Below are 922,746 nucleotides of genomic sequence, written 5' to 3' on the forward strand. Positions count from 1 at the left end.
CGCGGCGGCGGGTGGCGTAGGGGCCATGGTCGCTCAACTGGCCCGGGCCCTCACCGACTTGACGGTGATCGGCACCGCCTCCCGGCCGGAGACCGTGGAGTTCGCCCGGCGTATGGGCGTGACACATGTGGTCGACCACCATCGTCCGCTGCCGGCGCAGGTGGCCGAGGTGGCGCCCGGCGGGGTCGACCACATCTTCGGCACCGCGGGTACGGACCGGAACCTCGCCGCGTACGCCGACATGCTCAAGCCGTTCGGGGGGCTGGTCGCCATCGACGACTTCGGTCCCGTGGAGATCGGCCTGCTGAAGGCGAAGAGCATCTCGTTCCACTGGGAACTCATGTTCACGCGCTCGCTGTTCAGGACCCCGGACCAGGTGACGCAGCACCACATCCTCGACCGGATCGCCCGACTCGTGGACGAGGGCGCCCTGCGGACCACGGCCACGCGGGACCTCGGCACGATCAACGCCGCGAACCTCCGCGAGGCGCATCGCATCCTGGAGTCCGGCAGCGCCATCGGCAAGGTGACGCTCACCGGATTCTGAGTCTGCTGTGAACCTCCTCCTTCCCCGCCCCGTTTACAGAGCGGATCCCCGTTCACAGGGCGGATGAAGAACAGGCCTTGTCGTAACCATGGAAAGGTGACGGGCATGCAATTGATGAGGTTCACGCAGGAGCAGAGAATAGGCCATCTGCTCAGCTGGGCACATGAATGGAACGGAACCAGGCGGGGGCGAAGTATGTGGGCGTACTCCCTGAGTCTGGGGGGTTCTCACGCCCTTCTGAACGATTGGGTCAACAACGAGCGGCTCATGAATCGCCTCACCCCGGAGCAGCGGAACGCGGTGGAGGAAGCACGCCGGCGCGCGACCCGGCGTGAAACCGCTCCGGATCGGGTGGCTCGGTAACGGGTTATAGCTGTCCGCCATTTACGGGACCGTGTGCCGAGAAAGGGAGCGCCGAGGCTGTCGGCGCTCCCTCTCCGCGTTCCGGGCGGGCAGCGCGTTCTCTCAGCGCCGCCGACAGCCGCTCACGGGGTGTACCCGCGCTCGGCAAGCGCTCCCCGGAGAGCCCTGAGGGCAAGGTGCGTCCGGGACTTGACCGTGCCCGGTGGTATGCCCAGCGTCTCCGCCGTCCGGGCCACCGACTGGTCCAGGAACTCGACGTGGACGAGGATCTCGCGGTGCTGCAACGTCAGGTCCGCCAGGGCCTCGCGCACGATCTTCCTGGTGAGGGCCGGGTCCATGGATTCCGGACCGGGCATGTCGTTCAGGGCCGTGTCGATCGTCTCCGGCGGTCGGGCCTTCCGGGCCCGGTAGCCGTCGATGACCAGGTTGCGGACGACCGCGACGAGCCACGGCCGTATGCCCTCCGCCTCGGGATCGAGGATGTCGGCGTTCTGCCAAGCGCGCAGGACGGCCTCCTGGACCAGGTCCTGGGCCTGGTGGCTGTCGCCCCAGAGCATTCCGGTGGTCACCCTCAGCAGGAACACACCGTGTTTGTCGTAGACGGCGCGGATGAACGCCTCGTCGCGCGCCCGGTCACGGGTTCCGCCGGTCCGGCCGGGCCGTGCGTCCCGGATTTCCGTGTTGTGCCTCATTGCTGCGTTCCCCCGATGCGCCGTGGGTCGATGCACGGCGCGCCAATTCGTTGAAAACTGAACGGGGAAACCTTCGGGGGGACCGCTTGCCGGCGGCTTGATGTCCGCTTGCCTGGCCCGCGTCCGCGAGGACAGGCGCAGGACAGGTGCGGGAAAGGCGCGGGAAAGGGCGCCGCCGCCGAGCACGCGGACCCGGCCTACGGGCGGGCGGGAGCCGGTGTGCCGGCGATGCTCAGGAGCCGGCCACCCCCGGGATCCCCGCCAGGGCCGCGCGGACCGCCGCTTCCCGCAGTCCGGGGAGCTTGCCGGACCAGTTGCCCAGCATCTCCTCGACGGGGAGTGTCCGGACGGCGGCGAGAGTGGTGCGCAGCCCGTCCGCGTCGGCCGCACACGCCGGGCACTCCCGTACATGGCCGTCGACGCGTACCGCGTCCGCGGGATCGAGGGCCGCCACGGCGTACGCGGCCAGTTCGGACCTGTCCTGCTCGCAGTTCACCTCAGTTCACCGCTGTTCCGGAGCGACGTTGTGGTTGTTGACCCGGAACAGGTTGCGCGGGTCGTAGTGCCTCTTCAGGACCCGCAGCCGCTCCAGGTCGTCGGCGGTGAACACGTCCTCCGCCCGGTCGTCACGACCGGCGAAGTTCGTGTACGCGAACCCCGTGGCCCAGGGGCTCAGTCGCTCGACCATCCCGCCGAGCATGGCCGTCCCGGCGTCGACTACCTCCGGCGGTCCGACGGTCGCTCCCCACACGTTGAACACGGCGTCCCGGGCGGCGATGGGGCTCGCCGCGACCGGCTGATCCGCCAGCGCCCCGCCGAGATGCCTGATCTCCAGGACCGTGACAAGCCCGCCGGCCGCCAACTGGGCGCTCTCGACAAGGGAGTCGACCGCCTCGGTCGGCAACTCGGCCAGAAGGGCGCCCTGTTCCTCGTACGGGAAAGGATCGGCCGGGTCGGTGTGCACGAGGGCGAACGCGCCGTAGGGATGACGGCCGACCGTGTCGATCACACCCTCGCCGATGGCCCGGAAGGGCGCGATGAGCTTCTCGGCCTCCTCGTCGGAGCCGAGGTGGGTGACCCGGACGTGGGCGAGGAAGCGGCCGCGCAGCAGTTCGGGAATCTCCGGTACCGACGGGAAGTTGAGCAGCGCCACCGAGCAGGTGAAGGCGTCGGGCGCGTCGCGGACCACCTCGGGGAAGGCGCGGACCACGGCCTCGACGTCGGCGGCGGGGAAGTAGATTCCGCCGCCGTAGAAGGAGGTTACGGGGAAGAGCCTGATCTCCAGCTCGGTCACGATCCCGAAGTTGCTGCGTCCGCCGCGCAGGCCCCAGAACAGCTCCGGTTCCAACTCCGCGGAGACGCGGCGCAGTTCACCGTCCGGTGTGACGACCTCGATCGTCACGACGTGGTCGGCGGCCCAGCCGTAGGACCGGCCCAGGAACGGGCTGAGTCCGCCGCCGAGCGTGAAGCCGACGACTCCCACCAGCGGGCTGGACCCGTTCAGCGGTGCCAGCCCTTCCGCCTGAGCGGGCTCCACGACGTCCGACCAGAGCGCGCCCGCACCCACCCGGGCCACGCCCCGCTCGGCGTCGATCTCGACCGTACGCATCGCACCTGTCGTGACGAGCAGGAAGTCGTCCGCGGCGGGGAACGGCTGGTGCCCGGTGGCCATGACCCCGACGGGCAGGTCACGCGCGGCGGCGAAAGCGACCGCAACCCGCACATCGGCCGCGCCGGCCGCCGCGACGACCAGGCAAGGCCGTTGCTGCGAGCGTGAGTTGAAGCCCGCGACAGCTCCCGCGTAGCCGGCGTCGTCCGGCGCGAACACGGATCCCTCGATCCGGTCGGCCAGTTCGGCGACGGTGTCCTCTCCGAGAACGATCCGCCCCTGGTACTCGGTCATGGTGCTGTGCCTTTCGTCGGAGAACCGGCCCTGTCCGACGGTCACTTGGCACAGCGAGGGACACGGCTCCACGACGCGACGCAAGGCGACACGGCGGCGGACGCGTCCCGGTGACCAGGTGCCGTCTGGTCGCTGCTACGGCGCGCGCCTCGAAGAGGTTCACTGTCCGCGTACGCCCCGTCGCCGACCCGCTGGTCGGGATCGCTCAGCTGAAGGCGGCCAGCACGGAGGGGCTGTCCGCGAGCCAGTCGCGCTCCTGGTGCGTCTCACCCGGCCGCTTCGCCCCGTGGCGGGCGTCCAGCCTGTCCAGCAGCACGCCCACCGCGTGTCGGGCGAGCGGTTCCAGCAGTCCGGCGTGGGTCTGGCGCCCCCGGTCGATCCAGGCCCGCGCGTCGTCCGCGGCGGTGGGGGTCGGCGGACCGAACGTCGCGATGACCGCGAGACCGACGGCCGCGACGGCTCTGCGGTCGGGCGGCGCTCCCGGACAGCGCCAGACCCCGTGGAGAATCCGCTCCGCCTCCGCGAAACGACCGCCCCGGACCGCCAGCACTCCGCGCAGGTTGGCCACGGCCGCCTGGAGGTCGTCCGCACTCAGTTCGTCCGCGAGCCGGCTCACGTCCGCCAGCCGCTCCTCGGCCGCCGCGAACTCCCGCTCGGTGATGTCCAGGCAGACCAGCCTGAGCAGCACGTACGCCCAGCGGGTACGCGCCCCGACGGCACCGAGGATCCGGGCCGCCTCGGCCCACTGCTCACGGGCCCGGGCGCGCAGGCCGTCGCTCTCGTCCGCGTCGCCGCAGAGGGTGAGGGAGAAGACCCGGGCGAAGTCGTCGTCGGCCGCGCGCGACGCCGCCACCGCGATCAGCCCGTGCCGCCGGGCCCCCTCGGTGTCCCCGTGCTGCAGGCAGTAGGTCGACCAGTTCGTCTGCAGGACGGCCCGGTCCCAGTGGAATTCCGTGTCCACTACAGCGGCTTCCCCCAAGGCGAAGCGTTCTTCCACGTCGTCGTGCCCGTTGAGCATCGCGTGGAGCGCGTCGTAGCAGCGGCCCAGGACGGCGAGGTCGGGGTTCTTCGCGTAGTGCCACGCCTCCTTGTGCCTGTCCACATAGGAACTGGCTTCCCTGTGGTGTCCGGCCACGTGGTGGAGCCAGGTGAGCCAGGCGATGGTGTAGAAGAGCGCCCACTCGTCGTCCTCGGTGGGTTCAGCTGTCCGCTCTCCCGCTGTCGCGTCGTAGGCCTGCAGACCGCGTTGGAGGCGGTCGATTCCTTCTTCCTCGCGGCCGCTGATGAACCAGAAGTAGCCCAGCCGTGCCTCCAGCAGCAGGGCCTCGGCCGCCCTGGACCTGGCCGTCATCAGGTCGGATGCCGCCCTGATGTTGGCGGACTCCTCGGTGAGGCGCCTGGCCCACTCCCGCTGGTCACGGGAGGAGAGTCCCGCGCTGCCCTCGCGGACGAAGCGTGCGGCCCACGTCATGAGGCGCTCTTCGGCCTCGGGTGCGCGGCCCTCCTCCCGGAGCCGGGTGAGCGCGTACTCGCGGACGGTCTCCAGCATCCGCAGCCGGTTCCCGTCGGGTGTGGAGACCGGGACGAGCAGGGACTTGTCGACCAACTGCCCCAGGACATGGAGCAGTTCGGCACTGTCCGCCCCGGGCAAGGGAGTTGCCGCTTCCACGATGTCGAGGGAGCAGCCGCCCACGTACAGGGCGAGTTCCGTCAGCAGCCGCTGTTCGGTGGTGTCGAGGAGGGCGTAGCTCCAGTCGAGGACGGCGCGCAGGGTGCGGTGTCGGGCCGGTGCGGTGCGCTCCCCCTTGATCAGCAGGGTGAAGCGGTTGTCGAGGCGGGCCTCGATCTCACGGACGGTCAGGAGCCGGACGTGCGCGGCGGCGAGTTCCACCGCCAGCGGCAGTCCGTCGAGCCTGCGGCAGAGGCGGCGGATGTCGTGCAGCGCCGCCGCGTCCGGGGCGAAGGACGGGTCGATCATGGCGGCACGGGTGCCGAACAGGTCCGCGGCCTCCTCGTCCGGCATCGGCGCGAGCGGGTACAGCACCTCGGCCGCGACCTCCAGCGGTGCTCTGCTGGTGGTCAGGACGGTCAGCGCGGGGCACCGGCTCAGCAGCGTCGCCACGAGCGGGGCCACGGCGTCGAGCAGGTGCTCGCAGTTGTCGAGGGCGAGGACGGCCGAGCGCCCGGCCAGGAACGAGGTGAGCCGGTGCACATAGTCGTGCGGCGGCTGGTCGGGCCGGACGGAGGTGTCGGACAGGCCGAGCGCGGAGGCGACCACCGCGAGCACGTTCGCGTCGTCGGCCGGGGCCAGGTCGACCCACCAGACGTTGCCGCGGGACGGCTGCACCAGCGCGCACACCTCAAGCGCCAGACGGGTCTTGCCGACGCCTCCCGGTCCCAGCACGGTCACCAGCCGCTCCCTGCCGACGACTTCGCACAGCGAGGTCAGCTCCTTGCGCCGGCCGACGAACGGGCCCAGCGGTCGGCTCAGGTTGCCTTCGCCGGACGTGGACACGGATGCCGGCTCCCGGACATCTGTGCGCGGCGAGGACGGTCGGCCGGGCAGGGTGACCGTCCCTAGGAGAGACGGGTCGCGTCCTTGGAGAATCGACTCGCGCCATTGACGAGACGGATCGCGCCCCTGAAGAGACGGATCGTGGCGGAGTATCGCGGCGTGCAGGGAGCGCAACTCCTGCCCGGGAGCGGCACCGAGTTCGGACTTCAGCAGCCGGCGGCCCGTGTCGTAGACCTCCAGGGCTTCCGCGAACCGCCCGCAGCGGTAGAGCGCGAGCATGAGACGGGCCCGGGACCGCTCGCGCAGCGGCGCGAGGGACAACAGGGCCTGCAGCTCGGGGATCAGCTCCTTGGCGCGGCCGAGTTCGAGGCCCGTGGTGGCGGCGTCCTCCAGAGCGCCGAGCCGTAGATCCTCAAGGCGGGTCCGCTCGGTCTCGAAGGCCCGTCCCTCCAGGCCGTCCAGGGCGCGACCGCGCCACATCGACAGCCCCCGCCGTAGCTCGCTCTCGGCCTTCTCGTACTCATCCGCCGCGAGATGCTCACGCCCGTCCCGGACGGCGGCCTCGAAGTCGGGTACGTCGACCTCGTCCTCCGGTCCCAGGACGATCCGATAGCCGCCGTGGTCGAACAGCAGGCGGGTGTCCTCGCCCCGCGCCGCGAAGGCCACGCGCAGCTTGGCCATCTGGACCTGGAGCGCGCCGACCGGGTTCTTGGTCGTGCGCTCCTCCCACAGTTCGTCGACGAGGGTGTCGCGCTGCACGACCGCCCCGTGGGCGAGCAGCAGCCGTCCCACGATCGCCCGGGACACGGCGCCGGGCGGGACGACCGCACCGTTGGCAGTCACCAGCTCCAGGCGGCCGAGCAGTCGAAAACGCATGCTCACCATCCTGCCGTGGCCGGCCGAAAGCCCCGAAGGGCTCGTCGGCGCGTCGCGGGGCGAAGCGAGCGCTCCGGGTCGATGTCCTCGCGGTTCCTCGCGCGGTCCCTCGCGGTGAACCAAGTCGCGGGACGCCCCGTAGCCGTCAACGTTCACCGAGTTCGGCGCGGCACGACACGGCATCAGGAGCGGAAATGATCCGGAACATCGTCCTCTTCAAGCTCAACGAAGGCCTCACGCGCGAATCCCCCGCAGTCACGGAGGGATTCGAACTCGTGAAGAAGCTCGACCGGGAAATCCCCGAGATCCGCCAGTGGGAGGTCGGATGGCACGTCTTCGACGAGACGCCCGTCTCCTACGACTTCGCCGTGAACAGCCTCTTCGACGACACCGCCGCCTTCCAGCGGTATTTCAACCACCCGGCGCACCTGGCCGCGATCGCCCACTGGATGCACCACGCTTCGTGGGTGGTCGTCGACATCCACGTCTGAGGCCTGTGACGGTCGTGGCCCGGTGTCACCGTCAGGCGGCGACGGCCTGGAGCCGCGCGTTGCGCGCGTCGATCGCTTCCTGTGTGGAGGGCACGATGAGTTCGCCGCCGTCCGTGACGCTGTTCTGGGCGAACTCGGCGTAGGGGCGCTGGCGTTGCTCGTAGCGTTCGAACGCCACCGTGTGATCGCCGCCCGCGTCTTCGAGTTCCTCGGCGAGGAAGTGGGCGCCGCTGATGGCCAGTGAGGTGCCGCGGCCGGAGAGCAGCGCCGCGCAGTGCGCGGCGTCGCCGACCAGGGCGATACGGCCCCGGTACCAGGTGGGCATGTGGATCTGGCTGACCGAGTCGAAGTAGAACTCGGGATCGGCGCGGACCGCGTCGAGCAGCTGCGGGATCTTCCACTCGGTGTGTCCCGCGAAGGCGTCCAGGAGGATCTCCTTCTGGGCGTCGAGGTCGCGGTGGTCGTAGTCGAGGAGCCCGGAGCGGAAGAGGAACACTCCGAACGCCTTGTTCCTGTAGCGGGCGATGCTCGCGAGGTGGCCGGGGTAGTTGTACAGCGGGCTGGTCCGGTCGGCCCGGGCTTCGGCGGGCAGGTCGGTGAGGGCGACGTAGAGGCCCAGGTGGCGCACGTAGTCACGTTCGGGCCCGAAGACCAGCCTGCGGGTGACCGAGTGCAGGCCGTCGGCACCCAGGACGAGATCGAAGCGTTCGGCGCGGCCGGAGACGAAGTGGACGTCGACGCCGTCGCCGTCGTCGGTGAGTGCGTCGACGGAGTCGCCGAACACGATGTCTGTCGACTCCGGCAGTGCGTCGGCGAGAGTACGGGCGAGGTCCTCGCGCGCGATCTCGATGTCGTCTCCGGAATCGCTCATCTCCTCGACCGGCAGACGGGCGGCCACGGAACCGTCGGCATGGACGAACACGCCGTGCTCCGCCATCCGGATGCGCTGCTCACGGAGCTTGGGCAGTACCCCCATCCTGCCGGCGAACTCGACGGCGTCGCCGCGGACGTCGATCGGAGCGCCGGTGACGCGCAGGTGTGCGGCGCGTTCGACGAGGGTCACCTGGTGGCCACGGCTGCCGAGTTCCAGTGCCGTGGCCAGGCCGGCGATGCCGGCGCCGGAGACAAGGATGTTCACGGGGAGTCCTGTCCTGTTCGGTCGATTGCGGGGTACTGCGGGAACAGCTTGCCGCGCATCTAAAAGCGTCAATCTGTTGCTTTAAAGCTAACACATCAATCTGTTGCATTAAGCATTAGGGTGAGGGTGTGACGGCGACCCGAGAGCAGGACACAGACGACGCACCAGGGCCGGTGACCGCGCGACGGCCGGGGGGCCGCACGGCCCGCACCCGTACCCGGATCCTGGAGGCGACGCTGCACCTCGTCGCACGGGACGGCATCGCCGCCCTGCGCTACGAGGAGGTCGCCGAACTCGCCGGCGTGCACAAGACGAGCGTCTACCGCAACTGGCCCGACCGCGAGGAGCTCGTGAACGCGGCACTGCTCCAGTACGCGGGCTCGGTGGAACTGGAGGACACCGGAGATCTGCGCCACGATCTGGTCGACTACCTGGTGGGTCTGGCCGGCCTGTTGTCCACCACGACCGGCCGCGCCATGCAGCGCGCCATCCAGGACGCGGGCGAGAACCCCGATGTCGCCCTGCCCGTCAACCGGATCTTCGAGCAGCGTCTGGCCAGACTCCAGCAGGTCGTGGACCATGCCGTGGCACGCGGTGAACTGCCGCCGGTCGACGGCTACTTCCTCGCCGAGATGCTGACCGGCCCGGTCCACCTGTACGTCAGCCGCGGCCTGCGCCCCTTCACCCGCACCGAGGCGGAAAGGATCACGGATGTGGTCCTGGCGGGACTGCGGCACACAGCCGGATAGCTCCCGCCGTGGATGTGGCGGACGTCGGTAACGAGGTCTGCCTGCCAACGTGCCAGGTCGCGTCACTTGAGGGAACGCGAAGGGTGCCCGGCAGGCAGAAACCCCGCCGGGCACCCTTCCCCGATCACTGGCGCCTACCGCCTCATCGCGACGTCAGGCCGACGATCCGCCACAGACCGTCGCCGGCGCCACCGGCCATGTACGCGTCTCCGGACGCCGCCAGCGAGAAGCTGAAGGTGTTGATCCCGACGAGGTTGGTGACGTGGGACTGCACTCCGGTGGCGGCGTTCACCCGCTTCACCTCGTCGCCGACCATGAAGTAGACCAGGCCGTCGCCGCCGACCGAGATCGACGTGGGTTCGTAGGTCTCACTGGCCAGCACACGCGTCGTACCGGTGGCCACGTTCGTCTGCAGAATGCGGCCTTGGCCCATGTCCGCGGTGTAGGCGAGTCCCGCCTTGTCGAACGCGAGGCCGTAGGAGAAGCCGAGCCCCGTGGCCACCACGCGCGACGTCCCGCCGTCCGGGACGGCGACGATCTCTCCGTTGCCGTCGGTGACATAGGTGGTGGTGCCGAAGCGGGCCACGCCGAAGAGCGAGGGCAGGCCGGCGGCCAGGGTACGGCGAGCGCCCGTGGCGAGGGTGACCTGCTGAAGCGTGCCGTCGAAGGCGGTGATGTACGCACTGCCGTCGGCGACGGCGACTCCGCGGAGGTTGCCAAGACCGGTGGTGACCGTGTCGAGCGCTCCGGTGGCCAGGTCGAGCTTGAGCAGATCGCCTCCCGAGTACGCCAGGTACAGCGCGCCGGCGTTGTCGGAGGCGATGGCGACCGGTGAACCGGCCGCCGGCGCGATCCGTACGCAATCCATGGACGGGCACTTGACGTCTCCCGTCGCGGCAACTGCCGGAGCGGCGAGGGTCATTGTCGCGCCCGACGCGAGCAACGCGCCGAGGGCCAGCGCCACGCCGAGCGCACGCCCGCGCCCGATGAGCGAGCGGGCGGGACGGTCGAGCGGGAGTCGCGTCGCGGTCCTAGATCTCATCATTGAGTCCATCCGTTCCTGTTCCGTCGACGATGGGTGCGCCCACGGGATCGCCGCGGGCACCGCACTGGCTACGCACGGGGGTACGGGGAGGTTCACCAAGAGAGCCCGAATCAGGTCCGGACTTTTAAGGGAGGGCGGTATCCGGCCATGAGCATCACCGCGCCCGTCCGTATCGACCGAAGTGGCGGCCCGATCACCCTGCAGCCAGGCTGACAGCAGACGCGCCATCACGCCCAGACACACAAGCGGACACACAAGGGGACTGGTTCCACATGCAGATCGATCTGACCGGACGCACGGCCCTGGTGACGGGGTCGACGCAGGGCATCGGCGCGGCGATCGCCGCCGGACTCGCGCGCTCCGGCGCCCGGGTCGGGGTGAACGGCCGGAACGAGCAACGGGTCGCGGAGGGCGTGGCACGGCTCGCGGCCGAGGTCCCCGGTGCGGACTTCGTCCCCGTGGCCGCCGACGTCGCGAACGAGGAGGGCGCCCGGCGCGTCCTGGAGGCGCTGCCCGAGGTGGACATCCTCGTCAACAACCTGGGCATCTTCGGCTCCGCCGACCCGCTGGAGATCAGCGACGAGGAATGGCGGCACTATTTCGAGGTGAACGTGCTGGCCGCGGTACGGCTGACCCGTATGTACCTGCCGGGCATGACGGCGCGCAGCTGGGGCCGGATCCAGTACATCGCCAGCGACTCGGCGGTCGTCATCCCGGCCGAGATGATCCACTACGGCATGTCCAAGACCGCGCTCCTCGCCGTCGGCCGCGGCTTCGCGAAGCAGGCGGCGGGCACGGGTGTGACCGTCAACTCGGTCATCGCCGGACCCACCCACACCGGCGGCGTGGAGGACTTCGTCTACGAACTCGTCGACCGCGACCTGCCCTGGGACGAGGCCCAGCGCGAGTTCATGCGGAAGCACCGGCCGCAGTCCCTCCTGCAACGGCTCATCGAGCCCGAGGAGATCGCCCACATGGTCGTCTACCTCAGCTCCGACCAGGCCTCGGCCACGACAGGCGGAGCCCTGCGCGTCGACGGCGGATACATCGACTCGATCCTGCCCTAGCACCCTCAACTCATGGTCGCCGCACGCACTTCGTCCCCCGAACTATGGTGTTCCACCACATGTGCCGCTGAGGTCCCCGCCGTGACCGTCGGCCTGATCCTGCACGGCGCGATGTACGCACTCCAAGCCGCCTTCCTCTCCGAGATGTTCGCGACCCGGATGCGCTACTCCGGCGCTTCGATCGGCGCCCAGTTCGCCTCGGTCGCGGCGGGCGCCCCGGCCCCGTTGATCGCCACCGCCCTGCTGGCCGACTACGACAGCTCGACCCCGATCGCCCTGTATGTGATCGCGGCGGTCGTCCTGACCCTGGTCGCGGTGGGCATGGCCAAGGAGACCCGGCACCACGACCTGACCGAGATCGAGTCCACCACGGACGACCGGCCTGCGACCGCTCCCACGAAGGACGCCGCAGACGCTCGCACCGCCTGATCGCCACGCGCGGTACCGGCCCTCGTACGCCTCGCGCCTACGAGGGTCACCGCCGCACCGGACCTGCCAACCGCCGTAGTCTCAGCGCGAGTTGGATCTCCAGCACGCGTCCCGGTTCCTGCCAGTCCTCGCCGAGGAGCCGGCCCACCCGCTCCAGCCGCTGGGCCACGGTGTTGACGTGGACGTGCAGGTCGTCCTTCGTCCGGGCCGGGCTCATGCCACGCGCGAAGTAGGCGTCCAGGGTGCGCAGCAGATCCGTGCCGCGCCGCTCGTCGTAGCGCACGAGCTGCCCGATGGTCCGCTCGACGAAGCCGCCGATGTCCCGGTCCCCCGCGAGGAGCAGCCCGAGGAAACCGAAGTCCTCGGCGGCGGCGCCGTCTCCGGTACGGCCCAACAGCCGCAGGGCGTCGAGGCAGCGGCGCCCCTCCTCGTAGGCGGCGACCACGGCGTCGGGCCGGGTGCCGGGTTTCTCAACGGCGGCGGAGGCGCCGACGGTGACCGCTTCGTGGACCGCCGCTCCCAGGTGGGTGGCGGTGCGCCGGGCCAGGTCAGTGGCGGTGTCGCCGGGATCGAGGGGCAGCAGCAGAACCGTGCCGCCGTCGCGGGCGGCCGCCAGTCCGTGCCGGGTCCCGGCGAGGTGCGAGGCGGCGGACCACAGGCGTCTGCGGGCGGCGGCCTCGTGGTCGGCGGCGGCGGCGGTGCCGTCGAGCCGGGCGGCGAGGACGACATGGGTGGCGTCCAGGTCGGCGTCCAGCCTGCACGCTCGCTCCCGCAGCAGCCGTGGGTCACCGTCACGGGCGTCGAGCAGGTCGTCCAACAGCTCTCCGCGCACGCGCTGTTCGGCCTCGGCGGCCGACCGCCGGGCGAGCAGCAGCAGCGAGGTGACCATCGCGGCGCGCTCCAGGGTGAGCTGGTCCACGGGGTCGAGACCGGGGTGGCCGCGCAGCACGAGCGCGCCGAGCAGTTCGCCGCCGGCGGCCACGGCGGCGATCCAGTCGTCCCGATGCCGTACCGCGTGCCCTCCGACGCGGGACGCTTCCAGCGCCTTCGTGGGCGCGGCGTCGGTCTCGGTGAACTCGACCGCTCCGTCGAGGACTTGGGAGACCGCGGCGGCGACGTCATGGACCCCGCCGCCGCGCAGGACGAGCTCGGCGAGCCGGTCGTGGACGTCCGACGCACGCTCGATGACTCCGCTGCGGTCCTGGATGATCTCGTTGGCGCGCTCCAGACCGGCGAGCGCCGAGCGGGTCTCGGTGAGCAGGTTCGCGGTGTCGATGGCGGCCGCGGCGAGCGCGGCGAAGGAGCCCAGCAGCGCGATCTGCTCCCGCTCGAAGACCCGCGCCCGCCGGTCCGCCGCGAACAGCACCCCGATGACACGGTGCCCGAGCATCAACGGCACCCCGAGGATCGCCACCAGCCCCTCGTCCCGCACCCCGGAGTCGATGGTGAGGGTGCGCTCGAAGCGGTCGTCCTTGAAGTAGTCGTCGGTGACGTACGGCCGTGCCGTCTGGGCCACGAGTCCGCCGAGCCCCTCCCCCATGCCCAGCCGCAGCTGCTGGAACCGGGCCGCGACCGAACCCTCGGTCACCCGCATGTAAGTGTCGCCCCTGGCCGGGTCGTTGAGGCTGAGGTAGGCGATGTCGGTGCCGAGCAGCGACCGGGCGCGCTGGACGATCGCCTGGAGTACGGCGTCGAGGTCGCGCAGTCCGGCAAGGTCGTGGGCCGTCTCGAAGAGCGCGGACAGCTCGGCCTCGCGCCGTCGGCGTCCCTCCAGCTCCGAACGCACGCGCAGCGCGAGCACCTTGGCGTGTTCTAGGGTCCGTCTTCAAACGGATCTTGCCCAGAGTAGGAATGACGCGAGATTGACCGCTGCCTCGTAGGAGGTGGCGGTCTTGTCGTATCTGGTAGCGATGCCGCGGAAGCCCTTGAGCTGGTTGAAGCAGCGCTCGACGACGTTGCACCGACGGTAGAGCCGGCGGTCGAAAGCGGGTGGCCGGCCTCCTCGGTAGCCGCGATTGTGGCGGTGACGCTTCTGGTCGGTCTTTTCCGGGATGGTGCATGCAATTCCGCGTTTGCGCAGGTAGGCGCGGAAACCACGAGAGCTGTAAGCCTTGTCGGCGACGACCTGGTCGGGTCTGCAACGGGGTCGGCCCGGTCCCATACGCGGGACGCGAATGCGTTCCAGGAGGGGACGCGCGCAGGTGCTGTCGTGGCGTTGTCCGGGTGTCAGCAGGACGGCCAGGGGCCTGCCGCGGCCGTCGCAGGCGAGGTGGATTTTGGTGGTCAGTCCGCCTCGGGATCGGCCGAGGGCGTGATCGTCCGGTTCGTCCGGCCGGCTGATCCCCCTTTTCGGCCGGTGGCGGCCGAGTGTTGGTGGGCGCGGACGATGGTGGAGTCGATCTGGACGAGCCAGTCGATGTCGCCGACAGCGTCCGCGCCGGCCTGGATCTGCTGGAGTGCCCGGGTGAACACGCCGTCCAACGCGTAGCGGCGAAAGCGGGTGTAGACCGTCTGCCACGGCCCGTAACGTTCCGGCAGGTCACGCCAGGAGACCCCGGTCCGGATCTTGTAGACCATCCCGTTGATGACCTGCCGGTCTGGCACGCGCGGTCGTCCCGTCGCGGCACGCGGTATGAGCGGAGCAAGTAACTCCCACTCCAGGTCGGTGAGTTCATGGCGGCGTATCACCCGACCATGATCCACCACTCAATGATCTTTGAAGACGGACCCTAGCCCGGCGATCGCCTCGGCCGGTCTTCCGTCGGCGCGGGCGAGCAGCACCGGCTGCTCATAGGCGTCGGCGGAGGCGCCCCGGGCCAGCAGTTCGAGGAACGGCGTCTCGGCACTGCTCGGTCGCGCTGCGGCACCGGAGACGGTGGCGGAACGCTCGGCGGACTGCACGTGATCGCTGGACATGCTCACAGGATTCCCCATCGCCGGGCCGGCCGGTCAGGCCTGTGGACAACTCGAAAATCACCTACGCACGAGGTGCTTCAGTGCGCGGTCCATCCGCCGTCCAGGACCAGCGAGGTTCCGGTGATGAAGGACGCGTGCGGGGCGCACAGATAGGCGACGGCCTCGGCGACCTCCTCCGGTTCGATGAGCCGTTTGACCGCGCTGTCCTGCAGGAGCACCTCGGTCAGGACCCGTTCCTCGGGGATGCCGTGCGCCTGTGCCTGGTCGGTGAGCTGTCTCTCGACCAGGGGTGTGCGCACATAGGCGGGGTTCACACAGTTCGAGGTGACGCCATGGGGTGCGCCTTCGAGGGCGGCGGTCTTGGAGAGTCCTTCCAGACCGTGTTTGGCGGCCACATACGCGGACTTGAAGGCGGAGGCGCGCAGCCCATGGACGGAGGACACATTGACGATCCGCCCCCAGCCCTGCCCGTACATGTGGGGCAGTGCGCCGCGGATGAGCCGGAAGGGCGCCTCCAGCATCACGGTGAGCACCGTGTGGAAGACGTCGGGCGGGAACTCCTCGATGGGGCGCACCAGTTGCAGCCCCGCGTTGTTCACCAGGACGTCCGTGCCGGCGGCGGAGTGCTCGGCGGCGTCCAGGTCGGTGAGGTCGAGGACGTGCGGTTCGACGGTGCCCGCGAGGTCCTGCGCCTGCTCGGCGAGCTCTGCGAGTCCCGGGGCGTCCATGTCGACCGCTCTGACCTTCGCCCCGGCGGCCGCCAGCCGCAGTGTGCAGGCGCGGCCGATACCGCCGGCGGCGCCGGTGACGAGGGCGGTACGGCCGCTGAGGTCGAGGAGGCTGGCGTGGGTCCCCGGGAGGGCGTTGGGCACGGTCATGTGGCGAGCCTAGACAGCGCCCCCACACCGCCACATATGGGCCGAGCACATACTTCAGTCGGAACTCGTGGTGTCAAACCATGTGGGTACGTCGGCCAGGGTCTGCTTGATCCGGAACAGCTGGTGATCGCTGATCTCGGGCAGCGCGTCCAGCTCGAACCAGCCGACCTCCAGCGACTCGTCGTCGTTCACGGCCGCCTCACCACCGACGGCCCGGCATTGCAGCGTGATGTCCATGAACTGGCAGGCGTCTCCGTTGGGATAACGGATCGGTCCCCCGGCCTTCACCATGACGACCCGTTCCGCGACGCACTCGACGGCTGTCTCCTCGAACACCTCGCGCACCGCGCAGGCCGCGGGCTGCTCACCGGGCTCGGGAATGCCGGAGGGCAACGCCCACTCGTGGTTGTCCGCCCGCTTGCCCAGCAGGACGCGACCCGCGTCGTCGAAGACGACGGCGCTGACCCCGGGAAGCCAGAGCAGTTGATGCCCCGCGGAGGCCCGGATCGTACGGATGAAATCAGGAGTAGCCATGCTCCGACCCTAACGGGACGATCCATGGCTGCTCCACGAACTGCCGCGCGCGCGGCGGGAGTACAGCGGGCGTACGGCTACACGTCCCCCGCGCGTCGCCCGCGCACACCGGCGGCGACCGCCCAGCCGAGGCCGGCCGCGGCGATGAGCACCAGGGCCATCTCGGGCAGGATGCCGAGCTTCGTGGCCGGGGTCTCCGAGGAGCGCAGCGGCACCTTCTGGACCAGGGAGTCGGCGACGAACATGCCGGTCTTCTGGGTGATCTTCCCGTCCGGCATGATGATCGCGCTGACGCCGCTGGTCACCGGGACGGTGACGGTCCGGCTGTGTTCGACCGCACGGACCCGGGACATGGCGAGCTGCTGGTAGGTCATCTCGCTGCGGTCGAAGGTCGCGTTGTTGCTGGGCACGGAGATCAGCTGGGCGCCGTCGGTGACCTCGGAGCGCACGGCCCAGTCGAAGGCCGCCTCGTAGCAGGTGACCAGGCCGATCTTGGCGCCGTTCATGGTGAAGACGCCCGGCTTGGTGCCCCGGCTGAAGTCCTGGCGGACCATGCTGGTCCAGTTCTTGTTGATCGCGCCGAGCAGTGAGCGCATCGGGAGGTACTCGCCGAACGGCTGGATCTGCCGCTTGTCGTAGGTGTCGGTCGGGCCCTTCACCGGGTCCCAGAGGATCTGCTCGTTGTAGAGCTTGCCGCCCCGTTCGACGACACCGCCGACCGAGATGGGCGCGCCGATCGCCTTGGCCGCCTCGTCGATGTCGGTGTACGCCTGGGCGTCGGCGAAGGGGTCGACGTCGGAGGAGTTCTCCGGCCACAGGACGACATCGGGCTTGGCGACCTTGCCCGCCTTGACCTGCGCGGCCAGCCTCAGGGTCTCCTTGACGTGGTAGTCGAGCACGGCCCGCCGTTGGGCGTTGAACTCCAGCCCCGCGCGCGGGACGTTGCCCTGGATGACCGCGACCGTCGTGGTGCCGTCCTCGGCCTTGTCGCTGACCAGCGCCCGCGCGGCGACCGCGCCGACCACCGGTACGGCCACGCTCAGCAGCGCCACGGCCGCGGCGGACCGCCGTACGACACGGGTGTTCCGGCTCTCCAGGGCCAGGCGGACGATCTCGTACAGGCCGAAGCCACACAGGACGACCGCGAAGCCGAGGACCGGGGTGCCGCCCACCGCCGCGAGCGGCAGGAAGACGCCGTCCGCCTGGCCGAACGCGATCTTGCCCCAGGGGAAGCCGTGGAAGGGGGCACGCGCGCGTACCGCCTCACCGGCGATCCACAGCGCCGCCGCCCACAGCGGCCAGGCGGGCAGCTTCGAGACCGCGGTGATGGCCGCGCCGACCAGCGCGACGAAGATCGCCTCGACCACGACCAGGGCGATCCAGGGCCCGGGGCCGACCTCCACGCCGGTCCACACCAGCAGCGGCAGCAGGAATCCGAGGCCGAAGAGATAGCCCAGTCCGAGTCCCGCCTTCCAGCTCCGGCCGCGCAGCACCCACCCGAAACAGGCGAACGCGGGCAGCGCCAGCCACCACAGGGTGCGCGGCGGGAAACTGACGTAGAGCAGCACTCCGGAGAGTGCGGCTACGGCGGCCGGGACCAGACGGACGAGGCGCGATGCGGGCGGGGCCTGCGGCTTCAGCTGGTCCGACTCGTCCACGGAAGTTGCGGTGACGGTCACTCCGGGAGTGTACGGCCGTCGACCTTGGCGCCGACAGCACGGTCCGAATGGCAGCCCGGGCACTGAGCAGGGCCGCAGCAGCATCGTTCCTGCGCAACTCGTCCACAAATCGGTCATCAGCCGTTACGGTGTGCCGGAGCCCCTGTCGTGCGGTCGGTCCAGGCCAGGACGGCCGGGGCCGGTCACGGGTCGGGGGCGGCCCGGTTCAGGGGGCGGCGGGGTGGGTTCCACGGGGATGGCGTCGGCGACCGGTCCGGACGCCGACAGTGAAAGACGAAACGTTTCGGATGCGGCGGGCATCGCGGTGCTCGGATCGTGTGCCGCGTGGTCGCTGATCACGGCAGCCATGCACGACGGCCGGCCCGAGGGCGTGCTGCTCGCGGTCCTGGCGGTCGCCGCCGGTTACGCGTCGGGGCGGATCTCCGGGGCGCTCGTACCGGTCGCCGCGCCCTGTGTGGGGGCGCTGGCCGGGCTCGGTATGGCGCTGGCCGAACCGCGTCTCGCCCCGGGCCCCCAGTTCGCCGTTCCGCTCGGTCACGCCGGTGCGACCGCGGCCCTGCTGACCCTGGCCGTGGGTTCCGCGTGCTGCTCCGCCTGGGCCGCCTCGGCACCGGGCCTGCGGCTCGCGCTACGACTGCTGGCGGCCGGGATCACGGTCGCCGCGGCCGTCCTGGGCTCGCTCTCGGGATTCGTCCTGTGCACGGCGGTGCTGCTGTGCTCGCTCGCCGCCGGCCGGATGCGGCGCCGCGGTCTGGGCATCGCGGGCCTGGGTCTGGCCACGGCGCTGGTGGCCGGCGCGACCTGGGCCGTCGCCGGAAACGTCCTCCCGGACGGGCTGACCGCGTCCCTGGAGGGCCAGTTGACCCCGCACCGGGTCCAGCTGTGGCAGGACGCCCTGCACATGGCGCATCAGGATTCCGCCCTGGGGGTGGGCCCCGGACGCTTCGGGGAGCTGAGCAGCGCGGCGGCCGAGGCCCTGCTCCCGGACGGCAAACCGCACTCCGCGCCGCTTCAGCTGGCGGCCGAGCAGGGAATCGTCGGCGTGCTCCTGCTGGCGGCGGCCTACGGCTGGGTGCTCCACGCGCTGTGGCGCACCACGCGCTCCACCCCGATCGCGCTCACCGCGGGCGCCGCGCTGACGGGCCTCGCGATCGTCGCTGCGGTCGGCAACGCGCTGAGCTTCACCTCGGTGTCGGTCGGCGCGGGCTTCCTGGCCGGGCTGGCCACGGCCCATCCGATCGCCGACGACGCCTCACGCACCGGGCCGGACGCACACGCGCGTGGCGACCGATCGGCCCCGTGACGGACGAGGAGCGCGTCAGAGCACCGCGCCGGTCTTGGGCGGCGCCAGCCGGTCCGTGATGATCCGTACGGCCGCCTCCGCGTTGTCCACGGTGATCGTGAAGGTGTGCCCGTCCCACAGCCGCAGGACGATGCCCTCACCACGCCGCACGACGACCGCGGTGCCCTTCTCGGGCCGCCAGCGGTAGCCCCAGCCGCCCCACTGACGCGGGGTGACGTGCGGGGCGAACTCGGCGCCCGCGACGCTCGCGAGGGGGATGCGGCGACGCGGCACACCGATGTGGCCGCAGCGCACTTCGAGGGACTCCGTGTCCACCTTCAGGCCGACGTGCACGAAGGCGAGCGTGCCGAACAGCATGAGCAGTCCGGCCGCGATGCACCCGACGACGGACATGACGAGCGGGGCGATGCCGGACGTCCAGGTGGAGTCCACGGCCAGCTCGATGCCGAGCGCCATGCAGGCGGCACCGGCGAGCGCCAGCAGCCACTGGAACCGGTTGGTGGCGCGTCCGGTCCAGATCTCGCTCTGCGGGAAGGTTTCGTCGCGGGGGTGGTCCCTCATGCCTACGAGACTACTCAGGTTTCGCTGCGCGGGTACGCCGTTGCGGAGGGTGACCGTTTTGTGCGGCGACACGGTGGACGCACAGGATCCGGTCCGTCGCCGGTGCTCAGTGGGCGGGCGTGACGGCCCGCAGGAGTCGGCCCTCGGCGTAGACCGACGCGGCGGCGGGCAGCGCGCCCTCACGGCCGTTCAGGAGCACCGTCACGGTGCCATCGGGCAGCGCCTCGGGGGCGGGCTTCTCACCGATCCGGCGCAGTGCCTGGGCGGCCACCGCGTCGGCGGAGCCGTGCAGGACGAGCGGCGGGCGGTCGGCGCGCTGCACGGCGGCGCGGATGCGTTCGGCGACCAGTTCGTAATGGGTGCAGCCCAGGACGACGGTCGTTACATCGTCGGGGGTCAGCTCGGCGGCCGCGGCGACGGCGGCGTCGATGGCCACCTCGTCCCCGTGCTCCACGGCTTCGGCCAGTCCCCAGCACGGGATCTCGGTGACCTGGACGCCGTCGGCGAAGTCCTTGATGAGGCCGCGCTGGTAGGGGCTGCCGGTGGTGGCGGGCGTCGCCCAGATCGCGAAGGGCGTGCCACCGGCGGCGGCCGGCTTGATGGCCGGGACCGTACCGATGACCGGGATACCGGGCTCCAGGTGCTCACGCAGGACCGTCAGGGCGTGCACCGTCGCGGTGTTGCAGCCGATGATCAGGGCGTCGGGCCTGTGCGCCGCGGCGGCCTCGGCAACGGCCAGCGCGCGCTGGGCGACGTCCTCCGGAGTCCGCGGTCCCCAGGGCATCCCCTCGGGGTCCAGGGAGAGCACGAGATCCGCGTCGGGGCGCACGCGCCGTACCGCAGCGGTGGCCGCCAGAAGGCCGATTCCGGAGTCCATCAGCGCGATCTTCACCCGGCCACGATAGACGATGGCCTCGGTGGATCCGCTGCCGTGGGGCAGACTGCGCCCGTGAGCGCCATCGTGTGGATCGCCGCCGGATCACTCGCCGCCTGGCTGTGGCTGCTGCTCTGTCAGGGCTTCTTCTGGCGTACGGACATCAGGCTCCCGGCCCGTACCGACCCGGACGACTGGCCGTCGGTGTGCGTGGTCGTCCCGGCCCGCGACGAGGCCGCCGTACTGCCCGAGAGCCTGCCCTCGCTCCTCGGCCAGGACTATCCCGGGCGGGCCGAGATCTTCCTTGTCGACGACGGCAGTTCGGACGGCACCGGGGAGCTGGCCCGCGAGCTGGCGTCCCGGCACGGCGGCCTGCCGCTGACCGTGGACTCCCCCGGCGAACCACCCGCGGGCTGGACCGGCAAGCTGTGGGCCGTACGGCACGGCATCGGTCTGGCACGCGTGCGTGGGCCCGAGTACCTGCTGCTGACGGACGCGGACATCGCGCACGCTCCGGACAGCCTGCGGGAGTTGGTGGCGGCGGCCCGCACCGGCGGCTTCGACGCCGTCTCGCTGATGGCCCGGCTCCGCGTGGAGAGCCCGTGGGAGCGGCTCGTGGTGCCGGCGTTCGTCTACTTCTTCGCGCAGCTGTATCCGTTCCGCCGGATCGGCAAACGCTCGGCACGGACCGCAGCCGCGGCGGGCGGCTGTGTCCTGCTGCGCGCCGACGCCGCCGAGCGGGCGCGGATCCCGGACGCCATCCGGCAGGCGGTGATCGACGACGTGGCACTCGCGCGGGCCGTCAAGGGCGGCGGGGGCCACATCTGGCTGGGGCTCGCCGAGCGGGTGGACAGCGTGCGCCCGTATCCGTGGCTGCACGACCTGTGGCGGATGGTCTCGCGTAGCGCGTACGCGCAACTGCGGCACAACCCGCTGCTCCTCCTGGGCACGGTCGTCGGCTTGGCGCTGGTGTATCTCGTGCCCCCGGTGGCCCTGTTCACTGGTCTGGCCGTCGGGAGTACGGCGACCGCGGTCCTCGGCGGTCTCGCGTGGCTGGTGATGACGGGGACATACCTCCCGATGCTCCGCTACTACGGGCAGCCGCTGTGGCTCGCTCCCCTGCTGCCGTTCACCGCGTTTCTGTACCTCCTGATGACCGTCGATTCCGCGGTGCAGCACTACAGGGGACGCGGTGCGGCCTGGAAGGGCCGCACGTACGCGCGTCCGGACGCTGTCGTCGGCGACGGGAGCTGAGGGCTCACTTGCGACCTGGGGTCCAGTTCATGCCCCACCCGTAGACGCGGTCGACGGTCCGCTGCGGGCTCACCCCGCGGTCGGGGACGAGGTAACGGACCTCGCGCTGGACGACGAGATCGCCTCCGGTGTTGGTGATCAGGGCGAGCGCGCACACCGTGGAGGGCACCGTGCACTCGTCGAGCGCGAAGTCGATCGCGGCGCCGTGCTGCGGCTGGAGGGTGACCGTGGCATGCAGGTCGGCGAAGGAACGGGCGCCTTCGTAGATGGTCACGAAGACGAGGATGCGCCGGAAGTCCTTGATGTGGTCGAGGTTCACGGTGAGGTTCTCGCCGCTCGCCGACGCGCCGGTGCGGTCGTCGCCGTCGAGATGGATGTACGGGGGCCGCTGCAGCGAGCCGTATGCGTTGCCGAGTGCCTGGACGACACCCTTGCGGCCGTCGGCGAGTTCGTACAGGGCGCACAGGTCGAGGTCGAGGTCCGCGTGCATCGCGACCGCCCGGCCGCGCTTGCTGCCCCAGCCCGAGAACTGCTTGCGCACCTCCCAGTTGAGGTTCACGCGCATGGCGCCCGAGGTGCCGCCCTGCTTGGTCAGGGAGACCGAGGGTGCCGCCTTGGTGAGCGTCACCTTGGACAACCGCACCGGGGCCGCCGAAGGGGGCGGGCTCACCGGAGGCGCGACCGGAGGCGGAGGCATGGTCACGGGCGGCTGGACCGGCGGCGGCAGGTTCACGGGCGGCCCGGAGGGCGGCGGCATGGTCACCGCCGGCCCGGCCGGCGCCGGCATGGTCGCGGCCGGTGTCGCCTGCTGCGGCTCGTCCACGGTGATACCGAAGTCGGTCGCCAGGCCTTCGAGTCCGCTGTCGTAGCCCTGGCCGACGGCCCGGAACTTCCAGGCGCCCTGGCGGCGGTAGAACTCGCCGAGCACGAAGGCGGTCTCGACCGTCGCGCCCGTGCTGTCGAAGCGGGCGACCGCGGTGTTCTGTACGGCGTCCCGGACCTCGATGTACAGGTCGGGGACCCGGCCGAACGTTCCGCCGTCGGCGGAGGCGGCGAGGACGATGCGGTCGACGGCGGGCTCCACGCGCGCGAGGTCGACGAGCAGGCTGTCGGTCACCTTCCCGCCGGCGTTGCCCTTGCCCTCGTGGCGGACCGCGCCGGAGGAGTGCGCCGGCTGGTTGTAGAACACGAAGTCGCCGTCGGAACGGACCTTCCCGTCGACCAGCAGCAGCGCCGAGGCGTCCGCGTCCGGGACGCCGGGTCCTGACCGCCAGCCCAATTCGACGCGCAGTGCCGTCGTCGGCACCGGAACATTCGATCCCTTCGGCATCGACATGTCTGCCCCCATATCACGTGTCACCGTGCCAGGACACGCCCCGGCAGCCCATCGGGTGTCTACCCGCACAACCTATTCCCCGGGGCGGCGAACGCCCATGAGGGGCGCGGAAACACCGTCGGTCAACCGCTGGTAACCCGCCGGGAACTAGGCTTTTACCCGATCCGAACACAGGTCGATGCCCTTTTTTGGCAAGTTCGCTCGCATTGGGGATCCCGTGCCACCCCCGACACGGAAAACAACCCTCTAATCGGTCTCCCCAACCAGCACATCGTGGGCTTAACTTATGTGCCATGACCTCCCCCCGCTCCACTTATGGCGGCGGCTACTACTCCGCCTCCTTCCCGGACACCCCGATCTACGACTCCCTCGTGGCCGAGCGGGGTACCCCGCAGATCGCCCCGATCCGGGTCCCCGCCGCCTACGACATGCCGGGGAGCAACCTGCCGGCGCTGCCGTCGGCACTGCCCGCTCTGCCGGCGGGTCCCTCGCAGAACTACGGCTATCCGCAGGCACAGCAGCCCGCCCCGCTGCAGCAGGCGCCCGCCGCCTACATCCCGCAGCAGGCCCCGCCGCGCGGTTACCCCGGGCAGCAGCAACAGCAGCCGCGCCCGATGGCGGCTCCGGCCGGCTACGAGGCGATGCGTCCGGCGGCTCCCCGCCCGGCCCCGGCTCCGTACCAGCAGGACCCGTACAACAACCAGCAGCAGCAGTACCGCGGTTACTGATCCGCACCCTGCGTTGTCGGTGCCACCTGGCACGATGGAGCGATGGGGAATGCGGAGCTGCGGTCGATCCACGTTCATCCGGTCAAGGCGCTCCGGGGCTTCTCGCCCCGGGAGGCTCTCGTGGAGCCTTGGGGACTGGCCGGGGACCGACGCTGGGTGCTGATCGACGACGGGGGAAAGGTCGTCACGCAACGCGAGCACCCGCGTCTCACACTGGCCGCCGCCGAGCTTCTGCCCGGCGGCGGTGTTCGTCTGTCCGCGCCCGGCCGTGACCCGCTGACCGTGCCCGTTCCGGAGCCGGTCACCACCGTGGCGATGGAGATCTTCGGTACCAAGGTCGACGCGGTGCCGGGCTCGGACACCGCGCACATCTGGTGCAGCGACCATCTGGGCTTCGGGGTGCGTCTCGTCCACATGGACGATCCCGCCACGCGCAGGCCCGTCGACCCGGACTACGCGCTTCCCGGTGAGACGGTCAGTTTCGCCGACGGCTATCCGCTTCTGCTGACCTCTGAGGCCTCCCTCGACGCCCTCAACTCCCTTGTCGCGCAAGGGGATCACCCGGACGAGGGCCCGCTGCCCATGAACCGGTTCAGGCCCAATGTCGTCGTCGCTGGCACCGCCGCCTGGGCCGAGGACGACTGGTCGGCCGTCACGATCGGCGAGGTCGCCTTCCGGGTCGCGAAGAAGTGCGGGCGCTGCGTCGTGACCACCACCGACCAGGGCACCGCCGAGCGCGGCAAGGAGCCCCTGCGCACCCTGGCCCGGCACCGCCGTATCGGCGGCAAGCTCATCTTCGGGCAGAACCTGGTGCCCCGGTCGACCGGCACGATCCGCGTCGGTGATCCGGTCCGGATTCTCGCGTAGGCGGAGTTCCGCCGAGAGCGCACGAGGTTCCGCCGAAGAGCGCGCGAGGCGGGAACCCTCCCCGTGGGCCCGGTCGTTGAGATCCCGTGAGAAGTTCATGAGAGGCCCGGTGAGAGGTGATTTCGCTCTCTCTTTGCCGGGGCTCTTGGGTGAACGGCCACACCTGGAGTTATCACGGAGCGGGAAGGGGGTGCGGGACGGTGGGAGCAATCAGGGGTCTGTGGCGTTGGCGGCGCAATCCGCTGCGTCGCGCGACCGATCTGGTCGAGGCCTGGCTGGCCCTCGTGGTCCTGCTGGTGGTCCTGGTCGCCGCACCCGCGATCGGTTCGCTCGTCGGCATGGTGGCGCAGGACAGCCTGCAGCGGTCGGTGCGGGAGCAGCGCGCGGTCCGGCACGTCGTGACGGCGACGGTGGTCAAGAAGTTGAAGGGGGCCGAGCTTGACCCCGACCCCGACTCGTCCACCGCGCGGGACATCCGCAGCAAGGTCCTCGCCGACTGGACCGCCCCGGACGGCACCACCCACCACGGCTCGGTGATGGCGAGCCTCAACACCCCGCACGCGGGCGACCACTTCAGGCTCTGGACGGACCAGCAGGGACACATAGTGGCCCGCCCGCTGGACTCGGCCACGGCGACGACCCATGCCGTGCTCGCCGGGCTCGGCGCGGCACTGCTGACCGCCGGGCTCGTCGACAGCGGCAGACGGTTCGTGCTGTGGCGCATGGTCCGCCGCAGGTACGCCCGTTGGGACCGGGCGTGGGAGCGGGCGGGCCCGGACTGGGGCCGGACCGGCACCGGCAGCTGACAGCCTTCCGGCTCTGGTCAACCCACCGCCCGCACGCACGCTACGGTGGACCGGCGAAGGCTTCGGCATCAACCCGCGTACCACGAGGTGGGGGCACAGCAGCGCCATGGCACAGGGCACGGTCCAGGTGACGCACACCGGTACATCGCGGTGGCGGCGCCGCACAGGTGAGTACGCGTCGCTCGCCGCCGCCCTGGAGGCCGCGGCCGAGGGCGACGTACTGACCGTCGCTCCCGGCACCTACCGGGAGAACCTCGTCGTGCAGCGGTCGGTGACCCTGCGCGGCCCCGAGGGTTCGCCCGGCTCGGTGCGCATCGCGCCCCTGGACGGCGTGCCGCTGACCGTCCGCGCCTCGGCGATCGTCCAGGACCTGCATGTCGAGGGCCAGGACTCGGCCGCGCCCGCCCTCCTTGTCGAGGACGGCGCACCGGAGTTGACGGACCTTCGGATCGTCACGCGCTCCGCGTCCGGCATCGAGGTCCGCGGCGGTGCCCGCCCCACCGTGCGGCGCTGCACGGTCGACAACCCGGCCGGCATCGGGATCGCCGTACTCGACGGCGGTGGCGGGGTGTTCGAGGAGTGCGAGGTCGTCTCGGCCGGCCAGGCGGGCGTCGCGGTCCGCGGCGGCGGCCACCCGCGCCTGGAGCGCTGCCGTATCCACCACGCCTCGGGGGTGGGCCTGTCGGCGACGGGGGAGAACTCCGCGCTGGAGGCGGTGGGTTGTGAGGTCTACGAGACGCGGGGCAGCGGCGTCCAGATCACCGGCCGGGCCACCGCGCACCTCACCGACTGCGATGTGCACCGTACGGCCGCGGACGGCGTCACGCTCGACACCGACGCGGTGCTGACGCTGGCCGACTGCCGCATCCACGACATCCCGGAGAACGCGGTGGATCTGCGTTCCCGTTCGGTGCTGACGCTGACCCGGACGACGGTGCGTCAGTTCGGGCGCAACGGACTGTCGGTGTGGGACCCGGGCACGCGCGTGGACGCCAACCAGTGCGAGATCTTCGACAGCACCGGCGACTACCCGGCGGTGTGGGTCAGCGACGGCGCGACCGCGGTCCTCGACTCGTGCCGGGTGCACGACGTACCGGACGCGCTGTTCGTGCTCGACCGCGGCTCACGCGCGGACGTCGTCGACAGCGACATCTCCCAGGTCCGCAACACGGCCGTGTCGGTGAGCGACGGCGCCACCGCGCAGCTCGACGACTGCCGGATCCGGGACGCGGCCACGGGCGCGTGGTTCCGTGACCACGGCAGCGGCGGCACCCTCAACAACTGCACCGTGGACGCCACCCAGACCGGCGTGATCGTCACCAAGGGCGCCGACCCCACCATCGAGCGCTGCACGGTCGACTCCCCCGCCGAGGCGGGCTTCTACGTCTCCGCGGGCGGCCGGGGCACCTTCCTCGGCTGCCGTGTGACGGGCAGCGGCGGCTACGGCTTCCATGTGATCGACGGCTGCCGTACGACGCTCAAGAAGTGCCGTACGGAGCGATGCGCGCGCGGCGGATACGAGTTCGCGGACGCCGGACCGGACGCGGCGCCCGGCACGGGACCCGTCGTCGAGGACTGCACCAGCGACGAGAGCGGCCTCAAGCCGCCCACCACACACGAGACAGCCGTGGAGACGGCGAGCCAGTCGACCAGCGTGCTGGGCGCGATCCCCACCCAGCGCACGGCCGAGCAGGACCCGCTGATCCCCGCGACGGACCCGGAGAAGGAGTCCCGCTCCTCCAAGGACGTCCTCGGTGAACTCGACGCGCTGGTCGGCCTGGACAGCGTCAAGCGCGAGGTGCGCGCCCTCACCGACATGATCGAGGTGGGCCGCCGCCGCCAGCAGGCCGGCCTCAAGGCGGCCTCCGTCAAACGGCACTTGGTCTTCACCGGCTCCCCCGGCACCGGCAAGACGACGGTCGCCCGGCTCTACGGCGAGATCCTCGCCTCCCTCGGAGTCCTGGAGAAGGGGCATCTCGTCGAGGTGTCCCGCGTCGACCTGGTCGGCGAGCACATCGGCTCCACCGCGATCCGCACCCAGGAGGCCTTCGACAAGGCGCGCGGTGGAGTCCTGTTCATCGACGAGGCGTACGCCCTCTCTCCGGAGGACTCGGGACGCGACTTCGGTAAAGAAGCCATCGACACGCTCGTGAAGCTGATGGAGGACCACCGGGACGCGGTCGTGGTGATCGTCGCGGGCTACACGGCGGAGATGGAGCGGTTCCTGTCCGTCAACCCCGGTGTGGCGTCCCGTTTCTCACGGACCATCACCTTCAGCGACTACAACCCCGAGGAACTGCTCAGGATCGTCGAGCAGCAGACCGAGGAGCACGAGTACCGGCTGGCCGAGGGCGCCTCCGAAGGGCTGACGAAGTACTTCACCGCGATCCCCAAGGGCGCCGCGTTCGGCAACGGCCGCACCGCGCGGCAGACCTTCGAGGCGATGGTGGAGCGGCACGCGAGCCGGGTCGCCCAGTTCGAGGAGCCGAGCACGGACGACCTGACCCTGCTCTACGCGGAGGACCTGCCCGAGCTGCCCTGAGGCGGCACCTCGGGCCGCAGCCGGGCCAGCAGCCGCTCGCGTTCCTCGGCGAACACCGGGTCGGCCTGGTAGTCGGAGTGGCCGAGGATCGGCGCGGGCAGCGGATGTCGTGCCGTACGGCCGTACTCCAGTGGGTCCTTGAGGGGTGGCTCGTGGTCGACCTCGGGGCCGCAGTCGCCGGACACGCGCACCGGGCCGCCGATGGGGTCGGTGAGCCGGTACAGATTGCGCCAGCAGTCGACCTCGCGGTGCAGTCGGGTCAGCGCGGCCGGTCCGAAGTGGGCCGGGAACCAGCGGCCGTAGAGGCGCTCCAGGGGTGAGCCGTAGGTGAGCAGGGCTACGCGTTTGCGTTGGGCGGGTTTGAGTTGCCAGGCCGCGGCGGCGGCGAGGACGCTGCCCTGGGAGTGGCCCGAGATGACGAGGCGGCCGCCGGTGGCGCGGGTCCAGGTGGCCATCCGCCAGGTCAGGTCGGGGACCGCGCGCTCGGCGTAGCACGGCGGGGCGAAGGGGTGGGCGGCGCGCGGCCAGAAGGTGCCGACGTCCCACAGGATGCCGATCGTGCGCCGCGCGGAGGCGTCCTTGTAGGCGCGCCTGCCCCAGGTGACGAAGAGGATGAAGCCGAGCCCGATCAGCCAGGAACCGAGGCCCTGCGAGGTCTGGGCGGCGCCGTGCACGAAGGCGTGGCCGTCCCCTCCGGCGCGTTCCGGTGTCCTGTCGGTGGTGAAGGCGCCGACGAGCGCACCGGCGCCCAGGAGCAGGGTCGCGGTGGAGATGACGGCGACAAGGAGAGGGCCACGGTCGGTGAGCGCGGCCATCGCGCGCGTGCTCGCGATCCGGGCGGTGCGCGCCCGGTCCCTGCGCTCGCCCGGGTAGTCGCGCGCCACCGCGGCCAGCTCGCCACGGCGCAGCCGCCAGGTGCGGTGGCCGATTCCGGCGCAGAGGACGAGGACGACGACGAGCAGTGTCGGGATCACCGAGGCCAGCCAGGTGAGCAGGACGGGCGGGCCCGCGATGGACGTCCCGGTGCCGTCCAGCCAGTCGGAGACCCGCTGCGAGACCCCGCCGGACATCACGCCGCCCAGGGCGCAGGCCAGCATCGCGACGGCCGGTCCGCCGAGGCCCCGCATCGCGGAGCGCGGATCGGGGTGGGTGCGGTGCAGGAGATGGGCGACGACGGCCAGGACGATCACCAACAGGCCCTGGACCAGGGCGATTCCGCCGAAGGCGGTGTCTCCGGGCAGCCGCCCGGACGACTGCCACCCCGGGCGCGACCAGCCGGCGTAGAGGAGGGAGACGGCGAGCAGCAGGAGCGCGCCGAGCGGCAGGCGGCGTACGAGACGGCGGTCGAGGGCCTGGTCGAGGCGGTTCTCGCTGCGGCCCCGGCGGCACACTACGTAGACCACGACGAACGCGAGGCCGGCGAGTGCGGTCTCCAGGAGTGTGCCGAGGCGGGCCAGTGGGTCGGAGCCGTCGGGCCCGCGGTCGAAGCGGGCCGCCGAGACGGTGACGGCCGCGGCGACCATGAGGAGGCCGGCCGCCGTGTGGGCGGCGCGCAGTCGGGCGACCAGTCGGCGGCCGTACCAGAAGCCGGGGCGGCCCAGGGAGCTGTGGCCGGTCTCGTCGTCGGGCTCGGGCCGGCGGTTCATCGGCTGCTGGGACTCGTACTCGCTCCAGGTGCGGCGGGAGAGGTACCAGAGGAGGACGGTGAGCGCGGTCGGCACCAGGGCGGCGAGCGCGAGGCGGCGGCCGGGGCGGCTCCACCAGCTGTCGTGGGACATCGTGGGCGACAGGAAGCCCAGCCAGGTGTGCCGTTCGGCGCACGCGCGCGTGCCGGCGCACTGCCAGGCGACGAGATCGAGGGCGACCTCGCAGGCGGCCGCGACGAGCAGCACGGTCAGGGTCAGTCCCGCGAGCCGCACCAGCAAGCCGTAGAAACGCACCGTCCGTTTCCGGTCGCGGGCGGTGGGGCGCATCCAGTGCGCGAGGTTGACGACCATGAACGGCAGCAGCAACAGCCACAACGCGCGCGTGCCGTTGCCCGAGGTGAGGTTGCACCAGACGTAGGCCTCGCGGATCGGTCCGGTGCGCTGGTCGGCGGGCCGGGACTCGGCGTCCACGTCGGCAGCGCGCCGGAAGACGGCCGCCGTGTCGTCGCCGGTGATCCGCACCGTTCGTGGATCGCCGAGCATTTTCTCGGGTGTGGTGCCGCCGACTCCGTGGACCAGGAGTTCCAGGGCGGGTTCGGTCTGATCGGGCCGTCCGGCGAGGCTCTTCGGCTCGCTCGTGACGGCGTGTTCCTGTACACGCTCCACTGTTCGCACATCCCCCGTGACGCACTGTCTGTCTGTGTCCGTGTGCACACCAGCATCGTCCTTTCCGGCGCGTCGCACACGCCCCGTCACCGAATCTCCCCGATCCGTGTGACACGCGAGCGACGGATGATGACCGGATGACATGTGCGCGTCGGGACAGGCGGTGGCGCGGTGCTTGCGGGGGCGTGCGAGGATTGGGGCGTCCGCGCACCGCCGCCGGGGAAAATGTCCTGGTCGGGGCGGGCGCGCGGGCAGTCTGACGGGTTGCGGCGAAAGGACCGGAGCGTACGTGAGTGAGAATCAGAACCTCCTCGCGGAGCAGCGGCGCGCCCTGATCCTCGACGAGGTCCGGCGCCGCGGTGGCGTCCGCGTCAACGAACTGACCCGCAAGCTCGGCGTGTCGGACATGACCGTGCGCCGCGATCTCGACGCGCTGGCCCGCCAGGGCGTCCTGGAGAAGGTGCACGGCGGAGCGGTCCCGGTCGTCGAGGCGAGCACGCACGAGCCGGGCTTCGAGGCGAAGTCGGGCCTGGAGCTGACCGCCAAGGAGGACATCGCGCGGGCGGCGGCGGAGTTGGTCGCGCCGGGCACGGCGATCGCGCTCTCGGGCGGCACGACGACGTACGCGCTCGCGCATCACCTGCTTGAGGTCCCCGACCTCACCGTGGTCACCAACTCGGTGCGGGTGGCGGACGTCTTCCACGCGGCGCAGCGGACCTCGGGGCAGCGGCAGGGCGCGGCGACGGTCGTGCTGACCGGTGGAGTGCGCACCCCCTCCGACTCGTTGGTGGGGCCGGTGGCCGACCAGGCGATCGCGGCGCTCCACTTCGACATGCTGTTCCTCGGCGTGCACGGCATATCGATCGAGGCCGGCCTGTCGACCCCGAACCTCGCGGAGGCCGAGACCAACCGTCGGCTCGTGCAGTCCGCGCGGCGGGTCGTGGTCGTCGCCGACCACACCAAGTGGGGGACGGTGGGCCTGAGTTCGTTCGCCGCGCTGGAACAGGTCGACACGCTCGTGACGGACGCGGGGTTGCCGGCGGAGGCGCGCGCCGATATCTCCGAGCATCTACGGCTCGTGGTGGCGGGCGAAGTCGGTGACGGGGCAGACATCTGATGCCCCGTCAGCTAAGGTGACCCCTTCCCTGACCCCAACTGCCGTTGCGTAGCGGAGGTTTGACCATGGCTCACCGTCTACGTCCGGTGGGGATCGACTTCGTCGAGACCGCGCCCGTACGACTGGTCTTCGCGCGGGAGGTTGCCGCGCCGCCCGACGCCGTGTTCAGTGCGCTCGCCGAGGATGTGGCCGGCTGGAGTGAGTGGTTCTCGGCGGTGACGGCCGCACGGCCGACCGGGGACGGGGCGGGGCGAGAGATTCGGCTGCGAGGTGGGACACGGTTCGACGAGACCGTGTTGGTGGCCAAGTCACCGGAGACGTACGCGTATCGGGTCGATGTGACCAATGCGCCGGGGATTCGCGCGTTGGTCGAGGAGTGGCGGTTGACTCCTGTCGAGGGTGGGACTCGGGTTCAGTGGACGTTCGCCGCGGATGGGGCTGCGGTGTTTCGGGGTGTGTTGCGGTTGGCGCGGCCCGGGTTGGGGAGGGCGTTCAGGGATGCGGTGACGGCGCTGGACCGGCGGTTGGCCGGCTAGGGGTCCACGGAAGCTGGAAGTTGCCCAACCGGCGTTCGTCCAGCTCAGGTTGGCCATACTCCCGTTGCCAGAAGCGTCGCGATCGCCTTGCTGTACGGGGCGATGTCCAGGCCCTGTTCCGTCAGCCACGTGTCCGAGTAGTACTTGTCCAGGTAGCGGTCGCCCGGGTCGCACAACAGGGTTACCACGCTGCCCTGTTGGCCGGTTGCGACCATCTCGGCGATGATTTTGAGGGCGCTCCAGAGGCCGGTGCCGGTGGAGCCGCCCGCCTTGCGGCCGATGGCTTGTTCCAGCGCTCTCACTGCGGCGACGCTGGCCGCGTCCGGGACCTTCATCATGCGGTCGATGGCGCCGGGGACGAAGCTCGGTTCCATCCGGGGGCGGCCGATGCCCTCGATGCGGGAGCCGCAGTCGCGGGTGACGTCCGGATCGCCGGTGGTCCAGCCCTCGAAGAAACAGGAGTTCTCCGGGTCGGCGACACAGACACGGGTGTCGTGCTGCATGTAGTGGACATAGCGCGCGAGAGTCGCCGAGGTACCGCCGGTGCCGGCCGTCGCGACGATCCACGCGGGCTCCGGGAAACGCTCCAACTCCAGCTGGCGGAAGATGGATTCGGCGATGTTGTTGTTGCCGCGCCAGTCCGTGGCCCGCTCCGCGTAGGTGAACTGGTCCATGTAGTGGCCGCCGGTCTCCACCGCGAGGGTGGCCGACTCCTCGTACATCTTGCGCGGGTCGTCCACGAAGTGGCACTGCCCGCCGTGGAATTCGATCAGGCGGATCTTCTCGGCGCTGGTCGTGCGCGGCATGACCGCGATGAAGGGCACCCCGATCAGCTTGGCGAAGTACGCCTCGGAGACCGCCGTCGAACCACTGGATGCCTCGATCACCGGGCGGGCGGGCCGGATCCAGCCATTGCAGAGGCCGTAGAGGAAGAGGGAGCGGGCGAGGCGGTGTTTGAGGCTGCCTGTGGGGTGGGTCGACTCGTCCTTCAGGTACAGGTCGATGCCCCACTGCTCCGGGAGCGGGAACCGGAGCAGGTGGGTGTCGGCGGAGCGGTTGGCGTCGGCCTGGACCTTGCGGACGGCTTCTTTCAGCCAGCTCCGGTAGGCGGCGTCGCTGCGGTCGACGTCGAGGGTGGCACCGGTCTGGGCCTGGGGGGTGGTGCTCACGGCGGGGCTCCTTACGCGTTGCGCCGACGGCGCCTCGCGCGGCCGACGCTTCGATCATATGCACCTTCCGCACGCTTCTCACCTGCATAAACATGCCTTTGGGCGGCTCAAAGGCGGCCCTGGGGGCAGGGCTTCGGCGGGCTTGCGATGCGCTGGCGACGGGTTTGCTACGGCTTTGCGATGCGCCGGCGACGGAGCTCGGGGGCGCACTCGCGCGAGTGCTCCGGATACTTACCGTGACCGGGTGGTACGTACTGGTGCTCGACGGCCCAGGCGGGCAGACTGCACCGGAGCGGGACGAACGTCCTGAACGGGGGCGCACACTGGATCACCAGATGTCCTGGACCAAGGGGGCGGGGAAGCATGGCGGAGCCGGAGTTCACGGCCACGGGCGTGCGGATCGGGAAGCGGCTGCGTTCGCTCACCCGGGCCGGACAGGTCCGGATCAATGACGGCAGGCTTGAGTTGCTCACCAGTTACGGCAGCGAGATCGACAGCGCGCCGGTGCAGGCGGTGCGTGCGTCGAAACCCTGGTTCGCACCCGAGGATCGGGCGCTGGCCGACCTCAACGGCAACAGGTATCTGTTGACCCTCGGCGAACACGACCCCGCGCCCGGGCAGCCGGGTCCGCCCGCGGCACGCCGGTTCATCGAGGCCGTGCGCAAGGCGGCTGGGCGGGGCGGCTGAACCTCGCGGCGGGTTCTCCGTGCGGCGGCCCATCCGTGCGGTGGAGCGGTCGCGCGGTGGAGTGGCCGGGGCACGTGATGGAGCGACCGGTCCGTGCCGTGGAGTGGTTCATCCGGGTCGCGCAGCGGCTGTTCCGCGCCATTGAGGAGCAGAGGCCGGCCGCGAGTTGCGGGACCGCGGCTCCTGAGCCACTCTGGTCTCACGTCACTCTGGGTTTACCGGCGATAACGCTGCGAACCAGCCCGCCGGACACAACAGCAGGCGGCCGTTTCTCCGACCACCTCGCTGGATCCGAACTCCGTGTTCTTCCGGACCTCAGTCGGGGAGTCGCAGCCGTGATCAGTCACCCAAGCAGGCACTGCACGGTGGAGCTCCAAGCCCTGCCGTCGCGGATCGGCCAGGTCCGCAGAATCGTATCTGCGCAATTGCGCTACTGGCATCTGGATCCTCTGATAGACCGGGCCGCGCTCGGTGTCACAGAGCTTCTGACCAACGTCCACCGGCACGCCCAGCCCGACAAGACGTGCGTCGTCGAGATCGAGCTGCTGCTGGACCAGCTGATGGTCTCGGTGCGCGATCGCGATCCCCGGCTTCCGGTGGTGGGCGACATCGACGAGGTTTCGCCTACGGCCACTTGTGGCCGGGGGCTCGCGATGGTCGCCGCGGTGAGCGAGAACTGGGGGGTGCGGCCGGACGGTGAGTCCGGCAAGGTCGTGTGGTTCACGCTCACCGCACCCTCGTCCGCGACGGCTACGCCGGCTCGTCCGCCGCGCCGTACGGCCGCGGAGAAACCCGCGCACCGGTTCGTCACCGAGGTCGAGCACCCGGTCGACGGCCACCGGCCCCAACACGCTCCCGCCCGGTCCGCCGTTGCCGGTTGATCGGGCGGTGATTCGTTATGGGTTGCGGGGGGGGCGTCTCCTGGATGCCCGAGGCGGGGCTGGTGCCTTCATGTTGAGACAGCGAGGTTGTTGGGCCGGCCGGTGTTGAGACGGCGCGACACCCACGGCAGCACCTTCTTTTGGTTCGGTCGCCTTCGGGGCGCTGGAAGCCGGTGTTGAGAGCCCCAGCGTGCTCGGCGCTGCGCGCCTCCGCGCGCTGGGGCTCTCAACACCGGCGCGCCCCTACGGCTCCCTCTCGGCCGTCGTCGTGGGGACAGTCGACTTGGTGGGCCCGCACCCCTGGTGAAGGTTGACGCCGTTCGCTTCTCTACCGGTGTTCGATCACTCGGTGGCAATCGCCCGCAGTACGTCCAGTCGTGCCGCTCGGCGTGCCGGGCGCAGGCCCGCAAGGGCACCTGCGGCGACGCCCACCAGGGTCACCACCACGAGTTGAACCGGTGGGAGTGCGAAGGCGAAGGTGCTGTCGCTCGCTCCGTCCGAGGCCTTGACCAGGACCCAGCCCAGGAAGGCGCCGAGGGTGAGGCCGCCGACGGTGCCGAAGGCCGCGACCAGGACCGACTCCCAGCGGACCATCGCCCGGAGTTGGGAACGGGTCTGGCCTACTGCCCTCAACAGGCCCAGTTCGCGGGTGCGTTCGTGGATCGCCAGGGTGAGGGTGTTGGCGATGCCCAGGAGCGCGATCAGGACCGCCAGGGCCAGCAGCGCGTAGACGAGGGTCAGCATCATGTCGATGCCGCCGGCCGAGGACTGCGCGTATGCGTGGCGGGTCTGGACCTGTGGGTTGCCGTAGTGGGTCGCGACCTTCTCGACCGCCGCCTTGCCCTTGGCCGTGCTCACGCCGTTCTTGAAGGAGACGGCGACGAGTGTGTCGGAGTCCTGGGTGCGGTGCGGGGCCCAGGCCGCGCGGGTGATGACGTAGTCGCCGGCGAGTTCGGACTCGCCGTAGACCGCTCGGACTGTGAAGGTCTGGTTCTTGCCGTCGGTGAAGGTGAGTTGGGCCTTGCTGCCGGTGGTCAGGTGTTGGCGGTCGGCCTCTGTCTTGGTGATGGCGATGCCGTCGGTGCCGAGGGTGTTCAGGGAGCCGTGGACCGTTCCCAGGTCGAAGGTGCGGGCCAGGGCGGTGGGGTCCGTCACCGTCAACGCCCGTCCCTTGCCGTCTACTTCGGCTACTCCTCGGCCAAGTCCCACTGCCGTGTCCACCTCGGGCAACTTGCCGATGGCTCCGGCGAGTCGGGGGCTCAGGCCGCTGCCACCCGCGCCGAAGGACGGGGTGCTGACGGCCACGTCACCGGCGAAGGAGCGGGACACCGTCTGGTCCATCGTCGCCTTCAACGAGGCGCCGAACACGGTGAACAGGGACACCACGGCCACCCCGATCATCAGCGCGCTCGCGGTGGCGGCCGTACGGCGGGGGCTGCGCAGGGCGTTGCGTCGGGCCAGTCCGCCGGTGACCCCGCGCAGGCGGTCGAGGGGGCTGCCCAGGACGCGGACCGCCGTGGAGGAGGCGACCGGACCGAGGACCACGAAGGCGACCAGAGCGAGTACCGCCCCAAGTCCCGCCAGCAGCAAGGACGGTGAGATCAGTACGCCGGTGAGGGTGGCTCCCATCGCGAAGGCGGCGAGGGCCATTCCCGTCACCGCTCGGACGCGGGACGCGCCTGACTGGTCGACGGCCGTCTCGCGCAGCGCCGCCAGGGGTGCGGTGCGGCCCGCTCGTACCGCCGGCATGAGTGCCGAGCCGAGGCAGACGATGATGCCGACCGCGAGGGGCAGGACCATGGAGAGCGTCCGGATCACCAAGTCGCCCCCGGGGAACGGGAATCCGATCGCCGGGAACAGCATCTTCAGTCCGGCCGCGATGCCGATGCCGCCCGCCAGTCCGGCGGCCGACGCGGTCACGGCGACGACGCTCGCCTCGGTGACGGTGGCCGCGGTGACCTGGCGGCGGGAGGCGCCGAGGGCCCTCAACAGGGCGTTCTCGCGGGTGCGTTGGGCGATGACGATCGCGAACGTGTTGTGGATGGAGAAGGTCGCGACCAGGAGGGCGATGCCGGAGAACACCAGGAGGAACGTGGTGAAGATGGTCAGGAACTGGGACGAGATCATGTCCGTGTTCTCCTGCGCCGACTTCTGACCCGTGATCGCCTCAACTCCCTTGGGGAGTACGGGATTCAGGCGGTCGACCAGTGCCTGTTGGCTTACGCCCGGGCCGGCCCGGACCTGGATGCTCGCCGCCTCGCCCGGTTTCGCCGTGAGGTACTTCTCGGCGTCGGACTGGGTCATGCCGGTGAACGTCACCTGTGCCATGCCGTCCTCGCCGCCGAAGGTCGCGAGGCCCACGATCGTCACCTTGACGGGGTCGGGGGTGCGCAGGGTCGTCGTGTCACCGATCTTCAGGTGGCCCTTGTCGGCGGCACCCCGGTTGATGACAACCTCACCCGACCTGGCCGGAGTTCGGCCTTCCGCGAGGCGGTACGGGTTGAGTTCCGGGTCGGTGATCCAGTTGCCGGCGAGGGTGGGCGGGCCCTTGCCACCGATGGCCTCGCCGTTGGCGCCGACGAGTTGGCCCGCGCCCTGGATGCTGGGGGCGGCGGCCGCGACGCCGGGGACTTGGTCGACGGTCTTCACCAGGGCTGTGCTCACCGGTTGCCGAACGCCCTGGCTCTCGCCGGGTGTCGTGATGGCGTCGGCGCTGCGGACCACCGCGTCCGTGCCGCTGGTCGCGTCGCCGAACATGGTGTCGAAGTTGGCGCGCAGGGTGTCGCCCATGACGAGGGTCCCGGCGAGGAAGGCGACCCCGAGGAACACGGCGAGGAACGTACCGGCGAAGCGCCTTCTGTGGGCCCGCAGGGAGGACATGCTCAGGCGCACGGACGCGTTCATGACCTCACGTCCTCGAAGGCCTTCAGGCGGTCCAGGACCTTTTCGGCCGTGGGGGCTTCCATACGGTCCACCAGGCGTCCGTCCGCGAGGAAGACGACCTCGTCCGCGTGGGCGGCGGCTACCGGGTCGTGGGTCACCATCACGACCGTGCGGTCCGTCTGCGCTACGGCACGGCGGAGCAGACCGAGGACCTCGCCGCCGGAGCGCGAGTCGAGGTTGCCGGTCGGCTCGTCGGCGAAGACGACCTCCGGCCGGCCCGCGAACGCCCTTGCCACGGCGACGCGTTGCTGCTGGCCGCCGGAGAGTTCCGAGGGGCGGTGGTGGAGCCGGTCGCGCAGGCCTACGACGTCGACGAGTGCGTCGATCCACTCCCGGTCGCCCCTGGTTCCGGAGAGGTCGAGGGGCAGGGTGATGTTCTCCGCGACGGTCAGCGTCGGCACCAGGTTGAACGCCTGGAAGACGAAGCCGACGCGGTCGCGGCGGAGGAGGGTGAGGCGGCGGTCGTCGAGGGAGCCGAGTTCCGTGTCGCCGATGTACGCGGCACCCGAGGTGAGCGTGTCGAGTCCGGCCGCGCAGTGCATCAGGGTGGACTTGCCGGAGCCCGAGGGGCCCATGATCGCGGTGAAGCGGCCGGCCGGGAAATCGACGCTCACCCCGTCCAGGGCGCGTACGGCGGTGTCGCCGACGCCGTACACCTTGACGGCGTCGACGACCCGCGCGGCCGTGCGGGTGGTGGTCGCGGTGGTCATGCCGCGCCGCCTCCCTTGCCGGCGGTGCGGCCGAACTGCTCGTCCAGGACGGACAGGCGGCGCCAGTACTCGTCCTCGTCGATCTCGCCGGAGGCGAAGCGGCGGCCGAGGACGGCGAGCGGGGAGTCGCCGGTGGGGCGGGTGTCGGCCATCGCGCGCCACGGTCCGCCACGCCCGATCCCGCGACCGCGCCAGACCGTGCGGCGCAGGACGGTCACCACGCCGACCACCACGGCCGCCCAGATCAGCGGGAAGAACAGGATCCACGGGCCGGGGCCGCCGCCGTTCCAGTTCGCCAGAGTCTGCATGTCGATTCATCTCCAAGGAGTCCGGAGCCCTCGATGGGCTTCCTGTGATGTCCGGTGATGCATCGAGACTGGCTCCTGGGAGGGGTCCGGGTCGTCGTACGGCCAGCGGCAGTGTGCGTACCTCCCGGGGAGTACGCGGGGTCGTTCCGGCTGCTCCCGCCGCCCGTCGATAACTTCTCGACTTCTGTACCTACTAGTATGTACAGTCCGGGCATGAGCACCCCGGAGCGACTGATCGAGTCCACCCGCGAGCTGTTGTGGGAGCGCGGCTACGTCGGCACCAGCCCCAAGGCGATCCTGGAGCGCGCGGGCGCCGGGCAGGGCAGCATGTACCACCACTTCAAGGGCAAGCCGGAGCTGGCGCTGGCCGCGATCCGGCGGACGGCCGAGGAGTTGCTGGCCACCGCCGAGGGAGTACTCGACGGGCCCGGCACGCCGTACGAGCGGATCGAGGCCTATCTGCGGCGCGAGCGCGATGTGCTGCGCGGGTGTCCGGTCGGGCGGCTGACGATGGATCCGGACGTGATCGCCAGCGCCGAGCTGCGGGAACCGGTCGACGCGACGCTCGACGCGATCCGTGAGCGGCTCGCCGGAATCGTCGAAGAGGGCAAGGAGCAGGGGCAGTTCGGGTCGGAGCTGGACGGCGAGGAGATCGCCGCCACCATCCTCGCGACCGTGCAGGGCGGGTATGTGCTCGCCCGCGCGTCCGGGTCGCCGGCCGCCTTCGACGCCGGTGTCCGGGGACTGCTCTCCCTTCTCTCGCCCATGTCCTCCCGATAGGAGTCCAGGTACGTGCGGATCAGCAGGAAGCACCCCGACACACGGCAGGGACCGGCAGAGAACTTCACCGGCACGGTGTGGCTCGACGAAATTGCCTCGCCCCAACCACCGTCCCGGATAAGGATGTTCAGCGTGCACTTCACGCCGGGCGCGCACACGGCGTGGCACACACACCCGCACGGCCAGGTGCTGCACGTGACGGAGGGCGAGGGTCTGGTGCAGCGCAAGGGCGGTGCCGTCGAGCCGATCCGCGCGGGCGACACAGTGTGGATCGAACCGGACGAGTGGCACTGGCACGGCGCCGCACCGCGCACGTTCATGACGCATCTCGCGGTCGTCGAGGCCGCGGAGGACGATACGACCGCCTGTTGGTACGAGCATGTCGACCCTGCGAACTACCCGGCCTGAGGAGGCACTTGATGCACGCGATGCAGTACGGACTCACTCTGCCCGCGGACTACGACATGGGCATCATCCGGGGCCGGGTCGCGCGGGTCGGGCAGCTGCTCGACGACTGGGACGGGCTCGGCTTCAAGGCGTATCTCCTGCGCGAGCGCGGGGTGCACGGTTCGCCGGTCAACCAGTACGCGCCGTTCTATCTGTGGAACACGGTCGAGGGCATGAACCGCTTCCTCTGGGGCGGCGCCTTCCAGGGGCTCGTCAACGACTTCGGGCGACCTGAGGTGTCGCAGTGGACGGGCCTCGCCTACGAGGAGGGCGGCGCCGCGGGTGCACCGGCGGCCGTCGCCGTGCGGCAGCGTCAACGGATAGCAGGGAGTGGGGAGTTGGCAGCGGTGATGGAGGACGCGGTGGGTGAGACCCGGCGGCTGGCCGGTGAGGACGGCGCGGTGCTCGCGGCGGCGGCCGTGGACCCGTACAGCTGGGAGCTCGTCCACTTCTCGCTCTGGGAGCACGAGTCGCCGAAGGCGGAGGGAGACGTGTTCCAGGTGCTGCACCTATCGGCGCCGGGGCGGGGCGGGTTACCGCGGGGGCGACAGTGGTAAATGCCCGCGTCCGTACGGTACTTGGGGATGTGGATCCACGGCTGTTGGGTCTGTGCGACGCGCACGACCACCTCTTCATCCGCAGCCCGCAACTCCCCGGCCAGGAATTGGGCGACGCCTCGGCCGCGCGGGCCGAGTTGAACGTGTTCCGTTCCGTCGGCGGGGGCAGCGTCGTGCAGTGGACGCCGTACGGGATGGGGCGGCGGGTCGTCGATCTGCCGCAGCTGTCCCGGTCGACGGGGGTGCACGTGGTCTGCGCGACCGGGTTGCACCAAGCGGCGCACTACAGCCCGGAGTTGCTGGAGAGTCTGCGTGGCGGGCTGGCCGAGGTCTTCGTCTCCGAACTGACGGAAGGCGTCGGTCAGTCCGGGGTCCGCGCCGGGATCATCAAGGTCGCGGGCGGCTTCCACGGACTCGACGCGCACGCCCGCTGGACGATGACCGCCGCGGCCGAGGCCCACCGCGCGACGGGCGCGCCCATCGCCGTCCATCTGGAGCTGGGCACGGGCGCTCTCGACGTACTCGACCTGCTGTGCGGCAAGTTGGGGGTCGAACCGCACCGGGTGATCCTCGGCCACCTCAACCGCTCCCCCGACCCGGTGGTCCAGCGACAGGCCGCCGACGCGGGCGCCTACCTGGCGTTCGACGGCCCGTCCCGTGCCCACCACGCCACGGACTGGCGGATGCCTGACGCGGTCCGGGCGCTGGCCGAGGCAGGGTTCGGCGACCGGCTGCTGCTCGGCGGGGACACGGTGGTCGCCGGGGCGCGCTCGGTGGACGGCGGTCCGGGGATGCCGTACCTGCTGCGGCGGGTGCGGCCACGGCTCGCGGTGGAGCTGGGTGAGGAGTTGGTGGGGCGGGTGTTCACGGAGAACCCCGCCAAGGCGTTCTCCGTCGAGTGGGGTTGACGGAGATTCCCCCATGCCCTTCGTCCGTATCGACGCATCGCGCGCCGACCCCGCACGCCTCGACGCGCTAGGCCGTGCCGTGCAGTACGCCCTCGCGCCGGAGGCGGTCGCCGAGGGCTGAGGCGGGCCCGCTATGTTCGACGCGAACATCGAACATGTGGAGCTCGTGTGCAGACGACGACGGTGGAGCCGCCGAGAGCGGCGGAGGCGGATGTCACGGCGACCGGGTGGCCCCGGTCCTGGCCGCTCATGCTGCTCGGGGCGGCCGTCGTTCCGGGGCTGATGCTGTTCGTCGTCGGGCGGTGGCTGGACGCGCCGGCCGTGCAGGCCTGGCGGACCGTGTGTCTCGCCATCACCACGCAGGCGCTGCCCTTCCTGCTGCTCGGTACGGCTCTGTCGGGGGCGATCAACGCGTTCGTGCCGGCGCGGGTGTTCACGAAGGTGCTGCCCAAGCGGGCCGTGTTCGCCGTGCCGGTGGCCGGGATGGCGGGGGTCGTGCTGCCGGGCTGCGAGTGCGCGTCGGTGCCGGTCGCGAACAGTCTGATCGGGCGCGGGGTCACCCCGGCCGCCGCTTTCGCGTTCCTGCTCTCGGCGCCCGCGATCAACCCGGTCGTGCTGACCGCCACCGCGATCGCGTTTCCTGCCAGCCCGGTCATGGTGCTGGCCCGGCTGCTCGCCTCGCTCGCGACCGCCGTGGTGATGGGCTGGCTGTGGCTCTGGCTGGGGCGCGAGGAGTGGCTGCGGCCGGTCGCGCGGCACACCGGGCACCGGCCGGGGCACAGCCGCTTCACCGAGTTCCGCACCGGCTTCCAGCACGACTTCCTGCACGCGGGCGGGTTCCTGGTCGTCGGCGCGATGGCGGCGGCGACCTTCAACGTCGCGGTCCCGCGCTCGGTGCTCGACACCTTCGCCGGCTCGCCCTGGCTCTCCGTGCTGTTCCTGGCAGCGCTCGCGATCATCCTCGCGGTCTGCTCCGAGGCCGACGCGTTCGTGGCGTCCTCCCTCACGGGCTTCTCCCCCACTGCCCGGCTCGCTTTCATGGTCGTGGGCCCCATGGTCGACCTGAAGCTGATCGCCCTCCAGGCGGGCACGTTCGGCCGGGCCTTCGCGGCTCGCTTCTCCGCCGCCACGACGGTCGTCGCGGTGCTGTCCAGCGCGCTGATCGGAGCCGTACTGCTGTGAGACGCCCTCTCCAGGTGACCCTGCTCGTCCTCAGCGGCCTGGGCCTGCTGCACGCCTCGCTCTTCACCGACCTGTGCCTGCGCTACGTCAAGCCGAGCATGCGCCCGATGCTCGTCGTGTCCGGGTTCCTGCTGATCCTGCTCGGCATCGCGGAGGCGTGGTCACGGTCCCGGCAGAACCCGAGTGTGGACGATCACCACATAGGCGAGAACCACACCGAACACCCCGAAGAGCACATGGGCCACAACCACTCCAAGGTCCCCCGCATCGCCTGGCTGCTCTTCCTCCCCGCGCTCAGCCTCCTCTTCTACGCCCCGCCCGCCCTCGGCGCCTACACCGCCTCCCGCGCGGCCACCAAGGCCGTCCCGGTACAGGACGCCTTCGATCCGCTGCCCGCGACCTCGCCGCTGCCGATGACCCTCACGGACTTCACCACCCGCGTGCAGCAGGACCGCAAACGGGCCATCAAGGACCGCACCGTCCAGATGACCGGGTTCGTCACGCCCGACAAGGGATCCGCCTACTGGGACCTGACCCGCATCATGATCTCGTGCTGCGCGGCGGACGCCCAGTCCATCAAGGTGCGGGTCTACGGCATCCCGGCCCTGTCCGCCAACACCTGGGTGACGATCACCGGGACCTGGCACGCGGGCGGAACCCTGGGGACGAGTTCCGCCGTGGCCGCGCTCGACGGTGTCACCGTCGAGAAGGTCGCCAAGCCGGTGAACGCCTACCAGGACGCCCTGCCGTTCGGGTCCCCACGCTGAGCCGGACCGCCGAGCTAGGCCACCGAAATGTCCACGGAGGGGCGCAGTTTCGCCGCCGCGGCGAGGGCCTCGTGCATGGGGTGGGTGCCGAAGGCCTCCAACAGGGCTCCGTCCGCCGGGAGTTCGGACGCCGGGTAGGCGATCTGCTCGTAGGCCGCCTGGAAGCGCGGACCCCAGCGCCGGGCGCCCAGGCGGGCCGTGCGGGAGCAGTTGTCGACCATGTAGGCCACATCACGGGCGTGCATGTAGGGCAGCAGCGAGTCGACGGCCTCGATGACGGACTCGTTGACGATCTCCGACCAGGGGTGGCCGCGCTCGGCGAACTCGTCGACCTGGGCGGTCATCGTCGCCACGAACACCCCGGCGGTGAACGGCTCGACGGGCAGGACCCGTTCGGCCCGGCGCGCCCGCACCTCCGCTCCCACGGCCCACATCGGGGAACCGCCGATCCCGCTCATCTCCCGTGCCCCGAGCCGCCGTTCGGCCAGGACGACGCTGCGCAGCTCGGTGCCGTCGGCGACCTCGTCGTAGATCTCGGCGACGATCTCGCGGGCGGGGCCGTAGGTCGCCGAGTACGCGCGGTCGAAGACCTCCCGTCCGGCCGGGTCCAACTCCTCGCGGACGGCGCGGAGTCCAGCCTGGGAGATGGTGCGGGCGATCGGGCCGGTGACGTTCTCGCAGGAGCGCTCGTACGCGGTCACCGCGTCGTCGCCGGTCAGGCGGTAGCGCGTGAAGAGGCTCTCGACGATGCCGTGGACGGCGCCGAGCAGGATCGCGCGTTCGCCGACGATGTCTGAGCGGTACTCGCTCTCCAGGGTGGTGCGGAAGGTGTACGGCGAGCCGAGCGCGACCGACCAGCCGAGCGCGCGGTCGGTGGCCCTGCCGTCGGGGTCGGCGTGGACCGCGTAACTGCTGTTGATACCCGCGCCGTTGATCTCGGCGCCCTGCTCGTAGAGCCGGCGCACGGAGTCGCCCATGCCCTTGGGGCAGACGGCGATGACTCCGTGTCCGGGCGGGAACTCCCCGCCGGTGGCCCGGAGATGACCGAGCAGGAAGCCGTGCGAGAGGCCGACGGTGGCGCCGGGCCTGAGGGCCGCGAAGATCTGCTCGTGGTGGGCGGCGAGGGCGGCGTCCGCGATGAGCAGGATCACCAGGTCGCTCTCTGCGGTGACCGCGAGCCAGTCGCCGAGGGTGCCGTCCTCCTCGGTGAAGCCGTGCACGCGGGCGTCGGCCGCCGATGCCGAGCCGGGGCGCAGGCCGACGCTCACCCGGATGTCCGTACGGGCGAGGGAGTCGCGCAGGTTGCGGGCCTGGGCGCGCCCCTGCGGGCCCCAGCCGATGACGCCGACACGGCGGACGCCGGCGAAGGCCTGCGGGAGCAGCGGGAAGAGGTGCCGTCCGCCGCGCAGGATGGTCTCCGTGCCGCCGGGCACGTCCATCGTTTCGAGGGTGAAGACGGCGGAGGTGTACGTGGTCGAGGTCATGGTGGAGTTGTAGGCTCCGGGCAGGTGTTGCGGCAAGCGCAACCTGCGCAGCGGGCTGTTGCGTGAGGTGAAAGGGCCAGGTCACGGTATGCGGGACGACCATCGGGAGCTACGGCTTTTCCTGCATCTGGCGCAGACGCTGAACTTCGGGCGGACGAGTCTCGACTGCCATGTCAGTCCGGCGACCCTCACGCGGACCGTGCAGCGGCTGGAGGCCGACCTCGGACACCGGCTCTTCGACCGCGGGGCGCGCGGGGTCTCCCTGACCGCGGAGGGGCACCGCTTCCGTGAATACGCCGTCCAGGCACTGGAGTTGTGGCGTGCCTACCGCGAGGAGCATCCCGACCCGGCCGAACTCACGGGCAGGCTGGCCCTGTTCGCGACGGTGACCGCCTGCCAGGCCCTGCTGCCCGACCTGTTGGCGCCCTTCCGAGCCGCGCATCCTCAGGTACGGCTCGATCTGCGGACCGGCGACGCGGCGGCGGCGCTGGCCCGCCTCGACGAGGGCGAGGTCGACGTGGCGGTCGCGGGCATCCCGGCGCGGCTCCCGGAGCCGTTGGTGAGCCGGACGGTCGCGGTGACCGAACTGGTCCTGGTCACCGCCCGCGACCGTCCCGACCCGGGTCTCGACGGCCCGTTCGTCCTCCCGCACCGGGGTCTGGTCCGCGAGGCGGCCGACCGCTGGTTCCGCACCCGGGGCACGACACCCGACGTGGCCTGCGAACCGGACGGCCACGAAGGCCTGTTGACCCTGGTCGCGCTGGGCTGCGGGACGGGCGTGGTCCCCCGCCTCGTCCTGGACAACAGCGCCGTACGGGAACGGCTGGCGGTGATCACGGCGGACCCACCACCGGAACCGTTCCCGATCGGGCTCTGCGTACGACGGACGGACCTGCGCCGCCCCCTGGTGGCAGCCCTGTGGAGCCTCACGGCGCCTTAGGCGCTCCAAAGGGGCGCGGGGCTGTATGTGATGTGCGGCTGCCGCCGCGCGGGCGCGACCAGCCACGGTGGCGCCGCACTGGACCGACGAACCTCCCGGTACTTCCGGCGGAGCGCTCAGTCCAGGTCGACCGGCCCGTCGTTCTTCTTCTCGTCCTTCTTCGCCTGCAGCTGGAGCAGGTTCTTGACCTCGTCGCCGGGACGGCGCCCGTCGGGGTCCGACCCGCTCAGGTTCCCCCGGACCGAGTCCAGGATCGTGAGGCCCTGCGAGACCAGGCCCGCGGCGATCTCGCCGAGCCCGTCCGCACCGTTGAGGACGTTGACGTTGGCGCCGGCAAGACCCCCCGCCGCTTCCTTCACGATCTGCGGAAGCTGGTCGATCAGCATCCGGTCGAGGGCGACCCGGTCGTACGACGCCGCCGCCTCGGCCTGGATCTTCATGCGTTCCGCCTCGGCGATGGCGAGCAGCTTGATCCGCTGAGCCTCGGCCTCGGCCGGCTTGACGATCTCGGCGACCAGCTGCTGCTGGCGCAACTCGGCCTGGCGCTGGGCCAGTTCGGTCTGCGCGGCCAGCACCTCCTGCTGGGCGTGGGCCTGCGCGAGCGGTCCGGCCTGCGCGGCCTGCGCCTGGGCGCGGTCGACCTCGGCCGAGTACTCGGCCTTGACCACCGCGGTCTGCCGGGCGTACTCGGCCTGGTTGCGGGCCGCGACCTGCTCCGCCTCGACGGAGGCCTGGGTGGCCTGGGCCTGGGCGATCTGGGCCTGCCGCTGGATGGCCGCCTTGTGCGGCGCGGACATGGCCTCGATGTAGCCGACCTCGCCGTCGTCGATCGACTGGATCTGCAGCGAGTCCACGATCAGGCCGATCTTGGCCATCTCGACCTTTGACGTGTCCAGCACCTCGGCGGCGAGCTTCTGCCGCTCCGTGACGATCTCCTCGACCGTCATCGAGCCGATGATGGACCGCAGGTGACCGGCGAAGATCCGGCCGGTCAGCACCGACATCTGGTCCTGGTCGGAGAGGAAGCGCTGGCCCGCGTTGATGATGCTCTCGGTGTCGTTGCCGACCTTGAACGCGATCACGGCGCGGACGTGCAGCGCGATGCCCTGGCGGGTCACACAGGTCTCGGTGACCTCGGCCTCGCACATCGACAGCGTGAGAAAACGGGTCTTGCGGAAAACCGGCAGCACGAACTTTCCGTGCCCCGTCACCACTCGGAACGGCGCGCCCCCCAGTCCCCGCCTGCCACCCGAGATCAGCATCGCCTCATCGGGGGCGGGAACGCGGTAACCGAACATGTCTTGCTCCTCACTCTGCGCCGGCGGGTTCGCCGTCCAGCGCGTCCAATGGATCCGCCCACTCGATGACGTGCACGGCACGTCGTCCACGGGACTCGATCACGAGCACCCTGGCCCCCGTGGGCAGGGGATCATCCGACCAGGCCAGGAATGTCTCGGAGCCGCCCCGGACCCGCACGAGGATCTCGCCGGGCCCCGCGCTTCCCCGGGTCTCGATGATCACCTCTCCCGTGCATCCGATCACGGGCTCGTCCTGCGGCATCACCGGCCGCCTCCATCCTCTGGCCTTAGGTTTCCGACGATAGACCCACTCGGGTCACGGACCCAACGGGCCCACCACACACCTTTTCCACGGCGTCCGCCGGGCGGCACCGCCCGCTGTCAGGACAGTGCCGCCAGCGGGTCGTCGAGGACCGGCTGCCACGCCAACTCGGCTGCCCCGACCAGGCTGTTGTGGTCCAGGGTGCAGGCGAGGATCGGCACGCCTCCGCTCTGCCCCCACAGGCTCCGGTCGGCGACGACCGCGCGCAGCCGGTCCGGGTCGGCGTCGAGGAGGGTGCGGTGCAGTCCGCCGAGGATGATCCGGTCCGGATTCAGGATGTTCACCAGTCCCGCGAGGCCAAGCCCGAGCCGGTCGATCAAGGTCTCGGCGGCCTTCCGGACGGACGGGTCGTCGTAGTGGCGGCGGATCAGCTCGTTGGACTCCTGGAGCAGGGAGACCTCGGGGCCGGGTTCGCGACCGGCGGCCGTGAGGAAGGCGAGCGGGTCGGCCTCGACGTCGAGGCAGCCGCGGCTGCCGCAGTGACAGGGGCGGCCCTCGGGGTTCACGGTGAGGTGCCCGACTTCGAGCGCCAGGCCCGAACTCCCGGTGTGCAGACGCCCGTCGAGCACCAGCGCGCCGCCCACACCCCGGTGTCCGGTCGCCACGCACAGCAGGTCGCGGGCGCCGCGGCCCGCGCCGTGCCGGTGCTCGGCGAGCGCGGCGAGGTTGACGTCGTTGCCCGCGAAGGCGGGTCCGGTGAGGCCGGCCGCTCGCACGCACTCGGCGAAGATCCGCCGCACGGGTGCGCCCGCGGGCCAGGCCAGGTGCAGGGGGTTCAGCGCCAGGCCGTCGGGCTCGGCCACGGCGGACGGTACGGCGAGCCCGGCGCCCACGCACCGCCGGCCGGTCTCGCGCAGGAGATCCGCGCCGGCCTCCACCACCGAGCCGAGCACCTTCGCCGGGTCGGCGTCCACGGCCTCGCAGCCGGGGGCGGTCGCGACGATCTGGCCGCCGAGCCCTACCAATGCGGCGCGGAAACCGTCGGCGTGCACCTGCGCGGCGAGCACGACGGGGCCGTCCTCGGCCAGCGCCAGCCGGTGCGAGGGGCGGCCCTGCGAACCGGCCGCGGCGCCGGGCCTGGCGTCGACCCTGATCAGGCCGAGGGCCTCCAGCTCGGCGGCTACCGCGCCGGCCGTCGCCCGGGTCACCCCGAGTTCCGCGGTGAGTACGGCGCGGGTGGGGGCGCGGCCGGTGTGCACCAGCTCCAGCGCGGGGCCGAGGGCTCCGCGGCCCCGGTCCAGCCGCGCTCTTGAGGTGGTCCCATCCCCCGCCGGCCGGGGGTCCGCCTTGCCGCTCATGAGGGCGAGTCTCCCATGATCCGCAGACGGGAGAGGTGACCGGTGTTCCGATGAAGGGCCGTGATCAAAGTGCGGCGGCGGTGGCTGGTCGCGCCCACGCGGCGGAGCCGCATATCGACAGAGCCCCGCGCCCCTAGAACCCGCTCACCCTGAGCGTGACATTCAACCTGCCCCTCAGCCCCAACTCCCTTGGCGCAGTGCCCTCGTAGACCCTCGGCACCCCGTGATACGCCAGCCTCGACGGACCGCCGAACACGAACAAGTCACCGCTCCTCAACTCGACGTCCGTGTACGGCTTGGTCCGGGTTTCGGTGTTGCCGAAGCGGAAGACGCAGGTGTCGCCGAGGCTGAGGGAGACCACGGGGGCGTCGGACTGTTCGTCGGCGTCGCGGTGCATGCCCATGCGGGCGTCGCCGCCGTAGAAGTTGATCAGGGCGATGTCGTACGACGCCGTCGGCGTCCCCAGTGTGTCGGTGACCGCCCGCCGCGCGAGTTCGTCGAGCCAGGTCGGGAAGGGCTTCACCGGGGTGCCGTCGCCGTCGGTCACCGTGCGGGAGTAGGCGTACGGGTACCAGTGCCAGCCCAGGCACACCTGCCGGGCGGTCATCGTGCCGCCGCCGGGGGTGCGGACCGTGCGCAGACCGGCGGGCGGGCGGGCCCATGTGCGGCAGGCCGCCAGCAGTTCGCGCTGGTGCTCGGTGTCGAGCCAGTCCGGGAGGTGTACGGCGCCGGGAGCGACCTCCGTCCGGGGCCTCGGGAAGAGTTCGGCGTCCATGCCCGCCATTCTGCCCGGGCCGGCGTCACAGACCGCGGGGAGCCGGCAGTCCGGCCACCTCGCGCGGGAAGTAGGTGTCCAGGGCCTCGCCGGCCGCGTAGAGGCGCTGGATGAGGGTGCGGGCCCGGGTCACGGTGGCGGGGTCGGTGTGCCGGACGGCGCCGTTGGGCTCGTTCGCCGGGGAGTAGTCGAGGACGTACACCGCGTCGGTGCCCATCAGACACAGCTCCGGCAGCGGACCCTCGGTCTCCTCCCCCACCACCTCCGTGGCGTCCAGTACGTTGACGCGCTCCCCGTACCCGAACTTGGTGTGAAGGATGGTCAACTCCCACTGGATGTACGGGATGAGCGGGGTCTCGACGACACGGACCCGGTGCATCGCGAAGCCCGCCGCCGCGATCTTGCCGTAGTGCTCCTCGTACTCGGGGCGCAACTCCTCGATCAGGCGCAGGGACCGGTCCCAGTCGCCGTGGCGCAGCGCCTGCCAACTGGGGAAGTCCCCCTCGTCGTAGCTCTGCATCCGCTCCAGTTTCCAGAAGCCCTCGGCGTCGGTGCGCCAGAAGCGGCGGTCGAAGTCGGCGATGTACGCGTCCTGGTCGAGGTATGTGCCCCCGGTGGCCGGGAACAGGTCTGGCATGCGGGGACACCTTTCGGTCAACTTCCGCGACGGGACCGGCGGTTGCGCCAGCGCGTGGTGAGCCACAGCACGTGGATAGCGGCAAGGGAAGCAAGGGTCAAGAGCGCGTCGGCGAGGTCTGCGCCGGTGTGCGCCGCGCGCAGGTGGGCCACCGCGCGAACGACGAGCCGGATGTCCGCGGGAGCGGTGCAGAACGCAAGTCCGGCCAGGCAGAGGGTGGTTCCGACGACCAGGACCGCGCTGTAGACCCGTACGGCACGCCGTTCCGCCGGCGGCAGCGGACGGCTGGGGTCGGCTGCGGGGCCTTCCCGGCGCAGCAGGCGCCTCGTCAGGTGACGGGCGTAGGCGCGGCCGTCCCCGTACAGGTCGCGGCAGCCGGTCAGGTCCTGCAGGACGAAGTAGACGTCCGTGCGCATGAACATCATCAACTGGAAGGTGAGCGGCAGCAGCGCCCACAGGACCGTCGCCGCGAGCAGCCGGTGCACGGCTGAGCCCGGCGCTGTCACGGTGAGGAGCAGGAACGCCGTGGCGGCCACGCCGAGGTTGACCGCGATGCCGGCGAGATAGGCCGTCAACCGGTGGCGCCTGGGGGCGAGTTCGATGCCGCTGATGTCCGTCTGGACGACCAGGAACTGCAGTCTGGTCCCGAATCCGATCCGGCCGGGGACGCCTGCGGCCCTGCCCACGGCGAGGTGCGCCAGCTCGTGCAGCAGGACGATCGACCAGCCCACGACGGCACCGGAGAGGATCACGATGCTTCCCCGGTCGCTCCACAACAGGTCGTGGTAGGTGGGCACGAGTTCGGGATGCCGCACGAAGGCGATCAGGGCGGCGAGGAGCAGGGCGGCCGGGAGGAGCGGGAGCCATGGGTTCAGCAGGAAGCGCACGTGTTCGGGCCGCAGTCCGGCGAGAGACGCCGGGCGTACCGGGTCGGTGGCCGGCGAGCGGCCCTCCGCCTCGGCCACGAAGCCCAGGGCGATGAGGTCGCGGACGAAGTCGGCCACGTCGGCCTCCTCGCCGGTCTCCGCGAGCAGCCGCTCCTGGGACTCCTCGACGCTCAGGCCCCGCTCCAGCAGCCGGATCACGCGGATACCGGCTTCAGGCACGGCCACGAACGTCCGGGTCTCGCGGCGTCCGACGATCCACTCCTCGCCGTCCGGCCGCCGGGTCAGGTCGTGCAGCCGCACCCGGGAGGCCGGCCCCACCGCGATCGCCGTCGCAGCGCTGTCGCTCACGACTCGCTCCCGCCGCAGGCCGGGCAGGCGGGGCGTCGGGGATAGCGGTTCAGCTCCGCCTCTCCCGGCCGCATCAGGTTGATGCCGTACCGGTAGCCCGGTTCGACCGCCGGCACGCCGGTGAGGGTGCTGAGCGCGGCGTGGACGAGCAGGCCGGCCGCGAGGGTGGCGGTCACCGCGTTGACGGGGCCCCAGTCCATCCGCGGTGACACCGACTCCGGGTCCTGGCCGGGCGCGAGCCGTAGATCGCGGGAGTCGGTGTCCTGGTCGCGGTGGCACCCGAAGCAGGCACCGCGGCCGGGCGCGAACACCCCGACCGTGACGTACGGTCCCCGGTAGCCGCCCTCGATCCACGGTGTGCCGGTCCGCAGACAGGCGCGGTTGGCCCAGTGGCGGATCTCGGGCGGGTGGTCGGCGCTCAGCACGAGCAGGTCGTGGCCGCCGCTCCGCGGTCCCGGGCGCAGGAGTGCCTCCAGATCGTCGGGGCCGTCGATCCGCTGCCGGGCGCCGGTGATCTCGATGTCGGAGTTCAGGGCACGGAGGGACTCCAGGGCCGCGTCCACCTTGGGGCGGCCGATGTCCCGTTCCCGGTAGAGGACCTGCCGGTTGAGGTTGGAGAGCTCCACGACGTCGGGGTCCAGGCAGTGCAGGTGACCGATACCGGAGGCGACGAGCCCCTGGGCCGCGCCGCCGCCGGCGCCGCCGAGTCCGACGAGCAGCACGCGCGCACGTGCCAGCCTGCGCTGCACCTCCCAACTCCCGGTGCGGGGTGAGCGGTCCATCCAGCGCAGCAGGGCGACCCCGCGGCCGTAGCGCTCCCGGTCGCGCTCGGAGAACTCCGGGGGCAGCGGGGCGGACGCGTCCTCCAGGAACCCGGCCTCGGCAAGATCGGCGATGGCTCCCAGGACGTCCTCGGCGGTGAGGCCGGGGTGGGCCGCGGCGACAGCGACGGCGATCTCGGGCGCGGTGCGGGTGCCGTCCAGAGCCTGGGTCAGCGGCCACACCCAGCCGTCCGGGTCCTCGATCTCGGCGCCGATCCCGTGGACGACGCTTCCGATGCGGACATGGCCGTCGCGGGTGACGTAGGGACGGTGCTCCGGCTTCACCCGGGGTCGCCAGGGCGATGTCGCGTTCCGCTCCCACAGGACGGATTCCGTCACCCGAGCACCCCTCCCGCCACATCTGACGCGTACATGACATACTTGTCCACCCGTGAACCCGTGACAAGGTTCTGCCCGTCCTTCGCTGGAGGCACCCATGATCAAGAAGATCACGATTCGGCCGCTCGACAAGAAGGAGACCACCGACCTGAGTCAGGGCGGCAGCAACTGAGGGCCTGAGCCACGACACGAACGCGGCGGCTCCGGGACTCCCGGGCGGCCCGACCGGCCATGAGCTGGCACTCGGTTAGCCTTGGCGCACGATGGACGACCATATCGACCGAATGACGACTCCGTGGGGCGACCGCGCCCTGGCCCGTTTCCCCGAGGACCCGCGCGACCGGCTGCGCGCCTGGGACGCCTCCGACGAATACCTTCTGCGGCAGCTCGCGGAACAGGACACCCCGCTGTCCGGCACGGTCGTGATCGTGGGCGACCGCTGGGGCGCCCTGGCCACGGCGCTCGCGGAGCACGGTCCGGTGCAGATCACGGACTCGTTCCTCACACAGGAGGCGACCAGGGCGAACCTCGCGCGCAACGAGGCCGCCGCGGATTCCGTACGGCTGCTCACCACCCAGGATCCGCCGCCCGAACGCGTCGACGTGCTGCTCGTGAGGGTGCCGAAGAGCCTGGCGCTGCTGGAGGACCAGTTGCTGCGGCTGGCGCCCGCGGTGCACGCGGACACCGTCGTCGTCGGCACCGGCATGGTGAAGGAGATCCACACCTCGACGCTGAAGCTGTTCGAGCGGATCCTCGGCCCGACCCGGACCTCGCTGGCCGAGAAGAAGGCCCGGCTGATCCACTGCACGCCCCGGTCGTCGGTGGCACGTGGCACCAACCCCTGGCCGCACAGTTACGCCCTGCCCGACGACATCGGTGTCGTCTCGGGGCGGACCGTGGTCAATCACGCGGGTGTGTTCTGCGCCGAGCGCCTCGACATCGGGACGCGTTTCCTCCTCCAGCATCTGCCCTCAAGTCCTGGGCTCGGCAAGGTCGTTGACCTCGGATGCGGCAACGGCGTCGTCGGTACGGCGGTGTCGCTGGCCGATCCGGAGGCCGAAGTCCTGTTCGTGGACGAGTCGTTCCAGGCCGTGGCCTCGGCGGAGGCCACGTACAAGGCCAACGGCGCACCCGGGCATGCCGAGTTCAGGGTCGGGGACGGACTGGTCGGAGTCCCGGCCGACAGTGTGGACCTCGTGCTGAACAATCCGCCGTTCCACTCCCACCAGGCGACGACCGACGCGACGGCCTGGCGGATGTTCTCCGGGGCGCGGCGCGCACTGCGGCCGGGCGGCGAGCTCTGGGTGATCGGCAATCGCCATCTCGCCTACCACGTGAAGTTGAAGCGGCTCTTCGGCAACAGTCAACTGGTCGCCAGCGACGCGAAGTTCGTGGTCCTGAAGGCCGTCAAGCGGTAACCCCACCGCGTCCGACGAGCACGCCGATGATCCGGGCCACCGCCTCCGCCATCGCCTCCCGTCCCACGCTCAGGTACTTGCGGGAGTCGACCGCCTCGGGGTGTTCGGCGAGGAACGCGCGGATGGCGCCGGTCATCGCCTGGTTGAGGGCCGTGCCCACGTTGACCTTGGTGATGCCACCGGCGACGGCCGCGGTCAGTTCGTCGTCGGGGACTCCTGAGGAGCCGTGCAGGACGAGGGGGACGTCCAGGGTCGCGGCGAGCCGCTTGAGGAGGTCGTGGTCGAGGGTGGCCGTACGGGTGGTCATGGCGTGCGAGCTGCCGATGGCCACGGCCAGCGCGTCCACTCCGGAGTCGGCGACGAAGGCGCGGGCCTGGGCCGGGTCGGTGCGGGCGCCGGATGCGTGGGCGTCGAGGGGCGGCTCACCGTTCTTGCCGCCGACCTCTCCCAACTCGGCCTCGATCCACAGCCCTTGGGCGTGTGCCCAGTCGGCGGCGGCTCGGGTCGCGGCGAGGTTCTCGGCGTAGGGCAGGCGGGCCGCGTCGTACATGACGGAGCTGAAACCGGCGGCCTGTGCCTGCCGTAGCAGGTCGTCGCTCTGGACGTGGTCGAGGTGCAACGCCACTGGTACAGCGGCCCGTTCGGCGGCGGCGACGGCCGCGCGGGCCAGCGGGAGGAGGCGGCCGTAGCGGAACTTGACGGCGTTCTCACTGACTTGGAGGACCACGGGGGCGCCGGTGCACTCGGCGCCGGCGATGACGGCCTCGACGTGTTCCAGCGTGATGATGTTGAAGGCGGCGACGGCGGAGCGGGTGGTGGCGGCGCGGGTGACGAGCTCGCCAGTGGTGACGAGGGGCACGGTCTTCCCTTTCCTGACCTGGAGTACCGGGGCTTCAGGGGGCGAGGATCACCGAGCGGGTGAGGTGGCGCGGGCGGTCGGGGTCCAGGTCGCGGTACGCGGCGACGGCTACCGCCAGGCGCTGGGCGCGGACCAGTTCGGCGAGCGGGTCGAGGCCGCCCTCGATCCACAACCCGCCGGTGGCGCCCACCTGTTGGGCGAGTCCCTCGGGTGCCTCGCCGAGCATCCAGGTGGCGGTGCCGTGGGTGGTGATGCTGATCGGGCCGTGTCGGTACTCCATCGCCGGGTAGGCCTCGGTCCAGGACAGTGAGGCCTCGCGCATCTTCAGCCCGGCCTCGTTGGCGAGTCCGACGGTCCAGCCGCGGCCGAGGAAGGTGAACTGGGTGCAGGCGACGAGCTGTTGGGGCAGTCCGGCGGCGAGCGCGGTGCGGGCGTCGGCGACCACGGCGTCGGTGTGCAGGCCCAGGTGGGCGCGGAGCAGGGAGACGGCGGTGGTCGCGAACCGGGTCTGCACGACGGACCGTTCGTCGGCGAAGTCGAGCACGACCACCTCGTCGGCGGCCGTCATGACCGGCGTGTGCGGGTCGGCGGTGATCGCGGTGGTGCGGGTGCGCCCCTTCAACTCCCGCAGGAGTTCAAGCACTTCGGTGGTGGTGCCGGAGCGGGTAAGGGCGAGGACCCGGTCGTACGTCCGCCCGTGCGGGAACTCCGAGGCGGCAAAGGCGTCGGTCTCGCCCTGGCCGGCGCCTTCACGCAGGGCGGCGATCGCCTGGGCCATGAAGTACGAGGTGCCGCAGCCGACGATCGCGACCCGCTCCCCCGGCACCGGCAGTACGTCCCGGTATCGGGGCGCCTCCGCCGCGGCGCGTATCCAGCACTCGGGCTGGCTGTTCAGCTCGTCCTCGACATAGGTCATGCCGTATCCCTCCCCGTTGATGCTTGTTCCTGCAAGATATAGCGAGCTTTCGAGCACAATCAAGCAATTGAACCAAGGGGACGTGCGCTAGGGTCGCGGAGAATCGAGGAACGGAGAGTGAGTGCGGATGTCGCGCGACGCCCGCTGGAAGGCGCTGCTGGAGCTGCTCGTCGAGCGCGGTCGGCTCGACGTCGAGGAGGCCGCGGCCGACCTCGCGGTGTCGGCCGCCACGATCCGCCGTGACTTCGACCAACTCGCCGAGCAGCAGATGCTGGTGCGCACCCGGGGCGGCGCCGTCGTGCACGGGGTGTCGTACGAACTGCCGTTGCGCTACAAGCCCGCCCGGCACGCCTCCGAGAAGCAGCGCATCGCGAAGGCGGTCGCCGAACTCGTCGCGCCCGGCGAGGCGGTGGGCCTGACCGGCGGCACGACGACCACGGAGGTGGCTCGCGCCCTGGCCGTGCGCAGTGACCTCACCTCCGGAACACCGGCGCTGACCATCGTGACCAACGCGCTCAACATCGCCAACGAGCTTGCCGTACGGCCCCAGTTCAAGATCGTGCTGACCGGCGGGGTCGCGCGCCCGCAGTCGTACGAACTCGTCGGGCCGCTCGCGGACGGGGTGCTCTCGCAGATCACCGTCGATGTGGCGGTGCTGGGTGTGGTGGCCTTCGACGTGACGCACGGCGCGGCGGCCCACGACGAGGCGGAGGCCGCGATCAACCGCCTGCTGTGCGAGCGCGCCGAGCGCGTGGTCGTCGCGGCCGACTCCAGCAAGCTCGGGCAGCGGGCGTTCGCCCGGATCTGCTCGGCGCAGGCGGTGAACACGCTGGTGACGGATGCGGGGGTGGGGGCGGACATGGTGCGGCGGTTCGAGGAGGTAGGGGTCGAGGTCGTCGCCGTGTGACGGCGGAGCCGCGCCGGGCCGCCTCCGACACCCGGTCAGTGCTTGGTCAGGACCTCGAAGCGCAGGTGGGTGATGTCCGGCGACTCGCGCGTCCAGAGCCGGCGGAGTTCGACGGGCCCGCCGAGGCGGTCGAAGAGCCGCTTGCCCGCGCCCAGCAGCACCGGAACGAGCATGATGTGCACCTCGTCCAACAGACCGGCGTTCAGGGCGTGTTGGGCAACGCTCGCACCATGGACCCCGACGTCCCCGTCGCCGGCGGTCTCCTTGGCGCGGGCCACCGCGGACTCGATGCCGTCGGTGACGAAGGTGAACACGTCGGGGGCGACGACGTCCGCCGGGTCGGGGGCGCGGTGGGTGAGTACGACACAGGGAACCTTCCCCACCGGCCCTCCGTCGCCCCAGCCGCCCTCGCCTTCGCACACGTCGTAGGAGTGCCGGCCCATGAGGACGGCGCCGACGCCGTCGGCCATCTCGGCGAGGACCTGGGCGTCGGCGTCGTCCATTTCCTGGACCCATCGGTGCAGGCGTTCGCCGCCGACGCCGAGGGGGTTGGCGCGGGTGTCGTCCGGGGCGGTGATGAAGCCGTCGAGAGACATGGACATTCCTGAGATCACTTTGCCAGTCATGTCAGGTAGACCGTCCGCGCCGCCCGAACTCATCGCCTGAGCTGTTCGCGGTCCGTCAGCCGAAGACCTTGACGGCCTGGTAGTACGTCCACGCCGTGCTGTTGCAGGTGGTCGCGGTGGCGCCGCTGTAGCCGGCGCAGACGCGCTTGAGGTCCTCGTAGAAGGCGCTGTCGAGCCGCGACTTGTTGGCGTCGAAGGCGCCGGCGGCCTTGTAGTTGCGGTAGCCGAAGTCGTGGCGGGCGCAGGAGGTGGCGAAGGGGAAGCCGAAGGGGTTGTCGGGCGAGTCGGAGCAGTAGTCGGTGGACCAGTCGAACTCGTAGGCGGACCAGGCGGTCTGGTTGGCGCGGGCCGCGGCCCAGAGGCTGTAGCTCGACGCGCTGGTCTGGGTCCAGCTCGAAAGGACCTGGGGCTTGTCGGCGGGGGCGGCGGTGGCGGCTGTCGCGGTGGCGACGACGGCTGCCAGAGCCAGGGTCGAGGCGGCGAGACCGGTGGCGAGTCTGCGGTGCATCCAACACCTCCATGAGACCGCGATCCGCCCGTCGGATCGCAGGTTCATGACAAGATGATTTACGCGTTGACCCCCTCTTCACACCGCATGTGCCCCAATGACCCGTTAACTCTCGGACATGCCAGGCGATCGGGATATGAACCCGGCGGGACGAACCGGCAGAGGGGATGCGTAACACCCCTGCTGCCGGCCGGAGTTCGTGCCTGCGGGAAGGGGTTCAGGACGGGGTCAGGGGCAGGTCGTCCGTGAAGGCGTTCACCGGTTGGGCGATGGGCCGGGTGGCGTGGACGTCGAGGGCCGCCGCCGCGGTTCGCGTGCCGAGCGTGCCCTGCGTGTGCCAGGTCCCGGTGACGGCCAGCCAGGTGTTCGCGGACGGGGCCGGGGTGCCGTACATGTGCACCTTGACGGTCTGGGCGTCCGCCGCGCAGCAGGTGAAGATGATCCGGGTCAGGTCCCAGCCGCCGCCCCGGACCGGCGTCGCGAACCCGGTCATCTCGACGCTGCGTCCCTTGATGGCCAGCTCCTTGTCCTGCTGGACCCGGGTGGTGAAGTCCGTGAGGGTCATCGGCAGGGGTGAGGTCGCGGGCAGTGCGGCGAACCCCTTCTGCTTCTTGACGGCCTCACTGCCCGCGTGGGACGCGGTGTAGGCGCCGAGGGCGGGTGGGGCGTAGAAGAGGAGGCTGAGCGCGGGGAGGAAGAGCAGCCAGGCGATGCGGGGGGCGGTGGAGTGGCCGTGTTCGTGGTCGTGGTCGTGCTCCTCCGCGTCGCCGGATCCGCGGTCCAACATCGCGTGCGCCAGGCCCAGGAGCAGCAGGAGTGCGCCGGAGATGATCAGGAGCGGGCGCAGGCCCTCCTTGACGTAGCGCAGGTAGAGGTCGGTGAAGAGGGCGGTGTGCAGGAGGCCCAGGCCGGTCAGGATCAGGAGCGTTACTTGTGCGGCGCGCTTCACAGCAGGGCGCCTCCGATCAGGACGCTGGCGGCCACGGCCACGACGGTGGTCGCGGTGGAGAAACGCACCGCGAACGCCCGGCCGAAGGTGCCGGCCTGAAGGGCGATCAGCTTGAGGTCGACCATCGGGCCTACGACCATGAAGGCAAGGCGTGCGGTGGGCGAGAAGCCGGTGAGCGAGGCGGCGACGAAGGCGTCGGCCTCGGAGCAGACCGCGAGGACGACGGCGAGCCCGGCCAGGAACAGCACGGACAGCCAGGGCGAGCCCGAGAAGGTGTCGAGGACCGAGCGCGGGACGGTCACGTTGAAGGTGGCCGCGGCCATGGCGCCCAGCACGAGGAAGCCCCCTGCGTGCAGGAAGTCGTGCTGGAAGCCGAGCCGGAACTCCCTGAAGCGGCTGTGCCCCGACTGGTGTCCGGTGTGCCGTACGACGGGCCGCAGCCACTCCTCACGACCGAGCCAGAGCCACAGCCAGCCCATGACGGCGGCGGTGGCGAGCGAGGCGAGGAGCCGGGCCAGCACCATGGCGGGGCTGCCAGGGAAGGCGACGGCGGTGGCGGTCAGCACGATCGGGTTGATCGCGGGCGCCGAGAGCAGGAACGCGAACGCGGCGGCCGGGGTGACGCCCCGGCGGATCAGGCTGTTGGCGACCGGCACGGACGCGCATTCGCAGCCCGGCAGGACCACGCCCGCGATGCCCGCGACGGGTACGGCGAGCGCGGCCCGCTTGGGCAGCACCTTGGTGAACAGGTCCGCCGGGACAAAGGCGTTGATGGCCCCGGACAGGGCGGTGCCCAGGAGGAGAAAGGGCAGCGCCTGCACGGTGATGGCCAGGCAGACGGTCCGCCAGGCCGCCACGGCGGGGTCGTTCAGCCAGGGTGTGCCCGACAGCACGAGGACGGCCACCGCGAGGCCGAGCGCGATGACGAGCGCGGTGGTCGGCGGGGGCCTGCGGAGGACGCGGCGCCGTCGCTCGGGTGGGCGGACGGCGGCCGGGAACACCGTCTCCGTCACATCAAGCAGCTCATCCGTTTTTGGCATTTTTGCTCCGAATGTCTGATGTTGTGACAGAACATAGCGAGGAGTACGGCCGCTGCAGCGCCCACACGCCGTCCGGACCGCAGGTCGGGGCTCGGGAGTACGGTTCTCGTGTGATCAGCCGACTGCCCGTCACGATCGTCCGCGCGTGCCTGCGGGAGGGGCGGGGCGGGAGTCCGACGGCGGTGCTGGACGAGACGCCGTTGAACGATGACGAGCGGCGCCGGGTACCGGTTCTCGCCGGGACGTCGCACGCGGTCTTCGTCGCGGTGCGCGGGTCGGACGTGTCCCTTCGCTTCTTCACCGCCGAAGGCGAACTGCCCGCCTGCGGGCACGGGACGGTCGCCGCTCTGGCCTTCCTCGCGGAGCGTGCCGGAGGCACGGAGTACCGGGGCACGCTGCGGGCGGCTGGGCGCAGCTTCGCCGGGTGGGCCGTACGGGAGGGGGTGCGGGTCCGTGCCGCCTTCGAGCCCGGTCCCGTCGAGCTGCGTGAGCCGACCGCGGCCGAGTGCGGGCTCGTCCTGCCGGCGCTGGGCGTCACCCGGGACACGCTCGTTCCCGGCGTCCGCGTGGCCTCGGTCGGTCGGGCGCGGCTGCTGGTGCCCGTGGCCTCGCGGTCCGTGCTCGCCGCGCTCGCCCCGGACTTCGGCCAACTCCGGTCGGCCTGCGACCGGTTCGGGCTCCTCGGCTGTTACGTCCACTCGGTGCCGACGCGCTCGGGCCGGATCGCGGCGCGCATGTTCGCGCAGTCGATCGGTGTTCCGGAGGACATCGCGAACGCCAACAGCACCGCCTGTCTCGCCGCCGACCTGGCGGGCCGGGGCGTCACCGGGATCGCCGTCGACATGGGCGACTCCCTCGGCAGCCCCGCCACGGTCACCGCGACCGCACGGCCCGGGTCGGCCGTACAGGTGGGCGGTTCCGCCGAGGTCGTGGACGTGGTCCGGCTGTCGTAGCCGACCGGCGTCGGTCTAGCTCGCCCGGACCCTCGCCAGCACCTCGCGGATCAGGTCCGCGCTGATCGTGAAGTGGCCCCGGGCGATCTCCTCGGCGCGCTCGGGCTCCCCCGCGGCGATGGCCTCGTACAGGGCCTTGTGGTCCTCGCCGCCCTGGTGGAAGTGGGTCTGTTCGCCCTTGCCCCAGGGTTCGACCGGAAAGCCGAGGCTGATCCGGGCCAGCAGGTCCTGGCTGAGCATGACGATCTGCGGGTTGCCCGTGGCGGCGCGGACGGCCTGGTGGAAGGCGCTGTCCGCGGTGTGCGCGTCGCGCTGGGTGCTCGCGGAGAGATAGGCGGACAGGGCGTCCCGCATGGGTTCGAGGTCCTTGGCGCCACGACGTCGGGCCGCCGTGGCGGCGACCATGCCCTCGACCAGGCCCCGCAGGTCGAAGAGCTGCTCGAACTCCTCCCAGCGGGGCAGCAGCGTGTGCCGGACCGCGGCGGCCGTCGACTCGGTCCAGCTGTCGCGGACGTAGGTGCCGCCGTTGCGGCCGCGGCGGATCTCGACGACGCCGACGGCCTGGAGGCGGGCGACCGCCTCGCGCACGGTGGGGCGGCTGACCCGCAGCAGGCCGGTGAGTTCGCGCTCGGCCGGCAGCCGTTCGCCGGGCAGGAAGTCGCCGACGGCGATCGCGGTGAGCAGCCGGTCGGACACCTCGTCGACCGCCGAGGCCACCCGCACCGGGCGCAGAGGGGAGGTCGGGGAGCCGCCGAGGAGGACGCGGTCGAGGACGCGCGAGAACTCGTCCCCCGCTTCGGATGCCTCAGGTACGGATGTCAGCTGTCCTCCCCCTTCGGTGCCGCTTCTGTAAACGGGGGCGGGCCACGTGAACTCGCCGTTACGTCTTGCCCAGCCCCCACTAAAAGGTCTTGTGCGCTGACCTTTTACCCAATCACTATCGCAGCCATCCGTCACATCTTTTTCGTATCGGCCGTTCGTCGCAGCTCTTCGTCCCGTCCGACGACGGCCGCCATCCCGCCTGTTCAACGGCCTGCCTGGAGGCATCCGCGTGGCGATCCCCGAACCGAACCACACCGGCACCGTCGACTTCAACGGCCGGTCCACCTGGTACCGGATCACGGGCGAACCCGGCAGGACACCGCTGGTCGTCCTGCACGGCGGACCCGGCGCCGGTCACAACTACACCCTCAGCATCGCGGGCATCGCCGAACAGGGACGCCAGGTGGTGCACTACGACCAGCTCGGCACCGGGCTGTCCACCCATCTGCCCTACGAGGGCGCCGACTTCTGGACCGTCCAGCTCTTCCTCGACGAACTCGACAACCTGCTCAAGGAGTTGGGCATCGCCGATGCCTATCACCTCCTCGGTCAGTCCTGGGGCGGCATGCTCGCCGCCGAGCACGCCGTACGCCGGCCGGCCGGGCTGCGCGGGCTGGTCATCGCCAACTCCCCCGCGTCCATGGAGCTGTGGCTCGCGGCGGCGGCCGAACTGCGCGGCCAGCTACCGCCCGAGGTGCAGCGCACCCTGCTCGCCCACGAGGCGGCCGGGACCACCGACCACCCCGACTACCTCGCCGCCGAGCAGGTCTTCAACGAGCGCCATGTGTGCCGGCTGGACCCCAACCCGCCCGAGGTGCAGGCGACTTGGGAGAACATCGCGGCCGATCCGACCGTGTACCACACGATGAACGGGCCGAACGAGTTCCATGTCGTCGGCACCATGAAGGACTGGTCCGTGATCGACCGGCTGCATCTGGTCGAGGCACCGACCCTGCTGGTGTCCGGCCGGTACGACGAGGCGACTCCCGAGACCCTGCGCCCCTTCGCCGACCACATCCCCGACGTGCGCTGGCACATGTTCGAGCACTCCAGCCACATGCCGCACGTCGAGGAGGAAGAGCTCTACCTCCGGGTCGTGGGCACCTTCCTCGACTCCACCGACTGAACCTTCGGACCGTTCCCCGGCCGCCGCCCCAACAGCCCTTCCCCCGACGGGAGTTCCCTGGATGTCCCGCACCACGAGACGGAGCGCGTTCGCCGCCGCCACCGTCGCCCTCGCCCTGACCATCGCCGCCTGTTCGTCCTCCGACAGCGGTTCCTCCGACCCGACCGCGTCCACGTCCTCGTCGGCGTCCGGATCCTCCGCGTTCCAGCCGCAGCACAAGGGCGGCACCCTTAAGCTCGTCGCCCACGCGGCCGCGGGCAGCCTCGATCCGCAGGTCAACTACACGCTCCAGTACTGGCAGTTGTACCAGTCCATGTACGACGGGCTGCTCTCGTTCAAGAAGGTCGGCGGCCAGGAGTCGTTCACAGTCGTCCCGGACCTGGCCGCGGCCATGCCGAAAGTCACCAACGGCGGGAAGACGTACACGTTCACGCTCCGCAAGGGCATCACCTTCTCCAACGGCAAGGCGCTGACCACCGATGACGTGGTGGCGTCCTTCCAGCGCATCTTCAAGGTCTCCAGCCCCACCGCGGGCACCTTCTACAACGGCATCGTCGGCGCCACCGCATGCCTCAAGACCCCCACGTCCTGCACCCTCAAGGGCGGTGTGACCGGCGACGCGACCGCGAACACGGTCACCGTCAACCTGACGGCGCCGGACTCGGAGTTCCCGTACAAGCTCGCCGTCCCGCACGCCAGCATCCTGCCGAAGGACTCGCCGGCGAAAGACGCGGGCACAAAGCCGCTGCCGACGACCGGCCCGTACATGGCGGCCTCCTACGACCCGAACCGTGCGCTGAAGCTGGTGCGCAACCCGCACTTCAAGGAGTGGTCGCGGGAGGCCGAGCCGCAGGGCTACCCGGACCAGATCGACTACACCTTCGGGCAGACCGTCGAGTCCGAGGTCACCGCCGTCGAGAACGGCCAGGCGGACTGGATGTTCGACCCGCCGCCCGCCGACCGCCTCAACGAGATCGGCACCAAGTACACGTCCCAGGCCCATGTGAACCCGCTGACCGCGTTCTGGTACGCGACGCTGAACGTCAACTCGGCCCCGTTCAACAACAAGTTGGCGCGCCAGGCCATCAACTACGCCGTCGACCGGTCCGCCGTGGTCAGGCTCTACGGCGGCACCAACCTCGCCTCCCCCGCGTGCACGATCCTGCCGCCGGACTTCCCCGGGCACGTCGACTCGTGCGGCTACACCAAGGGCGGCGGCACGACCTGGACGGCCGCGGACCTGGCGAAGGCCAAGGCGCTGGTGAAGAAGTCCGGTACGGCGGGGCAGGCGGTCGGCATCGTCGTGCAGGACGACGACGTCAACAAGTCCATCGGGCAGTACCTGCAGAGCCTGCTCACCCAGCTCGGCTACAAGGCGACGCTCAAGCCGCTGTCGGCGAACATCCAGTTCACCTACATCCAGAACACCAAGAACAAGGTGCAGTTGGCCCTGACGTCCTGGTACCAGGACTATCCGGCGGCCTCGGACTTCCTCAACGTGCTGCTGTCCTGCGCCGCGTTCCACCCCGGCAGCGACTCCAGCATCAACATCTCGGGCTTCTGCGACAAGGGCATCGACGCGAAGATGCAGACCGCGCTGAAGACCGCCCAGACCGACCCGACGGCGGCCAACAAGCAGTGGGGCGCGATCGATCAGTCGATCATGCAGCAGTCGCCGGTCGTCCCGCTGATCAACCCGAAGATCATCGACTTCACGTCGAAGCGGCTGGGCAACTACCAGTTCAGCAAGCAGTTCTACATGCTCGTCGGCCAGTTGTGGGTCAAGTGAGCACCGCATCACCCGAGTTGGCCACCGTCGAGGCCCGGCGCTCGCCGGGCCCCTGGCGGACGGCCGGCGCCGACCTGCTCCACAACAGGTCGGCGCTGGCCGCGGCCGTCGTCCTCTTCCTCGTCGCGCTGGCGACCCTGTGCGCACCGCTGTACGCGCACCACATCGCCCACACCGACCCCTTCCAGTCCCATGTCTCCGGCACCACCGTCGTCGACGGGAAGACCGTGCCGGTACTCACCCCGAGCAGCACCGGCCTCGGCCTCGGCGTCACCCCGATCGGCCCGACCTGGGACCCCGCCCACTACTTCCTCGGCGCCGACAACCAGGGCCGCGACGTCATGGCCCGGCTGCTCTACGGCGGCCGGACGAGCCTGTTCATCGGGTTCACCGCCGCCCTGCTCACCTGCGCCCTCGGTACGGTCGTCGGTGTCGTCGCCGGGTACGTGGGCGGTGTCGTGGACGCCGTCATCTCCCGTGTCCTGGACGTCATTTGGGCGTTCCCGGTGTACCTGCTCGCGATCTGCCTCTCCGTCGTACTACTCACCGACGGACTTCACCTCGGACCGCTCACCGTCGAGGCGGGAAGTCTCTGGCTGCCCGTCGCGATCATCGCGGCGATCTATGTGCCGTACATCGCGAGGCCGTTGCGCGGTCAGGTGCTGGTGCTGCGCAACAAGGAGTACATCCAGGCGGCCATCGGCTCCGGGGCCCCGACCGTGCGCATCCTGCGCCGCGAGGTGCTGCCGAACGTCCTGCCCACGGCGATCGTGTTCGTCCCGCTGATGACCGCGCTCGCCATGCTCACCGAGTCCGCGCTGTCCTTCCTGTCCGTCGGGGTCCAGCCGCCGGACGCCAGTTGGGGCACGATCATCGAGGACGGCCTCGGGCTGCTCTACACCCGGCCCGCCGTGACGATCGCGCCCGGCCTGCTGATCGCGCTGACCACGGCGGCGCTCAACGTCCTCGGCGACGGCGTGCGCGACGCGCTCGACCCGGGCGCCCGGCTGCGCGGAGGGGTGTGACTCTGATGCTCCGGTTCATCGTGAAGCGCTTCGCGTCCGCCCTGCTGGTGATGTTCGCGATCAGCGTGCTGGTCTTCCTGATCTTCTTCGCCACACCGGGAGTCGATCCCGCAGCGCGCATCGCCGGGCGCAACGCCGACCCGGCCACGCTCGCCCAGGTCCGGCACTCCTTCGGCCTCGACCGCCCGATGCCGATCCGCTACTTGCTGATGATGCGGCACCTGCTCATCGACCGTGACCTGGAGTCGTTCGTCAACCGCGGCTCCCGCGTGATCCCACAGATCGTGCAGGCCACCCCGGTGACCCTGTCGCTCGTCATCGGCGCCGCGCTGATCTGGATGACGGCCGGCATCATCATGGGCACGGCTGCCGCCGCCCTGCGCGGCAAGGCGGCCGACCCGCTGATCATGCTCGTCGGCGTGGTCGGGGTCTCGCTGCCGGCCTACTGGCTCGGCGAGGTCGTCAACCTCATCACCCAGAAGCAGCTGCACAGTTCGGTCTTCTCTTGGGTCCCACCACCGGGATACGTGGACCTGAGCCACTCCCCCGGCCAGTGGGCCCTGCACCTCCTCTTCCCCTGGCTGACCCTCGCGCTGCTGTACGCCGGGATCTACGCCCGGCTGCTGCGCGGCGAGGTCGTCACCGCCCTGAACGAGGACTACGTCCGCACCGCGCGCGCCAAGGGCCTCTCCGAGCGGCGCATCCTGGTCCGGCACGCCCTGCGCTGCTCCCTGATCCCGATCGTGTCGCTGTTCGGCCTGGACTTCGGCGCGTTGGTGGGCGGCGCCGCGCTGCTCACCGAGGTGGTCTTCGGCCTCCCCGGCATCGGCAAGCTGACCTTCGACGCCCTGCAGAACCTGGACCTGCCCGTGATCATGGGGACCGTCCTGTACGCGGCGTTCTTCGTGGTCCTCGCCAACGCGCTGGTGGACATCCTGTACGCCCGACTCGACCCGAGGGCCCGCCATGCCTGACCAACCCCTGCTGGACGTACGCGACTTGAGGGTGTCCTTCCGCACCCGGCGAGGCTCCGTCACCGTCGTCGACGGCCTGTCCTTCTCGGTGTCGCCCGGCGAGATCCTGGGCGTGGTGGGCGAGTCGGGTTCGGGCAAGAGCGTCTCGATGCTCGCCGTACTGCGCCTGCTGACCAGTCCGAACGTGACCGTCGAGGGCGAAGTCCGCTTCCGTGGCCGGGACTTGCTCACCCTCCCGGACAAGGAGATGCGGGCGGTACGCGGCCGGGAGATCGCCATGGTCTTCCAGGACCCGATGACCGCGCTCACCCCCGTGTACACCGTGGGCTGGCAGATCGCCGAGCAGATCCGGGCGCACGAGAAGGTGTCCCGCAAGGAGGCGCACACGCGTGCTGTCAGTCTCCTCTCCGACGTCGGTATCCCGGACGCGGCCTCGCGCGCGAACGCCTACCCGCACGAGTTCTCCGGCGGCATGCGCCAGCGCGCGGTCATCGCGATGGCCCTCTCCTGCGGCCCCGCGCTGCTGATCGCCGACGAACCGACCACCGCGCTGGACGTCACCGTGCAGGCTCAAATCCTGGACCTGATGCGGGAGTTGAACACACAGGGCTCGGCGGTGGTCCTCATCACGCACGACATGGGCGTCATCTCGCAGATCGCCGACCGGGTCCTCGTCATGTACGGCGGCCGGGCGGCCGAGGAGGGTCCTCGCCGGGCGGTGTTCCACGGACCGCGGCACCCGTACACGTGGGGGCTGCTCGACTCGGTGCCCCGGGTGGGCGGGCCCCGGCTGCGGCGGCTGCCCACCATCGCGGGGATGCCGGTCGCGCCCGGGAGTCTGCCGGAGGGGTGCGCGTTCGCGCCCCGGTGCCGGTTGCGGCACGAACGGTGCGAGGAGCGGCCGGAGTTGAGAACGGGCTCGGTCTTCGAGTCCGGCGCCGACCTCGGTGACAGCGCCCACCGCGACGCCTGCTGGCTGCCCGACGACGACCGCGCTTCCCTGCGCCTGACCTCCCGCGCGGCGGCGACGGACGTACCGGACATGGAACGAGAGGCGACACCGTGAGCGCGCCAACACCATCGACCGAGGTGCTGCTGCGCGCCACGGACGTCACCAAGCACTACCCCCTGCGCGCGGACGGGCTCTCCCCGCGCCGCAAAGTGCTGCGCGCCGTGGACGGTGTGTCGTTGGAGGTGCGCGCCGGTGAGACGCTCGGCATCGTCGGCGAGTCGGGCTGCGGCAAGTCCACGCTCGGCCGCTGTCTGGTCCGGCTCACCGAACTCACCGGCGGGCGGGTCGAGTTCGACGGCCAGGACATCAGCACGCTGTCCACGCGTCGACTGCGTCCCGTCCGTCCGGGCATGCAGTTGGTGTTCCAGGACCCGCAGGCCTCGCTCAACCCCCGCCGTCGCGCCGGGGACATCGTGGCGGAGCCGCTGCTCGTGCACCGGTACGGCGACGGGGCCGCCGTGCGCCGTCGGGTCGCCGAGCTGTTCGACGTCGTAGGGCTGGCGGCGGCCCATCTGGACCGGTATCCGCACGAGTTCTCGGGTGGGCAGCGGCAACGCATCGGGATCGCGCGGGCGTTGGCGACGAACCCGAAGCTGATCGTGGCGGACGAACCGGTGTCCGCGCTCGATGTGTCCATCCAGGCGCAGGTGTTGAACCTGTTCGCCGACCTGCAGGAGGAGTTCGCGCTCACCTACGTGTTCATCGCGCACGACCTCGGTGTGGTCCGGCATGTGTCGGACCGGATCGCGGTCATGTATCTCGGGGAGATCGTCGAACTCGCCGAGACCGAGGCGCTGTACAAGGAGCCCGCGCATCCGTACACGCAGGCGCTGCTGTCGGCCGTACCGGACATAGACGACGGCACGTTCACCGATGAGGTTCCCCGGGAGCGGATCGTGCTCTCCGGTGAGGTGCCCAACCCGGTGGACAAGCCGACGGGGTGCCCGTTCCGGACCCGGTGCCCGTACGCGCGTGAGCGCTGTGCCGTGGAGCGGCCCCGGCTGACGATGACCGCCTCCGGTCGTCACACCGCCTGCCACTTCCCCTTGATCGACTGAGGGTGCGGAGGGCGGACCCTGCATGATGGCTCGTATGCACCTTCGTATCGACGCCGTCGATCTGCCCGGCCGCGCCTTCCCCGCCCCCGTCGACAAGCCCGTCCAGGCGTACGACAACGTCCATGTCGCCGTGCAGCGCCGGGACCGGCCGGCTGAGCTGCTGGATCCGCAGCCGGGGGACGCCGTGTCCGCGACCTGGACGCTGGAGTGCGCGGCGGAGGTGACGCCGGACGGCATCGTGGTCACGGGCCCCTATGTGCAGCACCGGATGGGTCTGCGGTTCGTCTATCTGTCGTGGGGGACGGTCGACGCGGCCGGTGTCTTCACCATGTTCCGGCGCGCCAAGCTCATGCTCGACTCGGTACCGGACGACGTCCTGGCCGCCGCCGTGCCCGACGGTCTGCTGGTCGGCCGGCTCGGTCTGACCGACGCGAACGGCGGCCCGCTGTGTGCGCGGGTGGATCCCCCGCACATCACCTGGACCGCCGAGAGCGTCGTATAGCGCCCGTCAGGACGCCGAGTCCTTCTTGTTCGTGGCCAGCCGGTACGCCTGGGTCGGGGTCATCGGGACGCCGTTGAGGCTGACCGTCTTGTAGGTGCTGACCTTGGCGCAGGACTTCGACTGGTCGGCGGTCGAGGCCTGGGCGTTGGAGGTGGCCGCCTTGGTGTCGGCGGGGGCCGGGGACGAGCCGCCGCCGGGGTACGTCGTGCCGCTCGGCCAGTCCGTGCCGATCACCAGGGTCAGGCCGGTGCCGGTGCCCTGCTTGAGGTGCGAGGAGGCGAGGCCGATCGCGCGGGCCACCGTCTGGGCCTCGGCCTTCTGGTCGGTGCCGTAGGTGAGCGTGGTCGTGGTCGCGCTGACGCCGGCGTTGCCGGTCGTGGTGTCGGAACTGAAGCCGCCGTTTATCAGGGAGGTGGCGACCGTGGAGGCGCGCCCGCTGATGCTGGTGCCGTTCTCCACCGTCACGGCGATCTGCGCGGCGGGTACGGCCACCGCCGTGGCGGTCGCGGTGGCCGCCGAGGACTTCTTCCCGGAGGACGTGGTCAGCGACTGGTCGTTGGCGATGGTCGCGAACAGGCTCTTCGCCGCCGTCGCGGGCACGACCCGGTCGGCGTTGTCCGGGTCGGCGCCGGTCTGCATCGTGGTGAACGTCATGCGCTTCGTGGGGACCTTGTCCAGGTCCGCGGCGAGCCCGATGAGTTTCTTGACGGTGCCGAGGCCGGTGTCCACGGTGAGCGCCTTGGTGGCGGCGTCGGCCAGGTTGTAGACCGCCTGGGGGTCGGTGAGCGTGCCGGCGCTCTTGAACTTGCGGATCATCGCGCTCAGGAACAGGTGCTGGGAGACGGTACGGCCCAGGTCGCTGCCGTCGCCGAAGCCGTGCCGGGAGCGGACGAACTCCAGTGCCGCGTTGCCCTTGAGGGTGTGGGTGCCCTTGGCGAGCTTCAGGTGCGAGTAGGTGTCGTAGACGTCGGCGTCGACGCACACCGAGACACCGCCGACCGCGTCGGACATCTTGACCACGCCGGAGAAGTCCATCTGCACGAAGTGGTCGATGGTGATGCCGGTGAGCTGGTGCACGGTCTTGACCTGGCACTCCTGGCCGTACTGCAGCGCGCTGTTGATCTGGCCGTAGTAGCCGGCCGTCGACTGGCTGCTGTCCGGGTCCTTGCAGGCGGGGACCTGGGTCATGGTGTCGCGCGGGATGCTCATCACGGTGGCGTTCGAGCGGTCGGCGGAGATGTGCACCACCATCTCGACGTCCGCGTTGCCGTTCCCGGTCTGCACGCCGGTGGTCGAGCAGCCGCCGCCGAGCTTGCAGTCGGTCGCGCTGCTTCGGGCGTCGCTGCCCATCACGAGGAGGTTGATCGGCGTACGGCCGAAGGCGTCGGCCTTCTCCTTGCCGCCCGCGCCGTCGTCGATCGCGATGCTGTTGATGTTGCCGTTCAGGTGCTCGTAGAACCACCAGCCGGCACCCGCGGTCACCATGATCAGCACCGACAGGGATATCGCGCTGATCTTCAACACCCGCTTGCCGCCCGCGGTCTGCTTGACGCGGCGGCGCGAGGCGGTGCGGCCGCGTGCGCGGGATCCGCCGCGCGGGGCCTGGCGCGCCGCGGCGCGGGCAGCGGCCCGGCCGCCAGTGGGCAGCGGTTCGTCGGCCTCACCCGCACGCGGCCTGGGCACGCCTCGTGTGCGGCTGCGCGTGGCGTGTCCCACGGGGCCGTCCCCGAGGTCGGTCATCTGGCACTCCCACGTACGGTCGGGCCGTTCAGGCCGTTCGATGCTGCGGCCAGGGGCGCGCGGCCGTGTCGGGTCGGGCGAGGCGGGGGTCCGCTCTCTCTTGCGTGGTTGCGCAATATAACAATCTCAGATGAGAACCCTGTAGGGCCTTTCTCATTTACGGGATATCCTTTTACGTCAAACTCGGTCAACTGATCGGAATCCGTGCGCTGGTGATGGTCATCGGGGTACCGGTCACGGCGATGAGATAGAAGCGCGGATGCGACCCGCCCGGCGCCCGCCGGACACCGCCGGGCGGCTTCACGAGGTACGTCGCGGAGGCGTGCGGGGCGAGGGTCACGGGCCCGCCGGAGGCGGTCCACCAGTCGGAGGCGCCCTGTCCGAGGCGGCTGGCGAAGTGGGGGGTGAGCCGGGTCCCGGTGATGTTGACGACCCGGACCGCGAGACCGGTGATGTCCAGGTGGCCGGCCCGCTCCGCGAAGCTCGGTGTGACGTTCATCCGCAGTGGCGGCGCGCTGGCCGCCGCGACCGTCGCGCACACCACGGCGGGCGTGACGAGCGCCACCGCGAGGACGGCCTTGGCCCGGTGGCCGGTGATGTGCGGGATGCGGGGCTGCCAGGCCGAGGCGAACGCGGAGGCCGGGACGGTGGCGGCCGCCGCGAGCCACAGCGGGGTCATCATCAGGAAGTAACCGTCCTGGGACCGGGTGGCGAGGTAGAAGCTCAGCCAGGGCAGCACGGTGACCGCCGGGCCGAGCCGCCGTACGAAGAGCAGGGTGGCGGCGAGCAGACCGAACAGGAGCAGCTGGCTGCCGTAGGAGTAGTAGTCGAGGTGCCTGCTGCCCGCGGTGAAGTAGTACGAGATCCCCATGAGGCCCTGGCCGTGCAGGATCGCCTTCTGGGTGAGCGGGAGCAGCAGGCCGTGCAGCCAGGTGTGGAAGTCCTGGGTGGCGAAGTAGGCGTTGATCGCGGCCCAGGTGAGGGCGGCGGTGCCCGTGTAGCGGGCGATCACGCCGAGGGCGAGCCGGGGGCCCAGGTCGCCGCGCCGGACCGCGTAGAGGCCGATGAGGAGGAACGGCGTGAGGAACCAGGCGAGTTGCTGGGTGGCGCAGGCCGCGCCGAGGCAGAGGGCCTGCGCGACTCCGGGCAGTCCGAGCCGGCCGCCTGCTCCGGTGTCGGGCCAGCGGACCACCACCGGGATGAGGAGGACCAGGGCGAGGACGGCGGGGTACCCGGAGTAGGCGTAGCCGGGCAGGAAGCCGAAGCCGAGGCACACGGCGGTGGCGCCGGAGCGCCAGGGGGCCGGGAGCAGCCACCACAGCAGGACGGCGCCCGCGAGCAGCGCGCCGGTGGTGACCAAGGTGGCGGCGGCCGTCGAGTGGACCACGGCGTGGACGGGGGCGGCGAGCAGCGCGGTCAGGGGTGGATAGCCGTAGGTGTAGTCGGCGCCGCCCGCCATGGTCTTCGTGATGCCGACCGACGAACGGTCGAACAGCCACGGCCAGGGCTGACCGTAGATGGGGTGTCCGTGCAGGATCTCGTGGGCGGCCTGCGCGGTGAGGACGCCCTCGTCGGTGCCGGCGTGGTTGAGCCAGTACCCGCACAGCACCAGCAGGACTGCGAGCAGCAGGACGCCCGCGTCCACCCGGGTCAGGGCGCGCCGGGTGCGCGTGGTGAGGGCGAGGACGCCCGCGACGAGGATCCCGGCGTAGCAGACGGAGATGATCCCGGCGACGTCCGGACGGGACGTCATCGCCCTCGTCCAGGCGTCACGGGTGCCGATGAACAGGCTGATCGCGGCGATCAGCGTCATCCCCCGGTGCAGCTGCGGCGCCGCGGGATCGGTCGTGACCGGCCGGGTCCGCAGCGGCCCCGCCACGGCGGGCGCGTCGCGCCGCCTCAGCCGCAGACCACCGCCGGCACGGGGACCGTCATCCATGGCGTCCTTCTCCTCGCTCCGTCCCCGTCGGTCGGCAGTTCACTCCGGGGCAACCTCCACTACACGTCGTAGAGGTGAAAGGAGCCGACGAGGTTCACCGGCTGAAGGAAAGAGCTGGGGAAGAAAGTGCTGACATACGGGGCGGCCGACGCGTCGGCCGCCGTGAAGTGGAAGGCGTTCTCCAAGAGCCGGGCCCGCTAGCCTCGTTGCTCGCGCGCGGGTGATGCGGTGGCCGACGGCATCGCCGCACCGGACGGGCGCAGCGGCCTCGGCGAGCAGCGCACCCCCGTGATCGGCCCGTCGGACAGGGGCGTGAATCCGGCCACCGCGGGCGCACCGTAACTCCCCGACCTCTTCACACGGTTGGGGGCGGAGACGCGCCAACTCCCCTGCGCGCACGCCGTCTTGCCGGGCGAACTTTACGGCTCCCGCAGACGACAGTCGTGCCAACTCTGGATTTCCGGTGCGTTGCGGGATGCGGCAAATAGGGCCCTATGCCGCGTAACCAGGGCCCGTTCTCTTCATAGGAACCACCAGAGAACCGTTTCAGCAGGCCAGGTTGGGCGTCAGACGTGACGTGATTACACCGCATTAAGGATGGTGGCGTAGGGTGGCTGACCGTTAACTGTCGCATTCCTTACCGGACTTGACGGTTAGTGAGCGCTGCGCGCCGTGTGTCCCACCCGGTTGATCGAGAGGACTCCGATGCCCGAAATCCCCTCCTATGCTGTGCCCTCGGAGCCCGATCGAATGACTGGATCGAGCTCCGCGCGAAACAGACACGCCCGGTCCTCCGTCCAGGACGGACCGTCGGATTCGGCCACTCGGTCGCGCACGGTCCGGCTCGCCGTGCTGCCCGCCGCCGCGATGGCGATCCTCGCCGCAGCCGTCGTCCTGATCGTGCTGCGCACGCAGAGCGGCTTCGCCGACGGGACCACCTGGACGGTGCTCGCCGTCGCCGCCGTGCTCGGTTGCGGAATCCTGGTCGCGGGCGTGCGGCTCGGGCGTTCCGAGGCCGCGGGGATCTCGCGGCAGTACGCGTCGCTGCGCCGTACGGTCGCCACCGGGCAGGCCGATCTGCAGGACGTGCTGCAGCGGCTGGAGCGGGGCGAGCCGGTGGAGCAGGTGCCGTTCACGCACCAGCCGCCGTCGCAGACCGACCCGCTCGGCAGGCTGACGTACGAGATAGGCGTGGGCCTGTGGCAGGCCCGTACCGTCGTCGCGCAGACCGCTCAGCTCGCCCGGGCCTCCGCGCCGGACAGCGAGGAGCGCGTCGAGGTCTTCGTCAACCTCGCCCGGCGTCTGCAGTCCCTCGTGCACCGCGCGATCAACATGCTCGACCAGCTGGAGAACGAGGTCGAGGACCCGGAGCTGCTCAAGGGCCTCTTCCACGTCGACCACCTCGCCACCCGCATCCGCCGCCACGCGGAGAACGTCGCCGTGCTCGGCGGCTCGGTGTCCCGCCGGCAGTGGACCCGCCCGGTGACGCTGACCGAGGTGCTGCGTTCGTCGATCGCCGAGGTCGAGCACTACTCCCGGGTCAAGCTGGTCCCCCCGATCGAGGGCACCCTGCGCGGCCACGCCGTCGCCGACGTCATCCACCTGCTGGCCGAGCTCGTCGAGAACGCCACGACGTTCTCCGAGCCGCAGACCCAGGTGCTGATGCGCGCCCAGCGCGTGACCGCCGGACTCGCCGTCGAGGTCGAGGACCGCGGACTGGGCATGCCCACGCAGGAGCAGGCCCGCATCAACACCCTGCTCGCCGAGCCCGACCGCATCGACATCAGCAAGCTCCTCGCGGACGGCCGTATCGGCCTGTACGTGGTGTCCGCGCTGGCCCGCCGGCACGGCATCGCGGTCCGGTTGCAGAGCAACATCTACGGCGGCATCCAGGCCATCCTGGTCATCCCGCGCGGCCTGATGGGCGACGAGCCCGGCGAGATAACCGCCCAGGCGCAGTACCAGGAAATCGCCGACATGTCCCGGCCGGCCCAGGTCGCCCCGTCCCACCACCAGGCCGTCCAGGCGCCCCCGGCCCAGCCCGCCGCCCCGCCGCCCACGTTCCGCCAGCCGCTGCCCCCGGCCCGCTCCGGGAACGCGCCGATGCCCGTCGTGCACCAGCACCCGCAGCAGCAGCACCCCAGGACCGTGGAGCCGTCGGCGCCGCGCGAGCGCGGGTCCGTGCCGTACGGCAGGGAGCCCCGGGACGAGCGGCCGCGGCTGCCCCAGCGGCACGCGCAGGAGCACCTCGTACCCGAACTGCGTGAGGGTCCCGCCCCGCGCAAGACCGAGGAACAAGAGGTCGAGCACGATCCGGGACTGATGGCCATGTTCCGGCGCGGAGTCAGCCTCGCCGACAACGAACCCGACGAGCCTCCCACTGACAGCGCTCGCTGACCGCAGGCTCCGTTACTCGCACGAAGGAGAAGACGCCACCGTGAGCGACATGCACGCCGGCCAGCAGAACCTCGACTGGCTCCTGGCGGGACTCGTCCAGAGGGTCCCCTATACCCGCAGCGCAGTGCTGCTGAGCACGGACGGCCTCGCGAAGGCCGCCGACGGGCTGGACACGGCCGCCGAGGCCGAGCATCTGGCCGCCCTGGCGTCCGGTCTGCACTCGCTCGCCCGCAGCGCGGGCGCGCAGTTCGCCCAGGGCGCCGATGTGCGGCAGGTGGTCGTGGAGCTGGACAGCGCCCTGCTGTTCGTGTGCGCCGCGGGCTCCGGCGCCTGTCTGGCCGTGCTGGCCGACCGGGAGGCCGACGCGGCCGTCCTCGGTTACGAGATGGCCATGCTGGTCAAGAGTGTCCGTCCCTATCTCGCCACGCCGGTCCGACAGCAGGGGGCCGGTTCGTCGATGGATCCGAGGCGCTGACCATGTCGGACGCGGAGGACGGGTCGTGGCTCGACGACGAGGCGGGGCGGTTAGTACGGCCGTACACGGTCAGTAACGGTCGCACCCGTCCGTCGGCGCACTTCGACCTGCTCACCCTGGTGATGGCCACCGGCACCAGGCCACAGAGCTATCTGGGGCCCGACTACGACCAGGTCCTCACCCTGTGCGGTACGCCCATCTCGGTCGCCGAGGTGGCCGCGCATCTGCGGCTGCCCGCCGTGATCACCAAAGTTCTGCTCTCCGACCTCGTGACGCATCAGGCGCTCACCCTGCGCTCGCCGCGTGCCGTCGAGGCGGCCTCCCCGACCGACCGAAACCTCCTGGAGGCGGTGCTGCATGGACTACGTAAGCGGCTCTGACCCCTTTCCCACCGCCCTGAAGATCCTCATCGCCGGGGGCTTCGGGGTCGGCAAGACCACGTTCGTCGGTGCGGTCAGCGAGATCGAGCCGCTGAGCACCGAAGAACTGCTGACCTCCGTGAGCGCCCGCACCGACAGCCTGGTGGGCATCGAGGACAAGTCGACCACCACCGTGGCGATGGACTTCGGCCGGATGTCCCTGGACAAGGAGCACGTCCTCTATCTGTTCGGTACGCCCGGGCAGGAGCGGTTCTGGTTCATGTGGGACGAGTTGTCGAACGGCGCGCTGGGTGCCGTGGTGCTCGCGGACACCCGCCGGCTGGACCACTGCTTCGCCGCCGTCGACTTCTTCGAAAGACGTGGCATCGGCTTCATCGTGGCCGTCAACGAGTTCGACGGCTCCTATCACTACGAGTCCGACGAGATCCGCGCCGCGCTCGACCTCAAGCCCGACGTACCCGTCGTGATGTGCGACGCGCGGCAGTGCAACTCCGGTACCCGCGTGTTGATCGCACTCGTACAGCATCTGCTCGCCTCGACTCCCGGCACCCCGCCCGCGGAGCTTTACCCGTCACGCTGAGCCCACGCTCGACGCGACCGAATGGAGCCTGCATGTCAGCCCCGGTTCCCTACTCCACCCAGAACTCGTACGACCCGACCAGCCATCTGCTGCTGACGCCCGAGGACCGGGAGGCGTCCGCCCGGGTGGCACGGCTGCGCGAACTCGGCCTCGGGAACGCGCCGATCGCGGAGTTCGACGAGTTCGCCCGCAACCTGGCGCAGGTCACGGGTGCGCCGTTCTCGATGGTCAACTTCATCGACGAGAACCGCCAGTACTTCGCCGGTCTCTACGCCGGTGGCCGTCCGGGCGTCCAGTTGGCGCCGGAGGAGCAGCCGGAGGTCGGCCGGACGATGACGCGTGATCAGGGGTACTGCCCGCACGTCGTCGTGCGGAAGAAGGCACTGGTCCTGGAGGACGTCTGCGACTACCCGCGGTTCGCGGGGAACAGCGTCGTGGACGAGATAGGCATCCGCTCGTACATGGGCGCGCCGCTGATCGACTGGAAGACGGGCATGGCCCTGGGCACGATCTGCGTGGTCGACACGGACACCCATCCGTGGGGGCGCGAGGGTCTGGCGACGATCAAGTCGCTGGCGCAGCAACTGGTCGACCGGCTCCACGCGATGGAGACCCGGGGCGGGATCTGAGCCCGCCGCCGAGGCGGCCGCCGGGGCGAGGAGAGTTCAAGTACGGGAGCCGCGGGCACGACGCTGTGTCCGTGGCTCCCCGGTGTTCAGCCCGCGAGCCCGGCCGTCTCCAACTGCCCCAGACGGCGCGGCGGTTGGACGGTCCGCACGAGGTCGGCCAGTCGCTCGGACCACTGGCCCTTGGCGGTGCCGAGAGCTACCTCGCCCAGCCTCAGCAGCTGGATGTCGGAAGTGCCGGCGGGGGCGTAGATGTGGTGGGCGTCGCGCAGGTAGCGCTCCACGGGGCGGTCGGTGAACAGACCGCTGGCGGCGTGGATCTCCATGCTGTCACGGGCGGAGTCGACGGCCGCCTCGACGTTGAGGAGTTTGGCGTTCATCAACTCCGCGTCGCAGGACAGCCCTTGGTCGAGGAGGTGGACGGCGTGGTAGGCGGTCAGCCGGGCCGTCATCAGCCGGGACTTCATCCGGCCGAGCTTGAGTTTGATGTTGGTGAGGTCGCCGAGGGGTGCTCCGAAGCGCTCGCGCTCGATGCACAGGGCCGTCGTCTCCTCGAAGGCGGCCTGGTGGATGCCGAGGGAGACGGCCGTGAGGTTGGGGCGGCCGTAGAGGATGCTGGAGGAGTAGGCGACGGCCAGGCCCTGGCCCTCTTTGCCGAGCCGATTGGCCGCCGGTACGCGGCAGTTCTCGTAGATGATCTCGCCGAAGCTGAAGCCGTGCAGACCCATCGCGGGCACCTGCTCACCGAGCGAGAAGCCGGGGCGGTCGGACTCGACGAGGAAGGCCGACAGTCCCTTCGAGCCCTCGCCGGTGCGTACGACCACGCCGTGCACGTCGCCGACGTGGCTGTTGCCGACGAAGACCTTGCGGCCGTTGAGGATGTAGTCGTCACCGTCCCGGACGGCGGTGCTGCTCATCCCCAACACGTGGCCGCCCGACTCCGGTTCGGTGACGGCGATGGTCGGGAGGCAGTCGCCGGCGGCGATGCGCGGCAGCCACTTCCGCTTCTGCTCCGCGTTCCCGAAGTGAATGATCTTGGCCACACCGAGCTGGGAGGCCTGAACCATGGCTCCCATAGCACCGCATACCCGGGCGAGTTCTTCGATGGTGATGGTCTTGGCCAGGTGCCCGGCGCCCATTCCGCCGTACTCTTTCCCAATGGTCACGCCGATCCAGCCCTGCCGGGCGATGAGACTGGACAGCTCGCGCGCCACGGTGCGCGACTTCTCCATCTCCGCTATCCGCGGACGTACCTCGCGTTCGGCGAACTCGCGCACGCGTTGGCGCAGGTCCTCGTGCCACCCGCTGGTGAAATAGCGTTCCACAACCCCTCCTGCACGCTGCCTCCGTGTCCGGCTTGATCCGGAGGTCGTTCGTCGGGCAGTGGTTCGTCGCCCTTGGGCGCCTGCCCGAAATATTGTCTACTTGTCGACCCATCTCAGCCAAGATCACCTCACGAGGTTGACTGAAACCCGGCGCCTTGCCGGGACTCCCAACTGTGCGATATGGGCCACGACATGATCTCATCCGGCCAAGTAACGAAGAGAAACCGCCCAAGGGCGAACAGGTCGCACCCAATTCGGACAGACGCCTGCCCACCAGGCACATGCCGGACGGACGTAGCGCGGCTCACATCGACAATCAGTCACGTTCCGGCTGACCGATAAGAAGGCCTGCCCAGTTCCCTGACCTACGTTCAACCGACGAACATCAGCCACTTCCGCGGGGAGGAGGCGACGGTTCCGTCGCACCAACCTGCACTTACGTCACTCCGGCCCCACCGTTCACACCCTGGGAGGCGCCGGATCACTCGGTGCCGGCGGCGAACCGGTCGGTGCCGAGCACGGTGAGGAGGGCGAGTTTCTCGTGGCTTTCCGTACCGGGGGCGGCGGTGAAGACGAGCAGCGACTGGCCCTGGTCCGGCTCCAGGAGGAGTTGGCAGTAGAGGTCCAGCCGGCCGACCTGAGGATGGACGAACCGTTTGGTCTCGCTCCAGCGCAGACCCACCTCGTGCCGCTCCCACAGCCGGGCGAACTCGTCGCTGGCACGCAGCAGTTCGTCCGCCAGGCCCGCGGCGGGAGAGCCCGGCCCGTCCCGGGTGACGGCGGCGCGCAGCAGGGCGACGTTGGTCCGGCTGTTGACGTCGTACTGCTCGGGGGCGTAACACTCCCGCTCGGCCGGGTCGGTGAACCAACGGAACGTCGCGCTACGGGAGTTGCCGGTGTACTGGGTCTGCTCGCCGAGCAGCGCCACGGCGGACGGCGTCTGCAGCAGCGTCTCCCCCAGCGGTCCCATGACCTGCGCGGTGGTGTCGGCCAGGCCGTCCATGACCCGCATCAGCCCGGGGCTCACATGCTCAAGTCGCGTGCCCCGGCGGGCGGTTCGGTACCCGGCGAGCAGGAACAGGTGATCGCGTTCGTCCGGGGTGAGCCGCAGGCCGCGGGCGATGGCCGCGAGCATCTGCTCCGAGGGCTGCGGCCCGTCGCCGCGTTCCAGCCGGGCGAAGTAGTCGGCGGACATGGTGCACAGCTCCGCCACCTCCTCGCGGCGCAGGCCTGGAGCGCGCCTGCGCTGCCCGCGGCGCAGCCCGACGTCCTCCGGTTGCAGGGCCGAGCGCCGGGTGCGCAGGAAGGCGCCGAGGGACGAGCGGTCGAACGTGTGGTCCATGGTCCTCATCGTTCGCCATCCGGCGCGGCTTAGCCACGACCTGGCGTTCAGTGGTTGCGGAGGTCCTTCCGGCGGCTGTGGCGGGGCGGGTTCACTGGCGATGCGATCAGCGATGCGGCCAGGCAGGGAATCGGCCAGGGATGTGACGGCATCGCGATCGCCGGTCGCGAAGATTCACACGCCACGATTCAGGAGCCAAGTCCCATGTCCCGTATGCCCAGTTGGACCGCACACGACCTCCCGGACCTGACCGGCCGTACGGTGGTGATCACCGGTGCAGGACGCGGCCTCGGCCTGATCACGGCACGCGAACTCGCCCGCGTGGGTGCCCGTGTCGTGCTGGGGGTACGCGACACCGGCAAGGCCCGCCGCGCCGTCGCCGGCCTGCCCGGCACCTTCGACGTCAGGCCGCTCGACGTGTCGGACCTGACCTCGGTGCGCGCCTTCGCCGACTCGTGGTCCGGCGACCTCGACATCCTGGTCAACAACGCCGGCGTGATGGACATCCCGGCCGCGCGTACCGCCGACGGCCTGGACCTGCAGACCACCACCAACCACACCGGCCCCTTCCTGCTGACCACCCTGCTCCTCGATCACATCACCGACCGCGTCGTGCACGTCACGAGCGAGCTGCACAAGCAGGGCAGGCTCGACCTGGACGACCTCGACTGGCGCACCCGCAAGCACAACGGGATGCAGGCCTACCAGGCGTCGAAGCTCGCGGTCGTCCTGTTCTCCCTGGAACTCCAGCGCCGGCTGACCGCCGCGGGCAGTCCGGTTCGCTCGGTCCTGGCCAGTCCGGGCATCGCCCGCACCTCACTGGCGGCCCACTCCCGGTCGAACGTCGTCAACCGCTTCACGTTCCTCACCAACGCCCCGGAGCGTGGCGCGCTGTCCCTGCTCTACGCCGCGACCCAGGACGTCCCCGGCAACTCCTACATCGGCCCGGACGGCCTGGGCGGCTTCCGGGGCGCCCCGGCCGTACGCCGACAGAGCAAGGCCGGCCTCGACCCGGCCGTGGCCGCTCGCCTGTGGAATGCGACCGCCGACCTCGTCGGGACGGTCGCCCGATGAGCCACCCGAAGAGTGGCCCTGTGGGCTGCCTGGAGGCCGCCGACCACGAGAGCATGCCGCGCCGGGTCAAGGTGCCGGTCCTGTTCACCCACCACTTCCGTCAAACCGAGTGGGCCGACGCGCTCGCCACCAGCACCGAAACAGAACGGTAGAGACATGACACTGCGGACACACAAGATCGGCCGGCACGGCCTCGTCGCCTCCGTCCAGGGCCTCGGCACCATGGGCATGACCGCGATGTACGGCACCCCGGACGAAGCCGAGGCGATCAGGACCGTGCACCGCGCGGTCGAGCTGGGCGTGACGATGTTCGACACCGCCGACATGTACGGCCCGTTCACCGGCGAGGAGTTGCTCGGCCACGCGCTGACGCCGGCCCTGAAAGGCCGCCGTGACGAACTGATCGTGGCGACGAAGGCCGGCGGCGTCACGCTCGACGGCGCCGGAAAGATCGTGGGCGGCCCCAACGGACGCCCCGAGTACCTGCGGGCCGGTGTGGAAGGCTCACTGCGCCGGCTGGGCACGGACCGCATCGACCTCTTCTATCTCCACCGGGTCGACCCGGATGTGCCCGTCGAGGAGAGCTTCGGCGCCCTCGCGGAGCTGGTGACGGAGGGAAAGCTGCGGTATCTCGGCATCAGCGAGGCGTCCCCGGCGAGCATCAGGGCGGCGCACGCGGTCGCCCCGCTGTCGGCGGCGCAGACCGAGTACTCGTTGTTCACCCGCACCGTCGAGGTCAACGGTGTACTCGACACGGTCCGTGAGCTCGGCATCGGCTTCGTCGCGTACGCGCCGCTCGGCCGCGGCTTCCTCACCGGGGCCGTGCGCTCGGTGCGCGACCTGCCGCCCGAGGACTTCCGTCGTACGGCACCGCGCTTCGCCGACGCGAACCTCGGACAGAACCTGTCCCTCCTCGACCGGATCGTCGCGACGGCGGAGACCCTGGGTGTGACGACGGGTCAACTCGCCCTCGCCTGGGTGCTCGCGCAGGACGGAGTCACCGCCCTCCCGGGAACGAAGCGCCGCACCTGGCTCGAACAGAACGTCGCCGCCGGCGCCGTCGAACTCACCCCCGCGACCGTCGCCGCCCTCAGCGCCGCGATCCCGGTCGGAGCCGCGGCGGGAGACCGCTACTCCCCGATCGGCATGGCCTCCGTCCAGGAGTGACCCGGGATCAGCACTGCTGCTCGTACTGGAGGCCCGCATACTCCCGGGCGGCGATGCCCTCCCGTGTGCCGACGATCAGGTTCATGGTGAACACGTTGTAGTCGATCGCCTGCCCGGCCAGCTGCGCGAGCAGCACGAGTTCGCCGGTGTCCGGTGCCATGTCCCACGGGTCGGAGAACCCGCCGATCTGGACGCAGACGCCGGGCCGATGGCCACCGAAAGCCAGGTCACCAATGGCCTCCTCGACACTGTCCAGCGCGTCCTGGGCGCCGCCGCCGTCGCCGTTTCCGTTGCCATCGAGGAACGCGCTGATCTGCGGGCCCCCTTCCCACTCACCGTCGAAGTTCAGTCCGGGCACGGGGTACAGGGTGCGTGGTTCATAGACCCTGATCTCCCCGGCCTCACCGTCGAGTTCGTACGACGCGGGGCGCTCCTCGGTGCGTACTCCGGCAGGTATGTGGAGCACCGCGGACGACTCCGGCGGGTACTCGATCTCGGTGAAGACCAACAGGTGTCCATCCGCGGGCAGTTCGATGTCCAGGACGCCCCGAGGCAGGGCAGCGCAGTCGACACTCAGCACCAACGGCTCTTTCCCGTCAGGCCAGTTCACCCCGTCCGGCAGCGCGGGAAGCCCGCCCGTCCGCGCGGCGGGGCGGGTGCTCCCCCGACGCGACTCGGGCACCTCGTCATAGGGCACCAGGTAGAGGCACGGCCGCGCCCGGGCCATCAACTCCCGTACGACGGGGGCGGGTACGCCGTATTTGGCCGCCGTCTCAAGAAGGAGCGCTTCGTCGATCGATGTCATGCCCGGGATCGTGCCATGGGCCACTGACATGTCGCGGATCGTCGCAGTACGCCGACGTGGACTGGCTGGACAACCGGCACGGGAGCCTTGTGCGCGTCCGGCGCTTCAGCCGATCCGTGTTCCCGCGCCGCCGACGCGGACCCGCAGGTCGCCCGCGCGCAGCGTCACCGTGAGTTCGCCGGGGCGGCCGAGGTCCTCGCCCTGGTACAGGGTGAGGACGGCGTCCTCGGGGACCAGGCCGAGTTCACGCGCGTACGCACCGAACGCGGCCGCCGCCGCACCGGTGGCCGGGTCCTCGACGACACCGCCGACGGGGAACGGGTCACGGACGTGGAAGACGGTGTCCGACTCCCGCCACACCAACTGGACCGTGGTCAGGTCGAGTTGGTGCATCAGGGCTTCGAGGCGGGCGAAGTCGTAGGCGAGGTCCGCGAGTCGGGCGCGCGTCGCCGCCGCGAGGACGAGATGGCGGGCGCCGGCGAAGGCGATCCGGGGCGGGAAGGCGGGGTCGAGATCGGCCTCCGGCCAGCCGAGCGCGGTGAGTGCCTCCGTGAGGTCGGCGTCGGCGATGTCCTCGACGTGCGGTTCGACGCTGGTGAGCGTGGCCCGGAGTGTCCCGCCCTGCTCGACCACCTGCACCGGCACGGTGCCGGCGCGCGTCGCGAACACCAACTCCCCCGGGCCCACCCGCTCGGCGAGCGCCACGGCCGTCGCGACGGTGGCGTGCCCGCAGAACGGCACCTCGGCCTTGGGGCTGAAGTACCGGATGGTGTACGCCCGCCCCTCCGCACCGCCCAGCCCCTCCGGGGGCGCCGTCAGGAACGCGGACTCCGAGTATCCGAGGTCTGCGGCGATGGCCAGCATGGCGCTGTCGTCCAGCGCGGAGGCGTCCAGGACGACGCCGGCGGGGTTTCCGCCGGCCGGGTCGCTGGAGAAGGCGGTGTAGCGCAGGACCTCGGGGCGTGGCGCACTCGTCGTCATGCTCGGGGCAACCGGGGTGGAGCCGCGGCCATTCCCGCACGTGGGCGGAGGCGGTGCCGGGCGCCCGACCGAAGCTCGTCGGTCGGGCGCCCGGGCTGCCCTTGACTGGCGATCACTTCTTGACGACGGACTCCACCCAGCTGATGAAGTTGGTCGTCGAGTCACCGGTGCGCTCGGCCATGGTGTGCGCCTGGGCCCACACGGTGGCGAAGTCGACGTCACGGATGCCGTAGTTCAGCAGGGCCAACTGGATGTTGATCTCGGTCGTGTTGGCCGTGTCGCCCTGCATGATGCCGGTGCGGATGCGCCAGTGCCGCGCCACTCGCGACCGCCGGTAGCCGTCGAAGGCGGGCGAGAGGAAGTACAGCGGGTTGTACGCGTCGCCCCGCCAGGCCATGTCCTTGCCGACGCTGTCCTTCTTCGCGAAGTCGCTGTCGTAGGCCGCGGAGCCGTAGGCGGAGTCCCAGTCGGAGTACGTGGCGTACGTCGTCTCGTTCGCCTTGATGACGTCACGCGTGAGCGGCGCGAAGTGCGACGGGGCGTCGAGCCCCATGGCGAAGACGCTGTTCTCGCCCTGTCCGCGGGAGTATCCGTCGAACGCGCCGACCGGCTTGTTCGCGGTCTTCTGGCTGTTCACGAAGCCGTCGAGACCGGACACCGTGGCGGTGTTGGTCGTGGCGTCGTAGGTGACCCAGGTGCTGGCGGTGTTGAGGTGGGCGATGTAGTCGGCGACCGTCTCGTACGTGGTCGAGGTCCCCGTCTGGCCCGATCCGGGCGGGCCGCCCTGGGTCGTGATGGTGTACGGGAAGGTGTTGTCGGACAGGAAGTGGTTCAGCGAGGTGATGATCACCCCGATCAGGTGGTCGTAGTAACTGCCGGACAGGTACGTGCCGTTGCTGGACTCGGTCAGTTCAAGGCGCTTGCCGTGCTCGTCGCGCAGACCCAGGCGGTTGAGGTACTTGGGCCAGGCCTTCGCGAGGTCCGCCGAGTAGGCGCTGGTCCACGTGCCGGACGCGCGGGTGCTGGTCGAGGCGAACTGGCCCATGTTCCACTCGTAGGACAGGTTGGCCTCGGCGAGGTCGGTGATCGGGCACCAGGCCATGACGCCGGCGACCGCGTCGCTGAGGGGCCGGCCCTGGGCGTCCTCCATCGCCGCGCCGATCGTGCGCAGGTACGGGTCGAAGAGGGGGCTGTCGCCGGACGCGCCCGCCACGGTGTCCTGGGCGCCGCCGCCGCTCATGCCGAACAGGACGATGTCGTCCGTGCTGCCGGGCAGGACGCTCCGGTTGTACCGGAGGAAGCGGACCGCGGCCTTGAGGTCGGTCACGCCCCAAGGGGCCGCGTCGGAGCGGGTGCTGGTCGAGCTGTCCCGGCCACGCAGGCCCGGCCACACGTAGACGAGCCCGGCCTCCAGATACGCCGACACGCTGGTGTAGCTGTAGGACGTGGCCGGTGCCTGCTGGGCGTAGCCGGGGGTGTTGACCGGGATCACGATCGGCGCCGTGCGTCCCGAGTACGCGCCGACGGTGCCCTTCGGGTCGGCCTTCGCGGTGTACGTGGTCCCGTCGCTGTTCGCGGTGGCCGTCAGATAGGCGCCGGGCACGTAGATCGACAGGTTCTCGTAGTCCGTCGCGGCCGGATTCGCGACGTACACCTTCCCGATCTGGTAGTACACGTCGTTGGTCGCGTCGTACGACCAGGCGGTGGGGTCGAGCTCCAGCGAGTACGCCGCGGACGTGCTCGACGAACTGCTCGACGACGAGGTGGCGGCGAACGCCGTGCCCGCCGTGCCCTCGGCGACTCCGAACGTGGCCAGGGCTGCGACGCCCGTGGCACTACGGATGACCGTTCTGCGGTTCATGTCCACCCGTGGACCTCCTTGTACAGCAAGTTGCGTGGTCACAGCCGTACTTGGGCACCACCCCGGCGACGCCGCGGGCAAGTCGGCTGTGCGGCTCATACGAGTCCCAGACTGTAGGCGGGGACCCTGAGCCGGAGCCGGGAATTGTTAACAATTTTGATGATAATTTTGTTAGAAGACGTCAGCGCGCCGACAATTCGGTCGCGGTGAAGCGCTCGAATCCCGCGTGGTAGGCCGTGCCCCGCGGGTCGGTGGCGCTGTAATGGAAGGCGGCCACACCGCAGCCCCGCGCGTCGAAGGCGTTTCCGGTGTACGCGGCGACCCGGGTGCCATTGACGGCGAGCTCCACCTTGATCCGGCCCCCGCCGGCGGAGGAACAGGTCATCGACATGTCGACCTGCTGCCGGCTCTCCACCTTCAGGCCCAGGTCCGCGAGGTTCACCTCGACGACCCGGTCGTGCTGGAACTTCCCCTTGAACCTGAACTCCCGCACGATCAGGGCTTCCTGATCCGTCGTCAGGTAGGTCGCCCAGCGGGAACCCTTCCAGTAGTCCCCCGAGCCGTCGCACCACAGCCCGACCCCGCCCTCGCCCCCGTACCACTCCGTCTGGGTGCTCAGCCGTACGGCGAACGAGGACGGCTCGAAGGGCGCCTGCGGCCACACCTCCAGCTCGGACCTGGGATCCACCAGCATGGTCCCGCCCTGGTGCGTGATTCTCGCCAGGGTCGGGTCCTTGTACGACCAGTCGCCCGAGTCGGTCAAGTCATCGGTGTACGAGAGGAGTTGGGAGCTCGCGGCTCTCGTCGATCTTCCGGCCGACGAGGACGACGAGGACGCGGAGGACGGGCCATGGGCCTGCGGGCCGCCCTCCGTCGCCGATCCTCCCGAGGTGGTGCTGAGCACGACGGCGAGCAGCACCGCCACCGCGGCGCTGCCGGCCGCGAACCCCCACAACCGCAGCTGCTTGGCGCTCAGGCCGGAGCCCGCGCCGCCGCTCCCGGGTCCGGGCGGCCGCGACGGCGTACGCGACTCCGTCCGCGCGCCCTCCGTCTCCCCCGCCTCCGCGAGCCGGGTGACGAGCTGGGCGGCGGTGGGGCGTTCCGCCGGGTCCTTGCGCAGGCAGTCGGCGACGACCGAACGGACCGGCTCCGGTACGGCCGTGAGATCCGCGTCGCGGGTGCACACGGCGACGAGCACCTCGTAGTCGCTCTCCCCCTCGAAGGGATGGCGCCCCGTGGCGGCGAAGTACAGCGTGCCGCCGAGGGAGAACACGTCGGAGGCGGCGGTGACCCGGAACGACTTGACCTGCTCGGGCGACATGTACGCGGGCGAGCCGAGCACGCTGCCCGGTGTGGTGAGCGCCGACTCCAGCAACCGGTCGTCGCGGGCGATCCCGAAGTCGATGATCCGGGGTCCGTCCGGGGAGAGCAGGATGTTGGACGGCTTGATGTCCCGGTGCACGACGCCCACCCGGTGCACCTGCGCCAACGCGTGCGCGACGGCCAGCCCCAGGGACTGGAGCCGCCCGGAGGACAGCGGACCGTTGGCGGCCACATGCTGGTGGATCGTGGGGCCCTGGACGAACTCGCTGACGATGTAGGGGTGTTGTCCGGACAGGTCGGCGTCGAGGACGCGCGCCGTGGCGAGTTCACCGACCCGGCTCGCCGCGCCGAACTCCCGGCGTACACGGGCGAGCGCGACCTCGTCGTACTCCTTGCCCGGCAGCAGGAACTTCACCACGACCTGCTGCCCCGTCCGGTCCCGGGCGAGCCACACCACTCCCTGTCCGCCCCGGCCGAGCTCGCGCTCACAGACGTATCCGCCCGACAACCGCATCCGCGGATCCATGCCCCCGCCCCCAGCCCCGCCCCCGGTTCATGGCCGTTCTTCAGCGTATCGGCAACACCCGGCCCCGACAGGCCTCTTGGCGCGGAACGGAGGCTCCGGCCTCGGCGCGGTGCCGAGGGACCCGCACGGACGCGGCCGTATCAAACCGGGTCACCGAAGCCGCCACAACCTCTCCCCGCGATCGCCACCCCGTCCACATCAAGGAAGTGCGACGGTGACGGCCTGAGACAGGAATCGCACAGGCGAAGGAGCAACTCCCGGTCGCGGAGGCCGTGTCGAAGCCTTCCTGCCCCCGCAGACGCAAGGGCCGAGCCCCCCTCGCCCGGCAGCCACTTCTCACCGGACATCAACGCTCTCCCCCGAAAGCCGCCCGGCTCCCCCCACTCGAAAGGCGCCCCACGTGAACGCTCCCGCCCTTTGTCGAATCCCCGTGCGTCACCTCGCGACGGCTCTGACCGCGTCCGCGTCCGCGCTCGCGCTCACCGCGTGCGGCGTCGTCGACGGGGTCGTCGGAAGCGACGGTTCCGCGTCTCCGAAGAAGGGCGACGACATCACGGTGGGACTGCTCCTGCCCGACAAGGACACCGCACGCTTCGAGGCCTTCGACCACCCCGTCATCACGAAGGAGGTCGCCGCCCTCACCAACGGCAAGGGCAAGGTCGTCTACGCCAACGCCGAGGCGAGCCAAGACAAGCAGAGCCGGCAGTTCCAGCAGATGGTGGACCAGAAGGTCGACGTCATCCTGGTGGACGCGCTGAACGCCAAGGCCATCGCGCCGGAGGTCCAGAAGGCGAAGGACGCCGGCATCCCCGTCATCGCCTACGACCGGCTCGCGGAGGGCCCGATCGACGCGTACGTCTCGCACGACAACGAACTCGTCGGCGAGATCCAGGCCCGCGCCATCATCACGGCGCTCGGCAGCAAGGCGGCGTCCAGCAAGATCGTCATGATGAACGGCGACCCCGCGGACACGAACTACGCGAAGTTCAAGGACGGTGCCCTCGGCGAACTTCAGAACAACGTCAAGATAGCCAAGGTGTACGACACCGAGAAGTGGTCGCCGGCGGTCGCCGAGACGAACATGAAGAACGCGATCAAGGCCGTCGGCCTCGACAACATCGCCGCGGTCTACGCGGCCAATGACGGCCTGGCGGGCGCCGTCATCAAGGCCCTGAAGGACGCGGGCGCCACCAAGATCCCACCGGTGACCGGCCAGGACGCGAACCTGGACGCGGTCCAGCGGATCGTCGCGGGCGAGCAGTACATGACCGCGTACAAGCCGTTCCCGGAAGAGGCCACCCGCGCCGCGGAGATGGCGGTGTACAAGGTCCAGGGCCGCGACATCCAGTTCGACTCCCTGACCCGCGACACGGTCGACAGCCCCACGAAGAAGAAGATCCCCACGATGCTGGTACCGGTGGTCGCGCTCACGAAGGACAACATCGAGGACACGGTGATCGCGGACGGCATCTACACGGTCAAGGAGATCTGCACCGCGCAGTACGCGGCGGCCTGCGCGGCGATCGGCCTGAAGTAGCAGCCACACTCTGTACGGCTCGATGGACCCCCATGACCACCATGCGGCCCGACGCCTCCGCCGGCCCCCTCGGACTCACCGGTTGGAGCGGCGTCGTGCTCCCGCCGGACCGCGGGTCCGTCACGTCACTCGTCGTTCACCCAGCGCATGAGCCGTTGCAGCGGGTAGAAGCCGTCGTGGGAGAGGCCCGGAGGCATTCCGCCCGCCCTGCCGAGGGAGACCACGCGCTGGACTCCCGCGCAGGCGAGGGCGTCGCGCAGTTCCGCCTTGCGGGTGTCCGGGTACACGCCGACCGTCTGGGTGGCGACTCCGGCGTGCGCGACCGCTTGCGTCAGCTCGGCGACGGGGACGACGTCGACGATCTTTCCGTCGGGGTGGAAGTCCACCGGTTCGGGAGAGCGGATGACCAGGCCCCGGCCGTCGTAGCCGCCCCACACCCGGTAGTCGGGTGTCAGGGAGCGCAGGACGTCGATCTCCTCGCGGAGCTCCGCGGTGACCCGCGGGCCGTCGGCCGAGCTGAACTCCCTTGCCACGCCCAGGCGTTCGCACAGCAGGGCGGCGTAGCGGTCGGCGTCCGGCCAGGAGCCCTCGACGAACTGGAAGCGACTGGCCACACAGGCCTGCTGGTTGAAGAAGGTGGCGTCGGCGGCGCCCGCGTCGGCGGCTCGGGCAAGAGTCTCGGGGGACTCGAACGCCTCGCGGCCGATCAGCGAGATGGAGGTCTTGGGGTCGAAGGAGACGAGCTCGAAGCCCGGACCGACGTACCGCAGTGCCCCGCGGATGGTGGCCTCGCCGCCCCAGGCGACCAGCTTGTCGAAGAACTGGGGGCGGAACAGCACGCTCTCCACGGCCTCGTCGCCGCCGCGCCAGTACACCGCGGAGAACGAGCGCACCACGGGGTGGCCGGGGGCCACCGCCGCCATCGTGCGCAGGATCGCGGTCGCGGTGAACAGGTCGTTCGAGGGCAGTTTCAGCAGGTTGACGCCCTTGGTGAGGGCGCCGCGCACGACGGACATCGCGGCGACGCCGGGTGCGTTGCCGGCGATGATGTGCACCAGGCGCGGTGGGAACGCGCGGGTGGCCGCGGTCCGGTTCTCGGGCAGGCGTACCTCACGCCAGCCGTCGAGCACGTCCGCTCCGCCGAGTTCGTGGTCGATCTGGGCGTACAGGCCCGGCCGTTGGAAGCTGCGCCACAGCATGGCGTAGGCGCGTTCGAGGACCTCCGCGGGCAGCGGGCTGACCCGGACCATGCGGTCGAGGGCCTCGGCGAGCAGTCCCTCGCGGTCCGCCTTGAGGGCCTCGCCGGTCTCCACGAGCAGGTCGACGATCTCCGCGACGGGCACGTGGAAGGCGGGGCCGGGTTCGGTGCGGGGCCAGACGAGGCGGTCCAGGTCGAGGGCCGGTGCGGTGAAGGCCGAGCCGGCGCGGCCGTACGCGACGGGTGAGCCGTGGTCGACCTCGCCGCGCACCACGTGCACGACCTCGGTGTCGGTCGAGGTGCTCATCCGTGGATCATCCCCCGCACATAGGAGTCGAGTGTCGCGGCGCAGGTGATCTTGTCCTCGCCGCCCAGGTCCCCGTAGCGCCTGATGTCCGGCAGGACGGTCGGTCCCGCCCGGCCGCAGTCGCACGGTGAGAAGTCGACGAAGACCCGGTCTCCGCTGATCAGCCCGCCCCAGCGGCCCTCCAGCGAGACGTCCAGGAAGGCGAACCGCCCCTCCACCACGCCCTGTTCGGTGTTGAGGAGCTTCTCGCCCGGCTCGTCCAGGACCAGCGGGATCACCCACGGCGGCACGTGGTAGTTGCCCGACTCGCAGGCCAGGCAGGAGCCCTGGAGTTCCGTCATGCCGTAACTGCGCACGCGCCGTACGCCGTCGTAGAAGGCGGCGAACTGCCGCTGGTAGTCGTCGGGCAGGACCCCGTTCTTGTTGCCGCCGCCGCTGAGCACCAGCGTGTCCGGGTGCAGGCTCCCGTCGGGCACGCCTTGGGCCCGCAGGGCCTGGATGAGGGTGAACTGCTGGTTGTTCATCCCGGCGATCAGCAGCGGCTCGGTCCGGTGTGCGGCGATGTCGTCGACGATCTGCGCGACGGCCGCGCCGAGTTCCTGCTCGCGGGTTCCGGACGCGGCCTCGAAGGAGCTGATCTCCTGCGGGGTCGCGGTGCCCTCCGCCATCCGGCGGCGCAGCAGGGCGCTGCTCATCAACTCCGAGACCCGCATGGGGTCTTCGGTGAGCAGCCGGGTCTCGCCGGGCCGGACGAAGACCTCCGCGTGCCAGCGGTAGCCGTCGATGGAGCGCATCGGACCGCTCGCCGGTGCCAGGAGATAGCCGCGGCGGGTGGGCTCGGGCGGCAGCGGGTCGGGCCAGCAGGTGAGGTTCTCCAGGATGTCGTGCAGGAAACTCAGGTCGCTCGCGGCGCAGTTGAGGAAGGAGACCTTCCCCGAGGTGCCGCTGGTGATGTAGGGGCGGTGACCCGCGGCCGTGACGCGGTCGGTCCAGTCGTCGATGTCGGTCACGCCCTCGACGTCGACATCACCCGGCTCGACCACCGACACCGTCGAGTACCAGCGCAGCAGCCGGTCCCACCGGCCGCCGGTGATGAGGGAGAGGGGGTACGACTTGTAGCTGGTGTGGGAGAACAGCAGGGGCACGAGGTCGTCGGGGCTCTCGATCCCGTGGACGCCGCTCTCCTCCGCCCGGGTGCGCAGCAGCGGGATGCGCTCGCGGTGCGCGGCGAAGACCTCGCGCGCCGCTTCGAGCTGCAACTCCCGCAGCTCCCGGGCGGGTTGGTCGAATGTGTCACCGGACCGGACCATGGCCCGGATCTGCTCACGTGCGCTGGGCACGGCAACCACCTCCATCAGTCATGAGGACGGGTTCTTCGCGAGATAGGAGGACTCGATGGCGTCGAGGTCCCCACGCAGTTCCTTCGGGGTGCCGGCCATGACGACGCGGCCGCGGCGCAGGACGTAGACGCGGTCGGCGATGTCGAGCACCTTGCGGACGTGCTGTTCGACCAGCAGTGCGCCCAGGCCCTGGTCGGCCGCCTCGCGGACCGCGCACAGGAGGCGGTCGACGACCAACGGGGCGAGGCCCAGGGAGAGTTCGTCGGCCAGGAGGAGCCGGGGGGTACGGCACAGGGCACGCGCCAGCGACAGCATCTGCTGCTCGCCGCCGGACAGCATGCCCGCGCCGGTCCTGAGGCGTTTCTCCAGTTCGGGGAAGAGCGCGACGGCCCGGTCGGGCGGCACGCGCCCGACCCGCAGGTTGTCGGTGGTGTCGAGGCGGGTGAAGACCGCGCGTTCACCGACGTAGGCGAGGCCCTCGCGGGCGCGGCGGTGCAGCGGTGCGTGGCCGGGGGTGCCCAGCCAGCGGACCTCGCCGCTCATCGGGGTCAGGTCGCCGGACAGCGCCCTGAGGGTGGTGGTCTTGCCCGCGCCGTTGGGACCGAGCAGGGCGACGACCTCGCCCGGCCGGACCTCCAGGTCGAGGTCGCTCACGACGGGTCGGCTGCCGTATCCGGCGGACAGGGCGCGGGTCGCTATCAGGGGCACATCTGTGTCGTGCACGAGGTCTCTCCTCAACCGGAGTCGGCCGGAAACCGAAGCCGACCGGGAACGGCGGCCGGCCGGACCGAAGCGGGCTCAGCCGTGCGACGCGGCCGTCAGCACCTTGCGGACGTCGACGAAGGTCGACCCGGCCTTGGCCCACTCGATCTTCCCGTCGCGGATGGTGAGTTCGGTGGCGGTCGTGTTGTGGATGCGGTCGAGCCCCTTGATCGGCAGGGCCGTCGACGCCTTCCAGTTCAGGGGCGGGGTCAGGCCTCCGGTGTCGATGCCTGAGGTGGTGTTCAGCTCCTTCACCAGCGCCTCGGCCGAGATCGTCGGCAGCTTCTTGGCGGCCTCGGTGAAGACCTTGAAAGCCACCCAGGTCGTGGCGTTGGCGCCGTTGGTGGTGTCGATGTCCTTGCCCTTGGCCGCCGCGACGAAGTCCTTCCAGACGGCGTCGGAGGTCGGCGGGTAGTAGCCGGTGATCGCGGCGCCCTCCAGCGGGCTGCCGCTGCCGCCGGTGCTGGCGGCCAGTTGCGGGGTGAGGTTGCCGACCACGCTGGCGAGCTTGGTCTTGTCGCCGGACTGGACGTACGACTTCACGAACAGGTCCGAGGCGGTGCCCAGGATGACGCTCACGCAGTCGCTGCCCTTGGTCGCGGCGACCTGCGGGGCGAGGTCCGTGGCGGTGAGCGGCACCTTGAGGTCCTTGGGCGCCGCCCCTCCGGCGGAGGTCACGCCCAGGGTGAGGAACTGCGAGACCACGGCAGCCGCGGCCACGTCGTACCGGACACCGGTGATCTTCTTGCAGCCCTGCTCCACCAGTTGGCGGCCGTGGGCGGCGAACACCACCGGGGTGCCGCCGTTGACGGGGAAGGACAGCGGGTTGGAGAACTCCGCGGCGGAGACGCCGGTGCCGCCGATGTACGGGATGCCGGCCTTCTGGAGGATGGGCATGTAGCGGTCCCCGGCGAGGCTGTAGGAGCCGACGACCGCGGCCACCTTGTCGGCGACGGCCTGCTGGGCGCACTTCTCGGCCTCGTCGGGGTCGCCCTTCTCGTTGCAGAACTCGACCTTGAGAGGCCCTCCCTTGATCCCGCCGTTGGCGTTGATCCACTTCTCGTAGGCCGTGGCGGTGAGGTGGATACCCGGCTGGGCGCTGCCCTGGGTGTTCTCCGGCGCCCAGACCATCACCTTGACCGGGGTGCCCTTGAGCGAGGAGGTCTCGGCCGAGCTGTCGGCCGACGCTCCTCCCCCGCATCCTGCGGCGAGCAGGGCTCCGGTCACTGCGAGACAGCTGGCCGCGGCGCTTCTGCGTCGGCGTGAGTCGTTCATGGTCCCTCCGGGGCTCGCGCCCAAAATGGGCGACGTCGAGATGCCGAACAGCATGGGGCGCATTTTTGGGTTAGTGAAGTACTCTCGGCACAATTATTTAAATGAATGCACTGTCTCGTCCCGTGTCTGGGAGGTTCCTCGGATGGACGACGTCCTGCGTTTCGCCCTGCTCGGCCTGGGGCTCGGCGCCCTCTACGCGCTCACCGCGCACGGCATCGTGCTGGTCTACCGGGGCTCCGGCGTCCTGAACTTCGCGCACGGCGCGATCGGGATGGCCGGTGCCTACGTCCAGTGGGAGCTCGCCGTCAACCACGGCGTGCCGTACTGGCCCGCCACCGCGTGCGGTGTGCTCACCTCCGCCGTACTGGGCGTGCTCACCCACCTGTTGGTGATCCGCCCGCTGCGCCGGGCGTCCACCCTGGCCCGGCTGGTCGGCACCCTCGCGGTGTTCATCGTGCTCACCGCGATCGCCGTCAAGCGCTACGGCGACAGCCTGCAGCTGGTGCCGGGGAAGCTGCCCACCCGGCTGCTGACGATCGCCGGGGCGACGGTCTCCGAGGACCGTGTCTGGCTGCTCGGCATCGCGATCGCCGTGACGGCCGTGCTCCATCTCCTGTACCGGCGCACCCTGTTCGGCCTGGGCACCACCGCGGTCGCCGAGAACGAGGGCGCCGCCGCCGCGCTCGGCTGGTCCCCGGACGTGATCGCCGCCGGCAACTGGGCACTGGGCTCCGCGCTCGCGGGGCTCACGGCCATCCTGATCGTGCCGGTGATCGGCCTGTCGGTGACCGGGCTGACCACGCTGCTGCTGAGCGCGCTGGCCGCCGCCCTGGTCGGCAGGTTCTCGTCGTTCCCGATCACGCTGGCGGGCGGGCTGGTCATCGGGGTCGCGCAGTCCGAACTGACGCGCTTCGGCTCGGGTGTCACCGGCCTCGCGTCGTCGGTGCCGTTCCTCTTCATCGCCCTGGTGCTGGTCGCCCGCGGCCGGGCGCTGCCGGTGCGCGGCACGTTCCTCGACCGCCTCCCGGCACTGGGCACCGGCAGGGTGCGCCCCGTCCCGCTCGCGCTGGCCGTCGTGATCGGCCTGGTGCTGGTGAGCCTGTCGACGCCACTGTGGGCCGACGCGATCACCAGCACCCTGGTGCTCTCGCTGATCATCCTGTCGATCATCGTGGTCACCGGTTACGCGGGCCAGGTGTCGCTCGCTGCCTACGCCCTCGCCGGGACCGGCGCCTTCATCGCCGGGCACGCGGCGGCGGACTGGGGATGGCCGTTCGAACTCGCCCTGCTGGCAGGCGTGTTGGGCACCGTACCGATCGGCCTGCTGTTCGCGCTGCCGGCGGTGCGCACCCGCGGGGTCAACCTCGCGATCATCACGCTCGGGCTCGGCACCACCCTGGAGGCGATGGTCTTCCAGAACACCGACCTGTCGACGACACCCGGCAGCGACGGCATCGCGGTGGGCAAGCAGACGCTCTTCGGTATCAGCATCTCCGGGGTCGACCATCCGCAGCGGTACGCCGCCGTGGTCCTGGTCCTGTTCGTCGCCGCCACGCTCGTGGTCGCCAACGTCCGGCGCGGCCGCACCGGCCGCCGGCTCATCGCCGTACGGGCCAACGAACGGGCCGCGGCCGCCCTCGGTATCGACGTCCGCGCGGCCAAGCTCTACGCCTTCGGACTGTCCTCGGCCATCGCCGCGCTCGCCGGCGTACTGACCGGCTTCCGCTCGACGTCGGTGGTGTTCTCCGACTTCGCGAGCTTCGACTCCGTCACCGCGCTCGGGCTCGCCGTCATCGGCGGTGTCGGCTTCCTCGTCGGCCCGCTGTTCGGCGCCACGTTCGCCGCGGGTACGGTCGGCGCCCGGTTCGGGGACCTGGTGGTGCCCGGGCTGAGCGACTGGATGCCGCTGATCGGCGGGATCATCCTGGTGCTGACCCTGGTGGGCAACCAGGACGGCATCGGAAAGGAACTCGGCAAGCAGGCGGCGGGCCTCCGGCACAGGCTGTCCCCGAAGCCCGACACGACCGCACCCGAGCCGGAGACAGCGGCTCTGCCTGACGTCCCCCGCGCCGCACCACTCCCCCTGCATGTCCGGGACCTCACCGTCCGCTACGGCGGTGTCGTCGCCGTCGACGGGCTCTCGCTGGACGTCGAACCGGGCCGGGTGGTGGGCCTCATCGGCCCCAACGGCGCCGGCAAGACCTCCGCCATCGACGCCGTCACCGGCTTCACCCGGGCCGCGGCCGGCAGTGTCCGCCTCGGCGAGCGGAACGTGACCCGGGTGCCGGTGCACCGGCGGGCCGGGGCCGGGCTGAGCCGGTCCTTCCAGTCGCTGGAGCTGTTCGAGGACATGACGGTCCTGGACAACCTCTACGCCGCCTGCGAGCGGCCCGGGCGATGGACCTGGCTCACCGACCTGGTCCGTCCCGGCAGCCGCCCGCTGCCCACCCAAGTACTCGTCGCCGTACGGGAGTTCGGGCTCCAGGACAGTCTGGACCGGCCGGTGGGCGACCTGTCGTACGGCGAGCGGCGGTTGCTGGCGATCGCGCGGGCGGTGGCGACCTCGCCGTCGGTGCTGCTGCTGGACGAACCGGCGGCGGGGCTGTCCGACGACGAGACACGGGAGTTGGCCCAGCTGGTGCGGCGGCTGGCCGAGGACTGGGGCATGGGGGTGCTGCTCGTCGAGCACGACGTCGACATGGTGATGAGCGTCTGCGACCAGGTCGTCGTCCTCGACTTCGGCCGCCGGATCTGCGCCGGCACCCCGGACGAGGTCCGCCGCAATCCGGCGGTCCGGGCGGCCTACCTGGGCGACCTGGAGCCGGAGACGACGGCCTGAGCGCGGCCGCCCGGGCCGAGGCGATGACGTCCACCTCGGCCGGGCCGGCCATCTCCCCCGCCGCGCGGGTTCGGACGGCGAGCGGGCATGACGCGAGCGGCCCGCGGGCTTTCGCGCCGTGGGCCGGTCGCAGGCGATCCGGTGAACGAAGTGGCCGACGCCGACGCGCGGTTGACGGATCGTGTTCGTACGCCGGCGCTCGGAGGTGCGCCCCCTGCGGGACTGCGTCACGCCTCGCGCAGGTCCGCCACGTAGGGCGCGTGGGAGAGCAGTCCGCCGTCGACGCGCAGGGTGTGTCCGGTGACGAAGGCGGACTCGTCGGAGGCGAGGAAGACCACCGCCGACGCGACGTCCTCGGGCCGCCCGAGGCGCGGGGTGAGGTGATGGCGGAGCATCTTCTCGCGGATCGCCCCGTGGGCCGAACCGGCGCTGGCCGGTGTGACGATGAACCCCGGGGCGATGGCGTTGCAGCGCACGCCCTGCTTGCCGTACTGGGTGGCGACGTACTGCGTGAGGTTGATGAGAGCGGCCTTCGAGGCGCCGTAGGCGGGGTTGCGCAGGTCGCCCGCGAGACCGGCGCCGGACGAGGTGTTGATGATCGAGCCGGCGCCGCGGGCGATCATGTGCGGGACGGCGGCCTGGATGGCAACCATGGTGCCGCGCAGGTTGATCCGCATGGTGTCGTCCCAGACCGCCGGGTCGGCCTCCAAGATGGCGAGGTCCTTGCGGGCGGCCAGGTGGGTGGCCGCCGCGTTGTTGTGCAGGACGTCGAGGCCGCCGTAGGTGTCGACTGCCGTGGCCACCATGGCCCGTACGGAGTCGATGTCACCGAGGTCGACGGGGACCGCCGTGGCGGATCCGCCGGCGGCCCGGATCTCCTCCGTGACCGCCTTGGCGCCGTCGAGGTTCAGATCGGCCACGACCGTGTGGGCGCCCTCGGCCGCCACGCGGCGGGCGGTGGCGGCACCGATGCCGGACGCGGCGCCGGTCACGATCGCGATCTTGTCGTCGAGTCGTCCCATGGCTCAACCACCTTTCTCAGTCGGTGAGTTCGCTGCCGACGACCGACACGAACGAGACGCATTCGCCGGGGCCGCCGCCGAGGTTGTGGGTCAGGGCGAGCGAGCGGCCCTCCGCCAGGGACCCGACCGTCCGCTCGGGCGGTGCCTCGCCGCGCAGTTGGAGCCAGGCCTCGAACATCATGCGCAGTCCGGAGGCGCCGATGGGGTGGCCGAAGGCCTTCAGACCGCCGTCCGGGTTGACCGGCAGTGAGCCGTCCAGGTCGAAGGCGCCGCTGGTGACGTCCTTCCATGCCTGTCCTCGCTCGGAGAAGCCCAGGTCCTCCATCAGCACCAACTCCGTTGGTGTGAAGCAGTCGTGGACCTCCGCAAGGGCGAGTTCGGCGCGCGGGTCGATGATGCCCGCCTGCCGGTAGGCCTCCTGGGCCGAGAAGACGACCTCGGGGAAGGTGGTGAAGTCGTAGTCGGGGTCCAGGAGTCCGTCCGCCGGTCCCGCGACGAAGGACAGGGCCTTCACGAAGATCGGCTTGTCGGTGTACCGGTAGGCGTCCTCGGCGCGTACGACGATCGCCGCCGCCGAACCGTCGGAGACCCCCGAGCAGTCGAACACGCCGAGCATGCCCGCGACGATCGGCGCCGACCGGATGCGCTCCAGCGGCACCTCCTTGCGGTACTGGGCGCGGGGGTTGCGGGCGCCGTTGACGTGGTTCTTCCAGGCGATGCGGGTGATGACGTCCTTCAACTCCTCTTCCGCCAGGCCGTACTTGGCCGCGTAGGCGGGGGCGAGGAGGGAGAAGTTCGCCGGGGCGGTGATCTCACCGCGGCTGTCGTCGCCGGCGCCCGGCATCGTGGTGCCTGAGAGCCCGGACATTCCGGAGTCCTTGAGCTTCTCCACGCCGACCGCCATCGCCACGTCGTAGGCGCCGGAGGCGACCGCGTAACAGGCGTTGCGCAGCGCCTCGGAGCCGGTCGCGCACATGTTCTCCAGGCGGGTGACCGGCTTGTACGGCAGGTGCAGCGGGCGGCTCAGGGTCAGTCCGGAGACTCCGGACGCCTGGGTGCCGAGCCAGAACGCGTCGATGTCGTCGAGCGTGATGCCGGCCGAGGTGACCGCCTCGCCCACGGCGTCCACCAGCAGGTCGTCCGCCGAGCGGTTCCAGTGCTCGCCGAAGGGCGTGCAGCCCATGCCGACGATCGCGACCCGGTCGCGGATTCCGTGTGAGCTCATGCGCCTGTCCCCTCGGTCTCGCCGGTGCGTACCGGCCGGGCCTTCCAGAAGTAGTTGTGGACGCCGGCGGCGGTGACCGTGCGCCGGAAGGTCATCTCGACCCGGGCGCCGATGACGGCGTCGGCCTCGGTGGCGTCGGTGAGCTGGCAGCGGAAGCGGCCGCCGCCGTCGTAGTCGACGACCACGACGAGCATCGGCGGGCTCGGTGTGTGGGCCAGCCGGTCCACGGTGAACGTGGCGACCGTGCCCCGGACCTGTTCCATCGGCTCGCCGGTCATGGCGTCGACGCTCCGGCAGGAGACGCACACCCGGTCCGGTGGCAGATGCCGGGTCCCGCACTTCTCGCAACGGGAGGCGACGAAGCCGTACTTCCAGCTGTTGCGGCGGTGCGCGGGCGGGGCGTAGGGCGGCTCGGGGTCCGGGCGCCGGGGCGGTTCACGGTCGAGGAGACCGCGCCAGGAGAGGTAGGTGGCGTACGGCATGGGGGCGCCGCCCGCGGCGATCTGCGCGGCGACCGGGCGGGCGGCACGGTGTGCGGGGAGGGCGTCGGTGGTGCGCAGGAGCAGGACTCCGGCGCCGTCACCAAGCACGACGAGCGCGATGATCCGGCCGGGTTCGGCCCGGTCGAGGACATCGGCGAGGAGCAGACCGGGCTGGGCGGTGCCGGCGTTGCCGATCGCCGCGGTGAGGTCGGCGGTCGCCGCCTCGGGACGTACACCTGAGGTACGACGAACCGTCGCGCACGCGCGCGCGTGCAGGCCGGAGACGATGAGGTGGTCGATGGTGCCCCGGTCCAGGCCCGCCTGGTCGAGGGCGGCGCTCAGCGCCTTGTCCGCGAGGGACACGTAGATCTCCTCGGCGAAGCGCTCCTCCCAGACGCGGGAGGCGGGCGCGCCGGGGAGCCGCCAGCGGTCGAGGATCTCGTCGCTGACCGTGTCGTGGGCGAGCAGCTCCGCGATCACGGGGGCGCCGTTGCGGTGGCCGCCGAAGGCGAACGCAGCCGCTCCGTCGCCGCCCGCGACCTCGTCGCCGCCGCCGGGCAGGCCGGTGCGCAGGTCGGACAGGACCGTCAGGGTCGGCGCCGGGGAGCGGGCGGCGGTGACCAGCGCGCCGAGGCCGGAGCGGACGGAGCCCGCCATGTCGACGGCGAGGACGTGCGGGTCGAGGCCGAGCGCCGCGTGGACGGCGGTCGCGTTCGTCTTGTCGAGGTAGGCGGGCGCGGCGGTGGCGAGGAACAACTGGCCGATGCGGGTGCGCAGTCCGTCCCTGGCCAGCGCGGACCGGGCCGCCTCGACGGCCATCGAGGTGGTGTCCTCGTCGTAGCCCGCGACCGCGCGCGTGCCCCGGGACGGGGTCGTCCCGAGGGTGGCGGCGACGTCGGCGCGGGCGAGGCGGTGGTACGGCACGTAGGCGCCGTATGCGATCAGTCCGGCCATCAGCGTCCTCCATTGGCGTCGGTGGTGTGGGTGGGCCGTTCGAAGACGGCGGCCAGGCCCTGGCCGCCGCCGAGGCACATGGTCTCCAGGCCGAACCGGGCCTGGCGGCGGTCGAGTTCGCGGAGCAGGGTGGCGAGGATGCGTCCGCCGGTGGCGCCGACGGGGTGGCCCAGCGAGATGCCGGAGCCGTTGACGTTGAACCGCTCGAAGTCGGCCTCGGTCAGGGCCCATTCACGGGTGCAGGCGAGTACCTGGGCGGCGAAGGCCTCGTTGAGTTCGATCAGGTCGATGTCGGCGAGTTTCAGCCCCGCGCGGTCAAGTGCCTTGGCCGTGGCGGGTACCGGGCCGATACCCATCGTCTCCGGGGGCACGCCCACGACGGCCCAGGAGACGAGGCGGGCCAGGGGGCGCAGGCCGAGTTCGGCGGCGCGCTCGGGGTGGGTGACGACGCAGAGGGCGGCGCCGTCGTTCTGTCCGCTGGCGTTTCCGGCGGTCACGGTCGCCTCCGTGTCCTGCCGTCCCAGTACGGGGCGCAGGCTCGCGAGTTTCGCCAACGTCGAGTCGGGGCGCGGGTGTTCGTCGGTGTCGACGACCGTCTCGCCCTTCCTGGTCCGCACAGTGACGGGCACGATCTCGTCGGTGAAGCGGCCCTCACGCTGGGCGGCGACCGCCTTCTCGTGGGAGCGCAGAGCGAGTCGGTCCTGCTCCTCGCGAGGGATGGCGTACTCGCGTCGCAGGTTCTCGGCGGTCTCCAACATGCCGCCGGGAACAGGGTGGTTGACGCCCCCGGAGGTGACTCGGCCGCGGGCCAGCCGGTCGTGCAGGGTGGTGCCCGCGCCGCGCACGCCGAAGCGGACGCCGGTGGTGTAGAACTCGGCCTGGCTCATGGACTCGACGCCGCCGGCCAGCACGAGGTCGCTCGCACCGGTCTGCACCTGCATCGCCGCCGTGATGATCGCCTGGAGTCCCGAGCCGCAGCGGCGGTCGATCTGCAGTCCCGGCACCTCCACGGGCAGACCGGCGTCCAGGGCGGCGACGCGGCCGATGGCCGGGGCCTCGCCGTTGGGGTAGCACTGGCCCAGAAGCACGTCGTCGACGGCGGCGGGCGGGATTCCGGTGCGGTCCAGTACGGCGCGTACGACGGCGGCGGCCAACTCGGTCGCCGGCACGTCGCGGAAGACACCTCCGTAGCCACCGACAGGGGTACGCACAGGTTCGCAGATCACCGCGTCACGCAGGAGGGCGGGCATCGGCCATGCCTTTCATGAGGGGTCACATGTACCGGCCGCCGGTCACCTCGACCACGGCTCCGGTGACGTAGCTCGCCATGTCGGAGGCGAGGAAGAGGACGACCCGGGCGACCTCGGCGGGTTCGCCCGCACGGCCCAGGGGGATCTCGGCGAGCTTCGCGTCCCAGGCGGCCGGCGGCATCGCCTCGGTCATGGCGGTGCGGATCAGGCCGGGCTGTACGGCGTTGACGCGGATGCCGGCCTTGGCGAGTTCCTTGGCGGATGCCTTGGTGAGGCCGACGAGTCCGGCCTTGGCGGCGCTGTAGTTCGTCTGGCCGAAGTTGCCGACCTTGCCGGCGATGGACGAGATGTTGACGATGCTGCCGCCGTGTCCGTGCGCGCGCATCGCCTCGGCGGCGTACCGCGTGCCGTTCCAGGCGCCGGTCAGGTGGACGTCGACGACCGCGCGGAAATCGTTCACGGCCATCTTGCGCAGGGTCGCGTCGCGGGTGATCCCGGCGTTGTTGACCATGACGCCGACCGGGCCGAAGGTTTCGGCGCAGTGGGCGACCAGGGCGGCGACCTCGTCCTCGTCGGTGACGTCGCAGCGCAGCGAGGTGGCGGCCACACCGTTCTTGGCGAGGCGTTCGGCGGCGTCCGCCGCGGCGTCCTCGTTGATGTCGCCGAGGACGACGGACGCGCCCGCGGCGCCGAGTACGCCGGCGATCTCGAAGCCGATGCCCTGTGCGCCGCCGGTGATCACCGCGTTGCGGCCGTCCAGCAGTCCCATGTCAGCCCGCCCTTTGGCTCGACGCCATCCCCCGCTATTCCTTCTAAATAGATAACCTATTATGCTGAAACAATCAATACAGCGATCGGCTGGGCGAGCGAGGCCGGGCGAGGAGAGCACACCGGTGGACATCAGCTATCCCGCGGAGACCGAGACGTTCCGCACCGAGGTCAAGGGGTTCCTCGCCGAGGCGTTGCCGCCGGACTGGAAGGGCATCGGCGCCCTCGACGAGGAGGCCGCCTGGGCCTTCGCCCGGGACTGGCGGCGCCTGCTCGCCGAGCACCGCCACCTCTCCCTCACCTGGCCCGAGCGGTATGGCGGCCGGGGCCTGTCCAAGCTCCACCAGGTGGTCCTGATGGAGGAACTGGCCCTGGCCGGTGTGCCGTTCGGGCTGCCGCAGGACACCTTCGGCGTGAAGATGCTGGCCAACACACTGCTGCGCTGGGGCACGGAGGAACAGCGGAGCCACTTCCTGCCCCGCATCCTCAGCGGCGAGGACACCTGGTGCCAGGGGTACTCGGAACCCGACGCGGGCTCGGACCTCGCCTCGCTCACGACACGTGCCGTCCGCGACGGCGACGAGTGGGTGATCGACGGCCAGAAGGTGTGGACGTCCGGCGCCCACCACAGCGACTGGATCTTCGTCCTCGCCCGCACGGACCGCGACGCCCCGAAGCACCGCGGCATCTCCTTCCTCCTCGTCCCGCTGGACCAACCCGGCGTCGAGGTGCGGCCGTTCCGCATGATGAGCGGCCAACTCCACTTCAACGAGGTCTTCTTCAACGGCGCCCGCACCCGCGCCGACCTCGTCGTGGGCGGCGTGGACAACGGCTGGACGGTCGCCCAGAGCCTGTTGGGCGTGGAGCGCGGGGAGGAGGCGGCCACCAACCCGATCCTGTTCCGCGCCGAGGTGGAACGCCTGGTGGAACTGGCCCGCCTGTACGGCAGGGACCAGGATCCGGTCATCCGCCAACGGATCGCCTGGTGCTGGTCCAAGGTCGAGATCATGCGCTACCTCGGCTACCGGATCCTCACCGGCTGGCTCAAGGGCGCGGAGCCCGGCCCCGAGTCCTCGATCGCCAAGCTGTACTGGAGCGAGTACCACACGAAGGTCACCGACCTGGCGATGGACATCATGGGCCTGCACGGCCAAGTGCCGGTAGGCCGACCGCCGTTGCGCACCTACCGCACCGACGACCCCGGCGCCGCGAACTCCTCGGCGTCCTGGTCGACGACGTACCTGATCGCCCGCTCCGGCACGATCTACGCGGGCACGTCACAGGTGCAGCGGAACATCCTCGCGGAGAAGGTGCTGGGGCTGCCGCGCGAGCCGAGGGCGACGGCCGGTTAGGGCCGGTTCGGCGGCGGACCGGGTCACGGTGAACCAGGGCTGCCGCCGTGTCGGCCGGCCCGATGCGGGCCTCGTCGAGAGATCGATGACGACGACGCCGTGGAACAGGTTGTCGTCGAGGTCGCTGCCCCTGCCGTACCGGTCGGGCATCCGCTGGTCGACGGCGGCGTCTTCGCGACGACCCGGCCGAGCCGAACGTGACGTGGATCGGCACCGTCCGAGGGAGACGAGTCCGGCCGGGCGGATTCCGCCTCCGCACAGCCGGCCTCGACCGACCCCGGCTCCGCTTTCGCGGTAGCCGTCCCTCAGTCCCGCCGACTCACTCGCGCGTCTCGAACGTCCCGAGTCCGGGTACCGGGCGCGGCCCGGTCCCGGGGCGCCAGCCCGCGTCCAGCTTGCGCAGGCCCACGCCGTCCGGTGCCCAGATGTGGCAGCTGTTCAGGACACCGGCCGTGGCGCGGGGGCCGTTCGCGGGCTCGCCGGCGTCACGGCGGCGCGCGTTGGCGGACATGGCCGCCTGCACCACTGCGGGTCCGAGTACCCGGGCCAGTTCGTAGAGGTGGGAGCAGCCCAGGACTCCGCGGAACCGCTCCTGGATCGCCCGGTTGTAGCCGGCGGTGACGCCGAGGCCGATCAGGCTGTCGAAGACCGGGGTGATGAACGGGCACTCGGCGTGCGGAAACGTCAGCATGTCGGCGTCGGCGGCCACGATGGTCATGTCCGCGAGGCGGACCCGCACCGCCAGCACCATCCGGTGGATGTCGGCGACCGCCGGCTCGGCCCACGGCCGCTCGTCCCGCAGCTCCGCCTCGACCGAGATCTCCGCGCCGCCGGGTTCCTGGTGGGCGGTGACGGTGATGGTCCGGCGGTGCAGCGGGAGTTCGGCGCGGCTCACGACGAGGCCTCCACCGGCTCCGAGGCGTTCTCCCCCAGCCCGGCGAACTCCGGCTGTCGGCGTTCGATGAAGCTGCGCACGCCCTCGCGGTAGTCCGGGGCGCGTTTCGCCGTGGCCAGCAGCGCGGCGGCGGTGTCGCGGCTCTCGGTGAAGCTTCTCGCCTGGTCGTCGGCGAGCTGCCGTTTGATGAGGGACATCGCGTACGGGCTGGCCGAGCGGGCCAGTTCCGTGGCGTACGCGAGGGCCGCCGGGAGCAGTTCCCCCGGCTCGACGAGACGGTTGACCAGGCCCATCGCCTCCGCCTCCGTGCCAGTGATCCGGCGTGAGGACAGCAGCAGGTCGCTCGCGTTCCCGTAGCCGACGAGCCGGGGCAGGAGCCACGAGACGCCGTCCTCGGCCACCAGGCCGCGCGCGCTGAACGCGGCGGCGAACTTGGCGCCCGGTACGGCGAACCGCACGTCGCACATCAGCGCCTGGTTGAAGCCGATACCGGCGCAGGCGCCGTTGACGGCCGCCACCAGGGGCTTGGGGAACGACATGGGCCGGGTGCGCGGCGGCAGCCGGTCGGTCGGCCACGGGCGTGCACCGGAGGACGCCCCGTCCAGCACGCTCATGTCCATGCCCGGGCAGAAGCTGCGTCCCGCGCCGGTGAGGACGACGGCCCGTACCGCCGGGTCCGCCTCGGCGCGGTCGAACAGCTCGTTGTAGAGCAGCTCCATCTCCAGCGTCCAGGCGTTGTGCCGCTCGGGCCGGTTCAGGGTGAGCAGCATGACCCCGTCGCCGGTCAGCTCGCTGAGGATCACCGGGTCCGCATGCTCGTTCATCGAGGTCACTCCCAGAGCCCGCGTTGGGTTTATAGCTAGATGAATCATCTATATACCCAACCATGGCCCGGGCACCAGATCGGGTCCCGCCGAGAGAAGATCACCCAACCCTTGACCTGGTACCCTCGATGCACTAAGACGATTCATTTTGCTATATGACGGAGGAGCCCGCCGTGGCCGAGGCAGCCCGCGCAGAAACGCCAACCGTGCCCGTCCCCACGCGTGCCCGCGTCGGACGTCAGGTGCGTGTCCCGAAGACCGCCGAGCTGGTCGCCGCGGAGCTGCGCCGCCAGATCGTACGGGGCGAGCTGAAGCCCGGCGACGCCCTGCCGCCGGAGTCGGGGCTGATGGAGCAGTTCGGCATCTCGCGGCCGACGCTGCGCGAGGCGTTCCGCGTCCTGGAGTCGGAGTCGCTGATCACGGTGCGGCGCGGCGCGCACGGCGGCGCCCGGGTGAGCGCGCCGGACTCCGACGTCGCGGCCCGCTTCGCCGGCCTGATCCTCGAATACCGCGGCGCCACCCTGGGCGACGTCTACCGCGCCGCGGCCGTCATCGAGCCGCCGTGCGTGCGCCAACTGGCCGCCAAGCACACGGCGGACGACATCAAGCGGCTGCGGGACGCGGTGGCGGCCGAGAAGACCGTCCTGGACGACCCGCTGAGCCTGGTCGACGCCCAGGACACCTTCCACGCCCTGCTGGTCGAGCTGACCGGCAACCAGACGCTGATCCTCCTGTGCGGCATGCTGCGCAACATCATCGACCGGGCCAACGCCTCGTACACCGCGGCCGCAACCGACGCGGCGACCCAGAAGGCACAGGCCCTCAAGGGGCACCGGGCCCATGTGCGCCTGGTCGGGCTGATCGAGTCCGGCAAGGCCGACGAGGCCGAGAAGCTGTGGCAGCGCCACATCAGCGGCGCCGACGACGTGGTGAACGGGGCCGGCCCCAAGACGGTGCTCGAACTCATCGACTGACCGGGCGGACCGAGGACCATCGAGCCGTTCTCACCCTCACCCCTTGCGTCTCCGAAACAGTTAGATAATTATAGGAGGCGTACTGAATAGATCTGGGGTCCGGAGGCGACGGGCATGGCCGAACAGCGCAAGCGCATCTTCGACTGCGACCAGCACATGTACGAGGAACGGGACTCCTTCACCCGCTACCTCCCGAAGGAGTTCCTCGGCCAGGCGGTGGCCCCGGTGACACTCCCGGACGGCCGCGAGGTCATCCTCGCCGGGGACCGGATCGTGGTCTGCCTGGAGCCGGAGTTCGGGCAGGTCTACCGGCCCGGTTCACTCAAGGAGATGCTCAAGGCGATGGCCTCGGGCAACCCCGACGAGACGTACCAGTTCGAGCCGATGCACGAGTCGTACCAGAACCGCGAGGCCCGGCTCCGCGTCATGGACGAGCAGGGCCTGGACCAGACGATCATCTACCCGGGCGGCTGGGCACTGGTCGCCGAGGAGTACGTGCAGGGCGTCGAGCCGCTCTACGCCAACTACCACTCGTTCAACCGCTATATGAACGAGGTGTGGGGCTTCAACCACCAGGACCGCATCTACTCCCCCGCGCTGCTGTCCCTGCGCGACCTGGACAGCGCGGTCAAGGAGTTGGAGTACGTCCTGGAGCGGGGCGCCCGGTTCATCATGCTGCCGACCGGGCCGCAGTACGGCCGCTCGCCGGGCGACCCCTACTTCGACCCGTTCTGGAAACTGGTCAACGAGGCCAAGGCCAGCGTCTGTTACCACATCAGCGAGTTCTACTACAACTCGAACGTCGCCCCTGCCTGGGGTCACGACGCGAGCCCGATCCACTTCCGGATGTCCGCGTGGCAGTGGATGAACACCTACGGCCAGCGCCCCATCGAGGAGACGCTGTCCGCGCTGATCTTCGACAACCTCTTCGAGCGCTTCCCCGACATCAACGTCCTGGTCTCCGAGTTCGGCGCCGAGTGGGTGCCCCACTTCGTCCGGCACATGGACAAGAGCCGCGGCATGGGCCGCAACGGCCCCTGGATCGGCGGCCAGTTGGCGGAGCGCCCCAGCCAGGTGTTCCGCAAGCACATCCGTGTGGTGCCCTACCCGGAGGACGACATCCCGAGCCTGGTCAAGCGCCTCGGCTACCACGAGTCGATCGTGATGGGCTCGGACTTCCCGCACGCGGAGGGCATCGCCAACCCGGCCGACTACCGCAAGCTCCTCGCGGAACTCGACGAGTCGGTCCAGGACGACATCATGTACAACAACGCGCAGCAGCTGATCAGCCGTTGAGCGCGTGACGGTCCAACAGGGCGGGCCCGGTACCGATTTCGGTACCGGGCCCGTTCCCGTTCGACGGTGGCTCAGACGAGGTCTGCGGCGAGGTTCGCCAGGTTGGTGAGCAGCGCCGTGCCCCGCCGGGAGTGGTCGTAGCCGGCGAGCGGGTAGCCGTTGCTCAGGCAGGCGAAGGACAGGCCGGACTCCGGGTCCATGAAGCCGAGTTGGTACGCGGCTCCCGCGCTGCCGAAGAGCGACGGCGAGCCGGTGGAGGGCAGTTGGCTGCCTGCGTCGGAGCCCGCCACGGTCACGAACAGTCCCATGCTGGTACGTCGGCTGCCGCCGCCCCCGTAGATCTGCTCCCCGTACGGAAGTTGGGTCAGCCGGATCCGGGTGCCCTCCGCCACCGCCTCCGGCTTCCACAGGCCCGAGTACTCCAACGCCTGGAAGTACAGGGCGACATCGGCGGCGGTGGCGACCAGTGCGTGACTGGGTTCGCCGGCCGCCAGGACACGGGGGTCGGCGAGGTACCAGGGTCCCCAGGGGTCGGGTTCCTGGGTGTCGTCGGTGCGGTCGGTGGCGGTCATCGGGGCGACGGTGCCGGGCTGTCGGTCGACGGGGACGCCGAGTTCGATCGAGGTGAGGCCCAGCGGCCGGGCGATCCGCTCGTGGAGGTAGTCGGCGAAGGGCAGCCCCGTGCGCCGTTCGACGATCTCGGCGATCAGCCAGGCGGCGGCGGTGAGATGGAACTGGAAGCGGGTGCCGGGCGGGGTGTCGAGCCGCCAGCGCCCGAAGGCGGCGAGCCGTTGCTCGCGGTCCAGCATCTTCGGGTAGCCGAGGGGCGCGAAGGGGAAGCCGGCGGTGTGCGTGAGCACCTGCTCGACGGTCACCGTCTCCTTCCCGTTCGGCGCGAACTCCGGGATGATCGCGGCGACTTGCTCGTCCAGGTGCAGGAGTCCCTCACCGAGCAGCTTCCACACGACACCGGCGACGATCGACCGCCCGACGGACTGCAGGACGTATCGGGTGTCCGGACCGGCATCCCCCCAGGTCTCGAACGCCACCAGGCGACCACCGCGGGCGACGGCGACCTGTGCGGACGGAAACGGCCCGTGTTCGACCTCCAGCCGGATCCGGCGCAGCAGGACGTCCAGCCGGTGCGGGTCCACCCCCACGCTCTCCGGGTCGACGACGGAGTGGTCAGTCATGTGCTCCTCCTTGGCCGGGCTCGCGCAGCCGACGCCGTACGACCTTGCCGTTGGCGTTGCGCGGCAGGTCGTCCACGAACCACCAGCGGACGGGGACCTTGAACCCGGACAGCCGGGCGCGGGCATGCGCCCTGAGCGACGCCGGTTCCGGTGGGGCGTCGGGGTCGGCCGGTACGACGAAGGCGACGACGGTCTGGCCGAGCCGTTCGTCGGGCGCGCCCGTGACCGCCACGTCCGCGACGCCGGGGTGCGCGGCCAGGACGGTCTCGACCTCCAGCGGGTGGACGTTCTCACCGCCCCGGATGATCATGTCGGTGCCGCGGCCATACAGGTAGAGGTAGCCGTCCTCGGCCACGCGGCCCAAGTCCCCGCTGTGCAGCCAGCCTTCGGCGTCGATCCGGAAGAAGTGGTCGGCGCGGGCGTGGATCTCGCCGACGCCGTCCGGTCCGGTGTCCCGCACCCGCAGCTCGACCCCGGGGGCGGGTCGCCCCACGGACCGCAGCAGTTCCGTCCGGCCGGCGACCGCCTCCCGGTGGTCCTCGGGGGTGAGCACGCTGATGGGCGAGCCCTCGGTCTGCCCGAACATGTTGAGCATGCGGACACCGGGCATCGCCTCGTACGTCCGCCGCAGGGTGCCGGGGCGGACGGGCGCGCCACCGTACTGGAGGACCCGCAGCGTCTCGTGGTGCGCCTGGCCCGCCGTCAGCAAGGTCTCCAGCATCGCCGGGACCATGCTGGTGTGGGTGGCGCCGAGTGCGCGCAGCTGGGCCCAGCCCTCGACGGTGAAGCGGGGCAGGCCGGTGATCAGCGCGCCCGCGGCGAGGGCGACGGCGATGTTGCCGAGGCCGGCGATGTGGTGGAAGGGGGCGCTGCCCCCGTAGAAGCTGTCCGGATCGAGCGCGCAGAGGCGGCCGTTGACGCGGGCGCGGGCGGCCAGGCGGCGTTGCGTCATGCGGACGGGTTTGGGGAGGCCTGTCGTGCCTGAGGTGTGCAGGACGGCGGCGAGGTCGTCCGGCTCGGCGGTCAACGGCCTTGTGCTCGGGCGGAGTTCGGGGACGACGACGGCGCGGCGGCCGGACAGCCGGGCGACCTGCTCGCCGAGTTCGGCGAACTCGGGTTGCGCGACGAGGAGTTGGGCTCCGGACGCCTCGACCACGGCCGCGATCTCGTACGGCGTCATCCGGACCCCGAGCGGGGCGAGCGGGTGACCGGATCCGGCACCGCCGATGACGAGCGCGAGGGCGTCGGCGGAAGTGGCGGCGAGGGCGGGTACCGGGGCGCCGGGGGCGAGGCCGAGGGTGTCCAGCCAGTCGGCGGCACCTGCCGCCCGGTCGAGGAGTTCGTGTCCGGTCCAGGTGAGGTCCCCGAACCGGACGGCGGGACGGGAGTGGTCATAGGCGGCGACCAACGCCGCCGTCCAGGTCAACTCCTGTTCGCCGCCCACCGGTTCAGGGCTCCAGTAGGGCCGAAGCGGTGCCGGTGACCACCTCGGCACCGTCCTGGGTGACGGTGCGCAGTGAGAAGTGGGCGACCGGGCCGTCCGGTGTGTCCTCCACCGACTCGACGGTCGTCGTGGCGGTCAGGGTGTCGCCGGGCCACACCTGGGCCTTGAAGCGCACCCCGAAGGTCAGCAGTGCCTCGACGCCGACCCAGTCGGTCAGGACCCGTCCCGTCATGCCCATCGTGAGCATCCCGTGGGCGAAGACGCCGGGGTAGCCCGCGACCTCGGTGGCGAACCTCTCGTCGGTGTGCAGCGGGTTGAAGTCGCCCGACGCGCCCGCGTATTGGACGATCCGGGTGCGCTTCAGGTCGTCGACCAGCACGCTCTCGCGCGTCTCACCGACCTTGACGTCGTCGACGCTCAGGCTCATCGGGCGTCCTTCCTGGTCGCGGGGCCCTCGGGTACGACGGCCACGGTGCGGGCGCTGACGACCGGTTCGCCGTCGGCGTCCCGGTACTCGGTGATGCGCTCACTGAACAGCAGCCGGCCGGTGCGGCCCTGCTTCTCCCAGCTGCGTCCGGCGACGGTGGTGGCGTACAGGGTCTCCCCCGCGCGCACCGGCCGGTGGTACTCGAAGTGCTGCTCGGCGTGCAGCCCGCCACCGCCCTCGGGCATCACGCCGGGCCCGGCGCCTGACCCGAACCACTCCTCGCCAGGCTTGGGCCGCAGCCGGTAGTCGGGGTCGTGGTGGGCGCTCGCCATGGTGAAGGTGGGCGGCGCGAGCGCGCTCTCGGCGGCGTAGGCCGGGTTCTCGTCGCCGATGGCCCGGGCGAACATCAGGATGTGCCCGGCCTCGACGGGGAAAGGCTGCCCTGTCATCTTCCTTCTCCTCGGTCAGTACGGCAGGAACGCGTCTGTCAGTACGGCAGGAACGCGTCGCGGGTGGCCTCGTCCGGGTCGAAGTCCGGGGGCAGTCCCTCGAACTTGGGCTCCCGTTTCTCCACGAAGCTGGCCACCCCTTCGCGGAAGTCCGGTGAGCCCGCGAAGAACTCCATGGCGGAGTAGGAGCGGGCGAGCGCTTCGGTGAAGGGCCGGTCGAGGTCGCCGTAGACCTGGTGGCGTACGACGGCCATGGCGCGCGGTGAGCAGTTGCGGGCGATGTCGCGGGCATAGGCGCGGGCCGCGTCGAGCAGGTCTTCGGGCTCCACGACCCGGCTGACGAGGCCGAGTTGCTTCGCCTCGTCGGCGTCGAAGACGCGGCCGGACAGGAGGAGGTCGAGGGCGTTCTCCAGGCCGACGACGCGGGGCAGCACGTAGGGGAGGTTGTACTCGCCGGCGAGGCCGCGGCGGGTGAAGGCCGTGGTGAAACGCGCCCCGCGGGCGGCGAAGCGCACGTCGCAGATCAGGGCCTGGACGAGTCCGATGCCCGCGCAGGCGCCGTTGACGGCCGCGACGAGCGGCTTGGGCATGTTCCGCCTGCTGTACATGGGCACGCGGGCGTGGAGGTTGAGGGACTGGCCCGGCTGTGCGTTCTGCTCCAGCCGCTGGACGTCCATGCCGGGGCAGAACGCCCGGCCGGCGCCGGTGACGATCACGACGCGGACGGCGGGGTCGGCGGCGGCCTCGTCCAGGAGGGCGAAGAAGCGGCGCTCCATGGGGAGGCTCCACGCGTTCTTGCGCTCGGGCCGGTTGAGGGTGACGGTGGCGACACCGTCCTCGTCGACCTCGTACAGCACCAGGTCCCGGTCGGGTTCGTCGGGCATCGCGTCACTCCTCGGTCAGCGGTTCGATGGCGTCGATGGGTTGGACGGGTTCGCCGACGCCCGGCCGCTCGCCGGAGATCGTCACCACCACCTGCCCCCGGGCGCAGACGATCCCGTCGGTCATCACGTCGACGTCGGCGAAGTGCAGCCGGCGGCCCCGGCGGACGCAGCGGGCGTAGGCGACGGCCTCCCGGCCGCGGGCGGGTGCGAGGTACTGCACCGACATCGAGACGGTGCTGAGCCGGCTGCCCTTCTGGAAGTCGTGCCCGGCGATCACGGCGCCCGCGCCCGCGGTGTCGATGAGCGCGGAGAGCACTCCGCCGTGGAAGACGCCTTCGTGGGCGGTGAGTTGCTCGGCGTAAGGAAGGACGACCTCGACGCCGTCGGGGTCCCAGCGGACCATGCGCAGCCGACAGAGGCGGTTGAACGCGACGCCGCGCTCCCAGCGGGCCCGGAACCACTCGCGGCGTTCGCGCTGTTCCTGGTCGGTGAGGGGTCTCGCCGCGACGGTCATCCGCACGCCCTCCGGTCTCGGCCGGTCAGCCGATCCATATAGTTACATGAATTGGATAGTTGAAGCAATCACACGGGGCGCAGCCAGGGCGCTAGATGTATTATTTATATAACTCATTCGATGCCTGTGAACAGAGGGAGACCTCGATGCCGTCGACCGCCCTGGCCGGGATCCGCGTCCTCGACCTGTCCCGCATCCTCGCGGCCCCGCTGGCCACCCAGATGCTGGCCGACCTCGGCGCGGAGGTCATCAAGGTCGAGCGGCCCGGAACCGGCGACGACTCACGGACGTACGGTCCGCCGTTCGCCCCCGGCACGGACACCGCGGCCTTCTACCTCTCCTGCAACCGCAACAAGCAGTCCGTCACCGTCAACCACGCCACCGCCGAGGGGCAGGAGTTGATCCGTTCCCTCGCCGCCCGCTCTGACGTCCTGGTCGAGAACTTCCGCGCGGGGACGCTGGCGAAGTACGGCCTCGACCACGAGAGCCTGCTGGCGCTCAACCCGCGCCTGGTCTACCTGTCGGTCACCGGCTTCGGCCAGACCGGCCCGTACGCCCAACGGCCTGGCTACGACGGGATCTTCCAGGCCATGTCCGGGATGATGAGTGTCTCCGGCCATCCCGACGAGCCGATGAAGGTCGGGGTCAGCATGGTCGACATCCTCACCGGCCTGTACGCCGCCACGGCCGTCCTGGCGGCGCTGCGGCACCGGGACGCCACCGGGGAGGGCCAGTTCGTCGACCTCTCCCTGCTGGACTGCGGGCTGGCCTCGCTGTCGCACTTCGCGATGAACTACCTGGTCTCCGGGGAGGTTCCGCGCCGGCGCGGCAACGGCGGCTACGGCGGAATCCCCTCCCAGGCCTTCGACTGCGCGGACAAGCCGCTCTTCCTCGTCGCGGGCAACGACAAGCAGTTCGCCGCGTTCTGCGCGGCGGCCGACCGCACCGACCTGCTCCAGGACCCCCGGTTCGCCACGACCTCCGCCCGGATCACCCACCGGGAGGAGATCCTGCCGGTGCTCGAAGGCATCATGCGGACCCGGACCCGGGACGACTGGCTGGCCCTGCTGGACCAACACGACGTGCCGGCGGGCCCGTTCAACGAGATGCCCGAGGTCTTCGCCGACCCCCAGATCCGGCACCGGGGGATGCTGGTCGAGGTCGAGGATCCGGTGTCGGGCCGACTGCCGCTGCTCGCGAATCCGATACGGCTCACGGCGACCCCGGTCGAGGGCTACGCCCCGCCGCCCGCGCTGGGCGAGCACACCGCCGAAGTCCTGTGCGGGCTCGCTGGAGTGACGGAGGATCAGCTCGCGGGACTGCGCGCGCGGGGTGTCGTGTGACGCCTTACCCGATCAGGGTCCGGCCGCCCTCCAACATCAGTGTCGCGCCCGTCAGATACGCCATGTCGTCGCTCACCAGCGCGGCCACCGCCCGGCCGATGTCCGCCTCCGGGGCGCCGAGCCGGCCCAGCGGGATCTCGCGGGCGAGTTCCTCCGCCTTCTGCGGATGCGCGGCCAGATAGTCCTCCGCCGCCGGGCTGAGCGCGGCCGGGCAGACGACGTTCACCCGGATCCCGTACCGCCCCCACTCCCGCGCGGCGACCCTGCTCAGCCCACGGATCGCCTCCTTGGCCATGGCGTAGGCCGCGAAGGTCGCCTCGCCCTGCACCGCGGCCGAGGAACCGAGGTTCACGACACTTCCGCGGCTCTCCTTCAGGTGGGGCAGGGCTGCCTGCATCGCGTGGAAGACGGCCAACGGCCCGCTGCGGTAGGTGAGTTCGACATCGTCGTACGACGTCTTCTCCAGCCGTCGCTGCACCGAGGACTGGGCGTTGTTGACGAGTACGTCGAGGCCGCCGAACTCCCGTACCGTCTCGGCCACCATCCGGTCGACGTCGTCCCGCTCCCCCACGTCCCCGACCACGGTGTAGGCCCGCCCGCCGCGCTCGGCGATCTCCCCGGCGGTGTCCTTCAGCTTGGCCTCGGTCCGACCCGTGATCACAACGGCCGCGCCCTCCACGGCCAGGGCGAGCGCGATGCCGCGGCCCACGCCCTGTCCTCCGCCGGTGACCAACGCCGTCCTGCCTGACAACCGTGCCATCACGTCTCCTTCCAGAAGGTCGTCCATGTGGGGAAGGCGTCGGGGAGTGCCGGTTCTCCCGCGCCCTCCCAGCCCTTGAAGCCCACCGCCTGGGGGCGGTCGGTCACGTCGGCCGCGTACCAGTGCTGTTCGCGGCGCCGGGAGAAGTACCAGTCGCCGTCCACGCGCGCGTAGTCGTCGAAGTAGCAGATCGCCATCACGATCCACCGGTCCCCGACCTCGTGCTCGGCGCGGCAGTAGACCGCGCCGGTCGCGGTGTCGCGGCCGGTGAACTCGACGCGGTGGCCGCAGATTTGGTGCACCGACCGGTGGAAACCGCGCACCAGTGGCTCGATGTGCTGCCGCAGGACCTGTCGCCCCCGGCCGTGGCGCCCCATGTCCACGTCGGGGCGGAAGCAGCCCACCCATGCGTCGAGGTCGCGGGAGTCCACGGCCAGGGCGTAGCGGATGGGCAGTTGCTGGATGGCCTGGTGCGACTCGATGCGGTCGAGGCGGTCCTCGATTGAGGTCATGGCCGCGGCTCCCTAGGCAGACCGAGGACCAGTTCCCCGATGATGTTGCGCTGGATCTCGCTGGAACCGCCGTAGATCGTCTCCGCGAGGGAGAGCAGGAACGAGCGCTGCCGGGTGTCGAGTTCGTAGTCCTCGCCGACGATCTGTCCGGCGGGCCCGGCCAACTCCATGGCCAGGTGGCCGAGTTGCTGGTGGCGGGTCGAGGCGTAGAGCTTCGCCGTGGTGGCCTGGGCGCCTGGTGTGCGGCCCGCGGTCAGTTCGGCGATGGTCCGCAGGTTGGTGGTGCGCATGATGCGTACGGAGATCCAGGCGTCCAGGATCCGGCGGCGCAGCATGGGGTCGTCGAGGGCACCGCGTGCGCGGGCCAGGTCGATCAGTGCCTCGGCCTCCCGCTCGAAGCCGAGTTGCTGGGGCAGCAGGGTCGTGCCGCGTTCGATGCCGAGCGTGGCCATCGCCGTGCGCCAGCCCTGACCGACCTCCCCTACGGCCATGTCCGCGCCGGTACGCGCGTCGGAGAGGAACACCTCGGCGAACTCGTCCTGGCCTGCGAGGTTGCGGATGGGGCGGATCTCCACACCCGGCTGGTCGGTGGGGAGGAGCAGTAGCGTCAGGCCTTTGTGGCGCCGGGAGTCGGGGTCGGTGCGGGTGAGGACGTAGAGCCAGTCGGCGTGGACGCCGAACGAGGTCCACACCTTCTGGCCGTTGACCACCCACTGGCCGCCGTCGCGCTCGGCGCGCGTGCGGACGGACGCCAGGTCGGAGCCCGCGCCGGGCTCGCTGAAGCCCTGCCCCCACAGTTCCTCGACGGCGAGGATCGGTGGCAGGAAGCGCTTCTTCTGGGCCTCGTCGCCCATCGCGAGGAGCATCGGGCCGAGCAGGTCGAGGGCGTTGACGGTGGCGCGGTACGGGGCGTTCACGCGGGCGTACTCGTACTCGAAGACGATCTCCTCCAGGAGTCCGAGTCCGCGTCCGCCGTACTCCTTGGGCCAGCCCACGCCCAGCCAGTTCCCGGCCGACAGCTCGCGGTCCCAGGCGAGGCGTACGTCCCAGGCCGCGCCGTCGGTGGGGCCGCCCACGCCCCGGTGCTCGGCGAACTCCCCCAGGAGGTGGTCCGCGAACCAGTCCCGCAGTTCGTCGCGGAAGTCGCGTACGGCGGGCCCGAAATCCACTTCCATGTCTGCCTCTCCTGGGTGTCAGATGCCGAGCCGGGCGGCGAGCAGTTCCCGGTGGTACGCCGGTGTGCCGAGCAGCACCTCGGAGCTCTTGGCCCGCTTCAGGTAGAGGTGCGCGGGGTGCTCCCAGGTGAAGCCGATGCCGCCATGGACCTGGATGGTGTCGCCGGCGACCTTGGTGAACGCCTCGGAGCAGAAGGCCTGGGCGAGGGCCGCCGCGACGGCGATCTCCGTCTCGTCACCGGCGTCCAGGGCCCACAGTCCGGCGTACGCGGCCGAGCGGGCGGACTCGATCTCGACGAGCATGTCGGCGCACTTGTGCTTGATGCCCTGGAACGAGCCGATGGGGCGGCCGTACTGCTCGCGGATCTTGGCGTACGCCACCGACGCGTCCAGGGCCGCCGCCGCGGCCCCGACCTGTTCGGCGGCCAGCAGCACGGAGGCCGTGGCGAGGGTGCGTTCGAGCGCGGGCCAGGCCGCGCCCTCGGTGCCCAGCAGACGGGCGGGGGTGTCCGTGAAGGTGACACGGGCCTGCTTGCGGGTCTGGTCGAGGGTGGGGAGGGGGGTGCGGGTGAGGCCCGGGGCCTCGGCGGTCGTGACCGCGAAGAGGCTGATGCCCGCGGGGGTGCGGGCGACGACCAGGAGCAGGTCGGCGAGGTGTCCGTCGGGAACGTAGGTCTTCGTGCCCGTGAGCCGCCAACTGCCCGCTTCCTCACGGGCGGTGAGCCGGATGCCCGGCTCGTCCCAGCGCCCGTCGTCCTCGGTGAGGGCGAGCGTGGCCACCGTCTCGCCGGAGGCGATGCCCGGGAGGAGATCGGCGCGGGCGGCCTCGTCGTCGCAGCGCAGCAGCGCCTCGGCGGCCAGGGCTACGGTGGCGAAGTACGGGGCGCACAGCAGGGCGCGGCCCGTCTCCTCGAAGACGACGCCGAGGTCGACGTAGCCGAAGCCGGAGCCGCCGTACTCCTCCGGTACGGCGAGTCCTTGCAGTCCGATCTCCGTGGCCATCCGCCGCCAGATCCACGGGTCGTGTCCGTGCGGGTCGGCGGCCAGCCGGCGCACGTCGGCCTCGGTGGCGTGCCGGGTGAGGAACGACCGTACGACCGTGCGCAGTTCGTCCTGTTCCTCGCTGAAGGTGAGATCCATGCCGAGCTTCCCGTCCTCGGTGCGCCCGTGTGCCGGGCGCTTGCCGCCCGCCTCTCGATACAGTTAGATAATTATAGTATCCGCACTGAATACACCAGGAGCGCGACGTGACCGATCCCTACGCCCCGTTCACGAGCCTGACCTTCGAGCGGCCCGCGCCCGGTGTGCTGCGCATCGTGCTCGACGCGCCGAACCTCAACGCCGTCGATCCGCGCATGCACGGCGAGCTGGCCGACGTCTGGCCCGTCATCGACCGGGACGAGGAGACCCGCGCGGTGCTGGTCCAGGGGGCCGGCAAGGCGTTCTCGGCCGGCGGGACCTTCGACTCCATCGAGGCCATGACCGAGGACTACGCCGTGCGCGCCCGGACGATGCGGGAGGCCCGGGACATGGTCTACGGGGTGATCAACTGCTCGAAGCCGGTGGTCTCGGCGATCCACGGCCCGGCGGTCGGCGCGGGCCTGGTCGTCGGCATGCTGGCGGACATCTCGATCGCCGGACGCAGGGCGAAGATCGTCGACGGGCACACCCGGCTCGGGGTGGCGGCCGGTGACCACGCGGCGATCTGCTGGCCGCTGCTGTGCGGGATGGCCAAGGCCAAGTACTACCTGCTGACCTGCGAGGCACTGACCGGCGAGGAGGCCGAGCGGATCGGCCTGGTGTCGAAGTGCGTGGACGACGAGGACGTGCACGCCGAGGGGCTGCGGGTCGCGACCCTGCTGGCCGCCGGGCCCGCCAGCGCGCTGAGCTGGACCAAGCGGTCCCTCAACCACTGGTACCGCACGGCCCAGCCGCTCTTCGAGGCCTCGCTGGGGCTGGAGTTCTTCGGGTTCGGCGGGCACGAGGTCGTCGAGGGACTCGCCGCCCACCGCGAGAAGCGCGCCCCGGACTTCGAGGGCGTCGGCGGCAAGCACCCGATCGACCTGTGACCCACGGACGCACGAGGAGCCCACGATGACGGCAGAGCCCACCACCGCCACCGAAATCCCCCCGCTGGTAAGGGGGTTGACCTACGAGGACATGCCGGTCGGGCAGGTCTTCCGTACCGCCCGCCGCACCGTCACCGAGACCGATCTCGTCAACTTCGTCACCTGGGGCGGCTTCAACGAGCCGCTCTTCTGGGACGCCTCGCACGCGGCCGACGGCGGCTACAGCGGGCGGCTGGTGCCGGGCGCGCTGACGTACTGCATCGCCGAGGGACTCGTCCTGCAGACGAACGTGCTGCACGGCACGGGTCTGGCCTTCCTGCACATGGAACTGACCGTGCGGGGACCGGTGTACGTCGGCGACACGCTGTACGCCGTCGTGGAGACCACCGACTGCCGCCCGTCCAGCAAGCCCGGCCGGGGCGTGGTGACGAGCCGCATCACCGTACGCAACCAGCGGGACGAGGACGTGCTCGTCTACACGCCGGTGCGGCTGATCCGGGGCAGGGACTACGAGGCCCCGACGCGGTGATCCCCGGGGCCGGGCGGAACCAGGGTCAGCCCGGCCGCCGGACCCGGACCCTCGGGGCCCGCGAAGGCTCCCGCCCGCAGCCAGTCCGAGGGCATCGGCGGGCGCGGCGGGGGCTCGTGGTCGGGGACGGCCATCGCGTAGAGGCGGGTGTAGCGGAACTTCGCCTCCAGGTTGTCGAGCACCGACCAGTACTCGTAGCCGCAGACGTCCACACCGCGCTCGATCACCCGGGCCAGCCAGGACAGCCGGGCGCGCAGCAGGGAGCGGCGGCGGGCGTCGTCGCTGTGGCCGGTCTCGTCGACGAGGTCCAGGTCGCCCATGCCGTTGTCGACGACGGACAGCGGCGGCAGCACGTCGCCGTAGAGGTCGTGGAGGTCCGCGACGGCGTCGGCCAGGCCCTCGGGGAGGATGGGCCAGCCGTACGCCGTCGTCTCCACGTCGTCGAAGGGGACGACCGCGAAGCCCAGGCCGACGAGGAGGCGGTTGACCTCGTTGAGCCTGCTCTGGCACTTGTCGGCCGGCAGCGCGCGGGCGAGGTTCTCCGGTGCGGTGACGCGGAACGGGGTGTGCCAGGACAGGCCGAGCAGGTCCTGCGGGGTGGCGATGACGTCCAGGTCCCCGGAGCGTACACAGCCGGTGTCCTCGATCGGTGAGACGTCGTCCTCGGTCACCATGTGCTCGCCGAGCAGCAGGGGGTCGAGGAAGAGCCGGTTGGTCCAGCTCAGCAGGCGGTCCAGGGCGAGCCGGTCGAAGGGGTCCTCGGTGGCCGCGTAGCCGCCGACGAGGGTGACCGTGGTCCCGATCCGGCCGCCGACGCCCGCCGCCCGGAGCGCGCGGGTCGCGAGTCCGTTGGCGAGCAGGATGTGGTGGACCGCGGGCAGGCCGGCGCGGCCGATGCCGCGGCCCGGGGTGTACATGCCGGCCACGTGGTCGGCGAGGGTGGGGCCCGCCAGGTCGGTGGAGGTGATCCAGCGGGTCACGCGGTCGCCGTAGCGGCGGCCCAACTCTGCGGCGTAGGCGGCGAAGTGCTCGGTTGTGTCGCGCTCCAGCCAGCCCCCGCCGTCCTCCAGCCAGGGTGGCAGCGACCGGTCGAACAGGGTGAGGCAGGGGCGCAGGCCGAGGGCGAGCAGGGAGTCGAGTTCGCGGTCGCAGCGGTCCAGGGCCGCGCGGTCCCAGCTGCCGGGGCCGTCGGGCTGGAGCAGTGGCCACCCGGCGACCATCCGGTGCGTGTCGGGCGTGACGCCGACGAGCTGCCGGATGTCGTCGGTCCACTGCCTGAAGTGCCCCGCGCGTTCCGGAGGGGGCGGCGGCGGGGCCGCGATGGCGTCCGCGGTGGCGACTCCCCAGTCGACACCGTGGAAAGACTCCTGCAGGAAACCATCGCTCATGGTCACCGTCCCGGGCGGAATAGCTAACGCATTCAACTGAATGCCCGCCGTCCGGACGCTAACACTTCAGGGATACGACGACAATGTTTCGGACACATCTCATCGGTCCGTCAACGTGTCGGGGCGGGGTCGGCCCGCGTCCGGGGCGGGGTCGGCGGGCCGCCGGGCCGTGCCCGTGATCGACGCGTCGAGGCTGCGGGAGAGCGTGGCCCGCAGGGCCGAGCGGTCGACGATCCGCAGGCCGGCGATGCCGTGCACGCGCAGTCGGACGTCTACGAGGTCGTCCCCGGCAAGGCCTGCCGGGCAGGTCCCGACTGCATGGTGACCCCGGCGGCCGTGGTCCCGGCCCGCGCCGAAGATCTCCTGGCCGACGCGGGCGGAGGGGCCGGGGAGGGTTTCGGCCATGATCCGGTCGGCGATCGGGGTGGCCCCGAAAGTCCTGGCACATACGGCGGAAGAGGGCGGCCCCGGCGCGGCGGACATGCTCGGAACCGTGGCGGTCCGGCATGGCCGTGAGGGGCATCCCCGAGGCGGCCGAACCGATGGGCAGGCTGTCCTCGACCGTGGGCGCGGGACAGGGCCGAGCCCCCGCCGAGACGCCCAACGACCCGTCCACGCACCGGAATCCGGAAGTGACGGCGTTGTCCCCTGCTCCGGTGACGCCTACTCCCCCATGGGCCGGAACTCCTCCTCCTGCCACCAGGGGTAGACGGCCGGCATGTCCTTGCTGACCCTGCCCGGGAACTCGGGCGGTCGCTTGGCGAGGAAGGACTCGACGCCCTCCACGGGGTCCGGGCCGCCGCCGATCTGGCCCATGATCCGCGAGTCGAGGCGGTGCGCGGCCATCGGGTGGGGCTCGCCCAGCATCCGCCACATCATCTGGCGGGAGAGGGCGACCGAGACCGCCGAGGCGTTCTCGGCGATCTCCCGGGCGAGTTCGTACGCCGCCGGCAGCAGCTCCTCCGGCTGGTGCACGGAGCGCACCAGCCCGGCCGCCAGGGCCTCGTCGGGGCCGAAGACGCGGCCGGTCGCCACCCATTCCATGGCCCGCTGCATCCCCACGGCCCGCGGCAGGAACCAGCTCGCCGCGGATTCCGGCACGATGCCCCGGCGCGCGAACACGAAGCCGAACTTCGCCGAGGTCGAGGCCAGCCGGATGTCCATGGGGAGGGTCATGCTGGCGCCGACGCCCGCCGCGGGGCCGTTGACCGCCGCGATGACCGGCTTGGTGCTGGAGAAGATCCGCAGCGCGACCCGGCCGCCGGTGTCCCGGTGCCGGGCGCCCGCCCTGCGGTGGTCGAAGGACGCCCCGCCGGAGCTGACGTCCGCGCCCGCGCAGAACCCGCGTCCGGCGCCGGTCACCACGATCACCCGTACGTCGTCGTCGGCATCGGCCGTATCGAAGACGTCGAGGAGGTCGGTCATCATCTGCGGGTTGAAGGCGTTCAGCTTCTCGGGCCGGTCGAGGGTGACGGTGAGGATCCGGTCCGCCACCTCGGCCCGCACGGTCTCGTACCTCTGCTCCGACATGCGCGTCCTCCGTCAGGCTCGTCACTCCACGACCCGGTTCTCATAAAGCTCAATTAGTTATAGCATTCAACTCTACTGACCTACTGAACTGTCCCTGATGATGGCGGTGGAGATGACGGATCTGGTGGTGACGGCGCTCGGGCCGGTCCGGCTGATCGAGCTGAACCGGCCGGACCAGCTCAACGCGATGAGCGAGGAGTTGCACTCCGGCCTCGCGTCGGTCTGGGACACGGTCGCCGACGACCCGGAGGCACGGGTCGTCGTGCTCACCGGCCGGGGCAGGGCGTTCAGCGCGGGCGGCAACTTCGACATCATGACCCGGGTCCAGCGCGACCCCGTCTTCCGGCAGCAGAACGTCGACGAGGCCCGGCGGATCATCACCGGCCTGGTCCGCTGCCCGCTGCCGGTGATCGCGGCGGTCAACGGGCCCGCCGTGGGCCTCGGTTGCAGCCTTGCCCTGCTGAGCGACCTGGTGCTGATCGCGGACGACGCCTATGTGGCCGACCCGCATGTCCAGGTCGGTCTCGTCGCGGGCGACGGCGGCGCGCTCGTCCTGCCCCTGCTCGTCGGCCTGACCCGCGCGAAGGAACTCCTGTTCCTGGGCGGGCGGGTGAGCGCCGAGGAGGCGGTCCGGCTCGGCGTCGCCAACCGCGTCGTACCGAAGGACAAGCTCCTGGACGAGGCCATGGACCTGGCCGGACGGCTGGCCGCCCTGCCCGCGCAGGCGCTGCGCGGCACCAAGCGGGCGGTGAACCTGCATCTGGAGCAAGCCATGGCCGCCGTACTGGAGCCGGCGCTGCTCGCGGAGCGGGACAGCATGCACGACCCGGACCACATCGCCGCGGTGGAGGAAATCATCGCCTCGCGCGGGCGACGCCGAGCCGGTGCGGAGGGCTGAGCGGCATGGACTTCGCGTTCAGTGACGAGCAGGACGAACTGCGGCGCACGGTACGGGCGTTCCTCGCGGACACCTCGCCCGAGACCGAGACGCGGCGGCTGATGGAGACCCCGGAGGGCTTCGACCGGGCGCTGTGGCGCCGGATGGGGACGGAACTCGGTCTGCAGGGGCTGGCCGTCCCCGAGGAGTACGGCGGTGCCGGGTGCGGGCCGGTCGAAGTGGGCGTGGTCATGGAGGAGTTGGGCCGGGCGCTGCTGTGCGCGCCCTTCCTCTCCTCAACCGTGCTGGCGACGACCACACTGCTGCGCAGCGACGACGAGGACGCCCGTAAGCGTCTGCTGCCGGGGCTCGCCTCGGGCGAACTGGTCGGGACGCTGGCCCTGACCGAGGACTCCGCCCGCTGGGACGCGACCGGGGTCCAGCTCAACGCCCGTGAATCGGAAGGGCGTTGGCTGCTGACCGGACACAAGATGTTCGTCCTGGACGGTGCCACCGCCGATGTCGTCCTCACGGTCGCCCGGACCGCCGACGGCATCGGTGTCTTCTGGGTGGACGGCGACGCGGCCGGACTGACCCGCGCTCCCCTGCCCACGATGGACCCGACCCGCCGGCAGGCCCGCCTCGACTACGACGACGTGCCGACGACCCGGCTGCGTACGCACGGCGACGGCTGGGATCTCGTCTCGCAGGTGCTCGACCGGGCCGCGGTTGCGCTCGCCGCCGAGCAGGTCGGAGTGGCCTCCCGCGCGCTGGACATGGCAGTGGAGTACGCCAAGGTGCGGCACCAGTTCGGGCGGCCCATCGGCTCCTTCCAGGCAGTCAAGCACCTCCTTGCCGATGTCCTCCTTGAGGTGGAATCGGCGCGTGCCGCCGCGCACTTCGCGCTGCTCGCGGCAGCGAACGAGGACCCGGACCTGCCCGCGGTGGCGAGTCTGGCCAAGGCGTTCTGCTCCGACGCGTGTCTACAGGCGACGGCGGAGAACATCCAGGTCCACGGCGGCATCGGCTTCACCTGGGAGCACCCGGCCCACCTGTATCTGAAACGGGCCAAGACGTCACAACTCCTGTTCGGGGACCCGGCGTACCACCGCGAACTCCTCGCGCGGCGCATCGGGCTGGACACGGTCACGGCAAAGGGAGCGGCATGAAGGTCGACGGCAAGCTCAGTGTGTGGGGTACCGCGGAGGTCGTGGCGGAGGCCCTCCACCACGAGAAGGCGGGCTACGACGGCCTGTGGGCCTCGGAGTCGAAACACGACCCGTTCCTGCCGCTGCTGCTCGCGGCCGAGCACACCGACCGGCTGGAGGTGGGCACGGCGATCGCGGTGGCGTTCGCCCGCTCCCCCATGCAACTCGCCTACACCGCGCACGACTTGCAGGCCTACTCCGGCGGACGCTTCTCGCTCGGTCTCGGCAGCCAGATCAAACCGCACGTCGAACGGCGCTTTTCAATGCCGTGGAGCCGCCCGGCCGCCCGTATGCGGGAGTACGTGAGCGCACTGCGCGCCATCTGGTCCGCCTGGAACGACGGCGAGAAGCTCGACTTCCGCGGCGACTTCTACACGCACACCCTGATGTCCCCCTTCTTCTCTCCCCCGCCCGCTCCCGGCGGTGCCCCGAAGGTCTTCGTGGCCGCGGTCGGCGAGGCGATGACCCGGGTGGCCGGCGAGGTCGCCGACGGACTCCTGGCACACGGCTTCACCACGGAGCGGTACCTGCGGGAAGTCACCCTCCCCACCGTCGAGTTGGGCCTCGACCGGTCCGGTCGCACGCGCGACGACTTCTCCGTCTCCCATCTGCTGCTCACCGCGACCGGCCGCACAGAGGAGGAGCTGGCCCGCGCGATCGACGGCACCCGCCGCCAGATCGCCTTCTACGGCAGCACACCCGCGTATCGCGGCGTCCTGGAACTGCACGGCTGGGGCGCACTCGGCGACGAGCTGAACGCGTTGTCGAAGTCGTCCCGGGAGGACAAGTGGGAGGCGATGGGTGGCCTCGTCGACGACGAGGTCCTGCACACCTTCGCGGTCGTCGCGGAGCCGGAGCGGGTGGCGGGCGAGATCAGGCGCCGGTACGGGAGTCTGGTCGACCGGGTGTCCTTCTACACCGCGTACGAGATCGACGCCGAGGTGTGGGAGCCGATCGTGCAGGAGCTGCACGGCAGTTGACGGTACGTCAGCCGAGCAGGTCCAGGACCGTCATCATGGACCTGCTCTGCAGCAGGTAGTCCTCGGCCTCCTGGAGATGGAGGCGCCACAGTTCCTCGGCGGCCTCGGTCCGGCGCCCGGCGACCAGTTCGACGAGGGCGCCGTGGGCGCGGAAGCCCCGGCGGTTGGCCCGGATGTTCTCGGGGCTGCCGGCGTCGAGGTCGACGTGGGACCAGTTCGCCTGGTCGATGATGTGCCGGACCATGCCGTTGAGAACGCTCAGCGTCTCGTTGCCGGCGAGTTCGACGACGAGGGCGTGGAACTCCATGTGGGCGCGGATGAAGGCCGAGGGGTCGTCCATGAGCCCCTCGGCCTCGGCGACGGAGGCCCGCAGCCGGTCCAGGTCCCGGTCCGTGCGGCGCTGGGCCAGCAGTCCGGCGCACGGCGCCTCGATGACCGTACGGGCGTCGTAGACGTCCTTGAGGGTCGTACCGCGGTACTCAAGGACGACTCCCGCATACCTGGCCGCGACGGTGCCCTCCGGGACCTGTACCCGGGCTCCGCCACGGGCGCCCCGGCGCACGCTGATCAGCGACTCCGACTCCAGGACCCGGAACGCCTCGCGCAGTGTCGGCCGGGAGACGGCGAACTCCGCCATCAGGGCCGTCTCTGCGGGCAGCGCATCCCCCTCGGCCAGTTCTCCGCGCACGATCTTGCGGCGCAGCTGTGCCGCCACCAGCTCGGCCATCTTGGGGACCCTCACCGGCGTGTTCGCCACGGCATCCATCTCCTTCAGTCGCCTGGGACCGGCACGAAGTACGGCAGGGTGATCTCGTCGGTGAGGGGCCGGAAGTCCACCCGCACCCGCATGCCGATGACGACGTCGTCCGGGTCGCCCGCGTCGACGTGGGAGAGCAGGGTGCCGCCCTCGTCCAGGTCGATCACGGCCAGTGCGAACGGCGTCCCGAAGCCGGGGCCGGGTGCGCGGTGGACCACGGTCACCGAGTAGACGGTGCCCCGGCCGGCGCTGGGCACGTACCGCCAGTCCGCCGACATGCAGCCGGGGCAGGCGGGTTCGGGCACGAGGAAGCGCAGCCCGCAGGCCGGGCAGTGCGGGACGACCAGGTCACCGCGCCGAGCCGCGTCCCAGAACGGCTGGGACAGCGGAGTGGGCACGGGCACGGGGCGGCTCATCCTGTCCTCCCCAGCACGCTCATCTCGTAGTGCTGCGCGCCGGAGCCGGCGTTGCCGACGACCGCCAGCTCCGCGCCCTCGACCTGGTGGACGGCCGTGCCGCGCAACTGCCGTACGGCCTCGACGACTTTGAGGGTCATCTGCTGGGTTCCGTTCCACGCGTACGCCAGGCAGCCGCCGTCGGGATTGACGGGGTGCTTGCCGCCGACGGCGATGGCACCGCTGGCGGCCAAGGGTCCGCCCTCGCCCTCGCCGCACAGGCCGAGGATCTCCAACTGCCGGATGATCTCGAAGGAGTTGGGGTCGTACAGGGAGAAGACGTCCACGTCCTGGGGGCCGATGCCCGCCATGGCGTAGGCGCGGGTGGTCGCGTCCCGGCCGAGTTGGCCGACCTCCCGGTACAGCGCGGGGTTGGCGTACGCGGCCTGGTGGTACTCCATGCCGCCGCCGAGCACGGCGACGGGCGGGTGGGGCAGGTCTCGGGCCCGTTCGGCGGTGGTCACCACGAGGGCGGCGCCGCCCTCGCCGACGATGCAGCAGTCCAGCAGGTGGAACGGTGTGGCCACCATGCGGGAGGCGAGCACGTCGTCGGCGGTGTACGGACCACGGCCGTACATCATCGCCTCCGGGTTGGTGGTGCCGTTGTTTCGGATCGTGGCGGCGACCTCCGCGAGCTGGTGGGAGGTCGTCCCGTACTGGTGCATGTGCCGGGCCGCCACCAGCGCGAACTGGGCGACGACGTAGCTGCCCCAGACGTCGGCGAACTCCAGCGGGACCCCGGCGCCAACGGGGCCCGCACCCCGCGAGACCAGCTTGCAGCCGCCGACCACGACGGTGTCGGCGAGCCCGGCCCGTACGGCTGAGGCCGCCTTGAGCAGGCCCCGCGAGCCGGCGTTGTCGAGCATCGAGTCGCTGGTCCAGCGCAGGTCCCGGCCGAGCATCCGCGCCCAGGAGCTGCCCTCGCCGGGCACACCGCCCGGGCCGGGCCAGTCGACCTGGGCGCCGTCGACGTCCGCCGGGGTCAGCCCGGCGTCCTCGATCGCGCCGCGCACCGCTTCGAGCGCGAGGCCCATCGCGTCGCGGTGCGGGAGGGACAGGGCCTGCTCGGTGGCGTGTACGCCGACGACGACGGGTTGGCGGTCGCTCATGCCGTCACCGTCCCGCGCCGAGCTGGTCGCCGCCGGGGTAGCCGCCCCCGCCGAAGCGCTCGTCGAGCGCCTCGTAGTCCTTGCCGAAGTCCTTGGTGCGCGGCAGCGCCTCGACGAACTCCACCGTCTTCGGCTTCTTGTACGAGGCGATCCGGGCCCGGCAGTGCTCGATGACGTCCGCGGCCGTGACCGGCTCGGCGTCGGGGTGGAGGACGACGACCGCTTTGACGTCCTGCGCCCAGCGCTCGTTCGGGACGCCGATCACGGCGGCCTCCTTCACCGCCGGGTGGGACTCGACGCAGTTCTCCACCTCGGCCGGGAAGATGTTCTCGGCCGCCGACTTGAGCATGCGGGTCGTGGTGCCGAGGAAGCTGATCGTGCCGTCGGACTCACGCCGGCCGAGGTCGGTGGTGTGCCACCAGCCGAAGCGGAAACGCTCCTCGTTGATCTCGGGCCGGTTCCAGTAGCCGAGGTGTACCAGGTCGCCGCGGACGCAGATCTCGCCGGCCCGGCCGACCTCGCACTCCTTGCCGGTGCCGTCCAGGATGCGTACGGCGGTGAAGGGGCCGGGGCGACCCGCGTTGCCGGTGCCCGAGCCACCGTAGGCTCCGGTCACGGCGAAGCCGGTCACCTCGGTCTGGCCGTAGCCGCGGCCCTCGCCGCCGCCGTTGCGGGTGAAGCGGCTGGTGTCGGTGGGGACCGTGCCCTGCCACAGGGGGGCGGCGACGCTGGCCCGCAGGTGCGAGAGGTCGTGGCCCGCTTCCCTGTTGAGGGCGACGAGTTGGGCGATCGTCGGTGGCATCAGGTACGCGTGCGTGCACCGCTCCGCCGCCAGCAGCGGGAGCAGTTCCTCGGCGACGACCCGGCGGACGACGACGTTCTTGCCGCCGTGCACGAAGGCCGGGACGCCCCAGAACTGGTAGTTGCCGATGTGGAACATCGGTCCGGCGCCGAGGAAGGCGGTCTCGGTGCCGATGTCCCCCATCCAGGCGGAACTCGCGCCCATGGCGAGGAGGTTGCGGTGCGAGAGCATCGAGCCGGACTGGCGTCCGGAGATCGCTGCGGTGTAGATGACCAGGAGCGCGGAGTCCGGGTCGACGTCGACGGCCGGGTCGTCGTCCGTGCCGGAAGCCAGGAAGGACTCGTAGGAGCCCAGGCTCTCGGTGTCGTGGCGCAGCCACAACGCCCGGTGGTCGCTGCCCAGTTCCGCGCGCGCCTTGGCGACCGTGTCACCGATCTCCTCGTCCTGCCAGACCACGACCTTGGGGTCGAAGTCCTCGACGGCGAACGCCATTTCGGGGGCGGCCCAGCGCCAGTAGCCGGGACAGACCATGGCGCCGATCTTCGCGGCGGCGCCGAGCAGCTCCCAGATGCGGAAGGAGTTCTGCCCCAGCCAGAGGACGCGGTCACCGGGTCCGACCCCGGCGATCGTGAGGGCCTGGGCGAGGCGGTTGGTGCGCTCGTCCAACTGCGGCCAGGTCAGCCGGACTTCGCCGTCGACGAGGGCGATGCCGTCGGGAAAGGACCTGCGGTGCTCACGGATGATGTCGCCGAACGTCAGGCGGCGGGCGGAATGCATGCTCTTGGCTCCCAGGGCTTCGGAAGTTCGGAAGGCGGCGGTCGGTCGCGGCCGACACCGGCACCCTTCATCCAGCTTAAATAGCTAACCTATTTATCCAAGGTAGTCAATGAGTACACCCGATGTCAGAGCCCCAGCGAGCGCCCGATGATCTCCTGCATGATCTCCGAGGTGCCGCCGAACACCCGCTGCACCCGGCTGTCGCGCCAGATCCGGGCGATCTCGTACTCGTTGACGTAGCCGTAGCCGCCGAACAGCTGCATGCAGCGGTCGATGACCTGCCAGCCGGTCTCCGAGGTCCAGTACTTGGCCGCCGCGGCCTCCTCGGCCGTCAACTCGCCCTGGAACAGGGCCATGATGCAGCCGTCGAGGTAGACACGGGCGGCACCCAGCTTGGCCTTGATGTCCGCGAGGGCGAAGCGGTTCGCCTGGAACTCCCCGATCGGCTGCCCGAACGCCGTGCGGGTCTTCGCGTAGTCCAGCGCCAGTTCGAAGGCCCGCTCGGCGGCCGCCAGCGAGGAGACGGCGATGGCGAGGCGCTCGGTCGGGAGATTGCCCATCATGTGGTAGAAACCGCGGTTCTCCTGCCCGATGAGGTTCTCGGCCGGGACGCGGACCTCGTGGAAGAAGAGTTCGGCGGTGTCCTGCGCCTTCATCCCGACCTTGTCGAGCTTGCGCCCGCGCTCGAAGCCCTCGGTGTCCCGCTCGACGACGATCAGGCTGATGCCCTTGTGCCCGGCGTCCGGGTCGGTCTTGCAGGCGACGATGACCAGGTCGGCCAGGATGCCGTTGGTGATGAAGGTCTTGGACCCGTCGATCACCCACTCGTCGCCGTCCCGGCGGGCGGTGGTACGGATGGCCTTGAGGTCGGATCCGGCGGCCGGCTCGGACAGCGCGAGCGCGCAGATCGTCTCGCCGCTCGTCACTCCGGGCAGCCAACGGGCCTTCTGCTCAGGGGTGGTGAGGTGCGTCAGGTAGGGCGGGATGACGTCGTTCTGCAGCCCGAGCCCGATGCCGACCGAGCTGGTGGCCGCCATCTCCTCGGCCATGATGGCGTTGTAGCGGAAGTCCCAGATCCCCTGGCCGCCGTACTCCTCAGGGAACTGCCAGCCGATGAGCCCGGCCTTGCCCGCGGCCGTCCACGCGGCCCGGCTCACCTGTCCGTCCCGCTCCCACTGCTCGGCGTACGGAGCGCATTCCCGCAGGTAGTAGGAGCGGGCGGTCTCCCGGAACAGCTCGTGCTCCTCGGTGAAGATCGTTCGGCGCATGCTCGACTCCGCTCAGGCATCTCGCTTATTTAGCTGAAGTAGTTATACGATAGCGCTGTATCGGCAGTCGGGCGAGGGAGGGCGCGTGAGCGTACGGGACAAGGTGGCGCTCGTCACCGGAGCGGGCCGTGGCATCGGCGAGGCGATCGCCGGCCGGCTCGCCGCCCAGGGAGCCTCGGTCGCCGTCTGCGACCTGGACGCGGAGGCGGCCGGCAAGGTCGCGGGCCTGCTCGCGGAGCGGTACGGCGTGCGGGCCACGGGAGTCGGCGCGGACATCTCCGACAGCGCGGCCGTACGCACGGCCGTGGAACGGGTGGCCGCCGAACTCGGCCCGGTGGACGTGCTGGTGAACAACGCGGCCGTCGACGTCATCGGCCGGTTCGTCGACAGCCCCGAGGAGACCTGGGACCGGATCATCGCCGTCAATCTGCGCGGGACGATCACGATGACCCGGGCCGTCCTCGACCCGATGATCGAGCGCGGCGGCGGCCGGATCGTCCACATCGCCTCGGACGCAGGCCGGGTCGGCTCGTCGGGCGAGGTCGTGTACTCCGCGACGAAGGGCGGTGTCATCGCCTTCGGCAAGGCCCTGGCCCGCGAGGTGGCCCGGCACGGCATCACCGTGAACAGCGTCTGCCCGGGGCCCACCGACACCGCGCTGCTCGGGCAGGTCGCCGAGTACAGCCAGAAGATGTACGACGCGACCGTGCGGGCGATCCCGCTGCGCCGCGTCGCCCAGCCCGCCGACATCGCCGGTGTGGTGGCCTTCCTCGCGTCCGACGACGCCGCCTACATGACCGGGCAGACGCTCTCGGTCAGCGGCGGACTCACGATGGTCTGAGGTGGACACCGTGCTGCGTGTCGAACTCCGGGACAGAATCGCCGTGTTGACCCTCGACCGGCCGGGGCAGCTCAACGCGATCGGCTCCGGGACCGTGGAACGGCTAACCCGGGCGCTGGACGAACTACGCGACAACGACGACGTGCGCGCCCTGGTCGTGACCGGGGCGGGCCGGGCCTTCTCGGCCGGGGCCGACATCGGGGAGATCGAGTCGTTCACGGCACCCCGGCAGTTCCACTCCTTCGTCCAGCGACTGACCGACGCCTACGCGCTGTTGGAGGACTTCCCCAAGCCCTCGGTCGCGGCCGTCCACGGGTTCGCCTTCGGCGGCGGTCTCGAACTCGCGCTCGCCTGTGACCTGCGGGTCGCGGAGCGGGGCGCGCGGCTCGGCCTCCCCGAGATGAAGCTCGGCGTACTGCCGGGCGCGGGCGGCACGCAACGCCTGCCGCGTCTGATCCCGCCCGCGATCGCCAAGCAGATGATCCTCACCGGCGAACCGATCGACGCGGAGCGGGCCCACGCGCTCGGACTGGTCAACGAACTCGCCGAGCCCGGCGGGGTGTTGGGCGTCGCCGAGGCACTCGCCGCCGCGCTGACGGCCGGGGCCCCGCTGGCCCTCGCGGCGGGCAAGCGGCTGATCGACTACGGCCTCGGGATGGACCTGGAGGCGGCGATCTCGTACGAGCGGGAGACCGTCTCGGTGCTGTTCTCCACGGAGGACCGGGTCGAGGGACTCAAGGCTTTCCGGGAGCGCCGTCCCGGCGACTTCCAGGGCAAGTAGCGGGCGGACCGACGAGACACCAACAAGCAGGGAGGTGGGCCGTGCGGCCACTGGAGGGCATTTCGGTCGTCGAGCTGGGCATGTGGGTGGCGGCTCCGGCCGCGGCCACCATGCTGGCGGACTGGGGCGCGGACGTGGTGAAGGTGGAGGCGCCGACCGGCGACCCCAACCGCTACACGCTCCGGCACGTCGGCCAGGACATCGACAGCGCGCCCCCGTTCGAGACCGACAACCGCGGCAAGCGCGGCATCGTCCTCGACCTGCGCTCGGAGGACGGAAAGGGCGTACTGGAACGGCTGTTGGAGCGTGCCGACGTCTTCGTCACCAACCTCCGCCCCGGTGCGCTGGAACGGCTGGGTCTGGCCCCGGACGAGCTGCGCGCCCGCCATCCCCGCCTGGTCGTCGGCACGTTGACGGGCTACGGCTGGACGGGCGCGGAGCGCGACCGTGCCGGGTACGACGTCTCCGCCTTCTGGGCGCGGCCCGGCATCGCCGCCATGCTGAACCCCGCCGGCGAGCCACCGCCAGGAATTCGGCCGGGACTTGGTGACCGTACGGCCGCTGCCAACCTGGTGGCGGGCGTGCTCGCCGCACTGCTGCGGCGCCAACACACCGGCGAGGGCGGCGTGGTGGACGTGTCGCTGCTGCGGTCCGGCACCTACGCCAACGGGAACGACCTCGCCCTGCAGAACTTCTTCGGCAGGCGCGGCCGTACCCGGCACCGCACCGAGCACGAGTCGCCGCTCTACAACTCCTACCGGGCCGCGGACGACCGCTGGTTCTGGCTGGTCGGTCTGGAGGGCAACCGGCACTGGCCCGGCGTCGTCAAGGCGCTCGGCCGCGCGGATCTGGAGACGGACGAGCGGTTCGCGACGGGCAAGCAACGGCGAGCGCACGTACGCGAGTTGATCGCCGTGTTCGACGAGGAGTTCGCGAGCCGGCCACTCGACGAGTGGGCGCGGCGGTTCGACGCCGAGGGCGTGTGGTGGGCGCCGGTGCAGACCCTGGCCGAGGTGTCGGCCGATCCGCAGGCAGAAGCGATCGGCGCGTTCGTCGAACAGCCCGGCATGGGCGAGGCACCGCCACTGCGGACCGTGGCAACACCCGTCAGTTTCTGGGGTGTTGACGACAAGCCACGCAGCGGTGCGCCGACGCTCGGCGAGCACACCGACGACGTACTCCGCGAACTCGACACAACCGGGAGGTAGCAGGTGGGCATCCTCGACGACAAGGTCGCCGTCGTGACCGGCGGTGGCCGCGGTCTTGGCCGGGCACACTGCCTGGCGCTGGCCGAGGCCGGCGCGACCGTGGTGGTGAACGACCTCGGCTCCGGCGTGCACGGCGAGAGCACCGGTGACTCCCCCGCCGACGAGGTGGTCGCCGAGATCACCAAGCTCGGCGGGCAGGCGGTCGCCAACCACGCGTCGGTGACGGACTGGGCGGCGACCGAGACCATGGTCGCGGACACGGTCGCGGAGTTCGGGCGCCTGGACATCGTCGTGAACAACGCGGGGATCGTGCGCGACCGCATGCTGTTCTCGATGACCGAGGCCGAGTTCGACGCCGTGATCGCGGTCCATCTCAAGGGCACTTTCGCACTCACCCGGCACGCGTGCGCGTACTGGCGCGAGGCGTCGAAACGGGGTGAGCGCGTCACCGGCCGCGTCATCAACACCACGTCCGGGACCGGCCTGTTCGGCAACCAGGGGCAGTCCAACTACGGTGCGGCAAAGGCCGGGATAGCCGGGCTCACCGTCCTCACGGCCCTGGAGATGCGCAAGTACGGTGTCACCGCCAACGCCATCTCGCCGATCGCGGCCACACGGATGACGGACGGCCTGTCCGTCGGCGAATCGCTGCGCGCCGTGGACGGCTTCGACCCGCGCGACCCCGCCAACGCCTCGGGCGTCGTCGTCTACCTGGCCTCCGACAGCGCGGCCTGGCTCACCGGCCAGGTCCTGCGCATCGAGGGCAACCGGCTGAACCGGCTCCAGGGCTGGACCGTCGCCGGCGTCCACCCCAGCGCGTCGGGACAGGCGCTCACCTACGACGAACTCGTGGACGCCGTACCGCAGTTGTACGGTGTCGCCCCTGCGGGACGGGCGACCGGAGTCGGCCAGTGAGGGCACGGGGCCACGACGTCGCCGCGCTCGTCCTGCGCGCGACACTCGGCCCGATGCTCTTCGCGCACGGCTGGAACAAGGTCGCCGGGCCGGGCGGACTCAAGGGCACGGCGGGCTGGTTCGAGGCGCTCGGACTACGGCCTGCCGAGGTGCACGCCCGGATGGCCGCCGGGACGGAGATGGCCGCCGGCGTGGGGATCACGCTCGGCGCGGCCAACCCCCTCCCTGCGGCGGCAGCCGTCGGTCTGATGACCGTGGCGGCCCGAACCGACCATCGGGGCAAGGGTTTCTTCGTCTTCAAGGGCGGCTGGGAGTACGTCGGTGTCGTGGGCGGCGCGGCCGTCGCCCTGGCCGCGCTGGGCCCCGGCAGGTACTCGCTGGACGGAGTGCTGCGCCGCCAACGCGCGGGCGTGGGGCCCGCGTTGCTGGCCGTGGGGGTCGGTGCGGCGAGCGCCGCCGCGCTGCTGGCCGTGTGCTACCGCCCGGAGCGGAAGCCGGACGAGACAGAAACAGCTGACTAAGGCCAATTGGGGCAACAAGGGAGTCGACATGGACGCGGCTGACTTCAGCGCGGTGCTGTCCGAGGTCCGGCGCTTCGTGCGCGAGCGCGTCGTACCGCTTGAGGCGGAGATCGACGAGAAGGACGAGATGCCCGCAGAGATCCGCGAGGCGGCCAAGAAGATGGGCCTGTTCGGCTTCGCGCTGCCCGAGGAGTACGGCGGGCTCGGGCTGTCGATGTACGAGGAGGCCCAGTTGATGTTCGAGCTGGGGTACACCACCCCGTCCCTGCGCTCGATGTTCGGGACCAACAACGGCATCGCCGGGCACGTCCTGATGGTCGGCGGCACCGAGGAGCAGAAGGCGGAGTGGCTGCCGAGGATCGCCTCGGGCGACGTCCTGGCGTCGTTCGCGCTCACCGAGGCGGAAGCGGGTTCCGACCCTTCGACCCTGACCACCAGGGCACACCTGGACGGCGACGACTGGGTGATCAACGGTGCCAAGCGGTACATCACCAACGCCCCGCTCGCCGACGTCTTCATGGTCTTCGCCCGCACCGACCCGGACGCCCCGCGCACTCGCGGCATCTCCACCTTCCTGGTCCCGGCCGGTACGCCAGGCCTCACCGTGGCCCCTAAAGACCACAAGATGGGCCAGTTCGGCGCGTGGACGGCGGACGTGTACTTCGACGACGTCCGCGTACCGGCGACCGCCCTCGTCGGCGGCGAGGCCGGGCTGAACCGCGGCTTCGGCACGGCGATGGGCTGCATCGCGCACGGCCGGGTGCACATCTCGTCCCTGTGCGTGGGCATGGCCGAGCGGCTCGTCGACGAGTCCGTGGAGTACGCCAGCACCCGTCGCCAGTCCGGGAAGCTCATCGGCTCCTTCCAGCTCGTGCAGGGCCTGATCGCCGACTCCATGACCGACTACTACGCCGGCCGCGCCACGGTCCTGGAGGCCGCCCGCGCGTTCGACGCCGGTACGGACACCAAGATCGGCCCGTCCTGCACGAAGTACTTCGCCAGCGAGATGGTGTGGCGGGTCGCGGACCGCGCGGTCCAAGTGCACGGCGGCGCGGGCTATATGCGCGGGGTCGCCGTCGAGCGCTTCTACCGTGACGCCCGCCTGTTCCGCATCTACGAGGGCACGAGCCAGATCCAGCAGGTCATCATCGCGAAAGCACTGCTGGGCGAGGCGGCCCGGGGCTGACCGGCACCGAAGACGAGGAGGGCCCCGGGGTCACCGCCCCGGGGCCTTCCTCGTCTTCGTGGTCTCCTCAGATCCCGAGCCGGTCCAGCAGCCGCTCGTGGTACACGGCGGGCCCGCCGAACAGCAGCTGCGAGGACTTGGCGCGCCGGAAGTACAGATGCGCCGGGTGCTCCCAGGTGAAGCCGATGCCGCCGTGGACCTGGATGTTCTCCATGGCCGCGAACATGTACGCCCGTGAGCAGCAGGCGTGCGCCACGGCCGCGGCGACGGGGAACTCCGCGGAGCCCTCGTCGGCCAGTCGCGCCGCCTCCCGGGAGGCGGCCTCGGCCAGTTCGACCTGGACGAGCATGTCCGCGCACTTGTGCTTGACCGCCTGGAAGGAACCGATCGGCCGGCCGAACTGGTGCCGGGTACGGGCGTGTTCGGCGCTCATCTCCAGGCACCTGCGGGCTCCGCCCGACTGCTCGGCGGCGAGGGCGACCGACGCGACGTCCAGGACCTTGGCCATGGTGCGCCCGGCCGCCCCGTCCGCGCCGACGAGTGTCGCGGGCACCGCGTCGAAGGTCAGCCGGGCCATCGCCCGGGTCGCGTCCAGGGTCTCCATGGGTTCGGCGGCCAGTCCCGAGGCGTCGCGGTCCACGGCGAAGAGCGAGGGACCGGCGACGGTGCGGGCGACGACGAGGAGCAGATCGGCGGTCGTACCGTCGATGACGAAGGACTTGCGGCCGGTCAGCTTCCAGGCGCCGTCCCCGTCCGGCACAGCGCGCGCGGAGATCAGCGCGGGGTCCCAGGATCCGCTGTCCTCGGCCACCGCGAGCGCGGCCGTCGTCCCGCCGGCCGCTATGTCAGGGAGGTGACGTGCGCAGGCCTCCCGGTCACCGGAGGCGAGCAGGGACTGGGCCGCGAGTACGACCGTCGCGAAGAAGGGGGCGCACAGCAGGGCGCGGCCCATCTCCTCCAGTACCACGCCGAGTTCGACCAGGCCGAAGCCGTCACCGCCGTACTCCTCCGGGATCACCAGGCCGGGCAGCCGCAGTTGTTCGGCGGCCTGTGCCCACACCGCCGGGTCGAAGCGCGGCTCGCTCTCCATGAGCTTGCGGACGGCTTCCTCGGGTGACTTGGCTTCCAGGAACTCCCGTACGGAGAGCCGCAGTTCGCGCAGTCCGGTCTCGTCAGCGGTCATGACCGCACCTCCTTGGGCAGTCCGAGGACGCGTTCCGCGAGGATGTTCTTCATGATCTCCTCGGTGCCGCCGAGGATGCGCAACGCCGGGGTGGCGAGGAGGAGTTCGGACCAGGCGTAGGTGCCCCACTGCCCGGTGTCGGCGATGATCCGGGGTCCGAGCACGTCGGACACGAAGTGCGCGGCGCGCGTGAGGTTCTGGCCGTACATCAGCTTCGAGACGGACATCTCGGGGCCCGGTGTGCCGCCGGCGCGCAGGGTGCGCAGGGCGCGGGTGTTGAGGTGCCGGGTGGCGAGGGCGTCCACGAGGAGTTCCGCGAGCCGGGCGCGCAGGGCACGGTCGTCCCAGGTCCAGGTGGCGCGCATCAGGGCCGAGAGGTGGTCCGGGGACAGCGCGGCGGCCACCGGTCCCGCGCCCTCGCTGCCGACGGTCGCGCGCTCGTTCATCAGGGTGGTCAGGGCGACCGTCCAGCCGCCGTCGACCTCGCCGAGCCGGTGGTCGTCGGGGATGCGGACGTCGGTGAGGAAGACCTCGTTGAAGTCCGCGCCGCCGGTCATCTGCCGCAGCGGCCTGACCTCGACGCCGGGGGCGTCCATCGGGACCAGGAAGGCCGTGATCCCCCGGTGTTTGGGGGCCTCCGGGTTCGTGCGGGTGAGGGCGAGGCCGATCTGGCTGTGCTGGGCGACCGAGGTCCACACCTTCTGGCCGTTCAGCACCCACGCGTCGCCTTCCCGGACCGCCCGAGTGGCCAGGCTCGCCAGGTCGGAGCCCGCGCCGGGTTCGCTGAACAGCTGGCAGGCGATGGCGTCCCCGCGGTACATCGCGGTCAACCACCGTTCCTTGACGGTCGGTTGGGCGTGGGCGAGGATCGTCGGTCCGATCATGCCGAGGCCGATCACGCTGAGCACGCCGGTGTCGGCGACGTCGTACTCGGACTCGACGGCGTCGTAGAGCAGGTCGTGGACGGGGGTCAGGCCCCGGCCGCCGTACTCCGTCGGGCCGGTGATCCAGCCGAAGCCGTTCTCGTGGCGGACGCGCTGCCAGTCGCGCGCCCGCTGCACGTGCTCCCGTTCCTCCTCGGGCGGGAGGCTGCTGAAGTAGGCCATCGAGTCGTCGCCCTCGCCCCAGGTGGGGGCAGTGCGGTCGGGGGCCTTGGCCGCGTGGGCGTCGAGGAAGGCGCGTGCCTCGGCCGCGAAGTCCTGCATGTCGTCTGCCATGTCCGCTCTGCCCTCAGGTGCTCAGGATGGTGACCGCCGACACGCCCGGCGCGCCGTACAGGTGGGTGTAGCCGACGTGCGGTGTGCCGGAGATCTGTCGGTCTCCCGCCGTGCCGCGCAGTTGGAGGACGATCTCGTGGATCTGGCGCAGTCCGGACGCACCGATCGGTTCGCCGTTGCCGAGCAGGCCGCCGTCGGTGTTGACCGGGAGCCTGCCGTCGATCTCGGTGGCGCCCTCGGCGATGAGGCGTTCCTGCTCGCCGTCCTTGCAGAGGCCGTTCTCGGCCATGTGGATGACCTCCGATCCGGCGTCGGTGTCCTGGAGTTGGGCGACGTCGACGTCCTCGGGGCCGATGCCCGCGCGTTCGTAGGCCTCCCGCGAGGCGTCCACGGTCGGGCTCGCGACGATCTCCCCGACCGGGAACGACGGGCTCTGCACCTCGAAGGCGCCGAGCCGGCGGCTGCGCAGGGCGGTGGATCGGATCCGTACGGGCTTCCCGGTGTACTTGTGGGCCTGGTCGGCCCGGCACAGCACGAGGGCCGCCGCTCCTTCGTCCGGGCCGCAGTACATGTACTGGCGGAGGGGGTGGTTGAGGACCGGGGAGGCGAGGATCTCCGCCACGGACAGGGGAGTTCGGCGCCAGGCCTTCTCGTTCCGGGCCGCGTTGCCGAAGTTCTTGGACGCGACGCGCGCGAGCGTCTCGTGCGAGATGTCGTGGTCGTGCATATAGCGGTTGATCTTCATGCCGAAGAAGTGCGTGGTGAGGAAGAGGCCGGTCTGTCCGTACCAGGAGGGGACGCCGGCCACGGACGGGTCGGCGGCGAACGCCCCGCGCGGGTGCTTGTCCAGGCCGATCGCGATGGTCAGGTCGTGCTCGCCGGTCTCGATCGCGCGGGCGGCCAGAGCCACCGAAGTACCGGCCGTGGCACAGCCGTTGAACACCCCACGCAGCGGTACGCCGGTCAGGCCGAGCCGGGCGACGATGGCGTCCGGGTTGGCGACCTCGTAGCTGCCGATGTAACCGCCCTGGATCTGCGGCCAGTTGACGCCCGCGTCGGCGAGCGCGAGCCGTACCGCGTCCGCGCCCATGTCCAGTGCGGGCTTTCCGGGGAACCGGCCGAAGGGATGGAGTCCCACCCCGATGATGACGGCCTCGGTCATGATGCCTCCTCCTCGGCCGGGGCGAACGCGAACGTCATGACCTCGGTGCCGTCGTCCTGCACGCGGTACGGCACGAGCGTCAGCCGCATGTCCTGCCCGATCCGCAGCTTGTCCGGGTCGGGTTCGGTGAGGCGGGCCTCGACCAGCAGTTCACCGGGGAGCTCGATGTAGCCGACCGCGTACGGCTCGAAGGCCTCGGGGCCGTCGTACGGCGGGGACGGCGGACGGAAGTCCTGGGTGGTGTACGTCCAGAGCGTCCCGCGGTCCGCCAGGAGCCGTTCCTTGGACTCCGTGCTCGCGCACCGGACGCAGTCCGCGGCGGCGGGGAAGCTCACCAGTCCGCAGGCCGTGCACTCGGAGCCGATGAGCCGCAGGGGCGTGCTCTCGTCGGGCGGCCAGGTGAACAGGCCTTCGGCAACCGGTATTTGAGTGGTCGTCATGTCTTCACGCCCCGTTCCGGTTGCCCATGGCGTCGGCGTTCGGAGCCGCCTTGGCCACCAGGTTCGGGACGACCGAGGTCAGTTCTTCAGGCGTCCAGCGCGACTCCGCGCTCGCGCCGGGGCCGTTGACCCAGCCTTCGAGGACCGTGACGCGGTTGCCGACGACGCCGAAGACCCGGCCGGTGACCTCGCGTGAGGCGGCCGAGCCGAGCCACACGACGAGCGGGGAGATGGCTTCGGGGGTGAGGTCCTGGGCCTCGGCGGCCTGCTTCATCATCTCGATGTCCTCGGTCAGCCGGGTGAGCGCGGTGGGCGCGATGGCGTTCACCGTCACGCCGTAGCGGGCGAGTTCGGCCGCGGCGATGACGGTGAGGCTCGCGATGCCGGCCTTGGCCGAGCCGTAGTTCGACTGGCCGGGGTTGCCGAAGATGCCGGACGGGGAGGTCGTGTTGATGACCCGGGCGTCGTTGTCGTGACCGGACTTGGCACGCTCGCGCCAGTACACGGCGGCGTGGTGGAGCGTGGCGAAGCTGCCCTTGAGGTGGACGGCGATCACACTGTCCCAGTCCCGCTCGGTCATCGACACGATCATCCGGTCCCGCAGGATGCCCGCGTTGTTGACCAGCACGTCCAGGCCGCCGTAGGTGTCGACGGCCTGTCGGACGAGTCGGCCTGCGCCGTCCCAGGCGGAGATGTCGTCCGTGCTGGCCGCCGCCTCGCCGCCGGCCGCGACGATCTCGTCGACCACGGTCTGGGCTGGCCCGGCCGAGGCTCCCCCGCCGTCGCGCGCACCGCCCAGGTCGTTGACGACGACCTTCGCGCCGTGTGCGGCGAACGCCAGGGCGTGTGCCCTGCCGATCCCGTTGCCTGCGCCGGTGACGACCACGACCCGGCCGTCGACCACTCCTTCGGACATCCTCAACTCCTCGATGACGGTGACTGGTTGATGGTCTCGGCGAAGAGGACCCGCGGGTCCTCGCTGCCGCAGGCGCAGCGGCCGGTGATCACGCGCCCGGCGATGCCGAGCGGGGTTTCGGGAAGCAGCGAGGTGCGCCCCTCCCCCGCCGCCACGGACAGCTGTCCGTCCCGCGCGCCGACCCGCCACTCGGCGGCGTTGACGTGCGCGCCACCGCGCTCGGGGCACTCCAGCGCTAGGGCCGGTCCCACGGTCGCGATCAGGGCGGCGGACACGCCCACTCCGCGCAGCCGCGGTACGGCGGCGGGCCGGGCCAGCACGACCGGCGTCGTCCGGAACATCTCACCGACGTCGGCCGCGCCGGCCAGCCCCTCCAGGGTCTCGGCCGACAGGCCGATGACCGCGTGCGGGTCGAGTTCGCGGTGGAAGACCGCGGTCCTGCGGTGGTCCCAGCCCATCGCCTCGGCGATGCCGTAGGTCACCTTCAGGGTGCGCAGGGCGCCGATCACCGCGTGACCCCAGAAGCCCTCGAAGCCGGAGGTGGTCAGCAACGCCCGCTGTCCGGCGGTCAGTCCGTGGTCCCGGAGGCGGGCGGTGGCCCAGTCGGTGTCGCGGGCGAGTTCCGCCCAGGTCAGTTCCACGTCCCGGATGCCGTCGGCGGTGGGGAAGCGTACGAGGTAGGCGAGTTCGGGCCGGTCGAGCGTGCGGGCCCGGGCCAGGGTGTCGGCGCGGGTCATCAGCTCTTCACCACCCGGGGGAACTTGGCGACGCTGGTCATGGTCTTCAACAGGTCCTCCTCGGTGCGCATGTCGAGCACCGGCTTGACGCCGGTCCGCTCGCGCACGGCCTCGCCCAGGCGTCCGGCCAGGGCGTCGACGTCGTCGGTGAGACGGGGGTCGTAGCCGACGCGCAGCCGCAGTTCGTCGACCTCGCGGCCGTTCCGGACGATCTGGAAGACGCCCGCCACGGTCTCGGGCTGGTCCTCGACCGCCTGCCAGATGTCGCGCAGGACCACGGATCGCCCCTGGACCAGGGTCTCGTCGCCGCGCCGGCCGGCCACCCACATCCGGGCGTGGGTGCGCCCGCAGCCGCAGCGGTCCCGGGACAGCCGGACGAGGTCCTCGCTGCGGTAACGGATCAGCGGCGCGGCCCGGTTGTCGAGGTCGGTGGCGACGAGTTCGCCGAGGTCGCCCTCCGCCGCGTCGCGCCAGCCGTGCTCGTCGACCTCGACGCACTCCGCGAAGACGGTGTCCTCCCAGAGGTGGAAGCCGTAGTGCTCGCGGCACTCCCAGGCGGTGCCGGTGTCGGCGGCGCTGGTGTACTCGTAGACGTCGATGCCCCAGTCCTCGCGGATCCGCTCGCGCATCTTCCGGCTGAGGGGCTGTCCGGCGCAGGAGGCGCCCTTGAGGGAGGAGAACGCCTCCTTGAGATCCGTCGTGCCGGCCAGGTGCTCCAGCTCCACCATCTGCGGATACATCATCTGCAGGTAGGCGGGGCGGTAGGTGCGCAGGGCCTCGACGACCTCGGGCATGTTCCCCATCCAGGTGTCCACCTCGATGACCACCGCGCCCAGCGCCTGGAAGCCGGCGTCCATCAGGTTGCGGAAGGTGCCGGGCGGGCTCAGCACCCGGTCCCCGGGCCTGAGGCCGAGTTCCCACAGGTCACGCACCTGCGCGGTGACCAGGGGCGGCGCGCCCTCCCAGATCTCGGCGAAGAACTCCGGGTCGCCGGTGGTGCCCGAACTGGAGGAGACGGAGGTCAGCTCCTCGGTCGGGACGCAGAGCAGCCCGCCGAAGGGGTCGCCGGTGCGGGCCCGGTGGGCGCGCACCATGTCCTTGGTGATGAACGGGATACGTGCCCGGAAGTCGTCCAGGGAGCGGACGTCGCGCGGGTGCACCCCGTGCTCGTCCCAGAGCGCCCGGTAGAAGGCCGAGTTGCCGTAGGCGTACTCGACGAGTTCCAGCACCCGCTCTTCCTGCCGCGCCCGCAACCGGTCGCGGGACATGGTCTCCACCTGTGGCTCGAAGTACCTGTCCTCGGTGACCCTGTCTCCGACCATGGCGCCTCCTCGCGGCTCAGCTGCCCAGATCTTCCAGCTATCAGCGCAATCAGTCAACTAATTCGACTGAATCTCAGGGAAGTCTCGCACTTGCTCGATCTATATAGTTAACTATTAGCACTCATTAGACCCCCGGGAGGGCGATGTGAAGATCGTTGTCTGCGTGAAACACGTGCCTGACGCCACGGCGGACCGCGCCTTCACCGAGGACGGCACCACCGACCGCGCGGCGGTCGACTCCCTGCTGTCCGAACTCGACGAGTACGCCGTCGAACAGGCCCTGCGGATCGCGGAGTCGGGCCCGGACGTGGAGATCTGCTACCTCACCGTCGGTCCGGACGACGCGAAGGACGCCCTGCGCAAGGCTCTCGCCATGGGCGGCGACTCGGCGGTGCACGTGGCCGACGAGGAGATCGAGGGCAGTGACGTCTTCGCCACCTCGCTCGCGCTGGCCGGGGCGATCGCACGGCACGGCTTCGATCTCGTGCTGTGCGGGATGGCCTCGACGGACGGCGGCGCCGGAGTCGTACCCGCGCTGCTCGCGGAGCGGCTCGGCGTCCCGGCCGTCACCCACATCGAGGAACTGACCGTCGAGGACGGGGCGTTGACCGGCCGCCGCGAGAGCGATTCCGCAACCGTGCGGGTCCGGAGCGCGCTGCCGGCCGTGGTCTCGGTGACCGACCGTTCCGGTGACGCTCGTTACCCCTCCTTCAAGGGGATCATGGCCGCGAAGAAGAAGCCGCTGGAGACTCTCGGCCTCGCCGATCTCGGGATCGACGCCGAGCGGGTCGGCCGGACCGGTGCGCGAACCGCCGTCGACACCGCGACCAGGCGTCCACCGCGCACCAAGGGAGAGATCGTCGCCGACGACGGCGCGGGCGGCGCCGGTCTGGCCGCGTTCCTCACCGCCAGGAAGTTCGTCTGACCGGCACGTCCGTCCGACCGACCCAAGGAGCCCATCACCGTGGCCGAGATCCTCGTACTCGTCGATCACCTGGACGGCACCGTCCGCAAGCCGACCCTCGAACTGCTCACCCTGGCACGCCGGTTGGGCGAACCGTCAGCCGTCTTCCTCGGCCCGGGCGCGGACGTCGCGGCCGAGACCCTCGGCCGGTACGGCGCGCACAAGGTGTACGTCGTGGACGCACCCGAGGTCGGGGAACTCCTCGTCACTCCGGCTGTCGACGCCCTCACCCAGATCGCCGACCGGACCACCCCGGCGGCGATCCTGCTGCCGTCCGGCCCCGACGGCAAGGAGACCGCCGCCCGGGTCGCGCTCCGCCTGGAGTCGGGGTTGATCACGGACGCGGTCGACATCACGGCGGGCGAGGACGGCCGCCCGGTCACCGAGCAGTCCGCGTTCGCGGCGACCTACCAGGTCACGGCGCACATCACGCGGGGCATACCGGTGATCACGGTGAAGCCGAACGCCACCGCGCCCGAACCGGCCCCCGTCACACCCGAGTTGGAGAAATGGGACGTCGTCTTCGGCCCGGCCTCCGCCGCCGTGCAGGTCCTGTCCCGCACGCCCCGGGAGCGCGGCGACCGCCCCGAGCTGACCGAGGCCGACATCGTCGTCTCCGGCGGTCGCGGGGTGAACGGCGCCGAGAACTTCGCCGTCATCGAGCGCGTCGCCGACGCCCTGGGCGCGGCCGTCGGGGCGTCCCGGGCCGCCGTCGACGCCGGCTGGTATCCGCACAGCCACCAGGTCGGCCAGACCGGCACCCAGGTCTCCCCGCAGCTCTACCTCGCCGCCGGAATCTCCGGAGCGATCCAGCACCGCGCGGGCATGCAGACCTCCAGGACCATCGTCGCCGTCAACAAGGACGCGGACGCCCCGATCTTCGACCTCGCCGACTACGGCGTCGTAGGAGATCTCTTCCAGGTGCTCCCGCGGCTGGTGGAGGAGATCGAGCGGCGGCGGAGCTGATCTCCACCCCCTCCTGGCCTTCCGTCCGCCCGCCGATACGATTAAAATCGCTAACTGATTGCATCTATTGACCCGAAGGAGCGTCATGACGAAGATCTGGGTCAACTCGGGGGACTCCCATGTGATGGAGCCCGACGACCTGTGGGTCCAGGCGCTGCCGCCGCGCCTCGCCGACCGGGCGCCGCGCAGTGAGCGCGGCGACAAGTACGAGGTGCTGTACATCGACGGCGAGCGCATCGACCGCCAGCTCAACGACTTCATGGACGCCATGCGGCCACCGGGCGCCCGGGACCTCCAGGTCCGGCTGAAGGACCTCGACCAGGAGGGCGTGTGGGGTCAACTGGCCTTCCCCTCCATGGGGTTCTGGCTGGTGTCGATCACCGACCGGGAGCTGGCCCGGGAGACCGTACGGGCCTGGAACGACTGGGCGCACTCCGAGGTCCTCGGGAAGCAGAAGCGCATCATCACTCCCGCCTGCGTGTCGACCGCCGACGTCGAGGACGCGGTCGCCGAGGTCGAGCGGGTGGCGGAGATGGGCTTCCAGTCGGTGTTCCTGCCGTGCCAGACACGGCCCGGCGAGGAGTACGCACTCGACCGCTGGGAGCCGCTGTGGACGGCGGCCGAGCGGGCCGGACTGACCCTGGGCTTCCACATCGGCACGGGCGGCGAGAACGTCGTCTTCCGCGGGCCCGGCGGCGCGGTCGTCAACTACATGGAGACGACGTATCCGGGCATGCGCGTCGTGTCCCACATGGTCGCGGGCGGTGCCCTGGACCGTCACCCCGACCTGAAGATCCTGATCGCGGAGGGCGGCGCGGGCTGGGTGCCGGCCATCGGCGACCGGATGGACGAGGCCTACCGTCAGCACGGCATGTTCGTCCGGCCGAAGCTCAGCCGGCTGCCCAGCGAGATCATCAGGCAGCAGGTGTACGCGTCGTTCCAGCACGACAAGAGCTCGGTGGAGATCGTCGAGTCGACCGGCTACCGCAACGTGATGTGGGGCGACGACTACCCCCACCTCGAAGGCACGTACGGCCACACCCAGTCCACCCTGCACGAGCTGTTCGACGGCGTGTCCGCGGACATCCGCGAGCGGGTCACCCGCGGCACCTTCGACGAGCTGTTCAGCCTGCCCGAGCAGACTCCCCAGGAGGCGGCCGTCTGAGCGGCGACACCCCGATGAGCAGTCCGCCGTATCCCGAGGATCTGGAACGACCGGGCCTCGTGCGCACCGGCCGGTCGACGTTCGTCCGGCCCGTCCGGCCGGAGGACGCCGACCGCCTGGTCGCGTTCGTCGGCGGGCTGTCCCGGGCGACCCTGGCCTACCGTTCGCTGGGCCCCGTGGTCCGCGCCCGCGACGACGTCATCCGGCGCGGCGCCCACGTGGACTACCTCAACGAACTGGCGCTGGTCGCCCTCGCCGGCGACGAGATCGCCGGTCTGGTGCGCTACGTCCGCGATCCCGAGGAACCGGAACACGCCGAGGTCACCTTCACCATCCGCGACGACCACCAGAGCGAGGGGTTCGGCAGGCTGCTCCTGGAGCACATCGCCGCCGCCGCGCGCGCCCGGGGCATCCGGGTCCTGGAGGCCGACGTCCTCGCCGACAACACCCGCATGATCAACGTGTTCCTCGGCTCGGGCTTCCGGGTGGAGTCCGGGCCGCCCGGTCAGATCGTCCACTTCGAGATCGCCGTCGACCCGCAGGCCCAGGCCGTGGCCCGCGCCGAGCGTCGCGAGCACACGGCCGTACGACGTTCCCTGCGCCCGCTGCTCGAACCCCGCTCGGTCGCGGTGATCGGCGCGAACCGCAGCCCCTTGACGATCGGCCACGAGATCGTCGCCAACCTGCTGCGGGGCGGTTTCCGGGGCTCCGTGTTCCCGGTCAATCCGCGGGCCGAGCAGGTCGCGGGGGCACGGTCGTATCCGAACGTCCGGGAGCTTCCCGAGGTCCCGGACCTGGCCCTGGTCGCCGTGCGGGCCGAGGCGGTCCCCGATGTCGTACGGGAGTGCGCGGAGGCCGGCGTCAAGGCCGTGGTCGTTGTCTCAACTGGCTTCGGGGAGACGGGAGTCGAAGGCCGGGCGACCGAGCTGGAGCTGGCGCGCTTCGCCCGTGCCTCCGGGATGCGGCTGGTGGGCCCGAACTGCATGGGCGTGGTCAACACGACGCCCGCGGCCCGGCTGGCCGCGACCTTCTCCCCCGCGCTGCCGATGCCGGGCCGGGTCGCGATGTCCAGCCAGTCCGGGCCCCTCGGGCTCGCGGTGCTCGACTTCGCCCGGCGGCTGCGGCTCGGCTTCTCCGGGTTCGTGTCGGTGGGCCACGCCGTGGACGTCTCCACCAACGACCTGCTCCAGTGGTGGGAGGAGGACCCCGAGACCTCGGTGGTCCTGCTGCACGTCGAGACCTTCGGCAATCCGCGCCGCTTCGCCCGCGTCGCGCGCCGGGTGGCGCCGCGCAAGCCGATCGTCGCGGTGCACCCGGGGCACGCGGACGCGGCGGTCGACTCGCTCTTCGCTCAGTCCGGCGTCATCCGTACCCGCAGCCTCCAGGAACTCTTCGACGTAGCGCTCCTGCTGGCGCACCAGCCGCCCCCGCCGGGCAACCGGGTCGCCGTGATCACCAACGCGGGCGGGCCCGCCGCGCTGACCGTGGGGGCGTGCGAGGCGAGCGGACTGCGGGTGCCCGTACTCGGTGAGCGCGTACGGCACTCCCTCCGTACGGCTCTCTCGCCCCGCGCGGACGTCACCAACCCGATCGACCTCACGCCCACAGCCACCGCCGCGCACTACCGGCAGGCGCTGGACGCGGTACTGGCCGACGACTCCATCGACGCCGCCGTGGTCCTCTTCATGCCGCCGCTGGCTGACAAGCCCGACGAGGTGGCGGCGGCGATCCTCGACGCGGCCGAGGCCGCGCCGGAGAAGCCGGTGGTGGCGAGTTTCCTGGGCGGGGCGGGCGTCGCCGATCTCCTGCACCGGGGCGAACTCGTCGTACCGACCTACGCGTTCCCCGAGTCCGCGGCGACCTCGCTCGGCCACGCGGCGGCGTACCAGGCGTGGCGGAGCACCCCCGCGGGAGTCATACCGGACCTCGCGGGGGTCGACACGGACCGGGCCCGCTCGCTGATCGCCGGGTGCGCTCCCGGAGCCGTACCGCCGCAGGCCGCCGCCGAGTTGCTGGACTCGTACGGCATCTCCGTACGGGACACGCACGCGCCAGGCCCGGACGCGTTCCTCTCCGTGCGCGCGGACCCGGTCTTCGGCCCGGTGATCGCGTTCGGTCTCACCGGTGACTACGCCGACCTCATGGCCGACGTCGCCCACCGGATCACCCCGCTCAGCGACCGCGACGCCCGCGAGATGATCCGCTCGCTGCGCGCAGCCCCGCTGCTGGACGGCCGTGTGGGCGGCCCGGGTGTGGACCTGACGGCCCTTGAGGAGACCGTCCTGCGGATCTCCGCGATGGTCGAGGACCTGCCCGAGATCGAGTCCATGGACCTGCGACCGGTACGGCTGCTGCCGCCCGGGGACGGCGTCGCCGTCACCCACGCGACGATCCAGCTCAGCGACGACACAAGGAAAGGTGACCCTTCATGAAGGTCGGCATCTACTTCGACATGCGCAACCCCCCGCCCTGGCAGCGGAGTTGGTCACGCGTCTACGGATTCGCCCTGGAGATGTGCGAGGAGGCGGACCGGCTCGGCCTCGACTCGGTCTGGTTCTCCGAACACCACGGCTTCGAGGACGGATACCTCCCGCAGCCACTCACCATGGCGGCCGCGGCAGCGGCCCGCACCGGCCGCATCCGCCTGGGCACCGCGGTCATCCCCGCGCCCCTGCACGCGGCCCCCGAGCTCGCCGAACAGGCCGCGATCGTCGACATCATCAGCGACGGCCGCCTGGACCTCGGACTCGGCACGGGCTACCGCGTACCCGAGTACCGGCTGTACGGCGCCGATCTCGCCAAGCGCTACTCCACGACGGACCAGCGGGTACGGGAGATCCGCGGCCTGTGGTCGGAGTCCCTGGTCACCCCCGGCCCGGTCCAGGACCCGCTGCCGATCTGGCTCGGCTACCAGGGCCCGCAGGGCGCACGCCGGGCCGGACGGCTGGGCACCGGGCTGCTGTCCCTCAACCCGGCACTGCTCACGCCGTACCGGGACGGGCTCGCCGAGAGCGGCCACGACGTGTCGACGGCCCGGATGCAGGGGTCCTTCACCACGTTCGTCACCGAGGACCCCGACGGCGACTGGCCGGTGGTGCGCGAACACCTGGCGTACCAGTGGGACAGCTATCGCCGGTACATGGTCGAGGGGACCGACCAGCCCGCTCCCCGCCCCATCGACCCCGAGAAGTGGCGGGAGACGGGGCTGCGGGCGACAGGTGTGGGTCAGTTCCTCTACGGCACCCCGCAGGACGTCGCCGAGGCCATCAAGGCGTACGTCGCCGGGTTGCCGGTCGAAGGGGTGTTCCTCTGGGCGTCGCTGGCCGGGATGCCCGAGGAGATGGTCGCCCGCCAGGTCCAGCTGATCGCGGGGAAGCTGCGGCCGCTGCTCGCCGATGTCTGACACGAGGAGTTCGAGCATGTCGATGGGAACCGGTGAGACCGGAGTGTGGGCGGGGTCGGACTTCCACGAGCCGCCGCGCACCCCCGGCGGCGTGGCACTGTGCGGCGCGTGCCGCGTCGCCGGTTCCTGCCGTCTGGGGGTCGAGGGCGAACGGCTCGACGAGGACGGCAGCGCGGTCTTCGAGCTCGTCTGCCCGCGCGACCAGGAGGGCGGGCCCAATGTCGCGCACGGCGGTTGGACGGCGGCCGTACTGGACGACTGTCTCGGTCATCTCCCGCTGCTGCACCGGGTGTTGAGCGTCACGGCGGAGTTGAGCGTCAGCTTCGTGAAGCCGGTGCCGGTGGAACGGCCGCTGGAGGTCCGGGCCCGGGTCGAGCGGCGGGAGGGCCGGCGCTGGTACATCGCGGGCGAGATGGTCCTGCTGCCGACCCGCGCCGTACTGGCCCGGGTCTCCGGGATCTGGGTGACCCGGGACCAGGGCCACTTCGCGCGGCACGAGGCGTGGCTGGCCGCGCAGGAGGCCAAGGGCGAAGGCGCGGGTCAGTAGGACCGCAACCCCATGCTCCGGGCGATCCCGTTGCGCTGGATCTGGCTGGTTCCCCCGGAGATCGTGGCCACGATCGACTCCCGGTAGCGGAAGCTCATCACGCTCTCGGTCGAGAAACCGTGCCCGGCACACACCTGCATCCCGAGCCGGGCGGCCGCCACATACGTCTCCGACCCCTTCAGCTTGGCCATCGAGCCCTCCCGCGTGCACGGCCTGCCCTGGGCGAGCAGCCAGGCGGCGCGGTACGCGAGCAGCCGGGCGGAGTCGATCTCGGTCTGCAGGTCGGCCATGGCATGGGCGAGGGCCTGGAAGTTCCCGACCGGACGGCCGAAGGCGTGCCGGGTGCGGGAGTACTCCAGCATCTCGTCCAGCGTGGCCTGCGCGGCGCCCAGATAGCCGCCGGTGATGATCACCTTCTCCAGTTCGATGTTGGAGAGCATGACCTTCCAGCCCTCGTCGCGCGGGCCGACGAGGTTCTCCTTCGGGACCAGAGCGTCGTTGAAGAAGACCTCGTTGGTGCCGAGGATGTGCCGGGCGAGCGTCGGCGTGCGGCGCACCTCGACGCCGTCCGTCGCGGGGTCGACGAGCAGGAGGCTGATGCCACCGTGCTTGGGCTCGCGGGGACCGGTCCGCACGTAGGTCGCGATGGTGGTGTCGGGCAGGCCGCCGCCGGTGCACCACGCCTTCTGGCCGCGGACGAGGAAGTGGGCGCCGTGGTCCTCGGCGGTGGTGCGCAGGGCGGCGGCGTCGGACCCGCTGTCCGGCTCGCTGAGGCCGACGGCGAGGCGGTGGCGCCCCGTCATCACCTGCTCACGGATGAAGTCGCGCTGTGCCTCGTCGCCCCACCGGAACACCGTGATCCCCGGGATGAGCACGCCGATGTAGCACATGGCGACGTCGAAACTGGACCGCCCCAACTCCTCGGCGATCAGGATGAGTTCGAGCGGGCTGCCCCCGTCGCCGCCCTCCTCCTCACTGAACGGGAGGGAGAACCACCCCAGATCGGCCATACCGCGGAACAACTCGGGCGGCACGACGCCCTCCTCGTCCCACTGCTTGGCCTTCTCGGCCGGGCACACGTCGGCGACGAACTGCCGTGCCGTCGCGCGCAACAGGTCCTGCTCGTCGGTCAGCCCGAAGTCCACGGCCACTCCTCGACAGCACTAGGCTATTCATCTATCTAATTATTCTATGTTAGCGGATAGGGCGGCCCGGTAGGAATGCGTCTCCCATGCTTGAGGACCTCGTCACCGACCGAGCCGTCCGCGACCACGTCACGGCACCGGTGGAGCAGTCCCCTTCCCGGGGGCTTGATCGCGACATCCTGAACAGCCCTGGAGGAACGGAAGTGCGGGAAACCCTGAACGGACGTCACAGCTCGGATAGCCTCGACAGTTCTTGGGGCCGAACTGACGTACGGCGCACATCACTTCGGGGGATCCGTGTCAGAACAGCGGCCGCTGCCACCGGACCTGGCGACGAACGAGGCCGCCGCACTGCGGCAGACCGGTGCCGCACCCCTGCGCCTCGGCGACCCGGGTCGCATCGGTCCCTACGCGCCGCTGGCCCTGCTCGGCAGCGGCGGTATGGGGCGGGTCTACCTCGCACGTCCCGCGGACGGCAGCCCCGGTCTGGCCGCGGTCAAGGTGATCAGGCCGGAGTACGCGGACGATCCCGGCTTCCGGCGCCGGTTCGAGCGTGAAGCATCGGTGCACGAACGGGTCAGCACATCGCACACACCGAGACTGTGCGGCACGGGCTTCCAGGACGAGTTGCTGTGGATGGCCACCGAGTACCTCCCGGGGCTCGATCTGGCGCACGCCGTACGGGAGCACGGTGCCCTGGAGACGGCCGCGGTCTGGCGTCTGGTGGCGGAGCTGGGGCAGGCGCTGGCCGACCTCGCCACCACGGGGATCGTGCACCGGGACCTGAAGCCGTCCAACGTGCTGTTGTCCGTCGGGGGCGCGCACGTGATCGACTTCGGCATCTCGAAGGCCATGGACGCCAGCACGATCACCGGCACGGGTGTCCGGGTCGGAACTCCGGCCTACATGTCGCCGGAACACCTGAGGACCGGCAGATCCGACACGGCGTCGGACGTGTTCTCACTCGCCGGGACACTGGTGTACGCGGCGGTGGGGCATGCCCCGTTCGGCGACGGTACGGGGGTCGACGTGATGCACCGGGTGGCGTTCGAGGAGCCGGACCCCGAGCTGATCGCCGAGATCTCGGCGGCGGACGCGCCGCTCGGCTCGCTGCTGACCGCCTGCCTGGCCAAGGAGCCCGAACGGCGGCCCACCGGGCAGGACTTGGTCAACGCCGCCGGGACGCGCACCGAAACGACCGTGTGGCCCGAGCCGCTGGCCGGCCAACTGCTGGCCCGGCAGCGGGCGTACGAGGTGCTGTACCGCCTCCCCGTCGCATCGCAGGCCCGGTTACCGTCTCCGGACGAACCGCCGATGGCGCTGCCGTCGACACCGGCCGGGCAGGGCGGCCGGCCTGGTCCGCCCGTTCCCGAACCACTGGTGGTGGCCGCCGACGCCGCCTCCGGCACACCATCGGCACGCCGCCAGGAGAGCCACGTCCGCACCTGGGCACGGAAGAAGTCGGTACGGGCCGTCGCCGCGGGCATCGCCGTCTGCGCGGTGGCCGCAGGGAGCTTCGCCCTCAGTCGCCACGACGCCCCGCCCGCCGCTTCCGGCCCGGGGACCGCCACGACGACCGGCCGCACCCTGCCCGGCGGCACCGCCTTCTCACCGACGCCCGGGGCCTCGGACGCCAGGACCGCCTCCGGCAAGAGCGTCGACGGCGCCGCGAACCCCGACGGCGCGGCCTCGCACCCCGAGGGCTCGGGCTCCGCCGCACCGGCGGCGCACGCCACTCCCTCCGCTCCCGATGCCGGCACCAGCGCCCCGGCCGACCCGACTCCCTCCTCGTCCCCGAGCGGTCCGCCCACCACCGAGCCCGCGACCCCGGCCTGGATCACGGACTGCACGTACTACCGCGGCAACGGACGCACGCGGCCGGGAGACACCGGCAAGCGTGTACTGCAGGTGCAGTGCATGCTGACGAAGCGCGGATACGACGTCGGGAGCACCGGCGTGGACGGCGACTTCGGCGCCGGAACCGAGTCGGCGGTGCGGAGCTTCCAGAGCGACGAACTGCTGGACGCCGACGGCATCGTGGGCCACGAGACCTGGCTCGCCCTGCGCAGCACGGAGTGATGCACGTGCCCCACCCGCGCGGTGGCACCCACTCCCGAGCCACCACGGCGACCACGCCCGTCCGCCCGCTTCCGGCACGAAACGCCGCCCCTCGCGCCGGCTCGTTCAGCGGGGTGTCTTGACGTAGGTGTACGGGGCGGAGACATACGTACTGTGATGATCCGCGGCACGCAGGGCGGCAGTGAGGCGCTCGCGCGGTTTGAGGCCGAGCTCGGCGGTGGCGTGCAGAGCGCCGAGAGCCAGGTCGTCCCCGGAGCCCACAGCGGAATATCCGTCAACGGGCTCACCGACTTGATAGTCGTCATGAATCTCGAAGAGACGGCCGTGGACGCCGACCAGGAAGACGCCTGCTTGTTCCTGCTCGGAGTCCTTGCGGGCCCATCCACCGTCCTTGAGGCAGGCCCGGACCGCGTTGATGAAGCGCGTGGCCATGAAACGGTCGAGGTCGCCTTCTGGGTGCGGGGCCTCGAATGCGTGGTGCAGGAGCTGACCCATACGGAACGAGGTCGTGAATCCGAGTACATAGGGGCCGTTGGTGAAGACCTTCGGATCACGGCGGATCGTGAGCTGCGACCCGCTGCTGCCTGCGGAGTCTCCGCCGAGATGGACGCGCCCGCGATGGACCAGGCCGACGATGACGGTCAAGTCACCACCTCCAGGGACTTGTCGGGTCCTTGTCGTCATGCATGGACCCGTTCTGCCCCCTGCCCGGCCGGAGCTACCACTTCCGCGAGGAGACGTGAAGGACGGCGTGCTTGCCGACAGCCCGTGCGTCCCGACTCCGGAAGAGCGAGCCATGAAAGGCTCGTACGGTCGCGCCCCAATAGGCAACGCAGATGCCGGTCAGACGGCTCCGACCGTCGCCCCGACCTCACGTTCACCGTCCCCGGCGGGCCCACCTACTCACTTCGGCCCACGCCTCCGCAGGCCCGGGCCGAACGCAACGGCTTCACACCCCCGCCCTTGCCCCGCCCCCTCCACCCACCTAGCCTGATTTTGTGCCGCAAATAAACAAACCCCGAACGCACAACGCCGTGCCGGGCGCCCCCACCGACCTGACCCGCCTCCGGATCACCCTCACCGCGTTCTTCGCCCTGGACGGATTCATCTTCGCCGGCTGGGTCGTCCGCATCCCCGCCATCAAGGAACAGACCGGCGCCTCCGCCAGCACCCTCGGACTCGCGCTCCTCGGCGTCTCCGCCGGCGCCGTCATCACGATGATGCTCACCGGCCGCCTCTGCCACCGCTACGGCAACCACCAAGTCACCGTCGCCTGCGCCGTGTTGCTGTCCCTCAGCGTCTCCCTGCCACCGCTCACCCACTCACCCCTCACCCTCGGCCTCGTCCTCCTGGTCTTCGGCGCGGCCTACGGAGGGATCAACGTCGCGTTCAACAGCGCGGCGGTCGACCTGGTCAGGGCCATGCGGCGGCCCATCATGCCCAGCTTCCACGCCGCGTTCAGCCTCGGCGGCATGGTCGGCGCCGGGCTCGGCGGACTGGTCGCCGGATTCCTCACTCCGACGCAGCACCTGTTCGGCCTGACCGTGATCGGCCTGCTCGTCACCGCCGTCGTAGGGCGCAACCTGCTGCGCCTGAAGCCCCCGGCACTCCCCGAACCCGCGGATCCCCCCAAGGACTCCCCGAAGCAGGAGACCGCGCCCCGCCGCCTCAACCCCCGCACCCGCGGCCTCGTCTTCACCTTCGGCCTGATCGCCCTCTGCACCGCCTTCGGCGAAGGCGCCCTGGCCGACTGGAGCGCCCTGCACCTGGAGCAGGACCTCGACGCCACCGCCGGCGCCGCCGCCATCGGCTACTCCTGCTTCGCGCTCGCCATGACCGCCGGCCGACTCACCGGCACCCGGCTGCTCGAACGCCTCGGCCGCACCCGCACCCTCGTGTCCGGCGGCACGACCGCCGCCCTCGGCATGCTGCTCGGCGCGCTCGCGCCCACCCTGTGGGCCGCCGTCCTCGGCTTCGTGATCACCGGGCTCGGTCTCGCCAACCTCTTCCCCGTCGCCGTCGAACGCGCCGGCACCCTGGCCGGCCCCGACGGAGTCGCCATCGCCTCCACCCTCGGCTACGGCGGCATGCTCCTGGGACCGCCGGCCATCGGCTTCATGGCGGACTGGTACTCCCTCCCCGCCGCCCTCACCAGCGTGGCCGTACTCGCAGCCGTCGCTGCCCTCATCGGTTTCCTCACCCGGCACGCCGCAGAGGGCTGATTCCGCGTCACCGGGCGCAGCGAACAAGCCAACGAGCGTGCCGCTACGGGCAGTTGGGGCCGACGAGGCACACGAGTCGCGCCACGGGGGAATAACGTGGGTGTCCACGGCCGATCTTCGACGGTTCCGTGGTTCTCACCGCGCACGCACAGGAGCTTCCATGACCGAAGCGGCAGACAACTCCGAGCAGGATCCGCTCGCCAGGTTCGACACCACCGTGCCGCAGTCGGCCCGGATCTGGAACTACTGGCTGGGCGGCAAGGACAACTACGAGGTGGACCGCGTCGCCGGTGACGCGTTCCGCGAGATCTTCCCCGGCATAGAGACCGGCGCCCGTGCCGCCCGGTACTTCCTCGCCCGCGCCGTCCGTCACCTGGCCGCCGAGGAGGGCATACGGCAGTTCCTGGACATCGGCACCGGGCTGCCCAGCGTGGACAACACCCACGAGATAGCCCAGCGGGTGGTCCCCGAGTGCCGCATCGTCTACGTCGACAACGACCCGCTGGTGCTGGCCCACGCCCGCGCGCTGCTCACCAGCTCCCCGGAAGGCGTCACCAACTACGTCGACGCCGACCTCCGCGACCCGGCCACCATCGTGCGCGAGGCCGGCAAGACGCTCGACTTCGACAAGCCCGTCGCCCTCATGCTGATGGGCATCCTGGGCCACATCGAGGACTACGACGAGGCGCGCGCGATCGTCCGGCGCCTGGTGGACGCCCTGCCCTCCGGCAGCTACCTCGTGCACTACGACAGCACCGACACCAGCGAGGCCTACGTCGACGCCATCCGCCAGTACAACGAGGGCGGTTCGATCCCGTACATCCTGCGCAGCCCCGAGCAGATCGCGGGCTTCTTCGAGGGTCTTGAACTGCTCGAACCGGGTGTGGCCTCCTGCTCGCGCTGGCGTCCCGACGAGAGCGCCTGGGGCTTGCCGGCGGAGGTGCACCAGTACGGCGGTGTCGCCCTCAAGCGCTAGCCCCTGCCCGGCAGTTCAAGTCTTCTGACGGATCACGTCTCCTGAAGAATGCGATGCAGGATCGTCGGAGTCTCCTCCGGCGATTCCGCCTCCACCACCAGCCGGTTCATGACGTCCCAGTAGCACTCGATCTCGGTCGGCCGGTCGGGGTAGAGGGCGGTGACCCGCTGCTCCAGGTAGACCATGTCGGGCAGCCGGCCGCCGGGCAGCCGCAGGATGGTCACCGGCCCGGCCTCCCCCGCGTGCCCGCCCGCGAGGAACGGCATCACCTGGACGGTGACCTGCGGCAGCCGGCAGATCTCGATGAGATGCCTCAACTGGGCCCGCATCGTGCCGATTCCGCCCACCGGGCGTCGCAGCGCCGCCTCGTCGATCACCGCCCAGAGCTGTGCCGCCGGCCGCTTGCTCAGAATCCGCTGCCGTGTCATCCGCAGCTTGACCCGCCGGTCGAGTTCCGCACCGCCGGCACCCGCGTGGGTGAGCCGCAGGGAGGCGCGCGCGTAGTCGGGGGTCTGCAGCAGGTGGGGAACGCGCTGGACCTCGAAGCAGCGGACGAGGCTCGCCGCCTGTTCGGCCCCGAGGTAGGCCCGCGCCCACGTGGGCACCACGTCGTTGAAGTGCTGCCACCAGGCAGGGGAGTTGGCCTCCTCGGCGAGGGCCAGCAGGGTGGCCCGCTCGGCCTCGTCCGTGACGCCGTAGAGCGTGAGCAGGTCGGCGACGTCGCGTGGCTTGAAGCGGTGACGGCCGGCCTCCAGGCGGCTGATCTTGGAGCGGGAGGCGCGGATGGCCTCACCGGCGACCACGCGGGCGATGTCCCGGTCCTCCCGCAGTTCGCGCAACCGAGCGCCCAGCACCAGCCGCGGCACCACGGGGCCGGCCGACAGCCCGTCCAACGGCGTGGTTAAGACCTCATCGGAACCCATGCACGATCTCCCTGCGGTGAACTGCCCTTGCACGCCCACGAGTTGTACGTCTACGACGTGCACGCCCACGAGCGCTGAAGCCAGCCATCCTAGAGGGCCGCCGGGCCCGCGATCTTCGACTTGCCGGAATGATCTGTACCTTTACGGCCAGGCCGACACCGAGATATTTCCTATACGATTTCGCGCGCGGCCAGCCCCAGCGACAGACGCGGGCTTGGCCCGCCGGAGTCACAAAACCCCTATTCACCAGACCAGTTCATGCCGCAAGCCTTGACGCGCCCGACTTCCTCCCCCACGATCGCCGCATCGATTTCCTATCTGATTCCTATCTGAATCCGCAGGGGTGGGTCATGCGCTTCCCAACCAGATCTGTCCTGCCCGGAGTTGTCGCGGTCGCGCTGCTCGCGACGGGGACAGCGGCCTGTACCTACAAGAACTCCGGTGCGCAGTCCGGCAGTCAGGCCGCGCCGGCCGCCCGGACCGGCGCCGGCGCCGACCTCGTGGACGGCTCCAAGACGAAGGTCGCCCTCGTGCCCGGCGGCGCCCACCCGTACTTCCAGCCCTGGAAGACCGCGGGCGCCGCCGCGAAGAAGACGTACGGCCTCGGCGCCGTCGCCTTCGACGAGACGGCGGAGTGGGACCAGCAGAAGCAGAACAACCTGCTGTCGACGCTCGCGGCGCGCGGCTACAACGCGTTCGGGGTGTTCGGCGTCTCCCCCACCGACATCAACTCGACCTTCGCCGACCTCAAGTCGCAGGGATTCCCGGTGGCTTCGCTGGGTTCGTGCCCCGCGGGCGACAAGAACGACGCCGACTTCTGTCTCTCCACGGACGTCCAACTCGCCGCCTACAAAGCCGCGAAGGCGGCGATCGCGGCCATGGGCGGCAAAGGAACCCTGGTCCACCTCACCGGCAACAACGTCGACGCCAATACCCAGTTGAGGATCAAGGGCGTCGCCCAGGCCGTGCAGGAGTCGGGCGGCAAGGTCAAGCTCCTGCAGACCATCACCGACATCGACACGGACCTGCAGACCGCGCAGAAGGCGGTGTCCGACCTGATGGCGGCGAAGGGCAGTCAGATCACGGGCATCGTCGCGACCGCCTACAACCCGGCCGTCGCCGCCGCCGACGTCGTCAAGTCGTCCGGGTCGAAGGCGAAGGTCATCGCCATCGACGACGACGCCAAGATCCTCAGCGGCATCAAGCAGGGCACGGTCACCGCCACCGTCGTACAGAACCCGGTCGGGCAGGCCGAGATCGGGATCTGGGCGCTGGCGCTGCTCCAGACGAAGCAGTGCACGGTGCGCTCCCCGGGCGTGAAGGTGGACTCGGGTTCGTTCGTCGTCACCAAGGCGAACGTCGCCGGCTACGACAAGGCGCGGCAGGCGAAGACCGCCGAGCTGAAGAAGCAGTTCGCCGACAAGATCCTCTCCTGCGCCTGACGGCCGACCACCGCTGATGGCCAACTCCCCCGACAGAAACCGGAATTGCTGAATGAGCAGCAGCATCATCACGGCCGCGACCGCCAGGCTGGCCGACATCGCCGTCGAGCAGGACCGCACCGACGCGGTGCAGTCGTTCGTCAAACAGGAGACGGTCCTGGTCGACCTGGAGACGGCCGACGGCCTCGCGGGAACCGGCTACTCCTACACGATCGGCACCGGCGGCAGCTCCGTACTCGCCCTGCTGCGCGACCACTTGCTGCCCGCGCTCGTCGGACAGGACGCGCGCAACGTCGAGGCGCTGTGGCAGCGGCTGTTCGCGCTGACCCGGTCCACCACCACCGGAGCCATCACCTCGCTCGCCCTCGCCGCCGTCGACACCGCCCTGTGGGACGTGCGGTGCAGGCGGGCGGGCGAACCGCTGTGGCGGCTGGCCGGCGGCCACCGCCAGGAGGTGCCGGTCTACGACACCGAGGGCGGCTGGCTCCATCTGAGCGCCGAGGAACTGGTCAAAAGTGCCCTGCGCGCACAGGAGTTGGGATGGGCGGGCGTCAAGATCAAGGTGGGCCGGCCGCACCCCGCCGAGGACGCGGAGCGCCTGCGCGCGGTCCGCGAGGCCGTCGGCCCCTCGCTGCACATCATGACCGACGCCAACCAGTCCCAGACGGCGTCCTCCGTCCTGCGGCTCGCGGCGGCGCTGGAGCCGTACGACCCGTACTGGCTGGAGGAGCCGCTGCCCGCCGACGACATCAGCGGGCACGCGCGGCTCGCGGCGGCGACCCGCATCCCCGTCGCCGTCGGCGAGTCGATGTACTCGCTGATGCAGTTCCGCTCCTACCTGGAGGCCGGCGCCGCGTCCGTCGTGCAGGTCGACGCCGCGCGGATCGGTGGCATCACCCCGTGGCTGAAGGTCGCGCACCTGGCGGAGAGCCACAACGTCGCCGTCTGCCCGCACTTCCTGATGGAACTGCACGTCAGCCTCGCCGCCGCCGTGCCCAACGGCCAATACGTCGAGTACATACCGCAGTTGAGGGCGGTGACCCGCACCGAACTGACCATCCGCGACGGGAAGGCCGTGGCCCCGGACTCGCCGGGCATCGGCATCGACTGGGACCCGGACGCGCTGGACGACCGGAGGGTGGCATGACGACCTCGATCAGCCCGCCGGACACCGTCCCGGAAGAGAAGACGGCACCTCACCGCATGCCGTTCTGGGTCAACCAACGACTCGGCCTGCTGGTCCTCGTCATCGCGCTCAGCGTCCTGTTCGGCATACTCCGACCGGCGTTCCTGGACCAGCAGTTGGTGCTCTTCCCGCTCCTGCGCGACGTCGCCACCCTCACCGTGGTCGCGCTCGCGCAGATGGTCGCCCTGTCCGTCGGCCACATGAACCTCGCGGTCGGCCGCATGGCCGCCTTCGGCGCCATGTTCGCGGGCCTCGGCTACGACCGTCTCGGCGTCCCGATGCAGGTGGGGCTGCTGATGTGCCTGGCCGCCGGGGCGGCGATCGGCGCGGTCACCGGCTGGCTCATCGCCCGTACCGGCGTGAGCTCCTTCGTCGTCACCCTGGCCATGGACTTCGCCCTCCTGGGCCTGGTCTCCCTCCTCTACTCGTCCCTCACCGACGACGCCGCCTTCACCACCCACCCCGCCGGAATCGACGCCCTGCGCTCCTACTCCCTCGCCGACATCTGCGCGGGCCCCATCTGCGGCCTGCCGGCCGTCCCGCAGATAGCCCAGTTCACCGTCCTGGCGATGCTCGCCCTCGGTTTCCTCTACGGCTGCACCCGCATCGGCCGGGAACTGCTGCTCACCGGCGCCAATCCGGCCGCCGCGGAGCTGTCCGGCATCCCCACCGGGCGCCGGGTCCTGCTCGCGCACACGCTGTCGGGGCTGCTCGCCGCCCTCGCCGGGTTCATGGCGGCGGCCGGCACGGGTACGTTCCGTGCCTCCATCGGCGACGACTTCATGCTGCCGTCCTTCCTGGGCGCGGTACTTGGCGGCACCCTGCTCACCGGCGGAGTGGTCTCGGTGCTGGGCACGCTGCTCGGCACCGCCCTGGTCGGGGTGATCCGCAAGGGCCTCGACCTGCTCGGCGTCGGGCTGGAGAGCCTGAACATCTATCTCGGCTGTGTCCTCCTGCTGGCCCTGTCGGCCGACCGGATCCGCACGGTGGTGTCCTATCGCAAGGTGGTGCGTTCGACATGAACCGCTTGAACGTGACGCTGGGCCACGGGAGTTGGGGCGGCGAGGCGCTGCGCCGGTTCTCCCGTTCCACGGCGGCGATGCTGCTGTGCGTGGTCGTGGCGGGCTATGTGGCGCTGGGCATCGCCTCGTCGGGCTCCTTCTTCGAGGGTCCCTCGGTGCGGGTCTTCCTCCAGTACCTGGCCACTCCCATTCTCATCGGGCTGGCTCAGATGGTGGCGCTGTGCGTGGGTCAACTCAACCTCGCTGTGGGCGCGTTGGGCGGTTTCACCGCCTGTCTCATGGGCGTTCTCATGGCCGACCACGGTGTGCCCGCCGGAGTCGCCGTGATCGTGGGCCTGTTGACGGCGACGGCCATCGGGCTGGCGACCGGTGTGGCCATCGTGGGCACCCAGATCAACGGGTTCATCGTGACCCTCGCCACGATGACGATCCTTCTGGGCGCGCAGTACCGGCTCACCGGCACCCGGACCGTCGACGGCTACTCCCGTACGCTGCGCGACTTCGGCACGTCGGCGCCGCTGAACATCCCGCTCGTCTTCGTCACCGCGCTGGTCGCGGCGGCGCTGCTGGCCGCGTTCATGTACCGCACGGTCGCGGGCCGACGGCTCCTCGCGGCGGGCGGCAACCCGCTCGCGGCCCGGCTGTCCGGCATCTCCACCGACCGGCAGATCGTGGCCGCGCACACCCTGTCCGGGCTGCTGATCGGTGTGGCCGCCGTGACCGCCACGGCCTCGTTGCCCGGCGTCAACCGCAGCGTCGGCGGCGACTGGCTGCTGCCGAGCTTCGCCGCGCCGATCATCGGAGGCGTGGCCCTCACCGGCGGTTCGATCGCCGTACTGGGCACGGTCCTTGCGGCCTTCGTGACCCGGCTGATCGACGCCGCGCGAGCCCAGTTCTCCCTTGACCCGAGCTGGGTGAACCTCCTCATCGGCCTGGTCGTGCTCGGTACGGTCGCCGGTGGCCGGCTGCACCAGACGCGCCTGGAGAAGTCCGCGACGACCGACGGCGCCGTCCTGCCGCAGACCGGAGGTGCCCAGTGAGCGGCACGGTTCTTCTCGAATGCCAGGACCTGGTGAAGGTCTTCCCCGGTGTCCGGGCGCTGGACGGCGTGGGGCTACGGCTGACCGCCGGCTCCGTGCACGCGCTCCTCGGCGAGAACGGCGCCGGCAAGTCGACCCTCATCAAGGTCCTCACCGGCGTCCACTCCCCCGACGGCGGCAGCCTCACCTGGAACGGCCAACTGGTCCATCTGCGCTCGCCGTTGGAGGCGACCCGCACCGGCATCGGTGTCGTCCACCAGGAACGCAACCTGATCCCCGGCTTCTCGGTGGCGGAGAACATCACCCTGCAGAACCCGCCCTCCCACCGCGGCCTGGTCGACCGCGAGGCCATGACCGCACCGGCCGTCGCCTGCCTCGCGGAGCTCGGCGTCGACCTCGACCCGCAGCGGCCGGTACGCGAACTCTCCGTAGCGCAACAGCAGTTGGTGGAGATAGCCAAGGCCCTCTACACCGAGAGCCGGGTGCTCCTGCTGGACGAACCGACCGCGTCCCTCTCCCCGCAGGAGACGGAACGCCTCTTCGAGGTGATCCGGCGACTGGCCGCCCGCGGCGCCTGTGTCGTCTTCGTCAGCCACAAGCTGGAGGAGGTCTTCGCGGTCTGCGACACGGTCACCGTGCTGCGCGACGGCAAGTCGGTCCTGGAGTCGTCGCCCCTGTCGGACCACTCCCACGACGACATCGTCGGCCTCATGGTGGGCCGCGCCCACGCGGCGACGGAGATGCGCCCCCGCACGGTCGACCGCACCGCCACCCCAACTCTCGTACTGGACAGGGTCTCCACGGCCGGCGGACACCGTGACATCAGCCTGGAGGTCCGGCCCGGCGAGATCGTCGGCCTGTACGGACTGGTCGGCGCCGGGCGCAGCGAACTGGTCAAGGCGGTGCTCGGCCTGGACCGCATCACGGGCGGCGAGGTCCGCGTCCACGGAAGCCCGGTCCGCATCACGTCACCCCGCCAGGCCCTGCACGAGTTCGGCATCGGGTACGTCACCGAGAACCGCAAGGAGGAGGGGGTCTTCCTTGAGCAGCCCATCGTCCGCAACATCACGGTGACGGTGTGGAAGAGGCTCGCCAAGGCGCTCGGGTTCGTCTCGGCGCGCGAGGAGCGGGACGTCGCGCAGGATCTCGTCGACCGGCTCGGCATCCGTGTCTCGGGGCTGGCGCAGAACGCGGGTGAGCTCTCGGGCGGCAACCAGCAGAAGGTCAGCCTCGCCAAGTGGCTCGCCGCGGATACCAAGTTGCTCGTCATCGACGAGCCGACGGTGGGCGTCGACGTCCGCACCAAGCGCGCCTTCCACGAACTGATCTGGGACCTGGCCCGCGACGGCCTGCCCATCCTCCTCATCAGCAGCGACCTCGCCGAGATGGTCACCCTCGCCGACCGCATCGTCGTCATGACGGACCACCGCGTCCGCGGCGAACTCGACAACGACCGCGACTACGACCGCATGAGCGGCCGGGTCATCCGCCTGATCCACGACCGCGACGCGGTGCGCTCATGAGGCGCGTGGCCCAGGTCATCGCCGTACACCCGGAAAAGCTGGACGAATACCGGGAGTTGCACCGAAACGTGCCCCAGCCGGTGCTCGATCGCATCCGGCGCAGCCACATCTCCAACTACTCGATCCATCTACTGGGCGACCGCCTGTTCAGCTATTTCGAGTACGACGGCGAGGATCTCTCGGCGGACCTGGCCCTGATGGCCGAGGACGAGGCCACCCAGCGGTGGTGGGAACTCACCGCCCCCTGCCAGGTGCCCGTGCCGGAGGCGGCGCCTGGCGAATGGTGGGCCACGGCGGAACAGGTGTTCTTGATGGAGTGAGCGGGACAGGCTCCCAACTCCCACTTCTGCAGCAGCTGTTCAGGACCCGGACCCCTCGCCGTCCTCGATCTGCCGTTCCAGGCTGCGCGTCAGATGCTCCGTCATCGCCTCGGCCGCCCGTTCCGGGTTGCGGCGCAAAACGGCACGTACGATCCGCTCGTGCTCGGCGACGGTGGGCCCCCAGGCTCCAACTACCTTGCTGAGCCGGAAGATGTGCAGATGCGCGTGGAGCCGTTCCACCGCGTCCGCCAGCAGCGGTCGGTGCGCGGCCTGGCCGATCGCCTCGTGGAAGCGCTGGTCGAGGGCGGCGAAGTCGCGGTACGACGCGTACCGTTCGTTCGGGCTCGGGTGGGCCTGCATCTCCTCGACGATCCGCTCAAGGCCGTCGAGTTGCGCTTCGGTCGCGTTGACGGCGGCCAGGGCGGCGGCCTTGGGCTCCAACAGCAGCCGCATCTCGAAGAGTTCGTCGAGTCCCTGGCTGGTGAGCAGCTGCGTGGCCCGGTATCCGGAGAGCGCCCGCTTCACCACCAGACCGTCGGACTCCAGCCGAGCGAGCGCTTCCCGTACGGGAGTTGGCGAGACCTTGAGGGTGCGGGCGAGCGCTTCGATGCCGACGCGGGCGCCGGGGGCGATCTCGTGGTCCATGACCATCGCCTTGATGCGCTCGTACACACTGTCCGACAGCGCCTGCCGGACGGGCGGCACACTCCGCTCGTCACCCTCGCCCTCGTCCGGAACCCCGGCCGCGGAAGGACTGTGCGGCGGCATCCCGGCTCCCCCTCAAGGCACTTGGCGTTCCCGACAGTTTACCCAGGTAGACGGGTCGAGAGGCGCGCCCGCGGAACTTCGCCGGCTGGTTCCGCCCGTCACCCGGCCTCCGCGGCGACCGTCGCCGCTCCCCCGCTCTTCTCGGTCAGGTCGAGGCTGCTGCGCAGGCTGACCGGCTTCAGCAGGATCGCGGCGACCACCGCGAGGAGGGCGGCCCCGGCCGAGAGGAGGAAGATCCGCGCGGTGGCGTCGCCGTAGGCGACACGGATGATCTCCTGGACGGCGGCGGGCTGCGCGGAGACGTCCGTGGCGGAGCCCGTGGTCCGCAGTCCCGCCGAGGCGAGGCCGTGCGTGATCTGGTCCTGGACGTGCCGGGCCAGTACGGCGCCGAGGACGGAGACACCGATCGTGCCGCCGAGGGACCGGAAGAACGACACCGTGGAGCTGGCCGCGCCGATGTCCTTCAGGGGCACGGTGTTCTGCACGACGAGCACCAGGTTCTGCAGCGTCATGCCGACGCCCATCCCGACACACAGCATCGCCACGCCCAGCAGGAGCATGGGCGTCCTGGAGTCGATGGTGCCGAGCACGGCGAACCCGACCGTGAGCAGGACGGCGCCGGTGATGATGAACGGCTTGATCTTCCCGGTCCGGCTGATCAGCCGGCCCGCGACCGTGGAGGCGATGAGGATCCCGGCCATCATGGGAATCGTCAGCAGGCCCGCCTCGGTCGGACTGTGCCCGCGGCTGAGCTGGAAGTACTGACTGAGGAACACCGCGGCGCCGAACATGGCCGTACCGACGGAGAGGCTGCCGACGATCGCCAGCGCGGTCGTGCGTTGCCTCACGATGTGGAGCGGTACGACGGGTTCGGCGGCCCGCGACTCCACCCACACGGCCGCTCCGATCAGCACCAGCCCACCGGCCACCATGACCCCGGTCTGCCACGAGGCCCAGCCGAAGGAGTTGTCGACGAACGACACCCACACCAGCAGCACGCTGACGCCCGAGGCGATCAACGTCGCCCCCAGATAGTCGATCCTGACGTCCTCGCGCCGGAGGACGGGAAGGCTCAGCGTCCGCTGGAGCATGAACAGCGCTACGGCCGCGACCGGCACGCCGACGAAGAAGCACCAGCGCCACCCCAGCCACGAGGTGTCCACGATGACACCGCCGAGCAGCGGTCCGCCGATGGTCGACGTGGCCGTGACACTGCTCAAGTAGCCGCTGTAGCGGCCGCGTTCGCGGGGCGGGATCATCGCCGCGAGGGTGATCTGGACGAGGGCCTGCACACCGCCGACGCCGACACCCTGCAACGCCCGCGAGGCGATGAGCTGCCCCGCGGTCTGGCTGATCCCGGACGCCACGGCGCCCAGCACGAAGACGCCGATGGACACCTGCACGAGGGTCTTCTTGCTGAACAGGTCGGCGAGCTTGCCCCAGATCGGCGTCGTCGCCGTGGTGGTGAGCAGCGTCGCGGTGACGACACACGTGTACTGCGTCTGCGACCCGTGCACCGCCCCGATGATCTTCGGCAGCGCGCTGGAGACGACCGTACTGCTGAGCGTGGAGACGAACAGCGCGAGGAGCAGCCCGCTGAGGGCCTTCAGCACCTTCCGGCGGGCCGCGGGGGATATGTCCGGCGGACTCGACTCGTTCACTGCCGTGCTCATACGCCGGACCCCAAGCGACCCGTTCGCTATACGCCATGTATAGCGATACCGGCTCACCATACACGGCGTATAGCGGCGGGAAACAGAGCCGATACGCCCCCGCAGCCCGTTGTGAGCCGCCGGAGATGGGACGCGAAGGAGGCTCCCCGCACCTGACACGGGGAGCCTCCTGGCCGGCGGGATACCTGAGGTCAGGCCGGGAGCACCCTGACGGGGGTGGTCATGGTGCGGGTGCGGTCGACGATGCGCTCGTCTCCTTGCAGGGTCACCTGGACGGGGACGCCGCGGTCGCCCGCCGACCGGGCGACGGTGAGCGTGAGGTCGCCGGGTTCGACGCGTCGGCGAAGGTCTCTCCCGGTGAAGGCGGCCATGTCCGTGTGGACCTCGAACTCGACGACACGGGTCTCACCGGCGGCGAGGTCGACGCGGGTGAAAGCGATCAACTGGCGGACCGGGCGGGTGACCGAGGCGACCGGGTCGGTGAGGTAGAGCTGGGGGACGAAAGTGCCCGCGCGCTCACCGGTGTTGGAGACTCCGGCCCGCAACGTGATCGTCGCGTCGACGGACACGACGGCTTCGTCGACGGACGCGCTCTCGATCTCGAAGGTCGTGTACGACAGGCCGTGCCCGAACGGGAACGCGGGTGTGGGGTCGATGTTGCTCACGCCATCGCTCTTGAGGGCGAGCGGAGGTGCCAGGTAGGTGCCCGGCTGGCCCGCCTCGTCGCCCGGGATCTGGACCGGAAGGCGCCCGGAGGGGTTGATCCGGCCCGAGAGGACACCGGTGATCGCCGCCGCCCCTTCCTCGCCGGGGAAGAACGCCTGGACGGTGGCGCCCGCCCGCCGGGCGTGCCGGCCGATGGCGTACGGACGGCCCGAGAGGACGACGAGGACGGCTTGGTTCGCGGCGTCGAGGACGGCCTCCACCAGTTCGTCCTGGACTCCGGGGAGTGTCAGCACACTGACGTCGCAGCCCTCGCCGGAGGAACCGTGTCCGAACATCCCGGAGCGGTCACCGACGACGAGGACCGTCACGTCGGCCGCGGCGGCGGCAGCCACCGCGGCGGCGATGCCGCCGCGGTCGTCCCCGATGACCTGGCAACCGGTCTCGTGGCGGACCTCGGCGTCGGGGAACTCGCGCCGGAGGGCGTCGAGCACCGTGGGCGCCTCGACGCCCAGGGGGGTGTCGGGGTGGTGGGGCAGTACGTGGTTGGGGAACGAGTAGCAGCCGAACAGGCACCGGACGTCGTCGGCCGCGGGACCGATGACGGCCACGGAGCGCGCGCCGGCGAGCGGCAACAGGTCCGAGGAGTTGTCGAGCAGGACCACGGACTCCTCGGCCAACTCGCGGGCGACAGAGCGGTTTCGGGCCGAGTCGAAGTCCGCGGGAGCGGTGTACTGCCCGGGATTCCAGTCGGGATCGAGCAGGCCGAGTTCGGCTTTCTGGGTCAGGACCCGCAGCACGGCGCGGTCGATGAGATCCGCCGATATGCCGTCGTCCAGGAGCGGCTCGCCGTATGCGGTGGTGTGGGGCAGTTCGACGTCGATTCCGGCCCGGAGCGCGGCCCGTGCCGCGCCCGGGATGTCGGCCGCCACGTGGTGCAGGGAGGCGAGGAACGCGATCGCCCAGTAGTCGGACACCACCGTGCCCTCGAATCCCCAGCTCTCGCGCAGCAGCCGGGTCAGGAGTTCCTCGCTGGCGCCACAGGGCACGCCGTCTATGTCGTTGTAGGCGTTCATGACCGAGCCGACTCTGCCTTTCACCACGGCCTTCTCGAACGGCACGAGGATCAGGTCGGCGAGTTCGCGGGGACCGACGGCGGCGGGGGCGTGGTTGCGGGCGGCCCTCGATGCGGAGTAGCCGGCGAAGTGCTTCAGCGTGGCGACGACGCCGGCCGACTGCAGCCCCTGCACGTAGGACAGGCCGAGTTCCGAAACGAGGTAGGGGTCCTCGCCGAGGGTCTCCTCCACTCGGCCCCAGCGGTAGTCGCGTACGACGTCCACAACGGGTGACAGTCCCTGGTGGATACCGACGGCCGCCATGTCCGAGCCGATGGCCGCCGCCATACGGTGGACGAGGGCGGGGTTGAAGGTGGCCGCCCAGGCGAGGGGTGTGGGGTAGACCGTGGCCTGCCAGGCGGTGAACCCGGTGAGGCACTCCTCGTGGGCGATGGCCGGGATACCGAAGCGGTTCGCCGCCGTCACCCGTTCCTGGAACTCCGCGAGGCGCTTGCGGCCCGCCTCCGGGTCGACCGGCGCCGTACCGAACACCCGGGTCAGATGCCCGAGACCGTCGACGATCGCTTCGTCGAAGCCCTCGGCGCCGCGGAAGGTGTCCTGCATCGGGGCCACGTCGCCGGACTCGTCGTGGCCGGGCCAGGTGCTGCCGAGCTGTGCGACCTTCTCGGCCCTGGTCATGGTGTCGAGGAGGGCCCGCGCGCGAACGGACGCCGGCAGGGCGGGATCGTTCCACAGCCCGGTCGTCGGGCGCTCGTCGCTGATCGTCAAGGTCTCATCCGTTCTGTTGCGGGGTGCGCGAGAGCGCGCGAGTGGTCCAAGAGGTCGTCGAGGAGGCACCGTCGACCGGGAAGGGAGGGGGCCCGGACGCCGGTCCGGCGGTCATGGGGAGGCAGACACGCCGGACCGCGTCGCACGGAGGAGTCGGCGCCTTGCGGCGTCCGGGTCCCGAACTAAGTGGCGTCCCGCTTCGGCGAACCCTGCGGGACGCGGCACCATTACTTGCCGCCGGCTCCCATCAGACCCGCGACGAGGGCGCGGCGGGCGAAGAGGTAGACGACGAGGATGGGTACCGCGGACATCAGCACCGCGGCCAGCAGGGCCGGCACGTTCGACCCGTACTCGGAGACGAAGTTGTACAGACCCAGCGTCACCACCTTGTTGTCGTTCGACTGGGTCATGATCAGCGGGAACAGGAAGCCGTTCCACGCCTGGAGGGCCGTGAAGACGCACGTGGTCGCGATGGCCGACTTCGACATCGGGACGACCAGCGTCCGCAGGGTCCGTGCCGGACTCGCGCCGTCCAGTGCCATGGCCTCGTACAGCTCGTTGGAGATGTCCCGCATCCCGCCGCTGAGGACCAGCACGCTCACCGGCAGCGCGAACGCGGCGGTGGGCAGGATGATGCCCCACAAGGTGTCGTAGAAGCCCAGGTTGTTGATGATCAGGAAGAGCGGGATGATCACCGCCTGCGAGGGGATCGCCAGGCCCAGCAGGAACAGCCGGAACACGCCCTTGGTCAGCCAGCCCCGCCCGCGCACCACGGCGTAGCTGATCGGGACCGCGAGCGCCAGCACGATGGCGACCGTGGCCACCGCGACGACGACGGTGTTCCAGATGTACTGCAGGAAGCCGCTGTCCAGGACCGTGCGGAAGTTGTCCAGGGTCACGGTGTCGGGGATCGAGACGGGACCCTTGTCGGTGTACGTCGTCTGGGGCTGTACCGCCGTGTTCACCAGCGCGTACAGCGGAACGCCGATGATCAGCAGCCAGACCAGGGCGGCGGCGCCGGCGAGGTAGTTCGGGCGCGTCCTCACAGCCCCTCCATCGTGCTCGTCATCTTGTCGTACCCGCTGAGCTTCGTAAGGAGGACGGAGGCGGCGGTGGCGAGCAGCAGCAGGAAGCTGGCGATGGCGCTCGCGTAGCCGTAGTCGTATGTCCGGAAGGCCGTCTGGTACATGGAGAACGGCAGGATCGCCGTGTCGGTGCCGGGGCCGCCGTTGGTCAGCAGCAGGACGATGTCGAAGGCCGTGAGACCGCCGACGACCATGAAGATGGTCGACGTGATCATCGTGTTGCGCAGCTGCGGCAGTGTGATGTGGACGAACTGCCGGACCCGTCCCGCGCCGTCGATCGCCGCCGCCTGGTAGAGCGTGTGCGGGATGGCCCGGGCGGCGCCCTGGTAGAGCAGGCTGTGGAAGGGGACGAACTGCCAGGTGGTCACGAGGACCAGGCAGGCGATCGCGCCCTGCTGGGTGCCCATCGGATTGGAACCGAAGAGCCATTCGAACTTGGACGGCAGACCGAAGTTCGGGTCCAGCAGCTGGCGCCACATGACGGCCGTTGCCGCCGTGGACAGCAGCAGCGGCAGGAAGAACAGCGCCGACAGGACCGCCCGGTTGCGCTGGGGACCGGCCGCCCAGACGCCCAGCAGGATGCTGACCGGCGCCTGCACCACGATGTTCCCGATCAGCAGGGCCCCTGTGACCAGGGTGGACTGCCAGACCTGACTGTCGCCGAAGAACCGCGACCAGTTCTCCGTGCCGGTGAACTGCGGTGCGTTCAGGCCGTCCCAGTGCGTGAAGGAGAGGTACAGCACGCCCACCATCGGCGCGACGGCGAAGACGAGGAAGAACAGCAGCCCGGGAACCGCCCAGGCCATGCCGGGCCGCTCCAGGGTGGGCGGAGCGGCCCGGTCACGAACCCGTTGCTGAGGCACGGGACGCGAAGTCGTTGCGGAGACCACGTGGACGCGCCTTCCTACTTCTTGATCGCCAGAACCGCGCTGACGAACTGCTCCGGCGAACTCTGCCCGTTGAACAGCTTCTGGATCTCGGTCAGCAGCGGCGTGCCGAGGGTGAGGCCGAGCGCCTGGTCCCATGACTGGGTGAAGGAGGGGGCCTTCTGCACCAGGTCGTACTGGAACTTGGCGTACGCCGGGTCGGCCGCCTTGGTGAGGTACTGCGCGGCGTTGGAGGTGACCGGCACCTCACCCTTCTCGACCAGCCCCTGCACGTAGCTGTCGCTGTAGGTGGTCTGCAGGAAGTCGGTCGCGGTCTGCTTGGCGGCGGAAGTGGTCACCGAAAGGTAGTTCGTGGGGTTGCCGACCACGTTGGCGGCATCGCCCTTGCCCCCCTCCACAGAGGGGAAGGCCACGTATCCCAGGCCGTTCTTCGCGAAGTCGGGGGCCTCGGCCAGCTGGGTCGCGTACTCCCACGAGCCCATCAGCACCATGGCCGCCTTGCCCTTGTTGAGCAGCGTGGAGGTGCCGCCGGCGCCGTAGTTGACCGATCCGAACTTCTTGCCGAACGCGCCGCCGTCCACCAGCTCCTTGATCATCTGCGCGGTCTTGAGGACGGCGGGGTCCTTCCACTGCGACCAGTCGCCGCCCTGGATCTTGTCGAACAGCTCCGGCCCCGCGAGGCGGTCGACGAGGTACTCGACCCACATCAGCTCGGTCCACGAGGAGCTGGCGTTGCCGGCGAGCGCGAAGGGGGTGATCCCCTTGCCCTTGAAGACCTTGACCAGGTTCTGCAGCTCGGCGTAGCTCGTCGGCGGCTCGACGCCCGCGTCGGCGAAGACCTTCTTGTTGTAGAAGAGGAACACCGGCTGGGTGCCCCGGCAGGGGATGCCGACCAGCTTGCCGCCGACCTTGCCCGCGGCCAGGGCCGACGGCAGGAAGTGCGACTCCAGGGCCGTGTCCAGCGTGACCAGCTTGCCGGCCGTGACGTAGTCGTTCAGGCTGCCGCCGCCCCAGCTGAAGAACACCCCGGGCATCTTGGCCGAGCCCATCGCGGTCCGCAGCTTGTCCTTGTACCCGTCGGTGGCGATGACGGTCATGCTGACCTTGCCCTTGCCTGCGGAGTTGAAGGTGTCCACCGCGGCCTTCTGGACCGAGTTGGTCGGGTCCTGCAGCGTCCAGAAGTCGACGTTTCCGGTGGGCGAGGACGTGGAGCTGCCGGACGAACCGCAGCCGGCCACGGTGACGCTCAGCGTGGTCGCCGCCGTAGCGGTGAGGAACCATCTCCGGGACACACTGTTCATCGTTGAACACCTTTCGAGTCGGCAGGATCCCTCCGCGGGTGCACTGCACCCGGCAGGCCGTCCCGGGCCTGCCCGCACTGAGGGATCTGGGTCGATGGCCATGACCGTCAGGCGCTGTTGCGCAAGTGTTGCGGTTCCGTTGCTCCTGCGGTTGAGCTGGCGTCGGTCACGTTAAGCGGCGCAATTCGGCCGCGGCAATATCGGAGCGAAATCACTTCCGAAAGACTTTCGTAGTCCGAGGGCTTGCGAAACCGGCTCGGGTTCGTCCCTATTTCCCGGTTTCGGGCGGCGCCGTGGACATGCGCACGACCAGTTCGGTCGCGAGTTCCCTGCGCGTCGTCGCGGGAGGCCGGCCCTCGGCGAGGTTCAGCAGGACACGCGTGGCCTCCTGGCCCAGTTCCCTGAACGGCTGCCTCACCGCACTCAGCGGCGGCGAGGCCATGGCGGCCACCAGGGTGTCGTCGAACGACATCACCGACAGCCCGCGCGGTACGGCGATGCCCAGTTGCCGGGCGGCTTCCATTGCGCCGAGTGCCTGGACGTCACTCGCGGCGAAGAGCGCGGTCGGTCTCTCGTCCCGCTCCAGCACACTGCGGGCGGCGCGCAGTGCCTCGCCGTAGTCGAAGTCCGTCGAGCGCACGAGCGTGGCGTCGTAAGGGATCCCGGCCTCCGTCAGGGCGGCCCGGTAACCGTGCAGGCGCGCGGACCCGGCCAGGGAGTGCGACCGGCCGGCCAGCATGCCGATGCGGCGGTGCCCGACGTCGATCAGGTGCTGGACAGCGGTCGTCGCGCCGTGCCAGTTCGCCACCCCGACGCTGGGGATGTCCGCGGACGACGCGTTCAGGGGATCGACGAGCACCACCGGAATCCGCTGCTCCAGGATCCGGCGCTCGTCCCGCTCGACGAGAGTGGAGATGACGATGACGACCCCGAGGGCGCCCAGCTTCTGAGACTCCTCCAACCACTGTGCGATGGAGCGCCGACTCGTCGTGCCGACGGTCGTGTGGACACCGATTTCGGCCGCCGAGTCCACGATGCCGCGGACCACTTCCAGGGTGTACGGTCCCGCCAGGTCGCGGAACACCGCGAGGATCTGGCGTCGCCGACGAGCTTCTGCCTCCCACGTGCGGACAAACCCACGTTCGGCCAGCAGCGCCTCGATGCGGGCGCGTGTCGCCTGGGACACGTCACGCCGCCTGTGGACGACCTTGGACACGGTCGCCGGCGAGACGCCGACCTCGTCGGCTATCGAGGCGAGAAGCCCGTACTGGGCGTTCCGGCGGGAGCTGGTTGGGCCCGTCACTGCGGTGTGGACCTCCCGTACCCCGTCCGTTGGCCTGTTCTGATCGCGTGCTGAGTGAACGTACACGCCGGCTCGATCACGACAGGCCGGCCGGAGCGCTCAAAGCGCCGTACACCTGCGGAAACGCGGGCACTCAAGGGCTGCGAAAGTCTTTCGCGACCCGATCGGCCGCCTCTTGTAGGCTCCCCCGCAGCCTGTTCGAGCCGCGCAGGCACGTTACTTCCGGGAGGCCGGGAATGCCGGTGCACAGCATCCACGACACACAGCCCGCCGACCGCTGGGAGGACGCTTTCCTCTCCGGCAACGGCGAGTACGGAATCATGGTGTTCGGGCACCCCCACCGGGAGCGGATCGTCCACAACCACCACCGTTACGTGCTGCCCAACGAGTCCCTCGGGATGCGGCCGCCGGCCGTCGCCGACCGCCTTGAACAGGTTCGCGACCTGGCCCTCGCCGGGCAACGGGAGCGGGCACAGCGCGAGTTCTCCGACGGCAGGGGGATGGCCTGGACACAGTCCTTCCACCCCGGGCACATGCTTCATGTGGACACGACCGCCGGGGACGGCCCCATCGAGCACTACCGCCGGGCCACCGACTTCGCCACAGGTGAGGTGACGGTCACCTGGTCCGACGGGGAAGGGGAGTGGGTACGGCGTGCGTTCGTGTCGCGCACCGACGCCGTCGCCGTCGTCGAGATCACCGGTCCGCGGCTCGACCTGGCTCTACGACTGTCCGGAGAGCTGTCGGGCCGCCCCGCCGAGGTCACTTTCACAACGTCCGCCGAGGTCACCGAGGACGGCGAGGCGTCACTCGCCGTCGTGGGCGAGTATCCGCCCGGTCCCGGCGCGGCGGGATTCACCGGCGTGACCCGGGCCGTCGTCACGGGCGGCCGGGTCGCGACCGAAGGCGACACGGTCCATGTCGAAGGAGCGACGCGCGTCGTTCTGCTGACCCGGATGGACCGGTCGGCGCCCCTCCCCCGCATCGACGCGCTCCGCGCGGCCCTGGCCGAACTGCCCGCCGAATACGACGAGTTGCTCGCCCGGCATGCGCCCGTCCACGGCGAGCTCTACGGCCGCGCCGAACTCGACCTGGGTGTGCCCGACAGCCACCGCGGCCTCCCCGTGGGCGAGCTGATCGCCCGTGCCGACACCAAGACGCTGGACGGCGCGCTGATCGAGGCGCTGTTCCACTCCGGCCGCTACCTGCTGCTCAGCTCCAGCGGGGTACTGCCGCCCCGGCTGACCGGTCTGTGGCTCGGCGAATGGGGCGCCGCCTGGTCCGGCGACTACACCACCGACGCCAACATCAACCTCCAGATGGCCGGGGCGGTCCTCACCGGCATGCCCGAACTCATCGCGCCGTACGCCGACTTGATCGACGGTCAGATCGACGACTGGCGCACCAACGCCCGCACGATCTACGGCACCCGCGGGATCCTGGCCCCCAGCCGGACGGACGGCGAACACGGGCTGCTCTTCCACCTGGACGACGACTGGCCCTGGACCATGTGGCTGGCCGGCGCGGACTGGCTGCTGTTCCCGCTGTACGAGTACTGGCAGGCGACCGGCGACGACGGCTTCCTCGCCCGCACCCTCGCCCCCTGGCTCGTCGAGGCAGCCGTCTTCTTCGAGGACTTCCTCACCCGCGAGGACGACGAAGGACACGTCGTCCTGGTCCCCTCCTACTCCCCCGAGGTCGGCCCTCGCGACGGGCGGGGCATGTCCGGGGTGAACGCGACCATGGACCTGGCCGCGGCCCGGCACGCCCTCACCACCGCCGCCGACGTCTGCACCCGCCTCGGCATCGAGCAGGCCGCGGTCGGCCGCTGGCGCGCGCTGGCGGAGCGGCTGCCGCCCTACCGCGTCGACGGGCAGGGGGCGCTCGCCGAGTGGGCGTGGCCGGGACTGGAGACCGCCGACGCACACCGGCACATCAGCCACCTCTACCCGGTGTGGCCGCTGCACGACATCACCCCGGACGACACCCCCGACCTGGCCGTCGCCGCTCGCGAAGCCCTGCTGCGACGGGGTGACGAGAACCTCTCCGCGCACGGCAGCCTGCACCGCGCCCTGGTCGCCGCCCGCCTGAAGGACAGCGGGACGGCGAAGGAGAACGTCCTCAAGATCGTGGGCCACAACATGGTCTTCCGGTCGCTGATGACCTCGCACAACCCCGATCTGAAGATCTACAACGCGGACGCCGCCCACTGTCTGCCGGCCGTGGTCGTGGAGATGCTGCTCGACTCCCGGCCCGGGATCGTGGAACTCCTGCCGGCCCGGCCCCCGGAGTGGCGGTCCGGCAGCCTGCGCGGCCTCGCCACGCGCGCCGGGGTCGGCATCGACGAGCTGACGTGGGACGTGTCCGAAGGCCTCGCGAAGGTGGTTCTCACCTCGCCACTTGAGCGGGACATCGTCCTCGTGTGCCGTGACGGCTCGGACCAGCGGCAGACCGTACACCTGCTGCCGAACGTCCCCACCACGGTGACCGTCCCGCTCGCCTGAGGCCTCAGGGGCGGGCAGCCGCAACGGTGCAACGCGTGCGCCCTGCGGTCACTCACTGTGTATCGACTCACCTGCGCACCGACGTCGAGGTCCGCAGCACGAGCTCCGTCGCCAACTCGATCCGGGACGACGCGGGCGCTCGCCCCTCCGCGAGTTGCACGAGCACCCTGGTGGCCTCGGCGCCCAGCTCCTCGAACGGCTGGCGCACCGCGCTCAGCGGCGGACAGGCCATGGCCGCCACGAGGGTGTCGTCGAAGGACATGACCGCCAGGTCCTCGGGAACACTGAACCCGTGCTGACGGGCCGCTTCCAGGACACCGAGCGCCTGCGCGTCGCTTGCCGCGAAGACGGCGGTGGGTGGATTGCCTGAGCGCAGGATCTGCAGGCTGGCGAGCAGCCCTTCTTCGAAGTCGAAGTCGGTCGAGCGCACGATCGCCGGGTCGTACGCGATCCCCGCCTCCTCCAGGGCGGCCCGGTAGCCGTGCAGCCGCGCCGCCCCGGCCAGCGAGTGCGAACGGCCCGCGACCATGCCGATCCGGGTGTGCCCGAGGCCCAGCAGGTGTTGCACCGCTTCCCTGGCCCCGCTCCAGTTCGTCACCCCGATGCTCGGAATGTCGTGGGTCGGTGCGCTCAGCGGGTCGATCAGCACCACGGGAAGCCGTCGCTCGACGATCCGGCGCTGGTCTTCCTCGGCCAGCATGGAGATCACGATGATCAGGCCCGCCGCGTCGAGTGCCACGCACTCCTCAAGCCACTGGGAGATCGAACGGTGACCCGTCGTCCCGGTCACCACGTCCAGGCCCAGTTCGTCCGCCGCGTCCACGATTCCACGGACGACTTCCAGTGTGTACGGCCCCGACAGGTCACGGAACACCGCGATGATCTGACGCGGCGCCGCGGGATCAGGTTCTCCCGGGCGAACGTACCCGTGGCGTGCCAGCAGGTCCTCGACCCGGGCTCGCGTCGCCGCTCCGACGTCGGCACGCCGGTGCACGACCTTCGACACGGTGCTGAGCGACACTCCCGCCTCGCCGGCGATGCTCGTCAGCAAACCGTACTGCGCATCCCCGCGCGCGCTGCCCCGAACTGTCACTCGTACGCCTCGCCTTTGAGCTGCACTCGAAACTCCGCCGCAAGCCAACAGGACGAAAGGCCCGGTGACAAGGCTGCTGCGTCGGATGACAACCAGCGCGCCGCGTCGGTCTCACCCCCTGTGGATCATCGGGGGTACGCGCTCTCGCGGATCCGCAGCGTGAGAGGAACCCCCGTCGCCACCGACGGCACCACGATGCCGACCCGATCACCGTCGTTCGTCCTGCGGCACCCGGCGCCGTCGTCCGGAAGCAGCACGCGGTGCGCCGGTCGCATGTCCGCACGAGTGAGCCTCGGTACGAGCCCGGACGGACACCGCACCAGCCGCTCACCGCTGAGCGGTCGCAACGGTGAGCGACGGCCGGGATGGCCGACCAGTGATCAGCCGGCCGGCCATGGAGCGGGGGTGCGGAGGTGGCGGGGCTACGCCGTCGTCAGGGGCAGTGCGGCGAAGGTGTGGTGTTCCCAGAGTCGACGGACGGCCTCCTCCGGGTACGCGGTCACCGTCGGTTCGGTGTCGAGGAGTTGGACGAGGCGGCGCTCGGGATCGTACGCGGGCCAGCCCGGGTCACCCGTGGCGGCGAAGGCGGTCCACGCGGAACGGAAGCGGGCGGAGAGCGCCTCGGTCTCCGGCGAGGGGACGGGACCGGTCAGCATGGCGCCGAGACCGCCGTAGACACCGAACGTCAACGGGACGTCGAGCCCGTGACAGGCGCCCAGGGCGCCGCCGTTGGCGGGCGCGGCCCAGGTGAGTTCGTACACGTGCGCCCGGCCGCCGCCGGCCACCTGCGCCTCCGCCAGGTGCAGCGACGGCATCCGGAACAGCCAGTCCGACTGCACCAGTTCGAACAGATACTCCGCCGAAGCATCCGGAAACGCGCCGCGGTAGGCCGACTCGCTCCCCGGCCCCGGTCCGAACAGGCCCAACGCCATCGAGGCCAGCCCCTCGTCCACCTGGCCGAGCAGCCCGCCCAGCATCAGGAAGAGGCGGTATTCGTCCCGGTTGTGCCCGGTGATCAGCTCCACGTCCCGCGCGGCGCCGCTCGCGAGGGCCTGCCACGGCGTGGTGGGCAGGACATCGCCGTCGACGACGGGCGAGAACGGGGTCGGGGTCAGAGCGACCGGCCCCCAGCGCTCCACGTACCCGCGCATACGGCCGGTCAGTTCGGCTCCCGCCTCGGGCAGCTTGCGCGGATCCACACCGGACAGATCGGCGACCGTCGGCCGCAGCCCCAACCCACCGGCCAGCACCTCGGCGATGTCACCGGCCAGCGCGGAGGAGAAGAACGTGCCAGGCACACTCTGGGTGATCGCCCGCCGGAACAGACCCCGCGCCCGCGGCATGGCCATCAGGGCGGCGATGGACCCGGCACCCGCGGACTCGCCGAAGACGGTGACCTGCTCGGGGTCGCCACCGAAGGCGGTGATGTTCTCGCGCACCCACTCCAGAGCCGCGACTTGGTCGAGCAGACCACGGTTCGCGGGCGCGCCCTCGATCAGGGCGAACCCCTCGATGCCGACTCGGTAGTTGAGGGTGACCACGACCAGCTCGCCGTCACGGGAAAGGCGGCTGCCGTCATAGGCCGGGTCGTCGGCGGAGCCGAATTTGTACGCGCCGCCGTAGATCCACACCATCACCGGCCGCCGCGCGGCCGGGTCCGACTCCGGCGTCCACACGTTGACCGTCAGCCAGTCGTCACCGGCCGGAGGACCGGCGGGAGCGTCGGCCGCAGGACCTGCCTGCTCCTGCGGAGGCGGCGGACCGAACGCGAACGCCTCCCGCACACCGTCCCAGCCGTCCACGGGTCGCGGCGCCGCGAAGCGCGCCGCACCGACCGGCGGCTGCGCGAACGGGATACCCCGGAAGACCTCCAGGCCACCTTCACGACGACCGCGGACCGCGCCCGCCACCGTCCTGGCCTCCGGAAACTCGCTACTGCTCATCGACGACTCCTCAAAGGACCGGCCACCGGGCAGACGGTCCGCACGCGGGATTCAAGCGGGTTACCGAACGGGTTACACGACCGCCTCAGATTTGCGTGAATCATATTTCACTAGGCGAACTCATTTGTCGACGAGTTCGCACTTCGAAGACCCGCGTTTCCGAGGATGAAGGCCCGCCGCCTCCCTCCCGCCCGGAGGGAGGCGGCGGCGGCCTCCAACCCCTGGCGAGATCCGCCAAGAGGAGGATTCCGACGATGAGGCGAGCCATCGCCGATCGTGACATCGATTCGATGTGAATATCGATTCGATGACGCATGTGAGAAGATGGCCCGATGCTGGAACTCGCGATACTGGGCTTCCTGGCCGAGGGCCCCCTACCGGGTCATCAGCTGCGCCGCCGCGTTGCGGACCTGACCGGCTACGCCCGGCCGGTCAGTGACGGCACCCTCTACCCGGCCATCAACCGCCTCGCGAAGGCGGGCCTGCTGGAACGGCGGGCCGATCCGCGCGCGGGTGCAGGCCGCTACATGCTCAGCCTGACCGAGGCCGGCCGCGCCGACATGCTGGAGCGCCTGCGCAAGCCGGCCGACCACGAGATCACCGACTTCACCCGCTTCCACACGGTGCTGTCCTTCCTCTCGCACCTCCCTGACATCGCCGAACAGCACGCGGTACTGCGTCGACGCCTGGCGTTCCTGGAGGAGCCGGTGAGCTTCTTCTACGACGGTGACCGGCCCCTGCGCGCCGAGGAGGTCGCCGACCCCTACCGGCGTGGCCTGCTCCTCACCGCCCGCGCGACCAGCCGCGCCGAACGCGCCTGGCTCCGCGAGGTCCTGGGCGAACAACCTCCTGAGAACCCCTGAAAGACCCGGAGGCACATCCATGCTCGCGTCCTGGTACGACCAGCAGGGCTCCGCCGCCGATGTCCTGCACGTCGGTGAACTGCCCGACCCCCACCCCGGCCCCGGCGAGGTGCGGGTCCGCGTGACCGTCTCGGGCGTCAATCCCGGTGACACCAAGAAGCGGCGCGGGTGGCTTGGCTCCTCGATGCCGTACCCGAGGGTCGTCCCGCACAGCGACGCCGCCGGCGTCATCGACGAAGTGGGCGACGGCATCGACGCCCACCGCGTGGGAGAGCGGGTGTGGGTGTACGGCGCGCAGTCCTACCGGCCCTTCGGCACCGCCGCCCAGTACACCGTCGTACCGGATCAACAGGCTGTACGTCTCCCCGGCCACCTCACCGACGAGCTCGGCGCGAGTCTGGGCATCCCCGGCATCACCGCCCACCGCGCCGTGTTCGCGGACGGCCCGGTCGACGGCCGGATCGTCCTCGTCCACGGTGTGCTCGGCGGTGTCGGTTCCCTGGCCGCCCAGCTCGCCCGCTGGGGCGGCGCCACCGTCATCGGCACCGTCCGCCGTGGCGACGACCTCGCCCACGTCGACGCGACCGCCGTCTCCCACGCCGTCGCCCTGGATTCGGCCGACCCGGCGGCAGCGATCCGCTCGTACGCGCCGGGCGGTGTCCACCGCGTCGTCGAGGTGTCCCTGTCGGCCAACGCCGACCTCGACAACGCGGTCACCGCGCTCGACGCCGTCATCGCCGCCTACGGCACCCATGCCGACCGTACCGAACTCCCCTTCTGGCCCCTGCTGTTCAACAACGTCACCCTGCGGCTGCTCGGCAGTGACGACTTCCCCGCCGCGGCGAAGCGACAGGCCGCGCGTGATCTGACCGCGGCCGCCGCGGCCGGGGCCCTCACGGTCGACGTCGCGGACCGCTACCCGCTGGAGGACATCGCCAAGGCCCACGAACGGGTCGACGCGGGCGGGCGGGGCAGGGTGGTGGTCACCGTTCCCGGCTGACCGAAGCACGGCCGATGGCCGCATTTTCAGGGGAGGGGCATTAGTCCTGCGGTACTAATCGCGGCCCGTCCATTCGATGCCACAGGGGGCAGGAAGCGCGGAAACCCGCACCTAGCTTGAGATCAAGGGGCGATCGGGCCCTGCTCACGTAATGATCTCTTCTCCTGGTGGGAGTACCCCGTGGCCACCTTCCTCTATCGACTGGGACGGCTCGCCTTCCGGCGACGACGCCTGTTCCTGATGTTGTGGATCGCCGTCCTGGCCGCCGTAGGCATCGGCGCCATGAGTTCCACCGGCTCCACCTCGGACAGCTTCACGCTGCCCGGCACGCAGTCCCAGAAGGCCATCGACCTGCTGGGCAAGGAGTTCCCGCAGGCCTCCGCCTCCGGCGCCACCGCCCGGGTCGTCTTCGAGGCCCCTTCCGGCCAGAAGCTCACCTCCGCCGCCAACAAGGCGGAAATCACCTCGCTGGTGGCCGAGTTGAAGGCGTCGCCGCAGGTGGCGAGCGTCTCCGACCCGTTCACCAGCGGTCTGGTCAGCAAGTCGGGCTCCATCGCCTACACCCAGGTGTCCTACAAGGTCGCCAAGTCCGACGTGAGCGGCGCCGCGCACGAGGTCCTGAACAAGGTCGCCGCGGAGGGTGAGAAGGCCGGGCTGACGGTCAGCATGGGTGGTGACGCGGTCGAGGACAAGGCGGCCAGCAAGGCTGCCGAGCTGATCGGTCTGGCGGTCGCCGCGGTCGTTCTGGTGATCACCTTCGGCTCGCTGATCGCGGCCGGACTCCCGCTGCTGACCGCGATCCTCGGCGTGGGCGTGGCCGTCATGTGCATCACCATCGCCACCTCGTTCGTGGACATGGCCTCGGCCGCCTCGACACTGGCTCTGATGCTGGGTCTGGCGGTCGCCATCGACTACGCCTTGTTCATCGTCTCCCGCTACCGCAACGAGATCCGCGACGGCCATGATCCGGAGGAAGCCGCCGGGCGGGCCCTGGGCACCGCCGGATCCGCCGTCGTCTTCGCCGGCCTCACCGTGATCATCGCGCTGGCGGGTCTGAGCGTCATCGGCATCAAGATGCTCTCCTCGATGGGCCTGGCCTCCGCCTTCGCGGTCGCTGTCGCCGTGCTCATCGCGCTGACCCTGCTGCCCGCGATGCTGGGCTTCGCCGGGACACGGATCATGAAGGGCAAGCTCCTCAGCCCCCGCATGCACGCCCTGGAGGAACGCGGCGAGGGCGAGGCCATGGGCGTGCGCTGGGCGCGCTTCGTCACCCGCAACCCGGTGAAGGTTCTCGCCGTCGCGGTGATCGGCCTGGGCCTGCTGACCATCCCTGCCATGTCGCTGCGCCTGGCACTGCCCGACGACTCCATGAAGTCCCCCGACAGCACCCAGCGCGTCGCCTACGACACCCTCAGCAAGGGCTTCGGGCCCGGCTTCAACGGTCCCCTGACCGTGGTGGTCGACGCCCGTGACAGCAAGGACCCGAAGGCCGCCGCCGCGGACGCGGTGGCGCGGATCAAGAAGCTGCCCGACGTGGCCACGGTGCGCGACGCCGCGTTCAACGAGGCCGGAGACGTGGCCCTGATCGGGGCCATCCCGAAGAGCGCGCCGAGCAGCCAGGCCACCAAGGACCTGGTCAAGGACATCCGCGCCCGGAGCGGCACGTTGCACAAGGACACGGGTGCCGACCTGATGGTCACGGGCACCACCGCCGTCAACATCGACGTCTCCACCAAGCTCGGCCAGGCCCTCATCCCCTACCTGGCGATCGTGGTCGGCCTGGCGCTGATCCTGCTCCTGCTGGTCTTCCGCTCGATCCTGGTCCCGCTCAAGGCGGCCCTCGGCTTCCTCCTCAGCGTGGGCGCCACGCTCGGCGTCGTGGTCGCCGTCTTCCAGTGGGGCTGGCTGAAGGGCCTCTTCGGCATCCAGGAAACCGCGCCGATCGTGAGCGTCCTGCCCATCCTGCTGATCGGCGTGGTCTTCGGACTCGCCATGGACTACGAGGTCTTCCTCGTCACCCGGATGCGGGAGGAGTACGTCCACGGGGCCGAACCCACACAGGCGATCGTCCAGGGCTTCAAGCACAGTGCCCGCGTGGTCACCGCGGCGGCGATCATCATGATCTCGGTGTTCTCCGGCTTCCTCCTCGACGACGTGGCACTCATCAAGTCCATCGGCCTCGGCCTCGGCTCCGCCGTGTTCTTCGATGCCTTCGTGGTCCGTATGACCATCGTCCCGGCGGTCATGACCCTGCTCGGGCGCCGTGCCTGGGCCCTGCCCAAGTGGCTGGACCGGGTCATGCCCAACGTGGATGTCGAGGGTGAGAAGCTCCGCCAGGTTCTGGCCGCAGAGCAGACGAGCACCGCGCCCGAACCCGTATTCGCCGGCGTACCCGCGGGGAGCCACCAGGGCTCGGACAACCACGCCGCCCCGTCAGTCCTCACCAGCGGCTCCGGCGCCTCCGAGACCACGGGCTTCGCGTCACCGCTTCCCCGGCACAACCGTGGAAGGATCCCGGGACTGTCCGGGCTCGGACAGCGCCGCACGAACGAAGGCGACGCCGCCCCGTCGGCCGACACGGCCGAGCCGAAAGCAACGCCGACGAGGGGGTTGCGGAACAAACTGTTCCGTAAGAGCTGACGGAGACGCGTCGCAGCAGCGACCAATGCCGACCGCTGTTCGACCACTGACCGGATCGGCCACCTCCCACCGGCCGATTCCCCAGCCCCGCCCGCCGGTCCAATCCCCCCGGGACCGGCGGGCGGCCTCCCGACCTATGAAGGACCCCCGTGACCACACCGAGCGCCCCCGCGGCTCCCAGCCCGGACAACCGCCGGGTCCTGGAGACCCTGACCAGCGATTCCGAACAGCGCGTGATCGCCTCGGTCATCTTCCGGCTGGCCGCGCTGCGACGGGCCGACCGGGCCCACCCCAAGGTCCGGCACTGGGGGGTACCTGCCTTCTGCGCGGCGCTCGGCATCAACTCCTACCTCAACCCCTACAACACCGGCGACGTCCCGGCGCAGCTGGCGCTCATCATCGCGTTCACCCTCCCCCTCCTGTGGCGGGAACGCCGGCCCATGCTGGTCTTCGCCCTGACCACCGCCGCCTCCGTAGTGGCCCTCCCGCTGGGCGTGTTGACCGGAGCCGAGTCCGCACGGGTCGTGGCCCTGTTCAACGTCGGCCGCTACAGCACCCCCCGGCAACTCGCTCTCGCCGTCGGCATCACCACCGTGCAGCTCGGAGTGTGGGCCGCCGTCTTCTGGCGGGGCGGCCAGCTGGAACACGCCACACGCCCCGAGGTCGTGACCCTGTTGGCTATGACCGCCATGGCGGCGTTCGCCGCGCTGGGGCTGCTCAGCCGACTGGCCAGTGCTTACATCGACGCCCTGAGGAAGGAACGCGACCAGCAGGCCCGCCTGGCCACAGCGCAGGAACGCGCCCGGGTCTCCCGGGAGATGCACGACATCCTCGGCCACACCCTCGCCGTCATCGTCGGCCTCGCCGACGGCGCCGCCGCCCTCACCGAGAAAAAGCCGGAACGCGGGGCCCAGACTCTCCGCATCATCAGCACCAGCGGCCGTGACGCACTGGCCGAACTGCGCCGCCTGCTCTCCGTCATCGGCGACGAGGACGACCAGCCGGGCGACAAGCCGCTCGCCCCGCAGCCCGGCCTGACCGACCTCGACCCACTGCTGGACCGAGTCCGCGCCGCCGGTCCCACCGTCACCCTGGACTCCCACGGCAACCTCACCGACCTGCCTCCCGGGATCCAGCTCTCCGTCTACCGCATCATCCAGGAGGCCCTGACCAACACCGTCAAGTACGCCGCCCCCGACACCTCGGTCCAGGTGTCCCTCACCGCCGACCCGGACGCCGTACGCGTCACCGTCGAGGACACCGGCCCGTCCCGCACACCCTCGACGAACCGTCCCGGCGCGGGCGGCGGCCGTGGCCTGGTCGGCATGCGCGAACGCGCCGCCCTCTACCAGGGCACCGTCACCGCAGGCCCCAACGCTCACGGCGGCTGGTCCGTCAGCGCCCTCCTCGTCCCCAGCCCGCAGCCCAACTCCCCGGAGAAGCAACCCTCATGACCACCGTCCTCATCGTCGACGACCAGGCCCTGCAACGGATGGGCTTCAACATGCTCCTGGAGGCCCAGTCCGACATGAACGTCGTCGGTGAGGCCACCAACGGCGGTGAAGCGGTCCGTATGACCGCCGAACTCCGGCCCGACGTCGTCCTCATGGACGTCCGGATGCCCGGCATGGACGGCATCGAGGCCACCCGCCGCATCGTGGAGTCCGGCGGCCGTTCACGCATCCTGGTGCTGACGACCTTCGACCTCGACGAGTACGCCTACGACGCCCTGCGTGCCGGAGCCAGCGGCTTCCTGCTCAAAGACGCCCAGCCCGACGAACTCGTCGCCGGGGTCCGGGCCGTGGCCGCCGGCGACGCCGTCATCTCCCCCGGCCTCACCCGCAAACTGATCGACGCCTTCAGCGACCGCCTCCCCGGGCACAGTCCGCAGCAGCAGCGCCGACTCGCCGACCTGACCCAACGCGAGTGCGAAGTCCTCACCGCCATGGCCACCGGCTGGACCAACCAGGAGATCGCCGAGCGTCTCCACCTCGCCGAATCCACGATCAAATCCCACATCGGCCGCATCCTCACCAAGATCGACGCCCGCGACCGCGTGCAGGCCGTCATCTTCGCCTACGACACCGGACTCGTCCGCCCGTCGTAAACCGCCCCGCCCCGCTCGCCCGCCCGCCCCCTCAAGGGCCGCACCGACACCGCTCCTTGTGTACCGACACGTCCCCGCAACCCAGCATCCACAACGAAGAACAGGACACAGCAATGGGACCGTTGGCACGAACCGGCATGGGCGTGGCCCTTGCCTGCGGGGTACTGGTCACCGCCGTCAGCATCGGACAGAGCTCCGACAGCAGCGACAAGAGCAACCAGAGCAACCAGAGCAACGACAAGGAGATATCCAAGGGGCCGTACGTCGCACTCGGCGACTCGTACACCTCGGGCCCCAAGATCCCTCCTCAGACCAGCACTCCGGCCGGCTGTGACCGTTCCGGCCGCAACTACCCGGCCCTGGTCGCCAAGGAACTCGGCCTCAAGGCGGCCGACTTCCGTGACGTGAGTTGCAGTGGCGCCACCATCTCCGACCTCACCACCCCCCAGTCCACCGGCAACGGCACCAACCCCGCGCAGCTCTCCGCGCTGAACACCGACACGCGGCTGGTCACGCTCGGGATCGGTGGCAACGACATCGGCTTCAGCTCGATGATCACCAAGTGCGTCGGCACCGGAACGCTCTTCAAACTGGCCGAGCGCGTCACGGACATCACCGACAAGGCACCCTGCGAGGAGAAGTACACCTCCGGCGGAACCGACAAGGTGGCCCAGAAGATCAGCACCGCGGGTGACCGCCTCACCCGCGCGCTGAACGAGATCCAACGCCGTGCGCCCGAGGCCCGGGTCTACGTCGTCGGCTACCCGTCGATCCTGCCCGCCAAGGGCACACGCTGCGGTCGCGGCCTGCCCATCGCTCCCGGCGACGTCACGTTCCTGCGCGAGAAGCAACAGGAGCTCAACACCATGCTCGGCGAACGCGCGCGAGCCGCGGGCGCAACGTACGTCGACACCTTCACTCCGTCCGCAGGCCACGACGCCTGCTCCCCGGCGGCCACCCGCTGGATCGAACCCCTCAAGCCCAGCAGCCCCGCCGCCATGGTCCACCCCAACGAACGGGGCGAACAAGGCATGGCCACGGCAGTCCTGAGCACCGTGAAGAGCTGAGGACACCACAGCCGGAGAGCGGCGAGGCCATCAAGCAGGCCGCCCCGGCCTCTCTCCTGCACCCGCAACTCCGGTCGCGCGTACTCAAGCGGAGCGCGCGTCCGGTCCGCATCGGCCGTCCGTGGGGACAGGCGCCCGGTGCGGGTGAAGGGCCCGGCCACGATCCGGAACGTCCCAGGATCCGTGGCCGGGCCCACGCCCCCACACACCGTCCCCGCCCCGACCATCGCCGGCCGAACGCCTCCAGGGCCCGGTCCGCCGGGAGAGCACCCGCATGACCACCGTACTCATCGTCAACGACCAGGCTCTGCAACGCCTCGGCCTGCGAATGTTCCTGGAAACCCAGCCCGACCTCACCATCGTGGGCGAGGCGACCGCCTACGCCCAGGCAGTCCGACTCGCCGACACACTCCGACCTGACGTCGTCCAGCACGAGGTGTCCGCGCTGACGACTGTGGAAGATTTCCAGGTACTCGAAGAGTGCGGCGAACAGCTCCAGTCGGGTTCGCCACCGTCTGCGGTTGAGGAGTTCGACCTGGTGCCCCAGAGCTTTGTGGCGGCCATCCGCGGGGACCCGGCCGAGTTCCTCAACGTCCACGTGGACAAGTTCGCGGGGATCTCACCGGTGCGCGCGACAGCTCTCTTCCCGTCTCTCGCGAGGGGCTCGGCCCCAGCCGGATCGGAGTCGAGCACGTCTACAAGACCGCGGAACAGGTGGCGTTCAGCATCCGGCGAATGGTCACCGTACTCGGCCGTCGAGCAGGCGATCGGCAGCACACTCACTTGACCGGACAGACGCCGGCGGACTGACGGCACACCGAAGCTCCGGGCGGTGCAGGCGACTTGATCGGTCACCGGCATCAACCGGAGCTTCGTTGCGTACGGACCGGGCCGACCGCACGTCGTCATACCGTCGCCACCTGCACACTCACGTGATCACCGGGACGGTGAAACCGCCCTGGATGGCGACGGGTGCGCCGACACGTCAATACACAGTGAACCGCTCCTCTGCGAAACACTTTCGAAACGCACTGGTGACACGGATGCCCCGCGCCCGAATAATTGGCCCATCCCCGCTCCCCGTCGGGGAGTTCAGAGGAGGTGAAGGGGTTGCCTTGTTCGCGATGGCACGAAGGCATTGGAACTGCGTTACAACCGCAGCCGGAATGGCGCGCTGCCGGCCTCTTCTGAACGGACCGCCACCAATCCGGTCCGCGCCGTCTGCGAAGTACCGACAGCGACGGGATATCAGCGATTCCCCTGTCACCGTCAACAGTTGAGGAAACCGCAACGCTGCCTTCCTCCGCGAACAGCTGCCGCGGACAGGTCGTTCGACTCCCTTCGGCCTTTCACGCACTCCGTGCCCTCGACGGAATCGGGCGCGACGAGCGAATACAGCAGAGCGGTGGGCGCGCTCGTACGTCATAAACCGTGAATGCGCCCACTTGCCAACCAGGAAAACCCCAGGGCTCGACTCACCTGCACCGATTCGCAGGCTCAGTCCGCGACTCAAACGATGGCATCCCCTTGCCGCAGCGTGGACGGGACGCTCCAAGTGGCCGGGGAAAACAAACTCTCCTCCGCTTCGGCGCCGCCAAGTCGGAGAGAAATCACCGGCCGCCGGCATACGGATCCCGGCCCGCTCCGGACTCCAAGATCCGATCTTGTCTATCTTTTCGGGAGGAAAGATGAAAGGCACAAGACATCCGCGTAGAGCTTTGATCCTCGTTCTGGCCATAGCCGCGACGCTGTGGACCTTCGCGATTCCTGCGCAGGCATCCACACCGACACCCGCCACCCTCTACCAGCTCCCGAGCAGCTCATCTTGCACGAAGGCCACCAACAACTGCGCGCTGTACCCGAAAACGGCCGTGCTGCCGAGTGGACGACTCGTCGCGGCGTTCGAAAAGTCGACGGTAGCCGCCTCGGGTTCGGCCGACGGCCAGACAATGCCGTTGTACAAGAGCGACGACAACGGCACGACCTGGCAACACCTGTCAGACGTCAAGGCGCCGGCGTACGCGTCGTCGAACCCCGCGTACTCCTCGTACGTCAGTAACTGGACCAACCCGTATCTGTACGTGCTGCCCCAGGCAGTCGGAAATCTCGCATCCGGCACACTGCTGATGGCCACCGTCGTGTCGGGCGACGACTACAACTACCTCGACCAGAAGGCAGCCAACTCCAGCTACACGCCGACGCACGACGGCGACCGCAGCAACACGGCGATCGCGCTCTACTCAAGCACCGACTCGGGCGCGACGTGGAATGTCGTCAACGTCATCACGACGGGCAGCTGGTCCAACGGCGCGAACTACCCGGCCACCGCGAACACTTACCACCAGAACGACCCCGTTTGGGAGCCGTACCTGATGGCCTACAACAACCAGCTCGTCGCCTACTACTCCGACGAGAACGACTACACCGGTTACGACTCGTCGACAGGCGTTCCGACGCTCGATCCGAACAACAGCACAACTTCGGATCCCGCCACCCAGATCCTTGCGCACCGGACATGGGACGGCGTCAGCTCGTCGTGGAGCAGCGCGGTTGTCGATGTCTCCGGAACGACGGTCACCAATTCGTCCGGCTACAGCGAGATCGGCGGTGGCCGCCCCGGCATGACCAATGTCGTCCAGACCAGTGACGGCAAGTGGATGATGACCTACGAATACTGGGGTGGCGGTGACAACGTCCGCTACAAGATCGCCAGCGACCCACTGCACTTCTACTCGGTGGGCGGTACCGCGGGCACCGGCGTCACCTCGCTCTCGGTGACATCGGGCTCCAGCGCCTTGTCCCGTGGGGGGAGCCCGGTGCTCATGCGCATGCCGAACGGGCGGATCCTCTTCAACGCCGCAGGCAGCGGGGACGTCTGGACGAACGCCGGCGGAAGCAGCACCGGTGCGTGGACGCAGCAACACACGACGATGGCGTCCTCCTACAGCCGCAGCCTCACCTACATCCCCAACACGGGCCGAGTCGAGATCGTCGGCGGGACAACCACGATCTCCTACGCGGACATCGACTTCGGAAACTCCACCGGCGCGTACTACAAGCTCGTCAACGTCAACAGCGGTAAGGCCCTGGGGGTGTTGGGCGCCGACCTCCTCGACGGGCAGAACGTGGTCCAGTGGACCGACAACGGGTCGGCCGACCAGTTGTGGCACGTCACGGATGTCGGCAGCGGCTACAGCACGCTGCTCGACAAGAACAGCGGCCGAGCCCTCGGCATCCTGGCCGCCAGCACGTCGAGCGGCGCGAGCGCGGTGCAGTGGGTGCAGAACAGCGGCAACGACCAGCAGTGGCAGGTGGTCGCCGTCGGCTCCAACTACAAGCTGGTGAACCGCAACTCGGGCCTCGCCCTCAGCGTTTCCGGAGCAGCCACCACCGACGGCGCGCAGATCGTCCAGCAGGCGTACACCGGCGCCTCGTCTCAGCTGTGGTCCCTGGTGCTGGTTTCGTCCTAGACACCGCCACGCCTCAACGGGCAGCACACAAAGCGGGAGCCCTGCCGCCGGGCTCCCGCCAGGGTGGTCACCTGAACGTGTTCATGGGCCGGCACACGGTGTGGCGCCGGCCCGCCTCACTACGAGCAGGGCTGGCAAGTCGCTGTACACGTACCGTGAGTCTTCGCCATCTTCGAACATGCGGGTCGGAGGCTCTGGGGTGGCGCTGGCTCGGGATACTCGTGCTGGTCTCGGGTAGGAGTCTGCGGGTCTTGATCATCCGTCATGTCATCGGTCGAAGCTGTCACATTAGGGTCATCGAACCCAGCCCAGCCAGCCGGGTTGTCAATATCGGACAGCCACTCGCGGCGGCGCGGCCGGCATCGGCCGTAGCCCGGTCTCCTGTTGTATGTAATGTGCGGACATGACAAGAAGCGAGCGGCTCGCGGACCAGTTGGACTGGTACTGGCGCACGAACCTGCGGCCGCGGCTGGACGGTCTTGCCGATGAGGAGTACTTCTGGGAGCCGGTGCGCGACTGCTGGAGCATCCGCCCACGTGGCACGTCGGCCGCAGCGATGCCGGAAGGTTCGGGGGAATGGACGATGGACTTCGCGTCCCCTGGCCCGGTGCCGGCGCCGGTGACCACGATTGCGTGGCGGCTGGCGCACATCATCGTCTCGTGCCTGGGCTATCGGGTCGGATGGTATTTCGGCGGCCAGGACGTCGACTCCGAGACATTCGCCTACGCGGGAACCGCTGACGAGGCGCTGAAACAGCTCGATGAGATGTACGGGCGATGGAACGCGGGGGTCCGCGAACTCTCGGACGCCGACCTGGAGAATCCGCCCGCGGTGGGTCCCGAGCGGTTTCCCATGGAGAACAGGGTCCTGCACGTCAACAGGGAGCTGATTCATCACGGCGCCGAGATTTCCCTGCTGCGCGACCTCTACCGCCGGCAGGACGGAACCGTACCGCCCCGCGTATGACTTTCCGATAGCCGGCGATCGAGCTTAGGAAACCCACGTGGACTCCGTGGCTGCGAGCTCCAGTGAAGCTGCGCCCTCTTGAAGTAACCGGTCAGGGTGGTGGCGGTGACGGCCAGCCGCGCGGTCGGCTCGTCGAAGACGATGAAACGCGCCCTGAAGGACAGTGCCCGGGCGATCTCCACGAACTGCCGCTGCTCGATGTCCAGTTCACCGACGGGTGTGCGCACGTCCACGCCGACCGACCAGGTCGCCAGCAGTTCATGAGCCTTGCCGCGGACCGTCCCCCAGGCAACCGGTGGCGGCAGCCGAGATGTCCGACGGACATGACGGACGCGGAGTGGGCGGCCGGCCGGAGGCTTACTGCGACCGGGCTGTACTCGCTGCGACCCGCGACCTCGTCGACAACGGCATCAAGGGGCAGGTTACTGAGGATCGAGAAAGGGCTGTGTCCTTTCGTTCGGTGGGGTGAGGTCGGTCCGACGGCCGTTGGCTGCGTGCCTGTCCGGGCATTCCGGGCGGGTGTCAGTGGGTTCTGTGATCGTGTGCCTCCTGGATGAGCTCGTGGAACCCGTTGATGCCCAGGATCGTGTGCTGGGGGTAGTCACTCGGCGGAACGCTGTTCGGGAGGGATGGCTGCACCGGGTTGGCGTGGTGGTGTGCCGCGATGGGCAAGGCCGCTTTCTCGTTCATCGACGTGCCGAACGGCTGTCCCGTTTCCCGGGGCACTACGAACTCGGTGTCGGGGGCGCTGGCGACAGTGTGCCTTCGGTTCAAGTTCCTCAACCGGGGTGGGCTCAGCCCTCGCCGGCTTGGTGTCTCGCCTGCCGTGCCGACCCGTCGCTCTCGCGGAAGCGCAACTCATGAGCTGGGTCAGAGGGACGAAGGCGCTGGTCGTTCCGAGCTCCTTGGGGCGGGGGCCGGCTGCGCGGGCAGGTCCGCGAGAAGGTGGGCCGCGACGCGGAGCCGACGGCTGCAGTGCTCGACTCGCCGTCGGCCGAGCCCGCGCCGGGCCGGTTCACCTCGGCTGCGCGCGTGAGCGGGCCAGGCGGCGGGCGTCGAGCACTCAGCTCACGCAGTTCCAACAGCCCGACCACCGACGGCATCCACGACTTCCCGGGCAGCGACAGCACGACAAGCCACTACACCCACAAGACCGTCGACCCCACGCCCGACCAGCGAAACGCAGTCCTCAACTCCGGAATGACAACAGCTTCTCCATCTCCTTGCCGGTGCGGTGTGCCGGACAGCCGTGTTCAGGCGCGCGGGCGGATCCGCAGTCCGTGCATGCCGCCGTCGACGGCGAGATCGGTGCCGGTGGTGGAGCCGGAGAGCGGGCTCGCCAGGTAGGCGATGGCCGCGGCGACCTCTTCGGCGCTGACCAGGCGGCCCATGGGCTGACGGGCGTTCAGGGCGGCGCGTTCGGCCTCGGGGTCGGCGGCGCTGTCCAGCAGGCGTCCGACCCAGGGGGTGTCGGCGGTACCGGGATTGACGCAGTTGACGCGGATTCCGGAGTGCACGAGGTCGGCGGCGGTCGCCCGGGTGAGGGAGAGGACGGCGCCCTTCGTGGCCGAGTAGAGGGCTCGGTCGGGCAGCCCCGCCGTGGCCGCGATGGAGCAGGTGTTGACGATGGCCGCGCTGTGCGAGCGCCGCAGGTGCGGCAGCGCGGCACGGGTCACCCGCACCATGCCGAAGACGTTGACCTCGAAGACGTGGCGCCACTCGTCGTCGGTGTTGTCGTCGATCGTGCCCTGGGCGCCGATCCCCGCGTTGTTGACGAGGATGTCGATGCCCCCGAGCCTGCGGGCGGCCTCCCCGACGGCCGTTCGTACGCCGGTGTCGTCCGACACGTCGGCCTGTATGCCGATGAGGGGTGCGGGCACGTCGTCCGGCTTGAGATCGAGGCAGGCCACGCGCGCCCCACGTGCGGCGAGCAACTGAGCGGTGGCCAGGCCGATGCCGGAGGCGCCACCGGTGACCAGCGCGGTCAGCCCGGCGAACTCGTTCGTGTTCATGTCCCGGCCTTCGCTTCCCACACCGGGCCCTCGGGGTAGCGGTGGGCCGCCACGGAGTCCGGGTGCAGTTCGGCGCTGATACCGGGGGCGGTCGGCGCGAGGTAGCGGCCTTCCCGGATTCGTACGGGATCGGTGAAGTGCTCGTGCAGATGGTCGACGTACTCGATCACGCGGTTCTCGGTGGTGCCGCTGACGGCGACGTAGTCGAACATCGCCAGGTGCTGCACCATCTCGCACAGGCCGACCCCGCCGGCGTGGGGGCAGACCGGGACGCCGAACTTGGCGGCCAGCAGCAGGATGGCGACGTTCTCGGTGACGCCCGCGGTGCGGCTCGCGTCCATCTGGAGGATGTCGAGCGAACCGGCCTGGAGCAACTGCTTGAACATCACCTGGTTGTGGGTGTGCTCACCGGTGGCCACCTTCACCGGCTCCAGCGCCTTGCGGATGGCGGCGTGGCCGAGGATGTCGTCGGGCGAGGTGGGTTCCTCGATCCAGTACGGGTCGTAGGGCACGAGCGCCCGCATCCAGTCGATGGCCTGCTGGACGCCCCACGCCTGGTTGGCGTCGACGGCGATCCTGATGTCCGGGCCGACCGCCTCGCGGGCCAGCCGCATCCGGCGTTCGTCGTCCGCGCGGTCGGCGCCGACCTTCAGCTTGATCTGGGAGAACCCGTCGGCGACCGCCTCCTTCGACAGCCGCACCAGCTTCTCGTCGTCGTAGCCGAGCCAGCCGGGTGTCGTCGTGTACGCCGGATAACCGTGCTCCAGCAGGTGCGCGGCACGTTCGGCGCGGCCCGGTTCGGCGCGGCGCAGGATGTCCAGGGCCTCGTCGCGGGTCAGCGCGTCCCGCAGATAACGGAAGTCGACCAGGTCGACCAACTGCTCCGGGGACAGTTCGGCCAGCAGTCGCCAGACCGGCTTCCCCGTACGGCGGCCGTACAGGTCCCACACGGCGTTCACGATCGCCGCGGCGGCCATGTGGATGGCCCCCTTCTCCGGGCCCAGCCAGCGCAGTTGGCTGTCGCCGGTCAGCCGCCGGGAGAAAGCGCCGAGGTCGTTCAGGACTTCTTCCACCGGCAGACCGACCACCAGCGGGGCCAGCGCACGTACGGCGGCGACCTCCACGTCGTTGCCGCGCCCCACGGTGAAGGCGAGCCCGTGGCCCTCGTCGCCGCCGCTCGTACGGATCGTCACATAGGCGGCCGAGTAGTCGGGTTCGGGGTTCATCGCGTCGGAGCCGTCGAGTTCCAGAGAGGTCGGGAACCGTACGTCGACCGCGTCGACGGCGCTGATCAGTTCACTCATGGTGCCCGGCCTTCGCGGCCGGGAGGCCGAGGTGTCGTCTCGGGGTCATGGCAACCACCCATCGTCATGTGTACATGGCATGTCTGTTCTGCAGCAGCAACTCCAGACATGGGATGGATTTTTAGTCACTGTTCGCCGCTGTGTCCATAGCCGGAACGAGAAGAGTCCGATACTTTCGCCTCTGACCTGCGAAGTAGACGAGACTTTCATGGTCGCGGTAGCGGATTCAGCCATCCCATGTCTTCCTACGTCATGGGATGTATTGCTACGGTGCCGCTGCGCACGCAATGACGAGGGGCAGCCACGCATGTCACTGACCGACAAGGCCATCGACCGCATCAGGGACCTCATCCAGTCGGGCGAGCTGCTCCCCGGGGCCAAACTTCCGCCCGAGCAACAGCTCGCCGCGGAGCTGGGTCTGTCCCGCAACCTGATGCGGGAAGCGGTGAAGGCACTGGTCGTCGCGCGGGTGCTGGAGATCCGGCGCGGGGACGGCACCTACGTGACCAGTCTGGAACCGGAGCTGCTGCTGAGCAGCATCGGGTCCGCGGTGGAGTTGCTGCGTGGCGACACGTTGCTGGAGCTCACCGAGGTGCGCCGACTGTTCGAGCCGGTCGCCACGGCGCTGGCCGCCACCCGGATCTCGGCCGCCGAGCTCGGCGAGGTGGAGCGGCACCTGGACGCGATGCGGGCGGCCCGCGACGACGTGGAGCGCCTCAACGAGCACGACGCCGCCTTCCACCGGGCCGTGGTCGCGGCCACCGGCAACGCCACGCTGGCCACCCTCCTGGAGGGCATCTCCGGCCGGACGCTGGGCGCCCGTGTCTGGCGGGGACTGGTCGACGACAACGCCGCCGGCCGCACCCTCGCCGAACACGAGGCGATCTACCAAGCGCTGGCCGACGGTGACGCCGTACTCGCCCAGGCGGCGGCGCTGATGCACGTCAGCACCACCGAGCGGTGGCTGCGCGAGCACCTGGAACGGGGTAGTCGGCTCCCTCGGGACGGCTCAGCCGTGTAGGTGCTTCCTCTCCGATTACCGATGCACCCTCTATCGCTTTTCATTCCTCATGTCTCGCTCCCGGGTGGTGAATTGCCGGTCACCGGGCGGACATGTTGACCTCACCGAGGAGGACCGATGAGATTTCTGCGCGTGGGCCCGGCGGGCTCCGAGCGGCCCGTGGTCCTTGACTCAGGCGGCGCCGCGAGAGACCTGAGTCCCCTGACCGTCGACATCGACGGCGCGTTCCTGGCCGAGGGGGGCGTGGAACGCGTCCGTGCCGCCCTGGCCGAGAGCGTGCTGCCGCGCACGGACATCGCCGGTCGGCGGGTCGGCGCCCCGGTCGCACGCCCCGGCAAGGTGGTGTGCATCGGGCTCAACTACGTCGATCACGCTGCGGAGACGGCGACACCGCCCCCTGCCGAACCGGTCGTCTTCATGAAGGCCGCCAACACGGTCGTCGGCCCCGACGACACCGTGCTCGTACCGCGCACCAGTGAGAAGACGGACTACGAGATCGAACTCGCCGTGGTCATCGGCCGCACCGCGCGCTACCTGGACTCGCCGGAGGCGGCCGACGATGTCATCGCGGGCTACGCGATCGCCGACGACGTCTCCGAGCGGGCCTTCCAGCACGAGCGGGGCGGGCAGTGGGACAAGGGCAAGTCCTGCGAGACGTTCAACCCGCTCGGCCCCTGGCTGGTCACCCCCGACGAGACCGGCGACCCGCAGGGGCTGGCCATGCGGCTGTGGGTCAACGGCGAACTGCGCCAGGACGGCCACACCAAGAACATGATCTTCGGGGTGCGCCACATCGTCTGGTACCTGAGCCAGTTCATGGTGCTGGACCCCGGAGACGTGATCAGCACCGGCACCCCGGCCGGCGTGGCCTTCGGCGCCAACGACTTCCCCTATCTACGCGCCGGTGACGTGGTCGAGGTGGAGATCGACCGGCTCGGCCGCCAGCGGCACGTCCTCGGACAGGCCTGATGACCTCCGCGAGCCCGCCCTGGTTCACCGAGCGCGTCCCGCTCGGCCACTCCGGAGCCACCGTCAGCCGTATCGGCCTGGGCACCGCACCGCTGGCCGGGCTGTTCTCGGCGGTCGGCGACGAGCAGGCCACCGCCACGCTCGACGCCGCCTGGGCGGCCGGTGTCCGCTACTTCGACACCGCCCCGCACTACGGCGCCGGGCTCGCGGAACGGCGGCTGGGATCCTTCCTCGCCGACACCCGCCGCCCGCGCGCCGAGTTCACCGTGTCCACGAAGGTGGGACGGCTGCTCGTGCCGGGCTACGCCGCCCCCAGGGACGAGGCATTCCACGGCGAACGCGGGCTGGTCCGGGTGCGCGACTACAGCGCCGAGGGCGTCTACCGTTCGCTCGCCGAGAGCCTTGAGCGGTCCGGTCTCGAAGCCTTCGACACAGTCCTGATCCACGACCCGGACGACCACTGGGAGGACGCGGTCACGGGGGCGTACCCGGCACTGGCCCGGCTCCGCGACCAGGGAGCGGTCCGGGCGATCGGCGCGGGCATGAACCAGACGGCGATGCTCACCCGCTTCGTCACCGAGACCGACCTCGACTGCGTACTCGTCGCCGGCCGCTACTCCCTGCTGGACCGCAGCGCGGCCGACGTGCTGCTGCCGCTGTGCGCCGAGCGCGAGGTGGGCGTCCTGGTCGGCGGCGTCTTCAACAGCGGCATCCTCGCCGCCCCTTCCCCGGGCGCCACCTACGACTACGCCCCGGCCCCCGACGAAGTGCTGCGCCGCGCCCGGTCCCTGGCCGAGCGGTGCGCGGCCCACGGGGTGCCGCTGGCCGCCGCCGCACTGCAGTTCCCGCTGCGCCACCCGGCGGTCACCGGTGTGGTCCTCGGCGCGCGCAGTCCCCTGGAGGTCACGGAGAACATCGCGCACGCCACGGCGGAGATCCCCGCGGAGCTGTGGGCGGAACTCGACGCCCTGGCGGGGGCCCGGCCATGACACGGATCGACGCACACCGCCACGTCTGGCGGCCCCTGCCCGCGACGCCTGCGGCAGAGACGGCTCCGAGAGCGCCCAGGACGGCTTCCGGTCCGAGCCGTCGCGCGCACGACTGGCTGGACGCCCCCGACATGGCGGCCGTACGCCGGGACTTCACCCTCGACGACCTCGCACCGGAGGCCACGGCGGCGGGCATCGACCGGACGATCCTGGTCCAGGTCCTCCCCGATGCCGACGAGACGGCGGAGTTCCTGTCCCTGGCGGGGGCGGCGGACCTGGTCGCCGGTGTCGTCGGCTGGGCGGACCTCACCTCGGACCGCCTGACGGACACACTGGCCGCCCTGCGGACGGGCACCGGAGGTGAACTCCTGGTAGGCGTCAGGCACTTGGTGCAGGGGGAGGCGGACCCGGGCTGGCTGAACCGGGGGGACGTCCGGCGTGGCCTGGGCAGGGTGGCGGACGCGGGTCTCGCCTACGACCTGCTCACCCTCCCGCACCAACTCCCCGCCGCCATCACCACCGTACGAGCCCTGCCCGAGCTGGTCTTCGTCCTCGACCACCTGTCCAAGCCGCCCATCGCCTCCGGCGAACTGCACCCGTGGGCCGCGCTGATCCGTGAACTGGCCGCCGAACCCGACGTGTTCTGCAAGCTGTCCGGCATGGTCACCGAGGCGGACCGCACCGGCTGGACCGTCGCGGATCTGCGACCGTACGCCGACGAGGTACTGGACGCCTTCGGCCCGTCCCGTGTGATGTTCGGCTCCGACTGGCCGGTGTGCCTGCCGGCCGCCTCCTACGAGGAGGTCGTCCGCGCGGCCGAGGAAGTGACCGACCGGCTGACCGCCGCCGAACAAGCCGAGGTCTTCGGCGGCACGGCGGTCCGCGCCTACCGACTGCGGAAGGAAAACCTGTGAAGATACGTCTGGCCTACGGGCAGTCGGGGCTCGACATCGAGGTGGATCCGCGGACGGCGACCGTCGTCGAACCCGTTCACCACGAGGCCGCCGCGGACCAAATGGCCGTACTGCGCGAGGCGTTGCGCGCCCCCGTCGCCGGGCCCCCGCTGCGCGAACGGGTGCGACCGGGGCAGACGGTGGCGATCTCGGCCTGCGACGGCACCCGCCCCCAGCCGCGCCATCTGATGATCCCCGCCGTCCTCGCCGAACTCGAAGGGATCGTCCGTCTGGAGGACGTGGTGATCCTCGTCGCCACCGGCACCCACCGGGGCAACGACGAGGCGGAACTGCGCGCGATGTTCGGCGACGAGGTCGTGGACGCCGTACGCATCGTCAACCACGACGCCCGCGACCGCGGACAGCTGACCTGGATGGGGACATACGGCAACGGCGTCCCGGTCTGGCTGAACCGTGCGTGGGCCGAGGCGGACGTCCGCATCACCACAGGCTTCGTCGAACCGCACTTCTTCGCCGGCTTCTCGGGCGGTCCGAAACTCGTGGCCCCCGGCCTGGCCGCGCTGGAGACGGTCCTCGTCCTGCACGACGCGGCCCGCATCGGCGACCCGCGCGCCACCTGGGGCAACATCCACGGCAACCCCGTCCATGACGACGTACGGGCCATCGCCGAGGCGACCGGAGTCACCTTCTCGCTGGACGTGGTGCTGAACCGGGACAAGGACATCGTGGCCGCCTTCGGAGGCGATCTGGCGCCGATGCACGCCGCGGCCACGGCCACGGCGAAACGCATAGCGATGCGGCCGGTCGAGGCGCCGTTCGACGTTGTCGTCACCACCAACTCCGGCTTCCCGCTGGACCAGAACCTCTACCAGGCCGTCAAGGGCATGTCTGCCGCCTACCAGGTGGTCAAAGCCGGCGGCATGATCGTCTGCGCGGCCGAGTGCCGCGACGGCTTCCCCGACCACGGCTCCTACCGGGAGGTGCTGGCCTCCGCTCCGTCCCCGCAGGCGCTGTTCGACGACATCAGCGCCCGCACCGAAACCGTGCCCGACCAGTGGCAGGTGCAGATCCAGGCACGTATCCAGTCCGGCAGCCGGGTCGTCATGCACACCGGCTTCCTGAGCGACGCCGAACTGGCCACCGCCCACCTGCGACAGACCCGCGACATCTCGGCCACCGTCGCCGAGGCGCTGGCCGCAGCGGGTCCCGGCGCCCGTCTCTGCGTCCTGCCCGAAGGACCGCAGACCATCCCGTACGTCGACAGGAGCGGGGCATGAGGGGAGTACTGGACCTGGGCTACGCCCGACTGGATCTCGCCCGCGAGGCCCGGCAGGGACTCCCCGAGGTCGTCTACGGGCCCGGAAAGACGGTCGCGCAGATCAGCGGCATCGTCACCGGGCTGCTGGAACACAACACCGGTCCTGTCCTCGTCACCCGGATCGAGGCGGAGACCGCCGAGGCCGTCATGGCACGGCTGGGTCCGGACGGGCACGACGACCAGACGCGAGGCCCAGGGCCGCATGACGGTCAGTCACACGGCCCGGGAACGTACGACGCCGAGGCCCGGCTGCTGTACTGGCGGCCGGCTCCGGCCGAGGACTTCCGCGTGACGGTGGTGGCCGCCGGCACCTCGGACCGGCCCGTCGCCGCCGAAGCCGCCGCCGTGGCCGCCACCGTCGGCCTGGACACCACCGCCATCCACGACGTGGGGGTGGCCGGCCTCGACCGGATCCTCCAGGTGCGTGACCGGCTCCAGGCCGCCGACGCGTTGATCGTCGTGGCCGGGATGGAGGGCGCCCTCGCCAGTGTCGTGGGCGGTCTGGTGCGCGCACCGGTCGTCGCCGTGCCGGTCTCCACCGGGTACGGCGCGTCCCTGGAGGGCATCACCGCACTGCTCGCCATGCACGCCTCCTGTGCCGCCGGGGTGACCGTGGTCAACATCGACTCCGGCTTCTCGGCCGCGATGGCGGTTCACCGCATCGCCCAGAGCTGTGTGAACACACCGGGAGGCCGCCGGTGATCGTCTGGATCAACCCGTTCACCGGGCTGGCCGGAGACATGCTCCTGGCCGCCCTCATCGACGCCGGAGCACCGCTGGACGCGATCCGGGCCTCGATCGCCGCCACGGGTCTCACCGGTTGGGAACTGACCGCCGAGCGCGTCACCGACCACGGGCTGACCGCCACCCGGGTCCATGTGGACGTCACCGACCCGTGCACCGAGCGGCAGGCCGCCGAAGTCATCCACCTCGCCTCGCGGGCCACCCCCGAACCTGTCGCCGCCCTCGCGGTCGCCACCGTGACCGCCGTCGCCGAGGTGGAGGGCCGCCTGCACGGCGCCGACCCCGCCACCGTCCACCTCCACGAACTCGGCGGCCACGACACCCTGGTCGACATCGTCGGCGTCGCGGCCGCCCTGGATGCCCTGGGCGTCACCGACGTCTTCAGCGCACCGCTCCCGCTGGGCAGGGGGCGGGTGACCTCGGCGCACGGAGTACTGCCCTGCCCGGCACCCGCCACGCTGGCGCTGCTCACCGGAGCGGCCGTCATGGGCAGCGATCTGCCCGGCGAAACAGTGACGCCCACCGGCGCCGCACTGCTGCGCGCGCTCGGAGCACGGTACGAACCGCCACCACCCATGACCCTGGGCCGCACCGGGTACGGGGCGGGCACCCGCCGCCTCCCGGACCGGGCCAACGTCACGTCGGTGACCCTGGGAGTCCCCGCCCCGGCAGCTGCGCGTCAGGACCCTCCGGCGGAGGACGTCGTCGTTCTGGAGACCAACCTCGACGACGTCACGGGCGAAATCCTCGGACACACCATCACCCGGGCGATGGAATCCGGTGCTCTCGACGCCTGGGTGACGCCCGCCATGATGAAGAAGAACCGCCCCGCGCACGTGCTGCACGTCCTGACCACCCGCCAGGACGAGCGCCGGCTGCGCGACCTCGTACTGTCGGAGACCGGCAGCCTCGGCATCCGCCGCGTCGACGCCACCCGCACCGCGCTGCCGCGGGACTTCGAGACCGTGCACGTGGACGGCCACCCGGTTCGGATCAAGCACGGTCCGCACGGCGCCAAACCCGAACACGACGACCTCGCCTCCGTCGCCGCGGCCCTGGACATGCCCCTCCGGACCGTCGCGGCATGCGCACTCGCGGAGAGCGGCCGGGCCGCAGCCCATCGGCATACCGACCATCTCGCAGGAGGACAACCATGACCGTCACAGACGAGGGAGCGGCCGCGCTCGCACAGGCCGACGCCCTCGCCGACCGGCTTCTGGACCGCATGCGCGCCATCGGCACCGTCGCCGTGGCCTATTCGGGCGGCGCGGACTCCGCTCTCGTGCTCGCCGCCGCCGTGCGTGCCGTCGGCCCGGAGCGGGTTCTCGCCGTCACCGCCGTGTCGGAAAGCCTGGCCGCCGGTGAACTGCCGCACGCCCGCCGCCTGGCCACGGACCTCGGCGTCACTCATCTCACCCCGCGCACCAGCGAACTGACCCGTCCCGGCTATCGCGCCAACGGCCCCGACCGCTGCTACTTCTGCAAGTCCGAGGTCCTGGACACCATCGCCATGCTCGCCCACGACCACGGATACGACCTGGTGGCCACCGGAACGAACGCGGACGACGCCCGGGACCCCCACCGCCCGGGCATCAGGGCCGGCCGGGAACGCGGCATCCACACCCCGCTCCTCGACACCGGCCTGACCAAGGCGGACGTGCGCCTGCTGAGCAGGCACTGGTCACTGCCGACCTGGAACAAACCCGCGACACCCTGTCTGGCCAGCCGGATCCGCTACGGCATCGAGGTCACCCCGCACCGCCTGGCCCGCGTCGACCGGGCCGAGACCGCGGTGCGCGCGCTCCTGGCCGACGCCGGACTGACAGTGACCGACCTCCGGGTCCGCGACCTGGGTGACACCGCCCGCCTGGAAGTGGACGCCTCGCTCGTCGGCCGGATCTCCGCGCTCCCCGGGCTCGCCGGGGCGCTGGCGGACGCGGGCTTCGCCGAACTGCCCCACCGGGTGGAGCCCTTCCGATCGGGACGGCTCAACTCCGAGAGCTCAGTCCGCGGCGCGGCGCCCGGCCCAGCAGCGGATCGGCCAGTCACGCGATGACGAACGGCACCCCTGGCGAGGTCCCTTCCCCTTGCCTCGACTGTTCCTCTGCTGTGTGTCAAGAGTCCGTGACGCCGGGAGGCGACAGCCCCAGTGAACAGCGCGATTCGAGAAACGGGGAACCTGCCCGCAGCCCTCACCAGCTTCGCGGGCAGGCGGTTCGAGGTCGCCGAGGCCCACCGAACCCGAAGCCCGGATACGTCGCCGACTGGGCCGACCTGACGACCTGACAGCAGGAGACGGCTATCGACCAAGTCGGTAGAACAAGATGGAAGGTCCGGATCGGGATCCACTGTTGGGGCGTGGACTCGGAGTGAGGCATGCAGGCATCCCGGACCTGACCAACCAGTCTGTGTTGTCGCGGTTGTCAGCGGATGCCAAGACCGACGTCGCCACGACCCACCGCATGATCAGCCCATAGCCGAGCTTCGCCCACTCCACGCTCAGCCAATCGGACGCGGAGCGCCGACCGGCTCACCAACGGCACTCTCGGACCGCTCCCCGGGATGCGGTGCCCTCAGCCAGATCCATCCGTCACATCGTGAGATCCACCAGCACCTCCGATACCACCCCGGCGCATCCGAACAAGAGCAGTCAACTGCCGTGGCCGTACCGCGCCGACCCGCAACTCCTTCCGTAGGGTCTCAGCAGAAATGGGCCGCTGCCGCAGATCCCGATGCCGGGCATCAAGCATCAACGCCCGCGCCGACAAAGGGTCATCGCTCTGCGGACGGTCACCGCCCCCCGGAGCATCACCCTCGGACAAATCGACCACACGGCACCCCTCTCACGTCGCGCCCCCGAACCCGACGGCTTCAGCAGACCAACTGTCGCCAAGAGCAACAGCCCGTCGACCGGCAGCGGCCACAACGAGGAACTGACCGTGTCCGCTCCGCCCTGACGGGCGAACTCCCGCTGGTGTACGTAGGAGGCATAGGCGGCCACCCCCGCAACGGACCGGAGGTCGACGGCGCCGGTCGGCGGCGCCGGGTGCCCGCGCGCCGCGGTCATCGGCGGCCGGCGAACGGTCCCCTCACCGGCGTCTGATATATCGCTGGTATGCGCACTGAATTCAACCCGGCCCAGATGGAACCGGTCGCGGTCTACCGCCTGCTCACCTCGACGGTCGTTCCGCGCCCGATCGCCTGGGTCTCGACGGTCTCGGCCGACGGCGTCGACAATCTCGCCCCGCACTCCTTCTTCACCGTCTCGTCGGTCGCGCCGCCCATCGTGCAGTTCACCTCGGTCGGCCGTAAGGACTCGCTGCGCAATGTCGAGGCGACCGGGCAGTTCGTGGTCAACCTCGCCCCGGAGTCCCTCATCGACGAGGTGAACAAGACCGCCACGGACTTCCCGGAAGGGGTCAGCGAGTTCGACGCCGTGGGAGTCGAACGCGAGGCCAGCACGCGGGTGAAGGCACCGCGCGTCGCCCACTCCCCCGTGGCCCTGGAGTGCGAACTGCACAGCACGCTACGGCTGGGCAATTCCACCGTGGTCTTCGGCCGGGTGGTCCACCTCGCCATCGACGAGACCGTCCTGCACGACGGCCATCCCGAGGTCACCCGGCTGCGCCCCCTGGCCCGCCTGGGCAAGGACGAGTGGGGCACCCTCGGCGGGGTTCTCGACCTGCGCCGCATCCGCTACGCCGACTGGCCCGAGTCGGACCGAGACCGCCTCCCCCACTGACCCCACAGGTAAAAGACCTGGTCAGAGCCCCAATTCCCGGCACATCAACCCCGTACCCGGCGGCATATAGTCGCTCCATGCAAGAAACTGGGCGAATGGAGCCGGCGCCGCCCCGCAGGAACCTGCGTGAGGAGCAGAAGCTCCTCACGCATCGCCGACTGCTCGACGGGGCCGTCACGGTGTTCACCGAGAAGCCGTTCCTCGATGCACGGATGGAGGACATCGCCCAGGCGGCGGGGGTGACCCGGGCCACGGTGTACGCCCATTTCCCCGGCAAGGCCGAGATCGTCGACGCGCTGGTGGAGCGTGTCTACGGCGTGATGGGCGAGGCGTACGCCGACCTGGCCGCGCTCCCGCGCTGGACCCGGGCCGACATCCGCACCTGGCTGGACGAGGCCGCGGCCCGCTGGCGCGAGATGGCTCCCGTCCGCCGCGTCGCCAACGCGGCGGCCCCGGCCGCGCTCCGCAGCCTCGGCGAGGGCCGGGTGCAGTACGTCGAGGCGCACGAGCGGTATGTCGCGATGCTGGTCGCTCCCCCGGAGCGCTGGCGCGGCGTCGACCCCGCGGAGGCTCGCCAGCGCGCGCTCATGGCCGTACTGCAGACCGAGTCGTTCTTCGCCGCGTGGATCGCCGTGGAGTGGCCACTGGAGACCGCCGACCCCCTGCATCTGCTGGCCGACTCCCTGTGCCATCTCCTCGCACCCGCGTTGGAGAACAACGGCGACCTCGTCTGATCGCGGGCCGCGGGCGTCGGCCAACGGGACGTACGGCAAGGGTAGTTGTCCATCGGAACCCTGCGACCGATGGACAACTACCCCTCAGACAGCTGTCGGCGGACTCCCTGTGCCACCCCCTCGCACCCCGCAGTGGAGAACGGGCGGCCTCACCCGATCGCGGGCCGCAGGCGTCAGCCAACAGGACGTAGAGCAAGGGCAGTTGCCCATCGGAGTCCTGCATCCGATGGGCAACGACCCTTCAGGCACCGGCCGTTGCTCAGCCGCCCCCACCAACACCCGCTGCCCCGGCGGCAGGATGCGCCGCCGCGACAGCCTCCCCCTCGCCGTGCGGTGCGCGGGCGTGGATGCCGATGGTGAGGAAGGCGACGGCCGCGGCCGCCAGCATGCCGATGCCGCCGATCAGGGCGCAGGTGTGCAGCGCGTCTGTGAAGCTCGCTCCGTAGGCGGCGAGGGCCCGGCCCGTCGCCTCGCCGGTGTTGAGGTGGAGGAAGGCGCCTGCCTGGATGCCGGCGCCGTTGACCATGCCGATGACCTGGCCCTGGTCGGCCGGGTCGAGGCCGGACGCGGCGGCGTGTGCGGGCAGGGTGCCGAGGGTGCGGTGGGTGAGGACGACGCCGAAGATGGCGGGGCCCAGGGCGCTGCCGATCTGGCGGAGGGCGCTGTTGGCGGCACCGGCGGTGCTGCCCAGGCGGCGCGGCAGGCTGTTCATGGCGATGGTGGTGATCGGGGCCATCGCCAGCGCGATGCCGATCCCCAACACCGCGATGACCAGGGCCGCTTCGCCGGTGCCGGTGGTGGCGTCGAAGAGGCTGACCAGGAGCGCCCCGATGCCGCCGACGAGCAGGCCAGTCACCAGCACGAGGCCTGGCGAGAACCGGTGCATCAGCCGGCCGACCACCGGACCGAGGAGGACGGTGAAACCGTTGAGCGCGATCAGGCGCACCCCGATGTCCCACGTCGAGGCGTGGTGGACGAGCCCGAAGTACTCGCTGAGCGAGAAGACCAGACCGACCTGCGCGAACAGGGTGAGCGCCATGACGAACGCGGCCCCGGAGAACGCCGGGGACGTGAAGAGCCGCATGTCCAACATCGGGCAGCGCGACCGCAGTTCGACCAGGACGAAGGCCGGCAGGGCGAGCGCCGCCACGACGAACGCGGTGACGACCTCGGCCGAACCCCAGCCCGGGGCGCCGCCGCCCTCGATGACGCCGTAGACGATGGCGGTGATGGCGACGACGGCGAGGAGTTGGCCGGGGATGTCGAGGTGGCGTTCGCGGTCCGAGCGGGAGTCGGTCAGGGCGAAGGCGCCGATCAGGACCGTGACGGCGCCGACGACCAGGGTGGGCAGGAAGATCCAGCGCCAGCTCGCGTGCTCCACGATCAGGCCGTTGAAGAGCGGGCCGAGGGTCAGGCCGAGGCCGAGGGCGGCCGTCCACAGGGCTATCGCGGCGCCCCGTTTGCGGTGGTCGGGGCAGACGTGGCTGATCAGGCCGAGGGTCGCGGGCAGCAGGGCGGCGGTGCCGACGCCGGTGAGCGCCTGGCCGACGCAGACCTCGACGACGCTGTGGCCGGTCAGGGCGACGAGACAACCGAGACAGGACAGCGTCAGGCCGATCAGGTACATCTTCTTGCGGCCGTAGAGGTCACCGATGACACCGCAGGTCAGGAGCAGTGCGGCGGTCGGCAGGATGAAAGCGTCGGTGATCCACTGGAGCCCGGTGGTGGACGCGTCGAGCGCCTGCTGGATCACCGGCAGGGCGACCGACACCCCGACGACCGGCAGGTAGGAGACGAAGACTCCCACGCAGGCCAGGACGATGGTGGCGGTGACGTTCCGGGACGGGGCGTCCGGCTGGGGGGCCGGCGGTGAGACTTCGGACACCTGGGTCGGCATGACACCTCGCGCTTGATCGGCTCGAATCTCCATTGACGTAAGCCATTTCTTTTCGGGAAATCGCTTCGGACCGTATACGGGGACCCGGTCCAGGAGATGCCGTTGGACCTGCAAGCTAAGGTGAACAGCCGCGACGACAGGACGTCTCGTCGAGCGGGAACGCGCAGGTGGCGGGCGGTTCAGCCCGCGGCGACGTTGGCGGTGATCAGCCGGAGGAGCTGCTTGGCCAGGGCGTCCTGAGCGGGCGTCAGGCCCATGGCGTCACCGATGGCGAGGGGCACGGCGGCCGCCTGGTCCCGCATCCGCTCCCCGGTGTCGGTGAGCCGGATGGCGACCGAGCGTTCGTCGTCGCGCCGGCGTTCGCGGCGCAGCAGACCGTTCCCCTCCAGCCGCTTCAGGAGCGGGGAGAGCGTGCTGGATTCCAGTTGGAGCGCTGTGCCCAAGTCCCGTACGGAGATGGAGTCCTGCTCCCAGAGGACGAGCATGACGAGGTACTGCGGGTAGGTCAGGCCGAGTTCTTCCAGCAGCGGCCGGTAGCGGGCAGTCACCGCGCGCGACGCCGCGTACAGCGCGAAGCACAACTGGTCGTCGAGGAGCAGCGATCCCTCGGCCGGTTCCGTGGCGGCTGGGCTCATGGTGCGACTCCTCGCTCCGGCGTCTACGACGTCTGCGGCGCCCTTCAGGGCAATCACCACCTTATCGTTCGAGTCCACCCGATTCTATCGAGCACGCTTTAGTTGTGCACGACTTAATCGCACGCTACTCTCATCCTCGTGCCGCACCACCGGCCGAGACCCGGCCGGAACCCGCCGCGGCACCCGATCCGAGGAGATCGCCATGACCGACAGCACCGCGCCCCGCCCCGTCCTCGAACCCGCCGCCCAGGCCTTCGCCGAGGCGACCGCGAACCCGCCGTACCTCTTCGACCTCGCCCCGGCGGAGGGCCGTAAGGCAGTCGACGAGGTGCAGTCCGGGGAGATCGCGAAGCCCGCCGTCGACGAGGAGTGGATCACCGTGTCCGGCGGCCCGACCGGGCAGGTCAGGGCCCGCGTCGTGCGCCCGGCCGGCGTCACCGGCACGCTCCCCGTGATCCTCTACATCCACGGCGCCGGCTGGGTGTTCGGCAACGCCCACACCCACGACCGCCTGGTGCACGAACTCGCCGTGGGCGCGAACGCCGCCGTGGTCTTCCCGGAGTACGACCTCTCCCCCGAGGCCCGCTACCCGGTCGCGATCGAGCAGAACTACGCCGTCGCCCAGTGGGTCGTCCAGGAGGGCGCCACCAAGGCCCTCGACCCGACGCGCATCGCGGTGGCCGGCGACTCCGTGGGCGGCAACATGACCGCCGCGCTCACCCTGATGGCCAAGGAGCGGGGGGATGTTCCCCTGGTGCAGCAGGTGCTGTTCTACCCGGTCACCGACGCGAACTTCGACACCGGTTCCTACGGCCAGTTCGCCACCGGCTACTTCCTGCGCCGCGACGGCATGCAGTGGTTCTGGGACCAGTACACGACCGACGAGGCCGAGCGCGCCCAGATCACGGCCTCCCCGCTGCGGGCGACCACCGAGCAGCTCACCGGCCTGCCCCCGGCCCTCGTCATCACCGGCGAGGCCGACGTCCTCCGCGACGAGGGCGAGGCGTACGCCAACAAGCTCCGCGAGGCCGGAGTCCCCGTCACCGCCGTCCGTTTCCAGGGGATCATCCACGACTTCGTGATGCTGAACGCCCTGCGCGAGACGCACGCCGCCGAGGCCGCGATCACGATGGCCGTCACCGTCCTGCGCAAGGCGCTCGCCTCCGCCTGACGGAAGAGCCGCCCTCCCCCGGTGACGCGCGCACCACCCCTGCGATACGGCACACTCGGCCGCATGGACACCGATGCGTTCGTGCGGACCCTGGACCGGGAGGGCGGCCTGCTGGCCTCGGCCGCCGAGGAGGCGGGCGTCGACGCCGAGGTGCCGCCCTGTCCGGGGTGGCAGGTGCGGGATCTGCTGCGGCACACGGGGATGGTGCATCGCTGGGCGACCGCGTTCGTCGCAGAGGCGCACACCGAGTACCACCCCGACGGTGGCCTCCCGGACCTGGACGGCGCCGAGCTGGTGGCCTGGTTCCGGGCGGGGCACCGCTCCCTCGTGGACACCCTCTCCGCCGCCCCGCCCGACGTGGCGTGCTGGCAGTTCTTCGCGGCGCCGTCGCCGCTCGCTTTCTGGGCGCGGCGGCAGGCGCACGAGACGACCGTGCACCGGATGGACGCCGAGGCGGCGCGCGGCGGGATGGCCGGCGAGATCGCCCCGGACTTCGCGGCCGACGGCATCGACGAGCTGCTGCGCGGCTTCCACGGCCGCCGCAAGAGCCGGGTCCGCAGCGAGGAACCCCGAGTGCTGCGGGTGCGGGCGACGGACGCGGACGGCGCCGTGTGGACCGTACGACTGTCCCAGGAACCGCCCGCCGCCGAGCGGGACGGCACCGGGGGCGCCGACTGCGAACTGGCCGGTCCCGCTGGGCAGTTGTACCGGGCGCTGTGGAACCGGGGGCCGTTCCCGAGCGTGACCGGTGACACGTCGGTCGCCGCGCTGTGGCGGGAGAAGTCCGCCGTCACCTGGAGCTGACGATCCGTCAGCTGGTCAGCATCTTCGTCAACACCGCGCGCTGCAACGGGAGTACCTCGCCGTGCAGTGTCCGCCCCTTGTCCGTGAGGGTCACGCGGACGCCCCGCCGGTCCTCCGCGCACATACCCCGCTCGACCAGACCGTCCTTCTCCAGCCGGGCGATCAGGCGGGACAGAGCACTCTGACTCAGATGGACACGCTCGGAGATCTCCTGGACGCGGAACGCGCAGGACTCCGCGGACAGTACGTCCAGAACCTCGAAGTCGCTGCCGCACAGGCCGTGTTGATGCAGAGCGCGGTCGAGTTCGCACTGGGTGCGGGCATGCAGCGCCAGCATCTCCCGCCACTGGTCCACGAGCGCCTGCTCGGCCTTCTTCGCCGCCATGACAGCGCACCGTAGCAGAGAAACGGGTTTGTTGCATTGGAATTAAATGCGCTTGCATTCGATGCACGCGCATGTAGTGTCTGCGGCATGACCTCTCCGCTCTCCCCTCCCGCGGCCCCGTCCTCGGCGGTCCGCTGGACCCCACGGCTGTGGGGCACCCTGCTGGTGCTCTGCGCCGCGATGTTCCTGGACGCGCTCGACGTGTCGATGGTCGGCGTCGCCCTGCCCTCCATCGGCTCCGAACTCGACCTCTCCACCTCGACGCTCCAATGGATCGTCAGCGGCTACATCCTGGGATACGGCGGCCTGCTCCTCCTCGGCGGCCGGACCGCCGACCTGCTCGGCCGGCGTCAGGTCTTCCTGGTCGCCCTGGGTGTCTTCGCGGTGGCCTCGCTGCTCGGCGGGCTCGTCGACTCGGGCCCGCTGCTGATCGCCAGCCGCTTCATCAAGGGCCTCAGCGCGGCCTTCACCGCACCGGCCGGCCTGTCGATCATCACGACGACCTTCGCCGAGGGCCCACTGCGCAACCGCGCCCTGTCCATCTACACCACCTGCGCGGCCACCGGTTTCTCGATGGGCCTGGTCCTCTCCGGCCTGCTCACGGAGGCCAGTTGGCGCCTCACCATGCTGCTCCCCGCGCCGATCGCCCTGCTCGCCCTCCTCGCCGGCCTGAAGCTGCTGCCCCGCAGCGAACGCGAGAAGGACCACAACGGCTACGACATCCCGGGCGCGGTTCTCGGCACCGCGTCGATGCTGCTGCTGGTGTTCACCGTCGTGCAGGCGCCGGAAGTCGGCTGGGCCTCGGCCCGAACTCTCCTTTCGTTCCTGGCGGTTGCCGTCATGCTGACCGTCTTCGTGTACGTCGAACGGCGCTCCGCGGGACCGCTGATCCGGCTCGGGGTGCTGCGCTCCGGCAACCAGATCCGCGCGCAGCTCGGCGCGATGGCCCTCTTCGGGTCGTACGTCGGCTTCCAGTTCCTGGTCACGTTGTACATGCAACAGCTGCTCGGCTGGTCGGCGTTGCACACGGCGCTCGCCTTCCTGCCGGCCGGTGCGCTGGTGGCGGCGTCCTCGACGAAGATGGGCGCGATCGTCGACCGGTTCGGCACCCAGCGGCTGATCGTGGTGGGCTTCGCGCTGATGGTCGTCGGGTACGCCCTGTTCCTGCGGGTCAGCGTCGACCCGGTGTACGCGTCGGTCATCCTGCCGTCGATGCTGCTGATCGGCGCGGCCTTCGCGCTGGTCTTCCCCTCGCTCAACATCCAGGCCACCAACGGGGTCGACGACCACGAACAGGGCATGGTCTCCGGGCTGTTGAACACCTCGGTGCAGGTCGGCGGCGCGATCTTCCTGGCCGTCGTCACGGCCGTGGTCACCGCCCACGCCCCGGCGCACGCCACCCCGCAGGCCGTGCTGGACAGTTACCGGCCCGGGCTCGTCGTGGTGACGTTCATCGCGCTCGCCGGGTTGCTGATCACGCTGCCGGGGCTGCGCACCCGCCGTGCCCAACAGTCCATCGTCGTAGCCAAGTCCACTGTGACGGAGGCGGAAGCGGAGCGCGTGGCGCTGCGTGACTAGGGGGACGCCTCCCTGAGTGTGCGCCCGGCGGAGCCGATTGCTGCGCCGGGCGCACACGTGTGAGACTTTCGGGATGACGACGACCGGGGGACGGCGCACGCAGGCCGAGCGGGACGCGATGACCGTGGAGATCGGGTACGCCCTGGTCAGCGCGGTGTTCGTGGCGGCGGTGCTGTTCGGAGCGGTCGCCGGGCCGGCGCTGCTGTTCGAACTGCCGGGTGTCGTCGAGACGTTGCTGGTGCGTGGGGCGCTCGTGCTCGTCCCCGTTGTGTTCTTCCTCCGAGTGGCGACCGTGCTGTACCGGTATCGGCAGGGTGCCGGTCAGCCCAGCCAGCCGGGGCGCACCAACCCCGACTCGTAGGCCAGCACGACCAGTTGGGCCCTGTCCCGGGCGCCGAGCTTCACCATCGTGCGGCTGACGTGGGTCTTCGCGGTCAGCGGGCTGACGACGAGGCGGCGGGCGATCTCGTCATTGGACAGTCCGATGCCGACCAGGGCCATCACCTCCCGTTCCCGCTCGGTGAGTTGGGTGAGGGCGTCGGCGGTCGCGGGTTCCTTGGAGCGGGCCGCGAACTCGGCGATCAAGCGGCGGGTCACGCCCGGCGACAGCAACGCGTCCCCCTCGACCACCGCCCTTACGGCGCGCAGGAGTTCGTCCGGTTCGGTGTCCTTGACCAGGAAGCCGGAGGCGCCGGAGCGGATCGCCTCGAAGACGTACTCGTCGAGTTCGAAGGTCGTCAGCATGACCACCTTCACGTCCTTGAGGTCGCCGTCCCCGGTGATCCGGCGGGTCGCGGCCAGGCCGTCGAGCAGCGGCATGCGGATGTCCATCAGGACGACGTCGGGGCGCAGTTCGCCCACCGTGCGCACGGCCTCCTCGCCGTCGGACGCCTCACCGGCCACCTCGATGTCCGGCTGCGCGTCCAGCAGCGCCTTGAAGCCGGCCCGGACCAGGGCCTGGTCGTCGGCGAGCAGTACGCGGATCACCGGTCGTCCTCCTTCGGCGTGACCTTCAGCGGCAGTACGGCGAGCACCCGGAAGCCGCCGTCCGGGCGCGCGCCCGCCTCGATCGTGCCACCGAGCGCGGCGGCCCGCTCCCGCATTCCGGCCAGCCCGTTCCCGCTGCCCCCGGCGTCCGCACCGGTCGCGGGCCCGTCGTCGTCGATGCGCAGCCGTAGCTCCCGGGGGTCGTGTTCTACGTGCACGCGCGCGTGCCGCGAACCGGAATGGCGTACGACATTGGTGAGCGCCTCCTGGACGATGCGGAAGGCGGCGAGGTCGGTGTTGGGCGGGAGGCGGGGCGGTGTTCCGTCGACCGCGACGGTGAGGCCGGCGCTCGCCGCCTGCTGCACAAGTTCGGGCAGCCGGTCGAGGCCGGGGGCCGGGGCGCGCGGGGCGTCACCCGGGGCGCGCAGGGTGTCGAGAACCTGGCGGACCTCGCCGAGTGCTTCCTTGCTGGCGGCCTTGATGGTGGTGAGGGCCGTGCGGGCCTGCTCGGGGTCGGAGTCGAGGAGGGCGAGGCCGACGCCCGCCTGGACGTTGATGACGGAGATGCTGTGCGCGAGGACGTCGTGCAGTTCGCGGGCCATCCGCAGCCGTTCCTCGTCGGCGCGGCGCCGGGCCGCCTGGGCGCGCTCGGCCCGCTCCCGGGTCCACTGGTCGCGGCGGGTGCGGGCCAGTTCGGAGATCGCGGCGATGGCCACCATCCAGGTGGCGACGGCCAGTTCACGGCCCCACGGCATTCCGTGGTCATGCTGCGGGGGCAGCCACCGGTAGAGCCAGTGCGCGATCAGGAGATGCGCCGCCCACAGCACACCGAGCGCGCTCCAGGCGGCCCAGCGGCGACCGGCGACGACCGCGCTGAAGCAGCCGAGTGCGACGGGCACGAAGACGGGGCCGTACGGATATCCGGCGCCGAAGTAGAGCACGGTCGCGAACACGGTGCCGAAGGCCACCCACACGGGGTACCGGTGGCGCCACAGGAGCAGCCCCGATCCGACGACGAGCAGCACGCGCGCGTAGAAGTCGAGGTGAACGCGGTCGGGCTGGCTGTGCGAGGCGAAGTTGCTGCCGCCCAGCACGAACACGGTGACCAGCAACGTGGAGCGCCACGGCCACCGCGTCGGCGCCACCGCCGCGCCCCACGGCGGTCCGTGACGCCACCACTGCGGCGGTCCCCCACCGCGCACCCGCTGCTCGTCCATGCACGTCACGCTAGACGCCGCGCGGCACCAACGGCGTCGGCCGGACGAGGTGATCACGCATACTCCCCAGGGAGTACGGCGGCCCCTGAAAGGGGCGCGGGGCTGCATCAGGGCACTCACACGTCCGCGAGCCCCACCCCAAGCGCGAGCCGTCGTACCGCATGCCGGAAAAACGGCCCCCGGTCCTCCACTACACGCCGGAACTGACCGAAGAGCTCAAAGCTGACCAACCCGTACAGCTCGGCCCACGCGGCGACCAGAGCGACGGCCACCGCAGGCGGAAGGTCACCGGCGAAGTCCGCGACCATGCGCTCCCCCTCGGGGCGGAGGCCGGAAGGGAGCGGAGGTTCGGTCAGGGTGCCGTCCCGCTCCGCGTCCCGCGCGATCCCGATAAGGAGAAGGGCAACCCGCGCGGCGGACGGAACGGTGGTCTCGGGAGCGACGTACCCCGGAACCGGCGAGCCGTAGATCAGCGCGTACTCGTGCGGATGCGCAAGCGCCCACTCCCGCACCGCCTCGCACACAGCGACCCAGCGCCGTACCGGAACCGCATCCGCCACCTCGGAGTGCGCCGCTTCCGAGGCCTCGCCCAGAGAGTCGTACGCGTCGATGATGAGAGCGGTCAGCAGATCGTCACGGCTGGGGAAGTACCGGTACAGGGCGGAGGAGACCATGCCCAGTTCGCGGGCCACGGCACGCAGCGAGAGCTTCGAGGCCCCTTCCGCGGCGAGCTGTCTGCGCGCCTCGTCCTTGATGGCCGCGGTGACCTCGATCCGGGCTCGGGCGCGGGCGCCTTGTGTGGTGCTCATACGAGCCAGTGTGGCACGGAATCAGAGCAGCGCACACAAACGAGAGCGGCGGACAAAAAAGAGAGCACCGCTCTTGCATTGGATCGCCCTGCCGATGCAGACTGTTCCCGAGAGCGAGAGCAGTGCTCACAAAAGTGAGCCACGCTCTCCGAAACCCAGGAGTCGTCATGAGCACGCACGTCCAGAAGCCCGGCTGGTTCACTGTGAACGTCTTCAACCGCGCCGTCGCCTGGTTCACCCGCCGCGGTCTCAGCGTCTGGGGTTCACGCGTGCTGGCGGTCCGCGGCCGGAAGAGCGGCGAGTGGCGGACCACCCCGGTGAACCTGCTGACGGTGGACGGACAGCAGTACCTCGTCGCCCCGCGCGGGCACGTCCAGTGGACGCACAACATGCGGGCGGCGGGCGGCGGCGAGCTGCGGCTCGGCAAGAAGGTCGACGCGTTCACCGCGACCGAGGTCACCGGCGACGACAAGGTGCCGCTGCTGCGCGCCTACCTCAAGCGGTGGAAGGCCGAGGTCGGGGTGTTCTTCGGAGGAGTCGGCCCGGACTCCTCCGACGACGAGCTGCGCCGGATCGCCCCCGACCACCCGGTGTTCCACGTCACGGTCAGGAGCTGACCTCGCCCTCCACGGGCTCCGTGGGCTCCACGCGCTCGACAGGTTCCGCGTTCCTGCGGTCGATCGCGGTCAGCGCGCGCTGTGCCATCGGGTGGCTGCGTACGAGTTCGCCGAGCGTCGTCGAGCCCCGGGTGATGTCCATGAAGGCCTTCCAGGCCGGCCGGAAGCCGGTGAGGGCGGCGTGGAACAGACCCGGGCGCTTCTCGAAGATCGCCAGCATGCTCTTGCCGACGCTCATCTCGACGCCGAGCCCCGCCTTGATCGCGAACGCGTAGTTCAGTGCCTGACGGCGGGTGTCCACGGCGTCGTGCGCCTCGGCGATCCGCACCGCCCACTCCCCCGCGAGCCGTCCCGACCGCAGCGCGAACGAGATGCCCTCACGGGTCCACGGCTCCAGCAGTCCCGCCGCGTCACCGCAGACCAGCACCCGCCCGCGCGACAACGGCGAGTCGTCCGCCCGGCAGCGGGTCAAGTGCCCTGAGGAGATGCTCGGTTCGAAGCCGGCGAGGCCGAGCCGGGCGATGAAGTCCTCCAAGTACCGCTTGGTGGCGGCGCCTTCACCGCGCGCGGAGATCACCCCGACCGTGAGCGTGTCGCCCTTGGGGAAGACCCAGCCGTAACTTCCGGGCATGGGGCCCCAGTCGATGAGCACCCGGCCCTTCCAGTCCTCGGCGACCGTCTCCGGCACCGGGATCTCCGCCTCCAGGCCAAGGTCCACCTGGTCGGTCTTGACCCCGACGTGCGCCCCTATGCGGCTGGCGCTGCCGTCGGCGCCGACGACGGCCCGTGCGAGCACCGTCTCACCGCCCTGAAGCACGACCGCGACCGTACGCCGGTCCGGGACCGCGGAGCCGTGCTGCTCGACTCGTGTCACTGTGACGCCCGTCCGCAGCTCGGCGCCCGCCTTCTGCGCGTGCTCGACGAGCTGCTGGTCGAACTCGGGCCGGTTGATCAGCCCGAACAACATCTGCCGGGACCGGCGCGTCCGCGTGAACCGCCCGTTGTTCGAGAAGGTTATGGCGTGCACCCGGTCCTTCAACGGCAGTTCGAAGCCGGGCGGGAGGGAGTCGCGGGAGGGTCCGATGATGCCGCCGCCGCATGTCTTGTAGCGGGGCAGCTCGGCTTTCTCCAGCAACAGCACGCGCCGTCCCGCGACCGCCGCCGCATAGGCGGCCGAAGCCCCCGCGGGTCCCGCGCCCACCACGACGACGTCCCACACCCGCTGTTCGTCGTCCGCCGAAGAGTTCTCGCTGCTCACGATGGTCTACTGCTCCCGATCAAGCCGCTGCCGCACCTGTCCCCCGCATCCTACGGCGGACATCGCCACAGACCGCTGTGGGAGGATCGACGGCATCATTCGTACAACGTCGCACCCACAAGGAGCGTGCCCATGTCGTCGCATCCGGTCGCCGAGACCGTCGCCTCGCTGATGCCCACGGCGCGGACGGAGCTCACCGAGCTGGTGGCCTTCCGATCGGTGGCGGACTTCGACCAGTTCCCGAAGAGCGAGAGCGAGGGCGCCGCGAACTGGGTCGCCGACGCGCTGCGCACCGAGGGTTTCCAGGACGTGGCCCTGCTCGACACCCCGGACGGCACCCAGTCCGTCTACGGCTTCCTGCCCGGCCCCGAGGGCGCCAAGACCGTGCTCCTGTACGCCCACTACGACGTGCAGCCCCCGCTGGACGAGGCCGGCTGGACGAGCCCGCCGTTCGAACTGACCGAGCGCGACGGCCGCTGGTACGGGCGCGGCGCCGCCGACTGCAAGGGCGGCGTGATCATGCACCTGCTCGCGCTGCGCGCCCTCAAGGCCAACGGCGGTGTCCCGGTGCACGTGAAGGTGATCGCCGAGGGCTCGGAGGAACAGGGCACCGGCGGGCTTGAGCGGTACGCGGAAGCACACCCCGACCTCCTCGCCGCCGACACGATCGTGATCGGCGACACAGGCAACTTCCGGGTCGGTCTGCCCACGGTCACCTCGACCCTGCGCGGCATGACCATGGTGCGCGTGCAGGTCGACACCCTCGAAGGCAACCTGCACTCGGGCCAGTTCGGCGGCGCCGCGCCCGACGCGCTGGCCGCACTGATCCGCGTACTGGACTCGCTGCGTGGCAAGGACGGCTCGACGACGGTCGACGGGCTCGCGGCCCACGCGGCCTGGGAGGGGCTGGCCTACGACGAGGAGCAGTTCCGTAAGGACGCGAAGGTGCTGGACGGCGTCGAGTTGATCGGTTCCGACACGGTCGCCGACCGCATCTGGGCACGTCCGGCCGTCACGGTCCTCGGCATCGACTGCCCGCCGGTCGTCGGCGCGACGCCGTCGGTGCAGGCCGGCGCCCGCGCGCTGGTGAGCCTGCGGGTGCCGCCGGGCGTCGACGCGGCCGAGGCGACCAGGCTGCTCCAGGCCCATTTGGAGGCCCACACTCCGTGGGGCGCCCGTGTCCGCACCGAACAGATCGGCCAGGGCCAGCCGTTCAGCGCCGACACGACCAGCCCGGCGTACACGGCGATGGCCGACGCGATGGCGGTCGCCTACCCCGGCCAGGAGATGCAGTACGCCGGCCAGGGCGGCTCCATCCCGCTGTGCAACACCCTCGCGGCCCTCTACCCGCAGGCCGAGATCCTCCTCATCGGCCTCAGCGAGCCGGAGGCCCAGATCCACGCCCTCAACGAGAGCGTGTCCCCTGAGGAGTTGGAGCGGCTGTCGGTGGCGGAGGCGCTGTTCCTGCAGAACTACGCGGCCAACTGAGCGCGTCCATGCGGTTCGTCTTCACCGGCCGGGTGATCGAGTGGCGCGGGCCGTCCCCGTACTACTTCGTCCCCGTGCCGGACGAGGAGTCGGCGGACATCCGCGAAGTCGCCGCCCTGGCCTCGTACGGCTGGGGTGTCATCCCGGTCGAGGCCAGGATCGGCGACGTGCTGTTCACCACGTCGCTCTTCCCCAAGGACGGCGGCTATCTGCTGCCGCTCAAGAACGCCGTGCGCAAGTCGCAGGGGCTCGGGGCGGACGACGAAGTGACGGTGGAAATGACCATCGACCTCCAACTCCCGGTCGGCTGACCGAAGATGGGAGACATGGCTCCCACCTCGCGCCTCGTCGCCCACAGCGACATCGCCACGTCCCTCGCCCTGCTCTCCGACCACGAACTCGCCGAACTGGTCGAGGCCGGCACGCCGTTGGGCACCAGCGTCGGCGGTCGCTCGGCGATGATCGAGGTGGACGGCCGAAGGGTGTTCGTGAAACGGATGCAGCTCACCGATGTCGAGCGGCGGCCGGAGAACGTCCGGTCCACGGCCAACGTGTTCGGGGCGCCCGCCTACTGCCATTACGGCATCGGCGCTGTCCCCAGCCCCGGTTTCGGCGTCTGGCGCGAGCTGGCCACGCACGAGATGACGACCAACTGGGTGCTGTCCGGCCGCTTTCCGGGCTTCCCCCTCCTCCACCACTGGCGCGTACTGCCCGACACACCACAGCCGCTGCCCGACGAACTCGCCGACGTGGAACGGAACGTGGCCTACTGGGGCGGCGGACGTGGGCACATCGAGGCCCTGCGCACGGCGTCCGCGAGTCTGACCCTGTTCATGGAACACCTGCCGCACACCCTCCACGACTGGCTCTCCGAGCAGCTGCGCACCGACGACCCCGACACCGCCTGCGCCCTCGTGGAGCAGGGACTCCAAGCGGTCACCGGCTTCCTCCACGAGCGCCAACTCACGCACTTCGACGTCCACTTCAGGAACATCCTCACCGACGGACAGCAGCTCTACCTCGCCGACTACGGCCTCGCCCTCTCCCCACGTTTCCAACTCACGGCGGACGAACGGGACTTCTACGACCACCACCGTCACTACGACCGCGCCTACGCCTTCTCCTACCTGGTGCACTGGCTCGTCGTGGACCAGTACGGCTACGGCAGGGACGAGCGCGAGGACTTCATCCGGGCGTGCGTCGACGGCAAGCGGCCCGAGGGCATCCCCCGGGCAGCCGCGGAACTCATCTCCCGGTACGCCCAACTCGGCGCGACGGTGGGCGACTTCAACCGCCGTCTGTGCGACGAAAGCAGACTGACCCCGTACCTGTCCGCCGAGGAACTCGGCCTCGACTACAGCAACTCCACGCTCTCCGCGTAGTGACAAGCGACCGGGTTGCCCCCACCCCGGTCCACCAGCGCCGGTATCTCCTCGACGCACGACGTCCGTTCGCTGTCGGTGAGCTGGTTCGCGAACTTGGGGCAGCGGGTGCGGAAGCGGCAGCCGCTGGGCGGGCGGACCGGGCTCGGGACGTCGCCCTGGATGGTGATCCGCTTGCGGGCGCGTTCCTTGCGCGGGTCGGGCAGCGGGATGGCGGAGACCAGGGCCTGGGTGTACGGGTGCGCCGGGCGGGCGAACAGCTGCCGGGCCGGGGCGATTTCGACCAGCCGTCCCAGGTACATGACGGCCACCCGGCCGGCCACGTGTCGCATCACCGACAGGTCGTGGGCGACGAAGAGGAAGGACAGGCTGAGTTCGCTCTGCAGGTCCATCAGGAGGTTGAGGACGCCCGCCTGGATGGACACGTCGAGCGCTGACACCGGCTCGTCGAGGATGATCACCTTCGGGTGCAGGGCCAACGCCCGTGCGATACCGATTCGTTGGCGCTGTCCGCCGGAGAACTCGTGGGCGAAGCGGTTGCCGTGCTCGGGGTTGAGTCCGACCAGGCGCAGGAGTTCGCCCACCTCGGCACCCGCGCCGGATCCGTACCGGCCGTGGATGCGCAGCGGCTCGGCGACGATCTCGTGGACGGTCATCCGCGGGTCGAGGGAGGCGTACGGGTCCTGGAAGACGATCTGCAACTCGCGCCGTAGCGGCCGCATCTGACGTCTGCTCAGCTCGGTGAGTTCGTGCTCGCCGTAGCGGACCCGGCCCGAGGTGGCGCGTTCCAGGCCGAGGACGGTGCGGGAGATCGTCGTCTTGCCGGAGCCCGACTCCCCCACCAGGCCCAGGGTCTCGTTCTCGTGGAGGTCGAAGGAGACCCCGCAAACGGCGTGCACGTCGCCGACGCGGCGGCGGATGACGCCCTTGGACATCACCGGGAAGTGCTTGACCAAGTCCCTTACCTGGAGGACCGGTTCACCGGTGCCGCCGTGGCCGGGCAGCGGCGGCAGGGGGCTGGCGGCCTGCGCGGGCGCGGTCATACGGCGTCCTCCTCGGGGTTCGTGGCGGTGGCCGCGTCGGCGAAGCGGGCCAGGGCCTCGGTGTCCGCGCCGACGGCGTCGAAGACCTGGTCGGCGCCGGTGTCGACGAGTTCGTCGGCGAAGTGGCAGGCACTGAGGTGGAGGTCGCCGCCGGCCCTGCGCAGGGCGGGTTCGTCCGTGTCGCACACGTCGCGGTGCATCGGGCAGCGGGGCGAGAAGGGGCAGCCGGGGGGCAGGTTGAGCAGGCTCGGCGGTGAGCCGGTGATGGGGGTGAGACGTGCCTCCTCGCGGTCCATGCGGGGCAGGGAGCCGAGCAGGCCCAGGGTGTAGGGCATGCGCGGGGTGTAGAAGATGTCCTCGACGGAGCCGGTCTCCACTATCCGGCCGGCGTACATGACCGCGACCCGGTCGGTGTGGCCGGCCACCACACCGAGGTCGTGGGTGATGAGGACGAGGGCCGCCCCGGTCTCGGCGCGGGCGGTCTCCAGGGCTTCGAGGATCTGGGCCTGCACGGTGACGTCGAGGGCGGTGGTCGGCTCGTCGGCGATGATCACGTCCGGGTCGTTGGCCATCGCGATGGCGATGACGACGCGCTGGCGCATGCCGCCAGACATCTCGTGCGGGTAGCTGTCGATGCGCCGTTCGGGGCTGGGGATACCGACCGTGCCGAGCAGTTCGATCGCGCGTCTGCGGGCGTCCTTGTGCTTCATCTCGGGGTTGTGGCGGAGCAGGGTCTCGCTGATCTGATAGCCCACGTTGTAGACGGGGTTGAGGGAGGTCATCGGGTCCTGGAAGATCATCGCGATGCCGCTGCCGCGCAGGTCGGACAGGCGCGCGTCGGACAGTCCGAGCAGTTCGGTGCCCTCGAAGCGGACCGAGCCGCGCACCTTGGCGCCGGTCGGCAGCAGCCCCATCACGGCGAGGGCGGTCACCGACTTCCCGGACCCGGACTCGCCGACGATGCCCAGCGATTCGCCCCGGTCGAGCCGGTAGCCGACGCCGCGTACGGCCCGTACCAGCCCGTCCTCCGTGGCGAACTCCACGCTGAGGTCGTCGACTTCGAGCACGGCGGACGTCACGGGGACCTCGTGCACTCCATGACTCGTGGTCGTCACTGTCGCACCCTTTGCTGCCGGGGGTCGAAGGCGTCGCGCAGTCCGTCGCCGATGAAGTTGATGGTCAGCGCGATGGCGATGATGAACGCGCCGGGGATGTAGAAGAGCCAGGGCCGGGTCTCGACCGCCGTCTGCGCCTGTGAGACCAGCAACCCCAGCGACGTGTCCGGAGGTTGGACGCCGAAGCCCAGGAAGGAGAGCGCGGTCTCCGTGAGGATGCCGGTCGCCACCAGGATCGTCGCGTTCACGATGATCGGGCCCAGCGCGTTCGGCAGCAGATGCCGGAAGATGATCCGGGTGTCCGAGGCACCGAGCGCCCGCGCCGCCTCGATGAACTCCTTCTCGCGCAGCGACAGTACGGCCGAGCGCACGACACGGGCCACGTACGCCCAGGTGAGTCCGGCGATCACGATGGCGATCCAGTACCAGGAGCCGCCTGTACGGGAGGAGATGACCAGGGCGATCGCGAACAGGGGCAGCGTCAGCACCAGGTCGGCGATGCGCATCATGACCGCGTCCACGATGCCCCGGTAGAAGCCGGCGACGGCTCCCCAGATCGCGCCGAGCAGCGTGGAGCCGAGCGCGATCATGATGGCGATCTTGAGCGAGGTCTGGGTGCCGCGCATGACCTGGGCGTAGCCGTCGTACCCCGAGGAGTCGGTGCCGAACGGGTGCTTCAGGGAAGGGGGTTTGGAGTTGTCCTCGGTGTACTTCTGGTACGAGTAGTGCCACAGGTGCGGGCCGATGAACGCCCACAGGATGATCAGCACGAACACGACCAGGCTGACCATCGCGGCCCGGTGACGCACAAACCGGCGCAGCACCAGCTGCGTCTGGGTGCGCTGTCGTACGGTGAACTCGTGGTCCCCGCGCGGTAGTTGCGTGCCCGCGGACCCCGGTGCCTCGATGTCAGTCATAGCGGATCCTCGGGTCGAGTACGGCGTAGAGCAGATCGGCGATGAGGTTGAACCCGATGACGACGACGGCGGAGAGCAACAGCCAGGCCATGGTGCGGTAGACGTCGAGGGTGGTCGCCGCCTGGACCAGCATCTCGCCCATGCCGTGCCACTGGAAGATCGTCTCCGTGATCACCGCGCCGCCCAGGATGATCGCGATGTCGAGCGCGGTCACGGTGGCGAGCGGGATGAGGGCGGTGCGCAGCGCGTGCCGGGTCATCACCCTGCCGCGCCGCAGCCCCTTGGCGCGGGCGAGCCGTACGTAGTCGCTGTTGAGGACCTCCAGCATGGAGGCGCGGGTGTAGCGGGTCCAGGACGCGAAGGAGACAAGCGCCAGGGTGATGGTGGGCAGGATGAGGTGGCCCACGTGATCGGTGAACTGGTTCCAGGTGGTGTCGACTTCGAGGTACGGCGACTTCTCGCCGATGGTGCCGAGGAACTGGCTGCCGGTCTTCTGGTTGAACCAGATCCCGGCCTGCTTGAGCAGGACCGCGAACCAGAAGACGGGCATGGCGAGGAACAGGAAGCCGAAGAAGGTGATCGTGTAGTCGGCGGCGGAGTACTGGCGGATCGCGCTGAACACGCCGAACACGACGGCCATGATCAGCGCGAGGATCATCGCGGCGGCGACCAGGGTGATGGTCACCTTGAACCGGGTGAACAGGTCGTGCCCGATGTTCAGGTTGGCCTGCACGGACGGGCCGAAGTCGCCGTGCAGGACGCCGGTGATCCAGTTCCAATAGCGTTCCATCACCGGCTGGTTGGCGTGGATGTGCCGGGCGAAGGCGGCCACCGCCGCTTTGCTGGGCGCGGGTTGCCGTGAGGTGGCGAAGTTCGCCACCGGGTCGCCGGAGTTGATGACGACGAGGAACACGATGAACGTCGAGATGATCAGGACGGGGATGGAGACGAGGATGCGGCGCACGGTGTAGGCGAGCATGCGGTCTTCTCTCGGAGGCCGGCGGGTCGGAGATGCCGTCCGTGCCGGGCCCGGCCCCGGTGTCGCGGGGCCGGGCTCGACGGGCGTGCCGGTGGAGCTGTCAGCCGTAGGACTACTTCTTCAGGCCCCACGTGCCGGTGTTGTAGGCCGGGCCCACATTCGTGGCGTTGTTCCGCATGTTCACGAACCGCGTCTGCACGGCGAGGAACGTCGGCTTCTGGTAGAGCGGCAGGACGTAGGCGTCGTTCACCATGAGCTGGTCGGCCTGGTTGAGGAGCGCGGCGGACTTCGTCGCGTCGGTCTCACCCACGGCCTGCGAGATCAGGGAGTCGGCCGTCTTGTTGCTGTAGCCACCGAAGTTGCCGCCACCGCCGGTGAACCAGTTCTGCTGGGCGCCACTGCTCGGGAACGGCGCCGCGACCCAGGCGAAGACGATGATGTCGTACTGGTGCCCGGAGAGAACCGTGCCGAGGTCGGCGGCGCCGATCGGCTTGATGGTGATCTTGATGCCGAGGCTCGCCAGGTTGCTCTGCAGGATCTGGCACTCGCTCTGCCGGATCTGGTTCCCGGTGGTGTAACGGCAGTTGAAGGGTCCGACGGCCTTGCCGTCCGGTGTCTTCAACGCCGTACCCACACCGGTGAACTTGGCGGCCGTGAGGTACGCCTTCGCCTTGGCCAGATCACCCGATCCCTGGCCGGAGGCGGAGACCACGTCCTTGTAACCGGCCTGTCCGGGAACGAAGTTGTGGTTGCCGAGCGGCTTCACGGCCGGGTCGAACTGGCCGACCGTCTTGGCGATGATGTCCTTGGTGTTGATCGCCGTGAACATAGCCTGCCGCAGCGCCAGGTACTTGCCGATCACCGGGTTGTGCAGGTTGAGGTCGAAGTGCTCCCAGGTCAGCCCGTTGCCGATGGTGTAGGTGACGCCGGGGATGTCCTTGACCTGGTTGACCAGGTCCACCTCGGGCTGCGGGTAGATCGCCTGAACCTCGTTGTTCTTCAGGGCAGTTGGTTCCTGCGTGGCGTCCGAGATGACCTTGAAGATCAGCCGCTGCAGGGTGGCCTTCTTCGCGCCGGTCCACTTGGGGTCGGGCACGTAGGTGGCGTGGTCGTTGTCGACCCACTGCTGCATCTTGTAGGCGCCCGCCGTGGGGTACTTGGTGGGCGGCGTCTTCAGGAAGTACTGCCAGGCCTGCGCCATCTGCGTGGCCGTCATGGCGGCGGCGTCACCGGCCTTGGCGCCGGAGAGCTTCTCGGCGGTGTGGGCCGGATAGAGCGGATAGCCCGCGCCGAACAGCGACTTCCAGTCCGAGTACGGCTTCGACATCACCATGGTGAAGGTCTTGCCGTTGTCGGACGGGGTGAGGGACTTGATCCGGTCGTAGCCCGCGGTGCTCTGCGGCAGACAGCCGTGGGTCTGTGTGGAGTCGCTGGCGGGCGGCGGCGGGCAGTCCTTGCCGTTGTTGGTGCGCCAGTAGTAGGTGAAGTCGTCGGCGGTGATGGGCGTGCCGTCGTTCCACGCCGCCTTCGGGTTGATCTTGTAGACGATGGTCTGCGGGCTGGTGCTGGTCTGCGTCGCCGAGGTCACCAGGTCGGTGTTGAGGGCGACGGTGAAGTCCGGCTGGGGTATGAACACCTGAGGCAGGACGACCTCCAGGGCCTCCCCGTTCTCGAAGGTGTTGCCGTTGACGTCCTGGACGTTCCACTGCTGGATGTTCTTCTCCAGCACATAGGTGAACGTTCCGCCGGACTTGGTGGCGGCCGAGTTGCAGGTGTTGGCCTTGCCCACGGTGTTGCAGGACGTGAGCCCGGCCGAGCTGCCCTTGTTGGAACCGCCGCCCCCGCCACTGCTGCTGCAGGCGGTGAGCACCAGGGCGAGCCCGGCGGCGAGAGTGAGGGCCCGGGTGAGGGCCGAGGATGGCGCGCGCATGTTCCTCTCCTTCGACCGGCGGAAGGTCCGGTCCCGTCAAGGCGGCCGGCGGCCGCGAGAGAACTGAGCTGCGCAAAGACGTTAGAGCTCCGATGTACCTTCTTCACGTTCTTGTTCATACCGGGAAGGCGACAATTCACCCTCGCTTTGTTATCGGAATGACCCGCACCCCGCAAAATCGCCAGGTCGTGTCCCCGAAAAGGCAAAGTCACGTCCAACATCGTTGATCTGACCGCAAATTGACGTGTCGTCAGCCGAGCGGTACGCCCGCCTCCAAGTAGAGCGCGGCCCCGCGTTCCCGGGCCCGGAGCGCCCATCGCAGCCGCTCGTAGCGGACCGGCGGCAGCAGATCGGCGGCCTCCTCCTCGCTGGCGAAGCACCAGCCGCGCAACTCCGGTCCGGGCAGCAGCAGTTGATCGGCCACGGCGGCGTCCAGCCGGCCGCCGTCGAAGAGGAGGCGCAGTCCGCCGTAGCCGGGTGGTACGGGCGGTTCCCAGTCGACGACGAGCAGGCGGGGGACCTCGTCGAGCACGATGCCGGTCTCCTCGGTGACCTCGCGCATGCCGGCCCGGGCGGGTGCCTCGCCGGATTCGACGACACCGCCGGGGAACTCCCAACCGGCCTTGTAGGTGGGGTCGACGAGCAGGACGCGGTCCTGTTCGTCGAAGAGGAGCACCCCGGCCGCGAGGGTCTCGGAGGTGGGCTCCGGGGTCTGCACGATGTCGCACACCGGCACGGCACCGCTGCCGACGGCCCCGGCGATCCGGGCGGCCGTCTCGTACGGGGTGAGCGCGCTGGTGTCGACGAGATGGGCGTCGGCGGTGAGCCAGGAACCGAGGGCGGCACGGTACGACTCGATGTGGTCGTATGCCCACTGCCGTGTCCTGATCTCGCCGTCGGGGAGGTCCGGTGGGACCTCCCGGCCGGCTATTCGCTCGCGCAGGATCGTTTCCGCCGGAGCCAGGAGGACATGCCGGACCGTGACCCGGCGGGCCGCCAGACCGCCGAAGATCTCGTCCCGGTACTCCTGGCGCAGCAGGGTCATCGGGACGACGAGGGTCCCGCCCAGCTCGGCGAGCATGGCCGCCGCCGTGTCGATCACGAGCCGCCGCCACATCGGCAGGTCCTGGAAGTCGCCGACCTCTGCGAGGTGCTTGGGCGGGAGCAGACACGGCAGTGCTCCGCCGATGACCTCGGGGTCGAAGAGCGTGCTGTTCGGGATCAGTTCGATCAGTTCCCGTGCGGTGGTGGTCTTGCCTGCACCGAACGCGCCGTTGATCCAGACGATCACGGACAGTTCCCCCTCTTCTATTGGCCCCCTGAGGCTTGCCCGTTCCACCCTGCCACGGAAACCAGCCGCAGTTGAGAGCCCACATACGACGGCGCCGGTGCCCCCTCCGACGAGGCACCGGCGCCGTACGCTTTCGACCGGTATCAGCTGTTCTCTCCCAGGACTCCCTCGTCGGCGGCGAAGCTGCCGTCGCTGACGAGGTGATCCACGGAACCCACGGTGTCCTTGACGTTCAGATCGCCGAGTACGTCGTGGTCGTGGGAGTGCGACGGGGAGATCGCGGCGACGACGAAACCGGTGGCGAGGGAGGCGATGGCCAGCATGCTGCGCTTCTTCATGCCCCGTTCAACTGACGAGGCGCGCCGGGGTCACGCCCGGACGGCCCGCCGGATGGAACCCGCGCCGCCGCGCGCCCGCCGCACCAGGTCCACGGCCGCCTCGGGCCACTGCGGATGGTCGAAGGTGAACCCCTCCGCCGGCAGCCGTCCCGGGACGACCCGGCGGCTCTTCAGCAGGAGTTCGGTGTCCGAGCGCAGCGCGAGGGCGCCCAGTTCCGCCATCCACTTCGTGGCGGGCAGTCCGACGGGGACTCCCCGGGCGGCGCGCAGGACACGCATGAAGGCGCGCTGCGGGAGCGGTCCGGGGGCGGCGAGGTTCACCGGCCCGGCGATGTCGTCCCGGTCGATCAGGAACTCGACCGCGCGGACGAAGTCCTGGTCGTGGATCCAGGAGACGTACTGGGCACCGCCCGCGACCGGACCGCCGAGCCCGAGCCGGACCAGCCCCGACAGGACGTCGAAGACGCCGCCCCGGTCCGGGCTCATCACCATGGCGGCGCGCAGGGCGACCTTGCGGGTGTGCGGGGTGTCTGCGCGTTCCTGCTCGCGTTCCCAGTTCTTGGCGATCTCCACGCTGTAGGACCAGTAGTCGGGTATGTCGGGTTCGGCGCCGCCGATCACGCCGGTGGCCTCGTCGTTGGGGGCGTCGTAGCGGTGGGCGTAGACGGTGGCGGTGCTCATCTGCAGCCAGACACGCGGCGGTTGTACGGCGGCCGCGACGGCCTCGCCGACGACCCGGGTGGAGCGCACGCGCGAGTCCATCATGGCCTTGAGGTTGGCGGGGGTGTAGCGGCAACTGACGCTGCGGCCCGCCAGGTTGATCACGATGTCGCTGCCGTCGATCTCCCGGGCCCAGGAGCCCAGGGTCTCGCCGTCCCACCACACCTCGCGGTCGCGCCTCGGCCGCCGGGTCAGGACGACGACCTCGTGACCGGCCTCGGTCAGGGCGCGGTCCAGGATCGCGCCCACCTGTCCCGTGCCACCGGGAATGACGATCTTCACCGGGCTCCCCCTTCCGTTCGGGCTGCTCGGGAGTGAGCCTAGCGCAGAAAGTTGAACGCGTTCAAAACGTGCGCGATGGAAAGTCGAACAATAAATACGCAACTCTTCCAACAGAGTTCGACACGTCCTAACGTAATCGCGCACATGACATGCACAGGAAGTGATCCCATCTTTCGCGAGTCCGGAGGAACGTAATGACGCGTCACCCTCACACCCGCACGACCCGCCGAAGAGTGGTCGGAGCGCTCGCCGCAGGGCTGCTGTGCACGGCCGGCCTCGCCGCGCCGGCCGTAGCCGCTCCCTCGCAGGACCCCGTCTCCCCCGCCCTGGCCGACGGTCAGGCGCTCACGCCTCCGATGGGTTTCAACAACTGGAACTCCACCAACTGCCGTGCCGAGTTCAACGAGTCGATGGTCGAGGGCATCGCGGACATCTTCGTCAACAAGGGCCTCAAGGCGGCCGGTTACCAGTACGTCAACCTCGACGACTGCTGGGCCCTGTCGAACCGCGACGCCGACGGCAAGCTCGTCCCCGACCCGGTCCGCTTCCCGCACGGCATCAAGGCCGTCGCGGACTACGTGCATTCCAAGGGGCTCAAGCTCGGCATCTACACCAGCGCCGGCACGAAGACGTGCAACGACGCCGGATTCCCGGGCGGTCTGGGCCACGAGTACAGCGACGCGCAGCAGTTCGCCGACTGGGGCGTGGACTATCTCAAGTACGACAACTGCAACAACCAAGGCGTGGACGCCAAGTTGCGCTACACCACCATGCGCGACGCCCTGAAGGCGACCGGCCGCCCGATCGTCTTCAGCATCTGCGAGTGGGGCGAGAACAAGCCCTGGGAGTGGGCCGCGGACGTCGGACACCTCTGGCGCACGACCGGTGACATCAGCGACAACTGGGGCTCGATGCTGTCGATCCTCAAGCAGAACCTGCCACTTGCTCCCTACGCCGGTCCCGGGCACTGGAACGACCCCGACATGCTGGAGGTCGGCAACGGCGGCATGACGGACACCGAGTACCGCTCGCACTTCTCCATGTGGTCGATCATGGCCGCGCCCCTCCTCATCGGCTCGGACCTGCGCACGGCGACCCCCGCGACCTTCGACATCCTCGACAACAAGGAGGTCATCGCGGTCGACCAGGACCCGCTGGGCAAGCAGGGCAACGTTGTCACGTCCGAGGGCGGACGCTGGGTCGTCGCCAAGGAGATGAAGGACGGCAGCCGTACGGTCGCGCTCTTCAACGAGACCGGCAGCGCCCAGCGCATCGCCACGACCGCGGCGGCCGTAGGCCTCCCGAACGCCCACGCGTACACCCTGCGCGACCTGTGGCAGCACAGGAGCTACAACACCGCGGGCGCGATCTCCGCGACCGTCCCGGCCCACGGCACGGTCCTCGTACGGGTCTCCGCCGACCGGCACGCGCTCAAGAACCCGCCCGCCGTCGAACTCGGCCTGGACAGCGCCCCGTTGGTCCAGGCGGCCACCCCGACCCCGCTCACGACGACGGTCACCGACCTGGGCCGTACGACCGCCGAACACGTCTCTGTGAGCCTGACCGGGCCCGCGGGCTGGAAGGTGCGGGCCAAGTCGTCGACGACCGCCAAAGCCGTACGGACCGGCAGGTCGCTGCGCACGAAGTGGACGGTCACCGCTCCCTCGGGGACGCCGACGGGGTCGTACGACCTGACGCTCAAGGCGAGTTACCGCTCGCCGAGCGGTATGCGTGTCAGCAGCACACTGCCGTTCACCGCGTCCGTGGTGGTAGCTCCCCCTACGGGCACCTCGTACCTCGGTGACCTTCCGTGGATGTCAACAGCCAATGGATGGGGGCCCGTTGAGCGCAACACCAGCAACGGGGAGAGCGCGGCGGGGGACGGTCATCCGATCACCCTCGGTGGAGTGGTGTACGCCAAGGGACTTGGGGTCCACGCCGCGAGCGACGTCGAGTACTACACCGGGAAGACGTGCGAGAAGGTCACCGCGGACGTCGGTGTGGACGACGAGAAGGGCGCCAACGGGACCGTCGCCTTCGAGATCTGGGCGGACGGCACGAAGGTCGCCTCGACCGGCGTCCTCACCAACGCGATGCCCGCCCAGCCGATCACGGCGGACGTGACCGGCGCCCAGGTGGTCCGACTCGTCGTCACCGACGGCGGCGACGGGATCGACTCGGACCACGCGGACTGGGCGGACGCTCAACTCACGTGCTGAACAAGGGCATAGGCCACTGAACGAACGTTTCGTCCGGTAGGTCGCTCACACCCCGGCCGCGGTCGTGCTCGCCTGTCCGGCGAGTGCGGCCGCGGCCGCTCCCACCAGCCCGGCGTCCGTGCCCATCTGAGCCGGCGTCACCGTCAGCCGCTGCACGAAGGACAGCGTCGCGTAGTCGCTCAGTGCCTTGCGCAGCGGCGTGAACAGCACGTCGCCCGCCTTGCCGACTCCCCCGCCGATCACGGCGATGTCGATCTCGACGAGGGTCGCGGTGGCCGCGATACCGGCGGCGAGGGCCTGCGCGGCCCGCTCGAAGGAGGCCACGGCGATCGGGTCACCGGCACGGGCGGCGGCGGCAACGGCCGCGGCCGAGGCATCGCCGTCGGGACCCGGTCGCCAGCCGCCCTCGACCGCCCGCCGGGCGATGTTGGGACCACTGGCGATCCGCTCGACGCAGCCGCGCGAACCGCACGGGCAGGCGTCGCCGTCCAGGTCCACGCTGATGTGGCCGATGTGGCCCGCGTTGCCGGTCGGCCCGGGATGCAGCTGCCCGTTGAGCACGAGGCCGCCCCCGACTCCGGTGGAGACGACCATGCACAGCGCGTTGGCGTGTCCGCGTGCGGCGCCCTGCCAGTGCTCGGCCGCGGTGATCGCCACGCCGTCGCCGATCAGCGAGACCGGCAGGTCACCGGCCGCCGCGCGCACCCGCTCGACGAGCGGATAGTCGCGCCAGCCGGGCACGTTGACCGGGCTGACGGTGCCGGCGGAGGCGTCCACGGGACCCGCGCTGCCGATGCCGAGGGCGCTCGCGCGGGACCACGAGGGCGATGCGGTCAGCTCCGCGAGCACCTCCTCCACGGCTCGCATCACGGTGTCGCCGTCGTCCTGCGAGGGCGTCGGGCGCTGTGCTCGCACCAGGATCTTGCCGTGGCCGTCCACCAGCGCCCCGGCGATCTTGGTGCCGCCGATGTCGAGCGCGGCCACGAGGTCGGTGTGCATCAGTGTCAGATCTCCCCGTCAAACATGAGAACCACCAGAAGGTGAGTTGGGCCGGTCTCGCGGTGGGGGCGCAGGCCGGAGATATCGGTGGACAGTCTCTCTCGCATATGACAACGTTGTCCAGGCTCTATGCTCGACGCCACATCCTCATACAAACCCATGGACCTATGCATCCCCCGTGGACGACAGGACAGGACAGCGCATCGTGCCAGAGACCGCCCGCCGCCCCGAGAACCGCTACGGCAACCGTCCCACTATGAAGGACGTGGCCGCGCGTGCCGGTGTCGGCCTGAAAACGGTGTCGCGCGTGGTCAACGGCGAACCGGGCGTCACCCCCGACACCGAGCGCCGCGTCCAGGAGGCCATCGACGCCCTCGGCTTCCGTCGCAACGACAGCGCCCGCGTCCTGCGCAAGGGCCGCACGGCCAGCATCGGCCTCGTCCTGGAGGACCTCGCCGACCCGTTCTACGGCCCTCTCAGCCGCGCCGTCGAAGAGGTCGCCCGCGCCCATGGTGCCCTGCTCATCAACGGCTCCAGCGCCGAAGACCCGGACCGCGAGCAGGAGTTGGTGCTCGCGCTGTGCGCCCGGCGCGTGGACGGTCTGGTGGTGATCCCGGCCGGCGACGACCACCGCTACCTGGAGCCGGAGATCAAGGCGGGCGTCGCGACCGTGTTCGTGGACCGCCCGGCCGGGAAGATCGACGCCGACGTCGTCCTCTCCGACAGCTACGGCGGCGCACGCGACGGCGTCACCCACCTCATCTCCCACGGCCACCGGCGCATCGGCTTCATCGGCGACATGCCCCGCATCCACACGGCCGTCGAGCGGCTGCGCGGGTACCGGGCCGCGATGGAGGACGCGGGGATACCGGTCGAGGACGCCTGGATGTCCCTCGGCGTGACCGACCCGGTCCGGGTGCGCCGGGCCGCCGAGGAGATGCTGACCGGCCCCTCCCCCGTCACCGCGATCTTCGCCGGCAACAACCGCGTGACGGTCACCGTCGTCCGCGTCCTCGCCGAACAGTCCCGCCGGATCGCCCTGGTGGGCTTCGACGACTTCGAACTCGCCGACCTCCTCCAGCCGGGCGTGACGGTCGTCGCCCAGGACGCGGCGACTCTCGGCCGCACGGCCGCCGACCGCCTCTTCCGCCAGCTGGACGGCACGCTCCTCGCCCCGGAACGCATCGAGCTGCCGACCCGGTTGATCACCCGGGGGTCGGGCGAATTGCCTCCGACGGATTGAGGGGCGCGTGGACGACGGCGTGAGTGAGCGTGCGGTCGACCACGTGGACGACGGCGTGGACGACGGCGTGGACCGGACGTTGGAGGCGCTGGGGCTGGCTCGGGCGCCGCGCGAGGATCCCCTCACCTACCCGGGCGCGTGGCCTGCCGAGTCCGGACTCCTCGTCGGGGACCGGCTGTTGCCCCTCGACGACCGCGCCACGTACGAGGACCGCACCCCGGTCCTCGCCATCGGCTCCAACGCCTGCCCGGGCCAACTGCGCCACAAGATGGCGGAGTTCGGGATCGACTCCCCCATCCCGATGCTGAAGGTACGGGTCACGGGCGTCGAGGTCGGCGTCTCCGCGCATGTGAGCCGGGTCGGATATGTGTCGGCTTCGCCGGTCAAGGCACCGGACGTCGTACGGGAGTTGTTCGTGACGTGGTTTGACACGCGGCAGCTCGCGGTGGTGGACGCGAGTGAGGGGGCGTACGACCGGACGTGGCTGCCCGAGTCCGAATGCCATGTCGAGCTGGGCTCAGGCGAGTTGTTGCGGGGCGTGTACGTCTACGTCAACCGGCACGGGGTGCTGCATGACGGCACGGGGGTGCCGCGCAGACATCCGGGCGAGCGGGCGCTGCTCACCGAACTGCTCAGCGGGTCACGGGAGTTGAGGGCGTTGTTCGGGCGGACTCCGGAGGAGTTCTGCGAGCGGGCGCGCGGGGACCGGGAGTTGTGCGAGCGGGGTACGAGGCTGTTCCGGGAGGAGGGGCTGGTGACGGCGTCGGGCCTGGAACGGTGAGCGACGACTGAGTACCTCGTGCACGTCGTCGGTAATGCATGCGTGAGGTCGCGTCGGCGGGGCCGCGTTCTTCAGCCGGCCCAGTGCCAGATCCAGGCCCCTATGAGGACGAGGCAGCCACCGAGGAAAGCCAGCGATGTCGCCAGGCGGAAGCGGGGCATTCCGTTCCGGGGAGCCCGGGACACCTCCATCGGCTCGTCGGTCTGCTGGAGCGCGATGTAGTCGGCTGCGCCCACGGTCACGGCACTCAGCGCCTCAGCCGGCTCACCACCGGGGGCGCAACGGAAGGAAGTCGCCTCCCCCGGTTCCACCATGGCTGTCAGGGTCGGGCTGGAGCACCAGGCGATCCTCAGTTGCAGCCGATGAGGTCCGGTCGGCAGGTCGAAGCGCAAGGTCTGTCCGCGGCCGATGAGGCCGATCTGGGTGTCGTCGATGAACACCTTGTAGCGCCGGAACTGATCACGGCCACCGTCCGGTGCCCTGGACACGACGATGGTGCCTTGCTTCTGCCGATCCGCGCCCGCGGACGGGACGTTGACCACCACCGTCACCTCATGCGATCGATTCCGGGAACTCCGACAGTTCCGGGAGGGGGACTTCAACAGACCGGGAGACCCGGCACCGGCTCGTCGTTGTCCCCGCCCTTGAGGTAGACGTCGCTGACATAGACGTTGGTGTTGCCGCTGTCGTCGTCCGTCCTGGCCCACCAGGTGTTGGTCCACTGGCCGTACGTCTCGCGGCGGCCCAGGTTCTCCTGGCAGAAGAAATAGTTGGTACCCGCGCCGAGGACGCCGACTTCGGTGCCGGACGCGGTGTAGGACTTGGCGCTGCGCCACACCTGGCAGTTGTACTTGCCGCCGCCGATGGACTGGCAGGCGGAGACGGGGCTGGAGCTGGGGCTGGCTCCGCCCGTCGTGGGGGCGCTGCCGCCAGTGCTTCCGCCACCGGAGGACGTGGACTTGCTCGGGGCGGCGGTGGGAGCCTGCCCCGGCGCCGTGCTCTTCCCCTTGCCGGTGTGCTGCTCTGTCGGCGCCTGGGTCCCGTCGTCGCCCTGCCCGGTGGGCTTGGGGCCGGCCGAGCGGTGGGCGTCCGTACGTCCGGTGGGCGAGGCGGGGCCGACACCGGCACCGGCCGGCGGTGAGTCGCTGGGTTGCGATGTGACCGTGGTGTCCCCGGAGTTGGCCATACGGGCGACGACGACTCCGGCACCGGCGAGGACGGCGGCCACGACAGCGGCGGCCATCAGGATGCGGGCCTTGCGGCGGGGCGTGGTTGGGCCGGCCATGGGCCCGGTCGGTGGGGACGGCTGAGGTGCAGAGGCTACGAAGGCCAGGGGCGGGCCGAAGCCTTGGGGTACGGATGTGGGAGGGGAAGGGGAAGTGGGCGGAAGGGTGTCCGATGAGGGCCGCTCCGAGAAACCGGGGCCGGGGTCCTGGTCCCCTGATCCGTAGGGTCCGGCCGCAGCAGACCTGTACGTCGATGCCTCAAGTGGCCGCGGAGACCAAGGTGTTGCTCCTTCTGGTCCGGGCAGGCCTGCCGCACCTTCCCCGGACGCGGATGCTCCAAGTCGCCTTACCGACCCGGATGTTGGCCCTCCCGATCCGGACCGCCCCGAGGCGTCGACCCCGGCCGTCTCCGGTCCCGCTTCCTCAGGCGAACCGCCGGCCCCCGCCCCCGGCCCACTGCCTCCGGCCGGCTCGTCCGCGCCGAACCCTTGCCCGGTTGGAGCCGCATGCTGCACAGCTCCGAGACCCTGCCCGCTCTCCGTCGGCTCAGCTGCATCCGCTTCCCGGACCCCAGCCCCGGTATCGAGATCGGCACCACCCCGGTCCGCCCCTGAAGCCCCAACACCCGCCGCCCGCGCCTCCGTTGACTCCTCCGGTTCCGGAACCCCCGCTCCCGCCCCCGCACTCCCCCGCGCCCCCACCGCTCCGAACCCCGGCGGCACCGCAGGAACCCCGCCCCCGGTCCCCCGCAGCACGGCCGTAGGCAAATCCACCCCCGGCGCCCCCGCAACCTCCTCCAGCAACCCCCGCGCCACATCCGCCCCGGGCCGCAACTCGGCCCGCTTCTCCATCAGTTGCCGCAGAACCGGCCCAAGTCGACCCGCCCGCCGGGGTTCCGGCAGAGGCTCGGAGACGATCGCCGTGAGGGTGGAGTACGTGGACGTGCGGCGGAACGGGGACGTGCCCTCGACCGCCGCGTACAGCGTGGCGCCCAGGGCCCAGACGTCGGACGCCGGGCCGGGGTCGGCGCCCTGGGCGCGTTCGGGGGCCAAGTAGTCCAGGGAGCCGATGAGTTCGCCGCTGCGCGTGAGGTGCGTGGCGGAGCCGTCGCCCGGATCGTCCATCGTCGCGATGCCGAAGTCCGTGAGGACGACGCGGCCCGAGCGGTCCAGAAGGATGTTGCCCGGCTTCACATCACGATGGAGGACGCCCACGGCGTGCGCCGCGGCCAGCGCCTCCATCACCTTCGCGCCGATCCCGGCCGCCTCTCGCGGGTCGATCGGGCCGCGCTCGCCCAACACGTCGTCCAGGGACGGGCCGTCGATCAACTCCATGACGATCAGCGGGCGTCCGTCGACCTCGGCGATATCGTGCACGGCGACCACGCCGGGATGGCGGACCCGCGCGGCCGCCCGTGCCTCGCGCTGCATCCGCAGGCGCAGGTCGGCCAGTTCGGGGCCGTGGGCGTCGGTGAAGGTGCGCAGTTCCTTGACGGCGACCTCACGGCCGAGGACCTCGTCCACGGCCCGCCAGACCACGCCCATGCCACCGCGCCCGAGTCGCGCCACGACGTGATAGCGCCCGGCCAGCAACCGGTCGACCCCGTCCACGCGTCCGCTCTCCCCCGAAGGCACCGCCGCTCCGTCCCTGTGGCACATCCATGAACGCCGTACAGCCTACGGGGCGGCAGTGACAACAGAAGTCGGCGCCAACACCTGTGACAGGTCCGCTACTTGGCGGACGCCGTGAGGTCGCCCCGCCGGGGCGACGCGAAGCCCTCCAGGTCCATCCGGGTCAGCCCGGTCGCCCTGGCCACCTCGGCGATGTCGAGCGCGCCGCAGTCCAGGCCGCGTAGCAGGTAGCCGCTGAGGGCCTTGGCGGTGGCGGGCTCGTCCATGACGTCGCCGCCGGCGTGGCTGGCGTAGCGGGCGAGGCGCGCGGCGGCCTGTTCGAAGCCCTCGCGGTAGAAGGCGAAGACGGCCGCGTAGCGGGTGGGGATGTGGCCGGGGTGCATGTCCCAGCCCTGGTAGTACGCGCGGGACAACGCCCTCCGGGTGAGGCCGTAGTGCAGGCGCCAGGCGTCGTGGACCTTCGCCGTCGGGCCCACCGGCAGCACGTTCGTCGAGCCGTCCGAGACACGTACGCCCGTCCCCGCCGCGGCGACCTGCATGATCGCTTTGGCGTGGTCGGCGGCCGGGTGGTCGCTGGCCTGGTAGGCGGCGGAGACGCCGAGGCAGGCGCTGTAGTCGAAGGTGCCGTAGTGCAGGCCGGTGGCGCGGCCCTCGGCGGCCTGGATCATGCGGGCGACGGTGGCGGTGCCGTCGGTGGCGAGGATGGACTGGCTGGTCTCGATCTGGATCTCGAAGCCGATCCGGCCCGGCTCCAGCCCGCGCGCCTTCTCGAAGGCCTCCAGGAGGCGCACCATCGCGGTGACCTGCTCGGCGTACGTGACCTTGGGGAGTGTCAGGACCAGGCCGTCCGGCAGCCCTCCGGCCTCCATGAGCCCGGTCAGGAAGATGTCGAGGGTGCGGATGCCCCGGTCGCGTACCGGCGCCTCCATGCACTTCATACGGATGCCCATGTACGGCGCCGCCGTGCCGTTCTCGTACGCCTCGGCGATCAGGCGGGCCGCGCGGGCGGCGGCCTCGTCCTCCTCGGCGTCGGGGCGGGGGCCGTAGCCGTCCTCGAAGTCGACGCGCAGGTCCTCGATGGGCTCGCGCTCCAACTTGGCCCGCACGCGCGCGTGGACGGGCTCCGCGAGGTCGTCGGAGAGGCCGAGGACGGCGGCGAAGGAGGCCGCGTCGGGGGCATGCTCGTCGAGGGCGGCCAGTGCCCGGTCGCCCCAGGTGCGGATCGTGTCGGCGGCGAAGACGTCACCGGGGACGTAGACCGTGTGGACGGGCTGGCGGGTGCCGGGGTCGCCGGGGTAGCGGCGTTCCAGTTCGGCGTCGACCGGTACCAGGGAAGCGCTGATCTCCTCGCTGACCGCGCCCCCTAGGCTCGTCGCCACCTTCTCCTGCTCGCCCTGACCCATCCCACACCCTCCAGTTTTCCGCACTACGGAATCAACAATCCGTAGAGCGAAGTTATCCATGGAGCTTCCCGCCGGTCAACACCCTGTCCACGCCGTGAACCCGCCGTGTTCACTGCTGTCCCCGGGCCCTCTTCCGTCCAGCGCCTCGCCCCTTCATCCTGACTCCCAAGGGGAGGGGACGCACATGTCGACTGTCATGACGGTCACCCGCCGCGCGGGGCTGAGCACGCTGGTGGCGGCCGCCATCGCCCTGCCACTGATCGGAACCGTACGCTCCGGCACCGTCCGGAAGGAGATCCGCCTGCTGGACGTCATGACGTTCAACCTGCGCTACGCCGACACCACCGAACCCAACAGCTGGAAGGTCCGCCGCCCGGTGATGCGCGACCTGCTGCTCCGCGCGGCCCCCGACATCATCGGCACCCAGGAGGGCCTCTACGCGCAGCTCCAGGACATCAGGCAGGACCTCCCGCACTACGACTGGATCGGCGGCGGTCGCAAGGGCGGCAGCTTCGACGAGGAGACGGCGATCTTCTACGACACCCGCCGCCTCGCCCCCGTCGAGTACGACCAGTTCTGGCTCTCCGACACGCCCGCCGTGATCGGGTCGAACACCTGGGGCGCCGCCCACCCGCGCATCGCCACCTGGATCCGTTTCCGCGATCTCGGGGACGACGGACGGGAGTTCTACGTCCTCAACACCCATCTGGACAACGCGAGTCAGTACGCACGCGAGCGTGCCGCCTCGCTCATCGCCGAACGCCTCGCCCACCTGGACGGCTCCCTGCCGCTCGTGGTGACCGGCGACTTCAACACCGCCGCGTACACCACCTCGGTCTACTCCACGATGCTGGGCGCCGGCCCGGGCCTCAGGGACACCTGGGACGCGGCGGCCGCGCGCGGGCAGCTCTACGGCAGCTTCCACGGCTACCGCGCGCTCGTGCCGGAAGGTCCCCGCATCGACTGGATCCTGGTCTCCCCGGGAGTCACCGTGCGCCGGACGGCTCTCAACACCTTCTCCGAGAACAGCCAGTTCCCGAGCGATCACCTGCCCGTGCAGTCGACCATCACCCTGGGATGAACGAAGGCTCCCGCGACCACATGGGTCACGGGAGCCTCGTACAACCTCAAAAGCATCAGCCCTTGCGGGAGTTGACCTCTTCGGTGAGCTGCGGGACGACGTCGAAGAGGTCGCCGACGACGCCGTAGTCGACGAGGTCGAAGATCGGGGCCTCGGCGTCCTTGTTGACGGCGACGATCGTCTTCGAGGTCTGCATGCCCGCGCGGTGCTGGATCGCGCCGGAGATGCCGTTGGCGATGTAGAGCTGCGGGGAGACGCTCTTGCCGGTCTGGCCGACCTGGTTGGAGTGCGGGTACCAGCCGGCGTCCACGGCGGCGCGGGAGGCGCCGACGGCCGCGCCGAGGGAGTCGGCGAGGGCCTCGATGATCGCGAAGTTGTCCGCGCCGTTCACCCCGCGGCCGCCGGAGACGACGATCGCGGCCTCGGTCAGCTCCGGGCGGCCGGTCGATGCGCGCGGGGTGCGCGCGGTGACCTTGGTGCCGGTGGCCTTGTCGGAGAAGGTGACCGCGAGGGCCTCGACGGTGCCGGCGGCCGGGGCGGCCTCCACGGCGGCCGAGTTCGGCTTCACGGTGATGACCGGGGTGCCCTTGGAGACACGGGTCTTGGTGGTGAAGGAGGCGGCGAACACCGACTGCGTCGCGACCGGGCCCTCGTCACCGGCCTCCAGGTCGGTGGCGTCGGTGATGATGCCGGAGCCGATGCGCACCGCGAGGCGGGCGGCGATCTCCTTGCCCTCGGCGGAGGACGGCACCAGGACGGCGGCCGGGGAGACGGCCTCGTAGGCGGCCTGGAGGGCGTCCACCTTCGGTACGACGAGGTAGTCGGCGTACTCGGCGGCGTCGTGGGTGAGGACCTTCACCGCGCCGTGCTCGGCGAGCGCGGCGGCGGTGTTCTCGGCACCCGCGCCGAGGGCGACCGCGACGGGCTCGCCGATACGGCGGGCCAGGGTCAGCAGCTCCAGGGTGGGCTTGCGGACGGCGCCGTCCACGTGGTCGACGTAGACGAGAACTTCAGCCATGGGAATGGTCTCCTGCGTGCGTGCGAAGTCTGAGGGGCGGTAAGCGAGTTGGGCCTTGAGCCTTGGGGCGAGCGGCACCGGGGGCGTGCCTGCACTCCCCCGGTGCCGCTCAGATGAACTTCTGGCCCGCGAGGAACTCGGCGAGCTGCTTGCCGCCCTCGCCCTCGTCCTTGACGATCGTGCCGGCGGTGCGCGCGGGGCGCTGGGCCGCGGAGTCGACGGCGGTCCAGGCGCCTTCGAGGCCGACCTCGTCGGTGTCGATCTCCAGGTCGGAGAGGTCCCAGGCCTGAACCGGCTTCTTCTTGGCGGCCATGATGCCCTTGAAGGACGGGTAACGCGCCTCGCCCGACTGGTCGGTGACCGACACGACGGCCGGCAGGGAGGCCTCCAGCTGCTCGGAGGCGGTGTCGCCGTCACGGCGGCCCTTGACGACGCCGTCCGCCACGGAGACCTCGGAGAGCAGCGTGACCTGCGGGACGCCCAGGCGCTCGGCCAGCAGGGCGGGGATCACACCGGCGGTGCCGTCGGTCGACGCCATACCGGAGACGACCAGGTCGAAGCCGGCCTTCTCGATCGCCTTGGCGAGCACCAGGGAGGTGCCGATGGCGTCGGTGCCGTGCAGGTCGTCGTCCTCGACGTGGATCGCCTTGTCGGCACCCATGGACAGCGCCTTGCGCAGGGCGTCCTTGGCGTCCTCCGGGCCCACGGTCAGGACGGTGATCTCCACGTCGTCGTCCGAGTTCTCGGAGATCTGCAGCGCCTGCTCGACCGCGTACTCGTCGAGCTCGGAGAGCAGACCGTCCACGTCGTCCCGGTCGACGGTCAGGTCATCGGCGAAGTGCCGGTCGCCAGTGGCGTCGGGCACGTACTTCACAGTGACAACGATCCTCAAGCTCACGCCGGCTCTCCTACTGCATCGTCATTTTCGGCTGCCTACTTCCAGGCAGCATAGGCGCCCTGAACGGCCGTTCCCGGTGGGGGCGACCGGTGCTCCGAGCGAAATATTACTCGCCAGTACGCACTCCTACGCTCCCCCAGGGGGTGCCCGCTAAGCAAGCGCTTTGAACTGTGACCTGTGCAACGCAGCGTAATCGGAACTCGACGCTTCCGCAGGGTGGCCCGTCACCCACCCGGAGTGGCCTCAGTCACGCAGCCCGTTGAAGCGCCCCTGGTGATAGAGGAGCGGGCGGCCGGAGCCCGCGTGGTCGCCGAGGACGACCTCGGCCAGCACGATGCGGTGGTCCCCCGCGGGCACGCGCGCGACGACCCGGCACACCAGCCAGGCGAGCACACCGTCGAGGACCGGGACGCCCTCGGGGCCCTCGCGCCAGACGGTGGGCGTCCCGAACCGGTCGGCGCCGCTGCGGGCAAAGGTGGCGGCCAACTGCTCCTGGTGCTCGCCGAGTATGTGGACGCCGACATGGTCGGCCCCGGATATCGCGGGCCAGCTGGACGCACCGGTGCTGATCCCGAAGGACAGCATCGGCGGCTGCGCGGAGACGGAGCTGAGCGAGGTGGCGGTGAAGCCGACCGGGCCGTTCTCACCGCGCGCGGTGATCACCGCCACACCGGCCGCGTGCTGCCTGAAGACGGAACGCAGCAGGTCGGGAGAGGCGTGCTGAGGAGTACGGGTGCCGAGGTCGGGCGTGGCCGTCATGGACGTGTCCTTCTGCGGAGGGGACGAGCTGGGTCCGTGGCTGCTCAACAGCCCGGACAGCGCGCGCTCGCGGTGCGGGCCAGGTCGACGTGCACCCGCCCGTAGAGAAGGAGTTCCGAAGGCATACAGTCAGGCTGACGATAGGTGGTGCGCACAGTCAAGTACGTTCCGACATATGGGAGATGACTCACCGTCGTCCTCACGACCGTCAGACCGCCTCCCCCAGAGCCGCGATGACATCCGCCTTGCGGGGGAGGCCGGTGGCACGCCGTACGACCCGCCCGTCGGCGTCGAGAACCAGCACGGTGGGGGTCTTCAGGATGTCGAGTTCGCGTACGAGGTCCAGATGGTCCTCGGCGTCGATCTCGATGTGGCTCACGCCGGGGACCATGCCGGCCACCTCGCCCAGCACCCGGCGCGTGGCCCGGCAGGGCGCGCAGAAGGCACTGGAGAACTGCACCAGGGTGGCCTTCTCGCCGAGGTCGCCGCCCAGCTCGGCGGCGCCGAGCCGTTTTCCGCCGTCGCGCCCACGCACGCGCACTCTCCCGCTCCGCCGCCGATGCAGCACTCCGTAGGCGCTCGCCGCCGCGAGCACCACCACGCACACCACAAGTCCGCTCATCGACCCTTCCAGCGTTCACGAGACTGCAAAGATTCCCGGCACCACGAATCCTTCCCCTTGCGGAATCCTTGATTCATGGACATCGACGTAAGAGGACCGCGCTTCGGGGCGGCCCTGACGACCGTGGTACTGGCGGTCGTGCTGATCACCGGCAGCTTCTGGCTGCTGGCCTGGCAGACCCTGGCGTTCGCGCTGGGCGCGGCGGGCGGCGTGGGCCGTTCGCCGTACGGCTGGCTGTTCCGGAAGGCCGTACGGCCGCGGATCGGGCCGCCGACCGAGTTCGAGTCGCCGGAGCCGCCGCGGTTCGCCCAGGCGGTCGGGCTGGTCTTCGCCGGGGTGGGACTGGTCGGTTTCGGCCTGGGTCCCGACTGGCTCGGGCTGGCGGCCACCGGGGCCGCGCTGGCGGCCGCGTTCCTCAATGCCGCGTTCGGGTACTGCCTGGGGTGCGAGATGTACCTGCTCGTGCGTCGAGTGACAGTTCGCGCACAGTAAAGGAAAGTTAAAAGGCCGAGGTGGATCAAGCGATGGACGTGACGAGGATCTCGCCGTTCTGCGGCACGAGGACTGGCCAGTCGTACGTTCTTGGGGCACGATCTGCGCAATGCCGTAAACCTACGGCTGCGTAACTTTCCCGCCCGGAGAACCCCTTCCAGGCAGAGAGAAGGGTCCACCCCGTCCATGGCTGAGCTTGTCTACCGCCCCGTCATCGGTCTCGCCCAAACGCTGTTCAAGGCATGGGACCTCAAGATCGACTGCAAGGGGTCGGAGAACATTCCGCGCTCGGGCGGCGCTGTGCTGGTCAGCAACCACATCAGCTACCTGGACTTCATCTTCGACGGCCTGGCCGCCCTGCCGCAGAAGCGCCTCGTGCGCTTCATGGCGAAGGAGTCGGTGTTCCGGCACAAGATCTCCGGTCCGCTGATGCGCGGCATGAAGCACATCCCGGTGGACCGCAAGCAGGGCGAGACGGCCTACCAGCACGCACTGGATTCGCTGCGGTCCGGTGAGATCGTCGGCGTCTTCCCCGAGGCGACGATCTCCCAGTCCTTCACCCTGAAGAGCTTCAAGTCCGGTGCCGCACGCATGGCCCAGGAGGCCGGCGTCCCGCTGATCCCGATGGCGCTGTGGGGTACCCAGCGCCTGTGGACCAAGGGCCACCCGAAGAACTTCAAGCGCAGCCACACCCCGATCACGATCCGGGTCGGCGAGCCGGTGGAGGCCCCGCAGGACCAGTACGCGGGCGCGATCACCCGCCGCCTGCGCGAGCGCATCCAGGAACTCCTCGAAGCCGCCCAACGCGCCTATCCGGTACGGCCCAACGGCCCGGACGACACCTGGTGGATGCCGGCCCATCTCGGCGGCACGGCCCCGACCCCGGAAGAGGTCAAGGCGGCCGAGGCTCGCTGAATCGTCACGCCGGGGCGTGGACGGTGATCCGCGCCCCGGGGCTGAACTTCTCCAGCAGCTCGGCCAGTTCGGCGCCCGCGCGCTCGACCTCGGCGACGGGCATCGGCGCCAGACTCTCCAACAGGAAGACGGCGGAGGTCGTTTCCTCCGTGAGCCTGGCGCGCGGCCCCTGCCGCCAGTTCCAGCGGCGGCACGTGACACCGGCCGCGTCACACCACACCACCTCGCCCGCGTCGGGATGTTCGACGACCTCCTCACCGCCCGCGACGGTCACGAACTCCTCGTCCCCGACGGCCCGTTGGAGGGTCATCGCACCCTGGATGCGGTCGGTGTCCTCACCGCCCACAGGGATCAAGTGGGCGACGCTGATGGCGTTGTAGAGGTCGACCAGCACATTGATCCGGGGCAACCCGCCCTCGGAAAGCGCCCTCTTGGCCAGCGCCTCCGCCGAGTTGCGCGTCCGCGACGGCTTCGACCCGAACGCCGTGTACACCTCCCGCCAGGCCACCATGTGCGGATCCTCGTGCGGGGCACGCCCGTCCAGTCGTACGGCGAGACGGCGGGCCGCGTCGTCGAGGAGCGCCGAACTCGCTTCGGTGCTCGGCCCGTTGACCAGTCCAGTCGCCTCGATCGCGACATGGGTGAACCCGGGCGCGAGAGCGCGGACTTCGTCGGACACGGTGAGCGTGAGCGTCATGACTTGCCTCAGAGTGCGGTCGGGAGCGTCTGCCACAGGTGCTCCCGGTCGGGGGCGGTCTTGAGAGCGCTCAGCACGACCGGGTGCGGTTCAGCGTACAGGACCGGATAGTCCAGCTCATTGAACTCGGGATCGGGTACGAAGGCCAGCCGCTCCCCGTCGAGCGAGAACTGGGCGTCCACGCCCGGCTTGTTGCCGCGCGGATCCTGCCGATGCCAGGCCCCGTTGAAGCGCACGGCGACCAGCCCGTGCACCACGTCGAACTTCTGGTAGCAGAGCGCCGTAGGAATGTCCTCGGCGCGCAGCAGCGCGGCCAGCGCGTGCGCCTTGGCGTAGCAGATGCCGGTGCCCTGCTCCAGGACGTCGGAGGCCCGCCAGGTGACGCGCGGGTCGCCGGAGTCCTGCGAGTGGGGAATGCCGTCCCGTACGAACTCGAACGCCAGCCGTGCATAGCCATACGAGTCGGCGGCACTTCTGGCCAGCCGCGCGGCCGTCTCCCGTACGAGGGGATGGTCGTGGTCGATGGCCTCGTCGGCGGCCAAGTAGGCGGACAGGTCGGGGGTGTTCTGGATCAGCTCCATGGCTGCAGAGCATAGGAAAGCGATCACCCGAGAGTCAATGACTTTTCAGGTGACTGCATATCTATGCACAACACGACCCGCCTCCGAGCCGACGTCGGGCCTAGCGGGCCATCTCCTCCTTGAGCGCCGCCACGAACGCGTCCACGTCGTCCTCGGTCGTGTCGAAGCCGCACATCCAGCGGACGTCGCCGGCGGACTCGTCCCAGAAGTAGAAGCGGAAGCGCTTCTGAAGGCGTTCGCTCACGTCGTGCGGGAGGCGGGCGAAGACGCCGTTGGCCTGCACCGGGTAGAGGATCTCCACGCCGTGTATCGCGCGGACGCCCTCGGCGAGGCGCTGGGCCATCTCGTTGGCGTGGCGGGCGTTGCGCAGCCACAGGTCCTTGGCGAGCAGCGCCTCCAACTGCACTGAGACGAAGCGCATCTTGGAGGCGAGCTGCATGGACAGCTTGCGCAGGTGCTTCATGTGGCTGACGGCGTCCTGGTTGATGACGACGACCGCCTCGCCGAAGATCGCGCCGTTCTTCGTCCCGCCCAGGGAGAGGATGTCGACGCCGACCGCGTTGGTGAACGTCCGCATGGGGACGTCGAGTGAGGCCGCCGCGTTGGCTATGCGGGAGCCGTCGAGGTGGACCTTCATGCCGTGCGCGTGGGCGTGGTCGCAGATCGCGCGGATCTCGTCGGGGGTGTAGAGGGTGCCGAGTTCGGTGCTCTGGGTGATCGAGACGACCTGCGGCATCGCGCGATGTTCGTCGTCCCAGCCGTAGGCCTGCTGGTCGATCAGTTCGGGCGTGAGCTTGCCGTCGGGGGTGGGCACCGTGAGGAGTTTCAGGCCGCCCATGCGTTCGGGGGCGCCGCCCTCGTCGACGTTGATGTGGGCGCTCTCGGCGCAGATGACCGCGCCCCAGCGGTCGGTGACCGCCTGGAGAGCGACGACGTTCGCGCCGGTGCCGTTGAAGACCGGAAAGGCCTCGGCCGTGGCGCCGAAGTGGCTGCGGATGATGCCCTGGAGGTGGTCGGTGTAGTCGTCCTCGCCGTAGGCGACCTGGTGGCCGCCGTTGGCGAGGGCGAGGGCGGCGAGCACCTCGGGGTGGGCGCCGGCGTAGTTGTCGCTGGCGAAGCCGCGGATCTCCGGGTCGTGATGGCGACGGGCGTCGGTCTTCGGAGGGTTCACGGCTTCTCGGTCAGCCACAGACGGTTTCCGTTCACTTCGGTGGCGGGCTTGTCCCAGACGCCGACGATGGCCTCGGCGAGGTCCTTGACGTCGGTGAAGCCCGCGAACTTCGCGTTGGGTCGCTCGGCGCGCATCGCGTCGTGCACGAGCGCCTTCACCACCATGACCGCGGCCGCGGAGCTGGGCCCGTCCTCGCCGCCGGCCTTGCGGTAGCCGTCGGCCATGGCGAGCGTCCACGCCTCGGCGGCGGCCTTCGAGGCGGAGTACGCCGCGTTGCCGGCCGTGGGCTTGCTCGCGCCCGCCGCGCTGATCAGCAGATAGCGCCCGCGGTCGCTGCGCTCCAGGCCGTCGTAGAAGGCCAGGGAGGTGTGCTGGACGGTGCGGATGAGGAGCTTCTCCAGCAGGTCCCAGTCGGCGAGGTCGGTGTCGGCGAAGGACGCGCTGCCGCGCCAGCCGCCGACGAGGTGGACCAGGCCGTCGACACGGCCGAAGTCCTTCTCGATGTGCTCGGCCCAGTCGCGGGTCGCCTGCGGGTCGAGCAGGTCGACGGTGTCCCCGACGACGGTCGCGCCGCCGTGCGCGTAGCGGGCCGCGTCCACGGCCTCCGCCAGGCGTTCGGGATGCGCGTCCGCGCCGACGACGGTCGCGCCGGCCTCGGCCAGCCGCAGCAGCACGGCCCGGCCCGCGGGCCCGCCCGCTCCGGCCACCGCGATCACCGCGCCGTTGAGCGCCCCGTTCCCCATGGTCCTCGCCTCCTGAGCCACTTCTGTCGTGCGGTCGCTCACGCGGCGACCTGCTCGGCGCTCTCCACGCGGATGCCCTTGGTCGAGGCGATCACGTTCTTGAGCTTCTTGGAGAGTGCCTCATAGAACATGCTCAGCGGAAACTCGTCCGGAAGCACGTCATCCACGAGTTTCCGCGGCGGCTGGGTCAGGTCCAGGGCGTCGGGGCCCTTGGCCCACTTGGAGCCCGGGTGCGGGGCGAGATAGGTCGCGACCAGGTCGTAGGCCTTGAACCAGTGGACGAGCTTGGGGCGGTCGATGCCCGCGCGGTAGAGGTCCTCGATCTCGGCGCACAGCTGGTTGGTGACCTCGGGAGCACGCTGCCAGTCGATGTGCAGCTTGTTGTCGGTCCAGCGGACGACGTCGTGCTTGTGCAGGTAGGCGAAGAGGAGCTGGCCGCCGAGCCCGTCGTAGTTGCGCACGCGCTCGCCGGTGACCGGGAAGCGGAACATGCGGTCGCAGAGGACCGCGTACTGCACGTCACGCGCCTGCGGGACGCCGTCGGCCTCCAGCTTCACGGCCTCCTTGAAGGCGGTGAGGTCGCAGCGCAGCTCTTCGAGGCCGTACATCCAGAACGGCTGGCGCTGCTTGATCATGAACGGGTCGAAGGGCAGGTCGCCGTGGCTGTGCGTGCGGTCGTGGACCATGTCCCACAGGACGAAGGCATCCTCGCAACGCTTCTGGTCGTCGACCATCGTGGCGACGTCCTCGGGCAGTCGCATGCCCAGGATGTCCACGGCGGCCTCGGTGACCCGGCGGAAGCGGGCGGCCTCGCGGTCGCAGAAGATGCCGCCCCAGGAGAACCGTTCCGGCGCCTGCCGTACGGCGATGGTCTCCGGGAAGAGCACGGCCGAGTTGGTGTCGTAGCCGGAGGTGAAGTCCTCGAAGGTGATCCCGCAGAACAGCGGGTTGTCGTAGCGGGTCGCCTCCAGCTCGGCCAGCCAGTCGGGCCAGACCATGCGCAGGACGACCGCTTCGAGGTTGCGGTCCGGGTTGCCGTTCTGCGTGTACATCGGGAAGACGACCAGGTGCTGGAGTCCGTCCCGGCGGTTCGCGGCGGGCTGGAAGGCCAGCAGCGAGTCGAGGAAGTCGGGCACCTGGAAACCGTCGTAGGCCCACTGCCCCAGATCCCTGACCAGTGCGGCGTGATAGGCCGCGTCGTGCGGGAGCAGCGGGGAGAGCTCCTCGACGGCGCCCGTCACGCGGCGCATGGCGGACTCGGCCTCCGTGCGGCCCGGGGCACCCTCGGCGTCGAAGTCGATCGAGCCGTCCTTCGACTGCCATGGCCGGATCCGCTCCACGGCGTCCTTGAGCACGGGCCATGCCGGATGCTCCACCACCCTGGTCACGGGAGGAAGCCGCTCCTCAAAACCCACCTGCACAAGAATTTCCGTCATGTCCCATCCTCCACGGGAGAACCTCGCGTATGGACACCGTATGCGTTCGGGGTTTCCTCTAGCAAGGCAAGGCTCCGCAAATTATCCTGCACCCCCCGTTCGTCACCGCTCTTTTTCCTGCCGGACACAAAGAAGGCGATTACTTCCGCTGTGGCGGGGTAGGCGGGTCGGCGCCTGCGATCAAGGGCCACCGAGGGCCGGTTTCGGTCAATGCCCGCCGGACTCGCCCACGGCAGAGTGACGGCGGCGCGCAGTACGCTCCAGATACACCCCGGCCGTCACCCCCAATCCCCCGTGTAAGCGCGGGTACATCGCCGGGCCCGGCCATTAGGCTGCGGCTCTGCCGCGTGGACGCCGGTGTCCGGCCGCGCCCACGCGCGCGTGCCGAGCCGCCGTCGACGGAAGCGAGTTGAACCTTGAACTTCCTTACCATCGGTCACCGCGGAGTCATGGGTCTCGAACCCGAGAACACTCTCCGTTCCTTCGTCGCCGCCGAGCAGGCCGGCCTCGATGTCATCGAACTCGATCTGCATCTGAGCAAGGACGGCGCCCTCGTCGTCATGCACGACGCCGACGTGGACCGTACGACCGACGGGACCGGTCCGATCGCCGAGCGGACCCTCGGCGAGCTGCGCACCCTGGACGCGGGCCGCGGCGAGCGCGTCCCGACCTTCGAAGAGGTCCTGGACGCGGTCAAGTCGCCGGTCCAGGCCGAGATCAAGGACCTGGCGGCGGCGCGGGCGCTGGCCGAGGTCATGCACCGGCGGAACCTCATCGAGCGGGTCGAGGTGTCCTCGTTCCACGACGAGGCGATCGCCGAGATCGCCCGCCTGGTGCCCGGCGTACGGACCGCGCTGATCGCCAGCCGCTTCGGCCCCGACGTGGTGGAACGCGCCACCGAGGCCGGTGCCGAGACGGTCTGCCTCAACATCCGCCGGCTGACCCTGGAGGTCGTCGAGGCCGCCCGCAAGGCGGACCTGAAGATCATCGGCTGGGTGGTGAACACACAGGACCAGCTGCGGCTCGTACGGGCCCTGGGTCTGGACGGCGCAACCACTGACTACCCGGAGATCAAACGCACGGGCCGCTTCACGGCGTAGCGGACCGAACGGCCTTAGGAATCAAGCGAGCTCCTTGACCAGCAGCTCGAACTGCAGGTCGTCGCGCTGCGGAATGCCGAACCGCTCGTCGCCGTACGGGAACGGGGTCATCCGGCCCGTACGGCGATAGCCGCGGCGCTCGTACCAGGCGATGAGGTCGTTCCGTACGGAGATCACGGTCATGTGCATCTCCCGCACACCCCAGGTCTCCCGGGCCGTGCGCTCCGCCTCGGCGATGATGACCTTGCCGAGGCCGCCCCCCTGGAGCTGCGGGCTGACGGCGAACATCCCGAAGTAGGCGTGCGCGCCCCGGTGTTCGAGCTGGCAACAGGCGACCACGCTTCCCTCGCGCTCGACGATGAGCAGTCGGCTGTCGGGCGACTTGATGACCGCCAGCACGCCCTCGGGATCGGTGCGCTGCCCTTCGAGGATGTCCGCCTCGGTGGTCCAGCCGGCCCGGCTGTCGTCACCCCGATAGGCCGACTCGATCAGCACGACGAGGGCCTCCGCATCGGCATCGGTGGCGTCGCGGAAGGTCAGTCCGGTGGCGGCGGTGTCCATGGTGCACAACTCCGATCAGGGCGCGGCTCAGGCAGAGACGAGGGTAACGCGGGCCCGGGGACTAGGCTGCGGCCGCATGGTGCACGTACTGAGCAGCCGCATCCTGCTGCGTCCCACCGATCCCGAACGCTCCCGCGCCTTCTACGGCGAGCGGCTGGCCCTGCCCGTCTACCGAGAGTTCGGTACAGGTGCGGGACGCGGAACCGTCTACTTCCTCGGCGGCGGCTTCCTGGAGGTCTCCGGCCGCTCCGACACCCCGCCCTCCCCCGCCGTACAGCTGTGGTTGCAGGTCGCGGACGCGGGCGCCGCGCACGAGGAGCTGCGGGCGAAGGGGGTCGAGATCGTGCGGCCACCGGTGAAGGAGCCCTGGGGGCTGGTGGAGATGTGGATCTCGGACCCGGACGGGACACGGATCGTACTGGTGGAGGTACCGGCTGATCATCCGCTGAGGTACCGGCCGGGGATGTAGGTCTACGACGACCACGGCGCCGTTTCCACGCCGGATGGCCGGGGCTGCTGCCCGGGCTTAGCGTGCTGGGAGGGGAGCTTTCTGCGGAAGGAACGCCATGAAGCTCGACAGGCCGGTGACCGGTGGGCCCTGCTGGACCGAGCTCGGGACCAGTGATCTGGAGGGCGCCAAGCGGTTCTACTCGGACGTGTTCGGCTGGCGTCCGGAGACCGATCCCCGGCCGGAGGCAGGCGGTTACACGGTCGCGCACATCGGTGACGCTCCGGTCGCCGCGCTGACGCCGCTGTTCCAGGAGTCGCAACCCGTGGCGTGGAACGTGTCGTTCGCGGTTGCGGACTCCGACGCGACGGCGGAGAAGGTCCGCGCGGCCGGCGGAACCCTGCTGATGGAGCCGATCGACGTGTTCGACATCGGGCGCTTCGCGGTCGCCCTCGACCCGGGCGGCGCCGCGTTCCAGATGTGGCAGGCGCGGACCTTCCCGGGCGCCGGGCTGTTCAACGCGCCCGGCGCGCTGGGCTGGGTGGAGTTGCTGACACGGGCGCCCGAGCGGGCCGAGAGCTTCTACACGACCGTGTTCGGCTGGACCGTCCGCCCCTCGGAGCACTACCCGCAATGGGGCATCGACGGCGCCGACTTCGGCGGCATGATGACGATGGACGCGAAGTTCCCACCGGAGGTGCCTCCGCACTGGCTGCCGTACTTCTCCGTAGCCGACGTCGACGCCACCGCCGCATCGGCTACGGCGGCGGGCGGCACGGTCCTGATGGAGCCGACGTCCATCGGCGACGTGCGGCGGATCGCGGTGCTACGGGATCCGCAGGGGGCGATGTTCGGGGTGTATGCGGCGGGTGACGAGGACCACTGAGCCACCCACCCGCGTCCCGCCCTCAGGCCAGTCGCGTCACCGTCACCGTGTCGATCACCGGTGCGTACGCGGAGCGTTGACCGTACTGGTTCCTGGAGTGGCCGTCGTGGTCCGGGAGTTCGTCGGCGGTGAAGGTGAGGGTGTTGGCGCCCTGGTCGAGGGTGACGGGGACGGAGAGGTCGTGAAAGTTGTTGAAGTGGAAGGTGGTGGGGAACAACACGCGCTGCGGGACCGAACCGTTGACCGCGATGTCGGCGTGGCGGCAGACCGGGTCCGGGTTGTAGTGGGTGGCCGGTGCCTGCTCGCCGTTGGAGTAGCGGATCGTGAGCGCGTGACGGCCGGCGCGCTCCGCCGCCACGGTGAGCGTGAGCGCGTTCGCGGGGCCGCCGCCGATGCCCTCGACCGCCTTGCCGCCCGTGGCGAACGTGTGGGCGCCGGTGACCCGGGCGCTGCCGGTCGTGGTGCCTTCCTCGGCCGGGTGCGTGGAGGCGGGGAGGAGGCCGCGCCCAGGCTCCGTCCGTAGGCGGTCCAGAACCAGTTGGTCCGAAGTGCCCGTGACGGTGACCTTGTTGATGCCCGACACGAGGAACAGGGGAGCCGGGGATCGTTCAACAATCCCCACGTTCTCCCCGTTGATCGTCAACTCGCCCTCCCCGGGGCCGATCCGATCGACGCTCACAGCCGCCTCCCCGTCCTCCGCCGCGTGCACCCAGAACGTGGCGGTGCCGCCCCGCGGCAGTACGACGACACCGGGGCCCGAGGCTCCGAGCTGCCCGTAGTCCACGCGAGCGCCACCGCCCAGCACCGCGAACTCCGCGTCGTACAGCGCGGGCGCGGTCACCTGGTCGTCGCGCAGGGCGAGGTCGAGCCGGTCGACGACCGCGTCGCCCCGCGTGACACCGAGGTCGTGGTCCTGCGCGGCGAGGGTGATCGTGTGCGCGCCGGCGGTCAGCTCGACCCGGGTGTCGGTGTGGCCCCACACCGCCCACTTGTAGCCGAGCGGCAACCGGAGTTCCCGCGGATCCCCGCCGTCGACGCGGAGGAACACGTTGGTGGGTCCCTGCTCGCGTACCGCGTCGGCCAGGTTGTAGGAGTTGGCGAAGACGCTCACGTCGTACGTCCCGTCCCGCGGGACCTCCACGGAGAAGACGAGCACGCCGTCGGAACCGGTGCGGAGTCCGCCCACGTGGTAGCCGGTCGAGCCCGCGAACTTGTCGACGTCGGACGGGGACCCTTCGGGCCCGTTCAGCGAGTGGCCGTCACCGATGTAGGCCGCGTCCTCCGCCTGGTACGAACGCCGCCAGTCGACCGAAGGCGGCAGCGCTACGGCTCCGTTGCCGCCCGGGGACAGGATCACCTGGTACGCCGACATCGCCTCCAGGTCGGTCAGACGCAGCGTCACTTTGCCGTCCACGACGGGGAGTTCGTGATCGGCGAGCCTCAACGGCTGTGCGGAGGCGCCGACTTGACCGGTCCAGGGGATCTCAATGAGCCGCACGTGGACGGTCGTACCGAAGACTTCGGGATCGACGTGCTCGAACACGACGTCCGCCGACCCGCCCGCGCCGCCGAGCAGCACCCGCGCCTGCCGCTTGGCGCGGTCGAGCGCGGCGACGCCTTGGAGTGTGTACTGGACGTTGGGGTGGGGCGCGGTGACCTGGACGGTGTTGCCCGTGAACTGCCCGTAGGCGTTGAAGAGCCACCACTGGCCGTTGCCCTTGTTGGCCTCCACCACCGAGTCGTTGAGGTTGCCGTCGATGTTCCAGTACGCCATGTCGGCGTCGACCTTGGACTCCTCGATCGCGGCGATCCACTGGATCATCTGGCCCGGGACGGACAAGTGGTAGTTGTGGGCGTACTCGTTGAGGTTGACGGGGAGCGGACCGATGCCCAACTCCCGTTCCAGCGCACGGTACTTGGCGACGCTCGTGCGGATCTCGTCGGGCGTGGACAGCTCGTGCCAGGTGATGACGTCGGGCAGTACGTCCTCGGCCTGGGCGAACTCCAGGAAGTCCCTGACCTCGTCGTACAGGAGGCAGGTGTTGGGGCCGGCGATGCGGGCGCCCGGGTCGAGTTCCTTGATGAGGCGGTGGATGTCCCGCCAGGCGGTGAAGTAGCGGCCCGGGTCGGTGTGCCAGGAGACCTGGTCGTAGCTCCACTCCCCCGTGCCGAACATGTTGCCCTCGGGCTCGTTGAACGGGACGTACACGACATGGGACTTGTACGCGCCGAGCGTCAGCACCTGGTCGACCTGGCGGCGGACGCGGGCCGTGAAGTCGGCGAGGCGCTCGGCTCCGGTGGCACCGGGCCATTCGTAGGGGAAGCCGCGGTAGATGTCGGTCATGTAGACGTAGACGTCCTGGCCGCCCGCCTCGACGAAGGGGCGGAGGATCTCCAGGGCGTCGGCACCCGGGTGCTGGGTGCCGTCCTGGGCCTTGGTGGAGACCGTGCGGACGTACATGCCCTCGACGGCGTTGCGGCTGGGGACGCCGTCGCCGTACAGGCCGTAAAGCGTGCCGCTCGCGCCTCCGTGGAAGGGGCCCGTGTCGGCGCCGAGGTCGATGGTGAGGTTCCCGGAAACAGGAGCGGCGGAGGCTGCGGTCGCCACGGCATCAATCCCTTGTTCGACATGTCGTACGCCAGTCGGTGTCCCGAACCGACGTGATCGAACGTAGGGAGATCACGCGACTCGCGTCAACGGTCCGTCGGCGCCCGCGCACGGCGGCTCAGACGCGCAGCATGCCCAGTCGGCCTTCCAGCTGGACCAGCAACTCGCCGAGCAGGGAGGCGAGTTCGCCCTGTCCGGGGGTGTCCAGGCCGGCGAGCACGGTCGTCTCGTAGGCGAGTTGCTCGGGCAGGATCGCGTCGACGAGGTCGCGCCCGGTGTCCGTGAGGCGGACGTGGGCGACGCGGCGGTCGCGGGTGTCGCCGCGCCGCTCGACCAGCCCGCGTTCGGTCAGCAGCTTGAGGCGCTTGGTGACGGCGGCACCCGAGGAGAAGGTCTCCCGGGTCAGCTCGCTCGGCGTCAGCTCGTGCCCGGTGCGCCGGAGCGCGCCGAGCAGGTCGAACTCGGGGCGGCTGAGCCCGGCCCGGCGCAGCGGCGCGTCCTCGGCCTGCTGGAGCAGGGCGGCGCACCGGTTGATCCGGCCGATGATCTCCATCGGGCCGGTGTCGAGGTCGGGGTGCACGGCCTGCCACTGCCCGACGACGGCGGCGACGGTGTCCCGCCGGTTCGCACTCGGAGGGGCCGGGCGGGCCGCGCCGTCCCCGTCGACCGGCCGTCCGTTCATTGCCGTCATCCCCGTACGCCCTCCGTCTTTCCGCCCGTACCCCGATCCACGGTCGGCCAGGAGTGCGACTCCCGGCGTCGTACCGTCGCGGCGAGCGTACGGTGTCCGGACTGTTCGGCGAGCACGACCCGCTCCTGCGGCAGGGCGCGCTGCCACCACTCGCCGGACGCGGCGTCGACGGTGGCCCGCAGTTCGACGAGCGCGGCGGCGAGCGCGCGGTGCGCTGATTCCAGGCTCCCGCGCGCGGGAGCCTGCTCCGCCAGCAGGCGCGCGGCCCGCTCCCGGGCCCGTTCGACCGCGGTCAGCGCCTCCTCGATACGGTCGGTCGCGCGCCGGTTGGTGACGACGGCCGCGGCGACGAGGCCGACCAGCGCGCCGACGAGGGTGTCGACGACCCGCTCGGCGATCAGCTCACCGGGCTGCTGCGCCCGCGCGAACTCCGTGATGAGCAACGCCATCGGGGTCACACAGACGCTGCCGAGCCAGTAGTTGCGGCCGATCAGCGCCTCCGCACCGAAGTTGAAGGCGAGGCAGCACAGCACGAGGGCCGCCGGATGCGCGTGGGCGAGCGGCGCGACCGCGGCGAAGACGAGCACTCCGGCGAGGTTCCCGACGACCCGCTGCACACCCCGTCCCCAGGTGAGCGTGATGTTCGCCTGGTAGAGGGAGGCGGCGGTGACGAGGGCCCAGTAAGGGCGGCCGACGCCGAGGGCGAGCGATACGTATCCGGCGAGCGCGCAGCCGAGCGCCGTGCGCAGCACGAGCGGGGTCAGCGGACCGAGCCTGGTCCACAACAGGCGGGCGGGGGCGGCCAGTTCGGCGTCCACACCGAGGAGTTCGTCCACGGCGTCGGCCGGGACGTCGGTCCGCGGGACCGGTCCCCTGCCGCGCAGTTCGCGGGCCCAGGTGCGCAGCCGCTCCGGGTCGGCGTCGGCGGGCGCGGCGAGCGCTACCTCGGCACGGACGAGGAGGCGTTCGAGAGCGCGTCGGGGCGGGGTACGGGTGCCGGTGGCGAGGAGGGAGTGCCAGGCCGCGTGGACGGCGGCCGCGGCGGTGGCACGCGCGCGTGCGTCCCCGTCTCCGGTGCCGTGCGTGGCCGCGTACGTCGCGGCGGCGTTCAGCGCCTGGGCGGTGGCGCGGCGCTCGGGGCCGTGGGGGCGGACGAGTGCGGGGGCCATGCCGACGAGCCATGCCCAGGCACCCGCTGCGGCGGCGAGCGCGAGGTGGCCGGGGACCTGGTCGATTGTCTGCGGTGCGAAGAGCGAGGCGGAGCTGATGAAGGTGAGGACCACGTTGCCGGGCGGGCCGATCCGGGTCGCGTCGCACAGTCCCTTCTGTACGGCGGCCAGGGCGGCGCCGACCGTGACCAGCACGACGGCGTTGGTGGTGAGGGAGGCCGTGACGAGCGCGACGGCGAGGCCGGCGATCATGCCGAGCACCACCCAGACCAGGGCGCGGGCCCGGGCGGCGTAGGGCTTGTTGTGGGCGTAGAGCGCGCACAAGGAGCCGGCCATCGTGTACATCGCCAGGTCGAGGCGGCCGAGGGCCAGCAGGGTCAGGTTGGGCGGGGCGACCGAGGCGACCGCGCTGAGAGCGGGCTTGAACCAGATGTCGGACGGCCGGCCGAGGCGCAGCACGCCGGTGAGCGGGAGACGTCGGACGCGTGGGGTGGGGGCGGGGGTCGCACTGCTCATGGGAAACAAGTTTAGCAGGTGTTTTACTCGTGAAATATTTTTGTCGGGGAGGCCGCCAGGGCGCCATTGACCTGCCTCGCTCCGTCGAGTGCTCCCCATGTACACCGTTGCGCTTGATTGCGCCCCGTGCGGCACGGGCATCCTGTGACCGAACGTCGACGGAGAGCGAAATCCGGGGCGGAACGGGGGACGCGCGTGCATGGTGGACCGGCTTCGCCCGGCTGGCTGTTGGTCGCGCTGTGCGCGGCGACCGGGGCCTACTGCCTGCTGCGGATGCGCAGCCCCGTCGAGGAACAGCGCCGGGCCGCGGGCGGCGAGGCGCTGATGGGCTTCGGCATGGCCGCGATGGCCGTGCCGGCCGCGGTGTTCACGCCCCCGTCCTGGGCGTGGCCCGGCTACGCGGCGGTGTTCGGCGCGGCGGCGCTGCGCGCGCTGTGGTCGGCGCGCAGGAGCCCGCACCATGTGCACCATCTGCTGGGCACCGCGGCCATGGTCTACATGGCGCTCGCGATGGCCGCCTCGCCCGCGCACCACCACGAGCACGGCGACTCCGGAGTCCCGCTCGTGACGGGCGCGTTGCTCCTCTACTTCGTGGGATACGTGCTGCTGTCGGGCATCCGGCTGGTGCCCGTCGCCGGAGCGGTCACCGGCACGGCTGTCGGCGGCGGGAGCGTCGGCTGGGGCGACCGGCCGGAGCTGGCGCGGGCGTGCCGGCTGTCGATGGGGATCGGCATGGTCGCGATGTTGCTGACCCTCTAGGCAAGGCAGGCGCGGCTGTACGAAATCGTGGTCTGCGTCACTTTGCCGTAACAAGCCGTACCCCTGATCACCGCGGCGCTCATAGGGTGCTCCCATGATGGTCCCCGCGGCACTGTTGCTGCTCGGCGCCTTGGCCGCCGTTGTCGCCCCACGGCTGCTCGCCCGGGCCGACTGGCCGGACCATGAGCCGGTGCTCGCGCTGTGGGTGTGGCAGTGCGTGGTGGCGGCCGTACTCCTGTGCTGTGCCCTGTCGATGACGCTCAGCGCGGCCGCCGCGTGGCAGGCGGTGCGCGGCCATGTGTTCGCCAACGCCCCCCACGCGGTCGTGGACGCCTATCCCCTTGTGACGACCGGGCCTTGGGCCGCCACGACCGCCGTGGCCCTCGCGTGCGGCGGGGCGTGGACCGCGGCGATGCTGGTCCGTGAGGTCGTACGGGCCCGGGCGCGCCGTCGGCTGCGGAGGGCCGAACTCCTCGTCCGCGCACCGGTGTTGCCCGGCGAGGCGCCGGGTGCCGAGCCGCTGGTCATCCTGGAGGGGGAACGGCCGGACGCGTGGTGGATGGCCGGTACCGCGCCCCAACTGGTCATCACCACGGCCGCGTTGAGGCGCCTCAAGGGGCGGCAACTGGACTCGCTGCTCGCGCACGAACAGGGGCACGCGCAGGCACGGCACGACTGGTTGCTGCACTGCTCGGGCGCGCTCGCGAACGGGTTTCCGCAGGTGCCGGTGTTCGCCGCGTTCCGGGACGAGATGCACCGGCTGGTCGAACTCGCCGCCGACGACATGGCCTCCCGCCGCTTCGGCCGCCTCACGACCGCCCTCGCCCTGGTCGAACTCAACGAGGACCGCGGGGTGTTCGGGCCGTGCCCCACTCCGCACGCCCATGTCCCACATCGGGTGAACCGGCTCCTCACTCCCCCGGACCGCCTCACGGCGATGCGCCGCCTGGGCTGGACCGCGACGGCGGCACTGGTGCCGGTGGTTCCGGTACTGGTGGCGTTCGTGCCGGGGTTGCGGGCGCTGGGCTGAGCAAGAGCCGGGAGAGGGCGGAGAAGGCACCGCGGTCAGGGCAGGCAAGGGGCGAGTGGAATGTGGCCCCCGAGTCGGGTTGGCTCCGCCCGCCGCGAGTCGGCGAGGATCGTCCCATGCACTACCCGCCCCGCCCGACTCTCCGACAGACCGGCATCACCCTCGCCCTGTGCTCCGCGCTGCTCCTCACTCTCGTCGCGGTGGAGTGGCGTCCACTGATCGACGTCGACGAGCGGGTCGCCCGGACCACGCATCGCTGGGCGGTCGAGAACCACGGCCTGACGCATACGTTCCGCATCCTGACGGACTGGGTCTGGGACCCGCTGACCCTGCGCCTCGTGTGTGCGGTCGCCATGGTGTGGCTGGTGTGGCGCCGTTCGGCATGGTGGACGGCGCTATGGCTGGCGGCCACATGTGCGCTGGGCACCCTGTTCCAACAGACCCTGAAGGCACTGGTCGACCGCCCCCGCCCGGTATGGCCCGACCCCGTCGACTCGGCCCACTACGCCGCCTTCCCCTCGGGCCATGCCATGACCGCCACGGTGGTCTGCGGCCTGTTGCTGTGGCTGCTCCACGACTACGGCGCCGGACGCGCTGTGTGGCGTACGGCCATGACCCTGGCCGTGATCTCCGTCGCGGGTGTGGGACTCACCCGTGTGTGGCTGGGCGTGCACTGGCCGTCGGATGTGGTGGGCGGGTGGGTACTGGGGGCGTTCGTGGTGGCGGTGGCTGTGGGGGTGTACGAACGGTCGGGGGAGCGCGGCCGGGGATCTGAACGCCGGGCCGGAGTGAGCGTGTGACGTGTGCCAGGGGCGCCGATGTGCTGGGTGCACGCGCAATCGACCAGGCCGGTATCGGCCTTCCCGCCGAGTGGAATGCCGCTGCGTAAGATCACCGCATGAATGCCGTCCTCTTCGACTTCTCCGGAACCCTCTTCCGTATCGAGTCCACCGAGTCCTGGCTGCGTGCCGTGTTGCGTGAGACCGGGATCGCGCTGCCGGAACCGGAGTTGGCCGAGGCGGCGCGGGCGCTGGAGGTGGCGGGGGCGATGCCGGGCGGTGCGCAGCCGGAGCAACTGCCCGAGGAGTTCGCGGAGGTGTGGGCGATCCGGGACGAGAGTTCCGCGCTGCACCGGGCGGCGTACACCGGCGTCTCCCGTCAAGTCCCGCTCCCCGACCCGGCGTTGCACGACGCGCTGTACGACCGGCACATGGCGCCGGCCGCGTGGACGCCGTACCCGGACACCGAAGACGTGCTGCGGACCCTGCACGAGCGTGGGATCGGCGTGGGTGTGGTCAGCAACATCGGCTGGGATCTGCGGCCGGTGTTCCGCGAGCACGGGCTCGACGCGTACGTGGACGCGTACGTCCTGTCGTACGAACACGGCATCCAGAAGCCGGACCCACGGTTGTTCACCGTCGCCTGTGAGGCGCTCGGCGTCGACCCGAAGGACGTGCTGATGGTCGGTGACGACCGGCGGGCGGACGGCGGGGCGGCGGCCCTGGGGTGCGGGGTCCACTTCGTGGACCACCGGTTGGTGACGGAGCGGCCGGACGGTCTGCGACCTGTGCTTGAACTGGTCGGGCAGGGGCGGGAGCAGGGCGAGCTTCAGGGCTGACCCAGTCAGTACGCGCGAACACCCTCGCAATCAGCACGCGGGGACACTCGGAACAATCGTCAATTGCAGGTTGACGATGAGGGATCGTCAATTTAAAGTTGACGCATGAGCCCACTCGACATCAGCCTCGCCGATCTGATCGCCCGTCTCGACGAGGAGCTCCCCGACACCGACGAACTGGCCCGCATCAGCGAAGCGCGACTGCGTGCCCAGACCCTGTCCGACCTCGGTGACCAGCTCATCGACCACTACGTCAGCAAGGCCAAGCAGGTCGGCGCGTCGTGGACCGAGATCGGCGACGCCATCGGAGTGTCCAAGCAGGCCGCCCAGCAGCGCCACGCACCCGGCCCTTTCGAGCGGTACACCAACCTGAACCGGCACAGCATCGTGCTCGCGCAGGAAGCCGCCCGAACGCACAAGCACGACTCCATCGGCACCGAACACCTCCTGCTCGGCCTGCTCGGCGAACCGCGGGGCCTGGCGTACGAGGTGCTGGTGGCGAAGACCGAGTCGGAACAGCGCGTCCGTGACGCGATCGCGGAAGCGCTGCCGCCGGCCGGAAAGAAGGCGCTGCGGGGTCACATCGCGTTCCGGCCGGAGAGCAAGGAGGCCATCGGGCAGGCCCGCCGCGCGGCGGCCGACCTCGGCCACGACTGGGTCGGCACGGAACACGCACTGCTGGGCCTGATCCGCGTCGAGGAGAGCCCGGCCGCGCAGATCCTGCACGACCTCGGCTTCACGTCGGACGAACTGCACGAGACGGTCAGGACCGAGATCACCAACAGGCTTGCCGCGCGCGGCGAGTAGCGACGAAGCAATCAGCAGGAGCGACACGGGACGCAACGATCAGCGGCCGCGGAGCACCGGGCCGCCGCGGCCACCCCACCCGTCACCTCACGTCAGCTCACCCCTGATACCCCTCCACCTCGGACTCCGGCCGCACCCGCGCCTCGTCCGGGTTCTCCCCGAACTCCACCTTGGCGCGGCGCTGGCGCAACAGGTCCCAGCACTGGTCGAGTTCACGTTCCAGTTGCCCGAGGCGCTGATGCTCCGTGGCGCTGTCGATCGCGCCGGACGCGACGGCCTCCCGGAGCTTGCGCTCGTCGTCGACCATCTCGTTGATCCGCGCGAAGATCTGCTGGTCCTGCTCCATGCCCGTGCGCCTCCTCGGCTCGACACCCGTGCCCACTCTAGGGACGGATCACGTGCCGTGCGACAGATGTGCGAGAAGGCGGCGCCGGACGCCGGTTCAAAGGTCGCCCGAGGAAACCATTGGGGTGAAAAGGAGCCGCCCGCCTGAGACGATCCCCCGCGTCGCCCCAGACGGACGGCAGCATGCGCCAGGCCCCCTCGATGGGAGACCCGGACGTCCTGAGTATAGTTGGCTGATAGCCAGTCAACGCAGGAGTTACAGCATGTCCCCGCGAAGCGCATCGGTCAATGAAGAGTTGCGCAGGCGTTCCCGGGAACGGCTCCTGCACGCGGCCGTGGAGCTGGTCAGCGAGCATGGCTACGAGGCCACGACCTTGGGCGACATCGCGGACCGGGCCGGCTCGGCGCGCGGACTGGTGTCGTACTACTTCCCCGGAAAGCGCCAGCTCGTGCAGTCCGCCGTGCACCGCCTGATGCACCGCACGCTGGAGGAGGCCCTGGAGCGCGAGCCCCGGACCGACGACGGGCGGGAGCGGATGGCGCGGGCCATCGACGCGATCCTGGGCCTCGCGCACGACCGGCCCGTGCTGATGCGCCAGCACATGGCGGGGCTCCTCCAGGGTGAGGGCTTCGTGCAGTGCCCGGAGCAGCGGCGCCTGTCCGAACTGCTCGGGCAGACGATCGCGCGGTACGGGTCGGGGAACGTCCCCTCCGACTACCCCATGCTGCGCGCGCTGCTCATGGGCGCGGTCTACTCGGCGCTCGTACCCGGGGTGCCCATGCCGATTCCGGTGCTGCGCACAGAGTTGTTCGAACGGTACGGGCTCGACTGGGAGTTGGGGATCCCGCCGGAGTCCGCCGCGCGGGCCGGAGCGCCCGACCCGGACCTCTCACGGTTCTTCGCGACGGACGACAGGTCCACACTCCCGCCCATCTCCCCACCCACGCCAGGGAGTTCGGCCGACGACCGGCCGACCGAGCCCCCCGACGCGTAACTGCCCTGCTCAGCGCCGCGCGTGACGAGGCGTCAGAAACCCGGCGTCCCGCGCCTGCGAGATGAGCCGGAGAGACCGGCGCCGACTGTGCCCGGTCGCGCACATCACCGCGAGGACGGGATCAGCCCCCTCCTCCTGCGCGGCCCGATACTCCTGGGCGATCTGCCATCGCCCCTCGATGCCGCGCGGCCAGGCCGGCCGGGCCCGGCGCGCTCCGCCCGACTCCGTCCACTCCTCCCCCTCCGCAGGCACCGGTTCCAGCCCGCACGCCTCGAAGAGCGGCCCCTCAAGCCAGTCGGCCAGCACCGTCAAGTCGTCGAGAGACAGGGCCGGTTGGGCCCGTACGTCCTCGACGGAGACGGTCTGCTCGCACACCACGGCGAGCGCGTCGACCCGGGCGCCGTCTGGGAAGGCGAGCCGGACGTGGAACCACGAGGTGGCGCCGTCGTGCTCCTGCACTTCCCACGCGGGCCACACGGACACCGCCCCGTCCGACGGAGAGCGATCAGAAAGATTAACGAAGGATGCTTCTAGCACATACGCAACGTAACCGCATGATCACATTCCATACGAACGGACACGCGCGCCCCAAGCGCGTACGGGTCCGTTCGGCACCCTGTCAGCGGAGCACCGGTGGTGCGATCCTGGAGTCGTCAGTGGTCTGGCGAATCAGCGTTCTCCTGTGTGCCTGACGGGTGAGGAGTTCCGCCGTGCTGCGTGTCGCCGTCGTCGGCTCCGGGCCGAGCGGGGTCTACACCGCCCAGAGTCTGGTCCAGCTGGAGCCCGGGGTGCTGGTCGACGTCCTCGACCGGCTGCCGTGCCCGTACGGTCTGGTGCGCTACGGCGTGGCACCGGACCACGAGAAGATCAAGTCGCTGCAGAACAACCTGCGGGCGGTCCTGGAGCACGGGCGGGTGCGGTTCCTCGGCGGGGTGCTCGTGGGGCCCGGCGGACTGTCGGCCGTGCGGCTGCGGGAATTGTACGACGCGGTCGTGTACTGCGTGGGCGCCGCCACCGACCGCCACCTGGGGATTCCCGGCGAGGAGCTGCCGGGCAGCTGGTCGGCGACCGAGTTCGTGTCCTGGTACAGCGCCCACCCCGACTCCACCGCCGACGGTTTCGTGCTCGGCGCGCGCTCGGCCGTGGTCATCGGCGTGGGCAATGTCGCGGTGGACGTCACGCGGATACTGGCGCGCGGCGCGGCCGAGTTGAGCCGTACGGACATCCCGCAGGCGGCCCTCACCGCCCTGGCCGCGAGCGGGATCAGGGACGTCCACATGGTCGGCCGGCGCGGCCCCTCGCAGGCCCGCTTCACCACCAAGGAGCTGCGCGAACTGGGCGGGCTCCCGGGCACCGAAGTGACCGTGGATCCGGCCGAGTTGGCGCTCGACCCGGGCTGTCTCGACCTCTCCGCCCTGCCCGGCGCCCAGCGTCGCAACGTGGAGGCGCTGCGCAACTGGGCCGTGCTCCCTCCCCAGGGCGCCCCACGCCGTATCCACTTCCGCTTCTTCCTCCGACCCGTCGAACTCCTCGCCGACGCTGGGCGCGTGGGCGCCGTGCGCTTCGAACGCACCGCGCCGGACGGGCGAGGCGGAGTGGTCGGCACGGGCCAATTCGAGGAGATCGAGGCACAGTTGGTGCTGCGTTCGGTGGGCTATCGCGGGGTGCCGCTGGACGGGCTGCCGTTCGACGCCGAGCACGGCACCGTGCCGCACCTGGCGGGCCGTGTCGTACGCGAGGGACGGACCGTACCCGGCGAGTACGTGGCCGGCTGGATCAAACGGGGCCCGACCGGCGTCATCGGCACCAACCGCCCGGACGCCAAGGAGACAGTGACGTCCCTGCTCGCCGACGCCTCCATGCTCGTCCGACAGGATCCGACCGAGGACCCGCTCCCCGCCCTGCGCGCCGAAGGGATCGAGCCGGTCGAGTGGGGCGGGTGGGAGGCCATCGAGCGGGCCGAGGCGGAGTTGGGGGCCTCGCTCGGGCGGGGTGGTGTGGTCAAACTGCCGGACTGGGACGCCCTGCTGGCGGCGGTGCGTGAGGCGCGCACATAGAGGTATGTGGGGCGCACACATAGCAGCTGGGCAAGACACACGGCGGCAACAACCCAGAAATCAACAAACTGTTCAAGGCGCCTACGGTCTCGAACTGTTCGCACGTTTCCCCCCTCTCCGCCGCTCAGGAGTGCCCATGGCCACGACCACACCCGTGCATCCCGTCGACGAGGTCCCACCCGTACGGCAACTGGCCGCCTTCGGGCTCCAGCACGTGCTCGCGATGTACGCGGGCGCGGTCGCGGTGCCGCTGATCGTCGGCGGGGCGATGAAGCTGTCGGCCGCCGATCTGGCGTATCTGATCACCGCGGACCTGCTGGTGTGCGGGATAGCGACGCTCATCCAGTGCGTAGGCTTCTGGCGCTTCGGCGTACGGCTGCCGATCATGCAGGGCTGCACGTTCGCCGCGGTGTCGCCGATGGTGCTGATCGGCACGACGGGCGGCGGACTGCCCGCGATCTACGGCTCCGTGATCATCGCCGGGCTCGCCATCGCGCTCCTGGCCCCCGTCTTCGGCAGGCTGCTGCGCTTCTTCCCGCCGCTGGTCACCGGCACGGTGATCCTGATCATCGGTCTGTCACTGCTGCCGGCGGCGGGCAACTGGGCGGCCGGCGGTCAGGGCGCGAAGGACTTCGGCGAGCCGAAGAACATCGCCCTCGCCGCGTTCGTCCTCGCGGTCGTCCTCGGTGTGCAGCGGTTCGCGCCGGCCTTCCTCAGCCGGATCGCGGTACTGATCGGCATGGCCGTGGGGCTGGTGGCCGCGGTCGTGTTCGGGTTCACGGACGTCAGCGGGGTCGGGGACGCCGACTGGGTCGGCATCAGCACCCCGTTCCACTTCGGTACGCCCACCTTCCACGCCTCGGCGATCGTGTCGATGCTGGTGGTGGCGCTGGTGACGATGACCGAGACGACCGGTGACCTGATCGCGGTCGGCGAGATGACCGACCGCAAGATAGAGCCGCGCTCCCTCGCGGACGGCCTGCGCGCCGATGGCTTGTCCACCGTCCTCGGCGGCATCTTCAACACCTTCCCGTACACGGCGTACGCCCAGAACGTCGGCCTCGTCGGCATGACCCGGGTCCGCAGCCGCTGGGTCGTCGCGGTCGCCGGTGGCATCCTCGTCGTCCTCGGCCTGCTGCCCAAGCTTGGCGCGGTCGTCGCGGCGATACCGGCGCCGGTGCTCGGTGGCGCGGGACTGGTCATGTTCGGCACGGTCGCCGCGAGCGGTCTGCGCACCCTGACCCAGGTCGACTTCAAGGACAACCACAACCTCACGGTCATCGCCGTCTCGGTGGCCGTGGGCGTGCTCCCGGTCGGGGTGCCGACGATCTACGCGCAGTTCCCGGACTGGTTCCAGACGGTGCTGAACAGCGGCATCAGCGCGGGCTGCCTGACGGCGATCGTGCTGAACCTTCTCTTCAACCACCTGCCGACGAAGGGGAGTTCACCCGCCACCAGCACTGCGGCTCCCGCCGGCGTTGTCGCGGAGGAGCCGGTCGTCTAGGGCCTGTCCGGCGGATGCTGTCGCAGACGCGGGGCGTGGCACGCACTCCCCCACCGCCCAAAGCGCGTGGGCCCCAACGGCGTTGCCGTCGGCCGCCGACTCCCCCACTGTCGGCGCCCGCGGCGACAACCGCTGATATCCACGTCCGCTCCGTCTCGCGGCCGGAGGCACGACGCCTCACTCATCAGCGCTGATCAGGCACCGCCGATGTCCTGCGCCCTGATCAGCGCAGCAGTCCGGCGGGGACCGTCGCGGCCAACACCCCGTACCCCGCCGGATTGAGATGCAGCCAGTCGCCGACCTGGAGGGACGGGAGCAGTCGGCGCGGGTCGGCGGGGTCGCGCACGGCGCGGTCGAAGTCGAGGACCGCGTCGAAGCAACCGGCCGTGCGGATCCAGGAGTTGACCGCCTGGCGGGCGGACTCGCGTTCGCCCGCCGGGTCGTCGTAGGTGTTGCCGCCGAAGGGGAGCAGGGTCGCGCCGTAGACGCGGATTCCCTGGGCGTGGGCGCGGACGACGATCTGGCCGTAGGCGGCCAACAGGTCTTCCGCGACCCGGTGTTGGGCGGCGGGGGTCGCGTCGGCGGTGCCGATGTCGTTGACGCCCTCGAAGACGATGAGGCGGGTGACTCCGCTGCGGGACAGGACGTCGCGGTCGAGGCGGGCGAGGACGTTGGGGCCGAGGCCGTCGTTGAGGACGCGGTTGCCCCCGGCGGCCTGGTTCAGGATCGCCACGGACGCGGTGGCGGGGTGGGTGCGGAGGCGGTCGTAGAGCTGGTCGGGCCAGCGGTCGTTGGCGTTGGTCGTGGAGCCCCGGCCGTCGGTGAGCGAGTCGCCCAGGATCGCTACGGCCGTGGTGGCGCGCGGGGCCAGGATCTCGACGTCGCTCAGCAGATACCAGTGGTCGACCGGGGTCGCCCCGGGCAGCAGGTCCTGGTCCTCGGTGTGGTCGCCGCTGCGGAGGTACGACGTCGTGCGCGAGCCTGGGTGCGAGGTGAGCGCGAGCGAGGGCTGGCCCGTCGCCAGGTACGTCGTCACGGTCAGGACGGATGCCGGGCGCAGGTCCAAGTCCAGTGGGTCGGAGACCAGTTGGGCGCCTACGGGGACGGTTGCCGATCTGCGTCCGACGAAGGTGACCGGTCTGCTGCTGCCGGGCACGATCGCGCTCGCCCCCGCCTTGCCGTCCTGCGGGAGCGCCAGCGTCACCGCGGTGAGCGGGAGCGGGGTGTCGCCGTAGGCGTTGGAGAAGCGCAGGCGCAGCTTCCGACCTCCGGTGGTGATGCGCAGTGTCTGGCGCAGGGTGGTGTCGACGAGGACCGACCTGGTCCCGGTGAACGGCGCGGGTGGCAGGTTGGCGGGTTCGGTGAGCTGGGGCATCGCCGTCCAGGTGTCCACCCAGTGCGTAACGGGAGGGGCCGAACTCCCTTCGGCGCGTGCCGGGTTGGTAGTGACCAGTGTCGACAGTGCCGTTGTCGTCGTGGCGACGATCGCTGTCCGTCTCGTTGGCTGCACGGAACCGGCCTTCCTCTGGCGGGAGTTGGGGGCGGGGGTGCGTGCCGGAGGCGTCGGGCACGCACCCCGGAGTGGGTCAACCGACCGTGCAGACCGTCCCGTTGAGCGTGTAGGCCGTCGGCGCCGCGCTGTTGCCCGCGTGGTTCGCCTGGTAGCCGATGGTCACGCTCGCGTTGGGCGCGATCGTGCCGTCGTACGAGGCGTTGGTGGCCGTCACCGTGCCGGAGGCGGGGGCGTACGTGGCGCCCCAGCCGTTGGTGATGGCCTGGCCGGCGGGCAGGGTGAAGCCGAGCTGCCAGCCGTTGACCGTGCTCGTCCCGGTGTTGGTGAGCGTCACGGAGGCGGTGAGGCCGGTGTTCCAGGCGCTGATGGTGACGGTCACCTTGCAGGCGCCCGCAGGGGGTTGGGGCGCGGAGCCGGAGTCGAGGCCGAAGAAGGTGAGGACGCGGGCGCCCATGCCGTAGGTGTAGAGGTTGTGGGTGACGCCCTGGAGGCTGATCGCCTCGACGGGGGCCTGGTCACCGGTGGCGCCGTAGCGGGTGCGGGTCCAGCCGGTCGCCGGGGAGTCGGTGGTGGCCGGGGTCTGGCTGACGCCCAGGACGTTGGTCCACTGTTTGATCTCCTCGCCGAAGTTGGGGTAGCGCAGCGTGTCGTCCGCGGTGCCGTGCCACAACTGCATGCGGGGGCGCGGGCCGGTGTAGCCGGGGTCGGCGCCCCGGACCAAGTCGCCCCATTGCTGGGGGGTTTGGATGACGGTGCCGTTGGCGCAGGCGGTGTTCCACTCGGAGCCGTCGGTGGTGGCGAAGCAGCCGAAGGGCACGCCGGCGAAGGCGGCGCCAGCCGCGAACACGTCGGGGTAGTCGCCGAGGAGGACGTTCGTCATCATCGCGCCGGAGGAGATGCCCAGGGCGAAGACGCGGGAGGTGTCGGCGGAGTAGGTGGCGGTCACCCAGTCGACCATGGACTTGATGCCGACCGGGTCGCTGCCGCCGTCGCGGTGCAGGGCCTGGGGCGAGGAGACGTCGAAGCACCTGCTGGCGCGGGTGACCGACGGGTAGACGACGATGAACCCCAACTGGTCGGCCAGCGAGGCGTATTCGCTGCCGGAGTACATCGCCGGGCCCGATCCCCCGCAGTAGTGCACGGCCACGACGACCGCCGGGTGCGCGGTGACGGCGGCCGGGACGTACACGTACATCTGCAGGTTGCTGGGGTTGGCGCCGAAGCCGGTGACCTCGGTGAGGGTGGCGGTGGGGACGGCCTCGGTGCGGGCTGCGGCCGGGGGTGCCAGGAGGGTCAGGGCCGCGAGTAGGGGCACCAGCGCTCCGAAGAGGGTGACGAGTACCGAACGCGGCGGTTTTCTCGATGACTTGAGGGTGTCGGCGGCTGTGGGGCGCACGTCATCGTCCCTTCCTGATCGCGGCTCGTGCGGCATCTTTCGGGGAGAACAATCGGCATCGTGACATGGACATGGATGCCATGGAAGCGCTCCCACGCTTCGAATAGTTTCTGCACAAGCGTTGACTAGAAAGCGCTTGCACCCTACGTTCCGTTCAGAAGTGTGACCGCGTGGTCCTTCATGGCGTACATCGTTCACGTACACGATCACTCCACTCCCCGGAAGGGACGCACCCGCATGCGTACTCGCCCCCCACATCCACGTCCACGACGATCAGCCCTGGCGGCGGTCGCCCTCGCCGCGGCGGCCGTGCTCACGCTCCCCCAGTCCGCGTCGGCGGCCGACGCCTCGCCGGTCGGTTTCGGTGCCGGGACGACCGGTGGCGGCAGCGCCGCGGCGGTCACGGTGTCGACGCTGGACGCCTTCAAGTCGGCCGTCACCGGCAGCAGTTCGAAGGTGGTCAAGGTCAACGGCCTGATCTCGCTGAGCGGTCAGGTCGACATCGGGTCCAACACGACGGTCCTGGGGGTCGGTTCGGCGTCCGGGTTCACCGGCGGCGGGCTGCGCCTGAAGAAGGTGACGAACGTCGTCGTCCGCAACCTGAACATCAGCAAGCCGGTCGCACCCGCCGACGGCATCACCGTGCAGGCGTCGACGAAGGTGTGGATCGACCACAACGCCTTCTCGTCCGACCTCGACCACGGCAAGGACTACTACGACGGTCTGGTCGACATCAGTCACGCCTCCGACTACGTCACCGTCTCCTGGAACACCTTCAAGAACCACTACAAGGGCTCGCTCGTCGGCCACAGCGACAACAACGCGAGCGAGGACACCGGGCGTCTGCGGGTGACGTACCACCACAACTGGTTCGACCAGGTCAACTCCCGTATCCCCAGCCTGCGTTTCGGCACCGGGCACTTCTACGACAACTACGTCGTCGGCGCCGAGACGGCCGTGCACTCGCGCATGGGCGCCCAGATGTTCGTCCAGAACAACGTCTTCCGGGACACGGAGGTCGCCGTCACGACGAACCGGGACAGCGACGTGGACGGCTACGCCAACCTCAGCGGCAACGACCTCGGTGGAGCCGCCACCGAGATCTCGCAGGTCGGCACGTTCACCAGCCCGCCGTACAGCTACACCGCCGAGCCCGCCTCGACCGTCGTCGCCTCGGTGACCGCGGGCGCGGGCACCGGAAAGCTCTGACCACTCCCCCACCTCGGAGAAGGAATCGGGACATGACTTCTTCCGCACGATCACGTGTGCTGACCGGCACACTGGCCGCCTTCGGCCTCTCGGTTGGCATGATCATGGCATCCGGCACCCTCTCGCCGGCCAGTGCCGCCACCTGGCCCACCGCGAGCGGCAGCCAGGCGGTGACCTCGACCATCTCGGTCTCGGGCACCAAGGACTACGGGATGCTGCGCCTGTACGGCAGCGGCGATCTGGGCACGGGCAGCCAGGACGAGGACCAGGGCCCCATCCTGGAGCTGGCCGCCGGTGCCGTCGTCAAGAACGTCATCATCGGCTCGCCGGCCGCCGACGGCATCCACTGCCTGGGCAGTTGCACGCTGCAGAACGTCTGGTGGGAGGACGTCGGCGAGGACGCGGCGACCTTCCTGGGCTCCTCGTCGTCCAACGTGTACACCGTCAACGGCGGTGGCGCGAAGGAGGCGAGCGACAAGGTGTTCCAGTTCAACGGCGCCGGGACGCTCAACGTCTCCAACTTCGCGGCGCAGACCTTCGGTACGTTCGTCCGCTCCTGCGGCAACTGCAAGACGCAGTACAAGCGCACGATCAACCTCAACACCATCGAGGCGACCTACAAGGGCAGCCGGATCGTCGGCATCAACACCAACTACGGTGACAGCGCGACCCTGAAGGCCATCACGATCGTCGGGGACACCAGCAAGAAGATGATCCCCTGCCAGAAGTACATCGGGAACAACACGGGCGCGGAGCCGACCACCAACGGCACTGGCGCGGACGGGACTTACTGCCGTTACTCCACCTCCGACATTACCTACCGGTAGACCGGGCGCCGCAGCTTCAGCGCGGATGATCTCGCACACTGACCTCTTCACCCGCTCTGAGCAGTACCAATAGTGGATCCACTACTGGCTCGCACAGCAGTAGAGGGGGCCGTCATCCGGCCACGGACGACGGCCCTCACAGCCTCAGGGATTCTCAGGGGGTTTCGGCATGCGTATGGGGACTTATGATGACAAATCGCGTGACTACGACCGTCGCGCAGACCAGGCGCTGGTCGCCTTCTACAACCTGGCCAAGGCTGGTAGCGGAACATTTCAAGTCCAGTGAGACGGTCTTGACGCTATGAGGTTTGTGGTGCGGGTTCGCGGCGCTTGGCCGGGTCGTTGATCCAGGCGGTCTGGGGTATCTCGGGTGGTCGGGGGCGTCGGCCGAAGCGTTCGGGGTGTCGGGCGTATGCCCTCGGAGAGGGTGACGGCCCGCTGGTCGCGGACCTCCTCGACGGTCCCGAAGTGGACGGAGGCGGGTGTATGGAAGCCGATGCCGGAGTGCCTGTGTTCGTGGTTGTAGTAGGTGATGAACGCGTCGAACCACTCGCGGGCGTGGGCGAGGGGAATCGAACCGTTCGGGATAGTCCGACATGTACTTCGTGGTCTTGAACTGGGCTCGCTGTAGGGGTTGTCGTTGGAGACCTTCGGCCGGGAGTGTGGCCTTGTCACCCCGAGATCGATCAGCAGCTGGGAGACCTTCTTGCTCGTCATCGAGGTGCCGCGGTCCGCGTGCACGGTCTCGGGCACGATCTGGTTGCGGATGATGCTCTCGCGGATCAACTCCCCGGCCCGCTGGGCGGATTCGGCGAGCTCAACGGTGTGGCCGACGATGTAGCGGCTGAAAATGTCGATGATGACGTAGGCGTGATACCAGATGCCTCTGGCCGGTCCGGCCGCCTTGGTGATGTCCCAGGTGAACACCTGCGACGGGGCGGTGGCCACCACCTCGGGCACCGCCCGGGCGGGGTGGGTGGCCTGCCTTCGGCGTTCACCGGACTGACCCTTGTCGCGCAGGATCCGGTACATCGTGGAGACGGAGCAGTGGTAGCGCCCGGCATCCAACTCGCGGGCCCGGATCTGGGCGGGCGCAAGTTCGGCGTACTCGTCGCAGTTCATCAACGCCAGTACTGCGGCCCGCTCTTCGGCCGTCAGCGCCGAGGGCTGGACCTGCGGTTTCCTGGGTTCTCGCTCCGCCGGGGGCTGCAGCCTGCGGTAGTGAGTGGCCCGCGAGCGGCCGGTCAGCCGGCACGCGGCGGTGATACCCAGTTGGCGCTCGACACAGGCAAAGGCATCGTCCGCGACCGGGTCGGTGGCGTGCCTCAGTCCGCGCTCTCGGAGATCATTTCCAAGAGCGCGGAAGCTGAGATGTGAATCCGAGAGTTCGTGGGCAGCGCGGATTCCGGCGGGCGCGGTGCTGGTCATGAGGGGGTGTTTCTCCTGTCGCGCCCTCTCAGGCTAGCCCGACAAAGCGGGGCGTCTCACCACAGGCTGACAGAGAGGGGTGGCCCGACATCCGATAAGCAGTTCGCAGCCCCAGCTCCCCGCACGGTCCCCGGTCTCTGGAAGGAGCTCGACGGCTCGCGTAGTGAGGGAGAGGTGGCCGTACGGACGGCTCAGGTCACGATCATGACGTCATCGTGGAGTTGCGCGACGTACTCCGGCAGATGCACGGTGACGGGGCCCTCTGCCTGTGGAGAGGAGTCCAGCTCCAGGTCTTGAGTAGGGGTCACCCGTCACCGTGCACTGCTATTAGATCTTGAGCATTGCTCTGGTCGCGCTGATCGTCGAGCTGGAAGTCCGCGGCGAGGGACTGCATCAGCGTACTGGGCCATTGTCTTGGCGCCGTGGCACCGGGGCCGACTCGCTCAGATCGGTGGGACCTTGCATCTCGGCCGCCCAGCAGTACTGCTCGAATGCAGCACCGCCAGTTGCTCCTTCACGTCGCTCAGGACTGGCCGGCAGTACTCGGTGCGGCGCGAGCACCTGGCGCGGCAGTGAGGCCCGGGGGCCGGAGGCCATTGCCGACCTCCGGCCCCTGTGACGCCTCGCTCGCGTTTCCCGCCTCCCCGCCCGATCAGGCGGGAAACTGGGAAACCGATGGGAAAACGATCATGCAAATCTCTGCGCCGTACTACACGAAGACACAGCGAACTACGCGAACACGCATGCTGCGTTGCAGGTCAGGGAATCGGCGCCGCTCTAACCTGCCGTATCCCAGCTCAGCGGACTCTTCTGCGGCATCAACCGACATCTAGAAATACAGTGTTGACCTGCACAGAAACACGATTCGAAAGATCAACTGGGAAACAATTGGGAAACGGTGAACGTTTCGGCGATCCGCATTTCCATTCCCGGTGTCACGTTCGCATACACGCCCTCCACTCCCCCGATCTCGGCGGTGCTGGAACGCCAACTCGGCCGGGATCGGGTGCGGTTCGCCCCGAGTGACCGGATGTTCCTGGCCGCGCTGCTGCACCGGCTCCCGCGCGGCGTGCTGCGCCGGGCACGGCTGCTGGTGAGCCCGGACACTGTGCTGCACCAGCACCGTGACCTGGTCTCGCGCCGCCACGCGGCCCGTTCCCGGCCCAAGCGTGCGGGTCGGCCGGGTACGGTGCGCTCGATCCGCGTTCTCGTGCTGCGTCTGGCGCGGGAGAATCCCGGCTGGGGCTACCGGCACCTGCACGGTGAACTGCTCGTCCTCGGCATGAAAGTGTCGGCGCCCACGGTCTGGGAGATCCTCAAAGACGCCGGGATCCCGCCGGTACCCGAGCGGACGTCCAGTACCTGGGCGGACTTCCTGCGCTCCCAGGCCGATGCCCTGCCGGCGTGTGACTTCTTCGAGACCATCACTCTGTCCGGGACGCGGCTGTACGTGTTCGCGGTGATCGGGCACGCCGGCTGGCGCATCCGCATCCTGGGCACGACGGCGCGCCCGACCGCCTCCTGGGTGGCACAGGCCGCCAGGAACCTCGTCATGGACCTCGAGGACACCGGCTGCCGGGCCCGCTACGTGGTCCGGGACCGGGGCGGGAAGTTCCCCGAACTGTTCGACACGATCCTCGCCGACGCGGGGATCGAGGTCCTACTCAGCGGCATCCGGATACCGCGGATGAACGCGCTCATGGAACGCTGGCTGCAAACCTGCCGACACGAACTGCTGGACCGCACTCTGGTCTGGAACCAGCGCCACCTGCTCCACGCCCTGCGCGAGTTCGAACAGCACGACGACTCCCACCGGCCCCACCAAAGCATCGCGGACGCCCGCCCGCTGCACCCCCTGCCACCGCCGATCACCGACCCGGACGCCATCGCCCGCCTCGACATACGACGACGCGACCGCCTCGGCGGCGCCCTCCACGAGTACCAGCATGCGGTCTGAACTGCACGGACGAAATTCTCGGCAGGGACAGGTCTGTGTGCGCTCGACGTACCAGTACAGGTCCGGTTCCTGGTGGACGATGACGTCGGCGACTTCACGGCCTCGTGCCCGCAGGTAGTAGTCGTGCTGGCCCACCTGGTCACCACGGGAGGTGTGCCGTTTGGCGACGAGGCTCCGTTCGATCAACATGCCCAGGGCCTCGTTCATCTGCTCGAAGGCGCCGAAGCGGTGGCGGAGCATCGGGTAGCGGCGCACGTCGGGTTCGTCGAAGGCGAGGATGCGTTCGGCCAGGTACCACAGGGCCGGATCGTCGGGGTAGGTCTCGAACTCGCTCAGCAGTTCCCAGGCGAGGAAGTCCGGGCAGCGCACCCAGAAAGTCGAGCTTCTACAGAAGCGTTTGGGTGCGGACCACTCCGGCCGCGTCCTGGGGCCCAGGGTCGCCTGCGGCAACGGGGTCGGCGGCGGTCGCGATCAGCAGGAGCAGCCGTACAGCGTTCTGCCACCGGCTGGCTCGCCGTGGTACGGCTGATTCCATGGCGGTTCAGCCAACCGTGCCGCCGTGCATGGTGTCCAACTGCCATCACCCACCGGGGTGAGAACCGACCTCTTGCGCCGTGAAGTCGGGCGGGCGGAGCAGTGCGAAACGATCAGATCCGATCTACCGTTTGGCTGGCGGGCGATGGCAGCCCGTCGGGCTCGGGGCAGGGCCGGGCCACGGTGAAAGGTCGGCGGAGGCCGTCCCGGAGGGAAGTTCCGGGCTGGAGGAGCGGCGCGGCTCGCGAAGCCGCTGTGCCCGGATCATTCCTGCCCGCCGTGGTGGCGGCTGTGCAGCCACCGTCGTATCCGGCTCACCGGCTCTCGCCACGCGTCCAGAAAACGGTTCAAGTCTGCAGCGAGCCTCGCGCCAAGTCCCAGCACCATGCTGACGAACCCGAATCCCGCAAGAACGTACGCGGCGAGTTTGTCCACGCTCGTCCCTTTCAATGAAGGGCCGGACGTGGGAGGCACCGCTCGTGGGTCTGACCCGATCCCCGATTGACGCTCCGGCTGTCCTCACTCTGAATCGTCGACCCGCCGAGCAGTGCCACTGCGCGTACCGGCTCGGCGATCGTGACCTCAGGAGCTTGACCGAGGCGGTCCCATCACAGTCGTGTCCGTCCGCCGAGTCGGTGCGCGCGAGTCCACATCACCGCGCACGGAAGGACCAACTCGGCCGCCATGCCACAGCCCATCGAAGTGATCGGCGGGATCGACACCCACACCGACGTCCACCAGGCCGCCGTCATCGACACCATCGGCCGGCACCTGGCCACCGAGGCGTTCCCCACCACGCCTGAAGGCTATCGGCGCCTGCTGGCCTGGCTGCGCTCGCACGGCCAGGTGCTGACGGTGGGCATGGAGGGCACGGGATCCTACGGAGCCGAACTGGCCCGGCACTTGCGTGCCGGCCAGATCACCGTGGTCGAAGTGGACCGGCCCGATCGTCGAGCTCGCCGCGCCGCGGGCAAATCCGACCCTGTCGACGCCTACGCCGCCGCCACCGCAGTGCTCTCCGGCCGCGCCAACGGCACGCCGAAGGATCGCGACGGCACGGTCGAGGCAATCCGCACACTCCGCGTGGTGCGTGCCAGCGCCATCAAGGCCCGCACCCAGACCGTCAACCAGCTCAAATCACTGATCATCACCGCGCCCGCGGGGACGCGCGAAGCACTGCGCTCGCTGACCACCACCGAGCTGATACGGCGTCTGGCCGCCAGCCGACCCGGCTCCGATCTGACCACCCCGGCCGCCGCCGTCAAACTCGCGCTCAAACGCCTGGCCAAGCGATACCAGCACCTGAGCGAAGAGATCGCGGACGCGGACGCCGAGTTGCGCGCCCTGATCACCCACACCGCGCCCGGACTGCTCGCGCTACCGGGCGTCGGGACCGAAACAGCCGGGCAGTTGCTGGTCACCGCCGGGGACAACCCCGACAGGCTCGTCTCGGAGGCATCCTTCGCCCACCTCTGCGCAGCCGCACCCGTGCCAGCCTCCTCAGGCCGCACGGATCGCCACCGGCTCAATCGCGGCGACCGCCAAGCCAACCGCGCGCTGCACACCATCGTCCTGGTCCGCATGCGCCACGACCCACGCACCCGCGACTACGTCGCACGACGCACCCTCGAAGGGCTCAAGACGAAGGACATCTTCAGATGCCTCAAGCGCTTCATTGCACGAGAGGTCTACCGCCACCTCACCAGCGCACCATCAACATCTCCAGCCACTTGACGTTCTATAGGAGTCAGCCGTTCACCTGCGGTGACGCCTCGCGGGCGTGAAATTCGGTACGTGGGCTGTCCGCCGACGCCGATCGATGTTTGGGCTGTGAGCCCGCATAGGAGTCTGGTGAGGGAGCCGTCCGAGGGGCCGCACACTGTCGCCTTGAGCACGCCGATCAGCTTCTCCGTCCCCCTCAGGCTCCCCGGGCAGCCCCGCCCGCACCAGCACAACAGGGAGCACGCCATGGAGGAGTTGAGAGAAGACCACGACGACGGAACGGTCGCCAGGGTCGCGGCGATCGACATCGCCAAGGCATCCGGAATGGTCTGCCTGCGCGTCCCGCACGACACCATCGAAGGCCGACGGATCCAGCAGGTCTGGAACGTCGCCTCGACCACGAACGCGATCCTGGAACTCGGCGACAAGCTGGTCTGCCAGGGCGTCGAGCGGGTGGTGATGGAGGCAACGGGCTCGTACTGGCGCCCGTTCTTCTATCTCCTGGAAGCTCGCGGCCTGGACTGCTGGCTCGTGAACGCGCGGGACGTGAAGAACGTCCCCGGCCGCCCCAAGACCGACAAGCTCGATGCGGTCTGGCTGGCCAAGCTCGCCGAACGCGGCATGGTCCGCGCCTCGTTCGTCCCGCCCAAGCCGGTCCGCAGACTGCGGGACTTCAGCCGGACCCGCACGGTGTTCGTCCAGGAACGCACCCGCCACAAGCACCGCGTGGACAAGGCCCTGCAACATGCGCAGATCAAGCTGTCCGGGGCCGTCTCCGACCTGTTCGGCCTGTCGGGGCGGGCCATGATGAACGCCATGGTCGCCGGCGAACGCAACCCCCGCGCCCTCGCCGAGCTCGCCCAGGGCAGCCTCGTCAAGAAGAAGACCGCCCTGGCCGAGGCCCTCACTGGGCAGTTCGAAGACCACCACGCACGACTGCTCGGGGTGCTGCTGTCCACCGTCGATCATCTGACCGGCCAGATCCACGAGCTCGACCGGTTCATCGCCCAGATCCTGGAAGAGATCACCACCCCGCACGACGGTCCGGGCACCGGAGACGGGCCGACCGAACCAACGAGCGCGCGGGTCCTGGCCGAGAAGCTGGATGCCGTCCCCGGCATCGGACCGACCACCGCGCAGATCATCCTCGCCGAGATCGGTGCGGACATGCGCCGCTTCCCCACCCCCGAACGCCTCGTGTCGTGGGCGAAGTTGTGCCCCCGAACCATCCAGTCCGGAGCGAAGAACACCGCAGGCCCGGCAGGCCAGGGCAACCCCTGGCTCAAGGGCGCGCTCGGCGAGGCCGCCAACGCCGCCGCCCGCACCGACACCTTCCTCGGCGCCCGCTACCGCCGCATCGTCAAACGCCGCGGACACGCCAAGGCACTCGTTGCCGTCGCCCGCTCGATACTCATCATCGCCTGGCACCTGATCAACAATCCGGACGCCTCCTACCAGGAGTTGGGTGCCGACTGGCACCGGCGCCATCTCGATCCCGCCCGCAAGACCCGCGATCTCGTCCGCCAACTCCAGGCCCTCGGCCACCAGGTCGCCCTCACCCCGACATCAGCCTGACCGCCCGTCCCACCGACATCCGGTCCGCAAGCGGCCCGGATGCTGCCGCCTGCCCTCCCGAACCTCGATTTTCCGTTCAGCTTCAGAGTCAAGCTAGCAGGGGTCCCGTCCTCTCGATCGGAGACTTGACAAAGCGCCGGACCGCGTAATGCAACGGTGTTGCACGACCGGGGACGTGGCCCCATCGATCGCCCTGCGCCTCTTCTTTCCCGCCTCCGGTCTATCCCCGTAAGTGCCGGTCAGGGCCGTAGGCGCCGTGCGGTGACGTGGCGGGTCAAGAGCTCGCGGCCGTCCGGGGCGAACCGTGAGCCACACCTCGCCAGCCGTGACGTCAACTCGTCCCAGGGCAGCCACCAGCCGTCGGCCACCTCCGCCTGCTGGTGGACGATCGGTTCGTGCAGCCCCGGTTCGTAAACCGTCTCGTAGGTGTACGCCAGGAAGTTGGTATGCGTGTCCGTGTACCACTGGCGGGACAGCGGACGCAGCGCTTGGTCCCGCAGCCCGAGCTCCTCGGCGAGTTCGCGTACCGCGGCGCTGTCCGGCTCCTCGCCCGCGGTGATCACCCCGCCGATCCAAGGGTCGTCCAGGCCAGGAAAGAGGTCCTTGGTCTCTGTACGACGATGCACATACACCTGCCCCTGAACATCTCGGACCAGAATTTTCACCGCCGCGTGCGGCAGGTTCCGGGCTCTCATCCGTCTGCGGGGCGCGGTCCCGACGACCCGGCCGGGCACCTCGCCCTGGGCGTAGAGGTCCACTGTTTCCTCCACGTCGGTCTCTCCTTCCTCAGGTGGGCTCCACCAGCACGGTGCCGAGATAGCGCCCCGCCAGCAGGTCGGTCAGAGCACCCGGCGCGCGGTCCAGCCCTGACAGCCGTACGTGCGGAAAACGCACCGTGCCAGCGCGCAGGGCGGCGCCGAACTCCTTCTCCCAACGGGCCGCCGACGCCTGGTGATCAGTGGTGGACAGGCCGATGACGCTGATGCCCCTCGACAACAGCGCGAGCGTGTCGACGGTCGCCTCGGCCCGGGTGCCGCCTGCGGCCTGTCGGCCGACGGCGCCCACCACCACACAACGGGCCCCGCGGCGGGCCGCGGCCAGTCCGGCCTCGAACTGCTCGCCGCCGACCGTGTCGACCAGCACATTCACACCGTCCGGCGCCGACACCCGTACTTGCTCCGCGATCGGCCCGTCGCCGCGCACCAGCACCGCGTCGAAGCCAAGCTCGCGCCGCAGGAGGTCGGCCTTCCAGTGCGATCCGGTCGTGCCGATCAGCCGGCGTGCCCCGTGCAGCCGCGCGAACTGCCCCGCGATCACTCCCACGCCGCCGGCGGCCCCGGTCACCAGGACCGTGTCACCGGGGCGCACCACGCTCCCCGGGGTGACGGCCAGCCAGCCGGCGAAGCCTTGGGACAGACAGGCCGCCGGGTCGGGCCAGAGGCCGGCGTCGACCCGGCGTACCGCGTCCACCGGGAGCACCGCGTACTCCTGCCAGCCGTGATCGTGTCGTACCAGTTCGCCGGGGCGCAGTACGGTGCCCGGGGCCGTCACCACCTCACCCAGGGCCGTGCCGCGCAGCGCCCGCCCCGGCTCGAAGGGGGACATGGGCAGGACGTCGGCGCCGGTCATCAGGGTGCGGGTGGCCGCGCCGATGCGCAGCAGGACGTTGCGCACCAGCACCTCACCCGCGACCGGACGGCGCAGCGGAACCCGCACTGTCTCGAAGTCCCCGGGCCGCAGTCGGGCCCCCGGGCGCGCCACCAGCCGGATCTCGCGGTGGATGTCGGGCGGTACGGTCCCGAGCGCCGACGTCGTCCCGCCTGTCGCCGTCATGCGCCGAGCGCCGGCCGCACCACGGCCAGCGCCGCGACGAACACCCCGAGATACAGCCAGGCCAGATAGCCCATCGCGGGCTGGGGTGGCCAGGTCGGCGGGCGCAGGGACGCGAACCGCTCCGCGCCGCCCCAGAGGAATCCGAGTGCGGTCAGCGGCAGCCAGCCCGCCAGCAGGGCCACCCCGTGGAGCTGCCAGGGACGGATCACGGCGAGGGCGAGGGCCGTCCCGGCCAGCGCGCAGCCCATGGTCAGCGCGACCGCGCCACGCAGCCCGACGACGTTCGAGTACAGCGTCGCGCCGGGAACCACACGGGCGCCGGTCTTACGGGCGAACTCGTAGTGCATGAAGGCGCATGCGCACAGCACGGCCCCCAGCAAGGCGTGCGATGCCGGAGCCGAGCCGGTCGCATCCCGGAACGACAGCCAGATGTGCGCACTGAGCATGGCCTGCACCGGGTAGCTCACCAGCAGGTTGACGAAGACCGAGTTCCGGACCGTCGCCGACCAGTGCTCCAGCCGTACAAGAAAGCAGATGTAGCCGAGGTCCAGCAGCAGCCAGCCGGCCAGCAGCGGCGCGCGCCACCAGTTGAGGGCCAGCTCCGCGAGGACGATCAGTGCCATCGCGGTCCGCAGTTCTCTGACGTCGATCGTGCCCCGCGGCAGCGGTCGGCCCGGGTTGTGCACCCGGTCGTACTCCAGGTCCTTCTGCTCGTCGACGACCCGGATGAACAGCAGTGCCAGGAAGACGGTGACGATCTCGGTGAGAAGGGAGCCGTCGAGTCTCCAGTTCTGCTCCGGGCCGAGCAGTGCGAGGACGCCCTGGAGGGCGAGGACCCACAGGACGGCATAGCCGACGTAGACGCGGGCCGGGGCCCGTTCGGCGAAGAAAGCGCGCAGCCGGCGGGCGGTGGAGCGGGGCGTGCCGGTCGGCGGGCGGGCGGTGCCGGTGACGGTCATGCCTCGTCCTCCTCCAGGATCCTGACGGTGCCGACCGCACCGTCCATCTCCACCCTGGCGCCGTCGGGAATGCGACTGGTGGCGTGCGGGAGTGCCACGATGGTGGGAATGCCGAACTTGCGCCCCGAGATGGCGGTGTGCGACAGCAGCGTGCCGCGCTCGACGACGATGCCGCGTGCGGACAGCATGAGGAACAGCCAGCCCGGGTCGGTCTCACGGGCGATCAGGATCATGTCGTCCGAGGGCTCGCCCCATTCGTGCGGGTCGATCACGACGCGCGCGGTGCCGCGTACGACGCCGCCGCTGGAGCCCAGTCCGTGCAGGGTTCCCGAGGCGATCGTGTCGCGGTCGGGGTGCGGCAGCGCGTCCCGTACCGGTCCCATGGTCACGAAGTCCATGGGCAGTTCGGCGCCCCGTGCGTGGAACTCGGCCCGGCGTACGGCGGCCAGGCCCCGCAGGTCGTCGGTGACGGCGGTACCGTCGTAGGTGCCGAGTATCTCCTCCTCCGTCAGATGCACCACGTCCCGCGCGTTGTCGAGCAGACCGCGAGCGGCCAGGTCGGCACCGAGTCTGCGATACGCCTGACGGCCGAAGCCGTACAGCTCGCTGCGGCGGTAGCGGGTGTTCTCCCGCATGTCGACGTACCGGCGCTGCCCGGCCAGCACGGCGCGCAGTGCGCCACGGCGCAGCGGGTGTCCGGCGAGCAGATCGGCCAGCCGCCGCTCGCCCGTCCGCCGGGCCTCGGCGTCGCGTTCGCGCAGCGACGCGCAGGTGACGTCACCGCGCGCGTACTCGGCGGTGATGCGCAGGAGTTGAGCGGGCTGGTCGCGTGGGACCGGGATCTCCAACTTCAGTTCCTGCAAGCCGCGGTCGCCGTGGAGGTGGGCATGGGCACGCAGCCGGTCGGCGAGGTCACTGCCGTGGACGTGGCGGTCGATGTCGTCCCACACCTCGTCGAGAGGTTTCACGGCGAGCGCCTGGAGGACACCCGGGGCGGCGCGCATCCGTTCGGCGATGTCGACGACGGACATCAGGATGGTGACGCTGCGGTTCTCCTGCCCGCCGCAGAGCAGGTCGCTGTGGAGTCCGGGACCGGCCTGGGGCACCCAGCGGTCGAGCATCTTCATGACCAGCGTCTCGTGCATCTGCAGCAGGACGTCGTTGACCAGGGTGATGCCCCAGCGGTCACCGGCTTCCGTCCACAACGACCGCATCAGTCCGGCCAGCTGCAGCGGGTCGGCGGTCTTCGCGGCCTCCCGGTGTGCGGCAAGGGTGCACTCCCACCAGGTCTCGAAGTCCCTCACCGCCGCGCCGTGCGTCAGCAGCCGCCATGCCATGCGGGCCAGGGCCGCCGCCGTGGCGGGCAGCAGGGCGGGGTCGGTGAGCGGCGGAGTGGGCCGGACATGGGTGACGGACGGGGACATGCCCATCATGCGTTCGAAGCTGTTCCGCCACAGCGGGAAGGTACGGCTCAGTCCGTGCAGGGTGTACCAGGTGCTCAGCGAGTAGTAGACCCGCCCGCGCAGCAGGCCGATCATGCCGCGCAGTTCGCCCTCGTGCCGGTCGAGGACCTTGCGGTTCACGCCGAGCAGCCGGTAGAGGCCGTGGAAGTCCTCGCGGTAGAAGCGCTGGGCGAAGGAGTAGGTCAGCGCGGTGGTGACGTCCGGGTAGGACTCGGTGATGTTGGCGTTGCTCCACAGCCGCTGCCGGTCGAGTTCCAGTACCACCGGGCGAGCCTGGAGGATGTGCAGCCGGCCGTCGGCGGTGAAGGTGCCCTCGATGTCCTGCGGGCGGCCGAAGAGCTTCTCGATCCGGTCGCCGACCGCGACGACCCGCTGGATCTGCTCGTCCGTCAGTGCCGGTGCGTGTCGCAGTTCCTCGGGCGCGGGCACGGTGCGCGGGCCGTCGTCGAGCCGGTCGGGGTTCTCCTCCATCATGTGTGTCTTGTCCGCCGGCACGGATCGGACCGTGTTGCCGCGGCGGCTGACGAAGTAGTGGTCGACGGGGACCTTTTCCTGGACGACGCCCTCGCCGACGCCGAGGCCGGCCGCGAGCACCCGGTCGCGGGCACCGGTCAGCGGGTCGCAGGTGAACAGGACGAAGGAGCGGCGGCCGAACTCCATGCGCTGGACGCCGACCGCCACGGCGAAGCCGTGCTGTGTGCCGCCCCGGGCGGCCCGGTACAGCAGCGCCTGCGGCCCGAACCCGGAGGCCCAGCACTGCCGTACCCGGTCCAGCACCTGGTCGCGGGTCACGTACAGGAAACTGTCGCTGATGCCGGCGAAGGCGTCGTGCGCCGAGTCCTCACCGGCGTCGGTGCCGATGCCGACGACCGAGGAGCGCACCGAGACCACGGCGTCGGGCCCGAAGACCGTGTCGAAGGTGTCGTACAACCGCCGTTCGACGGCCGCCGGCACGGGGGCGGAGAGCACCGTCTCGCGTAGCGCCGCCGCCGTCTTCTCCAGGGTCCCGGGGTCCGCGGTGTCCAGGCCGGTGAGCAGGGCGTCCACGGTGGCGCGTACGGGGCGCAGCACCTCGGTGAACACGCCGGCCGCCACGCAGAAGAAGTGGGGCACCGGGAAGCCCGCCGCCGCCATCCGCGCCTGCCGGGAGAATTTGGGGCCGGCCTCCGCCTCGTTCAGCAGGGCTCGCCCACGGAGGATGGGCCGCTGCCCGGCACGCGACGGGATCCGAGGAGTGCGCCGTGCGCGGAGTCTGCGCATGGGACCGCCTTTCACCAGAGCCAAGGGACGACACGGCGGCGGGTCGCCGCGTAGTCGGGGTATCCGGGGAGTGTGAGCAGGGTTCGTTCCTCGACGAGGATGCGTACGGCCAGCGTCGGCAGCAGGACCATCAGGGCGGCGGCGCTGTAGGTGTTGAGGAAGAACAGCACGAACACGAGGTGGGCGAGGGCCATGCCGAGGTAGGCGGGATGCCGCACCCACCGGTAGGGGCCGCTTCGTACGACCTGGTGGTCACCGAGCACCCGGACCCGGTGCGAGTAGAACCGGCCGAGGGTGCGAATGCTCCACAGCCGCAAGCCGACAGCCGCCGCGAAGACCATGGGCAGGGCCGCCGTCCAGGGATGAACGGTCCGGTCGTCGGGGGCGAGCAGACAGGCCGTGGCGACGGTGGCGGCGCGCGCGGTGGCGTAGACGTAGATCGTGCCGCGGTCGGTGGCCGTTTCGGTCGACTGCGAACTGCGGACGGTCGTCCGTGTCTCCACCAGCAGCCAGACAAGGTGGAGCCCGGCGAGCACGGCGGCCACCCGCTGCCAGGGGTCGGTGAGGTCGAGCAGCCCACGGATCAGGGCAGTGCCGGTCGCCGCGGCACAGACGCCGAAGACGATCAGGGGGTAAATGCGCAGAAGCAGCATGGGAACGTCGTCTCCACGGGGCGGCGCGGGCGGATGGGGGGCAGGACAGTCAGGACGGCTGGGACACAGTGGCCGGACTGAGCGCCCGACGCGGCGACTCCTGGTGCTGCTGCACGTGAGACTTCGCCAGCACGCGGGTCATCTCGTGAAGGTGGCGGGCCTCGATCCGGTCGGCGCACTTCTCGTCCATCACCACGATGTCGACGGAGCCCGACGCGGCGAGGACGTCCGCCTGGAGCAGGTCGCACGTGCCGGTGAAGCGCAGTCTGTCGGGGCCGTTGCGCTGGATGTCCGCCAGCCGGTATTCCAGCCGGGTCGGCAGGGGGAGGAGGAACCTGTGGAAGGTGGTCTGGAGGGAGTTGAGGATGAACCGGCGGGCGGTGTCGGACGGCGTCAGCAGATACCTCTCTCCGACGGCAAGCGAGAGCTGACGCACCGCCTCGGTGATCACCATGCCGGTCACATGGGAGCCGGTGGTGTGGTCGAGGATCATCTCCTGCTGGTCGGAGATGCGCAGCGTCGCCCGGAAAAGGTCGTTCTCGGCCTTGTGCAATCCGGCGACCAGAACGTTCTCCGGACGGCGCTTGTGCACCTCGGAGGGGCTCAGCGGTGCCGGTGCCGGCAGGTTCACGAGCAGTGCCTCGGTCAGTCCGTAGCGGCGGAGCTTGGCGCGAACGATCTTCCGCTCGCGCTCCTCCACTCCCTGTCCCGGTACGAGCACCGGGAGCGGGCCGGACCGCACCCGCTCCAGGAGGGGGTCGAGCCGGGACAGCGACACCAGGTCCGCCGAATCCGACCGGCCGGCCAGATTCTCACCCACGACGAAAACGATTTTTCCGGTCATGGCTCTCCGCCCTCCGTTTTCACGCGCTACGGGAGATCTCCGATGTGCGGTCCAAACTCGTGAGGCCGCCGCACGGCTGGGTACGGACGGTCAGCCGGGGGGCGTCAGGAGGACCTTGCCCCTGGTGCCGCCCGCTTCGAGGAGCGCGTGGGCACGCGGCGCGTCCTCGAAGGGCAGGACGTGGGCGACGCGCAGGGTCAGCTCTCCCGCTTCGACGTGGCGGGCCAGCGTGTCCAGCATGGCGCCGTCGGTCCGTACGCCGTACACCTCCACGTCGACGGACCGCTCGGCCTGCGGTACCGCGAACGGCGTGAGGGAGATGAAACGTCCTCCGTCGCGCACCGCCGTGATCGTCTCCGGACGGCCCGCCGCGTCGATGACCGCGTCGAACGAACCGGCCTCGGGAGCGTGCCTGTCCGAGAAGACCTCGGCCGCGCCGAGCGCCCTCACCGTGTCCGTGTCGGACGTGCGGCCCTGGCCCGCGGGCCGCAGGCCGCGCAGCGCGGCGAGCTGAACGAGGTGACCGCCGACCGCTCCCGCGGCGCCGCTCACCAGGAGGCGCCCGCGGAAGCCGGTGCCGAGCCGCGCGAGTGCCTGCTCAGCGGTGAGGGCAGTCAGCGGCAGGGCCGCGGCGTCCTCCAGCGCGGTGTTCTCGGGGGCCCGTGCGGCCAGGGTCTCGTCCAGGGCGATGTACTCGGCGCTCACCCCCGCTCCGGTGGCGAACGGCGAGCGTGCGGCGATCACCCGGTCGCCCTCCTGGAAACGGCCGGCGCCGGGGCCCACCCCGACGACCGTCCCGGAGACATCCCATCCGACGACGGCCGGAAGGACCGGGGAGGGGATGTCGCCGCGCCGCACCGCCAGGTCAACCGGGTTCACGGCCGCCGCTGCCACCCGGACCAGGATCTCGCCCGGTCCGGGCCGCGGCTCCGCGAGGTCGGCCACGGTGAGGACCTCGGGCGGTCCGTAGCGGTCGATGGTCACCGCTTTCACGCCGCCGCCTTCCGGGAGTGCCCCAGCCAGCGCATGGCCGGCTTCTCCACCGCCACGTACAGCAGCCACGCCACACCGAGCGTCAGCAGCATCTGCGCCAGCAGCACGCCGATACCGGCCGCGGTCCCGAAGTACCGCTCCGGGCCCAGGATGTCGCGGACGACGTTCAGCAGGATGAGATGGACCATGTAGAAGGCGAAGGACACCTCGCCCAGCCAGACCATCGGCCGGCTGCGCAGCACGCTAGGCCGTCCCATGCTGTCCATGCGGGCGACCGCCGGGATCAGCAGGGCCATCGGTACGACGAAGACCGCGTCGAGGGCGTAGAGCCACGGGACGTGGAGCGACAGGGCATACGCGGCCACGCAGGCGAGGGCGGCGGGCAGCGGTCTGACGGTGAACCTCCGGCCGGTGAGCAGGATGCGCGCCATCAGCATTCCGAGTACGAAGTCGAGAGCACGTACCGGCGGGAGCATGTACACGCTCCAGTACTGCCAGACGGACGCCGGGGACCCCTCGGGCATCGGAGGGTTCGCGGGCAGCAGCAGATAGGCCAGCGTGGGTACGGCGATCACCGCGGCCGCCACCGCGCCGGCCCAGCGCCACAGTTGGGCCGCCGGGACCTTCTTGATCCAGTGCAGGAACAGCGGGAAGCACAGGTAGAAGAAGAGTTCACAGGCCAGCGACCAACTGGGCGGGTTCACCCCGAGGAAGACCGTGAACTCCGGTATCCAGGCGTGCACCAGGACGAGGTTGGGCACCGCCTGCCACCACTGGGTGGTGGCTCCGGAGAGCAGGGCCAGGGCCAGGATCCAGGTGACGACGTGGTTGGGGTAGATCTTGAAGAATCGGCGGCGCCAGAAGTTCCGGGGCCGGTCGCTCTCCCGGGCCGACCAGGTCAGGACGAAGCCGCTGAGGATGAAGAAGAAGCTCACTCCGGCCCAGCCGCCATTGCTGGCCAGCCAGCGGTAGCGGTCCGAGACGCCCGGTGAGGAGAACGGGTTGAGAGCGGGCAGGGCGAGCGAGGAGTGGTAGCAGAAGACCAGCAGCGCGGCGATGAAGCGCAGCCCTGTCAGGGAGGGGAGCCGTCCGTGCACGGCCTGCGGCGGCCGGGATACGGGCGGCGTGGATATCGCGCCGGGCTGGGCGGATGAGGACATGGACAAGATGGCTCTCCGGATGCTTACGGAAGTGGGGGCGGGACGGTGCTGCGGGGGCCGGCCCCGGCAGCACCGTCCGGCCGCCGGCCGGGATCAGTCCCGGTCGAGGAACTCGCTGACGAGCTGGACCAGTTCGGCCGTCTTCTCGAACACGACCATGTGGCCGCTCTCCAGTTCGGCGTACTCGCTGTTCTTGACCGTCCGGTGGATCTCGCGGGAGTGCTCCACGGGGATCAGCATGTCCCGGGTCGATCCGACGACGAGTGTGCGGGCGCCGATGGCGGGCAGCAGGTCGGTGATGTCGACCCGGTGATCGAGCTCGATCTGGCGCAGGGTGCCGGCCTCGGCCGTGATACCGGCCACGGTGTTCTTGACGCCGTCGCTGCCGAAGCCGGCCAGGAACGGCGGCGAGAAGATCAGCAGCGCGCTGTACGCGGCGAAGGCTTCCTGGTCGATATCCGGCAGCCGCCGCCACAGGTCGACGGCGAGCTGCTGGCGCGGGTCGTCGTTGCGGGCCCAGCCGTTGATAACGATCAGACGGCGGACCAGCTCCGGGTACTTGGCCGCGGCGGCGGCGGCGACCACGGCACCGAGCGAGAAACCGACGATGTCGAACGGCTGGTCGGTCACCGCCCGGGCCGCGCCGATCACTTGGTCGACCAGCTCGTCCAGGCTCAGTTCGTCGGCGTGCAGCGGGGTCTTGCCGCTGCCCGAGTAGTCGGGGGTGATGACGGTGTGGCGGCCCGTGAAGTGCTCACGAAGATGGCCCCAGTTGCTCTCGCCGTCGGCGGCCGTGCCGTGGACGAACAGGAGTCCGGGCCCGGTGCCTTCGGCGGTGTAGTGGACGGGGGTGCCGTTGACGTCGATCGTGGGCACGGATATCTCCTCATTCTTGCGGGAATCATGGGAAAAAAACGGGGATGGGGGTCAGCGGCCGGCCATGGGGAGCCGGCGTGGACCGGTCAGCTCAGGGTGGGGGCGGGGCGCGGTTCGTCCTCCCGTGGGATGGGGCGCGGAGCCGGTCTGGCCCACCGCCGCATGACCGGGCGTTCGACGCACACCAGGAGCGCCCAGCCGACCAGGAGGGTCACCAGAAAGAAGCCGAGGAGGACGAGGATGCCGGCGGCCGGGCTGAAGAGCCGTTCGTGCATCAGCTTTGTGCGGCCGTAGTACATGACCACGTACTGCGAGAGGTAGAAGGCGAAGGAGACCTCGCCGAGCCACTGCATCGTGCGACCGCGCAGCACTGTGGGAGTGCCCTCCACGTCGGCGCGGGCCACCGCGCAGACCAGCAGGGCGATGGGTATGACGGTCATCAGGTTGAGGCCGTACAGGAACGGCACCGCCATCGCCGCGGCGTAGCCGACCACGCAGAGCAGTGCGGCCGGGATGATGCCGACGCGGGGAGCGGTTCCGCTCATCACGAGCCGGGCCAGGATCATGCCGAGGACGAACTCGAACATCCGCACCGGCGGGAAGTTGTAGCCGAACCAGAACTGCCACAGGGAGATCCCGAAGCCCTCCGGGGTCGGCGGGTGCTGCGGGATCAGGAAGTCGGTGACGAGTTGCACAGCCAGCATGCCGGCGACCATGCCCGCCGCCCACAGCCACAGGGCGCGTTCCTTGATCCGCAGCACCGGCCGCAGCAGGAACGGGAACAGCAGATAGAAGAGCAGCTCACTGCAGAGCGACCAGCTCGGCGGGTTCACGCTGATGAAGGTCTCGTGCTGCGGGAACCACGAGTGGATCAGGAAGAGGTTCGGCAGCCACGCGGACACCGGCGTCGTCGCCCCGGCGAACAGCACCATGGCCAGGGCCCAGGTGGCGACGTGGTTGGGGAAGATCTTCAGCAGGCGCCGCCGCCAGAATCCGGTGACGGTGTCGCCGGGCCGGGCCGACCAGGTCAGCACGAAGCCGCTGAGGACGAAGAAGAACGACACCCCCATCCAGCCGGCCTTGCTGAACAGCCACCGGAAGCCCTCCTCCCAGCCTGCGTCGGCGAACGGGTTCTGGGGTGGGTCGCTGAAGGTGGCGTGGAAGAAGAAGACCAGCGCGGCGGCGATGAAACGCAGCCCGGTCAGCGAAGGAAGCTTGGTCCGGAGACTCCCGGACGCGCCACTGCCGGCGACAGCGGGGGACGACGAGGCCATGGGTACCCTTCCCTTTCCTTCAGGAGGCGGCGGTGAGCTGCGACGGGGGCGTGGAGGGCGCGGCTGGTTCCGTCGGCTTTCTACGGGGCCGGGACCAGCGGCGCATGACCGGGCGTTCGACGCACATCAGGAGCAGCCAGCCGAGGGCGAGCGCTCCGGCGAACTCGGCCGCCACGAGGGCGAGGCCCGCGGGGGTCGCCACGGTCCGCTGGTCCATGAGTCTTGTCCGCACGAACGAGAGCACGATCTGCTGGGCCAGGTAGAAGCCGAAGGAGACCTCGCCGAGCCACTGCATCGTGCGACCGCGCAGCACCGTCGGAGTGCTCTCCACGTCGGCGCGGGCCACCGCGCAGACCAGCAGGGCGATGGGTATGACGGTCATCAGGTTGAGGCCGTACAGGAACGGCACCACCATCGCAGCGGCATAGCCGACCACGCACAGCACGGCCGCGGGGACGATCCCGACGCGGGGGAAGGCGCCCGCGAGCACGAGCCGGGCCAGGATCATGCCGAGGACGAACTCGAACATCCGCACCGGCGGGAAGTTGTATCCGAACCAGAACTGCCAGACCGTCACGTCGGTGCCGGGCGCCGGGGGGCTGCTCGGTGCCAGGAAGTCGGTGACGAGTTGCACGGCCAGCATGCCGGCGACCATGCCCGCCGCCCACAGCCACAGGGCGCGTTCCTTGATCCGCAGCACCGGCCGCAGCAGGAACGGGAACAGCAGATAGAAGAGCAGCTCACTGCAGAGCGACCAGGCGGGAGCATTGAGGCTCAGGTAGACAGCCGGGTCGGGGAACCACGAGTGCACCAGGAACAGGTTCGGCAGCCACACCCGGACAGGGGTGGCCGTCTGGGCGACCACGACCAGGGCCAGGGCCCAGGTGACGATGTGGTTGGGGAAGATCTTCAGCAGGCGCCGCCGCCAGAACCCGGTGACGGTGTCGCCGGGCCGGGCCGACCAGGTCAGCACGAAACCGCTGAGGACGAAGAAGAACGACACCCCCATCCACCCGGCCTTGCTGAACAGCCACCGGAAACCGTCGGCCGTGTCCGGGTCGGCGAAGGGGTTCATCGATATGAAGATCAGCGAGGCGTGGAAGAAGAAGACCAGGGCGGCGGCGATGAAACGCAGCCCTGTCAGCGAGGGGAGCCTGGATCTGGAGGTGGGCACGGAGCTGCTCGCCATGAGGGTGGCTTTCTCGTGAGAAAGTGCCGGCCAGGAGGTCTGGTTCAGGAAGCGGGCGTGCTGGTCATTCCGGGGTCGGTGAGCTGGCGCTGCTCGACATCGTCATCGGCGGTCTTGCGGCGACTACGGCCGCTGTGGACCGTCTGGGCAATCAGGAGGGCGCCCAGAGCGGTGAACACGGCGGCGCCGACCGTGACCGCGCGGATGCCGAGCCCTTGGCCGATGATCTGCCCTCCGGCCCATGAGCCGAGAGCGGCGCCGAGCCCGAAGGCGGACATGTTGGCGGTCAGGGACAGCGTCGGTGCATCGGCGGCAGCGGCGAGCACCTTGGCCTGGAGTCCGGGGATGAGGGCGAAGGTCGCGATGGAGAAGAGGATCAGGAAGACGGCCGCGCCGGCCGGTGAGGGAGCGGCGACCCAGTACAGGAGGCAGACGGCGGCGAGCACCGAGGAGAGGGCGAGTACCGCCGCGTCGGCGGACCTGTCGGCGTACCTGCCGCCGATGGCGTTGCCGACGAGGGAGCCCAGGCCGTAGGCGACGAGCACGGCGGGCACCCAGGCTGCCGGGAAGTCACCGACATCGGTGAGCAGCGGCACCATGTAGGTGATCAGCGTGAACATACCGGCCGAGCACAGGACGGTGGCCAGGACGGTGCCCATCACCTGCCACGTGCCGAACGCGCGCAGCTCGTGGGCCGCCGACAAGCTGCTGCCGCCGGTGTCCGGAATGACCAGCAGGATCAGCACGGTGGCGACCAGGGCAAGGACGGCGACGCTGCCGAACGTGGCCCGCCAGCTGAGGTGTTGAGCCACCAAGGTGCCCAGGGGCACACCGAGCACGGTGGCCAGGTTGATGCCCATCTGGGTGCCGGCGATCGCCGACCCTTCCTTGCCCTCGTCGGCCATGCCGCCCGCGATGACGACGCACACGGCGAGGAAGGTGCCGTGGATGACAGCGGTCAGCATCCGGCCCACGACGAGCAGACCGAAGGTCGGGGCGAGGCTGGAGACGACGTTGCCCGCGACGGAGACCAGCAGCAGCCCGACCAGCAGGTACTTGCGGCGGACCCGGGTGGTGGCGGCGGTGACGAGCGGCCCGCCGACCACCACGGTCAGCGCGTAGACGGTCACCAGAAGCCCTGCGGTGGGGATGGTCACCGACAGGTCCCGGGACAGGTCACCCAGCATGCCGCTCGGCGCGAGCTCGGCCGTGCCGACGCAGAAGATGGCCAGGATCAGGACAGCCATACGGGACCGCATGCAGTGCCTCTCATGTGTGACGGGGCCACTTCGCCGGACAAGAAGCCTCACGAAGGATTGGAGAGTACTTTAGTGGCTAGTTGTCGAATATACAAGTCAATCGTTTCTGGAGTGCGCTGTTGAACAGTCAGGAATCCGGTACAGGACGCCGCACCAGTACGGCGATCAGCACCGCCCCGGCCAGCACGGCCGACACGGGCGGGAGCACGCCGACCGAATGGCCGAGCAGCGCCGCCCCGATACCGGACCCGCCCGCGATACCGACCTGGAAGCCGGTGACGTAGACCGAGGAAGCACGGTCGGCCTGCGCGCCCGCCAGACGCATCACCCCGGTCTGGAAGACGGGCCCCGCTGCCGCGAACGCGCCGCCCCACACCGCGACCGCGACACCCAGCGCGGCCCAGGACACCGCTGCCGGGGCCGGAACGAGGGAAAGGGCCAGCAGACCGACCCCCGCTGTGAAGGCCGCCATGGTCACCTGCGCCGCGCGCCGCGGGGCCCGGTCGTTGTGGCGGCCCATGAGGTACGTCCCCACCGCCCCCGCGATGCCGAAGACGGCCAGCAGCACGGTCACCGAGCCCGGCGCCCCGGTGACCTCGGCGACGATGAGGGCGAAGTAGGTGTAGCTGAGGAAGTGCGCGACGACCAGCACCACCGCGACGGCGCACAGGGTCAGGACCGCGGGCCAATCCACCGTCCCCGACCCGCCGGCCGGCTCCGCCCGCCGGGCCCGCGCTCCGGGCGGGACCACCGGGTCCACCGGAAGGGGCGGTCGCAGGGCCCACACCAGCGCGAGGGTCACCGCCGCCGTGACCACTGCGAGCAGCAGGGCGGTAGCCCGCCATCCGATGAGTTCACCGACGAACGTCGTGCCGGGGCTGCCCATGATCGCCGCGAGCGAGGAGCCGCCGAACACCGCGGCGGTCGCAGTCCCCACCCGCTCACGGGGCACCATGGTGGCCGCCGCCGGAGCGATCAACGACCACAGCACCCCATGGGTCAGAGCCGCGGCGACCCGGCCGGCCACCATCGTGGCGAAATCCGTGGCGGTCGCCGTCAGCAGCTCGGCGCCGAGCAGGACCAGTAGGGAGACCACCAGCGCACTGCCGCGGGAGACGCGTGCGGCGAGGGCGACTGCGGGGATGGTGACGGCACCGGCGACGACCGCGTATCCGCTGACGAGCAGTCCGACCTGGCCGACACCGACCTCCAGATCGGCGGCGATGTCGTGGATGAGTCCGATCGGGAAGACTTCGAAGGTGACGTAGACGAAGGTCGCGGCGGCGAGCACGGCCAGGCGTGCGGCGGTCGGCGCGTCGATCCGTTCCGGCGCGGCCGTCGACGCCGCCGTGCTCACCGGCGTGCTCCGGTTCGGGCGTCACGCGCGGCCGTACGGCAATCCGACGCGTCCCCGAGGAGCGGGCCGACCTGGATCAGGACCTTGGGGCGGGCGCGCCCGCCGTCCGCCAGGCGGGCGAACGCGGCATCGAGGTCGTCGACCGGGAAGACCCGGTCCACGAGGGTGTCCAGGTCCACCGCCCCCGATTCCACCAGGGTGATCAGCCGGTCCCAGTAGCCGATGCCGGAGAGCACACCGTGCAGCGTGACATCCCGGATGACCAGGCCCGCCGCGTCGAATCCGTCGACGGCACGGTGCGGTGTCCCCAACTGGGCCACCCGCCCGCCGGAGGCAACCAGACGGACGGCGGAGCGAACCGCCGTCACGCTGCCGGACGCCTCGATCACGGCGTCGTACGCCTCCTCGTCGTCACCGGCGGGCGCCGCCTCGGCGGAGAGGCCGAGCTGACGGGCCAGTTCCCGGGCCCCGGGCTGGGGGTCGAAGATGACGGTGGGAGCGCCCAGGGCACGGGCAACCTGGGCGGTGGCGAGCCCCAGGGTTCCCGCACCCAGGACCGCGACCCGGTCCTGGCGGGTCACGGCGATCCGCTCCACCGCGTGGACCGCGGCGGCGGTCGGCTCCAGCAGCACGCCGGCGGCGTCGGACAGGGCGTCGGGTATCCGGGTCAGGGTACTCACGGGTGCGGTGATCAGCTCCGCGCCCGCGCCGGGACGCGGGCCAAGGACGCCTATCTCACTGCGGTCGGGGCAGTACCTGACGCGGTGGGCCTGGCAGTGCGGGCAGCGGCCGCAGGCCCGGAAGTTGTGCCCCGCGACCCGCTGTCCCTTCAGGGCGGGGTCGGCTCCGGGACCCAGCCCGATCACTGTCCCGGACCACTCGTGGCCCGGGACGAAGGGGTAGCTCTTCAAACCGTCGCGGAGGTAGTTGCTGCTGCCGTCGTAGAAACCGAGGTCCGTGCCGCACAGACCGAGCAGACCCACCTGGATCAGTACCTCGTCCGGGCCGGGTTCGGGCGGATCGACCTCGGTGACCGTCACCGCACGGGGGCCGGTGAGCAGAATGGCTTTCATCGTTCGTCCTTGGAGTGGCTGAGTCCGACCGCGGCACGGCACAGTGCGATGTCCGTTCGCAGACGGGTCGGTGAGTTCCGGTAGTCGTTCTCCACGAGCACCGAGCGGGCGCCCACGCACCGCAGCAGGGCGGGCAGGGCGTCGAAGACGGTGCCGGGCGGCGGGCCGGCGGCGGGCGCGGAGTCCTTGATGTGCAGGTACGGCAGGAGGAGCCCCGCAGCACCGACAAGGCAGGCGAAGCGCGCGGGGTCCTCGCCGGCGTCCAGGAGGTTGCCGGTGTCCAGCACCAGACGCAGGGCCGGGTGGCCCACGGCCCGGGCGAGGGCGAGGGATTCGACGGGGCCCAGCGGCGACTCGTAGGCGAGCGTCAGGCCCGCCTCCGAGGCCCGCTCGCACAGGAGGCGCAGCGCGTCGGCGGTGCCTGCCCGCAGCCCCTCGGTGACCGGCGAACTCCGCCGGAATCCGGGAACGTGCAGCACCTGTACGCCCAGGCTCCGCGCGCAGTCCAGGGCACGCTCCAGCAGATCGAGGGCCGCCGGGTTGGCCGCGCCGTGTTCGTGAGCCAGCCCGATGTCGTTGACATGGTTGACCGCGAGGACGGGAACCGGGATGTCCCGGGTGATCGCCACGGCCCGGCGCAGTTCGCCCGGATCGCTCAGCGGCGGCCCGCGGTGGGAGCCGCCGAAGTCCAGGTGCAGCTGATCGGCACCCGCCGCGCGTGCGGCCCTGGCCGCTTCCGGCCGGTCCGTGCCGATCCGCCACTGCGGGGCGGCCACGGCGGCCGGGGGCGTCGGGGTGCCGGGTCCGGCGGTCACGGCGGCCGACCCCGCTGCGGATTCCGGGGGCGTCGCCGTCCCCGTACCGGATTCAGCCGTCATCGCCGCCTCCCGTCCGGATCGCCGTCTTGAGCACACGCCGCCCGTCGGCCACCCTCCGGTCCGCGTCCAGCACGGAGTTGACGAGGTCCGCCGCGCCCGGCAGATCCACCTCGTGGGTCAGGACGCCGCCGCCCCGCGGCTCGGGCGGCCGGGCCAGGAGGAGGTCGACCGCCTGGCGCAGATGACGGTTGGACACCCCGCGGTGTCCGTACAGGAGCAGGGGGCCGGTCGGCCGGTCGAAGCGGCGCACCCGGGGTGGCCTGGGTTCACCCCCGCAGTTGTCGGCGCGCAGTGCCGCCACGTCGACCTCTCCCGCGGACAGCGGGACGGGGCCGGACGGCAGGCCCGCGTGCACATCGACCATGAGCCGGCCCCGCACATGGCGGTCCACGGCACTCAGTGCCTCCAGGGTGCCGGTGCGCGGTGTGGCGATCAGGACGCCGACCGGCTCGGGCAGGCCGGCGAGCAGTTCGGCCAGACCGGGCGCACGCGGGTCGACCGCGTCGGCGCCGTACCCCACCAGCAGACAGTGCGTTCCGGGCAGCCGGCGCTGCCAGGCTTCGCGGGCGAGCCGTCCCACGGTTCCGTCGCCCCATACGACCAGGGCGGCTGGCCTCGTCACACCGACGGCGATCTCCAGCCCGTACAGCACCGAGGCGAGCGGCTCGGCCAGGGCGGCCACCTCCGGGCGGTCCGCGCCCTCGGGCACCGGCAGGACCAGGCCAGCACGTACAGCCGTGGCGGGGATGCGGGTGCGCTCCGCCCACAGGCCGGGCAGGTTGTGCCCCAGCAGGAAGGAGGGGTCGTCGGGGTGGGTGGGGTTCACGGTGACCAGCGAGCCGGTGCGCAGACCGGTGCCGCCGGGCTCGACGACCCGGGCCACGCCCTCGTGCCCCAGCACCCGGCTCGGGTCTGCCCGCAGCCCGCGCAGGATCTGCCAGTCCGTGCCGCAGATCCCCGAGGTCACCGGGGCCAGGAGAACGTCCTCGGGACCGAGCCGGGGCGTCGGCAGCTCGACGACCTCGACGCGGGTGCGGCCCCGGGCATCGGCCGGAAGGCGCACCAGCGCACGGTGGGTCGCGGCGCTCACGGCACGATCCCCGGCGACCAGCGGCCGAAACGTTCCGCCCCGTGCAGGGGGTCCACCGCGCCGGGACCGCACCACACCAGCCGGTCGGCGAGCCAGGCCCGCCCCCTGCCCCGGTCGGCGTAGGAGGTGGCGAGGCCGAGCTGCCGGCACAGTTCGCCGACGTAGTGGTCGCCGAGCCCCTCGACGACACCGCCGCCCAGACCGAGCAGGTCGAGGTGCGGATCGAGGCACCACACGGTACGCAGCAGGTTCGCGACCGGTGCGACACACAGTTCCAGCAGTCGGCGCGCCAGGGGATCGTCCGCCGAGAGCGCGTCGGAGAACCGCTCCGGGAGCGCTGATCCCCCCTCGACACCCAGCAGTTCGGCCACGCGCAGGATGCCGGGTCCGGACGAGATCGAGGCGAGGTGGTTGGTCCCCCCGCACTCGCACGGCAGTTGCGCGCGCCGGAGTTCCGGGTCGGTGGTCATCGCCGGAAGGTGACCGATCTCGCCCTGGAGGCCCCGATCGTCGACCGGGATGCGGTTCCGTTCCAGGTCGGCGACGCGCATCGCGATACCGCTGCTGACGGTGAGATATCCGACGCGCCGGACGCCGGGCCGGGCATGTACCGCGACGAAGTCCACCAGGGCGGCGGTGACGTCGTTGACCAGCCGCCAGGTGACATCGGGCCGGCGCTCGCGCAGCACGGCTCCCAGGTCGTACGGCTCCGTCTCCGCGCCCCACAGCGGCGCCGACCCGAGGACCTCGCCGGTGAGGTGGTCGATGGCCGCGCCGAAAGAGACCGCGGCACGGGCACCGGGCGGGGCCGCCCGGCACAGCAGTTCCGCCATGTCCTCACGCAGGCGCGCGAGAGGCCGGTCGGGGTGGTTGAGCCGGCTGGGAGAGCGGAGCCGCTCCACGGGGGCGTCCGACGCCCCGGTCCGCAGCCGCACCCAGGTGCCGCCGACATCGGCGGCGAAGACGGTCACTGCCCGGGGTGCGCTGCCGGACGCCGCTGTCGCACTGGTCATCGCCCTGCCCCGGCCCGGCCGACGAGCGGCTCGGGCGCCGTCAGCGAGACCCCTGTGGCCGCGGACGACGCCGCGGCGACCCGAAAACCACGGAAGTCGGCGTGGCGTTCCACCACCTCGTCGAACTCGGCGAGGCCGCCGATGACCACGGTACGCGCGCCGCTGGCCAGGCCCGCACGCACACCGGCGCCTGAGTCCTCGAAGACGATCGTGCCGCCCGGCTCGACGCCGAGCAGGGCCGCGGCGCGCAGATAGCCCTCGGGGTGGGGCTTGCCGCGGACCACGTCGTCGGCGCTCACCAAGACCTCGGGCAGGGGCAGGCCCGCGGCGGCGAGCCTGACCTCGGCCAGCTTCCGGTCGGCCGAGGTGACGATCCCCCAGGAGCCGCGCGGCAGTTCCGCGAGGAACACCCGCGCGCCGGGTATCTCGGTGATCCCGGTGGTCTCCGACTGCTCGTGCGCGACGAGCCGCCGGGTCTCCGACGCCGCCAGTTCCGGGTCGGCGACGAAGTGCGCGACCGTCTCCCGGGTGGGACGGCCGTGCGCGTAGGCGAGCACCTCGGTGAGGTCGGTCCGGTGCCGTGCGCTGAAGTCCGCCCAGGTGGACTCGACGAGGGCGGTGGAGTCTACCAGCGTGCCGTCCATGTCGAAGAGCAGCGCCGAGGCGTGCAGGCGCGGCGAGGGGTCCTCGGGGGCCGCCGCCGGGGCGGCCGGCTGTGCCTTTGGCATGTTCGTTCCTGACTGTCAGAGGGAGCGGTCCAGGGGCCGGGACTGGGAGACCGGCGGCTCGGCGGTGCCGGACGACCACGTCGCGTCGTCGTACACGACAAGGGCCTGGCCCCCGTACGGCGCACCGCGCGTCCGAGCGAGCTCGACGGCCAGGGGAGCGAACACGATCGGGGATGTGTAGCCGCTGTAGTCGAAGTCCGGTGACCGGCGGGCGCGGATGCCGGGGCTGTCGACCATGCCGGCGGGCAGTGCCTCGACGAACGTCACCTCGTCCGCGTCGGTCTCCAGCGAGACGGACCGGATCAGCGAGCTGGCCGCGGCTTTGGTGGCGGCGTATCCGGACCGGTTCGGGCCGGCATTGTACACCACCTCGGACGAGATGTGCAGGAACAGTCCGGGGGCCGCGGACCGCAGCAGCGGCAGCGCCGCCTTAAGCGTCCAGGCCAGACCGTGCACATTGATGGCGAACTGGTCCATCCAGTCGGTCTCATCGGTCTCCAGGAACGGCTCGCGCCGGGCGGTGAAGTAGATCGCCGAGTAGCAGACCAGGGAGACATCGGCGGGCAGGTGGGTGCGCAACGCCCGCTTGGCCTGCTCGGGGTCCCGAAAGTCGAGCCGGTGCCACACCAGTCGGTCGGCGCCGGGGCCGACCGGTCTGCTGCGGCTGAAGACATGCGTCTCGATGCCCTCAGCGGCCCAGGCGTCGGCGACTCCCCTTCCGATCCCGGTCGATCCGCCGACCACGGCAGCCCTGGTGGCGCCGCCTTCCATGCCGCTCACGCGCCGACCTGCTCGGGCACGAGCGAGGGGTCCGCGGGGGCACGGTCGCGCAGCAGCCGGGTGGCGTCACTCAGTTCGGCGGGCGTGACGTCGTTGACGAAACGGTGCCGTCCGATGCCGATCGGCAGGGGCAGCCGCTGCTGGCCGTCGCGGTGGCGCACCGTGTCCCGCAGCGCCTCCTGGAGCAGTGTCGGGTCTTCGAGGACCTCGTTCCACACGGGCAGTCCGAGCCGGCGCATCACGTGGAAGACGCGGTCGGCCTGGTTCTCGGTGACGAAGCCGCGCAAGGTCGCCAGCGCGGTGGTCAGCGCCATATCGATGACCACGGCCTCGCCGTGGAGCAGCTCGGGCAGAGCGTGCATCTCCAGCGTCGGGCTGAAGGTGTGGCCGTAGTCCACGCAGCGCTCCAGGGCGGATTCCCACAGATTGGGCTGGAGTTCCTCCAGCATGAGGTGGATGGACTCGGCGATGATGGCGTCCGCGGCGCCGGCGAGCTCCTCGGTCGTCCCCTGGAGGCGGTCGGCGCGGACGGCCACGCCCCGCGACTCCAGCAGGGCGAACAGGTCCTCCGAGCGGATGAGGGCCATCTTCAGGATCTCGGCGAGACCGTTGCTGATGTGCCGCAGGGACAGGCTGCGCAGGAAGGACCGGTCCAGGAAGGTGGCCGTCGCGGGCGCGTAGGTGCCCAGCCGGTTCTTGCCGCGCTCGTAGTTGACCCCGGTCTTCACTCCGACTCCGGCGTCGACGAGGCCGATCAGCGTCGTGGGGATGCGGATGTACGGCGTTCCGCGCCGGTAGAGGCTCGCGGCGAAGCCGACGATGTCGGTCAGTACCCCACCGCCGACGGCGAGCACCGGCTCGCGGCGCCGGTCGATCCCGAAGTCGTTCATCGCGTCGACGACCTGCGACACGGCGTCCCACTGCTTCACCGACTCGTCGGCACGCAGCGGGATGACGGTCGCGTCGATCCCGTTGGCGGTGAAATAGGCGCGCACCTTGCCGCCGTAGAGCGCGTCGACGTTCTGGTCGATGACGATGAGCCGCCGGTCGCCCGCGGACATCGGGGCGTCCGGGCATCCGGTCAGCAGCGCGCTGTTGCCGGGCTCGAACAGGCCGTTGGAGCTGACGACGTGGTACCGCACCTGACGGACGGCCTCGACCGTCCAGAACGGGTCGTCCCCGAGACCCTGACGAAGCCCTTGAGTGAAGACCGTACCGCTACGCATATGCCCTCCAGCACGAGCCGCCATTACATGAGCACGGTAAGCTCTTTACTAGCGTCACGTCTATTATATTGGCACGATGGCGCATAGTGTGTCGGTCGTGTTACAGTGAGCGCAAGTGCTGATATACAGGCGACGCGAGCATTAAAGGGGACGCCCGGCGAAAGCCGTGTCGTCCACTCCTCTGCCCAGCTCATCGAGTCGTCGAAGTCCACGGAGGCCGAGACCTATGGCTAAGCTGGCGGAACGCCTCAACTCCTGGTTCGCCGATGCCGCGACACCGGATGCCGTGGGCCGTCTACGTGAGCCGTCCACGTCGGAGGTCGCCAAGGCCATCTCCGACGACACGCGCCACGACGTGACGATCTCCCGGAGCTATCTGACCGCCCTGCGCAACGGCTCGCAGACCAATCCGACGGTCAGCGTCCTTTCCGCGATCGTCACGTACTTCCAGTCCCGGGACATGACCCTGCCGGTGTCGGTGAGCGCGCTCATCAACGAGACGCCGGCGGCGAGCCCGACGGAGTCGAAGGACGGATGGGCGGAGGCACTCGCCGACCGCCAGGTGCAGTCCATCGCGATGCGAGCTGGTCGGCTCACCCCCGAGTTGCGCGAGCAACTGCTGTCGATCATGGATGTACTGGACAGCTCGGCGAAGCCGCCCGCCACCGGGGATTCCGCGGGCGGCAGAGCATGAGCGGCTCACACATGCCCATCCGTACATGACGCCACAGCCCAATCCGGCCCCGGCGGAGTCCGCATCGTACGCAGTTCGCGGGAGAGCTGGACAAGGGTGCCCAGGTCCTCCTCGTAGTCATGGCCGTCGATGCTGTGCTCACCGAGCGGAGCGAGGACGAAGACCGCGTCCGCCGGCGGACCGCCGCCCCGCTCTCGATCGCCTTGAAGCCGCAACGCGTGCGCGACCAGACACGCGGATGCCCTCAAGTCGTCCTGCGACACGGGCTTCGCCGCCTCCTGGGACGCGAGGTGCAAATAGGGGCCGAGCCGTGTCAGTCCGTCCCGGCACTCCACATAACGCCGGTAGACGGACAACGAGTTCATGAAGAAGGCACGCCGCCGGTAGTGGCGCCGGTCCAGAACCAGTTCGGGATAGACCCCCACCAGCCGACGCCATAATTCCTCAAGTCCGCGGAACTGGAGGTGGTGATCGACAATATCCCGCACAGCATTCACCACGCTGAAGAAAAAGGGCAAGGCCAGACCCACGCACACCAGGACGGCGGCGATCTGACCGAAGAAGAAAACATCAGGATACTCGATCAGCTGCCCAGGCTTCCGCAGCGCGGGAAGATTCACCCACAGGAAACGGAAAATACAGGTAAGGGCCAGCGCGCCCAGACCGACAGAGACGATGACCAGCGATATCCGCCGCAGCGGACCGCCACGCCTTGCCTGCCGCTGGGCCAGAGCGGCACTGGCGACATATCCGAACAGCAGATAAAAGTTACCGAAGTCGTAGAAAGTGCGTACTCGCCAGTCCACGAGATACGCCGACGTCAGTGTGTGACTACGCAACGAGGCCGGAAGGAGCGCCGATACTAAGACCATCGCCGTCAGGCAGATGAAGCAGGCGCCTATTTCCCAGGGCCACGGCGGCATCAAGCGTCTCAACGGACGCTCGCGCAGGAATCCGACCATCAGGGCGAGGCCGGTCATGACCTCGGCGTTGTAGACGATCTTGGAGAAGCCCTCGAAGGTCAGGTCATCCACGAGATGGAGGACGGGCTCCAGCGCCAGCAGGTTCCCGGAACTCATCAGTACCAGCGCCAGGAAGAGGTGCAATCGCATGGGATCACGCAAGCGCCGCTGGATCAGACCGGGCATCGTCCACACCGCACCGCTGAAAAGCGTGGCGATGGTGACGAGATTGAGCGCGATCACACTGCTCCGCCGGTGAGCAGCAGACTGTTGTACACCGAGGGCCGCCAGGGCTCGTCAAGTCCGTGACTTCGCATGTGCCGACTCAATGCAATCGCCCGATACATGATCGTCGATGCGATGATCTCGGCGTCCCGCTCGTCCCGGTCGGAATAACAGGTCCGCTCCAGGGTGGCGGACGGCCACTCACCTGCAAGGTCGAACGCGAGGATGTGTCCGACCTCGTGAAGAATGATATGTGCCTGGTGCGCTTTGGTTGTCTTGGCCTGATAGATGATGACGTCCTCGTGTTCACGGGATATCAGCACACCGAACGGCCCATCGGCCGACAGATCCCACTCCATGAGCCTGATCGACCTGTCGCGCATTTCGCCGAGTTCGCCGCACAGAGCGGTGACGCTCAATGGCAGCCGGGGAGTGATCCGACGCATCACACTGCGGCTGTGTGCACGCAATCGGGCGTCACGCAGCCGGTCGCTTCGTGCACTGAGCGACCGCCCTAAGAGGTCCCTATTCCATTTCCTCAACACTTGCTCCCCCTGTGGCAAACGTTGAATCCAACTCCCACAGCACCCCATGGCCGGACCCACGGATATTGATCAAGAAAAATGTACGGCACTTGCCATGCGTCCCTCAACGAAACGAGACCCACATCACTCCGTCGTAACGAGAACTTCACGATCCGTAGCGAACATCCGGCACTTGAAGTACCGCGGGATCATCAGTCCGGACCGAGCCCTCCGGACTCGGCCGAGAGCGTGGCACGGATACCGACCGGCACCCGGAGACCGGCTGGCGCGTCCGCGATCTGCACGGCGAAGTCGTACCACCCAACCGAGGAAGTTCTCGGCTCGTGCCGCTCCGGCATGCCAGTCGAAACGTTGAACGGCTCGCCAGCGTGCGTCGCGGTCACCAGCTCCGCTCGGAAACCGTCCGTCAGCGCGAACGTCTGGAACGACTTGCGATGGCGTTTCCCGGCGACGGACCAGCGCGCCCCACAGGACTGACGACGTTGCCCGGATCACCTCTCGATTTGCCAGACCCTGACGTCGAAGGTGGTGTCCATCGTCCACACCTCGATCCGACCCTGCCTACAACGCCTGCCTCGTGGCAGCCAACCCCTCCGGGCCACTACGGGCTCTATCTCCATGACCCCACCGGCAGCGGGCGCCCGACGGAGCCTTGCTCGCCGACGCCTCCCCCACTCGCCCAAGCGGTCGCCGTCCCGGCTTCTCACTTACGCAGACGAATGCACGAGCGCCCTCACCCCGCCTCGGTCAGACGGCGCGATCGAGCAAGATCGTCCCACATGCGTCCCCCGAAACAGCGCCGCCGATCACGTCCGTCCGGACGGCATGGGGGCAAGGAGCTCCAAACGAGAGGTAACCCGTAGTGACTTCTACCGACCGCTAGGCGTTCATGAGCACACGCGGCACGGGTCCCCTCTGGACACCCTCGCTGGGGAGAATCTGGGGAGTACGGGCAGCGCTGGGGAGCGCGTGGGGAGAATCGACTGCATAGCGCGGCACGATCCGGAAAGCCGCTGAAAGATCCGTCCGCGCAGGCCAGAGGCCAGCTGAGCTGATGGTGTCCCGCCGAGTGCAACACCGTTGCGTTAGCCGTCTGGCCCGGCGTCAATGTCTCCGTCCTTGACCATCTTGAAGTCCAGTGTGTACGTCTGCACGGTGCGCGGATGCTGGTCGCGCTGGAACTGGTACTTGCTGGATGTCTTGCGGTAGCGGGCCTTCAGACGCTGGCGGCGCTGTTCGGGGAGGAGGTTGGCCAGCACTGCCCTGCCGATGGCCCCGATCAACGACGTCGTACTTCCCCGGGCAGGCCCTGGGGCGACGATGATCTGGTCCGCGGCGGTCTGGAAGAGAACGGTGAAGCTCACCCGCTGAACGGACAGTCCCGGCGTGGCCGTCGCGACATCTCCGGCCATGCGGATCAGCGCCTGGTAGACCGTGAGCAGTGCGTAGATCTCCTGCTCGAGACCGGGGACACTGCGGGACCGCAGCACTCGCCCGTCCAGGATCGTGGACTTCAGCGAGAAATAGCAGGTCTCCGCCTGCCAGCGCCGGTGATAGAGCCGCAGCAGGTCATCTGCGGGGTGGCGCTCGGCATCCAGCAGATTGGTCAGCAGCCGCCACAGCTGCGTGCGCCTGGTGCCGTCGGCGAGGACGACGGTGAGCCACGCCTCGACCACCCGCACCTGCACCCGCTGCCCGCTCGCCCTGGCACGGTGGCGGCGCGGCAGGACCGCGGTGAGGTAGGAGCCGTCGGACAGCGGGCGGCGCACAGTCGGGCGCCGCTTGCGGGTAGAGCGCAGTACGAAACGGGCCCCGGTGTCCTGCACGGCCTCAAGGAAGCCGAACGCGTCGTAGTAGGCGTCGCCCAGCAGCAGCATCGACGCATCCAGATGTCCCAGCAGACGGCGCGCGTAGGCGAGTTCGCCGACATCGTCGGGCCCGAAGACCGCGTCCACCAAAGACCGTGTGCCGCACTCCACGAGGGCCACCATGCGCACCAGCGGATAGCCGAACGCGCGGACCCTGCCGATGTGTTTGCGAAAGTGCCAGGTCACCGCTTTCTCGTCGGGAGCGGACAGGGTGGTGCCGTCCACGGCGACCAGACGCAGACCCCGGTAGAAGGCGCAGGACCGGCGGTGGTCGGCCACTGGTCCGGCCAGGACCGAGAACAGGTGGCGCAGCGGTCCGCTTCCCAGCCGGCGCCGGGCACGGGCCAGCGACGAGGCGCAGGGGCGGGCCACGGGCGCGCTGCCCAGTCCGGCCGTGAGCTTGGCCCATACCGCCTGGTAGGAGGATCGCTCGAAGAAGGCGAGGGCCAGCACGAAGTACACCACCACGCGCGCCGGGAGTAGCCGCACCCGCTGCGTGCGAACACCGGTGTCCTCCAGGACCGCGTCGACCAGCTCGGGGCCGATGATCTCGGTCAACTCGCCCAGATGGCCAGGCGCGTACACGTCCAGGGCTGTCGCACCGGACCTGACGCTGACAGAATTCTGCGGCAACGGGACCTCCGGAACACTCGCAATGGCTTCGACACCATGCGAACTACCAGAGGTCCCGCCCTCTTGACAGGGCGCACACACCCTTAACGCACTGGTGTTGCACTCGGCGGGACACCATCGTTCCGCGCGTACCAACGTCTCGGACTGGCGTCTGGCGTCGCCTTCCAGGTCGCCCAGTGCACGGTCGATGACACCTGGACGGATGGTCTCGACGGTCGCGCCGGACGGCGTGTACGCCAGCACGTGGTCGGGCTGCATCCGCTGCGGCAGGCCTGCCAGAGCAGGATGGTCGGCCACCGGGGCGGGAATGACCGCTCCCGCGCAGCCGCCCCACACCTGACTCAGCGCCCCCCAGGCCCGCCGCCCAGCGCACCCATAACGCCTCGACATACGGCACCACCACCAGCAGACGCGGCGGCCGTGCGAACGCCTGCAACGCCATGAACCGAAACTCGTCAGCCACTCCCCCGCTCTGGCAGCAACCGCCTCTCAGAAAGCCACTGTTGAAACCTCTCACTCAATGATCTTCGAGGCTGTTTGGACCGCTCCGGGACGATGGTCTGAGGGCGGGCGGCTCGGCCGAAGCCGCAGGAGGTCAACAGGTGCGGCGGCGGTGCCCAAGCCCGCCAGACTCCGAGATCCGCGCCCTTGTGCGGCCCTCCGGGAAACCGCCGACGCCCTGCAGCCGGTCGGACAGAGGCCGTGCACGGCCGCGTTTCGTCTGAAGGTCCTGCCTGCGTTCTTGTTCCCTCCTGCCCCCAACTCACAGGCTCTCGGCAGCCGGCCGTCGAGCCTTGCAGCATGGAAGGCTCGTCCTATGCGTCTGACCCTCCCGGGCCGGACTGTTCCCCGATGCGTTCCTTGTACCTGCGGGCTTCGTTGACCAATTCGCTTCCCGCATCGATCAGCTCACGCGGCCGGCCGCTTACCGTGCGCAGGTGCAGGACGTGCTCGATGACCTGGATGTCGTCCAGCGAGTCGAGCCATGCCCGCACTGTTTCCGTCTCTGGCCGTTCCGCGAAGAAGGCGAGGAAATCGGCGAGACCGTCGCGGCCGGTGATGGCTGCGATCCTGTCCCGGCTCCGGACGACCGCAGGTGTGCGGCCCGCCGTCGCCAGGGCGTCGCGTACGTCCCGGTGTCCGACGGTGATGTCAAGTTGCGGCGGCAGCGGGCTCACGTCGTGACGTCCGGTGACCAGAACGGGGATGGCCACGGTGCGAACCCACTCTTCGAGAAGCTTCAGCTCGTCGGCGGCGATGGCCCACACACCGGTGTGGGGCCGTTGCAGGGACACCGTCGGCCATACGGAGAAGGGGATGCGGGCGCCGCGCGGCGCGCTAGCGAGGATGTCGCCTTCCCGCAAGGGCAGCCCGTCGCCCGGCTGGGGCCCGTGCTTGAGGGGAAGGACGACAGTCAGGTCACTGTGCGGATCGTCGGGGTGCACGGCGCCGAGCCGGGTCGCCGCGACAGCGGGGGCGCGGTGCTTGGCCACGTTGGTGTAGACGGCCAGGAGCCGCAGCGGATGCTCGTCGGGGGTACGGCGTTGGAACGGCTGCAGTCGCTCGATGCGCTGCGCGAGCGGCGTGCCGGCGTTCAACGCCGGAAGCCGCCGTCGCCTAGGGTTGCCGAGCCACTGGGTGAGAGCGGAGACGCCACACGTGGCCGGCATCTCCACTGTCTTCGCTTCCTCTTCCGTCAGGGAGCGTCCAAGCGTGGCCTCGACCTCGGCATACAGGGTGTGTTCCAGCGCGGCGCGCAGCTGGGTGAGGGCGTCGGCCACGAGCCGGGGAATCGCCTGCGGGAGCGGGGCGACCTCCCGGACCACGACATCCACACGGTCACCGTTACGCACTTCGGCGAACGTGATCGTCCCGCGTTCCGTGTAGTCGTGCGTCAGGCGCAGCAGCCGCTCGATCGTGTGGTCGACGTGGGCCAGTGTCTCCACCACGTGAAGTTGGTGGTCGGGCAGCCAGGAACCGTCCGCGTCGTGCAGGCTCATACAGCGACCCTAGCGACCGACTTCCCAACGTTCCCGTCCCTTTCACATCCCTGCAGTGTGGTGGCTGTCTGCGACGTGATCTCCCCGCCGGCCACGCGAGCGCACGGGGCACATCCCGTTAGCCGTCGGTTAGGTCCGTCTGTCTTCTGGCCGATTCACGCCACGGAGTCGATCCGGTCACTGCACGCCTCCTTGATCGTGGCGAGATCGATCAGCACGTCCCGTGCCGCGTCCTGGTCGTGTTCCAGCGCCTCGATCGCCTGCTCCGTGCGGACCCCGAGGTCACGAGCCGTCTCGCGAGGCACGAACGGGATGCCGAAGATGCCATAGCCGGTGTCAACAGACGTCCACAGGTCCCGCTGCACGGCGTCCCAGCTCCGGCGCGCCGCGTCCTGCTTCTCGCGGGTTGCGTCCTGGCTGGAGGGAATCATCGCCAGGTCCCGTTCCAAGGTCTGGATGTGCGTGTGCAGTTGTGTGGACAGCTTGCGCAACCTGGTCCAGGTCTCATGCCCCGTCGCGATCATGGCTGCGCCGAGCGTCACTGCGGCAGGTACCAGCAGCGCGGGCCGGCTGGGGAAGACCAGCATGTAGACGACGGCTCCGGCGAAGTAGATGCCGGCGGTGTTGGCGACGGTCCGGCCGATCGCTGCCCGTCCGACACGCCTGCCGGTGTCCTCCAGCAGCTGCTGTGTGGAAGCGCCTTTCGGTTCGACCGCCTGCGTCCACATCGGGAGAAGCCCCCACACGTACATGAACGTCATGGCGGAGGCTGCATGTTCAGTCACCTGGTCCGGATGCTGCGCGACACCGTTGACCAGCCGCACCGCGTACAGGACGACACCGCACACGCCCACGCCCAACACGGTCACCTTCACGCGCCACCAACGATGCTGCCACGCTGTGTCGTTCCTCTTCCCGGACATCCAGCGGCTCACCCGCTGGAGGGCGTACCACTTTTCTGCTCTGCTCCGCCAGAACCGGCATCCGTACAGGGCGAGGAACAGTCCGACGGCGAACAGGAGGAGGCTGGCAGCCCTGTTGGTGACGTCGGGCGAGGTATCAAAGAGGGCGTTTCCCCAGACGTTGAGGGTGAATCCGACGGGGAGGATGACCAGCCGCCAGTGGATACGCGCCCCTGCGGTCACCTGATGTGTGAGCGACATGGCCTCATCGTCGGATCACCATCCGGTAAGAGGTGGGGACTTGACACAGATCAGAGGTTGCGGGTCGGGCGCTGCGCGGTCGGTCCAGAGCGGGCACGCGCCCATGACGCTCGCCGGGCCTGGCCGGGTAAGGCAGCGTGTCGGGCGACCATCCGCGAGGCTTGTAGAAAACTCCGTAGCCGCAGGTCAGAGGGCTTCCCTCCCGGGCGCACAAAACGGACAGGGTTGAATCCCGGAACGGATTTCACGACTTCGCAGGTCAGCACATGCGCCAGTGAACAGTGCGCCCCACCGACTCCTCACCGAGCTCTCGCCGGCGAAAACACACCTACCGGCTGTCCCCTCGGCCCCCGACCGAGGAGGCGCAAGCAGCTACCTCAATCGCCTCCCCGGGCGGGTATACCCGATGTATTCTGTCGGGCATGGCACACACAACGATCAAGGTCGAGAGCAGCATCCGGGACCGGCTGGCGATCCTGGCCGCCGAGAAGGACACCACGATCGCGGGGCTCGTCGGCGAATTCGCCACCCACACCCTCACGCAGAGCGAGCGGGACGAGCAGGTCGCAAAGACCCTCGAAGTCCTGCACGCGCTCTCCGGCTACGCCCCAGATCCCGAGCAGGACCGCGCAGCGGACGATGAGCTCACGCGCCGGCTCGGCAGCGCCGCGTGAACCCTGCCGCCCCTGTCGATGTAGTCCTCGACGACAGCGCGCTGCTCGCTCTGGGCTCGGGCAACGTCCTGGCCTCCCGCCTTCTGTACCAGGCCGCCGAGACCGGGGCCTGGCGCGTCCATGTCGCGCTGGCCGCACTCGCCGAAGCGGACCGGGTACGCACCGGACTCGCCGGCCACCTCGGCATGCTCGACCAGGTGGTTTTTCATCCGCTCGATCTCGCCGCCGTCTTGGCTGCCTCGGGCCACGAGCGGTCTCTGGGCTGGTGCCACACCCACCATGTGGCCATGCCCGGCCCCGAGCGCCTGGATGGGGCACGCGTCGCCACCATCCAGCCCAAGGCCTGGGACGGGGCCGACGTCCGGGTGCTCGACCTCTCTCCCTGAGCGGTCCGCCCGGGTCGGGGCGGCCTTCACCAGCGGATGTGATCCCAGCGCTTGTGCAAGTGCACGGAATTCACGGGGTAGTTGACATCTGTTTTATGATTCGCGAATCATGAATCATGGTTCAAAGCGCGCCCGAACGGTTGCGTGAGGTCTCGGCGAAGCTCTTCGGTAATCGTTATCGGGCCGAGGTGTTGCTGGCGCTGGCGATGTCGGATTCCCGAGGGGTCTGTCTGGGGGATCTTGCGGTCTCGCGAAGTGTTGCGCCCAGCGTGTACCAGGCGCCGGTACAGGCTCTGGTGGACGCGGGCCTGGTTGTGCGTGTTCCGCGGGAGCCCGGCGAGCGGCGTCAGTGGTATCGGCGCAGCGACGATGCCGAACTGTGGCGGTGTCTGGCGGACCTTTTGGGCCGTTTGGCAGAGGCAGCCGGAGCCGACCGGGTTGGATGAATGGCGGAGGTGCTGTTTTCGGACGGCGCCCGATGAGGCAGGGTGGAGCCCATGATGACCTTGGCGAGTTCCGTGACCGGCGGTTCGGTGCAGACTGCTTCCGCGGCATTGCTGGGGCGGGACGGGCAGTCTGTGGTGGCCCCGGCGTTGGGGACGGAGGCGCTGTTCTTCTACCGCATGGACTCTGCCGAGGACGTACGCCGTCGTGAGGTTTCCGCAGCGCGCCTGGACAAGCTGCCCCCGCTGGAAACCCTTCTGGCCCTTCCGGTGGGTCTGCCTGTGCCACTGGCCTCACTCGATCAGCGGGAACGTCGTGCTGTACGTGCCTTGCCGGCCGGAGCTGCGGACCGTGACCGCAAGGTGGTGACGCGGCGGGCGGTGCGGCCACTGCAGATCGACCTGGTCGTCGTGCGGGCGTCCGGCTGGCGGCAGGGGCTGGAGCGGGCCGGCCGGTTCGCCCCGTTCTGCCGAAGGGCCGTGCTGCTCGACCGGCGCCCGGTACGCCTGGAGGAATCGCTGGCGGAGGCGGACTTCTACGGTATCGGCGTCTTCGTCCCGTCGGGCGACGGGGTGGAGATGGTGCTGGAGTCCCGGACCTACCGGCCGCAGCGGCACACTGCGGCAGCCTGGGCGTTCGTCGAGGAGCTGTATCAGCGGGTGCGCTGAGCGGGCGAGGGCTCGGCCGGGACAGGGCCGGGGTCGGCAAGGGCCCAGCACTTGAGCTGCTCGGGTGCCCGGAACGCCTTGGGCTGTTCGAGGGCGGCGTTGAGCAGCGGGTACCGGTCGACGGCGATGCGGCAGCGGTCGTACCACCAGCGCTGGCGCGCGATGCCCGGCGGCGTCGCGCAGAGGTCGCGGAGCCATCCCATGAGCACAGCGATGTTGTGCGCCGCGGCTTCTGCCGGGAGCGGGGACTGGTTGCTGGTGAACGTGTCGAGCGCCTTGTGTCCGCAGGCGTAGCACTCGCAGATCGGCGCGGCGGCTGCGGCGTACTTCTTCGCCAGCGTCTCGCCAAGGTAGAAGTCCATGAGCTCGGGGTGCAGGACGTGCGGCGAGCCGGGGCCGCCGGACTTCTTCCCGGTCTGGGCCTTCTCACCGGGGACGATGGTGTGCCGCAGTGAGCTGGTGGCACCAAATGCGGTGAAGGCTGCACCGGCTGCCAGGGCTCCGAAGGCGGCGAGATCGGTGCGCAGCAGTGCGGATTCCGGTACCTGTGTGATCAGTTGCCGGAGGTGGTGTACCGACTTCGCGTACCGGGCCAGCGGGTCCATCTGCCCGCCCAGGATGATCGCCTTCGGCCCATTGACCATCTGCAAATAGGCAATCCCCTCGGGATCAAGATCGCCGCCTCCACCGTCTGGGAAATCCTCAAACAGGAGGGCATCGACCCCGCACCCGACCGAGCCTCCACCACCTGGGCCGCCTTCCTGCGCTCCCAGGCCGACGCCCTGCTGGCCATCGACTTCATCGAAACCGTCACCCTGACCGGACAACGCCATTACATCCTCGCCGCCATCGAACACACCACCCGCCGCATCCGCATCCTCGGCACCACCGCACATCCGACCACAACCTGGGTCAACCAGACCGCGAAGAACCTCACGATGGACCTGGAGGACGCGGGCGCCACCGTCGCATACCTGATCCGCGACCGGGACGCGAAGTTCCCTGCCCTGTTCGACCAGATCCTCGCCGACTCCGGCATCACCGTCGTGCTCAGCGGTGTACGAATACCGCGAATGAACTCGATCATGGAACGGTGGGTACAGACCTGCCGCCACGAACTCCTGGACCGCACCCTGATCTGGAACGAAAACCGCCTACGGCACGCCCTGCACGAATTCGAGACACACCACAACGGGCACCGGCCCCATCAGGCCATGGAACAGGCCACGCCACTGCGCGCAACCCCCGAACCGATCACCGATCCCGACCGAATCGCCCACCTCGACATACGCCGACACGACCGACTCGGCGGCACCCTCCATGAGTACCAACACGCCGCTTGATCTGCATGGATGGGGTTTCCGGCAGGCGCAGGCACACCAGGCGACGGCGCAGGCTCCGTCTGAAGGAAGCCCTGCTCAGCAGGTCCCGTGGTGGGCTGACGAGCAAGGTTCATCTCGCCGCGGACCGCAAGTGCCGTCCGCTGTCGTTCGTCCTGACCCCAGGACAGGCCGCCGACAGCCCGCAGTTCGTCGCCGTGCTGCAGAAGGTGCGGGTCCGCCTGCCTGTCGGTCGTCCCCGGACCCGGCCTGACGCTGTCGCGGCGGACAAGGCCTACTCATCCCGCGCCAACCGTTCTTACCTGCGCAAACGCAACATCAAGGCAGTCATCCCGGAGAAGAAGGACCAGGCTGCCAACCGGAAGAAGAAAGGCAGCCGAGGCGGCCGGCCCACACGCCACGACGCCGGTCTCTACAAGGAACGGAACACCGTCGAGCGCCTGATCAACAAGCTCAAGGCCTGGCGGGGCATCGCGACTCGATACGACAAGACACCCGAGAGCTACCTCGCCGGCCTCCACCTCCGCGCCTCCATCATCTGGATCAACGACCTCCTGAATGCAACCGGCTGATCACGACGTCACACAGGCCCTAGCAGCTGAAACGGCGCCGTCTGCCCAGATCTGTGCTTTCAGGTCGCGTCGCCAAGCAGGGTTTGGAGGGCCTGCCGGAAGGCGGCGGTGTCGATGCCCTGGCCGATGGCCAGGCGCTGCGAATATCCCGTGAGCATGGCGAGCAGTGCGCCGGCCACGCCGGAGGGGTCCGGCGAGTCGGGCAGGCCGCGGGCGCAGCGGTCCTGGCGGATGAGCCCGGCGACCTTCTCCTGGTCCTTGGCCAGTTGCGCCCGGATCTGGGCGGCGAGGTCGGGCGAGACGGCGGCCTCGGCCCAGACCTGCGCCATCAGCCGGGCGTGGCCGCCGTGGCGGGCTCGGACCCGGTCGAGAAGTTCGGCAGCGTCGCGGATGCTGGCGAGGTCGATGACGTTGTCCACGGCGTCCTCGCAGACGGCTGCCACCAGGTCGTTCTTGCTGGGGAAGTAGCTGTAGACCGCTCCGGTGGACAGTCCGCTGGCGGCGACGATCTCACCGGTGGAGGTCTGGGCAAAGCCCTTGGCCGCGAACACCTCGCGGGCGGCGGCCAGGATCTGCCGGCGCCGGGCGTCGCGGTGCTCCTGGGTGACCTTGGGCATAAAAAGAACGACCTCTCGTTTTTTAGTGTAGGGTGGGACCTATCCTACCCAGCCACCGCCTCCCGGAAGGCGGTGCTGGCCGACGAAGGGGCCGTGTCCCATGACATCCACCACCGAGACATCCGCGTCCGGGCCAGCCGGCGGGTTCGCCGGCGTTCGAGTCCTGGTCACCGGCGGCACCAAGGGAATCGGCGCGGCTGTCGCGGTCCGGTTCGCCGAGGCCGGGGCCGACGTCGTCGTCGCGGCCCGCACGCCGGTCGACGAGCCGCCGACCGGCAGGTTCGTCGCCGCCGACATCGCCACCGCCGACGGGACCGCCACCCTCGCCGCGCAGGCGACGCAAATGCTCGGCGGAATCGACGTACTGATCAACAACGCCGGCAGCCAAACGTACATCCCCGGCGGGGCGCTCGACGCCACCGACGACGACTGGTACCGCGACCTCGGCATCAACCTGATGTCCGCGGTCCGCCTGGACCGGGCCCTGCTGCCGGGGATGATCGCGCAAAACCGCGGAGTCATCATCCACATCACGTCGGGCCAAGCCCGCCTGCCCGGCCCCGCGTCGCTCCCGTACGCGGCGGCGAAGGCCGCGACGACCGTCTACAGCAAGGGCCTGGCCAACGAGGTCGGCAAGCACGGGATCAGGGTGAACACCGTCGTCCCCGGACTCATCGAGACCCCGGCCGTCACCCGGCGTCTGGACCAGATCACCGCCGACAGCGGCCAGGACGCCGAAACGGCCCGCCGGCAGCTGATCGACCGGGTCGGCATCCCGCTCGGGCGCCCCGGCCAGCCCGCCGACGTCGCCGAACTCGTCGCGTTCCTCGCCTCCGACCGCGCGGCGTTCCTCACCGGCAGCCAGTACGTCGTCGACGGCGGCAGCATTCCGACGGTCTAGCCAGGCGCGAAGTTCCTGATCGGTTCAGTGGTCGTAGGCGATCAGTGATCGGGCGACGGTTGCACCGGTCTTGTTGTTGTGGTTCCCCCGATCGGCGCCTGCAGACGGATGATGGAATTCGAACGGCGGACTGTACACGCGACTGCGGATGCCGCCTCGCGGCGGCCTCGGCGGGACTCGTCCTTGGCTGGGCAGCGCCCCCGCAGGCCTGAGGTCAGCAGTCGCCGTAGAGCGCCGCGACGGCTGTCTCGCGGATCGCGGTTTCGGCGCTGTCCCAGGACCACCCGGCGTCGGCGACGAGGGTGCGCCAGCCGTGCGGGCCGAACCAGAGCCAGAGCAGGTCGGCGGTCTCCGCCGCCGCGTAGCGCGGGCGCGGTGTGAGGGTGTGCAGGTGGTGTGCCGTCTCGCTCATCGCCGCACGGGAGCTGCGGGTGGCCCGCTCCCACAGTGCCGCGCCGTCTTCGTGCACGGGCAGCGCCAGCCGGATTGCCTCGTGCACCGTGAACTGTGATTCGCTGCCGAAGCGGGTGCCCGCCGCCAGCGCCGCGAGGACGTCGCGCGGTGTACGCAGTTGCCGCAACTGCTCCATCGCCTCATCGCAGCGACCCGCGATCACGCCCGCGTCGATGATGTGGTCCATGATCTCGCGCTTGCTGCCGACGCTCGCGAACACGGTCTTCGGCGAGACGCCCGCCGCGGCGGCAATGTCCGCGACCGTCACCAGCGCGTAGCCGCGCTGCCCGAACAACTCCGTCGCGGCCCGCAGGATCACCTCCCGCGTCTGCGCCGCCGCCTTCTCCCGCAGCGGGGAGGCGTAGGCGCGCTTGGTCGGCATGGCCGTCACTATACCTGCCGGACCTCCTGGATGTACTATCACCCTATTCAATAGGCTCTTGCTGGAGCTAATTCGGCAAGGCATCTCGTCCACTGACCCACAACCGCGGAGTTCCCATGGGCACCAACGCCACCGACAGCGCGCATTCCCTCTTCAGGGTCATAGAGACCGGTGACCCGGCGCTCGCCACGGACGTCGTCCACGCCGACTTCCACAACCGGGAGGCAGCCAACTCTCCCGCCGCCTGCGCGATCCCCGGACCGGCCGGGGTGCTCGCCTCCAGTGCCTGGATGCGTTCGGCGTTCACCGACCTGCGCTTCCCCGTTCTCGACACGGGCGTCGACGACGAGCGCGGACAGGTGTTCGTCCGGGTGCGCATGCAGGGGCGGCACACCGGGCCGTTCGTGCTCTTCCACGACGGGACGCTGGAGAGGGTCATGCCGCCGACCGGCCGCGAGTTGGACTACGAGCAGATCCACGTACTGACCGTGCGCGACGGGAAGGTGGTCAGGCACGAGGCCGTCCGCGACGACATGACCATGCTCGGCCAGCTCGGCACCTTCCCGCCGACCCTTGCCCTAATCGCGCGGCTCGCCGGCTGGAAGCTCACCGGCCGCGACCGGCGCGCGGCGGCAGACGTCTCAACGCGTGCGGCAGAGGCCGCGCAGGATGTAGAAGGCACGGGGACGGCGCGGTGAACCACTTCGGCATGACGCTGCGGGGCTGGGCGGCGTACTTCCGTAACGGCAATTCCGCGGGGAAGTTCTCTACGATCGACAGCTACGTCCACGAGCGTCTCGCGATCTTCGACAATCGCAAGCGTGGCATCCCGGGCAGAAAGTGGGGCAAGCGCCACGACGGCGCGTGGTTCGCCAGGCTCGGAGCCTTTCGTCTGTCCGGGAACGTGCGCAGGGTGGCGGTGCATGCCAGCCGGTGAACGATGTCGGTAAGCCGTGTGCGCGAGAAGCGCATACACGGGTTGACGGGCGGGGGCTGGAAACGGAGCCTCACAGGCCACCGCGTCAGTCCCCGACCCTACTCAGTCGATGTTGTCCAGCCGGGTTCGCCCAGCTGGAGCGAGAACGATCACGTCGATTCCAGAACCAGGGACGTTTGATATGGGCAGTTACAGTAGGGGCCTCACCAAGAATTTTCGCCACGGCTCCCCACAACGTTAGTCCTCGCCGTGCACATCGACGCGCCCGTGAACACCATCCCGCCAGGCCGACAGCGCCAGCATGTGCACGACCACCATGCCGGACGGCAACCATGGTCGATATTCCTCCCATGAGTTTCTTCAGCGTTGCCGCTCCAGGGTGAGGATGGCTTTGGCGATTGACGTCATGCGGTTTGGGCTGCATCGGGATCTGCGGAAGATCTGCCAGGACTTCAGGCGTGCGACGCCGCGTTCGACCGGTGCCCGTGCCGCGGCCAGGGCCCGGTTGAGGGTCTTCTCGGTGAGGGTGAGTTCCTGCAGGGGCCTGCGTTTGATGCCCGTGGTCACCCAGGGGCCGCCGCCCTGGTAGGCGAGGTCGGCCAGGATGGGGACGCCCTGGCGCTCGCAGATGCGGATGATCCGGTGGGTGCGGGCAGCGGTCAGGTCGTGGGATCGGCCGGGCAGTGCGGGTGAGAGCCACAGCAGCCGGCCGCCTGGGTCGGTGACCACCTGCACGTTCACGCCGTGCCGGCGGTGTTTGTGGGAGTAGTCGGCCCGTCCGTCGCCGACCCGGTCGCACTCCGCAAGGGTGCCGTCCAGCAGGACGAAGTCCGCATCGGCCTCGCGCAGGACCTTCAGCAGACCCGGCGCACGTTCGGCGAGCAGGCGGATGACCGCGCTGGTGTAGGCGTGGGCGGTGGACTCGCTGATCCCGAACCCGGCAGCGATCTTCGCCAGGGTCGTGTGTTCGCGCAGGTACACCAGTGCCACCATCGCGCGCTGGGACGGGCGGAGCTTGCAGCGCCGGTCACCCTCACGGGTGACGATGAGCATCGTGACCCACTCCACGAGCGCATGGGGCAGGTCGAGTGCGGCAGGATAGATGACCAACGAGGCCCCCGAGCAGCGTGGTTGAGACGTCAGACATCTCGATCAACAGCCCGGGGGCCTCGCTCGTTGCGCTCCATGGACCATCACCTGATCGGTGGCCAACTCGAAGAAGCTCCATGAGTCCATCTGACCCGCTGTCAACTCTCTCCCACATATCGGAGGGAATCTCACATGACCTGAAAAGTAACCTCCAGGCGCCGTTGGATCCCGTATAGCGAAAGGCAGAAATGAGAGTTCTAGCCATCGGAGTCAGCGAGATTTCGGTTAGCCGTCTCGCGGCCGCGCTGCGATCTTCCGGACTTTTTATGGACCGGGCTGCGAAGATTGCCGAAGCCGATCTGAAACAGACGCTTTTTCGTTATGACTGCCTTATAGTGAGTCGAGTTCTGCCGGACGGCGACGGCACCGCGCTCATCCGCAATCTCCGCGGCAAAGGGACGCGGACCCCGGTCCTGCTGCTGGCCCCGAACAACACGGCCGTCGAGCGGATCGAGGGTTTCGTCGCCGGCGCTGACGACTGCGTCAGTGTGCCGTTGGCGATGGCCGAGGTGGTTGCGCGTGTACTGGCGCTGTGCCGGCGTAAGGACGACGTGTTGCCCAGCCAACTGCGGCTAGGTGACCTCGCACTCGACCTCTCGGGCCGGCGCGTCGCCCGGTCCGAGATGCCGATAACCCTGTCGCCCAGGGAGTTTGCAGTACTGGAGTTACTCGCCATCCGCTCTGAGCAGGTCGTCACCCGGGCGGATTTGATTGAATGCTGCTGGGATGAGATGGCCGACCCACGTTCCAACATGGTAGACGCCCTGATGGCTCGGCTGCGCAAGCGACTGGGACCGCCACCGATCGTCGAATCCGTGTGGGGTGTCGGATTCCGGCTTACCCCGCACGTGACACAAGGCGACTGAGCCCCGGCTCCACCGGCTTGATGCCTGTGGATAGTTCTTCCCGAAACGAAGAAGTGCCTTGCGACCTGTCATGATGGGGTTTCTCTAACTTGATCTTCAGCCTTGGGTGTCGAATGCCTCCTCGAACTTGATCACTCGCGCGGGTAACTCCCGTACGTGCAAGCGGCCTTCGGCTGATCATGTGCTCCGCCCAAGCGATACACACGATCAGCACGAAGGCCGTGGGGATGAGTCTGCTGTATCACGCTGTCCCGCAGGAGTCGTTCGCTGCACTGTGTCCGCGTACTCACTGAAGTGGCTCCGGCAAGAATTTCGTGACGTGGACGTGTGCCACCGTGCGCCGGTGACGCTCCGTCACCCGTGGCGGCGTCGGAGATGGGCCATGAGGACCACGCGGTGTCGGAGAAGGGGGACGCTGGCGCGACCGGCCATGAGCCGCTTCTGGAGCTTCAAGTCCGTAATGCGGCCTTCATTGACGCCGGAGTTGAACGGGGTGGTGATGCCCTGCTCGACCGCCGGTTGGTCCTCGCGGATGGCCTTGGCCAGACTGGCCAAGGGAGCAAGTCGCGACGTGGTGAGCCTCTCCAGCCAGTCCGGCAGCGGTGTGGCGTCTTGGGCATCGAGCATGGCGGCGAAGTCGCGGACCAGGTCATGCGCCGCTTTCAACTCCGGGCAGTGCGCGAGCAGTCGGTCCAGCCGCTCGATGGTGTGCAGACCGCGCCTCGGCGGCGAGGTGGTGATCCAACGGGCGACCTGGCGGGGTGAGGGCGGCCGCTCGCGCGGTATGTCGATCGGCAGGCCGCGACGCAGTGGCGCGAGGGCCATCTTGACCCGCTGGTAGTGGCCGCGATAGCCCTTGGTGAGCAGCTCCTGGTGCAGCACCTTCGCGGTGTGCTCGCCCTCCTCCCAGCGTTGCCGCAGGTAGTCCAGGTACGGATCCAAAGTTGTGGGCTGACGCGGTCGCGGCCGGCGGACGCAGTCTTGCCAGGAGGTGGCCCGGGAGTACTTGCGCACCGTGCGCCAGTCCAGGCCCAGTTCACGGGCTGCCGCGTTGATCGAGCGCCCGGTGTCGGTCACCGCGTGCACCGCCTCGAACAGTCGCTTCGCGTGGCGGCGGGCTGGCGTGTCGATCAGGTCGGACGGCGATGCCGACGCGGCGGGTTCGGGCTCGGGCCCTGCGGCCGACAGGCAGCCGCGGTGCGTGGCGGCGATGTCTGCGACCCGCTTGGAAAGCCCTTGCCACAAGGTACTGGTGGGCCGTCGGCGAGGTGCCTGCTGAGCAGGTCCTTTTCCAACGGCCCCCAGCCCAAACGACGCATGCGACTTTCACCGCACGTCGCTTTCCAGTGACTACTCCGTGAGTGCCGGGACGGGCTTCTTGCCGTGGATGTCCGCGTGACAACTTCCGCAGACCACAAGGGTTTTGCGGTGTCGTGCGGCCATGAGATCTGCCCACGGTGGCCGGGTTCCTGATCGTCCGAGGTCAGCGAGTTTGGCGACGTGGTGGACTTCCACCTCGTCGATCCGCCCGCAGGACTCGCACCGTCCGGCGAGGAGCCGGGTGACCAGCTCCTTGCGTTTGGTGTTGACCGGGGCCAGCCGACGATCATTGATGACCGTCTTCTTGTCCCGTCGCAGCGGGATCCCGCCGAACCGTCCGACCAGTGGCTTCCTGCCGGTGCGTTCGACGCGGGCCTCGAAGCACTTGCGCGGCCCGTGCGGTGTCTCGATGGTGGCCGCGTACATGCGGGCCATCTTCGACACCGACGAGCGGTGCTTGTTGGCGAGCGTCATCAGCATCGAGGTCTCCATGACCCATTGCAGCCGGGCGAGTCGAAAGACGTCGCCGGCCAGCAGGTAGTACTGGACGATGCCGCGGTACTCCGACCCGAAGGTGCTGAGGATGACGTGGTCGTCCTGGTTCAGCAGTTCGGGCCGACGCGCGGGTTTGCCGCGCTCCATGTACTGGGCTTGCTTGGCAGATACCACCGAACGAGGGACACGCAATCTGATGACCCCATTGACGGAACGCCGTCCGCCGGTGATCTTGCGGTCGTTGTGGTGCACGGTGATCTCGTAGCCGAGGAACCTCGCCGCCTGGGTGCGGGCGTGCGTGATGAGGGTCTTTTCCGGCGACAGTTCCAACTTGAGTTCGTCACGCAGGAATTGCGCCAGTCGCTCTTTGATTTCCTCGGCCTCTGCTTTCGGTCCGGCGAACCCGAGCAGGGTGTCATCGCAATAGCGCACATACCGCAGCCGCCGGTAGCCAGGATCCTGAGTATCCATGCTGGGCACACTGCGGAGTTGCTTGCGCAGCTCCCGCACCTTGGTGTGGTCGCCGCGCTTGCGTGCGCGTCCTACGGCCGCCCACACCCGATGAAAGGTGCGGTTCGGCTGCCTGACTCTTCCCCGGGTGCATTCCGGGATCAGAACTTTCTCGACGTACTCATCCATCTTATGCAGATAGATATTCGACAAGATCGGTGAAACAACCCCGCCTTGCGGACTTCCGCTGTGCGTGGCGTTCCAGATCCAGTCCTCCATGTATCCGGCTTTGAGCATGTTACGCATCAGCCGCAGGAATCGGTTGTCTTGGATTCTTTCACCCAGGATTCGGAGCGTGACCGAATGGTCAAGGCGGTCGAAGCACTGGGCGATGTCGCCCTCGACAAACCAGACTGTGCCCGTCCAGGTATTGGCCACATCACGTAATGCGGTGTGGCAGCCCCGGCGGGGACGGAAACCGTGTGAGGAGTTGGAAAACGTCGGCTCGTAATACGCCTCAAGTAGCAGGCGGATCACCTCGCCGACGAGTTTGTCACTCCAGGGAGGCAGGCCGAGCGGTCGCAGCTTGGTGCTGCCCTGTCCCTTTGGGATGTAGACCCTTCTGGCTGGGCTCCACCGGTAGCGCTCGTGGCGCAGCGCGTCGATGACGTGTTCGATCTTGCCCAGCGACATGCCGTCCACGGTCTCCCCGTTGACCCCGGGTGTCATTGCTCCCTTGTTGGAGTACAGACGCCCGTAGGCCAGCAGATACAACTGCGGATTGAAGAGCTGTCGATATATTTCATTGCACGGCAGGCCACGCCTGCCGCGTTCACGGAGGACACCCAGCACCGTTTCGGCGCTCTGCATTTCGCATACCTCCCGAGTCTGTGGTGTCCGATCACCTGGCCCCCTTCGCCCGATGCGGACGGCTTTCCCGTCCTCCTTGGCCGGTCGTGACTCCGGCGACTACTACGGGGCCTCCGTCACCATAGGAAGATCTCTTCCCTTAGGTGATCCCATGTTCGTCCTTGTCGTACGTTCTAGCGTGATGTAGGTGCCCCACTCATTCCCTTGAATGCCCTCGCTGGGCATCGCTCCGCACTCCGGAAGTTGCGTCGACCCTTCCATCATTTCGTCGCAGGGTGCGGCGTCGGTAACGGGCAGCTTCCCGACGGATTCGACCTTCAATCTCCTGAGAATTGGGGTTCAGGCAATGCAGCTTTCACCGTGTCACGCGGGTCCCTCGACGCGTCGCCTCTACTGCCTGAGAGTGACCGTCGATTTTCTGGCATGCTCTGGTCCCGTCACCGTTTCCGGATCGGGTAAGCCATCAGACCCAAGAATCTCCTTCCGAATTCATCCCGACTGAGTCGGGGATACGACAAGGCGCCTCATGGCGCACTGAAAGCGGTCGCTGACCTGGGTCGCGTTGGGCGCACCGTCGCTGATGCCCTGCCGGTATTGAAGCGAGCCGTCGCGGCAGACGACCTCGACGCCTGGATGTTCCCGAAGCCAGGCGGCCAGATGCTCGGCGTCCCGTCCCGCCCAGAGTGTGAGCGGGAGCCGAGTGTCGGCATCGACCAGCAGAGTGCCGTAGACCTCGGCGTACAGCGCGAAGTCGTCCACGCCCAGGACACGGGGCGTGGGTGCTGGTGGCAGCGGCATACGCATCAGGTGAAATAGCACGCTGGTGCGAGACAGCGGCGCGTTCAAGATCTGCAGTAGCCGGGCGCCGCCGCGGCCGGCGAGCAACCCCGCGGCCATCTCCACCAGATGCTGCAGGAGTGGAGTACGACGCTGGTAGCGCACTGTCAGCTCGTCGACCTGCTCGGCAAACGTCCGACGGTCGCACTGCGGGCCGTCGCAGAACAGCCGCCGCACCGACAGCCCGATCGACACCGGGCGGCCGCCGACGGCGAGGTCAGCCAGCGTGCGGACATAGCGACTGTGCACCCGCTCAGAGACTCCTGCGCAATCCGGGCAGCCAACCGGCAACTCTCGGGTACGGGCGGAAATACAGACCACACCGTTCTCCACCCACACCCGCTCCACCCGCACCGCATCCAGGTGCGGTGACACGATCCGTACGAGGTCATCACACTCGCCGACGGTGCCGCCACGGGTGACGGAGCGTCACCGGCGCACGGTGGCACACGTCCACGTCACGAAATTCTTGCCGGAGCCACGTTCACGTGTACGCCGACACCGCCGCCCTCAACCTCATCCGAACCGATGCCTGGCTGACCGGGACTCCACTCGCCAGCACCCGCACCTCCCGCTTCAGCCGCCTGAGCCCCACATAGACGCCGCCGAATTCGCCAACGGTGTCCGCCGAGTGGTGTAGCCGGTTGAGGGTCGTGAACGCGCGGGTGTCTGCCCGGGGCGTGCACCCGCTGTTGGTGACTGCTCCCTGAACAAGAGGCAGGCCACCGCGCAAGTCTCCCTGGTGAACGGGCAGTTCAACCGGAGGAGCGCACGATGGCCTTGTCCCAGTCTGACCTGATACGGCTGCTTGAGTCACTAATCCGTTGTTAAGGCGGCCAGGATCCGCACGATGGGCCGGCTGCCCCTGGCGTCGGAGGTATGCCTTTTGAGTCACCGGCCGGTCAGGTCCAAACGTAGATCGGCACCTTCGACGCCGCCCATCGAACCTCAACTTCCTCATGTTCGTGGGCATTTGTGGTACGAGCCAGCCGCACGGCGATCTCTTGCAGCACGCGAGCCTTTCAGCTCCTGCGCAGACCGAGACCCGCGCGGTGCGCTGGTGCCACGAACGGCTCGTGAGGTGTCGGCCCGACCACATGGTCGAGGCCTGGGATTAGTGCGACGCGTGGCTCCGCATGCGCTCGTGACCAGCGCAAACATCCGTTCCACTGGGAGGGCACACCCTTGATCTATTGCGGTATCGACTGGGCCGAGAAGACACACGACGTCGCGCTGGTCGACGACACCGGCCGGCTCGTCGCCAAGCGGCACATCACCGACGACACGTCCGGCTACAAGATCCTCCTGGACCTGCTCGCCGAGCACGGCGACAGCGAGGCGAACCCCATCCCGGTAGCGATCGAGACCCCACGCGGCCTCCTGGTCGCCGTCCTGCGGACCGGCACCCGCAAGATTTTCGCGATCAACCCGATGGCCGCCGCCCGCTACCGCGACCGGCACGCCGTCTCACGCAAGAAGTCCGACCCCGGCGACGCACTCGTGCTCGCGAACATCCTGCGCACCGACATGCACGCCCACCGGCCACTGCCCGACGACAGCGACCTGGCCCGCGCGATCGCCGTCCTGGCGCGCGCCCAGCAGGATGCCACCTGGAACCGGCAGCAGATCGCCAACCAGCTCCGATCCCTCCTGCGGGAGTTCTACCCCGCAGCCCTGGACGCCGTCGCCATCTGGGCCAACGGCCTGTGCCGACCAGAGGCCCGGGAGCTGCTCAAGTCCGCACCGACGCCGGCCAAGGCCGCGCGACTGACCCGAGCCCAGATCCAGGCCGCACTCAGGCGGGCCGGCCGCAAGCGCGGCATCGAAGCCGAGGCCGACCGGCTGCGAGACATCTTCCGCGGCCACTATGCCCATCAGCCGCCGCTGGTCGAGGACGCACTCGGCAAGCAGATGCTCGCCCTCGTGACCCAGTTGGAGGCCGCCTGCACCGCCGCCGATGACCTCGCCAAGGCGGTGGAAGAGACGTTCCCCCAGCACCCGGACGCCGAGGTGCTCCTGAGCTTCCCCGGACTGGGCATCCAACTCGGCGCCCGGGTCCTCGCCGAAATCGGGGACGATCACACACGCTTCGCCGACGCCCGCAGCCTGAAGGCATACGCCGGCTCCTCGCCCATCACCAGAGCCTCCGGCAAGAAGTCGAGCATCACCCGCCGCTGGATCAAGAACAACCGCCTCAACCACGCCGGCTACCTCTGGGCGTTCTCCGCGATCACCGCCTCACCCGGAGCCAAAACCCACTACCGGCGCCGCCGCGACCACCACGGTGACTGGCACGCAGCCGCCCAGCGCAACCTCTTCAACCGCATGATCGGCCAGCTCTACTACTGCCTTCAAGAGCACGAACTGTTCGACGAACAGACCGCTTTCCCCACCGGACTCGCCGCCGCAGCTTGACACGCTAGCGCCGTGAGGTGTCTACGCTCGACCGACGGAATCGAGCTCATCCGCGCCATCGCCGAACGGATGGTGCAGGAGCTGATCGAGGCCGAAGCAACGGCCCACATCGGCGCGGAGTGGAACGAGCGCACGCCGACGCGGACCAACGTCCGCAACGGGCACCGCGAGAAGGTGCTGACCACGCTGGCCGGCGATCTGGACCTGGAGATCCCCAAGGTCCGCACCGGCAGCTTCTTTCCCTCACTGCTGGAGCGACGGCGCCGGATCGACCAGGCCCTCTACGCGGTCATCATGGAGGCATACGTGCACGGCGTGTCCACTCGCAGCGTGGATGACCTGGTCAAAGCCCTCGGCGGGGACAGCGGCATCTCCAAGTCGGAGGTCTCACGGATCTGCGCGGCGCTGGACGAGCCGCTGACTGCGTTCCGCACCCGCCCGCTGGATCATGTCCGCTTCCCCTACGTCTACCTGGACGCGACCTACTGCAAGGCGCGGGTGAACCATCAGATCGTCTCGCGGGCCGTGGTGGTCGCCACTGGGGGTACCCCCGGCCGGAGGCTGGGGGAGCATCACCGAGGACGGAGGCCGTGAGGTCCTGGGCCTGATGGTCGGCGACAGCGAGAGCGAGGTGTTCTGGAAGGAGTTCCTGCGTTCCCTGCGTGAACGCGGGCTCTCCGGGGTCCGTCTGGTCGTCACCGACCAGCACTCGGGCCTGGCCGCCGCGGTGCGCAAGGTCATGCTCGGCGCCGCCTGGCAGCGGTGCAGGGTCCATTGAAGCCGTCAAGGAACAACCCGTTGCTTTCATAGGACAAGCCCGTTGCTCTGGTATGAGCTTCGCCGACGATGTTCTGGATCAGCTCGCGCTGCGGTTCCAGGTCGTGTTGCCGCATCTGAATGAGCGTCAGCGGCGTCTGATGCTGGCGCAGGAGGCGCGATTGCTCGGCCACGGTGGGGTACGGGCCGTGGCGCGGCTGGCCGGGGTGAGTGAGACGACGGTTCGCAACGGTGTGTTCGAGCTGGAGGCCGGTGGGGATCGGTTGCGGGACGGCTATGTTCGGCGTCCCGGGGGTGGCCGCAAGCCCATCGAGGAACAGGATCCTTCTCTGGTTCCGGCGTTGCTGAAGCTGGTGGAGCCGGACGAGCGGGGTGATCCGATGTCGCCGCTGCGCTGGACGACCAAGTCCTTGCGCAACCTCGCCGAGGAGCTGACCGGGCAAGGGCATCCGGTCTCCGCTCCTACTGTCGGCCGGCTGCTGAAGGGGCAGGGTTTCAGTCTGCAGGTCAGCGCCAAGACGCTGGAGGGCAAGCAACACCCCGATCGGGACGCGCAGTTCCGCTATATCAACGAACAGGTCAAGGAGTGCCAGGCCGGCGGTCAGCCGGTGATCAGCATCGATGCCAAGAAGAAGGAGCAGCTGGGACAGCTGCTGCCGAACCCCGGACGTCAATGGCGCCCCGCCGGCGATCCGGTGCAGGTGGAGGACCACAGCTTCTACTTCATCGGTCCCGACGTCGAGGTGGCGATACCCTTCGGCATCTACGATCTGGCCCGCGACCGCGGCTGGGTGAACGTCGGCACCGATCACGACACCTCGGTGTTCGCCGTCGAGTCGATCCGCCGCTGGTGGCGGGCCCGTGGCCGGGTGGACTACCCGGATGCCGACAGGTTGCTGATCACCGCGGACTGCGGAGGGTCCAACAGCTACCGCTACCGGCTGTGGAAGGCTGAACTCGCCGCGTTCGCCGCCCAGACGGGCCTCACGGTGAGCGTCTGTCACTTTCCGCCGGGCACCTCAAAATGGAACAAGATCGAGCACCGGCTGTTCTCCCACATCTCCATGAACTGGCGTGGCAGGCCCCTGACCAGCCACGAAGTCGTGGTCAACAGCATTGCCGCGACCCGCACTCGCACCGGCCTGCGCGTTCACGCCGAGTTGGACACCGGGACCTACCCGGTGGGAATCTCCGTCAGCTGCGAGCACCTGCGCTCACTACCGATCACGCCCCATGACCAGCACGGATCCTGGAACTACACGATCGCCCCAGTCGGCACCACCGGCGACTGCGCGATCAACACCACCGACCGCGACCACACCAGGTCACAGGTCCTGGCGGTGCTCGCCGACCCGCGCCTGAGCGGCATGACCTCACCGGAACTGGTCGCACTGTGCGGCAAGTTGGCTCCCGCGCAGGCCGCCCGGGCCGAACAGCGCAAGTTCCAGCAGCGCGGCGGCCGGCGCCTGCAGGCCCCTGGAGCGCACGGCAAACCCCTGCTTTCGAACGCCGACCGCATCCTTGTCACGGTGATCTACTTGCGCCGCGTCTGCTCCCAGAAGGTCCTGGTCGACCTGCTCGCCATTAACCCGGTCACGATCGGCCAGGTCATCGGCGAGACCCGCACACTCATCGACGCGCAGAAGATCACCATCTCGCAGACCGCACACTACTTCTCCTCCGCCCAGGAACTGCGCGACTGGGCGCAGGACGGCGCCACCACCAGCAAAATGGATCTCTCCCAGACTCTGTCCCACCCCGCACTCACCGGCATGTCCCGTCCGGACTTCCAGGCGCTGGTCGACCGGATCACCGTGCCCTACCAGGCCGCGCTCGAACAACGCCGGCATCACCAGCGCGGCGGTGATCGGCGCCCGGGAACCCGTGGCGGCGTCTTCCGTCAAAAGATCACCGACGCTGACCGGATCCTGGCGACGGTCCTTTCCCAGCGAGATCTATGCAACCAACAGACTCTGGCCGACTTGTTCGGAGTCAGCCGCGGCACCATCCGCAACGCCATCGACGACGTCCGTCCCCTCCTCGAACAAGACCCGCACGTCCCGACGCCCGCCGAACGACGCTTCGCCACCGCCACCGACGTATTCGCATCCGTCACAGCAGACAGCGAAACACCATGTTGAATCCTTACGGCTTCATTTCCTGCGAAATGCCTTCGGCGTGATCGACCGCGACTCCGGCGAGATGGTCGCGGCGACGATCCGCACGATCTTCACCCAGCCCACCGCCAGCCTCGTGCGCACTCAGCTGGACACCGTCGCGGACATGCTCGGCACCCAGTTCCCCAAGGTCAAGGCCATGCTGTTGGAGGCGAAGGAGGACCTGACCGCGTTCGCGGACTTCCCGCCGCGGCACTGGAAGAAGATCCAGTCGACGAACCCGTTGGAGCGGGTGAACCGGGAGATCAAGCGCAGGGTCGATGTCGTCCAGGTCTTTCCCAACGACGACGCGCTCATCCGGCTGGTCACCGCCGTGCTCTTCGAGATGCTTCCCAATGCGGATGTCAAGCCGGGGCGACTGCGGGTGGTGCGACCTCATAGCACCGGCGGTCACGGATCAGGGCCCACAGGACGTTCACGCGTCGCCGGGCCAGGGCGAGCACGGCCTGGACGTGGCGCTTGCCCTCCGCGCGCTTGCGGTCATAGAACTGCCGGGAGTTCGGGTCGCAGCGGATGCTGACCAACGCGGAGGTATAGAAGACCCGTTGGAGTCGGCGGTGGTACTGGCTGGGGCGGTGCAGGTTGCCGCTGACCTTGCCGGAGTCGCGTGGCGCGGGAGCAACCCCGGCGAAGGCGGCCAATGCGTCCGGGGAAGCAAAGCCGTCCAGGTTGCCGCCGACAGCGGCCAGGAATTCCGCCCCGAGCACGGCCCCGATTCCGGGGAGGCTCTGGACAATGTCGGCCAGTTCGTGGCTTCGGAACCGCTCCTCGATGAGCCCGTCGATCTCGCCGATCCGCTCATTGAAGGCAATCACCTCCTCGGCCAGGGTGCGAACCAGCTGGGCGATGGTTTTCTCTGCTGGCACGGATGTCTGCTGGCGCTTGGCGGCCTCAACGGCCCGCTCCGCGAGAGACCTTGAGTTCTTGACCTTGCGGTTGGCCAGCCACTTTGCCAGCCGCGTAATTCCGGTCCGTCAGATAGCTGCCGGGGTCTGGTACCCGGTCAGTAGCTTGAGAGGACCGACATAGGTGATGTCCAGGTCCCGCTCGAGCGCGGGGAAGAGACTCAGCAGGGAGCCGCGGAGCCGATTCACTGTCCGGGTGCGGTCCTCGACCAGGTCCGTACGGCGCCCGGTCAGCAGTTTGAGTTCGAGCGTGGCCTCATCGCCGAAGTTGATCGGGCGCAGGTCGCGCCGCATGCGGGCCTGGTCGGCGATGACGTAGGCGTCGCGGGCGTCGGTCTTGCCTTCGCCGCGGTAGCCGTCGGAGATGGTGTCCCGCCGAGTGGTGTAGTCACTGGTCGAGCTGGTTCGGTTTCTGCTGTGGTGGAAGCTCGGGTTCGTCCGTGGCGGGTTGCGTCGTGAGGAGTTCGGTCATGGAGGCTTCGGAGAGGTAGCGGCGGTCGAAGACCTGCCATTCGTCGTGGAGTTCGGCCAGGACGGCGGCCGCCAGCCGGTCGAGGGCGGCGGGGTTGGGGAAGACCTGGACGACGTCGGCCCGGCGTTTGACCTCCCGGTTCAGCCGTTCCAGCGGGTTGGTGGACCAGATCTTCTTCCAGTGCGCCGGCGGGAAGTCCGCGAACGCGGTGATATCTGTCGCGGCGTCCAGCAGCATCTTCTTGACCTGGGGGAACTGTCGTCCGAGCATGTCGGCCACCACGTTTAGCTGGGTGCGCACGGCCTCGCCGGTGGTCTGCGCGAAGACGGTGCGGATGGTCGCCGCCACCATCTCTCCCGAGCCCTTCTCGATCACGCTGAAGACGTCTCGGACGAAGTGAACCCGGCATCGTTGCCAGGCCGAGCCGAGGAAGACGGTGCGGATCGCGGCCACCAGTCCGCTGTGGCTGTCGGAGATGACCAGCTGGACGTTGTCCAGGCCGCGGGCACGCAGCGAGCGCAGGAACTTCGTCCAGAACGGCTTCGACTCGCTGTCTCCGACCATCAGTCCGAGGATCTCGCGGTGCCCGGTGGCGGAGATGCCGGTCGCGATGACCACCGCCTGGGAGACGATCCGGTGGTTGACGCGTGCCTTGCAGTAGGTGGCGTCCAGGAAGACGTAGGGGAAGACGGTGTGATCCAGCGGCCGTGCCTTGAACGCGGTCAGTTCGGCGTCGAGTTCGCCGCAGATCCGTGACACCTCGGACTTGGAGATCCCGGTGTCGGCGCCCAGGGCTTTGACCAGGTCATCGACCGAGCGGGTCGAGACCCCGTGCACGTATGCCTCCATCACCACGGCGAACAGTGCCCGGTCGATGCGTCGGCGCCGCTCCAGCAGTGAGGGGAAGAACGATCCGGTCCGCACCTTGGGGATCTTCAGGTCGAGGTCGCCGGCCTGGGTGGTCAGCAGCCTCTCGCGGTGGCCGTTGCGCCACGTGGCGCGCTGGTCGGAGTGCTCGCCCGGGGCGGCACCGATGACCTCGGTGGCTTCGGCCTCGATGAGTTCCTGCAGGATGCGCTCGCACAGCATCCTGATCGTTTCAACTCCGTCGGCCGTACGTAGACACCTCACGGCGCTAGCGTGTCAAGCTGCGGCGGCGAGTCCGGTGGGGAAAGCGGTCTGTTCGTCGAACAGTTCGTGCTCTTGAAGGCAGTAGTAGAGCTGGCCGATCATGCGGTTGAAGAGGTTGCGCTGGGCGGCTGCGTGCCAGTCACCGTGGTGGTCGCGGCGGCGCCGGTAGTGGGTTTTGGCTCCGGGTGTCCGCGTACTCCCTGAAGTGCTCAGCCAAGTACAGATGAACGTGCTCAGCTCTCAGGCCACTTCGGTCTCGCGCTCGATGGCGGCGAGTCGGTTCTTGAGCCGGTAGCTGGGGCCGTTGATCGCGATGACGTCGCAGTGGTGCAGGAGGCGGTCGAGGATCGCGGTGGCGAGGACTTCGTCGCCGAAGACCTGGCCCCACTCGCTGAAGGTCTTGTTCGAGGTCAGGATGATGGAGCCCTTCTCGTAGCGCTTGGAGATCACCTGGAAGACCAGGTTCGCCTCGGCGCGTTCGAGGGGCTGGTAGCCGACCTCGTCGACCACCAGGACGCTGGGCCGCAGGTAGGAACGGAGCTTGCTGGTCAGCCGGCCGGCTGCTTCGGCGGTCTTCAGCTGGCGGACCATGTCGTCCAGCGTCGTGAAGTAGATCGAGAATCCGGCCCGGCAGGCCGCGACGGCCAGAGCAACGGCGAGGTGTGTCTTGCCCACTCCCGGCGGGCCGAGCAGAGCTGCGTTGGCCTTGGCCTCGACGAACGAGAGGGTGGCCAGGTCCTTGACCTTGCGCGGGTCGAGTTCGGGCTGGAAGGAGAAGTCGTAGTCGTCCAGCGTCTTGTGGTGCGGCAGCTTGGAGAGCCGCAGGCCCTGACGGAAACGCCGGTCGTCGCGGACGGCGAGCTCTTCGGCCATGACCAGATCGAGGAAGTCGAGGTAGCCGAGCTTGCCTTCCTCGGCCCGCTCGGCGTACTGGTTCAGGCTCTCGGCCAGGTGGGGCAGGCCGAGTTTGGCGGCCGTGCTGCGGATGCGGGCGGTGACCAGCTGACTCAACGGGCTTCCTTCCTAGTGGAGTTGGGGGTGAAGGGGCGGGTGCCGGTCAGCTCGTCATAGACCGACAACGGGCGGCGGCTGACCTCGACTCCGCTGGCCGCTGTCCGGTTCAGCAGAGCCCTGAGCGGGCCGGCTTCGTCGCCCAGAGCGTCCTGGTGGCGGGGCTGGGGCGTCACGTCGCCGGTGGTGACGCGGCGGTTGTCGCCCTTGGGCAGGCCGTCCCAGTGCTTGTCGTCGACGATGCGGGCGCCGCGGCCGACTGCCCTCGGATGGACGGCCAGGAGGGTCTCGCCGTTGGCGTCGGGGACGGTGGAGTGCAGGATGATCTGCGACTTCGTGGCCCGGATCTCGACCAGTTGACGGGCGCGGACCTTGCGGGCCGGCACCGAGTAGAGGTTCGCGTCGAAGGCGACCAGGCAGTCCTTGCCGACGTGCCGCAGATGCCGCTGAGCGACCACATACGGAGTCTGCGGCAGTGGCCTCAGAGCCATGTGGTCACGGACGGCGCGATGCCCGATGACCTCGCCGTGGGTGCCGTGGACCTTCGCCCGCCGTATCGGCACCCAGGAGGTGAACGCGGCGTCCATCTCCTCGATGGAGGAGAACGCCCGCCCGGCCAGAACATGATCGCGGACGATCAGGACTTGGCGCTCGACGCGTCCTTTCCCGGTCGGGCGGTAGGCGGCCAGGACGTCGATGTCGAAGTCGTAGTGCCCGGCGAAGGCCACCGCTTCCGGATGCAGCGGAACCGCCTCGCCGGGAGCGACATGGCGACGGACAACCGTCTTGGTCCGGTCGTAGACGATCGTCATGGGCACCCCGCCGAAGTGCACGAACGCGCGGCGATGGCAGTCGAAGAACGTTGCCAGGTCCTGGCTGGTGGTGAAGCAGCAGAACGGATCACGCGAGTAGGACAAGGTCATGTGGAACGAGTAGACCTTCGGGATCCCGACATGGGAGAGGATCTTGCCCTCGTCGCCCCAGTCGACCTGGGCCTGAGCACCGGGGACGACCTCGAACCGGCGGTGCAGACCCGCCAGTTCGCCCGGGCTGATGCCCAGTTCGTCCGCGATCCGGGGCCGGGCTTCCTGCAGGTAGATCTTCACGCGCTGGTAGTTGCCGGTGAAGCCGTACTCCTTGACCAGGCGCTCGTGGATCACCGCCCCCTTGATGAGGATCTCGGCCCGCAGCATCGCGTCGATCAACGGCGCGACCTCGTCCACCACCCGAGCCTTCGGCTTCCCGTTCGGCGCCCGCTTCGGCGGCGCGATCGGCACCTGCCCCGACAGATACTTACTGACCGTGCGACGGTTCAGCCCGGTCGCCTTCGCGATCTCCGACAGGCTCATCGCCCCGGACTCGTACAGACCGCGAAAACGCCTCAACTCCAGCCAGCGATGCGGGTCAAGGACCACCGTCAGCCGCCTCTCTGCCACCCGAAGACACAGCAGCAGACTGCCGACACACCACCCTCACCGCATCAAGAACTGAGCACGTTCATCCGTACGCGGCTGTGCACGTTCATGTGTACGCCGACACCGGGTGAGGCGGTGATCGCGGAGAACGCCCAGAGGTAGCCGGCGTGGTTGAGGCGGTTGTTCTTGATCCAGCGGCGGGTGATGCTCGACTTCTTGCCGGAGGCTCTGGTGATGGGCGAGGAGCCGGCGTATGCCTTCAGGCTGCGGGCGTCGGCGAAGCGTGTGTGATCGTCCCCGATTTCGGCGAGGACCCGGGCGCCGAGTTGGATGCCCAGTCCGGGGAAGCTCAGGAGCACCTCGGCGTCCGGGTGCTGGGGGAACGTCTCTTCCACCGCCTTGGCGAGGTCATCGGCGGCGGTGCAGGCGGCCTCCAACTGGGTCACGAGGGCGAGCATCTGCTTGCCGAGTGCGTCCTCGACCAGCGGCGGCTGATGGGCATAGTGGCCGCGGAAGATGTCTCGCAGCCGGTCGGCCTCGGCTTCGATGCCGCGCTTGCGGCCGGCCCGCCTGAGTGCGGCCTGGATCTGGGCTCGGGTCAGTCGCGCGGCCTTGGCCGGCGTCGGTGCGGACTTGAGCAGCTCCCGGGCCTCTGGTCGGCACAGGCCGTTGGCCCAGATGGCGACGGCGTCCAGGGCTGCGGGGTAGAACTCCCGCAGGAGGGATCGGAGCTGGTTGGCGATCTGCTGCCGGTTCCAGGTGGCATCCTGCTGGGCGCGCGCCAGGACGGCGATCGCGCGGGCCAGGTCGCTGTCGTCGGGCAGTGGCCGGTGGGCGTGCATGTCGGTGCGCAGGATGTTCGCGAGCACGAGTGCGTCGCCGGGGTCGGACTTCTTGCGTGAGACGGCGTGCCGGTCGCGGTAGCGGGCGGCGGCCATCGGGTTGATCGCGAAAATCTTGCGGGTGCCGGTCCGCAGGACGGCGACCAGGAGGCCGCGTGGGGTCTCGATCGCTACCGGGATGGGGTTCGCCTCGCTGTCGCCGTGCTCGGCGAGCAGGTCCAGGAGGATCTTGTAGCCGGACGTGTCGTCGGTGATGTGCCGCTTGGCGACGAGCCGGCCGGTGTCGTCGACCAGCGCGACGTCGTGTGTCTTCTCGGCCCAGTCGATACCGCAATAGATCAAGGGTGTGCCCTCCCAGTGGAACGGATGTTTGCGCTGGTCACGAGCGCATGCGGAGCCACGCGTCGCACTAATCCCAGGCCTCGACCATGTGGTCGGGCCGACACCTCACGAGCCGTTCGTGGCACCAGCGCACCGCGCGGGTCTCGGTCTGCGCAGGAGCTGAAAGGCTCGCGTGCTGCAAGAGATCGCCGTGCGGCTGGCTCGTACCACAAATGCCCACGAACATGAGGAAGTTGAGGTTCGATGGGCGGCGTCGAAGGTGCCGATCTACGTTTGGACCTGACCGGCCGGTGACTCAAAAGGCATACCTCCGACGCCAGGGGCAGCCGGCCCATCGTGCGGATCCTGGCCGCCTTAACAACGGATTAGTGACTCAAGCAGCCGTATCAGGTCAGACTGGGACAAGGCCATCGTGCGCTCCTCCGGTTGAACTGCCCGTTCACCAGGGAGACTTGCGCGGTGGCCTGCCTCTTGTTCAGGGAGCGGTACTCACCCGTGGAAGTGCGCCCCGGGCAAACGCCCGCGCACTCCCAGCCGCTGATCCCGTACACCACAACGAGGGACACCATCGTCGGCGGACGTTGTGCTGACGCCGGCGGCCGGCGCCGAGGAGGCGCCTTCAGCGACCTCAGCTACCGCCCATTAGAGACGAGCAACCGGCGAAACTCCCATAACCTGGCACAATCCGTGAACTATCCCCCAATCAAACGGGACGTCCTCTCAGGTGTTCACGCACCACCTCATCGACGGTCTACGAGTCGACGTGACAGTCGATCACGTTGGCATCCGATGAGGTGGGCGAGCCGCACGCTGCCGCGGTTGACAGGACACCGGTGAGTAGCTGGAGCCCTCGTCCGGGTCCTATCCGGCCAGTCCCCGGAGCAGGCCCTCCAGATCGCGCTCGCCGTCACGGGTCTGGGCACCGTGGGCCAGTCCGCCGCGGATCATCCGCTCGGCCGCGGGGCGAACGAGCTGGCCCGCCCAGGCGTCGTGCTCCCGCAGGAGACCCTCGGCCAGGTCCTCGGAGGCGATAGCGCGCTTGGCCGCCGCGATCACGTTCTCGGGCAGGGCCGCGATGTTACGGGCGAGGCGGTCGACGATGTCGTCGAGCTCGCCGCCAGGGACGGCCCGGTTGACCCAGCGGTAGCGCTCTGCTGTTTCGGCGTCGTACAGGTCGGCACTCAGCACCGCCTCCAGGGCGCGATTACGGCCGACCCGGCTGGCGAGGTACTGCGTGCCTCCTCCACCAGGGACGATGCCCATGGGAGCTTCGATCTGGCCGATCCCGGCGCAACCGATCGCCGCGAACGCCATGTCCGCGGCTGTGACGAACTCCGCCCCTCCGCCGCGCGCCATCCCGGCAAGCTTGACAATGGTCACCTGGGGCTGGTGCCGAAGCAGCTCCCCCAAAGCCTGGAAGACGTTGACGCCGTCTGGAAGGTCGGCTGCGAGCTTGTCGAAGGCGTCTGGCGTGTCGACGAGCGACATGTCGACGTGGGCTATGAAGAATTTCGGATTGGCGCTGTCGAACACGATCACCCGAACCGAGTCGTCATCCCTCAGCGCGGTCAGCAAGTGCCGGAGGTCGGCCATCAGGGCGACGTTCAGACGTTGACGGGGGGTTGTCGAGGGTGACGCGGGCGATGCCGTCCTCGCGACTCACCCGCAGGGTCGCGTAGGCGTCGTGGTTCTCCGATCGGTACCTGGTATGCATCTAGGTGCATGATGCATACTTACAGTGCGATGGTGGGCGACCGACGTCCATAACGCACTTTCGGCATCGCAAGGATCGCGAAGCGTACCGAAGTGGCCACTTCTGAAACCGGCGCCGACGCTGGCATCGACATCGTCTACCGGTCCGACTGTCCCAGCCGCCAGCACCATGACCACGACGCCCATGACGCCGTCGCCTCGGCCGGGCAGGGGCAGGTCCGGCTCGTCGGGAGTGATGTCTGGTGCACGGCGGTCAAGGCCAATTCGGTCTACCCGGGTTCAGCACGGTCCTGGACGATGCGTAGGCCAAGACCGGCCAGGGCCCTGCCGTCGTCAGTCACGTCGAGACGGACGAACCGTACGGCTACCTCCGTCGAGCCCCGCTGGACAGCTGACGAGCAGTTTCGCACCCGAAGCCCTTGTTCGCGCCGGTCACAAGCGCTGTTTTCTGCGTGGCCAAGGCGATGGTCCGAAAGGCCATCGCCGAGGACATCCCGCTCCGGTGGGGCATGACGGATGCCGCCTACGGCTTCAGCAAGGGCTGGCGCTTCGAACTCGAGCAGGCGGACGTCTTCCACGTCATGGCCACCATGAAGCACGACACCGTCGTCACCCGCTGGGCCATCGACCACCCGCTTGGTGAAAGCGCTAGGTTAACGCTCCACCGCCCGCGAGGACGGTTGAGGCTGCACGAGCGGACGGATCAGGCCGGCCAGATGCTGGATCACCGTCTCCGAGCTCATGGTCGCCAGTGGGCCGGCATGCACCACGTACCGGCTGAAGGTCACCCCGAGCAGCACCGCTCCCAGCAGATCGACCCGCTCGTCGACGTCTGGCCCCTCCAGCACGGTGCGGTAGGCGCGTGCGCTTTGTTCCTGCATCGACACGTACAGGTGGGTGGCAGTGGGCTCGCTCACGGCGGCGCTACGGATGAGTGCGACCATCGGGTCGAGGCTGCCGGCCATCTCCATGCGCACCACGAAGGCTCGCGCGATCCGTTCCGGCAGACCGGCGCTGTCGCCGGCCAGGACGGCATCCAAGTCCTGAGGTCCGGGGATCGCCGCGCGCAGTAGCCCCTCCTTCGAGCCGAAGTGCCGCATGACCAAGCCATGGGTCACGCCGGCTCGTGCGGCAACGGCCCGGATGGTCATCTTGCTGTAGCCGTGCTCGTGGAGCTCCGCCCGAGCCGCCTTGAGGATGGCCTCCCGGCTCGCCGCCCGGTCGCGCCGACGCCGCGGAGGGGCGGTGCCGCGGCCCTGTCCGGCCGCAGGCTCGGGCTGCGGCGCGCAGTCGACGATTCGCTTGTTCACCCGCCCAAGTATACGGATGGTCAATTGGGCGTCAAGGTGTATGTTGTTTATTGACCATCTGGTCACTAAGGGCGCGATCGGCCGGACAAGGAGCAATACTTCCCGTGAATCACCTGCAACAGCCACTCCCATCCGAAGGGCACCGTCACCGGCTGACCGGCATGACCCGGCACACAGTGGTCGTGGACGGGCATCACGTGAACGCCTTCGAGGCGGGCGCCGGGCCGCAGACCATTGTGTTGGTGCCAGGCATCCCGGACTCATCGGCCGTCTACCGCGGACAGATACCCGGGCTTCTCGACGCTGGATACCGGGTGATCGCACCGGACCTGCTCGGGCAGGGCGACTCGGACATGCCAGCTGCGGTCGAGCACTACACGATCGTCAAGGATCAGGAAAGGCTCTGGGCGGTCGTGGACGCGCTGGGCGTGAACACCTTCCACCTCGTCGGACACGATCGCGGCGCCGGATCGACCTGGGCCATGGCCGCTTGCCGGCCGGACCGGATCACGTCCTACGTCGCTCTCTCCACCGGCCACCCGAGCGCCCGGGCGCGAGCTGGCTATGAGCAGAGACAACTGTCGTGGTACATGCTGCGACTGCTGTTCCCCGACGCCGAGAGCTGGCTGCGCGGTGATGCCGAAGGCGAAGGGGGGCCCTGGTCTACCTTCCGCTGGTGGGTGGAAAACCACCCCGAGGCCGACGCCTGGATCGCCGACCTGGAACGGCCCGGTGCGCTCAAGGCGATGCTGAACTTCTACCACGCCAACATCCACCCGGTGAACGCGACCATGGCCTCCGTTCCCCGGGTGCGGGTCCCCGTTCTCGGTGTCTGGCCCACCGGTGACATCTACAGCAGCCTCGAACAGATGGCCCGCTCCGGAGAATGGATCGACGCACCGTGGCGCTTCGAACGGCTCGCCGGTGCCGGTCACTTCCTCCAGCTGGACCGGCCTGACGCCGTCACCGAGTTGATCCTCGACCACACCGAGAAGCACCGCGGCCGGCTCTCTTGACGGGAGGTGCCTGCCGCCCGACCCGCTGCCGCCCCGTCCGATGACACCGATCTTCGGACAATGAACGGAAAGAGGTACGCCATGACCGTTCCTGAGCCGCTGACACCTGAGAACGTCACCATCGTGATGATCGACCATGCGGTTGGCTTCGCGAACCTGATGCGCTCCCACGACCTCGGAACTCACTTCAACAACGTCGGCGGGCTGGCCAGGACCGCGACGCTCTTCGAGACTGGCCTCGTGGTCACCAACGACCAGAGCGACAAACCTTCCGGCCCAGATGCCACGGGCGGGGCCGCTCTTGGTCCGCGGGATGGCGCCGTATCCCTCCTCGCGGGGCAGGTGGACGAGCATGGTGAACCGGGTGGTCCGCTCTACCAGCGTGCCGATCGCCGACCGGTGCAGCCCGATCATCAGTCCGGAACATTTCAAGTCCAGTGAGACGGTCTTGACGCTATGAGGTTTGTGGTGCGGGTTCGCGGCGCTTGGCCGGGTCGTTGATCCAGGCGGTCTGGGGTATCTCGGGTGGTCGGGGGCGTCGGCCGAAGCGTTCGGGGTGTCGGGCGTATGCCCTCGGAGAGGGTGACGGCCCGCTGGTCGCGGACCTCCTCGACGGTCCCGAAGTGGACGGAGGCGGGTGTATGGAAGCCGATGCCGGAGTGCCTGTGTTCGTGGTTGTAGTAGGTGATGAACGCGTCGAACCACTCGCGGGCGTGGGCGAGGGGAATCGAACCGTTCGGGATAGTCCGACATGTACTTCGTGGTCTTGAACTGGGCTCGCTGTAGGGGTTGTCGTTGGAGACCTTCGGCCGGGAGTGTGGCCTTGTCACCCCGAGATCGATCAGCAGCTGGGAGACCTTCTTGCTCGTCATCGAGGTGCCGCGGTCCGCGTGCACGGTCTCGGGCACGATCTGGTTGCGGATGATGCTCTCGCGGATCAACTCCCCGGCCCGCTGGGCGGATTCGGCGAGCTCAACGGTGTGGCCGACGATGTAGCGGCTGAAAATGTCGATGATGACGTAGGCGTGATACCAGATGCCTCTGGCCGGTCCGGCCGCCTTGGTGATGTCCCAGGTGAACACCTGCGACGGGGCGGTGGCCACCACCTCGGGCACCGCCCGGGCGGGGTGGGTGGCCTGCCTTCGGCGTTCACCGGACTGACCCTTGTCGCGCAGGATCCGGTACATCGTGGAGACGGAGCAGTGGTAGCGCCCGGCATCCAACTCGCGGGCCCGGATCTGGGCGGGCGCAAGTTCGGCGTACTCGTCGCAGTTCATCAACGCCAGTACTGCGGCCCGCTCTTCGGCCGTCAGCGCCGAGGGCTGGACCTGCGGTTTCCTGGGTTCTCGCTCCGCCGGGGGCTGCAGCCTGCGGTAGTGAGTGGCCCGCGAGCGGCCGGTCAGCCGGCACGCGGCGGTGATACCCAGTTGGCGCTCGACACAGGCAAAGGCATCGTCCGCGACCGGGTCGGTGGCGTGCCTCAGTCCGCGCTCTCGGAGATCATTTCCAAGAGCGCGGAAGCTGAGATGTGAATCCGAGAGTTCGTGGGCAGCGCGGATTCCGGCGGGCGCGGTGCTGGTCATGAGGGGGTGTTTCTCCTGTCGCGCCCTCTCAGACTAGCCCGACAAAGCGGGGCGTCTCACCACAGGCTGACAGAGAGGGGGGCCGTACGCCGCCCCTTCCCCCATGCGCTGGGTTGTCGGCTTGCCTCCCCGCAGCCCCAGCGCCCTGTTCTTCGCCGCGTACCGGCTCAACCGGCCCGCCCCCGAACCCTTGTACGACTCCAGGCTGCTTTCGGGTCGGGCCGGGTGCTGTCACGGTGCGGACTGTGTGAGGTCCGGTGGTGCAGATCCAGGAGACGCCGTCAGAGATGGGCTTTGAGGGCGGGCACAATGACATCGTCCGGGGAACACGTTCACCAGCGCATCGTTGACACTTCGAACGCCATGCTGGCCAAACTCCTACACGATTGACCCAGCAATGACGTCAAACAGTTCAGCACGCTACTCGGACTCTGCGGGGCAATATTTCTCAGCGGAAGCCTGTCAGGCGCTTGCCAACACTCTTCACGTTGTTGCGTTTCCTGGAGCGCGCACACTCGAACCCGGCAGGTCGGCTCCCGCGGGTGTAGGTCCGCAATTGGAATATCCCGTTCCGTCGTGACGGCCTGCCTATTCCCGCGCTCTCTCATTCGGCTGGCCCGGCATTCCGTCCCGCGATCTTGTCCCTTGGGGTCGTCCGAGGGTCCTCAGCAACCGTGCCTACCTCGGTCGTACTCCGCAGCTGGCTCCGGCCCCAGCGCGGCGCGGCGTTCATCGAGCCGATCGGGATCAGCAACGGGTTGCCGGCGCAGGCTCGTGCCGTCTCCGTCGTCGGTGCACTGCGTTCCGTAAATCTGGGGTTCGCCGACCGCGACCAAGACCCGGTCGGTGAGGTAGGTCAGGTGGCGTGGAGGGGCGTCTCCCACCGCGCCCGCGGTCGTCAGGAGTTCGAGCGCCTGGCGCCGGAAGGCGGGGGCCAGGTCGGTGTGCTGGGCAAGGAGCCATGCCTGATCGGCTCCCGGTTCACCGACCAACTGGACGCCCGGCCAGCCGTTTTCGACGATGACCCGCTGGAGCCAGGCCGTGTTGTCGGCGTCGATCCGGTTCATCACCGCGTCGCAGGCCAGGGCCCGGTTCGCGTACCCGCGATCGTGACCCCGTCATGCCGCCAGCGGATGCAGCCCACTCGCAGCAGGGCGACCTCCTCATACCCCTGCCCGGAAAACAGGCGCAGTCCCCCTACGTCGCCAGAAGACACGGGGCACTGCTATTTTTCCAGCTCACAGCCCTCTCCGCGAGGGTGATGCCAGGGAGTTCTCAGGGGGTGGAAGTCCGGCGAGGGAGTTCTCAGGGGGGTCCCGAGCGAAAGACACTGGAACATCGGGAAACATCAAGAAACGCGCTCTGGTCCTGGTCACAGCCCCATAAGAAGATCCCACCGCAGCTCAAGTCCATGCGGACGGGACTTAGAGCTCCTGGCAAAATGAACTGCTTGTGCCTTGTAGTGACGAGCTGTCAGTTCATGTGGAGAAAGGTGCCGACACCTTCCACGGCGCCGCGTCGACAGCTTCGATCCGCATCCGGTAACGAGCGTGATGAGCTGCCATCCATCAGACTGACCGCGGTGTCACCCCCGTCTGCCCGATGGGCACTCAGCAACGCGACCACGCTTCTCGGGGTAGGAAGTGAGGGAGGTCGTCCAGTGCCTCACGGGGCACGAACACCGGTCGCGTGAGCAGGTGATCGCCTGCGCGCTGCACATCCAGAACGACGCCCAGCGATTCCGACCCAGGAACTCCAGCGTCCAGATACGAGAGCTCCGAATGCGGCTTGCGGGCCTCGGCACGGCCGATCATCCACTGCTCCAGAACGGAGGGGACCCTGCCGACCAGGGCTTCCCCCTCCACAAAGACTTGGGGTCCTCGCAGCGCATCGACCACGACGCCAGCCAGACGTTCCTCCCGGTAATAGAGCTTCAAACCAAATTCCCGGTACTCGCCCTCCTCGACGGCGTCGACGGTCTCGCCCGCACGCCGGCGAAACCTGTGACGCTGAGCTTCCCTGGTGGCACCACTCAGTACCTGCGACGTCTCGTCGGGACCCATACCGAACGCCAGCAGCCCCACACTCACGAACGGATCCAGAGTCCATTGCTGCCGTTCGTCATCCGCCAGCACATGCCACCACTCGAACATGACCACGGAGACTACGGCAGCGCCACGGACCCAGGGCCACCGGCCGCAAGGCCCGCCGGACAGGTCCTAGTCAACGGCGGTCTTCAGGCGACGCCAGCAGATGATGGCGCAGCCGAGAGCGAGGAAGGCTTCGTGGAGGTCTTCGCGGATCTCCCAGCGGGTGCGCAGACGGCGGAACCAGTGCAGGAGCGCGAAGGCGGCTTCGACGACCCAGCGGTGCACGCCCAATCCGGAGCCGTGCTCGGTCCCACGGCGAGCGATGACCGGGCGGATGCCCACCTCTCGCAGCTCGCGGCGGTAGACGTCGTAGTCGTAGCCGCGGTCGGCGTACAGCACCTTGGGGCGCCGCCGGGGACGCCCGCGCTTGCCCCGGACCGGAGGCACGGCATGGACCAGGGACATGAGCTGGGTGACATCGTGGCGGTTGCCGCCGGTCAGCGAGGCGGCAAGCGGGATGCCGTGCGCCTCCACGATCACGTGGTGCTTGCTGCCCGTCCGTCCCCGGTCCACCGGTGACGCCCCCGTCTTCGCGCCGCCCTTCATCGCCCGCAGATGCGAACCGTCGACCGCAGCCCGGGAGAAATCCAGCAGGCCGACCGCCCGTAACTCGGCCAGCAGGAGTTCGTGCAACGCCTGCCACACCCCGGCCTCCTGCCAGTCCCGCAGCCTGCGCCAGCACGTACTCCCCGAGCCGTACCCCAGCTCCTGCGGCAGGAACTCCCACGGGATGCCCGTGTACAGCACAAACAGGATCCCGTTGAGCACCCGCCGGTCATGCAGCCGCTTACGCCCCGGATACCGCTGCCTGCGTTCGACCACCGGCAACAGCGGAGCGATCCGCTCCCACAGCCCGTCCTCGACCTCCCACGGCCGACGCTGCCCCACACCCCACCCCGATCCATCGGATGCAGGCACAACACCGACTGACAGCCTGTCATTCCAAGGCAACAGCCGGTCATTTTGCTAGGACTCCTTACTGCAAGTACGCGTCCTCGGACATCACGTACAAGTAGGCCTCCCACGGTGACGGCGGCCGTACGAAGCGTCCCCGCACGGCGCTTCGCACGGCCGCTCCGGCACGAACTCAGCCCGGCTGAACGGCCGTTGACCGCATGCCGAGCCACTGCTCGGCGTCCCATGCCTCGAACCGCTCCACCTCGGTGAACCCCAGCTTCGCCGCGAGGCGCATCGAACGGGCGTTGGCGGTCTGGGTGGTGAGCACCACCGGCTCACCGGGAAGGACGCGGTCGAGCCAGTCGAGTGCCGCCGCGCACGCCTCGGCGGCGTATCCGAACCCCCACGCCCGCGGCAGGAACAGGTAGCCGAGATCGACCTTTCCGTCGGCGGCCGGGCGACTGTGCCCGGTCCCCCTCCTGAGCAGGATCAGGCCGATCATCGCCCCGTCGAGCTCGACGACGAGGCTCCCGGGCCTGTGCTCGGGCACCTCGGGTGTCTTGCGCTCAAGCTCATCGCGCGGGTGGGGACCACCGAGGTAGGTGTGCACCTCTGCCGAGGCGAGCAGTTCGATGAACGTCGCACGGTCCCGCGCCTCCGACCCACGGAGCACGAGCCGTCCGGTTCCGATCGGCTCGGGCGGCCAGTCCGCGAGTCCCAGATCTTCCATCCGCGCACGCTAACAGACAGTCAGACCGCCCTGACGAAGCGGCCTATGCCGGGTTCCCCAGCGTGGTCGCGATCAACTCCCGCCGGTGGCGCGTGTATTCGGTGCGCAGAGCCGCGCCCGGCCAGTCTGCGGGCAGGAGTTCGGGAGGCAGGACCGGGTCGGCGAGCAGGTGCCGTACGGCGGCGGCGAGGACGGTGAAGCGGTCGGCCGGGTGGTCCGCGGTGGCGGTGATCCGGTCCAGCAGCACCTCGGCCGTCTTCGCCCAGGCGTCAAGTGGCCATAGGGTCACGGCCAGTTGGCGGGCGAGTTCCTCGGGGCGGGTGGTGAAGTGCCGGGCGACCGCGCCGAGTTCGTCCGGTCGGGGTCGTAGCAGATTGGCCGGGCGGAGCCAGACCCCCTCGCGGAGTTCCGCGAGCCGGAGGGCGGTCAACCTGCCGCGCAGGTCGGCGCGTTCGGCGGGGCCGCGGCCGGTCGCGGTGACGACGGTCATCTCCCAGTCGCCGTCCCAGGGACGGGTCTCGGGGTGTACGGCGGTGTCCTGGCGGCGCTGGCGTTCCAACAGGCGGTCGCTGAGCCGGTAGACCGTGTCCGTGGTCCGCAGGTCTCCGGCGGCCACCATCCGGCTGAGCGCGGCCCGCAGCGTGGAACCGGCGACACCGAGGGGCTCGACGGCACGCAGCAGATCCCGTACGGGCAGCTCGGGCGGATGCGTGCCCAGCAGCAGGCTGAGGACGACCGACCGCGCGGACAGCGGGCGCAGGTCCACCTCACCGGGCCTTTCTGACACGTTCATCCGCATGGCCTCGTACTCTACGTGGCGATTTCCTTGTTACATCATTGATGCGGTCGCAGAGATAGTGCAACACTGAGACCATGGCCCAGACACTCGCGCACATACCGCCGCAGCCGCGGAACGCCACGCACGACGTCACCAACCAGCCCCCACCGCTGACCCCGTACGACGCCTCCGAGGACGCGGCCCTGCTGGAAGGGCTGCGCCGGGAGGGTGCCGGCTGGGCCGAGGAGGACGTACGGCGGCTCGGGCGGGCAGCTGGCAGCGAGGAGGCGCAGGAGTGGGGTGAGCAGGCGAACCGGCACGAGCCGGAGCTGCGCACGCACGACCGCTACGGCAACCGGATCGACGAGGTCGAGTTCCACCCGAGCTGGCACCGGCTGATGGGCGTCGCCGTGGCCGAGGGGCTGGCCGGAGCGCCCTGGGCGGACGAGCGTCCCGGCGCCCATGTGGCCCGTACCGCACGGGGGTTGGTGTGGGGGCACACCGATGCCGGGCACGGCTGCCCGACGTCGATGACGTACGCCGCCGTCCCCGCCCTGCGCGCGACGCCCGAACTGGCCGCCGTCTACGAGCCGTTGCTGACCAGCCGGGTGTACGACCCGGTCCTGCGCGTCCCGACCGAGAAGCGCGGGCTGCTCGCCGGAATGGGGATGACCGAGAAGCAGGGCGGCTCCGACGTCCGCACCAACACCACAACAGCCACCCCCACCGCCGAACCCGGCGTCTACACCCTGCGCGGGCACAAGTGGTTCACGTCGGCGCCGATGTGCGACGTGTTCCTCGTGCTGGCACAGGCTCCTGACGGACTGTCATGCTTCCTGGTGCCGCGTGTGCTGCCCGACGGCAGCCGCAACACGTTCCGTATCCAGCGGCTGAAGGACAAGCTGGGCAACCGGTCCAACGCGTCCTCGGAGCCCGAGTTCGACGGGACCGTCGCCTGGCTGGTCGGTCCCGAGGGGCGTGGCGTCAAGACCATCATCGAGATGGTCAACTGCACCCGCCTGGACTGCGTGATGATGTCGGCAACTCTCATGCGCAAGACGCTCGTCGAGGCGGGCCACCATGTGCGGCACCGGTCCGCGTTCGGCGCGCGGCTGCTCGAACAGCCCCTGATGCGCAACGTGTTGGCCGATCTGGCGCTGGAGTCCGAGGCCGCCACGACGCTCACGCTGCGGCTGGCGGGCGCGGCGGACCGCGCGGTGCGCGCGGTGCGCGCGGACGGCGCCGAGTCGGCGTTCCGCCGGATCGCCACCGCCGTCGGCAAGTACTGGGTCACCAAGCGCGGCCCGGCCTTCACGGCGGAGGCCCTGGAGTGCCTCGGCGGCAACGGCTACGTCGAGGACTCGGGCATGCCCCGCCACTACCGCGAGGCGCCTCTCCTCTCGATCTGGGAGGGCTCGGGGAACGTCAACGCCCTTGACGTACTACGGGCGTTGACCCGCGACCCCGGCACGGCGGACGCACTGTTCGCCGAACTCGCCCTGGCGCAGGGCGCGGACGCCCGCCTGGACGCGGCCGTCAGCCGGTTGAAGAACGGGTTGAGCGAGGCCACCGAGACGGGAGCCCGCCGTCTCGTCGAGCAGATGGCGTTGACCCTCCAGGCCTCCCTCCTGGTACGACACGCCCCGGCCGCGGTCGCCGACGCCTTCTGCGCGACCCGGCTGGCCGGCGACTGGGGGCACGCGTTCGGCACCCTCCCCGACTCCGCCGACCTCGACACGATCCTCGCCCGCGCTCTGCCCGCAGAAGACTGACCCTCGGTTACTCCCCGATTCCGCTTCGTTGTCAGTGGCGTGGTGCAGACTCGCGATCAGTTGGCACTGCGCCTGGGGAGGACAACGTGTTCACGGGGATCGACGAGGTCGGCTGGGCCTCACTGCGGCATGCGTACGGCAGTGCGGAGGACGTGCCCGGACTGCTCCGGGGACTGGCTTCCACGGACCCCGTCGAGCGGGCGAGCGCGCTCGACGGGATGTACGGCGCGGTGCACCACCAGGGGATCGTGTACGACTCGACGCTCGCCTGCGTTCCGTTTCTGCTCGCGCTCGCCTCTTGCGAAGAGGTCGCGGACCGGGGCGAGTTGGTGGAGCTTCTGGTCAGCATCGGGCAGGGCCACGCACCGGAGGAGGGGGAAGCGGGTGACGGGCGCGGGGCGGCCGACGCCGCCGTCCGTGCGGGCGCCGAGGTCTTCGTCGTCCTCATCGGGGACCGGGACTCCGGCGTGCGCCGCGCGGCGGCCGAAGCGCTCGTCCGGTTCCTCGACCAACCCGCGCGCGTGCTGGGCCTGTTGCGCCGGCGGATCGCGGTGGAGCGCGACGACCGGGTCCTGCTCGCCCTCACCGAGAGCGTCGGCCTGTTCGTACGCCGGCACCCGGCCCACGCCCCCGAGGCGCTGGACATCCTGCTGATGCTCGGCACTCCGCCGTACGACCCCGGTCTACGGCTCGCCGCGCTCGGTCAACTCGCGGGCTGCGCACCCGATCTGCTCCCCGCCGACCTGGTCCCGACCGTCGTCGAGCTCCTCGGGGAGCGGTCCGAGCAGCGCCGGTCGGGCCGTTCGGCGCCGACGGAGGGCGGCCATGCGGACCCGGACACGCTCGCCGGACGGTTACGGCGGCTGCGGCCCTCGGACGAGGAGGGCGCGCTGCTGCTGCGTACGCTGCACGCCGCGCTCGGCGGGCGGGTGGGCGACCGGATCGCCCTGTTGGAAGGGCAGTTGACCAGCCCGGACCCGGCCGACCGGTGCAACGGGGTGTGGATGGCGGCGGGGTTGTTCCGTGAGTGGCGGGCCGACTACGCGGTGCCCGTCGAGCTGATCGGTGAGCAACTGGGCGCGGGGGCACCTCCGTTGCTCGGTGCGGCGGTGTCGGACCGGTTGCGCGATGCCGCCGTGTCGGTCCTGGGCGATCTCTTCCACCTGGCCGCGCCTGCCGCCGACCACCTCCACGCGCTCGTGACGTCCCGCCCCGACCTGTGGGTGCACCGCTGGGAACGCCGGGGGCCGACCTTGGGCGGTCCGCTCAAGTCCCTTGCCCGCAGTGGCGATCCACGGGCGACACCGGTACTGGCCCGGGTCCTCGCGCAGCCGGTCGTACCCGACGATCTGGGACGCGTGATCGTCCACCTCGGCCGCGCCGCCACACCGCTCGCCCCGGCACTACGACACCGGCTCGGCCAAGTGCCCCTCGACTCCCCCGAGACCTACGACCGTGCCGTACCCCTGCTGTCGGCGCTGACCGCGCTCGCCGATCGGGAGGCTGTGCCGGAGGTGGTGCGGCTGTTGGGTGGGATGGCGGACGGGGTGCGGTTGAGGCCCCGGGTCGTGGGGGCGGTGGTGCGGGCGCTCGATGTGTTCGGGGGTGGCGCGGAGGGGGTCGTACCCGTGCTGCGGGAGCTGTTGGAGTCAGAGTGCGCTGGTGTCGCCGCGGGTGCGCTGTGGTCGGTGGAGGCGGATGCATCGGCCGTACTGCCTGTGCTGATACGGGAGTTGGCGGGACCGGACGCGCATCGGCGCCGGGCCGCCGCGGAGGTACTGGCTCGGCTGGGGTCGGCCGCGCGGGCCGCGGCGCCCGGGTTGGCGCGGATGGTCGGGGCGGAGTGCGCGCGGGAGCGGACTGCGGGCGCGTGTGCGCTGTGGCGGGTCACCGGGGAGGTGGAGAGGGTGCTTCCGGTGCTGCGTTCGGCCTGGGTGGAGCATCCGGAGGTGCGGGGCGACATTGCCGCGCGCCTGGTCGACATGGGGGCGGCCGGGGCTCCTCTGCATGACCTGGTTGAGGCCGAACTCGCCGCTCCGCGACGGCATTTGGTGCGGCCGGGCGGGCACGGGAGCCAGGACGTTCTGGAGGACGAGCGGCTGTTGGAGGTGTGCCGGGAGGTACTCGGGGCTTGAGATCGGGTGGGAGTGGGTGCCGGACTTGCGGGCAGGGTTGGGTGCCGGAGGTGCAGGGCGAGGGAGATCGGGCGGGTTCTCTGCCGCCAAGTTCGAGCCGAGCAGGGCCAGTCAAGGCTCTGTGCCGGGAAGTACGCGCGGCTTGAGACTGGGCGGGCCGGACGACCGGAGGCGCGGGACGAGTGAGACCGGACGGGTCCATGTGCCAGGAAGTACGCGCGGCCTGAGACCGGGCGGGCCGGACGACCGGAGGCGCGGGACAAACGAGATCGGACAAGTCCATGTGCCGGGAAGTACGGGCGACTTGGGACCAGGTGGGCCTTTGTGACGGGCATGACGAGGGCCCCTGTCTGCGATCCGCAGGGCAGGGGCTCGTGACGCCGTGCCGGGCGTTCAGCCCGTCTTGCGGCCCCACAGCGGGCCGAAGCGGGCCCACTCCTCGTCCCACTGGTCCATGCGCCGGCGTTCCAGCCGGCCGCGCAGGGCCCGGGCGCTGACGAAGGGGACGGCCGCCGCGCCCACGCCCAGGAGGGTGCCGATCATCACGGCCCGCAGCTTGGCCTGCGAGGCGCTGGCGGGCTTGGTGACCAGGTGGCCCTGCGGGTCGGTCCAGACGGTCACCGGAGTGCCTATCGCGCTGCCGGAGGGTACGCGTATCTGGCCGGTGTGCGAGGAGCCGTCCACGGCCGTCCAGCGGACCTTCGCCCAGACCGGTTCACCGCTCGTCCTGCTGGAGTTCGCCGGGGCGGGGCCGGGCGCGTCCTGGACCACCAGGGCCACCACGGGTTTCCAGTCGACGCGTTCCTGGGCCAGCTCGTGTTCGACGGACTGGGTCGCCGTCAGACCGGCGAGCACCCCGGCGAGGACGGTGATCAGCCAGGCGCCGAGCACGATCCACGATTCCACCGCATCGGCACGGCGCTTGAGCGGATTCCGCCGCCACCGCCACAGCCACACCTTCGGACCTCGGAACGCCATCGAAGGCATCCTCCTCATGAACGCACTGACATGCCGAACCGCCCTCCCATACGGGAGACGTCTCCTCGATGCTCACGACGAATACCCCGACTCGACGTTCCCATGGCTGCCGGGACTCCCGCAGGCCCTTCGCGGGAAGGCCTCGCGAATCTGCCCCACGGACCGATATTGACCTCCTGAACTGCGGTGTTGCCGGTTGCAGGGGTGACTGTCAGTGGCGGGGTGCAGACTGGCGGGTGATGGGGGCAAAGTCGCCAAAAACGCAGCGGAGGTGGCCGGCATGACGGAGGTACTGCTCGCGGTGGGCACGCGAAAAGGCCTGTTCATCGGGCGTAGGCGAGGTGGGGTCTGGGAGTTCGACGAGAGTCCGTACTTCAACGCGCAGGCGCTGTATTCGGTCGCCGTCGACACCCGCGGCCCCACGCCGAGACTGCTGGCCGGGGGTGACAGCTCTCACTGGGGTCCGTCCGTCTTTCACTCCGACGACCTCGGCCGGACGTGGGCCGAGCCGGCGCGGCCCGCGGTCAAGTTCCCCAAGGACACGGGAGTTTCACTGGAGCGGGTCTGGCAGTTGCACCCGGCGGCCGCGGAGCCCGAAGTGGTGTACGCGGGCACGGAGCCGGCCGCGCTGTTCCGCTCCGAGGACCGCGGCGAGAGCTTCGAACTCGTCCGCCCCCTCTGGGAACATCCCACGCGTTCGCGGTGGGTGCCCGGCGGTGGCGGAGAGGGCCTGCACACCGTCCTCACCGACGAGCGCGACCCGCGCGCCGTGACGGTCGCCGTCTCGACGGCCGGGGTGTTCCGGACGGGCGACGGGGGCGAGAGCTGGGCGCCGTCCAACTCCGGTGTCCCGGCGGTGTTCCTGCCGGATCCGAACCCGGAGTTCGGGCAGTGCGTGCACAAGATCGCGCAGGGCGCGGCGACCCCGGACCGGCTGTATCTGCAGAACCACTGGGGCGTGTACCGCAGCGACGACGCGGGCGCGCACTGGACGGACATCGGCGCGGGCCTGCCGTCCACGTTCGGCTTCGCGGCGGCGGCCCACCCCCATCGCGGCGACACGGCGTACGTGTTCCCGATCAACGCCGACGCGGACCGCGTGCCCGCCGAGCACCGGTGCCGGGTCTTCCGTACGGCGGACGCGGGCCGCAGCTGGGAACCGCTGTCGGCAGGGCTGCCGACCGAGGACCACTACGGCACGGTGTTGCGCGACGCGATGTGCACGGACGGCGCGGACCCGGCGGGCGTGTACTTCGGCAATCGCAACGGCGAGGTGTTCGCGTCGGACGACGACGGGGACAGCTGGCGGCAGTTGGCGTCCCATCTGCCGGACGTGCTGTGCGTGCGGGCGGCGGTCGTCGCGTGAGGGCGGGAGCTTCCGGGAGGGCAACTCCCGGCAGGGCAGGCTTCGTTCACGCGCGCCCACGGTTCGGTCGTTCTCGGTCGGGCTGCGACCACCGGTTGATCGCCGGGCCCTGTACGGCAGTAGGGTGACGCCCGTGGCACCACGACCGTTGCATGAGATCGTCGAACCGGGCTGGGCGAAAGCCCTGGAACCCGTGGCCGGACGCGTCGCCGAGATGGGGGACTTCCTGCGCGCGGAGATCGCCGCCGGACGCACCTATCTACCGGCCGGACCGCATGTCCTCCGAGCCTTCCAGCAGCCCTTCGACGACGTCCGCGTCCTGATCGTCGGGCAGGACCCCTATCCGACTCCGGGGCACGCGGTGGGGCTGTCGTTCTCGGTGGCCCCCGAGGTACGTCCGCTCCCGCCGAGCCTGCTCAACATCTACCAGGAGCTGAACACGGACCTGGGGCTCCCCCAGCCGTCCAACGGCGATCTGACCCCGTGGAGCCAGCAGGGGGTGCTGCTGCTCAACAAGGCGCTCACCACGGCCCCGCGCAGTCCGGCCGCCCATCGCGGCAAGGGCTGGGAAGAGGTCACCGAGCAGGCGATACGGGCGCTGGCGGCGCGCGGCAAGCCGCTGGTGTCGATCCTGTGGGGCCGTGACGCCCGCAACCTCCGGCCCCTCCTCGGCGACCTGCCCTCGGTGGAGTCCTCGCACCCGTCCCCGATGTCGGCCGACCGCGGCTTCTTCGGCTCCCGCCCCTTCAGCCGCGCCAACGACCTGCTGGTCCGGCAGGGAGGACAACCGGTGGACTGGCGTCTGCCGTGACGGTTGCGGGGGACGGTTCACCGGATGCCGTGGGCAGGTTCCTCGCCGTGGACTCGGGAGGCTCCGGGCTCCGGGTCGTCGTGGGCGAGGTCGGCAGTGGCCGAAGATCGGGCCCGCTCTCGTCCGGAGAACCCGTTCGGACCGGTGCCCGTGGGATCGACGCCGGGCATTTCATGGAGCAACTGGTCCCGATGGTGCGGGCGTTGGCCGAAAAGGCCAAGACGCCCGGGGTATCCGGGGCGTCCGAGGTCGGCACTGCTGTGATCGGGGCCGCCGGGCTCGCCACTCTCGGGGACGGGTTGCGGGCCGAGTTGCCGGGCGCGCTGGCGCGGGAGTTCGGGGTGCGGACCGTCGCGCTCGCCGCTGATGCCGTCACCGCTTATGTAGGTGCCCTCGGGGCACGGCCCGGTGCCGTGATCGCCGCCGGCACGGGACTCATCGCCATCGGCACCGATCTCACCAAGTGGCGAAGAGCCGACGGTTGGGGGCATCTGCTCGGCGACTGCGGTGGCGGGGCCTGGATCGGGCGGGCCGGGCTGGAGGCTGCGCTGCGCGCGTACGACGGGCGGGCCGGTGGTTCCGGGGCGCTGTTGAGCTGTGCCGAGGAGCAGTTCGGGGCGATGGCGGGGTTGCCGGGCCAGTTGTATCCGCGGTCGGACCGGCCCGCCGTACTCGCGGCCTTCGCGCCCCGCGTCGCCGAGTGCGCCGCGGACGACCCGGTGGCGGACGGCATCCTGCGCGCCGCCGCCCGGCACATGGCCGAATCCGCCGTTGCGGTCTGCCCGGCCACCGGCGAGCCCCAAGTCGCGCTCACCGGTGGCCTGTTCAAGATGGGCGAGCCTCTCCTCGTACCGCTGCACGAGGAGTTGGCGAAGCGACTGCCGCATGCGCGGGTGGTTCCGCCGGAGGGTGATCCGCTGGACGGTGCCGTGCGGATCGCGCGTGATCTTGCCGCGGGCGCGCTCGCTCTGCCGTGTGACGACGTGATGTTGTCCGTGGCGAGCCCAAAGGGACAAGGTGATCACTTCTGATCCGTACGTAACTCATCAGACAAAACAGGACGGATACCGCTCACCTGCACCCTCCCCGAACAGGGATGCCCAGGAAGCCAGTAACATGCCTCGCCATGAGCTCCCCCACTGGGCCCGCGTCCGGCCTGCCAGTACGAATGCCGCGACCTCGCCAGCCCGGGCGGCACCGCCGACCCGAGCAGCTGGCGGCTCCCGAGGGCGCGCCCGCGCTGGTCCTCGCCGTGCCGGGCCCGCCGAGCGCGGCCACGCGCAGCCTCGCCGAGGAGGTCGTGAGCATCGCGCGCTCCGAGCTGCCCGGCCTCGACGGCCGCATCGGTTATCTCGACGGGGACGACTCCGAGTTCCCCACCCTGACGTCCGTGCTCGCGCACGCCGCTGAAGAGCGCACCGCCCGCTTCGAGCAGGCCAGGGCCGCCGGCGCCGACGTCAAGGAGCCCGACGGGCCGGTGGCCGTCGTCGTGCCGCTGCTCGCCGGCCCGGACAGCGCGCTGCTGCGACAGGTCCGCCAGGCCGTCATGGACAGCCGGGTCGCGGCCGACCTGACCGATGTGCTCGGCCCGCACCCGCTGCTCGCCGAGGCGCTGCACGTGCGGCTGTCCGAGGCGGGTCTGGCCCGTGCCGACCGTGCCCGGCTGTTCACCGTGGCGACCGCCGCGGACGGCATCATCCTCGCGTCCGTGGGCGGCGAGGAGGCCGTGCAGGCGGCCGGAATCACCGGCATGCTGCTCGCCGCGCGTCTCGCCGTGCCGGTGATGGCTGCGGCTCTGGACCAGGAAGGTTCGATCGCGGCGATCGCGGAGCAGCTGCGCGGGTCGGGTTCGCAGCAGCTGGCGCTGGCGCCGTACCTGATCGGCCCCGAGATCGACCTGGGTCTGCTGCAGGCGGCCGCCGCCGAGGCCGGCTGTGCCGCCGCCGAGGCGCTCGGTCCGTACCCGGCGATCGGCAAGCTCGCGCTCGCCAAGTACACGATGGCACTGGGCATCGCCCCGCCGCAGCCGCAGGGCGCGCCGGTTCGCTGATCCACCCCGCACGCGTAACGCCGTAGCGCCGAAAGGGCCCCTCCTCATGCGGGAGTGGGCCCTTCGGCATGCGTGCCTGGCGAACGCGTCGGATTCAGTCGAAGACCACGCAGGACGCGGCGGTCACCTTGATCGAGCCGCCGCGGCGCGGGACGCCCGTGGCGGGGTCGACGGTGAACCATGTCACGTCGCCGGAGCGCTCGTTGGCCACGTACAGGTGGCCCCCGGCCTCGGCGATCGCGCGCGGCCAGTGGCCTTCGCAGGGCACCGTGCCGATCAGCCGCAGCCCGTCGCCCTCGACGGCGAGCACGGAGAGCACGTCCTCGCCGCGGGTCGCCGTCCAGACGAAGCGGCCGTCCGGCGAGGCCACGATGCCCGAGGGGTAGGCGGCGTCGCCGTCCGGCGGACCGGGCAGGACCGGCACCTCGGTCAGCGGCTTCAGCGAGCCGCTCTCAGCGTCCCAGCGGCAGACGGTGACGGTCGGCGTGAGTTCGTTGAGGACGTAGGCGTGCGCGCCGTCGGGATGGAAGGCCAGGTGGCGGGGGCCCGAGCCGGGGCGTAGCGCGATCTCGCGGTGCGGTACGGGACGTCCGTCGTCCAGCGTGCACACCCGCACGGAGTCGGTGCCGAGGTCGACGCTGACCGCCCAGCGGCCGCTCGGGTCGGGCTGGATCTGGTGGGCGTGCGGACCCTGCTGGCGCTGCTGGTGCGGGCCGGAGCCGGTGTGCCGGAGCTGTCCGGAGGGGCGGCTCGCCAGGGTGCCGTCCGGGCGGACCGGCACGGCAGTGACGCTGCCGGAGCCGTAGTCGGCCGTCAGGACGTGCCCCGCGAACAGGCTCAGGTACGTCGGCCCCGCGCCGCCCACGCGCACCGGCGGACCGAGCGGCTCGGGCTTGTCGCCGTTCACGCGGTACGCGGCCACCGCGCCCTCGGCCGTCTCGCTGACGGCGTAGAGGGTGTCCCCGTCGGGTGCCAGGGCGAGATACGAGGGGTCGGGGACGCCGTTGACACTGCTCAGGACGGTCAGCGCGCCGCTGTCCGCGTCCACGGCCGCCGTGACGACACCCGGGCCGCCCGCCGCCGTGAACGACCCGATGAAGGCCCGCCGTCCCCGCCTGTCGCCGTCTGCCACCGCTGTCCCCTCTCGGTCAGCGCACCGGATCCGCGCGCCGGTTGCGTGCTGTCGGGGTGACGGTAGCAGTCGATCATGACCGGTCTAGACCAAATCCCGGAGCATTCTCCGCCCAGCCGTGCCGGTCTCGCTCCCGTACCGGCTCACGCTCCGACGAGCCGTGAACCGGACCGTGCGCGCAGAGGCTCCGCGAGTTCCGCGAGGGCGCGTTCCAGGCCGTGGAGGTGGGCCAGCGCGGGCTCCGCGGGCGGCCGGGCGGCCGTGGCCGTGAGGTGTGATCCGTCGCCGTCGGTGAGCGCCTCGACAGCTGTCTCCACGCGCCAGCAGGCGGCGGCCAGGCGGGCGTCGTGGGAGGCCTCCGGGTCGGCGGCCACGGCGACGAGGCCGCGGATCTCGCGGGCGCAGTCGTCGAGCAGGGTGAGGACCCGGCGGGCGCGACGCTTGCGGCCGAGCACGGGGTTCAGCGGGTGCACGAGGGGGGCTACGGACAGCCGTACCCGGCCCAGGAGTTGCTCCAGCTCGGCGACGCGTCCGGCGGGGTCGGCCGTCGCGGAACCGGCGAGGCGGGCGGCGGCCTCGGCGGTGCAGGTGTGGACGCAGCGCAGGGCGCGTTGAATCCAGGCGTCGGTGGTGGTGTGGGTGGTCACCGGCAGCACGAGGAGGACGGCCAGTACGGCGCCGAGCGCGCCGACGCCGGTCTCCGCGAACCGCAGCGCCAGCAGGCCGGGGTTCAGGACGCCGAGCAGGCCGTAGAGCAGCTCTGCCATCAAGGTCACCGAGAGCATCATCCAGGTGTAGGAGACGGCGGCCGAATAGAAGATGCCGAAGACGCAGGCGGCGACCAGGATCGCGGTGGGGACGGGGGCGCCGTGGACCGGTACGGCCACGAGCAGGCCCAGGGCGATGCCGAGGACCGTACCGAGGACGCGGCGGAAGCCGCGGACCACCGTCTCGCCGCGCGAGGTGGTGTTCACGAAGATCCACCAGGTGGCGCCGACGGCCCAGTACCACCGTTGCCCGGACACCAACTGACCCACCACGAGGGCGAATCCGGCGCCGGCGGTCGCCTGGACGGCCTGCCTCGTGGTCACACGGGCCAGACCGCGAGCAGCAGTTGGGGCGGGTACGGCGGTCGGAGGGAGTCGGCGTTCGTAGCACCAGAAGCCGAAGCGGACCGTCGCCGCGGTGAGCACAGAGAGGCCAACTGCCGCGTACAGCATGGGCAGTTGGTCCGGTGTCGCGTGCAGGAACTGGGCCACGAAGAAGGTCATGAACGCGAAGACGCCGAGGCTGTGGCCGCGCGGTCCCCAACGGCGCGCGTAGACGCCGGCGCCGACCACGGCGAGGAAGGTGAGGTCGCGGGCGACGGGGTGGTCGTGCAGTTCGGCCGCGGCAGCGAGCACCGGCAGGCCCACACAGGGCAGCAGCGCGGTGGTGACGGCCTGCCCGCGCACCGAGGCGTCCGTCACCGTGAACAGGGCGAGCAGCGCGGCCAGACCACCCGTGACGGCGCCCGCGAGGGACTGCCCGGTGAGCCCGCAGACGACGACCGCGAGGCCGATGCCGAGAACGGCCCGAGCGGCGAACCGCAGCCGCACGCGCCCCGGGTCCGGAGCCACGAACACCCTTTTCAGCACTGCTTCCCGCCCCTGCGCGTACCCCTGGACACCGGTGGACACCGGCATGAAAAAGGCGCCGCGGAGGTCCGCAGCGCCATCGACATGCCCATGAGAGCATCATCGGGGCGGTTGGCTCAAGTGTCTCGCGATCAGATGGGCCATTGGCGCAATCGCATTGCGCTGGGCCATTGGTACAGTCTTCCGTCATGAGCGTGGACGAACTCGACACCCGCATCCTCAGGCTGCTTCTGGAGCAGCCGCGTACCAGCGTGCGCGAGTACGCCCGGCTGCTCGGCGTCGCCCGCGGCACGCTCCAGGCGCGGCTCGACCGGCTGGAGCGGGACGGGGTGATCACCGGTACGGGCCCCTTCCTCTCCCCCGCCGCGCTCGGGCACCCGGTGCTCGCGTTCGTGCACATCGAGGTCACCCAGGGGCATCTCGACGAGGTCGGGGACGCGCTGGCCGCCGTACCGGAGATCGTCGAGGCGTTCTCGATCACCGGTGGCGGGGACCTGCTCACCCGGGTCGTCGCGCGGGACAACGGCCACCTGGAGGACGTGATCCAGCAGCTGATCAGCCTGCCGGGAGTGGTCCGCACCCGGACCGAGATGGCGCTGCGCGAGCGCGTTCCGCACCGGCTGCTGCCGCTGGTGGAGTCGATCGGCCGCGCGGCCGGGAAGTGACCCTTGGCATGCTGAACCCATGAGCAACCTCGGCGGCCTCTCGGTCATCTTCGATCTCGACGGAACACTCGTGGACAGCGAGCCGAACTACTACGAAGCCACCCGGCAGACCCTCGCCGAGCACGGCGTCCCGGACTTCACGTGGGCGCAGCACGAGCGCTTCGTCGGCATCAGCACCCAGGAGACCCTCGTCCTACTGAAGGAGCGCCACGGCCTGACGGCGCCGGTGGAGGAGCTGCTCGCGGAGACCAACAGCCGTTATCTGGCGCTGGCCCGGGCCGCCACGCGTGTGTACCCGGAGATGCGGAAGTTCGTGGAGCTGCTCGCGGCCGAGGGGGTGCCGATGGCGGTGGCGTCGGGTTCGTCGCCGGAGGCCATCGAGGCGATCCTGACCGGCACCGGGCTCGACACGTCGCTGCGGACCGTGGTCTCGGCGGACGAGGTGCCGCGGGGCAAGCCCGCACCGGACGTCTTCCTGGAGGCCGCGCGCAGGCTCGGGGCGGCTCCGGCCGACTGTGTGGTCCTGGAGGACGCGGCTCCGGGCGCGGCGGCGGCGCACGCGGCCGGGATGCGCTGCGTCGCGATCCCGTACGTGGCCGCGCAGGCCGACGCCCCCGAGTTCGCGACGGCTGGGCTGCTACTGCGGGGCGGGCAGGCGGAGTTCAGCGCGCAGGGGGCGTACGACTGGCTCACCGAGGACTGACCGGTCCGTTTCAGGACACCCCCAGCACGGTCTTGTCCCGGTCGCGGTGGATCGGTGCCGCCGAGCCGGTCAGCGGCACGCCCGAGCCGCCGTTGCGTACGGCGACGATCTCCGCCGCGATGGACAGGGCCGTCTCCTCGGGCGTACGGCCGCCCAGGTCGAGGCCGATCGGCGAGCGCAGCCGGGCCAGTTCCCGCTCGCTGACGCCGACTTCCCGGAGCCGTCGGTCGCGGTCCTCGTGGGTTCGGCGCGAGCCCATGGCTCCGACGAAGGCGACGGGCAGCCTCAGGGCCTCTCCGAGGAGCGGTATGTCGAACTTGGCGTCGTGGGTGAGTACGCACAGGACCGTGCGCTCGTCCGTGGCCGTGTGCTGGAGGTAGCGGTGCGGCCAGTCGACCACGATCTCGTCGGCGTCCGGGAAACGGCTCCGGGTGGCGAAGACGGGCCGGGCGTCGCACACGGTCACCCGATAGCCCAGGAACTTGCCGGCCCGCACCAGCGCCGCCGCGAAGTCGACGGCACCGAAGACGATCATGCGGGGTGCGGGCACGCTGGACTCGACGAAGAGGGTCAGACCACCGGGGCAGTGCGAGCCGTCCTCCGAGATCTCCACCGACCCGGTGCGGCCGACGTCCAGCAGCGCGCGGGCCTGCGCCGCAGCGGTCCGCTCCAGCGCGGGGCGTCCGTCGAGACCGCCCTCGTACGAACCGTCCGGGCGGACCAGCAGTGCGCGGCCGAGCAGTTCGGCCGGACCCCGGACGACCCGGGCGAGGGCGACCGCCTCTCCCCGGGCCGCCGCCGCCAGCCCGGCGGTGAACAGCGGATCGCCCGCGTGGACCGGCGTGACCAGGACGTCGATCACCCCGCCGCAGGTCAGGCCCACGGCGAAGGCGTCCTCGTCGCTGTAGCCGAAGCGTTCGCGGACCGGCTCGCCGTCCTGGAGTGCCTGGACGCACAGGTCGTAGACCGCGCCCTCGACGCAGCCGCCGGAGACCGAGCCGATCACCGTGCCGTCGGCGTCGACGGCGAGCGCGGCGCCGGGTGGGCGCGGTGCGCTGCCGCCCACGGCGACGACGGTCGCGACGGCGAAGTCCCGGCCGTCCCGCATCCAGCGGTCCAACTCCTCGGCGATGTCAAGCACTTGGCGCCCCGCCCGCGGTCAGGACCCGGTCGGGGCGGATCGGCAGGGCACGGTGGCGGACGCCGGTGGCGTGCCAGACGGCGTTGGCTATCGCCGCGGCGGTCCCTACGACCCCTATCTCACCGATGCCCTTGATGCCGACCGGGTCGTCCGGGTCGGGGTCGTCGACCCAGTCCGCCTCGATGGCCGGTATGTCGGCGTTGGCGGAGAAGTGGTAGTTGGCGAAGTCCGGTCCGACCTGGGCGCCGGACGCCGTGTCGCGGACCGCCTCCTCGTGCAGGGCCATGGAGATGCCCCAGATCATCCCGCCGACGAACTGACCGCGCGCGGTCAGCGGGTTGACGATGCGTCCGGCGGCGAAGATGCCGAGCAGCCGTCGTACTCGGACCTCACCGCTGGCGGTGTCCACGGCGACCTCGGCGAACTGCGCCCCGAAGGAGTGCCGTTCCTTCTTGGCGAGCGCGGCGACGGCCTCGGCGGTGTCGCTTCGCGCGGTGATGCCGTCGGGCGGGATGTCGCCGCCCAGGGCCAGTTGCTCCCGCAGGTCGGCCGCGGCCCGCATCACCGCCCAGGCCCAGGAGCGGGTGCCCATCGAGCCTCCCGCGAACATCGCGGCTCCGAGGTCGCTGTCCCCGATGTGCACCCGGACCCGGGCCGGCTCGGTCTCCAGCGACTCCGCGGCGACCAGGGTCAGCGCGGTGCGGGCGCCGGTGCCGATGTCCGTCGCGTTGATCCGCACGGTGTAGGTGCCGTCCGGCTCCGCGGTGACGGCCGCCGTGGACGGGCCGACCCCGACGTGGAAGGTGGACGCGGCCATGCCGGTGCCGAGCAGCCAGCGCCCGTCGCGGCGCACGCCGGGGCGGGGGTCGCGGTCGGCCCAGCCGAAGCGCCGGGCGCCCTCGTCGAAGCAGGCGAGCAGGTTGCGGCTGCTGAAGGGGAGTCCGGAGACGGGCCCCACCGTGGGTTCGTTGCGGACGCGCAGGGCGATCGGGTCGAGTCCGCACTTCTCGGCGAGTTCGTCGAGCGCGGACTCCAGCGCGAAGGACCCCGGCGCCTCCCCCGGGGCGCGCATGAAGGTGGGGGTCGGCAGGTCGAGCCGTACGACCCGGAAGGCGGTGCGGTGGGCGTCGGCGGCGTACAGCGGGCGTCCGAACGCGGCGCTCGGTTCGACGAATTCGTGCACGGTCGAGGTGAGGCTGAGTGCCTGGTGGTCGAGGGCGCGCAGCCGGCCGTCGGGGTCGGCGCCGAGCCTGACGCGCTGGGTGGTGGGGCTGCGGTAGCCGACCAGGGAGAACATCTGACGGCGCGTCAACACCACGCGGACCGGGCGCTGGAGAGCGGTCGCGGCCATCGCGGCGGCTACCTGGTGCGGCCGTACGCCCTTGGATCCGAAGCCGCCGCCGACGTGTTCGGACCGCACCCGCACGGCCGCCGGATCGAGGGAGAAGAGTTTCGCGAGTTCGCCGGCCACCCACACGGTGCTCTGGTTGGAGTCGACGACGTCGAGCCGTCCGGCCTCCCAACGGGCCGTCGCGCCATGGGGTTCCAGGGGGCTGTGGTGCTCCTCGGGTGTCGTGTACTCCTCGTCGACGACCACGGCGGACCGGGCGAGGGCGTCCTCCACGTCGCCCTTCACCACCTCGGCCGGTCCGGCGGGCGAGCCCGCGGGCAGGTAGGCGTCGGGGTGCCCGGCGTAGAACGCGATGTCGTGCGGCTCCTCGTCGTAGTCGACCACCAGCGCCTCGGCGGCCTCCCTTGCCTGCTCGGACGTCTCGGCGACGACCAGCGCCACCGGCCAGCCCACGTAAGGGACTTGGTCGTGCTGGAACAGTCCGAGGGCCGGGTCCGGCGGGCCCACGACACTCATGTAGTCGGTGGTGACACGCGGTGCGTTCTCGTGGTGCAGGACGGCGAGGACTCCGGGCATCGCGAGCACCGGGTCGGCCCGGACGGTGCGGATGCGGCCTCGGGCGACGGTGGACAACACCAGCCAGCCGTGGGCGAGTTCGGCGAAGGGGAAGTCTCCCGCGTAGCGGGCCGCGCCGGTGACCTTGTCCCGTCCCTCGACGCGGGTGTGGGCGGTTCCGAAGGCACCCGTCGGCCGAACGGCCTGAGTCGTGGTGGTCATCGAGCGGTCTCCTCGGCGAGTTCGGTCAGTACGGCCACGACGAGATTGCGCAGCAGGGTGACCTTGTAGGCGTTGTCCGACAGCGGCTCGGCGGCGGCCAGTTCGGCGTCCGCGGCCGCCATGAACGCCTCGGCGCTCGCCGGTCCCCCGGTCAGCACCCGCTCGGCCTGCCGCGCCCGCCACGGCCGTGACGCCACCGCGCCGAAGGCCAGCCGTACCTCGCGCACGACACCGTCACGCACGTCGAGGGCGGCGGCGATCGAGCCGATGGCGAACGCGAAGGAGGCACGCTCGCGCACCTTCCGGTAGCGGGAGTTGGCGGCGACCGGGGCGGGCGGCAGCGTGACCCCGGTGATCAGCGCGCCCGGCGGCAGCGCGGTCTCGCGGTGCGGGGTGTCGCCCACGGGGAGATAAAGGTCCGTGAGCGCCAACTCAACGGGCCCGGCGGCGGTTTCGTACGACACGACCGCGTCGAAGGCCGCCAGCGCCACCGCCATGTCGGAGGGGTGGGTGGCCACGCAGTGCTCGGAGGCACCGAGGATCGCGTGGTTGCGGTGCTCGCCCTTCAGCGCGGGGCAACCACTGCCGGGGGCCCGCTTGTTGCAGGGCTGGGTCACGTCGGTGAAGTAGGCGCAGCGGGTGCGCTGGAGCAGATTTCCGCCGACCGTGGCCATGTTGCGCAGCTGCCCGGAGGCGGCGGCCAGCACCGCTTGGGCCAACGCCGGGTAACGGAGGCGCACTTCGGGATGCGCGGCGAGGTCGCTGTTGGTGACGGTGGCGCCGATGCGCAGGCCGCCGTCCGCCGTCGTCTCGACGCGGTCCAGGGGCAGTTCGCGTACGTCGACGAGCCGCGTGGGACGCTCCACGCCGGCCCTCATCAGGTCGACGAGGTTGGTGCCGCCGCCGAGGAAACGGGCGTCGGGCTCGGCGTCGAGCAGCGCGACCGCGCCGGAGACGTCGAGCACCCGCCGGTACTCGAACTCCCTCATGCCACGGCCTCCTTGAAGTCGTCCTGCTCCTCCTCGGCCCGCGGTGCTTCCGTCCCCCGCGCCTCGGCCGCCCGGGCGACCGCCTGGACGATCGACACATACGCGCCGCACCGGCACAGGTTGCCGCTCATCCGCTCCCGGATCTCCTCGGCGGTGAGGGGTGGCGGCCCCGCCTCGGGCCGTACGTCGGCGGTGACGGCGCTGGGCCAGCCCGCCGCGTGCTCCTCGATCACCGCGAGGGCCGAACAGATCTGGCCCGGAGTGCAGTAGCCGCACTGGTAACCGTCGAGGTCGAGGAACGCCTGCTGCACGGGATGCAACCGGCCGCCGTCGGCCACGCCTTCGATGGTGGTGACGGCGCGCCCCTCGGCGGCCACCGCCAGCTGGAGGCAGGAGACGACCCGGCGGCCGTCGAGCAGGACCGTGCAGGCCCCGCACTGCCCCTGGTCGCAGCCCTTTTTCGTGCCGGTGAGGTCGAGGTGTTCGCGCAGGGCGTCGAGCAGGGTCGTGCGGTGATCGACGGGCAGCGTGTGCTTCTCTCCGTTGATGTTCAGGGTGATGACGCTGGACGTCGATGGGGCCATGATCAGCCTTCTCTCGCGGATGGGGGGCGCGTCGAAGCCGGACGAGGAGATCCGTGAGCCCACGGGTCGCCCGAGAATTCCGGACGGCGATCGGCGATCGATCCGGCCGTTCGCACAGCCCGTTCTGCCGGTAGAGTGAGCTCTAAGCGGACAACTGTCCGTTATCCAGGAACCTAACGGACAGCTGTCCGCTTAGCAAGGTCGGCTCTGCCGTATTTCCCGCAAGGAGGAGGAGTGCGCGAAGAGTTGGGCGCGCCCCAGCGCTCGGACGCCCAGCGGAACCGCGAGCGCATCCTCGAAGTGGCGCTCGCCGAGCTGACGCTCGCGGCGGACGTCCCGCTGAGCACGATCGCCAGGAAGGCCGGTGTCGGACAGGGCACGTTCTACCGCAACTTCCCCAACCGCGAAGCGCTCCTGCTGGAGATCTACCGCCACGAGATGCAGCAGGTCGCCGATGCGGCGGCCCCCTTGCTGGAGACGAGCGCACCGGACCTGGCGCTGCGGGAGTGGATGGACCGCCTCGCCCGGTTCGCCAGGGCCAAGGTCGGTCTGGCTGGGGCGCTGCGGCAGGCGGCCGGAGCGTCCGGCACCCCGGCCAGGCCTGGGCACGGCGCGGTGACGGAGGCCGTCGCGCTGCTCCTGCGGGCGAACGACGAGGCCGGCACCATCCGCCCGGGCGTCACCCCCGACGACTTCTTTCTCGCCATCGCGGGCCTGTGGCAGATCGAACCGCACGGCGACTGGCAGGGGCGCGCCGGGCGGCTCCTGGACCTGGTCATGGACGGACTGCGGGCGGGAGCGCCCGGACGCTGACCGAACGAGGAGGAAGGTCGCCGCACCCTCCACGGGAAACCCGAATGCGCCCGCTTGTTCGGTTCTGGGACCATGCGGGAATGATCGACCGTCTCGAACCACTGGTCCTCCGGCACACGTTCCGCGTCCCCCTCCCCACGGGTCCCTCAGGTGAGACCACCGGCCCCGTGGATGAAGGCGCCACCGCTGCGCGGCAGTTCGACGCCGCGCTGCTCTCCGTGGGCTTCAAGCTCTCCCCGGACCTGCTGGTCCGGCTGTCCGAGCTGCCCGAGGAGACGGTCGTCCGTATCGCCGGACGCACGCTGCCGACCGTCCGCGAGCTCGTCGGCGATCACGTCCAGCACAACGCCTACTTCATCGACTTCCCGGCCAACGTGCCCGACACCGTGGACTTCTGGATGTCGTGCATCGCCGACGCGTTCCGCGACGAGAACACCCCGACCGCGACGCTCAAGCAGTTGCGGACCGGGGTGGTGAACCTGCTCAGCCTGCCGACGTACGGCAGGTACCAGCACACGTACGCCGAACTGCTCGCCGCGCAGGACGAGTTGATCGCGGCGGCGGGCGACCGGCTCACGGTGCTGCACGCGGGCGGTGACCTGGCCGGCGAACTCACCGCCCTGTACCTGGCGTTGGCCGGGAGCACCACACCGCTGGGCGAAGAGCACCAGGGCGATCTGCGGGCGCTGGCCGAGCGGTGCGTCGACGGGCCGCAGCCCGAGGCGATCCCGGTCCGGGAGAACCGCGCGATCGTCAACGAGGCCCGGCTGAAGGCGGGTTCGGGGCTGTTGCTGGACACCGTGACCGATGTGCTGCGGCTGGCCTGCGCGCTGTCGGACGGCGATGTGTCGCTGGTGGAGCCGACCCGTTTCCGTTCGCTGTCCCGCCCGGTGCGGCGGGCGTTGCTCGCGGGGCTGGACTCCGTGATCGCCGCGTCCCCCGCCAAGCTCGCCGACGTGCACGCGCACCGCGAGGCGTGGAAGCGGCTCGGGGAGCGGCTGCACCCGCACGAGTACCCGCGATGGCCGCACGCGGCCGACGTGTTCGCGGTGGCGCGAGGAGAGCTGAAGGCGCGGTCGCTCGACGGCCGGGTCGAGGAACTCCTCGGGGAGGCCGACCTGTTGGGTGCGCTGGAGCTGCTGAAGTCCGCGCCCGGCAAGCTGTTCCGCGCGCTGGACCGGCTGCTGCGCATGGCGCTCACGCAGGAGGAGCGGGACGCCGTGGTGGCCGCCGCCGAGCAGGTTGCACCCCAGGTGTCGGGCCGGGTCGTGCTGTCGGTGCGTGAGCATCTGCACAACCGGGCCCGGGACACCGGGGAGTTGCGGGTCTTCGTGAACCGGCGCGGCCGCGCCTGGGTGACCGACGACGAGCGCTCGATCGTAGGACCGGCGGAGCGGAATCGGCTGATCGCCGCGCTCGACGACGAGACGCGGCGTCGACTGCCTTCTCCGGAGCGGCTGTTGGTCGATCCAGAGGTGCTGGACGTGGCGTTGCCGTTGAGTGGGAAGGCGACGGCGGTCGGGCTCGGGGTGCTGCCGCGCGGGTCCCTCTCCCTGGTCGAGGGCGAGTTGCTGCGCTTCTTCGTGTACTGGAAGGAGACTGAACAGCGCACCGACTTCGACCTGTCGGCGCTGATGCTGAACGCGGACTACTCGACGAACGCGTGGCTGTCGTACACCGCGCTCACCGAGGTCGAGGGCGAGCACTCCGGTGACATCACCGAAGCGCCGGACGGGGCCTCCGAGTTCATCAATCTGCGGCTCGGTGCCGTGCGCGGGGCGTTCGTCGTGCCGCAGGTCAACATCTTCGCGGGCGAGGGCTTCGAGGAGGTCGAGGAGTCGTTCTTCGGGTTCATGCTGCGCGAGGGCGAGCAGCAGGGGCGGCCGTTCGAGCCGCGTACCGTGCGGATGAAGTCGGAGCTGCGCGGGACGGGGCGGGTCGCGCTGCCGTTGGTGTTCCTGCGCGGGGAGGACGGCGGCTGGCGGGCGAAGTGGCTGCACCTGTATCTCAGGGGCACCCCGTCGGCGAACCGGGTGGAGCGGAACCGGGTGACGGTGGCGAACCTGCTGCGCGGGATCGTCGAGCGCGAGCAGCTCACCGTGCGCCATCTCGTCGACCTGATGAGCGGGGACGCGACGAAGGTGACCCTGTGGGACGGCGAGACGGTGCCGGACGGTCCGGTCACCTACATCGGGCTGCGCCGCCCGGACGAGCTGCCCGCCGGATCTCTTGTCGTGACTCTCGAAAATCTGCGCGCCCTGATCCCCGCCTGACTGATAGCGTCGGTCTCGGCGAGGCCATGGACGGACTTCCTTCTCAACTCCTTCTTGAAACCAGTTCGTCCGCTTTCCTCGCCCTCGACGTTCCGTGAGGGGTGCCCCAGGGCGCCCCTCACGTTCTTTTTCCGCCAAAACCTCACTTCACGGACTTGTGGGACAATCCTCTATGCGCGGACGAAAGGCCACTTCAGTGAGCGGAACGCACGACGGGTCCGGCTACGACAGCCTTCGGCTCGACCGCACCGGTCAGGCCGAGGCCTTCGATGCCATCGGGGACCGGTACGACGAGGCCTTCCCGCACAAGGAGGGCCAGGTCGGCGCCGGTGACTGGCTGATCGAGTCCCTCGATCCGGGCGCCCGCGTGCTGGACCTCGGCTCCGGCACGGGTGTGCCGACCGCCCGGCAGCTGGCCGACGCGAGCTTCGAGGTCGTCGGCGTGGACTTCTCCGCCCGGATGGTGGCGCTGGCCCGGGAGTACGTCCCCACCGCCACGTTCCATCAGCTGGACCTCGCAGAGCTGCGCCCGGGCGGCGCCCGTGACCTGGGCCGTTTCGACGGGGTCGCCGCGTTCTTCTCCCTGCTGATGCTCCCGCGCGCGGAGATCCCGCTCGCCCTGCGCACGATCCACCACCTGCTGAATCCGGGCGGGCTGTTCGTCCTGTCGATGGTGGAGGCCCATGTGGACGACTTCGAGATCCCCTTCCTGGGCAACACGATCAGGGTCTCCGGCTATCTCCTCGAAGACCTGCACAAGATCCTCGACACGGCCGGCTTCGAGATCGTGAAGGAGAACTCCTACACCTACGCCCCGGCGACCGCCGACGTCCCGCCCGAGGAACAGGTCTTCCTCTGCTGCCGACGGCGCGACTGAGGCCGTAGGACCGACCCGGCGGCCGCTGCCGTACCAGTGACGGGACGAAGCGTGTGACGGAGCATCCCAGCCCCCGCGAAGGCCCCGCCGGAACCGCCCGGCGAGGCTCCTCGGCGAGCGGCCCGGCGCCCGTCGTACCGCTCGGCCGGACGCCCGTGCAGCAGATGGACCGGCTCCAGTACCTCGATGTCGCCACCCGGCGGATCGCCCGCGGGATGGACCTGGACGAGACGCTGCGGGAACTGCGGTGGGCGGCGGTGCCCGCCTTCGCCGACGCGATCGTGATCCACCTGCACGATCCGCTGCCCGTCGGGGACGAGAAGTCGGCCGCGCCCGTCGTCCTGCGGCTGCACAGCATCGACCGGGCGCCGGAGGCGAGGTCCGCGCTGCTGATGCCGCACGCCGAGTACGCGAGCGTGGCCGAGCGGGTGCAGCCGGTGCTCACCGGCCGGCTCGCGAAGCTGCTCCTGGCCGGGCGGCCCGCCTTCGGCGACGATCCGGGCATCCACCCTGCCGTGGCCGAACTGCTCGGCCCCGCGGCGAGTGCGCACGGCACGCTGCCGCCGGGCCGCCGGCTGATCATCGCCCCGCTGCACGGCCGCCACCACGTCATGGGCACCGTCGTCCTGCTGCGCCGCCCCGACCGCTCCGCGTTCACCGCCGACGACCTGCTCGTCGCCTCCCAGCTCGCCACCCACACCGCGATCGGCGTCCAGAAGGCGGTGATGTACGGCCACGAGGCCTCCGTCGCGGACACCCTGCAGCACACCATGCTCCCGTCCTCGCTGCCCGAGCCGACCGGCATCCGGCTCGCCAGCCGCTATCTGCCCGCCTCGAAGACCGCGCAGGTCGGCGGCGACTGGTACGACGCGATCCCGCTGCCCGGCAGCCGGGTCGCGCTGATCGTCGGTGACGTCATGGGCCACTCCATGACCTCCGCCGCGATCATGGGCCAGCTGCGCACCATCGTGCAGACCCTCGCCGGCCTCGACCTGCCCCCGCACGAGGTCCTCCACCACCTCGACGAACAGGCCCAGCGCCTCGGCAGCGACCACATCGCGACCTGCCTGTACGCGATCTACGACCCGATCTCGCACCGCCTGCTCATGGCCAACGCCGGCCACCCGCCCGCCGTACTGCTGCGCCCGAACGGCCACGCCGAGGTCCTCCAGGTCCCGCCGGGCGCGCCGATCGGCGTCGGCGGCGTCGTCTTCGAGTCCGTGGAGATGCCCGCGCCCACCGGCACCACGCTGGTGCTGTACACCGACGGCCTGGTCGAGTCCCGCGACACCGACGTGGGCACGGGCGTCGAGGCCCTGCGCACCCACCTCCAGTCCACCCCGCACCGGCACCGCCTGTCCTCGCTGGAGCGGCTGTGCGACCGCATCCTCACCGCACTGGCGCCGGGACCCCGCGACGACGACATCGCCCTGCTCACCGCCCGCTTCGACGGCTTCCCGCCGGACAGCGTGGGCTACTGGCACCTCGACCCCCACCCGCTCACCGCGGGCCAGGCCCGCCGGCTGACCCGCAGGGTGCTGCGCCGCTGGGGCCTGGACGAGCTGCTCGACACCACGGAGCTCATGGTCAGCGAGGTCGTCACGAACGCCGTGCGGTACGCCTCCCGTCCCATCTCCCTACGGCTGCTGCGCACCGACGTGCTGCGCTGCGAGGTCACCGACGACTCGCCCCAGGTGCCCCGCATGCGGCAGGCCGCACCCGGCGACGAGGGCGGCCGCGGCCTGTTCCTGGTCGACCGGCTCGCCCAGCGCTGGGGGGCGACGCGGCTGAGCACGGGAAAGGTCGTGTGGTTCGAGCAGCAGATCCCGAAGGGCCGGTAAAGGTCCGTCACGTCACGGGAGTTGATGCTCAGACCGGTCCAACTCCCGTGCCTCCCTTGAGGCGTTCGATGTCGGAGGGGCGGACCTGGATCACGATGACGGCGATCAGCGCGGCGGCGACCGTGAAGATCGCGGCCATCACGAACGCGGCCGAGACCCCGGCGGTGAGGACGTGATCGCCCCAGGTGCCCGGGAGTTGGCCGGTGCGCTGGAAGCGGAGGCGTTCGGCCGGGGTCGCCTGGGCGAGGAACGCGGGGATCTGGTCCTTCGCCTCGTTGCGGCTGGCGGTGCCGAACATCGTGACCAGGATGGACAGTCCGAGCGAACCGCCCACCTGCTGCGTGACGTTGAGGAGTCCGGAGGCCGCGCCGGTCTCCTGGACGGGCACGTCGGACAGCGCCATCAGGGTCAGCGAGACGAACTCCATGCCCATGCCGAGGCTGAACACCAGCATCGGGCCGAGCACACTGCCCAGATACGTGGAGTGGACGTCGGTCAGCGTCAGCCAGGACAGGCCCGCCGCCGCGAGGATCGCGCCCACCACCATGAACGGCTTGGGGCCGTAGGTCGGCAGGAACCGTGAGGCCAGCCCCGCGCCGACCGCGATGACCGCACTGACCGGCAGGAAGGCGAAGCCGGCCATGAGCGGGCTGAAGCCCAGCACGTCCTGCACGAAGAGTGTGAGGAAGAAGAACATGCCGAAGATCGCGGCGGCGAGGCAGAGCATGATGCCGTACGTCCCGGCGCGGTTGCGGTCGCGGAACATGTGCAGCGGGGTGATCGGCTGCCGGGAGCGCCGCTCGACCAGGACGAACAGAGCGAGGACGACCACGGCCGCGGCGAACGAGCTCAGGGTGAGCCAGTCCCGCCAGCCCTCCTGCGCGGCCCGGATGAAGCCGTAGACCAGGAACACCACGCCCACGGTGGAGGTCAGCGCGCCGGTGATGTCGAAGTGGCCCGGGTGGCGTTCGGACTCCTTGATCCAGCGCGGGGTGGCGAGGACGATGAGCAGTCCGATCGGGACGTTGACGAAGAGCACCCAGCGCCAGTTCAGCCACTCGACGAGGATCCCGCCCATCAGCAGTCCGATCGCGCCGCCGCCGGCCGAGACACCGGCGAAGACCCCGAACGCCCGGTTGCGTTCCGGGCCTTCGCGGAACGTCGTGCTGATCAGGGCGAGCGAGGTCGGCGAGGCGATGGCACCGCCGACGCCCTGGAGGGCGCGTGCGGCGAGGAGTTCACCGGAGTTCTGCGACAACCCGCCCAGCAGGGAGGCGAGTACGAAGAGCAGCACCCCGAACACGAACACCCGCCGCCGCCCGAGGATGTCCCCGGCCCGCCCACCGAGCAGCAGCAGACCGCCGAAGGTGAGGGTGTACGCGTTGACGACCCAGGCCAGGCTGGTGGTCGAGAACCCCAGCGAACTCTGGATGTGCGGAAGCGCGATGTTCACGATGGTGATGTCGAGGACCACCATCAGCTGACAGGACGCGATGACCAGCAGCGCCATCGTGCTGCCGCCACCGCCGGTGTCCCGGGTGGTGGTCCGGTCCGCGGGGGCTTGCTGAGGGCTGCTGCTCATGGCGAATCGCACTCACGAGAGACCGGTGAACGGCTCCGTCCACCAGTTACTCACCGTTCGACGGTACGCCCGCCCCCTGCTCCCCACCACTCGATCATCACAGGCCCAGGCGCTAGGTTCACACATGACAGGACATGGGGAGAAACCATTGGTGACCGAGGTCGTCGTCGACGGAGGGACGCTGTCCTACGGCGATGTCGTCGCCGTCGCCCATTACGGCGCCCAAGTCGCCTTGGCGGACGGGGTGTTGGCGCGCCTGGCGCGCGAACGGGCGGTCGTGGACGACATGGTCGACCGCCAGATCCCGACCTACGGCCTGACGACAGGACTCGGCGCCCGCTCCTCCTACGCCCTCCCCCGCACGGAACTCGACGCGTTCAGCGTCCGCACGGTCCGGGGCCGGGCGAACGCGGTCGGCGATCCGCTGCCGACCGCCGTCGTACGCGCCACCCTCCTCGCCCGCGTCAACGGCCTCGCGGGCGGCGGCAGCGGAGTGCGGCCGGAGATCGTACGGCTGCTCGTGGCCCTGCTCAACGCACGAGTACATCCGGTGATCCCCGAGGTGGGCTCGATCGGCGCGTCCGACCTCTGCCAGATGGCACACGTCGGCCTGGTCGTCATGGGCGAGGGAAACGCGGAGTGGGCCGGTGAGGTCCTCGACGGCGCGACGGCCCTACGCCGGGCCGGTCTCACCGCGGCGCGCCTCGGCCCGAAGGACGGCCATGTCCTGTGCAGCGCAAGCCCGTTGGCGGCCGGCGTCGGCGCCCTCGCCCTGCACGAGGCGGGCGCGCTGCTGGCCCTGGCACAGGCGGTGACGGCTCTGACCTACGAGGGCTTCCGGGCCAACACCAGTCCGCTCGACGCACGGGTACTGGCGTTGCGTCCCGCTCCGGGGCAGTCCCGGGCGGCGGGCGAATTGCTTGCCCTGCTGGACGGCGGCGAGTTGACCGACCCCCGCAACGCCCGCCGGGTCCAGGACCCGGTCAGCCTGCGTTGCGCCGCGCAGGTGCATGGCGCGGGGTATGCGGCGCTTGAGTTCGCGGACGCGGCGCTGGCACCGGAGTTGAACGGGTGCGGGGACAATCCGGTGGTGTTGATGGAGGCCGGGGGCGGGGTGGGGGGGCTGATCGAGGCCGGGGCTGGGGGCGGCCCGGCGGTACTGGCGGGCGCCGGGGACGACCGGGAGGTGCCGACCGACACTGGCGACACCTTGGATGCGCAGCCCGGCACCAGCGACACCCGTGGCGTACTGACCGGCGCCGGAAGCGACCCGAAGGTGCCGACCAGCACTGGCCACACCCCGAACGCGCTGCCCGGCACCGGCGACAGCACAGCGGAGCTGCCCGACCCCCGCTCCGCCCCGAAGGAGCCGGCCGCCACCGACATCAGCCCGGAGACGCCGGCCCGGACCGGCAACGCCCCGCAGATATCAGGGCCAGTCAGCACAGGCGAGATCCTCTCGTCCGGGAACTTCCACACCCCCGCCCTGGCCCTCGCCTTCGACACCCTCGCGCTGGCCCTGACCCAGACCGCGGCCGTCTCCGCCGAACGCATGCGGCGGCTGCTCGACCCGGCGGTCAGCGGACTCCCCGCGAACCTCTCGCCGTACGGTCCGGAGCGGTCGGGGTTCGCGCCGCTGGTGAAGACGGCACAGGCACTCGTCGCCGAGCTCCGGATGCTGGCCGTGCCGGTGTGTGTCGATCCCCGGCAGGGCGCGGATGCCGTGGAGGACGACTCGACCAACGCGGCGCTCGGCGCGCGGCGGTTGACGACGATGCTCGCGCGGCTGCGTCAACTCCTCGCCGTGGAGGCGGTGGTGGCCGCGCAGGCGGTTGATCTGGCGACGCCGGGCACGTTGGGGCGGGGGCCGGAGTTCCTGTATCGCGCGATCCGGAAGCGCGTGCCCAGCCTGGACGACGACCGGCCGCACGGGGTGGACGTGGAGACGGTGAGCCGCGACATCCTGGGGTCCGACGACGTCCGCAGCACACTGAACGCCTTGGCGGGAGAAGCGACATGACCAACGTCGACGTACACCAGCATCTGTGGACCCCATCGCTGGTGACGGCTCTGCGCGCCCGCCGCGAACCGCCGTACCTGGACGGCTGGACACTGTTCCTGGACGGTGAACCGCCCTTCGAGATACCGCCCGCCGACCACGACATCGCCCGGCGCGCGGAACTCGCCGCCGCCGACGGCCTCGGCCGGGTGCTCATCTCACTGTCCGCCCCGATCGGCGTGGAGTGGCTGCCCGAGGCCGAGGCACGGCCTCTCCTCGACGCCTATCACGACGGTGCGGCCGCGCTGCCCGAGCCGTTCGGGGCGTGGGCCGCGGCCTGCGTACGGGACATCGACGCGGACACGACCGCCAAGGACCTCGACCCGGGCTTCGCCGGACTCCAGCTCCCCGCCAACTCCCTCGCCGACGCGGCCGGTTACGCCCGCTGCGCCCCGCTCCTCGATCTCCTCGAAGAACGCGACCTCCCGCTCTTCGTCCACCCGGGACCCGCGGTCGGCTCCTCGGCCGACCCCGTCTGGTGGCCCGCGATGGTCCCGTATGTCCAGCAGATGCACGCCAGTTGGTACGCCTTCCGCGCCTTCGGCCGCCCCCGCCATCCACGCCTCCGCGTGTGCTTCGCCCTGCTGGCCGGACTCGCCCCGCTGCACGGCGAGCGCCTGTCGGCCCGTGGCGGGCAGCAACAGGAGGGCGATCAGGGCGTGTTCGTGGAGACGTCGTCCTACGGCCCGACCGCCGTCGACGCGATCGTGCGCGCGCTCGGCGTCGACGCCGTGGTCCAGGGCTCGGACCGGCCCTACGCGGAGCCGCCCCGCCACCCGGGGTACGGGTTGGGCGGGGCGGCTGCCTACGCCTTTCGCATCGCCAATCCGAGACGGCTCCTCACCGGGCAGGGGTGACGGGGCGTCAATTCGCCGCGTTCATCAGGTCGAGCGCGCTCTGCTGCCGGGCCGCGTCGGTGGAGTCCAGTGGTCCGGCCCAGTGCAGCCCGTACGCGTCAAGGGAGTTGCGGTCGTTCGCGTAGGCCGTGTCCGCCTGACGTTTGATGTAGGCGGTGTAAGGGCGGTCGGACAGCCGGGAGTTGAAGGCGCCCAGGCCCCGGACGTACGCGCCCTTGAAGGACGGCCCGTCGCCCCCGCAGCCGCTCGTCTCGCACGGTTCCCGGAGGATTCCGCCGGAGTTGAGGGCCGTGGACGTGGTCGAGGCGTCACCGATCTGACGGCCGGTCGTCAGCAACCCAGCGTCCCCGGTCGCCCGGTACAGCTCCGACAGACCGCCGAGCAGCACGCCCTGGTTGTACGACCACGTCGTGTCGCCGTTGTTGCCGCAGGTCGCCAGGTTGATGCCGTCGTTGACCAGATGGGAGCCGTTGATCATGCCGGTGCTCTTGAACCACGACCACTCGGCGTTGGCCCGGCCGAGATACGCCGTGTCGCCCGCGATGCGGTTGTGCAGGGCCGCGTTCAGCTCCAGGTAGAGGGAGTTGGCGATGGCGTTCTTGTAGGTCTTCGCCGTGCTCCACCACACCCCGCCGCCGCAGGTGGAGTCCCAGTACCGCGTCATGTAATCGGCGTCCGCGCGGGCGGTGTTGAGATAGCGGGAGTCACCGGTGAGGTCGTACGCGTCGACCCAGGCCAGTCCCCACCAGCCCGTGTCGTCGATGTAGTCGTTGGTGAAGTTGCCGCCCTGGGCGGAGAGGTTGCGGTCGTAGGTGTTGGCGATGGCGTACTGGTAGCTGCCCATGCCGGTGACGCGGATGTTGTCGATGAGGGCGGTCAGGGCGTTGGCCGAGTTCCACCAGCCGGTGGTGTCGAAGAGGCCGGTGCCCAGGTTGTACGACTGCATCAGTGCCGTGGCGGCGGCAGTCGGTCGGCTCCCCGCGTTCCACGTCGTGCGGGCCCACGACGTACAGGCGATCTCGGCCCGGTCCCCCGCCTTGCCGCAGGCGCGCAGCGCGCCCACGCCTAGGGCGTTCCAGTCGTCGACGTTGTACATCAGGGTGCGCCAACCGCCTTGCCCCGCAGGGATGGTGGTGTCGCCGAGCTTGCTGCCGGAGGCCCAGGTGCGGCCGCCGTCGAAGGAGCGGTCGAGCCAGACCTCGTCGCCGGGGCTGCCGTTGGTGATCGAGGCCCAGCCCATCGCGTCGGTGTCGTCGAAGTGGAGGGCGATGCTGCGGGAGTAGATGGTCGCGCTCACCGGCTGCCGGTCGCCCGGGGAGAGGGCCGGGTCGCGGGCGTCGCAGTACTTGTTGCAGATCGACGCCTGGGCGGCGGCGGTCGCGACGCCGGTGGACACCGGCATGAACAGGGCCAGGGCGGCGATCAGTCCGGTCCCGACTCTCCTGATGTGTCGTGCTGTTGAGGTCATGCCGGCTCCATCAAGGTGGGGGGATGCGGGAGGTCAGCCCAGGCGCCACTGCTGGTTGGCGCCGCCGTTGCAGGACCAGAGTTCCAGCGCGGTGCCGTTGACGTTGCCGGCGGGCTGGTCGCCGCCGGTGACGTCGAGGCAGAGGCCCGACTGGGTGCCCGTGATCGTGCCGTTGGGGTTGACGCTCCACTTCTGGTTGGCGCCGCCGTTGCAGGTGTAGAGCTGCACCTTGGTGCCGTTGCTGGTCTGGTTGTTGTAGGCGTCCAGGCACTGGGTGCCGCCGTAGAGCCGGAGTTCACCGGCTGCGGTGATGGTCGCGGCCTGGTTGGTGCCGCCGCCGCAGTCCCAGATCTCGATCTTGGTGCCGGGGGTGGTCTCGCCGTTGTAGGCGTCGAGGCAGCGGTTGGAGGAGGCGCCGATCAGCGGGTGGGTGGTGCCGACGCTGGTGCCGCTGCCGGCGGAGACCCGGTACATGACCGAGCCGTGGCCGGGGACGCTCGCCGAGATGGAGCCGGTGGTGCTGCTGATCACGTGCGACCAGAGGTTGTTGAGCTTGTACGAGGACGCCGAGGGGAGGCCGGCCGCCGTCGCGGAGGTGGTGATGGTGGCGGCGGAGGAGTTCTCGTTGAAGAGGACCACCGAGACGTCGCCGTTGGCGAGGGGCTTGGAAAGGACGTGCAGGCCACCGGAGTTGGAGATCTCGGTGCCCTGCTTGCCCAGCGAGTCCTGGTCCACGGCGATGACGTCCTTGTTGCCGTAGAGGGAGAGCGTGGCGGCGGTCGCCTTGCGCAGGTCGGTGCCGGCGATCAGCGGGGCGGCCATCTCCGACCAGAGGCTGAAGTGGGAGCGGTCCTCGGTGAACGACATGCCGTTGCCGACTTCGAGCATGTCGGGGTCGTTCCATGCACCCGGCTTGGCGTACGCGGCGAGTTTGACGTTGGCCTTGTAAATGGACACCACGGTCGAGAAGTTGACGTTGATGTCGTCCGTCGTGCGCCAGCTGTTGCCGACGCCCGCACCCCAGGTCCACACGTCGGCGAGGCCCCAGTTGCAGAGGCTGTAGACGATCGGACGGCCGGTGTTGGCGAGGGCGTCGCGCATCGCGGTGTAGCGCTGCTGGTCGGGCACGTTCTGGTGGTTGCAGTTGTCGTACTTGAGGTAGTCGACGCCCCATGCGGCGAAGCTGTTGGCGTCCGTCTGCTCATGACCGAGGCTGCCCGGGTAGCCCGCACAGGTGGCGGTGCCGGCGCTCTCGTAGATGCCGAGCTTGAGGCCCTTGCTGTGCACGTAGGCGGCGGTGCCGCTGATGCCGTTCGGGAACTTGACCGGATCCGGGACCAGTTGACCGGCAGAGTTGCGGGCCGAGGTCATCCAGCAGTCGTCGATGTTGACGTACTGGTACCCGGCGTCCTTCAGCCCGGAGGAGACGAGGTAGTCGGCGGTCTGCTCGACCAGCTGCTCGGTCACGTTGCAGCCGAAGGCGTTCCAGTCGTTCCAGCCCATCGGGGGCGTCCTCGCGAGGCCGTTGTCGAGGGCCTGCGCGGGCGGCGCGGCGCGCAGCACCAGCAGGGCCGGGACGAGAGCAAGCAGCAGCACCATCGTGAGGGCGGCGCTCAGACGTCTCTTGAAGGGTGACGGAACGGTCATGTCGAGGTCTCCTGATTCGCCGTGTGGGGCCCGGTCGAACTCACCTTTGGAAACGTAACCATCGTGAAGGTTCCATCAGCACAGCCACATCGTCAATGGTCCGGACCAAAATGCCCCGGGTGTGAACTGCCCGTGTCGTCAGATGCGTTGACGACCTCATGAGTCGATGACAACGTTTCCATCATCGGCACCCACCCGCACCCATCGACTCATGACTTGGAGGCCTCCATGTCGCTGCGTCCCTCCCGGCGCGTGATGATCGGTTCCGGCCTGGCCGCGCTGACGGCGACGGCCGCCACACCCGCGTTCGCGGCCGAACGCCCAAACTCCGCACGGGCGTTGTCCCGAGCCAAGGCCACCTACGCCGCGCTGGGAAGACACTTCGACGCGACCGACGGCTCCGGGCTGGTCCGCGAACAGATCCCGGCGGCGGCCGGTGACAACCCGTACTCGTACGAATGGCCCTTCTCGCAGGTGCACATCGCCGCGCTCGATCTCACCGTCGTGGCACCGGAGTTGGAGCCCGAGCTGGCTCGGCGGGCGGTGGCGCAGGAGCACCACTGGAACGCGGGCGGCGGGACGACCAGGCTGCCTGGTTACGCCTCCTACCCGGTCGCGCCGTACGGGGCGGGCGGGGACATGTTCTACGACGACAACGAGTGGGTAGGGCTGGCGAAGGTCCAGCGGTATCTGCAGACGGGGGACGCCGCCGCGCTGGCCCGCGCGAAGGAGATCTTCGCCCTGGTCAAGTCCGGCTGGGACAACGACAGCAGCCATGCCGCGCCCGGCGGGGTCTTCTGGACGCAGGCCGACTGGAGCCACGACCGCAACACCGTCTCGAACATGCCGTGCGCCCAACTCGCCCTGCGCCTGCACCAGATCACCGGCGAGGCCGACTGCCTCGACTGGGCCAAGCGCTTCTACGACTGGACGAACGCGCACCTCCAGAGCCCAAGTGGCCTGTACTGGGACCACCTTGACCTGCAAGGGACGATCGAGAAGACCGTCTGGTCCTACAACCAGGGCGTGCCGGTGGGCGTAGCCGTGCTGCTCTACCAAGTCACGCGCGAACGCGCCTACTTGCGCCGGGCCGAGCAGGTCGCCGCCGCCGCGTATGCCTACTACGTCACGCAGGGGCGGCTGTTCGCTCAGCCCGTGTTCTTCAACTCGATCTTCTTCAAGAACCTGCTGCTCCTGGAGTCGGTGACCGGGAAGGACACCTACCACCGGGCGATGGCCGACTACGCCGACCAGGTGTGGGACACGATGCGCGATCCCGCCACCGGCCTCGTGCACTTCGACTCGGCCGGTGGCACGCAGGCGATCCAGCAGGCGGCCCTCGCGCAGATCTACGCCGTGCTCGCCTGGCCGCGTGCCAAGTGGCGGATCCTGTACTGACGTTACGGGTGTCCGATCTCCCCGGTGCCGCGTGCGATCAGCTGCACCGGGAGGACGGTCCGGTGGGAGGGGCTGTCGTCGCCGTCGATGCGGTCCAGCAGGATGTGGGCCGCCCGGCGGCCGAGTTCCTCGGTGTCGGAGGTGACGACGGTGACCGGGGTGGGGAGCATGTCGGCGAGCTTGAAGTCGTCGAACCCCACGACGGCGACGGAGACTTGAAGGTCACGGCAGGCGCGGAGGACGCCCTCGGTGAGGAAGCCCGTGGTGGAGAAGACCGCGGTGGGCGGGTTCGCGGAGGTGAGCAGGGCGCGGGTGGCGGCCTCGGCTTCCTCGGTGGTGCCGCGGCGCAGGGTGACGACCAGGTCGTTGTCGGGCTCGATGCCGCTGCGGCGCAGCGCCTTGCGGTAGCCGCGCAGCCGGCGGCCGGTGCTGTAGTACGAGGGCGCGACGAGGATCGCGATGCGGCGGTGGCCCTGGTCGACGAGGTGCTGGGTGGCCTTGTGTCCGCCGTCCTCGTTGTCGACGAGGACGACATCGGCCTCGGCGCCGGTGGCAGGCCGGTCGACGAAGACGATGGGCACGTGGTCGTGGCCGTTGATCTCGTTGAGGAAGGCGTGGTCGCCCTGGTCGGGGACGATGATGAGCCCGGCGACCCGGCGGCCGATCAGCTCGCCGACGGCCCGGCGCTCGACCTCGGGGTCCTCGTCGGCGGTGCTCAACAGGACTGCGTAGCCTGCCTCGTTGGCGACCTCGACGGCGGCCTTGGCGAGGGAGGCGTAGAACGGGTTGGTGAGGTCGCCGAGGAGCAGCCCGATGGTCATGGAGTTCTGGCCGGGGCGCAGGGAGCGCGCGATCTCGTTGCGCTGGTAGCCGATCGCGGTGATCGCCGCGTTCACGCGCTCGGCCGTCTCCTCGCGGACCGTGCCGATGCCGTTGACGACGCGGGAGACGGTGACGACGGCGACTCCGGCCCGCTCCGCGACGTCGCGCATCGTGGGCCTGGTGTTCTGGCGGTGCGGGGGACGACTGCTCACGTGAGTTGAAGACCAACCTTCCATCGCGTACCGGGGGCCGGGACCGCCCTCAGGATACGTATCGGGTCCCGGCCCGCCGCTCGGCCCGGGACGCTAACCGTTGTTCTTGATCACATCGTTGATCTTGTCGGTCATCGTCTGCAGGTCCGAGAGCGGCTTCTTGCCGTTGAGGATGTCCGGCCAGTAGGCGGTGATCAAGTCATTTGACTGGCTTGCCCACTGGGTGGTGAAGCGCACGCCGATGGTGGTCGGCGTGTTCAGTCCCGCCTTGACGGTGGCCGCGACGGTCGTCTGCCCGGCCTTGTCGAGGGCGCCGAAGTAGGCGTTCTGGGCGGAGAGATAGGCCGGGGCCGCGACCGGGGAGTCGGGCAGCACCTTGGTCCACACCGTGGAGTCGAGGTACTTGAGGACCTTGAAGGTGGCGTCCGCGTTCTGGGTGTACGAAGGGGTGCAGATGCCGACCGCGTCGTAGAGGGTGGCGGGCTTGGTCACCTGGGGCAGGGGCGCGAAGCCGTACTTGATCTTCGGCTTGTCGGTGAGGAAGCCCGCGGCCAGCCACTGGCCGCTCCACAGCATCGGGATCTGTCCGGCGGCGAACAGGCCCTGCTGGTTGCTGATGTCGTAGCCGGGAGGCGCGATGGCACCGCTCTTGATGCCTGCCACGACCTTGCTGACGCCTTCGGTGTACGTCGGGTCGATGGTCGTCTTGGTGGGCTGGTGCACGTTGTCGGCGAAGGGCTTGCCGCCCGCGGACAGGGCGTACGTGCTGAGGGAGAACGGCCCGTCCGTGGAGGTCAACGCGTCGGCGACCAGGCCGTACTTGGCGCCCTTGGCGTGCAGTTTCGCAGCCGCGGCGAACATCTGGTCCCAGGTCCAGCCCGCGGCGGGCACGGTGATGCCGGCGGCCTTGAAGGCGTCGATGTCGTACCAGATGCCGTAGGTGTTCAGCAGGGAGGGAACGCCGCCTATCTTGCCGTCGGCGGTCTTCCAGTTCTTCATCGTGGACGAGACGAAGCTGCTCGCGCCGAAGTCGCTGGAGCCGGAGAGCCGGGAGGCCCAGTCGGTGAGCAGGCCCTGGCTGGTGTACTGCTGCTCGGTGTCGTTGCCGCACCAGAACAGGTCGGGGAGCTTCTTGGCCTGGGTGAGGGCCGCGAGCTTGTCGCTGTAGTTGCCGTTCGGGGTGTCGACGCGCTTGACCGTGATGTTCGGGTCGTGGAAGCCGGTCAGGGCCTGGTCGATGGCCTTGTTGGTGGCGGCGGACTCCCAGGTCATGAGGGTGACCGTGGCCTTGCCGTCCGACTGCTTCCCGGACGAGCCACCACACGCCGCCGTCGCGAGCAGTCCCCCCGCCGACAGCAACACTCCGGCGCAACGGATCCATCGTTTCATCGTGGCCTCCTGATACCTGGCTGGCATACGGCTCGTAGGTGGGTCGGGACGGGATGGGAGGGGGTGCGGATCAGCGCTGGTTGACGGTGCCCAGAGCGCTCAGGCCCTGGATGAAGTAGCGCTGGGCGACGAAGAACACGATCAGTGGCGGGAGCATGTAGAGCAGGTTGGTGGCCATGTAGAGGTTCCAGTCCGGGGTCTGTCCCGCGAACTGGGTGACGAAGGAGGCCATGCCCACGCTCAGCGGCCACTTCTGGGACGAGTACAGGTAGATCAGCGGGTTGAGGTAGTCGTTCCAGGACATCTGGAAGGCCAGGATTGACATCGTTATCCAGGCGGGCTTCGTGATCGGCAGCATCACGCTGAAGAAGATCCGGACGTGTCCCGCGCCGTCCACCTTGGCCGCCTCGTCGATGGAGTGCGGGATCGACAGGAAGTACTGGCGGGCCAGGAAGATGAAGAGCGGGTTGCCGCCGAGGAAGGCCGGGACGATCAGTGGCAGCCAGGTGTCGTACCAGCCGATGTCCTTGAAGAGCTGGAACAGCGGGATGATGCCGATCACCGGGGGCAGCAGCATGCTGCCGACGAAGACGTAGAACCACACCTTGCGGCCGGGGAAGCGCAGCCGGGCCAGGGCGTAGCCCGCCATCATCGAGGTCATCACCCCGCCGATCACCGAAAGCCCGGTGATGACAAGGGAGTTGAGCAGCAGGCGCGGGAAGTGGATGACCTTCGGTCCGTCGATGAAGTTCTTGAAGTGGAACTCGTGGGGCAGCAGTTTCGGCGGGACCTCGAAGACCGCGGAGGGGCCCTTCAGCGCGACGGTGAGCATCCACAGGATGGGCAGGATCATCACCGAGCTGATCAGCAGCGCGGTCGCGTACCAGGATGCTTTGCGTACGGCTCTGCCGGGCGGCTTCGTCGGTGGGGCGGCCGGTGTCGGCGCGGTCGTCGGCGCCCTGGTGACGTCAGGAGACGTGGTCACTGTAGGTCCAAATCGACGAGAAGCGGGCGGTGGCGGCGATCACGACGACGATGACGAGGAAGAGCACCCACACCTGGGCGGAGGCGTAGCCGAACTGGGAGACCTGCCCGAGCCGGGGGAAGCCGTTGTCGTAGATCGACAGCATCAGGGTCCTGGTGCTGAACCCGGGGCCGCCCTGGTTGTCCGGCGAGAGGATCTTCGGCTGGTTGAACGCCTGGAGGGCCGTCACCATCTGCAGGACGACCTGCAGGATCATGATCGGGCTGATCAGCGGCAGGGTGATCCGGAAGAACACCGTGCGGGGTCCTGCGCCGTCGAGCCTGGCCGCCTCGTACAGCTCGGTGGGGACGGCCTGGAGCGCGGCGAGGAAGATGATCATCGTGGAGCCGACGCTCCACAGCATCACGATCACGATCGACGGCATCGCCGAGTCGTCCCCCGACAGCCACTCGCTGGTGGGCAGATGGAGCCAGCTCAACACCTGGTTGGCCAGGCCGACTTGGGGGTTGAACACGAACTTCCAGAGCGTGATCGTGGCCACCACGGGCAGCACGACCGGCAGATAGCACAGGGTGCGCAGCAGGCCGACGCCCCGCATCCGCTGGTTGCAGAACACCGCCAGGGCGAGCCCGATGGCCAGCGACAGCGGCACGTACAGCACGACGAGCAGCAGCGTGGCGCGCACCGAGGGCCAGAAGGACGGGTCGGTGGTGAACATGCGGTGGAAGTTGTCCAGGCCGACGAACTTCGGGTCCGTCAGTCCGTTGTACGTCGTCAGCGCGAAGTACGCGGACCGGAACAGCGGGTAGACGACGAACGCCGTGAAGCCGATGAGCGCCGGTGCCAGGAACACGTACGCGGCCAAGGTGTCCGAGGACCTCTTGGGCGATCGTCGCCAGGGTAGTCCCAGGCGGCCCGGACTCCCCCTGCCGGGCGGCCTGTCCACGGGCGGTACGGCAGTTCGCATCTCTTGGTGCGGAGCGGCTGTCACACGCGCTCACCTTCTTCCTCCGAGGAGTTGACGATCACTCGGATCACGCGGACCCGACCGTCTGGTGGTCGTCGGCCCGCTCAAGGTAACGTTTCCATTCCCTGGCGATCACACGGTGGCGCACGCCACATGAGGGAGTCAAGAGGCGCGATGGTAACGTTTCCCGGATCAACATCCGGAACAGTGTGGGCAGTTCCGGAGTCGCTGAGCACGCTTGGGCGGCGGCTGGCCGGCGAGTTGCGGGGTGGTCCGGCGGGGGAGATCGTCGAGCGGTGCCTGATCAATACGTGGGCTACGTCGATGAGTTGGGGGGCGTCGGCGGGCGGGGGGCCGGGGGGTCTGTCGGACGGCTTCCCGGGTGGTCGGTCGGGTGGGCTGACGAGGGGGCTGCCGGGCGGGGTGTCGGGCGGTCCGGCGGGTGGGTTGCCGGACGGTCTGGCGGGTGGATTCCCCGACGGGTCGGCGGGTCGATTGCCGGACCGTCCGTCGCGTGGGCTGTCGAGCGATCTGCCGGGCGGCGTGTCGGGGGGATTGCCGAGACATCCGGCGCGCGGGGTGCCGGACGGGTTGTGGGGTGGTCCGGGGCACGGGTTGGCAGCCGAGGTGTCTGCCGGGCTATCGGGTGGGGTGTCGGACACGTCGTCGGAGGTGTTCGTGAAGACCGGCGACATCCCGGCGATGTGGTTGCGGGACAGCACGGCGCAGGTCCGCCCTTACCTGGCCGTGGCCACGGACCCGGAGGTCGGCGACGTCCTGGCCGCCGTCTCGCGCCGCCAGATCCGCTGCGTCCTCTTGGACCCGTACGCCAACGCCTTCAACGACGGCCCCACCGGCGCGCACGGCGAACCCGGCGATCTGCCCACGCCGGGCGACTGGGTGTGGGAGCGCAAGTACGAACTCGACTCCCTCTGCGCGCCGTTGCAGCTCGCGTACGCGCTCCGGCGGGCGACGGGCCGCGAGGACCATCTCGACGAGGCGTTCCACCGCGCCGCCTGGCTGATCGTACGGCTGTGGCGGGCTGAGCAGTCCCACGCGCAGCGGCCCTACCGGTTCGTCCGGCCGTCCGGCCCCTTCGCCGGCGACAGCCTTCCCCTCAACGGCCGTGGTGCGCCGGTCGGTTGGACCGGGATGACATGGTCGGGCTTCCGCCCGAGCGACGACGCGTGCACCCATGGCTATCTGATCCCCGCCAACGCGCTGGCGTCCGCGAGCCTGCACGGCCTGGCCGAACTGGCGGCGGCGGTCCTCGACGACACCGAACTCGCCCATGAATGCTGGCGGTTGGCCGACGAGATCGACGCCGGAATCCTGGCCCACGCGGTGACCGAGGTCAAGGGCGTCTCCGTCCTCGCGTACGAGGTCGACGGCCTCGGCGCGGCGTTGATGTGCGACGACGCCAACCTTCCGAGTCTGCTGAGCCTTCCGCTGAGCGGCTGGTGCACACCCGAGGACCCGCTGTACCGGGCCACCCGACGCTTCGTGCTCTCCGGGGCCAACCCCTCCTACTTCAGCGGGAGTTACGCGTCCGGTATCGGCAGCACGCATACGCCGGACCGCCACATCTGGCCCCTGGCGATCGCCACCGCCGGCCTGACCGGCAGCGCGGACGAGGCGGCACGGGCCCTGGAGACCCTGGCCGCCACCACCGCCGGTACCGGCCTGATGCACGAGAGTTTCCATGTCGACGCGCCGGGCCGGTTCACACGGGACTGGTTCGGCTGGGCGAACGCGCTGTTCTGCGAGCTCGCGCTGGAGGTGTGCGGGGGTGGGGTGCGGCATTTCTTTCCGGTACATCCGCGGGCGTTGCCTGGTGGGTCGGGGATGGGCGGCGCGTCGGCGTGACCCGGCGGTGACTGTGGGTGGGGGCCGGGCGTCGGCGGTGCCGCGCTGGCGTCGTGGCCTGTCGTCGGCGTACCGGGACCGGTCGAGCGAGTAGGCCAACGGCGGCGAACTCCCCTTGCCGCGCGGACCGTTCGGCACTCGCCCCGCCTGTCGCCGAACAGGTCGGCGGCGCTGCCACGCCGCCGTCGAGGCCCCGCATTCGGGGGCCCGGTCGGTCGTTGAGCGACAGGTCCCGTACCAGTGCCGAGATCCTGGTCCGGCTCCACCGAACGATCGCCGAGCCCGCCGGGGACACCGTGGTGATCGGTTGCAACACGGTCGGGCATCTGGCTGCGGGGCCGATACCGGTGCAACGGTGCGGAGATGACACGTCGGGGCGCAGTTGGGAGCGGACCCGGCGGATGAGGGGAACACGCTCGCCTTCCGACTGGCCCGGCACAACGGGCTGTTCACCGTGGACGCGGACTGCGTGCCCTGCACACCGCAGACCGGCTGGAACCTCAGCCGGCAGTTCCTGGACCTGGTGGCACGCTCCGGTACGGCCCTGTTCGTGTCGGTGGATCCCGCCGCCCGCACGGACCGTACGGACGCCGACCTCGCGGCGGCCGTACGGCTCGCGCTCGACGGCGGGACACCCGGTGGGGTCGAGCCGCTCGACTGGCTCTCCACCACCGCACCTCGTCGCTGGCGGTCCGGCCCCGAGACTCTCGTCTACGACTGGGCCGAACCGTGGGGAGCGACGCCCCTGGCTGTCTGGCCTCAGGGAGTGATGGTCAGGCTGCCGTAGTCCGAGAGGTTGGTGAGGTTGACCTGGCTGAGGGTGGTCGCGCCGGTCGTGCTTCCGGGCATCACGATGTGGCTCAGTGCCACACCTGAAATGGGCGCACCGGGAAGGCCGTTGACGCGTGCGGCGGTCGTACCAGCGTTGCGGACACGGACGTTGGAGATCGTGACGCCGGTGACCGGGCCGATGCCCGCCGTGCTGCCGGTCATCAGGGCGAGCCAGGTCCGGTTGCCGTCGTTGCTGAAGCTGAGCCGCTCGATGTCGATGTCGTCGAACTTGAGGTTCGTCGCGCTCGCCGTGCCGTACTTGTGGTGGACGCCGATGCCGACCGCCGCGTCGTAGACGACCACGTGCTGGAAGGTGACCTTGTTCTGCGACTCGTAGACGCCCTGGCCGACCTTGACGCCGTAGCAATAGGTCCAGGAGACAAGGTCGTTGAACGTGACGTTGTCGAGGGGGCGGGCCGTGCCGGGGACCGTCTTGTAGATGTCGGCGACGTCGGGCCAGGTCTTGGTGCTGAACGGGTCGTCGAGGCCGATGCCGATCGCGTGGTCGACGGTGACGTTCGTGGACTCCATGACGTCGATGCCGTCGTTCTCACCCATGTCGAACCTGTTGAACATCTTGATGTTGCGGAAGGTCAGGTCCGAGGAGCGCAGCGGGATGACCGCCCAACTGCTGGATTCCCGAAAGGTGATGCCGTCGACGGTGAAGCCGCTCGTGTAGATCGGGGCGAGGAGGTTCACGCCGAGGTTGGAGGGCGCGAGCGCGGCCTGGCCGTTGCCGTCGATGATGCCTCGGCCGTAGATCTTGATGTTCGTCGAGGAGTACCGGGTGGAGACGAACCAGGTGAGGTCGCGGCCCTGCGAGGTCTTGTGTCCGGTCACCACATAGTGGCTGGCCTCTCCTGTGTAGCGGAGGACCGCGCCGGGCGCGAGGTAGAACGCGAGGTTGCTCCGCAGGTAGAGGTTGCCGAGGGTGTAGACGCCGGCGGGGACGTACACGATGCCCTGGGTGCCGTTGGCGGAGCCGTACGCGGCGGCGTCATCGAGGGCGTTCTGGAAGGCAGTTGTGGTGTAGGCGCCGGTGTTCGGCTGGGCCGAGTAGGGCGCGCTCTGCACGTTGAAGATGCCGGTGCCGCTGGTCGCCGGGCGGTTGGTCTCGGCGGGGTCCGCGGCGATGACCAGGTTGGGGCGGCCGTCGAGCTTGACGATCAGGTACTCGTCGTTCTGGACGGTGAAGGTGAGCGTCGGGCCGCTGACGGTTCCCGTGATGCCCAGCTTCTGCGGGCTGATGCTGTACGCGCCGATGTCCGTGTTGTTGAGCTTGCTCACGGAGATGGTGGCGGTGCCCGTGCCGAGGGCGAGTTGGGCGATGTCGTACCCGGTGTACTTGGTGACCGGCACGGACGTGCCATTGACGGTCAACTTGTAGTCGGTGGACGCCGGGTAGATGGACGGGACCGGGTAAGCCGACACGGTGCCCGCCGCGGCCTGTGCGGTCTGCGGGGCGCCGAGAAGCGCGGCGACGCCAAGCAGGAGGGCCGTCAACACGAGGGCCAGGGGGCGCAGTACGCGCTTCTCGGTTCCGTCGGCCGCGGTCAACAGCCGTCTGTCGGCCGCGATCAACGGCCGGCTCATCGACAATCTCATCCGGGGTCCTCCTGTAGTCACATCGGTGGGGGCACGTAAGAAGGGATGGAAACGTTGCCAGTGACATGACCACACTAATGGTCTGGACCGCAGACGCCTATGTGTTGTGCCGGGCCGGCGTCACTCCCTTGTCACCTCAGGACGAACCTCCGTCGCCCGGGACTCAACTCCCGCAAACAGAACGGCGATCCCTCGGTCCGCTCCCGAATCGCTGCCATATTCGAGAACCACTTCGGAGGTGGCTGTGACGCTAGAGGCGACAACATCCCTGACGTCAGTGACAGATACAGATACAGATACGGCGGATCGCACCGCCGCACGCATCGCCGACCTGGAACACCGTCGGGCACAGGCAGTTGCCACGGCCGCGCCGAGAAGACAGAGCGCTCTCGGTGCGCGGGAGCGCATCGAACGGCTGCTGGACGCGGGCTCGTTCGCGGAGACGGGCGGCTTCGTGCGAGCCCGAGTTGTCGGGGACGGCGCCCAACGTCCTTACGGCGACGGGGTCGTGACCGGGTACGGCACGGTCGACGGACGGCCGGTCTGTGTCTTCGCGCAGGACTCCACGGTCTTCGGCGGCAGCATGGGCGAGGCCTTCGGCGAGAAGACCGTGGCCCTCATGGAACTCGCCCTGAAGACCGGCTGTCCCGTCGTCGGCCTCAACGACTCCGGCGGCGCCCGCATCCAGGAGGGCGTCAACTCCCTCGCTCTCTACGCCGAGTTGGTGCGCCGCAACGTGAAGGCGTCCGGGGTGATCCCGCAGATCTCCGTCGTCCTGGGCCCGTGTGCGGGCGGTGCCGCGTACTCCCCCGCGATCACCGACTTCACCGTGATGGTGGACGGTGCCTCGCACATGTTCGTCACCGGGCCCGACGTCATCGAGGCGGTCACCGGTGAACGCACCACCGCCGAGGAGCTGGGCGGCGCCCGCACCAGCAACTCCGTGAACGGCAACGCCCACTTCCTGGCCACCGACGAAGGGGACGCGCTCGACACCGTACGCGACCTGCTGTCGTACCTTCCCGCCAACAACCTGGAACGGCCGCCGGAGTACGCGCCCGGTTCCGTCGCCGACGGGGCGCCGCTCGACGGGATCGTGCCCGACCGGCTCGGCCAGGCCTACGACATGCGGGACATCCTGCACGCGGTCGTCGACGACGGTGAACTCCTGCACGTCCAGGAGCTGTTCGCGCCGAACATCATCTGCGCCCTGGCCCGGGTCGAGGGGGCGAGTGTCGGGGTCGTCGCCAATCAGCCGCTGCACTCCGCCGGTGTCCTCGACATCGACGCCTCCGAGAAGGCCGCGCGGTTCGTACGGTTCTGCGACGCGTTCGGCATCCCGCTGCTGACCTTCGCCGACGTCCCCGGCTACCTCTCCGGCGTGCGCCAGGAGCGGGGCGGCATCATCCGGCGCGGCGCCAAACTCCTCTACGCGTACGCCGAGGCGACCGTCCCGAAGGTCACGGTGGTGGTCCGCAAGGCGTACGGCGGCGGGTACGCGGTGATGGGTTCCAAGCATCTCGGCGCGGACCTCAACCTCGCCTGGCCCACGGCCCGTATCGCCGTCATGGGTGCCGAGGGTGCCGTCGGCGTGCTGCACCGGCGCCGACTCGCCGCCGCAGCCGACCCGGAGGCGCTGCGGGCCGATCTCGTCGCCGCGTACGAGTCCACGCACGGGACGCCGTACCCGGCCGCCGAGCGCGGGTACGTCGACGACGTGATCGCGCCGCGCGACACTCGCACCCACGTCAGCCGCGCGCTGCGCGCACTGCGCGGCAAGCGCGCCCCGATGCCGGAGCGGCGGCACGGCAACATCCCGCTCTGACCGCCCTGTTCACCTCGTTCACCCTCGTCAGCCGACACCGCGATGTTCCGCGATGTGAGGAGTCACGCCCGATGGACAGCCGCCGCCAACCGCTCTCACCCGCGTACCGGACTCTGCCCGAGTACGTGCGGCACTGGGCCGAAGTCACCCCGGACCGCCGGGCGTTCACGTTCGTCGACCATCCGGCCCCCAACTCCCGCGGTGTGCACCGCACTCTGACCTGGCAGCGCCTGGATCTGCGCGTCCGCGCACTGGCCGCCCGGATCGCCGAGCGCGCCGAACCCGGTTCGCGGGTCGCCCTGTTGTGCCCGCAGGGTACGGACTACATCACCGGTTTCCTGGCGGCACTGACGGCCGGGATGGTCGCCGTACCGCTGTATCCGCCCGGTCTGCCGGGGCAGGGCGACCGGCTGGTAGGGGTGTTGGGGGACGCGCGCCCGTCGGTGGTGGTGACCACCGGGCGGGCCCTGCCCGAGGTGACGGACTTCTGCGAGCGCGCCCAGGTCACAGTCCTCGCGGCGGACCAGGTGCCGGATTCCACCGCCCTCAACTGGCAGGCGCCCGCGCCGGATTCGGCCGCGACCGCCTACCTCCAGTACACCTCCGGCTCCACCCGCACTCCGGCCGGCGTGGAGATCACGCACGCGAACGTCGTCGCCAACGCCCGCCAGGCGCTTGCCGCTTACGGTGCCGACGCGCATCCGATGACCTGCGTGGGCTGGCTGCCGCTCTACCACGACATGGGGCTGGTGCTGAGCGTCGCGGCCCCGGTCGTACGCGGCCTGCTGTCGGTGCTCATGGACCCGGCCGCGTTCCTGCACGAACCGGCTCGCTGGCTACGGCTGTTGGCCGCGCATCCGCAGGCGCTGAGTGCCGCGCCCAACTTCGCCTACGACTACTGCGCCTCCGCCGTCACCGGGGCGCAGAAGGAGGGGCTGCGGCTGGACGGGGTCGCCGCGCTGATCAACGGCAGCGAACCCGTCCGGCCCGGCACCGCCGACCGTTTCCAGGCCGCGTTCGCCGCGCAGGGTCTCGCGGCGGAGGTCCACTGCCCGTCGTACGGGCTCGCCGAGGCCACCGTCTTCGTCAGCGCCGCCCGGCCCGGCCGGCCGCTCGGCCGCTTCGCCCTCGACCGTGACGCGCTCGCCGCCGGGAAGGCCCTGCCCGCACGGCCCGAGGACCCGCGCGCCGTGCTACTGGCCGCCTGCGGAACGCCAGTTGGGCAGCGCGTGCGCATCGTCGATCCGGTCGCCTACGCCGTGCTGGCCGAGGGCGAGGTCGGGGAGATCTGGGTGCAGGGTCCCAATGTGGGGCGCGGTTACTGGAACAACTCGGCGCAGAGCAAGCGCGTCTTCGACGCCACGCTCGGCGAGGAGGCGCCGGGCAGTTGGCTGCGTACCGGCGACCTCGGGACCGTGCTGGAGGGGCAGTTGATCGTCACCGGCCGGCTCAAGGACCTCATCGTCGTCGACGGCCGCAACCACTACCCGCAGGACGTGGAGGCCACCGCCCAGGACGCGCATCACGCCGTACGACGCGACCGGCTCGCCGCGTTCGGCGTGCCGGGCGGCGCGGGCGAGCGGGTGGTGGTCGTCGCCGAGCACGCGCGCACGGCCAGCCTCGCCGACATCGACGTACCGGCCCTGACCCGCGCCGTACGCTCGGCCGTCTCCGCCCGGCACGGACTGCGCCTCGCCGACGTCGTCCTCGTCGCACCGGGCATGGTCCCCCGCACCTCCAGCGGCAAGGTGTCCCGGGCCCTGACCCGCACCCGCTACCTGGAGGGCGCCTACACGGCGGAGACCGCGATATGACGGCCACCGACACGAGAACGCTGCTGCGCCGCCGGATCGCGGAACGGGTCGCCGAGTGGAACAACACCCCTGTCGACGACGTCCCGTTGGACCGCCCCCTGGCCGACCTCGGTATGTCCTCACGGGACGCGGTCGTGCTGGCGGGCGAGTTGTCCTCGCTGACGGGCCACGAGTTGCCGGCGACCCTGCTGTGGGAGGCGCCGACCGTGGACGCACTGGTGGAGCGGGTGTACGGCACGGCCACGCGAACTGCCGTACCAGAGGCCCCTGTTGCTGTGGCGCCGGGCGAGCCGGTGGCTGTCATCGGGGTCGGCTGCCGATTTCCCGGCGGGGTACGCGGACCGGCCGACTACTGGCAACTGCTGCTCGACGGCGTCGACGCGATCAGACGTGTCCCCGAGGACAGATGGAGCGACTTCACGGCGTTCCCGCCTCCCGATACACCGTTGCACGGCGGCTACTTGGACGACATCGCCGGGTTCGACGCCGACTTCTTCCGCATCACTCCGCGCGAGGCCGCGGTGATGGACCCCCAGCAACGCATCCTCCTGGAGGTCGTCCGCGAGACCCTCGACCACGCGGCCGTCCCCGCAACCGCCCTCGCGGGCACGGCCACCGGCATCTACGTCGGTGTCTCGGCCCCGGAGTACGGACAGCTCACCGGCGCCGACGCGAACGCCGTCGACCCCTGGGCCCCGGCGGGCGCGGCGCTCAGCGTGACGGCGGGCCGACTGGCGTACGTGCTGGACACCCGCGGCCCCAACATGGCGGTGGACACGGCTTGTTCATCCTCGCTCGTCGCCGTGCACCAGGCCTGCGTCAGCCTCCGCACCGGCGAGACCGACACGGCGATCGCCGCCGGAGTCAACGTCCTCCTCTCCCCCGTCGTCGGCGTCGCCTTCGAACGAGCGGGCGCCCTCGCCCCGGACGGCCGCTGCAAGCCCTTCTCCTCGGTGGCCGACGGCATCGGACGCGGTGAGGGCTGCGCGGCGGTGCTGCTGAAGCGGCTGTCCGACGCGGAACGGGACGGCGACCGTGTCCTCGCGGTCGTCCGCGCCACCGCCGTCAACTCCGACGGGCGTTCCAACGGCCTGCTCGCCCCCAACCCCGCAGCCCAGCAAGCCCTGTTGACCACCGCGTACACACGGGCCGGACTCACCCCGGCCCACATCGACTACGTCGAGGCGCACGGCACCGGCACGCCGCTCGGCGACCCGATCGAGGCGGGCGCGCTCGGCGCGGTGCTGGGCGCTGGCCGTGACCCCGAACAGCCGTTGCTGCTCGGCTCGGTGAAGGGGAACCTCGGTCATCTGGAATCCGCGGCGGGCATCACCGGCCTGGTGAAGACGGTCCTCGCCCTTCACCACGACCTCGTCCCACCCTCGCTGCACGGCAACTCCGTCGGCGACGCACGGCTGCGTGTGGTCACCGAGCCCGAACCCTGGCCCCGCTACGGCAGTACGGCCACCGCCGGCGTCTCGGGTTTCGGGTTCGGCGGCACCAACGCCCATGCGGTACTGGAAGAATGGCGGCCCGCGCTGCCCCCGCTGGAAGAGTCCGCCGCGCGCCTCCATCTCCTCTCCGACGTCGACACCGAGCGGGTCCGCGACACCGCGTCCCGCCTCGCCACGTGGCTCCGTACGCCCGAGGGCGGCGCCGCCCGCCCCGCCGACGTAGCGCGCACGCTCGCCGGACGGGTGGGGCGCGGGCCCGTACGCGCCGCGGTCGTCGCGTGCGACAGGGACGAACTGGCCGACGCACTGGGCGCGTTGGCGCATGGTGGCAGCCCGGACGCGCGAGTGGTGACCGGTGACCGTGATCTCGTAGGGCGGGGTCCGGTCTGGGTGTTCTCCGGGTACGGCAGCCAGTGGACCGGCATGGGGCGCCAACTTCTCCTGGAGGAACCGGCTTTCGCCGCCGCCGTGGAGAAGCTCGACGCGCAGGTGGCTGACGTGTTCGGCTTCTCCCTCCACGAGCACCTGACCTCCGCCGGGGATCTCGACCGCCTGGATGTCGCTCAACCCGCGCTGTTCGGCGTCCAGTTGGCGCTCGCCGAGCTGTGGCGGTCGTACGGCGTCGAGCCGGTCGCCGTGATCGGCCACTCCCTGGGCGAGGTGGCCGCCGCCGTCTGCGCGGGCGCGCTGGATGTGGCGGACGCGGCCCGGGTCGTCGCCGTACGGGCGCGGCTGCTGGGGCAGTTGCACGGGGGCGCGATGGCCGTCGTAGACCTCGATGACGGCGAACTTCCCTCCCTGGAGCGGGACTTCCCGGGTGTGCACGTCGCCGTCCATTCCTCGCCCCGGCAGAAGGTCGTCACCGGTGACGAGATGGCGGTCGCCCGGCTGGTGCGTCGACTGGAGGAACGGGGGCGTGCCGCCCGGGTCATGCGGGTCGTCGGCGCCGGGCACTCACCTCAGGTGGAGCCGCTGTTGCCGGAACTGGCCGAGGTCCTCGCGGATGTCCGGGGTCGGCCGCCACGCGTCCCCGTCTACTCCACCGTGCTCCACGATCCGCGCGGGGCCTGCGAGTTCGACGCCGATCACTGGGCCGCCAATCTGCGTCGACCGGTGCGCCTGGACCGTGCCCTCGCCGCCGCTGCGGCGGACGGCCACACCGCCTTCGTGGAGATCTCGCCGCATCCGGTCCTGGCCAGGTCCATCGCCGACAACGTGCCCGGCGCCCTCGCTGTCGGCACGTTGCGTCGGGATGCGGATGGATCCGCCGCGTTTCTCCGGGAGTTGGGGTCCTTGTACGCGGCGGGACTGGACCTGCCCCTGCCGTCCGGCCGGGTCATCGACCTACCGGCACCGCGCTGGCGGCACGTCCGGTACTGGTGGACCGACGGCCGAACTCCCGTTGCTGCGCCCGCCGCACACCATTGGACAGAACCCGCCCCGGCCGCCGAAGACTCGGTGACCGCCCGCGTCAGCCACCACATCTCCACCGTCACCGGCCATCCAGCGGCCCGTATCACCCCCACCACGGCACTGACCGACCTCGGCCTCGACTCCCTCATGGCCGTCCGCATCCGTTCCGCCCTGCAACGCGACTTCGGCGTCGAGCTGCACCTGCGCGACCTGTTCGACGCCGTCACGGTCGCCGAAGTGGCGGGCCGGATAGGTCAGTTGACCGACGCGCCGTCCAATCCCCCTCCACTCTTCCTCTTCCACGCCGCCGGTGGAACCACCGACGTCTACCGCGCACTCGCCGAACGCATCGGCGAAGACCGCCCGGTGCACGGACTGGACCGGATCGAGGACGCGCACACCGTTTCCGAGAAGGCTCGCCGCTACGCCGAGGCGATCACCACCGCCCACCCCAACGGGCCTTGTGTGCTTGCCGGTTGGTCTTTCGGCGGTTTCGTGGCGCAGGAGACGGCGCGCCAACTCACCGCAGCCGGACGGGACGTCGAACTCGTCGTGCTCATCGATTCCGTACGGCCCCTCCCCCAGCCCGACCGCACCCCCGCCGACCGCGTCCGCGCCCATCTAACGGGCTTCGCCCAGCACATCGCCGACACGTACGGGGTCCAACTCCCCCTGCCCTACGACGCACTCGTGGCGTTGGACGACGACCACGAGTGCATCGACCTCGTGCTGCGCGCCCTGCGCGGGGCCGTGAAGGTGCCGCCGGCGGCACTGGAGCACCAGCGCGCCTCGTACCTGGATCTGCGGATCGGCGAGGCGCATCGGCCGGGCCGGTACGAGGGGCGGGTGGTGCTGTACCGGGCCACCGAACCGGCTCCGCACACCGTGCGTGACCCGGCGTACGAACGGGACGACGACGCGCTCGGCTGGGACGAGGTGTGCCCGCTTCTGACGGTCGTACCGGTGGCGGGGCATCACCTCTCGCTGCTCGACCCGCCGTACGTCGACGAGATCGCCGCCCATCTGCGGCGGGTGCTCGCCTCGCCGGAGGGACCCGCCGAACCAGCCTGAGGAGCCGCCATGCCGCACCACCACCCCCACGGGATGTCCCGACGCGCCGTCACGAGGGCAACTGCAGCCACGGGACTGGCCGTTCTGTTCGGTGCCACGTCCGCCGTAGGCCGGGCCCGGGCCGCGACGCAGATCTCGGCGCGCACGTTCGACGTGTCCGTGTCGTCGCCGGCGCTGGGCCGCAGTGCGCCGGTGCGGGTGATCCTGCCGTCGGACTTCGACGCGCAGCCCGGGCGGACGTATCCCGTGCTGTATCTGCTGCACGGGGCGCACGACGACTACACGTCCTGGACCCGGGAGACGGACATCGAGGCCTTCACGGAGGGCCGGGACCTGATCGTGGCGATGCCGGACGCGGGTCCGACCGGTATCCCGAGCGCGTGGCGCGACGGTCCCGACTACGAGACCTTCCAACTCCAGGAGGTTCCGACGCTGTTGGCCCGCGACTACCGGGCGTCCGGGGTGCGGGCCGTCGCCGGGGTGTCCACCGGGGGCTACGGCGCGATGGCGCACGCGGCCCGCCACCCGGGGGCGTTCACCGCCGCCGCGTCGTACAGCGGCATCCTCGACACCACGGCACCCGGTGTGCCCTCGCTGGTGGACGCCATCGTGGCCCGCGAGAATCTGGCGCCGCGCACCCTCTGGGGCAATCCCCTTCTGGACCTGCTGACTTGGCAGGCCTTCAATCCGCGCGCCCGGGCCACCGGACTGCGTGGGACACCCTTGTACGTGTCCAACGGCAGTGGTGTGGCCGGGGGTTCAGGCGACTGGCTGCCCGAGGCGTTGGAGAGTCTGCTGTGGCCCTCCGCGCACAGTTTCACCGGCTTTCTCGCCCTGCTCGGTATTCCGGTCACCACGCACTTCTACTCGGGAGGAGGCCACAGCTGGGCTTACTGGAAAGGGGAGTTCACCACCTCGTGGCCGATGCTCGCCGGTGCGCTGGGGCTACCGGAGTGATGTCGGTGCAGCCGGGGCACGGAACGGAGCGCAGGGGACGACCGTCCAACACGGGACGTCCCCCTCGTCCCACGGGCAACAGTCCGTGGGCGAGCCGCCTCCGGGGGAAAGGAGTGTCCGTCGTGGCTGTCCCCACCCCGCGCGGAGTACCCACCGAGCCCGGAACCGCTCTGGTTCCGCCCGACCTGGCCGAGCTGCTGCGCGCCCAACTCGCCGCCGTCTCCGACGAGGTGGAGGACGTGGTGCGCAGACATGTCCCCGAGTACGCGCGGCCGGACGACGGGACCTATCGCGAGAACCTCAGGTCCGGGGTGGTGCAGGCGCTCACGCTGTTCGTCGACCACATCGCGGACCCGCACGGCCAGAACGCCGCGATGGCGGCGGCGTACTACGAGGAACTCGGGCGCGGCGAGGCCCTGGAGGGCCGCAGCCTGGAGGCACTTCAGTCGGCGATCCGCGTGGGCGGGCTGCACGCGTGGCGGCTGATGGGCCGTACGGCGGAGGAACTCGGCCTGGATTCGGCGGTGGTGGCCGCGTTGGGCGAGATGGCGTTCCGTACCGTGCACGAGGTCGCGGAGGCGGCCGCCGCCGGGTTCACGGAGGCGCAGTCACGCAGCACGGACGAGGTGGAGCGGCGGCGCCGACGGCTGCTCGAACTCCTGCTGGGCGAGGGGCCGGTGGCCCCGGAGACCTTGCAGGACCTGGCGCACGGCGCGCGATGGCGGGTGCCTTCGCAGGTCGCCGTCATCGCGCTGGCGGGCCCCGCGGACCCGCGTGCGGAGGACCGGCCGCCGGCGATGCCGGGCGCGCTGGCCGACATGGAGTCACGGCCGCCGCGCGTCCTGGTACCGGACCCGGAGGGCTACGGCCGGTTCGGCGGGCGGTCGTTCGTCCTCGGCCTGGGCGGCCGTCCGGCGGCGATCGGTCCTACGGTCCCGGTCGTCGAGGCCGCGCGGTCCCTGCACTGGGCCACGCGGGCGTTGGGTCTGATGGGGCGCGGGGTGCTGCCCCGGCAGGGCGTGGTGCTGTGCGCCGACCATCTGTCGACGCTGTTGCTGCACAGCGACGAACCGCTGCTGGCCCAGCTGGAATTACGGGCCCTCGCGCCCCTCGACACCGCGTCGGAGGGTCAACGCCCGCGGCTGGCCGAGACGTTGCTCGCCTGGCTGCTCAGCGGCAGCAACGTCCCCGATGTCGCCGCCCGGCTCCACATCCACCCGCAGACGGTCCGCTATCGCCTGCGTCAGTTGGAGAAACTCTTCGGCGCGTCTTTGCACGATCCCGGCACCCGTCTCGATCTGATCCTCGCGCTGCGTTCGGCGGATTTGCGGGAGGGCGACCGCGACTCACGAGGCGGTGACCGCGACTCACGGGGCGACAAAAACAGAGAGAGTTTCTGAATTCCCGTCCATAACACCGGGTACGGGAACGCGAATACCTTCGGGGCAGTCCTTTCCACAGGCGCCGCAAGCGCCCCACCCTCAAAGGATTCCCATGCGTATTCGCTTATGCCTGGCCGCACTCTCGCTGGTCGGCGGGGCCGGGCTCGCCACCCTCTCCGCACCCGCCGCATCGGCCGCCACCTGCTCGGACCTCGACGTCGTGGCGGCTCGCGGCACCTTCGAGCCGGGCACACTCGGCCTGATCGTCGGCGACCCGGTGTTCTCCGCGCTCCAGCAGAAAATCACCGGAAAGACGCTCTCCAGCTACGCGGTGAACTATCCCGCCGACCTTTCCCTCACGTCCGCCGCGACGGGAAACGCCGATGTGGTGAACCACGTCAAGGCACAAGCGGCGGCCTGTCCCAATCAGCGTTTCATTCTCGTCGGCTATTCGCAGGGCGCGAACGTCGTCGACAACTCCATCGGAATCAGCAGCGACGGCGCGGTGGTCGGCAGCCCGATCGTCGCGACCATCCCGGCCGCGGTGGAGCCGAAGGTCGCCGCGGTGCTGCTGTTCGGCAACCCGATCCGGGCCCTCGGCAAGAGCGTCACGGGCACCTACCAGAGCCGCACCATCGACTTCTGCGCCAACGGTGACCCCATCTGCCAGAACGGCGGAACCGACGTCCTCGCCCACCTTGGCTACACCTCCGACGCCGACGCGGCGGCCACGTTCGCCGCGGGCAAGGTCTGAGCCGTAGCGACGCTGTAGGGCCCGGGAGTTGATCCTCCTGGGCCCTACTGGTGCGAGGGGAAAGCTACTTGGGCGACAGGGCGAACGCCGCGAGGCTGCTGGAGACGGCCTCGGGGCGGCCGTTGTTCTGGACGGGTGCCGCGGTCAGTACGTCGAGGTGCTGGTAGCCGGGGGCGATCACGGGGTGCAGGCCGGCCGGGATGTGACCGGCGAGCAGGCCGTCACCCGCGAGCACGGTGAGCGTCGGGTTGGCGGTCAACCCGCCCGGGTGCACGAGGAGTTGCTTCACCTGCGGCGAGGTGGCCAGCTCGATGTCGGTGACCAGCTTGGTCGGGAAGTACTGCTCGGTGAAGTCCAGCGGCTGCTCCCCCATGCTGCGGGCCAGCTCGTGGATGTCAGTGACCTCCTTGGAGGCATTGGTGAAGAGGGTGCCGTCGGCCGACCGGTACCCGGGGTCGTCGGCGGCGCCGACACGGTCGTAATCGCGCCAGGTGTAGAGCGGCCCGTGCGGCACGGCCGGGATGGCCTTGTACTCGACGCCGAAGAGCTGCGACTGATCCGAACTGCCGTTGGCTGCGGGGAAGTTCTTGTCGACGATCGGCCCGCCGTCGAAGAATCCGACGCTGCTCTGCAGGAAGGCGAGGGGTACGGAGTTGTCGTCCATGAGTGACCCGAGTACCGCGTCGTTGGTGAGCCGGAAGTCCTTCACCGCGGGTGAACCGGTGAGGAACGTGGCGGCGTCCTTGGAGAACAGGAAGCGGTTCGTGGCCTCGATGTTTACGTTGGAGGGGAGGTAGGACGGCAGGTCCGCCTCGCCGTCCGGGTTCTGTACGGCGCCCAGGCCGGCGATGGCGAGCAGGGTCATCGTCTCGGGGTTGAGCAGCACGGGCGCGGACAGCGAGCGGGACAGCACGCCGCTGTCGAGCCCGGCCTGGACGACCGCGTAACCGAGCCCGATGTCAGGCAAGTTGGTGTCGTCCGGGATGCTGCCGCTGAGGTCCGACAGGTCGGTCGAGATCGTCGTGTCGAGGGCGAAGTACCCGGCGCACTGGTTCTGCCCGGCGTCCGCCGTGGTCGCGGGGTTGCCGTCGAAGTCGGCCGCCGCGAAGTAGCCGGTGATGACACCGCCGAGCGAGTGCCCGCCGCACAGCACCTTGTTCTTGCGCAGGGTCGGATCGGGCAACTCGGCGGTGAGCAGGTCGTATTCGTCCCGTACGGTCTGCTGGATGCCGAGCTTGGCCATCCAGCCGAGCTGGTCGTTGCCGACGAACCCGGCGAAGGTCCGGCCGCCGACGGCCTTGCCGCGGTAGTAGTAGTCGACGGCCGTGTGCTCGTCGCCGGACGCGATACCGGTGGGATCCTCAAGGCAGTTGGAGCGCCGGTCCAGGGCCCAGAACTCGATGTGCCGTCCCTGCGCGGCGGCTTGCGCGACCGTGTCGCGGGCGACGCTGTCGAACGCTCCGGCCCCTTCCAGGATGCCGGGTTGGGCCACGAGGATCCGGTCGGCGTCGGCCGACGCGCTCGGTCCATCGGCGGAGCGGTAGCGCAGATACGACAGCCAGTCGCACGCCGCCGGGCGGGCGCCGAACGACTGCGGTAACGGCGCTTTGACCCGCACCAGCGACTCGACCACACCGTCGGCGGGATGCGTCGACGCCACCGGGGTCTCGGTGCGGGCGCTCTCTCCCTGGGCCTGTGGAGCGGCGGCGGTGAGCGCGCCCGCGGTCAACAACACCGCGAGCGCGGCACCGCGCCACGTACGTCCTGCGCTCGTGGCTCCGCGCCACGAACTTCCTTTGCTGCGACTCGTGTTCATGGCCGGACCGTAGGACGGCCGGGACCACGGGATCAGGCGGTGCTCACAAGAACGCAGCGCGCGCCGGTGCCCTTGTCACCTGCTCGCAGAGAACCTCGCGGACAACGGGGCGGGGTCAGGCGTCCTTGATCGTCGCGGTGACGGGCGTGCCGGTCTCGACCGTACGGCTGACCGTGCACAGCCGGTCGTGCGAGACGGTGACCGCCCGGGGCAGGATCGCGCGGGCCCGGTCCCCGGCCTCCCCCTCCGGGAAGGTCACGGCGAAGGTGACCGCAAGGTCGGTCATCCGGTTGCCGAGGTCGTCGCTGACCTTGTTGCCGGTCACCGTGACGGTGAACCCGTCCGGCTCCGCGTGCCGGGTGGTGGCCACGTCGACGTCGGCCGCGGTGCAGCCCCCGATCGCGGCGAGCAGCAGCTCGACCGGGGTGAACTCGGTGCCGCCGCCGACGGCGGTACCGAAGTCGATGGTGCCGCCGCGGGCGTTGGTCGCGGTGAAGCGGCCGGGGGCGGTGCGGTCGACGGTGACTTGGCGCAGGGGGTTGTCGCTCATGGGGAGATCCTCGCAGAGCACCCTGCCGAAGAGCTCGACCGGTGCGGGCAGGTCGTAAGTGTGCTGCCCGCACCGGCCGGTTCAGGAGACCTGTGAGGCGTCGACCAGGACGACCCGGTGGTTGTACTGGATGGTGTAGTACTTGGCCGCGCCGGTGACATAGGTGTCGCCCGAGACGAAGAAGTCGTCGGCGCTGACCGGGGGTTGGGTGGCGACGTAGGCCTGGCCCGCCGGGAAGCCGTAGACGGTCAGGGGCTTCTGGGTGGACGGGGACAGGCCGGAGGGGTACTCCGACGCCTGCGGGTAGCCGGAGCCGTAGAGGGTCGCGGCCTGGTCGCCGGAGTGGAGGATCGTGGCGCCGGGCGCGGCGCAGGTGTTGACGCCGTGGGGGTTGTAGAACCACACCTTCGCGCCGCTGAACCAGATGGCGGTCCAGTCGCCGTCGACGTCGGCGACCACGAACTGCTGGCCGGCCTGGACGGTGCTGCCCCAGTCGTTGATCGAGTCGGTGCCCGCGCTCGCGCCGGGGTGGATGGCCGGGTCGGCGAACAGGGGCGCGTCCGCACTCGGACCGGTGCGCACCGGAAGGAAGTTGGAGGGCGCGGTGCTCTCGGTGCACGCGGTGGTGGCGCCCGTGGGGTCGTCGGCCGGGCAGACCTGGACGGTCTGCTGGTTGGTCGCGAACTCGGGGCTGATGGTGACCGCCGAACCCACCCTCGGGGCGTGCCGGGCGGCGCTCTGCGCGTGGGCCGCCCGCGCCGGGGCGACCATGTCCATGAACGCCGTCCAGTCCCAGTAGGGGCCGGGGTCCCAGTGCATGCCCCGCACGTAACTGTCCTGCGGGCCGGGCACGTTGTCGTGGCCGATGATGTGCTCGCGGTCGAGCGGGATGTCGTACTTCGCGGCGAGGTACTTCACCAGATCGGCCGTCGCTTGATACTGCGCCTGCGAGTACCAGGTGGCTCCGTGCGCGGCGTAGCCCTCGTGCTCGATGCCGATCGAGTGCATGTTGAACCAGTAGTTGCCGGCGTGGAACGCGATGTCCTTGGTGTGCGCCATCTGCGTGACGGCCGCGTCCGAGGCCCGCATGACGTAGTGCGCCGAGTCGCCGGAACCCGCCGTCTGGAACGTCTTGATCGCGGCGTCGTAGGACGACTCGGTGTCGTGCAGGACGATGTACTTGATCTGCACGCCGTCGCCAGGGCGGCCCGCGACCTGCCCGTTGGAGGCCGCCGCGGCGAGGAAGGTGCAGTCGACCGTGGCGGGGCACTCCGTGTCGGTGGCCGTCACGGCGGCCTTCAGCTTCAGTTCGGACAGCTGCCGCGTCTCGGGGTGGACCGAGCTCTGCGCCGCCAGGCGGACGTGCTGTCCGTCGACGGTCGTCCGCGAGGCGCCCGAGGACACGGTCTTGAAGACGCGGTCGGCGAAGAGCTGCGCGGCCTTCTTGTCGGACGACTGGCTGTACTTGGCCACCGCGCCGTACCAGTCGGCCGGGTCGGCGGAGCTCCTGCCCGTCAACTCCTGCTGGTACGAGGCGAGTAGGGCGGCACCGGCGCGGATGTTCTCGCGGTCGTCGGTGCGCAGTTCCGTCGCCGGGGTGTCGGTGAGCTTCGCAGCCGCGCCGAGGGTGTGCAGGGCCGGGTCGGACGTCAGCTCGGCGAGGTCACCGCGGCCCGCGGCGCCCGCCGCGCCCCCGGACACCATCTTGGCGGTGACGTCCGTCAGGTTCATCGGGCCGTATCCGCCCGAGGTGTTGTAGTGCCCGTCGTGGTCGTCCCACTGCGACTCCTGGTACGACACGGCCAGCAGCACGGGCAGCGGTACGCCGAACTCCTTGGCCGCGTCGGCGAAGGAGGACTGCCGGTCGGCGCCCGGGGCCTGGGCGGCCTGCGCCGTCGACGGCAGTACGGCGAAACAGCCTGCGGCCACGGCGCCGCCGGCCAGGATCCCGGCCAGCACCTTCCGGGGTGATCTTCTACGCGAGGATTGCTGCAAGGCTCTTCCCTTGTATGTAGTGCCCTGAATGTATGCAGTGCTCTGATGTATGTAGTGCTGAATGTATGTAGTGCCCTAAGGCAGACGTGCGCGGGGCGACGCCTGCCCGAACCACTGTGCGGAAGCTTCCAGCATCACCCACCGGACGCCACAACTCCCGCAGCGGGCACGCGAGTCGGCGATTCCCTCAGCGGTGTCACTGGTCTCGACGTCATCCGGCGCGGGGCGGTTGCGGGGCGGCGCCTCGCAGCGCGTCCACGGCAGCGTATGAGCTCACACATCGCGCGGAGATCGCCAAGGCCGTCCTCGGCGTCAACGCGGTCACCTGAACGAGGGCTTGGTCGTCGCGAGTCGTATCCGCCGAATTCTGTTAGGGCAACTCCGCTTCACCCACATTCGGGACATGAGCGGTCGACGCAACCGCACCATGACCGCCTCCTGGCTCCAGGATTCTCCGGTCGGCCCTACCCTGTGGCCGGGCGGCGACACCGACACGAAGCCACGGTGGCTGCGGCGGTCCGCCCTGGGACCTCCCGCGGGGCTAATGTCCGTCGGATGAGCACAGACGATGCGAACCGGCTCTGGACACGGTCCATGCCCGAGGCCTACGAACGCCATCTGGTGCCGGTCTTCTTCCGCCCCTTCGCCGTCGACCTGGCCGCCAGGGCGGCAGTGCTGCGGCCCCGCACGGTCCTGGAACTCGCCGCCGGGACCGGGGCGTTGACCTCGGCCCTGCTCACCTCGGTGCCCACGGCCTCGGTGGTGGCGACCGACCTCAACGAAGCGATGGTCACCGCGGGATCGGCACGGGAACCGCGCGCGGAGTGGCGGCAGGCGGACTCCCAGGACCTGCCCTTCGAGGACGACAGCTTCGACCTCGTCGTGTGCCAGTTCGGGGTGATGTTCTTCCCCGACAGACCCGCCGCCTACACCGAGGTGCGCCGGGTCCTGGCCCCGCAGGGACGGTTCCTGTTCAACAGCTGGGGCCCGCTGGCCTCGCACGGATTCGGGGCCGCCTTCCAGACCACCCTGGAACAGTCCATGCCCGACGGAGCACCCCCGTTCCTGAAGGACGTGCCCCACGGCTACTCCGACCCGGCCGTCGTCACCGCGGACCTGGCGGCCGCCGGACTGACCCTGGCCACCGCCGAGGAGATCACGCTGGAAGGCGTCGCGGAGTCGGCAGCCTCCATCGCGACCGGGTTCCTCACGGGCACACCGGTGAGCGCCGCCGTGCAGGCCCGCGAAGACGCGCAGGCCATCCAGGTCGCCGTCACACAGAAGATGACGGACCGACTCGGCACCGGCCCCGTGACGGCACCGATGACCGCGACCGTCTACACAGCGCACCAGTAGGCAGAACCCTCCTCCCTCCGGTGAGCACGGCCACCGGAGGGAGGAGGCAAACTACGGAGAGGCGAGCCCTCCACCAGGGCGCCAAAGGCGGCCTGCGCAGAACTCTGACGCGGAGGCTCCGCGCCGGCCGACCGCTGAGGAAGAGGCGTCGCCGCGCCGACCAGCGCGCGCCGAGACGTATCGCGCCCACCGTCCTGGAGAGCGGGTCCCGGTCGCCCTCCAGGGTTGTCGGCCGCCCGCCATCTGCCCCCGCACTCGGCCGGGTACGCCGCCGCGCAGCCCTGATCGCGACGTGCCGAGCCCTGCCCGGCACAAGCGTTTGCGGTCCGTGATTGAAACCGTTCAACGCCCTCGCATCCACCTCGCGCGCCGACTCCGCCCGGAGCGATCGCGAAGTAGCCCTGTCACGAAAACATTTGCATGACGATTGACCCCGGCACCACCAGGCTCTACGTTACCCACGCCTCTCATATCTGAATCGATTCATCCCATTCCGTGCGAGTGAGGAGTCGTAGTGATCAGCAGGAGGAACATGCTCGCGGGCGCGGTCGCCACGGTCGCGGCAGCGACCGTCGACAGCGTGCCGGCGATGGCCGCACAGGCATCCGGACAGGCACAGGCACAGGCACAGCGCGACGGACTGCACATCACGGCGCCGACCGTGGAATACGTCCAGCACCCGCTGGGGATCGACGCACAACGGCCCAGGCTGAGCTGGCCGTTGGCCTCCGACAGAGTGGACATGCGCCAGAGCGCGTATCAGATCCGCGTCGCCACCACCGCGTCGGGCCTGTCCCGCCCGGACGTCTGGGACAGCGGGAAGGTCACGTCCGTCGAGTCCGTCCTCGTGTCCTACGGAGGCCCTGGACTCAAGCCCCGGACGCGCTACCACTGGTCCGTACGCGTGTGGGACGCCGACGGCCACGTCTCCGGCTGGAGCGCGCCCTCGTGGTGGGAGACCGGACTGATGGCCGCCGGGCAGTGGACCGCCGACTGGATCTCCGCACCGGCAGGCCTCGTGGACGCACCGTCCTTCGAAGGCGGTTCCTGGATCTGGTTCCCCGAGGGCGATCCGACCATCAGCGTTCCGGCGGCCACCCGTTGGTTCCGTCATACCGCCCAACTGCCCGACGGGATCACGTCGGCCACGCTCGCCATCACCGCCGACAACGTATATGCCGTCTCCCTGAACGGAGTTGAGGTCGCCCACACCGACCTCGACACCGACAACGAGGACTGGAAACGCCCGGCGGTCATCGACGTACTGGAGCGCGTACGGGCCGGTGACAACGTTATCGCCGTCGCCGCCACCAACGCGACCGAGGGCCCGGCGGGGCTCATCGCCACCCTTGTCGTCCGGACCGCCTCCGGTGAGCAGAAGGTGTTCACCGACGCCTCCTGGAAGGCGACGGACCAGGAACCGGCCGACGGATGGCGGGAGTTGGGGTTCGACGACGGGGGCTGGCCGGCGGTCCGCGTGGCAGCGGCCTGGGGCAGCGGACCGTGGGGGCGAGTCGTCCCGGTGTCGTACGCCGTCACACAGCTGCGGCACGAATTCCGGCTGCCGCGCCGGAAGGTGTCCCGCGCGCGCCTGTACGCCACGGCGCTCGGCCTGTACGAGAGTCACCTCAACGGCAGCCGGGTGGGCCTCGACCAGCTCGCTCCCGGCTGGACGGACTATCGCACCCGCGTCCAGTACCAGACGTACGACGTCACCGAACACCTGCGGCCCGGTGCCAACGCCATCGGGGCGTATCTGGCACCCGGCTGGTACGCCGGCAACGTGGGCATGTTCGGGCCCGGTCAGTACGGCCAAGTCCCGGCGCTCCTGGCCCAGTTGGAGGTGGAGTACGCGGACGGGACGAGCGAGCGCATCGTGTCGGGCGCCGACTGGCGGACCGCCGCAGGGCCGATCGTCGCCGCCGATCTGCTCAACGGCGAGACGTACGACGCCCGCAAGGAGACCCCCGGCTGGGCCTCACCCGGCTTCGACGACACCGGCTGGCTCGACGTGCGGGGCATGGGTGGCGTCGGCGACATCGGCCCCGACCTGATCGTCGCGCAGGTGGACGGTCCGGTGCGGGTGGAGCAGGAGCTGACACCGAAGAAGATCACCCAACCCAAGCCCGGCGTCTACGTGTTGGACCTGGGCCAGAACATGGTCGGCTCGGTGCGGCTGCGCGTGTCGGGCGACGCGGGCACGACCGTCCGGCTCAGACACGCCGAGGTGCTCAACCCCGACGGCACTGTCTACACCGCGAACCTGCGGACCGCGGCGGCGACCGACACGTACACCCTCAAGGGCGGCGGGAAGGAGGAGGTCTACGAGCCCCGCTTCACCTTCCACGGTTTCCGGTACGTCGAGGTGACCGGATTCCCTGGCACGCCCTCGGCGAAGGCCGTCACCGGCCGCGTCATGCACACGTCCGCCCCCTTCACCCTCGACTTCGAGACCGACGTACCGATGCTCAACCAGCTGCACCACAACATCACTTGGGGCCAGCGCGGCAACTTCCTCTCCGTTCCGACCGACACACCCGCACGCGACGAGCGCCTGGGCTGGACGGGAGACATCAACGTCTTCGCGCCCACGGCCGCGTACACGATGGAGTCGGCGCGCTTCCTGTCCAAGTGGCTCGTCGACCTCCGGGACTCCCGGACCGCGGAGGGCGCGTTCACGGACGTGGCACCGATGGTCGGCACGGTCGGCAACGGCACGGCGGGCTGGGGCGACGCGGGGGTCACGGTCCCCTGGTCCCTCTACCAGGCGTACGGCGACCGCCAGGTCCTCGCGGACGCCTGGCCGTCCGTCCAGTCCTGGCTGACGTACCTGGAGAAGAACAGCGACCATCTGCTGCGCCCGGACCAGGGATACGGCGACTGGCTGAACGTCGACGACGAGACCCCCAAGGACGTCATCGCCACCGCGTACTTCGCGCACAGCGCCGACCTCGCGGCCCGTATGGCCGGGGAACTCGGCACGGACACCGCCCCCTACCTCGGTCTCTTCGAACGGATACGAACAGCCTTCCAGAACGCCTACGTCACCTCCGAAGGCAGGGTGAAGGGCGATACGCAGACGGCGTACGTCCTGGCGCTGTCGATGAACCTGCTCCCGGACGCGTCACGGAAGGCGGCGGCCGACCGTCTCGTCGCCCTGATCGAGGCCAAGGACTGGCACCTGTCGACGGGTTTCCTCGGCACTCCCCGACTCCTGCCCGTCCTCACCGACACGGGCCACACCGACGTCGCCTACCGCCTCCTGCAACAGCGCTCGTTCCCCAGTTGGGGCTACCAGATCGACCGGGGCTCCACCACGATGTGGGAACGCTGGGACTCCATCCGGCCCGACGGCAGCTTCCAGGACGCCGGCATGAACTCCTTCAACCACTACGCCTACGGCTCGGTGGGAGAATGGATGTACACGAACATCGCCGGCATCTCGGCGGGCGGGCCCGGCTACCGCGAGATCGTCATCCGCCCCCGCCCCGGCGGAGCCGTCACCACCGCTCACGCCACGTTCACCTCGGTCTACGGCCCGGTCTCCACCCGTTGGCGGCGGCGGTCCGGCCGGTTCACGCTGACCTGCGCGGTGCCGCCCAACACGACCGCCGAGGTGTGGATCCCCGCGTCCACCCCGGACGCGGTGACCCACACGCACGGGACCTACCTGCGCCAGGAGGACGACTGCGCGGTGTACCGGGTCGGCTCCGGCACCCACCGCTTCACCACCTGATCAAGACGGTACGGCTGCCCGGAACGGTCACCGGCCCGGGCAGCTCGACCTGAGGCGGCACCCAGAGATCAGAGACGGCATCAAGACCCCGCAAGAAAAGTGAGGCGCACCTTTCGCTCGGGGTTGTCCCTGTTCGTGTCCGCCAAACTCCGTTAGGGCAACTCCTAGCGTAGCTGGGAGATTTGGGGCGCCGAGGGTCCAGTGCGCCCTCGGGTCCGCCCCACCTAGGAGGAGGCGGCTCCGCCTATAGGGGCAAGACGTGGGCGTAGGTCGAGCAGGCCGTACGCGGATCACTGTGACCGTGCGGCCATGTCCGTCACGGGCATGCCCTTGGCCAGACCGACCGAGGCGAAGAAGCCGCAGCCAGTCGGACCTGATCTTCCGGATGACATCCGTGGCCTTCCTGGCTGCATGCCAGGGCCGATCTACCACATACCGGCACCCCAGTCGAGGAGTTCCGCAGCCTGTAGCGGCGGCCTGCCACCTGTTGACCGATGTCGTCCCAGGCTCTCCGGGGCCGCCCTCTCCCCCATCGTCGCGGCGTTCGCGGACACGTGAGCTCGTACGTCCCACTGCATGTCCGCTGACTGACCGCGCAGATCGCCGTGTTGGCCTTCGTGCTCAGATCACCGCGGGAGCTACCGAGTGAGTGATCGTCGGGTTCACACCGACCGGCTTCCCCCTAATTCCTGACGCCGGCGGTGTGCTGGTGAACTCGGCAGACTGCGGAATCCGCCGAACCATGCCTTCCCCAAGTGCGCCTCCAACCGCCGCCGTTGTACGACTGAACAGTCCTGTGTTGGGGTTCGCTCTCACCCGTGGTACAGAACACGGACAACGCACGCGGCGGCCGGAAGCGCGTCGAGGTAGGCGTTGAAGTAGCGGCGCCCCTCGGCCCCTCCGATGGCCACCCAGCGTCCGTCCAAGGTCAGCAGGGCGTGCGTGGGCAGAGCCTCGTCCGTGGCTTCGCGCACCAGGGCGTCGAGGTCATCGCCGAGGTGAGCGACTGGATCGCCGCCCACGAGGTCCTCCAGTTCCGGGTGCTCCAGGAGTGCGACGATGGCCGGCTGTGTACGGAAGTCCTCCAGAGCCTGTGCCTGCGGGTAGTTCTGAGGGTCAGCGATATGTCGGGCCCAGAAATCGCTCATGGCTCGGGCCGGTGGGTAGGCGGAGGCGAAGGCCTGCCACGCCTCGAAGGCCCGGCGCGCCTCGGCTGCCGCACGCGCCCGCGGCTTTTCGAGGTCGAGCAGCGCGCGCGGCCCACCGTCGCACAGTGAAGGAGGAACGTTGCGCGGCTCACCGGACAAGGCCTCAGCGCCCCGGATGAGGCGCGGGTCGTCCTCGTGCCCCGGGACGACCGGGAACTCGCAGCCCCGGCCGTCGACCTGCCAGTAGTCCCACCAGGTCTCGACGTCCGGCCAGTCGGTTTCGTCATCGCGGTTGTAGTCGAACGGCGCCATGGCCACGCCGATGGCCTGGACGACGTCCCCCGAGTCCCATGGGGGGACGCATACCGTCACTCGTTCTTTCGCCATAGTCCTTTTCTCGGTCTCGTCTTCACACTTAAGTCATCGGCGGCGGGTCGCAGGACACGAGCCAGCCGTCACAGCCCCGCTGCCACGATCGCGTCGCGTCCCAGACCATGTACACATCACCGAAGGCTCCGAGACCGTTCATGAGCTTACCCAGCCGGCTTCCCCCGCCCGACTTGGACGTGGACGGCGCATCCGGCACGCTGGGCGCCTTCCCGGAAACCTCACCGGGAGTGATCTGGATGGTCCCGCCGCCGGACTTGCGGACCAACGGCTGTACACGGTGCGTGTCGAAGTAGCCGTCCGGCCAGATCACACGAACGTGTTTGTTGCCGATGAACCTGTCCCGGATCGCCTCTGCCTCGGCCTGGCCCTGGGCAACGTAGACGACGTTCTGGGTCTGCCCCTTGGCATTTGCGTCCATCTTGTTGGAGATTGTCTTGGCGGTATTGTCAACGTTGAACGCCTTGGCGCCGCTCTCGTTTGCGTCCCAGGTCTGGACGCTCACGATCTTGCCGTTCTTCCAGGTGACCTTGATGAAGTCCGCCGTGGCCCCGGCCGCGACATGGTCACCGTTGGGGCCGTGCAGCAGCCCCTTCTTGGGCAGCACGCCGTTGTCGTCCTGCCACAGATACCGGGTGCCGCTGCCGTTCTTGGAACCGTCGTAGTACTTGCCGCCGAAGCGCAGGTCCTGGTTCATGTAGTCGAACGCGACCTTCTCCGAGGCAATCTTCGACTGGGCACCCACCGTGTGCGGGACGCCGCGCTCGTCGTAGATGACCTGACGGCCGCTGACCGTGCGCTCGGTGAGCGCGTGGGCCGGCTTGACCTCGGCCGGGGGCTTCGCCGCAATCGGTACTCCGCCGCGACAGACGGCCGTGCCCTCCCAGCACTCGACGGCCTGCAGGCCGTCCGGGTCGCTCTTGGTGACCGGGTTGTTGTCCGCGTAGGAATAGCCGTTGATCTGCAGCGGGTCGGACGGGTCGATGACCGGGTCGGCGGAGAGGAAGCGGCCGGTGGACTGGTCGTACTCACGGGCGCCGAGGTGGGTCAGGCCAGTGGCCGTGTCGTCTATTCCGGTGCGCAGGTAGGAGTGCCGGTTCGGCCAGCTGGACGGCTGGCTGCCGCGCGTCTCGCCGAAGGGCTTGGAGAAGCGGCGGGTGACGGGCTGTCCGCTGGTTTCGTCCACCGCGGTGGTGGCCGTGCCGAGTTGGTCGGTGAGCAGGATGCTCAGCCTGTGGCTGGTCGTGCTGCCGTACTTGTTGGAACGGACCACGGTGGGTGCGCCCGACTGGGTGTAACTGCGTGAGGCCCCGGCGATGTTGCCCTTGATGTCCGCGCTGACCTCAGTCTCGCCCAGATACAGGATGCTGCCCGCGGCCGTGTGTTCCAACAGACGGTTGCCCACGGCGTCATAAACGTACGCAGTGCGATCGGCAGCGGCCCACTGCTGACCGCTGGTGCTGTTGCAGGTGTACAGCTGCAGATCGGTGCTGTCCGTGTCGTTGGCGTTCGGTACGTCGACACACTTGCCGGACGCCGGGTGGTACAGGCTCTTGTCCGAGGTGCGGAAGGTGAACTTCTGCGCGCCGCTTCCGTCGCAGGTGGCCAGCAGCACCTTGGTGCCGTTCGCGGTGCCGTCGGCGCTCGCGCACTTGCCCATGATCCGCAGGGTGTCGGCGTTCGGCTTCCACTGCTGGGCACGGGAGTTGTTGCAACGGTAGAGCTGCAGGGGGTTGCCGTCGGCCGTGGAACCACCTGCGTCGTCGAGACACTTGCCGGACAAACCGACCACTGCTCCGGCGCCGTCACCGAAACCCTTGGCCTCGGTGACCTTGTCCTCGGCGTTCCAGACCAAGTTCTGCGTGCCACCGGGCAGCACCCGGGTCTCGGCATTGCCGACGGCAGTGTACGTGTAGCTCGCACCAGTGCCCGTCGAGGGCGTGACCTTGTTCAGGGTGTGCGGCTGGGCGCCGTAAGAGTAGGCGCTCTTGATGTCCTTCGCCGAGTCGGCGGGATCATGCTCGGTGAGGCTCGCCCGGTTGCCTATCGCGTCGAAGGTGAAGGACTGCCAGTACGCGCCGGCGTCGGTGGTCACCGTGTTCGCGGCGGGCGCGGCGGCGTTCAGAGAGGCCGCCATGTCGCTGTCGGGCGTGGTGGCGTCGGTGGCGGAGTCCGGCGCCTCGGCGATGGGACCAGCCGAGGACTGGCCGTCCTGCCGGTAACCCCATGCGGTTCCGGATACGGACTTGCAACCGGTGCCACCCGTGCCGACCGTCAGGGATGACGTCCAGGCATGGACCATCTCCCCCAGGTAGTCGTAGGTGAAGCACTGGGAGTCCCAGGTGTTCGCCGACCCGGTGGTCAGTTTGCGGGCGCTGGAGGTGACGTTGCCCGCGCGGTCATAGGAGTAGTAGGAGTCCGCGATTCGGTGGGATGCATCGGTCTCCCGGTCCCACACAGTGCGCTGGACTCGGCCGGTGTGTTCGTCGATGAAGTTCGTTGTCCACACCCGGTACGGCTGCGCGCCGCTGACCGTACGCAGGGGCTCCCCGTAAGGCGAGTAGGTGACGTCGGAGGTGTACCAGGTCAGGCCCGAGGTGGACTGGGCGAGGCCGTCGCTGTCGTACCGTGTGACGACCTTCTCCTTGGCGAGCCCGCCTGCGGCCGGCAGCGTCACGGCCAGCGGCTTGCCTGTGGGTGAGTAGGTGTACTCGTACTTGTACGCGCCAGCGAGGCCCGCGGTGTTGGTGTGCGTGGGGATGACGATCTCGCGCCCGGTCGGCCGGTACTCGCTGTCGTACCCGGTGATCCGGTCGCTGTAGTCGCCGGTCGCGTCGTGTCGGACGGACCCGGCGGCCTTGCCGACCGCGCCGACCGGATCGTAGGTGAACTCCTTGACCGGTGCGGCGGTGGGCGAGCCCTCCCGGACGTAGGTGACGCGGCCGATCGAGTCGTAGGACGTGTACGTCGCCTTCATGGCGGCGTCCGTGCCCTTCGTCTGCCGGTCGAGGTCGTCGTACACGAAGGACGAGGTCCCGAGGTCGGGATCGGTGGAGGCGATGAGCAGGCCGCGGGCGTCGTAGGTGTAGAGCCACTCGTTGCCCTGGTGGTCCTTGACCGTGTTGCGGTTTCCCCGGGCGTCGTAGGTGTACCAGGTGCTGCGCCAGTCGGTGAGGTCCTTGTTGGTGTAGTGCTGGACGCGGCTGGCCCGGCCCAGGGCGTCGGTGATGACCTTGGTCGCCGGAGTCGCGCCACCGGCCGGCTTGCTGAGCGTCCAGTTGTCGCCGTAGCTGGTGGAGTCGGAGTAGACCGCCGTGCCGCTGTCCAGCGCGGTCGTCTTCACCGGGCGCTCCAGGCCGTCGTACATGGTCCGGGTCATACTCGGGACCAGGCTGAGGCTGCGGGGCTTGAACTGGGTTGCCTCCGGCTCGCCCTTGGCCAGGTAATCGCCGGTCTGGTCGCGGACGAGACCGTGGTCGTCGAAGCGAGTGTCGACGATGACGCGGCCGGGACCATGCGCCTCGCTCTGTACCTGGAATTGGCGCCCCAGGCCGTCGTACAGGGTGACTTGCTTGGCGTAGGTGCCGTCGTCCTTGATGGTCTGCACGGTGACCGCGCTGGGCTTGGTCGCGGTGGAAGTGACGGCGGCCATCTGATAGCCGATGATCACGTCCGGGGACTGGGTGCCGGAGGAGCGGGACGCCGACCAGCCCTTGACCAGGCGGCCCAGGGCGTCGTACTCGCTACGCGAGACGCGGTCGTTGGTGTCGGTGACGGCGAGAGCCAGGCCGCGCCCCGGGTCGTAGGTGGTGGTGCTGGTGTGCCCCTTGGGGTTGATCGTCTTGATCGCTGTGACGGGTCCGCCGGTGTCGCTCGGTGTGTATTGGGTCTCCGTGACGCCCTTGAGCGCGTCGGTGACCTTGCGCAGTCGGCCCAGCGGGTCGTAGGACCGGCCGGTCACCACCGAGTAGCCGACGCCGGTTCCGTCGGAGGTCGCGGTACTGGTGGGCAGGCCCTTGGTGGGTGTGGCGCCCCAAGCGCCGTCGTCGTAGCTGGTACGGGTCGCGTTCTTGAGTTCCGTCGCCGGGTCGGCGTTGTCGTAGCCGGCGCACGAGGTCGCCGTCATCCGCACCTGCTTGGGCAGGCCGATGAGGTTGGCTGTCTCGTTGTTGGCGTACTGGGTGCGGGAACAGGTGTAGTCGCTGAGTCTTTCGGCGCTGCCATCGGGTTTGACGACGGCAGTCTGCACCTGTGTGGCCAGCCCGTGGTCGGGTTCGAACTCGGTCTCGGTGCGCACTGCCTGCCAGCTGGAGTCCACCGTCTGGACAGCGTCTGTACGGCGGACGCCGACCTGGTGGGCGAGGAGCGGGTCGAGGCCGCCGTCCCGAGCGCGGGACGCGGTCTGGTGCGACCAGGGGTAGTTCAGGGTGCGCTTGAGGAGTCGGCCTCCGGTGCCGTCGTACGTGAGCGTCTCGGCCGCCATACCCGCGTACTGCGGGGCATCGTCGGCCGCCAGGGTGACCGCCTGGGTGGAGTCCTTGACCGCGCCGCCCGCGCCACGGAAGTAACGCGTGACGGCGTACGACTGGGTCTGCGGGACGCCAACCGTGGTACCGCCGTTCTTGGCACCGCGGACCGTGGCGACCTTCTGGTACCCGCGCCAGACGCTGTAGGTGCGCAGGGACGGTTTGGTGAGTTCGTCGTCGTCCTCGCCCCAAGCCGCGTCGCTGTACGTGTACTTGGTCGTCACGCGGTCCGACACACCGGAGATTTTGTCGATCTCGGTGACCGAGTCGACGACGTACTTGTTGAACCAGGCGAGCGCGGGCTTGGCCTGCTCCGCGTCCGGTGACCAGCGCACGGGGTAACAGGTGCCGTGGTTGTCGTCCTGATCGACGGACGGTTCGCTGCGGCAGCCGCCGCGGTAGACGACTTCGACGTCGCCGCCGTTCTCGGTGGACACCGTGCCGATGCGGGGGCGGGTGAATCCGGGGCGCGGGTCGCCCTTGTAGCGGGGAACGAGGTTGGGCAGCTGCTGGTCCTTCAGATAGCTGCCCAGCGGGTCGTCCGCGCTGACCTGATACGGACCGAAACTGACGCCCGACTTGGTCAGCATGGTTCCGGTGCTGTCACCAGGTCCGTAGCCGGTGCGCGTGATGGAGTCCAGCCACAGACCGGGCGAGGTGTTGTACCAGTCGCGCGGGAACGAATGGTTCAGGGTGTACGTGTCCACGCGTGCGAGGCCGCTGCCACCGGGTCGGGCAGCGTAAGTGGTCACGCTTCCCAGTCGCGTCCGGATCCAGAACGACGGGAACGCCGGGCACAGTTTGGAGTCGGACTTGCAGTTGAGGTTGCCCGGGCTGTCCCACCAAGGGCGGTAGGAGGCGGGATTCTTGGTGTCGTCGAACTTGTCGGCGGCGCAGGACCCGTCGCTCTCCACGCATCGTTGTGCCGCGCCGAAGACGACCTTCGCGGCTGGGTTGGTGAGGTTGTCGGGGCGCAGCCCGTATTCGATGGTGTCCGGGTAGCCGCCGCGGACGTACTTCTCCGGCGACTTGAACTTCTTGTTCACAGCGTAGTAGTTGGTCGACTTGCTCCAGGTGACGACCATGGTGTTGCCGTGCACGTCGACAACCTTGTCCAGGCCCCAGTGCCAGCCCTGCTGCCGCTTGGTGCCATCGTTCGCGGTGCAGCGCGAGTCCGCGAAGGGGTCCTTGTGGCAGGGCTCGCCCGGGTGGTTGCCGAAGACGGGAACAGTGAAGACGGAGTCGGTGTCGGCGTGCGAACCGCCGACTTTGTTCAGCCCGTAGTAGTACTGGGTACCGTCGGTGGTGGTGACGACCCAGTACTCGCCGTTGTCGTCGCCGTTGTCGCCACCCGTCCTCAGCTCGACCCGGGTCCCGTCGTCGCTGCGCAGCCGGTAGACGTCGCTCTCGCCGACCCGCACCAGCTCGGTGTTCCTACCGCCCAGTGACAGCACGGCGTTGAACGACACCCAGCACAGGTCTGACGTCTTGTACTTCTTGTCCTTGTTGTTGGGCGCGCCTGCGGTGATGTCCTCGCGGTCGTCCTTGCAGGTACGGTAGCGGCGCTCGATGTGCCCGGGGTCGTAGTTCCAGCCCTCGCCGACCCAGGACGCCTGCGGCGAGGACGTGGCCGTTTTCCCGTCCACCGCTTGCGAGTTGTAGTCGAAGGAGATCTCCGGGCGCGGGCCGGCGGGCGCGGGCGGCACCTGGAGCGGGTAGGACCAGGTGAACGCGCCGGAGGAGTCGCCGGAGGCCCACTTGCCATCACTCGCCAAGGGCGTGGCTTTGAACGTGCCGGCCGGACCGGACCCGGAGTCCACGGCGCCGACGACGGCACTGTCGCCGCTCGCGGCGGCCGGTGAGACGTAGGTGGCCCGCATGACGCCGGAGCCCGACCCGGAGGACGGTACGGCCGCGGCCTGGCTGACCGTGCCATCGGCGGCGGTGTCGACGGTGGCGGTCACCGTCCTTGTGTGGGGGTCGTTGACCGTGTCGAGTTCCGTGTACTGCCGACACTCCTCTACGTCGGGGGTGGTCAGGTAGCACTCGGGGAACTGGACAAACTCCAGGCGGGAGGCCCAGTCGGCGCCATAGAGGTTCTCGTACGTCTTGTAGCTCAGCTGGACCGAGATCGGCACCGAACCCGTCGCGGGGGCCGTCACCTTGACGAGCGTGCCGTCGACACCCTGGGACTCGGTGGCCGTGCTGGCGAAAACGCCGACCTGCCAAGTGCCGGTGGGCGCTGGGGCGTCGGGGGCCTGGCCCAGCTTGACCGGCAACGCACCGGCGGGCTTGTAGTCGGTCTGCGTGACCGTGGAAAGAGCCGCGGTGCCCGTGCGCAGGGCGGTCTGCTGGATGGTGGTGCCGTCGAAGGCTACCGGCGCGGTACCGGCTGGGGCCGGGGTGGTGGTGCCGGCCGGCGCCTCGGTCTGGTCGGTGGGCTGGTCCGTGCGGATGCTGTCGAGCCCGGCGTCCCGGGTCGTGCCGGCCACCGCCGCGTCCTCGGTGAGTTTCAGCAGGTCGACGTCCTCGCGGGGGGCCTCCGCAGTGGTGGGGTCCGGCGGCGAGGCAAAGGCCTGGGTGGGCAGCAGTGCGAGCGCCAGCGCCACGGCCACCGGTGCGAGCACGGTGGCGGAACGTCTGCGACGGTGCGCGGACAGGAAGAAGGGCACGGCGAAATCCCCCGGTCGACCCGAAACAAGGTGGAGCGGCGCCTGGGCGGACCACAGGTGGAGCCACTTCAAGATCGACCAGATTCTGTGTGGACGCCATGAGGAAATCCAGTGAACCCTGTGCACGTGTGGCAATGATCACGTCATGTAACGGTCAAAGAAACACCAATCAGGTCGCTACGGTCGCCCCTGGGTGCCGATGCCGCCGTCCGGCCACATCGCAGGCGTGACGTGCGCGTTCGCGTGGGTCATGATCTGCAACCGTTGTCCCAGGGGGGAAGGAAGAACACGCCCATGACGAGCAAGTGGCGGCGCCTGCGCGCCCGTCGGGCCGCCGTGGCGGCCGTCGTGGCCCTCATCACGGCCGGCGGCCTGACGTACGCCGGACTGACCGGCACCGGTGGGGACCGACCGGGTGCCGACACCCGGTCGACTCGTCCGGCCGCACCGGTGACCGAGGCGGAGGCCGCCTCAAGGGCGGCCAAGTCCGGCAGGCCCGTCGAGGTCACCGCGCTGCGCACGGCGTACGAGACGACCTGGTCACGTCCCGATGGGCTGCTGCAGCGCCGCGTACACGCCACGCCGATACGCGCCAAAGCCGACGGCCGCTGGCAGCCAATCGACACCACGCTCGTCCGCACCCGGCACGGCTGGTCTCCGAAGGCGACCAACGTGGGACTGACGTTCTCCGCGGGGGCCCGCTCGGCCTCCGCTCGCGCCGACCGGGGAGCCGGGGTGCGCAGGGTGTCGCTGCTCGCCGCGGACACAACGACTGGCAGCACGCTGGTCACCCTCACCGCCAATGGGCACACCATCCAGCTGACCTGGCCCGGCGCCATCCCCGCACCGGTGATCGACGGTTCGCGCGCACTGTACCCCGAAATCATCCCCGGCGCAGACCTGGTGCTCACGGCGGACGACGGTGGCTTCGCCCAGCTGGTGGTGGTCAAGAACCGGCAGGCGGCCACCGATGCCCGGGTGGCCCGCCTGACCTATGGGTTGACCTCTCCCGACCTGAGTTTCAGCCTGGACCCCACCACCGGCATCGTGAGCGGCCGTGACGCCGACGGCGAGGAAGCGGCGATCTCCCCCACCCCACTGATGTGGGACAGCTCGGGCACTCCCGCCCTGACGGATGGTCAGGCCGGTACCACCGCCTCGCCGACGGCTGCGGAGAGCCTGTCCGGAGACTCCACCGCTCCGGCCGACGACTCGGTGTCGCCCACCCCTGCGTCCCCCGAGCCGAGCGACACCGTCAACGACGGTGACAACGGCGACGTGGACAACGAGGCGCTGCCCGACGCGACGGACGAGGCACCGGCCCCTTCGGCCGGGGAGAGCGAGAGCGCCGCGCCATCCGTGCCGCCGGAGCCATCCGCTGACCCCACCCACACCGGGGTCGCCGCCACCCTCGACCTGCCCTCGCTCGCGGGTCCGCAGCCCGACTCCCGGGGCACCCTGATGACGGCCGACCTCGACGGCTCGACCTGGTCCCTGACACCGGACCAGGAGTTCCTCACCGACTCGGACACGGTCTACCCCGTCTTCATCGACCCCTCGGTCAGCAAGCACACCAACGACTGGACCACCGCGTACAGCCGCCACCCCAACGCGAACTTCTACAACGGGCGCAACTTCAACAAGGGCACCCATGAGGCCCGGGTGGGCTTCGAGTCGGACACCTGGGGCACCTCACGGTCCTTCTTCAGCATCGACTGGAACCCGGACCTCAAGGGCGCGACCGTGATCAGCGCCAAACTGCACGCTCTGGAGACCTACTCGTGGTCGTGCAGCGCCCGCACCATGAACGTGTACCTGACTGGGGCGATCACCAACAAGACGACCTGGCGCAACGCACCGAAGATGACGGCGGGCAACAAGCTCGCGAGCAGGAGCTTCGCACACGGCTACCGCTCTTCGGGCTGCCCCGACGACTACGAGGCGTTCGACGTCAAGTCGGCCGCCCAGAAGGCCGTCTCCAACGGCTGGGACACCCTCACGCTCGGCTTCCGAGCCGGGGATGAGGACTCGGCGTACGCGTGGAAGAAGTTCCAGGCCGACGGCGGCAACGACCCCTACGTCGAACTGGTCTACAACCGTCCCCCGACCACCCCCTCGCACCTGGGCCTCGATCCCGACCTGAGCTGCGACACCACCTCGCCCTACATCAACGTCGGCGCCGACTCGATCACTTTCTGGGCGAACAGCAGCGACAAGGACGCCAACCTGGACTCGCTGCGCTTCGAACTGTGGCCGACCGGCGGCAGCGGAAACCTGCTTGGCGGCAAGGCCAAGGTCACCGTGGGAAGCCAGACCGACTCGGCACGCGTGCACACAGACCCGTTCTCCACCGGCGGGCTGAAGAACGGCGTCAAGTACTCGTGGCGGGTCAAGGCGGTGGACAAGCGCGGGACCACCTCCGCCTACGCGCCGTCGAAGACACCATGCCGGTTCGTGTTCGACAGCTCCCGACCCACCCCGCCCGTGGTGGCCTCCACGACGTTCCCCGACGCCGACGCGCAGGACGACGGCTTCGGGAATTCCGACGAAGACTCGACCTGGAGCACCGTCAAGTTCGGTACGGCGGGCTCGTTCACCTTCAAGGCGTCGCAGACCGACGTGGTCAAGTACGAGTACGGCTTCAACTCCGCCTCGTACACCGGCTCCGCATCCCGCACGAACGGCGCCCCCGCCTCTACGATCACCACCTTCTCCGGTTCCAACGCCAGGCCGCCGCTTGCCGGCCCGAACGTGCTCTACGTACGCGCGGTAGACGACGCCGGGAACGTATCGGACCCACGGAAGTACTTCTTCTACGTCACTCCGCGGGACACCGCGGACGTGCCGGGCGACTTCACTGGAGACGGCTTCCCCGACCTGATGGTGGTGGACGCCAACGGCAACCTGCGGATGTACCCGGTCAAGGGCACCACCGACGCCACCAAGGGGACCGGCGCCTTCGGCTACTCCATGTCCGGCGCCTACCAGGAGAACAGCGACAAGGACCCGAACGGCGACGACCTCCCGCTGTACTCCCGCCCGCCGTCCGGCTATTGGAAGAACACCCTCCTCACCCACCTCGGCGACGTCTACGGCGGCGACGGTCTGCAGGACCTGATCGCAGTGCGCGATGGCAAGCTGTGGGTGTACCCGGGCGACGGCTACGGCGCGGTCGACATCAACAAACGGCACGAGATCCTGCTGCCGGCCGGTGCGCCGGCCCCTTCGACGATCACCCAGATCGTCTCGGCCGGCGATGCGACGGGCGATGGCAAGCCCGACTTCTTTCTCACGGTCGGCGACGCGTTGTGGGCACTGATCGGGTACAACGGTGCGACCGTCGACGAGGCCCGGCAATTGTCCGCATCGGCCTGGACCAACCGTGACCTCGTCACCGTCCAAGACGTCTCCGGCGACGGAGTCACCGACTTCGTCTACCGCTCGGACGCCAGCGGACGGCTGTTGCTACGCAAGGGCATCAAGGACACCGCGACCGGTGGGGCCGACATCGACTCACTGGCCTCGGCGGCCGCTTCCTCCGGCGGCGCGGACACGGAGTACGGGGCCTCGGGCTGGGCCGGCTCCAGCATCCGGTTGCTCTTCGGAACCCCGGACGCCAACGGGGACGACATCCCCGACATCTGGACACTCAGAGTGGACGGCACGGTTCGCTTCTACACCGGCAGCCGCACAGCCCTGAGCGGTTCCGGCACGGAGATCATCGGCAACGGCGACGGCACGGGCTGGAAGAACAAGCTGACGGTCGGCTGACACACCGCCGTATACCGCGTACGACGGCGGCGCTCACGGACCTTCCTGTGCGCGCCGTCGTCATGCGCGAGCGGATGCTCCGCCCTCATGTCTCCGAGGCATGGAAACCGAGAACATGTCAGCGCCACTGTCCACACTTGGCGCATGAGGTCGAACACACCAGCACTTCTCACTCGGCACCAACAAGTTCGGCATAGTTCATTGCAGAACTCAGGCGAGGTGGGCAATCAGGCGACGACTGTCGTGAGCGCACCAGTCTGGCGAACCCCTGGGACACCCCCATAGCCCCAGATCCGGACCATACACGGGCCAACTCCGCCCCTCGGACCTCAGAATCTACTGTTTCCGCAGTTCAACGAGGTGTTGAGCATGGACCACCAGCAGACCAAGAACCTGCTGTCGTTTCGATAGCCCACCCACGACCGCACTCACCGACGTCGTTCGCGGCCCTTCGGACAGCCCGGCCACTCAAGGCCTCCCTGCCCTTCGAGAACGATCCTCCCGAGGAGAATCCCCGCTGCCACAACCGGCCACAGATACACCCCGTTCGGAGCGGCCGGGCATCACATCTACGGTCGTCACACCAAGGCCCTCAGCCGAGGAACGACAACCGAACCAACCTGTCCGGATTATCGCCGTTCGTGTCGACCAGACACACCGACTGCCACGTCCCCAACTCCAGCCGCCCGCCCACCACCGGCAACGTCGCATGCGGCGGTACGAACGCCGGGAGGACGTGGTCGCGGCCGTGCCCGGGGCTGCCGTGGCGGTGCTGCCAGCGGTCGTCGGCGGGGAGGAGGGTGTGCAGGGCGGCGAGGAGGTCGTCGTCGCTGCCGGCGCCCGTCTCCAGGATCGCGACGCCCGCGGTGGCGTGGGGGACGAAGATGTTGAGGAGGCCGTCGCGGCCGGCCGCCACCTCCCGGAGGAAGGCCTCGCAGTCGCGGGTCAGGTCCATGACCCGCTCCCTGGAACCGGTGGCGACGTTCAGGACTCGGGTGGTGAAGGCAGCTGACATGCCTCCCATCCTGACCCATCTGTCGGACTCCTCACCCGATTCCCTTCTGTTGGGCTCCACGCTCGATCCATCGCCCGGCCCGTGATACGAGGGGTCCAGTCCGCGAGACACCGTTGACCGTGGCACGCCATCTGACCTATTTTCGGCCGCATGTTGCGTTCAGTTCTGCTCACCACGCGCGGTCACATCGACCTGCTGCGGGTGGCCTCCGCCGCGTGTTGCCGCGGCTGCTGACGTCTCCTTCCGCCTCACCCCTCTCTTTCCCGCACTCCGCCGTGCCCGCGCACACCGTCGTGACACGGCGGCGTTGAGGCGTACCCCCTTCCTCACCGGACGCTCTCCCCCACCCGTGGAGCACCCATGAGCATCAGCCATGCACCGCCTGGTTCATCCGGGCCCGACATTTCCCCTATGTCAACATCGAAGGCCGAGTCCGGCGATTCCGCTCCCCTCGAACTCGTCCCCCTCGTCCCCACCTCCTCGCGCCGCACCCGCGTACCCCGCTGGCTGCGCCGCACCACCGGCCCGCTCGTCCTGCTCGCGCTGTGGCAACTCCTGAGCAGCACAGGCGTGTTGACCTCCGACGTGCTCGCCTCCCCCGGACGCATCGCCCATGTCGGCTGGGACCTGATCGACAGCGGTTCACTGACCTCGGCCATGGCCACCTCGCTCCAGCGGGTCGCCATCGGGCTGCTCCTCGGTACCGTCATCGGCACCGGACTCGCCCTGGTCTCCGGTCTGTTCAGGGTCGGCGAGGACCTGGTCGACGCCCCCGTGCAGATGCTGCGGACCGTGCCCTTCGTCGGACTGATCCCGCTGTTCATCATCTGGTTCGGCATCGGCGAGGCTCCCAAGGTCGCCATCATCACGCTCGGCGTGACCTTCCCGCTCTATCTCAACGTCTACGCCGGAATCCGGGGCGTGGACAGCCAGTTGATCGAGGCCGGGGAGTCGCTCGGGCTGTCCCGCTGGGGGCTCGTCCGGCATGTGGTGCTGCCGGGGGCGCTGCCCAACGCGATGACCGGGCTGCGCTACTCCCTCGGCATCGCCTGGCTGGCCCTCGTCTTCGCCGAGCAGATCAACGCGGACGCCGGCATCGGCTTCCTCATGGTGCAGGCACGGGACTTCCTGCAGACCGACGTGATCGTGGTCTGTCTGATCGTCTACGCCTTCCTCGGCCTGCTGGCCGACTTCCTCGTCCGCACCCTCGAAAGGCTGTTGCTGCAATGGCGACCGACGTTCACGGGCCGGTGACCACCCGATCGGCGACCCAGTCACCGGTGACCGCGCAGGCGGTACGCGTCGAGGGGCTGACCCGTTCCTTCGGCGGCCGCGCCGTCATCGACAAGCTCCAACTCGACGTGCGGCAGGGCGAGTTCGTGGCGCTGATCGGCCGCAGCGGCTGCGGCAAGTCGACGTTGCTGCGCATCCTCGCCGGGCTCGACCGGGACATCGAGGGCACGGTCCTCGTCCCGCGCCGCAAGGCCGTCGCGTTCCAGGCGCCTCGCCTGATGCCGTGGAAGAAGGTGTGGCGCAACGTCCTGCTCGGACTGCCCGGCAGGCCCGAACGGGCCGTAGCGGAAAGGGCGTTGGCGGAGGTCGGGCTCGGGGATCACTCCGACGCGTGGCCCAAGACGCTGTCCGGTGGTGAGGCGCAGCGGGCCTCGCTGGCCCGTGCGCTGGTGCGCGAGCCCGATCTGCTGCTGCTCGACGAGCCGTTCGGGGCACTCGACGCGCTGACCCGGATCAAGGCCCAGCGGTTGGTGGGCGAGCTGTGGCAACGGCGGGGCTGTGCCGTCCTGTTGGTGACGCATGACGTCGAGGAGGCCGTGCTGCTAGCGGACCGGGTCCTGGTGATGGACGAGGGCGTCATCGCGCACGAGCAGCGCATCGACCTGGACCGGCCGCGCGACATCACCGACCCCCGGTTCGCCGAACTGCGCGCCGGACTCCTGGAACGCCTCGGCGTCGACACCGCCGCCGAAGCCGCCTGAACTCCCCCACGCACCACCCCAGTTACCGAGAACGGAACCCCCATGCGACGAAGCCTCGTCCCCGCCGCCCTGCTGCTCCCCCTCGCCCTCCTGCTCACCGCCTGCGGCGGAAACTCGGCCGCCGAGACCTCGACCGGCACCGACGGCAAGGGCTCCCTCACGCTCAACGTCGGTGACCAGAAAGGCGGTTCGGAGGCGGTGCTGCGGGCCGCCGGTGAACTCAAGAACCTGGACTACAAGATCAAGTGGTCCACGTTCACCTCCGGTCCGCCCCTTCTGGAGGCCGTCAACGCCAAGGCCGTCGACATCGGCGGCGTCGGCAACACCCCGCCGGTGTTCGCGGCGGGTGCCGACTCGAAGATCAAGGTGGTGGCCGCCTGGCACGGCACGTCCGAGGGCGACGCCATCCTCGTCCCGAAGGACTCCAAGCTCAGCGAACCGCAGCAGCTCAAGGGCAAGTCCATCGCCGTGGCGCAGGGTTCGTCCGCGCACTTCCAGCTGGTCGCCTCGCTCAAGGCGGCCGGGCTCAGCATCGGCGACGTCAAGGTGAAGTACCTACAACCGGCCGACGCACTGGCCGCGTTCACCTCCGGCAAGGTCGACGCGTGGGCGGTGTGGGACCCGTACACCTCGCAGATCCTCCAGGCCAAGCAGGGCCGTGTCCTCACCACCGGTGAGGGCGTGACCAATGGGCTCAGCTTCCAGGTGGCGGCGCCCGGCGCGCTGGCGGACAAGAAGAAGTCCGCCGCCGTCAAGGACTACCTCGACCGGCTGCGCCGCGCCCAGACCTGGGTGTTCACGCATCAGGAGGCGTGGGCCAAGGTGTGGTCGAAGGACACCGGGCTGCCGTACGAGGTGGCGCTGGCGTCGGTGAAGCGGACCAACTCCACCCGTGTGTCGGTCGCGGTCGACAAGCCGCTCATCGCGTCCGAGCAGCAGATCGCCGACACCTTCACCCAACTCAAGCTGATACCGCGGAAGGTGGACTTCGCCGACTTCGTGGACACGCGCTACAACGAGAACCTGCCGGCCTCCACCTCCGCTCCGCGCACCACGGGAGGTTCGTGACATGAGCGTGCGTCTGCACTGGTTCCTGCCGACCGGCGGCGACGGCCGTACGCTCGTCGACCGGCACGCCTACGGGCTCAACCGCGCGGGCGCGGTCCGCGGGGTGCGGCCGCCGGACATCGAGTACCTCGCCCAAATCGCCAAAGCGGCCGAGCAGTTGGGCTTCGAGGCGGTCCTGACGCCGACCGGCACGTGGTGCGAGGACGCCTGGCTGACCACCGTGGCGCTGGCCCAGCACACCGAGCGGCTGAAGTTCCTGGTGGCGTTCCGGCCCGGGGTGATCTCGCCGACGCTCGCCGCGCAGATGGCGGCGACCTATCAACGGGTCACGCGCGGGCGGCTGTTGCTCAATGTCGTCACCGGTGGCGACTCGGCCGAGCAGCGGCGGTTCGGCGACCATCTCGGCCACGATCAGCGGTACGCCCGTACGGACGAGTTCCTGTCGGTCGTACGAGGGGTGTGGCGGGGAGAGCCGTACGACTTCGGCGGTGTCCATTACCAGGTCGAGGGCGGGCTGACGGCGCTGCCGCCCGATCCGGTGCCGCAGGTGTTCTTCGGCGGGTCGTCGGCGGCGGCCGGGCCGGTCGCCGCCCGGCATGCGGACGTGTATCTCACCTGGGGAGAACCGCCGGCGCAGGTCAAGGAGAAGATCGACTGGATTCGCGGGCTGGCCGAGCGGGAGGGGCGGGACGTGCGGTTCGGGGTGCGGCTGCACACCATCTCGCGGGACTCGTCGGCCGAGGCGTGGGCGACCGCGAACCGGCTGCTCGACGACCTCGACGCGGACACCATCGCGGCCGCGCAGGCGGCGCTCGGGCGCAGTGAATCGGTGGGCCAGCAGCGGATGTTGGCCCTGCACGGCGGTTCGCGCGAGGAACTGGAGATCCATCCGAACCTGTGGGCGGGCGTCGGTCTCGTCCGGGGCGGCGCGGGCACCGCACTCGTGGGCAGCCATGCCGAGGTCGCCGATCTGATCGAGGAGTACCACTCGCTGGGCGTCGAGCACTTCGTGCTCTCCGGGTATCCGCATCTGGAGGAGGCGTACTGGTTCGGCGAGGGCGTGATTCCCGAGCTGGCGGCGCGTGGGCTGGTCAAGGGGAGGGCGAAGGTCGGCCTGCCGTTGCTCGTGAGCGGCGGGCGCTGAGCGGGCGGGAAGATCCACGGCCCCGGTGCTGTTCGTACAAACGTGAACAACACGCGTGAGGTCGACGTGGTCGTCATAGGCGCCGGGCAGGCAGGACTGGCCGGCGCCTATCACCTGCGGCGCACCGGTTTCGAGCCGGAGCGCGACTTCGTGGTGCTGGACCACGCGCCCGCGCCGGGCGGGGCCTGGCAGTTCCGGTGGCCGTCGTTGACGTACGGCAAGGTGCACGGGATGCACGCGCTGCCGGGCATGGAACTCACGGACGCCGATCCGGCCCGGCCGTCCGCCGAGGTGATCGCCGAGTACTTCGCCGCGTATGAGCGCGCCTTCGACCTGCGGGTACGGCGGCCGGTGGACGTGAAGGCCGTGCGGGAGGGCGTGGACGGGAGGCTGCTCGTCGAGACGTCGGACGGTACGTGGTCGACGTGGGCGCTGATCAATGCGACCGGGACGTGGGACCGGCCGTTCTGGCCGCGCTATCCGGGTCAAGAGACCTTCCGGGGGCGGCAGTTGCACACCGCGCAGTATCCGGGGCCTGAGGAGTTCGCCGGGCTGCGGGTGGTCGTGGTGGGCGGGGGCGCGTCCGGTACGCAGCATCTGATGGAGCTCGCCCCGTACGCGGCAGCGACCACGTGGGTGACCCGGCGTCCGCCGGTCTTCCGCGAGGGTCAGTTCACCGAGGACGTGGGCCGGGCAGCCGTCGCACTGGTCGAGGAGCGGGTGCGGCAGGGGCTGCCGCCGAAGAGTGTCGTCTCCGTGACCGGGCTGCCGCTGAACGACGCGATCCGGCAGGCGATCGCGGACGGAGTCCTGGACCGGCAGCCGATGTTCGACCGGATCACACCCGACGGGGTGGACTGGAACGACGGCCGCCATGTGGACGCCGATGTCATCCTCTGGGCAACCGGATTCCGGGCCGCGATCGACCACCTGTCACCGCTGAAGCTGCGCGAGCCGGGCGGCGGTATCCGTGTAGAGGGAACCCGGGCGGTCGCCGATCCGCGGGTCCACCTGGTCGGGTACGGGCCGTCGGCAAGCACGATCGGCGCGAATCGCGCGGGGCGTGCGGCTGTGCGGGACATCCGGCGGTTGCTGGCCGGGGAGCCGGTGGCGGCCTGAGGTTGTTCTGGTGGGGTCGCTTCACGGGCGGGGCGAAGGTGCCGCGCCGAGCCGGCCAAGGGTCCTTTTGAGGGGCGCGAGGAACTGCGCGACCAGCCACAGCGCAGCCGCACCCGCACCCGCACCCGCACCCGCACCCGCACCCGCCAACGAAACACAAGTCACCCACCCCGACGACACATCAGGCGGCGCCGGCCGGAAAGCCGAGCGCCGCCCTACGGCGTCCCGCGCGGGTCACTTCGTGGGCGTCGCGCTGTTCTTCTGGGCCGCGTTGAACTCGGAGACGTTGCGCTGGTGTTCCTCGTACGTGGCCGCGAAGCGGGTGTCGCCGGGCTTGACCGTGACGAAGTACAGCCAGTCGCCCGGGGGCGGGTTGATCGCGGCGCGCATCGCCTCCTCGCCCGGGTTGTCGATCGGGGTGGGCGGCAGGCCCATGCGCTGGTAGGAGTTGTAGGGGCTGTCGAGCCGGGTGTCGCTGCCGGTGGTCTTCAACGTGGCGCGGTTCAGGGCGTAGTTGATGGTGGAGTCCATCTGCAGCGGCATACCGCGTTCGAGGCGGTTGAAGATGACCCGGGCCACCTTCCCCATGTCGGTCGTGGAGGCCGCTTCGGCCTGCACGATGCTCGCGATGGTGACCGCCTGATAGACGTTCATCGCGTTGCGCTGGGCGCCGGCGGCGACCGGGGCGCCGTTGAACTTCTTGTTCGCGGTGTTGACCATGAACGACAGGAGCGACGCGGGCGTCGACTTCTTCTCCAGCGGATACGTCGCCGGGAAGAGATAGCCCTCGGGGTTGCCCTCCGCGTCGGTCGGCAGCTTCAGGCCGGCTTTCGCGATCGACTTCTTGGTGGTCCCGACCGGCAGCGCGAGGACCTTGTCCACGGCTTCGTAGATCTGGCCCGAGCGCCAGCCCTCCGGGATCACCAGGGACGTGGGGCGTGTGTCCCCCTCGCTCTCCAGGCTCAGCAGCGGCACCGCCACGGCGGTGCCGGCCACGACGGCCCCCGTCGCGATGAGGGCGACCCGGCCCCTGCGGGTCAGTCGAATCGTGCTCCGTGGCGGAGTGTTCATCTGCATGCGGGCACGGTAACCCGCATACCCTCACAAACCCGGCATATCTTCAGCTTGTCGGTTCCAGTTGGGCGTCCCGGCGTACGAGGGCCGCGTACCGCCCGTCCCGATCGAGTAGTTCCTCGTGCGTGCCCCGCTCCGCGATCTGCCCGGAGTCGAGGACCACTATCTGGTCTGCGCTCCGGATGGTGGACAGCCGGTGCGCGATGGTGAGCGTGGTGCGGTTGGCCGACAGGGCGTCGATGGCGTCCTGGACGGCGGCCTCGGTGCGGTTGTCCAGCGCGCTGGTCGCCTCGTCCAGGATGAGGACCGGCGGGTCGCGCAGGATCGTGCGGGCGATGGCCAGGCGCTGCTTCTCGCCGCCGGAGAACCGGTGGCCGCGCTCGCCGACGACCGTGTCGTACCCGTCGGGCAGGCCTGCGATGTGCTCGTGGATCTGCGCCGCGCGCGCCGCCGTGTACAGCTCCTCGTCGGTGGCGTCCGGCTTCGCGAAGCGGAGGTTCTCGGCAACCGTGGCGTGGAAGAGGTACGTCTCCTGGGAGACGACGCCGACGGCACGCGCGAGCGTGTCGAAGTCCAGGTCACGGACGTCCACCCCGTCGAGGGTGACCCGGCCGCCCGTCACGTCGTAGAGCCGGGGCACGAGATAGCCGAGGGTCGACTTTCCGGCGCCGGTCGGGCCGACGATCGCGAGGCTGTTGCCTGCGGGGACGGTGATGTCGATGCCGTCGAGGATCGGGCCGCTCTTGTCGTCGTAGTGGAACTCGACTTCTCCGAAGGCGACTTCGCCCTTGATGGTGTCGAGGTGGACCGCGTTCTCGCGCTCGGTGATGTCGATCGGCAGGTCGAGGTACTCGAAGATGCGGGCGAAGAGCGCCAGCGAGGTCTGGATCTGGACGCCGGTCGACAGCAGGCTGACGGCCGGGCGGAACAGGCCCTGCTGGAGCGAGACGAAGGCGACGATGGTGCCGATCGAGGCGTCCGGACCACCCAGGTGGAGCGTCATGCCGGCCGTCCAGTAGATGACGGCGGGCATCGCGGCCATGACGATCGAGATGACGGCCATGCGCCAGCGCCCGGCCATGTTCGACCGGACTTCGAGGTCGACCAGCCCCTCGGACTCCTCGGAGAAGGAGCGGGTGAGCGAGTCGGAGCGACCCATCGTGCGGCCGAGCAGGATGCCGCTGACGGACAACGACTCGGTGACCGTGGCGGCCATCTCGGCCATCTGCCGCTGGCGCTGGGTGGCGATCTTCTTGCGTTCGTTGCCGACGCGGCGGCTGATCCACACGAAGACCGGGAGCAGCAGCAACGAGACGACGGTCAGCCGCCAGTCCAGGGCGATCATCGCGATGATCGTGGCGACCACGCTGGTGAGGTTCGAGACCAGGGAGGTGGCCGTGGAGGTGACGGTCGCCTGCATGCCGCCGATGTCGTTGGCTATGCGGGACTGGACCTCGCCGGTGCGGGTCCGGGTGAAGAAGGCGAGCGACATGCGCTGCAGGCGGCCGTAGACCGCTGTGCGCAGGTCGTGCATGACGCGCTGGCCGACCGTCGTGGAGATCAGGGTCTGCAGCACGCCGAAGATGCTGGTCAGGACGGCGCTCAGGATCATGCCGAGCGCGAGCAGGCTCAGCAGGCCGGTGCGGTTCTGCGGAATGGCGACGTCCAGCGTCTCCTTCAGCAGGAACGGGGTCGCCACGGTGACCAGGGACGCTGCGCCGACCAGGAGGCCGACGACCGCGAGCCGGGCGCGGTAGGGCTTGAAGAGCTTGAGGATGCGGCGCACCTGCCGAGGCTGGTCGGTCGAGGTGCCGGGGGACGGTGTCCAGTTGATGTCGTCGCGGGGCATGGTCTCCTACGGATGGTGAGGCGATCAGGACTGGTCAAGCGCTCAGAACTCGTGGAGCGATGAGGCTTGGTGGAGCATAGCTCATTGTTACCTATACTCACAATGAACCAGGTCCTGATATTGTTCCCGTATGACCACCCCCGATTCCGACGGCCTGCTCGCGGAGCAGCTGCTGCGGCTCACGCGCCGGGTGCACCGCATCCAGAAGCGTCATCTGGAGCAGCGCGACCTCGGCATCACCCCCGCCCAGTCCCGGCTGCTGCGCACCGTCGCGCACTTCGACGCCCCGCCGCGCATGGCCGACCTCGCCGAGCGCCTCGAAGTGGTGCCGCGTGCCGTGACGACGCTGGTCGACGGGCTGGAGGCGAGCGGCAAGGTGCGGCGGGTGCCCGATCCGTCCAACCGGCGGGTGATCCGGATCGAGATCACGGACGACGGCCGCAAGGCGCTGAGCGAGCTGCGGGGCGCGCGGCGAGGGGCGGCTGACGAGATTCTCGCGCCGCTCACAGACGTGGAGCGCGAGGTGTTGCGGACGTTGCTGGACACGTTGGTGGACGGGGCGCCTGGTGCACACGAGGGGCATGAGAGGCATGACGCCCATGGGGCGCACGAGGGGCATGGGCACGGGCGGTCCTGCTGACCCGCTGAACCACTACCCGTTCACACGCTGCCCCGCCGACCCGCTGCCGCACTGACCCGTCGCCCCGGGCTGCCGCCGGAGACCGGGTTCGCCTCACTCCGGCCAGTTCGACGCCTTGATGCGCTCCACGAAGTCGCCCCGCACGAAGCCCGGTACGAAATGGGCCAGCACGTCCGCCTTGATGTTGCCGAACGTGGTCTCGGGGCGGTCCTTGATGCCCTCGGTGAAGGCGGCGAGGATCCCGTTCTTGAAGTCCGGGCGGGGGTGTGCCGCCACGACGGCCGCGCGCTGCTCGTCGGTGACGGCGTCGTAGCCGATGCCCACGACGTCCAGTCCCACACCCCGGTTGACGAGGGCGATCTCGGCCGCCATGTGCAGCGGGATCTCCTGTGTGGTGTGCAGGGCGATGCTCGCCCAGACCCGGTCGGCCGACTCACCGGTGATGCCGTGCGTGTGCAGGAACCGGCGGGCCTCGTCGGCGCCGTCGATCTCGAAGCGCTGGTCGGTGCGGCGGAACTTCTCGGTGAGGCCGAGGTCGTGGAACATCGCGGCCACGTAGAGCAGCTCGGGGTCGTAGTCGAGCCCCTGCTCCCGGCCGCGCAGGGCGCCCCACAGGAACACCCGCCGGGAGTGGTCGAACAACAACGGCGACGCGGCCTCCCGCACCAGCTCGGTCGCCTCCCGCACCAGGGCGGTGTCCGGGATCTCCACGCCTGCGATCACTTCGCTCATCGTTCTTGCCTCTCCTCGATGCCGCGCGACTCGATGCCCTGTCAATCGATGCCGTATGACCCCAGGATCGTCAGCGACGTACGCTGGGGCCATGTCCTCACAGCCAGAAAAACCACAGATTCAGACATGGCTTCAGGCGTGGCTTGAGACGCGGCTTGAGACGTGGGCTGAGACGTGGCTTCCGGCATGACACACCGGGTCGGATTCCTCGTCTTCGACGGCGTGACCATGCTCGACGTCAGCGGCCCCGCCGAGGTACTGCACCAGTCGGGCCGGCTCGGCCACCCCTACGAGCTGGTGCTGGTCTCGCCCCACGGCGGCACCGTGACCGCCTCGAACGGGCTGACGCTGACCGGTACGGTGACCGCGGCCGACGCCGGTCCGGTCGACACGGTCGTCGTCGCCGGGGGCGACCGGCTGGCCCAACAGCCCGCCGAGGAAGGACTGTTGACCGCGACCCGTACCCTCACCGAGCACGCCGTCCGGGTCACGTCCGTCTGCACGGGCGCCTTCGTCCTCGCCCAACTCGGCCTGCTGGACGGCCGGTCGGCCACGACCCACTGGCGGCACGCCGGGACACTGGCCCACCGCTACCCCCTCGTGCGCGTCGAGCCGGACGCCATCCACATCCGCGACGGGCGCTTCGTCACCTCGGCGGGCATCAGCGCCGGGATCGACCTGGCGCTCGCCCTCGTCGAGGACGACCACGGAGCGGACGTGGCCAGGGACATCGCGCGCGAGCTGGTCGTCTTCATGCAACGCCCGGGCGGGCAGTCGCAGTTCTCCGCCGCGACCGCCATCCCACCACCGCGCACCGATCCGCTACGGTCACTGATCGCCTCGGTGTTGGCGGACCCGGCCGCCGACCACAGCCTGCCCGCCATGGCGGCGACCGCGGCCGTCAGCCCCCGCCACCTGACGCGGCTCTTCCGCACGGAACTCGGTACCACGCCCGCCCGTTGGGTCGAACGGGTCCGTCTCGACCGCGCCCAGCATCTCCTGCTCGAAGGCCACAGCGTCACCTCCGCGGCGCACCACAGCGGCCTGGGCACCGACGAGACCCTCCGCCGCGCCTTCGCCCGCCACTTGGACACGACGCCGACGCACTATCGCAGCCGGTTCGCGAGCACACGCGGCCAGTCGCCTACGCCGTGAGCTGTGGCCTGCGGGCTTCAACTCACGCTTGCCCGGACGGTTGTGTCGGCGTCGCAGCAGCCCGCAGCCCTGTCAGCAACGCGGCCAGAATGCGGGTCAGTTGGGGTTCGACGTCGACCAGCGCGTGCGCCAACTCGGGACGGGATTCATAGAGCGTTCGGAGGCGGGTACCGGGAGCGGCCATCTGCAACAGCGCCCCTGCCATGCTCGTCGCCGTGGCGATCACATCGATGGCCGAACGCTCGGTGATCGCGAGTATCCGGCACAACTCGCTTACCAGCGAGGCGACTACGCCGAGTACGACCGTCTTGAACTCGTAGACCGAGTCGAGCGAGACGTTGCGTTCCAGGTTCAACGGCGCCTGAGCCAGCAGGTCGCAGAAGAACGGCCGCGCGACGAGCGTCCGCGCGATGACGGCGGCGACCGCGTCGGAATCTCCATCGGCGACCTCACCCAACCGCACCCGAAGAACCGCCGACCAGTCCTCCCAGCCTTCTGCGGTCAGCGCCAGGAAGATCTGCTCCCGGGTCTCGAAGTACCGAAGCATCGCGGACTTGTGCATGCCGACGGCGGCGGCGATGTCCGTGAGCGTGACCTCGCGCACGCTGCGTTCGGCGCCGAGGGATCTGGCGGCGTCGAGGATCGCCCTCTCGCGCTGTTGCTTGGCCGCCGCACTTCGGGCGCGTTGGGGACTGGGCGTACTCATGACTCAGAGCATAGCGCAACACGGTTGCACTAATAACGAAACAGTGTTTTGCTAGAGGCATGACTCAGACATGGTTCATCACCGGTTCGTCCCGCGGCTTCGGCCGCAACCTCACCGTCGCGGCCCTGGAGGCCGGCGACCAGGTCGTCGCGACGGCACGCAAGCCGGAGCAGCTCGACGACCTCGTGGAGAAGTACGGCGACCGCGTACTCCCCGTCGCGCTCGACGTCACCGACCGGGCAGCGGCAACAACCGCTCTACAGGCGGGGGCCGACCGCTTCGGCGGGATCGACGTGGTCGTCAACAACGCCGGATACGCCAATCTCTCCCCGGTCGAGACGACACCCGAGGACGACTTCCGCCGCCAGTTCGACACGAACTTCTGGGGCGTCTACAACGTCTCGACGGCGGCGATCCCGTTCCTGAGGGCGCGGGGCGCGGGCACGGTCGTACAGTTCTCGTCCATCGGCGGCCGGGTCGGCGGCAATCCCGGGCTCGGGTCGTACCAGGCGGCGAAGTTCGCGGTCGACGGCTTCACGCGCGTGCTCGCGGCCGAGACCGCGCCGTTCGGCATCAGGTACCTCGTCGTGGAACCGGGCGGGTTCGCGACCGACTGGGCCGGTTCGTCGATGCAGATCCCGGATGTGACGCCTGAGTACGACGAGACCGTCGGCGCGATGATCCGCCTCTTCGACGGTCCCGTGGTCGCCGCGGGCGACCCGAAGCGCGCCGGGGAGATCCTGGTCCGCATCGTCAAGCAGCCGAACCTCCCCTCCCACCTCCTCCTGGGCGTCGCTGCCGTAGAGATGGCGCAGAGTTACTCACGCGACCAGATCGCGCAGGCGGCCACATGGGATTCGGTGAGCCGCTCGGCCGACTTCGACCAGGACTACCCGGTCGACCTCATAGCCACCGAGGCGTAGGAAACCGCCCCACCCGGTCACCGAAAAACGGGCCGCGACTCCCCCACCGTAGAAACGGAGCAGGAGCCGCAGCCCGCCACGGCGAACTGACGCAGTCTCAACTGGCCTCGGGGGCAGTCTCCTTGACGCGCTGCGCGGGGATCTCCGCCTCTTCCGGCACACCCTCTTCTTCTACGGCTTCTTCTACGTCCGTGATCTCTCCGTCGAGGACTTTCTTGGCCTTCTCGATGTCGAGGGCGCCCTCCCAGCGGGAGACCGCGAAGACGGCGACGCAGTTGCCGAGGAGGTTGGTGACGACGCGCATCGAGTCCATGATGCGGTCCACGCCGAGGAGCAGGGCGACCGCGCCGGCGGGGATCGCGCCCAGCGAGGAGGCGGTCGCGGACAGGGCGAGGAAGGCGGAACCGGGGATGCCGGCCATGCCCTTGCTGGTGAGCATGAGCACCAGGACGACGGTGATCTGCTGGCCGAGGCTGAGGTCGACGCCCACGGCCTGGGCGATGAACAGCGTGCCGATGGAGAGGTAGAGGGAGGCGCCGTCGAGGTTGAAGGAGTAGCCGGTGGGCAGCACCAGGCCGACCGCGTCGTCCCGGGCGCCGGCTTTGCGCAGCTTCTGCATCACGCGCGGCATGACGGACTCGGTGGAGGCGGTGCCGAGCGCGAGGAGCATCTCCTCACGGATGTAACGGAGGAACTTCCACAGGCTGAGCCCGGTGACCAGCCGCAGGGCGACGGCGAGCAGCGCGACGAAGAGCGCGGCGGCGACATAGCAGAGGATGATCAGCTTGGCGTAGGTCTTGATCACGCCGAGCCCGTACTGGCCGACGAGGACGGCCATCGCGCCGAACACGGCCAGCGGGGCGAGCCGCATGACGAAGCCGACGATCGCGAAGATGATCTCCTGGGCCTGCTCGATGGCGGGCAGGACCTGCGGCACCTTGGTGTGGCCGAGGTGGAGCAGCGCGGCGCCCACCAGGCAGGCCAGGATGAGGACTTGGAGCAGGGAGTTCTCGGCGAAGGCGCCGATGAAGCTGGTGGGCAGCGCGTTGACGATGAACTCGGTCGTCGAGGGCAGCGCGGCGCCGCCCGTCTTCGCGTCCACCGCCGAGGTGTTGAGCGTGGCCGGGTCGACGTGCATCCCGGAGCCGGGCTGGACGACGTTGGCGAGGACCAGACCGATGATCAGTGCCGCGGTGCTGGCGACCTCGAACCAGATCAGCGCCTTGAGGCCGATCCGGCCGAAGGCCTTGAGGTCGCCGGCCTTGGCGATACCGACGACGACCACACAGAACACGAGCGGCGAGATGATCGTCTTGATGAGCCGGGTGAATCCGTCGCCGAGAGGCTGGAGGTCCGTGGCCACGTCGGGCCACAGCTTTCCGACGAGGATGCCGAGGACGAGCGCGCAGGCGACCTGCGCGAAGAGTGAGGTACGCAGTATGCGTGCGACGCGTCGCGGCAGAGGCGGGACGGACGGCGGCACGGGCACTCCTTGAGGGGGGACGGTCGTTCGCGGAAATCGAATGGGGGCGACTTCTGCGATACGGAAAGCGGCTTCCGAGTGGACACTTTGAAGCCGTTGTTGATCGTCCGGAAAACCTCCGTGTGACGGCCGTGTAAATCACACATCTGGGTGACGCATCGCACGCACAGCAGGTCAGCAGCCGCTGTGGTCCTCGGTGAGCACCCCCTGCGCGGTCGTCAGCGAACGGTCGTAGCAGCCGCCCGAGCCGTACAGCCGGTATCGCTCACTCGACGTCCCGACCGCGTGCCGCTGGTCGCGGGGCACGTTCAGCGTGTAGGTCGCGTCCCCGGTGTAGGTGTCGTCGAGCCGTGACCACCCGGTCCGCCGCCCGTCCCGAGTGTCGACGACCGCCGCCCGGTCGCCGAGCGTGAGAACGGTACGCAGCCGGTCGTCCGTCCCGATCGTCGTCGCACCGTTCATCGTGTACGTCCGGTGCGTGGCCGTCGTCCGGGCCGGTCCACGCCCGTCGACGGTCACCGACTCGTCGTCCGTCCAGGTCGCGTCGAGCCCGTCCATGTTCTCGCCGTCGGTCCAACGGTGCACGGAGGTGTTCGCGAGCGTCCGGTCGACGGTGGTCCGCACCCGGCCGTGCGAGGTGTCGACGTATCCGGCCGTCGTCAGCCGATGGCCCGCGTCGGTGTCCACGCGCTCCTCCGAACCGGGCGTGTACGTCGAGGAGTTGGCGAGCTCGCCCACCCGGTCGAGGGTGAGCTTCCCGGTGACGTGGGCGCGCTGCGCGTCCTGCCAGACGAGTACGTTCACCGGCGCGCTCCACCCGCTCTGCCCCTCGGGCACACCCACGACGGAGACGTCGACGCGGTGCGGGCGGCCGTCGTTGAGCAGCCCGGCGAAGGGTGTGAGGTCGTATTCGATCGGCTTGACGTCGAAGGCGCGCGGGCCGGGAATGACGTACCAGAGGAAGGGGTCGGACCAGCCGCCGGTCCACACGTTCGGGAACGGCGCGGCGATTCCCGCGAGTTGGCCGTCGACCTTGATCTGCACCTCGCGGTAGGGGCCCTTGTCGGCCTGGCAGGAGTACGGCGCCGAGTCGGGCACGGCGAGGTACCAGAACTCCTCGCAGCCGCCGCCGGATCCGGTGGCGTAGACCTCGGCGACGATGCGTTCGGTGTTGCGCGGGGTGGTGAGGGTCGAGTCGGCGGCGAGGGTGAGGACGCGGTCGGGGGTCTGCGCCGCGGCCGGCCTGCCCTCGTAGAACGTCAGTGTGGCCTTGACGCCGATGACTCCGGTGTACGTGTCGTCGACGACGTTGCCGATGAGCATCTCGACGTCCTGCGCGCTGCGGAAGGTGGCGCTGTAGCGGGTGACGTCCTTCTCGACGGACCAGGCGATGCCGTCGGGCGAGGGCTCCGGCGTGGAGGTACGGAGGATCTCGACCCCTCCGACGTGCAGATAGCCGAGTCGGTCGTACTGCCGGCCCTTGACCGTGCCGTCGAGGCGCAGCACGACCTTGCTCCAGTGGTCGCCGCAGGCCTTGGGCGGTGTGTAGGTGCCCTGGTACGGGGTGAAGTCGCGGAACTCGGTGTCGGCGAGGGTGACTTGGCAGGACTTCGTCGCGGGCTTGGCGATGGGCGGGGCGGCGGTGAGGGGGTCGTGCCAGTCGGTGCCGAACTCGGCCGGGACGTCGGCGACTTGGGTCTTTGTATCGACCGACTGGGTCTTCGTATCGGCCACTTGGGCCTTCGTGTCGGCCGCCTGGGCGGGGCTCGCTCCGAGGAGGGTGCTCGCCAGGAGGGTCGCTCCGGCGAGCATGGACATGACTATCCGGCTTCTCATGGGCGGTGTTCTACCCCTTGAGGTCCGCCCTGTCCCCCATCAGCACCACGGGATGCCGGGCCGGGTCGAGCGTGCGCAGCAGGTACTCCATCGCCTCTTTGGACAGACTGACGCAGGCCGACGTACCGCTGCCGTGGTCCAGGTGCAGCCAGATCCCGCCACCCTTGTCCTCGCCCTCGGGCTGCTCCGCGTCGTCGGGCGGGGTGCCCGGGACGCGGTTGTAGTCGATGGCGATGACGTAGTCGAAGTCGTGCCAGTGCGACTCGTCCCAGTCGCGCGGCGCCTCGTACGACTCGTCCTGGGAGTACGGGAGCGCCGTGCCCGGGTCGTCGAGCACACCGCCCGCGGCGGTCAGCGTGAACACGCCGACGGGGCTGCGCTTGTCGCCGAGGTGGTGGTCGGTGGTCCAGCCCAGTTTTCCGTTGTGCGCGGGCCAACTGGCGGCCCGGGCCCAGGTATTGCCGTTCTTGGTGAACAGGACGGCGGTGGAGTCCGGGGAGTCCTTGCCGTTGCCGTAGACCGTCAGGACCTGGCTCGTGTCGGTGGGGACGGCGCGCTGGAGCCGGTCGCCGACGTCCGGGATGCGGGTCGGGTCCGGGGCGGAGGTGGTAACGGCCGGTCTCGGGTGGGTCGCCTGCGCGCCGGGTCTCCCTTCCGTGCCACCGGGGTGCCCGGTGTGCGCGCCGCCGCACGCGGACAGGGTCGTCATCGTCAGGAGGGAACCGAGAGCCGCCATCGCGACCGTCGCACGTCGTGTGCCGCCACTCTGCATCGGACCATGGTCACATCGCATTCGGTGGCATTGCGTGAGGTCACGGACATCTCGCCCCTGATGGGTGAACGCCGGTTCTGGCCCCCGGCGGGGAAAACCGCTTGCTTCCGACCACGCTGCGACGCGAACCTTTCACGGTTTGTTGCCGTACTCCGCTCGTGGTGTGTTGCCGCGCTCCACGCTTCCTCCCTCCCCCTTCCCGTCTGACAAGAGCCACTGGGACGTCATGCAGATTCAAGACCTTCCGTATCCCGACCCGGGTGTGCCGGACGCGCGCTCGGGGCCCCGATTCCTGTGGTGGCTCGGCCGGAATCAGCTCGGTGGACAGTTCAGGTCCCTGGCCTGGGGGCTGCTGCACTTCGTGTCCGTCTCCGCGCTGCCGTTCTGTGTGGGGTTCGCCGTGCAGGCCGTGGTCGACCGCTCCGGGAGCCGGCTGGCCCTGACCGGCGGGCTGATGGTGCTGTGCGGGGCGGGCATCGCCGTGGGCGACACCTTCCTCCACCGGGCCGCCGTCACCAACTGGATCACGGCCGCCGCCCGCGTCCAGCAACTGCTGGCCCGCCAGGCGGCCCACCTCGGCTCGGCGCTGACCCGGCGGGTCGCCGCCGGTGAGGTCGTGGCCGTGTCCACGGGTGACGTCGAGAAGATCGGCTGGTTCGTGGAGGCGCTGTCCCGCTTCCTGGCCGCCGCGCTGACGCTCGTCATCGCGTGCGTCGGGCTGTTCCTGTACCAGCCCGCGCTCGGTGTCGTCGTCGCCGTGGGCGTGCCCGTGCTGGCGGTCTCCGTGCTGCCGCTGCTGCCCCGCGCCACCCGGCGCGCGGACGTGCAGCGCGAGAAGGCGGGCCGCGCCACCGAACTCGCCTCCGACACCGTCGCCGGCCTGCGGGTGCTGCGCGGCATCGGCGGCGAGGAACTGTTCCTCGACCGCTACCGCCGTGCCTCCCAGGAGGTGCGCCACGCGGCCGTGCGCAGTGCCCGGATGTGGGCGGTCATCTCCGCGATCCAGGTGCTGATGCCGGGGCTGCTGCTGATCGCGATCGTCTGGCACGGCGTGCGGCTCGCCCGCGAGGGACGGGTCACCGTCGGCGAACTGGTCACCGTCTACAGCGCGGTGATGATCATGTCCTACCCGCTGCGGCACTTCGAGGAGATCGCCATGGCGTACTCCTTCTCCCGGCCCTCGGCCAAACGCGCGGCACGCGTGCTGTCCCTGGAGCGGGTCACCGACACCGGGGGGACGCGCGCGGCCGAGGTGCCCGCCGGGGATCTGTACGACCCGGACACCGGTCTGCTCGCTCCCTCCGGCCGGCTCACCGCCGTGGTGTGCGGCGACCCGGACGCGGCCGGGCGGCTGGCGGAACGCCTCGGCGGACACCCCGCCGAGGAGGGCGTCTCCGTGCTCCTGGACGGCGTACCGCTCGACGAGCTCCCCCTCGACTCGGCGCGCACCGCCGTCCTCGTCCAGGACAAGGACCCGGTGCTGCTGTCCGGTTCGCTGCGCGAGCTGCTCGACGTGCCCGCCTCGGGTGCGGTCGGCGCGGAGGAGGCCCTGGCCGCCGCGCAGTGCGGGGACGTGCTGGTGGCGCTCGCGCAGGGCTCGCTCGACACCGAGGACCCGATGGACGCCCGCATCACCGAACGCGGACGCTCCCTCTCCGGCGGCCAGCGCCAACGGCTCGCCCTGGCGCGGTCGTTGATCACGGACCCGGAGGTCCTCGTCCTGGACGAGCCGACCTCCGCCGTCGACTCCCACACCGAGGCCCGGATCGCCGACGGCGTACGGGAGTTGAGGACCGGCCGGACCACGGTGGTGTTCACCTCCTCGCCCCTGCTCCTGGACCACGCGGACCGGGTCGTGCTGGTGCACGAGGGAGAGGTGGTGGCGGTCGGCGCCCACCGCGACCTGCTCCGGAGCGAGCCCCGGTACCGGGCGGTGGTGACGCGCGAGACCGAGGAGGAGTCCGTGTCGCGAGAGGCGCTGGACGACGAACAGGCCTCCCTGCGGGGTGAGTTGGCATCCCGTGCGGCCCCGCTCCGGCGTGCCGTGGAACACGACGAGGGCACCGCTCCGCAAGGCGCCGCGGCACACGACAAGGCCCCTGCGCGGGGCGAGTCGAACCATGACGAGGCTCCTCTCCGGGGTGCCGAGGACGACGACGGAGGCTCACTGCGGGCCGCCTTGGACGACGACGAAGCCGCTCTGCGGAGCGCACTGGAAGAAATCGAGGAGAGCGCATGATCGGCGTGGCACCCCCGGCCTACGACCCGGCGGCCCCGACCACGGCGAACACCCTGCCGGTCGGCGCCCCCGCGACCGTACGCGCCTACGTGTCCGAACTGTTCCACCGGCACCGCCGTGCCTTCCTCCTTCTCGTCACCGTGAACACGGTCGCCGTGATCGCCTCGATGGTGGGCCCTTATCTGCTCGGCGATCTCGTCGAGCGGGTGTCGGACGGCGCGCGGGAACTCCATCTCGGCCTGACCATCGGAGTGTTCGTGGTCGCACTCGCCGTCCAGGCCCTGTTCATCCGGCAGGTGCGGTTGCGCGGCGCGATGCTCGGCGAGCGGATGCTGGCCGACCTGCGCGAGGACTTCCTCGTCCGGTCGGTCGGGCTGCCGCCGGGCGTCCTGGAACGGGCGGGCACCGGCGACCTCCTGTCCCGCATCACCACCGACATCGACCGGCTCGCCAACGCGATGCGGGAAGCCGTGCCGCAACTGGCGATCGGTGTGGTCTGGGCGGTGCTGCTGATCGGCGGTCTCGTCGTCACCGTGCCACCGCTGGCGCCCGCCGTGCTGATCGCGGTCCCGGTGCTGGTGATCGGCTGCCGCTGGTACTTCAAGCGCGCACCGGCCGGCTACCGCTCCGAGGCCGCCGGGTACGCCGCCGTGGCCGCGGCCCTCGCCGAGACCGTGGACGCCGGCCGCACCGTCGAGGCCCACCGCCTCGGCGACCGGCGCATCGCCCTCTCGGAGCGCCGCGTCAAGGAGTGGACCGCCTGGGAGAACTACACGCTCTGGCTGCGGTCGGTGCTCTTCCCGGTCATCAACGTCACCCATGTCACGGTGCTCTGCTCGGTCCTGATGCTCGGCGGGGTGTTCGTCCTGCAGGGCTGGATCGGGGTGGGCGAACTGACGACGGGCGCCCTCATCGCGCAGATGCTCGTCGACCCGGTGAACCTGATCCTGCGCTGGTACGACGAGCTCCAGGTCGCCCAGGTCTCGCTGGCCCGGCTGGTCGGCGTCCGCGACATCGAGCCCGACGCCGGGGACGCCGCGCTGTCCCCCGACGGCCGGGACGTGCACGCGGACCGGGTGCACTTCGGCTACCGCGAGGGCGTCGACGTGCTGCGCAAGGTGTCCCTGGAGGTCGCGCCCGGCACCCGGCTGGCCCTGGTCGGTCCCTCGGGCGCGGGCAAGTCCACCCTGGGCAGGCTGCTCGCCGGCATCTACGCGCCCCGGGACGGCCGGATCACCCTCGGCGGCGCCGAACTCTCCCGGATGACCGCGGAACACGTCCGCTCCCATGTGGCCCTCGTCAACCAGGAACACCACGTCTTCGTGGGCTCCCTGCGCGACAACCTCCTGCTCGCCCGGACCGACGCGGCGGACGCCGAGCTGTGGGCGGCGCTGGGCGCGGTCGACGCGGACGGGTGGGCGCGGGCACTGGACGACGGCCTGGACACCGAGGTCGGCTCTGGCGGGCTCGCGCTCACCCCGGCCCAGGCCCAGCAGATCGCGCTGGCCCGGCTGGTGCTGGCCGATCCGCACACGCTGGTCCTGGACGAGGCGACCTCGCTCCTCGACCCGCGTGCGGCCCGGCACCTCGAACGGTCCCTGGCCCGTGTCCTCGACGGCCGCACGGTCGTCGCGATCGCCCACCGTCTGCACACCGCCCATGACGCGGACGTCATCGCCGTCGTCGAGAACGGACGGATCAGCGAGCTGGGGAGCCATGACGAGCTGGTGGCGGCGGAGGGGGCGTACGCGGCGTTGTGGCGGTCGTGGCACGGGTAGCTCCGCTGGTCGAGCGGTGCCTGGGGTGCGGGTCGGTGGGGGCTGGTCGCGCCCACGCGGCGGAGCCGCACATGGCACAGCCCCGCGCCCCTTTCGGGGCGCTGTACCGCACCGGAACCGGACGCCTGCCGTTGCGCCCGGGGGAAAAGGGGTGGAAGGCTGGGGAGCGGCACCGGTTCGGGGAGTGCCCGGGGACCATGTGGTTCGTGCCGGGCGCCGACTGTGCCCCGCACAGCGGCGAACCGCCGCCGACCGCGGTGAGAACGGGCCGGTCCCCACCACCTGGAGGTACCCGTGAACAGCGCCGACGGATGGGGAGACGACGTCTACCAGCCCGACGGATCCGAGGTGCAGGACGACGCGGGTCTGCTCGACGCGGAGGACACCCTGATGGCCGACGGTGTCGAGGACCCCCTCGACCGCGGCTGGTCCCCGCCGGATCGCCCCTGGGCGGTGGAACGCGACGACGTGACGGCCGCGGCGCGCGAGCACGGCGAGACGCTCGACCAGCGCCTCGCCGAGGAGGTCCCGGATCTCACCGTGTCCGACAGCGACGGCCTCGGCGACTCCGAGGACACCGACGGCGAACTCCGGGACATCGAGGTCGGTGACGTCCGCTCGGGCCGGCTCGTGGCACCCGACGAAGGAGCACACGAGGACGAGGAGAGCGGCCTGATCGCCACGGACGTGGGCATCGACGGTGCCGCCGCCTCCGCCGAGGAGGCCGCGATGCACATCGTCGACGAGGACGAGGACTCCCTCTACGGCTGACCTCGCCGCCCCTTCGCCGTCCACCGCACCACCGTCGCAGGAGGAGCAGCCATGCAGCAGGACAAGCAGCCCGACTACCACGCCGTGGTCTTCCGGGACCGCGCCGCCGGATACGCGTTCCTGACCCGGTCCACCGCGACCAGCGACCGGACCATCGAGTGGGACGACGGCGAGACCTACCCGGTCGTGGACGTGGAGATCTCCTCGGAGAGCCACCCCTTCTACACCGGCAAGGCGCGGACGGTGGACACGGAGGGCCGCATCGCCCAGTTCGAGCGGCGCTACGGCGGCGGCGAGGCTGGCCAGGGTTCCGGCGGGGCGTAGGCCACTGCCCGCGCCGAAGCCGGAACCGGCGCCGGGCCTCAGATCACGTTGAGCGCCGCCGCGCAGCCCACTCCCCCGAGGAGTATGAACACCGGCATCAGCACCTTGAGCTCGACCCAGCTGCCCGCGCGGAACCGCATCACCTTCGGCGGCCCGATCGGGTACCAGCGCTTGCGGCCCAGCGGGATCGGCCACAGGATCGGGCAGCCGGAGACGGTCAGCGCGTCCCCGATGTCGTGCACCAGCGCACCCAGCACGACCGGCAGTCCCAGCCACAGGTACTGGTGCTGGTCCGTGAACAGCCAGTCCGAACCGTTGCCCGGCTTGTCCAGCACTCCGGCCAGGATCCACGCGCTGGTCGCCGCCAGCAGCCACACCAGGATGTCGCTGCTGGAGCCGCGGGCCGCCCGCCACAGCAGGCCCTCGATGGCCAGCACCATGTGCACGAAGAGGATCACCAACACCCCCCAGCGACCGCCCATGATCGCCACGGCCGCGCTCCCCGCCCCGATCAGGACCGCCCACAACCAGGTATGGGTAAGGGTGCGGTGCCCTCCGGAGCGGCGCGGGTCGCCCTGCTTCCTGGTCCCCTTGTACGCGGCGTACGAGAGCTTGTCGACGATCTCGCACAAAGCCTTGGAGACGGGTCCGAAGGCCCGGGAGATGGTCGCCGCCTTGTGGTCGAGGTCCGGGGCGAGCGCGGCGCCGGCACAGATCAGGGCGCCGACCAGGATCACCGGCCAGGGCATCGGATGCCCAGCCGCGGCGGTCGCCGCTCCGACGCCGAGCCAGGCCGCCGCTCCCGACAGTGAGTGTGCTGGTCCCATCATGGCCGTTCCCCGCCCCATTCCTCTTACGCCGCCGGTCAGTTGCTCGGGCGCCCTGACACTCCGTCGGCGACACAGCGTAGCGGTAGCGATCTTCGTCCCCGCAGCCGATTCCCCCATCGGCCACGGCGCCAGGCAAGATGGGGTCGTGACCCTCATCGACCAGTTGCCGCCGACCGCAGATCCCGACGCCCTCTACGAAGCCTTCGAGTCGTGGGCCAAGGAGCGCGGTCTCACGCTCTACCCCCATCAGGAGGAGGCGCTGATCGAGGTGGTCTCCGGTGCGAACGTGATCGTGTCGACGCCCACCGGCTCCGGCAAGAGCATGATCGCCGCCGGTGCGCACTTCGCCGCGCTGGCCCGGGACGAGGTCACCTTCTACACCGCCCCGATCAAGGCGCTGGTCTCGGAGAAGTTCTTCGAGCTGTGCAAGATGTTCGGCACCGAGAACGTCGGCATGCTGACCGGCGACGCGTCCGTCAACTCCGATGCCCCGATCATCTGCTGCACGGCGGAGGTTCTCGCGTCGATCGCGCTGCGGGACGGCAGGCACGCGGACGTCGGCCAGGTCGTCATGGACGAGTTCCACTTCTACGCGGAGGCGGACCGCGGCTGGGCCTGGCAGATCCCGATCCTGGAACTGCCGCAGGCGCAGTTCATCCTGATGTCGGCCACGCTCGGCGACGTCGCGATGTTCGAGAAGGACCTCACCCGCCGCACCGGGCGCCCCACGTCGGTGGTCCGCTCGGCGACCCGGCCGGTGCCGCTGTCCTACGAGTACAGGCTGACCCCGCTCACCGAGACCCTGACGGAGCTGCTGGAGACCAGGCAGGCGCCGGTCTACATCGTGCACTTCACCCAGGCGCAGGCCGTGGAGCGGGCGCAGGCGCTGATGAGCATCAACATGTGCTCGCGCGAGGAGAAGGACCAGATCGCCGAGCTGATCGGCAACTTCCGCTTCACCACCAAGTTCGGCCGCAACCTGTCCCGTTACGTGCGGCACGGCATCGGTGTGCACCACGCCGGCATGCTGCCCAAGTACCGGCGCCTGGTGGAGAAGCTCGCGCAGGCGGGCCTGTTGAAGGTCATCTGCGGTACGGACACGCTCGGGGTGGGCGTCAACGTGCCCATCCGCACGGTGCTGTTCACGGCGCTGGCCAAGTACGACGGCATCCGGGTGCGCACGCTGCGCGCCCGTGAGTTCCACCAGATCGCGGGCCGCGCCGGACGGGCCGGCTTCGACACGGCGGGTCTGGTGGTCGCGCAGGCCCCCGAGCACGTGGTCGAGAACGAGAAGGCGCTCGCCAAGGCGGGCGACGACCCGAAGAAGCGCCGGAAGGTCGTCCGCAAGAAGGCGCCCGAGGGCTTCGTCGGCTGGTCGGACAGCACCTTCGAGAAGCTCATCACCTCCGATCCGGAACCGCTGACGTCCCGCTTCCGGGTCACGCACACGATGCTGCTGTCGGTGATCGCCCGCCCCGGCAACGCCTTCGACGCGATGCGGCATCTCCTGGAGGACAACCACGAGCCGCGCAAGCAGCAGTTGCGGCACATCCGGCGCGCGATCGCCATCTACCGCTCGCTCCTGGACGGCGGCATCGTCGAGAAGCTCGACACCCCGGACTCCGAGGGCCGCATCGTGCGCCTCACCGTCGATCTGCAGCAGGACTTCGCCCTCAACCAGCCGCTGTCGACCTTCGCGCTCGCCGCGTTCGAGCTGCTGGACCCCGAATCGCCTTCGTACGCGCTGGACATGGTGTCCGTCGTCGAGTCCACGCTCGACGACCCGCGGCAGATCCTCGCCGCCCAGCAGAACAAGGCGCGCGGCGAGGCAGTGGCCGCGATGAAGGCGGACGGCGTCGAGTACGAGGACCGCATGGAGCGCCTCCAGGACGTCAGCTACCCCAAGCCGCTGGAGGAGCTGCTCTTCCACGCGTACAACACGTACCGCAAGAGCCACCCGTGGGTCGGCGACCACCCGCTGTCCCCGAAGTCCGTGATCCGTGACATGTACGAACGGGCCATGTCCTTCACGGAGTTGACCTCGTACTACGAGCTGGCCCGCACCGAGGGCATCGTGCTGCGCTACCTCGCCGGTGCCTTCAAGGCCCTCGACCACACCGTCCCGGACGACCTCAAGTCCGAGGACCTGCAGGATCTGATCGCCTGGCTCGGCGAGATGGTGCGCCAGGTCGACTCCAGCCTGCTGGACGAGTGGGAGCAGCTCGCCAACCCGGCGGAGATGACCGCCGAGGAGGCGCAGGAGAAGGCCGACCAGGTCAAGCCGGTCACCGCGAACGCGCGTGCCTTCCGTGTCCTCGTCCGCAACGCGATGTTCCGTCGCGTCGAACTCGCCGCCCTCGACCATGTCGACGAGCTGGGCGAGTTGGACGCCGAGGCGGGCTGGGACGCGGACGCCTGGGGCGAGGCGATGGACAAGTACTGGGACGAGTACGAGGACCTCGGCACCGGCCCCGACGCCCGCGGACCCAAGCTCCTGCTCATCGAGGAGGAGCCCCAGCACAACCTGTGGCGCGTTCGGCAGATTTTCGCCGACCCGAACGGCGATCATGACTGGGGCATCAGCGCGGAGATCGATCTCGCGGCCTCCGACACGGAGGGCCGTGCGGTCGTCCGTGTCACCGACGTCGGCCAGCTGTGAGCACAGGAGAATCCCACCCATGACGAACCCGGCAGAGCGGCTCGTCGACCTGCTCGACCTGGAGCAGATCGAGGTCAACATCTTCCGTGGCCGCAGCCCGCACGAGTCCCTGCAGCGGGTCTTCGGCGGCCAGGTCGCGGGCCAGGCGCTGGTCGCCGCGGGGCGCACCACGGAGGGCGACCGGCCCGTGCACTCGCTGCACGCGTACTTCCTGCGCCCGGGCCGGCCGGGCGTGCCGATCGTGTACCAGGTCGAGCGGGTGCGGGACGGGAGGTCGTTCACCACCCGTCGGGTCACCGGCGTGCAGCAGGGCCGCACGATCTTCAATCTCACCGCCTCCTTCCACAAGCCTGAGCAAGGTCCCTTCGAGCACCAGCTGCCGGCCCGCGAGGTCCCGGACCCGGAGTCCCTGCCGACGGTGTCGGAGGAGGTCCGGGCCCATCTGGGCGTACTGCCCGAGCAGTTGGAGCGGATGGCACGCCGTCAACCCTTCGACATCCGGTACGCCGACGGGCTGCGCTGGAGCGCCGAGGAGATCAAGGACGCCGAGCCGCGCAGCGCGGTGTGGATGCGCGCGGTCGGGCCGCTCGGCGACGATCCGCTGGTGCACACCTGCGCGCTGACGTACGCCAGCGACATGACGCTCCTGGACGCCGTCCGCATCCCCGTGGAACCTCTGTGGGGACCGCGGAACTTCGACATGGCGTCGCTGGACCACGCCATGTGGTTCCACCGGCCGTTCCGCGCGGACGAGTGGTTCCTGTACGACCAGGAGTCCCCGATCGCGACGGGCGGCCGCGGTCTGGCCCGCGGACGCATCTACGACCTGGAGGGACGCCTGCTCGTCTCGGTCGTCCAGGAAGGGCTGTTCAGAGCGCTGTAACTGGTGGACGTGCTGCGCTGTGGCTCACGCGCTTCTGCGGCGCAGCCAGCCCAGCATGCCGCGTGATCGCTGGGGTTCCGGCCCCGGTTCCTGCTCCGGCGGGCGCTCGCTCAGGGACAACAGCGGTCCGACGGGTTCGGCGGTCGGCGGCGATCCAGCCGGTTCGCCGGTCGCTCGTGATGCAGTCAGTTCGCCGGTCGGTCGTGGTGCGGCCCGTTCGACGGTCGACCGTGGCGCGGTCGGTTCCGCTGTCGGTCGTGGCGCGGGGCGGTGGCCGCGTGCCTCGTCCAGCACCTGGGCCAGATCCGCTCGCAGCCAGCTGATCTCGTCCGGGTCCTCCGCAGTCATGATCCGCTCGGAGAGGTGGGCGGCTGGCGATCCCGGAGCCCCGTGGGCGGGCGGGTCGGGCCGGAAGCGGTTCAAGTAGGCGCGCTCGTACGGGTCTTGGACCATCTCCGCGACCTGGACGGGATCGAGCAGCGCGGCCAGGGCGCCGGCGCGCTCCCACGGGCCGTCGGCCTGGCGGAGCAGGAACCCGAGATGCCGTCCGCGCCAGTTGCGGGGCCGTAGGTCCAGGCCCTCTTGCAGTTGGTCCCTCATTCCCTCGGGTGTACGGCCGTTCAGTAGGGCGGTGTGGTTCTTGTCGGCCGCGAACTGCCGTAGTTCTTCGGCGAGATAGAGCCAGACAACGGCCCGATAGCGGTTGAGATAAAACCTCACCGGCACCACCAGTCCCAGCCGGGCGAGGCGGGTGAACCTGGCGGAAGTGACCTGCATGAGGGCCGCGCCGTCCGTGGTGCCCACGGTCCTGACGCTTTCCAGGAGCGTTTCGGGGAATCCGTCCGCCGAGCGTAGCCGGTCGATCTCGGCGTGGGCGACGCGTCGGCCGCCGCCGTCTTCGTCGGGCGCGGTGCGGATGCGTCCGAGGTGTACGGCGAGGTCGAACTCGCCTCGCTTGAGCCCCAGTTCCCGTGCCGCGCGACTGGGCGCGCACGAGAGGTCGGACGGTTTGGTGATGGTGTTTCCTGCCATGGTCGATCTCCCCCGCGGAGTCCAATGCTCACGCTGTGTGCGTTTGCGATGAACAAACCGTAACCGGATCGGCGGATCTCGTGGCAGGCCTGTGGATAACTCTGCGGAGGCCAGTGAAGTTGCAGGTCAGCGACTCAGCGCACCTTCGGTGCGCGCCGGGGGCGTGGTAAATCCCGTGGCGCGCGCCGGAGATGCTTCTGTCTGCCCTGACGTGGGCCGATGTCGGTCCGGGACGCTGGAGGGGTTCGTTCCGGCCGAAACCGGTGCTTCTGTGATGCCGGTGAGCTCGCAGGTCAGCGTGGTACTGGGGGCCGTCCACGGGAACCGTGGAGTGTTGCTGTGAGCACGTGCGTCAGAATTCCTGATTCACCTTGGCCCTCCCGGAACGGCATACGGGTCCGTCCGGCGAGGGAGGGAGCAAGACCGTGGACGTGCTGCACGAACGCTGCGCCGGCCTCGACATCAGCAAGAAGGACGCCAAGGTCTGCATCCGCACCCCGAGTCCGAAGCGGCGGGGGTCCTTCACGACCGAGACCACGACGTGGGGATCGACGACGAACGCGGTCCTGGATCTGCGGGACCATCTGCTCGCCGCACGGGTGACGCTGGTGGTGATCGAGGCGACCTCGGACTACTGGAAGCCGTTCCACTACGTGCTGTCCGAGGGCCTGAACGTGATCCTGGTCAACGCCCGGCAGGTCAAGAACCTGCCAGGCCGCAAGACGGACGTCTCGGACGCGGCCTGGCTGGCCCAGCTCGGCGCCCACGGACTGGTCAGGCCCTCCTTCGTCCCGCCTCAGCCGGTGCGCGAGTTGCGGGACCTGACCCGGGCCCGGACCACCGCCACCCGTGAACGAAGCCGTGTGGTCCAGCGGCTGGAGAAACTGCTGGAGGACACCGGCATCAAACTGTCCGCGGTCGCCTCCGACATCATGGGCGTCTCCGGCCGGGCCATGCTCGAAGCCCTCATCCGCGGCGAAGGCGACCCCCAGACCCTCGCGGACCTGGCCAAACGCAGGCTCCGCAACAAGATCCCTGAACTCACCGAGGCCCTGACCGGACGCTTCCGCGAACACCACGCGTTCCTGACCCGCCTCCACCTGGACCAGTACGACCAGCTCACCACGATGATCGACCAGCTCAGCGAACGCATCGAAGAGGCGATGGCCCCCTTTCGCGGCGCCCTCGACCTGCTCGACACCATCCCCGGCATCAACCAGGCCGTCGCCGAAGTGATCATCGCGGAGACCGGCGGCGACATGAGCCGGTTCGCCTCCGCCAAACACCTCGCTTCCTGGGCCGGGGTCTGCCCCGGCCACCACGAGTCGGCCGGCCGCACCAAGAACACGAAGGTCCGCCCCGGAAATCCATATCTCAAAGGCGCTCTCGGCCTCGCCGCGTTCGGCGCGGTGAGAACCAAGGAAACCTACCTCGCCGCCCGTTACAAGCGGCTGACCGCACGCCGCGGCCCGCTCAGGGCACTGGTCGCCGTCGAGCACTCGATCATCACCGCGATCTGGCACATGCTGAGCGATCACGTCGGCTACCAGGAACTCGGCGGCACCTACTTCACCCAACGTGATCCCGAACGGGCCACCCGCCGCGCGATCACCGCACTCAACCAGCTCGGATACACCGTCACCCTCAACCCGCGGGAGACCGCAGTCTGACCGGCAGTCCCGGACACCCAGCGACCTTTTACGGCCACCGGGCACCCAGCCCTGCCCACACCCACCCTGACCTGCTGCTATTTACGCGTCAGAGGTCTGTGACGGGGGTCCGCTCGGGCTGTCGGGCGTCCACGCCGAGGTGCTCGCCGACGCGGTTGACGAGGAGGGTCATCTCGTAGGCGATCTGGCCGATGTCCGCGTCCGCGCCGCTGAGGACGCACAGACAGCTGCCGCTCCCCGCGGCGGTGACGAACAGGACGGCGTCGTCGAACTCGATCATCGTCTGGCGCACACTGCCCGCGCCGAAGTGGCGTCCCGAGCCCTTGGCCAGGCTGTGCAGTCCGGACGAGACGGCGGCGAGGTGTTCGGCGTCCTCGCGGCGCAGTCCCGTGCTCGCGCCCGTCACCAGTCCGTCGTTGGACAGGACCAGGGCGTGGCGTACGTGCTCGACGCGCTCGGTCAGATCGTCCAGCAGCCAGCTCAGTCCCTGGTTCTGTGCCATGTTCCGGCCTCCCCGTGTCGCCTCTCCCCCTGGCCGGAGGATCTCCCGTCAGCCTTCCCCACCTCCGTCGCCCGGGCAAGGAGGATAGGGGCATGGCACAGAAGATGACCGACGAGGAATGGCGGGCGTTCGTCTCGCACGGCACGCGCACCGGCAAGCTGTCGACCGTACGCGCCGATGGGAGCCCTCATGTGGCGCCGATCTGGTTCCTGCTGGACGGCGACGATGTGGTGTTCAACACCGCGAAGGAAACGGTAAAAGGGCGCAATCTGGCCCGTGACGGGCGAGTCGCCCTGTGCGTGGACGACGATCAGCCGCCGTTCGACTTCGTGGTGCTGCAGGGGCGCGCCGCATTGTCGGAGGAGCCGGGCGAACTCCGGTACTGGGCCGCCCGGATCGGGGCCCGCTACATGGGCGAGGAGCGCGCCGAGGAGTTCGGTGCCCGCAACGGGGTCCCGGGCGAACTCCTCGTCCGCGTCACGGTCGAGAAGGTCCTGGCACAGAAGGGCATTTCGGAGTGAGATGCCCCCGTCAGCCCACCGAGTCGAGCATCCGGGCGGTGTGCATCCGCCCGGCGTACTCGACGAGCCGGATCAGCACCTCCTTCCCCGAGTCCCGGTCACGGGCGTCGCAGAGGACCACGGGTGTCCCCTGGTCGAGGTCCAGGGCGCGGGAGACATCCCTGGCGCCGTAACTGCGGGAGCCCGTGAAGCAGTTGACGGCCACCACGAACGGGATGTGCCGGTGCTCGAAGTAGTCGACCGCGGGGAAGCAGTCCTCAAGTCGCCGGGTGTCCGCGAGGACCACGGCCCCCAGGGCGCCCTGCGACAGTTCGTCCCACAGGAACCAGAAGCGGTCCTGGCCCGGTGTTCCGAACAGGTAGAGGGAGAGGCCGGACCTGATGGTGATGCGGCCGAAGTCCATGGCGACGGTCGTCGTGACCTTCTGGTCCACGCCGTCGGTGTCGTCCACCGACTGACCGGCCTCGCTGAGGAGTTCCTCGGTGCGCAGCGGCCTGATCTCGCTGACCGCGCCCACCATGGTGGTCTTGCCCACGCCGAATCCGCCGGCGACCAGGATCTTCAACGCCAGGGCGGTCGTCTCGCCGTCCTCGGCGTCGGAGTGCTCGGAGACCATCGATCACTTCTCTCGGGAGTGCCGGAAACGCTCGACGTCCGTAGGTGTGCATCGTGGCAAGTGCGGCCTCACCCTGGGGAGGTTGGACCACTATTTGCCCGATGTGACCGCCTCGCACCGGTTCGATGAGCGAAAGGAGGCGCAAGTGGGCGTCGTACGCGTTCGAGTGGTTCTGAAGTTTCGTCACAGTGCCCGTAGTCCCTCGATCACCTCGCGCAGAATCCGTTCGTCGGGCAGCTGCGCGGGCGGCACCGGACGGCTGACGGTGACGCAGCCGAGCTCCAGGAGGTCGCCCAGGAGCACCCGGACGACTCCCAGCGGAAGGTCTGCTCCGGCGGCGAGTTCGGCGACGGACTGTGTTTCGGGGCGGCACAGGTCGATGAGGGCCCGGTGTTCCGGTCCGAGCCCGGTGTCGTCGTCGAAGCCGGGCGCGCCCGTGTCCAGCGTGACGAGCGCGATCAGGTCGAAACGCACCCCCGTAGGGCCTGGTTTGGTACGTCCGCCCGTCATCGCGTAGGGGCGGACGAGAGGCCCGGCTTCCTGGTCGTACCACTGGCTGCCCGGCTCGCGCTGGGCGCCGGTCGTGTCTTCGGTCATCGGAACGGATCGCTCTCTCGCCTCATCCGGCTGCGGGCGGCCGCGCACCGACGCGCGGCGGCGTGTAGAGATGCTCGCCGACGCGCTTGACCAGCCGCGCCATCTCGTATGCCACCAGGCCTATGTCGGCTGTGACGGCGGTGAGGACGGCGAGGCAGGAACCGTCCCCGGCGGCGGCCACGAACAGGAATCCGTCGTCCATCTCCACCATGGTCTGCCGTACTCCGCCGGCTCCGAAGTGCCGCCCCGCGCCCTTGGCCAGGCTGTGGAATCCGGAGGCGACCGCGGCGAGGTGTTCGGCGTCCTCGCGCCTGAGGTCGGTCGACGCGCCGACGGCGAGGCCGTCGTTGGAGAGCACCACGACATGCCGTACTTCGCTCACGCGCAGCACCAGGTCGTCCAGCAGCCAGTCGAGTTCGCCGGACCGCTGGGCGGCCCTCATGCTCGGGTCCTGGATCACGCGGGGTCTCCTTCGCTGCTGTCGCTGCCCGTTGCGGGGCCTGGGGTGGCACCGCGGCCCGGTTGTCTGCCGCCGCCGCGCGTCCAGCCCTCGCGGTAGGCCGACATCCGGTCCCGTACGGCCTCCGGGGTGCGGTGCTCGTCGCGCGGGGCGGATGGCGCCCGTTCCCGTTCCGCGGTGGGCTGTTCGCGGAGCTGGGGGGCGAGGTGCGCCTGGCGTACGCGGCGTGGGAGGTCGTCGTTCTCGTCGGTCCCTTCGGCGTCCTCGGGGGGACGGTGCAGTCGCAAGGTGGTGACTCCGGGAGGCGGGGTGTCGTTCGCCGACTCCGCCGCAGCCCGTGTGGAGACCGCCAGGGCGGGCCGGTCGGCCGAGGCCGGGACGGACTCCTGGTGCCGGGGCGCGGTGGGCACGCGCGCGTACTCGCGTTCCACGGCCCGCTCCCCGTCCTCGACCGCCGCGCGCGGGGCACGTTCCGCCGCGCCGCCGCGCAGCAGCGCCGTCGGCAGCAGAACGACCGCCGTCGTCCCGCCGTAGGGCGAGGTCCGCAGGTGGACCTTGATGCCGTGGCGGGCGGCGAGCCTGCTGACCACGAAGAGGCCGAGCCGGTCGCTGTCGAAGAGGTCGAGGGTCTCGGACTGTTCGATGCGGCGGTTGGCGTCACTCAGGGACTCCGTGCCCATGCCGAGGCCCCGGTCCTCGACCTCTACGGCGTAGCCGTTGCCGACGGGTTCGCCGGTGACCCGCACGCGTGTGTGCGGCGGCGAGAACTGGGCGGCGTTCTCCACGATCTCGGCGAGCAGGTGCGTGAGGTCGGCGACGGCGGCGCCGACGACGGACGCTTCGGGGAGTTGGCGTACCTCCACGCGCGCGTAGTCCTCGACCTCGGAGACGGCCGCGCGGACGACGTTGGTCAGCGAGACCGGCATGCGCCAGGCCCGGCCGGGTGCCGCCCCGGAGAGGATGATCAGGCTCTCGGCGTGCCGTCGCATACGGGTGGTGAGGTGGTCGAGGCGGAACAGGTCGCTCAGTTCGTTCGGGTCCTCGGAGCGGCGCTCCATGCTGTCCAGAAGGCTGAGTTGACGGTGCACCAGGACCTGGCTGCGGCGGGCGAGGTTGACGAAGACCCCGGAGATGCCGCTGGCGAGTTCGGCACGTTCGACGGCGGCGCGCAGGGCAGCGCGGTGCACCGTACCGAGGGCTTCGGCGACCTGTCCGATCTCGTCCTCCGAGGGCGACCCGGGCGGGGCCTCCGCCCTGACATCGATCTCCTCCCCCGCACGCAACCTCCGCATGGCCTCGGGGAGTTTGTGGCGGGCGATCCCCAGCGCATCGTTGCGCAGGCTCACGAGTTCGACGACGAGACCGCGTCCGATGCGCACCGAGATGACGAGCGACGCGATGACGGCGGCGAGGCCGAGCAGGACCGCGGCACCGGCGGAGGTGAGCAGCCCGCGGGTGAAGGGATCGGCGCGGTCGGCGACCCCGCTGCCCGCGTCCGACTCGATGCTGCGCATGCCGTCCTGCACGCGTGTGTGCGCGTTGTTCCAGGTGGTCTCCGGAGCCGCGGCGATCGCCCTGGTAGCCGAGTCGGTGGCGAGGACCTTGTCCTCGACGGTGCCGACCGCAACGTAGGCGCTGGTGTCGGCGAGGTGCTGCCAGGCGGCGCTTTCGGAGCCGCGCAGGTCCTCGACGGCGGAGTCCGTGAGGGTACGTCGGGTGTCGACGGCCCCGGTGAACAGCCTCAGCCGCTCCCCGTCGAGCCTGCCGTCGAGACGGGCGCCGGCGAGCATCACGTCCTCCTGGGACAGTGATTCCCCGGCCCGGGAGAACTCCAGGAGCACGCGCGCGTCGGATCCGAGGTCGGCGTCCTGGATCCCGGTGAGCGCCCCGCCCACGGCGAAGGCCGTCGCGATGGTCTTCGTGTACTGCCCGTAGGTCTCGTCCCATCCCGCGCGGTGGCCGAGCACGTCGGTCCGCAGTGAGCGCAGTTGCTCGGCTCCGGTGACGAAGGTCTTCAGGCGACGGGCGACTCCGGCGGGCAGTTCCTCGCCGTCGGCAACGGTGTTGTCGTCGCCGAGCCGCAACCTGGCGACCGCCCGGTCCGTGCTCGCCGCGAGCTTCTTCAGGTCTCCGCTCTGCTCGGCGTCGGGGTCGGTCGCGTAGCGCACGGCGGCCGACCGCTCGGCCTGCAGCGCCGCCACGGCGGCCGCGACGGGGCTGCGCACCGCGGAGTCCACGCGCTGCAACTGCCGTAGCCGGGAGACGTCCTGGGCGGTGCTGACGGTGGCGTACGCCCACAGGGCGAGCAGGGAGACGACCGGCACCATCAGGAGGCAGACGATCTTGGCCCGTACGGTGCGGGGGCGCATCCGCCATCGTCCCGCGCGCGGGGGTATGTCCTCCGACGAGGCGTCCAGGGGATCGTCGAAGAGTTCGTCGGCGGGTGGTCCGGCGTGCGCGCGACGACCGCGCACGGGCGGCGTCTCGGCGCCGGCTCTCGGGGTCCTACGGGGGGTACGCATGGCCTCCTCGCTCGGAAGTGGTTTCAGGGGCGTGCTGCGCAGGCCGGACTAGCGGGCGACGCTCTCGACCGGCCGCTGGGCCGAGGCGGTGGCCTCGCGTTCTCCCGTGGTCGGCGACAGCGCGACGAACGCCGAGGTCAGGAACAGATAGGACCCGAGGCCCACGGCGAGGGGGAAGATGAACTGCATCGCCGTGGCGCCGGGAAGGACCGCTCCGGAGGGCGTGACGTGCACACGCACCGCGAACATGCCGGTGTAGTGCATGCTGCTGACGGCCGCTCCCATGACGAGGGCGGCGGCGGTGACCGCGACGGGCGACTTGATGTTGAGGGCCGCCCACAGGGCCGCGGTCGCCGCGACGACGGCGATCAGCACGGAGAGCCCGACGAGCATCGGGTCGTAGCTCACGTCTCCGTGCAACCGCATCGCCGCCATGCCCAGGTAGTGCATGCTCGCGACGCCCAGTCCGGTGGTGAGGCCGCCGAGGAAGAGCGCGCGGCCCCGGTCGCGGCCGTAGCCGACCGCGAAGACACCCGCGCAGACGACGACCATGGCGACTAGGAGGCTGAGCATGGTCAGTGGTACGTCGTAGCGGATGTCGGTGCCGCTGACGCCGAAGCCGAGCATGGCCACGAAGTGCATGGTCCAGATGCCGGTGCCGAGTGCCGAGGCCGCGGTGATGAGCCAGTTGCGGCGCGAGCGGCCGGTGGCGCCGAGTGCGCGAACGGTGCAGCGCAGCCCGAGTGCGGAGCCCATGCAGGCCATCACGTACGACAGCACGGGGGTCAGCCAGCCGAAGGTGGCGTGGTCCAGGTGTCCCATGACCAGGGGACGCTAGTAGGAGCACGGGTGCACAAAGGGGGCGCATTTCGAAAGGTGTTGCAATCTGACGCGGAGAGGTGCCTGAACGACCGCGTCACGCTCGAACATGCGCACCGAAGCGTCATCCGTGTCGGTGAGGGATCATGCGGAACATGAGCGACGACCACACACGTGTCCAGGAGTTCTTCGGTGCGCGCGCCGCCGACTGGGACAGCCGCTTTCCCGACGACGGCCCCGCCTACGCCGCCGCGGTCGCCGAACTCGGGCTGCGCTCAGGAGACCGGGTGCTCGACGCGGGCTGCGGGACGGGACGCGCGCTGCCGCCGCTCCGTGCGGCCGTGGGGCGCTCCGGAGCGGTGGTCGGGGCCGATCTGACCCCGGCCATGCTGGAGGCCGCCGTACGAGCCGGACGGGGCCGTGACGGGCTCCTGCTGCTCGCCGACGTCGCCGCGCTGCCGCTGCGGTCGGAATCGCTCGACGCCGTGTTCGCGGCGGGCCTGATCGCTCATCTGCCCCGACCCGAGGAGAATCTGCGGGAGTTGGCGCGCGTGGTGCGCACCGGCGGCACGCTGGCCCTGTTCCATCCGATCGGCCGGGCGGCGCTCGCGGCGCGTCAGGGGCGGCAGATCACACCGGACGACCTGCGCGCGGAGGCCAATCTCCGTCCACTGCTGGCCGGTTCGGGGTGGCGCATGACCTCGTACACCGACGAGGACGCGCGTTTCCTGGCGCTGGCTGTGCGCGAGAGCTGAGCCCGCGCGCGGGTCACACGTTTCCCGCGACCGACGCCGCGAAGGCTTCGGGGTTGACGAACATGACGTCGTGCCCGGCACCGGGCACGGTCACCACGCACACTCCTGCCGCCTCCAGGCCCTCGCTGTCCGGAAGTTCGCCGCTCAACTCGCCCTGGAGATACACGCGGTCGATCGCGAGTCCTTCGAGGATCGTGCGCATCACGGGATCGAATCCGCGCCGGAGCCCCACGGCGGTGCGGTGCAGGGCACGCGGGTCGGCCAGTCTCGTGGCCGCGCGGCCACGAGCCGGGCTGAACTGACCTGGCTGCGGGCCACGTTGGAGGCACCCGACGGCTGACCCGTCTCCGTGCGAGGCGGTCGACGCACGTGCTTCACCGCACCGTCCCCCTTCTGTCGCCGCAACTCCAACTCTACGTTGGGTAGCAGTAGATGAACGGTCAGCGACAGAGAACCACGCAGGGGAAGGCGGTCAGCATGTTCGACAGGCCCCGTAAGACCTTCGCCAGATTTCTCACCTCCCCGCGCACGGAGCCGGGCAGCGCCCCGCAGCGGCGCCCGCACAATCTCTTCGAGGCCGCCGCCGTCTACGTCTCGGCCCGCGTGGAGGACGACCAGGACCGGATCGACGAGGCCGCGGGCTGGGTGTCGCCGGAGGCGCTGTCCTTCGGGGTGAGCGAGTTGGCATGCCGGGCCGTCGTCGCGCTCGCCAGGGAGCGTGACGAGTCGCCAAGGACGGTGGCTCGTGCGCTTCTTGGGCTCCCCGCTGCCTGACAGTTCGGGTCACCGGAGGTCATTTCGCCCTGTCCAGCCGGAAAACTGCAGCTCCGGGTGTACTTGGGAGTCGTGACAAGCGGCTTCCGCGCACACTAGGGTGCGCGCGGTTGGACGAATGATGGGGAGGCTGGGATGGCCGACACGGATGAAGAGGCCGTCGCCGCCGAGGACGATGCGCTCTATGTGCTCACGGCGGTGCTGCTGACGCCGGCGAAGTTCCCGAGTGTGCTGGGCGACGACTACCCGGAGGCCTGTGCGGCGCTCGGTATGGCGCCGCTCGCCGACGGGTACGGCCTGGTTCTCGGCCAGGACGGCGACGGGTCGCGGTGGACCGTCGTCATCGACGACGTGTCGCTGGTCGCGGTCGCCATCGCGTCCTGGGACTGCGGCATGGAGTACGACCTGTCGCCGAGCGAGCGCACGGTGGTCGCCGCCCTGCCGGGCTGGCCGCTCGCGGTCGCCGTCGCGGCTCCCAACGTGCCCGCGCCGCACGATCCGGACCCCGACCTGGTGGACCGGCCACCGCTGACTCCGCCGGACACCACCACCTGGGGTCCGGCACAACGACGGCTGGGTGCTGACGAGATCGCGCTGCAATGGGCCCTGTGGCGCGAGCAGATCGACGACTCGAACTTCTCGGCGCAGGAGGTTCAGGAGGTTCAGGAGGTTCAGGAGGCGCAGGAGGCCCAGCACGGGGCGGACGACGCGTCGAAGACGGACAAGGCCGCCTCGGACGCCAGCCGCGATGCCGCCACCCCCGACGACACGTCCGAGGCGGACGGAATGCCGTCGGACGACAACGCGTCGGACGGCGCCTCTGCGGGCGGCACCGGGGAAGGCCCTCAGGCGGGCCACAGCGGGGTCCGTCGGGTGCTGACGGAGGTCCGCGCGTACGTCGACAGCCCGCCGCCCCTCGGCCGCGTCAGATCGTCCTTCGCACCGGGCGACGCACGCACGCTGCGCGCCGACGGCCCGGGCTGGTCGTTGGTGGCCCGAACCGACGACATAGCGTTCGTCCTCCTCGACGACGAGCCCGGCGAGGTCCTGCCGGTCGGCCGGGGCCCCGAGCTTCCCGGCCTCCTGGAGGCGCTCGACAAGCTGGCCGTGCGGCCGAGTTGAGCCCTTGGGCTCGGATCCAGGCGCCCAAGGGCCCGGACGCCCTGGTCACGCTCGATCGACCGGGTCGCCGAGGAAAGCTCGGTTCGTGGACGGTGCTCGGCAGCGCACCGTCCACAGGGCTGTTGTCGGCAGTCCCGCGGACGGTGCTGTGCTCTGCTCCTGCGCGCCGGGCCGGAACAAGGCCGGGCATCCGTGGGTCAGCGGCCGATCTCCTTGCCCGCCACGCGGCGCAGCCGGCGCCGCTGCGAGGGGTCCAGCGTGAGATATGCGGCCGTCGGCACTCCCACGACGATCAGGAATGAGACCCACCAGGGCAGCCAGATCAACAGGATCAGTCCGACCGCCACACCGCCTACGGCGATCTTCGCGTTCTTCGACATGTGTCGCCTCCTCCGCGGCCGCAGCCGCTCTCTGATCTGAAAACGGGTCCGCGCTCCTCACAGTTCCGGATCGCGACCCTGAGACATCCCTGAGGCGCTTCCCCTACTGGTATCCGGGCCGTCGGCCGTTCCGTCACTCCGTCCACTCCATGCGCAGCGGCTCCCCCACCTCGTGGAGGTGGCGCAGGGCCTGCCGGTAGGAGTCGACGAGCCCCGTCTCCACGTAGGGGATACCCACATCCTGACAGTGGGCGCGCACCAGGGGTTGTGCGAGCCGCAGATTGGGCCGCGGCATGCTCGGGAAGAGGTGGTGTTCGATCTGGTAGTTGAGGCCGCCGAGGAACCAGTCGGTCAGGACGCCGCCGCGGATGTTCCGTGAGGTGAGGACCTGACGGCGGAGATGGCCCCACCGTTCGCCGTTCGGGTCCGGCATCTCCATGCCCTTGTGGTTGGGCGCGAAGGCCAGGCCGAGGTGCAGGCCGAACAGGGCCTGGTGCAGCGCGGCGAACGCGAGTGCCTTCCCCGGGGACATCGAGATGAGCAGCAGCGTCGCGTAGGCCACGACATGGCTCACCAGTAGAGCGCCTTCGACGACCCGGTCGCGACGGGGCTGGCGCCGCAGATCCTGGAAGCCGTGGACCTTGAGGGCGACGCCTTCGAGCAGCGTGAGCGGGAAGAACAGCCACGCCTGGTTGCGGGTGAGCCAGCGCCGGAACCCTGAGCGGTCTTTGGCCTGTTCGCCGGTGAAGACGAGGACGTCGGCGAGGACGTCCGGGTCCTTGTCGATGTGGTTGGGGTTGGCGTGGTGGCGGTTGTGCTTGTCGTTCCACCAGGAGTAGCTCATCCCCAGCAGCAGGTTGCCGTGGACCAGGCCGATGAGACGGTTGACGGCCTTGCCGCCGGCGATCTGGGAGTGGCCCGCGTCATGGCCTATGAAGGCCGTGCGGGCACCGAACACGGCCAGGAGCGGGGCCAGGAGCAGCGTCAGCCAGGAGTCGCCGATCAGGACGATGCCCGTGACGATGCCGCCCAGCGCGAGGGCGTTGGCGGCGACGCAGCGCGCGTACCAGGCATACCGCCGCTCCAGTAGACCTCTGCCCCTGACCGTGCGCAGGAGAGGCGCGAACTCGCTTCCTGGGGGCGCCGCGACGGCATCTCCCGGATCATGCGCGCCGATGACTGCGGTGGTCTGGGACATGTCCGATCTCCGGCTCTCTCAGGCAACGGGCTGACCTGAGTAAACGTACGAATCGGTGACCGGTCGCGACCATGACGGAACCCCCCGTGTCCGTACGGGGGTCAGTCGGGTCCTCGCAGGGGGGTTGACGACACCCTCGCCGACCCGGTCCCCAGGGATCGAACCTGTGGAGAGGCACCCGGAAAAAGGCGATGGCAAGGAGTTCACGCACTCCTTGCCACACCCAACGTATAGCGCAGCTGGGGGCTTGCGGCAAGGCCCGGGTCGTCCCGCAAAATGGCCGACCGAGGCCGGGACCTGCGGAAACGAAAGACTCGCGAGCGCAGGTCCACGGATCGGCGGGCCGGAAACCAATCTCGTTGGATGGGCGTTCTGATGATTGACGTGATCGTGGTCGGCGGCGGACCGACCGGCTTGATGCTGGCCTGCGAGTTGCGGCTGCACGGCGTGCACGTGGTCGTGCTGGAGAAGCTGACCGAGTCGACCGGGGAGTCCCGCGGGCAGGGTCTGCACGCGCGCAGTGTCGAGATCATGGACCAGCGCGGCCTCCTCGACCGGTTCCTCGCGGTCAGTGAGAAGTTCCGGACGGGCGGTCTCTTCGGAGGCATCGTCAAACCGTGGCCGGACCGTTCGGACACGGCTCACCCGTACGGCGTCGCCACCCCGCAGCCGGTCACCGAGCGGCTGCTCGAAGAGCGCGCCGTCGAACTCGGTACCGAGATCCGGCGCGGCTGTGAGGTGATCGCGTTGAGTCAGGCCGAGGACGGGGTGACCGTCGAGTTGGCGGACGGCTCGCAGCTGTACTCGCGCTACGTCGTCGGATGCGACGGCGGCCGCAGCACGGTACGCAAGGTGCTCGGCGTCGGTTTCCACGGCGAGCCCGCGACGGTCGAGACGCTGCTGGGCGAGATAGAGGTGACCGAGGATCCGGCGACCATCGCCGCGACCGTCGAGGAAGTCCGCAAGACCCAACTGCGGTTCGGCGTCAGCCCCGGCGAGAACGGCGTGTACCGCGTCGTCGTGCCCGCCGACGGCGTTGCCGAGGACCGTGCGACCGCACCGACCCTCGACGATTTCAAGCAGCAGCTACGGGCCGTCGCGGGCACCGACTTCGGCGTGCACTCGCCGCGCTGGCTGTCCCGCTTCGGCGACGCCACCCGGCAGGCCGAGCGCTACCGGGTCGATCGGGTCCTACTGGCCGGCGACGCGGCACACATCCATCCTCCGACCGGCGGGCAGGGGCTCAACCTGGGCGTGCAGGACGCGTTCAACCTCGGCTGGAAGCTGGCGGCCGAGGTCAACGGCTGGGCCCCGGAAGGGTTGTTGGACAGCTATCACACCGAACGACACCCTGTAGGCGCCCGAGTCATCGCCAACACGCGCGCGCAGATCACGCTCCTGGGGACCGATCCCGGTCCGACCGCACTACGGGAACTGTTCTCGACGCTGATGGACTTCGAGGAGGTGAACCGGTACGTGACCGAGATGATCACCGCGGTCGGGATCCGCTACGACTTCGGCGAGGGCCATGAACTGCTGGGCCGGCGGCTGCGGGACGTGAAGCTGAAGCAGGGGCGCCTCTACGAGTTGATGCACGGCGGCCGAGGGCTCCTGCTCGACCAGACAGGCCAGCTCTCGGTCGCGGGTTGGGCGGATCGCGTCGACTACGTGGTCGACGTCAGCGAGGGACTGGACGCACCCGCGGTGCTTCTGCGGCCGGACGGTCACGTGGCGTGGGTCGGCGACGACCAGGAGGACCTGTTCAGCCGACTGCCCGTGTGGTTCGGCGCGGCCCACCAAGACCGCCCAACCCACTGAGTTCGGTCCGCCGGGAACACCCAGCCTCCCGGGCAGAACGGCTCCCGGTCCGCGCGGAACGCCGTAGTCGCGCGGACCAGGTCTCGAACTCGCCCTCGGCGACCGGGCGGAGGAGGAAGGGATCTGTCACCGGGCCTGTGCAGCCGGCAGCGCCACGGGACGCGATCGCATTACGTGGCCGATCTCTCCCAGATGCCGCGCCCGCCCGACAAGCGGCCGACACCCCAGATTCACCTCACCGTCGAGCACCGTTCCTCGTGACGCCCAACTCTGGCCGCTGTCAGCGAACTTGCCCTCAGGAGGCCCGATGTCCCCGCACGACCTCGTCCGACGCCGCGTCCGTCGTCCCGTCGTGGCGGGTGTTCCGCTCGCCGTGGTGGTCGCCCTCGTGGCCGCCGGTACGGCCGCAGGAGCCCCCGCTAAGGCCGAGGCCGCCCATGTCACGCGGACGGCGACGCTGGACGACATTCCGCTCGGCGCGTTCAGCAACGCGCTGTTGCCCGGGACGGTGGACAACGACCGGGGAGTGGACCTCGGTGGTATCGGCAGCGACATCTATCCGGCCGGCCGTAAGGGCGAGTACTGGACGGTCACCGACCGCGGGCCCAACGGCCAGATCAAGGTCGGCGGAACGAAGCGCCGTACGTTCCCCGTGCCCGGTTTCGACCCGGCGATCGTGAAGATCCGTGTCTCCGGGGACAAGGTGAAGGTCCTGGACGCCCTCCCGATCACCACGTCCTCCGGGAAGGCCGTCACCGGGCTGCCGAACCAGCAGGGACGCGACGAGGCGCCGTACTCCTACGACGCGCAGACGGCGCTGCCGTACAACCCGAACGGGCTGGACACGGAAGGCATCGTGCGGGCCGGGGACGGGTCCTTCTGGCTCGTCGACGAGTACGGGCCCTCCCTGGTGCATGTCTCCGCGCGCGGGAAGGTGCTCACGCGGTACGTGCCCAAGGGGCTGCACCTGACCGGTGCCGACTACCCGGTGGTGGAGGCGCTGCCGGCCGTCCTGCTGCACCGGAAGACCAACCGCGGCTTCGAGGGGCTCGCCCAACTGCCCGGCGGCGACCTGGTGATGGCCCTGCAGAGCCCGCTGTCGCTGCCGGACGGGGACGCCGGGAACGCGTCGCTCAACACCCGTCTGCTGCGCTTCTCCACGAAGAGGAAGGCGGTCACGGCGGAGTACGCGTACCGCTTCGACCCGGTGAACGTGGTCGACCCCGGCGAGGACGACACCTCCGAACTCAAGATCTCCTCGGTGGTCGCCGTGGGCGACGATCGGCTGCTGGTCGAGGAGCGCACCGACAAGGCGGCCCGGCTGCAGATGGTGAAGCTGAGCCGGAAGTCGAACATCCTCGGCGGTCCCTACGACGACGACACGACGTCCCCGTCGCTGGAGCAGCTCGACGACCCGGCCGCCGCGGGTGTCCTCGTGCTGGCCAAGAAGCTGGTTGTCGACCTGGGGACCGTCTCCGGGGTGCCGCAGAAGATCGAGGGCATCGCGCGCGTGGATCACGACACGCTCGTCCTCGTGAATGACAACGACTTCGGGATGACGGACGGCGCGGGCGCGTTCGACGCGCAGGGGCGGTTGGTCGACAGCGGTATCGAGACGACCGTGGTGTACCTGAAGCTGTCGCACGGCATCTGAGCGTCCGTCGGCTCCTGAGGCGGCTAGCCGAACAGGGACGGGAGCAGGGACTCGATGTCGCTGGGAACCTCGCTCGGCAGTTCCGAGGGGAAGTTCGACGGAAGCGACGACGGGAGCTTGGTCGGCAGGCTGGTGGGGAGTTTCGTCGGGAGGGTGAGGGACGGGCTGCGGCTCGTGCCCGAACTGCCCCCCGCGGGAGTCTTCTTGTCCGGTGAGTCGTGTCCTCCGGAGGCCATCAGCACGATGGCGGCGACGGCTCCGGCGGCGACGATCACGGCGAGCAGGATGAACAGTGGTCGGGGGCGCCTGCGGGGAGGCGGTCCGTAGTCCCCGTAGTCCCCTGCCGTCGGGTGTCCGAAGTCTCCGGGAGGTGGTGGTCCGAAGCCGCCTCCCGGAGGCGGGGCGGCGCCCGGAGGCCCGGGCGGTCGAGGTGGTACGGGCGGCATGGCCATACGGTCAAGAGTCGCCGCGTGGAGGTCATGGCGCGACCCCCGCGCGGTGGTTGATACGGGCTCATGCCGTGGATCGCATGATTCCGGAGCATTCCGCGCGGGGGCCGGTCACGAACGGGCAGTCACGCACACCAACGGGCTCGCGAGTGACGTGACGCACGCGTGCGTGCGGTCAGCCGCGTGCTCCCAGGAGGTGGTCCATGGCGAGCTGGTCGAGCTGCTCGAAGGCCATCCCGCGCTGGGCGGCCGCCTCGATGTCGAAGTCCTCGAAGGCCGAGCGGTCCGCGAGCAGCGACTTGAGGCCGTCCGCCGCGGTCTGCTGCGCCAGTTCGTCCAGGCGCGAGGCGCGCAGCGCCTCCTGGACCACCGGGTCCGCGCGGAACGCGGCCGAACGCTCCTTGAGGATCAGGTAGTTGCGCATGCAGCCGGCCGCGGACGCCCACACGCCGTCGAGGTCCTCGGTACGCGGCGGCTTGAAGTCGAAGTGCTTCGGGCCGGCGTAACCGGCGCTCTCCAGGAGGTCGACCAGCCAGAAGGCGGCACGCAGGTCGCCGTTGCCGAAGCGCAGGTCCTGGTCGTACTTGATGCCGGACTGGCCGTTGAGGTCGATGTGGAAGAGCTTGCCCGCCCACAGGGCCTGGGCGATGCCGTGCGGGAAGTTGAGCCCGGCCATCTGCTCGTGGCCGACCTCGGGGTTGACGCCGTAGAGCTCCGGGCGCTCAAGGCGCTCGATGAACGCCAGGGCGTGGCCGACGGTGGGGAGCAGGATGTCGCCGCGGGGCTCGTTCGGCTTGGGCTCGATCGCGAACTTGATGCTGTAGCCCTGGTCGGTGACGTACTCACCGAGGAGGTCGAAGGCCTCCTTCATGCGGTCGAGGGCAACGCGCACGTCCTTGGCGGCGCCGGACTCGGCGCCCTCACGGCCGCCCCAGGCGACGTAGGTCTCGGCGCCCAGTTCGACCGCGAGGTCGATGTTGCGGATCGTCTTGCGCAGGGCGTAGCGGCGCACGTCGCGGTCGTTGGCGGTGAACGCGCCGTCCTTGAAGACCGGGTGCGTGAAGAGGTTGGTGGTCGCCATCGGCACCTTCATGCCGGTCGCGTCGAGGGCCTCGCGGAAGCGCTTGATGTGCGCCTCGCGCTCGGTGTCCGAGGACCCGAAGGGGATCAGGTCGTCGTCGTGGAAGGTCACACCGTGGGCGCCGAGCTCGGACAGGCGCTGCACCGTCTCGACGGGGTCGAGGGCGCGGCGGGTGGCGTCGCCGAACGGGTCCCTTCCCTGCCAGCCGACGGTCCAAAGGCCGAAGGTGAACCTGTCCTCGGGGGTGGGCTGGTAGTTCATGACGCGGCTCCTTGTTGCTTCGCTGCGACTATTTCGTCATGGCGGTTTACAAATTAGTATGCACACGCAGCTCTGGGAAGGGACAACGTGTCCCTGAAGGAGTGGGGTACGGGTCACCGCACCCCGGACAGCCTTGAGAACACCAGGTCAGAGCCCGCAGAGCCGCGGAAAAAACAGGGAGAGCCCGATGTCAGCAGCCGAGGGTCCGCTCGTCGTCGGCGTGGACACGTCCACCCAGTCCACGAAGGCACTGGTCGTCGATGTGTCCACCGGACGGATCGTCGCGAGCGGCCAGGCGCCGCACACCGTCTCCTCGGGGGCGGGCCGCGAGAGCGATCCCCGCCAGTGGTGGGACGCCCTGTGCGAGGCCCTGCGCCAGTGCGGGGACGCGGCCCACGAGGCGGCGGCCGTGTCGATCGGCGGCCAGCAGCACGGCCTGGTCACCCTGGACGCCGAGGGCGAGCCGGTGCGCCCGGCGCTGCTGTGGAACGACGTGCGCTCCGCGCCGCAGGCCCGCCGTCTGATCGAGGACCTGGGCGGTCCGAAGGCCTGGGCGGAGCGCACCGGCAGCGTGCCCGGCGCCTCCTTCACGGTCACGAAGTGGGCCTGGCTCGCCGAGCACGAGCCAGAGGCGGTGCGCGCCACGGCGGCCGTACGGCTCCCCCACGACTACCTCACCGAGCGGCTCACCGGGCAGGGCACCACGGACCGGGGCGACGCCTCCGGCACCGGCTGGTGGGCCTCGGGGACCGAGTCGTACCACGAGGAGATCCTGCGGCACGTCGGGCTCGACCCGGCTCTGCTGCCACGGGTGGTGCGGCCGGGCGAGGTGGCGGGGACGGTGCGCGACTGCCACGACCTGCCGTTCTCCAAGGGCACGTTGGTCGCACCGGGCACCGGCGACAACGCGGCCGCCGCGCTGGGTCTCGGGCTGCGTCCCGGCGTCCCCGTGCTCAGCCTCGGCACGTCGGGCACCGTGTACGCGGTGTCGAAGCACCGCCCCGCCGACCCGTCCGGCACGGTCGCGGGCTTCGCCGACGCGCACGGCGACTGGCTGCCCCTGGCCTGCACCCTGAACTGCACCCTCGCCGTCGACCGGGTCGCCGCCCTGCTGGGCCTGGACCGGGAAGCCGTAGAACCCGGCACTTCAGTCACGCTGCTGCCCTACCTGGACGGCGAGCGCACCCCGAACCTCCCCAACGCTTCCGGCCTGCTGCACGGCCTGCGTCACGACACCACCGGCGGCCAGCTCCTCCAGGCCGCCTACGACGGTGCTGTGCACGCCCTGCTGGGCGCGCTCGACCTGGTCCTCGACGAGGACGCGGACCGCACCACGCCCCTGCTGCTGATCGGCGGGGGCGCCCGGGGCACGGCCTGGCAGGAGACCGTACGACGGCTGTCGGGGCGCCCGGTCCAGGTGCCCGAGGCGAAGGAACTGGTCGCTCTCGGTGCCGCCGCGCAGGCCGCGGGCCTGCTGACCGGCGAGGATCCGGCCGCGGTGGCCCGGCGCTGGAACACCGCCGCCGGGCCGGTGCTGGACGCCGTGGAGCGCGACGAGGCGACGCTGGCCAGGATCTCCGGGGTACTCTCCGACGCGGCTCCGCTGCTCGAACGGGGGCCGGACGCCCGTTGACGCACACCGACCGAGGACTGACGGAGGCATGACCGCACCGCTGCACGAGGCGCACCCCACCGGGTCCGGGCGTGCCCTGCCCGACACCCAGCAGGGCATGCGCCGGCGCAACCTCGCGCGCGTGATGCACACGGTGAGCGCCGAGGGTCCGCTCTCCCGTGCTGCCGTGGCCTCGCGCATCGGGCTGACCCGTGCGGCGGTGTCGACGCTGGTGGACGAGCTGATCCGGTCGGGGCTCCTCGAAGAGCTGGGCCCCGAGCGGCCCGGCCGCGTGGGCCGCCCCGGATCGGCGCTCGCCGTCAGCGGACGCGGTCCGGCCGGGATCGGCGCGGAGATCGGCGTCGACCATCTCGCGGTCTGCGCGGTCGATCTGCGCGGCGAGATACGCGCGCGTGCCGTGCGACACGGCGTGAACCGTGGCCGCTCCCCCGAGCCGGTGCTCGCCGAACTCACCACACTGGTACGGCAGGTAGTCGCCGAGGCGGACGCGGAGGGCCTGTGGCCGGCCGGGCTCGCGGTCGCCGTACCCGGTCTGGTGGCACGCGACGGCCGTACGGTCGTCCGCGCCCCGAACCTCGACTGGCACGACACGGATCTCGGCGCCCTGCTGCCCGCCGAGCTGCCGCCCACCGTCGACAACGAGGCCAACTTCGGCGGGCTCGCCGAACTCTGGCTGGGCGACACCACTCCGCGCGACTTCCTGCATGTGTCGGCCGAGATCGGCATCGGCGCCGCAGTCGTGGTCGACGGGGGGCTGCTACGCGGAACCCGGGGATTCGCGGGCGAGTTGGGGCATGTCCCGGTGCGTCCGGACGGGCCGGAGTGCGCGTGCGGCGGGCGGGGATGTCTCGAACAGTACGCGGGCGAGGAGGCGGTGCTGCGTGCCGCCGGTCTGGAGCCCGGCGCGGACCGGGTCGGTCTGCTCGCGACGCGCGCCGCCGACGGCGACGAGGCGGTACGAGGCGCCCTGCACGACGCCGGTACGGCGCTCGGCATCGCGCTGACCGGCGCGGTCAACCTCCTCGATCCACAGCTGGTGGTGCTGGGCGGCGCGCTGTCCGGTCTCGCGCCCTGGCTACTGCCGTCGCTGGAGGCCGAGTTGGCGCGGCGCACGGCGGGGCCCGCCTGTCCGGTGTCGGTGTCGCGGCTGGGGCCCGAGGGTCCGCTGCTGGGGGCCGCGCACTCGGTGGTGCGGGCCGTCCTCGACGATCCGGCGGCGGTGGCCGAACGGGCTGGGGGAATCGTGGCCGGACGGGCTGGGGACAACGTGGCCGAACAGGCCTGAAACCCGGCCGGGTTCACCCGTCCGAGTGACCGGTTTATCCACAGTTCCGCCGCCGTCCACGGAAGCACGCCGCGCCCTACTGCCCAACCCGCAAGCGCCGTACCGTGATTCACGCGAGGCGCAGCCGTCGTGTCGTGACGACGGGGTGCGAGTGCAGGTGCGGATGCGGATGGACGAGGGGGGATTCACGTGTCGGGGGAGACAGTTCAGGGGCTGCGGCGGGATGCCGTCGGGCTGCGTGAGGTCCTGTTCCAAAGTGTCACGGCGATGGCACCGGCCGCCGCGGTCGCCGCGTCGATCCCGTCGGGCGCGGCCTTCGCGGGCGGAAGCCTCCCTCTGTCGGTACTGATCGCGCTGGTGGCCTGCCTGTTCACCGCGTCCTGCGTGGCCGAGCTGGCCCGCGAACTGCCCGCCGCCGGCTCAGTGGCCACCTACGCGGCACAAGGACTGCATCCGGCCGTCGGCTTCCTGGTCGGCTGGGGCTACGTCTTCGTGGAGGCGCTGGTCCCACCGCTGCTGCTCCTCCAACTCGGCTTCACCACAGCGGGCACCCTGCACCAGGAGTGGTCCTCGTATCCGGAGAACCTGTGGTGGCCGTGGGCACTCGCGGGCGCCGCGATCATCGCCGTGGCGGGCTGGTTCGGAGTGCGCGCCTCCGCCCGCTTCGGCACGGTCCTCGGGGTCTTCGAGATCCTCGCCTTCCTGGTGTTCGCCGTCTGGCTGATCGGCAAGGCCGGCAGCGCCAACACCCTCTCGGTGTTCGGCACTTCGCACACCGGCAAGGACTACTCAGGGCTCGGCGGAGTCTTCGCCGGCTCGGTCTACACGGTGCTCGCGTTCGCCGGGTTCGAGGCCGCCGCGCCGCTCGCCGAGGAGACACGGGACCCGCGCCGGACGATGCACCGCGCGGTGCTCGGCGCGGCCCTCGGGATCGGCCTGTTCTACGTGCTGACGACCTACGCCATGACGGTGTACTTCGGGCCGGACCGCTTCAGCGGATTCGGCGCCTCCGGAGCCGCGTCCTGGGAGGGGGTGGCACGCGCGTCGTTCGGACTGTTCTGGGTGCTGGTGTTCCTCGCCGTGGTCAACTCGACGATCGCCAACGCCAACGCGTGCGCCACCGTCTCGACCCGCACGGCCTTCGCCCTAGCCCGCATTCGGGTACTCCCCCGCGTCCTGGCCACCCTGCACCCACGCCACCGCTCCCCCGTCACCGGAATCGCCGTGCAGACCGTCGTCGCGGTGGGCGCCGTACTGGGTCTCGGCCTCGGCTACGACCCGGTGACCGCGTTCCTCCTCCTGGCCACGGTGATCGTCACCGTCGTCATCGGTGTCTACATCGTCGTGAACCTGGCATGTGCGGGCTACTTCCTGCGCCGCAGGCGCGAGTTGCTCAAGCCGCTGCGACACCTTCTGGTCCCCCTCCTCGGGATCGTCGCCTTCGTCCCCGCCCTGCTCACCGCGGCAGGCATCCCGGCCTTCGACTTCGTGACCGAACTGACCGCTCCCGTGTCCTACGCCGGTCCGGTCGTCGGCATATGGATGGCGGCCGGGGTCGTGGTCCTGCTCGTTCTCCTACGACGGCACCCCGAGCGAATAGCCGAAACCGCCCGCGTCCATCTCGACGAACCCGCCTCCACGGGTCATCCGCAGAACGGAGCAGTACAGCCTTGACTTCCTCCCCCTCCTGAAGGAGGGGGATTCCTACGGCTCGCGCTGTAGGGGTTCCTGTTTCAACGCCGACTGCCCGCCAGGAGGACTCCCTTGAGGTCTGACACCAGCTCCACAGGCCGAGACGGCCAGCCCGGCCGCCTTGATGTTGCGGGCCGCGTTGATGTCGCGGTCATGTACGGCGCCGCAGTCGCACGTCCACTCCCGGACGTTCAGCGGCATCGTCGCCGCGACCGTGCCGCAGGCCCCGCACAGCTTGCTGCTGGGGAACCAGCGGTCGATCACAACGAGTTCGCGCCCGTACCAGGCGCACTTGTACTCCAGCATCGACCGGAGTTCCGTCCACGACGCGTCCGAGATGGCGCGCGCCAGCGTGTGGTTCTTCAGCAGGTTGCGGACGGTGAGGTCCTCGATCACGACCGTTTGGTTCTCACGGACGAGCCGGGTGGTGAGTTGGTGCAGGTGGTCGCGGCGCCGGTCGGCGATCCGCGCATGCACGCGGGCGACCTTGCGGCGGGCCTTCTCCCGGTTCGCCGAGCCCTTGGCCTTGCGGGACAGTTCCCGCTGCGCCTTCGCAAGACGGGCGCGGTCACGGCGCTCGTGCCGGGGGTTGGTGACCTTCTCGCCGGTGGACAGGGTCACGAGGGAGGTGATGCCGGCGTCGATGCCGACCGCGTTCTTCGTGGCCGGAGCCGGGGTAATGCGGTCGTCGCACAGCAGCGACACGAACCAGCGGCCCGCACTGTCACGGGACACAGTCACCGTCGTCGGGACCGCACCCTCCGGGAGGGGACGCGACCAGCGGATGTCCAGCGCACCGACCATCTTCGCCAGCGTCAGACGGCCCTCGCGCCACGTGAAGGCGGAGCGGGTGTACTCGGCCGACGCCCGGGACTTCTTCTTCGCCTTGAAGCGCGGGTACTGGGCGCGCTTGGCGAAGAAGTTCCCGAACGCCGTCTGAAGGTGGCGCAGCGCCTGCTGGAGCGGAACGGAGGACACCTCCGCCAGGAACGCGAACTCCTCGGTCTTCTTCCACTGGGTCAGCGCGGCCGACGACTGCACGTAGGAGACGCGGCGCTGCTCCCCGTACCAGGCCCGGGTGCGCTCCTCCAGCGCCTTGTTGTAGACGAGACGGACACAGCCGAACGTACGCGACAGCTCCGCCGCCTGCTCGCCCGTGGGGTAACAGCGGTACTTGAACGCCCGCTTGACCTGCCGCGCCATACCTCACATTCAATCAGCTCCCGTTTGAGCGACGGGTGTCGGCCGGTAGACGGTGGACGCCGGTCCGCCCTGACAGCGAACCGGCTTTCCCTGCCCTGCTGCGCAGGAGCTTCGTTTCCTCCCCCGGCTGAAGCCGAGGGTATCCACGAAGGAGAGCCCCGATGAACGACCCCCGGATCCTGACGGTGCGGCCCGAACCGGGCGAGTACGCCTGGACGTTCGGCGGCGCGCCGCCCGTGGCGCGCATCACGCCCGGCACGGTCCTCGACCTGTACACGGAGGACTGTTTCGCCGGACGGGTACGGTCCGAGAAGGACCTGGTGTCCGAGGTGTGCGAGTTCCCGTTCCTGAACCCGCAGACCGGCCCCTTCCACGTGGAGGGCGCGGAGCCGGGCGACACGGTCGCCGTGCACTTCGTGTCGATCGAACCCGCCCGGGACTGGGCCGCCTCGACCACGGTTCCGCTCTTCGGAGCGCTCACCTCGACGCACACCACGGCGACGCTGCAGCCGCCGCTCCCGGAGACCGTCTGGATCTGGCAGTTGGACCGGACCCGCCGTACGGCGTTGTTCCGCGCGCGGGACAGCGACATCGAGATCGAGCTGCCCCTCGACCCGATGCACGGCACGGTGGGGGTGGCCCCCGCCAACCTGGAGGTGCGTTCGGCGCTGGTGCCGGACGCGCACGGCGGGAACATGGACACGCCCGAGATGCGGGCCGGGGTCACCTGCTACCTCGGCGTGAACGTGGACGGCGCGCTGCTCAGCCTCGGTGACGGGCACGCCCGGCAGGGCGAGGGCGAGACCTGTGGCGTCGCGGTCGAGTGCGCGATGAACACCGTGGTGATCGTGGAGCTGCTCAAGGGGGTCGCCACGCCCTGGCCGCGCATCGAGTCGGACACGCACATCATCTCGACGGGTTCGGCACGTCCGTTGGAGGACGCGTTCCGGATCTCCCAGCTCGACCTGGTGCGTTGGCTGGTGCGCGACTACGGGTTCAGCGAACTGGACGCCTACCAGTTCGCAACCCAGGCGGTCGAATCGCCGTTGGCCAACGTGTGCGACACCAACTACACCTGTGTGGCGAAGATCCGGAAGGAATGGCTGCCCGCACGCGAGACGCATCGCGGACTGCACGCGCGGCTGCGTGAGACCGCGGCGGCACTCCAGCACTGAGCCCGCCGCCCCCTCCGAACACCCGGACGACCCCGAAGACCTCTGAAAGGCAACCCGCAGTGGACCGTTCAAGACCGCTTCCGAGCAGGCGGCGCATCCTCAAGGGTGCCGCGCTGGCCGCCGTACCGTACGCGTTACTTCCCGACCCGGAAGCCGGTGCGCAGACCCAGGCCGTCGACTATCCGCCGGCCGAGTGGCAGCCGGCGAGCACCTCCAACTACACGGCGTCCAACCGCCCCAGCACCTATCCCGTCGACTACGTGATCATCCACGTCACGCAGGAGACGTATCCCAACACCCTGTCCATCTTCCAGAATCCGCAGAAGAAGGTGTCCGCGCACTATCTCGTGCGATCGGCCGACGGGCATGTGGCGCAGTGTGTGCGGGAAGCCGACATCGCCTGGCACGCGGGGAACTGGGACTACAACACGCGCAGTGTCGGTATCGAGCACGAGGGCTGGGTGGATCAACCCCAGTGGTTCACCGACGCGTTGTACGAACAGTCGGCCAGGCTGACGGCGGCGATCTGCACGAAGTACGGGCTCCCGAAGGACCGGGCGCACATCATCGGGCACTACGAGGTGCCGGGTACGGACCACACCGATCCGGGACCGAACTGGGACTGGACGCGCTATATAAGGCTGGTCAATTTCGCCTGAGCCGGGCCGGATCCGGGGCGGATCAGGGCCGGTTCCGAGCCGGATCCGAGAGTGTCGCGGTTGGTTCGGGGCGTACCTGGTCGAAACGGTTGTCCGGATCCGTCTGCGGAGTGACGATGTCCGCATCCGTTGCGGCGCCGTGTCGCTGTCGTGTCATCGCCGTATCGCCGTTGTACCGCCGCTGCACCGCCGTCGTATCGACTTCAAGGGAGGCCGAGTTGACCGATCCATGGGTGGCCCTGGAGCCGGGGGCCGACCCTGCCGAGCGGGTGCGGGTGCTGCGCCGGGCGCACGAGACGTTCGCCGTGGCCGGTACGGTGCCGCAGCCGGTGCGGTCGGTGGTGGCCGATTCCTGGCGGCGTTCCGCGCGGGCCGGTGTCGGCCCCGAGGGCACGGCGAGCGTGGAGCTGACGGACGATGACCTGGGTGTCTATCGCGCGGAGCATCCGCTGGCGCGGGTGATGCCGCTGATACGGGAGTTGGTGGGCACGTTCGCCGCGGACGGCGAGCATCTGCTGGCCGTGTGCGACGCGCAGGGCAGGCTGTTGTGGGTCGAGGGTGATCCGGCGACCCGGCGGAAGGCGGGCCGGATGAACTTCGTGCCGGGTGCGCGCTGGGCGGAGACCGCGGTCGGGACGAACGCGCCGGGTACGGCGGTCGCCGTGGACCGGCCGGTGCAGGTGTTCGCGGCCGAGCACTTCATCCGGCGGGTGCAGCCGTGGACGTGCGCGGCGGCTCCGGTGCACGATCCACGCACGGGGCGGGTGCTCGGTGCCGTGGACATCACCGGCGGGAACGGGCTGGCACACCCGCACAGCCTCGGCTTCGTGCAGGCGGTGGCGCGGGCCGCCGAGTCCCAACTGGCGCTGCTCGCCCCGGAACAGACCTCCGTCGACGTACCCGAACTCACGGCGCTGGGCCGGGACGAGGCCCAACTGTGCCTCCACGGCCGCAAGATGAGGCTGAGCCGCCGGCACAGCGAGATCCTGGTGCTGCTGGCCCGGCATCCCGAGGGACTGACCGGCGACGAACTGCTGTGCGCACTGTACGAGGACGAGTCGGTGCCGCCGGTGACGTTGCGGGCCGAACTGGCGCGGCTGCGGCGCCTGTTGGGCCCGGGTCTGCTCGCCTCGCGTCCGTACCGGCTCACGTCGCCGGTCGAGTCCGACGTGGCGATCGTCGAGCGGCGGCTGGAAGGGGGCGCGGTCATGGGAGCGGCGACGGCGTACACGGGTCCGTTGCTGCCCGGTTCGCAGGCACCGGCGGTGGTCCGGCTCAGGACCCGCCTCGCGGACGGCCTCCGTACGGCGCTCATCGCCCGCCGCGACCCCGACCTGCTGGCGGACTGGGCGCACGCGCCGTGGGGCGAGGACGACCTCGACGTGTGGCGGGCGCTCGCGGCGATACGGCCGACGGCACCGGTGCGTTCGCGACTCGTCGCGCTGGAGTCCGAGCTGGCGGCACCGGCCGGGTGGTCACACCGGACGCCCCGCTGACGTAACTCGTGCGCGGCGCAAGGCACTTACCGCCCAGCCCGCCCTCCCGCACCCCGCACCCCGCACCCCGCACCCACGCAACGTACATGCAACGTCCCGATCCCTAGCCTCGCGCCGAGAGCTGCCCAACGGCGGGCAGCGCTGTTCCGGGAGGCAGACCAGGATGACCCGTTACACGGCACCCGGCACCGAGGGCGCGATCGTCTCCTACCAGGCGCGCTACGACCACTTCATCGGCGGCGAGTACGTGCCGCCGGCCCGCGGGCAGTACTTCGAGAACCCGTCACCGGTGAACGGGCAGCCGTTCACGGAGATCGCGCGCGGCACCGCGGAGGACGTGGAGCGGGCGCTGGACGCGGCCCACGCGGCGGCGCCGGGCTGGGGACGGACGTCGGTGACCGAGCGTTCCGACATCCTGCTCAAGATCGCCGACCGGATGGAGGCGAACCTGGAGCCGCTCGCGGTCGCGGAGAGCTGGGAGAACGGCAAGCCCGTCCGCGAGACGCTCGCCGCCGACATCCCGCTCGCCATCGACCACTTCCGCTACTTCGCGGGGGCGATCCGGGCGCAGGAGGGTTCGCTGGGCGAGGTCGACGACGACACGGTGGCGTACCACTTCCACGAGCCGCTCGGAGTCGTCGCGCAGATCATCCCGTGGAACTTCCCGATCCTGATGGCGACTTGGAAGCTGGCGCCGGCGCTCGCGGCGGGCAACGCGGTCGTCATCAAGCCGGCCGAGCAGACCCCGGCGTCCATCCACTACTGGATGAGCCTGATCGCGGACCTGTTGCCGCCGGGCGTGGTGAACATCGTCAACGGCTTCGGCGTCGAGGCGGGCAAGCCGCTGGCGTCCAGCCCGCGCGTGGCGAAGGTCGCCTTCACCGGCGAGACCACGACGGGGCGGCTGATCATGCAGTACGCCTCCGAGAACATCAAGCCGGTCACGCTGGAACTCGGCGGCAAGTCGCCGAACATCTTCTTCGACGACGTGTCGTCGGCGAACGACGACTTCCTCGACAAGGCGCTCGAAGGCTTCACGATGTTCGCGCTCAACCAGGGCGAGGTGTGCACCTGCCCGTCCCGGGCGCTCATCCAGCGCGGCCACTACGCCGACTTCCTCCAAGCGGCCGTCGCCCGCACCGAGTTGATCAAGCCGGGGCACCCGCTCGACACGGACACGATGATCGGCGCGCAGGCGTCCAACGACCAGTTGGAGAAGATCCTCTCCTACCTGGACATCGGCCGTCAGGAGGGCGCGAAGATCCTCACAGGCGGCGAACGCATCGACTACGACGGCGAGTTGAAGGGCGGTTACTACGTCCAGCCGACGATCTTCGAGGGCGACAACCGGATGCGCATCTTCCAGGAGGAGATCTTCGGGCCGGTGGTCTCGGTGACGTCGTTCGACGACTTCGACGACGCGATCAAGGCCGCCAACGACACGCTGTACGGCCTCGGGGCGGGCGTGTGGACCCGGGACATCAACACGGCGTACCGCGCGGGCCGGGCGATCCAGGCGGGCCGGGTGTGGACGAACTGCTACCACGCGTACCCCGCACACGCGGCGTTCGGCGGCTACAAGCAGTCCGGCATCGGTCGAGAGAACCACAAGATGATGCTGGACCACTATCAGCAGACGAAGAATCTGCTGGTGTCGTACTCGCCGAAGAGGCTGGGCTTCTTCTAGGCGCACGAGAAAAGGCGCCTGACCTGGGTCTTCACCCGTCAGGCGCCTTTCCACTCAACACGTTCTCGGCCAAGGCCGGCTTGCGTGCTAACTCCCAATTTCTCCCACTGCTGCACCCCTCCTGACCAGTGCCTCCGGACCAGTCACGGACCAAACCCTCGGTTCAGCCCTCGGGTGCGTCACCTTGGCTGACGCGCTGCCACTCGTTCATGGACTGCTCGATGAGCCGGTTCGCCTGCTCTCGAAGGCCGTCGAGGAACTTGGCGTAGTGGCGGAAAAGAACCTCGATGCTCTGGCCGGCGCGGCGGGCGCATTCGGCCGGGTCCACTCCGGAGTAGAGCCAGAACGAAATACCGGCGTGCCGGAGATCGTAAGGTCGCTTGGCCAGGCGAGAAGTGCGCTCGGTACGAGTCAGAGCGTGCTCCCGAGCCCGCGCCCACGTTATACCGTATGCGGCAGCGTCCACGTAATTGCCAGCCTGGTTCCGGAAGAGTCGGCCGTCGGGTGCCACGTCGAACCGTTTCACATGGGAACGCAGCATGCGTACGAATTGCGGCGGGATAGGAACAGGCCGCGTCGCGCTTGCCGCGCGACGCTTAAGCGAGTGCACCTCGTGCACCTCACCGTCGTCGGTCCACTCCTTGCCAGACGTGACAACCCCGCCCGAGAGGTTGAGCATCCCCCATCCAGTCTTCGGCAGGTAGCATTGATCGATCCGAAGATGGATTACCTCGGCTGGCCGCATAGCCGCGAAGTACATGCAGCCGAAGAACGCTTCAAGATGAGGGCCCCGCCCACGCTGGCGAGCAACGGCGTCTAGCAGCCGAAAGACCTGGGCCGGATTGGGAACGGCAGCCGGATCCACTTCCTCATTGACTGCTGGCGCTTTCCAACGGAGCCCATTGAGGGGGTTCTCCGCGAAGTACCCCTTCTCCACCGCAGTGTTGAGAGCTTCATTGAACGCAGCCCTCTTGCGTCGGGCTGTCTTGGCCGCAGCCGCCCTGCCGTCCAGTTTGCGGCACATCGCATCGAGGGCTCGCCTCAAAACGTCGGCTTCCGCGAGGGCGCTGACCGGCAGAGAGTTCCGCTTCATCCAGTCCAGCGCCTGGATCCACTCCTCGGTTGGCTCACGCTGCCAAGCTTTCTTGTTGAACGCCCACGAGTACAGGGCACGCCGCAGTACCCGTGGATCGGAAAAAGTTGTGCCAGGGCGTACCAGGGCGGGCGTGATTGTGGCGAAGGCATCAGCCAGGGTGCGGCGGGTGTTCCCTGGCGTGCGCTCCCACCTTTGCTCAATGTATTCGTGCGCCAGGTCATACCACGTAGTCTGCTGCTTGATGGCCCGCAACTCGGATGCCGGCAGACCGCTGTGCTCATCAAACGGCTCACCATCGCGCGTAGCTGTCATCAGCTTCGCGCGTCGGCTATCAGCAAGCGCGAACGTGATGAAGGACTCGGACTTCTCTCGACCGTTAACCGTCCACCGAATCTGGAAAGGCTTGCGTCGGTCGGGGCGTTCGCGTATCTCCCAGAAGCGGACGTTATAACTCATCGCCATCCAGGCGTGTCCCTTTCACATGCCTCCCACCACGCATCCAGATCGGCGCGGCGGCAGCGCAGTTCACCGTTGGGCAGCTTGATCATTCGGGGTGCCTGACCGCGAGCACGCAAGCGGTAGAAGGCCGATGGGCTCATACGGATCTCCGCTAGGACCTCAGCAAGTTTGAGCGCGGGTGGACGAGCCATTGATGTGTTCCTCGGGGCTTTCGGGAAGCGAGACGCCGGGACGACAGCGAGCAACCTGCAGCGCTGCGCCACAAAGGCCATGGCGTCAGAACGGCTCCACCGCCAAGCGCAGCCGAAAAGCGAACACCTCAATGGTCGCGACGATCGCCGGTTTGGCTAACCGGCGATCGTCGGCTATGTTGCGCGCCGCATCACGTCCTCGGCGTCTTCTTGGCCTCGCCGCCAGCGGGGCGAAGAAGGTACGAGCGCAGGGCTCCGGGCGTGCTGTCCGAGGCGACCGCTAGGAGACCGTCGTCCGTAAGCCGGTCGAGATTCGCCGCGACGCGGCGCTCAGGAATCCCGAGGACCTGCGCCACTTGCCGGGTTATGGCGCCGGGATGGCGTGCCAGGTGCACGGGGACGACGCGATCGCCGCAGTACCCTCGTTGCAAAAGATCTTCGCTGAAAAGGCTGGCCGCACAGACCCTGAAACAGGGCCTGGAAGAGACCGCAAGATAGGTACCCGCCGTTCGGCCGACCCAAGCATTCAGTCCGCCGAGGGCAACGGGCACGGGTGATGTGAAGAAGGCAGATCGGATAGCGGAATCAGGCAGACAAGCCTCCCAAGTAGGAGCCACGCCAGCGGGCCAACCCACGCGACGCGTCATTCGGAGCAGGAAACGTGATCGCAGTCGAGCAGCAGTACCGTCTGACCTGGTGTTTTGCGGGTCGTTGTACGTTGACATAGTCCTGGCGTAGCTATCCAGTCTTTCGGCGCTCTTCCTTGTCTGCCGTAGGCGAATCCTCAAACTGACCATGTAGGACACGGTCTAAGTCAAGGCCCCTGGGCCCGCTGCTCGGCACCTCCCGCCCACCCGCACGGTAGAGGCGCCGGTGACGGGATAGGCCATGTCCCGCAGCCTGTCAGAACAGAGCCGCCAAGCCAGCTGCAGTACCAACCGAATCACCGACGCCGTGAAGGCCGTACTCGTCTTTCACCACGCATCACCCTGAGGTTGAAAAACGCTCAGTGCTTCTTTCCTTGCATCTGACAGGAAACTCGACAAGTCCCATCGTTGCAGCTCAGCAGCACTCCCCACTTATTTGATCAAAACCCGGACAAGCCCACTCATGAAAGCGCGGGGTTAGGAGGTAACACGGAACGTCAGTTCGCAAAGCTGGCGGCCGGTGGTAGCGATGTCGTATCGACGCGCGTTGTCGAGAGCCGTTTTACTCAGGGCCATGCGCCGGTGGAAGTCCCGGCCCATCTCGTCTAGGACCACGGCCAGCGAGCACGGGTCGCCAGGAGTAAAGGGAACGCCAGCGCTCCCGAGGATGTCCCCAACACCGGGAAGATCGGAGTAGGCAACCGGAAGTCCGTGAACTTGGGCCTCAATGAGGACGAGCCCGAAAGCCTCCAGACCTTTGGTCGTGAAGACGAAGGCGTCGAATTTCGACAGGCGACGCCACAGCTCGGCGCGTGGCAGGAACGGATCAAAATGAACCCGGTCCCGGAGCCCGAGTTCGATCGCTCGCCGTTCCAGATGCTCCCGTAAGCTTCCTTCGCCAATCACGGTCAGGTGGTGCGGCTGATCGGTTAAAGCGAGGGCTTCGACGGCTGTGATCGTGGATTTGTTGTCGTCCAGGCGACCGGCGTGCACCAGAGCGAGGGGTCCGGTTCCAGTAGGCGGTTGATCGCTTACTCGGACATCGCGCAAAGGGATACCCCACGGGATGACGGTGAGTCGATCGGTGAATCGGCGTCCGGTGAGACGGTCGATGCGGTCGGCGAGGGTGAAGGTCGGGGCGACGATCGCGGCGCTGGCGGCAGCAACCTCATTCATGGCCTCGCGTTCCGATGTGCTGCGCTCGGCCACCATCACGTCGGGGCCGTGGGCGATGGCGATGATCGGGATGCTGCCGGCGGTTCGGGTGAACGCCAGACTGAGAGCGAGCCCGAGGTGCTGGGCGTGAATGGCGTTCGGCTGGATCTTCTCAACGAGCGCACCGACCTCACGCGTCAACTCGTCAACGTAGGGGTCGAAGTCCGGGCCGTGGGGGCGTTTCGTCGTGGAGAGGGCGATCAGCTGATCGAACGCAGCCTCCCAAACCTGATCGACCGGCGCCCTGCCCAGGAAAGTCGTGTGGATTTCAGGCATCGCGCAGTAGAGGTCGTTGACGAGGATCATGCTCCCGGACGAAGGCGCGGCACTGCGGTTGATGCCGGTCAGGATGTTCAGGAGCTTGTCGGTCACGCGGAAACTCCATTCGTGGATGACGGTTGGGGTGGAACCGGAGATCGGACTCCCAGGGCCAAATCGAATCGTGAATCGTCGGCGGCGTTCTGTCTCTCGCGCTGACGGGGTGGCGCCCACCACTCCGCCAGGTGTGGCGTGAAGACGGCCGTGACTTCATCGGCCGGATGCAAATAGCCCCTACCGTCCACTTCTGCCGTCCATGCTCTGATGGTCGATCGGTGGTATACGGGATTTATCCCTATCTCTCCCTTGGGAAGGATTCCGTTGAACGGGGTGGGTATTCCCTCGCTGTTCCAGTAGTCCCATGCCTCTAGAGCCTTGGATTTCTCGAAGCAGTGGTAGAGCTGCTGGTAGCGCGACATGTACCGGATTTCACGGAAGATCATCTGGCCGATCAGTCCGGGCGCGACTTTCCGGAGCGTGCTGAGATCAGCGCCCAGGAAGGTGACCGATGCCGCGTCTTGGGATGGGTGCAGCGCGGTCCGGGCGAACAGGTGGGACAGCCGTCGCCGGACGTACTCGGCGACTCCAGGGCCGAGAGCTGGTTCCATGCCTTCGATGAGCCGGACGAGCTGAGGATGGCGCGGATTGAAACGGGCCAGGTCGAACAACTGGTCCATGCCGTCCACGGCGGCGAAGGCGAGTCGCTTGTAGAGCCAGTTGTTCAGCTCTCCCACCTCGGCGTAGGCCTTGGTCTCCGGAGTGGCGGAGTGGAGCATCAGGTACTCGGACAGAACCTCGAAGTACAGGTAGCCGAGGAACGGCACGTGGGCCACGGCGTCGGACAACTGGTTGATGAACGCGGGTGCTGGAGTGGCATGGCCGGTGGCGTTGCGAAGGGCGACGTCGAGGAATACGGCCGCGGCGCGCAGCCCGGTCAGCACAGCGTGGTCGAGTTGGTCGTTCTCGGCCAGGGTCAGGAAGCTCTGGAAGCGTTCGTAGGTACGCAGGTGGATGGCACCGAGATGCAGGTAGTCGACGCCCTTGGGCCGCATCGGGGCGTCCGGGGTGACCTCGAAGACCATGGGCGTGGTGGAGGGTTTCGTCCGCATCAGGTAGGCGCCGAGGTTGTGGCGGCGAAGTCCCTCGCGCTGGCTGACGAGAGGCGAGCAGTACAGGGCTCCGACCAGGCATCCGGTAGAGACGTGCAACTGCCGGCTGATGCGGATGGCGTCGATGTGCTTGGTGCTGTGCAGCAGGTATATCGGCTTTCCGCTGACGAGCGCTTCGGTCATCGCGTTGTTCTGTATCAGCCAGCCGTTGGGGGTTGAGCATTCCAGGTGCTGGCGCCAGTCGCTCTCGCTTTCGGCCAGCGACGCAGGGAGTTGACGCTGTGCGGGCATGGTGTAGTCCGTGTGGGCGCTTTCCCATTCGTCGCGCAAGAGAACTCCCGGGGATGGAGGGTTGGCAGCACGTCCGGAGGTGGTTTTCGAGAGACTAAAGAGTCTCGACGTTCACTCCGGAAAGACGGTTTCGGCAGTCGAGAACGAAGGTCGCGCATTTCTCGATCATCGGGAGGTCGAATAGTGGATGGTCCATGAGAAGAACCACTGCATCAGCTGCGGCTACCTCGTCGGGGGTCGCATCGACCCGGAGCACGTTCAGCCTGGTGTCGTCGCCGTCCGGGATGTTGGGTTCGGCGCCGCAGACCTCGGCGCCGAGGCCGATGAGAAGGTCGGCGACACGTGCCGAAGGGGAATTGCGAAGGTCGGTGGCGTTGTACTTGTAGGTCAGGCCGAGCAGCAGAACCCGAGATCCCCTGACGGGCATGCCGCGCTTGTCGAGTGCCTCCACGAGACGCCGGACGACGTAGTCGGGCATCTGCCGGTTCACGTCGGCGGCGAGTTCCGCGAACCGGAACGGGACGCCAAGCTCCTGTTGGGCCTTCCACGAGAAGAACATCGGGTCGACGGGCAGGCAGTGACCGCCGACTCCCGGCCCCGGGGTGAACCGCGTGAATCCGAAGGGCTTGGTCGCGGCGGCGTCGATCGCCTCCCAGATGTCCACGCCGAGGGAGCCGGCCAGCATCGCCATCTCGTTGACCATGGAGATGTTGACGAACCGGAAGGTGTTCTCCAACAGCTTGGCCAACTCGGCGACCTTCGTCCCGGACACCGGCACGGTGGTCTCGAAGATGCCGTCGTAGAAACCCTTGATCACATCGAGTGATGTGGTGTCGATTCCGGACACCAACTTCGGTGTATCGAACGACCAGCGTTTGTTTCCGATCCGCTCGGGACTGAAGCCGGCCAGGAAGTCCACCCCGCCCTTGAGGCCCGACACCTCTTCCAGGATCGGCACCAGCAGCTCCTCGGTGGTGCCGGGATAGGTCGTGGACTCCAGGACCACCGTCGTACCGGGGCGAAGGTGCTCGCCCAGTGTCCGGGCGCAGGACTCGATGTAGCTCAGGTCGGGCACGCCGTCCCGCAGTGGGGTCGGCACGGTGATCACCGCGATGTCGAAGCCGGCCAGCGCGGCAGCATCGGTGGTCGCGGAGTAGGTCCCGGAGTCCAGCACTGCGCGCAGCCGCGCCGAGTCCACGTCCCTCACGTAGGACTGGCCGGTGGCGAGCTGCTGAACGCGGTGCGTGTCCACGTCGTAACCGACGACCCGGTGCCCCACCTCGGCGGCGCGTACGGCCAGGGGAAACCCTACATAGCCCTGACCAGCGACAACTATCTGCATGGCAGCTCCTACTCGATTGCGGTGCTTGAATGGACCGTCGTTCCTGGACTGGCAAGGAGAAGCGCTGTGCCCCTGGTGTCCGTCGTGATGCCCGTGTACAACTCGGCAGCCACACTCGGCACGGCCGTCCGATCGGTCCTCACGCAGACCCACAGCGACCTGGAGCTGCTGGTCACCGACGACCAGTCCTCCGATGGCTCCATGGACCTGCTCCGCGAGTTCGCCGAGCAGGACGAGCGCGTCCTGCCGGAGTCGGCACCCGAACAGGGCGGGGCGGGCCGGGCCCGCAACCTCGCGATCAAGCGGGCCCGTGGGGACTACATCGCCTTCCTCGACAGCGACGACATGTGGCTCCCGAAGAAGACCGAGGAGCAACTCGCCTTCGCTGCGCAGTCCACTGCGCCTTTGACGTTCACGTCGTACTTCAAGATGGACGCCGACCACGACGGCGAGAGCACCGACTGGGTCCCGAACGGGCGGGTGATCCGTGCGCGGGAGCACGTGGACTACCGCGCGATGCTGGTCCAGGACCACATCGGTGCTCTCACCGCCATGTACGACCGCAATGCCTTGGGCACGAGGCTGATGCCGGAGATGCGCAAGCGCCAGGACTACGCCCTGTGGCTGTCGATCATGCGGGACGGCGCTGACGCCCGGGGCCTGGCTGAGCCGCTTGCCGTGTACAGGGCCCACCAGGCGGGATCGCTGTCCTCCAACAAGCTCTCGCTCGTGCAGTACAACTGGGCCCTGTACCGCGAGCACGAACATCTGTCGGTCCCTCGGGCGACGCGGGCGCTGGCCGGCGCTGTGTGGCAGTCGCTGCATAACTCCCGCATCTAGGGTCCGTCTTCAAAGATCATTGAGTGGTGGATCATGGTCGGGTGATACGCCGCCATGAACTCACCGACCTGGAGTGGGAGTTACTTGCTCCGCTCATACCGCGTGCCGCGACGGGACGACCGCGCGTGCCAGACCGGCAGGTCATCAACGGGATGGTCTACAAGATCCGGACCGGGGTCTCCTGGCGTGACCTGCCGGAACGTTACGGGCCGTGGCAGACGGTCTACACCCGCTTTCGCCGCTACGCGTTGGACGGCGTGTTCACCCGGGCACTCCAGCAGATCCAGGCCGGCGCGGACGCTGTCGGCGACATCGACTGGCTCGTCCAGATCGACTCCACCATCGTCCGCGCCCACCAACACTCGGCCGCCACCGGCCGAAAAGGGGGATCAGCCGGCCGGACGAACCGGACGATCACGCCCTCGGCCGATCCCGAGGCGGACTGACCACCAAAATCCACCTCGCCTGCGACGGCCGCGGCAGGCCCCTGGCCGTCCTGCTGACACCCGGACAACGCCACGACAGCACCTGCGCGCGTCCCCTCCTGGAACGCATTCGCGTCCCGCGTATGGGACCGGGCCGACCCCGTTGCAGACCCGACCAGGTCGTCGCCGACAAGGCTTACAGCTCTCGTGGTTTCCGCGCCTACCTGCGCAAACGCGGAATTGCATGCACCATCCCGGAAAAGACCGACCAGAAGCGTCACCGCCACAATCGCGGCTACCGAGGAGGCCGGCCACCCGCTTTCGACCGCCGGCTCTACCGTCGGCGCAACGTCGTCGAGCGCTGCTTCAACCAGCTCAAGGGCTTCCGCGGCATCGCTACCAGATACGACAAGACCGCCACCTCCTACGAGGCAGCGGTCAATCTCGCGTCATTCCTACTCTGGGCAAGATCCGTTTGAAGACGGACCCTAGGTCCGTGCACGGGCCAGGGGAGCCCGGTGCGCGACTGTTTCCGGGGGTGCCCGACCAGGCCCGCCTGGTGGCAGTGCCGCGTGCTCGGCGGCTGGACCTGGGGGCGGGACTCGGTAGGTCACCGGTGCCGTCGGCCGGCTACGCGGCTGAGCCATCGCTGGCCTTCGCGCGCAGGAACAACTGGAGGAGCAGCCGCCGGTCGGCGACCGGGACGGTGTCCTGACCGCTGTGGAGTGCCTTCCGACCGTGCAGGAAGCGGCGCTGGTTCACGATGAGGTAGTCCCCGGGCTGGAGCATGAAGGAGACCTGGCCCCGGACGAGTTCCTCGGCGAGTTCCCTGGCGGCGTCGGCGTGCGCCTGGCTGAGCTCGGATCGCTCCAGCATCTTGGCGGTGAACCGGACGAACCCCGCGCCCAGGTCGGAGCCGTCCAGGATCGGGAACGGCTTGTACTCCTCGCCGACGCCGTGCAGGTCGAAGAAGGTCCCGTAGTGGTAGGCCGACTCGGCCAGCAGGGCGCGGTTGTCCTCCGAGAGCCGCGCCACCGCGGCGTGGGCGTCGGAGAGGATGCTGGTGCCGCCGCCGAGCGGGTCGAGGCGAACGCACAGGAGCGTGGTGTAGTCTGGGGGCCGGGTCCCGTTCACCAGGTCCATGTGGAACGCGTTGTACCCGATGCCGCTGGACTTGCCGGGGTCCTTGTCGACCTTGAACCCGATGTCCTTCCACAGGGGCCAGCGTGGGAAGGGCGAGAAGGGGACCGCCACCTCGGCCGCGAAGCCCGTCACCAACCGCCGGAACCGGACGCCACTCAGAGCTTTAGCAAGGTTCCCCAGGCGTAGCACGGCGTACCCGCCGCCCTCCCCGGTCAGCGCGTGGCGCAGCGTCGCGGCGATCTCATCGCGCGCCAGATGCACGGACGTGCAGGCCTCACCCTCCTACGTCACCGCATCCTCCTGGGATAGCAGCACACCGTGTCACCACCGAATGTGAGACAGGGCCATAAAATTGACACACCCGTGCCTGTCGGCGCTTGGTCGTGCGACGGGTCCGCGCACGTTACCGCCGACAGGTCGGCTCTGCCCATGAGTGTTCCTGCGCTGCGCTTCCCGGTGCGCCGACGGGGGAGAGGCGGATGACGGGGAACGTCCGTGTGGTCTTGCGGGCGTAGTCCTCCTCGACGAAGGGCCAGTGCGCCACCGCGGCGCCGTACAGCCGCTTCCACTCCGGTCCTTCGCGGAACACGGAGGAGGTCACGCGCACGGTGCGGTCGCCGAACTCCAGGTCCAGTTCCTCCATCGCCTCGACGTTGGCAACCCACTGTGGCTCCACCGGGGACCCGGCGAAGGATCCGACTAGCTGGTAGTCCCCCTCGAACCTCATGTAGGAGACGGGCGTCAGATACTCCTTGCCGCTGTGGCAGCCCACATGGTGGATGATCAGGAGGTCCAGCTTGCTCAACACCCCCCCTGCTGCCTGTGTCACCTTGCCGGCGTTGGCGCGGAACTCCTCGATCACGGACGTGTTGAAAGCGTAGGACTCGGTCACTTGGCGTGCTCCTGGGTCGGTAAGTGTGGTGTGGGTGCAGTGCGAGGTCACGACACGCGTGCGCGAAGGGGTGTGGTGAGAACAGGTCAGGGCTCGCGGTCAGGCATGATGGTCACCTGTTGATTGGCCAGCTCTGCTGCGAGGGCCGCGAAGTCTTCCGGCCTCAGGGGAGGTGCTGCCTTGCCAGGTTCGGGGTCAATCCCGTTGTCGAGCCAGAAGTCTTCGTGGCCTCCGGGCATGATGAAGGTGAGCAGTTTGGCGGGAAGGTCGCCGGTGTTGGTGAAGCCGTGCCGGTTCCCCCGCGGGACGAAGAGAAGGTCGCCGGGTCCCACCTGGATGATCTTGTCACCGTTAACGAAGTCGAAATCGCCGGAGAGGACGTAGAACACCTCTTCTTCGCGGCCGTGGGCATGTGGAAGCGCACCGCTGCCGGGCGGGACCGATGTCTCCAGCACGCCCACGGCACCACCGGTCTGTGCCGCGCTGATCTTGACCGTTGTGGTGTCACCCGCCATCCACTTGGTGACACCCTGGTCGCGGCGGACAAAGATGCCGTCACGGCGTGTCCAGCGCGGGTCGTCCTCGTCGGGCACGGGCGGCAGAACGAACGTCATGGTGTTGCTTATCTCGGTGGTCAGGTGGGCCGTTGACGGGTTGATCAGCGCGACGCGAGGCGCAGAACGAGCGCCGCCACGCCCGCGAGCAGCAGAACGGCAGCAGGTGCGAACTGCCAGTCGCGCACACGGAGGTGGGAAACGATGGCGCCGCTGAAGTACGCGATGATCCCGATGGCGGCGGCCACGCCGAGAGGCCACCACGCCAGACCGATGAGGATCCCCCCGGCGCCGGCGATTTCCGCCGCCGCCAGCAGTGCAACCCGTTGTTCCGGGAATCCGACCCGTTCGAGCGTCTTCATTTGCGCGGGATCTTTGATGAGCTTGCCGCGCGCGGAGACAAGCAGGATCAGAGCGAACATGACGGACACGACGAAAGCTGCGATAAACATCAGAGTCTCCCGATAGAGACGCGGGCGTCGCTTGCGGGCCGCCCGCGTATGGCTATGTAGTGACAAATAGACGAGACACGTCTGTGAGCTGGGCAGAACGCGAAGTCGGCAGCCAGACAATCGCCCCTTTGATGCCTGTGGTCGGGCATGATGGACACGGCAGGACCGCAGCCGGGGGCGCGATCTATGCGCCAGCGACTTCACCGGCGGGCGTCTTCGACGTCCCGAGGGCGAGCGCGCGCTTCAGGAATTCCAAGGCGTCGGCATTCATCCGTTGAGACACAGCGGCCTGCAGAAGTGCTGCGGCCCCGTGAAACGTGCTCGGGTACAGATGAAGTTCCACGGGGACGTTGGCCTGGGCCAGCCGGCGCGCGTATTCCATTCCTTCGTCCCGGAGCGGGTCGAATTGGCAGACGGTGACGTAGGCGGCGGGCAACCCCGAGAAATCCTCGACACGAGTGGGAGCCGCGTAGGCGGGGACATTCGGCGAGCCGGGCTCCGCAGTGCCCAGCAGGTAAACGGCCCAGCTTATCTCGGCGTTGGGGAGGTTCCAGACTGGTGTGTCGACGTACGCGCGCATCGACGCAGTTTCCAAACGGTCGTCCAGCTCGGGAATGCCGAGGAACTGGAACGTGAATGTCTCCACCCACACCCGCTCAGTCCTCAACACACCAGCCATACACCGGAGATGCCCAGTTCACGCCCTTGTGCAACACCCTTTAGCCGCTGTTAAACGCTTGGGCTGATCTGCTCATCGATGCCGAGCAGTGATTTGCCGTACACTTCATAGCCCACACTGGCATTGAGGACCGCGTGTCGGCCTCCGGTATTTGCGTCCCGCCAAAACTGCTGCAGGGGGCTGGACTCGGCAAAGGCGGCCGAGCCATGGACGTTGATGAGGATGTTGATAGCCTCCAAGACCTGCTGGGTCGCGTAGCCGTACTCGGCTCGGTACTCGGCGCGGGTGGCGTAGTCAATCCGTTCGCCGGCGGCAGCAGCGGCGTCGATTTCATCGGCGACAGCGTAGGTGTGCAGTCGCGCCGTTTTAAGCTTGAGTGCAGCCTCGGCCACCTGGATCTGGACACCTACCGAGTCGCTTTGACGCGTGAAGAAGGTGTGCTGCATTGCCTTGGCGTTCGCCTGGTCGATGACGAAGTCGAGTGCCGCATGTCCCAGGCCAAGGAGCGGCCCGATGAGAGGCACCACGGCCAGAGGGGCCGGCGGCAACTGGTACATCGTCTCGCCCGTCGGGATCGGCCAGGTGCCTTGCAGCATCTGTGCCATGGAGAACGTCCGGTGGTGAGGGACGAATACGTCCTCGGCGACCAGGGTGTCGCTACCGGTTCCTCGCATGCCCACGGTCTGCCAGGTCTCCTCGATCTTCAATTCCGATATCGGTGCCACGCACCAGAGCGCGTCGACAAACTCCCCGGTGTCGTTGGTGACCAGCGCCACCATGGAGGCCCACGTAGAGTGGTGCGATCCGGACGAGTAGGCCCAACGTCCGCTGACGCGGATGCCGCCTTCGACCTGACGGGCAGGGCCGGGGGGCGCTTCCACCAGCGATGCGAGCATCGGGGTCAGTTCCGAACAGATCGTCCTGCGCCTGCGCGGAGGGGAACCCGGCCATCCAGCCTGCCACGGCACCAACGGCCACGACCCAGGCCGCCGAACCGCTCGCCTGGCCGAGGGTCTCAGTGACCTCCACGACGGTACGCAGGTTGGCCTCGAACCCGCCGAAGCGCTTCGGCTTCAGCAACCGGAACATCCCGGCCTCGATGAGGGCAGTGTTCACCTCGTCGGAGAGATGGCGGTCCATCTCGGACTGTGAGGTGTACTTACGCAGGAGCGGCTGTAGTTTGCGCGCACGACTGGTGAGCTCTTCTCGCGTCGTGTGTGCCGATTCCGATGTGCTCATGACTGCACCGATCTTTCTATGCATTACTAACGGTCAGATGGCGGGTAAGCCTGCAATACCCGGCTGTACAGAGGCCCGCGGGTGATGTAGGGGTGCTGGAGATCTTTAATGGCTGGGGTTACGGCGGTTGGAGGTCAAGGCCGGTCTTGGCCATGAGGCCCTTGATGAGGCCAGGTTGGTACTGCATCCGTTTCAACCGGGTCTTCACCAGCGCGGTGAGCTGGTCGAGGCTGTATTTGGTGAGGTTGGCCAGCGACCTCTTCAGGTGCGACCACACACCCTCGACCGGGTTGAGTTCGGGTGCCTACGGCGGCAGTTGATAGATGGTCAGCCACAATCGGGCGGCGGCCAACTCGTGCATGGTGCGGCTGACGTGCGTGTTCAAGGTGAGGTAGGCCGCCGGCGAGGTACCCGTGGATCGGGTCCTTTTCCGTCGGCCCCCTCCCGAACCGTGCAGGCGGCTTTGACCGCACACGGCTCTCCAGTGATCACTTCCGGGGAAGAGGAGGTAGCCTGCGTGATCGAGACGGTCGCTTGCGGGTCCGCGCGTCGGACTAATCTCGACCACTACGACATCCCCGACAGAGTCAAGCTGAGACCACGTTTGAGGCCTCTCTGCGCGACGTGCAGAACGCCTCTTTGAGATGAAGGCGGTCTCCGCGACGGCACGCTGAAGGTCGAATTCATTCACCGGCACCATTTCAGGACCCGAGCCGAGGCCCGCGTGAAGGTCTCGACCTGGATCGCCGACTCCGACAACACCATCCGTCGGCACACCGCCAACGACGGGCTCGCTCCGATCATGTTCGAACCTCAGATGGCTCAAGCCCGAAGAGCATTCCGCTTCCCCAGTCCTTGTAGAAGATCTGGGCGCCGTCGACGGTGGTGACGTAGGTCATGAGTTTCCTTTTGTTGTCGGCCGTTCGCACAACGACCGGGCGACGGACCCTTCCGCCCGGCCTCCTTTCTTTCTTACGGGCGGCCCAAGAACTCGAACAGCTCCCGCACAAGGTCCTCGGGGCGTTCCTCCGCCAAGAAGTGCCCTCCGCCCTCGATCTGTACCTTCGTGATGTCAGTCGCGAGGTCGTCAATGGTTCCCTGGATGAAGGTAAAGTTGCGGCCACCCATGACGAGCACCGGCCCTTCGAATCTTCGGTATTGCTCCCGGTCGGTAATGTCCTGAGGCCAGCTCTGGTACCAACCGTTTCCCGCGCGCACGGCGCCCGGCTGTTCGTAAGCGCATGCGTAGATCTCCCGACTGCGCTCGTCGATGACCGAGGGATCGCGTGTGTGGTGGTCGATCATCCAGTCGAGAAGAGTCCGAAAGCGTCCGGCCAGCAGGCGCTCCGGCAGATCATCGACAAAATTCAGGGAAATCCACCACGGGTAGTAGTCCGCCGACGACTGAGGCATCATCGAGAACTCGTAGAGGCGTTTGTTCGGGTGCGACGTCTCCCACAGCGCGAGCTTGCTGACATGCTCCGGGTGGTTCATGGCGAAGCTGTACGCCACCATGCCCCCGATGTCCTCGCCGGCGATGTTTATCCGCTCGAAGCCGAGCAGCCGGACGAGTTCGAGGATGTCGCGTGCCATCGTTTTCTTGCTGTAGCCGGATTCTGGCTTGGCAGACCCGCCCATACCGCGGATGTCGACGGCGATGACCCGGTAGCGCCGCGCGAGGGCCGGCATCATCTTGTGGAACTCCCACCAGGTCATCGGCCAACCCGGAAGCAGAAACAGCGGTTCACCCGACCCGCCGTCCACGTAGTGCAACCGAGTTCCATTTACTGCGGCGGAGCAGTGTTCGAAGCCGTCGAGATCGGGGGTGCCGTCCCCGGGGGCGATTTCGGATGCCATAGATCTCCTCCGTTGAATACTCCATCCGTGGCTTTCTGCTGGCGGACCACCACGAAACCTATAGCTCCTGTTGGGGGAGCAGGGTGACCTGATGTTTTGTGAGCTCGGGAATGAGGGCGGCGAAGTTCTCCGGGCCCCAGACCGGCGCAGGCTTTCCGGGCTCGGGGTCCACGCCGTTGTCGAGCCAGAACCGCTCGTGCCCGCCGGGAAGCAGGAAGGTGAGCAGTTTGGCGGGGAGTGCTCCGGTGTTGGTGAAGCCGTGCCGATTGCCCTGGGGGACGAAGAAGAAGTCGCCGGGACCGGCGCTGATGACCTGGTCACCGTTGACGAACTCGAAGTCGCCCGAGAGTACGTAGAAGGCCTCGTCCTCGCGGCCGTGGGCGTGTGGGACCGCGCCGCCGCCGGGTGGCACCGAACTCTCCAGGACGCCCAGGGCGCCGTTGGTCTGGGCCGCGCTTATCTTGACGGTGGTCGTGTCCCCGATCACCCACTTGGTGGTTCCCCCGGTGCGAGGAACGAAGATGCCGTCCTTGCGGGTCCACCGCGGGTCGTCCTTGTCGGGGATGGCGGGAAGTCCGAATGTCATGAGAATCCTTGTCCGGTTAGCTGGTTGTCGATGATGGGATTTCTAGGCTCAGCCGTCGATTCGAACCACGACCTTCCCGAGCAGGTGGTGGGTGTCCAAGAGGCGGTAGGCGTCCTGGATGTCATCGAGCGCGAAGGTCTGGTGGATCGGCACTTGCACTGCGCCGGTCACGACAAGGCCTGCGAGTGCGCCGATCGTCGCTGGCGACGGGTCGCCACCGACGGCGGCCACTCCGTACTCTTGAGCGTTGCCTACCACCGAGTTGATGCGAGTGACCGGAACGCCGAGCTCGAGGGCGGTTTCGATCGCTTCGGCACTGTGGTTTTCCAGCGCCGCGTTCAGGCCGCCGGGCGCCGCATCCCGTACCCGGCCGATCAGCCCGCTCCCGTAGGTGATCGGGATGACTCCCAACCGGCGCAGGTAGTCATGGTGGGATTCGCTCGCGGTGCCGATGACGGTCGCGCCCGCCCTGATCGCGATCTGGCTGGCAATCAGCCCAACGCCGCCGGCGGCGGCACTGATCAGCACGGTGTCGGCAGGGCCCAAGCGCAACGAGTTCGCAGAGTTGTATCCGGTTGTGCCGGCCACGGGGAGCGTGGCGGCCACGTTCCAGTCCAGAGAATCCGGTTTGACGACGACGGTGTCGGCCGTTGTGAGCAACGCCTCGGTGAGCGACCGGAATGGCGCCGCGCCGATGACAGGCGTGCCGACCCTGATGTCCGGCACGCCGGTGCCGACGGCTTCCACGATGCCAGCGAATTCGTTGCCCAGCCCGGATGGCGGGGCGATGGGGAGGCGCCCGACTGCCCCGCCGGAGCGGACGATGGAGTCGACCGGGTTGAGTCCTGAGGTCTTGACCCGGACTCGGATCTGCCCGGCGGTCGGCTCGGCGATGGGTGCGTCGATCAGGTGGAGCACGCCGGGTCCGCCGAAGGAATCGAATCGAACCGAACGTGTCATTTGCCGGACGCCCCTTCCCTCGATGTGGTGCCGAGCAGGCGTGCCATCCAGTCCTTGCGGGCGTCGAGCATGCGCCCGGTGAGTACGGCGTCCGGGGCGAAGGTGTCGAAGGTGTGGAAGCCGCCCGGCCACACGTGCAGTTCGGCCTGCACCCCGGCGGCCCACAGGGAGGTCGCGTAGGCCACGTCCTCATCGCGAAACACCTCTGCTGATCCACAGTCGATGAACGCGGGCGGCAGGCCGGCCAGATCGGTCGCGCGGGCCGGGGCGGCGTAGACGGAGACCTCGCCGCTGCCACGGCGCTCGCCGAGCAGCGCGGTCCAGCCGGTGATGTTGCTGCCGCGGTCCCAGACACCGAGACCCTCGAACTGATGGGTGGACACCGTGGCGTCGCGGTCGTCGAGCATCGGGTAGAGCAGCATCTGGCCGAGCAAGGCGGGACCGCGCCGGTCGCGGGCGAGCAGCACAGTGCCAGCGGCGATACCGCCACCTGCGCTCGCGCCCGCGACGATGATGCGGTGCGGGTCGATGCCCAGTTCCGCGGCGTGCTCGGCCGTCCAGACCAGGCCGGCGTAGGCGTCCTCGACCGGGTGCGGGTCGGGGAATTCCGGGGCGAGCCGGTAGTCGACGGTCACACCGACCGCGTCGAATCGGTCGACCCAGTCGACCAGCGACCCGACATCGGTGAACCGGTCTCCGACGATCATCCCTCCTCCGTGCACGTAGTAGATGCCGGGGCCGGCTCCGGTGTGGTCGTGACGGTGCACTACGGAGATCTGGATCTCGTCGCCCTGGTATCCGGGGATGGTCAAGCTGCGGTAGCTGATGGGACGGTCGCCGATCACCTCGTCGATGTTCACCCGCGCGGCGGCCGCGGCGCGAGCCATCGGGATCATGTCGGCCGTCAGCGTGGTGGGCAGGAACTCCTTCAGTGCTTCGAGTGTCTGCTCGAGTTCCGGGTCATACGGCGGGCGGGCGAGTGTTTCGGCCATGGTCAGCTCCTGGTCGATGCGATGGCGTCCGGATGAATCGATTCACCCGGCGGCGGGGCCGGCCCGGTGGAACACGCGGTCCGGGTCGTACTGATGCTGAAGCGCTCGAACGCGGTCACCTGTCGCGCCGGGGAAAGCGCGGGCGAACGCGGCCTGGTCCGGCCGACTGTCGAAGCTGCGGTAGGCGCCGTCGGCGAACGCGCGCACGGGCGCCGCGACGGTGTCGAGGTCGACTCCGCCGAGGTGCGGGAATACGCTGATAATGGCGAGCACCTGCTGGTGGCGGTGGGAGTACGCGTTCGCTCCGGGATCGATGTCGTTGATGGCGCCGCCGAGCGAGCGCAGCTGCACGAGGGCGCCTCCGGGCGAGGCCGCGACGTCCATGAGAGCCCGGGCAGCGGACGGGGTCAGGGTCGGCAAGAGAGCGTTGGTCGACTGCGACGGCTGCTGGCCGGTGTTGTCGTGCAAGTGCGCGGTGGGCACCATGGATTCGTACGATGCCGTTCGCGCCCTCGACCCGAACGGGCGGACTCCCAGCCTGGCGAGTTCGGCGGCGACTGTTCTCGCCCGGCCAAGGTCACCGTCGGCGACCACTGCCGTCAACTGCAGGACGAACCGTGTCCCGTCGCGAACCAGAAGACCATTGGTCGTGAGGTCTCGGGGCGCTGCCGACATGTACTCCGACCAACGCCGCAAGGTACCGCCCTCCCGGTCAGCCTCCACCGCGACCTCGCCGACGCCGATGGAGCTCAGCCGAGCCGCTTCGATCTCGAACTCAGTGACGATCCCGATGTCTCCGGCGCCACGCAGAGCCCAGAACAGGTCGGGATGGGCATCGCTGTCGGCGCGCACCACGCTGCCATCGGCAAGCACCACTCGTGCCGCACGAACGTGGTCGATGGTCAGACCGTACAACCGGGCGAACCAGCCCACCCCGCCGGCGGTGGCCAGTCCGCCGACGCCGACATTGCCGTGGTCGCCTGAACTGATGGCGAGAGCGCTGCGGCCTAATGCGCGTGCCACGTTCGCCCACCGCGCACCGGCCTGCACGCGGACCAGTCGCGTGGCCGGGTCGATGAGTTCCACCTCGTGCATGGAGGACAAGTCGATGACGACGCCGCCATCGTTCGACGAGCGCCCGGACAGCCCGTGACCGCCACTGCGTACGGAGATCGGCAGCAGGGTCCCGGCGGCGTACTGGACCGTCTCGGCGACCTCGGCATCGGTCTCCGGAAGCAGGACCACGGCGGGCGAATGGGTTGAGGTGTACGTCGACCGCACCGCCGCGTAGCGAGGGTCGGCCGGCAGGACTGCGTGGTTCCGCAGGGGCACCGGCAGTATCACGCGAGTCATGCCCGATCTCCGTCATCGATCATGACACCATGATCTGGAGATGGCATCGGGCTGGCAAATTCGGTATTAGGTACTTATACTTTGTAAGTATGTCGTTGACTCAACCCATGCCCGGCATCCTGCCCGAGAAGCTGTGTGTCGGGTTCCAGTCCGCCGTCGAGCTGATCGGGCGCCGCTGGTCCGCCGCCATCCTGATGGCGATCTCCTGCGGTGCCGAACGCTTCGGCGAGATCGCGAAACTGGTGGACGGCCTCTCCGACCGGCTGCTGTCTCAGCGCCTCAAAGAGCTGGAGGGCCAGGGCCTGATCATCCGAACGATCGTGCCCACCACTCCCGCACATTCCGTCTACACGCTGACTGAGCGCGGACGGGAGCTCATGAAGGTCCTCACCCTCCTCGCCGAGTGGGCGAACAAAGACACCCGCCCTGTCCCGCCCGGACCCGCCGACGGCAAGAAGACCTGATCCAGCACCTACTTTTCATAAGTACTTAATGGTCCGCTTTCCCAGGTCATCGCGGTAACAGAGCATGGACTCCCCGAGGCTGCTTTGTCTTGTCAAGCCGTTTGAGGAAGCCCTTCCGCATTCGGCTGGTTCGTTCGAGGATCTTGAAGATCTGCCGGCAGATGTTGCGCTTGAGGCACCGCTGCGCGTCGCTGGAGCTCTTCCCTTCGCTCAGGCGGCGAGCGACGTACGTCTTCGTGGCAGGATCCAACCGCATCCTGATCAGGGAGACTGGGTGCATCGCTCGATTCACTTGGCGTTCTCTTCCCCTGTTGAGCCGGTGTTTGTTCGTCAGGCCGGAGGAGGCGGGAGTCGGGGCGACACCGACGAAGGACGCGAAGGCGGCCTCGGAACGGAACCGGCCAGGGTGTGACCAGCTGATCAGGATCTGAGCTGCGGTGATCGGGCCGACGCCAAGTAACTCCATTAGCTCAGACGCCTGTTGACGGACGAGCTGAAGGAGTTCGCTCTCCAACTCGCGAGCTTCCGCCTGCAGGTGCCGGACGCAGTGGGCTGTGGACCGCATGGCACGAATGGTCATACGGTGCTCGGTGGACAGGGAGGGGCGATCGCGGAGGCCGGCACAATATGTGACCTGCTGTGATCGGCTCAGGCGACGCATTTCGGTGCGCAGGCCGTCCGGTGTGGAGATGATCAGAGCCTTGAGCTGGTTGATGACCGCGGTAGAGGCATGCGCGGCGCCCAGCCAAGTAGCCAGCAGCACGCGCATCGCCTCGCGTTCCCCGCGCATGCGGGGATGGATGACGTACTCGGTGGCCAGGGCCTCCCGGGCCGCGCGAACAGCGTCGAGCATGTCCGTCTTGCGTCCGCCACGCACCGACGGGCGCTTGGGGCGGCAGACCTCGACCGCGCGCTCTCCCGTGTCGTCCAAGAAGGCGGCGAGGCCAGCGCCGAAGCTGCCGGTTCCTTGGAGCGCCCAGCAGCGCCGACCAGGCACGCGCAACCGGGCGAAGTCGAGAAGGCAATGGTAGCCGCGGCCATGGGCGGGTGCGTCAGTGGTCTCCAGGACGGCGCCGATCGGGCTGACGGCCGCTGCGGCGAGCGTGTCGCGGTGAGTGTCGACACCGATGACGCCACCGACGTGTTCTGCAAGCACGGCCACGCGTTTGTTCTCCTTCGTGGGCGCACGACCGTGGTCGGCGTCGGCAGTCCCTGACAGGGCGCCAGTTGTTTTGCGAGTCCTGCCGGATCACGAGCGCCGAGCCTGGCAGCAACCCATCCCGGGTCGCAGAAGAACTCTCACAGTTATGTTTTCTGCAGTCCTGCAACGGGACTGGTGGCCTCTGGGCCCGGCATGACTGGGCGGGTCAACCAATCGAAGGGCTCACCACTTTCCACCGAACAACGTAGGGAGCCTTTTCAGCGGTGCCGCTCCAGGGTGAGGATGGCGGCGGCGATGGACGACATGCGGTTTGGGCTGCACTGGGCCTTGCGGAAGATCCGCCAGGACTTCAGTCGTGCGACGCGCCGCTCGACCAGTGCGTGTGCCGCCGACAGTGCGCGGTTGACGGTTTGCTGTGTTGGCGTGAGGTCGCGGCCTGGCGGGCATCTGCGTGGTGTACGCCGACACATGGGCCGGCACCCATGTAGGCGCGGTCGGCGAGGATCGGGACGATCCCGTGGGAGCGAGCCGCAGTCAGGTCGTGCGCGCGGCAGGGCAGGGCGGGCGAGATCCACAGCAGCCGTCCGGCCAGGTAGGTCACCACCTGCACTTTCACGCAGTGATGTCGGCGTTTTTTGGGAGAAGTCGGCCGGGCTGTCGCCGACCCGGTCGCACTCCGCGAGGGTGCCGTCCAGCATGACTAGTTGGGGACTGCTTCCCGCAGGCTCCGCACGAGCCCGGGCGCGCGGTCGGCGAGCAGGGCGATGAGGGCTGCCGTCGAGGTGGAGGGTAGCGCGGGTCTTGCCAGTGCGTAGAAGTAGGCGCCGCCCAGGTCGGCGCACTCGATGTCGCGGGTGAACATGTGCCAGATCGAGATCAGGATCGAATGGTGCAGGGCGACCAGTGCCCGCCGGCGGCCGCGGCGTCCGACCAGGCGTCGGTAGCGGGCGGCGAGGTAGCTGTCCTTGGCGCGGCAGGCGGAGATCGCGGCCTGGCCCGAGCACGCTCTTCAGCCACGGGTCGCCAGGCCGGGTGCGGCCCGACGGGCTCTTGCCGGCGGACTCGTAGTTGCCCGGGCCCTGTCTCACATTCGGTGGTGACGGAGGGTGTCGCTATCCGAGGAGGATGCGGTGGCGGAGGAGGGTGAAGCCTGCTCGCCCGTGCATCTGGCGGGCGATCCGCTTGGTCTTGGTGTTGACGCCCTCGGTGGGGCCGTTGCTGTAGCGGAGTGTGAACGCGGCGATCACGGCGTCGAGGTCTCGCTCCATCCCTCGGGTGAAGGCGTGCAGGTGCGGCAGATCGGCTGCGCGGATCTGGGTGATCCAGAGCTCGAGCGCGTCGACATTTGCTGGCTGAGGCTTCAGGAGCTGGGCGAAAGCCCGGATAGAGACTGCCAGTTGGGTCATTTCGGGGCAGGCCGCGGTGAGGCGGTCCAGCAGCTGTCGCTGCTCAGCCTTGAGGTTGTCGGGCATGGTGAGCAGCATCCGGGCGAGCCGCCGTGCGGAGATATGGCTGCGGTCGGCATCGGCGCGGCCTTGGTTGATGTACTTGTGCAGGAGGTTGAGGCAGCCGGTGAAACCGAGGGATTTGATCTCTTCGAAAACACGGAGGAGTCGATGTGCAGCAACGTGGCCATGGAGTATCTCCAGCACTGGGTGACTTGAAAGGGCGGGCGCTCGCGGCGGGTGCCGCGGGCTCGTGGTCGGTGAGGTCGAGGCGGCCAGCGGTCAGGCCGGTGGCCGGGGGTGCAGGACGCCGTCGGGGTCGTAGCGCTTCCACAGGTCGGTGACGCGGCTGCGGGTCGGTCCGGGGTAGGCGCGGGCGAACGTCGCCTCGTCGGGTGTGCTCTCAAAGTTCACGTAGGCGCCGTCGGTGTGCAGGGCGAGGGAGCGCCAGGCGGCGGCCAGTGTGGCGGGAGCGTCCGGCGGGAACGCCGTGGCGACGACGAGGGTGTTTGGGTGGCGGTGGGCGAACGCGGTGGCCATGGGGGCAGGGTCATGGGTCGCGCCGCCGAGTGAACGCAGCTGGATCAGGATCGGGTCGGGGGTGGCCGATGCGGTGACCAGTGCGTGGGCGGCGTCCGGGGTCATGTCGGTGAGCAGTCCGTTGGTCGTGCTGGCGGGCATCTGACCGGAGTGGCCGTGCAGATGGTGCGGTGGGACCAGCTCGGCGTAGGGGACGATGTGGCTCTGCTGAGCCCTCACGTCGCCGATGCCGAGCAGCGGTTCGACGGCGTCGCGGATGACGGACGGGCTGTCCGAGGCCACGACCGCGGTGATGTACGCGGCGGTGGTGGCGCCCCGCGAGGACAGCATCACCGCCGTCGACAACTCGCGCGGCGCCCGCGCCATGACGTCGGCCCAGCGGCGCAGCGTCTGACCGGCCGGGTCCACCGCCGCGACGAACTGCGCGTGACCGACGTCGCGGAGATCCATGGCCTCGATCTCGAAGGCCACCGCGATCCCGGCACCCGCCCCGGCCCCGCGCATCACCCACAGCAGGTCAGGATCGGTCTCGACATCCGCGCGTACGGCCGTTCCGTCGGGCAGGACGACCTCGACCGCACGGATGTGGTCGATGGTGAGCCCGTACTGCCGTACGAGCCAGCCGACGCCGCCCCCGGTGGCTATGCCGCCGACGCCAACGTTGCCGTGGTCGCCCGAGCTGATGGCGAGCCGGTGCGGGGCGAGCGCCTGGGCGACCTGGGCCCAGCTGGCGCCCGCCTGGACGCGGACCAGGCGGGAGCCGCGGTCGACGACGTCGATGCGGTGCATCGCGCTCAGGTCGATGACGAGCCCGCCATCGTTGGTGCCGCTGCCGGACAGGCCGTGTCCGCCGCTGCGGACGGCCACCCGAAGCCCCGTCTTCCGTGCGTACCGCAGCGCCGCCGCGACGTCGCCCGCGGACTCGGGCAGGACCACGGCGGCCGGGCGGCCAACGGTGGTGTGGGTGGAGCGCAGCGGCCGGTAGCGGCGGTCGTCGGGCGTGACTACCTTGCCCGCGAGCTCGGCCGGCACGGTGGAGAGGGTGGCGTTCATCGCCCGCTCCGGAGGGTGTCGACGCGCTCGCGCACCGCGGGCACGACCTCGCCTGCGAAGAGTGCGAGCTGGTTCTCGGGGTCGGTGGCGGGCCAGAAGACGAAGGTGTCGAAGCCGAGTTCGACGGTCCACTCGGTAAGGGTGTCCACCCACCTCCGCACATCGTCGACGAGCCCGGGACTGCTCCCGTGGCCGTGGTCGCCGATCACGCCGATCACGTTGTAGACGCGCCGCAGTGTGCTCGGGTCGCGACCCGCGCCGGTGGCCGCCTCGTCGATAATCCGCTGACGCGAGGGCACCTCCCGCGGCGGGAGGTAGATGTTCAGCGGAGCGATCCAGCCGTCGGCCGACCGGCCGGTGACGGCGAGCATCTTGGGCTTCTGGGCGCCGAGCCAGAGCTCGACGGGCTTCGGGGGCACCGGTCCGGCGTGGTAGCCGTCGACGGCGTGGTACGGGCTGTGCAGTTGTACGACGCCTCCGGCCAGGGCCGTGCGCAGCAGCCCCAGGGACTCCTCAGTGAACGCCACCATGTCCTGGCCGCGTCGCGCCGGCCCGCCCATCGAGGCGATGGCGTCCGGGATACCTCCCCCGCCGACACCGAGCTGGATCCGTCCGTCGGTGAGCACGCTCAGCGACGCGGCGGCCTTGGCGAGCATCACCGGCGGGCGCAGCTGCAGGTCGGCGACGCCGGTGAGGAAGGAGATACGGTTGGTGACCGCCGACAGGTGCGTGATCAGGGTCCAGGCGTCGAGGTGGCTGGGCTGGTACGGGTGGTCCTGGACGGCGAGGTGGTCCAGACCCGAGTCCTCCGCCGTGCGCGCGAGGCGCCGGGTCAGTGCCCATGTCCCGGCGGAGGGGTCGAGGCTCACTCCGAAGGAGAGTTGGCGTCCGTAGTCGGTCATGAGGCCAGAGTGGGCCGGGCCGCCCCACTGGCAAAACGATGGGTAAGCTGCTAATCCTTTATAAGTGCACTCCATTCATGACGACAGTTGCCCGAGCTTCGAGGACACCCTCGAAATGGTCGGATGCCGCTGGACGGGTTCGGTACTGCAAGCCGCCGCCCAGAGCGCCGGCGCTTCGGCGAGTACCGGGCGATGATCGACGGCATCTCCGACAGGTTGCTCTCCCAGCGCCTGAAGGAACTCGAGGCCGCAGGCCTCATCGAGCGAACCGTCATCCCCACTACCCCCGTACAGATCCGCTATCAGTTGGCCTCGGACGGCCAGGCACTGGTGAACGCCCTGCTGCCGCTCGCGCAGTGGAGCGTGCACCGCTCGGGCCCCAGGGGAGCGGGGCGGGTTCCTGCGTCGATGTAGTCTCCGGATACGCGCGTCCAGAAGGCGCGCACTCACTCCGTCGGCACGGAGGCGCACAGGCCGCTGGTGCATGTCCTTTCACCAGGACGCTTTGGTGAACTGAACGAAGGATGGTCCGCCGCCCGTGAGGGCGGTGGACCATCGAGGGAGGTAGCGGCAGAGGTCAGCCGGCCTTGGCGGTCTCCTCGGCTCGGGCTCGGGTGCTGGCGAGGCGGTGAGAGTTGGTGCCGGTCTCGATGATGGTGCCGTTGAAGGTGAGCCGGTCGACGATGGCCGCGCAGAGGCGTGGGTCGGTGAACGTTTTGTCCAGCCCCAGATGAATGGGGCCAGGTCTTCGGCGACGAGGTCCTCGGTACCGCGATCCTCGACTGGCTCCTGCACCACTGCGAAGTGATCTCGGTCAACGGTCCCAGTCGGCATGGCAGTCCCCTACGGCCCTCAAGTGCGAACCGAGTGGGTCGCCAACGGTGACCAACAGCGGCGTAGTTGGTACATGTTCTTCTTCCAGACGGCACTGGCGGAGCCGGCCATCGCGCGCGACGACTTCGCCTTCATCGACCGACTCTGGCGAGAATGGTCGCCCGGCTACGAGCTGCCGGACGCGGAGCGTTCCGCGCTCCAGGGGTCGTGACCGAAACCCTGGGCTACTACCGTCAACTGTTCTCGCCCCCCTTGGACCAGGCGACTCAGGCCCTGGAGGAGCGGGCAAACCGAGCAATCACTGATTCCTAATGGTGTCTGTCAAGCTGCGAGAGTGGTGGATGGCAGGGTCTGGTAGGTCCGTCCGTCGCGGAGGAGGGCCCAGAGGACGTTGACGCGTCGGCGGGCCAGGGCCAGGACGGCCTGGATGTGATGTTTTCCCTGGGCTCGCTTGCGTTCGTAAAACCGGCGGGACTCGTCGCAGTGGCGGATGCTGAACAACGCGGAGATGTAGAAGACACGTTGGAGTCTGCGGTTGTAACGCCGTGGGCGGCGGAAGTTGCCACTGATCTTGCCGGAGTCGCGGGGAACGGGTGCGACGCCACCGAAGCCGGCAAGGCGGTCAGCGGTACCGAAGAAGGCCATGTCGCCTCCGGTGGCGGCCAGGAACTCGGCGCCGAGGATGACGCCCAGGCCCGGCAGGCTGGTGATCACTTCGAAGTCCTGATGTTCGCGAAACCGGGCCTCGATCGCCTTGTCGAGCTCGGCGATTTGCTGGTTGAGGGCCGTCACCTCCCTCGCCAGCGTGTGCACCATGTGGGCGGTCAGCTTCTCGCCGGGCAGGCTGGTGTGCTGGCGCTCGGCGGCGTGGACGGCGGTCTCGGCGAGCCGGTCGGCGTGGATGACCTTGCGGTTGCGCAGCCAGGTCTCCAGACGTTTCACGCCGATTCGGCGGATGGCGGCCGGGGTCTGGTATCCGGTCAGCAGCATGAGCGGGCCGGCGTTGGTCAGGTCCAATGCCCGTTCCAGACCGGGGAAGATGCCGGTGAGTTGAGCGCGGAGCCGGTTGACGCTGCGGGTGCGGTCGGCGACCAGGTCCGTGCGGCGGCCGGTGAGGATCTTGAGGTCGGTGACGGTTGCGTCGCTGGTGCGTAGGGGGTGCAGGTCCCGTCGGATGCGCGTTTGGTCGGCGATGACGGCAGCGTCCTTGGCGTCGGTTTTGCCCTCGCCGCGGTAGCTCTCGGGGGCGCGGTGGATGGCCCGGCCGGAGATGTAGTGCACGGGCTGGTCGTGGTTGAGGAGGATCGTGATGGCCAGGGCGGCACCGCCGTCGGCCAGGTCGATGCCCCACATCGCATCGTCGCCCAAGGCAAGCACGGTGGTGAGAAGTTCGAGGAGTTCGGGTTCGTCGTTGGCGACGCGTCGTGACAGAAGTCGGCGGCCGCTCTCGTCGATCGCGACGCAGTGATGATGGGTTTTACCTGCGTCGATGCCGGCCCAGATCGTGGCCATGTGGTGCCTCCGTGCGGTGTGGTGCTGGTGCCTCCCGACGGACGACCTCGCTGTCGATTCCCTACTCAGCGATCATTCGCAGTTCCTAATTGGCAGCCGAGTCGTCGTGGGGCGCCGGGCGGCCAATCAGTGGAAGCCACAAGCGGCAGAGCTTTTTGAACCACACCCGGCACCCCTGGGCGGGTCAACCATACGAAGGGCCCACCACATCCCACAGAACAACGTAGGGAGCTCTTTCAGCGGGGCCGGGAGTGTAAATCTAACGGCGGATCCGACGATCATGGGAGAGACGTCAAGTGACTGACACCGCCGTGGAGTTGGAGACCGTGGAGCCTGTCGAGAGTGCTGAGTCCGGGCAGCCTGTGCCCGTGTCCGACGAGCAGCTGGTCGCGATGCTGGTGGAACGGGCCCGGTCGGAGGGACTGCAGCTGACCGGGCAAGGCGGGCTGCTGCAGCAGCTGACCAAGCGGGTCTTGGAGTCTGCCCTGGAAGGTGAGATCACCGATCACCCCGGCTACGAGAAGCACGATGCCGACGGCCGGGGCAGCGGCAACTCCCGCAACGGGAGCCGGGCCAAGACCGTGCTGACCGACGTCGGGCCGGTCGAGGTCAAGGTCCCGCGTGACACCTCGGGCACGTTCGAGCCGCAGATCGTCAAGAAGCGGCAGCGACGCCTGACCGGCGTCGACGAGATGGTGTTGCCGCTGTCAGCGAAGGGGCTCACGCACGGCGAGATCTCGGCTCATCTGGCCGAGGTGTACGGCGCCGAGGTGTCCAAGCAGACCATCTCCACCATCACCGACACGGTCATGGAAGGCATGGCCGAATGGCAGAACCGTCCCCTCGACCGCGTCTGTCCGGTCCTGTTCGTGGACGCCATCAACGTCAAGATCAGGGATGGGCAGGTCGCGAACCGTCCCATTTACGTGGTGATGGCGGTGACCGTGGACGGCACCCGCGACATCCTCGGCATCTGGGCCGGCGACGGCGGCGAGGGCGCGAAGTACTGGCTGCATGTGTTCACCGAGCTGAAGAACCGCGGCCTGGACGACGCGCTCATGCTGGTCTGCGACGGGCTCAAGGGCCTACCCGAAGCCGTGGAGACCGTCTGGCCTCGCACGATTGTCCAGACGTGTGTGGTTCACCTCCTGCGCAATTCGTTCCGTTACGCAGCTCGCCAGGACTGGGACAAGGTCGCCAAAGCCCTCAAGCCCGTCTACACCGCACCCAGCGAAGACGCGGCGACGGAGCGGTTCGGGGAGTTCCAGGAAGCCTGGGGTCGGAAGTATCCGGCGATCATCAAGCTGTGGGAGAACGCCTGGGCCGAGTTCGTGCCCTTCCTCTCCTTCGACGTCGAGATACGCAAGGTCATCTGCTCGACGAACGCGATCGAGTCCGTGAACGCCCGCATCCGCAAGGCCGTCCGCGCCCGCGGACACTTCCCCAACGAAGCCGCCGCCCTCAAGTGCATCTACATGGCGCTGATGAGCCTGGACCCGACGGGGAAGGGCCGCAGAAGGTGGACCATGCGCTGGAAGGCACCCCTGAACGCGTTCCAGATCGCCTTCGAGGGCCGCCTGACCCCGAGCAACAACTGACCACTCAACAACCAAGATCAGCCGTTAAATTGACACACCCGCGGGGCCACTGAGCACGGTGCATCGTGAAGTTGCTGGTCACGGGTCTGGTGTGAGGGTCGGGCGGGGTATTGCGGACGGGGGTGGTGCGAGCAGAGAACACCCCCCGGAGATCGGCGGCGAAGAGGGTGTACGGGTCTTGGTAGTACTGGACGAAGTCCGGCAACAGGGCCTGGCCCTGGTACGGCACATAGGCGCGGTTGGTGCCTCCGAAGTTGGCCCAGGTGAGCATGTAGGTCACTTGACGGGCCACTGGGTCCGCCCGGAGGGCGTGCAGCAGTTCGGTGAACCACTTGGGGTTACGGTCCTCGGTGCCGCTCTCCCCGAACTCGGTGAGGACCGGCACCTTGCCCCTCTCGTTCGCCAGCCGGACCACCATCACCAGGTCCGTCACCAGGCCGTCCAGCCAGGCGGTCGAACCGGCGGAATCGTCGTAGGAGTCGTAACCGAGGATGTCGACGAACCGATCGCCCGGGTCGGTCTTGAGGTAGCTGGGCGGGTCGCCTCCGAAACCGGAGTTGGGCGAGTAGGCGTAGAGCAGGTTGTGGACGTCCCTGGTGTCGCGCAGGTACTCGACGGTGTAACGGAACAGCTCGATGTACTCGGCCGAGGTGGTGTGGCCGGCGCCCCACCAGAACCAGCCTCCGTTGTTCTCGTGGAAGGGGCGGAGGACGACCGGGATCGCGGTGCCGTCCGGCCGCCGCGCGCCCTTGACCGCCTTCGCGATGCGGTCGAGGAAGGTGTTGAACTCCGCGTGCTTCGCGCCGCCGGGAAGGATCTTGCCGACCACTCGGCCCGATGTGTCGTAGAAGTTCCCGCCGGTGACGAAGTTCGGCATGTGGGCGCTGAGGGTGTTGATTCCGCCGCGTGCGTCTCCCTGGCTGATGGACTGGCTGAGCGCGGCGATGTTCGCGGCCTCGGTTCCGTCCGGTACGCCGGGGCGTTCGTCGCCGTCGAGGATGAGGGTGTCCCAGCCGAAGACAGAGGGATAGTCGCCCACTGCGGCCTTGGTGTCGGACGCCTTGCCGTCGGGAGTGGCGAAGGTGAAACCATAGGTGAGGTCGTGCTGGTGACCGAACAGGATGCCCTTCCCCTGCTGCCGCTTCAGGTATGCGAACAGCGCGCGGGTGGCGGGGGTCGCCTTGTCGTCGACGATCTGGATCGGCGTCGGCACTCCGGTGGGCGCCGCGAAGGGCGCGGCCGCGGCGGCCACCGGCAACTGGGCGCCCGCCGCCATGGCGACCGTGGCGCCAATGAGGATGAACGCACGACGGTTCAGCAGAGGTTTGGACATCTACGTCTCCTTTGGCGTGGCGATTTCCCGTGAGCAGAGGTGGGTCACCGGGGACGGGCGAACCCGTCTGTCCGCAGCAAGCGTCGCGCGCCGTGAGTCACCGGTCAGCGGCGCCGGGCGTTCGGGGCACGGCGGCGATTATCAGGTCGACATGGCCCGGGGCCCTCGCCCGCAGAGGTGGACGTGGCCGACGTTGCCGTATGCCGGGTGTAGGCGTTGCTCAGTCGGGCTCCGGAAAGCGGACTTCTCAGCGGGTCGTCGCAGAACCGTCGAGCTTCCGGGGACCGTCGTCCATCCGCGAGGAACCAGCCCAGCGGGGTAAATCGGTTAAGTAGCCGACGAAGAGGCAGCGGCTTGCGAGCGGGCCGCCCCCGCCTACTTCGTGGCGCCCCGCGCGAACCCGTTGTAGATGTAGCGCTGGAGGAAGAGGAAGAGGAAGAACGTGGGCACGATGACGAGGATCGCACCGGCCGAGATGTCCTCCCAATGGGCGCCGAAAGGGCCCTTGAAGCGGAACAGGGCCGTGGAGATGGTGCCCAGGTTCTCTGAGGGCATGTAAAGGAAGGGAATGTAGAAGTCGTTGTAGACGGTGATGCCCTTGATGATGACGACCGTGGCGATCGCCGGTTTGAGCAGCGGGAAGATGATCCGCCAGTAGATGGTGAGCGCGTTCGCGCCGTCGAGCCGGGCGGCCTCGTCGAGGGAGACGGGGATGGAGCGGACGAACTGCAGGAAGATGTAGATAGACACGATGTCGGTGCCCATGTAGAGCACTATCGGCGCCCACCGGGTGTCGAAGAGGCCAAAGCTGTTGACCACCTGGAACGTAGCCACCTGCGTGGTCACGCCCGGCACCAGCGTGGCAACCAGGAACAGCCCCATGACCAGCCTTCTGCCGCGGAAGGTGAAGCGATCGATGGCATACGCGGTCATCGAACCGATGATCACGGTGCCGGCGATGGAGAACAACAGGATGAAGGCGGTGTTCCCGAACGCCATCAGCATGTGACCGTCGCGGAAGGCGGTGACGTAGTTGGACCAGTTCAGCCAGTCGCCGGGAAGCCGGAACGCGCCGCCTCCTTCCGCCACTTCCTTCGACGTCTTCAGCGAGGTGAGGAACACGACAGCCAGCGGGACCAGGACCACCAGCGAGGCGAGGACCAGGGAAAGATACATGAGGACCGCGCCGATGCCCCGAGGGCGACGGCCGTCCACCGCGTTGGTCGTCACTGGTCCACCATCCTTTCTGCGGGCGTCTGTTGGGCGCTCGTGGTTGGATGCCGGTGAGAGCCGGGGTGACGGCCCGTGGTGGTCGCCCTTTCAGGGCCCGTATGACACTGCCGCCCCCGGTTCTTCCGGAGCTGTCGACCGGCAACAGAGGGACGCGCCGCAGAGCGCCAGTCAGTGACCGCCCGGGGTTCAGCTTCGTCACCGGCCTGTCGCTGATAGGCACGAGGAGAGCTGTGGCACTGCCCGAGAGCGAGCACTACGTCGGGATCGACTGGGGATCGGCCGAGCACGCGGTCTGCGTGCTGGACGGAGCCGGCAAGGCCCGAAGCGAGTTCACCGTCACCCATTCCGCGATCGGGTTCGAGACCCTGATCCGCCGTCTGGCCAGGTTCGGGGACGCGGAGAACGTCCCCGTGGCGAGGCGCGACGCCGAGGTGCTGTCCGAGGCGAAGTCCGACCCCGGGGACGCGATGGTGATCGCGGAATACCTGCGGCTGAGGCACCACAGGCTCAGCAAGGCCCGCCCGTTCAGCGACGAGACGAAGACTCTGCGCACTGTGGTCCGCACCCGCGACGACGTGGTGCGGCTGCGGGTGATGGCCACCAACATGCTCAGCTCGCTGCTGGATACCTTCTGGCCCGGCGCCAAATCGCTGTTCGCGGACATCGAGTCGCCGATCGCGCTGGAATTCCTCACCCGCTACCCGACCCCGGCCTCCGCCGCCCACCTGGGCGAGAAGCGCATGGCCGCGTTCTGCACCAAGCACGGCTACTCGGGCCGGCGCACCGTCGACGAGCTCCTGGGGCGCCTTCGCCGAGCCCCGGCAGGCGTCACCGCCGAGCACCGCACCGAGGCCGGACGCGACGCCGTCACCGCCCTGGTCACCGTGCTCAAGACGTTGGGCGGCGTGAAGAAGGACCTCGACCGCTCGGTGGTCAGCCACCTCGACCAGCATCCCGACGCGCGGATCTTCACCTCGCTGCCCCGGGCCGGGCAGATCAGCGCCGCTCAGATCCTCGCGGAGTGGGGCGATTCCCGCGTTGCCTACGACAGACCGGATGCGGTCGCCGCCTTCGCCGGCGTCGCGCCGGTCACCAAGGCGTCCGGACGCATGCGCGGGGTTTCCTACCGGTGGGCCTGCAACAAACGGTTCCGGCAGGCGATAGTGGTCTTCGCGGACAACAGCCGCCACGAAAGCCCATGGGCCGCCGACATCTACCAGCGGGCCCGAGACCGGGGCATGGACCACCCACACGCAATCCGGGTCCTGGCCCGCGCATGGATCCGCGTGCTCCATCGCTGCTGGCTCAGTCACGAGCCCTACCAGCCCGACCGGCACGGCGGGCTGCAACGTCTCACAACCCCGAAACCGCTGCTTCAAGCAGTGTGAGGTTGACACAGGGGGTGTCATACGAGGTCTACCTTCTCGTCGGGCACGAGGCGGCGCTGGATCCAGGTGATCAGCAGGATGATCAGGAGCAGGACGACGGCCGAGGCGGAGGCCAGGCCGACCTTGTTGAACTGGAAGGCGAGCTTCACCGTCTGGATGACGAAGGTCGTGGTGCCGGTGGCGCCGCTGGTCATGATGTAGGGGATCTCGAACACGGACAGGGAGCCGGACACGGCGAGGATCACGCTCAGGCTGATCACGGGCCGGATGCTCGGCGCGATCAGGTACCGAAACTGGTGCCACCGGGTAGCGCCGTCGAGCTGGGCCGCCTCGTACAGCTCGCCGGGGATGGACTGGATCGCGCCCAGGAAGAGCACGAAGTTCAGGCCGGTGAAGCGCCACACGGAAACGCCCGCCAGGGAGATGTTCGCGGAGGTCGGTTCGCCGAGCCAGGCATGGTCGCTGCCCGCGCCGAACCAGGTCATCACCGAGTCGAGGGTGCCACCGTCCTGGAAGAAGTACAGGAAGACGAACCCGATGGCGACGCCATTGATGAGGTACGGGAAGAACAGGATTCCCTTGAAAAGGTTGCGCAGGCGCAGGTTGAAGCTGAGGACGGTCGCGAAGTACAGGGCGATGACGATCTGCACGGCGGACGCGACCAGATAATAGAGGCTGACGAAGAACACCCGGAACAACTCGGGGCGGGTGAACAGCTCGGTGTAGTTGGAGATTCCGGTGACGTGGATCTCCGGGCTGACACCGTCCCAGTCCGTGAAGCTGTAATAGATCATGTTCGCCACGGGCACGTAGGTGAACGTGATCAGCAGGACCAGGGGGACCAGCAGGAACAGCCAGGGAGTGACTCCGCTGAGCGGGCCACGGCCGGGACGGGACCGCCTCCTCAGCGTCCGGTGTGCCGGACCGCCGGCCGGGCGGGCGACGACGCTCTCCCTGCCCACGCGTGCCGTGGGCGTGTGTGTGGTGTGGGTCATGTCGGCCTTTCGGTCGTCCACGGATGTGGTGGGCGTGCTGGGCCCGGCTGGGAAGCGCCGCCACCGGGCCCGTGCGCCGCTCTCCGTCAGGAGCCCGCGGTCTTCTGCGCCTCGCTCCACTTCTTGTCGAGGTCGGCGAAGTAGTTCTTCAGACTGCCGCTCTGGACTCCGCGGGCCATGTCGACCAGTTTCTGCCGGTAGTCGGGCTTGGACAGGCCGATCTCGGCGGTGTTGTCGATGGCGTTGACCTGGGCACTCTTGGCCTCGGACCGTTCGAGGAGGGTGACACCGTTGTCCTCGAAGGGCTTCAGGGTGTCCGGCAGGGCACCCGACCTGGCCGTCGGGATCGAGCCCTCGTTCTGTGCGAAGCCTGACTTCTCGGTGAACCAGTCGATCCACGCCCGCGCGGCCGCCTTGTGCTCGGAGTGGATGCTCACCGCCTGCTGGTAGTCGGAGGACAGGATCGCGCAGAACCTGCCGTCCTTCTGCGCGGGGAACGGCATGAAACCGATGTCGTCGGGGTTCTCCCCGGCTGTCTTGGCCGCGTCCTGCATCTGGGTGATGGCCCAGGAGCCGAGCTGCATCGTCGCGATCTCGCCGCGGGCGATCAGCCCCTTGGAGTTCTCCCAGTTGGTGGTGGTGGGGTCCTTCTCGGAGAGCTTGTCGTGGACGGTGTCGTAGAGCAGCGTGTCGATGACGTTGAGGTCGCTGCCCGAGGCCCAGGGGGCGGTGGACGTCGCCAGCTTGTCGTTGGCCTGCGCGTCACAGCTGACGGAGCCGATGCTCGCGGTACCGGCGGTCAGCGGCCACTGGTCCTTGAAGTTCGTGTAGTACGGCACCGCGTCGGTCTTCGCCTTGACGGCCTTGAGGTCGGCCACGAACTCCTGTGTGCTGGTGGGCCAGGAGGTGATGCCGGCCTTCTTCCAGACGGCCTGGTTGTAGACGAACCCGTTGGCGTTGCCCACGATGGCCAGGCCGTACACCTTGCCGCCGACGTTCGTGTTGCCGGTGAAGCGGTACGCCTTGCTCAGCTCGGCGTTGGTGCCGAGCGAGGCGAAGAACGAGGGGTAGTCCTTCTTGGCGATCGCGTTCGGGATCATCAGCACGTCACCGTAGTTGTCGGTGTTCATGCGGATCTTGACCTCACCCTCGTAGTCGGTGATGCCCTCGAACTTCACCGTCACCTTGGGATAGATCTTGTTGAACGCGGCCGCGTACTTTTTCATCGTGCCGTTCTGCACCAGGTCCGTGCGGTGCGTCAGGACCGTGATGGTGCCGGACACGCTGCCCGGGTCCGTCGCCTCGGCGGCGGACTCGCCCTTCGGCGCCGCCGCCCCGGTGCACGCCGTCGCGGTGAGCGCCGTTACGGCTATCAGTGCGGCGACCGCCAGCGTCTTCCTCCCCATATACCCCAGCTCCTTCTAGATTGCGGCTCAGGCTCTCCTTTGGGCTGTCGGCACTATGGCACCGAGCCATTGAACCGGTAAAGCTCACCGTTCTCTCGCGATACCTAATCGTTACGCAAGGGTTTCAGAATGGGCCGCATTCCCTCCCGCATAGGTAGGTAAAACGCAACAAATAGGCGCATACTCACGAGAGCTATACCGGTTTATGGACATCGTTCGCCTGCGCGGCTAGGTTGGCGTGCGCCGTAACCAGAAACGACCTTGCGTCACGCGAGGGGAGCCGCACAATGAAGGACGTCACCCTGCTCAGCGACGGGTGGGGGCTGCGCCACGAGGACGCGGTGCTGCCTGCCCGGGTACCGGGCTGCGTGCACACCGATCTGCTGGCTGCGGGGCTCATTCCGGACCCTTTCATCGGCACCAACGAACACGAGGTGGCCTGGGTCGGCGACCGGGCCTGGACGTATACCGCCCGGATCCCGGCCGTCACCGTGCACGAGCGCACCGACCTGGTCTTCGACGGTCTGGACACCGCCGCCGAGATAGCCTTGGACGGAGAACCGCTCGGCCGGACCCGCAACATGCACCGCACTCACCGGTTCGACGTCACCGGTCGCGACGGAGAGCTCCAGGTGCACTTCGCCCCGGCTCGCGAGGAGGCGGACGCGGTACGCAAATCGGTCGGCGACCGGCCCAACGTCTATCCGGAACCGTCCCAGTACATCCGCAAGATGGCGTGCAGCTTCGGCTGGGACTGGGGCCCCACCGTGGTCACCGCCGGAATGTGGCGGCCCGTCCGCCTGGAGCACTGGTCCACCGCCCGGATCTCCCAGGTCCGGCCCCTCGTCACAGTCGCGGGGACGCGAGGCCGGGTCGAGGTCCATCTCACGGTGGAACGCACCGCCGGCGGCACCGGGCGCCCCCTGACGGCGCGGGCGTCGGTGGCCGGGGTGGACACCGAGGTCACCGTCGAGGACGGCCACGCGCTGCTCTGCCTGGACGTGCCCGGCCCGCGGCTGTGGTGGCCGCGCGGGCACGGCGAACAGCCGCTGTACGACCTGACGGTCACCCTCGCCGACGGCGACACCGCGCTGGACAACTGGCAGCGCCGGATCGGCTTCCGCACGATCGAACTGGACAGCACCGCCGACGAGCACGGCACCGGGTTCACCCTGGTCGTCAACGGGGTGCGCCTCTTCGCGCGCGGCGTGAACTGGATCCCCGACGACGTCCTGCCTTCCCGCATCACCCCGGAGCGCTACCGGCGCCGTCTCACCCAGGCCGCGAACGCGAACATCGACCTCGTCCGCATCTGGGGCGGCGGCATCTACGAGGACGAAGCCTTCTACGACGTGTGCGACGAACTCGGGCTGATGGTGTGGCAGGATTTCCTGTTCGCCTGTTCCGCCTACCCCGAGGAGCAGCCCCTGCGCGGCGAGGTGGAGGCCGAGGCGCGGGAGAACGTCGTACGCCTGATGCCGCACCCGTCACTGGTGCTGTGGAACGGCAACAACGAGAATCTCTGGGGCTTCCGGGACTGGGGCTGGGAACCCGGACTCGCCGGTGACTCCTGGGGCGAGGGGTACTACCTCGGCCTGCTGCCGCGTGTCGTCGCCGAGCTGGACCCGACCCGGCCGTATACGGCGGGCAGTCCCTGGTCCGGTTCCTGGGACCACCACCCCAACGACCCGGCGCACGGCACCCACCACTCCTGGGAGGTGTGGAACCGCAGGGACTTCGCGGAGTACCGCGACAATGTGCCCCGGTTCGTCGCCGAGTTCGGCTGGCAGGCGCCGCCGGCCCTGGCCACCCTGCGCCGCGCGCTGCCCGGCGAGGACCTCGCCCCCGACTCGCCCGGCATGCTGCACCACCAGAAGGCCGAGGACGGCAACGGCAAACTCAACCGTGGTGTCGAGCGCCACTTCGTGCTCCCCGAGGGCACCGGGGCCGGCTTCGACCGCTGGCACTACCTGACCCAGCTAGTCCAGGCCCGGGCCGTCGCCGCGGGCATCGAGCACTGGCGCTCCCACTGGCCACGGTGCGCGGGCACCGTCGTATGGCAGCTGAACGACTGCTGGCCGGTCAGCTCCTGGGCGGCCATCGACGGAGACGGCCGGCTCAAGCCGCTCTACCACGAACTGCGGCGCCTGTACGCCGACCGGCTGCTCACCCTCCAACCCGCCCCGGAGGGCATCGTGCTCGGCCTGGTCAACCAGTCGGCCGCCCCCTGGCGGGCCGAGGTCACCGTTCGACGGACGGCCGCCGACGGGACTGTGACGGCCCAGGTGCCCCTCACCGTGGAGGTGGCGGCGCGTGAAGCGGTACGGACACCGCTGCCCGTGGCCGCGCTCGGTCTCCCCGGGGACGGGGAGTTCCTGGTCGCGGACGTGGACGGTCTGCGCGCCGTGTACTTCCCCGTGCCGGATCGTGAATTCCCCTATCCGCGCGCGGAGTTCGACGTACGAGTGGAGCCGGTCGCCGGTGATCCCGATACAGTCGACGTCGTGGTCACAGCACACACCCTCGTACGCGACCTCCTCCTGCAGCCCGACCGCCTCGCCCCCGACGCGGTGGCCGACACGGGTCTCGTCACCCTGCTCCCCGGCGAGGAGGCCAGGATCCGGGTCGACGGCTGGTCCGAGCCCGACGCCGGACCGGCCCGCGCCGCGCTCTTCTGCGTGGAACCGGCGTGAGCGCACCAACTCAACGCTTCACCATCAAGGACGTCGCAGCCCGGGCCGGCGTGTCGAAAGGAGCGGTGTCGCTCGCCTTCAACGGTAAGCCCGGGGTGTCCGACACCACCCGGGACCGTATCTTCCAGGCGGCCCAAGAGCTGGGCTGGGCTCCCAACATGCGGGCCCGCGGTCTGTCGTCCGGCAGCAGGGTGGACACCATCGGCCTCGCGATCTGCCGGCCGGCCCGGCTGCTGGGCCTGGAACCCTTCTACATGGAGTTCATCTCCGGGGTCGAGAGCGTACTGGCCAAGCGGTCCTGCTCACTCCTGCTGCACCTGGTGCGGGACGTGGACGAGGAGATCGCACTCCAGCGGCGCTGGTGGCAAGGCCAGCAGACCGGCGGTTCAATCCTGGTCGACTTCCGCGAGAACGACCCCCGCGTGCCCGCGCTACGGGCCATCGGGCTCACCGCGGTCGCGGTCGGCCACCCGTCGCTGACGGGCGGCTTCACCTCGGTATGGACGGACGACGCCACCGCAGCCACGGAGGCCGTGCGGTATCTGGCGGCCCTCGGCCATCGGCGCATCGCCCGCGTCGGCGGTCCCGCCGGACTCGGCCACAGCGCCATCCGCGCAAAGGCGTTCACCGAAGCGACGCGCGAACTGGGGATCGCAGACGACCTTCAGATCGCCACGGGTTTCGAGGGCGAGGAGGGAGCCCGCGCCACCCGGTCACTGCTGCTCATGGCCGAGCGACCGACGGCCATCCTCTACGACAACGACATCATGGCCGTCGCCGGGACCGCCGTCGCAGCAGAACTTGGCCTCTCGGTGCCACGCGACCTCTCCCTGCTCGCCTGGGACGACTCCCAACTGTGCCAGCTGACCCACCCGCCGCTGTCCGCGATGAGCCACGACGTGCACGGCTTCGGCGCCGACGTGGCGCGAACCCTCTTCGCGGTAATCGACGGCGAGGATCCCGTCTCCCACCAGGTCGCCACCCCCTCGCTCACCCCGCGCGGGTCGACGGCGCCGCCGCTGCGGTAGGCCCGGCGTCTCCGGGCAACGGCAGACCGGCAGCGACCGCGCCCCGGGGGCGGACCGACTGAGGGCTACGGCAAGGTCGTCGTGCGCCCTGCTGTCTGGAGCCGGCTGCCACAATCCGTGACGGTCCAGGCGAACCCCTCGCTCAACCTCGCCATGGACAACCGCTCCGAACACGTTCAGTCGATGGCGTCAGTCCTGGGTACGGAAGACGATACAGACCGGCGATCCGGTGGCCACGGTTCTGCCGACGGGGCGCAGACGGCCTTCCCGTGTAATGCGGAACGCGGTGATGGTGTCGGTTGCCTGGTTGGCAACGTAGAGGGTGTCGCCGTTGGCGTCGGTGGTGAGGAACCGGGGCTGCTCGCCGCCGGCCGCGGTCCAGCGTGGAGCGTGCAGGGTGCCGTCGTCTCGGACGGCGTAGGTGGCGATGCTGTCGTGACCGCGGTTGGAGACGAACAGGAGACGTGCGTCCGGGGTGAACTGGATCTCTGCCGCGGTGCTGTCGCCTGTGTAGGTGGGCGGCAGGGTCGGCAGCCACGAACGCGGGGTGAGGTCACCGCTCATGGGGTCGTAGGAATATGTGGTGACCTGGGAGTTCAGTTCGTCGGCGACGTAGGCCAGGGGCAGGTGTGGGTGATGGGTGATGTGTCGGGGACCTGCGCCTGAGCGGACTGTGGTGGCGGGACCGGCCGGCATGAGGCGCCCCGCGCCCGCGTCGTACGTGAAGTGGTGGATGCGGTCGGTTCCCTTGTCGGGGATGAGGACGTGGCGTCGATCGGGGGCGAAGGGGATGTGGTGGGGGTGGGGGCCGGTCTGCTGGGTGCGGTCGGGGCCGGGTTCGCCGATGAGTTCGACGACCTGGTCGGCAGGCTGGAGGCGGCCGTCGGCTGTGCGGGGCAGGACGGCGAGGGTGCCGGTGGCGTAGTTGGCGACCAGGAGCCTCTCGTTGTCGGGGGTGGGGGTGAGGTGGACGGGGTTGGTGCCCTGGCTCGGCTGGGTGCCCAGGGAGGTCAGGCTCCCGGTGTGACGGTCTATCGCGAAAGCGCTGACCTGGTCGAGATCGCCGTGGACGGCGTAGAGGAACGACTGGGTGTGGTCCAGGGCCAGGAAGGACGGGTTGGGAAGGGTCTCAGTGAGGTCGACCTGCTGCCAGCGTCCGGGACCGTCGACACGGAAGACGGCTATGCCCTTGCCGTGGCCGGCTCGTTGGGGAGTGGTGTAGCAGCCGACGTAGGCGTAACTCGGTTCGGGCGGGCGACGGGAGGGGCCTGTGGTTGCCGCTGCCGTGGAGGCGGCGGTGAGGGAGAGGGCAGTGGTCGCGGCGGCTGTCAGGGCGCTTCGGCGGGAGAGGACGCGGTGCGTCACGTGGGGCTCCTCTGAGCTGGCTCGGTAGTCGGGAGCGGGGCGACCGGTGGCAGCCGGGCGGGGTGCGGTGCGGTCGCCCCGGTCTCCGCGTTGTCAGCCCGCTGCCGCCGGGGCCACGGCGGTGCCGGGGAGAACAGTGGCCGGCTGAGCGTCCTCGTCGGTCATGGCGAGGGGTGGGACGTCCTTGCCGTCGAGGACGGCTTTGGCGCGTTCCAGATCGAACTCGCCCTCCCACTTGGCGATGAAGATGGTGGCGACCGCGTTGCCGAGGACCGTGGTGAGGATGCGGCCCTCGTTGAGGAAGCGGTCGATGCCGACGATGAGGGCCAGGGCCGCGATGGGGACATGGCCGATGACGCCGATACTGCTCGCCAGGACGACGAAGGCGCCGCCCGGGACGCCGGCCGCGCCCTTGCTGGTGATCATCATGATGCCGAGCATCGCCAGCTGCTGGCCCAGGGACAGGTGGATGTCGAGGGCCTGGGCCAGGAACAGCGAGCTCATCGTGAGATAGATGGCGGTGCCGTCGAGGTTGAAGGAGTAGCCGGCCGGGAGGGTGAGGCCGACGACCGGCCGGGAGGCTCCGAGGTTCGTCATCTTGTCGACCATGCGGGGCAGGACAGCCTCACTGGAGCAGGTCGCCAGGATGATCATCAGCTCTTCCTTGAGGTAACGGCAGAGCTTGAAGAGGCTCAGGCCGGTGTAGCGCAGCAGCCCGCCGAAGACGACCAGGATGAAGAGCAGGCAGGTCACGGAGAAGATCGTGATCAGGATCAGCAGCTGGTGCAAGGTGCCGATGCCGTACTTGCCCACCGTCAGGGCCAGGCCGCCGAAGGCGCCGAGCGGGGCGGTGCGCATGACCCAGCCGACGACCTTGAAGACGACCTTCGAGAGGTTCTCCACCCCGCGGAGCAGCCCTTCGGCCGGGGCGCCGACGGCCTTGATGCCGATGCCGAAGAGCACCGAGACCAGCATCACCGGGAGGATCTCGCCCTCGGTGAAGGCGCTGAACATGGTCGTCGGGATGATCGACAGAACGAAGTCCGGCAGATTCAGGTGGGTACTGGTGGTGCCCTCGGGCAGGTCCCGCGTGCTCAGCGAGGAGGCGTCGATGTGCATGCCCGCCCCCGGATGGAAGAGGTTGCCCACAACCAGGCCGACCGCCATGCACAGACCCGTCAGGACGACGAAGTAGAGCAGCGACTTGGCGCCGACCCGGCCGACCCGGCCGATGCTGTCGACCTTGCCCACGCCCATGACGACCGTGCAGAAGAGCACGGGCGCGACGATCATCTTCATCAGGGCGACGAATCCGTCGCTGAACGGCTGCATCTGCGCGGCGGCGTGCGGCCAGACCGCGCCGACGACGATGCCTGCCGCCATACCGATGAGCACCTGGACCCACAACTGGCGCAGCCAGTACCCGACGCCGCGCGTCGTTGCGGTCGCGTGCGGAGAGCTGGACATCAATTCATCTCCCTCTGAAGGCTGGAATCAGTCCCTGTATACAGACACGCATCCAGCTCTGTATAGCCTTCTGTGGACATCTCTTCGAAACGATCTGTACACGTGATGCACGCGAAAGGTCCCGCTTGCCGGGGGTGGGCAGGCGGGACCTCCGAACGGCACCGCAGGTGCGGGGAGCGGTCAGAGACAGACCCAGTAGGTGCGGGTGTCGGTGAACTCGTGGGAAGACGGCACCGGCCGGTTCGCATCCCCAGCCGCTGCGTTCGGTGCCGCAGAAGAGGAGGCGGGGGTCGGAGGCGACCACAAGGCTGACGAACCTGCTGGACACGAGCCCCCGGGCGCGTGTACACCCAGAGCTGGACGGGAGCGAGCGGATCCGTCGGCAGGTCGCCCGGCGCGAGGGCTCGGCAAGAGTCACAAGGCCGCGGCGGGCTGGGGGCCGGCACGGACCATCGGAACGCGGATCTGGTCGCGCCGCTGCGGGAACGAACGGACCTGGTGGTGTCGGAAGCGGTGTATGCCGTGCCCTGCCGCCGTATCGCCGTGCACCACTGCCGGCGCGTCACGTGTCTCCCGCCCAGACCGTGGGCGACTCATGCCCGGTCCGGGCGGGCGGCCTGGTGACCCTGCTCAGCGGGATCGCGGGCTGGAGCATGAACCCGCCGTGAGGGCCGGCAGTTCTTCGGTACCGACTGGACCAGCGGGTGGCCCCTCGGCAGCGGTCCCGACGGTCCATCGGCGTCCGGCCTCGCGGACTTCGAGAGGCCGGGCCACCCGAGGCCGGGACAAGCCCGGCCGGGGACCGGCACCGAGGCGCAGGCCACCGTTTCCAGCCCCCGTCCCCGCTCACACTGCGATGATCTGCCACTGCTCCTGAGCCGCACGGTTGTACGTCCACTGGCTGACGTTGGCGCCGTCGGCGGTGGACCCTCCGTCGACGTTGAGCGACAGCCCGCTGAGCCGGTTGGTGAGGTAGTAGTAGCCGTCTCCGGTCGGCGTCACGGCCCAGTGCTGCTGTGGCACGCTGTCGTCGGACCAGATGCCGACGTTGCCGCCGTCCACGCGCGAAAGACCGGCCACCTCCATCAGCTTGCCGCTGCCGACACTCTTGATCTTGTAGTAGCCGTCCCCGGCGCCGGCGAAGGTCCATTTCTGGTTCGCCTGGTCGAGCCACGGCCACTGGAGAATGTTGGTGCCGTCGGCGGTTCCGGCGCCGCTCACGTCGACCGCCTTGCCGCTGTTGCGGTTCATGAGACGGTAGACCGTTCCGTCGCCGGGAAGGATCTTGCCGACGAGGGCCGGCTTCGCGGTCCGGCCGCCGATGTGGACACCGCCGATGTTCGAGTAGCCTCCGGTCCCGGCGTTGATCTGGATCCGTACGAACCCGACGTTCCGCGCACTCCATTCGGCGGTCTTCGTGGTGCGGTCCCCGGCCCACGCACCGGTGGCGACCTGGGTGAAGGCCGTCCCGTCGGTGCTGGTGTAGATCGTGTACGAGGTGATGTCACCGTCGGTGGAGTTGGTGCGGTTCCACTGCTTGGGGAGGTATTCGAGGGTGGAGACGTTGCTCCACACCCCGCCCAGGTCGATGGTGACGGAGTGGGGCAGCGTGAGGCTCCAGGTGGACCAGCAGGTCTCGAAATTCTTGTCGCTCAGGCCGTCGAGCGCGTTCATCGGCCCCTCGCCCGTGTGGAATCCGGTGGCGTAGGCACTGACGGGAGTCACCGGGTGCTCGGCGCGCGGCATCTGGGTGGGCAGCGCCGCCCGTGACGTGTCGGGGCTCCAGGTGGCGCCGGCCTCGGCGAGGCGGGTCACGATGTTGGTGTCAAGGACGCCGTCCCGGTTGGGCGGGCAGTTGAGGATGAAGGAGGTGTACTTCGGCTCCAGATCGGCGAGATGGGAGAGGATCGACGCCTTGCTCAGGGGGTCGGTGGTGGGCGTGGAGGGGTGCCAGAACCAGCCGTTGCTGATCGTCTGCCCCTGCAGCGAGGCGTAGGTGTTGCCGGCCGGCGAGGTGACGCCGAGCGGCTCCTCGAAGTAGATCGCGTCGCCGAGGAAAGGTACCGACAGTCCGCCGTGGTCGATCATGACGATGTCCGGCTGCAGCGACTTCACGTGCTCCCGGACGCGCTGGTAGGAGATCGCCTGCTGACCCATCTGCCAGGCGTAGCCGTCGGTGACGAACATGTCGATGGTGCCGTAGTTCGTCAGGAGTTCGGTGATCTGGTTGAGGATGTACGTCAGGTCGCCGGGCTGGATCACCTGGTCCGCGGCCACGCCGTGCCGGGTGTCGTAGGCCTGCACGGTGTAGCTGCGGTCCCAGATCGAGAAGTACAGGCCCACCCGCAGTCCGGCCGCCCGGAAGGCGCTGACGTACTGGGCGACGATGTCGTGCGGGTAGGAACTGTTGGCCACGTTGTAGTCGTTGTACGCGCTCGGCCAGAGACAGAAGCCGTCGTGGTGCTTGGTCGTCAGCACCCCGTAGCTCATCTTCGCGGCGGCTGCCGCCGCCGCCCACTGCGAGCAGTCCACGGCCGTGGGGGCGAAGAGGGCCGGGTCCTGGTTGGGGGTGGCCCACTCTTCGTTGGTGAACGTGCCCATGTTGAAGTGGTTGAACATGCCGAACCGCAGGTCGACGAGGTTGCTGAGGTTGGTCTGGACGTCGGCGGCGGCCTCGGACACCATGCCGGAGAAGGCGGGAACGACGGGCAGGACGGTCGCCGCGGCGGCCGAGCCGACGGCGCCGAGGAGGGTGCGGCGGGACAGTCTTCCTGACGACATGCTCACTCCCTGTTCGGTGTGGTCAAGGCGCCCTGCGGCCGTTCCGTCGGCACCGGGTCCGCCGACGGGCCACGGCGGAGCCGACTGCCTGCTTCCGGCACGGGGAACGGGTCCCGGAAGCGGGCGGCACACGGATAGTGCGGAACTGACGGGGCTCGGTCGCCGGACGTTACGCACGAAGGTCGAGCATGTAACCCGTCCATGTCAACGGCTGTGCAGGGATGAAAGCGCATACCTGCCAGGCGATTTATTCATGAATATCCGATACACGAAATTAATTCGTCCGCAGACATGGAATGTCTGTGGGTGATCCGCGTCGTCCACGGACGACACCCGCACTGCGCACGGACTCCGGGCGCATAGGACCAGGGCCCTCACGCAAGAGCGCTCTTAATGGGATGTATTCCTCCGGCGGCCGAGCCGAGCGAGGATACACAGTACCTATCCAGCTGAATCTTCCCGCGACTTGGCGCACGCATCTGGACAGGTCACCACCAGGCCACTTATACATACGTCCCATGTCTGAATCTGGTGCGCTCGACATCGTCTACGTGCACGACCCCGACGACCACTGGCGCCAGGCCGCGCAGGAGGCCATGCCCGTCTCGCCGAGCCGCGCGGCCAAGGACTCGTCGGCGCCATCGGAACGGGCATGGACCAGTCGGCCGTGCTCGCCCGGTTCCTGCGCGTGACGCCCGCGGACGTGGCGATTCCGGCCGGCCGCTACACCCTCCTCGACCAGTCGGCCCTGGACGACGTCCGGCTCACCGCGCAGGAACTGGGCAGGGGTGTCGTGGCGGTCGGTGTCCTCAACTCGGGCCTGCTCTCCCGGGACCGGCCGGTGGAGGGCATGAAGTACGACTACCGGAGCGCTCCCCCGCGGCTCGTCAGACGTGCCAGGGTGATCGCGGAGGGTCTGCGCACAGCACGGCACGACGTTGCCCGTCATGGCGATCGCCTTCCCCTTCACCCACCCCAGCGTCGTCAATGTCACACTCGGGACGCGGAACGCGCGCCAGGTGGCCCAGAGCACCGAACTGCACCGAAGCCGCGTGCCCGGTGAACTCTGGGAGGATCCAAAGGCCTGTGGCTTGATGCGGTCGGGACGTCCCGCCCGCCTCTCCTGACGCGGGCTCCGGAGGAGCGGATCCGAACGCCGAGCGCACCCACGGGAGGAGTCCCCTTTGTCACTGACGGACAAAGCCATTGAACAGATCCGCGAACTCATCAGATCCGGCGCCTTGCCGCCAGGCGCGAAGCTTCCTCCTGAACCGGATCTGGCCGCCCAACTGGGCCTGTCCCGCAACCTGGCGCGCGAGGCGGTGAAGGCGCTGGCCGTGGCAAGGGTGCTGGAGGTCAGGCGCGGGGACGGCACCTACGTGACCAGCCTCCAGCCGAGCCTGCTCCTGGAGGGCCTCGGTGGCGCGGTGGAACTGTTGCAGGGGGATGCCGGCGCCCTCATCGACCTGATGGAGGTGCGGCGGCTGTTCGAACCCGTCGCGACAGCGCTCGCCGCCACCCGCATCTCCGAGGACGGTCTGGCCGAGGTGAAGCGGCATCTGGACGCCATGCGGGAGGCACGTGACGACGTCGAGCGGCTGAACCTCCACGACGCGGCCTTCCACCGCGCCGTGGTCGCCGCCACCGGCAACGAGACACTCCTCACCATCCTTGAGGGCATCTCGGGGCGCACCCTGCGGGCCCGCATCTGGCGCGGTCTGGTCGACGCACAGGCCTCGGGGCGGACGCTCGCGGAACACGAGGCCATCTTCTCGGCGCTCGCCGGCCGGGACGCCGCCCTCAGCCAGGCCGCCGCACTGGTCCACGTCAGCAACACGGAACGGTGGTTGCGTGAACACCTCGACTCGACGAACGGCGAGTTCGATCGCTGACCGCGAAGAGCATGTGCGGCGGCCGGTGGAGGGTTCGGCCGATCAGGAACGGCGCCGGAGCCGCAACGGAACGTAGACGGCGAGGGCGACGACGAAGGCCACGTAGTACGACAGGTCGGCGCCGTGCAGTGCCCGCGCGACCGGACCCACGTACAGCCCGGTGTCCATGAACGGGACCGCGGCGCCGAAGGCGACGACGAACGCCGTCAACGAGGGCCATCCTGTCGGGTACCGGCGTTGTTCGGTGGCGAGGTCGATCGGCGCGCCCTGCCGCTCCCGCGCCCGGACGGCCCAGTCGACGACGACGATCGCCACGAAGCCGGGGATCCAGTAGCCGACGAAAAGCAGCACGTTCTGGAAGCGGGCGGTGGTGTCGGCCGCGTGCATCCACAGCACCAGCGGGAGGCCGAGCAGCGCGGCAAGGGCCGCGGCAGCCGGGCGGGCGACACGCACGCCCACGGTCTGCAGCGCGAGTGAACCGCTGTAGTCGTTCATGGCGTTGCTGCACAGCGCGGCCACCACCACCGCGAACAGCCCCAACGCGCCGACGACCCCGCTGCCGAGCAGATCCCGCACTCCTGCGACGGTCTGGTCGGTGAGCCGGGACGCACCCCACAGCCCGAGCGCCTGGACGGACCCGAGCGAGAGCACGAGACCCAGCAGGGTGCACCAGAACATGCGGGCGCGAGAGGTGGAGCGCGGCAAGTACCGGCTGAAGTCACTGGCGTACGGGGCCCAGGACACGGTCAGACTCAGCGCGATGGTGCTGGTCAGCACGAACGCCCCGGCCCGGTCGGCGCCGTACGCGGTGCCCGCCACGGCGTGGGCGCCGTCGAGCAGATGCCAGGCTATCAGCGCGAAGGCGGCGACGAGCACGAAGGTCATCACGATCTGGAGCCGGTGGATCACCTCGTACCCCAGTACACCGAGAGCTCCCTGTGCGGCCATGACGACCAGTGCGCCGAGCCAGAACGGCCACCCGCACAGGCGGGCGAGCGCGTCCGCGCCGAACAAGCCGATCAGCGCGTCCCAGGCGATGGACGAGAGCCACTGGAGCACACCGGGCAGCACGACGGCCCACCCGAAGGCGAGCCGGGCCAGAGGCAGTTGGCCCGCGCCGGTCAGCCCGCCCCACGTGCTCAGGCAGGCGGTCGGTATCGCGCCGATCAAGGTCCCGAGCACGACGGCAGCAAGGGCCGTGCGCATGTCCAGACCGAGCGCCACCCCGATGGTGCCGGTGAACACACCCGTCATGGTGAGGTTCGGAGCGAACCACACGGTAAACAGGCGCCCGGCGCCGCCGTAGCGGTTGGCCTCGGGAACCGGCTCGATGCCGTGTGCCTCGGCCCGGAGGTCACCGGGGCCGCCGGGCATCCGGCCGCCGAACGGCGTCTGCCGGGAAGGTGCGGGTGACTCGCCCGAAGCATGCGTCAACGGCATGGAAGACATCCCTCCGCCAGTACGAACTGGTTCAGGTTCGACGGGTGTGATCTCAGCCCTCGGCGGGGCACCCCGTGTCCGGTAAGACGAGAAGACTAACCCGGAGCCCGGTTGGCGATATGGCATGCCCATGTCATTCTCTCTCATGGGAGCGCTCCCACACGGTGGGCGCCGGATGTTCGCGCGGAGCCCGCAGAGCTGCCGCGCCCTCCGCACCTGCATCCGTTCAGCCCGCAAACCGGTCGAGCCGGTGCCGCTGGCGGGCCGGTCAGGCGAACGACGCCTCGATGGAGTTTACGGATGGAGTGCGCAGTTCGACCAGGCGCAACGCCAGAGGCTGGACAGCAGCACGGAAGCTGTGGTCGACGCAGCCGCCGAAGTACGCGGGGTCGTCGGAGTTGACGCGGATCACGACACCTCTGTCGGAGCATCCGCCACAGCGAATGCTCCGACATGCCCTCGACAACGCGGAGCCGGACGTCGGACGGCGAGTACACGGTCAGCGGGACCCGCTCGGAACCGAGCCGGGCGACGAGGTCCGGGTCCTCCAGGCACCGCACCGCTCGGTCGACGCGTTCGGCGCCGAGTATGTCCGGAGCCTGGCGAATGTAGTCGGGCGGCCCCTCCTCGCCCGCGTGGCAGACGCGCCGCAGACCCGCCCGGACGCCAACGTCGGAGCCCTCGGTGAAATCCGCCGATGGGTGCCCCACCTCGGCCGAGTCCGATCCGAGATCGAGAATCGGGATGTCGGGGGCCAAGCCGGCGTCTAGCATCCGCAGCGATTCGGCGGCGGGCCGGTCGCGCATCGCGCAGACGATCGCACAGCCGCTGACATCGGGTTCGTCGGCGGCGCGGCGCGTCGTCCGCCCCGCAGGACGGTCGCCGCCGGGATCCCGCGTGCCGTGTTCGTGCGCATCGACGAAGACCTCGACATGCCGGCACCCGGCCGCGTGAGCGCGGACGAGGTAGCGCCAGGTCATCTCCACGACGTCCCGCCGGGAATGGAGGGCGGCGGTCATGTTCGCGTAGTACAGGTCGAGGAAGAACTGCAGGCCGGTGAACCAGTGGCGGCCGGCCAGGTCCGTGAAGTCGGTGTACGGCAGGCGTGTAGCGTTGCGCCGGGACAGCTCAAAGACCGTCTCCGGTTCAAGAGCGCCCTCCAGAAGGAGGTGGAGTTCGGCCGACGGCGCGGGTAGACGGAGCTCGGACACGGGGCTCACTCAGCACTGCGGTCACCAGGTCGAAGAAGGAGTCCAGGTCGCAGACGACCCTTATGGCGGGCAGGTCCTCCCGGCCATAAGGGGCACGGCGTTCCACAACCGTTATGCCTCGCGTCGGCTCCCTCGCCGTTCCACGACGGCGGATCTCCACGCAGTCGACGAGACTGGGGTCGGCGATGGCGGCGACGCTGTCAATCACTGGACTGGCTTCCGTGCAAGCCACGATGCGTACAGCCGCCGAGAAGGCCCCTGCTGCCACTCCCCCGCGGCGCTTCCCGGGCCGCGCCCGTCTAAGAGTCCGCCGACGCGAAGGGCGTGATCACTCGCGCCACTCGACGGGCTGGCCCGGGGCTCTGCGGGCGCGGCCTACTCGGAACACGTCGGAGTTCCTCCGGGTGCATTCCCCGGATGCGGGTGGCAGCCGGTTTCAGGGCAAGGCGGGCAGAGGGAACACTCCACGCCCCTCCAGATCCGCACAGCATTCGCAAGCAGGAAGCTGAGCAGGACTCATCTTCATTCGCGAGATTCGACACCTCACGTCGAATGTCCAGCACTTGCCGACCGAGCATGCAGTTACCGATACCTGATATTTCAAGCAGCTCACTTCATACACATACGGAACCGAGCCATCCACGACAATTCTGATGCACCGTCATTTACCCTGCGGAGTCACGGAATGTGCAAGGTGAGTGAATCGCTTGCGGCGCATCGGCAGCCTGTGTATATGGTGTGACCGTCAGTGTCCGGCCACATTCACTCCTGCACCGCTCGGCGGTTCGCAGGTTCCCGCATTCATCAGGGCGCTTCAAAAGAGCCGCCCGTACGGATGCCTCACGTTCTGGGACTGTCAGCGGGTATCACTTCGTACACTCCCGGGCGGATGACATACCGAAAGGTATGTACCAATCCAGCGTTGTCTTGAAAGGAAACTCGGACGTGGATGACGCGGCCCTGTCGGCTCCCCCCACCCTCGAGCACCCGGGCGACGCGACGGATGAGCAACTCGCCACAATGTTGAAGAAATGCTCGGGGAAGCGACCCGCCCACTATCCCGTCGGTGTGCTTTTGGATCGGCACTGGGAGGCGGTGTTCTCGTACGCGTTGTTGTGCGCGGACGGCGCGCGGGCGGCGGGAGTGCTGACTTCCGCCGCGTTCACGAGGTTGTTCGGCGAAACCATTCGGCAAGCCGGTCCCACGGCCGCATGGCGCCCCCAACTTCTGGTGACAGTCCGCAGGATCGCGGCCGAATGGCAGGAAACGCACAGGCGACGTCTGTTGCGCCCCGAGCTGTCGAGGGACCCTGGCGGGGGCAACACGAAGGCGCTGCTTCGCCCCTCCGACCAGCGACGGCTCCTGGCCGTGGCGTTTCGCCGACTGCCGGAGCTTGGACGTTGCCTCCTGTGGCACACGGAGGTCGAGGCAGAGCCGTTGACCATCCCCTCGCAACTACTGGGCCTCGACGAAGCGGAAGCGCCCGTGGAACTGATACGGGCCTGCGAGCAGTTGCGGACACTCCTCCTCAGCGCCCATCTGGAGTCGGCCCCGGAGCAGGAGTGCCGACACTTCAACAGAATGCTCGACGTCACTTTCCGCCGTGGCGGTGTCAACATCGACCCCGACCTGCGCCGTCATCTGGAGCGGTGCGGACACTGCCGTCTCATGGCTCACGAACTGGAACGCTTCAACGGCACGCTGACGCTGTCATTGGCGGAGGCCGTGCTCGGCTGGGCAGCGCGGGAGTACACGGAGTCACGGCCGGGCCGGAACGAGTCCATCGTGGAAGTGGGCCACGCCTCCGCAGTCGTTCCCAGTCCCCGTGCTCAGGACGGCCCTCCGGCGCACGCTGCCAAGGGCCCTGGTCCACGTGTTGCCGCGCACCGGGCCAAGCCCCGCATCGGCAGTCGTATGAGCCTCGTCCTCGCCATCGCGACGGTGAGCGCGCTCGTGGCGGCGCCACTCGTCATCTGGTCGCTGACCTCCGGCTCACACGCGGTGACGAGGCCGAACGGCACTCCCTCGGGCACGACAGGTGCGAGCCCGGGGGCCGGAGCCGGCCCTTCGTCGACGGCAGGGGCCGGGGACGAAGCGAGCACCACGCGTCAGGGAGGGCTGCGCAACGTGGCGAACGGCCTGTGTCTGGGGGTCGAGGGCAGGAAGCCGGTGGCAGGTGCAGAGGTCGGTCTGACCGAGTGCGGATCACCGAAGAGCCAGGCATGGCTCTTCGAAAAGTCGGGCGGGCTGCTGCGCGATGTGTCCGTACCAGATCTCTGCCTGGATTCGCACTTCGGTTATCTGATCCAGTTGATGCCTTGTACGGGCGCGGCGAGTCCAGGAGCCGGGGACATGCGGTACGACCTCACAGACCGGGGCACCCTGCTGCCGCGCGCTCAGCCGGACCTCGCCCTGGCCCCCGCCGCTACGAAGGGCGAGTCGGACCTGGTACTCAAGCCGAAGGACGGGACGGACGAGCAGCGCTGGACGTTCGAAAGCTCGGCGCTGTTGTCCCAGACAGCGACGGCGGATTGGGGAACGGACGGCGGCGTGTCCGCTGCGGCTTCCACAGGGGCAAGCCCTGGCACGTCACCATCGATGTCCGAGCCCTCCGCTCCCGGCACCGCACCGACCGGGACGTCTCCCTCGGCGACACCGTCGGCCTCTGCGTCGTCGGATCCCGTGGTGTGCGATTCGTACTACACCTGTCAGGGCGGTTGGGGAAACGGAGGCGGCTACCAGGGAGGGGGTGGTGGCAGAGGCGGCCGACGTTGAGGCGAGTTCCAGGACGCGCCGTTCGAGGTCGGGGTAGTGACTGATGTGTCCGAAGTGCTGGACGACAATCACGACGTAGGTTTCATTGCGGGACGCCTTGGGCGGTCTGCTGTCCGTCATGCTCGACACCGGCGACAAGCCCTGGCCGCAGGACAGAACCCCACCGACAGTTGGGACTGAAGCTGACCTACGACGAGGAAACACAAAAGGTGCTACCGCGCACCGCGAAGAAGCGTCAGCGAGCAGGGGCCGGAGCAGACGCCGCCAGGTACCCGCACCCACACACATCGTTCAATTCACGCAGAAAAGTGAGTGCTGTCTTGAGATTCCTCACCTTTTGACCAAGTCGGCCTCCGGTCATGTCGCAGTTCGATCGCCGGTCCCTCTGGTCGTGGATCCGTCATCGCCGGCCCTCGCCGGAGGGCGGTTCGGGGAGTGACTGGCCAGAAGTGACGCTGCGGTGTCGTCGGAGGCACGTGTGCGCAGGCCGGAGACGATGTTAACGGTGCCGTGCAACGCTGCGGGCCCCGATGGCCGGCCGCAGAATCGCCATCCCCGGAACGTGTTCCCAGTGGGGACACGTGAGGAGTCCCGGAATCGGTCGTGCCGCACACGTGGTGGAGCGTGTTCCCGGTGTCCGCGTTCGCGTACCGGCGGCCGATCACTCCGGCACCGGGTATGCCGAGCGACGGGCCGCAGACGGCGGCGGCACACGGGGGTCCGACCGAGGCCGGGCACCCCGTGAGAGGCGTCAGTACGCGGCGCCCTCGTCGAAGGTCGTGTACGGGTCCGGGGGCGCCGGAACGGGTCGTCTGCGCCGTTCTGCCGCGCGATAGCGGCCGTCATCGGGCGGGCCCGCGGGCGTTTCGTCCGACCGTCGGCACAGGGGCCCGTGCCGTCCCGGCGACGGTCGGCACTCCGGCACGTCGTTCCGGGCCGGAACCACACGGCGCGGTCGGCCGACGAGCGCGGTGGCAGCGCCGTGCGGCCCGGGACCGTAAGCCGGTCCCGGGCCGTCGTGCCGGTACGGGGCATGGTCCGAGCCGGCGAGCGCCGTCGCGGTACCCGCACGTCCCGACCGTTGCGGGCAACGGCCCGACGACCCGCGACCTCGCTTCAGCCGCCGTGACCCGCCGGAACCGGGGAACTCCGCCGCGCCGGCTCAGTGGACCATGAAGTACTTGATGAACAGGACCTTGGGATGGCGTTCCGCGATCCCGATGAAAACGTGCCGGGACATCCATTCGTACCTGCCCTGCGGGGCTTCGAAGCGGGACCACTGGCGCAGGTAGTACGACGAGGGGTCCACCACTCCCTCCTTGGCGTCCAGACCGCGGATCGCCTCTTCGCTGCCGTGCCGGTAGCCGGTGTTGTAGATGTTGATGAGCACGCCGTCGTCGGTGAGGTAGGTGTATCTGGCATCGGTCAGCCCCACCCCGTCCGGCCGGATCAGCGGCCAGTCACCACCGCCCGGCAGAATCGTCCCGCGCAGTTTCGGACCCTCGAAATCGCCGCCCTTGATATTGAGCATCAGCCGTTGCCCCATCTCGCCGACGTTTCCCAGCCGCAACGGCGCGGGCTCGACGACGACTCGGCTCGTCAGAACGTGTTCCAGCTCGGGAACCTTGTCGAGGTGGGTCGGCCGGACCGAGTCGTCCAGTTCGAATTCTTCACGGGGCATATTGCAGACTCTCCTCCGCATGGACTCGCAGGGGAGCATGCCGCACCGACGAGCCGTCTGACAACGGCCGGAATCCACTGAGCGGACCGCATCCGTCCCGGTCAGGACGGGCGGACGCGGCGATCGGTCCGGACCGGCCGGGGCGGTACCTCCCGACCAGCCGAAGCGGCCCCGACCTGCATCGATCCGGTACCTGACTCCTGTTCTGGCCTCGGAGACCGTGTGATAATCCGCGCATGCGGACGAATCAGCGGACCGGCGAGTCGGTGCTCCACCGGGCCTTCAAGATCCTCGATGTGCTCGAATCGGCCGGCACGCAACTGGGACTGTCGGAAATAGCCCTTCGCGCCAACATGCCGAAGGCCACCACCTATCGCCTGCTCAATCAGCTCGCGGAGCTCGGCGCCGTCGAGAGGAAGGGCGAGTGGTATCTGCTGGGCTCCCATCTGTTCACTCTCGGTGCCGCCGTCGCGGCCCAACGACGACTGCGTGAGGCGGCCCTGCCGCACATGGCCAACCTGTGCGACTCACTGCGTCAGGTGGTGCATCTGGGCGTACTCGACGCGGGCAGCGTGCTGCACATCGAGAAGACCGTGCCGCGTCTGCACAAGAGCGCCCGCGACTCGCTCGGCTCGCGCCGCCCTGTACACGCCACGGCGATGGGCAAGGCCATCCTCGCCTTCGTCCCCCCGGTGGACCTGCCCAGGCATCTCCAGCCGGAGCTGAAGCGGTACACGCCGTATACGGTGACCAGCATGGACGTGCTCAAGCGGCAACTGGCGACGGTGCAGCAGTGCGGTTTCGCGGTCGAGCACGAGGAGTGGGTACTGGGCTTCAACTGCGTGGCGGCACCGGTCTTCGACGCCTCGGGACTCCCCATCGCGGGGTTGTCCGTCGCAGGCGCCACGAATTCCTTCCGAGCCGAGTCCGGCGCCTCGGCGCTGTGCGCCGCCGCGTCCAGGATCAGCCGGGCGCTGAGCAGCGGTTCCTCGATCTCGCTGGGCGGCTGAGCCCCGGGCGACGAGGCCGTGCGGCGAACCGGAGGCGGTCGGCGAAGGCGCCACTCGGACCGTCCGTCCGCGCCCACCGGGGACGGGACGGGCACTTGGACTGTTTCGGACACGTTGCACGGTGCGGTCCATTGAGTGAACACATGGCCTTGCCCCGCCCTCACGGCTCCCGCACTTTTGTAGCCAAGCGACGGCCGGGGCGACGAAGTGTGTACGCACCGGGCGTCTGATCTCACTTCCGCAAAGGTGCGGCACATGAGCGACAACGTCATGGAGGCGGCCGGGACTCCGGGCCGCGAAGCCGAACGGCCGACATGGTTTTCGGCCGAGCCCGGGCCCCCGGGGATGACGCGGGAACGATTCGCCGCGTACATAGAGGCGTTCAATTCCCAGGACCCGGACCGGTTCGCGCTGGAGTTCTTCGATCCGGACATCACCTTCGAACGCCGTGACCGCCGCTTCACCCGAGGCCGCGACCAGTACGTCGCCGAATACCGGGCGAGCCACGACGGTCTCCTCGAGATCCTGCGCCCGCAGCGCGTCCTGTTCGACGGCGAGAGCATCGCGATGGAGGTGAACGTCGACTTCGTCGCGGAGAAGGACCAGCCCGACTTCATCATCCTGCCGATGAGCGCGGGCGAGAGCATCGTCGTCAAACTCGGCGTGTTCTACACCGTGCGCGACGGCCGGATCACCTATGTCAAGAGTTTCCGCTGGAATCCCGGGCAGCAGTAGTGGACGACCGCCGAGGAGGACGCGTGGCAGCCGATGAGAAGTCCGGCACGCAGGGTTTTCCCGAGGGCGTCATGGGCGTGACGGCCCTGACGTCGGTGGTGCGAAACACCGCGTCGGGGAACGCCCACTTCACCCGCCAGGTGGTCGCGGTGGCGATCCGCTTCCTCGAGGAGGTCGACGGGACCTGTCTGTCACCGGGCATGTTCGCGGCGGTCACCGACTACGCCGACCCGGCTGTACCGCCCGAGGTGAGCCCTCGCGACGCCGTGGCCACCGCCGTGTACACCAACTCGGTACCGGAGCTGCGCACCGACGGCTCGGGACGGCCCGGACGGTATGTGATCGTGGAGATCGACCCGAACGCGCAGGCCGCCCGGACCCTGACCATCGGCGTACGGTGCCCGCTGCACCGGATACCGGCCAGGGTACGGATCGACGGCGACGTGCTCGGAGTCGACGGGCGCGTCCTCGCGCCGAGGTCGGACGCCCCCCTGCCGATGACCGAGCCCGCCCGGCACCTGGACACCGGCCGCTTCGTGCCGCTCGTCCTGACGAACGACGACGGGAACCCGGTGTACGTGCACTACGCGCTGCCCGTCGGCTACCGCGCCGACGGTGCCTACCCGATGGTCGTCCATCTGACCGGTCAGGGGCAGCAGTACATGGACGCCTCGAATTCGGTGAACTTCCCGGTCGACGATCCCTACGCCCCGGACAACAACTTCGGCGCGAACCTGGTCTCCGACGGTATCGCCGCTCATTTCTCGAACCACTCGGAACCCACCGTCGTGGTCTCCGTCCAGGTACGCGGCGACCAGGACATCCCGTACGCCACGAAATACGTCTACCCGGGATTCGACGGCCCCCGCGACATCGCCATGGTGATCGAGCATTTCCTCGCGGAATTCGCCGTGGACGCCGACCGGGTGTATGCCGTGGGGAATTCCGGCGGCGGGATGCTGCTGTCCACGACGATCTTCCGGCGTCCCGACCTCGTCGCCGCATACCTGCTGGTCAACGGACCGATCGTGTTCGGTGACAACGAGGCGGAACTCGACTCGTACATCAGGACGTACGCCGACTCCCGGATCGCTGTGTGGATGTGCCGGGGACGCAGCGACCGGGGACCGGACAGCGCCGAATTGCCCGCCCGCATGCTCCGGGAGAGCTATCGCGACCAGGGGCTTCCGGAAGCCGAGACCGACTCTCTCGTCCGCTGCTCGATCTACGAGGACGAGGAGTTCCACCGACTGGGCAGCAGGAACTACCACGGAGCGACCACCGTGCTCTTCTCGTCCCACTACGAAGACGTGGCGCGCTGGTTGTTCGCCTGGAGGAAGTACCGGCGCCCCACTGCCGACGCCGCGGCGGCACGGGACCTGACCGCCGCCTCCTGACACCTCCCTTCACCACCTCAGGGCCACCCGCCTCCGGTACACACCTCTCCGCTCGGGATCGCGGCTTCCCCACACCCTCGCTCCAGCGGTCATCGAAAGGACTCCCAGGTGCGATCACCCATCTCCTCGGCCTGTTCGGCCGCAAGACTCGCAAGCCGCCCCGCGGCGGCCACGCTCGGCGTCCTCGGCCTCACCGCCGGCCTGCTGACGGGATGCGCCTCCCGCTCCACCGACACCGGCGCGTCCATGGACACCCTGAACGTGGGAGTCAACGGCACCCCGCCGAGCCTCAACCCGGCCAAGGGGATCAACGGAGCCGCCCAGTGGTTCGTCGACCTCGCCTACGCCTCGCTCGTCGAGACCGACGCGAACGGCGATCCGGTGCCGGGCATCGCGTCCTCGTGGAAGGTGGCCGACGGCAACAAGAGCATCACGCTGAAGATCGCCTCCGGGCTCAAGTTCGCCGACGGGACCCCCATCACCGCCCAGGCGATCGTCAACTCGGTCAACTACTTCAGCGCCCACAGCACCGGACCCGCCTCCGGTACCTTCAAGACCGTGTCGGCGGCCGTCTCGGGCACCGGACAGGTCAGGATCAGCACCACCAAGGCCAACCCGAACCTCGTGCAGATCCTCACGCCGACCTATCTCGGCGGGCACATCATGAGTGCCGCGGGCCTGGCGCACCCCGACAAGATGTCCTCGGCCACCTTCGGCGCGGGACCGTACGTCCTCGACCCCACGCAGACCGTCGCCGGCGACCACTACACCTATGTGGCGAACGCCGGGTACGGCCTGGGCAAGGCCCACTTCAAGAAGGTCGTCGTCAAGATCGGCAGTTCACCGGCCTCGATGGTCCTCGCCATGAAGTCCGGACAGATCGACGTGATGATGGGCGACGCCGACACCGTGGCGACGGCGAAGGCGGCGGGCGCGACCGTCACTTCCAGGCCCGCCGCCTGGAACGGCATCATGCTGACCGACCGCAACGGCCAGGTCACGCCGGCGCTCAAGAACGTGCGGGTACGCCAGGCCCTCAACTACGCGGTGGACCGCGCCGCGATCACCAAGGCGGCGGTCGGGACGTACGGGAAGCCGACCGTCCAGCCCAACTCCGAGGGCAACCAGGGCTACGACCCGGCACTGGACGACATGTACACGTATGACCCGGCCAAGGCCAGGAAGCTCCTCGCCCAGGCCGGTTACGGCAAGGGCTTCACCATGAAGGTCAACTACGTCTCGACCGTGCCCGTCGCCTCCAAGGTGGTCCAGGCCGTCGTGGCGCAGCTCGCCAAGGTTGGCGTGAACGTCCAACTCACCCCGGACCCGGACGCCGGGACCCTGATCAAGGACATGTACTCGAAGAAGTTCTCCGGCACGGTCCTGGTCTTCACCGGCAATCCGGAGATCCTGAACTGGAACATCCTGTTCATCAAGAACGCCCCCATCAACCCGTTCCAGACCGAGGACCCCGAACTCGACGCCGCCTACGACACGCTCGCGACGGCGCCTCCGTCGAAGGTCGAGGCAGCGGCGAAGGCAGCGCAGAAGCTCATCACCGAGAAGGCGTGGGCGCTGCCCGTGGTCCAGAGCGACAACTTCATCTACGCGAGCCCCAAGCTGGCCGGCGTGACGCTGGTTCCGCAGGGCATCTCCACCAACCCGCGGCTGTGGAAGCCGAAGTCCTGACCGCCGCCCGCCACACCGGGAAACGATCCGGGAGGAGGAAACCCGATGCGTAATCTGCTGTTCAGGCGGCTGCTGGTGTCCGTGCCGCTGGTACTGGTCGTCTCGCTGTTCACCTTCGTACTGCAGGCACTCATCCCGGGCGATGTGGCACGCACACTGCTCGGCACCACGGGAACCCAGCAACAGTACGAGGCACTGCGTGACAACCTGCACCTCAACGAGCCGTTCTGGGTCCAGTACGGCAGCTATCTCGACGGTCTGGTACACGGCCGGCTCGGCTCGTCCGTGTTCACCGGCGAGGCGGTGACCGACAGCATCGCCGCACGACTGCCGGTCACACTCTCCCTGGTCGGGTTCGGCATCCTGCTGTCGGCATTGCTCGGCGTGCTCCTCGGCGTGTGGAGCGCGGTACGCGGCGGAGTCGTCGGCAAGGTGGTGGACTTCCTCGCGGTCGTCGGATTCGCCCTGCCGAGCTTCTGGTTCGGTTTGATCCTCATCTCACTGTTCGCGGTCGAGCTGCCGCTCTTCCCGGCCTCCGGCTACGTCCCGCTCCTCACCTCGCCCGGCGAGTGGATCGCCTCTCTGGTCCTGCCCGCGGTGGCGCTGGCCATGGGCGGGGTGGCCGGGGTCGCCAAGATGACGCAGGACGGCATGGTCGAGGCGATGTCCCAGGACTACATCCGCACCCTGCGGGCCTGCGGCGTCTCACGCCGCTCGCTCATCTGGAAGCACGCGCTCAAGAACTCCTCCACCTCCGTCGTGACGGTCCTCGGACTGCTCTTCGTCGGGATGCTCTCCGGCAGCATCGTGGTCGAGAACATCTTCAGCCTGCCGGGGCTGGGCAGTCTCGCCGTCAGTGCCACCAGCCAGCACGACGTCCAGGTGGTGCAGGGCGTCGCGATCACCTTCACCGTGCTGGTCGTGGTCGTCAACGTCCTCGCCGACCTCGTCCAGGGCTGGCTCAACCCGAAGGTGCGCATCTCGTGACCGGAGCCGTGTCAGCAATCGTCGTCCATGACGTCACGCCGACGGCGGGCGGCAACGCAAAGCTGTTCAGGAGGATGCTGCGGGACAAGGTCACCGTGACCGCCCTCACCGTCCTGGCCGTCGTCGTCGCCGGATGCGCCCTCGCGCCCTGGCTCGCCCCCTACTCGCCGTTCGACCAGGATCTCCAGAACGTCCTGTCCGGGCCGAGCGGCGCCCACCCGCTGGGCACCGACACCCTCGGGCGGGACGTGCTCAGCCGTCTGATGTACGGCGGGCGCACCACACTGCTCGCCGTCGCCGTCGCAATCGCCGTGCACTGCGCGATCGGCATTTCGGTCGGGCTGGTCGCCGGGTACCGGGGCGGCCTGCTGGACCGGGTCGTCGCGGTCCTGGTGGACCTGCTGATGTCGGTGCCCGGCATCGTCGTGCTGCTGTCGGTCGCGGCGGTGTTCCAGCACAACGAGTACGCCACCATGTGCACGCTCGGCTTCTTCGCCTCCGGCGGGCTGATCAGGATCGTGCGGGCCGAGACCAGGGCGGTGCGCGAGGAGTTGTACGTCACCGCCGCGGTGATCGCCGGCGTCACCACCCGTGCCATCCTGGTCCGGCACATCCTGCCCCGGCTGCTCGGGCCGATCATCGTGAAGATCTCGCTGTTCGCGGGGGTCGCGCTGGGGATCGAGGCCGGCATGGGCTTCCTGAACCTCGGCGTCACTCCGCCGAGTCCCAGCTGGGGCAATCTGGTCGGTGAGGCGTTCTCCGTCATCAACAGCCACCCGTACCTCCTGCTGCCTGCGGGCGGCACCCTGGCCCTGGTGACCCTGTGCTGCGCGCTGGTCGGTGACGGCGTACGGGTCGCGAGCCGCGACCGGCGCCAGGACCGGGTGTCGGCGCGGGTCGTCCGCCGGGTGATCGGCAGGGCACGTGACCGGTCCACCGAGCAGGAGCCCGCGGCCCCGGCCGCCAACGACGCCCTGCTCGCGGTCGAGGCGATGGACGTCACCTTCGTCACCGCCGCCGGCGAGCGGGACGTCATCAGCGGCGTCACCTTCGACCTGCGGCCCGGCGAACTGGTCGCGCTCGTCGGGGAGTCGGGCAGCGGGAAGACCATGACGGCCATGGCCGTCCTCGGACTGCTCCCTCCGAACGGTTTCATCTCCTCGGGCTCCGTGTCCCTGCGCGGCACCAGGATCGACCGGCTGCCCGAAAAGGAGATGTCCAGGATCCGCGGCAGCCGGATCGCCCTCATCTCCCAGGAGCCGATGGTCTGCCTCGACCCGTCGTTCACCGTCGGCGACCAGCTCGTGGAGGTCATCAGGACCCACGAGAAGATGCCGAAGGCACGGGCCCGCGAGGTCGCCGCGGACCTGCTGCGCACGGTCAGGCTGCGCGAGCCGGAACAGATCATGGGGAAGTACGCCCACGAACTGTCCGGCGGTATGGCCCAGCGGGTCGCGATCGCCATGGCCCTGTCGGGAAAGCCGGATCTGTTGATCGCCGACGAGCCGACCACGGCCCTGGATGTGACCGTCCAGGCCGAGATCCTCGACCTGCTGCGCGGGCTGAGCGCGACGCTCGGCATGGCGATCCTGCTGGTCACCCACGACTTGGGCGTCGTGGCCGATCTCTGCGAGCGGGTCATCGTGATGCAGCGCGGCAGGATCGTGGAGGAGGCCAAGGTGCTGGACGTGTTCACCTCGCCCAAGCACCCGTACACCCGCGATCTGATCGCCGCGACACCCAGCCTCGTGAGGATCGACACATGACGACGAAAGACACGACCCCCCTGCTCCAGGTCGAAGACCTGGAGGTCCGCTACCGGACGACCAGGATGAGGAAGCAGCAGGCCAACACCATCGACGGCGTCAGCTTCTCCATTCGCGCAGGCGAGACTCTGGCGCTCGTCGGCGAGTCGGGATCGGGAAAGTCCACGATCGGCAAGGCGGTGCTGGGCATCGCGCCGGTCACCGGTGGCCGGATCCTCCTCGGCGGCCAGGACATCTCCCGGATCACCAAGGCCGACCGCAAGAGCCTCGCCACCCAGGTCCAGATGGTGTTCCAGAACCCCTACGGGTCCCTCAACCCGTCACTGACCATCGGCGACACCCTCAGTGAACCCCTGCGCGTGCAACGGCGGCTGAGCCGTGCCGAGGCCGACGAGCGGACGACGGCGCTGCTCGACGCGGTCGGCCTGCCGCCGGACGCAGCGCGCCGCTATCCCGCCCAGTTCTCCGGCGGGCAGCGCCAGCGCATCGCGGTGGCGCGTGCCATGTCGATCGAACCCGAACTGGTCGTGTGCGACGAGCCGACCAGCGCCCTCGACGTCTCGACCCAGGCGGGCGTGCTCAAGCTACTCGGGGAGCTGAGGGAGAAGCTGTCGCTGTCCTACCTGTTCATCACCCATGACCTCGCGCTGGTACGGACCTTCGCCGACCGTGTGATCGTGCTGAACAACGGCAGAATCGTGGAGGAGGGCACCGCCCAGGGCATCTGCGAAGACCCCCAGCACCCCTATACCCAGCGGCTGGTGGCCGCGGCCCCGATACCGCACCCGCAGCTCCAGGCGGTGCGCCGCGCGGCGCACCGGGCGCTGCTGGCCGCCGCGGACGGCTGAGCCGACGGCACCGAGCACACAGGAGACGGACTTGCAGAGCAGCACCACACCGTCCCACACGTCCGAGGGGATCGTGAGGGACGGATTCGAGCCCGTACGCGAGGTGTTCGACGATCTGTGCGCCCGTAGGCCGGACGCCCGGTCGTGGCTGAGCGTCTACTGGCGGGGCGAGGAGGTCGTCCGCCTGACGGGAAGCCTGAACGCCCCCGAGTGCGCCGACTTCAGCGGGGTCTTCTCGGCGTCCAAGGGCATCTCCGGCATCGCGTTCGCCAGGCTCGTCGGCGAGGCGGACATCGATCTCGAAGCACCCGTCCGGCGCTACTGGCCGCAGTTCGCCGCCAAGGGAAAGTCCGCCGTCACCGTGAGCCAGCTCCTGTCCCACCAGTCAGGGCTGGTCGGGGTGCCCGGCGGGCTGACGATCGGCGAACTGTGCGACAGCGAGCTCGCCGCGGAGAAACTCGCGGCGACCGCCCCCCGCTGGCGGCCGGGATCGGCCCACGGCTACCACGCGGTGACCATCGGGGTGTTCGTCGAGGAACTCTTCCGGCGTGTCGCGGGCGTGAGCCTGCAGGAGTACTACGAGCACGAGATCAGGCGCCCCCGCGACATCGACTTCTATCTCGGGCTGCCCGAGTCCCTGGAGGACCGCTACCGGCCGATGGTCCCGCCCCCGGACGCGCCCACGCGCCGTGCGGAACCGACTTTCGACTCACCGGTCGAGGACGACCTGCGTCACCTCGCCTTCCACAACCGGCTGATCACGGCCGAGTCCCACATGACGCCGGTCCTGCCCAACAACGTGGAGGTGCGGCGCGCGGGGGTCTCCGCGGTCGGCGGGGTCGGCTCCGCCGCCGGTCTGGCCCGTGCCTACGCCGCCGCCATCAGTGATGTCGGCGGCCCCGCCCTGCTGAGCCCCGAGGTGCGCGAGCGGGTCGCCCAGCTCCAGGTCGACGGACCGGACCTGGTGACCGGTGTGCGCACCAGCTTCGCCGTGGTCTTCAAGAAGCCGAGTGCGTACGTGCCGTTCGGCAGCTACGACGCCTTCGGCCACACCGGAGCGGGCGGTACCTTCGCCTACGCGGACCCCCTGTACGACCTTGCGCTCGGCTGGACCACTTCGCCGATGACCGGCCCCGTCGGCGAGGACCGCTCGGCCGCGCTGGCCGTCTCCTTGGAGACCCGCAGGTGTGTGCGCCATCTGACGGCGTCCGGACACTAAACCCACCACACGAGTGGATGGCCCCGGCGGGCACACCCGCCGGGGCCATCCACTCGTCAGTGAGCACTGTGCATCGTGAAGTTGCTGGTCACGGGTCTGGTGTGCGCGGGGTTCGGGATGCTCGTGCTGGTCGTGGGTGGATGACTTTGGTGAAGATCGTCGGTCACCGGGAAACTTCGCGGTTGGTGAGGACGAGCAGGGACCTGACCAGGGCGGTCGCCCACGTCGGGTCGGTGCGGACCTTGCCGAGCACGCGCCAGTTCTTGAGGTGGGCGAAGCCGTGCTCCGCCGGTGCCCGGACCGCTGCCAGTGCGGTATTCGACAGCTTCTGGCCGCGGGTCAGGGGTCGGTTCCGGGCGGCCTTGTAGCCGGTGATCACTGCCGGGTCGGTGTCGGGACCGCTGTCGTCGAGCCCGACGAAGCCCAGGCCGGCGATGGCGCCGAGGCCGGCCGCCCGCAGCTTGGCGGTGAGCTGGTGGTGTCGGCAGGCGGTGATCTCCGAGGTCCGTCCGGGCCGGGCCGCCGAGACCCAGAGCAGTCGGCCGCGGTCGTCGGTGAGCGCGATCACGAGCAGGCCATGGCATTTATTCTTGCCGGAGTAGTTCTTCCGGTTCTCTTTGCCGGTGCGCCGCCGGGTGCGGATCAGCGTGCCGTCCAGCAGCACCACCCCGCCACCCGTGTGGGCGATCTTTTTGAGGGCGCGGTCCAGGCGCGGGGCGCGGGCGGCCAGCAGGCCGACGACTTCCCGAGCCCACCGGGTCACGGTGGTGCGGTGGATCCCGTTGCCGCCGGCCAGGTCGCCGGGCCGCTGGTCACAGCGCAGTACCGCGAGCACGATGGCGGCGATCTTCCCCGCGGGCAGGGCCCGCCACCGTGCCCCGATCTTCTTGCAGTGGCCGCGTATCAGGTCGGCGAGCCAGTTCAGGGTGGCACTCGACAGCGGCAGGCGGGCAGGGTAGACAAGGCCGTCAGTGCCCTCGACGGGATGGTTGCTTTTCTTCACACCAAACTCAACTGCCGTCGGGGGCCCGCCGGTTACGCGCGTCGACGCCCACCGCAGCACCGCCAGGAGCGTGCGGTGAACCTGCCGTCGGGACGCTTGTGCAGCCAGCCGCGGTCGGCGAGCTTGGTCATCTTCGCCCGCAACGGTTCCAGCTTCCCGCGTACCGTCACCTCCAGACCCAACTCCTCGCCGACCGCCCTGACCTGCACCGGGCCGTCGGCAGCCCGCACGATCGCCAGGATCTTGCGGTAGTCGGCGGGCAGCGCGGCCTCGCCGCCTTCCCGCCGCGGTGCGGGATCAGCAGCACCGCCCGCCCCGCCACCCGGGCCGCAGTCGGGGCGACGGCCGCAGCGGCCTCCTGCGCAGCCCGGTCCTGCTCGGCCAGCCGGCGCAGGACCCGCTCGGCGATCACCAACTCCTCCCGCTCGACCTGGACCTCCGCCAGCTGCTTGGCCAACTCCTCGGCGAGCGTGTCCAGTTCATTCCGGCGAGCCGTGATCCGCTCCAGCTCCAGCATCCCCACACCCTCCCCGCACTCTCCCGGCGCACCGGCCCGGTCACGGACCGTAGGAGCGGCACGGCAGTCGGCGCAGCAGAACCCGGCAACGGCCCCGGCCGACAAGTCAAACGATCTTCACCACGGACGCCCGCCGACGACCAGCGCGAGTACCCCGGCCGCCCCGCACACCAGACCCCTGACCTGCGCACTTCATCGCACACAAGTCTCAAACTGAAACGCACCCATCTGATGCCGGCGTCGGTGCCAGCGAGCCCAGCAACGTGCAGGCTCACGCCACACGGCCTTTTCGTTGCTGAGAGTCGGGACGCACTGGCCTGGCGTGCGCGCGACTCCTGGTGGACGGAGTAGGTGCCGTTACAGTCCGCACCACTGCTGGATGATCCTTTCGTAGATGATTGACGACTCCTGGAGTCTGGTCACGGAGCACCATTCGTCGGTGACGTGGGCGAGTTCCGGCTGGCCGGGGCCGCAGATCAGGGTGGGGACGGAGCCGAGGAGGGGCGTGAGGATCGCGGCGTCGGTGAAGTACGTCGCGGCGCGGGGCCGGTTAGTGGTGCTGCCGGTGACGTCGGAAGCGATGCCGCTTGTTTCGCGGGCCCAGGTGTCGTCCGGATCGGTCCATACCGGGGGCAGGTCGAGGAGGGAGGTGAGGGTGATGCCGGGGCCTGTGTGTTGTGCCAGTTGGTCGACGACGTCCGGGTGGCGTTGGCCGGGCACGGTGCGTACGTCGATGGTGGCTCTGGCCTGGTCGGGCACGGAGTTGGGGTTGAGGCCCCCATGGAAGGTGCCGACGTTGAGTGTGGGCGTGCCCATGACCGGGTGCGGGGCGTCGGCGCAGGGGAAGGCGAAGGTTTCCAGGCTGGTGACGGCGCGGGCGAGCTTGTAGACGGCGTTGTCGCCGAGGTGTGGGGTGGAGCTGTGGGCGGTGATGCCGCTGGCACGGGCTTCGAGCCAGAGGGCGCCCTTGTGGCCGTGTACGACGGCGTTCGCGGTCGGTTCCGCGATGAGGAGGGGTCCGCTGCGGCGATCGCGCAGGGTGGCTTGTAGGTGGCGGGCGCCGAGGGCGCCGGTTTCCTCGGCAGCCGTGAGGATGATCCTCACGCCTGCTCGGCGGGGGTGGCCGTTCGTGGCCATGCGGACGGCGGCCAGGACGATGGCGGCCACGCCGCCTTTCATGTCGCTGGCGCCCCGGCCGTAGAGACGGTCGCCGTCGATCTCGCCGGTGTGAGGGTCGTGGCGCCAATCCTGCGAACCGAGGGGGACGGTGTCCAGGTGACCCGACAGGCACAGGGGCGGGGTGTTTTGTCTGGTTGCCCAATCGGCCACGAGGGTGCCGCGCCCAGGAGCGTACTCGAAGACGTGGACGGTGAAGCCGACGGCTTCGAGCAGCGGTCCCACAATCGCGTGGGCGCTGCTTTCGTTGCGGTCCACCGTGTTGAGGGCGATGAGTCGGCGGGTGAGATCGACGACTTCTGTCATGCGTCGGTGCTCCCTGCCGGTCGGTGCGATGACGTCTCCCGGTGTTCCCGGTCTGCCAGGTGTTCGAGGGTTGGGAAGGAGTCCTGTGCTCCGGCCCGGGGCACCGCTGCCGCTCCGACACGGACAGCGAATTCCACTGCTTGGGCGAGGGTGTCGCCCTGGGCGAGCCGCCAGGCCAGGGCTCCGGTGAAGGCGTCGCCGTCGCCGGTGGTGTCCACCGCGGCGACGGGGATACCGGGGACTCGCACGGCACCCGAGGCGTCCGCCGCCACCGCACCCTCCGCGCCGAGGGTCACCACCACCGACCTGGGTCCGAGCCTGAGCAGCGCGGTGCACCACTCCTCGGGGGTACCGTGCTCTCCCGTGTCGCCGAGCATCGCTCTGGCCTCGTGTTCGTTGAGGACCAGAGGGTCGCAGGCTGCCAGTACCCGGGTCGACAGAGGCGCCGGCGGTGAGGGGTTGAGCACGACCCGGGTCTGCGGACCGGCAGCGGTCACCGCTGCTGCGACGGTGGCCAGGGGGATTTCAAGTTGCAGCGAGACCACCCGGGCGGCGGACAGCAGGTCTTGTGACGCGCGCGTGTCCTCCGGGGACAGCAGCGCGTTGGCGCCGGGCGACACCACGATGCTGTCGTCACCCTGCGGCCCGACCATGATGAGCGCGACGCCCGTCGGTGCTCCGCCGACCTGTACAGCGTGGGTGCAGACCCCGGCCGCCTTCTGCGCTTTGAGCAGGAAGCGGCCGTGGGCGTCGTCGCCGACCCGGCTCACCAGCGCGACGCGGGCTCCCAGTCGCGCGGCGGCGACCGCCTGGTTGGCGCCCTTGCCGCCCGGGTGGGTGGCAAGGGCGGAGCCGAGGACCGTCTCTCCGACGGCGGGGCGGCGTTCGACCCCGACGGCCATGTCGGCGTTGGCCGAGCCGACCACCACGACGTCGTAGACCTTTGTCATCAGGGCCGGTCTCCGTAGGGCGCGTAGACCTCGGGGCGCCGGTTGGCGAGGGGGTCGTTGTGCGTGTTCCACCGGCGCAGACGGCGGCCGTCGGTCAGGTCGGCCGTGGCCAGCACGGTTTCCGGGTCCTGGCTGCCTGCGGGTTCCGTCAGCGGCCAGCCGGTGGGGCCGACGATGATGCTCTGGCCGATGAAGGGCTGTTCGCGCTCGGTTCCCACCCGGTCCGCTGCTATCACATGGATGCTGTTGACGTGGGCTGCCGCCTGGCACAGGGAGAGCGCCATGGCTGGCTTGCCGGGCTGCTGCCCGGGGATGGGGACCCAGTTGGTCGGCAGGCAGACGGCGTCGACGCCTTGCAGCGCCAGCGCCTGGAAGGCTTCCGGGAACCAGGCGTCGTAACAGATCAGCATGCCGAGCCGGCCGAAGGCGGTGTCGAAGACGGGCAGGCCGAGATTGCCGGGTTCGAAGATGGTGTTCTCGTTGTCCCAGAGGTGGACCTTGCGGTAGGTGCCCAGATGGCCGTCCGGACCGAGGAGGACTGCGCTGTTGTAGAGGAGGTCTCCTTCTCTTTCGGCGATGCCCGCGACCAGATGGACGCCGAGCCGGGCGGACAAGCCGGTCAGGAAGCGCGTGCTCGGTCCGGACGGAATCTCCTCGGCCAGAGCTGCGGCTTCCTCGCGTGAGGCGAACACGTAACCGGTCGTGCACAGTTCGGGCAGCACCACCAGTGTGGCTCCGCGCTCGGCGGCCTGGGTGACGGCTTCGGCGATCGCGGCGAGGTTCACGTCCACCTCGCCGATGACGGGCCGCGTCTGGACGGCGGCGACAGTGACCCGGCCTGTCATCGTGCTCCCTCGGAAGTCGAAGCGGGCTGGACGGTGTCCAGCGCCGGAAGCACCGGCACCGCGGACGCGCGCCACCGGCGTGGCACGCTGCTGTGCCTGCGCCACGGCGTGACAACCGTCTCCAGGACGGCGATCAGCGCGAAGGCGATGATGCCCATGGCGGCGAGGAGCACGATGTCACCGAAGACACCGGCGGTGTTCAGCCGCGACTGCTGCTGCGTCAGATAAACCCCGAGCCCCCCGGTGCTGGAGGCGGTCTGCTCGCCGATGACGGCGCCGGTGACGCTGAACGTCGCCGACATCTTCAGCGCCGAGAACAGCGGTGTGTACGTGGCCGGCAGCCGGACTGTACGGAACGTACGCCAGGGGCCGCCCCCCATGGACCGGGCGAGGCTGATGGAGTCCTCGTCGACCGACGCCAGCCCGTCGAGCACATTGACCACGACTGGGAAGAACACGATGAGGCCGACGATGACGACCTTGGGCGTCAGGCCGAAACCGAGCCAGATCACCAGGGCCGCGCCGATGGCGATGATGGGCACGGCCTGGCTGGCGATCAGGAGCGGGTACAGGGCCCGCAGCACCCAGCGGGACTGTGCCATGAACACCGCCAGGACGAAGCCGGTCACTGTGCCCAGGAGGAAGCCCAGGACGAATTCCTCCCCCGTGATCACGATGCCCTGCGACAGGACGTCCCAGTCGTCGGCGATGGCGTGGACCGTGGCGCTCGGCGACGGCAGTACGTACGGGGCGACGCCCGCGCCGTGCACCAGCAGCAGCCACACCGCCAGGACGGCGAGCACGGCCAGCACCGGCACGGCCAGCCGCGTCCACAGCCTGTCCTGGTGGCGCCTGCGGTTCATGTCTTCCTCCCGGAGGGCTCGTACGGCGGTTCGTACGACGACGGGGTGTCGGCGCCCTCGTAGATCAGCCCGAGAATGTCGCGCTTGAGCGTGGTGAACTCGGGGGTCGTCAGTGTCGCGAGGCCGCGCGGGCGGTCGAGGCCCACGTCGAAGACCTGCCGGATACGGCCCGGCCGGGGTGACATGACGACCACCCGGTCGGCCAGGAAGATGGCCTCGTCCACATCGTGGGTGACGAAGAGCACCGTGCTGCGATGCTCCGCCCAGACGCTGAGCAGCCACTGCTGCATCTCCATCCGGGTCTGGGAGTCCAGGGCGCCGAAGGGTTCGTCCAGGAGCATGACGTCGCGGGCGAAGGCGAGAGTGCGCATGAGGGCGACGCGCTGGCGCATGCCGCCGCTCATCGCGTGCGGGTAGTGGTGGAGGAAGTCGCCCAGCCCGTACCGGGTGGCGAGGCCGGCCGCGTGGGCACGGTCGGCGCGGGTGACCCTCCGGGTCAGGGAGGCACCCAGGAGGATGTTGTCGAGGGTGGACCGCCAGGGCAGCAGCAGGTCCTTCTGCAGCATGTACCCCACGTGCCCGGAGTGGCCGGTCACGTCCGAACCGTCGAGCAGAACCTGCCCTTCGGTGGGGCGCTGGATGCCGGAGACGATGTTGAACAGGGTGCTCTTGCCGCACCCCGACGGGCCCACTATCGAGATGAACTCGCCGTCGCGGACCTCCAGGGACGTGCTGGAGAGAGCGACCGTGGAGCCGAAGTTCTGGACGACGTCACGGATCTCCAGTTTCGCCGCCGTACTCACGGGGGTCATCGGATCACCACGCAGTTGTGCCGGCCGAACCAGAGGACGTCCTCCTGCTTGACGCCCCACAGGTGGTTGCCCATGAACGGCTCGACGGCCCAGGCTCCCCAGAGGCGGGTCTCGTTCCAGGGGTCGAGGTAGCCCAGGTCGTAGGAGGTGTTCCGGTCCAAGGAGTGGCCGATGTTGTTGAGCCGGTCCAGGAGCAGCAGGCCGGTAGGCTCCAGCGCCTCCTGGAACGCGAAGAACAGGTCGCACGCCCGCATCCCCGGACGGGCCGCGGCCAGTGTGGTCTCATGGACGTGCCGCATGGTCTCCAACGCTTCGCGGTAACCGGGGTTTTCGCCCCGTATGAAGCTGCGGGTGCAGTCGCCCCACCAACCGTCCTCGGTGACGGGGTGCACGTCGACGAAACCGAGGTCGATGTTCCAAAGGACGCGGTCACTGGGCTTGTCGGTGGGAAAGCAGCTCAGCGTTCCGGCACCGAAGCCGACATTGGTCGGGGTCCACACCCCTTTGCTGCCGCGCCTGCCGAGCAGTTCCTCGGTCCAGTCACGTACCGCGATCTCGGTCTGTCCTGCCTGCGCCCGTGCGGCGACATGCTCGGCGACCACGACCGCCAGGCGTTGGGCCGTCACGAGCCCGATCGGCGGGACTTCGGTGAGTCCTTCGGGCGGCGTCGGAGTCGGGGTCACGGCGTGTACACCGCCTCTCGGCTGTCGGCCGCCGCGTCGGCGGGAGCGGAGCAGAGCCACCGCGCGGACTGCTGCCAGAACGTGTCGTAGCCGCTCCAGGCCATGAAGGCGTCGGGCAGCCAGTGCGGTCCCATGTCGGAGGTGAAGGCCATCACCCGTCCCTCGCCGGCCCGGCCGGTGATCGCCAGAGGACGACCGTCGACCTCGACGAGTACGTCCGCGCCCGCTCGGGCCCGCACCCGCTGGTAGCCGAGGACGGCGGGCCACACCACCGGCAGGCCGTAGGTGACGGGGTGTGCGGGGTCGGTGACGAGGGGAGCGACCCCCTGGGGCGTCTCCTCCCGGTCGTCTCCGGCCTCCATGTCGACGGGGAGGATCTGAGCGATCGCGGTGTTGACGTAGTTCGCTTTCGCCTCGATGCCCTGGAAGCTCAGATAACCGCCCACCATCAGCAGGGCCCCACCTGCCCGGACCCACGAGGCGAGGGCGTCGAGCCGGTTGGGGCTGCGGCTGCCGGTGAGGAATGTCGTCGCCGACAGCAGCAGCGTGTTGGCGCCGATGTCGCTGAGGACCACCAGGTCAAAGGCGTTCAGTTCCGCCTCGGTGCGGGGAAAGCTCTCTGCGGCGAGGTGGTTGGGCAGGTATGTCACCTCGTGCCCGGCCGACCGCAGGGCCTTCAGGAACGGCCCGGCTCCTTCGGCGTAGGTCGAGGTGATGAACGAGTCGAACCCCTTGGTGTGGGTCGAGGTCGTCGTCCACGACTCTCCGGCGAGCAGGATCCGGCTCACTTGTTCTCCAGCAGTTCGTTGGTGAAGTAGGCGCTCGGCGCGTCGGTCTTCTTCACCAGCTTGTAGTCGTTCGCGGCCTTCAGCAGGGCCGACCAGTCGGCGCTGCTCTGCGCGAGAGCGCTCGCGGTGACGTTCTTGCCGAACAGGGCGCTGGTCGCCTGCCACTGCAGCGTGGTGAACTCGCGGCTCTGCGCCTTCGGGTACGTGGTCATGAACGCGTCGACGGCCTCCTTGGGGTGCGCGATCGCGTACTGCAGCCCCTCGACGGTGGCGTCCATGAACTTCTGCGCGGTGTCCTTGTGGCCCTTGAGCCAGTCGCTGTTGGCCGCCAGCACCCAAACCGGGCTGTTCGGCACGCCGTGGTCTTTCGCCAGTGTCATCGAGTAGTTTTTGACACCCTGCGAGGCCAGTTCGCTTCCCTCGGCATTGGTGACGCCGGTGATCGCATCCACCTTCTTCTGCAGAAGGAGCGGCACCGTGTCGCTCGACGCGCTGACCAGATGGACGTCAGACAGCTTCAGCCCCTGGCTGTCCAGCATGATCTGCAACTGTGCCTTGGACCATGAGTCGTTGTACGTGCCGATGGTCTTGCCCTTGACCGACGCGAAGTCCAGCGGCTTCTCCGCAGAGCTGATCAGCCCCCAGTTGTTGCCCGTGCCGTACCGCGCGATGCTCACCATCGGTGCACCCTGGGCCCGCGCGAAGACGACGTCCATCGAGGTGTCAAAGGCGAGGTCTGCCCGCCCGGTACCGATGTACTGCGCGGTCGCTGACGTGTTCGGCGGGGGAACGATCTGCAGGTTGATACCGGCTTTGCGGTAGAACCCCTGCTTCTGGGCGACGACCCACGGAATCCAGAACCCGTCGGCCACCGGCCACTCCTGCACCATCCGTACGGTCGTCAGACCGTCGGCCTCGGCCGAACTCCCGGAAGCCGACTGTGTGCCGCTCCCGCCGCTCCCGCAGGCGGTGGCCGCCAACGCACAGGCCGCGGCGACCGTCAGGACGCGCCAGCCCGTCTTCCGGGTGGCTCGGCGAGCGCTGCGGGCTCTGCTGGGGTCGTCTCTCCGGATGTCCATCGGGCTCCTCGGGATCGGCCGGACTCACTTGGCAATCGATTGCCGTGAATCATCGAGTGGCACGCCGCGCGCTGTCAAGGGGGAGATTCGCGGTATTTCCGGCGAAACGAAGCCGTTGCCGCGAGGCCTTCTCGGCCGGCGGCCCATGGGCGTAGCGGAGCCCGCATCCGGCGAACACCGTCAGGGCTGCCCGCCCGACCTTCGTGGCATACTCCCCGCAACGAGCGCCGTCAGCCGCGACGACGCCCCAGGAGGAGGACACCCGGATCACCGTGCAAGCCAGCATCTACGACGTCGCCAAAGCCGCCGGAGTGTCGGCCTCGACCGTCTCCCGGGTACTGAGCGGCGCCCGCGCCGTCCGTCCCGAGTCGGCCGCAGCCGTGGCGGCCGCCGTCGAGGAGCTCGGCTACCGTCCCAACCAGCTCGGACGCGCCCTGCGCAAGCAGTCCACCCAGGCGATCGGCATGATCGTGCCCAGGGTCGACAACCCGTTCTTCCCGAGTGTCGTACAGCACACCGAGGAGTCTCTGCGCCACCAGGGCTACGCGCTACTGCTCTGCACGTCCAACGACGACCCCGACATCGAGGCACAGCGTCTGGACATGCTCACCGAGCGGCAGGTCGACGGCGTGCTGATCAGCCCCTGCCATCAGACCCTCAGCCTCCCCGCGGTCCGGCGAGCGGCGGAACGCATACCCCTGGTCCAGCTGGACCGCAGTGTCGGGGAAGACGCCTACGACTTCGTGGGCGTCGACGACACCGACGGAATCCGCCAACTCGTCGACCACCTGCGCTCCCTCGGCAAGCGGGACATCGCCTACGTCGGCGGCGACCGCGGCAACTGGTCCGGCGCACAACGGCACTCGGCCTTCCTTGCCGCCATTGACGCCCACCGACCCGAGCGCGTCCTTCTCGCCTCGTTCTCCGAAACGTGGGGCCGAGAGGCGGCCGAACAGCTCCTCACCGCACCGACCCCACCGGACGCCATCGTCTGCGGCAACGACCTCATCGCCCACGGCGTCATCACGACCGCGACTCGCCTCGGCCTCCGCGTGCCCCACGACCTGGCCGTCAGCGGCTACGACGACATCAGCACCGCCACCCTCGTCCAGCCCTCCCTCACTACCGTTCGCCAGCCCGTCGGCGACCTGACGGCCCAGGCAACGGACCTCCTACTGGCCCGCATTGACGAGCCGCGACGGAAAGCGCGCAAGCTCATTCTCCCGACCCGCCTCATCGTCCGAGGCAGTACAACCCAGGCAGGCGCGGCGGCCCCCGCAGACGGCGTGCGGGTGCCCGCACCGTCCACTGACGTACTGTCTTCGCCCGTCCAGGTCTGACCGCGGGAATCACGCTGGCGACACATTGAGACTTGTGTGCGATGAAGTGCGCAGGTCAGGGGTCTGGTGTGCGGGGCGGCCGGGGTACTCGCGCTGGTCGTCGGCGGGCGTCCGTGGTGAAGATCGTTTGACTTGTCGGCCGGGGCCGTTGCCGGGTTCTGCTGCGCCGACTGCCGTGCCGCTCCTACGGTCCGTGACCGGGCCGGTGCGCCGGGAGAGTGCGGGGAGGGTGTGGGGATGCTGGAGCTGGAGCGGATCACGGCTCGCCGGAATGAACTGGACACGCTCGCCGAGGAGTTGGCCAAGCAGCTGGCGGAGGTCCAGGTCGAGCGGGAGGAGTTGGTGATCGCCGAGCGGGTCCTGCGCCGGCTGGCCGAGCAGGACCGGGCTGCGCAGGAGGCCGCTGCGGCCGTCGCCCCGACTGCGGCCCGGGTGGCGGGGCGGGCGGTGCTGCTGATCCCGCACCGCGGCGGGAAGGCGGCGAGGCCGCGCTGCCCGCCGACTACCGCAAGATCCTGGCGATCGTGCGGGCTGCCGACGGCCCGGTGCAGGTCAGGGCGGTCGGCGAGGAGTTGGGTCTGGAGGTGACGGTACGCGGGAAGCTGGAACCGTTGCGGGCGAAGATGACCAAGCTCGCCGACCGCGGCTGGCTGCACAAGCGTCCCGACGGCAGGTTCACCGCACGCTCCTGGCGGTGCTGCGGTGGGCGTCGACGCGCGTAACCGGCGGGCCCCCGACGGCAGTTGAGTTTGGTGTGAAGAAAAGCAACCATCCCGTCGAGGGCACTGACGGCCTTGTCTACCCTGCCCGCCTGCCGCTGTCGAGTGCCACCCTGAACTGGCTCGCCGACCTGATACGCGGCCACTGCAAGAAGATCGGGGCACGGTGGCGGGCCCTGCCCGCGGGGAAGATCGCCGCCATCGTGCTCGCGGTACTGCGCTGTGACCAGCGGCCCGGCGACCTGGCCGGCGGCAACGGGATCCACCGCACCACCGTGACCCGGTGGGCTCGGGAAGTCGTCGGCCTGCTGGCCGCCCGCGCCCCGCGCCTGGACCGCGCCCTCAAAAAGATCGCCCACACGGGTGGCGGGGTGGTGCTGCTGGACGGCACGCTGATCCGCACCCGGCGGCGCACCGGCAAAGAGAACCGGAAGAACTACTCCGGCAAGAATAAATGCCATGGCCTGCTCGTGATCGCGCTCACCGACGACCGCGGCCGACTGCTCTGGGTCTCGGCGGCCCGGCCCGGACGGACCTCGGAGATCACCGCCTGCCGACACCACCAGCTCACCGCCAAGCTGCGGGCGGCCGGCCTCGGCGCCATCGCCGGCCTGGGCTTCGTCGGGCTCGACGACAGCGGTCCCGACACCGACCCGGCAGTGATCACCGGCTACAAGGCCGCCCGGAACCGACCCCTGACCCGCGGCCAGAAGCTGTCGAATACCGCACTGGCAGCGGTCCGGGCACCGGCGGAGCACGGCTTCGCCCACCTCAAGAACTGGCGCGTGCTCGGCAAGGTCCGCACCGACCCGACGTGGGCGACCGCCCTGGTCAGGTCCCTGCTCGTCCTCACCAACCGCGAAGTTTCCCGGTGACCGACGATCTTCACCAAAGTCATCCACCCACGACCAGCACGAGCATCCCGAACCCCGCGCACACCAGACCCGTGACCAGCAACTTCACGATGCACAGTGCTCAGTGCTCAGCGAGGCGTCGGCAGATACGTGACCGTGTGGTGCCGGGAGTAGAAGTCCAGCGCCGGCAGGCCCTGTTCCGCCGGGCCGTAGCCCGAGTCCTTCTCCCCGCCGAAGGAGGCGTGGTAGTCGGCGCCGCTGGTGGCGCCGTTCACCTTGGCCATCCCGGTGTCGAAGCGCGGAACCAGGGTGAGGGCCCGGTCGAGGTCACGGGTGAACAGGCCCGTGACCAGTCCGTAGCGGGTGGCATTGACCAGTTGGACGGCCGAGTCCTCGTCCTCGGCGTGCAGCACGGACAGGATGGGGCCGAAGACCTCCTCCCGGTTGAGCCGGGCCTGCGGCGGCAACCCGTCGATGACCACCGGGGAGACGAACCAGCCCGGATCACGGGTCTCCCCGCCGGTCAGCACCCGGCCCCCGGCCGCCCGTGCCGCGTCCACCGCCTCCGTGACGGCCTCCCGCGCGGCGGCGCCGATGACCGGCCCCACCGCGGTCCGCTCCTCGGCCGGGTCGCCGACCACCAGGCCGCGCACGGCCTCGGTGAGCGCCTCGACGAAGCCCGGCTGGTCGCCCACCACAATCACCCGGCTGGTGGCCGTGCACTTCTGGCCCGCGTAGCCCATGGCGGCCGACGCGATGGTCTTGGCCGCGTGCGCCACGTCAGCGTCGGGCAGCACCACGCTGGCGTTGAGCCCGCCCATCTCCGCCTGCACCGGGATGCCCGCGGCCACGCTGGCCGCGGCGACGGTTCGGCCCACGGTGGTCGATCCGGTGAACGAGAGCACGTCGGAGGAACGCAGGAGCGCGGCGCCCGTCGCCGTCCCGCCGGGCAGCACCGTCAGCAGCCCCGAGGGCAGGTGGGGCGCCAGCAGCTCCTGCAGGCGGGTGGCGGTGGCCGTCGCCGCGGGCGCGGGCTTGAGCAGCACCGCGTTCCCGGCGGCCAGCGCGGGCGCGGCCTTCCACAGCGGAATCGCCAGGGGGAAGTTCCAGGGCGTGATCAGGCCCGCCACGCCCCGGGGCCTGCGGGTGTCGAGCAGCAGCGACCCCACCGGTCCCGCGACCGGCAGGTGGTGGCCGAGCGGAACGAGGCTGAGCTGCGCGTTGTAGCGCAGGATCGCCACCGCGCGGTCCACCTCGCCGACGGCCTCGGCGCGCGGCTTGCCCACCTCGGCGATGACCAGTTCGGCCAGTTCTCCCGACGCCGCTGCCAGCGCTTCGGCGGCAGCGGACAGGGCCGTCGCCCGGGCTCCGGGCCCGCTCGCCCACCATTCCGCCTGGGCCGTCCGCGCGGTCCGCGCAGCCGTCTCCATCTGTGCGGCGGAGCACGCGACGAACGCCCCGACCACCTCGTCGGGGCGCTGCGGGGACCGGCTCTCGACAGCAGCGTCCGTCAGAACGGCGCTCACGCGTGGCTCACGGCCGGGGCGGCCACCCGTCGCAGGAAGCGGGTGACGGCGGCGAGGAAGTCGTCCTCGCGCTCCAGCTGGACCCAGTGCCCGCAGTGCGCGAAGACCATCAGGTCCCCGTTCGGCAGGGCGCGGGCGGTGTCCAGGCTGTCGGCGACCGTGACGACCTTGTCCTGCATACCGTGCAGGATCAGCGCGGGCACGGTCACCGAGGCGACCTGCTCGTCCGTCAGACCGGCCTGGGCGACGGACTCGTCGCGGGCCTTGACCACCTCGGCCCAGCGTTCCGGGGCGCCCGGCCGGCTCGCCATCCGGTAGCGGAACTCGACGAGCCCGTCCGGGATCCGGTAGCCGTCCGCCGCGAGGTCCGCCATGACGCGGGCGATGCCCTCACGGGTCACCGTGGGCGCGACATGCCGGCCGACCACCTCCGTGCGCCGGTGGTTGAGGCCGGGGCTGCCCATGGTCACCAGTCCGAGCACCCGGTCCGGCTGGTCGAGGGCGACCTGGAGGCCGATCCGGCCGCCGAGCGAGTTGCCGATCAGCACGGCCGACTCGACGCCGACCGCGTCCATGAAGCGGCCGACCTGTTCCGACCAGGCACCGAGACCGTAGTGGCCGCTGTCCGGTGCCTCGGTCCAGCCGTATCCGGCGAGATCGGGAGCGAGGACGCGGGCGTGGTCTGCGAGCGCCGGAATGGTCCGCCACCAGTTGGCGGCGGCGGACGCGCCGACGGCGGAGCCGTGCAGCAGCACCACGGGGGTGCCCGAGCCGGCCTCGTGGTAATGGATGCGCTGCCCGCCCGTCGTCACCCAGCGGGACGCCAGGTCGAACACCTGGGCCGTGCTCTCAGGACGGAACGCGGCTGCCGCGTCGCCGTTGTCGGACCCGGTCATGGAGGGGTGTCCTTTCACTTGCTGATTCGCTTTCCGGTCCGCGGACCGCTCTCCCCGGCGGTTCATCTGCCGGTGAAATCGGGGCGGCGGCGCTGTCGTTGGGCAGCCAGCCCCTCGTGCAGATCCTCGGTCGCCATGGTCACCGGCTGCGCCAGTGCCTCCCATTCCAGGGCGTCGGCGATGGACCGGTGACCGCCGCGGGCCAGGGCCGCCTTGGTCAGCCGGGTGGCCAACGGAGCCTTCCCGGCGATGGCCGAGCCGACCGACAGAGCGCGCCCGAGTACGTCCTCGGCCAGCCCACTGACCAGCCCCAGGGCCAGCGCCTCCGGGCCCCGCACTACGCGCCCGGTGAGCAGCAGGTCGCGGGCCACGGCGACCGAGGTCACCTCGGGCAGCAGCCAGGTGGTCGCCATCCCCGGGTGCAGCCCGAGCGCGGTGAACGGTACGGACATCGCGGCCGTCGGGGTCGCATAGCGCAGGTCGCAGGCGAGGGCGAGACTGAGCCCTGCGCCCACCGCCGCGCCGTTGAGGGCGGCGACGGTGGGTACCTCCAGTTTCCTGATGGACAGCCAGTCCCGGTAGAAGGCGGACATCCGAGCACGGAAGAAGTCCACCGGTTCGTCACGGGCGTCCCCGAGCCAGTCGAGGTCGCCGCCGGCGCAGAACGCCGAACCCGACCCGGTGACGATCACACAGCGCACCTCATCGTCCCCGCGCAGCCCGGCGATCGTGTCCCGCCAGGCCGCGGTGAGTTCCGTGGTCATGGCGTTGCGGCGGTCGGGGACCGACAGTGTGAGGACGACGACGCCTTCGGAGTGCCGCTCGACCAGGAGCGGCTTCTCCGCGCTCACCTGCCGCCATCCGGCGCGGCGCCCGCGAACCGCGCGCGCAGGTCGCTGGCCGCCCGGCGCAGCAGCATGGTGTCCATGCCGACCGCGACGAAGTCGAAGCCCAGCTCGATGTACCGGGCCGCCTGCTGTTCGTCCACGGTGAGGATGCCGACCGGCTTGCCGGCGGCCCGCACCCGCGACGCGACGTGCTCGACGGCCTCCACGACCTCCGGCGCCCCCGGCTTGCCGAGATGCCCCAGCGAGGCGGCGAGATCGCTCGGCCCGATGAACACCGCGTCCACCCCGTCCACTGCGGCGATCTCGTCGACCCGGCCCAGGGCGGCCCGTGTCTCGATCTGCACGATCAGGCAGATCTGCTCACGCGCCCGGTTCAGGTAGTCCGGCACGTCGCCCCAGCGTCCGGCCCGGGTCTGCGCGGCCACCCCGCGCACCCCGACCGGGGGGAACTCGACCGCGCGGGCCAGTTCCGCGGCGTGCTCCGGGGTGTCGACCATCGGGATGAGGAGGTTCTGGGCACCGATGTCGAGGAACTGCTTGATCCGCACTGCGTCGCCGTAGGGCGGCCGGACCACCACGTCGGCGGGGCCGGCGGCCGTCGCCTGCAACTGGGCGAGCAGGCTGCGTACGTCGTTGGGCGCGTGTTCGCCGTCGAGCAGCAGCCAGTCGAAGCCGGTGGTGGACAGCAGTTCGGCGGCGCAGGGATCGGCGAGGCTCGACCACAGGCCGATCCGGCTCGGCCCCTCGCCGAGGATCGCGCGCTTGAAACGGTTGGTGATGTCCGTGCTCATGCCGTACCTCTCTAGACCCGGATTTCGCACGTGCCTCGTTCGGTTGGAACGGGGCGTGTGCGGTGTCGGGTGGGTGGTGTGGTCGTTGATGTGATGTGTCGATGATTTCGCGTGCCAAGCGGCCACGGGTGCAGCGTCCACGGATGAACGTGGAGATCGCGCCTGTGGTGGAGAGGCGTCTGGGTGCTCTGCCCGCCTCTGCCGAGTTTCTGCGCCGGCTGGACGTGGCCGGGATCATCGACGGGCTGTGTCCGGTCCGGGAGGTCGCGCATCTCACTCATGGGCAGGTCATCGAGGTACTGGTCGCCAACCGGCTTTCCGCGCCCGCGCCGCTGGTGCGGGTCGGTGACTGGGCCCGCGAGTGGGCTGTTGAGGAAGTCTTCGGGATCGAGGCGGACCTGCTCAACGACGACCGTATCGGCCGTGCCCTGGACGCCATCGCGCCCGAGCTGGAGGCCATCGTCGGCAGTGTCGGGGCGAGCGCGATCGCCGGGTTCGGGATCGATGTCTCGCGCCTGCACTGGGACATGACCAGCATGTCCCTGCATGGCGCCCACGAGAGGCCGGAAGAGGGGTTCCCGCAGGTCAAGTACGGTCATCCCAAGGACCGCCGGGCGGATTTGAAGCAGATCCAGGCCGGGATCGCGATCTCCGCGGACGGCGGCATCCCCGTTTTCCATCGTGCTTACGACGGCGGGGCCGGCGAGGTCTCCCAGGTCGTCGGGGCGATGACGGCCCTGCGTGAACTGGCCGCGCCCCGCGACTTCCTGATGGTCGGCGACTCGAAGCTGATCTCCTACGGCAACCTGCTGGCCCTTCAGGAAGCCCAGGTGAAGTTCATCGCCCCGGCGCCCGCGGCCAAGATTCCCGATGGCCTGTTCGCCGGCCTCGACGCGGGCCGGGCCCGCCTGGTCGACTACACCGCCGGGCGGGACGCGGGCAAGCCACCCGCGCAGCGTGGCCGCTACCGCGTGCTGGAAGACACCCAGACGCTGGCCGGTCCACGCAAGCGGGACCCGCAGGTCACCGTGCGCCGGATCCTGGTCCACTCCAGCGCCAACGCCGCTGCCCAGCAGGCAGCCCGCACCCGGCGCCTGGACAAGGCCCGTGAGGAACTGGACAAACTCCAGTCCGCCTGCGGCGGCCGGCACTACGCCACCGCCCAGAAGGTCACCGCACGGATCGGTGTGATCACCAGCAAACGCCGTATCGGCTCCTGCCTGGTCACTTCCATCAGCACCGACGAGACCGGCCGACCCGCCCTGACCTGGCACTACGACCAGGAAGTCCTGGCCGCCCAAGCCGCCACGGACGGCTGGTACGCGCTGCTGACCACCCTCGATCCCGCAGTGGCCGACGCCGCCGAGGTCCTCATCCGCTACAAGGGCCAGCCGATGGTCGAGCGCCGCTACAGCGACTTCAAGGGCCCGCTCGCCGTGGCCCCGGTCTTCTTGCACCACAACCGGCGCATCGCCGCCCTGATCACCGTGATCTGCCTGGCCCTGCTCGTGTTCTGCCTCATCGAACGCCAGGTCCGCCAGGCCCTGGGCGACGACCAGAGCATGCGCGGCCTCTACCCCGACAACCGTGCCCTCCGGCCGACCGGACGCATGATCCTCTACCACCTCGCCGACCTCCGGATCCGTGTCGGAACAGCCACCGACCCACCAACCATTCTGATCACCCGCGCCGTTCAAGCCCACCTCCTCGAACTCCTCGGCATCGACGAAACCCGCCCCCGCTGGCTGGAGACCTCAAACCCCACGTGCGAAATCCGGGTCTAGAGTCCGTCGGCGGCGGCTGCCGGGTTCAGGCGAATCGGCACGAGATACTCCCCAGCGGCCCGTAGTCGCAGTGGTAGACCTCGCCCGCCGAGACCGGCACCGACCGGGTGAAGGACCCGGCAAGCAGGATCTCGCCCGCCTGGAGGGTCTCGCCGTGCTGCCAGAGCTTGTTGGCCAGCCACGCGATGCCGTTGGCGGGGTGGTTGAGCACGGCGGCAGCGACCCCGGACTCCACGACGGTCTCGTTGCACAGCAGCAGCGCGCTGACCCAGCGCAGGTCCACGTCCAGCGGTCGCACCGGGCGCCCACCGAGGACGACCGCGCCGTTGGCGGCGTTGTCGGCGACCGTGTCCATTATCTTGCGGGGTGAGTTGGTGACCGGGTCGAAGCGGTGGAAGCGGGTGTCGATGATCTCCAGAGCGGGGATCACGTACTCGGTGGCCTCCAGCACGTCGAAGATCGTGCAGTTCGGGCCGCTGAGCGGCTTGCCCATCTGGAAGCAGAGCTCGACCTCGACCCGTGGTGCGATGAACTGGTCCATCGGGATGGCCGACCCGGCCTCGTAGAACATGTAGTCGAGCAGGACACCGTAGTCGGGCTCGTGTATCCCCGCGCCCTCCTGCATGACCTTGGAGGTCAGCCCGATCTTGTGGCCGCGGACACCGGCGCCCCGGGCGATCTTCTGCTGTACCCAGCGGGCCTGGACCGCGTAGCCGTCCTCGATGGTCATGCCCGGATGGTCCAGCGTGAAGTGCCGCATGGGGGTGCGGTCGGTCTCCGCGGCCTCCAGCCGGTCCGCGAGTTCCTCGATGATCTCTGCCGTCAGCATCCTCGGCGTTTCCTCTCTTTCGGGTACGGGGTGTTCCACGGGCGGCGCTTCGGCCTCAGGTGCCCGGCTTGCTGGTCGGGACCTCACTCGCGTAACCGGGCTGCCATTCATGGCCCCAGTGGGTTCCGTAGGAGACGTTGCGGACCTCGTGATCGGTCCAGTCCATGACTTCGCCGCCGAAGCCGTACTCGATGTGGAAACCGCTCGGCGACTCCAGGTAGAAGGACACCACCGAGTCGTTGACGTGTCGTCCCAGCGAGCGCACCAGCGGCGCCCCTTCGTCGCGGGCCCGGTCCATGGCGCGGCCGACGTCGTCGAGGGTTCCGACCTCGACGAGGAAGTGGATCAGGCCGGTCGGGTCCGGCGCCTCGATGAGGGCGAGACTGTGCTGGCGAGCGTTGTCGCAGTGGAAGAAGTACCCGCGCAGCTGCTTTCCGTCCGGCCCGACCCGGCGGCCGAAGAAGTCGGAGTACTCCAGCCCCATGACGTTCTCGTAGAAGCCCAGGCACTCCTCGAAGTCCCCGCGCGAGGGGAGGACGACATGCCCCATGCCGAGATCCCCGGTCACGAAGCGGCTGACTCCGGCCGGTGACACGAAGGGAATGGCGGACATGGTCCGACCCCAGCAGACCTCGTGGTCGGTGCCGTTCGGGTCACGGAAGCGGAAGAACTCCTTGACCATACGGACGTCGCACTCCTCCGCGCCGCCCTCCTCCACGGTGAGTCCGGCGGCCTTCGCGTCGTCGAGCGCGGCGAGATAGGCGGCGCGGGAGCGGACGCTCCAGCCCGCCGCGACAAACCTCTCGTCGGGCGCGGGAAGCACGAGGACGCGGTAGTGCCACTCGTCGTACTTGAGGTACAGGGCGCCGTCCGGTCCGTCCTCGGTCATGGTGCCGAGCACCTTGACCGCGAAGTCACGCCACTCGGGAATCCTGGCCGAGCCGATCACGGCGTAGGCGAGTTGGTCCAGCTTCATCGGGTGAATTCCTTTCCCAGGAGCTGCGGTCGGCCGCCGGCGTCGTCGTCCTGGAGCCAGCGTCTGACGGGATCGCTGTGTTCTCCGAGGCGCGGCGGCGGCAGCCGGTAGGAGACGGGGGTGGCGCTCAGCGCCAGCGGACTGGCCACCTGTGCCACCGGAGTGCCGTCCGGGCGCACGGTCCACGCGCGGGGGGACATACCGACGGCGGAGGCGAAGTCGAAGGCCTCCGCGACGGTGTTGACCCGCCCGCAGGCGACGCCGGCCCCGGTGATCACGCCGGTCCAGTGCTCGACGGTGCCCTCCGCCAGGACGGATTCCAGCACCGCGACCAACTCCGTGCGGTGGGCGACCCGTTCGGGGTTGGTGGCGAAACGGGTGTCGTCGGCCAGTTCCGGACGGCCCAGCGCCGCGACGAACCGGCCGAACTGCGCGTCGTTGCCGACCGCCAGCACGATGCTGCCATCGGCGGCGTTCAGGGTCTCGTAGGGCGCGATGCTCGGGTGCCGGTTGCCGTCCCGCAGCGGCTCGACACCCGCTGTCAGCCAGGACGACGCCTGGTTGACCAGCGCCGCGAGGGCCGCGCCCATCAGCGTGACATCCACACGCTGGCCCGCTCCGCTGATCTGCCGCCGGTAGAGCGCGGCGAGCACGCCGGCCTGGAGGTTCAGCCCGGTCAGTACGTCCACGATGGCGACGCCGACCTTGGTGGGCTCCCCGCCGGCGTCCCCCGTGATGCTCATCAGACCGCTCAGCGCCTGCACCAGGAAGTCGTAGCCCGCCAGGTCACGGCCCTCCCCCTGGCGCCCGAAACCGGAGACGGAGGCGTACACCAGCCCCGGATTGCCCGCCCGCAGCGCGTCGTAGCCGAGCCCGAGGCGCTCCGCGACGCCGGGCCGGAAGTTCTCGACCAGCACGTCCGCGCGGGCGGCCAGCCGCTGGGCGAGAACGTTGTCGCCGGGATCCTTCAGGTCGAGGACGACACTGTGCTTGTTGCGGTTCACGGACAGGAAGTACGAACTCTCCCCGTCCACGAACGGCGGACCCCAGCGGCGGGTGTCGTCACCGTCCGCCGACTCGACCTTGATCACGGTGGCACCGAGGTCACCGAGCCCGGCGGTGGCGATCGGTCCGGCGAGCACGCGGGAGAAGTCCGCCACGACGATCCCGTCCAGGATTCCGGTCATGACGCACCCCGTGTCTTCGCACCCGCCAAGGGGGTGCCGCCCGGCCGAAGCGTGCCGATATCCATCACTGTCGTCTCCTCAGCCCGGCGACCTGCGCGGCACCGCTTTGAGCGGCCCCCCTTGCCCGACCGAGCTTGGTTCCCGGTCTCCGGGCGCGGCAAGACTCCTGTGTCATTCAATGGACCCGAGCGTCGCGGCTGTAACGAATCGTTCAGCGAGGGGGAACACACCGCGGCGGCACTCACCGGTCCGGCCCGGCAATTGGAGTTGTCGATTCGCTCCCGTGTCACAAACCCGGATCACCGCCGGAGAACGGCGATACCCGCGTGCCGTGTGCTGCGAAATCGCGCCCTCCGGGCGGGGATAGCGGACCCACTCGCCGTCGGCCTCGCCGGGACTTTCGCATGCTGGTCACGTGCGCCGGCGGGGCTGAGGCGGATCGTCGAACGGCGAGCCGGAGCGGTGCCTTTATAGGATCCGCCCGAGAGGTTCTCCACACCTCTCGAACCGAATTCCCGGAAATCCGGCGCGTGAGGAAGACACGTGTCCACCGAACGCCACGGCTGAAAGACACCAAAAGCCACACCGTACGACTGTCGTCCACCTGACCATCGTCACTCTGTTGGCGCTGGTCTGCGGCTTTCTGGGCGCCGACGCCGCCAACGCCGCCGGAAGCCTCCCACGACGGCGACGTTCAGCACCTCGTTCCAGCTGGGCCAGAACCAGGTGTGGTTCTGGTCGGGGCGCCGCCCCACCGCGGACGGTCGTGCGCTGGGTCGTCCAGGGCCTGCAGGCAAGGTGGACGAGGCCCAGAGCCACGGGGACAAACCGTTCGACGTCGCGCAGGACCGGTTGCGCGCCGGCTGACCAGACAAGACTTGAGCCGAGGGCGCCCCCGCGGATGAAGTCGACGGGGGCCGACCGACGCAGCGCAGCCGGTCGGCGAAGCCCATGACCAACTTCTGTTCGTCCGACGACAGCCGGCCGCTGTCCGTATCGAGGTGCCGTGCTTGCGCGTCAGCCGCGCGAGGGGCTGGACCACTGCCCAGGCGATGACAGTTTCGACCGGTCGTGTGCCGGGGGATGGAACACGACTCGCTCGCCCCTGCCGTCGTCGTGGCTAACATCCGCTCACCCCTGGTGCCCAGAGCCGTGACAGGAGCGCCGACGCCCATGCCCCCATGCTGTCTGCCGGACCCAGCCGACGTGGACGCGGTCGCGCCGGGCCGGTTCGCTGATCTCGACGGAGTCCGGCTGTGGTATCGGGACACCGGTGGCCCGGGGACACCGGTGATCCTTCTGCACCCCAACACCGGCACGTCACAGTCGTGGTGCGGGCAGCTGCCCGCCTTGTCGGCCGCCGGCTTTCGCACCGTCGCCTTCGACCGGAGCGGTTGGGGTCTCAGTACACCCGTAGGCGTTCAGCGCGGCAGCGTCTCGCAGGATCTGGACTCCCTCGTGGAACACCTCGGGATCGGCTGGTTCCATCTGGTGGGGGCGGCGGCGGGCGGTTTCAGCGCGATCGACTACGCGGCCTGGCGGCCGGAGAAGGTCGCGAGCCTGGTGGCGGTGGCGACCACCGGTTGGTTTCGTGAGAAGGAGATCGACGAGTTCAGCGCCGCCATCGACATCGGCCGACTACGCGATCCGGATCTGGTGGTCTGCTGGGAGGTGTCGGCGGGATACCGCGGCACCTGCGTCGACGGTACCCGACGGTGGGTCGAGATCAGCAGGGAAGCCCGGCAGCCGGGCGTCGAGGCCCAGCCGTTGCGGACTCCGAACACGTTCGCCAAACTCGACCGGATCACGGCGCCCGTGCTGGCGCTGGCGGGGGGCGCGGACCTCGCCGCACCACCGGCGCTGATGCGCCGTTGGGCCGCCCGGATCCAGAACTGCGAGTTCGCCGTGATCGCCGAGGCAGGTCACGCGGTCCAGTGGGAGAACCCCGACGCGTTCAACGAGCGGGTGCTGCGGTTCCTTCTCACCCACGACCGGAAACCGGATCGATGAACCGCCCGATGATGGGAGACAGCGTGACGCAGCCAGCACAAGGCAGGGCGGACCAGCCGGGGGCCGATGCGGCGATGGCAGTCCGCAGGGAGGTACTCGGGGACGACAAGGTACCGGCGATGAGCGATCTGTCGGTGGCCGACCAGGACTTCCAGCGGTACGTGACCGACGTGGTCTGGTCGACGTGGGCCAGGCCTGGCCTGTCCCGCCGCGAGCGGAGCTTGATCGTCCTCGCGATGAGTGCCGCGCTGAGCCAGATGCCGGAGTTCGAACTGCACGTCGTCGGCGCTGTCCGAAACGGGCTTGCCGAGCACGACCTGCGTGAACTGGTCATGCAGGTCGTCGCCTACTGCGGGGCCCCAGCCGGGGTACAGGCGAAGCGCGCGCTGATGCGCGCGCTGGACGGCATGGCAGATCAGCCCGGCTGATCGAGTCCGGTCGTCGTCTGCCGTCGGCGAGGTGAGCTCACCGACGTGCCCGGGGAGCCGCTGAGGTCCCCCGGCAGCGAGACCGGGCCCGGGAGGTCGGTGCCGGAGCGCGCCACAGGACGGCAGCACGTCGCTGATACCGGGCCGACACGAACTGTGGACAGTCACATGCTCATGACGTCAAGAGGGGAACACGGGAATTCGTGCGGCACCCAGCCGGACCGGCAACGCACGCCGTGCGGACCCACGGTGTTCCGGTCGCCGGAACTTCCTGCTCGGAGGCCTTGGCCGGCCTCGGCTACGGTGCGATTCAGGCCACATCCCACATGTCATCGGACGTCCGGGATGTGCTCCGCGGACCTCATCACGCAATCGGAGGCGAACGCCGAAGTGTATCCAATCAGACGAGACAACCGCGTGATCCGGAGGGCGCTCTGTGCAGCCTCAGTGATGGCTGCCGGCGTGCTGACCGGGTGCGGGTCGGGCAGCGCCGGTGCGAGCGGCACGGCCGCGGCGGCCACCTGCGATTCGACCGGCGGAGGCAAGAGTCACCAGAGCCTGCCCGCACCGTCGGCCGCCCTGGTCGCGAAGGCCAAGGCCGAGGGGAAACTGGTCTGGTACGACGGCGTGGGGCTGAACCTGCCGGAGATCGGCAAGGCGTTCAAGGACGCCTACGGCATCACCGTCGAGTTCCAGAACGCCTCTTCCGTGCCGTTGCAGACCCGGTTCAGCACCGAGTCACAGGCCGGCACGTACCAGGCGGATGTGATCAACACGAGCAACGCCAATGACTTCATCGTCCAGTCGGACAAGGCCGGTTACCTCCTGCCGATCGACGAGGTGATCCCCGGCTTCGCCATGTACTACCCGGCCGACTACCTGATCGCCGACGGCCAGGCCGCGGTGATGACCATCATCCCGACCCTGCTCACCTACAACACGGGCCTGGTCAAGGGCTCCGACGTACCGAAGGACTACACCGATCTGGCGAGTCCGAAGTACAAGGGCAAGCTGATCGCCTACGACCCGCGCCGTTCGGTCGGCGGCCTCAGCTACTACAACGCCCTGCTCGACGCGTACGGGCCGGACTGGTTGAAGGCCGTCGGAGCCAACACCAGGAAGTACTACGACAGCCCGGTGTCGCTGCTGCAGGGCCTCTCCGCAGGGGAAGGCGCGATCACGCTGTCCTCGACGGCGAGTTCTGTCGCCGGACTGGTCGCCAAGGGCGCCCCCCTGAAGAGCGTCGAGCCGCCGTTCGTCTGGGCCGCACAGTTCACCCCCGCGGTGAGCGCGCACGCGCCGCACCCCGCGGCCGCCCGCCTGTTCGCCTACTGGGCGTACTCCGAGGCCGGCCAGGCCGCGATCAACGCCGCCCAGCAGGCCTCGTCGCCGCTCTGCCTCGGGGCGTTGCCGAAGAAGGTCACCGGTGGCGACCCCGCCCAGGCGGCCAGGAACAAGACACGGATCCTCGATCTGCTGGGCCTTCCCCAGCAGTGACCGATCATCCGCCTCCGCACGCGGTGGCGTTCACGGTGGCGGAGCTCGGAAAGGAGTTGACAGGATGACAGGCCCTGACGGCAACCGGCCGGTGGCCATGGAACTGGGCAGGTTCGTCGCGGGCCTCGGCCCGGACGACATCCCTCCAGGAGCACTCGCTCGCTGCAAGCAGCTGATCCTCGACACCATCGGGGTGGGCGTCGCGGGAAGCCATGACCCGGTGGCCGGGATCCTGGATCGCTGGCTGGACCTGCAGGGAGCGCACGACGGATCCGTCGTGCTGGGCGGCAGGCGTGCGCCCGCGCACGACGCGGCGTTCGCCAACGGCACCTTGATGCACATCCTTGAGTTCGACGACATGCGCTGGCCCGGCCACGGCTCGTCGAGCGTCGTGCCGACCGCGCTGGCACTCGGTGAGCGGCAGCGCTGCGGCGGACCCGAGCTGCTGGCCGCCGTCATCGCGGGACTTGAGATCTTCGGGACCCTCTCCGCGCACAAGGGGAAACCCGTCGATCCGAGCTGGCATTCGACCAGTGTCTGCGCGCTCCTGGCCGCTCCGGCCGCCGGTGCGCGGACGCTCGGGCTGAACGCGACGCGCACGGCCCATGCCCTCGCGCTCGGTGCCGAATCCGGGGCGGGCACGACGGCGACTCTCGGGTCGATGGCGCTCGGCATGCACGCCGGGCACGCCGCCGCGGCCGGCGTGCGCAGCACCGAGCTCGCCGCGTCCGGTGCCGTGGCCAACCTGGGTTCGGTCGGCGGGACCGACGGGTTCGCGGCTGCCTACTTCGGCGGCACCGTGGACTGGGACGGGTTCCTCGGGGCGCTCGGGAACCCGTTCCTGCTGGAGTCGGGCGGGCCGACGATCCGCCCGTACGCGTGCGGCGGTCCGAACCAGCTCGCGGTGGCGAGCCTGGAGACGATCCTGCGCCGGGACCGGCTCACCGAGCCCGACGTCGCCGGGATCGAGGTTCACCTGGATCCGAAGATCCTGCGGTTGTCGCGGTTCGACTGGCCGTCGTCGCGCTACGAGGCGAAGCTCTCGATGCGGTACAACCTGGCTGCCACCCTGCTCGGCCGACCGCCCGACGTGGGGCTGAGCGAGTCGGAGTCGTTCGCCGATCCGGTGTTCCGTGCGGTGGGCGAGCGTATCGTCGTCGTCCCCGATCGGCCGGGCCGCGTCGACCGTGCCGAGGTCGTGGTGACCACAGTGGGCGGCGCCCGGTTCGCCGAGGAGCAGCGGGTGCTGCACGGGTCGCCGCAGGACCCGCTGGAGGACGCCGAGGTGGTCGCCAAGTTCCGCTCGTGTGTCGCACGCGATGTCCCGGAGGAGGACGTGGAGCGCCTGTGCTCCGTCGTGCTCGGCCTGGAGAAGGACACGGCCGGGGACTTCTGGCCGGCCTGGCAAGCGGTGGCGGCAGCCGCCACGAACACGGGCTGAGCGCCGGTGTCTCCCGAGGAGGAGCTGTGGATCCAGCAGCGATGCGCCCAACTCATCCACGAATTCGGCGCGTTCGTCGACGCCGACGTACCCACGCGGGTGGCTGAGCTCTTCACCGCCGACGGGGTGCTGGACAGGGCCGGAATCGTCGCGACGGGCCGCGCGGCGATCGCGTCGTCGATCAGCCGGGCGGCTCCGGGAACGGTCCGGGTGCACCTCTACTCGAACCTGACGGTGCGGGTCCAGTCGTCCGACCACGCCGCCGGGCGGTGCTACTACCAGGCGTTCACCTTCGACGCAGCCCCGGACGAACAGCAGCCGACAACACCCATGGTACTGGGCCGGATCGAGGACACCTTCGTGAGAACGGAGCAGGGATGGCGAATCTCATACCGGCGGCAGGTGCGCGTGGCCACACGCGGACGCGCCCCGAGCCCGCACACGGGCCCCACGCCGGAGCGGTCGTCGTGAACGGCCATCAGGCGGCACCGCCCGTGGTCCGAGTGCGCAACCTGGTCAAGCGATTCCGCAGGACCGACGGCACGATCGTTCCGGCCATCGACGACGTGACCTTCGACCTGGCGCCCGGCGAGTTCATGGTGCTGCTCGGCCCGAGCGGGTGCGGCAAGACCACGCTGCTGCGAACCATCGCGGGTCTGGAACGCCCGGACTCGGGCGACATCGAGGTACAGGGGCAGCCCGTGTTCGCCCGCGGCGGACGGGTCGACGTGCCGGCCGAGCGCAGGCCGTTGAGCATGGTGTTCCAGTTCTACGCCCTGTGGCCGCACATGTCCGTCTTCGACAACATCGCCTACCCGCTGCGCTCGTTGCCCCGCTCCGAGCGGCCGGGAAAGGCCGAGATCGCCGCGCGGGTGGAGAAGGTGATGGAGGTCGTCGGCATCGGCGGGCTCGGTGGCCAGCATCCCCATGCAATCAGCGGCGGGCAGCAGCAGCGGGTGGCGCTGTGCCGGGCGCTTGTCGCGGACTCCGCCCTGGTGCTCTTCGACGAGCCGCTGTCCAACATCGACGCACAGGTACGCGAGCAGTTGCGCGGCGAACTGCTGCTGATGCAGCGGGAACTCGGTTTCGCCGCACTCTTCGTGACCCACGACCGGCAGGAGGCGATGTCCCTCGCGGACTCCGTCGTCGTGCTGGAGAAGGGCAGAATCGCGCAGTCGGACGCGCCGGACGTGGTCTACGGGGCGCCGCGCAGCCGCTATGTGGCCCGGTTCATCGGGCCGCTCAACGAGTGGAGCGTCCGACTGCCCACGGACCCGCCCGAAGACGTGACGGAGAACGTGCCCGACGGGCCCGCACCGGGGCAGACCACCGGGTCGGTCACGGCCGACACGGCTCAGGGGCCGATCCGCGGCCTTCTCGGTGCCACCGTCACCGTCCACTCCGAGGTCGTCGCCGTCTGGCGGCCCGAGGCCGGAGTGCTCACACCGGACGAACCGGTGTCGGCCAACCGGTGGAAGGGCGTGGTCGAGCAGTCGTCCTTCTACGGTCCGCACACCGAGTACGTGGTGCGGATCGGCGAGGCCCGCGCCAAAGTGCTGATCGCCGGAGAGCGTGTCTTCCCCCCGGGTGCCGGCGTGTGGGTCTCGGTCGACCCGTCCGCCGTGACCTTCCTCTCGGCATGACCCGGCACCGCGGCCCGGCCGCCGGCACAGTCCAGTCCAGCAGCGAAGAGGTGGATCATGGTTCTCGCGACGACAGGTGAGGCCGACCGGAGTGCCGGTGGGGGGACGCCGCCGCCCGGCCGGGACCGGCCGCCGCGGTTTCGCCGGCCGACCCCGTTCCAGGCGTTCGGCGGCGGGGTCGTCGTACTTATGCTGCTGGTGAGCCTGTTCCCACTCGGCCGGATGTTCGACGAACTCCTCTGGGCCGACGGTCATTTCGGCCTGGAGGCGTTCACCCGGTTCGCCGCCACCCCGGGTATCGGTGCGACGATCCTGCGCACCGCCGTCCTCGTCGGAGTCGCCTCGGTGTTCGCGGTGCTGATCGGCGGTGTGATCGCGTATCTCAACGAGCGCACCGACGCCCGGATGGGCATGGTCACCGACACCCTCCCCTTCCTCCCGTTCCTCATCCCGGGGGTGGCCGGCGCCGTCGGATGGGTGCTCCTGCTGTCGCCGCAGGCCGGTTTCCTCAACGCGGTCATCCGATGGCTGCTCGACTTCGTCGGCATCCATCTGGAGTCCGGCCCGATCGATGTGTACAGCTACTCCGGACTGGCCATCGTGTACACGATCTATCTCGTTCCCTTCGCCTTCCTGATCATCTCGGCCGGCCTGCGGAACATGGACACCCAGCTCGAGGAGCAGTCCCGGATCTGCGGTGCGAGCCAGTTCCGCACCTTGCGCAAAGTGGTGCTGCCGGCCATGGCGCCCAGCATCGCCGCCGCGTTCCTGCTGGTGGTGTGGAACGGGTTCGGCATGTACTCGGTCCCCTCGGTGATCGGGGAGTCCGGTGGCGCGCGGATCATGTCGGTCGAGGTGGTGAGCCTGCTGAACTTCACCTTCCCGCCGCAGTACGGGCCCGCGATCGTGCTGTCCCTGGTGATGGTCGGCTTCGTGGGCGTCCTGTGGTATTTGCAGACCCGCGTGCTCACCCGTTCCCGGGATTCGGCGGTCGCGGGCCGGGGGCAGCGCGCCCCGCGGATCGCGCTCGGCCGCTGGCGACTGCCGGTCCGCATCGCGCTGCTGCTCTACGTCGGAGCGGTGACGGTGCTGCCGATCGGCGCGATGGTGCTCGTGATGCTCAACGGGTTCTGGACCACCCACATCCGTATGGACAACCTGAGCCTGGCGGCGTTCCGCGAGGCGATCTTCGACAACCCCCAGACACAGCTCGCGCTCAAGGACAGCTTCGGCCTGGCACTGGCCGGCGCCACGCTCGCGGTTCTGATCGCGGTGCTGGTGTCGACCGTCGTGGTCCGGTCACGGTCCCGGTGGACGCGTACCGCCGACGGACTGCTGAAGCTCCCCGCCGTCATCTCGCACCTCGTCCTCGCGATCGGATTCGTGCTCGCCTTCGCCGGGCCGCCGTTCAGACTCGGCGGGACCTGGACCATCCTGTTCATCGCGTACGTGTCGATGTTCGTTCCCCAGGGCACGCTCGCCACCGATCCGGTCGCCGTGCAGGTCGGCGGCGAGCTGAACGAGGCCTCGCGGATGTCCGGAGCCCACGGCTGGCGGACGTTCCGCAAGATCTTCTTTCCGCTGATGGTCCCGGGCATGGCGATCGGCTGGGCGCTGATCTTCGTCAGGATCCTCGGCGACCTCGAGGTCTCACAGATGGCGGCGGGCAGCGGCAACCCGACGATCGGCTCCCAGATGCTCGTGCTCTACACGGCCGGAACGTTCTCCGACGTCGCCGCCCTCTCGGTGGTCCTCGTCGTGGCGACGTCGGTCATCGTCGGCGGGGTGCTGCTGCTGGCCAGGCGCGGCAGCCGGTGGGCCATCGGGGAGACACCGACAGGGGTCACCGGCCCGTGACCGGACACTCCGCCCAGGCCGGACGGACCCGTACGACGGAGGAACCACACGCATGAAGCTCGACCAGCTCGCCTACATCGTCATCGCCTCGGCCGAGGTCTCACGGTGGCGGGAGTTCGCGCGGGACGTGCTCGGCACCATGACCGCAGACGGTCCGGGCGGCAGTCTCTACCTGAAGTACGACGAATGGCACCACCGGGTGCTGGTGGTGCCCGCCGAGGAGGAGCGGCTGATGGCTTCCGGCTGGTCGCTACGGGACAAGTACGCGTACGACGCCGCGCTCGCCCACGTCAGGAACACCGGTACCGCCGTCAGCGAGGGCACGGCGGCGGAACGCGAACTGCGCATGGTCAGCGAGTTCTTCGCCTTCACCGACCCCGCCGGGTCGCGCCACGAGGTGTGCTGGGGGCGGACCATGTCGTCGGTGCCGTTCGTCTCCCCGGCCGGGGTGAGCCGGTTCGTCACGGGCGATCTGGGCATGGGCCACGTCGTGCTGCCCTGCCACGGCGACTTCGACGAGGCGATGACGTTCTACCGCGACGTGATGGGCCTGGAGTACTCGGACTACTTCGCCCGCCGGTTCAGCCCAGGAGGGCCCCTGGTGCGCGCCTACTTCTTCCACTGCGACAACCGGCGCCAGCACAGCCTGGCGCTGATCGAGTCGAGCAACCCCGTGGGGCTTGTGCACTTCCTCGTCGAGGTACCCACACTGGACGACGTCGGCCGCGCGGCCGACCGTGCCGTGGCCACCTCGACGCCGGTCGTGCGGTCGATCGGCCGGCATGTGAACGACTCGGTCGTCTCGTTCTACCTGCTGAGCCCCAGCGGCTTCCAGGTCGAGTACGGCTGCGGCGGCGAGGTCGTGGACTGGACGCGCCACGAGGTCCGCGACATCTCCTACGGCACCTACTGGGGCCACGAGTGGCAGCCGGGCTTCGGCCCCGAGCGCGCCCGTCGGAAGCCGACCGGGAGAGGACCACCCACGACGGCGAGGAGGACACTCATGACACAAGCACAGGTGCCGACACCACCACGGTCGCCCCGCATCGCCCCGTTGCCCGACGAGACCTACCGGGAGATCGTCCGGCAGGTGTACGGCGACTCGGCGGGCCCTGCCGCCGACCTCAACATCACCCGGGCGTGGGCGCACCATCCTGCCCTCATGGCGGCCCAGCACCCCTACCAGACCCACCTGCGCACCACCAACGTGCTGCCCCGGCGCGACCACGAGGTCGCCGTCCTGCGAATCGGGTGGCGCTGCGGGTCGGAGTACGAGTTCGGCCAGCACACCGTCTCGGGGCGCCGGGCCGGCCTGACCGACACGGAGATCTCGCGGATCGCGGCCGGACCGCACGCGCCCGGCTGGTCGGACCGCGAGGCAGCCGTCCTGACCGCGGTCGACGAACTCTACGACGACAACGGGTTGTCGGCGACGGCCTGGGACGCGCTCTCACGGCATCTCGACACCCCGCAGATCATCGAACTGCTGGTCCTCGTCGGCCGCTACTGGACCGTGTCGGTGGTGGCCAACGCGCTGCGCATTCCGATCGAGCCGGGCCGGCCGGGCTTCCCGGGAGCCCCGTCGTGATCACCGACACGCAGGTCCACCTGTGGGAGAGCGACCGACCGGACCGGCCCTGGCCGAAGGGCCCCCGGGCCACCGCGCAACGACCGGTGCCCTTGGAACCGCCCGAGTTCCTCCCGATGATGGATGCCGCAGGTGTGGACCGGGCGGTGATCGTCCCGCCGATCTGGGCGGGCGACGGAAACGAGTCGGCCATCGGTTTCAGCGCCGAACATCCCGACCGGCTCGCCGTCATGGGCCGGTTCGACCTGTGGCACCCCGACCGCTCACGGCTGTCGTCCTGGCGTGAGCAGCCGGGCATGCTGGGCATCAGGCTCAGCTACGCGTCCGACCGCGGCGACGGGTGGTTCGACGCGGACGAGTCGGCGTGGTTCTGGGCGGGTGCCGAGCGCCACGGGATCCCGCTGATGCTCTTCCTCAAAGGCCGGATGCACAGCGACCTCGGCAGGCTCTCCGAGATCGCCGGCCGCCACCCTGACCTCACCCTGATCATCGACCACCTCGGTCTGAGGACCCCGGCTCCGGCGGGCTCCGCGAGCGACTCCGCACGGATGGAGGCGGTGTTCGAGGGTTTCTGCCAGGTCCTGGCTCTGGCCCGGCATCCGAACGTCTACGTCAAGTGGTCGTCGCTGCCGTTCTACGCGGTCGAGCCCTACCCGTTCCCGCGGATGGCGCCGTATCTGCGGCGTGCCCTCGACGCGTTCGGGCCGCAGCGGACCATGTGGGGTTCGGACATCACCCGTCTGCGGGCCGGCTACGACCAGAGCATCGGCCATGTCCGCGACACGCTCGACTTCCTCGGTGACGGTGACCGGGAGTGGGTCCTCGGCCGGGCCGCCGAGACGGCCCTTCGATGGCCGTCCGGACCATGACGGGCCCGCCCCGTCAGCCCGCCGTGCGACCCACCTGCGTGACGAAGGCACGGAGCAACTCGTCGAAGAAGTCCCGGCGTTCGATCTGCGCCCAGTGGCCGCACCGGTTCAGCACGGCCAGGTCGGCCTGCGGCAGGCCCGCTGCCAGCGCCGCCGCGTTCTCCGGGCCCACGACGCGGTCCTGGCGGCCGTGCAGGATCAGAGCCGGCAGTTCGACCTTCGCCAGGGCCTCCTCGGTCACGGCGACCGCCGCGGCGGCGTCGCGTGCGGTGACGGCGTCGACCCACTGCTGCGGCCCGCCCGGCCTGGTCGCCAGCCGGTAGCGGAAGTCCACCAGCGCGTCGGACACCACGGCCGGGTCGACCACCATGTCCTCCATGACGGAGCGGATGCCCTCCCGGCTGAACGACGGGGCGACGTGGCGCTTGACGACCTCGGTGCGCCGGTGCCCCGGACCGGGGCTGCCCATGGTGACCAGCCCGGCGACCCGTTCGGGATGGTCGAGCGCCGTTTGAAGCGCGATCCGCCCGCCCAGTGAGTTCCCCACGAGCACGGCCTGGCCGATGCCGAGACCGTCCAGGACCCGCACCACCTGCTCGACCCACGCGGTCAGACCTAGTTCGCAACCGCGCCCGTACTCCGTCCAGCCGTACCCGAGCAGATCGGGTGCGACGACCCGGGCGTAGTCCGCGATCACCGGGATGTTGAGCCACCAGTTCGCGGCGGCCGACACACCCACCGCCGACCCGTGCAGCAGGACGACAGGAGTCCCCTCGCCCGCGTCGTGGTAATGGATTCGTTCCGTACCGGATTCCAGCCACCACGACCTGAGTTCGAACACCTCCTCCGTGGTCCCTGCCGTGAACGCGGCGTCAGGCCAGGTCGGTTCGGGTTCGGCCATCTTCTCCACCCTTCGGGAACGACTACGGCCCAGTCTCGGCAGACCCGGACCGCTCCCGCCAGCCAGGCGTCCCACGGGACGGCACGTTCCACGGCTGCCACCACCTCCGCGGCGGGCCGCTCCACGACCCGCGACCGGGTTCCGTTATCCGGCACCGTGCCCTGGCCCGCCGGCGCGCGGCACCACGATCATGTGGTCCGTCGAGTCCGAACGAGGGAGCGAGCATGATGACCGGTAGCACCGGCCGCCGGCCTGATCGCGCCGCGGAGTTGCCGCGGACGACGGTTGACGATCCGGGCGGAGTCACCGAGCAGGTGGGAAGGTTCGTGACCGGCGTCGACCTGACCGCCCTGCCGCAGCAGGTCACCGAACGCGCCACGGTGGTCCTGCTCGACACGATCGGCTGCCTGCTCGGCGGATGGTCCACCCCCGAGGCCGCCCGGCTGACGGAGCTCCTGGACCGGCGGGGGAACTGCGGATCGGCGCCGGTCGTCGGATCCACCCGCCGTGCGGCCCCGGAGATCGCCGCGCTGGTGAACGGCACCCTGATCGCGGCACTGGGCTATGACGACGTCGCGCGGGTGATGGGAGGCCACCCCAGCGGGGCCGTTGTCGCGGCGATCGTGGCGGAGACGGGCCGGCGCACCATCGGCGGGCCTGAAGCGCTCGGCGCGTACGTCCTCGGCGTGGAGATCTCGGCCCGGGTCGGAAACGCGCTCGGCCCGGAGCACAGCCGACGCGGATGGCACACGACGGCGACCGCCGGCGTCTTCGGTGCCGTCGCGGCGCTCGCCCGGCTGCGCGGTCTCGACGCGGGGTGCTCGACCCACGCCCTGGGTATCGCGACATCGCTCTCGGCCGGGCTCAAGTCGTCGTTCACGACCATGACCAGGGCCGTGCACACCGGCTGGGCCGCACATTCCGCGATGCTGGCGGTCGACATGGCAGAGGCCGGGCTGACCGGCCAGCGACACGGGCTGGAGGCGCCGGACGGGTTCATCGCGGCCTATGGCGGCCCCGGCTCGGACCCGGCTCGGATCGTGGCCCGCCTCGGCGACCCGTGGGTCTTCAGCGCCCCGGGCGACGGTCTCAAGCTCTATCCCTGTCACGGGGCGACGCACCGGGGCCTGGAGGCCGCCCTGCTCATCCGGGAGGAGTCGGGCCTGCGTCCGGACGACATCGCGAGCGTACGCTGCTACAATCCGCCGCCCTGGTTCAGCTGGGTACCGCGGCTGCGCCCCGCCTCCGGACAGGAGGGGAGGTTCTCGATGGAGTACATCCTGGCGGCGGCGCTCGTCGACGGGCACATCGGGATCCACAGCTTCACCGACGACGCCGTCGCGCGACCCGAGGTCCGCGCGCTGTTCGCCCGCATCGACCTGGTCGAGGACGCCGCATTCCAGCCGCCGGATCCCTACGCCGGTGACCCCGACCGGCCACCGTACGAGGGCTTCGTCCGAGTTGAGATCACCTCGGTCTCCGGGCGGACCTGGACCCGCGACGTCGAGCAACCGCCCGGCGCCCCCGGACGCGTGTTGGACCGGCAAGCCGTCGAACGCAAGTTCCTGGAATGCGCCGTGTCACTGGGCGGAATGGAGGAGCCCGTCGCCCTCGACCTGGCAGCGGCGCTGCACCGGATCACGGCCTGCACGGACCTGTCAGGGCTGCTCGGGTCGGCTTCGGTCCGGCGCTGAGCGCGCCGCGGCCTGTCGTCGGTGTCGGCCGGGCTCGTCCCGGACCGCACCCGTGCCCGTCGCGCGGGTATGTTCCGCGTCTCCGCTCCCTCCGGCCGGGCACCAGCCCGCGCCTGGTACCCGCGATCGGAACCCTCCGTCGATCTCCGGGGTCCGGTCAGGCCGCCTGGGCACGGGTGATGCCGAGGGCCGCGCGCTCGACCTCGTGGGCGAACCGTTGCGGACTGAACCGTCCGGGTGTACCGGTGATGGACACACTCGCGATCACGTTCTTCGAGGCGTCGAAGATCGGGGCGGCGACGCAGACGACGCCGACCTTGGCCTCCTCGTTGTCGTAGGCGACGCCCTCCGCGCGGATCCTGCCGAGTTCGTTGCCCAGGAGCCTGGGTGCCACGATCGTGAACGGCGTGCGCCGTCGCAGCCCCTCGCCGATGACCTGGCGGATCAGGGCCGGATCGGAGAACGCGAGCATGGCCTTCCCCACACCGGTACAGGCCGCGGGGGCCCGGCTGCCGATGCTCGACGGGCACAGGGCCCGGCCACGGCCGCGGATCTTGCCGATGTACATCGCGTCGGTGCCGTCCAGCACGGCCAGGTGCACGGTCTCCTGGCTGACCTGGAAGAGGTGCTCCATGAAAGGGGCGGCTGTGTCGCGCAGGCCACCGGGCCGACAGTGCGGCACCCGCTGGCCCAGTTCGAAGAGGTGGTGGCCAAGGGTGTACTGGCGGCCGTGCCGGGCGACCAGCCGGTTCGACTCCAGCACGGTGAGCAGGCGGAACGCGGTGGACTTGGGAAGTCCGGCGCGTCGGGCCAGTTCGGCGACCCCGATGCAGCGGTCGTCGGCTGTGAAGACGTCCAGGAGTTGGAGGGCCTTGTCGACCGAGGTCTCGGTGTGTGGTGCTGCCTGTACGGAAGGGGTCACGTCGTTGTCTCCTGCTTCGCACACGGGCGTTGGGGAACTCTGGAGCAGTGGGCCGACCGACCTGGGCTGTGGCGGTCTCCTACCTGACCGCGGGCCAGGCCCACACCGGGTCGCGCTTCTCCAGCACCGCTCGCGCGGCTTCGGCGGCGTCGGGGCTTGCTGCCAGGCGCAGTGTGTACTCCTGCTCACGGGCGTAGCCCTCGCGTACCGGCAGGCTCTCCGCGTCGTTGAGAGCCTGCTTGGCGAGCCGTAGGCCCTGCGGGCTCTTGGCGGCGATCCTCCGGGCCAGCGCACGCGCGTCCGCGAGTACGCCGTCGGCCTCCGCCACGTGCTGGACAAGCTCGATCCGGTGGGCTTCCTCGGCATCGAGCGACTCCCCGGTGAAGTACATCAGCCTGGTCTTGCCCTGCGGGATCAGCCGCATGAGGTGACGTCCCCCACCGCACCGGCCAACGTTGATCTCGGGCAGCCCGATCCTGGCGTCACGGGCGGCGAAGCGGATGTCGCAGCACGCCGCCAACACGGCGCCGGCGCCGAGGGCCTGCCCGTTGATCACCGCGATCGTGGGTATGCCGCAGTCGAGGACGGCCTCGTAGCACGTACGTGCCTGGCGCTGCCGGTACTCGTTCGGGGTCTCCGCCGGGTCGGGGGACGTACCGGCTTCGCGGATGTCGGCGCCGGCGCAGAAGATCCGCGGGTTGGCAGAGCGGAGCAGGACGGCATGGACGTCCTCGCGCTCCGACAGTGTCAGGAACGTTTCGGTCAGTGCCTGGTACATGCCGACCGAGACGGCATTGACCGGCGGGCGGTCGAGGATCACCTCGGCGACAGGACCGTCGATCTCCAGCCGAACATCGTCGTTCACTGCGGAGCTCCCCTGTTCGATTCAAGCCACCATGGGCCTGACGGAGAAAAACTGTACACAGAATGAGCCCAGCACAAAAGACGTTGGGACACAGCCGCTATCGTTGTCGGATGACCCCAACTCACCCGACCGCCCCGACGCGGCGGCCCGTACCGGATCCGGAAACCGGCGAACCGCCGGTCGACACCACTCGGCGCACCTACGAGCAGGTGCGCGACGCGATCCTGTCCGGCGTGCTCGAACCGGGGACCTGGGTGTCACAGGTCCAGCTCGCGGCGCGGCTGAACGTGAGCCGCACCCCTCTGCGGGAGGCGCTACGCAGGCTGCAGACCGAAGGCCTCGTGCAGCTCGACTTCAACCGCCGCCTCAGAGTGGCACCTCTGTCGGTCCCCGATCTGGAATCGCTCTACGCGCTGCGCATCGTCAGCGAGCCGCTGGCCGTGCGGATCTCGGTCCCACAGCTCGGCAAGGACGAACTCGACGAGGCCGCGGACTGTCTCGACCGGCTCAGGCGGGCCGACCACGGCGACCAGGACGCCGTGATCATCCCGCACCGCCGCTTCCACTTCCTGCTGTTCTCCCACTGCGAGGACCGGCTGCGACTGCAGGTCGAGGAGATGTGGGACCACGCCGTGCGCTACGTCAGTCTGTACCACCGGGCCGAGGACTTCCGTCTCGGCCTCATCACCATGGGGCGTTCCGAGCACGAACGGATCTTCGCCGCCGCGGCGGCACGGGACGGAGCCCTGGCCGGCCGCCTGGTCGCCGAGCACCTGGCTCGCACGGCGCTCACCGTCGTCGCGGCCGTGGCCGGTGGCCACGACCCCAGAACGGTCCGCGAGGCGCTCAACTTCGTGCTCACAGCAGCGCCCGGAGTCTCGCCGAGCGAGAGGTGAGCCCGGCCACAGAGACATTCTCGTTGCCGGTTCTGCATACAGATTATGCCTCACATGTCGGCTTTCGGCCAGCCGGAGCAGAGTTTCACTCCCCGGCACGGACACGGTGACAGGCCGCCCGCAGATACATAGGTTCCGCTAGTCCGTAGACCAACTACGTCGATCGGGAATGCGAATGCCATCAGCGACGACCACGGGCGTGGGGTCCGCACCTCTGGCGGGCATGCGGGTGCTCGACCTCAGCCGGGTACTGGCCGGTCCCTGGGCCGGCCAGGTCCTCGCGGACCTCGGCGCCGACGTCATCAAGGTCGAACGGCCGGGCGCCGGGGACGACACTCGATCCTGGGGTCCGCCGTTCCTCACCGACTCCGAGGGGCGGGAGACCTCCGAATCCGCCTACTTCCTCGGCGTGAACCGGGCCAAGCGCTCGGTGACGGTCGATCTCAAGACCGAGCAGGGACGGCAGATCATTCGCACGTTGGCGAGCCGGTCCGATGTCGTGATCGAGAACTTCAAGACCGGAACCCTGGAGCGGATGGGCCTCGGCTACGAAAGCCTGCGGGAACTGAACCCGCGCTTGGTCCACTGTTCGGTGACGGGTTTCGGGCAGACCGGCCCGCGTCGGCACCAGGCCGCCTACGACTTCGCGGTGCAGGCGCTCGGGGGTCTGATGAGCGTCACCGGGGAACGTGACGGCGAGCCCGGCGCGGGCCCGCAGAAGGTCGGTATCCCGATCGTCGACCTGACCACCGGACTCTACGCGGCGATCGCCGTGCTGGCGGCCGTCGCGCACCGGAACGAGACCGGCGCCGGGGACCACATCGATCTCTCCATGCTCGACGTACAGGTCTCGTTGCTGTCGAACCAGGCGATGAACTACCTGCTGACGGGGCGGTCCCCCCAGCGGCAGGGAAACCGCCACCCGAACATCCAGCCGCAGGACGTGTACCGGTGCCGGGACGGGCAGGTCGCGATCGCGGTCGGCAACGACGGACAGTTCCGATCGCTGTGCAGGGCGCTCAAGCTGGATGGCACGGTGCCCCGTTTCGCGCGCAACCGCGACCGTGTGCGCAACCTGCCGGAACTCCAGGAACTCATCGCGACCCGGCTGACCGACATGACCCGGCAGGAATGCGTGTCGCATCTCGAAGCGGCGGGCGTTCCCTGCGCGCCGATCAACACCGTTGCGGAGGTGTTCGACGACCCCCAGGTCGTGCACCGCCGGATGCTGCGTGAAGTGGACCACCCGTACGGTGTACCGGTGCCTCAGGTGGCCGGTCCGCTGCGGTTCCGCGACGCGGTGGTGCGCTATGACAGTCCCCCACCGCTGGTCGGCCAGCACACGGACGAAGTGCTGCACGCGATCGGCCTGGACGACGCGCGGATCGCGGAACTCCGTGCGCAGGGAGCGATCTGACCACCGGTCAGAACTGCCGTCGTGCGACGCGGGGGCGGGACGGCCGGGACGTCGGTCGCGCCGTTCCACGCGTCGACCGCTCGCGTCACGGGGCCGCGCCGGGACGGGGGTGCGATCTCGTCCCGGCGCGGCCCGCCGGTAACGGCACGCAGGCTGTGCCCTACGAGCCCGGCAGCGCTGAAGGGCGATCGGCGGCTCCCTACGAACCCGGCGGCCGGACGACGGCGTCAAGCCGCCCTCCGGTACAGCAGCCGCCACGAGCGCACGCGGTGCTCCCAGGCGGGCGGGCCTGCCTCGCGGGTGCGGCCGGCGGTGGACGTCGCGGGGTTGCGCAAGCTCGCCAGCTTGCGTTTTCCGGCGTTCTCTCCCGCCTCGTACACGGCGCAGAACTCCGGGCAGGACAGTCGGGGACAAGTGATCGCGGCGTGCCTGCGCAACCGGAACCCCGCCGGGTAGCCTCCTGTGGCCATGACCTCGGGGACGTGTACGGAGGTGTAGTAGCGGTCGAACTCCGCCCGCGCGCCCGCGTCGCTGTCCGGGCCGGCGTCCATGCCCACCACGAACAGGAACGCCGGCTCCACGAGCGGCACCCCGTGGAGGGCGATCTGGGTCCATACGAGGTTCCAGACCGGCCGGTCGTCGCTGCCGTCCGCCGCTCGCGCGGTAGCCGCCACCGCCTCACCCGTCGTAGGTCCGACCACGGTCAGCCAGCGGGGCCCGGCAGCGGCCGTCGGCTCACCGGCGACGAGTTCGTAGGCGGAGTGGGACCCGTCCACCTGGACGGGCGAGGTGTCGGCACCGATCCAGCACCAGTACCGGTCCGACGAGATCGGAAGGTGGGCGGGCAAGGTCGGCCTCCGGTGGTCGGACAGTCGTACTCGGGTCCCCGATTGTGCGACTCGGAAGGCCAGGTCCTCATCACTGAGGTCCCGCATGCCGGAACACGGCGCTCCCGGTGGGCATCACACGTGAGGGGTCACCGGAGTCGTTCGTGCCGCACACGTGGTGGAACGAGTTCCCGGTCCCCCGTGTCCGCGTACCGGCGGCCGATCGCGACGGCGTCGGTGTGTTCAGGGGTGAGGCCGGAGAGCGCGGCGGGACACGGGGGCGCCCGATCGAGACCGAGCGCCCTGTTTGCGAGGCGTCAGTACGCGGCGCCCTCGTCGAAGGTCGGGTACGGGTCCGGGGGCGCCGGAACGTTCACGTACGGGCGGTCCGGGTGGTAGCGCGAGAGCTCCGCGGTTCCCGTGGGTTCACGGTCGGGCAGGTACTCCGGCGGCAGCTGGACGTCCGGCTGCTCCTGTGTGGCCGCCTCCACCCAACTGGTGCCGTACGGGCTCATGAAGATCGGGTAGACGTGCAGGTGCCAGATCTTCCACACGCCGTCTTCGAGGATGAAGTCGCAGCCGTACTTGCACCACGCCCAGAACGCGTCGTCCGGCGGCTCGTTGCTGCCGAGCGAGAACGACAGCGTCTCGTGGCCCGGTGACACCCAGACGCCCTTCGCCGTCCGGAGGTCGTCCGCGACCTCGATGACCGGGGTGGTGATCGTGTGCATGTGCATCTTGCCCTTGGCGTCACCGTCGGTCCAGGTGTGGAAACCGGGGTAGAGCCGGTCAATGCTCCCGGGCCCCTCGTACACGCCCCACACCATCTCGGCACGTACGTCGGGCGTCTTCATGGCGAACAGCTCCAGGCACTCGCGGTGCATGTTGGCGGTGTGCCAGAACGAATAGCGCCCCATGAGGTTCTGGATCTGGTGCACCGCCTCCAACTTGGCGAGACGTTGTTCCACCGTCGTGGTCGGTTCGGTCATTCTGTCGGTACCTCTCTTGATCACTTGGACATGACTCCGCCGTCGACGGGCACATTGGCGCCCGTGACCCAGCACGATTCGTCGGAGGCGAGATGGACGGCGGTCGCGGCGACGTCCTCCGGCGTGCCCAGACGGCCCAGCGGCACACGGGACAGCAGCGCCTCACGGGCAGCGCCCTCCAGCGCGCCCGCGGACGCGGTCGCCGGGGTCTGGACCATGCCGGGCGCGATGGTGTTGGCACGGACACCGAACGGGCCGCCCTCGACGGCCAGTTGCCGGGTCAGGCCGAGCACGGCGGCCTTGCCCGCGCAGTGCGCCACCATCCCGAAGGTGGAACTCCCGCGGAACGCCGACACCGAGGCGAAATTGATCACCGACGCTCCTCGGGCCGCCACCAGATGGGGCCAGGCGGCCTGGACGGGCAGGAACACGACGTCGATCTCGCCGCGCAGTGTCGGCAGCCACTGGGCCTCGTAGTCCATCTCGGCGACGGATGCCATGTGCGGGGCTATGGCCCCCGCCGTCACCAGTACGTCGATCCGCCCGTGCCGGGACACGGCAACGTCCACGTAGCGCCGCACGCCCTGGGGGGAGGCCATGTCATACGGCGCGAGGACGTCCAGCGTCAGGTGCCGTTCGGCAGCCAGTCGTCCGGTCCCCGCGGCGGCCACCGGGTCGATGTCGCAGCCGACCACCGCGGCCCCCTGCGCCGCGAAGGCCAGGGCGCAGCCCCTGCCGATCCCCGCCCCGGCCCCCGTGACCAGCGCGACCTTGCCGGCGAGCCGCCCCGCGCCGAGGGAGTCCGCGGTGGCCGCCATCTCAGAACGCGCCCGGCACGATGTCCTCGCCGAAGGACTCGTACGGCTCCGGCGGCGCGGGCTCGTTGACATACACGAGGTCGGGCAGGTAGTTCCAGTGGGTCGTCGGCTTACGGTCCGGTGCGAACTCCTCGGGGAGCGGAGGCATGTCGTCGAAGTTCATGTCCTTGGCGTCCTCGGCCCAGCTCTTGTCGTACGGCGTCATGAAGATGCCGAACACGTGCAGGTGCCAGATCTTCCACACACCGTCCTCAAGGATGAAGTCGCAGCCGTACTTGCACCAGGCCCAGTTCGCCTTCATGTGCTTGGAAGTGGGGTTGTGGAAGTCCGGGCCGGTCTCGTGGCCCGGTGAGACCCAGACGCCTCGCGCGGTACGGCCGTCCGCCGCGACCTCGATGACCGGGGTCGTGAGGGTGTGCATGTGCATCTTGCCGGCCGGGTCGCCGTCGGCCCAGACGTGGAATCCGGGGTAGCAGCGCTCGATGCCCTCGGGGCCCTCGTAGACGCCCCACATCATCTCGGCCCGTACGTCGGGGGTCTTCATCGCGAAGAGGTCCACGCACTCGCGGTGCATGTTCGCGGAGTGGAGGAAGGAGTAGCGGCCCATGAGGTTCTGGATCTGCTGAACCGCTTCGAGGCGGGCGAGCCGCTGTTCGACGGATGTGGACGAGGTCATTCGTTTTCCTCTCGGTACTGGACTAACGGGTACGCCCGGGTGACCAGGCGAGTTCGGGTTGGGGTGCCACGGGGTCCACCGCCGGGGTGACCGGATTCGACACCGGCACGGTGATGTCCTGGGAGACCACATCGGTGTTGAGGCGGGTGACGACGGGCGCGCCCCAGGCGTTGTCCGTCAGATAACGGTTGAGTGCCTGGTAGGCGGCTGTCGAGTCGGCCGCGGAAGATGTGGCGGCCTTGTCGATGAGGGCGTCGGCGCCGGTGTCGGAGAGCTTGTAGGTGTTGAGCATGCCCGAGCCGGCGAAGTACAGGTTCGCGGCCGTGTACATGTCCTGGGAGAACATGTTCCAGACGTAGGCGTCGTACTTGTTGGACGTCAGCTCTGTGGTGAACTGGTTGAACGGGCCGTTGAACACCTTCAGGTCCACCGTGACGCCCACCTTCGCGAGCTGCTGCTTGAGGGCGGCACCGAGCAGTCCGTTCGGGTCGACGGTGCCGTTGTCGAGGACCTTGATCTTCAGCCCGTCGGCGTAGCCGGCCTTGGCCAGAAGGGACTTGGCCTCGGCCGTGTCGAAGGAGTACGTGCCGCCGAGGTCGCTGTCGTAGCCCTTGGCGCCGGTCGGGGAGAACTGGTCCTGGGCGAGGGCGTATCCGCCGTAGAGCCCGGTGGCGAGGGACTTCCGGTCGATGGCGTGGTTGAGGGCCTTGCGGACGTCCGGCTCCGCCAGCGGACCCGACGCGCGGTTGGCGAAGAAGAAGACCATCCAGGTACTGGGGGACTTCAGCACGCGGCGGTCTCCGGCCGCCTTCGACCCGAGCTGGGCGAGGGGCAGTTGGACCGCGTAGTCGATCTGGCCCGACTTGAGAGCGGCGAGCCGGGCGTTGTTGTCCGGCAGCACCTTGACCTGCACCGTCTTGAACCGGACCGCCGTGGGGCGGAAGTAGGCCTCGTTGGCGTCGTAGGTGTAGACGCTGTTGGAGACGGTGCTGCCGGTGTTCAGCTTGTACTGGCCCACTCCGTCCGGCGTGGTGTCCAGCGAGGACGGGGTCTTCAGGCCGTCGGGTCCGATGACCATGCCGAGTCCGTAGAACTGGGTGAGGGAGGAGACGGCGTTCGGGTAGGCGCTGGAGTAGTGGACACGGACGGTGTCGTCGTCCACGGCGTCGACCTTCGATATCGGTCCGACGGCGGAGGAGTTGGTGTTCGGAGTGTCGAGGAAGTAATCGATCGACTTCTTGACAGCGGTCGCGTTCAGCGTGGTTCCGTCGGCGAAGGTGGCGTCCGTGCGCAGCTTCAGTTCGAAGGTCTTGTGGTCGGCGCCGACATAGCGCCAGGACGTCGCCAGATCGGCCACGAACTTTCCGTCGGCGCTCTGGTAGATCAGCGGGTCGTAGAGGTAGACGAGGACGGCGCTCTGACCGTTCTTGACCGGGTTGAGGCTCTGCACCGTGCCGTTCATCCCGACAACGAGGCTGGTGTCGGAGCCGGTTGAGCCCGACGTGCTCTTCGCGCTGCATCCGGTGGCCGCAGCCAGCAGCAGGGCGGCTCCTGCGGCTGCGATGGCTTTGTTCATCGAGGCTCCTCGCACATCAGGCGGATCGGGTTGCGGGGTCGTCGGCACGGTGGCAGGCCACCAGGTGGCTCTCGCCGACGGGCACGGGTGCGGGCCGCTCGCTCCAGCAGACGTCGACCGCGTGGCGGCAGCGCGGCGCGAACGCGCATCCGCCCGAGGCCCTCGCCACGAGCGGCAGGGCGGCCCCCTGGGCGGCGTTCTTCTCCCGTCGCTCGCGCTGCAGCGCCGGGTCCGGCAGGGGTGTCGCGGCGACGAGCATCCGCGTGTACGGATGACGGGGGTGATCGGCGACCACGTCGGCGGGACCGTCCTCGACGACCCGGCCCGCGTGCATCACTGCCGTGCGGTGGGACAGGAACCGCACGACGTCGAGGTTGTGGGCGATGAACACGTAGCCGGTGGAGCGGTCGCGTTGCAGATCGCGCAGCAGGTTGACGATCTGGGCCTGGACGGAGAGGTCGAGTCCGCTGACCGGCTCGTCGCAGATCACCAGGTCCGGTTCGGTGATCAACGCGCGGGCGATGGCGATGCGTTGACGCTGGCCGCCCGAGAAGGCGTACGGATACCGCTGGGCGGCGTCGGCGGGCAGGCCCACCAGGGCGAGCGTACGGGCGACGAGTCCGTCGTCCGCGCGGCCCGCCGCGGTCAGCGGTTCGCGCAAGGCGTCGTACACGGTGCGGGTCGGGTTGAGGGAGCTGGTCGGATCCTGGAAGACGTACTGCAGCCGTGACGCGAGGGTCCGGCGCTCTCGCCGGGTCGCGTGCGTGATGTCCTGTCCGTGGAAGCGGACGGTGCCGCTCGCGATCGGGGAGAGGCCGATGAGGGCGCGGGCCAGTGTGGTCTTCCCGGAACCCGACTCGCCGACGATGCCCAGGGTCCGGCCGGCGTCGAGCGTCATGCTCACCCCGTCCACGGCGTGCGTCGTCCGGCGACGGTCGCGGAAGTCGACGCGGAGGTCGTCGACCTGGAGCAGACGGGGGTCTCCCATCTGACGGAGGTGGCGGTCCGAGGTCATGAGGAGACCTCCTGGAGAGTGTGGCCGGGAGCGAGCAGGAGGCAGCGCGCCGCGTGCGACGCGCCGACCGGCGTCAGCGGCACACCCTGGATGCGGCACTCCGGCGTGGCGACCGGGCAGCGTGGAGCGAAGTGGCAGCCCGTGGGCCAGTCGTGCGGGCTGGGGACGGTACCGGGAATGGCGGGAAGGTCCTGGTCGTCACGGGCATGGGTCGGGTTGGCCGCCATCAGCGCCCGGGTGTAGGGGTGGGCCGCCGCGTCGAACACGGCGTCGACCGGGCCGTACTCGACGATCTCCCCCGCGTACATGACCATCGCCCGGTCGCACAGGTCGGCCACCACCCCCCAGTCGTGGGTGATGAGGAGGATCGCCAGACCCGTCGACTCCTGGAGCGAGCGCAGCAGATGCAGGATCTCCGCCTGCACGCTGACGTCGAGAGCCGTCGTCACCTCGTCGGCGATGAGCAGCCTCGGGTCGCCCGCGAGGGCCTTCGCGATGGTGACTCGCTGGGCCATGCCCCCGGAGAGTTCGTGCGGGTACCGGCGGGCGACCCTCTCGGGATCGTCGATGCGTACCAGACCGAGCAGTTCGACCGCCCGGGCCCGCGCCCGTTCCTTGGACACGCCGCTGTGGTGGCGGACCGATTCGGCGATCAGCTCTCCGACGCGCCAGGTCGGGTCGAGCGCGGTCATGGGTTCCTGGGAGACATAGGCGATCGGACGGGAGGAGGGCCGGCCCTTGGCGTACGACGCCAGGAGGTCCTCGCCGTCGAAGGTGATGCTCCCGGACACCACCCGGCCGCCGCCGCGCAGGATGCCCAGGATCGCGCGGGCGACCGCTGTCTTGCCGCTGCCGGACTCACCGACCAGTCCCAGCGTCTCGCCGGGAGACAGGTCGAGGTCGGCGTCGCGTACGACGACCAGGTCGCCGCCCTTCCCCGGGTAGGCGAGGGTGAGCGCGCGCACGGAGAGCAGCGCACCGGGCTCCGGCGGCGCCGTCGACCGGGCGACCGACGGGCGCGGCTTCTCACGCCGTGTCAGCACACCCTGGTCCGAGCCGGTCCAGGCCGCGACCGTCGCGTCCCGCAGCCCGTCCCCGAGCAGCCCGAAGGCCATCACGGTCAGTCCGATCGCTGTGCCGGAACTGATCAGCGGCCACGGTGTCTGCGACATGACCTGCGACGCCTCGCCGATCGTCAGGCCCCAGGAGGCGTCCGGGGGTTGCGTACCGAAGCCGAGGTAGGCGAGGCCCGTCGTGATCAGCAGGGCGTGCGCGCTGTGCAGCGCGCACGGGACCAGGATCACGCCCCGGACCCGCGGCAGGACGTGCCGCACGATGATGCGTCCCGTGCTCAGGCCCGCCACCCGGGCGGCGTCGATGTACAGGTCCTGACGCATCGACAGGACCGCCGCGCGCACCACGCGCATCAGCGCGGGGGCCAGCAGGAGTCCCAGCGCGATCATCGTGTACAACAGGTGGGACTGGAAGACCGCGAGGACGACCAGGAGCATCACAAGGCCGGGCATTGCCATCAGGAGGTCGCCGGCCGTTGTGACGAACCGGTCGATACGTCCCGGTACGAAGCCCGCGAGCAGCCCGGTGCTCACACCGACGAGGATGACGACGACGAGCGCCTCTGCGGTCTGCAGCAGCGGGGGGCGGGCCCCGTAGAGAAGGCGGCTGAGGATGTCCCGGCCGAGTTGGTCCGTGCCGAGCCAGTGCGCCGCGCTGGGCGACTCCAGAATCCTGGAGAGGTCACCTGAGTTGGGGGGATACGGCGCGATCAGCGGGGCGGCGAGCGCGCCCCCCACGACGAGGGTGAGGAAGACCAGCGCCGCGAAGGCGACCGGGCGGCGGTGCGCCAGGAAGCCGAGGACGGACCGCCGGCTGGGACCGGCGCCGGAGGACGGGGAGACACTCATCGGATCGCCTTCACTTTCGGGTCGAGCCACCCGTAGGCCAGATCCGTCAGGAGGTTGACGACGATCACGCCCAGGCAGAAGAAGACGGCCGTGGCGACCAGGACCGGCAGATCGTGCTGAGTGGTGGCCTGGACCGCGGCACGGCCGAGGCCGGGCAGTGCGAACGCCGATTCCACCACCACGGTGCCGCCGAGGATCCCGATGAACATCGTGCCCATCGTCGACACGATCGGGATGGCGGCGTTGCGCAGGACATGGCGCAGCAGGATGCGCCGCCGCGAGAGACCGTCGACCCACAGGGACTCGACGAACTCCCGGCCCATCGCCTCGTCGACACAGGCACGTGTCTGACGGGCGATCCCCGCGACACCGGCGACGGCGAGGGCCGCCACCGGCAGGACCAGCGAGCGCAGCCACTCGTACGGCGAATCGCCGAACGGCACGTACCCGGTGGCGGGCAGCCAGCCCAGGCTTACTCCGAAGACACTCGCCAGGACCAGCGCCACCCAGAAGTTGGGCAGTGCCAGACCGAGCAGCGAGAGCACGTCGATCGCCCGTGCCGTCCAGCCGTGGCGGGTCGCCGACATGACACCGAGGGTCACCCCGGCGACAGTGGAGACCGCGAGGCTGCCGAGGGCCAGCGCCAGCGTCACCACAGCAGCCGCGCCCAGCTCCGTGGAGACCGGCTGTGAGGACATCAGCGACGTGCCCATATCGCCGCGCAGCGCATGTCCCAGCCATTGGCCGTACTGCTCCCACACCGGCTGGTCGAAGCCGAGTTGGCGGTCCAGCGTCTGGATCTGCTCGGGGGTGGCAGTGGCACCGAGGATGGCCGCGGCCGGGTCACCCGGGATCAGCGCGACGAGCAGGAAGGTCAGCGCGGACACCGCGAACAGCAGGAGGACTCCGAGCACGGCCCGTCGGGCGAGCATCGCCCCGATCCCGCCGGCCGCGCCACGACGGCGGGGTGGACCCGCGAAGCCGGGCGAGGCCGTCCTCGTGTCGATCGGACCTGCCGCGCCCATGCGCCTCCCCGGTCGGGGGCCCGGGGGCGGCCCCCCTGCGGCATGCAGCATGATCGTCATCTCCCTTCGATGGTTCGAATCGTCAGGCCGGCTGCCCGCCGGACGCGGGCACGGTCCAGGTGTCCTTGCCGTGCAGCAGGGACCGCAGGTCGGACGCTCGGCCGGTCCGGGCCGCGGTCACCTGCTCACGCACCAGATCGTCGTAGGCCTCGCGTCGCACGGCCCGGAAGACTCCCACCGGCACGGGCACCGGTACCGTGCCCTCCGTCGGGGTCGTGAGCCGTGAGAGAGCGAAGGCCTGGGTCGGATCGTCCGCCGCCACGTCGTGCACGAGCAGCGCGTCTTCACCCGTCTCGGCGACCGTGGCCACGCGAAGGCGTCCCGTGAGCGGGTCCCGTACGACGCCGTACCGGCCGTCCGTGCCGAACCGCACGGGCTCTCCGTCACGCAGGTCGAGGATGTGCTGCTCCCGCTCCCCCGGTTCCTTGAGGTGGGTGAAGGCGCCGTCGTTGAAGACCGGGCAGTTCTGGTAGATCTCCACCAGCGCCGTCCCGCGGTGCTCGGCGGCGGCGCGCAGCACGTCGGTGAGGCCGCGCCGGTCGGAGTCCAGGGCGCGGGCGACGAAGGTCGCCTCCGCACCGAGGGCCAGGGACACCGGGTTGAAGGGGTGGTCGACCGAGCCCTGCGGTGTCGACTTGGTGACCTTCCCCGGCTCCGAGGTCGGCGAGTACTGGCCCTTGGTCAGGCCGTAGATGCGGTTGTTGAACAGCAGGATCTTGAGGTTCACGTTGCGCCGCAGCGCGTGCACCAGATGGTTGCCGCCGATGGAGAGGGCGTCGCCGTCGCCGGTGACGACCCACACGCTCAGGTCGGGACGGGTCACCGCCAGTCCCGTGGCGATCGCCGGAGCCCGTCCGTGCACCGAGTGCATGCCGTACGTGTCGAGGTAGTAGGGGAAGCGCGACGAGCAGCCGATGCCCGAGATGAAGACGATGTTCTCCTTGCGCAGTCCCAGGTCGGGCAGGAAGGACTGGACGGCGGCGAGCACGGCGTAGTCGCCGCAGCCGGGGCACCAGCGGACCTCCTGGTCGCTGCGGTACTCCTTGGCGGAGAGGGGTACTTCGGACACGGGCACGCCGGCGAGGCCGTGCGGCACGGGTGGCGCGCCGGGCGTGGGCAGTCCGAGGTCGATCGCGGTCATGTGCGGGATCCCTTCTTCGCGGCGGTGTCGGCGGCCGCGTCGGATCCGGCCGTGTCGGCCTGGTGGACGGCGTCGGCGATCAGCCCGGCGAGGTCCTCGGCCAGGAAGGGCCGGCCCGTGACCTGGGAGTGGCCCACGACCTCGGCCCGGTAGTGCGAGCGGAGCAGGGAGGCGAGCTGGCCGAGGTTCATCTCGGGGACGACGACACGCTCGTAGCGGCCGAGGACGGCTGCGAGGTCGCCGGGCAGCGGACGCAGGTGCCGCAGGTGCGCCTGTGCCACCGGGAGCCCGCGTTCGCGCACCCGGCGGCAGGCGGCGCCGATGGGGCCGTAGGTGGAGCCCCAGCCCAGGACGAGGACGCGGGCCCGCCCGTCGGGGTCCTCGACGTCCGTGTCGGGGACGTCGATGCCGTCCACCTTCGCCTGCCGCAGCCGCACCATGCGCTCGTGGTTGTCCGGGTCGTAGGAGATCCCGCCCGCTCCGTCGGCCTTCTCCAGGCCCCCGATGCGGTGTTCGAGGCCAGGGGTACCGGGCACCGCCCAGGGGCGGGCGAAGGTCCGCTCGTCGCGGAGATAGGGCCAGAACGCGCCGGACCCGTCGGGCGCGTTGGGCTCGGTGGCGAAGTCGACCCGCAGGTCCGGGAGATCGTCCGGCTCGGGCACCCGCCAGGGCTCGGAGCCGCCCGCGACCGCCGCGTCGGACAACAGCAGTACGGGAGTGCGGTAGGTGAGCGCGATCCGGGCGGCCTCCAGGGCGGCGTCGAAACAGTCCGACGGGGAGCGGGGGGCGATCACCGGCACGGGGGACTCCCCGTTGCGCCCGTACAGCGCCTGCAGCAGGTCCGACTGCTCGGTCTTGGTCGGCAGACCGGTCGAGGGGCCACCGCGCTGCACGTCGACGACGACCAGCGGCAGTTCGGTCATAACGGCGAGGCCGAGGATCTCGCTCTTGAGGGCCAGGCCGGGCCCCGAGGTGGAGGTCACCCCGAGCCCGCCGCCGAAGGCCGCGCCGAGGGCCGCGCCGATCCCCGCGATCTCGTCCTCGGCCTGCACGGTCAGCACCCCGAACTCCTTGTGCCGGGCGAGCTCGTGAAGGATGTCGGAGGCGGGAGTGATCGGGTAGCTGCCCAGCAGCAGCGGCAGCCCGGAGCGTTCGCCCGCGGCGATCAGTCCGAGCGCCAGCGCGGTGTTGCCGGTGATGCGGCGGTACGTTCCCGCGGGCAGCGCGGCCGGCGCGATCTCGTAGGCGGTGACGAACGACTCGGTGGTCTCCCCGTAGTTCCACCCCGCCCGGAGGGCCAGTATGTTCGCTTCGGCGAGCTCCGGTCGGTCGGCGAACCTGCGGCGCAGGAAGGCCTCGGTGCCGTCCACGGGGCGGCTGTACATCCAGGACAGCAGGCCGAGCGCGAACATGTTCCTGGCCCGCTCGGACTCCTTCCGTGACAGGCCGGTCTCCGCGAGGGCGCCCTGGGTCAGCCGGCTCATGGGGACGGGGTGCACCTGGAAGCGGTCCAGTTCGCCGCTCTCCAGGGGAGACCGGTCGTATCCGGCTCGCTTGAGGCCGCGCCCGGTGAACTCGTCGGTGTCGACGATGACCGTCGCACCGGGCGACAGGTCGGCGGAGTTGGCCATCAGCGCCGCCGGGTTCATCGCGACGAGCACGTCGGGCCGGTCGCCCGCCGTGAGGATGTCGTAGTCGGCGAAGTGCACCTGGAACGACGAGACACCGGCGACACTGCCCTGGGGTGCGCGGATCTCGGCGGGGAAGTCGGGGCGGGTCGCCAGGTCGTTGCCGAACAGCGCGGTTTCGGCCGAGAGACGGTCGCCGGCCAGTTGCATGCCGTCACCGGAGTCTCCCGCGATGCGGATGACGACGCGCTTCAGGCGTGTGGTGGTTGCGTTCACGTGATCTCGCCTCGGAGAGGGAACGGGGTTCGTGGGTGGCCCCCCGCCGCCGGGCATCGGGTGCGGCGGGGGCCACGGCCAGCAGTGGAACATCGCGTCAAGCCCCGGGGAATACGTCAAGACGATCACCGTCGTCAATGGCTGCCATCGGCCGGGCCGGTCGCCGGCCCCCTCACGGAATGAACTCCGCAGGTCAGCTACAGAGGATGCGAGACGGGGCGTTCTTTTCGCATTTCGCGATACAGCCGTCATGTCGGATCTTTCTACTAGGAGTGCTGCTGCCTCCCATCGGGACAGGCGATGTTCCCGCCCCTTGGCACGCGCTCATGCCCTATGACATCTCTGGTAGCTCAGCGGACGCCTCCGACCAGGCGTGCCCCGGAACGAGCAGTACCTCGGACAAGGAGGCCATCTGTGCACCCCAGCCCAGCCGCCGGCACCGACACCGACGTCATCGTGATCGGCGGCGGCGGAGCGGGCCCCGCCGCCGCGCTCGCCGCTCAGGACAGCGGCGCACGTCGTGTGCTGCTCGTCGAGGAGCGCGCGAAGATCGGTGGCAACGCGGCGTTCGCGACCGGCCTCTACGCCTGCGAGAGCCGCCAGCAACGCGACAAGATCGTCGATGTCCCCGCCGACGACGTGTTCCGCACCGCCATGGAGTGGCACCACCACGAGCGCGTCGACCCACGCATCCTGCGCGCCATCCTGAACAGGTCGGGGCAGACCATCGAGTGGCTCACCGAGAAGAGCGGCGTCCCGTTCACCATCGCGGTCGAGTACAAGATGTCGTACGACCATGCGCCCACCTGGCACGTGCCGGCCCGGCCCGAGGGCAGGAACGGGCACAACCTGGTCAAGTTCAGCCTCGTCGTGAGGGCCTTGGGCGAAGCCTTCGAGAAGGCCGGGGGCGAGATCTGGACCGGTACGCGCGCCACCGCCCTGCGCACCGACGCCGACGGCGCCGTCACCGGTGTCGTGGTCGAGCGGGAGGGAACCGAGACCGTGGTCGGCGCCAGGGCGGTCGTCCTCGCCTCCGGTGGCTTCCACGGCAACCCTGAGCTGATGAAGAAGTACTTCTACTTCTACGACGAGTCGATCGGCGGCTTCCGCGTTCCCATGGCCGGCGACGGAGTACGCATGGCGGCGGAGACCGGTGTGCGCCTCGAACCGCACGCCACGCTCATCAAGGAGACCTGCTCCAGCAGCGACAGCCCCGGTGAGTTCTGCCTGGGCTCGGCCACCCGGCAGCCCAACACCGTCTGGGTCAACCGCCTCGGCCGGCGCTTCAGCTCCGAGGCCGTCGCCATCCACCTCCAGACCGGCAGCAACCCGCTGCTGCGCCAGCCCGGCATGGCGGGCTTCGCGCTCTACGACGACGCGATGGTCGACGACGCCGACACCGACGGCTGGATCCTGCCGCGCGCCCCCCTTCGCCCCGTCACCCTGCGCAAACACCTGGAAACCGCCACCGGTAAAGGTGACTGGGCGGTCACCGCGCACGACTGGGCCGGGATCGCCGAATGGATCGGAGCCCCGGCAGGGGAACTGGAGGCGACGGTCGCCGAGTACAACGCGCACTGCGCCCGGGGTTACGACGCGACCTTCGTCAAGGACCGCCGCTATCTTCGTCCGCTCCTCCAACCACCGTTCCATGCGATCAAGTTCGGCCCGATGATCATCGACACGGCCGGCCCCGTCCGGGTGGACGAGCGGATGCGAGCGATCGGAGAGGACTACACACCGGTACCGGGCCTGTACGTCGCGGGCTCGCTGGCCTCCGGCTGGATAGGTACCGACTACTGCGGCCAGCACCTCTTCGGCCTGGCCCTGGCCTTCGCGGTCAACTCAGGACGCATCGCCGGAGAAAACGCCGGCCGGCTCGTCAGGGAGGAGGACCGCGGATGAGCGACGTCGTCGTCATAGGGACAGGGTGTGCCGGGCTGGCCGCCGCCGTGTCCGCCGCCGAGGCGGGGGCCCGCGTCACCGCCCTGGAGAAGACCGGCCGCATCGGCGGCGCCATCCGCGGCGGCGCCGGCCTGTTCGCCGTCGAGACCCGGATGCAGCGCGACCGCCAGATCGCCCTCACCCGCGACGAGGCGTTCCACCGGCTCATGGAACATGCCCAGTGGCGCACCGACGCACGCCTCGTCTCCGCGTACGTCAATCAGTCCGCCGACACCGTCGAGTGGCTGGCTGCCATGGGGGTGGAGTTCAGCGACGTGGTCGCCTACTACCTGGGCGCGGAGCCCACCTGGCACTACCGCGAACCGGACAGCCCGGAGATCACCGCGGTCCTGGAAGGACGTGCCCGCGCGCTCGGGGTCGCCTTCCACACGTCCAGCCGGGCCACGCGGCTGCTGGTCGAGGACGGCTCCGTCACCGGAGTCGAGTACACGACCGCGGACGGCGTCACACACCGGCCGCCCGCCGGCGCCGTCGTCCTCGCCACCGGCGGGTTCGGAGGTTCCCGCGCGCTCATCGAACAGCACACCGGTTACCGTCACGGCCAGGACCTGTTCTCCTTCGCCTTCCCCGAACTCACCGGTGACGGAATCGAGATGGCGCTGTCCGCGGGCGCCGCCCCGACGGACACCATGGTGGAGACGTACGTCTGCCTCCCCGAGCCCTACTGGGGTCCGGGAGGCACTCCGGTCGAACTCGGCTCCTTCCGGCAGCCCAACCTCATGGTCAACCACAACGGCGAGCGCTTCATGGACGAGTCGACCATGCGTCACCCCGGCTACGCGGCCAACGCCGTTCACCGCCAGCCGGGCGGCCACGGGTACATGATCCTGACCTCGGACATCAACTCCCGTTACGAGCGGCATGGGTGGGACTTCCTGATGTCCAAGCTGCCCGTGACCCGGCCGGACGACTTCGACGGTGCCGTCGGCAAGGCCGTCGCCGAGGGTTTCCCGCACGTCTTCCGTGCAGGATCGCTCGCGGAACTCGCCGACCTCACGGGTATCGACGAGGCCGGGCTGGCCGTGACGGCCGACGCGTACAACCATGCCTGCTGGACCGGCCGCGACTCCCTCATGTTCAAACAGGGCCGATACCTCCACCCGCTGGAGGGCGGAACCTACTACGCGGCGCGCTTCTACGTCGGCGGCTACGGCACCGTCGGCGGGTTCGCGGTCGACGACCATGGCAGGGCGCTCGACAGGGACGCCAACCCGGTCGCGGGGCTGTACGGCGCGGGCCGTGACGTCAACACCCTGTACGGCGGCACGTATCCCTTCGTCATGGCGGGCAACAGCACGTCGTTCAGTTACAACTCGGGCCGTATCGCCGGCCGTACGGCGGCAGCCGGATAACGTGCAGCAGCTGCCCGACGAAAATGCGGGTCGGGCATGTGCCCGTGGGTCGTCGGCGAGTTGTCCGGGGGGCGGAGTGCCGGGGCGCCGGGCGGCCTGATCCCGCGCCGCCCGGCGCCGACGGTGCGGTCAGAGACTGAAGACCCGTCGTGCGTTGCCGGCCAGGAACAACTCCCTGGTCTCCTCGTCCAGGCCGAGACCGTCGAGGTGCTCAAGGGCCTGGGCGGGAGTGATCATGGGGTAGTTGGTGCCGAACAGCACCTTCCGGCGCCCCCGGCCGCGCAGGTACTCCACCAGTTCACGCGGATAGCGCCGAGCGGTGTAGGCGCTGGTGTCGATGTAGACGTTGGCGTGCTTGTCGGCCACCGCGATCATCTCCGTGGTCCACGGATAGCCGATGTGGCCGCACACGATGGCCAGTTCGGGGAAGTCCAGCGCGACCTGGTCGATGTACGGGATGGGGCGGCCGGTCTCGGACGGGCGCATCGGACCAGTGTGACCGACCTGGGTACAGAAGGGGATGCCGAGGTCTACGCAGGCCGCGTAGAGCGGGTAGTACAGTCGGTCGGTCGGCGGCAGCTGCCACAGCCAGGGCGCCACCCGCAGGGCTACGAAGCCGAGTTCCTGCACCGCGCGGCGCAGTTCCCGCACCGCCTCGACCGGCCGCGTGAGGTCCGCCCCCGCGACCCCTCGAAGCCGTCCGCCGGACTGGGCGACGAACTCCGCCACCTCGTCGTTGCCGATCAGCGGCCCCTCCGGTCCGTACCAGGCCGCCGACAGCCCCAGCTCGACGTCCGCCGCGGTCATCGCGGCCACCGTGGCCTCGACCGGCAGCGGCTCCTCCAGCAGCCCTCGTCCCGTCCAACGGCGCAAGGACTCGAACATCTCGTGATTCGAGTGACGCAGCGTGGGGTGCTGCATCCACGCATCGATGACCGGCACAGCCTGTCCGCCCTTCCCGCTTTCCCGTAGAGCCCTACCGCGGTGCCTCAGGAAAGATCTGAGCGACCGCTTAACCAGACCTTAGTCGCAGCACACCACGGACGACCACCAGCAGTTCTCGCCGCTCACAATGCCCGGACGCGGTGCCGGGCGGCACCCGGCGCCGCGCCGGAAGCGGTACTCGGCGGAGGGCGGCGCCTGCTCGATCCGGCGGACACCCCTCGTCGGGCTTGACGCGCCGGGCTACGGAGTCGTGGACGGGCTCACCGCCGGTCGCCGTCCGACCCCGCCGAAGTGAGCGCGTAGGCGGCGCAGGCCGCACGCAGGGCGTCCAGTCCCGGCCCGTGGTCCGGCGCATGGCCGGTGAGGGTCTCTATCCGCCGCAGGCGGTCGTGCAGGACCTCACTGCGTACGCCGAGTCTTCCGCCCGCCTCGGGAAGGTTGCCGTGCGCGGCTATCAAGGCTTCCAGGGTCAGCCGGAGGACCGGCCGCCGCAGTACCGGGGCTATCGCAGCGGCTGCGGCCGACGCACGCACCGGGCTACTCGCCACCGCGTACTCCACCGCGAGGTCGCCGAGTTCGTACACACCGGGGTCGTAGAGGGCCACGGCCATCGCCAGAAGGTCATCGGCGCTTCGCCGGACGTCCGGCAGGTCCCCGGGGCCGCCCCAGCCGCCCAGCGCCACCCAGGCCCGGCCCAGTTCGGCCCGGGCCAGTTCCGCCCGGACCTGGACCGAGTCGGCCTCCCCCGCCGGGACGAGTACATGGCCACCCGTCGTGCCGAGCAGGCACAGGATGCGCGAACCGCAGTGGCGGCGGAAGGCGTCCTCGGCCTCGTGCCCGGCGGTGTCGCCGAGACGCACCGCGAGTACCGCGTACAGGTCGTGCACGGAGCAGGGCGGTCCGGAACCTTCCATGAGGACGCTGACCAGCCGGTGTTCCGTGCGATCACCCATGCTCGCGGACATGGCGGCCCCCCGGTCCTGGGCCCGTTCGAACTCCAGGACCGCTTCCGCGACGATCCTCGATCCGAGCAGCGCGGCCCGCCGCGCGTGTACATGTATCAGGGCGTTCGGCGAATCCGGCCGCGCGAGTACCTCGTCGTGCAGTTCGTCGGTCACCTCGTACACAGCCTCCAGGAGCGTGTCGAGGTCACCACCACAGCGAGCCCAGTCACGGCTCACGCGCTGTGCCGAACTCACCGCCCGCGGCTCCCAGCCGTCGACATCGTCCAGGGCGTCGAAGTAGGCGGGGAGGAATTCGACACTGAGCAACCGGTTCAGTTCGGGGCCGCTCTCCGGAGCTGCGCCGGGACCGCGCCGCAACAGACCCAGACGAGCCCGCGCCCATCGGGCCACGGCACGCTCGGTGAACGGCTGACGTCGCACTGATCCTCCCACTGTCGCCGGCCGTACACCGGCCGCGCGTCGCGCGCCGCAAGAGGCGCCGCCCCTGGAGGATTCGTCACGGCAGCGGCATCCCGCTTCACGGAAAACCCTCATCTCTCCCCCGCACACGACGTTCTCCGTGGCGAGCGACAGCAGCGAATGGGAAACTTTGTGCGAAAACGGGAGAGTGTGCCGGTGGCAATCGGATATGTTGCTTACGAGCCTGGACGACACTCATCCACTGCGGCGCCGTAGGTGTGTTCGACAGAGCCGTCCCCCGGACCCCGGCCTCAGCGCCGTGCGCCGACGGGTCACCGCACTTCCCCACGGTGTGCGACAGGGAGAGAAACGCCATGCAGGACGCCTCGGACCACCGTGGCGAACGTACCGTCTCCGAGGCGATCGCGCGTCTGCGTGATGGTGGCGGCTCCGGGCTCGTCATCGTCGGCGCTCCCGGAATGGGGCGCTCGACACTCGCGTCGGTGGTCAGGGAACGCGCCAGTACCTTCGCCGCCTGCGCGTCAGCGACCGTGAGGGGCTCCTCGTTCGCCGAGACCATGCGGCTGTGGCAGGACCTGACGGCGCAGTTGGTCACGGCACATCCCCAGGTGACGGCGGCGGACATGGCCTCGACACTGACGGCCGCAGCCGCCGGCGGTGACCACCGGCTCGTCAGCTCGCTCACCGAGTCACTGGAGGCCGCGGCCGCGGCGGGACCTGTCGCCCTGTTCGTGGACGACGCGCACCGGGCGGGCGCCACTTCGACTCTGATCGTGGACGCGCTGCTGAGCGTCGCAGAAAGGCTTCCCCTCCTCGTCACCGTCACCGCGGAGACCGAATCCGAGGAGGGCACCGAGGCGGTGGCCCCCTGGCATCGCTGGCTGGGCCATTCCCGGACGGCGAAGGTGGACCTCGATCCTCTCCCGGACTCTGTCATCCGCGCGGTCATCCGCGAGAACGTGCCCACCGCTCTTTCGTACAGCGCCGAGCAGCGCGTTGTGCGCGTGGCACGAGGCAACCCCCGGCTCGCCCGTGAACTCGCCTTCCGGGACGCGTTCACACAGACGGCCTCGCGCACGCCCGCGGCGGGCCAGTTGCTGATCGACGGACCGGCCCGGCGCATCGTCGCCGTGTGCGAGCGCGAAGCGGTTCTGGCCACGCTCGCGATCGCGGACCGGCCGCTGCCGGTCTCGCTGCTGTGCCGCGCCCTGCGGCAGCGGGCACAGGCAGTCCCCCGAGTACTGGAACGTTCCGAGAGGGCGGGCATCGTCGAGTTCTCCGGCACCGCCGACAGGCCCCTGGTGAGCTTCACGCATCCGCTGTTCGCCGAACTGGCCCTCGTCCTGCCAAGCCCTGAGCGGATTCCTCGTGCCCGGGCGGCACTGGCTCAAGCCATCACAGCCGCGGATCCGGCCGAACTGGCGGAGTGGACCCCCGCGGAGATCGCCACCCACTTCATGGGAACGGGTGACCACTCCGCCGTCTCCGTGCGCCGTTGTCTTGACGCGGCCCGTTGGTGCGAGTCGCACGGGCGGCCCGCCGACGCGATCGACTTCTCGACCTACGCACTGATGGGCACCGTGGATCCGTCGGTCCGTCACACACTGCTCACCGTGCTCGGTCGCTGCGCCGGCCGCGTCGGGGACCACCGGACGGCCATCCGCGCGTTGTCCGACGCGGTGGCTGTGGCACGCGGGCTGACGGACCCCGGGCTGCTGGCCGACACAGTCGCGGACCTCGCCACCGCCGATCGCTTCCCCGGGGCGTCCGGGCCCACCCGCGCGGAGCTGTCGGCGCTGCTGGCCGAGGCGATCGAGGTGTGCTCGGACGATCGTCCCGAGACAAGTGCCCGCGTGCGGGCCGTCGCGGCGGAGACCCTGCGCGAGGACGATTTCCCGGCCGCACGCGACATCTCCGACAGCGCGGTGCGCCTGGTCAGGGAGTATCCGCGGGAGTGTCGGCGGGTCGCCGACCAGGTCCTGGCCACCGACGCGCTTGTCAACGGCAATCCACACGGCTGGGACCGTGTGCGGGAGCACGTTCAAGAGGTGAACGTGACCGATCCGGCCGCGCTGGGCCGTATCGTTCCGGCGGCGACGGGGCTGTTCCTCGCGCAGGGGGACGCCGCGGCACTCGCGTCGCTGGAAAACCGGTGCGCGACCGTGGAGGACATGGTCTGCGACATACGGGTGAGCATCGAGCTGAACCTTCTGCGCGCCACGCGGGCCTTGCTGTCGGGAGACGTGGACGGGCTGGTCCAGGCCCTGCGCAGGCTGCCCGCCCCGCTGTCGGAGGAGGAGCGGATCATGCCCGCCGCCATGGCGATGACCTGGACCGCGCACACCGGCCGGGCACTCGGCATAGAACCCCGGATCGTACGGCCGCCACGGGCGCTGCCGCCACACGTGTCCGCACTGTGGGCGAGCACCGAGACCGTGCTCGCCGCCGCCGGGAACGACGCGGCACGGCGACGTGTACCACCGCTCGCCCGCCGGTTCCGCGAGGCCGGCCCCCCGGCACCAGGTCCCACCTGGTCGCAGGAGACGGCGGTGCGGGCCCTGGCTGCCGGCCTGGCGGGGGACGCGGAGCTGTCGCGGCAGGCGTGCGAGGCGTTGACGCCGTACGCCGGCCAGTTCGCCGTGTACGCCTCCTATCTCCCTGTGGCACCCATCGGCTGGCTGGTCGCGGAGTTGCAACGCCGAGCAGGGGATCTGTCCTCCGCGCGCGCCGCCAACCTGAAGGCCGAGAACACCAGCCGCGGCCTGCGGGCACGCTGGTGGATCGCCCGCTGCCTGCTGCAACGGGCCCGTCTGTTCCGGCGAGGAAACACGGGAGCGGCACTGGATGCCCTGGACGAGGCCCAGGAGATCGCGCGTGAACTCGACTCGGCCCAACTGTTCGAAGAGGCCACGAAGCTGCGCGAGCGTCTCGCCACCCCGGGCCGCCCGATCCGGGAGACTCGGCGGGGCCCCGCCGCACCGCCCGACGGTCTCCCCACGCCCGACGCTCCCCGCAGCCTGGCGGGCACGTCCCTGAGCCGGGCCGGCCTGACCTCGCGTGAACTGGACGTGCTGCGCCTCGCCGCGGTGGGGCTGCGCAACGCCGACATCGCGGCTCGGCTCCACTTGAGCGTGTCGACCGTGGAACGGCACTGCACCAACATCTACCGCAAGCTCGACGTGCGTAACAGGGCACAGGCCCTGGGGCTCCTGACGGGCTGGGAGAGCCGTGACTCCTGGGAGTGACAGGCGCGACGGGGCAGGCCTCGGACCTGTCCATGTGCCGCACCGCACCGTCACAGCGCGGCGCCGGCGGAAACCGAACTCTTGCGGCAGGACGGTCGCAGAACCTTCATCCCGGTTCCGGCTCGACGGCTGGCCAAGGGGGCAGTCCGGCGGCGCCCCCCACCGGCCTTCCTGAAATACCGACCCACATACCCCTCCTTGTCGCGGCCAGGCCATCGCGCGTCCGCGATGAGCGAGGTTCCGTCGAGCACGGCCGAGCCTGCGCAGGGAGTGGCAAGAACCTCGGCGGGTACGTCGGACGGCGCCGATGGCAATAGCACAAGCCGCTCGTGGCCGTAAGGGATGCCCGACGCCCTTCGAGACCCGCCGTTCCTCATGGGAACGCCGGTCGCGGTGGCGCCTCACCGAGTCGGACGGTGGGCCGGCCCTCACCTCCGGGCGAGAATTCCCCCCAGCACGATGTCGAGCATGCGGTCGAGGCGCACCCTCAGGTCAAAAGGCTGCGGCTCGGCGCCGGCCCAGCGGATCACGGAGGCGAAGTAGCCCGCGGCGACGAGCGAACCGGCCTCGCCGGGATCCACTTCCGATATCACCTCACCACGCCGGGCTCCGTCCTCGATGATCCTGGCGATCTCCCGCTCCGGCATCGGATCCCGCAGCAACTGCCCGAACCGGGCCGAGGCCTCCATGAGGACCACCGTCTCGGCTCTGGACCCGATGTTCAGCGAGGCGAGTTCGCCGACATAACGGCGCAGTCGATCACCGACCGGCAGCTCCTCAGCGTGCTCCTGCCGGAGGATCTCCAGGACCCGGGCCCGGCGTCGCGCACCCCATTCCTCCAGGATGCCGGCCTTCTGGGCGTAGTGGTTGAAAACGGTGGCCCGCGACATGTCCACCCGCTCGGCGATCTGCTCCATCGTGGTCGCCTCATAGCCCTGCGCGACGAAGAGTTCGATCGCCGCACCGTAGAGACGGTCACGGGCCTGGCGCAGTTTGCGTTCCCTGCGGCCGGGTTCGGCGGGACGCACTTCCGGGCTCGTCATGACATCAGATCTATCACGTCACGCCCGTCTCTTGACCAGGACTCCTCTTCGGATTTAGATTCAAATCTAATGATGTACCCGAGTCTACTTTTGACCTGCGGGATTCCGCCCGAGGAGGCACGATGGTTTCCGATCGCAGTGCGCAGTACGTCCGCCTGCGACGCGGATGCCATCTGTGGCATCAGCAAGCGGGCGGCTGGGGGATGAGCAACGCCGGTCTGGTCGTCGGACGCGACCAGTCGCTCCTGATCGACACCCTGTACGACCTGCGCCTGACCCGGCGCATGCTGGACGCCTTCGCCGAGCACACGGAACACGCGCCCGTCACGACGCTCGTGAACACCCACGGCAACGGCGACCACTGGTTCGGCAACGAACTGGTGCCCTCGGCCGAGATCGTCGCGGCGCGCGGGTCGCTGGCCGACATGCTCCAGGTGCAGCCGCCCGACATGCTCCGGCTCACGGCGGCGGCCACCCCGTCCGGCCTGTTCGCCCGGAGCATCTTCGACCGCTTCGAGTTCACGGGCATCACTCCCCGCCTGCCCGACCGTCTGTTCGACCGCGAACTGACCCTCGACATAGGCGGCACCTGCGTCCGACTGATCGACGTCGGGCCCGCGCACACGGCGGGCGACACCATCGTCCATGTGCCGCACGCCCGTACGGTCTACACCGGCGACATCGTCTTCGCCGGCGGCACTCCGGTCGTGTGGCACGGCCCGTTCGACAACTGGATAGCAGCCTGCGAACTGATTCTCGGCCTGGACGTACAAACCGTCGTACCGGGCCACGGACCGGTGACCACCAAGGCCGCGCTGCACGCCACACGCGCTTACCTGGAATACGTGCACGACCAGGCGAGCGCCCGTTTCGCGGCCGGGATGACGGTTGGCGAAGCCACCCGCACGATACCGCTCGGACGGTTCGCCGAACTGCCCGAGAGCGAACGGCTCGCGGTGAACGTCCACACCGTCTACCGCGAACTCGACCCCGGCCACACACAGCTCGACGGCCCCGACCTCTTCGGCTGCATGGCCGAGCTCGCCTGCCCCCAGCCCTCACCCTGACAGCTGAGCGCCCCCTGTTCCCGGCCGGGATCTCTCGTCCTGCACGGGCATCCCGCCGTAGCACCGTTCACACCTCCCTCATGAACCGTCATGCCCCGCAACGTCGCGGGGCACTTCCCCCCGGAGGAGCCATGGTCTCCAGCTCCGCTCAACCACTGCCCCAGGCCGTAACGGAAGCGACCACGCCGGAGCGCCACACCGGCACTCTCGTCGCGGGCTGCCTCGCCGTGTGCCTGGCCCAGATCGGCCTCGTCCTGCCCGCCGCGATCAACGGGGTCATCCAGCGCAGTCTGCAGGCCTCGGGGGCCGAACTGACCTGGATCAGCGACGCGTTCATGGTGCCGGCGGCCGTCCTGGCCCTCACCTTCGGAGTGCTGGGCGATCTCTACGGCCGCAAGAAACTCCTGGTGTACGGCTCCCTGGTGGCCGCGCTCGGCTACCTGGTCTCCGCCACCGCGCACTCCCCCGCCCAGCTCATCACGGGGCAGGCACTCTCCGGTCTCGGCGCGGCAGCTCTCTTCCCCGCCTCGCTCGCCGTGGTCACCGCCGGCACCACGACACCCGCCGCCCGCGCCCGGGGCCTCGCCTCCTGGACGACCGCGCTGTCGCTGGGCGCCTTCCTCGCCCCGCTGCTCTCGGGCGCCGTGGTGGAACACACCTCGTTCCGCTGGGCGTTCGCCGTGGTCGGGGTCCTGGCACTGGTCACCGCCGTCGCCGCATGGTTCCTCACCACCGAGTCAAGTGCTCCCGAAGGCCGCGCGCTGGACTGGCCCGGCCAGATCACCATCGCGCTGTCGCTGCTGGGTCTCCTCTACGGCATCATCCAGGGCCCCACCGACGGGTGGAGCTCCGGGCCGGTCGTCGGGGCGTTCGTCGCGGCGGCGGTACTCATGGCCGCCTTCGTCGGGTGGGAGACGCGCTCCGCCGCTCCGATGCTGCGCCTGGAGCTCTTCCGCATTCCCGCGTTCGCCGCCTCGACCGTGGCCGCGGTGGTCGGCATGTTCGGTTTTCTGGGCGGCGCCTACGACCTGAGCATCCGGCTCGGCGTCATCCAGCACCAGAGCCCGCTCCAGGCAGCGGTGCCCTTTCTCGTGATCCAGGGCATCACGCCCTTCATCTGGCCGCTGCTGGTACGGCTGCTGCACCGCACGGGCCCCGGCCCCATGCTCGTCGCCGGTTTCGTGTTCCTCGCCACGGCCCAACTGTGGCTGCGGGCGATCCCCGTCGGCGAGCAGGGACTACTGGTCCTGCTCGGTCCCCTGGTGCTCAACGGTCTGGGCTTCGGCCTGGTCGTCGCCGCGCTGACCGCCGCCGCCGTCAACACGGTCCCGCAGCAGCACACCGGTATGGCCGGCGCCACGACCAGCCTGGTCCGCGACCTCGGCCAGACACTCGGGCCCGCGATCGTCGGCGCGGTCGCGCTCAGTATCGCGGCGGGCCGGATCGCCTCGGGGCTCGCGGGTGCCGGTCTCACCCCCGCCGAGCGCGGCACTGCGGAGGCGGTGCTCGGAGCGGGCGGCCCGATCGCCCTGCACACCGCGGAACTCGGACCGCTCAGCGCCAAGACGGCCGCGCTCACCCAGCAGGCACTCGCCGACGGGTACGGCACGGGGCTCGTCCTCACCGCCTGCGCCTGTCTCGTGGCAGCCCTCGTCTCCGCCCTGTTCATCGGCTTCAGGCGCCCGGCCGAACCGCTCGCCGACGCCCCCCGCCACTGACAAGGGCAAGGAATCCGCCATGCGTTTCGTGACCTGCGAGTACGACGGAGTCCAGCTCTGCGGAGTTCTCTCCCCCGACGGCGACGACATACATCCGTTCCCCACCGGCACGACCCTGTTGCACCTCATCGAGCTGGGCCAGGAAGCACTGATGGAAACGGGATCCTTCACCCAGCGGACCACGGCGCCGTTCGCCCTTGAGGACGTCCGCCTGCTCCCTCCATTGCAGCCGTCCACCATCCGCGACTTCATGACCTTCGAACAGCACGTCGAAGGTGTGGCCCGTGGGTACGGTGAGTACGGTGACACCGTTCCTCCGGAGTGGTACGCGCAACCGGCGTTCTACTTCAGCAATCCCTACAGCGTCGTCGGAGCCCATGACGACGTGCCCGTGCCTCCTGGCTGTACGCGCTTCGACTTCGAACTGGAGGTCGCCGCCGTCATCGGCCGTCGGGGGCGGGACCTCAGCCCCGAAGAGGCTCGCGACCACATCGCCGGGTACACCATCCTCAACGACTGGTCGGCCCGGGACCTCCAGGGCTTCGAGATGAGGGTGAAACTCGGCCCCGCCAAGGGCAAGGACTCCGCCACCACTCTGGGGCCCTGCCTCGTCACTGCGGACGAACTCGACCCCCATCGCGACGCCGAAGGCCGCTTCGACCTGAAGGCCCGTGTCAGCGTCAACGGCGACGTCATCGGATGGGACAACCTCACGCACATGGCGTGGACCTTCGAGGAAATGACCGCGTACGCGTCACGCGGCACCGAGGTACGTCCCGGAGACGTCCTCGGCTCCGGAACCTGCGGCAACGGCTGCCTCGCCGAGTTCTGGGGCCGCCGCGGAAAACTGAGCCCGCCACCGCTCGCCCCCGGCGACACGGTGACGGTGCAGGTGGAGGGCATCGGCACGGTCAGCAATACCGTCGTCGAAGGAACCTCCCCCGTGCCCATACGCCCGGCCCGCCCAAGAGCGTGGGACACCGTGTTGGACGAGCCGGATTCACCCCCCGAATGACCTGACCACCCGCGTGTCCGGCCCCGTGGTGGGCCGGTCGTGGTGGGCAAGGAACGGCGGCACCCAGCAGCTTCCCCCACAGCTACTGCGCCCCCTATGACGGCCGGCCGAGAAGCAGGTCGTCGAGATCCTGCGGTCGGTGTACTGAGAACGTCCTCGCGGTCGGCCCGCCTGGCCGCCGGAAGCGACGGCGGGTCGTCCGCGAGGGTTTGACGACCCGCGCGGACGACCCTGGGGCCGGCTCTCCCCGTCCGACCGGGGGATTCGCCGTCACCGTGCTACGGCTGAAGGCTCCACTGCTGGCAGTAGTTGTTCAGCCAGGTCCACAGGCGGACGTTGGTACCGTCGGTGCTACCGCAGTTCGCGACGTCGGCGACCTTGCCGCTGTTGGGGTTGAGCATGCGCACCCACCCGCTGTCGGTGCTGTCAAGCGTCCAGCGCTGACAGGCGTTGTTGAGGAACAGATACTGCTGGATGTTGGTGCCGTCGGCGGTGCCGCAGTCGGCGACGTCGAGAGCCTTGCCGCTGTTGGTGTTGATGATCCGGCTTGTGCCGTCCAGAAGGGGCTCGACCCGCCAGCGTTGGTTGGTGCCGCCGTGACAGGTCCACAGCTGGACGTTCGCCCCGTCGTCGGTGGACCCGCCGTTGACGTCGAGACACTTGCCGGTCGCCCGGTTCACCAGCATGAAGTCGTTCGGCGTGTAGATGAAGCCGATCTTGTCGACCTCGTCGCCGCTCCGGCCGTGGAAGCCCGAGATCTGCCAGCCGGTGGGCGCGGTGATGGTCGTACAGTCGGAGGTGGTGGAGCCCCCGGCCAGGGTGTTGCCCAGGTTCGTGGTGAATTTGGCGTAGAAGATCCTGGTGTGGCTGTTGTACTCGGCCCGGCACAGATAGGCGCTGGTCACGTATTCGTTGCTCGCCAGCGTCAATGACGAGTACGTACCGCCGGTCCCGCCGTGGGTCAGCGTGGTCCCGTTGCTGAGGGTCACTCCCATCTGGTCGACGCGGGAGCCCGTGCGCAGCGAGATCGCCGTCGCCTGCGCTCCCCAGGGCACGCCGGCGATGTCGGTGAAGTAGTCGCCGTGCGGGCCGCCGAACTGGTCGCTGAGCTGGAAGGCGGGGTTGGTGCTCCAGGTGAAGCCCGCCGTGACGGGGTCGTGGTCGGAGAGCATCAGCCCGGAGGAGTCCTCCAGGAACTTGGCGTGCTCGTTGCTGTAGGACGTCGCGTTGAGGCTGACGAACCTGCTGCTCCGGTACATGATCTTGTCGACGACTTCGCACGTGTTCGTGATGGCTGACTCGTCACAGACGAGCGCGCTGCTGCCCTTGGTGGGCGCCACGCCACCGCGCTCCAGCTGTACCCAGGCGTCGGTGAGCCCGTTGTCCGACACGAAGTCGGCGATGGTGTCGGCGGAACGGGTGTAGCGAGTGTTGGTGTCACCCATGACGACCACGGCGTTGCCGGCGGAGTGCGTCTGGATGAACGAGGTCAGCTGAGCGAGGTTGGACGCTCGTGAGGCCTCGTCGCCGTCGTTGGTACCCGCGTTGGTGTGCAGGTTGTAGAAGTCGACGTAGACACCCTGGGCAAGGCGCTCGCGCATGAAGGTGAAGCCCTTGGGGGTGAGGCAGTCACCGGAGTCGTACTGGCAGGAGTCCCAGCCGACCCGCTCGAAGTCGTCCTCGTCGTAGGCGTAGTTCGAGAGAGTGTTGAGGCCGCTCCCGATGCCCGCTCCGCCGCTGGTGGGAGTTCGGTAGGGATGGGAGTCGGCGGCGTACAGGTAGGCGTGGTAGTTGAAGTCCTCCTCCACGTTGATGATGTCGTACGGGCTGAGCCGCTGGCCGATCGCCGTGGTGGCGCTCGTCCGCTCCGTGTCGGCGCTGTTGATGGCCTGCGGAAGGCCCGCGACGTTGTAGGACAGGACGTTGAAGCTGCCCGAGTCGATGGCGGCGGCGGCGGGTGCCGTCGCGAGGGTGAGACCGGCCAGGCCGGTCAGGAGGAGGGCTCCGGTCGCCAGACCAGAGAGGAGTCTTCGCAAGGATGTCTCCAAGGTACGGAGGTGGACATCCGGGCACTCGGCCGCACGGAACATGCCGAGGCGTTTTGTCCACTGAGGGGGAGTCGCTTCGGCCGAACGCTCAACTGCCGAAGAGCACAGGGGAGTTGGTTGCCCACACCGAGAGACGGACGAGGCGGATGTGACTGTACTGGCGAGTAGGCTGCTTGCGTAAGCGCTTGCACGCTTCGTTTTCCGATCCACAGGAACGCGCTCGGTCGCATCCCGCGCGTCATCGGCCCTCCATGCGTACGACACCCGTTCAGTGCGTCGGATCGGTCTGCCGCGCACCACTGCGGACCCCGTCCGGGGCGGCGCCGGAAGGTGACACCTCGGGCGGGCCGACGTGCCGCACCGCGATCAGTGAAGCAGGGGCACAGAGGGCACAGAGGGCCCTGGGGACATCGGCCCGACGCAAGAGACGCGGTAGGGACGGGAGGCCGGTCGGGCCAGGGGCGTGGCCGTCGCCGCCACGCCCTCCGGCTACTGGTCGGCGGCCAGCACGTAGGTGTTCAGCACCCCCACCGTGGTCAACGGCGTGGGCGAGCCCGTCTCGTACTTGTCGACGGCGAGGTAGTTCGCCTTCTTGCGGGCCGCCGGGGCACAGAAGTTCTCGGCGCGGTTCTGCAGCTTGCCGTTGTCGGTGGCGATGGTCACGTCGATCGGGACGTCCCGGAAGTGGTTCATCACGAACAACGGATGGAAGACCGTGGAGTCGACGGTCAACGGCCGGTCGGTGCCCCATCGGCTGTAGCAGGACCAGTCGGAGTCCCCGATACCGGCGCCCATCGACCAGTAGTTCTCCACGGTCCATTCGCGTTGGTACATCACTCCGAAGGTGTCCCGGGTGGTGTAGCCGTTGGAGATGTCGCTCGCCCGTGTGCGGTCGCTGAAGATCAGCAACTGCTTTCCGCGGGCGGCGAGGTCGGCCATGGTGGGCCAGCCCTTTGTGGCCACCCCCTCCTGGTCGGGCCGGTACAGCACGTCGGAGAGTCCACTGACGGTGCCCAGGGAGGACTTGAGGACGTCCGAGGAGGTGTAGTCCTCCAGGAACACGGTGGCGAACTGTCCCGGATTGGCCTTGAGGAAGGTGACGATGCGCTGGATGTCGGTCGCCAGCGGGACCGGGCTGCTCACGCCGGAGCAGCTGTCGTGGCAGAGCACGGCGGCACCGTCGACGGTGTACGCGTCGAGCATGAACCCGCGTACGCCGTCGCTCAGTTGAGTGCTGATGCCACGGTCCTGATTGGGGAAGAGGTTGACCGGGAAGGAGGCGAAGTTGCCGTCGACGCCGTTGGCGAAGGCGTTATGGGCGGTCAGGAAGGTGACCTGGTCCAGGGTCCGGGTGTCCGCGGAGGGGATGGTCGTCGTGGCCGGGGGCGCGGGGGTGAGGTACCAGCGCGCGAGGTCCCCCGCCGCGCCCAGTTGGACGGCGGTTGAACCCGAGACAGCGGTCAGGTACGTCGTGGTCCCCGGCGCGCTGACGGTGTACGTGTGGGAGCCGGCGTCGGTGATCGTCCAGATGGCCGCCGCGGTGCCGCAGGCGGCGGTGACGGCGGAGGTGCCGCTGCGACTGAGGCAGGTGCCGGTCTCGTCGGTGTTGCGCAGCTCGTAGCCTCCGGTGACAGCGGCCGGGGTCCATTGCTGGTGGTCCTCGCCGCCCTTGGGATTGTGCGCGACCACCGTGCCGGCGCTGTCGGCCGCGTTGAGACCGGTGACGTAACTCTGCACGTACACCGTCCCGGCGGGCACGGCGACCGCCTCGCCTGCGCCGGCCAACGGTATGACCATGGCGGCCAGCACAGCGCCGCACACAACTCTTCGACTGGGCAACGTACTTGTCCTCTCGTGTGCCTGGACGACCAGAGGTCGGGAGATCGGTCATGACCATGACACACCCGTGCGGTGCCGGCGCACCAGTGTGCGTTCCGATCGTGTGACACGCTCACCCGTGCCCCGGATCGCTACGGCAACGGGATCGGCGACGACCGTGATCCGCCGCCAGGAGACATGGCATCGGACATGGCTGTCTTTCGGCTCGCGGTGCGCCGCCACCGGCCCGCGACCGAGTCCCTCGACATCTTCGTACGACCATGCGAACGGGTCACGCGCAGCCGGCGCGCCGCGCGATGGCGGCCGCCGGACCGTGCGGCAGCCGACTCGACCGGAGCGGCCCTTCCGCTCCCCCGCGGCCGCGAAGAGAGCCAGCAGCCAACCCGGGGTGGGCCGGTCCTCCGGAGCCCTGGCGAGACTGTTCAGGACGATTCCTCTCAGTGGTCCTCGAAGCCCGGTCAGATCCGGCTCACCACGCAGGAAGCCGTCACCACCGTGCTGCCGGGACGATTCGTTCGCTTCCAGTCGAAGTCGGTCACCCCGGTCATCGATACGCGCGATCGGACTGGCTCCGGGGCACATCCGGGCTCAGCAGCCCGTGCGCGCGCAGTTCGTCCCAGAGCCCGGCAGGTACAGCCCGGACGTTGAGTTCCGCGTTGCGCGTGACCTGGACCGCGGTGCGCATGCCCAGGGTGACGTTGACGACGCTGGGATGGGTGAAGGGGAACGCGATGGCGGCAGCAGGAAGCGTGGTTCCGTGCCGCTCGCACACATCGGCGATCGCCGCGGCACGGCGCACCAGGTCCAACGGGGCTGCCTGGTAGTCGTACTTCATACCCGTGGCAGGCCGGTCACCGGAGAGCAGGCCAGAGTTGAACACGCCCGCCGCGACCACGCTCTTCCCCAGTGCTCGCGCCGCGGGCAGTACGTCGCCCAGTGCCGACTGGTCGAGCAGCGTGTACCGCCCGGCAACCATCACCACATCGGCGGCGGTCTCACGGAGGAACCGGGCGAGCATGACCGACTGGTTCATTCCGGCTCCGATGGCGCCGATGACTCCCTGGTCACGCAGGCCCGCGAGGGCGGGCATGGCTTCCTCGGCGGCCTGCCGCCAGTGGTCGTCGGGGTCGTGCAGGTACACGATGTCCAGGCGGTCGAGCCCGGTGCGCCTCAGGGTGTCGTCGATGGAACGCAGTACACCGTCCCGGCTGAAGTCCCACTGCCGCCGCAGATCGTCACGAACGACGAAGCCCTCGGTGTCGGTGCCGCAGGGACGTTCGTTGGGGACGAGGAGACGGCCGACCTTCGAAGAGATCACGTACTCGTCGCGCCGACGGCTCCGCAGAAAGGCTCCCAGTCGAATTTCGGAGAGGCCGAGCCCGTAGTGCGGCGCCGTGTCGAAGTAGCGGATACCCGCGTCCCACGCCGCCTCCAGCGCGTCTGTCGCGTCCGCCACCGGTGTGGGCCGGTAGAGATTTCCGATGACGGAGGCACCGAAGCCGAGCTCGGTGACCTCCAGAGGGGTGTTCCTGATCTTCAGGCTCCGCAAGGCGTCCTCCCTGGTGGTACAGGCATGGTGGTACGGCGGTCCTGTTGCCGGTCAGCGTCTGACGCCGGCCGAACCACCGGCGATGAGCGCCTCGACCTCGATGAGGGTGGCCATGGAGGAGTCGCCCGGGGTGGTCATGGTGAGCGCACCGTGGGCGGCGCCGTAGGCCAGGGCGCGGTCGAGGTCGTCGTACTTCAGCAGCCCGTACACGAGCCCGGCGGCGAACCCGTCGCCGGAGCCGATGCGGTCCAGGACCTGGAGTCCTGGCATCTCCGGGCCGGTACGGAAGCCGGTCTTGGCCGACCATGCCGCGGAGGACCAGTCGTTGACGCCTGCCGAGCGGACGGCACGCATGGTCGTGGCCAGGACCCGTGCCTGAGGGAGCCGTGCGTTGACGGCGGAAAGCGCGTCGGGTACCTCGTCAGCGGTCAGCGGGACGGTGTCAGGGCCATCTCCTGCGAGGCCGAGGGCTCCGGTGATGACATCGGCGTGGCGGGCGAGGCGCAGATCGGTCTCGCGGGCGCGGGCCGCTCCGCCCCGCGAAGCCCACAGGCTGGGGCGGTAGTTGGGATCGTAGGAGATAGTGGCGCCGTGCCGCCGTGCGGCGGTCATGGCCTCCTCCGCGACCTGAGGCGTGGTGTCGGAGAGCCCCGCGAAGATGCCGCCGGTGTGGAACCAGCGCACGCCCCGGGAGAAGACCTCGTCCCAGTCGATGTCGCCAGGCCTCAGCCGGGAGATCGCCGTGTGCGCCCGGTCGCTCGCCCCGAGCGCGCCGCGCAGCCCGAATCCGCGCTCGACGAAGTTGAGTCCGTTGCGGGCCGAGCGGCCGACGCCGTCATCGGCCGTCCACCGCACGAGTGAGGTGTCGACGCCGCCCTGGAGCATCAGGTCCTCGACCAGGCGACCGACCGGATTGTCGACCAGGGCCGTGACGACACCCGTCCGCAGGCCGAAGCAGCGCCGCAGACCCCGTACGACGTTGTACTCACCGCCCCCTTCCCAGACCTGGAAGGTGCGGGCCGTACGGATGCGTCCCTCGCCTGGGTCGAAGCGGAGCATCACCTCCCCCAGAGCCAGCACGTCGAAGCGGTTGCCGCTCATGACACGCCCCGCTCGCCGATCGCCACAGCCTCCGCTGTCAGCCTCCGTACCTGCGCCCAGTCGTTGCTTTCCAGGAGAGCGGCGGAGGCCATCCAGCTGCCACCGACCGCGGCCACCGCGGGGTGGCCGAGATACTCCGGCAGCCGGGCCGGCCCGATTCCGCCGGTGGGTACGAAACGCATCCCGGGGAAGGGCGCCGCGAGGGCGGCGATCACGGCCGGACCGCCCAGCGACTCGGCCGGGAACAGTTTGACCGTGCTGACGCCGTCCCGCAGTGCTCGCTGCACCTCCGTCGCCGTGGCCACGCCGGGCATCACCGGTACGCCCAGCAGGCGGCAGCGCTCCACGGTCTCGGCGTCGTAGCCGGGCGACAACACGAACCGGGCCCCTGCCTCCACGGCTCTCTCCGCATCCTCCGGCGTGAGGACGGTACCTGCGCCGACACACAGACCGCCGTGCGCCGCCATGGTCCTCACCGCCTCCAGCGCCGCCGGTGTACGCAAGGTGACTTCGACGCAGCGCGCCCCGCCGGCCACGAGTGCCTCCGCCAGCGGAGCGGCCGTCGTGGCGGACGGCACTGTCAGGACAGGCAGGATGCGCGAGCCGGGCAGCACGGATGCCGGATCCGCCGTTCCGTTCTGACGTCTGGCGAACGCGTCTGTCATCGTGCGAGCCATCCGCCGTCGACGGGCAGGACCGTGCCGTGCACATAGGCGGCGGCGTCGGAGGCGAGGAAGACGGTGGCGCCCGCGAGGTCGTCGGCGTTGCCCCAGCGTCCGGCGGGGATTCGGTCGAGGATGGCTTTGCTGCGTACCGGATCCGCCCGCAGGGCCTGGGTGTTGTCGGTGGCGATGTAGCCGGGGGCGAGGGCGTTGACGTTGACGCCGTGCGGGGCCCACTCGTTGGCGAGGGCTTTGGTGAGGCCGGCGATGCCGTGCTTCGCGGCGGTGTAGCCGGGCACCGTGATCCCGCCCTGGAAGCTGAGCAGTGACGCCGTGAAGATGACCTTGCCGCTGCCCCGGGCCACCATCGTCGCGCCCACCGCCCGGGTCAGCGCGAACTGGGCGCCGAGGTTCACCTGGAGGACCAGGTCCCAGTCGTCGTCGGTGTGTTCGGCAGCCGGGGTCCGGCGGATGGTGCCCGCGTTGTTGACGAGGATGTCCACCGGCCGGGCCCGGCCGGCCAGGTCGGCGCCCAGCGCGCGGACGGCACCGGGATCGGCGAAGTCCGTGCGGATCGCCTCGAAAGAGCGCCCCGCGGCGGAGACGTCCTTCGCCACGTCGCTGCCGGACTCCTCCAGGTTCGCGCTGACGCCGATGACGTCCGCGCCGGCCTCGGCGAGCGCGCGGGCCATGGCCCGGCCGATGCCGCGCCGGGCTCCGGTGACGACGGCCAGCCGGCCCGTCAGGTCGAACGTGTTCACGCGGCGCCCCCCTGTGTCTCGGTGGTGCAGTCCACGAGGATCTTCATCACGTCTCCGCCGGCCTCCAGCGCCTCGAACGCCGAGGGCGCCTCGACGAGTGGTACGACCTTGCTGATGAGCCGCTCGGCGGGGATCGTCCCGTCGGCCACCAGGCTCACCGCCTGCTCGAAGTCGGAGCGGTCGTACAACCGGGCGCCGACCAGGGTGAGTTCGCGCCAGAAGAAGCGGTGCAGGTTCACCTCGCGCGGGCGCGGGTGGATGGCCACCAGGCACAGCCGGCCCCGCACCCCCAGCACCTCGACCGCGGTCTCCACACCGGCCGCGGCGCCGGACACCTCGAAGGCCACGTCCGCGCCGGCCTCGGCGGTCCACTCCCGCACCCGCTCGGGCACGTCGTCGCCCGCCGGGTCCCACACGCCCAGTCCCAACTCCTGGGCGAGCAGACGGCGGTGCGTGCTCGGCTCGACCACCCGGACGTCGGCCCCGGCGTTCCGCGCGACGAGCGCGATGAGGATGCCGACCGGTCCGCCGCCGACCACGACGGCCTTCTCGCCGCCCCGGACCCCGGCCCGGCCGACATCGTGCACGGCGACCGCCGTGGGTTCCACGAGCGCCGCCCGGTCCAGCGGGATTCCCTCAGGCAGGCGCACGAGTGTCGAGACGGGCACGGTCCAGCGCTGCTGCAGCGCGCCCGGCGAGTCGATCCCGATGAAGTCGAGGTGCTGACAGATGTGCCTGTGACCCGCCACGCAGGCCGGGCAGGTACCGTCCCAGCGCAGCGGCATCACGGTCACCGCGTCCCCCGGCCGCCAGCCTTCCACGCCAGGGCCGACCCGCACGATGCGACCGGACATCTCGTGCCCGAGGACGGCCGGTGTGGTGACCCGGGCGTCCATGTCGCCGTGGAATATGTGCAGGTCGGTACCGCAGATCCCCACGTAAGCCGGTGTCAGTTCCACCTCCCCGGGGCCGGGAGGCGCGCCGATGGCAGGGCCGGTGTCGAGCGTACGGGCGCCGGCATAGCGCACGGCCAGTGCGTCGGTCACGAAAGAAGCTCCTTCTGGATGGATCACAACTGGTAGAAGGCGGAGGCGGTACCCGCGAGGACCGCCTCGGTCTCAGGGGCGGAGCAGACCGCCAGCAGCTCGTCGACCGCGGCGGCCCAGCGGTCCCAGCCGCCGGCGAGGAGACACAGCGGCCAGTCGGAGCCGAACATCAGCCGCTCCGGGCCGAAGGCCGACAGGAGCACGTCCCATACAGGGCGGATGTCCTCGGTCGTCCATGCCTCGTGGTCGGCCTCGGTGACGAGTCCGGATACCTTGCACCGCACCTGTGGATGCGCGGCCAGCAGCCGAATCTGTTTCTCCCAGTCGGCCAGTTCGCCGCCCGCGACGTCCGGCTTGCCCGCGTGGTCGAGGACGAGCGGCACCTGCGGATGGCGCCGGGCGAGCAGGACGGCGCTCGGCATCTGGTGAGCCCGGACCAGCACGTCGTACGCCAGTCCCCGTTGGCCCACCGCCCGCAATCCCCGCTCCACATCAGGGCGTTGCAGCCATCCGGGGTCGGTCTCCGCCTGTACGAGATGCCGCAGGGACCGCAAATAGCCCCCGCCGGGCCCCGCCAGCAGACCGTCCAGAGTGTCCCCGATCGCGGAAGAGGTGAGATCGGCCCAGCCGACCACCGCGCCGATGAGCTGTTCCCGCTCGGCCAGCGCGAGCAGTTCCCGCGTCTCGGGCAGGGAGGTCACGCACTGCACGACCACGGTGGCTCCCAGCCGGTGACCTGCGATCGGACGGGTTGCGTCCGATCGCAGGTCACCGACAGCGAAGGCGCGGCGGATCGGTGCGAGCGTGGGCTCGTCGAGCCACGGCTGCGGCCGCCGGGTGAGGTCCCAGAGGTGGTGGTGGGCGTCGACGAGCGGCACGGGACCACCGGGGTCGGGCATCGGAGTCGCTGGGACCTCGGACCTCACTGAATGGTCCAGAGCTGGTTGGTCTGGTTCAGCGGTGTCCACTGGTCGATCACCGCGCCGTTGGCGGTCGAGTTATTGTAGACCTCCATGGCCTGCCGGGTTTCGAAGTTGCGGATGACGTACCCGCCGCTGGTCGGCTCGAAGTACCAGAGTTGGTTGTTACCGCCGTTGTACGTCCACTGGACCAGTGCGGTTCCCTTGGCGTGAGACTTGTTGTTGACGTCGAGGACCTTGCCGCTGTTGCGGTTGACGATCTTGTACAGGTTGCCGCTGACCTGCACGACGTTCCACTGCTGGTTGGCCCCGGAATCGGCGGCCCACTGGACGACGCTTCCGCCGTCCGCAGTCGAGTTGTTGTAGACGTCGGCGAGCAGCCCGCTGCCCACGTTCTTGATCGTGTAGTACGTCGACGGGTTGAAGTCCGGCGTGGTGGCCGCGTCCTCCAGTGCGCCTCCGGCTTGCTGCACGCTGAAGTCCGTCACGTAGAAGTAGCCGCCGTCGGTCTTGGCGATCCGCAGGTAGCGGAACTTCTGCCGTGCGTCGATCTTCGCCGTGAGTGTGGCCCCGTACGGCAGGGCGGTGCTGTCCTGGCGGCCCAGCACGGTGTACGTGGCGAATGAGGGGTCGTTCGAGCCGCGTACCTCGAAGTTGTTGCGGGTCGCCGACTGGTCGATGTCCTGTCGGGTGGTGAGCGAGAACTGACCGAGCGCGTAAGCCTTGCCGAGGTCGACCTGCCACCAGGCCGAGGTGTCGGCCGCTGTCGGTGACCAGCCGGTGGCCGGGTCGTTGTCGTTGGCCTTGGCGGCCGCCCAGTTCGCGCTGTATACGGAGGAGGCCGAAACCGCCTTGCCGTAGGCGAGGTTGAGCTCGGCGAGCAGCCCTCGGTACGGCGACTGAAGTCCTGCGGCTGCCATGACGGCGGCACCGGTCGTCGTGTTGCCGCTCAGGGTGACGTTGGAACCGTTGCGGTTCTGCTGGATGAAGTTGTCGGTGCGCGAGAGCACGTTGTTCGATGCGGTGAGGTTGTCGGAGCCCTCGTCCAGGTAGATGCCGGCCACGGCCGAGCCGCACGCCGTGGGTGAACGGACCACGTCGTGGATGTAGTTGGCGTTGATCACCGTGCCGGGGTCGTTGGACAGGTGGTAGATCCCGGCGGTGTCGCAGAGCTGGTTCTGGACGTTGCCGATGCGGTTGAAGCTGACCGAGTTGTCGCCGAGCGCGTTGGCCGCGGACTGCCAGCCCCAGCCGAGCGAGATCCCGGCCCAGGGCGAGTCGGAGATGTCGTTGTGGTCGATGGTGGTGCCGTGCACGAAGCCCGCGTTGATGCCGGCTGTGCCGGGATAGTCCTGACCTGTGCGGCTGATCAGGTTGTTGGTGACCGTGACGCCGGTGACGACCTCGCGAACGTCCTCACCCGCGGGAGAGGTCGGCGGATCGTAGACGGTGTGGTATTCGACATCGGGGTCGGAGAACTTGCCCACCATGATTCCGTTGCCGGCGACGTCGTACACGATGTTGCCGGTCACCGCGGAGTCATGTACCCCGTGGTGCAGGTCCAGGGCTGTGGAGCCCATCTGCGTGAACGTGTTGGCAGTGAAGGACACGTCGTCGGCGTTCGCCACGTACACGCCGGCCGGCGGACGGTCGACGTACTGATTGTTGCTGGCGTCCGCGGAGAGGTTGAAGTTGCCGCCCTGCGCGTTGAGCAGCCCGTTCGTACTCGCCTCGGTCCATGTGGTGCAGGTGAAGGTGATGCCGGAGAACCGGAGGTCGTGGACCGGGTGGTCGAGGTCGGTGCCCTGGATGTCGAAGAGCGTCTCAAGCGTCGGGGCCTGCACGCTCGCCGTGGACATGGTCTCCCCGCTCCGGGGCAGGTAGTAGACCATCTGCTCGTGCGTGTCGACGTAGAACTCGCCCGGCTCGGTGAGGAATTCGTGGGCGTTCTCGAAATACAGCGGCGAACCGTTCGACAGCAGCGGATACGGGCGCTGGAACAGGATGCCCGCCTCGTGGTCCTGGAGGGACAGGCTCGCGAGACCGCCACTGTTCGTGTACGACTTCAGCCGCAGGTAGCTCTCCGCCCACTGCAGTTGGAGCACCATCTCGACCTCGTCGAAGTGGTCCCACGAGGCCACCTGCGAACTCAGCACCTTCAGCACCTGATTGGTCTTGTCACCGGACTGCAACTGGAAGTCGGATCCGACGTCCGGGTAGCGCGCCCTGGTGGCGCGCACCCCGTCGACGTACATCTGGCGGAAGTCGAAGTCGCCGACCGGCGCCTTGTACTGGCCGTTTCCTGCGGCGGTCCAGCCCGTGACGGCTTTGCCGCTGGTGACGACGGGGGTCTCGTTCCCGTACGCCTGATAGACCACGGAGTGACCGTTGCTACCGGAATCCGCGGAGGTGAAGTCGACGGGCTGCGTCAGCGAGTACGTCCCTCCGCGCAGGTTGACCACGATGTCCCCGGACATGTCCGAGTTGATCGCGCGAACCGCCGACTGGGCCTTCCCGATGGTTCTGAAGGCCGAGGCCGTGCTGGTGCCCGAGTTGTTGTCGTTCCCGCCCGACGGGTCGACGTAGAGATTGGTCGTGGCCGCGTAGGCCTGCTGGGCGGGCAGTGCCACGGCCGCCGTGACGGCCAGAGCAAGCGCTTGCAGCAGTCCCGCGAAGATGCGTGCGCGTCTCATCCGGTTGAACTCCTTTCTGGATTGGGTCAGTTCACTTCCCCTGCCGGTCGGCGGCTCAGAGAACGTCCGACGGGTTCTCGCTCAGGCGCCAGATCTCGGTCATCTCCGACCACTGGCCGCTGGTTCCCCGGTCCGGCCACGGCTCCTGGCACGGATCGGTCAGTTTCCACCAGCGCTGGGTCTCCGGGTCGGCGGCGATCGCCGCCATGTCCGCCTCGAAGTCCTCACCGACGTACTCGAAATGGCCGAAGAGGATGTCGCCGTGCAGAAAGATGCTGTAGTCGCGGATGCCCGCCCGGCGCAGGGTGGCTTCGACGCCCGGCCAGACGGCGGCATGGAGCGCCAGGTACTCCTGCCTGCGCTCGGGCCGGAGTCGGATGGTCTGCGCGATACGCCTCACGGGGCATCCTCTCCTCGGTGAGCGGCAGGCTCCGCGGACGGGCTGTCGAACGGTGTGCGGTAGCCGGGGGTTCGCGCGCGCAGGTCCAGCCCGAGCGTGAGCCTGATGCGGGTGGACGCGGGGAGCAGGACGGTGAGCCACGGACCGTCGACGAACGCCTGGGTCTCGGTGACGACCGGCCGCCCGTGACCGTAGTCGTACATGTCCCCGACCCAGGAGCCGTCCTCGCACGACGTGTACCGCACCGACTTGATGGTGTCCTGGGCGAAGGCACCGGCCTGCACGATCACCGTCCGGGTGGACTCCGGGTCGAGGTTGACCAGTTCGACGACGGTCGCCTCCGGGTCGATGGAACTCACCAGGGCGGACACTCGCGGCGGCAGACCGGCACGGCGGGCGTCGGCGTCGTAGTAGCGCAACCGCGCCTGTTGCAGGCCGCCGTTGTAGAGGACCTGGGGGCCACCCCAGGTCAGCTGGACGAGTGCTTCGGTGACGACCGGGTTGGACTGCTGCCAGAGGTGGATGTCGGCCTCGGGGACGTCGAGGTCGCGATAGCGGTCCATCCTGGCCAGCCGGTGGCGCACCTGCGCCTGCGCCGCGGCCAGGATGCGCTCGGGGTAGTGGGGGTCGTCGCCGGCCAGGAACGCGAACCATGGCTCCTCATGGCCGGCCTCCTCCTTGAGGCGGTACGGCCGTACGACACTCCAGTCGATGCCTGAGGCCTCACGGAGCCGCTCCAGTCGGGACCGGTCGGCGGCGGACATGGTGTGGTGCCACAACGCCACGGGTACGGCGGCGGTGACCGGGTTGTAGTCGAACCACCCGGTGTCGCGGTACCGGTACGGCACGTGCAGCGTGGGCGTGTGCACGTCCTCGGCGAGCTGCACGACCCAGCGGGAGGCGAGGCTGGAGTCGGCCTCGCTGAAGGCCATCACCTTGCCGTTGCCGATGACGGCGTCGAGTCCGCTGGTGACCATCGAGAGGTGGTCGTCGTCGCCGGTCACGGTGGCCGCGGCCAGCGCGGCCACGAGTGCCGCATGGCCGACACTGTGCCAGCCGTGGGGCCATGACCAGCCGTAGTGCCCGCCGTACCAGCGACCCTCCAGCAGGCCGCCGACCTCGCCGTCGGGGCCGACGTTGTCAGGGATGAGACCGTCGTTGGCCTCCGTGCGTTCCCGCCAGGCCCCCACGTACTCGACGATCCAGTCGCGGTAGCGCTCCTCGCCCGTCAGGATCCAGGCGTTGAGGACCAGTCCGGCGGCGGCCAGGTTCACCGCGGTGTCGCCGGAGCCCATCCGCTCGTGCATCGACTTGCCGAGACGCGGGTCCTCGGCGGGAGGCAGCTGTGTGTCACCGGTTCCCGGGAGCCAGTCGAGTGGGAAGCCGTACAGCTCGGCCTCCTTCGGCAGCCACGGGTAGGCGTCGCCGTCGAAGAGGCCCTGCCGGTCGGGGTCGCTGCCGTTGTGAGGTCGCTTGATGATGCGATGCTCAGGGTCGTAGTTGCCCTTCGCCGGGTCGGCGTACAACTCGGCGAAGCGGACGGCCCGCTCGGTCCAGCGCTCGGGAGCGGCCATGCACAGGAAATAGAGAAGCAGCAGACTCTCGCCCTGGTGGAACCAGTCGTAGCCACGCTCGTACTCGTCCTGGAGCATGCCCAGTTCGGTCAACTGCCGGGTGACGCCCTCCCAGTGCTTCTCACTCGCGGCCAGCAGGTCGTCGGCACCGCCCAGCAGGTACAGCTGAGGCCAGTTGAAGAACACCTCGTAGAAGTCGTCCACGCCGTCGCGGGTCGTGAGCCGGCCGCTGTAGGTGAGGCGCCCGTCGGGGCCGGTGAAGTCCCGGTCGAATCGGCGCCAGGCATGGTCCAGCAGGTCGAACAGCTCGCGCTGTGCGAGGGCCCAGCCGGGGGGCTCAAGGAGCGGGACGCTCGCGTGCACCTCCGGCACGGGGCGGGCGGGTTCGCCGTTGTCCTCGCCGGAGGTCCGGTCGGCAGGACTGATCGTCATGAGGATGATCTCCGTTCGGGGGTGCGTGCCCGCGACGGGCTGCACGGTCATTCGGTGAACGTCCGCGCTGGACCGCGCGGTCATTCCTTGGTGGCTCCGGCGAGCATGCCGGCGACCAGGAAGCGCTGTGAGAAGAGGAAGACGACCAGCACCGGCGTGATGGCCAGCAACGTGGCCAGGGCCAGCTGCGGCCGCTCGATCGCGAGGGAGCCGACGGTCGGATTGAACGACGGCACATTGCTGAGCAGCGTGCCGACCCCCACCTGCACCGGCATCTGGTCGCTCTCGGGGAGCATCACGTAGGGCAGGAAGTAGTTCGTCCAGTTGGCCACGAAGCTGAAGAACCCGACGAGCGCGATCACCGGCGTCGCCAGCGGCAGGGCCACGTGCCGGAACACTCCGAACTCCGTACAGCCGTCGATCCGCGCCGCGGCCAGCAGGTCCCTGGGCACGGCGGTGGTGAAGTAGATGTACGTCAGATACACGCCGAAGGGGTAGAACGAGTACGGCAGGATGATCGACCACATCGTGCCGACCAGCTGAACGGCGTTGATCTCCAGGAACAGCGGCACCACCAGGGTGGCGTTCGGCATCAGCATCACGATCAGCGTGGCGATCAGCAGGGTGCGCCGGCCGCGGAACTCGGTCATGGCCAGCGCGTATCCGGCCGGCACCGCCACGCACAGGGTGATGACCAGCGAAATGCCCGCGTACACGGCCGAGTTGCGCAGCCACAGCATGATGGCGTCGTCCTGGAAGCCGGTCAGCGCGCTCCAGTTGGCCTTCAGCGCATGCCAGGAGCCGAACGAGAGCGGGTTGCCGTTGACGAGCTGGTGGTCCGTCTTTGTCGCCGCCAGCACGAGCCAGAGCACCGGCAGGACGAAGAAAACCACGAAGGCGGCGAGTACGGCGCCGACCAGCAGCCGGGACGCCTGGCTGCGGCGGGGGGCGTGGGGCTTCCGGGGCCGGGGGCTCATGGCGCCGTGGCCCGGCCTCGGGCCGGCGACGGCGACTGCGGGGCGTTCATGGGCCCTACTCGGCATCGAAGAATCCCGACCGTGCGACGAAGAGACCGGCGACCGACAGGCTGACGACCAGCAGTTCGACCGAGACGGCCGCGGCACCGTTGATGTTGTTCATCTGGAAGGCGAAGTCGTACGAGAGCTGGTTGAGGGAGTAGTCACGCCCCGCCACTCCCACGCTGGCCAGCGACAGCAACTGGGGTTCGACGAAGAGCTGGGCGCCTCCGGCGAAGGCGAGGATCACCATGTAGACGATCCACTTGCGGAGCATGGGGATCTGCACCCGCCAGGCCGTCTGCCAGGCGCCCGCGCCGTCGATGCGGGCGGCCTCCATCACGTCGCGCGGGATGTTGTTCAGCGCTCCGTAGATCACCACGATCCAACCGCCGGCACCGGTCCAGAACGCGATGGTCGTGAACAGCAGCGGCAGATGGCCCGGCGCGATGACCTCACCGAAGGTGTCGTATCCCATCGCTCCCAGCAGTGAACTGACCGGGCTCACCGTGGGGTCGAGCATGAACAGCCACACCAGGACGCTCGCTGCACCGGCGAGCGCCCCGGGAATGTAGAACAGGAAGCGCAGCGCCTTGCTGGTCCCGCCGGACGCGAGGCGGTGCAGCAGCAGCGCCAGTCCCACGACGATGACCACGAGGGAGGCCAGCCAGAACACCAGGTAGAGCGCGACGTGCCCGACCGCCGGCAGGAACCGGAAGTCCTGGGCCGTGGTCATGAAGTTGCCGAACCCGGTGAAGCCGCCCTCGGCGTTGGTGAAGGCGAAGTAGATGGCGTATCCGGTGGGGACGACGCCGAAGGCGATCAGCAGGACCACGTAGGCCGCGACGAAGGCCACGCCGGCCCGGCCCGGCCGGGAGACGCGGCGACGTCGGTGCTCAGCGCCCGCCGAGGAGTGGGTGAGAGTCACTGCGAGACCTTGTATCCGTTGGACTCGGCGTACTTGACGATCGAGTCCTGCCAGGCGGGCAGCAGCGAGACGACGGTCTTGCCCTGGGTCAGGCCGGGCTTGACCGTGGCGGCCCAGATGGCCTCCTGACTGAACTGTCCCGAGCCCCACCCCGACCAGACCTGGGTGGAGGCGTCCTTGAGGGCGCTGACGTCCCCGGCGAAGTAGCCGGAGGCGTTCTGCTGCTTCAGCCACACCTCTGCCGCGGGCGCGTAGGCGGGGAACCCGGGCGCCTTCTCGCCTTGGTAGGCGTTGTCGGTAGTGACCCAGGTCAGGAAGTCGGTGGCCGCCTTGACGTGCTCCGAGTGCTGGGACAGCAGCCAGGTGCCGCCGCCCACGTTCCCGGTGGACGGAACTGTCTCACCGCTCCACTGCGGCGCAGGGGCCACGGCGATCTGCTTGGCGGGAGTCTTGAAGGTCTCCTTGAACAGAGCGCCGCCGAACCAGGCCGGACCGGGCATCATCAGGACCTTGTCGGCCTTGTTCTTGCCGAAGTCGGTGCTGAAGACGCCACTCACCGACATGGACTTCTTCTTGATCAGGCTGTCCATGAGCTCGGCCATCCTGGTGCAGTTCGCACTTGTGGTGTTCACCGAGACCGACTTGGCGCCGGTGATGTCGTTGGCACCGCACTTGCTCGCCCACAAGTAGATCTCGGGCGTGAAGGAGTCGCCGGCGTCGCCCACGAGGTAGCCGGGGTGGTCGGCGGCCACCTTCTCGCCCAACTGTTGGTATTCCTCCCAGGTCGTCGGCACCTGGTAGCCGAACTTCTTCATCAGCGGCGCGTTGTACCAGAGCACGGCCTGCGAGAGGTCGTTGCGCAGGCAGTAGAGCGTCCCGTTGACCGTGCAGACGTTGTTGGCGCCCTTGGCGAAGTTCCCGAGAGTGGCCTCGGGTATGAGGCCCTTGTTGAGCGGGGCCACGAAGTTCGCGTCGACGGCCCAGGTCACCTCGTTGTTCTGCGAGCTGAAGACCACGTCCGGCCAGCCCTTGCCCGTGCGGTTGAACAACTGGACCTTCGTCTGCAGGTAGTTCGACCCGTTGGCGTCGCCGTCGTAGCTGACGATGTTCATCTTCACGTTCGGGTGCTGCTTCTGGTACAGCTTCGCGGCGGCAAGCCGGGTCGAGTCCACCCAGACGGTCAACGCCCCGTCCTTCTGGGGGACCTGATTGAAGCCGTCCTTGCTGGTCGTGCTGGTTCCGCCGCCACCGCAGGCCGTGGCGGTGACGACGGTCGCCACGCAACAGGCCAGCAGTGCCGAGCGCCTCTTGGTGACAGCCCTTCCTCCGACGGCGGAAGGCTTCCTTGCGGTCATGGTGACTCCACTACGTTGCGGGCGCCCAGAAGGAACAGGGCATCGACTCCTGCAGCTGCGGAAGAAATTAGGCGCCCTATCGAGTAGTAGGTCAAGAGGATGCGCAGTCACAGTTTTCGACGTTCTAACAAGCTGGACATGTAAAATGTCCCATTATGAACGTTAAATTCTCAGATATTCACCTGGTGGATTTACAATGTCGAAGCGCAGGGGTAGAAATAAGTACGACTCATTCTTCCATGAGCGTCAGCATGCGGAGCGGGATCACCAGTGGAGGCAGGACAGATGAAGGACGCGTCCGACGTCGCGACGGCTTCGGCGACAGGGGCGGAGAGGGAACGCGACTACCGTCCTGGCTACGAACTCATCGCGGAGCGGATCCTCGACTTCATCGGCGAGTCAGGGCTGCAACCGGGCGACCGGCTGCCCACGGAGAACGATCTGGCCCGGCAACTGGAATCCAGCAGGGCCGTGGTCCGCGAGGCGATCAAGATCCTCTCCGCACTCGGGCGGGTTCGAGCGCAGAAGGGACGTGGACTCTATGTCGCGGACGACGAGGGCATGCTCACCGCCCGACGCTGGGGAGGCTTCTTCCGGCCCACCGACCTCGACCACATCTTGATGTTGTTCGAGTTCCGCCGGGTCCAGGAGATGGCCGCCGGCAGGCTCGCGGCCACCCGCGCCACCCCGGCCGAACTGCGGGCCATCGAAGTCGCCGTGGAGATGTGCCGTCATGGATTCGTCCATCAACAGGTCGACGTGTTCAACCAGGCCGACGACGACTTCCACACCGCCGTCGCCACGGCCTCGCACAACAGCCTCCTCCTCGGCGCTGTACGCGATGCCCGCCGGCTGCAGCGCCAGTCCAGCGCGATCGGGATACACGACGTACTCGGCGACCACTCCGAGGCGGCGGTCGAGGAACACATGGCGATTTACGAGGCGATCCGCGACGGCCTGCCGGAGGTCGCGGCTCAGGCGACGGCCGCCCACCTCGACAGGACGCTGGAGGACTACCGGCGTGAGATCCAGCGCCGGCTGTTCGGGTAACGGCTCCGGGCGCCGCACGGCCTGGGCGCCCTGAAGGGGGCTCCACCACCGACAGGGGGTTCATGTCCCGGCATCCGCCGGACCGGGTCTGTTGCCGGATGTCGCAACGGCTCGTGACATCGCGGTCGGACAATCAAGCGGTCAGACATGTGACGCGGGACGCCGTGTGCCTCGACGCGGATACGGTGTCCGGGTACGGATCAGGACGCCGCGATCATCGCGGATCCCGGGATGACAAGCATGGTCATCCCCTCTCTCCACGGCCGTGACCCATGATGCACACAGCGGTGGATTCCATACGGAAGCGCGCGGGTTTGCAGATTCCCGGAGGGAAACGAGCGAGAACTCGCGCGTCGGTCTGCCGATGGGAAGCTCTGACGCGCAGGTTCCGCACGTTCGTGGTTGGTTCACCGGGGATTTCCTGTACACCAACTACCCACACTCGGACGCCAACGGCGCGAAGCTGTGCGCCTGGCGCGACCCATCCGGCAGTCCGGCGTCGGCCCGGGCCGTCACCAACCATCCGGGGTGATGGCGTCTTCCTTGCTTGCCTGCCTGCAGGCAGGCAAGCAAGGAAGACGGCTTGAAGGGCTTCGGTGGTGGGCAGGATCAGCAGGCCAGAGGCGTGCGTTGCTCGGCGCGTTCTGTCGAAACCCGTCAGGGCTGAATGGCCACGTTGGAGACGTGTCAGTGGGCGAGATGGTCTTGGGATCCTTCTGGATGTGCCGGGGACTTCAGCGTCCGTCGGTGGTCGCGAGGGGGCGTCCGGGCATGGTCCGAGGGCTCGGTCGTTCCGGAGGCAACAGGTCGAGCTGTACGCCGAGTTGGCCGATCAGTCGGTGCAACTCGGCGGGCGTTGTGGCGGCGCCGAAGAGATAGAAGTCGGGGCGGACGACGGCCGCGACATGGCCGTGCTCGCGCATATGGGGCAGGTAGGCGTTGTCGGTGTCGATGTAGGCGTTCTCCGTGAACACGGCGGGGTCGTCCGGTGCGTACAGCGGAACGAGCGTCGCGCCGACGCGGTGCAGCATGCTCCGGTCGGCGTCGTCCAGCGCTGAGCAGGGGGCCTCTCCGTCGGTCAGGACGACGAACCCGCCCCCGGTCATCTCGTCCAGGAGGCCGGTCCTGCCGTGGTGGGTGATCCCGTACTGCGGGGTGAGGTGGCCGACGTTCGCCTGGCGGGAGCCGTCCGTGGTGTGCTGGAGCACGCCGTCACCGAGGACCGGCGGAGGGGTCGGCGGCAGGACCCGCGCGGGGTCGGCGCCACCGGCGATCATGCGCGCGTCCCGCTCGGCGGCGGCCCCCTCGTCGAGTACGCAGATGACCTGGCCCAGGGCCATCGAGATACCGATGGCGTGCTGGACGTGTTCGCGTCGCTCGCTCGTGTAGGTGTCGAGGAGGGCAGGTGCGGCCGTGCCTGTCAGCACCAGATCCAGCTTCCAGGCGAGGTTGACCGCGTCGCGCAGTCCCGAGCACATGCCCTGGCCGGCGAAGGGCGGCATCAGGTGGGCGGCGTCCCCGGCGAGCAGCAGTCTGCCCAGCCGCCACCGCTCGGCCCACCGGGCCTGGAACGTGTAGACGGCGTGGCGCTCGATGAAGCTGTTGTCCGGAGTTCGGCCCCAGGGCTTGAGCAACTCCCATGCGGATTCGAGGGTGTTGAGGTCCTCGACACTCTCCTGCGGCAGCCGCATGAACTCCCAGCGCCGCCTGCCCGGGCCGCCGGACACGATCGTCGTGGGGCGCGCGGGGTCGCAGAGCTGCCAGTTCATCGGGGACCAGACGGTGTCCGTGTCGCGGGGCACGAGGTCGACGATGAGCCAGTCGTAGAAGAAGCCCAGATCGGTGACCGCCGTGTCCATCCGGCTGCGGACGAAGCTGTTGGCGCCGTCGGCGCCGACGCAGTAGCGGGCCCGGAAGGTCTGCTCGGTGCCGGTGGGTGTGCGGGCGGTGAGGAGGACATGGTCGACGTCCTCGTGCAGGTCGGTCACCTCCAGGCCGCGGTGCAGGGTGATGGCCGGGAGCTCGGCGGCAGCCGTGGCGAGGACGGCCTCCAGTTCGGGCTGGGAGAAGAAGTTGGCGGCCGGCCACCCCGAGGGACCTGTGCCGGACCAGTCGATGCGGACCAGGGGTTCGCAGTCGCGGTTGTGCCATTCGTAGTGGTCGGGCACGGGGTCCGTGATGGCGCGGACCTGGTCGCCGACGCCGGCGGACTGGAAGATACGGCCGATCTCGTCGTCGAAGTGCACGGCGCGCGGCAGGCCGTAGGCCTCGGGCCAGCGTTCCAGGACGAGGACCTCGTGCCCTGCGCGGGCCAGCAGGATCGACAGGAGCTGGCCGACCGGGCCGAAGCCGACGACGGCCACGCCGTACAGGGGGGAGTCTGTCGTGGTCACGGTGTCACCTCGTCGCACTGTGGGTGCCGGTCATAAGGTCCGCGAGGTCCTCAGGTTGCAGGAAGGACGGGGACGGGGGCGGTCCCCAGCTGAACAGCCCCTTGGCACCTTCGAGGACTTCGGGTGTCCACAGCTGGTCGTCGACGACGCAGTCCATGTCGGAGTAGTACTCGCTGAAGTTGCCCGCCGGGTCCTTGAGGTACCAGAAGAAGTTGGACCCGGCGTAGTGCCGGCCGAGACCCCACACATGCCGTTCGGGATGGTTCTCCAGCATCGCGAAGGCACCGCGGCCCACGTCGTCCACGTCGTCGACCTGCCAGGACGTGTGATGCAGGAAGGTGACGGGAGCGGCCATGACCAGGATGTTGTGGTGGTCGGTGGAACAGCGCAGGAAGGCTCCGCGGTCCTTCATGTAGTCGCTGGCCCTGAAGCCGAGTCCGTCGCGGAAGAAGGCGGTCGTGCCGTCGAAGTCGGTGGTGCCGACGACGGCATGGCCGAGCTTGCGAGGCTTGACCGCGACGTCGCGGACGACTCCCGGCGCCCGGCCTCCGGTGCGCTCGGAACGGCCGGGTCCGTTGTACGGCGTGGCGGGGACGGCCGCCTGGACCATGCGGGGGACGACCTCCATAACGGCCCGCACGGCAGTGGCCTTGTCGTACGCGGTCAGGGAGGTGGAGGTACCGGCAAATTCGCTCTCGATGCCCAGCCGCCGCAGCCGGGACGCCGCGGCGGCCAGGTCGTCGGGGTGGTCGGCGCCGATGCGGACCTCGACCAGGCGCCGGGTGGGGGCGGGCACGATGTGGAGCTGGCGGCCGCCGTCACGGGAGCTGAACCAGCCGTCTCCCTCGGGGGAGAGGCCGAACTCGGCGTAATAGGCGCCGGTTTCGGCGATGTTGGGGACCCCCATGGTGACGGAGGTGAGACGGTGCAGTGCCACGACATGGACTCCTTCGTCCAGTGGATCGGAGCGCTCTGGCCTGTCGGTCAGGCGGTGAAGGTCTGGCGCAGTTCGCCGATTCCCTCGACGGCGGAGACGAGCACGTCACCGGGGGTCAGCCAGCGTTGCGGCTCCCGGCCCAGACCCACGCCGGCCGGGGTGCCCGTGAAGATGACGTCGCCGGGCAGCAGCGGCAGGATCGCCGAGAGCTTGTTGATCAGGGCGGGCACGGAGAAGATCAGGTCGCGGGTGCGGCCCTTCTGGACCTCTTCACCATTGATGGCGCAACGGAGTTCGAGATCGTCGGGATCGTCGAACTCGTCCGGGGTGACCAGCCAGGGACCGATCGGGGTGAAGCCGGGAAGGGACTTGCCCAGGCTGAACTGCGGTGCGGGGCCGGCCAGTTGGGTGATCCGTTCGGAGATGTCCTGGCCGACGGCGAGACCGGCGACGTGGTCCCAGGCGTCGGCCTCGGAAACGTACGCGGCACGGGAGCCCATCACCACGACCAGTTCGACCTCCCAGTCGGTGTGTCCCTCGGGCGGCAGCGCGACGTCGGTGACCGGACCGGAGATGCTGGTGGCGAACTTGGTGAAGACCGGAGGCAGGCCCTCGGGCGCCGCGAACCCGGACTCGGCCGCGTGGTCACGGTAGTTGAGACCGATCGCGAACACCTGGCGCGGGGCGGGCACTGGTGAACCCAGCTCGGCGGCCCCGAAGGACCTGCCCGCGGGCAGGTCCGCCCGGTCCGCCCAGTCGCGGAACTCCTCCCAGCGCTCGTAGACGGCCTGCGTGTCGGCGGAGAAGCGGCCGTCGCTGGCCTGCTCGACGTCGATCGCGAGGCCGTCGTGCACAAGGGCCAGACGTCCGGAGAGACGGGCAACGCGCATGGGGGGGCTCCGTGAGTTGTCGGGTGAAGGTGGCCCGGGAGAGCGGATGTGGCAGGGATCAGGCGGGGACGGGGACCGACCAGCCGAAGGCCGCCAGATCGACTTCGGGGTGAACGGCCGCGCACGTGGGGCAGCTGCGGGCGGACAGGTCGGCGGTGAATCGGGCGCAGGCCGCCATATACATCTGGACCGCCGGTGTGTCGTTGTCGTGTTCCCACTCGTAGCGGTGCAGTTCGCTGTCGCACCCCTGGCAGTACCACGCTGCACCCAGCAGACCGGCCTTGAGGGGCAGGTAGCGGATCGTGACGCCCTCCTGGACGGGCGTGATTCGGTGCGGAGTGCCGGCCGGGACGTAGACGTGATCTCCCACGTCCATGCGGAACCGGTTCACCGAACTGTCGCGCAGATGCACGTGTGCCTCGCCGGACAGCTGACTGAGCACCGTGTCCTTCTCGCAGATCAGGTGAAAGGGTTGCGGGAGCCGGTTGCGCGACAGATAGAGCTGCGGGTCGGTGTCGGCGGGCAGGACGGCCGCGTCCTCGTAGTTCCCGAGTTCGGCTGCGACCTTGAGGGCGTGGAGCATACGGCGGCGGTTCATGACTGGCTCTCCTGCTCGGACTGTGCGGTGGCGGCCTGACGCAGTGCGCGGAACGCCGAGTTGACGGCGCCGGTCTGGGCCACCGTCCTCGCCCAGCCCCAACTCGCCTCCGGGAACAAGGCGTTGACATGACCACAGGCCTGACAGGTGCGCCCTGCTTCCGTGTTGCGCAGGGCGGCGAACTCGGTGGAGCCGAGCGTGGTCGCGAACTGCCGTACGGGGTCGCTGGGTTCGCCGTGGCGCTCCACGTCGTAGCCGGGCAGCGGGAAGGGCGTCGCGTCGTAGTCGTGGCGGACGAGTTCCGCCTTGCAGTTCTTGCAGCGGGCGATCAGGGCCTCGGCCTGGTCGCCCTCCTCGGACTGGTGCTGGGTGACGACGATGACGGCGAAGGCCTCGGGGTTCTTCTCGTCGCGGAGGAAGGAGTTCACCCCGTGCAGGTGCTGGGTCGCCATGATCTGGCCGGAGCCGAGCAGCGACTCGTGGGAGCCATAGGTGACGACCACCTCGTTCACGGCGTTCCAGTGGAAGAAGTGCCCGTACTCCGACTCGAAGCCCCCGATGAGTACGTTGCCGCAGGGCACGATCGAACCCGCGTGGTCGTAGGGGAACAGGGGTGTCAGTTGCGCGGCGGCCTTGGACATCCGCTCGTACACATTGGCCTTGAGCGGTTCGCGATCGGGGTCGGGCGGCGGGATCCGGCGCGTCTCCTGGAGTGATGGCGGCTCGGTGAACTGCTGACTCACAACATCTCCTCCTGACGATGATGTCGCATCATGCGGAACGGTAGCCGTCATTGTGGAACCGTACTTCGTTGAATGGCAAGCGGGTCCGGGTATGGAAAAGCGGCCGGACCTGTGCTCTCAGGTCCGGCCGCTCCCGTGTGTGTACCGAGCCGTCTCAGCTCAGCCGGGCGCCCAGTTCGCGTGCGGCGGCCGCGGTCGCGTCGCCGGTCTCCTCGGTCCAGCTCGCGCCGGACCGTGACAGCGGTGCCGTGGTCACGAGTGCGGCCCGGGTGTGGCCGCGCTTGTCGCGCACCGCGGCCGCGACCGCGCTGACGTCGTCTTCGCTCTCCCCGTGGTTGACCGCGTAGCCCGTGCGCCGCACGTGGTCCAGCTGTTCCCGCAGGGCGTCGAGGCTGGTGAGGGTGCGTGAGGTGGGCGCGGCCAGCCGGCCCGACGGGTAGAGGGCGCCGAGCCTGTCGTCGGGCAGTTCGGCGAGCAGGGCCTTGCCGGCCGCGGTCGCGTGGGCATGCATCGTCCAGCCGATCCGGCCGCCGGTGCGGACGACCTGCCTGCTCTCGACGCTGTCGAGATACACGACTTCGGTGCCGCGCAGCAGGGCCAGGTGGACGGTCTCGTTGGTCTTGTCGCGCAGGTCGAGGAGGGTGCTGTGGGCCAGGCCCCGGATGTCGATGTTGTCGACCACGGCCAGGCCGATGTCGACCAGTGCCGGACCGGGTTTGTAGCCGCGGGAGAACTCGTCCTGTTCGACGAACTGGTGGTAGCTGAGGGTCGCCAGCATGCGGTGGACGGTCGAGCGGGAGAGGTTCATGTCGCGGGCGACCTGATTGACCCGGATCATCTCGTGGTCCTCGAACAGGCGCAGCATCCGAAGCACGTTGTCGACCGCTCCGATCAGCCCCGTCGGGCGTTCGGTGTGGCCCGTGTCCTCGGTGCTCTCCGTGTTGTCGCCCCTCTTCGCTTCCACGGAGAGCACAGTAGCGCAGCATTTTCCAGCCTTGCGTCTCTTGGCCTTCAGCGGCACTCTACGGGACACTGTTCCGCAGAGCGCTACATAGGTGCTCCGCATATCGCCACATGAGGGAGAACGGGATGCCTCTCTACGTGAGCCTCCACCAGGCCCCGGGTCTGTCACCGGAAGAGATCGCGGGTAACGCCCCGGAAGTCGCCCAGCAGGTGCACGCGACCTTCCAGCGGTTGTACGTCAACACCGACACCGGATTCATCGTCTCGGTCTACGAGGCCGACGACGCCGCTGCCGTGGAGCGGGAGTTCGAGCGGGTCGGATTCCCCTTCGACTCCATCAATGAGATCGACTTCACCCAGGACGCGGCCGCTCTGGCCGAGATGGCGGCCGAGGTGACCCATGGCTGACGAGCCCCGCCTCGATCACGAGGTCACGCTGCACTTCCGTGGGGACTGGGGCCAGGCCAACATGCACCGCATCTGCGGCTGGCTCGCCCAGGAGATCGGCGACCGGGCCCCCGAGGGCTCCCGGTTCGCCGTCTGGTCGGGCCGGGGCGGCCTGGACCAGATCGAGGCGCTCCATGCCCGGACCTGTGACATCACCGTCGTCACGCCGGCCTGCGCGGTGCGGATGCTGCACCGGGCGGGCCGGCTCGACGGCCTGTCCGCGCTCGGCGTGATCGGCCAGCGCGACCGTCTCGTCGTAGCGGTGGACGCCGCGCTGCCGGTCAGGACGGTCTCCGAACTGGCCGCCCACGCCGACCGGTTGACCATTGCCACGTCACCGGACGACGGTGTGAACGTCATCGGCCTGGCCGCGCACAAGGGCCTGCGCCTCGCCGGACTCGACCCGGACAAGCTGACCTTCGCCTACAGCGAGCGCCCCTTCCCCGCGATCACCCGGTTCGCGAACGGCGAGGCCGATGTCCTTATCCACGAGGCCGTGATGACCCCGCACTGGCAACGCGTCGCCGCCGTCCGCCCGGTGAAGTACCTGCCCTGGGGCGACGAGGTCCTGGAGGCGTTTGCTGCCGAGGGCTGGCCGGGCGCCGTGGTGGAGGCCGGGTACCTCCCCGGTCTCGAACGGGACCTGCGCACGCTGGAGTTCTCCGACTTCGTGGTGCTCTGCCGGGACGACCTGGCCGAGGACGTCGCCCACCTCGCCACGTGGTGCATGGTGCAGACCCGTCGCGCCCTGGAAGCGCAGTACGCGCACCTGCCGGCGGACCACTCCCCGGTCACGTATCCGCTGGTGCCCGAGGACATGGCCCGCGCCCCTCTTCCGCTGCACCCCGGTGCAGCACGTGCCTACGCGGAACTCGCGGCGCGGGACGTACTGCCCGACGCGCCCGTGTGGGGGTGACCATGCCCACGTCTGACACGGACACTGAACTGCTCATCATCGGCGCCGGACCCACCGGGCTCTTCGCGAGCTTCTACGCCGGCCTGCGCGGCCTGAGCGTCACGCTGCTCGACAGCCTGCCGCACCTCGGCGGCCAGGTCGCCGCCCTCTACCCGCGCAAGGAGATCTTCGACATCGCCGGGTTCCCGGCGGTCACCGGACAGGAACTGGTCGACCGGCTTGTGGCACAGGCGCGGCTCGCCGAACCGGTCATCCGGCTCGACGAAGCCGCGGGCAGGCTGGAGAGCGGACCCGACGCGGTGACGGTGACCACGAGCAGCGGCCGCCGCATCAGGGCGGGTGCGGTCCTGATCACCGCTGGCATCGGCCACTTCACCCCGCGGCCCCTGCCCGCCCTGGACACCTTCGCCGGAAGCGGCGTGCACCACGTGGTGGCGGAGGCCGAGACGTACACCGGGCGTCACGTGGTGATCGTCGGCGGCGGTGACAGCGCCGTCGACTGGGCCAACGCCCTTGTCCCGTACGCCCGCCAGGTCACTCTCGTCCACCGTAGGAAGCGGTTCCGCGCCCACGAGCAGTCGGTGACCCGGCTCATGGACTCCACCGTCAGGATCCTCACCGACAGCGAGATCGCCGAGGTGCACGGCGGCGACCGGATGGAGGCGGTGACCGTACGCGACTGCGGCTCCCAGGCGCTGCTGCGACTCGACGCCGACGTACTGATCCCCGCCCTCGGACACATCGCCTCGCTGGGCCCCCTGACCGGTTGGGGGCTGCACCTGCGCGGTCAGCAGATCGAGGTTGCCACCGACATGTCCACCGGCGTCGACCGTGTCTTCGCAGCGGGCGACATCACCACCTATCCCGGCAAGGTCCGGCTCATGGCGGTCGGATTCGGCGAGGCGGCGACCGCCGTCAACAACCTAGCCGTCCGGCTGCGACCGGGAGAGGACCTCTTCCCCGGGCACTCCACGGACCGGCCCACCGCTCCACCGCCGCAGAAGGAGGTGACGGCATGGCCTATGTGATCAACGAGAAGTGCATCGACGAACTCGACGGGTCGTGCGTCGACGTGTGCCCCGTGGACTCCATCTACGAAGGCCTGGTCAAGCGCTACATCCAGCCCGACGAGTGCATCGACTGCGGCGCCTGTCTGTCCGAGTGTCCGGTCAGTGCCATCACCTCGCCCGCCGACATCAAGGACCCGACCTGGGCCGAGGACAACAAGGCGTTCTTCGCGCTGCCGCTGCCCGGCCGCGACGCACCACTCGACAGCCCCGGCGGAGCCACCGGGACCGGGCCGATCGGGGCGGACACCCCGCTCGTGACCGGCTGGACCAAGGAGTGACCATGCAGCACATCCCGATCCTCGTCATCGGCGGCGGGATAGGAGGAATGGCCACGGCCCTGGCCCTGGCCAGGGCGGGCTTTCCGGCGCACATCGTTGAACAGGCCCCCGCGTTCGGGGAGATCGGCGCGGGCATCCAGCTGGCCCCCAACGCGCTCAGGGTCCTGGACGGCCTCGGTGTCCTCCCCGCCCTCGACGACGTGTCCGTCCGCCCGCGCAACCTGGTCTTCATGCACGCCGACACCGGTCAGCACCTGACCACGGTCGACCTCGGCACGCCGTTCCAGCGGCGCTACGGCAGGCCCTATATGGTCCTGCACCGCGGTGACCTCCTGGACGTCCTCCTCCAGGCATGCCGGGCCGACGAACGCGTCACCCTGGAGACGGGCCGACAGGTCGTCGAGATCACCGACCTCGACACCAGCGCCGAGGTGCACTTCGCAGACGGGGACAGCTACCGGACCGACGCCTTGATCGGCGCCGACGGCCTGTGGTCCCGCACCCGCCGACTGCTGTCCGAGGACCGGCCGATCACCGACACGTACGTCGCCTACCGCGGCGCACTGCCCATGAGCGACGTGACGGCGCCGGACGAGCCGGACGACGAAATCGTCTGGATCGGCCCGCACAAACACCTGGTCCAGTACCCCATCCGCCGTGGCGAGCTCTACAACCAGGTCGCCGTCTTCCGCAGCTCCCGCTACACCCCCGAACAGGAACTCACCGACACCTGGGGCCTGGCCGACGAACTGGACGAACACTTCGCCGGCTCCTGCGAGCACGTCCGCACCTCCATCGCCACGGTCAACCGTGAACGACGCTGGGTGATGTACGACCGCGCACCCCTCGCCGACTGGACGCGCGGACGGATCACGCTCCTCGGAGACGCGGCCCATCCCATGGTGCAGTACCTGGCCCAGGGCGCCTGCCAGGCCATCGAGGACGCCGGATGCCTGGCCCGGTCGATGCGCGAGAACGACGGAGACGTCGACAAGGCGTTCGCCGCCTACCAGGCCGAACGCATCCCACGGACCGCACGGGTGCAGCGCGTCGCCCGTGGCTGGGGGCAGGTCTGGCACGACGACGGGGACGTCATCCCGGCCCTGCGCGACCGCGTCTTCGGCCGCAGACGCCCTGACGACTACACCGACATGGACTGGCTGTACCAGCCGGTCGCGAGCTGACGGGAGCCGTGATGAAAGAGGAAATCGAGGACACCGTACGCGCGAGCCGCGCGCTGGCAGCGGCGGGCCTGACGGACATGGTGTGGGGACACGCCGCTGTTCGCGCACAGGACGGCGACGGGGTCTGGATGAAAGCCGCCGGCTGGGGCTTCGAGGAAGTGGACGCAGAGCGAGTGGTCCTGGTGAGCCGGGACGGGGACGTACTCCACGGCCGGGGCAAGCGCCACATCGAGTACCCCATCCACACCGAGATCATGGCGCGGCGCCCGGACGTCGGCTGCGTCGTGCACACCCACGCCCCGGCCCTGAGCGCCTTCGCCTCTCTCGACGTCGAACTACGCCCCCTCTCCCACGACGCAGTCCCCTTCTGCGAACCGCAGTTGCCGCGCTTCACGCAGACGGGCGCGCTCATCGCAACCGCGGAACTCGGCGCCGCACTGGCCCAGAAGCTGGGTGACGCGAACGCCGTCCTGATGCCCCAGCACGGCGCCGTCACCGCCGGACCGGACGCGGCCACCGCGGTCATGTACGCGGTCCTATTGGAACGCGCCTGCCGCACCCAGCTCATGGCCATGTCCGCAGGCGGTCCGAAGGTCTGGTCCGACCCGGCCGAAGTGGAGCTGAAGAACCGCCAGGTCTGGAACGCGGGCCAGCGTGAGGCGGGTTGGAAGTACCTTCAACGACTCGCCGAGAGGACCAGCTCATGACGACCGACACCACAGCCGCTCCCGCCACTGCCACCGCTGAGGAGAAGCAGCTCTACGACGACTTCGCCCAGCACGGCCTCATCCCGCTCTGGACCCAGCGCGAGGATCTGATGCCGCTACGGCCCACCCCGAAGGCGGTCCCCCACGTCTGGCACTGGGGCGATCTGTATCCGCTGGCGGCCCGGGCGGGCGCGCTGGTTCCGGTGGGGCGAGGAGGTGAGCGCAGGGCGATCGCCGTCTCCAATCCGGGCCTGCCCGGGCTGCCGTACGCGACGCCCACGCTGTGGGCGGCCATCCAGTATCTGGGGCCCGGCGAGATCGCGCCCGCCCACCGGCACAGCCAGAACGCCTTTCGGTTCGTACTGGAGGGTGAGGGGGTGTGGACGGTCGTCGACGGCGACCCGGTCGCCATGCGGCGCGGGGACCTGCTGCTCACGCCGGGCTGGCGGTTCCACGGTCACCACAATCCGCATCCGCGGCCGATGGCCTGGCTGGACGGTCTGGACATTCCGCTGGTCCACTCCATCAACGCCGGGTTCTTCGAGTTCGGCGAGGACGGTGTCGAGGAGAGGTCCACCCCGCACCGCTCCCGCGCCGAGCGCCTGTGGGGACAGCCAGGACTACGGCCGGTATCGGCCACCGCACACGACACCCCCGACTCCCCGCTGGCCGCCTACCGTTGGGAACACACCGACGCCGCTCTCACCGCCCAGCTGGAGCTGGCCGCCGAGGGGCACCCGGGTGTCGTCGAACCCGGCCACGCCGCCGTCCGCTTCACCAATCCCACCACCGGCTCCGACGCGCTGACCACCCTGCGCACCGAGATGCACCGGATCGTGGGCGGACAGCACACAGCCGCCGTGCGCGAGACGGGATCGAGCGTGTGGCAGGTCTTCGACGGCAGGGGTGCCATCACGCTCGACGGCACGCGCAGGGACCTCGCGCGCGGCGATCTGATCGCCGTGCCCTCCTGGTGCGAGGTGACCATCGAGGCCCACAGCGACCTGGACCTCTTCCGGTTCGGCGACGCACCCGTCATGGAACGGCTCAACCTCGCTCGCAGGGAGTACGCGTGAGACTCGCGACCATCCGCACCCGCGGCACCACGGCCGCCGTACGCATAGACACCGACCAGAGCGTGGCCGTCGAGATCGGCTACCAGGACGTCGGCGCGCTCCTGACCCGCCCCGACTGGCGCGAGCGCGCCTCCCGCGGCGAAGGTCCCCACCACGACCTGACCGGCCTTGACTACGCCCCGGTCGTCCCCCGTCCGTCGAAGATCTTCTGTGTCGGTCTCAACTACCGTTCCCACATCGTGGAGATGGGCCGCGAGATCCCCGCGTTTCCCACCCTCTTCGCCAAGTTCGCGCCCGTCCTGATCGGCGCGCACGACGACATCGTGCTGCCGGCCGTGTCGGAGGCGATGGACTGGGAAGGCGAGCTGGCGGTCGTCGTCGGGGCGCGGACCCGGAAGGTCACCCCGGACGAGGCCGCGGACCGCATCGCCGGCTACTCCGTCCTCAACGACGTCACCGCCCGCGACTGGCAGTACCGCACGAAGGAATGGCTCCAGGGCAAGATCTTCGAGGCCACCACGCCGTTCGGCCCCTACCTGGTGACCCCCGACGAGGCCGACGTCACGACGCGAACCCTGACCACCGAGGTCGACAGCGAGCCCGTCCAGCAGGCGGGCATCGGCGACCTCGTCTTCGACCCCGCCGCCCTCGTGGCGTACCTCTCGACGATCATCACTCTCGAACCCGGCGACGTCATCGCCACCGGTACCCCCGGCGGGGTGGGCCACGCCCGCACGCCGGCCCGCTATCTCACCGACTCCACCGTGCTCACGACCCGCATCGAGGGGCTCGGCGAATGCCGTAACACGTGCGTACAGGAGAAGGTGCGTTGACTCCGGACGAGATCCCACGAACCCGACTCCTGCGGTGGTTGACGGAGGGCACCGACCTACTCACCGTGCACCTCGCCAAGGTCACCAACGTGCGTCAGCCGTCCACCCTGCCGGGCTGGACCATCGCCCATCTCCTCACCCATCTCGCCCGCAACGCCGACGCCTTGAGCAATCTGGCGCGATGGGCCGCGTCCGGGGTCGAGAACCCGATGTATCCCGGCGGAGCCGGCCAGCGAACGGCCGACATCGAGGCCGGAGCCTCGCGGCCCGGACCCACGATCATCTCGGACGTGGTGGACAGCGCCGGGCGCCTGGCCGGCCACCTCGAAAGCCTGACGGAAAGCGCCTGGAATACTCGAGTCCGCACAGGACAGGGGCGTTTGGTGCCCGCCGCGCTCATCCCGTGGCTGCGCGTCCGGGAAGTGTGGATCCACCTCGTCGACCTGGGTACCGGCATCTCCTTCGCCGACCTGCCGGACGACCTGGCCGCCGCGCTGCTGCCCGATGCGATCGCCACTCTGGCGCGCCACCCCGACTGCCCCGCCCTGGTCCTGCGTCCACAGCCGCCCGGCAGCGAAGTGATCACTCGTCCTGGGGCTGTCGCCATCACGGTCGAGGGAACCACCGCGGATCTCCTCGGCTGGACGACGGGCAGGGCCGGTGGCCGAGGGCTGACGACCTCCGCACCCGCCCTTCCCGACCTGCCTCCCTGGCTGTGACTGTCAACCGATACCGGAGCGCATCATGAACCTCACCCACTTCGGGCACGCGTGCGTGCTCGCCGCGTTCGAGACCTCGGAAGGGAGCACGCGCCTTCTCCTCGACCCCGGTACCTACGCCTCCGGATTCGAGGACGCCCGTGACCTGGACGCGATCCTCTTCACCCACGAGCACCCCGACCACCTCGACGTGGACCGGCTCCACGGCCTCGTCAAGGCCAATCCCGGTGTGCGGTTGATCGCCGCCCCCGGCGCCTCGGCCCGCCTCGGGGAAACCGGGATCGCCCACGAGGCCGTCTCCCCGGGGGCCACCTTCAGCGTCAAGGGTGTCTCCGTCGCGGTCCTGGGCGGTGAACACGCCGTCATCCACCCGCAGTTGCCGCGCGTGTCCAACAACGCCTACCTGATCGACGGCCGACTCCTCCACCCCGGTGATGCGTTGGTCATCCCTCCCGGCCCCGTCGAAGTCCTGCTCGTCCCGGCGGGCGGGCCGTGGATGAAGATCAGTGAGGGCATCGACTACCTCCGCGAGGTCGCGCCCGGCACCGCGGTGCCAATCCACCAGGCAGGCCTCGCGGACGCCCACCAACAGCTCCACCATCAGCTCCTGCGCACCCTCGCGCCCGAGGCCACCGACATCCAGGTACTCGAACTCGGCGTACCCACCGGCTTCCCGGGCGACATACCCAAGAACACGGTGTCGGGCCGCAAGCCGTAGAGGGTGGACTCCTCGCCGGAGGGCGTTCCTGGCACAGGCCGATTGGGGATCCGCCCCCGCGGCTTCGGAGGCGACCACACACACCGACGATTCTGGCACAGAGATCTTGGGGGACGGTCGCGAAGGGTCACCACGGCGTTCGACCGCAAGGGTTCAGGTTCGTGTGAGACTGCCTACGCCCTGCCGCCTGGCAGGCGGAGGGTGACACTCCGTCAGGTCTGTGATGGTTTCCGCTGTGACCGGTGACGGTACTGGTCATGCAGGCCGACGCTTCATTTGCCCGGCACCGCCGAAGGCTTGCTTCACGGGACTGCCATTCCCTCGCAGCCAGTGTGGGCAGTAACGGTTGTCGGGATTCGTGGCCCAGTTGAACTTGGATCCTATGTCCTCATTGTCGGCACGAAGCCGTGCAAGCGGCGGGTAAGTTCTGGTGAGCTCCTGCAGGGCCAGGGTCTGAACCTCGGGCACGGTTGGCTTCGTCGGCGTCTCCCGACTCCATCTATAGACCTGTTCTGACTCCACCTGCTGGGTCCTTTGACACCGGGCCTTCGGTCCCGAGGCCGCGCCCTGTAGGTCGGTGCATGCCTTACGGATCACAGCTGCTGCTCGCTGCGCGGACCAGCCCTGGGCTCTGCATGAGCAGCGGCTCATGGTGGGTGCGGTACTCCTCCAGCACGCCCTCGACCATGCTTGGCTCCTGAGGCGAAACGACACCGACGTCCCACAGAAGGCCGAGCATCAAGCGCTGCGACCGGTCTGGCGGCCACCGCCGGTAACCCGCTTCCCTCCGGTCATCGAGCGGTGAGGACGTGCGCCCACGGCTCATCGATGTCGGCCAGACCCAGCACGGCGACCACGTTGTCGAGCATTCCAGCGCCGAACCAGCGCCGCACGGCGTCGTCGTCGCCCAGCAGCTGCCCAACGGTGTCAACCTGCTTGGCGTAGCAGCGCCGCACGGCCTGCCCCACCAGCGGCTCGCCGGCGGCACAGTTCGCGTGCATGAGGAAACGCAGGATGCTCCGGTCCGCGACGAGCGCGGCGTAGGCGCCGCGCGCCGCATCCAACGCCGCCTCGGGCGCCGGCCCAGCCCCACTCGACGCCGGCGAGTGAGCGACCAGCGTGTCGGTCATGATGACGGACACGTGGTCGACCACTGCCGCGAACAGCGCTTCCTTGTTCGGGTACAGGCGGTAGAGATACGGCTGAGAGATGCCGACCCACTCGGCGATCTCGTGCGTCGTCGTACCGTAGAAACCCTTTTGCGCGAAGCAGTCGACCGCGGCGGCCATGATGGCCCGACGTCGTTCGTCACTCTTCGTGCTGGTACCGGCGGCAGGCATGGGTGTCAGTCAAACACGGCTCCCCTCACCGTCCAAAAGTCACGCTGCGGCCAGAGTCGGACGGCACGTCGTGGGGCGTGAGTGCCTCGATCGCCACCAGCGGGTTCCAGTAGTCCAGGTAATGGGTGATGCGCGCGTCGTCGTCAGTGCGGACGACGGAGATACAGGTCTGCTCGTACGGCTTGCCGGTCGGCAGTGCAGTGCCCGTTGAGCGGAATTCGGCGATCACCAGACTCGGATCGACCGTGTCGTGGAACACCAGGTCGACGAACTTGACGTCAAAGGTCTCGGGGAAGCCGCGCATGTGGGCGAGCAGGGCGTCTCGTCCCGTGACCTGCTTCGGCACGCCGTCCGGGGCGTATGGGAACTCGAGCACCGCGTCCGGGGCGAACAGCTTCACCCACTCCTCGGTGTGCCCTGCGGCGGTGAGGCGCAGGTGCTCGGCTACAGCGTGCTGGGCGGCGGCACGGCGGTTGGCGTCGACTTCTTGGGCTGTCATATCCACTCCTATTGCGTTAGTGGTCGACCTATAACATACCATGCAGCAGCCGTTGCTGGTAGTCGGTCCGCAGCCCAGTCCGCCGCTCAACCGGGGCGGGAGGCATCCCGGGCATGACCGCAGGTCCAGGTCAGTCCGACGGGCTCCATACCCGTTCGCCTTGCGTGCGTCTGCCACGCGGGACCATCGTGGAGAAGGTTTGTCGTCCGTCGAGGCCAGGTGAGGCGCAATGAACGACTCCGCAGTGCCGCGGAGCAGCCCCTTGACGGGAGTGAGAGCGGTGACGGATTCGGCCGTGGTCGTGATCGTCGCCGACGCCCACCGCACGGTGATCTGCTGGAGCAACGGCGCACGCGCGCTCTTGGAGTTCACTGCCGACGACGTCATCGGTCGGCCCCTCGACGCCCTGCTCTCGGCCGACGGCCCGGCGTTCCGGCATCGCCGGGGTGTCCGGGTCGACGGCTCGCCGCTGGTCTTCCCACTGATCCTGGAAGGTTGGCGGGCCGGGTATCTCCTGACCGTCGCACACGAGGCGGACTCGCACCCTCCGGACGATGACCAGCTTCTGACCTGGGCGTTCTACGGGAACCCGATCGCCATCGGGGTCACGGACCTCGATGGCCGGCTGCTGTGCGCCAATCAGGCGATGGCCCGAGCAGCCGGATCGTCCGAAGCGGAACTGCGGGGGCACAACGTCACGGAGTTCCTCACCGGACCCGGGTTTTCGGAGATCACACGGCAGCTGCTGCGGGTGGCCGAGCCCGGTGTTCCCAAATCCATGGAAGCGTATGTCCGGTCCCCCGGGGAGCCTCAGGCGCCTGCCTGGGCCATCGACACCTTCCCGCTCACCGACGAAAACGACCAGACGCATGCAGTGGCCACGTGCATCTACGACTACTCGGAGCAGTACGGTTTGCGGAAGCGTATAGCCCTGATCAACGAGGCCCGCACACGCCTGGGGATGAGCCTGGACGTGTGGGGCACCGGCAGGGAACTCGCCGAGGTGGTCGTTCCACGCTTCGCCGACGCCGTCGCGGTCGATCTGTTGGGCAAGGTCCTCGGGGGCAAGCTGCCGACCTCCGTGCCCGTCGGCCGGCTCACGCTACGCCGAACGGCGTTCCTCCCCCACTCCGGGACGCCGTTCGGCCACCTCGCTCCCGGCGAGCTGGTCGTGCACCCGGTCTCATCCCCCTGGCCTCATGTCTGCGAAGCGGGAGACCGGAGCTGCACACCCTCACAGACCGGAAGGTCGCCGACTGGTCCAGAGGAATCCGGCCGAGGCGGAACGTCTCCGACGCGACGGCGTCCATTCGCTCATCGCGGTCCCCATCCAGGCTCGCGACACGCCTCTGGGTGCGATGCTGCCCCTGCGAAGCGCGCACACTCCGGAGGACTTCACATCAGATGACCTCGCAGTGCAGGCGACCCGCCTCATGCTCGATCTGCGTCAGGAAGTCCTCCGGCGTGCTGATCAGCAAGTCCGGGAGCGAGACGTCCCGGCCCCGGCCGCCGTCAGCTGCATCGTCGTCATCACGTGTTCCTCAGCAGTGGCTGCCCGCCGCCCGGGTTGGAGAGCCTGGAGGCGGCGGCCCCGAGCGCGTGTACGCCGGTACGAACACATCAGTCGGACCGGTCCTGCACTGGAGCGCAGACCACTCTTCGAGAGTGTCGGCGGAAGGAAACTAAGGGCCCGTAAAGAATCAACACGTTGCTTCCCGGTCTGCCTGTCGTTGGTGTGGTATGCCCATACCGAACGAGGTTCGTGACCAACTTGCCCTGAAACTTGGGGTGTTGTTACCTCATCTGAATGAACGGCAGCAGCGGTTGGCGCTGGCCGCCGAGGCCCGGCTGCTGGGCCACGGCGGGGTCCGGGCCGTCGCCCACGCCGCAGGGGTGAGCGAGACGACGGTGCGCAAGGGGGTCTTCGAGCTGGAGGGCGGTGAGGACCCATTGCCCGATGGCCGGGTGCGCCGGGCCGGCGGCGGTCGCAAGAGCGCCGAGGAGCTTGACCCGCTACTCGTTCCAGCTCTGCTGGCGCTGGTCGAGCCGGATGAGCGGGGCGATCCGATGTCGCCGCTGCGGTGGACGACCAGGTCGCTGCGGTCTCTGGCCGGGGAGCTGACAGGGCAGGGCCATGCCGCCTCGGCGCCGACCGTGGGCAGGCTGCTGCGGGAGAACGGTTTCAGTCTGCAGGCCAATGCCAAGACCCTTGAGGGCGCTCAACACCCCGACCGGGACGCGCAGTTCCGGTACATCAACGACCAGGCCAAAGACCATCAGGCAGACGGCGAGCCGGTGGTCAGTGTGGACACGAAAAAGAAGGAAGTCGTCGGGGAGTTCAAGAATACAGGACGCCAATGGAGGCCGGCCGGTGAACCCGTGCGGGTTGACGTCCATGACTTCCCCGGTGATGCATTGGGCAAGGCCCTGCCCTACGGCATCTACGACCTGGCGGCGAACACCGGCTGGGTGAACGTCGGTACGGATCACGACACCGCAGCCTTCGCCGTCGAATCGATCAACCGTTGGTGGAACGGGCAAGGACGCCTCGACTACCCGCAGGCCGGCCGGCTGCTGATCACTGCCGATGCCGGCGGCTCCAACGGCTACCGCACCCGGGCCTTCAAGACCGAGTTGGCTGCGTTCGCCGCCCGGACCGGCCTGACCATCACGGTCTGCCACATGCCGCCGGGCACATCAAAGTGGAACAAGGTGGAACACCGGCTGTTCTCCGCGATCACCATGAACTGGCGCGGCAGACCGCTGAACAGCCACGAGGTCGTCGTGCAGTCCATCGCCGCGACCACCACCCGCACCGGTCTCACCGTCCACGCCGAACTCGACACCGGCGCCTATCCCACCGGTATGAAGGTCAGCGATGCGGAGCTGAACGCAGTGCCGGTCACCGGACATGCCTTTCAGGGCAGCTGGAACTACACCGTGCACCCCCACCCCGCCAGCCCGGCAGGCCCCACCGGACCAACGCCCGGGCCGACGGCGGTCTTCGACCGCGGAGCTCTGTCACATCCCGCGCTGACCGGTATGACCTGCACCGCACTGACCGAGCTGACCGAGACCCTGACCATCGACTGGCGGACGCTGCAGAAACAGGACCCCGCCGCCCGACGCGACGGCGGCGAGCGACGCCGGGCTCCGGGCGGCGGCCGCAAAGCCAAACTCGACCTGGCCGACCGGGTCCTGGTCACCGTGTTGCAACAAAACCTCGCCCTGCCGCCTACCGTGCTGGCCCACCTCTTCGCCGTCAGCAAGGACACCATCCGCCACACCACCAGCGAGATCCGGCGGTTGATGGACCAGCACGCACACACACCCCGGCCCCCAGCAGCACACCTCAACACCGTGGCAGGACTCCTCGTCCACGCCACCGCACACGGCGTGACCCTCACGAGAGAGACCGCAGCAACGTGTTGATTCTTTACGGGCCCTAACGAGCTCGTGCATGGTTGGCGTTGGCGCGTCGAGAGGCGTGGTCCGCCTTCAGGTTCACATCTGCCCATCGCCGGACAGCGTGGCGGTCTGCTGGTGGGAGTGGAGCCCGGCGACGGCTTGGATGATGTCGGTCATGTGCTCGCGGCGGCCGTGGTGCCTGGCGAGGGCCCGCCAGTTCTTGAGGTGGGCGATGCCATGCTCGACGCGGATGCGTCGGGAAGAGTGGGCCTTGCGCTGGCGTTCATGCATCTCCTCGTACCATTCCGGGGCGTTCTTCTTGAACTTGCGGTGCGGTGGTGTGACCACGCGTCTGCCCGTCTGTGCTCCCAGTCCCTGGTAGCCGGCGTCGGCCAGGATCTCCACGAAGGCCCCGTCCGTAAGCAGCTTGACCAGGCCTAACCGCCGGGCGGGAGCGCGTCGTGGACGGTGCGCAGAACGCGCTCGGGGTGGGCCATGTGGTGCATCGATGCCGATGCCCAGATCAGGTCGGGCGAGCCGAGGTCGGGCCAGGCGTCGTCGAGGTCGGCCTGCACGGTGCGCACGCGTTCCTTGACACCGCGGGTCCACGCCTTGGTGCGCAGGCGCTGAAGGTGTTCGGCGGACGTGTCGACGGCGGTGACGTGCGCGTCGGGGAAGCGGTCGAGGAGGGCGAAGGTGCCCGCGCCCGTGCCGCAGCCGAGGTCCACGATGTGGCCGGGGGCGGTCTTCAGTGGCAGCGACGCGGCGATGGAGGCGGTGTGCTCGGCGAGGACCTCGGCGTCCAGGTCAAGGATCTCCGCCTGACCGCTGGTGTCCTGCTCGTGGTGGTGGCCGTGCGAAACGCCGTGGTGGGGGGTGTGCGTGTGTGCTTGGTTCATGCTCTTCACCGTAGGTCGACTATGCGCCAGAGGCGTACCGTCTCCCTGTTTGCGCAAGGCGATGGCCGTAGGTGCTGCGTGACGCGCAAAAGGGCACCGCTACGGAGGCCGTCGTGCGGCTCGCGGCGTCATTCGGGAGGGCCTTGAGCGTCGCCGTCGTCGCGCTGGTGGCCGCGGCGGGCGTCGCGGTCGAAGAGACCCAGGATCTCGCAGGGTCCACCCCCGGCGCCGATCGCGTGCGGCATCATCGTGGGGAACTCGGCGGCCTGATTGGTCTCGATGCGGAAGCGGCGCTGGCCGAGCATGAGGATCGCGGTGCCGGAGAGTACGACGAGCCACTCGCGCCCCGGGTGGGCGCGCATGCGGGCGGAGTTGTCGGGCGGGGGGTCGGTCAGGCGCTGGCGCACCACGCTCATGCCGGGGTCGGCCTTCAGGGTCCAGCGCATCCGGCCGTGGGTGCTGTCGATCGTCGGACTGGTGACGATGTCGTCGGTGGCGGTCTCCACGAGCTGATCCAGCGTGGTATCCAGGGCGCGGGCGAGGGTGACCAGCTGGTCCAGTGCGAGGCGGCGCTGGCCGTTCTCGATGCGGCTCAGTGAGGACTGGCTGAGGTGGGCGCGGGTGGCCAGTTCTTCCAGTGACAGGCCCTGCGCCACCCGCAGCGCGCGGATTCGTTTGCGTACGAGGCCGTCCAGCTCTCCACTTTCTTGCGGCATGAGCAACATTATATGCCCTAGATGCAATGCGGGGTTAGCGTCTGTGTAGATGGTCCGGTGTCTGGGACCACGCATGACGAAACAGCAGGAGGACATGGCTATGACGACTTCTCCGTACGCGAGCGACGCACTGCCCCGTGGAACCATCGACGCAGTGGTGATCGGCGGGGGCGCCGCAGGGCTGAACGGTGCTTTGACTCTGGTCCGCTCCCGCCGGTCGGTCGTCGTGATCGACAACGGCTCCCCGCGCAACGCGCCGGCTGCGGCCATGCACGGCTTCATCGTGCTGGACGGCACCGAGCCGCGCGAGATCCTCCGGCGGGGCCGGGAGCAGGTCCGCCAGTACGGCGGACACATCGTCTTTGGCACGGTGGCCTCTGCCGCCCCAACCGCCCCGTCGGCCGACGGAGACTTGCGTTTCACCCTCACCCTGGCTGACGGCCACAGCATCACCGCGCGCCGCCTCCTGGTGGCCACAGGTCTACGGGACGTGCTGCCCGAGGTCCCCGGCCTCGCCGAACACTGGGGAGACAGTGTGGTGCACTGCCCGTACTGCCACGGCTGGGAGGTCCGCGACCAGGCCATCGGCGTCCTCGCCACCGGCCCGGCCTCCGTCCACCACGCATTCCTGTTCCGCCAACTGACCGAGGACCTGACCTACTTCACCCACGGCACTGCCCTGGATGAGGACACCCGCGCCCGCTTCGCCGCCCGCAACATCCCCATCGTCGACACCCCGGTGCAGGAGGTCGTCAACCACGAGGACGGCACCCTCGCCGGGCTGCGCCTGACCAGCGGCCAGGTTGTGGGCCGCCGCGTCCTCGCGGTCGCCACACAGATGCAGGCCCGCACCGAGGGCCTGGACGCGCTAAAGCTTCCCATGGAGGACTTGCCAGACCACATGGGCCGCCGCTTCGCCTCCGGCATGGCCGGCACCACCGAGGTGCCGGGCGTGTGGGTGGCAGGCAACGCCACCGACCTTGCCGCCCAGGTCGGCGCCTCTGCCGCGGCCGGCGCCCTGGCCGGCTCCCACATCAACGCCGTGCTGGTCACCGCGGACACCGACGCCGCGCTCGCCGCCGCGCGGGGCGAGACACCCGCCCCCTGACAACGCCTCCCCGGGGGCCCAGCCGACCGCCCGGCCCAACTCGCCCCGTTCACCCACCGACCGGCCCTGCCCGGCGTCAGCTCGGCATGCCTATTTTGTGAGGAAATCCATGAGCACACCCCAGCCCCCACAAGCCGCGCCAGCCAGTGGCGAAGGCAGCCCAGACGCGCGTCAGCTGCGGACGGTCCTGATCACCGTCTCCATCGCGCTGATGTCGGTCATCGCCTCGGTGTCCGGGCTGAACGTCGCGCAGACCCACATGGCAGTGGAGTTCGGTGCCTCGCAGAACACGGTCCTGTGGATCATCAACATCTACACCCTCGCCCTGGCCGCCCTGCTGCTGCCGCTCGGCGCCATCGGTGACCGCCTGGGACGCAAGCCCATGCTCCTCGCCGGACTGGGCTTCTTCGGCGTCGCCACCGTCGTCTCGGCCCTGGCCCCGACGGCGGAGGTGATGATTGCCGCACGCGCCGCCAGCGGTATCGGCGCCGCGATGATCATGCCGATCACCCTGGCCGTCATCACCTCTACCTTCCCCGAGGAACAGCGCGGCAAGGCGATCGGCGTATGGACCGGCGTCGCCGGCGGCGGCGGCATCCTGGGCATGTTCCTCTCCGCCCTCCTCGTCGACGTCGCCTCCTGGCGTTGGCTGTTCGCTCTGCCGGTGGCCCTGATCCTCGCGGCCCTGGCCATGACGGCTAAGTCGGTTCCCAACTCCCGCGAGACCTCGGCCCACCGCTTCGACACCGCCGGTGCGCTGCTCTCCACCCTCGCCGTGACCGGCCTCATCTTCGTCCTGCAGGAAGGCCCCGAACGCGGCTGGACCGCCCCCATCACTCTGATCAGCCTCGCCGTCGGTCTCCTCGCGGCCATCGGCTTCGTGGCCTGGGAGCTGCACCACCGCGACAGCGCACTGCTGGACGTGCGGCTGTTCCGCGAGCGCGTGTCCGCGTACTCCCTGAAGTGCTCAGCCAAGTACAGATGAACGTGCTCAGCTCTCAGGCCACTTCGGTCTCGCGCTCGATGGCGGCGAGTCGGTTCTTGAGCCGGTAGCTGGGGCCGTTGATCGCGATGACGTCGCAGTGGTGCAGGAGGCGGTCGAGGATCGCGGTGGCGAGGACTTCGTCGCCGAAGACCTGGCCCCACTCGCTGAAGGTCTTGTTCGAGGTCAGGATGATGGAGCCCTTCTCGTAGCGCTTGGAGATCACCTGGAAGACCAGGTTCGCCTCGGCGCGTTCGAGGGGCTGGTAGCCGACCTCGTCGACCACCAGGACGCTGGGCCGCAGGTAGGAACGGAGCTTGCTGGTCAGCCGGCCGGCTGCTTCGGCGGTCTTCAGCTGGCGGACCATGTCGTCCAGCGTCGTGAAGTAGATCGAGAATCCGGCCCGGCAGGCCGCGACGGCCAGAGCAACGGCGAGGTGTGTCTTGCCCACTCCCGGCGGGCCGAGCAGAGCTGCGTTGGCCTTGGCCTCGACGAACGAGAGGGTGGCCAGGTCCTTGACCTTGCGCGGGTCGAGTTCGGGCTGGAAGGAGAAGTCGTAGTCGTCCAGCGTCTTGTGGTGCGGCAGCTTGGAGAGCCGCAGGCCCTGACGGAAACGCCGGTCGTCGCGGACGGCGAGCTCTTCGGCCATGACCAGATCGAGGAAGTCGAGGTAGCCGAGCTTGCCTTCCTCGGCCCGCTCGGCGTACTGGTTCAGGCTCTCGGCCAGGTGGGGCAGGCCGAGTTTGGCGGCCGTGCTGCGGATGCGGGCGGTGACCAGCTGACTCAACGGGCTTCCTTCCTAGTGGAGTTGGGGGTGAAGGGGCGGGTGCCGGTCAGCTCGTCATAGACCGACAACGGGCGGCGGCTGACCTCGACTCCGCTGGCCGCTGTCCGGTTCAGCAGAGCCCTGAGCGGGCCGGCTTCGTCGCCCAGAGCGTCCTGGTGGCGGGGCTGGGGCGTCACGTCGCCGGTGGTGACGCGGCGGTTGTCGCCCTTGGGCAGGCCGTCCCAGTGCTTGTCGTCGACGATGCGGGCGCCGCGGCCGACTGCCCTCGGATGGACGGCCAGGAGGGTCTCGCCGTTGGCGTCGGGGACGGTGGAGTGCAGGATGATCTGCGACTTCGTGGCCCGGATCTCGACCAGTTGACGGGCGCGGACCTTGCGGGCCGGCACCGAGTAGAGGTTCGCGTCGAAGGCGACCAGGCAGTCCTTGCCGACGTGCCGCAGATGCCGCTGAGCGACCACATACGGAGTCTGCGGCAGTGGCCTCAGAGCCATGTGGTCACGGACGGCGCGATGCCCGATGACCTCGCCGTGGGTGCCGTGGACCTTCGCCCGCCGTATCGGCACCCAGGCGGTGAACGCGGCGTCCATCTCCTCGATGGAGGAGAACGCCCGCCCGGCCAGAACATGATCGCGGACGATCAGGACTTGGCGCTCGACGCGTCCTTTCCCGGTCGGGCGGTAGGCGGCCAGGACGTCGATGTCGAAGTCGTAGTGCCCGGCGAAGGCCACCGCTTCCGGATGCAGCGGAACCGCCTCGCCGGGAGCGACATGGCGACGGACCACGGTCTTGGTGCGGTCGTAGACGCTCGTCATGGGCACCCCGCCGAAGTGCACGAACGCGCGGCGATGGCAGTCGAAGAACGTTGCCAGGTCCTGGCTGGTGGTGAAGCAGCAGAACGGATCACGCGAGTAGGACAAGGTCATGTGGAACGAGTAGACCTTCGGGATCCCGACATGGGAGAGGATCTTGCCCTCGTCGCCCCAGTCGACCTGGGCCTGAGCACCGGGGACGACCTCGAACCGGCGGTGCAGACCCGCCAGTTCGCCCGGGCTGATGCCCAGTTCGTCCGCGATCCGGGGCCGGGCTTCCTGCAGGTAGATCTTCACGCGCTGGTAGTTGCCGGTGAAGCCGTACTCCTTGACCAGGCGCTCGTGGATCACCGCCCCCTTGATGAGGATCTCGGCCCGCAGCATCGCGTCGATCAACGGCGCGACCTCGTCCACCACCCGAGCCTTCGGCTTCCCGTTCGGCGCCCGCTTCGGCGGCGCGATCGGCACCTGCCCCGACAGATACTTACTGACCGTGCGACGGTTCAGCCCGGTCGCCTTCGCGATCTCCGACAGGCTCATCGCCCCGGACTCGTACAGACCGCGAAAACGCCTCAACTCCAGCCAGCGATGCGGGTCAAGGACCACCGTCAGCCGCCTCTCTGCCACCCGAAGACACAGCAGTAGACTGCCGACACACCACCCTCACCGCATCAAGAACTGAGCACGTTCATCCGTACGCGGCTGTGCACGTTCATGTGTACGCCGACAGCGCGGCCTGAGCGGCGGCTCGATCACACTGCTGGTGGTCTTCGGTGTCCAGGCGGGCATCGGCGTGGTCCTCTTCCCGTTCTTCCAGGCCGTGCTCGGCTGGTCCGGGTTGCTGTCCACGGCCGCCATGATGCCCATGGCCGTCATGATGATGGCCACCTCCGGCCTGGCCCCCAAGCTCGCCGCGGGCATCGGTTCCCGCTCCACTATGGCCGCGGGCATCGCGCTGGCCGGACTCGGTCTCGCACTCATGGCCCTGCTCGTCTCCGCCAAGGGCGGCTACGTGTCCATCCTGCCCGGACTGCTCCCCATTGGACTGGGCATGGGTCTGTCGATGACCCCGTCCACCACCGCCATCACCGTGTCCCTGCCGCGCGCCAAGCAGGGCGTGGCCTCCGCCCTGAACGACGTCACCCGCGAGTTCGGTACCGCACTCGGCGTCGCTCTGCTCGGCGCGCTGCTGGCCAACGGCTACCGCAGCGCCATCGACAACCGGCTGCACGGCATCCCCCAGGGAACCGCGGACACCGCCCGCGACGGCGTTGCCAACGCCGTCGAAGCAGCCAGCAACGCCGGCCCGCACGCCCAGGACCTGCTCCACGCAGCCCAGCAGTCCTTCGTCGACGGCTGGCAGCAGTCCATGTGGGCAGGCGCCACCGTCATGGGCGCCCTGCTCGTCTACATCGTCTTCCGCGGCCCCAAGAACGCGACACCTGCGGTCACCGCCGAGGCAGAAACCGCCGAGACCCTCGCCGCCCGCTGACCGCACACGAGCCAGACGCACACCAGACACACCGGGGCCGTGAACATCGCGTTCGCCGGCGCACGATCAGCCGACGGATCCCGGTCCGGCTGATCGTGCGCCGATTTCGTGACCCGGACCAAAGTCCGTGAAGGCCGCGCCAAGGTCCTGCTCACCGTGACCGTCTCGATGATCTCGCCCGTCGGCGCCGAGTACGAGGCTGTGCTCGCCGACGTGAGTGCCGCCAGTTGGGCTTAATCCGCTTTGACGGACATCCGAGATCAGGGGTTCTGCCCCGGGAGGATGTCCATCATGGAGAGTATGGGGAAGAAGAAGCCACGCCCTCGCCGCTCGTTCATGCCGGAGTTCAAGGCCGAGATCGTCGAGCTGTGCCGGCGTGGTGACCGCTCGGTCGGCCAGATCGCCAAGGACTTCGACCTGACCGAGACCGCCGTGCGGCTGTGGGTCAGCCAGGCCGAAGTCGACGCGGGCGAACGCGACGGACTGACCAGCAGCGAACGCGAGGAACTGGCCGCGCTGCGGCGGGAGAACCGCCGGCTGCGCGAGGACGTCGAGGTCCTCAAGCGGGCGACAGCTTTCTTCGCGTCAAGGAGACCCGGTGACGGTCCACCCGTTCATCGAGGCGGAAAAGCATGGCGGTCACAGCGTCAAGCGTGCGTGTGAACTGCTGCAGGTCTCCCGAACCGCCTTCTACGCCCGCCGCACCGGCAATCCCGGCCCGCGGGCGGTCCGTGACGCCGAACTGACCGAGAAGATCACGGAAGTCCACGAGCGGTCCCGTGGAACCTACGGGGTCCCGCGGGTCCATGCCGCCCTGCAACGACAGGGCGAGGACTGCGGACGGCGCCGCGTCGCCCGGCTGATGCGCGACGCCGGGCTGCAGGGCCGCCACCGCAGACGACGGCATCTGACAACAGTCCCCGACCCGCGGGCCGCCGCCCGGCCCGACCTTCTCGTCCGCGACTTCGCTCCCGACCCGGACGGCCTCGACACCCGATGGTGCGGTTGTCCGCGTACTCACGTTCACGTGTACGCCGACAGCGGTGACATCACCTACGTGCCGACCGCGGAGGGCTGGCTCTATCTGGCCACCGTCATCGACATCGCCTCCCGCCGCGTGGTCGGCTGGTCCACCGCCGACCACCTGCGGACCGAACTGGTCGCCGACGCTCTCCAGTCCGCCTGCCGCGATCGTCGTCCCGCGCGGCCGGTGATCTTTCACTCGGATCGCGGCTGTCAGTGCACCAGTCAGCAATTCGCCACTCTGGCAACGGAGTTCGGCATCCGTCTGTCGGTCGGCCGCACCGGGCAGTGCTGGGACAACGCGCTTGCCGAGTCGTTCTTCGCCACCATCAAACAGGAGTTGCTCGACACTAGCTCCTGGCCCAGCCGGGCCGCCGCCCGCACCGCGATCTTCGACTTCATCGAGGGACCCTGTTGCCCAATTGGGTGAATGCCTTTGATCTCGGTCGTGGCGGGTGGTCGAGGGGCGGACTCTGAGGTGGGGCTTGGGCAGCAGGCCTGTGATTCGGTCTTGGGGCGGAGGGTCGGGTGTCGATGCGGGCGGGCGCCGGTCGGGAGGTTCCTGAGGGGACGCGGCTGGTGGCATGGGCTGCGTTTCCAAAGGGTTGTCTGGCGATGCGGGTGCGGGACGCGCTTGGTCCGCTGTTCGGCGACGAGATCTTCAGGTCCGCATTCGGTGTGCGTGGCCGACCCGGTGTCGCGCCGGGGCAGCTGGCACTGGTCAGCGTGTTGCAGTTCGCGGAGAACCTGACGGACCGCCAGGCCGCCCACGCGGTACGAGCGAGAATCGACTGGAAGTACTTGCTCGGCCTTGAACTGGCCGATCCAGGCTTCGACTTCACCGTGCTGACGGGCTTCCGCGACCGGCTCCTGGCCCACGGGCTGGAAGGGAAGATCCTGGATCTGCTGCTGAAACGCCTCAACGAGCTGGGACTCGTGTCAGGCCGGGGCCGGCAGCGCACGGACTCCACCCACATCCTCGCCGCGGTGAGGGATCTCAACCGCCTGGAGTTCGTCGGCGAGACCCTGCGGGCTGCGCTGGAGGCGGTTGCCGTCGCGGCGCCCCAGTGGCTCATCTCCTGGATGCCCGGGGGCTGGCAGGAAAGATACGGAGCCCGAGTCGACTCCTACCGACTGCCCAGCGACGAAAGCGAGCGAACCCAACTGACCTGGCGCATCGCGGCCGACGGCTACCAGTTTCTCGAAGCGGCCTTCGCGGCCAGTGCCCCGGCCTGGCTGCCGCAGGTCCCGGCCGTCGGCATCCTACGGACGGTATGGCTCCAGCAGTTCCAGCGCACGATCACGGACGGGGTGCAGGAGGAGGCCTGGCGGGGGAAGGACGAGCTCCCGCCCAGCAGAGCACCGATCACCTCGCCCTACGACCCCGACTCCCGTAACGCCGTCAAGCGCGGCTCGGCCTGGGACGGCTACAAGGTCCACTTCACCGAGACATGCGACGCCAAGGAGACCGGCCGACCGCACCTGATCACGCATGTGGTGACCACGGACGCCACGGTCGGCGACCCCGTGGTCGTCGACGAGATCCACGACCGGCTCGAGACCAAGGGCCTGCTGCCGGGCGAGCACCTGATGGACGCCGGCTACATCTCAGCGGAACTCCTGCTCACAGCGCCCAGCCAGCGAGGCGTCCGCGTTATCGGCCCGGTCCGGCCCATGACCCGCCGCACCGTCCAAGCAACCGGCTACGACAAGGCATCCTTCACCATCGACTGGGACGCTCGCCGGGCTATCTGCCCCGTCGGCGCCCACAGCCGCTTCTGGACCGAGGGACTCGACAACAATCAGCGACCCGCGACCCGCATCCGCTTCGCCACCCAGACCTGCGCGCCCTGCCCCTCCCGCGGGCAGTGCACCAACTCGACACGCTACGGCCGGCAGCTGACCGTCCGCCCGCAGGATCAAGACGCCGTCCTCGAACACGTCCGCGCCGAGCAGTCCACAGAGGGGTGGAAGGCCGTCTACGCGATCCGCTCCGGCATTGAGGGCACAATCCACCAGGCGGTCACAGCCACCGGCGGACGCAGAACCCGCTACACGGGACTGGGGAAGACCACCCTCGCACACATCCTCACGGCCACCGCCGTCAACCTGCTCCGACTCGACGCCTGGTGGACTGGACAACCCCTCGCCCCCACTCGGACATCACACCTCGCCGCCCTGGACCTCGCCGCATAAGCAATTGGGCAACGGGGTCATCGAGGGCTGGTACAACTTGCACCGACTGCACAGCAGCCTCGGCCACCGCAGTCCCGCCGAATACGAGACCGCACTCGCAGCCTGACCACCACACCGATGGTGTCCGTCAAAGCGCAACAAGCTCAGGGCACACCGTGCAAGCTCCGACGCACACGTATCCTCGGCGGAGCCATCAACCAGTACCAGTACGCGACTTGACCTGCGGCGATGACTTTTCGAGCCCCCACAAGGTCAGCCTGTCACCCGAACCAGCACCAGCACCAGCACCAGCACCAGGCTCGAACGAAGGGGCGCGCCGCCCACGACTGCAGCTGATCAAACCCTGCTATAGAGACGAGCAGGTCATCCCTGCGGTTGTACGACCTCGCCACCGGACAGATCGAGAAGGTCGTCGAGCTTGGACACGAGGCTCTCCGGGGTCAGCTGCGGGTCGCTGATGCCGCGGCTGCAGAGGACAGCGAGGCGGGACACCTTCCCGCCGGATGCCCGCAGCGTCTCGCCGGTCAATCGACAGGCCGGGTGTGCAAGGTACACGGTGACAGGTGCCACCAGTTCCGCCGGCATGGTCTGGCGCATCTGATCGACGATCTGGGCGTCCACCGAAGCGGCCGTAGCATCCATCATTCTCGTGCTCGCGGCAGGGGCCACGGCATTGACTGCGACTCCGTGTGGTGCCCCAGCGACGGCCATGTTGCGGGTGAGCCCGAGAACGCCTCCTTTGGCCGTCCCATAGTGGGCTACGTCTACGGCGCCCCAGACGGCGGCGGAGATCGTGTTCACCACACGCCCCTCACCCGTGGCGCACAGGTGCCGCCAGGCCGCACGGCTGACGAGGAACGCTCCGTTCACATGCACGTCCAGTTGGGCCTGGAGATCGTCGAGGGTGAGGTCCTCGAACGGCTTCGTGCTGAAAATGCCCGCGTTGTTGACGACTGCGTCGACACGACCGTAGGTGTCGATGGCCGTGGCAACGATGGCGGCAGCCCCCGCCTCCGTTGCCACTGAGTCGTGGCACGCCACCGCCTCACCGCCAGCGTCTCGAATCGAGGCGACGACAATCTCCGCCGGGTCCTCGCGGCTCGGTGTTCCGTCCGCCGCACCGATGTCGCACACTACGACTGCCGCGCCACGCTGGGCGAACAACTCCGCCTCGGCGCGTCCGATCCCTCGGCCCGCTCCGGTGACGATGACCGTCTTGCCATCAAACCTCAGCTCGTCCATGACTTCTTCCTCGGTTGTAGATCCGAATCGTCTGTTCAATTGGTTGGGCAGTCACCGCGATGCCCGGGGACACACAGACTCCTACGGCTGTCGCGTCAAGCACCTCACGCCGCATCGCTCATTGACCGGCCTCGGCCACAATGGACCGGACCGCCCAAGGCGCATTGGCCGCGACCCAGGCCAACGAGCGAGTGGATGTCACTGGGAAAGCCCCCAGTCGTTGGCTTCGAGAACACGCTTCTGCAGATCCCCCGGATAGGCACCGGCGAACGAGCTGTGGGCGAGCCGACCCTCGCCGGGCGCGGGGAGCAGACCGTCATGGATGACGAGAGGCCCACGTCCGGCGACTTTCTCCTCCGGGGTGAAGCAAGTGTGCAGCGGTGTCGCCCAGCCCTCGCTCACCTTGACCCGCTTCACCGGATGAACGCGTGTGGCCAGCGCCCAGATTAGTTCTTGGTCGTTAAACGGGTCGATGTCGTCGTCGAGAACGAACGCCCGTGGCATCATCTGGCCGGCGCGGGTGGACCGCAAGATTTCATCGATACGGCGCGTGAATTCTGCGGAGTCGATGCCTGGAAGCCGTTCCCGCCAGTTCTGTGGAACGGTAATCACCAGCCAATGATTGGCTGCGTAGGTCGGCAGCCAAACCATGGTGACCGGCAAACCGGCCGAACGTAGCTCCTTCAGCGCCGCGGCTGATAGCCCAGGCATTGAGATCGTGTGACATTCATCCACCGGGCGACCTTCAGGCACGATCGGCCAGATCGGGTCGTCGCGGTAGGTGATCGCCTCGATGCTGTAGATCGGCTGCGCTGAGGTGTCCGCGGACATGTAGCCGTGCATTTCACCGAAAGGTCCCTCGATGGCGTCTCGCCCCACCGACAGGTGCCCTTCGATTACAATCTCCGCACTAGCCGGCACCTGCAGATCTGAGGTCTCGCAGGTGACGACCTCGAGCGGCTCACCGAGCAATGCGCCGATGAAGCCAGACTCGTCCACCTCAGCGTCGGGAAATGGCATTCCACCCACGCACGAGATGGCCGGGTGACCTCCTTGGACAAGGGCGAAGGGCACCGGATTCCCGATGTCCGCCCATTCCTGCCAGACCTGGCCGATGTGCTGCGGGGGCACGACCATGCCGGTCATGTGCTTCCCGTCGATCATCATGATCCGTGCGATCGACCAGTTCGTCCATCGTCCGTCGGGAGTCCGGGCGATGATGACGCCCCAGGTGCCCGGGTAGGGCCCGCCGTCTTCCTGGTGGACCTTCGGCACAGGAAACCTGTCGAGGCTAGCTTCATCGCCGAGCAGGACATTCTGCTTGCACGGCGCGGCCTCGCGGGAAACGGCCACTGGCGGAACCGGCGTTGCGCCACAGGTCGCGATGAGCTTCTCGACCAGTTGTTCCGGGGTGAGATCGAGCGGCAGCCCGAGCGAGAGCGCGACGCGCGCCCACGGTTTGCCTTGTACGGAACTGAGCCCTGCCGGAGCGCCGAATAGCCGGAAACCCGGAGCCGCTCCCGTCACCCTGTCGAACAACGGCGCCGGCAAGCCGCGCTCGTAGGCGAGCCGGGTGATGGCGGCGGCTTCGAGATCAGCGCTGACTTCCCGCTTGATTACCTTCAAGTCGCCTAGCTCGTCGAGAGCGTGCAAATATTCCCGCAGATCCTTGATTCGGGTCACTACGCTACCCCTCTCGGGCTATTGTCATTGAGCGGCAAGGATTCCGGGAGCCCTTCCCATCGACGGACCCGGACGGATTCGATGTCGAACTGGTCGAGAACGCGTGCCACCAGGTGGTCGACGAGGTCGTCGATGGTGCGCGGTGCGTTATAAAACGCCGGCATCGGCGGCACCATTGATGCGCCCATCCTGACCAATGCCAGCATGTTTTCCAGGTGGATCTCACTGAGCGGTGTTTCCCTGGGCACCAGAACAAGCTTACGGCGCTCCTTTAGGGTGACGTCGGCAGCCCGCGCAATCAGACCCTCCGAATAGCCGGACCGAATACCGGCGAGAGTCTTCATGCTGCACGGCACGATGACCATGCCGTCGGCTTTGAACGAACCCGACGAGATAGCAGCCCCCTGGTCGCCTGGGGAATAACAAACGTCGGCATACGCGGCCAGCTCCCGGGCACTGAGCCCAGTTTCCAATTTGACCGTCGAACGTCCCCACCTACTGATCACCAAGTGAGTCTCAACGTCCGGATGTCGCCGCAGTTCCTCCAGTAGCCGCACGGTCAGCAGCGCACCAGTGGCCCCGGTCATCCCTACAATCAGTCGCATTGTGTGCTTAACGCAACCTTCCGTGTACTGACGTTCCGTACACAGAGTATGCTTGGGTTATGGTGGACGTCAAGGCAGAGAACGACCTCGTGCACAACCTGCTGACTCAGCTGCGCCGGGCAAACCAGGCATGGGCGGCGATCTGGCGGCAATACAACCTGGAACTCACCCCGCCGCAATACCTGCTGCTCGCCATGCTGGCCGAGCATGGCGAGCTGGATCAGTCACAGCTGGGCGCGCGGGCTTCGATCGACCGTTCGACACTCACCCAACTGCTGACCGGACTGGAGAAACTCGACCTGGTCAACAAGATCATCGACGCGGACAACCGCAGGCGCAGACTGGTCACCATCACCGACGGCGGCAGGCGAGCCCTCGACGAGGGACGGGGAACCTTTCTGCAAATCGATCAGGAGGTGAAAGAGATCATGAGCGAGGAAGGCTTCGCCCATCTGATCGTCCTGTTGCGACGCCTTGGAGACCATTCACCATGATTGCCCGCCAGAGGCCTGCCACCCGTATGCGGACCGGATCCGTGTTGCGGAACCAGAACCAGCGACGGCCGGCCAGACGGCACTAGGTCATGTATCGAAAGTGGATCTTGGGTTGTGCATGATCACAGATCATGGGTCGGGGAGATCTCACAGACGAACAGTGGGCGGTGCTGGAAACACTGTTGCCGAAGGGTGCCAGGGCGGGGCGGCCACCGATCTGGCCTCGACGGCAACTGATCGACGGCATACGGTTCCGGGTCCGAACCGGAGTGCCGTGGCGAGACATCCCGGTCGGATACGGACCGTGGAACCGGGTCTACGACCTGTTCCGCCGGTGGCAGCGGGACGGCACGTGGCACCGGATCCTCACCCGGCTCCAGTCCCTGGCCGACGCGAAAGGCGCGATCACGTGGGAACTGAGCGTCGACTCCACAGTGTGCCGCGCTCATCAGCATGCGGCCGGGGCCCGCAAGCAGGGTGATCTGCAGAAGGAACCACCGGGCGGTGTGTTCACCGAGCCGAATGATCACAGGTTGGGACGCTCGCGCGGCGGGTTCACCACCAAGCTGCACCTGGCCGTCGAGCAAGGCCAGAAGCCCATGTCGATCGTGGTGACCGCCGGGCAGCGCGGGGACTCACCGCAGTTCGAACCCGTGCTGGAGAAGGTTCGCGTGCCTCGCATCGGGCCGGGCCGGGCCGGCCACGCGTCCGCCCCGATCGCGTGCGGGCCGACAAGGCGTACGCCTCCCGCAAAAACCGCGCCTACCTGCGCCGACGCGGGATCCGCTGCACCATCCCCGACAAGGCAGACCAGGCACGCAACCGCCAGAAGCTCGGCTCCCGTGGCGGCCGGCCGCCGCATTTCGATCCGGCCGACTACCGCGAGCGCCACGCGGTCGAGTGCGGGATCAATCGCCTCAAGCGACACCGAGCCGTGGCCACGAGATACGACAAACTCGCCGTCCGCTACGAAGCCACTGTGCTGGTCGCGGCGATCAACGAATGGATATGAATGGCTCCGGCGTACTCATAATCGCTAGCCTCACCGGCTATGAAGCAGCGCCAGCAGAAGAAGCTCTCCCGCCACCTCTTCGAAGCAGTCCTGGCAGGTGACGCCATGTGCACGAAGGCCCTGCTGCGCAGTGGAGCAAGTCCAGAGAGACGGAACAGTGACGGCACCACTCCGCTGTACCTGGCTTCAGTGCAGGGCGAAGCCGAGACAGCTCGTTTGCTCATCGAAGACGGGGCTTCTCCCGACACCGAAAGCAGCGGCCTCGGCTCTGAGGGCACATCGCTCTGCGCAGCCGCCTGCTGGGGGCACACCGAAACGATCCGGCAGTTGTTGACGCATGGCGCCGATCCCAACCTTCGCGAAGACCACGGCACAGGCAAGTCCCCGCTGGACTGGGCGAACAGCGGCCCTCACCCTGACACTGCCGAGATCCTTCGGGCAGCAGGGGCGCAACCGGCAACTCACCCAACTCCGTAGCTAGCGCGCCTCAGCACTCACTTTCACAACAGGGCCTAAGACGGTGTCCTCCGTGGTGAGGCGGTCGTTGACTTCGATATGGGGCGGGGTACGTGGAGTTGGATTGTTCCGGACGGACTGTGGGAGATCGCGAAGCCGCCGATCCCGCCGTTGAGAGTGCGGCCGCAGGGCGGCGGAACGCAGGACACACCTGATGAGATGTTGTTCGCGGCCATCATCTACGTCCTGGTCAGCGGCTGCGCCTGGAGTGCTCTGCCGCCCTGCTTCGGGTATCGAAGTCGACCGCTCACCGCCGGTTCCTGATCTGGTCGAGAGCCGGTGTCTGGGGCCGCCTGCACGAAGCGGTCCTGCACCGCCTCGATGACGCCGGCCTCATCGACGTCACCCGCGTCGTCCTCGACACCGCTCACGTCCGCGCTAAGAAAGGCGAACACACAGGTCCGAGCCCCGTGCACCGAGGCAAACCGGGCTCCAAGATGCACATCCTGTCGGACACGAACGGACTGCCCCTCCTCGTCGGCGTCTCGGCCGGCAACACCCACGACAGCGAAGGGCTGAAGCCCATGATCGCCGGTCACCAAACGATTCCCAATGAGGTTGTCAAGCCTGGCTGGTGACGTGCTGTGAGCGTTCAGCCCAGGGCGACAGGGGGCGGGGGCGCGGTGATCTCGAAGGTGCGGCCATCGCGTATGAGAGCAGACGGCCTGGTCAGTTGTCCGCGGCTTCCAGGAACCGGCCGTAGAGGCAGGGCAGGACACCGCCGTGTCGGAAGTGGATGATCTCGGGTGGGGGTCTCCAGCCCCAGCTCCCCGGCGGACTCCCCCCTCGACGAACTGGACTGGGAGAAGGCCGAGTTGGAGCAGGAACTGGAGCGATGAATGCGCTCGAATGACTGTGTCACCACGGCTCGGACGCCGAGGAGCGCCATGGTCTTCGCAGCCAGGTCGCGAGAGGATCCGATCCCGTACTCGTGACCGGCGACGACCAGCAGCGGCGCTTCGGCCGTGGCCTAGGAGACCGCCGCGTCGTGGACGGGCACGGGCGCATCACCGTCCAGGACGAAGCAGCGGGTCGAGCCTCTCCCCCGGGAGCGAGCCGAGTGGCCTGCCGGGGGTTGGCGAAGCCGCCACGGACCATGACCTCGAAGTTGCCGCGACGTGAGGTACATGTGTCCCGCTCGATCCCGCCGAGTTCCGTGAGAGACCGCCCTGCGCAACCGTCGGCGGGGATGTGACCGGCCGGACTCGTGTGGTCCGTGGTGACGGAGTCGCCCAGGACGACCAGGACATGGGTCCCGAGGACGTCGGCCGGCTGAGGCGGGGCAGTGGCCACGCCGTCGAGGAACGGTGGGCGTCGCAGGTAGGTCGACTTCGGTGCCCAGTCGAGGAGTTGGCCGGTGGCCGCAGGCACGACTGTCCATCGCTCGTCGCCGTCGAGGATGTGGGCGTAGGCGGTGTCGCACACGTGGCGTGTCACGTGTGTGTCGACCAGTTGCTGTATCTCGGCGTCGCTCAGCCACAGGTCGGCGAGCATGACCGGACGCCCCTGCGCGTCGTTGCCCGGAGGTTCCTTCTGTACGTCGTGGGTGATGGAACCAGCGAACGCGTAAGCCATGACGAGCGGAGCGGTGGGGGCAGGTAGTTCAGGGAGATCTGGTTGTTGATCCGGCCGTCGACGTTGCGGTTTCCGGAAAGGACCGAGGCGAGGAGGACGTCTTCTTCCGCCGCCGCGGCGGCTTGCGGAAGCAGGGAGCCGGAGTTTCCGATGCAGGTCATGCGGCCGTATCCGACGAGGTGGAGTCCGAGAGCGTCCAGCGGCTCGGACAGCTCTGCGGCAGCGAGGTAGTCGGTGACGGTGCGGGAGCCCGGCGCCAGGCTGGTCCTGACCCACGGTTTTGGTTTCAAGCCGTACCCGGAGGCGTTGCGGGCGAGCAGGCCGGTGGCGGTCATGACGTACGGGTCGGAGGTATTGGTGCACGAGGTCATGGAGGCGATGGCGACGGCGCCGTCCGCCACCGGTGTGGTGGAAGGGCTCGAAACGGCGGAGCGACCGGGCGCGGCGACACTGTCATGGCTGTTCCCGGCGGTGCATGTCCTCTGCTCAGCGCGTAGTTGACGGATGGTCGCGTGTGCTTTCGCGGCGACGCCGGACAGTGACACCCGGTCCCGCGGTCGGCGGAGGCCGGCGAGGGAGGGGACTACCTCTGTCAGGTCCCTGCGAACTGTTCCGTCGAATCACGGAGCGGACTTCGGGTCCCACCACACGCCCTGTTCCTCGGCGTAGGTCGCGACCGCGCTGATGCGATCGGTGCCGCGGCCTGTCAGACGCAGGTACGCGAGGTTGTGGTGTCGATCGGGAACAGCGCAGCGGTGGCGCCGTATTCGGGGCACACGTTGGAGATCGTCGCCCGGCGGGCGAGGGGGGTCGTACCGAGGGCTTCAGCACGTCCGGCGGATGTGGCCACCTGCACTCCGTCGTCCGTCGAGACGGAACAGGAGCAGACCGAGGCCACGAAGGCCGTGCGGACAGCCCGCGAAGTGCTCCGGCAGGCGGACACGACCGGTCTCCGCCGTCCGTCGGCTCCATCTTCATAAGCGTTGGCGTGCCGGCTCTCCCCGGGGCCTGCATGAGGCAGCTCGCGCCGGAGACCCGTGAAGCCGGGGGTGTTCCTGGCTGACTAGATAAAGCGGGGTCCAGACGCGGCCGCGGCCGGCAGCTGCGGCGGTTCATGGACTTCGGCCGACCTCGGCTTCGTTACCCATCGGCAAGCCGATGGGTAACGGCCGTCCCCCCTCAAGGCCAGGCCGCCGCCCGTCTGGGACGAGGAGTATGTACGGCTGCTCGTGATGACGCTGGGTCCTGCCTTGAGAGGTGACGGCGACTCGCCGAAGCGTGAGCTCGTCGACCGCCATTGATCCTGCGTTGCTCTCCGACTGCTCGCGATGCGGACCAGCTGATCGAGGGCGGTGCCGGTGGGACGGCACCCAGGGCCGAACTCCCTCACGATGGCCAGGGCCTGCCCTCGGCCCGGACCCGGTCACAGCTCCGCCGGCCATGTGCTCCTCCGGCACGGGAACGGCGACGTGTCCCGACCCCAACGCTGTCGCCGATGCCCGCCACCGACATCGCTCGCGGACCTCCATCCGACTGGATACGGGGCGGCTGGACGCCCTTCTTCAAGAGGCCGGTGCGGCCGGCGATCAGCAACCGTTGCATGCCGTCGGGGCCGCCATGACCGGCTCGCCCATGGGGGTCAGCGCCGACTGACGTGGTGTCTCGGCGTGGGAGCCGAGGTGTGCTCTTGCGCCGAAGCGCGCTGGTGATCCGTTCGCCTCCCTGCGGTCGACTATCTGGGTTGTGTTTTTAGTAGTCAGCCCCCTACAGTCCTGACTATGCAATTCAAAAGTCAGAGGAGAGTCCGACTTGCGGGCCACCCGGGCCTGATCCTCACGGTTCTCTGTTCCGCCGCCTTCATGGCAAGCCTTGACGTGTTCATCGTCAATGTGGCGTTCGACGACATAGGCCACGACTTCGGGGGCGCGCACCTCTCCGACCTGTCGTGGATCCTCAACGCCTACACGATCTTCTACGCGGCGCTACTGGTTCCCGCCGGGCGGATCGCCGACCGATTCGGCCGCAAGAGCACTTTCATGTTCGGGCTGGGGTTGTTCACCGCAGCGAGCGCAGCCTGCGCGGCAGCCCCGGGTGTCTGGTGGCTCGTCGGGTTCCGGATCGCCCAGTCCCTCGGCGCCGCACTGTTGACGCCCGCGAGTCTCGGTCTCGTCATCGCATCCGCTCCAGCGGCGCATCGTGCCCGGTCAGTGCGGATCTGGGCAGCGAGCGGCGCCTTCGCGGCCGCCCTGGGGCCTGTCATCGGGGGCCTGCTCGTCGAGGTGTCGTGGCGATGGGTGTTCCTGGTCAACGTCCCGGTCGGGATCGCGGCGCTCGTCGCGACCATGCTGCTCGTACCTCCCTCACGGGACGAGGAGGCCCAACGGCTCCCCGACGCGCTGGGGGCGACCCTGCTGATCCTCGCCATCGGCGCGATGACTCTCGGACTCGTGGAAGGCTCTGACTGGGGGTGGACCGACACCCGGATCTACGCCGCATGGGTCGCCACCCTCGTGGCGTTCGGCGGCTTCTTCATCAGCTCCCGTCGGCATTCCGCTCCGGTGATCGACCCCGCCCTGCTCAAAGTGCGGGCGTTCACCTGGGCCAACGTGACCGCCCTGTTGTTCTCGGTGCCGTTTGCCGCGGTCCTGCTCTCGAACATTCTGTGGCTGCAAGAGGTCTGGGGCTATTCGGCGATTCGAACCGGCTTCGCCGTCGCGGTCGGGCCCGCGATGGTGCCCCTCTTCACCGTGCTCGGACATCGGGCCAGCCGAAGGATTCCGCTCGGCTACATCGTGGCCGCCGGATGCCTGCTGTTCAGCGCTGCCAGCCTGTACACGTCCCTGTCTGTCACGATCCACCCGAACTACACCACCTCATTGTTGCCCAGCGCCCTGGTGGGCGGTGCCGGCGTAGGTCTCGCGCTGCCGACGATCCTCTCCTCCGCCACAACCGACCTCCCTGCCGCGCAGTCCGCCACGGGCAGCGCCGTCGTCAACATGAGCCGACAGATCGGCACGGTGCTCGGTGTCTGCATCCTGGTCGCGATCCTGGGAAATCCGGCCACCGCTCAGGCCGCTCACACGGTCTTCCGGCACTCGTGGTGGGCATTGGCCGCGGTCGGAGTGCTCGCCGCCATAGCGGCGCCGCGTATGACTCCCAAGTCTCCCGACGAAACGCCCTCTCGTACGGCCGCACCGGTGAGCGACCGGGCCGTCTGAGCCCTCCCTTGCCCACTCGTAGAAATCCATTCGGAGGAGATCCTTCATGACCGACCTCAAGAACGCCGTCGTCCTCGTCACCGGCGCCAACGGTGGCCTCGGCCGCGAGTTCGTCGCTCAGGCACTCGCCCGCGGTGCCGCGAAGGTGTACGCCACCGCCCGCACACCGCAGGTCTGGGACGCCGACCGCGTCGTACCGCTCACACTCGACATCACCAACCAGGCGTCCGTCACGCAGGCGGCAACGGAAGCCGGCGATGTCACCGTGTTGATCAACAATGCCGGCGCCTCCACCGGAGCCTCACTCCTGAGCGAGGACCTGGAGGCGGCCAAGGCGCTCTTCGACACGAACTTCTGGGGTCAGCTGCACGTCAGCAACACCTTCGCGCCGGTGCTCGCCGCCAACGGCGGCGGTGCCTTCCTCAACGTCCTCTCTGTGCTGTCCTGGCTCGGCATCGCCGATGCCTACAGCGCGACCAAGGCGGCGTTCTGGTCCGCCACCAACACCCAGCGGCTGGCCCTGGCCAAACAGGGCACCCAGGTCACCGGTCTGCACCTGGGCTACACCGACACCCCGATGACCGCCGGACTCGACACGGAGAAGAACGATCCCGCCGACATCGTCGCGGCCGCGTACGACGGCCTGGTGGCCGGTGACCCCGAAGTACTGGCCGACGAGACCAGCCGTCAGGTGAAGGCCGGCTTGGCCGCACCCGTCCAGGTGCTCTACGCGCCTTTCGCCGGCTGAGTTCCGTACTCAATGCACCCGGCGAGTGGCGCTCCTGGTCGTAGTCGTCCCGACGTCCGCCCCATGTCAAAGAAAAGGATCACTCAAGGAATGAACAGCACATCCATCCTTGGTGTGGCAGCCGCGGCGACCGCGATGCGCCGAGGCGAGATCACTGCGGAGTCGTACGCGACTGCCCTCCTGGAGCGCGCGCGACAGTACGCGCATCTGAACTCCTTCATCACCATCGACGAGTCAGCCGTACTCGACGCGGCCAGGGAGGCAGACAGGGCACGTGCCGCGGGATCCACGGCCCCACTGCTCGGTGTGCCGTTCGGGATGAAGGACAGTTACGTCACGCGTGGACTCCGTACGACTCTCGGTGTGAAACCGTTGGACGCCTTCGTTCCCGGGTGGGACGCCGAGGCCGTGGGATCGATCAAGTCCGCCGGCGGAATCGTGTTCGGCAAGAACAACCTCGTCGAGATGTCGTGGGGGCTGACCGGTGAGAACAGCGCGTACGGACAGGTCAGGAACGCAATTGACCAGGACCGTGTCTCGGGTGGGTCATCGAGCGGCTCGGCCGTTTCTGTCGCCGCAGGCATCGTGCCGGCATCCTTCGGAGGCGACACGGTCGGTTCGGTGAGGGTGCCCGCTTCCCTGAACGGAGTGGTGGGGTTCAAGCCCACCACCGGTCGTTGGCCGCGCGGCGGAGTCGCTCCGGTCTCGCACACTCTCGATACAACAGGTCTGCTCGCACGCAGCGTTGAGGACTGCGTTCTGATAGACCAAGTCGTCACCGGTGCCCTGATCGAATCCCGGCCCGTTCCCTCCGATCTGGAGGGAGTCACGTTTGCTTACGCGCCCCACCACTACGTCGGCCTGATCGATCCCGAGATCGAAGCACATTTCACCAAGGCGATCCGACGATTCCGCGACGCCGGAGCCGAAGTGCACGAGGTCGACCTGGGACCAGATTTCTCCGAGCTCGCGGGCGGAGTCACTTGGAATATCTTTTTCCGCGAGACGTACCACGCAATCTCGGAATTTCTCAGCCAGAACAATTTTCCCGTCACCTTCGACGAGATCTATCACGATCTGAGAGCGCAACTGAAGGAAGCATGGAGTTTCCTGGTGGTGCCGTCGGGCGATGGCCATCTGTCCGACACCGCCTTCGACCAGACACTCTGGGGGGATCGTCAGGCCTTGCAACGTCGCTTCGAGGAGACTTTCTCCGCCAGTGGCGCTGATGCGCTGCTTCTGCCGACCACTCCGGCTCTCGCGCCGCTGATCACGAGTCAGGGGAAGTTTACGGTGGCCGGCCAGGAGGTCGATGATCTCTTTCTCGCCAGGAACACCGTACCGGCCAGCGGCGCAGGTCTGCCGGGTATCAGTCTCCCCCTGGGCGTCTCGGCCGACAGTCTGCCTTTCGGGATCGAGTTGGACGGCGAGAGAGGTGGCGATCAGCAACTCCTCGACATCGCACGGCGGGTCGAGAGCGTTCTCGGAACGGAATCAGCCCCTGCCTGATGTCTGAACCGCATCATCAGCCGTCCGACCCCGGAAGGTCGGCACCGGGGGCAGCGGGCTCCACGACTGACACCACGATTTCGGCCGGCGTGACCACGTGACCACGTGCACAACGCACCTCTGCGGCCACGGGCTCACCACAGCCTTCATGACTGAGCGCGATCCTCTTGCCGGGTTCACTGGGCAATCCGTCCCCGAGGTGCGCGAGCGCCACAATGATCGGAAAGATTTCCAGCCCGAACTCGGTGACGGTGTACGCGTGGCGAGTCCGTTGTCCCGGTTTTTGGTACGGCTCGCGTTTCAGCAGCCCGTTGTCGACCATCTCGCGCAGGCGCTGCGACCCGATTGCCGGAGTCACGCCCGCCCGACGGACCAGGTCGTCGAAACGTGTCGCGCCGTAGAACGCCTCACGCAGCAACGTCATGGCCGAACGGGTTCCGATCAGAGCGAGCGCGCGCTCCATCGAGCACCACCGTGCCGCCGTCCAACTGTCCCGGTCGGACAGCGGTCCCGCCAACTTGAAGGACCCACTCATTGACACCTCCAAAATTTCTGACTTCTTCATAGTATAGCCAGCTGCGATCGCACCTCCCTTTCGCCCAGTGAATTCAGATCCTTGATCACCGCGCGCCGAGTGATCCATGACCCTCCGAGGTTTCCTTTGAATATGGCATCCAATACCGTCGTCGCGGATCTGCATTTTCCCGAGGCGCCCAGATGGCGTGAGGGCCGGTTGTGGTTCTCCGATTTCTTCAGCGGTCAAGTGGCGTCGGTCCTGCCGTCCGGATCGGACCTCAGGGTCGAGGCACTCGTCCCTGAGCAACCATCCGGCCTGGGGTGGCTCCCCGACGGCCGTCTCCTGATCGTCTCGATGCGCGACCGCAGGATTCTTCGGCGAGAGACCGACGGGGTGCTCGTCGTCCACGCGGACCTGTCGGAGCACGTCACGGGGCATCTGAACGACATGGTGGTCGACAGTCTCGGGCGGGCCTATGTGGGGAACTTCGGGTTCGACATGGCCGTCGATGCCGACTTCGCCCCGGCATCGCTGCACCGGGTCGACCCGGACGGAACCATCGTGGAAGTTGCCTCCGACCTCTGGTTCCCCAACGGCAGCGTGATCACCGAGGCCGGAACGCTGCTGGTGAACGAGACATTCGGCAATCGGATAACCGCCTTCGACCTCACATCTTCAGGAGACCTCGTCAATCGACGTACATGGGCGTCCTTCGGGCCGGTCCCGGCGGGGCAGGACTTCAGTCGGATTCTCGACCAGGTGGTGGTTGCGCCGGACGGTTCCTGCCTCGGCGACGACGGCGACCTCTGGATCGCCGACGCGGGAGGCGGCAGGTTGCTCCGCCTGACTGGAACAGGCGAAGTCGGCGATGAGATCAGCCCGTCGGCTCCGGTCTTCGCGTGCGCCATCGGCGAAGGAACACTCTTCGCCTGCACGGCACCCGACTTTCACGAGCAGCCTCGTAAGGCCGCTCGCGACGGGCGCATCATCTCCCTCACCATCTCCTGAATCTCCGAAGGGTGTTGGGCAGGTCGTTGGGTGATGTGGTTGTGCGTGGGAACCTTCGAATCGGTGCGTGATGGTCGATCAGGCGGTGCTGCGGCAGCCGGGGGCGGGCCGCAGTGCCGACGTCCACAATGGCGGCCCACTTCGCTCCCACGCGACGGACGGACCTATGAGGCCGTGCCACCCACCGCTCACGCGGCTTGACAGACAGCATTAGGAATCACGGTCAGCAGTCCCGCCCAGAGGCCAACGAGCCCTCAACCCGGCCTCATTGTCGCACCACCACGACGGCTCCACCGGGCAATCCACACCCGCGAGGAAAGCGGATAGCTCCTGGTCTTCGAGGGGAAGACCAGGAGCCACCTGCGCCCTTGACCCATCGAGAACCGCTTGGGTGTGTCACTTCTGACACACCCTGTCCCGTGCACGGTTGCGAACGAGAGCATGGGCAGAGGGCCATACCGATCGTTATGAGCGCAGGAACGCACCAGGCGGTCGGGGAGCGGCCGCGTGGAACACCGCAGGGCATCAGTACCAAGTTCTACTTGTGGCGTGAGTGAACAAGACCGTGGTCGATCAGGCTCTGCCCGGTGTCTCGCAGAATCTCCGCAGACGAACGCGAGGTCCAGCCCAGCTCGTCGATCGCCTTCTGACTAGACAGTCGTTCGCGGCCGACGAAGTCGAGTGCCACACGAAGGGCGGGGTCGAAGCGCGCGGCGAGCCACATGGCCGGGTAGGGCAACCGAAGAGTGGGGACGTGAAAGCCCTGGGGAGCGAATTCGGCGGCGAGGACGTGGGCCATGTCCCGCATTCCGGTGTAGGTGCCGCCGCAGAGGTAGCGGTTGCCAGGGGCTTTTGGACTTTCCATGGCCAGGCGGTGGGCGACGGCTATGTCTCGGACGTCGACAATGCTCCAACCGATGTTCGGGACGGCTGGCATGGAGCGGTTGAGTAGTCGTTGGACGACTACGGTGGACGTGCTCACCTCGGGGCGCTGCAGGGGCCCCAGGACCAGTCCGGGGATCACTGCGACCAGGTCGAGTCGGCGGTCTTCGGGCAGGTCGTCGAGGAAGGTCCAGGCGGCGCGCTCGGCGAGGAGCTTGCTCTTGGCATAGGGGGTACAGGCCTCGGGGAGTGACCAGTCGTCCTCGGTGTGCCAGCCGTCCTTCGGTTCGTTGCGGCCGGCGTTGACGGTGAGAGAAGAGGAGGTCAGGACCAGTCTGCGGACGGTGCCGCTGGCGGACGCGGCACGGAGCACGCGCAGGGTGCCGTCGACGGCGGGGCGGATGACCTCGTCCTCGTCGCGCGGTATCGCGGGCGGGTTCGGTGAGGCCGTATGCAGCACGAAGGTGCAGCCGGCGACTGCGTCGGCCCAGCCCTCGTCGGTGTCCAGGCGGGCGGCCACGAACTCGAGGCGGCCGCCGAGCTGCGCGGCCAGGGCGGTGAGGTGGGTGGTCTTTTCGGTCCGTGCCACATCGCGGACCGTGCCGCGGACGGTGTAGCCGTGCCGGAGCAGTTCCTCGATGACGTACCCGGCGATGAAGCCGGAGGCGCCGGTGACCAGGACGGTTTCGGTCTGGGAGGGACTCATGGTTTTCCCGTCGAATCTTGTGAGCGGCTCAGCAGCTGAGCGCGACTAGGGGTGGTGTCGTTAGTGCGGCCGAGGTGTTGTTGGCGCCAGAGCTCATACCAGGCTCTGCCGGTGCTCTTCGCCCGCTGCTGCGGGGTTCACGCGATGGGCCGCCCCAGTTCCCACAGTCGCGCCGTAGTAGTGGTGACGGTGAGGAAGACTAGGCCAGCCCGACGGTGTTCTTCTGCACCCGAATTGGGTGATGCCTGCCGGGAATGGTGAGGCGACGTGTTCCGGGCGCTGCGGTGTCAGATCTGGTTCTCGCCGCCGTCGACGTACAGGTTGGTGCCGATGAGGTAGCTGCTGTCCGCGGAGGCGAGGAAGGCCACGGCGGCGGCGACCTCCTCCGGGCGGCCCATCCGGCCGATCGCGACGCCCGCGCCGAGATTGGCCTTGAAGGCTGTGTCGTCCTGCTCGCCGGCGAGTTCGGCAAGTTCGGTGATGCCGGAAGTGTCGATCGGCCCCGGCGAGACCGCGTTGACCCGGATTCCCCGGTCCTTCAGTTCGTTGGCCCAGGTCCGCGCGAAGGACCGGACCGCGGCTTTGGACGCCGCGTACGCGCCGAAGGCCGGTGCGCCGTGTTCGGCTGCGGTGGAGGCGTTCAAGATCACCGCGGCACCGTGGTTGAGCAGCGGCAACGCCTTCTGCACGGTGCGAAGCGTGCCCTTGACGTTGACGTCGAAGACGCGGTCGAGGTCCTCCTCGGTGATCCGTTCCAGCGTCGCGAAGGATGCGGTGGCCGCATTGGCGAACAGCACGTCCAGGCCCTGACCGCGCTCGCGCACCAAGGCGTACAGCCGGTCCAGGTCGGCCGGGTCGGTGATGTCACCCGGCACCGCGGTGACTGCGGAACCGATGACCTCGGCGGCCTCGTCCAGCTCGGCCGTGCGCCGACCGGTGATGAATACGTGTGCCCCCTCGGCCGCGAGCCGCACGGCGGTGGCCCGGCCGATCCCCCGCGTTCCTCCGCCGGTAACGACAGCCGTCTTACCCTCAAGCGTTCCCATGATGTGACCTCTCCATATTTCTGTTCCGTTCCGAACGGAACAGAATAGAGTGTGACCGTAGCACTTCTGGTCCGGTCGGGACAGAAGGGGTATGATCTGGATCGTGGAGGCTACGAGCAGGGCACCGATCGGCCGGCCGCGAGGGTTCGACACCGATGAGGCCCTGCAACGGGCCATGGTCGTCTTCTGGGAACACGGCTACGACGGCGTCAGCCTCACCGACCTGACCCGAGCCATGGGAATCACCAAAACGAGCATGTACGCGGCCTTCGGCAACAAGGAAGACCTTTTCCGAAAGGCCCTGAAACGCTACACCGAGGGTCCCGCCTCTTACAGCACCCGCGCACTGCAGGAGCCCACCGCCCGGGAGGTGGCCACCGCCTACCTCACCGGCTCCATCCAGGCCTCCACCCGGGCCGGCTGTCCGGCCGGATGCCTCGGCGTCCAGGGCTTCCTGGTCGCAGAACACCTCGGACAGAGCGCTGCCGACGAGCTCGCCGCATGGCGCAACGGCAACCGGGCACAACTTCGCGACCGCTTCCAACTAGCCATCGACGAAAAGGACCTGCCCGCCGGCACCGACCCGGACACCCTCGCCCACTACCTCATGACCATGGCGAACGGCATCGCAGTCCAGGCGGCCACGGGCGCCACCCGCGACGAACTCCAACGGGTCGTGGACGCGGCCCTCCACAACTGGCCACCCGCCTGAACTTGCCCTGCGCCCTACCAGGATCTTCAACGCTTGCCGATGGCCTGAGGGTCTCTGAGGTTCCCCCGAGATGCGGGGGAACCTCAGCCACGGCTACCGGGGTCTGGCAGTCCGGCGCCAACTTGGAAGATCTGCGATCCCCATGCCCGTTCGTCCGTTACGGCCCGCTCGCCGAGGCCCACGAGCGCGGCACCGCGGTCGAGACCATGTGGACGATCTACCGTCAGACCACGGCGTCACACGTCGACCACGACCTCATCGAAGCCTCTTACGCCCAGCCACAGCTTCGAGCCTTGTTCCCTTTCCACAGCCACAGGTCACTGACCTTCAGCCGTTGCACCGGATTCCCCTACACCCACGACGTTCCAGTGGTTACTCCCGTGGACGGGAGATACCGAGTCACGTGGTGGAAGACTCGCTCGCCTCAAGGACCGGCGGACATCGGAGAGGCTGACAACCCACATGACGCAGTCGCCTTGGTCGTCGCCTACCTTCCCCCCAAGTGCGGGCTGGCAGTCGCTGACACTGCCAATGACCTTGACAAGTCAGATTCCACATAACGCCCTGGCAGTCGGTCTACGGCTACTTCGCCAGCTGGCAGAAGGACGGTGTCTTCGCCCAGCTCAACGGTCTGCTGCGGGAGTTGGTGCGACAGCAGGAAGGCCGCGGTGCCGCCCCGTCCGCCGGCGTGATCGACGCGCAGAGCGTGAAGACCTCCACCAGTGTCCCCGCGCGGAGTCAGGGCATCGACGCGGGCAAGAAGACATCCGATGCGGAAGAGCTGTCAAGCGACAAGGGACAGGTGGGGTTCCCCTCTCTGACAGTCTCGGCTGAGACGCCCGTTTTATCGGGTTAGTCTGGATGGGCGAGGCAGGAGATCCCCTCAGCATGGCCAGCACCACCCCGATACCCGGCACCGGCGGCGACGATCCGTCGCCGAAGCCGAAGCGACGGACTTTCCCCGCGGAGTACAAACTGCGGATCGTCGCCGAGTACGACGCCGCTCCGCCGGGCGAGAAGGGCGCGGTCCTGCGCCGTGAGCGGCTCTACCACTCGCACATCATCGGGTGGCGCCAGGCCCGTGAGGCCGGCGCACTCGACGCGCTGACCGACCGGCGGACCTCGACGGTGCGGCCGAAGAAGGCGGCCGAACAGGCCGAGCTGGAGCGGCTGCGCAAGAAGGTCGCCCGTCTGGAGAAGGACCTGGCCCGCCGCGATGCCGCGCTGGAGGTCATGGGAAAAGCCAACGCGCTCTTGGAACTGCTCTCCGAGAGCGCGGACTGAAACATGCCGCCGTGCCCGTGATCGATGAGGCGTTCGCGAGCGTCCGGGGACAGTTGGGGACCACGGCGGCCTGCCGGCTGACCGGACGCTCACGCGCCACCCACTACCGCCGCATCAACCCGGTGCCGAAGCCCGCACCGTCCCCAAGACCCGCGCCCGCCTCGGCTCTCTCGCGGGCCGAGCGGGCCGAAATCCTGACGCTGCTGAACCGGCCGGAATACGTCGACCTGCCACCCGCGCAGGTCTGGGCGCGTGAGCTGGACTCGGGCAACTACTGGTGCTCGCAGCGGACGATGTACCGGATCCTGTCCGCCGCCGGGCAGAACGGCGAACGCCGCCGCCAGGCCACCCACCCGCCACGGACGATCCCCGAACTGGTCGCCACGGGGCCGTCGCAGGTCTTCACCTGGGACATCACCAAGCTGCCCGGCCCTGCCAAGGGCATCTGGTATCACGCCTACGTCATCATCGACATCTTCAGCCGCTACATCGTCGGCCACACCGTCGAACTGGCCGAAACAGCCGAGCGGGCCGAGGAGTTGATCCGCGAGACCATCGAGCGCAACGGCATCGTCCCCGAGACCGTGCACGCGGATCGCGGCACCTCGATGACCAGCAAGAAGGTCTCCCAGCTGCTGATCGACCTCGGTGTCACCAGGAGTCACTCGCGCCCCAGGGTCAGCAACGACAATCCGTACTCGGAAAGCCAGTTCAGGACCACGAAGTACACCGCCGACTATCCGGAACGGTTCGATTCGCTGACCCATGCCCGGGAGTGGATGGAGGCGTTCATCGCCTACTACAACCATGACCACAGACACTCCGGGATCGGCCTGCACACCCCCGCCTCCGTCCACTTCGGCACCGCCGAGGAGGTCCGCGACCAGCGGGCCATCGCGCTCGCCGAGGCATACGAGCGCCACCCCCAACGCTTCGCCCGCCGACCGAGACCACCCCGGATACCCGGCCAGGTCTGGATCAACGACCCGGCAAAACGCAGTGAAACCGAACCACAAGGTTCATAGCACCGCGAACGTCTCATTTGACTTGACAACTACGTGCGCCGTGGAAAGCGCTGTTTGACCGAGTGGAGGTGGAAGACCTGCGCCGCGAGCCCCGTCGCAGCGGGGCGAGCGTAGCTGACGGCAGCCTGAACCGAGAGGTGTCGGGGAGGGCGAGAGCAGCCGTGACAAAGCCGGGACGGCCCAGCACTGCCAGATGGGTCGGGTCCGGCGAGCGAGACGCAGAGGTGTACGCGAGGAACCGGCGTTTACGTCCCGTAATGAGTCACCGGCTCAAAAACCTGGTAGATCCGGGCCGGATGGCGGCGCGCAACCGCTTCCGTAGTCAGGAAGGCGGGGAACTTCCGGGCAGGTCTGGAGTTGCAGGCCCGGGAGGTCACGGTGAAAGTCTGCGGCGTAACCGTGGCGATGCCGCCGGGACAGAGTCGGGCACCTCCTGCGACGAACGGTCAGCAGTGAACACGGGAACCCTCCCGCATCCGCCACAAGTCCGCGACACCAGCGCGGAGTTCGAGGCTGGACCCACCGTCGGTCGACCGGTGTGGGAGGGGGCGGAGCCGCCGTAGTACTCGGAGCCGGGGAGAGCCCGGCGCAAGGGGAAGGGCGGCAGCAGTTCCATGAAGGGAAGGAGGCTGTAATGCCAGAAGACGCACCGCCGAACGGCGGCGCTTCGGAAGAAGATTCCCCGGTGGGGGCCTTCGGCCGGGTACTGGAGATGCAGGCCAAGCTTCACCGTTGGGCGGTGGCCGACCCCGGCCGCCGGTTCGACGACCTGTTCAACTTCGTTCACGACCCGGCGACGCTCATCGTGGCGTTCGACCGGGTCGCGGGCAACCAGGGAGCCCGGACCGCCGGCGTGGACGGCATGACCGTCGCCGACGTCGAGCGGGACATCGGGACACCCGGGTTCCTGGACGGTCTGCGCTCGGACGTGAAGTCCGGCGCGTTCCGGCCGCTGCCGGTGAGGGAGCGCAAGATCCCCAAGCCGGGCGGGGCCGGAAAGGTGAGAAGCCTCGGGATTCCTTCCGTGGCCGACCGCACCGTTCAGGCCGCACTGAAGCTGGTGCTCGAACCCATTTTCGAGGCCGACTTTCTGCCGGTCTCCTACGGGTTCCGGCCCAAGCGGCGGGCTCAGGACGCGATCGCGGAGATCCAGCGCTTCGGCTCCAAGGGATACCACTGGGTGCTGGACGCCGACATCGAAGCGGCCTTCGACAACGTCTCCCACTGCACCGTCATGGACGCCGTGCGGAAACGGGTCAAGGACAAGCGTGTTCTGGCGCTGGTCAAGGCGTTCCTCAAGTCGGGCATCCTCAGCGAGGACAGCCAGCGAAGGGACACCCACACCGGCACCCCGCAGGGCGGCATCCTCTCCCCGCTGATCTTCAACGTCGCGTTGTCGGCGCTCGACGAGCACCTGCACCGCGACTGGCTGCCCGGCGGGCGGATGGATGGCCAGTACCCGCGCCGCAAGCGCCGTCGGCACGGCCTGCCCAACTGGCGAATTGTCCGCTACGCGGACGATTTCGCGATCATGGTGCATGGCTCCGCAGAGGACGCGGCGGCCCTCCAGGACGAAGTAGCCTCCGTGCTCGAACTCTTGGGGCTGAGGCTGTCACCAGCCAAGACCCGAATCGTGCACATCGAGGACGGGGTCGACTTCCTCGGGTTCCGCATCCGGCGGCGCCGCAAGCGAGGAAGCAACAAGTGGTACGTCTACGCGTTCATCGCCGCGCGGCCCATCCGTTCGGTGAAGGACAAGATCCGTGCCCTGACCCGCAGGACGTCACAGGCTGACCCCAGGGACGTGCTGATCCGGCTCAACCAGATCATGCGCGGCTGGGCCAACTACTTCCGGCATGCCGTCGCGAAGCACACGTTCCGCATGCTCGGGGCCTTCCTCTGGCATCGCGTGATCATGTGGCTCAAGACGATGCACCGCTGGTCGTGGAAGGACGTCCGCAGTCGGCTCCTCGGCCCGCACGGGTCATGGCTGCCGATCACCGCGGACGGGGTCGAACTGATCAACCTGGCGCGGACACCGGCGATCACCCGGTACCGCTACCGGGGAGACACGATCCCCAGCCCCTGGCCCACAGCCTGACAATCAGCCCGATGGCAGGAACTGTGGAGAGCCCGGTACTCGGAGACGGGTACGCCGGGTTCGGAGAGCGGTCTGGAGAGACGGGCCGGTGGCAACACCGGAACCGCGCTTCAGGCCGACTCAACCGTTCGGGTGTGGCCTGGAAGGCTACGGCCTCGTCGAACGGGACGCGGTGAGCCAGGCAGTGGTGCAGGCAGCCGATCATCCTGTTGAACAGGTTTCTCTGGGCGGCTGTATGGCGGTCTCCGGCAGAGCGTCGGCGGTCGTAGTGGGCTCGTGCTCCGTCTGAGTGGGCCATCGCGGAGAAGGCCCACATATAGCCGACGCCGGCCAGCCGTTGGTTCTTTACCCTACGGGCCAGCACGGACACGCTCTTGCCAGACGCCCTGGTGACAGGGGCAGCGCCCGCGTACGCTTTCAGACCTCTCGCATCAGCGAACCGACTCCGGTCATCGCCGATCTCAGCCAGGACGCGGGCTCCGCTGAGCGGACCCAGTCCCGGAAAGCTGGCTATGATCTCCGCATCGGGATGAGCCTCGAACGCCTGCATCGATGCTTCGGCGAGATCGTCGGCACTCATGCACGCGGCCTCCAACTGCCGTAGCAGCGCCAGGGTCTGTCGCCCCATCGCTTCTTCGACGAGGGGCAGATGACGCACTGCGGGATGCGGAGCTCACGGTGAAGGTGCTCGGCCTCCCTGTCAATAGTGTTCTTCCGTCCGCCTTCTTCAGCAAGGCTCGGAGCTGTGTCCGGGTGAGTTTCGCTGCCCGCTCAGGTGTGGGAGCCGCGGCCAGGAGAGTCCGGGCTATGGAGTGGAAGATGCCCTCCCGCCGGTGGCCGACGGCGGTCAGTCAGGAAGCCGGGAAAGTATGCGCGCAGGTGGGAGGTCAGCTTGTTGCCGGCCTGGGTGCGGTCCCAGACCGCGTCCTGCTGAGCACGGGCGAGAACGGCGACGGCCTGGGCCAGCTCAGAGTCGGCGGGGAGCTGACGGTGAATGATCGAGGCTAGGCGGGCCCTGACCTGCAATCTCACGGCCTTCTGCAACGCGCTTTAAGGGCTGTCCCGTAACCACTCAGGCGGGCACCTCGGCTGAGACGAACAGAAAGTTAGGCAGGTGGACGTAACTGTCGATCGCCGGAGTAGCGGAATGTGCCGCTGCTGCTACGGCAGGGTCGAGCCCTGGCTCGACGACCTCACGCAGGCGGCAGCCGAGGGAGGCGAGTTCGTTGAGGTATGCCGAGAGCGGTCGGTGGAAATCAGATGCGGCGGGCCCGACGATCTCGTACTCCTCCAGGTACCGCTGTACTTGATATGCACTGTGTTCCTGCCAGGTGCTCAGCAGTTGCTCGAAGGCGGGGTGAACCAGAGCGAAGACGAACAGGCCGCCCGGGCGCACCGTTTCCACGCAGGCGCGCATGGCAGGCTTCCAGTCGGGGATCGCCATCAGGACCATGCTGCACACCACGGCGTCGAAGGGGGCACCCAGGTCGGGCAGCCGTGTCAGGTCTGCCTGGACGTAGGTGATTCCCTGCTTCAGCTCGACTTCTCTCTCGCGGGCGAAGGAGCACATCAGGTCCGTCGGTTCGACTCCTACCACCTGCGCTCCACGCCCGGCGAGGATGCGGCTGAAATACCCGTTGCCGCAACCTGCGTCCAGCAGCCGCTGGCCACGCACATTGCCCAGCAGCCGCAGCAGGGTGGGATTGACCAGGTGCCGTTTGGCGAAGTCCCCGTCCTCCGCCGTCGTTTCCAGCGCCTCGCGCGTGGTGGAGGTGTTCCACTGCGTGATCGCAGTCTCGTTCGCCCTGGATGTCATTCACGCGAGCTTAAAGATGCCGGGGGCAACGTACGACCCAAAAAGAGCAAGGTGAGGTCGCAGTCGGGCGGCGATATACGGGGCGCGCAAAGCCGGTCTTCGGGCAGCACGACGACCTGTCCGCCGAGCGCGGGCGGACAGGTCGTCGTGGTCGTGCGAGCCGGTCAAGCCCCGGTCAGGCGCTGACCCAGTAGGTGCGGATGTTGGTGAACTCCCGGATCCCCGCACTCGCCAGTTCGCGACCGTAGCCGCTGCGCTTGGTGCCGCCGAAAGGCAGGCGCGGGTCGGAGGCGACGATCGCGTTGACGAACGCGGCGCCGCTGGTGATGCGGCGTGCCACCTCGATGCCGCGCGCCAGGTCGGTTGTCCACACGCTCAGTCCGAGGCCGAAGCTGGTGGCGTTGGCCAGCCGGACGGCCTCGTCGTCGTCGGCGGCGATGGCGATGGCGGCCAGGGGGCCGAAGGTCTCCTCGTCGAAGGCCGGCATGCCGGGCTGGGTGTCGGCGAGGACGGTGGGCTGGTAGAAGTAGCCGTCGCTCGGCAGCGGCTTTCCTCCGGTGAGCAGACGGGCGCCGGCGGCGACGGACTCCTCGACCTGCCGCTGGATGGCCCCGCGCAGGTCGTCCCGGGCGAGGGGGCCGACCTGGGTGCCGGGCTCGCGGGGGTCTCCCGTCCGCAGGTCCTGGACAGCGGCGACGAAGGCGTCGGTGAAGACGTCGGCCACGTCCTGGTGGACGATGAACCGCTTGGCGCACACGCAACTCTGGCCGGAGTTGGCGAAGCGGGCCTTCACCGCGGCCGCGGAGGCCCGCTCGATGTCGGCGTCGGCGAGCACGACGAACGCGTCGGAGCCGCCGAGTTCGAGGACCGACTTCTTCGCGGCGCGTCCGGCGGCCGAGCCCACGGCCGCGCCGGCGCGGTTGCTTCCGGTGAGGGTGACGGCGGCGATGCGGTCGTCCTCGATGAGCCGGGCAGTGGCGTCGGGGACGTCCGCCTCGGCGATCAGCAGAGCGGTGACCAGGTGTTCGGGCAGTCCTGCCTGGACGCACAGTTCCTGCAGGGCGAGCGCGCTGCCGGTGACGTTGGAGGCGTGCTTCAGCAGGATGCCGTTGCCCGCCATCAGGGAGGGCAGGGCGAAGCGCATGACCTGCCAGACGGGGAAGTTCCAGGGCATGACGGCCAGGACCAGGCCGATGGGCTCGTAGGCGATCCACGTCTCGGCACCGTCGATGGCGACGCGTTCGTCGGCGAGGATGCCCGGCCCGTTCTGGGCGTAGTAGTCGGCGGTCAGCGCCGACTTCTCGACCTCGCCCAGGGCCTCGGCCAGCGGCTTGCCCATTTCCTGCGCGGCGAGGTCGGCCAGTTGGTCGGCGTGGGCGCGCAGGGTCTGGCCGAGGCGGGCGACCCGCTGGGCCCGCTCGGTCACCGGGACGAGCGCCCAGGCGCGGCTGGCGGCGCGGGCGCGCTGGACAGCCGCTTCGATGCGTTCGGCGTCCCACGCTTCGTAGCTGGTGATCGGCTGCCCGGTGGCGGGGTTGACGGTCTGGATGGTGCTCATGTGGTGGGCGCCCCTCCCTTGTCGCCGGCGGACAGGTGCTCGAAGGTCTCGCCGGTGGCGGTGATGGTGCGGGTGACGTCCCGACCGCCGTAGACCCAGTAGATCCGCATGACGCCCTCGCCGCGGTTGAAGAAGCGGTGCGGGGTGCCGGCCGGCACCCAGGTGGCGTCGCCGGTCTCGAGGTCGAAGTACTCGCCGTCGATTTCGGCGGTGGCCTCGCCTTCGAGGATCAGGACGGACTCCTCGACGTTGTGGCTGTGCAGGGGAAGGCCGTTGCCGGGCTGGAAGACGGTCTGGCCGGTGGTGATGACGGCCTTCTCGGAGTTCCACTTGCCCACGTAGGGGATGGTTGCCACGCCACCGCCGCGGTCGAAGCGCTCGACCTGGTCGGGGCGGATGAGCAGGTTCGGCTCTGCGGGCCGGTTACACATATGAGGGCTCCGTTCGGGGCGTCAGGAGTGGTGGAAGAGGCGGCGGGAGAGGGTGTTGACCTGGCTGCCGGGCACGACGTACTTGGCCGCGGCCTCGCGCCACACCTTGAAGTGCGGGGCGGTGCGGTGGGCTTCCACCGCCGCCTCGTCGTCGTACAGCTCGTGGAAGACGAAGTGGTGGTCGTCGTCCAGGTCGCACACCACGTCGAAGTAGCGGCAGCCCGGCTCGTCGGAGAAGGAACGCTCGGCGTTCTCCTCGATGGCCTTGAGGAAGTCGTCGCGGCGGCCGGGGACGACGTGGAGGGACACGGTCAGCGCGATCATGCGGAAAGCTCCTGTGGGGTCGAGGTGGAGTCGGTCAGGGGGACGGGCAGGGCGACGCCCGTCGACGCGGAGATGCGGGCGAGGGAGGACCAGGTGTCGTCCACGACCGTGATGCCCTCGGTGCGCAGCCGCTCGGCGGTGCGGATCTCGGGCTCGCCCGGGACGAAGATCTCCTGGGTGCCGGGGGCGGCGGGGGTGGACTTCGTGTCGTCGACGAGGGCTTCCATCCGCTGCTCGAACTCGGCCGGATCGGCCATGGCGCGGATGTCGATGCAGATCAGCAGGTGCCCCACGCCGCTGCGGCCGGTCGGCTGGTAGGGGCCCACGACCTGGGAGCCGAAGGCACTGCCGGTCAGCACGCCCGCGAGCACGTCGAACATGAAGGACATGGCATAGCCCTTGTGTCCGGCCATCGGCAGGATCAGGCCGTCGATCGCCCTGCGTGGATCGGTGGTCGCCACCCCGTCCGCGTCGGCGGCCCAGCCTTCCGGGATGGGCTCGTTGCGCTCCTTGGCGTGGTAGATCTTCCCGCGCGCCACCGCGGTGTTGGCGATGTCCATCACCACGGTGCCGAAGCGGCCGCCGGGCGCGGCGATCGACCACGGGTTGGTGCCGACCCGCTTCTCCCGCCCGCCCCAAGGGGCCATCGCCGGGCTGGCGTTGGTGGCCAGCAACGCCACGCAGCCCCGCTCGGCGGCCTTACGGGTGAAGTACGCGGCCGTACCGAAGTGACCGGAGTTGCGGACGGCGACCGCACTGATCCCGTGCCGCCGCGCGCGTTGTACGCCTTCGTCCACCGCGAGGTCCGTGAGGACCTGGCCGAGACCGTCATGGCCGTCGATGACCGCCACGGCCCCGCTGTCGCTCACCACTTCAGGAGCGGCGACGGCCGTCGTGGCGCCGCTGCTGATCCTGGCCAGGTACCACGGCAGACGCAGCATTCCGTGGGAGGCGTGCCCCCACAGCTCGGCCGTCACCAGGGTGTCGGCGAGCAGCCGGGCATCGTCGGCGGGAACTCCATGGGCTTCGGTGGCCGCCGAAGCGAACTCCAGCAGGTCTGCGGCTTTGACGGTGTGCGGCATCATGCGGCCTCGCCTTCAGTAAATGTATCCACCCCTGTATACATCACAGGGTGCAAAGAAATAACCCCAGGGTCTGCTCAAATCCGGTACTGCCCCAAGGGAGCGGCTCAGCTCACGGCGTCGAGCTGCACTTCGACGCCAGAGTCGGCGTTCCGCCCGGTCAGGCTGTCGATCAGCGCCTGCAGTGTCTGAGCGAGGTGATGACGGCAGGCGGCCGACGCCCCCGCCGCGTCGCCGCCGACGATCGCCCTGAGCATCGCGCGGTGCTCGTCGAGGGAAGTCAACATCCGGCGCGGTCCGCTGTGGGACAGGTGACGCAGGCGCACGGTCTGGCTGCGCAGGTCTCGCACGGTACGGGCCAGGTAGGGGTTACGGCAGGTCGCGATGACGTGCTGATCGAAGCTCTCCGTCAGCGTGTAGAAGTCCTGGAAGGACTGGGCCTGTCGGGCGGCGTCCATGGCCCGGAACGACTCCTCGAAGTCATCCAGCTCGGCGAGTAGCTTCCGGAACGGCTCGACAACCCCTTCCTGCTCCCGTCCTCGCGCGGCCACCTGAGCAGCCGCCTCCGGTTCCAGCAGCATCCGGAACTCGAACAGGGACCGGACTCCACCCAACGAAAGGGCTGCCACACGGGCCACCTCACCCGGAACGAAATCGACCAGCCCCTCACGCGACAGCCGCCGGATGGCCTCGCGCACCGGTGTACGGGAAGCCCCCAGCTCCTCACCGAGCTGGATCTCGCTCAACTTGGCCCCAGGCTTGAGCCGCAGCGACTCGATGTCCTGCCTGAGCCGCTCGTAGACAGCTTCGCTCTTCCCGGTCGCCCGAGCCATATCGCTCCCTGTAGTCAGTTGCACATATCGACGTGTATACAGCCTAGCGCCGCCGGACAGACCTGGGGGAGCACGGAAGGACGCCCAACGAAAAGCTCGGCAACAGCCGCGACCTGACGACCGGACCCCACACACGCCGACAAGGTCCAGGAAGGAGGACAGTTCGGGCGAACCGATCAGCGGCCGAACTCCGCTGCCGAATCGAGGCTAATGTGCTCATGTCCTTCCGACTATCCGCTTCCTCTCGCTGTGCGAGCGCGGACTCACCAAACTCCTCGGGGGCCCTGTCGATGCTCACTTCTCCTTCCGTCCGCAGACCCGCCGTGCTCACGGTGGAGGACGACGCAAGTATCAGTTCCATGCTCGGCGTCGCACTGGGTTTCCTCGGCTTCGACGTGGTGGCCGCCTCGACCGGGAATCAGGCGCTGACATCGGCGAGCCTCAGCCCTCCCGATGTCGTCCTGCTCGACGTGGTCCTTCCCGACGTGGACGGGTTCGAGGTGTGCCGCCGCCTCCGGGAGGCGGGCATCGATGCTCCCGTGCTCTTCCTGAGCGCGCGGGACGCCGCGGAGGACAAGGTGCACGGGCTGTCCCTCGGAGACGACTACGTCACGAAACCGTTCGACCTCAACGAGGTCGTGGCACGTATCCACGCTCTGCTGCGGCGCTCCCAGCCGTCCCAGCCGCCCCGTGGCCGACTGCGCGCGGGATGGGTGGAGCTGGACCGGTCCACCCACGAGGTGTGGCGGCACGGTCAGCAAGTGCAGCTCTCCACCACCGAGTTCGCCCTGTTGCAGCACCTCATGCAGAATGCCGGCAAGGTGACGTCCAAAGCAGAGATCTTGGACACGGTCTGGCAGTACGGTTTCAACGGCGAGTCCGGCATCGTGGAGACGTACGTCTACTACCTTCGGCGGAAGCTGGGGGACACCGATCAGTCACTCATACGCACGGTCCGCGGTGTCGGATACCTGATCCGTGGCGCCGGGGCCGAGATCCCCGCGGAGGACTGAGCGATGGTTCTCCGGCGCGGCCCGCGTTCCCTGCTCGTCAGGCTGGCGCTAGGCTTCGTCCTCGTCACCGGGGTCGGTGTCGGAGTCGCCGACATGTCCTCGGTGTGGGCTCTCCGACACCAGTTGCAGGACCGGACCGACCGTCAGCTGGGCTACATCCGCAACAACAGGTTGGCCGAACTGAAGCAAGGGCGGCCGCTCTCACCCGCGCAGACGACCTGCCTGATTCTCCTGCTGGACGCCGACGGTGACATCGAGTCGAGGTCCGTCGGCGCTCAGGTGACTGCGGCGAAGGTCTCCTTGTCACCGGACGAACTGCACCGGTTCGCCGACAGCGGGGGCCCGCACTCATTGGGCGGCGGAGGTTTCCGGGCCTACGTGAACAAACTGCCCGACGACCGCTACCTGGTGACGGCCATGGCGCTCGTCGAGGACGACGCCACCATGGACTTCCTGGTGGCCATCGAGGCCGCGATCAGCCTGCCGCTGATCGGCGCGGTGGTGGTCGGTTCGCTGTGGTTCAGCCGCCGCACGCTCGCGCCCATGCGCGGGGTCACCCGCACCGCCCGCCGGATCGCCACGGTCGACGGCGACCTGTCGCACCGCGTCGAGGTCCCCGACCAGCCGGACGAAGCCCAGCACATGGCTGACGCCTTCAACTCGATGCTGACCCGCATCGAGAGCGAGTTCCGGCGCCGACGCAAGGCTGAGACGGAGCTACGCGACTTCGTCGCGGCCGCGAGTCACGAACTGCGTACTCCCCTGACTGCGATCTCCGGCTATGCCCAGCTGGTCCGCTTCGGCGCGCTGGACGATCCGCTGCAACTGGACCAGGCGATGGAACGGGTGCAGAAGGAGGCCGGCCGAATGTCACTGCTCGTCGACGAACTGCTGCTCCTGGCCCGTCTCGACCAGGGCAGGCCACTGGAACGGCACAGGGTCGACCTGGGCGAACTCTGCCAGGAGGCGGTGGCCGATGCCCAAGTCGCCGCCCCTGAACACCCGTTGACCTGTGTCGTGGAGGCCGGGCAGCACCTGGTGCAGGGCGATCCGCACCGGCTGCGGCAGGTGGTGACCAACCTGCTGGCCAACATCGCGGCACATACCCGGCCCGGGGTTACCGGTGAACTGCGGCTCGCCAGCACCGGCGACGAGTGCGTCCTCGATGTGACCGACGAGGGGCCGGGCATTCCCGTGGTGCTTCATGAGCGGGTCTTCGAGCGCTTCTTCAGGGTCAGCGGGTCGCAGCCGTCCCCGGGAGAGCCCGAGGACGGACGGGGCAGCGGGCTCGGGCTGAGCATCGTCGCGGCCATCACCCGCGCCCACGGCGGCTCGGTGACCGTCGAGTCCTCGGTGCAGGGCGCGTGGTTTCGCGTACGTCTTCCCGCCGTGCTCGCGTCATCGCCGAAGAGTGAAACGCGGACTCTGATCGAACTCTGAGCTTGATTCTGATCAAACGCTGATGGTTCGGGTGGCCAGAGAGTGTTGGATGAAGTCAATGAAACGCCGCGCTTTTCAAGCATTATTGAAAACCGTCGGCGCTGGACGTGTTTCCCTTTCCGTGATTCCGTGGATCTGTTTACGCGTTATTCATTTCAGACACCCCCATTCCCGTTGACCCCGCCCCGATGAATCCGGGATATTGACCGCGCCGATACTTAGTCGGCCAAGTCGGAGCCGTTCACCCGGCTTGAAATTCCCCCGTTTCCACGGAGCATCATGCTGTCCCATCACAGCGAGAACACGTCCATCGGCCGCCGTATCCGCACAGCGGGAACCGCCGTCTCCCTTGCCCTGCTGGGCGGGCTGCTGATGGCCCCACAGGCCGTCGCCGCCGACAGCCCCACCAGCGCCGATCTGCTGTCCGCATGCGCATGGGCCGACGTCTGCACCTTCCACCCGCAGTCCTACACCACGTACATCGGACCGGAACACCAGGTCGGCACCACGGCGTACAACTGCGGCACCCTCACCAACGACCACTCGATCAGCTGGTCGGACACCACCAGCGAGACGAACAGTGTGAGCGTCAGCGTCAAGGCCGGCCTGAAGTTCACCGAGGTCTTCGAGGCTTCGGTCGAGGGCACCTACGGTCACGACTGGACCACGAGCCACACCGACACGGAGACGAACACGCTCCACATCCCCGCCAAGAACGTCGGCTGGATCACCCGCGGTACCTCCAAGCAGCAGGCCAGCGGCTGGTACGAGCTCCACTTCGGTTCGAAGTACTACGGCCACTACTACTGGTACGTCTACGACTTCCTCCAGTCGGGATTCAATGTCGACAAGCCGAACGCCGGCTATGTCTCCTTCCAGAACCGCGCGATGACCACCGCCGAGCGCAAGGCGCGGAACTGCTGAACCCGAGTTGGTCCCGGCTCCGCCGCGATGTGACCGCGTACCCGCCCCGTCCTGGATTCCGTGTACGCGGTCCTTCTGACCGCAACCGCCTTCCCCGCGAAGGCAACCGGACGTCAGTCCGCATACCCGCAGCCCGTCCGGCCCGGTGACTCCGCCGGGCCCGGTCCAGGAGGATTCCATGCGCAAGTCCCTTCGCCGTGCCCTGACTGTCGGGGTGATGGCAACGGCCCTGTCCCTGTCCGTCGGCCAGGCGTTCGCGGCGACGCAGGTCTACCAGCTCGACGGCACCCTGAACGGCAAGATCACCCGCTTCTACAACGACTACGCCAACGTCAAGGCCGGCCACGACGGCTGGTGCTACTGGGGTGTCAAGCACCCGAGCGACTACGCGTGCACGGTCAACACCACGACCGACACCCGGAAACTGGAGATCCGCGTCTGGGCGGGCACCCTCCCCACGGCCCACGGGAACAAGAAGGTGTATCCCACACCGCCCTCGAACAACCCCGGTCTCATGCCGCTGTGCCTTCCCATTTCCTGGGTCGAGGGACTCTCCCCGCACTCGGACGCTCACGACACGAACATCTACTACTGCGGGTTCTGGACCAACTAGAGTTTTCTCCGCGCCCTCTCATCGACTCCGTCCGCCCCGGAAACTCCCCCCGTCTGTCCGGGGCGGGCGGCCCCATATTTCGGCACTAGCTTCTGTGCAATTCCCCGCACAAGGTGGAGAACCGTGAATTCAGGAATTCGCCGCACCGGTCGGGCGTTCTCCATGGCCTTTGTCGCGCTCGTGTCCGTCACGGGCTGTGCCACCGACGACACCTCCGGCACCCGCAGTGGCGCTGTGGACGGAGCGGGCACCATGTCGATCGCCGTCGACCGCACGGCCGAGAGCCGGGTCATGGGGCAGCTCTACAGCCAGTTGCTGACCGCGGCAGGGAAGGAAGTCCGGCTGAAGCCCGGATACGCCACCCCGGCCGACACGGCGGAGGCGGTCACGGCGGGCAAGGTCTCCCTGGCCCCGGCCTACGAAGGCGCCCTGCTGCGCACCATGTCCGGTGGTCAGCGCGTGGACGGCAACATGGCGGCGACTCTCAGTATGGCTCTCCCGCCCGGAGTCACCGCGCTCGCCCCCGCGTCCGCGCAACGTGCCGATGTCTTCGTCGTCACCCGTCGCACCGCCGACCGGTACAAGCTGCGCAGCATCGCAGACCTCAAGAAGCCCAAACACCGTCTGATCTTCGGCGGTGCCCCGAACACCGACCCCGAACTCGGCACCCTTGCCGACGTCCAGACGGACTACGGCTTCGCCTTCGGCTCCGTCCGCACCCTGGACGTGGCCGGCCCGGCGAGCCGCGCGGCCCTCGCCGACGGTACGGCAGACGTGGTCGCCCTCCTCGGTACCGATCCAGCGATCATCCGCAACCACTGGGTGGTGCTCACGGACCCTCAGCAGATCATGCCGAGCGAGCATGTCTTCCCCCTGATCAGCGCCCCGTACGCCGATCTGGCGACGCGAAAGGCACTCGCGAAGATCAACAAGGCACTGACCACGAAGGAACTCGCGGCGCTCACGACCGCCGAGAACCCAGAGCAGGCGGCACGGAACTGGCTCGAGAGTCGCCGTCTGGTCCGGCACTGAGGGGGTCTCCGGCTACGGAGTGACGTCGTACGGCGCCCCTTCAGACAGGCGCCGGTCTCGGGCGGACGGGGCTCCGCGGTGGACGCCTACGATCGACTCGTGGAGTAGCGGCAGCCGCCGCGTTCCACGTGCCCACCGACCACGGCTCCGACCAACAGCCCTTCGAAACGCATCAGTATCTGTTCCAGGTCCGCCGCGGCGAACGACGTGGAGTCCGTCCCCAGGCTGATTCCGGCTGTCTCCGACACGCTCCACACATCGAAGGAGAGCTTTTCGGAGTACGAGTCGGCCGGCCCGGGGAATCGTCCGTACCGGCTGGACTCCACAGATCGCTCGATCTCCCGCACCGCGTCCGGACGGGCCCGGATCAGCGCCCGGGGTGCGATCGGGCGGATGTTGACCCAGTACGGGCTGTGCGCGGAGCGGCCCAACTCGGACGAGACGTCGGCCAAGGACCTGGCGTAGCGGTCAGGATCCCGCAGGCTGACGGACGGAGACCTGACGAGGGCCGCTTCGACGGCCCGGCACAGCGCGGGGAACCGGTCGGCGCCCATGGACGTGTCGACCGGGACGAGGACCCTGCCGGCGAGATGGGCCACCGCCTCGCGGGCGAAAGCGGTCTGCCGGTTGGCGGTCACGGTGTTGAAGACGCCCCTGCGGATGCCGAGGTGCTCGGCGAGCGCGCACGCGTAGGCGGCTTCGAGGACAGCGGCCACGGATGTCCGGTACTGCTTCGCCAGACTCGCCGCCGCGAGCGCGACCGCCGTCGAGTCGAGGCATACGAGGTTGTAGACCGCGTCCCCGCCGCACCTGGACGGCGCCTTCAGATCGGGCATGGAGGACTGTCTGAGCAGGGCCCGGTCGTGGGCATCCACCCGATGGGCGTGACGCAGCCCCGACGGGCTGGCCTCGAAGTCCGCGATCTGCCGTGGATGCCAACCGGAGCCGAGGTCGGCGCCCGGGTCGGCGGCCAGCCGGACGATGTGCCCGGCCACGAGCCGGGCAGCCGTGGTGTCCGCCGAGAAGTGGTGCAGGGACAGCACTATCTGGGTGGGTCTGCCGTCCACCGTCACCACCGCGACCCGCAACGGCAGTTCGTCCGCGGCGAATCCCAGGTCTGCCATGCCGACTGCGAGCTTGTTCAGCTCGTCGCCGTCAGCCGGAGCCTCGGAACCGTACTCGTCGACCTGGAGAACGCCGGAGGGCACGACCACCGCGCGTGAACGCCCGTCCATGTCACGCGGGTACAGCGTGCGCAGAGCCTCGAATTGCGCAACGACCGCAGCGATGCCGTGCAGGACCGCGGCCATGTCGGGCGTACCGTCGAGTGCCAGCGCCATCCGGACGCTCCTGTTACGGGCTCCGTGGAGATGGGGCCGGCACCCTTCGCGTTGGTGTGCCTTCTGAGACCAGGTCAGTTCGTGCGTACCGGCGGTGCCGGCTGCGAAGACGACGTCATGGCGTGCGATCTGCCGCATACCGGCCTCAGCTTTCCTCCAGTACGTCGGTGACGCGACGCGCCTCGTGACCGTCGTCCGGGAGCGCGACGACGTGACTGGAGGCCGACGCTCCACCTTCAGGCTGAGAATAGATCCGCGCGGTCCGCCCGCGTCAAGGCCCGGGAGCCTTGGACCGGTGCGGTTGGGCAATCCTTGCCGTCATGGGGTGCCGAACCGCATCGCGGCAAGGTGGGCAGCGCCCCGAAGTACGACACGCAGATCGTGAACTCCCCTCGCCCGCACGGGTATCGATGCGCTGACCGAGCACCAGTCGTACCGGTCGCCCGAATCGGCGGGCACGTGGACGTCGGCGACCAGGGTGCCGGCTCCGGGACCGCCGTCCGCGTAGATCTGCACGGACGCGTCCCCCTCCGCATGACGGGAGACCTCGGCCGTGAGGACGAGCGGCCCTTCGATCGAGCCGCCCAGGTCGACCGAGCGGTACAGCAGTTCGCAGCGAGAAGCACCGGGTGCGGCAGTGACCGCCTCGCCCCGGCCCCGGGCGGCGTCCACCAGTGTGGCGCCGACGCACTCGTCGAAGTCGATGGCCTGCAGTCGCGTTCCGACGACAGCTCGCGGAGGAAGCGTCGGGCCGGTCACGGTGAAGGGGACGGTGAGGGCTGTGTCCTCGGCGGAACGGCCGACGAGGATCTCGTACGGCCCCGGCTCCACGACGAAGGCGCCCGCCGAGACGGACCAGTGGGCGAGTGACGCGACGGGCACACTGAACTCCAGCCGTCGCAGCTCGCCGGGGGCGAGGGTGACCTTACGGAAGTCCGTGAGCCTGACCCTGGGCGCTTGGTGGCGGGCGGCGAGCGCGCGGGTGTAGAGCTGTACGGTCTCGGTGCCGGTGCGCGTTCCGGTGTTGGCGAGCTCCACGCTCACCGTCACGGCCCCGTCCTGCGCCGCCTCCAGGGCGGACAACCGCAGATCGGAGTAGCCGAAGCTCGTGTAGGACAAGCCGTGCCCGAAGGGGTACAGCGGCGCGGCCTCGTGGTACTGGTACGTCCAGCCGGCGCCGATGACGTCGTAGTCGAGGCGGTCGGGCAACGGGTCGTCCGCCCGATACCAGGTCTGCGGGAGCCGTCCCGCGGGTTCGGCTTCGCCGAGCAGTACGGCGGCGAGTGCCGTGCCCGTCTCCTGCCCGCCGTGGGATGTCCACGCCACGGCGGGCAGGTGCTGGTCCGCCCAGTCGACGGCGTAGGGGTAACTGCTCATCACGATCAGCACCGATTCGGGACGCGCGGTGGCGACGGCGCGCAGCAGGGCTTCCTGCACGGGCGGCAGGGACGTGCCGACGCGGTCCTGCGTCTCGCGGCCGTTGATGTGGGGATCGTTTCCGAGGACGACGACGGCGACGTCGGCCGCCGTGGCTGCCGCGACCGCGTCGGCGATGCCGCTCCGGACGATCGTGCGGGTCCAGCGCTCCGCGTCCTCGGGGGCCTCGGCGGCGAGGGTGATCCGGCCGGTGGCGGGGTCCACTACGGCGTACCGGCCGTTGCTGATATTGCGCAGCAGTTCAGTGCCGTCCGGCTGCGGCTCCAGCTGGAAAGTCTCTTGGACGAACCAGCCGTTCGGCTGTGCCTGGTCGGCTGCGAGAGTGAGGTCGGCATCCCTGAGGCTCACGTAGCGATCTGTGACCGCGTTGCGGAGTGTCAGCACTCCCTCGCCCCAGTCGAACAGGTCGTGGCAGGCATGGTCGCCTGTCTCCCGCTCCTCGTCGGTGAGGGCCGCAGCCACCATCGGCCCACCCGGGTCGAACGCCGGAACGCGCAGGAAGCCCCCCGTGGAGGCGGCCCGCAGAGTGATCCGGTCAACTCCTTCCGCGCACACCAGCTCGGCACCACGCTCCCGCAGTGCCACCCCCAGCCCCGTGGCGACCGTGATCTGGTAGGGCATGGTGCCGCTGTACCAGTCCTCGAAAAGGGTGTCCGTCAGCGGACCGACAAGCGCCACCCGCTGGCCGACGGCCGGTGACAGCGGCAGTGCGCCGTCGTTCTTCAACAACACCACCGATTCCGTGGCGGCGCGCAGCGCGAGCGCGCGGTGGTCCGGGCTGTCCACGGCCTCGTCACGGATGTCGGCGTAGGGGTCGAGCTCGGGATCGAACTCACCGAGGCGGAAGCGGATCGACAGGTGGCGCCGCGCGGCGCGGTCGACGTCGGCCTCGGTCAGCAGCCCGCGTTCGACCGCCGCGCGGAGCCGGCCGAGGATGACGCTGCCGTCCTCACGCTGTTCGGTGATGCTGTCCACACCGGCTCGCACCGCCGCAGCATGGGACTCGACGTGGTCGTCGAAGTAGTGCTCCGAATCGACCAGGTTGGGAACGGCCCCCGCGTCACTGCAGACGAAGAGTTCGTGCCCGGTGGGTTCGGCCCAGCGCCGCGCCTCGGTCTCGATCAGCGGACTGACGTGGCAGGGGCGGCCGTTGACCAGGTTGTAGGCCGGCATGACGCCGGTGGCGGCACCGGACGTTATCGCGGGGCGGAAAGCGGCGAGGTCGTATTCGTGCAGCACCCTGGGAGGCAACCCGGAGGAGGTCGTGTCGCGCTCGTCCTCGTTGTTGTAGGCCAGGAAGTGCTTGAGGAGTGGCGCCGTCCGCAGGTAGACCGGGTGGTCTCCGGCCAGCCCACGGCAGAAGCTGTCGGACAGCCGACCGGTGAGGACCGGATCCTCCGAGTACCCCTCCTCGTTACGGCCCCAGCGCGGGTCGCGCAGCAGGTTCACGACCGGGGCCCACACCTGCAGGCTGCTCCGGTAGCCGTCCGCCGGGCCCCGCTGGTGGAAGGCGCGGGCCTCGGCGCCGATCGCCGTGGCGACCTGGCGCAGCAGCTCCTCGTCCCAGGTGGCGCCGAGGCCCACGGCCTGCGGGAAGACGGTGGCCGGTCCCAGCCAGGCCACTCCGTGCAACCCTTCGGTGCCGGTCTTGAAGGGTGCCACGCCGAGGCGTGGGACTCCTGAGGAGTACTGATAGAGCAGTTCGATGCGCTCGTCGAGCGTCAGTCGGGAGAGCAGGTCGTCGACTCTCTCATCGAATGGTAGAGCGGAGTCACGAAACGGAACGCCGGTGACGGGCGTCAGCTCAGAAGGCACGGAAGCGGTACTCACCTGGAGATCCCTTGCAGGAGGGGTGAACGAAGAAGGAGTTGGCGGCTCGACCCCGAGGCAGCGATGGATATCCGCGAACACGCTCGGTTGTGGAGTCGAAGCGCTTCGACGTTGACATGACGCTCAGCCATGTGTCAATCACCGGCCACCTGCCCGTCACAGTCTCCGTTTCCGGTCGCACCGCGGCCCGGCGAGGGTCGGGTGAAAACGGCCGGTCACCATGGATGTTGCTCTACCGCAGGCATCGGGTGACACGGCCCCATATCGCGCCTGTTACCGAAAAGTGACCTGCGCGAAGCGTTGTCGCCCTCGGAAACACGCCGTTACTGTCACCGAAACGTCGAAGCGCATCGACGCGGACTTTCACCACCCTTTCCGGCCTCGGGCCACCGGACACCTCCGTGCCGGTCCGCCCGCCGGTCGGATCCTCGAAGACGAAGGGCCGCCAACGAGCCATGAGCATCGAAATGAACCGCCGAACCGCTCTGCGAACCGCCGCCGGCGTAGCGGGCGCCGCCGCACTCTCCCCGCTGCTGACCGCGTGCGGCGGAGGCGCCTCAGACAGCGGCAAGGGCGGCACCAACAGCAAGAAGGGCCTGGCCGCCGTACTGCCCGCCTACATGCCCAGCACGGTCGCCAAGCCCGACATCGCCTCCGTCAGACTCTCCAACGGCGCGGTCACCGAGCCGGGTTACCTCGCCTTTCCCTCCGAGCCGGTCACCACGGTGAAGAAGACGCCGGGCAAGGGTGGTCACTACACGTCGAGCACGCCGACGTGGGGCACCATTCCGTCCGCCGACAACCAGTTCTACCAGGCCATGTCCAAGGCGCTGGGCACCACGATCAAGATGCAGCCCGGCAACGGCAACACCTACGCCACGGCCCTCGCCACGCTCTCCGCCGCCGACAAGCTCCCGGACTGGGTGCAGATACCCACCTGGATGAACGACCAGGTGCGGACCGGGGAGTTGGTGGGCCGGCACCTGGCCGACCTGACGCCCTACCTGTCCGGTGACAACGCCAGGGAATACCCCAACCTGGCGGCCATCCCCAGCAGCGGCTGGATGTCGGGCGCCTGGGAGGACAAGCTCTACGGCATCCCGTCCTTCACCAGCGGCACGAACTTCAGCCAGCTCATCTTCTACCGGCAGGACGTGTTCGAGGACCACGGCATCGGCGCGGCCGACATCAAGTCCGCGGACGATCTGATGCGCGTCGGCAAGGAGCTCACCGACGCCAAGGCGGGGCGCTGGGCGTTCGACGACATCTGGACGTACTTCAACTGCGCGTTCGGCGTGCCCCAGACGTGGCGCGTGGACGGCGGCAAGCTCGTCCACAAGTACCGGACGCCGGAGATCCTCGAGGCCCTCGCCTGGCACCACAAGCTGGCGAAGTCCGGCTACATGAACCCGGACGCACTGGCCGGCAACGTCAACGACGGCAAGACCCGCTTCTACGCCGGCAAGACCCTCATCGCGGGTGACGGCATGGGCGCCTGGGGCGTCGGCGACGCGCAGTCGGGTCAGGCCGCGAACAAGAAGTACCGACGCGGTCTCCTCGCGGTCTTCGCGGCGGACGGCCACTCCAAGCCGTACACCTACATCGGCGCGGGCACCGGCTACGTGAGCTATCTCAGCGCACGCCTGAAGCCGAGCCAGATACGCGAGTTGCTCGCCGTGGCCAACTACCTGGCGGCGCCGTGGGGCTCGGCCGAGTACACGATGACCCTCTACGGCGTCAAAGGCGTGGACTACAACATGGTCAAGGGGATTCCCACCGCGACGAGTACCGGGCAGAAGAACGTCCAGCAGGCCGCATACCCCTTCCTGGCCTCGTGCCCGAACACGGTGAACAACCCGGGTTACCCCGAGATCACCAAGGAGCAGTGCGCCTGGCTCAGGGCCACCGCGCCGTCCGCGACAAAGCCGGTCTTCTGGAACCTGAACGTCTCCGTCCCGGGCCGCTACAACGCCGGCTCCGCGGGACAGGCCGTCGAGGACACCATCACCTCCGTCATCCACGGTCTGAAGCCCGTCTCGGCGTACCAGGAGGCGGTCAGCACCTGGCGGCGCAACGGCGGTGACCGGCTCACGGGCTGGTACCAGGACACGGTCCTCGCCAAGTACGGCACCAACCAGTAACGGCGAAGCCCGCTGTGACCAAGCCGCCGGCGCGACGAGAACAGCGCCCGGGCGGATCGAGCCGAGCTCAGGAGGAAGGGTGCACACCACAGTCGCCGAAGTCAGCCCGGACAGCCCGCAGCACGAGCGACGGCGGACAACCGCCTGGCGCAGGGCGGCCCCGACGGACACTGCACCGAAGCTCACCCTGGGGATGCGGCTGCGCCGCGACAAGTCCCTGATCCTGATGACCCTGCCGGTCGTCGTCGTGCTGCTGGTCTTCAACTACTTCCCGATCCTCGGGAACATCGTCGCCTTCAAGTACTACGACCCACTCGTCGGAGTGATCGACAGCGACTGGATCGGACTGGACAACTTCCGCCAGTTGTTCGGCGACCCCCTCTTCTGGCAGGCCGTGACCAACACCCTGGAGCTCAGCTTCGTCCAGCTGGTGCTCTTCTTCCCGGTGCCGATCATGCTCGCGCTCCTGCTCAACTCGGTACTGAGCAACCGGATCCGGTCGGTCATCCAGTCGGTCACCCTCCTCCCCCACTTCTTCTCCTGGGTCCTGACGATCACCCTGTTCCAGCAGATGATCGGCGGGGCAGGACTGCTCAACCAGTACCTGCGCAACCACGACATGACGCCGTGGAACATCATGACCGACCCGCACACCTTCCAGCTCCTGGTGACCTCCCAGGTCGTGTGGAAGGAGTCCGGCTGGGGCATCATCGTCTTCCTCGCCGCGCTCGCCGCGATCGACCAGAACCTCTACGAGGCGGCGGCCGTGGACGGCGCGAACCGCCGGCACCGCATGTGGCACATCACGCTGCCGGGCATCCGCGCCGTCGCCGTGCTGATGCTGGTGCTCCGCCTCGGCAGCATCCTCAGCGTCGGATTCGAGCAGCTGCTCATCCAGCGGGCCGCGGTCGGGCACGATGCCGCCGACGTGCTCGACACCTTCTCCTTCTACTACGGCATCGCCACCAACAACTACGGCTACGGCGTGGCCGCCGGCATCTTCAAGAGCGTCATCTCTCTGTTGCTGCTGTGGGGCGCCAACAAGCTCGCACACGCCATGGGCGAGGACGGACTGTACCGCCGATGACCATTTCGATCGCAGCCACGACGGCTGCCCGCCGCCGCAACCCCAACCGCCCGGTGTGGGAGGAACCGCCCTCCGCCGCCGGTCAGGCCGGAAAGGGAGCCGTCCTCGTCGTCATCCTGCTCGCCATCCTGGTGCCGCTGTGGTCCGTGGTGATCACCAGCCTGTCCAGCCAGGCGGCGATCAACACAGCCGGGGGCATGGTCCTCATACCGGGCGACCTGACCGTGAACGCCTACGACGCCATCCTGCGCGGCGGCCCGGTCGCCCGGGCGCTCGTGGTGAGCCTCGGCATCACCGCCGTAGGCACCCTGTTCTCGATGGTGATCTCGGTGTTGTGCGCCTACGGGCTGTCACGCAAGGGCTCGCTGGGCCACCGCACGATCCTGATGCTGCTGATCGTCACCATGTTCGTGAGCGCCGGGCTGATCCCCAGCTACCTGGTGGTCGTGGGAGCGGGCGGATACGACCAGTACTGGGCGCTGATCGTGCCGAGCGCGGTCAACGTGTTCAACATCATCGTGCTGCGCGCCTTCTACGCCGGCACGGCCACGGAACTGATCGACGCCGCCAGGATGGACGGCGCGAGCGAGTGGCGGATCCTGTGGTCGGTGGTGCTGCCCACCTCACGGGCGGTCACCGCCGTGGTCACCCTGTTCTACGCGGTCGGTTACTGGAACTCCTTCTTCAACGTCATGCTCTACATGCCGCTCGACAGCAGGAAGTGGCCCCTCCAGTACGTGCTGTACCAGTACGTCAGCCTCGGCTTCAACATGCCCGGGCAGACCAACTCCGGTTTCGGCAGCGGACAGTCGCAGACGGCGCCGCTGTCGCTCCAGATGGCGGTGGTCGTGCTGACTCTGCTCCCCGTCGTCATCGCGTTCCCCTTCCTGCAGAAGCACCTGGCCAAGGGCATGCTCACCGGCGCGATCAAAGGCTGACGCATCATGGTTCACCGCATCACCGAACGTCTCGGCGGTCTCGCCTTCGGCGGCGACTACAACCCGGAGCAGTGGAGCGAGCAGGTCTGGAAGGATGACGACCTGCTGATGCGCGAAGCGCGGGTCAACCTGGTCACGGTCGGCGTGTTCTCGTGGGCGCTGCTCGAACCCGAGGAGGGCCGGTACGAATTCGGCTGGCTGGACGCCCATCTGGACCGGCTGCACGTGGCCGGCGTCGCCGTGGACCTGGCCACGCCCACCGCCTCCCCGCCCCCCTGGTTCACTCTCGCGCACCCGGAAGCCCTGACGGTCACCGCGGACGGCACCCGGCTCACCCACGGCAGCCGCGACACGTACTGCCTGGCGGCACCGGCCTACCGGCGCGCCGCCGGCCGGATCGCCGACGCCCTCGCCGAGCGCTACGGAGACCATCCCGCCGTGTGCATGTGGCATGTGCACAACGAGTACGCGACGGTGTGTCACTGTGACCAGGCGGCGTCCGCGTTCCGTGTCTGGCTGCGCCGCAGGTACGGCACCCTCGACGCCCTCAACGACGCCTGGGGCACCGCCTTCTGGAGCCAGCGCTACGGCGCCTGGGAGCAGATCCTGCCACCGCGCGCCACTCAGTGGCACCACAACCCGGGTCACACCCTGGACTGGCGCCGCTTCTTCTCCGACGAGACACTGGCCGCCTACCGCGAGCAGCGCGACGCGATTCGCGCACACAGCGACCGGCCGGTGACCACCAACCTGATGCTTCCCGCATACCAGGTGCTCGACCTGTGGAAGTTCGGCCGCGAGGTCGACTTCGTCGGCGTGGACCACTACCCGGTCGCGCCGGGTGTCGACGCCGGCGCCGACACCGCGTTCGGCGCCGACCGGGCCCGCTCGTTCGGAGCGGGCAAGCCCTGGCTGCTGATCGAGCAGGGCACCAATACCGTGTACACATCCGACGGCACGCTCGGCAAGGAGCCCGGCGACATCCTGCGGCACACGCTGGGTCACATCGCTCGTGGTTCGGAAGGTGCGCTGTTCTTCCAGTGGCGCCAGTCCAGAGCGGGGGCCGAGCTGTGGCACTCGGCGATCGTCCCGCACGCCGGACCGGACACCCGGATCTTCCGCGAGGCGTCCGTCACCGGCGCCGCCGTGGCCCGGCTGGGCGAACTCGCAGGCTCCACCGTGCGGGCCCGCGCGGCGGTGCTGCACGACGCGGACGTCTGGTGGGCGCTGGACACCCGCGGACTGCCGCCCACCGGACCCGGCCACCACGACAGCCTCCGACGAGCGCACCGCGCACTGTGGGACGCCGGTGTGACCACGGACTTCGCGCACCCCGCGGACGACCTGTCGCGCTACCCGTTCGTCATCGCCCCCAGCCTCTACCTGCTGTCCGACGCCTCGGCCGCCTCACTGCGCCGGTACGTGGAGCAAGGGGGCACTCTTCTCGTCGAGCGCTTCGCCGGTGCGGTGGACGAGCGCCACCAGGCCCGGCTCGGAGGGTACCCGGCCGCGCCACTCCGCGAGGCACTCGGCATCCGGGTCGAGGAGTACCGGCCGCTGGCTGCCTCACAGAGTTTGGTGCTCTCCGACGGCACGAGGGGCACGGACTGGAGCGAGGTGCTGCGTCTGGAAGGCGCCACCTCGATCGCCTCCTACACCTCCGGCATGCTCGCGGGCCAACCGGCGGTGACGCGGCATCAGTTCGGGCAGGGCAGCGCCTGGTACCTGTCCACGCGGCTGGAGGACGACGCCTACGCCGCACTGCTCGGCAGCGTGCTGGCGGCGGCGGAAGTCGGTCCCGAGATCGCCGATCCGCCGCCGGGCATCGAGGCCGTACGCCGCCACGCTCAGGACGGCCGCGACTGGCTGTTCCTCCTCAACCACGGCGACACCGCGAGGCACCTCGCCGTCACCGGCCACGACCTGCTGACGGACGAGCCGGTCGGCCCGCGCGGGCTGACCCTCCCCGCCCGTGGCGCGGCGGTCCTGCGCCACGACTGACGCCGCCCGCCACGACCCCCGCCCGCTTCACCCGCAGCCCGAGCCGCTGGGCCCGCTGATCCCGTGATCGACCGGTACGGGCCCGTATCAGGAAGGCAACCCCCGCCATGACCCCTGCCCCGCACCTCTCCCGCAGAGGGCTGCTGGCCGCCGGCGCGGCCGCGGCCGCGCTCCCCCTGCTCGGCCCCGCCGCATCCGCACGCGCCACCGCGAACGCGCGATGTGCGCCGTACACCTTCCGCAACGCGGAGATCGTCGGCGGCGGCTTCGTGCCCGGCATCGTCTTCAACCAGAGCGAACCAGGGCTGGTGTACGCGCGCACCGACATCGGCGGCGCCTACCGGTTCGACACGGTGGCCAAGCGGTGGATCCCCCTCACCGACTGGATCGGCTGGGACGAGTACGGACACACCGGCATCATCAGCGTCGCCACCGACGCGGTCGACCCCGACCGCGTCTACCTCGCGGCGGGCACCTACAGCAATCCCGAATGGGACCCCGACCTGGCGGCCATCCTGCGCTCGTCCGACCGGGGCCGCACCTGGCAGACCACTCCCCTGCCGTTCCGGCTGGGCGGCAACATGCCCGGCCGCGGCATCGGCGAGCGGCTGGCGATCGACCCCAGCCGCAACAGCATCCTCTACCTCGGAGCGCGCGGGGGCCACGGACTGTGGCGCAGCACCGACCACGGTCGATCCTTCACGCAGGTGACCGACTTCCCCAACGTCGGCAACTTCGTCCCCGACCCCACCGACACCAGCGGATACTCCAACGACAACCTCGGCGTCCTGCAGGTCCTCTTCGACAGGCGCACCGGCAGGGCGGGCAGGGCCACCCGGACCCTCTACGTCACCGTCGCCGACACCGAGAACATCCTGTACCGGTCCACCGACGCGGGAGCGACCTGGGCGCGGGTGCCGGGGCAGCCCACCGGCTACATCCCGCACCACGCGGTCTTCGACCACGTCGGCGAGTACCTCTACCTTGCGACCAGCGACACCGCCGGCCCGTACGACGGCGCCAAGGGCGACGTGTGGAAGCTGGACACCGCCACCGACACCTGGACCCGCATCAGCCCCGTCCCCTCGACTAGCGCGGACAACACCTTCGGCTACAGCGGCCTGACCATCGACCGGCAGAACCCGGACACCCTGATGGTGTCCACGCAGGTCAAGTGGTACCCCGACTGCCTCCTCTTCCGTTCCACCGACGGCGGCGCGAACTGGACCCAGGCGTGGGACTGGGGCACCTACCCCGACCGGACCCTCCGCTACGACATGGACATCTCCACGGCTCCCTGGCTGACCTGGAACGCCTCACCGTCGCTTCCGGAGATGGCCCCCAAGCTGGGCTGGATGATGGAGTCCGTCGAGATCGACCCCTTCGACTCCGGCCATTTTCTCTACGGAACCGGCGCGACGATCTACGGTTCGGACAACCTGACCGACTGGGACGGCGGCGGCACGGTTCATCTGTCCGTGCGGGCCCAGGGCCTGGAGGAGACCTCGGTCGGCTGTGTGATCAGCCCGCCGACCGGCGCCGCCCACCTCTTCTCGGGCGTGGGCGACGTCGGTGGCTTCCGCCACACGGACCTCCACAAGGCGCCGAAGATGTACGACAACCCGACCTTCGGTGCCACGCCCGCCCTGGACTACGCGGAACTGGCGCCCCAAGTCATCGTGCGGGTCGGGAGTCCCACCAGCGGCTGGACCCAGCACTTCGCCATCTCCACGGACAGCGGCGACACCTGGTCCCCCTCGGGCAGCGAGCCGTCGGGCGTCAGCGGGCCCGGGGCCGACGACCAGTCCGTCGCGGTCAGCGCCGACGGCAAGCGCGTCGTCTGGTCACCGGCCGGCGCACCGGTCAGCCGGTCCAGCGACAACGGTGCCACCTGGACTGCCTCGACCGGGCTGCCGACCGGAACTCCGGTGCGCTCGGACCGGGTGAATCCGGCGAAGTTCTACGCCTACGACGCGGGCGTCTTCTACGTCAGCACGGACGGCGGCGAGAGCTTCACGGCAACGGCGGCGACCGGCCTGCCCACCTCGGGGAACGTCCGCTTCAAGGCCGTGCCCGGGCACGAGGGCGACATCTGGCTCGCCGGCGGCACCAACAAGTCCACCACCCCCACGCCATACGGGTTGTGGCGGTCGACCGACTCCGGGGCGTCGTTCACGAGATTCGACGCGGTGGACGAGGGCGACGTGGTCGGCTTCGGCAAGGCCGCGCCGGGCGCCGCCTATCCCGCCGTCTACACCAGCTCCAAGATCAACGGCGTGCGCGGCATCTTCAGGTCCGACGACGCCGGCCGGAGCTGGATCCGCATCAACGACGACCGGCACCAGTACGCCTGGACCGGCAACACCATGACCGGAGACCCGCGGGTCTACGGCCGCATCTACTTCGGGACCAACGGACGCGGAGTCATCTACGGCGACACCGAGTGAGGTCTGACTCGCCGTCACCGCAATCCGCACCCGCCGTCCCGAAGGGGAGAACGACGCGGCCCCGCTGCCACAGCGGGGAAGCCGACCTCTCCTCCTCTGTGTGATTCACCGAGCAGTACCACTACAGGAGGGTAGATGAAATCCCGCACCGGCTGGGCTGCACTTCTCGCGGCCCTGGCCCTCGTCCTCGCCCTGCCGAACTCCGCGTCGGCGGCCTCGGCCACGTACTACTTCAAGTACTACAACACCGGAGGCAGCGCTTCTACCTGGTACACCAACGACAACTCCTGGGGCGTGAACTCCTCGACCGGCACCGGCTTCGTCGCCATGTTCGACGGCGCGGACTGGGGCAACACCTCCCCGGTGACCACGCTCCCGAAGAAGCTCAGCGCCATCAGCTCCAGCAACACGTCGTGGTTCTCCCAGACCTCGTCTCCGGCCTCGGGGTCGTACTACGACGCCACGTACGACATCTTCATCGACCCGACAGCCGGTCCCACCAACCGCAACTCCGACAACGAGCTGATGATCTGGCTCAACTGGTCGGGCACCCAACCGCTGGCGAACTCCTACGACGCCAACGGCAACGCCGTCCCGACCGCGTCCAACGTCAGCCTCGGCGGCCGTACCTGGAACATCTACGAGTACAGCTGGCCGGACGGAGTCAGCCACACCGTCAGCTACCTGGACACCAGCAAGTCCGGCTGGTGGTCCGGCAGTCTCACGCCGTTCTTCAACTACGGCGTCAACCGGGGCTACTACACCAACGACCAGTACCTCAACAGCATCATGGCCGGCTGGGAGTTCGGTCCGGGCAGCTACGCCGCCACGTCCTGGGGCGTCGCGGGCTTCTGACCTCGCGACGACCCGAAGCGGCCATCCGGAGAACAGCGCCTGAAACCAGGGGGCCGGGGCGATCCCGCCCCGGCCCCCTGCGTTCGGCGCGGGTCACCGGATCAGTCCGAACTGCTATCGAGAGAGATGTCCCATGCACATGAGCGCCGCCGTGGCGATCCGCAATCCGGTGCTGCCCGGCTCGCACCCCGACCCGTCCGTGCTGCGCGTCGGGCCGGACTACTACCTGGCGACCTCGACATTCGAGTGGTACCCGGGCGTGCGCGTGCACCACTCCACAAACCTGGTGAACTGGCGTCCGCTGGGCGGGATCCTCGACAGCGTGTCCCTGCTCGACCTGGCCGGGCGTCCCGACTCTGCGGGGGTATGGGCCCCCAACCTGAGTTATGCGGACGGCCTGTTCCACCTCGTCTACAGCAACGTCTCGACCTACGAGGGCGGTTTCACCGACTGCCCGAACTACGTCGTCACCGCGCCCTCCGTCAAGGGCCCCTGGTCTCAGCCGGTACTTCTCCACTCGCGCGGCTTCGACGCCTCGCTGTTCCATGACGGCCCCGAGAGCTGGCTGCTGAACATGGTGCACGACTGGCGTCCCGGGCACGGGGGTTCGGCCGGACTGGAGGCTACGCCGTACGACCGGGCCACACGCGCCCTCACCGGCGACCCGGTGAGGGTCAGGCTGCCTCCGACTGCGGGGTGGATCGAGGGACCCAATCTGTACCGCCGTAACGGCTGGTACTACCTGCTCACCGCCGACGGCGGCAGCGGATACCAGCACCAGGTCACCGTGTCGCGCTCCCGCGCGCTGGCCGGCCCGTACGAACGCAACCCCCATGGTCCGCTCATCACCGCTCGCGACCATCCCGAACTGCCCCTCCAGAAGGCGGGACACGGCAGCCTCGTGGAAACGACTTCGGGGCAGTGGTACCTCGCTTATCTGGTCGCCCGGCCGCACGGCACGCACGGCCCTTGCATCGCCGGACGCGAGACCTCACTCGCGGCGGTGCGGTGGATGCCGGACGACTGGCCGCGGGTGGACACGGGACTACCCGCCCTTGAGGTGCCCGCGCCGGAACTGCCCGCGTCCCCGGCGACCTCGTCGGAGGGCGACAGCGGCGCAGACGGGTTCGACCAGCCGGACCTGGGACCCGACTGGTCCACCCTGCGCCGCCCCCCGGCCTCGGACTGGCTCTCCCTGACCGAACGCCCCTCGCATCTGCGGATACGGGGAGGCCGTTCGCCACGGAGCCTGGACGAGCCCAGCCTGGTGGCCCGCCGGGTCACGGCCGCACGCTGCTCCTTCGAGGCCACCATGGACTATCGGCCGCGCGCCTTCCAGCACCTGGCCGGGATCACCGCGTACTACAACACCCGCAACTGGTACTACCTGTACCTCACCGCGGACGACGCCGGGCAGCCGGTACTGCGTCTCGCGAGCAGCGACCAGGGCTTCCTTGTCGTGGGCGCGGTCACCGAAGCGGGACCGGACGGCAGCACGCCCATCCGTCTCGGTCTGGACTTCGACGGCCCCCGTCTGCGATTCCGCTGCGACACCGGTGCCGGCTGGCGTCCGTTCGGCCCTGCGCTCGATGCGACGGTGCTGTCGGACGAACATGCGGAGGACATCGACGCCGACGGTCAGATCCGCTCGCTGGGCTTCACCGGCGCGTTCGTCGGCCTGTGGGTGTGGGACCTGACGGGAGCCTGCCATCACGCCGACTTCCACGAGGCTACCTACTCCGTCGGCTCGTAGGGGCTGAGAGGCGGCAGCCCCGGTTCTCCTTCGGCGCCCGCGACCGCTGCCGTGGCGGTTTCAGCCCCGACCCAGGCCCGCGCCCCACAGCACCACAGCACCACAGCACCACACGTGCCGGGTGGTCCTGGTCGACGGCGCCAACCTCCACGTCGTCCTCGATATGGTGCACCTGTTGAAGACGTTATGGGCGGCCGCGCGGCGTTTCCACACCGCCACCGATCCCGCCGCCGAAGACTGGAGCCGGACCAAGGCCGCCCGGATCCTGGCCGCCGACGCCCCCGGCGCCCTCGCAGCCATCCGCGCCGCGGCCGACTGCACGGGCCGTCCTCAGATCAGTCGGCCGCGGCGGACAAAGCCTGCCGCTGCCCGGAGAACAATGGTGCCTTCGAGCGCTGCGACAAGGTCCTGAAGGCCGGATGGCCGATCGCCGGCGGCATCGTCGAAGGAGCAGCACGTCACCTGGCGGCCGACCGTCTCGATATCACTGGGCAGTCGGTGGAACGTCCCCGGAACCGAAGCCGTCCTCACCCTCCGGACCCTCATCAGCAACGGCGATTCCCCGCAGCACTGGACCTTCCACACCCACAGGGAACAAGAACGCTTCTGTCCCCCACCCGACCAGCACAACTACGAACTCCGGACCTGCCAGAGGAGCCGCACCCAGCCGTCATACGCCCACTAGCGGTGTGGGCCGCGGCTGTCAGCCCCCTCCACCTTTCACAGGTGGTCATGACCAGGTGGATCCTTCCGGGCGGGTGGAGGCCGTTGACGCCTCGAAGTACGTATGCAACCGTTCCTTACGTAGATGGTGATGCGCGGATCGACCCGCAGTCCACGTCAAGGAGGGGTGTCATGACCAGGGATCCGATGTACGACATCGAGAAGAAACTGCCGTTCCGTGTCCTGACGGAGGAGAACTGGCAGCACTGGAAGACCTGGGGGTACGTCATCATCCGCGATGTCGTGCCGCGGGAGAAGGTGGAGAGCCTCGCAGCCACGCTGTGGACGTTCAGTGAGCTCGACCCTGACGACGAGGAGACCTGGTATCGCCCCAAGGTCGAGAACCACGCCATGCCCGAGCTGTGCGGCAGCGGCATGGTCGAGATCTACCAGCACCAGCACCTGTGGGACATCCGCCAGGAGCCTCGTCTCTACGACGCCTTCGTCGACATCTGGGACCGCGAGGCCCTGTGGGTCACCCTCGACCGCGCCAACCTCAACCCGCCCAACCGGCGCAACCGGCAGTTCAAAGGCTTCATCCACTGGGACATCGACACCTCCGTCGACCCTCTTCCGTTCGATGTGCAGGGCATCGTGTCACTGGTCGACACCAATCCCGAGATGGGCGGGACCCAGGCGTACCCGGACATGTTCCGCGGCTTCGACGACTGGGTGGCGACGCAGCCGGCGGACCGCAACCCGTGGCGCCCGGACACCGAGGGCATAGGCGAACCGGCCCCACTGGTCATGAAGGCCGGCGATCTGCTGATCTTCAACAGCCTGCTGGCTCACGGCGTGCGGGCCAACACCTCAGAACACCAGGTCCGCCTCGCCCAGTACGTCAGCATGTTCCCGGCGGACGAGGCGAACGCCGCCCTCGTCGAGGAACGCGTGACGTCCTGGCGCGAGAAGGTGACGCCGAAGAAGGCCGCCTTCCCCGGCGACCCGCGCGGCTGGGAGAAGAAGGACCCGGTCGCCGAACTGTCGCCCCTGGGCGAACGACTTCTCGGCCTGCGCTCCTGGCAGGACGAGTCGGTGTCCGCACGTCAGTGACGTGCGGATGCGTGGAAGGCGTAGGGAAGCGCGGGCGCGGCGCTTCCTCCGCCTTCCACGCATCCGAGATCGTTGGGGGGTCCGGCAACTGCCGGACCCCCCAACGTCATTGACCGCGGAAGACGACGAAGTCGCACTTCACGTCGTGCATTGCTTCGAGCATCACCCCGAACGTCGTGACCCGACGGCCGATCTCGTCCGTCAGGCGGCTGAACTCGTCCTCCGTGAGCTCGTGAGGGTGGTCCGACAGCAGCGTCACGACCGAGAACTCGTCGCCCGGTCCCAGGCCGAGCCGCTCTGCCTCGACCTTGGCTGCCACATCCTCCACGACGGCGGAAGCGTCGAAGGTGTCCGGTCGGCTGGTCAGGTCCTCTTCCGGCATGATGTGCTCCTCGTGCATCGGCGGGCCGGGCGGGGACCCGCCCCGACTGGTTTGCCGTATATTATTTCGAACCTGTACGGGCAGGTCAACGGCCTGCCGTGGTGCTCAGAGGGCAGCACGACAGAGAAATGGTGAGGGGATGACTCCCAGGGTGGCGTCTCAACCGGACACAGCGATGCCCGCCTCCTCCGTGGGCAACGGCCTGGAGACGGGCCTGGTCCTCCCGCTGGTCTCGCCCTCCGACGCAGGGCGCGTCAACCGCGCCAGACTCCTGCGGCTTCTGTATGCCCACGGTCCCCTCTCCCGGTCCGAACTGGCCCGGCTGCTCGGGGCCCAACGGGCCGTGGTGGGCACGGTGGCCCAGCCCCTGATCGACGGAGGCATGCTGGAGGAGCGCGAGGCCCGCCCCAGCGGCCCGTCCGGCGGCAAGGGCGGCCGGCCGTTGTGGTTCGCGGAGGACAGCGCCCCCATCGGGGCCGTCCACCTCATGCCGGCCTCGGTGCGCGCCGCCGTGGTCGGCGTCGACGGCACCGTTCTCGCCAGCGCGGAAGCTCCGCTGGATCCCAGAGCCGGGACCGAGAGCGTTCTGGAGACGGCGGAACGGGCGCTGCGGTCGGTGATGGGCATGGCAAACCGGCCGCTGCGTGGTGTGGGCATCGCTGTCGGCGGCATGGTGAACACCTCGACCGGGGAGATCGTGCACGTCGAACTCGCTCCCGAACTCGACGGCCTGGCAATCGCCCCCGAGATGCGGCGCAGGCTCGGCCTGCCCGTGCTCCTCGATCTCCATCCCCGGGCACAGGCGCTCGGCGACCTCTGGTTCGGCGAAGGCCGCGGCCTGTCCTCCTTCGTTTCCCTGTACTGCGGCGACGCCATCGGGATGGGCTACGTCACCGACGGAGTGGTGCAGCGCGGCAATCTCGGCGCGGGCGGAGAGATCGGGCACACGGTCCTGAACGTCGGCGGCGACCTGTGCCGGTGCGGGAAACGCGGTTGCTGGGACACCATGGCCACGGCGACCTGGCTGCGCCGCCGCGCGGGCGAACTCGGCCTGCCGGGCGCGGAGCGCCTGAGCGGCTCGGCTCTGACAGGGCTGGTGGCAGCCGGCACCGAAGGCGCCGACGTGCTTCTTCAGGAATACGCGGAGCATCTCGCCCTGGGGGTCGCACTCGTCTACCAGTTGCTGGCGCCGGGGGCCGTCCTCCTGCACGGAGACCCCGCCGAGGCCGGTGAGCCGTTGCGCCGTGCGGTCGAGAGTGCGCTCTCCCCACTGGTCATGCGCCACCCCGGGGTCAACCCGTCCGTCATCCTCGCCCCCCTCGACGACGCCGCGACCCTGCGTGGCGCCGCCTGCCTGGTCCTGGCCGACATGATGCGCTTCAGCGTCTGACCTCTGCCGTGGGCCACGTCCCATGTTCCGGCACTCCCGCCCGCGGCCCTTCGCCTCCGGTCCCGCAGCGGGGGCGGGGTCGACCGCGGTACGTGCGACGCCCGTGTCCGGTCCTGGCTCCGTGAGCCTCGACAGAGGAACCACGACCACCGGTCGGGACAGTGACGTCGGCATCCGCCTTGTCCGATCGGCCGCGGCACATCACGGGGTGCACCGTCGGCGCCCGGAGTGAGCGGAGGGAGCACCGTCTCCAGCGGATACCGAACCCGACGCAAGCCCGGCGAACCCTGGCCGCCAGGGCGTCATCGGCCTGTGGGCAACGACAAGGACGCCGTGCGCCGGGAGAGCGGGAGCCCACCCGTCTTCGGCGAGGAGGAGGTCGCCGAAGGGAGGCCAGGCGGTCGGCAGTTGAGCCGCGGGCCATCGTGTGCGTTCCCATGCCGGCTTCGGCGCCGACGGTGGAGCCCAAGGCTCCGCGGGACCGGAGATCGAAGTCCTGCTGCGCACGGCTCGTCCCGAAGCCAGGCGTCGCGTTGTGCGTGCTGACGGCCTCTGCGGACGGCCCATTGACACCGCGGCATCGAGTAAATAGATTCCAGCCATTGTTTACGGTTAACCGTCAACCAAAGGTGGGGCATGTTCGGCGTACCTCCCATACAGCAGCAGGCGTCCCTGGGCGATCATGTCGTCCGGGAGCTGCGCGCGATGATCATCAACGGATCTCTCCCACCCGGGACACACCTGGTCGAATCGCGGTTGTCCGAGGAATTCGGCGTCAGCCGCGGTCCCGTCCGGGACGCCCTGCGGCAGCTGGAGGCCGAGGGGCTGGTCGAGTCGCGGGGGCGCGGCCTGTCGGTGATCGGTCTGCACGACGAGGACATCGACGAGCTGTACTCGCTGCGCGGATCACTGGAATCGTTGGCTCTGCGGCGCAGTTGCGCACGGCTGTCGGGCACACAGTGGGACGTGCTCAACGAGCACCTGGACGCGATGCGCGAAGCGGCGGACCGGCGTGACGCGGCCGGGTTCGCGGTCGCCGACCTCGAATTCCACTCGCGGTTCTACGAGTTGTCGGGGCACCGCCGACTGCGGAGCGTGTGGCAGCACTACCTGCCGACATTCACCGTGCTCCTGCAGGTCACCACGGCCTACGACGACGATCTGCACCCGTCGGCGGAGTCGCACCTGCTGCTGCTGAACCTGGTGCGGTCGGGTCAGGTCGAGGAGGCGGTCACGGAACTGTCCGGGCACCTCTTGGGCGCGAGCCAGCGCCTTCGCGCGGCGCGGGCCAGGGTGGCCGGCTCCGCGGGCAGCGCGGCACAAGGTGTTCGGGGCGACCGATGAAGGCCGGATCCCGCCCGATACTGGTCGCCGCGGTCCCGACCCCGTTCGGGCCGGACGGCGACATGGACCTGCCGGCGGCGGCGAAGCTCTTCGCGGCGATCGACCAGAGCGGCGTGGACGCCCTCTTCGTGGCCGGCACCACCGGGGAGTTCCTGGCGCTGACCCACGACGAGAGGCTGCGGCTGATCGAGGTGGCCCTGGAGGTGTGCACGTCGGCACGCGTCGTCGCACACGTGGGCACCAGGGACGGTGACGGTACGGCCGAACTCGTCTCGGCGGCGGTGGCGGCCGGGGCCGAACAACTCGCGGTGGTCACGCCCTTCGGCGCCCGGGGCGGAGCCGACCGTCAGCTGGATCACTTCCGCGCGGCGTGCGAGGCCGCGGACGGCGTGCCGGTCTACGCGTACGTGTACCCGGAGCTGACCGGAGTGTCCGTCGAGCCCGCGACGATGGCGGCCCTGGCCGACATCCCCGGACTGTGCGGGGCGAAGGTGAGCTCACCCGGCGCGGAGATCATCGCGGGGTACTCCGCCGTGGTTCCGGACGATTTCACCCTGCTGACCGGCAGTGACCGGGACCTGGCGGCGGCGGTGCGAGCCGGCGCGTCCGGCGCTGTCTCCGGCGTGTCGTCCGCACTTGCAGAACCGTTCCTTCAGCTGATCTCGGCCATAGAACGAGCCGATCCCGACGGCCAGGCGGTAGCCCAGACGCTCGTCGAGGCTGCCGTGGCCGAAATCGGCCCCAGTGTCGCCCTCCTGAAACTCGCCCTCGAAGTGCGAGGCCGGCCCGGTGGCCCCCTGCGTATGGCGGCCGCCCCCCCGGCACCGCAGGCGCGTGACCGGATCACCGCTCTCGTACAGAGCCTCGGTGCCCCATCTCACTGACCGTCGAACGGGGCACGGCACCAGACCCGATCCGCCGTTCTCTCTCCCCCTACGTTCACGCCCGGCCGTCGGCAGGGCGACTCCTTCCCGACACCCCAGGAGCACACGATGGACGTTCAGAGACCCCTTCTCTCTCACCAGACCCCGTCCCGTCGGAGGTTCCTCGCCGGAGTCGGCGGAGTTCTCGGTGGGCTCGCCGCGGCACCGCTGCTGTCCGGCTGCGGCTCCTCGGACGCCAGTGGCGCGGGTACGGACCAGCTCACGCTGTGGTCGCAGCTGGCCGGCAGCAAGCAGGCCGCAGGTGAAGCCCTGGTCGCCGCGTTCCGCAGGCAGAGCCCCAAGACCAAGCTGACCACCAACCTCTACGGCGACCCCGACCAGCTCAACCAGAAGCTGCTCACCTCGTTCGCCGGCGGTACCGTCCCCGACCTGGTGGTCCACCACTGGCTCTACTCCGTGGACTACGCCGCCAACAGACGGCTGGCCGACCTGCGACCGTACATGTCCGCGAAAGGCCCGGCCGCCGCGGCGCTGGACAGCGCGCTCCTCCGCTTCGGCACCCTTGACGAGGTGGTGTTCGGACTCCCCCTGTACGGCACGAGCCGGGCACTGACGCTCAACAACAAGCTGGTCCGCAAGGCCGGCCTCGACCCGGAGCAGCCGCCCCGGACATGGGCCGAGCTGCGCGAGTGGGCCAAGGCGATGACGGTCCGCCAGAACGGGGACCTCAAGGTGGCCGGATTGCACACCTACACCGTCGGGCTCGACGGCTGGGAACTCTTCCTGCTGTTGCTGCAGGGCGTGGACGGCAGCGTCCTGGACCCGGGCGGCACCAAGGCCGCTTTCAACAACGATGAGGGCATCGAGGCGCTGCAGTTCCTCGTCGACCTAGTCCGCAAGGACAAGGTATGCGACCCGGGCTTCGGTGTGGGAGCCCAGGCGACCGCGATCCCGTTCATGACGGACCGGGCCGGAATGGCTGTCGGCGGCAACTTCACCATCAACGCCGCGAACACCGCCAAAGTGGACCTGGGCCTCGCCCCCTGGCCGAAGAAGGACAGCGGTTACACCACCATCGTGGATCCCTTCTGCTTCTCCGTCCCCGCCCAGGCCCGCAACAAGGACGCCGCCTACTCCTTCATCGAGTACGCCCTGGGACAGGCACCCGAAACGGCGTTCTGTGCGGCCAGCAAGAACCTGCCCGCACTGCGAGCCGCCCAGAACGCCTCACAGATCACGTCCGACAAGCAGCTGGCCTTCTTCGTCGACGTGGCGAAGTACGCCCCCGCCAAAACGACGGTGGTCGGCGGCTACTCGCAGATCCAGACGATCGTCTCGGCCGCAGTGCAGGAGGCGGTCTACGGGCGCAGATCCGCGAAGGCCGCGCTGAACGACGCCGCGAGCCAGGTCATGACCGTACTTGCCGCGGGGTGAACGCACGATGATCACCGTCTCCGCCCGGGAGAAGGGAATCGGCGCACGCCGGAGTCCCGAGCGGGCCCGCTCCTCCCGGCCGCACACCCGACGCGAATGGCAGGCGTACCTGTTCGTCGCACCCGCCCTCGTCGTCCTTGCCCTGATGCTGCTGATCCCGGCGCTCACCTCGCTCGGATTCAGCTTCACCGACGTGTCGTTCCTGGGACCGACCCATTTCACCGGTCTCGGCAACTACCGCGCCCTGTGGCATGACGCCCTGTTCCGGCAGGCCCTGTTCAACACCGCTTACTACACGGTCGGCACCACCGTGCCCACCCTGGTGCTCGGCCTCCTCGCGGCCGTCGCACTCAACGCGAAGTTCCGCGGCCGGTCACTGCTGCGTGCCCTGTTCTACCTGCCCGTCCTCACCTCCATCGTGGCCGCGGCGGTGGTCTGGCTCTATCTGTACGACCCTCAGCAGGGTCTGATCAACGGCCTCCTCGTACACCTGGGCATCCCGCGCCCGACCTGGCTGCAGAGCCCGTCCACCGCGATGCCGTCCTTGATCGTGATGGCGGTCTGGCGCGAGTTCGGCAGCGCGATGCTGCTCTACCTCGCCGGACTCCAGGGCATCCCCGGTGAGCTCTACGAGGCGGCCAGGCTGGACGGAGCGGGCCGGTTCCGCATCCTGACCAGGATCACCGTCCCGATGCTCAGGCCCGTCACCTACTACCTCGTGGTGATGACGGTGGTGGGGTCGTTCCAGGTGTTCGGCTCGATCTATGTGATGACCAAGGGGGGGCCGGTCGGCTCCACCACCACGGTGGTCTACGACATGTACCAGAACGCCTTCACATTCTCCAAGATCGGCTACGCGTCCGCGATGTCCACGGTCCTGTTCGTCGTCATCCTCTGCTTCTCCCTGGCCGGCGCCCGGCTGCTGCGCACGGAGGACCGATGAGGACCGCGTCGGCACGCTCCGGCCTCACCGCCCGCTACCTGCTGCTGGCAGCCGCCGCGGCCGTGTGCGCCCTGCCGTTCTTCTGGATGGTCTCCTCCGCGTTCAAGACGCCCGCCGACATGGCGCGCTTCCCGCCGACATGGCTGCCGTCCCACCCCACGCTCGCCAACTTCACCGCGGCGCTGGAAACCGGGAACTACGGCCGCCAGCTCCTCAACAGCCTCGTCTACGCGGGCGGCAGCACCGTCGCCAACCTGGTCCTGTGCTCGCTGGCGGGCTACGCCTTCGCCCGGATGACCTTCCCCGGGCAGCGATGGATCTTCGGCCTCGTCATCGCACTGATCATGGTGCCGGCGCAGAGCCAGCTCATCCCGGTCTTCGTGATCCTCAAGCACATCCCGCTCGCCGGCGGCAACGACCTGCTCGGCGACGGGGGAACCGGCCTGCTCAACACCTACGCCGGACTGGTCATGCCCACGGCCGCGACCCCGTTCGGCATCCTCCTGATGCGCCAGTTCTTCCGGGGACTGCCGCGCGACTACGAGGAGGCCGCCCGCATCGACGGCGCGGGAACCTGGACCGTCTTCAGCCGGATCATCCTTCCGCTGTCCCGCCCCGCCATGGCCGCGCTCGGCATCATCACCTTCCAGACCGCCTGGAACGACTTCGTGTGGCCCCTGATCCTCACCAACGACTCGTCCATGACCAACCTCCAGTTGGGCCTCCAGCTCTTCCAGTCCAGCCACGACGCCCAGCAGCAGATCCTGATGGCTGCCGGCGTGCTGAACATCCTGCCGATGATCGTGGTCTTCCTCATCGGCCAGCGCTACTTCGTCGGAGGACTCAACGTCTCCGGCCTCAAGGGGTGAACCGTGCCTGTCACACACGCAGAGGTCTACCGTGAGCCCGGCCGGTTCGCGGCCTGGCCGGCCAACTACGGGATGTGGAGTTGGGGCGACGAGATCGTCCTGATCTTCGCCTCGGGTCACCTCAACACCACGGCAAACGGCTTCCACGCCGTCGCTCCCCGACGCCCCTTCGACACGGTGGAGGCCCGCAGCACCGACGGAGGACTCACCTGGAACTGCCACGCCTTCCCGGGCAACATCCCCAACCCGTACGGGCTCTCCGTCGACGAGCACCTGGCCGCCGACCTCGCGACCGGCCCCGCAGCCCGCGCGCTGCCCGCCGCACCCGGTGTGGACTTCGCCGACGGTGAACTGGCCCTGATGTGCGGTCGGACCGGCCTGCACAGCGGCGGCACCAGCTGGTACTACGCCTCCACCGACCGCTGCCGGACCTGGCAGGGCCCCTACGCGCTGCCCGAACTGGGCGCCGCCGGCCTCGCCGCCCGCGCCGACTGGGTCCCGCTCGGCCCGCGGGAAGCCCTGCTGCTGCTCACCTCAACCAAGAGCGACGGCCAGGAAGGCCGCGTCCTGTGCGCCCGTACCCGGGATAGCGGCACCACCTTCGAACGGCTGTCCTGGGTCGGTGACGAACCGGAGGGCTTCGCGATCATGCCCGCCACGGTACGGCTGGACAGCGGACGTCTGCTGTCCGCGATCCGCAGTGCGGGAAGCGATCCGACCGCGGCCGGCACCCGCCACTGGATCGACCTCTACGCGTCCGACGATCTCGGCGGCCAGTGGTCCCACCTCGGCCGCCCGGTCGACAGCACCGGCTACGGCGGCAACCCGGCCACCCTCACCCTCCTGCCCGACGGCCGGCTCTGCCTCGTCTACGGATACCGCGACCAGCCCTACGGCATCCGCGCCCGGCTCAGCTCCGACGGCGGCGTCACCTGGAGCGCGGAGACGGTACTGCGCTCCGACGCCGGCTGCCACGACCTCGGCTATCCCCGTACCGTGCTGCGCGCGGACGGCTCCGTGGTCACTGCCTACTACTACAACGACAGCCCGGCCGGCGAACGCTACATCGCCGCCACGGTCTGGACGCCATGACCTCCGGCACCGGCCCGCGCACACGACCGTCCCGGTGCCTCACCCCACCGCCCCCGTCCTCCTGGGAGGAGCCGTGACCGTGACCGTGACACGCCACTGCCACTGCCAAAGAAGAACCAGCTCAGGGCACGAATTCTCACTGGAGTACCAACTCGTGGTCAACATCGGCAGGTTGGAAGAGACTCGGACCCGGACCGCCTGACGCACATGGGGAAAGCGTGTCAGCGGCGACCCCCTCATCACTTGACGAAAGGTCCCGGCCGCTGAGCGGCCGGGACCTTTCGTTGTTCGTTGGGCCCTGTGTCTCGCGCCTCACGGCGTCGGGCCGGTGTCCACCGTGTGGTCGAGGACCAGCATGTGGCCCGGGTAGTGAGTGATCGTGTAGGTGGCGTTGGCCATGGGCAGGGCGAACTGGGGTGTTACCCCGCAGGCCCAGAACACCGGGACGTCACCGGGTTCCATGGGCAGTGGCGGCCCGAAGTCCGGGCGGGCGAGGTCGCGGATGCCGAGCGCCGCCGGGTTGCCGATGTGCACGGGGGCACCGTGCCCGGTCGGGTAGCGGGCGGTGACCTCTACGGCACGGGCCACGAGCGATCCGGGGATGGCCCGCGCGCTGACCACCAGAGGGCCGGAAAGCAGCCCCGCCTGCCGCGTCGGCACGTTCGTGACGTAGACGGCGGGCGCCGCGGTGTGTCCGGCGTGGCGCACCGGTACCCCGGCCCGGCGCAGCGGCCCCTCGAAGGTGTGGCTGCAGCCGAGGAGGAAGCCCACCGCGTCCGCACGCCAGTACGCCGTGACGTCGTACGGCTCGTCGACCAGTTCACCGTGCTGCCACACGCGGTAGCGGGGCAGCTCCGTGCGCAGATCGGCCTCTGTTCCGCCCAGGCGCACCACCGGGTCGCCGGGCTCGGTCACGGCGATGACCGGGCACGGCTTCGGATTGCGGGTGCAGTAGAGGAGGAAGTCGAAGGCGAGATCACGGGGGACGATCACGAGGTTGGCCTGCTGGAAGTCGTCGAGGATGCCGGCTGTGGGGCCGGTCCAGTGCCCGGACGCCGCAAGGAGGCGGAGTTCGGCGGGGGTTGACGGTGCGGTGCCCACGGGTGCGGGGCGGGGCTGTCGGTCGGTCGTGGCCGTCATGCCGACTCCCCCCGGCTTGGCTCGGCGACCGTGCGCAGCGTGAGCAGGGCGATCACCGCGGCCGCCATCAGCAGGTAGCCCGGGGCGAGCAGGTTGCCGGTGGTGGAGGTCAGCCAGGTGGCCAGGTAGGGGGTGAGGCCGCCTCCGACGATGGTGCCGAGGTTGAAGCTGATGGAGAGGCCGGTGTAGCGGACGCGGGTGGGGAAGAGCTCGGCGTAGGTGGGGTATGTCACCGCCTGGACGATCGGCATGGGCAGGGCCAGCACCACCATCGCGGCGACCGCGAGCGGGAAGCTCCCGAGTCCCATGACCAGCATCGTCGGGATGACCAGGACCGCGTATCCGGTGAACCCGATCGCGATCACCTTCTTGCGACCCCAGCGGTCGGACAGTCCCCCGAAGAACGGCATGAGACAGGCGACGAAGTAGCTGATGCCGGCCATGATCCAGAACGTGCCGGACGTGGAGTAGCCCAGCTCCTTCGTCAGGTAGGCGTTCATGAAGATCAGTCCGACCCAGTACCCGCAGTTGGAGCCGATGGCGAGCAGGGTGACCCTGACCACCGCGCCGCGGTGCCGCGTGAGCACCTCGGTCAGCGGCGCCTTCGCCGTCGTGTCCTGTTTCTTCTCGGTGAGGAAGGCCTGGGAGTCCTCCAGCCGGTTGCGGGCGAACAGGGCTACGACGACCAGGGGGAGGGAGAGCAGGAACGGGATCCGCCAGCCGTACGCCGCCATCTGCCCGTCGCTCAGCACGGTCGTGACGACGCCCGCCACCAGCGCCGCCGTTCCACCGCCGAGGGCTACGCCGACCGGGGTGAAGGCCCCGAGGAAGCCGCGTTTACCGGGTGGCGCGGACTCGGCGAGGTAGGTGGCCGAGCCGGTCACCTCACCGCCGGCGAAGAAGCCCTGCGTCAGCCGTACCAGCAGCAGCGCGGCGGGCGCCGCAAGACCGACGGTCTTCGCGGTGGGCAGCAGCCCGACGGCCGCGGTGGCACAGCCCATCCCGACCACCGTGATGATCAGCACCGGCCTGCGGCCCACACGGTCACCCAGCCTGCCGAGGACGATGCCGCCGAGCGGCCGTATCAGGAACGCGCTGCCGAAGACCGCCAGCGTCGCGAGCAGGGAAGCGGTGGGGTTGTCGCCTGGGAAGAACTGCGGGCCGAGGATGACGGCGAGATAGCCGTAGACGCCGAACTCGTAGTACTCGATGGCCGTGCCGGCCGCGGCGGCCAATGCCGCCCCGCGCGGGCGGAAGCGTTCGGCCGACGCCTCCGTGTCGGCCGCTGTCGCGTTCGTGGCGCCTGCCGGGGGCGTTCCCTCGCCCCGGTCGTCCCTCTTGCTCGTTGGTACGCTCGTCATGGGTGTCCTCCGGGTCTGACGTGGACGTGTCCTGTGCCGGGATGTGCTGTCAGCCGTGCGGGCCGCCGCGCCTGGACGCGCGGATGGGGTGTACGGCGCCGGAGCCCCGTACGACGGTCGTCAGCGGGACTGGACCTCCCGCTGATGACCGTCGTCACTGCGCTTCCGCCGCCGGATCAGACGGCGAACAACTGGTCGAGGTCGGCGAACGCCTTGAACTCCAGCGCGTTGCCCGCAGGGTCGAGGAAGAACATCGTCCACTGCTCGCCCGGCTCGCCCTGGAAACGGACGTAGGGCTCGATCACGAAGGCGGTGTCGACGGCCTTGAGTCGCTCGGCGAGTTCCTGGAACTCCGGCACCGGGAGGACCAGGCCGAAGTGCGGCACCGGTACCTCGTGGCCGTCGACCGGGTTGGTTCCGGCCACCCCGTCGCGTGGGGATGCCGACGGGCCGTCGCCGACCTGGTGGGTGACCACCTGGTGACCGCGGAAGTTCCAGTCGGTCCAACGGGTGTCCGAGCGGCCCTCGGAGAAGCCGAGGACCTTGCCGTAGAAGTCCCGTGCGGCGTCGATGTCGTCGACGGGGATGGCCAGGTGAAAGGGGGGAAGGGTGGTCGGGTCGTCGGTCATGGCCGACTCCTTTTCATATGAGGGTTGGTGATTGAGGGGGTCGGGGGTCGAGGGTCGGGGTGTCTCAGGGCACCGGTACGAGCCGTAGCTCCTGCCCTGGCAGGGCCTGGCCGATGAGGTCGGTGTCGGCGTCGGTGACGACCCCGATGACGGGGTAGCCGCCGGTGACGGGGTGGTCGGCGAGGAAGATGATCGGCTCACCGGCCGGTGGTACCTGGATGGCGCCGCGTACGGTTCCCTCACTGGCCAGGTCGACGGAGCCGACGGCCAGCGGCCGACCGGTGAGCCGCGCGCCGACGCGGTCGCACGCGGCGGAGACGCGCCACGTCTGTGTGGCGAGCCTGCGCCGGTCGGCGGCACTGAACAGGTCGTGCCGCGGTCCCCAGCGGAACCGGGCGGTGACCTCTCCCGCGGTGGGAACGATGCTGAAGGCCAGTTCCAGCGGGATCGCCGGGACCGGACGGGCCGGGCCGAGCCCGAGGGTCGTCCCGGCGCGGACCGCTTCGGATCCGAGCCCGGTGAGGGAGTCCCGGGACGCCGACCCCAGGACGCGGTCCGTCTGGATTCCACCGGAGACGGCCAGGTAGGTCCGGCACCCGGCCCATGGGCGCCCGATCGTGAGCCGGGAGCCGGCCCGCAGGTGGACGAGGGTCGGGTCGGGTCGCCGTACGCCATCCACCGTGACCGGGACGGGCGCCCCGGTGATCGCCACATGGCGGGAGACCGTCGTGGTCACCGTGAGGTCGCCGAGGGTGACCTCCAGAGCCGGGGTGTTCTCCGGATTGCCGACCAGCCGGTTGGCGAGCGTGAAACTGCGCCGGTCGGCCGGGCCGGAGGCCGGCACGCCCAGATGCGCGAACCCCGGCCGGCCGAGGTCCTGCACACTGACCCCGACGCCCGCGGAGAGCACGGTGAGGGTCGGCGCTGTGCGGGCGGCCGGACCGCTGAGCGCTGTCATCGGGTCGGGATGCCGGCAGGGACCGCCACGGCGCCCGGAATCCTGCGCGGACGCGGTGGCCGTCGTAGCCGCCATGGTGTGCGCGATGCTCACGGCGCGACCTCCTGGAACACGACCCGGTCGCCGATCTGAAGACGGTTGGGCGGTTCGTCGCGCACGTCCCACAGCCGTGCCGTGGTGGTGCCGATCTGATGCCAGCCCCCAGGGGTTCCGCCCGGGTAGACCACCGTCTGGTTCCCGGCGATGGCCACGATCCCGGCGCCGACCCGCTCGCGGGGACTGGACAACCTCGGCAGCCGCAGAGACTCGGGGACACCGTCCAGATAGGCGAATCCGGGGGCGAAGCCGAAGAACGCGACCGAGTGTTCAGCGTCCGTGTGCCTGCGCGCGACCTCGGCCGGCGTCACTCCGGCCCGCTCGGCGACGCTGCCCAGGTCGGGCCCGTCGTACCGGACGGGTATCACCACCGTGCGCGGGGCCGCGGCCGTCGCCCGGTCGGCGCTCCACTCCGTCAACAGCGCGCGCAGTTCGGAGGCGAGCCACTGCATGCCGGGGGTTCCCTTCGAGCCCGCGGCCCGCTCCGCCACCACCAGGACGGTGTCGGCGGCGGGGATCACGTCGCACAGCTCCGACGCCCAACCCTTCGCGCGGATGGCCCTCGCCACCTCTGCGGGGCGCCGCCCGGCGCACTCCACCAGCCAGCCGCGGTCGCCGGCGCGGCGCACTACCGGCCGAACGGCGGTCACGACCGTGCCCCCACGGGCGAGCCGGCCAAGGCCGCGTCCGCGGGCGAACCGGTCGTGATCCCGTGCGCCGCGAGCTCGGCCCGTACGGCGGTCGCGATGGCGACCGCGCCGGGGGTGTCACTGTGCACGCACATCGCGGCCACCGCACCACCGTCCGGGGCGACTTGCACGGACCGGCCGCTGAGGGACGTCACGGTGCCCGTCCTCGCCATCCGCAGCGCACGCCGCGCCCCCTCCGCGGGGTCGGTGACGAGCGCCCCCGGCTGCGATCGCGCGACCAGCAGCCCCTCGTCGGTGTAGGCGCGGTCGACGAAGCCCTCGGCCAGCGGACGCAGCCCCGCGGCGACGGCCTGCGACCAGACCTCGGTGCGGGACTGGCAGAGCAGCGGCAGACCTGGGTCGAACAGGGTGACCGCCTCGACGATCGCCGCCGCGTGGCCGGCATGGTGCGCCGCCGCGTTGTACAGCGCGCCATGCGCCTTCACATAGCTCACCCGGCTCCCGGCCAACCGCGCGAACACGTCCAACGCACCCATTTGGTAGAGGAGTTCATTGACGAGTGTGGCCTTCGGTACGTCGATGAAACGCCGGCCGAAGCCGACCAGGTCGCGTTAGGAGACCTGAGCGCCGATGGCAACCCCCCGGGCGGCGCTCATCTCGCAGGTGCGGCGCAGGATGTCGGGGTCGCCGGCGTGGAACCCACAGGCGACGTTGGCAGCCGTGACCTGGTCGAGCAGAGCCCCCTCGTCGGTGGGCCCCCACACCCCGAATCCCTCGCCGACGTCCGTGTTGAGGGCGATCGCCGCAGCCGTCACCGGGCCCCCTCCGCCCAGTAGGCCTGCATCGTTCCGCTGCCGCTCTCCCAGGCGGCGTGCAGCCCCTGCTGGCCGCCGTCGATGTGCGCGACGATCTGCCGCGCGAGCTCCTCGACGTCCCCGTCAGCCAGCGCCTGGACCATCGCGGCGTGCTCCCGCTGCACGCGCTCGTAGGCCGAGGTGCCATGCACATAGAACCGCGAATAGGGCTCCAGCCGGTGATACATCCGCGAGATGACGTCGTAGCGGATCGGGAGCCGGGCCATCCGGTACATGTCGAGATGGAACGCCAGGTTCGTGCGCGACCAGGCGTCCGCGCCGGTCTCGCCGATCCGGTCCATGTCGCCGACCATTCCGTCGAACCTACCGATGTCCCGACGCGACACCCGGTCCGTGACGTGCTCGGCGAAACTCGGCTCGATCAGACGCCGCAGGTCGTAGATCTCGTCGATCTCGGCGAGGTCCAGCACGGTGACGAAGGTGCCTCGGCCCGGCACGGAGCGCAGCAGCCCCTCGGCGATCAGCGTGCGCATCGCCTCCCGCAGCGGGATGCGGCTCACCCCGAACCGGTCGGCGATCTCGTCCTGCACCAGGCGGTGTCCCGGCGGGTAGACACCCTCGACGATCAGCGCACGCAGCTGACCGGTGACTGCGTCGGCGCTGTGGGCGTCACCGCGTAGGGAGTGGTCTTCTCGACTCATATCCCGTGTATACAGTGGATCCGAAAGGCCCGGGAAGGGGTTCGTCCAAGGGTGACAAGGCCTTAACTCCGCCGAAACCCGGCACCGTGCCGACGATGAGGGTCTTTACTGAGCTTGATCTCGGGTTGTCGTAGTGGGTTGTGCGGGGTGGAGGGCAATCGAGGTTTTCGCTTCGGGGTGACGGCGGCTTCGGTGGTGGGGATGCTCGTTCATCACCCCGGCCGGCGCGGTGAGAGGAACGGCTTCAGGGAGCGGGACTCCGCCGAGTTGCCGGCAGCCGCTCACCAGCAGCTCGGTGGAAAGACCGTGCCGGTCTGGGACACCTCCACTCAGCACAAGGACACGCTGACGCGCGAGTTGCCGGCCGCACGGGAACGATGGCTGACCGCCTTCCGCCTGCCGGCCTGTGCCTCGGACCTGAACCCGGCGGAAGGCGTGTGGGCGAATGTGAAGAACGGCCTGGGCGGACATCGGGCAGATCGGTCGCGAAGAGGTTGTCGTAGACGTAGGTGAACTGGTCGTGGGACATCATGTACTCGTACTTGTTCATGACGTTCTCCACCTCGCGGGCGGCGAAGGCCTTCAGCGCCTGGAGCTCGAACCGCTGAGCGGCGCCGGCACGTGCGGTGTCGAGGGTCTCGGTCATGGGAGGTTCCTTGTCTGTCTCGTCATGGACGGGGCTTTGGGCAGATGCGCGTGGATCGGTCAGTGCGCGCAGACAGCGGTGAAGGGTTGTCCACAGGTCGCTCGTCTGCGCGGAGGAGAGGAGGGCGACGAGTTCGTCCTCGACGCCATCGGCCCGCGCGTCGCAGTGCCGCAGGAGTTCGAGGCCGGGTTCCGTGAGGTGGGTGCGCAGCACCCTGCGGTTGCCGGGGCGGGTCGCCCTGGCGATCAGCCCCCGCCGTTCGAGGGACCTCACGAGTTTGTGGGCGGACTGCGCTGTCACGAAGGATCGTCGCGCCAGCTCCGCCGAGGACAGCCCGGGACTGGAGCGCAGGACACTGAGCAGGGTGTACTGAGGCACAGTCAGTGCCTGTTCCCGAAGGAACCTGTCGAGCCTTTGGCGTACGCCGAGTTCGAGTTGCTTGATCAGATAGAGCAGGCTGCCGCGGCTGCGGGTCTCACTCACCGGGTCGGGCTCCGCCGGACTGCGTGCCGCCGGGCGCCGCGTGGTCTTCCTCCGTGCTGTCGATGCCCTCGAGTGCCGTGACGACGGCCTGGGCATACGGTGTCGGCGCGTCCCTGCGGACCACGTGGCCGGCGCCTGGGATACGCCGTACTTCGTCACGGCCCAGCAGCCGCACGCACTCCGCTTCCTCCTGGTACGTGACGATGGAGCCCCGTTCAGGATCGCCGGCCAGCACGGTGATCCGGAAGGGCGCCTCGGCGAAGACCCGCCGCCAGGGGCGCACGAACCAGTCCAGGCCGTATTCGACGAAGCGGGGGTCGAACTTCGCACGGTCCTCCGCCACGATCCGCACCGCGTCCTCGCTCGCTTCCGGCATCGCTCGGCGTACCTCGTCGAGCAGTTGCGCCGGGGTGAGTGCGGCGGCGCGGCTGAGGTTGTGTCGCATCTCCTGGACGTAGGAGGCGGGTTCGGTGCCCGCACGCAGCGGCGGGTCCTCCAGGACCAGTCCGGCGACGAGGTCGGGGCGCTGTGCGGACAGGTTCACCGCGAGGGCCGCCCCCAACGAAGCGCCGATGACGGCGGCCCGGGCGATGTCCAGGTCGTCGAGGACCGTGGCGACGTCCCGGGACACGTCGGCCCGGTCGAGGGGGCCGTCCGGGAACCCGGACTCGCCGTGGCCCCGTACGTCGACCGCGACGACGAGCCGCCCGGCCAGGACGGGCAGCAGGGTGGACCATGCGCGGCGTGACGACGACGCCCCGTGCAACAGCATCACGGGCAGGCGCCTTCTGTCGTCATGGCCGGGAACCGGCTCCCACCGGCTCCAGGCGACATGGCCGGTGCGTCCGCTCCGTTCTACGTGCTGGGCCGTGGCGTGGGGGAGGCACTCATACGACTTCCTTCGTGACGGTGGCTTGCGGGTGGCCGGACCGGGGGTCGAACAGGTGACAGGCGATCAACCGGTCGCCGACCGGGGTGTCGGCGGGACGGCTGTCCATGCAGACGTCCGCGACGCTCGGACAGCGCGGGGCGAACGGACAGCCCAGCGGCGGGGGTTCGGTGGCGTTGGCGCTGTTCTCCCGTACCGCCTCGGCCCGTTCGGCACGACGGGCGCGCTGCACGGCCGGGGCCGAGCTGGGCACGGCCAGGGTGAGGGCCTTGGTGTAGGGGTGGAGAGGGTGCTCGTGGACGTCCTGGGCGGGCCCGCGCTCCATGACCCTCCCTCGGTACAGGACGACCACACGCTGGGCCAGGTAGGCGACGAGCGGCAGGTTGTGGGCGATGAACAACAGGGCCACGCCGGTTTCGGCGCCGAGCCGTTGCAGCAGTCCCAGGATCTGGGCCTGGGTCACCACGTCCAGGGCGCTGGTCGCCTCGTCGCACACGACGAGTTCGGGCCGGGTGGCGAAGGCGCGTGCGATACCCAGGCGCTGGCGTTGTCCGCCGGAGAACGCGTGCGGGTAGCGGTCCGCGGCTTCGGCGGGCATGGAGACCTGGCCGAGCATGCGGGCGATCTCGGCCGCCGATCCGGCTGCACGGCGCCCGTCGCGCGCTTCCAGCGGCTCGGCGAGGCTGCGGCCGACGGTCCGCGCCGGATTGAGCGAGCCGTACGGGTCCTGGAAGACGGCCTGCTGCGAGCCGGAGAACCGGGAGTGCTGCTCGGCCCTGAGGCGGGTGATGTCCTCGCCCCGGTAGAGGATGCGCCCGTCGGATGCCTGGGTCAGGCCCAGTACGGCGCGGCCGATGGTGGTCTTCCCGGAACCGGACTCGCCGATGAGACCGACGGTCTCGCCCTCGGCGACATCGAAGCTGACACGGTCGACGGCGCGCACCGGTGACCCGCGCCGGCCGCGGCGGGGAAGGTCACGTCAAGGGCGTCGAGGCTGAGCAGGGTGGTCACTGGGGAATCCTTTCCGCCAGGGGGAGTTCGGCGACGCGGACGCAGCGCACCCGGCGCTCGTCCGGCTGGTCGAGCAGCTCCGGCGGGTGCTCGACGCAGGCTTCGGTGGCATACGGGCAGCGGCCCTCGAAGCGGCACCCGTCGGCCCACTCCCGGGGCGACGGCACCGTCCCGGAGACCGTGACGAGCGGGACTCCGGGGACCGCGTGCTCGGCGGAGGCCGCCCGCGGGGCCTGCGTGCAGGGATGCGCCGGCGAGGTCAGTACCTGCTCCACGTCGCCCTCCTCGACAACCTGACCGGCGTACATCACCACCGCCCGGTCGCACAGGTCCGCCACGACCCCCAGATCGTGGGTGACGAGAAGGACGGCCATGCCGAGGCGGTCACGCAGGGACCGCAGCAGGTCGAGGATCTCGGCCTGGACGGTGACGTCGAGGGCGGTGGTCGGCTCGTCGGCGATCAGCAGGTCCGGCTCGCCTGTCAGGGCCAGGGCGATACACACGCGCTGGGCCATGCCGCCCGACAGTTCGTGCGCACGGTGGCGGAGCACTCTCTCGGGCTCGTGAATGCCCACCAGGCGAAGCAGTTCCGCCGCGCGGACCTGCGCCTGGACCTTGGTCATGCCCCGGTGCAGCCGCAGAGGTTCGCACAGCAGGTAACCGACCGTGAAGCAGGGGTCGAGTGCGCCCATGGGTTCCTGGGAGATGTAGGCGATCCGGTTGCCCCGCAGCCGCGCGACCTCCCTCTCGTCCATCCCCACGAGGTCGTCGCCGTCGAGCAGCACACGGCCTCCGCTGATACGACCGGGGGTGCGGAGTGAGCCGCAGCAGGGCCAGCGCCGTCATCGTCTTTCCGCACCCGGACTCCCCCACGAGGGCGACGATCTCGCCGCGCCGCAGGGTCAGGTCGACGCCGTCCACGACGGTCAGCGGTGCCCCGTCCGACGCACCCGGGTCCGGGAAGGACACGGTCAGGTCGTCCACCCGCAGCACCATGTCGTCGGCGATGGCACGAGCCGCGGGTGAGGCCGCCGCCTTGGGGCCTGCCCCGTCGGCGGCCGGCTTCTCAGCTCTGCCAACGATGCCCGTGCGGTATTTCCTGCCGTACGGCGCCAGCAGGCTCCCCCGCTGGGCTCGTGGCAGCGCGTCCACCAGCGCCGAGCCGAGGAAGTTGAGCGACAGCAGAGTGAGCACGACGGCTAGCCCGGAAGGGACCATCATCCAGGGGTGGTCCTGGAGGTGCTGGGTGGCGTCATTGATCATCTGGCCCCAGCTGGGCGACTCCGGCGAGTAGCCGATGCCCAGGAAGGAGAGCGAGGTGAGGAAGAGGAACGCTCCGCCGTACAGCAGGAACGCCTCCACGACCAATGCACCGAGCACGCTCGGCAGGATGCGCCGGGCGAGGATCCGCCACCGCGGCAGGGCAGCGACCCGGGCGGCGTCCACGTACAGCAGATCGCGGGTGGCCCGCGTTCCCGCCCGCACCAGGCGGACCACTCCGCCACTGAGCAGCACGCCCAACGTGAGGGTCAGTGCCCAGAGGCTGTTGCCGGAGACGATCGCGACGGCGAGTATCACCACGAGGGACGGCACCGAGAACAGCACGTTCGTCACGAAGGTGATGAGCAGGTCGGGCAGACCGGACAGGTAGCCGGCGAGGAGCCCGAAGACCACGCCGAGCAGACAGGCGACGGTGATCGGCAGCAGCGCGGCGGCGAGCAGCACACCACCGCCGTGCAGCAGACGGGAGAGCAGATCGCGGCCGAGTTCATCGGTGCCGAGCGGATGGACACCGGACGGACCCTGCAGGGCGGCGGACAGGTCCTGGGCCAACGGGTCGTGCGGTGCGAGCACCGATGCGAGGCAGCTGGCGGCGACGACCAGCACGATCCAGGTGAGGGCGGTCAGCACGAGCGGTCGGCGCACGGCCCGGGCGAGCGCCGCCCGGGTCGGGCTCTGCGTACGGCGGCTCATGCGACACGCACCCGGGGGTTGAGGGCGCCCACCGCGAGGTCCGCCGCCAGGTTCACGACGGTCACCAGGAGGCTGAAGTACACCACGGCACCCTGGACAACGGTGAGGTCGTGGTTGTTCACGGCCTGGAGCATCACGGTGCCGAGCCCCGGCAGATTGAACACCGCCTCGATGATCACCACGCCGCCCAGCAGGAACAGGAAGGTCAGCCCGGCCACGGTGACCACAGGTACCGCCACGTTTCGCAGCACATGCCGAACCAGGATGCGCCGCCGCGGCAGGCCAGCGGCCTGGAGGGTGCGGACGAAGGGCTGCCCGAGTACGTCGATGACGGCGGCCCGGGACTGGAAGGCGATCCGGGCGACGGAGGGGACGCCGAGCGCCAGCACCGGCAGGACGAGGTGGCCGAGCCACTGGCCCGGCGACTGCGTGAACTCCACGTACTCCCCTGTGGGGAAGAGCCGTACCCGCACCGCGAGCAGCAGCACAGCCGCCAGCCAGTATCCGGGAACAGCCATGACGCACGTGCAGACGGCGTACACGATCCGGTCGGTCCGCCCGCGCCGGACCGCCGCGAGCAGCCCCAGACCGGTGCCGCCGGCGAGCGCGAGGAGGGTGGCCAGCACCGCCAGGGACACGGTGACCGGCACGGCCTGGCCCAGCGCCTGCGAGACCGGCTGGCCGGTGATGAAGGACGTCCCGAAGTCGCCCCTGAGGGCATGCCCCAGCCAGGACAGATACTGGGTCGGGAGCGGCTGGTCGAGGCCGAGTTCACGGTCCATGGCGGCGCGCTGGGCGGCGTCCGCCTCCTGGCCGAGGATCAGGGAGGCGGGATCGCCGGGCACCATCTGGACAAGGAAGAAGCTGTTGGTGGCGACGACGAGGACGGTCGGCAGTGCGATGCCGAGGCGTTTGGTGAGGAAGGTCCACATGGTCTGACCCCGGGGTCCGACTGCGGGATGCGTGGGGCGGGAAGGGGTCGCTGTACCGCTCAGTCGGCGGGCTGGATGTCGTAGAGAGCGAGAGCTTGGGCGCTGCCGTTGGTGAGTTCGACCTTCTGGGCGTTGTACGCGATCCGCGTCCGGAGCAGCCCGGGGATGATGTACCAGGCCTGGTCGGCCGTGTAGTCGAGCAGCCGCCGATAGGCGGAGTTCCTGGCGGCTTCGGTGGTGGCCGAGCCCGCCTCGGCGAGCAGCGCGGTGATCTTCGGGTCGTCCACGTGCTGGAAGTTGAAGAAGGCGCCAGGGGTCATCGAGAGGGTGACGTCGGTGAACGTACTGCCGGTGACGGACAGGTTGATGTTGCCCGCGGCCCACTTTCCGCTGGTCGCCTGCTGAAGGAGATCGCTGATGTGGTCCTCGATCGTGACCTTGACGCCGATCTTGCGCAGATACCCGGCGAGGGCCTGCACCAGGCCGTCCGCGGCCGGGGTGCTGAGCACTTTCAGGTCGAAGCCGGAACCGTAACCCGCCTCCTGGAGAAGCTTGCGGGCCTTGGCCGGGTCGTAGGTGTAGGTGTTCGCGAGCTGCCGCGTCCAGCCCGCGCTGGAGGAGTTGGCCGGGATGGAGGGGTTGATCTCCGCGTCCCCGCCGAGCACGGTCTTGATCACGGTCTCGCGGTCGATCGCGTAGTTGAGCGCCTGTCGGACACGGACGTCACCGAGCGGCTCGCTGATCTTCCCTTCGACGTCCATGAGCGCGATGCCCTGTCCCATGGGGGCCGCGCCCTTCTGTACGGTCAGACCCGCGACGCTCGTACCGGGGCTGACCGACAGCACGTCGATGCCGCCGCTGCGCACCGCGTTGACCTGGGCCGTCCGGTCGGCCACGATCTTCATCGCGACCTGGGAGAAGGAATAGGTCTTGGGCGACCAGTAGTCCGGGTTGCGCTTGAGCACGTACTTCTGCCCGGCCACGGTCCTGGTCGTGTCCAGCTGGTACGGGCCGGTGCCGTCCGACGCGAGCCGCAGCGACTCGGGCTTCTTCAGAGCCTTGGGGCTGGCCATGTAGCCCGCCGAACCGATGGCGAAGGCCACCCCCTCTCTGACCGGAAGGTCCGGATTCGGGGACGTCAGAGCGATACGCACCGTCGTGGCGTCGACAGCGGTCACGGACTTGACTCCGGCGAGTACGGACTTGGAGCCGTTGGTGGCGTTCTTCCTGGCGTACTCGAGATTGGCCACGACCGCGTTCACGTCGAACGCCGTACCGTCCGTGAACTTCACGCCGGTACGCAGCTTCAGCTCCAGCGTCCTGGTGTCCGTGAACTTCCAGGAGGTGGCGAGCCACGGCGTGGCGTTGCCCTCCTTGTCGACGTGGGAACGCCGGACACCTCTGAACTCATTACCGAGTGCCACCGTGACCTCCTCATCGCCGAATCGTCCTGCGCCCGCTCCGGGCGTGCAGCGAGTGAAGCACCAGTTGTTAACGTCGCTGAAATAAAAGCTCGCCATGCGAGTCATCAACCGCTCTGATACTCCGAACCATGGTTGCGACGAGCTTCTGACCAGGCAGTTCGCCCGGACGTTGGGGCGGCTCGGGCGGAGAATCTCCGAGCCCGATGACACCCATACGGAGGCGGGGTACCCATCACCTGCACGCGGAGACACCCCCGACCGCTGCCGACTGACGCCCCAATGGCGTTGCCTGCCTCGCACGTCTGCCGACGCCGGTCGGCTTCCTGGCCGCCTCACGCCCGTGAAACCGCCGCCCGTGACGACCGCGCCGACCACGACCTGACGGCGACGGTCCACACCGCCCTGAACGACGGAGCACCGGGCAGCGTGGAACCCCACGGCCACGGCAAGATCGAGCGGCTGATCGGCACCGTCACCCACATGTGCCTGCCCCACCTGCCCGGCCACGCACCCCGCCGCACCGGTGATCGTGCCGGGCAGGCCAGACTGCCCCTGCCCGAACTCGACGCCGCCATCGGCCGCTTCATCCGCGAGGTCTGCAACCGGCGCCCCCACTCCGAAACCGGTCAACCGCCCCAGGACCACTGGGAGGCCGCTTCGGTCATCCCCCGCATGCCCGCGAGCCTCGAACAACTCGACCTGCTGCTGTGCACCGTCGCCAAGCCCCGCAAGATCCACGAGGATCGCCACGTGGTCGGTGCTGTGGTCGGTGGAGAGGTTCGAGTTCGAACTCGCCGTGAGGGGGCCGCGGCAGTTGCGCAGTGGAAGCGAGGAGGTTTCACCGGCTCGGAGCGGAACTCGAGGTCGAGGAGTTGGGCGCCGTCGCGTCGCCCTTCATTACACGTCACGGCACCCGGACGGAGGCGCGTCCTGGATCTCAGACCAGTTGGCCGGAGGAATGAAGCACGTCGAACACCTTCTTGTCCACTGGCGAGACCCGCGCACGATCGCCGTAACCGAACCAGTCCGACTCCGCGATCTCCCCCGAGGGAATCAACGGACCTGTGTGGTCAGCGGTGTAACAGATCATCCGGAACTCGGTACATCCGTCGGAGTCCCTCCGCCTCTCGAAGGTGCCGACGTGCAGCATCGTGGCCGTGTCGATGCGGGACCCGAGTTCCTCAGTGATCTCGCGCGCCAAGGTCTCGGCATCGGATTCGCCGCGCTCTCTCTTCCCACCCGGGAAGTAGAAGACATCCACACCACGGTTGCGCGTCACCAGGACCCGCCCGTCACGCACCAGAACCCAGGCCACCTTCTCCGGAACGACCTCGGTCTTCTCCATGCCCGGACCCCTTCCCACCATGTCTGCACATCAGCGAGAGTAAGCGTTCCCACGCTTCCCACGGTCAAAGCACTCACCCGGAATGACAGAGAGGGCCTCGCCCCGCTTCGGCCGACTCGGATTCAGTAGAAGGCTCACGAAGTCTTGCGCCAGGCGATGGCGCGTTCGACGGGGGGCCGCCATAGGCGGTGCTCCTCCTGCCAGGCGGGATCGGCGACGGGCCTGCGTGCGGCGGCCAGCAGCTCGTGCTGGGGATGGACTCGAGGCTGCGTCCGGTCTCGGATGTGACGCAACGCCCGCACAGGGGCAGCCGGTACACACACGTCTGAACTGGGCGGTGGTGTGCGCCGTCGGCTGTGATCTGACCGAAGGTGGCGACCTGCCCGGCCGGGCGGGTCGTCGCGGTGCCGACCGCCATATCGATGCGGAAGTCGTCGATGGCGAAACCGCCGGGGACGGTCTGCCTCACTGGCGACGGCTTGATGACTGGCGTGTGGCCGTCGGCTCGCAGCCGCGCGCGTAGGAGTCCGGTGGCGTAGGCCGAGTCACTCAGCACGGTCACAGGCTGGTCTTCTTCGGCAAGCCGATGCACAGCGGCGGCGGCTTCCTGGTGGGCGGCGCCCGTGCCGGGCGTGACGGCGGCGGCGGTGTACAACACGGTCTTCGGCGCGAAGGAGGCGTGCGCCTTGCAGCCGTCCTCGTCGTGGGTGCGGTTCTTGTGGAGGTGCCGGGCTTCCGATCACTCCCCCGCTCGATCGCGGCAATGATCGACTGCGGGCTTCATCCCGGTGTTCGGGGAGGCGTGATACAGCCCCTGGGAATCCTTGGCGCCGAAACCGTAGGGCTGCACCAGCGTTGGGCAGTACGGGAGCAGGGCGGGCAGTGCCCGGAATTGCTCCAGCGCGGCGTCGAACGCGTGGGCGTGCCGCAGGATGGCCTCTGTGTCGTACGTTCCGGTGCGGTCGCCCTCCACTCCCTTCAACATCACCTCCCACCCGTGCCTGACCACCGTGTACAGCAGGTGACCGTAGCGGGTGGAGACCTTCAGATACGCCTCGTCGGCGGGATCGGGCAGTTCGACCCGGTCGGCCAGTTCCACCATCCGGCGCCAGATGTCGACGGACTCGGCCTTCTCCGCGATGGCGTGGTCCACTCCGTCCCGGTCGACGATGGTCCGGAAGTCGGCCTTGAGCTGGTTGTCGGAGCCGCCGAGGAACTGGTCGCGCATCCAGAACGGGTTGGCGAGGGTGAACATCCGCGTGTAGTGACCACGAAGAACGGCGGCCGCGGACAACAACGCCAGTTCCCTGAACCGATCCTGGTGACGTCGGGGAACTCTCACGTGTTCCAGGTAGTCCTGGAAGACCGCCTTCTCGGAACGTCGGGTGTCCTGCGCCCAGCGGGCGGCCACGTAGACGTTGAGCTCGCACCACATCTCGTTCGGGATGTAGGGGCCGCGCCAGCCTCCCCCACGCGACCAGGTCCAAAGCCCCTGGAAGGTGGGATGATCGGCGATGTCCGCCAGTCCCCTGGGGCCGGTCGTCGAGCCGTACTCCTCGAAACCGTCGATCACTCCGTTCAGCACGTAGTCGGGGTGGGCGCCTTTCCCCTCGTACTCTCGCTGGCACTGCACCTCGACGATCTGCGGGTGCGAGCCGAGCGTGAGGGTCGGATTGAACGCGTAGGTGCGCAGGAAGTCGCCGGCGGTGTGCTTGACGGAGAAGACCAGGTTCGGATGCGGGGCGATCGGGTCGGTCACCTCCAGGTAGTAGTCCGGGTCCTTGGCGAACCCGTCGAAGGACCAGGTGCGGTAGAAGACCAGCTTGTCGCGCTTCACACAGACCTCCTCCCGCAGGAGGTCCAGCAACAGACGATGGCTGGCCGGTCCCTGGGTGATGGGGTTGTTGCCCGTGTGATACGGGACATTGGCCAGGTAGGTCTCCCCCGTCCGGATGACGAGGCCGTCGAGGCCCGGGAACCGCTCGAAGACCTCGTCCAGGAGGACGCGGTGGATCTCCTGCGTCTTCGCTCGGTGCAGGTCGATATGGCCGGACGCGTCCAGGATCTCGTCGGCGTACAGCGAGACCAGCTTCCTGGGCAGCGTGATGATGTCGGTGAAGTAGAACGCCTTGAGACCTGCGGCGTGGATCTGCTGGCTCCGGGCGTCGATCCGGTCCGCGACCGTCTCGGCCCATACCCGCTCCTCGGAGTCGGCCGGGAAGATCCGGGAGTCGAAGGCGTCGAAGGTGACCGCGGCCGTAGGGGGCCTGTTCTCGTTGACGACCTGCCCGTTGTACCCGTAATCGGCAAGCTTCTGGGGGTCGTTGAACGAGGTCAGTACGACCGCCTCGGCCGGGTTGGACATCGCCATGTCGAGAATCCAGGGCAGTCGTCGTCCCCCTCCGGCTGAGGGCGTCCGTGTGGCAGCCGCCGCCCGTGCCGTTTGCGCACCCGCCGTCGGCCCGGCCATCGCACCGGCTGCGACCACGCCCGATCGGGCGAGAACCTGACGGCGACTCATCTCGTTCGGCACAGCGTCTCCCTTCGTGCGTTGCCACCTGCCGTGGCGATGCACTGGACGAATGGCTTCTGAGCGATCAGGAACAGCGGGATCACCGGGGCCGCGGTGAGACAACTGGCCGCCATGAAGGTGCCGTAGTCGGCCTGGTACAGCCTCCGGAAGAAGCCGAAGGCGTCGGCGTACGTGTGATTGATCCGCGTGCCCGGGTTCCTGCGGCGGTACGACTCGACGATCCGCCGGTAGATCCCGCTGGAGATGGTGTCGCCGCGGAGGTCGAAGGCCAGCCCGTCCTTGCGCCGGCCCCTCTGCAGGCGGCCGTGCTCCCGGCGATCGCGGCTGTCGCTCCGAGCGCAGTCCCCGCGCGCAGCACTGTTCTTCGCGTGCGAGGACACATGGTCATCGCATCTCTATCGCCAGGCAGTTGACGTACGGCGTCGGAGGGTGATCGGGAAGTTCCACCACCAGTTCACCTCCCGGGTAGATCTGGTGGTACTCCGCGGGTCCCGCTCCCAGGAGCCGGACCGAGGTGATCGAGGCCTGCGGTCCAAGAGTGCGGATGACGGACCGCCGGTCCTCGGGCCAGGCCATCTGGAAGGCGTAGACCGTGTTGTCACGCCGGGTCAGCCGGTAGTCGGACTCCGTCCAGGCGACCCGTTCCTCGCGGAAGCCGTCCACCACGACACCGCTGGGTCCTTCGGTACCCGGTCCGAAGGGACGGGTGCCGTGAATCCCCTCCCCGCATACGTCCATCCAGCCGGCCAGCTCCTTCAGGACGTGATGGCACTCCTCGTCGACGGTCCCGTCGGGCAGCTGCGGGACGTTGAGCAGGAGGCTGCCGTTCTTCGCAACGACGTCGACGAGCAGCTCGACCACGTGAGCGGCGCTCTTGTAGACGGCGCGCACGTCGTAGAACCAGCCCCCCAGGCAGGTGTCGGTCTGCCACGGCTCGGGCGACAGTGCCGGTTCCTGACTGCGTTCCACGTCCAGCACACCGATCCGGCGAACCTCCGACCACCGTTCCTTCTGGGTGTAGACGGCCTGGTTGCGGCCGCCGTGGTGCGCCGCACTGGTGTTGTACAGGTGCGCGGCCGCTCGCAGACCGGCCTGCATGCCGTAGGCCCCGAAAGGTGGTGCCCCGTCGGAGTAGAGAAGGTCGGGCTGGTGAAGGTCGATCATCTCGGTGACCAGGTCCAGCCACCGTCCGTGCCAGCCGGGGTTGGGGGTGTACCAGGGCGCCACCAGGTCGGTACGCCGCCCTTGGACGAAGTGCTCGCCATTGGGTAGATACAGGTCCTCGACGGCTGGGTTCGTGCCGTCGTAGGGCACACCGGCGTAGGGGCCGGTGGAATCCGCGCCCTTGTTGACCGACCACCAGCTGAACGCGGCACCGAGATGCTCGGACAGGCCGAAGCGCAGTCCCCGCGCCCGCGCCGCCTCACGCCACAGTCCGACGACGTCCTTGCCGGGCCCGACCTCCGCCGAGTTCCAACGGTGCAGCCGCGAGGCGTAGTTGAGGAAGTTGTCGTGGTGGGACGCGAGGGCGACGAAGTAGCGGGCGCCGGCCCGGGCGTACAGGTCCATCAGCTCGTCCGGGTCGAACTTCTCCGCCTTCCAGAGCTGGACGACGTCCTTGTAGCCGAACGTGGACGGGTGACCGTAGGTCCGCAGGTGGTACCGGTACTGGTCGGAGCCCTCGATGTACATGTTGCGGGCGTACCAGTCGCCGTAGCGCGGCACGGACTGCGGTCCCCAGTGCGACCAGATTCCCAGCTTGGCGTCGCGGAACCACTCGGGGCACTCGAAGGTCGACAGCGATTCCACGGTGGGCTGGAAGGCGCCCGTTGAGTCCGTTCTCTGGGGCACGGCGATATCACCTCTGCTGGGGCCGTCCTGATCGGTTCCGGGTGACCGTAGAACGCCTGGGAAACGGAAGCCAATGGTCAGGAGTGGATATCGCTGGTCCGTTCTCACCCTCTTGGTCTCACGGCTGCAGCGCTCTGGCCGGGCGCGGTCACCCCGATGTACGGTCCCGGCATGCCGGACCGGATCTCCACGATCACCTGCCGGGTACCGCTCACCCAGCCGCCGATCATCGCGGACCTGGGCATCGGTGTGCACGGGGTCGACCGCCAAGTCGACGACTGGTGCCTGGCCGACCTGTGGTCACTCCACCTGTACGGGTACGAGGGCGAAATGGAGGTGTACGGGGAGGTCGTTCCGATCGCCCCAGGACACGTCAGTCTGGTTCCCCCGGGCGTCGCCACGCGCTATCGCTACCGGGGAACGTCCCGCCACCTGTTCGCCCATGTCCGGCTGCCCGGCCCGCCCGGCGAGGACTGTCCCGAACTCCCCGTCATGGTGGACTGCGGCGCCGACCTGCCCCGCGTCCGCGACCGGTTCCAGACGGCGGTGGAAAGCAGTTCCCGGCTGCCTCTGCTCGCACGTGCCGAACTGTGGAGCCTGCTCTCCCTCCTGTCGGCCCGTCAGTCCTCGCGCTACGACGACGCCTCCGGACTGCACCCCGCCGTACGTGCGGCCCTTGCCCACATCGAGGCGCACCTGACGGAGCACATGAGCGTCGCATCACTCGCCCGAAGAGTGGGTGTGTCCCACAACCACCTCACGCGTCTCTTTCGCGCCCAGATCGGCACCACAGTCGTCGCTCACATCAGGAACCGTCGCATGCATCGCACCCACCACCTGTTGACGCGAACGGCCCTGCCTGTCAAGTCCGTTGCCCACATGATGGGATTCACGGACCTGCAGGTCTTCAACAAGGCGTTTCGCAAGGTGTACGGAATCGCGCCCAGCTCCATCCGTGACGGCGTCGTGAACCAGCCCTCCGAGGAAAACAGGACACAGGCGGTCCCAGGCAGACCCGGCCTGTCGCACCGGTTGGCGCAGCAGCTTCCTCTCGCTCCCGCCCCAACCCGGTACTGAACCGATTCACTTCCGTCGGCCCGCCTCGGGCCGGGGTGCCTACCAAACAGTGAACGTCGGCTCGGCCGAGACTCGCACAGTCGTGGTCAAGGCGGCGAACGGCGCCGTCTGGAAGGCCATGACCCTGCGCCGGGCCACCCTGACCCCGACGCACCGTACCCGCCGCGCGGCCTGGGATCCGGCCATGGTCGACGGTGGTTTCACCTTCAACGTGCCGACACCGGGAATGGTCGTTCACACCAGCGTCGCGGGCTACGGACTACGGCTGTCCACCCTTCGCGGCAGCGCGGCGCTCGCCGTCGGAGCCGTCGACGGGACGGTCCGGGCACCGCGGCGGCGCGGGCACCCACCACACTGCGACCTTCGGCGGCTCCGGAAGCACGACCGTCGCGGCCGGGGACGAACCTCACCAGCGACGTCGCCACGACGCCCGTCACCGCCGGACAGACCCAGCCGGTAAGCATGTCTGCCGGAGACCAGCGGCGCCTCCACCTGGCACAGGAACGCCCACCGAACCTCGTACCTGTCGGCCTCCGGCACCGGCGACTTCCTGCACGACGACGCCACCACTGCCTGGTTCCACGTGTCGGGCCTGGACGTGGTGTCACCCACGGCCACCGGGACCGCCACAGGGCAGACCGGGGGTGAGCCGGTTCGCCCATGACGTGCTGGGGCAGCCCCGCGTGCAGACGGTGATCGTGCTGGAAGGCATCAACGACACCGGTGCCACCGGCGCTCAGATCACCGCCGACTACCAGAGCACGATCGACGAGGCGCGCGGCCGATGTGAGCATCGTCGGCACGATCCTGCCGACGATGCCCACAGTCCGCAGCCAAGGCGGCCATCAGGGCCTCCGTCAACAACTGGCTCCGAACCGGCGGAGCCTCCGGGGGGCATCGACTTCGACACGGCCCTACGCGACCCGGCCAACACCGGTGCGCTGCCCGCCGCCTACGCCAGCGGAGACCACCTGCACCCGAACAGCGCCGGTGGAGGCATGGCGAACGCTGTCGATCCCTCTCCGCTCGCACCCTGAACGGGGCACGTGATGCCCAACACCTATGAGGCGGGTCGGAACACGGACCTCAGCCGGCGCCGCCGGGCGGACCGCTGCTGTGCCGGACGACCAGGTCACTCACCACGGCCGAGCGCGGCCAGGCCGGTGACGGATCCCTGAGCCGTTCGAGCATCACCGTGATGCACCGGCGTCCCACTTCGGCGAAGTCGGGCCGTACGGTGCTCAGCGGAGGAATCATGAACGCGGCCTCGGGTATGTCGTCGAAACCGATCACGCTGACGTCCCGGGGTACCCTGCGGCCGGCATCGCTGAGGGCGCGCAGCAGCCCCATGGCCATCTGGTCGTTCGCCGCGAACACCGCCGTGACATCCGGGCGTGCGGCGAGCTCGCGCCCGAGTGCGTATCCCGATCCCGCGGTCCAGTCCCCGACCAAGCAGCCGTTGACCTCGGCTCCCGCCTCGCGCAGCGCCTCGCGCCACCCGGCCGCCCGTTCCTCCGCGGCGATCCAGTCAAGAGGGCCCGCGATGTGCCAGACCGTGCGGTGGCCGAGCTGCAGAAGATGCCGGGTCGCCTGCCGAGCGCCCTCCGTCTCGGCGACGGTGACGACCGGGATGTCCTCGTCCGGACTGCGGTCCAGGGTGACCATGGGCAGTTTGTGGGGTGTGTCGGCGAGCGCACGGACCACCGTCGTCTGGGAGGCGATGGTGATGATCCCCTCGACTCCTTGGCCGGTGAGACGTTCGACGGCGTCGAGCACGGCCTCGCGATTCACGACGCGCAGCGGCATCGAGCAGACGAAGTACCCCGCGTCGCGCGCCGCGGTGTTGATCGAGTGAAGAACGGCCGCGGGGCCGTAGCTCGTGGCATCCGAGGTGATCACCCCCAGCATCCGCGTACGCCCGGTGATCAGCGCCCTGGCCGCGGAGTTGGGGCGGAAGTCCAACTGTCGCGCGGCGCGCAGGACCCGCTCGCGGGTCTCCTGGCGGACGTTCGGGCTGTCGTTGAACACGCGGGACACGGTCTGTTTCGACACCCCGGCCAGCCGCGCGACATCCTTCATCACCGGCGGGGTCCGGCCGGAGTCCTCCGGCGAGGCGGGATCCCCGTCGGTTCCGCCGACGACACCGTCTGCCATGTGCAAGCTGTCCCTGCCTCGGGGTTCACGCCCGGACAAAGGATCCAGGCCCGTTCGGGAGGACGGTCGTTCGTGCTGCGTCTCCCGTCTGACGTCGAGGTCATGTTACCGGGATCATCCTCAGTTCCGAAAGGGTGCCCGCGATGTCGCGTCACGATCCTTGCCGACAGCTGGGACGCTCCGTTCCGAGCGGCCGGCCGGACGTGCCGCGGGCATGCGGCTCTACCCGTCATGAGCTGCTGCTTCATGACTCTACTGGCCCCATTCGCGGGATGTGCGGAGCGGTTTGACACGCACTCCCCGGAGCACAGAGGGTCCCGAATGTCGCAGGTGTTTCCGCTTGATGTCTTGACGCGCGCGATGGTCGCGGTAACACTCGGCCGCACCGGACTCTCCGGTCGTACGCCGCGCGAGGGTGTCAGTCCCGCGACGGCAACTTCCCACTCCTCAGAACACCCGGCACGGCCGGGACCGCGACGAAGGACGTGCAGCACGATGTTGTACAGCGACAGAACACGCCGGAACCGGATCGCGGTGCCCGCCGCCGTTCTGGCCATTTCCCTGACGGCCGCCGCGTGCGGAGGCGGCGGAGGCTCGGACAAGTCGAGGGTCACTTCGGACGAGTCCGCCACACTGACCGTCTGGACGGACGACACGCGGCAGCCGGCTGTCGAGGCCTACGTCAAGGCCCACCCGGACGCCAAGGTCAAGGTGGTCCTGACCAACTACGGCCCCGGTGAGATCCCGCAGAAGATCGCCCTGGCCGACAAGGCGGGCAAGGGCTGGCCGGACGTGGTCTTCCTGGGCGCGCCCTCCGACGTCTCCGCCCTGGCCGCCGCCCCGCTGAACTTCGCACAGCCACTCAACGACCTGGTTCCGGAGACCACCCGGAAGCAGTTCACCAAGGGAACCCTGGAGGGCTGCACCTACAACGAGAAGGTGTTCTGCCTGCCCAACGACGTCGCCCCCGCGGTGCTGTGGGTCAACACCAAGCTCATGAAGGACTTCGGCTACGCGGTACCGAAGACCTGGGACGAGTACCAGGCCCTCGGCATCAAGGTCGCCAAGGAGCACCCCGGATACCTGATCGGCGGCGTCAACGAGCGGGACGGTTACGGCGGCTTCTTCGGCGGCAGCGGCTGCCCGGACCGGGAGGTCACCGGCGCGACCGACATCAAGATCGATCTGTCCGACAACAGGTGCACCCGGGTCGCCGAGCTCCTCCAGCCCCTGGTCGAGAACGGCACCGTCACCGCCACCAGCCCCTGGGACCCGACCTTCACCGAGAAGATCGGGAAGAAGAACAAGATCCTCATGTACCCGGCGGCCGCCTGGTTCGGCGAGTACGGTTTCAAGGGCTCGTACAAGATCCCGGACGGCCAGATGGCCGCCTACTCCGTGCCGACCTGGGCCGGTGAGTCCACCGCCACCACCGGTGCCGAGGGCGGCGGCCTGTGGGTCGTCTCCCGTCACAGCAAGAACACCAAGGGCGCCGCCGCCATCGCCGAATGGCTGACGACCAGCACCGACGACAAGGGCATCGTCGCCGCCTCCGCGCTGCCCGCCTACGCCCCGGCCGCCAAGAAGTGGTGCGCCGCGCGGGCCAGCGACGCCTTCTACGCCAAGGACCCGTGCCCCGCTGAGCAAGCGGCCGCCGCCCTCATCGCGGAGAACTTCGACTACATCCGCTTCGAGGGACAGTTCGCCGACTCCTACGCCCAGACCTTCGTGGCCGCGGCGGCCAAGAAGGGTGATCTGTCCGCCGCCCTCGCCACGTGGCAGACCCAGCTCACGCAGGCCGCCGAGAACGCCGGATACCAGGTTTCGAAGTGACGATGACCAACCCCAGCCGCACCGAGCAAGGTCGGAAAGCGGTCCGTACCCGGGGGGCTGCCTCCGTCCAGCTACGGCCCCGCCGCCCCGGCCGTGTCCGGCGGCACAGGTGGGCAGGCCCGGCGTTCGTCACTCCGTATCTGATCTTCCTGGTCGTCTTCGGGCTGATCCCGGTCGGGTACGGACTGTGGACGACCTTCGTCGTCACCGACCCCTATGGCGGCGACCGGCTCGGCACCGACAACTGGAGCCGCGTGGCGGGCGACTACCGGCTGATGCCCGCCGTGGAGAACATCGCCGTCTACCTCGTGGTGTGGCTTCCGCTGCTGCTGCTCACCGTGGTCGCCCTCACCCTGCTGCTGCACGCCCGCAAGGGGCGGTTCGCCGGGTTCATGCGGTTCGTCTACTACCTGCCGGGCGCGGTCACGGGCTCGGCGGCGGCGCTGATGTGGATCTTCATGATCAGCCCGCAGTACAGCCCCGCCAGGTCGCTGCTGCACGTCATGGGCTTCACCACCAGCGCCGACATCCTCGGCTCGGGCTGGCTGCCGTTCCTGCTGGCCGCCATCGCCATCGAAGCCGGCGCGGGCGGCTGGATCGTGATCCTCTACGGTGCGCTCCAGTCCATCCCCGACGAGATCATCGAAGCCGCGCGCATCGACGGGGCCAACGGCTGGCAGCAGGCCGTCCACATCAAGCTGCCGATCGTCCGGAAGTACCTCGCGTTCATCCTGATCACCAGCTTCGCGGGCGGCACCCAGCTGTTCGTCGAACCCCAGATGCTCTCGTACGCCTCCAACAACGCCATGAGCAGGACATGGTCGCCCAACCAGCTCGCGTACACCTACGCCACCAGTGAACTGTCCTTCGGCAAGGCGTCCGTTCTGTCCATCCTCCTGATGGCCGTCGGCCTGATCGCGGCGCTGGTCGTCATCTATCGCACCAAGTTCTACGAGACCGACGCCCGGAGGTAGCTCGATGACCGTCCTGCCAACCCGTCCCCGGCCCCGACGGTCGCTGCTCGACAGCCCCGGCGCACTGGTACGGGACCTGCTGTTGACCGCCGCCGGCACGGTCTTCCTCGTGCCGGTGCTGTGGCTGGTGCTCGCCCCTACCAAGACCGAGGACCAGATCCGTGACGACTTCCCGTTCGCCGTCGGCTCCCCGTCGAACGTGCTCACGGCCTGGAACAACCTCTACGCCTTCAACGACGGCGAAGTGGTCCGGTGGATCGTCAACTCGGTGCTCTACTCGGTGAGCAGCGTGACCCTGACCCTCGTGCTGTGCGTGACGGCGGGCTACGGCATGGCGAAGTACCTCTTCGTCGGGCGCAAGACGCTGCTGATCACCACACTGGTCGCGATGATCATCCCGACCGCCGCCACGATCCTGCCCCTGTACGTGGAACTTGCCGCCGTCCACCTGACCGGCACCGCCCTGTCGGTGATCCTCCCGCTCGCCTTCTACCCCTGGGGCGTGTACCTGGCGTACACCTACTTCACCAGCAGCCTCCCGGAAAGCCTGATGGAGGCCGCCCGGATGGACGGCGCCTCCGAGACCCGGATCTTCCTGCGGATCGCGCTGCCGCTCGCCAAGCCGCTGATCGCGTTGATCACCTTCTTCGGCTTCGTGTCCTCGTGGACCAACTTCATGCTGCCGTACCTGATGCTCGGCGACACGGGCGACTACCCGCTGCCGCTCGGCCTCGCCGTGCTGCCGCTGGCCAATGTCGTCTCCGGCAACCCCAACTTCTCCACCGTGGAGATCGGGCTGCCCGAGGCCGCGCTGGCCGGAGTGCTGTCCGTGCTGCCGATCCTGCTGATGTTCCTCTTCGCCCAGCGCTATCTGACGTCCGCGCAGCTCGCGGGCTCCGAGAAGGGCTGACGCGGAGCGAGGACAACCGGGACGGCATCGGATCGTCCGATGCCGGCCCGGCGCCCCGTCCCGGTGACGTGGAAGTCCGTGCGGTCGGCGGGCGGGGCCGGACGGCCCCGCCCGCCGGCATGGCTACGGCTGACGACTCTCGCGTACCACGGCAACCTCGCCGGGCGGGACGACCAGTGTGCCCGTGACGTGGACCCCGTTCAGCAGCTCGAAGCCGGTGCATTCCAGCCGGGCCTCGGAGCCGGTGTGGTTGACGACGAAGAGCCAGGAGGCGTCCGCCCCCTGCCTGCGCACCGTCTCGATCCCGTCACCGCCGCCACGTGCCGCGGGTGTGCAGGCGGCCTCGGCCAGGGCTCCGGAGAGCAGGGCGCGCAGGCTCGTGTCGTCGAACCGGGTGGCGGCGTAGCGCACCAGGCCCTCACCGACGCGGCGGCGCAGCAACGCGGGAAAACCCGCTGCCGGGCCGCTGACGAAGGAGGCCTCGACGGCGGCGGTCCCCGGCACCACGTTCTCGCACCAGACGCGGCCCGCGAGGCCGTTGTCCAGTTCCGTGGTCTCTCCCTCGCCGAGCGGCAGGAACTCGTCGATGTGCAATCCCAGCAGTTCGCGGAGGGCGCCCGGGTAGTGGCCGGGGTGAACCCGGTCGTCGGTGTCGACGAGTCCGGAGAAGGGTCCGACGACCAGGTGGCCGCCCCCTTCGGCGTACGCCGTGAGCGCGGCGGACGTACTCCCGCTCATCAGGTACTGGGACGGCACGAGGACCAGGCGGTAGCCGGCCAGGGTCCGGGCGTCGGCGGTCGCGGGCACGACATCGCAGGTGATGCCCTCGCGCCACAGGGCGCGGTGCCAGGCGCGCACCTCGTCGGCGTAGGTCATGCCGACGCTGGGGTGGGCGTCCATCTCCAGCGCCCAGTAGTTCTCGTAGTCCCAGACGATCGCGACCTCGCAGGCGACGGTGGAGCCGGCCACCTCCCTGACGCGTTCCAGGGCACCGCCCAGTTGGACGACCTCGCGCCAGATACGGGTGTCCTCGCCGCCGTGCGGAACCATGGAGGAGTGCCACTTCTCGACGCCCGAGTCGGACTGGCGCCACTGGAAGAAGCAGGCCCCGTCGGAGCCGCGGGCGATATGGGACAGGCTGTTGCGGAGCATTTCCCCGGGCCGCTTCGCCTTGTTGCGCGGCTGCCACTGGACGGCGGAGGTGGAGTGCTCCATCAGCAGCCAGGGCGCGCCGCCCGCGGTGCCGCGGGTGAGGTCGGCCGACAGGGCGAGATCCACATGGCTGTCGGGATCGGCGGCGACCAGGTAGTGGTCGTTGGCCACGACGTCCATCTCCGTGGCCCAGTGGAAGTAGTCGGCCCATTTGTAGGTGCCGGCCATGAAGTTGGTGGTGACCGGGGTGGCGGGGACGTGGCGGCGGATGAGTTCCCGTTCGGCGCGGTAGCAGTCGAGGAGTTCGTCGGAACCGAAGCGGTAGAAGTCGAGCTGCTGGGCTGGGTTGACGCGGCCGGGGGTGAGACCGGGAGGCTGTATCTGTGACCAGGCACTGTAGCGCTGGCTCCAGAAGGCCGTGCCCCAGGCCCGGTTGACCTCGTCGAGGCCACCGTGCCGTCGCTGGAGCCAGCCGCGGAATGCCTCGGCGGTCGCGTCGCACCAGCAGTGGGCGTTGTAGCCGCCGAGCTCGTTGCCGATGTGCCAGAGCACCACGGCGGAATGATCGCCGTACCGTCGGACGAGCTGCTCGACGACGACGGCCGAACGCTCCCGGTAGCCGGCGGCGGAGGGGCAGAAGCCCTGCCGGGAGCCATGGCCGAGGCGCCGGCCCGTGCGATCCACGAGCAGGGCCTCCGGGTGCGCCTCGGAGAACCACGGGGGCGGGGAGGCCGTCGGGGTTGCCAGGTCGATGGAGATGCCCCCGGCGTGCAGCAGTTCGACGACCTCGTCCATACCGGAGAAGTCGAAACGGTCCTGCTCGGGCTCGATCCAGGACCACGAGAAGACACCCAGGGTGACCAGGTTGACGCCGGCCTGCCGCATCAGCCGGATGTCTTCCTTCCACACCTCCCGGTTCCACTGGTCGGGGTTGTAGTCGCCACCGAAGGCGAGCCGGGGAACACGGCCCCATTCGGGGCGGTGTACGGAAGATGACGACGATCGTGTTGTCATGGATGCTCCAGTGCGGGTCGGAGGGATCGCGGGCCGGGATCAGAAGGGCCGGGCCGCAGTCGGCCCCGGGGCCGGAACGGGGGTGTCGGGCCGAAGCAGGCCGACTCGGGCCAGGTCGGCCCAGAGCCCCGTCGGCGGTGGGGCGTTGAGCAGCGCGGCGTTGCGCAGGATCTGTCCCGGGGTCTCGGCGCCGACGACGACCGAGGCGACCGAGGGGTGGGAACCGGCGAAGGCGAGCGCGGCGGCGGGCAGGGTGGTGCCGTGCCGCAGGCAGTGCGAGGCGATGGTCCTGGCACGGTCCACCAGTTCGGCGGGGGCCGCTCCGTAGTCGTATCTGAGATGCGCGCCGGGCTGCTCCGCGGCGAGCATCCCGCTGTTGAAGACGGCGGCGTTGAGTACAGAGATGCCCCGCTCCAGACATATCGGCAGCAGCTCGTCCTGGGCGGACTGATCGAGGAGGGTGTGGCGGCCGGCCACCATGAGGGCGTCGGCGTCGGTTGCGGCGGCGAAGCGCCTCAGAGCATCGACCCGCATGGATCCGACGCCGATGGCACCGACCACGCCCTGGGCACGCAGTTCATGGAGTGCTGGATAGCCCTGGTCCAGCGCCTCCGCGAGGCGGTGCTCGGGATCGTGCAGGAGGACGAGGTCGATGCGGTCGAGGCCGAGCCGGGCGAGGCTGCCCTCGATCGATCGCCGGATACCGTCGGCGCTGAAGTCCCATACGCGGATGTGGTCGGCGGGAACGAGGAATCCGTCGTCGAGGCCGCGCGCGCCGTCCGGCTCCGGAACCAGCAGCCGACCGACCTTGGTACTCACGGTGAACAGGTCCCGATGCCGCCCTGCCAGACCGAGCCCGAGCCGCCGCTCGGAGAGGCCGAGGCCGTAGTGCGGTGCCGTGTCGAAGTACCGGACCCCGGCGTGCCATGCGGCGTCGACGGTCGCTGTCGCGTCTGCGTCGGTGAGCTCGCGGTACATGTTCGCCAAGGGCGCGCACCCGAGACCGAGGCGGGTGACCTGTACGGAGGAGTGGCCGAGGCGGTGGCTGGGGGGAAGGAGTTGTCTTGGTGTCACAGGGACAATGAACACAGATCTTGATACCGGTATCAAGGTATGGGTTGGATATTTTGGGCGACATGAGCACGTTCCAAGGTCGCCGACTGCCACGTTCCCACAGTACAGAGGCAGTTTCCGCAGATCCTGCCTGCTTTTTCCGTCCCACTCGTTGACACGCGTTGTGGGACCGGTAACACTCATCGGCAGTCACTTGGCCTGTAACGGCGGCGTAAAGGCGTGTGTCGTGCTGCGGACGACTCCGGCCCGGCTCGCCCCAAGCATCAAAGGAGCCCAGATGCAGTTCGTCGCCCTTCACACGAGGCTTCGGCCCGGCATGGAGGAGGCGTACGAGGAGACTCACCGTGAGGTGCCCGCGGCTCTCGTGCACGACCTCAAGGCCCGTGGTGTCGTGGAGTGGCGGATCTGGCGTCACGGCCGAGACCTGTTCCACCTGGTCGAATGTGAGGACTACGCGGCCTTCGCGGCAGGACCGGCCACGAATGAGACGGCCGAGACCTGGGGCGACCGGATGGATCCGTACCTGGAAGTGCAGAACGACCTCTCGGACCCGGACAGGAACATGATGCGTGCGGTCTGGACAATGACCGGCAACCCACAGTGACCGGGCCGAGAAGCAACTGAGCCGCCCCCGGAAAGTCGGCACGGCACCCGCGCACCACACCCCTGTGCACCCTCGCACAGTGCGAGCAGAGCCAAACGGGGAACCCGTACCCCCTGACGTGGAGACACACCCATGCGCCCTCATCGCAGACCGGTCCTGGCGGGACTCCTCGCCACGGCCCTGCTCGGATTCGTACCCCTCACGGCGTCGCCGGCGCAGGCCGCGGCCACCACCTACTACGTCGCCACCTCCGGCAGCGACAGCAACGCCGGGACCTCACTGTCCGCGCCCTTCAGGACGATCGACAAGTGCGCGGACACAGCCGTCGCGGGCGACCAGTGCCTCATCCGGGGCGGTACCTACCGCGAGACGGTGACCCCCGCCAACTCCGGCACCTCCTCCGCGCCCATCACCTACGCCCCCTACAACGGCGAATCGGTGACGGTCAGCGGCGCCGACCCCGTCACCGGCTGGACCCGGTACTCCGGCAACGTCTACGTCACCGACGTCACCCTGCCGGTCAGCAACGAGACCAGCGACACCACCAGCAACACCGTGACTCCCGGCGCCGTCTCGGCCAACCAGGTCTTCGTGAACTCCACGATGATGCCCGAGGCCCAGTACCCCAACCCCAGCGGTGACCTCTCCCGCCCGGCCACCGCCACCGCCACCGCCGGTACCGGCGAGCTCACCGTCTACGACTCGGGCCTGCCCGCCCACGACCTCACCGGCGCGGTCGAGCACGTGGTCAACAACCGGGGCTGGACGGCGACCGCCAACATCGTCACCTCCTCCACCAGCGGTTCCTTCACGGTGCGGCGCGCCTGCTGGGCCGGCAACTGCAACGACGTCGGCTCCAAGTACTACCTGACCGGCGGCGCCAACGGCCTCGCCCTGCTCGACGCCGCCACCGAGTGGTGGTACGACGGGGCCAACCACAAGCTCTACCTGTGGGCGCCCGACGGGGGCGCCCCCACCGGAGTCGAGGCCAAACAGCGGAACTACGCCTTCGACCTGTCCGGCCGCAGTCACACGAACATCACCGGCCTGGGTATCTTCTCCGCCACCGTGCTGACCTCGTCGACCAGTGGGAACAACACCCTGGACGGCCTGAACGCGCGGTACGTCTCGCACTCGCTGACCCTGCCGGCCGATCCGCAGGACACCGTGGGCTGCAACATCTGGTGCTCCAACATCACCAACACCGGCATCATCCTCGACGGAACCGGCAACACCCTCAGGAACAGCGTCGTCTCCGGCAGCGCGGGCAGCGGCGTGGCCATCCTCGGCGGCGGCACGACCGTCACGAACAACCTCATCCGCGACGTCGACTACCTCGGCGGCTACGCCCCGGGGGTCGGCTTCGGCTTCGGCGGCCAGGGCACCGTCACCCACAACACGATTCTCGACTCCGGCAGGTTCCTCATCGGGCTCAACCCCGGTGGCACCTACTCCGGCAAGAACACCATCTCGTACAACAACCTCTCCAACTACGGCATCCAGACCCGCGACCTGGGCGCGATCTACGTCTGCTGCCACGCCGTGGACGGCGACGGCACGTCGATCGACCACAACCTGATCTACGACAGCGAGACCGCCGACCGCTACTCCACCGGCGTCTACCTCGACGACGGCGCGAGCGGATTCGTCGAGCACCACAACGTGTTCTGGGACACCGGGCGGTACGGAACCGGCCTCAACGCCACCGGCAGCGGCAGCGACGGCACCTCCAGCAACCTGCTCTACAACAACACCGTGGCCCCCGGCGTGGGCTACAGCGTCAACGGCTACCTCACCGATGCCACCGGCACCGAGATCCGCAACAACGTGTGGGCCCACGGCTCCGTGATCTTCCTCAGCACCCCGCCGAACGCCGTGGTCGATCACAACTCCGCGAACAGGGTCCGGCCCCTCTTCGTCAACCCGGCCGTCCATGACTACCGCCTCCAGGCGGCCTCGCCCGCCCTCGACGCCGGCACCGCCGTCTCCGGCATCACCGACGGCTACTCGGGCAGTGCCCCTGACCAGGGCGCCTACGAGTCCGGCGGCGAGGACTGGACAGCCGGCTGTGGGCTGTCCGCCTGCCGGGCAACCACGGATCCGTACCTGGGCGTTCAGGCGGCCTCGTACTCCGCCCAGCAGGGGACGAGCACGGAGAACGCATCCGAAGGCGGCCGGGACGTCGCCTTCATCTCCAACGGGGACTGGAACGCCTACGCCGGGCTGGACTTCGCCGAGGCCCCCACCACCTTCCACGCACGCGTGGCCGGCCCGCGTACCACTCCCGGCACCATCGAGGTACGGCTCGGCTCGGCCACCGGAACCCTGGCCGGTACCTGCACCGTGCCCAGCACCGGGAGCTGGCAGACATACACCGACATCTCCTGCGACGTGAGCGGTGTCGGGACCGGGACCAAGAACATCTACCTCGTCCACAAGGGCAGCACGAGCCTCAGCAGCCTCTACAACCTGCTGTGGTTCCGCTTCTCGACCGACCCGGTCACGACCGTCGATCCGTACACGCAGGTCGAGGCCGAACAGTACGACGCCCAGTCCGGCACCGACCTCGAATGGGCATCCGGGGGCAGCGCCTCCGATGTCAGCTACGTCAGCAACGGTGACTACACCGCGTACCAGGACGTGTCCTTCGGCAGCTCGGGGGCGAGTACCCTCACGGTCCGCACCTCCAGCACCAACACCGCGGGCGGTACCGTCGAGGCGCGCCTGGACAGCCCCACCGGCACCCTGCTCGGCACCTGCACGGCCCCGGACACCGGCGGCTGGCAGGTCTACAGCAGCCAGAGCTGCGACGTGAGCGGCGCGACCGGAACCCACACCCTGTATCTGGTCTTCAAGGGGGGCAGCGGCAACCTCATGAACTTCGACTGGTTCAGGTTCACCTCCTGACCTCCTCTCCGCCGGCCGGGGCGGCCGAACGCCCGCCGTCGCCGCCCGCCCGGGCCGGGCCCACCAGCAACGCGCCCTCACGGATCAACAGGTTCAACAACGGAGTCGAGCCATGCCGCGTCCTCTCTCCCGTCGTACGTTCGTCGGACTCGCCGTGGCCACGGCGGCCGCGGTCGTCCTTCCCACCGCGCTCATCACCGCGCCCGAAGCCCGCGCCGACGTCGGCGAGACCGGTCTCTGGGGTGACCAGGGCGACGGCACCTACGTCAACCCGATCCTGCCCTGCGACTTCAGTGACCCCGACGTCATCCGGGTGGGCAGCGACTACTACCTGGTCTCCTCGACCTTCCAGTTCTCCGGCGGTGTGGTCGTGCTGCACTCCAGCGACCTGGTGAGCTGGGAGACGATCGGACATGTCGTCGACGACGTCTCCGTGCTCGGCCCCAACTTCGACTGGGACCGGATGAACAACTACGGCCGGGGGATCTACGCCCCCTCCATCCGGTACCACGACGGCATGTTCTGGGTGTACTTCCCCTGCTACGGCGGCGAGGGCATCTTCGTCGGCACCGCCACCGACCCGGCCGGTCCCTGGACCGTGACCCAGCTAAAGGACCGCAGCGGCGCGGCCCTGAGCACCTACCACTGGTCCGACCCGTGCCCGTTCTGGGACGAGGACGGCAACGCCTACCTCGCCCTGAGCAAGCCCGGTGGCCCTTACTACACCTACCTGTTCGGGATGACGGCCGACGGTACGCAGATCCTGGACGGCGAGATCACCGCCATGAACGTCCAGGGCACCGCCGCCGCCTACCCCGACCACGGCACCACAGTGGTCCCGGTCTTCTCGACCGAGGGCAGCAAGATCTTCAAGAGGAACGGGTACTACTACCTCTTCCAGATCGTGTTCCAGGGCAGCGGCGCCGGCCCGTGGATGTACCGGTCGGTGAACCTGTACGGCACCAAGGCCGACGGCACCCCCGGCGGCCCCGGTGACCCCGGCACGTACGAGACGAAGTTCCTCGGCTCCACCATCCCCAGCCAGGGCGCCTTCGTGGACACCCCCGACGGCGACTGGTACTGGGTCGCGCAGTTCAATGCCGGGAACTACGCGGGACGACGCCCCCATCTGCTGCCGGTCAGCTGGGTGGACGACTGGCCGATGCCCGGCATCGACACGAACGCCGACGGGGTGGGGGAGATGGTGTGGCGTGGTGACAAACCCGTCACCGGCCAGGCCGTGGTCCTGCCGCAGGGCAGCGACGAGTTCACCTCCGCCGTCCTCCACCCGCGCTGGCAGTGGAACCACCAGCCGCGCTCCGGATACTGGTCGCTGACCGAGCGCCCCGGCTGGCTGCGGCTGAAGGCGTATACCCCCCTCACCACCGGTTCCTTCTTCAGGGCCGGCAACACCCTCGGCCAGCGCTACGTCCACGGCGACTGGGCCGAGGCCACCACGAAGGTCGGCATCAGCGGCCTGACCGACGGGCACGAGGCGGGCATGTGCCTCTACGACGGCGGCAAGAGCTACTGCACCCTCGGCGTGGTCCAGTCCGGCCCCGTCCGCACCCTCAGGCACAACGCCAACGGCACCGTCACCGACGGCCCGACCCTGACCGCCACGACCCTGTACCTCAGGACCGCGGTCGACAAGACCGGGCTCAGCACCTTCCACTACAGCCTCGACGGCACCACCTTCGCCCAACTCGGCACCGCCTACCAGCTCACCTGGGGAAACTACCGCGGCACCTCCATCGGCATCTTCGGATACAACAACCTCACCGACACGGGCCGGCTGGACGTCGACTGGTTCCACTACGACTACGCCGGCCCCACCCAGCCGCCCACCAACCCCTACGCCACCGTCCAGGCCGAGACCTACAGCGGCCAGGCAGGCACCCAACTCGAGAACTGCTCGGAGGGCGGCAAGGACGTCTGCTTCATCAGCAACAACGACCACACCAATTACCGGAACATCGACTTCGGCAGCAGCGGCGCCTCCACCTTCCTCGCGCGGGTGGCCAGCAACACCACCGGCGGCACCATCGAAGTCCGCCTCGACAGTCCCACCGGCCCCCTCGCCGGCACCGCGACCGTGACCAACACCGGCGGCTGGCAGACCTACACGACCGTGACCTGCCCCGTCACCGGCGTCACCGGCACTCGCTGGCTCTATCTCATCTACAAGGGGGGCAGCGGCAACCTGTTCAACGTCAACTGGTTCCGCTTCGGTGCCAGTCCCCTCGCCCGCTACGCCTTCGACGGCGATGCCACCGACGCCACCGGCAACGGCTGGACAGCCGCCCTCAACGGCGGTGTCACCTTCGTCACCGGCGAGAAGGGCCAGGCCGTCGACCTGTCCGGCAACAGCCAGTACATCAGCCTGCCCACCGGCATCGTCGCAGGTCTGACGGACTTCACCATCGCCACCTGGGTGAGGCTCGACACCACCGCCGCCTGGCGCCGCATCCTCGACTTCGGCACTGGCACCACCGCCTACATGTACCTCGTCCCCACCACCGGCTCCACCACCCGTTTCGCCATCACCACCAGCGGATCCGGTGGTGAACAGCGCATCAACTCCACCACCGCGCTACCCACCGGGGCCTGGACCCATGTCGCCGTCACCCGCAGCGGCACCACCGGCATTCTCCACATCGACGGCGTCGTCGCCGGACAGAACAGTGCCATGACCCTCAGCCCGTCCAGCCTCGGCAGTACGACCAACAACTGGCTGGGCAGATCGCAGTTCTCCGGTGATTCCTACCTGGACGGCCAGATCGACGACTTCCGGATCTACGCACGGGCACTGACCTCGACGGAGATACTCGACCTGTACCAGAACCCCTGAGGCCTGGCCCTGGCCGCCCTCGATTGACACCCGTCTTGATACCGGTAACGTTCAGCTGCCGGGCCAAGCGGAGCAGGAGAATGTGACGGCGATGAGTGAGCGCGAACCGTACGGGCCCCCGCTCGTGATGTCGGACGTCGCCAAGGCGACAGGAGTGTCCAAGCAGACGGTCTCCCGGGTGATGAACAACAGTCCACACGTCCGCAGGGAGACGCGTGAGCGTGTGCTCGCGGCGGTACGCGAACTGGGCTACCAGCCCAACTCCGCCGCCCGTGCCCTGGCCACCGGCCGGACCCGCACTCTCGGAGTCGTCGCCTTTGACACGGTCCATCACGGACCCGCCAAGGTCCTCCACAGCATCGGCCGGGCCGCCCAGGAGGCCGGTTACGTCGTCAGCGTGGTCCCGATGCGCTCCCCGGACCACGGGGCGATGGCGGAGGCCGCCGACCAGCTGCTCGAGCACGACGTCGACGGTCTGATCGCGATCGCACCCGAACACGACATGTCCCGGGCACTGCTCGACATTCCCCGGAAGATTCCGATGGTCGTCCTCGACGGCACCCCGGATCCACAGATCCCGGTGGTCGCCGCGGACGACGAGGGCGGCGCCCACCGCGCCGCGAGTCATCTTCTGCAGCTCGGTCATCGCACGGTCCACCACATCGCCGGTCCCCGGCAGTCGTTGGCCGGATCGAGGAGGGTGGCCGGCTGGCTCGGCGCTCTGCGGGAGCAGGGAGCCTCGGCGCCCGAGGCGCTGTACGGTGACTGGGAACCTCACTCCGGCTACGAGGCAGGGCTCGTCCTGGCCGACGACCCCGACGTCACCGCGATTCTCGCGGGCAATGATCCGATGGCGTTCGGTGTGCTGCGGGCGCTGCACGACAGGGGCAGGCGGGTCCCGCAGGACGTCAGTGTGATCGGCTTCGACGACATGCCCGAAGCGGGGTACGCGATTCCCCCGCTGTCCACCGTGCGCCCGAACTTCTCCGAGATGGGACGTCGGACCATCAGCGTTCTGGTGGGCCAGATCAGGTCCGGGGAACTGCCTCGGATGATGCGCTCGGTGGTGAGCACGGATCTGGTCGTGCGGCACAGTTCCGGTGCGGCGCCCCGTACGACGTGACCGCGGCGGCTACCACGGCTCGCCGGAGACCGACCCGCGGAGCGGCACCACGGTCCGGAGTCTCCGACAGCCCCGGGGCGGTTCGGGTTCCCCTACACGGGCAGCGGCCACGCTCCCCATTCCCCGCTCCAGTCGTACGCAAGCGTGCCGGCGGCCGAGCGCCAGTGCCGGGGCGCGGTGGTGGACTGCCAGTCCAGAGGTTCCAGTCCGCCGACCGAACCGCCGTCGAGGGCGACGCGCACGGCATCCGCCAGGTCGGCGTCGGCGTGCGCCGTGCGTGCGGCCGGGTCCACGGACACGAACAGGGCCGTGCCCGAGCATGCCACCAGGTCGAGGAACCGACGGTTCGCCGCCCAGTCGGTGTCGGGCGTGCAGGGGACGCAGTCCGCGTCGAGCACGAAGAAGCGCCGGTGCTGTGCCAGCCGGAAGGCAAGCGTGTTCACACCCATCCGGCGGGTTCGTTCCCATTGGCGACCCGACGTGTCGTCGCCGGTCCGCTGCACCTGTACGAGACCGGCCGCCAGATGACCGACCGTGTTGCAGCCGATGACGACCGCGTCGCCCGCCGCCTCGGCGATGGTCCGGTACAGGCGCACGAGGATCTCCGCGCTCGTGTGCGACCGGTCTGCGAACGCCCAGCCGGGATCGGCGAGTTCGGGCGGGGAGTCAGCGGCGAACCTGCCGAAGACGTCGTACGTCGAGAAGTCGTGCTTGATCAGCTCGTAGCCCCAGGACCTGAAACGCCGGATGTCCGCGGCGACCGTGTCCAGTGCGGCGTCGCGAGAAGGATCCAGGGGATACCCGGAGTCACGGCGCACCCCGCGCTTCGTCGCCGGAGTCTCGACGCGGGACAGCAGTGGGCGGAACCACAGACCAGGCCGGGCACCCACGGCCTTGATGCGGTCCGCCGTCTCCTGCATGTCGTCGAAGACGCCGGGCAGCCCGGTGTCCCAGGGCCCGCCGGGCGCGCTGCCGCCGCCTTCCGTCCAGCCGTCGTCGATCACGCAGTAGGGACGCACGGGGTGGCCGTCGGCGAATTCGACGATGGTCTTGGCGTCACGCAGCACGGCGTCCGGACCGAAGCCCTTCCCGTACGCGTAGTACCAGTTGTTGGAGCCGACGATTGGCGTGGCGGGCAGTACCGGGTCGGGGCTCATCGCGGCGCAGAGTGTCTCGTGGGCGGTGAACGGCGTCGCGGCCGAGGCCGTGACAACGGTGGCCACGTCGAGTACCCGTTCGCCGAGGAGGACCGGACTTCCCCCGTTGCGTACGTCGGCCCACAAGGTGACGCCGTCCTCGTCGACCGTCCATGAGCAGAAGGCTCCCGCGCGGGTCCGGACGCCCCAGCCCTCGGTGGTCCCGCCCGGCCGCTCGGAGATCAGCGCGTACCAGGGGAGGACGCGTTCGGGTTGCACGGTGCGCCACTGGAGGTCGCCGTAGCTGCGTTCCCAGGCGTCGCCCAGGACCAGTGCCCCGACGGGGACGGGGCGCCGCCAGCGCAGAGCTATCCGGGAGAGGCCCGCGGCGGGGGAGGTGGCATGCACGCGCAGGCCGTCGGGCCGGGGCACGATCGTGATCTCGGCTTCGCGGCTGCACCAGACGCCGTCCGTGACGGAGAGCGCGCGGTGGGGACGTATGTCGTCCGCCATGACGTGAACCGAGTCCGGCAGGGACAGCACGAGATCTCCTGGGGGTAGCTTGCAGGAGAGTATCTCCCACGGATCACCGGGGCGGTCACGGAGGTCGTCGGTGGCGACCTCCGCGGCCCCCGCCACCCGAAGGGCTGCCGTCTCCTCGCCGCTCGCCCCTTCCGCCGTACCGGCAGGCATAGGGGCAGCACGGGCTGACTGCCGGGGTCGACGCGGGATCCGTCGGCGGTGGTGTCGGGGACGACGACGATGCGGAGGGGCGTGGGCCTCACCGTCGTCGGGGAGGGCGGGAACGGGGTCGGCCGGGAGGGTGCCTGCCGGGGGCGTCGAGTTGCCCGGAACGAGCAAGGTGAGCGACTCCGTCTGCGGTGACGCCACCGAGGTGTCGAACTGCCACTGTTGGGACGCGTCGTCCGTACGGGACTTGAGGACCAGGTAGGCCCTCTCCTGGTCCGAGATCGGTGCCAGAGCGAGGTCGGACTCACCGCGCGGCAGCAGATCGCCCTGGACGGTGAAGTCGTAACGCGCACGCGGCCTCCTCGACTCGTCGTCGCACGCACCGAGTCGGACGGAGAAGGCCCGCCGGGCGTCGAGGCACAGTCCCGAGGCGCCGAGGAGGCGCAGTGACCCGTCACTCCGGTACGACCACTGCTGCCGTATGGACGTGCTGCGCACGGCCAGGACGACGTCCGAAGGTCACGCCCCGCCGAGTGGTGTGGTCACTGGTCGAGCTGATTCGGTCTCTGGTGTGGCGGGAGCTGGGGTTCGTCGACGGCCGGTTGGGTCGTGCGGAGTTCGGCCATGGAGGCTTCGGAGAGGTAGCGGCGGTCGAAGACCTGCCATCCGTCGTGGAGTTCGGCCAGGAGCGCGGCGGCGAGCCGGTCGAGGGCGGCGGGGTTGGGGAAGACCTGGACGACGTCGGCACGGCGTTTGATCTCCCGATTCCGCTGCTCCAGCGGGTTGGTGGACCAGATCTTCTTCCAGCGGACCGGTGGGAAGTCCGCGAACGCGGTGATGTCCGTCGCGGCATTCAGCAGCACGGCTGCGGCTGAGTACGACGCTGGGTGCGGTGGGTCCGGTCGCCGGTGTTCTCGCCGACCGGGCCCGCGCCGATCCCGCCACAGGCGGCGTGATCGGCGCGGGCCGTGATCATCCTCAACGGCGTCCGGCGGTTCGGGCGGCCTGCCCGAGGCGGATAGCCGAGATCAGGAAGAACACCCCGCCGAGTACCGCGTACGCGGCCAGACCCGTCAGCGACGGGTCGTCCTGGGGCGCCATTGCGATGAAGGACACCCCGACGAGGGTGGAGAGCCCTCCGCTGAGGATCATCGCCCACTGTCCCCCGAGCCGGCGCCGCCGCAGGGCGACGACAAGTTGAAGAGCCCCGGACGCAATGGCCCAGGCGCCCCAGACCCGCAGCGCGGCGGGAATGCCGGAGGTTGCGGCGCAGGCCAGTCCGAGCGCCGCAAGCGAGCTGATCACGATGTTGAGCACCAACTCCCGGGCCCGCGACGACCGAGCATCGACGATGGCCGCGGCCACGTCGAACAGCGGGTAGGCCACGAGCAGCACGCCGGCGGCCACGCCAAGGCCGGATGCCGTTAAGGCGAGCAGGCCGGCCCAGACGACGGCGAAGCCGAAGCGTACGAAATACAGTCGGCGCAGTGCGGGAGCGGTGTCGAGCGGCGAGGCTGCGGCGGCAGTGGTGGTCATCGGGTGCCCCGGTCCGCCTGCTCGACCAGCTGTGCGACCGCGGCCGGGTGGCTGACCATCGCAGCGTGCGAGGAGTTCACCTCGACGGTGTGCGAGCCCGCCCGTGCGGCCATGAAGCGCTCCAGGTCGGGGGCGAGGATCTGGTCGTGGCTGGCGACCAGGTACCAGGACGGGATGGTCTTCCATGCCGGGGTCCCGCTGGGGCTGACGGAGGCGGCAGCGTCGAGCGGGCGCTGGGTCGCGGCCATGTCCGCCGCGGTGTCCGGGGCGACGTCGGCGGCGAACGCCGCGCGGAACCGGGCCGGGTCGAGATAGAGGTCCGTGCCTGTGGTGCCGTCGGGCTCGGTGATCGAGACGGGTTGGACCGGCAGCGGCGGCACTGGGTGCGCGACCGGGCGGGCGGTCAGCGAGCCCAGGCTCTCCCCGGCGTCCGGTGCCAGGGCGGCCACGTAGACCAGGGCTTTGACGTTGGGGTCGCCTACGGCAGCGTCGGTGATCACCGCGCCGCCGTAGGAGTGGCCGACCAGGATGATCGGGCCGGTGATGCTGTGCAGGAGTTCGGCGACGTAGGCGGAGTCACTGGCCAGCCCGCGCAACGGGTCGCTGGCGGCCCGGACCGGGTAGCCGTCCTTGCGCAGCCGATGCATGACGCCGTCCCAGCCCGAGGAGTCGGCGAACGCACCGTGCACGAACACCACCGTCGGCTTTGGCGCAGCCGGCCTGGCCGGGGCCGACCGGGATGATGCCCCGGCGGGTCCCGTCACAGCGAGGCCGACCACAGCAAGGCCGACGACGGCGAGGGTCGTGCGGCGGAGATTCCTGAGCATGGGAGGCCCTTCGGACTTCAGAGAGACAGAACGATCGGTATTGCGATGCAGAGAGTTCCATGGACGCGCGAGCCCTGTCAAGACCGATCATTCTTTCTCCCTGTTAGGGTGGGTGGATGACCGCCACCGAAACATCCGGACGCCCCTCCGAGGCCAGGGAACGCCTGCTCGCCACGGCCACCGGGATCTTCTACGCGTCAGGCATCCACTCCGTCGGCGTGGAACGCCTCGTCGCCGAGGCAAAGGTGACCCGCGCCACTTTCTATCGGCACTTCCCCAGCAAGGAAGACCTGGTCGCCGCCTACCTGCAGCGCATCAACCAGCACATCCGTGACCAGCACGAGCGGGCTGTGTCCGGCGGCAAACCGGCCGCCGACATCCTGCGCGAGATCGGCCGGCAGATCGTCGCGGACATCCGCTCCCCCGGCTTCCGCGGCTGCGCCTTCCTCAACGCCGCGGCCGAGTACCCCGACGCCGACCACCCGGTGCACCAGCTGGTGCTCGCCCACCGGGAGTGGTTCCTGGCCGCGATCACCAGCCTGTTCGCCCGAACCCACGACAGCCCGCCCGAAGGCTCGGGCCGGCACTTCGTGATGATGCGCGACGGGGCGATGGCGGCCGGCTACCTGGGCGACCCGATCGTGACCGGCGAGACCTTCCTGAACAGCATCGAGGGCCTGCTCCAGGTACGCGCCGTCGATGGCGTCCGTTTCCTGCTTCCCACCGAGACACAGAGATGACCACCTCCGCGGCCAACGGCGCTACGCGGTGTTCAGTCTCGTGCGGCACGGCATTGAGCACCATCGGTGACGGAGTTCGCGACATAGGCATGAGTGTCATTTCTCGATCACCTCGGCCGGTAGCAGAAGACGGCTGTCCCCCGCGACGTCCTCGACCACCGGACTGCCTCCGGGGCCGCGGACCGCACCCTCAATGGCAGGAGGCGTGGCTTCCCGGGTCGTGTCCCTCGGCGTGGTGTTGGGATCAACTGGCGGGCGTGTTTGGAGTGTTGGGCAGGGCCGGGGCGCTTTCGGGGAGTTCGCGGTAGATCTCGCCCATACCGCCTTCGGGGAGGTAGCGGCCGGGGAAAGGCGATCCATTCGCCGTGCATCTCGAAGAGCACGGCGGTGACCAGCCGGACCAGCGCGATTCCGGTGAAATGGTCGCCGCGACGATCCGCACGATCTTCACCCAGGCCACCGCCGGCCTCGTGCGCACTCCGCCGAGCATGACCTTGCGGACCGCGGCGACCAGCCCGGGGTGCTGGTCGGTGACGACCAGACGGACACCGGACAGGCCGCGCTCTCGCAGCGAGCGCAGGAACTCCTTCCAGAACGCCTCGCTCTCGCCGTCCCCGACCATCGTCCCCGACCATCAGGCCCAGGACCTCGCGGCCTCCGTCCTCGGTGATGCTCCTCCAGCCTCCGGCCGGGGGTACCCCCAGTGGCGACGACCACGGCCCGGGAGACGATCTGATGGTTCACCCGCGCCTTGCAGTAGGTCGCGTCCAGGTCGACGTAGGGGAAGCGGACGTGGTCCAGCGGGCGGGTGCGAAATGCGGTCAACGGCTCGTCCGGCATCGTGCAGATCCGCGAGACTTCGGACTTGGAGATCCCGCTGTCCCCGCCCGGGGCTTTGACCAGGTCATCGACGCTGCGGGTAGAGACGCCGTGCACGTATGCCTCCATGATGACCGCGTAAAGGGCCTGGTCGATGCGGCGCCGTCGCTCCAGCAGGCTGGGGAAGAAGCTGCCGGTGCGAACCTTGGGAATCTCCAGGTCCAGGTCGCCGGCCAGCGTGGTCAGCACCTTCTCGCGATGCCCGTTGCGGACGCCTGTCCGCGTCGGAGTATGCTCGTTCCACTCCGCGCCGACATGTGCGGTCGCCTCGGCCTCGATCAGCTCCTGCACCATTCGCTCGGCGATGTCGCGGATGAGCTCGATTCCGTCGGTCGAGCGTAGACACCTCAAGCAGCCGTATCAGCTCAGACTGGGACAGGGCCATCGTGCACTCCTCATGGTTGAACTGGGCGTTCACCAAGGAGAGTTACGCGATGGCCCGCCTCCTGTTGAGCGAGCGGTCCTCACCCTTGGAAGTGCGCCCCCGGCAGACGCCCGCGCACTCCCAGCCGCTGACCCGTGCACCCCGACATGGGACACCATCCGCGATCAGGACCGAGTAGCCCTGCGAACAGCCGCCGACCATAGTGCGGGGCGGTGTGTCCCGGCGTCCCTGGGAACGCGATGCCGACCTGCGCAGAAGCGGGCGTCGGAGATCTTCGCGTCGGAGGTTGACCGACTCCCTCCAGCACTGCCGTAACGCAGGGGGTGGACTGCCGTAACACCGCGCGGCCACAGTGGGGCATGAGCGTTGAGCGGATTCAGGTACTGGTGGACGCGCTCGCCACGCGGCTGCGGCGGGCTGTTGTGGTCGACGATCAGGACCTGCGGCTACTCGCGGTGAGCGAGGACTTCGGGGACGCGGATCCTGCCCGAGTGTGGTCACTGCTGCACCGCAGGACGCGCCCCGAGGACGTTTGCTTTGACGAGATCAAGCACACCACCTCCCCCGGTCGGATACCGGAGAACCGTGATCTGGAGCTGTGGCAGCGCTTGTACGTGCCTGTCCGCTGCCGGGGTCTGCTGCTCGGTTTCGTCTGGATCACGGATCGGTACGGGGATCTCACCGACGCCCAGATCGCCGACGCGGCGGATACCGCGCAGGCTCTGGGGTCGGTGATGTACCGCCGGTGGACCGCAGCCGGCCACGAGCGGGACACACAGCAGCAGTTGGTGGAGCAGTTGCTGAGTCAGAACGACGCGACACGGCACGCGGCCCGCGAGGAGATCTTCGACCGGGGTCTGTTCGAGGTCGACGGACAGGCGTCGGTGCTGCTGGTGAGCCGTCGTGCCGGCGTCGAGGGCGAGGAGGCCGCGACCGCGTTCGCGATGGCCGTGCAGCGGTTCTGCCGGGGCCTGCCGTGCGCGTCCGTGCTGGCGGCGTACTGGCCCCGCCGGGCTACCGTGATCCTGACGCTCCGCGGCTCCGACCCACAGGCCGAGCTGGCGCGGGCCGCGCGCATGCTGCTCGACGGACTCGCCGCCGAACCGCGTCTCACGGGCGGCTACCGGATCGGCGTGGGCGGGCCGGCGCCAGGTCTGGGGGCGCTGGCCGTGGCGAAGCGCCAGGCCGACATCGCCCTGTCCGCGGCACCGGAAGACGGCCTCGCCCTCTGGTCGGATCTCGGCCCGCACGCCCTGCTCGCCCAGCTCGCGCCCCGGGCCTGGAGCGACTCCCTGATCCCGGCAGGCGTGGCCGCCCTGCTGGCGGATCCCTCGGCAGCCGTCCTTGTCCCGACGGTCGAGACATACCTCGACTGTGCCGGGGACGCGCAGCGCACCGCGCGGGAACTGTGCGTGCACCGCACCACGTTGTACTACCGCCTCGGCCGCGTCGAGCAGATCTCCGGGTTGAGTCTGCGCGACGGCCGGGACCGGCTGCTGCTGCATCTGGTGCTCGGGCTGCGCCGCCTGACGGCAGTGTCCTCGGACCGCCTTTCCCCGGTCGTTTCTACAGATGTCGAAACGGAGCCGCCGAAGCTTCGACGCCGTGCCGGATGACCCCGCCGGTGCGCTGCTGCGACTCTTCCGTCCACCAGCAGCACGCCGACCACAGCGGGAGGATGCCGGATGAAGCAGAGGTACGCGCACATCGTGCTCGGCGTCGGGGGCATCGGCAGCGCCGCCGCCTACTGGCTCGGCAAGCAGAGCGACGGTGATGTCCTCGCCATCGAGCAGTTCCGCCTCGGCCACGACCGCGGGGCCTCCGAGGACCACTCCCGGATCATCCGGCACTCGTACCACACCACCGACTACACCGCCCTGACCCGCGCCTCGTACGACCACTGGCGAGCGCTGGAGGAGGAGACCGGGCTGCCTCTGCTCCAGATCACCGGCGGCCTGCATCTGGCCCCGGCGGGCAGCACCGGTGAGGCGGAGATCGGCAGCTACGCACGGGCGCTGGCTCAGCAGGGCCACTTCTACGAGGTCCTGGACGCGGGCGCGCTGCGCGAGCGCTGGCCGCAGTGGCACATCGGGGACGATGTGATCGGCCTGTACCAGGCGGAGTCCGGGATTCTCGACATCCGGCGGGCGAACGCCGCGCACATCTCGCGTGCACTGGCCGCCGGTGTGACGTTCGTCGAGAACTCCCCCGTGCGGAAGATCGTCCCGCACGCCGACCACGTCGAGGTGCACACCGACGACGCGGTGTACGAGGGCGGCACGCTCACCGTCTGCGCGGGCTCCTGGACCGGGACGGCGCTGGCCGGCCTGGACCTCGACATCCCGCTCAGCCTCACCCAGGAGCAGGTCACCTACTTCGCGGCTCCGGACCTGCGTCCCTTCGCCGCGGACCGCTTCCCGATCTGGATCTTCCACGGGCACGACCGCACCTTCTACGGCTTCCCGGTGTACGGCGAGGCCGCGGTGAAGGCCGCCCGCGACATGTCGGGCCGCTTCGTCACCCAGGAGACCCGTTCCTACGAGCCCAACCCCGAGCAGACCGAGGAGGTCGCGGAGTTCCTCGCCGAGTACCTGCCGGGTGCCATCGGCCCGGAGCTGGTCAGCAAGACCTGTGTCTACGACCTTCCGGCCGACCGCAACTTCGTCCTGGACACCGTGCCGGGTCACCCCAACATCTCGGTGTTCGTCGGAGCCGGGCACGCGGCCAAGTTCGCGGGGCTGATCGGGCACATCCTCGCCGACCTGGCGACGAAGGGCGGCACCGAGTACCCGATCGACACCTTCACGATCGACCGGCCCGCGATCACCGACCCGGACCACCCGTCCGACTTCCGGTTCGCCGAGGCCGCCCGCAATCCGGAGGCCGGATCATGACGTTCGGCGAGTATCTGCAGCGCCGCGGCGATCTCCTCCTCGACCAGGCCGGGCAGCACGCCCTCCTGGTGGGGCTCGCGGTCCTGATCGCCACGGCCGTCTCCGTCGGCACCGGCGTACTCACGTGGAACCGGCCCCGGCTCGCGGGCGCGGCAACAGCGACCGCCGGAGGCCTCCTCACCCTGCCCTCCTTCGCCCTGCTGGGCCTGCTGATCCCACTGCTCGGGCTCGGCTGGGCGCCCTCGCTGACCGCGCTCACCCTCTACTCGCTGCTGCCGATCCTGCGCAACACCGTCGTCGGACTGCGTGAGGTCGACCCGGCCGTCGTGGAGGCCGCACGCGGCATGGGCCTCGGCCCGGTCCGGGTGCTCGCCGTCATCCAGCTCCCGCTCGCCTGGCCGTACATCCTCGCCGGGATCCGCGTCGCCACGCAGATGGTCGTCGCGATCGCGGCGATGGCCGCGTATGTAGCGGGCCCCGGACTCGGCCTGCCGATCTTCGACGGACTGTCCCGGCTGGGCTCGGCGAACGCGCTCAACGAAGCACTGGCCGGCACGCTCGGCGTGGTGCTCGTAGCCCTCGCCTTCGACCTCTTCTACGTACTGCTGCGCCGCCTGACGACCCCGAGGGGGCTCCATGTTTGACTCCGCTGGGACGGGCCGTGGCCTGAGTATCCGGCTCGACGAGCTCACCAAGGTCTATCCGGGGCAGCGTGAACCGGCCGTCGACCGGGTGACGATGGAGATCCCGGCCGGGCAGATGACGATGTTCGTGGGGCCTTCGGGCTGCGGCAAGACCACAACGATGAAGATCATCAACCGGCTGATCGAGCCCTCCTCCGGCACGGTCAGCATCGACGGGCAGAACGTGCTCGGCCTCGACCCCAACGAGCTGCGCCGTCACATCGGTTACGTGGTCCAGCAGATCGGTCTCTTCCCGCACATGACGATCGCCCAGAACATCGGGCTCGTCCCGAAGCTCCTCGGCTGGAGCAAGGACAAGGTGAGGGCGCGCATCGACGAACTGCTGGAGATGACCGGACTCGACCCGGCCACCTTCCGCGCCCGCTACCCACGCCAGCTCTCCGGGGGCCAGCAGCAGCGCGTCGGCGTCGCCCGCGCTCTGGCCGCCGATCCCCCGGTGCTGCTGATGGACGAGCCGTTCGGCGCCACCGACCCGATCACCCGTGAGCGCCTGCAGACCGAATTCCGGCGGCTGCAGCGGGAGTTGGGCAAGACGGTCGTCTTCGTCACGCACGACTTCGAGGAGGCGCTGAAGCTCGGCGACCGGATCGCGGTGCTCGCCGAGCGCTCGCGGATCGTCCAGTACGACACCCCGGCTCGACTTCTGGCCCACCCCGCCGACGACTACGTACGCAGCTTCATCGGCTCCGCCCCGTACCTGAAGCAGCTGGCTCTGGCGACCGTGGCCGACGTGAAGCTGCAGCCGGTGCCGGCGGCGGCCGACGGGCTGGCCACCGTGGAACGGTCGGCCTCCCTGCGGGACGTGATGGACCTGATCCTCCAGCACGGCGGCGAGCCGGTCACCGTACTCGACGAAGCCGGAGCGGTCGCGGGAATCCTGGCCTTCCCGGACGTGTGCCGGGCCCTGCGAGCTCAGGAGGCGACCCGTGTCGGCTGACACGCTCTCGCCGGTGAAGGCACCGGCCCTGCGCAGGCCGGCCGTCCTACGGCATCTGGGTACCCCGGCCGCGCTCGCGGCGGTGCTCACCCTCCTGTATCTCTGGGTGTCCGCACAAGACCTGGACTCCATCGAGCGGCGCACCCTGAACCGCACCTACATCGTCGACCGGGTCACCGAGCATCTGCGGCTCAGCTTCACCGCGGCCCTGCTCGTCGTCCTCATCGCCGTGCCGGCGGGCATTCTCGTCACCCGCCCGTTGCTGCGCCGGACGACGCCGATCGTGCTGGCCGTGGCCAACACGGGCCAGGCCATCCCGGCGATCGGTCTGCTCGTCCTGCTCACCGTCCGGCTCGACGTGGGCTTCCGCACCGCTGTCATCGGCCTGGTCGCCGCGTCGGTGCTGCCCGTGCTGCGCAACACCATCACCGGAATCGAACAGGTCGACCGCGGCCTGGTGGAGACCGCGCGCGGCATGGGCATGCGGCCCGTGGAGGTACTGCTCCTCGTGGAGCTGAGGCTCGCGGTACCGGTCATCCTCGCCGGGCTGCGCACGGCCCTGGTCTTCGCGGTCGGTACGGCGACCATCGCCACCTTCGTCAACGCGGGCGGCCTCGGCGACATGATCGTCAACGGCATCAAGCTCCAGCGGATGCCGGTCCTGGTCACCGGCAGCGTCCTCGCCTGCTCCGTCGCATTCCTCCTCGACTGGCTCGGCAGCGTCGCCGAGGACCTCCTCAAACCCAAGGGGCTGTAGGCCCGGCCCCGCGGCAACCCGCAGCGCGTTCGTCCCCCTCTCCAGCACCGCCCCTTCACCAGCTCGGAGCACACCATGCGCATGCCCATGCCCTCCGCCCACCGTCACGCCAGAGCCTCCGCCCTCCTCGCCTCGGCCACCGCGACCGTCCTGCTCACCGCCGGCTGCGGCGGCGACACCCAGGCCGCCACCGGCAGCGCCGGCGACGAACTCAAGGGCGCTACCTTCACCGTCGGCTCCAAGGACTTCACCGAGTCGATCGTGCTCGGCCAGATCACCATGAAGATCCTCAAGGCCCACGGCGCCAAGGTCGAGGACAAGACCAACATCAAGGGCTCGGTCACCACCCGCAAGGCCCTCACCAGCGGCGACATCGACATGTACTGGGAGTACACCGGCACCGGCTGGATCAGCTACCTCAAGCACACGACGCCGATCGCGAACGCGACGAAGCAGTACACGGCCGTCCGCGACGAGGACTTGAAGAAGAACAAGATCGTCTGGTTGAAGCCCGCGCCCCTCAACAACACCTACGCCCTCGCCCTGCGCGAGGACACCGCGAAGAAGCTCGGTCTCAGCAAGCTCTCCGACATCGCGGCCCTCGCCAAGTCCGACCCGTCCAAGGCGACGTTCTGTCTGGAGAGCGAGTTCTCCACCCGCGACGACGGCTGGCCTGGCGTGAAGAAGACGTACGGGATCGACGTGCCCGACAGCAACATCAAGATGCTCGACACGGGCGTCATCTACAACGAGACCGGCAAGGGCAAGACCTGCACCTTCGGCGAGGTGTTCACCACCGACGGCCGCATCTCGTCCCTCAAGCTCAAGGTCCTCCAGGACGACAAGCACTTCTTCCCCGTCTACAACGCGGCCCTCACGCTGCCGAAGTCCGTCGCGGACAAGTACCCGCAGATCGCGAAGATCATGGCGCCGGTCACCGCGAAGCTCACCGACAAGACCCTCCAGAAGCTCAACGCCGACGTCGACGTCGACGGCCTGACCCCCGAGGAGGCGGCCCAGGACTGGCTCGACTCCGAGGGCCTCCTCAAGTAGTCCCCCGCGACCAGCGCCCCGCTCCCCCGCCTTCCGGTCCCCGAGAGGAGTACGCCGATGACCACCGCCCCCACCTCGGTGTTCATGCCGACACTGCCCGGCCACTACTACACCGACCCCGCCGTCTTCGAACTGGAGAAGCGGAACATCTTCGAGAAGCAGTGGATGTACGTCTGCCGGGCCGAGGACGTGCCCACGCCCGGCCGCTTCGTACGTGCCGCACTCGGCGACGAGACCGTCCTCGTCGTCCGAGGACGGGACCAGAAGCTGCGCGCCTTCCTCAACGTCTGCCGCCATCGTGGCGCCCAGCTGTGCCTGACCGACTCCGGTGACGCGGGCAAGGCCATCCGCTGCCCGTACCACGCCTGGGCCTACCAGTTGGACGGCCGCCTGATCACGGCCCCCAACTGGCAGTCCATGGAGACGATCGACAAGGCCGACTACGGCCTGCACTCCGTGCACCTCGCCGAATGGCACGGCCTGGTGTGGGTGAGCCTCGCCGCCGCCCCGGAGCCGTTCGAGGACCAGATCTGGACGCAGCTGGACTACCGGCTCGGCGGCGACCGCGACAAGTTCGCCCGCTACGGCCTCGCCGACCTGGTCCTGGGCAAACGCGTTGACTACGAGTGCGCCGCCAACTGGAAGATCATCCAGGAGAACTTCCAGGAGTGCTACCACTGCGGCACCATCCACCCCGAACTCGTCGAAACCCTCCCCCAGTTCCAGAACCTCACCGGTGGCGCGGACGCAGGCTACGACACCGACGGCTACACGTTCGCGGACGGCAAGACGTCCTTCTCCGTCAGCGGTACCGCCGAGCTCCCGCGCATCGGTGGCCTGGAGGAGGACGACGACCGCAAGTACTACGGCATGGTGATGCGGCCCAATTGCTTCATCTCCCTGCTCCCCGACCACGTCATCGTGCACCGCTTCGAGGTGACCTCCACCGAGACGACCCGGGTGGTCTGCGAGTGGCTGTTCCCACCGGAGACGGTCGCCGAGGGAGCGCCGTACGACATCTCCGACACCGTCGAACTGTTCCACCGCGTCAACCAACAGGACTTCGCCGCCTCCGAGTGGTGCCAGCCGAACATGAAGTCCCGCGCCTACCGCGACGGCGGAGTACTGGTCCCCACGGAGCAGGAGATCATCGGCAACTGGTACTACCGCTGGTACCACCAGGCCATGGGCCTGGACGCGCCCGGCCGCGGGGAGCGGTCGTGATCGAGGTGTGCCGACTCGACGAACTCCCGCCCGGCGAGGTGTCCGTGGTGAAGACCGCACACGGGCGCATCGCGGTCTTCAACGCCGACGGAGAGCTGTACGCCGTCGACGACCGCTGCACCCACCAGGAGGCCTATCTCTCGGACGGCTGGCTGGAGGGCTGCCTGGTCGAATGCCCGCTGCACGCGTCGAACTTCGACCTGCGCACCGGCCGGCCGACGGGACCGCCCGCCACCGCGCCGGTACGGGTCTACGCGGTCGAAGTACGCGACGGACTAGTCCACGTCTCCGCCGAGCCGACGGCTTCCGGGAGCGGCACATGAGGAATCTCGTGGTCGTGGGGGCGTCCCTGGCCGGGCTGTCGGCCGCCCGTGCGCTGCGGGCCCGTGGGTACGACGGGCGGCTGCTGCTGGTCGGCGCGGAGGACATTCCGCCGTACGACCGGCCGCCGCTGTCCAAGGACTACCTGCTCGGCCGCGCCCAGGCGGCGGATCTCGCCCTCACCACGGACTCCGACACCGCGCTGGACCTGGAGTGGCGGCTGGGGTGGCGGGCCGTCCGCCTGGACGCGGCCGAGCGCGCGGTCGAGCTTGACGACGGTACGCGGGTGGTGACCGACGGCGTGGTCGTGGCCACCGGGGCCACGGCCGTGCCGTTGCCCGGCACCGCGCGTCTCGCGGGTGTCCATCTGCTGCGCACCCTCGCCGACGCCGAGGCTCTTCGCGCCGAACTGCGGCCCGGGGCCAGACTGGTGGTCGTCGGCGCCGGTCTGATCGGCGCCGAGGCGGCGTCGAGCGCGGCAGCCCTCGGCCTCAATGTCACGGTCGTCGAACGCGGGCCCGCTCCGCTCACCCGGATCCTGGGTCGCGTCGGCAACGAGGTCAGCGCCGCACTCCACGCCGAGCACGGGATCCGGCTGATCACCGGCGCGGCCGTGACCGAACTCGCCGGACGGGACCGCGTGACGGGCGTCCTGCTCGCCGACGGCCGGCTGCTGCCGGCCGACGTGGTACTGGTCGCCATCGGCTCCCGGCCGTCCGTGGACTGGCTGGCGGGCAGCGGGCTCGAACTCGACGACGGCGTGGTGTGCGACGCCGGATGCGCCACCGCCCTCCCGAACGTGGTGGCCGTAGGCGACTGTGCCCGCCCCTACCACCCCTGGCTGCGCCGTCACCACCGGGCCCAGCACTGGACAGCCGCCCTGGAACAACCCGAAGTGGCCGCCGCCCGACTGCTCGACGGCCCCGGCGGCTCGTCGGCGTACACCTCGGCGCCGTACTTCTGGTCCGACCAGTTCGGCGTACGCATCCAGTTCGCCGGGCACACCGGGCCCGACGACCGTGTCGAGATCACCGATGGCAGCTTCGAGGAACGCAGTTTCCTCGCCGTCTTCCGGCGCGGCGAACTGCCCACCGCCGTGCTGGCCATGAACCGGCCGAAGCTGTTCGGCCGGGCGCGGCGGCTGATCGCGGCCGCCGGACCACTGCCCGCCGCCCAACGACCCCGTTGACCAGATGAGCCCAGGGAACCCAGGGAGCACGACGATGACGACCGCCCTCACCCCCGTCACCCCGCCGCTGGCCCGTCCCGGCCGGGACCTGGACCTGCTGCGCGTCATCGAACGCCGGGTGCTGTGGCTGGCGACCAAGGTGGTCGACCACGCCAACCACGCCCGCTCCGACGCCTCCGGCATCAAGACCGGCGGCCACCAGGCCTCCTCCGCCTCGATGGCTACGATCATGACCGCCCTGTGGTTCGACGCGCTCACCTCGGCCGACCGGGTCTCGGTCAAGCCGCACGCCTCGCCGGTGCTGCATGCCGTCAACTACCTGCTAGGCGGCCTGGATTCCTCTTATCTCACCACTCTCCGTGCCTTCGGCGGGCTGCAGAGCTACCCCAGCCGCACCAAGGACCCGGACCAGGTCGACTACTCCACCGGCTCGGTCGGCCTCGGCGCCACCGCACCTCTGTGGGGCGCGGTGGCCCGCCGCTACCTCGACAGTCACCACCCGAACCCCGGTGGGGAGGGGCGTGGCCGCCAGTTCGCCCTGATCGGTGACGCCGAGCTCGACGAGGGCGCTGTGTGGGAGGCGTTGCGCGACCCGATGACCGCCGACCTGGGTGAGGTCGTCTGGGTGGTGGACCTCAACCGGCAGTCCCTGGACCGAGTGATGCCCGGCATCGAGGCACAGCGACTGTCGGGCATGTTCGAGGCGGCAGGCTGGCAGTGCCTGACCCTGAAGTACGGCTCCCGGCTGGAGGAACTGTTCGCCCTGCCCGGCGGCGGGGCCGAGCTGCGCGCACGACTCGACCTGATGTCCAACCAGGAGTACCAGTACCTGCTGCGCAGCCCCGCCGCCGAGCTGCGCGAACGGCTGCCGGGCACGGGCCGCCCCTCCGCCGCCCTGGCCGCGCTGATCGCCGGCCTCGACGACCGTCGGCTGACCGCCGCCTTCGCCGATCTGGGCGGGCACGACCTGGGGTTGCTGCTCGACACGTTCGACCGCGTCGACGACACCCGTCCCACCGTCGTATTCGCCTACACCGTCAAGGGCTACGGCCTGCCGACCGCCGGTCATCCGCAGAACCACTCCGCGCTGCTGACGCACCAGCAGATGGAGGAGCTGGCCGCCGCACTCGGCGTCGATCCGGCCGATCCCTGGGCGCGGTTCCCCGACGGCAGCGCCGGGGCCGCGGCGTGTGCGACCGCGGCCGCACGACTGCGTCGTCCGCCCGTCGTCGCGTCCAGGCCCCCCTCGCCCCCAGCCGACCTCGGCCGTACCCCGTCCGGCCGGATCTCCACCCAGGACGCGCTCGGCCGGGTCCTGCTCGATCTCACCCGCCGCGCACCCGAGGTGGCCGAGCGGATCGTCACCGTCAGCCCCGACGTGGCCTCCTCCACCAACCTCGGCGGCTGGATCAACAAGGTCGGCGTCTGGTCCGCGGGCGAACCGGCCGAACCCGCGTTCCGCCACCCGGACTCGATGCTGCGCTGGCAGGAATCCGGCAGCGGACGCCACATCGAACTGGGCATCGCCGAGACCAACCTGGTCGGTCTGCTCGGCGAACTGGGCGCCACCTGGAGCCGCTGGGGGCAACCGCTGCTGCCCATCGGCACGGTCTACGACCCGTTCGTCACCCGTGCCGCCGAGCCCTGGTCCTTCGGGATCTACGCGGGGGGCCAGTCGATCCTGGTCGGCACGCCGTCGGGTGTGACACTCGCCCCCGAGGGAGGCGCCCACCAGTCCGTGGTCACCCCCTCGCTCGGCATCGAACAGCCGGGCTGCACGGCATACGAGCCCGCCTTCGCGCAGGACGTGGAGTGGTGCCTGCTCAAGGCACTCGGAGAAATGGGCAGGTCGGGCGGCGGCTCCTTCTACTTCCGCCTCTCCACCCTCCCCGTCGACCAGTCCCTGGCCGCCGTCCCCGAGGACCCGGCGGCCCGGGCACGACGGCGCCGACAGGCCCTGGCCGGGGGTTACGTACTGCGTACGGCGACCCGGCCCAGGGTGCGGATCGCCGCCATGGGCGCCACCGTTCCCCAGGCCCTCGCAGCGGCGGAAGACCTGGGGCGGCTGGGCTGCCCCGCCGAGGTCATCTGCGTGACCAGCGCCGATCTGCTGTTCCGTGCCGTACGCGCCCGCAGCGGCCATCCGTCCGACAGCCCCCTCCCCCTCCTCACCACCGAACTCTTCCCGGACGACCGTCCGCTGCCGCTCGTCACCGTCGTGGACGCGCATCCGCACACCCTGGCCTTCCTCGCCGGCCCCTGCGGCGGGCCCGCCGCGCATCTCGGTGTGACGGGGTTCGGGCAGAGCGGAGCCCTCGAAGACGTCCTGCGCCACCACCGGATCGACCATCACGCCGTCACCGACGCCGCCCTCGCCCTGCTGGGCCGCCACCCGACCGAGGAGACCCCCACCCCATGACCTCCGCCTCGTCCCACGAACAGTCCCAGCAGTCGTTCGCGACCCGAGCCGTGCACGCCGGTCACGACCCGGCCCGCCACAACGGCTCGGTCACCACCCCCGTCTACCTCGCCTCCACCTTCGTACGACCGCACGCCCGGCCCGTGGACAGCGGCTGGGACTACTCCCGGATCGCCAACCCGACGCGTGACGCGCTGCAGGAGTGCCTGGCCTCCCTGGAGGGCGGAGCCTCGGCGGTCGCGGTGGCCTCCGGCATGGCGGCGAGCACGACGGTGCTCCAAGCCCTCTGCCGGGCCGGGACGCACATCGTGATCCCGGACAACGTCTACGGCGGCACCTGGGACCTCGTCTCCGAGGTCTACGGGCGCTGGGGCCTGACCCACACGGCCGTCGACATGAGCGACCTGGATGCCGTCGCGGCCGCGACACGCCCCGGCATCACGGCGCTGATCTGGGCCGAGACCCCGTCGAACCCGCTCCTGAAGGTCACCGACATCGCCGCCGTCGCCTCGCTAGCCCACGACGCGGGCGCCCTGCTCGTGGTCGACAGCACCTTCGCGTCGCCATACCTCCAGCAGCCCCTCGCCCTGGGCGCCGACGTGGTGGTGCACTCGACCACCAAGTACCTGGGCGGGCACTCCGACATCACCGGCGGCGCGATCGTCTGCGCGGACCCGGACATCGGCGAGGTGATCACCCGTCATGTCGGCATGCTGGGCACGATGGCGGCACCCCAGGAGGCCTGGCTGGTCCAGCGGGGGATCAAGACCCTCCCCGTGCGGATGCGGCAGATCTGCGAGAGCGCCCAGCGGGTCGCGGAGTTCCTCCAGAGACACCCCGCCGTGCGCGAGGTCCACTATCCCGGGCTGCCCTCCCACACCGACCACGCCCTCGCCACGAAGCAGATGCGGCACGGCTACGGGGGTGTGGTGTCCCTGGTGGTCGACGGCGACGCGGACACGGCCGGACGGGTGTGCGAGCGCACGCAGGTGTTCACCCTCGCCGTGTCTCTGGGCAGTGTGGAGTCCCTGATCGAGCATCCGGCCCGGATGACCCACTGCACCACGGCCGGAACCGCCATCGGCGTCGACGACTCACTGCTGAGACTGTCCATCGGGCTGGAGGACTGCGACGAACTGATCGCCGATCTGGACCAGGCCCTCAGCAGTTGACCTGTCCCGGCCGCAGCCAGTCACGGTCGGCATCATGAAGCTCACCAGCAAGGGCACCGCAGGCATCGCGGCGAACCCACGGTGTCACGCGCTGAGGAGCGTCCGGGCCCCGAGTACGGCACGCAGGGGACCGGCGAAGTAGGGACATGGCCCATGGCGACTGCCCCATCGAGGGGTCCGGTCGGCACCGGGACCTGATCGGCCGGACTCAACGCGGCTGCGGCCGACATCCCGTGTGGGATGTCGGCCGCAGCCGTCGCTCGAGATCGGCGTCTCCGCTGGCTCCGGGCGCCGCCGGGAGCAGGGAGCCGCGGTGGGTCAGCTCACGTCGAAGCGGTCGATCACGAGCCAGGAGCCTCCCGTTTTGGTGAGGGTGAGGGTGTGCCGTTCGGCGGTCAGTCCGCTGACGGTGTAGACGGTCTGCTGGACCTGGCGACTGGTGGAGTTGGCGGTGACGGTGCCTTGTGAGGCGCCGTCAAGGGAGACCGCGACAGTGCCTTCGTCGGTGTTGGTCTCCGTGATCAGGCTGATCCCGGTGCCGGTGAACGTGACGGTGACCGAGTCGCCGTTGGTCCTGGCGGCGTGGACGTCGTCCTGGTAGTCGCCGAGGCCGCGATTGGCGGAGTGCATCCAGGAGGAGCCGGTGTAGGTGACGGAGGAGGCGGTGTCGTTGTGGACGCCGGTGACCTCGAATCCGTCGATGGTGGCATAGGTGCCGCTGCGCTTCACGACCTGGATGGTGTGGCTGCCGGCGCTCAGGCCCGCGGTGCTGAAGACGGCCTGTTGGACCTGGCGGGTGGAGGCGGAGGTGCTGAACAGGCCCATGGAGACACCGTCGATGTAGACCTCGATGTTCCCTTGGTCGGTGTACTTCTCTCCGATGACGGAGACGCCGGTGCCGGTGAAGGTGAGGGCAGCGGAGTCTCCGTTGGTGCTGGTGGCGTGCAGGGCGTCGTGGAGGTCGCCCAGGCCGCGGTTGCCCCGGTCGCTCCAGGTGCCGGTGTAGGCGATCGCGGTGTCGTCGTCGTCGAGCAGCCCGGTGAGCGGCCGGTACGCGGCCTCGGGCCCGGCCGCGGCGATGATCGCCTGGGCGGCGGTGGGCCAGGCACCGCCCGTGACGAGGGTCGCGTCGGTGAGGGTGATGTTGGTGCCCTTGTTCTGGTAGTTGGAGCGGTCCGCGTAGTTGTCGTGGATGGTGTTGTCGTGGATGGTCGGGGTCCACATGCCGACCCAGTTGCCGTTGCCGGTGCGTATCACGTTGTCGTGGGTGTTCCAGTAGGAGCTGCCCTCGTCGTGGTAGATCACCTGGTTGGTGCGGTTGGTCACCTCCAGCAGGTTGCCCGCGAGCACGGAGGTGGTGGAGCCGTCACCGTTGCCCTGGCCGCCGTTCGTGTAGATCGGGCCGCCGTCGCTGAGGATGTTCATCACGTCGTGGACATGGTTGTCCAGGATCTGGTTGCCGCCGGCGTAGATGGTGCCGTGCGCGCACGTGGTCAGGCCCTGGGCGGCCTGCATGGTGCAGTCCGAGGCATAGCCCCAGCCCCAGCCCAGCGATATCCCCGAGTAAGAGGTGTGGCCGACATCATTGTGCGAGATCACGAGGTCGCGGGTGTAGCCGGCCCAGATGCCGACCGCGTCGCGGTAGTCCAGACCGACGTGCTCGATCCAGTTCTGGTTGATGGTGTCGCCGGTGGTCATGCGGGCGGTGTCGGTGAGGTAGTAGTCGTCGACTTCTCCGACGTAGGCGCCGCCGCCGGAGAGGTCGTGGATGAAGTTGCCGGTGACCGAAGAGTCCTGGGTGCCGTCCGCCACGTCGATGCCGTTGCCGCCTGCGTGGGCGATCTCGTTGCCGGTGAAGGTGATGCCCGAGCCGCGGTGGATCTGGACGGCGGCGGGGATGCGGATCGGGGCCAGGGTGTCGGCGTCCCACAGGATGCCGGCCTGGTTGTCGATGTAGCCGGTGGTGGAGGGCAGCGTCCAGGTGGTGTACGCGAAGGTGATGCCCTGGAAGGTGATGTCGTGCACCGGCGCGATGACGTCCGGGACGACGGTGAAGCCGTCGATCACCATGTAGCTGCCGCTGGTCTTGACCAGCTTGACGGTGTGCTGGCCCTTGGTCAGGCCTGACACGGAGGCGATGACCTGCTGGGCGAGCCTGGTGGAGCTGTTCGCGGTGACGCTCTGGGTCTTGGTGCCGTCGACGTAGACGTCTATGCCGCCCTCGTCGCTGTTGGTCTCGGAGAGTATGTCGACACCGGTGCCGGTGAAGGTGTAGCTCACCGAGGCACCGTTGGCTGTGGCGTAGTGCACGTCACCGTACAGATCCCCGTAGGCGCGGCCCGTGGAGGTGTGCCAGGAGGAGCCGGTGTACGTGGCAGCCGCGTCCGTGTCGTTGACCGGGGCCAGGTGGCCAGGGGTGCCGGACAGGTCCAGCAGCTCCTCCTGGACGGGCAGTTCCACGTCTGCGGTGCTGAGGTCCTCACCGGTGCGCGGCTTGTAGTAGAGATAGCCGGCGTTGCTGTCGAGGTAGAACTCACCTGGGTCGTCCAGTAGTTCGTAGGCGTTCTCCACCCAGGTGATCCCGTCCAGCTTGGGCAGTCCGGCACCGTTGAAGGGGAAGCCGCGGTTGGGCACCGAGGTGTTGTTGCTCGCGAAGCACGCCGGGTCGACATCCAGGCTGGACCCGCCGCCACTGGGCACGCTGATGCCCGCCAGGGGGCACTTCATGTGCTTCCACTGCTTGTCGTACGCGATCTCGACATCAGAGGGGTTGGTGAAGGAGGCGTACGAGGAGTCGCTGGTGGTGAAGCTCGACCCGGAGAGCGTGAAACCGGACGGGTTGAGGGGGCCGCGGGCCCGCTGCGCCCTCACTCCGTTGACGAACAACTGCCTGCTCTGGGTGCCGGCCGTTACCGAGGCGCGGTAGATGCCCTTGGTGCTGTCGTACAGCGAGAATCCGGTGACCTTCTTCGCGCCGTTGAAGACGGGCTTCTCGCCCGGGTAGGCGGCGTAGACGACCTGGTGGCCGTTCTGCCCCGAGTCCGAGGGGCCGAGGGTGAACGCCTCCGACAGGCGGTAGGTGCCTCCGCGGAGATAGACGTCGACGTCGGCGGCCATCCCGGAGACAAGGTCCCGCACCTTGCTCTTGGCGCCGTCCAGACTGCAGGGCGCGCTGAGCGTACAGGCGGTGCCTGAGCCGGTGGGCGACGCGTACAACTGGGTCGGCGTGGCAGCGGACGCCGGGGTGGCCGTGACCGCGGCAGCGGCGATCAGCACAGCGCCCAGCGTGGCGATACCGCGGACAGATCTGCGGCGGAACAGCAGCATTGATGCTCCTTCAGGGGAGTGCGGTTGCGACCCGTCATGGGAAGCGACAGGGGGCTGACCGTCGGGCTCTGGGCCTACGGCTGCTCTCGCCATCAGCGAGAGAGATCCGATGATTCGAATATCAGGGGCGATCATTCTTGCCAGATGACGGAGCAGACGGGGGTCGATTGGAGTGCCGCTCAACCGGGTCTAATGCATCACGTGCGAGCCAGTCGAGACCATCACGCTCGCCCTTTGCGTTCAGCATGGGCCAGTCAGTCATCGGATCTATAGCGGACAGCGGGGAGATTACGGCGAAGTTACCGACACGGGCAAGAGCTGCGGGCCACGAAAGTCGGGGGATTTTCGGGGCCGTGCGGAGCAGCGCGGCCACGGATCCGGAATCCCGGACGTGGAAGGGTCTCTGGTGTGCCGGTACCCCGGCAGCGGCCAGGGCGCTGTCGGGTCTACGGGGTGCGCGACGGGCCCGTCGTCCCGCCGCCGAGGCCGGCACCGGGCGCGGGCCCGACTCGGGCGGCGGCTGCTTTCTCCCTACGCGGGCGAGCGTGGCCGCCGCGGCCCGCGGTTTCTCCGCTCGGGCGGCGATCGCCAAGACGTCAACGCGCCAAGGCGACGCACCGTCAGTGTCGGCCTGCCCTCCCACCGGGTCCACGGCACGTCCGCCAGCGGGTCCTCGGGAACTCCGGCGTCTCACCCGTCGAGACCCTGGGCAGCCCTCTCCGCGCCCAGGCTCCTCGCCAGCCACTGCTCGACGGCGGCGACATGCACCGTAGCAGCGGACACGGCGAGCAGGGCGTCCCGCGCCTGGAGCGCACGGAAAATCTCCTCGTGCTCGTGGTGCGCGTTTTCCAGAGCCTGCTGGATCTGGCTGCCCCGCACGATGCGCACCCGCTGTGTTTGGGTGGAGAGAACCCGCAGCAACATGGAGAGGACCGGGTTGCCGACCGCTTCCACGATCCGCAGATGGAACTCGATGTCGTGGGCGACGAATTCCTCGACGGTGGCCGCGGCCCGGCACTGGTCGAGTATGCCGCGCAACACCTGCAGTTCCTGGGGTGTCAGCAGGGCCGCGGACAGCCCTGTCGCCTGCGGCTCCAGGAGGCGGCGCACCTGGAGCAGTTGCAGGGCGGTCCGACCCTGGGAAACGTCGGCGGCGAAGGACAGTGTTTCGAGGAGCAGGTGGGGTTCCAGGCTCGACACATAGGTGCCGTCGCCCTGCCGGGCCACAAGGATTCGCATGGCGGTCAGCGCCCGGACCGCTTCGCGGAGCGAGTTGCGAGAGAGGCCGAGCTGTCCGGCGAGGTCTCCCTCCTTGGGCAGGCGGGAACCGGGGGCGAGTTCGCCGGTGAGGATCATGGCCTTGATCTTGTCGATTGCCTCGTCGGTCAGCGCCACGACTGCTGCCCTTTCTTTTGTCGGCGAGCGGACGGTTCGGCCCCGCCAGGATCCGGCGGGGCCTCGCTCGTACCGCCTACTCCTGCTTCTCGCCGGAGGCGAAGCGGGAGATGATCAGGGCGACGATGATGATGGCGCCGTTGAGGAACTGGTTCCACAGGGGTGGTACACCCGCCAGCGTCATCACATTGACGACCAGCTGGAGGGTCAGCACACCGGTGAGCGCGCCGAACACCGAGCCCCTGCCGCCGTTCAGGCTGACCCCGCCGATGACCGTCGCGGCGAACACCTGGAAGATCCAGCCGCTGCCCTGGGTCGCGGAGATGGAGCCGTAGTGGCCGCTGTAGAGGATGCCGGCGAACGCGGCCAGCAGGCTGCCGATGACGAGAACGACCCACACGATCCGGTCGACCCGGATACCGGCGGTCCGCGCGGCCTCCGCGTTCCCGCCGATCGCGTAGAGCGCCCGCCCGTGTCGCAGCCAGGCCAGGACGCAGCCGCCGGCGGCGAAGAGCACCGCGCAAATCCAGATGGCGGCCGGGACGCCAAGCCAGGAAGCCCTGCCCAGGTAGGTGAAGGAGGGCGGCAGGTCCACGATGGACTGGCCTTCGGAGAGGGCCACTTGGAGCCCGCGCAGCATGGTCAGCCCGCCGAGCGTGACGATGAACCCGTTGAGTCGCAGCTTGAGGATGAGGAAGCCGTTGAGGGCACCGATCGCCACCCCGACCAGGAGACAGAGCGGGATCGCCATCCACTCCGGAAAGAGCCCCAGGCCGTTGAACCGACCGCCGGTGGTGGGCAGGACGAGCCATACGGCGATGACGGGCGCCACCCCGATGGTGGACTCCAGGGACAGGTCCATGCGGCCCACGACGAGGATCAGGGTGGTGGCGAGGACGAGCAGGCTCAGCTCGGTGGACTGCTGAGCCACGCCGATGAGGTTGTCGGACGTGAGGAAGGCCGGGGAGACGATGAACCCGATCACGCACAGTACGAGGATGGCGGGGACCAGGGACAGCTCGCGGAATCGACCGAGGCGAAGCGTGCCACGTCGGGGGGCGGTATCCGCGACGGGCTGCTGCTCCGCCGTGGTCGCCGGGGGGTCGGTGACATTTGAGGTCGCGGACATGACTACCTTCCGTGCTCTTCGGCGCCGTGCTGTTCGCCGCCGGGTTCGTCTTGCGCGCCTGCCATGCCTTCCATGGCGGCGACCACGTGTTCGTCCTTCCAACCTCGGTCGAACTCGGCGACCACCCGGCCGTGGAACATGACCACGACCCGGTCGCAGACCTTGAGGTCGTCCAGTTCGTCGGAGACGATCAGGGCGGCCCGCCCTCCGTCCGCGACCTCCCGGATCCGGCCGAGGAGGAACTCCTTGGACTTGACGTCCACACCGTTGGTGGGGCGGATGGCCACCAGGACATGCGGATCGGTGGCCAGCGCGCGGGCGATGACGACCTTCTGCTGGTTGCCGCCGGAGAGGGCGGACACCGGGGTGGCTGCTCCGGGGGTCTTGATGTCGAGGTCACGGATCATTCGCTGGGCGAATGCCCTCGTACGGGAAGGGAGCACGGTGCCGAACGGGCCGAGTTGGGCGGTGACGGTCATGGTCGCGTTCTCCGCCACACTGCGGTCGTTGACCAGGCCCTGAAGGTGACGGTCCTCCGGGACCAGACCGACGCCCGACGCGAGCGCCACGGGCACACTGCCGGTACGGACCTCCCGGCCGTTCACGCGGATACGGCCCGCCTCCGGACGGTGCAGCCCGGCGATGGTCTCCCCCACCCGGACGTTGCCGCTCGCCGTGGCGCCGGCGAGCCCGACGACTTCGCCGCACCGGACCGTAAGTGCCAGTTCCCGGCACGCGCCGGACAGCGTGAGCCCGTCGACCGCGAGGAGCTCCTTGGCGTCACCGGCAGCCGGCGCGACGCCGCCCCGCGCGGCCGACGCGGTGCCGGCGGACTCTCCTGTCATGGCCTCCACCAGTGCCTGGTGACCGAGATCGGCCACGGGCGCGGTGAGGATGTGGGCCGCGTCGCGGTAGACCGTGACGGTCGAACAGAGGTCGTAGACCTCCTGCAGATGGTGGGAGATGAAGAGGAAGGCGACACCCTGCCGCTGGAGGTCGCGGAGCTTGTCGAAGAGCCGGCCGATACCCCGCGCGTCCAGCTTCGCGGTCGGCTCGTCGAGGATGATGAAACGCGCGCCGAAGGAGAGGGCCCTGGCGATCTCGACGAACTGCCGCTGCTCCACGGTGAGGTCCCTGGCGCGGGCCGCGGGATCGATCTCGACGCCGTACTCACCGAGCAGTTGCTGGGCCCGCTCCCTGAGCCGCTTCCAGCGGATGGGCCGCAGTGCGCCGGAACTCTGCCGGCCCAGGAAGAGGTTCTCGGCGACGGTCAGGTCACCGATGACGGTGGAGCGCTGGTAGACGCAGGCGACTTTGGCCCGCCAGGCGTCGATGTCACCGAAGGCGGGCGCGGGTTCGCCCGAGAACCTCAGCGTCCCGGTGTCCGGCTGCTGGAGCCCGGTGAGGATGGACACGAGTGTGGACTTGCCGGCGCCGTTGCGGCCGACCAGGGCGCGCGACTCGCCCGCGGCGATCGTGATCTGGGCGTCGCGCAGCGCGACGGTGGCGCCGAATCGTTTACTGATTCCCGTGGCCTCGACCACCGGGGAGGAGCTCACGGTGCCGGTCGCCGGGGCGGTCGCGGTGTCCGCCATGGTGAATACCGTCCTTTGCATGCGGATAGGGGTGCGGGGCGCGGGCGGAGGGGCGGGGTGCCATCCCTCCACACCGCGGCCTGACCGTGTGGTCACTTGCCCACGTTGTTGCCCCACAGGGCCTTGTCGTCGACGTTCTCCTTGGTCACCAGTGGAGCCGGCAGCTGGTCCTCCAGGCCGTTGGGGAGCTTGATGATGGTGGAGCCGTGGTCGGTCGCACCCGGCTTGAAGGTCTTGCCATCGGCCGCGGCCTGCGCGTAATACACGGCGTACTTGGCGTAGAGGTCGGCCGGCTGGGAGACGGTCGCGTCGATCTCGCCCTTGCGGATCGCGTCGAACTCCTGCGGGATGCCGTCGTTGGAGACGATCGAGATGTGCCCCTTCTGACCGGCCGGCTTGAGCAGGCCCTTCTGCTCCAACAGGGCCAGGGTCGGCTGCAGGAACACGCCTCCGGCCTGCATGTAGATGCCGTTCAGGTCAGGGTGCTGGGAGAGGAGGGTCTGCAGCTTGGCGGAGGCCACATCCCCCTTCCAGTCGGTGGGCAGCTCGAAGACCTTGATCTTCGGGAACTTCTCCTTCATACAGGCGGCGAAGGCCTCGGAGCGGTCGCGTCCGTTGATGGAGTCGAGCGCTCCCTGCAGTTCGGCGACCTTGCCCGTGCCGCCCAGCTGCTTCCCCAGGAACTCGCAGGCCTTGGTGCCGTACGCCCGGTTGTCGGCGCGTACCACCATGTAGACGTCGCCCTTCTCCGGTCTGGTGTCGACACTGACCACGGGGATCTTCTTCGAGGCGAGGGTGTCGAGGGTGGAGGCGATGGCGCCGGTGTCCTGCGGGGCCATGACGACGGCCTTGGCACCGGTGTTCTGGAACACCTGGACGTTGGCGACCAGCTTGGTGATGTCGTTCTGGGAGTTGCTCAGAGGCAGCGCGTTGACGCCGTCGGTCTTGATGTCCTTCTCGACGTACTGCGCGTACGAGTTCCAGAAGTCGGAGTCCGAACGGGGCAGGTCGATACCGATGGCGGGCTTGCCGCTGCCTGACGCCGTGGTGGAGCTGGTGCTCTCGCGGTTGCAGGCTGTGGCGAGCGCCATCACCGCGAGGGCGGCCGTGGCGACCGCGGCGGCGGAGCGTGTACGAGCAGGCTTCATGACCGGGTTCTCCTCTGAGCGGGCGAGTGCCGCCGGATGACTTGGGGTGCGGCCGAGGACCCGGATTCCTAGGGGGGACGGGAAGGGTCCTGGTCCTCGGCCGCGGAAGCCGCGGTCGAGGACGGGGCATACCTGGACCGCGGGTAGGGCGGGAGGTGGAAGGAGGGGCACTGCTGGGTCCGAGTACCGGACTTGATTCGGTAGTAGGCGACGAGCCCGCCGAATCCTCCGATGTATCTCGGGACGTCGAGGACATTACGACGACGTTGCCAGAGAAGACAAGAGTTCACTGCGATGATTCCTCCGGCATCGCGCCACACAGGGCTGCCCGCATCGCACGATCGCCTGCACGCGTAGCGGAAATACGGCCCTGAACTGCGGAAACAAGACCTCTCCAGATCCGATGCCGACACCGCGCCCCGGCTTACGATTGAGCAACGCCGCCGTTGCTCGAACGCCTTCCGGTACGAACACCCACGCTCTGAAGATGTCCGACCTCGCACAACTGGGCGTCTCGGCACCCAGTGGCAGCCAGAGGTTCGAATCAAGCAGACGCCGCAAGACTGAGGCCCAGTGATCGGAGGACGCGGTCGGCGAGAGTCACCAAAAGTGACTAATTCCGGCAATCTGAGCCGTGAAGCCTCACCACAGCCCCCGGTCTCGCCAGATACATCCGATGAATGCTTGTCAGGCAAAGGAAATGACTCTAAAGTCGCCCTGGCCGCCAGACCTCCGATGTATCTCGGAGGGGAGATCACCACCCCACGCCAAGGGAGCTGCCCAAGTGAAACTGCTACGCATCGGCGAGCCGGGCGAAGAAAGACCCGCTGTCCGAACCGACGGCGGCGTGCTGCTGGATCTGTCCTCGGTCACCGCCGACATCGACGGCGCGTTCCTGGGCTCCGGCGGCCTGGAGCGGGCCCGTGCGGCGGTCGACGCGGACCTCCTGCCTGAATTCGACGCCGGGGGCCTGCGCGTCGGCGCACCCCTCGCCCGCCCCGGAAAGGTCGTCTGCGTCGGTCTGAACTACCGCGACCACGCCGCCGAGACGAAGGCCGCCGTTCCCGAGCGACCGGTGATCTTCATGAAGGACCCGGGTACAGTCGTCGGCCCCTACGACGAGGTACTGATCCCGCGCGGCTCCGTGAAGACGGACTGGGAAGTGGAACTCGCCGTGGTCATCGGCCGCCGGGCCCGCTATCTCGACGGTCCTGACGCGGCACGGGACGTCATCGCGGGCTACGCGATCAGCCATGACGTCTCGGAGCGGGAGTTCCAGCTCGAGTACTCGCCGCAGTGGGACCTGGGCAAGTCCTGTGAGACCTTCAACCCGCTCGGCCCCTGGTTCGTCACCGCCGACGAGGTCGCCGACCCGCAGAACCTCGGACTGCGGCTCAGCGTCAACGGAGTGAAGCGGCAGGACGGCAACGCCCGCGACATGATCTTCCCCGTCGCGCACATCGTGTCGTACCTGAGTCAGTACATGGTCCTGGAACCAGGGGACGTGATCAACACCGGTACGCCAGCGGGCGTGGCCCTCGGGCTGTCCGGCACCCCCTATCTGCGGCCCGGTGACACCGTCGAACTCGAGATCGACGGGCTCGGCGGCCAGCGCCAGACCTTCGCCCAAGCCTGAAAGGCAGCACCTTGTCTGCGAACTCTCCCTCCCCCCGGATCACCGCGGTCGACACCTTCGACATCCGGTTCCCCACCTCCCGGGAGCTGGACGGCTCGGACGCGATGAACCCGGATCCCGACTACTCGGCCGCCTACGTGGTGCTGCGAACGGACGCCGGCGACGGACTCGAGGGCCACGGCTTCACCTTCACCATCGGACGCGGCAACGATGTGCAGGTCGCCGCGATCGGAGCGCTGCGCCCCCATCTGCTGGGCCGCTCCGTGAACGAGCTGTGCGCCGACCCGGGCTCACTCAGCCGCGACCTGATCGGGGACAGCCAGCTGCGCTGGCTCGGCCCCGAGAAGGGGGTGATGCACATGGCGATCGGCGCGGTTCTCAACGCTGTCTGGGACCTCGCGGCGAAACGAGAGGGCAAGCCCCTGTGGCAGTTGCTCGCACACTCCACGCCCGAGTGGCTGGTCTCCCAGATCGACTTCCGGTACATCGCCGACGCGCTGACACCCGACGACGCCCTCGCGCTACTGCGCGAGGGACGGACCGGTCTGGCGGAGCGCGAGAAGGCGCTGCTGCGGCGCGGCTACCCGGGCTACACCACCTCGCCCGGCTGGCTCGGCTACTCCGACGACAAGCTCGTCCGGCTGGCCAAGCAGGCGGTCGCCGACGGCTTCACGCAGATCAAGCTCAAGGTCGGCGCTGACCTCGAGGACGACATCCGAAGGCTGCGCACCGCCCGTACGGCCGTCGGCCCCGACATACGGATCGCCATCGACGCCAACCAGCGGTGGAACGTGGACGAAGCGATCGAGTGGGTCAACGCGCTCGCCGAGTTCGACCCCTACTGGATCGAGGAGCCCACCAGCCCCGACGACATCCTCGGCCATGCCACGGTGCGCGGGGCCGTCGCCCCCGTCAAGGTCGCCACCGGGGAGCACGTCCAGAACCGGATCGTCTTCAAGCAGCTGCTCCAGGCCGGCGCGATCGACGTGCTCCAGATCGACGCCGCCCGGGTCGGCGGCGTCAACGAGAACCTCGCCATCCTGCTGCTCGCCGCCAAGTTCGGCGTGCCGGTCTGCCCGCACGCCGGCGGAGTGGGGCTGTGCGAGCTCGTGCAGCATCTGTCGATGTTCGACTTCCTCGCGTTGTCCGGCACCACCGAGGACCGCGTCATCGAGTACGTCGACCATCTGCACGAGCACTTCGAGACCCCCGTACGGATGCGTGACGGGCACTACGTCGCGCCGCTCGACCCCGGTTTCTCGGCCACCATGGTCCCGCAGTCCATCACCGACTACAGCTACCCGGACGGCACTTTCTGGGCCGCCGACCTCGCCGGACAGGAGGAAGTGGCATGACCGGTCTCACAGGTCTGCGTGCGGTCGTGACCGGCGGCGCCTCCGGCATCGGACTCGCCACGGCGCGGCTGCTGACCGCCCAGGGCGCCAGGGTCGCCGTCCTGGACCGCGACGTCTCCCCGGTCGCGGAACCGCTCTTCGCGGTCGAGGCCGACGTCTGCGAGGACGCTTCCGTCCGGGCCGCCGTCACGAGGGTGGCCGAGGAGTTCGGCGGCCTCGACATCCTCGTGAACAACGCGGGCATCGGCGCCATCGGCACCGTCGAGGACAACCCCGACGAGCAGTGGCACCGCGTGCTCGACGTCAACGTCCTCGGGATCGTCCGCACGTCGCGCGCCGCGTTGCCGTATCTGCGCCGGTCCGCGCACGCGGCGGTGGTCAACACCTGTTCCATCGCCGCGACCGCCGGACTGCCCCAGCGCGCCCTGTACTCCGCGAGCAAGGGCGCCGTACTGTCGCTGACCATGGCGATGGCCGCCGACCACGTCCGCGAGGGAGTCCGCGTCAACTGCGTGAACCCCGGCACCGCGGACACCCCGTGGGTCACCCGGCTGCTGGACACCGCCGAGGACCCGGCGGCCGAGCGCGCCGCCCTCAACGCCCGTCAGCCGACGGGCCGACTGGTCTCCGCCGACGAGGTGGCCGCGGCCATCGCCTATCTGGCGAGCCCCGCCGCCGCCTCCGTCACCGGCACCGCCCTGGCCGTCGACGGCGGGATGCAGGGCCTGCGGCTGCGCCCCGCGGCGTCCTCATGAGTGCCACGAGTCCCATGAGGCCGGCCCCCATGAGGACGACGGCGCTCGGCGGCAGCACCGTCCCCGTCACGGAACTCGCCTTCGGGGCCGCCGCCATCGGCAACCTGTTCCGCCCTGTCACCGACGAGGCCGCCGCCGCGACGGTGGACGCGGCCTGGGACGCGGGTGTCCGTGCCTTCGACACCGCGCCCCACTACGGGCTCGGCCTCTCCGAGCGGCGCCTCGGCGCCGCCCTGCGCGGCCGTCCCCGGGACACGTACGTCGTCTCCACCAAGGTCGGCAGGCTGCTCGCGCCCCAGGACACGGACGGCGACGACCTCGCCAACGGGTTCGCCGTGCCCGCGACCCATCGCCGCCTGTGGGACTTCAGCGCCGACGGCGTCCTGCGCTCGCTGGAGGCCAGCCTGGACCGGCTCGGCCTGGACAGGGTCGACATCGCCCTGCTCCACGACCCCGACGACCACGCCGAACAAGCCTTCCAGGAGGCGTATCCGGCGCTGGAGCGGCTACGCGACGAGGGGGTCGTCGGGGCGATCGGCGTCGGCATGAACCATGCCCCGTTGCTCGCCCGCTTTCTGCGCGACACGGATATCGACCTCGTCCTGCTGGCCGGCCGCTACACCCTCCTCGAACAGGAGGGCAGCGCCGAGGTACTGCGCGAGGCCGTCGCACGGGGCCGCAGCGTCGTCGTCGGCGGCGTCTTCAACTCCGGTCTGCTCACCGATCCACGGCCCGGCGCCACGTACGACTATCTACCCGCCCCGCAACCGGTCCTTGAACGTGCCCTGCGCCTCAAGTCCGTGACCGAACGCCATGGTGTGCCGCTGCGCGCGGCAGCCCTGCTGTTCCCGCTCGGCCACCCTGCCGTGGCGAGTGTGCTGACCGGGGCACGCAGCGCCGACGAGGTGCGTGACACCGTCGCCATGCTGCGGCAGCCGGTGCCGGCCGGCCTCTGGGACGAACTGCGTGCCGAAGGACTGCTGCCCCATGACATGCCGGTGCCCGCACCGTCGGAGGAATCGCCGTGAGGATCGCCCTGCACACCAAGGTCCGCACCGACCGCGTCGAGGAGTACGACGCCGCGCACCGCGAGGTCCCAAAGGAACTGACCGCCGCCATCCGTGCCACCGGCGTGAGCGAGTGGACGATCTGGCGTGACGGCACCGACCTCTTCCACGTACTGGAGGTCGAGGACTACCCGGCGATGATCGCCGCTTTGGAAGGACTTCCGGTCAACATCGCCTGGCAGGCACGGATGGCGGAGCTGCTGGAGGTCGTCCACGACTACTCGTCGGACGGCGCCGACGCCTCGCTGCCCGTGGCGTGGGCACTGTGACGGCCAAGGAGACCGGCACGGGGATCATCGACGCGCACCACCATGTGTGGGACCTGTCCGTTCGCGACCAGGACTGGATCACCGGACCCGAACTCGCACCGCTGCGCCGCGACTTCTCCCTCGCCGACCTCGAACCCGAGGCACGGGCCGCCGGCGTCACCTCCACCGTGTTGGTCCAGACCGTCACCCTGGCCGGGGAGACACCTGAGTTCCTGGCCCTGGCCGAGGCCAGTGACCTCGTCGCCGGGGTCGTCGGCTGGACCGATCTCACCGCCCCCCGGGTCGCCGACGCCCTCGCGGCGATGCGGGAACTGCCCGGCGGCAGGCACCTGGTGGGCATCCGCCACCAGGTGCAGGGCGAGCCGGACCCCGGGTGGCTGGTGTACGACCTGCTGGTCCTCCCGTACCAGTTGCAGGCCGCCTGCGAGGCCGCCGAGCTGCTGCCGGACCTCGTCCTCGTCCTGGACCATCTGGGAAAGCCGCCCGTCGCCTCCGGCACACCGGGACCATGGGCGGACGCCCTCCGCAGGCTCGGCTCCTTGCCGAACACCGTGTGCAAGTTCTCCGGAATGGTCACCGAGGCCGACTGGGACTCCTGGTCCGTCGAGGACCTGCGACCGTACGCCGACACCGTGCTGGATGCCTTCGGGCCGGATCGGCTGATGTTCGGCTCCGACTGGCCCGTCTGCCGACTCGCCGCCTCGTACGCCGAAGTCGTCGACGCGGCCCATGCCCTCACAGCCGGACTCACGCCCGCGGAACGACGGTCGGTGTTCTCCGGCGCCGCCGTCCGCACCTACGGTCTGACCGCCGGCCCCGACACCCTCCCCGGACAGCCGACGGTCCCGTCCCCGGCACCCAGCCCTGGAACGCCCCATGCGCATAGCTCTCTTCATCACCTGCTTCAACGACACGATGTACCCCCGCACAGGGCAGGCCGTCGTCACGCTGCTGGAACGGCTCGGCCACACCGTCGAGTTCCCGCAGGCCCAGACCTGCTGCGGTCAGATGCATTTCAACACCGGCTACCGGCCCGAGGCTCTGCCGATGGTGCGCCGCTTCGCCGGGGTCTTCGGGCAGTACGACGCCGTGGTCACCCCTTCCGGGTCCTGCGCGGGCATGGTGCGCGACAACCACCGGGTGGTGGCGGCTCAGTACGGCGACGCGGGTCTCGTCGACGCCGTCGAGCACGTCGTGCCGAAGGTGTACGAGTTGTCGGAACTCCTCGTCGACGTCCTGGATGTCACCGATGTCGGCGCGTACTTCCCGCACCGCGTCACCTACCACCCGACCTGTCACTCGCTGCGCATGCTTCGGGTCGGCAACCGGCCGCTGCGCCTGCTGCGCGCCGTGAAGGGCATCGACCTGGTGGAGCTGCCCGCCGCCGAATCCTGCTGCGGCTTCGGCGGCACCTTCGCTCTGAAGAACTCCGACGTCTCGAACGCCATGCTCGCCGACAAGATGCGCCAGGTGCTGGACACCGGCGCCGAGATCCTCTGCGCGGGCGACAACTCCTGTCTGATGCACATCGGAGGGGGCCTGTCCCGACTCCGCACGGGCGTCGGAACGATGCATCTGGCCGAGATCCTGGCCTCCACGGAAGGGGACCGCCGATGAGCGGCGCCGACAATGTCATCTGGCTCGGCACGCCGGCCTTCCCCGACGCGGCCCGTGCCGCGCTGGCCGACACCCAGCTGCGCACGAATCTGCGCCGGGCGACCGGCACCATCCGCGACAAGCGGCTGGCAATGGCCGCGGAGCTCGACGACTGGGAGGACCTGCGGGAAACGGCGGCCGCGGTCAAGCGCCGCACCCTGCGGCATCTGGACCACTATCTGCTCCAGCTGGAGGAGGCGGTGGCGGCCGCGGGCGGCACGGTCCACTGGGCGACCGACGCGGCCGAGGCCAACCGCATCGTGACCCATCTCGTGAAGGCGACCGGCGAAAGCGAGGTCGTCAAGGTCAAGTCCATGGCCACCCAGGAGATCGGTCTCAACGAAGCGCTCGCCGAGGCCGGCATCCACGCCTACGAGACCGATCTGGCCGAACTCATCGTGCAGTTGGGCGAAGACCGGCCTTCGCACATCCTCGTGCCGGCGATCCACCGCAACCGTGCCGAGATCCGCGACATCTTCCGGCGGGAAATGGGCAGGTGGGGGAAGCCGGCCCCCGAGAACCTCGGCGACGATCCACGGGAACTCGCCGAGGCGGCCCGGCTCCATCTTCGGGAGAAGTTCCTGCGGGCCAAGGTCGCCGTCTCGGGGGCGAACTTCGCGGCCGCCGACACCGGGACCGTGGTGGTCGTGGAATCGGAGGGCAACGGCCGGATGTGCCTGACCCTGCCGGAGACGCTGATCACGGTCATGGGCATCGAAAAGGTTCTGCCGTCCTTCACCGACCTGGATGTCTTCCTCCAGGTGCTGCCCCGTTCGTCCACGGGCGAGCGGATGAATCCGTACACCTCCATGTGGACGGGCGTCACCGAAGGCGACGGACCGCAGGACTTCCATCTGGTGCTGCTCGACAACGGTCGCACCGCGACACTCGCCGACGACGTGGGCCGTCAGGCACTCTCCTGCATCCGCTGCTCGGCCTGTCTGAACGTCTGCCCTGTCTACGAGCGCACCGGCGGCCACGCCTACGGTTCGGTGTATCCGGGCCCCATCGGTGCCGTGCTGACCCCTCAACTGGTCGGGATCGAGAACGCCGCCTCGCTGCCCTTCGCCTCGACCTTGTGCGGGGCCTGCTACGACGCCTGCCCGGTGAAGATCAACATTCCGGAGGTGCTCGTTCATCTGCGCGCCGAGGCCGTCGAGGCGAAACGCCGGGACCGGCTGCTGCCCTCCCTTGAGGCCGTGGTCATGAAGGCCGCCGCCGCAGTGCTTTCCTCGCCGCGGCGGCTGGCCACGGTCCAGCGGCTCACCGCTCTCGGTGCCCGCGTGGTGGCCCGGAACGGGCTGATCGGCAGTCTCCCCGGCCCGTTCGCCCGCTGGTCCGCCACCCGCGACACGCCCGTGCCCCCGCGCGAGTCGATGCGGGCCTGGTGGCGCCGTACGAGGGACAGCCGCACGAGCGAGAATGCCGCGAGCGAAGGGAAGGTCGTACGATGACCGGCCGCGAGACCGTACTGCGTGACATTCTGGCCGCCCTCAGCGGCGTGCCCGACTCCGAGACCCCCGACGACGTACCGGTTCCGCGCGACTACCGTCCCGATCACGCGGGTCCCGACATCGTCGGCCTCTTCGCCGAACGCGCCGCCGACTACCGTGCCACGGTCGTCCGTGTCCCGGCCGCCGAAGCGGCGGCGGCCGTCGGCCGTGCGCTGACTCGCACCGGAGCGCGAACGCTCGTGGTACCGCCCGGTTTCCCCGAGGCATTGCTGCCGCACGGCCCGTGGTCCCTGCTGAGCGACACACCCCCGCTCACCGTCGGACAGCTCGACGCCGCGGACGCCACCGTGACCACTGCCGTCGTCGGTATCGCCGTCACCGGAACAGTGATCCTCGACGGCGGGCCCGGCCAGGGGCGCCGCGCGCTGACCCTGCTGCCGGACCAGCACGTCTGCGTGCTCCGCGCGAGTCAGATCGCCGGTGATGTGCCCGAGGCCCTGCGCCGTGTCGCCCCGCAGCGACCGCTCACCCTTGCCTCCGGCCCGTCTGCCACCAGTGACATCGAACTCGACCGCGTGGAGGGCGTCCACGGGCCCCGCACCCTGGACATCATCGTGATCGAGGAGGGGGCCGGGCCTTCGTGAGCCCGCTCGCGGCACGTCGCGGCCGGAGCACCAGCCGTACCCGGACCGTTTCCCACCTGGATACGGCTCCGGACTCCTATCTCTGACCCACGGTGCAAAGTAGCCGTCGCTCCCCGCCGTCCTCCCGTTGCTTCGTGTCCGGCCGGTTCGTTAGGCCGAACGAGTAGTCGACGGAGGGGTGGGGCGTTCATGCGCCGGGAGTGGTCGTCTGAGGATGTGGTGGCGTGCTGGACGCCGATAGGACCTGACTGGGAGCTGGTCGCGAACAAGTCCGGCCCGACCCGGCTCGGGTTCGTGCTGATGCTGAAGTTCTTCGAGCTGGAGGGCCGGTTCCCCCCAGTTCGTGGAGGAGTTCCCACAGGCCGCGGTTGACTACGTGGCCGACGTCGTCAAGGTGCCGGCCGAGGACCTGGCGAAGTACGACCTTGCGTCCCGCTCCGCGAAGGGGCACCGCACGCAGATCCGCGAGGCTCTGGGGTTCCGCCCGGCGACCCGCGATGACGAGGAACGGCTGACCGGCTGGCTCGCCGATGAGGTCTGCCCGGTGGAGCTGGTGGAGGACCGGCTGCGCGAGGCCCTGTTCGTGCAGTGCCGCAACGACCGCATCGAGCCCCCGGGTCGTGTCGAGCGGATCGTGGCCACGGCACGGGCGCGGGCGGACCGCCTCTTATGTGCGCAGACCGTGGCCCGCCTGGGTGAGGTGTGCGCCCGGCGCCTGCTGGAGCTGGTGGCGGAGGGTAACGAGGGCGGCACCGCGCTGCTGGCCTCGCTGAAGCGGGACCCGGGCGCGGTGGGGCTGGACTCGCTGCTGACGGAGATCACCAAGCTGACCGCCGTACGGCAACTCGGTCTGCCCGACGGGCTGTTCGCGGACTGCTCGGAGAAGCTGATCGCCGCGTGGCGGGCGCGGGCGATCAAGATGTACCCCTCGGACTTCCGGGACGCGGGCGAGGACGTGCGGACGACCCTGCTGGCCGCGCTGTGCGCGTCCCGGCAGGCGGAGATCACCGACGCCCTGGTGGAACTGCTCGTGGCCCTGGTCCACAAGATCAACGCCCGTGCCGAGCGGCGGGTGGAGCGGCAGCTGACGGCGGAGCTGAAGAAGGTGCGGGGCAAGGAGAGCATCCTCTTCCGTCTCGCCGACGCCGCGGTGGGGCGTCCGGAGGGGACCGTGCGCGCGGTGCTGTACCCGGTGGTGGGTGAGAAGACGCTGCGCGACCTGGTCGCGGAGGCGAAGGCGAACGAGAAGGCGTTCAGGGCCAAGGTCCGCACCACGCTGCGCTCCTCGTACAGCTCGTACTACCGGCAGATGCTGCCACCCCTGCTGAACACGCTGGGCTTCAAGTGCAACAACACCGCCTACCGGCCGGTGATGGACGCGCTCGCGCTGCTGGCCAAGTATGCCGACGTCGACGGCAAGACCCGCTTCTACGACGTCGGCGACACAGTGCCGATGGACGGCGTCGTACGCAAGGACTGGCGCGAGGCGGTCGTCTATGACAAGGGCAGGGCCGAACGCATCCCGTACGAGCTGTGCGTCCTGGTCGCGCTGCGGGACGCGATCCGGCGGCGCGAGATCTACGTCGAGGGCGGGAAGCGGTGGGGCGACCCGGGGGAAGACCTACCCGGCGACTTCGAGGCCACCCGCACCGTGCACTACGCCGCGATCCGCCGGCCCCAGGACCCCGCCGAGTTCATCGCGGGCCTCAAGCGGCGGATGACCGACGGCCTGGACCGGCTGTCCGCCGCGCTCGCGGACGGCTCGGCGGGCGGGGTGAAGGCCACCACCCGCAAGGGCGAGCCCTGGATCACCGTGCCGAAGCTGGAGCCGCTGGCCGAACCCACCGGCCTCCAGGCCCTCAAGGACGAGGTCGTACGACGGTGGGGCGTCCTCGACCTCCTGGACGTGCTGAAGAACGCCGACTTCCTCTCCGGCTTCACCGACGAGTTCTCCTCCGCCGCCGCCTACGAACGCATCGACCGCGCGACCCTCCAGCGCCGCCTGCTGCTCGCGCTGTTCGCTCTGGGCACGAACATGGGCATCCGGGCGATCGTGGCAACCGGCGAGCACGGCGAGACGGAGGCCGCACTGCGCCACATCCGCCGGCACTTCATCACCGTCGACAACCTCCGCGCCGCCGTCACCCGGCTGGTCAACGCCACCTTCGCCGCCCGCGACAGCGCATGGTGGGGCCAGGGCACGGCGTGCGCGTCGGACTCGAAGAAGTTCGGGTCCTGGTCCTCGAACTTCATGACCGAGTACCACGCCCGCTACGGCGGCAACGGCGTGATGATCTATTGGCATGTGGAACGGAAGAACGTCTGCATCTACTCGCAGCTCAAGAGCTGTTCGTCGTCCGAGGTCGCGGCGATGATCGAGGGACTTCTGCGGCACTGCACGGACGCCGAGATCGAGTCGAACTACGTCGACAGCCACGGTGCGAGCGTCGTCGGGTTCGCCTTCACCGAACTGCTCAACTTCCGCCTGCTGCCCCGGCTGAAGAACATCGGCAGCATCCGCCTGTACCGCCCGGACGACACCCCGCCCGGCTGGCCAGCTCTCGGAGCCTCGCTGACGACCCGGGCCATCAAGTGAGACCTGATCGCCCAGCAGTACGACCAGATGGTCAAGTACACCACCGCCCTGCGCCTGGGGACCGCGGAGGCCGAGCAGGTCCTGCGGCGCTTCACCTGCGGCGGCCCCAAGCACCCCACCTACCAGGCCCTCGAAGAACTGGGCCGCGCAGTGCGTACCGTCTTCGCCTGTGACTACCTGGCCAGCCCCGGCCTTCGCCGGGAGATCCACGGCGGGCTCCAGGTCGTGGAGAACTGGAACTCGGCGAACACCGTGCTTCACTACGGCACGGACGGAGCGCTGACCGGCCCGGACAAGGAGCACGCCGAGACGTCGATGCTCGCGCTGCACCTCCTCCAGTCCAGCCTCGTGCACGTCAACACGCTGCTGCTCCAGCAAGTCCTGGCCGAGCCGAAGTGGGCGAATAAGCTCACCGCCGAGGACCGGCGCGGCCTGACCGCGCTGTTCTGGTCCAACGTCAACCCGTACGGCACCTTCCGTCTGGACATGGACAAGCGGCTCGACCTCGCGCCGGCCGCAGCCGTGCCCCGTCCCCGCACTCCGGCGGACACCGCCGCCCGCCCTGCCACGGAGACGCGACGACCGAGATCCACGACTTCCAGGACCTCAGCAACCCCCGCATGAACGAGGCGTCCTGGCGGGCGCTCGACCTGCTGCGGGCCTACGCGGCCGGGGACCGCGCAGTCGCCGGGTACCTCGTGCACCTGAAGGACGACCAGTTGGAGTTCGCTCGGGGCGTGACCGTGAACTTCTACAACGACAACCTTCAGATGCTCCGGGACACCGAGCGCCCGTACATCCCGACGTCCCTCGTGCGGGAGGTTGACGGGCTGGCTGGCCCGCTTCGCGTCGGCCGAGCACGAGTTCGCCGTCACCGCCGCCGCCCGACGGCTGGCCCGGGGAGAGGTGATGATGCGGAAGCTCATCGACGGCGGGTCGATGGAGGTCCGCGACCGCATCCACACCCTGGCCGTCTATATGCTCGCCCCCTCCTCGTCTCCTTCAGCCGCAAGTAGGTCCAGCAGATGCTCGACATGTCCGCGGACATGACCGAGGCGCTCGGCGGACGGCCTCGCCCCTGCAGCGTCGTGTGACACGCGGGACTGACCGGGAAAGCCACAGCACGGCGGGTGCCACGCACACTCGGCACTGTGATACGCACCGGGTTTCTCGGCACCGGACCGGACTGCAGCCCCACCCACTCCTTCCATCCCGCGCCCTCCGTATGGTGCTGCGCAACCACGTCTTCGCTCTGGAGGCCGGCGTAGTGGTCGGACTGGATCAGCAGCGTCGGGTGCCTGGCCCTGGTCCGGTCGGCGGCCCGCTGGTGGTCCAGCGCGGTGAAGTTGTCGTCGATCCAAACGGCGGGAGCCTGGCCGACATGGTCGCGTTTCAACAGGTAGCCGTCTGGGTGGCTGGCGGTGATCGGCAGGCGGGGCGGTTCGATGTGCTCGAAGGCAGGCAGGTCGATCACGCCGGGTGCGGGAGTATCGCAATCCATGACACCCCCTCGCCACGCCTGTGGCGCCCCTTACGGGCCGCTGAGGTCAGTTCGAGAGGGTCAAGGTGACCGCGGTGACGATGGCGAGCGCGGTCAGGGCGATGGGAGCGATGGCGCCACCGCGGGTCTTCGGGTCCGAGTAGTCGCCGGATCTGGCGTGGAATCCGACCGCTCCCACCATGACGGCGGCGAAGCCGAGGGCGGCGGCGATGCCCAGCGGCTGCCAGAAGATCCCCGCTACCAGTCCGCCGGCGGCGGCCAGCTCTGCTGCGCCGATGAGCCGTACCAGCGTTGCGCTGAGCTCCATGTGCGTCTGCAGTTGGGCGGGTACATCCCCCTTGAGCAGCGTCTTCGGCGCGCCGGCGGCGAGTGAGACGAGGGCGAGGAGCACGCTGAGGATGGCGGCGGTGACGTACATGGAGGAGTGCCTTTCGGGGAGCCCGGACCTGATCAACCCAGGAATTGGTTGATCTCTAAACTAATACTAGAGAGCTTTGGTTGAGTAGTCAACCAAAGCCCTCAGGGGTTGCGGTCGTGGCCCCACCCGGTGAGGACTGGTGGGGGTGCGCCGGGTCAAGCGTTCACCCGCTCCCGCGCGACGCCTTTCGGGCTGCCCCCTGCGGGGGGGGGGTCGACATGAGCCTCGAATGGAATGGCGAACCCTGTGAATCCTTGCGCCGCCCGCGGAACACCCCGGGCGTGACCCTCGCGTCTCGGGACCGCAGGCGCGGCCCGGCCGAGTCGCTATCTCCAGCCTGCGGTCGGCTCCCGGTTCCGCCGTCACGGGTGCCGGGCGCCATCCGGAACGCCGACGCCGACGCCGTGGGTGGGGGTGCCGGGGCGTCCGGCGGTCCCCTCAGCCCCCGGCGGTGCCGTCGTCCCGGGCGGGTTCGTCGGCGAGTCGACGCAGGATGCGTTCGTGGACGGCGACGAGGGTGTCGAGTTCGCCCGGCGTGAGCAGGTCGATGAAGTACATGCGCACGTTGCCCACATGTCGGGGCGCCGCCCCCTCGATGGCCCGGTACCCGGCGGGCAGTAGCAGGACCAGGCAACTGCGGGCGTCGTCGGGATTGGGCTCGCGGGTGACCAGTCCGCGCCGCTGCATACCCCGGACCTGGTGGGAGAGACGGCTCTTCTCCCAGCTCAGCAGGTCGCACAGCTCCCGCGCCGAGGCGCGCTCCCCGGGGCACTCCGACAGTACGGCCAGGACCTCGTAGTCGGCCTCGCTCAGCCCGGAGTCCTGGATGAGGTGCCGCTCCAGGCGGACACGAAGCTGGTGGTGTGCGTGGACGAAGGTCCGCCACGCGCGGTCCTCGCGGGCGTCGAGCCACTTCGGTCCTGTCGGCATGCGCCCCACCCTACCTTTCGGTTGACGGCTCAACCGATCGATGTATTGTTGAGTACTCAACCAATGGTTTGGAGTGATCCTCAGCCCGCGATGCGTGCACCGGGATCCCCCTCATACCCGCACCCGCGCCGGCTGTTCCGGACGGGTGCGTCACCGACCGCACCGACCGCACCAGGAGCAGCCATGTCCGTCCGTATCGTCGCTCTCGTCGGATCCGCCCGCGCCGGTTCGCACAACCGTCAACTCGCCGAGGCGGCTGCCAAGCTCGCTCCCGAAGGGGTCGGCGTGCACCTGCAGGAGGGCCTGGCGCAGGTGCCCTTCTACAACGAGGACCTCGACGTCGAGGTCGGCGTCCCGGAGCATGCTGCGGCCCTGCGCGAGTCGGTCGCGCACGCCGACGCCCTCCTGCTGTTCGTCCCCGAGTACAACGGCACCATGTCCGCCGTCCTGAAGAACGCCATCGACTGGCTCTCCCGCCCGTTCGGTGCCGGCGCCCTCGCCGGCAAGCCCGTCGCCGTGATTGGTGCCTCCGGCGGCCAGTACGGCGGAGTATGGGCGCACGAGGACGCCCGCAAGGCCGTGAAGGCCGCGGGCGGCACCGTGATGGAGGACATCGCGTTCTCCGTCGCCGATTCCCTGAACCGGTTCGCCGAGACCCACCCGCTCGACGACCGCGAGGTCGCCGCCGAACTGGTGTCCGTCGTCGGTCGGCTGGGGCAGGCCGCCCAGCGTCCGGCCGACGGGACGACCGCGGCGCTCTGAGTCTCTCCCGCCCCCAGCCACCTTCTCCGGCTTCGGCCGCGAAAGCAGGCATATCTCATGAGCACGATCAGCATCATCGGTCTGGGCACCATGGCCCGCGTCATGGGCGCTCGTTCCCTCGCGGCCGGCCACCACGTCCAGGTCGTCGGCCGCGACGGGAGCAAGGCCGCCGCCTTGGCCGCCGAACTGGGCGCCAACGCGACGGCCGGGACGGTCGGCAGCGGCGCCCTGGCCGGTGACCTCGTCATCCTCGCCGTGCCGTACGCCGCCGCCGCATCGGTCGTCGGTCACTACGGGGACACGCTGGCCGGCAAGGTCGTCGTCGACATCACCAACCCCTTCGATCCCACCAGCCTCACCGGCCTCGCCACCCCGGACGGCAGCTCCGCCGCACAGGAGATCGCCAAGGCCGCCGCCCCGGGCGCGCGGCTGGTGAAGGCGTTCAACACGCTCTTCTCCGGCGTTCTGGCCTCCGGTGAGGTGGAAGGCCACCCGCTCGACGTGTTCCTCGCCGGCGACGACGACCACGCCAAGGCCTCCGTGTCGTCGTTCGTAGAGAGCCTCGGACTGCGCCCGCAGGACACCGGGGACCTGAAGACGGCCCACTGGCTGGAGGGAGCGGGTCTGCTGATCGTCGGCCTGGCCAAGCAGCAGAAGAACTTCGCCCTCAGCATCAAGATTCTCGGCTGACTGGCTGACTGACTGGCAAGCCGCAAGGGATTATCACGAAGTCCGGGCCACGGCGGCACCCCGCCGCTTCGCCCTGCCGACACGCCACGCCAACGGCAAACCCCAGACCCCTGGCCGCAGTGCCGCTGGCCGCCCGCAAGACATCCCCTGGCACGCCGACACCGCCGCCGCCGGCATCGCCCGCGCTGCAGCGGGTCGTGCGGCCAGCAGCAGCGAAGGAGCACACCCATGAAGTTCGGAATGATCGGTGCGGGCACACTGTCCCGCGCCATCGCCGGTCACGTCGTGAAGGCCGGTCACGATGTGGTCTTCAGCAACAGCCGCGGCCCCGAGACGCTACGTGACATCGTGGCCGCCTTCGGTCCTCACGCTTCCGCCAGCACCGTGGCCGAGGCCGGCACCGCGGATTTCGTCGTGCTCGCCGTCCCCTGGACGAAGGTCCGCGAGGCGGTGCGTGACCTGCCGGCCCGGGAGGGACGGATCGTCATCGACGCCACTAACCAGTGGGCGAGTCTGACCCCCACGTTCGTGGCCGACAAGCTCGACGTCGGAGGCAGTGAACTGGTCGCCTCGCTGGTCCCCGGGGCACGCGTCATCAAGGCCTTCGACAACATGTACGGCACCTACGTCGCCGCCGACCCCGTCACGGCCGCCGGCCGTCGGATCCTCTTCTACGCCGGCGACGACCAGGACTCTAAGACCCTCTTCCGCTCAGTCGTCGAAGGCTTCGGGTTCGCCCCCGTCGACCTCGGCCCGCTGGTGATGGGCCGCCTCATGCAGGTGGACGGAGGGCCTCTGACTGGCCTGCACGCCGTACGCGAAGGCTGACACCGGTACCGCCCGGACCTGCGGTCCCCACCCTCCCTCCGGCTGGCCGCACCCCATGCGACAGAGAACCCGCCTCCAGCCGTTTTGCCGACCCACCACACGGCCGCGACCGGAACCGGAGCCAAGCGTTCGTGCCGCCCTCCCTACGAGCGGAGGCACACCGTGCGGAGCGCATCGCCATGAAGCCGCTTCGCGGGTCTCTGCAGGTCGCCCGATACGACGTGCCTCTTCCCACGGGGCGACCCCACACGCACACCTCACTCAAGGAGCGACACGATGACGAAGGACTTACAGCAATACGCCGCCCGCCGCGCGTTCCTCAAGGGGACGATGGCCGCTGCGGCGGTGCCCGCCGCGGCCGCTCTGATCGGTGGCGCGCTGCCCGGCACCGCGGTCGCCGCGGACTCCACCGACCTGCCTGAGTTCGCACCGGTGCCGAGGGGCGCACTGGGGCCCAAACTCAACGCGGACGGCTATTTCGTCGGTCGCATCAAGGGCAACCTCTATTGGGTCACCGACTCCTACTACCAATCCATGTTCCTGAGCACACGCGACGGGATCGTGCTCGTCGACGCACCGCCGAGCATCGGCCACAACCTGCTGCGCGCCATCGACGACGTCACCAGGGCCAACGGCAGACCCGGCAAGGTGACCCACCAGGTCTACTCCCACTCCCACGCCGATCACATCGCGGCCTCCGCCATCCTGGGCAAGGATGTCGTCCGCATCGGCCACACCGAGACCCGTCGCCTGCTGCTCCTCGACGCGGACCCCAACCGGCCGGCACCGACGGTGACCTTCGACGACCGTTATACCCTGCACGTCGGTGGTGAACGCCTCGAACTCGCCTACCACGGCCCCAACCACACGTACGACAACATCTTCATCCACGCCCCCGGCCAGGAAACGCTGATGGTTGTGGACGTGTTCTATCCCGGGTGGGTGCCGTTCACCGGCCTGGCCGTCTCCCAGGACGTCCGCGGCTGGGTGGACGCGCACGGCGTGGCAATGCGCTACCCGTGGAAGACCCTGGTCGGCGGCCACGTGGGCCGCCTCGGCGTCCGTTCCGACGCCGAACTGCAGCAGCAGTACATGACCGACCTCGACGCCAGCACTCGGGCCGCCTACGATTCCCTGGACCCCACTCCGTTCTTCGACAGGTACGGGCCCTCGGGGAATGCCTGGGCGATCTTCAAGACCTACCTCGACGCCATTGCCCGACAGGCCGCCCTTCCTGTCACCGCCAAATACACCGGAGTACTGGCCGGGGCCGACGTCTACACGACCGACAACGCCTTCGCCATGCTCGAATCGCTGCGTGCCGACTACGGCGTGCTCGGGCCCTCCGGTATCCACTCCTAGAAGCAATACCGGCGATTCAAGTGTTCTACCGGCGGCTCGGGACGGTTTTGGTCGGCTTGGCCATCGTGACGGTCGGCGTTTCGGGGTGGGGCGGGCGGAGGGTTCGGCCCGTTTGAGTTCCCAGTCGGCCATCTTGCGTTTGATCACGCGAGGGTCGGACCGTAGCCGCCGGGGAGGCAGGAGCCGTTCCCGGATCTCACGCAGGGCGTGGGCCAGGGCCCGGGTGAGTCGGCAGGGGGAAAGCGTCGCTTGCCCGGTGACATGGCGGCGGACGACGCGCAGGGTGCGGACGAAGGAGATCCGGTCGGGGTCGTGGCCGGTCTGGTGGAGCGCCTCGTGCATCAGATCCTGCAGGGCGCGGGGCGAAAGTGGGGCCAGTTCTCGCGCGGTGAAGCCCCCTTGCCGACCGTGGGCGCCTGGGCGGCGACGAAGCATCCGTCCTCGCCGGGTTCCCGAACCCGTTCCGCCGCACAGTTGACGCTCGGGCAGGTCCAGCACCACCAGGCCGATGCTTCAAGAAACGATGGCGAGCTCAAGCGGTCAGCGCATCACTGCTGTTCAGGAGGTCAGCGTAGACCTCCGCCGCAGTGCGGTAGCCGTGGGTCTTGCGCGGACGGTGGTTGAGTTCGTGAGCGATGGCGTCCAGGTCGGCCTGGCTGAACGTGCGGAGGTCGGCGCCCTTGGGGAGGTACTGCCGAAGCAGCCGGTTGGTTCTCGTTGGTGCCGCGTTGCCACGGGCTCCGCGGCTTGCAGAGGTAGATCGGCATTTTGGTCTCGGTGGTGATGGCCTGGTGCTCAGCGATCTCCCGGCCGCGGTCCCAGGTGAGCGTCCGCCGCAGGTGGGGCGGGATGCCGAGGAGGCTCCTGGTGAGGTGCGGGGTGACCTGCTCGGCCTTGATGCCGTCCGGCAGCGCGACGATGGACGTGTAGCGGCTGGTGCGCTCGACGAGCGTGGCGACTGCCGAGGGCCTGGTGCCCATCACGAGGTCGCCTTCCCAATGACCGGGGACTTTCCGGTCCTCGACCTCGGCGGGGCGGGCGGTGATGGACACCATGCCGCGGATGATGCCCCGCCCGGTAGGCCGACGGGCGGTCTTCGGGCGGCGCATGGGCCGGGCTGACCGCAGGCGCTGAGTGAGGCTGCGGTCGATTGCCTGGCGGCGACGGGGGTCGTAGAGCGAGAGGCAAATCGCTTCGTGCGAGATCTGCATGGCGGTGTCACCAGGAAACTGGCGTCGCAGCCACCCTGCGATCTGATCGGGAGACCAGCACAGAGCGAGCTTCGCCTCCACCAGGGCGCGCAGAGCCGGTCGTTGGGCGAGCTTGGCCTGCTTGGGCCGGCGCCCGCGCGCGTAGGCGGCCTCATCGGCGGATGCGGCACGGTAGCGGTCCTGGCCTCCGTTGCGGGCGATCTCGCGGGAGACAGTCGAAGGCGATCGGCCCAGCCGCCTGGCCAACTGCCGGCCAGATTCCCCGGCGGCGATGCCGCGGGATATCTCTTCGCGCTCGCTGCCGCTCAGACGCCGCTCTGATCGCTGCTGCGGGGTGAGGCGGACGCCACCGCTCTGGTACAGGAACCGACGGGCGTTCTGCATCGGTGCCCCGAGCGCCCGCCCGATCAAGCTGAACGACTGCCCCTCGCGCCAGCGTCTCCAGATCTCATCCTGCTGAGCTGGCGAAAACCCGTAGTCCCGCACTTGTGCCTCCACGATCACATGATCATCCGTGGGTGGCGCGTTGATCACTTGAGGGTGCCAACGTTTTCTGAAGATCACCATTTCAAGATCGAAAAGAACCGGACGGCCTTCAAAAACCCCTTCAACAACCCGGGCCGTTCAAGAACCCCGGACTACCGTTTTCTGACATGATCCGGGGTCATGAGCGACCTCCCGGAACCGTCCGGCTCCCCCGAACTCCTCGTCGCCGAGTTCCTCGTCCGCACCGAGATCAAGATCGGGTACGGGCGGGTGTCCAGCGGCGGGCAGAAGCTCGACCGCCAGATCGACGCCCTCACCGCCGCCGGGTGCCGGAAGATCTTCGCGGACAAGAAGTCCGGCAAGACCGCGCTCCGTCCGGAGCTGAAGGCGTGCCACGCCTTCCTCGACGCGGGCGACACCCTCGTGGTCCCCTCGCTCGACCGCTACGGCCGCAGCCTCCAGGATCTCATCAACATGGTCGCCGAACTGCGCGAGCGCGGCATCGGCTTCACCTCGCTGCACGAGAACCTCGACACGACGACCCCCGGCGGCCGGCTCGTCTTCCACGTTTTCGCCGCGCTCGCGGAGTTCGTCCGCGAACTCATCGTGCAGGGCACCCGTGAGGGCCTGGCCGCCGCCCGCGCCCACGGCCGGGTCGGCGGACGCCCCACCGTCGCCACCGAGGAGATCATCAAGGCCGCCCGCGACCTTCTGCCCGACCCCGGCCGCTCCATCACCTCGATCGCCAAACTCCTGAACGTCTCCCCGGGCACCCTCTACAACCACATCCCCGACCTCCGCGAACTGCGGACGGCCGGAGCCGTCCCCCGCCAGCTCGACGCCGCGGAACGGTGACCCGCACGTGCCGATCCGACCCGAGAACCGAGACCGGTACCCCGCCGACTGGCCGGAGATCTCCAAGACCATCAAGGAACGCGCTGGCTGGCGGTGCGAGTGTGAGGGCGAGTGCGGACGTGGCACTCATCCCGGCCGGTGCCCCAACCTGCACGGACAGCCAGCGTACGGCACCGGCTCGCGCGTCGTCCTGACGACCGCGCACCTCGACCACGCGCCGGAGCACTACGGCCCGGCCAACCTCAAGGCCATGTGCCAGGGCTGCCACCTGCACTACGACCAGGACCACCACGCCCGCACCCGGGCCGAAGCCAGTCGTACCGCCCTCGAAGCCTCCGGACAGATGGCATTCGAGCTGTAGCGGCTACTTTGCACCGTGGGTCACGGATAGGAGTCCGGGGCCGATACGGCCCGGGCGAACACGGTGGAAGACCGGCCTCACGACAGCGCTCCGGGGTCCTGGTCGGGTTGACCGGCGCGGATTACCCGTTCCTGGTCCGCCGACGGGATGTACCCGAGGCGGCACGGGTACCGGAGGAGGCTGGATGGTCCCCTGGAGAACGCCGCGACTTTGGTTGCGTCCAGGAAAGTGGTGTACGGGTTCGACCCGGAACAACCGTAGCTGCGCAATCCGAACGGCTCCGGAGCCGTGTGCTCCACGGGGCTGCTCCGGTCGCCCCGCGCCGATCGTGTCTGTCGCCCGCTCGGCTCGCGCGAGAACCGCCTTCGTCATCCGCAGGGCTGGTACGCGCGGGGCGTGGAGCCCGTCCAGCGTTTGAAGGCCCGGTGGAAGGCGCTCGGTTCGCAGAACCCCAGGCTCTGGGACAGCTCTTCGACGGAGGTGTTTCCCGAGGCCGGTTCCATGATGGCCATGTCCCGGCGCGGCTGGTCGCGGATCTGCTGGAACGACGTTCCCTCGGCGGCGAGCTGGCGCCGCAGTGTCTGCGGGCTCACCGTGAGCCGCGTGACGATATCCGGCGCGGGTGGCATACGGTCCGGCAGCGACCGTACGAGCGGCTGCCGACGCGCGCGACGGCCGTGCTGCCGTAGTCCAGGCGTGCCAGTACGTCGGCGGGCGCACGCCGCAGGAACGTGCTCGGACCCGGCTCGTCCTGGAGCACGGGCTGATCCGGGACGGCTCGGTCCAGGACCAGCGCCGTGCGAGGGGCGTCGAATGTGTACGGGGCGCCGTAGTGGAGGTCGCACTCCAGGGCGTGGGCGGGCCGGGGGTGGCTGAACTCGGCCCCGGTGAGTGGGGTCCGGCGGATGAGCCAGCCGGCGAACCGGTGCAGGACGAGGGTGACGGACTCGGTGAGGCAGTGGTCCGGGTCGTCGAAGGCTGTGCGGTCGAAAACCACCCGGGCCATGCCCACACCCGCCGGATCCTTGGTGTCTCGCACATCGCCCGCCTCCTCCACACGGAAACGGGACCGTCGGCTCCGCTGTGGAGGGCGGCGCGGAGCGCCCGGGCTCGCCGGCGCGGTTGCACGTGCGGATGCGGTGGCCGGCATACCCGCCGATCTACCCCTGCCCCGTGTCTCCCGCCCTGCCCGCCGTGCCCTTCAACAGCCGGACGAAGGCCCGGAAGGACGCCGCCATGTCAACCTCCTCCGGATCGTGCAACCACTGCAACTGGAGACCGTCCATGACCGCGGCCAGCAGGGGCGCGGCCTCGTGCGGGGTGAGACCACCGGGCATACGGTCACCGAACTCGCTGTGCAACGCCCGCTCGGCTGACTCCCGGAGCGCCCGATAGCGGTTGTGGAAGTACGCCCCGGCCGGGTGGTCCTCGGTGATGCTGTCACCGGCCAGGACGCTGAAGACCTGCACGATGCCGGGCCGTCCGGCGTTGTACTCCACCAGCGTGCTCATGGTGTCGAGCGGCCAGGAGGTACCAGCGAGCGCGGCGGAGGCGATGTCCCACTGATCGCGAGCCTCCAGCACCGCCACGAGCAAGGCCTCCTTGGACGGGAAGTGGTGCAGCAGCCCTGGCTGGGTCAGCCCCACCCGGTCGGCGACGGCCGCCAGGGAGGCACCCCTGTATCCGTGTTCCGCTATCTCCTCCATGGCTGCCTGGACGATCTCCGCCTTGCGGTCCACGTTGCGCACGGTGCGCCCGGCCCTGCGGACGTTCTCATGTCCTGCCACTACGTGAGCGTAACCCGAGGACCGCACCCAGAACGCAAATATAACAAAGTAATAACTAGACCTACCGGCCACTAGGTCTGCTACCTCAGTATGTGCGTCACGTAACAGGGACGTTTCGCCGCTCAGGCCCCTGTACACACCCTCGCCGCACGTGAACTAGGAGGTAGGCCCGTGGACCAGGCAGTCGTCCCCAACGCCCCCACAGGCGAAGCCGCGCCCAACGAAGGGGCGTCCGCCCCCCGGGGGTTCATCACCCGGATCGCGCTGGCCGAGTTCGGCCTCTTCGGCGCGCTCATGACCCCCGTCCTGGTCACCCTCGCACTGCGCGTGGCCCAGGTCGCCCCCGAGACCAGGACGGCCAGTCTCAGCCTGGTCCTCACCATCGGCGCGTTCTTCGCGCTTCTCACCAATCCGCTGGTCGGCCGTCTGTCGGACCGCACGACCTCGCGTTTCGGCCGACGTCGTCCCTGGCTGATCGGCGGTGTACTGGTCGGCTTCCTGGGCCTGGCGATCATCGCCCTCGTCCCCTCCGTACCGGCCATCGCCTGTGGCTGGGCGCTCACCCAGACCGCGTACAACGCCGCTCTCTCCGCGTTGCAGGCCACAGTCCCCGACCAGGTGCCGAGCCGCCAGCTCGGCAAGGTCTCCGGAGCGCTCGGTATCGCTCTCACGCTGGCCGTCGTGAGCAGCGCTCAGCTCGCCGCGCTGTTCAGCGACGTCAAGGTGCAGTTCCTCGTGCCGGCGCTGGCCGCGGTCCTGTTCGTGAGCTGGTTCGCCGTGACGCTGCCCGACAAGCGGCTGCTCACCCGGCCTGCGCGCCTCTCCGTCCAGGAGTTCCTCGGCAGCTTCTGGACCAATCCCGTTCGTCACCGCGACTTCGGGTGGGCCTGGCTGTCGAAGTTCCTGGTCGTCTTCGGGATGGTGTCCCCCATCTCCTATCTCGCGTACTTCCTGATGGCCGACTTCGGCGTCTCGACTGGCGAGGTAGCGGGCAAGGTGGCGCTGCTGGTCGTGATCAGTTACGGCTTCAACGCGGTCCTGGCCGCCGTCAGTGGCTGGCTCTCCGACAAGCTGGGCGTCCGCAAGCCGTTCGTCATCGGAAGCAGCCTGGTCATCATGGTGGGCCTGGTGGTGCTGGCCTTCGCGGACAGCTTCGCCATGGTGCTCGTGTCGCAGGTCCTCGTCGGCATCGGCGGGGGCATGTTCTACGCCGTCGACATGGCCCTGGTCACCGAGGTGCTGCCCGACCCGGAGCAGGCAGCCAAGGACCTGGGCGTGATGAACATCGCCAACGCCCTCCCCCAGACCCTGGCCCCGCTGCTCGCGAGCGTCCTGCTGTCGGTCGGCGGAGGGGAGAACTACACCCTGTTCTTCGCCGTCGCCGGCGTGGTCACGCTCGCCGGGGCGCTGTGCGCGACCCGCATCCGGAGCGTCCGCTGAGCCCGCGGCTCTGAACACCGCACCGTCCATGTCTCACAAGGGAGTTCACCCATGACCGATCACGCCCGGGAAACCGCGGTGGAGCAGGCGCTCGGCAAGCTCGACCTCGACGCCAAGGCCCGGCTGCTGGCAGGGCAGGACATGTGGTCGCTGCCCGCACTGCCCGAGATCGGTCTGGCCTCCCTGGTGATGTCGGACGGCCCGGTCGGCGTGCGCGGTGTCCGCTGGACGGCCGACGACCCGTCCGTCGCGCTGCCGAGCCCCACCGCGCTCGCCGCCACCTGGGACCCGGAACTGGCCCGCCGGGCGGGACATCTGCTTGCCCAGGAAGCCCGTCGTAAGGGCGTCCATGTCCTGCTTGCCCCGACCGTCAACCTGCACCGCTCGCCGCTGGGCGGCCGTCACTTCGAGGCGTACTCCGAGGATCCCCTGCTCACCGGTGCCATCGGAACCGGGTACGTGACCGGGGTCCAGGAGGGCGGAGTCGGCACCACCGTCAAGCACTTCGTGGCCAACGACGCCGAGACGGACCGCTTCACCGTCAACAACCTCGTAGGCGAGCGGGCGCTGCGCGAGCTGTACCTCGCGCCGTTCGAAACCATAGTCAAGAACGCCCACCCGTGGGGCATCATGGCGGCGTACAACTGCGTCAACGGCACCACGATGAGTGAGCACCACTACCTCCAGAACGAGGTGTTGCGGGGCGAGTGGGGCTTCGACGGCTTCGTCGTCTCGGACTGGATGGCCGCCCGGGACACCGTCGGGGCCATCAACGGCGGCCTGGACGTCGCCATGCCGGGCCCGGAGACCGTCTACGGGACCGCGCTCGCCGAGGCGGTTCGGGACGGCAGGGTAGAGGAGTCCGTGGTGGACGCGGCCGTGCGCAACGTACTGCGGCTGGCGGCCCGTGTCGGTGTCCTCGACACCGTCCCGCCGGCCGTCGCGGAGGCCGCCCGTCCCTCCGGCATCGACGCCGGCGCGCTCGCCCGGGACATCGCCTGCCGGTCGTTCGTCCTGGTCCGCAACGAGGGCTCCGTGCTGCCGCTGCCTCGGGACGTCGGCACAGTCGCACTGATCGGTACCGCCGCCCGCGAGGCCCGGATCCTCGGCGGTGGCTCCGCCCAGGTGTTCCCCGACCAGGTGGTCTCGCCGCTGGACGGACTGGCCGCCGCTCTTCCGGCCGGCTCCCTTACGTACTTCGTCGGAGCCGACCCCAGCGAGGAACTCGCCGTAGCCGGTGAGGGCTTCGCGCTGCGCGCCGTCTGCCGCGACGCCGAGGGCCGGCTCATCGGTGAGACACCGCTGCCCAGTGGCCAGGTGCAGTGGCTGGGCACCGATCTGCCCGAGGGAGTCACCCACGACACGATCCACTCCGTGGAGCTCACAGGTACCTTCACCCCGCGCGAGTCCGGCCCACACCAGTTCGGCACCCGTGGGGTGGGCGGCTTCCGTCTCACCGTGGACGGGCAGGTCCTCTTCGACGGGGAGAAGCCGCTCGGTCCCGACACCGGCCCCTTCGAGGCGTTCTTCGGCGCGCCGGACGAGCGGGGCAGCACAGCCCTTCGTGCCGGCCAGCCGGTGGAGGTCTCACTCCGCCACCTGGTGCTCAAGTCCACCGGAGTCCCGATCAAATCGATCGTATTCTCGCTGATGCACCAAGACCCGCGGCGCGACGCCGACGAGCTCATCACCGAGGCGGTGGAGGCGGCACGGGCCGCGGACACGGCGATCGTGGTCGTGGCGACGACGGAGCGCGTGGAGTCAGAGGGCTTCGACCGCAAGGACATGCGACTGCCAGGACGTCAGGACGACCTGGTGCGGGCGGTGGCCGCCGTCAACCCGCAGACCGTCGTCGTTGTCAACTCCGGCTCACCGGTGGAGCTTCCGTGGCGCGAGGACGTGGCGGCCGTGCTGCTGTCGTGGTTCCCCGGCCAGGAGGCGGGCAACGCGCTCGCCGACGTCCTGCTCGGCGCCCGGGAGCCGGGCGGGCGGCTGCCCACGACCTGGCCGGTCCGGTTGCGGGACGCCCCGGTCTCGCGAGTCGTCCCGGACAAGGGCGAACTCCGTTACGAGGAGGGAGTCCTCATTGGCTACCGAGCATGGGAACGCGAAGACGTACCGGCACCCGCGTACGCCTTCGGGCACGGCCTGGGATACACCGACTGGACGTACGAGTCCCTGGAACTGGTCGGCCGTACGGCCAGGGTGAGGGTCCGAAACACCGGTGCTCGCCCCGGCCGCGAGGTCGTCCAGGTCTACGTCGCTCCGCTCGCCCCGGCCGGGATCGAGCGCCCCGCACGCCAGCTGGCCGGCTTCACCTCGGCCGAGGCGGGGCCGGGGGAAACGGCGGAGGTGATGGTGCAGCTGCCGGAGCGTGCCTTCCAGGTCTGGGACGACGCCGCGGGCTGCTGGGCCGTGGCGGGCGGTGAGTACTCCGTGGAGGCCGGCCGCAGCGTCACCGACCGGCGCGTCGGCGCCCGCACGACCGTCTGACGACGTGGCGGTCGGACCGGTCGGCCGATGAACCCCGGGGGCGGAACCTGACACCCGCCCCCGGTCCGTCGTGTGTCCGGGTCCGCTCGGCACCCCCCCTGCGAGCGCGGCGTCGGCCTCCACTCGATGCCGGGTTTCCGGAGCGGCGCCAGCGGTGTCCGGGCCGCCTCCCCAGGCCCCGAAGTTCCGGGGTGTACCAGGAACAGACCCCGGAGTCGGCCCTGTCGGCACACGGACACACGTGTGCGCGTACACGGTCCCGGCCGGTCCTGCGGGCGGCGATGTATCCGATGAAGAAGGCATGGACACCTCCGACGAGTCCAGCGAAGGCGGCGACGAGCGTGAACAGCGCGAGTTTGAAACGCCCTACGGATACCCCGCTGCAGCTCGGCGCCTCTCGCTGATGGCGAGGGCACGCAGGGCGCGTCCGACCCGGGACGTCACCACGTTGCGGGGTACCAGCACAGTGACCGCCGGCGTTCCCCAGGCCAGGTAGGCGTAGTGCGCCTCCTGCTCCAGTACGATCCCGCCGTCCGACTGGTGGGGGCTGTTCTGGGCGCCGATGGCTCCACCGGCCCATTCGGCGTCCCCGAGCAGGGAAAGCAGGATGAGCTGCAGGGCGATGGCGGCGAAAGCCATCAGGGACAGGCCAAGCCGCAGGACGTACATCGACAGATCACTGCCGGACAGCCACAGCGGCAGGACCACGACGGCCGCGGGCACGGCCGACACCAGCCACCGGGGCCTTCTGGGCGCCGTGCTGTCCTGTGACTGCGGTGTCTGTGGAGCCGCGGCCTCCGGCAGGCCGTCCGGGCCTGCAGACAGCTTCGGGCGGAGTTGAACGCGGTGGAGTGGAGGGGCGCCAGCAGCACACCGGCCAGCCCGCCCAGGGCACCGCACATGGTGAAGGCGGCGAGGCCCATCCCGGCGACCGAGATGCCGACGACCCGGGTCGAACAAGCCGACCCGCGCGGAGCGCGAGAAGCTGAATCGGCTGCGCAGGCAGAGCGCCGAACAGCAGAAGACGATCGAGACGACCGTCGGCGTCGGGGCCGGTCGGCCGTCGGATTCCGCGTTCGAGGATCAGGACGGGCACCCCGGCCGGGGCTGGCCGCAGGGCTGTGATGCCGCCGCCGCATCACGGGCCCCGCCACGACGGCTCCGCGGTGTTCCCTTGTCACAGTCCGAACCGGCGGGAGAGTCGCGCAGGGAAGCGTACCTATGACCTAGCTCATAGGCGTGGGGTGCATCGCCCGGTGACAGCCAACGTCTTTCTCCAGGTAGAGGGGGTCGGTCGGAGCAGGGACGGTGCGGATGGAGCAAGGGCGAGCCGAGGAGTTCGACGGGTTCGTGGCAGCCCGTTGGTCGGCGTTGTTCCACCTCTCTCGGCTGCTTGTGGGAGGGGACAGTCACCGGGCCGAGGACCTGCTCCAGGAGTCACTGGTCAAGCTCTGGTTCGTCTGGCCCAAGATCGCGGACGAGGCCCCGGAAGCGTATGTGCGCACGGTTCTGGCACGGGCTGCGGCCCGCTCGGCGCGTCGTCGCTGGTGGGGGGAGCGTCCGGTCGAGCAGTTGCCGGACCTGCCGCAGGCGGGCGACCTGTCGGCCGGTGTTGCGGAGCGTTCGCTGCTGGAGACAGCGCTCGCTCAGTTGTCGCCGCAGCAGCGGGCCGCCGTCGTGCTGCGCTATTACCAGGACCTGTCCGAGAAACAGGTGGCGGAGGTGTTGGGGTGCCCCGTGGGCACCGCTCGGTCCCATGCCTCGCGTGGAGTGGCGCGGCTACGTCGGATCCTGGCCGATGCCATCGAGCCGGTGGAGTGAAGGGGTGTTCATGGATCAGTTCGAACGGGAGTTGGCGCGCATGATGCGCGACACCCAGGAACACACCCCCTTCAAAGTCGAGGACCGGGTCCGACTTCGGACCGGGGTACTGACCCGCCGGCGTGCCCGCCTCGCTCAGCGGGCCGTCGGCTCCCTCCTGGTTGTCGCGGGCCTTGGACTGGGCTTTTTCCTGCTGCCTCAAGACCAGGTGGAGAACAGGCCGCAGGCACCCCTTCCGCGGCTGGCGACGAGCCCTGCGTACCTGTCCAGCCCGACCGCCACAAGCACCCCGGTCGAACATGTCGAGGGCACGCCGGTCTTTCCTGCGACCCCAACCGAGAGCGGTAGTTCGAGCACATTGTCTCCGGATCCGACCACCGTCGAGCCCGGAGAGTCGTCACTCGTTGCCCCGGGGACGCCGAGCGCACCTCCGACGCCTTCGAGTACTCCCACGACAGCGTGGCCGTCGGTGGGTCCGACGGCCAGCGGCTAACGGGAAGCGCTCCACCTCCCGGACCATCCATCGCCCGTAACCACTGACCGCAGCGCCGCCGCGTGTGACTTCGTCATGCCCTGTGGCAGGACAAGAACCAGGATGAATCGTGACGAAAGCAGAATCGGCCGCCCTGACGTGTCACTCCTCCGTGGGCGACTCACCGGGCGCCTTGATGGACCGACTGCCGCTGCGCACTCCCCTGGCGGCACAGCAGCGCGAGCCCGTTCTGGACGTGGTCGTCCCGGTGTTCAACGAGGCGCGCGACCTCGAACCGAGCGTGCGGCGGCTGCACGCGCACCTGCGCGAGACCTTTCCGTACCCGTTCCGGATCACCGTCGCGGACAACGCCAGTACCGACGCGACTCCCCGGATCGCGGCCCGGTTGGTCGCCGAGCTGCCCGAGGTGCGGTGGCTGAGGCTGGCCAAGAAGGGACGGGGCCGGGCGCTGCGCGCCGCCTGGTCCGACTCGCGCGCACCCGTCCTGGCGTACCTGGATGTGGACCTGTCGACAGACCTGGCGGCGCTACTGCCGCGGGTGGCTCCGCTGATCTCCGGGCACTCCGACATCGCCATCGGCACCCGACTGACCCGCGGCTCCTGGGTGGTGCGGGGCCTCAGGCGGGAGGTCATCTCCCGCTGCTACAACGCCCTGCTGCGCTCCACTCTCGCCGTGGGCTTCTCCGACGCGCAATGCGGATTCAAAGCCGTACGTCGTGATGTCGCCGAACGACTACTGCCCCTGGTGGAGGACACCGGATGGTTCTTCGACACCGAACTGCTGGTGATCGCCGAGCGGGCCGGGCTGCGCATACACGAGGTGCCGGTCGACTGGGTCGACGATCCCGACAGCCGGGTCGACATCCTGCCCACGGCGCTGGCAGACGTGCGCGGTATCGCCAGGACCGGCCGTGCCCTGGCCCGCGGCACCCTCCAGATGACCGGACTGCGCCGGAGCACCGACGGCGACCCACCGAGTGGCCCGGGCCTGGCCGGCCAACTGCCGCGCTTCGCAGCCGTGGGAGCCCTGAGCACCGTCGGATACATGGTGTTGTACGCCGCGTTGCGCCCCGCGACGGGGCCGCAGACGGCCAACGCGCTGGCCCTGCTGGTCTGCGCGGTCGCCAACACGGCCGCTAACCGGCGGCTCACCTTCGGGCTGCGTGGCCGAGGCGGTGCGCTGCGCCACCAGGCCAAGGGCCTGTTGGTCTTCGTGATCGGCCTGGCCCTCACCAGCGGATCACTCGCCGTGCTGCACCACGCGACGCCTCGCACCGCACGCCTTACCGAGTTCGGGGTGCTCGTCACGGCCAACCTTGCGACGACACTCCTGCGGTTTCTGCTCTTCCGGGCCTGGGTGTTCGCCGACCGCCGCACCGGGACGGGAGCCACGACGGCATGAACCATACGATGACGCCGACAACCGGGCCCAGCGTCGGCAGCCCCGACATCTCTGTCCGCCTGCTCGACCCCGAGCGAGGCCCTGGGCCGCGCGTGCGCCGTGTGGCCGGGCAGTACGGTCCCGTACTCGCCCTGTACGGCGTGCTGAAGCTCGTCGGCTTCTGCGTCTTCATGTACCTGCTCGACTCCGACGGTGGCTTCAGGACGAGGGACCCGCGCTTCGGTGGCGGCGCCCACGCCTGGGATGTATTGGCCAGTTGGGACGGCAGGTGGTACCAGCAGATCGCCGCCCACGGCTATCACCCCGCGCTCGTCCCCGTCCCGGGAGCCACCGGACTGATCACACTCGAAGGCAACTCGGCGGCGTTCTTCCCGCTCTATCCCGCGGCGATACGCCTGGTCTCGGCATGCACGGGTCTCGGCCTGTACGGCGCCGGCATGCTGGTCTCGGTCGCCGCGTCGTTCGTCGCCGCCGTCGGCGTCTACGCCGTCACCGCACGGTTCGGCGGCAGGCGGGCCGGGCTGGCCGCAGCGGGGCTGTGGGCCGTGTGGCCCGGCTCCGGAATGGAGTGGTCGGCCTACTCGGAGTCCCTCTACGTCGCCCTGGCCGTCTGGGCCTGCTACGCCGTCGTCTGCCGCCGATGGCTCACTGCGGGAATCCTCACCTTCGCCGCCGGTCTCAACCGGCCCACCGCCCTCGCCCTCGTCGTCGCCCTGGCTGTTGCCGCGCTGCCGGCGCTCCGCCATCGCCAGGACGGCTTGGCGCGTCCGCTGACCGCGGTGCTGATCGCTCCGCTCGGGCTCGTCGGCTACCTGCTCTGGGTGGGTGACCGGATGGGCGACCTGGGCGGCTACTTCACACTGCAGAAGGGCGCTTGGGCCCACACCTTCGACTACGGCGAACACACCCTCGACGTCCTGACCTCCGTCGCGGTGGGCCACTTCGACTACCTGTCCGCGTTCCCCCTCGAGGACTCCATCGGCGTCGCCGTCGTACTGCTGGGCCTGCTTCTGATCCCCCTCCTCATCCACCTGCGCCTGCCGGCCGTCCTGACCATCTACACGGTCCTCACCTTCACCCTGATCCTGGGCAGTCAGCAGATATTCGGCAACGTCTCGCGCTACCTGCTCCCCGCCTTTCCCCTCTTCATCCCCGTCGCCCTCCAACTGCGCGGCCTGCGCCTTCCGTTGCTGTGCACTCTGCTTGGCATCGCCGCCGTGGCTTCAGGCTCGTACGCGGGATACGTACTCTTCGAGGCGGGGGTTCCTTAGACCGGCGCGCCCGGTCGTCCAAGTGGACCATTCACTCGATGTCCGCCGGTCGTAACCGGTCTGGATTCTCCTGTCGAGAAACGCCTGGGCCGGGGAATCAGCGGGACCCTTCCTGGTGGGCTTCGGGGGTGCGGGCCCGGTGTTTCCCTGGACCTCAGACGCGGATCAGCATGGACACCAGGTCGGTGGCGACGCTCCGGTCGACGGGCTCGGGAACGGGTTGCGCGACTGGGCCGAAGGGCTGATCCGTCGTCGTGGCGAGCGCGGCGAGGCTGCGGGTCTGGAGGGCGAGTCCGAGGTACACCGCCTGGATCGGGGTGCCCTTGGCCGCCGTGAGGTTGATCATCTCGGTGCCGGCGAGCACCACCAGTTCACGACCGTCGTCGAGGCGCGTCCGTACTGAGCTTGTTGCGCTTTGACGGACACCATCGGTGTGGTGGTCAGGCTGCGAGTGCGGTCTCGTGTTCGGCGGGACTGCGGTGGCCGAGGCTGCTGTGCAGTCGGTGCAAGTTGTACCAGCCCTCGATGACCCTGTTGCCCAATTGGGTGAATGCCTTTGATCTCGGTCGTGGCGGGTGGTCGAGGGGCGGACTCTGAGGTGGGGCTTGGGCAGCAGGCCTGTGATTCGGTCTTGGGGCGGAGGGTCGGGTGTCGATGCGGGCGGGCGCCGGTCGGGAGGTTCCTGAGGGGACGCGGCTGGTGGCATGGGCTGCGTTTCCAAAGGGTTGTCTGGCGATGCGGGTGCGGGACGCGCTTGGTCCGCTGTTCGGCGACGAGATCTTCAGGTCCGCATTCGGTGTGCGTGGCCGACCCGGTGTCGCGCCGGGGCAGCTGGCACTGGTCAGCGTGTTGCAGTTCGCGGAGAACCTGACGGACCGCCAGGCCGCCCACGCGGTACGAGCGAGAATCGACTGGAAGTACTTGCTCGGCCTTGAACTGGCCGATCCAGGCTTCGACTTCACCGTGCTGACGGGCTTCCGCGACCGGCTCCTGGCCCACGGGCTGGAAGGGAAGATCCTGGATCTGCTGCTGAAACGCCTCAACGAGCTGGGACTCGTGTCAGGCCGGGGCCGGCAGCGCACGGACTCCACCCACATCCTCGCCGCGGTGAGGGATCTCAACCGCCTGGAGTTCGTCGGCGAGACCCTGCGGGCTGCGCTGGAGGCGGTTGCCGTCGCGGCGCCCCAGTGGCTCATCTCCTGGATGCCCGGGGGCTGGCAGGAAAGATACGGAGCCCGAGTCGACTCCTACCGACTGCCCAGCGACGAAAGCGAGCGAACCCAACTGACCTGGCGCATCGCGGCCGACGGCTACCAGTTTCTCGAAGCGGCCTTCGCGGCCAGTGCCCCGGCCTGGCTGCCGCAGGTCCCGGCCGTCGGCATCCTACGGACGGTATGGCTCCAGCAGTTCCAGCGCACGATCACGGACGGGGTGCAGGAGGAGGCCTGGCGGGGGAAGGACGAGCTCCCGCCCAGCAGAGCACCGATCACCTCGCCCTACGACCCCGACTCCCGTAACGCCGTCAAGCGCGGCTCGGCCTGGGACGGCTACAAGGTCCACTTCACCGAGACATGCGACGCCAAGGAGACCGGCCGACCGCACCTGATCACGCATGTGGTGACCACGGACGCCACGGTCGGCGACCCCGTGGTCGTCGACGAGATCCACGACCGGCTCGAGACCAAGGGCCTGCTGCCGGGCGAGCACCTGATGGACGCCGGCTACATCTCAGCGGAACTCCTGCTCACAGCGCCCAGCCAGCGAGGCGTCCGCGTTATCGGCCCGGTCCGGCCCATGACCCGCCGCACCGTCCAAGCAACCGGCTACGACAAGGCATCCTTCACCATCGACTGGGACGCTCGCCGGGCTATCTGCCCCGTCGGCGCCCACAGCCGCTTCTGGACCGAGGGACTCGACAACAATCAGCGACCCGCGATCCGCATCCGCTTCGCCACCCAGACCTGCGCGCCCTGCCCCTCCCGCGGGCAGTGCACCAACTCGACACGCTACGGCCGGCAGCTGACCGTCCGCCCGCAGGATCAAGACGCCGTCCTCGAACACGTCCGCGCCGAGCAGTCCACAGAGGGGTGGAAGGCCGTCTACGCGATCCGCTCCGGCATTGAGGGCACAATCCACCAGGCGGTCACAGCCACCGGCGGACGCAGAACCCGCTACACGGGACTGGGGAAGACCACCCTCGCACACATCCTCACGGCCACCGCCGTCAACCTGCTCCGACTCGACGCCTGGTGGACTGGACAACCACTCGCCCCCACTCGGACATCACACCTCGCTGCCCTGGACCTCGCCGCATAAGCAATTGGGCAACGGGGTCCCTCGATGAAGTCGAAGATCGCGGTGCGGGCGGCGGCCCGGCTGGGCCAGGAGCTAGTGTCGAGCAACTCCTGTTTGATGGTGGCGAAGAACGACTCGGCAAGCGCGTTGTCCCAGCACTGCCCGGTGCGGCCGACCGACAGACGGATGCCGAACTCCGTTGCCAGAGTGGCGAATTGCTGACTGGTGCACTGACAGCCGCGATCCGAGTGAAAGATCACCGGCCGCGCGGGACGACGATCGCGGCAGGCGGACTGGAGAGCGTCGGCGACCAGTTCGGTCCGCAGGTGGTCGGCGGTGGACCAGCCGACCACGCGGCGGGAGGCGATGTCGATGACGGTGGCCAGATAGAGCCAGCCCTCCGCGGTCGGCACGTAGGTGATGTCACCGCACCATCGGGTGTCGAGGCCGTCCGGGTCGGGAGCGAAGTCGCGGACGAGAAGGTCGGGCCGGGCGGCGGCCCGCGGGTCGGGGACTGTTGCCAGATGCCGTCGTCTGCGGTGGCGGCCCTGCAGCCCGGCGTCGCGCATCAGCCGGGCGACGCGGCGCCGTCCGCAGTCCTCGCCCTGTCGTTGCAGGGCGGCATGGACCCGCGGGACCCCGTAGGTTCCACGGGACCGCTCGTGGACTTCCGTGATCTTCTCGGTCAGTTCGGCGTCACGGACCGCCCGCGGGCCGGGATTGCCGGTGCGGCGGGCGTAGAAGGCGGTTCGGGAGACCTGCAGCAGTTCACACGCACGCTTGACGCTGTGACCGCCATGCTTTTCCGCCTCGATGAACGGGTGGACCGTCACCGGGTCTCCTTGATGCTGATCGGAAAATCGATCTTCGGGAGGGCAGGCGGTGGCATCCGGGCCGCTTGCGGCTCGGATGCCGGGGTGGGGCGGGTCAGGCGGTCGCGGGTTCGAGAGTGACCTGGTGGCCGAGGGCCTGGAGTTGGCGGACGAGGTCGCGGGTCTTGCGGGCGGGGTTGAGATGGCGTTGGTGCCAGTCGGCGCCGAGTTCCTGGTAGGAGGCGTCCGGGTCGTTGATCAGGTGCCAGGTGATGACGAGTATCGAGCGGGCGACGGCGACCAGGGCTCTGGCGTGGCCGCGGCGTTTGACGATGCGCCGGTAGCGGGCGCCGAGGAAGGTGTCGGTGCGGGCGGCGGCGTTGGCGGCCTCGCCGAGGGCGCCCTTGAGCCAGGGGTTGCCCTTGCCGGCCGGGCCTGCCGTGTTCTTCGCGCCGGACTGGATCGTGCGGGGGCACAACTTGGCCCACGAGACGAGGTGTTCGGGGGTGGGGAAGCGGCTCATGTCCGCACCGATCTCGGCGAGGATGATCTGCGCGGTGGCCGGCCCGATCCCCGGGACGACGTCCAGCTTCTCGGCCAGGGCGCGGGCGTTCACGCCGCCGGCGGACGGTTCCGTTCCTGGGCCGCCGTGCGGGGTGGTGATCTCCTCCATCGTGCCAGTGATGAGCCGGTCGAGTTCCTGGATCTGGGCGGTGAGATGGTCGACGGTGCCCAGCAGCACCCGCAGCAGCCGGGCATGGTGGTCCTCGAACTGCCCGGTCAGGCCCTCGATGAGGGCGGCCTTCTTCTTGACCAGGCTGCCCTTGGCGAGGTCGGCGAGGGTGCGCGGGTTGCGTTCGCCGGAGACCATCGCGTCGAGCATGGCCCGCCCGGACATGCCGAACAGGTCCGAGACGACGTCGGACAATTTGATCTGCGCGTCCTGGAGAGCTTTGTCCACCCGGTGCTTGTGGCGGGTGCGTTCCTGGACGAACACGGTGCGGGTGCGAGTGAAATCCCGCAGCTGCCTGACGGCCTTCGGCGGGACGAACGAGGCCCGCACCATGCCGCGTTCGGCGAGCTTGGCCAGCCAGATCGCATCCAGCTTGTCGGTCTTCGGGCGCCCGGGGACGTTCTTCACATCGCGCGCGTTGACGAGCCAGCAGTCCAGGCCGCGGGCCTCCAGCAGGTAGAAGAACGGGCGCCAGTACGAGCCCGTCGCTTCCATGACGACCCGCTCGATGCCCTGGCAGACCAGGCGGTCACCGAGTTCCAGGATCGCGTTGGTGGTTGAGGCGACGTTCCAGACCTGCTGGACGCGCCGACCTTCGATGGTGTCGTGCGGGACGCGCAGGCAGACCATCCCGGATGCCTTGGCGATGTCGATCGCCGCGACCCGCGCGACCGTCCCGTCGTCGTGGTCTTCTCTCAACTCCTCCATCGGTTGCCCCCTGTTGTGCTGGTGTTCGGGCAGGGGCTGCCCGGGGAGCCTGAGGGGGTCGGAGAAGCTGATCGGCGTGCTCAAGGCGACAGTGTGCGGCCCCTCGGGCGGCTCCCTCACCAGACTCCTATGCGGGCTCCCAGCCCAAACATCAAGCGGTGTCGGCGGACAGCCCCTGTACCGATTTTCACGCCTGCGGGGCGTCACCGCAGGTGAACGGTCGACTCCTATGTCAAGCAGCCAGGCTGATGGGCGTTGAGGGGAGGGGAGTGAGGGGTTGGTCGAGGTCTGCTTGGTCGGCGAGCAGAGCGCGGTAGACGCGGTCGGAGATGCGACGCCGCAGCAAACGCAGCGCCTCCGTCTTGGTCTTGCCGGCAGTGAGTAGCTTGGCGAAGTAGGCGGCGCCTTCGCCATCGCCTCGCACCTGCGTCACGGCGATCATGTGGAGAGCATGGTTGACGGTGCGATTGCCGCCCCGGTTGAGCCGGACACGAACCTTGTTCCCTGACCAGACGGGGATCGGGGCAGTGCCGTTGAACCGGGCGAAGGCGGCCCTGGAGACGAACCGAGTGGCGTCGGCGGCCTCTCCGATGATGACCGCGGCGCCCAGGACGCCGCAGCCGGGGATCGCCAGCAGATGCGGTGCTCGGGCGGTGACCAGACGACGGATCTGGCTCTCCAGCACGTTGATGCGTTCCGAAAGACGGCGGCAGTCCGCGACCAGTTCGCCAGCGATGGCCGCGAGTGTCCCGCGATGATGGATCAGGGCTTGGGCCAGGTGGTCCAGGATGCACAGGCGGCGCAGGCCGCGAGAGGCGACGGCCAGCTCGGGGTCGAGTTCATGCAGGAACCAGCGCAGCTTGTTGCCGATCGCGGTGCGCTGAGCGACCAGGGTGCGCCGGTGGTCGACCAGCAGTTTGATGTCCCGGCTCGGCCCGTCCAGGCATGCCTTGGGCAGGTCTGGCTCGCGCAGAGCGACCCGGGCCACAGCCTCGGCGTCGATCGGGTCGGACTTTCCGCGCTCCCGGGCCGAGCGTCGCGCGCCGGCCATCAGCCGGGTGTGCACCCGTACCACCGCGTGTCCGCTGTTGAGTAGGTCGGCCTCAAACCGGCGGGTCAGGTGGCGGCAGTCCTCGACTGCTACCAGCACCGGACCGAAGCCGTGCAGCCAGGCCAGCGCCTTGAGATGGCCGGCGGGTCGGGCAGCTACGGTCAGTTCCGCCAGCCGCTTTCCCAGCGGATCGACTGCCACCAGCGTGTGCGTGTTCTTGTGTCCGTCTATCCCGACGACGATCAACGTGCCTCCCTGCGACGATGCCGGACGCGAACGGATCGTCCGGCGCCGGGGGCACGCCTCAATCGGGCCAGCGGCACGCTCCTATCAAGCCACACCGCACCGGACGGCCTGCGATCGGTGGGCGGCACATCGCCGACAAGCCACCGCCTCGCGGGGCAGCGAAGAAACGAGCCAGCCCACCGATCGACAGGATCCTGCCACCGGTCGGCGGCAAATCAAGGACCAGCCACCACAGGCGAGTTCGGCTCGCGCACGCCCACCGATCTCCAACAGCCTGACATTGACGCGAAGAAAGCTGTCGCCCGCTTGAGGACCTCGACGTCCTCGCGCAGCCGGCGGTTCTCCCGCCGCAGCGCGGCCAGTTCCTCGCGTTCGCTGCTGGTCAGTCCGTCGCGTTCGCCCGCGTCGACTTCGGCCTGGCTGACCCACAGCCGCACGGCGGTCTCGGTCAGGTCGAAGTCCTTGGCGATCTGGCCGACCGAGCGGTCACCACGCCGGCACAGCTCGACGATCTCGGCCTTGAACTCCGGCATGAACGAGCGGCGAGGGCGTGGCTTCTTCTTCCCCATACTCTCCATGATGGACATCCTCCCGGGGCAGAACCCCTGATCTCGGATGTCCGTCAAAGCGGATCAAGCCCACACCCAACTCCCACGGCATGTGTCCGACCCTTGCGATCACCACACCGTCGCGCAGAACGTTCAGCGCGGCCGCGCCGATCACTCCTGGGTGGCCGGTGGCGGGGAAGAGCAGCTGGGTCCGGGGCAGGAGATCGCACAGCTCTCCGACCTGATGACTCGCCATCAGCGCCTCCGGCACGCCGCCCGCGGCGCCGATGGCTGTCAAGAGTGTCCCGATGACACGGCGTTAACCATGTTCTGAGTCCTCACACGACAACGCTGGTCAGCCCGGAAAGGCCGCGGCCGAGATCCATGCCGCTTCCTCACCAGCCGGCTCAGCGGCTAGTCGCTCCATGTCAGCGGCGGTTGCACTCCGACGGAGCTGACCTCGGCCAGTGGCCGGACACCCCCAGGAGCGGTGGCAGGTCACAGCCCAACGGCAGGACCTTGGGGCACGGTCTGTGCGGACCGTGCCCCAAGGTTTCGCAACACCTGGGTCAGGACGGGTCGCCGTATTGGATGCCGCGTCCGTTGGTGCCGACGTAGACCCTGCCGTAGGTGTCAGGGTCGCCGGTGATGACGCCGACGCCGCCGATGCCGCCCCACTGGTGGGCGTCGTCGTTGACGCGGGTCCAGGTGGCGCCGGTGTCGGTGGAGCGGAAGACGCCGGTGACGTCTCCTACGGTGCCGATGAGGTACAGGGCCTGGTAGGTGGCGCCGGAGGCCTCCTTGCCGAAGCCGACGGCACTCGCGTACTTCACCGTGGTGAGGGCGGTGAAGGTTGCGCCGCCGTCGGTGGAATGGAGCAGGCCCTTGGTGGTGCTGGCCACCCACAGGTCCTTGGCCACGCCCGGGACGGCCTTGAGCTGGGCGCCGGTGCCCAGGCCGGTGGCGCGGGACGTGAAGGTCTTGCCGCCGTCGGTGCTGGCGTAGAGGGTGCCGCCGGTCAGGGAGTAGAACGTGTCGGCGGAGGAGCGGTCGGCTTCGACCACCGCGTCGGCGGCCAGGCCGCTGACCTTGGTCCAGGTGGCGCCCTTGTCGGTGGAGCGGTACGGAGCCTGGCCGGACTCCGTCCAGATGATAGTGGCGCCGTCCGCCGAGATCCCCACCTTGCCGCTGTCTGCGCTGCTGACCGGCTCGCCGCCGAACGGGGTCCAGGTGGTGCCGCCGTCGCTGGAGTAGGCGCCGTCCTGGGTGCCGCCGCGGCCGACGCGCACCATGACATCGGGCTTGGACTGGGCGAAGTCCAGGCTGGTCGTCGTGGTCATCTTGGGATTGGTCATCGGGGCGGCGGCGACCTTGGTGAGGTCGTCGTGGCGGAAGCCCTCGATGTCGCCCATGCCGCTGATCAGGGCCGCGCCACCGGGCGGGGCGATGAGATCCTGGATCGCGGTCTCCTCCAGGCCGGCCGCGCGGACCGTCCAGTGGGTGCTGTCGCCGCTGTCGGCCGCCGTCACGTCGTCGCTGCCCCAGATTCCCGAGCCGGTCCCGTACAGGACGTGGCCGGAGTCGAAGGGGTCGACGGCCAGGGCGCTCATCCAGTGGCCGATGCCGGTGCCGACGTAGGGGGCGGCGGAGTCGTCGCGGACGGAGGTGGCGCCGAGCGCCTTCCAGGTGGAGCCGCCGTCGGTGGAGCGGTACAGCTCGTCCTCGGGCCACCAGCGGTCGATGGTGGTCACCATGACTGTGGACGGCTTCTGCGGGTCGACGGTCAAGCCGGCGAAGCCGTAGCTGCCGCTGGAGGGCGAGATGTCCTTCCAGGCGGAACTCGACGGCGTGTACTTCCACACCGTGCCCGCCGTGGCGCCGTTGGGGCCGACGGCGTCGCTGTACGTGAGGTAGAGCGTGCCGTCCGAGGAGAACACGCCGTGGTACGGCAGCTGGCCGGTGGGCTGACCGGAAACGGCCTTCCAGGTGGTGCCGCCGTCGGTGGAGCGGTACAGGTTCGTGGTCTTGTCGGCGACCCCGGCATAGATCGTCTTGCTGTCCTTAGGGTCGAAGGCGACAAACGAGATGCCGACGCCGCTGCTCGCGCCGTCCGTGACCGGGAAGCCGCTCACCTGGGCCCAGGTGGCGCCGTAGTCGGTGCTGCGCCACAGGCCGTTCTTGCGGGTGCCGAGGTAAAGGGTGCTGTTGTCGGCCGGGTCGACGACCAGGCGCTCGCCCATGGTGCGGCCGTCCTCGTTGCTGCCGAGCTTGAACGGCAGGTCGGCGCGCTTGAAGGACTGGCCCTGGTCGGTGGAGCGCAGGATCGCGCCGTTGCCCGCCCAGTCGTTGGTGTACGTACCCGTTGCGAGGTAGAGGCGGTCGGGCTCGACCGGGTCGGTGGCGACGGACTCGATGCCCAGTAGGTTCCAGTCGGTCTCACCGAGGAAGTCCGTCAGCGGGATCCACACCTTGGCGGACGCGTCCCAGCGGTAAGCACCGCCCATGTCGGTGCGCGCGTACAGCAGGTCCTTGCGGCTGGGGTTGAAGACCAGGCCGTCGACGAAACCGCCGCCGTTGATCTGGGCGTTGCGCCAGGTGTACGTGCCGGTGGCGGTACTCGTCGTGCCGCTCGCCGAGGCGGTGGGGGTCGCCGTCGCAGCGGCCTCCTTGACCAGCTTCCACTGCTGGTTGGTGCCGCCGTTGTCGGTGTACTGGACCACAGCCGCACCGTTGGCGGTGGACTTGGCCTTGACGTCGAGCACCTTGCCGCTCTGGCGGGAGGTGAGCTTGACGACATCGGTGCCGCTGCCCGAGTCGGCGATCTTCCACTGCTGGCTGCTGGCACCGGTGTCGGTCTGCTGCTCGGTGGCGGCATTGTTGGCCGTGGAAGCGCCGTGGACACCCAGCACCAGGCCGCTGTTGCGATTGACCAACTCGTAGTAGCCGTCGCTCGCGGCCTTGAGCTGCCACTGCTGGTTCGTTGTGTCCTGATCGGTGTACTGCTGGACCGCGGTACCGGCCGCCGTGGAGAAGCCCGGAACGTCAAGGACCTTCCCGCTGCGCACCGATGTCAGGCGGTAGTAGGCGGAGCTGTCGACGGTCGCGGCCTGTGACTCCATCTGGGTGTAGAGCACGTACGGCACCACGGCGGCCGGAATGCCGAGCAGCACTCCCAGCGCGATCCGGCGCCGTCGGTGACGGCCACGACGGGGGCCGCTCCTGGTCTCGCTGTTTCTTCGGCCGGCGGGGACGGTAGGGCCGTTGATGTCGTTCATCGGGGAGATCTCCTTGATGGCGCCACAGAACGGCGCGGAAGGCCCGGGCGGGTGATCGCCCGGCTCTGCCCATGAGTGGTTGCCGAGCCCGCATAGGTTGCCGTGATGTCCCAAGTTTTTTCGACCGCGCCTTCACTACCTGCGGTAACAGCTGAAAGGCCGACCCGGGACGGGGTCCGGCCCGGTCAGGACGCGGTCAGACAGTCAGTGGCCACGCTCCCCACTCCCGCCCCCAGTCGTAGGTGAGCGTTCCGGTGGCCGAGCGCCAGTATCGAGGCGCGGTGGTCGACTGCCAGTCCAAGGCTGCCGACCCGCCGGGTGAGCCGCGGTCGAGGGCGGTGCGAACCGCTTCCGTCAGGTCACGGTCGCTGCGGGACGTGCGTGCGGCCGGGTCCACGGAGACGAACGGGGCTGTGCCGGAACGGGCCACCAAGTCGAGACTCATGCACACGATCGCGGGCTTCCGCGGAACCCCGGACGACGTGAGCGAGGCGGTCGAAGTCGGCATACGCCGCGCGCCGGTCATCCACGAAACCGACCACCGCTTCGCGACCCTGATCGAGGAGAACGTCCTCAACCACCGCGGATCGGCGAACCGGACGTGATGGCCAGCCAACTCGGCAACCTTCTCGCCGCGATGCCCCTGCCGTCGATGTCGCTGGGCATCATCCCCGCGGCGGCACCCCGGGAACAGGCCATGTGGCCGCTCGAACAGTTCACGGTCTTCGAAGACACCCGCATCCATGTGGAGCTGCTCACGGCGAAGGTGACCGTCACAACCCCCGGTGCACTCGACATCTACCTGCGGGCGTTCGCCCGGCTGGCCGAGCTCGCCGTGTACGGCGCCGACGGTCGCGCCCTCATCATGAAGCCATCGACGCACTGCACCGACCCCGGACATGACGAAACGCCCTGCACGGCCGTCAAGACCGTGCAGGGGGCGTCGTGTTCAGCGCATGAGGAACTGGGCAATGACCCCGGCCCTCGCGACGACGACGGCCCCGGATGCGCGCCCGAACCTGGCCGCACCGATCAGGCGCGTGTCCGAACGGCGCACGGTGCAGATTTCCCGGATTCGGACCAGCGACGAGAATCAGGACGCCGGCGTGTCCGGTCAGACGTCGATCGCCTGAAATGGCGCCGAAGCCTCCCCCGTATTACTTTGACCCGGAAGTCACAGTTCCTGGCCTTTCCGATGCGTTCATACGTCCCGGCCGAGTGTTTTGCCCAGAAGCGTGTCAATCCCTGGACCGGTAGTGCCGCCCTGGGGAAAAGCGTCGCCCACCAAGAAGGGGAAGCCGTGGCACTTGCTGAACGCCTAGCAGGGGAAAACCGGAGAAAAACAGCCCCGCTCAGGGGAGGACGCCAACTGAGCATCAGAGCCCTCGTCGCCGTATTTCTGTCGGCCTTCGTCCTGATGTTCCCCGCAGGGCCGGCCAGTGCAAGGGTGTACTTCACCGCGGCCAATCCCTACCACGGTGGCCCGCACATCACTACGGCCATCAATTTCTGGCAGAACACAAACGGACACGCCCAATGGCCCGAAGGGAACATCAACGCCAACGTGGGCTGGTGGCGGCGCGACACGCTCCAGATCAACGCGCATCACCAGCCTCAGGTGAATACCGACTGGATCTACCTCGGCGGCCGCTACCGGGACAACGACGGGCAGTTGCGGAGGTTCTTGCTCGGCGGCCGGACCGGAGACACCGGAATCACCACAACCGACTCCGCAGGGCATCACCATTTCGCCCTGTACAACGCCGCCAACTGGCACGGCAGATTCACGGAGTACGACGTCAACTTCGGGGTTCGCGGACGCGCCCGGGACGCGTTTCGACTCGTCCGGGACGACTGGAACGGACATCTGTTCTTCACGGACAATCACTACACAGACTTCTACTACCTCGGGCAGTACTGGTAGGGAGCGGGAAAACACCCGGCGTCGCTCTGTACGCGGGGCGGGGCGACGCCCTTCTCTCAGCGGTCGAGGAGGGCACACCCCCGCTCGGCGGGAGAACAGCCACGAACAAGAACAGGGAGGTGCTCTCCACCATGGCCGAGGCCTGGATCGAACTGCCTGTCGCCGACTATGAATCGACCTGGCGTCGGATCCATCGGGAATTCCGATTCCGGCCGAGTATCAACCCTGCGGACTGGCCGGTATTCGCCGAGCCGCCGGGCTCCGCGACCTGGAGTGTCGACGGAATTCTGCCTCGCGCGGATAGCCCCTCCCGTGCACGGGAACGCGAGCTTGCGACAGCAGCCCGGGACGTTCTCCTGACCCACGTGCCCGAGCCCCTGTTCGCCCTGAACTGGCAGCACAACGGGTACGCGTTCCGGCCGTCACGCATGGTGGATCCGCACGACCTGAACTCCTGGCTCGTACCCGTGTGCCCTAACGGTGACTACGTTATTTTCCTGTCCCAGGACTACGCCGCCGGCCTGCTCGGTCAGCCCTGGGAGCGGACCCTCTGCGTCTTCGGCGACCGGCTGGTGCCCGCCTTCTCCCTCGCCTGCAAGAACCTGCTAGGACCGCCCGTTCGAATGCGGGCCGCTGGTGCACCGGGTGCATAGGTTCCGCAGCAGGACACACGCTCTTACGGTGGGCCACGGGCGCCGAGGACGAACAGACGCCCGCCTGACGATCCCGCCGCTCCGCTGCTGCCCTTCAGCGGCAGATCACTGATCGGTTGAGTTCACGGCGATCTTCTTCACGGTGAAATCGACGGAGCAACCGTGCACTACGCGTTCGTCGATGCGGAGAAGGCCGCCAAGCGTGATCGCAACGATCTTTACGTCGCGCACAGCGACTCCCGACCCGTCGAGCAGCCGGAGTGAGGAACCTCGTTCCGGCTACGGCTGCTCGTCCCTGCCGAGTTCAGTCCTGAGATGCGGCTGGGCAGCGACACTCATCCATCTTTGAGCTATCTCTGATCGAGCGCTGAGGCCTGCGGCACCTTGATCGGGTCATCTGGATACCGCAAGGCGAGTGAGGAGAGGAACCACATGTCCACGACCACGGCGCCGGATGCTCGCGCAGGTGCTTCGACAGCTGAATTCCGCTGCGGAGTCAGCTATGCCGCTCGCGGATTGCTTCACGCGGCACATCGGCTCACGAAGCAGCGGTCGGACCAGCTACTGCTCCCTCACCGCGCAGGGCCGAAACCTATGCGGGCACCGTCACAGGCGATGGCAGGGAAGTCGTATCCACATCGCCGGCGTCGCGGCGGACGGGGACCGCCTGCGTGACCGTCAGCGCGTTGTTCGGCAATGCGCTCCGGTGCCACCACAGCCCTGCCACTCCCTGATTCCCTACAACGCAGCCGAAGCGGGAGCAGCACTGGCCCCCTGAGGTGAACGAGGCGGTGAGCAGACCCCGCTTCTGGGGTGCTTCCGTTCGGCGATCCGACTTCTCCAATTCACGCGGTCGCACGACATACGCAACAAACGCACAACTCGCGTATGAGCCTTGTGTGACCGCACCATCGGCCTTGTACGGAAACACCCAAACGCCGCGACGACGGCACGAGGCCAAGGTAAGAAAGGGTCATAGATGAATCTCCTGACACTCTTCTCCCCCGCACGGCAGGGGGTGGTGCGCCGGGCCCTGATCTGCTGCGCACTGATCCTCGCGGCCGCCGCAGGATCGCTGACCCTGCCGACCCGCGCCGAGGCCGCTGCTGCCTGCCCGGTGGTCGGCTGTGAGCTGGTGATCTCGAACTTCGACGGGGACGCGGGCACGAAGGTGTACGTCGAGTCGTACGGCGGCACGGCCCAGATCGTCTGGACGTACCGGAACGCGATCGTCGACCGCTACAAGGTCCAGTCGAACGCCAGGCAGTCGGTCTTCGTCATCCAAAGAATCATCCGCGGGCGCCAGACGCTGGGGAACCCGGCGCAGACGGGAATCTTCCACCCGACGGCCTATCCGCACGAGTACGACCGGGTGAACTCGCAGGGCATGGGCTACGTCGGCCTCGCCGCGTACCGTGAGACGAACGGCGCCGAGGTTCCCGAGCATGTCATGATCCAGGTCACCGGCCAGGACGGTGCCGTCTACGGCCAGGACTTCCGCCGGTTCGGGAACGCCGCCAACGTCCAGGGACCCCTGAACACCTTCCTGACCCAGGCCAGGGCCGCACAGCAGCAGCGCGCGATCTACCTCAGCCAGATCGGCCGGATCCTGGCCACCGTGCCGGCCCTGGCCACTGCCCTCGCCGCTCTGATCTACACCGGCCTCAACCCGGTCACCATGGTCGGCGTCGCGGGTGCCTTCGCCACCATCGGGATCACCGGAGCGCTCAACCTCCGCGACGCGTGGATCAACTGGCAAGCCGCGAACAACAACCTGCTCGACACGTACCGGGTGCTGATGGACGCCGCCGACCTGCCCAACCCCGCCATCCGGCCCGTCCCGCTGGTGCGCAACAACTTCCGGACCATGGTCCGCCACACCTACTGGACGTACGCCGAGAACAGCATGCCGTAGCCCGGAGGACGCCAGGGAAACACCACTGCGGCCAGGAGAGAGAGCCGGCTTCTGGCGGCACCACCCGATGGGTGCCGAGGCGGTGACCGCCGCTTCGGCCGTTGGTCCGGCCACGCCCGTCGTCCATGACGTGGGCGTGGCGGATCTCGGTCAGGTCCCGCACGTGCATGACGAACGCCCGTCCGCAGACGCGGCCGTTGTCCCCGATGACCTTCCCCTCGTAGCGTCGAGGCCGTGACTGCAGGGGAAGGTGAGAGTGGCCATCCCCAGCACGAGCAAGGCCCGCAACCGGCACAAGTTCAACGGGGGGGAGCGATCGGGGGGCGGTTCCATAAGGAGGCCGGGAGCGTTTTCAGCGCACCAGGAGACCGATGGCGACCGTCAGCCGTTCGAGATAGAACTCCCGTGATGCGACCTGATACTTGAGGCCGACCGCTGCGCTGATCATCGTCTGTGCGACAGGGCGGGCCGCCTCTCGTACCGACTCGACGGCGATCGCGTCTGTGATCAGTTCCTCGAAACGTCGCGGCGTGGTCTCGACGATCTGTCCGAGGAGGTCGGGGTTGTCCTCGATGACCACCGCAACATCGCGTGTCAGCGGGCCGATGTAGCAGCCTGCCCAATGGCCGAACGCTTCGACGAGGCGCTCTGGAAGGGGTCGGTGCTCCGTCGCGGTCGCGCACTCAATCGGTCCGCCGGGCCAGTGAGCGGTTGGCGTCGTCGACGCGTCCCTGGGAGAGGAGGAAGCGGGGGGTCTCCGGCAGGCGCCGTCTGTATACCACCACGATCAGGGCGAACGTCCAGCGCCACACCAGGTGGTCGCCGCCGAGCACGGGCGCGAGCAGTCCCAGGAGCAGGAGGAACAAGCCACAGGAGAGGAAGTTGCCGACGCCGCCGGGACCGACGTTGAGGATCGCGACGAGCGTTCCGCGGTGGCGGGTCGCGACCATCTCGCACAGCGTCGCGACGCCGATGGTGAACTCGCCGCCCTGGGATCACCGGGGACCAGGACTTGCTGCGCGAGCGGCTGGGTCCGGCGCTGCTGGAACTCGCCCTGTTCTACGAGAACTTCCTCACCCTCACAGACACTGACAGCAACGTTGTCTTCGTGCCGTGGCCTGGGGCCGGTCCGACGCGTGCCGGCCCCAGGCCACGCCGACCCGCTCAGTTGTTGTCGCTCACCGTGAACGACCCATGGATGTCGTACTGAAGACCCCCGTTGCCGCTCGATGTGTTGTGCGTGACGCTCCCCGAGCCGACGAGGGTATGGATGCCGTCGGCGGAGTTGTCCAGCGTGGTGTTTCCGTCGATGACAAGGTTGTCGCCGGTCGCCATGATGCCGTCGCCGTCGTTGTCGTTGAAGGTGTTGTCCGTGAGGGTCACGTTCTGCGGTCGGTCTTGGATGTTCACCCCGTGGGCGGCGTTGCCGCTGAACTCGCTGTCCTCGATGGTGATGTCGGAGCTGGTGCCGGCCACGTGCAGCCCAGTGCCTATGAGCGAGTCGTCCATGGTGCAGTGCGTGATGAGCACGTCGGTGACCCGGCGCAGGTAGCTGTTGTGGAGCCAGTAGGCGATGCCGTTGTCGTGCACGTCATCGTTGTCCAGGGTCACGCCCTGGGCGCCCTTGATGTGGATGCCCATCGCCGTGTTCTCGATCTCGGCGTTCTTGACCAGGATGTCCTGGTCGTCGTACGTGAAGGCCGCGAAGTAGATGCCGAGGGCGCCGGAGTAGGGGTTGTCCGCGTCGGGATCCGTGGTGAGGGCGGAGGCGGGGATCCGTCCGTCAAGCTTCAGGTTCTCCACCATGACGTCGCTGCGCGGCTCAGGACCGGTCAGCGTGATCAAGGCGTAGTCGTACACCGTGGAGGGCCCCCGCAGCACGGTGGCGGTTCCGCTGCCGTTGAGCGCGACACCTGTCCGCATCTGCAGGGACTGCGAGAGCGTCCAGGTGCCGGCGGCGAGATTGACGCAGCCGCCGCCCGCGTCGGCCACCTTGTCGATGGCCGACTGGATGTCGCCGCCCGCGGACACGGAGACCTGGAGCACCGGATCCGTCTGATCACAGCTCGCGGCGGCCGAGGCCGTCGTCGCTCCGACGCCCAGTCCGCTGCCCGCCAGAACAGCGAGAAGGAGCGCGGCCCCGGCAGTCGGGCTGAACGCGGTCCGACGGCGTCGTCGGGGCGGTAGAGCAGTGGTTGCGGGCATGAGTGACCCTCTTCCTTGAGGACTTGAGGAGACGCCATGGGGAGGCCTACGGGCGCCGACCGACTCATCAGCAGGCGACGCAGGGGACAGCAGACCCGTGGGGGGACAGCAAGAACACGCGTGAACCGAGGAGCGGGGAGCAGGAACCCGGGTGCGCGTGGCTTACGTCACGGTGTCCCTGCGTTTTTCGGTACGGCGAGGAGGCCGGACCCGTGAGCGGGTGACAGAGCCGGCCTGCGAACGGTGTCCCCCCGTTCCGTCATACGGAAGGCACCCGCCGACCGGAAAGCGCTTGCCGAGAAGGTACACACCCCCTCAACGCGACGGCAATACCCGCGTCACACTTGACCGGCGCTACCCGGCACGCCCCCGTGACAATGAACGCGAAACCTCAGAGATCCCACCTTTCTACAAACCCTGTGAGTGCCGGTCACCGGGTCGCGGCAGACATAAGCTGTCATTCAGTGGCTCTATGGGCGATTCGAGACTCAATCCAGCAAGTGACTGGACAGAACGACCACCCCTCTTGATTAATTCCTCCCATGTCTACGAGTTACCACGCCGAGTTCACACCGGGCCATGACACCCTGCCTCCGCGCTCGGACTTCCGGTCCGACGCCCGCCGTCTCAGCCTCAACGGCGTCTGGCGCTTCCGGCTCTCGCCGAACGTTCCGGACGACGAGTCGTGCGCCCGCCCCGACCACGATGACTCCGCCTGGGACGACCTCCCGGTGCCTTCCATGTGGCAACTGCACGGGCATGGACGTCCCGCCTACACCAACGAGACGTACCCCTTTCCCGTCGACCCGCCCCACGTGCCGGACGAGAACCCCACGGGCGACTACCGGCTGCGCTTCGCCGTGCCCGGGGACTGGGCGGGCACGGACGCGGTGCTGCGCTTCGAGGGGATCGACTCCTGCGGGAAGGTCTGGCTCAACGGACACGAGCTGGGGGTGGTCCTCGGCAGCCGGCTGCCCTCCGAGTTCGACGTGACCGGCATCGTGCGCCCCGGCGGGGACAACGTGCTGGCCGTCCGCGTCCCTCAGTGGTCGGCGGGCAGTTACCTGGAGGACCAGGACCAGTGGTGGCTCTCCGGCATCTTCCGCGACGTGACCCTGATCGCCCGGCCCGCTGCCGGGGTCCGCGACTTCTTCATACACGCCGATTACGACCATCTGTCCGGCCGGGGCACGCTCCAGGTCGAATGCGACCAGGCGGTCCGCGTCACCGTCCCCGCGCTGGGCCTGACGGACATGGACCCGAACCATCGCCACGACGCCGGACGAGTGCGGCCATGGACCGCCGAGACACCTCACCTCTACGAGGGAACCGTCGAGTCGGACGGCGAGAGCGTGCCGGTACGGATCGGCTTTCGCACCGTACGAATCGAGAACGGGCTGTTCACCGTCAACGGCCGCCGCGTGCTGTTCCGCGGGGTCAACCGGCACGAGTTCCATCCGGAGTCGGGCCGGACCGTTCCCCTCGGCGTGGTGCGCGCCGAACTCGTCGAGATGAAGCGGCACAACATCAACGCCATCCGCACCAGCCACTATCCGCCCGCCCCCGGCGTACTGGACCTCTGCGACGAGCTGGGTTTCTGGGTCGTGGACGAGTGCGACATCGAGACGCACGGCTTCTGGGAGCCCGAGCGGGGCGCGTACGCCGACAACGTGCCCGCCGCCGACGAGCGCTGGGCCGCGGCGTTCCTCGACCGCATGACCCGGATGGTGGAGCGGGACAAGAACCACCCGAGCGTCGTCATGTGGTCCCTCGGCAACGAGAGCGGTTACGGACGCAATCACCGCCTGATCGCCGACTGGACCCGCAGCCGCGACCCGCACCGCCCGATCCACTACGAGGGCGACACGGAGTGCCGGTCAACGGATGTTTTCAGCATGATGTACGCCGCCCCGGAGCAGGTCGATCTGATCGGACGGCGGGAGGAGAAGCCGCTCGACGACCCCGGACAGGACGCGCGGCGCCGGGCCATGCCGTTCATCCTGTGCGAGTACGCCCACGCCATGGGCAACGGCCCCGGTGGGCTGCGCGCCTACCAGGACCTGTTCGAGCGCCACCCACGTTGCCAGGGCGGCTTCGTGTGGGAGTGGATCGACCACGGCATCGCTCACCCAGCGTTCGGATTCGCCTACGGGGGCGACTTCGGCGAGGAGGTCCACGACGGTACGTACTGCTGTGACGGCTTGGTCTTCCCCGACCGAACCCCCTCCCCCGGCCTGGCCGAACTGGCCAAGGTCTTCGCCCCGCTCACCCTCATGCCGACCAGCGGAGGCGGGTTGCGGATCGTCAACCGCCACGACTTCCTCACCTCGGATCATCTGCGTTTCGAGTGGACACTGGAGGAGGGGGGCCGACGGACGGCCGAAGGCCTCCTCGACGTACCCACGCTCGGCCCAGGCGAGGCGACAGAGGTGGCCCTGCCGTCCCTGCTCGGCACCACCGGGGAGACGTGGCTGACGCTCTCCGCCCGCCTGGCGCGCGCCACCGCCTGGGCGTCGGCCGGCCACGAGGTTGCGTGGGGGCAGGTACGTGTGGGTGTGGCCGCCGACCCGCCTCGGCCGCCGCGTCCCAGGGCATCCCCGGTGGTGTCGAGCGTGATCCGGCTCGGCCCGGCAGTCTTCGACGGACGGTGGGGCACGCTGCTCGAACTGGGGAGTCTGGGGATCGGCGCGGCCCGGCTCGACGTCTGGCGCGCTCCGACGGACAACGACGCGACGCCGTACGGCGATGTCCGGCTTGCCGCTTCATGGCGGGCAGCCGGACTGCACCGGATGCGCGAGCGTGTCCTGGAAGTGCGCGCGGGCGACGACGCTCTGCTGGTCCGCACCAGGGCGGGCGCCGCGGGACAGCGTGCGGGCCTGCTCGCCGACTACCTGTGGAAGGCGGTGGACGGGGAACTGGAGCTGGAGCTGCGCGTGAAGCCGGACGGCACGTTCGACGTCCCACTCCCGCGCCTCGGACTGCGGTTGTCGCTCCCGGGCGGCTTCGATCACGTCGAGTGGTACGGGCTGGGGCCGGGCGAGGCGTACACCGACTCGCACGAGGCGGCCCGCGTAGGGTTGTTCAGCCGAACGATCGACGAGATGCAGACCCCGTACATCCATCCTCAGGAAAACGGCAACCGGATGGACGTCCGCCGGCTCACACTGCGCGGCCCCGGTCTCGCCCTGCGGGTCGCGGGCATCCACCGGTTCGACTTCTCGGTTCGCCGCTGGACGTCCGAGACACTCGACGCCGCCCGTCACCGCTCCGATCTGACGCCCGACGGCGCGGTCCACCTGCACCTGGACGCCGGTCACACCGGTCTGGGCAGTGCCTCGGCCGGGCCCGCCGTGGCACCCGCCCACCGGCTCGCCGCCCTGCCGACTCTGCTGCGTGTGTCCCTGCGCCCTTTTTGAGCAGAGTCTCAGCGCGCCTCCCCTCCCGCCCGTGAAACGCCGTGGTATACGGTTTCTTCGTCGAACACGTGCGGGCCCTCCGGCCCTGGGAGGGAGCCCACCTTGGGCAGGCAGAAGGCGGCAGCGGACGAGGCCCGCATCACCATCCGGGACATCGCGGCACGCGCAGGCGTGTCCGTGGCCACGGTGTCCAGGGTGCTGTCCAGCAGCCATCCCGTCTCCGACGACCTGCGGACCCGCGTCATGGACGTGGTGCGCGAGCTCGACTACGTACCCAACGCGCACGCCCGCTCGCTGGCGGGAGCCGGCCCGAAAACCGTCGCCATACTCATCGACAGCATCACCGGAGCGGCGTTCGCGCACGTGGCCAGGGGTATCGAGGAGGAGGCGTCGGCCCGGGACTGGCTCTCCCTCGTCTGCGTGACGGGCGGCGATCCCGAACGCGAGCTCGCCCTGGTCAACCTGATGCGGCAACAGGGCGCCGCCGCCGTGGTCCTGCTCGGCGGCACCTATGACCTGGCCGACTACCAGCTGCGGATGGCGCGGTTCGCGAAGTCGCTCGACAGCGCGGGCTCACGGCTGGTGCTGTGCGGCCGTCCGCCCCTCCAGGGCGATGTGCCGGCGACGACCATCGAGTACGACAACGCCAACGGCGCGTTCACGATGACCAGTCACCTGCTGTCCATGGGCCACCGCCGTGTGCTGATCCTCCCCGGCCCCGAGAACTTCACCACCGCCCAGGCCCGGCTGGAGGGCTACCGCAACGCGCTGACCACCTACGGGCTGCCTTACGATGCCGGCCTCGTGCGGCACGGCCGGTACGAGGACGGCGTGGCACACCGGATCGTGCTGGACGCCCTGCGGGGGAAGAACGACTTCACGGCCGTCTTCGCCGGCACCGACGTCGTGGCGACGGGGGTGATGGAGGGGCTGCGGGAGGCCGGGCTCAGCGTGCCCGACGACATCTCCGTCGTCGGTTTCGACGACATCCCGCTCGCCCGTCACCTCAGCCCCGGGCTCACGACCGTCCACGTGCCCTATGAGGAGATGGGGCGCATGGCCCTCCGGCTGGTGTCCTCGCCCCGCCGGGACAAGGACCACGTGGTGCTGGGTACCCATGTCGTCGTGCGGCAGTCCGTGCGTCCGCTGGCGGTCTGACGACAGCGGGTTCCCGGCCGTACGCTCTTCACAGGTCCGATGTCTTCGGGCGTCCGACCGGGACCAAGGCACATCTTCCTCGCACCGGGCAGCTCACCGCTCGCACTCTGCGGTGCGCAGCCTGCCTTTGACCTGCACGTTCCCCGGCTTCCCGCGCGGGAGCGTGCCCACCGGCCGACTCCCGGAAATTGCAGGCATCCTGCCTCTTGACGTGCGCCGTCCGTCCGGTGGAATCTACTGCCCAAGCCCGAAACACACGCGTAACGCTTTACAGAGCGGTACACGCGCCGTTCACCACGAGGCCCCGTCACCGTCGTGGTCCACCCCATCCATCCCTGCTCGGTCACCGATGTGAACCAGATTTGCCTCCCTGGCCGATCCCGACCCGACGAGAAACTGGTTACGACATGTTTTCAGGCAGCCCAGCAACCGTCTCCCTCTCCTTCCGGCGCCGTGCGGTCACCCGCCTCACGGCGGTCGCGGTCGCCGCCACCGTCCTGGCCGCCTGCAGTTCGGGGAACGACACGACCTCCACCGGTCCCGCCAAGGACGCCGACCCGGCATCGGTCACCGGCACCCTGCGCGTACTGACGCCGAGCTACGGCACCAGCACCGTCGGCAAACAGTCCCTCCAGAAGGTGATCGACACCTTCCACAAGACCTATCCCAAGGTGAAGGTCGAGGCGGACAACGCCACCTTCGACAACCTCAACCAGAAGATCTCCACCGCCCTGGCCGGCGGCGAGGGCTACGACGTGTACGTGACAGGGATCGGCTGGATCCCGCCCTTCGCCTCCAAGGGGCTGTACGCGGACCTGTCGAAGTTCGGCTTCACCGAGGAGACCCTCGGGAAGGACTTCAACTCCGCGATGTACGACGCCGTCCAGTACGGCGGCAAGATCTACGGCGTTCCGCTGATCGCCAGTCCCAAGCTCGTCGCCTATCGCAAGAGCATGTTCAGGAAGGCCGGCCTGGATCCTGACAAGCCGCCGACGACCTGGGCCCAGCTGCGCTCGTACGCCAAGAAGCTCACCGAGCGCGACGGCTCGGGCAAGCTCAAGCGAGCGGGCCTCGACTTCTGGGCGGCCCCCGGCCAGCTCACCCAGCCGTACATCTCCTTCCTCGGTTCCCTCGGCGGCACCCAGTACGCCAAGAGCGGCAAGCCCGCGTTCAACGACGCCAAGGGCGTCAAGGCGGCCGAGTTCGTCACCGACCTGATCGAGAAGGACAAGGTCACCGACTTCGGATACGTCTCCAGCGACACGACCGCCCTCGTCCTGAAGGGCAAGGCGGCCATGGGCTTCGCCGGCGGGTACATCGACTGCTCGGAGAAGACCGGAGTGGGCCAGGACGTCTGCGACGACCTCGGCTTCTTCAACATCACCGAGGACAGGCCCGCGATGTTCACCGGCGGTCAGGTGGCCTCGGTGGCGTCCGCCTCCAAGCTCCAGGCGGCCGCGTACACGTTCGTCCAGGTGATGTCCTCACTGGAGGCCGAGAGCGAGATCGCCAAGCTCAACTTCGCCGTCCCCGCCCGTCAGGGCGCGACCGCAGACGACCCGGCCGGCCAGTTCGTGCTGCAGAACCTCAAGTACGCCGCCTTCCAGGGCGGTTCGACCGGCTACCTGGACACGCGGACCAAGTTCGGCCCTGCTCTGGACGAGATCGTCCTGGGCAAGAAGACGGCCAAGTCGGCGCTCGACGCACTCGCGCAGGACGAGCGGTGACCCCCGCCCGGTCCCGCCGTTGAGTTCCGCGCCACCCCTTTCGACAAGGACCCCGGCCATGACGCTCCTCTCCGCCACCGACAAGACACCACGACCGTCGGCCTCTCCCCCGCCGGCCCCCGCCCGGTCCGGGACCCGCCCCGGAGAGCGGCGCCAGCGCCGGGCCGGGTGGGTCCTGTTCTCGCCCTATCTCGTGCACGTCCTGCTCTTCACCGCCATCCCGATGGCCGTCGCCGTCGTCCTCAGCTTCACCGACTACGGATTCCTGGGCGCCACCCACTGGGTGGGCCTGGCCAACTACCAGGAACTCTTCTCCGACGAGAGGTTCCGCAAGGCCACCGTCAACACGGTCCTCTACTCGATCGTGGCCGTCCCCGTCGCGATGGCGGCGGCCCTCGGTGTCGCCCTCGCCCTCAACCAGCGCGTTCGCTTCCAGCGCACGTACCGCGCGGCGTTCTACCTGCCCCAGGTCACCGCCACCGTCGCCGTGGCCCTGGTGTGGAAGTGGATCTACGACCCGAACGTCGGCATCGCCAACGCCGCGCTCGCCTTCTTCGGCGTCGGCGAGATCCACTGGCTGACCGACCCCGACTGGGCGCTCCCGGCCGTGATGCTCCTCGGCCTCTGGCAGGGGCTGGGCGCAAAGATGATCATCTATCTGGCGGCCCTCCAGCAGGTACCGCGCGAACTCCTGGAGGCAGCCCGGGTGGACGGCGCCGGTCGGTGGCAGGTCTTCCGGCACGTCACGTGGCCGATGCTGCGCCCGGCCACCTTCTTCGTCCTGATCACCTCTGTCGTCAGCGCCTTCCAGGTCTTCGACCAGGTCTACGTGATGACTCCGACCGGCGGTCCGCTGCAGAGCACGAACGTGCTCACGTTCGACATCTACCTCAACGCCTTCGACGGGCTGCGCTTCGGCTATGCCAGCGCCGAGTCCGTGATGCTCTTCCTCATGATCGGCGTCGTGACGCTGTTCAGCCTGCGGATGCGAAAGGCCCACGACGCATGACACCCCCTGTGTCAACCTCACACTGCTTGAAGCAGCGGTTTCGGGGTTGTGAGACGTTGCAGCCCGCCGTGCCGGTCGGGCTGGTAGGGCTCGTGACTGAGCCAGCAGCGATGGAGCACGCGGATCCATGCGCGGGCCAGGACCCGGATTGCGTGTGGGTGGTCCATGCCCCGGTCTCGGGCCCGCTGGTAGATGTCGGCGGCCCATGGGCTTTCGTGGCGGCTGTTGTCCGCGAAGACCACTATCGCCTGCCGGAACCGTTTGTTGCAGGCCCACCGGTAGGAAACCCCGCGCATGCGTCCGGACGCCTTGGTGACCGGCGCGACGCCGGCGAAGGCGGCGACCGCATCCGGTCTGTCGTAGGCAACGCGGGAATCGCCCCACTCCGCGAGGATCTGAGCGGCGCTGATCTGCCCGGCCCGGGGCAGCGAGGTGAAGATCCGCGCGTCGGGATGCTGGTCGAGGTGGCTGACCACCGAGCGGTCGAGGTCCTTCTTCACGCCGCCCAACGTCTTGAGCACGGTGACCAGGGCGGTGACGGCGTCGCGTCCGGCCTCGGTGCGGTGCTCGGCGGTGACGCCTGCCGGGGCTCGGCGAAGGCGCCCCAGGAGCTCGTCGACGGTGCGCCGGCCCGAGTAGCCGTGCTTGGTGCAGAACGCGGCCATGCGCTTCTCGCCCAGGTGGGCGGCGGAGGCCGGGGTCGGGTAGCGGGTGAGGAATTCCAGCGCGATCGGCGACTCGATGTCCGCGAACAGCGATTTGGCGCCGGGCCAGAAGGTATCCAGCAGCGAGCTGAGCATGTTGGTGGCCATCACCCGCAGCCGCACCACGTCGTCGCGGGTGCGGACCACAGTGCGCAGAGTCTTCGTCTCGTCGCTGAACGGGCGGGCCTTGCTGAGCCTGTGGTGCCTCAGCCGCAGGTATTCCGCGATCACCATCGCGTCCCCGGGGTCGGACTTCGCCTCGGACAGCACCTCGGCGTCGCGCCTCGCCACGGGGACGTTCTCCGCGTCCCCGAACCTGGCCAGACGGCGGATCAGGGTCTCGAACCCGATCGCGGAATGGGTGACGGTGAACTCGCTTCGGGCCTTGCCGGCTCCGTCCAGCACGCAGACCGCGTGCTCGGCCGATCCCCAGTCGATCCCGACGTAGTGCTCGCTCTCGGGCAGTGCCACAGCTCTCCTCGTGCCTATCAGCGACAGGCCGGTGACGAAGCTGAACCCCGGGCGGTCACTGACTGGCGCTCTGCGGCGCGTCCCTCTGTTGCCGGTCGACAGCTCCGGAAGAACCGGGGGCGGCAGTGTCATACGGGCCCTGAAAGGGCGACCACCACGGGCCGTCACCCCGGCTCTCACCGGCATCCAACCACGAGCGCCCAACAGACGCCCGCAGAAAGGATGGTGGACCAGTGACCACCACCGCGCAGACCGCCGCTCCGGCCTCCCTCCACCGCCGTCTCCCCACACCCGGCCGGGTCCTGCTCCACCTCTTCCTGGCCGTCGGCTCCCTGGTGATGATCACCCCGTTCGTGTGGATGATCCTGAGCTCCCTGAAGACCAGGAAGGAACTGGCCGTCTTCGGCTGGCTGCCGGAGTCACCGCAGTGGCACAACTACAGCGACGCGATGAGCGTGGCGCCCTTCGGCCGCTACTTCTTCAACAGCTTCGTCATCGCGACAGGGCAGACCGCCCTGACCCTGCTGTTCGCCACGGCCGCCGGATACGCGCTGGCCCGGGTCCCGATGCGGGGGCGGGGAGCGCTGTTCACCTTCACGCTCGCCATGCTCATGGTGCCGGGCTACGTGACGCTGATTCCCCAGTTCGTGATCGTGAAATCCATGCCGCTCTTCGGCGGCAACGACATCCTCGGCCAGGGCGGGACGGGCTGGCTGGACACCTGGTGGGCCCTGCTCGTGCCGGGCGCCATCGCTCCGTTCTACGTCTTCCTGGCACGCCAGTTCTATCTGGGGCTGCCCGCGGAACTGGCAGAGGCGGCGCGCCTGGACGGGCTGTCCGAGTACGGCATCTTCGCGCGCATCATGACCCCGCTCATCAAGCCGGCACTGGCCACCATCGCGGTCTTCCAGTTCCAGGCCGCCTGGAACAACTTCCTGTGGCCGCTGCTGGTGACCAAGGACGACCGCATGCGGCCCATCCAGCTCGGACTCGCGGTGTTCTCGCAGGACCTCAACGTCCAGTGGGCGTACCTCATGGCCGGCGCGACACTCGCCGCGCTACCGATGGTGCTGCTGTTCCTCTGCGCCCAGCGGTACTTCATCGAGGGCATCGCCTCCGCCGGGCTCAAGGGCTGAGGGGAGCAGACCATGAGACACACGCTCCCCGAGACGCCCGCCGGTTCCCGCGGCGGGATTCGGGTGCCCCGCTGGATGGGCGTCACCGGCGGCCTCGCCGTGCTCAACCTGTGCTGGCTGGCGGCCTCGCTGCCCCTGGTGACGGCGCTGCCGGCCACGGTGGCGTTGCAACGGGCCATGAACCGCTGGCTGGACGAGGACGAAACGCGGCTCGCCGCCGCGTTCGTCCGGGAGTTCCGTGCGGGGCTGCGCGGGTGGCTGCCGCTGGGGGCCGGTGTGGTGGCCCTCACCGGATGCGGGTCGCTGGCGCTCTCCTTCTGGCTCGCCGTCGCCCGCCCGGCCCTCGCCGTCCCCGCCCTCGCGGTGCTGGTGAGCCTGCTGCTCCTCGGCGCCGCCTGGGTCACCGTGCTCGTAACGGTCGCGGGTACCCGCCCCGGGTGCCGTCCGCGCGAGCTGTCCGGCCCGGTGCTACGGGTCCTGGTGGCCGCTCCCGGCCGCGTCGCCGCGCTCCTCGTGCTCGGCGCTACCTGGCTCGCCCTGATGAGCACGGTACCCGGCCTCGGTATCACCTTCGGGGCCAGCCTGCCGGCCTTCGTCGCGCACCGGCAGTTGCACACGGTGACGCGTCGGCCGCCGGAGCTACCTACGAGCGATCCCCTGCCTGCTGCGCGCATCCACTCTCCACGCACCCCCCTGGACTCCGCGTGAAACCGTTTTCCACAATTTCTTCCGGCGACGTGGCCGCACCGCGATCCGCCGCAGACGCGGCTGGGCCCTCCGCCGCTGATGCCGCCGAACCCGACGTCCTGCTCTGGTACCGGCAGCCGGCCCGTGAGTGGCTGGAGGCGCTACCCGTCGGCAACGGCAGGCTGGGCGCGATGGTCTTCGGCGGTACCGAGGAGGAGGTGCTCCAGCTCAACGAGGACACCCTGTGGGCCGGCGGTCCGCACGACTACGCCGACCCCCGGGGACTCGACGCCCTCCCCCGCATCCGCGACCTGGTGTTCCGTGAGGAGTGGGAACAGGCTCAGAAGTTGATCGACGCCGAGTTCATGGGCATCCCCGCACGGCAGATGTCGTACCAGCCGGTCGGTTCGCTGCGGATCACGTTCCCAGAGCCGGACGAGGTGTCGGACTACCGCCGCACGCTGGACCTCGACGAGGCGGTCACGACGGTCGGCTTCACCCGCGGCGGCGTGCGTCACCGTCGCGAGGTGTTCGTGTCCGCCGCCGACCAGGTCGTCGTCGTGCGGCTGTCCGCGGACGCGCCGGGTCGCACCGCCTTCACGGTGTCGTTCGAGTCGCCCCAGAGAGCGGCGTGTTCCCGTCCCGACCCGAACACCATCGCCCTGGACGGCGTCGGTGGCGACGAGCACGGGCTGGCCGGCGAGATCCGCTTCCGGGCCCTGTGCCGGGTACTCGCGGAGGGCCGCGCGCAGACGCACCGCCAAGGAGACACGCTTCGGGTCACGGGCGCGGACTCCGTGACGCTGCTCGTGGCCGTCGAGACCAGTCACCGCAGCTGGCAGGACACGGGCGGGGATCCGCTCGCCGAGGCGGCCCGCGTGCTGGAGGCCGCCGCCGGCGTCCCGTACGCGACCCTGCGGGCCCGTCATCTGCGCGAGCACCGCACCCTGTTCCGCCGCAGCATGCTCACCGTGCCTCCCGGACCCGCATCGGGTCTTCCCACCGACGAACGCGTCCGGCACTTCGGCTCGGGCGAGGACCCCCGGCTGGTCTCCCTCTACTTTCACTACGGACGCTACCTGCTGATCTCCTGTTCCCGGCCGGGCACCCAGCCGGCGAACCTCCAGGGGCTGTGGAACGACCTGATGGCGCCGCCGTGGGGCTCGAAGTACACCATCAACATCAACACGCAGATGAACTACTGGCCCGCCGGACCGGCCAACCTCGTCGAGTGCTGGGATCCCCTCTTCGATCTGCTCCGGGAGCTGGCCGAATCGGGCCGCCGCACCGCCCGCGTGATGTACGGCGCTCGCGGCTGGGTCGCGCATCACAACACCGACCTGTGGCGGGGCACGGCTCCGGTCGACGGTGCTTTCTGGGGCATGTGGCCGACGGGCGGCGCCTGGCTGAGCACGGCCGTGTGGGACCGCTACCGCTTCACCGGCGACATCGCGCACCTGGCCCGCCACCATCCCGTACTCGAAGGGGCGGTCGAGTTCTTCCTGGACACCCTCGTGGCCGACCCGGCGACCGGGCGACTGGTCACCTGCCCCTCTGTCTCTCCCGAGAACGCCCACCACCACACGCTCGGCACGAGTGTCTGCGCGGGGCCCGCCATGGACCAGCAGCTCCTGCACGACCTGTTCGAGGCGTACATGTCGGCCACCGACGTCCTCGACACCGGCCCGGGAGTCCGGGACAAGGTACTGGAAGCCCTGCGGCGACTCGCCCCGGGCACCCGGATCGGCGCGCGGGGGCAACTCCAGGAGTGGCAGCGGGACTGGGACGACACGGCCGAGCCCGGCCACCGTCACCTGTCCCACCTCTACGCCCTCCATCCCGGCGCCCGCATCAACCCGAGGGACACCCCGGAACTCGCCGAGGCGGCCCGGCGGGTGCTGGAGCACCGCGGGGACGAGGCGACCGGATGGTCGACGGCCTGGAAGCTCAACCTGTGGGCCCGGCTGGGGGACGGCGACCGGGCCCACCGCCTGCTCGCACGGCTCCTGACCCCGGGGCACACGGCACCCAACCTCTTCGACCTGCACCCGCCCTTCCAGATCGACGGCAACCTCGGGGCCGTCGCCGGCATCGCCGAGATGCTGCTGCACAGCCACGCCGGCGAACTGCACCTCCTGCCCGCCCTGCCGGCCGCGCTGCCCGACGGCGATGTCCACGGGCTGCGGGCGCGCGGCGGTGTCGAGCTGGACATCGGCTGGCGAGGTGGCCGGCTCACCGAGGCACGTCTGCGCAGCCTGCCGGGCGGCAGGGTGATCCTGCGCCATGAAGGACCGCTGGACGTCCGCGGCCCCGACGGCGACACGAGTGCGCACCGCCCGGAGCCGGATGTCGTCGTCCTGGACGCGCGTCCCGGCGTCGTCTACCGCATCAGCAGGGTCTGCTCGCCGTAGCCGACGTCCGGCCCGTCCCTTTCCCTCCACCCACGCGCCGCCCTGAGCCGTCGCGTCAAGCCACGTGCCCGTCCCCCTGACCCGTCGCGTCCGCAACCGGAGGAATCCATGCACTCCCCCCGTGCCCAGCGCCTGCCCGTCGTGGCGCTCGCCATGGCCGCAGACCTGCCGCCCCGTCTGTTCGGCCCCGACCTGACGGTCGCCTTCGCCGACCTGGCGGCGGAGCCTCCCCCTCGGCAGCCGGTCACCGACTTCCTGGCGCCCGGTCCACGCCGTCTTCTGCACGAGGTCGAGGTACTGGTGACCGGCTGGGAGTGCCCGCGCCTCGGCCCGGAGGAGCTGCGTCTGATGCCGTCCCTGCGGGCGGTCGTCCACGCCGCCGGAACCGTGAAGCCGATCGTGCACGACGCATGGTGGGAGCGTGGGCTGCAGGTGTCGTCGGCCGCGGCGGCCAACGCCCTGCCCGTGGCCGAGTTCACCGTGGCCACGATCCTGCTGGCCGGCAAGCAGGTGGGCATCGCGCAGCGGGACTACCGGCGTCGGCGCACCTTCGTCAACACCAGGGAGAGCTATCCCGGCTGCGGCAACTACGGCCGCACCGTGGGGTTGCTCGGCGCGTCCGCCATCGGACGCCGGGTCGCCCAGCTACTGCGCCCCTTCGACCTGGACATCCTCATCAGCGATCCCTATCTGAGCGAAGCCGAGGCCCGTGCGCTGGGCGGGCGCAAGGTGGACTTCGACGAACTGCTGCGCCGCTGCGACGTGGTGAGCCTGCACGCACCGGTCACACCCGAGACCGAGGGCATCCTCGACCGTCGCCGCCTGGCTCTGATGCGGGACGGATCCACCCTCATCAACGCGGCGCGCGGCGCCCTCGTCGACCACGAGGCACTCACCGACGAACTGGTCGCCGGCCGCCTGCACGCCGTGCTCGACACCACCGAGCCCGAACCACTGCCGCCCGGCTCGCCCCTGTACGACCTTCCCAACGTCCTGCTCACCCCCCACATCGCCGGATCCGTCGGCAACGAGATACGGCGGCTCGGCGACACCGCACTAGCCGAACTCGGCCGCTACACCCGCGGTGAGCACTTCGCCCATCCGGTGTCCCCGGACACCCTTCCCATCAGCGCCTGACCACGAGACGCAACGACCAGCAAGAAGAAGGGAACCCCTGTGCCAGAGCACATCGCACGCCGCAGGCTGCTGCTCCTCGCCGCAGGCGGCGGACTCGCCCTCGGCCTGCCCTCACTGACCGGAACCGCCGACGCGCGGGCAGCGACACTCGCGCAGGCCGCTGCCGACACCGACCTCACCCACCCGTGGATCTACACCGACGCCTCCGAAAAGGAGGCGCTGATCGCCAAGGTCACGGGCAGCGACTGGGCCAAGTCCTCCTACGAGCAGATCAAGGCGGTCGTCGAGCCGCTCGCCGACCGGCATCAGAACGACCCGGAGTGGATCCTGTCGCGGATGTCGATGTACTGGAAGGAGGGACAGCGCTACACCCAGGTCTACGTCGCGAAGCAGAACTTCTCCTACGGCGAGGGCAATGCGCCCGTACCCACACTGCGCTTCGACGCGACCCGCGGCTGGAACTCCAACAAGAACCCGGCCCTCGAACAGCGCCTCGCGTACAGCGAGGACGGTTCGATGGTCAACCAGGACGGTGCGACAGTTCCGTACACCGAAACCGGCCACATGATCCGCCTCAACAACCAGGAACTCCTCGACCTGGCCCAGCGCGCGGCCTTCCTGCACTGGATCACCGGTGAGGAGAAGTACGCCGCCCTCGCCTCGGACATCTACTGGCAGTGGCTGATGGGCGTCTACTACATGAAGCCCCTCCTCGACCCCGCCAAATCCCTGGGCGGACCGGGCGGTTACGAGCCGGGCGGCATCTGCGGCTACTACGACTACGAGGTCATCCACGACCCGATGGGCGGCCAGGCCGCGGTCGTCTACGACTTCCTGTACGACTACCTCGACGCCCACCCTCATCCGCACGCGGTCGAACTCGGCAAGGGGCTCAAGGAACTGTCGACCGAGGTCTTCAAGCGTTTCATCGACATCGGTCTGGTGCGCGGCGGCGCGACCGGCAACTGGAACATCAACGGCTTCGCCTGCATCCTCCCGGCCATCCTCTCCCTGGACCCGGACGAGCAGTACGCCGACGGCAAGGGCCGTGAACACTACCTGGCGAACTACACGACCACCACGACCGCGTACCACACGGCCCTGCCCGACATCCTGACCGAGTACGACAAGGTCACCGGCCTGTGGCACGAGTCGCCCGTGTACTCGTTCGGGACAGTCGGCTCCCTGCTGGACTTCGCGGTCCCGGTAGAACGGCAGGGCACGGACACCATCGCGGGCAACGACGTGCTGCGGCGCGCGGCCCTCGCGATCGGACCGTGGCTCGACGCGCGGGGCAACATGGTCGTCTTCGGCGACGGCCGCGGCGGATCACCCGGCTACACCGCGTTCGAGCGGTTGCTGACCTACTACACCGTCACCGGGGACACCGAGCACGCGGCCCAGGTCGCCGAGGTGCTCAGCAACGCGATAACGGCCGGCCAGTACAGCCGTGACTCCCTGTCTCTGCTGGACATCATCGTCGACCTCGACCTGCCGGACACCGCCGCGACGGCCTCCGACGTACGCACCGCCTACTCCCCGCACCACCGCCACATCACCATGAAGAACAAGAACGACGTGGCGACCGGTCTCATGGCGACCCTGTACGGCGGCTACAACAGCGACGACCATCTCAACCCCAACGGACTGGCCATCCAGTTGTACGGCCAGGGCTGGGCGCTGTCGCCGAACTGCAAGTCCTACGAGTCGTACACCAGCGCCGACTACGCCTACAGCAAGGGTCCCGCCGGCGCGAACACGATCGTGCCCGGCTACGCCTACGGTCCGGTCACCGTTAACGCAATGGAGCCGGCTCCCCCTGCCGACTCCTTCGTCAACACCACGCAGATATCGGCCTACGCGCAGTTCACCGACGTCTCGGCGAGCGAGAAGCGACGCCAGCTCGCCATCATCAGGACCTCGGCCACCACGGGGTACTACGTCGACGTCTTCCGCTCCGACCAGGCGGACAACGACTACGTCCACCACAACCTCGGCAACAGCCTCACCCTGGCCGACGCCCACGGCGAGCCGCTGTCCCTCACCCCGGCGGACGACCTGGGCACGGTCAACACCGCCTACTCGTTCTTCGCGAACCCTGTCAGCGCGGGCCACGACGGCGACCTGCGCGCGACCTGGACCGTCGACGCCTCCGACGACACCCCCCGCATCGACATGCGGATGTGGATGCTGGGCCAGGGAGGACGCACGGTGTACCGGGTCGACGGCCCCGGCACCACGCTCAACTCCAACGTCACGCCCGGCGCGGTCAACCAGTCGCCGCAGACCACGCCGACCCTGATCGTCCGTCAGCAGGCCAACAACGCGGCGAGCGCCCCCTTCGTGTCCGTCTTCGAACCCGCCAAGGACAGTGCCGGAGCGGTCCGGGGAGTGACGCGGCTGGCCGGCAACGACACGTTCACGGCCCTGCGTGTCCGCAGCGAAGGAGCGGGTGAGCTGAAGGGCAGAGTGGAGTACGTACTCAGCTCGGCCGACGACCATGCGCACTCCGCGCACCCCCACGTCGAGTTCACCGGCACCTTCGGTGTGGTCAGCCTCAACAACGACACCCTGCGGTACCTGTACCTGGGCAGCGGGCGGGACCTGCGCCACCGCGACCACCGCATCACCGCCGACGGCGACACAGCCGTGGCCGCCGGGCTGGTCCGGTCCCGGGACGGGATGCGGTACTCGGCGAACGCCCGGGTGCGGATCACGCTGCCCTGCGGCGGGCCGGCGCACCGGGCACGGATCGCGTACGAGACGAAGGACGGCTTCGTCTTCGCTCCGACGACGGCCGACCCAGCCGCCGGGACCGTCACCGCACCCGTCCCAGCCGGCGACGACGTACGGATCAAGGTCGTCACCCCGCACCGTAAGTGACCAGCTGCGACTCGTCATCGTCCTCGACCCCGGAGGGGCTCGCCCTCCAGCTGAACGGAGCATGTATGTCCATCACCGCACACGCGGACGCGGCGGCCGACGGCGAGCCCCTGCACCACTTCTGGAATCGCTGCGTCGGCGCCGGGCGGGCCAACGAAGGGCTGCGTGCGACGTGGCTGGAGCACCTGCGCACCGCGATCGACGCGTGCGGCTTCCAGTACGTCCGCTTCCACGGCCTGTTCCACGACGACATGTTCGTCTACCGCGAGGAGGACGGCCGGCCCGTCCACAACTTCCAGTACGTGGACGATCTGTTCGACCGCCTGCTGGACCTGGGCATCCGGCCGTTCGTCGAACTCGGTTTCAGCCCGGGCGACCTGGCCTCGGAACGAGGCACCGTGTTCTGGTGGCAGGCCAACGGTGCACCACCCAGGGACCTTGGCAAGTGGGCCGCTCTGGTAGAGGCGATCGTGCGCCACTGGGTGGGCCGCTACGGCGTCGAGGAGGTGCGCCAGTGGTACTTCGAGGTGTGGAACGAACCCAATCTGCACCCGTTCTTCCGCGGCACCCGCAGTGACTACTTCCGCCTGTACTCGGCGACGGCGGCTGCGGTCAAGGGCGTCGATCAGGAGCTGAGAGTGGGCGGCCCGGCCACCAGCAACTTCGTGCCCGACGACCGGTTCGCCGGGGAGACGGAGGACTTCGGCCAGCACGCGGCGACCATCGCGGAACCCGACCTGGACGCGCTCGACTGGCAGCCCGTGTGGCTCAAGGAGTTCTTCCACCACTGCGTGGCGATGGGCTCGCCCGTGGACTTCGTGTCGGTCCACCCCTACCCGACCGACTGGGCGCTGGACGGGCTGGGACAGAGCGTGAAACTGACACGGGGCGTGGACTCCACCCGGCGGGACCTGGCCCTGGTGCGCGAGCTGGTGGACGCCGGCCCCTTCCCGGATGCCGAGATCCATCTGACGGAGTGGAGCTCCAGCCCCTCCCCGCGCGACCACACCCACGACTACCTGCAGGCCGCCACCTTCGTGGTGAAGGCGAACCTGGAGTCGGCCGGGCTCGTGGACTCGCTGTCGTACTGGACCTTCACCGATGTCTTCGAGGAGAACGGGGCAGGCGACACCCCGTTCCACGGCGGCTTCGGCATGATCAATTACCAGGGGGTGCCCAAACCGACCTTCCACGCCTACCACATGCTGGGCCGCCTCGGCGACGAGCGCCTCGCACAGGAGCCGGGCGTCGTCGTCACCCGGCACTCCGCCTCCGGCCGGCTCACCGCACTCGCGTACCACTACCCGCCGGAGGTCACGACCGCCGTCCCTGCCTCCTTCGGAGGCCCCGAGGTCGCCGAACGCACACTGGCCACGGGGTCCCCGACCGTCCTGGACCTCACACTGACCGGCCTGCCGCCGCACGCCTCGTTCCTGGTGGAGACCCTCGACCAGGAACACGGGAACGCCGTTGGGCTGTGGCGGTCAGCGGGTTCCGCGGCCTGCCCGGGTCGGGAGGAGACGGCAGAACTCAATCGCCGTGCGGGCCGGTTGAAGGTTCACGAGGCGGCGGCCGATGGCCAGGGCACTCTGCGCCTGGACGAGCCCGTCAGTCCCTGGAGCCTGATCCTGATCACCCAGCGATGACCAGGCAGACCAGGAAGCGGTCTCAGACACCCCATGTCGTTTGGTGTCAAGCGGCTTGGGTGTGTGCGTGGTGCGACCAGGCGGTCGCTTCGTCGTAGAGGGTGCGGGTCTTGAGGCAGCCGTGGAGGATGCCGACGAGGCGGTTGCCGACCTGTCGGAGGGCGGGGTTGTATCCGCTCTCGCGGGCTCGCTGTTTGTCGTAGTAGTGGCGGGCGCCGGGTGAGGCGCGCAGGGCGGCGAACGCCTGACGCTGGAGGGCGTCGGCGAGGCGGTTGTTGCGGATGTAGCGGGCCTGGACGGTGTGGCTCTTGCCGGAGGCCCGGGTGATGGGGCTGGTGCCGGCGTAGTTCTTGCGTGCCTTCGCGGATGCGTAGCGGGTGGGGTCGTCGCCGAACTCGGCGAGCACCCGGGCGCCGGTGATCTCCGCGATGCCGGGCATCGAGAGGTAGATCTCAGCGTCCGGGTGCTTCAAAAAATGGGCCTTCACCTGCACCTCCAGCGCGGCTATCTGCTCGTTCAGCGCGATGATCAGCTGTGCGTGGGCGGTAGCGGCGGCCGCGTAGGCTGCCGTGACCGGCTCGGGCAGGCCCAGCTGCGGCTCGCGCAGGACGGTCTGGATGGTGGCGGCCCTCGCCTCGCGGTGACGGCGGCGGTGTCGGGCCAGGACCGCGACGATCTGGCTGCGCGTCAGCTTCGCCCCAGCCGCCGGGGCCGGCGCCTTGATCAGCAGTTCCAGAGCGTCCGTGCTGGTCAGTTCCAGGTCCGCGTAGGCAGACAGGGCTGCGGGGAAGTACTCCCGCAGTGTGCTGCGCAGCCGCTGGAAGGTGCGGGTGCGTTCCCAGACCAGACTCTGATGGGCGCGGGCGACGACCTTGACGGCCTGGGCCTGCTCACTGTCCCCGGCCACCGGCCGCAGCTGGTCGCGGTCGATACGGACCATGTCCGCGAGCGCGTGCGCGTCGCCCTTGTCGCTCTTGGCGCCGGACGTCGCGTACCGCTCCTTGAAGCGGGCGCCCTGCCTCGGGTTGATCGCGTAGACCTGGTAGCCGGAGGCGATCAGTGCCTGCACCCACGAGCCCCGGTCGGTCTCGATCCCCACCACCACTGCAGCTGGATCCAGGTCCGCGCCGCCATGCTTCGCGAGGAGCTCGTGCAGCCTCGCGATTCCCTGCACCCCCTCGGACAGCCTCGCCGCGGCGAGTTTCCGGCCCGCCTCGTCCTGGACCTCGACGTCATGGTGGTCTTCGGCCCAGTCATCGCCGATCAGCAGCAACTTTCCCTCCCTGCACGGCACTTCGTTTCCTGCAGCCCGCGGAAGGCAGCGCGCGGCCTAATGGATCCAGTGCTCACGCCCCACTGCCCGGCGGGCACGCCACCCCATCAGCGGTCTGGCCTCCCGGCCGACCAGCAGGGGCACGGTCTGACACCAGAACTCGACTGCTTCCGGCGATGGAAGTGCTCACCTACTGGCGGCTACAGCACCGAGTCTCTCCGACCCGGCAACTCCCATTAGGCGGTGGTGTTCGTCGTCGTCGAGGCGCGGCTGAGCTGGACAACGGTCACGGCGTCCTCGCCGGCGGATCGCGTCCAGCAGGGCGGTCCACGCTGTGCGTCCCCTTTCCAGGACAGCGACAAGGGGGCAGGGCCCGCCGGGGACGAACCGCTCAGCGCTGCGGCCTCGCCCGTAGACGTGGCAGAAGAGCCGGTCAGGGTGAGTGGCTGCGCCGGGACACGGCCAGTCGCTCATGTCCGTCGCGAGGACGGTCCGTCCGTCGGTAGACCTCGGCAACCGGGTGGAGGCGAGAACCCTGCCGGGCGACATGGTTCCAGCCAAGCCGTGGACCGCCTCGCATGTCGCCCCGTGACCAGGCCGGTGCTCGCCCCTCAACGCCAGCTCGGCCGACGACGTCACCGGACCGTCGCCACACAACACCGCGTCGGCGAACCCCATGGCACGGCGACTCCGTACGCCGACGCTCGCAGCAGCCCTCGCCACATGGGTCGCGGGCTGCGCGGGCGGTACGGTCCCGACCGCCACAGCGCGCTCTCCCACCTTCGCCTGCTCCTACCACCTGGACGTCGTCACCGGCTGGGACCCGGCGACCTCGTACTCCCACGAGCTCATCGTCCTCCAGAACGTCTACGAGTCCCTCGCCCATGCGCAGGGGACCACACCCGGCAACTCTTCGTCACGCTGCTCTCCTCCGGCCTGCAGGACCTGAACATCACGCTCCACGCCAAGCCCGTGCAGTGGGACGCGTAAGTGCAGGCCAAGGCCGCTCATTCGCCGCACCGGCAGGACATCCTGCTCATGTGCTGGTACGCGGACTACGCCAGCGCCTACAGCTGGTTCATCAACATTCCACCTGGAGCAGCCCGTCTCTTTCAGCCTCAGCTACCTCGACGACCCGACCGTCGACAAGGAGATCGACGCGATCCCCCAGCTGACCGCGTCCGACCCGGCCGCCGCACGGGCCGACTATGCCCTGCTGCAGACCGGCTGCTGGAACAGCACGCGGCGGCTGTGCCGCTCATCGTCAACACCTACCAACGGGTCAACGCCGGCGGAATCACCGGTTACCTCGACGCCCCTGCCGACCCCGGCCCTGGGGACCAGCGGAGCAGCCAGCAACGCTGAGCACTTGATCTTGGGCTTCCAGCGCAGGTGATCGGTGCAGGGCGGGGGTTCGGCGGAAGGTCCCCGATCGCTGGTGGGGGGTGGTTACGGCCCCCCGCATGCCGGTGGAATTTCTGACTGATGAGCAGGCCTAGGCGTATGGGAAGTTCGCCGAGGACCCTACGAAGCCCGAGCCGGAGCGGTTCTTCTTCCTCGACGACGAGGACCTGAAGCTGGTCGCGATGCGGCGCGGTGACCAGGACCGTCTCGGCCTCGCTCTCCAGATGTGCACGGTGCGGTACATCGGGCTGTTCCTGGAGGACCCCCTCCCGGTGCCGTGGCCGGTCGTCGAGCATCTGGCCGAGCAGTCGGGGATCGTGGATGTCTCCCAGATCAAGCGGCATACCGAGCGCGGGCCGACGCCGTTGGGTCGAAGACATCGCCGCCTTGCAACTGGGCCGCCCCAAGCTGGAGCAGGTTCCGCCGGACCGGCTGTCCGCACTGGCCCGGTACAGGCTGAGCACCAAGGCGCCGAAGCTGGAGCGGACCCCGGAGCCCAAGCTCACGGCGATGCTCACCGCGTTGATGCGCCACGTGGAGGCGAAGGCAATCGACGACGCGCTGGACCTGTTCGAGATCCTGATGGCCACCCGGCCGATCGGTACCGCGAAACGATCCACGGACAAGCAGTGCCTGTCCACGCTGCCGCAGTTGGAGAAGGCGGCACGGATCACAGCCCGGGTCCCGAAGGTGGTCATCGAGGAGCTGGAGCTCGTTGAGGAGACCGGCTGCGATGTCGACGTGGCCGCGCTGTGGCGGGCCTTGGAGGAGATCGCGCCCCAGGCCGCGACGACCGCGCCCGGACTGATGGCCCGGCCCGTGGCGGGTGCCGGAGGACGACGGCACGGCGGAGACCCCGCTGCGCGGGGCTCTGGCGTTGTGCTACGACACCGTCAAACCGTTCCTGTCGCTGCTGGGTGAGCCGAAGGCACTGGACGCGGCGCCCGGCGGCAGGCGGGTCCCCGCCGGTGTGCAGCGGCTCCCGGCTTTGTCACGGCGGAAGGCGGGCGAGAAGCCGCTGCTACCGGGCGAGGTCGACGACAAGCTGGTGCCGGCGCACTGGCGCAAGGCGGTGTACGCGAACGCTCCGGACGGCGGCCGTGAAGGGTGCTTCGCGGCCGCCGTCCGGAGGGCACTGTTCCTAGGCGGCGCTACGGTGGGCTATCTCCTTGGCCATGGAGGCTGCGTCATCCAGTGCCCGCTGGCGGGAGGCTTCGAAGAGGGGAATCAGCTCGGACATCGCCGGGTTGTGTACGGCCATCGTGAGCTCCGGGACGATAAAATTCACATCCAACGCGAGCGCGTCTACCAGAACGGCCGCGAGGTAGTTCTGCACGTATTCGTAGCCCTCGCGGGGCGTGCCCGGGGCATAGGAGCCGCCGCGGCTGGCGACGACGATGACAGGGGTGGCCTTGAGCTTGGAGTTTGCCAGGCCGGCGGTGCGGCCGACGAGGACGATGTTGTCGAGCCACGCCTTGAGGGTCGAGGGGATCGAGTAGTTGTACATCGGAGCGCCGATCAGTATGGCGTCGGCGATCTCCAGTTCGTCGATCAGCGTCAGCCGGTGGGCGAAGGCGGCGGCCTGAGCGGGGGTGCGCGCGGCGGGGTCTGTCTGGCCGGCGGTGTGGGCGTCGGCGGTGAGGTGCGGTACGGGGTCCGTGGCGAGGTCACGGTAGATGACCATGCCCTCGGGGTGGTGCTCCTGCCAGGTCCGGCGGAAGGCGGCGGTCACAGCGCGGGAGGAGGAGGCGTCGCCGGGGAACAGCGAGGAATCGAGGTGCAGAAGAGTGGCCATGGAATGTTCCTCAGGTGTAGCAGTGGTCGAGAAGCAGATGCGGATGAACGGTGGCGGTCCGCGTGGAGAGGCGATCTCGCGATCACCCGGCCGGCTTTGCCCGGTAAGGATGGCGCTGCGGCACCGCGGCTCACGGCCCTGGTCAGGAGGCGAGGACGAGAGTGACGGCGGCAGCGATCGCGATGATGGTGAGGATGACGGGTGCCATCGCGTTGCCGCGGGTCTCGGGGTTGGCGTAGTCGCCGGACTTGGCGTGGAAGCCGATGGCTCCGACGAGTACGACGGCGAATCCCAGAGCGGCGGCAACGCCGATGGGCCACCAGAAGAGACCGGCGAGGAGCCCTACGGCTGCGGCCAGCTCGGCCAGCCCGATGAACCGGACCAGCGGGGCGCTGAGGCCTCCTGGAGACTGCAACTGGGTTGGGATGCTGCCCTTGAGCAGGGCTTTCGGTAGTCCGGCGGCCAGCCCGACAGCGGCGAGCAGAACGCTCAGTACGGCGGCGAAGACAAACACAGGTCATGCCTTTCTGGAGAGTGATTCGGACCGCCCGAGCTGTGAGGGACCGGCGTCCGTGGAGGATGGATGTGCCGGAGGGTTTCGCTGCTCACGCATGAGCGTTGCTGAAGTGCGGTCTTATCGATGGAGAGCGCTGCGGTGCCGCAAACTGGCCGCGGGCCGGGCGCCGGCCGCCGCGGTGGGGCCGGTGACGCCAGCTACTGACGCGGGACGGCTCGTCGGGGCCGGCCGTGCCGCCCGTGGGAGACGGAACGCGGCCACTCAGGTGAGGGGCTGTTCGGTGAGATTCCTGAGCACCAGTGCGCCTGGAACCTCAATGAGGCGTCCGCCTTCGTCGATCCTGCCCAGTTCAACGGGCGACAGGCCGAGCGTGCGGGCGAGCTCGGCGATCTGGGAGCTGGCCTCGTCGGAGTCGCTGGAGACGAAGACCACGCGCTTGCCCTGGCCGGAGGGCACTTCGGCGGCGAGCGTCTGGGCGGGAAGCTGGTTGAAGGCCTTCACGATCTGGGCGCCGGGCAGCACCTCGGCCGCGTACCGCGAGGAGAGCCGGCCCTTGAGGATGTCGCCCGCGTTGGGCGCGTAGTGCGCATTGGCGGTATCGACGACGATCTTCCCGTTCCAGTCGGGCAGGGCCTTGCCGAACGTCTCGACCGCGCCGAACGGGATGGCCATGAAGATGACGTCGCTCGCCAGTGCCTCAGTGAGCGTCACGGCCCGGACTGTGGAGCCCCAGGAAGCGGCGAGTTCGCTGATCGAGCGCGGTCCACGGGTGTTGGCGATGCTTACCTCGACTCCGGCCCGGGCGAAAGGCGCGCCAGCGCCGAACCGATGTTCCCTGTGCCCACGATGGTGTAGCGGGTGTCTGTAGACATGTGTGCTTCCAGTTCCAGTCGATTGCTGAGGGCTGTCGAGGCAGCAGAGAGGCTTCGTCGCCGCGTTCCTGTCGGCGGCGCCAACCTCCGCCAGCCGATTTGGTTGAGGTGTTAACCAAACCCTATGACAGGCTGGTTAACATGTCAACCAAAGCGGTAGGGTGGACTCCATGGACGAAGTGCGATGGCTGGACGAGCGTGAACAGCGAGCTTGGCGCAGCCTCATGAAGATGCAGGCCGGCCTGTCCGAATACATCGAGCGGCAGCTGCGCACCCACAGCGGGCTGTCCACCGCCGACTACCAGGTGCTGGCTCACCTGTCCGAGGCACCCGAGGGGCGCCTGAGGTCGTTCGCACTCGGGGATGCGCTGCAATGGGAGAAGAGCCGCCTGTCGCAGCATCTGACCCGCATGCAGAACCGCAACCTCATCCGCCGCGAGCGATGCGCGACCGATCAGCGAGGAGCCGTCGTGGTCATCACCGAACAGGGCCGCACCCTCGTCGAGGCAGCCGCCCCGCTCCACCTGGCTGACGTACGCAATGCACTGATCGACTACGTGACCCCCGCGCAGATAGACCTTCTGATCGAATTGGGGGACCAGGTGGAGGCGCGACTCGCCGTGGTCGATCAGAAGCCGAGATGAGCCCTTGCGCCCTGGCCGGGCCGACACCGACCGTGCCGTCAGAATCTCGCCCGGGGTGCCGATGAGGGTCCGGCATCGCACCAACCGCCCTTACTCCAACACTCCGATCCAACAAAGAAGACGATGCGGGTCGGCGAGCCTCGCCTTCAAAAAACGATGCTTTCTGAAGATCGCCGGGAGGGTGCCCCCACACCCTCGCAGGGCCTTCAAAAAAACCCTTTAGAGACCTGGTTGCTTCAAGAACCCTCGCCCACCGTTTTCTGACACGATCCGGGGTCGTGAGTGGCATTCCGGAGCCGTCCGGCCATCCCGAACTCCTCGTCGCCGAGCCGCTCGTCCGCGCCGAGATCAAAATCGGATACGCGAGGGTGTCGAGTGGCGAGCAGAAGCTCGACCGGCAGATCGACGCCCGGGAGCGGTGACCCCCGCGTGCCAATCCGACCCGAGAACCGCGACCGCTACCCCGACAACCGGCCGGAGATCCCCAAGAGCATCAAGGAACGCGCCGATTGGCGGTGCGAGGGCGAGGGCGGACGCAACAGCCACACCGGCCGCCCCCAACCGGCACGGACAGCCCGCGTACGGCACCGGCTCAGGGGGATCCTGACGAACCGCGCACCTCGATCACACGCCGGAGAGCTGCGCCCCGGCCAACCTCAAGGCCATGCGCCAGGGCTGCAACTGCGCTACGACCACGCCCGCACCCGGGCCGAAGCCCGTCGCGCCGAACTCGCCGCATCCGGCCAACCGACGTTCGAGCTGCAGGCGAGCGCAGCAAGATCAAATACTTACCGTCATTGGCTGTTCCGCTGGTCCCCAAGGCACACGCGGACGCGTCGTCTTCGTCCACAACCTGGAGCAGTCGCCATGGGGCACCTGATCCAGCGCCTCGCCCAGACCGCCCTCGTCCTTATAGGCGTCGTCGCCCCGACCTTCGTCATCGCCCGCCTCGTCCCCCGCGACCCGGCCATAACCTACGAGGGCCCCCGCCCACCCACGACCCGAAGGACCCGGAGGACCCGACCATTGCCCCGAAACTCCACCATGCCCAGGCAACAGAACCGCCTCGACCACCCAACAGTCGATGATCAACGCAGCCGCCCGCCCAATCGAAACGGCGAGGCTGGCGGGCTGATCGACTCGTCTGCCCAGGCCGGATCTGCCGCACTCCGCGAACAGCCGCTGTCCCCCTGCAACAGCAGGCATGTACGGCCCCGCCCGGCAGGAAACGGAAACACAAGGCCGGGTTTCACACCCGGGCAACGCGGCGTACGCCTCACACCGCCCGAAGCGATCCAAGGATCTCGTCGCACAAGCTCATGGTGGCCACGTTGTCCGTCGCCGAACTGAGGGGCGTATGCCCCTCGGCCACGCACTCCAGGAAGTGCCGCACCTCCCCCGCGAAGCCACGCAGGTACAGGTCCCGCAGCCCGCCGGAGGCCGGGGAGTTGGAGGGTCGGCGGACCACGGTCTCCTCTCCGATCCCCTGCCACGCGTCCGGGGCGGTGTCCTCGGCCCGGAAGTGATGATGGGTGAGTTCCTCCAGGTTCGCGACGCGGGCGAAACCGTGGCGACCGGTGACGGTCAACTCCTCCTGTTCCCGGCTCCACGCCGGTACGGCGGCGAAGGCGAGGTTGCCGATCACCCCGCTGTCGAAGCGCAGTGTGCAGGCCATGCCGATGTCCGCGCCCCGAGAGTTGGTGAAGCCGACGACCTCCTGTACCTCGCCGAACAGGAAGCGCACGAGGTCGACGATGTGCACGGCGGCGAGCTTCAGGTAGGTGTCGTCCCGCAGTTCGTCGGTCCACGGGCTGAACGCGAACAGGCCGTTGAACGACATCACGCGCCCGAACCGATCCTCGTCGGCGATCAGGTCGGCGAGCGCGCGGTAGGCGGGCGCGTGCCGTTTCATGAAGCCGACCATCACCTCGCGGCCGCAGGTCCGCGCCGCCGTCGCCACGCGCCGGGCGTCCCTGCCGGTCATACCGAGCGGCTTCTCCACGAAGACGTGCGCCCCGGCCTGCAGACAGGCCTCCACGATGCCGGGCTGGTCCTCCGGGGCCACACTCACGAAGACGGCGTCCAATCGGTCCTCGTCGAGCATCCGCCGGTAGTCGCCGTGTCCGCGCTCGGCACCGTGCAGCGCCGCCGCGGCTCGAGCCGCCGTCTCGTCGCGGGTGGCAACGGCGGTCAGGCGAGCGCCGGACAGGGCCAGCGCCGGATAGAGGTTGGCACGGGCATGGCGCCCGTGCCCGATGAAGCCGATCCGCAGATCCTCGACTCGCTGGGCCATCGCGATTCTCCTGTGCTGTCGTCCGACGGTGGGGGCTGTCTCACTCATTCACCCGAGACGTAAGAAGTTATACGTAACACCTTCTCCCCCACAATCAAGAGTTCCCGGTCGGCGCCGGTGGAGCGAGACCGGTAACGTCCTCCCTCACGCGCCGAGACCGCGGTCGTGTCGGGTGAAACAGCTGGTGGCGAGGGACGCGCCGCCCAGCGCTGTGACCACATAGTTTCGCAGGGTTGGCGATTGTGGCGGTTGGATGTGGCGTGGCGTCCGTCCGACTGCTGAGGTGTGGTGGCAGAGCCTGTCTACGCACGCAGGTTGACCGACCTGGAGAGGCAGAGGCTGCAGTGGATTGTGCGCCGGGGCAGCACCAGTTCGGTACGGTACCGGCGCGAGATGATGCTGTCGGCCTCAGCAGGCGGGAACCGGGTCGCGGTGATCGCGAAGCCGGTACAGGCCGACGAGGACACCCTCCGCGACGTTTTCCACCGCTTCAACGAGATCAGTCCGACCTGCTAGGACCCTCGGTGGGCGGGAGCTCGTCCCCGCCTGCTCAGCCCTGACGGACTTCGTCATCCAGACGGCCATCCGCCCGACCACGCTCGGCCAGCCCCTCACCCACTGGTCCATCCGCAAACTCGTCGCCTACCTGCACAAAGCGCACGGCCGCGTCATCCGCATCAGCCGGTAGGCGTTACGGTGCCTGCCCGCCCGCCTCGGCATCACCTTCCAGCGCACCAAGACGTGGAAGGAGCCCCCGAGCGCGACGCCAAGCTCGACAGCGGTGCCGGATTCCGACGTGGACGGAACCCGGCACCGGGAGGACCTGCGAGGTGGACCTGCTCCACACCTCGGTCGGCTGACAGCCCAGTACGTTCCCGACGAAGCGACCGCCTCTACGAATCCCGGCATGCCACAGATGACCGGCACAGATGAGCTTTCCAGCGGGCGCGGCCGCAGGACGGCGTCAGGTCAGTGCTTGCTCTGTCCAGATGCATTTGCCGTCGGGGGTGAAGCGGGTGCCCCAGCGCTGGGAGAGCGCGGCGACCAGTTGCAGTCCTCGGCCGCCCTCGTCGGTGTCGGAGGCACGGCGGATGTGGGGCGTGGTGAGGCTGCCGTCGGAGACCTCGCAAATGAGAGTTCGGCTGCGCAGCAGGCGCAGCTTCATGGGTCCTTTCGCATGGCGGATGACGTTGCTCACCAGCTCACTGGCCAGCAGCTCGGTGGTCATCACCAGCTCGTCCAAGTGCCAGGTCGCCAGCTGCTCACGGATGTGCTCACGGGCCTGGCCGGCGGCCTGTGGGGCATCGGGGAGCGACCAGGACGCGACGTTGTCGGGGGTCAGCCAATGGGTTCGGGCGATGAGCAGGGCCGCGTCGTCGCTGCTCTGCTGCTGAGCGGGCAGCAGTGTCCTGCTCAGGGTGTCGCACAGCCGGTCCAGGTCGCCGGTTCCTCCGACGCGCTGGACGCTGGTGAGGGTCTGGGCGAGGTGTTCCATACCGCGGTCGATGTCGCGGATCTTGGATTCGATCAGCCCGTCGGTATAGAGCACGAGCAGGCTGCCCTCGGGAATTTCCAGGTCGGCCGTGTCGAATGGCGGGTCGGCAGTGCCCAGTGGCGGGTTGGGGGTCAGGGCGGGGAAGCTGACAGTGCCGTCAGGGCGCACCACGGCGGGCGGGGGATGTCCGGCGAGGGCGAGAGAGCAGATGCGGGAGGTGGGGTCATAGACGGCGTACAGGAAGGTGGCGTAGAAGTCGTCACCGAGATCGCTGACGATGTCGTTGAGGCGGCCCAGGATCTCGTCGGGCGGCAGTTCGAGGTCGGACAGGGTACGCACGGCGGTGCGTAGCCGCCCCATGGTGGCGGCCTCGGACAGGCCGTGGCCCATCACGTCGCCGATGACCAGGGCCACTCGGTCGCCGGAGAGCGGAATGACGTCGTACCAGTCGCCGCCGACGTCCAGGCCCTGCCCGGCGGCCAGATAACGCGCGGCGGCGTCGACGGCGGGGAGCGTGGGCAGTTCACGGGGCAGCAGGCCCTGTTGGAGGGCGCGAGCACGGGTGTGCTCGGCGTCGTAAAGGCGGGCCCGTTCCAGTGCCTGGGCGACCAGGCCACTCAGCGCGGTGAGCAGAGTGCGCTCCTCCTCGCCCAGGCTGCGTGGCTGGTCGAAGGAGATGACACAGACACCCACGGGCTGGCCTGAGGCGATGAGTGGCAGAAGGGCCCATGCTTCCTGCGGCACGGTGTCGACGAGGTCGGTCAGCAGCGGATACCAGGTGAAAAGTTCTTCGCGGGAGGAGCTGAACCGGGGGGTGCCCGTTCGCAGGGCGTCAGCGACGGGCGGGAGTCCGTGCAGTGGGGTTCCGTGAACCTTCTCGAGGAATTCCGGCGGATAGCCGACAGAGCCGACCACGTGCATCCGGTCGATCTCCAGCGTCAGGACAATCAGGCCAGTCGCACCGAACGGGGGCAGCACGCGCTCGGCGACCGCGGTGACCACGTCCTGCGATGTGACCGCCTGGGCGAGAGCAAGGGTCAATTCACCGATGCGCGCCGCTCGTTCGGCGGCAGCGTGTTGCGCGGCGGCGAGTTCGGCCGCGCGCTGGCGTTTGTCGGTGAAGTCGGTGAAGTAGAAAGTGAGACCATTCGGTACGGGGACGAGCCGCAGGTGGTACCAGCGGTCGTTCTGCGGCCAGCGGATGTCCAAGCTGGCCGGTGTGCCGTCGGTCGCGGCCCGGCGACAGCGGGCTTCCAAGCCGGGTACCTCCCGTACTGCGGGCACGTCCCACAGCGGACGGCCAACCAGCTCCAGGGAGGAGCCGATCAGCCTTTCGGCCTCGACGTTGACGAAGATGATCCGCCAATCGCCGCCGACCGCGAGGAAGCCGTCACTCATGTGGCGCAGTGCGCGCCCGACGGACTCCATCGCGGCATGCGTCTCCGTGGTGTCCCACACGGTGCCGATCACGTGCCGCGGCTCGCCGTCCTCACCGACCACGACCTGGCCACGGCTCTGCACCCACCGCTGTGTGCCGTCGGGGCGGCACACTCGGTACTCGGACTCGCCCGCCCCGCGGGTACGCACGATCCGATCGGATTCGGCGACTACCCGGGGCAGGTCGTCGGGGTGCACCAGTGCCGTCCAGCTCTCGATCCGGCTGTCGAATGACTCCGGGGTGATGCCGAACAGGTCCAAGGTCGTGTCGCTGAACGACACCTGTCCGGTGCGGATGTCCCAGTCATAGGTACCCATCCTGACCGCGTTCAGCGCCTGCTGAGGGCTCGGGCCGGTCGGCTGGGGCTGCACCCAGGTGGCGGCGGTCTCGGCAGTGATGGCCGCGGAACGACGCAGCCGCCGGGCAGTCCACTCGCCTACGGCTTCGAGGAAGGCGCGGTGCCCGGGGTTCGGCCTGCCCGGCGCCATGGTCAACACGGTGAGCGTGCCCAGCGGGCCGTTCGGGCCCAACAGCGGTACAGCCGCCATCCCGGTGACCTCCGGCAGACTCGGCGGCGCCTTCGGCCCGGGCGTCTCACCGCCGAACCCATGGCGCGGGTCGGATTCCGGCCCGGGCAGCCACACGAACGCGTTCTCCCGTACGGCCAGAGCCGGGGCCACGGCCTGGTCCCCTCGGACCTCGAGCCATGCCTGGGCGAAGGCACGGGGCACTCCGCTGCTCACGATCAGCCGCAGCCCAATGCGGGCATCCGGTCCCGGGCCCCGCAGATGCACCATGCCGCCCAGCCCCCCGAGGTCGGCGACCGCATGCTGCAGCGCGGCCAGTAGCACGTCCGTCTCCGCCAGATCGTTTTCCAGGGACTCCAGAATCCGCAGCCGACCTGCAGCCGACCGCCCCGTGGACAGATTTCGCTCCCGGGACCACTGCGAGTGCGCGGCCATACCTCACCTCCCGGAGTGGACCGCTACCGATGAGCACATTGTCCGTCTATCAGTCGATTCACGCGAAGCTTGGAGTCCACATCCGCTCCCGTGCCCAGCGCGGATGTGTGGGGTTGTGCGGGCCGCCCATGGGGACAGCGCGGACAAAGCGGCAGTCAACTTCCGGGCATCCGATGACGGTGAGAGCCCGGCGCGCGGTGGCGGCGCCCTGGGCCGGCATCTCGCTTGCGGAGCAGGTTGAAGTTGGCACAGCATCGGCCTGTTCGGCATCGTGGACTTGTTGTCGTGGCCTTCGGCAGAGCCGCAGAGAGGGCCACATCCTCCGTCCACTCACGCTTGTCGAGTTCACCACAGCCGGGACGATGCACATGGCTCCCCGCCATGCATCATGACGAGGAGCGCGACCAGCCGTGTCACGAGTTGGCCATTCCCGCACCGTGGCTCATTCGGCGCCCAGCCAGACCACAGGCCCCGGTCACGGCAGTTCCCGGAGCCTCAGGAGTCGATCAGAATTGCCGCCTCTGCCGTGTTCGGCGTCCGGTGCTTCGCAGGCAGGCGTACCCGGAACCAAGCTCCGTGTTCGGACGGCTCGACGGTAACGCTGCCGCCATGTGCCGCGACTATGGCGGTCACGATGCTGAGCCCCAGCCCGGTGCCTGTACCTCCAACTGAACGGGGCCCCCGGAAGAATCGTTCGAAGATCTGCTCGCGCAGCTCCTCCGGCACGCCGGGCCCCTCGTCCACGACGTCGGCGATCAGCATGCCGCCCTCCCGGCAGAGCCGCAGCTCCACCGGTGTGCCGGGCGGTGTGTGGGTCAGGCAGTTGCCCAGCAGGTTGGCGACCACCTGCCGCAGGCGGTTCGGGTCGCCTTCGAGTACATGCTCGGCGGGCTCCACAACGAGTGACAGGGCCCGGTCCGGTGCCAGCACACGCAGATCGGCCATGGCGTCGGCACACAGTTCGGCCAGGTTCACTCGTTGCCGTTCGAGCGGGCGGCCCTGGTCCAGTCTGGCGAGCAGGAGGAGCTCGTCGACGAGTTCCGTCATCCGATCGGTCTCCTGCTGCACTCGCCTCATGATCTGGTCCAGGGTGGTTTGGTCGTCCGCCGCGCCGAAACGGACCAATTGCGAGTAGCCGGCGATCGCGGTCAACGGGGTTCGCAATTCGTGGCTGGCCCCGGCGACGAAGTCGCGGAGTTGTTGTTCCGCCTTTCGCCTGCGGGTGAACTCCTCCTCGATGCGTTGAAGCATGCCGTTGAAGGAGTCCGCGAGACGCACCGCTTCACGCGGCGATCCGGGCTGGTCGACCCGGTGGGACAGATCACCTCGTGTGATCTGCCGGGCAGTGTGGGTGACCTGTTCAATCGGGGCCAACGTCCTACGGGCGGACCAAAGGGTGCCGACCACCACGACCGCAACGAGTGAAACGCCAGCGATGGCCTCGATCATCACCAGGCTTCGGACAGCAGCGGTGGTTTCGGTCGTCATCTGGGCGACGACCAGAAAGCGGCCGTCCGAGAGTCTGCTCACGGCTGCCCGGTACGGGGCGTTCCGCACGCTGAAGGCGCGGCCGGTGGCCGCAGCAGCCCGCAGGACGGCTGGCGGACAGGGCTTCAGCGGGGTGATCCTCGTCTGGAGACCCGCTGCCTTCTGGAGAACCTGCCCATGGCCGTCGACCACCATGACGACGCCGTTGGGCGGCGTCCCGCCGGGCCACAGCTGGTGCCCCGACTCCACCATCGAGTGGACGTAGTCACGGGCGCCGGTGATCTGCTGGTCCACTCTGCTGTTCATCCGCTTGCTGAGTGCCACGACAGAGACGAAGTCGGCGACGAAGACGCCCATCACCGTGACGACCAGGACACCCAGCGTCAGCCGCCAGTACATACTCCACGGCCGTTGTGTGCGTCTGCCCGCTCCGCCACGCATCCGCTACACTCCGGCCGAGTCGCCGAGGGGCGTCTGCGAGAGAAGGTATCCCGCACCACGCACCGTACGGATCAATGACGGGCCGGTGTCCCCCAGCTTGCGCCGCAGGTTGTAGATATACGTCTCCACCACTCCCGACTCACCCTGGAAGTCGTACTGCCAGACGGAATCCAGAATCGCCGCCTTCGAGATCACACGGCCCGCATTCTCCAGCAGGAAACGCAGGAGTGTGAACTCGGTCGCCGACAGCCGTACCGCCTGACCGTGTCGGGTGACGGCGTGGGTGTCCCGGTTGAGTTCGACCCACCCGGCCCGCAGGATGCCCGCAGCCGACGCCGACGCCGACGGGTGGATCGACCGTCGTAGCAGGGCCTGGATGCGCGCGGCGATCTCATTGAGGTCGAAGGGCTTGGTGACGTAGTCGTCTCCGCCGAGCCCCAGCGCCTGGACCTTGTCCTCGACGGAGTCCCGCGCGGTCAGAAAGAGTACCGGCGCCCGGCATCCGGCCGCGCGCAGGCGGCGGCAGACCTCGAACCCACTCAGGTCCGGCAGTACGACATCCAGCAGGATCACATCCGGGGAATGCCGGGCAACGGCGTCAAGTCCTCGCTCCCCGTTCTCCGCCGTGACCGCCGTGAAGCCGAGGAACCGCAACGCCATGGTGAGCATCGAGGAAATCGCTGATTCGTCCTCGACCACGAGAACACAAGGCATACACATCGGCCTTCCTGCGCTTTGTCAGCGATTTCGGTCAGGAAGGTGGATATAACACCGGCCGGGTTACGGAGAGGTGAACGACCAGCGTGGCAGCGGATAACGGGATGGCCTGGGTTGCCCACAGCCGATCAGGCGACAGACGACTCGGGAACGGCCGGCCCGTACCGGCTCACCTCACTCGCGCCACCGTGATGCCGGCCTCCATGGCGGACGGTGGCCGACCCGACGGCGCAGTCGCGGACCCGGCTGCGAAACGGATCGCGGTCCAAAGCCCCGGTGAACAACGGCGTACGTGCGCCCACTTGGCACGGGCCGGAGAGCCCCAGGGAGGACGCCGGCCTGTCGACGGATCCGACCAGAGTGTTCGCACGGCGGCACGTCACGGGCAGGCAGGCGTGGCTGAGCCGTTGGGGAGGGCACGCAGTGCCCAGGGCGGCTTCAAGTTCCCGGTAGGAGCGGGCTGTCGGTGATGCCCCAGATCCAGACGGCGTGTTCGGTGCGGCCCGGATCGCTCGGGTGGTCTTGGCGATGTTGTCCGCTCCCGGCAGCCGCAGTCTGCCGGCGGCCAGGTTCCGCAGAGCGGCCATCGCCCGCGGTGCGCTGCCGGTGTGGACGGTGGAGGCGTCCTCGGCGAACACCACGTCTCTGACATGGTGGCTGGAATTTTCGATTCCCCAGTGTCCGCGCGCGTATCCGCCCAGGTCGGCAGGGCTGGCTTGGTGGGTGTCGAGGCCGATGGCGGTGCTGCCGGTGCGCGGAGCCGGACAGCGCCTTGCCGTCCACCGCGATCGCCGGCTGCGGCGCGAAGCCGGTGGTGCCGACGTCGGTGTGGACGGCAAGGTAGGCGCCGATCGCGGCGTCCAGGGCATCGCCGTCGAGGGCGGCCAGGAGCCGGGTGAGGGTGGCATGGGACGGGGCGCGCCGGCGTCCGGGCAGATGCCGGCGGATGCCGAGCTGTTCCAGCACCGTGGTGGTGGCGCGCTGTCCCCACTCGGTGATCTGAGTGATGGTCCGGGCGCCGGAGACGACGGCGCAGGCGCAGATCAGCAGCAGGCCGGCCAGGCGATACCACTGCCCGCGACGCGAACGCGGGTCGGGGACGCGCTGGAGGTGGACGCGCAGGCGGCCGGTGTCGTGCTGGTGGAGGGGGCCCAGTTTCGCCAGGACGGCAGGGATCGGGGAGGATGGAGCGGCAGGCACGTGACCTCGATGTGATCAGCTGGCGTAGACACCCTGATGATCACCGGTCTCGTGCCTGTGCTGTTGCCACGTCAACTCCCGCTGGACACAGACAATCTACGCGATCCCGGAACTTGCAACCGCCCGGGTGCGTCCCTGAAGCGGGATGTCTTTCCAGGGAAGGGCCTTGAGCTGTCGGCGCAGTTGGTCAACGGCAGGCGGGATCAGAGAGGATGCGTCGGCAGGCACGGTCTTCCATTTGGATCACGCGCGTAGAGGACTCCATGATCTTGGAAGCCGTGCCTGTCACGCTCCGAGAGCACCGCCGCCGAGCTGTCAGTCCGCCACGAACCGGGTGTCATGCGACTACACCGAAGCCCAGGGGGAGAACGCCGAAGCCCTGGTGCTGATCGGATGTTGATCGAACATTGATGCAACTCTCATCGCGTCCAAGGCGATTGAGTCGCGGCCCCGCTCTTCAATTCTCGTTGGCGAGTCCGCGCACCGCAGCCAATCGCCCTGGTGGGCGCGCTCCCACCAGGGCGCCTGTGATTTCTGTTCGCTGATCTCCCGGGTACGGAACCGTCGAGGAGCCATCTTGCGATCGTTCGGGCAGGGGATCAATCATCAGCGTTGCATCAGCGTTGAATGGGAAAGATTGCCCACGGTTCACGTACGGATCTACTGTGGCGAGCAACCGGTCATCGGGGAAACAGAGAGACCGGCAAAATTCCTCCTCAGCGGAATCCCGTAATCACCTCTTGTGGTGGGGGAGCCGGGGCACGGGAACCTCTCGCCACGATAGAGCCATTCACAAGAGTGAAACCTGTGCTCTTTTCAGTCCCCGGGTCGGAAATCCGTACCCCCGAGAAGGAGTTGGACATGAAAAGATCCCACAAAGTGCGGTTCGCGCCGAAGCGGTCACTGACCGCGGTCCTGGCCGCAGTCGGCGTGGCCACGGCCATTGTCGCACTTCCGTCCCCGGCCGTCGCCGCGCAGAACACGCAGCCAACCACCGCGCAAACGTCGTCGTTGACCAAGTTCGCGAACGACCACCACGGCCTCGGCGTCTACCAGGACAGCCAGAACCGCGACGTGGTGCGCCTGGCCAAGGGTGCCTCGGTCCCGCAGGGCGCTCCCGTGACGGGAGTGAAGTACACGTTCAGCAGGTTCACTTCCGAGGGGCTCAACAAGGCAACCGACGAGGCTCTCGCCCTGCACAAGCTTCCGAAGAACTACAGCGTCGGCGCCGGCTACGACCCCGCGACGGACACCCTGCACGTGATGGCTGACGCCCCCGCGGACAAGGTCGCGGCCCTGGCCGCGACCCTGGCCGTCGGCTATGCGGGCGCGGTGAAGGTGGAGAACGGTACCTGGACCCCGACATCCGGCCGCTTCAGTGACGTCAAGCCCTTCTGGGGCGGTGATCGAATCATCAGCGGCAACACTGGCGCCCAATGCACCAGCGGATTCTCGTTCAAGATCGGCGCCTTGTACCTGGGCAGCACCGCGGCCCACTGCATGGGAACGGGTGAGTACGTCTACAATGCGACAACCAGTGGCTCATGGGGGAATTACATGGGCTACGTCGCGGACCGGTACCCGAGCATTGACTTCGAGACTCTTTACGAGTCCGGAGACTACTACGGCAACGGCATCTGGACCGGTGGGACCGCGACCAGCACCTCTTCCCAGTCCGTCGTGGGCAGCCTCACCCCCACGAGCAGCATGAGGAATATCTGCATCTCTGGGACCACCACCTTCAACAGGTGCGACAAGACAGTGACCTACCCCAACCTCTTTTACTGCCTCTCTGGCGGGCCCTGCATCAGTTCCGCGGACGGGTTCGGCATGACCGGCGGAATGAACCGGCTACCAGGGGACTCCGGCGCACCGGTCTTCGAATCCGTCAACAGCACCGCCTACGCAATCGGCACGATGTCCGCGACATACACCGAATCGAACGGAGTTCAGGTCAGCGCCGCGACGAAGATCAGCTCCGCGCTGTCCAAACTCTCCAGCACCTATGGCGCCACCGCACAGGTGTACACGATCTACAACTAGACCTCGATCCCGCGTAAGGGTCCGTCAGCTTGCTGGCGGACCCTTACCGCCCGTTCAGGGGGGTCTGTCAGGAATCAGGTTCGATTCCTGACAGACCCCAAGTTCAACCTCAGCAGTACAGCAGCAGCAGATCTTGTGACGGTTGATCGGTGCTGTCGTCGAGTTGTCATGCTGGTGGATGTGGCGGAGGAGCATCTCGGCCTGTGGGCTGAGGCGTTGGTGTCGCTGACGGAGGGGTCGGGGGATCTTGGAGCCCCGTCTCCGCATCGGCCGCAGTCGGCGCGGCCACCCTGACTGTCACCGGGCGGGGCTCCTCCGCAAGTACTCCGCCTGTTCACCGGTGCAGCGAACGGGCCGGGGCACGGTGCGTCAGGGCGTTCCGGTCGGGGACCCTGCTCCGCCGTCCTCGCCCGTGTTGGTCTTGGACGGGTCCACTTCCATGACGAGCGTGGCGGCAATGCCTTTGGTGATGTCCTGCCCGTCGCTCTGCCGCAGCGTCAGCAGTCCCGCGGCCGCACCGCCACCGCCTGCCGCCCGGTAGATGTTGTCCTGCTCCAGTTTGGTGCGAACCACGGTGTTGGTCCGGTACGGGGCGAGGGCCTCGACCTTGGCGACGGTGTCCTCCTCGAAGTACAACTGCCCGGTGTGGCAGACGTGTCCGCCCTCGTAGCCGGTACCCACGTGCGTGCCGCCGACGTGCACCTTGGTGTGGATATGGATGGCCCGGCCGCTGTACCAGCCGGGGAAGATCGTCCTGAACTGAACCCCACCACCGCTGTCGGACATCTGCACACCGCGCAGGAACGTGAGCTTGTCGGTGGGCTGCTGATGGCCACCCGCCATTCGCCCGGCGGCGCCGCTCGGCATCCCGCTGGGCGCACCCGACGGGAACGCGGTCGGTATGCCCGAGGACTGGCCGGACGGCCTGCCGCCGGTGTTGCCGGCCTTGCCGTAGCCCGAGTAGATGCCCAGAGCGTCGCAGTGCCAGATCTCCACCGCCGCGTTCGGCAGCGGCTTGCCGGTCGTGGCGTCGAGAACGGTCAGCCGCAGAGTGAGCGGCACGCCTTTCTTTCCCTCGGTCACGTTCCGCCGGAACAGCTCGTAGTCCAGGTAGTAGGGGCCTTCCATCTGTTCGACGGCGAGCCCGGTGGCGGACGCCGGCGAGGCGGACGCCGACGCTCCCGAAACCCCGGAGTCCTTGCCGCAGGCGGTCACCCCGAGACCGATGGCCACGGCACCCGCGCCGCCGACGGCCAGCAGTCTGCGTCTGGACACAATCGCCCGGGATATCTGGTTGTTGTCGAGTTCTTCCACTTCGTTGTCATTGATCATGCGACGTACGCTAGGAGTCGGCTATGAGGACCCCATAAACGGCATATGAGAACCTCGACTCAGGTCCAAGCCCTTGGTTGTGCGGAGGACAGCGCGCCACACCTGCCGGGACCGCCCGCGGTGGCGGGTGGTCCCGGCAGGTGCCGTGGCCGGACAACCGACGGCCACCGGATGGTCAGGCGGCCAGCAGTCCGCCGCGCGCCTGCCGCAGTTCCTCGGCTGCGGCGTCCATGTCCTCTTGGGTCGACTTCGGATCTGCGCTCACGGTCTCCGCCGAGGAGAGCGCCGTCTGAAGCCGCTGCCATGAATCGGCGGAGTAGTCCGCCTCCGACAGAAGGCCGGCGGAGGCCCGCTGGTAGCCGACGACCGCGGTGTCCACGAAGTGAGCCCTGATCTGTACCTCGGCGACATGGAAGTACTGGACTCCGGCGATGCGCAGGTACCGGTACTGGGTGGCGTCGCCGGTCATGGTCAGGTCGTACCACTGGACCTGGGTGTTGTCGGTGATCGTGGGCGCGGTTCCGACGGTCGTCCAGGTGGTCTTGTCGTTGGAACCCTGCAGTACCGCCTTGGACAGCCGCTTGGCCTCGTTGGCCCGCGGGTAGAAGCGGGCGCCGTCCACGACGGTCGGGGTTCCCGGCCCGAAGTCGATGTTCGTCGGGGTCCAGTTCACGCCGTTGGGCGTGGTGTCGAGTTTGCCGTCGAAGGCCAGTGTGGCGTTGGTGTTCGACGTGTCGCCGTCATAGGTGACGACCGCGTTGCCCAGTACGTCGATGGCGCCGTCGGCGTCGGCCGTGTAAGGCTTGCGCATGCGGTCGACGGTGCCCTGGACCAGGCCGAGGTAGGCGTTCACGCGATCGAGAGTGATCGTATCCTTGCCCGATGCGGGCTGATCCGGGTAGCTGATCGCCTTGTCCTTGACGGCGGTCCTCGCTTCGGTCACGGCCTCTTTGAGGGACTCGGCCGACTGATCGGTGTAGTCGGACGGGTCCACCGCGGCCGCGATCTCATCGACGGCTGCCGTGGCGTCCGCCAGTACGTGCAGTGTGACGTCGGAGTAGACGGTCCGGTCACCGGCGCGCGCGAGCAGGGTCACGTGGTGGTCGCCCGTCTGCTTGCTCGTCGGCGTCCAGGTGAACGTGCCGGTCGCAGGGCGGAACGTGGCGCCCTCGGGCAGACCGACGGCCCGGACGTGGACGTCCTGGCCGAACGGATCGCTCTCTTCGTACGTGACGGTGACGGGCTGGCCGACGAAGTACCTGGTGCTGATTTCCGAGTGCGTCACCGTCGCGGGTGCCGCGACATCCGGATCGGACTGCAGACTCGCCAGACTGAGCCGGTTGTCCGTCGTGAAGTACGTGAACCCTCCTGTCACCGTGTCCGGCAGCGGGACGAAGTGGGTACGCCACTCGCCGCGCCTGGTCTGCGGCAGTCGGGCCGTGGCCACCGGGTCGGTCGCGAGGTCTCTGGTATGGACCTTGACCGTGGCGGCTCCCTCGGGCGAGCTGTAGCGCACGGCCAGGTAGTCGCCGCTCAGGTCGATCGCGGCGAAGCCGAGGGTGGTACCTGCCTTCAGGCTGAGAGCGCCCGTCTCGTCGGCTTCGGCGTCCGGCTTCGCTCCGCCGCTGACGACGGAGAGGTAAGAACCGGCCGTGGTGACCGGGTGGACCGGGTGGACATAGGTGAAGCGGAAGGTGTTGATCGCCGCCGGCTGCGATCCCTTGTAGACGAGGGTGACGTCCTGACGGCCGAGGAGCTTGTCCGCGGTTCCCAGAGCCGAGAAGTCGGCCCACTTCCCGCCTGTCGACGGCAGGGCGATACGCCGGATGAGGCCGCCTGCCGCCGAACCCCTGTGGATCTCCAGAGTGCCCGCCGACGTGGTGTTGATGTTCAGACTCACGCTCGCCGCACCGTTGTCGAAGTCGAGGTCGCTGTACCCGACCGAGGTTCCGTCGGTGAAGGTGAGCCCCTTGCCTCCGGGGCCCTCCGTGGTGCCGGACTCTTCGGGGGCGTCGGCCACGCTGTTGGTGGTCTGGGCGCTGCCCGCGGCCGCCTTGAACCAGTTCAGCCCGCCCTGCCAGCCGTAGGTGTTGTTGCTGCCGGACCACTGCAGGACGACGGTGTGCGTGCCGGAGATCGCTCGCGTCAGCTTGGTGACGATGGTGGCCCAGCTGACCGCTCCGCCCGTCGAGGGCACCTTGACGGTGCCGATGGTCTCGCCGGTCGGCGAGTCCAGCTTCACGGCGATGCTCGATCCGATCGAGCTGCTGACGCCGGCCCGCATCACGAGGGTGCTCCGTGGAGTGTCACCGAAGTCGAAGTCCTTGTACTCCACCCACCCGTTCTTCTGCACGTTGGTGATGATGTTCCGCGCACCGTCGGAGTCGACGTACGGCTCGACACCCACGTCGTCCGTGCCGCTGATCGCGGTGATCCCGTCGGCCGAACCATGCCTGTCGAACGCCGAGTCGGGTGTCACGTCGGTGTCGACCGGGGTGAGCGGGCCACGGCTCGCCGCCTTGGCCGGGGTGGTCTGCAGGATGTCCAGGGGGTTGAGGTTGCGCTCCAGGACGAGCTGTTCGTTGCGCTCCAGATACGGATGGTCGTCCATGCCGACGCCGGCCACGTACTTGTAGTGGTTGTACAGCGGCACCGAGGCGAGGATGATGCCACGCCCCGTCGTGGACACCTTGCCGTACGCATACCCGGAGTCCCAGGTGACGTCGTGTCCGAGGTTGTAGCGGGCGAAGTAGTCGGCGCCCTTCAGGAGCCGGTTGTCCAGATAACCGAAGAGGTCGACGCCGTCCGCCCCGAGGTCACCGCTCGTGTGCTGGATGTAGGCGGTCGACGCGATGTAGGCGGGCTGTGCGACGTCCAGGCCGGCGTGCCCCTGGTCCCGGCCCATCTCGTTGACCTGACCGTCGGCGGTGATCTGCTTCGAGATCGCGACGTCGAGCAGAGGATCCGGGTTGTTCCCCACCGTGATCCGGTTCATGTACTGGTCGTAGGCATCGCGGTCGTCGAGGAAGACGGCGAACGACACCAGTGCCTGCAACTGCGCGCCGGCCTGGTTCATGAACGCGCCCGGCTGGTCGATGCCACCGTCGTCGCGGGAACGCATCACGAGGCGAGCCATCGAGGAGTACGAGGCGGTGTCCGCGTCCGTCCAGCCCGAGCCCGACGTGTAGCGGAGGATCTCCGCCGCCTGGGTCATCTCGGCCAGGCCCACCGGCGCGTGGATGCCTTCCGTCATCTCGGTCAGGGTCGACGTCCACGCTCGGATGATCTTCAGGGCGTTGTCCCGGTAGGCGTTGTCGCCCGTGACGTACCACATGTCGGTCTGGATGCCCGCGGCATGCCCGTCCTGGTACAGGCGGTACTGGTTGGCCCCGTTGGAACGCCAGCTGACGACGCTCACCGGCCCCTTGAGGATGTAGTCCTTGGCGGCGGTCGGGTCCACACTGAGCGCCTTGTAGGCCGAAGCCCAGGGCTCCTTTCCGGCGGCGACCATGTCCCGCATGGTGGTGAGTTGGGCGCGGTCGATGTTCACGCCGGGATGGGCGAATCCCGCCTTGCTCACCACGGTGCCGTCCTGAACGCCGATCCTGGCGGTCAAAGGCGCGGAAGGGGTCCGCGCGTGGGCGGGGGCCACCGCCAGAAGCGCGAGAAACGTCACCAGAGCCGTCATCAGGGCACCGAGCATGCTCAGGTGCGCTCTCGTGTGAAGACGGACGGGCGGTGGCGGAAGCGGGTGGCCCATGCCGGTGCCGGGTCTCTGCCCGATTCGACCAGTGTCATTCATCGCTGGAAACCTCCGTTGGTTTCGAGCCGAGAGCGGCTCCGGGTCCTGACGGGCGCCAGGACCTCGGCTTCCCCGTTGCGGTGGTGTCGTTTCGTCAGGCCTTGACAGCGCCGGCCATGATGCCGCCGACGATCTGGCGGGAGAGCAGGATGAACGCGGCGAGCAGCGGCAGCAGTCCGAGCGTCGCTCCCGTGACGACCAGGGTGTAGTCGATGCCGTAGCCACTGGCGAGCGAGGACAGGGCGACCTGGACGGTGGGGGTGTTGCTGGGGTCGAGCACGATGAGCGGCCAGAAGAAGTCGTTCCAGGCCCCCATGAAGCTGAACATGCCCAGCACCGCCGCCTGCGACCGCATCGCGGGCAGGGCGACATGCCAGTAGGTGCGCAGCACCGAGCAGCCGTCGACGCGCGCCGCCTCGACGAGTTCGTACGGGATGGACTCCTCGGCCGCCTGACGCATCCAGAAGACGGCGAAGGCGCCGATCAGGGCCGGCACCGTGACGGCCTTGAGGGTGTCCGTCCAGCCGAGGTCGCTCATGAGCATGTACAGCGGGATGACACCCAGTTGAGCGGGCACCATCGACGTGATGATCACGACCATGAAAAGGGCGTTGCGGCCCCGGAACCGTAGCCGGGCGAAGGCGAATCCGGCGAGCGAGCCCAGCAGGACGTTGGCGAACGCGGTCACCCCGGCGACGAGCAGCGAGTTCCGCAGGGCGAGCCAGAAGTCGACGGTGTCGAAGACCCGTTGGATGTTGGCGAGCAGATGCCCACCGGGTACGAGCGGCGGAAAGCGCGAGCCGATCACCGAGTTGTCGTGCGTCGACAGCACAAGGGAGTAGTAGAGAGGGAACACCGACGCCGCCACCACTGAGGCGAGCACCAGGTATCCGAACCGGCTGGGCCGGTCGGACTCCGAGGGGACGTAGCGCTTGGTGCGCTCCGCGCGGGCCGGGCGCGCTTCGGGCGCGGCGGTCTGAGAGGTGGACACAGACATCACGAGTTCACCCCTTCGACGCGATACGGCGCGCCAGCGTGAAGTTGAGGAACGAGACCACAGCGATGACGACGAAGATCACCCATGCGATGGTGGCGGCGTAGCCCGCGTTGAAGTCGTGGAATCCGCGCTCGTACAGGTACATCATCAGCGTCTGGAACTGACGGTCGCTGCCGCCTGTACCCGCAACGCCCCCTGTGTCGAACAGAGCGGGTTCGGCGAACAGATGGAGCCCGCCGATCGTGGACGTGACCACCACGAACAGGATGGTGGGCCGGATGTTCGGCACGACCACGGACCAGAAGGTCCGGGTGCGTGACGCCCCGTCGAGAGCGGCGGCCTCGGTCAGCTCCCTCGGCACGTTCTGCAGGGCGGCCAGAAAGATCAGCGTCGAGTAGCCGGTCCAGCGCCACATGACGATCACACTGATCGCGATCACCGCGGACCAGTGATGGGCCTGCCAGTTGACGGCATCCAGGCCGACCAGCCCGAGGAGGCCGTTGGCGAGACCGGTCTGGCTGGCGAAGATCTGCGCGAAGATCAAGGTGACCGCGGTCACCGACATCACGTTCGGCAGCAGGACCAGCGACCGCCACAACGAGCGCCCCCGCAGACGCCGGTTGAGCAGCGATGCCAGGCCCAACGCGAGAAAGAGCTGCGGAACGGTGGAGAGCAGGAACAGAACAAGCGTGTTGGACAGGGCGTTCCAGAAGTACGGATCGTGCAGCAGCCGTGTGTAGTTGCCCAGTCCGACGTACCCGTGATCGCCCTGGACAAGGTCCCACCGGTGCAGCGAGAGCCAACCCGTGTAGAGCAGCGGTATCAGCCCGAACACGGCGAAGATGACGAAGAAGGGGGAGACGAGCCCGTAAGGCGTGAACCTCGCGTCCCAGCGGGACAGGCGGCTGCGGAAGGCACCGCGGCCGCGGAGGGTCGGCCCGACGCTCGGCGGGGGTTCGCCGGCCACCGGGCGTTTCCCGGGCTTGGTGGCTGTGTCGTGGGACATGGATGACTCCTGGTCCGTCGCGGAGGGGCCGGGCAGGCGTGCCGGCCCCTCTCCGGTGTTGCGTCCGGTGGTCGAGCGGTGTGCCGGGACGGCCCGGCCTCCGGCTATTGCTGGAGCGCCGCCTTGGTGTCGGCGATGGCCTGCTTCCAGGCGGCCTCGGGCTTCTGGTTGCCCTGCACGACGCGCAGCAGCGCGGCGAGGAAGGGGCCCTGAGCCGTCCCGTCGTCTCCGCCGCGATAGAAGTCGCCCTTCAGCTTCAGGGCGGAGGCCGCGTATATCCGGCCGATCGGCGCGTCCGAGAAATAGGAGCTCTTGGCATTCTGGACTGCGGGTGCGTTGAGCGCCTCGACCGTGCTGGGCAGGTAGCTGCCGCTGGCGAAGTTGGCCTCCTGCTGCGCGGGGGCAGTGAGCCACTGAGCCAGCGCCACGGCCTCCTTCACGTGTTCGCCCTGCTTGGGCACCATGAGGTACGAGCCGCCCCAGTTGCCGCCCCCGGGTGCCGCCGCCAGTGACCACTTGCCCTTGTACGCGTCACCGCCGTCGGTCTGGATACGGCTGAGCATCCAGGCCGGGCACACCGATACCGCGGCCTTCCCTTGCTTGAGCACCGCGTGCCATTCCGGGGTGAAGGGTGCCACTCCGTTGGTGACACCGGCCGTGGCGAGTTTCGCCACGGTCATGAAGTTCTTCTTGAGCAGCGCGTTCTGGTCTGCGTCGAAGGAGTCGTCCTTCGCTGAGAAGAAGGTCTCGTCCATCTGGCCGAGCATCGCCGTCCACACGTTGCCAGGGGAATCGACGAACTTCACCCCGGGGACCTTGCTCTGGAACCGCTCGCCCACCGTGACCAGGTCGTCCCAGCTCGTCCAGAGCTTCCCGACGGCCGCAGGGTCGGTGGGCAGGCCCGCCTCGGCGAACAGGTCCTTGCGATAGCACAGGGCCATGCCCCCGATGTCGGTCCCGAGCCCCGTGATCGTCTTGCCGTCGGCGCTGCCGGCCTGCGCCTTCCAGCCCAGCCATTGGCCGGTCTTGCTGCCGTAGTCGGCGAAGTCGGCGAATTTGTCCGAGGACTTGAGGTACAGCGGCATGTTGTCGTTGACCATGCCCACGATGTCCGGTGCGCCGCGGCCTGCGGCGAGCTGGGTGGTCAGCTTGGTGGAGAGAGTCCCTCCGTCGAGCTGGACCAGCTGGACCTTGATGTTCGGGTGGGCCTTCTCGTACGCGCCGACCAGGGTCTTGTAACCGTAGTCGGCCGCGGTCACCACCTGGATCGTGATCTTTCCGTCGCTGCTCGTGCTGCTTGATCCGCCGCAGCCGGCCAGGGACAGAGTCAGCGCCGCTGTGGACGCCAGGGCCAGACTTTGGGCACGTCTGAAGTGCATGACAGAGCTCCTGTGATGGGTCGTCCTGATGTACCGGCCGCCGCGAGGAAACGGGCGAGCGGTGGTGAATGGCCCCGGCGACCGGTGACCGGGTGTCCTACGCGACCTTGCATCGCTCCCGAGGCGATGCAAGGTGATCTCCGAGATGGCGGAAAGCGGAGTGAACCGAGAGTTTCGATAGTGTGCGGTGGGCTTCAATTGGCCGGTCAGATCCGGCCGTCTGAAGCGTTTGCCAAGGTAGGGTCGGGTCCATCCATCGTCAACGTTTCTTCCTCGTTTCATCGAAAGATCGAAACTTTCCGCCTCCCTGTGTGCTGACACCGCAGGTTGAGGAGCCGAAGGGGGATTTTCATGAGGTCTTCCAGTCCGAGCGGCCCGACCATGGCGGAGGTCGCACGCCACGCCGGGGTCTCGGTCCCCACCGTGTCGAAGGTGCTCAACGGCCGCGAGGACGTGGCCGCCGAGACCCGCCGCCATGTCGAGGCGGCCCTGCACGACCTGGGCTACCGACGCCGCGAACGGCTTCGGTCATCCGCGCATCAGGGATCTGTCCGCACGATCGATCTGGTCGTCCACCAACTGGGGTCGACCTGGACGGCGGCCATCGTCGAGGGGGCGGAGGAGGCAGCGCACGAAGCAGGTCTGCACCTGGTCGTCAACGCGATGCTGGGGCGCACCCGTCACACCCGGACCGAACGCGGCTGGCTGGAGCGGATCTCGGCACGGGGCACCCGCGGAGTGGTGACCGCACTCGCGCACTTCTCCGCCTCACAGGATGCCTGGTTCCGGCGCAACCAGGTGCCGTACGTGATGCTCGACCCCATCAGCCCGCCGCCCCGAGACACCTATTCCGTGGCCGCCGCCAACTGGGAGGGGGCCCGGAGCGCCGTCGACCACCTGCTGGATCTGGGGCACCGTCGGATCGCCATCATCGCGGGCAGACGCGGCCGGCACTGCAGCGACCTGCGGATCGAGGGGTACCGCTCCGCGATGCGCTCCGCACGCACCCGGGTACTGCCCGGCTACGTCCGAAACGGGGCGTTCACCCCGGAGGGCGGCGAGGAGAGCATGCGCACGCTGCTCGGGCTGCCCACTCCGCCCACGGCGGTCTTCGTCTGCTCGGACTTCATGTCACTCGGCGTTCTCCGAGCGGCTCGGGAGCACGGTGTCAGAGTGCCTGAGGACATCAGCGTGGTCAGCTTCGACGATCTCCCCGAAGCACGCTGGACCGTACCGGAGCTCACCACGGTGCAGCAGCCGCTGAACGAGATGGCGGCAACAGCCGTGCGACTGCTCATGCGCCTGTCGGCCGGTGACGTGCCGGGCAGCCACCGCACCGAGCTGTCCACCACCCTGGTCGAACGGGCCTCCACAGCGCCACCCCCTCAGATCAAGGAGTGACCGCAGAGCAAAGGGTGACCACGGAGGGGTTGCTCCTGCGCAGTCGGTGTCCCTAAAATCCTTCCCGAACCGAGTAAACGCTTGCCGCCCGGCCGGAGGTCCCGAGTCTCCAGGCCCGCATCCGACACCCTCTGGGTTGTACGGTTGACAGGTGGCTTGTCGGTAGGTGTGCGGCGGAAACCAGCCAGACCGTCGGCCGGACCACCGGCGAACCGACGTACAGGGCTCACAGGCCACGTCACGTCAGTCACCCGGGGTGCGGTCCCCATCCTGGAGTCCGCCACCTTGACTGTGCTTCCTTCCACGTCCGACGCGTCCTCGGCCGTCGTGGCACCCGGCATCGGCGCTCGGCTCGGCCCCCTGATACGCAACCCGGTACTGACCGGATTCCACCCCGATCCGTCCATCCTGCGGGTCGGCCGTGACTATTACCTGGCCACTTCCACTTTCGAGTGGGTTCCGGGCGTCACCCTGCACCACTCGCGCGACCTGGTGAACTGGCACCTCCTCGGCGGCGCTCTGACGGAAAGCCGCCTGGCCGACCTGGTGGGCACGGTGGACTCCGGGGGCATCTGGGCCCCCTGTCTCTCCTACGCGGACGGGCAGTTCCACCTGGTGTACACCCACATGGTCAGCAACATCGGCCCGTACCGCGATCTGCGCAACTTCGTCATCACCGCCCCTTCCCCCACCGGCCCATGGTCGAATCCGGTCCCACTGCACAACCGAGGCTTCGACCCGTCGTTCTTCCATGACGAGGACGGCCGGAGCTGGATGCTGTCGATGACGTACGAACACCGTCCCGGCCGGGACTCGTTCGGCGGCATCATCCTTCAGGAGTGGTCCCGGCAGGAAAGGCGTCTCGTCGGACCCGTACACCACATCTTCGGCGGCACCGGGCGAGGTTGCGTCGAAGGCCCTCACCTCTACCAGCGGAACGGCTGGTACGTGCTGCTCCTGGCCGACGGCGGTACCGGGTTCAACCACGGCGCCCTCGTCGCGCGCAGCCGCGAGATCACCGGACCCTACGAACTCGACCCGGCCGGACCGCTGCTCACCACCCGCGACGCCCCCGAACACCCCCTCCAGAAAGCCGGACACGGCAGCCTCGTCGAGACTCCCGAGGGCGAGTGGTATCTCGCCCACCTGTGTGCCCGTCCCATCCCGGGTACCGATCGCTGTGTCATGGGTCGCGAGACGGCTCTCCAGTCGGTCGAGTGGACCGACGACGGGTGGCCGTGCGTCCAGGACGGACAGCCGGCACTGAGCGTGCATACCGTCACGCACTCGGCCGAAGCCGAAGCCGAATCGGCGGTGACCACCGCCGGTTACCGATTCCACGACGGATTCGACGCCCCGGGGCACGCCGGACTCGACCCGCACCTGATGACCCTGCGCCTGCACGCCGCCCCGGACTGGCTGGAACTCACAGAGAGTCCAGGCCACCTGCGGCTGCGCGGGCAGCAGTCGCTCGCCTCGGCCCATCGTCAGAGCCTGGTGGCACACCGTCAGACCTCGTTGCGCTGCCAGGCACAGACCGTCGTCGACTTCCGGCCCAGCTCCGCACAGCAGATGGCCGGGCTCGTCCACATCTACAACACCCAGCTCTGGCACTATCTGCACCTCACCTGGGACGCCGACCTCGGCCGCGTGCTGCGAACAGGCAGCCTGGACTACCAGACCTATCAGGAGGGCGCGGTCATCCCGGTGCCCGGCGAAGGCCCCGTCCATCTGCGCGCCGACGTCGACGAAGCGACGACCCGCTTCTCGTGGTCCACGGACGGCACCGGCTGGATCCGCATCGGCGGCGATCTCGACGCCTCCCTGCTGTCCGACGAGTACGCCACCCGCACGATCGCCGGAAGGATCACCAACTGGGGGTTCACCGGGGCGTTCCTCGGGATGGCCGTCCAGGATCTCACCGGCGCCGCCCTGCACGCCGACTTCGACCACTTCTCCTACCACGAAGTCTGATCCGCCATGGGCCGGAGCCGGCACCGCATCCGGCTCATCGCTCTCCTCATCGGTCTCGCCATCCCTGGAGCCATTCGTTGCTTTCCGCGACCCTTGCCCTTGACCCCGCCTTCCGGATCGCGGAGGTCAACGCCCGCATCTTCGGCTCCTTCGTCGAACACCTCGGCCGCTGCGTCCACACCGGGATCCACGAACCCGGCCATCCTCGTGCCGACAAGGACGGGCTGCGCCTCGACGTCCTGGACCTGGTGCGCGAACTCGGGGTGACCACGGTGCGCTACCCGGGGGGCAGTTTCGTATCGGGTTTCCGCTGGGAGGACAGCGTCGGTCCGGTCGCCGAGCGACCCACACGCCTCGACCTGGCCTGGCACAGCAGCGAGCCCAACACCTTCGGACTCCACGAGTTCATGACCTGGACCGCGAAGGCGGGGGTCGAACCCATGATGGCGGTCAATCTGGGCACCCGCGGCGTCGCCGAGGCCGTCGATCTCATGGAGTACTGCAACCACCCGCAGGGCACGGCGCTTTCCGACCGCCGGATCACCAACGGGGCCAAGGAGCCCTTCGGTATTCGCATGTGGTGCCTGGGAAACGAGATGGACGGGCCCTGGCAGACCGGCCACAAGACCGCCGACGAGTACGGGCGGCTGGCCGCCGAGACCGCCCGGGCCATGCGCATGTTCGGCCCCGGCCTCGAACTGGTCGCCTGCGGCAGCTCCGCCCGCGACATGCCCACTTTCGGCAGCTGGGAGGCGACGGTCCTCGAGCACACCTACGACCAGGTCGACCTCATCTCCTGCCATGCCTACTACGAGGAGAAGGACGGCGACCTGGCCGGCTTCCTCGCCTCCGCCGTGGACATGGACAACTTCATCGATGCCGTGGTCGCCACCGCGGACCACGTGCGTGCCAAGGTCCGCGGCAGGAAGCGCATCGACATCTCCTTCGACGAGTGGAACGTCTGGTACATGTCGAAGGCCGAGGACAGCAGGCCCCGTGACGGCTGGCCGGTGGCCGCGCGCATCATCGAGGACGAGTACGACGTCGCCGACGCCGTGGTGGTCGGCGGTCTGCTCATCAGCCTCCTCCGGCACAGCGACCGGGTCACGGCCGCCTGCATGGCCCAACTGGTCAACGCCATCGCACCGATCCGGACGGAACCGGGTGGCCCGGCCTGGCGCCAGACCACCTTCCACCCGTTCGCCCAGGCCGCCCGCCATGCGAAGGGCACCGTGCTGCGAACCGAGGTGACGGCGCCGTCGCACGAGACGAGCGCCTACGGAGAGGTCACAGCCGTGGACGCGGTGGCGACCCACGACGAGGACAACCGCTCCCTCACCGTGCTCGCCGTCAACCGCCACCCGGGCGAGCCCGTCGCCCTCGGCCTTGGTCTGCGCTGCTTCCCCGGCTACGAACTGGTCGAGCACTCGGTGCTGTACGACGACGACATCCGGGCCACCAACACACTCCACCGGCCCGACCGGGTCGTCCCCCGCCGCCAGGCCTCCACCGGGCCGGTGGACGGGGAGCAGCTGACAGCGCTGCTGCCCCCCATCTCCTGGAACGTCCTGCGGCTGCGGCGTGCCGCCGCCTGACCATCAGGTCAGCGCCCAGACCACCGTGCTCTGAGGCGTCACGACGACGGTGTGGTTCGGGGCGTAGGTGAGGCCCGTGATCAGGTGGCCTGTCGTGCCGTCGCTGCCGCGGATGCCGTCGGCCTGCTGGGACACGGGCTCGCCCTCGTCGGCGAGTCGAGGGGCTACGGGAGAAGGCGGACCGTGTCCAAGCCGAGCCGGCGGCGGCCGAGCAGGAATAGCAGGAGTGGGCGATCACCCGTAGGCGGGAGGATACGGAGCTGGCTCCGGGCAGCGGCCACACCATCGGCACGTAGGTCGCCGCTGGTGGCGCCTGAAGTCAGCCCGTGCACCTCGTCCCACAGGGCACCCAGCCCACACCACCCCGACACAACCGCGAGAACGACGGAGCCGGACCGGGACACGAAACGCCCCCATGAACGCCTATGCGGCTGCTTCACGGTCCCAGGTGGCCGGGGTTACCCCTGCTTCCTTGAGCCGGAATTTCTCGACCTTCTGGGTTGGGTTTTTCGGTAGTTCCGGGAGGAATTCGACGAAGCGGGGCACCATGTACGCGGCGGAACGCTGGGCGCTGTATGCGATGAGTTCTTCAGGTGAGAGCTGGGTGCCGGGACGCAGGACGACGCAGACTTTGAGGTCTTCCTCGGTGAGTTCGCCGGGGACGCCGAAAGCGGCGGCTTCGAGGACGCAGGGGTGACTCTCAATGATCTGTTCGACTTCATAGGCGGAGATGTTCTCGCCCCGGCGGCGGATGCCGTCCTTGGCTCGGCCGCAGAAGTAGAGGTAACCGTCGTGGTCGAGGCGGCCGAGGTCCCCGGTGTGCAGCCATCCGCCACGGGAGGCTTTGCCTTCTTCACTCCCGCAGGCAGTGGAACACCGATCGCCCAGGGCGGCCTGCCGTGGCGCTACGACTTGGACGGTGCCGTCACCGCGGCCTCTCCCCCCAAGGAGATGCGCGTGTTCGCGGGCCGCGACCACGTACTGGAGGAAGCCATCACCACCGACTTCGCGCTCGTCCACACCGCGAAAGCAGACCGCCATGGGAACCTCGTGTTCAACAAATCGGCGATGAACTTCAACACGCTGTGTGCCATGGCCGGCCGTATCACCATCGCCGAAGCCGAAGAACTCGTCGACCCTGGCGAACTCGACCCAGGCCAGATCCACCTTCCGGGCGTCTTCGTCCAACGCGTGGTCCTCCTCGCAAGGACCGACAAGCACGTCGAAAAGCGCACCCTGCGCGCGACGACGGAGGCGAACCGCTGATGGTCCTCACCCGTCACGAAATGGCCGCCCGCGCGGCCCGCGAGCTGTCGGACGGCGAATACGTCAACCTCGGCATCGGTCTGCCGACACTCGTCCCCAGCCACCTCGCGCCCAGCCTGCACGTCACCCTGCACAGCGAGAACGGAATCCTGGGCACCGGCCCGTACCCGTACGAACACGAAGTCGACCCCGACCTGATCAACGCGGGCAAAGAGACCGTCACCACCACTCCCGGTGCGTCGTTCTTCGACTCCGCTCTCTCCTTCGGGATGATCCGCGGCGGGCACATCGACACCGCCATCCTCGGCACCATGCAGGTGTCGGCGAGCGGCGACCTCGCCAACTGGGCCATTCCCGGAAAACTCGTCAAGGGTATGGGCGGCGCCATGGACCTCGTGCACGGCGCACGCAAAGTCGTCGTACTGATGGAACATCTCGCCAAGGACAACACCCGCAAGATCCTCACTGAATGCTCCCTGCCGCTGACCGGACGACAGGTCGTCCACCGAATCATCACCGACCTCGCGGTACTCGACGTCACCTCCGAAGGCCTCGTGCTGCGCGAACTGGCTCCCTGCGTCACCGTCGCCGACGTGCAGCACGCCACCGAGCCCAGCATCCACCTGCGCGGACACCCCACATCCATGCACCCACCCGCACTGCACAGCAGCACGCCCTGACGGGCGCCCCCATCCACCGAAGGAGGGCACCTGGCGATGAGCCAGCCACTCGTGATCCAGCGGGTCGACCGCGCCATCGCGACCATCACCTTGGACTCGCGCATGAACCGCAACGCACTCTCGCAGGCGCTGTTGAACGAACTGGAAGACCATCTGACAGACACCGCCGCCAACGACGCGGTACGCGCCGTCGTCCTCACCCACACCGGTACCACCTTCTGCGCGGGCGCCGACCTCTCCGAGGCCCGCAACGGCTCCATGACCGCGGGAGCCGAACGCCTCCTGCGCCTGCTCCGAAGCATCGTCGTCCACCCCAAACCCGTCATCGCTCACATGAACGGCCACGCCCGCGCGGGAGGACTCGGCCTGCTGGGCGCCTGCGACATCGTGATCGCCGGTCCTCGGTCCACCTTCGCCTTCTCCGAAGCCAGACTCGGCCTCGCACCGGCCGTCATCTCCCTCACCACGCTGCCCCGACTCACCGACCGGGCGGCCGGCCGCTACTACCTGACCGGCGAGACCTTCGACGCACACGAAGCAGTCCGCATCGGACTCGTCACCGAAGCCACCGCCGACCCGGACTCCGCCCTCACCACGATCACCGACGCGCTGCGCCGCTGCTCACCACAAGGCCTCGCGGAATCAAAGCAGCTGACCACACACATGCTGCGGGACACCATCGACACCCAAGGCCAGGCAACTGCCGCCCACTCCGCCCGCCTGTTCAACTCCGACGAGGCCCGAGAGGGCATGCAAGCGTTCATGGAAAAACGCCGGCCCCGGTGGTCCACCTGACGGCACTTCAGCCAATCGCCCCTGGCTCTCACGCCGACTGGACCCGGCGGATCGCCTTGCACCGGAGTCGCGGGACAGCCGCAGCCGGGGCGCCGGGCTGGGTACGTCTGCGGCTGCCTCACGAACACACCCGTGGATGACAGCACGCACACGCGCTGCAGCATCATCGCGATCCATGCACCCATCGCATCTACGCGCCTCCGGACTACCGCGTCGTACGGGAGCCGTGCCCTGGGCCGCGAAGCGTGGGGAGCAGGGAGCGGACCGAGCGAGCTCTGACGGCCCCGGCCCACAATCCGGCGCCGTACGCGAGGTCGTCCAGCCGACGCGCGAGGGCGAATCGGACCGGGTCCATCTGAGGCGAGCGCAAGTGATACTCCAGGAACCCGTCGGTGACGGCAGCCAACGCGGCGGCTCGGCGCACCCGTGCGGAGAACACACAGCCTGCCAGGGTCACCGGCCACCAGTGGCGCAGCAGCATTCCCATCGTCTGTTCAGCTGTGGCAGCAAGTCCGAGCCCTGTCAGGCGAACCGCCAACCGGTTCGGACCGCCGCTGCCTTCCGGTACCTTGCGCCGGTAACCGCAGCCCGCCCAGACGACCATCACCGCCGCTACGGGCACTGACCAGCGGCGCTGTGCCAGCAGCGCGACAGCGGCCCCGGCGGCCCAGGGGGTGAGCGCGGCAGGGGCGACCGCGGGGCCGTGCCGCTCGTACAGCGCGTGGGCTCCCGAGCCGTAGTAGGCCTTGCGGCCCAGCCAGTCGGTGAATCGGGTGCGGTGCTCGTGCCGGACGGTGACGGCGGGCTCGTAGCGGACGCGTCGCCCTTCGGCCGCAAGGCGCCACACGAGGTCGACGTCCTCGCCGACGCGCATGCTCTCTGTGAAACCCGGCCCCAGGGCGTCGGTCCGCGCGAGCAGGAAGGCACTGGGTACCCAGGACACCCGTGAGCGCGGGTGCACCAAAGCGGCGTGAGGCCCCAGGTCCAGAGACGATCGCGCCGACTCGTAGCGTGCGATCCAGTTCGCTCCTGCCCTCCGACTTTCCAGGCCGAGGACCCGGGGGGCCACCACGGCGAGGTGCTGGTCGTGGAAGTGCCGCAGAAGCATCGGAATGGTGTCCTGGCCGATGACGATGTCGGAGTCGGCGAACGCCACGTATCGCGTACGGACGTGTCGCAGTCCGTCATTGCGAGCAGCCGCGGGCCCTCTGTTCTCCGGGAGGACGACCAGCCGGGCGCTGTGGGAGGCAGCGACGCGTGCCACTGCGGCGGAGTCACGAGAGCAGTCGTCCACGACGATCACCTGTGTCCGCCGGCCGATGCCGGCGAGCAACCGGTCCAGCTCTCGTGCCCGGTCGCGGACCGGTACCACCACAGTCACCTCGGCGGGGTCGTGCGGGGGCAGTAGGGCGAGGACGGGATGGGCCATGCCGAGAGCGAGCAGTCGCTCCGCGAGCCTGGCGGACGGCGGATCCACGAGAGTGATCCTGCCGTCCCGGAGAAACCGGAGAGCACGCTCGCTCAGTCGCACGAGGCGTGTGGGAGTCCCGCCGACCAGGATGCGACCGCCGTCACAGACGCGGACATGAGCGCCGATCTCGACAACCGCCCCTGACGGCAGCGTGGTGGTCATCCCCGGAACCCTCCCTCGGCGCACATCACGGAGCCGTTCGCGACGCCGCCCTGTCGGGAGCAGCAGAAAGCGATGACGGCGGCGATCTCCTCCGGCTCGATCAGACGGCCGTTCAGCTGTGCACCGGCGAACGACCCGACGTCGTCGAGTCCGTAGAGCGCGGCCGACGCATCGAGCATGGCGGTACGGGTCGAGCCGGGTGATACCGCGACCGCGGTCACCCCGGTGCCGGTGAGGTCCGCGGCGAGGCCACGGGTCAGTCCGATGACGGCGTGTTTGGCGGCGCCGTACCCGGCCAGATGGAAGAGTCCGCGGGTGCCGGCCGCCGAGGCGACGGCGACGAACCGGCAACCACTGGGGTCGGGGCCACCGAGCATGCGCGGCACGCAGACGGCCGCGGTGTTCCAGACCCCCATCACGTCCACGTCCCACAGCGTGCGCAGGTGGGCTTCGGGGACCTCCCACAGTGGTTGCCCGCCGCAGATGACCGCTGCCGCAGCCACGGCCGCGTCGAGGCGGCCGAAGCGATCAACGGCCAGCGCGGCCGCCTCTTCCAGCGCGCCCCGGTCACGGACATCCCCCACGTGGGCGACCACCTGGCCCGGGTGCTCGCTGCACAGCTTCTCCAGCTCCCGGCGGTCTGCCAGCGGATAGTCCAGGCCCACAGGTCGCTCCGGGCCGTCGCCGGCACAGCTGTCCACTGCCACCACCGCGAACCCGTCGGCGCACAGGGCCCGCACGGTCGCGGCCCCGATGCCGCGTGCCGCGCCCGTCACGAGCGCCACCCGCCTCACGGCCGGCATGGTTCGGCCTGCGCCGAGCACAGCCGGCCGTCGGTACCGAGCCGGCCGTCCTCGATCCTGGTGGCGACGTCCGCCACCAGATCGTCGAGTACCCGTGCGCCGCCTTCGGCTGTCGCGGTGGTGGGGTCGCCGAGAACACCGGACGGCGACACCGCCGAGACGCCTCCGGCGATGATCGCGGGAAGCAACTCCGCGATGGGCGCCGGATTGCCCTTCCGGGCCAGCGTCATGTCCACGAGATCGGGGACCAGGTGGAGCATCAGCGAGGTCTCGGTGTGACCGGCGTGCGCGTCGACGGTCTCGGTCTGACACGGGACCCACGCGACATCCTGTCCCTCCTCGGTCAGTTGACGGGCTGTCTCGGCCAGACATCTGAGGTTGCCGCCGTGGGCATTGACGAACACGATGCGGCCGGACCAGACGCACATGGAGCGGACGAGTTCCACCAGCATGAACCGCAGGGCCTCGTTCCCGATGGAGATCGTCCCCGGAAACGACTGATGCTCCCCGCTGGCCGCGTAGACCACCGACGGCGCGACCACCACCGGTTCCCGGGGGCGTCGCTGACGTAGTCGGCCCGCCGCGCCGCGTGCGACGGCGTCGGCGATCCTGGTGTCGGTGTCCAGGGGCAGATGGGGCCCGTGCTGTTCGAAAGAGCCGAGCGGTACGAGGACCAGTGGCCGCTCCGGAAGCGCGGGCCAGGCCATCCGGGACAGTTGCGCCGATCCCGTGTGCGGTGTCATGCCCGCTCCACGCTCCCCGCCGACCTGGAGAATCCTGCGGGCACCAGCACGTCGTCCCGGGTGAGATCATGGATCGAGGACCGGCCGAGCGCCAGCAGCGTGGAGTCGATACCTGCGGACATGATGTCCAGTACGTTCTCCACTCCCGCCTGTCCCCCGGCGGCAAGGCCCCACAGGTACGCCCGTCCGATCATGACGGCCCGCGCGCCCAGGGCCAGCGCCTTGACCACGTCACCGCCCCGACGGATACCACCGTCCAGCAGTACCTCCACCTCTTCGCCGACGGCGTCCGCCACTGCTGGCAGGCTACGGATCGGGGCCGGCGTGGTGTCGAGGTTGTTGCCGCCGTGGTTGGACACCGAGATCGCGGTGACTCCCGCGTCAACGGCCCGGCGGGCGTCGTCCACCCGTGAGATGCCCTTCAGCATGAACGGGCCCTGCCACTGCTCCCGCAGCCAGCGGATGTCGTCCCAGCTCGGTGGCGGGGTCTGCATCCACTCACCGTAGGCACCGAAGAAGGTCGGAGGCCGTTCGCCGGGACCGGCGAGATTGGGCGTTGTCAGGTCCGGAAGGCTGCCAGAGCGGACGTAGTCCAGCAGCCAGCCCGGCCGGGCCAGTCCCTGCGGGGCCAGCCGCGCCATCGCCTTCAGGTCGAGCCGTTCGGGAATCCAGGGGCTCCCCCAGTCACGGCCGTGTGAGAAGGACCAGTCGAGGGTGACGATGAGACCCGCCACCCCGGCCGCGCGGGCCCGGTCCATGGTGAGGATCATGGAGTCCTTGGAACCCGACCAGTACATCTGGAAGAAGGTCTTGGCGTTCGCGGCCACCACTTCGGCGGCGGGTTTGCTCGCGAAGGAACTCAGGCCCATCGCCGTACCCCTTGCGGCAGCTGCCCGAGCGACTGCCACCTCGCCATCGGGATGTACCGCCTGCACACCTGTGGGCGAGATGACGACCGGGAGCGACACCTCCTGGCCCATGACGGTGGTTGCCAGATCCCGCTTCGCCGACAGACCCGCCACGTGCGGAGCGAAACCCAGTTCCCCGAACGATGCCGTGTTGTCCCGGTAGGAGACACCGGCTTCCGAGCCGGCGAGGATCGCGTTGTAGACCGACCTCGGAAGCCTTCTGCCGGCTCGTCGCTGGGCGTGTGCGACGGTCTCGAACCAACTGTTGCCCATGACGCACCTCTCGCTCACGAACTGTTCGTGTTTCGCGGACTGTGTTGCTCGTCGAGCCGTCCGACGAGGACGTGCCGGGAGCCGGCCCGCCCCGTTCACTGGTGCTACGCGCCGCGGAATCCGGCCAGCGGGTTCTCGGCGCACGGTGACACCGGGGGGGCCTGAGGGACCGGGCGCTCGCCGAGCGTCACGAACACCGGCGGCTTCGAGGCGCGGGTGCGATGCGAGTGGTCCTGGCCCGGCGCGGGCACCGTACGTCCGGGATCGGCGAGAGCCGTCTCGCCGTGGCCCTGTACGCATTCGGGGTCAGGGCCGTCCAGCGGCAGCCCGGTGAAGAACTTCGCCGCCATGCATCCGCCCCGGCAGACGTCGTAGAACGTACAGGAGGAGCAGGCGCCGGCACTCTGCGGCGAGCGCAGTTCCCGGAACAGCTCCGAGGTCCGCCAGACGCTGGCGAAGCCCCCGTCCGTGAGGAGGTTCCCGGCGAGGAAGTTGTCGTGGATGGCGAACGGGCAGGCGTAGACGTCGCCGACCGGATCGATGAGGCACACGACTCGGCCGGCCCCGCACATGTTGAGCCCGGGCAGTTTCGTGCCGAAGCCCGCCAGGTGGAAGAACGAGTCCCCGGTGAGCACTTTCTCGCCTGCCCTGACCAGCCATTCGTACAGGTCCCGCTGCTGTGCCTGGGTTGGGTGCAGTTCGTCCCACACGTCGGCACCCCGCCCGGACGGCCGGAGCCGGGTCAACCGCAGCGTCGCGCCGTGCTCGTCGGCGATGCGTTTGAACTCGTCCAGTTGGCCCACGTTGTGGCGTGTGACGACGACGGAGATCTTGGTGTCACGGAATCCGGCGGCCGCGAGGTTGTCCAGCGCGCGCATCGCCATGTCGTAGGAACCAGGACCGCGTACCCGGTCGTTGACCGCGGCTGTGGCGCCGTCGAGGGACACCTGTACGTCGACGTAGTCCGTCGAGGCGAGGTATCGGGCCCGCGCCGGATCTATGCGCACACCGTTGGTGGAGAACTTCACGCCGACCTGATGCTCCACCGCGTAGGCGAGCAGGTGCCAGAAGTCCGGTCGCACCGTGGGTTCGCCACCCCCGATGTTCACGTAGAACACCTGCATGGCCTGGAGTTCGTCGATCACCGCCTCGCACTGACCGGTGGTGAGTTCGCGTGGGTCGCGTCTGCCCGACGAGGACAGGCAGTGCACACAGGCCAGGTTGCAGGCGTAGGTGAGTTCCCACGTCAGACAGATCGGTGCGGCCAGTCCCCGCTCGAAGCGTTCCACCAGGGAATCGCCGGGCCCGGGGCGTGTCGCGTTCGGCTGGTTCACGGTGATACCTCTCCTCCCGCGTCGGCCGCGGTGTCCCGATGACGGATCATGTCCGTGCTGGCAAGTCCCCGGAGCGTTCGCAGATAACCGCTCCACTGTGCCGGCGGAACTCCGGCACCGGTGAGGGCGGTACGAACGTCCGGGGAACAGCCCAGCAGGCGGACGACGTCGACGAGTTCACGCCGCTTGAGAAACGTCAGCCGCCTGTTGCCGAAGTGGTAGGCCAGCGCACCGAAGGACTCGGAACGCAGTGCCACAGAGGGCGACAACTCCCATGGCTGGTCCAGGATGTCGGTCACAGTCGGCTCCCTGCTCTTGTCGGTCCTGGCCGTCGGCGATCAGTACACGCCGCACATCCCGTCGATGGAGACCTCTTCCATCAGCGACTCGTCATCGATCAGCTCATCGACCTCAGTGGTGTCCACATCCTGGGTCTGCGCCTGTTCCTCCATGACTGCTCCTTTCTCGATCGCGCGCACCACCTCGACGCGCACGATGCCGGACACTAATGGCACCCAGGGCCAAAAAGATAGGGATCCGACGCGGATCCGGATACATTCCTGTGCCTGTGAGCACTGGATCGCAGAACCTGCTGGGCCGCCCGCCCGTCACCGACCACGCGTCGATCGAGCGCGTCGCCTTCGAACTGTTCGCCACCCAGGGATTCGAGGCGACGACCCTGGACGCGATCGCCGCGGCAGCGGGCATCGGGCGACGCACCCTGCTTCGGTACTATCCGTCCAAGAACGACATCCCCTGGGGTCAGTTCGAGGCGGGTCTGGTCGACTTCGCGAGAACACTGCAAGCCATGCCTCACGACATTCCCGTCTACGCGGCCGTCCAGGAGGCGGTGCTCGCCTTCAACGAGGTGGACGAGGCCGCGTTGCCCCAGCATCGCCAACGCATGCGGCTGCTGTTGCGGACGCCGGCCCTCCAAGCCCATTCGGCACTGAAGTACCAGTCGTGGCGTGCTGTCGTCGCCTCTTATGTGGGACAGCGGTTCAATATCGCTTCGGACGACCTTCTGCCCCGGACGGCGGGCCATGTGACGCTTGCCCTCGCTGTGTCCGCGTACGAACAGTGGCTGGAGCAGGAGGACCGTCAGCTTCACGAGGTTCTCGGCGAGGCGTTGTCCGGGCTTCGGAAGTATCTCGCTGATCCGAAGCGATGAGGCCGACCGTGAAACAGTAGTCGTGCGGTAGGTACCTGCTGATGAGCGTCTCACGTTGCCTCCTGTGCTGCGGCTTCGCGCACGTGATCGCGTCGGACTGGTCCTAGCCGACCGGGAGCGCCACGCCGGCGGTCCGTCCCCGGTGGAAGACCAGCGGATCGCCCTCGAACAGCTCGGTGGCCAGCACCCTGCCGACGACGATCTGGTGATCACCGCCCGCGTGGACGTCCTCGATCCGGCACACGATGCGGGCGACGGCGCCGGCGAGCGCCGGGAGTCCGTCCGGGGCAGGGCGCAAAGGCACACCAGCGAACTTGTCCCCGCCGGACCGGGCGAACGATCGGACGAGGTGACTCTGCGGTTCGGCCAGGATGTTCACGGCAAAACGGGAACTCTGCTGGATCAGAGGCCAGGTGGATGATGTCGAGGCGGGGCAGAAGAGGACCAGTGGCGGTTCGAGGGACAGGGAAGTGAAGGAGTTGACCGCCATGCCGAGGGGCTGTCCGCCGTGATCAGTGCCGGTGACAACGGCGACGCCGGTAACCCATCGGCCGCAGACCTCACGGAGGGTCGCGGGCGAAACGGCGGGCTGGGTGGAAGTCACGATGCTGGGTCCTCTCGGTTGCGGCGCTGTGGGCCGTCCCGGTAGCGGCAGAGACATCCGAAGACGGCTCCGGCCAGCTCGGCACCGGCTGGACACATCGTCGCCAGCGCCGGCCTGGACTGTCGGCAACCTGGATTCGCCCCATGCGTGACTTGACGCACACACCTGCGTTCCCACCTGCGGGAACGCCGTCGCGAGCGACGTGAGGGCCCCTCTCCGCTCGACGCTGCGAGCACCTTCGGAAGCGAAGTGCCGCAGGCTGCGCCGGCACACGCCCGTGGGCGGCCGGGGCTCGGGACACCAGAGGGAAGTGTTGTCCGACCCATTGACGTGTGGAGTCGATCGACACACTCTGTAGCCGTTGGGCAGGCACGATCATCCATCAGCCGCAGGTCCCGCCGGGGCGGACCTCTCGCAGGGCGACCGAGCCGCTCACCGCACAGAAGTGCGTGTACGTGGGCACCCTTTGGTAGGTGATCTGATGAGCATTGTCAGCATCGAGACTGATCCGGTCCAACGGGCCTGGGAATCCAGTTTCCTCGCCAGACTCCCCGACGCAGCGCAGCGGGAGCTGCTGGCGACGGCACACGAGGAGGAGATCTTTCCCGAGCAGAACGTCTACCGCGAGATGCTGGAGCCGCGCTTCTCTTTCGTCGCCCTTGTGGTGTCGGGGATGTTGCGTTCCTACGTGACATCGGCTGGCGGGCGCCGCATCGCCGCCCGCTACTGGGGGCCGGGTCAAGTGGTCGGGCTGACGTCGGTCGTCCTCCACGGCGCCCCCAGCGGGGTCGAGGCCATTCGGAGGGGCTCTCTGCTGCGGCTCGATCCGATCACGCTGGAGCGGCTCGGGCGCACCGACGGCAAGGTCGCGTGGGCGATAGCGCAGGAGCTGGCCTGCCGGTTGGTCGAAGGCGCGGCGAATCGCGTTCCCCAGACGTTCGGCTCGGTCCGAGTGCGCGTCGCCTGGCATTTGCTCAAGCTCTCGGTCGACGTCGAGGGACGGCAGACCGTGCGGGTCACTCAGCAGGAGCTGGCCGACTCGGTCGGATCGGTTCGCGAGGTGGTCGGTCGTGTACTGCTCGCACTGTGCGACGAGGGCATTCTGTGCCGCGAGGGCTCAACGATCGTGATTCGTGATCCGCAACGGATGGCGAGCCTGTCGCAGGGGGACGAGGAAGAGCAAACCCCACAGCCCCCCGTGGGCGGGCACCATCGCCCTCTGCAGGCACGTGACAGCAGGAAGGCCTGAACACCAGGGCGCCTCGGTAGCCGGCAAGCCAGGCAGGCCGCCTACGCGACTTCACGACCGACCGCGACACGCACGCCCCGTCGTCGTGCTGCGCATGACCGTGCCGTGTCGAGTACGCCGATCGCGGGCGTACCCGACGCGGCACAGTGCTGTCGGCCGTTCGCGCGTCAGCGGCTCACAGGCCCGCACACCCACCGGGCCCCAGGGGCGTGACCGGTGTGCGCACCCGTGCGATCCGTCCTGCGGCACCCCGTGCTTCGACCGCTCGTGAGCCAACAGCACCGTGTGCGGTTCACACGGTCCACTCGACATGGGCCCGCACCAGGCGACCGTCCGCGGACAGCCAACCCTTCCGCGCAGCGTAGTCGATCATCGCCTGCCACCGCTCACCCCAGTCGTCGCCGACGCCCCCGGCCTCCGCGTGAACGCGCAGGAACGCCAGGTCGAGCAGAGTCGAACCATCGTCAGTCAGGCAGCCGGCCCTCAACCTGACAAGCACCTCGTTGACGGCGTCGGCGTCGAGACGCGTCGCCACATGGAGACGGGTGAGATCCCCCCTGTCTTCAACGACGATCTTCGTATCGGTCACACGCACGATCACGCCCACGCCTCCTGTTCGGCCAACACCGCCATCGCCATAGCGACCCACTCCAACGGGACCCGAAAACCAGTCGCGGTGTACTCCGTCAACCGTCAGGAGCGTAGGACCACCTATGACGAAAACGCTGCGACCCGGGTCCGGGTCGCCGTGACTCAAGTCGGGCCAACGAGCCGACAACACGGTGGTCGTCACAGGTCGCCGCGACAACTGTCACAGACGGGGGTCTGCCACCGGACGAAGAATTGTGCCAAACACAGCGAAGTGATCAGTTAGGGCGGCCGATCGGCGCGCCCGGAGAGGCGAGGCCGGCATGACTCGTTCGCTTGCCACGGTCTACGGAACTGACCTTGCCGTCGAGGAGTTCGGCTCGGGCGCACCGGTACTCCTGCTCCCCAGCGAGGAGGGGCCCGCCTCGACACGCCCGTTCGCCGAGGCCCTTGGCCGCGATCGCCACGTGCTCATGCCCCACCATCCCGGGTACGGCGAGAGTCGGCGGTTGCCCTGGAACGCGTCGATCCGCGATCTCGCCTACCTGTACAGCGATGTGCTTGAGGGCGAGGGGCTGCGCGGTGTCCACGTGGTCGGGTCGTCGCTCGGCGCCTGGGTCGCCCTCGAACTCGCCGCGATGGGCAACGGCCGGATCTCGTCCATGACGCTCGTCGGACCTGTCGGGATCAAACTCGGCGGCACCGAAGAGCGGGACTTCGTGGACGTTCACTCCATATCCGCCGAGGAGCGCGCCGAACGCGCCTATCACGATGCCACGCTCGGCGCGCTCCACGCCGACTCGCTGACCATCGAGGAACTCGCCCACGTCATGCTCTGCCGCGAGACCTTCACCACGTACGTGTGGGAGCCCTATCTGCACTCGCGGAGCCTGCGCCACCACGCGGCCCGTATCCGTGTCCCCACACTCGTGATCAGCGGGTCCTCGGATCGCCTTGTCCGCGCCGGTTATCACGAGGAACTGGCCGACTTCCTGCCCAACGCCCGGTACGCCGAACTTCCCGCGTGCGGCCATTTCCCCGACATCGAAAGCCCGGCCGAGACGGTGACGCTGTTCAACGTATTCGCGGCCTCCGGCACCGCCACTGTGTAGAAGCGGAGACGACTGTGGAGTACTGGCACTTCAGCGAGAGCGCTTACCCGTACCTGCCGGACCTCTCGGAGACCGACTCGATAAGGGTGTCGCTGCCCAACCGTGTCTTCGACCCCGAGAAGGGTGCCGCGCTCTACAACCGCTATCTCGACGACTGGCAGGTCGCTGACGGGCTCGGCCTCAATGTGATGACCAACGAGCACCACCAGACACCCACCTGCATACAGCCCGCGGTCGGGCTGACCGCGGCCATCCTGGCCCGGATCACCCGTGACGCCCGGATCCTGGTCCTCGGGAATCCGGTCGCCAACCGCCGCGACCCGGTCCGGGTCGCGGAGGAGATGGCGGTCGTCGACAACATCTCCCGTGGCCGGCTGGAGGTCGGGTTCGTCCGCAGCGTGCCGTTCGAGGTACTCCCGGCGAACAGCAACCCGGTCGGTCTCGCGGACCGGATGTGGGAGGCCCACGATCTGATCAAGAAGGCGTGGACCACTCACGACGGCCCGTTCAGCTGGGAAGGCACCTGGCACTACCGGCATGTGAACATCTGGCCGCGTCCGTACCAGCAGCCGCACCCACCGATCTGGATCACCTCGACCAGCAAGGGCGGCATTCGTCCGGTCGCACTGAACGGGTACGTCCTGGCGACCTTCCTCACCGGTTTCGACACCACGAGGATGCTGTACGACACCTACCGCCAGACGCGTCTGGACGAAGGCCTCGAGCCGCTCGGCCCGGACCGCTTCGCCTACTGCGGCCTGGTGCACGTGGGCGAGAGCGACGAGGCCGCGTTCGCGGCCGCGGAGCAGTTGCGCTGGTACTTCGACATCAACAAGGTGCCACCGCACCTGTCCATGCCGCCCGGGTACGTTCCGGCCCACGCTGCGGCTGCCGCGCTGAAGGGCGGGGGGCCGGGCCGTGGCCCCTTCGGCGGCATGAACCCCAAGGGCCAGTCCGTCGAGTGGCTCATCGAGCAGGGCATCATGTTCGCCGGCAGCCCGGACACGGTCGCGGCGCAGATCCGCCGTCTGCACGACCGGGTCGGCGGATTCGGGCACTTGCTCATGATGGGACAGGCCGGACTGATGTCGCACGAAACCGTGTCGCGCAGCCTCGAACTGTTCGCGAACGAGGTAGCGCCCCAGCTCAAAGAACTCAACGTCGGCACCGCGGAGAGCACGAAATGACCCCGGCAGTTCCTCCGCCACCCACGCCGAACTGGCACAGTCGCTTCGTCTCCGTGGACGGTGTGCGGACCCATTACCTGGAGGCAGGGGAAGGCCCGCCACTCGTCCTGCTTCACAGCGGTGAGTTCGGTGGCTGCGCGGAACTCAGCTGGGAGTATCTGATCGGTCCCCTCTCCGAGAACTTCCGTGTCCTGGCGCCGGACTGGCTGGGCTACGGCCGGACGGACAAGATTCACGACTTCGGCGGAAAGCGCGGGCGCATGCTGGCGCACCTGCGCCGATTTCTGGAGGTCATGGAGATCGGCAGGGCGGACTTCGTCGGCAACTCGATGGGCGCGACCTGGCTGACCCAGGAAGCCGCCCTGGTCCCGCCCGGCCTGCCGGTGAACCGGATCGTGGTGCTGAGCGGTGCCGGGTACGTCCCGGACAACGCATACCGGCGCATGACCCTTGACTACGACTGCACTCCCGAAGGCATGCGGCGACTGCTGTCCGCGATCTTCCACAGCCCCGTGTGGTCCACCGATCCCGCGTACGTCGAGCGGAGGAACACGCTCGCCACGGCGCCCGGTGCGTGGGAGGCCGTGGCCGCGGCCAGGTTCAAGTCCCCGCTTACCCCTCCACGCAGCAGCCACGGGCAGCCCGACCGAACCGAGTACGAGCTCGTCACCGCGCCGACGCTGCTCATCGCGGGCAAGGAGGACAAGCTGCGTGAGCCGGGTTACGCCACAGGCCTGGCCGAGCGGATCAAGGGCTGCGAGCTCTTGGTCATCCCGGATTGCGGCCACTGCCCGAACATCGAGCGGCCTGACGTCGTGCTGTCACACACTCTGCGCTTCCTGGCAGCCCCCGCCCCCATGACCGGCACGACGACCCCCCTCCGGACGGTGTCATGACCGACGACGCCGTACTCCCCCTCGCCGGGGTCCGGGTACTTGAACTGGGCAACTACATCGCCGCTCCCACGGCAGGGCGGCTGCTGGCCGATTTCGGCGCCGAGGTGATCAAGGTCGAGCGTCCTCGAACTGGCGACGAACTGCGCAGGTGGCGGCTCTACGCCGGGACCACGTCCATGCTCTACCGCACCATCAACCGCAACAAAAAATCGGTCGTACTCGATCTGCGGTCTCCCGCCGGCCGTCGCGCGGTGCTGGGCCTGGCCGCGTGCAGCGACATCGTCCTGGAAAACTTCCGACCGGGCACCCTGGAGAAGTGGAGCCTCGGGCCGGACGAGCTCGACGCCGTCAATCCCGACCTGATACTGACCCGGATCTCCGCGTTCGGCCAGACCGGGCCGCTGGCCGAGCGGCCCGGCTTCGCCGCCGTCGCGGAGGCGATGGGCGGTCTGCGCGAACTCGTCGGGGAGCCGGACCGACCACCGGTACGGGTCGGAGTGTCGATCGGCGACACCATCGCCGGCCTCTACGGCGCGTTCGGTTCGATGATGGCGCTCTTTCGCCGCGAGTCGAGCCGGTCAGCCGAGGGAGCGCGGCTCCGACTGCCGCTCTCCGGACGCGTCATCGACGTGGCTCTGACCGAGGCGGTGCTGTCCGTGATGGAATCGCTGGTCCCCGACCACCTGGCCCACGGCGTGAACCGGCGACGGGCCGGGGGACGGATGGAAGGCATCGCCCCCTCGAACGCCTACCCCTGCGGGGACGGAGGAAGCGTGGTGATCGCGGGCAACGGCGACGGCATCTTCCACAGGCTCATGATCGCCATCGGCCGGCCGGATCTGGCCGAAGACAGGGACCTGTCGGGCAACGAGGGTCGGTGGGGACGGCGCGACGAGCTTGACACCGCGATCGCCGCCTGGACAGCCACTCTGCCGCGCGCTGCGGTCCTCGCCGAACTGGAGGCGGCTCAGGTGCCCGCCGGGCCGATCCACACCGCCGCCGACATCTGCCAGGACGGCCAGTTCCTCGCACGGAACATGATCCAGTACTTCCCCGTCGACGTGGGCGGCACCGAGCCGAAGCGGGTCGGCTTCCCCGGCATCGTGCCGGTGATCGGCGACGCATCCCTGCCGGTCCGTTCGCTGGGCCCGGACCTGGGTGAGCACACCACAGAGATCCTCGTCGGCCTGCTCGGCCTCGACGCCGACGAGTTGGCGGCCGCGACCGCCGGATCGCAGGACCGGACATGACTGCGGAGGCACCGGTACCCGGCACGCACCCCGGTGACGTAATCCTGCGCGATGTGACACTGCGCGACGGGCTGCAACTGACCGGCAAGACCCTCGGCACCGCTCACAAGGTCTCCGTCGTGCGGGAACTGCTCGCTCTGGGAATGCCGAGCATCGAGATCGGCTCCCTCGCCCGACCCGACCTCGTACCACCCCTGGCGAACAGTCTCGCGGTCGTGGCCGCCCTCACCGCCGAGGAGCTCGAACGGTGCTGGCTGTGGGTGGCCACACCACGGCACGTCGAACGCGCCGTCGCCGCGGGCGCCCGGAACGTCCAGTACTGTCTCTCGGTGTCCGACGCGCACAACCGGGCCAACATCGGCCGGGACACCGAAGCCAGCATTGCCGCGATGCCCGCCGCCTCCGAGATCGCCCATGCTGCCGGGGGGCGCGTCCAACTCTGTCTCGCCACCGCGTTCACCTGCCCGTTCGAGGGCCCGGTCGCACCGGACCGCGTCATCACCGTCGCCAACGACCCCCGCACCGCGGGCGCGGAGGACATCGTCGTCTGTGACACGCTGGGGCAGGCGGTGCCGTCGCAGGTGGCTCACCTCATCGGCCGGATCCGTGCCGAGACGCCGCGGCGGCGCATCGTCTTCCACGGTCACGACACCTGGGGTCAGGGAGTGGCGAACGCGCTGGCCGCCGTCGCCGCCGGAGCGGACATGGTCGACGGAGCGCTCGGCGGCCTGGGGGGCTGCCCGTTCGCTCCGGGCGCCAGCGGCAACACGGCGACGGAGGACCTTCTGTTCGCACTGCGCCCGACCTGGCTGAGCCCAACTGCCCTCAATCAGTTGGTCGCCGTCTCGGACGGACTCCTCAGCGCGCTCGGCGAACCCAGCCGCTCCAAGGCCGCGCAGGGGACCCGCTCCCCGGCCACCGTCTTCGAGTGGACGAGAGCCGCGGTGTCCGGCGCCGCGCCCGGACCCTCATGATCTGTGATCTGTGACATAGGTAGCCACACGCAAAGTGGAATGTCGCTGCTTCCGGTCTGCCACATGCTGCATTCTCTTGAAACGCGGGACAGGGTCGGAAGTGGTTATCGCCTCTAGTCGGCTTCATAACACCGAGCGGGACCCTGCGGCCGATCGCCGCGAACCACCGCCAAACGCGATTCATCCCGAACGAGTTGAGGCTGGCGGAGGGAGGCACATGAAAAGTGCCGTTCGCATCAGAAATCTATCGAAGAGTTTCGAGGGAATCACAGTTCTAGACCGAATAGGCTTCGATATCGCCCCGGGCGAGATCCATGGCCTGATCGGCGAGAACGGATCCGGAAAGTCGACACTCGTCAAGATACTGGGGGGCGTGCACACCCCCGACGAGGGAAGTATCTGCGAAGTCGGGCAAGGGCCACTGGAATTCCCCGTGACTCAGCCACAGAACCATGGAATTGCCATCATTCACCAGGATCTTGCCCTGTGTGACGAGATGTCGGTGGCCGAGAACATCGGAATTTCCAGCGGATTCGATACGGCGATGCTGGCCCCCTTCCGGCTGTCTCGCGAAGCCAAGCTCGTACGCCGACTGGCCGGGGAATTCGGATTCGACGTCGACCCGATGGCCCGCGTCGCGACCCTGACCCCGGCCGAGCGCTCGGTCGTCGCCATCCTTCGTGGCCTGCGCCTCGTGCGACAGCGCCGGTCCGATCACATCCTCGTCCTCGACGAGCCCACGGCCGCACTTCCGCATGCGGAGTCCGAACAGTTGCTGTCGATCGTGCGGGGTCTCGCCGAAGCGGGAACCGCAGTGCTCTTCATCAGCCACCGGCTCCACGAGGTGCTGGACGTCTGCGACCGGGTGAGTGTGCTGCGCAGTGGCAGGCTCGTTGCAACCGTGGCCACGAGCGGTACGACCGACGCGGAACTCGTGCGGATGATGCTCGGATACGAGATCGGAGCGTTTTACCCCGACCGCCATATCCCCGAGCAGGACCGGGATGTGCTGTCTGTCCGGGGGCTGGGCGGCGGCACCGTCGAGGATGTCACCTTCGGCGTCGGGCCCGGTGAGATCGTGGGCGTGACCGGGCTGGTGGGCATGGGCCAGGAGGGGTTGCCCTACCTGATCAACGGACACGCCGCGCGCTCCACCGGCACCGTCGTCGTGAACGGTGCGGAGGTCCGCAACTCGGTGAGAGCCGGTCGTCAGGCCGGAATCGCACTGGTACCTGGCAACCGCCTGCGCGACTCGATGTGGGGCGACGGCACGGCGGCGGAGAATCTCACCCTCCCGTTCGTGACGCGGTTCACGCGTCGGGGGTTCCTCCGGCATCGGGAGGAACACCACTTCGTCGTGAGCCAGTTGGAGAAGTTCGACGTCCGCCCCCGGAACCCGGCTCAGCACATCACCCGGTTCAGCGGAGGCAACCAGCAAAAGGTGGTGCTCTCGCGCTGGCTCGCGACGGAGCCCCGGGTGCTGCTGCTCCACGAACCCACTCAAGGGGTGGACGCGGGGGCCCGGAAAGAGATCTTCGAGATGATCCGGCGGACGGCCGACGCCGGCGCGGCCATCGTCGTCTTCTCCTCCGACGTCGAGGAAGTCGCACACGTGTGCCACCGAGTCCTCGTCCTGCGGCACGGGCGGGTCGCTGCGCAGCTGTCCGAGAACGAGCTTTCGGAGGATCGGCTGATCACCGCCTGCCAAGGCGCCACCCCCAAGCTCGAGCGGAAGTGAGATCCCCTATGACCAGCAGCTCGGTCGAGCCGTCCCGGCCGTCGGCGCAGGAAGGCACACCTCAGAGCGACCCCGGTCCGAACACCGCGACGGCCTCTGCGTCCGCCCGCACAAGGATCTTCGGATCACTGCCTCAGGCAGCCGTACCCCTGCTTCTCGTCGCCACGTTCGTCGGCTTCAGCGTGCTGTCGCCGGAACTCTTCTTCACATGGACCAACTTTCGCATCATGCTGGCCAGCCAGGCGACCGTCCTCCTGCTCGCCGTCGCGATCACCATCCCGCTGCGCGCGGGCGACTTCGACCTCTCGATCTCGGCGGTGATGGTCCTGTGCGCGGGGACGGTCGGTGTGCTCTTCCGCGATGGCTGGCCGGTCTGGACCTGTGTCGTGGTTTCCCTGGCACTCGGCGGCCTTGTCGGAGCCCTCAACGCGGTGTTCGTGGTCGGTATCGGTCTGGACGGCCTCATCGTCACTCTGGGTACCTTCACCCTGCTGAACGGTCTTCTGACCTATATGAGCGACGGATCGCTGATTTCCACCATCCCGTCCGGGGTGAAGGACTTCGCCAATCTACAGATCCTCGGACTCCCGAGCGTCGTGTGGCTCGGCTGGATCATCGCGCTGATCGCCTGGTTCGTCTTCGAGTACACCCCGCTGGGGCGGTACCTGCTGTTTATCGGCGGCAACCGGTCGGCCGCTGCACTGGCCGGACTCCGGGTGGGCAGGATCCGGATCGGCGCCTTCATCGCGGCCTCGCTGATAGCGGCCCTGGCCGGGGTGCTGCTCGCGGGTTCGGTCGGATCCGTGGACCCGAGCAGTGCGGGTTCCTATCTGCTTCCGCCCGCTACCGCCGCGTTCCTGGGGACGACGACCATCCAGTTGCGGCGGTTCAACATCCTCGGCACTCTCGTCGGCCTGTATCTGCTGGCGTTCGGCATCACCGGTCTGCAATTGCTGGGTGTCCGCGGATGGGTCTCCGACGTCTTCAACGGCGCGGCTCTGATCCTCGCCATCGCCTTCGCGCGCTGCTTCGAGCTCCTCAAGACGCGAGGACACCGGCCCGGACTCACGCGTCGCCGAGCCGCGCCCGCCGCGTGAACCCGTTCCGTCAGGGGCGATGACGTACCCGCCCCTCCCCGATCGACACGATCCGGTTCCGGGGGTCGTGAGGTCCTGCTCGTAAGCATCCACCTGCCCTCAACGCGACCCCACAGTCGTGTCACAACCGTCGTCGCACCGCGATCGACACAGGTCCAAGCGCCCTCGGCGCAGTTCTCAGAGTGGAGAAAACGCGTGGTCAACACAGAACCCGGGACAGCCCGGAAGAACCTGCGGTCGAGAGCGGTGGCAACCTCCCTGTTGACGACCGTGAGCCTGCTGGCCGCCGCCTCCTGCGGCTCCAGCACCACTCCGGCGGCGTCGGAGGGCTCAGCCGACGTGGCGAAGTGCGTGGCCGAGTCCGGCAGAGCGGTCACTTCTCACCTCGCTTCCACCTCGTCGAACACCTATCCCACAACGAAGGCCGACGGATCCTTGGTCAAGGGGAAGTCCTACTGGCTGGTGGCTTTGACGACCGCGGTGCCGACGCTCGCCGCGTACGCCGACAGCTTCACCGCCGCGGGCCGTGCCGCGGGCGCCCAGGTCACGGTGTTCGACGGAAAGGGCACGCCGGCGACGGCCGCGCAGGGCATCAACTCGGCCATCGCGGCCAAGGCCGACGGTATCGTCCTCGCCGCCGTCGACCCGCAGACCGTCCAGCAGGCCCTGACCGCCGCGGCGGCAGCCGGCATCCCGGTCCTCAACGGCTCGGGCGGCGACCCGAAGGCAACATCCCTCCCGCCCGGCGTCGTCGGGAACGTCACCGAGGTCAGCGCCGACATGGGGACATGGGAGGGTGACTACGCCCTCCACACCACCGGGTGTCGGACCAGGGCGATCCTCGTGACGAGCCTGTCCGTACCGACGGCGAAGGTCGTGACCGAGGCGACCGAAGCGCGTATCAAGAGTCTGTGCGGCAGTTCCTGCGCGACCGAGACCCTGGACGTGGTGCCGAACGACATCGCGACGAAGACCCAGAAGGAGATGCAGACGCTGCTGCAGCGCAATCCCGACACCAACGTCATCGTCACCACACTCAACACCTACGACCCCTATATCGAGCAGGCCTTGAAGGCGGTCGGCAGGAAGATTCCCATCATCACGAACTCGCCGCAGGGTTCGCTCAAGGGGGCGGTGTCGGACAACACGGTGGCGAACGTGCTGCTCCCGCCGCCGTCCGTGTATGGCTGGTTCTACTTCGACGGGATGGTCAGGAGCGCCGGCGGCGGCAAGGCCGTCTCGGTCACTGTGCCCATCTCGATGCTGGACAAGAGCAACTGGGGCAGTGACCCGTCGACTCCGGCCAGTCCCCGGTTCGTCGATTACCAGCAGAGGTTCGAAGCAGTGTGGGGAATCAAGTGACCGGTCCACGGGGGTGGGAACGGGGAGGGGCGGCCACGGTGATCCGTGGCCGCCCCTCCCCGTTCCCCTTGTGGCTCCGGTGAACTCACCAGCCCCGCTCACGCCACTGCGTGAGCGAAGGCCGCTCGGCACCCAAGGTGGTGGCCGCACCGTGGCCGGGGTAGATCGCGGTGCTGTCGTCGTGGACGTCGAAGAGTTTGGCGACGACGTCGCGATAGAGCGCTTCGAAGAGAGCGGGCTCCTTGTGAGTGTTTCCCACACCGCCGGGGAACAGCGAGTCCCCCGTCCAGACGTGATGAGGTCCCCCGGGCTCCGCGTAGAGGAGCGCCAGCGAGCCGAGGGTGTGTCCGACCAGGTGCACCGCACGCAGTGAGACGTCACCGATCCGGACCTCCTGGCCGTCGCGGACCTCGACGTCTGTGGGGACCGGCACTCCGACGGCGTCGGCGGGATGCATCAACGTCGTCGCCCCCGTCCGCTCCACCACCTCCTTCAACGCGCCCCAGTGGTCGTAGTGGAAATGCGTGGTGAGCACTTGGCCGAGCCCGCCGCTCCCGATCACGCCCAGGACGGCGGCGGGCTCCGCGGCCGCATCGATGAGCAGCCGTTCCCCCGTCGTGGCACATTCCAGGAGGTAGACGTTGTTGTCGTACGGGCCGACCGACAGCGTGGTCACGCGCAGCCCGCGCAGTTCGCGGATGCCGGCCACGCCGCCGACAGCGCCGTTCTCCGAATCGACGACGTGTGACATCGCGTCTAGTCCTTCGTTCGGGCCGCCGGGCCGGAAGCCCGGCGGGGCCGGTAGTGCGCCTCACGTTCGGCGAGGTGCCAGAGAGTTCGTCCCATCGGAGCACGTGCCTCCTCGGCCAGGTGGCCGACGATCCCGGCTGCCCGGGACACGACGGCGACCCCACGCAGCGCGGCGGTGTCGATCCCGAGATCGCACAGCAACGCCCCGCACATTCCACCGGCGTTGAGAGGCAGGGACTTCCCCGACGGGGAGGTGGCGTGGTCCTGTACCCGGAGCATCAACCGGGTGTGCGGGCCGAGCAGGCCATGATCCTCTGCCATGGCACACAGCCGGGCCGCACGCGGGTCCACGCCCTTGTGAAAGGGGTGGCCAAGGCCGGGCAGCCGGTCCCCGCGACTGCGGTGGGCGTCCACGATCCCCCTGGCGAGCCGGTCGAGTTCCGCGTCGTCGGCTTCCTCGCTCGGGGCAGCGGCCCGCAGCATGCGACCCGCGTTCTCGAAGACGCCGAGAAACTCCGATCCCGCACCGAGCACCCCAGCGGCGATCGCGCCCTGCACGGCCTCGGGCGCGCCGGTGTAGGTGAGCCGGGCGGCGAGTGCGGACGGGGTGAGTCCGTGGTCGGCCAGGGCGACCAGTACGGCGTTGAAGAGCCGGCCCTCCCCCGCCGTAGGCAGCCGGCCGGTGACGAGGAGGAAGAACGTGCTCCCGAAGTCGACCTCCCCCATCAGTTCGTCGGCGAGGTTGTATCCCTGCACCCAGATGCCGTCCGCGGTCGAACGACCGATCGATGTCGTCATCGGGGGGAGGTCGGCTTCGAAGAGTGTCATGGCCGTCAGTCCGCCTGCTGCTCCAGCACGGCGGGCACCGGCTTGGCGTCGTCGAACCACGGATCGGCGTCGAGATCGCGCGCGCTGACCGAGAACTCGATGGAGATGCCGTTCGGGTCCGTGGCGTACACCGAGCGGACGAGCCCGTGGTCGATGACCTCGCTGACGTCCGTACCGGCCTCGGCCAGCTTCTTGCGGATGCCGGCCAGGTCCTCGTCGGTCTCGACGCCGATGGAGACGTGGTCGAACTGGATCCCGGTCGTGGGAATGCCCGAGTCCTTGCGCGGGGGCATCTCGGCCTCGGGCCACTCGAAGAAGGCGATCGAGGCACCGCGTCCGATGCTGAGGAAGTAGTGCCGGTACGGGTAGCCCTCGTCGCGGTTGCCGGTGGTGCCCACCAGCGGCATGCCGAGTACGTCGCGGTAGAAGCGCACGGTCTTGTCCATGTCGTTGGTCACCAGTGCGAGGTGGTTGAGACCGACGAAAGTGACGTCGTTCATGTTCTCTCCTGCTCTTTCATGGTTTCGGGTGGAGCCGATCACTGTGCGAGGTCGACCTCGGCAGGGGTCCGGTCCAGGGGCAGCTCCTTCTTCGCGATCTTCTGGGTCTCGGTGAGCGGCCATTCCTCGACGAACTCGAGGTAGCGCGGCCGTTTGTACGGGGGAAGCCGCTGAGCACACCACCGTCCGAGTTCCTCGGCGTCGGCCGATGTCCCTGGCTGCAGCAGGACGAATGCCTTCACGTCCTGCTCTGACAGGGCGGACGGCACCCCGATCACGGCGCTGGAGGACACGGCGGGGTGGGTGTCGAGGACCAGTTCCACCTCGGCCGGGGACAGGTTCTCGCCTCGGCGTCGGATGATCTCCTTGAGCCTGCCGGCGAAGAAGTGATTGCCTTCGGCGTCACGCCTCGCGAGGTCGCCGGTGTGGAGCCAGCCGTCACGCAGGACGGCGTCCGTCTCCTCCGGCATCCCGAAGTAGCCGGGGGTGAGTGCCGGGTTGCGGAACAGCATTTCCCCCACCTCCCCGCGAGTGACGCTGCGAGAGGTTCCCGGCGCGACGATCCGCACATGGTTGATCTCGCCCAGTCGCGGGTGCTGGCGCGGTCTGCCCATGGACCCGTACACGGGAGGCTCGTCCACCGGGCAGATCAGCCCGTACGGGGACTCGGACAGCCCGTAGCCGATGACGAGGCGGAATCCGAACCGCTCCTCGATCTGCCTATGACGCCGCTCGTCCGGGGCAGGAGCCGAGTAGCAGACCCGGAGTCGATGTGCCCTCTCGGCCGGGGACGGCGCCCGCTCCGCGAGAATCTCCAGCATCGCGCCGATCGCGTTGAACACGGTCGCCCCGGTGTCGCGTGCCGTCTCCCAGAAGGTGCTCGCCGAGAACTTCGGCAGCAGCACGAGCCGGGCTCCGCAGCCGTAGGAGCCCAGGGTCGAGTACGCCTGGGCGTTGAGGTGCGAAAGGGGCAGACTGGTGAGCAGTACGTCGTCCTCGGCCAGCCCCAGCCAGTACGGATAGCCCTCCGCGGCTAGCGTGTACATGCCGTGGGTCTCGATGATGAACTTCGGCTCGCCGGTGCTGCCCGAGCTCTGGATGTAGGACGCGGGCCGGTCCGCCGGTCCGTCGACGGGTTCGGCGGGAGCGGCCCGGCGCAGTTCGTCCACGCTCGTCGCGGTGGTGCCGGCGGGCACGGTCACGCCGGGTGCGGCGACGACGACACGGGCGCCCGTGCCCTCCAGCACGGACGCGAGTTCGGTTCCGGCGGCAAGCGGGTTGACCGCCACGCTGACGGCCCCGGCGAGTACGACTCCGAACCAGGCGTGGAGGAATTCCAGGCCGTTCGGCAGCAGGAGGACGACATGGTCTCCCTCACCGACACCCAGAGCGTGCAGGCCACCGGCACAGCGCATGGCGTCTGTCCGGACCTGTGCACGTGTGGCCTCGCCGTCGGGAGCGGTGCACCACGGCCGGTCCGGCCAGCGCTCCGCGCCGTCGGCGAGGAACCGGGCGAGCGTACGGATCTCGGTCACGGGCCTTCCTCCTTCGGGGCGCTGGTGAGCGTCTCAATGCCTGGTGTGTGACGGATCGTTCAGATCGTGAAGAAGAGCTTGCGAAACTTCTTGATCGCCTTCTTGTCGCCGAAGGCGGTTCCGCCCCGCGTCCGCTGGTACACGTCCAGGCAGAACTCGTTGCAGGGGAAGCTGAAGCTGGCGTCGGGCTTCTTCGGTCTGCCCGGCTCGTACGTGAGCGCGCCGTCCTTGACCCGCACGGTCCAGTGCTCGTCCTTCGACGTGGAAAGGTGGATGCCCACCGTCAGGTCCACGCCCTCGGCCCGTTCCGCGGCGAAGGTGATCTGCATCAGTCCGAACATGAACGGGACCAGGGTGTCGGAAGCCTCCAGCTCGACGTAGTCGTCCTTGCCGAGGGCCTTGCGCAGGTCCCAGTTGTGGACCGAGTAGTCCATCAGCTGGAAGGCCGCCATCATGAAGCCCGGCACCGGCCCGACCCAGGCGTGCGGCACGGGACCCGCGGTCCACTGCTCGTCACTCAGCCGGTCGAAGTAGTCGAAGAGCAGGGTCGCGCACGCGTCGAGGCGTCCGAGCACCTCCCAGCGGGGCACCTTCCGGTACTCCAGAGCGCTGATGCCCAAGGCGTCGCCGTAGGCGCGCATGCCGCGCGGCTCCTCGGTGGGCCAGCCGTGCTCGCCCTGCCGGAAGTACCCGAGATAGCCGTAGGCCGCGTCGAGCAGATGCCCGGCCATGTCCCGGACCTCCCACAGCTCGCACGGAGTCTGGGTGTGCCACTGCTTCTCGTCGGCCTCCACCAACATCTCGAAGCAGTCCTTGAACTCCTGGCGGACCAGTCGGATCAGCGTGTCCTTGCCCGTGTCCTGGGTGACGTCCACCCGAGGCGGCAGGAGGGGTGCGGTCATCGGGAACTCCTTCGCTTGTGTGAGGTCATGACGAGATCACTCCGGCCTGCCGCAGCCAGTCGTCCCGGTCGAACAGCGTGCGGACCAAGGTCACACGACCCGCCCGGACACGTACGACGAGGACTCCGGGCACCGTGAAGCGTCGACCGGTGCCGTGGTGGAGCCGGCCACCCCACATGAGCTCGCCGGTGAACGCGCCCGTGAACACCACCTCGGCCAGCACCGCGTCCCTACCGACGGCCGGGGGCGGGACTAGGGCCATCTCCAATTCGCTGAACGTCGAAGTGGTCCGGGAGAAGTGAGCCAGCGCGGCCTCACGGCCAGTGACCGGGGCAGAGCGGAACAACGAGTGAACCGCCGCATCCTCAGCCAGGACGTGGGCCAGCCCCTCGACGTCTCCGGACTCATGGGCGGCGTACCAGCGTCCGAAGGCGGCGAGCACGGCATCCGCTTCGACCGCGCTTGGGGTGCCCATTTACAGCACCCCCTCCGCTGTGAGCCGATCGACGTCCTGTACCGACAGGCCCAGGAGTTCGCCGTAGACCTCCTGGTTGTGCTCGCCGATACCCGGTCCGGCGTGCCGGATGGTCGTGTCGCGGTCGTCGAAGCGGATCCAGGGGCGCAGCATCGTCAGAGTTCCGGCCTGGGGATGCTCGACCTCGACGAACGCTCCCCGCTGTCGGATGTGGTCGTCCTCGATGACCTCGTCCAGCCCCAGCACGGGAGCACCGGGTATTTTCTCGGTGCGGAACGTCTCCCACAGTTGGTCGCGGGTCCGTTCCCTGACCCATTCCCGTACGCGCAGCATGAGCTTGTCGAAGTTGATCCGCCGGTCGTGCGGAGTGAGGAACTGCGGGTCCTCGATTCCCTCGGGGTGTCCCATCGAGACGCAGAACCTGCTCCAGCGCCGGTCATCGAGGTCGGGCATGTGAAAGCTGACGAACCCGTCGAGGCACTCGGCCGGGGCGGTGGCCACCTCCTGCTTCTCGAACAGCGTGTGGAAGGAGCTGACCATGAACCCCATCTGGGCCTCCTGCATGGAGACGTCCAGACTGGTGCCGGAGCCCGTGCGCTCCCGCTCGACGAGAGCCGCGCAGATGCCCAGTGCCATCGAGACCCCGGCGGCCTCGTCACCCATGCCCAGCGGCTTCGAGCCCGGGTGCCCCGAGGTGTTCCAGGCCGAGTCCGTCCAGCCGGACATGGCCATGATCGTCACGGCGAAAGCGGGTACGCCGGCATAAGGGCCGTCGTTGCCGTAACCGCTGGAGCGTGCGTAGACGATCCTGGGGTTGATCTCCTTCAACCGGTGGTAGCCGTACCCCAGCCGGTCCATGACGCCCACCGAGAAGTTCTCGACGACGACATCGGACGCGGCGACGAGTCGCCCGAACAGCTCGCCTCCGCGGGGATCCTTCAGGTTCAGCGTGACGCACCGCTTGTTCGCGTTGACGACCAGCGACTCGTACCCGTCGCGGCCCGCGTCGGACGGCATCCAGGAGTGCCGGAAACGGTCGCCGGCGCCGTGTTCGACCTTGATGACGTCGGCTCCCATGTGGGCCAACAGCATGGTGCAGAACGGCCCGTTGAGAACATGGGTCAGGTCGAGAACCCGAATACCGGCCAGAGGGCCGACAGGACGGTCACCCATGGTCATGCTCCCTTCCACCATTTCTTGATCTTGGATTTACCCGGACTGGCGAGTACGGCTCCCTCGTTGAGAGACAGTGCGACCGCCGAGCCGAGTGCCGGACGTCCCTTCACCCGCGCAATGACACGGCTGCCGGATTCCAGCCGCACCACGCCGAGGGCCACGGTGCTCGTCCCGGCGACTCCGGCGACCCGCCGGAGGATCGTGGCGTGCTCAAGCACTCCCCCGGCGACGGGGGTGTGGCGCCACTCCGACGCCCCGCATCCGGCGCACACGGCTCTCGGCGGGTAGGCGGCCCGGTCACACGTCACGCAGACCGTGACCACGAACGGCTCTCCGGCGCTCACCGGGTGCGCTCCAGGACCGCGCCGACCGCAGCGGCCCCGTACCGGTACGGGACAAGTCCGTAGTTGGTCACCACGGAGAGTCTGGCGTCGGCCAACTGACCCGCGCCGCGCGCGCCTCGCAGCTGACGTACCGCCTCGACAAGCCCCTTCATGGTGCCGCCGGCCCCGCACTGGCCGCCGGAGAGCAGGCCGCCCGACGTGTTGATCCCCTGCCAGGGTGCGTCGGGCGACCGACTCGCGATGAACGATCCGGGGTCGTCGAAGAGTCCGAGATCCTGGAGCTGGGCGAGGACCATGACCGGGTAGTCGTCGTAGATCTCGAAGTGGTCGACGTCCTCCACCGCCACGCCGGACTGCTTCCACAGCCGGGGGGCGAGGGCGGAGATTCCCGTGGTCAGCCCGTCCCCGTCTTGGTGGTCATGGTTGTACGAGGCGGCGACGGCGCGTACCGCGATGCGCCTACGCGATCGCTTTCGCCCCCTGAGCCGGTCGCGGTCCGCGACCACGACGGCCGTGGCGCCGGCCGCGAGAGGAGGACAGTCGTAAATACACAGCGGGTCGGCGACGCGGGGCGCCGCCAGGTATTCGTAGATCGAAAGCGGAGCACGGTAGAGGGCACGAGGATTGCGCGCCGCCCACAGGCGCTGTGAGAGGGCCAGCCGGCCGTAGGACTCACGGGTGAGTCCGTACCGCTCCATGTGTGCCTGGGTGAGCAGCGCGAACAGGGCGTTGGGTCCGCCGACCGGCAGGCGTGCGAGGTGGTCGCGCCAGATGGTGCTGTAGCCCTGCTCCATCATCGCGGTGAACCCACTGCCCGTCATTCTGTCCCCCGCGACCAGGACGACGACGGAGGCGTCACCTGCTTCGACCGCGCGCACCGCCTGCTGCAGCAGCGCCAGACTCAGGATGTCCTGAGCCTGCCAGGTAGTGGTCAGCCCCATCTGCCACGCCAGGTCGATGGCCTGGTCGGGGGCGAGCAGGAAAGAGGAGACGCCGATCCCGTCCACATCGCGATGGGACAGTCCTGCATCGGCCACGGCCGCGCGTGCCGCCGCCACCAGCAGACCGGGAGTGTCGATGCCGGGTGCCGGACGCCGGGTCGCCGGGATCTCCCCGATACCGGCGATCACCGCGCCGGTCACCGGGCGTCCTTGGTCAGGGCGACGTGTGGGTCGTGTGATTCGGACATTGCTCCGCCCCTTTGCGGTGCCGTGGGAAGCCTGCGCCGAACTCCTCCCGGAGGAGGGACGGGTGAGGTCAGGGATCTTCGGAAACCGGGAGGTCCTAGGTGGTCCAGGCATCGAGATCGGCGCCGAGCAGGGCGCGCCCGTAGACCTCCAGGTTCACGCCGGGTACGAGCATGCCGTGCCGACTGCCCGTCTCGACGTCCCTCCAGATGCGCTGGAGGGGGTTCGCATGGGCGAAGCACGAGGCGCCGTTGGCGTCCAGGAGGATTTCCACCGCCTCCTGGCACGACCGGGTGATGAAGGCGACGTCCCGGCGGATGCGCGCCCGGTCCAGCAACGGCATGGTCTCGTGGGCCTTGGCCACGGCGTCGATCTCCTCCGCCGCGTGCCACATGCACAAGTACGCCATGTCGATCTTCGCACTCGCCTCGGCGACGGCCAGTTGCACCGTCGGCGAATCGGCGGAGCTCTTGTAGCCGGTGTAGGCGACGGGGCGCTTCGGCAGTCTCTCCAGGGACAGTTCGAGCGCGGTGGTGGCCAGGCCGAGCAGCGGGGCCGCCGGGATCAGCGCGAGAACGGGTATGTACGCCGACTGGTAGAGCGTCTCGTCGGAGAACTCGGTGGGCACCCCGCCCTCTCCCGCCGAGTCCAGCGGCAACACCCGGTGGTCCGGGATGAAGATCTCGTCGGCGACGAGGGTGTTGCTTCCCGTCCCGCGCATACCGGTGACGTCCCAGGTGTCCTCGACGGTGATGTCGGACATCGGCACGAGGCCCTGGCCGGCCTCCACCCAGGTCCCGTCCGACGCGAGCACGGGCACACCGATCAGCGTCCATTCGGCGTTGAGGCTATTGGACGCGAACGTCCACCGACCCGACACGACGATGCCCTCTTCGACCCGCCGCGCGTCCGGCGTCTGGGTCTTGACCGAGCACAGCGGGACGTTGGGCCTGGCCCCGAAGACCTCCTTCTGGGCATCGCCGGGCAGCATCCCCACGAACCACGACACCGCGTTGGAGATCATGGTGACCCAGGCCGCGGAGCCGCAGCCCCGCCCGAGTTCGGTCACGGCCCGGACAAAGGTCGTGATGTCCGTCTCGTGTCCGCTGAAGCGCCGGGGAACGGTCAGCTGCCACATCCCGGCCTCGTCGAGGGCCCGGATCACGGCCTCGGGGATGATCCTCTCCCGGTCCGCCCGATCCGCGTGAGAACGCAGCAGCGGAACGAGGTCCCTGGCCCGCCGTACGATGTCCTCCCCCGCCGACGGGAGGCCCGCGGTGGGGTACTGGGGCGGAGTCCATCGAGTCACTGACGCACCTCCTGGTGTGTCGGCCGGTACCCGGTACCGGCGTCGCTGCCGTCGTCCGGCACACATCCATGAAAGACGCGGGAGCCGCCCTCCGTCTTGGACGTATCGTCCAATCCTGCGATCGTGATCATGGCGTTCCGGCAGGCCGGCCGACCGGCCCGCGCAGGAGTGTGTGCCAGGTCGTGCCCGGCTGTGACGTAGGTACCGGACAGGTGGAGTGCCCGTCGGGACGATGGTCGGAGCCGGCCCTGAGGCGCGGCACGCGCAGACGCGGACAGCGACGTCCGCCAGAGCGAAGGAGTCCGATTGAGTCCCCTCACCGACGCCGAATCGCAGGACCGCGTCGTGGCGGTGCTGAGCTGCGAACGGCTCATCCACCAGTTCGCCTGGCACCTCGACCAGGGCAGCCCCGCCACGGAGATCGCGGCGCTCTTCGCCGAGGACGGCATCTGGGAACTGCCGACGCACGGTCTGCGGTCGGAGGGACGGGCCGAACTGGCCCGGTACTTCGGCTCCTTCTCCCCCCAGATCACCTCACGCCGGCTGTGTACCAACGTCATGGTCGATGTCCTCGGCCCGGATGAAGCGCGAGGGACGTCGTACTTCACGACCTTCCGCGTCGACGGTCCGCCGACCGGCGACGGACCTCCGCCGCCTCCCCCCGTGACCCAGGTCGGCTACTACACAGACGTGTTCCGCCGCGTCGAGGGCGAGTGGCGCATCGCCCGCCGGACCACCACCGTGACCTTCGCGGCGCCGATGCCCCGGACCGATGCGAACGTCACTGTTGGCCGCTGACCCCGAGGTGATGCGGACGGTGCTCCGGGCACTGCGTCCGCCCCCGGGCCTGGCGGCCGACGACCGGCCCGCTCCGTTGACCACCGAGGCACACCGAGCGACCGCCTCCGTGGTGATCGGACCGGACGCCGTCGAGTGGGCGGTCTGGGCCGCGGAGAGACTGTGCTGCTTCGTCCTGGAGAACGTTCCCCAGGTCGGAGGCGGGCCGGGTCCCGCCCGCAAGCTGCGCCAGAGCGCGGAGTCACGGATCCTGGACGTCCTCGTCCACCTCGCGCGGGGCACCGAACCCGCCCACGCGACCGAGTACGCGATAGCGGTGGCGGCCGATTTCGCTCGTCGTGGTGTCGAGCTGCAGCACGCCCTCGGCGGCGTCACCCTGGGGCATCAGTTCCTCAACGAAACCCTGTTGGAGGTCGTCGACCGGGAGACGCCGGCCGCACAGCGATCCGGCGCCTACCGGGCCATCTCCGATCTGCTGTTCCGGTATCACAACATCCAGCTCGCCGATGTCGCCGAGGCGTACAAGGCCGAGCGCGTCCGCTGGACGGCCGGTACGGACGCCGCCCGCCGTGCGACGGTCGTCTCCCTGCTCGGCGGGGGTGGGACCGATCCGGCCGATGCCGGGCGGCTGCTGAACTACGACCTGACGGGGCACCACCTGGCCCTCGTCGCGTGGACCGCGAAGTCCCACCTGGGGCGGGTCCGCCCGGAGCGGATCCGCCGCCTGGTCGGCATGCTGGCCCGGCGGCTCGGCTGCGGGAACCCGCTGATCGTCACCGAGGACGACACCGTCCTGTGGGCCTGGATAGGGCGTGCGACCGCTTTCCGCGAGGACGACCTCGCGCTCATCCGCACCAGTCCCGACACCGAGGAGGGTGTCCTGGTGGCCCTCGGCGACCCGGCCCACGGCCTCGGCGGATTCAGCGCGGGTCACCGGACGGCCCTCCAGGCCCGAAGGGTCGCGACCCTCGCGGCGACCGGCGGATGGCTGGCCGACTATGACCAGCTGTGCCTGGTGTCGCTGCTGACCGGGGACCCGGACGCCACGCGTTGGTTCATCGCGCGCGAGCTCGGGGACCTCGCCGCAGATGACGACAGGACCGCGGACATCCGGGAGACAGTCCGCGTCTACCTCGGCACCGGAGGCAGTCTGGTCGCCTCGGCACGGGAGCTCCAGGTGGCCAGGAACACCATCGTGTACCGCCTCAGGCGAGCCGAGGAACTCCGCGGGCGAGGTGTCCGGGAGCGCGTCGCGGAACTGCACGCGGCGCTCGAACTCCTGCACGTGCTCGGAAACCGGGATCGGCTCACGCCTCCATGACCCCCCGCGCCTGCTCGCTCAGTCGGCCAGGCCTGATGCGAGGGCCTCCAGCCGAGCCGGGTCGCGGACGACGAGCAGCGTCCCCTCACGCGCGAGGATTCCCTCGCCGCACAGGCCCAGCAGTGCCCGGGCGACCACCTCACGCACGGACCCCACGGAGTCGGCCAGCTCCTGCTGAGTGGCCCTCACGACCAGCTGTTCGTCGATGTCCACGGCCAGTCGCATCAGGTGCCAGGCCACCCGTACCCGCACAGATCCGAACGCCTGCGGCACGTGGTTCACAGCACCCTCGGCCAGTCGCCGAGCCAGCTCCTGGGCGATCGCCCACGCGACCTGCGTGTCGGTTCTGCCGAGCCGTTCCATCACCATGGGATCGAGGCGTAGCAGCGAACCCCGCCGCACCACTTCGACACCGCTGGGCGCCCCGCGCAGCAGGACGGACGTCAGACCGACGACCTGGCCGCAGCTCCAGTAACGGGCCGCGATGCGCCGGTCGCCGGGTGAGGTGATGTACGAGCGCAGCATCCCCGAGACGACCAGGGCGAGGTAGGAGAACCGTGGCTTGAGCAGTTCGCGGTAGACGTTCTGGTCAGGGACGATCTCCTCCTCGTGCGCGCTCGCCAGCAGTTCTTGTTGCGCGGCGGGCGGGAGCCCAGCGAGAAAACTGAGCTCCCACGCACGCCCGACCGGATCGGCGCCAGCGGTCACAGCGCATTCCTACCTGTGATGACGGGCCGCCGGCACTGGACGGAGTGGGACCGGCCGGATGAAGCCGGCGGGCCCCGGCCGCGCCGGGCAGCGGGCCGGACGGTCAGAGGATGATGTCGCCCCCACCTTCGGGGATGAGCGAGCTGTACTCCTTGTGCCAGAACTCGGCCAGCTCACCGTAGGTGCCGATCCAGACGTCGTCGTAGCTGCGGGCCCTCTCGATGAGCGCTTCGAGACCCTTGATGTTGTCCGGGCGGCCGCTGATCAGGGTATGCATCCCGTAGTTGAAGATCAGCGGGTGGGTCTGGGCCGCGTCGTGGTAGGCGTCGAATCCCTCGACGACGTAGCTGGTGAGTTCACCGACCGACCGCGGTGCGCCCAGGGTGGTGGTCAGCAGCAGGTCGTTGAAGTTGCCCACGAAACGGTAGGGGATCACCGTCAGGGTCTTGTCACCGACGTGCAGGAAGTACGGCAGTTCGTCGTCCTGGAGGTCGCCGTTGTAGGTGAAGCCGTGGTCGGCGATCAGCTCGATCGTGTTCTGGTCCGCCTTGGCACCCGGGCCGAGCCAGCCCAGGGGGCGTCGGCCGGTGACGGAGGTCAGCAGATCGATGGAGCGCTTGATCGAGTCCTCCTGGAAGGCCCGGTCCCCGGTGGGCATGGGGTGCCCCTCGCTGTAGGAGTGCCCGCCGAGTTCGTGACCGTAGTCGGCCAGTTCCTTGATGACGTCGAAGTTCTGCTCGACAACGGTGCCGTTGGTCCAGAGCGTGATCTTGACGTCATGCTTCTTGAACACGTCCTGCATGCGGTACAGACCGACATTGAAGCCGTACTGGACGGCGGTCCGGGTCGACCAGGACTGGTACTCCTCCCCGTGCCGCCACATGGCCGGGACGTCCATCTTCTCGTTGACGCCCCATTGCCACTGCTCGGGCGCGATGTAGATGAGGCATGCCAGTTTGGCTCCGCCCGGCAGCAGGGACTTCCCCTCACGATTCCGGTACGGGATCCGGCTCGACGGGTACATGAAGCCGGACGGGTCGCGGTCCTCGGACATGGATCCTCCTTGATCAGTTGACGAGAACGGTCGTGCCACAGTCCACGACCAGGTTGGCCCCGTTGACATATCTGGCCTCGTCCGAGGCCAGATAGAGCGCCGCGTACGCGATGTCCTCCGGCGCACCGAGCTTCTGGAACGCCGTCGCTCTCACGAACGGCATGAACATCGCGTCATCGCCGTCCCTGTCCAGCATGCGCTGCACGGGAGGGGAGCTGATGACCCCCGGTGAGATGCTGTTGACCCTCAAACCGATCTCGGCACCCTCGCCGGCCAGTGCGCGGGTGAGGGAGACGATCGCTCCGTTGGCCGCATGATGCGCCGCCGATTTGTAGACCCTCGACCCGATCAGGGCTGACGTCGAAGCGATGTTGACGATGGCCCCGCCCGGCCGCGACGCGAAATGCGGCCATGCGGCCTGGGAGGCGTTCCAGACCAGGTGCAGCTCGTTGCGCAGGGTGAAGTCCAGATCCTCCTCAGACAGATCCGGGAACGCGCCATTGCGATGACGGCCGGCGTTGTTGTAAAGCACATCGATTCTTCCGTGGTCAGCCACGGCGCCGTCGATCCAGCCCCTGAGCTGTTCCTGATCCGTCAGGTCCACCACCGTGGAGTACATCTCGAATCCGTCGCGCCGGACGATCTCCACGGTCTCCTGCGCGGTCAGCGGGTCGATGTCACACCCGACGACGATCGCTTCCTCGCCGGCGAAGACACGCGCCGCCGCTCTGCCCTGCCCACCACCGGTCCCGGAGATGAGCACCACCTTGCCAGCCAGCCTCCCCGGGCGGGTAATCATCGGACAGTCTCCATGAGGAGCGCGACCGGTACCGGTTGCGCGACTTCGGCTGCGGACGGCTTCTGGTGATCCGGCATCACAAATGGAACCTCCTGGCGCATCGTCGCGTTCCCGTGGCATCGGGATCCGGCACACCGACCGATGCGTCGTGCCGGATCGACCGAACCGTAGGACCGCGGCCGGAGCCCGTACAACGACGTTCGTTCCCCGAACCGTGCGACCTGGGTCACTGCGCCGACGTCGCCCGCTGTGAACCGTCTCGCCGGTCGTGACGCGTCCGGGTGCGCGTTCCTCGGCTACGTTCCATGTGTGCGTCAAGTCACTCGGAGACCGGACCTGCATCCCCGACACGAGCCACCACCCCGCGCGAGGATCCCAGCAAGCCATCATCGAGGAGGCCGGACATGACAGTCGGGACGACACCAGCCACGACTCGGGTCGAGACCGCGCTCGCCGCCCTGCGCGAAGGCCGCATGGTCCTCGTCGTCGACGACGCCTCCCGCGAGAACGAGGGTGACCTCGTCGCCGCGGCCCAGCACATGGAGGCGGCGTCGGTCAATGCCATGATCAGCGAGGGCCGGGGACTGCTCTGCGTCGCGATCGCCGGCTCGATCGCCGACCGCCTGGGCCTGGCGCAGATGGTGGAGCGCAACACCGACACACATGGCACCGCGTTCACCGTCTCCGTCGACGCGGTGTCGACGGGCACCGGGATCTCCGCAACCGACCGGGCCGCCACGGTGCGCGCTCTCGCCTCTCCGCGCACTCTTCCGCAGGACCTCCGCAGGCCCGGTCACGTCTTCCCGCTACGAGCGATGGACGGCGGCGTGCTTCAGCGGCGCGGACACACCGAGGCTGCCGTGGAGCTCACCCGGCTCGCCGGTCTGGGACCCGCGGCGGCGATCTGCGAGGTCCTCGACGACGAGGGATGGGCGGCCGACCGTGCCCACCTGACGGCACTGGCCGGCCGACTGGACATTCCGATCCTCGACGTGGCGGACATCGTCGAGCACGTCCGCGGGAGAGAAGAGCCCTTCGTCGGGGCCCGCATGCCCACTCGGTACGGCGTGTTCACTGCGACAGGGCACCGGGACCCAGCGGGCACGGAGCACATCGCCCTGGTGATGGGCGACCTCGCCGACGACGAGGCACCTCTCGTGCGAGTGCACTCGGAGTGCCTCACCGGGGACGTGCTCGGCTCACAACGCTGCGACTGCGGCGACCAGTTGGAGTTGGCGATGAGCACGATCGCGGAACACGGAGCCGGGGTTGTGCTGTATATGCGCGGCCACGAGGGCCGCGGCATCGGGCTGGTCGAGAAACTGCGGGCATACGCCCTCCAGGACACCGGATGGGACACGGTCGACGCCAACCTGCTCCTCGGCCATCCCGTGGATGCCCGCGACTACCGACCGGCCGCCGACATCCTGCGGCGGCTCGGGATCGGACGCCTCACCCTGCTCAGCAACAACCCTGCGAAGGCCGACGGCCTCCAGGCCCAGGGAATGGACGTTGCCGAACGTGTCCCCCTCGTACCAGCGATCCGGCCCGACAACCGCGCCTACCTGCAGACGAAACGGAATCGGCTCGGTCACACCATCAACGTCCCGGAAATGGGGCCTTGCGCGGTGCCGGACCGGCCGACCTCGGTGCCCTGCTCCCCTCCAGACACCCGCGTGGGCTGACAGCACGCGCGCTCTTCGGCCCTGGGGCTTCACGTGACGCCGGGATCGCCTACGGCGGCGGACAGCCCCTGGGCCCGCCCTCCGACGCCGTGGGCTGTGACTCAGGTCGCATTGCAGGTCAACGCATATCACTGCTCGGACGCGCCCCGCTCATACGATGACTGAACCACGCGATCCCGGATCCACAGGGGTGACCGATTGAAGACAGGCACCCAAACGAACAGCGAGACCGCCGTCCCGCCGTTCACCGTCCCGGTCGACGTATGACCACTGAGCGGCACGATGCGTCCTCAGACGGCCTCTCCGTCGGTTCCCGGGTGGCCTGCCCGCTTCCGATTCGGCCAACACCGCTGTCGCCGGGCTCTCCCATCGTGTCATGTCACACCAGTCACACCCCAAGGCCGTCGATTCCTCGTTTCGAGGATGACGGACGTGCGCGAGGGCTCATCCCGAGCACCGGCCGGCAGTGCCATCCGCCGGCCCGAACGTCGTCAGAGAGGACGCGAAGTGTCGGAGCACGAGCACACCGACGGCGCCGTGAACAGCACGCCGCAGAAGCACTGTCCGTGGCACGCAACATACGATCCACTCGCTCCCGGGGAACTCAGCGAGCCGACCGTGACGATGGCGAAGGCGCGCCGGGAGTCGCCGGTGTTCTTCGCCGAACGTATGGGGATGTGGGCCGTCGCCGGCAGGGCGGACATCCTGGCGGTGCTGCGGGACAAGAAGAACTTCTCGTCCCGCAGGGCGATGCCGTTCCCCGAGGTCGCCGAGATCGTGCGGAACCGTCTCCCCCAGCTGAACGGCAAGGCCGTCTATCCGTCGGCCCTCACCCCGCTGGTCAAGGACGATCCGCATCACCGTCCGGCGCGTGCCCTGCTGCAGGCGCCGTTCACCCCACGCCGGGTGGCCGAGAGAGAGCCGCGCATCCGGGCGATCGCGGCTAGTCTCCTGAGCGCTCATGAGGACGGCCCGTTCGACTTCATCAACGGCTACTCGATGCCGTTGGCCCTGCGCGTCATCGGCGACATCGTGGGGATCCCCGACGCCGATCTCCCCTTCATCGAGCGTTCCATCGACGCCGTGTTCCAGCTCAACGGTCTCGGGCTCACCGATCCGGCCGCCATCGACGCATGCGCGACGACGGTCGCCGACTACTGGGACTACATCTACGCGATCGCCGAGGACCGGTGCGCCACGCCCAGGGACGACTTCACCTCGGTGATGGCCCGGACCCGCAAGCCCGACGGCGAAATGCCCACGGCACGCGACATCGCGGAGAGCATCCATTCGATCGTCTCGCCAGGCTTCGAGACCAGCGCGCAGGCGATCAACTGGGGCATGACGAGCATCCTGGCGCATCGGAAGCAGTGGGAACTCCTCCGCTCCGACCGGTCCCTTATCGACCAGGCCATCACCGAGATGCTCCGCTATCGCACCGTCGCCAAGCGCGCCTTCCGAGTGACGACTCACGACGTCGAGGTGGGCGGGGTAACCATCCCCAAGGACAGCATGGTCACGCTGTTGTACCCCTCGGCGAACCGGGACGAGACGCATCACGCGGAACCCGACACCTTCGACATCCGCCGCACCGAGGACAACCTCGCCTTCGGCCGCTTCCAGCACACGTGCGTCGGTGCCCCCATGGCCCGGCTGGAGATGAAGGTGACACTGGAGCTCTTCCTCGACAGGTACCCCGACGCCCAGCTGCCGGATCAGGACTTCGTCTGGCGCCGCGACGCCCGGATCGACGCGCTGACCGGCTGCCTTGTCGACCTGCGCGCGCCCGAGGGGGCCGCGTCTTGAAAGGCGATGTCGTGAATCCAGCGACCTGCGCCCCAGGCCGCGGAGCCGACGAGGAGCATGACCTGGCGCTCGTCGTCACCGACCGGGCGACCGTGGCAGAGGGCATCGTGATGGTGAGCCTGCGTCCCCGCGACGGCGGTTCCCTTCCTCCGTGGGCGCCGGGAGCCCACATCGATCTCGCCCTGGGTCCGGACCTGGTGCGCCAGTACTCACTGTGCGGAGACCCTGCGCGCCGTGATGTGTGGCGGATCGGGGTTCTCCGCGAGCCGAACGGCCGCGGGGGCTCAGCGTTCGTGCACGACCGGCTGCATCCGGGCACACACGTCGCCGGTCGCGGTCCACGCAACCACTTCTGCTTCGATCCGTCCGCCGCAGAGTACGTCTTCATCGCCGGCGGTATCGGTATCACTCCGCTCGTCCCGATGGTCGCCGCGGCAGCGGCGGCCGGGGACCGATGGACGCTGCACTACGGGGGCCGCAGTACCGCGAGCATGGCGCTTCGGGAGGAACTGACCCGCTACGGCGACAAGGTGCGCCTGTATCCACAGGACGAGGTGGGACTCCCGGACCTTGCGTCCATCATGCGGTCCGCGGGGCCTGGAGCGGTCGTGTACTGCTGTGGCCCGAACGGCCTGCTGGACGCGGCGGAGAAGGCGGCGGCCCGGCAGGGTCTGACGATCCGCGTCGAGCACTTCACGCCGAAGGCCACCGCCGGGCCCGAGGGGGACAGCGAGTTCGAGGTGGTCCTGAGCCAGACAGGCGTCACCGTCACCGTCCCGCCGGACCGTTCCATCCTCGATGTGGCGGAGGAGGCCGGAGCGATGGTCGTCTCCTCCTGCCAGGAGGGAACCTGCGGTACCTGCGAGACCCCGGTACTCGAAGGCATCCCGGACCACCGGGACTCCCTCCTGACGGACGAGACGGACACGATGATGATCTGTGTGTCCCGGGCCGCATGCCCACGCCTCGTCCTCGACTTGTGACAGGACCTCACGTTCACCGGCTCATGGCGAGCCCCGCCCGTCAGGCACGTCGTCCCGCCACCGACGACCGTGCCCGCTTGGCCGGACGAAGGGAAGACTCATGGTGAACAGCAATCCGGACGGCGATGCCGCATGGGTCGCCGTCGTCGGCGCAGCCGGTCGGACGGGCCGAGTGGTGATCGCCGCGCTCGCCGGTCGGGGAATCCCGGTCCGGGCCGTCGTGCGGTCCGCGGCCGCTGCTGAGCGAGCCGCCGCGGCCGGGGCCTCGTCGACCGTGATCGGCGATCTGACCGCCCCGTCTTCCCTGCGGGACGCCTTCGACGGCGCCGACACCGTGCATGTGCTGCCGCCCGCCTTCAACCAGGCGGAGGAGTCGCTGGTCGGCAACGCCCTGGACGCAGCCGCGGCCGTCGGAGTCCGCTTGTTCGGATACCACTCCGTACTGCAGCCCGACGATCCGCACCTGCCGCACCATCTGCGCAAACACCGTGCCGAACTCCGCATCCGTCAGGGCCCGCTGCCCTGGGTGATACTGCGCCCGGCCATGTACGCGCAGACCGCCCAGAGCCTGCTGGGCGGCGACGAACCGCAGCTTCCGTTCGGTGGCCGAGGGCGGTTCTCCCCGATCGACCTGCTCGACGTCGCCGAGGCGACGGCAGTTGTACTCACCGACCGCGCGTACGCCTACGGTGCGTACGAACTCGCCGGGCCCGACGTCCTCACCATGGCCGACATGAGTGCCCTGGTCACCGGCTCGCGCCCGGCGACGGAGCCGCGGGCCGCCGCTGAGACACTACGCGACCGGGGAACCATGACATGGGCCGCCATCAGCGACCTGGCCGCCATGTTCGCGCACTACGAATCCCATGGACTCTTCGGCAGCCCTTCCGTGGCCGGCCACCTCCTGGGCAGGGCACCTACCGCCTTCGCAAACGTGGTGAAACGCAGCACTGTGGATGGTTGAGGCACCCATCCGAGCATGTCCCGCAGGCCAAGACGTGACTGGTTCGGTGGTCCTGGCGTACTGAGTATCTGCGCTCGCCGTGATGGTGTACGGCTAAGATCGCTTGGCCTCGCTGTTCACCGAGGACAGCGAGGTGAGGACGCCATACGCCCCCGCTTAGGTCGCAGTCGGGCCGAAATTCGCCTCGGGATCGAGCGGCTCCAAGGCCCGGCTGGCTCGGCGCCGGCGCCGCGATAATCAGTTGCGTACCGGCAGTCGCTTCGCCACCTTTGCCACGTGACATCACAAGACGAAGAGCTGATAGAGCTCCGTCGGGAGATCCACCGCCGCCCCGAGCTCGCCGGCGAGGAGCGGGAGACGGCCGGGCTGGTCGCGGAGCAGCTGCGGGCGGCCGGGCTCGAGGTGACGACCGGCGTCGGCGGGCACGGAGTCCTCGCGGTGCTCGACGGCTCCGCGGACGGCCCGACGGTGGCGTACCGGGCGGACATGGACGCCGTCGACGCGCAAACGAACGTGCTGCCTTTCGCGCAGTCGGAAAGGGTTTTCGACGAGGGCTTCGCCTCGCGCGTCCCCGGCGTAGCGCACCTGTGCGGGCACGACCTGCACACGGCGATCGGCGTCGGCGTCGCTCGGGCGCTGGCTCAGGGCTCTGAGCCGGTACGCGGCCGGCTGGTGTTCGTCTTCCAGCCGGCCGAGGAGCCCCTGCAGGGCGCGCGCGCGATGCTGGAGACCGGCCTGGTGCAAAGGCTCGCGCCGCGCGAGTTCTATGCGCTGCACTGCAGTCCGTTCCCCTCCGGCACCATCGGGGTGTCTCCGGGATACGGCCTGCCCGGGCTCGACCATTTCCGGATAGTGCTGCCGGGCGGCGACGACGTGGCCGTCGCCGCCGTCGCGGCCGAGGTGGCGGAGCTCGGCACCGTCGGGTTCCCGCAGAGCATCGCCGACTACAACGCGCGCTTCAACGCGTTGCTGGAGCCCGAGATCGCCGCGTCGATCCAGGAATCCGTGTGCGTCGCCCAGTGGACCGAGCAGACGCCCGACGCCGAGCCCATCCCCAACGTACTGCTGCGGGTCTGGCCGCAGGAGCGGCTTCCGGAGCTGCGCGCGCAGGTCAGGCAGCTCGCGGCGGCCGCGGGCGGACACGTTGAGTTCCCGGGCGATCCGTTCCCCGCCATGGTGAACTCGCCGGAGCTCAGCACGGCGGCCGGCCAGTACCTGAGCGCGGCGCTGGGGCCGGAGTCCGTCGTATGGGCCCGGGCATCCTGGCCCTTCAACTGCGAGGATTTCGCACTGTTCCTCAACCAGACGCCGGGCGCGCAGTTCTACCTCGGCGTCGCGGACGCCGAGTCGGGGATGAACGGCGCGCCGCACACCCCCGACTTCGCCGCCGACGAGCGGGCGATCGGCCACGGCGTGCGCGCCATGGCCGGCCTACTGACCGACCGGCTGGCAGCCCGGTCGGCCACGGGCGACGGCCTCAGGTCCCGGTCGGAGGACGCAACGCGTTGATTCCAACCTTGCCGTAGTCGCAGATCGTGATTGGACCGGCGGAGATCGGTACGGTGATCCGCGTCTGCTCAAGAGGGCCTGCAGCTCGTCCTCGCTCGCGCCCGCGTCGGCGGCATTACTGGCCATGGCATGCCGCAACATGTGCGGAGAGACCGACCGCTCCAGGCCGGCTCGTCGCCCCAGCTCCTCGAACACCTCATTGATCGCATCGGGCGGCATCGGTGACCCCAAAGGCTCCCGGAACTCGTTGACCAGGAGCAGATCGCTGCCGCTGGCTCATATCGCTCGTCGATGTCCTGGTCATAGGCATGAGGGTTCTGCCGCCGGACGACGTGGATATGGGGCCCGCGGACATCGCCTGCCGCCCGCGAGCATATGGCAGTCGGCGCGATGCAGGCCCGCCGCCTGACCTCGACGGAGTCCGACCCGCCGGAGCAGGAGCACGATCCCCGAACGCCTGCACGCCTCGCTTGAGGGGGGACCTGGTCCAGCGTCAGCGAGCGGGTGCAGGCGGCGTGGACCCAGCAGGTGCGGTCGGCGATGCGTGTGCCGGTCTCGTCGAAGCCGACCACGTCGCACTCGATGAGCTGTCGGCGTACGGCCCCGGTGTGCGGGGCGACCGCGTCGGCGGCCTGCCCGGCCCAGCTCAGCAGGGTCGCGGTGGCGACCTCGGCGTCCAGGCGGTCGGCCAGCAGTTCGGCGCACCGCTGGCAGGGCAGGTGCTGACGGGTGAGCAGGTAGACGGCCAGGCTCTTCAGCCGCGGTCCTTACTGGGCCGGGGCCGCGGGGGCGTCGGACGGGGTCGCGGCGGTGATCTGCCCGCACGCGCAGCAGCGGTGCTCGATGCGGTGTTGTCACCCGCAGGCGGATCTCGGGAAGGTCGAAGACCTGCCGCCGCTCAATGGAGACCACCTCGGCAGACGCCAGGTCGCCCGCACACCCATGACAGACGGCCGGGGAGTGGACCTCGACCGCGTCCGGTTCCGCGACCTGCATCAGCGCGCCCCCGGCACCGCCGCGGGGTTTGCCCGGGCCCCGGCCCGAGGGCTTGCGGAGCGACGCCGGCCTCGCGAGCCCGTCACTGGACGGCGGCTTGGAGGAGCTCTTCGAATTCATCCCCAGGCGCCGCTTGAACTCGGCGTTCTCCGCCCGCAGCTCGGCGATCTCCGTCCGGGCGGCGGCCGGCTCCGCCCGGGTCGCCGCCAGTTCGCTCCGCAACTCGCCGGCGAGCGCGAGCAGTTCCGCGTGGGTCGGCAGCGGCGGGGTCTCGGACACGGGCCCCAATGATCAACCAGCTGGACGCCAAGATCAACTCACTGCGCCAGGACCACCTAACCAGTCACGCCAAGACTTATGTCACTGCACAGCCTGTAAAGCCTCCATAGCATCGCTGCGACGCAGCCGAGAACTGAGAGGGTGCCGTGGGCAAGGAACTGGACGGCAAGGTCGCCATCGTGACCGGTGGGGGCAGGGGGATCGGCAGGGCCTACTCACACGCCCTGTCCGCAGAGGGCGCTGCCGTGGTCGTCAGCGACCTGGCGGGTGGAACCGATGGCACGTCGGCCGCCGAGACAGTGGCGGCGGAGATCCGGGCCGCGGGTGGGCGTGCCGTGGCCGGCCACGCCGACGTGGCCGACATCGCCGACGTCGCCGCCCTCGTCGCAAAGGCGGTGGAGGTGTTCGGGCGCCTCGACATACTCGTCGCGAACGCCGGCATCACGCGGCCCGCGCCCCTGTACAAGACGTCCCCGGCCGATTGGAACGCGACCTTGGCGGTGCACGCCACCGGCACCTTCAACTGCATCCATCAGGCGGCGCCGGAACTCATCAAGGGCGGCGGCGGATCCATCGTCACCGTGGGGGACATCACGACCGGCCTGTACTACCCGAAGAACGGCGCCTACCGGGCGGCCAAGGCCGCTGTCGCCGTGATCACCCAGTATGCGGCCGAGGAGCTGGGCGAGTTCAACATCAACGTCAACACGATCATGCCCGGCGCGACCGCCACCGACATGGTTGACGCGTACCTCGGAAGCATCGCCGGGCTGGGCGACCAGTTCGACAGGTTCGTGGCGAAGGCCAACGCGCATTTCAAGCGCCCCGAGGGGGTCAGCGTCACCGGGCCGGCCGCGCCGGAAACGGTGCCTCCGCTAGGCGTGTACCTCTGCACGGACGAGGCTCGGGCCATCACCGGACACCACTTCCAGGTGACCGGCGGACTCATCCGCCTTGTCTCCTCGCACACGGGCGCGACGGACGTGCGCTCCGACGACATCGGCTGGAACCTCGGGAGCCTCGGCGTCGAGATTCCGGCCCTGGTCTCCAAGGCGGAGCGGGCACAGGACTGACCGGGCCGCCCGGACAGCGTGACGGCCGGTCGAGCAGCCGCGCCTCTGTACGCAGAGGTCATCACCATGCGGGGACGGAACATGCCACTGATCGACATGCACACTCACTTCTTCCCCTCCGGATTGCTGGACGAGCTGGCCCGGAGACACAGCGCACCCTGCGTCGAGGTCGACGACGGCATCACCTACGTCCGTTACGCCGCCGACAGACGGTTCCCCCTGCGAGCCGAGATGACGGACCTCGACGCGAAGCTCGCCGACATGGACCGGCTCGGGATCGACGTCTCGATCCTGAGTGTGACGATGCCCGGCGTCGACGGCCTGGGCGACGACGCGGCGAGGGTCGCGAGGACAGCCAACGACCAGCTTGCCGAGCTCACCTCCGCGCACGCTGCCCGGCTCGGCTGGGTCGCCGTGCTCCCGATGGACGCCCCCGCCGCCGCGGGCGCCGAACTGCGCCGGGCCGTCGGCATGGGAGCCCGGGGCGCGATGATCTACTCCAATGTCGCCGGACGGCCTGTGGACCTCGATGTCGACCGTCCGCTCTTCGAAACCGCGTGCGAACTCGACGTCCCGATCCTCCTCCATCCCACGCTGCCGTTGTCTGCGGCCACATTGCAGGAGTTCGAACTCATCTCCACCCTGGGCTACCTTTTCGACACCACGACAGCGGCCCTGCGGCTGACCCTCAGCGGCATGTTCACCCGGTATCCCAACCTGAAGTTCGTCGTCTGTCACGCCGGGAGTCTGTTGCCTTACCAGGCCGGTCGCATCGACCACCAGGCGATGAACCGCCCCGGCGGCCACGGCCCGATCGCCGGCACCCCGAGCGAGGAGCTGCGCAAGCTCTACACGGACAGCGTCTGCCTGCACCCGCCGACACTGCGCTACGTGGTCGACTTCTTCGGCGCGTCAAAAGTGATGATGGGAAGCGACCACCCGCAGTGGAGCATGGCCGGCGGGGTGAGCACCGTTCGGGACACACGGCTGAGCGCTGACGAACGCGCACTCGTGGAGTCCGGCACCGCGGCCGCCCTCTTCAAGTGGTCCTTCACCGGCCTCCCCCTCTCCCCCGAGGCCCCACAGCCGCCGCGCACCGTCGACGGCGGCCGCCGGCACCCCACGAACCGCTGACGGCTTCGGGGCAAGAAGCCCCGGCCGATCAACGCGCGAACACCCTCAGTCCAGGCAAAGGAGCCGAGATGACTGTGACCCTCATCGAACACGACGATCTGTTCATCGGTGGCCGTTGGATCACCGCTTCGTCCAGCCAGCGGACGGAGGTGGTCTCACCCGCCACGGAGGAGATCGTTGCCCGGCTGTCCGTCCCCACCACGAAGGACGCCGAGGCTGCCGTGGCTGCGGCACGCGACGCGTTCGACAACGGGCCGTGGCCCAGGCTGACGATCGCCGAACGCGCCGACGTGATCGGCAGGTTCGGTGAGGTCTTCGAGTCCCGCAGCACGGAATGGGCCGCTGCCTGGACGGCCGAGAGCGGCCCCACCCAGACCCATGCCGCCATGCTCAACACCATCGTGGCGGGGCTGTGGCGCGACGTGGTCGAGCAGGCCCGCACCCTGCCGGCCACGGAGCGCCGGGAGCTGCCGGACGGCACCGTTGACGTCGTGCGTGAGCCCTACGGCGTCGCGGTGACCGTCACGACCTGGAACGGGCCCGCGCTCTATCTGGTCGCCAAGGTCGTCCCCGCACTGCTCGCCGGCTGCTCGGTGATCGTCAAGACCGCCTACGAGTCGCAGCTCACCGCCAGACTGATCGGCGAGTTCGCGGCCGAGGCCGGGCTGCCCGAGGGCGTGCTCTCCGTGCTGGCAGCCCCGACCGAGGTGAGCGAGTTCCTCGTGGCGCACCCGCAGGTCGACAAGGTGAGCCTCACCGGCAGCGTCGCGGCAGGCCGCCAGGTCATGGCGGCCTGCGCGGCGAACCTCACCCCGGTCACCCTGGAACTGGGCGGCAAGTCCCCGGCCGTCATAGCCGACGACATACCGCTGGACCGGGTGCTGCCCACGCTCCTGCCCGCCTTCTTCATGTACAGCGGGCAGATCTGCGTGGCCCTGACCCGGCTGCTCGTCCCCGCGCACCGGCACGACGAGGTCGTCGACGCGGTCGTCGCGGGTCTCTCGGCCCTGCGGGTCGGCGCGCCCGACGATCCCGAGACCGTGATCGGCCCGCTCGGGACCAGGGCCCAGTACGAGAAGGTGCTCCGCTACATCGAGTACGGGAAGGCAGAGGGCGCCAAGCTGGTCCTGGGCGGCGGTCGGCCCGCGGGCCTCGACCGCGGCTACTACCTTGAGCCGACGGTCTTCACCGGTGTGACGCCGGAGATGAGGATCGCCCGGGAGGAGATCTTCGGTCCGGTGCTGTCGGTGATCACGTATTCCGACATCGACGACGCCGTGCGGATCGCCAACAGCACTGAGTACGGCCTCGCCGGCACGGTCTACGCCGAGGACGAGGAACTCGCGCGTTCGGTCGCCGGACGCATCAGGTCCGGCAGTGTCGCGATCAACTGCTTCGGCCCGTCCCTCTTCGCCCCGTTCGGCGGCTACAAGCACTCCGGCATCGGCCGGGAAAACGGCGTCGAGGGCATCACCGAGTTCCTGCAGACGAAGTCGATCAAGATCAGCTGACGCTGTCGCGCCATCGAACCAGGAGACCCGTCATGAAGACACGTGCAGCTCTGCTCCGCTCCGCCCCCGGCACCTTCGAGGTGGCCGAAGTCGATCTCGACGAGCCACGCCAGGGCGAACTACTGATCAAGATGGTCGCCTCGGGGCTCTGCCACTCCGACGACCACGTGGCCACCGGCGACTTCCCGGTCGCACTGCTGCCCATGGCCGGCGGCCACGAAGGGGGCGGTGTCGTCGCTGCGGTCGGACCTAACACACCGGGTTGGGAAGAGGGCGACCACGTCGTCCTGAGTTTCCTGGCGGTCTGCGGCAGGTGCCGCATGTGCGCCACGGGCCGACAGAACCTGTGCGACTTCGGAGCCGGAGTGCTGACGGGATCCCGCCCGGACGACCCCACGAGCTTCCGTATGAGTCTCGGTGGCAGGCCTGTCTCCCAGGGGGCGGGAATCTCGACGCTGAGCGAGTACACCGTGGTCGACGTGCGGTCGGCGGTGAAGGTCGACCGCGACCTTCCGCTGGACAAGGCCGCGCTCGTCGGCTGCGGCGTCGCGACCGGCTGGGGATCGGTCACCAACATGGCCGATGCGCATCCCGGAGACGTCATCATCGTCATGGGCGTCGGCGGCATCGGCATCAACAGTGTCCAGGCCGCAGCGGCCATCGGCGCGCGGGCGGTGATCGCCGTCGACCCCGTGGCGTTCAAGCGGGAGTCGGCCGTCGACTTCGGTGCGACGCACACCGCCGAGAACATCAAGGAGGCCACCGAAATCGCCCGGTCGATGACCAACGGCCAGGGCGCCGACGCAACGATCGTCACGGTCGGGGTGGTCGAAGGAGAGCACATCGCCGACGCGATGGAGTCCATCCGCAAGGCCGGAACGGTCGTCGTGAGCGGCGTCGGCAACATGTTCAAGACCGGCGTCCCGCTCAATCACACCACGATGACGCTGTTCCAGAAGCGCCTGCAGGGCTCCCTCTACGGCGGCTGCAACCCGACGTACGACATCCCGAACCTCCTGGCCCAGTACACCGCGGGCACCCTCAAACTCGACCAGCTCATCACGCGGACCTACACACTCGACCAGGTGGCCCAGGGATACGCGGACATGAAGGCCGGCAAGAACCTGCGCGGCGTCGTGCTGTTCGACTGATCCCCTGGATGGCTCCCGGGTGGGCATTCCCCTACCGCAGCCCACCCGTGCACCGTGCAAGCACAGAACGGAGTGACACGGTGATTGTCGAGAAGAACGGTCAGAGAGTCGACCTGCACGATCTCCTTGCCGACGCACCCACCGCGGTTCTGGCGACCATCAAGGGCGACGGCCGTCCTCATCTCACCCCGGTCAACCAGTTCTACGACCGCGAGGCCGGGATCATCTATGTGTCGATCGCCGAGGGCCGCGCCAAGACCGCCAACCTGCGGCGGGATCCTCGCGCGAGCCTGGAGGTGAGCAGTCCGGACGGTTGGACGTGGGCCACTGCGGAGTGCCGGGCCGTGCTCACCGCGCCCGCCGCCGATCCAGCTGACGAGGTGGTGGACCAACTGGTCGAGTACTTCAGGGCCGCCGCGGGTGAACACCCGGACTGGGACGAGTACCGCTCGGTCATGGTCGCCGAGCGGCGTGTCCTGCTGAAGCTCCACGTGGAGAGGATCTACGGCGCGAAGGTTCGCTGACGGGGTGCGGAAACGGTACGCGCCGCGCTCTTCGCCCCACCGAGACCCAGGTCGGCTCCCGTACCGAAGGAGCAGGCCGCGCTCCAGGGTCGAAGAGCGTCGGCGCCGTAGCAGACACACTCGCGGCCGACGCCGATGTACGGATCGCAGCGCCACGCGGAGACCGGGTCCCTGACACCGGAGCGCCCTCGTCGAGGGCCGCTTTCCCGGCGCGCCGGAGACCCTGGCCCGGGCCCGGACCGGAGGCGCGTACGTGCCTCCCGGGTCCACCTGAAAGCAGGCATCGCAGTGGAGGAAAAGAGCCGAAGCCGGCAGAATCGCGGCGCGGGCGGCGACACCGCCGCCGGTTCGGACTCGGCCCCCGTCACGACGACGGGCGCGGACCAGCGTTGTCCACGTCGTCGCCTGATCTGCGTCGTGGTCGGTCTTACGTTGTTGATGTTCGCGGCTGACCAGACAGCGGTTGCCACAGCTTTGAAGCAGCTCGGCACTGATCTCGGCGCGGGTGTCGCCTGGGTCGGCTGGACGATCACCATCCATGCCGTGGGGCAGATCATCGCTCTGCCGCTCGGTGGCCGACTCGGCGACCAGTTCGGCGGGAGACGCGTCGTGATCGCCGCGATGAGTGTCTTCGTCGTCTTGTCCCTGGCCTGCGGTCTGGCACAGAACATCGGTCAGCTCCTCGTGTGCCGACTGATGCAGGGATTCGCCTGTGGCGCCCTCGTGCCCTCCGCGAACGGGATCGTCGCTCATCAGTTCGGTCGCGATCGCGACCGGGCACTCGCTCTTTTCACCAACGTGTTCCCTGTCGGTGCCATCCTCGGCCCGCTCCTCAGCGGGTTGTGCCTGGAGCTGGGCTCCTGGCGGTTCAGCTTCCTGGCGGAGGTGCCCCTGGGTTCGGCCCTGCTTGTCGCGACGGTGGCCCTCGTCCCGGATCCACCGCGACGCACTGTGAAACAGGTCGACGTGACCGGGATCATCCTGCTCACCACGACCCTGCTCGCCGGCATGATCGCAGTCGCGCTGCTTGGATCGCCCGGCATGGGGGCAGCGCGGTCGGTCGGCGCTGCGGTCGCCGCGACGGCGTCGGCAGTGGCGTTGCGGGGCTTCTACCGACATTCCCTGCGTCACCCTGACCCCGTCGTTCCGATCCGCCTGCTCACGGGCCGGGAAATGGCCCCCATGAACCTGGTCAACACGGTGATCGGCAGCTGCGCCCTGGGCTTTTCCGCCCTGCTGCCGATGTACGCGCAGACCCGTTACGGCCTCCCGCCGCTGGCTGCCGGGTCGCTGCTGACTGCACGCGCGGTGTGCATCGTGGCCACTTCAGGCGTCGCCGTCGCACTCCTGCGCGCGACGGGTTACAAGCCCCTGCTCCTCGGCGGTATGTCTGTCACGGTCGTCGGACTGGTGACAACGGCGGTTCACCCTCCGGCCGGCATCTCCCCTGCCGTCTGGCTGACGGTGGCGGTGGCCGCGATGGGCGCGGGCATGGGCCTCGCGGCACCGTCGTCGAGCAACGCCTGCATGCACCTCGTTCCGGGCGACGTCCCTGCCGTGTCGGGACTGCGGCTCCTGTTCCGACAGATCGGAGGGATCATGGCGATCTCCTCAGTCACCGCCGCCTCCGCCGGCCGATCGAACCCGAGCACGACCACTGCGGTCGGTTTCGGCGTTCTCGCCGCCCTCATGACCCTGACCATCATCGTCACCGCCCGGCTTCCCAACCATCGCGGCCGGTGGTGATTCCGCAGGTGGCCGGCCTGCACCGCCGCCACGACGGGCGACCAGAGACGCTCCGCCCAGCCGCAGAGAAATCTCCGGTCTGATCATGACTCTCCACCATCTGCGAGCAACCACATGGGCCGCGGCCCGGAAGGCAGGTACATCGTGAACAGCACCAGCGCACCTCGAACGGGCCTGCCCACCCAGGCGGACGTGGACCGGCTTCAAGTACTCAGGGCAGTCGAACAGCGGGTGTTGTGGCTGTCGGCAGCGATCGTCGATCACGCCAACCGAGTGCGGCCCAACCCCTCCGGTATGAAGGTGGGTGGCCATCAGGCCTCTACCGCCTCCATGGTGACGATCATGACGTCGCTCTGGTTCGACCACCTGCGGCACGAGGACAGGGTGTCCGTCAAACCGCACGCCTCGCCGGCCCTGCACGCGATCAACTACCTGCTCGGCACACTGGACGAGTCCTACCTCACCACCCTGCGCTCCTTCGGCGGGCTGCAGAGTTACCCCAGCCGGTCGAAGGACCCCGTCCCGCCGGACTACTCCACCGGGTCGGTCGGCATCGGCGCGACGGCCCCGATCTGGGGCGCGCTGGCCCGCCGATACATCGGTGCCCAGTTCGGCACGGCCGGAACCGGACGGCAGTACTCACTGGTCGGTGATGCCGAGCTGGACGAAGGGGCGGTGTGGGAAGCCGTCCTGGATCCGATGGTCGCCGAACTCGGTGAGGTCGTCTGGATCGTCGACCTGAACCGCCAGTCCCTCGACCGAGTCGTGCCCAACATCGGCGCGCCACGCCTGCAGGGCATGTTCGCCGCCGCCGGATGGCAGGTGCTCGTCGTGAAGTACGGGCAGCTCCTGGAATCGTTGTTTGCCCGGCCGGGCGGGGCGGCCCTGCGCGCCAGGCTCGATTCCATGCCCAACGCCGAATATCAGCGGCTGTTGCGCTGCCCGGCGGAGCAACTACGGGATCGGCTGCCCGGTACCGGCCCACAGGCCGGCGCTGTCCGAACGGCGATAGCCGATGTCCCCGACACACAACTGCACACAGCCATCCGCAATCTGGGAGGCCACGATCTCGATGCCCTGGCAGGCGCGTTCGCCGCGATCGACGACACACGGCCCACCGTGATGTTCGCCTACACCGTCAAGGGATATGGACTGGCCAGCGAAGGACACCCGCAGAATCACTCCGCGCTCCTCACGGGGGGTCAGTTCGCCGAACTCGCTCAGCGAGTCGGCGTCGACCCCGACCGCCCGTGGGAGAAATTTCCGGCCGGGTCCGCCGAACAGGTTCTGTGCGCCGCCACTGCGCAGCGCCTGCACCGCGAACCTACCGGGCCTGCGCGGGTCCCGGACCTGCCGGGCGATCTCGGGCGTACCCCGACCGGCGCGGCCAGCACCCAGGCCGCGCTCGGCCGTACCCTGCTCGACCTCGTCCGAGCGGCGCCCGAGGCGGGACGGCGCATCGTCACGGTCAGCCCGGACGTCGCCTCCAGTACCAACCTGGGTGGCTGGGTCAACAAGGTCGGTGTCTGGTCCCAGACGGAGCAGGCCGACTGGTTCGCCGATGACGCCGCTACCGTCCTGCACTGGCGGGAAAAGCCGACCGGGCAGCATATCGAACTCGGAATCGCCGAAACCAACCTCGTCGGCGTGCTCGGCGAGCTGGGTGCGACCTGGAGTCGCTGGAGCCAGCCGCTTCTGCCGATCGGCGTGCTGTACGACCCCTTCGTCGAACGCGCCCTGGAACCCTGGTCGTTCGGCATCTACGCCGGCGGGCAGTCCGTCCTGGTGGGCACTCCGTCCGGTGTCACCCTCGCCCCTGAAGGCGGCGCTCACCAGTCCGTCAAGACCCCCTCCATCGGCCTCGAACAGCCTGGGTGCGTCAGCTACGAGCCCGCCTTCGCCCTGGACACCGAATGGGTTCTCCTGGCCTGCCTGGCCCAACTCGGCCGCCCCGGCGGCAAGTCGGCCTACCTACGCCTCTCCACCCGTCCCGTCGACCAGACGCTCGCCGCCGTCCCGGAGGACCCCGGGGCCCGCGAACACAGACGGCGCGGCGTGGTCGCGGGCGGCTATCCGCTGCGACGTCCTCCGCGTCCCGCGATCACCCTCTGCGCCATGGGAGCTGTCATACCCGAGGCGGTCGCGGCCGCCGACCGTCTGGAGGTGCTCGGATTCGCCACCGAGCTGATCTCCGTGACCAGTCCGGGCCTGCTCTTCCAGGCAGTCCAGGCACG

At 69.4% G+C, this 922,746-nt stretch carries 772 protein-coding genes, 40 pseudogenes and 1 riboswitch (2 of these 813 cut by a window edge); of the genes and pseudogenes, 384 read left to right on the forward strand and 428 right to left on the reverse strand.

Translation table 11 applies throughout. The features are described from left to right. On the forward strand, positions 1-547 hold the 3' portion of the coding sequence (locus OG496_RS07690; RefSeq protein WP_405970150.1) for a zinc-binding alcohol dehydrogenase family protein. 491 nt of this gene lie to the left of the window's left edge; only the last 547 of its 1,038 coding nucleotides appear in the window; its start codon lies beyond the left edge, outside the window; its stop codon occupies positions 545-547. Between the two features lie 485 nt (positions 548-1,032). On the opposite strand, the gene OG496_RS07695 is transcribed toward OG496_RS07690, so the two are convergent. The 4 genes from OG496_RS07695 to OG496_RS07710 form a co-directional block, all read right to left on the reverse strand. Continuing rightward, the gene (locus OG496_RS07695; RefSeq protein ID WP_405970151.1) at positions 1,033-1,602 is read right to left on the reverse strand and encodes a sigma-70 family RNA polymerase sigma factor; all 570 of its coding nucleotides are present in this window, start codon (positions 1,600-1,602) and stop codon (positions 1,033-1,035) included. A 232-nt stretch (positions 1,603-1,834) separates the two neighbouring features. Beyond that, positions 1,835-2,098, reverse strand: a complete 264-nt coding sequence (locus OG496_RS07700; protein ID WP_405970152.1) for an anti-sigma factor family protein — start codon at positions 2,096-2,098, stop codon at positions 1,835-1,837. A 6-nt stretch (positions 2,099-2,104) separates the two neighbouring features. Next, entirely contained in the window at positions 2,105-3,505 is a 1,401-nt protein-coding gene (locus OG496_RS07705) for an FAD-binding oxidoreductase (protein WP_405970153.1), read from the reverse strand. A 205-nt stretch (positions 3,506-3,710) separates the two neighbouring features. Further along, entirely contained in the window at positions 3,711-6,896 is a 3,186-nt protein-coding gene (locus tag OG496_RS07710; RefSeq protein WP_405970154.1) for an AfsR/SARP family transcriptional regulator, read from the reverse strand. A gap of 194 nt (positions 6,897-7,090) precedes the next feature. Here OG496_RS07710 and OG496_RS07715 point away from each other — a divergent pair, with 194 nt between their 5' ends. Then, a complete protein-coding gene (locus tag OG496_RS07715; RefSeq protein ID WP_405970155.1) occupies positions 7,091-7,387 on the forward strand; it encodes a Dabb family protein in 297 nt (98 codons plus the stop codon). Between the two features lie 31 nt (positions 7,388-7,418). Here the strand turns inward: OG496_RS07715 and OG496_RS07720 are convergent, their stop codons facing one another. Then, positions 7,419-8,525, reverse strand: a complete 1,107-nt coding sequence (locus OG496_RS07720) for an FAD-dependent monooxygenase (protein ID WP_405970156.1) — start codon at positions 8,523-8,525, stop codon at positions 7,419-7,421. Between the two features lie 128 nt (positions 8,526-8,653). On the opposite strand from OG496_RS07720, the gene OG496_RS07725 reads away from it, so the two are divergent. Further along, a complete protein-coding gene (locus tag OG496_RS07725; protein WP_405970157.1) occupies positions 8,654-9,274 on the forward strand; it encodes a TetR/AcrR family transcriptional regulator in 621 nt (206 codons plus the stop codon). 142 nt (positions 9,275-9,416) lie between these two features. Here OG496_RS07725 and OG496_RS07730 read toward each other — a convergent pair whose 3' ends face one another. Then, complete coding sequence (locus OG496_RS07730) at positions 9,417-10,316, reverse strand: hypothetical protein (protein ID WP_405970158.1); 900 nt, start codon at positions 10,314-10,316, stop codon at positions 9,417-9,419. 275 nt (positions 10,317-10,591) lie between these two features. On the opposite strand from OG496_RS07730, the gene OG496_RS07735 reads away from it, so the two are divergent. Continuing rightward, positions 10,592-11,386, forward strand: a complete 795-nt coding sequence (locus OG496_RS07735; RefSeq protein WP_399392803.1) for an SDR family NAD(P)-dependent oxidoreductase — start codon at positions 10,592-10,594, stop codon at positions 11,384-11,386. A 72-nt stretch (positions 11,387-11,458) separates the two neighbouring features. Beyond that, positions 11,459-11,815: pseudogene (locus OG496_RS07740) on the forward strand (MFS transporter); the annotation flags it as partial. Between the two features lie 46 nt (positions 11,816-11,861). Here OG496_RS07740 and OG496_RS07745 read toward each other — a convergent pair. The 6 genes and pseudogenes from OG496_RS07745 to lnt form a co-directional block, all read right to left on the reverse strand. After that, a complete protein-coding gene (locus tag OG496_RS07745; protein ID WP_405970159.1) occupies positions 11,862-13,601 on the reverse strand; it encodes a helix-turn-helix domain-containing protein in 1,740 nt (579 codons plus the stop codon). Between the two features lie 39 nt (positions 13,602-13,640). Continuing rightward, a protein-coding gene (locus OG496_RS07750) for an IS5 family transposase (protein WP_405976579.1) occupies positions 13,641-14,500 on the reverse strand; the annotation gives its coding sequence in 2 pieces (ribosomal slippage) (positions 13,641-14,152 and positions 14,152-14,500; 861 coding nt in all). A 45-nt stretch (positions 14,501-14,545) separates the two neighbouring features. Further along, positions 14,546-14,731, reverse strand: a pseudogene (locus OG496_RS07755) (hypothetical protein); the annotation flags it as partial. A gap of 77 nt (positions 14,732-14,808) precedes the next feature. Beyond that, positions 14,809-15,609 (reverse strand): 3-hydroxybutyrate dehydrogenase, encoded by an 801-nt coding sequence (locus tag OG496_RS07760; RefSeq protein WP_405970160.1) that lies wholly within the window; start codon positions 15,607-15,609, stop codon positions 14,809-14,811. A 54-nt stretch (positions 15,610-15,663) separates the two neighbouring features. Further along, a complete protein-coding gene (locus OG496_RS07765) occupies positions 15,664-16,143 on the reverse strand; it encodes an NUDIX hydrolase (RefSeq protein WP_405970161.1) in 480 nt (159 codons plus the stop codon). Positions 16,144-16,220: 77 nt separating this feature from the next. After that, positions 16,221-17,822, reverse strand: a complete 1,602-nt coding sequence (gene lnt, locus OG496_RS07770; protein ID WP_405970162.1) for an apolipoprotein N-acyltransferase — start codon at positions 17,820-17,822, stop codon at positions 16,221-16,223. A 235-nt stretch (positions 17,823-18,057) separates the two neighbouring features. On the opposite strand from lnt, the gene OG496_RS07775 reads away from it, so the two are divergent. Beyond that, positions 18,058-19,125: an O-antigen ligase family protein gene (locus tag OG496_RS07775; protein WP_405976580.1), complete on the forward strand. Its 1,068-nt coding sequence runs from the start codon at positions 18,058-18,060 to the stop codon at positions 19,123-19,125. A 15-nt stretch (positions 19,126-19,140) separates the two neighbouring features. Here OG496_RS07775 and OG496_RS07780 read toward each other — a convergent pair whose 3' ends face one another. After that, positions 19,141-19,686 carry a hypothetical protein gene (locus OG496_RS07780; protein WP_366495127.1) on the reverse strand — a complete coding sequence of 182 codons (546 nt, stop codon included), beginning with the start codon at positions 19,684-19,686 and terminating at the stop codon, positions 19,141-19,143. Positions 19,687-19,792: 106 nt separating this feature from the next. Further along, on the reverse strand, positions 19,793-20,578 hold the full coding sequence (locus OG496_RS07785; protein WP_405970163.1) for a glutamate racemase: 786 nt from the start codon (positions 20,576-20,578) through the stop codon (positions 19,793-19,795). A 69-nt stretch (positions 20,579-20,647) separates the two neighbouring features. Here OG496_RS07785 and OG496_RS07790 point away from each other — a divergent pair, with 69 nt between their 5' ends. Beyond that, positions 20,648-21,814, forward strand: coding sequence for a glycosyltransferase (locus OG496_RS07790; RefSeq protein WP_405976581.1), 1,167 nt, complete (start codon positions 20,648-20,650; stop codon positions 21,812-21,814). Between the two features lie 4 nt (positions 21,815-21,818). On the opposite strand, the gene OG496_RS07795 is transcribed toward OG496_RS07790, so the two are convergent. After that, positions 21,819-23,144, reverse strand: coding sequence for a TerD family protein (locus OG496_RS07795; protein ID WP_366495388.1), 1,326 nt, complete (start codon positions 23,142-23,144; stop codon positions 21,819-21,821). Between the two features lie 299 nt (positions 23,145-23,443). On the opposite strand from OG496_RS07795, the gene OG496_RS07800 reads away from it, so the two are divergent. The 4 genes from OG496_RS07800 (at position 23,444) to OG496_RS07815 (ending at position 28,093) form a co-directional block, all read left to right on the forward strand. Next, complete coding sequence (locus tag OG496_RS07800; protein WP_033278532.1) at positions 23,444-23,878, forward strand: DUF6643 family protein; 435 nt, start codon at positions 23,444-23,446, stop codon at positions 23,876-23,878. 42 nt (positions 23,879-23,920) lie between these two features. Beyond that, positions 23,921-24,745, forward strand: coding sequence for an MOSC domain-containing protein (locus OG496_RS07805; RefSeq protein ID WP_405970164.1), 825 nt, complete (start codon positions 23,921-23,923; stop codon positions 24,743-24,745). 200 nt (positions 24,746-24,945) lie between these two features. Beyond that, positions 24,946-25,551, forward strand: a complete 606-nt coding sequence (locus tag OG496_RS07810; protein ID WP_405970165.1) for a hypothetical protein — start codon at positions 24,946-24,948, stop codon at positions 25,549-25,551. Positions 25,552-25,657: 106 nt separating this feature from the next. Beyond that, entirely contained in the window at positions 25,658-28,093 is a 2,436-nt protein-coding gene (locus OG496_RS07815; protein WP_405970166.1) for a right-handed parallel beta-helix repeat-containing protein, read from the forward strand. On the opposite strand, the gene OG496_RS07820 is transcribed toward OG496_RS07815, so the two are convergent. Next, positions 28,063-30,405 (reverse strand): hypothetical protein, encoded by a 2,343-nt coding sequence (locus OG496_RS07820; RefSeq protein ID WP_405970167.1) that lies wholly within the window; start codon positions 30,403-30,405, stop codon positions 28,063-28,065. The genes OG496_RS07815 and OG496_RS07820 overlap by 31 nt on opposite strands. A gap of 289 nt (positions 30,406-30,694) precedes the next feature. Between OG496_RS07820 and OG496_RS07825 the strand changes: the two genes are divergently transcribed. Next, positions 30,695-31,522 (forward strand): DeoR/GlpR family DNA-binding transcription regulator, encoded by an 828-nt coding sequence (locus OG496_RS07825; protein ID WP_366495134.1) that lies wholly within the window; start codon positions 30,695-30,697, stop codon positions 31,520-31,522. 65 nt (positions 31,523-31,587) lie between these two features. After that, positions 31,588-32,058, forward strand: a complete 471-nt coding sequence (locus OG496_RS07830; protein ID WP_366495135.1) for an SRPBCC family protein — start codon at positions 31,588-31,590, stop codon at positions 32,056-32,058. Between the two features lie 44 nt (positions 32,059-32,102). On the opposite strand, the gene OG496_RS07835 is transcribed toward OG496_RS07830, so the two are convergent. Beyond that, complete coding sequence (locus tag OG496_RS07835) at positions 32,103-33,227, reverse strand: PLP-dependent cysteine synthase family protein (RefSeq protein ID WP_405970168.1); 1,125 nt, start codon at positions 33,225-33,227, stop codon at positions 32,103-32,105. 363 nt (positions 33,228-33,590) lie between these two features. On the opposite strand from OG496_RS07835, the gene OG496_RS07840 reads away from it, so the two are divergent. Then, a complete protein-coding gene (locus OG496_RS07840) occupies positions 33,591-33,914 on the forward strand; it encodes a hypothetical protein (RefSeq protein WP_019058105.1) in 324 nt (107 codons plus the stop codon). Positions 33,915-34,249: 335 nt separating this feature from the next. Beyond that, positions 34,250-34,795 carry an ATP-binding protein gene (locus tag OG496_RS07845; protein WP_366495137.1) on the forward strand — a complete coding sequence of 182 codons (546 nt, stop codon included), beginning with the start codon at positions 34,250-34,252 and terminating at the stop codon, positions 34,793-34,795. 342 nt (positions 34,796-35,137) lie between these two features. Here the strand turns inward: OG496_RS07845 and OG496_RS07850 are convergent, their stop codons facing one another. Genes OG496_RS07850 through OG496_RS07860 form a run of 3 tightly spaced genes read right to left on the reverse strand, consistent with a single transcriptional unit; the run spans position 35,138 to position 38,756 of the window. Then, positions 35,138-37,699 (reverse strand): ABC transporter permease, encoded by a 2,562-nt coding sequence (locus OG496_RS07850; RefSeq protein ID WP_405970169.1) that lies wholly within the window; start codon positions 37,697-37,699, stop codon positions 35,138-35,140. Further along, positions 37,696-38,448 (reverse strand): ABC transporter ATP-binding protein, encoded by a 753-nt coding sequence (locus tag OG496_RS07855; RefSeq protein ID WP_405970170.1) that lies wholly within the window; start codon positions 38,446-38,448, stop codon positions 37,696-37,698. The genes OG496_RS07850 and OG496_RS07855 overlap by 4 nt, the downstream gene beginning before the upstream one ends. Next, positions 38,445-38,756: an SHOCT domain-containing protein gene (locus tag OG496_RS07860; RefSeq protein ID WP_405970171.1), complete on the reverse strand. Its 312-nt coding sequence runs from the start codon at positions 38,754-38,756 to the stop codon at positions 38,445-38,447. Before OG496_RS07860 ends, OG496_RS07855 begins: the two co-directional genes overlap by 4 nt. Before the next feature lie 213 nt (positions 38,757-38,969). On the opposite strand from OG496_RS07860, the gene OG496_RS07865 reads away from it, so the two are divergent. The 6 genes from OG496_RS07865 (at position 38,970) to OG496_RS07890 (ending at position 43,397) form a co-directional block, all read left to right on the forward strand. Further along, complete coding sequence (locus OG496_RS07865) at positions 38,970-39,536, forward strand: TetR/AcrR family transcriptional regulator (RefSeq protein ID WP_405970172.1); 567 nt, start codon at positions 38,970-38,972, stop codon at positions 39,534-39,536. Positions 39,537-39,548: 12 nt separating this feature from the next. Continuing rightward, entirely contained in the window at positions 39,549-39,944 is a 396-nt protein-coding gene (locus OG496_RS07870) for a cupin domain-containing protein (protein ID WP_405970173.1), read from the forward strand. An 11-nt stretch (positions 39,945-39,955) separates the two neighbouring features. After that, on the forward strand, positions 39,956-40,540 hold the full coding sequence (locus OG496_RS07875) for a DUF4865 family protein (protein WP_405970174.1): 585 nt from the start codon (positions 39,956-39,958) through the stop codon (positions 40,538-40,540). After that, a complete protein-coding gene (locus tag OG496_RS07880) occupies positions 40,534-41,448 on the forward strand; it encodes a phosphotriesterase (protein ID WP_405970175.1) in 915 nt (304 codons plus the stop codon). The genes OG496_RS07875 and OG496_RS07880 overlap by 7 nt, the downstream gene beginning before the upstream one ends. A gap of 168 nt (positions 41,449-41,616) precedes the next feature. After that, a complete protein-coding gene (locus OG496_RS07885; protein WP_366495145.1) occupies positions 41,617-42,630 on the forward strand; it encodes a permease in 1,014 nt (337 codons plus the stop codon). Further along, a complete protein-coding gene (locus OG496_RS07890; RefSeq protein WP_405970176.1) occupies positions 42,627-43,397 on the forward strand; it encodes a TIGR03943 family putative permease subunit in 771 nt (256 codons plus the stop codon). The genes OG496_RS07885 and OG496_RS07890 overlap by 4 nt, the downstream gene beginning before the upstream one ends. A 14-nt stretch (positions 43,398-43,411) precedes the next feature. On the opposite strand, the gene OG496_RS07895 is transcribed toward OG496_RS07890, so the two are convergent. Beyond that, positions 43,412-44,881 carry a ketol-acid reductoisomerase gene (locus OG496_RS07895; protein ID WP_405970177.1) on the reverse strand — a complete coding sequence of 490 codons (1,470 nt, stop codon included), beginning with the start codon at positions 44,879-44,881 and terminating at the stop codon, positions 43,412-43,414. A gap of 88 nt (positions 44,882-44,969) precedes the next feature. On the opposite strand from OG496_RS07895, the gene ilvY reads away from it, so the two are divergent. Beyond that, entirely contained in the window at positions 44,970-45,821 is an 852-nt protein-coding gene (gene ilvY / locus OG496_RS07900) for an HTH-type transcriptional activator IlvY (protein WP_405970178.1), read from the forward strand. Positions 45,822-45,937: 116 nt separating this feature from the next. On the opposite strand, the gene OG496_RS07905 is transcribed toward ilvY, so the two are convergent. The 7 genes from OG496_RS07905 to OG496_RS07935 form a co-directional block, all read right to left on the reverse strand. Continuing rightward, positions 45,938-47,119, reverse strand: coding sequence for an SPFH domain-containing protein (locus OG496_RS07905; protein WP_366495149.1), 1,182 nt, complete (start codon positions 47,117-47,119; stop codon positions 45,938-45,940). A 10-nt stretch (positions 47,120-47,129) separates the two neighbouring features. After that, the gene (locus OG496_RS07910) at positions 47,130-47,381 is read right to left on the reverse strand and encodes a hypothetical protein (protein ID WP_033278775.1); all 252 of its coding nucleotides are present in this window, start codon (positions 47,379-47,381) and stop codon (positions 47,130-47,132) included. A gap of 119 nt (positions 47,382-47,500) precedes the next feature. After that, positions 47,501-48,739, reverse strand: a complete 1,239-nt coding sequence (locus OG496_RS07915; RefSeq protein WP_366495150.1) for an ROK family protein — start codon at positions 48,737-48,739, stop codon at positions 47,501-47,503. 133 nt (positions 48,740-48,872) lie between these two features. After that, positions 48,873-49,514: an alpha-ketoglutarate-dependent dioxygenase AlkB family protein gene (locus tag OG496_RS07920; RefSeq protein ID WP_405970179.1), complete on the reverse strand. Its 642-nt coding sequence runs from the start codon at positions 49,512-49,514 to the stop codon at positions 48,873-48,875. A 25-nt stretch (positions 49,515-49,539) separates the two neighbouring features. Next, positions 49,540-50,151, reverse strand: coding sequence for a DUF6879 family protein (locus OG496_RS07925; RefSeq protein ID WP_366495152.1), 612 nt, complete (start codon positions 50,149-50,151; stop codon positions 49,540-49,542). A gap of 17 nt (positions 50,152-50,168) precedes the next feature. Then, on the reverse strand, positions 50,169-51,386 hold the full coding sequence (locus OG496_RS07930; protein WP_405970180.1) for a hypothetical protein: 1,218 nt from the start codon (positions 51,384-51,386) through the stop codon (positions 50,169-50,171). After that, positions 51,383-52,546, reverse strand: coding sequence for a HesA/MoeB/ThiF family protein (locus tag OG496_RS07935; protein WP_405970181.1), 1,164 nt, complete (start codon positions 52,544-52,546; stop codon positions 51,383-51,385). Before OG496_RS07935 ends, OG496_RS07930 begins: the two co-directional genes overlap by 4 nt. Before the next feature lie 284 nt (positions 52,547-52,830). On the opposite strand from OG496_RS07935, the gene OG496_RS07940 reads away from it, so the two are divergent. Beyond that, complete coding sequence (locus tag OG496_RS07940) at positions 52,831-53,964, forward strand: methyltransferase (RefSeq protein WP_399393100.1); 1,134 nt, start codon at positions 52,831-52,833, stop codon at positions 53,962-53,964. On the opposite strand, the gene OG496_RS07945 is transcribed toward OG496_RS07940, so the two are convergent. Beyond that, the gene (locus OG496_RS07945) at positions 53,954-54,823 is read right to left on the reverse strand and encodes a ketose-bisphosphate aldolase (protein WP_405970182.1); all 870 of its coding nucleotides are present in this window, start codon (positions 54,821-54,823) and stop codon (positions 53,954-53,956) included. The two genes, OG496_RS07940 and OG496_RS07945, sit on opposite strands and share 11 nt — an antisense overlap. A 34-nt stretch (positions 54,824-54,857) precedes the next feature. Next, the gene (locus tag OG496_RS07950) at positions 54,858-55,739 is read right to left on the reverse strand and encodes an SIS domain-containing protein (protein ID WP_366495156.1); all 882 of its coding nucleotides are present in this window, start codon (positions 55,737-55,739) and stop codon (positions 54,858-54,860) included. Positions 55,740-55,866: 127 nt separating this feature from the next. Between OG496_RS07950 and OG496_RS07955 the strand changes: the two genes are divergently transcribed. Beyond that, on the forward strand, positions 55,867-56,646 hold the full coding sequence (locus OG496_RS07955) for a DeoR/GlpR family DNA-binding transcription regulator (RefSeq protein WP_405970183.1): 780 nt from the start codon (positions 55,867-55,869) through the stop codon (positions 56,644-56,646). Between the two features lie 35 nt (positions 56,647-56,681). Here the strand turns inward: OG496_RS07955 and OG496_RS07960 are convergent, their stop codons facing one another. The 4 genes from OG496_RS07960 to OG496_RS07975 form a co-directional block, all read right to left on the reverse strand. Continuing rightward, the gene (locus tag OG496_RS07960) at positions 56,682-57,305 is read right to left on the reverse strand and encodes a dihydrofolate reductase family protein (protein WP_366495158.1); all 624 of its coding nucleotides are present in this window, start codon (positions 57,303-57,305) and stop codon (positions 56,682-56,684) included. A 22-nt stretch (positions 57,306-57,327) separates the two neighbouring features. Then, on the reverse strand, positions 57,328-57,780 hold the full coding sequence (locus tag OG496_RS07965) for a phospholipase (RefSeq protein ID WP_405970184.1): 453 nt from the start codon (positions 57,778-57,780) through the stop codon (positions 57,328-57,330). Between the two features lie 217 nt (positions 57,781-57,997). Then, positions 57,998-58,729, reverse strand: a complete 732-nt coding sequence (locus OG496_RS07970; protein ID WP_405970185.1) for a TIGR03943 family putative permease subunit — start codon at positions 58,727-58,729, stop codon at positions 57,998-58,000. After that, the gene (locus OG496_RS07975) at positions 58,726-59,769 is read right to left on the reverse strand and encodes a permease (RefSeq protein ID WP_405970186.1); all 1,044 of its coding nucleotides are present in this window, start codon (positions 59,767-59,769) and stop codon (positions 58,726-58,728) included. Before OG496_RS07975 ends, OG496_RS07970 begins: the two co-directional genes overlap by 4 nt. 110 nt (positions 59,770-59,879) lie before the next feature. Between OG496_RS07975 and OG496_RS07980 the strand changes: the two genes are divergently transcribed. After that, positions 59,880-60,722 (forward strand): PhzF family phenazine biosynthesis protein, encoded by an 843-nt coding sequence (locus OG496_RS07980; protein WP_405970187.1) that lies wholly within the window; start codon positions 59,880-59,882, stop codon positions 60,720-60,722. 15 nt (positions 60,723-60,737) lie between these two features. On the opposite strand, the gene OG496_RS07985 is transcribed toward OG496_RS07980, so the two are convergent. Further along, positions 60,738-61,445, reverse strand: coding sequence for an FCD domain-containing protein (locus OG496_RS07985; RefSeq protein ID WP_366495163.1), 708 nt, complete (start codon positions 61,443-61,445; stop codon positions 60,738-60,740). 328 nt (positions 61,446-61,773) lie between these two features. Here OG496_RS07985 and OG496_RS07990 point away from each other — a divergent pair, with 328 nt between their 5' ends. The 7 genes from OG496_RS07990 to OG496_RS08020 all read left to right on the forward strand — a co-directional run bounded on the left by OG496_RS07990 (position 61,774) and on the right by OG496_RS08020 (position 69,030). Then, positions 61,774-62,670, forward strand: coding sequence for a proline iminopeptidase-family hydrolase (locus OG496_RS07990; RefSeq protein ID WP_405970188.1), 897 nt, complete (start codon positions 61,774-61,776; stop codon positions 62,668-62,670). A gap of 61 nt (positions 62,671-62,731) precedes the next feature. Continuing rightward, entirely contained in the window at positions 62,732-64,459 is a 1,728-nt protein-coding gene (locus tag OG496_RS07995; protein WP_405970189.1) for an ABC transporter substrate-binding protein, read from the forward strand. Then, positions 64,456-65,484 carry an ABC transporter permease gene (locus OG496_RS08000; protein ID WP_405970190.1) on the forward strand — a complete coding sequence of 343 codons (1,029 nt, stop codon included), beginning with the start codon at positions 64,456-64,458 and terminating at the stop codon, positions 65,482-65,484. The genes OG496_RS07995 and OG496_RS08000 overlap by 4 nt, the downstream gene beginning before the upstream one ends. A 5-nt stretch (positions 65,485-65,489) precedes the next feature. Next, entirely contained in the window at positions 65,490-66,458 is a 969-nt protein-coding gene (locus tag OG496_RS08005) for an ABC transporter permease (protein WP_405976582.1), read from the forward strand. Beyond that, positions 66,451-67,524: an ABC transporter ATP-binding protein gene (locus tag OG496_RS08010; RefSeq protein WP_405970191.1), complete on the forward strand. Its 1,074-nt coding sequence runs from the start codon at positions 66,451-66,453 to the stop codon at positions 67,522-67,524. Before OG496_RS08005 ends, OG496_RS08010 begins: the two co-directional genes overlap by 8 nt. Continuing rightward, complete coding sequence (locus OG496_RS08015) at positions 67,521-68,528, forward strand: ABC transporter ATP-binding protein (RefSeq protein ID WP_405970192.1); 1,008 nt, start codon at positions 67,521-67,523, stop codon at positions 68,526-68,528. Before OG496_RS08010 ends, OG496_RS08015 begins: the two co-directional genes overlap by 4 nt. Positions 68,529-68,562: 34 nt before the next feature. Next, a complete protein-coding gene (locus OG496_RS08020; protein WP_405970193.1) occupies positions 68,563-69,030 on the forward strand; it encodes a DUF5990 family protein in 468 nt (155 codons plus the stop codon). Positions 69,031-69,036: 6 nt separating this feature from the next. Here OG496_RS08020 and OG496_RS08025 read toward each other — a convergent pair whose 3' ends face one another. Together OG496_RS08025 and OG496_RS08030 are read right to left on the reverse strand one after the other, a co-directional pair. Further along, a complete protein-coding gene (locus OG496_RS08025) occupies positions 69,037-70,770 on the reverse strand; it encodes an LCP family protein (RefSeq protein WP_405970194.1) in 1,734 nt (577 codons plus the stop codon). 187 nt (positions 70,771-70,957) lie between these two features. Continuing rightward, positions 70,958-72,709 (reverse strand): hypothetical protein, encoded by a 1,752-nt coding sequence (locus OG496_RS08030; protein WP_405970195.1) that lies wholly within the window; start codon positions 72,707-72,709, stop codon positions 70,958-70,960. Positions 72,710-73,459: 750 nt separating this feature from the next. Between OG496_RS08030 and OG496_RS08035 the strand changes: the two genes are divergently transcribed. The 5 genes from OG496_RS08035 to OG496_RS08055 are packed head-to-tail and all read left to right on the forward strand — an operon-like array spanning position 73,460 to position 77,170. Then, positions 73,460-75,106: a sensor histidine kinase gene (locus tag OG496_RS08035; RefSeq protein WP_405970196.1), complete on the forward strand. Its 1,647-nt coding sequence runs from the start codon at positions 73,460-73,462 to the stop codon at positions 75,104-75,106. A gap of 49 nt (positions 75,107-75,155) precedes the next feature. Then, a complete protein-coding gene (locus OG496_RS08040; RefSeq protein WP_327407380.1) occupies positions 75,156-75,581 on the forward strand; it encodes a roadblock/LC7 domain-containing protein in 426 nt (141 codons plus the stop codon). 2 nt (positions 75,582-75,583) lie between these two features. Continuing rightward, on the forward strand, positions 75,584-75,961 hold the full coding sequence (locus OG496_RS08045) for a DUF742 domain-containing protein (protein ID WP_366495173.1): 378 nt from the start codon (positions 75,584-75,586) through the stop codon (positions 75,959-75,961). Continuing rightward, a complete protein-coding gene (locus OG496_RS08050; protein ID WP_043677399.1) occupies positions 75,939-76,541 on the forward strand; it encodes an ATP/GTP-binding protein in 603 nt (200 codons plus the stop codon). The genes OG496_RS08045 and OG496_RS08050 overlap by 23 nt, the downstream gene beginning before the upstream one ends. A 32-nt stretch (positions 76,542-76,573) precedes the next feature. Continuing rightward, positions 76,574-77,170 (forward strand): GAF domain-containing protein, encoded by a 597-nt coding sequence (locus OG496_RS08055; RefSeq protein WP_327405936.1) that lies wholly within the window; start codon positions 76,574-76,576, stop codon positions 77,168-77,170. 86 nt (positions 77,171-77,256) lie between these two features. Here the strand turns inward: OG496_RS08055 and OG496_RS08060 are convergent, their stop codons facing one another. Next, positions 77,257-78,492, reverse strand: coding sequence for an acyl-CoA dehydrogenase family protein (locus tag OG496_RS08060; protein ID WP_405970197.1), 1,236 nt, complete (start codon positions 78,490-78,492; stop codon positions 77,257-77,259). A gap of 481 nt (positions 78,493-78,973) precedes the next feature. Then, positions 78,974-79,843: a helix-turn-helix transcriptional regulator gene (locus OG496_RS08065; RefSeq protein WP_405970198.1), complete on the reverse strand. Its 870-nt coding sequence runs from the start codon at positions 79,841-79,843 to the stop codon at positions 78,974-78,976. 195 nt (positions 79,844-80,038) lie between these two features. Between OG496_RS08065 and OG496_RS08070 the strand changes: the two genes are divergently transcribed. The 3 genes from OG496_RS08070 to OG496_RS08080 are packed head-to-tail and all read left to right on the forward strand — an operon-like array spanning position 80,039 to position 82,075. Beyond that, positions 80,039-80,908, forward strand: coding sequence for an SDR family NAD(P)-dependent oxidoreductase (locus OG496_RS08070; RefSeq protein ID WP_405970199.1), 870 nt, complete (start codon positions 80,039-80,041; stop codon positions 80,906-80,908). Continuing rightward, positions 80,905-81,060: a hypothetical protein gene (locus OG496_RS08075; protein ID WP_405970200.1), complete on the forward strand. Its 156-nt coding sequence runs from the start codon at positions 80,905-80,907 to the stop codon at positions 81,058-81,060. Before OG496_RS08070 ends, OG496_RS08075 begins: the two co-directional genes overlap by 4 nt. Before the next feature lie 4 nt (positions 81,061-81,064). After that, positions 81,065-82,075 carry an aldo/keto reductase gene (locus OG496_RS08080; protein ID WP_366495178.1) on the forward strand — a complete coding sequence of 337 codons (1,011 nt, stop codon included), beginning with the start codon at positions 81,065-81,067 and terminating at the stop codon, positions 82,073-82,075. A 7-nt stretch (positions 82,076-82,082) separates the two neighbouring features. Here the strand turns inward: OG496_RS08080 and OG496_RS08085 are convergent, their stop codons facing one another. The 4 genes from OG496_RS08085 to OG496_RS08100 all read right to left on the reverse strand — a co-directional run bounded on the left by OG496_RS08085 (position 82,083) and on the right by OG496_RS08100 (position 87,571). Beyond that, positions 82,083-82,880 carry a DUF1963 domain-containing protein gene (locus OG496_RS08085; protein ID WP_405970201.1) on the reverse strand — a complete coding sequence of 266 codons (798 nt, stop codon included), beginning with the start codon at positions 82,878-82,880 and terminating at the stop codon, positions 82,083-82,085. A gap of 105 nt (positions 82,881-82,985) precedes the next feature. Beyond that, the gene (locus OG496_RS08090; RefSeq protein ID WP_405970202.1) at positions 82,986-83,861 is read right to left on the reverse strand and encodes a PhzF family phenazine biosynthesis protein; all 876 of its coding nucleotides are present in this window, start codon (positions 83,859-83,861) and stop codon (positions 82,986-82,988) included. A gap of 112 nt (positions 83,862-83,973) precedes the next feature. Then, positions 83,974-85,722, reverse strand: a complete 1,749-nt coding sequence (locus OG496_RS08095) for an esterase (RefSeq protein ID WP_405970203.1) — start codon at positions 85,720-85,722, stop codon at positions 83,974-83,976. A 181-nt stretch (positions 85,723-85,903) separates the two neighbouring features. Then, positions 85,904-87,571 (reverse strand): serine/threonine-protein kinase, encoded by a 1,668-nt coding sequence (locus OG496_RS08100; protein ID WP_405970204.1) that lies wholly within the window; start codon positions 87,569-87,571, stop codon positions 85,904-85,906. A gap of 430 nt (positions 87,572-88,001) precedes the next feature. On the opposite strand from OG496_RS08100, the gene OG496_RS08105 reads away from it, so the two are divergent. Further along, the gene (locus OG496_RS08105; RefSeq protein ID WP_405970205.1) at positions 88,002-89,108 is read left to right on the forward strand and encodes a sugar ABC transporter substrate-binding protein; all 1,107 of its coding nucleotides are present in this window, start codon (positions 88,002-88,004) and stop codon (positions 89,106-89,108) included. Positions 89,109-89,233: 125 nt separating this feature from the next. Here OG496_RS08105 and OG496_RS08110 read toward each other — a convergent pair whose 3' ends face one another. The 4 genes from OG496_RS08110 to OG496_RS08125 form a co-directional block, all read right to left on the reverse strand. Next, positions 89,234-90,613, reverse strand: a complete 1,380-nt coding sequence (locus tag OG496_RS08110; RefSeq protein WP_405970206.1) for an acyl-CoA reductase — start codon at positions 90,611-90,613, stop codon at positions 89,234-89,236. Beyond that, on the reverse strand, positions 90,610-91,953 hold the full coding sequence (locus OG496_RS08115; RefSeq protein WP_405970207.1) for a hypothetical protein: 1,344 nt from the start codon (positions 91,951-91,953) through the stop codon (positions 90,610-90,612). Before OG496_RS08115 ends, OG496_RS08110 begins: the two co-directional genes overlap by 4 nt. 18 nt (positions 91,954-91,971) lie before the next feature. Further along, complete coding sequence (locus OG496_RS08120) at positions 91,972-92,676, reverse strand: ABC transporter ATP-binding protein (RefSeq protein ID WP_405970208.1); 705 nt, start codon at positions 92,674-92,676, stop codon at positions 91,972-91,974. Between the two features lie 75 nt (positions 92,677-92,751). Beyond that, positions 92,752-93,990, reverse strand: a complete 1,239-nt coding sequence (locus OG496_RS08125) for an ABC transporter substrate-binding protein (RefSeq protein WP_405970209.1) — start codon at positions 93,988-93,990, stop codon at positions 92,752-92,754. A 142-nt stretch (positions 93,991-94,132) separates the two neighbouring features. On the opposite strand from OG496_RS08125, the gene OG496_RS08130 reads away from it, so the two are divergent. Beyond that, positions 94,133-96,829, forward strand: a complete 2,697-nt coding sequence (locus OG496_RS08130; RefSeq protein WP_405970210.1) for an ABC transporter permease subunit — start codon at positions 94,133-94,135, stop codon at positions 96,827-96,829. Positions 96,830-97,056: 227 nt separating this feature from the next. On the opposite strand, the gene OG496_RS08135 is transcribed toward OG496_RS08130, so the two are convergent. The 5 genes from OG496_RS08135 to fabG are packed head-to-tail and all read right to left on the reverse strand — an operon-like array spanning position 97,057 to position 102,531. Then, positions 97,057-97,851, reverse strand: coding sequence for a glucose 1-dehydrogenase (locus OG496_RS08135; RefSeq protein WP_366495189.1), 795 nt, complete (start codon positions 97,849-97,851; stop codon positions 97,057-97,059). 16 nt (positions 97,852-97,867) lie between these two features. Then, entirely contained in the window at positions 97,868-99,076 is a 1,209-nt protein-coding gene (locus OG496_RS08140) for an acetyl-CoA acetyltransferase (RefSeq protein WP_405970211.1), read from the reverse strand. Next, complete coding sequence (locus OG496_RS08145) at positions 99,073-100,512, reverse strand: OB-fold domain-containing protein (protein WP_405970212.1); 1,440 nt, start codon at positions 100,510-100,512, stop codon at positions 99,073-99,075. The genes OG496_RS08140 and OG496_RS08145 overlap by 4 nt, the downstream gene beginning before the upstream one ends. Then, positions 100,512-101,762: an acetyl-CoA C-acetyltransferase gene (locus OG496_RS08150; RefSeq protein ID WP_405970213.1), complete on the reverse strand. Its 1,251-nt coding sequence runs from the start codon at positions 101,760-101,762 to the stop codon at positions 100,512-100,514. The genes OG496_RS08145 and OG496_RS08150 overlap by 1 nt, the downstream gene beginning before the upstream one ends. Before the next feature lie 22 nt (positions 101,763-101,784). Then, on the reverse strand, positions 101,785-102,531 hold the full coding sequence (gene fabG / locus OG496_RS08155) for a 3-oxoacyl-ACP reductase FabG (protein WP_405970214.1): 747 nt from the start codon (positions 102,529-102,531) through the stop codon (positions 101,785-101,787). 124 nt (positions 102,532-102,655) lie between these two features. Between fabG and OG496_RS08160 the strand changes: the two genes are divergently transcribed. Then, positions 102,656-103,882, forward strand: a complete 1,227-nt coding sequence (locus OG496_RS08160) for an acyl-CoA dehydrogenase family protein (RefSeq protein WP_405970215.1) — start codon at positions 102,656-102,658, stop codon at positions 103,880-103,882. Positions 103,883-104,201: 319 nt separating this feature from the next. On the opposite strand, the gene OG496_RS08165 is transcribed toward OG496_RS08160, so the two are convergent. Together OG496_RS08165 and OG496_RS08170 are read right to left on the reverse strand one after the other, a co-directional pair. Then, positions 104,202-104,777 (reverse strand): DUF2889 domain-containing protein, encoded by a 576-nt coding sequence (locus OG496_RS08165; RefSeq protein WP_405970216.1) that lies wholly within the window; start codon positions 104,775-104,777, stop codon positions 104,202-104,204. After that, entirely contained in the window at positions 104,774-105,601 is an 828-nt protein-coding gene (locus OG496_RS08170; RefSeq protein ID WP_405970217.1) for an enoyl-CoA hydratase-related protein, read from the reverse strand. The genes OG496_RS08165 and OG496_RS08170 overlap by 4 nt, the downstream gene beginning before the upstream one ends. Before the next feature lie 155 nt (positions 105,602-105,756). On the opposite strand from OG496_RS08170, the gene OG496_RS08175 reads away from it, so the two are divergent. After that, entirely contained in the window at positions 105,757-106,575 is an 819-nt protein-coding gene (locus OG496_RS08175) for a GntR family transcriptional regulator (RefSeq protein ID WP_366495197.1), read from the forward strand. Positions 106,576-106,689: 114 nt separating this feature from the next. Then, positions 106,690-107,871: an amidohydrolase family protein gene (locus tag OG496_RS08180; RefSeq protein ID WP_366495198.1), complete on the forward strand. Its 1,182-nt coding sequence runs from the start codon at positions 106,690-106,692 to the stop codon at positions 107,869-107,871. Between the two features lie 71 nt (positions 107,872-107,942). Here the strand turns inward: OG496_RS08180 and OG496_RS08185 are convergent, their stop codons facing one another. From OG496_RS08185 to OG496_RS08210, 6 genes are read right to left on the reverse strand one after another with little or no spacing between them, the layout of a single operon-like run. Next, positions 107,943-109,064, reverse strand: a complete 1,122-nt coding sequence (locus tag OG496_RS08185) for a serine hydrolase domain-containing protein (protein WP_405970218.1) — start codon at positions 109,062-109,064, stop codon at positions 107,943-107,945. Continuing rightward, positions 109,057-110,508 carry a class I adenylate-forming enzyme family protein gene (locus tag OG496_RS08190; protein ID WP_405970219.1) on the reverse strand — a complete coding sequence of 484 codons (1,452 nt, stop codon included), beginning with the start codon at positions 110,506-110,508 and terminating at the stop codon, positions 109,057-109,059. The genes OG496_RS08185 and OG496_RS08190 overlap by 8 nt, the downstream gene beginning before the upstream one ends. Positions 110,509-110,512: 4 nt before the next feature. Then, positions 110,513-110,935: a MaoC/PaaZ C-terminal domain-containing protein gene (locus OG496_RS08195; protein WP_405970220.1), complete on the reverse strand. Its 423-nt coding sequence runs from the start codon at positions 110,933-110,935 to the stop codon at positions 110,513-110,515. Beyond that, positions 110,932-111,384 (reverse strand): MaoC family dehydratase N-terminal domain-containing protein, encoded by a 453-nt coding sequence (locus OG496_RS08200; protein WP_405970221.1) that lies wholly within the window; start codon positions 111,382-111,384, stop codon positions 110,932-110,934. The genes OG496_RS08195 and OG496_RS08200 overlap by 4 nt, the downstream gene beginning before the upstream one ends. A gap of 38 nt (positions 111,385-111,422) precedes the next feature. Then, a complete protein-coding gene (locus OG496_RS08205; protein WP_405970222.1) occupies positions 111,423-112,268 on the reverse strand; it encodes an enoyl-CoA hydratase-related protein in 846 nt (281 codons plus the stop codon). A 4-nt stretch (positions 112,269-112,272) separates the two neighbouring features. After that, positions 112,273-112,782 (reverse strand): PaaI family thioesterase, encoded by a 510-nt coding sequence (locus OG496_RS08210; protein ID WP_366495204.1) that lies wholly within the window; start codon positions 112,780-112,782, stop codon positions 112,273-112,275. A gap of 146 nt (positions 112,783-112,928) precedes the next feature. Between OG496_RS08210 and OG496_RS08215 the strand changes: the two genes are divergently transcribed. Next, the gene (locus tag OG496_RS08215) at positions 112,929-114,125 is read left to right on the forward strand and encodes a CaiB/BaiF CoA transferase family protein (RefSeq protein WP_405970223.1); all 1,197 of its coding nucleotides are present in this window, start codon (positions 112,929-112,931) and stop codon (positions 114,123-114,125) included. A 4-nt stretch (positions 114,126-114,129) separates the two neighbouring features. Here OG496_RS08215 and OG496_RS08220 read toward each other — a convergent pair whose 3' ends face one another. From OG496_RS08220 to OG496_RS08235, 4 genes are read right to left on the reverse strand one after another with little or no spacing between them, the layout of a single operon-like run. Then, on the reverse strand, positions 114,130-114,885 hold the full coding sequence (locus OG496_RS08220) for an SDR family oxidoreductase (RefSeq protein ID WP_366495206.1): 756 nt from the start codon (positions 114,883-114,885) through the stop codon (positions 114,130-114,132). Next, a complete protein-coding gene (locus tag OG496_RS08225; protein WP_366495207.1) occupies positions 114,885-115,397 on the reverse strand; it encodes a nuclear transport factor 2 family protein in 513 nt (170 codons plus the stop codon). Before OG496_RS08225 ends, OG496_RS08220 begins: the two co-directional genes overlap by 1 nt. Beyond that, on the reverse strand, positions 115,394-116,572 hold the full coding sequence (locus tag OG496_RS08230; protein ID WP_405970224.1) for an acyl-CoA dehydrogenase family protein: 1,179 nt from the start codon (positions 116,570-116,572) through the stop codon (positions 115,394-115,396). Before OG496_RS08230 ends, OG496_RS08225 begins: the two co-directional genes overlap by 4 nt. Positions 116,573-116,590: 18 nt before the next feature. Next, positions 116,591-117,712, reverse strand: coding sequence for an acyl-CoA dehydrogenase family protein (locus OG496_RS08235; RefSeq protein WP_405970225.1), 1,122 nt, complete (start codon positions 117,710-117,712; stop codon positions 116,591-116,593). Between the two features lie 107 nt (positions 117,713-117,819). Between OG496_RS08235 and OG496_RS08240 the strand changes: the two genes are divergently transcribed. Both OG496_RS08240 and OG496_RS08245 read left to right on the forward strand, forming a co-directional pair. Then, on the forward strand, positions 117,820-118,641 hold the full coding sequence (locus OG496_RS08240) for an enoyl-CoA hydratase/isomerase family protein (protein WP_033278467.1): 822 nt from the start codon (positions 117,820-117,822) through the stop codon (positions 118,639-118,641). 25 nt (positions 118,642-118,666) lie between these two features. Further along, entirely contained in the window at positions 118,667-119,170 is a 504-nt protein-coding gene (locus OG496_RS08245) for a MaoC family dehydratase N-terminal domain-containing protein (RefSeq protein WP_366495210.1), read from the forward strand. On the opposite strand, the gene OG496_RS08250 is transcribed toward OG496_RS08245, so the two are convergent. The 3 genes from OG496_RS08250 to OG496_RS08260 all read right to left on the reverse strand — a co-directional run bounded on the left by OG496_RS08250 (position 119,149) and on the right by OG496_RS08260 (position 122,088). Next, complete coding sequence (locus OG496_RS08250; RefSeq protein ID WP_405970226.1) at positions 119,149-120,558, reverse strand: family 1 glycosylhydrolase; 1,410 nt, start codon at positions 120,556-120,558, stop codon at positions 119,149-119,151. The genes OG496_RS08245 and OG496_RS08250 overlap by 22 nt on opposite strands. A gap of 99 nt (positions 120,559-120,657) precedes the next feature. After that, a complete protein-coding gene (locus OG496_RS08255) occupies positions 120,658-121,041 on the reverse strand; it encodes a GMC oxidoreductase (RefSeq protein ID WP_405970227.1) in 384 nt (127 codons plus the stop codon). A gap of 180 nt (positions 121,042-121,221) precedes the next feature. Continuing rightward, the gene (locus OG496_RS08260; protein ID WP_405970228.1) at positions 121,222-122,088 is read right to left on the reverse strand and encodes a crotonase/enoyl-CoA hydratase family protein; all 867 of its coding nucleotides are present in this window, start codon (positions 122,086-122,088) and stop codon (positions 121,222-121,224) included. Between the two features lie 97 nt (positions 122,089-122,185). Between OG496_RS08260 and OG496_RS08265 the strand changes: the two genes are divergently transcribed. Genes OG496_RS08265 through OG496_RS08275 form a run of 3 tightly spaced genes read left to right on the forward strand, consistent with a single transcriptional unit; the run spans position 122,186 to position 125,153 of the window. After that, entirely contained in the window at positions 122,186-122,986 is an 801-nt protein-coding gene (locus OG496_RS08265) for an enoyl-CoA hydratase/isomerase family protein (protein WP_405970229.1), read from the forward strand. Positions 122,987-122,991: 5 nt separating this feature from the next. Continuing rightward, entirely contained in the window at positions 122,992-124,134 is a 1,143-nt protein-coding gene (locus tag OG496_RS08270) for an acyl-CoA dehydrogenase family protein (protein ID WP_405970230.1), read from the forward strand. Then, a complete protein-coding gene (locus tag OG496_RS08275; RefSeq protein WP_405970231.1) occupies positions 124,131-125,153 on the forward strand; it encodes an LLM class F420-dependent oxidoreductase in 1,023 nt (340 codons plus the stop codon). Before OG496_RS08270 ends, OG496_RS08275 begins: the two co-directional genes overlap by 4 nt. 7 nt (positions 125,154-125,160) lie before the next feature. On the opposite strand, the gene OG496_RS08280 is transcribed toward OG496_RS08275, so the two are convergent. From OG496_RS08280 to OG496_RS08300, 5 genes are all read right to left on the reverse strand, one after another. After that, complete coding sequence (locus OG496_RS08280; protein WP_366495217.1) at positions 125,161-125,919, reverse strand: FCD domain-containing protein; 759 nt, start codon at positions 125,917-125,919, stop codon at positions 125,161-125,163. Between the two features lie 5 nt (positions 125,920-125,924). Further along, entirely contained in the window at positions 125,925-126,326 is a 402-nt protein-coding gene (locus OG496_RS08285; protein WP_366495218.1) for an OB-fold domain-containing protein, read from the reverse strand. Continuing rightward, positions 126,323-127,474, reverse strand: a complete 1,152-nt coding sequence (locus OG496_RS08290) for a thiolase family protein (protein ID WP_405970232.1) — start codon at positions 127,472-127,474, stop codon at positions 126,323-126,325. Before OG496_RS08290 ends, OG496_RS08285 begins: the two co-directional genes overlap by 4 nt. 4 nt (positions 127,475-127,478) lie before the next feature. Further along, the gene (locus OG496_RS08295; RefSeq protein ID WP_405970233.1) at positions 127,479-129,053 is read right to left on the reverse strand and encodes an AMP-binding protein; all 1,575 of its coding nucleotides are present in this window, start codon (positions 129,051-129,053) and stop codon (positions 127,479-127,481) included. 125 nt (positions 129,054-129,178) lie between these two features. Continuing rightward, positions 129,179-130,321 (reverse strand): acyl-CoA dehydrogenase family protein, encoded by a 1,143-nt coding sequence (locus OG496_RS08300; protein WP_405970234.1) that lies wholly within the window; start codon positions 130,319-130,321, stop codon positions 129,179-129,181. An 85-nt stretch (positions 130,322-130,406) separates the two neighbouring features. Here OG496_RS08300 and OG496_RS08305 point away from each other — a divergent pair, with 85 nt between their 5' ends. From OG496_RS08305 to OG496_RS08330, 6 genes are read left to right on the forward strand one after another with little or no spacing between them, the layout of a single operon-like run. Then, positions 130,407-131,162: an SDR family NAD(P)-dependent oxidoreductase gene (locus tag OG496_RS08305; protein WP_399392676.1), complete on the forward strand. Its 756-nt coding sequence runs from the start codon at positions 130,407-130,409 to the stop codon at positions 131,160-131,162. 1 nt (position 131,163) lies between these two features. After that, positions 131,164-131,943, forward strand: a complete 780-nt coding sequence (locus OG496_RS08310) for an enoyl-CoA hydratase/isomerase family protein (protein ID WP_405970235.1) — start codon at positions 131,164-131,166, stop codon at positions 131,941-131,943. 41 nt (positions 131,944-131,984) lie between these two features. Next, complete coding sequence (locus tag OG496_RS08315) at positions 131,985-133,151, forward strand: CoA transferase (protein ID WP_366495224.1); 1,167 nt, start codon at positions 131,985-131,987, stop codon at positions 133,149-133,151. Between the two features lie 3 nt (positions 133,152-133,154). Further along, positions 133,155-134,066: an SDR family NAD(P)-dependent oxidoreductase gene (locus OG496_RS08320; RefSeq protein WP_405970236.1), complete on the forward strand. Its 912-nt coding sequence runs from the start codon at positions 133,155-133,157 to the stop codon at positions 134,064-134,066. Then, positions 134,063-134,587: a DoxX family protein gene (locus OG496_RS08325; protein ID WP_405970237.1), complete on the forward strand. Its 525-nt coding sequence runs from the start codon at positions 134,063-134,065 to the stop codon at positions 134,585-134,587. Before OG496_RS08320 ends, OG496_RS08325 begins: the two co-directional genes overlap by 4 nt. A 28-nt stretch (positions 134,588-134,615) precedes the next feature. Next, a complete protein-coding gene (locus tag OG496_RS08330) occupies positions 134,616-135,773 on the forward strand; it encodes an acyl-CoA dehydrogenase family protein (RefSeq protein WP_405970238.1) in 1,158 nt (385 codons plus the stop codon). Between the two features lie 67 nt (positions 135,774-135,840). On the opposite strand, the gene OG496_RS08335 is transcribed toward OG496_RS08330, so the two are convergent. The 7 genes from OG496_RS08335 to OG496_RS08365 are packed head-to-tail and all read right to left on the reverse strand — an operon-like array spanning position 135,841 to position 142,750. After that, the gene (locus OG496_RS08335) at positions 135,841-136,956 is read right to left on the reverse strand and encodes an acyl-CoA dehydrogenase family protein (protein WP_405970239.1); all 1,116 of its coding nucleotides are present in this window, start codon (positions 136,954-136,956) and stop codon (positions 135,841-135,843) included. Further along, complete coding sequence (locus tag OG496_RS08340; protein ID WP_405970240.1) at positions 136,953-138,173, reverse strand: acyl-CoA dehydrogenase family protein; 1,221 nt, start codon at positions 138,171-138,173, stop codon at positions 136,953-136,955. Before OG496_RS08340 ends, OG496_RS08335 begins: the two co-directional genes overlap by 4 nt. A 13-nt stretch (positions 138,174-138,186) precedes the next feature. Further along, positions 138,187-139,335, reverse strand: a complete 1,149-nt coding sequence (locus OG496_RS08345; RefSeq protein WP_405970241.1) for a thiolase family protein — start codon at positions 139,333-139,335, stop codon at positions 138,187-138,189. Further along, on the reverse strand, positions 139,332-139,775 hold the full coding sequence (locus OG496_RS08350; RefSeq protein WP_399392660.1) for a Zn-ribbon domain-containing OB-fold protein: 444 nt from the start codon (positions 139,773-139,775) through the stop codon (positions 139,332-139,334). The genes OG496_RS08345 and OG496_RS08350 overlap by 4 nt, the downstream gene beginning before the upstream one ends. 4 nt (positions 139,776-139,779) lie before the next feature. Beyond that, the gene (locus OG496_RS08355; protein ID WP_405970242.1) at positions 139,780-140,691 is read right to left on the reverse strand and encodes an SDR family oxidoreductase; all 912 of its coding nucleotides are present in this window, start codon (positions 140,689-140,691) and stop codon (positions 139,780-139,782) included. 2 nt (positions 140,692-140,693) lie between these two features. Next, positions 140,694-141,428, reverse strand: coding sequence for a hypothetical protein (locus OG496_RS08360; RefSeq protein WP_405970243.1), 735 nt, complete (start codon positions 141,426-141,428; stop codon positions 140,694-140,696). Next, positions 141,428-142,750, reverse strand: coding sequence for a phenylacetate--CoA ligase family protein (locus OG496_RS08365; protein ID WP_405970244.1), 1,323 nt, complete (start codon positions 142,748-142,750; stop codon positions 141,428-141,430). Before OG496_RS08365 ends, OG496_RS08360 begins: the two co-directional genes overlap by 1 nt. 163 nt (positions 142,751-142,913) lie before the next feature. Here OG496_RS08365 and OG496_RS08370 point away from each other — a divergent pair, with 163 nt between their 5' ends. The 6 genes from OG496_RS08370 to OG496_RS08395 all read left to right on the forward strand — a co-directional run bounded on the left by OG496_RS08370 (position 142,914) and on the right by OG496_RS08395 (position 149,795). Continuing rightward, entirely contained in the window at positions 142,914-143,675 is a 762-nt protein-coding gene (locus OG496_RS08370; protein WP_405970245.1) for an electron transfer flavoprotein subunit beta/FixA family protein, read from the forward strand. A gap of 39 nt (positions 143,676-143,714) precedes the next feature. Further along, on the forward strand, positions 143,715-144,680 hold the full coding sequence (locus OG496_RS08375; RefSeq protein WP_405970246.1) for an electron transfer flavoprotein subunit alpha/FixB family protein: 966 nt from the start codon (positions 143,715-143,717) through the stop codon (positions 144,678-144,680). Positions 144,681-144,765: 85 nt separating this feature from the next. After that, on the forward strand, positions 144,766-145,845 hold the full coding sequence (locus OG496_RS08380) for an amidohydrolase family protein (protein WP_366495237.1): 1,080 nt from the start codon (positions 144,766-144,768) through the stop codon (positions 145,843-145,845). Positions 145,846-145,859: 14 nt separating this feature from the next. Further along, positions 145,860-148,277 (forward strand): GNAT family N-acetyltransferase, encoded by a 2,418-nt coding sequence (locus OG496_RS08385; protein WP_405970247.1) that lies wholly within the window; start codon positions 145,860-145,862, stop codon positions 148,275-148,277. Further along, positions 148,274-149,248 carry an LLM class flavin-dependent oxidoreductase gene (locus OG496_RS08390; protein WP_405970248.1) on the forward strand — a complete coding sequence of 325 codons (975 nt, stop codon included), beginning with the start codon at positions 148,274-148,276 and terminating at the stop codon, positions 149,246-149,248. Before OG496_RS08385 ends, OG496_RS08390 begins: the two co-directional genes overlap by 4 nt. A 16-nt stretch (positions 149,249-149,264) precedes the next feature. Next, positions 149,265-149,795, forward strand: a complete 531-nt coding sequence (locus OG496_RS08395; RefSeq protein WP_405970249.1) for a PaaI family thioesterase — start codon at positions 149,265-149,267, stop codon at positions 149,793-149,795. Here the strand turns inward: OG496_RS08395 and OG496_RS08400 are convergent. Next, positions 149,789-150,940 (reverse strand): acyl-CoA dehydrogenase family protein, encoded by a 1,152-nt coding sequence (locus OG496_RS08400; RefSeq protein WP_405970250.1) that lies wholly within the window; start codon positions 150,938-150,940, stop codon positions 149,789-149,791. The two genes, OG496_RS08395 and OG496_RS08400, sit on opposite strands and share 7 nt — an antisense overlap. A gap of 297 nt (positions 150,941-151,237) precedes the next feature. Here OG496_RS08400 and OG496_RS08405 point away from each other — a divergent pair, with 297 nt between their 5' ends. Continuing rightward, positions 151,238-153,019: a protein kinase domain-containing protein gene (locus OG496_RS08405; RefSeq protein ID WP_405970251.1), complete on the forward strand. Its 1,782-nt coding sequence runs from the start codon at positions 151,238-151,240 to the stop codon at positions 153,017-153,019. Between the two features lie 105 nt (positions 153,020-153,124). Here OG496_RS08405 and OG496_RS08410 read toward each other — a convergent pair whose 3' ends face one another. After that, positions 153,125-153,664, reverse strand: coding sequence for a hypothetical protein (locus OG496_RS08410; RefSeq protein WP_405970252.1), 540 nt, complete (start codon positions 153,662-153,664; stop codon positions 153,125-153,127). A 389-nt stretch (positions 153,665-154,053) separates the two neighbouring features. Between OG496_RS08410 and OG496_RS08415 the strand changes: the two genes are divergently transcribed. Further along, on the forward strand, positions 154,054-155,241 hold the full coding sequence (locus OG496_RS08415) for an MFS transporter (protein ID WP_399393098.1): 1,188 nt from the start codon (positions 154,054-154,056) through the stop codon (positions 155,239-155,241). Between the two features lie 160 nt (positions 155,242-155,401). After that, on the forward strand, positions 155,402-156,217 hold the full coding sequence (locus OG496_RS08420) for an SAM-dependent methyltransferase (protein WP_366495244.1): 816 nt from the start codon (positions 155,402-155,404) through the stop codon (positions 156,215-156,217). A gap of 32 nt (positions 156,218-156,249) precedes the next feature. On the opposite strand, the gene OG496_RS08425 is transcribed toward OG496_RS08420, so the two are convergent. Beyond that, complete coding sequence (locus tag OG496_RS08425; RefSeq protein ID WP_405970253.1) at positions 156,250-157,140, reverse strand: helix-turn-helix domain-containing protein; 891 nt, start codon at positions 157,138-157,140, stop codon at positions 156,250-156,252. 350 nt (positions 157,141-157,490) lie between these two features. On the opposite strand from OG496_RS08425, the gene OG496_RS08430 reads away from it, so the two are divergent. From OG496_RS08430 to OG496_RS08455, 6 genes are read left to right on the forward strand one after another with little or no spacing between them, the layout of a single operon-like run. Further along, positions 157,491-158,582: a sugar ABC transporter substrate-binding protein gene (locus tag OG496_RS08430; RefSeq protein WP_405970254.1), complete on the forward strand. Its 1,092-nt coding sequence runs from the start codon at positions 157,491-157,493 to the stop codon at positions 158,580-158,582. A 52-nt stretch (positions 158,583-158,634) separates the two neighbouring features. Continuing rightward, positions 158,635-159,729, forward strand: a complete 1,095-nt coding sequence (locus OG496_RS08435; protein ID WP_366495247.1) for a mandelate racemase/muconate lactonizing enzyme family protein — start codon at positions 158,635-158,637, stop codon at positions 159,727-159,729. Beyond that, positions 159,726-160,790 carry an ABC transporter permease gene (locus OG496_RS08440; RefSeq protein ID WP_405970255.1) on the forward strand — a complete coding sequence of 355 codons (1,065 nt, stop codon included), beginning with the start codon at positions 159,726-159,728 and terminating at the stop codon, positions 160,788-160,790. The genes OG496_RS08435 and OG496_RS08440 overlap by 4 nt, the downstream gene beginning before the upstream one ends. Beyond that, entirely contained in the window at positions 160,787-161,830 is a 1,044-nt protein-coding gene (locus OG496_RS08445) for an ABC transporter permease (protein WP_405970256.1), read from the forward strand. Before OG496_RS08440 ends, OG496_RS08445 begins: the two co-directional genes overlap by 4 nt. Continuing rightward, positions 161,827-163,353 carry a sugar ABC transporter ATP-binding protein gene (locus tag OG496_RS08450; protein WP_405970257.1) on the forward strand — a complete coding sequence of 509 codons (1,527 nt, stop codon included), beginning with the start codon at positions 161,827-161,829 and terminating at the stop codon, positions 163,351-163,353. Before OG496_RS08445 ends, OG496_RS08450 begins: the two co-directional genes overlap by 4 nt. Next, positions 163,350-163,673, forward strand: a complete 324-nt coding sequence (locus OG496_RS08455; RefSeq protein ID WP_366495251.1) for an L-rhamnose mutarotase — start codon at positions 163,350-163,352, stop codon at positions 163,671-163,673. The genes OG496_RS08450 and OG496_RS08455 overlap by 4 nt, the downstream gene beginning before the upstream one ends. A 39-nt stretch (positions 163,674-163,712) precedes the next feature. On the opposite strand, the gene OG496_RS08460 is transcribed toward OG496_RS08455, so the two are convergent. The 7 genes from OG496_RS08460 to OG496_RS08490 all read right to left on the reverse strand — a co-directional run bounded on the left by OG496_RS08460 (position 163,713) and on the right by OG496_RS08490 (position 173,197). Continuing rightward, positions 163,713-164,441, reverse strand: a complete 729-nt coding sequence (locus OG496_RS08460) for a GntR family transcriptional regulator (RefSeq protein WP_405970258.1) — start codon at positions 164,439-164,441, stop codon at positions 163,713-163,715. Between the two features lie 98 nt (positions 164,442-164,539). After that, positions 164,540-166,114, reverse strand: coding sequence for an MFS transporter (locus tag OG496_RS08465; protein ID WP_405970259.1), 1,575 nt, complete (start codon positions 166,112-166,114; stop codon positions 164,540-164,542). Between the two features lie 191 nt (positions 166,115-166,305). After that, positions 166,306-168,621: a beta-glucosidase gene (locus OG496_RS08470; protein ID WP_405970260.1), complete on the reverse strand. Its 2,316-nt coding sequence runs from the start codon at positions 168,619-168,621 to the stop codon at positions 166,306-166,308. 227 nt (positions 168,622-168,848) lie between these two features. Beyond that, positions 168,849-169,667 carry a carbohydrate ABC transporter permease gene (locus OG496_RS08475; RefSeq protein ID WP_405970261.1) on the reverse strand — a complete coding sequence of 273 codons (819 nt, stop codon included), beginning with the start codon at positions 169,665-169,667 and terminating at the stop codon, positions 168,849-168,851. Next, on the reverse strand, positions 169,664-170,512 hold the full coding sequence (locus OG496_RS08480) for a carbohydrate ABC transporter permease (protein ID WP_405970262.1): 849 nt from the start codon (positions 170,510-170,512) through the stop codon (positions 169,664-169,666). The genes OG496_RS08475 and OG496_RS08480 overlap by 4 nt, the downstream gene beginning before the upstream one ends. Positions 170,513-170,610: 98 nt before the next feature. Continuing rightward, a complete protein-coding gene (locus OG496_RS08485; protein WP_405970263.1) occupies positions 170,611-171,894 on the reverse strand; it encodes an ABC transporter substrate-binding protein in 1,284 nt (427 codons plus the stop codon). 268 nt (positions 171,895-172,162) lie between these two features. Continuing rightward, positions 172,163-173,197: a LacI family DNA-binding transcriptional regulator gene (locus tag OG496_RS08490; RefSeq protein ID WP_405970264.1), complete on the reverse strand. Its 1,035-nt coding sequence runs from the start codon at positions 173,195-173,197 to the stop codon at positions 172,163-172,165. Between the two features lie 236 nt (positions 173,198-173,433). Between OG496_RS08490 and OG496_RS08495 the strand changes: the two genes are divergently transcribed. Continuing rightward, positions 173,434-175,701 carry a glycosyl hydrolase family 95 catalytic domain-containing protein gene (locus OG496_RS08495; RefSeq protein ID WP_405970265.1) on the forward strand — a complete coding sequence of 756 codons (2,268 nt, stop codon included), beginning with the start codon at positions 173,434-173,436 and terminating at the stop codon, positions 175,699-175,701. Between the two features lie 67 nt (positions 175,702-175,768). On the opposite strand, the gene OG496_RS08500 is transcribed toward OG496_RS08495, so the two are convergent. Both OG496_RS08500 and OG496_RS08505 read right to left on the reverse strand, forming a co-directional pair. Next, the gene (locus OG496_RS08500; protein ID WP_405970266.1) at positions 175,769-176,752 is read right to left on the reverse strand and encodes a LacI family DNA-binding transcriptional regulator; all 984 of its coding nucleotides are present in this window, start codon (positions 176,750-176,752) and stop codon (positions 175,769-175,771) included. Between the two features lie 464 nt (positions 176,753-177,216). Further along, positions 177,217-178,737, reverse strand: coding sequence for a carboxylesterase/lipase family protein (locus OG496_RS08505; RefSeq protein ID WP_405970267.1), 1,521 nt, complete (start codon positions 178,735-178,737; stop codon positions 177,217-177,219). 332 nt (positions 178,738-179,069) lie between these two features. On the opposite strand from OG496_RS08505, the gene OG496_RS08510 reads away from it, so the two are divergent. The 9 genes from OG496_RS08510 (at position 179,070) to OG496_RS08550 (ending at position 190,851) form a co-directional block, all read left to right on the forward strand. Then, positions 179,070-179,600 (forward strand): PadR family transcriptional regulator, encoded by a 531-nt coding sequence (locus OG496_RS08510; protein WP_366495262.1) that lies wholly within the window; start codon positions 179,070-179,072, stop codon positions 179,598-179,600. A 19-nt stretch (positions 179,601-179,619) separates the two neighbouring features. After that, positions 179,620-180,600 carry an NADPH:quinone reductase gene (locus OG496_RS08515; RefSeq protein ID WP_405970268.1) on the forward strand — a complete coding sequence of 327 codons (981 nt, stop codon included), beginning with the start codon at positions 179,620-179,622 and terminating at the stop codon, positions 180,598-180,600. 180 nt (positions 180,601-180,780) lie between these two features. Beyond that, entirely contained in the window at positions 180,781-183,240 is a 2,460-nt protein-coding gene (locus OG496_RS08520) for an MMPL family transporter (protein ID WP_405970269.1), read from the forward strand. Between the two features lie 149 nt (positions 183,241-183,389). Continuing rightward, complete coding sequence (locus tag OG496_RS08525; RefSeq protein ID WP_405970270.1) at positions 183,390-184,694, forward strand: sensor histidine kinase; 1,305 nt, start codon at positions 183,390-183,392, stop codon at positions 184,692-184,694. Beyond that, positions 184,691-185,347: a response regulator transcription factor gene (locus tag OG496_RS08530; protein ID WP_266880020.1), complete on the forward strand. Its 657-nt coding sequence runs from the start codon at positions 184,691-184,693 to the stop codon at positions 185,345-185,347. Before OG496_RS08525 ends, OG496_RS08530 begins: the two co-directional genes overlap by 4 nt. A 113-nt stretch (positions 185,348-185,460) precedes the next feature. Beyond that, complete coding sequence (locus tag OG496_RS08535) at positions 185,461-186,414, forward strand: SGNH/GDSL hydrolase family protein (protein WP_405970271.1); 954 nt, start codon at positions 185,461-185,463, stop codon at positions 186,412-186,414. A gap of 274 nt (positions 186,415-186,688) precedes the next feature. Then, the gene (locus OG496_RS08540; protein ID WP_405970272.1) at positions 186,689-187,201 is read left to right on the forward strand and encodes a response regulator transcription factor; all 513 of its coding nucleotides are present in this window, start codon (positions 186,689-186,691) and stop codon (positions 187,199-187,201) included. A gap of 931 nt (positions 187,202-188,132) precedes the next feature. Beyond that, on the forward strand, positions 188,133-189,884 hold the full coding sequence (locus OG496_RS08545; protein WP_405970273.1) for an RICIN domain-containing protein: 1,752 nt from the start codon (positions 188,133-188,135) through the stop codon (positions 189,882-189,884). 403 nt (positions 189,885-190,287) lie between these two features. Further along, positions 190,288-190,851 (forward strand): DinB family protein, encoded by a 564-nt coding sequence (locus OG496_RS08550; protein ID WP_405970274.1) that lies wholly within the window; start codon positions 190,288-190,290, stop codon positions 190,849-190,851. 113 nt (positions 190,852-190,964) lie between these two features. Here OG496_RS08550 and OG496_RS08555 read toward each other — a convergent pair. The 3 genes and pseudogenes from OG496_RS08555 to OG496_RS08565 form a co-directional block, all read right to left on the reverse strand. Then, a pseudogene (locus tag OG496_RS08555) lies at positions 190,965-191,138 on the reverse strand (sugar ABC transporter ATP-binding protein); the annotation flags it as partial. Positions 191,139-192,104: 966 nt separating this feature from the next. Then, positions 192,105-192,863, reverse strand: coding sequence for an SDR family NAD(P)-dependent oxidoreductase (locus tag OG496_RS08560; protein WP_405970275.1), 759 nt, complete (start codon positions 192,861-192,863; stop codon positions 192,105-192,107). Next, entirely contained in the window at positions 192,860-194,167 is a 1,308-nt protein-coding gene (locus OG496_RS08565; protein ID WP_405970276.1) for an L-fuconate dehydratase, read from the reverse strand. Before OG496_RS08565 ends, OG496_RS08560 begins: the two co-directional genes overlap by 4 nt. A gap of 307 nt (positions 194,168-194,474) precedes the next feature. Between OG496_RS08565 and OG496_RS08570 the strand changes: the two genes are divergently transcribed. From OG496_RS08570 to larE, 8 genes are all read left to right on the forward strand, one after another. Continuing rightward, positions 194,475-195,188 (forward strand): FadR/GntR family transcriptional regulator, encoded by a 714-nt coding sequence (locus tag OG496_RS08570; protein WP_399392603.1) that lies wholly within the window; start codon positions 194,475-194,477, stop codon positions 195,186-195,188. 117 nt (positions 195,189-195,305) lie between these two features. Continuing rightward, positions 195,306-196,157 carry a fumarylacetoacetate hydrolase family protein gene (locus tag OG496_RS08575; protein ID WP_405970277.1) on the forward strand — a complete coding sequence of 284 codons (852 nt, stop codon included), beginning with the start codon at positions 195,306-195,308 and terminating at the stop codon, positions 196,155-196,157. Beyond that, positions 196,157-197,146, forward strand: a complete 990-nt coding sequence (locus OG496_RS08580; RefSeq protein ID WP_405970278.1) for an aldo/keto reductase — start codon at positions 196,157-196,159, stop codon at positions 197,144-197,146. Before OG496_RS08575 ends, OG496_RS08580 begins: the two co-directional genes overlap by 1 nt. Further along, positions 197,143-198,060 carry an amidohydrolase family protein gene (locus OG496_RS08585; protein ID WP_405970279.1) on the forward strand — a complete coding sequence of 306 codons (918 nt, stop codon included), beginning with the start codon at positions 197,143-197,145 and terminating at the stop codon, positions 198,058-198,060. Before OG496_RS08580 ends, OG496_RS08585 begins: the two co-directional genes overlap by 4 nt. Further along, positions 198,057-199,337, forward strand: coding sequence for a nickel-dependent lactate racemase (larA, locus tag OG496_RS08590; RefSeq protein WP_405970280.1), 1,281 nt, complete (start codon positions 198,057-198,059; stop codon positions 199,335-199,337). The genes OG496_RS08585 and larA overlap by 4 nt, the downstream gene beginning before the upstream one ends. Then, entirely contained in the window at positions 199,334-200,080 is a 747-nt protein-coding gene (gene larB, locus OG496_RS08595; protein WP_405970281.1) for a nickel pincer cofactor biosynthesis protein LarB, read from the forward strand. Before larA ends, larB begins: the two co-directional genes overlap by 4 nt. Next, a complete protein-coding gene (gene larC, locus OG496_RS08600; protein WP_405970282.1) occupies positions 200,077-201,279 on the forward strand; it encodes a nickel pincer cofactor biosynthesis protein LarC in 1,203 nt (400 codons plus the stop codon). The genes larB and larC overlap by 4 nt, the downstream gene beginning before the upstream one ends. Continuing rightward, the gene (gene larE / locus OG496_RS08605) at positions 201,276-202,178 is read left to right on the forward strand and encodes an ATP-dependent sacrificial sulfur transferase LarE (RefSeq protein ID WP_405970283.1); all 903 of its coding nucleotides are present in this window, start codon (positions 201,276-201,278) and stop codon (positions 202,176-202,178) included. Before larC ends, larE begins: the two co-directional genes overlap by 4 nt. A gap of 693 nt (positions 202,179-202,871) precedes the next feature. On the opposite strand, the gene OG496_RS08610 is transcribed toward larE, so the two are convergent. After that, positions 202,872-203,189 (reverse strand): DUF2637 domain-containing protein, encoded by a 318-nt coding sequence (locus tag OG496_RS08610; RefSeq protein ID WP_405970284.1) that lies wholly within the window; start codon positions 203,187-203,189, stop codon positions 202,872-202,874. Between the two features lie 48 nt (positions 203,190-203,237). Between OG496_RS08610 and OG496_RS08615 the strand changes: the two genes are divergently transcribed. Together OG496_RS08615 and OG496_RS08620 are read left to right on the forward strand one after the other, a co-directional pair. Further along, positions 203,238-203,864 (forward strand): flavin reductase family protein, encoded by a 627-nt coding sequence (locus OG496_RS08615; protein ID WP_405970285.1) that lies wholly within the window; start codon positions 203,238-203,240, stop codon positions 203,862-203,864. A gap of 95 nt (positions 203,865-203,959) precedes the next feature. Then, complete coding sequence (locus OG496_RS08620; RefSeq protein ID WP_405970286.1) at positions 203,960-204,598, forward strand: TetR/AcrR family transcriptional regulator; 639 nt, start codon at positions 203,960-203,962, stop codon at positions 204,596-204,598. 259 nt (positions 204,599-204,857) lie between these two features. Here the strand turns inward: OG496_RS08620 and OG496_RS08625 are convergent, their stop codons facing one another. After that, entirely contained in the window at positions 204,858-206,495 is a 1,638-nt protein-coding gene (locus OG496_RS08625; protein WP_405970287.1) for an MFS transporter, read from the reverse strand. 179 nt (positions 206,496-206,674) lie between these two features. Next, entirely contained in the window at positions 206,675-207,130 is a 456-nt protein-coding gene (locus tag OG496_RS08630) for a MarR family winged helix-turn-helix transcriptional regulator (protein ID WP_405970288.1), read from the reverse strand. A gap of 202 nt (positions 207,131-207,332) precedes the next feature. Here OG496_RS08630 and OG496_RS08635 point away from each other — a divergent pair, with 202 nt between their 5' ends. Together OG496_RS08635 and OG496_RS08640 are read left to right on the forward strand one after the other, a co-directional pair. Then, positions 207,333-208,301, forward strand: coding sequence for an alpha/beta hydrolase (locus OG496_RS08635; RefSeq protein WP_405970289.1), 969 nt, complete (start codon positions 207,333-207,335; stop codon positions 208,299-208,301). Positions 208,302-208,364: 63 nt separating this feature from the next. Next, positions 208,365-209,105 (forward strand): maleylpyruvate isomerase family mycothiol-dependent enzyme, encoded by a 741-nt coding sequence (locus OG496_RS08640; RefSeq protein ID WP_405970290.1) that lies wholly within the window; start codon positions 208,365-208,367, stop codon positions 209,103-209,105. Positions 209,106-209,112: 7 nt separating this feature from the next. Here OG496_RS08640 and OG496_RS08645 read toward each other — a convergent pair whose 3' ends face one another. Further along, entirely contained in the window at positions 209,113-209,490 is a 378-nt protein-coding gene (locus OG496_RS08645; RefSeq protein ID WP_366495287.1) for a MarR family transcriptional regulator, read from the reverse strand. Between the two features lie 87 nt (positions 209,491-209,577). On the opposite strand from OG496_RS08645, the gene OG496_RS08650 reads away from it, so the two are divergent. Both OG496_RS08650 and OG496_RS08655 read left to right on the forward strand, forming a co-directional pair. Continuing rightward, positions 209,578-211,068, forward strand: a complete 1,491-nt coding sequence (locus OG496_RS08650) for an MFS transporter (protein ID WP_405970291.1) — start codon at positions 209,578-209,580, stop codon at positions 211,066-211,068. A gap of 73 nt (positions 211,069-211,141) precedes the next feature. Next, positions 211,142-211,429, forward strand: coding sequence for a DUF6332 family protein (locus OG496_RS08655; protein WP_405970292.1), 288 nt, complete (start codon positions 211,142-211,144; stop codon positions 211,427-211,429). Here OG496_RS08655 and OG496_RS08660 read toward each other — a convergent pair. The 3 genes from OG496_RS08660 to OG496_RS08670 form a co-directional block, all read right to left on the reverse strand. Then, the gene (locus tag OG496_RS08660; protein WP_405837399.1) at positions 211,390-212,055 is read right to left on the reverse strand and encodes a response regulator; all 666 of its coding nucleotides are present in this window, start codon (positions 212,053-212,055) and stop codon (positions 211,390-211,392) included. The genes OG496_RS08655 and OG496_RS08660 overlap by 40 nt on opposite strands. Then, a complete protein-coding gene (locus tag OG496_RS08665) occupies positions 212,052-213,272 on the reverse strand; it encodes a sensor histidine kinase (protein WP_405970293.1) in 1,221 nt (406 codons plus the stop codon). Before OG496_RS08665 ends, OG496_RS08660 begins: the two co-directional genes overlap by 4 nt. 116 nt (positions 213,273-213,388) lie before the next feature. Then, entirely contained in the window at positions 213,389-214,081 is a 693-nt protein-coding gene (locus OG496_RS08670) for a TetR/AcrR family transcriptional regulator (RefSeq protein ID WP_405970294.1), read from the reverse strand. 167 nt (positions 214,082-214,248) lie between these two features. Between OG496_RS08670 and OG496_RS08675 the strand changes: the two genes are divergently transcribed. Next, on the forward strand, positions 214,249-214,698 hold the full coding sequence (locus OG496_RS08675; RefSeq protein WP_019065153.1) for a nitroreductase family deazaflavin-dependent oxidoreductase: 450 nt from the start codon (positions 214,249-214,251) through the stop codon (positions 214,696-214,698). Here the strand turns inward: OG496_RS08675 and OG496_RS08680 are convergent. Beyond that, the gene (locus tag OG496_RS08680; RefSeq protein ID WP_366495293.1) at positions 214,688-215,956 is read right to left on the reverse strand and encodes a geranylgeranyl reductase family protein; all 1,269 of its coding nucleotides are present in this window, start codon (positions 215,954-215,956) and stop codon (positions 214,688-214,690) included. The two genes, OG496_RS08675 and OG496_RS08680, sit on opposite strands and share 11 nt — an antisense overlap. Before the next feature lie 132 nt (positions 215,957-216,088). Between OG496_RS08680 and OG496_RS08685 the strand changes: the two genes are divergently transcribed. From OG496_RS08685 to OG496_RS08695, 3 genes are read left to right on the forward strand one after another with little or no spacing between them, the layout of a single operon-like run. Next, on the forward strand, positions 216,089-217,444 hold the full coding sequence (locus tag OG496_RS08685; RefSeq protein WP_405970295.1) for a dipeptidase: 1,356 nt from the start codon (positions 216,089-216,091) through the stop codon (positions 217,442-217,444). An 8-nt stretch (positions 217,445-217,452) separates the two neighbouring features. Then, positions 217,453-217,755 carry a DUF1905 domain-containing protein gene (locus OG496_RS08690; RefSeq protein WP_405970296.1) on the forward strand — a complete coding sequence of 101 codons (303 nt, stop codon included), beginning with the start codon at positions 217,453-217,455 and terminating at the stop codon, positions 217,753-217,755. A 15-nt stretch (positions 217,756-217,770) separates the two neighbouring features. Continuing rightward, a complete protein-coding gene (locus OG496_RS08695; protein ID WP_405970297.1) occupies positions 217,771-218,826 on the forward strand; it encodes a protein kinase family protein in 1,056 nt (351 codons plus the stop codon). Here OG496_RS08695 and OG496_RS08700 read toward each other — a convergent pair. The 8 genes from OG496_RS08700 to OG496_RS08735 form a co-directional block, all read right to left on the reverse strand. Further along, positions 218,799-219,869: an ABC transporter ATP-binding protein gene (locus OG496_RS08700; protein ID WP_405970298.1), complete on the reverse strand. Its 1,071-nt coding sequence runs from the start codon at positions 219,867-219,869 to the stop codon at positions 218,799-218,801. The two genes, OG496_RS08695 and OG496_RS08700, sit on opposite strands and share 28 nt — an antisense overlap. Further along, positions 219,866-220,963 (reverse strand): ABC transporter ATP-binding protein, encoded by a 1,098-nt coding sequence (locus tag OG496_RS08705; protein WP_405976583.1) that lies wholly within the window; start codon positions 220,961-220,963, stop codon positions 219,866-219,868. Before OG496_RS08705 ends, OG496_RS08700 begins: the two co-directional genes overlap by 4 nt. A gap of 17 nt (positions 220,964-220,980) precedes the next feature. Beyond that, positions 220,981-221,901: an ABC transporter permease gene (locus OG496_RS08710; protein WP_366495299.1), complete on the reverse strand. Its 921-nt coding sequence runs from the start codon at positions 221,899-221,901 to the stop codon at positions 220,981-220,983. Next, on the reverse strand, positions 221,894-222,880 hold the full coding sequence (locus OG496_RS08715; RefSeq protein ID WP_365306446.1) for an ABC transporter permease: 987 nt from the start codon (positions 222,878-222,880) through the stop codon (positions 221,894-221,896). Before OG496_RS08715 ends, OG496_RS08710 begins: the two co-directional genes overlap by 8 nt. A gap of 112 nt (positions 222,881-222,992) precedes the next feature. Continuing rightward, complete coding sequence (locus OG496_RS08720; RefSeq protein ID WP_405970299.1) at positions 222,993-224,810, reverse strand: ABC transporter family substrate-binding protein; 1,818 nt, start codon at positions 224,808-224,810, stop codon at positions 222,993-222,995. A gap of 250 nt (positions 224,811-225,060) precedes the next feature. Continuing rightward, a complete protein-coding gene (locus OG496_RS08725; RefSeq protein WP_405970300.1) occupies positions 225,061-226,101 on the reverse strand; it encodes an NUDIX domain-containing protein in 1,041 nt (346 codons plus the stop codon). A 143-nt stretch (positions 226,102-226,244) separates the two neighbouring features. Further along, positions 226,245-226,439 (reverse strand): hypothetical protein, encoded by a 195-nt coding sequence (locus OG496_RS08730; protein ID WP_266868329.1) that lies wholly within the window; start codon positions 226,437-226,439, stop codon positions 226,245-226,247. Between the two features lie 30 nt (positions 226,440-226,469). After that, positions 226,470-227,441 (reverse strand): TIGR01777 family oxidoreductase, encoded by a 972-nt coding sequence (locus OG496_RS08735; RefSeq protein ID WP_405970301.1) that lies wholly within the window; start codon positions 227,439-227,441, stop codon positions 226,470-226,472. 194 nt (positions 227,442-227,635) lie between these two features. Between OG496_RS08735 and OG496_RS08740 the strand changes: the two genes are divergently transcribed. Continuing rightward, positions 227,636-229,660, forward strand: coding sequence for an NPCBM/NEW2 domain-containing protein (locus OG496_RS08740; protein ID WP_405970302.1), 2,025 nt, complete (start codon positions 227,636-227,638; stop codon positions 229,658-229,660). Positions 229,661-229,705: 45 nt separating this feature from the next. Here OG496_RS08740 and OG496_RS08745 read toward each other — a convergent pair whose 3' ends face one another. Next, the gene (locus OG496_RS08745) at positions 229,706-230,659 is read right to left on the reverse strand and encodes an ROK family protein (protein WP_366429001.1); all 954 of its coding nucleotides are present in this window, start codon (positions 230,657-230,659) and stop codon (positions 229,706-229,708) included. Positions 230,660-230,837: 178 nt separating this feature from the next. On the opposite strand from OG496_RS08745, the gene OG496_RS08750 reads away from it, so the two are divergent. Then, positions 230,838-231,902: a LacI family DNA-binding transcriptional regulator gene (locus tag OG496_RS08750; RefSeq protein WP_366495305.1), complete on the forward strand. Its 1,065-nt coding sequence runs from the start codon at positions 230,838-230,840 to the stop codon at positions 231,900-231,902. A 19-nt stretch (positions 231,903-231,921) separates the two neighbouring features. Then, on the forward strand, positions 231,922-232,683 hold the full coding sequence (locus OG496_RS08755; RefSeq protein ID WP_405970303.1) for a hypothetical protein: 762 nt from the start codon (positions 231,922-231,924) through the stop codon (positions 232,681-232,683). A 71-nt stretch (positions 232,684-232,754) separates the two neighbouring features. Here the strand turns inward: OG496_RS08755 and OG496_RS08760 are convergent, their stop codons facing one another. The 3 genes from OG496_RS08760 to OG496_RS08770 all read right to left on the reverse strand — a co-directional run bounded on the left by OG496_RS08760 (position 232,755) and on the right by OG496_RS08770 (position 236,943). Further along, positions 232,755-233,225: a hypothetical protein gene (locus tag OG496_RS08760; protein WP_405970304.1), complete on the reverse strand. Its 471-nt coding sequence runs from the start codon at positions 233,223-233,225 to the stop codon at positions 232,755-232,757. Positions 233,226-233,281: 56 nt separating this feature from the next. Beyond that, positions 233,282-235,567, reverse strand: coding sequence for a protein kinase domain-containing protein (locus tag OG496_RS08765; RefSeq protein WP_405970305.1), 2,286 nt, complete (start codon positions 235,565-235,567; stop codon positions 233,282-233,284). A gap of 71 nt (positions 235,568-235,638) precedes the next feature. Further along, positions 235,639-236,943, reverse strand: coding sequence for a DUF6986 family protein (locus OG496_RS08770; protein WP_405970306.1), 1,305 nt, complete (start codon positions 236,941-236,943; stop codon positions 235,639-235,641). A 184-nt stretch (positions 236,944-237,127) separates the two neighbouring features. Between OG496_RS08770 and OG496_RS08775 the strand changes: the two genes are divergently transcribed. Then, positions 237,128-238,024: an endonuclease/exonuclease/phosphatase family protein gene (locus tag OG496_RS08775; RefSeq protein WP_405970307.1), complete on the forward strand. Its 897-nt coding sequence runs from the start codon at positions 237,128-237,130 to the stop codon at positions 238,022-238,024. Positions 238,025-238,079: 55 nt separating this feature from the next. On the opposite strand, the gene OG496_RS08780 is transcribed toward OG496_RS08775, so the two are convergent. The 4 genes from OG496_RS08780 to OG496_RS08795 all read right to left on the reverse strand — a co-directional run bounded on the left by OG496_RS08780 (position 238,080) and on the right by OG496_RS08795 (position 241,321). Further along, positions 238,080-239,042 (reverse strand): electron transfer flavoprotein subunit alpha/FixB family protein, encoded by a 963-nt coding sequence (locus OG496_RS08780; protein WP_366495311.1) that lies wholly within the window; start codon positions 239,040-239,042, stop codon positions 238,080-238,082. A gap of 109 nt (positions 239,043-239,151) precedes the next feature. Beyond that, positions 239,152-239,940, reverse strand: coding sequence for an electron transfer flavoprotein subunit beta/FixA family protein (locus OG496_RS08785; RefSeq protein ID WP_266868343.1), 789 nt, complete (start codon positions 239,938-239,940; stop codon positions 239,152-239,154). 243 nt (positions 239,941-240,183) lie between these two features. Further along, entirely contained in the window at positions 240,184-240,699 is a 516-nt protein-coding gene (locus OG496_RS08790) for a flavin reductase family protein (protein WP_399392552.1), read from the reverse strand. 208 nt (positions 240,700-240,907) lie between these two features. Then, entirely contained in the window at positions 240,908-241,321 is a 414-nt protein-coding gene (locus OG496_RS08795; RefSeq protein ID WP_318014728.1) for a thioredoxin family protein, read from the reverse strand. Positions 241,322-241,396: 75 nt separating this feature from the next. Here OG496_RS08795 and OG496_RS08800 point away from each other — a divergent pair, with 75 nt between their 5' ends. Both OG496_RS08800 and OG496_RS08805 read left to right on the forward strand, forming a co-directional pair. Further along, on the forward strand, positions 241,397-241,813 hold the full coding sequence (locus OG496_RS08800; protein ID WP_328684979.1) for a DUF4395 domain-containing protein: 417 nt from the start codon (positions 241,397-241,399) through the stop codon (positions 241,811-241,813). A 186-nt stretch (positions 241,814-241,999) separates the two neighbouring features. After that, a complete protein-coding gene (locus OG496_RS08805) occupies positions 242,000-242,728 on the forward strand; it encodes a lysophospholipid acyltransferase family protein (RefSeq protein ID WP_318014729.1) in 729 nt (242 codons plus the stop codon). A gap of 4 nt (positions 242,729-242,732) precedes the next feature. On the opposite strand, the gene OG496_RS08810 is transcribed toward OG496_RS08805, so the two are convergent. The 5 genes from OG496_RS08810 to OG496_RS08830 form a co-directional block, all read right to left on the reverse strand. Beyond that, complete coding sequence (locus OG496_RS08810) at positions 242,733-243,425, reverse strand: B3/4 domain-containing protein (protein WP_405970308.1); 693 nt, start codon at positions 243,423-243,425, stop codon at positions 242,733-242,735. Positions 243,426-243,433: 8 nt separating this feature from the next. Beyond that, positions 243,434-244,006 (reverse strand): transglutaminase domain-containing protein, encoded by a 573-nt coding sequence (locus OG496_RS08815; protein WP_366495317.1) that lies wholly within the window; start codon positions 244,004-244,006, stop codon positions 243,434-243,436. Between the two features lie 100 nt (positions 244,007-244,106). Beyond that, positions 244,107-245,177, reverse strand: coding sequence for a threonine aldolase family protein (locus OG496_RS08820; RefSeq protein ID WP_405970309.1), 1,071 nt, complete (start codon positions 245,175-245,177; stop codon positions 244,107-244,109). After that, positions 245,174-245,920: an SDR family NAD(P)-dependent oxidoreductase gene (locus OG496_RS08825; RefSeq protein ID WP_399392540.1), complete on the reverse strand. Its 747-nt coding sequence runs from the start codon at positions 245,918-245,920 to the stop codon at positions 245,174-245,176. Before OG496_RS08825 ends, OG496_RS08820 begins: the two co-directional genes overlap by 4 nt. A 38-nt stretch (positions 245,921-245,958) precedes the next feature. Further along, on the reverse strand, positions 245,959-247,356 hold the full coding sequence (locus OG496_RS08830; protein WP_405970310.1) for a DUF6421 family protein: 1,398 nt from the start codon (positions 247,354-247,356) through the stop codon (positions 245,959-245,961). A gap of 416 nt (positions 247,357-247,772) precedes the next feature. On the opposite strand from OG496_RS08830, the gene OG496_RS08835 reads away from it, so the two are divergent. Next, positions 247,773-248,456: a glycerophosphodiester phosphodiesterase gene (locus tag OG496_RS08835; protein ID WP_405970311.1), complete on the forward strand. Its 684-nt coding sequence runs from the start codon at positions 247,773-247,775 to the stop codon at positions 248,454-248,456. A 21-nt stretch (positions 248,457-248,477) separates the two neighbouring features. Here the strand turns inward: OG496_RS08835 and OG496_RS08840 are convergent, their stop codons facing one another. Next, the gene (locus OG496_RS08840) at positions 248,478-249,017 is read right to left on the reverse strand and encodes a GNAT family N-acetyltransferase (RefSeq protein WP_405970312.1); all 540 of its coding nucleotides are present in this window, start codon (positions 249,015-249,017) and stop codon (positions 248,478-248,480) included. Between the two features lie 76 nt (positions 249,018-249,093). On the opposite strand from OG496_RS08840, the gene OG496_RS08845 reads away from it, so the two are divergent. Further along, on the forward strand, positions 249,094-249,486 hold the full coding sequence (locus OG496_RS08845; RefSeq protein WP_405970313.1) for a VOC family protein: 393 nt from the start codon (positions 249,094-249,096) through the stop codon (positions 249,484-249,486). 97 nt (positions 249,487-249,583) lie between these two features. Further along, positions 249,584-250,351, forward strand: a complete 768-nt coding sequence (locus tag OG496_RS08850; protein WP_405970314.1) for a VOC family protein — start codon at positions 249,584-249,586, stop codon at positions 250,349-250,351. A 22-nt stretch (positions 250,352-250,373) separates the two neighbouring features. Here OG496_RS08850 and OG496_RS08855 read toward each other — a convergent pair whose 3' ends face one another. The 3 genes from OG496_RS08855 to OG496_RS08865 all read right to left on the reverse strand — a co-directional run bounded on the left by OG496_RS08855 (position 250,374) and on the right by OG496_RS08865 (position 255,335). Then, positions 250,374-252,968 (reverse strand): cellulosome protein, encoded by a 2,595-nt coding sequence (locus OG496_RS08855; RefSeq protein ID WP_405976584.1) that lies wholly within the window; start codon positions 252,966-252,968, stop codon positions 250,374-250,376. A 109-nt stretch (positions 252,969-253,077) separates the two neighbouring features. Then, positions 253,078-253,650, reverse strand: coding sequence for a MarR family winged helix-turn-helix transcriptional regulator (locus tag OG496_RS08860; protein WP_405970315.1), 573 nt, complete (start codon positions 253,648-253,650; stop codon positions 253,078-253,080). After that, the gene (locus OG496_RS08865) at positions 253,647-255,335 is read right to left on the reverse strand and encodes an FUSC family protein (RefSeq protein ID WP_405970316.1); all 1,689 of its coding nucleotides are present in this window, start codon (positions 255,333-255,335) and stop codon (positions 253,647-253,649) included. The genes OG496_RS08860 and OG496_RS08865 overlap by 4 nt, the downstream gene beginning before the upstream one ends. Positions 255,336-255,530: 195 nt before the next feature. Between OG496_RS08865 and OG496_RS08870 the strand changes: the two genes are divergently transcribed. The 5 genes from OG496_RS08870 (at position 255,531) to OG496_RS08890 (ending at position 259,549) form a co-directional block, all read left to right on the forward strand. Beyond that, positions 255,531-256,094 (forward strand): DUF5134 domain-containing protein, encoded by a 564-nt coding sequence (locus OG496_RS08870; protein ID WP_405970317.1) that lies wholly within the window; start codon positions 255,531-255,533, stop codon positions 256,092-256,094. Between the two features lie 94 nt (positions 256,095-256,188). After that, the gene (locus tag OG496_RS08875; RefSeq protein ID WP_405970318.1) at positions 256,189-257,124 is read left to right on the forward strand and encodes a M56 family metallopeptidase; all 936 of its coding nucleotides are present in this window, start codon (positions 256,189-256,191) and stop codon (positions 257,122-257,124) included. Positions 257,125-257,240: 116 nt separating this feature from the next. Beyond that, positions 257,241-257,924 carry a phosphatase PAP2 family protein gene (locus OG496_RS08880; RefSeq protein WP_405970319.1) on the forward strand — a complete coding sequence of 228 codons (684 nt, stop codon included), beginning with the start codon at positions 257,241-257,243 and terminating at the stop codon, positions 257,922-257,924. A 98-nt stretch (positions 257,925-258,022) separates the two neighbouring features. Then, a complete protein-coding gene (locus OG496_RS08885) occupies positions 258,023-258,742 on the forward strand; it encodes an HAD family hydrolase (RefSeq protein WP_405970320.1) in 720 nt (239 codons plus the stop codon). A 105-nt stretch (positions 258,743-258,847) separates the two neighbouring features. Then, complete coding sequence (locus tag OG496_RS08890) at positions 258,848-259,549, forward strand: Clp protease N-terminal domain-containing protein (RefSeq protein ID WP_405970321.1); 702 nt, start codon at positions 258,848-258,850, stop codon at positions 259,547-259,549. Between the two features lie 97 nt (positions 259,550-259,646). On the opposite strand, the gene OG496_RS08895 is transcribed toward OG496_RS08890, so the two are convergent. Then, on the reverse strand, positions 259,647-259,895 hold the full coding sequence (locus tag OG496_RS08895; protein WP_033278377.1) for a DUF2630 family protein: 249 nt from the start codon (positions 259,893-259,895) through the stop codon (positions 259,647-259,649). A gap of 262 nt (positions 259,896-260,157) precedes the next feature. On the opposite strand from OG496_RS08895, the gene OG496_RS08900 reads away from it, so the two are divergent. Further along, positions 260,158-260,889, forward strand: coding sequence for a TetR/AcrR family transcriptional regulator (locus OG496_RS08900; protein WP_405970322.1), 732 nt, complete (start codon positions 260,158-260,160; stop codon positions 260,887-260,889). Between the two features lie 9 nt (positions 260,890-260,898). On the opposite strand, the gene OG496_RS08905 is transcribed toward OG496_RS08900, so the two are convergent. Further along, the gene (locus OG496_RS08905) at positions 260,899-261,372 is read right to left on the reverse strand and encodes a DUF6214 family protein (protein ID WP_405970323.1); all 474 of its coding nucleotides are present in this window, start codon (positions 261,370-261,372) and stop codon (positions 260,899-260,901) included. 227 nt (positions 261,373-261,599) lie between these two features. Between OG496_RS08905 and OG496_RS08910 the strand changes: the two genes are divergently transcribed. Together OG496_RS08910 and OG496_RS08915 are read left to right on the forward strand one after the other, a co-directional pair. Continuing rightward, the gene (locus tag OG496_RS08910; protein WP_405970324.1) at positions 261,600-262,946 is read left to right on the forward strand and encodes an FAD-dependent oxidoreductase; all 1,347 of its coding nucleotides are present in this window, start codon (positions 261,600-261,602) and stop codon (positions 262,944-262,946) included. 136 nt (positions 262,947-263,082) lie between these two features. Continuing rightward, positions 263,083-264,450 (forward strand): nucleobase:cation symporter-2 family protein, encoded by a 1,368-nt coding sequence (locus tag OG496_RS08915; RefSeq protein ID WP_405970325.1) that lies wholly within the window; start codon positions 263,083-263,085, stop codon positions 264,448-264,450. 223 nt (positions 264,451-264,673) lie between these two features. Here the strand turns inward: OG496_RS08915 and OG496_RS08920 are convergent, their stop codons facing one another. Together OG496_RS08920 and OG496_RS08925 are read right to left on the reverse strand one after the other, a co-directional pair. Next, a complete protein-coding gene (locus tag OG496_RS08920) occupies positions 264,674-265,960 on the reverse strand; it encodes an SGNH/GDSL hydrolase family protein (RefSeq protein WP_405970326.1) in 1,287 nt (428 codons plus the stop codon). A gap of 76 nt (positions 265,961-266,036) precedes the next feature. Next, positions 266,037-267,359 (reverse strand): PHB depolymerase family esterase, encoded by a 1,323-nt coding sequence (locus tag OG496_RS08925; RefSeq protein ID WP_405970327.1) that lies wholly within the window; start codon positions 267,357-267,359, stop codon positions 266,037-266,039. A gap of 237 nt (positions 267,360-267,596) precedes the next feature. Here OG496_RS08925 and OG496_RS08930 point away from each other — a divergent pair, with 237 nt between their 5' ends. Further along, entirely contained in the window at positions 267,597-268,568 is a 972-nt protein-coding gene (locus OG496_RS08930; RefSeq protein WP_405970328.1) for a polysaccharide lyase family 1 protein, read from the forward strand. Positions 268,569-268,600: 32 nt separating this feature from the next. Next, entirely contained in the window at positions 268,601-269,395 is a 795-nt protein-coding gene (locus tag OG496_RS08935; RefSeq protein WP_405970329.1) for a pectate lyase, read from the forward strand. Positions 269,396-269,668: 273 nt separating this feature from the next. Here OG496_RS08935 and OG496_RS08940 read toward each other — a convergent pair whose 3' ends face one another. Then, on the reverse strand, positions 269,669-270,823 hold the full coding sequence (locus tag OG496_RS08940; protein WP_405970330.1) for a transposase: 1,155 nt from the start codon (positions 270,821-270,823) through the stop codon (positions 269,669-269,671). A 1,030-nt stretch (positions 270,824-271,853) separates the two neighbouring features. On the opposite strand from OG496_RS08940, the gene OG496_RS08945 reads away from it, so the two are divergent. From OG496_RS08945 to OG496_RS08955, 3 genes are all read left to right on the forward strand, one after another. Continuing rightward, entirely contained in the window at positions 271,854-272,780 is a 927-nt protein-coding gene (locus tag OG496_RS08945) for an integrase core domain-containing protein (RefSeq protein WP_405976585.1), read from the forward strand. Between the two features lie 1,218 nt (positions 272,781-273,998). Next, entirely contained in the window at positions 273,999-275,048 is a 1,050-nt protein-coding gene (locus OG496_RS08950) for an IS110 family transposase (protein ID WP_405970331.1), read from the forward strand. Between the two features lie 153 nt (positions 275,049-275,201). Next, positions 275,202-276,611 carry an IS110 family transposase gene (locus tag OG496_RS08955; RefSeq protein WP_405970332.1) on the forward strand — a complete coding sequence of 470 codons (1,410 nt, stop codon included), beginning with the start codon at positions 275,202-275,204 and terminating at the stop codon, positions 276,609-276,611. Between the two features lie 239 nt (positions 276,612-276,850). On the opposite strand, the gene OG496_RS08960 is transcribed toward OG496_RS08955, so the two are convergent. The 20 genes from OG496_RS08960 to OG496_RS09055 all read right to left on the reverse strand — a co-directional run bounded on the left by OG496_RS08960 (position 276,851) and on the right by OG496_RS09055 (position 298,519). Further along, entirely contained in the window at positions 276,851-277,381 is a 531-nt protein-coding gene (locus OG496_RS08960; RefSeq protein ID WP_405970333.1) for an NUDIX domain-containing protein, read from the reverse strand. A 16-nt stretch (positions 277,382-277,397) separates the two neighbouring features. Next, entirely contained in the window at positions 277,398-278,444 is a 1,047-nt protein-coding gene (locus OG496_RS08965; RefSeq protein ID WP_405970334.1) for an MDR family NADP-dependent oxidoreductase, read from the reverse strand. After that, a complete protein-coding gene (locus tag OG496_RS08970; protein ID WP_405970335.1) occupies positions 278,441-279,403 on the reverse strand; it encodes a hypothetical protein in 963 nt (320 codons plus the stop codon). The genes OG496_RS08965 and OG496_RS08970 overlap by 4 nt, the downstream gene beginning before the upstream one ends. Then, complete coding sequence (locus tag OG496_RS08975; RefSeq protein WP_405970336.1) at positions 279,400-282,126, reverse strand: PEP/pyruvate-binding domain-containing protein; 2,727 nt, start codon at positions 282,124-282,126, stop codon at positions 279,400-279,402. The genes OG496_RS08970 and OG496_RS08975 overlap by 4 nt, the downstream gene beginning before the upstream one ends. A gap of 11 nt (positions 282,127-282,137) precedes the next feature. After that, positions 282,138-282,779, reverse strand: a complete 642-nt coding sequence (locus tag OG496_RS08980; RefSeq protein WP_405970337.1) for a methyltransferase family protein — start codon at positions 282,777-282,779, stop codon at positions 282,138-282,140. A 49-nt stretch (positions 282,780-282,828) separates the two neighbouring features. Continuing rightward, positions 282,829-283,599 carry an AfsA-related hotdog domain-containing protein gene (locus OG496_RS08985; RefSeq protein WP_405970338.1) on the reverse strand — a complete coding sequence of 257 codons (771 nt, stop codon included), beginning with the start codon at positions 283,597-283,599 and terminating at the stop codon, positions 282,829-282,831. A gap of 114 nt (positions 283,600-283,713) precedes the next feature. Continuing rightward, entirely contained in the window at positions 283,714-284,616 is a 903-nt protein-coding gene (locus OG496_RS08990) for an NADP-dependent oxidoreductase (protein ID WP_405970339.1), read from the reverse strand. Continuing rightward, positions 284,613-285,776: an acyltransferase family protein gene (locus OG496_RS08995; RefSeq protein WP_405970340.1), complete on the reverse strand. Its 1,164-nt coding sequence runs from the start codon at positions 285,774-285,776 to the stop codon at positions 284,613-284,615. The genes OG496_RS08990 and OG496_RS08995 overlap by 4 nt, the downstream gene beginning before the upstream one ends. Before the next feature lie 93 nt (positions 285,777-285,869). Next, positions 285,870-286,652 (reverse strand): alpha/beta fold hydrolase, encoded by a 783-nt coding sequence (locus OG496_RS09000; protein ID WP_405970341.1) that lies wholly within the window; start codon positions 286,650-286,652, stop codon positions 285,870-285,872. Between the two features lie 86 nt (positions 286,653-286,738). Next, positions 286,739-287,926 carry an acyltransferase family protein gene (locus OG496_RS09005; RefSeq protein WP_405970342.1) on the reverse strand — a complete coding sequence of 396 codons (1,188 nt, stop codon included), beginning with the start codon at positions 287,924-287,926 and terminating at the stop codon, positions 286,739-286,741. Positions 287,927-287,945: 19 nt separating this feature from the next. Next, positions 287,946-289,115, reverse strand: coding sequence for an acyltransferase family protein (locus OG496_RS09010; RefSeq protein ID WP_405970343.1), 1,170 nt, complete (start codon positions 289,113-289,115; stop codon positions 287,946-287,948). 44 nt (positions 289,116-289,159) lie between these two features. Next, entirely contained in the window at positions 289,160-290,362 is a 1,203-nt protein-coding gene (locus tag OG496_RS09015; RefSeq protein ID WP_405970344.1) for an MFS transporter, read from the reverse strand. Between the two features lie 139 nt (positions 290,363-290,501). Then, positions 290,502-291,731, reverse strand: a complete 1,230-nt coding sequence (locus OG496_RS09020; protein WP_405970345.1) for an MFS transporter — start codon at positions 291,729-291,731, stop codon at positions 290,502-290,504. Continuing rightward, positions 291,728-292,804: a zinc-binding dehydrogenase gene (locus OG496_RS09025; RefSeq protein WP_405970346.1), complete on the reverse strand. Its 1,077-nt coding sequence runs from the start codon at positions 292,802-292,804 to the stop codon at positions 291,728-291,730. Before OG496_RS09025 ends, OG496_RS09020 begins: the two co-directional genes overlap by 4 nt. Then, a complete protein-coding gene (locus OG496_RS09030; protein ID WP_405970347.1) occupies positions 292,801-293,682 on the reverse strand; it encodes a sugar phosphate isomerase/epimerase family protein in 882 nt (293 codons plus the stop codon). The genes OG496_RS09025 and OG496_RS09030 overlap by 4 nt, the downstream gene beginning before the upstream one ends. Further along, positions 293,672-294,772, reverse strand: a complete 1,101-nt coding sequence (locus OG496_RS09035; RefSeq protein ID WP_405970348.1) for an alcohol dehydrogenase catalytic domain-containing protein — start codon at positions 294,770-294,772, stop codon at positions 293,672-293,674. Before OG496_RS09035 ends, OG496_RS09030 begins: the two co-directional genes overlap by 11 nt. Next, entirely contained in the window at positions 294,769-295,785 is a 1,017-nt protein-coding gene (locus tag OG496_RS09040; protein ID WP_405970349.1) for an ROK family protein, read from the reverse strand. Before OG496_RS09040 ends, OG496_RS09035 begins: the two co-directional genes overlap by 4 nt. Next, a complete protein-coding gene (locus tag OG496_RS09045; protein ID WP_405970350.1) occupies positions 295,782-296,513 on the reverse strand; it encodes an HAD-IA family hydrolase in 732 nt (243 codons plus the stop codon). Before OG496_RS09045 ends, OG496_RS09040 begins: the two co-directional genes overlap by 4 nt. 15 nt (positions 296,514-296,528) lie before the next feature. Then, entirely contained in the window at positions 296,529-297,284 is a 756-nt protein-coding gene (locus OG496_RS09050) for an SDR family oxidoreductase (protein WP_405976586.1), read from the reverse strand. Positions 297,285-297,289: 5 nt separating this feature from the next. Then, positions 297,290-298,519: a sedoheptulose 7-phosphate cyclase gene (locus OG496_RS09055; protein ID WP_405970351.1), complete on the reverse strand. Its 1,230-nt coding sequence runs from the start codon at positions 298,517-298,519 to the stop codon at positions 297,290-297,292. A gap of 226 nt (positions 298,520-298,745) precedes the next feature. Here OG496_RS09055 and OG496_RS09060 point away from each other — a divergent pair, with 226 nt between their 5' ends. Further along, on the forward strand, positions 298,746-299,213 hold the full coding sequence (locus OG496_RS09060; RefSeq protein WP_405970352.1) for a hypothetical protein: 468 nt from the start codon (positions 298,746-298,748) through the stop codon (positions 299,211-299,213). A 5-nt stretch (positions 299,214-299,218) separates the two neighbouring features. Here OG496_RS09060 and OG496_RS09065 read toward each other — a convergent pair whose 3' ends face one another. The 5 genes from OG496_RS09065 to OG496_RS09085 form a co-directional block, all read right to left on the reverse strand. Further along, the gene (locus OG496_RS09065) at positions 299,219-300,418 is read right to left on the reverse strand and encodes an MAB_1171c family putative transporter (RefSeq protein WP_405970353.1); all 1,200 of its coding nucleotides are present in this window, start codon (positions 300,416-300,418) and stop codon (positions 299,219-299,221) included. Further along, positions 300,415-300,846, reverse strand: coding sequence for a hypothetical protein (locus OG496_RS09070; RefSeq protein ID WP_405976587.1), 432 nt, complete (start codon positions 300,844-300,846; stop codon positions 300,415-300,417). Before OG496_RS09070 ends, OG496_RS09065 begins: the two co-directional genes overlap by 4 nt. Before the next feature lie 1,184 nt (positions 300,847-302,030). Further along, on the reverse strand, positions 302,031-303,446 hold the full coding sequence (locus OG496_RS09075) for an IS4 family transposase (protein ID WP_405970354.1): 1,416 nt from the start codon (positions 303,444-303,446) through the stop codon (positions 302,031-302,033). Positions 303,447-304,261: 815 nt separating this feature from the next. Next, on the reverse strand, positions 304,262-305,446 hold the full coding sequence (locus OG496_RS09080) for a hypothetical protein (protein ID WP_405970355.1): 1,185 nt from the start codon (positions 305,444-305,446) through the stop codon (positions 304,262-304,264). 155 nt (positions 305,447-305,601) lie between these two features. Next, positions 305,602-306,609, reverse strand: a complete 1,008-nt coding sequence (locus OG496_RS09085) for a hypothetical protein (protein WP_405970356.1) — start codon at positions 306,607-306,609, stop codon at positions 305,602-305,604. Between the two features lie 422 nt (positions 306,610-307,031). On the opposite strand from OG496_RS09085, the gene OG496_RS09090 reads away from it, so the two are divergent. The 3 genes from OG496_RS09090 to OG496_RS09100 all read left to right on the forward strand — a co-directional run bounded on the left by OG496_RS09090 (position 307,032) and on the right by OG496_RS09100 (position 308,781). Beyond that, positions 307,032-307,283, forward strand: a complete 252-nt coding sequence (locus tag OG496_RS09090; protein WP_356656928.1) for a hypothetical protein — start codon at positions 307,032-307,034, stop codon at positions 307,281-307,283. After that, a complete protein-coding gene (locus tag OG496_RS09095) occupies positions 307,280-307,669 on the forward strand; it encodes a hypothetical protein (RefSeq protein ID WP_405970357.1) in 390 nt (129 codons plus the stop codon). The genes OG496_RS09090 and OG496_RS09095 overlap by 4 nt, the downstream gene beginning before the upstream one ends. Positions 307,670-308,166: 497 nt before the next feature. Next, entirely contained in the window at positions 308,167-308,781 is a 615-nt protein-coding gene (locus OG496_RS09100) for a hypothetical protein (RefSeq protein WP_405970358.1), read from the forward strand. Here OG496_RS09100 and OG496_RS09105 read toward each other — a convergent pair. Next, positions 308,766-309,386, reverse strand: coding sequence for a hypothetical protein (locus OG496_RS09105; protein ID WP_405970359.1), 621 nt, complete (start codon positions 309,384-309,386; stop codon positions 308,766-308,768). The genes OG496_RS09100 and OG496_RS09105 overlap by 16 nt on opposite strands. Between OG496_RS09105 and OG496_RS09110 the strand changes: the two genes are divergently transcribed. Then, on the forward strand, positions 309,351-310,124 hold the full coding sequence (locus OG496_RS09110; protein ID WP_405970360.1) for an integrase core domain-containing protein: 774 nt from the start codon (positions 309,351-309,353) through the stop codon (positions 310,122-310,124). The two genes, OG496_RS09105 and OG496_RS09110, sit on opposite strands and share 36 nt — an antisense overlap. A 5-nt stretch (positions 310,125-310,129) precedes the next feature. Beyond that, on the forward strand, positions 310,130-310,693 hold the full coding sequence (locus OG496_RS09115; RefSeq protein ID WP_405970361.1) for an IS5 family transposase: 564 nt from the start codon (positions 310,130-310,132) through the stop codon (positions 310,691-310,693). Between the two features lie 59 nt (positions 310,694-310,752). Here the strand turns inward: OG496_RS09115 and OG496_RS09120 are convergent, their stop codons facing one another. Next, positions 310,753-311,310: a TetR/AcrR family transcriptional regulator gene (locus OG496_RS09120; protein ID WP_405970362.1), complete on the reverse strand. Its 558-nt coding sequence runs from the start codon at positions 311,308-311,310 to the stop codon at positions 310,753-310,755. 100 nt (positions 311,311-311,410) lie between these two features. Between OG496_RS09120 and OG496_RS09125 the strand changes: the two genes are divergently transcribed. Beyond that, positions 311,411-312,211: an SDR family oxidoreductase gene (locus tag OG496_RS09125; protein ID WP_405970363.1), complete on the forward strand. Its 801-nt coding sequence runs from the start codon at positions 311,411-311,413 to the stop codon at positions 312,209-312,211. 214 nt (positions 312,212-312,425) lie between these two features. Here OG496_RS09125 and OG496_RS09130 read toward each other — a convergent pair whose 3' ends face one another. Continuing rightward, positions 312,426-313,046 carry a TetR/AcrR family transcriptional regulator gene (locus tag OG496_RS09130; protein WP_405970364.1) on the reverse strand — a complete coding sequence of 207 codons (621 nt, stop codon included), beginning with the start codon at positions 313,044-313,046 and terminating at the stop codon, positions 312,426-312,428. A gap of 116 nt (positions 313,047-313,162) precedes the next feature. Between OG496_RS09130 and OG496_RS09135 the strand changes: the two genes are divergently transcribed. Together OG496_RS09135 and OG496_RS09140 are read left to right on the forward strand one after the other, a co-directional pair. Continuing rightward, entirely contained in the window at positions 313,163-313,744 is a 582-nt protein-coding gene (locus tag OG496_RS09135) for an ester cyclase (protein ID WP_405970365.1), read from the forward strand. Next, on the forward strand, positions 313,741-313,983 hold the full coding sequence (locus OG496_RS09140; RefSeq protein ID WP_405970366.1) for a group II intron maturase-specific domain-containing protein: 243 nt from the start codon (positions 313,741-313,743) through the stop codon (positions 313,981-313,983). The genes OG496_RS09135 and OG496_RS09140 overlap by 4 nt, the downstream gene beginning before the upstream one ends. 360 nt (positions 313,984-314,343) lie before the next feature. Here OG496_RS09140 and OG496_RS09145 read toward each other — a convergent pair whose 3' ends face one another. Further along, the gene (locus tag OG496_RS09145) at positions 314,344-315,093 is read right to left on the reverse strand and encodes a transposase family protein (RefSeq protein ID WP_405970367.1); all 750 of its coding nucleotides are present in this window, start codon (positions 315,091-315,093) and stop codon (positions 314,344-314,346) included. A gap of 227 nt (positions 315,094-315,320) precedes the next feature. Between OG496_RS09145 and OG496_RS09150 the strand changes: the two genes are divergently transcribed. Further along, positions 315,321-315,998, forward strand: coding sequence for a winged helix-turn-helix domain-containing protein (locus tag OG496_RS09150; RefSeq protein WP_405970368.1), 678 nt, complete (start codon positions 315,321-315,323; stop codon positions 315,996-315,998). A gap of 354 nt (positions 315,999-316,352) precedes the next feature. Here the strand turns inward: OG496_RS09150 and OG496_RS09155 are convergent, their stop codons facing one another. The 3 genes from OG496_RS09155 to OG496_RS09165 form a co-directional block, all read right to left on the reverse strand. Next, the gene (locus tag OG496_RS09155; protein ID WP_405970369.1) at positions 316,353-317,243 is read right to left on the reverse strand and encodes a transposase; all 891 of its coding nucleotides are present in this window, start codon (positions 317,241-317,243) and stop codon (positions 316,353-316,355) included. 105 nt (positions 317,244-317,348) lie between these two features. Beyond that, positions 317,349-319,133, reverse strand: a complete 1,785-nt coding sequence (locus OG496_RS09160; RefSeq protein ID WP_405969183.1) for a reverse transcriptase domain-containing protein — start codon at positions 319,131-319,133, stop codon at positions 317,349-317,351. Between the two features lie 489 nt (positions 319,134-319,622). Beyond that, positions 319,623-320,345 carry a transposase family protein gene (locus tag OG496_RS09165; RefSeq protein WP_405970370.1) on the reverse strand — a complete coding sequence of 241 codons (723 nt, stop codon included), beginning with the start codon at positions 320,343-320,345 and terminating at the stop codon, positions 319,623-319,625. 810 nt (positions 320,346-321,155) lie between these two features. On the opposite strand from OG496_RS09165, the gene OG496_RS09170 reads away from it, so the two are divergent. The 4 genes and pseudogenes from OG496_RS09170 to OG496_RS09185 all read left to right on the forward strand — a co-directional run. After that, entirely contained in the window at positions 321,156-322,385 is a 1,230-nt protein-coding gene (locus tag OG496_RS09170) for an IS110 family transposase (RefSeq protein WP_405970371.1), read from the forward strand. Between the two features lie 12 nt (positions 322,386-322,397). Next, positions 322,398-323,160: pseudogene (locus OG496_RS09175) on the forward strand (IS256 family transposase); the annotation flags it as partial. Between the two features lie 55 nt (positions 323,161-323,215). Further along, positions 323,216-325,303, forward strand: coding sequence for an ISAzo13 family transposase (locus OG496_RS09180; protein WP_405970372.1), 2,088 nt, complete (start codon positions 323,216-323,218; stop codon positions 325,301-325,303). A 7-nt stretch (positions 325,304-325,310) separates the two neighbouring features. After that, positions 325,311-325,664: pseudogene (locus OG496_RS09185) on the forward strand (transposase); the annotation flags it as partial. Positions 325,665-325,683: 19 nt separating this feature from the next. On the opposite strand, the pseudogene OG496_RS09190 reads toward OG496_RS09185, so the two are convergent. The 7 genes and pseudogenes from OG496_RS09190 to OG496_RS09220 form a co-directional block, all read right to left on the reverse strand. Next, positions 325,684-326,607: pseudogene (locus OG496_RS09190) on the reverse strand (IS110 family transposase); the annotation flags it as partial. 25 nt (positions 326,608-326,632) lie between these two features. Continuing rightward, a complete protein-coding gene (locus OG496_RS09195; RefSeq protein WP_405976588.1) occupies positions 326,633-327,805 on the reverse strand; it encodes an IS256 family transposase in 1,173 nt (390 codons plus the stop codon). A 54-nt stretch (positions 327,806-327,859) separates the two neighbouring features. Further along, positions 327,860-328,036, reverse strand: a pseudogene (locus OG496_RS09200) (IS110 family transposase); the annotation flags it as partial. 51 nt (positions 328,037-328,087) lie between these two features. Further along, positions 328,088-328,858 carry an IS21-like element helper ATPase IstB gene (gene istB / locus OG496_RS09205; RefSeq protein WP_405970373.1) on the reverse strand — a complete coding sequence of 257 codons (771 nt, stop codon included), beginning with the start codon at positions 328,856-328,858 and terminating at the stop codon, positions 328,088-328,090. Then, positions 328,855-330,273: an IS21 family transposase gene (istA, locus tag OG496_RS09210; RefSeq protein ID WP_405976589.1), complete on the reverse strand. Its 1,419-nt coding sequence runs from the start codon at positions 330,271-330,273 to the stop codon at positions 328,855-328,857. The genes istB (OG496_RS09205) and istA (OG496_RS09210) overlap by 4 nt, the downstream gene beginning before the upstream one ends. Positions 330,274-330,383: 110 nt before the next feature. Further along, positions 330,384-331,457, reverse strand: a pseudogene (locus OG496_RS09215) (IS110 family transposase); the annotation flags it as partial. An 861-nt stretch (positions 331,458-332,318) separates the two neighbouring features. After that, positions 332,319-333,050, reverse strand: a complete 732-nt coding sequence (locus OG496_RS09220; RefSeq protein WP_405970374.1) for an enoyl-CoA hydratase/isomerase family protein — start codon at positions 333,048-333,050, stop codon at positions 332,319-332,321. Positions 333,051-333,622: 572 nt separating this feature from the next. Between OG496_RS09220 and OG496_RS09225 the strand changes: the two are divergent. Further along, positions 333,623-333,808: pseudogene (locus OG496_RS09225) on the forward strand (IS701 family transposase); the annotation flags it as partial. 15 nt (positions 333,809-333,823) lie between these two features. Here the strand turns inward: OG496_RS09225 and OG496_RS09230 are convergent. Beyond that, positions 333,824-334,480, reverse strand: a complete 657-nt coding sequence (locus OG496_RS09230) for a TetR family transcriptional regulator (RefSeq protein WP_405970375.1) — start codon at positions 334,478-334,480, stop codon at positions 333,824-333,826. 161 nt (positions 334,481-334,641) lie between these two features. Here OG496_RS09230 and OG496_RS09235 point away from each other — a divergent pair, with 161 nt between their 5' ends. After that, positions 334,642-335,496, forward strand: a complete 855-nt coding sequence (locus OG496_RS09235) for an alpha/beta fold hydrolase (protein ID WP_405970376.1) — start codon at positions 334,642-334,644, stop codon at positions 335,494-335,496. Between the two features lie 81 nt (positions 335,497-335,577). Beyond that, complete coding sequence (locus OG496_RS09240) at positions 335,578-335,937, forward strand: hypothetical protein (RefSeq protein ID WP_405970377.1); 360 nt, start codon at positions 335,578-335,580, stop codon at positions 335,935-335,937. Here OG496_RS09240 and OG496_RS09245 read toward each other — a convergent pair. The 6 genes and pseudogenes from OG496_RS09245 to OG496_RS09270 all read right to left on the reverse strand — a co-directional run bounded on the left by OG496_RS09245 (position 335,925) and on the right by OG496_RS09270 (position 341,655). Beyond that, a complete protein-coding gene (locus OG496_RS09245) occupies positions 335,925-337,079 on the reverse strand; it encodes a transposase (protein WP_405970330.1) in 1,155 nt (384 codons plus the stop codon). The two genes, OG496_RS09240 and OG496_RS09245, sit on opposite strands and share 13 nt — an antisense overlap. Before the next feature lie 665 nt (positions 337,080-337,744). Further along, positions 337,745-338,170 (reverse strand): annotated as a pseudogene (locus tag OG496_RS09250) (DUF6624 domain-containing protein); the annotation flags it as partial. Between the two features lie 519 nt (positions 338,171-338,689). Further along, positions 338,690-339,238 carry a hypothetical protein gene (locus OG496_RS09255; RefSeq protein ID WP_405970378.1) on the reverse strand — a complete coding sequence of 183 codons (549 nt, stop codon included), beginning with the start codon at positions 339,236-339,238 and terminating at the stop codon, positions 338,690-338,692. Positions 339,239-339,298: 60 nt separating this feature from the next. Continuing rightward, on the reverse strand, positions 339,299-340,117 hold the full coding sequence (locus OG496_RS09260; protein WP_405970379.1) for an IS5 family transposase: 819 nt from the start codon (positions 340,115-340,117) through the stop codon (positions 339,299-339,301). Positions 340,118-340,316: 199 nt separating this feature from the next. Then, positions 340,317-340,856 (reverse strand): GNAT family N-acetyltransferase, encoded by a 540-nt coding sequence (locus tag OG496_RS09265; protein ID WP_405970380.1) that lies wholly within the window; start codon positions 340,854-340,856, stop codon positions 340,317-340,319. A 43-nt stretch (positions 340,857-340,899) separates the two neighbouring features. Next, entirely contained in the window at positions 340,900-341,655 is a 756-nt protein-coding gene (locus OG496_RS09270) for a PaaX family transcriptional regulator C-terminal domain-containing protein (RefSeq protein ID WP_405970381.1), read from the reverse strand. A gap of 74 nt (positions 341,656-341,729) precedes the next feature. Between OG496_RS09270 and OG496_RS09275 the strand changes: the two genes are divergently transcribed. Together OG496_RS09275 and OG496_RS09280 are read left to right on the forward strand one after the other, a co-directional pair. Beyond that, positions 341,730-343,406 carry an acyl-CoA dehydrogenase family protein gene (locus OG496_RS09275; protein ID WP_405970382.1) on the forward strand — a complete coding sequence of 559 codons (1,677 nt, stop codon included), beginning with the start codon at positions 341,730-341,732 and terminating at the stop codon, positions 343,404-343,406. A gap of 86 nt (positions 343,407-343,492) precedes the next feature. Further along, entirely contained in the window at positions 343,493-345,541 is a 2,049-nt protein-coding gene (locus tag OG496_RS09280) for a HEAT repeat domain-containing protein (RefSeq protein WP_405970383.1), read from the forward strand. A gap of 393 nt (positions 345,542-345,934) precedes the next feature. On the opposite strand, the gene OG496_RS09285 is transcribed toward OG496_RS09280, so the two are convergent. Continuing rightward, positions 345,935-346,519 (reverse strand): hypothetical protein, encoded by a 585-nt coding sequence (locus OG496_RS09285; RefSeq protein WP_405970384.1) that lies wholly within the window; start codon positions 346,517-346,519, stop codon positions 345,935-345,937. A 214-nt stretch (positions 346,520-346,733) separates the two neighbouring features. Here OG496_RS09285 and OG496_RS09290 point away from each other — a divergent pair, with 214 nt between their 5' ends. From OG496_RS09290 to OG496_RS09305, 4 genes are all read left to right on the forward strand, one after another. Next, entirely contained in the window at positions 346,734-347,885 is a 1,152-nt protein-coding gene (locus OG496_RS09290; RefSeq protein ID WP_405970385.1) for a WD40/YVTN/BNR-like repeat-containing protein, read from the forward strand. Between the two features lie 133 nt (positions 347,886-348,018). Next, entirely contained in the window at positions 348,019-348,696 is a 678-nt protein-coding gene (locus tag OG496_RS09295) for a uracil-DNA glycosylase (RefSeq protein WP_399392500.1), read from the forward strand. Continuing rightward, positions 348,693-349,727 carry an N-acetylglucosamine kinase gene (locus OG496_RS09300; RefSeq protein WP_405970386.1) on the forward strand — a complete coding sequence of 345 codons (1,035 nt, stop codon included), beginning with the start codon at positions 348,693-348,695 and terminating at the stop codon, positions 349,725-349,727. The genes OG496_RS09295 and OG496_RS09300 overlap by 4 nt, the downstream gene beginning before the upstream one ends. Positions 349,728-349,822: 95 nt before the next feature. Beyond that, positions 349,823-350,746 carry a sirohydrochlorin chelatase gene (locus tag OG496_RS09305; RefSeq protein WP_405970387.1) on the forward strand — a complete coding sequence of 308 codons (924 nt, stop codon included), beginning with the start codon at positions 349,823-349,825 and terminating at the stop codon, positions 350,744-350,746. A gap of 94 nt (positions 350,747-350,840) precedes the next feature. Here OG496_RS09305 and OG496_RS09310 read toward each other — a convergent pair whose 3' ends face one another. Next, positions 350,841-351,878 carry a lactonase family protein gene (locus OG496_RS09310; RefSeq protein ID WP_405970388.1) on the reverse strand — a complete coding sequence of 346 codons (1,038 nt, stop codon included), beginning with the start codon at positions 351,876-351,878 and terminating at the stop codon, positions 350,841-350,843. 143 nt (positions 351,879-352,021) lie between these two features. After that, on the reverse strand, positions 352,022-353,515 hold the full coding sequence (locus OG496_RS09315; RefSeq protein WP_405976590.1) for an FUSC family protein: 1,494 nt from the start codon (positions 353,513-353,515) through the stop codon (positions 352,022-352,024). A gap of 188 nt (positions 353,516-353,703) precedes the next feature. On the opposite strand from OG496_RS09315, the gene OG496_RS09320 reads away from it, so the two are divergent. Continuing rightward, complete coding sequence (locus OG496_RS09320; protein ID WP_366498638.1) at positions 353,704-354,180, forward strand: Lrp/AsnC family transcriptional regulator; 477 nt, start codon at positions 353,704-353,706, stop codon at positions 354,178-354,180. Positions 354,181-354,199: 19 nt separating this feature from the next. After that, positions 354,200-354,883: an HAD family hydrolase gene (locus OG496_RS09325; protein WP_405970389.1), complete on the forward strand. Its 684-nt coding sequence runs from the start codon at positions 354,200-354,202 to the stop codon at positions 354,881-354,883. A 10-nt stretch (positions 354,884-354,893) separates the two neighbouring features. On the opposite strand, the gene OG496_RS09330 is transcribed toward OG496_RS09325, so the two are convergent. From OG496_RS09330 to OG496_RS09345, 4 genes are read right to left on the reverse strand one after another with little or no spacing between them, the layout of a single operon-like run. Then, entirely contained in the window at positions 354,894-356,024 is a 1,131-nt protein-coding gene (locus tag OG496_RS09330; RefSeq protein WP_405970390.1) for an XdhC family protein, read from the reverse strand. Then, positions 356,017-358,152 carry a xanthine dehydrogenase family protein molybdopterin-binding subunit gene (locus OG496_RS09335; RefSeq protein ID WP_405970391.1) on the reverse strand — a complete coding sequence of 712 codons (2,136 nt, stop codon included), beginning with the start codon at positions 358,150-358,152 and terminating at the stop codon, positions 356,017-356,019. The genes OG496_RS09330 and OG496_RS09335 overlap by 8 nt, the downstream gene beginning before the upstream one ends. Further along, on the reverse strand, positions 358,149-359,141 hold the full coding sequence (locus OG496_RS09340; RefSeq protein WP_405970392.1) for an FAD binding domain-containing protein: 993 nt from the start codon (positions 359,139-359,141) through the stop codon (positions 358,149-358,151). Before OG496_RS09340 ends, OG496_RS09335 begins: the two co-directional genes overlap by 4 nt. Further along, on the reverse strand, positions 359,138-359,725 hold the full coding sequence (locus OG496_RS09345) for a (2Fe-2S)-binding protein (protein WP_405970393.1): 588 nt from the start codon (positions 359,723-359,725) through the stop codon (positions 359,138-359,140). The genes OG496_RS09340 and OG496_RS09345 overlap by 4 nt, the downstream gene beginning before the upstream one ends. Positions 359,726-359,959: 234 nt before the next feature. On the opposite strand from OG496_RS09345, the gene OG496_RS09350 reads away from it, so the two are divergent. From OG496_RS09350 to OG496_RS09365, 4 genes are all read left to right on the forward strand, one after another. After that, positions 359,960-360,538 (forward strand): TetR/AcrR family transcriptional regulator, encoded by a 579-nt coding sequence (locus tag OG496_RS09350; RefSeq protein WP_366498644.1) that lies wholly within the window; start codon positions 359,960-359,962, stop codon positions 360,536-360,538. An 80-nt stretch (positions 360,539-360,618) separates the two neighbouring features. Beyond that, entirely contained in the window at positions 360,619-362,811 is a 2,193-nt protein-coding gene (locus tag OG496_RS09355) for a hypothetical protein (RefSeq protein WP_405970394.1), read from the forward strand. A gap of 172 nt (positions 362,812-362,983) precedes the next feature. Continuing rightward, complete coding sequence (locus OG496_RS09360; RefSeq protein ID WP_405970395.1) at positions 362,984-363,688, forward strand: class I SAM-dependent DNA methyltransferase; 705 nt, start codon at positions 362,984-362,986, stop codon at positions 363,686-363,688. A 164-nt stretch (positions 363,689-363,852) separates the two neighbouring features. Continuing rightward, on the forward strand, positions 363,853-365,529 hold the full coding sequence (locus tag OG496_RS09365; protein WP_405976591.1) for a SpoIIE family protein phosphatase: 1,677 nt from the start codon (positions 363,853-363,855) through the stop codon (positions 365,527-365,529). Between the two features lie 28 nt (positions 365,530-365,557). Here the strand turns inward: OG496_RS09365 and OG496_RS09370 are convergent, their stop codons facing one another. Then, positions 365,558-367,039: an MFS transporter gene (locus OG496_RS09370; RefSeq protein ID WP_405976592.1), complete on the reverse strand. Its 1,482-nt coding sequence runs from the start codon at positions 367,037-367,039 to the stop codon at positions 365,558-365,560. A gap of 223 nt (positions 367,040-367,262) precedes the next feature. On the opposite strand from OG496_RS09370, the gene hutH reads away from it, so the two are divergent. Continuing rightward, a complete protein-coding gene (gene hutH / locus OG496_RS09375) occupies positions 367,263-369,131 on the forward strand; it encodes a histidine ammonia-lyase (RefSeq protein WP_405970396.1) in 1,869 nt (622 codons plus the stop codon). Next, positions 369,128-370,027 carry an amidohydrolase family protein gene (locus OG496_RS09380; RefSeq protein ID WP_405970397.1) on the forward strand — a complete coding sequence of 300 codons (900 nt, stop codon included), beginning with the start codon at positions 369,128-369,130 and terminating at the stop codon, positions 370,025-370,027. Before hutH ends, OG496_RS09380 begins: the two co-directional genes overlap by 4 nt. A gap of 7 nt (positions 370,028-370,034) precedes the next feature. Here OG496_RS09380 and OG496_RS09385 read toward each other — a convergent pair whose 3' ends face one another. Both OG496_RS09385 and OG496_RS09390 read right to left on the reverse strand, forming a co-directional pair. Next, positions 370,035-371,495 carry a glycoside hydrolase family 76 protein gene (locus OG496_RS09385; RefSeq protein WP_405970398.1) on the reverse strand — a complete coding sequence of 487 codons (1,461 nt, stop codon included), beginning with the start codon at positions 371,493-371,495 and terminating at the stop codon, positions 370,035-370,037. Positions 371,496-371,528: 33 nt separating this feature from the next. Then, positions 371,529-373,142, reverse strand: a complete 1,614-nt coding sequence (locus OG496_RS09390) for a glycoside hydrolase family 27 protein (protein WP_405970399.1) — start codon at positions 373,140-373,142, stop codon at positions 371,529-371,531. A gap of 228 nt (positions 373,143-373,370) precedes the next feature. Between OG496_RS09390 and OG496_RS09395 the strand changes: the two genes are divergently transcribed. Beyond that, positions 373,371-374,540, forward strand: a complete 1,170-nt coding sequence (locus OG496_RS09395; protein WP_405970400.1) for a glycoside hydrolase family 76 protein — start codon at positions 373,371-373,373, stop codon at positions 374,538-374,540. 2 nt (positions 374,541-374,542) lie between these two features. Here OG496_RS09395 and OG496_RS09400 read toward each other — a convergent pair whose 3' ends face one another. The 4 genes from OG496_RS09400 to OG496_RS09415 all read right to left on the reverse strand — a co-directional run bounded on the left by OG496_RS09400 (position 374,543) and on the right by OG496_RS09415 (position 378,813). After that, a complete protein-coding gene (locus tag OG496_RS09400; RefSeq protein ID WP_366498653.1) occupies positions 374,543-375,574 on the reverse strand; it encodes a LacI family DNA-binding transcriptional regulator in 1,032 nt (343 codons plus the stop codon). Positions 375,575-375,667: 93 nt separating this feature from the next. Further along, a complete protein-coding gene (locus OG496_RS09405) occupies positions 375,668-376,963 on the reverse strand; it encodes an extracellular solute-binding protein (protein WP_366498654.1) in 1,296 nt (431 codons plus the stop codon). A gap of 70 nt (positions 376,964-377,033) precedes the next feature. Then, positions 377,034-377,948 (reverse strand): carbohydrate ABC transporter permease, encoded by a 915-nt coding sequence (locus tag OG496_RS09410; protein ID WP_405970401.1) that lies wholly within the window; start codon positions 377,946-377,948, stop codon positions 377,034-377,036. Next, the gene (locus OG496_RS09415; RefSeq protein WP_403593202.1) at positions 377,932-378,813 is read right to left on the reverse strand and encodes a carbohydrate ABC transporter permease; all 882 of its coding nucleotides are present in this window, start codon (positions 378,811-378,813) and stop codon (positions 377,932-377,934) included. Before OG496_RS09415 ends, OG496_RS09410 begins: the two co-directional genes overlap by 17 nt. 753 nt (positions 378,814-379,566) lie before the next feature. Between OG496_RS09415 and OG496_RS09420 the strand changes: the two genes are divergently transcribed. After that, positions 379,567-380,781, forward strand: coding sequence for a glycoside hydrolase family 125 protein (locus OG496_RS09420; RefSeq protein WP_405970402.1), 1,215 nt, complete (start codon positions 379,567-379,569; stop codon positions 380,779-380,781). A gap of 382 nt (positions 380,782-381,163) precedes the next feature. Continuing rightward, positions 381,164-381,568: a hypothetical protein gene (locus OG496_RS09425; RefSeq protein ID WP_405970403.1), complete on the forward strand. Its 405-nt coding sequence runs from the start codon at positions 381,164-381,166 to the stop codon at positions 381,566-381,568. Here the strand turns inward: OG496_RS09425 and OG496_RS09430 are convergent. Continuing rightward, entirely contained in the window at positions 381,541-383,205 is a 1,665-nt protein-coding gene (locus OG496_RS09430) for a glycosyl hydrolase family 28 protein (RefSeq protein WP_405970404.1), read from the reverse strand. The genes OG496_RS09425 and OG496_RS09430 overlap by 28 nt on opposite strands. Positions 383,206-383,494: 289 nt before the next feature. On the opposite strand from OG496_RS09430, the gene OG496_RS09435 reads away from it, so the two are divergent. From OG496_RS09435 to OG496_RS09460, 6 genes are all read left to right on the forward strand, one after another. Beyond that, the gene (locus OG496_RS09435) at positions 383,495-385,042 is read left to right on the forward strand and encodes an acyl-CoA carboxylase subunit beta (protein ID WP_405970405.1); all 1,548 of its coding nucleotides are present in this window, start codon (positions 383,495-383,497) and stop codon (positions 385,040-385,042) included. Between the two features lie 71 nt (positions 385,043-385,113). Beyond that, on the forward strand, positions 385,114-386,856 hold the full coding sequence (locus OG496_RS09440; RefSeq protein ID WP_405970406.1) for a fatty acyl-AMP ligase: 1,743 nt from the start codon (positions 385,114-385,116) through the stop codon (positions 386,854-386,856). Continuing rightward, complete coding sequence (locus tag OG496_RS09445; protein ID WP_405970407.1) at positions 386,853-390,794, forward strand: acyltransferase domain-containing protein; 3,942 nt, start codon at positions 386,853-386,855, stop codon at positions 390,792-390,794. Before OG496_RS09440 ends, OG496_RS09445 begins: the two co-directional genes overlap by 4 nt. 9 nt (positions 390,795-390,803) lie before the next feature. Beyond that, a complete protein-coding gene (locus OG496_RS09450; RefSeq protein ID WP_405970408.1) occupies positions 390,804-391,751 on the forward strand; it encodes an alpha/beta hydrolase in 948 nt (315 codons plus the stop codon). Between the two features lie 122 nt (positions 391,752-391,873). Beyond that, on the forward strand, positions 391,874-393,151 hold the full coding sequence (locus OG496_RS09455; RefSeq protein WP_405970409.1) for a PucR family transcriptional regulator: 1,278 nt from the start codon (positions 391,874-391,876) through the stop codon (positions 393,149-393,151). A gap of 94 nt (positions 393,152-393,245) precedes the next feature. After that, the gene (locus OG496_RS09460) at positions 393,246-393,887 is read left to right on the forward strand and encodes a cutinase family protein (protein ID WP_405970410.1); all 642 of its coding nucleotides are present in this window, start codon (positions 393,246-393,248) and stop codon (positions 393,885-393,887) included. Between the two features lie 64 nt (positions 393,888-393,951). Here OG496_RS09460 and OG496_RS09465 read toward each other — a convergent pair whose 3' ends face one another. The 3 genes from OG496_RS09465 to OG496_RS09475 all read right to left on the reverse strand — a co-directional run bounded on the left by OG496_RS09465 (position 393,952) and on the right by OG496_RS09475 (position 398,248). Next, positions 393,952-395,622 (reverse strand): hypothetical protein, encoded by a 1,671-nt coding sequence (locus OG496_RS09465; protein ID WP_405976593.1) that lies wholly within the window; start codon positions 395,620-395,622, stop codon positions 393,952-393,954. Positions 395,623-395,818: 196 nt separating this feature from the next. Beyond that, a complete protein-coding gene (locus OG496_RS09470) occupies positions 395,819-396,253 on the reverse strand; it encodes an OsmC family protein (protein WP_393753605.1) in 435 nt (144 codons plus the stop codon). A gap of 81 nt (positions 396,254-396,334) precedes the next feature. Then, on the reverse strand, positions 396,335-398,248 hold the full coding sequence (locus OG496_RS09475; RefSeq protein WP_405970411.1) for an N-acetylmuramoyl-L-alanine amidase: 1,914 nt from the start codon (positions 398,246-398,248) through the stop codon (positions 396,335-396,337). A 555-nt stretch (positions 398,249-398,803) separates the two neighbouring features. Between OG496_RS09475 and OG496_RS09480 the strand changes: the two genes are divergently transcribed. Continuing rightward, on the forward strand, positions 398,804-399,604 hold the full coding sequence (locus OG496_RS09480) for a class I SAM-dependent methyltransferase (RefSeq protein WP_405970412.1): 801 nt from the start codon (positions 398,804-398,806) through the stop codon (positions 399,602-399,604). Between the two features lie 514 nt (positions 399,605-400,118). Continuing rightward, positions 400,119-403,340, forward strand: coding sequence for an alpha-L-rhamnosidase (locus OG496_RS09485; protein WP_405970413.1), 3,222 nt, complete (start codon positions 400,119-400,121; stop codon positions 403,338-403,340). 812 nt (positions 403,341-404,152) lie between these two features. Here OG496_RS09485 and OG496_RS09490 read toward each other — a convergent pair. Both OG496_RS09490 and OG496_RS09495 read right to left on the reverse strand, forming a co-directional pair. Next, entirely contained in the window at positions 404,153-404,875 is a 723-nt protein-coding gene (locus tag OG496_RS09490; RefSeq protein ID WP_405970414.1) for a hypothetical protein, read from the reverse strand. 28 nt (positions 404,876-404,903) lie between these two features. Continuing rightward, positions 404,904-412,073 (reverse strand): ricin-type beta-trefoil lectin domain protein, encoded by a 7,170-nt coding sequence (locus tag OG496_RS09495; protein ID WP_405970415.1) that lies wholly within the window; start codon positions 412,071-412,073, stop codon positions 404,904-404,906. Between the two features lie 294 nt (positions 412,074-412,367). On the opposite strand from OG496_RS09495, the gene OG496_RS09500 reads away from it, so the two are divergent. Beyond that, positions 412,368-415,844, forward strand: coding sequence for a DNRLRE domain-containing protein (locus OG496_RS09500; RefSeq protein ID WP_405970416.1), 3,477 nt, complete (start codon positions 412,368-412,370; stop codon positions 415,842-415,844). 592 nt (positions 415,845-416,436) lie between these two features. Here the strand turns inward: OG496_RS09500 and OG496_RS09505 are convergent. Further along, entirely contained in the window at positions 416,437-416,859 is a 423-nt protein-coding gene (locus tag OG496_RS09505) for a secondary thiamine-phosphate synthase enzyme YjbQ (protein WP_405970417.1), read from the reverse strand. A gap of 150 nt (positions 416,860-417,009) precedes the next feature. Between OG496_RS09505 and OG496_RS09510 the strand changes: the two genes are divergently transcribed. The 6 genes from OG496_RS09510 to OG496_RS09535 all read left to right on the forward strand — a co-directional run bounded on the left by OG496_RS09510 (position 417,010) and on the right by OG496_RS09535 (position 422,184). Beyond that, positions 417,010-417,093 (forward strand): putative leader peptide, encoded by an 84-nt coding sequence (locus OG496_RS09510; protein ID WP_315986669.1) that lies wholly within the window; start codon positions 417,010-417,012, stop codon positions 417,091-417,093. 126 nt (positions 417,094-417,219) lie between these two features. Beyond that, positions 417,220-418,113, forward strand: a complete 894-nt coding sequence (locus OG496_RS09515; protein WP_405970418.1) for an ABC transporter permease — start codon at positions 417,220-417,222, stop codon at positions 418,111-418,113. Next, entirely contained in the window at positions 418,086-418,853 is a 768-nt protein-coding gene (locus tag OG496_RS09520; protein WP_405970419.1) for an ABC transporter ATP-binding protein, read from the forward strand. The genes OG496_RS09515 and OG496_RS09520 overlap by 28 nt, the downstream gene beginning before the upstream one ends. Positions 418,854-418,895: 42 nt before the next feature. Beyond that, positions 418,896-419,921: an ABC transporter substrate-binding protein gene (locus tag OG496_RS09525; RefSeq protein WP_405970420.1), complete on the forward strand. Its 1,026-nt coding sequence runs from the start codon at positions 418,896-418,898 to the stop codon at positions 419,919-419,921. 1 nt (position 419,922) lies between these two features. Next, a complete protein-coding gene (locus OG496_RS09530) occupies positions 419,923-421,065 on the forward strand; it encodes an LLM class flavin-dependent oxidoreductase (RefSeq protein ID WP_405970421.1) in 1,143 nt (380 codons plus the stop codon). Positions 421,066-421,107: 42 nt separating this feature from the next. Beyond that, positions 421,108-422,184 carry an NAD(P)-binding domain-containing protein gene (locus OG496_RS09535; protein ID WP_405970422.1) on the forward strand — a complete coding sequence of 359 codons (1,077 nt, stop codon included), beginning with the start codon at positions 421,108-421,110 and terminating at the stop codon, positions 422,182-422,184. A gap of 234 nt (positions 422,185-422,418) precedes the next feature. Here the strand turns inward: OG496_RS09535 and mltG are convergent, their stop codons facing one another. Continuing rightward, positions 422,419-423,261: an endolytic transglycosylase MltG gene (gene mltG, locus OG496_RS09540; protein ID WP_405970423.1), complete on the reverse strand. Its 843-nt coding sequence runs from the start codon at positions 423,259-423,261 to the stop codon at positions 422,419-422,421. Between the two features lie 43 nt (positions 423,262-423,304). Beyond that, positions 423,305-425,107 carry an ABC transporter ATP-binding protein gene (locus OG496_RS09545; protein ID WP_405970424.1) on the reverse strand — a complete coding sequence of 601 codons (1,803 nt, stop codon included), beginning with the start codon at positions 425,105-425,107 and terminating at the stop codon, positions 423,305-423,307. Positions 425,108-425,237: 130 nt separating this feature from the next. Here OG496_RS09545 and OG496_RS09550 point away from each other — a divergent pair, with 130 nt between their 5' ends. After that, entirely contained in the window at positions 425,238-425,747 is a 510-nt protein-coding gene (locus OG496_RS09550; protein ID WP_405970425.1) for a MarR family winged helix-turn-helix transcriptional regulator, read from the forward strand. Between the two features lie 93 nt (positions 425,748-425,840). Here OG496_RS09550 and OG496_RS09555 read toward each other — a convergent pair whose 3' ends face one another. Then, entirely contained in the window at positions 425,841-426,479 is a 639-nt protein-coding gene (locus OG496_RS09555) for an HD domain-containing protein (RefSeq protein ID WP_405970426.1), read from the reverse strand. 186 nt (positions 426,480-426,665) lie between these two features. Between OG496_RS09555 and OG496_RS09560 the strand changes: the two genes are divergently transcribed. Continuing rightward, positions 426,666-427,634 carry a GlxA family transcriptional regulator gene (locus OG496_RS09560; protein ID WP_405970427.1) on the forward strand — a complete coding sequence of 323 codons (969 nt, stop codon included), beginning with the start codon at positions 426,666-426,668 and terminating at the stop codon, positions 427,632-427,634. A 22-nt stretch (positions 427,635-427,656) separates the two neighbouring features. On the opposite strand, the gene OG496_RS09565 is transcribed toward OG496_RS09560, so the two are convergent. Then, positions 427,657-428,340: a TetR family transcriptional regulator gene (locus OG496_RS09565; RefSeq protein ID WP_405970428.1), complete on the reverse strand. Its 684-nt coding sequence runs from the start codon at positions 428,338-428,340 to the stop codon at positions 427,657-427,659. Positions 428,341-428,399: 59 nt separating this feature from the next. On the opposite strand from OG496_RS09565, the gene OG496_RS09570 reads away from it, so the two are divergent. Continuing rightward, the gene (locus OG496_RS09570) at positions 428,400-429,263 is read left to right on the forward strand and encodes an SDR family NAD(P)-dependent oxidoreductase (RefSeq protein ID WP_405970429.1); all 864 of its coding nucleotides are present in this window, start codon (positions 428,400-428,402) and stop codon (positions 429,261-429,263) included. A 97-nt stretch (positions 429,264-429,360) separates the two neighbouring features. Here OG496_RS09570 and OG496_RS09575 read toward each other — a convergent pair whose 3' ends face one another. From OG496_RS09575 to OG496_RS09585, 3 genes are all read right to left on the reverse strand, one after another. Next, positions 429,361-430,746 carry a cation:dicarboxylate symporter family transporter gene (locus tag OG496_RS09575; RefSeq protein WP_405970430.1) on the reverse strand — a complete coding sequence of 462 codons (1,386 nt, stop codon included), beginning with the start codon at positions 430,744-430,746 and terminating at the stop codon, positions 429,361-429,363. 174 nt (positions 430,747-430,920) lie between these two features. Next, positions 430,921-432,582: a peptide-N4-asparagine amidase gene (locus OG496_RS09580; RefSeq protein WP_405970431.1), complete on the reverse strand. Its 1,662-nt coding sequence runs from the start codon at positions 432,580-432,582 to the stop codon at positions 430,921-430,923. Positions 432,583-432,592: 10 nt separating this feature from the next. Further along, a complete protein-coding gene (locus OG496_RS09585) occupies positions 432,593-433,354 on the reverse strand; it encodes a L,D-transpeptidase family protein (protein ID WP_405970432.1) in 762 nt (253 codons plus the stop codon). Positions 433,355-433,580: 226 nt separating this feature from the next. Between OG496_RS09585 and OG496_RS09590 the strand changes: the two genes are divergently transcribed. From OG496_RS09590 to OG496_RS09605, 4 genes are all read left to right on the forward strand, one after another. Then, the gene (locus OG496_RS09590) at positions 433,581-435,593 is read left to right on the forward strand and encodes an ABC transporter ATP-binding protein (protein ID WP_405970433.1); all 2,013 of its coding nucleotides are present in this window, start codon (positions 433,581-433,583) and stop codon (positions 435,591-435,593) included. Next, entirely contained in the window at positions 435,590-437,371 is a 1,782-nt protein-coding gene (locus OG496_RS09595) for an ABC transporter ATP-binding protein (RefSeq protein ID WP_405970434.1), read from the forward strand. Before OG496_RS09590 ends, OG496_RS09595 begins: the two co-directional genes overlap by 4 nt. Before the next feature lie 294 nt (positions 437,372-437,665). Further along, complete coding sequence (locus OG496_RS09600; protein ID WP_405970435.1) at positions 437,666-438,142, forward strand: DUF5709 domain-containing protein; 477 nt, start codon at positions 437,666-437,668, stop codon at positions 438,140-438,142. A gap of 51 nt (positions 438,143-438,193) precedes the next feature. Continuing rightward, positions 438,194-438,466, forward strand: coding sequence for a type B 50S ribosomal protein L31 (locus tag OG496_RS09605; RefSeq protein ID WP_405970436.1), 273 nt, complete (start codon positions 438,194-438,196; stop codon positions 438,464-438,466). A 38-nt stretch (positions 438,467-438,504) separates the two neighbouring features. Here OG496_RS09605 and OG496_RS09610 read toward each other — a convergent pair whose 3' ends face one another. After that, positions 438,505-439,296 (reverse strand): metal-dependent hydrolase, encoded by a 792-nt coding sequence (locus OG496_RS09610; RefSeq protein ID WP_366498595.1) that lies wholly within the window; start codon positions 439,294-439,296, stop codon positions 438,505-438,507. 145 nt (positions 439,297-439,441) lie between these two features. On the opposite strand from OG496_RS09610, the gene OG496_RS09615 reads away from it, so the two are divergent. Both OG496_RS09615 and OG496_RS09620 read left to right on the forward strand, forming a co-directional pair. After that, entirely contained in the window at positions 439,442-441,955 is a 2,514-nt protein-coding gene (locus OG496_RS09615; RefSeq protein WP_405970437.1) for a DUF3516 domain-containing protein, read from the forward strand. A gap of 19 nt (positions 441,956-441,974) precedes the next feature. Beyond that, positions 441,975-442,838, forward strand: coding sequence for an acyl-CoA thioesterase II (locus tag OG496_RS09620; RefSeq protein ID WP_327405782.1), 864 nt, complete (start codon positions 441,975-441,977; stop codon positions 442,836-442,838). A 24-nt stretch (positions 442,839-442,862) separates the two neighbouring features. On the opposite strand, the gene OG496_RS09625 is transcribed toward OG496_RS09620, so the two are convergent. Further along, positions 442,863-443,870: a DUF6397 family protein gene (locus OG496_RS09625; RefSeq protein WP_405970438.1), complete on the reverse strand. Its 1,008-nt coding sequence runs from the start codon at positions 443,868-443,870 to the stop codon at positions 442,863-442,865. 425 nt (positions 443,871-444,295) lie between these two features. Between OG496_RS09625 and OG496_RS09630 the strand changes: the two genes are divergently transcribed. Next, positions 444,296-445,540, forward strand: a complete 1,245-nt coding sequence (locus OG496_RS09630) for an IS110 family transposase (protein WP_405969281.1) — start codon at positions 444,296-444,298, stop codon at positions 445,538-445,540. Between the two features lie 88 nt (positions 445,541-445,628). On the opposite strand, the gene OG496_RS09635 is transcribed toward OG496_RS09630, so the two are convergent. Beyond that, positions 445,629-446,042 carry a roadblock/LC7 domain-containing protein gene (locus OG496_RS09635; protein WP_366498591.1) on the reverse strand — a complete coding sequence of 138 codons (414 nt, stop codon included), beginning with the start codon at positions 446,040-446,042 and terminating at the stop codon, positions 445,629-445,631. Positions 446,043-446,134: 92 nt separating this feature from the next. Between OG496_RS09635 and OG496_RS09640 the strand changes: the two genes are divergently transcribed. Then, positions 446,135-446,563 (forward strand): PPOX class F420-dependent oxidoreductase, encoded by a 429-nt coding sequence (locus OG496_RS09640; protein WP_405970439.1) that lies wholly within the window; start codon positions 446,135-446,137, stop codon positions 446,561-446,563. 10 nt (positions 446,564-446,573) lie between these two features. Here the strand turns inward: OG496_RS09640 and OG496_RS09645 are convergent, their stop codons facing one another. The 5 genes from OG496_RS09645 to OG496_RS09665 all read right to left on the reverse strand — a co-directional run bounded on the left by OG496_RS09645 (position 446,574) and on the right by OG496_RS09665 (position 451,580). Continuing rightward, a complete protein-coding gene (locus tag OG496_RS09645; protein WP_366498589.1) occupies positions 446,574-447,179 on the reverse strand; it encodes an ATP/GTP-binding protein in 606 nt (201 codons plus the stop codon). Positions 447,180-447,362: 183 nt separating this feature from the next. Then, positions 447,363-447,776, reverse strand: coding sequence for a DUF742 domain-containing protein (locus tag OG496_RS09650; RefSeq protein ID WP_366498588.1), 414 nt, complete (start codon positions 447,774-447,776; stop codon positions 447,363-447,365). 22 nt (positions 447,777-447,798) lie between these two features. Further along, positions 447,799-448,236, reverse strand: a complete 438-nt coding sequence (locus OG496_RS09655) for a roadblock/LC7 domain-containing protein (protein WP_328684891.1) — start codon at positions 448,234-448,236, stop codon at positions 447,799-447,801. Beyond that, complete coding sequence (locus OG496_RS09660; RefSeq protein WP_405970440.1) at positions 448,233-450,758, reverse strand: nitrate- and nitrite sensing domain-containing protein; 2,526 nt, start codon at positions 450,756-450,758, stop codon at positions 448,233-448,235. Before OG496_RS09660 ends, OG496_RS09655 begins: the two co-directional genes overlap by 4 nt. A 48-nt stretch (positions 450,759-450,806) precedes the next feature. Next, the gene (locus OG496_RS09665) at positions 450,807-451,580 is read right to left on the reverse strand and encodes an MHYT domain-containing protein (RefSeq protein ID WP_366498586.1); all 774 of its coding nucleotides are present in this window, start codon (positions 451,578-451,580) and stop codon (positions 450,807-450,809) included. Positions 451,581-451,732: 152 nt separating this feature from the next. Between OG496_RS09665 and OG496_RS09670 the strand changes: the two genes are divergently transcribed. Next, a complete protein-coding gene (locus OG496_RS09670) occupies positions 451,733-452,332 on the forward strand; it encodes a class I SAM-dependent methyltransferase (protein ID WP_405970441.1) in 600 nt (199 codons plus the stop codon). A 13-nt stretch (positions 452,333-452,345) separates the two neighbouring features. Here OG496_RS09670 and OG496_RS09675 read toward each other — a convergent pair. Further along, positions 452,346-452,609: pseudogene (locus OG496_RS09675) on the reverse strand (alpha/beta hydrolase); the annotation flags it as partial. A 200-nt stretch (positions 452,610-452,809) separates the two neighbouring features. Between OG496_RS09675 and OG496_RS09680 the strand changes: the two are divergent. Both OG496_RS09680 and OG496_RS09685 read left to right on the forward strand, forming a co-directional pair. Then, a complete protein-coding gene (locus OG496_RS09680) occupies positions 452,810-453,106 on the forward strand; it encodes a hypothetical protein (RefSeq protein WP_405970442.1) in 297 nt (98 codons plus the stop codon). A 135-nt stretch (positions 453,107-453,241) separates the two neighbouring features. Then, a complete protein-coding gene (locus OG496_RS09685; protein ID WP_405970443.1) occupies positions 453,242-454,228 on the forward strand; it encodes a hypothetical protein in 987 nt (328 codons plus the stop codon). A gap of 197 nt (positions 454,229-454,425) precedes the next feature. Here the strand turns inward: OG496_RS09685 and OG496_RS09690 are convergent, their stop codons facing one another. Continuing rightward, on the reverse strand, positions 454,426-454,608 hold the full coding sequence (locus tag OG496_RS09690; protein WP_043668661.1) for a hypothetical protein: 183 nt from the start codon (positions 454,606-454,608) through the stop codon (positions 454,426-454,428). 133 nt (positions 454,609-454,741) lie between these two features. Next, complete coding sequence (locus tag OG496_RS09695) at positions 454,742-455,806, reverse strand: fatty acid desaturase family protein (protein ID WP_405970444.1); 1,065 nt, start codon at positions 455,804-455,806, stop codon at positions 454,742-454,744. A gap of 375 nt (positions 455,807-456,181) precedes the next feature. Between OG496_RS09695 and rox the strand changes: the two genes are divergently transcribed. Continuing rightward, a complete protein-coding gene (gene rox, locus OG496_RS09700; RefSeq protein WP_405976594.1) occupies positions 456,182-457,624 on the forward strand; it encodes a rifampin monooxygenase in 1,443 nt (480 codons plus the stop codon). Between the two features lie 307 nt (positions 457,625-457,931). Continuing rightward, positions 457,932-459,278, forward strand: a complete 1,347-nt coding sequence (locus tag OG496_RS09705) for an esterase-like activity of phytase family protein (RefSeq protein WP_405970445.1) — start codon at positions 457,932-457,934, stop codon at positions 459,276-459,278. Positions 459,279-459,301: 23 nt separating this feature from the next. Here OG496_RS09705 and OG496_RS09710 read toward each other — a convergent pair whose 3' ends face one another. Both OG496_RS09710 and xylA read right to left on the reverse strand, forming a co-directional pair. Next, a complete protein-coding gene (locus tag OG496_RS09710) occupies positions 459,302-459,553 on the reverse strand; it encodes a hypothetical protein (RefSeq protein WP_366498580.1) in 252 nt (83 codons plus the stop codon). Between the two features lie 349 nt (positions 459,554-459,902). Further along, positions 459,903-461,069 carry a xylose isomerase gene (gene xylA, locus OG496_RS09715; RefSeq protein ID WP_019062695.1) on the reverse strand — a complete coding sequence of 389 codons (1,167 nt, stop codon included), beginning with the start codon at positions 461,067-461,069 and terminating at the stop codon, positions 459,903-459,905. A 187-nt stretch (positions 461,070-461,256) separates the two neighbouring features. On the opposite strand from xylA, the gene xylB reads away from it, so the two are divergent. From xylB to OG496_RS09730, 3 genes are all read left to right on the forward strand, one after another. Beyond that, entirely contained in the window at positions 461,257-462,702 is a 1,446-nt protein-coding gene (xylB, locus tag OG496_RS09720; RefSeq protein ID WP_405970446.1) for a xylulokinase, read from the forward strand. A 28-nt stretch (positions 462,703-462,730) separates the two neighbouring features. Further along, positions 462,731-463,987 (forward strand): ROK family protein, encoded by a 1,257-nt coding sequence (locus tag OG496_RS09725; RefSeq protein WP_405970447.1) that lies wholly within the window; start codon positions 462,731-462,733, stop codon positions 463,985-463,987. A 189-nt stretch (positions 463,988-464,176) separates the two neighbouring features. Further along, positions 464,177-465,661 carry an APC family permease gene (locus OG496_RS09730; protein ID WP_405970448.1) on the forward strand — a complete coding sequence of 495 codons (1,485 nt, stop codon included), beginning with the start codon at positions 464,177-464,179 and terminating at the stop codon, positions 465,659-465,661. Positions 465,662-465,691: 30 nt separating this feature from the next. On the opposite strand, the gene OG496_RS09735 is transcribed toward OG496_RS09730, so the two are convergent. Beyond that, positions 465,692-466,882 (reverse strand): RNA-guided endonuclease InsQ/TnpB family protein, encoded by a 1,191-nt coding sequence (locus OG496_RS09735; protein WP_405970449.1) that lies wholly within the window; start codon positions 466,880-466,882, stop codon positions 465,692-465,694. 161 nt (positions 466,883-467,043) lie between these two features. Between OG496_RS09735 and OG496_RS09740 the strand changes: the two genes are divergently transcribed. The 4 genes from OG496_RS09740 (at position 467,044) to OG496_RS09755 (ending at position 471,899) form a co-directional block, all read left to right on the forward strand. Further along, positions 467,044-468,057 (forward strand): acetamidase/formamidase family protein, encoded by a 1,014-nt coding sequence (locus OG496_RS09740; protein ID WP_405970450.1) that lies wholly within the window; start codon positions 467,044-467,046, stop codon positions 468,055-468,057. A gap of 59 nt (positions 468,058-468,116) precedes the next feature. Then, a complete protein-coding gene (locus OG496_RS09745; RefSeq protein WP_405970451.1) occupies positions 468,117-468,716 on the forward strand; it encodes an N-acetylmuramoyl-L-alanine amidase in 600 nt (199 codons plus the stop codon). 218 nt (positions 468,717-468,934) lie between these two features. Continuing rightward, on the forward strand, positions 468,935-470,212 hold the full coding sequence (locus tag OG496_RS09750) for a GAF domain-containing protein (protein ID WP_405970452.1): 1,278 nt from the start codon (positions 468,935-468,937) through the stop codon (positions 470,210-470,212). A 163-nt stretch (positions 470,213-470,375) separates the two neighbouring features. Further along, positions 470,376-471,899 (forward strand): aldehyde dehydrogenase family protein, encoded by a 1,524-nt coding sequence (locus tag OG496_RS09755; RefSeq protein ID WP_405970453.1) that lies wholly within the window; start codon positions 470,376-470,378, stop codon positions 471,897-471,899. A gap of 163 nt (positions 471,900-472,062) precedes the next feature. Here OG496_RS09755 and OG496_RS09760 read toward each other — a convergent pair whose 3' ends face one another. From OG496_RS09760 to OG496_RS09780, 5 genes are all read right to left on the reverse strand, one after another. Continuing rightward, complete coding sequence (locus OG496_RS09760; protein WP_405970454.1) at positions 472,063-473,457, reverse strand: tyrosine-type recombinase/integrase; 1,395 nt, start codon at positions 473,455-473,457, stop codon at positions 472,063-472,065. Beyond that, positions 473,448-473,645: a helix-turn-helix transcriptional regulator gene (locus OG496_RS09765; protein ID WP_405970455.1), complete on the reverse strand. Its 198-nt coding sequence runs from the start codon at positions 473,643-473,645 to the stop codon at positions 473,448-473,450. Before OG496_RS09765 ends, OG496_RS09760 begins: the two co-directional genes overlap by 10 nt. A gap of 1,124 nt (positions 473,646-474,769) precedes the next feature. Then, positions 474,770-475,879 carry a glycosyltransferase family 4 protein gene (locus OG496_RS09770; protein WP_405970456.1) on the reverse strand — a complete coding sequence of 370 codons (1,110 nt, stop codon included), beginning with the start codon at positions 475,877-475,879 and terminating at the stop codon, positions 474,770-474,772. Further along, entirely contained in the window at positions 475,876-477,264 is a 1,389-nt protein-coding gene (locus OG496_RS09775) for a hypothetical protein (RefSeq protein WP_405970457.1), read from the reverse strand. The genes OG496_RS09770 and OG496_RS09775 overlap by 4 nt, the downstream gene beginning before the upstream one ends. Before the next feature lie 55 nt (positions 477,265-477,319). Further along, the gene (locus OG496_RS09780) at positions 477,320-478,567 is read right to left on the reverse strand and encodes a nucleotide sugar dehydrogenase (RefSeq protein ID WP_405970458.1); all 1,248 of its coding nucleotides are present in this window, start codon (positions 478,565-478,567) and stop codon (positions 477,320-477,322) included. Between the two features lie 66 nt (positions 478,568-478,633). On the opposite strand from OG496_RS09780, the gene OG496_RS09785 reads away from it, so the two are divergent. Together OG496_RS09785 and OG496_RS09790 are read left to right on the forward strand one after the other, a co-directional pair. After that, positions 478,634-479,407 carry a glycosyltransferase family 2 protein gene (locus OG496_RS09785; RefSeq protein WP_405970459.1) on the forward strand — a complete coding sequence of 258 codons (774 nt, stop codon included), beginning with the start codon at positions 478,634-478,636 and terminating at the stop codon, positions 479,405-479,407. A 44-nt stretch (positions 479,408-479,451) separates the two neighbouring features. Then, positions 479,452-480,311, forward strand: a protein-coding gene (locus OG496_RS09790; protein WP_405976595.1) for an IS5 family transposase whose coding sequence is annotated in 2 segments (ribosomal slippage) — positions 479,452-479,800 and positions 479,800-480,311 — 861 coding nt in all. Because the reading frame shifts where the segments join, the coding sequence is not laid out codon by codon here. 151 nt (positions 480,312-480,462) lie between these two features. Here OG496_RS09790 and OG496_RS09795 read toward each other — a convergent pair. The 13 genes and pseudogenes from OG496_RS09795 to OG496_RS09855 form a co-directional block, all read right to left on the reverse strand. Further along, positions 480,463-481,236: a TauD/TfdA family dioxygenase gene (locus OG496_RS09795; RefSeq protein WP_405970460.1), complete on the reverse strand. Its 774-nt coding sequence runs from the start codon at positions 481,234-481,236 to the stop codon at positions 480,463-480,465. A 142-nt stretch (positions 481,237-481,378) separates the two neighbouring features. Next, the gene (locus OG496_RS09800) at positions 481,379-481,867 is read right to left on the reverse strand and encodes a nitroreductase/quinone reductase family protein (protein ID WP_405970461.1); all 489 of its coding nucleotides are present in this window, start codon (positions 481,865-481,867) and stop codon (positions 481,379-481,381) included. An 86-nt stretch (positions 481,868-481,953) separates the two neighbouring features. After that, positions 481,954-482,481, reverse strand: a complete 528-nt coding sequence (locus OG496_RS09805) for a cupin domain-containing protein (protein WP_405970462.1) — start codon at positions 482,479-482,481, stop codon at positions 481,954-481,956. A 44-nt stretch (positions 482,482-482,525) separates the two neighbouring features. After that, positions 482,526-482,873 carry a DoxX family protein gene (locus OG496_RS09810; RefSeq protein ID WP_405970463.1) on the reverse strand — a complete coding sequence of 116 codons (348 nt, stop codon included), beginning with the start codon at positions 482,871-482,873 and terminating at the stop codon, positions 482,526-482,528. A 184-nt stretch (positions 482,874-483,057) separates the two neighbouring features. After that, positions 483,058-483,519 (reverse strand): alpha/beta hydrolase fold domain-containing protein, encoded by a 462-nt coding sequence (locus tag OG496_RS09815; protein ID WP_405970464.1) that lies wholly within the window; start codon positions 483,517-483,519, stop codon positions 483,058-483,060. Positions 483,520-483,602: 83 nt separating this feature from the next. Next, entirely contained in the window at positions 483,603-484,448 is an 846-nt protein-coding gene (locus tag OG496_RS09820; RefSeq protein WP_405970465.1) for an acyl-CoA dehydrogenase family protein, read from the reverse strand. A gap of 121 nt (positions 484,449-484,569) precedes the next feature. Beyond that, positions 484,570-484,815, reverse strand: a pseudogene (locus OG496_RS09825) (hypothetical protein); the annotation flags it as partial. Between the two features lie 94 nt (positions 484,816-484,909). Beyond that, positions 484,910-485,068, reverse strand: coding sequence for a hypothetical protein (locus OG496_RS09830; protein WP_405970466.1), 159 nt, complete (start codon positions 485,066-485,068; stop codon positions 484,910-484,912). Positions 485,069-485,763: 695 nt separating this feature from the next. Beyond that, entirely contained in the window at positions 485,764-486,648 is an 885-nt protein-coding gene (locus OG496_RS09835; RefSeq protein WP_405970467.1) for an alpha/beta fold hydrolase, read from the reverse strand. 58 nt (positions 486,649-486,706) lie between these two features. Then, a complete protein-coding gene (locus tag OG496_RS09840; RefSeq protein ID WP_405970468.1) occupies positions 486,707-487,234 on the reverse strand; it encodes a cupin domain-containing protein in 528 nt (175 codons plus the stop codon). Between the two features lie 48 nt (positions 487,235-487,282). Continuing rightward, positions 487,283-488,194 carry an NADP-dependent oxidoreductase gene (locus tag OG496_RS09845; RefSeq protein ID WP_405970469.1) on the reverse strand — a complete coding sequence of 304 codons (912 nt, stop codon included), beginning with the start codon at positions 488,192-488,194 and terminating at the stop codon, positions 487,283-487,285. Beyond that, a complete protein-coding gene (locus tag OG496_RS09850; protein ID WP_405970470.1) occupies positions 488,191-489,186 on the reverse strand; it encodes an alpha/beta hydrolase in 996 nt (331 codons plus the stop codon). Before OG496_RS09850 ends, OG496_RS09845 begins: the two co-directional genes overlap by 4 nt. A 42-nt stretch (positions 489,187-489,228) precedes the next feature. Next, complete coding sequence (locus tag OG496_RS09855; RefSeq protein WP_405970471.1) at positions 489,229-490,431, reverse strand: FAD-binding oxidoreductase; 1,203 nt, start codon at positions 490,429-490,431, stop codon at positions 489,229-489,231. Between the two features lie 197 nt (positions 490,432-490,628). On the opposite strand from OG496_RS09855, the gene OG496_RS09860 reads away from it, so the two are divergent. Next, on the forward strand, positions 490,629-491,003 hold the full coding sequence (locus tag OG496_RS09860) for a winged helix-turn-helix transcriptional regulator (RefSeq protein WP_405970472.1): 375 nt from the start codon (positions 490,629-490,631) through the stop codon (positions 491,001-491,003). Between the two features lie 46 nt (positions 491,004-491,049). On the opposite strand, the gene OG496_RS09865 is transcribed toward OG496_RS09860, so the two are convergent. The 5 genes and pseudogenes from OG496_RS09865 to OG496_RS09885 all read right to left on the reverse strand — a co-directional run bounded on the left by OG496_RS09865 (position 491,050) and on the right by OG496_RS09885 (position 496,105). Then, the gene (locus OG496_RS09865; protein WP_405970473.1) at positions 491,050-492,165 is read right to left on the reverse strand and encodes a transposase; all 1,116 of its coding nucleotides are present in this window, start codon (positions 492,163-492,165) and stop codon (positions 491,050-491,052) included. 257 nt (positions 492,166-492,422) lie between these two features. Then, positions 492,423-493,099: pseudogene (locus OG496_RS09870) on the reverse strand (transposase family protein). A 178-nt stretch (positions 493,100-493,277) separates the two neighbouring features. Further along, positions 493,278-493,769: pseudogene (locus OG496_RS09875) on the reverse strand (transposase); the annotation flags it as partial. A 123-nt stretch (positions 493,770-493,892) separates the two neighbouring features. Then, a complete protein-coding gene (locus OG496_RS09880; RefSeq protein ID WP_405970474.1) occupies positions 493,893-495,203 on the reverse strand; it encodes an FAD-binding oxidoreductase in 1,311 nt (436 codons plus the stop codon). Further along, positions 495,200-496,105: an LLM class flavin-dependent oxidoreductase gene (locus OG496_RS09885; protein WP_405970475.1), complete on the reverse strand. Its 906-nt coding sequence runs from the start codon at positions 496,103-496,105 to the stop codon at positions 495,200-495,202. Before OG496_RS09885 ends, OG496_RS09880 begins: the two co-directional genes overlap by 4 nt. Positions 496,106-496,228: 123 nt before the next feature. On the opposite strand from OG496_RS09885, the gene OG496_RS09890 reads away from it, so the two are divergent. Continuing rightward, positions 496,229-496,519: a winged helix-turn-helix transcriptional regulator gene (locus OG496_RS09890; protein WP_405970476.1), complete on the forward strand. Its 291-nt coding sequence runs from the start codon at positions 496,229-496,231 to the stop codon at positions 496,517-496,519. A 163-nt stretch (positions 496,520-496,682) separates the two neighbouring features. Here the strand turns inward: OG496_RS09890 and OG496_RS09895 are convergent. Next, positions 496,683-496,832: pseudogene (locus OG496_RS09895) on the reverse strand (AAA family ATPase); the annotation flags it as partial. A gap of 5 nt (positions 496,833-496,837) precedes the next feature. Here OG496_RS09895 and OG496_RS09900 point away from each other — a divergent pair. Beyond that, positions 496,838-496,990: pseudogene (locus OG496_RS09900) on the forward strand (ATP-binding protein); the annotation flags it as partial. Continuing rightward, complete coding sequence (locus OG496_RS09905) at positions 496,962-497,150, forward strand: hypothetical protein (protein WP_405970477.1); 189 nt, start codon at positions 496,962-496,964, stop codon at positions 497,148-497,150. The pseudogene OG496_RS09900 and the gene OG496_RS09905, both read left to right, overlap by 29 nt. 110 nt (positions 497,151-497,260) lie before the next feature. On the opposite strand, the gene OG496_RS09910 is transcribed toward OG496_RS09905, so the two are convergent. Then, complete coding sequence (locus OG496_RS09910; protein ID WP_405970478.1) at positions 497,261-498,451, reverse strand: IS110 family transposase; 1,191 nt, start codon at positions 498,449-498,451, stop codon at positions 497,261-497,263. 392 nt (positions 498,452-498,843) lie between these two features. Here OG496_RS09910 and OG496_RS09915 point away from each other — a divergent pair, with 392 nt between their 5' ends. Then, positions 498,844-500,049: an IS256 family transposase gene (locus OG496_RS09915; protein WP_405976596.1), complete on the forward strand. Its 1,206-nt coding sequence runs from the start codon at positions 498,844-498,846 to the stop codon at positions 500,047-500,049. Between the two features lie 4 nt (positions 500,050-500,053). Here OG496_RS09915 and OG496_RS09920 read toward each other — a convergent pair whose 3' ends face one another. Both OG496_RS09920 and OG496_RS09925 read right to left on the reverse strand, forming a co-directional pair. Next, positions 500,054-501,382 (reverse strand): glycoside hydrolase family 26 protein, encoded by a 1,329-nt coding sequence (locus OG496_RS09920; RefSeq protein ID WP_405970479.1) that lies wholly within the window; start codon positions 501,380-501,382, stop codon positions 500,054-500,056. A 375-nt stretch (positions 501,383-501,757) separates the two neighbouring features. After that, positions 501,758-502,558, reverse strand: a complete 801-nt coding sequence (locus tag OG496_RS09925) for a carbohydrate ABC transporter permease (RefSeq protein ID WP_405976597.1) — start codon at positions 502,556-502,558, stop codon at positions 501,758-501,760. 287 nt (positions 502,559-502,845) lie between these two features. On the opposite strand from OG496_RS09925, the gene OG496_RS09930 reads away from it, so the two are divergent. Then, entirely contained in the window at positions 502,846-504,003 is a 1,158-nt protein-coding gene (locus OG496_RS09930; protein WP_405970480.1) for a transposase, read from the forward strand. A 17-nt stretch (positions 504,004-504,020) separates the two neighbouring features. Here OG496_RS09930 and OG496_RS09935 read toward each other — a convergent pair whose 3' ends face one another. Both OG496_RS09935 and OG496_RS09940 read right to left on the reverse strand, forming a co-directional pair. Then, positions 504,021-504,998, reverse strand: a complete 978-nt coding sequence (locus tag OG496_RS09935) for a carbohydrate ABC transporter permease (protein ID WP_405970481.1) — start codon at positions 504,996-504,998, stop codon at positions 504,021-504,023. A gap of 86 nt (positions 504,999-505,084) precedes the next feature. Beyond that, positions 505,085-506,404, reverse strand: a complete 1,320-nt coding sequence (locus tag OG496_RS09940) for an ABC transporter substrate-binding protein (protein ID WP_405970482.1) — start codon at positions 506,402-506,404, stop codon at positions 505,085-505,087. A 287-nt stretch (positions 506,405-506,691) separates the two neighbouring features. On the opposite strand from OG496_RS09940, the gene OG496_RS09945 reads away from it, so the two are divergent. Beyond that, positions 506,692-509,097 carry a glycoside hydrolase family 2 protein gene (locus OG496_RS09945; protein ID WP_405970483.1) on the forward strand — a complete coding sequence of 802 codons (2,406 nt, stop codon included), beginning with the start codon at positions 506,692-506,694 and terminating at the stop codon, positions 509,095-509,097. Beyond that, a complete protein-coding gene (locus OG496_RS09950) occupies positions 509,094-510,125 on the forward strand; it encodes a LacI family DNA-binding transcriptional regulator (RefSeq protein WP_405970484.1) in 1,032 nt (343 codons plus the stop codon). Before OG496_RS09945 ends, OG496_RS09950 begins: the two co-directional genes overlap by 4 nt. A gap of 189 nt (positions 510,126-510,314) precedes the next feature. Here the strand turns inward: OG496_RS09950 and OG496_RS09955 are convergent, their stop codons facing one another. The 3 genes from OG496_RS09955 to OG496_RS09965 all read right to left on the reverse strand — a co-directional run bounded on the left by OG496_RS09955 (position 510,315) and on the right by OG496_RS09965 (position 515,738). After that, the gene (locus OG496_RS09955) at positions 510,315-511,490 is read right to left on the reverse strand and encodes a lactonase family protein (RefSeq protein WP_405970485.1); all 1,176 of its coding nucleotides are present in this window, start codon (positions 511,488-511,490) and stop codon (positions 510,315-510,317) included. Between the two features lie 93 nt (positions 511,491-511,583). Next, positions 511,584-512,957 carry a C4-dicarboxylate transporter DctA gene (gene dctA, locus OG496_RS09960; protein ID WP_405970486.1) on the reverse strand — a complete coding sequence of 458 codons (1,374 nt, stop codon included), beginning with the start codon at positions 512,955-512,957 and terminating at the stop codon, positions 511,584-511,586. 846 nt (positions 512,958-513,803) lie between these two features. Beyond that, the gene (locus OG496_RS09965) at positions 513,804-515,738 is read right to left on the reverse strand and encodes an RICIN domain-containing protein (protein WP_405970487.1); all 1,935 of its coding nucleotides are present in this window, start codon (positions 515,736-515,738) and stop codon (positions 513,804-513,806) included. A gap of 536 nt (positions 515,739-516,274) precedes the next feature. Here OG496_RS09965 and OG496_RS09970 point away from each other — a divergent pair. Then, a pseudogene (locus OG496_RS09970) lies at positions 516,275-516,865 on the forward strand (aldo/keto reductase); the annotation flags it as partial. Between the two features lie 57 nt (positions 516,866-516,922). Next, entirely contained in the window at positions 516,923-517,630 is a 708-nt protein-coding gene (locus OG496_RS09975) for a FadR/GntR family transcriptional regulator (protein ID WP_405970488.1), read from the forward strand. Positions 517,631-517,672: 42 nt separating this feature from the next. Here OG496_RS09975 and OG496_RS09980 read toward each other — a convergent pair whose 3' ends face one another. After that, positions 517,673-519,070, reverse strand: a complete 1,398-nt coding sequence (locus OG496_RS09980; RefSeq protein ID WP_405970489.1) for a purine-cytosine permease family protein — start codon at positions 519,068-519,070, stop codon at positions 517,673-517,675. Then, positions 519,062-519,155, reverse strand: a riboswitch (TPP riboswitch). It overlaps the preceding gene by 9 nt. Positions 519,156-519,213: 58 nt before the next feature. Beyond that, positions 519,214-520,281 carry an adenosine deaminase gene (locus OG496_RS09985; protein ID WP_405970490.1) on the reverse strand — a complete coding sequence of 356 codons (1,068 nt, stop codon included), beginning with the start codon at positions 520,279-520,281 and terminating at the stop codon, positions 519,214-519,216. A gap of 1,437 nt (positions 520,282-521,718) precedes the next feature. On the opposite strand from OG496_RS09985, the gene OG496_RS09990 reads away from it, so the two are divergent. Next, the gene (locus OG496_RS09990) at positions 521,719-523,056 is read left to right on the forward strand and encodes an RICIN domain-containing protein (protein ID WP_405970491.1); all 1,338 of its coding nucleotides are present in this window, start codon (positions 521,719-521,721) and stop codon (positions 523,054-523,056) included. Between the two features lie 1,162 nt (positions 523,057-524,218). On the opposite strand, the gene OG496_RS09995 is transcribed toward OG496_RS09990, so the two are convergent. Further along, complete coding sequence (locus OG496_RS09995; protein WP_405970492.1) at positions 524,219-524,737, reverse strand: DUF3237 domain-containing protein; 519 nt, start codon at positions 524,735-524,737, stop codon at positions 524,219-524,221. Positions 524,738-524,973: 236 nt separating this feature from the next. Between OG496_RS09995 and OG496_RS10000 the strand changes: the two genes are divergently transcribed. The 8 genes from OG496_RS10000 to OG496_RS10035 all read left to right on the forward strand — a co-directional run bounded on the left by OG496_RS10000 (position 524,974) and on the right by OG496_RS10035 (position 534,388). After that, positions 524,974-525,747, forward strand: a complete 774-nt coding sequence (locus OG496_RS10000; RefSeq protein WP_405970493.1) for an IclR family transcriptional regulator — start codon at positions 524,974-524,976, stop codon at positions 525,745-525,747. A gap of 255 nt (positions 525,748-526,002) precedes the next feature. Then, complete coding sequence (locus OG496_RS10005; RefSeq protein ID WP_405970494.1) at positions 526,003-526,482, forward strand: nuclear transport factor 2 family protein; 480 nt, start codon at positions 526,003-526,005, stop codon at positions 526,480-526,482. Between the two features lie 23 nt (positions 526,483-526,505). Continuing rightward, positions 526,506-527,879 (forward strand): prolyl oligopeptidase family serine peptidase, encoded by a 1,374-nt coding sequence (locus OG496_RS10010; RefSeq protein WP_405970495.1) that lies wholly within the window; start codon positions 526,506-526,508, stop codon positions 527,877-527,879. A gap of 108 nt (positions 527,880-527,987) precedes the next feature. Next, entirely contained in the window at positions 527,988-529,568 is a 1,581-nt protein-coding gene (locus OG496_RS10015; RefSeq protein ID WP_405970496.1) for an ABC transporter substrate-binding protein, read from the forward strand. Positions 529,569-529,613: 45 nt separating this feature from the next. Beyond that, positions 529,614-530,555, forward strand: coding sequence for an ABC transporter permease (locus OG496_RS10020; RefSeq protein WP_405970497.1), 942 nt, complete (start codon positions 529,614-529,616; stop codon positions 530,553-530,555). After that, positions 530,552-532,321: a dipeptide/oligopeptide/nickel ABC transporter permease/ATP-binding protein gene (locus OG496_RS10025; protein ID WP_405970498.1), complete on the forward strand. Its 1,770-nt coding sequence runs from the start codon at positions 530,552-530,554 to the stop codon at positions 532,319-532,321. Before OG496_RS10020 ends, OG496_RS10025 begins: the two co-directional genes overlap by 4 nt. Next, positions 532,318-533,169 (forward strand): ATP-binding cassette domain-containing protein, encoded by an 852-nt coding sequence (locus OG496_RS10030; RefSeq protein ID WP_405970499.1) that lies wholly within the window; start codon positions 532,318-532,320, stop codon positions 533,167-533,169. Before OG496_RS10025 ends, OG496_RS10030 begins: the two co-directional genes overlap by 4 nt. Positions 533,170-533,200: 31 nt before the next feature. After that, positions 533,201-534,388 (forward strand): serine hydrolase domain-containing protein, encoded by a 1,188-nt coding sequence (locus OG496_RS10035; RefSeq protein ID WP_405970500.1) that lies wholly within the window; start codon positions 533,201-533,203, stop codon positions 534,386-534,388. A gap of 163 nt (positions 534,389-534,551) precedes the next feature. On the opposite strand, the gene OG496_RS10040 is transcribed toward OG496_RS10035, so the two are convergent. From OG496_RS10040 to OG496_RS10085, 10 genes and pseudogenes are all read right to left on the reverse strand, one after another. Beyond that, complete coding sequence (locus OG496_RS10040) at positions 534,552-535,391, reverse strand: transposase family protein (RefSeq protein ID WP_405970501.1); 840 nt, start codon at positions 535,389-535,391, stop codon at positions 534,552-534,554. A gap of 32 nt (positions 535,392-535,423) precedes the next feature. After that, positions 535,424-535,908, reverse strand: a pseudogene (locus OG496_RS10045) (hypothetical protein). Positions 535,909-536,265: 357 nt separating this feature from the next. Further along, the gene (locus OG496_RS10050) at positions 536,266-537,390 is read right to left on the reverse strand and encodes a M20 family metallopeptidase (protein WP_405970502.1); all 1,125 of its coding nucleotides are present in this window, start codon (positions 537,388-537,390) and stop codon (positions 536,266-536,268) included. Continuing rightward, positions 537,387-538,340, reverse strand: a complete 954-nt coding sequence (locus OG496_RS10055; RefSeq protein ID WP_405970503.1) for a ribokinase — start codon at positions 538,338-538,340, stop codon at positions 537,387-537,389. Before OG496_RS10055 ends, OG496_RS10050 begins: the two co-directional genes overlap by 4 nt. Further along, positions 538,340-539,185, reverse strand: a complete 846-nt coding sequence (locus OG496_RS10060; protein WP_405970504.1) for a nitrilase family protein — start codon at positions 539,183-539,185, stop codon at positions 538,340-538,342. The genes OG496_RS10055 and OG496_RS10060 overlap by 1 nt, the downstream gene beginning before the upstream one ends. Next, a complete protein-coding gene (locus tag OG496_RS10065; RefSeq protein WP_405970505.1) occupies positions 539,182-540,048 on the reverse strand; it encodes an ABC transporter permease in 867 nt (288 codons plus the stop codon). Before OG496_RS10065 ends, OG496_RS10060 begins: the two co-directional genes overlap by 4 nt. Then, on the reverse strand, positions 540,045-540,860 hold the full coding sequence (locus tag OG496_RS10070) for an ABC transporter ATP-binding protein (protein ID WP_405970506.1): 816 nt from the start codon (positions 540,858-540,860) through the stop codon (positions 540,045-540,047). The genes OG496_RS10065 and OG496_RS10070 overlap by 4 nt, the downstream gene beginning before the upstream one ends. Continuing rightward, positions 540,857-541,543: a M24 family metallopeptidase gene (locus OG496_RS10075; RefSeq protein WP_405970507.1), complete on the reverse strand. Its 687-nt coding sequence runs from the start codon at positions 541,541-541,543 to the stop codon at positions 540,857-540,859. Before OG496_RS10075 ends, OG496_RS10070 begins: the two co-directional genes overlap by 4 nt. Beyond that, complete coding sequence (locus tag OG496_RS10080) at positions 541,540-542,331, reverse strand: glutamine amidotransferase (RefSeq protein WP_405970508.1); 792 nt, start codon at positions 542,329-542,331, stop codon at positions 541,540-541,542. The genes OG496_RS10075 and OG496_RS10080 overlap by 4 nt, the downstream gene beginning before the upstream one ends. Beyond that, entirely contained in the window at positions 542,328-543,410 is a 1,083-nt protein-coding gene (locus OG496_RS10085) for an ABC transporter substrate-binding protein (protein WP_405970509.1), read from the reverse strand. Before OG496_RS10085 ends, OG496_RS10080 begins: the two co-directional genes overlap by 4 nt. A 272-nt stretch (positions 543,411-543,682) precedes the next feature. On the opposite strand from OG496_RS10085, the gene OG496_RS10090 reads away from it, so the two are divergent. The 3 genes and pseudogenes from OG496_RS10090 to OG496_RS10100 all read left to right on the forward strand — a co-directional run bounded on the left by OG496_RS10090 (position 543,683) and on the right by OG496_RS10100 (position 546,344). Then, a complete protein-coding gene (locus OG496_RS10090; protein WP_405970510.1) occupies positions 543,683-544,750 on the forward strand; it encodes a LacI family DNA-binding transcriptional regulator in 1,068 nt (355 codons plus the stop codon). 237 nt (positions 544,751-544,987) lie between these two features. Next, positions 544,988-545,472: pseudogene (locus tag OG496_RS10095) on the forward strand (hypothetical protein). Positions 545,473-545,504: 32 nt separating this feature from the next. Beyond that, on the forward strand, positions 545,505-546,344 hold the full coding sequence (locus OG496_RS10100; RefSeq protein ID WP_405970501.1) for a transposase family protein: 840 nt from the start codon (positions 545,505-545,507) through the stop codon (positions 546,342-546,344). A gap of 107 nt (positions 546,345-546,451) precedes the next feature. On the opposite strand, the gene OG496_RS10105 is transcribed toward OG496_RS10100, so the two are convergent. The 4 genes from OG496_RS10105 to OG496_RS10120 form a co-directional block, all read right to left on the reverse strand. Next, on the reverse strand, positions 546,452-547,849 hold the full coding sequence (locus tag OG496_RS10105) for an aldehyde dehydrogenase family protein (RefSeq protein WP_405970511.1): 1,398 nt from the start codon (positions 547,847-547,849) through the stop codon (positions 546,452-546,454). Next, positions 547,846-548,745 carry an alpha/beta fold hydrolase gene (locus OG496_RS10110; protein ID WP_405970512.1) on the reverse strand — a complete coding sequence of 300 codons (900 nt, stop codon included), beginning with the start codon at positions 548,743-548,745 and terminating at the stop codon, positions 547,846-547,848. Before OG496_RS10110 ends, OG496_RS10105 begins: the two co-directional genes overlap by 4 nt. 62 nt (positions 548,746-548,807) lie before the next feature. Further along, positions 548,808-549,596 (reverse strand): enoyl-CoA hydratase/isomerase family protein, encoded by a 789-nt coding sequence (locus OG496_RS10115; protein WP_405970513.1) that lies wholly within the window; start codon positions 549,594-549,596, stop codon positions 548,808-548,810. After that, positions 549,593-550,384, reverse strand: coding sequence for an aldolase/citrate lyase family protein (locus OG496_RS10120; protein ID WP_405970514.1), 792 nt, complete (start codon positions 550,382-550,384; stop codon positions 549,593-549,595). Before OG496_RS10120 ends, OG496_RS10115 begins: the two co-directional genes overlap by 4 nt. A gap of 143 nt (positions 550,385-550,527) precedes the next feature. On the opposite strand from OG496_RS10120, the gene OG496_RS10125 reads away from it, so the two are divergent. Continuing rightward, a complete protein-coding gene (locus OG496_RS10125; protein WP_405969311.1) occupies positions 550,528-552,168 on the forward strand; it encodes an IS1634 family transposase in 1,641 nt (546 codons plus the stop codon). 25 nt (positions 552,169-552,193) lie between these two features. Here OG496_RS10125 and hpaH read toward each other — a convergent pair whose 3' ends face one another. From hpaH to OG496_RS10140, 3 genes are read right to left on the reverse strand one after another with little or no spacing between them, the layout of a single operon-like run. Beyond that, the gene (gene hpaH, locus OG496_RS10130) at positions 552,194-552,997 is read right to left on the reverse strand and encodes a 2-oxo-hept-4-ene-1,7-dioate hydratase (protein ID WP_405970515.1); all 804 of its coding nucleotides are present in this window, start codon (positions 552,995-552,997) and stop codon (positions 552,194-552,196) included. A gap of 55 nt (positions 552,998-553,052) precedes the next feature. Continuing rightward, positions 553,053-553,973, reverse strand: a complete 921-nt coding sequence (locus OG496_RS10135) for a VOC family protein (protein ID WP_405970516.1) — start codon at positions 553,971-553,973, stop codon at positions 553,053-553,055. After that, complete coding sequence (locus OG496_RS10140) at positions 553,970-555,160, reverse strand: CaiB/BaiF CoA transferase family protein (RefSeq protein WP_405970517.1); 1,191 nt, start codon at positions 555,158-555,160, stop codon at positions 553,970-553,972. The genes OG496_RS10135 and OG496_RS10140 overlap by 4 nt, the downstream gene beginning before the upstream one ends. Before the next feature lie 1,173 nt (positions 555,161-556,333). Here OG496_RS10140 and OG496_RS10145 point away from each other — a divergent pair. The 9 genes from OG496_RS10145 (at position 556,334) to OG496_RS10185 (ending at position 566,493) form a co-directional block, all read left to right on the forward strand. After that, complete coding sequence (locus OG496_RS10145; protein WP_405970518.1) at positions 556,334-557,170, forward strand: alpha/beta fold hydrolase; 837 nt, start codon at positions 556,334-556,336, stop codon at positions 557,168-557,170. 119 nt (positions 557,171-557,289) lie between these two features. Next, a complete protein-coding gene (locus tag OG496_RS10150; RefSeq protein WP_405970519.1) occupies positions 557,290-557,598 on the forward strand; it encodes a carboxymuconolactone decarboxylase family protein in 309 nt (102 codons plus the stop codon). A 450-nt stretch (positions 557,599-558,048) separates the two neighbouring features. Beyond that, on the forward strand, positions 558,049-559,095 hold the full coding sequence (locus tag OG496_RS10155) for an ABC transporter substrate-binding protein (protein WP_405970520.1): 1,047 nt from the start codon (positions 558,049-558,051) through the stop codon (positions 559,093-559,095). Between the two features lie 64 nt (positions 559,096-559,159). Beyond that, positions 559,160-560,536: an MmgE/PrpD family protein gene (locus OG496_RS10160; protein ID WP_405970521.1), complete on the forward strand. Its 1,377-nt coding sequence runs from the start codon at positions 559,160-559,162 to the stop codon at positions 560,534-560,536. 6 nt (positions 560,537-560,542) lie between these two features. Next, the gene (locus OG496_RS10165) at positions 560,543-561,007 is read left to right on the forward strand and encodes a nuclear transport factor 2 family protein (RefSeq protein ID WP_405970522.1); all 465 of its coding nucleotides are present in this window, start codon (positions 560,543-560,545) and stop codon (positions 561,005-561,007) included. Further along, positions 561,004-562,179: an ABC transporter ATP-binding protein gene (locus OG496_RS10170; RefSeq protein WP_405970523.1), complete on the forward strand. Its 1,176-nt coding sequence runs from the start codon at positions 561,004-561,006 to the stop codon at positions 562,177-562,179. The genes OG496_RS10165 and OG496_RS10170 overlap by 4 nt, the downstream gene beginning before the upstream one ends. 198 nt (positions 562,180-562,377) lie before the next feature. Further along, positions 562,378-564,036, forward strand: a complete 1,659-nt coding sequence (locus OG496_RS10175; RefSeq protein WP_405970524.1) for an ABC transporter permease — start codon at positions 562,378-562,380, stop codon at positions 564,034-564,036. Between the two features lie 52 nt (positions 564,037-564,088). After that, positions 564,089-565,624 (forward strand): VOC family protein, encoded by a 1,536-nt coding sequence (locus OG496_RS10180; RefSeq protein WP_405970525.1) that lies wholly within the window; start codon positions 564,089-564,091, stop codon positions 565,622-565,624. After that, positions 565,621-566,493, forward strand: coding sequence for an amidohydrolase family protein (locus OG496_RS10185; protein WP_405970526.1), 873 nt, complete (start codon positions 565,621-565,623; stop codon positions 566,491-566,493). The genes OG496_RS10180 and OG496_RS10185 overlap by 4 nt, the downstream gene beginning before the upstream one ends. A gap of 13 nt (positions 566,494-566,506) precedes the next feature. Here OG496_RS10185 and OG496_RS10190 read toward each other — a convergent pair whose 3' ends face one another. Next, positions 566,507-567,394, reverse strand: coding sequence for an alpha/beta fold hydrolase (locus OG496_RS10190; RefSeq protein WP_405970527.1), 888 nt, complete (start codon positions 567,392-567,394; stop codon positions 566,507-566,509). Between the two features lie 224 nt (positions 567,395-567,618). Here OG496_RS10190 and OG496_RS10195 point away from each other — a divergent pair, with 224 nt between their 5' ends. After that, positions 567,619-569,088 carry an MmgE/PrpD family protein gene (locus tag OG496_RS10195; protein WP_405970528.1) on the forward strand — a complete coding sequence of 490 codons (1,470 nt, stop codon included), beginning with the start codon at positions 567,619-567,621 and terminating at the stop codon, positions 569,086-569,088. Between the two features lie 157 nt (positions 569,089-569,245). Here OG496_RS10195 and OG496_RS10200 read toward each other — a convergent pair whose 3' ends face one another. Together OG496_RS10200 and OG496_RS10205 are read right to left on the reverse strand one after the other, a co-directional pair. Beyond that, positions 569,246-570,010, reverse strand: coding sequence for an IclR family transcriptional regulator (locus OG496_RS10200; RefSeq protein ID WP_405970529.1), 765 nt, complete (start codon positions 570,008-570,010; stop codon positions 569,246-569,248). A gap of 79 nt (positions 570,011-570,089) precedes the next feature. Then, positions 570,090-570,875 carry an enoyl-CoA hydratase-related protein gene (locus OG496_RS10205; protein ID WP_405970530.1) on the reverse strand — a complete coding sequence of 262 codons (786 nt, stop codon included), beginning with the start codon at positions 570,873-570,875 and terminating at the stop codon, positions 570,090-570,092. A gap of 110 nt (positions 570,876-570,985) precedes the next feature. Between OG496_RS10205 and OG496_RS10210 the strand changes: the two genes are divergently transcribed. Beyond that, positions 570,986-571,771 (forward strand): GntR family transcriptional regulator, encoded by a 786-nt coding sequence (locus OG496_RS10210; protein ID WP_405970531.1) that lies wholly within the window; start codon positions 570,986-570,988, stop codon positions 571,769-571,771. A 199-nt stretch (positions 571,772-571,970) separates the two neighbouring features. Next, positions 571,971-573,188 (forward strand): CaiB/BaiF CoA transferase family protein, encoded by a 1,218-nt coding sequence (locus OG496_RS10215; protein ID WP_405970532.1) that lies wholly within the window; start codon positions 571,971-571,973, stop codon positions 573,186-573,188. A 227-nt stretch (positions 573,189-573,415) separates the two neighbouring features. Here the strand turns inward: OG496_RS10215 and OG496_RS10220 are convergent, their stop codons facing one another. The 10 genes from OG496_RS10220 to OG496_RS10265 form a co-directional block, all read right to left on the reverse strand. Next, the gene (locus tag OG496_RS10220; protein WP_405970533.1) at positions 573,416-574,036 is read right to left on the reverse strand and encodes a hypothetical protein; all 621 of its coding nucleotides are present in this window, start codon (positions 574,034-574,036) and stop codon (positions 573,416-573,418) included. Positions 574,037-574,332: 296 nt separating this feature from the next. Further along, positions 574,333-575,004, reverse strand: coding sequence for a nuclear transport factor 2 family protein (locus OG496_RS10225; RefSeq protein ID WP_405970534.1), 672 nt, complete (start codon positions 575,002-575,004; stop codon positions 574,333-574,335). Positions 575,005-575,024: 20 nt separating this feature from the next. After that, positions 575,025-575,822: an SDR family NAD(P)-dependent oxidoreductase gene (locus tag OG496_RS10230; RefSeq protein ID WP_405970535.1), complete on the reverse strand. Its 798-nt coding sequence runs from the start codon at positions 575,820-575,822 to the stop codon at positions 575,025-575,027. Position 575,823: 1 nt separating this feature from the next. Then, positions 575,824-576,498, reverse strand: a complete 675-nt coding sequence (locus OG496_RS10235) for a nuclear transport factor 2 family protein (protein ID WP_405970536.1) — start codon at positions 576,496-576,498, stop codon at positions 575,824-575,826. A gap of 22 nt (positions 576,499-576,520) precedes the next feature. Then, positions 576,521-578,074 carry an ABC transporter substrate-binding protein gene (locus OG496_RS10240; protein ID WP_405970537.1) on the reverse strand — a complete coding sequence of 518 codons (1,554 nt, stop codon included), beginning with the start codon at positions 578,072-578,074 and terminating at the stop codon, positions 576,521-576,523. 16 nt (positions 578,075-578,090) lie between these two features. Continuing rightward, positions 578,091-579,089: an oligopeptide/dipeptide ABC transporter ATP-binding protein gene (locus OG496_RS10245; RefSeq protein ID WP_405970538.1), complete on the reverse strand. Its 999-nt coding sequence runs from the start codon at positions 579,087-579,089 to the stop codon at positions 578,091-578,093. After that, the gene (locus tag OG496_RS10250) at positions 579,086-581,011 is read right to left on the reverse strand and encodes a dipeptide/oligopeptide/nickel ABC transporter permease/ATP-binding protein (RefSeq protein ID WP_405970539.1); all 1,926 of its coding nucleotides are present in this window, start codon (positions 581,009-581,011) and stop codon (positions 579,086-579,088) included. Before OG496_RS10250 ends, OG496_RS10245 begins: the two co-directional genes overlap by 4 nt. After that, on the reverse strand, positions 581,008-582,036 hold the full coding sequence (locus OG496_RS10255; RefSeq protein ID WP_405970540.1) for an ABC transporter permease: 1,029 nt from the start codon (positions 582,034-582,036) through the stop codon (positions 581,008-581,010). Before OG496_RS10255 ends, OG496_RS10250 begins: the two co-directional genes overlap by 4 nt. Before the next feature lie 82 nt (positions 582,037-582,118). Further along, positions 582,119-583,237, reverse strand: a complete 1,119-nt coding sequence (locus tag OG496_RS10260; protein ID WP_405970541.1) for a 2-oxoacid:ferredoxin oxidoreductase subunit beta — start codon at positions 583,235-583,237, stop codon at positions 582,119-582,121. Continuing rightward, positions 583,234-585,234 carry a 2-oxoacid:acceptor oxidoreductase subunit alpha gene (locus OG496_RS10265; protein ID WP_405976598.1) on the reverse strand — a complete coding sequence of 667 codons (2,001 nt, stop codon included), beginning with the start codon at positions 585,232-585,234 and terminating at the stop codon, positions 583,234-583,236. Before OG496_RS10265 ends, OG496_RS10260 begins: the two co-directional genes overlap by 4 nt. Positions 585,235-585,555: 321 nt before the next feature. Between OG496_RS10265 and OG496_RS10270 the strand changes: the two genes are divergently transcribed. Both OG496_RS10270 and OG496_RS10275 read left to right on the forward strand, forming a co-directional pair. Next, positions 585,556-587,046, forward strand: coding sequence for an FAD-dependent oxidoreductase (locus OG496_RS10270; protein ID WP_405970542.1), 1,491 nt, complete (start codon positions 585,556-585,558; stop codon positions 587,044-587,046). Continuing rightward, positions 587,043-588,458 (forward strand): FAD-dependent oxidoreductase, encoded by a 1,416-nt coding sequence (locus OG496_RS10275; RefSeq protein WP_405970543.1) that lies wholly within the window; start codon positions 587,043-587,045, stop codon positions 588,456-588,458. The genes OG496_RS10270 and OG496_RS10275 overlap by 4 nt, the downstream gene beginning before the upstream one ends. Positions 588,459-588,587: 129 nt before the next feature. Here OG496_RS10275 and OG496_RS10280 read toward each other — a convergent pair whose 3' ends face one another. Both OG496_RS10280 and OG496_RS10285 read right to left on the reverse strand, forming a co-directional pair. Further along, a complete protein-coding gene (locus OG496_RS10280) occupies positions 588,588-589,343 on the reverse strand; it encodes an amidohydrolase family protein (protein WP_405970544.1) in 756 nt (251 codons plus the stop codon). A 320-nt stretch (positions 589,344-589,663) separates the two neighbouring features. Further along, positions 589,664-590,788, reverse strand: coding sequence for a helix-turn-helix domain-containing protein (locus tag OG496_RS10285; RefSeq protein WP_405970545.1), 1,125 nt, complete (start codon positions 590,786-590,788; stop codon positions 589,664-589,666). Between the two features lie 353 nt (positions 590,789-591,141). Here OG496_RS10285 and OG496_RS10290 point away from each other — a divergent pair, with 353 nt between their 5' ends. After that, on the forward strand, positions 591,142-594,033 hold the full coding sequence (locus OG496_RS10290; protein WP_405970546.1) for a LuxR C-terminal-related transcriptional regulator: 2,892 nt from the start codon (positions 591,142-591,144) through the stop codon (positions 594,031-594,033). 428 nt (positions 594,034-594,461) lie between these two features. Here the strand turns inward: OG496_RS10290 and OG496_RS10295 are convergent, their stop codons facing one another. Further along, positions 594,462-595,076, reverse strand: a complete 615-nt coding sequence (locus OG496_RS10295) for a TetR/AcrR family transcriptional regulator (protein ID WP_405970547.1) — start codon at positions 595,074-595,076, stop codon at positions 594,462-594,464. A 122-nt stretch (positions 595,077-595,198) separates the two neighbouring features. Between OG496_RS10295 and OG496_RS10300 the strand changes: the two genes are divergently transcribed. The 3 genes from OG496_RS10300 to OG496_RS10310 all read left to right on the forward strand — a co-directional run bounded on the left by OG496_RS10300 (position 595,199) and on the right by OG496_RS10310 (position 598,876). Continuing rightward, positions 595,199-596,143: an MBL fold metallo-hydrolase gene (locus tag OG496_RS10300; RefSeq protein ID WP_405970548.1), complete on the forward strand. Its 945-nt coding sequence runs from the start codon at positions 595,199-595,201 to the stop codon at positions 596,141-596,143. A gap of 131 nt (positions 596,144-596,274) precedes the next feature. Continuing rightward, positions 596,275-597,861 (forward strand): MFS transporter, encoded by a 1,587-nt coding sequence (locus OG496_RS10305; RefSeq protein WP_405970549.1) that lies wholly within the window; start codon positions 596,275-596,277, stop codon positions 597,859-597,861. Between the two features lie 19 nt (positions 597,862-597,880). After that, positions 597,881-598,876: a fumarylacetoacetate hydrolase family protein gene (locus OG496_RS10310; RefSeq protein ID WP_405970550.1), complete on the forward strand. Its 996-nt coding sequence runs from the start codon at positions 597,881-597,883 to the stop codon at positions 598,874-598,876. A gap of 278 nt (positions 598,877-599,154) precedes the next feature. Here the strand turns inward: OG496_RS10310 and OG496_RS10315 are convergent, their stop codons facing one another. From OG496_RS10315 to OG496_RS10385, 15 genes and pseudogenes are all read right to left on the reverse strand, one after another. Then, on the reverse strand, positions 599,155-599,562 hold the full coding sequence (locus OG496_RS10315) for an RICIN domain-containing protein (protein WP_405976599.1): 408 nt from the start codon (positions 599,560-599,562) through the stop codon (positions 599,155-599,157). A gap of 9 nt (positions 599,563-599,571) precedes the next feature. Next, positions 599,572-600,912, reverse strand: a pseudogene (locus tag OG496_RS10320) (jacalin-like lectin); the annotation flags it as partial. A 501-nt stretch (positions 600,913-601,413) separates the two neighbouring features. Next, on the reverse strand, positions 601,414-602,721 hold the full coding sequence (locus OG496_RS10325) for an RICIN domain-containing protein (protein ID WP_405970551.1): 1,308 nt from the start codon (positions 602,719-602,721) through the stop codon (positions 601,414-601,416). A 586-nt stretch (positions 602,722-603,307) separates the two neighbouring features. Further along, positions 603,308-604,312, reverse strand: a complete 1,005-nt coding sequence (locus tag OG496_RS10330; RefSeq protein WP_405970552.1) for an aldo/keto reductase — start codon at positions 604,310-604,312, stop codon at positions 603,308-603,310. Positions 604,313-604,363: 51 nt separating this feature from the next. Further along, positions 604,364-605,413, reverse strand: coding sequence for a sugar kinase (locus tag OG496_RS10335; RefSeq protein ID WP_405970553.1), 1,050 nt, complete (start codon positions 605,411-605,413; stop codon positions 604,364-604,366). Beyond that, positions 605,410-606,078: a bifunctional 4-hydroxy-2-oxoglutarate aldolase/2-dehydro-3-deoxy-phosphogluconate aldolase gene (locus OG496_RS10340; RefSeq protein ID WP_405970554.1), complete on the reverse strand. Its 669-nt coding sequence runs from the start codon at positions 606,076-606,078 to the stop codon at positions 605,410-605,412. The genes OG496_RS10335 and OG496_RS10340 overlap by 4 nt, the downstream gene beginning before the upstream one ends. Beyond that, the gene (locus OG496_RS10345) at positions 606,075-606,836 is read right to left on the reverse strand and encodes an SDR family oxidoreductase (protein WP_405970555.1); all 762 of its coding nucleotides are present in this window, start codon (positions 606,834-606,836) and stop codon (positions 606,075-606,077) included. Before OG496_RS10345 ends, OG496_RS10340 begins: the two co-directional genes overlap by 4 nt. Then, positions 606,833-607,882 (reverse strand): zinc-binding dehydrogenase, encoded by a 1,050-nt coding sequence (locus tag OG496_RS10350; RefSeq protein ID WP_405970556.1) that lies wholly within the window; start codon positions 607,880-607,882, stop codon positions 606,833-606,835. The genes OG496_RS10345 and OG496_RS10350 overlap by 4 nt, the downstream gene beginning before the upstream one ends. Positions 607,883-607,905: 23 nt before the next feature. Beyond that, a complete protein-coding gene (locus OG496_RS10355) occupies positions 607,906-608,781 on the reverse strand; it encodes an amidohydrolase family protein (protein ID WP_405970557.1) in 876 nt (291 codons plus the stop codon). 23 nt (positions 608,782-608,804) lie between these two features. Further along, on the reverse strand, positions 608,805-611,495 hold the full coding sequence (locus tag OG496_RS10360; protein WP_405970558.1) for an RICIN domain-containing protein: 2,691 nt from the start codon (positions 611,493-611,495) through the stop codon (positions 608,805-608,807). Positions 611,496-611,550: 55 nt separating this feature from the next. Then, positions 611,551-611,895: an L-rhamnose mutarotase gene (locus OG496_RS10365; protein ID WP_405970559.1), complete on the reverse strand. Its 345-nt coding sequence runs from the start codon at positions 611,893-611,895 to the stop codon at positions 611,551-611,553. Continuing rightward, positions 611,892-613,901, reverse strand: a complete 2,010-nt coding sequence (locus OG496_RS10370; protein ID WP_405976600.1) for a hypothetical protein — start codon at positions 613,899-613,901, stop codon at positions 611,892-611,894. The genes OG496_RS10365 and OG496_RS10370 overlap by 4 nt, the downstream gene beginning before the upstream one ends. A gap of 80 nt (positions 613,902-613,981) precedes the next feature. Beyond that, positions 613,982-614,878, reverse strand: coding sequence for a carbohydrate ABC transporter permease (locus OG496_RS10375; protein WP_405970560.1), 897 nt, complete (start codon positions 614,876-614,878; stop codon positions 613,982-613,984). A 55-nt stretch (positions 614,879-614,933) separates the two neighbouring features. Then, entirely contained in the window at positions 614,934-615,845 is a 912-nt protein-coding gene (locus tag OG496_RS10380) for a carbohydrate ABC transporter permease (RefSeq protein WP_405970561.1), read from the reverse strand. Then, positions 615,842-617,200, reverse strand: a complete 1,359-nt coding sequence (locus tag OG496_RS10385) for an ABC transporter substrate-binding protein (protein WP_405970562.1) — start codon at positions 617,198-617,200, stop codon at positions 615,842-615,844. Before OG496_RS10385 ends, OG496_RS10380 begins: the two co-directional genes overlap by 4 nt. Before the next feature lie 285 nt (positions 617,201-617,485). On the opposite strand from OG496_RS10385, the gene OG496_RS10390 reads away from it, so the two are divergent. Then, positions 617,486-618,250, forward strand: a complete 765-nt coding sequence (locus OG496_RS10390; RefSeq protein ID WP_405970563.1) for a FadR/GntR family transcriptional regulator — start codon at positions 617,486-617,488, stop codon at positions 618,248-618,250. A 734-nt stretch (positions 618,251-618,984) separates the two neighbouring features. Here OG496_RS10390 and OG496_RS10395 read toward each other — a convergent pair. The 6 genes from OG496_RS10395 to OG496_RS10420 all read right to left on the reverse strand — a co-directional run bounded on the left by OG496_RS10395 (position 618,985) and on the right by OG496_RS10420 (position 624,775). Beyond that, a complete protein-coding gene (locus OG496_RS10395; protein ID WP_405970564.1) occupies positions 618,985-620,661 on the reverse strand; it encodes a bifunctional 3-(3-hydroxy-phenyl)propionate/3-hydroxycinnamic acid hydroxylase in 1,677 nt (558 codons plus the stop codon). Further along, positions 620,648-621,580, reverse strand: coding sequence for a VOC family protein (locus tag OG496_RS10400; RefSeq protein WP_405970565.1), 933 nt, complete (start codon positions 621,578-621,580; stop codon positions 620,648-620,650). Before OG496_RS10400 ends, OG496_RS10395 begins: the two co-directional genes overlap by 14 nt. Before the next feature lie 47 nt (positions 621,581-621,627). Next, positions 621,628-622,470 carry a fumarylacetoacetate hydrolase family protein gene (locus tag OG496_RS10405; protein WP_405970566.1) on the reverse strand — a complete coding sequence of 281 codons (843 nt, stop codon included), beginning with the start codon at positions 622,468-622,470 and terminating at the stop codon, positions 621,628-621,630. A 58-nt stretch (positions 622,471-622,528) separates the two neighbouring features. Further along, positions 622,529-623,068: a hypothetical protein gene (locus OG496_RS10410; RefSeq protein WP_405970567.1), complete on the reverse strand. Its 540-nt coding sequence runs from the start codon at positions 623,066-623,068 to the stop codon at positions 622,529-622,531. Continuing rightward, positions 623,065-623,811 carry a hypothetical protein gene (locus OG496_RS10415; protein ID WP_405970568.1) on the reverse strand — a complete coding sequence of 249 codons (747 nt, stop codon included), beginning with the start codon at positions 623,809-623,811 and terminating at the stop codon, positions 623,065-623,067. The genes OG496_RS10410 and OG496_RS10415 overlap by 4 nt, the downstream gene beginning before the upstream one ends. Positions 623,812-623,965: 154 nt before the next feature. Continuing rightward, positions 623,966-624,775: an IclR family transcriptional regulator gene (locus OG496_RS10420; protein WP_405970569.1), complete on the reverse strand. Its 810-nt coding sequence runs from the start codon at positions 624,773-624,775 to the stop codon at positions 623,966-623,968. Between the two features lie 125 nt (positions 624,776-624,900). Between OG496_RS10420 and OG496_RS10425 the strand changes: the two genes are divergently transcribed. From OG496_RS10425 to OG496_RS10470, 10 genes are read left to right on the forward strand one after another with little or no spacing between them, the layout of a single operon-like run. Continuing rightward, entirely contained in the window at positions 624,901-625,182 is a 282-nt protein-coding gene (locus tag OG496_RS10425) for a nickel-binding protein (RefSeq protein WP_360079868.1), read from the forward strand. Next, positions 625,175-626,137 (forward strand): TAXI family TRAP transporter solute-binding subunit, encoded by a 963-nt coding sequence (locus OG496_RS10430; protein WP_405970570.1) that lies wholly within the window; start codon positions 625,175-625,177, stop codon positions 626,135-626,137. Before OG496_RS10425 ends, OG496_RS10430 begins: the two co-directional genes overlap by 8 nt. A 2-nt stretch (positions 626,138-626,139) precedes the next feature. After that, positions 626,140-627,165 (forward strand): NAD(P)/FAD-dependent oxidoreductase, encoded by a 1,026-nt coding sequence (locus tag OG496_RS10435; RefSeq protein WP_405970571.1) that lies wholly within the window; start codon positions 626,140-626,142, stop codon positions 627,163-627,165. Next, positions 627,153-627,485, forward strand: a complete 333-nt coding sequence (locus tag OG496_RS10440) for a ferredoxin family protein (RefSeq protein WP_360079871.1) — start codon at positions 627,153-627,155, stop codon at positions 627,483-627,485. The genes OG496_RS10435 and OG496_RS10440 overlap by 13 nt, the downstream gene beginning before the upstream one ends. A gap of 2 nt (positions 627,486-627,487) precedes the next feature. Continuing rightward, positions 627,488-628,669 (forward strand): FAD-dependent monooxygenase, encoded by a 1,182-nt coding sequence (locus OG496_RS10445; protein WP_405970572.1) that lies wholly within the window; start codon positions 627,488-627,490, stop codon positions 628,667-628,669. Between the two features lie 11 nt (positions 628,670-628,680). After that, the gene (locus OG496_RS10450) at positions 628,681-629,376 is read left to right on the forward strand and encodes a class II aldolase/adducin family protein (RefSeq protein ID WP_405970573.1); all 696 of its coding nucleotides are present in this window, start codon (positions 628,681-628,683) and stop codon (positions 629,374-629,376) included. After that, positions 629,373-630,452, forward strand: coding sequence for a cupin domain-containing protein (locus OG496_RS10455; protein WP_405970574.1), 1,080 nt, complete (start codon positions 629,373-629,375; stop codon positions 630,450-630,452). The genes OG496_RS10450 and OG496_RS10455 overlap by 4 nt, the downstream gene beginning before the upstream one ends. Next, positions 630,449-631,285, forward strand: a complete 837-nt coding sequence (locus tag OG496_RS10460) for a fumarylacetoacetate hydrolase family protein (protein ID WP_405970575.1) — start codon at positions 630,449-630,451, stop codon at positions 631,283-631,285. The genes OG496_RS10455 and OG496_RS10460 overlap by 4 nt, the downstream gene beginning before the upstream one ends. After that, a complete protein-coding gene (locus OG496_RS10465) occupies positions 631,282-632,004 on the forward strand; it encodes a maleylpyruvate isomerase family mycothiol-dependent enzyme (RefSeq protein WP_360080209.1) in 723 nt (240 codons plus the stop codon). Before OG496_RS10460 ends, OG496_RS10465 begins: the two co-directional genes overlap by 4 nt. 25 nt (positions 632,005-632,029) lie before the next feature. Further along, positions 632,030-632,722: an MBL fold metallo-hydrolase gene (locus OG496_RS10470; protein WP_405970576.1), complete on the forward strand. Its 693-nt coding sequence runs from the start codon at positions 632,030-632,032 to the stop codon at positions 632,720-632,722. 791 nt (positions 632,723-633,513) lie between these two features. Here the strand turns inward: OG496_RS10470 and OG496_RS10475 are convergent. Beyond that, positions 633,514-634,062, reverse strand: coding sequence for a TetR/AcrR family transcriptional regulator (locus OG496_RS10475; RefSeq protein ID WP_405970577.1), 549 nt, complete (start codon positions 634,060-634,062; stop codon positions 633,514-633,516). Between the two features lie 25 nt (positions 634,063-634,087). Next, a complete protein-coding gene (locus OG496_RS10480; RefSeq protein ID WP_405970578.1) occupies positions 634,088-634,561 on the reverse strand; it encodes a nuclear transport factor 2 family protein in 474 nt (157 codons plus the stop codon). Between the two features lie 295 nt (positions 634,562-634,856). On the opposite strand from OG496_RS10480, the gene OG496_RS10485 reads away from it, so the two are divergent. Then, on the forward strand, positions 634,857-635,969 hold the full coding sequence (locus OG496_RS10485) for a PAS domain-containing protein (protein WP_405970579.1): 1,113 nt from the start codon (positions 634,857-634,859) through the stop codon (positions 635,967-635,969). A 332-nt stretch (positions 635,970-636,301) separates the two neighbouring features. Next, entirely contained in the window at positions 636,302-637,993 is a 1,692-nt protein-coding gene (locus OG496_RS10490) for an ISAzo13 family transposase (protein ID WP_405970580.1), read from the forward strand. Between the two features lie 72 nt (positions 637,994-638,065). Here OG496_RS10490 and OG496_RS10495 read toward each other — a convergent pair whose 3' ends face one another. The 3 genes and pseudogenes from OG496_RS10495 to OG496_RS10505 all read right to left on the reverse strand — a co-directional run bounded on the left by OG496_RS10495 (position 638,066) and on the right by OG496_RS10505 (position 639,584). Beyond that, positions 638,066-638,374 (reverse strand): transposase family protein, encoded by a 309-nt coding sequence (locus OG496_RS10495; protein WP_405970581.1) that lies wholly within the window; start codon positions 638,372-638,374, stop codon positions 638,066-638,068. A 35-nt stretch (positions 638,375-638,409) separates the two neighbouring features. Continuing rightward, a pseudogene (locus tag OG496_RS10500) lies at positions 638,410-638,868 on the reverse strand (class I SAM-dependent methyltransferase); the annotation flags it as partial. 128 nt (positions 638,869-638,996) lie between these two features. Beyond that, positions 638,997-639,584 (reverse strand): helix-turn-helix domain-containing protein, encoded by a 588-nt coding sequence (locus tag OG496_RS10505; protein WP_405970582.1) that lies wholly within the window; start codon positions 639,582-639,584, stop codon positions 638,997-638,999. A gap of 94 nt (positions 639,585-639,678) precedes the next feature. On the opposite strand from OG496_RS10505, the gene OG496_RS10510 reads away from it, so the two are divergent. After that, the gene (locus tag OG496_RS10510; protein WP_405976601.1) at positions 639,679-640,692 is read left to right on the forward strand and encodes an NAD(P)/FAD-dependent oxidoreductase; all 1,014 of its coding nucleotides are present in this window, start codon (positions 639,679-639,681) and stop codon (positions 640,690-640,692) included. 109 nt (positions 640,693-640,801) lie between these two features. Continuing rightward, positions 640,802-641,635: pseudogene (locus OG496_RS10515) on the forward strand (MFS transporter); the annotation flags it as partial. A 55-nt stretch (positions 641,636-641,690) separates the two neighbouring features. Here OG496_RS10515 and istB (OG496_RS10520) read toward each other — a convergent pair. Then, the gene (gene istB / locus OG496_RS10520; RefSeq protein WP_405970373.1) at positions 641,691-642,461 is read right to left on the reverse strand and encodes an IS21-like element helper ATPase IstB; all 771 of its coding nucleotides are present in this window, start codon (positions 642,459-642,461) and stop codon (positions 641,691-641,693) included. Further along, positions 642,458-643,876: an IS21 family transposase gene (gene istA / locus OG496_RS10525; RefSeq protein ID WP_405976602.1), complete on the reverse strand. Its 1,419-nt coding sequence runs from the start codon at positions 643,874-643,876 to the stop codon at positions 642,458-642,460. The genes istB (OG496_RS10520) and istA (OG496_RS10525) overlap by 4 nt, the downstream gene beginning before the upstream one ends. 118 nt (positions 643,877-643,994) lie before the next feature. On the opposite strand from istA (OG496_RS10525), the pseudogene OG496_RS10530 reads away from it, so the two are divergent. From OG496_RS10530 to OG496_RS10550, 5 genes and pseudogenes are all read left to right on the forward strand, one after another. Next, a pseudogene (locus OG496_RS10530) lies at positions 643,995-644,762 on the forward strand (MFS transporter); the annotation flags it as partial. A 108-nt stretch (positions 644,763-644,870) separates the two neighbouring features. Continuing rightward, positions 644,871-644,999: a hypothetical protein gene (locus OG496_RS10535; RefSeq protein WP_405970583.1), complete on the forward strand. Its 129-nt coding sequence runs from the start codon at positions 644,871-644,873 to the stop codon at positions 644,997-644,999. Positions 645,000-645,053: 54 nt separating this feature from the next. Continuing rightward, a complete protein-coding gene (locus OG496_RS10540) occupies positions 645,054-645,425 on the forward strand; it encodes a transposase (protein WP_405970584.1) in 372 nt (123 codons plus the stop codon). Beyond that, positions 645,361-646,215: an IS3 family transposase gene (locus tag OG496_RS10545; protein ID WP_405970585.1), complete on the forward strand. Its 855-nt coding sequence runs from the start codon at positions 645,361-645,363 to the stop codon at positions 646,213-646,215. Before OG496_RS10540 ends, OG496_RS10545 begins: the two co-directional genes overlap by 65 nt. A gap of 104 nt (positions 646,216-646,319) precedes the next feature. Continuing rightward, positions 646,320-647,981, forward strand: coding sequence for an IS1182 family transposase (locus OG496_RS10550; RefSeq protein WP_405976603.1), 1,662 nt, complete (start codon positions 646,320-646,322; stop codon positions 647,979-647,981). A gap of 363 nt (positions 647,982-648,344) precedes the next feature. On the opposite strand, the gene OG496_RS10555 is transcribed toward OG496_RS10550, so the two are convergent. From OG496_RS10555 to OG496_RS10565, 3 genes are all read right to left on the reverse strand, one after another. Beyond that, complete coding sequence (locus OG496_RS10555; RefSeq protein WP_405970586.1) at positions 648,345-649,223, reverse strand: SDR family NAD(P)-dependent oxidoreductase; 879 nt, start codon at positions 649,221-649,223, stop codon at positions 648,345-648,347. A 198-nt stretch (positions 649,224-649,421) separates the two neighbouring features. Next, entirely contained in the window at positions 649,422-650,906 is a 1,485-nt protein-coding gene (locus tag OG496_RS10560) for a UbiD family decarboxylase (RefSeq protein WP_405970587.1), read from the reverse strand. Then, positions 650,906-651,511 carry a non-oxidative hydroxyarylic acid decarboxylases subunit B gene (locus OG496_RS10565; RefSeq protein WP_405970588.1) on the reverse strand — a complete coding sequence of 202 codons (606 nt, stop codon included), beginning with the start codon at positions 651,509-651,511 and terminating at the stop codon, positions 650,906-650,908. Before OG496_RS10565 ends, OG496_RS10560 begins: the two co-directional genes overlap by 1 nt. A 59-nt stretch (positions 651,512-651,570) precedes the next feature. On the opposite strand from OG496_RS10565, the gene OG496_RS10570 reads away from it, so the two are divergent. The 4 genes and pseudogenes from OG496_RS10570 to OG496_RS10585 all read left to right on the forward strand — a co-directional run. Beyond that, positions 651,571-652,005 (forward strand): MarR family winged helix-turn-helix transcriptional regulator, encoded by a 435-nt coding sequence (locus OG496_RS10570; RefSeq protein ID WP_405970589.1) that lies wholly within the window; start codon positions 651,571-651,573, stop codon positions 652,003-652,005. 131 nt (positions 652,006-652,136) lie between these two features. Beyond that, a pseudogene (locus OG496_RS10575) lies at positions 652,137-653,017 on the forward strand (IS5 family transposase). 39 nt (positions 653,018-653,056) lie between these two features. Next, a complete protein-coding gene (locus OG496_RS10580) occupies positions 653,057-653,494 on the forward strand; it encodes an ankyrin repeat domain-containing protein (protein ID WP_405970590.1) in 438 nt (145 codons plus the stop codon). 78 nt (positions 653,495-653,572) lie between these two features. Further along, positions 653,573-654,078: pseudogene (locus OG496_RS10585) on the forward strand (IS5 family transposase); the annotation flags it as partial. A gap of 47 nt (positions 654,079-654,125) precedes the next feature. Here OG496_RS10585 and OG496_RS10590 read toward each other — a convergent pair. From OG496_RS10590 to OG496_RS10605, 4 genes and pseudogenes are all read right to left on the reverse strand, one after another. Continuing rightward, positions 654,126-654,485 carry a hypothetical protein gene (locus OG496_RS10590; protein WP_405976604.1) on the reverse strand — a complete coding sequence of 120 codons (360 nt, stop codon included), beginning with the start codon at positions 654,483-654,485 and terminating at the stop codon, positions 654,126-654,128. After that, complete coding sequence (locus OG496_RS10595; protein WP_405970591.1) at positions 654,392-655,027, reverse strand: hypothetical protein; 636 nt, start codon at positions 655,025-655,027, stop codon at positions 654,392-654,394. Before OG496_RS10595 ends, OG496_RS10590 begins: the two co-directional genes overlap by 94 nt. Then, positions 655,006-655,716, reverse strand: a pseudogene (locus tag OG496_RS10600) (aconitase family protein); the annotation flags it as partial. The pseudogene OG496_RS10600 and the gene OG496_RS10595, both read right to left, overlap by 22 nt. A 98-nt stretch (positions 655,717-655,814) precedes the next feature. Further along, entirely contained in the window at positions 655,815-655,958 is a 144-nt protein-coding gene (locus tag OG496_RS10605; protein WP_405970592.1) for an aconitase family protein, read from the reverse strand. A 928-nt stretch (positions 655,959-656,886) separates the two neighbouring features. Here OG496_RS10605 and OG496_RS10610 point away from each other — a divergent pair. The 3 genes from OG496_RS10610 to OG496_RS10620 all read left to right on the forward strand — a co-directional run bounded on the left by OG496_RS10610 (position 656,887) and on the right by OG496_RS10620 (position 660,583). Continuing rightward, positions 656,887-658,326: an MFS transporter gene (locus OG496_RS10610; protein WP_405970593.1), complete on the forward strand. Its 1,440-nt coding sequence runs from the start codon at positions 656,887-656,889 to the stop codon at positions 658,324-658,326. Positions 658,327-658,372: 46 nt separating this feature from the next. Continuing rightward, a complete protein-coding gene (locus tag OG496_RS10615; protein WP_405970594.1) occupies positions 658,373-659,074 on the forward strand; it encodes an SDR family oxidoreductase in 702 nt (233 codons plus the stop codon). Between the two features lie 90 nt (positions 659,075-659,164). Then, complete coding sequence (locus OG496_RS10620; protein WP_405970595.1) at positions 659,165-660,583, forward strand: amidase family protein; 1,419 nt, start codon at positions 659,165-659,167, stop codon at positions 660,581-660,583. Between the two features lie 16 nt (positions 660,584-660,599). Here OG496_RS10620 and OG496_RS10625 read toward each other — a convergent pair whose 3' ends face one another. Further along, positions 660,600-661,046 (reverse strand): winged helix-turn-helix transcriptional regulator, encoded by a 447-nt coding sequence (locus OG496_RS10625; protein WP_405970596.1) that lies wholly within the window; start codon positions 661,044-661,046, stop codon positions 660,600-660,602. Between the two features lie 153 nt (positions 661,047-661,199). Between OG496_RS10625 and OG496_RS10630 the strand changes: the two genes are divergently transcribed. Beyond that, on the forward strand, positions 661,200-662,108 hold the full coding sequence (locus tag OG496_RS10630; protein WP_405970597.1) for an SMP-30/gluconolactonase/LRE family protein: 909 nt from the start codon (positions 661,200-661,202) through the stop codon (positions 662,106-662,108). 538 nt (positions 662,109-662,646) lie between these two features. Here OG496_RS10630 and OG496_RS10635 read toward each other — a convergent pair. Both OG496_RS10635 and OG496_RS10640 read right to left on the reverse strand, forming a co-directional pair. Beyond that, a complete protein-coding gene (locus tag OG496_RS10635; protein WP_405970598.1) occupies positions 662,647-663,696 on the reverse strand; it encodes an NAD-dependent epimerase/dehydratase family protein in 1,050 nt (349 codons plus the stop codon). Between the two features lie 287 nt (positions 663,697-663,983). Then, positions 663,984-664,742, reverse strand: coding sequence for an SDR family NAD(P)-dependent oxidoreductase (locus OG496_RS10640; RefSeq protein ID WP_405970599.1), 759 nt, complete (start codon positions 664,740-664,742; stop codon positions 663,984-663,986). A 91-nt stretch (positions 664,743-664,833) separates the two neighbouring features. On the opposite strand from OG496_RS10640, the gene OG496_RS10645 reads away from it, so the two are divergent. The 6 genes and pseudogenes from OG496_RS10645 (at position 664,834) to ltrA (ending at position 669,864) form a co-directional block, all read left to right on the forward strand. Beyond that, the gene (locus tag OG496_RS10645; protein WP_405970600.1) at positions 664,834-665,454 is read left to right on the forward strand and encodes a TetR/AcrR family transcriptional regulator; all 621 of its coding nucleotides are present in this window, start codon (positions 664,834-664,836) and stop codon (positions 665,452-665,454) included. Positions 665,455-665,660: 206 nt separating this feature from the next. Next, a complete protein-coding gene (locus OG496_RS10650; protein ID WP_405976605.1) occupies positions 665,661-666,014 on the forward strand; it encodes a DUF6193 family natural product biosynthesis protein in 354 nt (117 codons plus the stop codon). A gap of 2 nt (positions 666,015-666,016) precedes the next feature. Continuing rightward, positions 666,017-666,217, forward strand: a pseudogene (locus OG496_RS10655) (IS5/IS1182 family transposase); the annotation flags it as partial. Between the two features lie 125 nt (positions 666,218-666,342). Beyond that, positions 666,343-666,738 (forward strand): transposase, encoded by a 396-nt coding sequence (locus OG496_RS10660; RefSeq protein WP_405970601.1) that lies wholly within the window; start codon positions 666,343-666,345, stop codon positions 666,736-666,738. Between the two features lie 11 nt (positions 666,739-666,749). After that, the gene (locus OG496_RS10665) at positions 666,750-667,763 is read left to right on the forward strand and encodes an IS3 family transposase (RefSeq protein WP_405970602.1); all 1,014 of its coding nucleotides are present in this window, start codon (positions 666,750-666,752) and stop codon (positions 667,761-667,763) included. Between the two features lie 634 nt (positions 667,764-668,397). Continuing rightward, positions 668,398-669,864: a group II intron reverse transcriptase/maturase gene (gene ltrA / locus OG496_RS10670; protein ID WP_405970603.1), complete on the forward strand. Its 1,467-nt coding sequence runs from the start codon at positions 668,398-668,400 to the stop codon at positions 669,862-669,864. Between the two features lie 127 nt (positions 669,865-669,991). Here the strand turns inward: ltrA and OG496_RS10675 are convergent. From OG496_RS10675 to OG496_RS10705, 7 genes and pseudogenes are all read right to left on the reverse strand, one after another. Beyond that, positions 669,992-670,857, reverse strand: a pseudogene (locus OG496_RS10675) (transposase); the annotation flags it as partial. Positions 670,858-670,936: 79 nt separating this feature from the next. Further along, positions 670,937-671,680 (reverse strand): class I SAM-dependent methyltransferase, encoded by a 744-nt coding sequence (locus OG496_RS10680; RefSeq protein WP_405970604.1) that lies wholly within the window; start codon positions 671,678-671,680, stop codon positions 670,937-670,939. Positions 671,681-671,855: 175 nt separating this feature from the next. Then, on the reverse strand, positions 671,856-673,238 hold the full coding sequence (locus tag OG496_RS10685; RefSeq protein WP_405970605.1) for an NAD-dependent succinate-semialdehyde dehydrogenase: 1,383 nt from the start codon (positions 673,236-673,238) through the stop codon (positions 671,856-671,858). Then, positions 673,235-673,669: a cupin domain-containing protein gene (locus tag OG496_RS10690; protein ID WP_405970606.1), complete on the reverse strand. Its 435-nt coding sequence runs from the start codon at positions 673,667-673,669 to the stop codon at positions 673,235-673,237. The genes OG496_RS10685 and OG496_RS10690 overlap by 4 nt, the downstream gene beginning before the upstream one ends. Positions 673,670-673,690: 21 nt before the next feature. Next, the gene (locus tag OG496_RS10695; RefSeq protein WP_405970607.1) at positions 673,691-673,993 is read right to left on the reverse strand and encodes a putative quinol monooxygenase; all 303 of its coding nucleotides are present in this window, start codon (positions 673,991-673,993) and stop codon (positions 673,691-673,693) included. Next, positions 673,990-675,078, reverse strand: coding sequence for an Ldh family oxidoreductase (locus OG496_RS10700; RefSeq protein ID WP_405970608.1), 1,089 nt, complete (start codon positions 675,076-675,078; stop codon positions 673,990-673,992). Before OG496_RS10700 ends, OG496_RS10695 begins: the two co-directional genes overlap by 4 nt. A gap of 104 nt (positions 675,079-675,182) precedes the next feature. Next, complete coding sequence (locus tag OG496_RS10705) at positions 675,183-675,908, reverse strand: GntR family transcriptional regulator (RefSeq protein WP_405970609.1); 726 nt, start codon at positions 675,906-675,908, stop codon at positions 675,183-675,185. 290 nt (positions 675,909-676,198) lie between these two features. On the opposite strand from OG496_RS10705, the gene OG496_RS10710 reads away from it, so the two are divergent. From OG496_RS10710 to OG496_RS10730, 5 genes are all read left to right on the forward strand, one after another. After that, a complete protein-coding gene (locus tag OG496_RS10710; protein WP_405970610.1) occupies positions 676,199-676,921 on the forward strand; it encodes a response regulator transcription factor in 723 nt (240 codons plus the stop codon). A 3-nt stretch (positions 676,922-676,924) separates the two neighbouring features. Continuing rightward, the gene (locus OG496_RS10715; protein ID WP_405970611.1) at positions 676,925-678,361 is read left to right on the forward strand and encodes an ATP-binding protein; all 1,437 of its coding nucleotides are present in this window, start codon (positions 676,925-676,927) and stop codon (positions 678,359-678,361) included. 279 nt (positions 678,362-678,640) lie between these two features. After that, the gene (locus OG496_RS10720) at positions 678,641-679,285 is read left to right on the forward strand and encodes a hypothetical protein (protein ID WP_405970612.1); all 645 of its coding nucleotides are present in this window, start codon (positions 678,641-678,643) and stop codon (positions 679,283-679,285) included. A gap of 178 nt (positions 679,286-679,463) precedes the next feature. Next, positions 679,464-679,898: a hypothetical protein gene (locus OG496_RS10725; RefSeq protein ID WP_405970613.1), complete on the forward strand. Its 435-nt coding sequence runs from the start codon at positions 679,464-679,466 to the stop codon at positions 679,896-679,898. Between the two features lie 123 nt (positions 679,899-680,021). After that, on the forward strand, positions 680,022-680,930 hold the full coding sequence (locus OG496_RS10730) for a glycine betaine ABC transporter substrate-binding protein (protein WP_405970614.1): 909 nt from the start codon (positions 680,022-680,024) through the stop codon (positions 680,928-680,930). A gap of 86 nt (positions 680,931-681,016) precedes the next feature. On the opposite strand, the gene OG496_RS10735 is transcribed toward OG496_RS10730, so the two are convergent. Together OG496_RS10735 and OG496_RS10740 are read right to left on the reverse strand one after the other, a co-directional pair. Next, positions 681,017-682,270 carry a condensation protein gene (locus tag OG496_RS10735; RefSeq protein ID WP_405970615.1) on the reverse strand — a complete coding sequence of 418 codons (1,254 nt, stop codon included), beginning with the start codon at positions 682,268-682,270 and terminating at the stop codon, positions 681,017-681,019. A 318-nt stretch (positions 682,271-682,588) separates the two neighbouring features. Beyond that, complete coding sequence (locus OG496_RS10740; RefSeq protein ID WP_405970616.1) at positions 682,589-685,537, reverse strand: glycoside hydrolase family 3 C-terminal domain-containing protein; 2,949 nt, start codon at positions 685,535-685,537, stop codon at positions 682,589-682,591. A gap of 455 nt (positions 685,538-685,992) precedes the next feature. Here OG496_RS10740 and OG496_RS10745 point away from each other — a divergent pair, with 455 nt between their 5' ends. The 8 genes from OG496_RS10745 (at position 685,993) to OG496_RS10780 (ending at position 698,535) form a co-directional block, all read left to right on the forward strand. Then, positions 685,993-687,678, forward strand: a complete 1,686-nt coding sequence (locus OG496_RS10745) for an ABC transporter substrate-binding protein (RefSeq protein ID WP_405970617.1) — start codon at positions 685,993-685,995, stop codon at positions 687,676-687,678. 79 nt (positions 687,679-687,757) lie between these two features. Further along, positions 687,758-688,765, forward strand: a complete 1,008-nt coding sequence (locus OG496_RS10750) for an ABC transporter permease (protein ID WP_405970618.1) — start codon at positions 687,758-687,760, stop codon at positions 688,763-688,765. Continuing rightward, positions 688,762-689,703, forward strand: a complete 942-nt coding sequence (locus OG496_RS10755) for a carbohydrate ABC transporter permease (RefSeq protein ID WP_405970619.1) — start codon at positions 688,762-688,764, stop codon at positions 689,701-689,703. Before OG496_RS10750 ends, OG496_RS10755 begins: the two co-directional genes overlap by 4 nt. A 6-nt stretch (positions 689,704-689,709) precedes the next feature. Next, positions 689,710-691,704, forward strand: a complete 1,995-nt coding sequence (locus tag OG496_RS10760; RefSeq protein ID WP_405970620.1) for a beta-galactosidase — start codon at positions 689,710-689,712, stop codon at positions 691,702-691,704. A gap of 107 nt (positions 691,705-691,811) precedes the next feature. After that, the gene (locus tag OG496_RS10765) at positions 691,812-694,151 is read left to right on the forward strand and encodes a xyloglucanase (protein WP_405970621.1); all 2,340 of its coding nucleotides are present in this window, start codon (positions 691,812-691,814) and stop codon (positions 694,149-694,151) included. A gap of 135 nt (positions 694,152-694,286) precedes the next feature. After that, positions 694,287-695,006 carry a GH12 family glycosyl hydrolase domain-containing protein gene (locus tag OG496_RS10770; protein ID WP_405970622.1) on the forward strand — a complete coding sequence of 240 codons (720 nt, stop codon included), beginning with the start codon at positions 694,287-694,289 and terminating at the stop codon, positions 695,004-695,006. Between the two features lie 139 nt (positions 695,007-695,145). Then, positions 695,146-696,759 (forward strand): family 43 glycosylhydrolase, encoded by a 1,614-nt coding sequence (locus OG496_RS10775; RefSeq protein WP_405970623.1) that lies wholly within the window; start codon positions 695,146-695,148, stop codon positions 696,757-696,759. Positions 696,760-697,614: 855 nt separating this feature from the next. Further along, positions 697,615-698,535 (forward strand): phytanoyl-CoA dioxygenase family protein, encoded by a 921-nt coding sequence (locus OG496_RS10780; protein ID WP_405970624.1) that lies wholly within the window; start codon positions 697,615-697,617, stop codon positions 698,533-698,535. A gap of 106 nt (positions 698,536-698,641) precedes the next feature. Here OG496_RS10780 and OG496_RS10785 read toward each other — a convergent pair whose 3' ends face one another. Then, positions 698,642-698,917 carry a hypothetical protein gene (locus OG496_RS10785; RefSeq protein ID WP_405970625.1) on the reverse strand — a complete coding sequence of 92 codons (276 nt, stop codon included), beginning with the start codon at positions 698,915-698,917 and terminating at the stop codon, positions 698,642-698,644. Between the two features lie 175 nt (positions 698,918-699,092). On the opposite strand from OG496_RS10785, the gene OG496_RS10790 reads away from it, so the two are divergent. The 7 genes from OG496_RS10790 (at position 699,093) to OG496_RS10820 (ending at position 706,873) form a co-directional block, all read left to right on the forward strand. Further along, positions 699,093-700,307, forward strand: a complete 1,215-nt coding sequence (locus OG496_RS10790; RefSeq protein WP_405970626.1) for an ROK family protein — start codon at positions 699,093-699,095, stop codon at positions 700,305-700,307. A 636-nt stretch (positions 700,308-700,943) separates the two neighbouring features. Then, on the forward strand, positions 700,944-701,651 hold the full coding sequence (locus OG496_RS10795) for a GntR family transcriptional regulator (protein ID WP_405970627.1): 708 nt from the start codon (positions 700,944-700,946) through the stop codon (positions 701,649-701,651). Then, positions 701,648-702,535, forward strand: coding sequence for a dihydrodipicolinate synthase family protein (locus OG496_RS10800; protein ID WP_405970628.1), 888 nt, complete (start codon positions 701,648-701,650; stop codon positions 702,533-702,535). Before OG496_RS10795 ends, OG496_RS10800 begins: the two co-directional genes overlap by 4 nt. A gap of 108 nt (positions 702,536-702,643) precedes the next feature. Further along, complete coding sequence (locus OG496_RS10805) at positions 702,644-703,969, forward strand: ABC transporter substrate-binding protein (protein WP_405970629.1); 1,326 nt, start codon at positions 702,644-702,646, stop codon at positions 703,967-703,969. A 7-nt stretch (positions 703,970-703,976) separates the two neighbouring features. Continuing rightward, positions 703,977-704,912, forward strand: a complete 936-nt coding sequence (locus tag OG496_RS10810; protein ID WP_405970630.1) for a carbohydrate ABC transporter permease — start codon at positions 703,977-703,979, stop codon at positions 704,910-704,912. Then, positions 704,909-705,781 (forward strand): carbohydrate ABC transporter permease, encoded by an 873-nt coding sequence (locus tag OG496_RS10815; protein WP_405970631.1) that lies wholly within the window; start codon positions 704,909-704,911, stop codon positions 705,779-705,781. The genes OG496_RS10810 and OG496_RS10815 overlap by 4 nt, the downstream gene beginning before the upstream one ends. Positions 705,782-705,784: 3 nt before the next feature. Then, positions 705,785-706,873, forward strand: a complete 1,089-nt coding sequence (locus OG496_RS10820; RefSeq protein WP_405970632.1) for a sialidase family protein — start codon at positions 705,785-705,787, stop codon at positions 706,871-706,873. 312 nt (positions 706,874-707,185) lie between these two features. Here the strand turns inward: OG496_RS10820 and OG496_RS10825 are convergent, their stop codons facing one another. From OG496_RS10825 to OG496_RS10915, 19 genes and pseudogenes are all read right to left on the reverse strand, one after another. Then, positions 707,186-708,013, reverse strand: coding sequence for a putative hydro-lyase (locus OG496_RS10825; RefSeq protein ID WP_405970633.1), 828 nt, complete (start codon positions 708,011-708,013; stop codon positions 707,186-707,188). Next, a complete protein-coding gene (locus OG496_RS10830; protein WP_405970634.1) occupies positions 708,010-709,374 on the reverse strand; it encodes an MFS transporter in 1,365 nt (454 codons plus the stop codon). Before OG496_RS10830 ends, OG496_RS10825 begins: the two co-directional genes overlap by 4 nt. 176 nt (positions 709,375-709,550) lie before the next feature. Then, entirely contained in the window at positions 709,551-710,003 is a 453-nt protein-coding gene (locus tag OG496_RS10835) for a VOC family protein (protein WP_405970635.1), read from the reverse strand. Between the two features lie 64 nt (positions 710,004-710,067). After that, the gene (locus OG496_RS10840) at positions 710,068-711,054 is read right to left on the reverse strand and encodes a biotin-dependent carboxyltransferase family protein (RefSeq protein WP_405970636.1); all 987 of its coding nucleotides are present in this window, start codon (positions 711,052-711,054) and stop codon (positions 710,068-710,070) included. Next, a complete protein-coding gene (locus OG496_RS10845) occupies positions 711,051-711,707 on the reverse strand; it encodes an allophanate hydrolase subunit 1 (RefSeq protein ID WP_405970637.1) in 657 nt (218 codons plus the stop codon). The genes OG496_RS10840 and OG496_RS10845 overlap by 4 nt, the downstream gene beginning before the upstream one ends. Next, positions 711,704-712,522 (reverse strand): annotated as a pseudogene (locus OG496_RS10850) (LamB/YcsF family protein). The gene OG496_RS10845 and the pseudogene OG496_RS10850 overlap by 4 nt, the downstream one beginning before the upstream one ends. After that, entirely contained in the window at positions 712,519-713,223 is a 705-nt protein-coding gene (locus tag OG496_RS10855; protein ID WP_405970638.1) for a GntR family transcriptional regulator, read from the reverse strand. Before OG496_RS10855 ends, OG496_RS10850 begins: the two are co-directional and overlap by 4 nt. A gap of 244 nt (positions 713,224-713,467) precedes the next feature. Beyond that, positions 713,468-714,352 carry a MarR family winged helix-turn-helix transcriptional regulator gene (locus OG496_RS10860; RefSeq protein WP_405970639.1) on the reverse strand — a complete coding sequence of 295 codons (885 nt, stop codon included), beginning with the start codon at positions 714,350-714,352 and terminating at the stop codon, positions 713,468-713,470. Continuing rightward, positions 714,345-715,124 carry an alpha/beta fold hydrolase gene (locus OG496_RS10865; RefSeq protein ID WP_405976606.1) on the reverse strand — a complete coding sequence of 260 codons (780 nt, stop codon included), beginning with the start codon at positions 715,122-715,124 and terminating at the stop codon, positions 714,345-714,347. Before OG496_RS10865 ends, OG496_RS10860 begins: the two co-directional genes overlap by 8 nt. Before the next feature lie 115 nt (positions 715,125-715,239). Then, positions 715,240-716,184: an ABC transporter ATP-binding protein gene (locus OG496_RS10870; RefSeq protein ID WP_405970640.1), complete on the reverse strand. Its 945-nt coding sequence runs from the start codon at positions 716,182-716,184 to the stop codon at positions 715,240-715,242. Between the two features lie 64 nt (positions 716,185-716,248). Continuing rightward, on the reverse strand, positions 716,249-717,007 hold the full coding sequence (locus OG496_RS10875; RefSeq protein ID WP_405970641.1) for an ABC transporter ATP-binding protein: 759 nt from the start codon (positions 717,005-717,007) through the stop codon (positions 716,249-716,251). 109 nt (positions 717,008-717,116) lie between these two features. Further along, positions 717,117-718,226: pseudogene (locus OG496_RS10880) on the reverse strand (ABC transporter permease subunit); the annotation flags it as partial. Continuing rightward, complete coding sequence (locus OG496_RS10885; RefSeq protein ID WP_405970642.1) at positions 718,223-719,158, reverse strand: ABC transporter permease; 936 nt, start codon at positions 719,156-719,158, stop codon at positions 718,223-718,225. The pseudogene OG496_RS10880 and the gene OG496_RS10885, both read right to left, overlap by 4 nt. 59 nt (positions 719,159-719,217) lie before the next feature. Then, on the reverse strand, positions 719,218-720,582 hold the full coding sequence (locus OG496_RS10890) for an ABC transporter substrate-binding protein (protein ID WP_405970643.1): 1,365 nt from the start codon (positions 720,580-720,582) through the stop codon (positions 719,218-719,220). A gap of 937 nt (positions 720,583-721,519) precedes the next feature. After that, a complete protein-coding gene (locus OG496_RS10895; protein WP_405970644.1) occupies positions 721,520-721,927 on the reverse strand; it encodes an NUDIX domain-containing protein in 408 nt (135 codons plus the stop codon). A gap of 73 nt (positions 721,928-722,000) precedes the next feature. Next, positions 722,001-722,591 (reverse strand): annotated as a pseudogene (locus OG496_RS10900) (hypothetical protein); the annotation flags it as partial. A gap of 75 nt (positions 722,592-722,666) precedes the next feature. Continuing rightward, a complete protein-coding gene (locus tag OG496_RS10905; protein WP_405970645.1) occupies positions 722,667-724,298 on the reverse strand; it encodes a hypothetical protein in 1,632 nt (543 codons plus the stop codon). Positions 724,299-724,444: 146 nt separating this feature from the next. Further along, on the reverse strand, positions 724,445-724,840 hold the full coding sequence (locus OG496_RS10910) for a hypothetical protein (RefSeq protein ID WP_405970646.1): 396 nt from the start codon (positions 724,838-724,840) through the stop codon (positions 724,445-724,447). A gap of 4 nt (positions 724,841-724,844) precedes the next feature. Next, positions 724,845-726,311 (reverse strand): alpha-L-fucosidase, encoded by a 1,467-nt coding sequence (locus OG496_RS10915; RefSeq protein ID WP_405970647.1) that lies wholly within the window; start codon positions 726,309-726,311, stop codon positions 724,845-724,847. Between the two features lie 171 nt (positions 726,312-726,482). On the opposite strand from OG496_RS10915, the gene OG496_RS10920 reads away from it, so the two are divergent. Both OG496_RS10920 and OG496_RS10925 read left to right on the forward strand, forming a co-directional pair. Continuing rightward, complete coding sequence (locus OG496_RS10920; protein WP_405970648.1) at positions 726,483-727,388, forward strand: helix-turn-helix domain-containing protein; 906 nt, start codon at positions 726,483-726,485, stop codon at positions 727,386-727,388. Positions 727,389-728,032: 644 nt separating this feature from the next. Next, entirely contained in the window at positions 728,033-728,425 is a 393-nt protein-coding gene (locus OG496_RS10925; RefSeq protein ID WP_405970649.1) for a hypothetical protein, read from the forward strand. Between the two features lie 49 nt (positions 728,426-728,474). On the opposite strand, the gene OG496_RS10930 is transcribed toward OG496_RS10925, so the two are convergent. Further along, positions 728,475-729,542, reverse strand: coding sequence for a LacI family DNA-binding transcriptional regulator (locus tag OG496_RS10930; protein ID WP_405970650.1), 1,068 nt, complete (start codon positions 729,540-729,542; stop codon positions 728,475-728,477). 495 nt (positions 729,543-730,037) lie between these two features. On the opposite strand from OG496_RS10930, the gene OG496_RS10935 reads away from it, so the two are divergent. The 3 genes from OG496_RS10935 to OG496_RS10945 are packed head-to-tail and all read left to right on the forward strand — an operon-like array spanning position 730,038 to position 733,259. After that, positions 730,038-731,375: an ABC transporter substrate-binding protein gene (locus OG496_RS10935; RefSeq protein WP_405970651.1), complete on the forward strand. Its 1,338-nt coding sequence runs from the start codon at positions 730,038-730,040 to the stop codon at positions 731,373-731,375. A gap of 2 nt (positions 731,376-731,377) precedes the next feature. Next, entirely contained in the window at positions 731,378-732,349 is a 972-nt protein-coding gene (locus OG496_RS10940; protein ID WP_405970652.1) for a carbohydrate ABC transporter permease, read from the forward strand. 4 nt (positions 732,350-732,353) lie between these two features. After that, the gene (locus OG496_RS10945; RefSeq protein WP_405970653.1) at positions 732,354-733,259 is read left to right on the forward strand and encodes a carbohydrate ABC transporter permease; all 906 of its coding nucleotides are present in this window, start codon (positions 732,354-732,356) and stop codon (positions 733,257-733,259) included. Between the two features lie 123 nt (positions 733,260-733,382). Here the strand turns inward: OG496_RS10945 and OG496_RS10950 are convergent, their stop codons facing one another. Together OG496_RS10950 and OG496_RS10955 are read right to left on the reverse strand one after the other, a co-directional pair. Continuing rightward, positions 733,383-735,425 carry a beta-galactosidase gene (locus OG496_RS10950; protein WP_405970654.1) on the reverse strand — a complete coding sequence of 681 codons (2,043 nt, stop codon included), beginning with the start codon at positions 735,423-735,425 and terminating at the stop codon, positions 733,383-733,385. A 39-nt stretch (positions 735,426-735,464) separates the two neighbouring features. Next, positions 735,465-736,514, reverse strand: coding sequence for an aldo/keto reductase (locus OG496_RS10955; protein WP_405970655.1), 1,050 nt, complete (start codon positions 736,512-736,514; stop codon positions 735,465-735,467). Positions 736,515-736,776: 262 nt separating this feature from the next. Between OG496_RS10955 and OG496_RS10960 the strand changes: the two genes are divergently transcribed. From OG496_RS10960 to OG496_RS10975, 4 genes are all read left to right on the forward strand, one after another. Beyond that, complete coding sequence (locus OG496_RS10960) at positions 736,777-737,103, forward strand: L-rhamnose mutarotase (RefSeq protein ID WP_405970656.1); 327 nt, start codon at positions 736,777-736,779, stop codon at positions 737,101-737,103. Positions 737,104-737,235: 132 nt separating this feature from the next. After that, positions 737,236-740,010 carry a carbohydrate-binding protein gene (locus OG496_RS10965; RefSeq protein WP_405970657.1) on the forward strand — a complete coding sequence of 925 codons (2,775 nt, stop codon included), beginning with the start codon at positions 737,236-737,238 and terminating at the stop codon, positions 740,008-740,010. A gap of 112 nt (positions 740,011-740,122) precedes the next feature. Beyond that, complete coding sequence (locus OG496_RS10970) at positions 740,123-742,861, forward strand: family 43 glycosylhydrolase (protein ID WP_405970658.1); 2,739 nt, start codon at positions 740,123-740,125, stop codon at positions 742,859-742,861. A gap of 91 nt (positions 742,862-742,952) precedes the next feature. After that, on the forward strand, positions 742,953-743,984 hold the full coding sequence (locus OG496_RS10975) for a LacI family DNA-binding transcriptional regulator (RefSeq protein WP_405970659.1): 1,032 nt from the start codon (positions 742,953-742,955) through the stop codon (positions 743,982-743,984). A 92-nt stretch (positions 743,985-744,076) separates the two neighbouring features. On the opposite strand, the gene OG496_RS10980 is transcribed toward OG496_RS10975, so the two are convergent. From OG496_RS10980 to OG496_RS10995, 4 genes are read right to left on the reverse strand one after another with little or no spacing between them, the layout of a single operon-like run. Next, positions 744,077-746,308 (reverse strand): ricin-type beta-trefoil lectin domain protein, encoded by a 2,232-nt coding sequence (locus OG496_RS10980; RefSeq protein WP_405970660.1) that lies wholly within the window; start codon positions 746,306-746,308, stop codon positions 744,077-744,079. 44 nt (positions 746,309-746,352) lie between these two features. After that, complete coding sequence (locus OG496_RS10985) at positions 746,353-746,757, reverse strand: transposase (protein ID WP_405976607.1); 405 nt, start codon at positions 746,755-746,757, stop codon at positions 746,353-746,355. Between the two features lie 31 nt (positions 746,758-746,788). Beyond that, positions 746,789-747,346: a hypothetical protein gene (locus OG496_RS10990; RefSeq protein ID WP_405970661.1), complete on the reverse strand. Its 558-nt coding sequence runs from the start codon at positions 747,344-747,346 to the stop codon at positions 746,789-746,791. Continuing rightward, entirely contained in the window at positions 747,343-748,173 is an 831-nt protein-coding gene (locus OG496_RS10995; protein ID WP_405970662.1) for an alpha/beta fold hydrolase, read from the reverse strand. The genes OG496_RS10990 and OG496_RS10995 overlap by 4 nt, the downstream gene beginning before the upstream one ends. Positions 748,174-748,289: 116 nt before the next feature. Here OG496_RS10995 and OG496_RS11000 point away from each other — a divergent pair, with 116 nt between their 5' ends. Next, on the forward strand, positions 748,290-748,913 hold the full coding sequence (locus tag OG496_RS11000) for a TetR/AcrR family transcriptional regulator (protein WP_405970663.1): 624 nt from the start codon (positions 748,290-748,292) through the stop codon (positions 748,911-748,913). Between the two features lie 439 nt (positions 748,914-749,352). Here OG496_RS11000 and OG496_RS11005 read toward each other — a convergent pair. After that, positions 749,353-750,177: pseudogene (locus tag OG496_RS11005) on the reverse strand (IS256 family transposase); the annotation flags it as partial. 359 nt (positions 750,178-750,536) lie between these two features. Between OG496_RS11005 and OG496_RS11010 the strand changes: the two are divergent. The 11 genes from OG496_RS11010 (at position 750,537) to OG496_RS11060 (ending at position 762,847) form a co-directional block, all read left to right on the forward strand. Then, positions 750,537-751,793, forward strand: coding sequence for a PucR family transcriptional regulator (locus OG496_RS11010; protein ID WP_405970664.1), 1,257 nt, complete (start codon positions 750,537-750,539; stop codon positions 751,791-751,793). 69 nt (positions 751,794-751,862) lie between these two features. After that, on the forward strand, positions 751,863-753,071 hold the full coding sequence (gene solA, locus OG496_RS11015) for an N-methyl-L-tryptophan oxidase (protein ID WP_405970665.1): 1,209 nt from the start codon (positions 751,863-751,865) through the stop codon (positions 753,069-753,071). Further along, positions 753,068-753,715, forward strand: coding sequence for an ABC transporter permease (locus OG496_RS11020; RefSeq protein WP_405970666.1), 648 nt, complete (start codon positions 753,068-753,070; stop codon positions 753,713-753,715). Before solA ends, OG496_RS11020 begins: the two co-directional genes overlap by 4 nt. Further along, entirely contained in the window at positions 753,708-754,712 is a 1,005-nt protein-coding gene (locus OG496_RS11025; protein ID WP_405970667.1) for an ABC transporter ATP-binding protein, read from the forward strand. The genes OG496_RS11020 and OG496_RS11025 overlap by 8 nt, the downstream gene beginning before the upstream one ends. Then, positions 754,702-755,469, forward strand: a complete 768-nt coding sequence (locus tag OG496_RS11030) for an ABC transporter permease (RefSeq protein ID WP_405970668.1) — start codon at positions 754,702-754,704, stop codon at positions 755,467-755,469. The genes OG496_RS11025 and OG496_RS11030 overlap by 11 nt, the downstream gene beginning before the upstream one ends. Positions 755,470-755,550: 81 nt before the next feature. Then, positions 755,551-756,522: a glycine betaine ABC transporter substrate-binding protein gene (locus OG496_RS11035; RefSeq protein WP_405970669.1), complete on the forward strand. Its 972-nt coding sequence runs from the start codon at positions 755,551-755,553 to the stop codon at positions 756,520-756,522. Positions 756,523-756,579: 57 nt separating this feature from the next. Then, entirely contained in the window at positions 756,580-757,746 is a 1,167-nt protein-coding gene (locus OG496_RS11040) for an aromatic ring-hydroxylating dioxygenase subunit alpha (RefSeq protein ID WP_405970670.1), read from the forward strand. Beyond that, positions 757,743-758,069: a bifunctional 3-phenylpropionate/cinnamic acid dioxygenase ferredoxin subunit gene (locus tag OG496_RS11045; protein WP_405970671.1), complete on the forward strand. Its 327-nt coding sequence runs from the start codon at positions 757,743-757,745 to the stop codon at positions 758,067-758,069. Before OG496_RS11040 ends, OG496_RS11045 begins: the two co-directional genes overlap by 4 nt. Beyond that, positions 758,066-759,256, forward strand: a complete 1,191-nt coding sequence (locus OG496_RS11050; protein ID WP_405970672.1) for an NAD(P)/FAD-dependent oxidoreductase — start codon at positions 758,066-758,068, stop codon at positions 759,254-759,256. The genes OG496_RS11045 and OG496_RS11050 overlap by 4 nt, the downstream gene beginning before the upstream one ends. A 34-nt stretch (positions 759,257-759,290) precedes the next feature. Beyond that, on the forward strand, positions 759,291-761,675 hold the full coding sequence (locus OG496_RS11055) for a transketolase-like TK C-terminal-containing protein (protein WP_405970673.1): 2,385 nt from the start codon (positions 759,291-759,293) through the stop codon (positions 761,673-761,675). Then, a complete protein-coding gene (locus OG496_RS11060; protein WP_405970674.1) occupies positions 761,672-762,847 on the forward strand; it encodes a cystathionine gamma-synthase in 1,176 nt (391 codons plus the stop codon). The genes OG496_RS11055 and OG496_RS11060 overlap by 4 nt, the downstream gene beginning before the upstream one ends. Positions 762,848-763,165: 318 nt before the next feature. Here OG496_RS11060 and OG496_RS11065 read toward each other — a convergent pair whose 3' ends face one another. The 5 genes from OG496_RS11065 to OG496_RS11085 all read right to left on the reverse strand — a co-directional run bounded on the left by OG496_RS11065 (position 763,166) and on the right by OG496_RS11085 (position 771,441). After that, positions 763,166-766,174 (reverse strand): hypothetical protein, encoded by a 3,009-nt coding sequence (locus OG496_RS11065; RefSeq protein WP_405970675.1) that lies wholly within the window; start codon positions 766,172-766,174, stop codon positions 763,166-763,168. A gap of 690 nt (positions 766,175-766,864) precedes the next feature. Further along, positions 766,865-767,569 carry a FadR/GntR family transcriptional regulator gene (locus OG496_RS11070; protein ID WP_405970676.1) on the reverse strand — a complete coding sequence of 235 codons (705 nt, stop codon included), beginning with the start codon at positions 767,567-767,569 and terminating at the stop codon, positions 766,865-766,867. A gap of 76 nt (positions 767,570-767,645) precedes the next feature. After that, positions 767,646-768,698 (reverse strand): ABC transporter permease, encoded by a 1,053-nt coding sequence (locus tag OG496_RS11075; RefSeq protein ID WP_405970677.1) that lies wholly within the window; start codon positions 768,696-768,698, stop codon positions 767,646-767,648. Positions 768,699-768,700: 2 nt separating this feature from the next. Further along, on the reverse strand, positions 768,701-770,293 hold the full coding sequence (locus OG496_RS11080) for a sugar ABC transporter ATP-binding protein (protein ID WP_405970678.1): 1,593 nt from the start codon (positions 770,291-770,293) through the stop codon (positions 768,701-768,703). A 92-nt stretch (positions 770,294-770,385) separates the two neighbouring features. Then, positions 770,386-771,441 carry a sugar ABC transporter substrate-binding protein gene (locus OG496_RS11085; RefSeq protein ID WP_405970679.1) on the reverse strand — a complete coding sequence of 352 codons (1,056 nt, stop codon included), beginning with the start codon at positions 771,439-771,441 and terminating at the stop codon, positions 770,386-770,388. A gap of 784 nt (positions 771,442-772,225) precedes the next feature. On the opposite strand from OG496_RS11085, the gene OG496_RS11090 reads away from it, so the two are divergent. From OG496_RS11090 to OG496_RS11135, 10 genes and pseudogenes are all read left to right on the forward strand, one after another. Continuing rightward, positions 772,226-773,077 (forward strand): fumarylacetoacetate hydrolase family protein, encoded by an 852-nt coding sequence (locus OG496_RS11090; RefSeq protein WP_405970680.1) that lies wholly within the window; start codon positions 772,226-772,228, stop codon positions 773,075-773,077. An 11-nt stretch (positions 773,078-773,088) separates the two neighbouring features. Then, entirely contained in the window at positions 773,089-774,432 is a 1,344-nt protein-coding gene (locus OG496_RS11095) for an L-fuconate dehydratase (protein WP_405970681.1), read from the forward strand. Beyond that, positions 774,429-775,187 (forward strand): SDR family NAD(P)-dependent oxidoreductase, encoded by a 759-nt coding sequence (locus tag OG496_RS11100; protein WP_405970682.1) that lies wholly within the window; start codon positions 774,429-774,431, stop codon positions 775,185-775,187. Before OG496_RS11095 ends, OG496_RS11100 begins: the two co-directional genes overlap by 4 nt. 29 nt (positions 775,188-775,216) lie before the next feature. Further along, the gene (locus OG496_RS11105) at positions 775,217-776,215 is read left to right on the forward strand and encodes an aldo/keto reductase (protein WP_405970683.1); all 999 of its coding nucleotides are present in this window, start codon (positions 775,217-775,219) and stop codon (positions 776,213-776,215) included. Then, positions 776,212-776,523, forward strand: coding sequence for an L-rhamnose mutarotase (locus OG496_RS11110; protein ID WP_405970684.1), 312 nt, complete (start codon positions 776,212-776,214; stop codon positions 776,521-776,523). The genes OG496_RS11105 and OG496_RS11110 overlap by 4 nt, the downstream gene beginning before the upstream one ends. A 44-nt stretch (positions 776,524-776,567) precedes the next feature. Further along, a pseudogene (locus tag OG496_RS11115) lies at positions 776,568-777,269 on the forward strand (amidohydrolase family protein); the annotation flags it as partial. 130 nt (positions 777,270-777,399) lie between these two features. Further along, positions 777,400-778,140: a (Fe-S)-binding protein gene (locus OG496_RS11120; RefSeq protein WP_405976608.1), complete on the forward strand. Its 741-nt coding sequence runs from the start codon at positions 777,400-777,402 to the stop codon at positions 778,138-778,140. Further along, on the forward strand, positions 778,137-779,633 hold the full coding sequence (locus OG496_RS11125) for a LutB/LldF family L-lactate oxidation iron-sulfur protein (RefSeq protein ID WP_405976609.1): 1,497 nt from the start codon (positions 778,137-778,139) through the stop codon (positions 779,631-779,633). Before OG496_RS11120 ends, OG496_RS11125 begins: the two co-directional genes overlap by 4 nt. After that, positions 779,630-780,277 carry a lactate utilization protein C gene (locus OG496_RS11130; RefSeq protein ID WP_405970685.1) on the forward strand — a complete coding sequence of 216 codons (648 nt, stop codon included), beginning with the start codon at positions 779,630-779,632 and terminating at the stop codon, positions 780,275-780,277. Before OG496_RS11125 ends, OG496_RS11130 begins: the two co-directional genes overlap by 4 nt. 394 nt (positions 780,278-780,671) lie before the next feature. Then, positions 780,672-783,497, forward strand: a pseudogene (locus OG496_RS11135) (Tn3 family transposase). Positions 783,498-784,420: 923 nt separating this feature from the next. Here the strand turns inward: OG496_RS11135 and OG496_RS11140 are convergent. Together OG496_RS11140 and OG496_RS11145 are read right to left on the reverse strand one after the other, a co-directional pair. Continuing rightward, positions 784,421-784,792, reverse strand: coding sequence for a DoxX family protein (locus OG496_RS11140; protein ID WP_405970686.1), 372 nt, complete (start codon positions 784,790-784,792; stop codon positions 784,421-784,423). A 438-nt stretch (positions 784,793-785,230) separates the two neighbouring features. Beyond that, on the reverse strand, positions 785,231-785,722 hold the full coding sequence (locus tag OG496_RS11145) for a MarR family winged helix-turn-helix transcriptional regulator (protein WP_405970687.1): 492 nt from the start codon (positions 785,720-785,722) through the stop codon (positions 785,231-785,233). A 183-nt stretch (positions 785,723-785,905) separates the two neighbouring features. Here OG496_RS11145 and OG496_RS11150 point away from each other — a divergent pair, with 183 nt between their 5' ends. The 4 genes from OG496_RS11150 (at position 785,906) to OG496_RS11165 (ending at position 789,364) form a co-directional block, all read left to right on the forward strand. After that, positions 785,906-786,484, forward strand: a complete 579-nt coding sequence (locus OG496_RS11150) for an NADPH-dependent FMN reductase (protein ID WP_405970688.1) — start codon at positions 785,906-785,908, stop codon at positions 786,482-786,484. A 57-nt stretch (positions 786,485-786,541) separates the two neighbouring features. Next, positions 786,542-787,174, forward strand: a complete 633-nt coding sequence (locus OG496_RS11155) for an NADPH-dependent F420 reductase (RefSeq protein WP_405970689.1) — start codon at positions 786,542-786,544, stop codon at positions 787,172-787,174. A gap of 228 nt (positions 787,175-787,402) precedes the next feature. Further along, positions 787,403-788,002, forward strand: coding sequence for an NADPH-dependent F420 reductase (locus OG496_RS11160; protein WP_405970690.1), 600 nt, complete (start codon positions 787,403-787,405; stop codon positions 788,000-788,002). 276 nt (positions 788,003-788,278) lie between these two features. Then, positions 788,279-789,364 (forward strand): MBL fold metallo-hydrolase, encoded by a 1,086-nt coding sequence (locus OG496_RS11165; protein WP_405970691.1) that lies wholly within the window; start codon positions 788,279-788,281, stop codon positions 789,362-789,364. 566 nt (positions 789,365-789,930) lie between these two features. On the opposite strand, the gene OG496_RS11170 is transcribed toward OG496_RS11165, so the two are convergent. Beyond that, the gene (locus OG496_RS11170) at positions 789,931-791,142 is read right to left on the reverse strand and encodes an IS30 family transposase (protein ID WP_405970692.1); all 1,212 of its coding nucleotides are present in this window, start codon (positions 791,140-791,142) and stop codon (positions 789,931-789,933) included. A gap of 99 nt (positions 791,143-791,241) precedes the next feature. On the opposite strand from OG496_RS11170, the gene OG496_RS11175 reads away from it, so the two are divergent. Next, positions 791,242-791,916 (forward strand): recombinase family protein, encoded by a 675-nt coding sequence (locus OG496_RS11175; RefSeq protein WP_405970693.1) that lies wholly within the window; start codon positions 791,242-791,244, stop codon positions 791,914-791,916. Positions 791,917-791,923: 7 nt separating this feature from the next. Next, positions 791,924-792,277, forward strand: coding sequence for a hypothetical protein (locus OG496_RS11180; protein WP_405970694.1), 354 nt, complete (start codon positions 791,924-791,926; stop codon positions 792,275-792,277). A 368-nt stretch (positions 792,278-792,645) separates the two neighbouring features. Here the strand turns inward: OG496_RS11180 and OG496_RS11185 are convergent, their stop codons facing one another. From OG496_RS11185 to OG496_RS11195, 3 genes are all read right to left on the reverse strand, one after another. Continuing rightward, complete coding sequence (locus OG496_RS11185) at positions 792,646-792,870, reverse strand: helix-turn-helix domain-containing protein (RefSeq protein WP_405970695.1); 225 nt, start codon at positions 792,868-792,870, stop codon at positions 792,646-792,648. Further along, positions 792,867-793,316: an AraC family transcriptional regulator ligand-binding domain-containing protein gene (locus OG496_RS11190; protein ID WP_405970696.1), complete on the reverse strand. Its 450-nt coding sequence runs from the start codon at positions 793,314-793,316 to the stop codon at positions 792,867-792,869. The genes OG496_RS11185 and OG496_RS11190 overlap by 4 nt, the downstream gene beginning before the upstream one ends. A gap of 121 nt (positions 793,317-793,437) precedes the next feature. Continuing rightward, complete coding sequence (locus OG496_RS11195; RefSeq protein ID WP_405970697.1) at positions 793,438-794,064, reverse strand: TetR/AcrR family transcriptional regulator; 627 nt, start codon at positions 794,062-794,064, stop codon at positions 793,438-793,440. A gap of 171 nt (positions 794,065-794,235) precedes the next feature. On the opposite strand from OG496_RS11195, the gene OG496_RS11200 reads away from it, so the two are divergent. After that, the gene (locus OG496_RS11200) at positions 794,236-795,504 is read left to right on the forward strand and encodes an MFS transporter (protein ID WP_405970698.1); all 1,269 of its coding nucleotides are present in this window, start codon (positions 794,236-794,238) and stop codon (positions 795,502-795,504) included. A 51-nt stretch (positions 795,505-795,555) separates the two neighbouring features. Next, complete coding sequence (locus tag OG496_RS11205) at positions 795,556-797,997, forward strand: glycoside hydrolase family 3 protein (RefSeq protein WP_405970699.1); 2,442 nt, start codon at positions 795,556-795,558, stop codon at positions 797,995-797,997. A 366-nt stretch (positions 797,998-798,363) separates the two neighbouring features. Here OG496_RS11205 and OG496_RS11210 read toward each other — a convergent pair whose 3' ends face one another. Then, positions 798,364-798,720, reverse strand: coding sequence for a hypothetical protein (locus OG496_RS11210; RefSeq protein ID WP_405970700.1), 357 nt, complete (start codon positions 798,718-798,720; stop codon positions 798,364-798,366). Positions 798,721-799,311: 591 nt separating this feature from the next. Between OG496_RS11210 and OG496_RS11215 the strand changes: the two genes are divergently transcribed. The 3 genes from OG496_RS11215 (at position 799,312) to OG496_RS11225 (ending at position 802,984) form a co-directional block, all read left to right on the forward strand. Further along, positions 799,312-799,818, forward strand: coding sequence for a SigE family RNA polymerase sigma factor (locus OG496_RS11215; RefSeq protein ID WP_405970701.1), 507 nt, complete (start codon positions 799,312-799,314; stop codon positions 799,816-799,818). 668 nt (positions 799,819-800,486) lie between these two features. Then, on the forward strand, positions 800,487-801,713 hold the full coding sequence (locus OG496_RS11220) for a glycosyltransferase (RefSeq protein ID WP_405976610.1): 1,227 nt from the start codon (positions 800,487-800,489) through the stop codon (positions 801,711-801,713). A gap of 8 nt (positions 801,714-801,721) precedes the next feature. Then, entirely contained in the window at positions 801,722-802,984 is a 1,263-nt protein-coding gene (locus OG496_RS11225) for a hypothetical protein (protein WP_405970702.1), read from the forward strand. 154 nt (positions 802,985-803,138) lie between these two features. On the opposite strand, the gene OG496_RS11230 is transcribed toward OG496_RS11225, so the two are convergent. Then, positions 803,139-803,351 (reverse strand): hypothetical protein, encoded by a 213-nt coding sequence (locus OG496_RS11230; RefSeq protein WP_405970703.1) that lies wholly within the window; start codon positions 803,349-803,351, stop codon positions 803,139-803,141. Positions 803,352-803,719: 368 nt separating this feature from the next. Here OG496_RS11230 and OG496_RS11235 point away from each other — a divergent pair, with 368 nt between their 5' ends. Further along, the gene (locus tag OG496_RS11235; RefSeq protein ID WP_405970704.1) at positions 803,720-805,300 is read left to right on the forward strand and encodes an IS1182 family transposase; all 1,581 of its coding nucleotides are present in this window, start codon (positions 803,720-803,722) and stop codon (positions 805,298-805,300) included. Positions 805,301-805,332: 32 nt separating this feature from the next. On the opposite strand, the pseudogene OG496_RS11240 reads toward OG496_RS11235, so the two are convergent. The 6 genes and pseudogenes from OG496_RS11240 to OG496_RS11265 form a co-directional block, all read right to left on the reverse strand. Then, positions 805,333-806,112, reverse strand: a pseudogene (locus OG496_RS11240) (IS3 family transposase); the annotation flags it as partial. Between the two features lie 94 nt (positions 806,113-806,206). Continuing rightward, positions 806,207-807,616, reverse strand: coding sequence for an IS110 family transposase (locus OG496_RS11245; RefSeq protein WP_405969132.1), 1,410 nt, complete (start codon positions 807,614-807,616; stop codon positions 806,207-806,209). Between the two features lie 148 nt (positions 807,617-807,764). Then, positions 807,765-808,829 (reverse strand): IS110 family transposase, encoded by a 1,065-nt coding sequence (locus OG496_RS11250; RefSeq protein ID WP_405970705.1) that lies wholly within the window; start codon positions 808,827-808,829, stop codon positions 807,765-807,767. Positions 808,830-809,044: 215 nt separating this feature from the next. After that, complete coding sequence (locus OG496_RS11255; RefSeq protein WP_405970706.1) at positions 809,045-809,407, reverse strand: transposase; 363 nt, start codon at positions 809,405-809,407, stop codon at positions 809,045-809,047. 539 nt (positions 809,408-809,946) lie between these two features. Further along, complete coding sequence (locus tag OG496_RS11260; RefSeq protein ID WP_405970707.1) at positions 809,947-812,652, reverse strand: RICIN domain-containing protein; 2,706 nt, start codon at positions 812,650-812,652, stop codon at positions 809,947-809,949. A gap of 196 nt (positions 812,653-812,848) precedes the next feature. Next, positions 812,849-813,097 (reverse strand): hypothetical protein, encoded by a 249-nt coding sequence (locus OG496_RS11265; RefSeq protein WP_405970708.1) that lies wholly within the window; start codon positions 813,095-813,097, stop codon positions 812,849-812,851. On the opposite strand from OG496_RS11265, the gene OG496_RS11270 reads away from it, so the two are divergent. The 4 genes from OG496_RS11270 (at position 813,096) to OG496_RS11285 (ending at position 817,144) form a co-directional block, all read left to right on the forward strand. Then, on the forward strand, positions 813,096-813,257 hold the full coding sequence (locus OG496_RS11270) for a hypothetical protein (RefSeq protein WP_405970709.1): 162 nt from the start codon (positions 813,096-813,098) through the stop codon (positions 813,255-813,257). The genes OG496_RS11265 and OG496_RS11270 overlap by 2 nt on opposite strands. Beyond that, positions 813,257-814,576, forward strand: a complete 1,320-nt coding sequence (locus tag OG496_RS11275) for a Scr1 family TA system antitoxin-like transcriptional regulator (RefSeq protein WP_405970710.1) — start codon at positions 813,257-813,259, stop codon at positions 814,574-814,576. The genes OG496_RS11270 and OG496_RS11275 overlap by 1 nt, the downstream gene beginning before the upstream one ends. Before the next feature lie 131 nt (positions 814,577-814,707). Beyond that, entirely contained in the window at positions 814,708-815,229 is a 522-nt protein-coding gene (locus tag OG496_RS11280; RefSeq protein ID WP_405970711.1) for a DUF2716 domain-containing protein, read from the forward strand. Between the two features lie 979 nt (positions 815,230-816,208). Beyond that, on the forward strand, positions 816,209-817,144 hold the full coding sequence (locus OG496_RS11285) for a hypothetical protein (protein WP_405970712.1): 936 nt from the start codon (positions 816,209-816,211) through the stop codon (positions 817,142-817,144). 352 nt (positions 817,145-817,496) lie between these two features. Here the strand turns inward: OG496_RS11285 and OG496_RS11290 are convergent, their stop codons facing one another. The 3 genes and pseudogenes from OG496_RS11290 to OG496_RS11300 form a co-directional block, all read right to left on the reverse strand. Further along, a complete protein-coding gene (locus OG496_RS11290) occupies positions 817,497-817,724 on the reverse strand; it encodes a hypothetical protein (RefSeq protein WP_405970713.1) in 228 nt (75 codons plus the stop codon). 103 nt (positions 817,725-817,827) lie between these two features. After that, a pseudogene (locus OG496_RS11295) lies at positions 817,828-818,121 on the reverse strand (MFS transporter); the annotation flags it as partial. Between the two features lie 187 nt (positions 818,122-818,308). Beyond that, positions 818,309-819,349 (reverse strand): right-handed parallel beta-helix repeat-containing protein, encoded by a 1,041-nt coding sequence (locus OG496_RS11300; RefSeq protein WP_405970714.1) that lies wholly within the window; start codon positions 819,347-819,349, stop codon positions 818,309-818,311. A 542-nt stretch (positions 819,350-819,891) separates the two neighbouring features. On the opposite strand from OG496_RS11300, the gene OG496_RS11305 reads away from it, so the two are divergent. The 4 genes from OG496_RS11305 (at position 819,892) to OG496_RS11320 (ending at position 826,659) form a co-directional block, all read left to right on the forward strand. Next, positions 819,892-822,765: a glycoside hydrolase family 2 TIM barrel-domain containing protein gene (locus OG496_RS11305; RefSeq protein WP_405970715.1), complete on the forward strand. Its 2,874-nt coding sequence runs from the start codon at positions 819,892-819,894 to the stop codon at positions 822,763-822,765. 102 nt (positions 822,766-822,867) lie between these two features. After that, the gene (locus tag OG496_RS11310) at positions 822,868-823,923 is read left to right on the forward strand and encodes a LacI family DNA-binding transcriptional regulator (protein WP_405970716.1); all 1,056 of its coding nucleotides are present in this window, start codon (positions 822,868-822,870) and stop codon (positions 823,921-823,923) included. A gap of 407 nt (positions 823,924-824,330) precedes the next feature. Further along, the gene (locus tag OG496_RS11315; RefSeq protein WP_405970717.1) at positions 824,331-825,650 is read left to right on the forward strand and encodes an extracellular solute-binding protein; all 1,320 of its coding nucleotides are present in this window, start codon (positions 824,331-824,333) and stop codon (positions 825,648-825,650) included. A 58-nt stretch (positions 825,651-825,708) separates the two neighbouring features. Next, entirely contained in the window at positions 825,709-826,659 is a 951-nt protein-coding gene (locus OG496_RS11320) for a carbohydrate ABC transporter permease (RefSeq protein ID WP_405970718.1), read from the forward strand. A 17-nt stretch (positions 826,660-826,676) separates the two neighbouring features. On the opposite strand, the gene OG496_RS11325 is transcribed toward OG496_RS11320, so the two are convergent. Beyond that, the gene (locus OG496_RS11325; RefSeq protein WP_405970480.1) at positions 826,677-827,834 is read right to left on the reverse strand and encodes a transposase; all 1,158 of its coding nucleotides are present in this window, start codon (positions 827,832-827,834) and stop codon (positions 826,677-826,679) included. A 233-nt stretch (positions 827,835-828,067) separates the two neighbouring features. On the opposite strand from OG496_RS11325, the gene OG496_RS11330 reads away from it, so the two are divergent. The 6 genes from OG496_RS11330 to OG496_RS11355 all read left to right on the forward strand — a co-directional run bounded on the left by OG496_RS11330 (position 828,068) and on the right by OG496_RS11355 (position 837,734). Continuing rightward, positions 828,068-828,970 carry a carbohydrate ABC transporter permease gene (locus tag OG496_RS11330; protein WP_405970719.1) on the forward strand — a complete coding sequence of 301 codons (903 nt, stop codon included), beginning with the start codon at positions 828,068-828,070 and terminating at the stop codon, positions 828,968-828,970. Positions 828,971-828,982: 12 nt separating this feature from the next. Next, positions 828,983-829,678: a DUF624 domain-containing protein gene (locus OG496_RS11335; RefSeq protein WP_405970720.1), complete on the forward strand. Its 696-nt coding sequence runs from the start codon at positions 828,983-828,985 to the stop codon at positions 829,676-829,678. 29 nt (positions 829,679-829,707) lie between these two features. Beyond that, positions 829,708-832,068, forward strand: coding sequence for a glycosyl hydrolase family 95 catalytic domain-containing protein (locus OG496_RS11340; protein WP_405970721.1), 2,361 nt, complete (start codon positions 829,708-829,710; stop codon positions 832,066-832,068). A 108-nt stretch (positions 832,069-832,176) separates the two neighbouring features. Then, positions 832,177-833,205 carry a hydroxyacid dehydrogenase gene (locus OG496_RS11345; RefSeq protein WP_405970722.1) on the forward strand — a complete coding sequence of 343 codons (1,029 nt, stop codon included), beginning with the start codon at positions 832,177-832,179 and terminating at the stop codon, positions 833,203-833,205. Positions 833,206-833,244: 39 nt separating this feature from the next. Beyond that, a complete protein-coding gene (locus OG496_RS11350; RefSeq protein WP_405970723.1) occupies positions 833,245-836,088 on the forward strand; it encodes a hypothetical protein in 2,844 nt (947 codons plus the stop codon). A 65-nt stretch (positions 836,089-836,153) separates the two neighbouring features. Then, on the forward strand, positions 836,154-837,734 hold the full coding sequence (locus tag OG496_RS11355) for a GH39 family glycosyl hydrolase (protein WP_405970724.1): 1,581 nt from the start codon (positions 836,154-836,156) through the stop codon (positions 837,732-837,734). A gap of 46 nt (positions 837,735-837,780) precedes the next feature. Here OG496_RS11355 and OG496_RS11360 read toward each other — a convergent pair whose 3' ends face one another. Both OG496_RS11360 and OG496_RS11365 read right to left on the reverse strand, forming a co-directional pair. Further along, positions 837,781-839,007, reverse strand: coding sequence for an IS110 family transposase (locus tag OG496_RS11360; RefSeq protein ID WP_405969855.1), 1,227 nt, complete (start codon positions 839,005-839,007; stop codon positions 837,781-837,783). A gap of 186 nt (positions 839,008-839,193) precedes the next feature. After that, positions 839,194-839,685, reverse strand: a complete 492-nt coding sequence (locus OG496_RS11365) for a transposase (RefSeq protein WP_405970725.1) — start codon at positions 839,683-839,685, stop codon at positions 839,194-839,196. On the opposite strand from OG496_RS11365, the gene OG496_RS11370 reads away from it, so the two are divergent. Further along, positions 839,684-839,956, forward strand: coding sequence for a hypothetical protein (locus OG496_RS11370; RefSeq protein WP_405970726.1), 273 nt, complete (start codon positions 839,684-839,686; stop codon positions 839,954-839,956). The genes OG496_RS11365 and OG496_RS11370 overlap by 2 nt on opposite strands. Positions 839,957-840,470: 514 nt before the next feature. Next, a pseudogene (locus tag OG496_RS11375) lies at positions 840,471-841,504 on the forward strand (DUF4158 domain-containing protein); the annotation flags it as partial. Positions 841,505-841,552: 48 nt separating this feature from the next. Here the strand turns inward: OG496_RS11375 and OG496_RS11380 are convergent. The 3 genes from OG496_RS11380 to OG496_RS11390 form a co-directional block, all read right to left on the reverse strand. Beyond that, positions 841,553-842,206: an FMN-dependent NADH-azoreductase gene (locus tag OG496_RS11380; protein WP_405976611.1), complete on the reverse strand. Its 654-nt coding sequence runs from the start codon at positions 842,204-842,206 to the stop codon at positions 841,553-841,555. 142 nt (positions 842,207-842,348) lie between these two features. Beyond that, complete coding sequence (locus OG496_RS11385; RefSeq protein ID WP_405970727.1) at positions 842,349-842,720, reverse strand: DoxX family protein; 372 nt, start codon at positions 842,718-842,720, stop codon at positions 842,349-842,351. A 264-nt stretch (positions 842,721-842,984) separates the two neighbouring features. Continuing rightward, positions 842,985-843,689 carry an NADPH-dependent F420 reductase gene (locus OG496_RS11390; protein WP_405976612.1) on the reverse strand — a complete coding sequence of 235 codons (705 nt, stop codon included), beginning with the start codon at positions 843,687-843,689 and terminating at the stop codon, positions 842,985-842,987. A gap of 76 nt (positions 843,690-843,765) precedes the next feature. Between OG496_RS11390 and OG496_RS11395 the strand changes: the two genes are divergently transcribed. Together OG496_RS11395 and OG496_RS11400 are read left to right on the forward strand one after the other, a co-directional pair. After that, complete coding sequence (locus OG496_RS11395) at positions 843,766-844,239, forward strand: MarR family winged helix-turn-helix transcriptional regulator (RefSeq protein ID WP_405970728.1); 474 nt, start codon at positions 843,766-843,768, stop codon at positions 844,237-844,239. Positions 844,240-844,517: 278 nt separating this feature from the next. Continuing rightward, positions 844,518-844,661 (forward strand): hypothetical protein, encoded by a 144-nt coding sequence (locus OG496_RS11400; protein WP_405970729.1) that lies wholly within the window; start codon positions 844,518-844,520, stop codon positions 844,659-844,661. Positions 844,662-845,515: 854 nt separating this feature from the next. On the opposite strand, the gene OG496_RS11405 is transcribed toward OG496_RS11400, so the two are convergent. Beyond that, a complete protein-coding gene (locus OG496_RS11405; protein ID WP_405970730.1) occupies positions 845,516-846,532 on the reverse strand; it encodes a Gfo/Idh/MocA family protein in 1,017 nt (338 codons plus the stop codon). 288 nt (positions 846,533-846,820) lie between these two features. Here OG496_RS11405 and OG496_RS11410 point away from each other — a divergent pair. Beyond that, positions 846,821-847,289, forward strand: a pseudogene (locus OG496_RS11410) (IS630 family transposase); the annotation flags it as partial. A gap of 207 nt (positions 847,290-847,496) precedes the next feature. Here OG496_RS11410 and OG496_RS11415 read toward each other — a convergent pair. The 4 genes from OG496_RS11415 to OG496_RS11430 all read right to left on the reverse strand — a co-directional run bounded on the left by OG496_RS11415 (position 847,497) and on the right by OG496_RS11430 (position 854,273). Beyond that, positions 847,497-850,427 carry a SpoIIE family protein phosphatase gene (locus OG496_RS11415; RefSeq protein ID WP_405970731.1) on the reverse strand — a complete coding sequence of 977 codons (2,931 nt, stop codon included), beginning with the start codon at positions 850,425-850,427 and terminating at the stop codon, positions 847,497-847,499. A 495-nt stretch (positions 850,428-850,922) separates the two neighbouring features. After that, positions 850,923-852,209 (reverse strand): sensor histidine kinase, encoded by a 1,287-nt coding sequence (locus tag OG496_RS11420; protein WP_405970732.1) that lies wholly within the window; start codon positions 852,207-852,209, stop codon positions 850,923-850,925. 150 nt (positions 852,210-852,359) lie between these two features. Continuing rightward, positions 852,360-853,070 carry a response regulator transcription factor gene (locus OG496_RS11425; protein WP_405970733.1) on the reverse strand — a complete coding sequence of 237 codons (711 nt, stop codon included), beginning with the start codon at positions 853,068-853,070 and terminating at the stop codon, positions 852,360-852,362. A gap of 441 nt (positions 853,071-853,511) precedes the next feature. Beyond that, positions 853,512-854,273, reverse strand: a complete 762-nt coding sequence (locus OG496_RS11430) for a transposase family protein (protein ID WP_405970734.1) — start codon at positions 854,271-854,273, stop codon at positions 853,512-853,514. A gap of 879 nt (positions 854,274-855,152) precedes the next feature. Here OG496_RS11430 and OG496_RS11435 point away from each other — a divergent pair. Further along, a complete protein-coding gene (locus OG496_RS11435) occupies positions 855,153-856,316 on the forward strand; it encodes a hypothetical protein (protein ID WP_405970735.1) in 1,164 nt (387 codons plus the stop codon). 369 nt (positions 856,317-856,685) lie between these two features. Here OG496_RS11435 and OG496_RS11440 read toward each other — a convergent pair whose 3' ends face one another. The 5 genes from OG496_RS11440 to OG496_RS11460 all read right to left on the reverse strand — a co-directional run bounded on the left by OG496_RS11440 (position 856,686) and on the right by OG496_RS11460 (position 864,832). After that, entirely contained in the window at positions 856,686-857,648 is a 963-nt protein-coding gene (locus OG496_RS11440) for an intradiol ring-cleavage dioxygenase (protein ID WP_405970736.1), read from the reverse strand. A 175-nt stretch (positions 857,649-857,823) separates the two neighbouring features. Beyond that, on the reverse strand, positions 857,824-861,336 hold the full coding sequence (locus OG496_RS11445; RefSeq protein WP_405970737.1) for a carbohydrate-binding protein: 3,513 nt from the start codon (positions 861,334-861,336) through the stop codon (positions 857,824-857,826). A gap of 208 nt (positions 861,337-861,544) precedes the next feature. Beyond that, positions 861,545-862,447, reverse strand: coding sequence for a carbohydrate ABC transporter permease (locus OG496_RS11450; protein WP_405970738.1), 903 nt, complete (start codon positions 862,445-862,447; stop codon positions 861,545-861,547). 7 nt (positions 862,448-862,454) lie between these two features. After that, entirely contained in the window at positions 862,455-863,453 is a 999-nt protein-coding gene (locus OG496_RS11455; protein ID WP_405970739.1) for a carbohydrate ABC transporter permease, read from the reverse strand. Positions 863,454-863,557: 104 nt separating this feature from the next. After that, positions 863,558-864,832 (reverse strand): ABC transporter substrate-binding protein, encoded by a 1,275-nt coding sequence (locus tag OG496_RS11460; RefSeq protein ID WP_405970740.1) that lies wholly within the window; start codon positions 864,830-864,832, stop codon positions 863,558-863,560. Positions 864,833-865,183: 351 nt separating this feature from the next. On the opposite strand from OG496_RS11460, the gene OG496_RS11465 reads away from it, so the two are divergent. The 3 genes from OG496_RS11465 (at position 865,184) to OG496_RS11475 (ending at position 869,802) form a co-directional block, all read left to right on the forward strand. Continuing rightward, positions 865,184-866,233 (forward strand): LacI family DNA-binding transcriptional regulator, encoded by a 1,050-nt coding sequence (locus tag OG496_RS11465; protein ID WP_405970741.1) that lies wholly within the window; start codon positions 865,184-865,186, stop codon positions 866,231-866,233. A gap of 291 nt (positions 866,234-866,524) precedes the next feature. Next, positions 866,525-868,207 carry a glycoside hydrolase family 43 protein gene (locus OG496_RS11470; protein WP_405976613.1) on the forward strand — a complete coding sequence of 561 codons (1,683 nt, stop codon included), beginning with the start codon at positions 866,525-866,527 and terminating at the stop codon, positions 868,205-868,207. Between the two features lie 77 nt (positions 868,208-868,284). Beyond that, positions 868,285-869,802 carry an alpha-N-arabinofuranosidase gene (locus tag OG496_RS11475; protein WP_405970742.1) on the forward strand — a complete coding sequence of 506 codons (1,518 nt, stop codon included), beginning with the start codon at positions 868,285-868,287 and terminating at the stop codon, positions 869,800-869,802. Between the two features lie 3 nt (positions 869,803-869,805). Here the strand turns inward: OG496_RS11475 and OG496_RS11480 are convergent, their stop codons facing one another. Further along, complete coding sequence (locus OG496_RS11480; RefSeq protein ID WP_405970743.1) at positions 869,806-869,937, reverse strand: hypothetical protein; 132 nt, start codon at positions 869,935-869,937, stop codon at positions 869,806-869,808. 288 nt (positions 869,938-870,225) lie between these two features. Beyond that, positions 870,226-870,780, reverse strand: coding sequence for an AMP-binding enzyme (locus OG496_RS11485; protein WP_405970744.1), 555 nt, complete (start codon positions 870,778-870,780; stop codon positions 870,226-870,228). Between OG496_RS11485 and OG496_RS11490 the strand changes: the two genes are divergently transcribed. From OG496_RS11490 to OG496_RS11500, 3 genes are read left to right on the forward strand one after another with little or no spacing between them, the layout of a single operon-like run. After that, entirely contained in the window at positions 870,697-871,068 is a 372-nt protein-coding gene (locus tag OG496_RS11490) for a CoA transferase subunit A (RefSeq protein WP_405976614.1), read from the forward strand. The two genes, OG496_RS11485 and OG496_RS11490, sit on opposite strands and share 84 nt — an antisense overlap. Next, a complete protein-coding gene (locus tag OG496_RS11495) occupies positions 871,068-871,748 on the forward strand; it encodes a CoA transferase subunit B (RefSeq protein ID WP_405970745.1) in 681 nt (226 codons plus the stop codon). Before OG496_RS11490 ends, OG496_RS11495 begins: the two co-directional genes overlap by 1 nt. A 36-nt stretch (positions 871,749-871,784) precedes the next feature. Next, a complete protein-coding gene (locus tag OG496_RS11500) occupies positions 871,785-872,543 on the forward strand; it encodes an enoyl-CoA hydratase family protein (protein WP_405970746.1) in 759 nt (252 codons plus the stop codon). A gap of 205 nt (positions 872,544-872,748) precedes the next feature. Here the strand turns inward: OG496_RS11500 and mftF are convergent, their stop codons facing one another. From mftF to mftA, 7 genes are all read right to left on the reverse strand, one after another. Continuing rightward, entirely contained in the window at positions 872,749-874,176 is a 1,428-nt protein-coding gene (gene mftF, locus OG496_RS11505; RefSeq protein ID WP_405970747.1) for a mycofactocin biosynthesis glycosyltransferase MftF, read from the reverse strand. Continuing rightward, entirely contained in the window at positions 874,173-874,970 is a 798-nt protein-coding gene (locus OG496_RS11510) for a mycofactocin-coupled SDR family oxidoreductase (protein WP_405970748.1), read from the reverse strand. The genes mftF and OG496_RS11510 overlap by 4 nt, the downstream gene beginning before the upstream one ends. Next, positions 874,967-875,722 (reverse strand): mycofactocin biosynthesis peptidyl-dipeptidase MftE, encoded by a 756-nt coding sequence (gene mftE / locus OG496_RS11515; RefSeq protein ID WP_405970749.1) that lies wholly within the window; start codon positions 875,720-875,722, stop codon positions 874,967-874,969. The genes OG496_RS11510 and mftE overlap by 4 nt, the downstream gene beginning before the upstream one ends. Then, positions 875,719-876,903, reverse strand: a complete 1,185-nt coding sequence (mftD, locus tag OG496_RS11520; RefSeq protein WP_405970750.1) for a pre-mycofactocin synthase MftD — start codon at positions 876,901-876,903, stop codon at positions 875,719-875,721. Before mftD ends, mftE begins: the two co-directional genes overlap by 4 nt. Before the next feature lie 104 nt (positions 876,904-877,007). Continuing rightward, positions 877,008-878,237 (reverse strand): mycofactocin radical SAM maturase, encoded by a 1,230-nt coding sequence (mftC, locus tag OG496_RS11525; RefSeq protein ID WP_405970751.1) that lies wholly within the window; start codon positions 878,235-878,237, stop codon positions 877,008-877,010. Next, entirely contained in the window at positions 878,234-878,536 is a 303-nt protein-coding gene (gene mftB, locus OG496_RS11530; RefSeq protein ID WP_405970752.1) for a mycofactocin biosynthesis chaperone MftB, read from the reverse strand. Before mftB ends, mftC begins: the two co-directional genes overlap by 4 nt. Before the next feature lie 39 nt (positions 878,537-878,575). Further along, complete coding sequence (gene mftA / locus OG496_RS11535; RefSeq protein ID WP_405970753.1) at positions 878,576-878,743, reverse strand: mycofactocin precursor MftA; 168 nt, start codon at positions 878,741-878,743, stop codon at positions 878,576-878,578. Between the two features lie 62 nt (positions 878,744-878,805). Here mftA and mftR point away from each other — a divergent pair, with 62 nt between their 5' ends. Continuing rightward, complete coding sequence (gene mftR / locus OG496_RS11540) at positions 878,806-879,408, forward strand: mycofactocin system transcriptional regulator (RefSeq protein ID WP_405970754.1); 603 nt, start codon at positions 878,806-878,808, stop codon at positions 879,406-879,408. 103 nt (positions 879,409-879,511) lie between these two features. On the opposite strand, the gene OG496_RS11545 is transcribed toward mftR, so the two are convergent. Next, the gene (locus OG496_RS11545) at positions 879,512-880,012 is read right to left on the reverse strand and encodes a flavin reductase family protein (RefSeq protein ID WP_405970755.1); all 501 of its coding nucleotides are present in this window, start codon (positions 880,010-880,012) and stop codon (positions 879,512-879,514) included. A 481-nt stretch (positions 880,013-880,493) separates the two neighbouring features. On the opposite strand from OG496_RS11545, the gene OG496_RS11550 reads away from it, so the two are divergent. Beyond that, entirely contained in the window at positions 880,494-881,261 is a 768-nt protein-coding gene (locus OG496_RS11550) for a Crp/Fnr family transcriptional regulator (RefSeq protein ID WP_405970756.1), read from the forward strand. A 292-nt stretch (positions 881,262-881,553) separates the two neighbouring features. Here OG496_RS11550 and OG496_RS11555 read toward each other — a convergent pair whose 3' ends face one another. Then, entirely contained in the window at positions 881,554-881,868 is a 315-nt protein-coding gene (locus tag OG496_RS11555; protein WP_405970757.1) for a hypothetical protein, read from the reverse strand. A 304-nt stretch (positions 881,869-882,172) separates the two neighbouring features. Between OG496_RS11555 and OG496_RS11560 the strand changes: the two genes are divergently transcribed. The 8 genes from OG496_RS11560 (at position 882,173) to OG496_RS11595 (ending at position 891,465) form a co-directional block, all read left to right on the forward strand. Then, a complete protein-coding gene (locus OG496_RS11560) occupies positions 882,173-882,961 on the forward strand; it encodes an alpha/beta fold hydrolase (RefSeq protein ID WP_405970758.1) in 789 nt (262 codons plus the stop codon). Between the two features lie 14 nt (positions 882,962-882,975). Further along, positions 882,976-884,148 (forward strand): LLM class flavin-dependent oxidoreductase, encoded by a 1,173-nt coding sequence (locus OG496_RS11565; RefSeq protein WP_405970759.1) that lies wholly within the window; start codon positions 882,976-882,978, stop codon positions 884,146-884,148. Continuing rightward, complete coding sequence (locus OG496_RS11570) at positions 884,145-885,044, forward strand: alpha/beta fold hydrolase (protein ID WP_405970760.1); 900 nt, start codon at positions 884,145-884,147, stop codon at positions 885,042-885,044. The genes OG496_RS11565 and OG496_RS11570 overlap by 4 nt, the downstream gene beginning before the upstream one ends. Next, on the forward strand, positions 885,041-886,294 hold the full coding sequence (locus OG496_RS11575; RefSeq protein WP_405970761.1) for a CaiB/BaiF CoA transferase family protein: 1,254 nt from the start codon (positions 885,041-885,043) through the stop codon (positions 886,292-886,294). Before OG496_RS11570 ends, OG496_RS11575 begins: the two co-directional genes overlap by 4 nt. After that, positions 886,291-887,268 carry a hypothetical protein gene (locus OG496_RS11580; RefSeq protein WP_405970762.1) on the forward strand — a complete coding sequence of 326 codons (978 nt, stop codon included), beginning with the start codon at positions 886,291-886,293 and terminating at the stop codon, positions 887,266-887,268. The genes OG496_RS11575 and OG496_RS11580 overlap by 4 nt, the downstream gene beginning before the upstream one ends. A gap of 217 nt (positions 887,269-887,485) precedes the next feature. Next, positions 887,486-889,006, forward strand: a complete 1,521-nt coding sequence (locus tag OG496_RS11585; RefSeq protein WP_405970763.1) for a sugar ABC transporter ATP-binding protein — start codon at positions 887,486-887,488, stop codon at positions 889,004-889,006. 8 nt (positions 889,007-889,014) lie between these two features. Continuing rightward, the gene (locus OG496_RS11590) at positions 889,015-890,103 is read left to right on the forward strand and encodes an ABC transporter permease (protein WP_405970764.1); all 1,089 of its coding nucleotides are present in this window, start codon (positions 889,015-889,017) and stop codon (positions 890,101-890,103) included. A 246-nt stretch (positions 890,104-890,349) separates the two neighbouring features. Then, positions 890,350-891,465: a sugar ABC transporter substrate-binding protein gene (locus tag OG496_RS11595; RefSeq protein WP_405970765.1), complete on the forward strand. Its 1,116-nt coding sequence runs from the start codon at positions 890,350-890,352 to the stop codon at positions 891,463-891,465. An 85-nt stretch (positions 891,466-891,550) separates the two neighbouring features. Here OG496_RS11595 and OG496_RS11600 read toward each other — a convergent pair whose 3' ends face one another. From OG496_RS11600 to OG496_RS11645, 10 genes are all read right to left on the reverse strand, one after another. Continuing rightward, on the reverse strand, positions 891,551-892,216 hold the full coding sequence (locus tag OG496_RS11600) for an MBL fold metallo-hydrolase (protein ID WP_405970766.1): 666 nt from the start codon (positions 892,214-892,216) through the stop codon (positions 891,551-891,553). 5 nt (positions 892,217-892,221) lie between these two features. After that, entirely contained in the window at positions 892,222-893,043 is an 822-nt protein-coding gene (locus tag OG496_RS11605) for a citryl-CoA lyase (protein ID WP_405970767.1), read from the reverse strand. A gap of 5 nt (positions 893,044-893,048) precedes the next feature. After that, entirely contained in the window at positions 893,049-893,543 is a 495-nt protein-coding gene (locus OG496_RS11610; RefSeq protein WP_405970768.1) for a VOC family protein, read from the reverse strand. 38 nt (positions 893,544-893,581) lie between these two features. Then, on the reverse strand, positions 893,582-895,078 hold the full coding sequence (locus OG496_RS11615) for an AMP-binding protein (protein WP_405970769.1): 1,497 nt from the start codon (positions 895,076-895,078) through the stop codon (positions 893,582-893,584). A 59-nt stretch (positions 895,079-895,137) separates the two neighbouring features. Beyond that, the gene (locus tag OG496_RS11620) at positions 895,138-895,980 is read right to left on the reverse strand and encodes a maleylpyruvate isomerase family mycothiol-dependent enzyme (protein ID WP_405970770.1); all 843 of its coding nucleotides are present in this window, start codon (positions 895,978-895,980) and stop codon (positions 895,138-895,140) included. A gap of 25 nt (positions 895,981-896,005) precedes the next feature. After that, positions 896,006-896,455: a nuclear transport factor 2 family protein gene (locus tag OG496_RS11625; RefSeq protein WP_405970771.1), complete on the reverse strand. Its 450-nt coding sequence runs from the start codon at positions 896,453-896,455 to the stop codon at positions 896,006-896,008. Beyond that, positions 896,456-897,628, reverse strand: coding sequence for a CaiB/BaiF CoA transferase family protein (locus OG496_RS11630; protein WP_405970772.1), 1,173 nt, complete (start codon positions 897,626-897,628; stop codon positions 896,456-896,458). Positions 897,629-897,630: 2 nt separating this feature from the next. Beyond that, positions 897,631-897,975 (reverse strand): Zn-ribbon domain-containing OB-fold protein, encoded by a 345-nt coding sequence (locus OG496_RS11635; RefSeq protein WP_405970773.1) that lies wholly within the window; start codon positions 897,973-897,975, stop codon positions 897,631-897,633. Further along, entirely contained in the window at positions 897,972-899,117 is a 1,146-nt protein-coding gene (locus tag OG496_RS11640) for a thiolase family protein (protein WP_405970774.1), read from the reverse strand. The genes OG496_RS11635 and OG496_RS11640 overlap by 4 nt, the downstream gene beginning before the upstream one ends. Before the next feature lie 142 nt (positions 899,118-899,259). Further along, entirely contained in the window at positions 899,260-900,471 is a 1,212-nt protein-coding gene (locus OG496_RS11645; RefSeq protein WP_405970775.1) for an acyl-CoA dehydrogenase family protein, read from the reverse strand. Between the two features lie 306 nt (positions 900,472-900,777). Between OG496_RS11645 and OG496_RS11650 the strand changes: the two genes are divergently transcribed. Together OG496_RS11650 and OG496_RS11655 are read left to right on the forward strand one after the other, a co-directional pair. Next, positions 900,778-901,269, forward strand: a complete 492-nt coding sequence (locus OG496_RS11650) for a nuclear transport factor 2 family protein (protein WP_405970776.1) — start codon at positions 900,778-900,780, stop codon at positions 901,267-901,269. Next, positions 901,244-902,590, forward strand: coding sequence for a PucR family transcriptional regulator (locus OG496_RS11655; RefSeq protein ID WP_405970777.1), 1,347 nt, complete (start codon positions 901,244-901,246; stop codon positions 902,588-902,590). Before OG496_RS11650 ends, OG496_RS11655 begins: the two co-directional genes overlap by 26 nt. A gap of 18 nt (positions 902,591-902,608) precedes the next feature. Here OG496_RS11655 and OG496_RS11660 read toward each other — a convergent pair whose 3' ends face one another. From OG496_RS11660 to OG496_RS11670, 3 genes are all read right to left on the reverse strand, one after another. After that, positions 902,609-903,298 (reverse strand): Crp/Fnr family transcriptional regulator, encoded by a 690-nt coding sequence (locus tag OG496_RS11660; protein WP_405970778.1) that lies wholly within the window; start codon positions 903,296-903,298, stop codon positions 902,609-902,611. 103 nt (positions 903,299-903,401) lie between these two features. Further along, the gene (locus OG496_RS11665) at positions 903,402-904,352 is read right to left on the reverse strand and encodes a polysaccharide deacetylase family protein (RefSeq protein WP_405970779.1); all 951 of its coding nucleotides are present in this window, start codon (positions 904,350-904,352) and stop codon (positions 903,402-903,404) included. A 13-nt stretch (positions 904,353-904,365) separates the two neighbouring features. Continuing rightward, positions 904,366-905,151, reverse strand: coding sequence for an SDR family NAD(P)-dependent oxidoreductase (locus OG496_RS11670; RefSeq protein ID WP_405970780.1), 786 nt, complete (start codon positions 905,149-905,151; stop codon positions 904,366-904,368). Between the two features lie 404 nt (positions 905,152-905,555). On the opposite strand from OG496_RS11670, the gene ribA reads away from it, so the two are divergent. The 5 genes from ribA to OG496_RS11695 all read left to right on the forward strand — a co-directional run bounded on the left by ribA (position 905,556) and on the right by OG496_RS11695 (position 912,098). After that, positions 905,556-906,836 carry a GTP cyclohydrolase II gene (gene ribA / locus OG496_RS11675; RefSeq protein WP_405970781.1) on the forward strand — a complete coding sequence of 427 codons (1,281 nt, stop codon included), beginning with the start codon at positions 905,556-905,558 and terminating at the stop codon, positions 906,834-906,836. A gap of 507 nt (positions 906,837-907,343) precedes the next feature. Then, positions 907,344-908,642: a cytochrome P450 gene (locus OG496_RS11680; protein WP_405970782.1), complete on the forward strand. Its 1,299-nt coding sequence runs from the start codon at positions 907,344-907,346 to the stop codon at positions 908,640-908,642. A 110-nt stretch (positions 908,643-908,752) separates the two neighbouring features. Then, positions 908,753-909,625 (forward strand): PDR/VanB family oxidoreductase, encoded by an 873-nt coding sequence (locus tag OG496_RS11685; protein ID WP_405976615.1) that lies wholly within the window; start codon positions 908,753-908,755, stop codon positions 909,623-909,625. Positions 909,626-909,725: 100 nt separating this feature from the next. Continuing rightward, a complete protein-coding gene (locus OG496_RS11690; RefSeq protein ID WP_405970783.1) occupies positions 909,726-910,589 on the forward strand; it encodes an SDR family oxidoreductase in 864 nt (287 codons plus the stop codon). 276 nt (positions 910,590-910,865) lie between these two features. Then, positions 910,866-912,098, forward strand: a complete 1,233-nt coding sequence (locus OG496_RS11695; protein ID WP_405970784.1) for a M20 family metallopeptidase — start codon at positions 910,866-910,868, stop codon at positions 912,096-912,098. Here OG496_RS11695 and OG496_RS11700 read toward each other — a convergent pair. From OG496_RS11700 to OG496_RS11710, 3 genes and pseudogenes are all read right to left on the reverse strand, one after another. Beyond that, entirely contained in the window at positions 912,021-912,359 is a 339-nt protein-coding gene (locus tag OG496_RS11700) for a tyrosine-type recombinase/integrase (RefSeq protein ID WP_405976616.1), read from the reverse strand. The two genes, OG496_RS11695 and OG496_RS11700, sit on opposite strands and share 78 nt — an antisense overlap. Before the next feature lie 248 nt (positions 912,360-912,607). Continuing rightward, a pseudogene (locus tag OG496_RS11705) lies at positions 912,608-912,856 on the reverse strand (transposase); the annotation flags it as partial. A gap of 307 nt (positions 912,857-913,163) precedes the next feature. Beyond that, positions 913,164-913,373: pseudogene (locus OG496_RS11710) on the reverse strand (DUF6444 domain-containing protein); the annotation flags it as partial. Positions 913,374-913,519: 146 nt separating this feature from the next. Here OG496_RS11710 and OG496_RS11715 point away from each other — a divergent pair. The 7 genes from OG496_RS11715 to OG496_RS11745 all read left to right on the forward strand — a co-directional run. Beyond that, positions 913,520-914,446 carry an SDR family NAD(P)-dependent oxidoreductase gene (locus OG496_RS11715; protein WP_405970785.1) on the forward strand — a complete coding sequence of 309 codons (927 nt, stop codon included), beginning with the start codon at positions 913,520-913,522 and terminating at the stop codon, positions 914,444-914,446. An 81-nt stretch (positions 914,447-914,527) separates the two neighbouring features. Then, positions 914,528-915,580: an amidohydrolase family protein gene (locus OG496_RS11720; RefSeq protein WP_405970786.1), complete on the forward strand. Its 1,053-nt coding sequence runs from the start codon at positions 914,528-914,530 to the stop codon at positions 915,578-915,580. 68 nt (positions 915,581-915,648) lie between these two features. Next, positions 915,649-917,091: an aldehyde dehydrogenase gene (locus OG496_RS11725; RefSeq protein WP_405970787.1), complete on the forward strand. Its 1,443-nt coding sequence runs from the start codon at positions 915,649-915,651 to the stop codon at positions 917,089-917,091. Positions 917,092-917,123: 32 nt separating this feature from the next. After that, positions 917,124-918,242, forward strand: a complete 1,119-nt coding sequence (locus OG496_RS11730) for an NDMA-dependent alcohol dehydrogenase (protein ID WP_405970788.1) — start codon at positions 917,124-917,126, stop codon at positions 918,240-918,242. A gap of 80 nt (positions 918,243-918,322) precedes the next feature. Further along, the gene (locus tag OG496_RS11735; protein WP_405970789.1) at positions 918,323-918,766 is read left to right on the forward strand and encodes a PPOX class F420-dependent oxidoreductase; all 444 of its coding nucleotides are present in this window, start codon (positions 918,323-918,325) and stop codon (positions 918,764-918,766) included. A 288-nt stretch (positions 918,767-919,054) separates the two neighbouring features. Continuing rightward, positions 919,055-920,512, forward strand: a complete 1,458-nt coding sequence (locus OG496_RS11740; protein WP_405970790.1) for an MFS transporter — start codon at positions 919,055-919,057, stop codon at positions 920,510-920,512. 114 nt (positions 920,513-920,626) lie between these two features. Continuing rightward, positions 920,627-922,746, forward strand: the 5' portion of a protein-coding gene (locus tag OG496_RS11745; protein WP_405970791.1) for a transketolase-like TK C-terminal-containing protein. The gene runs 250 nt beyond the window's last position; the window shows 2,120 of its 2,370 coding nt (coding positions 1-2,120); the start codon lies at positions 920,627-920,629; its stop codon lies beyond the right edge, outside the window.

Source organism: Streptomyces sp. NBC_00988, from assembly GCF_045162645.1.
GTDB lineage: Bacteria > Actinomycetota > Actinomycetes > Streptomycetales > Streptomycetaceae > Streptomyces.

What these genes read in the sequence shown, in the direction of transcription:
- OG496_RS10510 (WP_405976601.1), top strand. Translation starts at nt 639,679, where the DNA reads ATGGCTATGACGACTTCTCCGTACGCGAGCGACGCACTGCCCCGTGGA.
- OG496_RS08255 (WP_405970227.1), bottom strand. Translation starts at nt 121,041, where the DNA reads ATGTCCGCCGCGCCGGGGCCGCCCTCTTCCGCCGTATGTGCCAGGACT.
- OG496_RS10650 (WP_405976605.1), top strand. Translation starts at nt 665,661, where the DNA reads ATGTGGACGATCTACCGTCAGACCACGGCGTCACACGTCGACCACGAC.
- OG496_RS10190 (WP_405970527.1), bottom strand. Translation starts at nt 567,394, where the DNA reads ATGGCCGAACCCGAACCGACCTGGCCTGACGCCGCGTTCACGGCAGGG.
- OG496_RS09765 (WP_405970455.1), bottom strand. Translation starts at nt 473,645, where the DNA reads ATGGCTCGTCCACCCGCGCTCAAACTTGCTGAGGTCCTAGCGGAGATC.
- OG496_RS10275 (WP_405970543.1), top strand. Translation starts at nt 587,043, where the DNA reads ATGAGCGACGTCGTCGTCATAGGGACAGGGTGTGCCGGGCTGGCCGCC.
- OG496_RS08635 (WP_405970289.1), top strand. Translation starts at nt 207,333, where the DNA reads ATGACCGACAGCACCGCGCCCCGCCCCGTCCTCGAACCCGCCGCCCAG.
- OG496_RS10875 (WP_405970641.1), bottom strand. Translation starts at nt 717,007, where the DNA reads ATGGACGAGAGGGAGGTCGCGCGGCTGCGGGGCAACCGGATCGCCTAC.
- OG496_RS11100 (WP_405970682.1), top strand. Translation starts at nt 774,429, where the DNA reads ATGACCGGTCTCACAGGTCTGCGTGCGGTCGTGACCGGCGGCGCCTCC.
- OG496_RS10230 (WP_405970535.1), bottom strand. Translation starts at nt 575,822, where the DNA reads ATGGCGGCCACCGCGGACTCCCTCGGCGCGGGGCGGCTCGCCGGCAAG.
- OG496_RS08090 (WP_405970202.1), bottom strand. Translation starts at nt 83,861, where the DNA reads ATGACGACGAGTGCGCCACGCCCCGAGGTCCTGCGCTACACCGCCTTC.
- OG496_RS10795 (WP_405970627.1), top strand. Translation starts at nt 700,944, where the DNA reads ATGTTCGGCGTACCTCCCATACAGCAGCAGGCGTCCCTGGGCGATCAT.
- OG496_RS07830 (WP_366495135.1), top strand. Translation starts at nt 31,588, where the DNA reads ATGGCTCACCGTCTACGTCCGGTGGGGATCGACTTCGTCGAGACCGCG.
- OG496_RS09550 (WP_405970425.1), top strand. Translation starts at nt 425,238, where the DNA reads ATGACCACCCCCGATTCCGACGGCCTGCTCGCGGAGCAGCTGCTGCGG.
- OG496_RS11405 (WP_405970730.1), bottom strand. Translation starts at nt 846,532, where the DNA reads ATGGCCCAGCGAGTCGAGGATCTGCGGATCGGCTTCATCGGGCACGGG.
- OG496_RS11465 (WP_405970741.1), top strand. Translation starts at nt 865,184, where the DNA reads ATGAGGTCTTCCAGTCCGAGCGGCCCGACCATGGCGGAGGTCGCACGC.
- OG496_RS11630 (WP_405970772.1), bottom strand. Translation starts at nt 897,628, where the DNA reads ATGGGTGACCGTCCTGTCGGCCCTCTGGCCGGTATTCGGGTTCTCGAC.
- OG496_RS11000 (WP_405970663.1), top strand. Translation starts at nt 748,290, where the DNA reads ATGACCGCCACCGAAACATCCGGACGCCCCTCCGAGGCCAGGGAACGC.
- OG496_RS10995 (WP_405970662.1), bottom strand. Translation starts at nt 748,173, where the DNA reads ATGCTCAGGAATCTCCGCCGCACGACCCTCGCCGTCGTCGGCCTTGCT.
- OG496_RS10335 (WP_405970553.1), bottom strand. Translation starts at nt 605,413, where the DNA reads ATGAGCGGCAACCGCTTCGACGTGCTGGCTCTGGGGGAGGTGATGCTC.
- OG496_RS10005 (WP_405970494.1), top strand. Translation starts at nt 526,003, where the DNA reads ATGAGCGACAACGTCATGGAGGCGGCCGGGACTCCGGGCCGCGAAGCC.
- OG496_RS09520 (WP_405970419.1), top strand. Translation starts at nt 418,086, where the DNA reads ATGGCGACCGACGTTCACGGGCCGGTGACCACCCGATCGGCGACCCAG.
- OG496_RS10085 (WP_405970509.1), bottom strand. Translation starts at nt 543,410, where the DNA reads ATGGACATCCGGAGAGACGACCCCAGCAGAGCCCGCAGCGCTCGCCGA.
- OG496_RS09850 (WP_405970470.1), bottom strand. Translation starts at nt 489,186, where the DNA reads ATGGCCGAAACACTCGCCCGCCCGCCGTATGACCCGGAACTCGAGCAG.
- OG496_RS08035 (WP_405970196.1), top strand. Translation starts at nt 73,460, where the DNA reads ATGACTGGATCGAGCTCCGCGCGAAACAGACACGCCCGGTCCTCCGTC.
- OG496_RS10110 (WP_405970512.1), bottom strand. Translation starts at nt 548,745, where the DNA reads ATGACCGGGTCCGACAACGGCGACGCGGCAGCCGCGTTCCGTCCTGAG.
- OG496_RS11035 (WP_405970669.1), top strand. Translation starts at nt 755,551, where the DNA reads ATGCCCATGCCCTCCGCCCACCGTCACGCCAGAGCCTCCGCCCTCCTC.
- OG496_RS09235 (WP_405970376.1), top strand. Translation starts at nt 334,642, where the DNA reads ATGACCCGGCACACAGTGGTCGTGGACGGGCATCACGTGAACGCCTTC.
- OG496_RS10935 (WP_405970651.1), top strand. Translation starts at nt 730,038, where the DNA reads ATGTTGTACAGCGACAGAACACGCCGGAACCGGATCGCGGTGCCCGCC.
- OG496_RS09690 (WP_043668661.1), bottom strand. Translation starts at nt 454,608, where the DNA reads ATGTCGAAGAACGCGAAGATCGCCGTAGGCGGTGTGGCGGTCGGACTG.
- OG496_RS08135 (WP_366495189.1), bottom strand. Translation starts at nt 97,851, where the DNA reads ATGGGACGACTCGACGACAAGATCGCGATCGTGACCGGCGCCGCGTCC.
- OG496_RS10790 (WP_405970626.1), top strand. Translation starts at nt 699,093, where the DNA reads ATGCCCGCCTCCTCCGTGGGCAACGGCCTGGAGACGGGCCTGGTCCTC.
- OG496_RS11590 (WP_405970764.1), top strand. Translation starts at nt 889,015, where the DNA reads ATGACCAGCAGCTCGGTCGAGCCGTCCCGGCCGTCGGCGCAGGAAGGC.
- OG496_RS09430 (WP_405970404.1), bottom strand. Translation starts at nt 383,205, where the DNA reads ATGAGCCGGCCGTTGATCGCGGCCGACAGACGGCTGTTGACCGCGGCC.
- mltG (WP_405970423.1), bottom strand. Translation starts at nt 423,261, where the DNA reads ATGCAGATGAACACTCCGCCACGGAGCACGATTCGACTGACCCGCAGG.
- OG496_RS10055 (WP_405970503.1), bottom strand. Translation starts at nt 538,340, where the DNA reads ATGACAAAGGTCTACGACGTCGTGGTGGTCGGCTCGGCCAACGCCGAC.
- OG496_RS08445 (WP_405970256.1), top strand. Translation starts at nt 160,787, where the DNA reads ATGAACCGCTTGAACGTGACGCTGGGCCACGGGAGTTGGGGCGGCGAG.
- OG496_RS10070 (WP_405970506.1), bottom strand. Translation starts at nt 540,860, where the DNA reads ATGACCCCCGTGAGTACGGCGGCGAAACTGGAGATCCGTGACGTCGTC.
- OG496_RS08080 (WP_366495178.1), top strand. Translation starts at nt 81,065, where the DNA reads ATGACACTGCGGACACACAAGATCGGCCGGCACGGCCTCGTCGCCTCC.
- OG496_RS08295 (WP_405970233.1), bottom strand. Translation starts at nt 129,053, where the DNA reads ATGCATTCCGCCCGCCGCCTGACGTTCGGCGACATCATCCGTGAGCAC.
- OG496_RS11120 (WP_405976608.1), top strand. Translation starts at nt 777,400, where the DNA reads ATGCGCATAGCTCTCTTCATCACCTGCTTCAACGACACGATGTACCCC.
- OG496_RS08095 (WP_405970203.1), bottom strand. Translation starts at nt 85,722, where the DNA reads ATGAACCGCAGAACGGTCATCCGTAGTGCCACGGGCGTCGCAGCCCTG.
- OG496_RS09085 (WP_405970356.1), bottom strand. Translation starts at nt 306,609, where the DNA reads ATGTCGCTCACACATCAGGTGACCGCAGGGGCGCGTATCCACTGGCGG.
- OG496_RS08055 (WP_327405936.1), top strand. Translation starts at nt 76,574, where the DNA reads ATGTCAGCCCCGGTTCCCTACTCCACCCAGAACTCGTACGACCCGACC.
- OG496_RS10180 (WP_405970525.1), top strand. Translation starts at nt 564,089, where the DNA reads ATGAAGCTCGACCAGCTCGCCTACATCGTCATCGCCTCGGCCGAGGTC.
- OG496_RS07815 (WP_405970166.1), top strand. Translation starts at nt 25,658, where the DNA reads ATGGCACAGGGCACGGTCCAGGTGACGCACACCGGTACATCGCGGTGG.
- OG496_RS10745 (WP_405970617.1), top strand. Translation starts at nt 685,993, where the DNA reads ATGAGCATCGAAATGAACCGCCGAACCGCTCTGCGAACCGCCGCCGGC.
- OG496_RS10225 (WP_405970534.1), bottom strand. Translation starts at nt 575,004, where the DNA reads ATGACCGAACCGACCACGACGGTGGAACAACGTCTCGCCAAGTTGGAG.
- OG496_RS07875 (WP_405970174.1), top strand. Translation starts at nt 39,956, where the DNA reads ATGCACGCGATGCAGTACGGACTCACTCTGCCCGCGGACTACGACATG.
- OG496_RS11500 (WP_405970746.1), top strand. Translation starts at nt 871,785, where the DNA reads ATGAGCCAGCCACTCGTGATCCAGCGGGTCGACCGCGCCATCGCGACC.
- OG496_RS09320 (WP_366498638.1), top strand. Translation starts at nt 353,704, where the DNA reads ATGAGCGTGGACGAACTCGACACCCGCATCCTCAGGCTGCTTCTGGAG.
- OG496_RS11085 (WP_405970679.1), bottom strand. Translation starts at nt 771,441, where the DNA reads ATGAAGCCTGCTCGTACACGCTCCGCCGCCGCGGTCGCCACGGCCGCC.
- OG496_RS10695 (WP_405970607.1), bottom strand. Translation starts at nt 673,993, where the DNA reads ATGATCGCGCTGACCGTGTCCCTCCACGTCGTCCCCGGCCGCCGCGAC.
- OG496_RS09555 (WP_405970426.1), bottom strand. Translation starts at nt 426,479, where the DNA reads ATGAGCGAAGTGATCGCAGGCGTGGAGATCCCGGACACCGCCCTGGTG.
- ilvY (WP_405970178.1), top strand. Translation starts at nt 44,970, where the DNA reads ATGCGGGACGACCATCGGGAGCTACGGCTTTTCCTGCATCTGGCGCAG.
- OG496_RS08480 (WP_405970262.1), bottom strand. Translation starts at nt 170,512, where the DNA reads ATGGCCTGGGCGGTTCCCGGGCTGCTGTTCTTCCTCGTCTTCGCCGTC.
- OG496_RS08110 (WP_405970206.1), bottom strand. Translation starts at nt 90,613, where the DNA reads ATGAGCACCTCGACCGACACCGAGGTCGTGCACGTGGTGCGCGGCGAG.
- solA (WP_405970665.1), top strand. Translation starts at nt 751,863, where the DNA reads ATGAAGCAGAGGTACGCGCACATCGTGCTCGGCGTCGGGGGCATCGGC.
- OG496_RS08355 (WP_405970242.1), bottom strand. Translation starts at nt 140,691, where the DNA reads ATGTCCGAAGGAGTGGTCGACGGCCGGGTCGTGGTCGTCACCGGCGCA.
- OG496_RS09100 (WP_405970358.1), top strand. Translation starts at nt 308,167, where the DNA reads ATGATGACCTTGGCGAGTTCCGTGACCGGCGGTTCGGTGCAGACTGCT.
- OG496_RS10425 (WP_360079868.1), top strand. Translation starts at nt 624,901, where the DNA reads ATGCCTCTCTACGTGAGCCTCCACCAGGCCCCGGGTCTGTCACCGGAA.
- OG496_RS08570 (WP_399392603.1), top strand. Translation starts at nt 194,475, where the DNA reads ATGTCACTGACCGACAAGGCCATCGACCGCATCAGGGACCTCATCCAG.
- OG496_RS08100 (WP_405970204.1), bottom strand. Translation starts at nt 87,571, where the DNA reads ATGGATCCGCGGATGCGGTTGTCGGGCGGATACGTCTGTGAGCGCGAG.
- OG496_RS08890 (WP_405970321.1), top strand. Translation starts at nt 258,848, where the DNA reads ATGAGCCCACTCGACATCAGCCTCGCCGATCTGATCGCCCGTCTCGAC.
- OG496_RS09835 (WP_405970467.1), bottom strand. Translation starts at nt 486,648, where the DNA reads ATGGCATCCGAAATCGCCCCCGGGGACGGCACCCCCGATCTCGACGGC.
- OG496_RS11140 (WP_405970686.1), bottom strand. Translation starts at nt 784,792, where the DNA reads ATGTACGTCACCGCCGCCATCCTCAGCGTGCTCCTCGCCCTCGTCTCA.
- OG496_RS09480 (WP_405970412.1), top strand. Translation starts at nt 398,804, where the DNA reads ATGAGCACAGACGATGCGAACCGGCTCTGGACACGGTCCATGCCCGAG.
- OG496_RS10895 (WP_405970644.1), bottom strand. Translation starts at nt 721,927, where the DNA reads ATGGAGAAGACCGAGGTCGTTCCGGAGAAGGTGGCCTGGGTTCTGGTG.
- OG496_RS10210 (WP_405970531.1), top strand. Translation starts at nt 570,986, where the DNA reads ATGACCCCAACTCACCCGACCGCCCCGACGCGGCGGCCCGTACCGGAT.
- OG496_RS08880 (WP_405970319.1), top strand. Translation starts at nt 257,241, where the DNA reads ATGCACTACCCGCCCCGCCCGACTCTCCGACAGACCGGCATCACCCTC.
- OG496_RS09270 (WP_405970381.1), bottom strand. Translation starts at nt 341,655, where the DNA reads ATGCGGATGAACGTGTCAGAAAGGCCCGGTGAGGTGGACCTGCGCCCG.
- OG496_RS10060 (WP_405970504.1), bottom strand. Translation starts at nt 539,185, where the DNA reads ATGACAGGCCGGGTCACTGTCGCCGCCGTCCAGACGCGGCCCGTCATC.
- OG496_RS10155 (WP_405970520.1), top strand. Translation starts at nt 558,049, where the DNA reads ATGGCTGCCGGCGTGCTGACCGGGTGCGGGTCGGGCAGCGCCGGTGCG.
- OG496_RS10705 (WP_405970609.1), bottom strand. Translation starts at nt 675,908, where the DNA reads ATGGCTCGGGCGACCGGGAAGAGCGAAGCTGTCTACGAGCGGCTCAGG.
- OG496_RS08915 (WP_405970325.1), top strand. Translation starts at nt 263,083, where the DNA reads ATGGCCACGACCACACCCGTGCATCCCGTCGACGAGGTCCCACCCGTA.
- OG496_RS09040 (WP_405970349.1), bottom strand. Translation starts at nt 295,785, where the DNA reads ATGACCAGTGCGACAGCGGCGTCCGGCAGCGCACCCCGGGCAGTGACC.
- OG496_RS10710 (WP_405970610.1), top strand. Translation starts at nt 676,199, where the DNA reads ATGCTCACTTCTCCTTCCGTCCGCAGACCCGCCGTGCTCACGGTGGAG.
- OG496_RS08365 (WP_405970244.1), bottom strand. Translation starts at nt 142,750, where the DNA reads ATGGTCGGAGACAGGGTCACCGAGGACAGGTACTTCGAGCCACAGGTG.
- OG496_RS11600 (WP_405970766.1), bottom strand. Translation starts at nt 892,216, where the DNA reads ATGTCACACGTCGTCGATTCGGAGAACGGCGCTGTCGGCGGCGTGGCC.
- OG496_RS08810 (WP_405970308.1), bottom strand. Translation starts at nt 243,425, where the DNA reads ATGACGCTCACGCTCACCGTGTCCGACGAAGTCCGCGCTCTCGCGCCC.
- OG496_RS08360 (WP_405970243.1), bottom strand. Translation starts at nt 141,428, where the DNA reads ATGACCCGCGCCGACACCCTGGCCCGGGCCCGCACGCTCGACCGGCCC.
- OG496_RS10470 (WP_405970576.1), top strand. Translation starts at nt 632,030, where the DNA reads ATGAACCTCACCCACTTCGGGCACGCGTGCGTGCTCGCCGCGTTCGAG.
- OG496_RS11665 (WP_405970779.1), bottom strand. Translation starts at nt 904,352, where the DNA reads ATGTCCGAGGACCGCGACCCGTCCGGCTTCATGTACCCGTCGAGCCGG.
- OG496_RS09820 (WP_405970465.1), bottom strand. Translation starts at nt 484,448, where the DNA reads ATGCTCGCATCGCTGGTGGAAGCGCCCCCCGGCCCTGCCCGTCAGGTC.
- OG496_RS10975 (WP_405970659.1), top strand. Translation starts at nt 742,953, where the DNA reads ATGAGTGAGCGCGAACCGTACGGGCCCCCGCTCGTGATGTCGGACGTC.
- OG496_RS08730 (WP_266868329.1), bottom strand. Translation starts at nt 226,439, where the DNA reads ATGAAGAAGCGCAGCATGCTGGCCATCGCCTCCCTCGCCACCGGTTTC.
- OG496_RS10940 (WP_405970652.1), top strand. Translation starts at nt 731,378, where the DNA reads ATGACCAACCCCAGCCGCACCGAGCAAGGTCGGAAAGCGGTCCGTACC.
- OG496_RS10475 (WP_405970577.1), bottom strand. Translation starts at nt 634,062, where the DNA reads ATGCCTGCCGCCGGTACCAGCACGAAGAGTGACGAACGACGTCGGGCC.
- OG496_RS09740 (WP_405970450.1), top strand. Translation starts at nt 467,044, where the DNA reads ATGAACGACCCCCGGATCCTGACGGTGCGGCCCGAACCGGGCGAGTAC.
- OG496_RS09620 (WP_327405782.1), top strand. Translation starts at nt 441,975, where the DNA reads ATGACGAACCCGGCAGAGCGGCTCGTCGACCTGCTCGACCTGGAGCAG.
- OG496_RS10325 (WP_405970551.1), bottom strand. Translation starts at nt 602,721, where the DNA reads ATGGTCATACCGTTGGCCGGCGCAGGCGAGGCGGTCGCCGTGCCCGCC.
- OG496_RS09640 (WP_405970439.1), top strand. Translation starts at nt 446,135, where the DNA reads ATGGCACAGAAGATGACCGACGAGGAATGGCGGGCGTTCGTCTCGCAC.
- OG496_RS10905 (WP_405970645.1), bottom strand. Translation starts at nt 724,298, where the DNA reads ATGGCGATGTCCAACCCGGCCGAGGCGGTCGTACTGACCTCGTTCAAC.
- OG496_RS11125 (WP_405976609.1), top strand. Translation starts at nt 778,137, where the DNA reads ATGAGCGGCGCCGACAATGTCATCTGGCTCGGCACGCCGGCCTTCCCC.
- OG496_RS08340 (WP_405970240.1), bottom strand. Translation starts at nt 138,173, where the DNA reads ATGGCAGACGACATGCAGGACTTCGCGGCCGAGGCACGCGCCTTCCTC.
- OG496_RS10570 (WP_405970589.1), top strand. Translation starts at nt 651,571, where the DNA reads ATGGTGGACGTCAAGGCAGAGAACGACCTCGTGCACAACCTGCTGACT.
- OG496_RS09880 (WP_405970474.1), bottom strand. Translation starts at nt 495,203, where the DNA reads ATGAACGCCACCCTCTCCACCGTGCCGGCCGAGCTCGCGGGCAAGGTA.
- OG496_RS08840 (WP_405970312.1), bottom strand. Translation starts at nt 249,017, where the DNA reads ATGGACACCGCCGCCACCGGACTGACCTTCCGCGACGCCACCGATGCC.
- OG496_RS09135 (WP_405970365.1), top strand. Translation starts at nt 313,163, where the DNA reads ATGGGCACCAACGCCACCGACAGCGCGCATTCCCTCTTCAGGGTCATA.
- OG496_RS11130 (WP_405970685.1), top strand. Translation starts at nt 779,630, where the DNA reads ATGACCGGCCGCGAGACCGTACTGCGTGACATTCTGGCCGCCCTCAGC.
- OG496_RS07860 (WP_405970171.1), bottom strand. Translation starts at nt 38,756, where the DNA reads ATGCAGACTCTGGCGAACTGGAACGGCGGCGGCCCCGGCCCGTGGATC.
- OG496_RS07840 (WP_019058105.1), top strand. Translation starts at nt 33,591, where the DNA reads ATGGCGGAGCCGGAGTTCACGGCCACGGGCGTGCGGATCGGGAAGCGG.
- OG496_RS10385 (WP_405970562.1), bottom strand. Translation starts at nt 617,200, where the DNA reads ATGACCGCAAGGAAGCCTTCCGCCGTCGGAGGAAGGGCTGTCACCAAG.
- OG496_RS10615 (WP_405970594.1), top strand. Translation starts at nt 658,373, where the DNA reads ATGACCGACCTCAAGAACGCCGTCGTCCTCGTCACCGGCGCCAACGGT.
- OG496_RS10770 (WP_405970622.1), top strand. Translation starts at nt 694,287, where the DNA reads ATGAAATCCCGCACCGGCTGGGCTGCACTTCTCGCGGCCCTGGCCCTC.
- OG496_RS10550 (WP_405976603.1), top strand. Translation starts at nt 646,320, where the DNA reads ATGCGGGCGGGCGCCGGTCGGGAGGTTCCTGAGGGGACGCGGCTGGTG.
- rox (WP_405976594.1), top strand. Translation starts at nt 456,182, where the DNA reads ATGATTGACGTGATCGTGGTCGGCGGCGGACCGACCGGCTTGATGCTG.
- OG496_RS09625 (WP_405970438.1), bottom strand. Translation starts at nt 443,870, where the DNA reads ATGGCAGGAAACACCATCACCAAACCGTCCGACCTCTCGTGCGCGCCC.
- OG496_RS11105 (WP_405970683.1), top strand. Translation starts at nt 775,217, where the DNA reads ATGAGGACGACGGCGCTCGGCGGCAGCACCGTCCCCGTCACGGAACTC.
- OG496_RS08900 (WP_405970322.1), top strand. Translation starts at nt 260,158, where the DNA reads ATGTCCCCGCGAAGCGCATCGGTCAATGAAGAGTTGCGCAGGCGTTCC.
- OG496_RS07915 (WP_366495150.1), bottom strand. Translation starts at nt 48,739, where the DNA reads ATGAGCGGCAAGGCGGACCCCCGGCCGGCGGGGGATGGGACCACCTCA.
- hpaH (WP_405970515.1), bottom strand. Translation starts at nt 552,997, where the DNA reads ATGCTGACGGCAGAGATCATCGAGGAACTCGCGGACCGGCTGGAGGCC.
- OG496_RS09365 (WP_405976591.1), top strand. Translation starts at nt 363,853, where the DNA reads ATGGACCGGCTCCAGTACCTCGATGTCGCCACCCGGCGGATCGCCCGC.
- OG496_RS11235 (WP_405970704.1), top strand. Translation starts at nt 803,720, where the DNA reads ATGCGGGTGCGGGACGCGCTTGGTCCGCTGTTCGGCGACGAGATCTTC.
- mftD (WP_405970750.1), bottom strand. Translation starts at nt 876,903, where the DNA reads ATGGGCAACAGTTGGTTCGAGACCGTCGCACACGCCCAGCGACGAGCC.
- OG496_RS08790 (WP_399392552.1), bottom strand. Translation starts at nt 240,699, where the DNA reads ATGACGGCCACGCCCGACCTCGGCACCCGTACTCCTCAGCACGCCTCT.
- OG496_RS09150 (WP_405970368.1), top strand. Translation starts at nt 315,321, where the DNA reads ATGAGAGTTCTAGCCATCGGAGTCAGCGAGATTTCGGTTAGCCGTCTC.
- OG496_RS10690 (WP_405970606.1), bottom strand. Translation starts at nt 673,669, where the DNA reads ATGTGTAACCGGCCCGCAGAGCCGAACCTGCTCATCCGCCCCGACCAG.
- OG496_RS09125 (WP_405970363.1), top strand. Translation starts at nt 311,411, where the DNA reads ATGACATCCACCACCGAGACATCCGCGTCCGGGCCAGCCGGCGGGTTC.
- OG496_RS08640 (WP_405970290.1), top strand. Translation starts at nt 208,365, where the DNA reads ATGGACACCGATGCGTTCGTGCGGACCCTGGACCGGGAGGGCGGCCTG.
- OG496_RS10065 (WP_405970505.1), bottom strand. Translation starts at nt 540,048, where the DNA reads ATGAACCGCAGGCGCCACCAGGACAGGCTGTGGACGCGGCTGGCCGTG.
- OG496_RS08430 (WP_405970254.1), top strand. Translation starts at nt 157,491, where the DNA reads ATGCGCTTCCCAACCAGATCTGTCCTGCCCGGAGTTGTCGCGGTCGCG.
- OG496_RS09565 (WP_405970428.1), bottom strand. Translation starts at nt 428,340, where the DNA reads ATGAGTACGCCCAGTCCCCAACGCGCCCGAAGTGCGGCGGCCAAGCAA.
- OG496_RS08625 (WP_405970287.1), bottom strand. Translation starts at nt 206,495, where the DNA reads ATGCCGACCCAGGTGTCCGAAGTCTCACCGCCGGCCCCCCAGCCGGAC.
- OG496_RS11560 (WP_405970758.1), top strand. Translation starts at nt 882,173, where the DNA reads ATGACTCGTTCGCTTGCCACGGTCTACGGAACTGACCTTGCCGTCGAG.
- OG496_RS11670 (WP_405970780.1), bottom strand. Translation starts at nt 905,151, where the DNA reads ATGATTACCCGCCCGGGGAGGCTGGCTGGCAAGGTGGTGCTCATCTCC.
- OG496_RS10580 (WP_405970590.1), top strand. Translation starts at nt 653,057, where the DNA reads ATGAAGCAGCGCCAGCAGAAGAAGCTCTCCCGCCACCTCTTCGAAGCA.
- OG496_RS10355 (WP_405970557.1), bottom strand. Translation starts at nt 608,781, where the DNA reads ATGCCCGACCCCGGTGGTCCCGTGCCGCTCGTCGACGCCCACCACCAC.
- OG496_RS11285 (WP_405970712.1), top strand. Translation starts at nt 816,209, where the DNA reads ATGAATCTCCTGACACTCTTCTCCCCCGCACGGCAGGGGGTGGTGCGC.
- OG496_RS08030 (WP_405970195.1), bottom strand. Translation starts at nt 72,709, where the DNA reads ATGGATGACGGTCCCCGTGCCGGCGGTGGTCTGCGGCTGAGGCGGCGC.
- OG496_RS08230 (WP_405970224.1), bottom strand. Translation starts at nt 116,572, where the DNA reads ATGGAAGTGGATTTCGGGCCCGCCGTACGCGACTTCCGCGACGAACTG.
- OG496_RS09025 (WP_405970346.1), bottom strand. Translation starts at nt 292,804, where the DNA reads ATGAAAGCCATTCTGCTCACCGGCCCCCGTGCGGTGACGGTCACCGAG.
- OG496_RS08225 (WP_366495207.1), bottom strand. Translation starts at nt 115,397, where the DNA reads ATGACCTCAATCGAGGACCGCCTCGACCGCATCGAGTCGCACCAGGCC.
- OG496_RS08050 (WP_043677399.1), top strand. Translation starts at nt 75,939, where the DNA reads ATGGACTACGTAAGCGGCTCTGACCCCTTTCCCACCGCCCTGAAGATC.
- OG496_RS08700 (WP_405970298.1), bottom strand. Translation starts at nt 219,869, where the DNA reads ATGACCGCGCCCGCGCAGGCCGCCAGCCCCCTGCCGCCGCTGCCCGGC.
- OG496_RS10800 (WP_405970628.1), top strand. Translation starts at nt 701,648, where the DNA reads ATGAAGGCCGGATCCCGCCCGATACTGGTCGCCGCGGTCCCGACCCCG.
- OG496_RS08975 (WP_405970336.1), bottom strand. Translation starts at nt 282,126, where the DNA reads ATGCGCAGACTCCGCGCACGGCGCACTCCTCGGATCCCGTCGCGTGCC.
- OG496_RS09845 (WP_405970469.1), bottom strand. Translation starts at nt 488,194, where the DNA reads ATGACACGTTCGGTTCGATTCGATTCCTTCGGCGGACCCGGCGTGCTC.
- OG496_RS11255 (WP_405970706.1), bottom strand. Translation starts at nt 809,407, where the DNA reads ATGGAGAGTATGGGGAAGAAGAAGCCACGCCCTCGCCGCTCGTTCATG.
- OG496_RS10305 (WP_405970549.1), top strand. Translation starts at nt 596,275, where the DNA reads ATGGTCTCCAGCTCCGCTCAACCACTGCCCCAGGCCGTAACGGAAGCG.
- OG496_RS09650 (WP_366498588.1), bottom strand. Translation starts at nt 447,776, where the DNA reads ATGACCGAAGACACGACCGGCGCCCAGCGCGAGCCGGGCAGCCAGTGG.
- OG496_RS08805 (WP_318014729.1), top strand. Translation starts at nt 242,000, where the DNA reads ATGGCTGAGCTTGTCTACCGCCCCGTCATCGGTCTCGCCCAAACGCTG.
- OG496_RS09885 (WP_405970475.1), bottom strand. Translation starts at nt 496,105, where the DNA reads ATGACCGACTACGGACGCCAACTCTCCTTCGGAGTGAGCCTCGACCCC.
- OG496_RS07710 (WP_405970154.1), bottom strand. Translation starts at nt 6,896, where the DNA reads ATGCGTTTTCGACTGCTCGGCCGCCTGGAGCTGGTGACTGCCAACGGT.
- OG496_RS10810 (WP_405970630.1), top strand. Translation starts at nt 703,977, where the DNA reads ATGATCACCGTCTCCGCCCGGGAGAAGGGAATCGGCGCACGCCGGAGT.
- OG496_RS09440 (WP_405970406.1), top strand. Translation starts at nt 385,114, where the DNA reads ATGGACAGCCGCCGCCAACCGCTCTCACCCGCGTACCGGACTCTGCCC.
- OG496_RS11730 (WP_405970788.1), top strand. Translation starts at nt 917,124, where the DNA reads ATGAAGACACGTGCAGCTCTGCTCCGCTCCGCCCCCGGCACCTTCGAG.
- OG496_RS09610 (WP_366498595.1), bottom strand. Translation starts at nt 439,296, where the DNA reads ATGATGGGACCAGCACACTCACTGTCGGGAGCGGCGGCCTGGCTCGGC.
- OG496_RS09500 (WP_405970416.1), top strand. Translation starts at nt 412,368, where the DNA reads ATGACGAGCAAGTGGCGGCGCCTGCGCGCCCGTCGGGCCGCCGTGGCG.
- OG496_RS08775 (WP_405970307.1), top strand. Translation starts at nt 237,128, where the DNA reads ATGTCGACTGTCATGACGGTCACCCGCCGCGCGGGGCTGAGCACGCTG.
- OG496_RS10000 (WP_405970493.1), top strand. Translation starts at nt 524,974, where the DNA reads ATGCGGACGAATCAGCGGACCGGCGAGTCGGTGCTCCACCGGGCCTTC.
- OG496_RS08170 (WP_405970217.1), bottom strand. Translation starts at nt 105,601, where the DNA reads ATGAACGAGCATGCGGACCCGGTGATCCTCAGCGAGCTGACCGGCGAC.
- OG496_RS08085 (WP_405970201.1), bottom strand. Translation starts at nt 82,880, where the DNA reads ATGACATCGATCGACGAAGCGCTCCTTCTTGAGACGGCGGCCAAATAC.
- OG496_RS11575 (WP_405970761.1), top strand. Translation starts at nt 885,041, where the DNA reads ATGACCGACGACGCCGTACTCCCCCTCGCCGGGGTCCGGGTACTTGAA.
- OG496_RS07735 (WP_399392803.1), top strand. Translation starts at nt 10,592, where the DNA reads ATGCAGATCGATCTGACCGGACGCACGGCCCTGGTGACGGGGTCGACG.
- OG496_RS08515 (WP_405970268.1), top strand. Translation starts at nt 179,620, where the DNA reads ATGCTCGCGTCCTGGTACGACCAGCAGGGCTCCGCCGCCGATGTCCTG.
- OG496_RS08580 (WP_405970278.1), top strand. Translation starts at nt 196,157, where the DNA reads ATGACCTCCGCGAGCCCGCCCTGGTTCACCGAGCGCGTCCCGCTCGGC.
- OG496_RS08465 (WP_405970259.1), bottom strand. Translation starts at nt 166,114, where the DNA reads ATGAGCACGGCAGTGAACGAGTCGAGTCCGCCGGACATATCCCCCGCG.
- OG496_RS09860 (WP_405970472.1), top strand. Translation starts at nt 490,629, where the DNA reads ATGTCGTTGACTCAACCCATGCCCGGCATCCTGCCCGAGAAGCTGTGT.
- OG496_RS10450 (WP_405970573.1), top strand. Translation starts at nt 628,681, where the DNA reads ATGAAAGAGGAAATCGAGGACACCGTACGCGCGAGCCGCGCGCTGGCA.
- OG496_RS10295 (WP_405970547.1), bottom strand. Translation starts at nt 595,076, where the DNA reads ATGACGAGCCCGGAAGTGCGTCCCGCCGAACCCGGCCGCAGGGAACGC.
- OG496_RS09695 (WP_405970444.1), bottom strand. Translation starts at nt 455,806, where the DNA reads ATGTCCCAGACCACCGCAGTCATCGGCGCGCATGATCCGGGAGATGCC.
- OG496_RS08290 (WP_405970232.1), bottom strand. Translation starts at nt 127,474, where the DNA reads ATGAGCGACCGCCAACCCGTCGTCGTCGGCGTACACGCCACCGAGCAG.
- OG496_RS09665 (WP_366498586.1), bottom strand. Translation starts at nt 451,580, where the DNA reads ATGGGACACCTGGACCACGCCACCTTCGGCTGGCTGACCCCCGTGCTG.
- OG496_RS10725 (WP_405970613.1), top strand. Translation starts at nt 679,464, where the DNA reads ATGCGCAAGTCCCTTCGCCGTGCCCTGACTGTCGGGGTGATGGCAACG.
- OG496_RS09445 (WP_405970407.1), top strand. Translation starts at nt 386,853, where the DNA reads ATGACGGCCACCGACACGAGAACGCTGCTGCGCCGCCGGATCGCGGAA.
- OG496_RS09670 (WP_405970441.1), top strand. Translation starts at nt 451,733, where the DNA reads ATGAGCGACGACCACACACGTGTCCAGGAGTTCTTCGGTGCGCGCGCC.
- OG496_RS10835 (WP_405970635.1), bottom strand. Translation starts at nt 710,003, where the DNA reads ATGACCGACGACCCGACCACCCTTCCCCCCTTTCACCTGGCCATCCCC.
- OG496_RS08385 (WP_405970247.1), top strand. Translation starts at nt 145,860, where the DNA reads ATGAGCAGTCCGCCGTATCCCGAGGATCTGGAACGACCGGGCCTCGTG.
- OG496_RS11270 (WP_405970709.1), top strand. Translation starts at nt 813,096, where the DNA reads ATGCACACGATCGCGGGCTTCCGCGGAACCCCGGACGACGTGAGCGAG.
- OG496_RS09515 (WP_405970418.1), top strand. Translation starts at nt 417,220, where the DNA reads ATGAGCATCAGCCATGCACCGCCTGGTTCATCCGGGCCCGACATTTCC.
- OG496_RS11300 (WP_405970714.1), bottom strand. Translation starts at nt 819,349, where the DNA reads ATGCCCGCAACCACTGCTCTACCGCCCCGACGACGCCGTCGGACCGCG.
- OG496_RS10610 (WP_405970593.1), top strand. Translation starts at nt 656,887, where the DNA reads ATGCAATTCAAAAGTCAGAGGAGAGTCCGACTTGCGGGCCACCCGGGC.
- OG496_RS09605 (WP_405970436.1), top strand. Translation starts at nt 438,194, where the DNA reads ATGCAGCAGGACAAGCAGCCCGACTACCACGCCGTGGTCTTCCGGGAC.
- OG496_RS11335 (WP_405970720.1), top strand. Translation starts at nt 828,983, where the DNA reads ATGAGACACACGCTCCCCGAGACGCCCGCCGGTTCCCGCGGCGGGATT.
- OG496_RS07805 (WP_405970164.1), top strand. Translation starts at nt 23,921, where the DNA reads ATGGGGAATGCGGAGCTGCGGTCGATCCACGTTCATCCGGTCAAGGCG.
- OG496_RS09920 (WP_405970479.1), bottom strand. Translation starts at nt 501,382, where the DNA reads ATGTCCAAACCTCTGCTGAACCGTCGTGCGTTCATCCTCATTGGCGCC.
- OG496_RS08260 (WP_405970228.1), bottom strand. Translation starts at nt 122,088, where the DNA reads ATGTCGGAGCAGAGGTACGAGACCGTGCGGGCCGAGGTGGCGGACCGG.
- OG496_RS11170 (WP_405970692.1), bottom strand. Translation starts at nt 791,142, where the DNA reads ATGGTGATCTTCAGAAAACGTTGGCACCCTCAAGTGATCAACGCGCCA.
- OG496_RS08770 (WP_405970306.1), bottom strand. Translation starts at nt 236,943, where the DNA reads ATGGGTCAGGGCGAGCAGGAGAAGGTGGCGACGAGCCTAGGGGGCGCG.
- OG496_RS08215 (WP_405970223.1), top strand. Translation starts at nt 112,929, where the DNA reads ATGCCGTCGACCGCCCTGGCCGGGATCCGCGTCCTCGACCTGTCCCGC.
- OG496_RS11215 (WP_405970701.1), top strand. Translation starts at nt 799,312, where the DNA reads ATGGAGCAAGGGCGAGCCGAGGAGTTCGACGGGTTCGTGGCAGCCCGT.
- OG496_RS08150 (WP_405970213.1), bottom strand. Translation starts at nt 101,762, where the DNA reads ATGCCCGCCCTCCTGCGTGACGCGGTGATCTGCGAACCTGTGCGTACC.
- OG496_RS08740 (WP_405970302.1), top strand. Translation starts at nt 227,636, where the DNA reads ATGACGCGTCACCCTCACACCCGCACGACCCGCCGAAGAGTGGTCGGA.
- OG496_RS11625 (WP_405970771.1), bottom strand. Translation starts at nt 896,455, where the DNA reads ATGGGCACCCCAAGCGCGGTCGAAGCGGATGCCGTGCTCGCCGCCTTC.
- OG496_RS11080 (WP_405970678.1), bottom strand. Translation starts at nt 770,293, where the DNA reads ATGGCGGACACCGCGACCGCCCCGGCGACCGGCACCGTGAGCTCCTCC.
- OG496_RS08950 (WP_405970331.1), top strand. Translation starts at nt 273,999, where the DNA reads ATGCCACAGCCCATCGAAGTGATCGGCGGGATCGACACCCACACCGAC.
- fabG (WP_405970214.1), bottom strand. Translation starts at nt 102,531, where the DNA reads ATGGGACTGCTGGACGGCCGCAACGCGGTGATCACCGGCGGCGCACAG.
- OG496_RS08510 (WP_366495262.1), top strand. Translation starts at nt 179,070, where the DNA reads ATGCTGGAACTCGCGATACTGGGCTTCCTGGCCGAGGGCCCCCTACCG.
- OG496_RS09105 (WP_405970359.1), bottom strand. Translation starts at nt 309,386, where the DNA reads ATGGACCCGCTGGCCCGGTACGCGAAGTCGGTACACCACCTCCGGCAA.
- OG496_RS09995 (WP_405970492.1), bottom strand. Translation starts at nt 524,737, where the DNA reads ATGCCCCGTGAAGAATTCGAACTGGACGACTCGGTCCGGCCGACCCAC.
- OG496_RS11550 (WP_405970756.1), top strand. Translation starts at nt 880,494, where the DNA reads ATGAGCATTGTCAGCATCGAGACTGATCCGGTCCAACGGGCCTGGGAA.
- OG496_RS08615 (WP_405970285.1), top strand. Translation starts at nt 203,238, where the DNA reads ATGCGCACTGAATTCAACCCGGCCCAGATGGAACCGGTCGCGGTCTAC.
- OG496_RS11445 (WP_405970737.1), bottom strand. Translation starts at nt 861,336, where the DNA reads ATGACGGCTCTGGTGACGTTTCTCGCGCTTCTGGCGGTGGCCCCCGCC.
- OG496_RS09660 (WP_405970440.1), bottom strand. Translation starts at nt 450,758, where the DNA reads ATGCGTACCCCCCGTAGGACCCCGAGAGCCGGCGCCGAGACGCCGCCC.
- OG496_RS08945 (WP_405976585.1), top strand. Translation starts at nt 271,854, where the DNA reads ATGTTCCTGGCCGCGCTGCTGCACCGGCTCCCGCGCGGCGTGCTGCGC.
- OG496_RS10815 (WP_405970631.1), top strand. Translation starts at nt 704,909, where the DNA reads ATGAGGACCGCGTCGGCACGCTCCGGCCTCACCGCCCGCTACCTGCTG.
- OG496_RS11455 (WP_405970739.1), bottom strand. Translation starts at nt 863,453, where the DNA reads ATGTCCCACGACACAGCCACCAAGCCCGGGAAACGCCCGGTGGCCGGC.
- OG496_RS07850 (WP_405970169.1), bottom strand. Translation starts at nt 37,699, where the DNA reads ATGAACGCGTCCGTGCGCCTGAGCATGTCCTCCCTGCGGGCCCACAGA.
- OG496_RS09220 (WP_405970374.1), bottom strand. Translation starts at nt 333,050, where the DNA reads ATGGCCGACCTCCGGCACTTGCTGACCGCGCTGAGGGATGACGACTCG.
- OG496_RS10310 (WP_405970550.1), top strand. Translation starts at nt 597,881, where the DNA reads ATGCGTTTCGTGACCTGCGAGTACGACGGAGTCCAGCTCTGCGGAGTT.
- OG496_RS10930 (WP_405970650.1), bottom strand. Translation starts at nt 729,542, where the DNA reads ATGGCAGACGGTGTCGTCGGCGGAACCGACGGGGATCCCGCCTCGCCG.
- OG496_RS11610 (WP_405970768.1), bottom strand. Translation starts at nt 893,543, where the DNA reads ATGAACGACGTCACTTTCGTCGGTCTCAACCACCTCGCACTGGTGACC.
- OG496_RS08980 (WP_405970337.1), bottom strand. Translation starts at nt 282,779, where the DNA reads ATGCTGCTTCTGCGCATTTACCCCCTGATCGTCTTCGGCGTCTGTGCC.
- OG496_RS11010 (WP_405970664.1), top strand. Translation starts at nt 750,537, where the DNA reads ATGAGCGTTGAGCGGATTCAGGTACTGGTGGACGCGCTCGCCACGCGG.
- OG496_RS08180 (WP_366495198.1), top strand. Translation starts at nt 106,690, where the DNA reads ATGGCCGAACAGCGCAAGCGCATCTTCGACTGCGACCAGCACATGTAC.
- OG496_RS10885 (WP_405970642.1), bottom strand. Translation starts at nt 719,158, where the DNA reads ATGTGGACCTTCCTCACCAAACGCCTCGGCATCGCACTGCCGACCGTC.
- OG496_RS10640 (WP_405970599.1), bottom strand. Translation starts at nt 664,742, where the DNA reads ATGGGAACGCTTGAGGGTAAGACGGCTGTCGTTACCGGCGGAGGAACG.
- OG496_RS10265 (WP_405976598.1), bottom strand. Translation starts at nt 585,234, where the DNA reads ATGTTCCACTGCTGGCCGTGGCCCCCGCCGCACCCGATGCCCGGCGGC.
- OG496_RS09115 (WP_405970361.1), top strand. Translation starts at nt 310,130, where the DNA reads ATGGATGGGGTTTCCGGCAGGCGCAGGCACACCAGGCGACGGCGCAGG.
- OG496_RS11055 (WP_405970673.1), top strand. Translation starts at nt 759,291, where the DNA reads ATGACGACCGCCCTCACCCCCGTCACCCCGCCGCTGGCCCGTCCCGGC.
- xylA (WP_019062695.1), bottom strand. Translation starts at nt 461,069, where the DNA reads ATGAACTACCAGCCCACCCCCGAGGACAGGTTCACCTTCGGCCTTTGG.
- OG496_RS09530 (WP_405970421.1), top strand. Translation starts at nt 419,923, where the DNA reads ATGAGCGTGCGTCTGCACTGGTTCCTGCCGACCGGCGGCGACGGCCGT.
- OG496_RS10970 (WP_405970658.1), top strand. Translation starts at nt 740,123, where the DNA reads ATGCCGCGTCCTCTCTCCCGTCGTACGTTCGTCGGACTCGCCGTGGCC.
- OG496_RS07715 (WP_405970155.1), top strand. Translation starts at nt 7,091, where the DNA reads ATGATCCGGAACATCGTCCTCTTCAAGCTCAACGAAGGCCTCACGCGC.
- OG496_RS09510 (WP_315986669.1), top strand. Translation starts at nt 417,010, where the DNA reads ATGTTGCGTTCAGTTCTGCTCACCACGCGCGGTCACATCGACCTGCTG.
- OG496_RS10660 (WP_405970601.1), top strand. Translation starts at nt 666,343, where the DNA reads ATGGCCAGCACCACCCCGATACCCGGCACCGGCGGCGACGATCCGTCG.
- OG496_RS11620 (WP_405970770.1), bottom strand. Translation starts at nt 895,980, where the DNA reads ATGACCGCACCCCTCCTGCCGCCTCGGGTGGACGTCACCCAGGACACG.
- OG496_RS08745 (WP_366429001.1), bottom strand. Translation starts at nt 230,659, where the DNA reads ATGCACACCGACCTCGTGGCCGCGCTCGACATCGGCGGCACCAAGATC.
- OG496_RS09055 (WP_405970351.1), bottom strand. Translation starts at nt 298,519, where the DNA reads ATGCGTAGCGGTACGGTCTTCACTCAAGGGCTTCGTCAGGGTCTCGGG.
- OG496_RS10435 (WP_405970571.1), top strand. Translation starts at nt 626,140, where the DNA reads ATGCCCACGTCTGACACGGACACTGAACTGCTCATCATCGGCGCCGGA.
- OG496_RS10360 (WP_405970558.1), bottom strand. Translation starts at nt 611,495, where the DNA reads ATGAGACGCGCACGCATCTTCGCGGGACTGCTGCAAGCGCTTGCTCTG.
- OG496_RS07760 (WP_405970160.1), bottom strand. Translation starts at nt 15,609, where the DNA reads ATGACCGTGCCCAACGCCCTCCCGGGGACCCACGCCAGCCTCCTCGAC.
- OG496_RS08825 (WP_399392540.1), bottom strand. Translation starts at nt 245,920, where the DNA reads ATGGGGAACGGGGCGCTCAACGGCGCGGTGATCGCGGTGGCCGGAGCG.
- OG496_RS10255 (WP_405970540.1), bottom strand. Translation starts at nt 582,036, where the DNA reads ATGGGCGCGGCAGGTCCGATCGACACGAGGACGGCCTCGCCCGGCTTC.
- OG496_RS11225 (WP_405970702.1), top strand. Translation starts at nt 801,722, where the DNA reads ATGACGCCGACAACCGGGCCCAGCGTCGGCAGCCCCGACATCTCTGTC.
- OG496_RS08795 (WP_318014728.1), bottom strand. Translation starts at nt 241,321, where the DNA reads ATGAGCGGACTTGTGGTGTGCGTGGTGGTGCTCGCGGCGGCGAGCGCC.
- OG496_RS08710 (WP_366495299.1), bottom strand. Translation starts at nt 221,901, where the DNA reads ATGACTGACATCGAGGCACCGGGGTCCGCGGGCACGCAACTACCGCGC.
- OG496_RS10125 (WP_405969311.1), top strand. Translation starts at nt 550,528, where the DNA reads ATGAACGTGGAGATCGCGCCTGTGGTGGAGAGGCGTCTGGGTGCTCTG.
- OG496_RS10755 (WP_405970619.1), top strand. Translation starts at nt 688,762, where the DNA reads ATGACCATTTCGATCGCAGCCACGACGGCTGCCCGCCGCCGCAACCCC.
- OG496_RS08630 (WP_405970288.1), bottom strand. Translation starts at nt 207,130, where the DNA reads ATGAGCCCAGCCGCCACGGAACCGGCCGAGGGATCGCTGCTCCTCGAC.
- OG496_RS08065 (WP_405970198.1), bottom strand. Translation starts at nt 79,843, where the DNA reads ATGAGGACCATGGACCACACGTTCGACCGCTCGTCCCTCGGCGCCTTC.
- OG496_RS07795 (WP_366495388.1), bottom strand. Translation starts at nt 23,144, where the DNA reads ATGCCGAAGGGATCGAATGTTCCGGTGCCGACGACGGCACTGCGCGTC.
- mftE (WP_405970749.1), bottom strand. Translation starts at nt 875,722, where the DNA reads ATGACACCGCACACGGGATCGGCGCAACTGTCCCGGATGGCCTGGCCC.
- OG496_RS09580 (WP_405970431.1), bottom strand. Translation starts at nt 432,582, where the DNA reads ATGAGAAGCCGGATAGTCATGTCCATGCTCGCCGGAGCGACCCTCCTG.
- OG496_RS09090 (WP_356656928.1), top strand. Translation starts at nt 307,032, where the DNA reads ATGGCACACACAACGATCAAGGTCGAGAGCAGCATCCGGGACCGGCTG.
- OG496_RS10775 (WP_405970623.1), top strand. Translation starts at nt 695,146, where the DNA reads ATGAGCGCCGCCGTGGCGATCCGCAATCCGGTGCTGCCCGGCTCGCAC.
- OG496_RS11365 (WP_405970725.1), bottom strand. Translation starts at nt 839,685, where the DNA reads ATGGGGTTCGCCGACGCGGTGTTGTGTGGCGACGGTCCGGTGACGTCG.
- OG496_RS09840 (WP_405970468.1), bottom strand. Translation starts at nt 487,234, where the DNA reads ATGACATTCGGACTTCCCGCCATCCCCGACAAGGACGACCCGCGGTGG.
- OG496_RS08350 (WP_399392660.1), bottom strand. Translation starts at nt 139,775, where the DNA reads ATGACGACCACTCAAATACCGGTTGCCGAAGGCCTGTTCACCTGGCCG.
- OG496_RS09635 (WP_366498591.1), bottom strand. Translation starts at nt 446,042, where the DNA reads ATGGCACAGAACCAGGGACTGAGCTGGCTGCTGGACGATCTGACCGAG.
- OG496_RS08330 (WP_405970238.1), top strand. Translation starts at nt 134,616, where the DNA reads ATGGACGCGGCTGACTTCAGCGCGGTGCTGTCCGAGGTCCGGCGCTTC.
- OG496_RS08140 (WP_405970211.1), bottom strand. Translation starts at nt 99,076, where the DNA reads ATGAGCTCACACGGAATCCGCGACCGGGTCGCGATCGTCGGCATGGGC.
- OG496_RS11075 (WP_405970677.1), bottom strand. Translation starts at nt 768,698, where the DNA reads ATGTCCGCGACCTCAAATGTCACCGACCCCCCGGCGACCACGGCGGAG.
- OG496_RS11690 (WP_405970783.1), top strand. Translation starts at nt 909,726, where the DNA reads ATGGTGAACAGCAATCCGGACGGCGATGCCGCATGGGTCGCCGTCGTC.
- OG496_RS07975 (WP_405970186.1), bottom strand. Translation starts at nt 59,769, where the DNA reads ATGCCAAAAACGGATGAGCTGCTTGATGTGACGGAGACGGTGTTCCCG.
- xylB (WP_405970446.1), top strand. Translation starts at nt 461,257, where the DNA reads ATGTCAGCAGCCGAGGGTCCGCTCGTCGTCGGCGTGGACACGTCCACC.
- OG496_RS10960 (WP_405970656.1), top strand. Translation starts at nt 736,777, where the DNA reads ATGCAGTTCGTCGCCCTTCACACGAGGCTTCGGCCCGGCATGGAGGAG.
- mftF (WP_405970747.1), bottom strand. Translation starts at nt 874,176, where the DNA reads ATGACCACCACGCTGCCGTCAGGGGCGGTTGTCGAGATCGGCGCTCAT.
- OG496_RS09285 (WP_405970384.1), bottom strand. Translation starts at nt 346,519, where the DNA reads ATGGCGTTCCGAGGTCCGAAGGTGTGGCTGTGGCGGTGGCGGCGGAAT.
- OG496_RS10720 (WP_405970612.1), top strand. Translation starts at nt 678,641, where the DNA reads ATGCTGTCCCATCACAGCGAGAACACGTCCATCGGCCGCCGTATCCGC.
- OG496_RS08610 (WP_405970284.1), bottom strand. Translation starts at nt 203,189, where the DNA reads ATGACCGCGGCGCGCGGGCACCCGGCGCCGCCGACCGGCGCCGTCGAC.
- OG496_RS09680 (WP_405970442.1), top strand. Translation starts at nt 452,810, where the DNA reads ATGTTCGACAGGCCCCGTAAGACCTTCGCCAGATTTCTCACCTCCCCG.
- OG496_RS09545 (WP_405970424.1), bottom strand. Translation starts at nt 425,107, where the DNA reads ATGCCCCGCGACGACATCAACTGGACACCGTCCCCCGGCACCTCGACC.
- OG496_RS08540 (WP_405970272.1), top strand. Translation starts at nt 186,689, where the DNA reads ATGACCACCGTACTCATCGTCAACGACCAGGCTCTGCAACGCCTCGGC.
- OG496_RS09370 (WP_405976592.1), bottom strand. Translation starts at nt 367,039, where the DNA reads ATGGCGCTGCTGGTCATCGCGTCCTGTCAGCTGATGGTGGTCCTCGAC.
- OG496_RS11685 (WP_405976615.1), top strand. Translation starts at nt 908,753, where the DNA reads ATGGTGAGCCTGCGTCCCCGCGACGGCGGTTCCCTTCCTCCGTGGGCG.
- OG496_RS08210 (WP_366495204.1), bottom strand. Translation starts at nt 112,782, where the DNA reads ATGACCGTCGCGGCGAGACCCCTCACCGACCAGGAACAGCGCGAACGC.
- OG496_RS11450 (WP_405970738.1), bottom strand. Translation starts at nt 862,447, where the DNA reads ATGTCTGTGTCCACCTCTCAGACCGCCGCGCCCGAAGCGCGCCCGGCC.
- OG496_RS08885 (WP_405970320.1), top strand. Translation starts at nt 258,023, where the DNA reads ATGAATGCCGTCCTCTTCGACTTCTCCGGAACCCTCTTCCGTATCGAG.
- OG496_RS08235 (WP_405970225.1), bottom strand. Translation starts at nt 117,712, where the DNA reads ATGGATCTCACCTTCAGCGAGGAACAGGACGAACTGCGCACGGTCGTA.
- OG496_RS08440 (WP_405970255.1), top strand. Translation starts at nt 159,726, where the DNA reads ATGACGACCTCGATCAGCCCGCCGGACACCGTCCCGGAAGAGAAGACG.
- OG496_RS08010 (WP_405970191.1), top strand. Translation starts at nt 66,451, where the DNA reads ATGCCTGACCAACCCCTGCTGGACGTACGCGACTTGAGGGTGTCCTTC.
- OG496_RS09240 (WP_405970377.1), top strand. Translation starts at nt 335,578, where the DNA reads ATGACCGTTCCTGAGCCGCTGACACCTGAGAACGTCACCATCGTGATG.
- OG496_RS11495 (WP_405970745.1), top strand. Translation starts at nt 871,068, where the DNA reads ATGGTCCTCACCCGTCACGAAATGGCCGCCCGCGCGGCCCGCGAGCTG.
- OG496_RS10805 (WP_405970629.1), top strand. Translation starts at nt 702,644, where the DNA reads ATGGACGTTCAGAGACCCCTTCTCTCTCACCAGACCCCGTCCCGTCGG.
- OG496_RS10920 (WP_405970648.1), top strand. Translation starts at nt 726,483, where the DNA reads ATGCCGGACCGGATCTCCACGATCACCTGCCGGGTACCGCTCACCCAG.
- OG496_RS11275 (WP_405970710.1), top strand. Translation starts at nt 813,257, where the DNA reads ATGGCCAGCCAACTCGGCAACCTTCTCGCCGCGATGCCCCTGCCGTCG.
- OG496_RS11460 (WP_405970740.1), bottom strand. Translation starts at nt 864,832, where the DNA reads ATGCACTTCAGACGTGCCCAAAGTCTGGCCCTGGCGTCCACAGCGGCG.
- OG496_RS07775 (WP_405976580.1), top strand. Translation starts at nt 18,058, where the DNA reads ATGGCGTCGGCGACCGGTCCGGACGCCGACAGTGAAAGACGAAACGTT.
- OG496_RS08845 (WP_405970313.1), top strand. Translation starts at nt 249,094, where the DNA reads ATGGTGCACGTACTGAGCAGCCGCATCCTGCTGCGTCCCACCGATCCC.
- OG496_RS10680 (WP_405970604.1), bottom strand. Translation starts at nt 671,680, where the DNA reads ATGACATCCAGGGCGAACGAGACTGCGATCACGCAGTGGAACACCTCC.
- OG496_RS09570 (WP_405970429.1), top strand. Translation starts at nt 428,400, where the DNA reads ATGACTCAGACATGGTTCATCACCGGTTCGTCCCGCGGCTTCGGCCGC.
- OG496_RS10735 (WP_405970615.1), bottom strand. Translation starts at nt 682,270, where the DNA reads ATGGCGCTGGCACTCGACGGTACGCCCGACATGGCCGCGGTCCTGCAC.
- OG496_RS11355 (WP_405970724.1), top strand. Translation starts at nt 836,154, where the DNA reads ATGTCCATCACCGCACACGCGGACGCGGCGGCCGACGGCGAGCCCCTG.
- OG496_RS10645 (WP_405970600.1), top strand. Translation starts at nt 664,834, where the DNA reads ATGATCTGGATCGTGGAGGCTACGAGCAGGGCACCGATCGGCCGGCCG.
- OG496_RS10540 (WP_405970584.1), top strand. Translation starts at nt 645,054, where the DNA reads ATGGAGAGTATGGGGAAGAAGAAGCCACGCCCTCGCCGCTCGTTCATG.
- OG496_RS08270 (WP_405970230.1), top strand. Translation starts at nt 122,992, where the DNA reads ATGGACTTCGCGTTCAGTGACGAGCAGGACGAACTGCGGCGCACGGTA.
- OG496_RS11060 (WP_405970674.1), top strand. Translation starts at nt 761,672, where the DNA reads ATGACCTCCGCCTCGTCCCACGAACAGTCCCAGCAGTCGTTCGCGACC.
- OG496_RS11160 (WP_405970690.1), top strand. Translation starts at nt 787,403, where the DNA reads ATGAAGTTCGGAATGATCGGTGCGGGCACACTGTCCCGCGCCATCGCC.
- OG496_RS10195 (WP_405970528.1), top strand. Translation starts at nt 567,619, where the DNA reads ATGATGACCGGTAGCACCGGCCGCCGGCCTGATCGCGCCGCGGAGTTG.
- OG496_RS09725 (WP_405970447.1), top strand. Translation starts at nt 462,731, where the DNA reads ATGACCGCACCGCTGCACGAGGCGCACCCCACCGGGTCCGGGCGTGCC.
- OG496_RS11220 (WP_405976610.1), top strand. Translation starts at nt 800,487, where the DNA reads ATGGACCGACTGCCGCTGCGCACTCCCCTGGCGGCACAGCAGCGCGAG.
- OG496_RS09080 (WP_405970355.1), bottom strand. Translation starts at nt 305,446, where the DNA reads ATGAGCCTGCACGACGCGGACGGTTCCTGGCTGCCCGACCACCAACTT.
- OG496_RS10555 (WP_405970586.1), bottom strand. Translation starts at nt 649,223, where the DNA reads ATGGACGAGCTGAGGTTTGATGGCAAGACGGTCATCGTCACCGGAGCG.
- OG496_RS08380 (WP_366495237.1), top strand. Translation starts at nt 144,766, where the DNA reads ATGACGAAGATCTGGGTCAACTCGGGGGACTCCCATGTGATGGAGCCC.
- OG496_RS10235 (WP_405970536.1), bottom strand. Translation starts at nt 576,498, where the DNA reads ATGACCTCGTCCACATCCGTCGAACAGCGGCTCGCCCGCCTCGAAGCG.
- OG496_RS07865 (WP_405970172.1), top strand. Translation starts at nt 38,970, where the DNA reads ATGAGCACCCCGGAGCGACTGATCGAGTCCACCCGCGAGCTGTTGTGG.
- OG496_RS08005 (WP_405976582.1), top strand. Translation starts at nt 65,490, where the DNA reads ATGCTCCGGTTCATCGTGAAGCGCTTCGCGTCCGCCCTGCTGGTGATG.
- OG496_RS09910 (WP_405970478.1), bottom strand. Translation starts at nt 498,451, where the DNA reads ATGGCCACGATCTGGGCCGGCATCGACGCAGGTAAAACCCATCATCAC.
- OG496_RS08670 (WP_405970294.1), bottom strand. Translation starts at nt 214,081, where the DNA reads ATGAGCACCACACAAGGCGCCCGCGCCCGAGCCCGGATCGAGGTCACC.
- OG496_RS10375 (WP_405970560.1), bottom strand. Translation starts at nt 614,878, where the DNA reads ATGAGCCCCCGGCCCCGGAAGCCCCACGCCCCCCGCCGCAGCCAGGCG.
- OG496_RS11570 (WP_405970760.1), top strand. Translation starts at nt 884,145, where the DNA reads ATGACCCCGGCAGTTCCTCCGCCACCCACGCCGAACTGGCACAGTCGC.
- OG496_RS08485 (WP_405970263.1), bottom strand. Translation starts at nt 171,894, where the DNA reads ATGAACAGTGTGTCCCGGAGATGGTTCCTCACCGCTACGGCGGCGACC.
- OG496_RS11155 (WP_405970689.1), top strand. Translation starts at nt 786,542, where the DNA reads ATGAGCACGATCAGCATCATCGGTCTGGGCACCATGGCCCGCGTCATG.
- OG496_RS09345 (WP_405970393.1), bottom strand. Translation starts at nt 359,725, where the DNA reads ATGGCCCCATCGACGTCCAGCGTCATCACCCTGAACATCAACGGAGAG.
- OG496_RS11655 (WP_405970777.1), top strand. Translation starts at nt 901,244, where the DNA reads ATGCGAACGTCACTGTTGGCCGCTGACCCCGAGGTGATGCGGACGGTG.
- OG496_RS08860 (WP_405970315.1), bottom strand. Translation starts at nt 253,650, where the DNA reads ATGACGGCAATGAACGGACGGCCGGTCGACGGGGACGGCGCGGCCCGC.
- OG496_RS08265 (WP_405970229.1), top strand. Translation starts at nt 122,186, where the DNA reads ATGATGGCGGTGGAGATGACGGATCTGGTGGTGACGGCGCTCGGGCCG.
- OG496_RS10965 (WP_405970657.1), top strand. Translation starts at nt 737,236, where the DNA reads ATGCGCCCTCATCGCAGACCGGTCCTGGCGGGACTCCTCGCCACGGCC.
- OG496_RS10765 (WP_405970621.1), top strand. Translation starts at nt 691,812, where the DNA reads ATGACCCCTGCCCCGCACCTCTCCCGCAGAGGGCTGCTGGCCGCCGGC.
- OG496_RS10455 (WP_405970574.1), top strand. Translation starts at nt 629,373, where the DNA reads ATGACGACCGACACCACAGCCGCTCCCGCCACTGCCACCGCTGAGGAG.
- ltrA (WP_405970603.1), top strand. Translation starts at nt 668,398, where the DNA reads ATGCCAGAAGACGCACCGCCGAACGGCGGCGCTTCGGAAGAAGATTCC.
- OG496_RS08830 (WP_405970310.1), bottom strand. Translation starts at nt 247,356, where the DNA reads ATGACGGAAATTCTTGTGCAGGTGGGTTTTGAGGAGCGGCTTCCTCCC.
- OG496_RS08575 (WP_405970277.1), top strand. Translation starts at nt 195,306, where the DNA reads ATGAGATTTCTGCGCGTGGGCCCGGCGGGCTCCGAGCGGCCCGTGGTC.
- OG496_RS11605 (WP_405970767.1), bottom strand. Translation starts at nt 893,043, where the DNA reads ATGACACTCTTCGAAGCCGACCTCCCCCCGATGACGACATCGATCGGT.
- OG496_RS11020 (WP_405970666.1), top strand. Translation starts at nt 753,068, where the DNA reads ATGACGTTCGGCGAGTATCTGCAGCGCCGCGGCGATCTCCTCCTCGAC.
- OG496_RS08425 (WP_405970253.1), bottom strand. Translation starts at nt 157,140, where the DNA reads ATGGGTTCCGATGAGGTCTTAACCACGCCGTTGGACGGGCTGTCGGCC.
- OG496_RS08875 (WP_405970318.1), top strand. Translation starts at nt 256,189, where the DNA reads ATGATGGTCCCCGCGGCACTGTTGCTGCTCGGCGCCTTGGCCGCCGTT.
- OG496_RS10135 (WP_405970516.1), bottom strand. Translation starts at nt 553,973, where the DNA reads ATGAAGCTGGACCAACTCGCCTACGCCGTGATCGGCTCGGCCAGGATT.
- OG496_RS09470 (WP_393753605.1), bottom strand. Translation starts at nt 396,253, where the DNA reads ATGAGCGACAACCCCCTGCGCCAAGTCACCGTCGACCGCACCGCCCCC.
- OG496_RS08850 (WP_405970314.1), top strand. Translation starts at nt 249,584, where the DNA reads ATGAAGCTCGACAGGCCGGTGACCGGTGGGCCCTGCTGGACCGAGCTC.
- OG496_RS07910 (WP_033278775.1), bottom strand. Translation starts at nt 47,381, where the DNA reads ATGCCGCAGGACGAGCCCGTGATCGGATGCACGGGAGAGGTGATCATC.
- OG496_RS09245 (WP_405970330.1), bottom strand. Translation starts at nt 337,079, where the DNA reads ATGACCAGCACCGCGCCCGCCGGAATCCGCGCTGCCCACGAACTCTCG.
- OG496_RS10340 (WP_405970554.1), bottom strand. Translation starts at nt 606,078, where the DNA reads ATGACAGACGCGTTCGCCAGACGTCAGAACGGAACGGCGGATCCGGCA.
- OG496_RS08665 (WP_405970293.1), bottom strand. Translation starts at nt 213,272, where the DNA reads ATGGACGAGCAGCGGGTGCGCGGTGGGGGACCGCCGCAGTGGTGGCGT.
- OG496_RS08125 (WP_405970209.1), bottom strand. Translation starts at nt 93,990, where the DNA reads ATGAACGACTCACGCCGACGCAGAAGCGCCGCGGCCAGCTGTCTCGCA.
- OG496_RS09015 (WP_405970344.1), bottom strand. Translation starts at nt 290,362, where the DNA reads ATGGCTGTCCTGATCCTGGCCATCTTCTGCGTCGGCACGGCCGAGCTC.
- OG496_RS08565 (WP_405970276.1), bottom strand. Translation starts at nt 194,167, where the DNA reads ATGAGTGAACTGATCAGCGCCGTCGACGCGGTCGACGTACGGTTCCCG.
- OG496_RS08205 (WP_405970222.1), bottom strand. Translation starts at nt 112,268, where the DNA reads ATGCCCGACGAACCCGACCGGGACCTGGTGCTGTACGAGGTCGACGAG.
- OG496_RS08130 (WP_405970210.1), top strand. Translation starts at nt 94,133, where the DNA reads ATGGACGACGTCCTGCGTTTCGCCCTGCTCGGCCTGGGGCTCGGCGCC.
- OG496_RS08075 (WP_405970200.1), top strand. Translation starts at nt 80,905, where the DNA reads ATGAGCCACCCGAAGAGTGGCCCTGTGGGCTGCCTGGAGGCCGCCGAC.
- OG496_RS07940 (WP_399393100.1), top strand. Translation starts at nt 52,831, where the DNA reads ATGACGACTCCGTGGGGCGACCGCGCCCTGGCCCGTTTCCCCGAGGAC.
- OG496_RS09450 (WP_405970408.1), top strand. Translation starts at nt 390,804, where the DNA reads ATGCCGCACCACCACCCCCACGGGATGTCCCGACGCGCCGTCACGAGG.
- OG496_RS09560 (WP_405970427.1), top strand. Translation starts at nt 426,666, where the DNA reads ATGACACACCGGGTCGGATTCCTCGTCTTCGACGGCGTGACCATGCTC.
- OG496_RS08530 (WP_266880020.1), top strand. Translation starts at nt 184,691, where the DNA reads ATGACCACCGTCCTCATCGTCGACGACCAGGCCCTGCAACGGATGGGC.
- OG496_RS09805 (WP_405970462.1), bottom strand. Translation starts at nt 482,481, where the DNA reads ATGACGTTCGTTCTGCCGCCCGTGCCCGACGAGGACGACCCGCGCTGG.
- OG496_RS08285 (WP_366495218.1), bottom strand. Translation starts at nt 126,326, where the DNA reads ATGAGCCGCCCCGTGCCCGTGCCCACTCCGCTGTCCCAGCCGTTCTGG.
- OG496_RS09705 (WP_405970445.1), top strand. Translation starts at nt 457,932, where the DNA reads ATGTCCCCGCACGACCTCGTCCGACGCCGCGTCCGTCGTCCCGTCGTG.
- OG496_RS10250 (WP_405970539.1), bottom strand. Translation starts at nt 581,011, where the DNA reads ATGAGTGTCTCCCCGTCCTCCGGCGCCGGTCCCAGCCGGCGGTCCGTC.
- OG496_RS07925 (WP_366495152.1), bottom strand. Translation starts at nt 50,151, where the DNA reads ATGCCAGACCTGTTCCCGGCCACCGGGGGCACATACCTCGACCAGGAC.
- OG496_RS10440 (WP_360079871.1), top strand. Translation starts at nt 627,153, where the DNA reads ATGGCCTATGTGATCAACGAGAAGTGCATCGACGAACTCGACGGGTCG.
- OG496_RS09010 (WP_405970343.1), bottom strand. Translation starts at nt 289,115, where the DNA reads ATGGCGAGCAGCTCCGTGCCCACCTCCAGATCCAGGCTCCCCTCGCTG.
- OG496_RS10405 (WP_405970566.1), bottom strand. Translation starts at nt 622,470, where the DNA reads ATGCGCGTTGCCCGTCTCTCCGGACGTCTGGCCCTTGTGCACGACGGC.
- OG496_RS10565 (WP_405970588.1), bottom strand. Translation starts at nt 651,511, where the DNA reads ATGCGACTGATTGTAGGGATGACCGGGGCCACTGGTGCGCTGCTGACC.
- dctA (WP_405970486.1), bottom strand. Translation starts at nt 512,957, where the DNA reads ATGTCCAGCTCTCCGCACGCGACCGCAACGACGCGCGGCGTCGGGTAC.
- OG496_RS10825 (WP_405970633.1), bottom strand. Translation starts at nt 708,013, where the DNA reads ATGACGGCCACGACCGACCGACAGCCCCGCCCCGCACCCGTGGGCACC.
- OG496_RS09180 (WP_405970372.1), top strand. Translation starts at nt 323,216, where the DNA reads ATGAGCTTCGCCGACGATGTTCTGGATCAGCTCGCGCTGCGGTTCCAG.
- larB (WP_405970281.1), top strand. Translation starts at nt 199,334, where the DNA reads ATGAGGGGAGTACTGGACCTGGGCTACGCCCGACTGGATCTCGCCCGC.
- OG496_RS09935 (WP_405970481.1), bottom strand. Translation starts at nt 504,998, where the DNA reads ATGACCCACACCACACACACGCCCACGGCACGCGTGGGCAGGGAGAGC.
- OG496_RS09755 (WP_405970453.1), top strand. Translation starts at nt 470,376, where the DNA reads ATGACCCGTTACACGGCACCCGGCACCGAGGGCGCGATCGTCTCCTAC.
- OG496_RS09810 (WP_405970463.1), bottom strand. Translation starts at nt 482,873, where the DNA reads ATGTTTATCGCAGCTTTCGTCGTGTCCGTCATGTTCGCTCTGATCCTG.
- OG496_RS11065 (WP_405970675.1), bottom strand. Translation starts at nt 766,174, where the DNA reads ATGCTGCTGTTCCGCCGCAGATCTGTCCGCGGTATCGCCACGCTGGGC.
- OG496_RS11305 (WP_405970715.1), top strand. Translation starts at nt 819,892, where the DNA reads ATGTCTACGAGTTACCACGCCGAGTTCACACCGGGCCATGACACCCTG.
- OG496_RS10410 (WP_405970567.1), bottom strand. Translation starts at nt 623,068, where the DNA reads ATGAACCGCCGCCGTATGCTCCACGCCCTCAAGGTCGCAGCCGAACTC.
- OG496_RS07920 (WP_405970179.1), bottom strand. Translation starts at nt 49,514, where the DNA reads ATGGACGCCGAACTCTTCCCGAGGCCCCGGACGGAGGTCGCTCCCGGC.
- OG496_RS09265 (WP_405970380.1), bottom strand. Translation starts at nt 340,856, where the DNA reads ATGGAAGATCTGGGACTCGCGGACTGGCCGCCCGAGCCGATCGGAACC.
- OG496_RS08585 (WP_405970279.1), top strand. Translation starts at nt 197,143, where the DNA reads ATGACACGGATCGACGCACACCGCCACGTCTGGCGGCCCCTGCCCGCG.
- OG496_RS10780 (WP_405970624.1), top strand. Translation starts at nt 697,615, where the DNA reads ATGACCAGGGATCCGATGTACGACATCGAGAAGAAACTGCCGTTCCGT.
- OG496_RS08455 (WP_366495251.1), top strand. Translation starts at nt 163,350, where the DNA reads ATGAGGCGCGTGGCCCAGGTCATCGCCGTACACCCGGAAAAGCTGGAC.
- OG496_RS08390 (WP_405970248.1), top strand. Translation starts at nt 148,274, where the DNA reads ATGAAGGTCGGCATCTACTTCGACATGCGCAACCCCCCGCCCTGGCAG.
- OG496_RS09490 (WP_405970414.1), bottom strand. Translation starts at nt 404,875, where the DNA reads ATGGCGAAAGAACGAGTGACGGTATGCGTCCCCCCATGGGACTCGGGG.
- OG496_RS08460 (WP_405970258.1), bottom strand. Translation starts at nt 164,441, where the DNA reads ATGCCGCCGCACAGTCCTTCCGCGGCCGGGGTTCCGGACGAGGGCGAG.
- OG496_RS08040 (WP_327407380.1), top strand. Translation starts at nt 75,156, where the DNA reads ATGCACGCCGGCCAGCAGAACCTCGACTGGCTCCTGGCGGGACTCGTC.
- OG496_RS10240 (WP_405970537.1), bottom strand. Translation starts at nt 578,074, where the DNA reads ATGAACAAAGCCATCGCAGCCGCAGGAGCCGCCCTGCTGCTGGCTGCG.
- OG496_RS09195 (WP_405976588.1), bottom strand. Translation starts at nt 327,805, where the DNA reads ATGCTGTGCGAGCGCATCCTGCAGGAACTCATCGAGGCCGAAGCCACC.
- OG496_RS09685 (WP_405970443.1), top strand. Translation starts at nt 453,242, where the DNA reads ATGGCCGACACGGATGAAGAGGCCGTCGCCGCCGAGGACGATGCGCTC.
- OG496_RS08395 (WP_405970249.1), top strand. Translation starts at nt 149,265, where the DNA reads ATGTCGATGGGAACCGGTGAGACCGGAGTGTGGGCGGGGTCGGACTTC.
- OG496_RS09965 (WP_405970487.1), bottom strand. Translation starts at nt 515,738, where the DNA reads ATGTCGTCAGGAAGACTGTCCCGCCGCACCCTCCTCGGCGCCGTCGGC.
- OG496_RS08800 (WP_328684979.1), top strand. Translation starts at nt 241,397, where the DNA reads ATGGACATCGACGTAAGAGGACCGCGCTTCGGGGCGGCCCTGACGACC.
- OG496_RS10245 (WP_405970538.1), bottom strand. Translation starts at nt 579,089, where the DNA reads ATGACCTCGGACCGCCACCTCCGTCAGATGGGAGACCCCCGTCTGCTC.
- OG496_RS08245 (WP_366495210.1), top strand. Translation starts at nt 118,667, where the DNA reads ATGACGGCAGAGCCCACCACCGCCACCGAAATCCCCCCGCTGGTAAGG.
- OG496_RS09120 (WP_405970362.1), bottom strand. Translation starts at nt 311,310, where the DNA reads ATGCCCAAGGTCACCCAGGAGCACCGCGACGCCCGGCGCCGGCAGATC.
- OG496_RS11175 (WP_405970693.1), top strand. Translation starts at nt 791,242, where the DNA reads ATGAGCGACCTCCCGGAACCGTCCGGCTCCCCCGAACTCCTCGTCGCC.
- OG496_RS11580 (WP_405970762.1), top strand. Translation starts at nt 886,291, where the DNA reads ATGACTGCGGAGGCACCGGTACCCGGCACGCACCCCGGTGACGTAATC.
- OG496_RS10595 (WP_405970591.1), bottom strand. Translation starts at nt 655,027, where the DNA reads ATGCTCGCCGACCTGTGGCTGAGCGACGCCGAGATACAGCAACTGGTC.
- OG496_RS10050 (WP_405970502.1), bottom strand. Translation starts at nt 537,390, where the DNA reads ATGACAGAAGTCGTCGATCTCACCCGCCGACTCATCGCCCTCAACACG.
- OG496_RS10945 (WP_405970653.1), top strand. Translation starts at nt 732,354, where the DNA reads ATGACCGTCCTGCCAACCCGTCCCCGGCCCCGACGGTCGCTGCTCGAC.
- OG496_RS09760 (WP_405970454.1), bottom strand. Translation starts at nt 473,457, where the DNA reads ATGGCGATGAGTTATAACGTCCGCTTCTGGGAGATACGCGAACGCCCC.
- OG496_RS08620 (WP_405970286.1), top strand. Translation starts at nt 203,960, where the DNA reads ATGGAGCCGGCGCCGCCCCGCAGGAACCTGCGTGAGGAGCAGAAGCTC.
- OG496_RS07705 (WP_405970153.1), bottom strand. Translation starts at nt 3,505, where the DNA reads ATGACCGAGTACCAGGGGCGGATCGTTCTCGGAGAGGACACCGTCGCC.
- OG496_RS09505 (WP_405970417.1), bottom strand. Translation starts at nt 416,859, where the DNA reads ATGTCAGCTGCCTTCACCACCCGAGTCCTGAACGTCGCCACCGGTTCC.
- OG496_RS10990 (WP_405970661.1), bottom strand. Translation starts at nt 747,346, where the DNA reads ATGACCACCACTGCCGCCGCAGCCTCGCCGCTCGACACCGCTCCCGCA.
- OG496_RS07780 (WP_366495127.1), bottom strand. Translation starts at nt 19,686, where the DNA reads ATGAGGGACCACCCCCGCGACGAAACCTTCCCGCAGAGCGAGATCTGG.
- OG496_RS07905 (WP_366495149.1), bottom strand. Translation starts at nt 47,119, where the DNA reads ATGTTCGGTTACCGCGTTCCCGCCCCCGATGAGGCGATGCTGATCTCG.
- OG496_RS10685 (WP_405970605.1), bottom strand. Translation starts at nt 673,238, where the DNA reads ATGAGCACCATCCAGACCGTCAACCCCGCCACCGGGCAGCCGATCACC.
- OG496_RS09595 (WP_405970434.1), top strand. Translation starts at nt 435,590, where the DNA reads ATGATCGGCGTGGCACCCCCGGCCTACGACCCGGCGGCCCCGACCACG.
- OG496_RS09405 (WP_366498654.1), bottom strand. Translation starts at nt 376,963, where the DNA reads ATGAAACGATGGATCCGTTGCGCCGGAGTGTTGCTGTCGGCGGGGGGA.
- OG496_RS10865 (WP_405976606.1), bottom strand. Translation starts at nt 715,124, where the DNA reads ATGCTGTTGCACGGGGCGTCGTCGTCACGCCGCGCATGGTCCACCCTG.
- OG496_RS10620 (WP_405970595.1), top strand. Translation starts at nt 659,165, where the DNA reads ATGAACAGCACATCCATCCTTGGTGTGGCAGCCGCGGCGACCGCGATG.
- OG496_RS11415 (WP_405970731.1), bottom strand. Translation starts at nt 850,427, where the DNA reads ATGGCCGCGCACTCGCAGTGGTCCCGGGAGCGAAATCTGTCCACGGGG.
- OG496_RS09275 (WP_405970382.1), top strand. Translation starts at nt 341,730, where the DNA reads ATGGCCCAGACACTCGCGCACATACCGCCGCAGCCGCGGAACGCCACG.
- OG496_RS10315 (WP_405976599.1), bottom strand. Translation starts at nt 599,562, where the DNA reads ATGCTGGTGAACCGGGCGACCGGCAAGTGTCTCGACGTCAACGGCGGG.
- OG496_RS11265 (WP_405970708.1), bottom strand. Translation starts at nt 813,097, where the DNA reads ATGAGTCTCGACTTGGTGGCCCGTTCCGGCACAGCCCCGTTCGTCTCC.
- OG496_RS09385 (WP_405970398.1), bottom strand. Translation starts at nt 371,495, where the DNA reads ATGACCTCAACAGCACGACACATCAGGAGAGTCGGGACCGGACTGATC.
- OG496_RS09060 (WP_405970352.1), top strand. Translation starts at nt 298,746, where the DNA reads ATGGCTAAGCTGGCGGAACGCCTCAACTCCTGGTTCGCCGATGCCGCG.
- OG496_RS10445 (WP_405970572.1), top strand. Translation starts at nt 627,488, where the DNA reads ATGCAGCACATCCCGATCCTCGTCATCGGCGGCGGGATAGGAGGAATG.
- OG496_RS08280 (WP_366495217.1), bottom strand. Translation starts at nt 125,919, where the DNA reads ATGGATGCCGTGGCGAACACGCCGGTGAGGGTCCCCAAGATGGCCGAG.
- OG496_RS10160 (WP_405970521.1), top strand. Translation starts at nt 559,160, where the DNA reads ATGACAGGCCCTGACGGCAACCGGCCGGTGGCCATGGAACTGGGCAGG.
- OG496_RS10855 (WP_405970638.1), bottom strand. Translation starts at nt 713,223, where the DNA reads ATGAGTCGAGAAGACCACTCCCTACGCGGTGACGCCCACAGCGCCGAC.
- OG496_RS08970 (WP_405970335.1), bottom strand. Translation starts at nt 279,403, where the DNA reads ATGACCGTCACCGGCACCGCCCGCCCGCCGACCGGCACGCCCCGCTCC.
- OG496_RS08505 (WP_405970267.1), bottom strand. Translation starts at nt 178,737, where the DNA reads ATGAGCAGTAGCGAGTTTCCGGAGGCCAGGACGGTGGCGGGCGCGGTC.
- OG496_RS10785 (WP_405970625.1), bottom strand. Translation starts at nt 698,917, where the DNA reads ATGCCGGAAGAGGACCTGACCAGCCGACCGGACACCTTCGACGCTTCC.
- OG496_RS08185 (WP_405970218.1), bottom strand. Translation starts at nt 109,064, where the DNA reads ATGACTGACCACTCCGTCGTCGACCCGGAGAGCGTGGGGGTGGACCCG.
- OG496_RS10625 (WP_405970596.1), bottom strand. Translation starts at nt 661,046, where the DNA reads ATGGAGCGCGCGCTCGCTCTGATCGGAACCCGTTCGGCCATGACGTTG.
- OG496_RS09460 (WP_405970410.1), top strand. Translation starts at nt 393,246, where the DNA reads ATGCGTATTCGCTTATGCCTGGCCGCACTCTCGCTGGTCGGCGGGGCC.
- OG496_RS08645 (WP_366495287.1), bottom strand. Translation starts at nt 209,490, where the DNA reads ATGGCGGCGAAGAAGGCCGAGCAGGCGCTCGTGGACCAGTGGCGGGAG.
- OG496_RS09030 (WP_405970347.1), bottom strand. Translation starts at nt 293,682, where the DNA reads ATGACGGCTGAATCCGGTACGGGGACGGCGACGCCCCCGGAATCCGCA.
- OG496_RS08070 (WP_405970199.1), top strand. Translation starts at nt 80,039, where the DNA reads ATGTCCCGTATGCCCAGTTGGACCGCACACGACCTCCCGGACCTGACC.
- OG496_RS11050 (WP_405970672.1), top strand. Translation starts at nt 758,066, where the DNA reads ATGAGGAATCTCGTGGTCGTGGGGGCGTCCCTGGCCGGGCTGTCGGCC.
- OG496_RS07730 (WP_405970158.1), bottom strand. Translation starts at nt 10,316, where the DNA reads ATGAGATCTAGGACCGCGACGCGACTCCCGCTCGACCGTCCCGCCCGC.
- OG496_RS09915 (WP_405976596.1), top strand. Translation starts at nt 498,844, where the DNA reads ATGCTGGTGGAACGGGCCCGGTCGGAGGGACTGCAGCTGACCGGGCAA.
- OG496_RS07895 (WP_405970177.1), bottom strand. Translation starts at nt 44,881, where the DNA reads ATGACCTCGACCACGTACACCTCCGCCGTCTTCACCCTCGAAACGATG.
- OG496_RS08200 (WP_405970221.1), bottom strand. Translation starts at nt 111,384, where the DNA reads ATGACAGGGCAGCCTTTCCCCGTCGAGGCCGGGCACATCCTGATGTTC.
- OG496_RS09045 (WP_405970350.1), bottom strand. Translation starts at nt 296,513, where the DNA reads ATGCCAAAGGCACAGCCGGCCGCCCCGGCGGCGGCCCCCGAGGACCCC.
- OG496_RS09525 (WP_405970420.1), top strand. Translation starts at nt 418,896, where the DNA reads ATGCGACGAAGCCTCGTCCCCGCCGCCCTGCTGCTCCCCCTCGCCCTC.
- OG496_RS10150 (WP_405970519.1), top strand. Translation starts at nt 557,290, where the DNA reads ATGAGCGATCTGTCGGTGGCCGACCAGGACTTCCAGCGGTACGTGACC.
- OG496_RS08930 (WP_405970328.1), top strand. Translation starts at nt 267,597, where the DNA reads ATGCGTACTCGCCCCCCACATCCACGTCCACGACGATCAGCCCTGGCG.
- OG496_RS10390 (WP_405970563.1), top strand. Translation starts at nt 617,486, where the DNA reads ATGAAGGACGCGTCCGACGTCGCGACGGCTTCGGCGACAGGGGCGGAG.
- OG496_RS09130 (WP_405970364.1), bottom strand. Translation starts at nt 313,046, where the DNA reads ATGCCGACCAAGCGCGCCTACGCCTCCCCGCTGCGGGAGAAGGCGGCG.
- OG496_RS08345 (WP_405970241.1), bottom strand. Translation starts at nt 139,335, where the DNA reads ATGACCGAGGCCGTCATCATCGGGGTGGGACTCCATCCCTTCGGCCGG.
- OG496_RS07955 (WP_405970183.1), top strand. Translation starts at nt 55,867, where the DNA reads ATGTCGCGCGACGCCCGCTGGAAGGCGCTGCTGGAGCTGCTCGTCGAG.
- OG496_RS08175 (WP_366495197.1), top strand. Translation starts at nt 105,757, where the DNA reads ATGACGGAGGAGCCCGCCGTGGCCGAGGCAGCCCGCGCAGAAACGCCA.
- OG496_RS08865 (WP_405970316.1), bottom strand. Translation starts at nt 255,335, where the DNA reads ATGAGCAGTGCGACCCCCGCCCCCACCCCACGCGTCCGACGTCTCCCG.
- OG496_RS08815 (WP_366495317.1), bottom strand. Translation starts at nt 244,006, where the DNA reads ATGGAGCTGATCCAGAACACCCCCGACCTGTCCGCCTACTTGGCCGCC.
- OG496_RS09325 (WP_405970389.1), top strand. Translation starts at nt 354,200, where the DNA reads ATGAGCAACCTCGGCGGCCTCTCGGTCATCTTCGATCTCGACGGAACA.
- OG496_RS10260 (WP_405970541.1), bottom strand. Translation starts at nt 583,237, where the DNA reads ATGACCGCGATCGACCTCGGACTGCCCACGCCCGGCGCGCCACCCGTG.
- OG496_RS09585 (WP_405970432.1), bottom strand. Translation starts at nt 433,354, where the DNA reads ATGCAGAGTGGCGGCACACGACGTGCGACGGTCGCGATGGCGGCTCTC.
- OG496_RS10280 (WP_405970544.1), bottom strand. Translation starts at nt 589,343, where the DNA reads ATGTTCGAGTCCTTGCGCCGTTGGACGGGACGAGGGCTGCTGGAGGAG.
- OG496_RS07995 (WP_405970189.1), top strand. Translation starts at nt 62,732, where the DNA reads ATGTCCCGCACCACGAGACGGAGCGCGTTCGCCGCCGCCACCGTCGCC.
- OG496_RS10145 (WP_405970518.1), top strand. Translation starts at nt 556,334, where the DNA reads ATGCCCCCATGCTGTCTGCCGGACCCAGCCGACGTGGACGCGGTCGCG.
- OG496_RS10300 (WP_405970548.1), top strand. Translation starts at nt 595,199, where the DNA reads ATGGTTTCCGATCGCAGTGCGCAGTACGTCCGCCTGCGACGCGGATGC.
- OG496_RS10430 (WP_405970570.1), top strand. Translation starts at nt 625,175, where the DNA reads ATGGCTGACGAGCCCCGCCTCGATCACGAGGTCACGCTGCACTTCCGT.
- OG496_RS08895 (WP_033278377.1), bottom strand. Translation starts at nt 259,895, where the DNA reads ATGGAGCAGGACCAGCAGATCTTCGCGCGGATCAACGAGATGGTCGAC.
- OG496_RS11425 (WP_405970733.1), bottom strand. Translation starts at nt 853,070, where the DNA reads ATGCCTTGTGTTCTCGTGGTCGAGGACGAATCAGCGATTTCCTCGATG.
- OG496_RS09945 (WP_405970483.1), top strand. Translation starts at nt 506,692, where the DNA reads ATGAAGGACGTCACCCTGCTCAGCGACGGGTGGGGGCTGCGCCACGAG.
- OG496_RS11260 (WP_405970707.1), bottom strand. Translation starts at nt 812,652, where the DNA reads ATGAACGACATCAACGGCCCTACCGTCCCCGCCGGCCGAAGAAACAGC.
- OG496_RS10715 (WP_405970611.1), top strand. Translation starts at nt 676,925, where the DNA reads ATGGTTCTCCGGCGCGGCCCGCGTTCCCTGCTCGTCAGGCTGGCGCTA.
- OG496_RS11315 (WP_405970717.1), top strand. Translation starts at nt 824,331, where the DNA reads ATGTTTTCAGGCAGCCCAGCAACCGTCTCCCTCTCCTTCCGGCGCCGT.
- OG496_RS09335 (WP_405970391.1), bottom strand. Translation starts at nt 358,152, where the DNA reads ATGACCACCACGACTCAGGCCGTTCGGCCGACGGGTGCCTTCGGAACC.
- OG496_RS09925 (WP_405976597.1), bottom strand. Translation starts at nt 502,558, where the DNA reads ATGTATCTTTCCCTGGTCCTCGCCTCGCTGGTGGTCCTGGTCCCGCTG.
- OG496_RS09890 (WP_405970476.1), top strand. Translation starts at nt 496,229, where the DNA reads ATGCCGCTGGACGGGTTCGGTACTGCAAGCCGCCGCCCAGAGCGCCGG.
- OG496_RS09050 (WP_405976586.1), bottom strand. Translation starts at nt 297,284, where the DNA reads ATGGAAGGCGGCGCCACCAGGGCTGCCGTGGTCGGCGGATCGACCGGG.
- OG496_RS08560 (WP_405970275.1), bottom strand. Translation starts at nt 192,863, where the DNA reads ATGAACACGAACGAGTTCGCCGGGCTGACCGCGCTGGTCACCGGTGGC.
- OG496_RS11025 (WP_405970667.1), top strand. Translation starts at nt 753,708, where the DNA reads ATGTTTGACTCCGCTGGGACGGGCCGTGGCCTGAGTATCCGGCTCGAC.
- OG496_RS07855 (WP_405970170.1), bottom strand. Translation starts at nt 38,448, where the DNA reads ATGACCACCGCGACCACCACCCGCACGGCCGCGCGGGTCGTCGACGCC.
- OG496_RS08220 (WP_366495206.1), bottom strand. Translation starts at nt 114,885, where the DNA reads ATGGCACGGTTGTCAGGCAGGACGGCGTTGGTCACCGGCGGAGGACAG.
- OG496_RS10700 (WP_405970608.1), bottom strand. Translation starts at nt 675,078, where the DNA reads ATGATGCCGCACACCGTCAAAGCCGCAGACCTGCTGGAGTTCGCTTCG.
- OG496_RS08940 (WP_405970330.1), bottom strand. Translation starts at nt 270,823, where the DNA reads ATGACCAGCACCGCGCCCGCCGGAATCCGCGCTGCCCACGAACTCTCG.
- OG496_RS09360 (WP_405970395.1), top strand. Translation starts at nt 362,984, where the DNA reads ATGCGCGGACGAAAGGCCACTTCAGTGAGCGGAACGCACGACGGGTCC.
- OG496_RS08655 (WP_405970292.1), top strand. Translation starts at nt 211,142, where the DNA reads ATGACGACGACCGGGGGACGGCGCACGCAGGCCGAGCGGGACGCGATG.
- OG496_RS09980 (WP_405970489.1), bottom strand. Translation starts at nt 519,070, where the DNA reads ATGCCGTTGACGCATGCTTCGGGCGAGTCACCCGCACCTTCCCGGCAG.
- OG496_RS09645 (WP_366498589.1), bottom strand. Translation starts at nt 447,179, where the DNA reads ATGGTCTCCGAGCACTCCGACGCCGAGGACGGCGAGACGACCGCCCTG.
- OG496_RS07765 (WP_405970161.1), bottom strand. Translation starts at nt 16,143, where the DNA reads ATGGCTACTCCTGATTTCATCCGTACGATCCGGGCCTCCGCGGGGCAT.
- OG496_RS09305 (WP_405970387.1), top strand. Translation starts at nt 349,823, where the DNA reads ATGAGCTCCCCCACTGGGCCCGCGTCCGGCCTGCCAGTACGAATGCCG.
- OG496_RS08145 (WP_405970212.1), bottom strand. Translation starts at nt 100,512, where the DNA reads ATGGCCGGACTGATCGCATACGGCGCCTACGTGCCGTACCACCGCCTC.
- OG496_RS08965 (WP_405970334.1), bottom strand. Translation starts at nt 278,444, where the DNA reads ATGACGGCGACAGGCGGGACGACGTCGGCGCTCGGGACCGTACCGCCC.
- OG496_RS08715 (WP_365306446.1), bottom strand. Translation starts at nt 222,880, where the DNA reads ATGCTCGCCTACACCGTGCGCCGCATCCTCGTCTCCATCCCCGTCCTG.
- OG496_RS10830 (WP_405970634.1), bottom strand. Translation starts at nt 709,374, where the DNA reads ATGACGAGCGTACCAACGAGCAAGAGGGACGACCGGGGCGAGGGAACG.
- OG496_RS11150 (WP_405970688.1), top strand. Translation starts at nt 785,906, where the DNA reads ATGTCCGTCCGTATCGTCGCTCTCGTCGGATCCGCCCGCGCCGGTTCG.
- OG496_RS08025 (WP_405970194.1), bottom strand. Translation starts at nt 70,770, where the DNA reads ATGACCGACCTCGGGGACGGCCCCGTGGGACACGCCACGCGCAGCCGC.
- OG496_RS11585 (WP_405970763.1), top strand. Translation starts at nt 887,486, where the DNA reads ATGAAAAGTGCCGTTCGCATCAGAAATCTATCGAAGAGTTTCGAGGGA.
- OG496_RS11165 (WP_405970691.1), top strand. Translation starts at nt 788,279, where the DNA reads ATGACGAAGGACTTACAGCAATACGCCGCCCGCCGCGCGTTCCTCAAG.
- OG496_RS10505 (WP_405970582.1), bottom strand. Translation starts at nt 639,584, where the DNA reads ATGCCGCAAGAAAGTGGAGAGCTGGACGGCCTCGTACGCAAACGAATC.
- OG496_RS08420 (WP_366495244.1), top strand. Translation starts at nt 155,402, where the DNA reads ATGACCGAAGCGGCAGACAACTCCGAGCAGGATCCGCTCGCCAGGTTC.
- OG496_RS09940 (WP_405970482.1), bottom strand. Translation starts at nt 506,404, where the DNA reads ATGGGGAGGAAGACGCTGGCGGTCGCCGCACTGATAGCCGTAACGGCG.
- OG496_RS08650 (WP_405970291.1), top strand. Translation starts at nt 209,578, where the DNA reads ATGACCTCTCCGCTCTCCCCTCCCGCGGCCCCGTCCTCGGCGGTCCGC.
- OG496_RS08045 (WP_366495173.1), top strand. Translation starts at nt 75,584, where the DNA reads ATGTCGGACGCGGAGGACGGGTCGTGGCTCGACGACGAGGCGGGGCGG.
- OG496_RS10140 (WP_405970517.1), bottom strand. Translation starts at nt 555,160, where the DNA reads ATGACCGGAATCCTGGACGGGATCGTCGTGGCGGACTTCTCCCGCGTG.
- OG496_RS10760 (WP_405970620.1), top strand. Translation starts at nt 689,710, where the DNA reads ATGGTTCACCGCATCACCGAACGTCTCGGCGGTCTCGCCTTCGGCGGC.
- OG496_RS11725 (WP_405970787.1), top strand. Translation starts at nt 915,649, where the DNA reads ATGACTGTGACCCTCATCGAACACGACGATCTGTTCATCGGTGGCCGT.
- OG496_RS09735 (WP_405970449.1), bottom strand. Translation starts at nt 466,882, where the DNA reads ATGGCGCGGCAGGTCAAGCGGGCGTTCAAGTACCGCTGTTACCCCACG.
- OG496_RS09390 (WP_405970399.1), bottom strand. Translation starts at nt 373,142, where the DNA reads ATGACCGTTCCGTCACCCTTCAAGAGACGTCTGAGCGCCGCCCTCACG.
- OG496_RS09395 (WP_405970400.1), top strand. Translation starts at nt 373,371, where the DNA reads ATGTCGCTGCGTCCCTCCCGGCGCGTGATGATCGGTTCCGGCCTGGCC.
- OG496_RS09780 (WP_405970458.1), bottom strand. Translation starts at nt 478,567, where the DNA reads ATGCAGATAGTTGTCGCTGGTCAGGGCTATGTAGGGTTTCCCCTGGCC.
- OG496_RS08020 (WP_405970193.1), top strand. Translation starts at nt 68,563, where the DNA reads ATGCACCTTCGTATCGACGCCGTCGATCTGCCCGGCCGCGCCTTCCCC.
- OG496_RS08765 (WP_405970305.1), bottom strand. Translation starts at nt 235,567, where the DNA reads ATGTGCCACAGGGACGGAGCGGCGGTGCCTTCGGGGGAGAGCGGACGC.
- larE (WP_405970283.1), top strand. Translation starts at nt 201,276, where the DNA reads ATGACCGTCACAGACGAGGGAGCGGCCGCGCTCGCACAGGCCGACGCC.
- OG496_RS08550 (WP_405970274.1), top strand. Translation starts at nt 190,288, where the DNA reads ATGACAAGAAGCGAGCGGCTCGCGGACCAGTTGGACTGGTACTGGCGC.
- OG496_RS11205 (WP_405970699.1), top strand. Translation starts at nt 795,556, where the DNA reads ATGACCGATCACGCCCGGGAAACCGCGGTGGAGCAGGCGCTCGGCAAG.
- OG496_RS10290 (WP_405970546.1), top strand. Translation starts at nt 591,142, where the DNA reads ATGCAGGACGCCTCGGACCACCGTGGCGAACGTACCGTCTCCGAGGCG.
- OG496_RS09005 (WP_405970342.1), bottom strand. Translation starts at nt 287,926, where the DNA reads ATGGCCTCGTCGTCCCCCGCTGTCGCCGGCAGTGGCGCGTCCGGGAGT.
- OG496_RS08300 (WP_405970234.1), bottom strand. Translation starts at nt 130,321, where the DNA reads ATGCGCCGAACGATCTTCACCGAGGAGCACGAGCTGTTCCGGGAGACC.
- OG496_RS08250 (WP_405970226.1), bottom strand. Translation starts at nt 120,558, where the DNA reads ATGAGCGATGGTTTCCTGCAGGAGTCTTTCCACGGTGTCGACTGGGGA.
- OG496_RS08535 (WP_405970271.1), top strand. Translation starts at nt 185,461, where the DNA reads ATGGGACCGTTGGCACGAACCGGCATGGGCGTGGCCCTTGCCTGCGGG.
- OG496_RS08720 (WP_405970299.1), bottom strand. Translation starts at nt 224,810, where the DNA reads ATGCGCGCGCCATCCTCGGCCCTCACCCGGGCCCTCACTCTCGCCGCC.
- OG496_RS08690 (WP_405970296.1), top strand. Translation starts at nt 217,453, where the DNA reads ATGCGGTTCGTCTTCACCGGCCGGGTGATCGAGTGGCGCGGGCCGTCC.
- OG496_RS08695 (WP_405970297.1), top strand. Translation starts at nt 217,771, where the DNA reads ATGGCTCCCACCTCGCGCCTCGTCGCCCACAGCGACATCGCCACGTCC.
- OG496_RS08685 (WP_405970295.1), top strand. Translation starts at nt 216,089, where the DNA reads ATGTCGTCGCATCCGGTCGCCGAGACCGTCGCCTCGCTGATGCCCACG.
- OG496_RS08935 (WP_405970329.1), top strand. Translation starts at nt 268,601, where the DNA reads ATGACTTCTTCCGCACGATCACGTGTGCTGACCGGCACACTGGCCGCC.
- OG496_RS11280 (WP_405970711.1), top strand. Translation starts at nt 814,708, where the DNA reads ATGGCCGAGGCCTGGATCGAACTGCCTGTCGCCGACTATGAATCGACC.
- OG496_RS08995 (WP_405970340.1), bottom strand. Translation starts at nt 285,776, where the DNA reads ATGTCCTCATCCGCCCAGCCCGGCGCGATATCCACGCCGCCCGTATCC.
- OG496_RS11370 (WP_405970726.1), top strand. Translation starts at nt 839,684, where the DNA reads ATGGCACGGCGACTCCGTACGCCGACGCTCGCAGCAGCCCTCGCCACA.
- OG496_RS08435 (WP_366495247.1), top strand. Translation starts at nt 158,635, where the DNA reads ATGAGCAGCAGCATCATCACGGCCGCGACCGCCAGGCTGGCCGACATC.
- OG496_RS11720 (WP_405970786.1), top strand. Translation starts at nt 914,528, where the DNA reads ATGCCACTGATCGACATGCACACTCACTTCTTCCCCTCCGGATTGCTG.
- OG496_RS11345 (WP_405970722.1), top strand. Translation starts at nt 832,177, where the DNA reads ATGCACTCCCCCCGTGCCCAGCGCCTGCCCGTCGTGGCGCTCGCCATG.
- OG496_RS09355 (WP_405970394.1), top strand. Translation starts at nt 360,619, where the DNA reads ATGATCGACCGTCTCGAACCACTGGTCCTCCGGCACACGTTCCGCGTC.
- OG496_RS10370 (WP_405976600.1), bottom strand. Translation starts at nt 613,901, where the DNA reads ATGACGATCAGTCCTGCCGACCGGACCTCCGGCGAGGACAACGGCGAA.
- OG496_RS10490 (WP_405970580.1), top strand. Translation starts at nt 636,302, where the DNA reads ATGCCCATACCGAACGAGGTTCGTGACCAACTTGCCCTGAAACTTGGG.
- OG496_RS10020 (WP_405970497.1), top strand. Translation starts at nt 529,614, where the DNA reads ATGCGTAATCTGCTGTTCAGGCGGCTGCTGGTGTCCGTGCCGCTGGTA.
- OG496_RS09340 (WP_405970392.1), bottom strand. Translation starts at nt 359,141, where the DNA reads ATGAGGGAGTTCGAGTACCGGCGGGTGCTCGACGTCTCCGGCGCGGTC.
- OG496_RS07695 (WP_405970151.1), bottom strand. Translation starts at nt 1,602, where the DNA reads ATGAGGCACAACACGGAAATCCGGGACGCACGGCCCGGCCGGACCGGC.
- OG496_RS11380 (WP_405976611.1), bottom strand. Translation starts at nt 842,206, where the DNA reads ATGGCCACTCTTCTGCACCTCGATTCCTCGCTGTTCCCCGGCGACGCC.
- OG496_RS11395 (WP_405970728.1), top strand. Translation starts at nt 843,766, where the DNA reads ATGGACGAAGTGCGATGGCTGGACGAGCGTGAACAGCGAGCTTGGCGC.
- OG496_RS08495 (WP_405970265.1), top strand. Translation starts at nt 173,434, where the DNA reads ATGCCGGTGCACAGCATCCACGACACACAGCCCGCCGACCGCTGGGAG.
- OG496_RS09160 (WP_405969183.1), bottom strand. Translation starts at nt 319,133, where the DNA reads ATGCAGAGCGCCGAAACGGTGCTGGGTGTCCTCCGTGAACGCGGCAGG.
- OG496_RS11145 (WP_405970687.1), bottom strand. Translation starts at nt 785,722, where the DNA reads ATGCCGACAGGACCGAAGTGGCTCGACGCCCGCGAGGACCGCGCGTGG.
- OG496_RS09070 (WP_405976587.1), bottom strand. Translation starts at nt 300,846, where the DNA reads ATGCGTCGGATCACTCCCCGGCTGCCATTGAGCGTCACCGCTCTGTGC.
- OG496_RS08780 (WP_366495311.1), bottom strand. Translation starts at nt 239,042, where the DNA reads ATGGCTGAAGTTCTCGTCTACGTCGACCACGTGGACGGCGCCGTCCGC.
- OG496_RS08275 (WP_405970231.1), top strand. Translation starts at nt 124,131, where the DNA reads ATGAAGGTCGACGGCAAGCTCAGTGTGTGGGGTACCGCGGAGGTCGTG.
- OG496_RS09590 (WP_405970433.1), top strand. Translation starts at nt 433,581, where the DNA reads ATGCAGATTCAAGACCTTCCGTATCCCGACCCGGGTGTGCCGGACGCG.
- OG496_RS07950 (WP_366495156.1), bottom strand. Translation starts at nt 55,739, where the DNA reads ATGACCTATGTCGAGGACGAGCTGAACAGCCAGCCCGAGTGCTGGATA.
- OG496_RS08335 (WP_405970239.1), bottom strand. Translation starts at nt 136,956, where the DNA reads ATGACCGCTGACGAGACCGGACTGCGCGAACTGCGGCTCTCCGTACGG.
- OG496_RS07965 (WP_405970184.1), bottom strand. Translation starts at nt 57,780, where the DNA reads ATGCACCGCAGACTCGCCACCGGTCTCGCCGCCTCGACCCTGGCTCTG.
- OG496_RS10120 (WP_405970514.1), bottom strand. Translation starts at nt 550,384, where the DNA reads ATGAGCACGGACATCACCAACCGTTTCAAGCGCGCGATCCTCGGCGAG.
- OG496_RS11040 (WP_405970670.1), top strand. Translation starts at nt 756,580, where the DNA reads ATGACCACCGCCCCCACCTCGGTGTTCATGCCGACACTGCCCGGCCAC.
- OG496_RS09380 (WP_405970397.1), top strand. Translation starts at nt 369,128, where the DNA reads ATGACCAACGTCGACGTACACCAGCATCTGTGGACCCCATCGCTGGTG.
- OG496_RS07960 (WP_366495158.1), bottom strand. Translation starts at nt 57,305, where the DNA reads ATGAGTTCGGGCGGCGCGGACGGTCTACCTGACATGACTGGCAAAGTG.
- OG496_RS10635 (WP_405970598.1), bottom strand. Translation starts at nt 663,696, where the DNA reads ATGAGTCCCTCCCAGACCGAAACCGTCCTGGTCACCGGCGCCTCCGGC.
- OG496_RS07800 (WP_033278532.1), top strand. Translation starts at nt 23,444, where the DNA reads ATGACCTCCCCCCGCTCCACTTATGGCGGCGGCTACTACTCCGCCTCC.
- ribA (WP_405970781.1), top strand. Translation starts at nt 905,556, where the DNA reads ATGACAGTCGGGACGACACCAGCCACGACTCGGGTCGAGACCGCGCTC.
- OG496_RS08675 (WP_019065153.1), top strand. Translation starts at nt 214,249, where the DNA reads ATGAGCACGCACGTCCAGAAGCCCGGCTGGTTCACTGTGAACGTCTTC.
- OG496_RS08195 (WP_405970220.1), bottom strand. Translation starts at nt 110,935, where the DNA reads ATGAGCCTGAGCGTCGACGACGTCAAGGTCGGTGAGACGCGCGAGAGC.
- OG496_RS11320 (WP_405970718.1), top strand. Translation starts at nt 825,709, where the DNA reads ATGACGCTCCTCTCCGCCACCGACAAGACACCACGACCGTCGGCCTCT.
- OG496_RS10030 (WP_405970499.1), top strand. Translation starts at nt 532,318, where the DNA reads ATGACGACGAAAGACACGACCCCCCTGCTCCAGGTCGAAGACCTGGAG.
- OG496_RS10950 (WP_405970654.1), bottom strand. Translation starts at nt 735,425, where the DNA reads ATGACAACACGATCGTCGTCATCTTCCGTACACCGCCCCGAATGGGGC.
- OG496_RS10480 (WP_405970578.1), bottom strand. Translation starts at nt 634,561, where the DNA reads ATGACAGCCCAAGAAGTCGACGCCAACCGCCGTGCCGCCGCCCAGCAC.
- OG496_RS11440 (WP_405970736.1), bottom strand. Translation starts at nt 857,648, where the DNA reads ATGATCAATGACAACGAAGTGGAAGAACTCGACAACAACCAGATATCC.